The organism is Paraburkholderia sediminicola (genome assembly GCF_046026675.1).
GTDB classification, from domain to species: domain Bacteria; phylum Pseudomonadota; class Gammaproteobacteria; order Burkholderiales; family Burkholderiaceae; genus Paraburkholderia; species Paraburkholderia sediminicola_F.
This window is the reverse complement of record NZ_JAQQEY010000002.1, coordinates 3,101,354-4,024,099: the sequence shown is the minus strand read 5'-3', so window position 1 is coordinate 4,024,099 and position 922,746 is coordinate 3,101,354. Positions and strand designations below refer to the sequence as shown.

Sequence of the window (922,746 nt, the reverse complement as noted above, 5' to 3'; positions counted from 1 at the left end):
CGACGCGTGCCTATCTCGGTGCGCAGAATCTCGCCTCCGGTACGCTGAAGATCAACATCGTCGACGGCAAGGTGTCGGCCTTCACGCTGAACGGCAAACCGCTGCGTCCGCGCGATCCGAACGAGCCGTGGTACACGACGCACGGCGGCGGCCTGCTGACCGATGCGGGCACCGCGTGGGCCTTCGGCGACAGCACAGGCGACGTGCTGCGCTTGCCTGATCTCGAACAAGGCGTCGACCAGATCAACCGGCTGCGCCGCAATCAGGCAGAGATCCAGATCATGCCGGGTGAGACGCCGGGCGACTCGGTGGTGGCGGTCACCAATCACTACGGCGACCGTGTTTTCTACGACCTCGGCATCGACAACTACGGCAGCTCGCAAACCGGCACGCTGCGCTATCGCGCGGGTGTCGAAGCGGACAACCTGATTGGTTTGCAGGAGTCTTTGTCGTTCAGCTACGTCGGCACGCAGGACAGCAACGCGGTGGTGTTTTCCGCGGCGGCGCCGTACGGCTATCAGACCTTTAGCTACACGACGTCGCTGTCTGAATACCAGCAGACCATCAGCGATGTCGCGCTGCTCCAGGGCCGCACATTCAGCCAGATTCTCGGCTGGAACGACGTGCTGACGCGCTCGCGCACCGGACGTACCAGCGTCGACATCACGCTCACCAAAATGCGCACGGAACGCAGCCTGAACGGCATCGACCTGGCGCCGCAGGACCTCACGGTGTTGCGAGTCGGCCTGAATGGTTTGCGCCGTTTCGTCGCGCAAGATCAGGCCGCGGCCGCGACGTGGGATGTCGGCGTTTCACAAGGCTTGCCGTGGCTCTCCGCGAGCCATGACGCACCCGATATCGACGAAGTCGATGCGCACAGCCAGTTCACCAAGCTCGATGCGACCGCCACGCTGCAGGTCGCGCTCGGCACGCTGGCCGGCACGCAATGGACCTATCGCGGCACGTTGCGCGGTCAGTACAGCCACGTCGCGATGTTCGGCAACGAGCAGATCTTCCTCGGCGGCATGGATTCCGTGCGCGGCTTTACCGAAGGCGGCATTGCCGGCGACAGCGGCTTCTATCTGCGCAACGAGGCCGCGTGGCAGAACGTGCCGGTCTGGCACGACGCACATCTCGAACCGTACGTCTTTATTGACGGCGGCAAATCGCATCTGGTCGCGCAGGGCGGCTGGCCGACACTCATGGGCACCGGCATCGGCGCACGCGCGCAATGGCGCTACAAAACACAAACCGTCACCAGCGAGGTGCTGCTTGGTCAGGCCTTGCTCCAACCCGCCGCACTTGGGAAAAAAGCCACCGTGCTGCTCGCCACACTCAACTGGTCACTCTGAAGAGGTTCATATGAAACATCGTCCGATCGCAGTCAGGATTCGCAACGCTACGTTGATCGCCACGCTCGGTTTTGCAGCCGGCTTGCTGCCCGCAGCGCATGCGGCCAACAAGCCCACGGCAAAACCTTCGGCCGACAAGGCAGCCGATGCCGCCGGCGGTACGCTGCCCGCCAACGGCGTGGCGCGCGTCAACAACGTCGTGATTACGCAGGACCAACTCGACCAGGCCGTGCATGCGCTGAACGTGCCGGATACGCCTGCGTTGCGTGCGTCGGTAAAGAATCAGTTGATCGCCCGTGAACTGTTCCGCCAGGCTGCCGAGAAGCAGCATTACGAATCGCGTCCGCAAGTCGTGGCCGCCGTCGAACAGGCGAAGACGGCTGCGATGACCGCCGCGTATCTGCGCGATCAGGTCAAGCCCGCAGCCGTCACCGATGCCGATGTGAAGGCGAAATACGACGCGATCGTCGCGACGCTTGGTGACAACGAATACAAACCGAGCGCAATCGCCGTGAAAGATACCGACACCGCGCAAACGGTGCTCACTCAACTGAAGAAGGGTACCGACTTCGCGCAACTCGCGAAGCAGTACAGCCAGGGCCCGGGCGCGGCGCAAGGCGGCGCAATGAACTGGGTTTCGTTCAAGACGCCGATTCAGCCGGGTAACACACAGAACTGGCCGCAGCCCCTCGCCGAAGCGCTCGTCAAGTTGCCGCAAGGCGGCGTGTCGAGTACGCCGGTGCAAATCGGCGACGCGTACTGGATTCTGCGCGTCGACGAAAAGCGCCCGACGCAGATTCCCCAATACGACCAGATCAAGGATGCGCTGCGCAAGCAGCTTGAACAGGTCGCGCTGGAGAAAGCCACGGCACAGGTCGTGGTCGATCTGATGAAGAACGCGCGGATTCAGCAGCAGTAACAACCTCGGTTTTAAAGAGGCGCAGCGGACGGGATGAAACCGCTGCAACGCCGTTTCGGGTGGGTCGCCCGGAACGGCGAAGAAGAAGTGCCGGAAATACAAGAAGAACCAGAAAAAGACGAGAGCACCATGGACGCGTCCACACGCAACGCTTTACGACAACTCGAGCAAAACCGTCAGGCACACGACGAGCGGCACGATCGCGGTATGCAGTCCGCGCGGCAGCGCTGGTCGGTGCCTATGCCTGCGCGTCCGTGTCGCGTGTGGCAGCGCGCGGTGTCGGCGCTGGTCGCGTTGACGCTGTTCGCCGGACCGCTCTCGATCACGTTTGAGCAAAGCCGCGACGCTGCCGGAGTGCTGGCTTCCGGCAGCCATCGTCTGGACGACGAAACATGGCAACGCATCATTGACCTGAGCGCCGTGCGTATCCGCTTTGCGATGCAAATGGTGCAGGCCGCGCCGATTGTCGATCCGACCGCACCGATTACGTTTCAACCGAAGATCACGCAGACTACCGGCGCGGGTGGCGGTGTGCCTGTCGTGAACATCACCGCGCCGAACGCGGCGGGGATTTCGCTCAACAAGTATCAGAGCTTCAACATCGATCCGGTCGGGCTGATTCTGAATAACAGCCTGATGGCCGGCACGTCGCTCACCGGCGGTGATTTGCAGGCGAATCCGAATCTCGTGGGCCGCACGGCGAGCGTGATTGTCAACCAGGTGACGTCGATGGGCGCCGCATATGCGAGCTTGCTCAACGGGCCACTCGAAGTGTTCGGGGCACCCGCAACTGTCATCATCGCGAATCCCAACGGCATTACGACCAACGGCACGGGGTTCACGAATACGATCGGCGTCACTTTGTCGACCGGTACGCCCCAATTTTTGAGCGACCTCAAAGGCACGGTTACCGACTTCGATAACGCGCAAGCGGTCGGTTATAGCGTGACCGGTGGCCATATTCAGATCGAAGGCAATGCGGGCGTGAATGGCCCCGGCGCCGGTATTGAAGGTACGGTCGGCACGATCGATCTGATCGGCGAAACCATCGGCATCAACGCACCTTTGTATGCCGGCTCGCGGATCAACGCGATTGCCGGGCGACAGTTCGTACTGCCGTCTGCGGTGAGCAGTAACGGCACCACGTATGCGATGTCCGCGAACGGTTCGGATAACTCCGCCAACGCGATCAATAGCACCAATGGCCACGCCAATAACGGTCTCGCCATCGACGCCACCGCGTTCGGCGCGATGACTGCCGGCCAGATCCAGGTGATCGGCACCGCAGCCGGCATGGGCGTGCGCACCGATGCGCAAATGGCGGCGAATACCGGCGATTTGCTGCTGTCGTCGAACGGCGATCTGACGGTGAACGGCTCGGCCGCGCAACAACAAGCCACGCTGCAGGCGAGCGGCAATCTGTCGATGACCGGCGCGCACGTCGGCATCAGCGGCTACACGATCAATGCGAACGGCGACGTCACGTCGACCGGCACGATTCAGACCGGCGGCAAGCTCGCGGTGACGGCGGGCGGCAACGTCAACGTGGCGAACGCGCAATCGAACGGCGACACGGCGGTCACGGGTGGCGCGAATGTCACGCTCAGCGACGTGCAGACCGGCGGCGCGCTCGCTGTGGCGGCGCAAGGCAACGACAGCACGGGCGACATCAACCTGAACGGCACCTCCGTGATGAGCGGCGCGACGAGCTTGCAGGCCGCGCGCGACATCAACGTGAACGGACAGACCAACGGCAGTACGTTGCAAGCGACAGCGCAGCGCAACGTCAACGTTAACGGCGCGTTGCAAACCTCGAGCGATCTCGGCTTGACCGCGACGCAAGGCAGCGTGACGAACAACGGAACCGTCAAGAGCGGTAACAATCTCGCGCTGACGTCCGGTCAGGACACGAGTGTGGTTGGGCAGGCCACTGCACAGAAAGCCGTGACGGTGACGGCAGGCCAGGACTTCTCAGTGAACGGATCGCTTGCAAGCGGCACGACGCTCGCTGCCAATGTCGCGCGCGATATCTCGGTAGCGGGTTCGTTGCTCGTTGGCACCGATGCGCAAGTGAGCGCGGGGCGCAACCTCGACGTTCCAGGCGTGGTCATCGTGCAGCAGGATGGCGTGTTCAATGCACAGAACAGTCTTACCGGCAGTGGGTCGGTGGCATTTGGCCAGAACGGCACGTTGACGACAGGACAGGACGTCGCGTTCACCGGCAAGCTGCTCGCCAATGGTCTGCAAGTGACGGCGGGCAACAACGCGAGTCTTGCGGATGTGCAGGCGGGTGGCGCGTTCAACGTCGTGGCGAACGGGATCACCGGCAATCCGGCCGGCGGCGGCGATGTGACGTTCAATGGCAATGCGGCTTCGGTTGGCGCTGCGAACGTGCAGGCGGCACGCGATGTGGTCGTTAATGGCACGCTGGCGGGTGGTTCGCAGGTCACGCTGACGGCACAGCGCAATGTTGCGGTGGCTGCGGCGGGCACCGTGCAGGCGGTTGGCGATCTGTCGGTCGCAGCGGTGAATGGCAGCGTGAATTCGAGCGGCACGTTGAACGGCGCGGCGAACCTCATCGTCAATGGCGCGCAGGATGTCGCATTGACGGGCGCGACGAGCGTAACCGGCGATACGACGCTGACGGCGGGGCATGACCTGACCATCGGCGGCACGCTGGCGGGGCAGGGGGCGGCGACGCTCAGCGCGGGGCACGACGTGATCGCGGGCGGTAGCAGCGGCTTCGTCAAGGATGTGAATGTCACGGCTGTGAACGATCTGTCGGTGACTGGCGCGTTGCAAGGCGCGGGCGTCTCGCTGACTGCAGGTCATTCGGTGGCGTTGAACAACGTGCAGGCGAACTCCGCGTTGCAGGTCGCGGCGAACGGCGGCACGCTGGCGGTCAACGGTCTGGTTGCATCGTTGTCGACGGCGTCGCTGACTTCGAGCGGCGATACGTCGATCAATGGCGCGTTGCAGAGTGCGAACGCATTGAACGTGACGAGCGGCGGCAACACGTTGATCGCCGGCGGCGTCGCATCGAATGGCAACGTTACGCTGACAAATGCGGCGGGCTCGCTGACGAGTACCGGCAACATCCAGTCAGGCGACAACCTGCTGATCAATGCGGCGCAATCGGTCGACCTCGGTACGCAGGGTACTTCCGCGCTTGGCGATCTGACCGTCAACGCCGGCCAGAATCTGACGATGAACGGTTCGGTGGTTGCGCAAGGCAACGGCACGTTGACGGCCGGCGGTGCGATTGCAGGCGCGGCGACCAACGCGTTCGGCCTCGCGGCGAACGTGAGCTCCGGCGGTGATACGAACCTGACCGGTTCGCTGCGCGGCGGCACGGTGCAGACGAATGCGGGCGGCTCTGCAACGTTGCATGACGTGCAGGCGGCGTCGAGCCTCGCGCTTGCGGCGACTCAGGATCTGAACATCACCGGTGCGGTCACTGGCGGTGCAGGGGTTACGGTAAACGCCGGTCAGAACATCGGCATCAGCGGATCGATTCAATCGGCCAACGACACCACGCTGACCGCGCAGAACGGCAATGTCGGTTCGACGGGCACGATCGCGAGCAATGGCGCGTTCAACGTGCAGGCTGGCACCGACATCAACCTTGGCGGCACGACCACCGCTGCACTCGATACGACGCTCAACGCAGCGCGCGACGTCAACGTGACCGGCATGCTTGCCGGGCAGGGGCAAGGCATCGTCACGGCGGGTCGTGACATAGGCGGCGCGGGCACGATGACTCTCACGCAGGCGGCCACGCTGACTGCGGGCCGCGATGTGGCGCAAGGCGGGTTGATTCAGGGCCAGGCGGTTCAGGTGACCGCGGCGGGGAACATCGGCGTCAACAACGTCGAATCCGCCAGCACCGTCACGTTGGACGCGAACGGCACGAATACGGCTAATGGCCCAGGCAATCTCACGGTCAACGGTTCCGTTGCCGCAGCGGGTGCTGTGACGGCGACGGCGCAAAACGATGTGACCGTGGCGGCGACGGGCAAGATCGCCACTGGCACGACCGTCGGCATTAACGCGCAACACGATATCAACGTCGCAGGGGCTGTCGAGTCGGTCGGCGATGCGGGGCTCAATGCGCAGCAAGGCAGTTTGAATGCGACGGGCGGTATCAATAGTGGCGGCAAACTGAACATCACGACGGGTCTCGATCTGTCGCTCGGCGCGAGCACGAGTGCGGTTGGCGACGCAACGTTAAATGCGGGCCGCGATGCGCTGTTGAACGGTTTGCTGATCGGCCAGGCGAACGGCTTTGTGATGGCGGGCCGCGATATCGGCGGTGCCGGCACGCAAGCGTTTACGCAGGCGGCGAACTACACGGCGCAGCGCGACATCGCGCTGACCGGTGGCGTGCAGGCGAACGTTATCAATGCGCTGGGTGGCAATAGCGCCACGCTGCACGACGTCAATTCGGCGACGACCTTGACGCTCACTGCAAACGGCAATGCAGGCGGTGGCGATGCGGCGATCATGGGCACGGCGACTGCGCCCGGTTTGGTCACGTTAAGCGGGGCGCGCGACGTGCTGGTCAGCGGCTCGTTGACTACCGGCGATCCGTTGACGCTTGCTGCACAACGCAACGTGACGGTGAACGGTACGGTACAAACCACTGCGGGGGATCTCACTGCTACGGCGGCGACCGGCAGCATTGCACTGACTGGCACTACGACGACATCGGGCGCATTGAACCTCACGTCCGCGCTCGATACGCAACTCGGCGGCACGATCAACGCGGCCAAGGATGTGACCGTGCAGACGGGCCGCGACATCATGCTGACCGGTGCGCTCGCGGGTCAACTCGGCGGTACCTTGACGGCATCGCACGACATCAACGGTGCGGGCACGGCGGCGTTTGCTCAGGCGGCGACGCTGAATGCTTCGCACGACATGGCATTGACCGGCGCGCTGCAAGGCGCGAGCGTCACGGTGACGGGTGGCAACAACGCGGGCCTGGGCAGCGTGCAGGCGGTGACCGGCAATCTTGCCGTGACCGCAAACGGTAATGCGGGCGGTGGTGACGTGACGCTCGGCGGCACGGCTACGGCACTCAGTACGCTGGTGCTACAGGCGGCACGTGATGTCGGCGTGGGCGGTGCGATCAACACAGGCGGCACGACGACGATCGATGCCGCGCGCAATATCACGCTCGCCGACGTTAACTCGGCGGGTGACCTGGCGCTTACGGCGACCAGCGGCAACGCGAGCGCAGCGAATGTCACAACGCAAGGCAATCTGAATGCGAACGTGGGCCAGACGCTGACGTTCTCCGGCGCGACGACGGTGGGCGGCAATGCGCAACTCACGTCGGGCGGCGACATGACGCTGACGGGCGGCATCGGCGCGCAGAACGTGGGCACGTTGGCGGCCGGCGGTTCGATTAGTGCGGGCTCTGTAGCTTTTGGCCAGCAGGCGACATTGAACGCGGGCGGCAGCATCGGCGTGACCGGCGGTGTATTAACGAACGGCGCATTGAATGCGACGGCGGGCAATGACCTCTCGATGGGTTCAGCGCAAGCCGGCGGCGCGATTGCGTTGCAGGCGCAAGGACACAACGGCGCAGGCGACGTGAATGTGGGTGGCACGCTCGCGTCCGGCTCGGCGGTCAGCGTGACGGCTGCACGCGATGCGACCATCATCGGCAACGCTTCGGCTACTGACAAGCTCACCGTGACGGCGGGCCGTAACCTGACGGCAAGCAGTACTGTCGGTGCGAATTCCGATGTGACGCTGACTGCGACGGGCGGCAACCTGAGCGTCGGCGGTGCGGTGACCAGTCAGGGAAATTTGAAGGCAACTTCGGGCGGCACGCTGGCGCTGAATGGTGAACTCGTCAACGGCGATACGACGCTAACCTCGGGCGGTACCACGACGTTGACCGGCGCGTTCCTCGGCCTCGGTCTCGCGACGATCAACGCGGGCGGTTCGGTGAGCGGTGGCGGTGCGTTGACGTTCGGCAAGGACATCACGATCGGCGCGGGCGCAGGCATCACGCTCGGCGGGATTCAGGGTGCGGGACTGTTTACGGCGACGTCGGTCGGCGATATGTCGCTCGGCGCGACGACGGCGGTGGGTAATGTCACCGCTAGGTCGACGAGCGGCAGTGTGACTTTTGGTGGCGACTTGCAGTCCGGTGGCAACGTTGCGATTCAGGCCGCGCGGGATGCGAAGGTGACGGGCGCGGTGTCGTCGATGGGCACGGTGAATGTCACGGGGATGCAGGGCAACGTCACAGTGGCCGGCGTGTCGTCGAACGGCGATACGACGATGAGCGCAGGACAGACGCTCACGTTGAGCGGCACGAGCACGGTCGCGGGGCAGTTTACGTTGAGCGGCGGCAACGTCACGTTGAGTGGCTCGCAAGGTGGGTCGAAGAACGTCTCGGTGACTGCGCAAGGGACGCTCGACGCGAGTAAGGCGTCGATGGTGTCGACTGGGAACATGCAGTTCAGCGGTACGAATGTGACGCTGGGGACGGCGATTGTCGGTGGGGCGTTGACGGCGACGGCTTCGAATCAGCTGTCGCTGGTTGGGTCGGCGGTGGATGTGGTTGGGGCCGCTACGCTGACTTCGGGGAATGGGTTTTATAACGCGAGCAATGTGTTGGCGGGTGGCAACCTCTTCGTATCGGCGCCCAATGTGACAAACGCGTCAAGCGGAACGCTCGCATCGACCAGCACGACGACCGTCAACGCGACGAACTTCACAAACGCGGGTCTCGTCAACGGCGCGACGACCAACATCAACGTAGCAGGCGGTCTCACGAACGTCGGCGGCACGTTGATGGGGGTGAACGCGCTCAACATCAACACGGGCTCGTTGAATAATCAGAACGGCCTCATATTCGCGGGCAACGTTGGGGCATCGAGCGGACCCGCAACTGGCAATCTGTCTCTGACGGTCAATGGCGGTGACGGAGCGTTCAACAACGCAGGCGGCCAGCTGTTGGCCATACAGAACGCTTCAGTGTCTGCAGTGAATATGTCCTTCGACGGGTCGACGCAGGGTGGCATCAGTGCGGGAAATACGCTTTCATTGACTGTTGGTTCGATGGCGCTTTCGAGTAACTGGAACCTGACTGCAGGCAACGTAAATATCAACGCGCTCCAGGGATTCTCGAACTCGGCTGTAATGAACTCGACCGGCTCGTTGAGTATTTCGAGTAATGGCACCATCAGCAACAATGGTCAGCTCATCAGCGGCGGCGACCTGGGTTTGAACGGCACGCTGTGGAATGCCGCTGGTGCAGTGGCCCATGCCGGCAACAACCTCAATCTGTCGGGAAGCGTGACGAACCGCGGCACGCTCGAAAGCGCGGGCAACCTGAATTTTAACGGCGGTGGTAACTACGACAATCAGTACGGTACGACCCAGGCGAATGGCAGCATCGCACTGAATACGGGTGCGACTGTTTACAACACCGTTGGGACAATTACAGCCGGCGGCAATATCAGCATTAATGCAGGCGCCGTGATTAATGACGCGCTGCAGGGGCCGACGCAAACGTCGACACAACTGGTTGGTGCATCGGCGGACCCAGATCTAGTGACGAAGATCGTTGTGGGAACGTTGAATGGCTGGTACTGCCAGAACAGCCAGGGTGACTGTTATCTGTATCAGTTTTCGGGGACAGCCACGATCGATTCGCTCAAGCCGGACGTCGCCAACGGAGACGTCGATGTTCGCACGGGTGGAAGCATATGCTATGGCGATGCCAGTGCTTGTCAGAACGTAGAGGTTGGCAACACGCAATCGGGCGATCACCAGTATATTTCCCTGCCGGGAATCGATCGGACAACTACCGCACCCGGTTCGGTGTCGCCTGGCGTGATTGCCGCCGGTGGTAACGTCAATATCACAGCGGGCACGCTGTCGAACGCCGGCAGCACAATCTCCGCCGGACTCGACGTTAACCTGAACTTGCAGTCGCTCAACAACGCGCCGGTGAGCAATGCCACCGCGACGATTGTCGATACTGTCGACAAGGCGCAGCTCGATGCATTCATGGCGCAAATGAATGCGATCGGGATGGTCGGGATTTACGGAACCGTAAGCGTCGGCATATCTGGGACAGTGGTGCCGGAGACGACCGTTTCGTTTAACCCGAGTGCGACTGTCCCGCCAAGCGTTACCAGTACGACCACGACGTTCGGTTCGCAAGGGGAGATCGTAGCCGGGCGGAACATGACCTTGTCGGGCGGCAATCTCGTCAACGGTGGATTGCTCTATGCCGGCAACAATTTCAACGCCAGCGGGGCGCAGTCGTTTAGCAACCAGGGCCAATACAATTCGGTCTCGACGACGCAGCCCAGCAACGCCATGCAGGGTGGCAATCCCAACACAACTACCTTCTCATATGCCCAGCAGAGCGCCACGGTGTTCGCAGGCAACGACCTGGTCATTGCCGCCGGTCAGATCAACAACACGTATGGCAGTCTCCTTGCGGGCCACAACATTGTCATCGGCGGGGTAGGAACCACAGCGAGTTCGACTACTCCGGCTGGCAGCCTGAACAACACGTCAGGCAACATCGTCGCGGGCAACGACATCACGCTTAATGTATCGGGCGCAATCACAAATAATCTGCCGCCGCCTGTACCCGTTCACCAGAACTACGGCACAACGGAGCAGTACAACGGCTGCATGACAGCCGGTGGCTACAAGGAAAGCTACTGCGAAGGCTATGTCGATCAGCAAACGGGTAACTCGTCGGTCATTAGCGCCGGCAACAACCTGCAGATCAATGCGGGCAGCCTGACCAACATCGGCAGCCTGATCACAGCCGGCACTAGCGCGTCGATCAACGTTGCCGGCCCGGTGGTGAACGAGGCCCAGACGCTGAATGCCTACTGGCACTCGCACTGGGTGCAGGAGACTGGCGACTTCAGCCCCGATAAGCGTCACGACGTCTGGGCCTGTGGTTCAGTGGCCGAGTGCACCGCGCTCTATGGAAGCGCATATACGAGCGCGGGAGGCACGATCGATCCACCGACGCCGGTGGGCAACATCGCCGCGACGATCCAGGCGCCGAATCTGTCGATTACGTCGAACGGAGAGATTCAGAACGTCGGCAACGTGATCGGCACGTCAGTCTCGTTGACCGGGCAGAAACTCATCAACGGCATAACCACGGCGAACACTTATACGCCGCGTGTGAATGCGCCGTCGCAGGTCATTTCGTTGAGCATGGTGAACCTGCCGGGGTTGAACCTGTCGACGCCGCGCTCGGTCGGCGCGCCGTTGCCCACACCGGTGGCAGGCAAGGCGTCATACGTTACCGGTTCGCTGGATGGTTCGACGTTGGGTTCGATGGGGCCGCAAAGCCTGTTACAAAACCTGCCGCCGAGCCTGCAACCGTCCTCGACGCTGTTCTATTACGACCCGCAGGCGGAAGATCTGATGCTGCAGCAAGCGGCGCTGCAGCAGACCGGGCAGGCGAGCTTCGTGAGCGGGCTGACTTACGACAGCACACATAACCTGTCGGTCACCGATCAGGAAAAGGCGATCCTCTATCAGAACGCCATTGACTACGCAAAGCAAAACAATCTGCAGCTTGGCGACGCGCTCTCGCAAACGCAAATCAATGCACTGACCGAGCCAATGCTGTGGTACGTCCAGCAGTCAGTGCCCGATCCGGGGTGTATCTCGACGGGTGTGGTTACGTGCCCGACCGTTAGCGCGCTGATGCCGCAGGTCTACTTGCCGCCGAACTGGAGTGCGATGGCGGCGGGCGGAAATATCACCGGTCAGAACGTCACGCTCAATTTCAACCAGGATGGGCAGGGAAGCATTCTTAACACCGGCAACATTGCGGCTTCGAACACGCTGACGGTCAATACCGGCACGCTGACCAACCAGGCGAATCAGGTCAACGTGGGAGATATCTGGCAGTACATCGCGGCTACCGGATACGAAAAGACGAGCGGCACTGAGGTCCAGCCGGGCGGGTTCATGAGCGCGGCTGACATGAACCTGAACGTGCAGACGCTCAACCAGATTGGTGGCGCGTTGCAATTGCTGGGTAGCGACACAACGGTCGAGCAGACCGGCACGCAGCAGTTGCTGGCCAGTTTGCAACAGCAACTCGGGACCAACTTCACGCAGACGACGGTTACCGACCACCTCGATACGAGCTTTACCGCAATGGGCGGGTTTGGGGCCGCAGATATCGTAGGAATGGCCTTCGCCGTGGTCGTCTCGATCATGACGGCTGGGGCGGCGAGTGCGGCCATTGGGGCAACGCTCGGCTCAGCTGGCGGTACCTTTGCAGCAGGCACGGCGGCAACCGCAGCAACGACAACAACGGCGGCTGCAGCAGCTACGACAGCGGGACTGGGTAACATCGCGCTGTCGGCTGCTATGGCCGGGTTCACGTCGAGCATCGCCTCGCAGCTGACAATGACCGGCAGCCTGAATTGGGGCAGTGCGTTCGAAGTGGCTGGCGTGGCAGGTATCACGGCAGGATTGACGAATGGCATTACTTACAACTCGGACAATGGATTTGGCTTTACGACGGGACCGTTGACGGTCGGCGGACCGACGAGCTCGCTTGCGAACCTCGCCGGTGTCAATCCATTAGCCGGTACTAATGTAGGCCAGGCGAGTGCTTCTACCGCGACGACGCTTGAAACGCGCGCGCTTGCCATGCTGGGTGAGGCCGGGATCTCGGCGGGGGTGGGTACAGCGATTGAAGGCGGCAGCTTTGGTACTGCGTTCAAGGATGCACTGACGCAGGAAGTGGCGGCGGCGGGGGCCTTTGCGATTGGCGACACGACAACGCCGCTTTCCATTCAGAACATTCTTGAGCACGCGGCGCTGGGGTGCGCAGCTAGTGCGCTGAGTGGGACGGGATGCGCTGGCGGTGCGATTGGGGCCGTAACCAGTGCGGTCGTTTCTCCGCTAGCGATCTTGGCCATGGATCCGACTGGAGCGGCGCTACCTCCTGACCAGGCCGCGGTGGTGACCGCGCTGTCAATTCTGACCGGCGGCGTTGCGGCTGGACTGGCTGGTGCCGACGCGCAAGCCGGCGCAACGTGGGCTGAAAATGAGGCTACTAACAATTCGGAAGACCACACGGCAGAAATAGCCAAGGCTTGTCTGCAGAGCTCGTTCTGTCGCGCGATCTTGCCCATGCCGCTTCAGCTTGCTGTAGCTGCTTACGCGGCAAGTGCTACCGGTGGATCGACTAACGATTCCAAGAGCGATCTTCCCCAGTTGCCCGACAGCCCGAGCGATAACGACGACGATCTAAGCGGTGGATCTCAGGGGCAGCGGGCCGGCGGATTTACGTTTACTAGCGGTGTGCCGGTTCCTATATGCCCCATACCTGGGCAGCCTTGTACTATGGTCGTGATGCCTGTGCCTTCGTTCTCGTTGCCGAACTCTGGCGCGATATTTTCTACAGGAAGCGGGAACGATAGTGGTACGAGCGACAATTCCAGCAAAAATGCAAGTAACGGGACGACAAACGCAGGGGGAAATGGCTCTGTCCAGACGGAAGCCACAAATACCTCAACCGGTCCACAAAATCTCGGGAACAATGTTCAGTTGTATCCCGATGGAAGTCTCAGAACGCCGGATGGAAAGTTTGCGAGTGCCGCAGGAAGCCCACCACCTGGGACAACAGCCGCGTCACAGTTCGCGAATTTCCTGAGCGGCAACGGCATTGATGTGGTGGGGCAGGAGGTGGTGGTCAACGGTCCGCTTGGACCTCGACGTTACGATATTGTTACGCAGGATGCGAATGGCACTTTGCATGGAATCGAAGTAAAAAGCGGTGGCGCGTCCCCCACTACGTACCAACAATTTGTGGATCAGTTCGTAAACCTGTTTGGTGCTACAGGCGCAGGACGATTCGCCGGAAAGAGCGTGAGCAGCGTGACGACAGTGTATGTTCCGTGAGAGGCACAGTGAAATGAAACTGGAAGTAGAAGGAAAGCCGGAGGTTCAGGAGCCGCGTGAATCTCAAGTTTCAAAGGCGATTAAATCTCTGAAGAGTTATGGTCCATCTTCGTATGCGTCGCTGACAGATGCTCGCGGAAATTACGTGCAGGTGGCGGGCGGCGGGGTGACATGCATGGTAGAGCGATATGACGCAATGAGTCGCAAACGACTTCGCGCGTTTCATGATGAGCCGAGTGCTGTACGTCCCGATGGCACCATACTTTCGTTTCGCGCAGGAAATATTCCTATGCGATCCGACGAATGGTTCATGTCTAACCAGGTAGCCGAAGTGTTCGCTGCCTTTTTGAAAGGTGAGACATTTCCTGGTTACGTTCGCTGGAGGGATGCTCCGGGGTTTTAGCCTGTTTCTGTCGTTCCACAAACATCAGCCCCGCCGCGACTGAATCGGATATGGCATCCTTCCGGTCGGGGCAAACTAATTAACTTGGGGGGCCAAGAGATTGCAGCTCAAATCGCCCAGTTGAACAACGGCGCGACGCTCGGAACATTGATCGAGAAAAACGGAATCCAAGTACTAGGGCGGAGTGTGTTGGCGAGACTTAGGCAGTCTGAACTATGAACGTGAACTCACAAATTTCGTTTGAGCAAGCTAGGGAGATTGCAAAATCTGCGGCGGCGAACGATGTAAAGGGGATTCAGGTTGACGACTCTAAAAATCTGCTTAGATGTACATGTTGGCGAGATCCCGCGGTCGGACCCTGCTCGAGAATGGATTCAAGAAAACGTGTCGCGGTACCGTGATATAGAAGTTCAGGTGGTTCCTTTTCGGCGTACTGGAGTCGTACGGTCGATGTCGAATGTCCCTGCAGGGCGCGGATGCGTTGGCCGTCTTCGGAAATGGCGAATCTCTTTTTGTCGTTGGTTGCTACGACAGCTTGAATTGTTGGCCGGTCGAGCGTCCGGGATTGTTTGGCTACCCCGGCAATCAAACAGTCAATATCGGCCCAACCTTCCGCGTCGAGTTGCAAGCCAATAGCCTGCGGCTCATGGCGGAGTATGTAACTTAGAAATTTGCTGATTTCGTCTAGTTGTTTGCTGTCTGTGGGCATTCGGCGATGTTCCATTGGATGCGGTTGGAACACGATCTCTTCGTTTCGGATCGTGCGGGTTAGAACCCGACGCTACCTGCGATGCTTGCTCGCGATCGAGCCGAATAGCGAGTGTGATGTTTGATGGTCCACGCGGAGCCTGCCGGCCAATAGAGACCGATATTTGGGTGCGGGCGTGATCGAGAAAGTGTTGCCGATTGATCGGCCGACCGCAGAAGTGGTCTAACGGAACGGATGGCCGCGCAAAATCGTGCAGCCTATAACTTGTTGCCGGAAAGTCCTATCCCTCGAATTTCGGGGAAAATTTACCAATCAGGGACAGCCGATTTTGCATCCAAGAACCATTGCTATGCTTGACGCGCTCGACAATGTCGAGTGGTTTGTTAACGTCGGCAAGGGTGACTCTGCACGAGCCAACTGCTTGGATACGTGGACGCGGGCTGTGATCAGCTGCCAAGGAAAGAAGTGGAAAGCATTGTGCGAGGATGCTGCAAACCACTACAGGTCGAAGCTGGTCCAGCGAGACCGGGAGCTCTTTCGAGAGTGGAATCTGCTTGTCCGTGAGCTTAAAAATTTGACTATGCCACTAGTTTTACGGAAGACAAGGAATGTCGTCGACCACAACAACCTGCCACAAGGAATTGTCGATGCGGTTCAATGGGATGTCTTGCACTTGGGTATGGAGGCGGAGTACGCAGACGTATTGCCTCCGGGATTTTATGCCGCGCAAGCATACTGGTATATGAAAGGACACTTCCCGTGCGGATGGGACGGTGATTTCCCTTCAGGAAGACCAATAGTGTTTTGAAACGCAATCGGTGCGGTCAACTCGGTAGTCAATGTCAATATTGAGAGAAGTTGCGTGTAAATGCACATGAGGCGTAATCTGCGAATCGGCTCCGCTATTTTCCAATCTCGCCCATCGAGCGAGTTGGCTGTTCTGTGAGTGCGATCGTGTACCAGAGATTCCGAAACGGAAATGATGAAAGTTGACAGCGACACCGACGAAGCAGCGCTTCGGATACGTCACATCCAAGCTCACCTGGAGCACGGTTTCGATGTGAACGGATGTGTTCACAACATAGAAAACAACGTGGGCAGTCCGAAGGGCAGTGCCATGCGCCTATCGTCGCACGCATTGGCAAGCGCAATGTTCAGCTGGTTTTCCAACGATGACCTAGTCGATTGCAAGCGATGGTCCTATGTCGGCGGTAAGCTCAATCAGCTCTGGTACCAGATGCAGGACGAACCACAGAGTCCCGGGACAGCGTTGCTTGATTTGCTTTTGCCACTACTTTCGGATTGCGACGAACTGATCCAGTGGTTTACCGACTACGATCGTATTTTCTACCCTAAACGAATCGACAATCATAAGACGCTAGACTTTTGGGCTTATCAGTCGCGGCTTGCGTTGCGCGGGGAGATGACGCGACTTCGCGAGCGTTGCGAGAGAGCGATTGAAGATCCGCCTACAGCGTCCAACCATAAAAAACACCTTGTCGATTTCCACTTTTACCTGGGACTAGCGAATGGCGACGTTGAGAAAATGGAGTCATCTCTGCGCGAGATGACAACACCGCGAGCGATTTCGGGTCGGAAGAATGAGGAATCAGGCTATACAGAGAACCTTATTTCCACCCCGGCGGTGATTTACGCCAAGATGGCAGCGCGGCTCGGCTATCTACTCAAGTTGGATTCACCGTATATTCCTTCGGAATGGTTGCCTGTGACCCGTCTGGATCATTACGAGAGTCCTTATACGTTTTGAATGATTGAAGGACTGCGCGGTGAGCGGTCTGTGTTGGTGCTCTGCGCCATCTTTGCATCGCGGACGGCTGCGTCATTTGGACTATCCTGCCGACAACCGACTCGACGCCACAACTAGCTTGTCCCTCTGGCTCCCAATTCCACCCAGAATCGATTCCGCCAATCCGTCCGGAAATCCCGAGGGCACCAGCGCATGCACCGCATTGGTCACGTGATCAGTCGCGTCGACCACTTCAGCAATAATGTCTTGCGCCGTCTCGCTTCCCAACCCAACCTGTCGAGCCTGTTCGATCCAGTGCCGCCGTTGAATCTTTTCGATCAGATAGTGATTGGTAGTACCGCGAACAGCCATTGCCATCTTTACCTTCTGACGCGCAATCTGATTTCGCCCGGGGCCAATGATTGGATGCGCGGAGAGCACGTCATAAAGTGGCGTCGACCGGTACAAGCCGCCCGGCAGATGGAAAATACTGAAGTTCTTCGCATGCCCATCCGTTGCTGCCAATAGCCAGAACACAAGTTGAGTTTTGAAGAACTGCCGCCGATCCTGTTCCGCGTTTTCCGAGCCGAGCAACACGTCCATGATCTCTGCGATGCCCGGCCCACCGTCAGCCTGGTACTTCAGATGTGAGGGCCTTCCGGTGGCCTGGCACATGTCTTCCTGCGGAAGGCGCACGATCCAGTTCGCGTCGCTCGACAATCTACGGTCGAAACGCTCGACCACGAGCGCTTTTTGATTCTCGAACGTTGCAATCTCGCAGTTCGCCGCAGGGAGTCCATACGCCGATACGATTTTCGAGCACAGCCATTCGTTCTCGATCGAGGTCCGCATGTCCGCCTGCATGTTCCCAACCAGGCCGAGCGGGAGCTTGAAGATATGCGTGGTCGGTGTGCTGCCAGTCGGGTAGATCCACTGTTCGTCGTGGCGCAGCAGCGCCGTTTTCTCCTGAGCCCCGGCAATCGATAACCTTAAATCCGTACCGCTATCGTATTGGCCGAGCGGCGCCGCTGAGGTGGCATTGCGCAGCAGTAGTGCGATCTGCGGCTCGGATAACGGCGTTCCAGAGATGTCGTAGAGGTCGGTGGGTTGCTCGTCAGGCGGGAGTAGTTGGATTGCACCGACGCAGTCCCGGCCAAGCGCTACCAGCAGATCGAATGCGTTCGTGCTGCCCGTGCGATGCCGTTGAGCCAATCGCCGGCGGATCGCATCGCTATCAGGAAGCAAGTTGTCGAAGAATGCGTTGACCACGTCGCCACGGTACGGTTGGTTCCCGGGCGTGAACGGCATCGATAGGGAAAGGGGACGCCCCTGTTCGTCGTCGATCCACTCGTCGAGATAACTCAGGCGGTCCCCTTCCCGTGCTTTTTCCCAGTAGCCTACGGGCAGCCCGTTCATCCAGATGTTGAGTCGTTGTGTCGGAGAGCGGCGCGCCATGATTACCAGTTTTCCCGTTTCTTTTTGGTCGTGATTGCCCCAAGGGGTTGCTTCGAACTCGACGCCTTCTGGGTCCGGCCTGAGCGGTTGGCGACCGACGGAGATTTCGCTTTTTTGGCGGCGGGGACGTGTTGTTGAAGTTTCGGCGTCTCGGCGTGCGCTGGTTTACTGTCAGGCGCGGACGACGCCTGACTCATACGCAACTCCACGTTCAGCAAACGCATGACCTTAAAAAGCCGCTCGACGCTTGCTGATGCCGGATTGGCTTCCAGTTGCGCGTAGCTTTGCTGCGTGATGCCTAGGAGTTCGGCCACCGCAGCTTGTGTGAGCCCCGCGGACTTGCGGAAGCCCAGCAGAATGGGGCGGAGCTGACTTAGCGTCTTGACAGCGTAATCCATTGGATTTTCTTCAGGCTCGTACAGTCTCTGGACTGTATCACGAAAATACAGTCAATAAGCTGTAAATAAAATATACAGGTTATAGGCTGTATTTGTAATTTACAACTTAAAGCCTGTCAAGACGAAGCGCGAATCCAACCGATGAACAGGAATTCAAGGAAGCGCGAATAGCCGTAGTCCGCTTCACTCCCGCCTCCAGCAGCCCCAACAAGTCTGCGGTATAAATACCTCCCGCCTCACCCGCAAACCCCAACACAACCCATGCCCCACTACTTCTACAACCCCGCCACCGGTCACGGCCTCCCGCACGACCCGTTCAAGGCCATCGTCGCCCCGCGGCTGATCGGCTGGATTTCCTCACGCTCCACCGACGGCACGCTGAACCTCGCGCCCTACAGCTTCTTCGGCGCGTTCGCCAGCTTCCCGCCGATCATCGGCTTTTGCAGCGAAGGCCGTAAAGACAGCATTGCCAACATCGAAGCCACCGGCGAATTCGTCTGGAATCTGTCCAGCAAGCCGCTCGCCGAGCAGATGAACCGCTCCTCCGCACCGGTCCCGTCCCACGTCGACGAATTCGAACTCGCAGGCCTTACACCCGCGCCTGGCCGCAACGTCGCCGTGCCGCACGTCGCCGAATCGCCGGCCGCGCTCGAATGCAAATTGCTGCAAGTGGTGCGGTTGCATACCCTCGACGGCAAGCCGATGGACAACTACCTGTCGCTGGGGCAAGTGGTTGGCGTCCACATCAACGAGGCCTATCTGAAAGATGGTCTGTTCGACACCCACGCCGCGCAGCCGATCATGCGCGCGGGCTACCGCGCCGACTACGCGGAAATCGGCGAGATGTTCCAGATGTTCCGCCCAACCGCATAAGCACCCAAAGCATTTGAATCACCTCGCGCCGTGCGATGCGGCGCGGCGCTCACCTGATCGCCTCCGCAAAACGCAAAGCCAGAGCTCCGCAAACTGGCCCGCTTGATGCTTGCAACCGACGCTCCAACGCGTCGTTTTCAACTGCCGGCTCACTCAAGAGGAGCGCGATCATGTCCACCGAATTCGCTACGCAGTTCAGCCATGTCCGTCCGCAAGACACGTCCTACGTGGATCAGGGCCTACGCGATTTTTTTCTTTACCGCGATTTAGGCATCGCGCAGGCAACGGGCGGCAAGGTGCTCGCGCAACTCGTCAAGGCGAATCACGCACCAGAGCAAGGCACCGGTTGGCACCGTCATGAGGCCGATTTCCACATTGTGATCATGTTGAAGGGCTGGGCGCGCTTCATGTACGGCGACAAGGAGACACTCGTCGCCGCCGGCGATTGCGTGCATCAGGCGCCGGGCATCGTCCACTATTTGTTCGATTACTCCGAAGATATGGAGTACATCGAGATCGTGTCGCCGGCCGATTTCAAATCGATTGAAGTCGAAGGCCCGTGCGAAGTCCCGGCGGTGCAGCCATGGAAGAGCGCCGTGGCCTGACTCACGATTGCGTCGCGGGTGGCCGTCGTCGCGGTGCCCGTGATGCCTGCTGAGTCTTGGCACCGCTGCCGGAGCTAACTCCGTTTGGCGAGTCGGTAACGACCGTCGCCGCCGAACCCACCTCGACATCAACCACCGCAGCAGCAGCCGGAGCTGACGCAATCGTTTCCGAAGCCGCAGCCACCGACACCGGCTGAATCGTCCGCGCCCGCGAACTAACCACCACCGCACGCGGTTCGTTGTCGTAAATCACGGCCCGCACGCGTGGATAAATCTGCCGCTCCCACCGATGTCCATTGAACACGCCGTAGTGCCCCACACCGGTCTGCACATGATGCGTCTTCAGATAAGGCCTCAACTTGTCGCACATATCCTGTGCGGCGAGCGTCTGCCCAACCGCGCAGATATCGTCTTTCTCGCCCTCCACGGTCAGCAGCGCCGTACGTCGAATCTTCGAAGGCTCCACAAGCCGCCCTTCCACTTCGAGTTCATGCAACGGCAGCGCGTGCCGCTGAAAAACCGTGTCGACGGTCTCCAGATAAAAATCGGCCGTCAGGTCCATGGTCGCGAAGTATTCTTCGTAGAAAGTGCGGATCGTATCGGCCTTCGCCGAATCGCCTTTGGCGCGCTCGTAATGCATGGTCTCGAACGAGTCGAGATGGCGGTTAAGGTTCATCGCCATGAACGCGGTCAGTTGCACGAAGCCTGGATACACGCGACGGTGCGCGCCCGCAAAACCGAATGGCACCGCGCTGATCAGGTTCTGCTCGAACCACTCGATCGGCTTGCTTTTGGCCAGCTCGTTGACGCGCGTCGGGTTGATGCGGGTGTCGAGCGGGCCGGCCATCAGCGTCATGCTGGCGGGCTGCGCGGGGTTGTCATCGGCGGCCATCAGCGCGACTGCGGCCAAAGCGGCGACCGTGGGCTGACACACCGCCAGCAGATGCGCGCCCGGCCCGATCGCTTCGATGAAATCGATCACGTGCCGTACGTATTCGTTGAAGCCGAAACGGCCCTGGCTCAGCGGCACGTCACGCGGATTGTGCCAATCGGTGATGTAAACGTCGTGCTCGGCCAGCATCGTGCGCACGGTGCCGCGCAGCAGCGTCGCGAAGTGGCCGGACATGGGCGCGATCACCAGCACGCGCGGTTGCGGATGAGAAGGCGCGGTGGCTTTGCGGAAATGCAACAGCGAACAGAACGGCGTGTGCGCCGCGACTTCCTCGACGATCTGTACGGATTTGCCTTCCGTCACCACGCTATCAATGCCGAACGGTGGCCTGACAGGCGTGAGTCCAGCGAGCGTCAACAATTCGCAGGCCGCGCGTATCGAACGACCATGCGACGTATCGCCAAACGCGGGCCACGCGTCGAGCGAATGATTCACCAGCGCTGCGCTGTGCCGCATCGGCAGCATCATGTCGGCGAAAGCCTGGTATGTGGGATATGCGAACAGGTTCATAACCTTCGCACGAGTGCAGGAAAGGAAGGAACCTGAATAGAGGCAAGTCATGTGCCAATCGTGCAGTCGCGCTGGTACGGCCGTCGATGCACGTTGGCATAGCATTTGCGCCAGTCATGGGAACGGGCCGAATTTGCCGCGCTTTGGTGCGCCCGCGCACGACAACGTGCATGTGCATCGTCAGGCGTCGGACGAACGCCTCATCTGGAGGAGAACCGTATGGCGAATACCACGCTCACCATCAGCAGCAAGAACTATTCGTCGTGGTCGCTGCGCGGTTGGCTGCTGACCAAATTCAGCGGCCTGCCGTTCGAAGAGATCGTGATGCCGATCGACGATCCCGCCGCGCGTGCCGAATTGTTGTTGCTGTCACCGTCGATTCTGGTGCCATGTCTCTTTCACGACGGCATCAAGGTCTGGGACACCCTCGCGATTGCCGAATATCTGAATGAACTCAAACCGGAAGCGGTGCTATTGCCCAAAGACATCCGCGCGCGAGCGCATTGCCGCTCGATCTGCGGCGAAATGCATTCGGGTTTTGGTTCGCTGCGCTCGGCGTTGCCGATGAATCTCAAAGCGCATTTTCCGGGCTTCAAGGTGTGGGCGCGGGCGCAATCGGATATCGACCGCATCGTGACGATCTGGAGCGAGTGCCTGAAGCAGTATGGCGGGCCGTTTCTGTTCGGCGAGCGCAGCGCGGCGGATGCGATGTACGCGCCGGTGGTGACGCGTTTCGTGACCTACGACGTCAAGCTGGATCCGGAGATTGTCGACTATGGGCAGCGCATCATGGCGCTACCCGAGATGCAACAGTGGATCGCGGACGCGCAGCAGGAAGTGGACGAGATCGACGAATTGGACGTGGAGTTTTGATCACGGCGTACGGCGGCGCGGCAACGCGCCGCGCCGTTACGTAGGCAACGCTTCAATCCCGCCCAGCCTCCAGCTTGAACACACTCACCACCTGCGCAAGCCGCGCAGCCTGATCGCGCAACTCAGCCGCCGCGAGTTCAGCCTCGCCGACGATCGTCGCATTCTGTTGAGTCGCCTCGCCAATCTGCGTGACAGCGAGATTGACCTGCTCGATGCCACCCGATTGCTCGCGTGATGCAACGCTGATCTCGGCCATGATCGCGCGCACCTGGCCTACCTGTTGAACGATGCCCTGCATCGTCGAGCTCGCTTCCTCCGCGATCCGGAAACCGCTTTGAACGGTCGCCGTGGAGGCGGCGATCAGTCCGTCGATCTCCTTCACCGAAGCCGCGCTGCGCTGCGCCAGCGCGCGCACTTCCGACGCCACCACCGCAAAGCCCCGGCCGTGCTCGCCGGCGCGCGCCGCTTCCACCGCGGCGTTCAACGCAAGGATATTGGTCTGGAACGCGATGCCTTCGATCACGCTGGTGATCTCGGCGATCTTCTGCGATGAGCGACTGATCTCGCCCATCGTCGAGACCACGCGTTCGACGGCACGGCCGCCCTCGACTGCGGCATCCGCGGCATTCGTGACGAGCGTGTTGGCCTGAGCGGCATGGTCGGCGTTCTGCTGCACGGTCGACGTGATCTGTTCCATGCTGGCCGCCGTTTCTTCAAGGCTGCTAGCCTGCGTGGCAATACGCGCGGCGATGTTGCCGCTGCCGGTGACGATCTTTTCAGTCCCTGCCGACATATCCGTCGACGAATTGCGCACTTGCGAAACAATGCGCGCAAGACCTTCGCCGATGCCGTCGATCGACTGCATCAGGCGGCCGATTTCGTCGGCGCGCGCGTTCGCACCCTTCCCCACGCGCACGCTAAGATCGCCTGATGCGAAGCGCTCGGACGCCTTCGCGGCTTCATCGAGCGGACGGCTCACGAGACGGCGCACGGCGATCAGGAACACGATCGCGAACACGCCCACCAGCGCGAAACCGATCAGCAGGAATTCATCGCGTGTCGCGACGACGTCCTCCATCACCTCGTCGCGCGGTGCGACGCCGCCCACCAGCCATTGCCATTCCGGCACGGTGATGAACGACACGAATTTGTCGCGCGCGTTGCGCTCGCCCAGCGTCGCGTCGGCGGAACTGAATTCGAGCTGGCCTTCTTTCATGTCGAGCATCTGCTGATACGGCGCGTTCGCGTTGTCCGCGTTCTGGCCGACGGCGGCCGGATGCACGATCAGCTTGCCGCGATCCGCGCCCTTCGAGGCATTGACCACAAAGTAGTAGCCGCTGTCGCCGATTTTCAGTTTGCTGATGCCGTCCTGGACCGACTGGATTTCCTTGTCCACGTTCACGCCGACAAACAGCGCGCCGATCACGCGACCGCTCGCGTCCGTAATCGGCCGATATTGCGTGATCAAACGTTTGCCAAACAGCGCGGCAAGTCCCGTATAGGACTTGTTCGCCATGATCAGCCCGTACGCCGGCGCCTTGCGGTCGAGCAACGTGCCGATCGCGCGCGAGCCGTCCTGTTTCTTCAGCGAAGTCGTCACGCGGACGAAGTCGTCACCGCTGCGTGCGAACACGGTGGCCACCGCGCCGCTGCGTTCGAGAAACTGGTCGGGAATCGAGAAGTCCATGTTCAGGACTTTGTCGCCGGCCTTGATGGTCGGGGTGGCGACGCCGTTGATGTCGACTTTCTGGGAGTCGTCGAGCGTGTAGGCGGCGGGCAGGAAGCTCGCGAATAGTGACATCGAGCGATCGACTTCGGCGGACAGCGCCTTGTCGAACAGCGTGATCATTGCAGCGATCGAGCGATCCTTATCGGCGATGCGTTCGAGCACCTGATCGCTGACCTGCTTGCCGGCGCTGCGCGTAAGCGCCCATGTAAAGGCAGCAAAAATCAATGCCACCAGCACGCTCGACAGGACGGCAAGCCGGGCGCCGACGCTGGCGCGACGCAAAGAGAGAAATTCCATGGGCGTTCGGAGTAAAGAGTGACATGAGGTGCGCAAACCACGCGAATAGATGGTTTCACCTATGTCAGAATTACGGCCGAATTGCCGATAACTTTAGTATTTTCGAAAGCCTTACGTAATACTTCTCCTTGCGCGGTCTTTCAGCGCGCTGACGCGCCGCGCCAGGTGCGCAGCAGTAACGCATTGGTGACGACGCTCACACTCGAAAACGCCATCGCCGCGCCGGCCAGCATCGGGTTCAGCAAGCCGAAGGCGGCAAGCGGAATGCCGATCAGGTTATAGACGAACGCCCAGAACAGGTTCTGCTGGATCTTACGCCACGTCCTGCGCGAAATATCGAAGGCGTCGGCCACCAGCGCCGGGTCGCCGCGCATCAGCGTGATGCCGGCCGCCTGCATCGCGACGTCGGTGCCGGTCGCCATCGCGATGCCGATGTCGGCGGCAGCGAGCGCGGGAGCGTCGTTGATGCCGTCGCCCACCATCGCGACGATGCCGGCGCTGCGGATCTTCAGATCGCGGATCACGCGGGCTTTGTCGTCGGGCAGGACTTCCGCGTGGAATTCGTCAATACCGAGCGCCTGGGCGACGCCTGCTGCGCTGCCGTAGTTGTCGCCGGTAACGAGCACGCTTTTGATGCCCATCTGGGCAAGCCGTTCGACGGCCGCGCGGGCGGTCGGCTTGACGGTGTCGCCGAAGGCGATTAAGGCGAACGCGGTGGGTGCAAGCGGCGCACGCTCCATCAGCCAGGAGACTGTGTTGCCGGCAGCTTCGAGCTGTCTCGCGCGCTCGGTGAATTGCGGCGGCAGCTGGATGCCGAGTTCGTTGAGCCAGCGCGTGCTGCCGAGCGCCAAGGTGCGGCCCTCGACGTCCGCTTCCACGCCGCGCCCGGGCACCGCACGAGCGGCGCTGGCCGTGAGTGCCGGAACTTGCGATGCCGCCGCGACCGGCGACGCTGTTTCATACGCCTTCACCACTGCCCGAGCCAACGGATGATCGCTATGCCGCTGCACAGCCGCGGCGAGCGCGAGCGCCTCGTCGCGCCCAATGCCGCCGATCGCCTCGAACGCCGTCACCGACGGTTGCCCAAGCGTCAGCGTGCCGGTTTTATCGAACGCGACGATATTCACTCGATGCGCGGTTTCCAGTGCTTCAGCGTCCTTGATCAGCACGCCGCGCCGTGCAGCGACGCCGGTGCCGGCCATGATGGCTGCGGGCGTCGCCAGGCCGAGCGCGCACGGGCAGGCGATCACCAGCACGGCGACCGCATTCAGAATCGCGGTTTCGCCACCCGCGCCGGCAATCAGCCAACCCACCAGCGTGAGCGCCGCAATCGCCAGAATCGCCGGCACGAAGATCTCGCTGACTCGGTCGACCAGCCTTTGGATCGGCGCCTTTTCAGCCTGCGCGCTTTCCACGAGGCGGATGATTCGCGCGAGGGTGGTCTCCGCGCCGATCGCGGTGGTCGTCACCGCAATCGCGCCTTCGCCGTTGATCGAGCCGGCGGTGACCGGATCGGTTGCCTGCTTCGGCACCGGCAGGCTTTCGCCAGTAATCAGCGATTCGTCGATATGGGTGCGGCCCTCTAGCACCGCGCCGTCGACCGGCACGCGCTCGCCCGGACGCACGATCACCACCGTGCCGACCCGCACTTGCGTGAGCGGTACCTCGCGCTCGTCTGTGCCGACGCGGATCCGCGCGCGGTCGGGGCGCAGTGCGTTGAGCGCGCGGATCGCATCCGTGGTCTGGCGCTTGGCGCGCGCTTCGAGCCATTTGCCGAATCGGACCAGCGTAATCACGACCGCCGAGGCTTCAAAATACAGATGCGTCATGTCGCCCGGATGGGTCGCCAGTTCGTAGACGCTGATCCCATAGGCCGCTGACGTGCCGAGCGCCACTAGCAAGTCCATGTTCCCGGCGCCGGCCCGCACCGCACGGTAGGCCGCGCGATAGAAGCGCGCGCCGAACACGAACTGCACGAGCGAGGCGAGGGCGAATTGCAGCCACGGGGAAAGCATCGTGTGCAAACCGAACCATTCGCCGACCATCGGCAGGACGAGTGGCAGTGTCAGCACAGCGGAGGCGAGCACGGCCGCGAGTTCGCGGCGCGTCTGGTCGCGTTTGCTGTCGGCAGAGGAGGCAAGGGCGGCATTCCCGGCAGCCGATGCCGGTGCGTCCGGCGGCGCGACCAGCGTTGCCTCGTAGCCCGCTTTCTTGACGGCTGCGATCAATGCGCCGGAGGCGGCATTGGCATCCGAGGCCACGCCGCTGAGATTGACGGTTGCCGTTTCGGTCGCCAGATTCACCGACACGCCGGCAACACCTGGCACCTTAGCAAGCGCCTTCTCCACGCGCATCGCGCATGAGGCGCAGGTCATCCCGCCGATGTCGAGTTCGGTGGTTCTGGAAGGTGTAGCGTCTACGGGACGCAGCGGCGGCGTGGCAAGTTCGGTCATGGCAGGCAAGGCTCGTCGCGGCATTGGGCCGCATCATGAACCCAGTATCGACCTTCCCATGATGGGAAGGTCAAGGATGTTTTTGCGGAGCGCCAGGCCGACCAGCCGCGTGCGACCTTATCAGCCGGGCAAGAACCGGCGGGGGATCGACAAAAATCGTCATCGGTACGCTAAATGGTGCCCGCGCGCGCATTGCCAAGCGCTATTCCTGCCTTTGCGCTTGCCTGGTGAGCAAGGATACGATACAACCCGATGTTGTCGGAATCGCGAGCCGCCGCCTGGCTGCGCTGGGCTTAGGGAGGCCACGCAAACTGGTTTCGCTGCGCACCGACGTCTCCCTTAGGACCGCACGTTCTGCCACCTGAACGAATGATAAAAAATCGCCAAGAACTGTTTTCGCTTCACTGGACCTGCGCATCGCTCGCAGGCCTCGCATTTCTGGCCGGTTGTGCGTCGACTCCGTCCACGACGCAAAAAGCCAACAGCTGGATCAAGGACGAAGTCGCTGATTCGTATGTATTCGGCTATCCGCTGGTGCTGATGGGCGTCGCGCGCGACGCGGCGGTCGGCACCGATCCAGGCCAGGCGCCGGTCAATACGCTGCGTCACGCGCAGGCCTTGCCGCCGATAGGCGCGTCCAATCCGCTGCAGCCGAGTCTCGACACGCTCGACTCGACCGGCTGGCTGGACGTCGGCACTGAGCCGGTCATCGTGTCGCTGCCCGACTCGCGCGGCCGCTACGTGGACGCCCGCGTGCTCGACATGTGGACCAACGTGGTGTGGTCGACCAGTTCACAGTTTGCTACCCGTGCCGCAGGCATCAAGGCGCAAACGATTGCTTTCGTCGGCGCGGGCTGGCAGGGCGATCTGCCCAAGGGCGTGACGCGCGTCGACGTGCCGACTCGCAACGCCTGGGTCAGCGTGCGCATCCAGTCGAACGGCACCCGCGACCTGACGGCGGTGCGCAAGCTGCAGCGCGCCATCCGCGTCGCACCGTTGAGCGTCTACGTGGGCGACACGCGCTCGGCATCGATTACGCCGCCTGGCAGCAGTGCCGCCGATGCTGCCGCCGCGGCCGCTTCCGGCACGCCGGCCGCGCAAGTCGCCGCGCTCGACGCGAACGGCTTCTTTAGCCGGCTCGCGCAGGCCTTGCCGGACAACCCGCCGGCGCCGGCCGATCCGCATGCGCTGAAAATCCTTTCGGACCTCGGTGTGACGCCTGGCGATCCGGTGAAGCTGCCGAGTCCACCCGAGGCGATCACCGCGGGCCTGGCCGATGGTCACCAACGTGTCGTCACGCCGCCGTCCAATCTTCTGAGCGGCAACGGCTGGAACTGGTTCGGCGACGGCGTGGGCAATTACGGTCCCGACTATGTAATGCGCGCTTACGCCGCGGCGATCCAACCGGGCATCGGCACGAAGGACGATGAAGTGCGCGCGGTCGTCACCCAGGACAGCGATGGTCATGCCCTCAACGGCGCAAATCGCTACGTGATCCACTTCGCGCCGAACCAGTTGCCGCCAGTGCGCGGCTTCTGGTCGATCACCGCCTACACGAAGGACGGCGCGTTAGGGGAAAGCGCGCCGGCGCGTCTCGCAGTCGGCGATCGCAACGGCGCACGCCGTAATCGCGACGGCTCGCTTGACGTGACGGTGTCGTCAACGCGTGGCAAGAGCGGCAATTGGCTGCCGGCGCCGCGCGCCGATTTGCAACTGATGCTGCGTTTGTACGCACCGAAGCCGCAGGCGACCGATGGCAGCTGGCAACCGCCGGCCGTCGTGCGTCAGTGAAATGCGCCGACGTCGATGAAGTTCGCAAAGGAAATACCTCGGTGAAGTGAGGCAGTGACGTGCTGGTGTGAAGTCCATCAATGTTATGCGTCACTGCTGTGACAGTAAGGTATGAGTGACGCATAAACCGGCGCATGTCCGCCGCTTCGTGCCGGCGGACATGCGCTGCTGTAGCGTGCAACAATGTGTAAGCCACGGCTTACATTTCTATGCCGCGTAAGATTCACCACTTATACTGCCGCTTGCGGGATTTTCGTTTCGCGGCGGGCTTGCCGCCGCATTACCCAAGACCGAGCATGGCAAGCCTCAATAAAGCATCAATCGCCTCTTCCATGCAGACCGTGCGCGATGTCGCGCAGTCACGCCGCACCCGGCGTGTCATCACGGGTCTGCTGATCTTCCTCGTATTGTTCGGTCTGCTGGGCTTTTTCGCGGCGCCGCCGTTGATTCGCCACATTGCCGAGCAGCAACTCAGCAAGCAACTCGACCGGCCTGCTACGATTGGCCGCATCGCACTCAATCCGTACACGCTCAAGCTCGAAGCCGATAGCGTGCATATCGGCGAACGCGGCGGCGCGGGCGATTTTGTCGATATTGCCCGGCTTATCGTGAAGCCGTCATGGAGCTCGCTGTTTCGTGGCGCGCCGATCGTCGATGAAGTGCAACTCGATTCACCACGCTTTCATATCGTTCGCTACGATGCGCAGCGCTTCAATTTCACCGACCTGATCGAGAAATTCTCGAAGCAGCCGGCCAAGCCCGATAGCAAGCCAACGCTGTTCTCGGTGTCGAACATTCGCCTCGAAAACGGCCAGATCACGTTCGACGACAAATTGCTCGGCGCAACGCACGTGATCGATCAATGGAAGCTCGGCATTCCCTTCATCGCTACGCTGCCTTCGAAAACCGACATCTTTGTGGAGCCGTTGCTGCGTGCGCGAATCGACGGCAGTCCGCTTGCGATCGACGGCAAGACCAAGCCGTTTGCCGCGTCGCGCGAATCGGAAGTGTCGCTGCGCTTCGACGGGCTCGACGTGCCGCAGCTCATCTCCTACGCGCCGACCAAGCTGCCGGTGGTTGTGCAGAGCGGCAAGCTGTCCACCGATCTCAAGCTCAACTTCGTGGTCTCTAACGACGCACCCTCGTTACGCGTGGCAGGCACCGTCGACCTGAACGATGTGGACGTGCGCGATCAGAGCAAAGCGCCATTCTTCGCGGCGCGCGCGTTGCATGTGGTGGCCGGGACGCTGGAGCCGTTGAAGAGCCTGTATCGCATCGACGAGATCCGCATCGACGCGCCGAGCGCCAATCTTGCACGTGACAAAGACGGCGTGTTGAGTGTCGAGCGGATGTTCGCGCCTGCGCCTGCGGGGGCTTCCGCATCTGCGGCAGCGTCCGCGCCCGTTGCGGCATCGGGTACCGGTGCCACGGAAAAGGCTGCACAGCCTCTGGATCTGTCGATAAAGCGTTTCGTGCTTAACGACGGCACCGTGAACGTTCACGATGAAGCTGCCTCGCGTCCGGTTGACGCCGGCCTGCAAAAACTGGCCGTCACGCTGACCGATTTCTCGACGCTCGCTACCGCCCCCGCGCATTACACGCTCAATACCGATTTCAAGGACGGCGGCGGCTCGCTCGGCGTGGCCGGCGCGTTCGGCCTTATCGCAAAGACCGCGAGCGCAAAGCTCAATCTGAAGTCATTGAAGTTGCCGTTGCTGCAACCGTATCTCGACACCGCGACCGCCGCGCAAGTGGTGGACGGCGCGTTATCCGCCAACGCGAACGTCGGCGCGAACTGGTCGAAGTCGCCGGTCGCAGTCATGGTCACCGACACACAACTCGATCTGCAATCGCTCAAACTCGCAGCGCGCGGCAGCAAGGAGCCGGTGGTCTCGCTCGCGCAAGGCCAGGTGACGGTCAAACAGGTGGACGTCGCAGGGCGTACTGCCGATATCACCGGCGTCGATACGACAGGCCTGGTGGTCAATGCGCAGCGGCTGAAAGACGGCAGCATCGACCTCGCTGCGCTTGCCGGTCCGCACCAGTCCGAGCAACAGCGCACGGCGATCCACGCGGTGAAGAAGGCGGAGGCAGAAGGGCCCGCGTGGCACTACAAGATCGGCGAACTCAACCTGAAAGACGCGACCGCGAATTTCACCGACAACACGACGCCGAGTCCAGTGAAGCTGAGCGTGACGCCGCTGCAATTGAAGGTGCAGCAGATCAGCGACGATCTGAGTAAGCCGCTACCGGTTGATCTGCAAGCCACGCTCAACAAGAAAGGCACGCTCGGCGTAAAGGGTAATGTCACGGCGACGCCGCTCAAGGTGGCCGTCAAGGTGAGCGCGAACCGCCTGGATGCGGCGGCCTTCGAACCGTACTTTGGCAGCAAGCTGAATGCGCTGATCGCGAGCGCGTTGCTCAATGCGAACGGCGATCTCGCGCTGAGTCAGGCGAAAGCGCTCAAAGCGACGTACCGTGGAGACGTCGCGCTCGTCGACGTGCGGATGATCGACAAGGCGACTTCGGACCCATTCGCAGGATGGAGTTCGCTCGCGCTGACGAACCTCAAGGCCGACTACGACGAACACGGCACCGTGGTCGACGCGGGCCGCGTCACGTTTACGAAGTTCTATGGGCGTGTGTTGCTCGATGCGCAAGGCAAGCTGAATCTCAAGGACGTGGTCGCGCATGAAAGCGGTGCGGCGCAATCGCTGACACGCGACAAGAGCGGCGGCCACGAGCCGGTGCCGTTGACGCCGCAAGCTGCATCGGCGCCTGAGGTGGCTTCCGCGCCGGTACCGGCGTCGTCGGCAACCCCGGCCACCGTCACGGCCGCCACGCCGCCGCAAAGCCCCGTCAAACTGCACTTCGGCCAACTGGTGCTGCAACAGGGCCGCGTGACGTACACCGACAACTTCATCAAGCCGAATTTCACCGCGAACCTGGTCGGCATTCAAGGTACGGTCGGCGCGTTCGGCACGCAGTCGACAACGCCTGCACCTGTCGACATCGCCGCGAAGGTGGCGGCCAATGGTCCGCTGTCGATTCGCGGTACGGTCAATCCGCTGATCGCGAAACCGGCGCTCGATCTGACAGCGAGCGCACACGATATCGAGCTCACCAATCTCACGCCGTATTCAGCGAAATATGCCGGCTATCCAATCACCAAAGGCAAGCTGAACGTCGATCTGCATTACAAGCTCGATAACGATCAGTTGAACGCGAACAATCACATTTTCATCGACCAGCTCACGTTCGGTGACCACGTCGAGAATGATACGGCGACCAAGCTGCCGGTGCGCCTCGCGATTTCACTGCTGAAAAATTCGCGTGGTGAAATCGACGTGAATCTGCCGGTGTCGGGTTCGTTGTCGAATCCGGAGTTCAGCATCGGCGGGCTCATCTGGCATGCGGTGCTCAATCTGCTGCAGAAGGCGGTGACCGCACCGTTCTCGCTGATCGCCAATGCCTTCGGTGGCAGTGGCGAGGAATTGGGCTATGTCGAGTTCGACCCGGGCTCGGCGAAACTGTCCGACGCTGCGGACAAGAAGCTCGACACTATCGTGAAGGCGCTGGCCGACAAGAGTTCGATCCGTATCGATCTGATTGGCCGCGTCGATCCGGCAGTCGACGGACCGGGCCTGCGCGCGCAATACGTCGACCGCCAGGTCAAGCAGCAGAAGATCAAAGACGTGGTGGGCAATGGCGAGAGCGTGGATCTGTCGACCGTTACCGTGGATCCGAAGGAATACGACAAGTACTTGACCAAGGCCTATAAGGCGGCCGACTTCAAGAAGCCGCGCAATTTTGTCGGCTTGACCAAGAGCTTGCCGGACGACGACATGAAGGCGGCGATGGCCGCCAATGCTCCAATCGACGATGCCAGCTTGCGTCAGCTTGCTCAGCAACGGGCGCAAGCCGTGCAGCAGTATTTCGAGGGCAAGATCGACAGCAGCCGAGTGTTTATCGTTGCGCCGAAACTGGACGCTGATGGCATCAAGGACAAGGGTGCCACGACGCGGGTGGACTTCGGACTGAAGTGATACGTTGTGTTGCGATGCGAGCCGGTTAAGCGGCTCGCGTCGGCACCTTCTTCAGCGCCGTTTGCTCGATCACGCGTGCGAGCGTTTCGAATGCCGGACCGATCTTCTCGTTCGGCACGCAGGCGTAGCCCAGCAAGAGTCCGCGTCGCGCAGGCGTCTCGCTGCTGTAATAAGCGGCGAGCGGCCGCACAATCACACCGGCATCGTAAGCCGCTGCCGTGACCGCGCGATCGTTCGCATGATCGGGCAGGCCGAGCACGAGGTGCAGGCCGGCCTCGTCACCCATCACGGGTAGCTCGTTGCCGAAACGCGCGGTGATCGCGTCGATCAGAATCTGCCGGCGCTCGCCGTAAAGCGCACGCATACGGCGAACATGCGATGTGAGATGGCCGTCCATGATGAAGTCGGTCATCACCGCCTGCTGCATCAACTGTCCCTCGCGATACAGCTCTGCTACACCCGTGCGGAATGTATCCACCAGATGTTCCGGCGCGATCATGTAGCCGATTCGCAAACCCGGAAACAGCATCTTCCCCAAACTCCCGACGTAGATCACCTGGCCGGCGTCATCGAGTCCTTGCAACGACGCGAGCGGACGGCTGCCGTAGCGGAACTCGCTGTCGTAGTCGTCCTCGATGATCCAGACGTTGTGCTGGCGTGCGTATTCGAGCAACGTGCGGCGGCGCGCGAGGCTCATCACCATGCCGAGCGGATATTGATGCGAAGGCGTGACGAGCGCCAACCGAGGTGGCTGCTGCAGGTCCTGCTCGCGCGGATTGAGGCCCTCGTCATCCACCGGTACCGGCACTAGCGTAATCCCTGACGATTGCAGCACGCTGCGCGCGCCCCAATAGCATGGCTCCTCTACCCACGCGCGATCGCCGACGTCGGTCAACAAGCGCACGGCCAGATCGATCGACTGATGTATGCCCGTCGTGATGATGATCTGATCGGGCGTGCAATTCACCGAGCGCGCGACGCGCAGGTAATCGGACAGCGCGCGCCTTAATGGCCGGTAGCCGCCGCCAGGCGCATAGGTCAGCAGATCGGGATTGGCTTCCTTCCACAATCTTGCTTGTAAGCGGCTCCATGTACGCGCAGGAAACTCGGCGACGTCGGGCACGCCCGGCATGAACGCGCCCCACTGTTTGGCGGACACGCCTGCCTGATCGATAAGCCTGCGTCCGCGCGTGGAGAGATCGCCTAGATCGCGTTTTGGCGGGTTCAAGGCCTCGGCGGCCTGATCCGCGCCGTCCAGATTGACACTCGCCACTGTCGGCTTCTTGCGTGCATTCACGGCAGCCGTGTCCGGCCGCGTGTCCGCGACATAGGTACCGCTGCCCGTTGTCGAGATCACATAGCCTTCGGCGGTCAACTGATCGTAGACGTGCAGCACCGTGTTGCGCGCGATGCCGAGGTCCTCGGCGAGCGTGCGCGAACTGGGCAGCTTGGTGCCAGGCGGCAGCTGGCCGGTCAGGATGGCCTGCTGCATCAGCCGCAACGTCTGTCTGTAGACCGGTTCGGCGGCGGCGCGGTCGAGTCGCGCAGCAAGCCAATCCGACAAGATCACGGTGTCCAAGTGGTTCTATCCGGAATAATGAAATGGTTCCATATTGTAGAACCGTAAGGGACTATAGTGAGCCACGCAATTAATGCAATCCCCGGTGTTTTGCAGGGGAGCCAGCCGGACCGCAGAGGAGACTAGTGCGATGAAAACCGATGACGTGATCGTCAGCTTTCGAGGTGTGCGCAAGACATACGACGGCGAAACGCTGGTCGTTAAACAACTCGATCTGGATATCTATCAGGGCGAATTCCTGACGCTCCTTGGGCCGTCCGGATCAGGGAAAACCACATGTCTGATGATGCTGGCGGGCTTCGAATTCCCCACCGGCGGCGAGATCTGGCTCGACGGCACACTGCTCAATACCGTGCCGCCGCACAAGCGCAACATCGGCATGGTGTTTCAGAACTACGCGCTGTTTCCGCATCTGACGGTCGAGCAGAACGTCGCGTATCCGCTCACGGTGCGCAAACTCTCGGCGGAAGAGCGTGCGCATCGCACGAATAACGCGCTAAAGATGGTACGAATGGAAAGCTTCGCCAAGCGGTACCCGGCGCAGCTTTCTGGCGGTCAGCAGCAACGCATTGCCTTGGCGCGGGCGCTCGTGTTCGAGCCGAAGCTCGTGCTCATGGACGAGCCGCTCGGCGCACTCGACAAGCAGTTGCGCGAACACATGCAGTACGAACTTAAATCATTGCACGAGAAGCTCGGCGTCACCTTCGTGTACGTCACGCACGATCAGGGCGAAGCGCTGACCATGTCCGACCGCGTCGCCGTGTTCGACAAGGGCATCGTGCAGCAACTCGATACCGTAGACCGTCTTTACGAATCGCCGTGCAATGAGTTCGTTGCGAACTTCATCGGCGACAGCAACAAGCTGCGCGGCACGATCGCCAATGTCGACGGCGAGTACTGCGAGTTTCATCTGATTGACGGCACACGGCTCACAGGACGCAATATTGGCGGTGCGCGGGCGGGCACGCCGGCGGTTGCGTGCATCCGGCCTGAGCGCATGAAACTCGCCAACGGCGTGTCACGGCCTGGCGCCAATGCACTAAGCGGCGAAGCGCGCGGGCTGATCTATTTCGGTGACCACGTGCGGATGCGCTGTGGTCTGCCGGAGCAGGACGAGTGCTTTGTGAAGGTGCCGCTCGGCACCGATGCACTTGAAACCTTCGCACCTGGCGCGCCCGTCGCGCTCGAGTTTGCGCCTGAGCATCTGCGAGTGTTTGCAGGCGCGTGAGCGCGCGCACTGCGTGGGTCGCAGGTCGTTCCGCGCAGACAAAAGAAGCAGTTCACCAAAGCAGCACATAACAAGTCGCACTGTACGTAGCTTGAAGCACACCACCAAAGGAGAGCAACACACCATGAGCAAGATCGGGAAATCGCGCTGCGCCATCGCTGTCGGTGCTGTGGCGCTCGCGCTGGGCGCCGCGCAAGTCAATGCAGCTGAGCTGACGGTCGTCAATTTCGGCGGTGCGAATGGCGACGCGCAAAAGGTCGCATTCAACCAGCCGTTCGAAACGCAAACCAGCAATAAAGTGACCGCCGTTGAATACAACGGTGAGCAGGCCAAAGTGAAGGCGATGGTCGAAGCGAAGCACGTAAATTGGGACGTGGTGGAAGTTGAATCGGGTGACATCGGCCGTGGTTGCGACGAAGGGCTGTATGAGAAGCTCGACTGGTCGAAGATCGGCAAGAAGTCGGATCTGATTCCGGAAGCACCGCAAACCTGCGGCGTGGGCTTCTTCGTGTGGTCGACGGCACTCGCGTATAACGCCGACAAGCTGAAAACCGCGCCGGCCGGCTGGGCCGATTTCTGGGACGTGAAGAAATTCCCGGGCAAGCGCGCGATGCGCAAGGGCGCGCGTTACAACCTCGAATTCGCGCTGATGGCCGACGGCGTGCCGCCGAAGGACGTCTACAAGGTGCTCGCTACCAAGGAAGGCCAGGACCGCGCGTTCAAGAAGCTCGACGAACTGAAGCCGAATATCCAGTGGTGGGAAGCGGGCGCGCAGCCGCCGCAATTCCTGGTCGCGGGTGACGTGGTGATGTCCACTGCGTACAACGGCCGTATCGATGCCGCGCAGAAGGAAGGCAAGAACCTCAAGGTGGTGTGGAACGGCAGCATTTACGACCTCGACTATTGGGCGATTCCGAAGGGCACGCCGAACAAGGCGCTGGCTGAGAAGTACATCGCTTATTCGATCTCGTCGAAGCCGCAACAGGACTACGCGCACAACATCGCGTACGGTCCGGTGAACGTGGCCGCGATCAAGTCGCTCGATGCGAAGACGCTCGCGAATCTGCCGAACTCGCCGGCGAACGGCAAGAACGCGGTGTTGCAGAATCTCGCGTTCTGGACCGACCATGGTGATGAGCTGGAGCAACGTTTTTCGTCGTGGGCTTCGAAGTAATTGGCTAGTTGTGAGAAGGCGCGACTTTTTTGTTACCGAAGTCGCGTTGTATCGATGCAATGAAACGCGCGCGCATATGTGAACGATGTGCGCGCCCGGCCGGATGCATGGGACTGGAGTAAGCGCTAAAGCGCTAACTCCAGTCGACAGCTTTGCATGGGACCGGAGTAAGCGCTAAAGCGCTAACTCCAGTCGACACAGGAGACGGGTGTGACTACGATGACGATCGCCGGCGATTCGACGCCTGAGTCGAGTGCTCGACTCAAACGCGAACTGAAGGCCGCAGAAGCGAAGAAGCGCGCGGTGGCGCTGCTCCTGATTGCCCCGCTCGCCATTTTTCTGCTGCTGATTTTCGTTGTGCCGATCGGTGCTCTGCTGACGCGTGCCGCGCAGAATCCGGAAGTGGTTAACGCCTTGCCGCATACGCTGAATGCGTTGCACGGTTGGGACCGCAAGACGCCGCCTCCGGATGCAGCGTATACCGCATTGGCCGTGGACCTCACTGCTGTCGCCGATAGCGACGGCATGGGTGCGCTGGCGCGCCGCCTGAACGTCGAAATTCCCGGCTACCGCTCTCTGGTAGCGAAATCGGCGCACGCAATGCCGTTCGTCGACGACAACAGCAAGCCGTTAAATCTCACGCCCGCCCAGGTTCGCGCGAAGTTCGTCGAACTCGACGAACGCTGGAATGACATCGCCTACTGGCAGGCGATCGCGAAGAATTCCGGCGCGTATTCGCCGTTCTATCTGCTGGCTTCTTTAGATCATAAGCAGGACGCGTTCGGTCACATCAAGGAGACCGATCCCGACCAACAGATTTATCTCCACGTGTTCAGCCGCACCTTCGTGATCGGCGCGGCCGTGACCTTCTTCGCGCTGCTGCTCGGCTACCCGCTCGCGTACTGGATCTCGACGTTGTCCGATCGTCGCGCGAACCTGGTGATGATTCTGGTGCTGATTCCGTTCTGGACCTCGATCCTCGTGCGCGTCGCCGCGTGGATCGTGATTCTGCAAAGCGAGGGGTTGGTGAACAAGGCGTTGATCGCCAGTGGCTTGCTGCACGATCCATTGTCGCTGCTGTTCAACCGCACCGGCGTGTATATCTCGATGACGCACATTCTGCTGCCGTTCATGATTCTGCCGTTGTACAGCGTGATGAAGTCGATTCCGCCGACCTATCAACGCGCGGCCATTTCGCTCGGCAGTCATCCATTCGCCGCGTTCTGGCGCGTGTATGTGCCGCAGACGTATCCGGGCATCGGTGCGGGCGCATTGTTGGTGTTCATTCTGGCAATCGGCTACTACATCACGCCGGCACTGCTCGGTGGACCGAACGATCAGATGGTCAGCTACTACGTCGCGTACTTCACCAACGTGACGATCAATTGGGGCATGGCGTGTGCGCTTGGCGGCTTGCTGCTCGCAGCGACGCTGGTGCTGTATGTCATCTACGGGCGCTTTACGCGTTCGTCACTGAGCCTCGGCTGAACGCCTGAACGGAGCTGATTCGCGATGAAACTAGCCAAGCCCCTGTTTGCGCCGCATACGTCCTTAACTGAGCGCGTGTGGTATTTCGCGCTGCGCGCACTTGCCGTGCTCACGCTGCTCTATCTGATCCTGCCGGTGCTGGCGATTGTGCCGCTGTCGTTTTCGTCGAGCACGTTTCTGGTGTATCCGATTCCGGGGTGGTCACTGCGCTGGTATCAGAACCTGATCGCGTCCGACGAGTGGCGCATGGCCGCGAAGAACAGCTTTATCGTGGCGCCCTCTGCGACCGTCGTCGCAACCGTACTCGGCACACTTGCTGCGATCGGTCTGACCAAGGCGAACTTCCGCGGCAAGGCGCTGCTGATGGCGATTCTGATTTCGCCGATGATCGTGCCGGTGGTGGTGGTCGGCGTCGGCATGTATCTGTTCTTTGCGCCGCTTGGGTTGGCCAATACGTATATCGGCCTGATTCTCGCGCATGCGTCGCTCGGCGTGCCATTTGTCGTGACGACGGTGGCGGCGACGCTGCAAGGCTTCAATTACAACCTGGTACGCGCCAGTTTGTCGCTGGGCGCGAATCCGGTGAAGACGTTCTTCCGTATCACGTTGCCGGTGATTGCGCCGGGCGTGATTTCGGGTGCGCTGTTCGCGTTCGCAACGTCGTTCGATGAAGTGGTGGTGACGTTGTTTCTTGCCGGCGCGGATCAAACGACACTGCCGCGGCAGATGTTCACCGGCATTCGCGAGAACATCAGCCCGACGATTGCCGCGCTTGCGACGATTCTGATTGTGTTTTCCACCTGTTTGTTGCTCGCGCTCGAGTGGCTGCGGGGAAGGAATGCGGCACGGGCGGTGAAGATCTGAGTGTTAACAACCCGCGAGACGATTGGGCACCCAGCAGGCTTGCCCATCGTTGCCGCAAAATGCCCTGCCGATGTGTCGACGCAGATCACTTGAACGAGATTCTCGATTAGTCGCAGCGGCGTCCCCGCTTGAGTTGAGTCATGCCGGCGCAGCGCAAGAAACGCGAAGTTTCGTTCGAAGTCTTTGACGAAACTGTCCCGAAAGCGTCAACTCTCTGACGTCTTTCTAAGAATCTTCCCATTCCCCGTCCGTCTGCGTCTCTTCATACTCGGAGCCTTCTTAAAGAAGATGCGCTCGACGCAGAAAACCAATGAAATTTCGGCTAACGATTCTCGCGTGCGCGCTGGCCCTATCAGGTTGCGCGGACCATACCGCGCGTGAACGGCTTGGCATCGAAGATGTCACCGTGCTGAAAACGGGCGTCGGCGCCTCGCAAGGCGAGGCCGCCGGCGCGGCCAACGGGCAATGGGTCGACACCTACGCGCCGATCGTCAGCAGCCGTACTGCACTGGCATCGTTGCAACAGCGGCTCGATCAGGTGTCGGGCGACAAGAACAGTTATTTTCACGCGAAGGCGCAATGCTGGTTAGATGCCGGCGAACAGGCCCGGCAGGGTAGCGATCACTGGGGTTTCGTCGAGGAAGCCATTGGCCAGGCGGCGATGATCACGATGAGCCTTGAAAATGGCACGCCGTTATCCGCTGCTAACCCGGCCTTGCGCACCGTGTCTACGGTGCGCCCGGATCTGTGGACGATCGTCAATACCATCAAGGCTGATCCTGCTATCGCTCAATGTCCAGAGGCGCAACGGCCGCTCGCATGTGCCGAGGTCGAACTGATGCAATCCGGGCATGACGCCTGGACGCGTAGTTTCTCCAGCGCTGAAAAGCGCCTGCCTGAGGTGCAGCAGAACTTGCGGAAGTCGGCGGAAACGGCCTTGCAATGCAAGGAGGCGAAGCAGACTGCGGCGCCCGTACCCGCAGCGCAGGCTCCGCAAAAAATTACGTTGCGCGCCGATTCCCTGTTCCGTTTCAACGGCGGTGACGAGGCTGCAATCTTGCCAGCTGGTCGGCAAAATCTCGATGATGTCGCAACTGGCCTGAAGCAGGGTTCCGCTATACGCGAGCTCAGGATCACGGGCTTCGCCGACCGCCTCGGCAGCGATGCCTATAACCAGAGTCTGTCGTTGCGGCGCGCACAGACGGTCCAGCAATATCTGCGCAGCCACGGCGTGACATTGCCGATAACCGCGCAAGGCGAGGGCAGCACTAAACAGGTTGTCGTTTGCACTCAAACGAATCGCGACGAACTAGTGCGATGTCTTGGACCGAATCGGCGTGTCGAGATTGAATTCATGCACGGCGCCTCGTAGCGAGCCCACGTGTCATGGATGACTGTCGGCGTCAGCGAATGCCGACGTCAAAGCCTGTCGATATTTCGACTAGCCCGCGTTATATCCCGGCTCAGCGACGAGCCAATTAATAATAATTCCCTGCAGTTTCCCGCCGCGAGGTGGGAACGCATTTGCGCGCACATCGGATTGGATACGCAATGGTATCCAGCGTCAGCAAGGCAAGGGATGTGTTCATTAGGAATGCAATATATGTCTACGATTCTGGTTATTGACGACCACCCCGCATTTCGACTGGTCATCAAGATGCAGCTCATGCAACTGCTTGGCGTTGAAGAGGTGATCGAGGCCGACAATGGGCAAACCGCTGTCGAATTGGCCCGGCAGCACACGCCGAAGCTGGCGATACTCGATCTCGATATTCCGCGCATCAGCGGGCTCGATGTCATTCCGCGTCTCAAACTCGCCTATCCGTCGATTCGCGTTCTGGTGCTGTCGGGGCAGGACCCGGCTACGTTCGCGCCGCGGGTGATGCGCTCCGGGGTGCACGGTTTCGTTGCAAAGTCGCAGGAGATGAAGGAAATCCTGCGTGGCGTCGAGGCTGTCCTGGCGGGCTATACGGTGTTTCCGGTCACGGCCAACGGCGCCGGCATGTCCCCTTCCGCGAATGTGACGGGTGAAGAAGGCCGGCTGGCGCTGTTATCGGATAAGGAACTCGTGATTCTGCAGATGCTCTCGAAAGGTATGTCAAACAAGGCGATCGGCGACGCGCTGTTTATAAGCGACAAGACGGTGAGCACATACAAGAGTCGCATCCAGGAAAAACTTGGTTTGTCATCGTTGGCCGCGCTAATCGAGTTTGCGTCGCTGCACAGGCTGATCGACTGAGTTTTGCGGGCTATGAATAAAATGGGCCTGCCTGGTTCTTCAGCGGGTGCGCGTCGTCGTACATCGCGCCTCTCTCACACTTTCCCTCGAAATGCGACGGGACTCACTTCGATCCGTTTCGCGACGATGTTGGGTTGTCTCTTTGCATTTGCACTGCTGAGCCTGCTCTCGGTGCGCGCCAACGCGGCGCCGTTAGCCGACGGCACGCCGCGCATGCTGCAAGTCGACGATTCGCGTGCGCACGCAGCGCTGGCCGCGCGCGACGCAGTCGGGCAACTCGGACAACCGACTCGTGAACTCGATTCGCGCGAAGGGACCGCTGGCAGTGGGTCTTTTAAGCTTGGTTCGCCTGATAGCCGCGATGCCACGAGCCAACTGGCGACGGTCGCGCGTCATGCCGCAATCGAGCAGCAAACGTGGCTATTGGCACTCGCCGCACCGGCGGTCGTTGCACTGGCCGGCGCGTGCCTGTCTCGTGCAGCGCTGAGACGTGCTGCGGAAAAACTGCACCATGCAGAAGACAAATGGACACGCCGGTGCGATGCAGCCGAAGCGCGGGAGCAGGCTGCGCGCGCCGCAGCGTCCGTCCAGGCGAGCGCCGCCGCAAAGCAGGAGCGGCTCTGGCTCCTCGGCGCGATGCGCCTCTATGCAGAAGCTCCGCTGACTGCAGTGGCAGGTCTACTTGAGTCTCTCGAAGCGGCAGCAATGCCATCCGCTCAACGCGCACAGATGCCTGTGATCCAGTCGGCAGTGCGTACATGGGGCCAAACGCTTCACGACCTATTGGATGCTTCGCCACTGGAGTCGCGTGCCTTTGTTTTCGACGAAAGCGCGACGAACATGCGTGACCTCGTTGATGGCGTTATCGCGCTGTTGTCCCCGTCCGCGGCTCAGCGCGGCTTGCGCTTGAACTCAAGCATCGATCAAACGGTGGCCGCGTGGATTCTCGCGGATAGTGCCCGGCTTGGTCAGATATTCTTCCACCTGGTTAGCCGCACGATCCAACTCAGCACGCAAGGCCAGATTTTGCTCGTCGTACATGCTGAGTCGTTGAACGCTGGTTCACAGGGGATTTCCATCAGCGTGACGGACACCGGTAAACACACCCAACACGCCGCCCAGTTGCAACTGTTCGGGCCGAGCGCGGCCGAATCGTTGGCAGGCGAGCAGTTTGGCGACATGGATGCTTGCTTGGCGCTCTGCCAGATACTCGCGCAGCGCATGCAGGGCGAACTCTTTATCGCAAGCGGGTCGGATTCTGGCGCTCGCGCACGCTTCGGTGCGCCGTTTGCCGTGCATCAATGGGAGCCGTTCGCGGAATCACCACGCAACGAGCGAGCGCCCCTGATGGGCACTGCCGCGCAACCGCCGGAAGCGTCCGCAGATGCCCTATCTGAACCTTTCGAACTTCGCTATCTCGATGCGTTATCTGAAGAGGGCATCAATCTCCACACGTTTCTGAGCGCCTGGCGCCATTCGATGGACGACGATCTGGAGCGCCTGAGCAGGCTGAATCGCCAAGGCGACATCGCCGGGCAGCGCACGTTGCTGCATAGATTGAGCGGAGCCGTAGGCTTGGTCGGCGCACGCAGTTTGATGGAAGCGCTGCGGCGCGCCAGTGTCGCGCCGCTGGAACACGATGTGGCTTTCATCCACGCACTCATGGCGCGCGCCAGGACCCTGGTCACGCAACTTGACGCAGCGATCGACACACACCGGAGTACCTTACGATGAACCGACCGCTGGCCTTGATCGAAGGCAATCTGGCGATTCCGAAGCCGCGGCCCTTCGATGGCTTGCCGCCCCCGTTCGGTGCGCGGCGACGTGCGGCACAGACCGCAGCGCAACAAGCAATCCAGGATGCCGTGCAGCGTAAGCCCCAGCAGGCTCATCCGAGTCCGTTCCCGCCGGGCGTAAAGCATGTTCTGTTCTACAAGGCGCCACCGCGACGCACGGATTCCCATCGTTTTGATGCGGAGATGGCGGAGGCCAAGCGCTATCTGGAGATGGGCAAGCTTCCTGCGCGTTCGTCGCGTTCGGACTATTTGCTGGCGGCAGGTATTTTTGCCGGTTGCACGATTGCGCTGACCTGGCTGCTCGTCACTTGTGCAATGAAGGACGTGGAGAATACGAACGCGGTAGCAGTTACGCCGGCCGTCGCTGCCTGGCAGCCTGAGATTGCCGCCGAGAAGACACCGGTTCCGCTGGTTGCGGTGGTCGCGAGTGCGGCGCCCGTGGCTCCAGTCAATGCCGACTTGCTGGAACAGCACCGCGACGAGCAGGCTGTACCGGCGCTTCCTCCAGTGTCAACGCAGGCTGCCTTGGCGCCGTCGGCCACGCTTGCGCAAGCCGCGCAGAATGGCGATGGGTCCGCTGCCGTGTCCACGCTCACTGAACGCACGTGGAGCCAGGTCGCGCCGTCGGTACCGTCGTCTAGTGTCGCGTCTAAGCGAGCGGATCAGACCGTAGCCCGCACCAGTGTTACCGCGACGCAGGCGAAGAAAACGGTCAAGCCGGTCGAGGCAACGCGCCTGTCCAAAACGCATGTAGACGAACGTGTGGCGCTAAATCGCACCACTCATCCGGTTAGCAAGCCTGCGGCGTCAAAGCAGCCCGAATGGACCACAAGCGCCGGCGCACCACGTAACGATGCTTCGACAGAGGACGCGTCGTGGATGAACTGGGCTGCCCAGCAACATCGTCCGGCCCCGACCATGCGTGCAAGCGTACCGTCCGATACCAGCTGGAATGCCCGGATGACCCAACGCAGGATCACCGACAACCCCGATGCCTTCAAGTAACAACAGGAGCGCGCGGGGCCATAAAAAAAGCCCGGCCAAAGCCGGGCTTCTAAAGTCAGCTGCGTCCTCCACAGGACGCAGCCCCTGCAAAACAGCGCTTACGCAGATACAGCACGCGTAAGCAAATACCTCAAGCAGCCAGCAACGAACGCAGCACGAATGGCAGAATCCCGCCGTGCTTGTAGTAGTCGACTTCGATCGGCGTGTCGATACGCAGCAGAACCTGCACACGCTTCTCCTTGCCGTCCTTGCCGCGAATCACCAGCGTCACTTCCTGCTGCGGCTTGAAGTCTGAACCCAAGCCTTCCACGTCGTACGTTTCTTCGCCGGTGATGCCGAGCGATTGCACGCTATCCGAGCCCTTGAACTGCAGCGGCAGCACGCCCATGCCGACCAGGTTCGAACGGTGGATCCGCTCGAAGCTGCGAGCAACCACAGCCTTCACGCCCAGCAATTGCGTACCCTTGGCAGCCCAGTCACGCGACGAGCCCGTGCCGTACTCTTCGCCCGCGAACACAACAGTCGGCGTGCCGGCGTCGATATACTTCATCGCTGCGTCATAGATCGACTCCTGTTCGCCGCTCGGCTGGTGAATCGTCAGGCCGCCTTCCACACGCGTGCCGTCTGCCTTTGCCGGGATCATCAGGTTCTTGATCCGGACGTTCGCGAACGTGCCGCGCATCATCACGTCGTGGTTGCCGCGGCGCGAGCCGTAGCTGTTGAAGTCGGCCTTCTGCACGCCGTTTGCCTTCAGCCACTTGCCTGCCGGCGAGTCTTCCTTGATCGAGCCTGCCGGGCTGATGTGGTCGGTCGTGACCGAGTCACCGAAAATGCCCAGTGCGCGCGCGCCCTTGACCGGCGCGATGCTGTCGGCCGGCGTCATCGAGAAGTCCTTGCCGAAGAACGGCGGCTCAGCGATGTAGGTCGACTTCGGCCAGTCGTAGACTTGACCTTCCTCGCCTTCGATCTTGCTCCACAGGTCGCCCTTCTTGGTCAGCGACGCGTAGTTCTTGCGGAACGCGTCTGCGTCCAGCGCGAACTTGAGCAGCGCGTCGACTTCTTCGCTGGTCGGCCAGATGTCGCCCAGGTAGATGTCCTTGCCGCCCTTGCCCTTGCCGACCGGTTCGGTCATCAGGTCGCGCGTGATGTTGCCGGCGATCGCGTAAGCGACAACCAGCGGCGGCGAGGCCAAGAAGTTCGCACGGATGTTCGGGTGAATACGCGCTTCGAAGTTACGGTTGCCCGACAGAACCGCTGCCGCGACGATGTCGTTCTTCGTGATCGCTTCGTTCAGTTCCGGTGTCAGGTCGCCCGCGTTACCGATACAGGTCGTGCAACCGTAAGCGGCCAGCGTGAAACCGAGCTTGTCGAGGTACTTCATCAAGTCGGTCTTCGTCAGGTATTCCGTGACGATACGCGATCCTGGAGCCAGCGAAGTCTTAATGTGCGGAGCGACCGTCAGGCCGGCTTCCACTGCCTTCTTGGCCAGCAAACCAGCCGCCAGCAGCACGCTCGGGTTCGACGTGTTCGTGCACGACGTGATGGCGGCGATCAGGATGTCGCCGTTCTTCACGTCGACGCCGTTGCTCGTCGTGTATTGCGCGTCGAGGTCTTCCGACTTCTTCGCAAAGCCGTTTTCTGCCACCGGCTTCGAGAACAGGTCGCTGAAGGTCGACTTCACATGACCGATTTCGATACGGTCTTGCGGGCGCTTCGGACCTGCCAGCGACGGCGTCACCGTGCCGAGATCCAGCGTGACGACCTTGGTGTAGTCGATCTGGCCAGCCTTCGGAATACCGAACAGACCTTGCGCCTTGAAGTAGTTTTCGAAGGCGGAGATTTCTGCGTCGGTGCGGCCCGTGCCCTTGAAGTAGTCGATGGTTTTTTCGTCGACCGGGAAGAAGCCCATGGTTGCGCCGTATTCCGGCGCCATGTTGCCGATCGTCGCGCGATCCGGCAGCGACAGCGACTTCGTGCCTTCGCCGAAGAACTCGACGAACTTGCCGACAACCTTTTCCTTGCGCAGCAGTTCGGTGACGGTCAGGACCAGGTCGGTCGCCGTCAGGCCTTCGCGCAGTTTGCCCTTCAGTTCAACGCCCACCACGTCTGGCGTCAGGAAGTACACCGGCTGGCCGAGCATACCGGCTTCAGCTTCGATACCGCCCACACCCCAGCCCACCACGCCGATACCGTTGATCATGGTGGTGTGGCTGTCGGTGCCGACCAGCGAATCCGGGTAGTACACGGTGTCCGCGCCTTCGGCCTTCTTGTGCACACCGCGTGCGAGGTATTCCAGGTTCACCTGGTGAACGATACCGACGCCCGGCGGCACGACCTTGAACGTGTCGAATGCCTGCATGCCCCACTTCATGAACTGGTAGCGCTCGTTGTTGCGCTGGAATTCCAGTTTCATGTTCAGATCGAGCGCGTTCTTTTCGCGGAAGTGATCGATCTGCACCGAGTGATCGACCACCAGATCGACCGGGACCAGCGGTTCGATCGACTTCGGATCCTTGCCCATGTGTTTCGCGACACCGCGCATCGCAGCGATATCGGCGAGCAGCGGCACGCCGGTAAAGTCTTGCAGCACGACGCGCGACACGACGAACGGGATTTCGTCGACGCGCGCAGCGGTCGGCTTCCAGTTCGCGAGTTGCGTGATGTGTTCTTCGGCGATCTTCTTGCCGTCGTAGTTACGCAGCACCGATTCCAGCACGATACGGATCGAAACCGGCAGGCGGTCGATCTTGATGTTCAGTGCCTTGCCGAGTTGCGGCAGGGAGTAGAACTTGCCTTTGCCGGAACCGCTGTCGAATTCCTTGAGCGTTTTGTGGAGGTTGTGGGCCATGGTGTTTTCCTTGGTTTGATCGCGGAACTACTGTACTTAACTAGATGACGTACAAATCGACGTATTCATTGACCGGCATGGCTTCGAGCCTTGCCTGATCGAGCGACACGTCGAGAATCGCCAGTTGTTGCCTGACCGGAAAGCGGCGCGCGAGATTGGTCTTGAACTTCTCGACCAGCAACGGAATCCCGTCTTCGCGACGACGTTTGTGACCGATCGGGTATTCGACTACAACTTCGTCGAACGTCGACCCATCGTTGAATTCGACCGTCAGTGCATTGGCGATCGAACGCTTCTCCGGATCGTGGTAATCCTTCGTGAACTGCGCGTCTTCGACACACGCCATCCTGGCGCGCAGCACATCGATACGCGCGTCCTGCGCGATCGAATCTTCATAATCCGCGGCCGTCAGGCGGCCGTGGATCAGCGGCACGGCGATCATGTACTGAATACAGTGATCGCGGTCGGCCGGATTGTTCAGGGGACCTTTCTTGTCGATGATGCGGATCGCGGCTTCGTGCGTGCGAATCGTGATTTTCTTAATGTCTTCCACGCGCTTGCCTGCTGCGGCGAGTTGCGCGTGCAAAGTCATCGCCGCTTCCACCGCCGTCTGAGCGTGGAATTCGGCCGGGAACGAGATTTTAAACAGCACATTTTCCATCACATACGAGCCGTACGGACGCTGGAACTTGAACGCGTTGCCCTTGAAGAGGACATCGTAAAAGCCCCACGTCTTCGCGGTCAGCACCGACGGATAGCCCATCTCGCCGGTCTTCGCGATCAACGCGAGGCGCACGGCGCGCGACGTTGCGTCGCCCGCGGCCCACGATTTGCGCGAACCGGTATTCGGCGCATGACGGTAGGTGCGCAGCGCATGCCCATCGACAAACGCCTGCGATACCGCGTTGATCAACTCATCGCGCGTCAAACCGATCAGTTGGCCGACCACGGCAGTGGAAGCCAGCTTCACCAGCAATACGTGATCGAGTCCGACCTTATTGAACGAGTTTTCGAGCGCGATACAGCCTTGAATTTCGTGCGCCTTGATCATGCCGATCAAGACGTCTTTCATCGTCAGCGGCTGTTTGCCCGCTGCGATGGCACTGCGCGAGAGCCAATCGGCCGTCGCCAGAATCCCGCCGAGGTTATCCGACGGATGACCCCATTCGGCAGCCAGCCAAGTGTCGTTGAAGTCCAGCCAGCGGATCATTGCGCCGATGTTGAAGGCGGCCTGAACCGGGTCCAGCTGGAACGACGTGCCCGGTACCTTGGCGCCATTGGGGACGATCGTGCCCGGCACAATCGGTCCCATCAGCTTGGTGCAGGCAGGATAGGTGAGCGCCTCGAGTCCGCAGCCGAGCGTATCGATCAGGCAGTTACGCGCGGTGTCCAGCGCGAGCGTGCTGTCGATCGGGAATTCCAGTACGTAATCGACGATATCGACCAGGACTGAGTCCGGGTCGGGTCGCACGTTGGAAATCGGAGCGGACATCGGGGAGCTTTCCTGATGTAACTGATTAGTTGCTGGTCTTGTCGATCGCGTTCGATTGCGTCGGAGCCGGTGCGCCTTGTTGCATGGCTGCCGTCTTGCATTCGTCGGCCAGACGCGAGCTGTCCTTATCCGAGAACAGCATTGCCTTCGTCGGGATCACGACCAGGTCCATACCCGATGCGGCGTCGTGGAAGCGGTCTGCGCCCGTGGTGGTGGCTTCGCGCGGCAGATTGTAGTTTTTGTTCGCCCAGTGAACCGTGACGATCTGGTCGCGCTTCATGTCGCCCTTCAGGTCGAATGCCAGACCTTCGTTGCACGACCACTTTTCCGCACCTTCCGGCACCGGATCAACCTTCGCTTCCTTGGCCGGATTGGCCTTGCGCTTGATCAGGCGTTTCGGTTGCGGCTTCTTCGGCACAGCCTTGGCAGCCGGCGTGGTGGTGGTTTGTGCAGCGGCGTCCGTCGCAACGGTCAGCATCGTCGTGGACAAAGCGCCGATTACGGCGGCGATCAACAGCTTATTCATGGAGGAGAACCTTTCTATCTAGTTTCAGTTGAACAGTAGCGGGCTACCGGTCCTGGCAACCGCGAGGGTTGAACTGCACGCGCTTCGAAAGCGCACAGCGACCGCTATTTTCTCCTATTTAGCGGCGCGAACTTCAAATTCTCTGGACCGGTGTAATTCGCACTCGGACGAATGATCTTGTTGTCGATCCGTTGCTCGATGATGTGCGCACTCCAGCCTGCCGTGCGGGCGATCACGAACAGCGGCGTGAACATCGCCGTCGGCACGCCCATCATGTGATACGAAACCGCACTGAACCAGTCGAGATTTGGAAACATCTTTTTCACATCTGCCATCACTGTTTCAAGTCGCTCGGCGATGTTGAACAGCTTCAGGTTGCCCGTGTCCTTCGACAGCTTCTTCGCGATTTCCTTGATGACCTTATTGCGCGGGTCGGAGATCGTGTACACCGGGTGACCGAAACCGATCACCACTTCCTTGTTTTCGACACGCTTGCGGATATCGGCTTCGGCCTCATCCGGCGTCTGATAGCGCGACTGGATCTCGAACGCGACTTCGTTCGCGCCACCGTGCTTCGGGCCGCGCAGTGCGCCGATTGCACCGGTAATCGCCGAGTAGATATCCGAACCCGTGCCCGCGATCACGCGGCCAGTGAACGTCGACGCGTTGAATTCATGCTCGGCGTACAGGTTCAGCGACACATGCATCGCGTCAACCCACGCCTTCGACGGCTCCACGCCGTGCAGCAGGTGCAGGAAGTGGCCGCCAATCGAGTCGTCGTCGGTTTCGACCTCGATGCGCTTGCCGTTGTGCGAGTAGTGGTACCAGTACAGCAGCATCGAACCGAGCGAGGCCATTAGCTTGTCGGCGATGTCGCGTGCGCCCGGCAGGTTGTGGTCGTCTTTCTCGGGCAGCACGGTGCCGAGCACCGACACGCCGGTGCGCATCACGTCCATCGGGTGAGCGGCGGCCGGAATCCACTCCAGCGCGGCTTTGACGTTCGCGGGTAAACCGCGCAGCGCCTTGAGTTTCGTCTTGTAGGCGGTGAGTTCAGCCTGCGTCGGCAGCTTTTCGTGGACCAGCAGATACGCGATCTCTTCGAATTCGCATGCACCGGCGATGTCGAGAATGTCGTAGCCGCGGTAATGCAGGTCGTTGCCGGTCTTGCCGACCGTGCACAGCGCGGTGTTGCCAGCCGTCACGCCGGACAGCGCGACGGATTTCTTCGGTTTGAAACCGCTTTTAGGTTCGTTCTCGCCTTGTGCACCGGCGGTTTGCGTCGTCTCGCTCATCTCCCGCAATCTCCTTTGTGCTCGCTCATTGTTTCCGGTTGAACCACGCATTCGACGTCTGTTTCCTGCCGAGCGAGACGCGGCTCTGATTTGCTTGTACGGCGCCACGCGAGGGCGCCTCCCAGCGCTGCCACGCTGGCCACTGCATCGACCATCGTGCTCATGATGCGGCTTGCCCGTTAGCGCCCACTTTCGTGAAGAGCGGCGCGGCGTCTTGCGGGACGGCGCGACCCGTGGATTGCGCGCGACGCAGCACCGACCAGTAGTAGCGATAGCTTGCCCGGTCGTGCAACGTGTCGCGATGGCGCGTCGGTCCCCATTGCGCCGACTGCGCAGCCAGCAGAATTTCGGCAGCAGTGACGATTTCTTCGTCGCGCGGAGCAAATGCCGCGACGATCGCTTCGATCTGCGCCGGATGGATGCTCCACATGCGCGTGTAGCCGAACTCGTTGCGGGCACGGGCGGCGTCGTTTGCAACCACGCTCATGTCGCGCACTTCGGTGCTGACGTTATGCGACGGCACCTTGCCGAACGCATGGCAGGCCGCCGAAATCTCGAGTTTCGCGCGCCGCACCAGCGGATGATCGAACTGACCGGGCGAGCGCATGGCGGTATCGGGAATCGCGCCGTCGTGCGCGGAAACGAAGTCCATCAGGCCGAAGCTCAACGCCTCGACGCCGGGGAGCGCGGCCAGATCGAACACGCGCGTCAACGCGCCATGCGTTTCGACCAGCAATTGCACCGGAACAGGTTGCGCGATGCCGAGTTCACGCCGCGTCGCCTCGATGAACGCGACCATTTCGGCGGCATCGGGAACATTGCGGATTTTCGGCAGGGTGATGTAAGCGGGCGCTCGCTTTGCAGCGCGAAGAATGAGACGGACGTCGTCACGCCAGTGCGCGTGATCGAAGTCGTGGATCCGCACGCCGACGCGGCCGAAGCGGTCATGCTCGCTGCCCAGCAGCGACGCAACCAACTCCGCGTGTTCCGCTTCGCGGCCAACCTGCGCGCCGTCTTCGCAATCGAGCGTGATGTCGAACACCGGGCCGAGTTGCTGCTGCAATGCCAGTGATTTCAGCATCAGCTTCTCGCTGCCGGCGTAGTGATCGCAGGCAGGCAGCACAGCGGGCGGCACTTCGCCGTCAAACAGCACTTCGGCGGGTGTGAGGGCGCGCATCTTCGGCGTCAGGATTCTGGGTGGTCGGGTGGGTAAATCGGATTCGGACGCGTTCTGCTCGGCGATCAGCCAGTCATGACGCAAAGCGCGTTCGAATCAGAGGCGAATACTGGCACGACAAATTGCGAAGTGAACCGCAATTTCGTGGGACGTACCGGCATTCGCACGTAAAAAACCGGAACCCGCCGCTGTGATGCTTCGGAGTTCCGGTTCGTCTGCATCAGGGCTTAGCCGAGCAGATGTTGAACGCCTTCGCGCTCTTCGAGCAGCTCGTTCAGCGTGCCGTCCATCTTTTCGCGCGAGAACGCGTCGATTGCCAGACCTTCAACGCGCTTGTACTCGCCGTTTTCGCACGTAACCGGCACACCGTAGATGATGTCTTCCGGAATGCCGTACGAACCGTCCGACGGGATACCCATCGTGACCCACTTGCCGTTCGTGCCGAGCACCCAGTCACGCACGTGGTCGATCGCAGCGTTAGCTGCCGACGCTGCCGACGACAGGCCGCGCGCTTCGATGATCGCGGCGCCCCGCTTGCCGACGGTCGGGATGAACGTGTTGCGGTTCCATTCTTCGTCGTTGATCAGCTTGGTCAGGTCTTGACCTTCTGCCGTTGCAACGCGGAAGTCCGGGTACATGGTCGGCGAGTGGTTGCCCCACACAGCCAGTTTTTCGATCGAAGCGACCGGCTTGCCCGACTTGGCGGCCAGTTGCGACAGCGCGCGATTGTGGTCGAGGCGCAGCATGGCGGTGAAGTTCTTCTTCGGCAGATCCGGCGCCGACTTCATGGCGATGTAAGCGTTGGTGTTGGCCGGGTTGCCGACCACCAGCACCTTCACATCGCGGCTGGCGACTTCGTTCAGCGCCTTGCCCTGAACCGTGAAGATTTCGGCGTTTGCCGACAGCAGGTCTTTACGCTCCATGCCTTTCGAACGCGGACGTGCGCCAACCAGCAGGGCAACGTCTGCATCCTTGAATGCAACCTTCGGGTCGTCAGTGATCACGACACCCGACAGCAGCGGGAATGCGCAATCATCCAGTTCCATCACGACGCCTTTGACGGCGCCTTGCGCTTGCGGCAGGTCGAGCAGTTGCAGGATAACCGGCTGGTCCTTACCGAGCAGATCGCCATTGGCGATGCGGAACAGTAGGGAGTAAGCGATTTGACCTGCGGCGCCGGTGACGGCAACGCGCTTTGCGGGCTTAGCCATTGAGAAATCTCCAGGACGATGCGTTAGACGCTAGGGAAAACGCCATTCTATATGCGCGTTCAGCGAAGCGTTGTGAAACACGGCGGAATTCACTGTTCGCGTACGGCCTCGGAATGTGTCGAGGCTGTGCGGCGCGCTGCGGCGAGACCGCCATGCTGGAAACCTGTACTACTAGCGGGGAGCGGGGCATCCTGGCGCCGGGTAGCCGCTGCACGATGCGGGCTCCTGCAAACAGCGCGTTTCGGCAAGCGTCTGACCAACGAATGGCGGCGAATCGAAACCTGGACTGCGTGGGAACAGCATGGCGCAGAGTGGCTGCCGGTGCGCTGCGGCGCTGTATTGCATCGTGCAAAACAGCCGCCGAAACCCCCGCAAACCCTTGCTCGACAAGGAGTGTAGGAGCCGTCAGACACAAAGTCAACATTATCTTATGTCTTATATAAGACATATCTGTTGCGGGGAAAACCCTAGACGCGGCCCGGCCCTTTATGATGAAATGCGCGGATGACTTCGAACCAGGCGAACACCGCGAATCCGAACGGCCATGGGGCCACGGGCGAGGGTGTATCCGCTGCTACGCCCGCTACGTCGCCCACTTTCAGCCCCTTGTATCAGCAGATCAAGGGCTTGATTACGCAGAGCCTCGAAACCGGCGAATGGAAACCTGGCGAGATCATTCCTAGTGAAGTCGAATTGGCGGCCAGATTCAAGGTCAGTCAGGGAACAGTGCGCAAAGCGATCGACGAGCTTGCCGCCGACAACCTGCTGGTGCGCCGCCAGGGCAAGGGTACGTTTGTTGCAACGCACAATGAAGATCGCGCCCAGTTTCGCTTCCTCAGATTACTGGCCGATGACGGCGCGGAACATCCGCACGTCAGCCGCCTGCTTGAATGCCGGCGTTTGCGTGCTTCGGCGGACATCGCCCGGCAACTCGATCTGAAACCCGCCGATCCGGTGGTGTTGATCAAGCGCCTGCTGCAGTTCGACGGTGAAGTCACCGTACTCGACGAAATCTGGTTGCCCGGCGCAGTGTTTCGCGGGCTCACGCTCGAGCGGCTGTCGGAGTATAAAGGTCCCCTCTATGCAATGTTCGAGACGGAATTCGGCACACGCATGATCCGCGCAACGGAGAAGATCCGCGCGGTCGCGGCTGATCCGTCGGTCGCTGATCTGTTGAGTGTGCCCGCGGGTTTCCCGTTGCTTTCGGTCGAGCGCGTCTCCTATACATATGGAGACCGGCCGGTTGAGGTGCGCCGTGGTTGGTATGTCACAACCGGGTATTACTATCAGAACGATCTGAGCTGAATCGGGATGAAAAAGGGCGTCGCGTCCCACACGCGCGCCTGTTTGACGGTGCCTTTATTGCGCACGCTGTAACGGACCTGTAGTGGTTTTCGCTGCAGCGCGATATAAAAAGGCGCTAAAATTGCGGATTAGTGTGACTACATAGTAGGGGTCTAGCATGGCTGAAGCCGTAAAAAAACCGAGGCCGGAATTCCGGAACATCGGTATCGGGCAGATTTTGACGGCATACCGTCTCCCGCTAGCGGGGCGCGTGTCGATCTTGCATCGCTTAAGCGGTGGGCTGCTTTTTGTTTTTCTTCCGTTCCTGCTGTACCTCTTCGATCAGAGCCTGACTTCCGAACTCAGTTTCGAAGTCTTCAAGGGCTTCCTCTCCAACATCATTGTCAAGCTCATCACGCTCGTTCTCGCGTGGGCCTTCCTGTTCCACTTCTGCGCCGGTGTCCGTCACCTGTTCATGGACACGAGCCACGGCCTCACGACTAAAGAGAAGGGTAAGCAAACCTCCATCGTGGTGCTGGTCGTTTCGTCGCTTCTGACGATTGCTTTTGCGCTCAAACTCTTCGGAGCATTCTAAAAAAATGGCAGCTAATAACCGAATCGGTCCGAAGCGTCTCGTCGTCGGCGCACATTACGGTCTGCGCGACTGGCTCGCCCAGCGCATTACCGCCTGCATCATGGCCGTCTACACGGTGATTCTGCTCGCGTGGTTCTTCGGCGCGCGCGATTTCTCGTATGACGGCTGGGCCTCGATCTTTGCAACGCAATGGATGAAGCTCGCCACGTTTGTCACGCTGCTGTCGCTGTTCTATCACGCGTGGGTTGGTATCCGCGACATCTGGATGGACTATGTGAAGCCCGTTGGCACGCGCCTGTTTCTTCAAGCGCTGACGATCGTCTGGCTGCTCGCATGTGCGGGCTACGCTGCGCAGATTCTCTGGAGAGTGTAAAAGAATGGCTGCAATCAAGAATTCTCTGCCGCGTCGCAAGTTTGACGTGGTTATCGTCGGCGCAGGCGGCTCGGGGATGCGCGCTTCGCTGCAACTCGCGCGCGCCGGCCTGTCGGTTTGCGTGCTGTCCAAGGTGTTCCCGACGCGTTCGCACACGGTCGCTGCCCAAGGCGGCATCGGCGCTTCGCTCGGCAACATGAGCGAAGACAATTGGCACTATCACTTCTACGACACGATCAAGGGTTCCGACTGGCTCGGAGACCAGGACGCGATCGAGTTCATGTGCCGTGAAGCACCGAACGCCGTGTATGAGCTCGAACACTTCGGCATGCCGTTCGACCGCAACGCTGACGGCACGATTTACCAACGCCCGTTCGGCGGCCACACCGCCAACTACGGCGAAAAGCCGGTGCAACGCGCTTGCGCGGCCGCTGACCGTACTGGTCACGCGCTGCTGCATACGCTGTACCAGCAAAACGTTGCTGCCAAGACGCAATTCTTCGTCGAATGGATGGCGCTGGATCTGATCCGCGACGCCGACGGAGACGTGCTTGGCGTGACCGCGCTGGAAATGGAAACCGGCGACGTTTATATCCTCGAAGGGAAGACCACGCTGTTCGCTACGGGCGGTGCAGGCCGGATCTTCGCCGCATCCACGAACGCGTTCATCAACACCGGTGACGGCCTGGGTATGGCTGCGCGTTCGGGCATCGCACTGCAAGACATGGAATTCTGGCAATTCCATCCCACCGGCGTGGCCGGCGCGGGCGTGCTGATTACCGAAGGCGTGCGTGGTGAAGGCGGCATTCTGCGTAACTCGAACGGCGAGCGTTTCATGGAACGCTACGCGCCGACGCTGAAGGATCTGGCGCCGCGCGACTTCGTTTCGCGTTCGATGGACCAGGAAATCAAGGAAGGCCGCGGCGTGGGTCCGAACAAGGATCACGTGCTGCTCGACCTGTCGCACATCGGCGCTGAGACGATCATGAAGCGTCTGCCGTCGATCCGCGAAATCGCCATGAAGTTCGCGAACGTCGACTGTATTAAAGAGCCGATTCCGGTTGTGCCGACCATCCACTATCAAATGGGTGGTATCCCGACGAACATCAACGGCCAGGTCGTTGGCACGTCGCGGGATCACAAGGAAGTCGTCAACGGTTTCTACGCAGTGGGCGAATGCTCGTGCGTGTCGGTGCACGGCGCAAACCGTCTCGGCACGAACTCGCTGCTCGACCTGGTGGTGTTCGGCCGCGCGGCCGGCAACCACATCGTCAAGCACGTGAAGGACATCAAGGAGCACAAGCCGCTGCCGGCCGACGCTGCCGATTTCTCACTGGCTCGTCTGAACAAGCTGGACAAGTCCACGTCGGGCGAATACTCGCAAACCGTGGCGGCCGACATTCGTTCCACGATGCAGGCGCACGCCGGCGTGTTCCGCACATCAAAGCTGCTGGCCGAAGGCGTTGAGCGGATTCGTGAAGTGGCTGATCGTGTCGACAACATCTACCTGAAAGACAAGTCGAAGGTGTTCAACACGGCACGTATTGAAGCGCTGGAAGTGGAGAACCTGATCGAAGTGGCCCGCGCCACGATGGTTTCCGCCGAAGCGCGCAAGGAAAGCCGCGGCGCGCACGCGCAAGACGACTTCGAACATCGCGACGACGAAAACTGGCTGCGCCATACGCTGTGGTACAGCGAAGGCGATCGCCTCGACTACAAGCCGGTTCAGATGCAACCGCTGACCGTCGAATCGGTGCCGCCGAAAGCGCGTACCTTCTAAGGCACAAGTCAAAGGAATTCAGAAATGGCCAAGCGTACATTTGAAATTTACCGCTACGATCCGGACAAGGACGCGGCGCCGCGCATGCAAACGTACGAGATCGAAATCGACTCGCACGAACGCATGCTGCTCGACGCGCTGCTCAAGCTGAAAGCGATGGACGAAACCTTGTCGTTCCGTCGTTCGTGCCGTGAAGGCGTGTGCGGTTCGGACGCGATGAACATCAACGGCAAGAACGGTCTGGCCTGCTTGCAGAACATGAACGACCTGCCGCAGAAGATCGTGCTGCGTCCGCTGCCGGGCCTGCCCGTCGTGCGCGACCTGATCTGCGACTTCACGCAGTTCTTCAATCAGTATCACTCGATCAAGCCGTACCTGATCAACGATACGCCGCCGCCGGAAAAGGAACGTCTGCAGTCGCCGGAAGAGCGCGACGAGCTCGACGGCCTGTACGAATGTATTCTGTGCGCTAGCTGCTCCACGTCGTGCCCGAGCTTCTGGTGGAATCCGGACAAGTTCGTCGGCCCGGCTGGCCTGTTGCAAGCCTATCGTTTCATCGCGGATAGCCGCGACGAAGCGACGGGTGAACGCCTCGACAACCTGGAAGATCCGTACCGTCTGTTCCGTTGCCATACGATCATGAATTGCGTCGACGTCTGCCCGAAGGGCCTGAACCCGACCAAGGCGATTGGCAAGATCAAGGAATTGATGGTTCGCCGCGCCGTCTAGGATGAACACCGAAACATCGCATCAGTCCGACCCTCTCCGCCGCGCGCGCCTTCGCTGGCGTGCTCGGCGGGGCCTGCTGGAAAACGATCTGATCTTTGAACGTTTTTTCAGCCGATATGAGCATGACCTCAGCGATGCCGATGTAGGCGCTCTCACGCGTCTGCTCGAGCTGAGCGATAACGACCTGATGGACTTGCTGCTCGTGCGCAAGGAACCGGAAGGCGAACTTGCCGACCCGGATGTGATCCGGGTGCTGGAGCTGCTGCGCAACGCTTGAGCGTCTTGAGCGCCGCTTGTCCGTTGTTCCCAGGCGTGCAAATTATCGAAACCCTGTTTCCATACTTCGATTGAGGATGTGCTATGACCCCGTCAGATGTTAAAGCCACGCTATCGTTCAGCGACAATTCGCCGAGCGTTGAAATGCCGATTTACAAGGGCACTCTCGGCCCGGACGTGATCGACATCCGCAAACTGTACGGCCAGACCGGCAAGTTCACGTACGACCCGGGCTTTATGTCGACGGCGGCGTGCAATTCGGCGATCACGTACATCGACGGTGACAAGGGCGAGCTGCTGTATCGCGGCTACCCGATCGACAACCTCGCGCAAAACGCCGACTTCCTCGAAACCTGCTACCTGCTGCTGAAGGGCGAACTGCCGAACGCAGCGCAGGAGAAGGAATTCGTCGACACCGTCACGAAGCACACGATGGTGCACGAGCAGATGCACTTCTTCTTCCGTGGCTTCCGCCGTGACGCGCACCCGATGGCGATCCTGGTCGCGGCAGTTGGCGCACTGTCGGCGTTCTATCACGACTCGCTCGACATCAATAACCCGCGTCACCGCGACGTATCGGCCATTCGCATGATCGCGAAGCTGCCGACGCTGGTCGCCATGGCCTACAAGTACAGCATCGGCCAGCCGTTTGCGTACCCGAAGAACGACCTGTCGTACAGCGCGAACTTCATGCACATGATGTTCTCGAACCCGTGCGAAGAGTACAAGGTCAACGACGTGCTGGTGCGCGCGCTGGACCGTATTCTGATCCTGCACGCTGACCATGAACAGAATGCCTCGACGTCGACGGTTCGTCTGGCGGGTTCGTCGGGTGCTAACCCGTTCGCGTGTATCGCGGCTGGTATCGCTTGCCTGTGGGGTCCGGCGCACGGCGGTGCGAACGAAGCCGCACTGAACATGCTGGAAGAAATCGGCTCGGTCGACAACATTCCTGAGTTCATCAAGCAGGTGAAGGACAAGAACTCGGGCGTGAAGCTGATGGGCTTCGGTCATCGCGTCTACAAGAACTACGATCCGCGTGCGAAGCTGATGCGCGAAACCTGCCACGAAGTGCTGGAAGAACTGGGCCTGCACGACGACCCGCTGTTCAAGCTGGCCATGGCGCTGGAAAAGATCGCACTGGAAGACGAATACTTCGTGTCGCGCAAGCTGTACCCGAACGTCGACTTCTACTCGGGCATCGTGCAGCGCGCGCTGGGCATCCCGACGTCGATGTTCACGTGTATCTTCGCGATGGCACGTACGGTCGGCTGGATTGCACAGTGGAACGAAATGATCGCCGATCCGGAACAGAAGATTGGCCGTCCGCGTCAGCTGTTCATCGGCGATACGCAACGTGAAGCGAAGCCGATTGCGCAACGCTAAGCGGTAGTCTTTCTGGCGCGTTTTATCGATCGAAGGGCTGTGAAATGCGTGAGGCCGGATGAATGAAGAACGCCCCAACGGGTTGACCGTTGGGGCGTTTTGTTTTGGATATGCAACTGCGCGTCGCAAATGGGGTTCGATTTCAGTCGCTGAGGCTGAGCGCGCGTTGCTGCGCCTCCTGGCGCGTGAAGCGCCAAGTCGCGGTCGCACCTGAGCATGGTTGGTGTTGCATCGTGCACACCATGCAATCCCTTGCCGGGTAACACCCATACAGGTATCGCCACTACCACCCAACTCCCTGTTTTTTATCGGTTTTCTCCGTGATTCATGGACCCTAAGCGGGGTTCTGCGTGGCATAATCGACCGACACAGTCAGCCCGCAGTCATTACTACCCCGCATACCATGGCACAGACTCTCTACGATAAATTGTGGAACACACACGTGGTCCACACGGAAGAAGACGGTACGACGATTCTCTATATCGACCGTCACCTGCTGCACGAAGTCACCAGCCCTCAGGCGTTCGAAGGCCTGAAGCTGGCTGAGCGTCCGGTGTGGCGTATCAGCGCGAATCTGGCGGTGTCGGACCACAACGTCCCCACCACGGATCGCAGCCACGGCATTGCCGATCCGATCTCCAAGCTGCAAGTCGATACGCTCGACACGAACTGCGACGCCTTTGGCATCACGCAGTTCAAGATGAACGACCTGCGTCAGGGCATCGTGCACATCATCGGGCCGGAGCAGGGCGCTACTCTGCCGGGCATGACTATTGTCTGCGGCGACTCGCACACGTCCACGCACGGCGCGTTCGGCGCGCTGGCGCACGGCATCGGCACCTCGGAAGTTGAGCACGTCCTGGCTACGCAAACGCTCTTGCAGAAGAAGAGCAAGAACATGCTGGTGAAGGTCGAAGGCCCGTTGCCGCGCGGCTGTACCGCGAAAGACATCGTGCTCGCGATCATCGGCAAGATCGGCACGGCAGGCGGCACGGGCTATGCGATCGAATTCGGTGGTTCGACGATTCGCGCGCTGTCCATGGAAGGCCGCATGACGGTCTGCAACATGGCGATCGAAGCAGGCGCGCGCGCCGGCATGGTCGCTGTGGACGACACCACCGTCGAATACCTGAAGGGCCGTCCCTTCTCGCCGGCGGGTGTTGAGTGGGATCACGCGGTCGAGTACTGGAAGCAGTTCAAGTCGGACGAAGGCGCGCAATTCGATCGCGTGGTCGAACTGAACGCCGCGGAAATCGTGCCGCAAGTTACATGGGGCACGTCGCCGGAAATGGTCACGGCCGTGGACGGCCGCGTGCCGGATCCGGAACGCGAAAAAGACCCGGTCAAGCGCGACGCAATGGAGCGCGCGTTGAAATACATGGCGCTCGAACCGAATGCGCCGATCGAATCTATCAAGCCGGATAAAATCTTCATCGGGTCGTGCACCAACGCGCGCATTGAAGACATTCGCGCCGCGGCGTACGTCGTGAAGAAGCTCGGCCGCCGCGTCGCACCGAACATCCGTCTGGCCATGGTTGTGCCGGGTTCGGGTCTGGTAAAGGCGCAAGCGGAACGCGAGGGCCTCGACAAGGTCTTTACGGATGCCGGTTTCGAATGGCGTGAGCCCGGTTGCTCGATGTGTCTCGCCATGAACGCCGACCGGTTGGATCCGGGCGAGCGTTGCGCATCCACGTCGAATCGTAATTTCGAAGGTCGTCAGGGCGCCGGTGGCCGTACCCACCTCGTGAGCCCCGCGATGGCTGCCGCAGCGGCGATCGAAGGGCATTTCGTCGATATTCGCAAGCTTGGATAAACACGCATGATGAAGAACATGAATCGCACCACTCTTTTGCGGCGTTTCGCACTCGGTACCCTGGCCGGGCTATTGCTCGGTCTGGCCGGCTGCAACACGGTGCACGGATTTGGCGAGGACATGTCGCACCTCGGCAATTCGATCAGCAATCACGCTGACAAATAAGCGGTTTTTGATTTTTGCCGGCGATGCGGCGGGGCGGCTTTCCGGCCGCCCCGCGCATCGCCCGGTCTTGAAACAGGCGCAAGCGTCATGGATAAATTCATCGTACACACCGGCGTCGTGGCGCCGCTCGATCGCGAGAACGTCGACACGGACGCGATCATTCCGAAGCAATTCCTGAAGTCGATCAAACGCACGGGCTTCGGTCCGAACGCGTTCGACGAATGGCGCTACCTCGACCACGGCGAGCCGGGTCAGGACAACTCGAAGCGTCCGTTGAATCCGGACTTCGTGCTGAATCAGCCGCGTTATCAGGGCGCATCGGTGCTGTTGGCACGCAAGAACTTCGGTTGCGGCAGCTCGCGTGAGCACGCACCGTGGGCGTTGGAGCAGTATGGTTTCCGCGCGATCATCGCGCCGAGCTTCGCCGATATTTTCTACAACAACTGCTTCAAGAATGGCGTGTTGCCGATCGTGCTGACCGAACAGCAAGTCGATCACCTGTTCAACGAAACGTACGCGTTCAACGGCTTCAAGCTGACCGTCGACCTGGAAGCGCAAGTCGTGCGCACGTCGGACGGTAGCGCCGAATATCCGTTCGAAGTGGCAGCGTTCCGCAAGTACTGTCTGCTGAATGGCTTCGACGATATCGGCCTCACGCTGCGTCACGCGGACAAGATTCGCCAGTTCGAAGCCGAGCGGATCGCGAAGCAGCCGTGGCTTGCGCATCGGATTGTCGGTTAAAGGCTTGCAAGCCTGAGAGCCCGACAGCTCGCCCACTCAAGCTCAGAAGTCTCGAAGAAAAATCATCAAGGAAACTCGCATGAAGATCGCAGTCTTGCCGGGCGACGGCATCGGTCCCGAAATCGTCAAGGAGGCCGTCAAGGTCCTGAACGTGCTCGGCGAAAAGTTCGAACTCGAAGAAGCGCCGGTTGGCGGCGCGGGCTACGAAGCGAAGGGCCATCCGCTGCCTGACTCGACTTTGGCACTGGCGAAGGAAGCCGATGCGATCCTGTTCGGTGCCGTTGGCGACTGGAAGTACGACTCGCTCGAACGCGCGCTGCGCCCCGAGCAGGCGATTCTCGGTCTGCGCAAGCACCTGCAACTGTTCGCGAACTTCCGTCCGGCAATCTGCTATCCGCAACTCACGGGCGCTTCGTCGTTGAAGGAAGAGATTGTTTCCGGTCTCGACATCCTGATCGTGCGCGAACTGAACGGTGACATCTACTTCGGCGCGCCGCGCGGCGTGCGTTCGTCGCCGGATGGGCTGTTCGAAGGCGCGAAGGAAGGCTTCGACACGATGCGTTATTCGGAACCCGAAGTGCGCCGCATTGCGCACGTCGCGTTTCAGGCCGCGCAAAAACGTCAGAAGAAACTGACCAGCGTAGACAAGGCCAACGTGCTCGAAACGTCGCAATTCTGGCGCGACGTGATGATCGACGTCTCGAAGGAATACGCTGACGTCGAACTGTCGCATATGTATGTCGACAACGCGGCGATGCAGTTGGTCAAGGCGCCGAAGGCGTTCGACGTGGTTGTCACCGGCAACATGTTCGGCGACATCCTGTCGGATGAAGCCGCCATGCTGACGGGTTCGATCGGCATGCTGCCATCGGCCTCGCTCGACAAGAACAACAAGGGCTTGTACGAGCCGTCGCACGGTTCCGCGCCGGATATCGCCGGCAAGGGCGTGGCGAATCCGTTGGCCACGATCCTGTCGGCCGCGATGATGCTGCGCTATTCGCTGAACAAGGCGGAACAGGCGGATCGAATCGAAAACGCGGTGAAGAAGGTGCTGGAACAGGGCCTTCGCACGGGCGACATTCTGACGCCGGGTTGCAAGCAGGTCGGCACCGTGGCGATGGGCGACGCAGTCGTCGCCGCGTTGTAAGGCGCTTTGAAGCAGGCGGTGGTTAGGTCGCTAAACAGTTGTCAAAGCAGCCTTTAAAACGCGAATCGGCCTCGAAACAGGCCGATTCGCGCGTAATACGGGCGATCGCGGCGTTCGACGACGTCGCCAGATTCCGGTTTTCGTGTATATTGTAGCGATGGCGCACATAGCTCAAATCTCCTCGATTTCGAAACTGCACGGCAAAACGGCCCGTGTGGTTGAGCTCGCCATTACCATCAAAGCGCTCATTAAAACGATTACCCCGAAAACGATCACGAAACGCTGATCGTCCGTCGTGCCCGCTCATCTTCCCCGCGCGGTCACTGCGGGCAAAGATGCGGGGAAGTTTCCATTCGAAGGGTATGAAGTCATGAACGTAGGTCTCGTAGGTTGGCGCGGTATGGTCGGCAGCGTCCTGATGCAACGTATGCAGCAGGAAGGCGATTTCGACTTGATCGAACCGGTGTTTTTCAGCACCAGCAACGCGGGCGGCAACGCGCCGTCGTTCGCCAAAAACGAGACCAAGCTCAAAGATGCAACAAGCATCGAAGACCTGAAGAAGTGCGAAGCGATCATCTCCTGTCAGGGCGGCGATTACACGAATGAAGTGTTCCCGAAGCTGCGCGCAGCGGGCTGGAATGGCTACTGGATCGACGCGGCTTCGTCGCTGCGCATGAAGGATGACGCGGTCATCATTCTCGACCCGGTTAACCTCGACGTGATCAAGAACGCGCTGGTGAAAGGTCAGAAGAATTTTATCGGCGGCAACTGCACGGTCAGCCTGATGCTGATGGCGCTGGGCGGCCTGTTCCGCGAAAACCTCGTCGACTGGATGACGGCCATGACGTATCAGGCGGCTTCGGGCGCGGGTGCGCAGAACATGCGCGAACTGCTGCAGCAAATGGGCACGCTGTACGGCGCGGCCAAGGAAGACCTGGCTGATCCGTCGTCGGCGATTCTCGACATCGACCGCCGCGTGCTGAGCGCGATGAACAGCGATCGTATGCCGACCGACAACTTCGGCGTGCCGCTTGCCGGCTCGCTGATTCCGTGGATCGACAAGGATCTCGGCAACGGCATGTCGAAGGAAGAGTGGAAGGGCGGCGCGGAAACCAACAAGATCCTCGGCAAGCCGGCCATGGGCACGCCGGGTTCGATCCCGGTAGACGGCCTCTGCGTGCGGATCGGCGCAATGCGTTGCCACTCGCAGGCGCTGACCATCAAGCTGAACAAGGACGTGCCGCTGGACGAAGTGAACAGCATCCTCGCGTCAGGTAACGACTGGGTCAAGGTTGTGCCGAACGAACGCGAAGCGTCCATGCGCGATCTGTCCCCGGCCGTGGTCACGGGCACGCTGACGGTGCCGGTTGGCCGTGTGCGCAAACTGGCGATGGGCGGCGAATATCTGTCGGCCTTCACGGTCGGCGATCAGTTGCTGTGGGGCGCGGCAGAACCGCTGCGTCGCATGCTTCGCATTGTGCTCGACAAGTAAAGTAAACTACGCGCTCACGACGCGTAGAAAACTCAAAAAGCGTCGCGCTTGCGCGGCGCTTTTTTCATTGTGTGCTCCGATTATCTTGTCTCTTTTCAACCGCAAAAAAGGGCTGCGCGCTGACGCGCCTGGAGTCCCGATGAACCTTCGACTCTCTTCCCTTCGGGCTATGTCTATGCATCAAGGTACGGGCCGGCTGACGGTCGCAGCCGCTTTGGCGTTCGCGCTGGCGGGCGCGGATGTGAGTAACGCCGTGGCAGCGCCGGGCGACGCCGCGAGCGCGCCCGAGGGCGCTTCCGTTTCTTACGCCGCCGGGAGCCAATATACGGTGCGGCCCGGGCAGTCGTTGAACGACGTGGCGATTGCCGTCACGCAATCGCACGACAAGGGGACGCTCGCACGCGCTTCGCGCGCGCTGTTCGATGCGAATCCGAATGCCTTCATGAGTCATGATCCGAGCCGGATGCGCGTCGGCGCGCTGTTGACGATCCCGGCGCTGGATGCGACCGGCGCTCCGGCAGCTTCTGCGCCGGTTGCGGGGTCTGCGTCTGCCGCGCCATCGGCGGCTACGGCTATGCCTGCTTCCGCGCCGAACGCGGCGACGGTCGGTGCGGCGGTCGGCGCCGCGAGCGGCGTGGCGCAGGTCAACGCTGCCGCAGCGAGTGCGGCAAGTGCTGCGGCTCAGGCTGCCACGCCTGCGGTTTCAGGGACGGCCAGCCCGACGGCTGAAGCCAGCTCGGCACCAGCCCCCGTAGCAGGTTCACAGGCCGCAGGCGCTTTGCCGGCCAGCGGCGCACATGTCTGGTCGGGAGCGATCCAGCCCTCGGCCAGTGAGGCTACCGAAGGGGCGTCGGCGGCTACCACCGCAGCGGCGACGGCCACCGCACAACCGGCATCGCAACCGCGTGCGCAGGTGTCCAGCTTGCAGCAACTGCTTGCGCTGAAAAACCGCGTGCTGATGGAGTTGCAGAAACATGGCATCGGCGGTTCGCCGGCTGCGACGGTCACGCCTGCTACAAACGGTGCGCAACCGGCCGCCGACGTTTCGTCCGCGGCCGCCGTTTCCGGTCATGGCGGCGCGACGATTTCCACTTCGACCGACGCCGGCATCTCGCAGACGAATTTGAGCATAGCGGCGGCGATCGGCGCGGCGTTGGTCGTGTTGCTGGCGGCTTTCCGTCTGCGTCGGCGTAAGCGCGCCGGTGTTGTCGCGGCAGGAGGCTCGCTGGCGGAGGACGCCGCAGCGGCTTCCGCGCGAGCAACTGGGCCGCAGGACGTCGATTCGACGCGCGAAGCGTCGGACGTGAGCGACGAAGCGGCAGCCGGGCATGCGGCGGCGCGGGAAGCGACGGCACGTGAGGCAGCAGAACGAGAAAATGCAGAGCGCGCGGCAACCGAACGCCTGGCGGCGGAACGTGCAGAAGCGGAGCGTGCTGCGGCAGAAAACGCAGAAGCCGAACGCGCGAAGGCGGACCAAGCGGCTGAGCGTGCGGCAGAAGAGCACGACGCGGCAGCAGAACACGAAGCCGCTGCCCACCAAGCGCACACGGGCTCGCCTGCACAAGACCACGATGCGTTCCAACACGCATCGCAGGAAATTCACCCCACGCCCGCACCGTTCGAAGCTGCGCAACCGACCCCGGACACCGAATCGATCGACCAAAGCGGTCCCACATCCGAACCTCTTCCCTCGGCCCATCACGAGAATCTCGACGGGGCAACCACGGCTGCGAGTCTCGCAGCCGCCGCGGAGCTCGGTGCTGAAGCATTGCCGCTGACGCCGCTTGAACCGGTCAACGAGAGCTTCCAGCAAGAGGTGCCGCCGCATCGTCTGCAATGGGACGACGAACCGGCATCGAGCGCGCCGGCGACGCAGTTGGCAGAGCCGACGAATGAGCCGCTTGCAGAGTCGCGGAGCCATCAGGACACCCCGCCGCCGCCGGTCATCGACTTCACGCGGCAACAGGCCGAACCGCACACGACTTCTCCGTTCGGCCAACCGCACGGCGAGACGTCGGCGCATCCGGTGCCCGATACCCTTGCGCCGGCAGTACCCACGGCCCAACTGGACGCGGCCCACGTCGAAGCGACGCATCAACCGTCTCACGAACCGCAACCGCAGTCACATCAACACGCCGAACCCGCGACGTCCGATGGCGCACCGAATTTCGAACCGGCCCCCGCCACGCCAGTTCAACCCGCGCTATCCGTGCCGACCGAGTTCCCGCGCGATGCCCTCGATGCATTCAGCAGTCTGAACATGCCATTGCCGCCGCGCGTCGAATCGACCGACGACGCAGCGGTGAGCGTATCTGGATCGCTGGCAACACCGCCGGTTGCCTCCCCGGAAACCGCCGCACAGGAAGCGGTGGCGCCGCACGATCCGGACGACTTCCCGCATGTCGCTGACGAAATCGCCGCTGGCACTGCAGGCCATGCAGCCGTCGCGGGCCTGGGCGCGGCCGGCTTCGGCGCGCTGAAACTCGATTTCGACCTGGAGTTGCCGCCGAGCCCTGCTCAGCCCTTGCCGGCCTTCACGCGGGCCGATCTCACCCGCATCGCCCGCAACAAGCTCGATCTGGCCGCCGAATATATCGACCTCGGCGATCTGTCGGGCGCGCGCACGCTCATCAACGAAGTGATCGAAGCGAACGATCCGGCCACGCGCACCGAGGCTCGCGCGCTGCTCTCGACGCTCGCGCCGTTGTCGTGAAGCGTATTGCGTTAGGCGTCCAGTACGACGGTTCGGCATTCTGCGGTTGGCAGTCGCAGCCGCACGGCAAGACTGTGCAGGACGAGCTTGAACGGGCGCTGCGCGAATTCGCGCAAACGCCTGTGCAAACCGTTGTGGCTGGCCGTACGGATACCGGTGTACACGGCTTGGGCCAGGTCGTGCACTTCGATACTGAACTCGATCGCACGGACTTTTCGTGGATTCGCGGTACCAACGCTTTCCTGCCGAAGACGATCGCCGTGCAATGGGCCAAGCCGATGCCCGACGAATTCCACGCACGGTTTTCGGCGTTTGAACGGACCTATTACTACGTCCTGTACGTGCATCCGTTCCGTTCGCCAATGCAGGATACGCGCGCCGGCTGGGTACACACGCCGCTCGACGTCGACGCCATGCGGGCCGCGGCCGCCCATCTGATCGGCGAGCACGATTTTTCGGCGTTCCGTTCGTCGCAATGCCAAGCGAAAACGCCGGTCAAACATCTGTATCAGGTCGACATGCGGCAACAGGGCGACTTCGTTCATTTCCGTTTTCGGGCGAACGCGTTTCTGCACCATATGGTTCGCAACCTGATGGGCTGTCTCGTCGATATCGGCCGCGGACGCCATCCGGCCGAATGGATGGTCGAGGTTCTCGCCAGCCGCGATCGCGACTGTGCCGCGCCGACCTTCATGCCTGACGGGCTGTACCTGGCGCAGGTGGGCTATCCTGAGCAATTCGCCGTGCCCGCGCCGCAGACCGGCAGCGTGCCGTGGAGTACCGTATGGACCGAGCAAGCGCAAACATGAAATCAACTGAAAATCTGGCAGCCGAAGCAAACGCCGGCGCGCAACAGCATGCCGCGCCGCATCGCACGCGTATCAAGTTGTGCGGCCTGTCGAAGCCGGAAGATGTGTCGCTGGCTATCGACCTCGGCGCCGACGCGATCGGCCTCGTGTTCTATCCGCCGAGCCCGCGTTCGGTGAGCGTCGCGCAGGCGGTCGAGCTGGTGCACGACGTGCCGCCGTTCGTATCGGTAGTCGGCTTGTTCGTGAACGCAACGCCGGACTGGATTCGCGAAGTCGCCAGCAATGTCGGGCTTACACTGCTGCAGTTCCACGGCGACGAAACCGCGGAGCAGTGCGAATCCCTCGCCAGCGTTGCGGGTTTGCCTTGGTTGCGCGCCTTGCGAGTCGCGGCGGATACTCACCCGGCAGATTTGGTAAAATCAGCGCTTAACTATTCAGCAGCCAGCGGCCTTTTGTTCGACACCCATGTCGAAGGCTATGGCGGCGGCGGGAAGGTTTTCGATTGGTCACTTATTCCAGCAGAGCTCGCGCGTCGGGCCGTTTTGAGTGGTGGGTTGAACGCGCAAAACGTCAGTGATGCGATCCATCGCGTGCGCCCGTACGCGGTCGATGTCTCGAGCGGCATCGAAGTGCAGGGCGCCAAGGGCGTGAAAGATCACGCCCGGATGGCGGCGTTTGTACGCGCAGTGCGCGCAGCGGACGCTGAATGATTCAGGCGGCGCGGTTTTCTCATATGAAAGCCGTGCGCCACACTGAGAAGAGTGATCACCATGTATAACTTGCCTGACGAAAGAGGCCATTTCGGCCAGTATGGCGGCGTGTTCGTCGCCGAAACACTGGTTCACGCACTCGACGAGCTGCGTGCCGCGTACGAGAAATTTCAAAAAGACCCGGAATTCGTCGCCGAATACGAGCGCGAACTGAAACATTTCGTAGGTCGTCCGTCCCCTATTTATCACGCACAACGCTGGAGCGACATGCTCGGTGGCGCGCAGGTTTTCCTCAAGCGCGAAGACCTGAATCACACTGGCGCTCACAAGATCAATAACGTGATCGGTCAGGCGCTACTCGCAAAGCGCATGGGCAAGCCGCGCGTGATCGCGGAAACCGGCGCAGGCCAGCACGGTGTGGCGGCCGCGACCATCGCGGCGCGCTTCGGCATGGAATGCGTGGTCTACATGGGCGAAGAAGACGTGCGCCGCCAAGCGGCCAACGTCTACCGGATGAAGCTGCTCGGCGCGACCGTCGTACCTGTGACGTCCGGCTCGCGCACGTTGAAGGACGCGCTCAATGAAGCGATGCGCGACTGGGTGACCAACGTCGAAAACACGTTCTACATCATCGGCACGGTGGCGGGACCGCATCCGTATCCGATGATGGTGCGTGACTTTCAGCGCGTGATCGGCGACGAGTGCAAGGTGCAGATGCCGGAACTGGTCGGTCGCCAACCCGACGCCGTGATTGCATGCGTTGGCGGCGGTTCGAACGCGATGGGTATCTTTTACCCGTATATTGACGACACTTCGGTGCAACTGATTGGCGTCGAGCCAGCAGGCGACGGGATCGAAACCGGCCGGCACGCCGCCTCGCTGATCGCCGGCACGCCAGGTGTGCTGCATGGTAACCGCACGTATCTCCTGCAAGACGAGAATGGTCAGATCATCGAGACACATTCGATCTCGGCCGGCTTGGATTATCCGGGCGTCGGCCCTGAGCACGCGTGGCTAAAAGACAGCAAGCGCGCGCAATACGTCAGCATCACCGACGAAGAGGCGCTCAAGGGCTTCCACGATTGCTGCCGCATCGAAGGCATTATCCCGGCGCTTGAGTCCAGCCATGCGCTGGCCTACGCCGCGAAGCTCGCGCCGACGCTGCCGAAGGACAAGGTCCTTCTGGTCAATCTGTCGGGCCGCGGCGACAAGGACATGCATACGGTCGCTGAGCGATCGGGCATTCAGTTCTGAGCGCCGCGACGATGCGCGACGAGTTCGACGAGCCGCAACCGGCGCTTGAAACCACGCCGGCCGCCGAAGTCATGGCGACCGAGGCACCTGCGCCCTTGCTGGCGCAGGTGCCCGCCGGCATCCGGCTGTTGAACCGCGATTTTCTGACCGATGTAGCGAACATTCCCGACGGGTCGATCGACCTGGTCCTGTGCGATCCGCCTTATGGGCTCGGCAAGGATTATGGCAACGACTCCGACATGCGCTCTGGCGAGGATTTCCTTGCCTGGACGCGTGGCTGGCTTGAGCTGGCTATTCCGAAGCTCAAGCCGTCGGGTTCGCTGTATATCTTCTGCACCTGGCAGTACGCGCCGGAAATCTTCAGCTTCCTGAAGACAAAACTCACGATGATCAACGAAATCATCTGGGACCGGCGTGTGCCGAGCATGGGGGGGACGGTTCGCCGGTTCACCTCGGTGCATGACAACATCGGCTTTTTCGCGGTGTCGAAAGATTATTTTTTCGATCTCGATCCCGTCCGCATCCCGTACGATGCCGTCACGAAGAAGGCGCGTTCGCGTAAATTGTTCGAAGGCAGTAAATGGCTGGAGCTTGGCTATAATCCGAAGGACGTCTGGTCGGTATCGCGGCTGCATCGGCAACACGCCGAGCGCGTCGATCATCCGACCCAGAAGCCTCTGGAAATCGTCGAGCGGATGGTGCTGGCAAGTTGTCCGAAGGGCGGGCGTGTGCTCGACCCGTTCATGGGCAGCGGCACCACCGCAGTCGCTTGCGCTCGGCAGCAGCGCGAATTCGTCGGCTATGAGATCAATGAAAGTTACTGCGCGATAGCGCGCGAACGCGTTAGCGCGGCCGCGTCGGCGCCCACTGCCGCTCGCAAAACCCGCAAGAATGCGGCCAAGGCTGAGCAGCAAACCGAGGCGCAGTAAGCGCGCAGTAGCTTAAAACTCCGAGATATTCCATGTCCCGTATCAAGAACACGTTTGCCGCGTTGTCCGCCCAGGGTAAGAAAGGCCTGATTCCGTTCATGACGGCCGGCGACCCGGATCCGGCGCGCACGGTCGAATTCATGCACGCACTCGCCGCCGGTGGCGCCGATGTGATCGAACTTGGCGTACCGTTTTCCGACCCGATGGCCGACGGCCCGGTGATCCAGCAGTCGTCCGAACGCGCGCTGGCGCATGGCGTGTCGCTGCGCCACGTGCTGGCCGACGTGAAGCGCTTCCGCGAAACCGACGACAAGACGCCGGTGGTGCTGATGGGCTACGCCAATCCGATCGAGCGCATGGGTACCGAAGCGTTTGCCAAGGCCGCGAAAGAAGCCGGTGTGGACGGCGTGCTGGTTGTCGACTACCCGCCGGAAGAGTGTATTAACTTCGCCGAACAGATGCGATCTGCCTGCATCGACCCAATCTTTTTGCTGGCGCCCACGTCCACGGACGAGCGCATCGCGGAAGTCGGTAAAATCGCCAGTGGTTACGTCTATTATGTGTCACTGAAAGGCGTGACCGGCGCGGCAAATCTGGACGTTTCCAGCATCGCGAGTAAAATCCCGGCCATCAAGTCGCGCGTACCCCTGCCGGTAGGCGTTGGTTTCGGCATCCGTGACGCGCAAACGGCGCGTTCGGTGGCCGAAGTGTCCGATGCCGTCGTGATCGGCAGCCGTATCGTGCAATTGCTCGAACAAGCGGCGCCCGAAGCCGCCGCCGAGACGCTTACGCGCTTCATTGCCGAAGTGCGCGAGGCGCTCGATAGCGTCGCGACTGCCCGATAACAGTTATTTTTTGTCTCCTGTAGTGTGAGCGGCGGGTTCGTCCCGCCGTTTGCGCAACCGGTTGACCCAGAGGGATTCAATATGAGCTGGCTCGATAAGCTGCTGCCGCCGAAAATCAAACAAACCGACCCGAAGAACCGCAAGGGGATTCCGGAAGGCCTGTGGATCAAGTGCCCGTCGTGCGAAGCGGTGCTGTACCGCAATGACGTCGAGGCCAATCTGCACGTTTGCCCGAAGTGCGATCATCACATGCGCATTGGCGCGCGTGAGCGGCTCGACGGCCTGCTCGATCCGGAAGGCCGCTACGAAATCGGCCAGGAAATCGTGCCGGTCGATGCACTCAAGTTCAAGGACAGCCGCAAGTACCCGGACCGCCTGAAAGAGGCGATGGACGACACCGACGAAACCGACGCGATGGTCGTGATGGGCGGCGCTATCCACACGCTGCCGGTGGTGGTCGCATGTTTCGAGTTCTCGTTCATGGGCGGCTCGATGGGTTCGGTGGTCGGCGAACGTTTCGTGCGCGGCGCTCAGAACGCGCTCGAACAGAAGGTGCCGTTTATCTGCTTCACCGCTTCGGGCGGCGCGCGGATGCAGGAAAGCCTGCTTTCGCTGATGCAGATGGCGAAGACCACGGCCATGCTGACCAAGCTTGCCGAAGCTAAGCTGCCGTTTATTTCCGTGCTGACCGATCCGACCATGGGCGGCGTGTCAGCGAGTTTCGCGTTCCTGGGCGACGTGGTGATCGCCGAGCCGAAGGCGCTGATCGGCTTTGCCGGTCCGCGCGTGATCGAACAAACCGTGCGTGAAAAGCTGCCGGAAGGCTTCCAGCGCGCCGAGTTCCTGCTGACGAAAGGCGCGGTCGACATGATCGTCGACCGTCGCAAGCTGCGTGAAGAAATCGCGCAATTGATGGCGCTCTTGAGCCATCAGCCGGCGGACGCAGTCGCGTAAGCCTTCGCATCAATACGGGGCTGCGCCTGAAAGGGCGCCGCAGCCGCCTGAAAACAAGTCAAAAAATAGCGCGCCGCGAGAGTCATCAAGCGGCGCGCTGTCATTTCCGGGATAATCACGATCTCGCAACGCAGCAAAGATTCGCTCGATGACCACATTTCCTACCCTCGACGCGTGGCTCACGCACCTTGAATCCGCGCATCCTGTCGGCATCGACATGGGATTGGGACGCATCTCCCAGGTACGTGACGCGATGCAGTTGTCGTTCGCGTGCCCGATCATCACGGTCGGCGGCACGAACGGCAAGGGTTCGACCTGCGCAATCCTCGAATCGATTTTGCTGCGCGCGGGCTTCACGGTTGGCTGCCACACGTCGCCGCATCTGTTGACCTTCAACGAACGGGCGCGCGTGAACGGCGAAATGGCGAACGACGCTGACCTGCTGCCGCATTTCGAAGCCGTCGAAGCCGCGCGCCTGAGCCTCGCCGAACCGGTCACACTGACCTACTTCGAATTCACGACGCTCGCGATCATGAGCCTGTTCGCCTCGCGCGGGCTGGACGCGGTGATTTTCGAAGTCGGCCTGGGCGGCCGCCTCGACGCGGTCAACATCCTCGATGCGGACTGCGCGATCATCACCAGCATCGATATCGATCACACAGAGTATCTCGGCGACACGCGCGAGAAAATCGCTTTCGAAAAAGCCGGCATTTTCCGCCCCGGCAAGCCGGCGATCTGTGCCGATCCGGTGCCGCCGCAAACGCTGATCGATCACGCCGAAAAGATCGGCTCCGAACTGTGGCTATTCGGCCGCGATTTCCGCTACGAAGGTCAGGCAGGCAGCGAGCGCCAGCAATGGAGCTACGTGGGTCCGACCATGCGCCGTTCCTCGCTCGCCTATCCGGCGTTGCGCGGCGCGAATCAGCTGATCAACACATCGGCGGCACTTGCCGGTCTTGAAGCGCTGCGCGACCGTTTGCCGGTCTCGGCGCAGGACATCCGGCTCGGTCTCGCTAACGTCGAATTGCCGGGGCGCTTCCAGGTGCTGCCCGGCAAGCCGGCCGTCGTGCTCGACGTCGGCCACAATCCGCACGCTGCGGCTGTATTGACGCAAAACCTCGGCAATATGGGCTTTTTCCCGTACACCTACGCTGTGTTCGGCGCGATGCGCGATAAGGACATAGCCGGTGTGCTGACGCACCTGAAAGGCGAAATCGACCACTGGTGTGTGACCGATCTGCCGACCCCGCGTGCCGCTTCGGCGCAAGAACTCGAAGCGGCTTTGCGCGAGCAGGGCGTGAGCGACGGCAATGACAGCAGCGTGACGCGTTATGCAACACCAGCAGAGGCTTTCCAAGACGCGCTAAAACGAGCGTCAGAGAATGATAGAATCGTGGTTTTCGGCAGTTTCTATACGGTAGCAGGCGTAATGGCCTACCGTAAATCGCAGCAACACTGAACGGGCGCCAGGCTCGAACCAAGCGATTCATGGGAATTTTCTCGTTCGGCAAGAAAGACGACGCGCCCACCCGGCGCGGCGCAAACACCAGTTCCACCCGGGCCGCCCGTGGCGAGCGCGTGGAGCGGCGAACCCGCCGCACGGAGCGCACCGTGGATGCCGATGCGATGCTGCTCGACCCTACGTTGCCTGAAAAGCAGCGGGCGCGGCGCAGGCTCGTCGGTGCGGTCGCACTGGTCGTCGCAGCGGTGGTGATCCTGCCCATGGTGCTGGATTCGCATCCAAAGCCCGTCACGGACGACATCTCGATCGACATTCCAAGCCGCCCCGCGCCGAAGGTCGCCACCAAGACCGACGAAGACACGCAGGCTGGCGTAGCACCGGATAACCCAGCGCCTGACGCGGCACTTGCCGCTTCCGGCCTTGCGCCGACAACGGCAGCCACGCAAGGCCAATCCGGCGCCGCGAAACAGCAGAGCGCGGCTGCGAGCGCAGCGCCCGCCGTCAAACCGGCTGCGAAACCACAAGCGCCTGCCGCCGTTGCCACCAATACGGCACCTGCAGCGCCTGTAGCGCAAACGCCTGCCAAACCGGCCAAAGCACCCGCCACGCAAAGCGCGGCGAAAACTCCGGCCCCGAGCGAAGACAGCGCGAATACGGCCGCCGCAAGCGCGGACGCCAATTCCGGCACGCCGGCATCGCCGCCAGGCAGCCGTTTTGCCGTCCAGCTTGGCGCATTTGCGAACGACGCCAATGCCCGTACCTGGGCCACCAAGTTGAAAGCGGCCGGTGTGCCCGCATATACCGAACATCGGAAGCAGGCCGACGGCTCCACGCTCACGCTATTGCGCGCTGGTCCGTTCGCCGACCGTGCCGCGGCTAGCGCCGCGATTGCGAAGGTTCGTGAGGCCGGCTTGACGTCGGGCGCGAACAGCGGCGCTGCACAGTAAGCGAGCGATGTTCACTGCCTTCGACTACGCTGTAATGGCGGTGATCGGTTTGTCGGCCTTGCGCGGCACATGGCGCGGCTTTTTGTCTGAGATATTCGGGCTGATTGGCTGGATCGCGGCGTTTTTCATCGCTTGCCGTTTTGTCGGTTATGTCGTGCCGTTTATCCCTGCCACGTGGCCGGGCGGCGCGCTGACCCAGTGGCTTCTCGCGTTTGCGCTGGTGGCGATCGGCGTGGTACTGGTCGCAAGCGTGCTGAACGCGCTGTTGAGCCGCATCGTGCAGGCAAGCGGCTTGAGCGGCGTGGACCGCTCGCTCGGTTTGATGTTCGGCCTCGTGCGCGGGGTCGTTCTGGTGCTGATTCTGGTCGCCCTTGCAGGCTTGACCGAACTGCCCCAACAGGAATTCTGGCGCAACGCCTTGCTTCGGCCCTATGCGGTCGAGGGCGTGCACGTAATGAAACCGCTGCTTCCCGAGACGCTCGCTGCCTACGTCCGCGTGTGACGATCAGGTGAACGGTTAGAGGAGCGCAGCAGGACTCCGGCGCAATCCGGTGCCTCTACGTAGTCGCGTACCCTCGCGCAGCATCGCAGGCACCGGCCGCCGTTACGAATTTCGTACCTTTGAAGGACATGCCATGTGCGGCATCGTAGGCGTAGTTTCCCATTCTCCGGTCAATCAGCTGATCTATGACAGCCTGCTGCTTCTGCAGCACCGCGGTCAGGACGCCGCCGGCATCGCGACAGCGAACGGCAGCAATTTCCACATGCACAAGGCTAACGGCATGGTGCGCGACGTGTTCCGCACGCGCAACATGCGCAGCCTGCCCGGCACCACTGGTATCGGCCAGGTCCGTTACCCGACCGCCGGTTCTGCATCGAGTGAGGAAGAAGCCCAGCCGTTCTACGTGAACGCGCCGTTCGGCATCATCCTCGCGCACAACGGCAATCTGACCAACTGGCAGCAACTGAAAGATGAGATGTTCCGCATCGATCGCCGCCACATCAATACCAATTCCGACACCGAAGTGATGCTGAACGTGCTCGCGCACGAATTGCAGCTGTCCAGTTCGAGCCTGCAACTCGATCCGGCGGCGCTGTTCAAGGCGGTGTCGGGTGTGCATCGCCGGGTGCGGGGTTCGTACGCGATCGTGTCGCTGATTGCCGGCTACGGTTTGCTTGCTTTCCGCGACCCGTTCGGCATTCGTCCGCTGTGCCTCGGCAAGCAGGAAACGGCGGAAGGCGTCGAGTGGATCCTGGCATCGGAATCGGTCGCGATCGAAGGTATCGGTTTTGAGTTCGTGCGCGATGTGGCGCCGGGCGAAGCGATCTTCATCGACCTCGACGGCAATCTGCACGCCCAGCAATGTGCGACGAATCCGAGCCTGAACCCGTGCATTTTCGAACTCGTGTACCTCGCGCGTCCGGACTCGGTGCTCGACGGCGTGCCGGTCTACAACGTGCGTCTGCGCATGGGCGATTACCTCGCCGAGAAGATCAAGCGCGAATTGCCCGACGTCCCAATCGACGTCGTGATGCCGATTCCCGATTCGTCCCGTCCGGCCGCGATGCAGGTCGCGAAGAAACTGGGTGTGGAGTATCGCGAAGGCTTCTTCAAGAATCGGTACGTGGGCCGCACCTTCATCATGCCGGGCCAGGCGATGCGCAAGAAGTCGGTGCGTCAGAAGCTGAACGCAATGGGCATCGAGTTCAAGGGCAAGAACGTGCTGATCGTCGACGACTCGATCGTGCGCGGCACCACCTCGCACGAAATCGTGCAGATGGCACGCGACGCCGGCGCGAACAAGGTGATCTTCGCTTCGGCGGCGCCGCCGGTGAAGTACCCGAACGTCTACGGTATCGATATGCCCACGCGCGGTGAACTCGTCGCACATGGCCGCACGGACGATGAAGTCGCACGCATGATCGGCGCGGACTATCTCGTTTATCAGGACGTCGACGCCCTGAAGCAGGCAGTGCGCGATATCAACCCGGCGCTGAAGGAATTCGAAGCCTCGTGCTTCGACGGTAACTACGTCACGGGCGATGTCACCACCGAGTACCTCGACCGCATCGAAACCGCGCGTCTCGCGCCGTCCTCGCAATCGGATCGCGACGCCGCGAGCGAAGCGGCCGAGGGCGGCCCGTCGCGTTCGCAACTGCATCTGCAGTTGTCGGTTGGTTGAGTGATAGCGCTTATGGCGTGGCCCGCTGCACGCCACGCCGCGAGCGTGTTAGCATGACGGCTTGCGTCGATTTGATCTCAGCTTGCGGACGCGGGGCAACCCAAAACAGCTAAAGCGAATGGTGGAAAAGCCGCAATCATCCGCCTCCGCTCCAGCTTTCCCCCGCACATGAAGCCCGCTTATGCCGACGCAAAAGCGGGCTTTTTTGTTGCTGCCGTTTGGCGTTGTTGGGCTCGTTTAACGTGAGCCGTAGACGCTGAACCCAGCCATGGAACATTGGAAACCAGAACCAACATGGACGACTCCCTGAACTTCGACACGCTGGCAGTCCGCTCGGGCACAGCGCGCAGCGACTTCAACGAGCATTCGGAAGCGATTTTCTTGACCTCGAGCTTCGTCTTCGCGAGTGCCGCGGACGCCGCCGAAAAATTCAAGAATTCCGAAGACAACTACACCTACTCGCGCTTTACGAATCCGACCGTCTCGATGTTCCAGGACCGTCTGGCCGCGCTTGAAGGCGGCGAAGCGTGCATGGCCACGGCTTCGGGAATGGCCGCGATCATGTCGGTGGTGATGTCGACATTGCAGGCCGGTGACCATCTGGTTAGCTCGCAGGCGCTGTTTGGTTCGACGCTCGGCATGTTCTCGCAGATCTTCAGCAAGTTCGGCATCACGACGACCTTTGTCGATCCGACCAATCTGGAAGCATGGAAAAACGCCGTGCGCCCGGAAACGAAGATGTTCTTCCTCGAAACGCCGTCGAACCCGCTGACCGAAGTCGCCGATATCGAAGCGATCAGTAAGATTGCGAAGGCGGCCAATGCGATCTTCGTGGTCGACAACTGCTTCTGTAGCCCGGCTTTGCAACAGCCGTTGAAGCTCGGCGCCGATGTCGTGATGCATTCGGCCACCAAGTTCCTCGACGGCCAAGGCCGTGTGCTCGGCGGTGCGCTGGTCGGCTCGAAGCAGTTCATCATGGAGAAAGTGTTCCCGTTCGTGCGCAGTGCCGGGCCGACCTTGTCCGCGTTCAACGCATGGGTGCTGCTCAAGGGCATGGAAACGCTGTCGCTGCGCGTCGAAAAGCAGTCGGCGAATGCGCTCGAAATCGCGCGCTGGCTGGAAACGCATCCGGCCGTGAACCGCGTGTTCTACCCGGGGCTCGAATCGCATCCGCAGCACGCGCTGGCCATGCGTCAGCAGAAGGCGGGCGGCGCGATCCTGTCGTTCGAACTGAAGGGCGATACGCCTGAGCAGATGCGCGCGAATGCCTGGCGCGTGATCGACAGCACGAAGATCTGCTCGATCACCGGCAACCTCGGCGATACGCGTACGACCATCACGCATCCGGCGACTACCACGCACGGTCGTGTGACGCCTGAGGCGCGTGCGGCGGCGGGGATCAGCGAAGGCTTGATCCGTCTCGCAGTGGGTCTGGAAAACGCTGGCGATATCCGCGGCGATCTGGAACGCGGTCTGGCGGGTTAATAGCGTCAGGCGAGCGCGGTGGGAGAACAGCAGGAAACGCGGGCTGCCTTTTCAGGCGGCTCGCGCATTGCACAAACTTAATGGCGCAACGCGCGCCATTGGCCGGGCGCCAGCCCGAAACGCCGCGTGAATGCGTGCGTATAAGCGCTCTGATCGCCGAAGCCGATTTCCAACGCGATATCGCTGAGCGACAGGCGTGGATCGGACAGCAAGCCAAGAGAGGTATCGAGCCGCAGGCGCTGCAAATAGCGATGCGGCGTTTCGCCGAAGGCGTCGATAAAAAGCTGATGAAAGCGCCGCATGCCGAAGCCGCAATGGGCGGCCAGGTCAGCGATACGCAGCGGCTCCGACAGATGAGCGCGCAGCCAGCGGTCGATGCGCGCGAAGTCGAGGCCGGCGCCAGATGCCTGTGCCCCGGCCACCGTGCCGGTATTGGCCACCAACGCAGCGCCCAGTCGTGCGGCTGCGTCCCACTGAAAACGCCGGGTATCCAGATCGTCGCCTGGCGCACCGCCTGTGGCGTGCGCCGCAATCCGATGCGCGAGCTGCGTGAGTGAGGCATCCACCGTCACGGCCCGCGCGCGGTCGAACAGACGCTCAGGCACGGCCAGCGAAGTGGCCGGCAGATCCAGCACCAACTGCCGGTTCTCGCCGACGCCCGCATAGTCGTGCCGCGAACCCGCCGGGATGAGCCAGGCGGAGCCGGCGTCGATCTGATGCGCAACGCCGTCTACCGCCATCACCATCGCGCCGTCGAGTCCGAGCACGACCTGGTGAAAGTCGTGCACGTCCGACGCTTCGATCGCGCCGTAGCGGCGCAACGAAACGCTAGGAGCGGTGACGGCGGCGTGACTCATCGGTGAAGCCTGATTACAAAATACAAACTAGCGCAGCGAAAAACTTAGACGCCGAGCAGTTCGACTTCGAACACGAGCGTTGCATTCGGCGGAATCACGCCGCCTGCGCCACGTACGCCGTAGCCGAGTTGCGGCGGAATCGTCAGCTTGCGCGTGCCGCCGACCTTCATGCCTTGCACGCCTTCGTCCCAGCCCTTGATGACCATGCCGCCGCCCAGCACGAACGCGAACGGGTCGTTGCGGTCCTTGCTCGAGTCGAACTTCTGGCCGTCGGTCAGCCAGCCCGTGTAGTGCACGCTGACGGTCTTGCCGGCCACCGCTTCGGCGCCAGTCCCTTCAACGATGTCTTCGTATTTCAGGCCGGATTCGGTAGTCACAGTCGACATGTATTGCTCCTTAGATCAAAAACGTAAAAACCGACATTGTAGGCGTGTTGGGCTCGCATCGCCGAGGATTGCCGTGTGGCATGCGGTTTGCGTTCAGGTTAGCCATCCGGCCAGGCTGGTTGCGCTGGACGGCATGCCTATAATGGGGCTTCTTTTGACATTTGATGCACCGCCTGAGAGGGTTCGATCGTGACAACGCCTTCCACCGGGGCCGCCGGCGCAACGCCGGTTCCTTCCGGCTTCGCCGTATCCGAACGCACCGCACGCCTGCGCGCGGAGACCGCGCTGTTTATGCGCGATCACGTGCTGTCGCTGGTGTCGCATGACCTCCGTGGTCCGCTGAACGCTATCCATAGCTGGGCGTACGTGCTCGAGCGCAAGCTCGATGCCAACGACCCCAATTCGCAACGCGCAGTCACCGGTATTCGTAACGGCGTGGAACAGCAGGTGAAGCTGCTGGAGACGATTGTCGACGCCACGCGCGCCGAGACCAAATCGCTGGCACTGGCTTTCGCCCCGTTTTCACTGCATCCGCTGCTCGATGAAACCGTTGAAGAAGTCCGCTCCGGCCTGGCGCGCGCACGCGGCGTCGAGGTTACGGTCGAGTCGCACCTCGCTACCGAGCAGCTCAACGGCGACCGTGAGCGCCTGGCCGCGGCGTTGTGGCTGATGCTCACATTTGCCGTCGAGGCGAGCACGGAGGGCGCCGCGGTCACGGTAGCCGCACGCGCGGACGCCACCAGGTGGTACGCCACTGTCACCTTCAATCAAAACGTCGCTGCACTGAACGATCCGGCGGCGCCGCATTTGCTGGAAGCCTTTGCCCGCAAACAGGCGTGCGAACCGCGCGAAGCCAAACGGATCGCGTGGGTGTTCGCGCTGTGCAAGCGCGTCGCGGAAGCGCACGGCGGCAGTTTCGAGCAAAGCGATGCATCTGGGAGCGAAGCGGTGACGCTTACGCTGCACGTGCCGCTGAGTGCAACGACAGCAACGTGAGCGACGGCTGTCAGTGCTCGTCCCTGCACGCGATTAACTTTCAGCTTGCTTTCACCCTCTATACTGACAACTTTTGTTGCCGGAGCCCGTCGCTTTGATCCAGGTTGTCGCCCTTATCGGTGCATTGTTTCTCGTTGCCCTCAACGGTTTTTTCGTCGCCGCCGAATTCGGTCTGGTGAAGCTGCGGCAGACGCGTGTGCAAAGCCTCGCGGCCAAACACGGCATGCGTGGGCGTTTGCTGGCGAAGGTGCACGGGCGGCTTGACGCGTATCTGTCCGCCTGTCAGCTCGGCATTACGCTGGCGTCGCTTGGGCTCGGCTGGATCGGTGAGCCGGCGTTCGCTGAACTGCTCACGCCGGTCTTCAGCCTGCTCGGCGTCGAGTCGGAGAAGCTGATCCACGGCATCTCGCTGTTCTTCGCGTTCTCGTGTATTTCGTTCCTGCATATCGTGGTGGGCGAGCTGGCGCCAAAGTCGCTGGCGATTCGCGAGGCGGAGAAGGTTTCGTTGTGGGCCGCCACGCCGCTGTACGGTTTTTACTGGGCGATGTATCCGGCGATCTGGGTGCTCAATACGAGCGCCAACGCGGTGTTGAAGCTCGCGGGCCTCGACGCGGACCATGGCCACGACTCGCACTACTCGACCGACGAACTCAAGCTGATCCTGCGTGGCCGCCGCGCCAACGTCGCGACTGAACTCGGTGCGCCGGATGGCGCATACAGCCAGGACGAATGGAACACGATTGCGCATTCGCTGGATTTTTCGCGCATGACCGTCTCGGATCTGATGCGTCCGTCCTATGAAATGGTCGGCCTGCGGCGCGATCTGCCGTTGCGCGAAAACATGCAGGTCGTCGCGCGGCACCGCTTCAGCCGCTATCCGTTGTTCGAAGACGCGTCCGGCGAGCGCGTGGCCGGCATGATCCATTTGAAGGATTTGCTGCTGGCGCGGCACGCGGGCAGCACGCTCGACGACCTCTCCAAATATGCGCGACCCGTGCAGTATGTGAAGCCGGACATGCCGGCGCTCGAACTGTTTCGCCGCTTCCGCAAGGGCGCGCCGCACTTCGCACTGGTTGGTCACAAGAACTCGAAGCCGATCGGCTTTCTGACGCTGGACAACCTGCTCGGCGCGCTGGTTGGGCAGATCCACGACGAATTCCGTCAGGGCGACGCCGACTGGACGCGCATGGACGACGGCACGTTGATGGGCAAGGGCAGCTTGCCGGTAGTGTCGTTGGAACGCGCGCTCGGAATCGACATTGACGAGGGCAAGGCTGAGTCGGTCGGCGGCCTCGTGATTCAGGCGCTCAACGATTTGCCTACCGAAGGGCAGCGCGTCGAGTTCGATCGCTTCGATGTGGTGGTCAAGAAGATGAAGGGGCCGCGCATCGTGCTCGTGCGCGTTTATCCGAAGACCTACGACGACGAAGGCGGTTGAGCGGCTTCTATGCTGAATCCGCTCCAGGTCCGCTAAAGCATCGCTCGAGTAAAATCATCGTCCATACCACCCGGGGGCGACATGGGATATTTGCTGGTGCTGTGCGTCGGTTTGCTGGCCGGTACGTTGAGCGGCGTGATCGGCACGGGCTCGTCGATGATGCTGATGCCCGTTCTCGTGATGCTGTTCGGTCCGCAGCAGGCGGTGCCGATCATGGCGATCGCCGCGATCATGGGCAATTTCGGCAAAATCCTGGCGTGGTGGCGCGAGATCGACTGGCGGGCTTGCGGCGCTTACTGCGCGACTGCGGTTCCGGCGGCGGCCCTAGGTGTGCGGACACTTCTTGCATTGCCGCCCCATGCGGTCGAACTCGCGTTGGGTTTGTTCTTTGTCGCGATGGTGCCGACGCGGCGCTGGCTGGCCCGACGCGCTATCAAATTCACACTGTGGCAGCTTTCGCTGATCGGCGGCGTGGTGGGTTTTCTCACCGGCATCGTCGTTTCTACCGGGCCGATCACGGTGCCCGTCTTTATGTCGTATGGCCTGGTTAAAGGCGCCTTTCTCGCAACCGAAGCCGCTGGATCACTGGCTGTCTACGGCACCAAAGTCGCGGTGTTCAATCACTTCGGCGCATTGCCATTGCATGTGGTGATCGACGGTTTGATCACCGGCTCGGCACTCATGATCGGGTCCTTTTCCGCGCGGCTGATTGTGGTTCGGATGAGCCCTGCGGTTTTCAAACTTGTCGTTGACGGGTTGATGTTGTCTTCAGGCGTTTCGTTGCTGTGGGCGGCTGGGCGGTAGGGCCTTTTTGCGAAAAGGCATGAGACATCACCCCACCGACGCTTGAAACACCCTCAGGTAGTTCCCTCCAAGAATCGCCCCGACTTCTGCTTGCGAGAATCCGGCCAGCAACAGCGCACTGGCCAGATCGGGCAACTGCTCGTAGCTCCTGAATACCGGGGGAGAAATGAACCCGAGCATATCCGTCCCCAGGCCGACATGTTCCACCCCGATGACATCCGCCATGCGTTTGACGCCTTCAGCCATCGCATGCAAATCGTGAAACGTCCCTGAGCTCGGCCACACGCCAATCACGCCACCCGTGCAGGCGATCACCCGCGCATGGTCCGGCGTGATGAGCCGGCTTCGCGCTCCCGGATGGGTGGCCAATGCCGAATGCGAGAGCACCAGCGGTTTGGTCGACGTATTTGCCGCACGCTTCACCAGATCGTAGGTGCCGTGCGCCACATCCACGACGATTCCCAAGGCGTTGCAGCGCTGCACCACTTGCGCGCCGATGTCCGTGAGGCCGCCATGCACCGGCGGCTCGGTCTGGATATCACCGAGTTCATTCACGCGATAGTGCGTCAGTTGCAGATGCCGCAATTGATGCTTCGTGTACGCCTCATCGACACGATCCACCTGGCCTTCGAGAAAATCCGCACCTTCAGCGGAGATGATCGCGCACGGACCCTGCGCACCCAATGCCGTCAGCGAAGCAATGTTCGTCACCACCCGAATCTGCTCGCGTTCGACCAACTGATGGGCGCGCAGGAATTCGGTCTGGCCGAGCGCATACAGTTCGCCTGGCTGTGGCTCGCGCCATGCTTCGAAACGCTTGCGGTTATCCGCCACACGCGTGACCGTCGTGTCGGTGACGATTGCAAGGCAGATGACGTTCATGCCGCCAGCGCGCATCGGCGTGGCCAGCGGAATAAACGGACGGTTTGCGCCGATCACCGGATTGCGCGACACGATCACACGGCCACCGTGGCTGTGCATGTCGATGGTGAACGTGCCGGCGGGCGCTTGCCATCTCGGCACGGTTTCGGATTGCTTGGATGGCGTTGTTTGCGCCGTTTCGTCACGCGCCTCGGTATAGCCGGCAAAGTGCCCGGGTGCACAAGCCGTCAAGCCCAGCGCCACACCTGATGCCAGAAACGCGCGCCGGCTAAATCGTCGCTGTGAAGCTTGTGGACGATCCAGCGGCATAGCATCGACTAACCGATACCGCCAGCCCGCGGGGTCGTCCAGCAGACATACCAGCCGGCCGCGCAAAGCCAGCACCTCCGCCTGTGGCGCGAGCGGCGCGGCCATCTGCACCTCGATCGACGTCAGCGGATTGCGCGGCACGCAGCCCCCGCAACACGGCTCGTCGGCACTCAGCAAGAAGTAGTCGACCGCGTCGGCTTGCGCGTCCAACGGAATCATCCAGCCCGATATGTCGATGGTCGTGCCGTGCAGCCTGTCGGCATCGCCGGTTCTGATAGTCGACCAGTCGATCTGCATCGGTGCTCCTCTTGGGTGCGTTTATTTGCGCGTAGATGTTACCCGGCTTTTATCTGGTGTCAGCGTTCCGGCCATGCTTTCAACGAGCTTCAACGCTTCGGCTTTCAGGGCGACGGGATCGTCTGCGCCATCGAGCAATTGCGCCGCTTCGCACACCATGCTGCCGATCATGCGGGCGGCGAGGTACGCCTTGGCTTTTTCCTTTTCCTTGCCGGTGGTCTGGTTTGTCAGCGCGCCAATGAGCAGACCGTACACGTGCGCCTCTTCGATCTCGCGGCACCGTGCCTGGCCGAGCACGGCGGGCGCAGTTTCAATGACGAGTTGCCGGTAGGCGGGTTCGGTGCAAACCTCCAGAAATTCGCGAATGCCCGCGCTCATCCGTTTGGCTGGCGGAGCGGCCGCGGCAGCGGATCTGACTTTGGAGGCAGCGTCCGCCTGGAGAGACTCGACCAGGGCGTCGAACAATTCGGCCTTGTCTGCGAAGTGGTGATAGAAGGCGCCGCGGGTCACGCGCGCACTGCGTGCGATGGCCTCTATCCCGACTTGCTGGTAGCCCTCCGAGGTGAATAACTGGCCCGCAGCAGCGATGAGCGCTTGACGGGTCGCGTCCGCGTATTCCTCGCGACGGGATTTTGGGGTTGGACCTGCGGTCGGCATGGGGTGCGTTTTTATTCCTTGATTTTTCACATTCTGATTGTAGTATACATACACTGTGTATGTGAAAATCTCGTTGTATGTTAAATAGAACTTCGGCTGCAGCCTGAATACACAGGCAAACAACACCGTCGGTAAGCAACCCATTCAGGAGCAAACTCACATGACGTCAGCAGAAAAATACCTTCCCCCGACTGCGGAGCAGTTAGCTAATGCCCGGATAGCAGTGCAACGCTTCGCTTCGGAGTGGCAACGCCCCGTCGCCGATAACCTGGAAGCACTCATGCACGAGGACACACGAAACCTGATCCCGCCCATGACCGAACCGGCCGACAGGAAAGGCGTCATTGAACATTTCCGTCAGGTCCTCACCCAACTGCCGGACCTGAAAGTCGACGTCCTTCAATGGGCACCCACTGGCGACGCCGTCATGATCGAATGGCAGGCATCGGCCACCGTAGCCGGGCAGCCGCTGAAGTGGTTGGGTGTCGATCGCTTCAACCTGCGCGGTGACCGGATGTACAAAGGGCAGGTGTATTGGGACACGCGGCGAGTGGCGGAACAGGTAGCCGAGGCAGTCAAACGCGCACAGCAAGGCGGCTCAGCAGGATGATGCATCGCCTTGAATGAGTCGATAAAAAAGCGGTTAAAGCACGTGTGCTTTAACCGCCTTCAACCTTCGACAAATCGCAGATCAACTACGTGGCACGCCGTCCTCCACCAACACCGCAATAGGCATCGCGCCCAACGCATCGCGCAGATAAAGCAAACCGTTTTCGTCGACCTTGGGCGCCGCCGGACTCAGCCAGTCGAACAACGCCCGCGCGGCCAGATCCGCAGGCATTTCGATCGCCGTATCGCCCCATTTGGCCGGATCGACCATTGGCAAATCGCCGCCATCGCCTTCTGCGCCGAGCAACCCGGCAGCAAGCCGGCTCGCCACCACCACAGCCCACGCATTCCCATGCCGCCGTGCAAACGCGATCACATTCGACGCATGCGCACCGCGCACTGCAAGCGGCAGATACGTACCCTGACTCAACAACTCCGGCAAATGTGCGCGCAACGCCAGCACGCGCTGCACCAGCGCGAGCTTTACCCGCCCATCGTGCCAACTCGCCAGAAACTCCGAAGGCGGAGTTTGTGCGAGCCATGCCTCGCGTCTGGCAAAATCGACGGGCCGGCGATTGTCGGGATCGACCAGACTGAAGTCCCACAACTCAGTACCCTGATAAAGATCGGGAATCCCAGGCGACGTCAGCCGCAACACGGTCTGCTGCAAACTGTTGAGCGCACCGGCGCGTCCAATCCGCGCCACGAATGCGGACAACTTGCGCAGGAAACCATTGCGCCGCTGCGGCGCCAGGATATCGAACAGGAAATCGCGGCAGCCGGCCTCATAGGCTTCGTCGGGTGCGAGCCAGTTGGTCTGCAGCTTCGCTTCGCGTAGCGCCTTCAATTGCCATTGCGCGACGCGCTCAGCCAGTTCTTTGACGCCCGCTTCATCGTCCGGCTCTAAATCCGGTGGCCAACTGCCCACCAGGGTCTGATACAGCATCGCCTCGGCGGCGGGGCCTGGCGCCCAATCGTAGCTTGTGTCGTGGCTCACGCTGCTGATCGGCTTACCGTCGAGCGCACGCCGATGTGGCGCGTTCAAGGTCGACCACGCGCGCAAGGTCGCGCTCCAGTCGTGGGAAGTCTCGCTCAATACCGCAAGCCGCGCACGCATGTCTTCGCCACGCTTGTGGTCGTGCGTGGCCGTGGCGAGCATCGCGTGAGGAAAACGCTGCGAACGTTCGAGATTCGCCGCATGAAATTGCGCGACCGATAAAGCAAACTCGCCCGGGTCTGAGCCGACTTCGTTGCGTGATAGCAAACGTCCATAGCGATAGCACGCTGTATCTTCAATCGCCTTCGCAGCGACCGGTGCGGTCAATTGCGAAAACAGCGTCTGCGCAGTGCGCCGCGCGGAGCCTGCATGACTTGGTGGGGCGCCATTCGGGCCCTGCTGTTGCGATTGCGCATTGCCGCGCACATTTGGCACCTCTTCAGCACTGCCGCCAAGCCACGCGTTCACGCGATCGAGCACCACGTAGTCCGCGCGCGAAAGCGTCCCTCTCGCGCCTGCCAGTGCCTGCTCGAAATACACGTTATCGGCGGCACTCCGCAGCCCGTTCTGTGGATAGACCCGGTACACCGGAAAATGCACGACCAGTTCGGTCAGCACGCGCCGCAGCGCAGTGAAGGTGAAGTCGCGCGTCGTCAGCGAATCGCGGGCAATGCGGTGCAGCGCGCGCGCCGCGCGGTCCAGTTCCGCTGAGAGGTTTTCCGCGAGAACCTTGCGGCGCGCGGCCAGGGCTTCATCGGCGAAGCGCGGGCTGCGGCCGGTGAGTTCGGCCCACGTCTGCGCGAGCGGTTCGGCGCCGGCCGGATCGTGCAGCATTGCACCCACGTCGTTCATGAAATCGTAGCCGGTCGTGCCGTCCACGGGCCAATCGTCGCGCAGCGGTTCGCCACGGCCAAGAATTTTTTCGACGACCACATATGGCGCGGTGTCACGCAATTCAGCGAGACGCTGCCGCAGACGCTGGCAGTACTCGCGTGGTTCAGCGAGACCATCCACGTGGTCGATCCGCAAACCCTCCACCACGCCTTCCTGATACAGACGGAAGATCAGCGCGTGCACGGCCTCGAATACTTCGGGCCGCTCCACGCGTACGCCGGCCAGCGTCGAAATATCAAAGAAACGCCGCCAGTTCACTTCATCCGAAGCGGTGCGCCACCATGCGAGGCGGAAGTGCTGCCGTTCGATCAATCGATGCAAACGGTCGCGCGTCACCGGGTCTGTAGGCGAATACGACTCCAGCACCAATTCGATCGCCGAGCCGCCGTTTTGCGCGACGAACTCGCGCAGCATGTCGCGTCCTTCGGCGGCGCGCGGCTGATCGGCCGGCTGCGTCGTCAGGCCATGGAAACGTTCGGCCAGTGCGTTGAGATCGGCGCGATCGGCGCTTTGCAGAATCGCCGGGTAGTCGATTGGGCACACCGGAAACACATGCGGCCCGTAGCCGATATAAAAGCGCCCGCTGTCGGCCGCAAAATGCAGCGCAATCCGGCTGGCCGCGAGTTCCTCACCGTATGGCCCACCGAGTGTTGGCGCCAGTACCTTGCCGCGCAAGGCCGGATCGGGCGAATGCCAGTCGACGTCGAAATGGCGTGCGTACGCGCTGTGTCTGCCCCATTCGAGGATATCGAGCCACCACGCGTTGCTCGAGCCACCGACGCCCATATGGTTCGGCACCACGTCGACGATCAGCCCCATGTTGTGCGCGCGCAGTTTATCGGCGAGGCGTTTCAGGCCCGCCTCGCCCCCACATTCAGCGTTGACCTGGGTGTAGTCGACGGTATCGTAGCCGTGCATCGAGCCCGGCTCCGCAGTGGTGACGGGCGACGCATACACGTGGCTGATGCCGAGCGCGGCGAAGTAGTCGACATGCTTTGCGGCATCGTCGAAGGTAAAACCTCGATGGAACTGGAGGCGAAGCGTGGAGCGCGGGACGGTCATGGCGTATCAGGCTCCGAAGAAACGTTGGAAGCAGCAGGAACGGATGCGCCGCGGCGTGCGCGGTCGACCGCCAGCAGGCGATCGCTGAAGGTGCCGTCCTCGAACAATGCGTCGATGGGCAAGATCACGCGGCGGCGCCAGTTCGGATGCTCGTCGATCGAGCCGGGCAGATTCGGCTGCTCGACCAGTGCGAGCAAATCTTCGAGTGGGAAAGTGACCAGCGGCCCGGGCGTGGCGGCCACGAAGGCGAGCGCTTCATCCACGGGCGCCTTGTCGGGCGGCGGCGCTTGCACGTCCGGCGCGGCGACGCCGGCTTGCTGGAACGCGCGCCATAACAGCGCGCGATCGGCGGCGCGTTCTTCCTGTGCCACTTCCTCCGCGTCCCGGCCATCGGCGCGCGCCATCGTCTGACCGATCCGGTTGCGCCACGTGATGTCGCTGCCGCGCCACCAGCCCGCCACGGTCGGCAGATCATGGGTTGTGGTGGTGCCGACAGCGTTGCGGTCCCACGCTTGTGGTGGCTTGAAACCCTTGCCGCCTTCCGCGCCTTCGAACCACAGCACGCGAATGCCGGCCAGACCGTGCTCGTCGAGCCGCTCGCGAAAACCGGGTGGCACGGTGCCGAGATCTTCGCCGATCACAATCGCGCGATGCCGCCACGATTCGAGCGCGATCAGCCGCAGCAGGTCTTCGAGCGGATAGCGCAGATACGCGCCGTTGCGCGCGCTCTCACCTTCGGGCACGAGCCACAGGCGCCGCAAGCCGAGAATGTGGTCGATGCGGATGCCGCCCGCATGCGCGAACGCAGCGCGCAGCATGTCGATGAATGCGGAGAAGCCCTGCGTGCGCATCGCGCGCGGTGAGAAGGTAGTGAGCCCCCACGCCTGGCCGGCCTGGTTGAACAGATCGGGCGGTGCGCCCACTGAAATGCCTTGCAGCATGTCGTCGCGGTACGACCATGCATGGCTGCCGGCACTATCGCAGCCGACAGCGAGGTCGGCGATCAGGCCGATGGCCATCCCGGCGTCGCTCGCTGCATGCTGCGCGTGCGACAAGCCCTTGGCGGCGAGCCATTGCAGAAACAGATGAAAGTCGACTTCATGCCGATGCGCTTCGGCAAAGGCTTCAACTTCCGGACTGCGTGGATCGCGCAATGCCTCGGGCCAGTTGCGCCAGTGGCCATCGCCGTCTCCTTGCGCCAACTGCACCGCCTGCAGCGCTTCGAAACGCGCGTGGTCTTCGAGCGCTCGGCCGGCACGTTCGCAAAAGCCATGAAATTCGAGCGCACGCGGCGTGTCGTGCGCGCGTTCCTGGGTGCAGAAGTTCTCGTACAGCGCACGCAAAACTTTCAGCTTCAGCACGACCGCGTTCGGCCAGTCGATCAGTGGCAAGTCTTCGAGTGCCGGCCAGGCTTCGGTGGCCTGCGAGGCTTCGACTGCGGCGCGCGCGGCGTCGGCGCCGAACACCGCGGCGGGGTCGATATGCGTGACATTCAGCCACAAACGCGACGACGGCGAATACGGACTGAAGCGATTCGGCTCGGCGCTGAACATCGCGTGCGTCGGACTGACGGCGAGCGCATGCGCGCCACGCTTCGCGCTTTCAATCGCCATTTGCGCGAGGGCCGTATAGTCGCCGATGCCGCCATCGCCCGTGCGGCGCAAGCCGTATAACTGCGCGGCGATACCCCACAGCGGCGGCGGTTGCATCGTGGCGCCGTCGTGCAGCGTGCGCCATGCATCGGCGACGGTATAGCAGCGTGACGGCGCGACGGCCAACGTCACGCGTTGCTCGTTGATGACCAGCGTGTGATAGCCGGGCTCGTCGATCGGCGCGAGCAACGCTTCCTCTCCTTTGGGCGCCGTGAAGCGGCCGTCGATGATCGAGCCGCTTTCCAGTTCGATCCGGTAGTGACTGCCGGATTTGATCGCCGCGACCGGCAGCGCGATGCCGCGTTCGACCTCCGCGGTCATCAGCGGCGGCAGCTTGCGGCCGGACAGTTCGGCTTCGAGCGCGGCCGCGCTGTGCCGGATCTGCGTGGCGTTACCGCACGGCAAGCCCATCCGGTCGAGCAGCACGGCGAGCGTGCTCTCGGGTACATGTTGCGTCGTATGGTGCGCGTCCCGCCACTCGACTTCGAAGCCGGCGCGCGTGGCAAGGGTCACGATCGTATCGTTTGGACGGCGGGTGGCACTCACGCGTGGCGCTCCTGTTGGCCTGCGATGCGGGCATCGTGACCGATGGCATAGTCGCTGACGTCGCCGGTTACCCACGCGACGAATGCGTAGGACGGCAACACCTTGGCGTCGATCTGCTCGCGCACGCGCGGCGGCGTTTCGAAAATCACTTTGCCGGCAGGCAGATCGGGGAACGCCACGTTCTCCTTCGAGAGATTCAACGCAATCGACAAGGTCTCGCCGTCGGCGAGTTTCCAGCGGGCAATCAGCGCATTGGCGTCGCCACCAGTTGTAGCGGTCAACACGGTCGAGCCGCACGCTTTGGCATGTTTCAGGCGCGGCGTGATCAGCTTCGCCCGCACGGCGAGCGCGGATTTATAGAAGTGCATCCAGTCGAGGCGGTCTTTTGCGTTGTCGTCTGCGGCGGGGCCTTGAACAGGCTCAGGCGGTGACGAGGCCGCAAAGGTCTGCACGTCGTTCGGATCGGGAATCTGCGCGCGACGCTTTTCATCGCTGAACGCCGAAAAGCGTGCGAATTCGCGACGCCGCCCTTCGCGCACGGCGTCGGCGAGCTCGCCGGAGTAGTCGGTGAAAAACAGGAACGGCTGGGTCGAGCCGTATTCCTCGTCCATGAACAGCATGGGGATATGCGGCGACAGCAGCAGCAAACCGGTGGCGGCGCGCAAGGCATCGTCCGACGTCAGTTTGCGCAGGCGCTCGCCGAATGCGCGATTGCCGATCTGATCGTGATTCTGCAGGAACATCACGAACGACGTGGGCGACAGATGCTGGCTCGCTTCGCCACGCAGCGCGCCATCGTGAATCGGCGACGGGTCACCCTGATACGCGAAACCTTCCGACAACACGCGCGCGAGGTGACGGATCGGTCGATCCTCGTATGCGTGGTAATAGCCCTCCGTTTCGCCCGTTAGCAGAACGTGCAGCGTGTTGTGCGCGTCGTCGTTCCACTGCGCGTCGAAATGCGTGTCCAGCAGGCTTGCGCTGTTGTGCTCGTTTTCCAGCACCAGATGCACATGGCGGCCGTGTTGTACTTTCGCGCGGATATGGTCGGACAATTCGCGCAGCCACGCATGATTGTCGATGGCATGCACCGCATCGAAACGCAGGCCGTCGAGACGATACTCGTTGATCCAGTAGACAGCGTTGTCGATGAAAAAGTCGCTCACTTCACTGCGTTCGAAATCGATCGCGGGGCCCCAAGGCGTGTGCGTACCTTCGCGGAAAAACGAGCGGGCGTATTGGTGCAGATAATTGCCGTCTGGTCCGAAGTGGTTGTAGACCACGTCGAGAAACACCATCAGGCTGAGACCGTGCGCAGCGTCGATCAGCGCTTTCAGTTCTTCGGGGCGGCCGTACGCGGAATCGGGCGCATACGGCAGCACACCGTCGTAGCCCCAATTGTGCCGGCCGGGAAAGTCGTTCAACGGCATGAGTTCGATGGCCGTCACGCCCAGCGCGACGAGCGCGGGCAGACGTTTCTGCACACCGGCATAGCCGCCCATCGTGCCGACGTGCAACTCGTACAACACCGTTTCTTCCCACGGACGACCGTGCCAGTTCGTATGTTCCCAGCGGTACGCGCGCGGGTCGATCACTTCGCTCGGGCCGTGCACGTCGTGCGGCTGGAAGCGTGATGCAGGATCGGGCACCACATGCTCACCATCGAGCCGGAAGCGATACAGCGTGCCCGCGCCGCTGTCGACGGTCGTTTCGAACCAGCCGTTGCCGGCAGCCGTCATGTCGTGCGCGCCCTGGGCCGATCCGTTTTCGATCTCCACCTGGACCGTCTTGCATGAAGGCGCCCAGAAACGGAACCGCGTGCGCGGCTTCGCGCCCGTCGCGCCCAGCAACTGTGCGCTGAACGGCAGGCAATGCGCGTGATGATGCGCGTGAGGATCAATCGGATTTTCGGACATGATTCATCACCATTCGATATGACTTTCGCCTACGTGGTCGGCGACGTATCGCCGCTCGGCGGATGCGCACCCGGATCCGGCGGTAGCGCAGTCAACAGCCGCGGCCCGTGCTGCGCGCCGGCTTTCCAGCCCGCCTGCCAATCCGCTTCGCCAATCGGCTGCGCCGCCAGCATGACGAGGCTATGCGCGGCCACTTCGACCTCCGGCACTGCCAATCGATGCGGCGCGCTTTCCGGCTCAGCCGTATCTAGCAGCACATGCCATTCCAGGTGTGGCGCGGGCGGTGTGAAACGCCGTGTTTCGCCCGCAGCATTGAGCATCATCAACAATACTTCCGTTTCGTCATTCAAGCCTGGACCCGCGCGCCGCAGCGTGAACGTGCGGCCTTCGGGGTCCTGCCAGGCTTCGATAGTGAGCGGGTCGCCGTGTTCATCGAACCAGCCGACATCAAACAGGCCCGGCAACACTTCGCGATCGCCGAACAGAAAGCGCGTTTCGCGCAGCAGCGGATGCTGTTTGCGCAGCGCGATCACGCGCGCGACGAACGCGGTCATCTGACGGCCGTCGGACGACTCCGCGCGCTCCCAGTCAAGCCATGATAGTTCGTTATCCTGGCAGTACGCATTGTTGTTGCCGTTCTGCGTACGCAGCGATTCGTCGCCTGCCAGCACCATGGGTGTGCCGAGCGCCATCAGCAGCGTGGTGATCAGCGAGCGGGCCACGCGTTTGCGGGTTTCGAGGAGGAGCGGATCATCGGTCGGGCCCTCTACGCCCCAATTGCGGCTGCAGTTTTCGTTGTGGCCGTCGTTGTTGTCTTCGCGATTGGCCTCGTTGTGCTTGTGCTCATACGCGGTGGCATCGGCGAGCGTAAAACCGTCATGCGACGTGACAAAGTTGACCGATGCCCACGGTTTCCTGAAACGCCGGTTGAAGAGATCGGCGGAACCGGTGAGACGCGCGGCGAGATCGGGGCGCAAGCCGGCGTCACCGCGCCAGAAGCGGCGCACCGTGTCGCGAAAGCGGTCGTTCCATTCGGCGAAGCCCGGCGGATGGTTGCCGAGTTGATAACCGCCTGGGCCGATGTCCCATGGCTCGGAAATCAGCTTGCGTTGCGACAGGATCGGGTCCTGGCGCAACGCGTCGAAGAAACCGGAGCCGGGATCGAAACCATGCTGCTCACGGCCGAGCGTCACGCCGAGATCGAAACGGAAGCCGTCGATGTTGAACTTCGTCGACCAGTAGCGCAGCGAATCCATCACCATCTGCAGTACGCGCGGATGCGGCAGGTTCAGGGTATTGCCGCAGCCGGTGTCGTTGATATGGTGGCGTTCGTCGCCAGGAATCAGACGGTAGTAGCTCGCGTTGTCGAGGCCACGCCATGAGACGGTCGGCCCCATCTCGTTGCCTTCGCAGGTGTGGTTGTAGACCACGTCGAGAATCACTTCAATGCCGGCCGCATGCAACTGACGCACGGCAATGCGCATTTCATCGAGCCGGTGTGAACTCAGATACGACGGCTCCGGTGCAAAAAATGCCGCGGTGTTGTAACCCCAGTAGTTGCGCAGGCCGCGTTCCACCAGAAAGCGGTCGTTCAGAAACGCATGCACGGGCAGCAATTCGACGGCGGTCACGCCCAGCCTCAGTAAATGCTCGATGAATTCCGGCGACGCGAGCGCGGCAAACGTGCCACGTTCGTGCTGGCGCAAATCGGGGCGCAACATCGACACGCCGCGCACATGCGCCTCGTAGACGACGGTTTCGCCCCATGGCACGTTCGGGCGCTTGTCGTGCGACCAGTCGAAGGCTTCGTCGATCACAACGCACTTCGGCATGGCCGGCGCCGAGTCGCGGCGGTCGATGGACAGGTCGGCACGATTCGAATGCACACGGTAACCGAACAGCGCGTCGGACCAGCGAAACTGCCCGACCAGTTTGCGCGCATACGGATCGAGCAATAGTTTGTGCGGATTGAAGCGATGCCCATGCTGCGGCTGATACGGCCCATGTGCGCGAAAGCCGTACGCCGTGCCGGGGTGCGCATTGGGTAAATAGCCGTGCCAGATTTCGTCGGTGCATTCGGGCAGCGTGAAGCGCCTGATTTCCTTGCGACCGGTGGGATCGAACAGGCAAAGCTCGATTTTCTGCGCATTCGCCGAGAACACTGCAAAGTTGACGCCGAGGCCATCCCAGCTGGCGCCGAGCGGATAGGGCGAGCCGGGCAAAAGCCGGTCGGGCATTGCATGCGACATGATTCCCCTTCCTTGTTCTGTTTTATGAACGCTATCGTGGGACTTCATGCAACGGGCGCGCGGCCTGGCCGCCGCGCGCCCGTCTTACAACTCTTCTATCAATCTGCGCGCAAAACGATCGTCGCCAAAGGTGGCAGCGTCAGCGCAGCGGAATGCGGCCAGCCGTGGCTCGAGACGTTGTCGGTGTGGATCAGCCCGCCATTGCCCATATTCGAGCCGCCGTACACGCCGGCATCCGTATTCAGCACTTCTGTCCAGCGGCCGCCGCGCGGCATCCCCATCCGGTATCCGACCCGCGGCACCGGCGTCATATTGCAGACCACCACGAGTTCGCGGCCTTCGCCATCGGTGCGGCGGTAGGCGTACACGCTGTTGCCGCTGTCGTCGCCGACTAGCCATTGGAAACCGCCCGGCTCGCTGTCGAGCCGGTGTAGTGCAGGCTCCTCGCTGTACAGATGGTTCAGGTCTCGCACGAGCTTCTGCACGCCGTGATGGTTCGGATCGTCGAGCAGGTGCCAGTGTGGCGACGTGTCGTGGTTGAACTCGGCCAGCTGGCCGAATTCGCCGCCCATGAACAGCAACTTCTTGCCCGGATGCGTCCACATGAAGCCGAAGTACGCGCGCAGGTTGGCGAATTTCTGCCATCTGTCGCCGGGCATCTTGCCGAGCAGCGAGCCTTTGCCGTGCACCACCTCGTCGTGCGAGAGCGGCAGCACGAAGCGCTCGGAATACGCGTACACCATCCCGAAGGTCATCATGTGGTGATGGTATTGGCGGTAGACCGGGTCCTCTTCCATGTAGTGCAGCGTGTCGTGCATCCAGCCCATGTTCCACTTGAACTGGAAGCCGAGGCCGCCGTCTTCGAGGCGTGCGGTCACGCCCGGCCACGCGGTCGATTCCTCGGCGATCGTGATTGCGCCCGGCGCGCCCGGCACATAGCCGACTTCATGATTCAGCCGCTTCAGAAACGCGATCGATTCGAGATTTTCGCGCCCGCCGTAGATGTTCGGCACCCACTCGTCGGCAGCCCGCGAATAGTCGCGGTACAGCATCGAGGCGACCGCGTCCACGCGCAGGCCGTCCACGTGATAGCGCTTCAACCATGCGAGGCCCGATGCCACCAGGAACGCGCTCACCTCGTTGCGGCCGAGGTTGTAGATCATCGTGTTCCAGTCCTGGTGATAGCCTTCGCGCGGGTCAGCGTGCTCGTAGAGCGGCGTGCCGTCGAAGTCGATCAGGCCATGCGCGTCGTTCGGAAAGTGCGCCGGCACCCAGTCGAGAAGCACGCCAAGGCCGGCCGCGTGCGCCTTGTCGACGAACAGGGCGAACTGCTCTGGCTTGCCGAAGCGTGCCGACGGCGCGAACTGTCCGAGCGGCTGATAGCCCCACGAACCGCCGAACGGATGCTCGGCAATCGGCATGAATTCGACGTGCGTGAAGCCCATGCTCTTTACGTACGGAATCAGCCGCTCGGCGAGTTCTTCCCAGGTGAGTCCGCGCTGACCCTCTTCGGCGACGCGCAGCCACGATTCGGCATGCACTTCATAGATCGAGATCGGCGAGCGCGGGGTCTGTTTGGCGGCGCGCGACTGAATCCAGTCGTGATCGGTCCATTCAAACTGCTCGATCTCGTCGACATGCGCGACCACCGACGCAGTGCCTGGCGGCAATTCCGTCTGCATCGCACATGGGTCGGCTTTCAGCGGCAACGGATGGCCGTCACGGGCGAGCAATTCGTACTTGTAGCGCGTGCCCGGGCCGACACGGGGCACAAACAATTCCCACACGCCTGCCTGATGACGCAGCCGCATCGGATGACGGCGACCGTCCCACGAATTGAAGTCACCGACCACCGAGACGCGCCGCGCATTCGGCGCCCAGACGGCGAAGCGCACGCCCGGCACGCCGTCTACTTCCATCGGGCGTGAGCCGAGGCATTCGAGCACCGCGTACGGATCGCCGCCGGCGAGACGGCCCAACGGTTCGTCGCCGAGAACGGGGCCGAACGAATATGTGTCCTCGATTTCCTGCACGGTGCCATGCCAGTCGATGCGCAGGCGATAGGGTGCGGCAGACGTGATGCGGCCGGCAAACAGCCCTGGCCTGAGTTGTTCGAGCTCGCCGAGCGTTGCGCCGTTGGCGCGTGAAATCACGGTGACGTGCCTGGCGTTCGGCAGCAGCGCGCGCACCACCGGACCCGCGTCCGTCCGATGCATGCCGAGCTGCGAGAAAGGATCGGGGTGACGCGCTTCAACGAGCGCGTCGATATCGAGTGGTTGGAGGCCTGCGGCCGGATCATGCTCACTCATAGTCGCCCTCGGCCGGATTAGGCGATGCGGCGGCGTCTGGCGCCTGGGTTGATGGATCGTACTGCGGATTGCCGGTATCACCGAGCAATCGGCTGGTGAGCGAGGCGAGGCCGCGTACCGGCAAACTGAGCCACGTTGGACGGTTAGCCGCTTCGTAACGGATTTCGTAAGCTGCTTTCTCGATCAGGAACAGATCGAGTAAGGCCTGTTCGGCTTCGGGCGCCACCAGCGGCATCGGCGAATCCGCGACGGCGGCGCGGTATTCCTTCAGGAACGTCTCGGTAGCATGCGCACGGAAACGGTCGAAGAGCGCACGCTTGCGATCGGCGGTTTGCTGTGGCGCGCTTTCCATCGTCGACTGCGCCGCGGCGCTCGCATACGACAGCGAGCGCAACAAGCCGGCCACGTCGCGCAACGGGCTCGACTTTTGACGCCGTTCCTCCAGCGTACGCGCGGGTTCGCCTTCGAAGTCGATCAGATACGCGTCGCCCTGCGCGACCAGCACCTGACCCAAATGGAAGTCGCCGTGAATGCGGGTACGCAACGCGCCCGCATCGCCCGACACCAGCTTGCTGACGGCGTCGACCAACGCGGCGCGGCGATCGATCAGGCTTTGCGCCAATGCCTGGGTGTCCGGATCGCTCATCTGCTCGATGCGCGGTGCGAGCAGATCGAGCGCGCTGGCGAGCATGGCTTGCGTGCCGTCGACCCACGCCTTCACCTGCTCGGCGTTGGCGAGTTCCGGCGCGAATGCCGGATCGTCGGAGGGTGACGCAAGCGCCATGTGCAGTTCGCCGAGCCGCTTACCGATGGTACCGGCCAACGCGCTGTAGCCTTCCATGAGAATCGTTTCGTTGTCGCGGTCCGGCGTTTGCGCGTCCGTGTCGACGGCGATGGCGAGCTCGTCCACCGAGCGGCGCAGATAGTCGAGCGACCAGTTCCAGGCATCGCCCTGATTGTCGATATAGCCTTGCAGGATCGCGAGTGTATGCGGCACGCCTTCGGGGTCGACGCGCACCACTTCACCATACAGCGGCGCGGTGTTCGCGTAGCCGAGCTGGGTCAAATAGCGGCTGATTTCCGCTTCCGGATGAATGCCGCTCACCAGACGCCGTACCAGTTTCAACACCGCGGCATCGGCGATGATCAGCGAGCTGTTGCTTTGCTCGGCCGCCAGCCAGCGGATCTCGGGCCGTTCGCCGAGATCATCGAGTTCAGAGAAACGCTCGGTTGGAATGAACTTGATCTCGCTCTTCTGTACGGTTGGCACGACCGCGCGTTCGCGCAGCTTGCGCATCACGCCATGAGCGAAGATGGGTAGCGCGAACGCGTCCGTCAGATGACCGACGTTGCGGCCGCGGCGCACGCGCGCGAGTGCCAGTTGCATGAACAGCGGCGTGGTGGTCTCGCCGCCCCACGTGATTGCAATTGGCACGACGTAGCGTTCGGTGTGATCGCCCACGTCCGCTTCAATTTCGGTGAACGCGAAGCCACCGTTGGGGATCGTGGTCAATGCGGCGAGGCGCACCGCGTGCATCTTCTGATCCTTCGAGGCAAACCAGCGGCGCCGGCTCAGCCAGGACGGCAGCACTTCGGATTCGAGCAGCCGGACGTTTTCCGGCGTCGGGCCGACCTGACCCTCGCGGATCACGATCGTGACGAATTCGGGCAGCGGTTCGGAATGCGCTTGCGCCCATGTCGGACGCTGACCACCCGAGCAGAGCATGAACCACAGGAAACCGTACGGCGGGAAGGTCAGCAGATAAGTGAGCTGGCCGATTGCCGGGAACACGGAATCGGCAGTCATTTCGATCGGCACTGAGCCGTTGAACTCAGATAGATCGAGTTCGACTGCCTGCGGTGCGCGCGACAGGTTGGCTACGCACAAGATTGGCGGCTCGCCTGGCAGTTCGCGCAGATACGCAAGGATCTTGCGGTTTTCCGGCTTCAGGAAACGGATCGTGCCGCGTCCGAAGGTCTGTTTCGCACGGCGCGTGGCGAGCATGCGCCGGGTCCAGTTCAACAGCGAATGCGGATCGCGGCTTTGCGCTTCGACGTTGACGGCATCGAAGCCGTACAACGAACCCATCACCGGCGGCAGCACTAGTTGTTCGGGGTCAGCGCGCGAAAACCCGCCGTTGCGATCCGACGACCATTGCATCGGCGTGCGCACGCCATCGCGGTCGCCGAGGTGGATGTTGTCGCCCATGCCGAGTTCGTCGCCGTAATAGATCACGGGCGTGCCGGGCATCGACAGCAGCAGCGAATTGATCAATTCGATGCGGCGGCGGTCGCGCTCCATGAGCGGTGCGAGGCGGCGACGAATGCCGAGGTTCAGGCGCGCGCGGCGATCGCTCGCGTAGGTGTTCCAGAGGTAGTCACGCTCGGAATCCGTGACCATTTCGAGCGTCAGTTCATCGTGATTGCGCAGAAAAATCGCCCACTGGTTTGTTTCCGCGAGGTCCGGCGTCTGCCGCATGATGTCGGTGATCGGGAAGCGATCCTCGCTCGCAATCGACATATAGATGCGCGGCATCAGCGGGAAGTGGAACGCCATGTGGCATTCGTCTTCGTCGCCGAAATATTCCTTCACGTCTTCCGGCCACTGGTTCGCTTCCGCGAGCAGCATCCGGTTTGGATACTCGGCGTCGATCGTTGCGCGGATCTTCTTCAGCACCGCGTGCGTTTCCGGCAGGTTCTCGTTGTTGGTGCCTTCGCGTTCGACCAGATACGGCACCGCGTCGAGCCGCAACCCGTCGATGCCCATGTCGAGCCAGAAGCGCATGACCTGCAGCACTTCCTTCAGCACGGCCGGATTGTCGAAGTTCAGATCGGGCTGGTGCGAATAGAAACGATGCCAATAGTAAGCGCCCGCGAGCGGATCATGCGTCCAGTTCGACGGCTCCGAATCGATGAAGATGATCCGCGTTTCCGTGTACTTCTGATCGGTCTCGGACCACACGTAGTAGTTGCGATGATTCGACCCCGGCTTCGCGCGACGGGCGCGCTGAAACCACGGGTGTTGATCCGACGTATGGTTGATCACCAACTCTGTAATCACGCGGATGCCGCGTGCGTGCGCTTCCTGAATGAAGCGCTTCACGTCCGATAGTTGGCCGTAGTCCGGATGCACATTGCGGTAATCGGCGATGTCGTAGCCGTCGTCGCGACGCGGCGACGGATAGAACGGCAGCAGCCAGATCGCATTCACGCCGAGTTCGGCGATGTAGTCGAGCTTCGCGATCAGGCCCGGAAAATCACCGACGCCGTCGTTGTTCGCGTCGAAGAACGACTTGATGTGCACCTGATAAATGATCGCGTCTTTGTACCAGAGCGGATCGTCGCTCAGGGCCGCGGGCTTGCCGCGCCGATGCGAGCGCGCTTTGGCGGCGCTGCCGGTGGCTGCGCTCGTATGGGTCTGCGACGTGCTTTGGGCTGGATCTTCACGCTTCATGTCGCACCTTCCGTAGGGGTTGGGTTGCCAGCGTCGTCTGCGTGATAGTCGCTGTCGGTATCATCGGGGCGTTCAGCGGGCAGGCCGCCGAGCGGCGCGATGCGCCAGATCGAAAACGGTTGGCCTGAACCGAGCCGGACGTGTTGCCAGCGGCCGTGCCATTCGAAACGCGCACCGGTCATCTGATCGATCACTTCCAGCGCGCCATGGTCGTGCAGATTCCAGTGGTTGAAAGTGTCCCACGACAATTCGATATCCGCGCCCTGTTCGTTGAACGGGTCGAGATTGATCGCGACCAGGATCACGTTGTCGCGTGCTTCGGTCGCTTTTTCGAAGAACAGGATGTTGTCATTGTGCGCGGTGAGGAACGTGAGGCCGAGATGCGTTTGCAATGCCGGGTTTGCGCGGCGAATCCGGTTCAGCGCAGTGATCTCGCCGACGATGTTGCCAGGCCGGTTCCAGTCCCACGCGCGCAGTTGATACTTTTCGGAGTCGAGATATTCCTCGCTGTTCGGCAACGCGGCGGCCTCGCACAATTCGAAACCGCTATACACGCCCCACAATCCGGCGAGCGTGGAGGCCAACGCGGCCCGAATCAGAAAACCCGAACGCCCTGACGACTGCAAATGCCGCGGGTTGATGTCCGGCGTATTGACGAAGAAATTCGGTCGGTAGAAATCACGCGCACCGGTTTGCGTGAGTTCGGTCATGTACTCGATAAAGTCGCGCTTCGACTCGCGCCACGTGAAATACGTGTACGACTGCGAGAAGCCGATCTTGCCGAGCCGGTTCATCATGCGTGGCCGGGTGAAGGCTTCGGCGAGGAAGATCGTGTCGGGATGGCGCGAGCGCACATCGTCGATCACCCATTCCCAGAACGGCAGCGGCTTGGTGTGCGGATTGTCCACGCGGAAAATCCGCACACCGGCTTCGATCCAGAACAGGAACACGTCGCGCAGCGCGAGCCACAAATCCGGCTTGGCGTCGTGCGCATAGAAGTCGGGGTTGACGATGTCCTGGTACTTCTTCGGCGGATTTTCCGCGTAACGCAGCGTGCCGTCGGGGCGCCAGGCAAACCACGTCGGATGCGCCTTCAGCCATGGGTGATCCGGCGAGCACTGGATCGCGAAGTCGAGCGCGATTTCGAGGCCGTGCGCGTGAGCGGCGGCCAACATCTTCTTGAAGTCGTCGAGCGTGCCGAGTTCGGGATGCACGGCCGTGTGGCCACCTTCGGTCCCACCGATTGCGTACGGGCTGCCGACATCGCCCGGCTGTGCGGTCAGCGTATTGTTGCGGCCTTTGCGATTGGCGACGCCGATCGGGTGGATCGGCGGGAAGTACAGCACGTCGAAACCCATGTCGCGGATACGCGGCAGTTTCGTGACGACATCAGCGAAGGTGCCGTGACGCGATTCGTCGTCGCTCATCGAACGCGGGAAGATCTCGTACCAGCTTGCAAAGCCTGCCGCAGTGCGTTCGGCGTCGATCTTGTAGACGATCGGATCGCGGCTCAGGAACGGGCGGTGGCGCGCGGCGGTCATCGCCTTCGCGGTGGTCGGTGCGAGCAGCAGCGCGAGCTTGGCCTCGGGATCGGCCTTGGTGAAGAGCTTGACGATGTGTTCGAGCGGCTCGGTCACCGCGCCTTCCACGGTTTCCACTTCGGCGAGCACCAGAGCGAACAGATGCGTGGCTTCGTCGAGTTCGAGTTCGACGGTTTGGCCCGCTTTCAGCTTCTTCTGAATATGCTCGACCAGCGACGCAAAATCGTCGCGCCATGCGATCACGGTGAACTCGTGACGGCCCATTCGCTCCAGCGGAATGCGTGCTTTCCAGATATCGAGGCCGGCCGGTTGTGCCGGACTCATCGGCACTTCGTGCCAGGCGGTTTCGTCTGCGGCGCGCCAGACGACGGCGGCGGCGATCTTGTCGTGGCCTTCCGCGAAGATCGCGGCGGTGATTTCGGCGCGCTCGCCCACCGTGCGTTTGGCGGGGAAGCGTCCGTTATCGACCGAGGGTGTCACGCTCTCGATCGCCACGCGCGGCGCGCTGATCGCTTCGAGCACGGTCTTGCGGCCGCTGCGCTTGCTGTTCGCCTTGTCGATCGGCGGCGCGAGACGAATCGGCTGATCGGCGGCCGCGCGGAACAGGCGCACTGCGCCGGGTGCGAGCGTGAACGGCGCCAATGCGGAGGACGTGGCATGCCCGGGCGCGTCAAGCGGGGCGAAGCGCGTGAAGTTGCCCGGTACGCCCGTGAGGAAGCGGGCTGGATCGACGCGCACCGGCGCACCGAGTTCGGGATTGATGGCGATCAGGATCGCTTCGCCGGCGTCGCGCAGATCGGGCGCGTCGGCGCGCAGCAAGACGGCTGCGGGTGCGCCGGGCCCGCTTAGCGGGCGCAATTCGCCGTTGGCGTGCAGTGTTTTCGTGTTGCGCACCACTTCGTTCGCATGGCTGATCCGTTCCGAAAGATCGAATCGCTTCGACCGACAGGCCAGCGCAAACTGCGCAGCGTCGCCGCGTGTCTGTGACATGGGCTCGGCGATGCCGTACTCGAAGCCCATCGGCATCATCCAGCCGGTGCCGGTCGAGGCCGACGCGAATAGCGCGCGCCGGTAGGCCCGCTCGACGATGGCGGCGTCGTGCGCGTCGCTGAGATCGGCGGCGAGGCGGGTGCCGTAAGGCGCTTCGGGAAAGGCAATGGGGGCGGCGATGCGGGCGAGCGCGGCATGCTCTTCCACCATCCAGCTGGCGCGGAAGTCCCACCAGCGCACCGACGAGAACACGCTGTCGAAGCCCGCGCCAGCGAGGCCGAGCAGATCGCCACGCGCGAGACCCGGCGTCGCGGCAAGGAAACGCACTTCAGGATGCCTGGCCCGAACCGCGTCGCCGAGTTGCCGCCAAACCGCGGCCGGCACGCGATGCGGGGAATCGAACCGGAAGCCGCCGACACCCGCGTCGGCCAGCGCCAGCAGTTGCTGCGTCCACCAGCCGACTAGCGCTGCGCTGCCGGCGGCGTCGTTGAAGTTGGCATATGCGACGTTGTCCTCGTGATGCACGTGGCGCGGATCGAGCCGCGCCTCTTCAGACTCGAATGGGTGGAACCAGCCGGCATGTTCGGCGTACAGCGCGCCATCGGCTGCCATCCGGTCGATCACCAGATCGACCAGCAAGGCCAGACCGTTCTGGCGTGCGGCGTGCGCCAGCGTACGGATCGCCTCCGTAGCGGGTTGCTGGGTCTCGAATACCGGATGCAGCCGGCCATGGTTGCCGACCACCTGTGCGTGACCCGCGCGGCCCGGCTCGAAAAGGCCGCCGATCAGCGCGCGATCGAAGCCCAGTCCGGCTGCGTGAGCGAACTGCGCGGGCCATGCATCGAGTGGCCCAACGAGAAGTGAATGAAAAAAGTAAATCCGCGGCGCGTACCCGTTTGGGGATTCCATCGGTCGTTTCCAGATTCGTCCTGCTGCGGTGTGGATGCAATTGACATGCGATCACAGCGCTCATTGGGCTTCCAGAGCCGGATACCGCGCGATGCGTGAAGCGAGGGCGCGTACTGGTCAATGTAGTGCAAAGATCGTCACGCCGCTGGCCAGTAGCGGGTACTTTGACGCCAGGCGTCGATGGCGCGCGGCCGGCCAGAACTATTCGCAAGGCGCAGCAAACGTTGTGCCAGTGCGTTTTGGATTGAAGCGGAAGGGTAGGGAAGTGCGCGCCCTAGGGGGAGGCGCGACGGTCGGCCGGAGTTGGTGGGAGCCCGGCGGCGGGTGGCTCGCGTGTAAAACGGACGGGCGTCGCCCGGGTTTTACACGGGGTGGTGCGACGCGGGCGCTGGGGCCGCCGGGGCCGCAAAGGGCGAAGTGGCGGCCGGCGGACAAGCGTCAGGAGGGAAAAGACTTTCGGGGAAGCACGGTGCGTCAGGAGCCGAGCAGGCCCGCTGCGATGTTCACGCACAAGCCGAGCACGGCGACATTGAAGTAGAACGCCAGGATCGACTGCGCGAGCGCGGCGCGGCGAATCGACCGCGAGCGCAGCACCACGTCTGAGGTTTGCGATGCCACGGCGATGGTGAAGGAGAAGTACAGGAAATCCCAGTAGTTCGGCTGGAGCTTGTGGTCGGGAAACAGCAGGGGGCTCTCCGGTGCATCCGGGTCGTAGTAAAGCCGCGCGTAGTGCGATGTGAAAATGGTCGGGATCATGAACCAGGCGCCGAACATCGTGAGGCCGGTCAGCAGGTAGTGCCATGCAGTCGAGCTGCCAGCCGTGCCCTTCGCCGAGGCCAGTTCGAGCACGATCGCGGCAATACTGGCCACCGTCGCGACGCAGATCACGACCAGTACCACGCCCGCGTTTTCATCGTCGCGCTGCGCGAACTCGCGGACATGGCCTTCGTCGGCGGCGGCCATGTGCACCCACATGAGCAGGAGGTAGATCCACACCGCGGCATCCCAGCCGGCTAGAACACGCACCATGGGGCGCATGTGTTCTGGGAGCAGCAGCGCGGCCACGAGGCCGACGGCGAGGCCGATCAGCATGCGGGGTCGATTGCGAAGAACCTGCGGATAATATTTTATGAGCATGAGATCAAGGGTGAAGGGCCGTCTGTGCCGCGGATTCTACTCGCGCTTCGGGCACCATTTGTCGAATGAGGGAATCACAGGCTATAGTCTTTCGCAACGGCCTTGCACGCCGCTTTCAGTTGAAAGGCGATTGGCAGGGGCGGGTTTTTCGCGGTACGTGCCGCGCAGTCAAGCCGTGTTCACAAGGCTGTCTGCGGCTTGCATCGTCATCATGCAGCCACACAGACCGCTTAAGCGGCGCCAGACCAGGTTTGGGGTAGAGAAATCGACGCAGCGCGCCAACGGCATCACGCCACGGTGGCGTGTCTGTTGAGAACAACTCACGATCAACTCACCATCTGGAGCCCCCATGACAGATGTTCCTGAGAATAAAGATGCGCACCATGGCGTGACGCATCTGGCCAGGTTTCCGTCGTCAACATCACCTTCACTGCATGCATCGTTTTCGGCCTCGCGCAGAGCCTGGGTGCTAGGCGCATGCGCGACGACCGCGGCGCTCGCGTTTGCCGGGGCAGGCCGGTCGCTCTCATGGGTCGCGCCGGCGTTTGCTGACGCCGCGCCCGCCGGCGGCGGACTCGATGCCTTCCTTGCGCTCTCGCAGCGCCTCACCGGTCGCACGGGCTTCGACGCCGTGCTCGGCAAACGTGTCTACGACGCCCTCGCCAAATCAGACAGCCAGTTCTCCCAGAATGTCGCCGCGCTCAACACGTGGCTGCAAGGTCACGGAGGCGTGCCGTCCGATACCGTCACGCAGGCCTTGCAGGCCGATCAGCCGGCGCTCGCGAAATCCGTGAGCGCGATCATGCGCGCGTGGTATCTCGGTCTCGTGGGCGACATGCCGCATGTGGATGTGGTCGCTTATGAAAAAGCGCTGATGTTCGAGCCAGTCAAGGACGTGTTGACGATTCCGTCCTATTGCCGCGACGTGCCGTTCTACTGGACGCAGAAACCGGTGAGCGCCTGAACGATGTTCCTCTCACGCGTGCCTTGTCGTCGTATGGCCTGATTGAGCCGTTCGACGAAACACCGCCACGCGAGATCAGCAAGCAAAGATAAGCCGGCACAACGTGCATGGGACCAGAGTAAGCGCTAAAGCGCCAACTCTGGTCGACATAGAAGAGGACAACAATGGCAAACTCAAATTCCGCCGACATCGTCGTAGTCGGCTCGGGCGTGGCAGGTGGACTGGTCGCGCATCAAATGGCGCTGGCCGGCGCGTCGGTGATTCTGCTCGAAGCCGGGCCGCGTATTCCGCGCTGGCAGATCGTCGAGAATTTCCGCAATTCACCGGCCAAGTCCGACTTCGCGACGCCCTATCCGTCCACGCCTTACGCGCCGCATCCCGAGTACGCGCCCGCCAACAATTATCTGATCCAGAAAGGCGACTATCCGTACAACTCACAGTATGTGCGGCTGGTCGGCGGCACGACGTGGCACTGGGCGGCCGCTGCATGGCGGCTGTTGCCGTCGGACTTCCAGTTGCACAAGCTGTATGGCGTGGGACGTGATTGGCCTTATCCGTATGAAACACTGGAGCCGTGGTATGGGGCGGCTGAAGTGCAATTGGGCGTTTCCGGACCGGACAGCACGATCGATCTCGGTTCGCCGCGCTCCAAGCCCTACCCGATGAGCGCGTTGCCGCTGTCGTACATGGATCAGCGCTTTAGTGACGTGCTCAACGCACAGGGCTTCAAGGTGGTGCCCGAGCCGGTTGCGCGTAACAGTCGTCCGTACGATGCGCGACCCACCTGCTGCGGCAACAACAACTGCATGCCGATCTGCCCGATCGCTGCGATGTACAACGGCGTGGTGCACGCGGAGAAGGCCGAACAGGCCGGCGCGAAGCTGATTGCGGAGGCGGTCGTGTACCGCGTCGAAGCAGACAACAAAGGCCTCGTCACGGCCGTCCACTACAAGGACGCGAACGGCAACAGCACACGCGTGACCGGCAAGCTGTTCGTGCTCGCCGCGAACGGCATCGAAACGCCGAAGCTGATGCTGATGTCGACTTCCGACAAATTTCCGCACGGCGTTGGCAACAGTTCCGACCAGGTGGGTCGCAACCTGATGGACCATCCGGGCACGGGTGTCACCTTCCTCGCCAACGAACCGCTGTGGCCCGGACGCGGGCCGATGGAGATGACGTCGATCGTCAACTTCCGCGATGGCGCGTTTCGCTCCGATTACGCGGCAAAAAAGCTGCATCTGTCGAATGGCGTGCCGACCATGGGCGTGACCGCCGATCTGCTGAAGAAAGGCCTCACCGGCGCCGAGCTCGACCGCCAGATTCGCGACCGCGCCGCGCGGACGCTGAACATCAACAGTTTTCACGAGCATCTGGCGGAGCCGCAGAACCGCGTGGTGCCTTCGGCGGATCACAAGGATGCGCTCGGCATTCCGCAGCCCGAGATCTACTACTCGATCAACGACTACGTGAAGAAGAGCGCGGCGAACACGCATGAACTGTATGCACAGATCGCTTCGCTGTTCGGCGGTGCCGAGGTCTCGTTCGACGATACTTTCGCGCCGAACAATCACATCATGGGTACCACTATCATGGGCAGCGATCCAGGCGATTCGGTTGTCGACGCGGATTGCCGCACACACGATCACTCGAATCTGTTCATCGCCAGCAGCGGCGTGATGCCGACTGCCGCCTCCGTGAATTGCACGCTGACGATCGCCGCCTTGTCGCTGAAACTGGCCGACAAACTCAAGCGCGAAATCTGAGCCCTGAACGGAGAGCCACAATGACGAAGAACACCTCTCGCGTGCGGCCGGCCGATGCGCTTGCCCAGCGTGCGCGTCGTCGGCACTTCCGGGTGGCGACGCTGGCGGCCGTCTTTTCGCTGTTTGCGCTGTATGTCGCCTTGCACGAAGCGTATGGGCCGATCGCACGACATAGCGACGAGCTGCCGATCGCGCAGGCCCACGCGGACGACGCCGCGCAACCGGACAATGCGGCGGCGACACCGACGGCGGCGGCCAGCAGCGATCTCGTGAAGCGCGGTGAATACCTTGCGCGCGCCGGCGATTGCGTTGCCTGCCACACGGCTGACAAAGCACGCCCGTTCGCGGGCGGCCTGCCGATCAACACACCGTTCGGCACGATCGTGACGCCGAACATCACGCCCGACCCGGATACCGGCATCGGCCAATGGAGCGACGCCGATTTTCTGCGCGCGATGCATGAAGGCGTCGGCAAGGCCGGCGAACGGCTCTATCCGGCCTTCCCGTACGCGGAGTACACCAAGGTCACCGATCAGGACGCGCTGGCGATTCGCGCGTATCTGAACACGCTTACGCCGATCCACTACGCGCCGCCGAGCAACAGCCTGAAATTCCCGTTCAACCAGCGCTGGCTGATGGTGTTCTGGAATCTGTTCAATTTCGACGAAGGCCGCTTCGTGCCCGATCCGAAGCAAAGCGCCGAATGGAATCGCGGCGCGTATCTGGTCCAGGGTCTTGCGCATTGCGAGGAATGCCACACGCCGCGCAATTTCACGCAGGGCTTGAAGATGAGTTCGCGCCTCTCCGGTGCGGTGCAGGCCGGCTGGCATGCGTACAACATCACGTCGGACAAGACCAGCGGCGTGGGCAACTGGAGCGATGACGAGCTGGCGGCGTATCTGTCGACCGGCGCAGCGCCGGGCCGCGCCAACGCCGCGGGCCCCATGGCCGAGGTGGTGACCGACAGTACGCAATATCTGACACGCGAGGACATCCGCTCGATCGTCACCTATCTGCGCTCGGTGCCGCCGATCAACGGCGGCGAATCGCGCCCGCGAGATCAGTGGGGCAATCCCGCCGTCGACGACGTCACCGCGCTGCGCGGCACCAGGATCAATGCGGTGAACGGTGCGCAACTGTTCATCGCCAATTGCGCGACGTGCCATAACTGGACCGGTCAGGGTGTCGGCGCCAGCGCGCCGGCCGCGTATCCGTCACTGATTCACAACTCGGCGGTGGGCGCGAGCGACGCCAACAATCTGGCGATGGTGATCCTGCACGGCGTCAGTCGTACGACGAAACAGGCTGACGTATTGATGCCCGCGTTCGGCACCCAGCTTACCGACGACCAGGTGGCGGCTATCACCAATTACGTGACCAAACAGTTCGGCAATCCGCAGTCCACCGTGACGGTGGATCAGGTCGCCAAACTGCGCACCCAGCAATAACAACTGCGCAGACGGCGCGTTTTCCGGTAAATCCTGCCGGAGATGCGCCGTTTTTGCGTCGTTTCTACGTCATCCGAGCGATGCGGGACGTCAGGATAAGATAGGCAACGCGCATACGCACTTGCGGATGCCGCACTATCATGAGCGAATGGATTCCGTACTCGTCAACTCCGTTCAGCATCATCCGGCCAATCGGAGCGGCCGCGACTTTGTCGTCGGCGATTTGCATGGCTGTGTCGATGCGCTGCGCTATCTGCTGCGCGACATCGCGTTCGATCCGGCGCGTGACCGGCTCTTTTCGGTCGGCGATCTGGTGGACCGCGGTGAACATTCCGAGCAGGCTTTGTCCCTTCTGGACAAGCCGTGGTTTCACGCGGTGCTCGGCAATCACGAAGACACCTTGTGCGGCGTCGCCGATGGGCGCTTGCGGCGCCAGTGGTGGTATGGAATCGGCGGGATATGGGCGGCAAGTTTGTCCGACGAACGTTTGCAGCACTACGCCGAACGTCTGCGGCCACTGCCGCTCGTACGCGTGGTCGGCAGCGGGAAGGAGCGCTTCAATATTCTGCATGCCGAATTCTTCGGCACGGACGCCGAACTCGACGCCGGGAATTTTTCCGCCGAAACGCGCCAGCAATTGCTGTGGGGGCGGGATCTGGCCTTGGGCAATGGCGATCCGCAGCGGCAGCATGGGCTTTCGCTGACTTATTGCGGTCATACGCCGATGCGCGACATCCAGCAGATCGGCTCACAGATTTTCATCGACACCGGCGCATTCGGGCCCGGTGGCAAGCTGACCATCGTGGAGCCGCAAGCGTTGCGGCGCTGGTCGATCTCGGTTGAGGCGGCGCGGGAGAGCGGCGCGGCGGCGTTGGCCTTGCCCTGATTGTTTCGACTTTCTTAGCTCTTAGCCCACCTGGTTGAGCTCGAAAACCATATCGATGCTCGTGCCATTCCAGTTGTATTCCAGATATGCCGCGTGATGGCAGTCACGTAGCAGCGTGGTTCTGAACGCGGCGAGGCACTCGCCTTCGTCATCCCGCACCGATGGGTACACGATGCCCGGCGCACCGCCCTTGCGCGTAGCGCGGCCGAGCGATTGTCCGGCGACATAGTCGTCGGGCGACAGCACCGCGAGGTCGAGCGATGCGTCGCCGCGGATGTCGACCACGTTGCCTTGCGCCACGACGGTGTAGAGCCGCATCTGCTGCCGCATGGGGGCCTCGGCGGTCGCCTCCAGAAATTTCCCCGTGTGATAGCGCGTCTCCGCGATCGCAGTGGCACGTGAGCGGGCGCAATAGAACACGCCATACGTGCCGTCCGAGAAGCGGCTGCCGAGTGGATTCAGGTGTGTCAACGCGGCCATGATCGGCCCATAGCCAGGACCGAACCGGCGCTCCTCGCGCGGCACCAGATCGAGTTCGCCGACTTCGGTGCGCAGGCGGTCGTTGGTCATCGCTTCGAGCGCGTAGAGAGCGTCGAAATCTTCCGGCGAGGCGACCCGGTCGAACAGATTGACGGCTGGAAAGCGCGTTGGAATCACGCGATACGCGGGCGACCAGTCGAGCGGCGCGCTGCGCCAGCGGTGCTGCCAATGCGGTTCTGTCACGCCCAGCCGCCTCGCATCGCGTCGAGATACTGGCGCACGGCCACGAGATCGCTAATGTTGCCGGCCAGCATGCGGTCCAACGCGCGGCGGCCGCCGAACGGCGGCGCGCTGTTGGGGCGCTTGATCCAGGTGTCGGCGGCACTGGGCTGCGGCAGCAGGATCTGCAGCGCCTTATAGATGCCGAGCAGCAGCGACAGGCGTTCCAGCGTGTCGCGCCCCAGACGCGCTGTTCCCGGCGCGGATTTCCATTTGAAGTAGGTGGAGCGCCCCGGCGAGCCGAGCAATACGATCTGCTCTTCGGCGCTCAAATCCCAGTCTCGCGCGATGTTGAAGAACGCGCGCAGGCCTGCCGCCGACATTTCCGTGAGCGTGGGTTCCGAAACCGGCCGGCGGATTGGCGGTTCGGGCTGGGTGACGCGGGCGGCGTGAGCCATGATTGGATGAGTCCCTATCTGTACTTATTGTTGATATTAGTCTAAAAATGGATTTTTGCAAGAGAATATAATCCCGGCTCGTTATGAAGTCGAAGATCAGGAGAAGCAGGAGATGTGGGTTCGAGCAGTAGCAACGGCAGTTGCAGTGTGGTGTGTGTCGGGTGCGGCAATGGCCGCTGGTTATGCGGAAGTGTGGAATCCGCCCGAGTCGGCCGGGCATACGGCGAAGCACGCAAAGAAAACGACGGGTGCGGCAAAGGCCAAGTCTACCGCCGGCGTGAAGGCGGGTTCGAAGCACGCGGCGAAAGGACAACATGGGGCGCAGCGAGTTGCGTCAGCGTCGAAGAGTGGTGCCAAACCGGCAGCGCACGGCAGCGTGAAGAAGGTCGCGGCCACGAAGGTTGGCCACAGTGGCCCGGTGAAGGGCGCGGGCAAACCCAAGTCGAAGGCAGCGGTGGTGGCGCAGGTTAAGAAGCCGCACGCAAAACTCGCTCAAGCGAAACCGGCTCAAGGCCGGATCATGCACGCCGACCTGGTTCAAGGCCATGCGGCGCACGCCAAAGTGGTCAATGTGGCGGCGAAAACCAGCGCGGCCAAACCGGCCGTGGTCCACACGACTGCGCCTGCCAAGGCCGCAAACGTAGCGGCGAGTCCCGCGGCAGCCGCGCCCGCTAATCCGGCGACCGCCAGCAGCGGTTCGTTGCCGCCGATCCTCCGCTGACCGTCTGTTCCGTTCAGGCGGCGCGTTTGCGTTTGGCCTTGGCGCCCGGCGGACCCAAGGCCGTGCGGCCGAGTTCGACGATGCGCGCCGAGAGCTTTTCGAGGCGTGGTGACTGGACCTTCCAGGCGTGCCAGTACAACTCGACGTCGGTGGGCTGCTTCGGCGCAAGGTCGACCAGTTCGCCGCGCTCGACGGCATCGCCGAATTCCAGTTCGGGCACCATGCCATAGGCGAGGCCACGCTGGATCGCCATGTAGCGCGGCACCGGCGCGGGTACGTAGTGGCATGGATAAGCTTCCGGCGGCAGGCCGAAGCGCGTCTCGAGAAAGCGCGCCTGCAACGCGTCCTTGCGTGAGGACAGGATCACCGGCGCGCGCCGCGCGCTTTCACGCGTCAAGCCGTTCGGAAACCATCGCTCGACGAACGCCGCCGACGCCACCAGCCGGTAGCGCATTGCGCCGAGCCGTTCAGCGAAACAACCGCGCATCGGCGCTGGTTCGGTGGTGATGCAGCCGATTGCGAGGCCTGAGGCGAGTAGCGCATGGGTGTGATCCTGGTCATCGACGGTCAGATCGAGCAGCACGTTTTCCTGCAGCAGGATCTCGGAGAGCGCGGGGAAAAACCATGTGGACAGCGTGTCCGCGTTGACGGCGGCGGCGACGTTCAGTAGCGCTTCGTTGGCGCCCGCGAGATCGCTGGCGAAGTCGTCTTCGAGCAGGGCGGCGCGCCGTAGAAATTGCAACAGACGTTGGCCCATCTGCGTCGCGCGACACGGGCGCGTGCGCACGATCAGCGGATTGCCGAGGCGCGTTTCGAGCGCCCGCACACGCTGCGATACTGCCGACGACGTGATGTTCAGGCGCACGGCGGCCTGCTCGAAGCTGCCGGTTTCGATGACCGCGCGGACAGCGGCGGTTTGTCGGGGGTCGAGGTCCACTGATCTACTTTTAAGTGAAATGGTTAGTTTTTCAGCTTAAGCGAAAGCCGGCGAACTTTATTCATGGTTTAGGGCGAGAAGTCGTTTTGTCATTGCGTTGCCAACCCATTCGTCACCAACCGCAGCGTTTCCATCGACCGCGTATCCCTCACGCGCGAATGCAGGGTCACGCGTGATTCCGGCAGCGGCGGCAAACCAAGCCGTGCGCCGACATCGACCAATCCACGCGGCGCTACTCTGCGCGCCAGCGGCGACACCGCCAGGCCGGCTGCTACCGCGGCGCCGACCGCCGCCACACCGCCACCGACGAACACTTCCTGCCATGCAAGCCCCGCTTCATTCAGTGTGTGCAGCGCGACATCGCGCACATTACACGGCGGACTCAGCAGCGCCAGCGCTAACGGCTCGCCGACGCGCGGCAACCATTCCGGTGTAGCGAGCCAGCCGAGCGGCTCGCTGAACAGCACCTGTGCGTCGTCACGCGGTGGCTCATCGGCGCCGTAGCGAACGATCACTGCGTCGAGCCGCCGTTCATCGAATTGCGCGAGCAGTGCCGCGGACATGCCCAGATGCAATTCGACCACCAGACCCGGATCGTGCGCGTTGAGCCGCGCGAGCAACTGCGGCAAGTTCGTTCCCGCGACGTGCTCGCTCAGCCCCAGCGTGAGCCGCCGACGCTCCACGGACAACGAACCCAGCGCCCGCTCATGTGCGCTCAGCAGATCGCGGGCCGCGCCAAGGAATGCGTTGCCATCCGCAGAAAGGCGCACGACACGCGGCGTACGTTCCACTAACTGCTTGCCGAGATGCGCCTCCAGCCGTTTCAGCTTCAGGCTGACGGCCGATTGCGTGGTATCGAGCGCGTCGGCAGCCCGCGTGAAACTGTGCAAATCGGCGACCAGCACGAAGGCGCGCACCGCATCGAGATCGAGGACTTTCATTTCAGTTGAATATGGATGAAATAGCCAAAGATGGCTGTTCATTATGACTGAGCGCGCCTAAGCTGTGTTTACCCAATCACTGCAACCAAGGAGTTTCATCATGCCGCTCACACGAATCGCATTGCGCGCCGGCAAGTCAGAGGAGTACCGGAAGGCGTTGACGAACAGCATCCAGCGTTCGCTGGTGGAGACGTGCAATGTGCCGAAAGACGATATCTTCATGCTTATCACTGAGCACGATGCCGGCAATTTTGTGTACGACAAGCAGTATCTGAATATCGAACGCAGCGACGATCTCGTGGTGATTCAGATCACGTTTAACAATACGCGCACGCTCGAACAAAAGAAGGCGCTGTACAAGCGCATGGCGGATGAGCTGGCGGAGTCGCCGGGATTGCGACGAGAGGATGTGTTCATCAATCTCGTCGAAGTGCTGAAGGAGAACTGGTCGTTCGGTAATGGGATCGCGCAGTACGCGCTTTGAGTGACTGACGAACTCAAGCGGCCAGCGCGTAATTGAGGCGGTCGGGAATGAATGCGCGGGGAGCCAGACAGGCAGCAATGCGTCGCTATAATGGTTCGCTGTCCTTTCATAACCCACCGACACTCTGCCGCCATGACATCCGACCGCATCGATCCGTCCCACGAAGCCCTCGAACTTGGCGGCTCCGTCTGGTTTAAGGCAGGCGCGCAAACGCTCGGCGGCGCGTCGCGGATCGCGCTGCTTGCGGCGATCGGCGAAACTGGTTCGATCACCAGCGCGGCGAAAGCCATCGGCATGAGCTACAAAGGCGCGTGGGACGCCGTTGACACGATGAACAATCTCGCCGGCGAGCCGCTCGTCGTGCGCTCGACCGGCGGCAAAGGTGGTGGCGGCACGACGCTCACGCTGCGCGCTGTGAAGCTGATCGATACGTTTCGGGCGGTCGAACGCGAGCATCGGCGTTTTCTCGAACGCGCGGGAGCGGCGATCGAAGGCTTTGCCACGGATTGGGATCTGATCGGCCGCATCGGCGTGAAAACGAGCGCACGCAATCAGCTTTATGGCACGGTGTCGGCCATCACGCGCGGGACGGTCAACGATGAAGTGTCGCTGGCGCTGCCAGGCGGCCATGCGATCGTCGCCGTAGTCACACATGAAAGTACCGAGACGTTGGGCCTCGCGGTGGGGGCGGCGGCGTTTGCGTTGATCAAGGCGTCCTGGGTAGTGCTGCTCGTGGAGAACGAAAGCGGTGCGCCGCTGAAGCTATCCGCACGCAATCAGTTGCGCGGCACGGTGCAGAGCGTGAAGCGTGGGGCGGTCAACGCGGAGGTGTCGCTGCTATTGGACGGCGGCGCGGTGATTACCGCGGTTGTCACGAATCAAAGCGTCGATACGCTCGGCCTTGTGGAAGGCGGGACCGCGGTCGCTGTATTCAAGGCGTCGAGCGTGATTCTTGGCGTGAAGGATTGAGTGAGCCAAGGACGCTGACGTTATGGCACGCTGCGCTCGTACCCAGCAAACGGATGGTTCTCGCGCACACAACCATCGCTGACCTGCACGACCTGATCGCCGAACGCGGCGACATCGTCGGGATCGTGCGTAATCAACACCATCGGAATATCGAGCCGCGTCTGCAGGTCCGACAGCTCGCTCCGCATGCGCTGACGCAGCGCGCTATCGAGTGCGGAAAACGGTTCGTCCAGCAACAGCAAGCGAGGCTCAGCGACCAGCGCCCGCGCCAGCGCCACGCGCTGCTTCTGTCCACCCGAAAGCTGCGCCGGATGATTACCTGCCACGCTTTTCAATTCGAGCGCGTCGAGCCAGTAATCGACTTGCGGGTGCGAGATTCGCGCGCGCGGATTGAGCCAACCCTGCTGCAACCCGAAGCCGATGTTCTGCCGCACGTTCAGATGCGGAAACAGCGCATAGTCCTGAAACAGATATGCAATCTTGCGTGCCTGCGGTTTCTGATCGACGCCGCGCGCGCTGTCGAATAAAGCGTTGCCGTGCAGCGTGATTGTCCCTTCGTCGGGGCGCAACAAGCCGGCGATGGCCTGTAGCGTCAAACTCTTCCCCGCCCCCGACGGCCCGAACAGCACGACGCGCTGCGTGGTTGCCTTGAACGAGACGTCGAGCGTGAAATGGCGCTCGGCGCTCTCGAAGGTCTTGCGGATGTCGACGGCGAGCGGCATATCAGCGGGACGTCAGAAGCGTGTGCTGCGGCACCAGACGGCCCGCGAGCAACAGGATCACGACACACGTCACCGAAGTCACGAGCACGAGAAAATTGGCGGTACTGTCGTCGCCGGCCTGCACGGCTGAATAGACCGCAACCGAAAGCGTCTGCGTGCGTCCGGGCAAGTTGCCCGCGATCATCAGCGTCGCGCCGAATTCGCCGAGCGCCCGCGCAAACGCCAGTAGACCGCCCGCGAGAATGCCGCGCGCGGCGAGCGGCAGTGTCACGCGAAAGAAGACCGCCGTTTCGCTGACGCCGAGTGTGCGCGCGGCCCGCTCGAGTTGCGGATCGACGGATTCGAAGGCGGCGCGCGCTGACTTCAGCACGAGCGGAAACGCCACCACCGTCGACGCGATCACCGCGCCCTGCCAGGTAAACACCAACTGGATATCAAGCTTGTCGAGCCACCCGCCGATCACGCCGCGCCGTCCGAGCAGGACCAGCAGGTAGTAGCCGAGCACGGTGGGCGGCATCACGAGCGGCAGCATGAGCAGCGAATCGATCACATCGCGCGCACCGGAGCGCCAGCGCGACAAACCGAAACCGGCCGCGACGCCGAACACCAGATTGAGCGCGGTGGCCCAGCCCGCCACTTTCAGTGACAGCAGGAGCGGAATCCAGGCCTGTTGCATGTGCGTGCGGTACCCAGGTTAATGCGCAGGCTTGAAGCCGTACTTCGCGAGCACGGCCTGGCCGGCCGGCGAGAGCACAAAGTTCATGAAGGCTTGCGCGTCGGCCGCGTGACGGCTGCCTTCGACTTGCGCGATCGGATAGGTGATCGGCGTTTGCGTCGGCACGTTCATCGCGACCTTGACCTTGTCCGGCATGACTGCGGCATCGGTGCTGAACACGAAGCCGGCGTCGACTTCACCGCGCGACACGTAGTCGAGGCTCTGGCGTACGTTCGATGCCAGCACGGCCTTCGCGCTGACCGCGTCCCACACGCCCGCGGCTTGCAGCGCGCCTTGCGTATAGCGGCCAACCGGTACCGAGGCCGGATCACCGTAAGCCACATGCTTCACATTCGCCGACGTCAGATCGTTCAGCGAGGCCGGCGCGAAATGGCTGTCGGTCGGCACGATCAGTACCAGCGAGTTGGCGGCAAAGTCCTTGCGCGTGGCCGGAACGATCACTTTTTCCGCCGCGGCCTTGTCCATCGCTTTCTGATCGGCGGAGGCGAACACGTCGGCGGGCGCACCCTTGACGATTTGCTGCATCAGCACGTCGGACGCGCCGAAGTTCAACAGCACCTTGGTGCCGGGGTGCTGCTGTTCGAAGACCTCGCTAACCGCTTTGAACGCGTTGGTGAGGCTGGCGGCGGCCGAAACCACCAGTTCGTCGGCACGTGCGTTGGCGCTAACGGCAACGGAGACGGCGCTGGCGATGAACAGCGCATGTTTCACAAGGCGGCGGGACAGTGTCATGAAGGCTGGATGTCCGGCGTGGGCCGGAGCGGCGGGTTAAAACGCCATCGTAATATATGAAAGGTTATAGCGGTACCCATGACGATTATTCAGTTGCGCGCATAACGCGGCCCGCAGGCTGCGGATCGGCAGGTGTGGGCTTCAGTTGCTGAACAGGAAATCGATTGAATGTGCTTCAGACGTCCGGCGAGAGCGGCGGCGTCAGCGTGTTGAGCGTCTGCGATAACGGCGCCGTGGCGGGACGTACGTCGCGCACTGCCCGCCACTTGGCGCGGATAAACGGCCGGTCATGGCCGGACACCTTCAGCGCGATATGCGTGACCCAGCGCTGCGTCGGCACGTGCACACCGTGCATCAGCAGCGCGAGGATCATCAGACTCGCGGCGACGGGCGCCGCTGACAACCGGCCCGGCTCGGCATGCCACGCCATGCGCACGAAGAACAGTGCCGCCAGCGCGCCGACCAGGCAGCCGGTCACGGCTTCAGACGGTGAGTGAGCGCTCAGCACGACGCGCGACAAGCCGACCGCAATGCCCGCGGCCAGGCCCAATAAGACGCCAAGCAGACGAATTGCCGGGCGCGCCGGCAGCAGCATCAGGAACAGCGCGACCGGATAGACGGCGGTAGACAGCATGGCGTGACCGCTGACGCCAGTGAAATCCAGCTCGCGCACGCCGACGCCCCATCCCAGGAAGGCCAGCTTGGTCACGGTCACAACGCCGATGGCCGCGCCAAGCAGCAGCAACCAGCCAGCCGCCATGCGCCACGTGTAGCCGACCGCCAGCCAAAGTGCGATGGCGAACGCGAGCGGCAGCGTCATGCCGGCGCCGCCGAGGCTTGTGATCGAGTACCACAGATGGGCTGGTAAATCGGGCATGGCAAAAGCGCGACCAAGGCCGCGTAGAATCGGGTTGGTAATGGTTTAACGGTTTAACGCGCGAACGGCACGAATCGCCGACGCGACAAAGGCGTCTGCAGACATTATTTACCCGCCAGTATAGACGGGTGCTGCGGGCGGGATTCGCCACGCATCAGGCTTTTTGTGGCGGGCGTTGGCTAGCGAACAAGCTTTGCCATGATTTGACGTTGGTGCTGCTGCAAGGTTCGCCGGGCGGAAAATTCGGTATCCGGCAGAGGCCAAGGCCGTCAGCATCGCATGAGGATTGGTGTTATTGTGCATTGCACAACAAAGCGTCGTTCGATCGAACGGCACCTGTCCCTTTTTGCGAGGTTACCCGCCGATGGCAAAAAGTCTGTCGAAAATCTGGCTGCGCGGTCTTAAGCGGCTGCTCGCGATTCAAACCGAGCACGCTCACGCAACGACCAAGCGCGCCCCCACGAGGCCGGCACGCGCCGCCACCACCAAACCTTCAGCCAAGGTCCGCCCCGTCAAGCCGGTGGCCGCGCTGCGCGCATCCGCGAAACGTGAGGCGCCGCGTGCTGCTCCGCGGGAATCGCGGGTTCGTCCGCGCGCGTCGGCGTGGGCGAGCGGTTCATGGACGCGCTCGTTCCATTCGGCGCCTATCACGCCTGGGCGGCTCGTCAACCACCTTCAGTACGGGCTGTACATCCCGACCGGCCATGCGCACGAGGCGATGCCGCTGGTCGTGATGCTGCACGGCTGCACCCAGTCGATTGACGAATTCGCAGAAGGCACGCGGATGAACGTGCTCGCCGACCGGTTCGGTTTTGCCGTGGTTTATCCGGAACAGTCGAAGCATGTGCATTCCCATCGCTGCTGGCATTGGTACGACGCCAGCGACAGCGCCGGCGGTGCTGAGGCGCGTGCGGTCGTCTCGCTGGTGGATTCGCTGGTTGCCCAGCACGGCTTCGACGGCGAGCGGGTCTATGTCGCCGGGATCTCTGCCGGGGCGGGCCTGACGGCGCTTCTGGCCGCCGACTACCCGGAACGATTCGCGGCGGTCGCGCTGCATTCCGGCCCCGCTTTCGGCGAGGCTCGCTCCGGCATTGCGGCGATGGACGTGATGCGGCGCGGCGCGCGTCGCGAGCCTGCCGAGCTGGTCGACGAACTCGTTAACGTGGCTGAATACCCCGGGATGCCGGCCATCATCCTCCACGGTGACACCGACCATGTGGTCGCGCCGGTCAATGCGGACCAGCTGGCGGTGCAGTTTCTCCGTCTGAACCGGATGGTCGACGAGAGAGGCGCCCGCAAATCCGGCGAAGTGAAGGAAGAACGCAAAGGTGGCGTAGTAATGCGCGACTACCTGCGCGGCGGCCGGCGCGTGGTGCGGCTGTGCCGTGTCCAGGGGCTCGCGCACGCCTGGAGTGGCGGCGATGACGCCGTACCTTTCCATTCCGCCAAAGGTCCGGACGCAAGCGCTATGGTGTGGGAATTTTTCAGGCACCAACGCCGCACCGGCACCGGCCGTATCGCTGAAAGCACCGTCACAGAAGCTTCGGCGGGCGGGCGGTGACATTGGAGCAACACTTCGAAATGAGTGTTGGCGTGTTCCTAGGGTTTTCCCTATAATACGGGTTATCCCTTAGGCATTAACGCCTAAACTCATTGTCGAGGTTGACCATGTACCTGCTTAGCCGCCTGTTTCTGTTCTTGACCAAATCGCCCGATCAACTCGCGAAAGAACGCGCTGACGCCTTCCTCGCAGAGGCAACCGATCTTTACGATCTGGAATTCCGTATGCGCAAGCTGGACCGCGAGTCGACTGCGCGTCATCCGGCGTGGATGAGCCAGCACTAAGCGGTGCGAGTTTGAAGCATCGGCGCGTAATGAAGAACGCCGATGTTTGGGGTAGGGCGCCCAAGCTGTTGTGAGCTATTGGAAGGGCTCAAACACCTTAAACAGCCGGATTCAATTGCACAGCGCGTGATTCAACACCGCGGTAAATGCCACCCAGGCTACCTGGGGCTTGATCAGTTCGCCAGCCCAGCGGTTCCGTTGCCAGAATGCAAGCGTCGGTGCGGCGAGCAGCACTAGAACACGAGCTGCGACCGCAAACGGCGCATCTCTCGGTCTTCGCCAGACGTTCCTGATCAAATCAAAGTGAGCGGGCACTTACTTGCCGAAACGGGCAAGCGTACGCTGCCGCACGTCGGCATGGTCGACGATCGGGGCGGGATAATCCTTGCCCAATATCACATCAAATTCCGCGAGCCGATCCGCACCTGCCAGCCACGGCGCGTGAATCCATTTGGCCGGCAGTTTCGCAAGCTGGGGCAGGTAGCGTCTGATAAAGCGCCCTTCGGCGTCGAACTTTTCGGATTGCGTGATCGGATTGAAGATCCGGAAATACGGTTGCGCGTCGCATCCCGTCGATGCCGCCCATTGCCAGCCGCCGTTATTCGCCGCGAAATCGAAATCGTTCAGTTGTTCGGCGAAGTAGTGCTCGCCGCGTCGCCAGTCGATGCCCAGATCCTTCACCAGAAAACTCGCCGTCACCATCCGCAAGCGGTTGTGCATGTAACCGGTGCGGTTCAGTTGCAGCATCGCGGCGTCGACCAGCGGATAGCCCGTGCGGCCATCGCACCATGCGGCGAACGCCTCGTCTGCTTCCGGGCCTTGCTCCCAGCGCAGCCGGTCATACTCTTCCTTGAACGACGCACCGTCTGCCAGTTTTGGATGATGCGAGAGAATCATGAAGTAAAAATCCCGCCAGATCAGCTCCGACAGCCACGTGGCCGAGCCTTGCCCGTCCGCCCGCAGTGACATTTCGTGTGCGAGCCGCGCGAGCGTGCGGATCGAGACAGTGCCGAAGCGCAGATGCATCGACAGGTAGCTCGGGCCTTTGACTGCGGGAAAGTCGCGCCGGTCCCTATAGCTGTCTATGCGGGTCATGAACTCGTCGAGCAGGCGTTGCGCGCCGTTCATGCCGGTGGGCAAGTTGAGCTCCGCAAGATTGCTCGGTGCGAAGCCGAGGTGATCGAGCGTCGGCAACTGACGGTCCAGCCTGGGCGGCAGTGCTGCGAGATGCTCCGTGTAGGTCTCGACCGGATACGGTTTCAGATCGAAGGCTGTCAGCTGCTTGAGCCATGCGTTCTTATAGGGCGTGAACACTGTGAACGGTTTGTTCTGGCCTGTCAGCACCTCATCGCGCTCGAAAATCACCTGGTCTTTAAACGTCAGCCATTGGCGTCCTGCCTCGACAAGCCTCTCGTGCACCGTCTCGTCACGCTCGATCGCGACCGGCTCGTAATCGTGATTCGTGAATAGCGCATCCACGCTGAGTTCGTTGGCGAGCCTGGGCACGAGATCGACCGGATCGCCGTAGAGCACGATGAGCCCGCCACCTTTGGCGCGCAACGCCTCGTCCAATTCGCGCAATGCAGCAAGAATGAACTCGACGCGGCGGTCCTGTGGCTGCGTGTCCGGATGGCGAGTTTGCCAGGCTTCGCTCAGCGGTTGCAGGATCGTCGTGTCGAATACGAACGCGCACCAGACGCGCGCGCAATGCTTGAGCGCGTAGTAGAGCGCGGCGTTGTCCGTGCTGCGCAGGTCGCGGCGAAACCAGACAAGGCCGGTATCGAAGGTGTCGTTCAGGCGCCGAAGACGTGTCATTGGCAACGTGGGTCGGGTAACGGGCTGCGCGGCCAGGCATCGACCGGCGCAATGATCAGCTGCCAGCGACGATATTACTGAACTGCGCGTTTACTTTCAGAGCTACCGGCGAAGTCGCGTGACGGCAGGTGATCGGTCGGATCGATGCCGCACATTGCGTGCCGCGTCCGCGAATGCATGTTGCGCGGCAAAACGGCACAACGCCCGCCCCTGGTTTGCAGGGTACGGGCGTTGTTCATGACGGCGCGGTTGTGCCGCACGCGTCAACTCATTGGCAATTCGTTCAAGCCGCCGGAGCTTACGCGACTTGCAGGCGCACGGCTACGTTGTTGCGCGTGGCGTTCGAGTACGGGCAGACCTGATGCGCTGCGTCGACCAGTTCCTTGGCTGCATCTGCAGCGAGGCCCGGCAACGAGACGCGCAGATCGATGTCGAGCGCGAAGCCGCCATTGTCGTTCGGGCCGATCCCCACTTCTGCCGTGACTTGCGTGTCAGCCGGCAAAGCCTGCTTGCGCTGACCGGCGATGAACTTCATCGCGCTCAGGAAACACGCCGAGTAGCCGGCTGCAAAGAGTTGTTCCGGGTTGGTACCAGCTGCGCCCGTGCCGCCCAGTTCACGCGGTGCCGCCAGCTTCACGTCCAACGCATTGTCCGACGATACTGCACGGCCGTCACGGCCACCGGTGCTGGTTGCGCTTGCTTTGTAAAGGATGTTCATTGTGCTGCTCCTAAATCTGGGTTGTCAGGATGATTTGCATGCTTGCCGCTGTTTGGCCGCCTTTCTGGCGGAGCGCTATCGAAGCGGCATGTGATAAAGATAGTACACAAATCATTTGTGTGCAAACTAATTTTTGTATCGCTCCGATAGCGTGCCTTTTGAAACAGGCCGGCTAGTGGTCCATGTAATCGTTGAGCGTGGTGCGCAGGCGCGTCAGATCGTCACGCAGACGGAGCAGGAATTCCGGCGTCTGCTGGGTTGCGCAGAAGATTTCCGCCGGCACTTCGCGTGCCTGACGCTTCAGAGCGGTGCCCGCTTTGGTGAGCCGGATATAGACGAGCCGCTCATCTTCGACACCGCGTACCCGTTCCAGGTAGCCCTGCGCCTCGAGGCGCTTGAGCAGGGGCGTGACCGTCGCCGAGTCGAGATTCAGGCGCGCGGCCATGTCTTTCACCGTGACGTCGTCGGCTTCCCATAGCACGAGCATCGTCAGGTATTGCGGGTACGTCAGGCCGAGTTTGTCGAGCAGCGGTTTGTACGCCTTCGTCATCGCAAGCGAAGTCGAGTAGAGGGCGAAGCAGAGTTGCTCGTCGAGCGTGAAGGGCAAAGCGGGGCGCTGGGTCATATTGCATCTCGCGTAAAAAAGGAGCGTGCAAATCGATTGCGCGCAAACCATTGTGCCGCAAGTCGAGGCGAGATGCTGAGCGCGTCCAGGCGAAAGTGGGCAGTGCGCCGGATTGAAACCACACGGGCGCCGAAAAAGCGCCCGTGCTTGACGACAGCCTAGCCGGCGCTCAAGCCGCCGGCGTGGTCGGCAGGTCCGGTGCTTCAGGCGTTTGCACGCCGAAGCAGCCGCGATAGGTCGCATAGAACGAGCAATACAGCATGGTCGTGACGATCATCGTGGCGGGCATCAGGATCGCGAACGCGAAGTCGCCCGCGCCCAGCGCCTGCATCAGCGCGGACAAGCCGAACGAGACGGTGGTCGCCACCGCGAACCACAATGCGCCGAATACGATGAACGCGCCGCGATTGCGCCAGCAACTGACGATGCTGAAGAACATTGCCTTGACGGGTGGCACGTCGTGCCACGCGATAAGAACCGGCGAGAACCAGAAAATCATCGCGACGGGAATGTAGAACGCGAACGCGGCGATCACCGCCAGCGGGATATTGCTGTTGGCGATCGCGTCCTGATCCATCGTAGCCATGCCGAGCATGACTTTCAGCAGCATGCCGCCGTCGGCGAGCGCCGAGCCGGCCAGCACCAGCGCCATCGCGACGACGTACAGCACGCCCAGCGCCAGCAGACGTTTGGCGACCGCGGGGCCGTACGAGTGAAAGCCGTCCACCAGAATGGTCGGGAACACCGGCTTGCCCGCGATGGTGTTGCGGCACGCCGCCATGAAGCCGACGGCGACACCCGGAATGAAGACCAGCGGCAGCACGCCGCCGACGACCGGAATCTGCGCCGCCAGCGTCATGACCAGCAGATAGGTGAAGAACAGCGTCAGAAACGCGAGCGGGTTCTTGCGGAACAGCCAGATACCCTGCCGGAACCAGACATAGCCGGTTTTCGCGGGGACTTCGATCAGTTGCATGAGGTATGAATGCCTGGAAGAGCAACGCCGGACAGGCGTTCGCGCAGAATGCGCTCGAAATGACCGGGATCGTGCGGTTTGAGTAACTCGGCCGCGCGCGGCAAATGAAAATCATACAGGCGCGAGACCCAGAAGCGGTAAGCGCCGGCACGCAGCATATCGCCCCAATGACGATTTTCTTCGATGGTGAACGGGCGCACGGTCTGGTAGGCGCGCAGCATGGCTTCGGTGCGGGCCTCGTCGAGCTTGCCGGTGGCGAGGTCGACGCACCAGTCGTTGACCGTTACCGCGACGTCGAACAGCCACTTGTCGCAGCCGGCGAAATAGAAGTCGAAGAAGCCGCCCAGGCGCACCTCGTGGCCGGTTCCCGGCGCTGCATGCGCGAACAGCGCGTTGTCGCGGAACAGGTCGGCGTGGCAGGGGCCTTCGGGCAACCGGGCGTAATCCGTCGACGCGAAGAAAGCCTCCTGATGCGCCAGTTCGGACGACAGCAGATCGCGCTGCGCGCCGGCGAGAAACGGCAGGACGGTCGGCACAGTTTCCTGCCACCACGGCAGGCTGCGCAGATTCGGCTGATAGCGCGCGTAGTCGCGCCCCGCCAGATGCATGCGCGCGAGCATTTGCCCGACCTCAACGCAGTGCTCGACCTGCGGCGCCAACTCCGGCGCGCCTTCGAGCTTGGTCACAATGGCGGCGGGCTTGCCGTGCAGCGTGCCGAACAGCGCGCCGTCTTCGCGCGGCATGGGATCCGGCACCGGCACGCGGTGCGCGGCCAGATGCTGCATCAGATCGAGATAGAACGGCAGTTGTTCGGCCGTCAGCTTTTCGAAAATCGTGAGGACGTATTCGCCGCGCGTCGTCGTCAGAAAGAAGTTGCTGTTCTCAATACCGGACGGGATGCCGCGAAACTCGACGACTTCGCCGAGATCGTAGTGACGCATCCATTCTGCTAGTTGGGGTTCGGTGACAGCGGTGAAGACAGCCATGCGGGAAACGTCGGATCAGGTTAGTCAGGCTGGCGCGAGGCGACCAGTACGAGATGTGGCAAATGCGTTGCTGAAAGCGCGGTCAAGGTTACGCGGTCAAGGTCAATCAGGCAGCGAATCTTGCCTGCCAATCCTGGCCACCCGTCAGGGTCGCTAGCGCTGTGACAATTCAACGCGGTATCGCCATGCTGCAGGCGGTGCTGAAAATCGGCAAGCAGGCTAAAAGCCCGAGGCGACGCCCGCGGGCCGCGCAGATCCGGGAGCGGCTTACGTCACGCCGCCGCCCCGGCAACCATCAATAAGTCAGATTCACCGACGGCAAACGTGTGCTCGCGCGGCCGTTGTCGCGCACGGTAGGCGACGTGTCCAGCGGTGCGCTCATCTGATAGCGCGTGCCGAGATTCGAATGCACGTTGATTTCAACGGGCTTGCCTTTGTCGCGGTATTCGGTGATTTCGGTGCCGTTGGCGCTGCGTTCGTAGAAGCTCGGCGTGCGCGGGACGTTGATTTCGACCTTCGAGCTGACCTCGGCGGCCGGACGATTGATCTTCTCCAGGTCAGGCAGACCGGCCCGTTCATTGGCGGACTGGGGCGCGCCGGCGGGCGGAGTGTCATCGACAGGCTGGGCAGCCATCGCCGCGTTGCCAAAGGCGAGGGCCAGTGCAACGGCGACGGGAAGGAACGGCTTCATGGTGATTCTCCAATATGGTGCCCCGATTCTAGCAAATCCAGCCTTGCCTACGGGCGCGATCGCCTTATTTTGCGCCGCTTTCGCGCGACGTGCGCGCAATCTTGCGGCCGCTGTTGCGGCAGTTGTGGTAGGCGCGGCGAGGTCATTTGGCGATCGCGGGTTCCGTGGTAATGTCATCTCATCAATAGGGGCGAATGAAGATGAACAACGATACTAATCAACGCGCGGTGCAGACTCCCGCCAACAGCTTCCCAACCGAATCCTTTGACGACGCGACCGAGGCCGTCACGCGTCTGTCGGCGATCTACGAAGCGAACACCTCGTTCCTGCGCGACGCCTTCGCGCGCTATCGCCGGAACGAACTGTTCGAACGCCGGGTGCGTGCCTGCTATCCGTTCGTCAGAGTCCGCACCGAAGTCAACACGCATATCGATTCGCGGCGCTCGTACGGTTTCGTTGCGGGCCCGGGCGTGTTCGAGACCACAGTCACACGGCCGGATCTGTTCGGCAACTACTATCGCGAGCAATTGCGCCTGCTCGCGAAGAACCATCACGTGAAGATCGAAGTTGGTGTATCCGACCACCCGATTCCGATTCACTTTGCCTTCGCCGAAGGCATCCATCTCGAGGGCGATCTGGATCGCGAGCGCCTGTTCCTGATGCGAGACGTGTTCGATACGCCGGACCTCGCGCTGCTCGACGACCGCATCGTCAACGGCACGTATGAGCCGCTGCCGGGCGAGCCGCATCCGCTCGCGCTGTTTACGGCGGCGCGGGTGGATTTCTCGCTGCATCGGCTGAAGCACTACACGGCGACCTCGCCCACGCATTGCCAGAACTACGTGCTGTACACCAACTACCAGTTCTATATCGACGAGTTCGTCAAACTCGGCCGCACGATGATGGCCCATACCGACGACGAAGAACTGCGCGCCTATCGCAGCGAATACACGTCGTTCGTCGAACCGGGCGACGTGATCACGTACAACGAGAATCTCGGCGAGCAGGTGCAGGAAGGCACGGCGCCGCCGCGTCTGCCGCAGATGCCCGCGTACCACCTGAAGCGTGCCGACGGCAGCGGCATCACGATGGTCAACATCGGTGTTGGGCCGTCGAACGCGAAGACGATCACGGACCACGTTGCCGTGCTGCGGCCGCATGCGTGGATCATGCTCGGCCACTGCGCGGGTCTGCGCAATACGCAGCGTTTGGGCGACTATGTGCTGGCGCATGGCTATGTGCGCGAAGATCACGTGCTCGACGACGATTTGCCGCTGTGGGTGCCGATTCCTGCGCTTGCCGAAGTGCAGGTGGCGTTGGAACGCGCGGTCGCGCAGGTCACGCAACTGGACGGCGTCGAGTTGAAGCGCGTGATGCGCACGGGCACGGTGGCGAGTGTCGATAACCGCAACTGGGAGTTGCGCGATCACCGTGAGCCGGTGCAGCGGCTGTCGCAAAGCCGCGCGGTCGCGCTCGATATGGAAAGCGCGACGATCGCCGCCAACGGGTTCCGTTTCCGCGTGCCTTACGGCACCTTGCTATGCGTGTCGGACAAGCCGTTGCATGGCGAATTGAAGCTGCCCGGCATGGCGGATCAGTTCTATCGCGCGCAGGTCGACCAGCATCTGCAGATCGGTGTGAAGGCGATGGAGTTGTTGCGGATGAATGGTTTGCATCGTTTGCATAGCCGTAAGTTGCGCAGCTTTGCGGAAGTGGCGTTTCAGTAATGGGTATGCGTCGGCTTCGCGGAATACGACTGCGAACAGATCGGCCGTATGGAGGAGTGCGTTAGGTCAATCGCATGAAACTCACACGCCGATCAGGCTGTGGCGCGACATCGATCGTTGGCGCGGGCCTTGAGGCGACGCATTTTCAGTTCTGCGCTTGGTCTTGTATCGCGCGTGAGCAGATCCAAGGCGATACGGCACAGATTGGGGAAGCTCTGAGCCGTATTCTCGACTCTCACGCAGCACCGGTTTTCGTCAAAGATCATGTCGAGTACCGAGTGCATGCTGATTTCGGCGCTCGGAAGGAAATCCCATTGGAAGGTCGAACAACTCGGGGATCGCCGTGATCCTGTTGCTTTTGTTTGCCGTGCGTACCTGTCCCAGTACCACGTCCAAGCCATTGCCGTTGGCCGATACCAGGTGACGCACACGCTGCGCCGCGCACCGACTTGCAGTCGAGAGTTACAACCTGATCGGCCGACGCGGGGAGCAAATGCGTGCTCCAGCTTCGCTTCAGCGCATGTCTGGACCGTTACCCCGCTATCGGCGCTCGACAGAATTGCACACAGCGCCACCACCAGCACTTCCGTCAGGTCATGAGCCGGCGTGAGGCTGCGCAGATCGCGCAAATCTCCAGACACCTCTTCGATACTGAACGCGCCATCTTGCGTCATTTCTTCTCGGCCAAAGAAGTCTGAGTACACACGCGTTCAACAGAGCTTACAAGGTGTTTTTTCACCATCTGTAACGTCTCATTCAATCGCTCTGCTATCCATCGCGATAACCGTCATTTTTCGGAATTATCTGATGTCAATCACATCGTCGGTGACGATAGATTTTAAATGTAGTGAAAGCTACATTCACAAACGGCGACACCCACCAAACTAAATAAAACACGATGACTACAAGGCGATTATTTTTGCGAACAAGTGCATTGTCTCTTATTGGCATCACATATCAAATCGCAAAGGCGACCCTACCATCCCCCCCAAATTACAGCCACTTCGCTGCGCGGATATGTGTTAACAAACGGTGCGACTGCACTGAGGCGCGACGACGGGGCGTGGGTATTCTGGGTGCGCATCATAAATTTTGAGGACCCGAATAGTGATATTGCAGCGAGTCTCCAGGTGGCGACGGATAAAGGATTCTCGCAGATTATTGATGTCCTGCCGATCATTCTCACAAAGACAAAATCATTTATCGCCCAGACGGTGTACGTGCCCAAAGCAGGTAATACACAGTTCTATTATCGCTATATTGTCGGATCGAGTCCGTCTGTCGCGCCGTCCGTCAGTTCCTCAGTGAATTCAATTGCCCCGTGGAACACAGAGTCAAAGGCTGAATAAAATGGCAAAAGCAGAAATGGCGTTTCAGTTCATCGAAAACGGTTCAAATTCGATGACTACTTTTCAGACGTTTATGTCCGCAGCAAATAGCTCGAATGACTCGCTGTCAGTGATGCAGAACGGCACCAACGTCGTTGCGACCATAACAAATGTCACTCCGATGTTGAAGCCGATACGTATTCAGGCAAACCTAATGAATGCGACGTCTGCATTAGTAAGGGTTGTGACAGACTGGAAAAATCCGGACAAAAAGGTCCAAACAGGCGATGTGCTGACCATTATCAGTGCCGCTGGAGCAATCGCATTTACTGTGCTTGTTTTGGCTGAAATCGGTCCTGGCGCTGCAGCAATAATCAGCGGACTTGTCCTCGCCGCCGACTTGCAATCCGCCTTTCAACCATATATAAACTCTGCAACAATATGGTTGGGTAATTATATGTCAAACTTGCTGCAAATTTCGCAACCTGTGTCGGTTGCTAGTGCATCGCTGTATTGGTCAAGTCTCCAAACTGGAAGCGGATACATCCTGGCGTCATATGACGAAATATTGACACAAAAGGGGTTGTTCATTTGTCTGAGCGATAAGGGTGTTTCAGGTAAAGGCTTGATGCCTATGGCGACCCCCGTCCCAGGTAGCTTCACGCCAGTCAACGAGGATCAATACAAAGAAAACTACTGCAGATATCTAAGTGTAGAGCAGGGTTGGAGCGATATAGTTAGTGGAATGGATTATTGCAAAAACGTAAAATTCTGATGGCTATGAAAGTAATGCCGCGTTGTATTTGGGTTTTACTTGTTGGATTCTTTCTCGCCTTCCTGTGCGAGGCTTGGGTGGAGATTGGCTTACTTCAATCTGGTTTCTTGCCTTGGGAGGGGTGTCTGGCCGTGTTCGCAAGTCTCGTGGCGAATCCCTTGGCGCTTGTGTATGGAATAAAGAGACGGAGATGGGCTTACGATCTGCTTAAGTGGATCGGGGCCTTTGGTCTTGTATGGGCAATATTTGGCCACCCGTATTTGCAAGCATTGGGATTGTGGGCTATCGTGCTAATTACCCTTAGTGTGTGGCTCCGACTCGGCGCGCTGTTCATATTGCGGCGCAAGGCGGTGAAAGATTGGATCGAAACGACTGCCACCGGCGACGGTTTGCAGTGGCTTTAACGAATGCCGAATAATCGGCCTTTCTATTTTTCCATCACTTATCGCATTGCGCGGTAAGTGATGGAAGAAATTTTCGCCACGGTCATCCAGTGACGTTGAAATTATCCAGGCATTTAGGGTTTCAGCAACCTGAAGACCTTCACCGACCTCCGCCAGGAGAACAGCGACCAGGCGTTTATCGCTAGAACCGCGATAGTCCAAACTACGACTCGCGCACTAGTGTCGCCGCTGTGAGATTCGTTTATCCATTTAAGGTAAAGCAGGGTTGACATCAGGATACCGGCCACAACCCACCAGAAGGAAATCTCGGGAGAATCGACGCCGCAAATCTCGCCCGTGGAGTGGTTTAACCATCCCACCAGTGTTTGCCAGTTATCCGTGTCGCGCAGTACTGCCGTCACGACCATGCCGTTTTCAAGTTGAGGCGCACCGCGCATTTGTACGGCGTACTGACGTTTTCCCGCAACTGTGACATTAAAGGCTGTTCCGATTGTTCTCCTGCCATATTTGTCTTTGTCGACGACTATCCCGCCGATGTTTTCAAGTTTGACAATAATGGCATGGTAGGTCATATGCAGATGGTGCAGTAACTGAATCTATAAGCATAGCTGTCCTCCGTAATCCCGAGACACTGACCGTATGGTTTTTTGCCACTACATTGCTTTTGGTCAATGCGTTTCTCGATCTGCTATGTTTGCAGGAATTCTGTGCGCTAGGCACGTCATCACGCCAATTTGGTGGCGCGTCGAGTGAGGCTGCATTCCGCAGTTTAGCGAGCGACCTATTCTGTCTCCTCGCGCGGTGGCTTGCTGGTCGTTTCCGTGAACGGCTAGACCGCGTGATTCGCATCCTTCAGTCTCCGCTGGAGTCCGAAAGAGGCTTGCTTGCGAGAGTAACGCTGTGGGGTGCCCCCGAGAGGGTTTCAAAACTGCCCAAACCCCGTCAGCCCGATCAAGCTCCCCGCCGCCAGCAGCCACAGCGGATGAATGCGCGTCTTCAACGCCAGCACAGCGGTAAATGCGCAGATTGCCCAAGCAATCACCGTCGGGTTCGACGCTTCGGCGATCAGGGACGCACTCGCCGCGACGATGCCTGCCGTCACCGGCACTAGTCCCATTTGCGCGTAACGCCGCCACGGACGGTCCTTGAACCGATCCCACGCATGCAGCGCAAGAATCGTCACGAGCGACGAAGGTCCGAACTTCGCCACTGAAGTCACCAGCATCCCCGCCCAACCCGCCACGTGCCAACCGACCAGCGTGACAATCATCAGATTGGGTCCCGGCGCCGCTTGCGCGAGCGCGAACAGCGCGCTGAATTCGCTGGCCGGCATCCAGTGATGCACATCCACCACCTGACGCTGCATCTCCGGAAGAATCGTGTTGCCGCCACCGAACGCCAGTAGCGAAAGCTGACTGAAAATGATGGCAAGAGAAATGAGCGTGTCGTTCATCGTGCGGCCCTCGACGCGATGTAGATGCTGAGTGGCGTGAGCACCAGCATCGTAGGCAGAAGCGGCAGGCGCATGATGGCGATCGCGATGAAGCCGAGCGCCGCGATAAGCGCGGCCATCGGTTTATCCCGCAACGGCAGAAGGATTTTTACGGCCATCGAGATCAGCAGACCAGACGCCGCTGCAGCGAGGCCGGCAAACAGATGGCGAACGTGTGGGTCGTTTTGCGTATGTTCGTACAGCACGCCAAGCCCGATCACCACCAGCGACGGCCCCGCGATCAAGCCGAGCAAGCCTGCCAGCGCACCCGGCACGCCGCGAAAGCGCATCCCGATCGCTACTGAAAGATTGATGACATTGCCGCCCGGCAGGAATTGGCACAGGCCCAGCAAGTCGGCGAATTCCGCGCCGGTCAGCCAGCGCCGTTGCTCGACCAGGGCGCGCCGCGCCAGCGGCAGTGCGCCGCCGAACGAGATCAGCCCGAGGCCGAGAAAGCCGCCAAAAATTTCCCGCAATGTGGGCGTGGGCGCCCGGTCGGCCCTGGCTGAGGTGAGATCGTGATCCATATCGTTAAGCTTCCAGTTCAAGCTCTGGAGGTTAGCGCCGAACCAGCGCTGGGCAAAACGATTTTTGAGCGCGCCTTTGTGATCTAGAATCACAAGCATGGCTCGCAATCTTCCTCCTTTTCCGGCGCTACGTGCCTTCGAAGCTGCCGCGCGGCATGAAAGCTTCACCGCTGCGGCGAACGAATTGCATGTGACGCACGGTGCAATTAGCCGGCAAATCGCGGCTTTTGAAACATGGCTCGGCGTGCAGGTGTTTCATCGCCGCGGCAAGCGCGTGCGCCTGACCGACGACGGTCGCCGCTATCTGGCCACCGTCCAGGCCGCGTTCGACAGCATCGCGCTTGCTACGGATCAACTGCGCGATACGGGTGTTGTTCACGTTTTAAGGGTGAATGCGCTGCCGACCTTCGCAATGAAGTGGCTGCTGCCGCGGCTTCATCAATTCCAGCGCAAGGTGCCGAATGTGGAGTTGCGCCTATCGACTTCAAACGCACCGGTCGAAACACTGGACGGCTTCGACGTCGCCGTGCGGCGCGGGCCGGCGCATTGGCCCAACTGCGTGAGCGGCCATTTTCTTGGCGAGAGCGAGATCCCGGTGTGCAGTCCCGCGCTCCTGCAACGCTCACCGATCAACGCGGCCGACGATCTCGCGAAGCACGTGCTGCTGCATTCGGACACGCGGCCCGATGCGTGGGGCAACTGGTTATTGGCGGCAGGCGTCACGGCGACATGCCGGAAGAAGCAGTCGTTCGATCACTTCTATCTGGCCTTGCAGGCTGCGGTGGATGGGCTCGGCGTTGCGCTCGGCCCGTTGCCTTTGCTGGCGGATGAGCTGGCATCGGGACGGCTCGTCGTGCCGTTGGCCGGTCCGCGTATCGATGCACGCGGCTATTGGTGGGTGGCGAGGCGGGAGGTCGCGCAGGCGCAGCTAGTGGCGCAGTTCTGCGAATGGCTGCAAGCGCAGGGCGATCAGACCGATGTAGCGGAAGCGAGCGACCTGGAGGCCGCCCGTTAGAACCCGCGTGCGTTGCTCTGCTCAATACGCATTGAACGTCAGCACGCTGACTTCGCGCACGAGGCGCGAAGATCCAGCATCACAGATAGAACATCCGGTCTTCATCCGACTTGGCCGGATGCGGCTCGGCTTCTTCACGGTCTTCGTAAAACTTCAGCACCGCCTCGAGCACCTGGTCCGGATCGTCGATCACCTGCATCAAGTCCATGTCTGCCGGATTGATCAGGCCCATCGGCGTGAGCGAGTTCTTGAACCACGCAAGCAGGCCTTCCCAGAACTCGCCGCCCACCAGAATGATCGGCACGTGGCGCGACTTCTTGGTTTGAATCAGCGTGAGGACTTCGGCGAGCTCGTCCAGCGTGCCGAAGCCGCCCGGCATGACGATCACCGCATCCGAGTTCTTCACGAACGTGACCTTGCGCGTGAAGAAATGGCGGAAGCGCAGCGAGATGTCCTGCCATTGATTGCCGGATTGCTCGTGCGGCAGTTCGATGTTCAGGCCGACCGAAGGGGCTTTGCCCGCATGGGCGCCCTTGTTGGCCGCTTCCATGATGCCGGGGCCGCCGCCGGAGATGACCGCGAAGCCGGCGTCCGACAGCTTGCGTGCAATCTGCGTGGCGAGTTTGTAATACGGCGAGTTCGGTTTCAGGCGCGCTGAACCATAGATGCTGACAGCCGGACGAATCTCCGAGAGGTACTCGGTCGCCTCGATAAACTCTGCCATAATCGTGAACATCTGCCACGATGCGCGGGCCTTCTTAGCCGTAGCGCGCTCTTGATCTGCGAGTGATCGCAGACTCGGAATCACTTTTCTCTTAGTCATAATGCCTGAAGAACGAAGCCTTGAAGGTAAGACCCTGCTATTGGTCGACGGTTCGAGTTATCTGTACCGGGCCTACCATGCGATGCCTGATCTGCGCGGACCCGGGGGTGGCCCGACGGGTGCGCTCTATGGGATGATCAACATGCTGCGGCGCATGCGCAAGGAAGTTACTGCAGAGTATAGCGCGTGCGTGTTCGACGCCAAGGGCAAAACGTTTCGCGACGACTGGTATGCCGACTATAAGGCGAACCGCCCGTCGATGCCGGAGGATCTCGCGCGTCAGATCGAGCCGATTCACGTCGCCGTGCGCGCACTCGGCTGGCCGCTTCTGATGATCGAAGGCGTCGAAGCTGATGACGTGATCGGCACGCTCAGCACCGCGGCGGAAAAACGCGGCATGAATGTGATCGTGTCGACTGGGGACAAGGATCTGGCGCAGCTTGTGTCGGATCATGTCACCCTCATCAATACGATGACTAATGAGAAGCTCGACCGCGAAGGCGTGATCGCCAAGTTCGGCGTGCCGCCGGAGCGCATTATCGACTACCTGTCGTTGATCGGCGATACCGTCGACAACGTGCCCGGCGTCGAAAAATGCGGGCCGAAAACGGCGATCAAATGGCTGACGCAGTACGAAACCCTCGACGGCATCGTCGCACATGCGGACGAGATCAAAGGTGCGGTAGGAGACAATCTGCGGCGTGCGCTCGATTTTCTGCCGATGGCGAAGAAACTCGTCACCGTCGAGCGCCAATGCGATCTGACCGGCCACATCGTGTCGATCGAAGAAAGCCTGGAAAGCCGGCCGGAATCGCGCGAAGAACTGCGCGACGTGTTCACTCGCAACGGCTTCAAAACCTGGCTGCGTGAGGTGGAAGTCGCAGAAGTCGTGGAAGGTCCCGAGACCGATGTACCGCCGGCGCTCACCGTGGATCACGAACGTCACTACGACACCGTGCAGACTTGGGAGCAGTTCGACGCGTGGCTCGAAAAAATCAACGCAGCCGGGTTGACTGCGTTCGATACCGAAACTACCTCGCTCGATCCGATGACTGCGCAAATCGTGGGCTTGTCGTTCTCGGTCGAGCCTGGCTACGCCGCTTATGTACCGGTCGCACATCGCGGTCCGGACGCACCCGTGCAGCTGCCGCGCGATGAAGTCCTCGCGAAGCTCAAGCCGTGGCTGGAAAGCGCCGACCACAAGAAGGTCGGCCAGCACATGAAGTACGACGAACAGGTGCTGGCGAACTACGGCATCGAAATGCGCGGCGTCGAACACGACACGCTGCTGGAATCGTACGTGCTCGAATCGCACCGAACGCACGATATGGACAGCCTCGCGCTGCGCCATCTCGGCATCAAGACGATCAAGTATGAAGAGGTCGCCGGCAAGGGCGCATCGCAGATCGGCTTCGACGAAGTCGCGCTGGAAACGGCCGCTGAATACGCGGCAGAAGACGCCGACATCACCTTGCGTCTGCATCAGGCCTTGTATCCGCAAGTGGCCGCGGAGAAGACGCTCGACTACGTGTATCGCGACATCGAAGTGCCGACCTCGCGCGTCTTGCGCAAGATGGAGCGCACCGGCGTGCTGATCGACGCCGAAAAGCTGCGCGCGCAAAGCAGTGAAATCGCCACGCGTCTGATTCAGCTGGAAAGCGAAGCGTACGTGCTGGCCGGTGGCGAATTCAATCTTGGTTCACCGAAGCAGATTGGTCAGATCTTCTTCGAGAAGCTCGAATTGCCGGTGGTCAAGAAGACCCCGAGCGGCGCGCCGTCCACCGACGAAGAAGTGCTGCAAAAGCTCGCCGAAGACTATCCGCTGCCGAAGATCCTGCTCGAACATCGCGGTTTGTCGAAGCTGAAATCGACCTACACGGACAAGCTGCCGCGCATGGTCAACGCCCAAACCGGCCGTGTGCATACGAACTATGCGCAGGCGGTGGCGGTCACGGGCCGACTGGCGTCGAACGATCCGAACCTGCAGAACATCCCCGTGCGCACCGGTGAAGGGCGTCGTATCCGCGAGGCGTTTATCGCGCCGCCGGGACACAAGCTCGTCTCTGCGGACTACTCGCAGATCGAATTGCGCATCATGGCGCACATTTCCGGCGACGAATCCCTGCTGCGAGCGTTCTCGCAGGGCGAAGACATCCACCGAGCCACTGCAGCGGAAATTTTCAGTGTCACGCCGCTCGAAGTCTCGAACGATCAGCGGCGTGTGGCGAAGGTCATCAACTTCGGCCTGATCTACGGCATGAGCGCGTTCGGTCTTGCAGCGAACCTCGGCATTACGCGCGACGCGGCCAAGCTGTATATCGACCGCTACTTCGCGCGTTATCCGGGCGTCGCGCGTTATATGGACGAAACGCGTCTGAGCGCGAAGGCCAAGGGCTACGTGGAAACGGCGTTCGGCCGCCGCCTGTGGCTGCCGGAGATCAACGGCGGCAACGGCCCGCGCCGTCAGGCCGCAGAGCGCGCGGCAATCAACGCGCCGATGCAGGGCACGGCCGCCGATCTGATCAAACTGTCGATGATCGCGGTGCAGAAGTGGATCGAAGAATCGAAGGTCGGAACGCGCATGATCATGCAGGTGCACGACGAACTGATCCTCGAAGTGCCGGACGCGGAATTGTCCGATGTACGTAAGCGCTTGCCGGAACTGATGTGCGGTGTCGCCGCGCTGAAAGTGCCGCTGGTTGCCGAAGTGGGCGCCGGCCTGAACTGGGAAGAAGCGCATTGACGTGCATGTGACGGCGCGCACGATAGGCGATATCGTCGCGCGCATGTCACATATGCGTATTGATGGCTTGTGACAAACCGTGCCGCTCGCGGACAATCGCCAGGACAGACTGCGCGCGTTTCATGCTTCATGCGCGCCGTCGCGACGCATAACCCATCGGCAAATACGGAGAGTTCAATGCATCGTTTTATCGTCGTTGGCGGGGGCGCGGGGGGACTGGAACTGGCGACGCGCTTGGGCGACCGCTATGCGCCCCGCAAGAACAAAGGCGGCGTGCACGCGCAAGTGACGCTCGTCGACCGTAATCCAACCCATATCTGGAAGCCGCTGCTGCATGAAGTGGCCGCCGGCAGCATGGACCCGTTCACCCAGGAGCTCGAATATGCGGCGCAGGCGCGCTGGCACGGCTTTGAGTTTCAGCAGGGCGATCTGACGAGTCTGGACCGCGCGAACAAGCGTCTCACGCTCGGTACTGTGCTCGACGACGACGGCGCCGAATTGCTGCCCGCACGCGAACTCGAATACGACACGCTGATCATCGCGATCGGCAGCACCACGGCGTTCTTCGGCGTGAAAGGGGCATCGGAATTCTCCCTTGCGCTCGACACAGTCGGCCAGGCGGAGCGTTTCCGCAAGCGCCTGATCGCGGCCTGTATGCGCGCGGAGCATCAGGTGCATGAGCCTGTCGAGTCGGGCCCGGGCACGTCGTCGACCTCCACTGAGCCGCGTATCCAGGTGGCGATCGTCGGCGGCGGCGCGACGGGTGTCGAACTCTCGGCTGAGTTGCGCAATACGGCCCAGGTGTTGTCCGCGTACGGTTTGCATAAGCTCGATCCGCGGCACGACGTCGGCATCGTGCTGATCGAAGCGGGCCCACGCATTTTGCCGGCCTTGCAGGAGCGCGTGTCGACGGCCACCGCGGAATTGCTCACCAAGCTCGGCGTGAAGCTGATGATCGGCGAGACCGTGGCCGAGGTCGCGCCGGGCATGATCCGCACGGCCAGCGGCAAAACGGTGCGTGCCGATCTGACGGTATGGGCGGCGGGCATCAAGGCGCCCGCGATTCTGAGTGAACTCGACGGACTGCCGGTCAACCGTCTGGGGCAACTCATCGTGCGCCGCACGCTGCAAACCGAAATCGACGACAACATCTTCGCCCTCGGCGATTGCGCCGCTTGCCCATGGCCGGGCAACGAGCGCAACGTGCCGCCGCGTGCGCAAGCGGCTCACCAGCAGGCGAGCTTCCTGTTGAAGGCGCTTGCGGCACGGCTCGAGAATAAACCGCTGCCTGAATTTACCTATCGCGACTTCGGTTCGCTGGTGTCGCTCGGGCACTTCAGCGCGGTCGGCAATCTGATGGGCGGCGTGATCGGCGGCAATATGCTGATCGAAGGGCTGTTCGCGCGCTTCATGTACATGTCGCTGTACCGGCTGCATATCGCGGCGCTGCACGGCTACGCGCGGATGGTGCTCGACACCTTCGCGCACTGGTTGCGGCGCACCACGCTGCCGCGGGTCAAGCTGCACTGAAGGCTGACTGCGTTCGAGAAGGTTGCATCTGCAACAGGATGCGGGTGAAGCGTATCCTGTTGCCTCCAACCTTCACACGAGGAGCGCCGCATGCTGAAACCCGATATCGACAGTCTGGTCCCGCACGTTCCCTTCAATCGACGCACCTTTATCAAAGCCGCGCTCGGCACCGGTTTCGCCGCGGCCGTGATGCCGGTGTCGGCGCAAACCATCCATACGGATAGCGACGGTCTCGAAGCCGGCGAGATTGGCGTGCGGTCGGGCGATACGCTCGTGCCGGCCTATCGCGCGCAGCCGAAGGGCAAGACGCATCTGCCGGTGATCATCGTGATCCATGAGGCGTTCGGCGTGCACGAGCATATTGCCGACGTGTGCCGGCGCTTTGCCAAGCTCGGTTATCTGGCGATCGCGCCGGATCTGTTCGTCCGCGAGGGCGATCCGTCGGTGCTGCCGACCATCCAGCAGATCAGCGATCAGATTCTCAGCAAGGTGCCGGACGAACAGGCGCTGGACGATCTCGACGCCACGGTCGCTTGGGCGGGCGAGCATGGCGGCGATCTGAACCGGCTCGGCGTGAACGGTTTTTGCTGGGGCGGGCGGATTGCGTGGCTGTATGCGGAGCACAATCCCCGGCTGAAGGCGGCAGCGGCATGGTATGGCCGGGTCGGCGGCGATCACAGCGCAACGACGCCGGCGAACCCGCTCGATCGCGTGGCTGATTTGCATGCGCCGGTGCTAGGGCTGTATGGTTTGCAGGATCAGAGCATTCCTCAAGCCTCGCTTGAACAGATGAAGCAGGTCATCGCGCAGGGTCCGCAAGCGGGCCGCGGCTCGCAATTCGTCGTGTACGACGACGCGGGCCACGCGTTTTTCGCGGATTACCGGCCGAGTTACAAGAAGGCTGATGCCGAGGATGGCTGGCGACGTGTGCTGGTGTGGTTCAAGCAGCATGGGGTCGCCTGAGGGCACGCGTTCGATACCTTCGTTCAACGTGCCATAGCGGCGTGCCGATGCGCTCGGCTGGAAGGATGCAAAAAGGCCGTGGCCGCTTTCCCGCGGCCACGGCCTTTTGCTAATCGTCCTGCTTGACGGGCTCCTTAAGCATTCGGACCCGTAGCAACCGGCCGCTTCGGATCAGAACTCCATTCGCTCCACGATCCCGCATAGAGCGCCGCGCCATGCATGCCGGCGATCTCCATCGCGAGCGCGTTCACGCATGCCGTCACGCCCGAGCCGCATTGCAGCACGACGTGTTCCGGCGGCGTGTCGCCCAGCAACGCGTGGAATTCCTCACGCAGCGTGTGTGCCGGCTTGTAGCGGCCGTCGGCGGTGAGGTTGTCCTTGAAGAACCGGTTGAGCGCGCCAGGAATATGGCCGCCGACGCGATCCAGCGTTTCGTTTTCGCCGCGATATCGATCATTCGCGCGCGCATCGACCACGACGCGTTCTTTCGTGCCAAGATTGCGCTCGACGGTTTGCGCGTCGACGGTAACCGAAAGCGGCGCACTCGCTTTGAAGTCGCCGGTGTTTTGTGCCGGGGCGTCCTGCGTCAGCGGCATACCGGCGGCTTGCCAGGCTTGCAGGCCGCCGTCGAGCAGCGCCACCGCATCGTGGCCGAGCCAGCGCAGCAGCCACCATGCGCGCGCGGCGTACATGCCACCCTGTGCGTCATACGCGACCACCTGCTGACCCTGCTTGAGCCCTCGGGACTCCAGCGTCTCCACTAGCCGCGCGCGATCCGGCAACGGATGGCGGCCATTGTGGCCGTTCTTCGGCCCCGACAGATCGCGGTCGAGGTTCAGATAGTGCGCGCCCGGCAAATGCCCGGCCAGATAGGCTTTCTCGCCCGCCTCGGTATCCGCCAGATCGAAACGGCAATCGACGACGAACACACTGCCCGGTGCTGCGGCCAGCCGTTCCGCGAGGTTTGTCGCGGAGATGAGTGTGGTGTAGTGAGTGTGGGGCATGACGTCTCCAGTCCCATGCAAGATGGTTGCGGCGCTTACCCAGCGGCTTGAGGCCGTTAGCGAATGGCCGAACGATACTGATAGTCTAAACAAAAAAAGACGGGCCGAAGCCCGTCTTCCATGTTTTGATGCGGTTCGCGCCAGGATCGGCTCAAACACCGATGCATGCGGATCGCGCGCGAATCAGATCGCGCCGAGTTCACGCCGCAAGAACTCGTGGAAGTGCTGCATGCCATCTTCCATCGGGCTCTGATACGGGCCGACCTGCGATTCGCCGCGTTCCATCAGCGCGCGGCGGCCGGCGTCCATGCGCTCGGCGATCTCGTCGTCTTCGCGGGCCGTTTCCATATAGGCAGCGCGCTCGGCTTCGACAAACTCGCGTTCGAACAGCGCGATTTCCTCAGGGTAATAGAACTCCACCACATTGGTGGTCTTCTGCGGACCGCGCGGAATCAACCATGACACGACCAGCACGTGCGGGTACCACTCGATCATGATGCCGGGGTAGTACACCATCCAGATCGCGCCGAAATCGGGCGGATTGCCGCCGCGGAAGCGCAGCACCTCGTCGTGCCATTTACGGTACGTCGGGCTGCCAGGCTGCTCCAGATCCTTGTGGACGCCGACCGTCTGCACGCTGTACCACTCACCGAATTCCCACGTCAGATCGTCGCAATTGACGAAGCTGCCGAGGCCCGGATGGAACGGTGCGACGTGGTAGTCCTCCAGATAGACCTCGATGAAGGACTTCCAGTTGTAATTGCACTCGTGCACTTCGACGTGATCGAACATGAAGCCCGAAAAATCGAAGTGTTGTTTGGTGCCGAGGCGCGCCAGATCCCGCGCGACGTCGCGCCCCTGCGCTTCGAACAGCAGGCCTTGCCAGTTCTGCAGCGGTGTGGCGCCGAGATTCAGGCAGGGGTTGTCCGCAAAATGAGGTGCACCGAGGAGCTGGCCGTTCAGGTCGTACGTCCAGCGATGCAGGGGGCAGACGATGTTCTCTGCCTGGCCGCGACCGTTGAGCATGATGGCTTGCCGGTGGCGGCACACGTTCGACAGCAGTTCGACTTGCGACTGTTGGTTACGGACGAGCACACGCCCCTCGCTCTCGCTGGGCAAGGCAAAATAATTCCCCGCTTCGGGCACCATGAGATCGTGGCCGATGTAGCGAGGACCTTTCTTGAAAAGGGTGTCGATTTCGCGCGTTAGAAGCGCTTCGTCAAAGTAAGCCGTGACTGGCAGCTGGCTGTGGACAGACCGCAACTGCAATGCATTGCTCAGATTGGACATTCCCACTCCCGTGAAGACGTGAAAGCAGTGAACAACCCAACCATCGATAGATTCGATTTAGGGAGCCCGCGATTATACCCGATTCCCCTTCCTGGGGGCGCTTAAGTGCCTGATTTGGGTCAAAAATGTCAAGGAAGTTCACGGTTTTCGCCGCAGACCAATCGATTTTTTTCTGCGAGACTGAGGGGCGGGCGCGAAGGGCAAAGGCGGGGCGCGGGCTGGCGATGAGATCGGAAATGTCGCTTTTGCCGTAGAATGTCCGACTTGTTTTAATTTTGCGACTATTCATGGCGAAGACCGCGTCGAAAGATACTGCTGCCGCGCCTGCTGAAGGCGTCGATACCACGCCGTTGCCCGAGAATTACGAGGCCGCCCAGGCTGAGCTGGAAGGGTTGGTGGCGCGCATGGAAAGCGGCAATCTCAGCCTCGAGGAATCGCTCACCGCCTACCGGCGCGGTGCGGCGCTCGTCGCGTTTTGCCAGCAGCAGCTCGAGAAGGTCGAGCAACAGGTGCGCGTGCTCGATGGCGAGACGCTGAAGCCGCTGCCTATGAATAGCGCAGGCACAGCCGCTACTGAAAGCGGGGACGACCTATGACATTCGAACAATGGACACGCTCGGTACTCGAGCGCGTCGAATCGGCACTAGAACACTATCTGCCCACGGAAGCGACTGAGCCGGGCAAACTGCATGAAGCCATGCGCTACGCCGTGCTGGGCGGTGGCAAGCGGGTGCGCCCGCTGCTGTGCCACGCGGCCGGCGAACTGACCGGCGCGCGCGCCGAATGCCTGGACGCGGCCGCGGCGGCACTGGAAATGATCCACGTGTACTCGCTCGTGCACGACGATATGCCTTGCATGGACGACGACGCGCTGCGTCGCGGCAAGCCCACGGTACACGTCAAGTATGACGAAGCCACGGCACTGCTGGTCGGCGACGCGCTGCAAGCGCAGGCATTCGTCGCGTTGACGTCGGACGTGCTGGCGCCGTCGCAGCAGGCTGCGCTGGTGCGTGAACTGGCTTTGGCGAGCGGCTCGATCGGTATGTGCGGCGGCCAGGCTATTGATCTCGCGAGCGTCGGCCATACGCTGACGCGCCCGCAACTCGAAACCATGCACCGGATGAAAACCGGCGCCTTGTTGCGTGCCGCGGTGCGCATGGGCGCGCTGGCGGGCGAAACGCCGAACGCGGACGCCATGCGTTCGCTCGACGCGTATGCGGCCGCCGTAGGCCTCGCGTTTCAGGTCGTCGACGATATTCTCGACGTCACGACCGATTCCGCAACGCTTGGCAAGACTGCAGGTAAAGACGCGAAGGACGGTAAGCCGACCTACGTGTCGATTATTGGGCTAGATGCGTCGCGTGCGCTCGCAGCGCAACTGCGCAGCGACGCCCACGCTGCGATTGCGCCGTTTGGTGCGCGCGCGCAGCGTCTTGCCGAATTGGCCGACCTGGTGGTGAACCGGGTCAGCTGAACGCGAAAGCCCGCCGCCGCGCACCTTTGCTACGGGGTGCATGTATGAAGTGCGGGCGCGTAAGTTTTCCTACAATGGAACGACGATGTACGACTTGCTGAAAACTATCGACGACCCGGCAGCTTTGCGCCGCCTCGATCGCCGCCAATTGCAACCGCTTGCCGACGAGTTGCGTGCCTTCGTGCTCGACAGCGTATCGCAGACGGGCGGCCATCTTTCGTCCAACCTCGGCACGGTCGAGTTGACCATTGCTCTGCACTACGTGTTCGACACGCCGCGCGACCGGATCGTGTGGGATGTCGGCCATCAAACCTACCCGCACAAGATCCTGACGGGCCGCCGCGACAAGATGCACACGCTGCGTCAGCTCGGCGGCATCTCGGGCTTCCCGAAGCGCGACGAGTCGGAATACGACACTTTCGGCACCGCGCACTCCAGCACGTCGATCTCGGCCGCACTCGGCATGGCGGTCGCCAGCAAGCTGCAAGGCGAGAACCGCGTGGGCATCGCCGTGATCGGCGACGGCGCGATGACGGCCGGCATGGCCTTCGAGGCGATGAACAACGCCGGCGTCGAAGACGACGTGCCGCTGCTGGTCATCCTGAACGATAACGACATGTCGATTTCGCCGCCGGTCGGCGCGCTGAATCGCCATCTGGCGCGCCTGATGTCGGGCCGTTTCTACGCCGCCGCGCGTGCGGGCGTCGAACGTGTGCTGCGCGTCGCGCCGCCTATGCTCGATCTGGCCCGCAAGCTCGAAGAGCACGCGAAGGGCATGATCGTGCCGGCTACGCTGTTCGAAGAGTTCGGTTTCAACTACATCGGCCCGATCGACGGTCACGACCTCGATTCACTGATCCCGACGCTGCAGAACATCAAGGAACTGCGTGGTCCGCAATTCCTGCACGTGGTTACGAAGAAGGGCCAAGGCTACAAGCTGGCCGAAGCCGATCCGGTGCTGTACCACGGCCCGGGCAAGTTCAATCCGGCTGAGGGGATCAAGCCCGCCACCACGCCGTCGAAAAAGACGTACACGCAGGTGTTCGGCGAATGGCTGTGCGACGCGGCCGAGCTGGACGCGCGCGTGGTCGGCATTACGCCGGCCATGCGTGAAGGCTCGGGCATGGTCGAGTTCGAGAAGCGCTTCCCGGATCGTTACTTCGACGTCGGCATCGCCGAGCAGCACGCAGTGACGTTCGCCGGCGGCCTGGCTGCGGACGGCATGAAGCCGGTGGTCGCGATTTACTCGACGTTCCTGCAACGTGCTTATGATCAGTTGATCCACGACGTCGCACTGCAAAACCTGCCAGTGGTGTTCGCCATCGACCGCGCGGGTCTGGTCGGCGCGGACGGCGCCACGCACGCGGGCGCCTACGATCTGGCGTTCATGCGCTGCATCCCGAACATGACGGTGATGGCCGCATCGGACGAAAACGAATGCCGTCAGATGCTATACACGGCATTGCAGCAGCCGAACCCGACGGCAGTGCGCTATCCGCGCGGCGCCGGCACGGGCGTGGCAACGGTCAAGCAAATGACGGCGTTGCCGCTTGGCAAGGGCGAGATTCGTCGCGAAACGTCGCAACCGGCCGGCAAGCGGATTGCGATTCTTGCATTCGGCACGATGGTTGCACCGTCGCTTGCGGCTGCTGAGCAACTGGACGCCACGGTGGCGAACATGCGCTTCGTGAAGCCGCTGGACGCCGAACTGGTCCGTCAGCTGGCCGAAACGCACGACGCCATCGTCACGGTGGAAGAAGGCTGCGTGATGGGCGGCGCGGGATCGGCTTGCGTCGAAGCCCTGCTTGAGAGTGGGGTTATCCGGCCCGTACTACAATTGGGCCTTCCGGATCGCTTCATCGATCATGGGGATCCGGCCAAGTTGCTCGCCGCCTGCGGTCTGGACGCAGCGGGCATCGCCAAGTCGATTCGCGAACGCTTTCTTTCCAGCGGCGCGGTCGCTGGCCAATCCTCGGTGAAGCGCGTCGCTTAATTGCGGCACTTAACGGCGTCACTCAGTTGCCTCACTTAACTGCGTGGATTGGCTGAGTCGTTCAGCTGCACTGCCGTGCGCTACGCCGCGGCTATAGCGGCCATGGCAATCTTCAACTTGAGTCGATGGACCTTCGGGTCCATCATCCAACGCCGGCAGGGGCCGGCGTTTGCCGTTGCGCGATCTGACGCACGGCCGCTGAGCGCCCTCAAACGTGTCGCTTCGCGACACCCGCTGATGGGGCAATCCTTCCAATCCCTGAAGGGGACTCCCTTCGGTGCGGGGGACTTCCTGCAGAGCGGAAAACATGGGACGGCCCGGCGTCTCCTGAAAGGACAAGAATATGAACCAGATGAATCCCGCCTTTGTGATGCCCGACGTGCAGAGCACGCCCGATACGCGTCAGATTCCGATTCAACGAGTCGGCGTCAAGGCCGTGCGCCATCCGTTGACGGTGCGCACGCAAGGCGGCGAAGTGCAGCCGTCTGTCGGCACGTGGAATCTTGACGTGCATCTGCCCGCCGATCAGAAGGGCACTCACATGTCACGCTTCGTTGCGCTGCTTGAAGAAAACAAGGCGCCACTCGAGGCGGCCACGTTCCGCACCATGCTCGCCGCGATGCTGGAAAAGCTCGAGGCCGAGGCGGGCCGCATCGAAGTGTCGTTCCCGTACTTCGTGAATAAGACCGCGCCGGTGTCGGGCGTGCAAAGTCTGCTCGATTACGAAGTGACGTTGACGGGCGAGACCCGCAACGGCGCGACGCGTCTGTTCCTGAAGGTGCTGGTGCCGGTCACGAGCCTGTGCCCATGCTCGAAGAAGATTTCGCAGTACGGCGCGCACAACCAGCGTTCGCATGTCACGATCAACGCGGAGCTGGTGGGCGACGTGGCGGTGGAGGAACTGGTTCGTATCGCGGAAGAAGAAGCCTCGTGTGAACTGTGGGGCTTGCTCAAGCGTCCGGACGAGAAGTTCGTCACCGAACGTGCTTACGAGAATCCGAAGTTCGTGGAAGACCTGGTGCGAGATGTCGCGCAGCGTCTGAATGCGGACGAGCGCATCGTCGCTTATGTGCTCGAAGCTGAGAACTTCGAATCGATTCACAATCACAGCGCCTATGCGGTGATCGAGCGGGATAAGCGGATAGCGTGATTACGCTTTAGCTTCTTGCTTGCCGCAAATAGAAAAAGCCGCTTTCGAAGCGGCTTTTTTTGGGCGTTGCCATCGTCATCGTGTTGCCCGGTATGCGAAGGGCGCCGCGGGCTCAGCGTGCGAGGGACGTCAAATCCCAGCGCGGCTTCACGGTGAACGCGTAGTCTTTACCCGATTGATCGGGCCAGCGTTGCAATCGCAATGCGCCGGCCAACGCGATCATCGCGCCATTGTCCGTACACAGCGACAAATCCGGGTAGTGCACAAAGAAATTGCGCTTCTTCGCCGCGGCAGAAAGCGCTTCGCGCAGTTGCCGGTTCGCGCCGACGCCGCCTGCCACCACCAGCCGATTGAGCTTGGTCCGTTTGAGCGCGGCCAGCGATTTCGCCGCCAGCACTTCCACGGCTGCATCGACGAAACCGCGCGCCAGATCCGCTTTCGCCTGCTCGCAGATATTCGCGCCACCGAGTTTCTTCGCGTGCGTGAGGACAGCAGTCTTAAGCCCGCTGAAGCTGAAATCGAGGTCGCCGGAATGCAGCATGGGGCGCGGCAGGACCACTGCACCGGGCGTACCGAATTCTGCCATCCGCGACACTTCCGGGCCGCCCGGATAACCGAGGCCCAGCAGCTTGGCGGTTTTGTCGAAGGCTTCGCCGGCGGCGTCGTCCAGCGTTTCGCCGAGCGTCTCGTAGACGCCCACGTCCGTCACGCGCATCAACTGCGTATGGCCGCCCGACACCAGCAGCGCGACGAACGGAAATGGCGGCGGCTCGTCCACCAGCAGCGGCGACAGCAAATGCCCTTCGAGATGGTGAATGCCGATGGTCGGCTTGTCCCACGCCATTGCCAGCGAATTCGCCACGCTCGCGCCGACCAGCAGCGCGCCCGCGAGGCCAGGGCCTTGCGTATAGGCGATCGCGTCAATGTCGCTGCGCACCGTGCCGGCGCGTTCCATCACCTCTTCGAGCAGCGGCAGCGCGCGCCGAATATGGTCGCGCGATGCCAGTTCCGGCACCACGCCACCGTACTCCCGGTGCATCGCAATTTGCGAATGCAACGCGTGCGCGAGCAGGCCGCGCTCTGTGTCGTAGAGCGCGAGACCGGTTTCGTCGCAGGAGCTTTCGATGCCGAGAACGAGCATGATTGGGGGCTTTGAGTGGACGCGAGAGTGAAGCCAGCCCGGCGTCCAAAAGTGAAAAGGCAAGCCTGAAAGTATAGCAGCGCGGGCGGAGGGCCGCAGACGCGCGGGTACAATGCGGCCCCATGGAATCCTTCGATATCGCAGTGATCGGCGCGGGCGCGGCCGGCATGATGTGCGCGGCCGTGGCCGGACAACTCGGCCGCCGTGTGGTGCTGATCGACCACTCGCAGCGCCTCGCGGAGAAAATCCGTATTTCCGGTGGTGGCCGGTGCAACTTCACGAATCTGTACGCCGGACCGGCCAATTACCTGTCGGCCAATCCTCATTTTTGCCGCTCGGCGCTGGCGCGCTATACGCCGCGTGACTTCATGGCGCTGCTCAAGCGCCATCACGTGACGTGGCACGAGAAGCACAAGGGGCAGTTGTTCTGCGACCAGTCGAGCGACGCGGTCATCAACGTACTGAAGAGCGAATGCGACGCGGGCCGCATCGTGTGGCGCACGCCGCTCGCGGTCGAGCAGGTGCGGCATGACGCCGAAGGGCGTTTCATGCTGGACACCCACTCCGGCCCGATCACGGCCCGCGCGCTCGTGGTGGCGACCGGCGGCCTGTCGATCCCCAAAATCGGCGCCACCGATTTCGCCTACCGTCTCGCCAAGCAATTCGGTCATAAGCTGATCGACACCCGCCCCGCGCTGGTTCCGCTGACCTTTGATTCGGCCGATTGGGAGCCGTTTTCGGCGCTCTCCGGTGTGTCGCTCGAGGTCCAACTGGCGACTGGCAACAAGAAGGCCGGCTCCGAGTTCAACGAGGACCTGCTGCTCACGCACCGCGGCCTGTCGGGCCCGGGGGTTCTGCAGATTTCGAGCTACTGGCAGCCCGGCGAGCCGATTCACATCAATTTGCTGCCCGAGCAGGACGCCACCACCGCATTGCTGGAAGCCAAAACCGGCACGAAGCGCCAGATCGCGAATCTGCTTTCGGAATGGGTGCCACAACGGCTCGCCCACGTCTGGCTGGAAACCCATCAGATTCCCGCCGAAGCGCGCGTAGCCGATCTGCCGGACAAGACGCTGCGCCGCATCGGTGAGGCCCTGTCGCGCTGGACGCTCACCCCGAACGGCACCGAAGGCTACCGCAAGGCCGAAGTCACGCGCGGCGGTATCGATACGCGCGAGCTTTCGTCGGCGACGATGATGAGCGCCCGCACGCCGGGTTTGTACTTCATCGGCGAGGCGGTCGACGTCACTGGCTGGCTCGGCGGCTACAATTTCCAGTGGGCGTGGGCCTCCGGCGTGGCGGCCGGCCAGGCGGCCGCGGAGTACGTTCTAGGGGCTTGACGGCGCATTAGCTTTGTGAGAAAGCTCTGCTATACTCCTGAACCTTTACAAAGTTCCGTTATTGAAAAATGACGACCATCCTCGTAAAAGACAACGAGCCGTTTGAAGTTGCCATGCGCGGCTTCAAGCGCACGATGGAGAAAAACGGGCTGCTGACGGAACTTCGCGCCCGGGAGTTTTACGAAAAGCCTACGGCTGAGCGCAAGCGCAAGAAGGCGGCTGCGGTTAAGCGTCATTTCAAGCGTCTGCGTGGCCAGATGCTGCCAAAGAAGTTCTACTGATTCTGGCGTTGCCGCGGTTCCCGTCGAACGGAGCGGCGACATCCAACGGTGACGGCACAGCAGGTGCCATCGCGGAAAACACGGCCCTTCGGGCCAGCCGGCAGGGTCGCATCCACTACGCAAAATTGCGCCAACCCGCTTGAGGAAGCAGTCCCAAGCGGGCGTTTGTGTTGGATGCAGCGTATTGGTACGGTGCATGGGTACCGTAAGCGGCCGGTTTTTAAATTTTCAACGCATTCAGGTGAGTGATGAGCCTCAAGGACCAGATCAACGACGACATGAAAGCTGCCATGCGGGCGCGTGAGGCCGAGCGTCTCGGCACGATCCGCCTGCTGCTCGCCGCGGTCAAGCAACGTGAAGTCGACGAACGTGTCGTCCTTGACGACGCGGCGATCACTGCCGTCATCGACAAGATGATCAAGCAGCGCAAAGACTCGATCAGCCAGTTCGAAGCCGCCGGCCGCACGGATCTGGCCGACAAGGAAAAGGCCGAACTGGCCATCCTGTCCGCCTATATGCCGGCGCAGATGTCCGAAGCGGAGATCGTTGCCGAAGTTCAGGCCGCGGTCGCGCAAACCGGCGCTGCCGGCCCGCAGGACATGGGCAAGGTGATGGGCGTGCTCAAGCCGAAGCTGGCCGGCCGCGCCGACATGACCGCTGTCTCGGCGCAAGTCAAAGCCGCGCTCGCGAAGTAATTCCTGTATTTCCGGTCTGCGCGCGCCGTTGTTCGACGGCGCGCGCAGCCTTGAGCTTTTTAGGTAGCGTCATTCACTGTGATTCCACCGTCATTCCTGCAGGACCTGCTCAACCGCGTCGATATCGTCGACGTGGTCGGCCGGTACGTGCAGTTGAAAAAGGGCGGCGCGAACTTCATGGGGCTGTGCCCGTTTCACAACGAGAAGAGCCCTTCGTTTACGGTTAGTCCAACTAAGCAGTTCTATCACTGCTTCGGTTGCGGCGCGCACGGTACGGCCATTGGCTTCCTGATGGAGCACGTCGGCTCCACGTTTCCAGAGGCGGTCAACGAACTCGCGCAATCGGTCGGGTTGACCGTGCCGAACGAACCTTCGCCGGGATATGGCGGCGGTGGCGGCTCCGGCGGGTATTCGCCAGGTGCGTCCAAGGCGGTGACCACCGCGCTGTCCGATGTCATGCAGACCGCCTGCGATTTCTACCGCAAGCAGCTGCGCGGCGCGCCGGTCGCGATCCAGTATCTGAAGAAACGCGGCCTGACCGGCGAAATCGCCGCCCGTTTCGGCCTCGGCTATGCACCCGACGGCTGGCAGAACCTCGAGCCCGCGTTTCCCAACTATCGAGACGATTCACTGGTCGAGTCGGGTCTTGTGATCGTCAGCGAAAAGTCGGATGGGCAAGGTCAGAACCGCCGGTACGACCGCTTTCGCGAGCGGATCATGTTCCCGATACGCAATGTGAAAGGGCAGGTGATCGGCTTCGGCGGCCGCGTGCTGGACGGCGGCGAACCCAAATATTTGAATTCGCCGGAAACGCCTCTATTTAACAAAGGCAGCGAGCTGTACGGGCTGTTCGAGGCGCGTTTGGCGATTCGCGAACAGCATTATGTGCTGGTGGTCGAAGGCTACATGGACGTGGTTGCGCTGGCCCAATTGGGGTTCCAGAACGCGGTCGCCACGCTTGGCACGGCCTGCACGCCGATTCATGTGCAGAAACTGATGCGCCAGACCGATACGGTCATCTTCAGCTTCGACGGCGATTCGGCGGGGCGCCGCGCCGCGCGCCGGGCGCTGGACGCCTGCCTGCCGCATGCGGCGGACAATCGGACCATCCGGTTCCTGTTTTTGCCGTCCGAGCACGATCCGGACAGCTACGTGCGTGAATTCGGCACGGAAGCGTTCGCTGAGCAGGTCGAGCGCGCCATGCCGCTGTCGCAGTTCATGCTGAACGAGGTGCTGGCCGGCAAGGAGCTGGATCAGCCGGAAGGCCGCGCACGCGCGCTGTTCGACGCGAAGCCGCTGCTGCAGCAACTGCCAGCCAATGCTCTGCGCGCGCAGATCATGCATATGTTCGCCGACCGGCTCGACGTGCCGTTCGAAGAAGTCGCCGCTTTATGCGAAGTCGACGCCCGGATCGCGGCGGCCGCCCGATCGGCGCCGGCCCGCAAAGACCGGCGCAGTGTGACCGGGATCGAAGAAAAAACGCTGCGCAATCTGGTGATGTATCCGCGGACCGTGGCGGTGCTCGACGAGGAAGCCGAACAGGCGCTTCTGAGCGTCACGCGGCACGGCGAGCTGTTCGAAGAAGTGACGACGCATGCACGTGCACTGGGCGATTCGGCGGAGTTTCAGCTGCTGTCCGACCTATTGCGAAACGGCGCAAATGCCCCAACTTTCGAGGAAATCTTTCGCAAAATTCTAGACTATGATGAAAACGTCCGGGATTTGCTGCTGAAGGACCCGGAGGATGCGACCGTCATCGAGGAACGGCGCGAGCAGGAACGGATCGTCGGAGAGGAACTGAAAGCGGCGATTCTGAAGATGCGATACGACGCTTACTGCGATCGCCTCGAGCAGCTTTCGCGGCAATCCCGGCACACGCCGGAGGAGTTTGCGGAGCTGACGGGCCTCAACCAGAAGCGGGCTGAGATGAAGCGCCAGCTCGGGCTGTAAGCGAGATGGCAGAAACCTCGGTGCTATAATAAAAGGTTTCTAGCGGTTTGTTTTTTCAATGGTTTTCCTAGCAAAGGCGAAAAGGCGATTGCGATGGCAAAGACACCAGGCGGAAAAAAAGCAACGGGCACAGGTTCGAATGAGCCGACCAGAAAGGTCACCGAGGCCAAGTTAGCTTCTTCCCCCAGAAAAACGTCTGCCGCAAGCGTCACACCTGCTGCCGGGAAGAAATCCTCGACCACTTCCGCTGCGCGAGCGGAGCTGGTCAGGGCGGCGAAAGCTGTACCACCACCGGCCGCAAAACGGTCGGGTGTCAGAAGCGCAAGGGAAGCGCCTGCCGCGCAGGACGATGCGGTAGAGCGTGAGACTCCAGTATCCACGGTTCAACCGGCTGTTGTCCAACAGCCGCGAGTCGAGACTACAGCCGGTACGACGAACTCCATGACGAAAAAGCTGAACGAAACACCCGTCGATGACGAGGCAACCCAGACCGAAGAAACCCCTGCGGCCGTTCCCGGCAAGGTGGAAAAGGTCAAGGCTCGCGATCGTCGTGCAAAGGAAAAAGCACTGCTGAAGGACGCGTTTGCGTCGTCGCAGCCGGGCACCGTCGAGGAACTCGAAGAGCGCCGCGCCAAACTGCGCGCGTTGATCAAGCTCGGCAAGGAGCGCGGCTTCCTCACGTACGCGGAAATCAACGACCACCTCCCGGATAACTTCACCGAGACCGAGGCGATCGAAGGCATCATCAGCACGTTCAACGACATGGGCGTGGCTGTGTACGAGCAGGCGCCGGATGCTGAAACGCTGCTGTTGAACGACAACGCACCTGCTGCTTCGTCAGACGACGAAGTGGAAGAGGAAGCGGAAGTCGCGCTCTCCACCGTCGACTCCGAATTCGGCCGCACCACCGACCCGGTCCGCATGTACATGCGTGAAATGGGTACGGTCGAACTGCTTACGCGCGAAGGCGAAATCGAAATCGCGAAGCGGATCGAAGACGGCCTCAAACACATGGTGATGGCGATCTCCGCGTGCCCGACCACGATCGCCGACATTCTGGCGATGGCCGAGCGCGTCGCGAACGAGGAAATCCGCATCGACGAACTGGTCGACGGTCTGATCGACGCCAACGCGGAAGATGCAGACGGCTTCTCGGCGCAAGAAGCGGAAGCGATCGAAAGCGAAGACGAGGAAGCCGAGGAAGAGGAATCGGACGACGAGGAAGAAGACGACGGCGCGGCGCAAGCCACGGCCAACGCAGCGCAGATGGAAGCGCTCAAGCGTGCGTCCCTCGAGAAGTTCGCCATGATCAGCGAATGGTTCGACAAGATGCGTCGTGCGTTCGAGAAGGAAGGCTACAAGTCCAAGTCGTATCTGAAGGCGCAGGAAACGATCCAGAACGAGCTGATGACGATCCGGTTTACCGCGCGTACCGTCGAGCGTCTGTGCGACACGTTGCGTGCGCAAGTGGATGAAGTGCGTCAGGTCGAGCGTCAGATTCTGCATACGGTAGTCGACAAGTGCGGCATGCCGCGTGCGGAATTCATCGCGCGTTTCCCGGGCAGCGAAACGGATCTAGAGTGGGCCGATAAGATCGTCGGCGAAGGTCACGCGTATAGCGCGATCCTCACGCGTAACATTCCGGCTATTCGCGAACAGCAGCAACGTCTGCTGGACCTGCAGGCGCGCGTTGTGCTGCCGCTGAAGGACCTGAAGGAAACCAACCGCCAGATGGCGGCCGGCGAATTGAAGGCGCGTCAGGCAAAGCGTGAAATGACCGAGGCGAACTTGCGTCTCGTGATCTCGATCGCGAAGAAGTACACGAACCGTGGTCTGCAGTTCCTCGACCTGATTCAGGAAGGCAACATCGGCCTGATGAAGGCGGTGGACAAGTTCGAATATCGTCGCGGCTACAAGTTCTCCACGTATGCAACGTGGTGGATCCGTCAGGCCATTACGCGTTCGATCGCGGACCAGGCGCGTACGATCCGGATTCCGGTTCACATGATCGAAACGATCAACAAGATGAACCGCATCTCGCGTCAGATCTTGCAGGAAACCGGTCTCGAGCCGGATCCGGCAACGCTGGCCGAGAAGATGGAAATGCCGGAAGACAAGATCCGCAAGATCATGAAGATCGCGAAGGAGCCGATCTCGATGGAAACGCCGATCGGTGACGACGACGATTCGCACCTGGGTGATTTCATCGAAGATACGAACACGGTCGCGCCGGCCGACGCCGCACTGCACGCCAGCATGCGCGATGTCGTGAAGGACGTGCTCGACTCGCTGACGCCGCGCGAAGCGAAGGTGCTGCGCATGCGTTTCGGTATCGAAATGAGCACCGATCACACGCTCGAAGAAGTCGGCAAGCAGTTCGACGTGACGCGTGAGCGGATCCGTCAGATCGAGGCGAAGGCGTTGCGCAAACTGCGTCACCCGAGCCGTTCGGACAAGCTGAAGTCGTTCCTCGAAGGGAATTGATCGAAGCAGGCGGTCGCGGGAAATGATGTAGCGATTTGAGGGGGTCTTCCGGTTGTTTCGCTTAGGCGAGGCGGTTGCGAAGGCCCCTTTTTCGTGTAGTATGTCGGCCAATCAACGAATTGGCCCGGCCTTCATGACCGGGTCTTTTTCTTGGGCCGGACGCCGTGCTGGTTGCAGGCAGCGGACTCATAATCCGCCTCCGAAAGGACACCGTCGGTTCGACTCCGACCCGGCCCACCATAGATGTAAAGAAGGGTTCCGAGTTTTCGGAACCCTTTTTGTTTTGTGGCGAGAGTCCGATATCAGATGCGGCAATATGCCGCTTATAAAGCGGTGCATGTTCCCGCGTCAATATCATGCTTCACTTCGAGATGAAATCGGCGAACCTGGCGCAAGCGCGCTTCGACTCTTAACGCCTAAGCCTAACCGGCTCCACGGCGGGCCATATGGAGGACCGGCAACCGGCGACCGGCGACCGGGAATAAGGGAAACTCCGTGTGAAAAAGTGCACGGCTGTGCCGTTAAATGAATACGGAAGGCTGTTCGATGTATGCCGTCCGTTTTCAGCACGGGTTCTTGTCACGCGGCGGCCGGCGCCGCAGTTCACCTCCGGACAACGCGCCCGTGCTGAAGGCTTCACCTCCTCTCGCCTGACTCCACACTTCACCAAGCCGTTCGACAACTCACAGCCCGCGTTAATCACAGCTAATGCAGATATCTGTTCTTCGGAGCATTCGAGGAATAAATCGACGACTGCATTAATTCAATTAAGTTCCCGCTTTTCCAAAATAAATTTACTCCGCGTTGAATTAGGCCTATCGCAATTGCCTGATTGTCGAGCAATCAGATGACTCTCACTTTTCAAACGTTCCGACCCGATTACGCCACGCATATTAAATGCTGTTGCATTCACACAACTTTAATATTGAGATGTTGCGGATAACTTTTGTCCAGAGCAGACGTACCTTCCTCCACATTTTGCGATAAACGTATGAAAGATAAAGACTTAATGCCTATCTAGATTTGATTGTTGCGGATTCTGAAAAATCCTGTTGCGTAAATTGCGGGCGTCGCTACTAGGGTCTCCCCCTACACTCACGCTTCGTTTAAAGGGTGCCCGGCTGATCCGAACGGTTCGGCGAACAGGGCGGCAGCGAATGATTCATGCGCTGCTGAGGCAGGTCCCGCTCCCCGCGTAAATTTATCGAACTGGAGTCCCACGCATGAAAAAGAGTCTCATCGTCGTTGCGGTTGCCGCATCGTTTGCTTCCGTCGCTCACGCACAAAGCAGCGTGACCCTGTATGGTCTGCTGGACGCAGGCTTGACGTACACCAGCAACGTCAACCACAACGCAAAGTGGGCAGCAGGTAGCGGCGGCATCAACCAAAGCATGTTCGGTCTGCGCGGTTCGGAAGATCTGGGCGGCGGTCTGAAGGCAATCTTCACGTTGGAAAGCGGCTTCAACATCAACAACGGCAAGTTCGCTAACAACAACGGCATGTTCAACCGTCAAGCGTTTGTCGGTCTGTCGAGCGCGCAATTCGGTACGGTCACGCTGGGTCGTCAATACGACGCAGCACAAGACTACTTGGCACCGCTGACCGCAACGGGCAGCTGGGGCGGTACGTACTTCGCTCACCCGTTCAACAACGACAACCTGAGCACGAACGGCGGCTACGCAGTCAACAACTCGATCAAGTACTCGAGCGCTAACTACGCAGGCTTCACGTTCGGCGGCACGTACGGCTTCTCGAACCAGGCTGGCGCATTCGCAAACAACCGCGAATACAGCGTGGGTGCTGCATACCAGTGGCAAGGCCTGCACCTGGGCGCTGCTTACGCACAACAGAACAACCCGGCTGCAAACGTGACGGGCGCTTCGGACGGCGTGCTGGCTAACACCTCGGGTGTCATCTCGGGCAACTTCCGTCAACGTGAGTTCGGCGCAGCTGCTTCGTACTCGTTCGGCCCGGCTACCGTCGGTGCTGCATTTACGCAGTCGCGTATCGACAACCTGGTTGGCGCAGCAGTTGGCCAACGTCAAGGCCGTTCGAACAACTACGAAGTCAACGGTAAGTACAACCTGACGCCGGCTATGGCTCTGGGCGTTGCTTACACGTTCACCGACGCAAAGGGCTACGGTGTCAATGGTGATGGCAACGACATGAAGACCCGCTACCACCAGATCGGCCTGCAAGCTGACTACTCGCTGTCGCGTCGTACGGACGTCTATGCTCAAGCCGTGTACCAGCACGCAATGGGTGACGGCGGTGTAGCTTCGATCTACAGTGGCGACAACACGCAACTGCCGTCGTCGTCGAAGAACCAGACGGCTGCTACGGTCGGTCTGCGTCACCGCTTCTAAGCTTCAGCAGAAGAAGCTAGTTGTTGCAGAAAAGGTGCCGTTCGCGGCACCTTTTTTTATGGGCGCGCCACTCTGATGGTCGGCACCCGGCGTGAATGCCGGATACCGTGCTGCGCCAGGCTGGATCTTGCCGTATCGTGCGGTTCTTAGAAAATCGTACGCAGACCGAGTGCAATGCCGGTTTGATTGTTCTTACCCGGCAATTCGACCGAGGCAGCTCCCGACACCTTGTCGAAATCGACCGTACCGTACACCTCGGTACGCTTTGACAACGCATACTCGGCCAGCGCCACGAACGTATAGCGATTGCCGTTGCCCAACTGACCGTTGCCGATCGCCGCATTGGTCATGTGGTCGTAATACGCTGCACCGGTCAGCATAAGGGTGCGTGTGGCCTGCCACGTCACGCCGGCAAATGGGCCGTTGTCGACGCGACCCGAACCCTTGAAGATATCGACGCCCGGCACGAGCGTTTGCTGCGCCAGCGCGCTATCCACAAAGCCCGTGTCGTCCTTCGAATGCAGATAGCCGGCGTACACCTTCGCAAAGTTGAACGCATAGACCGCGTTCGCGTTGAAGATGGTCTGCTTGTGATTGCTGTTGTCGCTGTTCTGTTGCACGCCGGCGGCGACACTGAGCGGCCCGGCCACATACGACAGCGTGAAGCCGTACATATTGCCCGCGCCGATATGACCCGGCACCTGTCCTGAGAACCCGCCGACGCCCGTCGATTCCGAGTTGGTGCCAAACGAGTACATCGCAGCCATGGTCAGGCCTTTGTACGTGCCGGTGTATTTAACGGCGTTGTCCGCGTAAAGTCCGGCGCCGAGCGCGCCCGGCAGCCATGAATTCTCCGCGTAGTTGCCGACCGTGAGCGGATCGTAGGTGTCGCCGAGCAGATCGAACAACGGCGTCTTCTGACGGCCGAACGTCACCGTGCCATACTGGCTGCTCAGGCCGACATAGGCATTGCGGTTGAAGACCCGCTGGCTGTCCGAGGCCGAGCCGTCCTGCAGGTTGATACCGCTTTCCAGATCGAAGATCACCTTCAGACCGCCGCCCAGATCCTCCGAGCCACGCAGGCCCCAGCGACTGTTGGTGATCGCGCCGTTGGTCATATAGAGCCGCCCGTCGTTCTTCGCATTCGAGTTCGTCAGATAGCGCACGCTCACGTCGGCGACGCCATACAGCGTGATCGAACTCTGCGCCGAGGCCAGCTCGGACGTCAGTGCGAGGGCTGCACCGCTCACGAGTGCGGCGGTCTTGAGGAGTCTTATTTGTCTCACTGGAATTCCTGCGTATGCGGTTATGGATTTTTCATTCAAGGCCGGGACGCGCAGGCTTGCTACGCGCCGGGCGCGCCGATGATAGACCACCACCTCCACCGCGCCATTAATCCATTGGCGCAATAGCATATTGCGATTTCTAACAATTGTGCACACGACTCTGACAATAGTTGACTTTCGCGACAGCGCGCTTGCGGTAGTCTGAAACGATTGAGTTATAGACATTTTTCGCGGCGACGCTAGCACGTGTGCTGCAGGTGCGCGTTCTTACTGCATGGATACTCCCGCTTCAAACCCGCTGGCTCGCTCGCCAGCCATTCAGGATCTCACCGACGAGCAATGGCACCTCATCGTGCCGCTCCTGCCTGAAATGAAAGACCATGGACCTCGGCGCGGTCGTCCCAGCATCGACATCCGTTGCGTGGTGAACAGCGTGCTGTGGGTGCTGCACACGGGCAAGCCATGGCACGCAATGCCCGACCGCTATGCGCCTTATCAGACCGCACATCGCTACTATTTGCGCTGGAAGAATTCAGGCGTGCTGGCCAATATCGCCTTTGCGTTGTTCGATACCGATGCGATGCTGGCGCGGCCTGTCACTCGCAGGGGCTATCCGCGCACGGCGTAATAGGCTCAGAACCGTTTCGGCATAACAAGCTGAAAGGCCGTCATCCGGTAACCGGATGACGGCCTTTCTCAATCCGCTGCTCTAGTCGGTTGCATGAATGCAGCCACTCAATCACGCATGCTGTTCGACCGTGAAGACTGCAACCGCATTTCGCAGACGTTCGGTCTGCTCATCGAGTGAACCGGCCGCAGCCGCTGCCTGTTCGACCAGCGCTGCATTGCGCTGCGTCACATCGTCCATCTGGCGGATCGCGAGATTGACTTCACCGATACCCGAACTCTGTTCTTTCGAGGCCGCCGAGATCTCGTTCATGATCGCCGTCACACGGCGCACGGCGTCGACTACCTCGCTGATCGTGTTGCCGGCTTTGCCTGCCAGCGTCGAGCCTTCGCCGACCTGCGCGACAGATTGATGGATCAGCACCTTGATCTCTTTGGCCGCCGTCGCGCTGCGCTGCGCGAGATTGCGCACTTCGCCCGCGACGACCGCGAAGCCGCGGCCTTCTTCACCGGCGCGCGCCGCTTCTACCGCTGCATTCAGCGCGAGGATATTGGTCTGGAATGCGATGCCTTCGATCACGCTGATAATCTCGCCGATCTTGCGCGAACTATCGGTGATGCCGGCCATTTTCTCGACCACGTCGTTGACGACCTCGCCGCCACGCGCGGCAATGTTCGATGCATCCGCTGCGAGTTCCGACGCGGTCGCGGCATTGTCGGCGTTCTGCGTGACGGTCTTGGTGAGTTCGTCCATGCTGGCGGCGGTCTGCTGCAATGATGCGGCCTGTTCTTCGGTACGGCTCGACAGATCCAGGTTGCCCGCGGCGATCTCTTTCGAGGCGATCGTGATGGTTTCGGCGGACGTCTTGATCCGCGCGACGGTCGCAGCCAGTTGATTGCGCATCTCGCGCAGTGAGAACAACAGGCTCGACGTGTCGTCGCGACGCAGGTCGATATGAGTGGCGAGGTCGCCGCGCGCGATCTGCATGGCAATCGCCGCCGCCGTGGAAGGCTCTCCGCCGATCGAGCGCGATACGTTGCGCACCACGCGCGAAGCCACGAATGACACCAGCACACCCAGCAGCACGAGCATGCCGGCCGAGCGCGCGAGCGTCGCATAGAACTGCGCCTGGATGTCATCCATATAGGCGCCGGCGATAAAGTCCCAATTCCACGGGCCGAAGCGTTTCACATAGCCGATCTTTTCGCTCGGTACCGTCTCGCCGGGTTTCGGCCACCAGTAGCGCAGATAACCTGCGCCGCTCGCCGAGCCGCCTGCCTGCGCGATGTCGTGATACAGCGCATTGCCTTTGGCGTCGCGGAAGCTGCTCATGTCCTTGCCGTTCAGCTTTGGACTCATCGGATGAGCGACCATCACCGAATCGCTGCGCACGATCGTCACGTAGCCCGATGCGCCGTAACGCTGCGCGGTGATGCGGGCGATGGCCTGCTGTTTGGCCTCATCGACCGGAAGCTTGCCCGCGTCGGCCTGCTTCGCATAGTCCGCGACAATCGACACCGCCATGTCGGTGACGTCGGCCAGATCTGCGCGCCGTGCGTCCATTTGAGCGTTTCGTGCATCGAACGCATTCACAACGGTCACGATCAGGAGCGCCGCCCAGCAAAGCAGTATCGGCACCCACAATTTCTGTTTTAGTGTTAGACGGGTCATTATCGGTTTCGACAATACGTTGAACTCGGAATAGGGACGGGCTGCAATCTGCGTTGCATAGGCGGCATAACGGCTATTGCAGTGGATTCTTTATTCCGACGTCCGAAATTGCTGCCTGAAACGTGGATTTCCGGCGCGAGGTGACCGATGAAATACGGGGAAACGTCGAGGAAAATCTGGGAAAGTGGAGTCAAACCCGTAGAAAATCGCGGGAAACTGCAGCGGGCAGCATGGCGCCCGTGCTTACCCTAGATCTGCTCCTGACCAAACGCGGACAGGCGTTCAAGGTCCAGTACATCGATCTGGTTGTACGAGAGGCGCAAAATCTGCAGCCTTTCGAGGTTTTGCAGTGCCTGGTTGATCCGTTGCCGCGACACGCCTGCCAGCAGGCCGACTTCTTCCTGTGAAATGGCCAGCGTGCGCCCGGTATCGGGGTAGAGGTCCGGATTGAACAGTTGCGCGAGCGACTGGGCGACGCGCGCGTCGACATCCAGCAGACGGCTGTTCTGGATAGACGCGATGAATTCGCCCATGCGGTTGTTCAACTGCCGGATCACGAAGCCGGTGAACGGCAGGCTCGATTCGAGCAGCGCATGGAACGTATCCGACGGCACGAACATCACGAGCGAAGGCTGAATGGCGGCCACGTCGTATTTGCGCAATTCGCGCTTGATCACGCTGCCTTCGCCGAACCAGCCGCCGGGCGGCACGCCGGAGAGCGTGCAACTGCGTCCTGAGGCGTTGTAGATGGCGAGTTTGATGAGGCCGGATTGGACGCCGATCCAGTAGTCTGACGGCTCCTGGCGGCGCGCGATCCATGCTCCCCCTTCCAGTCGCTCCGCGTACGCGCTGGCAAGGACCATGGCTTGATGCTCGGCGGCGAGCGCCCTGAACCATGCGCAGGTGCCGAATAGCCGCGGCAGATCGGCGCGCGGGACCCGTTGGGGCCGGTGCTGGTGGGCGTCTGCGACGGCGGCAAAGGGTGCGTCATCCATAAGCAGCGAGCGGGGTGTAGGCGAGTGAAGTCGGTTGAATAGAGCCAGGGCGCGCCGCTCTGTCATTTGAATGACAGACAGTTCACCATGACAATTGCTAGGCTAGCTCATCAATCAGAAAAATCGGCGGCGCAGCCAGCGCCTCAGGAGACAAAGCGATGACGCACATGTTCGAAGAAGGCCTCCAGCGGCGCGAGGCCAATTATGTCCCTCTGACGCCCATCGATTTCATCGTACGCGCAGCGGAAGTCTACGGTGAGCGGCTGGCGATCGTCCATGGGGAGATTCGCCGCAATTGGCGCGAAACCTACGAGCGCGCGCGGCGTCTGGCCAGCGCGTTGCAGCAGACCGGTATCGAACGCGGCGACACGGTTGCCGTATTGCTGCCGAATATTCCTCCGATGATAGAAGCGCATTTCGGTGTGCCGATGGCCGGCGCTGTGCTCAATACGCTGAACACGCGGCTCGACGTGTCGTCGCTGCTGTTCATGTTGCGTCATGGTGCGGCGAAGGCGTTGATCGTCGATACGGAGTACAGCGAATTGGCGCACCGCGCCGCGCTGGAATTCCCGGAGTTGCGCGTGATCAGCGTGGCCGATGCGATGCCCGCCGACGCCAACAAGTTCATCCGCGCAACCGATTACGAAGCATTCCTGCAAACCGGCGACCCCGAGTTCGTCTGGAGCTTGCCCGCCGACGAGTGGGACGCTATCGCGTTGAACTACACCTCGGGTACGACCGGCGATCCTAAAGGCGTGGTCTATCACCATCGCGGCGCGTATCTGAATGCGCTCAGCAATATCCTCGAATGGGATATGCCCAAGCATGCGGTCTACCTGTGGACCTTGCCGCTCTTTCACTGCAACGGCTGGTGTTTCCCATGGACCGTTGCCGCCCGTGCGGGCGTCAACGTCTGTCTACGCAAATTTGACGCGAAGACGGTATTCGAACTGATTCGCCGCGAAGGCATCACGCATTATTGCGGCGCACCGATCGTGCAAAGCGCGCTTGCGAATGCGCCCGCCGAATGGCGTGAGGGCATCACGCATCGCGTGTCGACGATGGTGGCGGGCGCGGCGCCCGCACCGGCGGTCATCGCGAAGATGAAGGAGATCGGCTTCGATCTGACGCACGTGTACGGACTCACCGAGACCTACGGCCCGGCGGCGGTCTGCGCGAAACAGGAAGAATGGGAAACGCTCGACGACAACGCGCTCGCCGAAATGAACGCGCGGCAAGGTGTGCGTTATCACTTGCAGGCAGCCGTAACGGTGCTCGACCCGGACACGCTCGCGCCGGTGCCTGAAGACGGCGAAACGATCGGCGAGATCATGTTCCGCGGCAATATCTGCATGAAGGGGTATCTGAAGAACGAGCGCGCCACGGAAGCGACCTTCCGTGGCGGCTGGTTCCATACCGGGGATCTCGGCGTGCGGATGCCTGACGGCTACATCCGTATCCGCGATCGCAGCAAGGACATCATCATTTCGGGCGGGGAGAACATCTCGAGCATCGAGGTCGAAGACACGCTGTACCGTCACCCTGCGGTGTCAGTTGCCGCCGTGGTGGCGATGGCCGATCCGAAGTGGGGAGAGGTGCCCTGCGCCTTCGTCGAGCTCAAGGAAGGCGCTCAGGTGAGCGCAGAAGAGATCATTGCGCACTGCCGGCTGTTCCTTGCGGGATACAAGTTGCCCAAAGCGGTGCGCTTCGGCGAATTGCCGAAGACGTCGACGGGAAAAATTCAGAAGTTCGAACTGCGCGCGCGGATCAAGGCGGAACAAACAGAATAGACAGCACGCGATGGTCAAGCGCGCCGAATGGCGCGCTATGGGTGCTGAGCGATGCAAGCGCAGGGTTGCGCGCGCATGAGCTTCGATTCGCGCTTAACCGCGCGTGTCGACCCAACGTCGTGCCCAGCGTGCCGAGTGCTGCAGTGCCTGTTCTTCGTTCGGGAAGTAATCGAGCGAATAGAACTGGTAGCGCCCTTCGGTACGCGCGCTGTCAGCGCGTTCGAGCAACAGATTGGATGAGAAGCTACCGTCGGGCAAACGATGCGCCGAGGGTTTGACGGCATAGCCGTTGTAATGATGAATATGTTTGTTTTGCATTTTATATTTTAATAATGTTCGAGTGCGCGCCTGCCGTGCGAGCCGTTATACGGGTCACGCGGACGAGCCGATTCAAGCCATTGCGAGCCGAATCCAAACGCAGTCGGAAAGCTAAAAAGGGCGTTAAAGCCAGAGGGGAGAATGAGGTGCAACGAGGCGTTTGGCGCTTAGGGCTTGCTGCTAAAAAACACATGCAGCTAAAAGCGATCGCGCCAACTGTGGGAGGCAAAGCTCCGCGAGGATGTCGCTGCAGCCCGATGTCCGTTGCCGGACACCGAGCCCTTCAAACTTACATCGGCTTGATGTTAGCCGCTTGCAGACCCTTCGGGCCTTGCTTCGTTTCGAAGCTCACCTTCTGATTTTCAGCCAGCGTCTTGAAGCCGTCGCCGCTGATTTCGGAGAAGTGCGCGAACAGGTCGTCGCCGCCCTTGTCCGGGGTGATGAAGCCAAAGCCTTTGCTGTCGTTGAACCACTTAACGGTACCGGTATCCATGAAGAATCCTTGAGGAAAAAATAGAAAAATTTGCTCGGTTGAGGAGCGCGTGAAGGGTCAAGGAGGGAGAGGACAACGAATACCGCTGAGGAGCGAGACATTGATGAACAGCAATCGAACTTCTTGAACTTCGGGTGCCACAGTAACCGCCGGGCATGTCAGCGTCAACACTTATCTTGTAACTGTTTTGTTATGGGCCCTGCTTGCATACGCTCAGCGCGGCGATGCGGCCCTCGTTACTGTTGTGCCGCGTTGCCCGGCACAACAAGCCACTCGAGCGGAATTACTGTTTCAGATACCCACTTTGTGTGCTGTCAGGATCAGGCGTAATCCGAGCGCGGCAACTGCGCTTGCGGCTACGCGATCGATCCAGGCCTTCCACTGCAGATAGATTTCGCGCGGACGTTTGCTCGAAAAGCACAGCGCGACCACGGTGTACCAGCCGGCTTCAATGGCGAAGATCGCAGGGGGCAACGCAAAGTAGCACCACAGCGGCGGATGTTGCGGAAGCAAGGCCGCGAAGATACTACCGTAGTAGACCGCTGTTTTCGGATTGCTGAGTTGTGTGCTCAAACCGATCCAGAAGGATTTGCGCACGTTAGTAGCGGCAGCTTGCGCTGCATCGAACGCGAGCGGTTTGGCGGCACCGCGCCAGATCTTTGACGCGAGGTAAATCAGATAAAGACCGCCGGCTACTTTGAGGCCGACGTACAGCCATTCCACTGTCGCCAGCAAGGTGTACAAACCGAGCAAGGCGATACCGCTGAAGAACACGCCGCCGATGCCCATGCCGGCCGCTGTCGCGAGGCCGTCGCCGCGCGAGAGTCCGATTGCATTGCGTGCAACGATAACGAAGCTCGGTCCCGGGCTCATTGCACCGAGCAGCAGTGCGGCCAGGATTGTGACGATGGCGGTCGAAGCGGGCATTTTTGTGTGTCTCCTACAGGCGGCGATGCGGATCAGTGAAACATAGCATGGGAGGGCGAGGTTTTGTTTTTGGTCAGCGCCAATAGAACCATTAAAAGAACCAATAAGAATTGAAAAAGCCGGTAACGAATGCCAACCGAACGCCAACCGAATGACAAAGAAAGCTCGTCATCGCACGCAGACAATCAGTTGCTGCGAGCAGCGGAAATTGGATGCTAGAATGCCCTCCCATACGCTAAAGCAGCCTTGGAACACCAAGGCCGATCAGGCGCGATCCGAGCCGTTTGCCGACGAATTCCCCTAAATCCAGGATTTATTGGGCATGATCCCCGATGCGAGTTCTCACGCACCGGGAGAGGCATCGCAAGTTCGATTTGCACTCAACCCATCTGATTTACGCATAGGCTTCGCGTTGTTTTGCGAAGCTTTTTGTTTTTCAAACGCGAGCACTATCAGCCGCGAAACCGGTAAGTTATGAAAGAGCGAGAAGAACAACGGCTGTTCGACCTCGACGGGAATGCGCGTGAGCGCCTGATCGTGTGGATCCGCCGACGCATGGACGAATACGGCATTACGATTGAAGCGCTTGCTGATGCAATCGAAGTCGACAAAGCCGCAGTCCGGGCCGTGATATATCGCGACGCTTACGGAAATACGTGGGACGGTCACGGCGAAAAGCCGGATTGGCTTGCGCGCGCAATCTACGCTGGACAGAACATCGACCATTTCCGCTGTTGAGCGGGCCCTCAGTTTCTTCTGCTAATCGTTTTCCTGCGTGGCTGCGCTATATCGCGTTGTGCCCATTGATTCGGCATGCAAAAAAAAGCCCGCGCGGGGCGGGCTTAACCTACTCGGAGTTTCGCGATCCAGTCGCAAGACGGATCATCTCCAGTGTATGTGAAAGCTTTATGAAAGTATAGAAAATCCGGGTTACAGATCGAAAAACACGGTTTCCTGGTCGCCCTGCATATAGATATCGAACCGGTACACGTTGGCCGTGTTCGGCTCGCGGCGCGCGATCAGCGTGCCACGCCGGTCCGCCGGAACCGCTGTCAGCACGGCATCCCGTTCGTTAGCCTCGGCTTCATCCTCGAAATAGATGCGCGTGAAGGTGTGCAGCAGCATGCCGCGCATCGTCACAATCACATTCAGATGCGGCGCTTCGTCCGGGTTTGCGCGGCCGGGTTTCACCGTTTCAACGACAAAGCGTTGGAGCGGATCGGTGCCCGTACCGACGCGAGCGAAGCCGCGAAAACCGGTCTTCAGGATTTCCTCGCGTGATTCCGGGTAGCGGCCTTGCGCGTCTACCTGCGACACTTCCAGCATCGCATCGCCGATCACCTTGCCGTCGCCGTCGAACACCTGGCCGACGATCGTGATGTGCTCGCCCGCCGCTTCGCGGTCGGCCAGAACTGGCGTAAACAGGCTCTTGAAGGCGAAGTCGTATTGCTGCGGGCACAGACCGTAGGCGAAGTACGGTCCAACCGTTTGCGAAGGCGTTTGCTTGAGGGTCGTCATGGCTTAGCGCTCCATCGGGGTTTCGTTGCGGCCGCGCAGCACGATGTCGAAGTCGTAGCCGAGCGCATAGGCCTCTTGCGTCGTATCGAGCGAGAAGCCTGCAATCAGGCGGTCGCGTGCGTGCTCGGGCGTGCCCTGGAAAATCGGGTCGAAGGCCAGCAGCGGATCGCCGGGGAAATACATCTGCGTGACGAGGCGCGAGCCGAAATGGTCGCCGAACAGCGAGAAGTGAATGTGATTCGGACGCCACGCGTTCGGGTGATTGCCCCAAGGGTAAGCGCCCGGTTTGATCGTCAGAAAGCGATAGCGGCCTTCGTTGTCGGTGATGCAGCGGCCCGCGCCGAGGAAGTTCGGGTCGAGCGGCGCGTCGTGCTGATCGTTCTTGTGCACATAGCGGCCGGCAGCATTGGCTTGCCAGATCTCAACCAGCGTATTGCGCACCGGACGGCCGCCCTCGTCGAGCACGCGGCCCGTCACGATGATGCGCTCTCCGAGCGGCTCGCCGTTGCGCACCGCATTGCGCGTCAGATCGTGATCGAGCGCGCCGAGGTCTTCCGTGCCGTAGACCGGCACGCGCTGGTCGCGCAGCTTTTCCTTCAGCGGAATTAGCGGACGCGTCGGGCCGCGTTTGACCGAAGAACCGTAGCCGGGATAGACGTAGGCGGGGTGGGACGCGAAGTCGCGCGCAGTGAGAAAGGACTCGTCCATCAGTGTCTCCTTCGAGAATTGTGGGATACGGCTTTATGGAGCGACTTTATCTAACCTGAGAGGTTATGAAAAATGACGTTTTCGCCCATTTCGTATAACCTGCCGTTATGCAACGTAGCCTCGCGGACAGCCGCGTCAAATTCCGTCATCTCCAGTGCTTTCTGGCCGTTGCCCAGTTCGGCGGCGTACAGCGGGCCGCCGAAAGCCTGTCCATTACGCAGCCCGCGGTCTCCAAGACGGTTGCTGAACTGGAGGCGATTCTCGGCGTGAAGCTGTTCGAGCGCGGCCGCCACGGCGCCGTGCCGACCCGCGAGGGGCAGCTCTTCATGCCGCATGCGAGCGCCTGTGTCAGCGCGTTGCGACAGGGTGTGGACCTGCTGGCGCGCGCGGAAGGCGCGGCGGCCGCCACGCTGGAAATCGGCATTCTGCCGACCGTCGCGGCTGCGCTGGTGCCGCCGGTGCTGAAGCGGTTCGCCGCGCTTTGGCCGCGTGTGATCGTGCGCCTTGCCACCGGCGCCAACCCCGAATTGCTCGAGCGTTTAAAAGCCGGCACGATCGAATTCGCGATCGGGCGTCTGGCGGACCCGGAACGGATGGTTGGGCTCAGTTTCGAGCAGCTTTTCAGCGAGCCGTTGATTGCCGTGGTCCGCGCCGGGCATCCGTTGGCGCTGGGGGCCGGCTTGCCGGCCACGTCGCTGGAGGATTATCCGGTGGTGCTGCCGCCGTTCGGCACGCTGATCCGGCAATCGGCTGAGAGCCTGTTGAGCGCGTGGGGCGTGCCGCCGTTGTCGGGGTTTGTCGAAGTGCTGTCGGTGTCGACGGGGCGCGCGTTGACGCTGGAGAATGACGCGGTGTGGTTCGTGCCACTGAGCGCCGTCGAATATGAACTGGCGCACGGCATGCTGGTGCGTTTGCCCTTGCAGTTCGCGGGCACCGGTGAGCCTGTGGGGCTGATCCGGCGCTCGGACACGCAGCCGTCGCCGGTGGGACGGGCGTTTATCGATGCCGTACGCGAGGTTGCGCAGTTGCGCATGGCGGCCGCCGCTGGCAAGCCTGCGGCCAAACGTGCGTCCAAACGCAGCCGCGGCGGCATGTCCAGGACCTGATGCTCGCCGCCAGGCGGAACGGGAGATGCGGGAGCCGCAGGGCGATGCACGCTGCGAGGCGATTCGCCACGCGTGAACCATCCAGTACAAAATGAAGGTTGCGAACGCCCTGCTACCCGGTGTACAAACACGGTGCAAAAGCCGTCGCGGGCCGGATTGCTGCGGCACACCACGCATGAGGTGTCACACTGCAGATCACTCCAGGTGAATGACGGCGTGCACCGCACAGCAGAAACATCACGAACACGCGCCACAGCGTACGAAAGACTGCACAAGGAGATTGCCATGCCCAGCGACTTGCCCACTCCAGACGCCGCGCTGCGCGCCGTGTCGGCGCCTGAGCACAATCCGCTCGGCACTGCCGGCCTCGAATTCGTGGAGTTCGCCTCGCGCGAGCCGAAAGCGCTCGGCGAGACCTTCACGAAACTCGGCTTCAAGGCGATTGCGCGCCATATCAGCAAGGACGTCACGCTGTATCGCCAGGGCGAGATGCATTTCCTGATCAACGCGGAGCCGGATTCGTTTGCCGAGCGCTACGCCGAGGAATACGGCGCCGGCATCTGCGCGATCGGCATTCGCGTGGCCAACGCGCAGCGCGCCTTCGACCGTGCGATCGAACTCGGCGCATGGGCGTTCGAAGGCGAACGCCTCGGTGCGGGCGAGTTGCTGATTCCGGCGATTCAGGGCATTGGCGATTCGCACATCTATTTCGTCGACCGGTGGCGTGGCCGTGGCGGCCAGCGCGGCGGCCTCGGCGACATCTCGATCTTCGACATCGACTTCCGTCCAATCGAGATCGATACCGCGCACGCCGATCTGAGTCACGCGGGCACCGGTCTCGTCGCGGTCGATCATCTGACGCAAACGGTCGGTGAGGGCCGGATGCAGGAGTGGCTCGATTTTTACCGCGACCTGCTCAACTTCCGTGAGATTCACGAACTGCACGCGAACTGGCATGTGTCGGCGGAATCGCGCGTGATGGTGTCGCCATGCGGCGCGATCCGTGTGCCTTTGTACGAAGAAGGCACGCGCCGCACGAATCTGATGCACGACTATCTGCCGGATCATCCGGGCGAAGGCGTGCAGCACATCGCGCTCGCCACTGACGATATCTTTGCGTGCGTCGAACAACTCCTCGCGAACGGCGTCGAATTCGTCGAGCCACCGCCGCGCTATTACGAGCAACTGGATGCACGCCTGCCGGGTCACGGGCTCGATGTCGAGCGGCTCAAGCGCACGCATGTTCTGGTGGATGGCGAGATCGGTGCCGATGGCGTGCCACTGCTGTTCTTTCAGACCTTTGTGCGGCGCGGTGCCGGCGAGATCTTCTTTGAGATCGTGCAACGGCAGGGTCACCACGGTTTCGGCGAAGGCAATCTGAGCGCGTTGGCGCAGGCACGCAAGCAAGCCGGTGCTTAACGCTTAGCGTTTGTCGCTTACCGTGGCGCCTTCGCTATTTTTTCGCCGGTTCCGCAGTAGCCGACGTCTGCGGGATGTCGGCGCTGGTTGCCATCCACAACACCTCAGCGTCTTCGTCGCTAGTGGACACTGCTGCGTGGCCGGTACGGCTGTCGAAGTAAAGGCTGTCACCTGCATTCAGATGCGTCGGTGCGTACAACTCGGAATAGAGACACACGCTACCGCTGATCACGTACAGGAATTCTTCGCCCTCGTGACGGCCCCAGTCATCGAAGGCGTCCAGCGTGTGCGCCGAGATGCGGATGCGAAACGGCAACATCGCTTTGTGCGCCAGGTCCGTGGCGAGTAACTCCATCTGATAGCCGCGGTAGGCGTGACGCTGGCCTTCGTTTTTGCGGGTCAACGCGCGGCGGCCGCTGGCGCTGACTTTGGGCGTCGAGCCGAAGAGTTCGCCGATTTCGATCTTCAGGCCAAGCACGATTTTTTGCAGGACGTCGAACGTCGGGGACATGAGACCGTTTTCGACTTTGGAGAGGGTCGAGCGGGAGACGCCGCAGAGGCGGCTCGCGGTTTCGAGCGTCAAGTCCTGCGCCTGGCGGGCGGCGCGGACGCGGCGGCCGAGGTCGGTTGTCGATGGGTCGGCGGGTTTGGTGAGGTGGGTGTCCATGGGGCTGGCTTAAATGCTCGCCTTGCGCGGCGTTCGATGTTTCCGATAATAACATTTGCGAAGGGCGGCTCTGGCTAGCGTCCGGCTCGTGCAACCACCGAGCGACTTTTCCCATCGGAAACGCTACGAAGTATGGCGCCGCCTGTTCCCATCCCGGTACGGGACCGTACCGACGTACCCCTGCCGCTGTACATATCCTGCGAGACATCTCCGTCGTGACGGATCTGCGTTTGAAGTCGTGATTCATTCGGGAGTAGGCAATGAACGATCTGTTGGCGTTCGTCATCGAAGCACATGGTGGTCTGGGGCGCTGGAACGGTTTCACGAAACTCAAAGCGGCCCTGACGGTCGACGGGGCGATCTGGCATTTGAAGCAACAACCGGGGCTGCTCAGCGACAAAATCTTCGAGATCAACACGCACACAGAGCAGTTGACGATCACGCCATTCAGCGCACCCGACATGCGCAGTGTATTCGTACCCGACAGGCTCACGCTGGAGACCTTCGCTGGCGAAGTCGTAGAAAGTCGCGAGAATCCGGAAGCTTCTTTTGCCGGGCAAACTGTCGAGACTCCGTGGGACAGATTTCACGTTGCCTATTTCGCCAGCGAAGCTCTTTGGACCTATTTGACTTCACCGTTTCTCTATACGTACCCCGGTTTCGAAAGCGAAGAGATCGAGCCGTGGCACGAAAACGGCGAAGTGTGGCGGCGCCTGAAAGTCACTTTTCCGGACTATATTGCGAGCCACACGAGAACGCAGGTTACGCATTTCGGGCCCGATGGGCTCATGCGGCGTCACGACTACACGGTCGACATTTTGGGCGGCGCGGCCGGCGCGAATTACACGACTAACTATCGCGAGTTCCAAGGCATCATGATGCCGACCACGCGTCGAATCTACGCCTATGACGAGGCCATGCAGAAGGTGCCGGAGCCACTACTGGTCTCGCTCGACTTCGGCGAGCTCAGTTTCAGCTAAGTGAGCCTTGCTTCACTAGACCCTCACGCCTCATTAACTGCCCAGACCGCCAAACAGCCGATGACGGCGATTCCATTGCCTAGAATCAGGTTACGCGCAGAACGCTTTCGAGCATCTCGATTGCAGCAGCGTTCGCAGTCGAGCCTGCGCGCCCGAATCCCGACTTGTAGTAATCGTAAGGGGAATCGTCATGGCGACTTACGTAGTTCTTGCGCAATTTACTGATCAAGGTATCCGCGCCGTCAAAAACAGCGCACAGCGGGCTGGTCAAGCGGCAGAGATGGCCAGGAGTTTTGGCTGTGAAATGAAGGAGATCTACTGGACGATGGGCCAGTACGACATTGTCACGATCGTGGAAGCACCGGATGAGCAAAGCTTCATGTCATTCGGCCTGGCACTCGGCTCCGCAGGCAATGTCCGCACGCAAACGCTTCGTGCATTAAAGAAAGACGAATTCAGCGCTCTTCTCGGCAAACTCCCATAAAACAGGCCGACACCAGGCTCGTCAACCGCTTCTCTCTGCGATTCTTTTGCTACGCCGGCAAGCGTCACGATGCGCCGCGGCGAGGCGCGCGCATCGCAACGAACCGATCAGCGGTTCACGAGCTTGGCGGAATAGGTCAACGCAAGCGCGCAGCCGACGATCATGCATGCGGCAAAGCCGAATAGACCCGCGCTTTGCGAATGGAACGTATCGCGCAGCCAGCCGATGAAATACGTGCTGCCGAAGCCGCCGAGGTTGGCGATCGAACAGGCGAAGGCGATACCCGCCGCAGCAGCGGGGCCCTTCAGGAAGGTCGAAGGCAGCGACCACACCACGGGCATCGCAGCGGCCGCGCCCGCGTTGATCAGCGAGAACAGAATGACCGTCGCGACTGTGCCGTGGTGACCCGAACCGGCAATAACCAGCGCAACCGCCGCCACCAGGAACGGGACCACGATATGCCAGCGGCGTTCACGCATCCGGTCGGAACTGGCGCCGCAGTAGAGCGTGCTCAACACGGCTAACGCATTCGGAATCGCCATCAGCCAACCGATGTGATACGGATCGGCAACGCCGGTATCGCGCAGGATCGAGGGCAGCCAGAAGCTCGTCGCGTACAGCCCGAGCAGCACGCACAGATCGATGAGACCGAGCGCCCATACCTTGAAATCGACGAATGCGCCGCTCAGTGAATGACTTTTGTTCCCGGACGGCTCCGCGTCGAGATTCGCGCGCAGCGTTTTCTTCTCCGCGGCGCTCAGCCAGCGGGCGGATTCGATGTTATTCGGCAGCCACGCGAGGATCGCAATGCCGAGCGCGATCGACGGCAGCGCTTCGAGCAGGAACAGCCATTGCCACCCGCCCAGGCCGTGCGCGCCGTTGAAGAACGCCATGATCCAGCCGGAAATCGGACTGCCAATCATGCTCGACAGCGGCAAGCCGACCATGAACAGCGCCACGATGCGAGCCCGGCGCGCATCGGGATACCACTGCGTCAGATAGAGCAGCACGCCCGGCAGAAATCCGGCTTCGGCGACGCCGAGCAGGAAGCGCACGATATAGAACTGCATCGGCGTGGTGACGAACAGCGTCGCGCCCGATAGCAGCCCCCAGGTAATCATGATCCGGGCGATCCACAAGCGCGCACCGACCCGCTGCAGAATCAGATTGCTCGGTACTTCGAAGAGGATATAGCCGGCAAAAAACAGACCCGCGCCGAGGCCGTAGACGGTATCGCTGAACTTGAGCGCGTCGAGCATCTGCAGCTTCGCGAGACCAATGTTGATTCGGTCGAGATACGCCGCGAAATAGCACAGACAGAAGAACGTGATGAGACGGATCGTAACCTTGCGATAGAGCTCGCTGTTGTCGGTGCTGCTCGTGTCGAGCACGGCACTGCCCTGATAAACATTCGCCATGACTGCCACTCCCGGAAGGTGGTGCGAAAAAAGGTGGATGTCGTGCGACAGAGATCACTCGCACTTCGCTTGCAGATGTCTGTGTATCACGCTAAAAACATAGCGTATACGCTTCAAAATACGATGCGAAAAAATATCAGTCAAAGCCCATCGAATTTCCTCGATTAGTCGCTAGATTCATCGTAGAAATGCCTGTAATTCGTGCTTTTTCACGAGCTTGTGCGTGCCTGTTGTACAACGAACGCGCATGAAAAATATAAAGCGTACTAGCTACAAATAAGCCATGTGATGCGTGCGCCTGATCCAGTCCGTATCGAGGGCTCTGTTAGAGGGTGTACACTCTTTCTCTTTCGTCTTCAGGCCGCCCGGCCTTGTACCCCTATGGCGCCGCGCAAGGATTCCTACGACTTTCACGATCAGATCGGCCACTTGTTGCGTCGTGCGTATCAACGGCACGTCGCGATTTTTCAGGAAGCGATTCCCGATTCCGATCTGACCGCCGCGCAGTTCGTCGCACTGTGTGCGGTCAAAGAACAGCAACCGTGTTCACTGAACGACATCGTCAAAGCAACTGCGATCGATCAGGCGACGATCCGCGGCGTCGTCGAGCGCCTGAAGGCGCGCGCGCTGATCGAGGTGGGTGCCGACCCGAACGATGGACGCAAGCTCGTCGTGCGTCCCACCACGGCGGGCCTCGCACTGATCGAGCGCACCGTGCCGTTCGCACAGGAGGTCACGGAGCGCACCTACGGCGCGCTGAATGCGGGCGAGCGCGTCGCCATGCTGTTTCTGCTACGCAAAATGATGGAGTCGGACGCGGACGGCGAGTAGGCGAGTCACGCTGTAGTCGTCCCGCCTGGCTCCTAAGTATTCGCCGCCTGTGCCGGTTCAGCCGCCAGCAGCTTTCCGGCGGCGCGCAAACCTTCGCGCACGGTCTCTTGCGTGAACGGCGGCGCGAGCAGGCGCACGCCAGTCGCGTCGTAGATCGCATTCGCGAGCGCGGCGGGTCCAGGCACGGAGGCCGATTCGCCGGCGCCCAGCGGCGGTTCGCCTTGACGCGGCATCAGCACGATATCGACGGCCGGCAACTCCGGAAAAGTCAGGATCGGGTAACTGCCCCATTCGCGGCTCGCCACCTTGCCGTCGACGAATCGCACGCGCTCCTTGAGCGAGCGGCTGAGTACCTGGATCACGTTGCCGTGAATCTGATGACGCACGCCGTCGGGATTGATCATCGTGCCGGTGTCCTGGCCGACGGTGATGCGCTCGACCCGCACCTGCCCAGTCACGCAATCCACAACGAGTTCCACCGCCCATGCCGACCATGCCGCGCCAAAGCCCGGAAAGCGGCTGTGCACGTAGCGCGCGTAAGCGACGCCATGTCCGCGCGCATAGCGCTCGTCGGCCGCTTCACTGCCGCGCTTGCGATGCTTCCACCCGGCGCGCGCGGCAACCGCTTCGAGCAGTTCGGCGGCGCGTGTGTCGTTCAGATGGCGCAACCGAAATTCCAGTGGGTCGCAGCCGGTTAGCGCTGCCATTTCATCGGCGAACGAATCGTGCGCGAACGAGTTGGGCAGCGCCGACACACCGCGAAACCATGACGAGCGCACGAGCGGGGCGAGATCATCGCATGCAAAACGGCGGTGCGGGCTTTCGTACGGTGAGACGGCGGTGCGGTCGCCCATTTCGAAGACGCGCGCTTGTGGGGCGACGGCGCTTGTCAGCAGCGAAGCGAGCAGCGGCGCATCGTTCGACGGATAGCGCGCCACGAAGTCGTAGCCGAGCAGACGGCCGTCATCGCTTACCGTGCCGGTGACGTCCACCACCTGGCCACAGCCTTTCGGCTCCCACGTGTGTTCGTCGGCACGCGAGAGCTGCACGCGTACCGGCGCACCGGCCGCGCGCGAGAGCAGCAGCGCGTCGCCGCAGACGTCGTCCGCACAATTGCGTCCGTAGCAACCCGCCGCCTCCATGCGGACGACGTCGATGTCGGCTTCGTCGCGTCGCAAGAGGGTCGCGAGGTCGCAGCGTAGCGAGACCGGGTTTTGCGTGCCTGACCAGACGGTGATGCGTCCCTTGCCGGGTTCCCGGTAGTCGGCCACCGAACACGATGGACCGATCGAGCCATGCATCTGATAAGGCCATACGTAGGTGCGTGACAGTGTGATCGTACCTGGCAGGCCGCGCACGGATTCGACGTCGCCTTCTTCCAGCAGAGGCCGTCGTTTTGACGGCGCAGCGGAGATCGCTGCGCCCGGGTCATCCAGGGATTCGAGCGGCGGCAGCGGCTTCCATTTGACGCGCAACTCACGCGCGGCGCGAATCGCCTGTTCCTCGCGCTCGGCCACGACGCCCACGAAATCGCCGATCACCACCACGTCTCGTACACCGGCAATATGGGCGACGGATTCACGGTCAACCCGCTCGAAAGATGTGCCGACGAAAGCGCCGCTATCGATGCCGGTATAAGGCGGACGCACCACCCGCCCATGCAGCATGCCGGGCACGCGCATGTCATGCACAAAGGTCAACGCGCCGGTCGCCTTCGCCGGCAGATCGACGCGCGGCGATGAACGCCCGACGAGCCGGTACGTCGATGGATCCTTGACGGGCGTGCCGGTGTCGAGTTCAAGCGTCATGCTGCGGCCAGCGAGAAGTTCGGCAAATGTCACGCGTGCGCCATGCGGGTTGGCCGCGCAGAAAATCTGGGCGTCATCGGTGGCAAGCTGTTCTATGGCGACACCGAGGCGCTGCGCCGCGAGTTCGAAGAGTGCGCCGCGTGCCTGCGCCGCTGCACAACGCAGCGGCACCGCCGAAATCTGGATCGTCGCACTGGCGATCGTGGGACCTTGATTCGGCGTGGCGGCGGTGTCGCCGAGCAACACCGTGACGCGCTTCGCCGGGACGTCGAGTTCTTCCGCGACGATCTGGCCGAGCGATGTGCGTATGCCCGTGCCGAGATCGACGTGACCGTTGAACGCGAGGATCCGTCCGTCATCGAGTATCGCGACGAAGACTTCGGGTACCTCCGGCACGTAGGTCGAGAGGCTGCCGGGCTGTCCGGCGGCGGGCCTGACGGGCGCAGCCGGCCGGCGGATCACGGCAAGGCGGCCGACGCTTGCCAGAAGTTCGGAGCGCTTCACGGGCAGAGTCCTAAGATGTGCACCACGCTCATGCGTCAACGCACGCGCTGCTCGATCGCGACCAGCGCGTCCGTGAGCGGCATCACCGCGGCATACTTCTGCTGCATGTCGAACAGGTTCGCGTCGTGCGGGCCGATTGCCCGATCGCCGACACAGTCGGACAACACCAGCGGCCGGAACCCATACGACATCGCATCGACGACGCTGGCCCGCACGCAACCACTCGTCACCGCGCCGGCCACGAACAGCGTCTGCACGGCGCGCTGCGTGAGCCACGGCGCGAGTTGCGTGCCGAAGAACGCCGACGGCACGGTCTTGCGGACCACCAGTTCGCCTTTCGCGGGTGTCAGTTCCGGCACGATCGCGCTGTCGGGATGGTCTTCGGTGAGCGTCGCCATGCCCGGCACCTTCAGCGAGAACACGTTGTCGTCGCTGCCGTCCTCCGCGTAGACGATGCGGCTGTGCGCGACCGGCCAACCCGCGGCGCGTGCATGTGCAAGCGCCTTCACGGTGCGTGCAATCGCTGGCGCGATATTGCCGCCGCCGAATGTAGACGGATCGGCAAAGCCGACCGCGAAGTCGACGATCAACAGACCGATATTGCCGTGCACGGGCAGTGGTGTGCCGAACCCTTGCTGCTGATAAACATGGGCTTCGGCGTGCGTTTGGGGAGCATTCATCGCATCAGGTCTCAGAGTGTCGATTCAATTACGCGACCGTCGCGCACGACGACATCGTCGTCGAGCAGCACGGTGCAGTGGCGCAGCGGAATATCGATGTGACAGGTCGTCGTGCGGCTGCCGCCGCCTTCGTTGTTCGGGCCGAGCGAGAAGAGGAAATTACCTTCGAACGCGCGCGCATCCATGCCGATGGTCGCTTCGCGATCGTAGAGCCCGAGCGTCGACCAGCGCGCACGCGGCTGCAGCCCCCAGCCGATATGCGAGATCGCATAGCCTTCTGGGTCATTGAAGGTTTCCATGTAGTCGCGCAGTAGCGCTGCATCGACACCCCCTTCGATCTTTGTCGCATAGCCGCCTTCCACGGTCAGCACAATCGGCTCGCTCACATAGCGCTTCTGCGGCAGCAGGATGTCGCCGCGATCGATCACGATCGTGCCGTGCGCGGTGCGATCGTTCGGATAGGTCAGAGCGAAGCCGCTCGGCCAGTGATCCCAGCGGCCCGGTTCGTCGACGAATCCATATTCGGCGGTTGGCCCGAACTCGCCGAGCGGACACACGAGCGACGTGCCTGCCGGGGACGTCACGCGCATTTCACGCGCGGCGGAGATGCGCTTCGCGGCGCCCAACACGCGCGTGCGGTCGGCCTGGGTCGGCACCATGCGCGCGAGCACCTCGGGAGGTTCGACGGCCAGCAGGATTTTCGTGCCGGACTTCAGGATGTCGTGCTGCTCGGGGGAGAACAGCAGGGTCATCAGATCGAGCACGAGATCGCTCGCTTTCAGCGCGGCGATCGCGGGGCCGTTGCCGGTGAGCGGTGTAGTGCCCAGATAGGCGAGCGAATCGCGGCTGAATGCTTTCTCGCCGTTCACCGGCGGCAGATCGAGCCGATTGACGATCGCCCCCATCGATTGCGTCGCGATGAGTGCGCACGACAAGGTCTGCGGATGCGTGGCCGGGCTCGTCAGGATCGTGACGCTCTGGCCGGGTTCGAGGCGGGACAGCGTAAGGACTTCCTTCCACGCTTCGATCAATTGGTAGTCGCTGACTGGCATCGACGGTTCCTTTTTACGGTCAGTAGGCGAGCGGCGCACCGAGGAAATCGCTGAAGGCAGCGTAGAAGCCGGCAGCGTTGTCCCACGGAATCATGTGGCCGGCGTTGGGCACGCGTACGTGCAGCATCGCCGGTGTGGCGCGCTGCAGTTCGGCGACGTCCTCGTCGCGCACCACGTCGCCGTTCTGCGCGGTCATCAGCAGCGAGGGCACGGTAAGACGGGCGGCGTCCGCGTGGAAATCGTCGGTGTGGAAGCCTTCATAGGAGGCGAGGATCGCGCGCTCGTCGCAGGTATGCAGCCATTCGGCGCGCAACTGGCGTTCGGCTTCCGTCCAGGTCGGGCAGAACGCGCGCATGCCTTCGGCGTCGGTGCCGGTGCGCGCGAGCGCCATCGAATCGACGTACCAGGGCAGCTTGCCCGGATAGTCACGGCGGCCGGGCCCGGAAACCGGCGGATCGATCAGCGCCACCGATGCGAGTCCGCGCGGCGCATGCAGCGCCGCACGCGCCGCAATGCGCGCGCCCATGGAATGACCGACCAGGCTGAATTCACCCAGACCGAGCGCCGCGACGAACGCGGCCACGTCGGCGGCTTGCGCGTCGAGGCTGTAGTCAAGGGTCGGCGATGCCGACGACAGGCCGCGGCCGCGCACGTCGAGTACATAGGTGTCGTGCGTGCGGCCCAGCACTTCGCCGACGAAGCCCCACGTGATCGCCGGACTGGTAATGCCCGGAATCAGCACGATAGCGGGGCGTTTCGCGCGTGAACCGTCGGCGCCGCCGTAGCGCAGATAGTGCTGACGGATGCCGTTGGCCGCGACATTCGCGCCGTACAGGAAGGTAGTCATGGTGCGTCCTCTTGCGGCGGCGGTCAGTAAGCGCCCGACAGCAGGGCGCCTGCGCCCGGCACGATCGGTTCGAGATCGAGTTCGCGCAGCATCGCGTAGGTGGTGGCGATCGCGGCTGTAATCACCGGTTTGCCTGTCATGGCCTCGACCTTGGCGACCGCCGGCAGCGACGGCATTTGCACGCAGGCGGACAGCACGATTGCGTCGGCCTGCTCGAAAGGCATGCTTTTGACGATGTCGGGCAAGCGTGCGGGATCGTGGCGGCCCACGTCCAGGTTGTCGGGGATTTCGAGCGCGCGATAGTCGATGACTTCATACCCTTCGTGGCGGATGTAGTCGACCACGAGCTCGGTCAAGGGTTTCATGTACGGTGCCACGACGATGACGCGTTTGGCGCCGATCACACGCAGTGCATCGACGAGCGCGCCGGCGCTCGTCAGGACAGGCGCCTGCCCGCCGTTTTCCGCCGTGCGCTGCGTCAGGCGTGCCTGCGATACGCGGTGATAACCGTGACCCATGGCCATAATCGCGACGAGGCAGGCATAGCCGAGCACGTCGACGCGCGCGTCGGACAACTCGAGCGCGCAGCGGTCCGACTCGGCGTCCATTGCCGCCAGCTCTTCCTTGACGACCTTCTTCATGCGCATCCGGCTCGAATGGAAGGTGAAGCGCTGCGGGCGGATCGTCTCGCGCAGTCGCAGCATGGCCGGAATCTCCGTTTCCATCGTGGTGTTCGAGCTCGGCACGATCTGGCCGATCCGGTATGTCCTGGTCATTGTGATGCTCTCCGATCAATGTGGGTGATGCCCGGCGCCTTGCGACTGCGAACGGCGTCGTACGTTGAAGCAAAGTCTAGTGTGTACATTATAAAAATTCAACAGAATAAAAATACTCCGGAAGGACGACAAGAGGGATTAAAGCGAGTTTGCGCGTATATAGGCGAAAAATTCGGCGTTCGAGTACACAAAAAATTTTTGTTGTCGAAAGAATTTCTAATGTGTACGCTACATTTAATCGAACTCAACCGGACCGTCGAAGCATGTCGCTGGGCGGGCGCACGAACAGGAGAACATCATGAGAAAAACCCGTATCGCCGTTATCGGCGCTGGCCTCGGCGGCACGGCGGCTGCCGCGTTGTTGCAACGCAGCGGTTATGACGTCAGGCTCTACGAACAGGCTCAGGCGTTTTCGCGCCTTGGTGCGGGTATTCACCTGGGGCCGAATGTGATGAAGATCATGCGTCGCATCGGCTGCGAAGACGCTCTGAACGTGATGGGCTCGCATCCCGACTTCTGGTACAGCCGTGACTGGAAAACGGCCGAAGCGATCTCGCAGATTCCGCTCGGCGATCACGCGCTCAAGGCCTATGGCGCGAGCTATCTGACGGTCCATCGTGGCGACTTTCATGCGCTGATGACCGAGGCGGTTGCGCCCGGCACGATCGTTTTCGGCAAATGCCTGAAGTCTGTCGAGGACACCGGCAGCGACGTGCGCATGACCTTCACGGACGGCTCTGTCGAGACGGCCGACATCGTGATTGGCGCGGACGGCGTCAACTCGAAGATCCGCGATCACCTGCTGGGCTCGGAACCGCCGCGTTATACGGGCTATGTTGCGCATCGCGCGGTCTTCCCCGCGTCGCTGCTCGGCCACAAGCCGTATGACATGTGCGTGAAGTGGTGGTCGGAAGACCGTCACATGATGGTCTACTACGTGACCGAGGCGCGTGACGAGTACTACTACGTCACGGGCGTGCCGCAGGCCGAGTGGCCCACCGGGGTGTCGATGATGGAAAGCAGCCGCGAAGAAATGCGCGAGGCGTTCGCGGGTTTTCATCCGGACGTGCAGAATCTGATCGACGTGTCGCCGTACATTACGAAATGGCCGTTACTCGAACGCGATCCGCTGCCGTTGTGGAGCCGTGGCCGTCTGGTGCTGCTTGGCGACGCATGTCATCCGATGAAGCCGCACATGGCGCAGGGTGCGGCGATGGCGATCGAAGACGCGGCCATGTTGACGCGCTGCCTCGATGAAGTGGGCGCAACCGACTACGCGGGGGCTTTCGCGTTGTACGAAGCGAACCGTGCGACGCGCGCCTCCAAGGTGCAACTGGTCTCCCACAACAACACGTGGCTGCGTACGAATGAAGATCCGTCGTGGGTCTTTGGCTACGACGTGTTCAACGTACCGCTCATGTCGCCGACCGCCGAGGTTGCTTCGGCCTGAGTGTGAGTGGCAAGCACGCAATACGGAAGCGCGTGGCGCCGGCGCCATAGCACGCCGCGTGCTTCGGCTGTAAGGTCGTCCTTTTTCATTTGTGAACAGGCTGAGATATGGCGCATTCGAGTCCGCCCGCCGGTCCGCTGACACTCACCGTCAACGGCGTTCGTCGCACCGTTCAGGGTGCCACGCCGGATACGCCACTGCTGTATATCCTGCGCAACGACTTCGAGCTGAATGGGCCGAAGTACGGATGCGGCCTCGGGCAGTGTGGCGCGTGCACGGTGATCGTCGACGACCAGCCGACGCGTTCGTGCGTCGTGCCCGCGAGCATTGCGATCGGGCGCAAAGTCACGACGCTAGAAGGACTAGGGACGGCCGATGCGCTGCACCCGGTGCAGCGCGCATTCATCGACGAACAGGCGGCGCAATGTGGTTACTGCCTGAACGGAATGATCATGAGCGCGAAGGCGCTGCTCGACCGCAACCCGGAGCCTGACGACGACACGATCCGCGACGCGCTGCGCTTCAATCTGTGCCGATGCGGCACGCACTTCGAGATCGTCAACGCGGTGCGCCGCGCTGCGCAATATCTGCGGCATGAAGGTGCGCATGAATCAGAACGGTGACGACCTCGTAGCGGTGCGTGATGATGAACATGGGCTTGAGTCTGTGGGTGCGCAGTCTGTCGGGAACGAAAAGTCCGGTGCAGCGCTGTACCGGTCGGAACGGTATCAATGGCCCGTACGCACGCAAACGGGCGACGCAGCTGCTATGGCCTATGCGGACCTGATGGTCGAGACCGGTCACGAGCGCGACGGCACGATGACAACGTGGCAATACCGTGCGCGGCTGGAGTACAAAGAGGCTTCTGCGCGCGATGACGATATCGAATCTGCTGCGCCTTTGCTGGTCTACCGGCACGCTCAGACGTCCGTGGCGGTCGAAACGTCCGCGGCTCGGACAATTCCTGTTCAGGCGCATGCATTTGCCCGCGAATCATTCATCGACGAACTCGCCCATGCGCTGCAACGCGATCCTGTCGCGTTGCGCCTGCAGCACCTCGACGCGCAGCGTGACGGCGGCGCGCGCGAAACGATCCGCATGGTGACCGAGCGTGCCGCGTGGGGTGGGGTGCTTGCGGCTCGGGTTGAGCCGCCGTCGCCCTGGATGCGCGGACGCGGCTTCGCGTTCGACGGCGAAGCGCTTGAACACAGCGCGCCGCTGTCGTCGGCTGAGAAGGGTAGTTTGCCTGTTCGCGTCACGACGGGAACGCCGAATCCGGGTGCCGATAGCTGGACGGCGTGGGTCGTGGACGTCGACGTGAATCGTGAAACTGGCGATGTCGCCATCAGGCGCGTGGTTGCGGGCCGTGGTTCGGGTGAGCCGGGTGCCGCGCGCGTCTCTGGCTTGCCGTCGTGGCAGGTGGCCGATGCGATCGAGCGCTCCACCGGCGTGCGCTTTCTTGCCCGGTCAGCTCACGATGAAACCGGCTCTGCGAATGGCGATGCCGCGGTGTCGCATGAACTGAGCGTGGCGGGGAGGGCACTCAACGAGTCGACTGCCGGGTTGGCTCGGACCTTGACGAGCGCGGAGGCCGACACGATAGAGCGTGCTGCCGCGCCCGCCGCCGCCGCGATTGCGAACGCCTTGTTCGACGCAACCGGAGTGCGTTTCCGCGCACCTCCGTTCGACGCGGAGCGCATCCGCCGCGCGCTGGCCGACGTACCTTCCGGTATGTTGGACGCGGCGCCTGCGCAAACGCGTCGTCCGTCACGTTGGCGGCGCTGGTTGGCCGGGGGCGGCGTCGGTGGCGTGATGGGCGGTTTGATCGGCCTCGCGTGCTCGGTCCTGCCAGGACCGGCGCCGATCGCACCGATTTCCACCGTCGATACTTCCCTGTGGTCGCCGGCCACGCTCGAACGCGGTCGTCAGATCGCCGCCGCGGGCGATTGCGCGGTCTGCCACACCGTGCCGGGCGGCAAGACCAATGCTGGCGGCTTCGCGCTCGACACGCCGTTCGGCACCGTCTACTCGACCAATCTCACGCCCGATGCGCAGACCGGCATCGGCACCTGGTCATACGAAGCGTTCGCGCGGGCGATGCGCGAAGGTGTTTCGCGCGACGGCTCGCATCTTTATCCGGCGTTTCCGTACACCGCGTTCGCGAGGATGAGCGAGTCCGACATGATGGCGCTCTACGCATATCTGATGTCGCAAGCGCCGGTCAGAAACGCGCCACCGAAAACGAACTTGCCGTTCCCGCTCAATCAAAGACGGCTGGTGGCCGGCTGGAATTGGCTGTTTCATGACATGCGTCCGTTCCTCCCTGACGAGACGCGCTCGGCGCAGTGGAATCGCGGCAAGTATCTGGTCGACGGCGCAGGGCATTGCGGCGCGTGTCATACACCGCGCAATGCGATCGGCGCGGAGAAGGGCGGTTTTGCCTACCTGTCGGGCGGGAGCGCGGAAGGCTGGGACGCGCCGTCGCTGGTGGCTTCGCGTGCGTCGCCGGTGCCGTGGTCCGAGGCAGCGCTATTCGACTATCTGCGTACAGGCTTTTCTGCAGAGCACGGTGTGGCGGCGGGGCCGATGGCACCCGTCGTCGCCGGGCTTGCTACGTTACCGGAGTCCGACGTGCGCGCGATGGCTCACTACGTCGCTTCGTTGTCGCCACCCGTTGACGTGGAGGTGTCCGCCCGTGTTGCGGCCGCGCGTGCAATTGCTACAGACGCAGGCTCGACGACGACACTTGGTTTCGAAAACGGCCGTCGCATTTTCGAAGCATCGTGCGCGGTGTGTCATGCGGAATCGGGCGGCGTCGGCCATTTCGGCGTGCGCCCGTTGATGGGGCTGAACACGAGCGTTGCCCATCCCTCACCGGACAATCTTCTGCATGTGTTGCAACACGGAATCGATCAGCCCGCAACGGAATCGTTGGGTTACATGCCCGGATTCGCAGATGTATTCGACGACAAGCAGATGGCCGAGCTCGCGTCGTATATCCGCGCGCGCTACGCGCCGGGGCAGCCGGCCTGGCGCAACCTCGAATCGGCGTCGGCAAGATTGCGCGCGGGACACTAGCGTCGTCCGAGCAAATACGCGGTAGTCATCTCCACGAGCTCCCGCTTCAGGATCGGCGTTCCTAACGTGCCCCTGTGCGCGGCATCATGAATGACTCCCGAAACGGCAGAGGAAAGGACTTGCGCGGCCACCGCAACTGATTCCCGGCCGCGCCGGTTCCCCGCCGCCGCGACCATCGCGGTATAGCGCCGGAGATACTCCGTCTCGAACTTATCGTGAGCGGCCTTCAAACCTTCAATGTAGGGCGCCTCCTCAAGCAGCATGCGATGCAGTGCCGGATTGATGTTGTGGACTCCGATCATGCCGTGGACTAGTTGCTCGATGCGCCACGCGATTGGCATCGCGTCATCGTCGATCGCGCGCAGTACCGCAAGGACCTCGTCGAAGTGACGCGTCGTGATCGCCACCACCAACACGTTCTTGTTTGGAAAGTACTGATACAGCGAGCCAATGCTCACACCGGCGACTTCGGCGACCTCGTTGGTCGTGAATCGAGCCCAGCCCCAGCGCCCCAAAACCTGAGCATCTGCCGTGAGAATAGCCTCGACCGTGGCGCGCGAACGCGCTTGCCGTGGGGCTTTGCGCATCGTTGCAGCGTGCGTGGGAATGCGAGTAGCCAAATCACCGCCCTCAAGTGAATATGAGCCACATGCTCACATTAATCGATGGGCTTGACAACTGCGTGCGTGCCCGCCGCGCGAGGACACCTGGATGACCGCAATGTCCGAGTTGGCGTATGACGCGGCGGTGCTCCGTGGGACTACACCGATCGTCGAGCAACTCGCCGAGGCCGTGCCTCAAGGCATCGACGTTTTTATCGATAACGTCGGAGGCGAACAGTTGCAGGCTGCCATCGCCAACGCACGCGTTGGTGCGCGTTTTGTGATTCTCGGCGCACTGTCAGGGCAATTGGCGGCTCACGGCCCTGGACGAACCGCACCGGTCGAGCTGGATTCCATGCAGCTTCTTCTGAAGAAGATAACGTTGCGCGGTTACAGCGCCGACGATGACCCTCATATGCACGCAGAGTGGATCAGCCGATTTAACTTGTGGCAGCCTCGGCGCCTTTCTCAATCAATACCTGATTGACCACGTCGAGGAAAGCCTGCACGAGTCGCGCGGCTTTACGCTCGGCGAGGCAGGCGACATGTGCGTGAGTCGATACCTGCTCGCCGTGGATCGTCAGCTTGCGCAGCCGCGAATCGTCGACATGTTCGCGCTCCGATACCGCCGCGATGCCGAGGCCAAATATGACCGCTTCGCGCACCGCCTCCCGGCTGCCCACTTCCAACGCAAAATTTGGCTCGATGCCGTGCTTGCGTAGTGCGTCTTCCAGCGCCTTGCGGGTGGTCGAGCCCGGCTCGCGCATGATCATGGGCTCGTTGCGAAGCTCTTCCAGACGAACGCTGCGCCGGCGCGCCAGTCGATGCGTCGCCGGAACGATGATGACCAATGGGTGCTGACGATAGGGCACATAGTGAAGCAGGGGGTTTGCGCCGTATTGCGCAAGCACCGCGACGTCCGTTTCATACGACAACAGGCCGCGTACGGTTTCCTCCGAGTTGCCGAGCCGGATCGATACGCGCAATCCCGGGTAGCGAAGATGAAACGCCGCGACGATTTCCATTGCATGGAGTGGCCCGACCGCGCCCACGTGGATGATTCCGGTACTGAGGCCTGCCGATTCCTTCAGAAAGTCGATGGCCTCCTGTTCGTTGCCGAACATCCGCTGGGCAATGGCGAACAGGGTTTCCCCGGCTGCGGTCAGGATGATCCGACGGCCGCTGCGGTGAAACAGCTCCACCCCGTAGCTTTCCTCCAGATCCCGCACCTGCGTTGTGACAGTCGGCTGGCTGACGTGCAGCGCCCGCGCGGCGGCCGTCACGCTGCCGTGCTTGCCGACGGCGTAAAACGAGCGCAATTGAGTGAGTCGCATAGATTGGCTGAATACATCGACAGAAATATTTGTATTTTTACTATACATCGATGTTTCCCATAATTCATCCGTAACGCACACACACGAAAAGAGGGGAGACGATGAACGGTGTCTTTTGGAATCCTGTAGAGGTGAATTTCGGCCCCGGTTGTATCGCACGGCTGCCCGAGATTCTTAACGGCCGCCGTGCCGTGGTCGTGACGTTCGCGGAGGCGGCGCAGATCGGTCTCGTGCAACGTGTGCGCGAGTTGTGCGGTGACAGCGTGGTCGCGGTGATCGACGATGTACAGCCGAACCCGGACGTCACTCATATCGCCGGGATGTACCGGGATTTCTGGCGCAGACACGAGGGCTGCCCCGTTGTCGTCGCGATCGGCGGCGGCAGCGTACTCGACACGGCCAAAACGCTGATGGTCGGTACGGAAAGCAATGAGTTCGACGAACTGCTGGCCTTGCTCGATACGGGCAAGCCGTTCACACCGCCGCGCGTGAAGTCGCTGATCACGGTGCCGACTACCGCAGGTACCGGCAGTGAGGTGACACCATGGGCGACGATCTGGGACCGCACGATCAAGCAGCGCAAGTATTCGCTGCAGCTCCCGCAGACGTGGCCGGAGGCCGCGATCGTCGATCCGGATCTCACGCTCTCGCTGCCGCATTCGGTCACGGTGCAGAGCGGTCTCGACGCGCTATCTCATGCACTCGAAGCCATCTGGAACGTCAACGCGAACCCGATCTCCGACGAATTCGCCGTGTCGGCCGCGCGCGACATGCTGGCCACGCTGCCGGCGCTCGTCGCGAATCTGCAGGACCGGACGCTACGCGAACGGGCTTCGCTGGCGGCGCTCAAAGCCGGGCTCGCGTTCTCGAACACGAAAACCGCCCTGGCGCATTCCATTTCGTATGAGATGACGATTCATCACGGTCTTCCTCATGGCATCGCGTGTTCGTTCACGCTGCCGATGGTGCTGGATCTCGCGCTTGGAAAGAACACTGCGCGCGATGCTGTGCTCGCGAAAGTCTTTCCGTGCCCACTGGCCGATGCGCGGGACTACCTGACCAATTTTCTCGAAGCGCTTGGCGTGCGTACATCGTTCTCGAGCTACGGCGTCAGTGTTGAGGAGTCGGACAGGATGATTGCGCACGCACTCAGTGGGCCACGCGGACGCAATTTCATCGCCGCAGCGGCCTGAAGTTTTCGCAGCAGCGAGGCAAGGGGATCAGCATCACGCGACGGTGATAGAGGAGGAAAAGAGACATCCGGTTTCGTACCGGCGTATCTTGCAGCACAACAAAAGCCGCATGAACGGCAAGTGCCGAGGCAGCGGACGTCACACGACGTCACGGGCCCGGCAACTATCAGGAGACAAGCAATGGAAGCAGTGGATATTGCAGGAGGCCCGGCAGTCAGCGTCGACGCCAGGTCTGTGAAGTCGGTTGCCTTGGCCAGTCTGATCGGCACGACGGTCGAATGGTATGACTTTTTCCTCTACGGCACGATCACCGGACTTGTATTCGACAAGCTTTTCTTTCCGACGGGGAACGCTTTCGTCTCCACCATGCTGGCCTATACGGTGTACGCGGTTGGCTTCGTCACCCGGCCGCTCGGAGGTGTGATCTTCGGCCATTTCGGCGACCGGTTCGGGCGCAAGCCATTGCTGGTGCTCACGCTTTCCATCATGGGCGTGTCCACGTTCCTGATCGGGATACTGCCTACCTATGCGTCGATCGGCATCTGGGCGCCGGCCTGTTTGCTGTTGTTGCGGTTGCTGCAGGGCATTGGCCTTGGTGGCGAATGGGGCGGTGCGGTGCTGATGGCTTTCGAGTACGCGCCCCGCAAACACCGCGGCCTGTACGCATCCTATCCACAGATCGGGCTCGCAATCGGCCTGTGCCTGAGCAGTGGCGTGGTGGCCGCACTGACGACCTGGCTGACGCCGGACGCTTTCCTGCAATGGGGATGGCGGGCCGCCTTCATGGCCAGCATCCTGCTCGTTGCCGTGGGCATGTTTATCCGGTTGCGCATCGTCGAGACGCCCGCGTTCACGAAGATTCGCGACACGCATGCGGTCGCGAAAGTACCGGCGCGCGAGGTATTCACCGATTACCGCAAGAACGTGTTCCTGGGTTGGGGCGCGCGCTATATCGACGGTGTGATCTTCAACACGTATGCGGTGTTCGCGCTGAGCTACCTGATCGGCATCCATCACTATGCGAAGTCGGCGATCCTGGTGGCCGTGACGCTTGCCGCACTGGTGCTGATGTTCATGATTCCGCTCGCCTCGCGCCTGTCGGACCGGATCGGCCGCCGCAAAGTGTTCGGCTGGGGTGCACTTGCCTGCGGTCTGAGCGCGTGGCCGGCCCTTGCAGTCTTTCATTACTCGACCAGCCTCACCGCCGTGACCGCGACCATCGTGATTGTGCTCGGCGTGATCTACGCGTTCGTCTACGGTCCCGAGGCCGCGCTGTTCTGCGAACTGTTCGATACGCGGGTGCGTTATAGCGGCATCTCGATCGTGTACCAGGTCTCGGGCATTGTCTCCAGCTCGATCACGCCGCTCGTCGCAACGGCGCTTCTGCACTACGGCAACCTGCAGCCGTGGTGGATTGCGCTCTACATCACATGTGTGGGGCTGCTCAGCTCGGTCTGCACTTACTTCATCCGGCGCACGTTCTGAACCTTCGCCCTACAACGAGGACCTTCGACATGAATCCACGCTCCACCATTGCCGTCAACGGCCGAAGCTATCGCTTGCCACATCGGCCGACGGTTATCGTCTGTGTCGACGGATGCGAATACGACTATCTGAATCGGGCTGCAGAAGCGGGCGCCACGCCGTTCCTGCGCGAGCTGCTCGAAAACGGCACGGCGCTGCACGCGAAATGCGTGATGCCATCCTTCACCAACCCGAACAATCTTTCGATCGTGTGCGGGGCGCCACCGGCCGTGCACGGCATCTGCGGTAACTATTTCTACGACCGCGATGCCGACGAAGGCCGTGGCCGCGAGGTGCTGATGAACGATCCGCGCTATTTGCGGGCCGGCACCCTGCTGGCAGCAGCGGCTGAGGCCGGTTCACGGGTCGCGGTGGTCACGGCGAAAGACAAGCTGCGCGCACTGCTTGGCCATGGCCTGCGCGGAATCTGCCTGTCTGCGGAAAAGGCCGACGAGGCCACCGTCGAAGCAAACGGTATCGATCAGGTGCTGGAGCGCGTCGGCAAGCCGCTGCCCGAGGTATACAGCGCGGACCTCTCCGAATTCGTCTTCGCAACCGGCGTGTGGCTGCTCGAAAACGATCGCGCGGATCTGATGTATCTGTCGACGACCGACTACGTCCAGCACAAGTTTGCCCCTGGCACCGATGGCGCGAACGCGTTTTACGCAATGATGGACCGGTATCTGTCTCGTCTGCACGAACTGGGAGCCGTCATTGGCATCACAGCGGATCACGGGATGAACGCCAAGCACGATCCGAAGACGGGCGAGCCGAACATCATCTATCTGCAGGATCTGCTCGACGACTGGCTCGGGCGCGGCGTCGAAGAAGGCGGTGTACGCGTGATCCTGCCGATCACGGATCCGTATGTCCGCCACCATGGAGCACTTGGCTCGTACGCGACGGTGTATCTGCCGGCCGGTGACGACGGCGTCGAACTGCGCAGGCGGCTGGCTGGATTGCCGCATATCGAGGCGGTGTTGACCCGTGAAGAAGCGTGCGCACGCTTCGAATTGCCACCCGACCGCGTGGGCGACCTCGTCGTCATCAGTGACAAGTCTTATGTGCTCGGCAGCAGCGCTGCGGCGCACGATCTCTCGGGACTGACGGTGCCCTTGCGCTCGCACGGCGGCCTGTCGGAGCAGACCGTGCCGCTGCTGTTCAACCGTTCGCTTGCCGGAGCGCTCGAAGGCCGGACCCTGAGGAATTTCGACGTATTCGATATCGCGTTGAATGCACTTCAGGATCAACCCGCCGTTGCATCGCTTCCGGAGCAACACGCATGAACCCTATCGATCTGAAACCACCGCAGTTTCGCGAAGAGGCGCTGCGCATCGACGGCAAAAAGCTGACGCGCGACCGCGTGATCGAAGTGACCAATCCCTACACCGGGGACGTGGTGGGCACCGTGCCGAAGGCGTCGGTCGACGACGTGCGCCTCGCCTACGATGTCGCGCTCCGATACCGGCCGACGCTGTCGCGCTTTGAGCGCGCATCGATCCTCAACCGCGCTGCGGAACTGCTGCGTGGCCGGACTGAAGAAGCAGCCGCGCTCATTACGCTCGAATCGGGTCTGTGCATGAAAGACTCGCGCTACGAGATCGGGCGCGTGGCCGATGTGTTCAACTTCTCCGCGAGCGAGGCATTGCGCGACGACGGCCAGGTGTTCTCGTGCGATCTCACGCCCCACGGAAAGAAGCGTCGCGTGATTACGCAGCGCGAACCGCTTCTCGGCGTCATTACGGCGATCACGCCGTTCAATCACCCGATGAACCAGGTGGCGCACAAGATCGCGCCGGCAATCGCCACCAACAACCGTACCGTGCTGAAGCCGTCGGAAAAGGTGCCGCTGTCCGCGTACTACCTGGCGGATCTGCTATACGAAGCCGGGCTGCCGCCGCCGATGCTACAGGTCGTGACCGGCGATCCGGCCGAGATTGCCGACGAGCTGATCACAAACCGGAACGTCGCGCTGGTGACGTTCACGGGCGGCGTTGCCATCGGCAAATACATCGCTGCGCGGGCCGGCTATCGACGGGTGGTGCTGGAGCTTGGCGGCAACGATCCGCTGATCGTGATGGACGATGCCGATCTCGAGCGCGCTTCGGACCTTGCGGTGCTCGGTTCGTACAAAAACTCCGGGCAACGCTGCACAGCGATCAAACGGATTCTTGTGCACCGGACGGTGGCTGATCGCTTCACCGAGCTGGTGGTCGAGAAGACCCGGGCGTGGAAGTGCGGTGACCCGGGCGACGCCAACAGCGACATGGGCACGGTCATCGACGAAGCGGCCGCTTCGTTGTTCGAGGCGCGGGTCAATGAAGCGATCGCACAGGGCGCACGCCTATTGATCGGCAACGAGCGTCAGGGTGCGCTCTTTCCGCCGACCGTGCTGGATCGGGTCACGCCCTCGATGGAGCTGGTCGCGCAGGAGACGTTCGGTCCGGTCTCGCCGATCATTGCATTCAACGATCTCGACGACGCTATCCAGATAGCCAACGGCACAGCGTATGGCCTGTCGTCCGGCGTCTGCACGGACAGTCTCGAGAACATCACGCGGTTCGCGAATGAACTCAACGTGGGAACCGTGAACGTTTGGGAAGTGCCCGGCTACCGGATCGAGTTGACGCCGTTCGGCGGTATCAAGGATTCGGGGCTGGGCCATAAAGAAGGGGTCCAGGAAGCGATGAAGAGCTTTACGAACGTGAAGACCTTTACGCTGCCCTGGGGCTGACAAGAAACGAAAAACAAGGAGAGTGTGATGCCGGGGAATATCGAACTGATCGCAAGGCTGCTCTTTGCGGCGGTGCTGGGCGGCGTCATCGGCTTCGAGCGGGAGCGGTTTGCGTTTCCGGCCGGACTGCGCACGCATATGCTGGTGTGCGTGGCGTCCTCCCTCGTGATGATCGTCTCGGCGTTTGGCTTCGAAGACACCCGCTCGATGCCGAACATCGCACTCGATCCATCACGTGTCGCGGCGCAGGTCGTGTCGGGGATCGGATTTCTTGGCGCCGGCGCAATTCTGCTGCGCGGCGAGGTGGTGCGAGGGTTAACAACGGCGGCGAGTGTCTGGGCGGTCGCGGGCATCGGGCTCGCGGCGGGTGGGGGACTCTACGTATTGGCGCTAGCGGCAACGGTGATCATTCTGACGACACTCACCTGGGTCAAGCCGGTTGCGCGCCAGTTGCGCACGAAAGGCAAGCTGCGTCGGGAACTACGCCTCCAGGTCGATCGAGGGGCGATCACGTTGCCGGTGTTGTGCCGCGTGTTCGGTGATGACGGGCCTCGCATCAGACAGATCAGCGTAAGCGCCGACGACGACAACGAACAGCATGAACTGATCACGATTTCGCTGTCGCGCATGTCTGCCGATGAGTTCGTTGCTTATCGCAACATGCTCTGCGGGCTGATCGGCGTGCGCGAGGTCGAGGAGATCGAAGTGCACTGAGAGGAGTGGTTCATGCAGTCCGTTTCAGTTGCCGATCCTCAAGGGACCCAGAATCCTAAACCTGCTTTGCTTGCCCAGTCTTGCCGACAGTAGAGGACTTCCGTTTACGCTCTGCGCCTTCCGGCGGATCGGCTTGATGAAACATATCGTAAATGGCGTCGACCAGCCAGGCGATTCCCGGATCCGCCGAGAACTGGGCGTGACAAAGGACCTGAATTTCAATGGGTGGCAACGAGAAAGGCAACGGAAGGATGCGGAAGGACTTGTTGCGGTTGAAGCGCTGCGCGATGCTCCTGGGGAAAATGACGGCGAGATCGGTATTCTGAACGATCTCGGGCGCAACGACAAAATGAGGCAGGCGCAGCACGATATCCCGGCGCAGATTCAATTCCTCCAGCCATTGCTCGACCATCCGGTGTCCGGTTGCGTTTGTGCTCGCATAGACGTAGCGCAAGCCCGCGAGGTCTTCCTTGCTTGGCTTTAGTTTGCGCAAAGGGTGACCTGCCCGCACAACGCAAACATGTTCGTCGAAGAATAGCGTCCTGCTCACACACCCTGAATCCAGACCCGGAACGTAACCGAGCGCGAGATCGATTTCACCGCTGCGCATCGCGGCGCTCACGGAGTCGACGGAGACATTCGCGATCTCGATCCGGATGCCGCGTGCAGTACGGTCGAGCATCGAGAGCAGCGGCGGCAGGAAAAAGTACTCCGACATATCCGACATCGACACGCGGAATACGCGCGTCGTAGTAGCGGGGTCGAATTTCGCGAGCTGCTGCACGGCCCCGTTGATGATCTCGAACGCCTGCGTGAGTGGTGCGTGCAAACGCAGTGCCGCATCCGTGGGCACCATGCCGCTGGGTGTGCGCACGAAGAGCGGATCGTCGAACAACCCACGCAGCCGGCGCAGCGCGTGGCTCACCGCAGGTTGAGTGAGCCCGAGGCGTTCGCCCGCGGCGGTCAGGCTGCGTAGATCCGAAATGGCCAGGAACACGCGCAGCAGATTCAAATCCGTAATGCCAGAGTGCGACTTTGTCATGACGTTCGGATCGCGGCAGTGAAGGAGTCTGACGATCGCGCTGCGTCAGACCCTGGCTGTTAAAACGGACGCGCAACTTTCGGTGCGACAGTATCCGGTTCGCAGAGCAGGACGTGACAGCGGCCGACCCGTTAGGGCTATCCGCGTCCGGCTTTACGTCCGCTTCAGGTTACCGTAAATGCTGTGCATAGGGAAATGCGCGGCCGGTCCACTATACGGCGGGAATGCGTCGAAATCCTGCTTCATCTGCGCACGTATCGGCGAGGCCAACGCGGCGGCCAGCGCCGCGGGATCGTCGAAGACAACTTTGTTCCGCTGCATGGCGGTTGCTTGCGGAATATCTAAACCGGTTCGATAGTCGACCCGCGTATAGATTTCCAGCTCACGAATACCGGGTAGCTGCGCCATGAGCGGGGGATGATGCTTCAGATAGTGCGTCAGCCACGCATTGAAATTGTGGGCTTCTCCTTCATAGCCGACGAGATACGTGCATTTTTCAGACGGATTACCGGTGTCGAGGACATTCGGCGTAGCGAATTTTCTCACCGCCATGAGTTGCTGCGCGAATGCAGGGCGGTCCTGGGCGGCGTCTATCGCTTGCTCCACGATCGTGTGTGCCGCACCACCGCGTTGAAGCACGGCTTCAACAGGATCGAGATCGTCGAAATACCACTGCAGCACCCAGCGTGGCTTCAAAGCCAGTTCTTTTGACAGAGGATCGTCATCCGCCGACTCGACAGAGCGATGGATCACGAAGCGCCGCAGTCCTTCCGCGTTCTGGGACGCTGCCTGAATAAGCGATATATCGATGTCGCGCGGCTCCCGATGCATGCCATTGCGGTAGCCGAAAAGAAATAGACAGACTTCCACGTTCACCTCGCAGCACTTGCGACGACGGACTGCGCCGTTGCTTCTGGCCGCACAAGGCGGTGGAACTGCCGACCAAAGTAGATCAGTCCGTCGCCCTCCGATCTGATCGAAATATGCCCGACTTCGACAAACATGACCGAATGCGATCCGACACTCTTGAAGTCGACAATCTCGCCTTCGAGACTTGCAATCGCATGCGAGAGGACCGGCGCCGACTGATGCCCGATCGTCCACGCATGACGTGCAAACCGCTCGTCCATCGGACAGGCCGTCATGCCCGCGAAATCACGCGCGACGTCCTGACATTCCGCAGCCAGCACATTGATGCACACGTTCCGGTTGTGATGCAGAACATCGTGTACGTAACTGGCCTGGTTGATACAAACGAGCATTGTCGGCGGCGCATCTGTCACGGAACAGACTGCGCTTGCGGTAATCCCGCAACGTCCGCTCGGGCCATCCGTGGTGATGATGTTGACGGCCGCGGGCAGGCACGCCATCGCATCGCGGAAACGCCGTTTGGTGTCGTCGATAGTCATGATTGTCCTCTCATCAGGGATACGGCGTTACCGGCGCGATGCCGGCAAACAGCGCGCCCGATGCGTCATAGGTGCCTTCTCCAAGGAACGCATGCTGCGTCACGACAATCGAGTCGCGCACCAATCGCTGCAACCGATTCTCGCGGTAGATCGCCGCGATGCCTGCCAACTGATACGCTTGCATCACGACCTCGGCACACAGTTGTGCGGCGTGAGTCGCACTGAGGCGCATCAGATTGGCCTGGTTCTGTGTCACAGGATCGCCGGCGAGGATTGTCTGCCACGCCGATTCGGCGGACTCGTAGAAGAACGCGCGAGCGCTGCGCCAGTTCGCCTCCGCTTTCGCGAGGCCGGAGCGGTAGTAGCCGCGGTCTGCAAGACGCGGGGCACCGGTGGTGGTTTTAGTCGATCCGGACATGTCGGTCAGCAGGTCAAGCGCTGCACGCGCGAGGCCGATGTTGACGGCGGCATGCACTTGCGCCTGGTACGCAACGGCGGGATAGCGGTAGAGCGGTTCGTCGATCAGCGCCTGGCCGCCGCGAACGAATGTCCATTGCGCGTCGACGAATTTGTCGCGAAGTCGCAGATCATGGCTGCCGGTGCCCTGCATGCCGACGACATTCCAGTTCTCGACGATCTCGACCTCGTGCGCAGGGAATACGGCGGTGAACGGTTTTCCTGCGCCAGTGTCACCCGAATTGGCGGGCGTGCCGCCGATCCCTACGCCGATCCAGTCCGCACCCTTGCAGCCGCTTGCAAATCGCCATTGTCCGCTGACCATGAAGCCACCCGGCACTTTGGCGGCCGGCTGCAACGGATAGAGTCCGCCGGCAAATAACTGGTCCGGTCCTTTTGCATAGATATGCTGCTGCGTTTCGATTGGGAGCGACGCAAGATAGGTGTTCGCCGATCCGAACGCGGCGACCCACGCGGTCGACCCGTCGGCGATTGCGATGCGCTCGAGCATGCGTAGAAACTGCGGCGGCGGCAGCGCATCTCCACCGAAGCGGCGCGGCGTACTTGCCCGAAAGATGCCTGCGCGTTTCATCTTTGCGATCATGTCGCGTGGAACATGCGACAACTGATCGAACTCGTCTCTTCGACGTTCTATTTCCTCGATCAGAACATCGAGGGAAAGGGGACCCGCGTATTCCGGATATGGGTCGGCTTGATCGACGACGCGAGGCTCATAAGCATGCGTCGGAAGGCTGGCACTTTGAAGGCTTTGCATGATGGCAGGGTATAGGAATTGAATAGTCGATCCGTCTGGCGCGGCGGCGCCTCAGCGCTGCCGCTTGACGGTGTTAAGCGCTTTCTTTCGCCTGAAGTCTCAAAGCCTTCGGGAAAGTCTCCGGCGCAAGACAGGTCGCCAGCACGGTGATCAGTCCGAGAACAACCAGGTAAATGACGACTGGCGTGGCGCTACGATAGTGAGCGAGCAGTGCGGTCGCGATCATCGGCGACAGGCCGCCGCCGAGTACCGACGACATCTCTCGGCCGATGCCAAGACCCGAGAAACGTAGATGGACCGGCAACAATTCGCTGATGAAAGCAGGCTGAGCGCCTTCGAGGATGCCCAGTGTGATGCTGTTGGCGAGGACGAGCGCCAGGATGACTTTCCATAGCACACCCGAGCCGAGCAACAGGAAGTAGGGGTAGGCGACCAGCACCATTGCAATCGCGCCGGCGAGATAAACCGGCTTGCGGCCGATTTTGTCCGTCACGTGGCCCATTGCGAGCGAAACGGGGATCATCAACAGCATTGATACCGTCAATCCACCCAGAATCCAGCTCGATGGCAGGCCGACAAACCGGCCGTAGGCAATCGAAAAAGCAAAGAAGATGTACGACGCAGCGCCTTCGCCAAAGCGCAGGCCGAAAACAGTCATCACCTGACGCGGACATTGGCGAAGCACTTCGATAATCGGCATGCGGCTGCCGCGGTGCGCGGCCTTGACCTCGGCGAACTCGGCACTTTCATCTACGGAGCGGCGCATCCACAGTCCGAGCGCGACTAACACCGCGCTGCACAGGAACGGCACGCGCCAGCCCCAGCTTAGAAAGTCGGAAGACGACAGCGTCTGGACGAGCAGGAACGCCACAGTGGAGAGAACGAAGCCGAATGCCGCGCCGCAGGGACTCCACGCAGCGAGTGCACCGCGTTTCGATGCGGGCGCGTTCTCATGAATCAGCAAAATGCTGCCGCTCCACTCCCCACCCGCAGCAAGACCCTGCACGATGCGCAGCAGAACCAGCAAGATGGGGGCCGCGATGCCGATTTGCTGATAGGTCGGCAAGAGACCCATGCAGACGGTCGCGCTGCCCATCATCAACAGCGTCAGCATCATGACCGTCTTACGGCCGTACCGATCCCCGATGTGGCCGCAGAGCACGCCGCCAATTGGACGGGCGATGAAGCCGACCGTAAAGCCGCCGAACGCCGCAATCGTCCCAGTCAGTGGGTCGGTGCCTATGGGGAAGAACAGGTGGCCGAACACCAGCGCGGCGGCGGTTCCATAGAGAAAAAAGTCGTACCACTCGAGAATCTGACCGAGCACTGCGGTCGTCACCGCGCGGCGAACCTTGCTGGTCGGACGTAGGTCGGATAGGGGGGCAAGCGTAGCTGTTGCGTCAGGATTCATGGCATTTCGCAGATCACAGTGTTGGAGATCCCGCCTCTCGACAACACGGATCGGCAGGTACGACGATGCGAACGGGGCAGGCATGTCCGCACAATATGGCCGGGATCAACGACGGTCAAATTCAGGACAAAAATGAACGACATGAATGGCGTGCATGACGAGTCATGCAGATGAATGAAGTCATCCAACGCGGCACATCACTTCTTGCTGCTGGCGTCGACGTCGACCAACGTGATGACTTTGTGGCAAGCTTGCTTCCACATCGAGCCGGACGACCACCCCTCGACCGAACCCTTCGTTGCCACCCAACCACCTGATTGCCGTATGCCTCGACAGCCGAATCCATCGCCGCTCAAACCGCGCAGGGCACCCAGCCAACCCCGTTCCGAACGCATGGTCGCCACCTTGCTCGAAGCGGCCGCACAGGTGCTTGAAACGAAGGGACTCGAAGGGTTCAATACGAACGCGGTCGCGGAACGCGCCGGCGTCAGCATTGGTTCGCTGTATCAGTACTTCCCCAGCAAGGATGCGTTGACGATCGCGCTGATGCAGCGTGAAAACGAACGCTTCTATCGGGATGCCCTGGTTGCCCTCGATCACCCCGGCGGACCGGTCGCGCTCACCCATCTGATCGGCGTCTCAGTGCGGCAGCAATTCGCGAGACCCATGCTTGCACGGCTGCTTGACGTCGAGGAGAGCAGGCCGCAACTGCGCATGGCGCTGGCTAGCACCGGATCGGTGCGCAGCGTGCTATTGGAAGTCCTCGTGCGTGACGGTTTGCCTCCACAAGAGGACGTGGCTGTCGCCGCGAGCGATCTGATGGCGATCGTCCGTGGGCTCGTCGACGCCGCCGGCGAGCGCGAGGAGACAGACACGACTGGACTCACTCGCCGCGTGACGGCCGCCGTATTGGGCTATCTGACGATGATGTCGAGTGCGGGACACAATGACGATTCGTCTGCCGCAGATACGCCGCAACCCGTGAGCAAACGCGAGCAGGCTGTACGCAAGGCGGGTTCGCGCGGGCTGAAACGCCCATAGGACGGGGCTGAGCGGCTGTCGATGCGAACTCGGCGACGCGAGTATTGAACGCGAGCTTTTACTCGTAACATTCTCTGTACGGAACGCAACGAGCGATCCAACTCAACGGAGATCGACATGACCCATATCACCACCACCATGAAGCTCAATCACGTGAGCTTCCCCTCGTCCGATGTGAGCGCCACCGCTACTTTCTTCGAGGCTCATCTAGGCTGTACCGTCGCCGGGCGAGGCGCGAGCTGGCTTCTGAAGCGTCCCGGATTCGACATCGTCATCGATGACGCCGCTGATCATCCGGTCACGTGGCCGCATAACTTTCACATCGGCTTTGAACTGGTGACCCTCGACGATGTTCGCACGCTCTATGATGAGCTGGTTGCAGCAGACGTCGTGATGAAAACCGGCGTGTTCAAACATGAACGCGGCTCGCGATTTTTCTGTGAAGTACCGGGCGGCGTTCTCGTTGAAATCAATACCCGGTCAGATGCCGACGAGAAGTATCGAGGCACTTTCTACCTCTAACATTCTGGGCAACGGGATCGCAGACATTTTTCGTCAGCGACGTGCGCTTGCCATCAGCGCCTGTCGCGCATCACTTCCCAGCAATCGCGATGGTCCATCCGGCTGAGTTTCCGCCGCCGCATCATTTCGCGCCAATAGTGAACGGCGACCAGCAGCACGGCAGCGCTCAACCCACACAGCCCCACAACGATTCCTGTCCACGATTCGGCCACGGAACACTCCTTGACTGTGAAACAGATCAAGCGATACGTGTCATTCGTCGTTCAGGATACGAGCGGCAGCCTTCAGAAACATCTGTCCGTCGTGGGTAATGAGAGGGCGCTGTTGCCCGGAAGGGAGGTTCTCCAGCGTGACGAGCTGACGGTCCAGGAGCGCTTCCAGATCGGCACCGTCCAGACTCAGCCAGTCCGGCGCATCCTTGAGCAGCATGAGGGTCGCGAATTCATGCGGACTGAGCATCTCCGTCTCCTGGCCAATCCTGCTTTGCTGGGAACCTGATCCGTTGGCCTCGCTACGCGAGCAGGATCGATTCGGGGATGGCTACTGCAGGCTGTCACCTTGCGTTCGGGTGACATGTCGCGCGCCATGGCATTCATCTTAATGCTGAGTTGTCCAATAGATCAATATTTGGGAAAAAATTTTTCGGGATTTTTACGGCATCTTCGTGAAGCCGTCGCGGCGCAGCATGGCCTGTTGAGCGGCAATCGCGTGCCGCTTCGCACAACGTGTTCGTTAGCGCACAGACGTGATGCGTGTCACACTGATTCTGTGACCATTCTGGCAGCGCTTCCATATGCCCGCCTGCATACTCGAGGTGAATTCCGGATGCCGGGCGCTGCGATCGAAACCTGAAGGAGACAACCGTTGACCACCTTCCTCCTACGTAACGGCGCACTTCTCGACCCTACCCATCCTGATCTGTTAGAAGGCTTCGAAGTCCTTATCGAGGACGGTTTCGTCCGCGAGGTTTCCGACAAGCCGATAAAGAGCGGCAGCGCGCGCGTGATTGATGTCAAACGAAAAACGATCATGCCGGGGCTGATCGATCTGCATGTGCACGTCGTCGCGATCGAGTTCAACCTGCCGCGCGTGGCGACGCTGCCTAACGTGCTGGTTACGCTGCGCGCTGTGCCGATCATGCGTGCAATGCTGCGCCGTGGCTTCACTACCGTGCGCGACGCGGGGGGTGCCGGGTATCCATTCAAGCAGGCGGTCGAGTCAGGGTTGATCGAAGGTCCGCGCCTCTTTGTATCCGGTCGAGCGTTGAGCCAGACCGGTGGTCACGCCGATCCGCGCGCTCGCTCCGACTACATGCCGCCCGATTCGCCCTGCGGATGCTGCGTGCGTGTGGGTGCGCTTGGCCGCGTGGCGGACGGCGTCGATGAAGTGCGGCGGGCCGTGCGCGAGGAACTGCAGATGGGCGCCGACCAGATCAAGATCATGGCTTCGGGCGGCGTGGCTTCACCGACCGATCCGGTGGGCGCATTCGGTTACTCCGAAGATGAGATTCGCGCGATCGTAGCGGAAGCTCAAGGGCGCGGCACCTATGTGCTCGCGCATGCCTATACGGCTGCAGCGATCGCGCGCGCGGTGCGCTGTGGCGTGCGCACGATCGAACACGGCAATCTGATTGACGATGAGACCGCCCGCCTCGTCGCTGAGCGCGGCGCGTATGTCGTGCCAACCCTTGTTACTTACGACGCCCTTGCAAGCGAAGGCGAGAAATATGGTTTGCCGCCGGAAAGCATTGCCAAGGTCGCGGACGTGCACGGCGCCGGCATGCACTCGATAGAAATCATGAAGCGCGCCGGGGTCAAGATGGGTTTTGGCACGGACTTGCTCGGCGAGGCACAGCGTCTGCAAAGCGATGAATTCCGGATCCTGGCCGAGGTTCTCTCACCAGCCGAGGCGATTGTGAGCGCGACTCTCGTTGGCGCGGAAGTGCTCGGTATGCAGGACAAGCTCGGCAGAATCATGCCGGGTGCCCATGCCGATGTGCTGGTGGTCGATGGCAATCCTCTGAAGTCCGTCGATTGCCTGTTGGGTCAGGGTGAGCATATTCCGCTCGTGATGAAGGATGGCCGGCTCTTCGTCAACGAACTCGAAAGATATTGACCGTAGTACGCTCGTCCGCGGTGCCCCACAGTCCCTATCGGAGCCTGTTCATGACGATGATTTCCGCCCGCATCGAGCGCCTGCCGTTTTCAGCTTTTCACCGCCGTCTGCTATTAATGGGCGGCCTCGGCTACACCTTCGATGCGATGGACGCCGCCGTGCTCGCTTTCCTGCTGCCCGTGTTGCGCACGCAATGGGGGCTGACGAGCGTACAGACGGGCGTACTGGGAAGCGGCACATTCATTGGCTATTTCGTCGGCGCGATGCTGGCGGGCATGCTCGGCGATATCATCGGCCGGCGCAAGGTCATGATGTACGCGCTCGTGATTTACTGTGTCGCGTCGCTTGCCAGTGCACTGGCGAACGACTGGGGATTTTTTCTCGCGACGCGGATTGTCGCCGGCTTGGGAACGGGAGCGGAAAGCGCCATCGTCGCGCCGTTTCTCTCGGAGTTCGTCGCGCGGCGGTATCGCGGGAGTTTCACGGGCAGCCTCGCAGGGTTTTTCTCCTTCGGCTTCGTAGCGGCTGCATTGCTCGGCTATCTGGTGATCCCGCTCGCACCCAATGCATGGCGCGCGGTCATGGTCATCACCGCGCTGCCCATTCTGATGCTGCTCTGGTGGCGTCGCGCGTTGCCCGAGTCGCCACGCTGGCTCGAGGCGCGCGACCGGCACGCGGAGGCCGATGCGATCGTGTCGAGGATGGAAGCGGAGGTCACTCAAGCGGGCATCGTGTTGGAGCCGCTGCCCCCGGTGCGCGACGGGGTCGTTCCGCTCGCAGCCGGACGGGCCTCGATTGTCGCGAATGTCAAGGCGTTGTGGGCGACGAAACTCGCGCGCATCACAGCCATGACGTGGCTGATGTGGCTATCCATCACGTTCAGCTATTACGCTTTTTTCACGTGGATTCCCGGCTTGCTGGTTCAGAACGGAATGACGATCACGCGCAGCTTTTCGTATTCGCTCGTGATTTACCTTGCACAGATCCCGGGATATTTTTCAGGCGCGTGGCTCAACGAGAAGATCGGCCGGCAGGCGACGATCGCGTCATACATGATATTGGGCGGCGTATCGGCGCTTGGGCTTGCGTTGACGCGTACGGATGCCGGCATCATGGTGTCGGGAATCCTGCTGTCGTTCTTCATGAACGGCACCTATGCCGGCGTTTACGCCTATACCCCCGAGGTGTTTCCCACCGACGTGCGCGCAACGGGCACCGGGCTCGCTTCGTCAGTTGGCCGATTGGGTGCGATTGCGGCGCCTATCCTCGTCGGGTACGTCTATCCGAAGCTGGGCTTTGGCGGGGTGTTCGGTGCGACAACGCTTGTGCTGCTGACAGGTGCAATGGCCGTGCTACTCATGGGAGTGCCGACGCGCGGAAGATCGCTCGAGGATATTGCAGCGGGGCAAATCGAACAGTAAGGAAAGTAAGCTGCGGACCCAACCTGGCTACCGCCGTCAGGGCACGCTCCGATGACGCCGCTGTGTCACGCGACTTGAATCCATGAAGCCATGGCGCGCGGTTTTGGCGAACAGGCATTCTTATGACATTATCTCCCAGCACGGACGTGGTGAGCGTTGATGAGCGAACTACGTCGCGTAGCCAGGTAATTAACACGCAGCAGGCGTTTCGCAACAGATACAGCTTCGAGCGCCACATTGTTATCGCGTCATTCTCTCAGAGGCAAAGCCATGAAGTTGACAATCGTCGCACCGCTTTTGATCATTTCGTTACTCGGCACGTCCACTGCCGTCTTTGCGCAGCAGCATGACGACAATCACGGCCACGGCCAGCCTTCGCATGACAGACAGAATCCGGGTCACGGGGACCAACATGGACATGGCCACGGGCCGGCGCCGCACGATGCGTCTTTAGGAGGGCCGGGCGGTCCCGTTCCTCACAACGACTGGCACAAGGGTGAGCGGCTTCCGACGGAGTACCGCGACCGTAATTACGTTGTCGACAACTGGCACGAGCACGGCCTGCAAGCGCCGCCGCGCGGGTATCAGTGGGTCGGCGTGAACGGGGACTATGTACTCGCCGCCATCGCAACGGGTGTCATCGCCAATGTCCTGCTAGCCGGGCACTAGCCAATCGAGCTGGACTCGATTAGTGCCAAATGTCGCGTGCTATGCTTGGACCGGCAAGTATCTCCACGCTACCCAGCTCTATCTGTGTCGACGACGAGGTAAGTGCCATCCAGAACGCCGCACCGGTCGGCGCAAAATCTGAGCCGGACACGACCGCGATCGTTGACCATGGACTATCGTCATCTGCAGCAGCGCAAGAGCCTGCACGGCCGCATTGTGCAGGAGCTCGGCATGGATATCGTCGGCGGCAAGCTACAACCGGGCCAGCGATTGCCTGCTGAGGCCAACTTGTGCGAGCGCTATGGCGTTAGCCGCCCCGTGCTGCGCGAGGCCACCCGTGTGCTCGTGGCGAAAGGGCTGGTCGTGTCGAAAACGCGTGTAGGCAGTGTTGTGAAGCCTCGCGCGGAGTGGCACATGCTTGACCCCGATGTCCTGTTCTGGACGATCAACAGCGTTCCGGAAGGCGAGTTCTTCAGCTCGCTCCTGACCGTGCGCCGCGTTATCGAACCCGCGGCAGCGGCACTCGCCGCCACGGCTGCAACAAGCGACGATCTTGCGCGTATTGCATCGGCTTACGATCAGATGGAGCGCGCGGAAACGGCAAGCGCGTTACTGGATCCTGACCTCGAGTTTCACCGCGCCATCATGGCGGCCACTCACAACGACCTGTTGGCCTATATCGGCAACATGCTGTCGCTTGCCCTGACGGAATCGATCAAGCTGACGAGTCGTCATCCCGACACACACGCGCTTTCGTTGCCGCGGCACAAGGCGATTCTCACTGCAATCCAGAGTCGCGACCCGTTGGGCGCGCGGCATGCAAGTCTGGTCCAGCTCGACAATGCGCGCGCGGACGCGGAGCGCGTTCTGGAAACCGGCAGCCAGTTTCAAACAGAACCCTGATACGAGCTTGTCGGCTCAGCCAAACCATTGAGCGAGGCGTTTCGTTCTTCCTGTCTCTTTCCTTCCAGATGCTAACTGGATAGTAATACTATTAAAGTGGCGTATCGTGCAGATCATTTCGACAACGCACGACCTGCGGCTGGCGGGCCAGCCCTTTGCTGTCATCGTGTTGCGCAGCACGGCGGGACGCGAATACAGAGCACCACGCTGCACCGCAAAAATTTAATTAGTCGGACTAGTTAAGGGTATACATCGATTAGTAGGCAAAAGAGCGTGATATAGCATTTTCTGGAGGGTAGTCATGCGTACGCGCGTGCACGTGGGTTTCATGAAAGGAATGATTCCCGGCTCCGGTGCTGTTCTTGCCGGGGCTTTTCCTGCTTGCGCCGTCATGGACATTGAAGTGTTCAACAACTGAGAGACGGGAGACTGAGATGACGCAAGCGAAGGAAGGCAAGGACCAAAAGGACGAACGGGACGAAGTGCAAGGCATGCGTCGCGGATTGCTGCAGGGCGCGGGCCTGTCCGCAGCACTGGCGCTAATGGGTGGAATGATCACGCCGGCGCAGGCGGCTGAAGCCGGATCGTTCCCGGCGCATAAACGGTGGAAGATCGTATTCGTCAACCACGTCACAACGAATCCGTTCTTCGTTCCCACGCAATACGGCATTCAGGATGCGACCGCGTTGCTGGGCATGGACTATCAATGGACCGGCTCGGCCAATGCCGACATCGGCGAAATGGTGAACGCGGTCAACGCGGCGATTGCCGGGAAAGCTGACGCAATCGCTGTACCGATCGTCGATCCCAAGGCGTTCGACAAACCCATCCAGGCCGCGCTCGACGCCGGCATTCCCGTATTCGCCTATAACGCCGATGCGCCCTCGGGTTCGACGAATCCTCGCCTTGCCTATATCGGCCAGGATCTTTATCTGTCTGGCTACCAGATGGGCGAGCGAATCGTAAGCCTCATCGACAGCGGCCTCGTCGCGCTCTTTATCGCCACGCCTGGCCAACTCAACATTCAGCCCCGGCTTGACGGCGCAGCGGCTGCAATCAAGAAATCGGGCAAGAAGATCGACGTGCAGACCATCGCGACGGGAGCGACCGTCAACGAAGAACTATCGAAGATCAAATCCTTCTTTCTCGGCCACCAGGATCTCAAAGGCATGTTTGCTGTGGATGCGGGCAGCACCCAGGGCGTTGCCGAGGTGATGAAAGAATCCAACCTGCCCGGCAAAGGTGTGCACGGCGGCGGCTTTGATCTGTTGCCGCGCACGGTCGATCTGATCCACGAAGGTTTCCTGGACTTCACGATCGACCAGCAACCCTATGTACAGGGTTTTTATACGGTGCTGGAGGCCTTCATCTTTCTTTCGTCCGGCGGACTCGTTGGGCCGGCCAATATCAACACCGGTCTGAAATTCGTCACCAAGGGCACTGTCGATCCTTACCTGAACACCTCGACGCGCTATGAAGGCAAAAGCACGAAAGCCCAGATCGTGCCACGCACAGGCGCGATCAAAGGGTGAGCTCTGCCGTGCCGAATCAACCACCCGCTAAACGTCCGAGGCGCTGGTCAAGCGCGCTCGGGCGTTCCAGCGAGATTCGCATCCTTGCCGTCGCGCTCATCCTTTGCATCTACTTCGAGACAGTCAACCATGACTTCCTGCTGACTGGCGCGAGTCTGCAGAATCTCTCGCAGTTCATCGCCCCGGTGGCGATCATTGCCTTTGGTGAAATCATGCTGATGATCGGGGGGGAGATCGATCTTTCCGCCGGGATGGTTTTTGCGTTTGCGCCTTTCATCATGCATTTTTCTCTCGAGGCAGGCCTGCCGGCATGGCTTGCGATGTTCACCGGCGTTATTGCGGCGGGCCTCGTCGGGCTCATTAACGGGGCAGTGACGGTCTATCTGCGCATCCCATCTTTTGTGACGACGCTCGGTACGTTGTTCTTCGTGAACGGTCTCACGCTGACGATATCGCGGGGCACACCGGTTTCGCCACCGGAGGATTCCGTATTTGCCGCGGTCATGGGGGGATGGGGATACAGCGAGATCATCTGGACGCTTGCCATTGCCGCGATCATGCACGTGCTGCTTCGTCATACACGCTGGGGTTTGCATACGATCGCGTCGGGCGCGAATCCGCTGGGTGCGAGCGAAGCAGGGATACAGGTCAGGCGGCTGAAGCTCGGCAACTTTATTCTTGCCGCGTTACTCGCTGGCTTGACCGGAATTCTGGAGGGTTTTCGTATCACGTCGATCGATCCGCAAGCGGGCGGTAATCAGATCATGTTTCTTGCCGTTGCCGCAGCCGTGATTGGCGGCACGCCGCTCGCCGGTGGGTCGGGCACGATCATCGGTGGGCTGATCGGCGCGGCGGTGCTTGGCATTCTCAACGACGGCTTCACGCTGATCGGCATCAACGCCTTCACCTTCAACATGATTCTCGGCGCGGCGATTCTCGGGGCCATGATCTTCAACATCCACGTGGTTCGTCTCGCGCGCAAAGGGGAGTTGTGATGGCCGAGGTGCTGGAGGCGCTGCGCGGAGAAGATATTGTCAAGCGCTTCGGCGCGGTCACCGCGCTCGACGGCGTGTCGCTGACGCTAAGACAAGGCGAGATCCTTGGCGTGCTGGGCGACAATGGCGCGGGCAAATCGACCTTGATCAAGATTCTGACCGGGTTTCATCAGCAGACCAGCGGCAAGCTTTTTGTAGACGGCGAGGAAACCATGCTTCGCTCGGTCGATCACGCCCGTTCACTCGGCATTGAATGCGTCTACCAGGATCTCGCGCTCGCCAATTCACTGAGCATCTATCACAACATGTTTCTGAATCGGGAAATCATACGTCGAGGCCCGTTTCGGTTGCTGAACAATCGCGCCATGCGTGAGCGCGCCGCGGAGTGTCTTGAAGAGATCGGCGTGCACGTGCCTTCGGTCGACCTGCCTGTCGAGCAGCTTTCCGGCGGGCAGCGGCAGGCTATCGCAGTCGCGCGCGCGGTCAATTCGAATGCCAGGATATTGCTGCTTGACGAGCCGCTCGCTGCAATGGGCGCCCGCGAGGCCGGACTGATCATCGACCTGATCCTTCGACTCAAGAATAAAGGGGACCTGTCCATCATCATGATCATGCACAACTACGCGCAGACGCTCGACATCGCGGACCGCGTGATGCTGATGCAGCGCGGACGTGTCACTTACCAGCGCGAAGCAGCCAGCACGTCCGTCGAGGAGCTGATGGATATCGTGCGACGCGAATATCGGGCGATGCGGGCAGCGACAAACTGACACCGGGCAGCTACGAGTGCGAACGCACGGTATGCCCCTTTGCGCAAAAGTGATTTCGATTTCCGGCACTTCTGAGGCCAGTGGCCCGCACCTATAGTCAGGTCAGCTTTCGGACGCTAACCCCAACTTCATGAGGGGACCCGGACGAAGCCCGCCCACCTAAGGAGCAGACCATGTTGACCAGAACGTCCCCGGCGCTTCTCGCCGAACCCGCTGCTGCGACCCTGGACGCGCAATACTTCGAGTACACGTCGTCCGCCAATCCGATCGGCGCGAAGCTTATCTCGCGCGTGCCTTTTCGTAATTTCCCGCCTTCGCTGTACGCGGATGGCGCAACGCGAGTTGTGCCGCTCGACCTCTCCGCGGAGCTGGGTTGCCCCGGCCCCGCGACCGGCCCCGGCTTGAGCGCCAATTTCCTGCGCATCAACGCAGGCGACGCATTGACGCTTGCCCCGAACGCGACCTCGCAGGTCTGCTACGTCATTAGCGGGACCGGCAGCGTGACGCAGGCCGAGACCTGCTTCCGATTCGCGCAGGGCGATTTCTTCACCCTGCCAGGTGGCGATGCCGCTGTGCTATTCGCCGACGCGACGGCCACGCTCTATTACGTCAACGACGCGCCGCTGCTCACCTATCTCGGCACTACCGGCGCCCGCGCGCGTTTCGCGCCGACGCTCTATCCGGCCGCCCAGGCGCAGGCGGAATTACGCAAGGTTTCGGAAGAGGCCAATGCAGGTCACCGCAACCGCATCAGCGTGCTGATGGGCAACGCCAACTTCCCGCAGACGCGAACGGTCACGCATGTGTTGTGGGCCATGTTCGGCATTGTTCCGCCCAACTCGATCCAGAAGCCGCACCGTCACCAGTCGATTGCACTCGACTTCATCGCCGGGGGCAGCCCAGGCGTCTATACGCTGGTGGGTACTGAACTGGACGAGAACGGCAATATCGCGAATCCGACGCGCGTCGATTGGGAAGCCGGGATGGCGTTTGTTACGCCGCCGGGATACTGGCATGCGCATTTCAATGAAACGAACGAAAACGCTTATGTGATTCCGATCCAGGATGCCGGCTTGCAGACCTGGCTGCGCACGCTGGACATCCGCTTTGCCCGTTAAGGCTTAAGCGCTAATGCGAGGTCGTCGTCCCAGTACGGCGGCTCGCCAAACATCTCGGCGTAGAAATCCACGAACGCGCGTACCTTCGACGATACGATTTTCTTCGGCGGGTAGACGGCCCAGACCGCTGGTTCGGCTCGTCCCGTGCGTGCTTCCCATTCAGGCAGCACGTGCTGCAGGTGCCCTTCGCGCAGGGCCTTAGATGCGAGCCACGTCGGCAGAAGAGCCAGGCCGCAGCCGGCCACAGCGAGTTCCAACACGGCTTCGGAGTCGTCTGCGCGCAAGCGCCCTTGCAATTCCACCTGCACCTGGACCTGTTCCGGCGACGCCTGTGCATCCGCGACGCGCGTGAAAGACCATTTATCGTCCGGCAGCAGGGACAAGCGAAGCGTATCGTGCGCGGTCAGATCTTCAGGGACATGAGGCATCCCGCTGCGCTGGAAATATGCCGGGCTGCCGCAGACGATACGCCGATGCGGCGCAATGCGTTTAGCCATTAACGAAGAGTCGGGCAACACCCCGATACGGATCGCCACATCAATGCCGACTTCGATCATGTTGAGCGTTTCATCGGTCGACACGATATCGAGGTCGATGTCGGGGTATCGCGTCATGAATGCCGGCAGATGCGGCACGATATGCCGGCGCCCGAATGCCGAGGGCATCGTGACGCGCAGCACGCCTTGCGGCGTGAGATTCAGTGATGACGTAACCTGGCGTGCGTCATCGAGCGCCTGCAGGGCAATCATGGCGTGTTCGCGAAACAGTCTGCCGCCTTCTGTCAGGACGAGCCCCCGCGTCGACCGGTTGAACAGGGCAATGCCCAGATCCTTTTCGAGCTCGCTCACGTAGCGCGAGATGGTCGAGGTCTTGACTGCCATTTCATGGGCTGTCTTGCTGAAACTCAGCAGCTCTGCAGCGTTAATGAAGGCCCGTACCGCGGCAAAATAATCCATGGCTATATTTCCTGCATGAAACAACGGACGAGTTGTGGCAAGTACAAAATTCGCGCTCAAAAAAATGCCAGACGACTGATTGTCAACGATCGACGTGCGTGTGTCGCTGTGAGTGTCGAAGGATAACCCCTTAATTTTCTCTCTTGCAGCAAGAAGCGGAGGGCTGCTGAAGCGAACATGACACCAATGTAATGTGAGCGTCAGCGTGCATCCATCTTCGCCGTACAGAATAAGGAACACTCACTCACGTTTTACGAGGTGGTGAGATCGGAGGCTTCAGTCACAGTGGCGTGAAGCTGACCAAACTTAATTTCGGGAGAAATTGCATCATGAAGACCCTTATCTATGCAGCGTTGATTGCCGGCGTATTCGCCGCTCCAGTTGCCTCTTTCGCGCAGGACGCTACGGCTCCGTTGACGCGGGCCGACGTACGCGCGGATCTGATTCGAGTAGAGCAGGCCGGGTACCGGCCGGCCGCCAAAGATGTGCACTACCCAGACGATATCCAGGCAGCAGAGGCGCGTGTTCAAACGCAGAATGTCACGGCGCAAGGGAGCACGGATGTAGGCGGCACGTCGGATGGCTCATCGCAGGCGGGTGCGCCGACGGCGACCGTAAATACTCACTCGATCTATTTCGGTCACTGAAGCTCGCGGGCGTCACAAGCCATCGTTGGTTGCTTCTTTCGGCGTATTGAGTGGACAGCCGTCTGAAAACCCAAACATCGGCGAGATGAGCGAACGCCACGGAATGTTTCAGATTCATTACAGGTATGGCGTTCACTGAATGCAGACCATAAATAAGTTTTACTTTCCGATTTTCTACTGCGCCGCCATTGTGTGAGCCATACAGCCGCATCGATGGGGAATATTGTGATCTGTTCAGATGGACATTTCTTAAGATTCCTTAAGAAATTGCTCGTCGATCGAGAGCGGTGGGAAATTCAAATACTCAGGCCGATCCGTGGACCAACGGTCAGGCCCATAAACGGAAAGGAGACGAATCGATGGAAAAGCGCCAGATGGCCTTGATGTTGCTCGCGGCGGCCGCGTTGACCGGTTGCGGAGGTGGAGATAACGTCAGCGCACCGACACCGCCAAAGCTACTGACGAACATCGCCGTGCCCAATGCTTCGAGTCCGCCATTCAGTTTCGACATCGGCTACGTCGAGGCCGGCAAGTACTTTCTTACCGACCGCAATAACAAAGCAGTCGATGTCGTAGACACCAAATCGAACACGTTGATCGCCCAGATTCCGGGACCGTTCATCGGCGCCGGCGCCACGACAAACGAGTCCGGTCCTGACGGAATCGTAGGTATCACCGGCACGAACACGATTTATGCCGGCGACGTCGATTCAGTCAAGGTGATCGATACGACCGCGCAAAAGACGGTCAACACCATCACTATCAGTAATTCCGGATCGCGCGTCGATGAGGGCTGCTACGATCCTGACGATCATCTCGTGATGTATGCGAGCCCCGGAGACTCGCCGCCGTTCGTCACGTTCATTTCCACGCTGACACAAACGGTGGTCGTAAAGCTGCCTTTCAACGGTTCGTCGGGGCTGGAAGCGTGCACATATGATCATGCCTCGAAGAGCTTTTTGATCAACAACGACGGGACCGCTGCCAATCCCGATGGAGAGCTCGATGTCATCACTGCCAGCTCCGCGGCTGCCGGAAATCCTACTGTTAGCAAGTCGTTTCCGCTAGGGAAATGCGGACCGACGGGCATCGTGCTCGGCCCGAATAACGACGTGCTCATTGGATGCGATCCACCGGCCGGCGATCCCCTCATCACGCTGATCCTCGATCGTACGAGTGGCGCGATTCAAGCCAGCCTGCCATTTGGCGGGGTGGACCAGGTCGGTTACGATCCGGCGTCCAACCGCTATTTCCTGCCGGCCCGGCACTACGTCACGAGCGGTACTGCTGCCGCGTCGGGGTTTAGCCCGCAGATGGGCGTAATCGATGGCGCGTCACGGCAGTTGCTCTTCAAGATTCCGGTGGGCACAGGCGCGCATTCTGTCGCCATCGACAGCTCGCTTGGGCAAGTGTATGTGCCGTTCCAGCCCGGTGCGGCAGGATTCCCCAATGGCGGCATCTCAGTGTTCTCGACCCGCTAGACTTATCACCAACGCCCAGGCCGGCTCAGCTCGCACGATAGGGACGTTCTTCAGGCGAGCGGCGCCTCCTGGTCACCAACAGAACACTGCGGGCTGCGGAGGATGCGGTGGCGGCTGAAGTACGGCAAAGCAAACAGGTAGAGCCCCGAGAGCAACAGAAGGGCCAGCGGCAGCAGCGGCGCGTAGGTGATCCAGGGCGGCGGGGCGCCGCGTCCTTGGGACATGGCGACAAAGTTGGCGATAACCGTCAGCGTGAAGGCGATGGATACCCACCGGTGAGACCGACGAATCCAGGTGCTGGTACTCATGTCGTGCTCCTCGGCGCCTGGATCATCTTCCAGCCATTGCCGGCGGGGTCGCGGAAACCGGCATCGACACTGCCGAAGCGGTCTACCGGCTCCTGGGTGAATTCCACGCCGCTGGCTTTCAGCTTGGCGCAGCTGGCGCGACAGTCGGTCACAGAGAGAACCAGGGGCGGCATGGCCCCCTTGGCGACCATGGCGCGCAAGGTTTGCGCAGTGGCGTCGTCGTGGATGGGCGGTCCCGGTGTGAACAGGCCGAGTTGGAATGAGGGCTGATCCGGATGCTGGACCGTGAGCCAGCGGTAGGGACCGTTGCGCACGTCCGTGTGGACGCGGAATCCGAGCTTGTCGACATAGAACGTGAGCGCTTCGTCCTGGTCATCGACGTACAAGCCCACTACATTTACACCTTGGTTCATGGCACCTCCCTGGTTGATGGTCAGAATGTATCTTTGGCCATGCGGCGGCGCTTCTCCAAAACTGCGATGTTGAGGTCGGGGCGCTGCGCGGCCTTGAGGACGCAGGCGGGCACACGGTCGAGTGGAGGCATGTTGGCCTGAGCCTCGAGGCGCAGGGCGCTGGGGCTTTGGCCGGTGATGTCGCGGAAGATGCGGCCGAAGGTGCCCAGGCTTTCCCAGCCGGTGGCGAAGGCAATTTCCGTGATGCTGAGTTCAGTGTCGCGCAGGAGGGTGATGGCCTGTTCGATGCGCCGTGTCAGCAGATAGCGGTGCGGTGGGAGGCCGAAGGCCCGCTTGAAGGAGCGCGCGAAATGGGCTTCGGAGACGCCGCTGACCTCGGCGAGGCGCTTGACGGGCCAGGCTTCGTGCGAGGCGGCGTCCATGCGGTCCTTGGCGCGTAGCAGGCGGCGCAGCAGGGCCGGGTCCGGCAACGCGTCGGCGCCGACCGGTATGGAGGACGAGGCAAGCGGCTGGGCGTGATGGTCTTCGCGAAGTGGCATGAGTTCCGGGGGGGGCGACGGTATCCGGCTAGTTTAGGCTTAACACGGGTACCCGACACGCGCGTAAGGCTGGGTCGCGGGCGGCGCTGCCGCGACTCGCTGTGCCGGATCGGTCCTGGCGATCGGCTCGCCCGACAGTTTCGCGAATACGGTTGCCGCGGGCATTGTCAGTGCCACGTCTCGCACGCTCCAGGATGGGAGCAGTTTTCCTTTTTTTCAAACCGATATCGTTGCCAACCCGGACAATTCGGGCGGCCCGCTGTTCAACCGTGCCGGCGAGGTGGTCGGCATCGACGTGCAGATTTACGCGGACTCGGACAGGTCCCCCAGCCTGGCCTTTGCCATTCCGATCAACATGGCGGCCAAGGTGCGATCGCAGGTGCAAGCTGCGCAAGCGACCTCTCCTGGCGGTCTTGGCGTGGAGGTGCAGGACGTCGGCCCTGGCCTCGCCGTGGCCTTTGGTCTGCCGCGACCGGCAGGTGCGCTGGTCAATTCCGTCGCGCCCGGCACAACGGCCGCCGCGAGCGGCCTCAAGCCGGGCGACGTGATCGTCCGGATCGGCGACAAGCCGATTGATCGCTCGACCGAACTCGGCGAGGATGCGGCCGCTTTGCCGCCTGGGACGAAAACCACTCTGAAGCTGATCCGCAATCGAAGGCCGATGACACTCACGGTCAGGGTCGGCGCGTCCGCGGAAAGCCCCAAAGCTCGACCAGCCGAAGGCGGCTCAGGGGATCGCCTGCGCTTAAGCATGCATCCGCTGAATGAGGACGAGCGGCGCGCGAGCGACCTGGCTGTTGGTCTGATGGTGGACGGCGTTGACGGGCCGGCGGCAAACGCGGGCATCCAGCCTGGCGATATCGTCCTGTCGCTCAATGACACGCTGGTCGAAACGCAGGCGGACGTCACCGTTCTCGAAGCAAAGGCAGGGAAACAGGTCGCCGTGCTGATCCAGCGCAATCACGCGCGCAGTTTCGTTTCGGTCGCGGTTAGATGATCAGCAGGCTTGCGCCGGCACGCATCCCGACCAGGGTTAACCCATTCGAAACGAGGCGGCAAAGCACATACAGTTCTGACATACCAGCAGGCTTCAGACGCGGGTAGATCTCCGCGCGGGCGTGTCCGGCGGTGTTTCCTTGGTTCCACAAGATCAAAGGAGATGACAGATGGAAATCCGCGATCCTTCCCCCGGCCTCTACAACGAAGATCTCGCGCCCGCCAGACAGCGCAACTGGGGTGCTTTCAGCATCTTCAACGTCTGGACCTCGGACGTGCACAGCCTCTGGGGCTACTACCTCGCAGCCAGCCTGTTCCTGCTGTGCGGCAGCTTTATCAACTTCGTGCTGGCGATCGGGCTCAGTTCGCTGGTGATCTTCGCGCTCATGAACCTGATTGGCTACGCCGGCGAGAAGACCGGCGTGCCTTATCCGGTGCTGGCGCGCGCCTCCTTTGGCGTGTGGGGCGCCAATCTGGCAGCCATGGTGCGCGCCGTGGTGGCCTGCTTCTGGTACGGCGCGCAGACGGCGGCCGCGTCGGGCGCGATGGTCGCGCTGCTGATTCGCAGCGACAGCCTGATGGCTTTCCACAAGGGTACGCAGGTACTTGGCCACTCGGGGCTGGAGGTGATCTGCTACGTGGTCATCTGGGCGTTGCAGTTGCTCATCATCCAGAAGGGCATGGAAACGGTGCGCAAGTTCCAGGATTGGGCTGGCCCGGCGGTGTGGGTCGCGATGCTGATCCTGGCGATCGGTCTGTGCGTGAAAGCCGGCGGCTTCTCATTCACCCATGGCATTCCGATGGACGTGCTGCTCCAGAAGACCGGCGACGCCGGCGTCAGCGGCGAGCCAGGCTCGTTCTGGGCGCTGATGGCCGTTGGCGCGACCTGGATCACCTACTTCGCGGCGCTCTACCTGAATTTCTGCGACTTCTCGCGCTATGCGAAAAATCGCGACGCAGTGAAGAAAGGAAATTTGTGGGGCCTGCCGGTCAACCTGATCGCCTTCTCGCTGGTCGCCGGCGTCACCACCATCGCCGCCTTTAAGGTGTACGGCGAAGTGCTGCTTCACCCCGAACAGATCTCGGCCAAGTTCGACAGCTGGGTGCTGGCGCTCATCGCGGCACTGACCTTCGCGGTCGCCACGTTGGGCATTAACGTCGTGGCCAATTTCGTTTCGGCGGCGTTCGACATCTCCAACACGTTCCCCAAGCGGATCAGCTTCAAGAAGGGTGGCTACATCGCCGCGGCCATCGCGCTGGTGCTCTATCCGTTCGCGCCGTGGGAAGGCAACGCCGCACACTTCGTCAACGCCATCGGCGCGACGATGGGCCCGCTGCTGGGGATCATTCTGGTGGACTACTACCTGGTGGCCAAGGGCAATATCAATGTTGCGGCGCTCTATCAGGAGCACGGCGAGTATCGTTACGAAGGCGGCTGGAATGTCAACGCGCTGGTCTCCGCCGCGGTCGGCAGCGTGTTTTCGACTTTCCTGCCAAATTTCACCAATCTGCTGCCGGTCTGGTGGAATACCTATGGGTGGTTTTTCGGCGTGGTGATCGGCGGCGGCATGTACCTGATCATGGCCACGCTGCGGCCGCGTACGGCGATCGCGCCGACCCGTGCCTGAAGGTTTTCCTGACGCGATGGTAGGGGCGGCGCCCGGCTTCTGGCGCGCGGAACAGGCACGGCAACAATGCTTATGGTTGGACGTCGCCGGGCATGCTAGGATTTCTCGCAAACAACTCCGGAGACTGCTATGCCGTTCATCTGCGAAAACGTTGAATGTCGCGCCGTGCTGGCCCGCGGGCAGGTTAGATCCATTCACGAGGACGCGGGGTGGTGCTTCTACTGCCCAGACTGCAAAGTGAGGAACGCGTTAAAGGATATCGGTGAGCCGGGCGGTCACGTTGAGTTGGTTCAACCGGAGAAATCCGGTCTCCCGCACAAGGTGATTGCAACGGCTCGACCGCTGGAGGACGGCAAGTACGCGGCGCAATTGCGCGTACAAAGGGCACTCGGTATGAAAGGGACTTACGCGGTCGAAGAACACTGGGAACAGCTTGGTGTATTCCCAGACCCGCACGAGGCCGTCGCGCATGCGAAGTCTATTGCGGCAGACTTGCTGGATCGAAAGGCCTAGTCTCGAGCGCAACGCTGGAAGCAGCCGCGCACACCGTGCGCGGCTCCTGACGGCTGGCCCATGACCGTAAATCCGCGCGACGCGACAAAGGGTGCTGATCAGCACCGGTGCCGGCGCCGGGAAGGCCGACATCACTCACGGCGCATCGACGGGAGCGAGCTTGATAAATAGTTTCGCGGCCTCGTTGCCGTGCGACAAGGCGCGCAGTGCGAGGGAGAGCGCTAGCTGTGCGTCGTGTGCGACCGCACTACGGTCCTGATCGAAGAGCTTGACGGCGTGGCGCATATGCTGCGCCGCCTGATCGTGAAGCTCAGCCGCCATTGCGTGCTGTTTTGCGGCGTTTGTGTTGTCTGCGCCAGAGCCGGTCGATGCAGGTGCGGTCGGCGGCGTGTTCGCACTGTGTGCGCCGGCATCGTGTGCCTGATCGATCGCGTGCAACGTATGGCCATGGGCCATCATCGCCTGGTGTGCGGCGTGGGCATAGTCTTTACCCGCCTCGAAATGCCGCGACGCCCCGCGGTGAAATCGCGAGGCCTGCTCGTGATGCGATGCTGCGGCTTCAAGATGTTCTTTTTTGTTGTGCTTCGTGCTCATACCGGCTCCTGTAAGTCCATAAGACCAACGCCGATGGCGACCGATTCGAAGACCAGTGGCGGGTCGAAAACCACTGGGTTCGAATTTACACGCACTTGCACGCCCGGTGACATTTTCGTCGCGCGGAATACTTCAACAACCGGCGGCGTTCAGCCAGATCTGGCCAGGTGAGGGTCGAATACGAATGATCGCGGTAAACGTGGCCGAAGCCATTCGCTATCTATCCCGGTCCCTCAGAATGAGAACGTTGTATTGAGCATCACCAGACGTGCCTCGCCGACCGCAATGATCAGATTGCTGCTGCTTGACGGGTAGTATGTCTTGTCGAAGACGTTCTTCACGTTAAGTTGCACGCGCGTTGGAATCTTGCCGATCTTCGTTTCGAACTTCAACCCGGCTTCGTAGACCCGACCGCGCTCGGGCGCGAGGGGCTCGCTGACCTCCGTGGCGACGTTCGGCACGAACGACTTGCTGAAGTTCGCATAGGCGGACAACGCGGGCGTCAGCTTGTACACCAGCCCGAACTGCGGCAGCCACACTTGTCCGTGCGAGTGATCGGCGATGACGAATGGGCGCCCAACGCCGGAAAGTTGCTGCCAGTTTTCCCAGCGCACACCGCCGACGGCAATCAGGCGATCGGTCAGGTGGACGGTGTCCTGCGTAATCAGCGAGTATGTATGGACCTTCGAGAGGCTGTCGCTTTGCGACGCGCTCGCTGTGCCGCCCGTCGAGAGCGTCCCATAGACCGGGTCGTACAGGTCGAATCCGGACACCGCCTTGCCGCGGATCGTGTCGCCACGGAAGGAGCGCTGGCGTTCGTATTCGCCGCCCACATAGACTTCGTGGCGCATACCCGCGAGGTTCAGGTCGCCGACCGCGCCGATCGTGGCGATCTCGTCGGAATCGTTGCGGCCAAGGTTCGCATCCGATGAGCGGCTCATGATGCCGGTCTTGCTGTTGAATGCCGTTGCGCGGGTTAGATACTGATCGTAGCGGTCGCGGCTGGGAATCGTTATCAATAACGATCAAAAAAATAAGACGCCACGCAGGCGTTGCCATTCAGATCGAATTGTCGACCGATGGACTGACTATGCGCGCCGCTGACGCCAAGTAAAGCGGTGATGGATTGCGACGGTTTTCGCAAAGACACGTGTACGTTAACTTGATCACATGATCATCGTTTGACGCCACGGCCATCCGGCACACGTCATCCCAGCCAGTGACAGCGTCAGGCGAATCTGTTTCAACGTTCGCGGGCCTGCGGACCGTTGCATACGCCGCGCACAGTGCAATCCACAAGCCGGGCAGCAACTGTTCAGCCAACGCGTCAGGCAATTGTGCCAGGAGGATTCGCGCCGCGCGTGTTGCAGTAACCGTGTGAAGCACCGTGAAGTCCGGCGAGCGCCAGTAGGCACTAATCGTCGCCCGCGTCAGGTCGTCGAGTAAGGAGACAGTAACCGGAGGCGCAAGAACGGCCTGCCTGAACCGCACATCGCATGCAACGGCGCGCAAGCGTGATGTGATCGAGTTGCCCTGTACAACCGTGTCGTCTATTGCACGTACGACGTTGTCAAACCCGGCATCGACGTTTTCTGCCGTGCGGGCCTCGTCGAAATGGGCATCAATAGGCAGGTGCGACGAGATTAACGCGGCGAGGCCGGAGGCGATTTCACCGGGATGCGCCACCTCGATGCCGTATGCCAAGCGGATAAGCGCGTGAAAGGCCTGCGTTGCCGGTGCGAACGGCACCTCTTTCAGCACTGCCGCGATGACCGGGACGGAGCCCGTTTCGGCGATCCAATCCAGAAAACACAGGCGCAAAGCGCCGAATGCGGCGGCATTGCCGAGTTGTCGCGACCATTCGTGACGGCTGACGATTGTGCCGACAGGCGGCGCACTCAATGCATATTCGCGCTCCCACATATCGAAGAAATCCTGCAGTCGAGCTGGCGATGCCCCCATCCCGGCCAATGCGACAAGCGCCATCGGACAATGGTTGGTTGTACCTCTAGCCATCAGGTCGAAACGAGCGTTTGCATCCAGAAGCTCATTCAACTTGAGCTTAACGGGGTCCTTGCGCATATTGCCATCTCTCGATCAAAGGAACGAATCCATTGTGAAAGTTCAAGTAGACTTGAAGTCAAGAGAGAATTCGTGGAAACGTCATGAACGAGACGACGATTGCAATTGGTGAACTTGCCAGACGCTCGGGCGTAGCGGCGAGTGCGATTCGTTTCTACGAGGAACAGGGGCTGATCAGCAGTACCCGAACAGAAGGTGGTCACCGGCAGTATCGAAGGGAGGTCCTCCGTCGCGTCGGGTTTATCCGCGCCGCGCAGGCTGTCGGATTGAACCTTTCGGAGATTCGTTCTGCCCTTGAGACGTTGCCCGGGCAACGCACTCCGACCAAGCAGGATTGGCAACGTCTCTCTCGCGCCTGGCAGCCTCTGCTTCAGGAACGCATCGATGGTCTTATTGCATTGCGTGATCAGTTTGCGTCCTGTGTAGGCTGCGGCTGCCTTTCGCTGAAGTCATGTTCTCTCTACAATCCCGACGATGTTGCCCGACGACGGGGAAGCGGTCCGCGATATCTGCTGGGTGACACCTCGCGCGCTGTGTTGGCGGACGACATCGCGGATAAGCAGAAGACGTGAGACGGCGGAAGTGATAACTCACCAATGAAGCGCTCACGCGGCCTCCTTCGTCGCAGACGCCGCTGAACTCAAAAGGAAGCATGAAACGACTATTCCTCGCTGCGCTTGCAGCCACCTCTTTCGCGACTTGCGTTCATGCGCAAAGCAACGAACCGGGCCCACTCGTCACGCCCGCGGGCAAACTGCAGTTCGAGCGCGTCGACCGTGATTTCGTGGGGATGCTCGACAAGGAAATTTTCGATCGCTTCGGTGCGAACACGCTCGCGCACTTCGATGACATCGGCAACGCAAATGACACCGTCACGCGCATGCTCGTGCAAACTGATTCCGGCCCGGTGCTGTACGACTTTCGCCACCATCCGCCGCTTGTACAGCGCCTGGGTGAGCGGATGACGGTCAAGCGCGTATTTTGGCAAAGCGATGAAGTCGTGATGCAAAGCTCGCAAGGCTGGTTCCGATTCAAACGTGGCGTGCTGACGAAGCTGCAGTCGTCTACGACGACGTACCATTGATTACTCCGCACGTCGAACACACGCTTGCTAGCGACGACGTACATCGCCTTCCCCGCACGGCTCAGCCAGCATTGTCCGCGACCGAGATCAGCGCAAGTGCCGCCGGCACGAGCGGCTGCGCTGCCTCCTTGTTTGCCAACTGCCCATAGACGTAGGCACCGTCGATAAGAAGTGCGATCTGGTTGGCCAGATTGTCCGGCCGGGCAACGCCGATTTGCTTCGCTAGCGTACAGAGACGGCGGCGCAACTCCACCTTATGCCTGAGGGCCACCACCCGCGCGGGATGATCCGGCGCCGGAAACTCCGTTGCCACGTTGAGAAAAGGGCAGCCGCGGTATTTCGGTGCGGCGATGTCACGAGCGATCCACTTGAGGTGAGCCGTGAGCTCGTCTCTGGGGGCGTTCCGGTGGCGCGTCGCGGTCTTGTCCCAGTCCGCCCAATAATTTACGTCGTCCCGCTCGAGCACCGCAGCGACAAGATCGTCCTTGGTCGTGAAGTGCCGATAGAGACTGGTCTTCGCAACCCCTGACCGTTCGACGACGAGATCGACCCCGACGGCTCTGACACCCTCCTGATAGAACAACTCAGCCGCCGTATCGAGTATGCGTTCCCGCACGCTGGCGGAACTGGCGGTTCCGCCTTCTTTTGCTGTGGTAGGTGCGCCTCTGCTCATGGCTAGTCCTCTTGAGAGACGGAAACTTTTAGCTTACCGATTACTGTACCAACATATCCCTTGACACGCTACAGATCTGTACTCTACTCTTCATAAAAAGATACAGATCTGTAGCGTTGTTGCCTTGCCAGGCCGCTGTTCCCCCATTCGAAGAAACACCATAACAACTGGAGGTCTGCAATGACGTCGAATCAAACCGTGGCCGTCTTCGGCGCCTATGGCCACACCGGCCGCTTCGTGGTGTCTGAACTGGTCAGGCGCGGCTGGAGACCTATCATTTCCGGACGCGATGCCAGCAAGCTGAACGCCTTGGGCTCCGCTTACCCCGGGCTGGATATTCGGCCCGCGTCGGTAGATGACGCGGATTCTCTCGACCGGGCGCTTGCGGGTGCGGCCGCTGTGATCAATTGCGCCGGCCCCTTCGCGAGTACGTCTGCGCCGGTGATCGAAGCCGCGTTGCGTGCACGGATTCCGTATCTGGACGTCGCGGCGGAGTTGGAGGCCAATCTGGACGCGTTCAAGCATTACGCTGAACGGGCGCGAGAGGCGGGCATCGTGATCGTGCCGGGGATGGCATTCTTTGGCGGCTTGGGCGATCTGCTTGCCACGGCGGCAATGGGCGATTGGACGGCAGCGGACGAAATCTGCATCGCCTATGGGCTCAGCAGCTGGAAGCCGACGCTCGGCACAAGGGCGGCGGGCCAGGTTTCGAGGCAGCGTAGGGCGGGGCGCCGCCTTGTCTTTACGAAAGGGCAGATGGTGTTCCGCACGGACGCAGCGCCGGTTGGCGAATGGCAGTTCCCTGCGCCGCTCGGCACGCAACCGGTCATTGGAGAATTCACGATGGCGGATACGGTGACGATCGCGCGTCATCTGAAGACACCCGAGATTCGCTCGTACATGACGGCTGTGGCGGTTAAAGACCTGTTGGAGCCGGATGCGTCGCCGCCTGTCGCGGTCGACGAAAACGGACGCTCCGCGCAAACCTTCCTGGTCGACGTCGTCGTGCGCTCGGGAGGCAATGAACGTCGCGCATCGGCAAGCGGTCAGGATATCTACGCAATCAGCGCGCCCCTGGTGGTTGAAGCGGTCAGGCGCGTCGTCAAAGGGCTGGTCCACCGGGCAGGCGTCTTCGCCGCCGGCGAAGCCTTCGACGCGCGTGATTTTCTGGAGTCGCTGGGTCAGGAGCATCTGGCATTGGAGATGCCGTGAATGGTGGTCCTGCTTTCAGGCGCTCACTGCGACGCTGCCCGGCTGTCCGGATGCCGCGGATCATGCAGCTGGTCCGCCGACCAGCCGCCGCCCAGATCGCCGAATAGCGACGCCGCGTCCAGCAAGCGCGTCTCCTGAACATTCAGCGCGGTCTGCTGAGTGGCCAACTGTGTGGCCTGCGCGGTCGCCACGGTCGTGTAGTCCACTGTGCCGGCCTGGTACTCGTTGAACGCGATCTCGGCGCCGCGGGTTGCATCTTGCACAGCCGTATCCAGGACGACCGACTGCTCGGCCAGAATTCGCAAGCCGCTCAAATCGTCTTCAACGTTCTGGAACGCCGTCAACACCGTGCCCCGGTAGTTGGCGACGGCCGAGTCGTAGGCGGCCTTCGCAGCGTCGACGTCGGCGCTGCGCAAGCCGCCGTCGAAAAGCGTTTCGGTGGCGCTGCCGCCGAGCGACCAGACATAGTTGGCCACGTTGAACAGACCGGACAATGGCGACTGCGTGAGCCCGGCCAGCCCGGAAAGGGAAATCTCCGGGTAGTACGCCGACACGGCCACGCCGATCGCCGCGTTTTGCGCAGCCATCTTGCGCTCGGCTGCGGCGATGTCCGGCCGGCGTTCGAGCAGCGTCGACGGCACGCCGACGGGCACGCCCGGCAGCACCGGCATCGTAGTGCTGTGCGTAATCGAGAGCTCTTCCGGATTCTTGCCCACCAGCACGGCAATCGCGTGTGCGTCTTGAGCACGCGCCACGCCGAGAGCGATCAGATTGGACTGCGCCGTCTCGAGCTGGGTGCGGGCAGAGATCAAGTCGGACGGCGGAATGGTGCCCGCCTGATCCTGGTCGGACACGACGTCCAGAAAGTGCTGGTAGGCCACGACCGTCTTCTGCAGAAGGTCGATATTGGCGTCGCTGGTGCGCAGTTGGATGATCGCCGTGGCCAGCGCCACCTGCTCGGAGAGCGTCGCATTGGCGAGCGTCGCTTCGCTCGATTGCGCTGTCGCGGCGTTTTCTTCGATCGTGCGCCGCACCTGGCCCCACAGGTCAGGCGCCCAGCTGACGTTGCCTTCCAGCGAGGCCGAGTTGACCACTCGGGCGGCATTGCCGACCGAGCTGCGCGCCTTGGTGCCCGAACCGGTTGCGCCGATGGTCGGGAACAGGCCCGCACGCGCCGCCCGCACTTCTGCCAGCGCTTCCTGATAGTTCGCGTAGTCCGCGCGCACGGTCTGGTTCGACACTGACACCAGCGGTTCGAGCTGATCCATCAGCGGATCGTTGAAGGCCGTCCACCAGTCGCCCTTCGGTTTGTCCGCCGCTGGCTCGGCTTGCGTCCAGCCCGGCAACTCCGAGTAAGTGGCGGCCACGTTGACTGGCGGCCGGTGGTAGTCCGGGCCGACCATGCAGCCGCTGGCCAGCAGGGCCAGCGTCGCGACGGCCAGCGGCCGAAGGTGGCCAAAGCGACCAGGGCGGCCAAAGCGGTTACGGGAAATCTTCATCGTCATGCCCTCGTATCCGGTTGTCCGGGTTGCTGCGCGTCGCGATTCCATGGCAGGTTGGCGGACCATCTGACCAGCTTGAAACGCAAGCGGTCGAGGTAGAGGTAGATCACCGGCGTCGTGTACAAGGTAAAGACCTGACTCAGGATCAGGCCACCCATCACCGTGATACCGAGCGGTTGCCGCAGCGACGCGCCCTGGCCAATGCCGATGGCCAGCGGCACCGCGCCGAGCACGGCCGCGAATGTGGTCATCATGATCGGCCGCAGACGGACCACGGCGGCCGAGTGAATCGCGTCCCTCGCCGGCATGCCTTCGGTGCGCTGCAAATGGATCGCGACGTCGACCATCATGATGCCGTTCTTCTTGACGATACCGATCAGCAGGATGATGCCGATCAACGCGATCACGGAGAACGGTGTGCCGAAGATCAGCAAGGCCAGCGTCGCGCCGATGCCCGCGGACGGCAGCGTCGACAGGATGGTCAACGGATGGATCGAGCTTTCGTACAGCACGCCGAGCACGATATACACCACGCCGAGCGCCGCCAGGATCAGAAGCGGCACCGTCCCCATGGACTGCGAGTAGGCCGCCGCCGCGCCGGCGAACGAGCCGTGGATGCTGGCGGGCATGCCGATCTCGCGGATCGTGTTGTTGATCGCCACGCCCGCCTTGCTCAACGAACCGCCCGCCGGCAGGTTGAACGAAATCGTCGCGGCCACGAGGCCGCTCTGGTGGTTCACCTGTGTTGACGTATGGCTGTTCGAGAACGAAGCCAGCGCCGCCAGCGGCACCATGGTTTCAGCCGACGTGCTGTCCGCACTGCCGGTCGAACTGCCGCCCTTGCTATTGGCAATGCTGTTGGTGGTTGCGTTGGCTTGTGCGTTCGAGTTGAGTGCGTTCGTGGTCGCACTGGCTTCGGTCGCCACGGTCACGCCCGACACCGTGGCACCCGGCATCTGCGTGCCTGCCGTGCCGGTGGCGTTGCCCGACGCCGTGCTGAGGTAAATCTGGTTGAGCGCTTGCGGGTATTGCCAGTAATCCGGCGCCACCTCCATCACCACGAAATACTGGTTGAGCGGGTTGTAGATAGTCGACACCGTGCGCTGGCCGAACGCGTCATACAGCACGCTGTCGACCTGGTTCGGCGCAAAGCCGTAGCGCGCCGCTGTCGAGCGATTAATGGTGACGTAGGTCTGCAGACCGTTTTGCTGCAAGTCCGAGTTCACGTCGAGCAACTGCGCATGCTCCTTGCCGAGCGCGGCGACGAGTAGCGGTGTCCACTTGAACAGCGCGGCGGAGTCGTCGCTGGTGAGCGTGTATTGATACTCGGCAGCGGATTGCCGTCCGCCGATTCGCAGATCCTGCTGTGCCTGGATAAACAGCCGGGCGCCCGAGACCGCATTGAGCTTGGGCCGCAGGCGGTTCACGACCTCGGTGGCCGAGGCGTGGCGTTGCGCCAGCGGCTTGAGTTCGATGAACACGTTCGCCGTATTGAGCGCGCGGCCGCCCGTAAAGCCCGCTACCGAGGCCACGGCCGGATCTTTCTGCACGATCTCCTGCAATTGCGTGAGCTTCTTTTGCATCGCCGGAAAGGAGATGCTCTGGTCGGCGATGATCTGTCCAATCAGGATGCCCGTGTCCTGCTCGGGAAAGAAGGTGGCCGGCACCAGCTTGAACAGGAACACGTTGCCCACCAGTAGACCGATCAACAGCAGGATGACCAGCAGTGCATGGTCCAGTACGGCCGTAAGCGAGCGCGCGTAGGCATTCTTGAAGCGATCGAACTGCTTTTCGACCCATATCGCCCAACGCGCTTTCGAATGCCCGGCGTTGTCGCGGCTCAGCACGTAGGCGCACATGGCCGGCGTGACCGTCAGCGAAATCACCAGCGAGATCAGGATGGCGATGGAGAGCGTGACCGCGAACTCATGGAACAGCAGGCCGACCACACCCGGCATCAGCATGATCGGGAGAAACACCGCGATCAGCGAGAGGCTCATCGAGATCACCGTGAAGCCCACTTCGCCGCTGCCTTTCAAGGCGGCCTCTTTCGGACTGAGCCCCAACTCCATGTGACGCACGATGTTTTCCAGCACTACTACCGCATCGTCGACCACGAAGCCGGTACCGATGGTCAGCGCCATCAGCGAAAGGTTGTCGATGCTGTAGCCGAGCAGGTACATCGGCCCGAAGGTGCCCACGATCGACAGCGGCAGTGCGACGGCCGGCACCAGCGTGGCGCGCGGCGATTGCAGGAAAATGAACACGACGCCCACTACCAGCAGCACGGCGATGAACAGCGTGCGCTCGGTGTCGCCCACCGACGCTCTGACCGACTCCGAACGGTCGATCGCGATGCCCACGTGCACACTGCTCGGCAGCGTCGCCTCGATCGAGGGCAGGACCTTGCGGATCTGTGCGACGGTGCTCACGACATTGCTGCCCGGCATCGGATACACGATCACGAGGATGGCGGACTTGCCGTTGAAGAGCCCGGCATTGCGGATATTTTCGTTCGAATCCCTGACCTGGGCCACGTCGCGCAACTGGACCGGTGAGCCGTTGCGGTAGGCGACCACCAGGTCGCGATACGGGGCGGCGTGCGTGATCTGGTCGTTGGACGTGACCACGTAGCGCTGGTCGCCCTCGTCGAGATGGCCCTTCGCGCTATCGGCGTTGGCGGCGCTGATCGCCGCGCGCACGTCTTCCAGACCGATGCCGTAGCTGTTCAGTTTGCCCGGTTGCAATTCCACACGTACCGAGGGCAGCGCGCCGCCGCCAAGCGTAATCTGACCCACGCCCTGGACTTGCGAGAGTTGCTGCTGGATCACCGAATCCGCGGAGTCGTAGAGCTGTGCCTTGGTGAGCGTGTCCGACGTCAGCGAGAGCACCATGATCGGCGCATCCGCCGGGTTGTACTGGCGATAGCTCGGGTTGCTGCGCAGCGTGGTCGGCAAATCGGCCCGCGCCGCCTGGATGGCCGCTTCGACGTCGCGCGCGGCGCCGTTGATGTCGCGCTTCAGGCCGAACTCGACCACGATCAGCGACGAGCCGACGGAGCTGATCGACGTCAGCTCCTCAACGTCGGCAATCGTGGCGAGCCGCCGCTCGAGCGGCTCGGCCACCGTGGTCCCCATGATGTCCGGGCTCGCGCCCGCCATGTTCGCCTGCACCACGATGACCGGAAAGGCGATGTTCGGCAACGGCGCAACCGGGAGCCGGAAGTAGGCGAGCGCCCCGGAGATCATGATCGCGACGGCCAGAAGCGTGGTCGCGACGGGCCGCCGGATGAATAACGCCGAGATGTTCAAGGCGTTTCCTCCGCACCGCCGCCAGGCGAACTCTCCGGTTTATTGCGGTTGCGCCAGCGTCTCGTACGCTCGGCCATTCTGTCGAAGAACAGATAGATCACGGGCGTGGTGAAGAGCGTCAGCACCTGGCTCAGCGTCAGACCGCCGATGATCGCGAGACCCAGCGGCCGGCGCAATTCCGAACCCGTGCCGCTGCCGAGCAGCATCGGCAGCGCGCCGAGCATGGCGGCGAGGGTGGTCATCAGGATCGGGCGGAAACGCAGCAGCGAAGCCTCGAAGATCGCCTCGCGCGGCGGCTTGCCGTGATTGCGTTCAGCGTCCAGCGCGAAGTCCACCATCATGATGGCGTTCTTCTTGACGATACCAATGAGCAGCACGATACCGATAATGCCGATCACATCCAGGTCGCTGCCGGCGATCATCAGCGCGAGCAGGGCGCCGATACCCGCGGAGGGCAGCGTGGACAGAATCGTTACCGGATGGATAAAGCTCTCATACAGCACGCCGAGCACGATATACACCGCCACCAGCGCCGCGATCAGCAGATAGACTTCGCTCGACAGCGAATCCTCGAATGCTTGGGCCGCGCCTTGCAGCGATGAGGTGATCGACGGCGGCAGGTTCACTGACTGTTCGGCTTGATGGATGGCCTTGACGGCGGTGCTCAACGACGCATCCTTCGCGAGATTGAACGAGATGGTGACCGATGGGAACTGCGCCAGATGGCTGATCACAAGCGGCGACTTGGTGATCTGGATCTTCGCGATGCCCGACAGCGGCACCTGGCCCGTGCTGCTGGTCTGACTCGGCAGATACAGGTTGCCGATCGACTGCACGTTCGGCAACGATTCCGGTTTGGCGACGAGAATCACGCGGTACTGGTTCGACTGCTCGAAGATGGTCGAGACGATCCGCTGGCCGAGCGCGTCGTACAGCGCGTTGTCGATCGTCGCGGGCGTAATGCCGAAGCGCGCCGCCAACTGCCGGTTAACTTCGACGTTCACGCTGAGGCCGTCGGTATTCATGTCGCTTTGCACGTCGGCAAGCGACGGAATCTGCTTCAGCTTCGCTATCAGTTCCGGCACGTACTTCTGGAAAGCCTGCTGGCTTGGTCCGCGCAGCACGAAGCTGTACTGGTTCGGCGAGACCGTCGTGTCGAGCGTCAGATCCTGCTCGGGCTGCATGTAGAGCTTGACGCCCGGCACATTGGCGACTTCCTGTTGCAGACGCCGGGCCACTTCCTGCGCCGTGTCGGAACGCTTGTCGCGGTCGCGAAGATTGATCAGGAAGCGCCCATTGTTCAGCGTCGAGTTCGTGCCGTCGATACCCACGTAGGAAGTCAGCGAGGTGACATCCGGGTCTTTCAGGATCGCATCGGCGAGCGCGCCCTGGCGGTTCACCATCGCGGCGTACGACACCGAGTTGTCGGCCACGCTAATACCCTCGATCACGCCGACGTCCTGCACCGGAAAGAGGCCCTTCGGAATCACCACGTACAGGATGCCGGTCAGCACGACCGTACCGACGGCCACCACGAGCGTCAGCACCTGGTGATCCAGCACCCAGCGCAGCCCGCGCTCATAGGCGCCGAGCGTTTTGTCGAACAGGCCCTCGCTGATCCGCTCAAAGCGGCTCGGATGACGGTCGGCCTGCGCGCGCAACATGCGCGCACAGAGCATCGGCACCACGGTCAGCGACACGATTGCGGAGATCACGATGGTGACGGCGAGCGTCACCGCGAATTCGCTGAACAGACGACCGATCACGCCGCCCATGAAGAGCAGCGGAATCAGCACGGCAATCAGCGAGATGGTCAGCGACAGAATCGTAAAGCCGATCTGGCCCGCGCCTTCCAGCGCGGCTTCGAGTGGTGTCTTGCCTTCCTCCAGATAACGCACGATGTTCTCGATCATCACGATCGAGTCGTCGACCACGAAGCCGGTGGCGATGATGAGCGCCATCAGCGAGAGGTTGTCGATCGAGTAGTTCAACTGGTACATCACGGCCAGCGTGCCGATCAGCGACACCGGCACCGATATGCTCGGAATGAGCGTGGCGGGCACGTTGCGCAGGAACACGAAGATCACTGCGACCACCAGCACGATGGCGAGAATCAGTTCGAATGCCGCGTCGGAGACCGACGAGCGGATCACGCCCGTGGTGTCCGACACCACGGTCACTTTCATGCCGGCCGGCAGCGTGGACTCGAGCTGCGGCAGTTGCTTCATGATCTGGTTGACGGTCGCGATCACGTTCGCGCCCGGTTGCCGCTGCACGTTGAGCACGATGGCCGGCGAGCCGTTGTACCAGGCGCCGCGCTCGACGTCCTGAGCAGCCTGACTGACCCGCGCGACGTCGCGCATGAACACCGGGGCGCCGTTCTGGTAGGCGATCACCGTGTCCAGATAGTCCTTCGGATCGGTGATCTGATCGTTGCCGTTGATCGTGTAATCGAGGTCCGGCCCGTCGAAATTGCCCTTCGGCTGACTGACGTTGACATAGCTGAGCAGCGTGCGCAGATCGTCGATGTTCAGGCCGTAGGCGGCCAGCTTGTGCGGGTCCGCTTCGACGCGGATCGCCGGGACATTGCCGCCGCTCGTCGTGACCACGCCCACGCCCGACACCTCGGAAATCTTGGTGCCGAGACGGTTGTTGGCAACGTCTTCAAGCTGGGTCAGCGACATCGATTTCGACGTGACCGCGAGCGTCAGGATCGGCTGGTCGGCCGGATTGACCTTGGCATATGTCGGCGGCGCCGGCAGACCGGAGGGCAGGTAGCTGTTGGAGGCGTTGATGGCCTGCTGGACGTTCTGTTCGGCAATGTCGAGGTTCAGCGACAGATCGAACTGCAGGGTGATGACCGACGCGCCGTCCGAACTATACGACGTCATCTGTTGCAAACCGGGGATCTCGCCCAACTGCACTTCGAGCGGCGCCGTGACCGTGGTGGCCATCACGTCCGGGCTCGCGCCCGGATAGAACGTCTGCACCTGGATGGTCGGATAGTCGACGTTGGGCAGCGATGAAACCGGCAGCACGCGCATGGCGACGAGGCCCACCAGCACGAGGGCGATCATCAGCAGCAGCGTGGCTACCGGTCGAAGAATAAACAGACGGGAGATGTTCATCGGCGCGTGAGCCCGCTACGACGAAGCAGCATTGGCCGACGCCGCTGCTGGCGCGGACGCAGCAGCGGGCTCGGAGGCGGCAGGCTCCGCGGCGGCGCCGCTGGCCGACGCACTAGCCGCGGCGGGCTTCGGCTTGGCCGCCTGGATTTTGGCGCCGTCGTTCAGGCGGTCCGTGCCGTCCGTGACGACCTGGTTGCCCTGGGAGAGGCCGGACAGGATGACTGTGTTCTTGCCGTCGCTCGGGCCGAGCTTGACCTTGTGTACCGAGACGGTGTTGTTCGCATTGACCAGATAGACGAAGTCGCCCGGCGCGCCGGTTTGCACAGCGGGAGTCGGCACCAGCACGGCATTCTGCATCGTATCGACCAGCAACTTGACGTTGACGAACTCGTTGGGGAACAGCGCTTCGTCCTCGTTGGCGAAAGTGGCGCGTAAGGTGACGGTGCCGGTCGACGTGGCCATCTGGTTGCTGACGGCGTAAAGCGCGCCTGTGGCAACCTCGCGCGCGTTGTCGCTGGAATAGGCGGTGACCGGCAAGGTCGCGCCGCCATTCAGGCGCTGCACGATGGAGGCCAGCGCGTCTTGCGGCACCGTGAATTGCACGGTAGTCGGCTTGATGGTGGTGATGACGACAATCCCCGTCGACGATGACGCCGTCACGTAGTTGCCCGGGTCGACGAGGCGCAGACCAACCTTGCCGGCGACCGGCGCGGTGATGCGGCAATAGGTCAGGTCGAGGTCAAACTGGGCGATGTTGGCGAGATCGGCCTGGACCGCAGCCTCGTCCTGCTGCACCAGGAATTGCTGATCTGCAAAGGTCTGCTGGGCGATCGACTTGCGCTCGTTCAACTGCGTGAAGCGGACCAGATCGGCACGCGCCTGGGCGAGCGTCGCGCGGTCTTTGGCGAGTGTCGCCTGAGCCTGCTGCTTGCTGATCTGATACTGGCGCGGATCGATCTGGGCGAGGAACTGGCCTTTCTGCACTTCCTGGCCTTCGTGATAACCGACGGCCGTGAGGTAGCCGCTTAGCTGCGGCAGCACGGTCACGGTGGCGGTCGGCGTGACCGTGCCGAGTTCGCTTAACGTGACTGGCATCGAGCCGAGTGTGGCGCTCGCCACAGTGACGACGATGGGTGCGACGTCGCGCGTGGGTTTCTTCTGGGTCAACAGGTGGACAACGACAAGCGCGACTAGCGCCAGCACGACAACCGCAAACAGAATGAGCCCGCGTCGGGAGCGCTTGGGTTGCTTGGACACGGCTTCGCTCATAGGTATCTCCGAAAACAGATGCTGCCGTTGATAGTCGGACGGGGAGTCATTCTCTGCCGGGATGTTGGGAACATGCCATGGTTCTCGCGCGTTGTCACAACCCAACGACTGTTTGGACTGCTGTTATCTAATTGCAAGCAAAGCGGACTGCGCAAATTGCATAACGTTGTGACCGGCACGGGGCGATGTTATGGGCTGGTGATTGGATTCGTGACGATGAATGCGCTTCGTAATCGGCGGTAACGTTTTATCAAGGTGACGCCGCGGAATAGCGCGTGCGGCGAATCGCCGACGGCCGGGAGGGCCTTGCTGACAGACCGTGTGTTACTCATGTTCGCCTTGGTGGAAGCGGGTGGACAACCATTGAGATCAAGCATGGCATCAATGTACCAGGGGCGCGCAAGGCTTGAGTTACCGGAGTGATACATGTTGGGGTCTGAAAGACTCCGTCGGGTGTCTTTCGGCCCGCAGCTCGCGCTAACGAACGGTTGATCGTGGGGGCTTTCTTTGGGCCGTGGTCGCAGCGAGCGGGAATACGCGTTGAAAGCTTATTGGAATTATTCGAGTCGCGATGAGGGAACAGGTCCAGGCATTGAAGGAGGAAGCGCGTCCCCGGCCGGCGCGACGGCAAGACGAAGTTCCCGGTAGGCAATCGCTAGCGCGTCGAGGCTGAACGTCCGGTTCAGTCCGCTGGGATTGGGCAATACCCATGTGCGGGCGCCGCCGAACGTTGTTGGTTGTGGGCCCCAGTGGACGTCGCGTGTGTCCGACATGGCGGAGAGCGCCATCTTCCCCAGGAAGGCAACACATTGCGGCGCATATCGTTCAATCTTCTGCTCGAATTCCGTCGCAGCCGCTTTGAACTCCCCTGGTGATAGTTCGTCCGCTCGTGCGGTTGGACGCGAGACCACGGTTGTCAGGCCACAACCATACTGCAGGAGCGTGTGATCGTCGTCAGGAGAAATCTGTTCGGGGGTGAACCCCGCCAGATAAACGACCCGCCAGAACCGATTGCCCCTGCCGGCAAAGTGGTGGCCGGTCGATGCCGCAAGGACACCCGGATTGATTCCGCAAAACACCACCGATAAACCGGGCTCAAGGATGTCAGGAAGACTTTGAAGTGGATCGGAGTGAGTCACGGACGGTGTAATCCTTTATTGGGGAGAGGCTCCCGCGAGAGCAGCAGTTTGGGCTACACCGTCGCGTGTGGACAAGCCACAACCTTGAGTTCCTCCGCAACCGTCTTTGCATGGGTCCAGACCGTATCGGCATTGGCCAGCCGGATTTCTCCCCGCTATGTTAGGGAGTTTTAATTCTGCGAGGCTTTCATGTTGATCATTCCGGAGCAACAGGCGTCCCAACTCGTGTCCGTCGAGGACGCGATCGACACCGTCGGCGATGCCTTCGCCGCGAGCTATGCGGGCAACGCGCGGTCGTATCCTGTCGTGCGCGAACAGACTGGCCATGCCGACGCCGTATTCGGCGTGAAAGCCGGCTTTGATGCGTCACTACCGGTGCTCGGTCTCAAGGCCGGCGGTTACTGGCCGGGCAATGTAAAAAGGGGTCTTGGCAATCACCAGTCTTCAGTACTTCTGTTTGATGCAGACACCGGTCGCGCGGTCGCCCTTGTAGGCGCGAACTATCTCACCGGCATTCGCACCGGAGCGGCCAGCGCACTTGCGACGCGTGGTCTCGCGTCCCCGGACGCGTCGATTCTCGGTATCGTCGGCACCGGCGTACAGTCGATCCATCAATATCGCGCGACGTGCGCCGTGCGTCCGATCACGCATGTGCTGGCGTGGGACCCGAATCCGGACAACCTGCGCACGTTGCGCGACCTCGTCGAGGCGGACGGTCTGCGATTCGATGCGTTGTCCCTCGAGGCGGTCGCGCGTCACGCCGACGTGCTGATTACGGTAACGCCGTCGCATATGCCGCTGATCCGCCGCGAGTGGATTCGCCCGGGCGTCCACATCAACGCAATGGGAGCCGACACAATCGGCAAGCAGGAACTCGAGGTAGAACTGGTGGCGGCGGCCAGCATTGTCGTCGACGAGATCCAGCAGGCGATTTCGATTGGCGAATGCCAACATGCGTACGCCCGTGGATTGCTCACGGCGGAAAAACTGAACTTCACGCTCGGCGGGCTGGTGAGTGGCGCCCAGCAGCGTGGCGCAACTGACGACATCACGATCTTCGACGGGACCGGCACTGCGCTGCAGGATCTGGCTGTCGCAGCGCTCGCCTATCGACGCGCGCTAAAAGAAGGCCTGGGGGTTGCATGCGATTTTTGATCAACAGGCGAGCGCGCTGATCTGTGTGGTTCGCCCATTGATGGTGCATCCGTTTAGTTTGACGCCAACAGCGTTGTGCGTGCGCACCACAATGGGCCGTCGGCTTTTCCGATATGGCGTATTCGGCTCGGCACAGCAGTTGCTTCGTCTTGCATCTGCCTTCGGCGAGCATGACTTCATCGGCGCGGGCATTTCTTCGACTGAAGCGGTTGGTTTTTGCCCATGGAACTGAAGTGGCTTGAAGATTTCCTGACGCTGGCGGCCACGCGCAATTTTTCGCGCACCGCCGAGTTGCGCTTCATGACGCAGCCGGCATTCAGCCGGCGCGTCAAGATGCTGGAGGAGTGGGTCGGCGTCACGTTGCTCGATCGTAACGCGCAGCCGATTGCGCTGACCGCAGCGGGTGAGCGATTCCGCGATATCGCCGAGGAGGTGGCCCGCCAGCTCTACCAGGGGCGCGACGAGTTGCGTGCGGCAGCGGAGGGACTCGCCAGTACGGTCAAATTTGTCGCGACACACAGTCTTTCGCTGACATTCTTCCCCCAGTGGATCAGCGCCTCTGAAAAAACGGGGGAAGTGCTGAAGTTCAGGCTCGATACCGGCCATGCGAACGCGTGTGTGCAGATGATGCTGCAGGGCACGAGCCACTTCATGCTGTGCCACACGCATCCTTCAGTGGATATTGGCCTCGACCCGAAACAGTTTCTTGTCTATCGCGTTGGCTTCGACCGCTTGTTGCCGTTGTCGCGGCCCGGCGCCGACCATGAGCCGCTCGACTCGCTGGACGGTGCGTCTGCGCATCGCTGCCGATACCTGGCGTACGCCGAAACCTCTGCCATCGGTCGCGCGGTCGAGAACCTGTTGCGTACCTCGCCGGCAGCCAATCAGCTCGACCGCGTCTTCGTTTCGCCGCTCGCCGGCGTGTTGAACTCGATGGTGCGCGATGGGCGCGGACTTGCGTGGCTGCCGCAGAGTCAGGTCGGTCGCGAACTCGAATCGGGGGAACTGGTGCGCGCGGGTTCTTCCGAATGGGATATCGACGTCGACATCACGCTGTTTCGTCCACGCGCTCGTTTGCCCAGCAGCGCCGAAGCATTCTGGGAAACGCTGACGGCCGCTTCCGCAACGAATGCGGTTTTGCCGGCTGCTGCCTGAGTCGCTGAAAGCGCGAGCCGCTATTCAAATCGCCGCAATTTGTCAGCGCAATCGGCAAAGTCCGGTCGCGAGGCCTATGTTCGTCCCCATCCGAATAAGTCACACGAATACGCCATAGCGTCATGCCCGCTCAGCATCGCGTGATCGAATTTCGGCATTGGATTGCAGTTTTGTGGCCACCTACGATGCGCTCAAGTTGACCTGACTGGAGCGATTGGATGACTACGAAAGAGATGAGCGCGAGCACAGAGGCCGACGGCCTCAAGCGCAACGCGTTGGGATTGATCAGTGCGATGGGCATGTCCCTCGCGTTTATCTCGCCGACCATCGGCGTGATGTTCATATCGGCGCTGATCGGCGGCAAGGCCGGCGTGTCTTCGCCATTTGTGTTCGTGCTGGGGACTGCCGGCATTGCGCTAATGGCACTGACGATCGCGGAATTCGCCAAGCGTGTCACGTCAGCGGGTGGCTTCTACAAGTTCATTACGCTGGGTCTTGGGCCCGAAGCCGGTTTTGCAGCCGGGATGCTGATGCTGTTCGCGTACGCACTGCAAAGCCCGATCAATACCAACCTGTTCGGCGGTTTTCTCAGCAACGCACTTCGGAATGACTTCGGCATCATGGTGCCGTGGTGGGCGTTGATGATCGGCGTCGTGGTCCTGGTCGGCATTCTCGCGTGGTATTCGGTCCATGCGTCGATGCAATTCGACGTCGCGCTGCTGATCGCGGAAGTCGTCGTGGTGGGCGGCCTATTGATCGTTATCGTGATCAAGGGTGGCGATGCGGGTCAGGTGCCGGAGAGCTTTTCGCCGATGCACGCGGATCAGGGGTTCGGCGGTATCGGCCAGGCATTCGTCTTTATCGTCATGGCGTTTTTCGGCTTCGAATCGTGCCTGACTGTGGCGGAGGAATGTCGTAATCCGCGCCGCAATCTGCCGATCGCGCTGATTGGATCAGTCGTGCTCGCTGGCTTGTGGTTCACGTTCGCGATGTATTCGATCGTGGTCGGCTACGGCTCGGCGCACATGGACAAGCTCGCCAATTCCCAGGAGCCGATCCACGACCTCGCCGTGCGCTACCTTGGGCACATGTACGGCAATCTCGTCGATCTCGCGGCCGTCTCTGCCATCGTCGCTGTTGTGCTTGCCATCCATACCGCTAATTTCCGCGTGTTGTATTCATTGGGCCGCGACGGGCTGCTTCACAAGGCGCTCGGCCGTACTCATCCGAAGCACAAGACGCCTCACGTCGCGATTATCGTGTACTCGATCCTGACCCTCGTGGTGGGGATTGGCGCAGGGTTCTGGTGGGACCCGATGTCCGCGTTCGGCAATCTCGGCTATCTGTCGTCGCTCGGCATGCTGCCCATCCTGATCCTCACCAACGTCGCATTGCCTGTCTTCATGTGGAAGCGCTATCGCGCAGAGTTCTCACCGGTGCTGCATGTCGCGTTCCCCGTTATCTCCAACGTCATTTTCCTGGCAGCGATCTGGCTGAACGTTCATCCGTGGCCTGCCGCGCCATTGACTGTGTTCCCGTGGATTGTCGTGGCCGTGATCGTGCTCGCCGCGTTGTGGGGCCGGCGACTGAAGCGTCGCGGCTCGCCAGCGTTCTATCGCCTGGGGGCAGTGCTCTTCATTGAGGGCGATGCGATTCCGGAAATGGTGGACGTCGAAATCGAATCGCTCGATGAATTGCCGCCCGGCTCGGCAACCATGCGTGGCGCTGATAAGGCGCTTGGCTACGGCAACGAAGCGGCCTGAATTTTTCTTCGCCACGTAGAGGTGTGTTCGTGGCGTGTAGCAACCAACCAGAGAACTATGATGGGCAGACTGAATGGTAAGAGCGCGCTGATTACCGGCGGCGCGTCAGGTATAGGTAGGGCGATTGCGCAATTGTTCGCCGAGGAGGGCGCACGCGTCGTGATTACCGACATCAATACGGCGGCGCTTGCCGCGGCGGTCGGCGAGTTGGCGCAATACGGCACAGTGTCCGGCTGCACAGGTGACGTGCGTTCGATGGCGGATGCCGGCTACATGGTAGAGCACGCTGTCGATGAGCATGGCGGCCTCGACATCCTCGTATGCAATGCGGGCATTACCAGCGTGATGCCGATCGAGCAACTATCCGAGGACGAGTGGGACGCGGTTCTGACCACCAACGTCAAAGGCATGTTCACGATGGTCAAGCATGCTGTACCCAAGATGATCGAGCGCGGCGGCGGCAAGATCATTACGCTCGGCTCGGAGATGGGCATCGTCGCGGTCCCTGAGTCACCGGCATATAACGCCAGCAAGGGCGCGGTAATGATGTTCACAAAATCGATCGCGCTCGACCTGATCCGACACAACATTCGCGTCAATGCGTTGTGCCCAGGCATTACGCGTACGCCGCTGTTGCAGGCGGAAGTCGACAATAGTCTCGATCCAGCGAAGACCGCCGCGGCTCAGGCATCGTGGGCGCCGATCATGCGTGTCGCCGACGCGCGCGAAATCGCCTACGGCGCACTTTTTCTGGCCAGCGACGAAAGCTCGTTCGCGGTCGGCATGAATCTCGTGCTCGACGGCGGCTTTACCGCGCGCTAGGCATCCCATGCATTCCCGCAATGTTCGGCCGCTCATGCGGCGGCCGGCTTACGCCCCTACAGGAGTCACACAATGAAACAGACGGCAGCCTTTATCGACGCGGAGTCGGTCGAAACACTCAACACGGCTGCGGTGCTGGACCCGTCCAGCGGCAAGGCGATCGCCCAAACAGCGGATTGCGGTCCCGATGAAATCGATCGCGCTGTGCGTGCGGCACGGCGCGCGTCGCGGCAATGGCGCAGGGTCGCGGTTGCCGAGCGTGCGCGTATTCTGCGGCGCATCGCCGAACTGATCAAGCGTGACGAGGCGGATCTCGCGCATCTCGAAGCGTTGCAAACCGGCAAGCCGTTGAAGCAGGCGCGACGCGACGCGGAACTCACCGCCCGGTATTTCGACTTCTACGCCAGTGCGGTGGAAACACACTACGGTTCATCGATCCCGCTGAATGCGGACACGATGATCTTCACGGAATGGGAGCCGCATGGCGTGACGGCGCACGTGATCCCGTGGAATTACCCGATGCAGATTTTCGCGCGCACGATTGCGCCGGCGCTCGCGATGGGCAACTGCTGCGTGTTGAAGCCCGCCGAAGAGGCGCCGTTGACCGCCGTGCGGCTCGCATCGCTCGCATTCGAAGCAGGTCTGCCTGCGGGCGCTCTCAATGTCGTAACCGGGTACGGTGAGACCGCGGGCGCGGCATTGACAGGGCACGACGACATCGACCACATCTCATTCACCGGCTCGGTCGAAGTGGGGCGCATCATCGCTCACGCGGCGGCGAACCGCGTGATTCCTGCGACGATGGAACTGGGCGGCAAGTCGCCGAATATCGTATTCGCCGATGCGGATCTTGAACGCACGGTGCCGGGGGTGATCAACGCGATCCTGCAAAACGCAGGTCAGACGTGCTCAGCCGGTTCGCGGCTGCTGGTTCACGAGAGCCTGCACGCCGTGATGGTGGCGCGCATTGCGCAGGCCTTCGCCAACGTGGAGATCGGTCCCGCGCTGAATGACCCGGCACTGGGTCCGCTGATTTCGAAGACTCAGCGCGGCCGCGTCATGTCGTTCGTCGAACGGGCGCGCAGTCACGGCGCAAAAATCGTTGTCGGCGGCGATGCACTCAACGGCGGTGTACTGGGCGACGGATTTTTCTTCCAGCCGACGCTGATCGACAACGTCGATCCGTACAGCGCGATCGGTCAGGAAGAAGTATTCGGTCCTGTGCTGGCCGTCACGCCGTTCCGCGATATTGATGAAGCGGTGCGCCTCGCGAATGGTACCGACTACGGTCTTGTCGCCGGCGTATGGACGCGCGACATCGGCACCGCGCACCGGATGATCCGGGAAGTGCTGGCCGGACAGGTCTTCGTCAATACGTACGGCGCGTCCGGCGGCGTCGAGCTGCCGTTTGGCGGCTTCAAACGCTCGGGCTACGGCCGCGAAAAAGGGGCGGAGGGGCTGCGCAGCTTTGCCCAGATCAAGACCGGCGTCGTCGCGCTGTAAGTGCGTTCACTTCTTTCTACATTCCGACTCATGACCAGCATCATGCCAACACCGCGCTCGCGCGGTGAGCCGAACATCGTCGGCGATTCGCAATACGTTCCTGCTCCAACCCGATCAATCGAACATCTGGCCACGCCCGCGCTTCTGCTCGACGAAAGCCGGATGACCCGCAACATTGCCCGTCTGCGGGGAGGGCTCACGGGGCTCGGCGTCAATCTGCGTCCGCACCTGAAAACGGCGAAGTCGCTCGACGTTGCGCGCCGTGTCATGGATGGCCAAGCCGGCCCCGCGACGGTATCAACGTTGCGCGAGGCCGAACAGTTCGCGGAGGGCGGCGTGCGCGACATCCTCTATGCCGTCGGTATCGCGCCGGGCAAGCTCGATCGCGTGACGGCATTGCGTCGGCGTGGGGTCGATCTTTCGGTGGTGGTCGACAACCTGGATGCCGCCCACGCGGTCGCGAAGCAGTCACGCATCAGTCGCGATCCCATTCCCACGCTGATCGAGATCGACTCGGACGGTCATCGTGCCGGCGTAAGCCGCAAGGCTTCTGAGCAACTTGTGGCCATCGGTCGTGTGCTGCGTGAGGGCGGCGCGCTGTTGCGCGGCGTCATGACCCATGCGGGCGAGTCGTACGGGTGCGACACCGTCGAAGCGATCAGCGCGATGGCCGAGCGCGAACGTGCGGAAGCGGTTGCGTGTGCGGCCGTGTTGCGCGATGCGGGTCTTCCCGCGCCAGTAGTGAGCGTGGGGTCGACGCCGACGGCTCATTTCGCGCGCGATCTGAGCGGCGTCACGGAAGTGCGCGCCGGGGTGTTCGTGTTCTTCGATCTCGTGATGGCGGGTCTCAACGTGTGCACCATCGACGACATCGCGCTCAGCGTGCTCGCGACTGTGATCGGCCATCAAGCCGACAAGGGTTGGATTCTGGTCGATGCGGGCTGGATGGCGATGTCGCGCGATCGCGGCACGGCATCACAGAAGCTCGATCAGGGCTACGGCGTGGTCTGCGATGTCGATGGCGTGCCGTACCCCGACTTGATCATGGCCCAGGCGAATCAGGAGCAGGGCATTCTCGCGCTGCGCAGCGGGGCGGACGCGCAGTTACCGCAACTGCCCATCGGCTCGCTGGTGCGCATTCTGCCCAATCATGCGTGCCCGACCGCTGCCCAGCACGATCACTACACGGTCATACAGACTGGATCGCGCGAGATTGTCGATCAATGGCCGAGATTCAGGGGATGGTGAAGATGCAGCCACATTGGGCAGATGCAATTTCAATTCAACGAAGAAGAGATCAGATGAAGATAAAACTTCTGGCGGCGCTTGCCTGTAGCGCACTGGCCAGTGCCGCACAGGCGCAGAGCAGCGTGACGCTATACGGCACGCTTGATACCGCCATCGGCTACGTGAGCAATCTGCCGAAAACGAATGGCGGAACGGGCAGCGCGTTCCAGATGATAAACGGGACGCTGAGCGCCAACTCCTGGGGCTTGAAGGGCACGGAAGATCTAGGCGGCGGACTCTCCGCGGTATTCAGGCTCGAAAACGGCTTTGTTCTCAGCAACGGCGCGCTGAACAACAACGGGCGGGAGTTCGGCCGCGTTGCGACCGTCGGCCTGGCGAGCGTTCCGCTCGGCACCGTCACGCTCGGACGGCAATTCGATCCGCTAGTCGACCTCATCGAACCGCTGACGGAGGACGCGATCTTCGGTTCGGCGTTCGCGACGCCGGGCGATCTCGACAACTACGACGAAAGCCTTGGCGTCAATAATGCCGTGAAGTATGTGAGCCCGAGTTACGCGGGCTTTCAGTGGGAAGGAATGTATGCGCTCGGCGGAGTCGCGGGCAACGCGTCGAGCGGTCAGACCTATGCGCTTGCAGCGGCATATGCGAACGGTCCACTGAATCTTGCCGCCGGGTATCTTCACGCGAACTTCGCGAACGATTTCGTGTTGACCGGCAGCGGTGTGTCGCTCGCACCGGGCGCTAGCGCACCGACGACCGACAACCCCTATTTTTCGAGTATCAATCGCGGACTATTCTCGGCAAAGTCGGTGAGCATGATTCGTGCGGCCGCGAGTTATCAATTCGGCTTGTTCCAGTTCGGCGCGGCATACAGCAATGTCGCATACGGAGAAGGGTCGCTGTCGGCCGATACCCACTTTAACAACGCTACGGTCTATGTGAACTACAAACCGGTTCCCACGACGACACTGGGCGTCGGCTACAACTTCACCAAGGGCGACGGCGGCGCGCAAACCGACGCAACCTACAATCAGGTCAGCCTGGGTGCCGATTACACCTTCTCGAAGCGTACTGACGTCTACGCGCTCGCTGCATATCAGAAGGCATCTGGTCGAACGGCCGATGGCACAGGCGGCAGTACGGCAGCTACCGCGTCAATCGGCTCCTATGGTCTCGATTCGGGTAAGAACTCGGAGACGATGGTACTGCTCGGCGTGCGGCATCAGTTCTAAAGCGCAGCGCTGTCGCTTGCGTGGCTTTCGCGATCCCGAACCCACGCAAGCGCTTTGTCGCATGAATGATTATTGATAACGCTTCAATTCGCATTCGAGACGAGTATGAAATCAGGAAAGACATCTCCAATTATTGGCGCGCATGCTCACGCTCCTGATTTAATTATCGCTATTCCGCGCAAAGATAAGGTTAAGTTAAGGTCGTTTATAAAATAATTAAACATCTTGTGGATATGCTGGATAAAAACGTATCATTCATAAGGGTATGCGTGAAAATAATAAATTCAGTTGAAGCTATTCAAACTGAATAAAGCGCGCATAGCGCCACCACGCACGGCGCATACGCAGGTCGCCGCAAGCGTGACGCGGTGTCATTGTTGAGAAAAGGGCAATGCAGCAAGACCCACGGCAGATTTCCCCCACGAAATTCCGAATGATCCTTTAATTCACATTTCCGTCATGGAATCTGCAGTCTCTTCGGGGAAATTCACGTCAATTGTCAACTTTATTTTTGTAATTTTTATTTGCCAGAGTAATTCAGTGGCTATTGAAATGATAGGAAAAAGAGATTGGATAATCGAATGACTGGGTCATAGGATTCTTCTGGTTTCCCCCTGAACCAGGAATACAACGTGAAAATACTGAAGACACAGATTGCAGCAAGCATTTTCTCGATCGTCTCGGCAATGGCGATCGCTCAACCGGCATATGCCGTGGATATGACCCAGGATAGCGGGTCGCCTGTCGGCGATAACCAGAACTCCCAAACGGCAGGCCCCGAAGGTCCGGTTCTTTTGCAGGACTCTCATCTCATCGAGAAACTGCAGCGCTTCGACCGGGAGCGTATACCCGAGCGCGTCGTGCATGCGCGTGGCACAGGTATCTTTGGCGAGTTCGTGCCGACTACAGACCTCAGTTCGCTGACCACTGCCCAGGTGTTCACGCCTGGGACGAAGACCCCGGTCTTCGTCCGATTCTCGACAGTGATGGGCTATCGCGGGTCGCCCGAGCAGGCACGAGACCCGCGCGGTTTCGCTATCAAGTTCTACACGCAGCAAGGCAACTGGGACATGGTCGGCATCAACTGGCCGATTTTCTTCATTCGGGACGCCATCAAGTTTCCTGACTTCGTGCATGCGAACAAGCCATCGGCGGTGACTGGCGTGCAGGATCCGAATCTGGCGTTCGACTTTTTCGCCCATTCGCCCGAAGCGACGAACATGCTGACGCACCTCTACACGGACGAGGGCATGCCGGATTCGTATCGCCACATGGACGGCTACGGCGTGCACGCCTTCAAGTTCGTCAATGCAAAAGGGGAAGTTCACTACGTGAAGTTTCACTGGAAGAGCCGTCAGGGTGTCGAAGGAATTCGTCCCCAGGATATCCCGCATTCGATCGGCGCGGACTGGAATCTGATGACCAATGACCTGTACAACTCCGTCAAGGCGCGTTCATATCCACAGTGGGACCTTTACATCCAGGTGCTCTCGCCGAAGGACGTGGACAAATTCGACTTCGATGCGCTGGATGACACGAAGGTGTGGCCGTCTTCCGTCCCGGAGCAGAAGGTGGGCACGATGACGCTCAACCGCGTTCCGGACAACTATTTTGAGTCCACGGAAGAATCGGCTTTCGCGCCGTCGCGGCTCGTGCCGGGGATCGAACCTTCCGAGGACCGGATGTTGCAGGGCCGCCTGTTCTCCTATGCCGATACGCAGATGTATCGCCTCGGCCCGAACTACAACCAGTTGCCGATCAACCGCCCCATCGTCCCGGTCTACAACAACAACCAGGACGGCTTCATGAACGAGGGGGATCGAAAGGGCGAAGTGAACTACGAGCCGTCCGGAGTCGCCGAAATCTCACAGCAGGACAAGTACAAGTCCGTGCAGACGCCGCTGAAGGGGACAACCCAGCAAAGAGCGATCCACAAGACGCTCGACTTCCGTCAGGCCGGCGAGTATTACCGGACGCTGTCCGAGACCGGCAAGACCGATCTGATCACGGCGCTGTCGGGCGACCTTGGCCGCGTGACCAACGACGCGAACAAGTACGCAATGCTCTCGTACTTCTATAAGGCTGATGCCGACTACGGTACCCGCCTCGCGCGTGCGACCAACGCGGATGTCACCCGTGTGAAGGATGCAGCCGCACACCTGAGCGATAACTGAAGCATACACGGGAGCCTGCGCAAGCAGGCTTCCCAACTGATTAGACAGGCTTTCTTACGGAGAACGCAATGCAATGCTCTTTCACTGCCCGGCGCCTTGTTCGGACCGTGGCGGTCGCCACCCTGGCCGCACTGTTGACGGCAAGTTGCGCACAGCATGTGTATCAGCCGGGAACGTATTCCGCCGTGACGGACACGCCGCGTTACACCGAAGACTGGTTTGTCGCGGCGCGTGCGGGACGCACGGATATCGTTCAGGCGTTGATCGACGCGCATTTCCCGCTCGAGACAACGACGCCCGAAGGCTATACCGCGCTGATCCTTAGCGCGTATGACAATCATCCGGAGACATTGAAGGCCCTTCTTTCTGCAGGCGCCAACGCTTGCGCTGCTGATCGGCATGGCAACACGGCACTGATGGGGGCGCTCTTCAAAGGCGAGACGAATATCGCGACGATGTTGCTCGACACGCATTGCGACATCGATCAAACCAACAACGCGGGGGAAACGGCATTGTCGTTTGCTGCGCTATTCGGCCGACTCGATATGATTCCGGTGCTTGTCGCGCACGGCGCCAACGCGAATCATGTCGATGCGCGTGGCGGGACCGCGTTGCAAATGGCGATCGCACAGCACAACCCGGCTGCGGAGAATGCATTGCGGCACGCCGGCGCGACACAATGAGACATGACCGATAAACCGCCGTTCACGCCCGCTTCAACAACGCGCTATCGACCGGCAACGCCCGAATCCGCGTGCCTGTCGCATTGAAGATCGCGTTGCAGATCGCAGCCATTGTCGGCGGCACACCCGGTTCGCCAACACCGCCAGGCGGTGCAGCGCTTGGCACGATATATACGTGCGTTTCCGGCACGGAGTCGATACGGGCGACACGGTAGTCGGTGAAGTTCGACTGGTCGGCCGCGCCGCTACTGAAGGTCAGTTCGCTGTATAGCGTGTTGCCGAGCGCCATCACGACAGCCCCTTCGAACTGTGCGATCACGCGATCGGGATTGACGATACGTCCGCAGTCGATCGCCAGATCGATACGCGTCACGCGCACCGAGCCATCATCGGCAACCTGCACCTGCGCGACGGCGGCGACATACGACAGAAAGCTGCGATGAACGGCGATGCCGCGCCCATGGCGAGCGGGCAACGCGGCGGACCAGTTCGACCGCACCGCCGCCGCGCGGACCACCGCGGCATAGCGCGCGGTATCGATCGGATACTCGTCGATCGACGCGCCGTAGTTCGGATAGTCGACCCCCAGCGCATGCAGATCGACATGGCGCGGACTGCCCAGCAGCGCGAGCAGATGCTGCACCGGATCCTGTCGCGCAGCGGCGGCGAGCTCGTCGGCGAACGAGCCCAGCGCGAAGCCGTGCGGAATGTTGTACACGGAGCGATACCAGCCGATACGTGTATGCGCGGGCGCCGCTCCGTTTTCGCACTGCACGTTGGCGACTTCATAAGGCATGTCGGTCACGCCCTGACCGAGTTCGCCCGCCGAACCATAAACGACGTTCGGCGTGAACGTCGAACCGATCGACGGAAACACGCTCCGGTGCAACCACGCTATCGTCCTGCCCTGCGCATCGAGTCCGCCTTCCATGTGCTGCGCGCACACGGCATGGAAGTAGTCGTTTCGAATGTCGTCCTCGCGTGTCCACGTCAGCTTGACGGGTGCGCCGACTTCGCGCGCCAGGAACGCGGCCTCGGCCACATAGTCCGGTTTCGACTTGCGGCCGAAGCCGCCGCCGAGCAACGTGACATTGATCGTCACGGCCTGCTCCTGCAGGCCGAGCACCTGTGCGACGGTTGTACGCGCCTGCTGCGGGTTTTGCGTCGCGGTCCAGACCTCGACTGCGCCGTTCGCAAACGATGCAGTCGCAGCCAGCGGCTCCATTGCCGCGTGCGCCAGATGTGGTACGTAATAGTCCGCTGACACATGTCGTGCAGCGTTTTTCAGCGCGCCCGCGGTATCGCCGTTGTTGCGCACAACTTTCCCAGGCTGCCGCGCGGTGTCCTCAAGCGCCTTGCGATACGCGTGGCTATCGTAAGTGCCATTCGGCCCGAGGTTCCATTCGAGCTTCAGTTTCTGACGCCCTTGCTGCGCGGCCCACGTGTTGGTCGCTATCACCGCGACGCCGCCCAGCGGCCGGAAGCCGGCGGGCAGCGGCGCGGAAGAAATGCGCACCACGTGCAGCACGCCGGGCACCTTCATTGTTTCGGTCGAGTCGACGCTTTTGAGCGTTGCACCGTACACGGGCGAACGTTCGACCGACGCATACGTCATACCGGGTAACACGACATCGATGCCGTACGTCGCGCGGCCGTGAACGATATCGTCGAGATCGACGATCGGCAGCGACTTGCCGATATAGCGCCACGTGTCCTCGTTTTTCAGGTGCAGCGTTTCGCGGCCGGGCACTGGCTGACGCGCCGCGGCTGCGGCCACTGCGCCGTATGAAAGGCGCCGCCCACTCGCCGCATGCACCACATGACCCGGTTCAGTCCGGCAACTCGCCGGGCTCACGCGCCACTGCGCAGCGGCGGCGGCCATCAACATCTGCCGTGCGGAGCCGCCTGCCTCGCGCAGTGGCTGGAAGAACTGGCGGATGCTGCGCGAGCCATCGGTATTCTGGTCGCCGTACTTCGCATCGCCTTGTGCCTGCACAACCTTGACGGTGTTCCAGTCGGCATCGAGTTCGTCGGCGAGGATCATTGCGAGGCTGGTGCGGATGCCGGTGCCCATCTCGGAGCGATGCACGACCAGCACGATCTCGCCCGACGGCGCGACCGATACATAGACGTTCGGCGAAAATACCGTTTTCGCGTCGCTCGCCGAGGCGAGCGGGCTCGCTGCAAACGCCATGCGCGCGCCGCCGACCTGCAGGCCCAATACCACCCCGCCCGCCAAGGTGCCTTTCAGCACCCGGCGCCGGCTCAGATTGACGATCTCGCTCATTACGCCTGCTCCGCCGCTGCCTTGATGGCAACCTTGATGCGTTGATAGGTGCCGCAGCGGCAGACATTGCCGGACATCGCTTCGACGATCTGCTCGTCGCTCGGCTTCGGCGTCTGTTTTAGCAGCGACGCAGCCTGCATCATCTGGCCAGGCTGACAGTAGCCGCACTGCGGCACATTCGCGGCTTTCCACGCTCGCTGCACGGGATGCTCGCCGCCTTTGCCCAGGCCTTCGATCGTCGTCACGGGCTTGCCTTGTACATCGCTCAGTGAGGTGACGCATGAACGCACCGCCACGCCATCCAGATGTACGGTGCAGGCGCCGCATGCGCCTATGCCGCAGCCGAACTTGGTGCCATGCAGCCCCAACAGGTCACGCACCGCCCATAGCAGCGGCATGTTCGCGTCGGCGTCGACGTTGTGATGCACGCCATTCACAATCAGTTCCATCGGTTCACTCCTTGTTGTCGACGCACGCCACACCCGTCGGCGCTGCCTGGCATCGCCTACCTGCGCACGTCGTTCATGCTCTTGCCTGATAAGCGTTGCACCATCCCGTACCGCTCACTTGTTTTGCGCCGAACAGCGCACAGAGCGCGCTGGTGTCGGCTGGCTTGCCCTGGAAGAACTGGCAGTTCGTACAGCGCTGGTTGTCGCTGAAATGGGGATATTTTGTGCGGTCGACATGGGCTGCATCGGTCTTGTACCCGAGTGCCTGCGCAGCGGGATCGCTCTCCAGAAGCTGCGGGGGCGCCGCCCAGACGGTGCGTCCGCTGATCGCGAGCGCTGCGGCGCCGATTGAATGGAGCATGAAGGTGCGTCGATGGATTCGCATGTTCGATAGCTCCCTGTCATGCTACGAGCACACGTTCTGGGGGCGCCATGAATTCCGGCCCGACCGGATCCTTGACGAACTGCGCAACAATCGCGTCAATTTGCTCGAACGCCTTCTCGTCGAGGCGCCAGCCGAACACATCTTCAATCCCGTCCAACTGTGCCGGACGACGTGCGCCCCACAGCGCGATCGTCGGGCCGCGATCGAGCACCCAGCGCACCGCCAGCGCGAGCACCGACTTGTCGAAGTTATCGCGCGCGAACACGTTGAGTGCTTTCACGGCCGCGACATACTGCTCGCGACGCGGCTCGCGAAACTTCGGGTCGCGCTGGCGCAGATCGTCGCCCTCGAAGCGTGTCTCGACGCCGATGCGCCCCGCCAGCAGCCCGCGGCATAGTGCCCCATAGGCAAGCGCGACGAGCCCATGCTGTTTTGCGTACGGCAGCACGTCACGATCGATATCGCGCTCGAACAGGTTGTACGGCGGCTGCGTGGCCGATAGCGGCGCCACGCGCCGGAACGCGTCCATTTGCGCAGGCGAGAAGTTGCTGACGCCCAGCGCCCGCACCTTGCCTTCCTTGCGCAGATCGTCGAGCACCGCGGCGGTCTCTTCGATCGGCACGAGCGGATCGGGCCAGTGCACCTGATACAGATCGATGTAATCTGTCCGCAAGCGCCGAAGCGTATCCTCTACTTCTTGACGAATGCGCTCTGGCGACGAATTGCGGAACACCGCACCGTCGTGCCATTCCAATGCGACCTTGGTCGCGATGACCGCCTTGTGCCGATACCCATCGGCCAGCGCCTTGCCGACAATCTCCTCCGAAGCGCCGAAGCCGTACACCGGCGCTGTGTCGATCAGATTGACACCGCTGTCGAGCGCCCGGCGGATCACCGCGATCGAGTCTTTCTCATCGGTGCCGCCCCACATCCATCCGCCAATTGCCCAGGTGCCAAGGCCGATGCGTGAGACGGGGGTCGTTAAACCTTCAATTGCGATTGTTTCAATAGTCATGTGAAGCTCTCTAATCAAAGCACTACGTAAAGCACCGAATCCGGGTCGAATGCGATCTGACTAACGGCGACGTGCCCATCGGACGGGCAGGCGAGCCGATTATTTCAGCCGCATCCGGCGATCACAAGAAGGCACCTGACAGTTTCATACTTTCCCCATGGAAACTAATTGCTACGACGGCGCTTACGCGCACGACAACCCGCAAAAAAAAACCGACGACCTGGCGCGGAACATCATCGAGCAGATCGCGGACAAGTGGACGATCCTCGTCATCGACGCGCTCGGTACGCATGGCGAGATGCGTTTTTCGCGGCTGCGCGAAGTGGTGGAGGGCGTGAGCCAGAAAATGCTCACCAAGACATTGCGGCAGCTTGAGCGTGACGGCCTCGTTACGCGCTACGTGCATCCGGTGATCCCGCCGCGGGTCGACTATCAGCTGACGCCGCTGGGGCGGAGCCTGCTCGACAAGATCTGCGGGATATGGGATTGGGTCGAAGTCCATATGAGCGAAATGGAATTGGCGCGGCGCGAGTTCGACCACGGCGAAAAGCGGGTCGATCACCTACGTCCGCGTGAGGTGCCAATCGCTTAGCGCCGTCGCCGTAATGCAAGGTCGAAGCTGACCGCCACTGTCGAGCCGCCAGCAAGGCCGTGAGAAATTGCCCATAATTGCCCACAGTCTTCGAGCAACCGTTGGGACGTTTCATGAAAGCAACTGCTGTCACACCGCAATCCCCGATCGCATTTCTGGCTGTCGCGTTGGCGTTCGCGATCAACATGATGGGTACAACGCTACCGACGGCAATCTATCGGTACTACCAACTGCAGTATGGTTTTACACCGACCCTCATCACGGTGATCTACGCCTCGTATGCAATCGGGGTGCTGGGTGCACTGCTACTGGTCGGCAACTGGTCCGATCAGCTCGGCCGTCGTCGCATGCTGCTGGCGGGACTGTGTGCGTCAGCCGCATCAGCGCTGATGTTCCTGCTCAGCGACGGGTTGGCGCTGCTGATGCTCGGCCGCCTGTTGTCGGGAATCTCCGCCGGCATCTTCACAGGAACCGCCACCGTAGCTGTGATCGAACTCGCGCCACCTGCGCGGCGCGGCAAAGCCATGCTCGCGGCTACGGCGTCCAATATGCTCGGGCTGGGTTGTGGTCCTTTGTTAAGCGGCATCCTTGTCGAACTATTCCCCTGGCCGATGCGCCTGCCCTATGCCGCGCATCTCGCGTTGGTGGGCGTCGCCGCGCTAGTCGTCCTTGGCGTGCCGGAGACCGCTACGATTCCTGCGCGGGTGAAGCTCGGCATCCAGAAAATTTCGCTTCCTGCCGAAGTACGCCGTGCGTTTATTCCTGCCGCGCTGGCGGGGTTTGCCGGTTTCGTCGTGGTGGGCTTCTTTGCGGCTGTCGCCCCGCAACTGATTCGGGTCGTACTCGGCTTTCACAGCGGCATCGTGACCGGCGCGATCGTGTTCCTGCTGTTCGCGTGCTCCGCACTCGGGCAAATCGTGCAGACGGTCATTTCTGCCCGGTGGAGGCAAGCGGCTGGCTGCGTTGGACTCGTCGTGGGACTGATATGTGTTGGTCTGTGCGTGCCGGAGCGGTCGCTCGGTGCGCTTTTGCTCGGCACCGCCCTGGCAGGAATCGGGCAAGGCATCAGCTTCCGCGCCGGGTTGGGCGAGATCGCGTCCGCGACGCCGGCGCACAGGCGAGCGGAAGTCACGTCCAGCTTTTTCGTCGTCCTTTATGTGGCGATCTCACTACCTGTGATCGGCCTTGGCATTGCCGTGCAACTCGCCGATATTCAACGCGCGACATTGCTCTTCGTTGGCTTGACGATAGTGCTTGTGCTTATCGCGTTGTTCCTGCTGATGCGTGAGCAGGCGGACACGCGGCAAGATGCGCGAGCGATCGGTGACTGAACACGAAGCTGCTCGATTTCGGCAGCGTTATACTTTGCTGACGTCCGCCAACACGTGCCATCACCCCCTGTTCCACGCGTGGCTGCTCCGTCTTTGTCTCGAACGCGCTTGTGCGCTTTTGTCGCGAAGCTCGCAAGCGATCGCAACAGTCGCTCAGAAAGTCGGGTTCTACGATCAAAGCCACTTCAACCGCGCTTTCCGGCAGGCATACGGCATCGCGCCGTCGAACTATAGGGCGTAAGCTGCGCAGTTGGCGGTGGAGCGCGCGCAAGGCCCTCGACGAAGTCGAACGATTAAGGTCGGTGCGCCGTCAGCAATTTTTTCGCCACCGCCTGTCCGTTAGCATGCCGCCCGAGCGTCATTGTCATGGCGGCCCGATATGTACACCGCCTCAACCCCATGACGGAGGCTCATATGCAATACCTATTGATGATCTATTCGGAAGAAAACGGCTGGAACCAGATGACCGACAGCGAGCGGCAGCAAGGTGTCGCCGCGTATCACGCGTACACCGAATCGTTGAAAAAAGCGGAGGTGCTGGTGGGCGCCAACCGGCTGCAGAACACGAACTCGGCCACCACGGTGCGGCTCGTCGACGGCAAGCCGCAGGTGCTTGACGGACCGTTTTCCGATTCGAAGGAGCAGCTCGCCGGCTACTACCTGATCGACGTGCCCAACCTGGACGCGGCGATCGCGTGGGCGTCGCGTTGCCCCGGCGCGGCGCACGGCCTCATGGAAGTGCGCCCGGTCTGGACTGCCCCCTACGACGCCCCATCTGCTGTATGAGTCCGTCCGGCGGCGGCCGTGAAGCTGATGGCGCCGCGCGTTCGATTGCCGAGGCGGTCGCTCGCCGCAGTTACGGCAAGCTCGTCGCGCTGCTGGCGATGCGCACGCGCGACGTCGCCGCCGCCGAGGACGCGCTGGCCGACGCGTTTGCGGCCGCGCTTGCGGATTGGCCCGAGCGCGGCTGCCCCGCGAATCCCGAAGCGTGGCTGATGACGGTTGCGCGCCGCCGGGCGATCGATGGCGCGCGCCATCGGCATGTCGGCGACGAAGTGGTGAACCAGCTCACGATCCTCGCTGACGAGATCGACGAGCATGAGGCAGGCGTGTTGCCCGACCGGCGGCTTGCGCTGCTGTTCGCGTGCACGCACCCTGCGCTCGAGGCCGCGATTCGCACGCCACTGATGCTGCAGGTGGTGCTGGGGCTCGAAGCGAAGACGATTGCGTCCGCGTTCCTGATGTCGCCCGCCGCAATGAGCAAGCGCCTCGCGCGAGCGAAGAACAAGATCCGCGAAGCGGGTATTCCGTTCAGCATACCCGAGCGCGAGGAGCTGCCCGGCCGGCTTGCTGCCGTGCTGGAAGCAGTCTATGCGGCGTACGCGGAAGGGTGGACCGATCCGGTCTGCGGCGATACCGAGCGACGCGATCTCGTCGGTGAGGCGCTGTTTCTTGCACAGTTGCTCATCGAGCTGCTGCCCGAGGAGCCAGAGGCACTGGGTCTGCTCGCGCTAATGCTGTATGCGCAGGCGCGGCGCGATGCGCGACGAGATGCGGCCGGAGACTACGTGCCGCTGTCGGCTCAGAATCCTGCGACATGGAACACACCGATGATCGACGCAGCCAACGCGCTGCTGCGACGCGCGAGTACATTCAACTCAATCGGACGCTTTCAGCTCGAAGCCGCGCTGCAGTCAGCGCACATTTATCGTTGCCAGACGCATCGCCCGAACTGGGACGAGATCGTGCAGCTCTACGATGCGCTGCTCGCGATTGCGCCGTCGCCGGTGGTTGCGGTGAACCGTGCGCTCGCCCTGGCGGAATGGGACGGCCCGCAGGCGGCGCTCGACGCGATCGAGCCCTACGCGGACGATCCGCGGCTGACCGACTACCAACCGTACTGGGCCGCGCGCGCCGATCTGCTTGCGCGTGCCGGCGCGACGGCCGAAGCGCTCGGCGCGTACGATCTCGCGATCGGACTCGAGCGTGATCCGGCCGTACGCCGGTTCCTGCAGCGCAAGCGCACCGAGCTGTCATCGGCGAGAAGTTAGATCGGCGCGTTGCGTTTGCCACGCGAGCTTGCAAGCCTTGCGCTGATACAGAATCCTCAGCACCCACACTTCCACTGCGGCTGCTGCAGGGTCATCCCGTGCTGCCCCTTGTACGCAGCGACCGCAGGTGAGGTCCATCCTTCCAGCATCTGCGGTGCGAGCCGGTAGATCTCGATGCCGAGCGGACGGCATACCTCCAGCGGATCGCGCGCGTCAGGTTCGAGTGGCAGTGGAAATGGAAATCCTCACCCGTCAGCATGCGGTTCACGTACGGATCGCAACGCGTGCCGAGCAGGTCGTGAACGCGGCCGCCATGCTCGTCGACGCCGTAGTCGGCGAGGCTGTCGTCGGTGATCGTCACCAGGGGGCGCAGGAAGGGTAGCGTCGACCACAGGCGGTCGAAGGTGCTCACATGCGCCTGCTGCAACTGGCGCGTGCGCGAGGCCCACATGCGCCCACTCGCGATCAGTTCGAGAATCTCCTGATCCTTCGCAATCCATGGACGCTGGAAGCGCCGCTCGTCGGGGGCCGAGGCAAACACGAGGCGCAGTTGCGCCAGTATCGTCGTGAAGAATGTGTCGAACAGCGGGCTGCCGAGCAACTGCACGATGCGCCGGTGAAACAGCAGACTGTAGGTGCCGACGCTGCGCCAGTCGCCTTCGTCCGCTGCCGCTTGCGCGTGCACGACGGCGTCGCGCATCGCCGCGATTTCATCTTCTTCTATCGGGTCTTCGCGCATCAGGGCTTGCAGTTCGAGCGTGCGCCGCACCAGTGCCCGCGCAATCGCGACGCGCTGCTGCTGACCGCCGGACAACTGATGCGGATACTTGTGCGCATGTGCGGCCAAGCCTACCTTGAGTGCTTGCGACGACGCTTCTCAGATGATCGCGCTGGGATGCGGGCGCGGGAGCCGACGGGAGACCAGTGCTTCGCACAAGGCGGGACAGGGGGACCGATAAATGACCCCTGTTTGCCTGCCCGGCGCGACTCAACCGATGCTGCCCGCAAACCTCTCAGCCAACCGCTCCCGCTCGAACGCCTCAACAACAAAATCGACAAACACCCGTGTTTTCGCCGGCAGCAGCGCTCGCGTCGCGTAATAGATCGAGATCGCCCCAGCGTCCGCGTACCAGCGCGGTAACAATCGCACGAGTTCCCCCCGTTCAATCGACGACAGCACGTCCGACACGGCCAGCAGCGTAACGCCCAGTCCGAGAATCGCTGCCTCGCGCATCGCTGCCGGGTCATTGACCATGATGGTCTCGCCGAGCCGTGCGGGCATCTCATTGCCCACCGCGTTACGCATTGTCCGGTGGCGCACGCGGCCCGTGCGGCTCGAGCGCATCACGATGCCGTCGAGGTCCGCAAGATCGCCGGGATCGGCCGGTGTTAGGCGGCCGACCATGTACGCCGGAGACGCGACCGCCACGAGATGCGCAGGCGCCAATGCGCGCGACACGACACCCGGTGCGAGATCGAAGCCACCACCCAGCGCCGCATCGTATCCCTCTTCAATCAGGTCAACCGGCCGGTTCTCGAAGTGCCAATCCGGACGAATCATTGGATAGCGTGCGAGGAACGCCGGCAGCAGCGGCATGACGTACGTGATGCCGAACGTCGGCGCCATGCTGACCTTCAGCACGCCGGCCGGCTCGCTGCGATCGTTCGAGACGGACGCGATTGCCGCCTGCAGCGCATCCAGATTGCCGCCGATTTCCACGAGAAAGCGCTCGCCTGCCTCGGTCAACGTGAGTTTGCGCGTCGAGCGTTGGAACAGTCGCGCGCCAAGATTGCGTTCGAGCAGCGCAACGTTCCGGCTGACGGCGGCGGGTGTCAGTGCAAGGCGCCGCGCGGCCGCGGAGAAGCTGCCCGTTTCCGCGCTGCGGACAAACGACTCAAGATTGGCGAGGGTTTCCATGCGGGAATATTAAAGCATTGCTTGAAAATAATTCAAGCGATTCCCGACTAATCCTCAAGCAATAAAGGCGGCAACATGCGGTCACCTAGCCCCGGGAGTGAACCTCAGATGTCCTTCTCCTTGCCGGCTTACCACTTGATTTATCACTCTTCACCAGGAGCATCGTTATGAGCACCATCGGTATCATCGGAGCAGGCGCCATCGGGTCCGCATTCGCGAGAGCGCTGGCGGGCAAAGGCCTCAAAGCCGTCATTGCGAACAGCCGAGGCCCGGCCTCACTCGCCGACCTCGTGCGCGAGCTCGGCCCCTCGATCACGCCGGGAACGCGCGAACAAGCGGCCGCGCAGGACATCGTCCTTGTCGCAGTCAACTGGACGAAGCTGCCGAGCGCCTTGGCCGGGCTGCCGGACTTCGGCGGACGCATCGTGATTGACGCGAACAACCCGATCGAGCCGCCGCTGTTCAAGCCGGTCGAATTGCATGGCCGGACGTCGAGCGGAACCTTCGCGGAACGCGTGCCGGGCGCACGCGTCGTGAAGGCGTTCAACCATCTTCCGGCCCATCTCCTCTCCGACGATCCGCAGGCCGAGGGTGGACGCCGCGTGCTGTTCTTCGCGGGAGACGACGCGCAGGCGAAAGCGGCCGTGAGCGGGTTGATCGAGCAGATCGGCTTCTTCGGCATTGACCTGGGTTCGCTCGAGGCCGGCGGCCAGCTGGTTCAAATCCCGGGCGGCCCATTGCCGGTGCACAATCTCGTCAAGTTGGGATAACCAAGCCAAGGCGCGGGAAACCGCGCCTTTCGCACACAAAAACGCAGGCACTCCCCATGAGTGGCTGCTCTGGTCGGCAAACGGTGACCTCTATATACCGAGGTCGCGTACGACCACTCAGGGCGGCTACGGAAGTTCGCCATCGGACTGGGTTCGGCCCAGACCGTGTCAAAACGTCGGAGGAGCCACGGGCGCAATGACGAGTACGGCGTTGTCGACGTGTCGCGTGCACTGCTCTTTTAACGAGCATTGCTGGCAACTCGAACGCCAGTACTTGCTCAGTTTAAGTCCGCGCTCGACGGTCGAGAATCGCCAGACAACATGCTCGCCGGCCGGACAGCGATATTCCTACCCCTTAAACTCCACCGAAACAAAAATCTTCTTACACGGCTCAACGACTTCCCACGTTCCCTTAAATCCCGCCGGAATCAAAAATCGATCCCCAGCCTGCACAGTCTTGCTAGTCCCATCCGCATCCCGAATCACAGACACGCCCTCGAGAATCTCGCAGTACTCACTCTCGGTGAAGTTCACTGTCCATTGCCCGCAGGCTCCTTCCCAAACACCGGCCGCGAGCTGCCCACACGGGCTGGCAAAATGCGTGTGAACAAGCTGCGAGGGATTGCCGGCAAGCACCGCTTCCGCCTTCGGCATGTACTCAACGCTTTCCTTGGCCGGCTGCGCAAAATCTACGATATTCAGAATGCTCATAATGGCTCGATGCAAACAGAGTTAAAAATCAAAAGCTTCAAAAAAGGCGTAGCGCACACACCCACTGCATGCGCCACGCTAAAAAGGTGACACCTACCGTCAGCAGACTACACCAGCTAAACCGAACTCAACTCCCCGACTTCAACTGCGCCCACAGCCGGTTCTCAAGCCGCATGATCGGCGCAGGCTGCGGCCGCATCAACGTCATCTTGTTCAGCACAGCTTCAGGCGGATACACATTCGCATCCTGCTCGATCGTCGGCGTCACGAACTGTCTCGCAGCGCGATTCGCAGTCGGATAGAAAACTTCGTTTGTAATCGCCGCGCTTACCTTCGGATCTTCGATGTAGTTCATCCACTTCATCGCCGCTTCCGGATGCGGAGCATCTTTTGGAATCACCATCACGTCCATCCAGAGCAAGCCCGCGTCCTTGATGTTCGAGAATCGCACGTCATACGAACGCTTCGCTTCCGACGCGCGTCGCCGTGCAATCCCCACATCGCCCGAATAGCCCAATGCCACGCAGATATCGTTGTTCGCCAGATCGTTGATGTAGCCGGACGAATTGAACTGCGTGATATACGGCCGCACTTTCTTCAGCACTTCGTATGCCGCCTGGTAGTCGCCAGGATTGGTGCTGTTCGGGTCCTTATGCATGTACTGAAGCACGGCCGGGAAAACGTCCGCAGCTGCATCGAGGAAAGACACGCCACAACTCTTCAGCTTCGAAAGATTCTGAGGGTCGAACAACAGCGACCAGCTATCAACCGGCGCGTCGGCACCGAGTGCCTTTTTCACGGCCTGAACGTTATATCCGACGCCGTCGGTGCCCCACGCCCACGGCACGCCATATTGATTGCCGGGGTCTGCATCGGCAATCAGCTTCATCAAACCCGGATCAAGGTTCGCGAGGTTCGGCATCTTCGATTTGTCGATCTTCTGATACACGCCGGCTTCGATCTGGCGCGCCATATAACTCGATGTGGGCACAACGATGTCATAGCCGGAACTGCCTGCCAGCAGTTTCGCCTGCAGTGTGTCGTCGCTATCGTAACTGTCGTATTTCACCGTGATGCCGGATTGTTTTTCGAAGCCAGAAATCGTGTCTTTGGCGATGTAGTCCGACCAGTTGTAGACGTTGATCGTCGTATCCGCTGCGTATGCAGCATTCATCGGGGTTAAAGCGGTCAACGAGCACAGCATCGTGCCGGTGAGCGAGAGAAGCTTGGCATGACGGATCTTCATTCGACTATCTCCTTGGTTTCGATCATCAGTTTTTGCCGCAGCGCAGGCACAGATGCACGAGCGTGACGACCCACACGTCCTTATGTTCCGCACGAATACGGATGAGTAAGGGACGCGAATAAAGGACGCGACGCCGCCTGCCGCGGCGCAAGCGCACAGCAGAGCTAAAAGGGACGCAGAGAGGCGAGCGCTATAAGCCGGTCAACGCTAGCAAGACGACTTGCAAAGCGCGGACAGACAAATGCATTGCAGACGTTCGACCGCTAGATAACGCGGCCTGATCGCATGCAACACCTGCTCGTGAAAAGAGAAGGGGGCTAAGGCAGAAGCGACGCGATTTCGTCGGTACGCACCCCGATAGCTGCGGGTGCTGCAATGACGTTGTGTCGACGGACAGAGCGACGCGACAACACGGTATCGATGGACAGGGGGCGGGATGGCGAAGCGCAGTTGCTCCCCTGATGAGCGATCGAACAGCCGGACAGGAACGTTCTTTCCCGACCAGGCTGATATCTCACCAATGGACCACGGACTTTCACGATGGAACCCGAAGCGACGTTGAGTAGAAGTCCTCGCTGATGCGGACCGACCGCGCTGCGAGAACCACCAGACTGCCGCCTTAGGATATATGAGACATTATTTTCGTCAAAGGATTTTATGACAATGCGCTGTCATCGTCATGCACAGTGGAACGCGTTCATGCGAGCGCATGCTTCAACAAGCATGGCTCGCATCGAACTGCGCAACGACAGACAACGTTGGGCTTTTTACTGGCCTGCAGGCGCAGCGGGTGCCGGTGTGCCGGTTTGCGATGAGCCGTTTGCCGAAGAACCGTAACCGGTGGCGTCATGCTGTGCAGCTACGCGTGCTTCGGCTGCCTGAATGTCCGCAGGGTAGGTAGAGTCGGTTGCAGTGGCGGGGTTGTAGCCGGCCTGTTCAATCTGAACCAGTTGCGCCCTGACCTCCGCGCGGGTCAGCGGTTGCTCGGACTGTGCGAACGAAGCGACCGGGGTTGCGAGAACAACGACCAGTGCGACTGCTTTGATCAGCGATTTCATGATGCTTCCCTCCGAGGATGTTTTATTCGGCGCCGCAATATGCGTTCGGCGACCTATAGAGGGATTCTAGGAAGCGAGTGATCTAGGGCAAACCCCTAAACCCGTAATTCAGTCTTGCAGCAAATGATAAGTCGGCGTTATGTAATGCTCTTCCTAACATATGAAGAATTGTTTCAGACTCCAGAACGTACACCTACGCGGTACGCCGTCACCTGCCGGTATGCGCTGCCAGGCCGCACGATGACTTGCTCCTGCTCGGCCATATTGACCTCGTTCGGAAAGCCGCCAGCTTCGAGACACAGTCCGGAGTATGCCTGGTAGGCGATGCCACCGCGGCCCGTGTCGCCCTTCAGGAAATTGCCGGTGTAGAACTGTAAGCCGCGCTGATCGGTCGAGACGGTCAGTTCGCGTCCACTGCCCGGATCATAGGCGCGTGCAACGTCGCGTACCTGCGGCTCGCGTCCGGCTACCGTGGCATCAGGCGCGTCATGCAGCACATAGCAGTGATCGAAGCCACCGGCCTTCGCCAACTGCGCATGCGGCCAGTCGAGCCGTGCGCCGATCGGCGCGCTCTGCCGGAAGTCGAACGCATTGCCTGCCACTTCGGCAAGCTCGCAAGGAATCATCGACCCATCGACTTCGAAGAACCGGTCGGCATCGATCGACAATACATGTCCGCGAATATCGGCATCCCGCCGACCCGTCAGGTTGAAATACGGATGGCTCGTCAGATTGAGCGGCGTCGGGGCGTCTGTGATCGCTTCATACGCGATCGTCAAGGTGCCGTCGTCGTCAAGCGTGTAACGCACTTGCACCGTGACATTGCCCGGAAAGCCGGCGTCGCCTTCGGGCGATTCCAGACGCATAACCAGCGCACCGCTGTCTTCGCTCACGTCCCACAGCGCGCGATGAAATCCCTGCGTGCCACCATGCAGCAGATTCGCGCCTTCGTTGCGGTCGAGCGTGTACTCGATGCCGTCGAGCGTGAAACGCGCATCGGCAATGCGGTTTGCCCAACGGCCGACCAATGCGCCCATGTAGGTTGTGGCCGCAACGTATTCGGCGGGCGTGTCGTGTCCGAGCAGAATGTCGCCGAGACGACCAGTGCGGTCCGGTGCATGCCACGAGACCAGCGTCGCGCCCAGGTCGCTGATGGCGACCTTCATGCCGTGCGCATTGCGCAGCGTGAAGAGCCGCACAGGATCGCCGCCGGGCAGAGCGCCCCATGGCTCAGAAGAAAGTGGTGCGATGCTGATCATGTCGTCGATGGAAAGAGAAAGTGAAAGGCATATTCAGCCGGGCGCTGCGGTCGAATTCACACGGTCCTGGTATTCGCGCGGCGTACAGCCGAGTTCGCGGCGAAACACCGCGTACATGTATTGCAGCGACGTGAAGCCGCAACGGATCGCCACCTCGGCGCTCGACGCATCGCGCTTCGCAAGCAGGGCTTTCGCGACATCGAGTTTATGACGCAGGATTTCCTGATGCACGGTGCACTGTCGTTCGCGCCGGAAGTACTCCTCGAGAGACGATCTCGACACGCCCACGTAATCGGCAACCTGTTCGGTGCGAATGCCCTGGCACGCGTACTGGCGGATGAAGTGCCGTGCGCGCATCACATACGGGCTTGCAAGCGGCTGGTGTTTCGTCGATTCGAGCACGTTGATGCCGACCGGTGGCACGAGAATACGCCGCCCCGGAAAACGCGCGCCGTGCAGCATTTGATGCAGCAAGTGAGCGGCGGTGCGGCCCATTTCCTCAGTGCCTTGAATCACGGAGGAAAGCGGAATGCGGGTCAGCGTACGCGTGAGTGGATCGTTGTCGATGCCGATGATCGCCACTTCTTCAGGTACGGGAATACCCGCGATCAGACAGGCCTGCAGCAGATGCCGCGCGCGGGCGTCGGTGACGGCGATGATGCCGACCGGCTTCGGCAACTGGGCGAGCCACGCGGTGAGCTGCTCGGTTGCCTGATTCCACGACGGTGCGCTGGTCGACAGGCCGCGATAGATCTCGGTGCCGATCTGCTCGGCGCTATGGCCGTCCGTGCTGCGCAGGTGAGCGAATGCCAACTCACGTTGTTGTGCCCAGCGATTCTCCTGCGCTTGCGGAAGGCTATACAAAGCGAAGTGCTCGAGTCCCGCACCGATCAGATGCGTGTAGGCGAGTGAAACGAGCTTGGCGTTATCGGTCGCGATATAGGGTAAGTCCGGGGGGTAGTGCGCCGGATCTTCGAACGATGAACCGACTGCCACGACCGGCAACGGACAATCTCGCAGCGCTTCACCCACAGCGGGGTCGTCGAAATCCGCGATGATGCCGTCGCCGTCGAAACGCTCGATACCCGTCAACCGGCAGCGGAAATCTTCTTCGAGGAAGAGATCCCACGCCACGCGCGTCGACAGCAGGTAATTGCCGATGCCGGTGATGATCTCGCGGTCGTACACCTTGTTCGCGTTGAACAGCAGCGCGATCCGATGGGTCGTCTGTGGTGTTTGCGGACGGGTCATGGCAGTGGGTGGCGTGCGGATCGTCAAGATTCGCAGCGCCTTCGTCTCCTGTCGGCCAGAGCTGGCGCTTTAGCGCCTTACTCTGGTCCCATGCAAGATGGTTGCGGTTGGGTGTGCGCCTGAGGCAGCACCGTTTTTAAGCGTCTGGTTATTCTAGGCCGCGAAGATCGCGCCGGTGTGAAACAAACGCACGGGCGGTAAGAAACATCAAGCACGCTGCGCAATTTCGCAATTGCCGATGCATCTTGCAAGCGGCAGCATGGCGTCACCTTGTCGACCGGCGCGGCGATGCCGCACGGGTTGCAGTGCAGCATAAAACAGGAGATGCTGATGTCCTACTTCGAACACATTCCCGAGATCCGCTACGAGGGCCCGCAATCGGATAACCCGCTTGCATATCGCCATTACGACAAGAGTAAGCGGGTGCTCGGCAAGACACTCGAAGAACATCTCCGCATCGCTGTGTGCTACTGGCATACGTTTGTCTGGCCGGGCGTCGATATCTTCGGGCAAGGGACGTTTCGGCGTCCCTGGCAGCAGGCCGGTGACGCAATGGAACGCGCGCAGCAAAAGGCGGATTCCGCGTTTGAGTTCTTCTCGAAGCTCGGCACACCGTATTACACGTTTCACGATACCGACGTCGCACCGGAAGGCGAAAGCCTGAAGATCTACAGCGAGAACTTCACGCGCATCGCCGACTATCTGGCGCGCAAGCAGCAGGATACCGGCGTCAAACTCTTGTGGGGCACGGCCAATCTGTTCTCACATCCGCGTTACGCAGCAGGCGCGGCGACCAGTCCTGATCCCGAGATTTTCGCGTTTGCTGCGACGCAGGTTCGCCACGCGCTCGACGCGACCCAACAGCTGGGTGGCGAAAATTATGTGTTGTGGGGCGGCCGCGAAGGCTACGACACACTGCTTAATACCGATCTCGCACGCGAACGTGATCAGCTTGCCCGTTTCCTGCACATGGTGGTCGAGCACAAGCACAAGATCGGCTTCAAAGGCGCATTGCTGATCGAGCCGAAGCCGCAGGAGCCGACCAAGCATCAATTCGACTACGACGTGGCGACCGTACACGGCTTCCTGTTGCAATACGGGCTGGAGAAAGAGATTCGCGTGAACATCGAAGCCAATCACGCGACGCTTGCTGGTCATTCGTTTCATCACGAAATCGCCACGGCCTACGCGCTGGGCATTTTCGGCAGCGTCGATGCGAATCGCGGCGATCAACAAAACGGCTGGGACACGGACCAGTTTCCGAACAGCGTCGAAGAACTGACGCTGGCCTTCTACGAAATCCTCAAACATGGCGGCTTCACCACCGGCGGTATGAACTTCGACGCTAAGGTGCGGCGGCAGAGCGTCGATGCGGAAGATCTGTTCTTCGGCCACATCGGTGCAATCGACAATCTGGCGCTCGCAGTCGAGCGCGCAGCGACCCTGATCGAAAACGACCGGCTCGAAGCGTTCAAGCGTCAGCGTTACGCGGGCTGGGAATCGGAGTTCGGCCGCAAGATTCTGAAGGGCGACTATTCGCTTTCGACACTGGCTGCGGACGCATTGACGCGTGGCCTGAATCCGCAGCACGCGAGCGGCAGACAGGAGCAACTTGAAAACGTTGTGAATCAGGCGATTTACAGCCGGCGCTAAAAAGGGCGGTCATGAAGTAACGCCCGAAGAAGGGCGCGCAGTAAGACATAAGAAATCGCGCGGCCACGTTGACCACGCGAATAAAAGAAGCTTTGGGTTGTCGCTTGTCCGGTTCTGCGGCTCGCAGCGCAGACCGTCCAATCCGGTATTCCGGCTATCAGAACAAGGAGTGAGACATGAAATTCGCAACGCGTCGTACCGTACTGAGTTCGCTCGTGTGTGGAGCGATGCTCGCCAGCCTGTCGCTTGTCGCGCCGCTCGCGCATGCAAGCAAGGACCACCCGGAAATTGGCTTCTGTATCGATGATCTGCGTGTCGAGCGTTGGTCACGCGATCGCGACTATTTCGTTGCAGCGGCAGAAAAACTCGGTGCCAAAGTATCGGTGCAATCCGCCGATGCGAGCGAAGAGCGACAGATCTCTCAGATTGAAAACCTGATCTCGCGCGGCGTGGACGTGATCGTGATCGTGCCGTTCAATTCGAAGACGCTCGGCAATGTGGTCGCCGAAGCCAGGAAAGCAGGCATTAAGGTCGTCTCGTACGATCGCTTGATTCTCGACGCCGATGTGGATGCCTATATCTCGTTCGACAACGAGAAGGTTGGCGAATTGCAAGCACAAGGTGTCTTCAACGCGCAACCGAAGGGCAACTACTTCATGCTCGGCGGCGCGCCGACCGACAACAATGCCAAGATGCTGCGTGAAGGCCAGCTCAAGGTGTTGAAACCCGCAATCGACAAGGGTGACATCAAAATCGTCGGTCAGCAATGGGTACCGGAATGGAGTGCGTCGACGGCGCTGCGTATCGTTGAAGATGCGCTCACGGCGAACAACAACAAGATCGACGCAATCGTCGCTTCGAACGACGGCACCGCAGGCGGCGCGATCCAGGCACTTGCTGCGCAGCACATGGCAGGCAAGGTGCCGGTGTCGGGACAAGACGCTGATCTGGCCGCTGTGAAGCGCGTAATCGCCGGCACGCAGACCATGACGGTGTACAAACCGCTGAAACTGATCGCAGGCGAAGCGGCGAAGCTCTCCGTCGCGCTTGCGAAGGGCGAGAAGCCGGCCTTTAATGCACAGTACGACAACGGCAAGAAGAAGGTTGACACGGTGCTTCTGCAACCCACGTTGCTCACCAGGAGCAATGTTGATGTGGTCGTCAAGGACGGCTTCTACACCCAGGCCCAGCTCGCGAGCCAATGAGCGTAACGTGTGCGTAGTTCAAGCCGGTGTGTCTGGCATGCGGCAGGCACACCGGCGCGACCACGCGCCCTGCAGCGAGGCATAGCGAATGAGTGAACCATTACTGACGATGCGCGGCATCGTCAAAGCGTTTTCCGGCGTGAAGGCGCTCGACGGCATCGACCTGACGGTGGCGCCAGGCGAGTGCGTGGGCTTGTGCGGCGAGAACGGCGCGGGCAAATCGACGCTGATGAAAGTGCTGTCCGGCGTCTATCCCCACGGTACGTGGGACGGCGAAATCATCTGGGAAGGCGAGGCGCTGAAGGCCGCGAGCATAAGGGACACTGAACGCGCGGGCATCATCATCATCCACCAGGAGTTGATGCTGGTGCCGGAGCTCTCGGTCGCGGAGAACATCTTTCTCGGCAACGAAATTACGCTGCCTGGCGGCAGAATGAATTACGCCGCGATGTATCAGCGAGCCGACGAACTGCTGCGCGAGCTTGGCATAAGCGGAATCAACTCCGCGCAACCAGTGATGAATTACGGTGGTGGCCACCAGCAGTTGATCGAGATCGCGAAGGCACTGAACAAGCGCGCGAAACTCCTGATCCTCGATGAACCGTCGTCGTCGCTGACCGCTACGGAGATACACATCCTGCTGGATATCGTGCGCGATCTGAAGCGGCGCGGGGTTGCTTGCGTTTACATCTCGCACAAGCTCGACGAAGTGGCGGCCGTGTGCGACACAATCAGCGTGATTCGCGATGGCCGCCATGTCGCAACCGAGCCAATGCGCGCGCTGACCACTGACCGCATCATCTCCCTGATGGTGGGCCGCGAAATCAAGAACCTGTTTCCGCGTGAACCGCATCCTATCGGCGACGTAATCTTTGAAGCGCGCCACGTGACCTGTTTTGACGTCAACAATCCGCGCCGAAAGCGTGTGAACGACGTGTCGTTTGCGCTGCGGCGTGGCGAGATTCTTGGCGTTGCCGGTTTGGTCGGCGCGGGGCGTACGGAACTGATGCAGGCGATCTTCGGCGCGTATCCCGGTGTGAGCGAGGCGACGGTGGTGATGGACGGCAAGTCGTTGAAAATTCGTGCTCCTGTCGATGCGATTCGCGCCGGTATCGGCATGGTGCCGGAAGATCGAAAGCGCCACGGCATCGTGCCGGGTCTGAGTGTCGGCCACAACATCACGCTGGCGGTGTTGCAACGTTTCGCCAAGGGCGGTCGCATTGATTCCGCCGCCGAACTCGACACGATTCACACGGAGATGAAGCGGCTTTCAGTGCGCGCGGCGCACCCGATGCTCTCGATTGCGAGTCTGTCGGGCGGCAATCAGCAAAAGGCCGTGCTGACGCGCATGTTGCTGACGGACCCGAAAGTATTGATTCTCGACGAACCGACGCGAGGTGTCGACGTCGGTGCGAAGTTCGAAATCTACAAACTGATTTTTCAACTGGCACAGCGCGGCATGTCGATTGTGATGGTGTCTTCCGAATTGCCCGAAGTGCTCGGTATCAGCGATCGCGTGCTGGTTATCGGCGAAGGCGAATTGCGCGGCGATTTCGTCAACGACGGCCTCACGCAAGAGGACATTCTCAGCGCCGCAATCCGTCCTGTGCAGCGATCCCTCAACCTGACCGCACCAACCGAAGCGAGTGCCGCATGACTCCCGACGTCACTTCCCAACCCGCCGACGGCGCTGCGTCGCGAGGCGCATTCGGTGGCCCGCAGCGCATTCAGCAACTGTTCGCGCGTTACAAGATTCTCGCGTTGCTGATCGCCGTGGCCGTGATCTGGATTTTCTTCTCCTTTCTGACGCACGGCGCGTTCGTGACGCCGCGCAATCTGTCGAACCTGCTGCGGCAGATGTCGATTACCGGCATGCTCGCGTGTGGCATGGTGTTCGTGATCATCGCGGGCGAGATCGACCTGTCGGTCGGGTCGTTGCTGGGTTTGCTCGGCGGTGTCGCGGCGATTCTCGATGTGAACCGGCATTGGCCGATTGGTGTCACGGTGCCTGTGGTGATGCTGCTTGGCGTGCTCGTCGGCATGTTCAACGGATGGTGGTCGACATACCGGCGTGTGCCGTCGTTTATCGTCGGCCTGGGCGGCATGCTGGCGTATCGAGGCATTCTGCTCGGCGTCACCGGCGGTTCGACGATTGCACCGGTCTCCGATGGTTTTGTGTTTGTCGGCCAGGGGTATTTGCCGCGCTTTGCGGGCGATACGCTTGCTGTCGTGCTGTTTGTCGTACTGGCCTTTCTGACGGTGCGACAACGAAGCAACCGCGAGCGCTATAAATTGCGGGTGGTGCCGATCTGGCAGGACGTCGCGAAAGTGGTCGGGGCGGGCGTGATTCTGGCCGCGTTTGTTGCCACGCTCGATCGTTATGGTGGGATTCCTGTGCCGGTTCTGCTGCTGCTCGCGCTGCTTGGCATTTTCACGTGGATCGCGACGCAGACTGTTTTCGGGCGGCGTATCTATGCGGTGGGTTCGAACCTGGAAGCGACGCGGCTCTCCGGCGTGAACACCAACCGCGTGAAGCTGGCCATCTTCGCGTTGATGGGGCTGATGTGTGCGTTCGCGGGGATCGTCAATACGGCACGACTAGCGGCCGGCTCACCGTCGGCGGGATCGATGGGTGAACTCGACGCGATCGCCGCATGCTTTATCGGCGGGACGTCGATGCGCGGCGGCTCCGGAACGGTCTACGGTGCGTTGATCGGCGCACTGGTGATGGCGAGTCTGGACAACGGCATGTCGATGCTGGATGTCGACGCGTACTGGCAGATGATCGTGAAGGGCAGCATTCTCGTGCTGGCTGTGTGGATCGATGTCGTGTCGGGATCGAACCGGCGGTGAAGCGGCAGGCGGTGCGTCATGCAAATGCTGACGCACCGTCTACTGGGCGATCAAACGCGCCCGCCAATCAGCAAGGCCCTGTTTTCAGTTCACGCCGAGAATCGACTTCGGCTCCATGAACGCTTCCAGCCCGAACGTCCCATATTCCCTCCCGATGCCCGATTGCTTGAAGCCGCCGAACGGCGCGGCCGGCTCGTGTGCCAACGTGTTGATCAGTACACGCCCTGCGTCGATGCGAGTGGCGACTGCGCGAGCTCGTGCCGCATCAGCTGAGAGTACGTAGGCTTGCAACCCGTAGCTTGTGTCATTGGCGATCGCGATCGCTTCCTCGGTATCGCGATACGCAATGATCGACAGTACCGGCCCAAAAATCTCTTCACGAGCAATCGCCATGTCGTTGCTGACGCCGCTAAATACGGTCGGACGCACGAACCAGCCGCGCTCTACGCCTTCCGGTCGGCCCTCACCACCGGCAATCAATCGCGCGCCTTCATCGATGCCGATGCCGATGTAGCGCTGCACGCGCTCCCACTGCTTGCGGCTGACCATCGGGCCGACTTGCGTAGCCGGATCGCGCGGATCACCGGCTTGCGTGGAGGCCACTTCGTTACGCACGCGCTCTTCGAATTCCGCGAGGCGGCTTTGGGGCACCAGAATCCGCGTACCCGCGATACACGCCTGGCCGCTGTTCATGAAACCCGCCTGGAGTGCCAGCGGCACCGCTTCCGCGAAATCGGCGTCGTCGAGTATGACCACCGGCGATTTGCCGCCCAACTCTAACGTGACGCGTTTCAATGTCTCCGCGCCGGTACGCAGGATCGTTTTGCCGACAGCCGTCGATCCGGTGAAGGAAATCTTCGCCACGTCCGGATGCGCGCTGATTTCCGCACCCACTGTGTCGCCGCGGCCTGTGACGATATTGAACACGCCCGCGGGCAAGCCGGCTTCGTGCAGCGCTTCTGTGATGACGCGTGTCTGGATCGCGCTCATTTCACTCGGCTTGATGACGGCAGTGCAGCCCGCTGCAATCGCCGCAGCCAGCTTCCCGCAGATAAAGCCGCCATTGCTGTTCCACGGTGTGATCAGTCCGGCGACGCCGAGCGGCTGCATGACGACGTCAGCCGTGCCGGCGCGTCGCGTGAAATCATAGGTCCGCAAGACCTTGACGACTTCCGCCAGCACGTCCGCCGGGTATTTCGCCATCCAGCGCGCGCGTGACACCGGCGCACCGTATTCCTCGACGATTGCTTCGAACAGGTCGTCTTCTCTCGCTTGAACCGCGGCGTGCATGCGATCGAGCAGCGCGATCCGCTCTTCCTTGCTGGTGCGGGAAAACGCCGGGAAGGCCCGTTTGGCGGCCGCGATCGCGCGGCGGGCGTCTTCCGCGTCGGCCAGACGCACCTTGCCGATCACCGTTTCCTTAGCCGGGTCGTGGAGATCGAACCACTCCTCGCCGTGCGGGGTGACGAACGCGCCGTCGATATAAACCTTGTCGATTTGCTGCATGAAAGCTCCTACCCAGGAATTTGTTGCCTCAAAGATAGGCTTAATGGATTAAGCCGACTAGCCATATAATTAAGGATGATTCGTTGAGCAGGATGGGATAATGAAGACGCCAGGTTTGAGCGAACTGGAAGGCGTGCTCTCGGTGGCACGCCATCGCAGCTTCCGCGCAGCGGCGACGGAACTTGGCGTGTCGACATCGGCGCTGAGCCATGCGATTGCGGCGTTGGAGGCGCGCATCGGCGTGCGGCTCTTTAATCGGACCACGCGCAGCGTGTCGTTGTCCGAAGCGGGCGCGCAATTTGTCGACAGTGTGGCGCCGGCGTTGTCGACCATCCGCGTGGCCATCGAGCAGGCCGGAAGCTTTCGCGACACGCCCGCGGGTACGCTGCGCATCAACACATCGACGGGCGCGGCGCGGCAAGTGATGCCTTTGCTGCTGGAATACCTGCGGCGTTATCCGGAGATGAAGCTGGATCTCGTCACCGAGGGGCGCATGATCGACATCGTGGTGGAGGGCTTTGATGCCGGCATTCGGTTGGCTGAGATTGTGCCGCAGGACATGATCGCCGTGCCGTTCAACCGGCCGCAGCGTTTTGCAGTCGTTGGGAGTCCCGCCTATTTCGCCGGAAATCCGAAGCCGCGAACACCGGACGATCTGCGTGCACACCGTTGTATCCGCATGCGCATGCCGAGCGGGCGTATTTATCACTGGGAGTTCGAGCGACGCGGCGAGGCTTTCAGCGTGGATGTGCAGGGCATGCTGACGCTCGATGAACCGTTGCTCATAATGGAAGCGGCCCGCGAGGGATTCGGACTGGCGTATATGACCGAATGGAACGTGGCGGCGGATCTGGAAGCGGGTACGCTGCAGCGTGTGTTGGAGGATTGGACGCCGGCGTTCGACGGGCTGTGCCTTTACTATCCTGGGCGGCGTCATGTGCCGGCGGGGTTGAGGGCGTTGATTGAGATGATTCAGGAGGGTGGGTGAATTCGGGTGCGTTTAGCTATATTTAGCACCGGGGTATCTAGCGACAACCATGCGGCCTTGACGGGCAAGACCGCGTTCAAGCTCTAAAGCTTGCCCCGATGAGTCGCTGGTCAGCGGGCGGGCGCGATAGCTGCGGCGTTGCTCTTACTGCGCCGCGCCGGTGCCTTGGCTGCCCGCTTCTTTGCCGCTACCGGATTTTTGGCCACTGTTGCTGGCTTCTTGCGCGCTGCCGTCTTGACGCTCGCGGTGCCAGCACTGCGCTTCGCCGGCGCATCCGACACGCGCATCTCGATACGCATGTTTGCGGCTACCGCCATATTCACCAAGGCATCGAGCGAGAACAGATTGATCTTGCCGCGCACGAGATCTGATACACGTGGCTGAGTGACGCAGAAATGCTTGGCGGCTTCTGCCTGGCTCATTCCGGCACGGGTGATATGGTCCTTGAGCGCCATCATCAGCACCGATCGAAGCTTCATACTCTGCGCCTGTTCGGGCGTGTCTTCGATGGCGTCCCAGACGCTTGAAAATGTTTCGTTGCTCATGGCTTAACCTCTTTCAATTCGCGATAGCGCCTGGCGGCGAGATCCGGATCTGCCTGGCTGGTCTTCTGGGTCTTTTTCTGGAAGCAATGAAGCACATAAATCGCGTCGACGAACTTGGCCAGGTAAATGATCCGGAACGCACCGTTCGCGTCCCGAATCCGGATTTCTCGTACCCCTTGGCCTATCGCGTTCATTGGCTTCCAATCGCCGGGATTCCGACCGCGCTGGACTTGATCGAGTGATAGCCTGCGTCACGTCGAGCCGAGAGCGGGAATTCGCGCAAGTCGTCCAGTGCACTACCGCAGAACATCAATGCTTTCGCATCGGTCATATAAGATTATACAAAAATTTGTATGAATGAGAAATCGGCTGAGCCGGGAAGCCATTGTTTATATCCCGAACGCGCGGGCCGTGAGGGTCGCGTATGGACTCCGCTTGAGGTTGATCAACTATGTCGCCATCGGCGGAATACGCCGAGTCTTGCCCATGCACAGATTGGCGAGGTTGCATTGCAGCGTGTCGTCGCGTGACAAATGACATTTAATGAAACAACACACGGTCTGTGCCCAGCGCTTGTAGCGTTCTACAACGCTCGTCCTCCCCCACAGCACTGAATGACTTAAACATCCGAATTTAAGTCCCACGCCTACTCGCACGTCTTATTACTGTTCCGAAGAACTAACCTCGGCGGAGCCCAGCGCCGCTAGGGCTTTCCCGCCACCGTGCAAGCTGATCGAGCCATACGATGTTAAAGCGCAGAACCTTCCTGTTAGGCGGCGCCGGCGCGCTCGGTGCGCTGCTGGTCGGCTGGTCGGTGCTGCCGCCGGGTCAACGCCTGACTCCCTCCACGCCGTTGCCGACGGAAGGCAATCAGGTTGCACTCAACGGCTGGGTCAAAATCGCAGCGGACAACACTGTGACGATCGTGATGTGCAAAGCGGAAATGGGGCAGGGCATCCACACGGGCCTTGCGATGCTGCTGGCCGAGGAACTCGACGCCGACTGGTCGCAGGTTCGAGTGGAGAATTCGCCGATCGACAAGATCTACAACAGCGTGCAGAACATCGTCGACGATCTGCCGTTTCGCCCGGACGACGACAGCATCGTCAAGCGCGCCGCGGTCTGGATGACCCGCAAGCTGGTACGTGACGCCGGCACAATGATGACGGGCGGTTCATCGAGCATGAACGATCTATGGACGCCGATGCGTGAAGCCGGCGCCTCGGCGCGCGCGATGCTGATCGGCGCGGCGGCCGCGCAATGGAAGGTGGCACCTGGCGAATGCCGGACGGAAAGCGGCTACGTACTGCACGCAGCAGGCCACAAGGCAAGCTTCGGCGAACTGTCCGCGATGGCCGCACAGCAACCGCTACCACGCAAGGTCGCGCTGAAAGATCCCGCCGAGTTCAAACTGATCGGCAAACCGATGCGACGTATCGAAGCCGCGTCGAAAATCAACGGTTCGGCGCGCTTCGGCATTGACGCGCTACCCGATGGTCTTATCTACGCAAGCGTGGTGATGTGTCCGACTTTAGGCGGCACGGTGGCGCACTTCGACGCCTCGCCTGCCAAGATCATGCCCGGCTTCATCAAGGCGTTTTCGCTGAAGCCCTACGCGGGTGGCAGCGGCGGTGTCGCGGTCATCGCCGACAACCCGTTTCGCGCGATGAACGCGGTCAGCGCGATCAACGTGGTGTGGAATGACGGCGCTGCAGCCAATCTGTCGAGTGCAGACGTGGACACCCAGCTCGCGCAAGCGCTGGACGACAGCGACGGCCACGCCTACTACCATCGCGGTGACGTCGACGCCGCATTGAGCGGCGCGGCGCGAACGATCAGCGCCGAGTACCACGCACCGTATCTCGCGCATGGCGCGGTCGAACCGGTGAATTGCACGGTGCAGGTTGCGGACGGCGCGGCCACCGTTTGGGTCTCCACGCAAATGCCGACACTCGCACGGCAGCACGTCGCGAAAGTGCTGGACATCGACACCGACAAGGTCGACGTGCAAACGCAACTGCTCGGCGGCGCTTTCGGGCGCCGTCTCGAACTTGATTTCATCGCGCAAGCCGCGGCGATTGCGCGCGAAGGTGGTGGCCGCCCCGTACAAACAATCTGGTCGCGTGCGCAGGATTTCACCCATGATTTTTATCGTCCGGCGTGCGTGTCGCGGCTCAAGGCCGGTTTCGATAAAGACGGCAAGCTCGTCGCGTGGCATGCCACTTCAGCGAGTCAGGCGATCGTGCCGGAGTCGCTTGTGCGTTACTACGGCGTGCCGCGCATTCCCATCGACAAGACCACTTGCGAGGGCGCGTTCGATCAGCCCTACGAATGGCCCACTGCGCGCGTGGCGCACAAGATCGTCGAATTACCGATCCCGATTGGGTTCTGGCGATCGGTCGGCCATTCGCATCAGGCATTTTTCACTGAGGGTTTTACCGACGAACTCGCCGTAGCCACCGGTCAGGATCCGGTTGCGTTTCGAGCGGCGCTGCTCGCGCAGCATCCGCGCCATCTGGCCGTGTTAAGGCGCGTGGCAGCCTTATCGGAGTGGGGGCATCCATTGACACATGCCGCCGATGGTACAAAGCGGGCGCGCGGCGTCGCGCTGCACGAAGCCTTCGGCAGTGTCGTCGCGCAGGTGGCGGAGGTATCGGTCGGTGCGAACAAGCAGATTCGCGTGCATCGGGTGGTCTGCGTGATCGACTGTGGACTGCCGGTGAACCCAAACCTGATTCGTCAGCAGATGGAGGGCGGCATCGTATTCGGCCTCTCGACTGCGTTGCAGGACGAAATCACCATCGTCGGCGGTCAGGTGGCGCAGAAGAATTTCGTCGATTTCCCGGTCGTGCGGATGAACGATTGCCCGGTGATCGAAGTGGACATCATGCCGAGCCAGATGCACCCGCAGGGCGTCGGCGAACCGGGCGTGCCGCCGGTTGCGCCGGCGGTGGCCAACGCGGTATTCGCGCTGACCGGCCAGCGCTTGCGCGCGTTGCCGTTAAGGGTTGCGTAAAACGCTTCAGATTGACGGAGAAGACATGGGATCGCTCAACATCAACGGCCGCGCGGTTGCTGTGCAAGCTGAACCGGATATGCCGCTTCTGTGGGTGCTGCGCTGCGACCTCGGCATGACCGGCACCAAGTTCGGCTGCGGCGTGGGCATTTGCGGCGCGTGCACGATCCATCTGGACGGCAAGGCGGGCCTTGCCTGCCAGACGCCGATGTCGACCTTGCACTCGCAAAAGATCACGACGATCGAAGGCGTGCAGGGCGCCGAAGCGCAGGCGCTAAAAGCGGCGTGGATCGATCTTGACGTGGTGCAGTGCGGTTACTGCCAGAGCGCGCAACTGATGGCGGCCTGCGCGCTGCTCAAGCAGAAGCCCAATCCCACTGACGCGGACATCGACGTGGCGATGTCCAACATCGTGTGCCGTTGCGGCACGTATCCGAGGGTAAGGGCGGCGATTCACCAGGCGGCTGCGAAACGGCGGCCCGCTTAAAGCCGGCATCACCGCAGACAGGACGTCTGGGTGAGCCGATCACGAGCCCAGCGGGCTCAGTTCGCCAGCATCTCCACGACCGCCACCACTACCGTGAAAACGCCGATACAACCGCCCAGCGTGGCTGCGCCTTGCATGAATTGCGACATACGTGACCCCGTAACGTGTGGTGTTGAGGCTCGTATTTAACCTGAATTGAAAGGCAAAAGAAAGCTTGTCAATAATAGTGATTTACCCGGATGAGACTAGGCGGGCGGGTTAGGGCGCTTTGGTAGCCGCCGTCGGTACGGCCTTAGCCGGCGCCGCAGCAGCAGGAGTCGCAGCGTTAGAAACCGCCGCCCCAGGCACCGCCTGCGCATCAGTCTCCCACCCACCGCCGAGCGCGAGGAACAGATTGACCTGATCAATCGCCACCTGACCTTCCGCTGCCGCCACCTGAGACTTCGTCGAAGTCAGCGTGCGGGTCGCATCCAGATCCGAAATGAACGACTCGCGTCCGGCGCGATACAGCCGATGCGTTTCATCCGCCGACGCGGTGGCCGACTTCAACGCGGCACGCAAGGCGTCGGCGCGCGCATAGTCGGACGCATAGGTCGCGAGGCTGGTTTCAGTTTCGCGCAACGCGGTCAGCACCACGCCGTCGAACTTCGCCAACGCAACATTGCTTGACGCTTGCGCTTCACGTACACGGCCCCGTGCGCCATTCGTGGGAAAGGTCCAACTGATCAGCGGACCGAAGGCCCAGCGTGCCGTCGGCGAGGTGCCGAGGTCCTCCAGAATCCCCGTCAAACCCGCCGATGCACCGATGCTCACCGTCGGATACAACGCGCCCGTTGCAACGCCGATACGCGCCGTCGATGCTGCCAGTTGACGCTCGGCCTCGCGCACGTCCGGGCGGCGCTTGAGCAGCGCGGCGCCGTCGCCGACCGGAATCGGCTGACGGATTTGCGGCAACGTGCTGCAGGCCAGCACGGCTGGCGGCAAATCGGACGGTGCGCGTGCGAGCAGTGCCGCGAGCCGGTATTGCGCAATCTGGCGGCGCGCCGTATAGCGCGGAATATCCGCGGCCAACGTATCGACCTGGGTTTGCCCGCGCGTCACATCGGGCTGATTGCCGCGACCGGCGTCGCGCAATCGGCGCGACACGTCCACACGTTCCTTCTGCAAGGCCAGCGATTGCTGCGCGATCCTGAGCTCCTCGGCGGCCGAGCATTGGTCGACGTACGAGCGCACTACATCTGCGACCACCGTGATTCGCGCGAGATCGGCGGCCGCCTGCACGGATTCCGTATCCGCTGCCGCCGCTTCGACGCCACGCCGCAGCTTGCCGAACAGATCGATTTCGTACGAGATGCTGATGCCGATATCGCCTTCGTTAGCGACCGGCAGTTTGTTGAAGAGCAGATACTGTTCGGCCGATTCCTGCGCCCGCTCGACGACCGCCGACGTCTTCCCGGAGAAGCCGCCCTGCGCCTGCGCAACACCCAGCGCTTCACGTGAACGCGAGAGGTTCGCCGCCGCGACGCGCAAGTCGGCATTCGACTGCAGCGCTTCGTCGACGAGGTTGTTCAGCACCGGATCGTCATAGAGCTTCCACCAGATCACAGGCACGTTCTGCCGCGTGGTCAGTTTGGCATCGGCGCCTTCGATCTGCGCATTGGCGAGCGGCGCGTTGACCAGCGCCTGCTTCGGCAGCGCGTAATCGGGGCCGACATTCACACAGCCGTTGAGCGCGACGCTCAACGGCAAGAGTGGCAGCAGCGGCAATAAGGGAAGGGCGCGCGAAAGCTTCATTGCGACGCGCCCGACATGACGGCAGCAGATGCCGGTTGCGTAGTAGAAGCTGCAGAGGTAGCCGGAACAGCAGATGTAGTCGAAGCCGCCGAAGCACCCACCGCACCCGAAGCGCCCGCAGTTGGGTGCCGCTTGCCGCTCAGCGACAGATCGAGCACCGACACCGTTGCCGTGCGTCCGGCGATCATGCGAAAGTCGGCGGGGACTTCGTCGAGCGCAACGCGCACGGGAATCCGTTGTGCGAGCCGCACCCAACTGAACGCCGGGTTCACGTTCGGCAGCAGATTCGACCCTTGCGTGCGGTCGCGATCCTCAATCCCCGCGACGATGCTTTGCACGTGACCACGCAGGACCTTCGGCTCGCCCATCACTTGAATATCGACCGGCTGGCCGATGTCGATGCCACGCAGCTTGGTTTCTTCGAAATAACCGTCGACGCGGAACGAATGCATATCCACCACCGCCAGCACCGCACGGCCCGCCGAGACAAATTCACCGGTACGCGGCGCGCGGTCGTTCAGATAACCGTCGACCGGACTCACGATGGTGGTGCGTTGCAAATTCAGTTTGGCGGTATCGATCGCGACGTTCGCATCGGCGAGCGCGGCTTCCGCTGTTTCAACACGCGAACGGCTTTCTTCGGCGACTTCCGCCGCAACCAGGTTGCCGAGCTGACGATTGCGCGCATCTTCGCGACGTGCCTGATCGAGCGTAGCGCGGCGTTGCTGCGCGGTGGCCTGCGCCTGGCGCAGTGCGAGCGCATAGCGGGCCTGATCGATCACGAACAGCACCTGGCCTTGTTTGACCTGCTGGTTGTCCACCACCTGGACCGATGAGATCAGCCCCGAGATATCCGGCGCGACCTGGATCACGTCGGCGCGTACATGGCCGTCGCGAGTCCACGGCGCGAACATGTAATAGGCGACCAGTTTCCACAGCACGAAGGCTGCAACCACGACGACGATCAGGGTCAGCAGAATTTGACCGACGGAGAACCAGGTTTTTTTCACGTTATTAGTCTGTGCGAAACGACGACGACAAGGCCCAGCACCAGCACATAGATGCCGAGATCGAAGATGGAGCGATGCCAGACGAAGCGGTAAAAGCCGACGCGTTCGAACACCGTGCGAATGGCCAGGTTGATCAGATAGGCGATCAACATCAGTACCAGCACGGCCGGCACGAACACGCCGAAGATATCGATTTCACCGATCATCGCGGGAACGGGCAAAGGAGAGGATGGGGTTGCGGGACGGGCGCATCAGGCGGCGGCCTCCGGTTCGGGCGGCGTGGGTGTGATTAGCGTGGCCGGAAACAGCGAAAGACGCAAGCCGACCAGCGCGTGCAGCGCCTCGCGCAATCTGCGCGCCGAGGTTTGCGCGGTCGGGCCCGGCGCACCGGCATTGGCTAGGCCTTGTGCAGTGACGCGCGCCACGGCTGCATCGATCGACGACATCAGGCTCTCGGGCACCGGTTGGCGCGCGCGCTGGTCGATGCACCATTCGAAGTAGTCGCGCACGTCTTCGAGGACGTGATCGATCGCGGCGGGCGCTTCGCCGCCGAGCTTGCCGGTCACGCGACGCAGATCGAGCGCGTTGAAAGCGATGCGCAAATCGCGGAAGCTTTCGATCGACGGATGGCGATGGTCGTCCGTGGCGGCAAGACGCGGAATCAGCTGCATCAGGCGGTCGAGCATGCGCGCGGCGAGATTGCGCGGGTCTTCAATTGTCCGGGTGGACGCAGTCAGCACCACGTCGGCCCAGCTCGAGCGCAACAGCCGGGAGGCCGCAAGTTCCGCGCCGAACGGCCGCGTCGCGCGGGTCCACAGATACGCATACAGCAAGCCGGCAAGGCCCGCGAGATTGCTGTTCAGGAAGATCAGGAAGTCGGCCGAGTAGGCATCCTGAATGCTGATGAAGGTGGCCGTATTGACGGCCACGAGCACCGTCACCATGTTGAACTGCGGACGCGGGATCAGCGTGCCGACAAGGATGAACGGCCCGGCGAACAGGATGACCAGCATCGGGAAATCGTGCACGTGAGGCAGCACGGCGAACAGATAGATACCAGCGGCCACCACGGCGATCGCCGTGGCGACGAAGAACTTGAACACCATGGGCGCGGGTTCGTCGAGCGCGGCGAAAAAGCAGCATGCGATGGCGGCCAGCGTCACCGCGCTGGCGCCGTCCGCCCAACCTGAGCCGATCCACAGACTGCACGCAATGATCACGGCGGCGCCCGCTGAAACCGTCGAAAACAGCATGATGCCGCGATCGAAGAACCGCTCGGTGCCGCCCAGCCGCCAGTGATGAAAACGTGGCCGCCACGAGCCTTCTTCGCGCGTGATGATGATGCGCAGCGAGCGGCAGTCCTGCCAGATATCGATCACCTGTTTCATCCGCCACAGCGCGTTCGAAAGCAGTGCGCCGTCCCAGGTCGCCAGCGCGGCCGGCAGCGGCTGCATCACGGCGATGCGCTCGCGCAACGCGTTGGCTTCCGGGTCGGGGTGATAGCCTCCGCTGGCTTGAGGAAGCGGCGCATTGAACCACTTGATGACGTCGTTGAGCAATGCTTCAAGGCCCTCCGGCCATGTCTGACGGCCGCTGTTGTAGAGGGCGATCAGCGGATCAGCCAGCGCCGACATCATCGGCAGCAGCAACTGCATGCGCCCGCGCAACTCGTGAGCGCGTGTCAGGATGTCCGGCCGGGTATGGTCGTAGGCAAGCTGGCTCAGCAGCAGTTCCAGCCCGTTGATCGTGCTCGCAATGCGCTGGCGGGCCCCCGAGATCGCTGAGCCCGCAATGCGCCCGGACAGCGTTTCGGTCGCATAAAACGCGGCGTCGCGAAACCACGCGTCGGTTCGCTCGATGATGGTGGGTGCGAGCCGGCTAGGAAACAGCGAACTGCCGACGATACTCGCGCACACGATGCCGAGCAGGATCTCCTCGGTGCGGCTGATAGCCAGATCGAACACGCCGCCTGGATTGGTCACCGAAGGCAGAGCGATGATCGGCATGGTGTAGGCCGCCAGCATGAAGACATAGCTGCGCGCGGTGCGATCAGCTACCGCCAGATACAGCAGCGTGCCGGTCCACAACGCGACGATCACGCTGAACAGATATGGCGATTCGACGAACGGCGGCACCAGCAGCACCGCGGCCGACGCGCCCAGCATGGTGCCGAGCGCACGATAAAGCGCCTTGGAGCGGGTCGCGCCAACAAACGGATTCGACACGATGTAGACGGTGGCCATCGCCCAGTACGGCCGCGGCAATTCGAGCGAGAGACCGATGTAAAGCGCGATCATCGCCGCAGCAAACGTCTTGACGGAGAACAGCCAGTCGCGGATGGAGGGATAGACCATAACCCGTTACTCGGCATCCCGGGGATTGGGGGGCGCCGGTGTGTCCGCCGTGAACGCAGTCAGCACCCGTAAGGTCGCTTCGAGATCGCTGCGCGAGATACCTTTCAAAGCTTGCGCCCGCAGCATATTCAACTCTTCTTCCATTTTTGCGGTGACGGCGCGGCCCTCATCAGTGAGTGCCACGGTCTTGGCGCGCCGGTCTTCAGGATCTTCGTCGCGGCGCATCAGGCCGGCCGCGCACAGTTGATCGAGCAGCCGCACGAGCGATGGCCCTTCAATACCGATGTGATCGGCCAGCGTGACCTGCCGCACCGCTTCGCCGAGCCGGCTGGCGGTGAGGAGCGGCGTGGCGCACGCTTCGGAGACATTAAAGGCCGCGAGCACGCCATGGCTCGTGCGCCGCCATTTTCTGGCGGCGACGACCAGGGTGCTGCTAACGGTTCGGCGCAAGATATCGAGATTCGACATGGCCGCTATTGTATTTCCTAAATATTCGTTAGCAAACTATTGAATCGGATTTTTGTGGAGACGTACTCCGCAGGAGTCTGCAGTCGTGATGTGACAATTAATTGCGGCGTCTTCTCAGGCTGCGAGGCCGAGCCGGACGGTACGCGCCAGATCGTCGAGCTGGAATGGTTTGCGCAAGATCGTGCAGCGCTTGACGGCGAGACCCGAAATATCCACGTCCGCGTAACCGGTCGCGAGGATCACTGGCAGGTCCTCGCGCAGCTTGCGCGCCGCGGCGATTACGTCGATGCCGTTCATGCCCGGCATCGCGAAGTCGACCACGAGCAAGTCGGGCCTGTCGTCCTGCAAACGATTCAGGCCGGCCTGGCCGTCCGCGGCTTCGGTCACGGTATAGCCGAGCATTCTTAAACACTCGACCAGCATTGCCCGCACCTCACCGTCGTCTTCGACGACCAGCACGCGTTTCACGCCGACTGCATTCTGTTCGACGTCGGAGACCACCTCGGTCTGCGACGCCACGCGTTCGCGCAACGGCAGCCATATCTCCACCGTGGTGCCCGCACCCTCTTCGCTGAACAGGCGTGCGGTGCCGCCGGCTTGCCGCGCGATGCCGTAGACCTGGCTCAAGCCGAGGCCCGTACCTTTGCCGATCGGCTTAGTCGTAAAGAATGGATCGAACACGCGCGAGACCACATCGGGTGGGACCCCTGAGCCGGTGTCGGCGACTTCGAGCACGACATAGTGGTCGTCTCCGAGCGTTTCATCGGGAGCTGCGCGCTCCTTCACGTGAATGCCCAACTGGCCGCCATTCGGCATCGCGTCGCGCGCATTGATCGCCAGATTGAGGATGGCCAGTTCGAGCTGATTGGCGTCGGCCTGAGTCCACATCTCTTCGCCATCGAATTCGTTGGTGTAGCGGATGCCCGACCCGAGTGATACGGTGATGATGTCGCGCATGCCTTGCAGCAAGGTCACCACGTCTACCGCTTTCAGATCGAGATTGCTGTTGCGGGAGAAGGTCAGTAACTGGCCCGTCAGTTTTGCGCCGCGCTCGGTTGCGCGTTTGACGGTGGCGGCCATGGCGCGAATGCGATCGTCGCTGCCGACCCGCGCGATCAGCTCCGAGTTCACCATGATGACGTTCAGCAAATTGTTGAAGTCGTGCGCTATGCCGCCGGTGAGTTGCCCGAGCGCTTCCATCTTTTGCGATTGCACCAGCACGGCCTGCACTTTGGCGCGCTCGTGAATCTCCATCATCAGCCGGTTGTTGGCGGACGCGAGCTCCTGCGTGCGTCCGGCGATGCGGCTCTCCAGCGAATCGTTGAGCTGCACCAGCGCTTCTTGAGCCTCGATCAGTTCGGCCAGATGGCGGCGCGACTCGTACTGCCGCGAGCGCGCCCTTAGTGATGAGCCAACCGCCCGCCGCAGCGTTTCCGAGTTCAGCGGACGCTCGAGTACCACCACGTTGCCGAGCCGCTCGAGCACCTCCAGGCTGCGCGCCGAACGGCGTCCGACGCGATTGGCGGCGAGCAGAATGAAGGGAAAATCGGACCACGCCGGTTGCTGTTCGAGCCAACCGAACAGGCGCGATGCATGGCCGTCCGCGAGGGCCTCTTCGGCGATCAATGCGCTGCCCGCGCCGGCGTCCAGCGCTTCGGTGAGCGCATCGGCATCGCGGCAGGCAACGGACGTACGGGCGTCCTTCTGCAGGACTTCGGCAATCACATCTGCGTCGCGGCCAAACGGCGCCAGGATAAGGACGCGTTGCTCCATGGCGTTATCGCCGGGACGTGTCGATGACACGGTCTTGCTCGCCGAACAGAGCGGTGCTGCCGCGGTAGGAGGGCAGACCGGAGAGCACGCCTTCGAAGTCGCGCAATGCCTCGCCGACCTCCACGCCGTTACTGCCGAGCCGGAATTGGCGGATCGAGCGCTCGTGCGCGTTGGCGCGGCTCTTCACGGCCGTGACGGCCGTCAGCACTTCGCCGTGGTGTTCGAAGTAGCGGAACAGCACGACGACGTCGCTCAAATAGCTGATGTCGAGATCGTTCTGCACCTCGCCGATGATGCCGTGCTGGCCGAGCACCAGCATCGTGATGACGCCTTGCTGGTTCAGATAGCCGAGCAGTTCATGCATTTGCAGCAGCAGATAGCGCTCGCCGGGCATGGCTTGGAGGTAGGCATTCAGACTGTCGATGGCGACGTATTTGACCCCGTTGTTTTCGACCGATTTGCGCACGTCGCTCGCGAATTCGCCGGGTGAGATTTCCGCCGGATCAATCTGGCGCAGCGTCAACAACCCGCTCTCGACGTGAGGCGCCAGGTGCATGCCGAGCGTCGCGCAGCGGATCGTCAGCGTGGTGAGGGTTTCGTCGAACACGTAGTAGACGCAGCGCTCGCCACGTTCGAGCGCCGCGATCAGGCACGACACGACGGTCGTGGTTTTGCCGACGCCAGATGGGCCGATCATGAGCGCGTTCGTGCCGGGGATCAGGCCGCCGCCGAGCAGCGCGTCGAGGCCATCCGTGCCAGTGCTGACCACCTCTGTGTTGAACGGTGTGTGATGCTCGGCCGCCACGAGGCGGGGATAGACGTGGATGCCGCCGGTATCGAGCGTAAAGTCGTGATAGCCCTCACGGAACTTCGTGCCGCGCATCTTGGCGATGCGCATGCGCCGACGGTTGCCGCCATAGTCGTGCACCAGGTTGTCGAGGCTGATCACACCGTGCGCAATGCTGTGCAACTGCACGTCGCCGGGGTCCGACGTATTGTCGTCGAGCAGCAGCACCGTGCATTCGCGGGTGGCGAAATAACGCTTGAGCGCGAGAATCTGCCGGCGATAGCGCAGCGGATTCTGCGACAACAGACGCAACTCGGAGAGGCTGTCGAGCACGATGCGCACGGGTTTGAGTTCGTTGACCTGTTCGATGACGTTACGCACGGTCTCGCCGAGCTCGACTTCGGCCGGGTGCAGCACTGTCTGCTCGTACTGCGGGTCGAGACCTTCGTCGGACAGCAGTTCGAGAATCGTGAACCGGCTGATGTCCCAGCCGTGGCTGTCCGCGACCGAGATCAATTCGGCGCGCGTCTCGGATAGCGTGATGTACAGGCCCGCCTGGCCTTGCTCAACGCCCTTGAGTAAGAATTGCAACGCAAGGGTAGTTTTGCCGGTGCCGGGCGCACCTTCGACAAGGTACATGCGATGGGGGGTGAGGCCGCCTCCGAGGATGTCGTCGATTCCCTCGATCCCTGAGGAAAGGCGGGCCGGCGAGGCGGCGGCAGATAGGTTAGGCATGGCGTGGCGTTTGCGTCGATGAGGGCTTTGTTTTCTTAGCCGGTACGGATGGAGCGCAATTTGTATGCCCATGGGCGTCGATCTCGCCGTCCATGCGCGAGGGGCGCTCCCTGGTACCCCGGCCTTCGCGGTTGCATTTCAAGCGCCCCAGCGCTCAGGCGCGAACGCGCTCCTTGACCAGTTCGATAAAGCGGGTCGCCGCGCTATTGCGCAGTCCCGCAGGGTAAGCAAGATGCAGCGGAGCACTCAACTTCGCGGGATTCGTCAATGTGCAGTAGACGGTGCCCACCTGGTCGTAACGTTGCATCGACGCCGGCACTAGCGTCACCCCCAACCCCGCTGCGACCAGATTGATCCCCGACACCATGCGCGGCACCTCGCGCGCAATCCGCGGGACGAACCCGGCTTGCCTGCATGCTGCCAGGATATCCGCATACATGCCGGGTGCACCCGGCCGTCGGACCAGAATGAAGTCCTCGTGCGCCAGCGCCTTCAATGACACCTGCGGCCGCTTCTTGCCCGCTCCTTTCAGCAGCGGATGCCCAACCGGCAATACCACCACCATCGGCTCGTCGAGCAATAACTCGAACGCCACGCCCTCGCGCGCGTCGACCGGCTTGCGCAGAAACGCGGCCTGAATTTGTCCCGCGGCCAAACGCTCGATAATCTCCGCCGCGTTGAGCTCGGCAAGCTCCACGGCGACTTCAGGACACACCGCGCGAAAGGCCCGGATCGTCTCAGTGGTGAAGGGATGAAACGCAGCTGAACTGGTGAGACCGATCGAGATCGTGCCGAGCTCGCCGCGCGCAATCCGGTGCGCCCTGTCCACCGACTGTTGCAGATCCTGCAGCAAGCGTTGCGCGTCTTCCGCAAAGGCCTGCCCCGCGGGCGTCAAGCTTACGCCGCGCGGCATGCGCACAAACAGCTCGAAGCCGATTTCCTCCTCCAGCGCTCGATTACGACAGCGGCAGCTTCGCGGCGGCGGTGGCTTACGACTACCGCAACGGCGCCATCAATTCGACCGGCATGTGGACCAAGTCGCGCAACTGGAGCGCGTCGGCGCGGGAGCAGATCGGCGACGTAACCGTCATGGGCGGCTACGAGCACTATCTGTACAACCCGACCAAAGGCAAGACGGTATCGTCGGCGTTGTGGTTCGGGGGCGTGCGCTATCTGATCGCGCCGACGTTCCGCCTGACGGCCGCCGCGTATTACCAGACCAACAAGGCGGACAACGTATCGAACTCATTGATGGGCGTGCTCGGTGCGGACTATATTCTGTCGAAGCGAACCGATGTGTACGCAACCGTTGCCTATGCCGCATCCACGCGCTATGCCAACGACCAGTACACGCCGGTCGGCTTGACGAGCGACTCCGCTTTCGGTCCGAACCAGACGGGTGTGACGCTCGGCATCCGGCACCGGTTCTGAGTTCATTGAGCTTTTCAACGACGGATTTGACGATGTGCCGCGTTCAAGACAGTGCACGGTGATCAGGAGCAAGCTGCATGAGATTCAATCTTTTACGACGTCTGGCGATAGGGTGCGCGGCAGCGGGTGCCGCCATGCTGGCATTGCTCACGCAACCGGCATTCGCAGTGCATGCCTACGAGTCGCATCTGAAACCAGTGGCGACGATCTCGGATATACGGTTTGTGATCGACACGCCGCAAGGGCAAGCTGAATTTCCGCTATACCTGTCGAAGGATTGGAGCGTCGCGCAACCGCAGGTGACGCGTGCGGTGATCGTGATTCACGGCAAATTGCGCAACGCGGACGTGTATTTCCGCACGGCGCAGAATGCCCGCGACGCCGCTCATGCGGATCCCGACAGCACGCTCCTGATCGCGCCGCAGTTCCTCGCCACGCTCGACACGCGCGTGCACAACGAACCGGCCGATCTGCTGCGCTGGACCGGCGACGCGTGGATGGGCGGCGAAGCGGCGCGGGCGCCGCAGCCCATCAGTTCGTATGCGGTGCTCGACGCGATCGTCACGCGCCTCGCGGATCGCAAGCTGTTTCCGAATCTGCGGCACGTTGTGTTCGCGGGGCATTCGGGTGGTGGCCAGGTCGTGCAGCGCTACGCAGTGGCGGCGCATAACATCGACGTGCTGACTGATGAAGGCATCGACGTGCGCTACGTGGTGGCGAGCCCGTCGACGTATGCGTATTTCGATGCACAACGGCCGAATGCGCAAGGCGTAGCGGCGCCGTTTGATGCCGCGCAATGCGCCGATTTCAATCAATGGAAATACGGCATGGACAATCGGCCGCCATATCTCGACGACCGCTCGCCCGTACAACTCGAAGCGACCTATGCGTCGCGCCGCATTGACTACCTGGTCGGCGGCGCGGACGACGATCCGCAGCAGAGCGCGCTCGATAGGAGTTGTGCCGCCGAAGCGCAAGGTCCGCAGCGTGTGGCGCGTGCAGAGGCGTATTACCGGTACATCCAGTCGCGTCATCCGGAAGGGCTGAAGCAGAGTTTTCATATCGTGCCGGGAGTGGGTCACAACGGCGCGCGCATGCTGACGTCGGTCTGCGCATTGTCGGCAATGTTCGGCACCCAGGGATGCGAGCAATGAGCGGGGCGAGCCTGAATCAGCGTGACGGTGCGGCGTCCGCTACGGAGGCATCGAACGGACTGAGCCCGTCGATGGTGCGGCGCGCTATCTTCGCCTCGGTGCTCGGCAACGGGCTCGAGTGGTTCGACTTTCTGATCTACGGCTACTTCGCGAAGATCATCGCGCTGGTGTTCTTTCCCGGTGGCGGTGGCTTCGTGTCGATCATGCTGACGCTTGCCACGTTCGCCGTCGGTTTTATCGTGCGGCCGATCGGCGGCATTCTGTTCGGTATCTACGCGGACCGGGCGGGGCGGCGCAAAGCGCTCTCGCTGCTGATCATTTCGATGGCGGCGAGCACGCTGTTGATGGGCCTCACGCCGAGTTATGCCAGCATCGGCATTGCGGCGCCGTTGCTCGTGGTGCTCGCGCGGCTTTTGCAAGGACTCTCGGTGGGCGGGCAGTTCGCGACGGCATCGGCGATGCTGGTCGAGTACGCGCCGCCGCACAAGAAGATGTTCTACGGCAGCTTCAATATGTCGGCGCAGGCGTTCGCGTTGCTGCTTTCGTCAGGTGTCGGTTATCTGCTGACCACGCAGCTCACGCATGAGCAACTGGTGGCGTGGGGTTGGCGTTTGCCGTTTCTGTTCGGCGCGCTGGCGGGGCCGTTCGGTTTCTACATCCGGCATCGCGTGGCGGAATCGCCGGAGTTCGAACGCTTGCTCGATCAAAAGGATAAGCCGCCGCGTGTGACGGTGCGCCAGTTCTTCCGCGATAACGGCGACGCGGCGATCTGCGCGATGGGCGTGATCATCATCGGCGCGGCGACCAATTATGTGTGGCATTCGTATCTGTCGGTGTATGTCGAGCGGCAATTGCATCTGCCGCTGTCCACCGCGCTGCTCGGCGCGTTCGTGTCGGGCGCGCTGAATCTGTTCCTGTTTCCGCTGTCCGGCAAGCTTGCCGATCGGTACGGCGCGTACCGGTTGTTCTATCCGATCGTGATCACGTGGATGGTGTGCGTGTATCCGCTTTATCACTTCGTCGTGACGAATCCCACGCCGGGGCATCTGTTCATCGCGCAGATGGTCGCGACGGTGTTCCTCGCCGCCATGTCCGGTTCGCACCCCGGCATGCTCGCGACGCTGTTTCCGGTACGCAGCCGTTCGGCGGGCGTGGCGCTGTCGTACAACATCGCGGTGACGCTGTTCGGCGGCATGGCGCCGCTCACCATCACCGCCCTGACGCATCTGACCGGCAGCAGTCTGACGCCGGCGTTCTACCTCATTTTTGCCGGTTTCGTGTCGCTCGCGATGGTGTATTTCACGCGCTCGGGACGCGAGGCGGTCGGTGTAACGGCGAAGTTCGTCACACATTAACCGCCACTGGCCAGACTGATTAGATGACCCACGAGCTTATTGCATGACCCAGCCCTTGATTACAGATGACGAGCGCGCGCCGAATGAACGTCCGGTCGCCGTCGTCGCCAGCCGGCATCTGAATGTCGCGACGCCCGCGGGCAGCGGCACCGTGCCGGTGTTCACGAACGGCGACTGGCTTGCGCCGACGCATGACGTCAAGCGTGCCGTGATTCTGATTCACGGACGCCTGCGCAACGCGGACACGTACTTCCATCTGGCGGAGCGCGCGTGCGCACTTGCTGGCGGCGATGCGGCCGATACGCTGCTGATCGTGCCGCAGTTCCTCGCGAGTGCGGACGTTGGTGCGCATGCGTTACCGCCATCCACGTTGCATTGGGAGTGGACTGGCTGGATGGGCGGCGACAACGCCGAAGGTCCGGCGACGCTCAGTTCGTTCGATGTGCTCGACGCTATTCTGCAGACGCTGGCGTCGCGCGAGCAATTTGCGTCGCTGACCGAAGTGGTGATCGCCGGGCATTCGGGCGGTGGTCAGGTGGTGCAGCGCTATGCCGTGGTGACGCGGGGTGAGGGGCCGCTCGTCGCGCGCGGAATCGGGCTGCGCTATGTGGTCGCGAATCCTTCGTCATATGTGTACTTCGATGCGACACGGCCGACCGCATCCGGTGAATTCGCGACGTTCGATGCGACGGCATGTCCGTCGTTCAATCGCTGGAAGTACGGGCTCGAAGATTTGCCGGCCTATGCTTCGAGTGGCGGGGAGGTGGGCTCCGCTGATACGCTCGAATCGCGCTATGCGCGTCGCGACGTCACTGTGCTGCTCGGCGGCGCGGATTGCGATCCGCAGCATCCGGCACTCGACCGTTCATGCGCGGCGCAGACGCAAGGCGAGCATCGGCTGGGGCGCGGACTAGCTTACGCGCGCTATATGGCGTCGCGGCATCCGGAAGGGGCGGCGAAGCATCGTACGTTTGTGATCGACGGCGTTGGGCACGACGCGAAGGGGATTTTTGCATCGGTACAGGGGCTGGCGGCGTTGTTCGGCAAGGCATGAACCGTGCTACCTCAATAAGGCCACCTTTCAAAGGACTGTGCGGAGATGAACAAGACCCGAATCCTCGCGGCCGCGATCGCCGCTGCATCGCTTGGCGCCTTGCTGCCGTACAGCGCGAATGCCGACGATGCGCCTAGCCCGTGCGCATCGCTCAAACGGATCGTCGCGGCGGCGCCGGACGGCCTGGCTTCGCTGACGCCGGAAGACGGCAAGGGCGTCGCGCAACCCTACGGCGACGACGCCCAGTGTTCGGCGAGCCACGGGAGTTACCAGTGCACGTGGACGCCGCATCACGACGCCGGTTCGAGCGCGGATGCACTGCAGGGCGTCGCGGCGGACATCGCCTCGTGTTTGCCAGACGCGACGCATGACCAGAATTCACCGGGACGTCAGCATTTTTATCTAGGCACGCGCGTCAAACGGACCGATATCACCTTGACGCGGGCCGATGCGAACAAGTTGAGGCTGGTTGTATCGGGCAAGTGAGCGGGCACACGCGTTTCGGGCTGCCCGCGCGGCCGCCCTTATTGCGACGCCGGCCACCATGTCCAGCCGCGTCGCGAGCGTCGCAATTCGACCATCGAGAGCGGCGCGATCTCGATGCGCGCAAACACGGCCGGCGACGCGCCGAGCGCATGAACGATAGCGGCCCGGATCACGGGCGAGTGCGTGACGGCGACTACGTTTTGCGTGTTGCCCGGTATGACGCCCTCGCTCAACACATCGTTTAGCGCATCGAGCCACTGTCCCACCCGCTTCACGAGTTGACTGAATGACTCGCCGCCGTGCGCGGCTGCGTCGGGATCATGTGTCCATGCGGCGAGGTCGTGCGGTGCTTCGACCGCGAGATCGGCAAGACGGCGGCCGTGCCACAGGCCGTAGTCCATGTCTGCCAATCCCTCGTCGACCGATGCCCCCCGGCCCAATGCCGCCGCACCGAGCCGCAAGGCCGACGCCGTGTCGCGCGCGCAAACGGCCGGGCTGACGAAAACCGCCGCGTCATCCGGAATCGACAGACGCGCGCGTGCGGCGGCGGCTTCGGCGAGGCCGCGTGCATCGAGCGGGTCGTCGGCGGGGAAGCGGCCCGCGCGCATCGCCGCGGTCGATGCGTGGCTGATCAGTAACAGCCGTGTGTCCATTCAGTTGATTTCCATAAAGACCGGACTAAAGCGGGACGCCGCGTGCATGCTTTGCGTTGCCGGGAGGCAAAGTTTAGCGCGTAGAATAGCGTCACTGCGAAGCACGGAAGCCGGTGAGAGCCCGGCGCGGTCGCGCCACTGTAATCGGCATTCACGAGCCGAAAGCCAGACCTGAGCTTCGCACCATCCCTCTTCAATCGACTATCGGGGCGCGTTACCCCCAGGAGATGTCCATTATGTCCAACGCTGTTTTCGATGCCGCGACACAGCCTGTCGCCCAACCCACGCCGATTCCGCTGCGTGAACTGCTGCCTTGGGTTGTGTTCGGTGGCTTGCTGCTGTTGCTCGCGCTGTATTTCGTTGGTGCGGAACAGGGTGCCACATCGCTGGTGCCTGGCATGTATGTGCACGAATTCGTGCACGACGGCCGCCATCTGCTCGGCTTTCCCTGCCACTAACGGAGTCGAACATGGTCGGTAAATTGTTGGTACGCGGGATGCTTGCAGGCATCGCCGCGGGATTGCTCACGTTCGGCTTCGCGAGATTAGTGGGCGAACCGCAGGTCGATCAGGCGATTTCCTTCGAGGAAAAGGCCGACGCCGCTAAAGGCGAGGCGCCCGAACCCGAACTGGTGAGCCGCGGCACCCAGGCGGGCCTGGGATTGTTGACGGGCGTGGTCACGTACGGCGCCGCGTTCGGTGGGCTGTTCTCGCTGGTGTTTGCGTATGCGTATGGCCGCGTCGGCGCGCTGAGTGCGCGCGCGTTGTCCGCATGGCTCGCGCTTGGCGCATTTATCACGCTGGTGATTGTCCCGAACATCAAGTACCCGGCGAATCCACCCTCGGTGGGCGACCCCGAGACGATCGGGATGCGGACCGGTTTGTTCTTCCTGATGATTGCGATCTCGCTGGCCGCAATGGTGTTTTCGCTGAAGATTCGACGCCGCGCGGCGCTGAAGCTGGGCGCCTGGAATGGCTCGATTGTGGCGGGGCTGGTGTTCGTCGTGATCATTGCTGCCGTGCAACTGTCGATGCCGACGATCAACGAAGTGCCGGCGGCTTTCCCGGCGGTGCTGTTGTGGAAGTTCCGCGTCGCGGCCATCGGCATGCAGGTGATTATGTGGACGACCGTTGGGCTGCTGTTCGGCGCCCTCGTTGAGCGAAGCAAATTGCTGGCTCCCGCGAGCCGCAGCGCCGCGAAGTCCGCTTACCTTTGATGTGAACGGCGTGACCCCGCGCGCCCCGGTCACGCCGGCGTGCAGCGCGAGAGAAGCCAAATACATCAAGTACTTGGCGCGTTTGCCGGAATGTTATCCACAGGCTTGTGAACGTTTTCTGTGGATAAGCCGCCCCTTCGCAATGCGTCGGTCCGCGCGAACCGCGTAGGCGATCATCGTTGCGTCCCCCCGCACCGCAAGCAACAAACCGATCTGCGTCAAGCACTTAGGTGCGAAGCCCCGTTGTTATCAACAACCCTATGAACATTTTCTGTGGACAAGTTCCATGGCCGCATAACGTTATGCGAATCGCTTGGTTGCCCGAAGCCGGGGCAAATCCGACACTCACTCCAATCTCAAGCAAACCGAGCCTGGAGCCATGTCGAACACATCAAGCCTGCGCCCATCATGGGCCTCTCACTTCGCGGCATTTCTGCTGCTGGCCGCGTCGGCAATAACGACGGCAACATCGGCTCTGGCAGCGCCACCTTCGGGCGATCCGATCCTGATAGGCGTCAGCGGCCCGCTGACAGGCCAGAACGCTCAGTACGGCGCGCAATGGAAAGCCGGCTTCGATCTTGCATTGGATGAGATCAACTGCCACAACGGCATCAACGGGCGTCCACTGAACTACGTCTTCGAGGACAGCCAGAGCGACCCACGCCAGTCCATCACGATCGCGCAGAAGTTCGTCAACGACCCGCGCATCCTGATCGAACTCGGCGACTTCTCCAGTCCGGCTTCGATGGCGGCGTCGCCAATTTATCAGCATGCCGGCCTCGTGCAACTCGGTTTCACCAACTCGCATCCTGACTTTACCAAAGGCGGCGACTACATCTGGAGCCCGTCGGTCAGCCAGGCCGACGCGCAGCCGTTGCTTGCCGACCTCGCCGTGAAAACGCTCGGCCTCAAGCGCATCGCCGTGCTCTATCTGAACACCGACTGGGGACGCACCAGCAAGGACGTCTTCGTCAAAGCCGCCAATGAACGCGGCGCGCAAGTCGTTGCGGCCGAAGGCTATCAGTCGGCCGAGAAAGATTTCCGCGCGACGCTGGTGCGTGTGAGTGCTGCGAACCCGGACGGCATTGTGCTGATCTCGTACTACTCTGACGGCGCGCAGATTGCCCGCCAGGCGAGGACGAGCGGCATCAACCTGCCGATCGCCGCGGCCAGTTCCGTGTATTCGCCGAAATTCCTCGAACTCGGCGGGGAGGCAGTCAACGGCGTGGCGACGAATACCAGCTTCTTTCCCGGTGAATCCGGGCCTGAAGTGCAAAGCTTCGTCAAACGCTTCGAGGCGAAATACCACCGCGAGCCGGACGCGTTCAACGCCTATGCGTATGACGCCGTCATCATCGCCGCCTACGCACTGCGCGCCAGTGGCCCCGACCGCAAAGCCGTGCGCGATGCGCTGCCGAAGCTGCACGACATTCCGAGCGTCGTGTTCGGCAAGGCCAATTTCGATCCGGCGACACGTCGTGTGATCGGCGTGAAAAACATCAACGTAGTGGTGAAGAACGATAAGTGGGCATTGCTTGAGAGTAAGGCGACGGTTGCGCAGAAGTAGGCATTCCGCTGGCCGTCCAACTCTCCGATCATTCACAACATTCACGACTTTTGCGCCATGAGCCTTTTACTCGACCACATCGTCATTCGCGTCCACGACCTGACGCAGGCCATTGAAGATTTCACCGCGCTGGGTTTCACCGTGCAGCAAGGCGGTACACATGCCGATGGCGTGACGCATAACGCGTTGATCGGTTTCGCCGACGGCAGTTACATCGAGCTGATCGCCTTTTTGCAGGCGGCGCCGCAGCGTCGCTGGTGGGATGTGGGACAGCGTCACGGCGATGGATTTGTTGATTACGCGTTGTTGCCGTCGAGCGTGGGTGCTGTGATCGACGCCGCGCATGGACGCGGCTTGCAATATGACGGTCCGCAGGCGGGTGGGCGTGTGCGTCCGGATGGCGCGCGGCTCGAGTGGCAGACCGGCCGGCCGCAGACCAGCGATTTGCCGTTTCTGTGCGGGGATATCACGCCGCGTGATCTGCGCGTGGCAGAAGGCGCGGTGCGTGAACATGCGAACGGCGTGCGAGGGGTCGCGAGTTTGACGGTCGCTGTGGATGATCTGAAGGCGAGTTTGCAGCGGTATCGGGCGTTGCTTGGTATCGGTGAGGGGGAGACGCGGACGGTGGCTTTGCCAGGGCTAGGAGCGGTGTCGGCGACGGTGTGGGTTGGTGATACGTCGGTCGTGTTGCTGAGCCCCGTGCATGTTGATGCCGCGAGCGTTGCCACCGAAGGCGCTGCGTTGCGTCGACAACTCGCCACGCGTGGGGAAGGGGTGTTTGGTGTCGCTTTGCGCGCTGATGGCAAAGCGCAGCTGCGGGTGCTCGACCGAGATCGCACGCATGGCGCGTGGTTCGAGATCGCCGCGGGGTGAGGGGAACCGCCTTTCGGCGGGCAGCGTGCAGCGCTAAGGAAGTGAAGTGGATCAAGCAGTTGGCGCTGTTGTGGGGTTGTTATCCACAGGCTTGCGAACATTTTCTGTGGACAAGTTCACAACAGCCACCATCCCCTAACGCCGTGGACAAACAAAATCCAGATCCCGTCGCCGCTTACGCGCTTCTACCTCTAAGCGCCCAATTGAACACGCTCCGCGCTTTGGTAACCGGCTGCGTTAGCCGATCAAACAACTGGGCGACGGCTCCATCGAGTTGAGCGAGCGCTGGTGTCTTTGCCGGATCGACGTCAACGGCAGCAGTCACCGGCACGCGCTCGTCCAACTCGTCATGTGCAGAACTCGCCACCGCCGCTCCGCCACTATAGCGGGCGATCAACGAATCCAGCCGCGCAACGATCGATTCCACATGCGCAGCGCCAACATCCACTGCATTGAGCGACACATCTTCCAACGACGTGACTCGCCTTGAAGGATCACTCAGCACCCGAGCCCAGTGCAAGCAACACAGCAGCGAAGCGGTGGCAAGTTCAATGCCGGGATTCCACACCACCACCCGCTGTGTCTGCAGTGGTTTCAACGCGATCCGCAGATCATGCCAGGTACGATCGAGCTTGCGCATGACCGACGCCGTCTCGGGCGCTTGAGCAGTCGAGCCAGCTAGCCTCACCACTTCGCGCAGTGCGCCAAGCACAGCCCCAAGCCTCGTCTCTACGTGCCGGGTCGCCGCAAGTGGCATCATCAAAATCGCGACCGCAAACGACACGAGGCAACCGACCAGCACTTCTTCGATCCGCAGTTCAACCAGCGGTCCCATTGCGAAGCCCAACTCGCTGTAAACGAGCCCGACGAGCACGGTAATGAAAAACACCCCCGGCGCATACGCACTCAGGATGTAGTAAGCCCATCCGAATACACACAGCACCATCGTAGCCACGAGCAACACGGACGAGTCGTGCAGCGGCGCGACCAGCAACACGCTGACTAACGCGCCCGCCAGCGTTCCGGCGAGGCGCTGTGCGCCGCGGTAGACCGTGTCAGCGCGTGACCGCGTGCCGAGAAACACCACGAACGTCGTGATGACCGCCCAGAACCAGCGCTCGGGAGACAGCAAGTGGCCGATCAGCATCGCGAGAAAGGCCGCGGTTGTCGCGCGCGTGGCGGGCAGCCAGCAGAGTTTGGTGCGCAAATCGGCAAGCCATGACGCCGCGGACTGAGCACTCGTAGCGCCAGCCGATAAAGGCGAAGCGCCGCGCACATGGCCTTGATGCGCAATTTCCTTGAGCCGCACAATTGCGTGATGCAGCACGTCGGCGCTTGCATGGGCGCCGCCATGTGCAGGCGCTGAAGCAAAAGCATGCTGTCCCGCCGCGACTTCCATTTCGACGATTCGCTCACGAATCGTCTCGGCATCGGGCTGATTCAGCAACGCCAGTTGTTCTTCAAGCGAGAGCGCGGCTTCGTTCAAGGCTGACAGGTGCGCCGCGCTTGGTGCGGCGAGTACACGCGAGGCGCGCAACGTCACCGTGTGAATGGCAAGCCGGAAACTGGCAGTCGCCCGCATCGGCACGATCACGCGGCCGACCAGCGTGACCATCAGCGGGCCGAACGCTGATAGCAAGAGAGACTGCACAAGATGCAGGGAAGAAGGATGCAGATACAGCCCAAGGTAGAAGCACACCACGCCCAGCATCGCGCAACCCAGCGCACGCGGACCACAGGCCTGGACCAGCATGCCGACGAACGTCACAACCAGGAAGCCCGCATCTCCAGCGAGCGGATAACGGCTCAGTACGCTCGCTGCGGCAAAGCACAGGCAGGCGCAGAGATAAAGACAGAGCAGGGTGCCGAACCACGCAGGCCGCCGTGCATCGCGCACGAATAAGGGCGCCACCATCGCAAAGAGGATGCCGGGCGCGACGAGGGTAATCGGTTGGTGATGAAAGACGGTCCACGCGATACTGGCAATGCCGGTTAGCAGGCAGGCAAGCGCCACACGCAGCGCGGTATGGAGACGCACGAGTCCCGGGTCCGCAACCAGCAGGCGGTCGGCGACGCGCGAAAACGCGACAGCAATCATGATCGATGATATCCAGGCTAAATGGCCGCCACCGGCTTTTGGCCGATTGCGACAGGGCGGGCGTGCGAGCCTGCCACCTTCGTATCGTCGAATGGGGCTGCCGTGCCGGGATCACCGGCTGGAAGCCCCGTCCAACGACGGGCGATAACACTCGAACAGGCACGCCTGACGCGCTGCAAAGGGTGACGCAGCGCATCCGGCGGGTTCGGGTTTTCCCGGATGATACCTGGTCAAAAACACGGTTGTCGAATTTTTGCGGCGGCGCAGCAGTCCTGGAGCGCCGTGGACGGAGCTACGCGGCGCCCAGTGGCCGATACCGGATGGAGGGCGAGGCGCGACCGGTCCGCGGCTTGGCGGCGCGTCCCGCCTGGACGGGGGCATCGTGTGGAACGCAATCAGGTCGCGTCGTGGAAAATCACCCCGAGCGTGTACCGGTGACCCGACCGCAGGCGGCTCACGCCGTGCCGCAGATTCACCCGATACACGCCGCGTGTGCCCTGAACCGGCCGGTGGTGAACCGCAAACACCACCGCGTCGCCCTTGCCGAGCGGCACAACTTCCGTGCGTGTCTGCATCCTCGGACGCTGCTCCGTCATGACGAACTCACCTCCCGTGAAATCCTGGCCCGGCTCCGAGAGCAGAATCGCGACTTGAAGCGGGAACACGTGCTCGCCGTATAGATCCTGATGCAGGCAGTTGTAGTCGTCCTTGGCGTATTGAAGAATCAGGGGCGTCGGACGCAGCTGGCCGGCAGCATGACAGCGCTCGATAAATTCGCCGTGAGCGGCTGGATAGCGGACGCCGATATTCATCGCCTCGTTCCAGCGATTCGCGACCGGCGCGAGACGTGGATAAAGCTCGGCGCGTAACTCCGCGACCAGCTGTGGCAGCGGATACGCAAAGTACTTGTATTCGCCACGACCGAAACCATGCCGCGCCATCACGACGCGGCTTCGGTACAGATCGTCGCGCGGATAGTTTGCGCTCAGCGCGTCGCATTCCTGCGCACTGAGCAGATTGCGCAGCATTGCGCAGCCATACCCGTTCAGTTCTTCTTCGACATCGAACCAGTCGATCGCGTCCACACGCTGCGTAAGCGAGCCGGTGACGGTGTCTGGCTTCGGTGCTGCCGTGTGTTTCCGTTTGGGCTCGAACCCCAGCTCCAACTCCAGTTCCAACGCCGGCGACTGCGAGTGCAGATCCTTCGCGACCGTATTCATGAGCATTCTCCGTAAGGCGATTCATCGAACGATGACCGAGTGTAAGCACGCGCCCACGGCCACGCACTCCGACTCTTGCTCTCCAATTCCCGTATTGTTATGGCCGCGCCCCTGCAATCCGCCGCGTCGGCGTCCGGGGCGTCTTAAGCAAAAGCGAAGGCCCGGTTCGAAAATGCAAACTTCGCGAAACCTGCTGCAAGGGTTATCGTAAAACCCTATTTCGCCCGATCAGTGTGTTTGGAGACTTTGCCCATGTCTGCTTCCCTAGAGAAACTCGACGACTGGCTCAACAAGGAGACGGTGACCGAAGACGACATCACCGCCTTTCCTCTGACGGCAATGGCCGCCACCCTGGACCGCGAAGAAAGTGGCGATACGGTGCCACCACTCTGGCACTGGCTGTACTTTCTGCCGATCGCGCCGCTGTCCGAGGCCGGTCCTGATGGTCATCCGAAGCGCGGTGACTTTCTGCCGCCGGTGCCGTTGCCGCGCCGCATGTGGGCCGGTGGCCGCCTGACGTTCCATGCGCCGCTCAAAGTCGGTGAGCATGCGAAACGTACCTCGACCATCGCTAATATTGAAGACAAGACCGGCCGCTCGGGGCGCCTCGTGTTCGTGACGATGCAGCACGCGATCGAAGTTGACGGCGAATTGAGGCTCGAAGAAGAGCACGACATTGTCTATCGCGATGCGCCGCAAGAGGGCGCCCGACCACCGCAAGCGGCGCTCGCCCCCGAGGGCGAAACGTGGAGCCGTACGATCGATGCGGACGCCGTGATGTTGTTCCGCTATTCCGCGCTGACCTTCAATAGTCATCGCATTCACTACGACTACCCGTATGTGACCGAGGTGGAAGGCTATCCCGGGCTGATCGTGCATGGTCCGCTGATCGCGACGCTACTGGTCGATCTGGTACGCCGCGAACAGCTGGACGCGGTAGTGCAAAGCTTCGCGTACAAGGCGCTGCGGCCTACCTTCGCTGGTCAGGCTTTTACGGTATGCGGCAAACCTTCTGCCGACGGTAGGACCGTCGACCTGTGGGCCAAAGACCATGAAGGTTATTTGACCATGCGGGCTACGGCGGTGCTTGCTTGAACTCTGCGAGATTTGTTTGCGCGAACTACGCCGCAGGATTGGCTCAGGAGATCTGAGGGGCAATCATGAGACTAATGAACTGTTCTTCGACAACCTTGGCGGTCATTTCCCATGTCAATTCACAGCCCGGGTGACCGGCAACCCTGGCGGCAACCCCACCGGCGGCCCGCTATCCGGCAAACTGAACATCGCCATGGAACTGGGGCATTGAAACCCCCTCAACACATCGCCCGTCAGTGGATTGGCGACACTGCCCGCACTCGCAATATCGAGCACGGCCTTGCGTCCGTCGAAATCGAATTCAACGCGCGTGCGGCCACGAGTCGCTGTATTGATCAGCGTCCCTTTGCTTAGCAGACGCAATAGCGCCCACGGGCCGTCGGTCGAAATCGTTGAGGTATCGGGACGAATGCGCGGGTTCGCTGCAATTTCCGCATGCGCACCGCCGCGTGGCCCCGGCCACGTTATGGAGAACGGCCGGACGGGTCCATGCTGGTATTGCTCGCCCTGACCGTCGATATCGAGCACGAGTCCGGTGATCGTCGGGTCGAGTTCTGGGATGGTGATGTCGGCTTTCCAGGCTAGTTTCTTCTGGCCTGGATCCGTGAAAAACACATCCCGGATGGACTTCGCACGCTCGAACGGCGCCAGGCTTGGCCCCTGCACGGGCTCGGTTGCGCCAGCAAGCGTTTTATAGCGCCATGGTTTCGCCGACGTGTCCACGAACGGCGCCAGCGTCTTCACAAAGAAGTCGTCGATTACGCCGCCCTGCGCGAATACGCGCGTGAAATCATCGGTGCTCACGTCCTGTTTGCTTTCGGATGCAAACGGATAATTGCCGTCGACCGTCACCCGACACGCATCGCCTATCGTCGCCACCATTTGACGCGACAGCAGTTGACCAATGCCCTGATTGACTTCACGTGAACCCTGGATCGCCAGATCCTGTATGACTTCACGAAATGGCGCAGGCAACGTGTCTGCAGTCAACTTGAGTTTCACCGCGGCGTCGCTGGCGGGAGGCATGCTGTTGTTGGTCAGCGCATTGTCGGCGACCGTCAATACCGTGTAGTAGTTGTTCAACTGGCTTGTGAGGCCATCGAGTTGTGGCGGGCCGCTCGGTGCTATCGGCTGAGCACCTGTCTGCGCAGAAGTTTGCACGTCGCCGCTGCCTGTCACTACCTCGCGCAACGCTGCAAAGTGATCGTCGACCATTTCACGCTCCAGACGCTCCTCGGCGCGGATGCCCAGCGTCTGATCGGTCTTCTGTCCCAGTTGCCCCGCGGCCTTCTGCAGGAATGACTTGTCGTCGCCAGTCGATGCGTGGGTCAGCGTCGTTTCCCTGACCGCCGCACGTGCGAGCCTTGACAGAGGCGAGTCAGGCGCCGCGAAGCTGCGCAACACCTGCAGGTTGAACGCGAGACTGGTCCCTGTCACCGTTCGGATACTCGACAAGAACGTGTCCCAACGTTGCGCGTACTCCATCAGATATTGCCGGCGAATTTCTCCGGTAAGCGGATCGTCAGTCGCGCCGGCTCTGCTCACAATTTCAGACGTTTTTTTTTGAGGATCGCCGAGCAAGCTGCGGCCCATCACCCATGCATCGTCGTCGCGCGCCAACTGGACGAATTCCGGCAACCGTTTGTCGAACAGGTTTCGATAACCATCGTAGGTAAAGAGGCCTGGGACGCCGCGTGAAAGCGGTTCACCGTTAACTCGCGTGAAGACCGTGCCCGCCTGTGGCCCGACCGCGCGCAGCAGCGTGAACTCCTCGGGTGCCTCTTTCTGCATGGCCGCCTTAGCCCGTTCATAGAGGCGCTGGGTTGCATTGTTCGTGTCGAGAAACGCGCGGGCTTGCTGGATCAACGAGTCGTTCCTGACGAACGGTGACTGCACGACGCGCTCTCCGGAGAAGAGTTGCGTGACGTGTTCGACCATTGAAGCACGTCCACCGAATATCGAGGCGCTGTCCGTTCGTGCCCAGTCGGACAGTACCCATGCCTTGACTTCGTCGGCGTTGTACTTTGCCTTGTCCTGCAACATCAGATACGCGCGCAAGGTCTGGTAGGCGGTGTTGGCATCTTTGCCGGTAATTGCTTTCGAGAGCACCGCCTCCGTGCGGCGCACGATTTGGGGCAGAAGCAGATTGTCTTCTAGCGCGTCATAGGTATGACGGCTTTCGGCCGCCACGTTCGTGCCTGTAAAAAGGCCGTAGCGATACGCACTGTCTGGCGCCGACAGATCAAGTCCAGGATACGTGGCGAGATAGCGGGCATCGGTGAGTGTATCGGGCACGGCTTCCGGCTTCGGGGCCTTGTAAAGCTGTGTGAGCTTCGCCGATAGCGTCTGAGCCTTGTGTGAAATGGCATCTAGATAGGTGCGGTTGTTTGCGAGGCTTACCCACACTCCGCTGGCAAGCCATGCAAACGTCAGTAGCGCAAGCGCGTGACCGACCATACGAAGGAGCCGGAAACGGAATTCCCAGCGCAGGTTCGGCCGCACCAGATGTGCTTCGCGGAATACGACCTTCGTCAGTAGGTCCTGCAGAAAGTAACTTAGGTGACCGGATGTGGCTGGCTTCTGAGACGCGGACACGCGCGCAAGCGCATTCCAGAGACGCTGCACGATCGTTTGTTGTTCGGCAACGATTGTGCTGTCCGCTTGGGTCGCGCTGGTGAAATAAACGCCGCGCAGTGTTGTATGAAGCTGGGTCGCGTCATAGCGCGAGTCGAGAAATACACTATCGATCAGTTCACCCAGTGGGTGGACAAGCGCTGCGAATTCCTCGTTCAGCGCAGCCAGTCTCCTGCGTTTCTGTGTGTCGTACTCGTCTTGCAAACGCATATTCAAGCCATCCGCAAGGCGCATGGCGAGCAACCCCAGTTCGGACATGCAACGTGCACGCAGTCCTTCCTTTGCGATGGTTTCCTTTCCGTATGGTAGCGTGAAGCCCCACGTTTGCGAGCGGCCTTCGGCTGTCAGCGAGCCAAAGTACTCGCTAAAACCGCACAGGCGGTCCATCTTTGTGATCACGAGATAGACGGGGAAGCGGATGCCCAGTTCGGTGCGCAGTTCCGCCAGTCGTGCACGCAACGCTGCAGCTTCAGCGAGGCGGGCATGCTCGTCCTCGCTGGTCAGTTCGGCGAGATCGACCGTCAGTATTGCGCCGTTGATGGGCGTACGGGGACGTTCTTTGCGCAACAGTGCGAGGAAGCCGAGCCATTCGGCGCTGTCGGCTTCGCGAGCGAGGTCAGCCGGATTAACGGGGCCTGTTTTGCCGGTCCCCTTCGGGGGTTGATTGCCGGTGTGGTTCGGGGAGACGGGTTCCGGACCGGCGTTTGCATCGCCTGTGGCATCGGTCTTAATGTCACCCGTGCTGACGTCGGCCTCAACCGGCGCCGCCGCTTCGCTACCCGTGTGAGTCATGTCATGGCGTGTGTACCGTCCTGCTGTGTCGATCAGCACGGCGTCGTTGGTCAGCCACCAGTCAACCTGTTCGGTACTGCTATCTCTACCCAATCTGCCGACAGCCTGCTGCATCTGTTCCGCAACGGGAAAAGCCAGTCCGGCATTCAGCATCGCTGTGGTCTTGCCACTGCCTTTCGAACCGAGCGCGATATACCACGGTAGTTCATACAGATAGCGCTTGCCCTGGAACAGGCGGCCGAGTCCGCGTGCGCTGGTGCGCATCGACTTCAAACGCTCCAGCGCGCTATTGACGATCCGGCTCACTTCTCTTAGTTGCTCGGCGGCGGGCGATTGTTCCTGCTTGCCACCAAATTCCAGCAACCGCGACAAGAACTGCTCGTCCGTACGCATCCGGTTCCATAGGCGGAAGATCCAGTAGATCGCGAACACGCCGAGCACAATTGCAATCGCAATCGCGCGCGACGACTCCGGTTCGAACGGCTGCGCGTGTCCCAGAGTGAGCAACGGCGCGGCATACCAGATCAGCAGGCATAGCAGCGTCACAAAGACAATGCTCGTCGACCAGCCTGCCAGCCACAACAGCAACCCGGCCAGCAGCATGGCGATTGTCAGAACCCGCATGCCGATGCTGGCAAGCGGCTTGATGCCGCCGAAGCCGACAAGCGGCCCGACAAACCAGATCACCAGACCGACGACGATAAGCGCGATCAAAGCCAGAAACTGTCGCGACACCAGAAACGATAACTTCTTCATTCTCAAATCCCGAAAGCCTACGATTCCGCCCTGGGCGGTCATTCTGCGACGTTGATCTCGACGCGGCGGTTCTGCGCGCGCCCTTGGAACGTCTTGTTATCTGCGATCGGTGCTGCATCACCCTTGCCGATCGCTTCGAGTCGGTTGGCAGGAACGCCTGCGTCCTGGAGCAACTGCATCACCTGCGTGGCGCGTTCTTCCGACAACGCCTGGTTCGAGTTGAACGTGCGGCTACGAATCGGCGTGTTGTCGGTGTGACCGATGACAGTGACCTTGCCCGGCACCTTGACGACTTCGGCGGCAATCTTGTTGATGAGCGGCTGCATTGATGTGTTGACGGTCGCCCTGCCGGCTATGAACATGTCGTCGCCATGGAATGTCACCGCGCTGTGGCGATCGTCTTCGTCGACGTTGACTTTGCCGGCCGCAATTTCGTCCTTAAGCAGTTCTTTCAGATGGAGGATCGGCGGTGCGGGAGGCGGTGTTATGCGGGCGATGTCCGAGATCTGTTTTTGCACGGCGGTGCTGAGCGTCATCAGATCGTACTTCGCGTAACCGAACATTGCGAGCAGGATCAGTGACAGCAAGACCGCGGTGATCCAGGCTGGAAAGTCGTAGAGCGGCCGACTACGGCCTCGCGTATCGCCTTCCCAGTGAGGCGAGAGCGCGGGCGGTACAGGGCCGCGCTGTGCCGTGATTTCGCTGTAAAGACGCTGACGGACAGTGTCGTGTTTGCGATGGCCGTCTGTTTCATAGCGATAGCGGCCGAGGAACCCGAGGCTCAGAATGCGATAGATCACTTCGAGAAGATCGATGTGTTCTTTTGGTTCGGTCATGAGACGGCCGATCAGCAGGTAGATCTTGTCGCCGCCTTTGCGGTCCTCGTGGAAAGTCGAGGCGAGGCCGGTTGTGATCCATTCGACACCACTGTCGCCGGCTTTCCCCCACGTTGTCTGCATGGCTGCTTCGTCGAGCGCTGTGCATAGGCAATAGCTTGCGCCGAGCATGTGGTCGCGGCGGATGTTGGTTTGGTCGCAGAGCTTGTGGAAGGTTCGGACTTCTTGCTCGAGTAGTGAGCGGAGTTCAGGGATGGCGTCCGCCTCCAGGTACTCGGGCATGTCGGCTAATGCACGCAACAGGGGGCGGGCCGCTTCTAGGAGCGGGTTCGTCGCGCGCTCAATTGCGGACAGACGAACATGGAACTCGGTCGCCGGCGACGCCGGGCGCTGCTTTCGTCCATGTAGTAATGGGGAAGGCACGTCTCGCGTGTTGACTTCACTCGTTTGACTGATCATTTAAAAGATTTCGATTGTGAGTTTCGCGGGATAAGGTCACGTGGTCACGTGTGGGCGCGACCACATATAACGAGACGCTGAACCTATCCGGGAGGAACGGCGAGTAACTCGGACAGCACCACTCGACCGCTCCCCTCCGCCTCGTTGCGGCAGGCGACAACTAGTCTGCTGGTCATTCAGGGCATGCAGCGCAACCTTCTCGCAGCCATCGCCGCTGTACACGCCAACGGGTACTGGCCGACTGTCTGCTGCGCGGAGTCGTTCAAAACGTCCGCCAGCAGCGGACGACTTGGGCGACGGATTTAAGCCATACAGACAGCCCGTCCTGGCCCCTGCAGAATGGCACCCGCGCGTTATCCGATGGGTCCTTCCGGCAATGACAACGCTCTTAAGGACCGTGTCCGCTGACGAATACGCGAAGACTAGTCACTTTCCTGATACGGTTCTTCCGCGGGATAGGACGGAAATTCATCCGATATTTGTCCTTTTATGTATTGAATTCTCGCCTTGTACGCTGCAGATAGGCATTCAACTGTCGTGCATTTATTTCGCTCATGAGAAAGCCAGTAAGTCTGATTTACTCTGACAGGATCCTGATAGGAAATTTCCCTCGAGTGTCTCATCTGCATACCTACAAACCCACGATTTACGATGGCGTCGAGCTTCAAAAGGTCAGGGTTCCCGCAAATCAGATGCTCTACGCTTGTTCTCGCCTTGCTGCAATCGAAGCTTTCGGTCGGATCCCTGAAAGGGTCCGTCATCTGTTTAAATAAATAAACATAAGGCAAATCCACCAAAATCAGTTCATTATTGGACGCATGCATCGTTGCGGGGCCTGGAGCATCAATGCAATTTGGCGACTTACTGGGCGAATTTAGTCGGCCAATCAAATAAAATGAATTCCAGTCTTTGGAGTTTGTGTGAAATTTATCTTCAAGGAATCGATCTAGCTGTTTGCGATTGTCGAAAATTCCATTTTCGTAAAAATCGATGGGCCATTTATCGGCGGAAAGATTTTCGGAAATTGAAATTGAGCATGCGCCGGATGACGTTCCATAGTGATGGAATATAATATGCCCGTTCCCGATTTCGATTGTGCTGGACGCAGACAAATTGATTGGAAGGGCTAGCTTCGGTGTTGCGCTCAAGTTAGCCTTATTGATGGGGGCCATACCGACCAACGTGTAAATATCCTTGGCCCATACATCAGAGCAGAGCAGAAAAAGAAGTGCGTAAAATATGAAGATAATTTTCGTGCGTATCATTGTTTTGTTATCCTCGCGTGTTAGTGATTGGAGTTGTAAACATATTGGCAAAATATGTCGTACTCTCTTTGACGTCTTGTTTTGTTTTCAATATCGAGAAATTCCTTGGGGGCACCCGTATAGTCGCAGCCATTCAGCTTTTGACAGAGTTTTGGCGCTACCTTCGCTATATGGCCTACATTGAATGCCAGCGAGACCAAGGCGTCGAATTCGTGTTGGTAAAGAGGGGCGGAAATGGCTTCTCGAACATAGCATTCGTGGATTGCAACATCAATGTCGAATAGGTCCTGCGCCTTGTCTAAGGGTATTTTGCTGGATTTGGCGACGAACCCCAAAGTGTCGCAGCTTTTTCTTGCCACTAAATGGCCCCAACCAACGGTGCAATATCCCTTGCTGTCGTCGTAGTAATATGTATTTTCCTTTTTGTCATCGTAGAAAACACCTTCCCATCCTTTGATAAACTCTTTGCCTTTTTGCGAAGCCTTGAGTTGAGTAATGGAAATTCTACTTCCCGTCACTGAAAGAGGCAGGGCGTCTAGAAAGGTTGCTCGATATCCCTCCTGTAGGAAGACAAGAGAATCAGTCAAGTCAGAGCGCCGCTGGTAATCTCCGGGCAACGATGTTCCATTCAAAATAGAACTTGAAGAAAATCCTTTTTCACCTGAATATGATTCAAAATGGAGCATTGAGACATTCGCATTGCCAACCACGCGGAGAGGCGTCCCATTGGCGTGCATAAGGACCCCACTTTTTGCGATCACGTCCCCCTGATTAACTCGATCATTTATTTTTACATTGATGGACGGGGGATGGACTTCACCGTACAAGGCGATAAATTCACGACCATCCATCGTCTTGTGATGGATACTGATTTGATCCGTTCCGCAGTAAAAATTTTCGCATTTAATAACAATGCCAGGAGCAATTGCTACAATTTCGGTATATTTTTCGAGATACAAATCACGTCCAGCATGTTTTCTGTGGCCGCCTTCCCGCCTTGCGCCATACCGGGCTTGATTATGCCCGCCGCTGTCAAGCGGTTTGGACCACGTGTAGTTGCAACCTTCAGAACCATATATGGCACCTTCGTCATTCAAAGGACGAACCCTGACCGGAAAAATAATTGGAGCGGGTCCGTTGCGGGGCGTCGTAGTAGGCGCGCCACTGGCATTCTTATCCTTCTCCGTCTGCGGCGGGTGACCTTTGGGCACCGGCTTTTTGGGCACGGGCGTGGAGGACTTCCGTGATTCGACGGGCGGAACCTTGAGAACCTGTCCGATTTTGATGAGATCGGACGCCAGATGGTTGACATGCTTGAGCAGATCGACACTGGTGTGATATTTCCTGGCAATGCCTGTGAGGGTATCGTGAGATTTGACCCGGTAAGTACCGCGCCAGTAATCGCCGCTGGCCGGATCATCCACCTTGGTATGCGTCTCATGGAGAGATTTCGGGCTGGTGAGGCGAAAGCTGATCTCTTCCAGACTTGCATTGACCCGCGCGATTTCCTTCATGCTCTCCTCAGTCCAACGCTTGACATGAACGGAGAGGTCTTCGCCTTTCTGCACGGAAAACTGAATGAGCCCTTTGGCGTCAGTCATGGCTGCGTGATAGACCGTATCGGCCTTGTTCTGAATACCTTTGATTTCGACTTTGAGGTTCCGGATAGGTTGTCCAAAGCGATCCTTGAGATAGACCGTGACGACGGAACGTGAACTGTTCAGGTTGCAGGAGATAGCCATGGTTTTTTGGGGCAGTCGGAAAGAGCGTTAAGCACTGAGATTGGCGTAGTGATACTCGTCGTGGTCGCTGGACGAAGAGTCTTTGACGCTGTTGCGCCGATCACCTTCGTCGCGCCCTTCGACATCGACCAGCCATCCGCCCTGCGTGCCAACAAGAATCTGAATTTTTTCGGATTGTTCCGTGTAGAAGCGATGGGTTCGCCCATCCTCGTCAAGCGTTCCTGCGTGAACGACATCACCATTCTCTCGGCGAGCAACGTACTCGACGTGCTCGAAATTCTTCAACCAAAAGACGTCGTAGACGTCGAGCCGGTTGCTAAACGCTTTCGGCATGTCTGGAACAGCAGACACGGGTAACGTTTTGGGTCCGCCGGTATTGTGATCATCGGCATACGCCATCCACCTTGCCGGTGTGCCATGTTCGATCCCTGCACCATTGATCCTGATATAGCTGCCTCGGGCATTCAGCAGGATTTCCTCAGCAGCGGTGATTTCGATTTTCTTCTTTGCGCTGATCAGCTTGAGTACCTGATTGGCAATAATCTCCACGTTGTCGGATTGCGCTTGAATCTCGACTTTGCCCGACGCTGCTATTAGTCTCATTCCGAGCCGCTGCACAAATAAGGAGATAGCCGTCCTGACGCTTGCGAATAACGCGCCGCCCGTCGCGATGCCAACGTGAGCGCCAGTCGTCAGCGCGAGATTTTCTCCGCTCGCAATGTGAGTGCTTTGCGCCGTGGTGGATTCGATACCAGCCGGACTGGCAATGATCACGTGCGGCTCCGAAAGCTCGGCGAACGCGTTGCCGTCCGCTGTAGCGCTACCGCGTATCGCGGCGTTCTGCGCCTGGATCGTTCTTGCGACGTCGCGCTGATCGGCGCCGGTTTGCTGGGCATTATGTTGTTGCGCGAGTCTTACCAACTCTTCGTGTTGTTCGCCTGCCTGTTTCAGACGCTGTGCCGTCTCGCCCATGTCCTTGGCGGGAGCCTGCGCGCCGAGGCGAGTCTCAGTGGTAATCAGTACGCCCCGATTGGCCCGTAAGACGCCCCACGAATCAGTTGCGAGCTCCCATCCTTCGCCACGTTCTTCCGCTCGTCCCGCATCGCCGTGAATCCGCGTGTTGTAACCTAGTACCAGTCGCGATTGCGCGTAATCACTCGTTACCTGCACCTGCAACTTGCCGGTCGTGTCGTCTGCTACTATGCTATTGGACATCCCGCCGTTGACTTCGTGAGTAAGCGTGCCGGATAGCGCCTGGTTATCAGGAAGCCTCCACGGTGGCTGATTGAACTGGTTGACCATTCGGTCCGAGACATACGGCTTGTCTGGGTCGCCCTCGTGATAGCTGACCGTGACCTCCTGTCCGATTCTCGGAATGTAGATCGACCCGAACCCCGCTCCCTGCCACGGCGAGGACACGCGCACCCAGCAGCTTGAATTGTGGTCGTGGTTGCCCTGGCGATCCCACACGAACTGGACCTTGATACGTGCGTAACCGTCGACCCACATCACCTGATCGTCGGGACCCACGACAACCGCTGTTTCTGGACTGCAGAGGGGTTTCTTCGCCTTTTGCCCGTTTTTGAAAAATGTGTTGGCAGGTTGGACCACAAAGTTTGTGACGCATTGGTACTGGGCATCTTCGCCGGGCCGGCGGCTTGTCTCATCGACATTGCGGAGGTCGATCTGTGTCGAAACCACCAGATACTCAGCATTGGTTTTTTCTAGCGGAAACCCCTGTAGCGTGAACGTCCGTCCGGTCACAAGTCCGCGTAGGTTGCCTGTGCCGCGCGCGCGCAGGCTTCGGCAGCGCATCGCATCCACGCGTACGCGCGCCAGGTGTTCGGCCTCCCGTTGATAATCGTTGGGTTCGCCCGACAGACCCATCGTGCCGGCAAGCGGTTGGGAATAGTCGCCCCAACCGTAATGCTCTGCGTTGGTGAACGCGATGTCGCTGTGCTCAGCCTGTACGGCGCCTAAGCGCGCACGCGAGCGGGTAGGGTCGTAGTCAACCAAGCTGACCGAGCCGGCCGTTAGTTCGCGCGAAACCTCCAGCTTGTGAATGTGTTCTTCATCGATGTGCTTGCCGTCCGGCGCATGGTAGGAAATGGTTGCATACGCTTCGCCGTGGGGCCGGTGCGAGCCTGGAGAATCGCACAACACCAGCGTCGCGCCGTCCATGAAAAAATACAGTCCCCATTCGCGCCAGAGCATTGAGAGAAACACGAAGTCGCTCTGCCAGAACTGTCGGACGTAATCACGTTTCGGATATCCTCCAGTGAGCCCGGGTGCAGCCAGACGTAATTCATAGAGAAACGGATAACGTCTTTCTTTGAGGATTGACTCCGTTATTTCGACCACATTCTGGTTCTGGAAAATGCGGTTTTCACGGTTACGCGTGGCTAGCCACAGCCACGGACGCACAGTGAACCGGTAGTACACATGTCGGTCATCTGCGCCCGTGCAGCGTACCTCAGTAACGAGACCGGTAATTTCACGCGTACCCGCACCCAAATTGGCGCTACCTGAAAGACCTGGCAGCCCCGAAACAAACGTGCCCTTACCCTCGAACTCAATCGACACCGTGACTTCCCTGCCGACCAACGCATCGTGCGAAACGAGTTCTTTCGCACGCCAGACACCAAGTGTCGGGTCATCGATCGTTGTCAGGTCCAGCGTATACTCGTAAAGCTTGCCGAGCTTTTCCTTGCCCGATAGGCGCAAGACAGCAAGAACAGGGACGCCGCCCCAAGTGGGCAAGGCCACTCCCGTGATAACCAGCGTGCGGCGCTGCAGAGGTTTGAACATGATTCCTCCCGGAAACCGTCAAACGGCGATCAACGTCGCGCCACAACCCGTCTTGTCGCCGATGTACGCGACGCGGATACCTCGGTGTGTACGCTTCCCAGTGGCAACAATCGGGAATACGTCACCGCACTTTGGACACTCGACCCTATGTCCATCGAGTGCGACTCGAATGCCGATATGTTTGAGGTCAGATGCAGCGTCGATCACTCTGCCGCCGTGATCCGTCGTATCACCCAAGCGGGTCATCGGTCGTCCCGGTTCGTCTTTCATCGCGTTCTCCTGTCCGTGCTGCGTTAATCGAAATGCGATCTGCCCGCGTGAACGGGTGATCGGCGCCTGCGTACGCCGTTACCCCCGCACGCCCCACAACTCCAGCTTCAACGACGGAAAGTCTCCCGCCACATGCAGCGCCAGCCCACCGTGCCGTGCCACCTCGTCCCACAGCGGCCCGCTGCGCGTGAACTCGTAATAGACGTAGCCCGCATTGAACGGAATCTGCCGCGGCGGCACCGGTAGCGCCTGTAGCGAGATACCTGGCAGATGTGAGCGCACCAGATCCGGCAGCCGTTCGGACGGCCCGGCCTTCGCTTGCGCAAGGAATTGCTGTTGCAGGACATCCGGCGGCATTTGCGCGTGCACGGCGAGCACCACGGCGGTGAAACGCCGCATGTCGGCTGGGTCCACCACCGCATTGCGCATGCCGTGTGCGCGCTCCTGAAGCGAAATGCTTTGGGCGCTCCGCACGAGCACCGCATTCAGCAGCCGGTGGGTATCGTCGACCACCGGCTTGACGCAAAGATGGGGCGCGACGTGCTGATACGCTGGGTGAGAATCAAGCGGGCGCCGCGTTTCCGTGCGCACATAGGTCGACAGTTCACCCGCCATGCCCAGCAGCAGCGAGTAAAGGTCGACGGGCGACGTAGTCGGCACGCGCCTTAAATGCTGCAGCAAGGGCTCATAGCGGTTCAACGTCTGCAGGAGCAGATAGTCGGAAACTTCGGATGCTGTTCCGGCTTGTCCATCACTACCGGTCAGCCGCTGCGCAAGCGCATTGGCCCGCAAACGGGTGAGGTCGTGAATCTTCGCAAGCCAGCTCGTCAGCAGAGCGCTCGCGCCATAACCATTGACTGGTGGAATCAACGTGTCGTCGAGTTCGATGCTGCCGTCAGCACGAATCGTCTTCACACGTGTGAGCGCGAGACCGATCCATGCATCCGTCAGCTCCTTTTCCGGCACGAGCCGCAATCGCAGATTCGACAACTGCACCGTCTTCGGCCCCTGCGCGATTGAGTTCGTATCGCGCAGTTCCGTATCGAAAGCCGCATAACGAGCGAGCGAATCTGCCGTATTGTCGAACGTCATCTCTTCGGCGTTTGGCACGCGGATCGGCACGGCAAGATAGATCAGTTGCTCCAGATGCTCGGGCCGTATCGTGAGTGGCGCCGGCGGAGGTGTACTCCCGGGCGTGTCGAACGGCGTGCCGTCCGCAAACACACCCCCCGCCGATTTGACGATGACCTTGCCCAGCACCAGCGCTTCGCTCTCGATGCTGTATTGACTGAAACCAAAGAAGAACGGGGATAGTGGGGCGACGCGCTTGTGCGCGAAGTGCTCAAAGTATCGTTCCTGTTGTTGAAACAGTTGCGGGCGCAGAAACAGCCCTTCGCTCCAGACGACCTTGTTATGCCAGCTCATGGGGTAGGTTCCGCTACTTCCTTTCGGTGATCTTGATCGCATCCGCGCCAAGATCGATGTTCAGTTTTATCTTGTTGCCGCTCCGATACCATGTGGCAACGGGTGCGAGTGGTAACTCATACGTCACGCGCCACACCGCGTTCGGCAGATCGCGGTACGCAGCGAGAATGCCGATCACGGTTGTAGCCGGATCGGATTTGCGCCGGATGGCTTTCGTGTCGCCCGGGCGCAGCAGGAATTCGTCGCGTACAGTCAGGTCTTCGGAGAGAACTGTCTTGTCTTTGTCCTGCAACGAAAAAAAGTCTTCTGACTTGAACGTGCTGTCGTTTTTGAGTTCGTATACCCGCACGACGATCGGCGCGGGCCGCCGCTTGTCGTCCGGATTCACGTCTTTCGCTGCCACGATCGACAGGTCAAGACGGGTCGGCTCTTTCGACGTATGGGGATCGGGGCTGTTGCTCGTGCACGCACCCAGCATGACGACCAGTCCGCATGCGATGTGTTTGCGCATGACGGGTGCGATAGCGAGTTTGAACAGACGCATAAGACCTGAAACAGAAATGTTGAAAGATGAGCGTGGTAGTGCCACGCCCACCGGATGCGCTACGTTCCGGCGAAATTCCCGAAGCCGCTTACGCCTCCTTGTTGCCCTTGATGTCGTAGCTTGCCGTCACTGCGCCACCGCTGCCGCCTTGCTGGTTCTGCACCACGTATTCCTGCTTGACCTTCGCGAACGACAGGCTGACTGTCTCGCGCATTCCGAGGTCATTGTTAGTGCCCGACGGCGCCACGCCGGTGACGATCACGTCCGACATCGTCAGCTTGAGGTATTCGAGCGGGTTGCCGCCGGCCTTGCGCACGACGAGCACGGCCTCGTTGATGTGCTTCCCAGTCAGGCAATACTTCATCAGATTCGGACTCGCGCGATCTACGAGGTGATCGAAGGTCAGATCTTCGACGGTGGCCTTACCGGCACCGCCGCCGCTGCCTGCATGCATCGTCGATTCCTGATGGATGTTCCAGTTCCACTTCAGCACTTCGACTTCGTTCTTGTGCGAGGTGTCCTGCGACTCACCGTCGATCCCGTTGATCTTCAGAAAAATGTCCTGTGCCACTTGTTCACTCCTACTGGTGGTAAAAGAAGCCGGATGGTGTCAAGTCATCCGGCCGGGACTTGTGTTACGCCGCTTCCTTGATGGACGGCAGCTTGGCGACGAGGCGCAGTGAAACCGTCAGACCCTCAAGCTGGAAGTGCGGACGCAGGAAGAACTTGGCCTGGTAATAGCCGGGATTTCCTTCGACATCCTCAACGAGTACCTCCGCTGCCGCGAGCGGACGGCGAGCCTTCGTCTCCTGCGATGAGTTAGCCGGATCTGCATCGACGTAGTTCATGATCCATTCGTTAAGCCAGCGCTGCATGTCCTCGCGCTCCTTGAACGCGCCGATCTTGTCGCGCACGATGCACTTGAGGTAGTGGGCGAAACGCGAGCAGGCAAAAAGGTACGGCAGGCGTGCTGACAGATTCGCGTTGGCGGTAGCGTCCGCATCGTGGTACTCCGCGGGCTTCTGCATCGATTGCGCGCCGATGAATGTTGCGTGGTCGGTGTTTTTGCGATGGATCAGCGGAATAAAGCCGTTGCGCGCAAGCTCCGCTTCGCGCCGGTCCGAAATGGCGATTTCAGTCGGGCACTTCATGTCGACGCCGCCGTCGTCGGTCGGGAACGTGTGGCACGGCAGGTTTTCGACGGTGCCGCCTGACTCCACCCCGCGAATCAGCGTGCACCACCCGTACAGCTTGAACGACCGGTTGACGTTCACGCCCATCGCGTAGGCTGCATTGGCCCACGCGTAGCGGCGATGGTCGGAGCCGTTGGTGTCTTCCTCGAAGTCGAATTCGTCGACTGGGTTCGTCTTCGCGCCATACGGCAGGCGCGACAGGAAGCGCGGCATGGCGAGGCCGACGTAACGCGCATCCTCTGTGTTGCGCAATGAGTTCCACGGCGCATATTCGAGGTTTTGCGCGAAGATCTTCGTCAAATCACGCGGGTTCGCAAGTTCCTGCCATGAGTCCATCTGCAGCACGGACGGCGATGCGCCTGAAATAAACGGCGTGTGCGATGCGGCCGACACCTTGGCGATCGAACCCAGAAGGTCGACGTCGGGTGGTGTGTGGTCGAAGTAGTAGTCGGCGACAAGACAGCCGTAGGGTTCGCCGCCCAACTGGCCGTACTCTTCTTCATAGATCTGTTTGAAGAGCGGGCTCTGGTCCCACGCGGCGCCCTTGTACCGTTTCATCGTGCGCCGGAGTTCTTCCTTCGACACGTCCATGAAGCGGATCTTGAGCTTTTCGTCAGTCTCCGTGTTGGACACGAGGTGATGCAAACCACGCCACGCCGATTCCAGCCTCTGGAAGTCGTCCTGGTGCAGGATCAGGTTGATCTGCTCGGATAGCTTGTGGTCGATTTCGGCGATGATCGCTTCGATGCTCTTGTACGCATCGTCGCTAATCGTGATCGACTGCCGCAGGGCCTGTTCGGCCAGCGCCTTTACCGCAAACTCTACGGCTTCGCGCGCCTGTTCGGTTTTCGGCTTGAATTCCCGCTCGAGTAGTTGCGTGAAATCGTTGTAGGTCTGCGTGTCGGCGGCCGCGACCTGTGCTTGCTGCTTTGCCATACTGGATTCCTTGTTGCGCGTAGGTTCAGTCGATTCGATCAGGCAGGCTCGTTCACGTCATGCGCGTCGCCGGCGGCCTGCGGTTTCGGCGCTGCGGCCAGTGCTTTCAGCAGGGTCGTGTCCCGCAGCAGCTTGTTTACCAGGCCTTCAGCGCCAGACTTGCCGTCCATGTATGTCTGCAGATTGGCGAGTTGCGTGCGTGCTTCGAGCAGTTGAGCTAGCGAATCGACCTTGCGCGCAACGGCTGCCGGCGAGAAGTCCTCAATGCTTTCGAAGGTCATGTCGACCACCAGGTGACCATCGCTCGACAGCGTGTTCGGGACAGAGAACGCGACGCGTGGCCTGATTGCCTTCATGCGCTCGTCGAAATTGTCGATGTCGATGTCCAGGAACGTGCGGTCGGCTACGGGCGGCAGGGCCTCAGTCGGCTTGCCGGATAAATCGGCAAGCACACCCATCACGAAGGGCAGCTCGATCTTCTTTTCCGAACCGTAGACCTCGACGTCATATTCGATCTGCACTCGGGGCGCGCGATTGCGCCCGATGAATTTCTGCGAACTGCTGGAAGCGGACATGCTTGACTCCTGGCGTGGCAAATGAAGTGGCAATGAGTAGTAGAACTACTAATTCGCCGGTGGGTAACAGTCGGTCGACCTCTCCGGCAAGACATCAATCAGACATTGGCTCTGTGCGAAAGTCGAGGCCGCACCGGGCGTCATGGTCATCGTCGATGACCTCGATTGCTATACGTCTGAGCGCAGTTCTGGTTGAGAACGCATCGAGCCATAGCGCGGACAGCTTCGGCAGCACGTGTTGTTCGATGAAGCCGATCAATACCCGCGCGCCGGTTTCCAGCACCAGACACCGCCTGACGATGCGATCGACTACGGCGTCTGCATAGACGAGTGCTATGTCGTGGTTGTCCGCCATGCGTCTGACGACGCGGTCCAGGTGCAAGCGAACAATGCCTGCAAGCGTTTCGTGCGCGAGCGGCAGATACGGCACGACGGTGAGGCGGCCGATGAACGCGGCCGGGAAGACCTTCAGTAACGCCGGCATCAGTGCGCTGCTCAGGCTTTCCGCGTCGGGCATCAACGCCGCGTCCGCACACAGGCCCGCAATCAGTTCTGCGCCAGCGTTGCTCGTTAGCAGGATCGTCGTATTGCGGAAATCGATGTAGCGGCCATCGCCGTCTTCCATGTAGCCTTTGTCAAACACCTGGAAGAACATCTCATGAATATCCGGATGCGCTTTCTCAACTTCGTCGAGCAGCACAACGGAGTACGGGCGGCGACGCACTGCTTCGGTCAGCACGCCTCCTTCGCCGTAACCGAGATAGCCGGGGGGCGCCCCTTTCAGACCGGATACGGTGTGCGCCTCCTGATACTCACTCATGTTGATGGTGATCAGGTTCTGCTCACCGCCGTAGAGAGCTTCGGCAAGCGCGAGCGCGGTTTCAGTCTTGCCCACACCGGAGGGGCCGGCCAGCAGGAAAACGCCGATCGGTTTGCGCGGGTCGGTCAGGCCGGCACGAGCGGTCTGGATGCGTTCGCAGATCTGGCGCAGCGCGGCCTGCTGGCCGATCACACGCCTCTCCAGCGTGGCTGGCAGCGCCAGTACGGCGGCGACTTCGTCGGTCACCATCCGGCCCACGGGAATCCCCGTCCAGTCCGACACAATGGCGGCGACGATTGCTTCGTTTACCTCGGGGAACACAAGCGGCGTGTCGTGCTGAAGCACAGCCAGCGCGTGCTCGAGTTCGCGCAAGGTATCTACCGACGCGGGCTCTACAACATCAACCTGATCTTCTTCCACGGTGGCCGCACCGCGCGCACGCAGCAACGCCAGGGCTGCCTCAGATTGTGTTCTCCAGCGCGCCTCAATTTCGCGCGCCTCAGCGGTGAGTGCATCGATTCGCGTCCGAACCCCGTCGAGCACCGTCCCGGCGTCAAGTCCAATGCGAGCTTCGCGCTCCAATAGCTGCTGTTCGACCTGCGCGGCCTGAAGTCGCTGCTGGACGTTTTGGAGTTCACCTGGCGGAGCATGCCAAGACAGCGCGACGCGTGCGCACGCGGTGTCGAGCAGACTAATCGCCTTGTCCGGCAACTGGCGCGAAGGAATGTATCGGTGCGACAGCGTGACGGCTGCGCGGATCGCCTCATCGAGAATTTCAACACCGTGATGTTGTGCAAACGTTTGGCTGAGCCCCCGAACCATGTCGATCGCCGCAGCTTCTTCCGGCTCCATGATCTGCAACACCTGGAAGCGCCGCGTGAGTGCCGGATCTTTTTCGATGTGACGCTTGTACTCAGTCCACGTGGTCGCGCCGATTGTGCGAAGCGTGCCGCGCGCAAGTGCGGGTTTTAGCAGATTGGCTGCGTCTCCTGTGCCTGCCTGGCCACCGGCACCAATCAGCATGTGAATTTCGTCGACAAAGAGGATGACCGGCGCGGGGGACTTCGTTGCCGCTTCAAGCACATCCTTCAGACGAGCCTCGAACTCGCCCTTCATGCTGGCGCCGGCAAGCAGCGTGCCGACATCGAGACTCATCAGCCTCACATCAGCCAGCTTTGGAGGCACCATACCGTTCGCGATTGCCAGCGCGAGCCCTTCCGCGACGGCGGTTTTGCCGACACCGGCCTCGCCGGTCAAGAGTGGATTGTTCTGCCGGCGCCGCAGCAGTACGTCGATCATCGTTCGAACTTCAAGCTCGCGCCCAATGACTGGGTCAATCTCTCCATGACGCGCTCGTGCGGTCAGGTCCGTGCAGTACCGCTCCAGTGCGGAACCCTTCGGCGATGCCGGCAGTGCACCCGATGCCTCAGCTGGCGCCGCGGGCGAAAAATCTGTGCCGTCGTAAGCGCTATCCGTCGCTTCAGGCGAACCGTCGATCCATGCGGGCAACGCTGCGTCCAGAGCGTCCACGGAAATGCTCCGGAAGGCTGGCGAGATGCCAAGCAGAACACGCCGCAGTTCGGGCGTCTTCACGAGCGCAGCGATCAGCCACGCGCCACGCACACGGTAGTCGTTGAAGCCGAGCGTGGCGATCACCCAGGCACGTTCGATCGCCGTTTCAATATGGTGGGAGAAATCGCTGATTGAACTGGCGCCAGCGGGCAGGGCGGAAAGCGCACGTGTCATGTCCCGTTCGAGGCCGGCCAGATCAATGTCGCAGCGACGCAGGATGCGATGCAGATCGCTGTCGGAGAGTTGCAGGATTTGATGCAACCAATGCACCAGTTCGACGTACGGATTGCCACGCAGCTTGCATAGAGCCGTCGCGGACTCGACGCTCTTGAACAGTGCGCTCCCCAGTTTGCCGAATAATGCGTGTCGCGTGATCGCCATCATGTCTTTATTATTAAGATATCAAAAATCATCTTTAGTTAAACGAACCAGCAATGGTCTGAACAATATAAATTGGCAACGCCGATTTGTGAAGCGTCTGGATGCGCATGAATATCGAATAATTAGAGCAAAAACTCTCTGCGATTTAGGACTGGTCTTATTGAAAAAAGTCCGGGGGGCAGGATATGCGGTGATTCATCAGAGCATCTCTGTCAGGCGGATTGAATAATCAGGCTTTTATGCCGATAATCCATCGATCAATCAAAAAACTGAAATCCGGTAAGTTATTTTTATTGGGATATCGAAATGGGCTGGATGCAAAATTGGAGTTCACTTAATTGGGCCAATAAACTTGGTCCTAATATCAAGATAAAAGGAATCGCCCGGCGACCGGAACATCAAATTTCACCAACAGGCAAAACCGTTGACGCGAATCAAGTCGGAGGAGATAAGCCCAGCCTGCCGCCTCGCTTCAATGGCAGTCATGCGATCTACGAGTTGATCGGTAGCGGTGGAACGACAGGTGCCAATACGCCTCGCGACACAGGCACGAATGACCTGATTGGCGCTTTGCATATGCAGTACTGCTGTGCGCTCAATGATCCGGAAGCGTTGCTCGGCGTTGAGTGGGTAACGCCTGGCCCGACCGCCCAGGAGCCGTTACCCGATTTGCGACTGGACGGCGCGCTTCACGTTGAATCGATCGAGACGCTGCTCAGCGGCGTTCGCAGCGTCGAAGACCTGTTCGGGTTGCTGGCGGCGGGCGAGATGCCCGATCCGGCTGCCGTCACGACCGCACCGGAAATCTTGCGCCTGTTCGCTCCGCCTGAATTGAACGCCAGCATGTCGCGCCTGCCGCCAACGCTCGTACGGCGGGAACACCACGCGGTTGGTATCGACAGCCCGCTCATGACGAGGGGTGTCTCAACCGGTACAGCAGATTTCAGCACCGACGCATGACTGAATTCATTCTTCAGTCGAGTCATGCAGCTCACGGAGTTGCGCTCTCGACCCTCCCCGCCGGGACTGACGCCAAGGTCTCAAAGGATGTGACCGATGCAGGCGCCTAAGCACAATCATCGCGCTCTGATAGGCGCGCCAATCTCCGCGCCACGCCGCGCCAACACGCGTCTGCTACCCACCTTGCTCGACCGCCTGCGCGACGACGCGCCACAACGGCAAACCGAAGCGCCTGAGGAATACGCCGTGACGCGCTCGCAGATGCGCGACATCCTGCAGCGCGATCTCGCCTTCCTGCTCAACACGACCAGCATCGAGGACCAGATCGATCGTCTGCGCTATCCCGAGGCTGCCGCTTCGACGATCAATTTCGGTGTGCCACCCCTGTCCGGCGCCTGGCTCGCCTCGCGCAAATGGGCTGACATCGAACAGATGATCCGCCGCGCGATCCGCGAATTCGAACCTCGCCTGATCCCGGAAACGCTCGCTGTGTTGCCGCTCGTCAAGGCAGATGCCGAGAACATCTACAACGTTTTGATGTTTGAAGTACGCGGGATGATTCACATGGACCCGTACCCCCTGGAGTTCCTGGTGCAAAGCTCCCTCGACCTGGAAACCAGCCGGATGAATGTCGCCAGCGTGCATGTGAGCTAAGTGTCGTCGTCACACACTGTCCTAACACCGATCAAACCAAAGTAAAGCCCCTATCATGGACCCGCGACTGCTCGACTACTACAACAAGGAACTGATCTACATGCGCGAAATGGCGGGTGAATTCGCGCAAGCCCATCCCAAGATCGCCCGGAGGCTGGGCATGCAGGCGGGAGATGTCGCCGACCCCTACGTCGAACGGATCATCGAATCGTTCTGCTTCATGTCCGCGCGCATGCAAATCAAGCTTGATGCCGAGTTTCCACGCTTTACTGAACGGCTGCTCGAAGTCGTGTACCCGAACTACGTTGCCCCGACACCCTCGATGGCCGTTGCGCGACTGTTCCCGAGCCGCAAGGAAGGCAAACTCACGGAGGGTTTCTGCGTTCCGCGCGGCTCTGCATTTACCGCGCGTGTCCCGGATGGGGAACAGACTGCTTGCCAGTTCCGCAACGGTCAGGACGTGACACTCTATCCGCTGGAGATCGTCGATGCGCGCCTCACGGGCGTTCCGCCCGACGTTCCATCACTTGATCGCTACGTGCCGGCTCACAGCCGGGTGCGTGGTGCATTACGTTTGCGCTTGCGCATGACGGGCGACGCGAACATCGCCAATCTGCAAGGTCTCGACACATTGCCGGTGTATCTCGCCGGTGACGAACAGGTTGCGTCTCACCTGTTTGAACTGTTGCACACAGCAAGTGTTTCCTCACTGATCGGCACGCCCGGCGACATTGCCCGGGCACCCCACGCGGTAACATCGAATGCGGTTGGCCACGAAGGACTTGGACCGGATCAGGGCCTGCTGCCCCTAACCTGGTCGAGTTTTCATGGACACAACCTGTTGCACGAGTATTTTGCCTGTCCAAGCCGGTTCTATTTCTTTTCGTTAAACGGTCTCGAAGGCGGTCTGCGACGTATCACTGGTAAGGAAGCCGAAATTGTCGTTCTGCTGGACAGGGTTCCCGACGCGCTCGCGAATCTCGTCGACGCATCGCGTTTCGCACTCTTCTGCACGCCCGTCATCAATCTGTTCCGGCAGCGTACGGATCGTATTGAACTGACACAAGGCGACACGGAGTTCCATCTGGTGCCGGCTCGACTGCATCCGCTCGACTACGAAGTGTTTTCCGTCGAATCCATGACCGGTCAGGTCGCTGCCACGTCGGAACAGTTCGAGTTTCGGCCCCTGTACCGGACCCTCAACAACGATGAAGGCAACTACGGGCGGTACTTTTCGATCCGTCGTGAGCGCCGGCTGATGTCGAACTCCGCACGCCGCTACGGCACGCGCACACCGTATGTGGGAACGGAAACCTTCGTGTCGCTGGTCGATCAGAACGAAGCGCCCTATGCGGAGGCGATTCGCTATCTGTCGGTCGATGCGTGGCTGACCAACCGCGATCTGCCAAATCTCGTGCCGCGCAACGGCGAACGGGATCTGACCATATCGGAGTCAGCTCCGCTCGAAGGCATCGGACTGATCCGTGCACCGAGCGCACCGAAAGCACCGTATGCTGAGCGCGAAATGGCCTGGCGTCTGATTCGCCAATTGAATTTCAACTATCTTCCATTGGCAGAACTCGATCATCGCGCCGGCGGTCAGGGGCTCCGTGACCTGTTGCGGCTGTTCCTGACCGGGGAAGACGAGGCACAGAGGAGACAGGTCGAGAGTCTGGTGGGCGTGAAGACCCGGCCAGTGACCCGACGGTTACGCGGGGGCGGACCGCTCGTCTTCGGACGTGGCATCGAATGCGCTCTCACGGTCGATGAAGCGGGATTCTCCGGCGCAAGCCCATACCTGTTCGGCTTGATTCTCGAACACTTTCTGGCCCGCCACGTTTCGATCAACGTCTTTACGCAAACCGAATTGCACTCGATGCAGCGGGGGCACGTTGCCCGCTGGCCAGTACGCATGGGTACGCGAGGGGCGGCCTGATGGATCGCGCTCCTACCGCGGCTGTGATCCGTGATGCCGCGCTCTCACCCGAACTGATTGAAAAGCTACGCGCCGAACCGTGGCGTTACGGCTTTCTGAGTCTGCTGCGGCGCCTGGGGGCGGATTTGCGCATCCCGCCGATCGGGCGCGCGCGGCGTCCGCAAGCGGAACCCTTCCGCCTGGGCCAGCGACCGAGCTTGGCCTTTGCTCCCCGCGAGATTGCCGAGATCGAAGAAATCGACGGCCGTCTCAGCCTGAAGCTGTTTGGTCTTGGCATGCTCGGCCCTAACGGACCATTGCCGATCCACGTAACGGAAATCGCACGGGATCGCCAGGAGAGCAGGCGTGACAATACGCTTGTCGATTTCCTCGATATTTTCCACCACCGCTACCTGACGCTGTTCTACCGCGCCTGGTCGTCCGCACAGGCAACGGCCGGATTGGATCGTGCGGACGACGAGCGGTTCTCGTTTTACGTCGCAAGCCTGTTTGGGCAGGACACGGGCGAGACAGGCCGGGGCCGTCTGCCCGCTCACGCACGCATGTCAGCTTCCGCCCATCTGATACGCGAAGCACGCAATCCCGACGGACTTAGGGCCACGCTCGCGCGGTTCTTCGGCGTCCCAGTCGCAATTGATGAACACGTCTGGAACTGGATCGAGGTCGATCCCGCCGAGCACAGCAAGCTCGGTGCGCCAGGCGCGCCGTCGGTAATGTCCGAGGGTGCGATGCTCGGCGAGCAGGTACCTGACCGGCAACACAAGTTTCGGATCGTCGTCGGTCCGCTCGACATCGACGAATACCTGCGCTTTACACCGCGAGGCGATGACCTTCCGCTGCTGGTGGAGTGGGTCCGGGCCTTTATCGGCTATGAATTCGCCTGGGAACTCGAATTGCGGATCAAGGCGCAGAGCGCGCCGCCGGCCGTGATCGGCGGTCCGGAACGACTCGGTTGGTCGGGGTGGCTCGGCCATTCGCTGACTTGCGACTCGATTACGGGAATGCGCTTCGAACCTGAACACTATGCGCTCGCCGCTCAATAACTCGCAGATACTCCATGAACGCGAAAAAACACACCGCGGTGAAATCGCGGAACCTCGATCTCGCAAGCCACGACTGGCTAGGTCCCATTTCCGATGACACGCCGAGTGGCGTCGACCTCGAATACGATCCGGAGTACGTTGTCCTATCGGCAAAGACGACCGCACAACCAGATGCACAATACGGCAACTTTGTTGGCTCACCGGAGCCGGTCAACTGGAGCGATGTCGATCGCGATTGCAGAAGACTGATGTTGCGTAGCCAGGATATCCGGCTCGCCGTGCTGTTCGCGCGCAGCCGGACGAGGCTGGCCGGCAGTGCTGGTTTCGCGGAGGGCATGTGTTTGCTGGCGAGCTGGCTCGACCTCTACCCCGACACGATCCATCCACAACTCGCGGTGGATGCGGATCGCGATGCTGCGTTAGAGATACGATCGAACGCACTCCAGGCACTAACCGATGTCCATGGCCTGCTGTCGGATCTGCGGGAAATAGTCCTCGTCAAGTCGACCGCTACGCGCCTGCAGGTCCGGGACGTGGAACGCGCATTTGCCCGACCACGCCCTGCCGACGCGCTTTCGCCGGATTCGGTGCGACAGCAACTGAACGATCTGCGCGCGCAGACTCCCGCAGTGTTGAGCGGATTCGATCAGGCGCTGGCGAGCTTCGAGGGCATCGAGACATGGTCCGAGTTGCATTTGCATTCATTTGCCCCGGATCTGTCCGCGCTCGGTAAATTGCTGCAGCTGTTTGCTCGGTCGACTGACGATCTGGCTGCTCACGACTTTATTCTGGACGATGCAGCCGCTTGTGAGGGGCAGATCGGTGCTGTTGAAGTGCCATTAGACGACTCAACGACGGCGCAGGTTGCTTCGACGCCGCACGTCGTCGAGCCGGACCAGGTTATGCGGAGCACCCGCACGCGTGTCACTGACAGGCAGGCGGCGCTGGAGACGATACGCGAGGCGCGGCATTGGTTCGAAACTCATGAACCCAGCAGTCCAATTCCGGTTCTGCTCCGGCGCGCGGAACAGTTCGTCGGCAAACGTTACGGCGAGGTGGTGCAGGCGATCCCGCCGGAACTGTTGGTGCAGTGGGATACAGAAGCGTGAAAGTCGGTTGCGAAAGGCCTTTCTGCTCGCATTTCGATTTTGGGCGGGCGTGGGTGGGCATCGGCGTCGAAACCTGAGCCCGGGCGGAAGCCGGCACTGAAGCTACGCCAATTAATTTCCAATAAGAAACGACTGGGCGAGCCACGCCGCACTGCCCGGACGTCCTCAACAGCGGCCTGCAATACCCCTTATGACCGGCGCCATCCCCACGGCGCACCAAGCTCACAAGCCCATTCAGCCCGATCCGCCATCCAACCCCGGGGCAAATACCCTTGCCGCCATAAAATCCCGCGTGTATAGTTTCCGAACTTACTCTTGTTTCGCATCGGAAATTAAAGGGATTCTCATGGACGCTTCCACCATCCTCGCCGACCTCGGCATCGCCCACGCGGCGCAAGCCGGCGACATCGCGGTTCATTCGCCAATCACCGGCGAGCTCATTGGCCGTGTGGCCAGCAACACGGTGGCGGAAGTCGACGCGGCCCTCGCCAATGCGAAAGAGGCATACACCGCCTGGCGCAACGTCCCAGCGCCGCGCCGCGGCGAACTGGTGCGCCTGCTCGGCAACCGTCTGCGTGAAAAGAAGCACGCGCTCGGCAGCATCATCACGCTCGAAACCGGCAAGATCCTGCAGGAAGGCTTGGGTGAAGTGCAGGAAATGATCGACATCTGCGACTTCGCGGTCGGTCTGTCGCGTCAGTTGTACGGTCTGACGATCGCTTCGGAGCGCCCCGGCCATCGTATGGCTGAAACATGGCATCCGATGGGTACGTGCGTCGTGATCTCGGCGTTCAACTTCCCGGCCGCAGTGTGGTCGTGGAACGCGGCGCTGGCGCTGATGTGCGGCAACGCGGTGATCTGGAAGCCGTCGGAAAAGACGCCCTTGACTGCGCTTGCCGTCAACCAGATTCTCAGCGAAGCACTGAAGGAATTCGGCGACGCGCCGGCCGGCCTGACCGCGCTGATCAACGGTGGCCGCGATGTCGGCGCGAAGCTGGTGGCGGACCCGCGTGCATCGATCGTCAGCGCGACGGGCAGCACGGAAATGGGCCGCACGGTCGGTGTTGAAGTGGCGAAGCGCTTCGGCCGCTCGCTGCTCGAACTCGGTGGCAACAACGCGGGCATCGTCGCGCAAACGGCGGATCATGAACTCGCAATGCGCGGCATTCTGTTCTCGGCAGTGGGCACGGCGGGGCAGCGTTGCACGTCGCTGCGGCGCCTGTTTGTGCATGAGAGCGTGTACGACAAGACTATCGAACGTCTGAAGCAGCTGTACAGCAAGGTGCCGATCGGCAATCCGCTCGAAAAGGGCACGCTGATGGGGCCGCTGATCGACAAGCAATCGTACGCTCGCATGCAGGAAGCGCTGCAGCAGGCTACAGCCGAAGGCGGCAAGGTGTTCGGCGGCGAGCGCGTCGAGGTAAAGGGCCATGAAGGCGGTTACTACGTGCGTCCGGCCATCGTCGAAATGCCGTCGCAAACGGCGGTGGTACTGAAAGAAACTTTCGCTCCGATTCTCTACGTGCTGCGCTATTCGGATTTTGCGGATGCGGTCGATGCAAACAATGCGGCGGTGCACGGTTTGTCGTCGTGCGTGTTCACGACCGATCTGCGCGAAGCTGAACGCTTCCTGTCCGACTCGGGCAGCGACTGCGGTATCGCTAACGTGAACATCGGACCGAGCGGTGCGGAAATCGGTGGCGCGTTCGGTGGCGAGAAGGAAACCGGCGGCGGTCGTGAATCAGGTTCGGATGCGTGGAAGGCGTACATGCGCCGCGCGACCAACACGGTCAACTACTCGTCGGCGTTGCCGCTCGCGCAGGGCATCGACTTCAATATCGACTGATCCGGCCAGTAGCAATACAGCGATAAAGCAATCGATCAGTAGAGCATTCAGCAGAAAGCAGCGGGGCATTCACGCGCCGCTGTTCACACCTTCTTTCAGCAATTCGTTTGCGCCGCCCGCCGTTTCAGAGCGGCCACGCTACTTGTGGAGTAAGACGTGAGTTCCAAAGTCGTGATCGTCGGCGGTGGGGTGATCGGCAGCTCGATTGCGTATTTTCTGCGGCTTAATGATCCGTCGGTCAGCGTCACGGTGATCGAACGCGATTCGACGTATGCGCGTTCGTCGTCGGCATTGTCGGCGGCATCCATTCGCCAGCAATTCTCTACGCCGCTTTCCATTCAGATGTCGCTATTCGGCATCGAGTTTCTGCGCTCGATCGGCGAGCGGCTCGAAATCGACGGCACGAAGCCCTCGATCGATCTGCACGAAGGCGGTTATCTGTTTCTCGCCACGCCTGCCGGTGAGACGACGCTGCGTGAGAATCACGCGCTGCAAAAGCGTCTCGGCGCTGATATCAGTTTGTTCGACAAAGACGCGTTGCAAGCGCGCTTTCCCTGGCTCAATACCGAAGACCTCGTTGCCGGCGCTTACGGCGAAAGCGGTGAGGGCTGGTTCGACGGTTACGGCCTCGTACAGGCGCTGCGCAAGAAAGCGCAGGCGCTCGGCGCGCGCTACATTGCCGCTGACGTCACCGCGCTGCATCGCGACGGCAAACACGTGACGCAAGTGCAAACCGTGGATAGTGAGGTCTACGCTTGCGATTTCGTAGTGAATGCAGCGGGCGCCTGGTCGCGCAAAGTCGCGCAGATGGCGGGCATCGATCTTCCGGTGTTCGCACGGCGCCGCAGTATTTTCAATGTCACGTCGCCTGCACGGCTCGAACGATGTCCTTTGCTGATCGATCCGAGCGGCGTGTATTTCCGGCCTGAGGGCAACTCGTTCATCTGCGGTACGTCACCGTCAGCGGATAACGATCCCGACGATTTACCACTCGACGAAGTCGATCACGCGCTATTCGACGACGTGATCTGGCCGACGCTCGCGCACCGCGTGCCGCAGTTCGAGGCGCTGCGCGTGCAGAACTGCTGGTCCGGCTACTACGAATACAACGTGCTCGATCAGAACGCAATCATCGGCTACCACCCGGATGTCGATAACTGCATTTTTGCCAATGGCTTTAGCGGGCACGGTTTGCAACAGGGCCCGGCAACCGGCCGCGGCGTCAGCGAATTGATTCTGCATGGCCGTTATACGACGCTTGATCTCGGCTCGCTGAGTTTCGCGCGTGTGCTCGAAAACCGGCCGATCGTGGAAAAGAACGTGGTTTAGCTCGCGTTTGATGACGGCTAACGCGGCTAACATAATATTGGCGGTAAAGCAGTAAGGGCAATACCTGAAATAACCCGGTGAGCACGCAGTGCGTAGCCGGTTTTTTTTATGCAGGTGCTAAATCGCTGAGATTTAGCATAACGATCCCGATCCGGGAAAGTAGCATCAGGCCAGCGCCTGGCTGGACTATGCGCGCGGGCGCTCCTTTGCGCTGTTCAAGCCCACAGCGGGCACAAAGCGTCATCTTCTTTGTATGCCACTGCTTTCTGCCACCGTTTAACTCAAGCCGCTGCTTCAAAAAAGCCCGCTTTCTAAAGATTTAATTTCACCCGTTCAATATTTCCGTCAAACTCCTGAAACATGGCTGAATGTTAAATGGCGAGTGCCGCTGGTTTTGGACTAAAAATATCGGTTATCATCGCTGCCTTCGGCGAATGATTTCGGTGAGTTAATTCATCGGCCATCCACGTTAATACCGTCGCATCGAACCAGAAAAAATCAGATGAAGATGTCGCGAAAAAAGATTGCAATCCTGGTAGTCGGTCTTCTGGTCGTTGCCGGCGTGGTCATTCAGGCGGTGTGGCGTCCATTTGCGCATCGCAAAGCTGCCGGGACCAGCGAAATCGTGCTCGATATTCATCACCCGGATGCGGTGATCGACAGCGAAGCGCTCTCGCGTTTGCCGCGCGATATCTTGCGTGTGCCGCTGTTGCACGACGTGCTGACTCAGGACTTCGTCGACTATTACGAATCGAACGATACGCGCTTGTCCACAGAAGGCGCGCTGCGTCGTCTCGCGTTCGAACATCAACTCGACTGGCGCGATGAAATGATCCGCCGCGTATTCGACGAACCCGCGCATGTGCTGCTGTGGCGCTCGCCGGACGGCCGCCTCGGTTACTGGGTGATGTCGATGCACCGCAACGGTCTGGCGAAGCTGCTGCAAGGCTTCGGCAACGTCGCCGCGAGCGACTCGCAGTTGAGCCAGGTCGCCAAACTCTCCGGCGACGTACCGGTCTACGCGTTGAAGCTGGCGGTTGGCCGCACGATTCTGTTCGCAACGAAGGACGACCGCCTTGTCGTGATGTCCGCCCCCGGCGTGCTGCTCGACGCGAAAGGCGGTTTGCTGGGCGAGCGGGCCGACGCCGTGTCCGAGATGCTTTCTTCCGGCCGCGACGATGCGGCGCGCGCCTATCAGCTGGACTCACCGGGCGATACGCCTAAGGGACACCGGCTGGTGGTGTCGGCCAACTATTTGTCGTTCGGTTATCAGGCATTTTTCTCCGGTATCGACGCATTGCGATTCGATTTTTCGCCGAATGGCAGTGCTGCGGCGAACTGGCAGACTTCCGCTTTGGTCGAGCCGGGCAAGTTGCCGCAGGCGTGGAATAGCACCGACCTGTGGCGTGCCTTGCCGGCCAATCCGGCTGCGTGCACGAGCTTGCCGGCGGACTGGAAAGAAGCGTCGGGCTTGTTGGGCAAGGTGGCCGATGTGGGCGCGGATGGCGCTGCTGCGATCGGCGATCAGCTTACCGGTCCCGCGGCCGTCTGCTGGTATGCGAAGTCCACGCTGGTTGCGCCGGTGTTCGTCGCTCGCGTGAAGACGCAGGACGCGGCGAGCATCGCTACTCTGAAGACCGCGCTCGGCAAGACCTTTGGCGACGTGATCGGCGCGTATGAGGCAAAGGCCGCCAAATCCGGCGACGCTGATTCGGGCTATCGTCGCTTGCCGGTCACGAAGCATGATCAGGGTGCCAGCGTTACCGTGTGGCAACGGCCGGTCAGTGCGCTCTCCGGTACTGCCTTGTCCAGCAAGGCGTCGTTCGCGTCGCAACTGTCGGCGGAGCGCTATTTCCCTGTGACGCTCGCACTGGCGCACGGCTACCTGATTTTCTCCCCTGATTCACGTCTGGTCGACGACACACTCGCCGTGCTCGACAAGCGTTATCCGGCCCTCGCCGATACGCTCGCGCCGCAGCGTCTGCCGCGCACGATTCTCACGCTGACACCTTCGTCCGCGGCTGCGTTGATCGAACGCGAAGCGGGCGCGGCATTGCCGGCGGATCAGGAAGCGGTGTTCCGCAATGCGTCGCGCACCCATCTCGTGCCGAAGCTGCATGCGTTGGCACACTACCCGCCGGTTTCGTTGACGCTGCCGCAGAACTTGCCGGGGTCGACAGGTTGGGTGCCGGTGGAGTGGTGGTTCGATCGCGCGAAGGCGGGTGCGGATTCCGATGCCACCGCGGGAGTAGCAGATTCGCCTGCAGATCAGCCCGGCACCGAGGGCGACTAAGTGCACCGCCTTCACGTCCCCGACGTGGCATTCGCGACGAATGCCCGCACGTCACGCCGCATCTGGCTCGCGCGCGCTGTGTCAGCGCTCGTCATGGCCAGCCTCGCGCCGTACGCGAACGCGCTCACCAGCACAACCGCATCGCCCGACCCCGACGCGCTTTCGCCGCAGCAATCTGCTGCATTTCGCGCGTGGTTCGTGCGCATCGTCGACCAGCAAATGCGCCGTGGCCCGACGCCGCGCTGGACGCAGCGCGATTGCGCAGGTCTTGTGCGCTTTGCCGTCGGCGAGACGCTCAAGCCGCATGACACCAAATGGTTGCGCGCGAACGGCATGACCAGTCTCGCGGACACCAGCAGCATGCCGCCTGAGTTGCAATTGTCCGCCTCGCAACGCGGAATCGCGAACCGCTGGACTCAGCTCGACGGTTCCACCGGCGCGTACGCGTCGGCGATCGCACTGATTCAACGCAATAGCCGTTTTGTTTCGAAGGACGTGAACCAGGCGCTGCCCGGCGATCTGTTGTTCTTCGACCAGGGCGACGACCAGCATCTGATGATCTGGCTGGATCGCTACATCGCTTATCACACAGGCACCGTTGCGCCGACCGATACGGGTCTGCGCGCCGTGGCCGTCTCCGACCTGATGCAATGGAAAGATTCCCGCTGGCAGCCGCTCGACGGCAATCCGAATTTCGTTGGCGTGTTTCGTTTGGACTTTCTGACACCATGACCCGAATGAACTCCGTCACCGCGTCGCGCGCCTGGCTCGGCAACCTGAAACGTCGCGCAGGCTTCACCGTGATCGCGCTCTTCGCGGCCCTGACGCTGGCCATCGCACCAACGGCCTATGCCGACGACGCCGCCTCGAGCAGCGCCGTCGATACCAACATCGCCGCAAACCCGACGCTGCAAACAGCGCCATCGAGTAACTTCGCGTCACAGAAGGTCGACGGCCAGCCGTTCTTCCTGCTCTCGGACGTGAGCTTCGGCAGCGATCAGTTGGCGCAGGTGCGGCTGGAAGCGCCCGGCCGCGACTTCAAGGATGCACTGCAAGCGTATGGCGGCGCGGACATCGTTGTGTATCGCGTGCCGAAGCCGTTAGACTTTTTGAAGGCGCAGAAGAATCTGCATCGCCTGAACGTCGCGCCGAATTACCAGGGCGAAGGGCTGGCGAATACGCTGGCTTATCTGTGGGACCGCTGGTTGACCGAAGCACGCCGCGCCTGGCAACGTGTACTGTCGTTCGCGACGCGCAGCAAGGCAACCGAAGCCGAACCGCAATTCAAGCTCGGCGAGCAGACCGGCAAGCAGACGCAATTCCAGCAGAACTCGCAGTTCGCGCCGCTGAAGGGCTATGACATGGTCGCGCGCTTTCGTTATCCGATCTGGGACGCGAAGGTGATTGAGCCGCCGAAGGGTGTGAATCTCGAAGGCAGCAGCAGTAATTTCATCGAAGCGAGTTCGGGCAACGTGATGATTCCGGTGGGCAAGCTGCCGCCGGGGCTGTATATCGTCGAGGCGGTGATCGGCAACTATCGCGCGCATACCTTGCTGTTCGTATCGGACACGGTCGCGGTCGTGAAAGCGGCATCGAGCGGTATGCTGGTATGGACCACGCGGCGCGATAACGGCAAGCCGGTGGCGAATACCGACGTGAACTGGACCGATGGCGTAGGCGTGCTGCAAAGTGGCGCCACCGGCAACGACGGCGCGCTGGTGTTGCAACACGTGAGCCCCGAGCGCAGCTACGTGCTCGGCACCGATCCGCAAGGCGGCGTGTTCGTTTCGGAGAATTTCTACTATGACAGCGAGATCTATAACACCAAGATCTATGCGGTAACCGATCGTCCGATGTACCGGCCGGGCGACGCAGTGCATGTGAAATTCATCGGCCGCACGTTCCAGAATGCAACGCAATCGACCGCGCCTGCAGAAGCCGATATCAAGCTCGACGTGCTCGATCCGAACGGCGCGCCGGTGGCGACCAGCAAGGTGCATTTTGCTTCCGATACGGGTGCCGACGCGTCCTTCACGCTGCCCGCCGATGCCACCGCAGGTGGCTATACGCTGCGCTTTGACTACAACGGCGATGTATACGGCAGCGCATTTCGCGTCGCCGAATATGTGAAACCGCATTTCGACGTCAACCTGTCGATGGATAAAGCCGACTATGCGACCGGCGAGCAACTGAAGGGCAAGATCCAGTTGCGCTATCCGGATGGCAAGCCGGTCCGTGACAGCAAGGTATCGGTCACGCTGCGCGCGCAGAAAGTGACGATCGTCGATGGTGAACTGCGTTACGCAGGGCTGTTTCCGGTCAAGCTGGAACAGCAGGAACTCACGACCGATAGCGACGGCAACGCGAGCCTCACGCTGCCTGCCGCGAAAGAACCGAGTCGTTATGCGTTGACGCTGTTCGCGCAGGACGGCGCGGCCTACAAGGTGCGTGTGACACGTGAGGTGTTGATCGCGCGCGGCGCGACGCCTTATCGATTGTCGACCGCCAAGTCGTTTTCGCAGCCGAAGGAAGCGGTCAATTTCGATCTGCAAGCGCTCGGCACGATCGATCCGTCTTCGCGTGCGCCGGCCAAGTGGGAATGGACGCGCCTTGAATCGCAGACTCACGGCGAAGGCGCAATCAAAGGCGCAACGGCAGGCGGCAAGCTGTCGTTCCCCGTGCAATTCGACGAACCTGGTTCGTACATGTTGTCGGTCAAGGACGACACGGGTAATCTGCTCGCCGCGGCGAGTCATTGGGTGGCCGGCGATGGCCTGAAGGCGATTCCGGGCAGCGTCGAGATCGTGTTCGATCGCGACAGGTACAAGATCGGCGATACAGCCGAAGCGTTGATCACCTTCCCGTTGCCGGTCGACGATGCGCTCCTGACGCTGGAGCGCGACAACGTCGAACATCGCGCGTTGCTGACATCCGGCGGCGACTGGCTACAGTTGCAACGCGTGGCGCCGTCGCAATGGAAAGCGCGCATCAAGGTCGGTGAAGCATTCGCGCCAAACATGACGTTCTCGGTACTGTACGTGCATGCCGGCGAATACGTGTTCCAGAACGCGGGCATCGTGGTCGCACAGCCGCAGATCGAACTGAATGTGAAGAGCGACAAGCCGGTGTACGGTCCGGGCGATACGGTCACGCTCAACTTCGACAGCACGCTGAACGGCAAGCCGGAAGTGGCGAATCTGACGGTGAGCGTGGTGGATGAAATGGTCTACGTGCTGCAGCCGGAAATCGCGCCGAACATCGTCGACTTTTTCTATCACCCGCGCCGCAACAATGTGCGGACGTCGTCGAGTCTGTCGTTCATTACGTACGACCTTGCGCGCTCGCCGTTGAAGGGTGCGCCGGGCGGCCCGCAACGCGCCAACTACAACGAGCGCGGCGTGAAGGTGCTCGAACGGCCGCGTCGTGACGATCAGGATACGGCCGCATGGGAAGGCACGCTGAAGACCGACGCGAGCGGTCATGCCACCATGACGTTCAAGATGCCGGATTCGTTGGCCCGCTGGCGCGTCACTGTGCGCGCGGCGGCGCCCGACGGCATGGTCGGTCAGCGCACCGCTTACGTGCGTTCGGACAAGGCGCTGTATCTCAAGTGGAGCGGGCCTTCGCATTTCCGCGTCAACGATCAGCCGGCCATCGACATGATCGCCTTCAATCAGACCGATGCGGATATGGACGCCGAGTGGGTGGTCGACGGCGGCGGTCTCTCGTTGAACCAGAAGGTCACGCTCAAGCGCGGCGCGAACTACCTGCGTCTGCCGACCGGCGCATTGAAGGCGGGTGCGATCAACGCGAGCTTGCGTCGGGCGGGGAAGGATGTGGATCGCTTGCAGACCACCATCCAGCTCGATGCGAGCGGCTGGCTCGATTTGCATCAGAACACGGTGGCGCTGGACGGCTCGAATAAGCCGCTCAATCTGCCGCAAGATGCGCAGGACGTCAGCGTGCGTTTCATCGGCAGTGCCGCGAGCCAATTCGCGCGCGTCGCCGACGATCTGATCAACTATCCGTACGGATGCGCCGAGCAGACGTCGAGCCGCCTGATTCCTTTGGCGCTCGCACACGACGCCATCGGCCGCGGTGATAACGCCAGTTCGACGCAGGGGCTCGAAGCGCTGTTGCGCAATCAGCGACAACGTCTGGCGATGCTGGCGGGTGTCGGCGGCACGTTTGGCTGGTGGGGTGATACAACCGGCGGCAGTTCGCTGATTACCGCCTACGCGTACTACGCGGACTGGCTCGCGAGCCGCAGCCTCGGTATTACGCTGCCCGCCGACAACTGGCAGCATGCAATGGACGTCTATCGCGATGCCGGTGCGAAAGAGCCGCTGTTGCATCGCGCGTTGGCGCTGTGGTTCATGCAGCAGATGGGCCTGCCGGTCGCGACGCCGGTGTCGGGTGTTGCGGCGGACTTGCAGAGCGATGCAGCGGCCACGGCCAATGCATCGGCCCCTGCGCGCAACGGCACGTATGGCGCGTCGGACAGCATCGTGTTCGCGCAAGCCGATTCGCCGCGTGGCAAGCAGATGGCGACGCTGCTGATCGCCAACATGGCGCGCAGCACGAGTGCTCAACTGCCGGACGGCTTCGATGCAGCGGCGAGTGCTGCACGCACGGCATTGGCCAACGACCCCGCACCGCTCGTGCAGAGCCTGCTTTATATGACGGGCGGCGATGGTGGCGCGGCGATCGATGCTTCTGCGTTGCTCGCGAAGAGCAGCGCCGACTACCCGACGCTCGATCGTGCGTTGACGTTGCTGTGGGTGCGTAAAGCGCTTGGTGGCGACACGGCGCCGGCTTCGCTGCCGTCGCTGCAAGGTGCGGGCTGGACACGCGCTGCGACGCCGACTGGCACGCCGCTGTGGAAGTGGACCGGCGCTGCGCTGCCGGCCACGCTCGATGCAGGCGCCGCGCGGGCCGACGTGAACGCGCTGGTTTCGTTCCGCAGTCATACGAGCGAGGACAGCCGACTGAACATCACCGTCGAACGTCGCTTCTACAAGCTGGAGCCGCTCGAAGTGAAGGTCGATCCGAAGAAGGCGGGCGACGCCGGGAGCCAACTGGGTCGCTCGGCATTTACCGCACGCCTGGTCAAGCAGGGTGATGCGATCGACAGCAATGCGCTGTACGTCGACGAAGTCATGCTCACGCCGCGCTCCGGCAACGCGTACCACTACGGTCTGCTCGACGTGCCGCTGCCGCCGGGCGGCGATGTGGAGGCGACCAGCTGGGGCGTGTCGATCGACGGGTTGCCTGGCGAGAAGGAAGGGGTAAGCGGTCCGCAGCCGTTCGCGCGTGCCGCTTCGTATGAGATGGGTGAGCTGGCCTATCACCAGCCGGTGCCTTTGCTCGATCGTCCGGTGACGCTGCGGCAACTGGTGCGCTTTGCGTTGCCGGGCACGTTCGCGTTGCCGCCTGCGCGCTACTTCCGCATGTATCAGCCGGACGCCAAGGCGTTCGAAGGCGGCAAGAGCGATCGTGTGACGACGCTGCGTATTCAGTAAGCGAGACCGCTATGTTCTCCGCTCTTCGGCACTCGCGCGATCGTCTGGCAGCTACGCTGCGGGTCGCGCTCGCCGTGGGAGCGGGGTGTGTTTTTAGTGGCGCGGCTGCGGCAATGGCGGCGTCGGCTGAGTCACTGGCTGCGGGGGCAAGGTCGACTTCAGCCGCATCGCCAACCTCGTCGTCCGTTGCGTCCTCGGCGCAAATGCTGCGCTTCGCCTGGTTACGCGACGGTCAATCGCAGCTTTGGCAGTTCAATGCCGGCGGCGCTGCAGAAGGCCTCGCTCCCCATTCGGGGAGTCCGTTGCCGGCGACGCTGGAAACGCCACTCGGCAGCGTGTGGAAGCTGTTCGTCTACGGCTATCTGGTCGATCGCAATATCGCCACGCCGGATTACACCTGCAGCGGCGGCGATCCTGAAGAAGTGTATTGCTGCATGACGGGCGGTCACATCGACCGTGAACATGCGCTGGTGCAATCATGCGGACGCTTTTTCGAGCCCGCACGCTTGCAACTCGATCCCGCCGACTGGCGCAAATATTGGACGGCCGCGCATGCGCCCGCGTGGCTGCGCGACCTCCACGCGATGACGCCGACGCGCCGCGTGTCGGTAATCGACCTGCTTGCCGCATTGCAGGCGATGCCGGCCAAGCCGCGTGAAGCGGCGGCGAGCACGCTGGTGTCGGTGCTGACCAGCGGACGCGGCGAGGGCACCGTGTCGCTATACGGCAGCCTGCTGCGCGCCAAAACCTGGACGATGCCGGATCCCGCGCGGCCCGGCGCCTCGATTGGCGGCGCGGCAGGCTGGCTCGCCGATGGCACGCCGGTGTGGCTAGGCGGCGCCGGCGGCAGCGCGCGCGTGCTGGCGGCCGCCGCGCCGCGCATCGCTCCGTTGCTCACACAGGTCACCGTACCGGACGACAACGCGTGCGTGCTGGTCGACTTCTTCAGCCGCTATCCTATTCGCCAGGTGCTCGGCGACAAAGGTCCGGCCGCGGTTCCGGACGGCCCGCTGCGTGGTGAGTTCCGGATTGGCTTCGTCAACGGCAACTGGGCACGAGTGGAAAGCCGGGGTGAACTGCGGCTCGATCGCGACGCTGCAGGTGCACCGCAACTGGTCGGTCGCTTCGGCATGAACGACTACGTCGCACGGGTGGTCGAGCGGGAAGGCGACACAAGCCAACCGGAAGCGGCCAAGGCGTTGGCGGTGGCGGCGCGCTCCTACGTCGTGCAGCACGGCAATCACGATCACGGCTGCTTCCGTATCGATGACAGCAGCAGCACGCAGCGCGTCCTGCCGCGCGCGCCGACTGCCGCCGCGCGTCGTGCCGCGGATCTGACCGACGCGCTGGTGCTCACCGGCGTGCCGGTTCAGTATCACCACGACAAGGCCGCGCCCGGTCAGATGAGCTGGCTCGCTGCGAAGGCGTCCGCGCAAACCGGCCTCACGTTCGACACCATTCTCTCGCGCACCTGGCCGCAAGCGACCTTGACGTCATTCGAGAGCCCATTGTCCGGCGATTGCATCCAGGTGGCCGGCGCCCAGCAATGGCTGCAACGTAATGCGCCGTTGTGGGCGCGGCGCATGGACGGCGCGGCGGGCTACGAGACGCCCGATCTGCCGGCCGTGTGCGCGGTGCGCGAAGGTCGGCCGTATGCCGATGCGCAGCGCAATCGCGTGTATGTGTATCGCCTGCAGACCGAAGAAGACCGTATCGCGCTGGCGCATGAATATATTCACCTCGCGTTCCAGCATCATCCGCGTGGCCTCGACGAAGAATTCGTCGAACGTACCGCGCGCACGCTGATTCGTACCGACAATCCGATCCAATGAATACCGTCTCGCGCTCGCTTTCCGCCGTGTTCCGTGCGCTTCCTGTGAAGCGCCACGTTCGAATTCCTGCGGCCGTTGCTTTGGCGGCTTTTAGGCAGGGCATTCGAGTTCGCGTTCGCGTGGCAGTTACCTTGTCACTTCTTTCGCGCGGTGTTCGTGTTCACATGGCAATTGCTGTGGCCTCGGCTGTGCTCGCGGCGAGTATGGCGACGAACGTGCAAGCCGCCGGTGCGGACGGTAATGGCGGCGCGCTCGCCGACCTCACCGGCGCGTTCGGCGGTTGGCGTCACAGCGGGCTGACGAACGAAGGCGAGCACTTCGTCGCGGCGTATCCCCGGCCGCCGGTCGACCGTGGCGCGCAACGCTATCGCACGCTGATCGAAGGGCGCCTGAAACACATCGACAAACACGCGCGCAAGCCGCCGACGCTGGTCGTCAACGGCAACCCGACGCCGCTCTATACCGACGAGGAAGGCGCATTCGCGCGCCCGTGGGCATTCGGCGCGGGCTCGAACAGCATCGAGTTGATTTCCGCCGACGGCAAGCAGCGCCAGCGCATGCAGTTCTACGAAGCCGACCGCAGCAAGCCGCAGGCGAAGCTGCGCGCGATCGTCACGTGGGATGATCCGAAAGCGCAGGTGGATCTGCACGTGATCACACCGGACGGTCTGCACGCGTTCTTCGCCAATCCCACGCTCGAAGACGGCAGCGGCTTCGATGTCGATTCGGTGGACGGCGCGGGTCCGGGGATATTTTCGTCGGCCGCGCCCGAGCATGGTACGTGGCTGTTCTTTCTGAATTACTGGGGCAACTTCGATTCGACCGGCTACAACTTCGACGCCGCCGCGCACGAGCGCGATGTGATTACCGCGACGTTGACGCTGGTGTTCAATGAAAACACGCCGAACGAGCGGCGTGAAACGATGGTCGTGCCGCTGCGTAAGATCGGCGACCTGCAGCTCGTGAAAAGCGAGCGACTCTGACAGTGGGATGGGAGCAGTGACGATGAAGGTCAAGACGACGAGGTGGGTGAAGGCTGGCTGGATGATGCTCGTCGTCGCCTGCTTGCAGGCCGCGGCCGTGGCGCACGCGAGCGATATCGACTTCGGCGCGCCGTTGAACGGCTGGCGCAACACCAGCGGTGACAGCGAGCGCTATACGCAGGACGTGCACTACCCGGCGGTGTCGGTATCGACGCCGGAAGGGCAGTCGAAATTTGCGCTGATCGAAGGGCAGATCCGCAACACGCCGAAGAAGAAGGGCACCACGGTGGGCACGCTGGTGGTCGATGGCACGCCGTTGCCTCAGCGGGTGGAGGAAGACGGCAAGTTCTCGCGTCCTTACGCATTTCCGTCCGGCAGCAACAGCGTTGAACTGCGGGCGCCGGATGGCTCACGCAAGCGCGTGCAGTTTTACGACGCCTACAGCGGCAAAACGCAGCCGAAGTTGCGCGTGTTGCTCGCATGGGACACCGATGGCACCGATCTGGACTTGCACGTGGTGTCGCCGGACGGCGCACACACCTGGTATGGCGACCGCGTTGCGCCGAACGGCGGCGCGCTCGACGTGGACGTGACGACCGGCTATGGACCGGAGATTTACTCGTCGGCGGCGCCCTTGAAGGGCACGTATCTGGTCTATGTGAATTACTACGGTAGCGGGAACAGCGGAAGCGATATGACCGTCGCGCAGGTGACGATCATCACGAACGAGAACACGCCGAACGAGAAGAGCGAAACCATTCGGGTGCCGATGCGTAAGCCGGGCGAACTGACGCTCGTGAAAACATTCGTGATGCCGTAAAACAGTTGGCGAAGTCACGGTATTTAACGTTTTTAAAGCAATGCAAAATGAATTGGTTTGCCGGTTGGCTATTGGCCCAATGAATGGGGCGCCTGGTTAAGTCGAAAGCCTGTTCAAAAATACTGGAAAGCGTGTAATCATCGCGCTTATCGGCTTGCGCTCTCTTGCCGGCCGGATTGCAAATTTTCACGCTGTCGTAGTCAGTTTTGCAAGGGAAAGACCGCCCGCCATGCATACTCGCTTATGCGTACGCGGGTCACAAAAACATATATTTGCCTGCCGGGGGAAGAAAAATGAACTCACTCGACCAGAAGCAGCCGCTGTTGAGCTATGACGGCAAGCTTGGAGAGCTGTACGGGATATTCATCAAAAATCTGTTGCTGCAGATCGTCACACTTGGCATTTATCGTTTTTGGGCCACCACTAATAACCGCCGATATATCTGGTCGCGCATGCGTTTTCAAGGTGAGCGATTTGAGTACACCGGAACGGGCGGCGAACTGTTCAAGGGTTTTCTACTGGCGATTGCGATTATCTTTGGCGCGATTGTCGGTGCAGGCATTCTTGGCGCGATTCTGCGCGCCATCACAGGGAGCGCGGCACTGGCTCTCGTGCCGATCATTGTCCTCTACATCGTGATCGCGGTGATCGCAGCGGGGGCATATTTCAGCGCGCAGCGTTACCGCTTGAGCCGCACCCAATGGTGCGGGATTCGCGGAAGTATGACCGGCTCGTCGTGGGTCTACGGCGCGTACGCATTGCTGTATGGCCTGCTGTGCATCGTCACGCTTGGGCAGATGGTGCCGTGGGTGTCCATGCGCCTTGCGGAGCGACGCATCAACGCGAGCAGTTTCGGCAGCCTGCCGTTTCATTTTGAAGGCCGCGCACGTGCGTTGTATGGCGCGTTCGTCGGCACGTTTTTGGGCATCGTCGCGCTGTTCGTCGTGCTCGGGGCCGTTTTTCTCAAGAGCATCATGGCGCTGTTGCCCATCGGGCATGCCCCGCTGAAGGCCCATGATCCCGCCGCGTTCGCCGCATTCGGCTCGGTGTTCCTGTTCTACGTGCTGTTCATCGTCGGTGCGTTGCTGATCCAGTGCTTCTATCTGGCGCTGGTGACGCGCCATGTCATGGGCAATACGACGCTTGGCACGCAACTGCGCTTCGGCAGCAGCATTACCGCCGGGCGTCTGCTCGGCATGATGCTGGGCAATCTGGTGATCATCGTCTTTACGCTGGGCCTGGGTTTTCCGATCGTGCTGCATCGCGTGATGCGCTTCGCAGCCGATACGCTGCAGGTGTCCGGTCAACTCGACCCGCAGACGCTCGGTCAAAGCGATCAGCCGCCGCCGCGCACGGGCGAGGGCATGCTGAACCTGCTCGATCATGGCGGCGCGTTCTGACGCGGTTGTGGAACCTTTAGTGCCGACCGGCGCACGCTATTACGATGGCCACACCGGCGCGCCTCACGTGGCAACGCTGCGATGGAGCGAGGCGTTTCTGTCGATTGACGGTGATGAGGGTGAGCTGGCGGTTTGGCCACGTGCGCGGCTGATCGTCGGCGAGCCCGACCCGGAAGGCAGAGTCGTTTTGTCCTGTAAAGGTGAACCCGGCCGCGTGTTGGCCGATGCCGTTGCACTACCTGTGCAGATGACGGCGCCACGCATGCAGCGTTGGCATTATCTGGGCTGGGTCACGATCGGCACAGCGGCGCTGGCGCTTGCGTTCGTACTCGTCGTGCGACTGCCTGCGGCTGGCGCGGCGCTTGTGCCGCGCAGCGCGGAAAACCGGCTTGGCGAGATGGTGGAGTCGGTCGTGGTCGGCAAACATCGGGTATGCCGCGGCGACGACGGACAACGCGCGCTCGAACAACTCGAAACGCGCCTCGCCCATGCGGCAGGGATAGCGCAGCCGGTACGCGTGGTGGTCATCGATAGCAAGACGGTCAATGCACTCACGCTACCTGGAGCACGCATGATCATCATGCGCGGCCTGTTCCAGCGCGTCGACAATCCCGATCAACTGGCCGGCGTGATGGCGCACGAGACGGGACATATCGCGCGGCGCGATCCGTTGACCGCTTTGTTTCGCAGCGCCGGTATCACCCTGATCAGCACAACCCTGGGCATCCATCTCGGGTTCGCAGACGTCTCTTCGCTGGCGGGGCGACTAGTGGGTTTGTCGTATAGCCGTGACATGGAACGTCTCGCCGACGCGAACGGCGTTGCCTATCTGCAAGCGAGCGGATTGCGCAGTGATGGGCTAGCGGCATTTTTTGCGTTGACCGAAAAGCGTAGCGGCAGCGCCAGCGGTGCGATTGAGTTCTTGTCGGATCATCCGCGTACGCTCGGCCGGGAAAAACGGAGCCAGGGATCGCCAGTCGGCGAAAGTGCGTTGACAGCGCAGCAATGGGCGGCGGTTCGGGCAATGTGCGGGAAGCCGTGAGCCGTGCGACCTGTAGGAGGCGTAGAGGTGAAAGCCAATGCGCTCAATGACTTGGATGACTCCTGCCCAGGATATCCACAGGCTTCTGAACAGTTTCTGTGGACAACAAATCGAACCACGGAATTCGTTCTATAGAACCGCGTGTTGCGCAGTCGTCGTATGCGGTTCAGGCAGGCTCTTCCATTGATCGGCGTGTGGATGGCGCAATGCGTTCGATGGAACTTACCGTTTCTTTCCGGCGCTCAAGTTTTGGCTCGCTGCCGTCGATACATCCTGTAAGCGGTCGTGCGTCGAACCGCCGTGTGCGAGCGTGATGTGTCTGTTTGCATTGCTACAGCGAACCGGGGCGGCGCATGCGTTGGGCGAAATAAACGGAGGTTGCCATGCAAATCGACAGTGCGCTGTCGTCGACACTGCCGGAATCGGATCGCGCGATGACGAAGAGCCAGTCGGCAACGGACGACACGGCCACGCAGACTGTTGCGTCTAATACATCCGAACAGGACGACGCTGTCCATATCTCCGCCGAAGGCGCAGCGACGGCGGCGCAAGAGGGTAATACGGTTCAGGACGGTGAAGTAAGCGATTCAGCGGGGGAGAGCACATCGACAACCGACACCTCGGCGGTCAAGTCGTTTGCGTACGGTACGCTGGGTCTCGAACGCCCGGATCAGCCTCATGAAGAGCGTAATGCGTTCTACACGGCTGGGCGTTGGCTGGCAGCGGGAATCACCATTGGCGGGATCATCTCGTTGCTTGCTTGAAATGGGGAGAGGGAGATGCGCTTGTCGTGCATGGCGCACGACAAGCGCAACGACCGGCTTGGCTTAGCGGTCGAGGAACGACTTCAGACGATCTGCGCGGCTCGGATGCATCAGCTTACGCATGGCCTTGCTTTCGATCTGACGAATCCGCTCGCGTGTGACGTCAAATTGCTTGCCGACTTCTTCGAGCGTGTGGTCCGACTTCGTATTGATGCCGTAACGCATACGCAGCACCTTCGCTTCGCGCGGCGACAGTGAGTCCAGCGCGTCGTCGATGGCGGCGCGCAAGTCGGCCTGCATCGCTGCGTCGGCCGGCGAGGAAGCTGCCGAATCTTCGATCATGTCGCCCAGCGTGGCGTCGCCGTCGTCGCCGACCGGCGTTTCCATCGACACCGGCTGCTTGGCGATCTTCAGGATGCCGCGCACCTTCTCTTCCGACAGTTCCATGCGTTCTGCCAGCACCGACGGATGGGCTTCCTGACCGGTCTGCTGCAGGATCTCGCGCGAAATGCGGTTGAGCTTGTTGATCGTTTCGATCATGTGCACCGGCACGCGAATCGTGCGCGCCTGATCGGCGAGCGAGCGCGTCACGGCCTGACGAACCCACCACGTTGCGTACGTAGAAAACTTCCAGCCGCGGCGGTATTCGAACTTGTCCACCGCCTTCATCAGACCGATGTTGCCTTCCTGGATCAGATCGAGGAACAGCATGCCGCGGTTCACGTACTTCTTCGCGATCGAGATCACGAGACGCAGGTTCGCCTCGATCATCTCGCTCTTGGCCTTGCGCATCTTCGACTCGGCCGCGACCATCTGACGATTGATCTCTTTCAGGTGCTTGAGCGGCAGCGAAACGGTTGCCTCGATGTCGATCAGCTTCTGCTGTTCCGACTGGATTGCCGGCAGATGGCGCTCCAGCGCCGCGCCGAACGTCGACGCGCCGCGCGCGGCACGCTCGGTCCAGCCCAGATCGGCTTCATGACCCGAAAACGATTCGATGAACTGCTCGCGCGGCATGCCGCTCTTCGTCACGACGATTTGCAGAATGCGGCGCTCGATCGCACGAACTTGCGCGACCTGGTGTTGCACGTCGCCGCACAGGCGGTCGATGGTGCGTGCCGTGAAGCGGATTTTGGCGAGGTGCTGCTGGATCTCTTCGCGAGCGCGCAGGTAAGCCTTCGAGCTGACGTCGCCGCGCGTGTGCGAGGCGTTCTGCTGGTCGGACAGAATGCCGACTTGCGCGAAAATTTCCAGGCAATCGCTGGTGAGTTGCCTCAGACGTGCTTCGTCCGCAGCCGAGGAGTCGGCCGGACCGGCATCGTCGTCGTCTTCGCTATCGCTGTCGTCATCGGTGGCGTCCGCGTCGACGTCGGCTGCTGCGTCCGCGCTCGCGCTTTCTTCTTCCGCCGCAACCGTATCTTCATTCAGACCGTCGACCAGTTCGTCGATACGCAGTTCGCCGTCCGCGACCTGTTGGGCGCTGGCCAGAATGGCGGAGATCGCGAGCGGGCAAGCGGCAATCGCCTGCACCATTTCGTGAAGACCGTCTTCAATGCGCTTCGCAATCGCGATTTCGCCCGCGCGGGTCAGCAGCTCGGTTGCGCCCATTTCGCGCATGTACATGCGCACGGGGTCGGTCGTACGGCCAAACTCGGAATCGACGGTCGACAACGCGACTTCGGTTTCCTCGTCTGCCTGATCGTCCGACACCACGGCGGGGGCGTTCGAGTTGAGCAGCAAGGTTTCCGCATCCGGAGCCTGCTCGTAGACCTGCACGCCCATGTCGTTGAAGGCGCTGACGATGCTGTCGATCGCCGCCGTCTGCGCGAAGTTGTCGGGCAGGTGGTCGTTGATCTGCGCGTGGGTCAGGTAGCCTTGCTCCTTGCCCAGCTGGATCAGCGCGCGCATCTGGCGCTGGCGTTCTTCAGCTTGTTGCGGCAGCAGTTCTGCCGCTACGGGGATCGCTTTGCCTGCGCCTTTGCCCTTGGCTGTACGGCCAGCGGGCGTCTTGGCGGTGTATCCGGCAGTTTCGTGTTGCGAATCTTCGCGATCAAAAGGGTTCACGTATTCTCCTCTAGAGGCTTCGCTATGAGACGCAAGACGCTACCGTCAGGCGTTTCGAGCATGGCTCAACATCACCTGAGTGACTCAACGCGGTTGTTTGGCTGTGCTCTGGGGAGCAAAAAAGATGAGCCCGCGCGAAGCGGGCCGATAGAAATGTGCGAAATTCGCGCGGCTCGCATTATATACGAGCTTGCGCCTTCGCGCGCATTATGAGCACACCAATTTGTCATGTGCTCTTGTCGCAGGGTCCCTTCATCGCCTGTCATCCTTAGGTTCAGGTGGGGGCGGAAGGCAGCACTTCAACTGCTCGTCTCGCGCGTATGCAGGCTCTTCACTATAGGCTATGTCGGCCACTCCCGCACGACCGGATGACTTTCCGTCGATCTTGCTACATATAGTGGGATGCATGTTTCGGCGTCAAATCGCACTTGGTCAAAAGAAAATTCACAAAAAGGGGTTGACGACCTGTCGGTCGTTCTCCATAATCTCGTTTCTCTGCTGCTGATGCAGCGACGCAGAACGAAGCGGTGCCGGGTGGTTGCGAGGTTGATGATTGATGTCAATGCCTCGCGGTGCAGGTTCGGTGGTGAATGCGGACTCGATCTTTAAAAATTAACAGCCGATAAGTGTGGGCGCTTGATGCGCGACGCGAGCCGGACTCTTCGGGGTCTGGCGACAAGCGAAAGTATCAAGTCTCACACGAGTATTAAAGGAAGGTTTTCCTGCCGGGGTGGATTCACGCCGGCAGGAGGATCATTCGTCAGTACGTTGAGTGAGCGACCGGTCTCGGAAGAGACCGAAAAACAGTAACAGGTTTGAACTGAAGAGTTTGATCCTGGCTCAGATTGAACGCTGGCGGCATGCCTTACACATGCAAGTCGAACGGCAGCACGGGAGCAATCCTGGTGGCGAGTGGCGAACGGGTGAGTAATACATCGGAACGTGTCCTGTAGTGGGGGATAGCCCGGCGAAAGCCGGATTAATACCGCATACGCTCTACGGAGGAAAGGGGGGGATCTTAGGACCTCCCGCTACAGGGGCGGCCGATGGCAGATTAGCTAGTTGGTGGGGTAAAGGCCTACCAAGGCGACGATCTGTAGCTGGTCTGAGAGGACGACCAGCCACACTGGGACTGAGACACGGCCCAGACTCCTACGGGAGGCAGCAGTGGGGAATTTTGGACAATGGGGGAAACCCTGATCCAGCAATGCCGCGTGTGTGAAGAAGGCCTTCGGGTTGTAAAGCACTTTTGTCCGGAAAGAAAACCTCTGCCCTAATATGGTGGGGGGATGACGGTACCGGAAGAATAAGCACCGGCTAACTACGTGCCAGCAGCCGCGGTAATACGTAGGGTGCAAGCGTTAATCGGAATTACTGGGCGTAAAGCGTGCGCAGGCGGTCCGCTAAGACAGATGTGAAATCCCCGGGCTTAACCTGGGAACTGCATTTGTGACTGGCGGGCTAGAGTATGGCAGAGGGGGGTAGAATTCCACGTGTAGCAGTGAAATGCGTAGAGATGTGGAGGAATACCGATGGCGAAGGCAGCCCCCTGGGCCAATACTGACGCTCATGCACGAAAGCGTGGGGAGCAAACAGGATTAGATACCCTGGTAGTCCACGCCCTAAACGATGTCAACTAGTTGTTGGGGATTCATTTCCTTAGTAACGAAGCTAACGCGTGAAGTTGACCGCCTGGGGAGTACGGTCGCAAGATTAAAACTCAAAGGAATTGACGGGGACCCGCACAAGCGGTGGATGATGTGGATTAATTCGATGCAACGCGAAAAACCTTACCTACCCTTGACATGTATGGAACCTGGCTGAGAGGTCGGGGTGCCCGAAAGGGAGCCATAACACAGGTGCTGCATGGCTGTCGTCAGCTCGTGTCGTGAGATGTTGGGTTAAGTCCCGCAACGAGCGCAACCCTTGTCCCTAGTTGCTACGCAAGAGCACTCTAGGGAGACTGCCGGTGACAAACCGGAGGAAGGTGGGGATGACGTCAAGTCCTCATGGCCCTTATGGGTAGGGCTTCACACGTCATACAATGGTCGGAACAGAGGGTCGCCAACCCGCGAGGGGGAGCCAATCCCAGAAAACCGATCGTAGTCCGGATCGCACTCTGCAACTCGAGTGCGTGAAGCTGGAATCGCTAGTAATCGCGGATCAGCATGCCGCGGTGAATACGTTCCCGGGTCTTGTACACACCGCCCGTCACACCATGGGAGTGGGTTTTACCAGAAGTGGCTAGTCTAACCGCAAGGAGGACGGTCACCACGGTAGGATTCATGACTGGGGTGAAGTCGTAACAAGGTAGCCGTATCGGAAGGTGCGGCTGGATCACCTCCTTTCTCGAGCTAACGTGTCGAACGTTGAGCGCTCACGCTTATCGGCTGTGAACAGGACAGACTCAGGGGTCTGTAGCTCAGTTGGTTAGAGCACCGTCTTGATAAGGCGGGGGTCGATGGTTCGAATCCATCCAGACCCACCACTGTTTCTGCGGTGGCTGCGCTGATCACTGAACCCCCTGGGGCTATCAATATACGGATAGCAGTATCCGTGTATGACTGGGGGATTAGCTCAGCTGGGAGAGCACCTGCTTTGCAAGCAGGGGGTCGTCGGTTCGATCCCGTCATCCTCCACCAATCTTCAATGCCGGTTTTACTGCAGCGGCCCTGAAAGGGATTTGCGGTGTAGTGAAACAGGCATTGGCGATTGAGCCAGTCAGAGTGATACGCGGTTATAGCAACCGCGCTATCGGCTGTCGTTCTTTAACAATCAGGAAGAAGTAGTAAAGAGATTCACGAAAGGACATCTAGAGATGGGTGTGTGAGTAGGTGAATCAGGGTTGTGATTGTATCAATGTATGAAAAGGGGAATCGAAAGATTGCTCTTGGAATACGGCGCAACACGAATACTCAACCTGTAGCGACTGTGACGAAACACTTCATTCCCCGTGGATGCAGTGCGAGACACACCCGTTATAGGGTCAAGCGAACAAGTGCATGTGGTGGATGCCTTGGCGATCACAGGCGATGAAGGACGCGGTAGCCTGCGAAAAGCGGGGGGGAGCTGGCAAACGAGCTTTGATCCCCCGATGTCCGAATGGGGAAACCCACCTCTTTTGAGGTATCCGTAGCTGAATACATAGGCTACGTGAAGCGAACGCGGTGAACTGAAACATCTAAGTAACCGCAGGAAAAGAAATCAACCGAGATTCCCAGAGTAGTGGCGAGCGAAATGGGACCAGCCTGTACTCTTTATCTTCATTGTTAGTCGAAGGCTCTGGAAAGTGCCGCCATAGCAGGTGATAGCCCTGTAGACGAAAACAGCGAGGAAGAACTGGGTGTACGACAAGTAGGGCGGGACACGTGAAATCCTGTCTGAAGATGGGGGGACCATCCTCCAAGGCTAAATACTCGTGATCGACCGATAGTGAACCAGTACCGTGAGGGAAAGGCGAAAAGAACCCCGGGAGGGGAGTGAAATAGATCCTGAAACCGCATGCATACAAACAGTAGGAGCCTCCTTGTGGGGTGACTGCGTACCTTTTGTATAATGGGTCAGCGACTTACATTCAGTGGCAAGCTTAACCGATTAGGGCAGGCGTAGCGAAAGCGAGTCCGAACAGGGCGATTCAGTCGCTGGGTGTAGACCCGAAACCAGGTGATCTATCCATGGCCAGGATGAAGGTGCGGTAACACGTACTGGAGGTCCGAACCCACTAACGTTGAAAAGTTAGGGGATGAGCTGTGGATAGGGGTGAAAGGCTAAACAAACCTGGAAATAGCTGGTTCTCTCCGAAAACTATTTAGGTAGTGCCTCGTGTATCACCTTCGGGGGTAGAGCACTGTCATGGTTGTGGGGTCCATTGCGGATTACTACGCCATAGCAAACTCCGAATACCGAAGAGTGCAATCACGGGAGACAGACATCGGGTGCTAACGTCCGGTGTCAAGAGGGAAACAACCCAGACCGCCAGCTAAGGTCCCCAAATATTGCTAAGTGGGAAACGAAGTGGGAAGGCTAAAACAGTCAGGAGGTTGGCTTAGAAGCAGCCATCCTTTAAAGAAAGCGTAATAGCTCACTGATCGAGTCGTCCTGCGCGGAAGATGTAACGGGGCTAAGCAATATACCGAAGCTGCGGATGCACATTTATGTGCATGGTAGGAGAGCGTTCCGTAAGCCTGCGAAGGTGCATTGAAAAGTGCGCTGGAGGTATCGGAAGTGCGAATGCTGACATGAGTAGCGATAAAGGGGGTGAAAGGCCCCCTCGCCGTAAGCCCAAGGTTTCCTACGCAACGTTCATCGGCGTAGGGTGAGTCGGCCCCTAAGGCGAGGCAGAAATGCGTAGCTGATGGGAAGCAGGTTAATATTCCTGCACCATTGTTAAATGCGATGGGGGGACGGATCGCGGAAGGTTGTCCGGGTGTTGGAAGTCCCGGTCCTTGCATTGGAGAAGGCGCTTAGGCAAATCCGGGCGCGGAATTCAAGGGTGCGAGGCCATTCACTTCGGTGAAGAAGCAACTGGAAGTGGTTCCAAGAAAAGCCTCTAAGCTTCAGTTTAACAAGACCGTACCGCAAACCGACACAGGTGGGCGAGATGAGTATTCTAAGGCGCTTGAGAGAACTCGGGAGAAGGAACTCGGCAAATTGGTACCGTAACTTCGGGATAAGGTACGCCCCTGTAGCTTGATGCGCCTGCGCGCAAAGGGTGAAGGGGTTGCAATAAACTGGTGGCTGCGACTGTTTAATAAAAACACAGCACTCTGCAAACACGAAAGTGGACGTATAGGGTGTGACGCCTGCCCGGTGCCGGAAGATTAAATGATGGGGTGCAAGCTCTTGATTGAAGTCCCGGTAAACGGCGGCCGTAACTATAACGGTCCTAAGGTAGCGAAATTCCTTGTCGGGTAAGTTCCGACCTGCACGAATGGCGTAACGATGGCCACACTGTCTCCTCCCGAGACTCAGCGAAGTTGAAGTGTTTGTGATGATGCAATCTCCCCGCGGCTAGACGGAAAGACCCCATGAACCTTTACTGTAGCTTTGCATTGGACTTTGAACCGATCTGTGTAGGATAGGTGGGAGGCTATGAAGCGTGGACGCCAGTCTGCGTGGAGCCGCCCTTGAAATACCACCCTGGTTTGTTTGAGGTTCTAACCTTGGTCCGTTATCCGGACTGGGGACAGTGCATGGTAGGCAGTTTGACTGGGGCGGTCTCCTCCCAAAGTGTAACGGAGGAGTACGAAGGTACGCTAGGTACGGTCGGAAATCGTGCTGATAGTGCAATGGCATAAGCGTGCTTAACTGCGAGACCGACAAGTCGAGCAGGTGCGAAAGCAGGTCATAGTGATCCGGTGGTTCTGTATGGAAGGGCCATCGCTCAACGGATAAAAGGTACTCTGGGGATAACAGGCTGATACCGCCCAAGAGTTCATATCGACGGCGGTGTTTGGCACCTCGATGTCGGCTCATCTCATCCTGGGGCTGTAGCCGGTCCCAAGGGTATGGCTGTTCGCCATTTAAAGAGGTACGTGAGCTGGGTTTAAAACGTCGTGAGACAGTTTGGTCCCTATCTGCCGTGGGCGCTGGATATTTGAAGGGGGCTGCTCCTAGTACGAGAGGACCGGAGTGGACGAACCTCTGGTGTACCGGTTGTCACGCCAGTGGCATCGCCGGGTAGCTATGTTCGGAAGAGATAACCGCTGAAAGCATCTAAGCGGGAAACTCGCCTTAAGATGAGATATCCCCGGGGCTTCGAGCCCCTTGAAGGGTCGTTCAAGACCAGGACGTTGATAGGTCAGGTGTGGAAGCGCAGTAATGCGTTAAGCTAACTGATACTAATTGCCCGTAAGGCTTGATCCTATAACAGGTGTGTCTCGACCAGCGCTTACGCTGGTCCGATCCCCGAAGGGGATACGTGTGAACCCCCGGATGGGGGAGCAGAACACACAGGTTGAGATCGATGTTGTGCACGATACGCACAACCCAAAGTAATACCGAGAGGCATCCTCTCAGCTACTTCTTCCAGATTGGTTGTATTGCTCCACGAGCAGTACGGCAACAAGTCATGCCTGATGACCATAGCGAGTCGGTCCCACCCCTTCCCATCCCGAACAGGACCGTGAAACGACTCCACGCCGATGATAGTGCGGATTCCCGTGTGAAAGTAGGTAATCGTCAGGCTCCCCAGCAGCACCAGAAACCCCACCCCGCAACGGTGGGGTTTCTGCGTTTACCGGCGCAAAAAGCGGGCATCCGAAAACATCGCCACCGCAAGACTTTGACCGAAGCGCTCCGGGGCTGCCGGTGTCACTCCCGTCAGCAATGCCGCAAAATCGCCGACGGTAGTTCCCCCACCGTCCCGCATCATCCCATCTGTTTAAGCCCTTTTCCGCACCGGCGTCTGATACGACAAGCCTGCGGTGAAGCGGTCAAGTCGTTCACTGGCGTCGGTGATGGCCCAAAGGGGCGCGCTGTGCAGTTGCCGATCGTAGTTCGATGCGATTTCGGCGAAAAGCGCGAACCCTGCGCTGTCCAATCTCCACTCGCCGGTCTCACGGCCGGTATCGAAAACCGCCGACACCGCTCTCTCCGCCGCACCGATCTGCTCGCCCGTCGTCGAGCCAAAACCGGATTCAGCCAGAAAACCCGTCAGCAGCATGACCTGCGTGAGCGTTTGCGCATCGCTTGTGCTACCGGCACCTCGGCGCAAGGCGTCGAGCGCCAGATGCACGCGCAGGGCAAGGTCGTCGGCGACCTGCCGTGCGATGGGCAAAAGCATGGCTTTGTCATGCCGAGCACGTGCAGCGCCAGTTTTGCGGGAAAACGGAATAGGTTGTGCCATGACGGTCCAGTGTTATGCCTGTGCAGATGCAATAACGGCGCGGGCGGAAAAAGGTTGAGTCCTTACGCGGCTACCGCAACCCAATTTGGTCGTCGAAAGCGGTGGAATGGTTGTCTCAAGCCAATCGGCATAGATTGACCGGTGCACCCGAGCTTTCATCTCGATTGCACGGTTTTTTTGAGTCTCCTCGTTTTGTCGCGGCATCGAATCGAACAGCCTCTGGAACTACCGGGTCCCGCATCATGGCGATTTCGGATATATCAGGCCCTGCCTAGTCGTTGTGTCCGGCGGTTTGGTCGACCGTGGACACACTGTTAGTACACTTCCGACCTAGGCAGGCACCGCACATTCCGCTGCAAGTGCCGCGCCATGCAGCCGCGGCGCCTGTCAAATCGGCTTCACTCCTGATCCGGCCCTTCAGCCGGCGCCACACTACGCGCCCTCACGCGCCGGCGAATCTCCGAATCGAGAATCAGCCGGCCACGCAACTTGCCCTTCATCCGTTTCACATAGCGTGGCGCTTCGGTCATGTGGACCACCATCAGCTCGCGCACCTTTTCCACGTCACGTTCTCGCGCCGCTTTTGTGATCGCTTTGTGAATCTTCACGTTGGCGAGGCCGAAACGTTCATGTTCGACCTGCGGCGTGTCGTTACGAAACTCGATCAGTTGCCGGATCATTTCGTTGATCAACTCGCAACTGAACCGCAGGAACGGATTGGGATTCGCCGCCGCGAGGATGTCGTGAAAATTGACGTCTTCCTGACGTTGCCGAACGATGTCCTGTCCGCCATGTGATGAAGCCGGCCGGTCGCAGCACGCAATGCTTGCTTCGAGCGCCTCGAAGTCCTGCTCCGTCAGATGCGGCACCGCACCCGCCGCCAACTCCGGCTCCAGCAATTTACGCACGGTGTAGATGTCGTCGATCGATACATCCTTGAAGAACAGGTAGTTCTGCAAGAGCTGTAGCGTGCGGTCGAGCGGCACTTCGACCACCATGCCGCCGCCGCTTGGACCCGTGGTCACCTTGATGAGACCTTGCACCTCGAGCGACTTCAGGGCCTCGCGAATCGTGCTCTTGCTCACCGAAAAGAGCTGCTGCAGTTCCACCTCGCGCGGCAGGCGGTCACCCGGTTTCAGATCCTTCTCCGTGATGAGCCGCTTGATCTCCTCGGCGACCAGATCGCCGCGCTTTTGCTGCTTGATCTCAATCGCGGCGCCAGCCTTGGCGCGGTCCATGGCCATTTTCGTTACTCCCAATTTTGTCCTGCACGTTCTTTCGACGGGCCGCCGGGCCCGTCATGGCACGGAAAGCCGTGTCGCTGCCGCCAGGAATTTTGCCTTATTGACACTCGAATTTATTGTACCTACGATCGAGTCCAACCTATTTATCATGATAAATAGAACAAAGCCGGTGTGGTGGAAAACTTCTCGGCGGCCAGCAAGCTTTCGTCGTCGTTCGTGCCGTCTTTCAGTTTCGCAGTCGGTCAGTGCGTGTCTCTTTCTTAAGGAGCGTCATTTTGAATCGCCGAAATATGTTGAAGCTGGCCGCGTTGTCGGCCGTTCCGGGGACGTTGGGTTCGCTGGTCGCGCGTAGCGCGTTCGCGCAGGCCGGGACCTTGCAGTTCGCCTGTCCGGTGCCAATGTCGGGCCCGTTCGCGGCGAACGGCAAGTATGCCGACCTCGGCATGAAGCTCGCTATCGAGCAGTACGGCAATGTACTCGGTCAACCGCTCGCGTACACGGTGCTCGATACGGAAGGTAAACCCGCGACGGCCGTGCGTCGCGTGCAGGAAATCGCGCAGCAGAAGAATGCACGCTTCTTCGCGGGCGGTATTTTGTCCTCCGAAGCTTTGGCGATGGGCAAGGAAGTGCAGAAGGCCGGTGGCATCTTTATCACCACTGCAGGCGCGGACGAAATCACCGGCAAGGACTGCAACGACGCGACTTTTCGCTGGTCCGTGCCGACCTACGGTGCGATCGAACAAACCGTGCGCCCGTTGATCCAGATGATGCCGAAAGCAAAACGCTGGTACACCATCACTCCGCAATACGTATTCGGTGACGGTTTGCTATCGGCGGCCAAGGCGATTTTCAAGGAGAAGGGCATTGAGCACGTGGGTAATAGCTACCACTCGCTCAACGAGAAGGAGTTCAGCGGCTATCTGACGAATGCAGTCGCCGCGAAGCCTGACGTCCTGCTGATTCTCAATTTCGGTTCGCAATCGTCCGACACGTTGCGCCAGGCCGTGAGCTTCGGCATGAAGAACAATTGCACGATTCTGCTCGCGTGGGCTTCCGGCCTGGAGCAGTTCGAATCGCTCGGCGCGGATCTGTGCGAAGGCGTTTATTTTGGCGCACAGTATTGGCACGACATCGACTCGCCGCTCAATCGCGATCTCGTCAAACGCAGCAATGCCGCGTTCAAGGCCAATCCCAACTACAGCCTTGCGGGTTCTTATATCTGCACAAAGATCTTGCTCGACGGCATCGTGAAAGCAGGCACAGTCGATCCGAAGAAGGTGGTCGCAACGCTCGAGGGGATGAAATACGACGGCTTGACCGGGCCGGAGGAAATCCGCAAGGGCGACCATCAGGTACTGAAGAACTACTATCTGTTGAAGGGCAAGGCGAAGAACAAGATGAAAAACGCCGACGACTACGCGGATATCGTGAGCTCCGGCCAGTCGTTCCTCCCGCTCGACAAGACCGGCTGCAAGATGGCCTGATGCATCCGTGCCGCAAGCAATGCGGTACGCTCATTAGCGGCACTCCATCGCTATACCCTTTAGACGGACGCCATGAATGTTTATCTCCTGCAGGTCGTCAACGGCATCGGAGTAGGGATGCTGTATTTCCTGCTTGCTGTCGGCTTGTCGATCGTGTTCGGCCTGCTGCGCTTCGTGAATTTCGCGCACGGCGCGTTCTATTTGCTCGGTGCGTATTTCTGCTATCAGGCAATGCAGTGGTCGATGAATTTCTGGACCGCGCTCGTCGTCGTGCCGATCGTCGTCGGCGCTCTTGCGTGGATCGTCGAGAAGCTGATTTTGCGGCATGTCTACGCGCAACAGCATGAGTTTCATATTCTCGTGACGGTCGGTCTCGCCCTCGTCGTGCAGGAATGCGCGATCCTGATCTGGGGACCGCTCGGCGACAACGTGCCGGTTCCCGACATGCTGAACGGCGTGGTGATCTGGGGCAGTTTCGTGTATCCGAAGTACCGCCTGTTTGTGATCGGCTTCACGGCCGTGCTGGCCGCGTTGTTGTGGTGGGTGCTGGAGGGCACACGGCTCGGCAGCGCGGTGCGCGCCGGCAGTGAATCGACGGAAATGGTGTCGTTGCTCGGCATCAACGTGATGCGCGTCTTCAGCCTGGTGTTCGCGCTAGGCGCTGCCACTGCCGCATTGGCGGGTGTGCTCGCCGCGCCAATTCGTGGTGTCGATCCGTTCATGGGCATCGAGGCGCTCAGCGTCGCGTTCGTGGTGGTGGTGGTCGGCGGAATGGGCAACTTTCTGGGTGCGCTAGTCGGCGGGTTGCTGGTCGGCATCGTGCAGAGTGTGATGAGTACGTTGTGGCCGGAAGGCGCACGGCTGATGATTTATGTCGCGATGGCCGCAGTGCTGCTGCTACGGCCGAACGGCTTGCTCGGGAGAGCGGCATGATCGATACCTCGAAACCTGGTGCTCATGACGCATCTTTCCGGCCGATGCAACGCAGCTTGAGGCACGCGTTGCATCGCTATCGTTTCCTGTTGCTTGCGCTGCTGGTCGTGTGTGTATTGCCGCTGACGCTGCGTTCCGGATCGTTAGCCGCGGAAGTACTGGTGTTCGCGCTCGCCGCACTCGGTTGCAATCTGTTGCTCGGCCATACCGGTTTGCTCTCCTTCGGGCAGGGCATCTTCTTCGGACTCGGCAGCTATTGCGCGGGCCTCGTCCTTACGAAAACGACGATGCCGATACCCGTGGCGCTGCTTGCCGCGATCGTGATCGGTGCAGCCGCCGCTGCGCTGGTCGGCTGGTTTTCGATCCGCCAACGCGGCACGTACTTCGTCATGTTGACGCTCGCATTCGGGCAGTTGTTCTACTTCCTCGCTTACACCACGCCCGATCTGACCGGAGGTGACAACGGTTTGCTCGACATCCCACGCCCGGCGCTGGGATTGTTCGGCAAGACACTCGTACCGTTGACTTCACCGTGGCAGTACTACGCTTTCGTCGCCGTGCTGTTCCTCGTGGTGTTCTGGTTGCTGATGCGCGTCTCGCACTCGGTGTTCGGCTGCACGTTGCTGGCGATTCGCGACAACGAGGCGCGCGCAGCCGCGGTTGGCTACGACGTCAAACGATTCAAGCTCATGGCGTTCGTGATCTCCGGCGCGGTGACAGGCCTCGCTGGCGCGTTGCACGCACTGATGACTGGCATCGCGCCGCTTTCCAACATCGACTACCACACGAGCGAGATGATCCTTGTGATGACGGTGATTGGTGGCACGGGCAATCTGTTTGCGTCGGTGCTGGGAGCTGCGTTCTACGTGCTGTTCGCGGACTGGCTCTCCACGCTATGGCCGCGCTGGCTGTTGCTGCTCGGCATCGTGCTGATCGCCATTAGCCTTTTCATGCAGCGCGGGCTATGGGGTTTGGGCGAACGAATCTGGCAAGCACTGCGGCGTAACCGAACCGCCGATGCCGACGATAATGCGGGCAACCACGCAACCAGGGAGCGCGTATGAGCGAAGCGATTCTGCAAGCGAGCGGCGTGGTAAAGCGGTATGGCAAATTCACGGCACTCTCCGAAGTCAATCTACGCGTCATGCCACGTACGGTGCATTCGGTGATCGGTCCGAATGGCGCGGGCAAGACGACGCTGTTTCACGTGTTGACGGGCACGTTGCCCATCACCGAAGGGAAGATCATTTTCGACGGTCACGACGTGACGCATGAACCCGACCATAAACGCGTGCGCCGCGGCGTCGCGCGTTCGTTTCAGGTGACGAGTCTGTTCGCCAATCTGAGTGTGCGCGAAAATCTGCGGCTCGCCGCGCAAGGTGTCGACGCGGTGCGAGCGTTGAACGCATGGACGCCACCGCATGGCGCACTCACCCACGCGGACACTGTCGACAGTGTGCTTGAACGCCTCGCGTTGCAGCGCTTTAGCGATGCGTCTGCGGGCGCGCTGTCGCATGGTCAGCAGCGGCGGCTTGAAGTCGGCATGGCGCTCGCTGCGAGGCCCAAGGCGATCTTTCTGGATGAGCCGACTTCCGGCATGGGCATCGACGACCTCGACGATATGAAGCAATTGATCCGCGGCCTGCGCGACGATTACACCGTCGTGCTGATCGAGCACAACATGGGCATCGTGATGGACATCTCCGACACGATCACCGTCATGCAGCAAGGACGCGTGCTGGTGGAAGGGCGCCCGGACGATATTCGCGGCGACGAGCGCGTACGCAGCGCCTATCTCGGCAACATGATCACCGGAGGCCGCGCATGATTCTCGACGTACAACAGATTCACGGCTTCTACGGCAAGAGTCACATCCTGCAAGGTATGTCCCTGCAAATTAGCGATGGTGAGACGGTCACGCTATTGGGCCGTAACGGCGCAGGCAAGTCGACCACACTCAAGGCCATTGCCGGCGTCGTCACACCGCAGCGCGGTACGGTGACGTTCAACGGCATGACAATCAGCGGCATGCCGCCGCACAAGATCGCTTCGCGCGGTGTGTGCTTCGTGCCCGAACATCGCGGTGTCTTTCGCCTGCTGACCGTCGAAGAAAACCTGCGACTCGGCGCGCGCAAGGATTCGCCGTGGCAACTCGACGACATCTACCGCATTTTCCCGCGCCTGAAAGAGCGGCGCACGAACGGTGGTGCGCAACTCTCCGGCGGCGAACAGCAGATGCTCGCGATTGGCCGTGCGTTGATGAATCATCCGCGGCTGTTGATGCTCGACGAACCGGTGGAAGGTCTCGCACCGGTGATCGTCGAAGAGATCGTCGCGCAACTCAAGTTGATCCGTGAAGCGGGCGTGGCGATTCTGCTGGTCGAGCAGAATCTGGAAGTCTGCACACAACTCGCGGATCGCCACTACATCATTGAACAAGGTGTGATCGTCTACGAAGGCGACAACGCTTCCTTCGCCGCCGACGATTCGATCAAGGACCGTTATCTGGGCGTCGGTGTCGTCTGACGCCCACGCTGTATTCATTACGAGGAAGCATCGATGCAAGTTCATGAATCAACAACCGTCGCGACGCTCGCTGATCTGCGTGTCGACGGCGCGCGGCTCTGGGACAGTCTCATGCACCTCGCGCAAATCGGCGCGACGGATAAAGGCGGTGTGTGCCGCCTCGCGTTGACCGAGCTGGACCGCAAGGCGCGTGACCTCTTTATCGCGTGGGCGAAGGAAATTGGGTGCAGTGTGCGGATCGACGCGATCGGTAATATCTTCACGCGTCGCGCGGGTTTGCGTGATGACCTGCCGCCGGTGATGACCGGCAGCCACATCGATACACAGCCCACGGGCGGCAAGTTCGACGGCAATTACGGCGTGCTGGCTGGTCTCGAAGTGTTGCGCACGCTGGCCGACGCCAACGTGCGGACGCTCGCACCGCTGGAAGTCGCGGTGTGGACCAATGAAGAGGGTTCGCGTTTCGTGCCGGTGATGATGGGTTCAGGCGTGTTCGCCGGTGCGTTCACGTTGGAGCATGCGCTCGAACAACGCGATCGCGAGGGCATCTCGGTGCGCGATGCTCTCGCGTCAATCGGTTATGCGGGCGACAGCGAAAAGCCTCATGCGGTCGGCGCGTATTTCGAAGCGCATATCGAACAAGGACCAGTGTTGGAGGCACATGACACGACGATTGGCGTCGTACAGGGCGCGTTAGGCCAACGCTGGTACGACGTGACGGTGCACGGCATGGAAGCGCACGCCGGGCCTACGCCGATGGAGCTGCGCCGCGACGCATTGCTCGTCGCGGCCGATCTGATTCACACGGTGAATCGCATTGCCCTCGATCACGCGCCGCATGGGCGCGGCACGGTCGGCTGGCTCGACGTCCATCCGAATTCGCGCAACGTGATTCCAGGGCGCGTGACCCTAACGGTTGATCTGCGGGCCGCTGACGATGCCTCGCTCACCGAGATGGATGCCGCACTACGCGCTGCCTGCGCGACTGCGGGCGAGAAGGCCGGCATCACGGTCGATGTCGAACAAGTGGTGTATTTCCCGCCCCAACCGTTCGCGGCGGATCTCGTCGCCGCGGTTCAGCAGGGTGCGGACACGCTCGGCTTTTCGTCGATGGACGTCATCAGCGGCGCCGGCCACGACGCCGTCTATCTCGCACGCGTCGCGCCCGCAGCCATGATCTTCGTACCGTGCAAGGATGGCATCAGCCACAACGAAATCGAAGATGCGCGCGCGGACCATCTGGAAGCCGGCTGTAACGTGCTGTTGCAAGCGATGCTGAACGCCGCGCAAACGGCGGGGAGCACGGAAGCATGAAAGTCCTGATTGCAAGGATGAACCACGAGACCAACACGTTCTCGCCGGTGGCCACGCCGCTTGCAGCGTTCGGCCGCAATGGCCCGAGCTACGGCGAAGACGCGTTCAACGAAAATAAGGGCATGCAGACGGCGATGGCCGCGTTCATCGATGCGGCCGAGCGCGAGCATGCCGGGATCGTGACGCCGATTTCCGCATCGGCGAATCCGAGCGGACCGGTCGAAGCCGCCGCGTACGACGCGATCTGCGATGCAATCGTTGCGGCCGCAACGGGTTGCGATGCTGTGATGCTCGATCTGCACGGTGCGATGGTCGCCGAGAATACGAACGACGGTGAAGGCGATCTACTCGAACGTGTGCGCGCTGTGCTGCCGAACGCGCCGATTGCCGTCGCACTCGATCTGCATGGCAACGTCACGCAGAAGATGATCGACAACGCCGACGTGATCGTCAGTTTCAAAACCTATCCGCACGTCGATATGTACGAGACCGGCGCGCATGCAGCGCGTCTGCTGTTCGACCTGGTCCACAGCACGGCGACGCCGGTGATCGCATGGCGCCAGCCGCCGTTGCTCACACATACGCTGCGCAGCGCGACGGCCGAAGGCGCGATGAAGCGCGCGGTAGACGCCGCACGCGCGGCAGAGGCCGATGGCATGCTCGCTGTGTCAGTGCTGTCTGGCTTCTCGCTCGCCGATATCGAGGCGCCATGTATCAGCGTCGTCGTGGTGGCGAACGGCGAGCGCGCGCAGGCGGAAGCAGTGGCGGAGCGCATTGCGCGGCAGATCTGGAACGAGCGCGAGGATTTCGTTTATCGCAGCGCGCCGCTGGCGGAGTCGGTCGCGCAGGCCGCAACGCTCGCGCAGGGCGCGGACAAACCGGTGCTGCTGCTCGATCACGGCGACAACTGCATGTCGGGCGGCACGTGCGACACGATGGACCTGCTGGAGGAAGCGCTTAGGCAGAAGCTCGAAGGGGTCGTGAGCGGCCCGTTGTGCGATCCGCAGGCTGTCGCGGCGCTGATGGCGGCGGGCGTCGGCAGCACGGTGACGGTGACGATCGGCAACAAGGTCGCATGCAGCGCGGTGACGCCGCAGCCGCCGGTTGCCGTGACCGGTGTAGTGCGTGCGCTGACCGATGGCGAGTACGTGATTAGCGGCCCGACCTATACAGGGCAGCGTGCGTTCATGGGGCGCGCGGCGGTGCTCGAGACTGGCACGGTCAAGCTCGTGATAACCGAGCGCACGCACGAACCATGGGACCTAGGCGTATTTGAAAGCGTCGGCATCGATCCGCGCCGCGCGCGTTTCCTGTTGCTCAAATCACGCATGTACTGCCGACCGGTTTTTGTGCCGATCGCCGCCGGCCTGGTGGAGTGCGATAGCCGTGGTGTAACGAGTTCGGATTACGGGCTGTTCAAGTTCGAGCACGTAAAGCGGCCGGTTTTTCCGCTGGACGCGCAGACCGAGTGGGCGTCGACAAACTGAAGCGAGTTGAACAACGAACCACATACGAACTACCGAACGAACCGGCGGACATTCGTCCGCAAACATACTTGCCGTGCAGGGCTTGTGCGAGGCGTCCGGAGTCTCTATAATTCGCGCCTCTAAAGGCTCGTAGCTCAGTTGGTTAGAGCACCACCTTGACATGGTGGGGGTCGTTGGTTCGAATCCAATCGAGCCTACCAACGCATATGTGACGTAGACGAAAGCGGCTTTGCTTTCGTCTACTGTCATGTTCTCGCATCACATCGGCGCACTTCATCTTCGTGCGGCTGTCCTGTCAGTTTCTCCTCGTCGTATTCCCTGTATTTCTCCACAGTTTGGCTCGTTCGCTGATGCCTTCGGGGTCGCTGCATGTCCATGCGTTTTCACTAGCGCACGGTCGTCCCTAAGGAAGCGCGCTGCAGCGCCGCCGTTGCCGACGCGCAGCGGTCCCCGGAGTCCTGTTCGAATCCGTAAAACAACGCAGGGGTCGTGCATAGAATCGTATCGACCACTGCTGCGTCCAGGCCGAGTTCCAATAGCGTCGACAACGACTGGCCGTAATTCATCACCTGCTCGTACTGAGTATGGGGCCAGTCGCTTCCCCACATCAGCCGCTCAGCACCGAAGTGTTCGACAAGCAGGCTCGTCGCCTCACGCACAAAGCCAGAGCCGGGAACCGCACATCGGTAGGCGCCCGAGACCTTGACCCACACTCGGCCGGTTCCGCCATAACTGAGCAAGGTTTTGAAGCCGGGATCGTGAATCCCTTTCTCAGGGTCGGGGCGTCCGAAATGATCGACGACTACGGGTACGCCGACTTCCAGCAAGCGGTCGAGCATCGGTGCCAGGTCCTGCGCATTCCGGTGTAGTTCGACGTGCCAACCCAGCCTCGACAATCGTTCGAGCAACGGCGTCCATGATTTCGCTCCCAGATCCGGCAATGCCTGCTCGATCAGATTGAGCCGTATGCCGGTTACGCCTCGACCATGCAGCTCGGCCAGCGCTTCCTCTGAAGTATCGGGCGCAACGACCGCTACACCCCTTAAGCGATGCGTGTCTCGCGACAGCGCTTGCAGCAGGTAGCGATTGTCCGTCCCGAGAAAGCTCGGTTGCACCAGAACCGCGTGCCCGATGTCGTGCGTGTTCAGCAGTTGCAAATAGGTGTCGAGCGTGGCGTCATAGTCAGGCGCGTAGCGCCGGCTGTCCGTGAGCGGCAAACTTCTCTCGAAGACGTGCGCGTGAGTGTCCACGCGGCAGGAGTAGGACTGAGCGAGGGATACGGGAGCACTCATGGTCAGCCCCGCGGCGGGTCCAGGGTCAATCGCGCGTTGTCGACGGCATCGGGCGTCGATTCGGGCGCCACGCCACGCAGACGTTTACCGCGCGTCTCGGGAAGCAGCAACACAGCGATCATCGCGAGGCCGTAAGCGATGGCCGCGTCGATGCCGATTGCCATACCGAGGGACATCGAATGACTCATGTAGCCGACGAGCACAGGGAAGCCCGCCGAGGCGATCCGTCCGAAGTTGTAGCAGAATCCGACGCCTGTGCCGCGCATGTCAGCCGGGTACAGTTCGTTGAAAAGCGGGCCGAGGCTCGCTGGGATGCCCGCCGCGAACAAGCCAAGTGGGAAGCCCAGCACGAGCATTTGCGTGTTGCTCAGCGGCAGCATCACGTAAGCGAGAACCGTAACGATGCAACAGAACGCGAAAAGGGCGACGTTGCGCCGGCGGCCAATGCGGTCGAGCAGATAGGCGCTTGCCATGCAGCCGCACCAGAAGGCCACGATGACGACCGCCAGATAGCCACCGGTGTTCAGAACCGACAGGTGCCGTTCTTTGGCAAGGAAGGTGGGCAGCCAGGTCATGATCGCGTAGTACCCGCCATGAGCGCCGGTGCCCAGCACGGCGCCGATTACGGTGGTCCGGAGCACACGCGGCTGGAAGACCTGGGTTATCTGCCCGAGCACCGAGACCTTGGGGGCTGCGCTTGCCGGCGCGACGCGCGCCGGTTCCTTCAGATTGCGCCGGACGAATAGAACCAGGCCGGCCGGCACGAGGCCGACGGCGAACATCACGCGCCATGCGGTGTCCGACGGCAACCAGGAGAACGCCACGGCATACACCAGCACGGCCGCGCCCCAGCCGACCGCCCAGGCGCTTTGCACGGCGCCCATCGCCTTGCCACGGTGTTCGGTACGAATGGTTTCCGCCATCAATACCGCACCTGCCGCCCACTCGCCGCCGAATCCGAATCCTTGAAGCGCCTTGAGAACCAGGAGTTGCGGGAAGTTCTGGGCGAACGCGCAGAGAAAGGTGAAGCCGGCGAACCAGAGGATCGTTATTTGCAAGGTCCGGACACGTCCGATGCGGTCCGATAACGCCCCTGCGATCCAGCCGCCGAGTGCCGACGATATCAACGTCACGCTGCTGATCGCGCCGGCCTGCGTATGGTCGATGCCGTACGCGGCAATGATCGCGGGGATGGCCAGGGTGAACATCTGCACATCGAGCGCGTCGAGCCCCCAACCCGCAAAGCACCCCCAGAAGGTGTTGCGTTCGAGGGGCGTGCCTTGCTTGTACCACGTGAACATAGCCGTCTCCGTCGTGCTTATCATGTAGTCATATATATGACTACATGAATGGTGGTCGCAAAACCGCCAAAAGTCATTGAGTATTAACCCTTGCTCACGTTGCCGTTGTGGGATGCTGTACAGTAGTTACTCCTCTGAACAACTATATGAATACTATGGAAGCAACCTCTTTCTTGACCAAGCCGGATGGTCGGTTGCCCCGTTATCAGCAATTGCGTGACGACCTGGTTGGCCGCATTGCCGCGGGCGAATGGGCGTTGGAGGAACCCATCGCCACGGAGGCGGAGCTGGGGCAGTTCTATAACGTCTCCACTGGCACGGTTCGTAAAGCGATTGATCTGCTCGTTGTCGACGGTGTGCTCACGCGCAGCCAGGGCAAGGGCACATTTATTCGCCGGCCCCGTTTCGATTCGTCGCTGTTTCGCTTTTTTCGTTTCAAGTCGCGCGACGGCGAGCCGGTGCGGCCGACCGCGCGCGTGCTCAAGCGCGAGATCGTGAAACCTGGCGAAGAAATCCGCTCTACTTTGCGGATGAAAGCCTCCGAGAAAGCGATCCACCTCTCGCGTGTGCGCCTGATCGAAGGCCAGGCGGTCCTGTCAGAAGAAATCTGGTTGCCGCGCACGCGTTTCGAACCCTTGGCTACGTTGCCGCTCGGCGATTTCGAGGACTTGCTGTATCCGTTGTACGAGCGTCTTTGCCGGCAAATCGTGGCGTCCGCTACGGAAATCTTAAGAGTAGAACAAGCCACATCCGACGATGCCTCGCTTCTCGATGTAGCGGTCGGCAGCCCCGTCATCCAAGTCCAGCGTGTCGCGTCAGACTTCGCGGGCACGCCGTTCGAATGGCGCAGCACGCGCGGCGCAGCCACGACGTTTCAGTACCAGGTGGAAATCCGCTGAGCCGGCGACCCGTTGGAATACCACGGAGCTGATTCGCCTCAACCTCACCCCGCTTTTTTGAACATAGCGCCGCCAGGATCGCTGGGGCCGCGCGCGCCTATTCGGGTATCACCTCATGGTGTCCGATGCCAGTTCATATAAACATATATATGACTACATCAATCTGGCTGTTTCCCTCGACGTAGCGGCTGCCGTGCCGCCAGGCGAGTGGTGAAGGCGGCTGGCGAGCAAACCGGAGCGGACATGTCTACGCAGGCAGGATTTGAGCAGCAGGTAATGAGGAAAATGGCGTGGCGGCTGATGCCGCTTCTGATCGTCATGTTTCTGATTTCATTTATCGACCGCCAGAACGTCGGTTTCGCCAAGCTGGAGATGGTGTACGCCCTCGGCATGACGGAAGCGTCATACGGGCTGGGCGCCTCGCTGTTCTTTATCGGCTATCTCATCTTCGAGGTGCCCAGCACACTGGCGCTGCATCGCTTCGGCGCGCGGACCTGGCTCGCGCGCATCATGATGACCTGGGGCGTGGTCACGGTGCTGATGGCGTTCGCGCGTTCGCTGCCAGTCTTCTATTCCTTTCGCTTTGCACTGGGCGTTGCCGAAGCCGGTTTTTATCCCGGCGTCATCTACTACCTCACGCAGTGGTTCCCACAGAGCTATCGCACCAAAGTGCTGGGGTTCTTCACGCTGGGCAGTTCGCTCGCCAACATGCTGGGCTCGCTGGTCGGCGGTCTTCTGCTGACGCTGGGCGGTACGTGGGGCTTCGCGGGTTGGCAGTGGGTTTTTATCGCCACCGGCATTCCCGCCATTCTGATCGCGTTCGTCGCGCTCAAATTCTTGCCGAATTCGGTGCAGGACGCGCCGTTCCTTTCACAGCAGGAGAAGGACGTCGTCGTCGCCGCGCTCAAGCGGGAAGCGTCGGATGACGCCAAGGCGACGCGGCCCTGGGGTGCGTTGCTCGATCCGAAGGTTCTCATGTTCGCGTTGACGTACATGCTGATGTCGACGTCGTTATACGGGGTGACCTACTGGATGCCGACGCTGCTGAAAAGCGATGGCGTGTCGTCGTCGCTGAACGGCCTGCTGAACATGATTCCGTGGGCGCTCGCGACACTGCTTCTGCTGTGGCTGCCCGGCAAGCTCAAGCGTGAGCGCGTCGTGTTGAAGGCGATGAGCGTGGTGGCCGGAATCGGCGTCGTTTGCTTTGCATCGAGCCTCGTCCTGCCAACCGCCTCGTTGCGTTTTGCCGCGCTGTGTCTGGGCGGGGCGTGCATCCCCTTGCTCTATCCGTGCTTCTGGTCGCTGCCCCCGCGGTTCTTCTCCGGCGCAAGAGCCGCGGCAAGCGTGGCGGCGATTAACGCGATCGGCAATCTCGGCGGCTTTGCTGGGCAGAACCTGATGCCTTATGTCGGCAAGGCGGCGCACAGCCATGTCGCGCCGATGCTGGTGCCGACGGCGTGCCTGTTCGCGTTGGGGATTGGTACGGCTTTGGCGGCGCTGATCGGCGCGCGTCGCAGGATGACGCTCGAGTCGGCGACGATTCGTCCGACGTAGATCCCGTCAGGGGCGGAGCAGGTCGAAGCCGGCCAGCGCGACGACCCCGCTGACGACGATCAGGGCCACCGAATGCTGTCCGAAGTAGAGAAGGCCGGCGGCCGACCAGCTCGTCAGAGAGAATGCTGCGATACGTTTCATCGTTTAGAAGCCCAAAGCGATAGCCAATAACCCGCTGACCACCCCGCAAACCACTACGGCCAGCGCCACCGCCGTCAGCACGCGCCTGGGGAACGAGCGCCCGAGCATGGCCATCGACGGCACGCTGATCAACGGCAGCGTCATCAGCAACGCGCCAGCGGGGCCTGCGGCCATGCCGAAGGAGAGCATGGCCTGAATGATCGGCACTTCGCCTGCGGTCGGAATCACGAACAGCGTTCCGGCGATCGCCAAAGCGACGATCCACAGCAGGCTGTTATCGATGCCGGGTCCGATGTGCGGGAACAGCCATGCTCGCGCTGCGCCGAGAATCAGCACCAGGACGATGTATTCGGGAATCAGCCGCAGCGTCATTGTTCCGAGGATTTTCACCCAGCGTGTGAACGCGGTGCCCGGGTCGTCGGTGGTGACGAGCTGCGCCATGGCCTCGCGCGACGCTTCGGCTTCCTTCGGCGTGACCATCCGGTTCACCAGATAGCCGAGGCCGAACACCATCACGAGGCCCAGGACGAGCCGCAAGCCCATCCATTGCCAGCCAAGTACGAAGCCCATGAAGATCAGCGTGGCCGGGTTCAGCGCAGTATTACCCAGCCAGAACGCGATTGCCGCACCCGGTGCCGCCTGACGGGCGCGCAAGCCGGCCACGACCGGCGCCGCGCAGCACGTGCACATCATGCCTGGCAACGACATCAGGCCGCCCTTCACCACGCTGCTGAAATCGGTCCGGCCGAGCGCGCGTGCGACCCACTGCGGCGGAATCAGCGCCTGCACCGCCGAGCCCAGCAGAAGACCCAGCACCATGGCTTGCCAGATCGCCTTGCCGTAAGCCAGCGCGTAGTCGATGGCCGCCTGCCACGAGGCTGTCGGCGCGCTCGATGCCGTGCCCATCAGGATCGACTTGCCGATGGAATGCTGACTCGCGGCGACGAACGCCCGGTTGTAGTACGGAAACCACTTCACATAGAAGAGTCCGACGACGGCGATCAGCAGGAACACGATCCAGCCAAGGGCGACACGGGGCTGCCGAAGGGTTGATTGCATAGTGGATGGTCTTGAACGTTAGTTTTTAGTCAGATGACAGCGAGTGAGCTGTTATCGAGTTGGGCAAGCAAGGCTTTTGCCTGTTCAACGAAATCGGCGTCGTTGGGCCGAAAATTCATTGGCAACGCACGCGGCAACTGCACGAAATGCTGATGGCTGCTGCGCGCATACGCTGGATCATAGTGCCGTTCGATCAGCTCGCGAGCGAGTTCAGCCCGGTTATTTTCATCGACGAGGTGTTGCCAGCCCGTGACACGTTCGCGGCTATGCAAACCGATCATCTTCTGCAGTTGCGCTTTCAACGATTCAGGATCGTCGAACAGATGCGCATAGTCATGCAGCAGGAACGCCGCGCGGTCTTCGTGGCTCGATAACACCTCGACGCAGGCGCCTTGATGAAACGTGTCGAGGAGCGCGAGCGGCAGCGAAATCGAACCGATCCGCCGGCTCTCCGCTTCGACGAACACCGGCCGTTTGGGATCGAACGTGCGCAGGGCGCTCACTAGTAGCGTGTCGAAGCGCTTTTGCGACGGCTGGGCAATGCCCGCCCATGCGCCCAGTAGCGAGCCGCGATGGGCGGCCAGCGCTTCGAGGTCCAGCGTCTGCGCGCCCGCCTGATGCAGCGCTTCGAGCAGACGCGTCTTGCCGCTGCCTGTTGGGCCCACCAGCGCGATGTAGTTGAACTGCTTCGGCAACGCCTCGAGGGTGTCCAGCGTCGCGCGCCGGTAGCCTTTATAGCCGCCGTCCAGTTGACGTGCCGGCCAGCCGATCATGTTGAACAGCGTCGTGACCGAACCCGAACGTTTCCCGCCGCGCCAGCAGTAGATCAGTGGCCGCCAGTTGCGCGGCCGGTCGGCGAAGGTGGTTTCCAGGTGATGCGCGATATTGCGCGCAACCAGCGCCGCGCCGATCCGCGTGCCTTCGAACGGCGAGACCTGTTTATAAGTCGTGCCGACCAGAACGCGCTCTTCGTTGCTCAGCACAGGCGCGTTGAGCGCGCCGGGAATGTGGTCTTCGGCGAATTCTAAAGGCGTGCGCACATCGATGATTTCATCGAAATCACCGGCTTGATCGAGGCTGACGAGTAGGTTTTTCAAGGGGTTGCGGACGAAACGGACCGGCGGGAGAAGCGAAATTATCGCATGCGCGGTGAATACAGGCTGGCGAGCCGAGCAGCCCCGCTTCCAGCACCTGTGCGTTGCCTAACTTTGCCTCGCCGATGAAACCGCCTGCGCCTCAGCTAACTTCGACTCGCTTGTCTCCGCTGACCATTTCGCCGATCACGCACGCCTCGTGGAAACCGTCGGCACGGAACAGGGTGAGCACCTCGTCGACTGCTTCCGGCGCGCACGAAACCAGCAGGCCGCCCGAGGTTTGCGGGTCGGTGAGCAGAGTACGGGCCGTCGACGGCAATGAGGACGGCAAAACAATATCTTTACCGTAAGCGTCCCAGTTGCGTCCCGAAGCGCCGGTAAAAATGCCTGCCTCCGCGAAGCTGACCACGTCCGGCAGCCAGGGCAGATCCGCATAGCGCACGCGGGCGGTTAGATTCGACCCGCGGGCCAATTCAAGCGTATGGCCCAGCAAGCCGAAACCAGTGATATCCGTGAGGGCATGCACGCCGTCGAGCATGGACAGCGCCGCGCCCGGCCGGTTGAGCTTGGTCGTGGCCGCGATCATCGCGGCATAGCCGTTTGAATCGAGCCGGTCCTTTTTCAACGCCGCCGACAGCACGCCCACGCCCAGCGGCTTGCCGAGGATCAGCACGTCGCCCGCCCGCGCACCGGCATTGCGTTTGACGCGCCGCGGATCGACCACGCCGATCGCAACGAGGCCATAGATGGGCTCCACCGAATCGATCGAATGACCGCCGGCGAGGGGAATGCCGGCTTCGGCGCAGACGGACTCGCCACCCTTTAACACCGCCGCGATCACGTCGTGCGGCAGCACATTGATCGGCATGCCGACGATCGCCAGCGCCATGATCGGCTTGCCGCCCATGGCGTAGACGTCGGACAGCGCATTGGTCGCGGCGATGCGGCCGAAATCGAACGGGTCGTCGACGATCGGCATGAAGAAATCGGTTGTGGCGACGATCGCCTGCTCGTCGTTGAGCCGGTAGACGGCGGCGTCGTCGGCGGTATCGTTGCCGACCAGCAGGTCGGGAAAGAACGGCAGCGGCGCGCTGCGCTTGAGCAGATCGGCGAGCAGGCCGGGAGCGATCTTGCAGCCGCAGCCTCCGCCGTGCGACAGGCTGGTCAGGCGGGGCGAAGGGCTCGCGGTGGGGAGGGTGTCGGTCATGTGCGGAGGGGATTTCAGGCTTCGAATGACCACATTATGGCCGTTGTTCGCGGGCGGCGCAGAACAGCGGCCACCCACGGCGTGGGTCGTTGCGGACGCAATCAACTGATGCAAGAGAAATAGCGCCGCTTCCGTTAAACCGGCTGTGACGCTTCATATTTAACAACTTTAAAGAGATCGGCAGTCTGGCTGCAAGACTTCATATCGGCCTCTATAATCGTTATTAGTATCCCAAAAAGAGCCGAGGCCATTACATGACCCACATGTCCCGGCGACAGTTTCTGAAGGTCTCCGCCACCACGCTCGCCGGATCAAGTTTGGCCCTCATGGGCTTCTCTCCGGCACCCGCGCTGGCCGAGGTTCGTCAGTACAAACTGTCGCGCACAACTGAAACCCGCAACACCTGCCCGTACTGTTCGGTGGGCTGCGGCATCCTGATGTATGGACTTGGCGACAACGCCAAGAATGCAAAGTCCAGCATCATCCACATTGAAGGCGATCCCGATCATCCGGTGAACCGCGGCACGTTGTGTCCGAAGGGCGCGAGCCTGATCGACTTCATTCACAGTCCGAGCCGTCTGAAGTATCCAGAGTACCGCGCGGCTGGATCGAATGAATGGAAGCGGATTTCCTGGGAAGACGCGCTCGATCGCATCGCCAGGTTGATGAAGGAAGACCGCGATGCCAATTTCGTCGAGACGACGGAAGACGGCAAGAAGGTCAACCGCTGGCTGACCACCGGCATGCTCGCCGCATCGGCCGGTAGCAATGAAGTGGGATATTTGACGCACAAGACTGTCCGCAGTCTTGGCATGCTCGCATTCGATAATCAGGCGCGTGTTTGACACGGCCCGACGGTGGCAGGTCTTGCCCCGACGTTTGGCCGTGGAGCGATGACGAACCATTGGGTCGACATCAAGAACGCGGATGTGATTCTCGTGATGGGCGGCAATGCGGCCGAGGCGCACCCGTGCGGTTTCAAGTGGGTCACGGAAGCGAAGGCGCACCGCAAGGCAAGGTTGATCGTGGTCGATCCGCGCTTTACGCGTACGGCCTCGGTTGCGGATTACTACGCGCAGATTCGCACCGGCTCGGACATCGTGTTCCTGGGCGGGGTGATCAACTATTTGCTTACTAACGACAAGATTCAGCACGAGTACGTCAGGAATTACACGGATATGCCATTCATCGTGCGCGAGGATTTCTCGTTCACGGACGGCCTGTATTCCGGCTACGACGCGGATAAACGCAGCTACGACAAGAGCACGTGGGACTACGAGATCGGCGACGACGGTTACGCCAAAATCGATCCGACGCTGCAGCACCCGCGTTGCGTCTATCAGCTGATGAAGCAGCACTACTCGCGCTATACGCCCGAGCAGGTCGAGCGGACCTGCGGCACGCCGAAGGAAAAATTCCTCAAGGTGTGCGAGATGCTGGCGTCGACGGCCGTCCCCGGGCGCGCCGGCACGATCCTGTACGCGCTCGGCTGGACGCATCACTCGATCGGCGCACAGATCATCCGCACGGGAGCGATGGTGCAGTTGCTGCTGGGCAACATCGGCATTGCGGGCGGCGGCATGAACGCGCTGCGCGGTCACTCGAACATTCAGGGTTTGACCGACCTTGGTTTGATGTCGAACCTGTTGCCGGGCTACATGACGCTGCCGATGGAAGCCGAGCAGGACTTCGACGCCTTCATCAAGAAGCGCGCGAGCCAGCCATTGCGGCCGAACCAGTTGAGCTACTGGCGCAACTATCGTGCGTTTCATGTCAGCTTTATGAAGTCGTGGTGGGGCGATAACGCGACCGCCGAGAACAACTTCGGCTACGACTATCTGCCGAAGCTCGATAAGTCATACGACATGCTGCAGGTCTTCGAGTTGATGAATCAAGGCAAGATGACCGGCTACATCGCGCAGGGCTTCAACCCGCTTGCCGCGGCGCCGAACAAGGCGAAGATCGGCGCGAGTCTGGCCAGGCTGAAGTGGCTCGTCATCATGGATCCGCTCGCCACTGAAACTTCGGAGTTCTGGAAGAACTTCGGCGAGTTCAACGACGTGGATCCGTCGACGATTCAAACGGAAGTTTTCCGTCTGCCTACCACGTGTTTCGCCGAAGAACGCGGCTCGCTGGTCAGTTCCAGCCGCGTGCTGCAGTGGCACTGGCAGGGCGCCGACGGCCCGGGCGAAGCGAAGAGCGACCTCGAGATCATGTCGGGGCTGTGGCTGCGCATTCGTAAGGCTTATAAGGAGAACGGCGGCAAGTATCCCGATCCGATTCTCAACATGAGCTGGCCTTACTCCGATCCGGAAAGCCCGACGCCTGAAGAAATCGCCATGGAGTTCAACGGCAAGGCGCTCGCCGACGTGACCGACGCCGCCGACAAAACCAAGGTGCTCGCGAAGAAAGGCGAGCAGTTGGCGGGCTTCGCGCAATTGCGCGACGACGGTAGCACCGCGAGCGGTTGCTGGATCTTCTGTGGTGCGTGGACTCAGGCGGGCAACCAGATGGGCCGTCGCGACAACTCGGACCCGACCGGCATCGGCAATACATTGAACTGGGCATGGGCGTGGCCTGCGAACCGGCGGATTCTGTACAACCGTGCTTCGTGCGACGTCAGCGGCAAACCGTTCGACTCCACGCGCAAGCTAATCGCATGGAACGGTAAGACGTGGAGCGGTGCCGACATTCCCGACTTCAAGGTGGACGAGCCGCCTGAAAACGGCATGAATCCGTTCATCATGAATGCGGAGGGCGTGGCGCGCTTTTTCTCGCGTGACGGCTTGGTTGAGGGGCCATTCCCCGAGCACTACGAACCGTTTGAAACGCCGCTCGGCTATAACCCGCTGCATCCGGATAACAAGCTGGTCGTCAGCAGTCCGGCGGCGCGCGTGTTCCCGGACGATCGGGCCGCCTTCGGCACGCATGAGAACTTCCCGCATACGGCTACCACGTATCGTCTGACCGAGCATTTCCACTACTGGACCAAGCACGCGCGTTTGAACGCGATCGTGCAGCCGCAACAGTTCGTGGAGATCGGCGAGGATCTGGCGAAGGAAGTGGGGGTGGTCGCGGGGGATCGTGTGAAGGTGTCGTCCAACCGCGGGCACATCATCGCCGTGGCGCTCGTCACCAAGCGGATCAAACCGCTGATGATCGAAGGGAAAAAGGTCCAGACAGTCGGGTTGCCGTTGCATTGGGGCTTCAAGGGGCTCGCGAAGCCGGGCTATCTCGTCAATACGCTGACGCCCTCCGTGGGCGACGGGAATTCGCAAACACCGGAATTCAAGTCGTTCCTCGTCAAGGTCGAAAAGGTATAAGGAAAAGAGATGGCACTGCAATCACTGGATATCAAACGCCTCTCGGCCACGACCTTGCCCGAACCGCAAGTGCGTGAGCCGGTGACGGGCACGGTCGCCAAGCTCATCGATGTATCGAAGTGCATTGGCTGCAAGGCGTGTCAGACGGCCTGTATGGAGTGGAACGATCTGCGTGACGAGATTGGCACGACGACGGGCATCTATGACAACCCACGCGATCTGTCTGAGCATTCGTGGACCGTCATGCGGTTCTCGGAGTACGAGAACACCGAGGGGGATCTCGAGTGGCTGATCCGCAAGGACGGCTGCATGCACTGCGAGGATCCGGGCTGTCTGAAGGCGTGTCCCTCGCCGGGCGCGATCGTGCAGTACACGAACGGTATCGTGGATTTTCACGAGGAAAACTGCATCGGCTGCGGCTATTGCGTCACCGGTTGCCCGTTCAACGTGCCGCGTATTTCGAAGAAGGACAACCGCGCGTACAAGTGCACGCTGTGTTCGGACCGCGTGGCTGTCGGTCAGGAGCCGGCGTGCGTGAAGACCTGCCCGACCGGCGCGATCATGTTTGGCACCAAGGAAGACATGAAGCAGCAGGCGGCGGATCGGATTGTCGATCTGAAGGAGCGTGGATTCCAGAATGCGGGTTTGTACGATCCTGCCGGCGTGGGCGGCACGCATGTGATGTACGTGCTGCACCACGCCGACAAAGCCAACCTGTATCACGGTTTGCCGCAGAATCCGAAGATCAGCGCGATGGTTTATCTATGGAAAGGTCTGGCGAAACCGCTGGCTTTGGCAGGTATCGCGTTTGCTGCGCTAGCAGGGTTCTTCCACTACACGCGTGTCGGTCCGAACGAGGTGACGGAGGCGGAAGAAGTCGAAGCACAGCATGAAGCTGATGAAGCACGCCGTTCGCGGGAGGCATCCGATGAAGCACGCTGAAAATCACGAGCACGTTGTGCTGAAAGACGTGAAGGGCAACAGCCTGATCCAACGCTACACGCCGAATGAACGGACGAATCACTGGATCACCGCCATCACGTTCGTTCTGCTGGCGCTGTCCGGCCTCGCCATGTTTCATCCGGCAATGTCGTGGCTGTACGCGATCTTTGGCGGCGGGCAATGGACGCGGATTCTGCATCCGTTTGTCGGCTGCGTGATGTTCCTGTCGTTTCTGATTCTTGCGTTGCGCTTCTGGCATCACAATTATCTGGACAAAGCCGACATCCAGTGGATGAAGCAGATCGACGACGTGCTCAACAATCGTGAGGAAAAGCTCCCCGCGATCGGAAAGTACAACGCCGGTCAAAAGCTGCTATTTTTCACTATGGTGATTTGCCTGCTGCTGTTGCTGGCGAGCGGCATTGTGATCTGGCGGCGCTATTTCTCGTTCTATTTCCCGATCGAGATCATCCGCCTCGCGGCGCTGGTTCATGCTGCGGCTGCGTTCGTGCTGATCGTCGGCATCGTCGTGCATATTTATGCGGCGCTGTGGATCAAGGGCTCGATCGGTGCGATGACGCGCGGGACGGTGACCTACGGCTGGGCGAGAAAGCATCATCCGAACTGGTTCAAGGAAATCATCGGCAAGTAGGATCGGTAAGAAGCGTGGCGCAACTTGCCACGCACGCTGAGCCGCCGTCCCTGTTCGACGAACTGCGGCGGCTCTTCAGTTTTCAGCGCAGTTTTCAGAGGTCGATACTTTGGTTCAACGCATTCTTGAGGCCGGCGATATCGAATCGCTCGATCACACGGCGATTCCCCGCATCCGCACGCCGGAACGGCTGGCGGTCTTTTCGGCGCGCGCCGCGCGGCTGCGCCAACTGGCGGCGCTCAGCAATCCGATCGCCGGCTATTTGCGTTTGATGGCCGTGCTGGCGGACGCGCAGCAAGCCGTGATCACCGGCTTCAAGGCGAAGCCGCCCAGCGCCGAATTGATCGCGAGTGCGCAGCAGCATTCCATGCCGTTGATTCCGGCGCTCTCTGGCGTGCGCGATCCGGCGTGGCACGACGTTTTGCTGCAGCTGCTCGATAAGGTGCAAGCCGCCGGTCCGCTCACACCGCCGCTCGAAGCGCTCATTGAAAAGCTGCGAACGCTGGACCAGGTCACGCTCGATGCTCAGGCCGATGCGATCTTCGCGCAGCGCTTCGAGGAAGTCGATCCGGCGAGCGCGCCGTTCATCATGGCCGCGCTGCAAGTCGTATGGACCGACCTCGCTGCCGACATCGACAAGCGTGAGGTGCCCTACATCGAGACTCTGGGCCTGTGTCCAGTGTGCGGATCGCATCCGGTGGCGAGCATGGTGCGCGTGGGCGGTACGTATGACAATTACCGCTACCTGCAATGCGGCCTGTGTGCGACCGAGTGGCACATGGTCCGCGCGAAATGTTCGAACTGCGATTCGACCAAAGGCATTGCCTATCACGCCGTCGGCTCGCAGGACGCTGACGAGGCCACCCGGGAAGCCGATTCCAGGAATGCCGCATTGAAGGCGGAGTCGTGCGACGAATGCCATACTTACCGGAAGATCGGCATTCAGTCGAAGGACTACGATTTCGAACCGTTCGCGGACGATCTCGCCAGTCTCACACTGGACCTGCTGATGGGAGCGGAAGGTTACCGGCGCGCGTCGCCGCATCCGTGGCTCTGGCCGGAACAGGCCGATCCTGCGGCTGATGACTCTTCCGGCGAGTCCGACTGAGAATGAGGATTGCCTCGTGAGCGATGTAACCGGCTCTGAATTGCGGGCGCTGATGGCGCGTGTGCCGTCGGTAGAGAAGGTGATGGCGTCGGCCGAGTTTGCGGCGTTGTTGACTGAGTTCGGCCGCACGCAGGTATTGGGTGCCCTGCGTCATGCACTCGACACCTGGCGCGTCAGCGCGCAGTCCGGCGATGCGTCGGTGAGCGCACTCGATATCGCGCAACTGCAGATCCCCGTTGAGGCCACGCTGCGTCGGCGCAACGCGGCTCGTTTACGCAGCGTCTTCAATCTGACCGGCACTGTGCTGCATACCAATCTCGGCCGCGCATTGCTGCCCGACGAAGCAGTGCAAGCCGTCATGAAAGCGCTCACGCAGCCGGCCAACCTCGAGTTCGATCTCGGCACCGGCAAGCGCGGTGATCGCGACGATCTGATCGACGAACTCATCTGCGAACTGACCGGGGCCGAAGCGGCGACCGTGGTCAACAACAATGCCGCAGCAGTGTTGCTCACGTTGTCCGCGTTGGCGTCGAAGAAAGAAGTGATCGTGTCGCGGGGCGAGCTGGTTGAAATCGGCGGCGCGTTTCGCATTCCCGACATCATGAGCCGCGCGGGCGCGAGGCTGCGCGAAGTCGGCACCACCAATCGCACGCATCTGAAGGACTACGACGAAGCCATCGGTCCGCAAACCGCGCTGCTGATGAAAGTCCACACGAGCAATTACGCGATCAGCGGATTCACCAAAGAGGTCGGGGTCGACGCCATCGCGCCGCTCGCCCACGCGCGCGGTCTTGCTGTTGCGGTGGACCTCGGCAGCGGCACGCTGGTCGATCTGACGCAATGGGGCTTGCCGCGTGAGACGACCGTACGCGAAACCATCGAGGCCGGTGCCGACCTCGTCACATTCAGCGGCGACAAACTGCTTGGCGGCCCGCAGGCGGGGTTGATTGTCGGCCGGCGTGATCTGATCGCAAAGATCAAGAAGCATCCCCTCAAGCGTGCGCTGCGGGTCGGCAAACTGACGCTCGCGGCATTGGAGCCCGTGCTGCAGATGTATCGCGCACCGGAAAAACTCGCTGAGCGGCTGACCACGCTGCGTTTGCTCACGCGCCCGAGCGACGACATCCGGCTCACCGCGGAGCGGGTGCAGCCTGCATTGCAGCGTGTGGCCGGCGATCGCTACGTCGTGGTGGCCGAGCCCATGTTCAGCCAGATCGGCAGCGGCGCATTGCCTGTCGATGTGCTGCCGAGCTACGGCCTCGTCGTCAGGACCGCCGACGGCAAGCGCGGCGGCCGTCAATTGCTTGCGCTCGAGAAGCGCTTGCGCGAGATGGCGCGGCCGGTCATCGGCCGTATCGCGGACGATGCATTGCGTCTCGATCTGCGCTGTCTCGAAGCCGCCGATGAAGCGCAGTTAATCGAGCAATTGAAGGACGTGCAGGCATGATCGTAGGTACGGCCGGGCATATCGACCACGGCAAAACTAGCCTGGTGAGAGCGTTGTCGGGCGTCGACACGGATCGTCTCAAGGAAGAAAAGGCGCGCGGCATTTCGATCGAACTGGGCTATGCGTACGTGCCGCTCGAGAACGGCGACGTGCTCGGTCTGATCGATGTGCCGGGCCACGAAAAGCTCGTCCATACGATGGCCGCGGGCGCCAGTGGAATCGATTTCGCGCTGCTCGTGATCGCTGCCGACGATGGCGTCATGCCGCAAACACGCGAACATCTGGCGATCGTGGAACTACTCGGCATCAAGCGCGGCGCGATCGCGCTGACTAAGATAGACCGCGTTGACGCTGAGCGGCTGCAGGAAGTGCATGACGAGGTGACAGCGTTTCTGAGCGGCAGCGTGCTGCAGGACGCGCCCGTGTTCGACACCTGCGCGACGCGTGAAGATGACCTTGGTGTGGCCGCGTTAAAGGCGCATTTGCACGCAGCGGCGGTAGAGGGGCGCATGAGGCGCGACGACGGTCTGTTCCGTCTCGCGGTCGACCGGGTATTCACGCTATCAGGCCAAGGCACGATCGTGACCGGGACCGTGATGTCGGGACGCGTCGCGGCGGGTGACACGATGCTGCTTGCGCCGAAAAATCAGCCGGTGCGCGTACGTAGCATTCATGCGCAGAATCGTCCGGCCGAGACTGGAAGGGCAGGTGAGCGCTGTGCATTGAATCTGGCGGGCATCGAGAAGAGCGCAATCGATCGCGGCGACTGGATCGTCGATCCGCAGCTGTCGCAAGCGTCGGAACGCATCGACGTCATGCTGACGCTACGCGCCGATGCACCGTTGGCGCTGGAGCACTGGGCGCCGCTGCATGTGCATCTGGGCACGCAGCATCAGGTTGCGCATGTCGCGTTGCTCGATGGCGAAACGCTCGACGCAGGTCAGCGGGCGCGCGTGCAGTTCGTGTTCGAACGGCCGGTGTGTGCGCTTCCTGGCGACCGCTTTGTCGTGCGCAATGCCCAGGCTAATCGCACGGTTGGCGGTGGTCATGTGCTCGATCCGTTTGCGCCTTCGCGCAAGCGTCGCTCGGCTGAGCGGCTGGCGTGGCTCGATGCGATTCAGGTCATGCTTGACACCGGCGCGCTGGATTCGCTTCTGGCAAGGGCGCCGCACGGATTGCCCCGCTCGTTGCTGGAACGACTGACGGGTATGCTGGCGGCCGTGCTCGTGTTGCCACCTGACACGCGCGTTGTGCAACTCCCCGGCGGTAATGACGCGTTGTTGATCGCCGATGCGTCATGGCGGGCATTGAATGCGCGGGTGACTACCGCACTAAAGCAGTACCACGAACGCTCGCCGGATGAACTCGGCCCGGATGTATCGCGCTTACGGCGGATCGCAGCGCCTCTCGTCGACGATGCATTGTGGCGCGCGCTAGTCGACGATGCGGCGGCGCGCGGCGAGATTATCCGACGCGGGCCGTGGTTGCATCTGCCGGACCATGCAGCGACACTCGACGACGCCGATCGCGCACTCGCGGCAGCACTGCTGCCGGCGCTGAAAGACGGACGTTTCGATCCGCCCTGGGTGCGTGATCTCGCAAACGCACACGGCGTATCCGAAGACCGCGTGCGGCAGTTACTGCGCAAGCTCGCGCGACAGGGCGAGCTTTTTCAGGTTGTGCGCGATCTCTTTTATCACCATGAGGTGATTCGTGAACTGGCTTTGATTGCGGGTTCCGAAGCGCAAAAGAATGCGGGGATGGTTGCGGCTGCACCGTTTCGTGATGTCACTGGGCTCGGGCGAAAACGCGCGATCCAGCTTTTGGAATTCTTCGACCGGGTTGGATATACTCGCTTCCACCGTGGCCTGCATCTGATGCGCACGGATAGCCGTTGGCTCGATCCGATTTGATTCAGTGTTTGAGTTGCAGGGCGTGGTTCAGGTAGTTCAATTTGTTCAATCACCGTAGGAAGGCATTCGCATCCGGTGGTGCGGCTGGACTTCAAATCCAGTTGAGGGCGTCAGACGCTCTCAGGTCGGTTCGACTCCGGCTGCCTTCCGCCAGTCAAGGCTTCCCGGGCATTCCGATATCTTCCATAAACGTCTCGTAGATCGCTGATTTAAAAGCGATTTATGGGTAACGACGTGCTTGCTGCTTCCACTACGATCCCGCACAATTTCCCCACGAAGTATGGGTAGGAAGATGGGTAAGTGGGTAGGAGGGAACCATGTCAGGACGACAGTTACACCGGCTCAGTGCGCTGCGGATTGCAAAGGAGGTGGCTCCCGGCCACTACGCCGACGGCGGTGGTCTCTACATGCAGATCGCGGACAGTGGTGCACGTTCGTGGGTGTTTCGCTTCAAGCTCAATGGGCGTGTTCGGGAGATGGGCCTCGGTCCGGTTTCGCGAGTCTCGCTTGCCGAGGCTCGGAAACTGGCTACCGGTTATCGTGAGATGGTCAGGGACCAGATCGATCCTATCCTTGCGCGACGCGAGGAGCAGCGTCGACAGTTGCTTAATATCTCGTCGGATGCCAACGTGACGTTTCGTGAGGCAGCCGAAGCGTACATCCGCGCGCGGGAACCTGAGTGGCGAAATCACAAGCATGTCCAGCAGTGGGGCAACACGCTGAAGACATACGCCTATCCGGTAATCGGCGACGTCCGGGTGCGCGACATCGACAGTAACCAGGAAAATAACGATCCTGTAATCTGCCGGACGGCTTGGGGTAACGAAGTGGCCGCTATGCTAAGAACTAACCTCCTGCGGTCAGGCGCGCGCGTAGCGACACGATTCCATCCCCCGCGAGGAGCTCGACGTCTAACAGATGGGGTGCACACCTATGGTTTCTCGCCCCCTCACACCGCTGTATTGCGCCCGAAACTTGTCATCCAGCATGCGCCGGGGAACACGATGAACCAGTTGGCTTCGATACGCATCTTCGCCAAAGTCGCGGAGTGCCTGAATTTCGCCGAAGCCGCCAAGCACTTGGGCATTTCCAATTCGGTTGTCACGCGCAGTGTCGCGACGCTCGAGGAACACTTAGGCGTCCGGCTAGTCAATCGGACTACGCGGCGCGTATCGTTGACGGTGACGGGCCGACTGTATTGGGAGCGCTGCATCGAGTTGCTCAGGCAGCTCGATGACATGGACGAATGTATTGCCTCCGCAGTGGGACAGCCTACCGGTTTTCTGCGGATCGCGGCGTCGTCGCTGTACGCGACTACGGATCTACCGGACGTGCTGGCCGCCTACCGTGCCCACGAACCCCGCGTGAGTTTCGACCTGACCGTGTTCGACAATATGAGCGACGTCGCGGCCAGCGAGTTCGACATCTGCTTCAGTGCGGAGCGTCGCCTGCGTGATTCGTCGCTGGTGTGCCGGCCGCTCGCGCAAACACGCGACGTGATTGTTGCAAGCCCAGACTATCTGGCGCGTCGCCCTGCGCCGTGCACGCCGGGCGAGTTGGACTCGCACGACGTGCTCGTCGCGTCGGATGCTCCGAGCCGTTACTGGGAGTTTCGCGACGCCCACGGCGCACAACGCGTCGTTGTGCGGCCGATCCTGAACATACAAAGTCCTCATGTCGTCAAGCGTGCGGTGCAGGCGGGACTCGGAATCGCGCGCTTATCACGTTCGTTCGTGCAGAACGAACTGACCAGTGGCAGCTTGCGTGCGTTGCTGGGTGACGTGACGCTATGCGGCGACGAACGCACTGTGTGGCTGCTGTATCTCGGGCAGCCGCACATGGCGGTTGCTTTGCGCAGCTTCGTTGATTTCGTCGTGGAGCGCTATCGTCGGAAACCGTTCGAAAGCAAGGCACGAAGCGACGTACGCGTAGGCCCCGTACAACACTATTCGAGCAATACTGAATTGCTGTGGGGCGGGATTTTGTAGGTCCTAAAGTGCGAACACCTGACGTCGGTTGCGCCTCTACGCTGCGCGAATAGCGCGGGCGATGCACCGGCGCGGTGTTCTTACCCACAGGGATCCGTATTCATGAAAAGACTCCTGATTGCCGCGGTTGCCAATACAGCGCTCGGCTGTACGTTTGCCCCTATCAGCGCGATGGCGCAAAGCAGCGTCACGCTGTACGGCCTGATCGACGAAGGCCTGAATTACACCAACAATACCGGCGGCCATTCGAATATACAGATGGAAAGCGGTTTTGCCCAAGGCAGCCGCTGGGGCCTGAAGGGGGCGGAGGACCTGGGCGGTGGGACCAAGGCTATCTTCCAGTTGGAAAACGGATTCGACGTCAACTCAGGCAAGCTCGGGCAGGGCGGCCGGATGTTCGGACGTCAGGCCTATGTCGGCCTGAGCTCGGCGCAATTCGGCACGCTGACGATGGGCCGGCAATATGACTCCGTCGTCGACCTCCTCGCACCGCTCACGGCAAACGGAAACTGGGCGGGCTATCTGATGTCGCATCCGTACGATAACGACAACACCGACAACTCCTTCCGTTTGAACAACAGCGTGAAGTACACGAGCAATACGTACGGCGGCGTTACGTTCGGCGGTCTGTACGGCTTCAGCAACCAGGCAGGCGGCTTCGCGAACAATCGGTCTTACAGCCTCGGCGCGCAATACGTGGGCAGCAATGTGACGGTGGCCGCGGCTTATATGCAGATCAACAATCCGGGCGGCACGACAGGCGGTTCGCTCACAGCCGACGACACCGACTTTTTCGCCGGCCGTCAACAAGTCTGGGGCGCAGGCATTAACTACACGATCGGACCGACGTTGCTCGGCTTTGTGTATAGCCATACGAGCCTGAACGACGCGACCGGGTCGGTCTACGTCGGCAACTTCGCAAACACCGCGACCAGCCTGAAATTCGATAACTTCGAACTCAACGCCAAGTATCAATTGACGAAGGCCGCGTATGTCGGCGCGATGTACAACTACACGATTGCCCATTTCAACTCCAGTGCAGGCAATTCAAAGCCGAAATACCAGCAGTTTGGCTTGGTGGCGGACTATAACCTGTCAGTGCGTACCGACGTCTATGTGCAGGGCTTGTACCAGCACGCATCGGGTGGCGGCACGGTGTCGACCCCGTTGAATACCGCATATATAACGGGCGCGGATGCACCGTCGTCGAGCGCGAATCAGGTCCTCGCGCGCGTCGGTATCCGGCACACGTTCTGATCGCTTGCGCTTTGCGGTCATCGAGCAGTGTTTGTCCGATGACCGGGTGCCACGCATTGCTTCGCAGGATCAGTTTTCATCTTCGCGCGAAAATGCTGCAAGAGCTCCGCGTCTAACATCTTGTCTAAATAGCTGTGATGGCGATGCATATCTCAAGTCGACTGGGCGTTCGAGATAGCGGTCGGTGGGCGCAGTGCCTCTGCCTTTTTCACCGAAGGGAACACACATGTGCGTACCGAAGCACCACGCAAAGCCGGTCGGTTTGTCGCTGGTTGTCGATAACTCGACGGTGGGTGACAGGGCAACAGATCGCGAAGCGCCGTCCGCGCAGGGTATTCCTGAAGGCTGGTTCGAGGAAGAAGTTGGATATGTCGGCGCGCTGCCTTCGGCGGTTCACGCTCTGCAGGGCGCGGATGAAAGCGGACGGGACGGCCATGACTGAAGCAACCTGTCAGGCCTATCAATCACTGGGCCTGAGCGCATTGTTAAGGGCGGCAACCGCGGGCAATGATCTGACGCCACTCGGCGTGAGTCTGCTTGAGTACGCGCAGCGCCATGACGATCCTGGCGCACTGCTCGACCTCTCGCTGGTCTTGGAGATGAAATACGAAAAGCCGGCGGCGCTTGCCGTTCAGCGGCAGGCATTGCAGATGCGCCGACTTTACCGGATAAAAAATGCCAGAACGGAAAGTCCGTCGGTGAAGTTGCTGGTGCTGAAAGCGCCCGGTGACCTGATGGCGAATACGCCGATCGAGTGCCTTCTTGAACACGCCGACTTGCAGGTCGACGTGCTCTATATCGACGAACACTCCACGCACGAACGCGAGTTGCCAGAGCATGATGCCGTGTTGGTGGCGGCGTGCGCACGAGATGAGAATATTGTGGCTCTCGACCTGATCGCCTCGTTATTACACACGACAACAACGCGCGTGCTCAACCTGCCGGAAGGCATCGCGCATACGACGCGCGAAGCGGCCTACGCGCTGCTGGGAGGCGTCCCGGATATCTGTATGGCGCCGGCGACATGCGTTTCGCGCGCTCAAATTCTGGATCTGCTCGCAGGTCGATCCGACAACCTCGTCATGCTGGACGCGAACTATCCGCTCATCATCCGCCCGGTCGGATCGCATGCCGGCGAGGGGTTGGAGCGCGTTTCGTCCGCCGCGGAACTTGCGGATTACGTGGATCGTTCGGTTGTTGCCGAGTTTTACATCGCACCCTTCATCGACTACAGCGGTGCAGACGGTCTGTTCCGTAAATACCGGATCGTGATGGTCGGCGTGACGCCTTTTTTGTGTCATATGGGCATTTCGGCGCACTGGATGGTTCACTACCCATACGCGGAAATGATCGCGCATCCGGAGCGCCGGGGTGAAGAGGCGCGTCTGATGGCCAATTTCGACACGACCTTTGCGGTGCGCCATCGCGAAGCTTTGCGCGCTGTAGTCGAGCGGACAGGTCTGGACTACGTCGGATTCGACTGCGCCGAAACAGAGGACGGAAGGCTGCTTATTTTCGAAATCGCGACGGCTATGGTCGTCCACGATATGGACGACGCGGCCTTGTTTCCGTACAAGCTTCCGCAAATGCGCCGGGTGTTCAGTGCATTTCATCAATTGCTGCTCGCCGCGCGCAGGGCGTAGACTGCCGTTACCATCATCGGCGCTAACTGCTTGGGCGGATTCCGGATGGGCTGCCGGTGATTCTGGATTTTCGCACGCATATTTCTCACGGCTCGCACTTCAATACGCCGCCAGTGTTTGCGATCTATGTGCTGAACCTGGTGTCGCAGCTGGCTGCGCACTGAAGTGGGGCGGCTGGAAGCCATGCAAGCGATCAAAGCACGAAAGACGCAGCGTCTCTATGGCGCGCTCGATGCAATGCAAGCCTTCCGGCGTTCCCCTCCGTGAGGTGGTTGCGCCCTCATCTGGCGCATCGCGTCAGCGAGTATCCAAAGCGCGCGGTTCAGCTTCACGTTCTGGTCGATGCCAGTCACGGGCTGCGGCTCTCTGAACGACCGGAGTGGCTGGAAAGCCTCGCTAGCCGTTGCGCAAAGGCGGGGCGATCGGGTAGGGTGGCGGCTGAACAACCATAAATCAGGGATCGACAATGAACAAACAGGAACTCGTGGATGCGGTCGCGGCGGCAACCGGTGAGAGCAAGGTCATGACCGGTGAGACGATTGACGGAGTGATCGCGGCGATTACCGGCGCGTTGGCCAAAGGCGACACCGTCCAGTTGATCGGCTTCGGCTCGTTTTCGAGGGGGGCGCGCGCCGCGCGGGTTGGTCGCAATCCCTCGACCGGCGCCGAAATCCAGATCCCGGCTGCAAAGACCGTCAAGTTTACGGCGGGCAAGGCGTTCAAGGATGCGCTGAACCGCTGAACCGCTGAACCGCTGAACCGCTGAACCGCTGAACCGCTGAACCGCTGAACCGCTGAACCGCTGACAGCACCCGGCGGCCACCATTTCCCGATGCTCCGCGTTATAGAATGCGGCTCAGCGAAGGCGCGATCGTGCGCCTCGACACCGGGCAGGGTGCAAGTTGACCGCAGAAACAAAGAAAAGAGCGCCGCGTCGCAAATCGAATGCAATTTCCGTGTTGGACGTGGCACGCGCAGCGGGTGTATCGACCGCGACCGTTTCGCGTGTGTTGAACGGCAACGCGACGGTAGCGGCCGAACTGCAGAACCGCGTACGCGAGATCGCGCAGACACTCGGCTACACGCCGCACGCCGCGGCACGCGCGCTGGCGTCGCAGCGCTCGAAGACGATCGGCGCGGTGATTCCGTCGCTGGAAAACCAGAACTTCGCGATCGGTGTGTTCGCGCTGCAAAAGCGCATTGGGGAAGCCGGCTATACGTTGCTGCTTGGCTGTTCGTACTACGACCAGGAGGACGAACTGAAGCAAGTGCGTGCGCTGATCGCGGACGGCATTGCCGGTCTGATGCTGGTAGGCCGTAACCACTCGCCTGCGCTGTATGAACTGATCGAAAAGGAGCAGATTCCGCTCGTCAACGGCTGGACCGTCGATCACGATCATCCCTATGTCGGATTCGACAATGTCGCAGTAGGCCGGCGCCTCGCCGAGTATCTGCTCGAACTCGGGCATGTGCGATTCGGCATGATTACCCAGATGACGCAGCACAGCGATCGTGCGGCTGATCGCATCGTTGGTGTGCGCGCGGCGCTGCAGTCACGTGGGCTGCAGTTGCGCCACGAGCATCTGATCGAGATGCCGCATAAGATCATTGAAGGCCAGATGGCGATGAAGGCGCTGATGAACGGCCCCGAGCGTCCAACGGCCGTCATCTGCGGCACCGATCTGCTTGCAATCGGCGCGCTGGCCGAAGCGCGCGAGTCGGGTATCGACGTGCCGGGTGACCTGTCGATAGCGGGCATCAACGACATCGAGTTTTCCAGCTTCACGTCGCCACCGCTGACGACCATGCGGCTCGCAGCCGATGAAATCGGCGCGCGCAGCGCCGAGTATCTGCTCGCCCGGATCGAAGGGCGGCCCGTCAGTTCGCAGTACATCGTGCCGACCGACCTGATCGTGCGCGGTACAACGGGGCGTCCTCGCAGCACCTAGACCGGCGGCACACGGCGCGGCGCCTTGTGGAAAGACGAACCATGGCCGCCAGTCGCCAAACGCATGGACGCGCGGGACGACGGCGGTGGCCCGCAATGCAGGCTGGAATCGTCCCGCGGTTTCGACTGCGATCTGCGCCTAACCCTTCGCGCCAAGTCGGAACTTGTGCAGCAATGGCTCCGTATACCCGCCAGGCTGCGAGCGCCCTTCAAAAACCAACGCCTTCGCCGCTTTGAACGCGAGCGATGTGTCCAGGTGACCGGTCATTGGCTGGTACTGTGGGTCGTTGGCGTTCTGCGAATCCACCACTTTCGCCATGCGCTTGAACGTTTCGTTCACCAGCGCCTCCGACACCACCCCGTGATGCAGCCAGTTCGCAATGTGCTGGCTCGAAATGCGCAGCGTCGCGCGGTCTTCCATCAGACCGATATCGTGAATATCCGGCACCTTCGAGCATCCGACGCCCTGATCGATCCAGCGCACCACGTAACCCAGAATCCCTTGCGCGTTGTTCTCGATTTCCTCGCGGATTTCCTCCTCCGACCACTGCGCCTTTTCGACGACAGGAATCGTCAGCAAGCCATCGAGCAGTTCATCGCGTACGCTGTCGTAGCCCGTCGTTTCCAGCTCCTGCTGCACGGCCTGAACGTCAACCTGATGGTAGTGCAGCGCGTGCAGCGTCGCGGCAGTCGGCGACGGCACCCAAGCCGTGTTCGCGCCCGCTTTCGGATGCGCGATCTTCTGTTCGAGCATCGCGTGCATCAGGTCGGGCATCGCCCACATGCCCTTGCCGATCTGCGCGCGTCCGCGCAATCCCGAGCTTAGGCCGGCCAGCACGTTACTACGCTCGTAAGCCGCGATCCACGCCGACGATTTCATATCGCCCTTGCGCATCATCGGACCCGCTTCCATGACGCTGTGCATCTCGTCGCCGGTGCGATCCAGGAAGCCGGTATTGATGAACGCCACGCGCGCCGATGCCGCCGCAATGCACGCCGGCAGGTTGACGCTCGTGCGGCGCTCCTCGTCCATGATGCCCATCTTGATGGTATGGCGCGGCAGCCCCAGCAGATCTTCGACACGGCCGAACAGTTCATTGGCGAACGCGACTTCGGCCGGGCCGTGCATCTTCGGCTTGACGATGTAAATCGAACCGGTTCGCGAATTGAGCTTGTTTTGCAGGTCGTGCATCGCGCCCAGCGATGTCATCACGGCATCCAGGATGCCTTCGGGAATCTCATGACCGTCGCGATCGACGATCGCCGGGTTCGTCATCAAATGCCCCACGTTGCGAACGAACAGCAATGAGCGGCCATGCAGCTTCACGGTCGAGCCATCCGGCGCGGTGTAGGTGCGATCGGCGTTCAGGCTGCGCGTGAAAGTCTTGCCGTTCTTCGTGACTTGCTCGGTCAGTTCGCCTTTCGCGAGGCCGGTCCAGTTGCGGTAAAGCTGGACCTTGTCGGCGGCGTCGACAGCGGCAACCGAGTCTTCGCAGTCGATAATCGTCGAGACGGCCGCTTCCATCAGCACGTCTTTCACGCGCGCTGCGTCGGTCTTGCCGATCGGGTCCGTTGCGTCGATCTGGATCTCGAAGTGCAGGCCGTGGTGCTTAAGCAGGACGGCGGAAGGGGAGCCAGCGTCGCCCTGATAGCCGATGAACTGTGCGGGAACCTTCAATGCCGACGAGCCGTTCTTGAGCGTGACGGCGAGCTTGCCGCATTCCACGCGGTACGCGATGGCGTCGACGTGCGAGCTGTTGGCGAGCGGCGCGGCTTCGTCGAGGAAGGCACGGGCGCGCGCGATCACGCGTGCACCGCGGACTACGTTGAAGTAAGCGGTGCGCACCGCGCCGTCGGTTTCGGGGATAGCGTCGGTGCCATAGAGCGCGTCGTACAGGCTGCCCCAGCGCGCATTCGCGGCGTTGAGCGCGTAGCGCTGGTTCGAGAGCGGCACGACGAGTTGCGGTCCGGCCTGTTCGGCGATTTCGGTATCGACGTTCTCAGTCGTCGCTTTCACGGCTGCGCTCGCCGGCACGATATAGCCGATGTCTTCGAGAAATGCGCGGTATGCCTTCAGATCGCGCACCGGCCCCGGATTTGCGCGGTGCCACTGGTCCAGCTCCGTCTGCAGACGATCGCGTTCTGCGAGCAACGCGCGGTTCTTCGGCGCGAGGTCGTGGACGAGGGCATCGAAGCCTTTCCAGAACACCTCGCTGTCGATGCCGGTCCCGCGCAACGCTTCATCGTCGACAAATTTACTCAGAACAGCCGCAACACGCAGCCCGTTTCGCTCGATCATTTCACCCATCATGTGCTCCAACATTTCCAATGTATCAATCAGCCGTTGAGGCTGTTTGCTGCGGTTCTGGCCACTTGCGAATCCTGATCCGGCTTGACCCCGGACACGCCGACTGCGCCCACAATGTGCCCGTCGACCACGACCGGGACGCCGCCTTCCAGTGCGCCGGCCAGCGGCGCGCTCAGGAATGCGGTCCGGCCACCGTTGATCATGTCTTCGTACTGCTTCGATTCACGTCGGCCGAGCGCTGAGGTACGCGCCTTTTCGGTCGCGATGTAAGCGCCGATCGGCGCACAGCCATCGAGTCGGAGGAGGGCCAGCAGGTGGCCTCCGTCATCCGCAACCGCAATGGCGACTGCCCACTGGTTTTTCTCTGCTTCCGCGCGCGCGGCTTCGAGGATTCGCGTAGCTTCTACAACGGTCAATACGGGTTTGCTTTGCATGTCAGGGTTATCAAGTCTGTGTTTCTAAGTGAAGTGTCGCCACCGGCGCATGCCGGTGACCGGGATACGGTGCACGGCGAACCGGGTTAGCCACCCAGGGCGCCCTGCGTGTTGACGTGGACCGCATAAATGGACTGCGACGACGCCATGAACAGCCGGTTACGTGCGCGTCCGCCAAAACACAAATTCGCGCAGCGCTCGGGCAGGGCGATCCGGCCAATCATCTTTCCTTGTGGCGAAATGACCATGACGCCATCGAGTTCGTCATTGCCCATGCCCCAGCCGCACCACAAATTGCCGTCGATGTCCGCGCGCATTCCGTCGATCGTGCCGACTCCGGCGTCGTAGAACATCCGCCCTTTACCGATCCCGCGACCGTCCGCGTCCATTTCATAGACGTGAATCATCCGGTTGGGCACGCCGCGCGATTCGATGATGTAGAGCAGCTTCTCGTCGGGTGAAAAGCACAGGCCGTTTGGCCCTTTCAGGTCGCGCGTGACGACGGACGCTTCGCCCGTCACGCCGTCGATCCGATATACGGAGTGCGGGAGTTCCTGTTCCGCCTTGATTCCTTCGTAGTGTCCGGAAATGCCCATCGGCGGATCGGTGAACCAGATGGACCCGTCCGATTTCACTATCAGATCGTTGGGGGAATTAAGTGATTTGCCTTCAAAGGAATCGAGAAGGACGGTGATGCTGCCGTCGTATTCCGTGCGTGTGACGCGGCGGCCGTGCTCGCACGTAACGAGCCGTCCCTGCCGGTCACGGGTGTTGCCGTTTGCGTAGTTGGAAGGTTTCCGGAACACGCTGACCACGCCCGTTTCCTCCTCCCATTTCAGCATCTGGTTGTTCGGAATGTCGCTCCAGAGCAGGTAGCGTCCATCGCCGAACCAAACCGGACCTTCGGTCCACCGGTAGCCTGTAGCCAGCCGTTCGACAGCCGAAAAGGCCACGCGGTATTTATCGAAGGAAGGGTCTAGCGAAATCACCCGGGGGTCGGGGTATCGCTCAGCTTGTTGCCACATCTCAGTCTCCAGTTCGGGTACCCGGCAATTCCGCCTCTGCGGCGGCACGACCGGTAGTATAAAGGGAAATGAGTAAGCGCTTTCTCTTGAATTCAAAACTGAAGTGCCATAAGATGCCTGAAATTCTTGAGTTTCGAGCAGCTGTACATCGACCGTAGCGGTTATGTAAGAAAGCGATTACTCAGTTCGCGCCCCGTTTGATCGTCCGGTGCAAATTTTTAGAAGGGCAATGCCTGATGTCTGAGATGACGAGCAAGGACGTAACCGGCCCCGTGATCCGGTTGCATCCCGCTGACAATGTGGTAATTGCGCGTATCGACGTCGCAATCGGTACGCCGATTCCGGCGGAAGATTTTGTTTGCCGTAGCCAGGTGGCCGCGGGTTATAAGATCGCGGCGAGGCCCATCAAAAAAGGTGAGCCGGTTCGCAAATACAACGTGGTGATCGGTTTCGCCGCGACGGATATTGCCCCGGGCACGATGGTCCATAGCCATAACGTCGAGTTCCGCGAGTTCGACCGGGACTACGCATTCGGCGCGGACTACCGCCCCGTCGAGATGGTGCCCGAAGCCGGGCGCGCCACGTTCCAGGGCATCGTGCGCGATAACGGCGAGGTTGCCACGCGCAACTACATCGGCGTGTTGTCGACGGTCAATTGTTCGGCCACGGTCGCACACAGGATCGCCGAATGGTTCACGCCGGAACGGCTGGCGGATTACCCCAACGTAGACGGCGTGGTCGCATTTACGCACTCGATCGGTTGCGGCATGGAAATGAGCGGCGAGCCAATGGCGCTGTTGCGTCGGACGATGGCGGGTTACGCGCGCCATCCCAATCTCGCCGCAGCGCTGATTGTCGGGCTGGGATGCGAGCGCAACCAGTTGGCTGGACTGATGGATCAGGAGGGTCTGAAGGCTGATTCGCGGCTGCACACGTTCATCATGCAGGAGAACGGCGGCACCCGCCGGACCATCGAGGCCGGCGTGGCTGCGGTAAAGGCGCTGCTACCCGACGCCAATCGCGTGAAGCGCACGACGGTTCCGGCAAGCCGCCTGAAGATAGGTCTGCAATGCGGCGGCTCGGACGGCTTTTCGTCGATCACCGCCAATCCTGCGCTTGGCGCGGCGATGGACTTGCTGGTTCGTCATGGCGGCACGGCCATCCTCTCCGAAACACCCGAAATCTACGGCGTGGAACATACCCTCACGCGGCGTGCGGTCAGCCGCGAAGTCGGCGAGAAGCTCGTTGAGCGGATCCGCTGGTGGAAAGACGAGTATTCGGTCGGTCGAGACGTTCAGATCAACGGCCAGGTCAGCCCGGGCAATCAGGTGGGCGGACTGGCGAACATCTTCGAAAAGTCGATTGGATCAGCGATGAAAGGCGGTACCGGCCCGCTGATGGAAGTGTATCGATACGCCGAGCTGGTGAAGCAACCTGGACTCGTTTTCATGGACACGCCCGGTTTCGACCCTGTCTCCGCGACGGGTCAGATTGCAGGCGGCGCGAATCTCATTGCCTTCACGACAGGGCGCGGTTCGATGTTCGGCGCCAAGCCCGTGCCATCGCTGAAGCTCGCCACCAACACGCCTATGTACACCCGTCTGACCGAAGACATGGATCTGAACTGCGGCGGGATCCTGGATGGCGTTGCGTCGATCCAGAGCACGGGCCAAAAAATCTTCGACGCTATTCTTGCAGCCGCGTCTGGCGAGCGCACCAAAAGCGAAATGCTCGGGCTAGGCGATCACGAATTTGTGCCGTGGCAGATCGGCATCATGAGTTGAGTCCGCAGCGGCTCAGCGCATCGCGAGGGCGAACGGTCATTTACACCCATAAGTAAAACCGTCGCCCTGTAGATAGTCGGACAAAGTAGCGGAGACAGCCCTTGAGTACCCAAACCACGGCAATACAAATACCTGACAGCGCGGTAAGCAACTCGATCTACACGCGAGTGACCTGGCGCTTCATGCCCTTGCTGTTTGTCTGCTACGTGGTGGCCTATCTGGATCGGGTCAACGTGGGCTTCGCCAAGCTCCAGATGCTCAGCGATCTGAGCTTCAGCGAGGCGATGTACGGCTTCGGCGCCGGCATCTTTTTCGTCGGGTATTTCTTTTTCGAGGTACCGAGCAATTTGCTTCTGCATCGGCTCGGCGCGCGCCGCTGGATCGCCCGGATCATGCTCACGTGGGCCGTGCTCTCGGCCGCGACCGCGTGGGTCACCACGCCCACGATGTTCTACGTATTGCGTTTCTTTCTGGGCGTGGCCGAAGCAGGCTTTTTCCCGGGGTTGGTGCTGTATCTCACCTACTGGTTTCCATCGCATCGGCGCGGCAAGATGATCGCTTTCCTGATGGCTGGCAATCCGGTGGCGGGTATTGTCGGCGGCCCGATATCGGGCTTCATCATGCAGCGCCTGGCGGGGAACGCGGGGCTTGCCGGCTGGCAGTGGCTGTTCATTCTGGAAGCCATCCCCGCGCTGATCCTGGCGGCCGCCATTTTCTGGTTCCTCGACGACCGGGTGAAGGACGCAAAGTGGCTGCCGATGCAGGATCGCGACTTCATTGCGTCGGAAATCGATGCGGAAGAACGCACCAAAAGCCACGGTTCCGTGCGCGAGGTCTTCACGTCGCTCAAAGTCTGGACCTTGTGCGCGATTCTGTTCGGTATCGTGATGGGCTCCTATGCCGTTGGCTTCTGGCAGCCAACCATCATAAAGAGTTCCGGAATCACGGACGCCTTCACCATCGGACTGCTCACCGTCGTGCCTTATCTTGCCGCCTTGATTTCGATGATTGTGGTCGGCCGCCATGCGGACCGCACGCGTGAACGCCGCTGGCACGTCGTGTTGCCGCAATGCGTGGCGGCGGCGGGTTTCGTGATGTGCGCCTACGCGGGCAGCAATACGTATATTGCATTGCTTGGGCTGACGCTTGCCGCTTCGGGCGTCATTACGGCCTTACCGATGTTCTGGGCCTTGCCAACGTCTTTTCTCGGCGGCACCGGTGCGGCCGCCGGCATTGCATTGATCAATTCGACGGGCAATCTCGCAGGATTCGTAAGCCCCACGCTTGTCGGGTGGCTGAAGACGGTCACGCATTCACTTGATTCGAGCCTGTTCCTGATTGCGGGATCGCTGATCGTCTCCGCATGTCTCATCTTGACGCAGCTTCCCGCGAGGCTTGTCAACAGGTAGTACCTCCATGGCACTCGAGAGAAGTGCCAGATAATAATGTTCGGCATCCTTAATTACATGGAATAGAGGCAACATGAAGACTGGGAAGTATCGTTACGTTGTCGCGTTGCTTTTGTTTGTTGCGGGCGCGATCAACTACATGGACCGCGCGGCGCTTGGCGTGGTCGCGCCTATCCTGAACAAGGAGCTGAGTCTTTCACCGTCGCAACTCGGCGTGGTGTTCAGCAGTTTTTTCTTGGGCTATTCCATCTTCGCATTCGTCGGTGGGCAACTCGCCGATAAGTACGGGCCGCGCCGGGTTTTCTCCTGGGCGATGGGGACGTGGTCCATTCTCTGCGGGCTCACTGCGGCCGCAACTGGATTTGGCACGCTGCTGGTTTCCCGGGCGCTGTTCGGCTTCGGAGAAGGTCCGATGAATTCGACGACCAACCGGACCATTACCAACTGGTTTCCCCGGCATGAAACCGCAACCATGGTCGGCTTTACGTTTTCGGGCCAGACGGTAGGCAGTGCGATCGCTGGGCCGGTGGTCGGACTGATTGCCATTGCGTACGGCTGGCGCACGTCGTTTGTGATTATCGCCGCGCTCGGACTGGCGTGGATCGTCGCCTGGCGCATATTCGCGACCGACAAACCGGCGCAAAGCGCGCGGGTTGGCGAAGCGGAACGCGAGATGGTCGAAGCGAGCCGTAGCGCGGCACATCCGGCAGAAGGCGGCGACGAAAGCACGCCGCTGCGCAGCTACCTGTTTCGGCCGAGCACGCTCGCGCTTGGCGTCGGACTTTTCGCGGTGAACTACACGCTGTTCGTGTTCATCTCGTGGATGCCGAGCTATTTCACCAACGCGCTGCATCTGGACATGAAGCACATGAGCATTCTGAGCGCAGTGCCATGGGCATGCGGCGGGATCGGATACTTCGGCGGCGGCCTGCTCGCGGACGCGTATTTTAAGCGCATGAGCAACAAGCTGCTGGCGCGGAAGGTCTCGGCGATCGTACCGCTGGCGCTGTCGGGTCTCGCCCTGGTGGGCGTCAGCATGGTCGATTCCGTGACGCCCGCAGTCCTGCTTGTCGCGTTCGCCGTGCTGTTCCTGACGGCTTCGTCGCAAGCGTGCTGGGCCATCATGCACGAGCTTGTGCCAGGCAGGCATCTCGGGGGCGTAAGCGGCTTCGTTCACCTGATGAGCAACATTTCGGGCATCGTCGGTCCGACCATGATGGGTTTGGCGGTCCAGTACTTAGGCGGTTACAGCAGTGGCTTCATGCTCGGCGCGGCAGTCGATCTGGTCGGCGTGCTGGCCATGCTGCTGGTCATCGGCCGGCGCGCCGCAGGCGAGACAGCCGGAACACCTACCACCGCCGCATAAGCCGATCCGTCCTGCCACGTAAGGAATCCGTGCCATGAATGGCAAATACCGTTACGTCGTTGCCGGCCTGCTGTTCGCAGCAGGCGCGATCAACTATATGGATCGCGCGGCGCTCGGCATTGTGGCACCGATCGTCGGCAAGACGCTCGACTTGTCTCCCTCGCAATTGGGAATCGTGTTTAGCAGCTTCTTTATTGGCTACTCGATTTTTTCGTTCCTCGGCGGCTATTTCTCCGACAGGTTTGGAACGATGCGCGTTTTCTCGTGGGCCATGGGAATCTGGTCGCTATTCTGTGGGCTGACTGCCGCCGCCACGGGATTCGTTTCGCTGCTGGTGTGCCGGGTGTTCTTCGGCATTGGTGAAGGACCGATGAGTTCGAACACCAATCGCACTATTTCCAACTGGTTCCCCCGCCACGAAACGGCCACGATGATCGGCTTCACGTTCTCGGGACAGACGCTCGGCAACGCGATTGCGGGACCGGTAGTTGGCCTGACGGCCGTGATGTTCGGCTGGCGCGCGTCGTTTGTGGCGATCGGGGTGCTCGGTTTCTTGTGGCTTGTGTGCTGGCGCATTCTGGTGACGGACAAGCCCTCTCAGAACCACCGCGTCGGGACGCACGAGACGCGGCTGATCGACGAAAGCCGCGAGGCCGCGGAAGTGCGCAACGTCGAAGACGACGGCACGACCCTCGCTTCCTACCTGCGCCGTCCGAGCACGCTTGCGCTGGGTGCGGGCCTGTTTGCCGTCAACTACACGCAGTACGTGTTTATCTCGTGGCTGCCCAGTTACCTCACCAGCGAGATGCATCTAGGATTACGCCAGATGAGCGTGATCACGTCGATCCCGTGGATCTGCGGCGCGATCGGCTACTTCGGCGGCGGCCTTGCGGGCGACTTTATCTACAAGCGCATGGATGATCCGGTCAAGGCCCGCAAGATCGTTGCAACCTTGCCGCTTGCACTTTCGGGTGTGGCGGTAGCGAGCATCACATCGGCCAGCACGCTGCCGGCGGCGGTCGCGCTGATCGCCGGCGCGCTGCTGTTTCTGACTGCGTCATGCCAGTCGATCTGGGCGATCCAGCACGAGATCGTTCCATTGCGTCGTCAGGGCGGCGTAGGTGGTTTCATCCATTTTCTGAGCAACCTCTCCGGAATCATAGGCCCCGCTCTGACCGGCTTTCTGATCCAGTATTTCGGCGGTTATCACAGCGCTTTTCTGTTCGGATCGTTGATTGATTTTGCCGGTGTGCTGGCCATGCTGTTTTTCATCCGGAGCCACCCGCCTGCGATCGTGCGTGCGACCGCACGATCGGTCCCGTGAGCCTCGTTATCTTCTTCGAGTCGATCTACTGCTATGAAACACGTCATCGTTGAACCGGAGCAAACCGAATATCAGACACGTTCGCGGATCGTTTCGGTGGAGGCGCGCACCATCCGCGTGCCGCTTGACCGCCACACTGCATTCTCGACCCGTCTTGTCACTGCGCGCGACTACACGGTCGTACGCGTCACGACAGCCGATGACCACTACGGCATCGGCTTTTGCTACAGCGGCAACCGCGCCGGCATGCTGGTCACGTATGCCGTGCGCGAATTGTTCGCGCCGCTGTTGCGCGGGCGCTCCGCGCTCGATGTCGAAGGCTCGTGGTGCGCCATGTACGACGAGTCGCTGCTGCAAGGGCGCGCCGGCTCGGTCATGCGGGCGCTGTCCATCCTCGATATCGCCTTGTGGGATCGGAATGCACGCGCTGCGGGCCTGCCGTTGAGCCGCTATCTTGGCGGCACATGCAGTACCACCGTGCCGGCCTACGCCAGCGGCGGTTACTACCTCGAAGGCAAAACCCCCGAGCACCTCGGCGAGGAGATGGCGGGCTACGTGGCGCTGGGGTTTCGCGCCGTGAAGATGAAAGTTGGGCGGCTCGATCCGCGCGGCGAGGAAGCGCGGATCAGGGCGGCCCGCGAAGCGATCGGCGACGACGTGCTGCTGATGCTCGATGCCAACAACGCCTGGTCCGACGTTCCGACCGCGCTCGAATACATGCGTCGGTACGAGCCGTTCAACCCGTACTGGATAGAGGAGCCGTTCAGTCCGGACGACATCGAAAGCCATGCGCAACTGAGCCGGCGCACACCGGTGACCGTTGCGACCGGTGAGATAGAAGCAGGGCGCTGGCGCCATCAGGAACTGCTCGACAAGCGCGCGGCCCTGATCCTTCAGTCGGACGCGGCGGTATGCGGCGGGATCAGCGAATGGCGGCGGATTGCGGCGTCGGCCGCGGCCGTGGGTGTGACGATGTGCCCGCACTGGTTCCACGATCTGCACGTTCACCTGGTGGCATCGACGACCAATGCACGCTATGTCGAATTTTTTCCTGACGATCAGGTGCTGAATTTCCGTCGACTAGTGGATACGCAACTGTCGTTCGCAGACGGCAAGCTGACCGTGCCGACTCGTCCAGGCCTCGGCTTCGACTTCGATGAAGCCGCGCTGAACGAATACGCGCTGGACGATTGGGCGTGAAACCGAAGCAGTGAATAGCGAGACAAGGCCGCCGGGTGCGTATGCAACCGGCGGCCTTGCTTCTTCAGGGCATCAGGCGGGGACTTCGACTCCCGGCATCGAGAAGTCGATTTCGCGGAGTGCGGTGGCGAGCGCATCGCACTGCACTGGCGTCAGTTCGACGAGAGGAGGACGTACGATGCCCCAGTCGGGATCGTTCGAATACACGCCGATCGCTGCCTTGAGCGCGGAGATCATCGGGAACTTGGCGAACACCGCACGCGTGGCGTCCAGTGCCGCCTGACGGGCGTCGGCGTCGGCCGATTGCCAGTGACGATACAGCTCCACAATAGCCGCCGGATTGACGTTTCCGGTTGCCGTGATACAGCCGACACCGCCCGCACGCATGGTAGCCAGCAGGAAGTTTTCGTTGCCGGCGAACACGTCAAAGCCTTGCGGCTGGAAGCGCTCGAGCATGGCCTGCGTGTTGCTCCAGTCGCCCGAACTGTCCTTCACGCCGGCGATCACGCCCGGGAAAGCAGCGAGCAGCCGCTCGATGAGCGCGAGGCTGAGCGGCACCTGGGACACGGGCGGGATGTGATACAGATAAATGCGCAGTGCGTCGGAACCCACGCGCTCGACGATCTCCGCATAGGTGCGGAACAAGCCTTCGTCGCTGACGCCCTTGTAGAAGAACGGCGGTAGCGTCAGCACATTGTTCACCCCCAGCGAAAGCGCATGGCGTGTCAGTTCGACTGTGTCCGTGAGTGCCGAGCAGCCGGTGCCTGGCATCAACCGATCGACCGGAATGTCTGCGCCAACCAACGTTTCGAGCAGCTTCATTTTTTCGCTGACGGCGAGCGAATTCGCTTCCGAGTTGGTGCCGAAAACAGCGAGTCCGACATCCTGTTCGATAAGCCATCGGCAGTGACGGACATAGCGGTCGTGATCGGGGAGAAGATCCTTTGTGAACGGCGTGACCACGGGCGAGTAGACGCCGCGGGGCCGGTTGACTGAGGTCATCGCGTGTTCCTTTTGATTGGGGTGGGGGTGTTTCGCGCCATTCAGCCGGCGATCTGTTGCGCGGACGAGCGGGCGTGGAGCGCTTCGGGATTGACACAGGTCGACGAGAGCTGGCCATCGAGTGCTTCGATGAGATTGCGCACCGCGCGCATGGCCATGTTTTCGCGGGTCTGTTGCGTAGCGGAACCGATATGCGGCACCGCTACCACGTTCGATGACTGGAGCAGCGGCGAGTCCGGCGACACCGGTTCGCGTTCGAACACGTCGAGACCGGCGCCGAGAATGCGGCCTTCACGGAGATGCGCGATGAGGGCGGCTTCGTCGACGACCTGTCCGCGAGCACAGTTGATGAGAATGGCCGACGGCTTCATGGTCCCGAGCTCGGCGCTGCCGATTAGTCGCTCGGTGGCGGGCGATAGCGGCACCAGCACGCAGACGAAATCCGCAGTCGCAAGCAGTTCGGGAAGTGGCCGCCATTGCGCGCCGTAGCGTTCCTCTGCTTCAGGGTTGCGGGAGCGATTGGAATAGATCACATCCATGCCGAAGCCGAGGGCGGCGCGTTTGGCGACGGCGCTGCCAATGCGTCCAAGCCCGACGATGCCCAGCGTTTTGTGATGTACGTCGACACCGAATTGCGCCTCGCCGATGGTACGCGTCCACTGGCCGCGCCGCGTCCAGTCGGCGAGTTCGGAAATGCGCCGGGCGGTCGCGAGGATCAGGCTGAACACAAGGTCCGCGGTGGTTTCGGTGACTTCTTCGGGCGTATTCGTCAGAACAATGCCACGGCGCGAGAGTTCGGGGACGTCGAACGCGTCGAAGCCCGCCGAAATGGTCGACGCAACCTGAAGCAGGGGCGCTGCATCGAGGATCTCAGGCGTGATCTTGAGATTGTTGCCGACCATGCCATGAGCCGTGCCCAAGGCTCGCCTGAATGCCGCCAGGTCGCCGGAGGAAACGTCGACCAGCTCGACGGAACAGTGCTCACGAAGAAGCCCCAGCACGGCAGGAGGCAACGAACGATAGGCCACGACATGCTTCATGAAGACCTCGGCGGAATGCTGTTAGAGAGGGTTGATGTGCGGCATCGGCCGCAACAAAAAAGAATCGCTTGCGGACAGACTATAAGTATCGGTAAGATTCTCGTCAATATTATTGATAATCTCATCGAAGATTTAGGAGAAACAATGAGCGAGAAGAAAAGCGGCTTGCGGAAGGGCCTGACGAACTACGGCGATGAAGGTTTCTCGCTTTTTCTGCGTAAGGCGTTCATCAAGGGCGCGGGCTATACGGACGACGCGCTGTCGCGTCCGATCGTGGCCATCGCGAACACCGGAAGTGCCTACAACCCGTGCCACGGCAACGCGCCGCAGTTGATCGAGGCGGTAAAGCGCGGCGTGATGCTGGCAGGCGGGCTGCCTGTCGAATTCCCGACCATTTCGATCGCCGAGAGCTTTTCGCATCCGACCAGCATGTACCTGCGCAACCTGATGTCGATGGACACGGAGGAGATGATCCGGGCCCAGCCGATGGACGCGGTGGTGCTGATCGGCGGCTGCGACAAAACCGTCCCGGCCCAGTTGATGGGTGCAGCGGCGGCGGGCGTTCCTGCTATTCAACTGGTGACGGGCGCCATGCTCACGGGCTCGCATCGCGGTGAACGGGTGGGGGCATGTACGGATTGCCGTCGTTTCTGGGCGAGTTTCCGCGGCGATCAGATCGACGCAGCCGAGATCGAAGCGGTCAACAATCAGCTCGTTGCGACGGTCGGAACCTGTTCGGTGATGGGAACGGCAAGCACGATGGCTTGCATTGCGGAAGCCTTGGGCATCATGCTGCCGGGTGGTGCGTCAGCGCCTGCCGTGACTGCCGATCGCATCCGCATTGCGGAGCGCACCGGCGCGCAGGCCGTGGCGATGATCGGGCAGGACCTAAGTCCGGCGAAAATCCTGACCCCCAAGGCGATCGAAAACGCGTTGCGGGTGCTGCTCGCAATCGGCGGCTCGACCAACGGCATCATCCACCTCACGGCAATTGCGGGCCGGCTCGGCATTCGCATCGACCTTGAGCAACTCGACCAGATGGCGCGTGAAACACCGGTGCTCGTCGATTTGAAACCGTCTGGACAGCACTACATGGAAGATCTGCATCGCGCCGGCGGCCTCACCACAGTCATGCGCGAGATCAAAGGGCTGCTGCATCTCGACGCCCTCACTGTGACCGGCCGTACGCTCGGCGAGGAGCTGGACCTCGCCCCGGCGAGCTTCCCGCAAGATGTTGTGCGCCCGCTTGACCGTCCGATCTTTCCGCAAGGCGGTATCGCGGTGTTGCGCGGCAATCTCGCGCCGGGCGGCGCGATCATCAAGCAGTCGGCGGCGAGCGCCAGCCTGATGGAGCACGAAGGGCGGGCTGTCGTCTTCGAGGACGCGGAGGATCTGGCGCGCCGTATCGACGATCCGGAGCTGGAGGTGGAAGCGCACGACGTACTCGTGCTCAAGCGGATCGGACCGGTCGGTGCACCGGGGATGCCGGAAGCGGGCTACATTCCGATCCCGCGCAAGCTCGGCCGCCTGGGTGTGAAAGACATGGTGCGCATTTCGGATGGACGCATGAGCGGCACGGCATCCGGCACAGTGGTCCTGCACGTCACGCCTGAAGCGGCGATCGGCGGTCCGCTCGCGATCGTACAAACGGGCGACCGGATTCGCCTGAGCGTGGCGGATAGGTCCATCGAACTTGCCCTCAGCGACGAGGAAATTGCAACGCGTCTCGCCGTGCTGCCGGAGCACAACGTCGATCCCGAGGAGCGTGGCTATCGCAAACTCTTCCTGACGACGATCACTCAGGCTGACGAGGGCTGCGACTTTGACTTTTTGCAAGCTTCCCGAATTACCGCGACGGTTCCCGGCGACGGAAACAAGGGTTAAAGATCGCATTTTCGTATAGGCTCGCGGCTTAGATCATTTTGCGGATCCTTTTTATGAGCAATGCTGCCACGCCCAAACGCTCCAATGCACCCACGACGAAGACGGTCGAGCGCGACCGCAATATCGACGAGACGCTGCGCAGCGTCTCGGACGAACTCGAGGAGCAGATCGTCCTTGGCGTTCTGCATCCGCGCGAACGGCTCGTGGAAGACGATCTGTGCGAGCGCTTCAACCTGAAGCGCCACGTGGCCCGTCAGGTGCTGGTGGAGGTGGAGCGGCGCGGCCTCGTGGAGCGCCGCAAGAATGTAGGCGCGGTGGTCAAGTCGTTTACGCCGCGCGAGGTCACTGAACTGTATGCGCTACGCGAACTGCTTGAAGCAGACGCGGCGAGGCGCATCGTTTTTCCGGTCAGTAGCGAGGCGCTCGATGCATTAATGGCAATTCAGGCAGAGCACGACGAAGCAGCCATCGCCGGCGATCTGCGGCGTGTGTTCCGCGCGAACATGGCCTTTCACCATGCGTTCTTTGCGCTGTCGGAAAGCCAGGTTTTAACCGAGGCGATTCACGAATATGAACGCCGCACGCATGCCATTCGTTCAGTATCGATCGTGTTTCCTCAGTATCTGGAGAAGGCTCGCGCCGATCATCACCAGATGATCGAGGCGCTCCGATCCGGCGACCGGGAATCGTTGATCAAGTTATGCCGGGAGCACCTGGTGCCATCGCGCGATGCGTATCTTGAAGCGCATCATCGCCGCTCGGCCGGCTACGCCGTGCAGAAGGGCGAGACCGAATAACCGTATTTATCTGAATCACGGAGAGGGTATCAATGACTCGAGTACTGATTACCGGCGCGGCCGGTCACATTGGACGCGTGCTCCGCGCCGGTTTCCAGGGCCACTATGAACTGCGCCTCGCGGATATTGCGCCGCAGGCGGACGCACAGGCAGGTGAGGAAATCGTGACCGCGGACATCACGCGGCTGGAGGATCTCCTGACGGTCATGCAGGGCGTCGATGTCGTCGTGCATCTCGCCGGCATTCCTGACGAGGATCGCTGGGAACGCATCCGCGATATGAACATCGAGGGTTGCTACAACGTGTTCGAAGCGGCTCGGCAAGCGGGCGTCAAGCGCGTGGTGTTCGCGAGTTCGAACCATGCAGTGGGTTTTCATCGTCGCGACCGGATGATCGACAACAGCGTCGAGCCGCGCCCTGACAGCCGCTACGGCATCTCGAAGGTGTTCGGCGAGGCGTTAGGCCGGATGTATGCGGACAAGCATGGCATGTCGGTTGCCTGCATCCGGATCGGTTCGTTCCGTCCGGACAACCGGCCAACGGCACCGCGCCACCTATTCACCTGGATCAGCCATCGCGACATGGTACAGGTGGCGCGCCGCTGCATCGACTATCCGGACTTTCACTTCGCGATCGTGTATGGCGTATCCAATAACGCGCGCAATCGCTGGGACAACGCCAACGTGCGCTATCTCGGGTTCGTGCCGGAAGACGATGCCGAACTGTACGCGGCTGAGATCGAGGCGATGGGAAAGACGGAAGATGCGCGTGAAGCGCTGTTTCATGGCGGCTTCGGCTGCCTTGTCGAATTCGACGGTGATCCGCTCCGGATCGATTGATCTGCCGTGCGAACAAGCGCGCCCGGTGCGAACCGAGGGGCGCTTTCGCAGAGAGACTCAAGCGTGGACTCAGATGTTCAACGGGCTCACCTCAAAGCTGAAGTTCGCAACGCCATCCACTCCGCCTGCGACCTTGTCGCCTGGGCGTAGTGCGCCGACGCCAGCAGGTGTTCCGCTGAAAATCAGATCTCCCGGCTTCACAGTGACTGCCTGGGAAACGTAGCTGATGATGTCTGCGACTGGCCAGATCATGTCGCTGAGATCGCCTTGCTGACGGACTTCGCCATTCACGGACAACCATATCCGTCCGGTGGAAGGATGCCCTGACGCGGACGCCGGCTTGATCTCGCTCACTGGCGCAGACGCGTCAAAGCCTTTGGCCCAGTCCCATGGGCGGCTCAGTTTCTTTGCCGTCGCCTGGAGATCCCGACGGGTCAGATCGACCCCCACTCCATAACCCCAGACAAAATCGAGTGCGTTTTCGGAGGCGATTGCCTTTCCTTCCTTGCCGACCGCGATGACGAGTTCAATCTCATGGTGCAAGTCGGAGGTAAGGGGAGGGTACGGAAGCACGCCGGTCGCGGGCACGACGGCATCGGCGGGTTTGGAAAAGAAGAACGGAGGATCCCGGTCCGGGTTGGCGCCCATTTCGCGCGCGTGCTCTGCGTAGTTGCGCCCGACACAGAACACGCGGCGCACGGGAAAGCGGCTCGTCGAGCCGCTGACAGCAACGGAAGTGATCGTGGGTGGTGTCACTGAATATTCGGTCATGGTAAGCCTCGGGATTGGCATTGGCCTACCTACGATATCGCCCTGCGAACGCGTCGTGCAGGACAAATCTACTGAACACCAGGACGATCTTACGGTGCTCCTCTACGCGCGGTTGCGCCACCGTTTGGTTGACCCGTACTCCGCTGCATGTCGCGAAAGTCGCTCGGAGATTGACCGACTGACTGACGAAATCGCCGCGAAAAATAGGCTTCATCGCGATAACCGACCAGAAACGCAATGTCCTTGATGCGCCGGTTGTCGTTTGCCAACAGATCCTTTGCACGTGCGATCCGTCGCTCGGTCACCCACTCGACAAATGTCCGGCCCGTCTCCTTCTTGATCAGATGCGCAAGATAGTTTGGCGACAGAAACGCAGCGGCGGCGGCAGAGGTCAGAGACAGTGCATCGCTCGCGAGATGTGCATTGACATGACGGTCCACACGGACCAAAGCGTCTCGTCGGCCGAGTCTTTGGACGTTACGCGAGGAAAGCTGAAGTAGTTGATCCGCGTGTCGCTGGCATACGATCCCGATAAGCTGAAGAAGGTATCCGCGCAAAAGCGCGGTCGAACCAAAACGCCGCGTCTCGTTGACCTCCAGCATGCGTGACAAAACCGATTCGATCTCGGCGAGATCGGCGCCCTCCAGAATGAAGTCGACGTACTCCTGAAGCCTGAATGGCGCGAGTTCGGGTGCCTGCGTGATCGACACGTCCTCGAGGTCCAGCGGATCCGCGATTCCGTCCGTATTGGCGCGTAGAAACGCTTGCGTAAAGTTGATGACAATGAAGCGCGAATGCGCGGGGTGCGGTATCAGATGCAAGCGATGCGGCAGGATAAAGGCGACCGCACCTGCGGGAAAGGGTCGGCGTACTCCACCGATGTGCTGTTCGGTGTCCCCGCCGAGGTTGATCTGAATCTGAAAATATTCGTGCTTGTGCGACTCTTCAATCGCGGGGCGCGACGCCTGGTCGCGTATGTAGAAATCGAGGCGATCGCTTCGCTCGGGCATCGCATAGGTGCGTAATACCGCCGCCGGTAAAGCCTTCATTGCTACATGCTCCAATTGATCAATGGTCGCCGGTGCGTTGAATCCTTACCGGCGCCCTCGCGCCGACTACCCCGGAATCAGCACGCGACTGCGTGTGAGCACCTCTTTTGCCAACTCCACGATCGTATCCGCGCCGCTAAGACATTCTTCCTGATAGGCGACAAAAAACCCTTGCTGAGTGATCGGCCGTTCAGTGTTGAGCACATGAATCAGCCCGGCATCGATCTCGGCGCGCATGATCGCGGGCGACAACACGGCGGCCGCATGTCCGGCCGCGACCAGTCGCGACATCATCGACAGGGAATTACATGAGCTGATGTTGTCCGGATTGCAACCGGCGCTGCGTAACCAGTTCATCACAAGCGAATGATTCGATGACGGTTGCGAGACGGTGATGATCGGCACCGACGCAAGCTCGTCAGGCGCGACATTGCAGTTCGGTACGAGTTGCGGCGACGCAACCCAGTGCAGATCGGTGTAGCCGATGGCAGTCTCGACCACGTGAGGCGCATCGGTGGAATCATTCAGTATCGCTATGTCCAGTTCGTGCGCGCCGAGCTTGCGTCCGAGTGCGACGCCCACATCGATCGTGAGTTCGATCTTCATGTGCGGATACCGCGACTTAAGCTGCGTCAGCAGATCTGCAAGCCCCGCGAGAGCGATGGACTCAATCGCGCCGAGACGTAGAAGCCCGTACATGGGGTCGGTACGCTTCGCAATCTGTTCGAGCCTTTCTGCGAGCCTAAGCATCTGTTCCGCATTGGCGAGTGCATCGTGACCTGCGAGCGTGAGTTCGGATCGGGTCCGGCTGCGCGTGAAGAGCTGCACGCCGAGATGCTCTTCGAACTCCTGGATGCGTGCCGAAATGGTTGGCTGCGTGAGGTGCTGATGACGCGCTGCCGCATGAAATCCGCCTAACCGTGCCACCCAATAAAAGGTTTCAATTTGCTGAAGAGAAATGCGCATGATCGAAGGTTTCTATCAGATGACGTGGCTAACTTTGATTATCTCCCGGAAAAATTGCATGCGTATAGTAGTCCACTCTTTTCGTTGCACCGTAACGTGCTGCGTCGTTGATCATTTTGCAGCGGGACAGTCCGTAGCACCGATTGACCCGTCGGCTTGAGGAGATGCCGCTTGAAGCAAAAGAAGCAAAACCACCGCGATATCCTCCACGGCGGCAAAGACCCTGAGCGCAGCAACCGGACGATCGGCCTCGCGACCACGCCAGCCTCATCCGACGAATCTGCTTTCCGTGAGGAGCGGGCACGCGTCGGCGACATCGGCCAGCCGCGCTTTCCGGTTCCACCGAAGGCGACCGATAGTCATCACCACATCTACGATGCGCGGTATCCGGTCGATCCGTCAGCGCAATTGCAGCCGCCGGACGCGACGGTCGCCGACTATCGCGCGCTGCAGCAAAGGCTGGGCGTCGAGCGACATGTCGTCGTTCAACCGTCGACGTATGGAACCGACAACCGTTGCTTGCTCGATGCCCTGTCACAGTTCGGAAAGACCGCGCGCGGTATCGCGACCGTGCCCGTCAGCGTGACGGATGGTGAGCTGGCCGGTCTTCACGACGCGGGCGTACGCGGGTTGCGCTTTAATTTCGAATACCTGGTCGGCGTCACGGCATCGATGATGGAGCCGCTCTCGAAGCGGATCGAACCGCTCGGCTGGCACATCCAGGTCAACGCCACCGCCCAGCAGCTACTCGCGCATCGGCAGTTGCTGGCGAATCTGTCTTCGCCGCTTGTGATCGATCATATGGGGCAGATCCCGCAACCGGGCGGCGCGGAGCATGCCGCGTTCCGGATGGTCGAGGCGCTGGTGGCCAACGGCCGTACCTGGGTCAAATTGAGCGGACCGTATCTCGTGTCGCAAAGCGGAGCGCCGGTCTACGCCGACGCCGGCATGGTCGCGCTCAGGTTTGCCCAGATTGCAGCGGATAGGATGCTGTGGGGATCGGACTGGCCTCATCCAACGCAAGCGGCCGACAACAAGCCGGACGCCGCTCGCTTGCTGGATGATCTGACGCTGTGGATACCTGATGAATCGACGCGGCATCGAATCCTCGTCGAAAATCCGGCAAGGCTCTACGGCTTCTAGCGTGCGGGCCTCGTTGCCTATCGACGGCTCCCGAGTTGCTCACGCACTTCCCACGACCCTTCGGTGTTAAGCACCATCGCGCTGGGGTAGAGATAAGCAGTCGTGCAAGCATGGCGCGGCAATAGCATCACCCGGTCGCCAACAGCCAGATCGGTGTCCTCGACCACGACGTGCTCTTCGCTCATCATGACGATCTTGCCGTCCCACCGAAAGCGCTCGGCCAGCGGCTTGTCCGGCGAGATGGCCTTCGAGCCCGCATCGAGCGTGGCGGTTGTGCCGTTGCGTGAAATCACCGTTGCCAGGACGTATGCGCTTGGCGTCCAACCGAGCGCGGGCAACTCCATGTCGTGTTGAGCGCTCGAATACGTCCAACTGCCCGGGGATACGAAGTCGGCAAGTGTGCGCGGCCACAGATCGAACGTATAGCTGCCCCCGGCGATGAGCCTCGTCGACAGTCCCTCTGCATCGGCCGCATGCGTCAGCGCCGCCACTTTCTCCACGATGGCGCCCACCTGCGCGCGGCGTACTGCATTGTCGAGATCATGGATATGGCCGTCGTAGACATGCCATCCTCCAAAGCAACCGACTGTGGCCAGATCACGGGCCAATTGCAACGTCGCTGTTGCTATCGGCGCGCCCGTTCTGCCCATGCCGGCATCCAGGTCGATGAGCAGCGCGAGATTGGTCAACGGCGCCCCGTTCGTTGCGATACGCCACGCGGCTACGCCTGCCGCCGAGTCGACGAGCGCGTCCACCCGTGCGGCCGGATGAGCGTGCGCCAGCGCAAGCAAGGTACGGATATGAGCGCGGTTTACGGTCGGATATGCCCACACGACGTGTTTTGCGCCGGCCTCGAGCACCATCGCCACTTCCGCCACGGTAGCGGCCTTGAAAGCGGTTACGCCTTCGCGAATCAGTCTCTTGACGACCCATCCTGCGCGATGCGTTTTCACATGCGGCATGAGCCGTTCCACCCCTCCACACGCGCGGGCGGTCGCATGCAGGTTATCGACAATGCCGCGCTCGGATACGATGAAACACGGTGTCTGCAATTCATCTGGCAAACTGGCTGCCCACGACGGCGCACGTTGGAGAGTGGTACTCGAAAGATCGGACATGGTTGCTACGCTAAAAAATAAAGTGGGTGTCGCGCTCACGCATGCGACGGCGCCGCGAGGTATCCGTCGACGTGCGCCCTGAGCTGACTCAGTACGTGTGCATGCTGTTCCCACGACAACCGGTCGACGCTCATCTTCGGCGTCGCGGGGCGGTCGATGCGGCTATCGTCAACCGCCTGTCCGACGTCGACGGCCGCTGCCAGATACGCCCGGTCGCGCTCCGGCGTGAAGTCGGTGAGCAACCGCGCCGCTGCGTCTCGCGGCGCGACCATTGCCATCGCGGATACCAGACCCCAACCGCCCCAGTTCGAGACGCTGGAAACGATCAGGTAGTCCGCGGGAATGGCTGCGCTGATCAACGGGCCGTTGGGAATGTCGTCGTGGACGATTTCCTCGGGCAGCACGCCCATGCCGATTTCATTGCCACCGTCGCCGATGCCGATCGTGACCCACGGACGCGACCACTCGGGATCTTCGAACAGAAGGTGCAGCGGAGCGGTATCGTCGGACATATCTGCGCCGTACTCACGGTGCGGTTTGCCGTCGCTCGCGGGCGACACCCGCTCGATTGCGATCATATGCGTGATCGGACGTTCAGCCTCGCTTAGCCGGGCTCTCAACGACTTGACCGATGCCGCGCTCACCGAGGTGATCTCGAACGCCACGTCTTTCGGCAATTCCGTGGTGACTGCCCAGACGGCCTTGCAGCATGGCGCATCCGAGATCACTGTTACTGGTATGCCGAGGTTCGAAAGTGCGGCGGCCAGATGGGCCATGCCGCCCAGCCCGTCCGTCTCCGGCGAGGGCGGCACGGCATTGCGTATGAAGAAACCCGTCACGATACCGACGTGGGCGTTCGGTGTGCCGATGATCGAACGTGCGGCCGCTTCCAGCTGACCTTCAACGAACCGTTTCATGCGGCCAATGTCGCGGCGGACGGTTTGGCCAATGATGTCTTCGACTTTTGCTATTCCCATTTTCCGATCTCAGTAGCAACGTTGTTCATGAGAGGCGCGGCGTTCGCTCAGACCGGAATCTTCGTTTCATAATCGATTCCGACCGAACAGACCAGCAGGCCGACGCCCATTGCGGCGAAACACATCAGCGCAAGGAAATAGGAGCCCGTGAACTGAACGATCGCGCCGATCGCAATCGGGATCACCATGCCGCCGATATTTCCGCCGAAGTTGAGCAGCCCACCGAGCGTGCCCACCTTGTTGCGCGAGGCGAGCATTGCGGGGATCGACCAGTACAGTCCGCCCCACCGTAGAAAGAAGAGCGTGATGGACAGCAGGATCACGACCATCGTCGGGCTCGTCGCATGTGCCACTGAAAACACCGCAATCGTGGCAACCACCCCAGCGATACCGAAAATCGTGCGCATGACGCGGTTCGGCGCGGCGCCGCTGGCGAGCCACTTGTCGGCGACGTAGGCACCGAAGAGTTCGCCAATGAAACCGCAGAAGAAGATCACGAAGCTGGCACCGCCCATTTGCTGAATGTTGAAGCCTTGCACTTTCTGAAGATAAGTGGGCATCCAGGTCAACAGGCCGTAGTAAAGCGTCGTGCAACACATGAAGCCGACGAACATCAGCAACACTGAGCGATACCTGAAGAAATCGAGCGAATTGCCCGACAGGTTTTTCGCCTCCTTTTCATCTTCCTTCCGCCGGGCATGCTCGATGTGTTCCGCTTCGGCTTCATTGACCCCGGAGTGTTCGCGCGGTTGATTCTTGATGTAGTACCAGGCGCCGATGCCGCACAAGACCGTGCCTACGCCGGCAATCGCGAACGCTGCGCGCCATGAGTGTGCGACTACGATCAGCCAGGTGATCAGCACTGATCCGAGCGCCGCGCCGAGCGGCGAGCCGCCATCCATCAGCGATGCACCGCGCACCCGCTCATGCTGGGTGAGCCACATCGCATTGAGCGCACCTCCTGCCGAAGCGACGGGCGCTTCGGCCACACCGAGTCCGAGCCTCGTAGCGAGCAGAGTCATTGCATTGGTCGTCAACGCGCCTAGACCCTGGAAGGCACCCCAGAGCAAAGTGCACAACGCGAGGACGAGCCGCGGCTTGAAGCGGTCGACGGCCATGCCGCCAGGAATCTGCATCAGCGTGTACGACCAGAAGAAGGAACTCATAATGAGGCCTTGCATGACCGGCGTAAGCGTGAACTCGCTTGCGATCATCGGCATCGCGACGGACAGGGATGCACGATCGATGTAGTTGACCGTTACCAGCAGCAACATGATGAGAAAAATCTTCCAGCGAACCGATGTCTTCGGCTGGGCGTACGCCACGACCGCTGCGGGTGCTCTGCTCATGCCTGTTCTCCTAATCCGCCGTTTGAATGTCAGACACACGCCCGGCGCGTTGCGCATCGGCGATGGATGAACGGTCATCTGCCACGCTGCAGGCGGCCGTTTCGTGCTGGTTAAAAATGAGTATAGGTGCGCGAATCTGAGTGGAGATAATCGAAAATGACCCGCGCAATCGATAGAAATCGCTGATCATGGGTGCACGTTTCCAACAAAGCGCGCGCGCTTCGGTTTCAACATGAACATCGCAAGCGCGGCGGTACTCAGGTCGAGCACAATTGCACAGCCGAACACCGGCACCCAGCTGCCGGTGTGCTGATGCAGCAGCGCGGCCAGCGGACCGCCGAAGATCGATCCGATGCCGAACGAGATGTAGAGCCAGCCATAGTTGGCGGTGGCATAGCGGGTACCAAATGTATCGGTCAGGGTTGAAGGGAACAGCGAAAAAATTTCGCCCCAACCGAAGAACACCACGCCGGACAGCAAGACGAACAGGACCGCGTTGTCGCGCGTCAGCAGCCAGAGCGTCATCGCCACACCTTCCAGCGCGAACGCGAAACACATCGTGTTTTCACGCCCCAGGCGATCCGAGATCCAGCCGAACAGCGGACGGGTCAGGCCGTTCGTGAAGCGGTCGATTGTCAGTGCCAGCGGCAACGCGGCGAGCCCGAAGACCAGTACCTTGCTGACGCCGAAGTCAGCGGCGAAGCTTGCCATCTGCGACGTAACCATGAGGCCCGAGGTAGACATCATCGTCATCATCAGGAACATCAGCCAGAAGAGCGGCGTCCTGAGCATCTCGGATGGGCGGTAGTCGCGCGTCGCGACCGCTGTCCGGGATACTGCCGAGCCGATACTGTCCGCCGCAGGCGGTACCCGCAGACCCTGCGAGGCGAGGAGACCGATCACTGCGAAGATGATGCCGTACAGCCACAGCGTGGATTCGACACCGTGCGTTGCCAGCGATGTTGAGATTGGAAAGGTGGTGACAATGGCGCCCATGCCGTAGCCTGCGGCCGCTACACCGGCGGCGAAACCGCGTCGATCGGGAAACCAGCGAACCACGAATCCCACCACGCCGACGTAGACGATGCCGGTACCGAGACCACCGACGCAGCCATACGTGAGGTACAGCATCGACGTACTGTGCGCGTACGAAGCGAGCACCCAGCTCAGGCCTGCCAGCAACGTACCGATCGAGATCAGCCTGCGCGGCCCGAAACGATCAATCAGGGCGCCCTGGAATGGTGAAAAAAATGCTTGCAGTAGCACTAGCAGTGAGAATGTCACCTGCAGTTCCGGCAGCGCGATGCCGAGTTTGGCCATGAGAGGCTTCGTCATCAGCGTCCATACATATTGCGGACTCGAAATCGTCATCATGCAAACAAGGCCGAGTCCGAGCTGGATCCAGCGGGTATGCCGGGCTGTTTGCGCGGCGGGTGAGGCGGCGCCTTTCAGTGATTGCGTGGGGGTGTTCAAAGTGCTTCTCCGCTCTGGATTGAAAGATCGACAGATGGACGGACGTGCGCCGTCCTTACTGTCGGCGCGAACGCTCGCGGGCTATTGGTTTAGAAAAGGTGCGGGCGGCGCGGCCGCCCGCTGTCTAGCGGATGTGCCTACCAGCCAGCCGCGGCTCCGTCGCTGCGCGGGTCAAAGCCTGCCTCCAGACATCCGTTGCCGTGCCGGACGATCGCGCCGGCGTGGCCCATTGCTTCGTCGTATGGCAGCATCTGTTCGACGTCATGGCCGAGACGGCGCAGCGCATTGAACGTATTGGCGGGAAACCGCGCCTCAAGCTTGAGCGATTCATTGCTTCGCCCCCAGGTCCGGCCTAGCAGCCAGCGAGGCGCATCGATAGCGGCTTGCGGATTCCAGCCGAAATGGGCGATGCGCGAAAACACGGCGCTTTGCGATTGCGGCTGGCCGTCGCCGCCCATGTTTCCGTACACCATCGTGCGTCCATCAGCGAAGCGCGCGAGTGCCGGGTTCAGCGTGTGAAACGGCCGTCGTCCCGGCGTAAGTGGATTGCGCGCAGAGGGATCGAGCGAGAAGCTACAGCCGCGGTTTTGCCAGTTGATACCCGAATCCGCAAGCACGAGGCCGCTGCCGAACTCGTGATAAATGCTCTGGATGAAGCTGACGGCCACGCCATCGGCGTCGATCACGCCGAGCCATACTGTGTCGGCCGGTCCGAGACCGCGACCCCACGGGGCGGCTGCAGACATCGAAATCTGCTCGGCCATTGCGTCGAGCACAGGCGGCGCAAGCAGCGCCTGCGGATCGATGTCCATGTAATCCGGGTCGGTGATGTGCTTGTCACGGATGGCGAACGCGAGCTTGGTCGCCTCCACGCAGGCATGGACGTACTCCGGGCCGAGCGGATCCATATCGTCGCGCAAGACGCGGTCGAGGACACCAAGAATCTGCAGGGACACAAGCCCTTGTGTGGGCGGCGGCATGTTGTAGATCGTGCCGAGCGAATGAGTGAGCGCCAGCGGCGTGCGCAGCCTTGCGCGATGCTGTTCAAGGTCGGCTAGCGACAGCGGACTTTCGAGGGCACGCAGGTCGGCCGCGATGCTGCGTGCGAGGTCGCCCCGGTAGAAGTCGTCGAAACCCGCATGGGCGAGGCGCTCGAGCGTCGCGGCGAGGCGTGGCTGGACAAAGCGGTCGCCGACAGTCGGCACGCCCAGCGGGTTGTCGCCCGTCAGAAACGTCTGTGCGAACCCCGCGACCGATTCGAGTTCCTGCCGTTTGAGCGCGACGCATTCGGACTGACTGCGCGTGACTGGAATACCGCCATCTGCGTAGGCGATCGCATCTTCCAACAGGCGTGCGACCGGGAGCTTGCCGCCGAGGTTGTCCGTGGACCAACGATGCGCCAACGCCCAACCCGACACTGTGCCGGCCACCGTATTCGCCGCCAGCGGTCCGCGAAACGGGATCGATTGCAGGCCGTGTGCGCGGTAGGCGTCGATCGTCGCCGCCGATGCCGCCGCTCCACATGCCTCGATACCGACTGGCTCTTCCCCCGGCCGCGAAATCAACCAGAAGCCGTCGCCGCCGATGCTGTTCATATGCGGATACACCGCTGCGATGGTCGCCGCGGCGGCAATCATCGCCTCGACGGCATTGCCTCCGTCGCGAAGGATCGCGAGCGCGCTTTGTGACGCCAGCGCATGGGGTGTGACCGCCATCCCGCGGATGCCCCGCACTGGATTTAAAAATTCTGCAGACATATTTCCTCAAACCATCAATCGATCTTCACTACCCGCTCAGCCGCTACGGGTTCGCATGATCACGTGATACTGCCTGTGCACAACGAAGCCGGCATCAGCGAGACGCAACCGCGATGTTCCAGCCGGTTCTACCTTCTACCCACTCGGCAAGCGACAGCAACGCGGCATCGTGCTGACCCGCCCCGACCAGTTGCACGCCAAGCGGCAACCCCGCCGGACCGAAGTTAACCGGTAACGTCACCGCCGGCACGCCGAGGAAGGTCCAGGGCGTGCAGAACGCCGCATCGCCCGTATAGTCGAGCCCCCGGGGCGCCTCGCCCGATGCGGGCGCTACCAGCAGCGCATCCAGTCCGGCTTCTTCGGTGAGCCACCGGTCGAAGCGAAGCGCCATCTGTACCTGCAATGCCTTCGCTTTCGCATACCCAGTCGCGGACAAAGCCCGGCCTTCCTCGACCAGAGCCTTGATTGGTGCGCTGACAAGGGCTGGAGAACGGTCTACCAGTTCGCCGTGTACCAGCGCTGCTTCAACTGCGACGAGGATCGAGGCATGTCGTGCAGCGTCGAACAGCTCGACCGGCAAGTCCGCACCGACGATTTCTGCGCCATCAGCTCGCAGACGTAAGGCAAGCTGATTCAGCACGTGTTGCTGCGCTTTATCGATGGCCCCACCGATCTGCTCGCGCAACACGCCGAAACGTGGCGGCCGCTTCGCCGCATCGCCTGGGTCTTTCCTCTGGCGACTGTTATGCGAGGGGTGTGGATCGTCCGCATCGCTCCCTGCCAGAATCGATAGCGCATGAACTGCATCAGCGACATTGGTGGTGAAAACGCCAAGGTGATCGAGCGACCCTGACAACGGCAACACGCCAGTCCGCGCAATCGTGCCGTAACTCGGCTTTACCCCAACTACACCGCAATACGCGGCGGGGCGGATGACGGATCCGAACGTCTGCGTACCGAGCGCGAGCGGCACGATGCCTGCCGCAACGGCGGCAGCCGAGCCGCTCGACGAACCGCCAGGCGTGTGATCGCTATTCCACGGGTTGGTCGTAGCGCCAGGCTGACGCCAGGCGAACTCGGTGGTGACCGTTTTGCCGAGTACCGTGGCACCGGCTTCGCGCAAACGGGCGACCACCCATGCGTCCTTGTCGGGCCTGCGCCCTTCGTAGGCCGGCGATCCGTACGCGGTGGGCATATCGGCCGTATCGATCAGGTCTTTTATGCCGACAGGGACGCCCGCGAGCGGCGCGTGGGGAGCGGCACGATTGACTATCGGCGACGCTGGCAGATGGATGAACGCTTGCAACTCAGGCTGCAGCCGTTGCGCCGCATCAAATGCCTGTTGGACAGTCTGGTCGATGGTGCGCGTTCCCGCGCGGATCGCCTCACGGATTTCGCGGATGGTTGGGGAGGGGCAAGAATGGGTCATTTCGTGGCTAGTGCTTGATGAATGTAGTTCTGCACGATGAACGTGCTGTAATTCGGCTGCTGCTTCAAGTTACCGAGTGAGATCTGCGTATCCATTGCCACCGTCAGCGCTTTCGGGGTGATGTCGACGCTCCTGGGATACACGCCTTCGTTCAACATGCGTTTCACCGCAGCGTTAACGATCTCCGGATCGAGGCTTGGAAACTCACGGCGGGCGATCGCCAGGGTTTCCGTGGAATTGTTCTGCATGAAGACGAGTGCCTGTTCCATACCTTTCACGAACCGCGCCGCCACATCGGGGTCCACGCTCCTTTTCGCCGAGATCGACGAGAATGCGTATTCGCCATACAACTTCGGAAAGCCGAGCACCACCTTCATGCCTCTGGCGACGGCCTGATCAAGGCCGGGTTCATACATCACCGCAACCTTGGACTGGCCTGCAACCAGTGGGCCGATCTCGGAGCCGAGCGGTACCTGGGATAGTTTTACGTCGGCTGGCGACATGCCGTTCTCTTTTAGCAACTTGAAGAACAGCGACGTGCTGGTAGTCGGCATTTGTCCTGACACGACTGTCTGGCCCCTCACGTCCTTGATGCCGGTGAATTTGCTATCCGGCGCAGTGACGATCCACACCGCCGCACCGTTCACAACGTTGGCGATCACATCGACATTCGCGCCTTTTTCAGCAGCGACCGCGGTCCATTCGGGACCATGCAACGAGAAGTCCGCACTTCCCGATAACACGGCTGATAGCGCCGCGCTCGGGCTGCCCGCAGTCTGCTTTGTCACATCCAGCCCCTCCTTGGTGAAGAAGCCGCCGTCGATGGCGACGTAAAGTGGCAGATACAACATCGACTGGAAAGCCTGCGAAATAACGGCTTTTTTGTTGGCGGCCAAGACGGGCGTTGCGATGGTGACGGCCGAAACTGCGACTGCTGTTGTCAAAGCAGCCAGCATTTCTCTTGCAAGGATTGCCATTTTCAGGTCCAGAGAAAAATTAGATTGGCGGGCGAAAAGCAAACAATTCGACCTTGAGTGGCGGCAGCGTCAAACTCGTAGCGTCGGTGCATTCGACACCTGTCGCCATGGCAGCAGCTTGCGTTCGACCAGGTCAATCAGGAAATACAACACGAAGCCAATCGCCATCAGCACGAAGAGGCCGGCCCACACGGTGTTCAGGTCGTAAAGACTTGAGGCGGTAAAGATCATGTGGCCAAGCCCTTTCTCTGACGAAATGAATTCACCCACCACTGCGCCTACCAGACCAAAGCCGATGTTGATGCGGAATGTCGAGATCACGTAAGGCAGCGTGAACGGAATAACGACTTTCAGGAACACATCGTTTTTGTTCGCGCCAAGCGTGACGAGCAGTGCCTGAAGATCAGGATCGGCCTCTTTCGCTGCCTCGTAAGCGGCTATCAGCGCGACGATCGCAGTCAGCGAAATTGCCAGCGCAACTTTCGAAACGAGCCCGGTGCCGAACCAGAGAATCACAATCGGCGCGAAAGCGATCTTCGGAACGCTGTTGACCGCGACGATGAATGGCTCGATCAGTCGCGCGACGAATGGCGAATACCATAGCGCAAGGCCGCAGACCGAGCCGACCGCTGTGCCGAACAGAAAGCCGAGCATCGCTTCGAACATGGTGTAGCCGATATCGACGAAGAGGTCGCCTGATTCAGCGGAGCGAGCTAGAGCGTCGTAGATTTTTGTCGGCGAGCCGACCAGGAAGTTCGATACCCAGCCAAGCCGCGCAGCGCCTTCCCAAATTGCAAAGAATGCAATCACCGCGACGAGCTGCAGGACCGTGCGCCCCCATCCGGTATTCAGCACGGGACCAGAGCGCGTCTGACTGCGTGTCGCAGCGACTTTCGCGTTATTGATGGATGCGGATTGGTTCATGCTGCCTTTGCCTCGGTCTGGATATCGAGTTCCGCGCACAGCGCGTGAAAGTAGCCGGAAAAGTTCGGATCGCTGCGCGCGCCGATTGGCGAACGCGCGCCGATCTCGATGTCGTAGACCTTTTTGACTTGCGAGGGCCGGCCGCCTAGCACCACCACACGCTTCGATAACGCGACTGCTTCGTCGATGTCGTGCGTGACCAGTACGACCGTCTTGTGGAACGTCTCGACCGCTTCCATCAGCACGCCTTCCAGATACAGCCGGGTCTGATAGTCGAGCGCCGAAAACGGCTCATCGAGCAGGATGATGTCGGGATCATTGATCAAGGTGCGGATCAGCGCGACACGCTGGCGCATGCCACCGGACAGCATGCGCGGATAGGCATTTTCGAAACCCGCCAGGCCATAGGTGTTCAGGTATTCCATTGCCATTTCGCACGCTTGCGCAGCCGGCATGCGGGACAACTCGGGCCCGATCAGGATGTTCTGCAATACGGTGCGCCACGGCAACAGCAGGTCACGCTGCATCATGTAGCCGACTTTGCCACGCAAGCCGGTGACTGCTTGCCCTCGATAGACGATCTCGCCGCTGTCGGGTTCCAGAAGGCCGGCGATCACGTTGAACACGGTCGTCTTGCCGCAGCCCGACGGGCCGATGATGCTGACGAAATCCCGTTCGTTGATGTCGAACGACAATCCACCCAGCACATCGACCGAGCCCTGTTTGCTAGAGAAGGACTTTCGAATGTTTCGCAACGCTAGTTGTACTGACATGCTGGACCTCGTGCTGAACTCGAATCACTTCGCGCTTCGCTTACGTGCCCGCTCAGGGCAGAGTCGGTGCACGGTTTGTCGACGATTTTGAAGGAATTGATTGGGGACTCAGTTGCTGGATTCGTCGGTTGCCGACGATACATAGATGCAAATTGCAACAATTGAAATATTCACATTGATTCGAATTGCACAAAGCGTGCCATCGCGCGCAAACCCTATATACAAGTGCGAATCGGGTATTTTCAAGCGGAGGTGAACCCACTATCATGTTCGGAAAGAGTGCAGATGCGCGCAAGGAAGGTGCATCGGGCACAACGAAATCGGCGACGCACTGCATCAGGGCGAAATGCGACGGTCGACGGCGAAAGGCCATTGAAACGATATTGGGATTTTGAGTCGGTGCGAGAACCGACTACAGAATTGATGTGCCGTACCAACGTGGTTACATCAGAAGATTCATGTCGCGGGCAGAGGACATCTGGCGAGTTGCCATACGATGGTATGTTTCGTGCAGGAAACGCGTAAAATTCAAAAGTTGTAGTGTGCAACTGAATCAGAGTATGTGAATAGGAGAACAGCATGTCGAAGGCGCCGTATCCAAGACTGGAGCATTTGAATTTTCGCCTCGACGTACTCAGTGAGTTGGCCAAGGGCGTGGCGTCTGGCCTTTACGAAGCCGAATGCGATGTCACCCTGCGCGATCTGCGCGTGCTGCGTTTCGTCGATATGCAGCCGGGTATCTCCCTCGGTCCGCTCATTGAGCTGACATACCTTGAAAAGACGCTGGTTTCAAAGCTGGTCACCACGCTAGCCAATCGTGGCTTACTGACACGCTCTACCGGCACGGCGGATGCACGTGTCATCAACCTGAACTTGACCAGGAAGGGCAAGACAATCGTCCGAAAGTGCGATCGGATCGGCAAGATTTTCGACGAGCAGCTCATGTCCGTTCTGTCGACGGAAGAAAAGCGAGTGCTTTTTCACTGCGTCGACAAGCTGACGGAACACGTTGAGGAGGGCGGGGAATGGACAGTCCCGCCGGCACGACGCAAGCGCACAGCCTGAATCGCGACATCGGGGCGACAATGGCCGAGATTTTGCATCCGGCAGGGCGGGTCGACGAGATCATGGGCGAGATCGCCGCGGCGTCGGAAGAGCAAAGCGTCGGCATCGAAGCGCCGCATGCGTTCACAACTCACAAGTTTCAACCTCGCGGTCTAAAGAGTCGCTCCGTTGGGGGAGAGCGAGGTGTTTACCCGCTTTTCTCCACGATCGAACTGCAGCCGCGCCGCTTCCATTTCGGTCATGTGACTTTCGGCCCAATCCCAGATTCCGCAGATTTTGTCCAGAAGGCTGCTTCCCAGCGGTGTCAGCCGATAGTCGACACGCGGCGGTATCACCGGATGCACGTGGCGCGAAACCAGGCCGTCGCGCTCTAGTTGGCGCAACGTCTTCGTGAGCATCTTCTGACTGACACCACCGATGTGTTCGCGTAAGCGTGAAAAACGCATCTCGCCGTCAGTCCCAAGTGCATCGATCACCAGAATGGTCCACTTATCGGCGATCTGCTCGATGATGTCGCGCGCAAGATCATCGGTTTTCTTTTGCGCGTTTTCGCTGGCGCAAAGCGCATCGTCGCAATTTGTTTCCATAGGGAAAGTATGGGGCCGCGAGGTGTTTTGTGGTTGCCTGATGTGGCTGACATGTACGTTGGTCTGCGTAGTTAATCAGCATGCCTCAGTTAATTGGACAGCATCCGACGTGGGTTCGGTTTGTCAAAAAACGAGTATCGCATGACTATCGAAACACTTGCGATTGAATTTTTATGTAAGCCATGTTTCATGACTTGGCCCCGGACGCTTCCTTGCGTATCTGGACACCACGGTCGAATCACGAGGCCGCGCGTGTGAGCGCAAGAAGCGACCTTGTGACAAATCGTCGATGGACGGTGTCGTCTGCGCAAACGAAAATCAAGGCTCAGACCAGCACGAAGGAGTATGTCATGGGCCATGCGGAAGTCCGCGAGTTGCACATTCCGAAACCGATCGGCGGGCGCTTGCCGGAGCCGCCGGTATTCGCCAGCCTCGACGATGAACGGCAACATCGCAAGCTCAAACTTGCTGCGGCATTTCGCATCTTTGCGCGATTCGGACTGGCCGAAGGCATAGCCGGGCATATCACGGTGCGCGACCCGGAGTTTCACGACCGGTTCTGGGTCAATCCGTACGCACAGCATTTTTCGTCCATCCATCCCGACGATCTCGTTTGTATCGACGAGGAGGCCAACGTTTATCATGGGACCGGACCCGTCAACGCCGCTGCCGCGGCGATTCACTGCGGTATCCACGGCGCGAATCCGAATGTCGTTGCAGCAGCCCATACACACACGCCTTCCGGCCGCGCGTTTTCAGCGCGCGCACGGCTCCTTGCTCCGCTCAATCAGGAAGCCTGTCTCTTCTACGACGATCACGTCCTGTTTCGAGGCGACGTGGTCGTGCTCGCCACGGAAGAGGGTCGCCGAATCGCGGAGACAATGGGCACAAAGCGCGCCGCCGTTCTGCTCAATCATGGCTTGCTGACTGTCGGTTCATCGATCGATGCCGCGGCGTACCGTTTCATTGCAATGGAGCGTTGCTGTCAGGTGCAGTTGCTGGCCGAGGCGGCAGGTCCCATTGAGCCGCTATCGGACGAGGATGCGCGGACTACGCACGCGCAACTGGGGTCCGACTACGTCGCGTGGCTCAGCTTCCAGGGGCTCTACCAGCAACTCCTGCGCGACAGCCCTGATCTGCGCGAACTCGCTTGAACACGGACGTGCTCATACCGACGTCCTCAGTTTGGCGCAAGCGTCGCTTCGAAGGCTGCCGTGCGGTCGAGTCGGCAGCCTTCGCGATAGTCGCGCACGGCCGCGCATAGCCATCGATCGAAGCGTTTAAGCGGCTCCCAGTCACGCCTCTGCTCGGGAAATGAGTAGTAGACAGTCTCCGGATTCGGGATCGAATGAGGATGCACCTGGACGAGTGCACCGCTGCGCAGCTCCCGTTCAATCAGGATGCGCGGAAGCAAGGCAACACCCAGTCCTGAAATCGCGGCGTTGATTGCCATGATGAACATGTCGTAGTGCTGGTTCGCCGCACGATGTTCGGTGACCTGCGTGGACGCGCTTTCGGACCATGCAAGCCACGCACGCGGAAGATCGCGGGTGTGAATCCAGGGCAGCGCACCGATCTTTTCGCTGCTCAGGCTATCGCGCCCACCGATCAACCCGGGCGCACAGACAGCCAGAATCTTATCGTCGCTTACGAGTGGTTGTCCGGGCATAGCTGGCCACAGGCTCTGTCCGAAATAGATCGCGGCATCGAAGCTTGAATTGTCGAAGAACGTCGGCTGGTCGCGCCCCATGATATGAAGTTGCAGGTCCGGGTTGAGCTCGTAGAAGTTACGCAGGCGCGGAATCAGCCATTGAGACGCGAACGTGACGCCGACGGCCAACTGGATCTTCACTTCGCTTTGCTGGCGCATCAGCTCAAGCGTATCTCGGCGAATCTGGTCGAGATGAACGCGAATTCTCCGGGCGTACTCTGCGCCAGCCGCGGACAATACCAGGCGCTGACGCACCCGCTCGAACAGGGCGATGCCCAGATGAGCTTCGAGCTCGTTGACCTTTTTGCAGACTGCACCATGCGTTTGCGACAGTTCGATCGCAGCTCTCGAAAAACTTTCATGGCGCGCGGCGGCTTCAAAAGCTTGCAGCGCACTGAGACTAGGGACACCGCGGCGCATCGAGAATCCTTGCTGGCGAAAGGAAGTGGGCAATGGATCCCTCGATGATAGTCCTAAGGACGGCGAGGCGCTGGCCACGCTTATTCGCTGGCAAGCTGTGGCTGGCTAATTTTTCGCCGGCGGGTTTCGAGCAGCGTGACCGTGATCGCGGCGAGCACCATCGTCGCGGCGATGCCCACAAATGCGAGGACAAACGTGCCGGTCGTATCCTTCACCCAACCGATAAAATAGGGCAGCAAGAATCCTGACGATACCCCGATGCTTGTGATCAGCGCGATGCCGGCCGCTGCGGCGCGATCGGTGAGGATACGACTTGGCAACTGCCAGAAGGTTGTGATGCTGCAGAAGCAGGCCGCGGAGCCGATCGAAAGGGCAATGATCGATTGGTAGGGAGATTTCAGCAGCAGGGCTACCGAGAGTGCGGCCGCGCACACCAGCAACGGGCCTGCTACGTGCCAGGCGCCGACTTGATGGCGACTCACCACACGGCCCCAGATGAGCGTCGCGACAACGGCCACGCCGAATGGAATCGCTGTGATCAGTCCGATATCCACGAGGCTGTACTTCACCCCGAAAGTGCTTTCAAACGTTTTAACGACTTGCGGCAGGAAATAGAGCAAGCCGATGATGCCGGCATTGGTGCCGAAGTAGACGACACCTAGCGCCCATACTTTCGGATTGCCGAGCGCCTTCCAGGCGCTCGACGGCGAGGTGGCGGCCGCCGCCTCGGCCCATTCGGCAGCCAGCGCCGCAGCGATTTCACTCTTTTCCGCAGCGGAAAGCCAGCGGGTGCGAGACGGGTCGTCCGTCAGCCGGAAATAGACAATCCCGGCCAGGATGATTGCAGGGACCCCCTCCAGCAGAATCATTGCACGCCAGCCGGTGATACCGAACACGTTCGCATGTGCCATCAGCCAGGTGGACACCGGTGCCCCGAGCACGCCGGTTAGCGGGATCGCTGTCACGAACAGAGACATCATCCATACGCGATTGCGCGCCGGCATCCACAGCGTGAGGTAATACACCATGCCCGGAAACAAGCCGGCTTCGAACGCGCCAAGAAAGAAGCGGGCGATATAGAGCCAGCGGGAGTCAGGGACGAAGCTCGTCAGCGAGGAGAGCAGACCCCAACTGAGCAGAATGCGCGTCATCCACAGCCGCGCGCCAAACCGATGCATGCACAGATTGCTCGGCACTTCGAACAGAATATAGCCGAGAAAAAACAGGCTTGCCGCGAAGCCGTATTGCGCCGTCGTCATGTGGAGTTCGGCGTTCATGGTCAGCGCGGCATAGCCGATGTTCGCACGGTCAAGCTGGTTCGCGATGTACATCACAATCATCAGCGGCGCGAGCCGCCAGGCGATCCGTTTCATCAATCGATCGGAAATCGCAGGTTTGCGCGGCCCGAGATCCATGGCTTCCTCCAGATTTACGCGTTACGGAATGCTCTTGAGGATGATTAAGCGCCCTGACCAAGGGTACGACAATGCACGAAAAATATTGACTTTGTGAGAAAACGTCACAGATCGGGGGCGCGAGATGGGCGCATGACGGATCGCCAACTCACCCCGAACGTGTTCTTAATCAACCGCCCCTTCGCCGCCCAGAAGCGCGGGACCGGCATCGGTAGGGCTCGCAGTGGATGGCGTGCGACCGAGAAATCCAAGCACGACGAGCGCGGAGGCCAGTGTGATTGCCACGAGAATGTGGAGCAGGATACGGAATGCGCCATCGTATGCCTGCGCGAGAATGGGCTGCCCCAGCGCGGGCAGAAGAGCGATGGCATGTGGGAGATCGCCGGTTGCCACGCGCTGGGCGGCTTGCGCGGCGGCATTGCGCGAAACGGGCGGGAACGCTGCGAGTGCGTCGGATAGCCTTAGACGTGTGAGGACCGCAAGTACCGCGCCGGCAATTGCGAGCGTCATGCCCTCTCCGGCTACACGCGTCGTGCTGAAGATGCCGGTTGCCATGCCCGCGCGTTCCTTTGGAACGACGCTGACTGACAAGCCATCCATCAGGCCCCACGGCAGGCCGGCTCCGACTCCGATGATGAGCAGCGGAAGTGTCAGGGTGCCGGATGGCGCGTCAGGCGCGATGCCACTGAACCAAAGCATACCGACCGCCGCTATGATGAGGCCGGCCGCTGAAATGACACCGGCCGACATCCATCGCGTGAGCAATGCCGCCGTGATAGGGACAAAGAGCATCGGCGCCGATAGCGAGAGCATCATCAAGCCGGCGTCGATCGCAGAATGTCCTTCAATTCCGATAAAGCGCGTAGGCAAGACTAGAAGCAGCGTAACGTAACAAAATGCCGTCGCTAGCGGGAGCGCCTGCACACCCACGAAGCGCGGATAGCGAAACAGCGACAGGTCGAGCATGGGCCCGGAAGCACGCCTTTCGATCCGGACGAACGCGATGAACATCGCCGCGGCGCCTGAGAACAGTCCAATAATGAGAGGGCTGCTCCAGCCGCTTTCCGGACCTTGCAACAGCCCGAACGTGAAGAGTGTCAGCGCGGCGGTGAAGCTGGCGGCGCCAGGCCAATCGAGACCCATGGCATTCGGGTCGTACGATTCTCTTAGCTTCGGAACGCCGAGTGCAAATCCGGTCAAGCCGATTGCGGCATCGACCAGGAAGAACGAACGCCAACCGAACGTCTCCGTGAGAAACCCGGCGAGTAGTGGGCCAAGCGCCAAGCCGATGCCGAAGGTGGTGCCGAGCATGCTGAACGCGCGGGCGCGCCCATGTCCGTCGAACTCCTGTGCGAGTGCTGCCGACGCACCGGCCAGCACAAACGCGGCGGCAATGCCCTGTAGCGCGCGCTGAAAATCGACCCACAACAGAGTCGGCGCCGCGGCGATCCCAAGTGACGTCAACGCGAAGAGCACCACGCCTATGGCGAATACACGCTTTCGTCCGAACAGATCGGCAAGCGCTCCCGAGGCCATCAGACTGCTGCCGAAGCTCAGCATGAAGGCGTTGAGAATCCAGTTGACCGCCACTGGACTGCCTCCCAAGGCGGTGCCGATGGCCGGCGCGGACACGGCCGCACCGCCGAAATTCAGCGGCAGCACGAGCACGGCGATGCAAATGCCCACGAGGATCAGCATCTGTTGCGAGGCGCTACGGGGGATTGCTACGTCTGCTATTGGCAAGACACCAGCCGAGGCGGCCAGCCGTCCTGAAGACGGGGTAACGCTTTTTTCCTGCACGGACTATCTCTCTGTTCAACTTCCACGGTTATGCCCATCAGGACATGTGAATTCACTCGGTTTAATTCCGCGCTATCGCGGTGCGATCCGTGTATGGCCACTCACCTCCCGGCCTGCATCCGGTTCCATGCCGATAAAGTAGAGGACCGAGAACAGCACCAGCGCAGACACTAGCAGGAAGGCGATCCGGAAATCGGCCAGTGAGAGCTGTGCGTGATTTCCATGAACCAGGACCGCAACGTGCAGCGCGATTGCACCAAATGCGATGCCCAGACCGATGGTCATCTGCTGGACCATGCTAAAGAATGTGCTCGCTGAACTCATTCTCGCCGGCGGGGACGTCCGCAAACGCGAGCGTGTTGATGCTTGTGAACTGCATCGACCGGCACAGGCCGCCGACCAGCAGCACCAGCGTGATCAGCGCGCGCGGCGTGTCCGGCGAAAGCCGGCTGCACGAAGCGATTGTCGCGGCGGTAAGGAGCCCATTGACGATCATGACCTTGCGAAAGCCAAAGCGTTTGAGGATCGGCGTCGTGACGGTCTTCATGCCCAGCAAACCGATCGGTACGTTGAGCAGAAAGATCCAGCGCCAGTTGAAATAGGTCGAGATAAACCCGCCCAGCGCTGGACCCAATACCGGTGCGGCGAGGCCGGGCCACGTGATGTAGGCTATCGAGCGCATCAGGTGACGCTTTTCGGTGCTGCGTAGCACGGCGAGGCGGCCTACCGGCACCATCATCGCGCCGCCGATTCCCTGCAGGATCCGCGCAATGGTGAATTCGACGAGGCCATTGCTCAGCCCGCAAAGTATGGAGGCGCCGGTGAACACGATGATCGCGCCACCGAACACCGACGTTGTCCAAAGCGGTCGGCCACCCATCCGCTGATTGGAATGAAGACCGCCAGCGCCAGCAGATAGGCAGTCATGCCGATACTCAGGCTCACGGACGTGACGCCGAACGTGGCGGCCATGTGGGGCAGGGCGGTCGCGATCACCGTCGCATCCAGATTCTCCATGAAATAGGCACTGGCGACGATCAGCGCGATGATGACTGGCTGGCGGCTTGACAAAGACATGGGCGGAAACGGAATCCGGTTTGTGCGACAGGCGCTCAAACGCTTCAAATTGAGCGGTTGCGGTCGTCGGCAATCAAAGATGGAGCTCGCTTCGCGGCAGCCTGAGATAATGAATGGCTGCGTCCGGGTGCCTGGCGAGATTCTTCCGCGTACCCGGACGATATACTCTACCAAACCATAAGTCGTCATGTGAAGACTTATTTATCAGAATCGATGGACACAGGAGCGTTATGAAGGCCAAATCCAGGGATGTTGCAGAGCCGGGGAGCAAGACCGTAGCGGGTCGCGCGCCGGTCAAGCGGCCGATGAAGAAAGCACCGCAGCGTCTGCCACGTGCCGAGCGTCAGGCGCGCGTGCTGGAGAAGGCCGCCGAATATTTCGCCGAGCACGGCCTGAACGCGCAGACTCGCGCGATTGCGGAGGCTTGTGGCGTGTCACAACGTTTGCTGTATAGCCTGTTCCCTAGCAAGGCTGCGCTGATCGACGAAGTTTACAAGCGCGAAATTGTGGGGACCTTCAAGGCGCTGTGGTTTGTTCAGCTGAAAGACCGCAGTGTGCCCCTCGAAAGCAGGCTCAATACCTTTTATCGCGAGTACTACGACACCCTGCTGACGCGGCAGTGGCTTCGCCTGTTCTTATACTCGTCGCTTGAAGATCTACAAATGGCGCCAACGTACACAAATGCCGTTGTGACGCATGCGCTTGAGATCATCGTCACTGAGACGGCGCACGAATTGGGACGTGGCGTACCGGCCGATCCGGCTCATCTGACCGAGGTCGGCTGGCTGCTGCACGGTGCGGTATCCCACCTTGCAATTCGCCGCCGTATCTATTCGAATGACAACACCACGCCTAGCGACGCGGTGATTGCGATGCACGTGCGCGCCTTTCTTACGAGTGCGCCGGCGCTGCTTCCGGCCCTGGAAAGCGCCTGAGCGTGATGTGCCGGTGGCCTCGCCTCGCGCGGAAGAGCTTCGTCTTCAGCCACCGATTGCCTGCACTGCCCGTTTCCCGCAGGGGAAATTGCCGGCACGGACCTGCATCGGCGTGACTGGATTGGCGCGCGACGCGCTCGTCGAAATTGACTTCATTGCCCATAGGCCGAACTCGGCAGCCGCCTGATACTCGACTCGCCATTTGCACGGGAATCCAGTCGACAGCCTGCTTTTCGACGTGTCGACTTTTTCCCGTGCCGTACAGCGGTGTTCAGGTGGCGCGGTGTTTCATGGCTGTCGCGACGCCACCGCGCCGAGGTTAGAAACTCAGGGTTTCGTGTGCCTTGACGATGTCGCCGGCCACCGTCTCGATCTGTTCGCGTTTGAGCATGGCCTGTGAGCGCAGCAGCTGATACGCATCTTCTTCAGACATGCCGCGCGAGTCCATGACGATCCGCGTGGCCTGCTGGATCACTCGAACCTTGGCCTGCTTCTGCTCGAGCCGTTCGATGTATCGCTCACGTGCGCGGGATGCCTTGAATTGCGTGAGCGCGACGGCGATGGCTGTCAATAACCCAAACGAACGGACCGGCGACGGGATCGTCGCGAACGCATTCAACCGCAGAACCGCTTCGATGGTGATCGGGTTCTCGTAAGTCACGACCGGAATCACCGGCGGCGATGTGCTGGTTCCGAGCCACGGATAATCGACCGACAGCGTCTCAGGACGCATCGCCATGACGACGAGGCCGGTGTCGCAAGGCAGGCTGTCGAGGCGCGGCCAGCATACCTGTACGTCACAGCCAATGCGCTGAAGCTGTGCGAGCAACTCTTCGCCATCCTGATCCTGCGGATGAATCACAACGACTTTTAGCGAACGCAGGTCGCGCAGGATCGCTGGCGTCTGCGCGGTCTGCTTCATCGATCTGCTCCCGCGCGTGTGAGTTCAGGATGCGCATGCGCGGTCCACGTCGGTGTGCTGTGAGAGACGACGTAGGGATCCGCCTTCACGCGTTCAGGCGCCCGCCCGATGATATCGAAGCGGCCATGCGCGTCGACCCGGCCGATCAACGGATGCAGGTAGGTGTGGTTATTGTGCTCGTCGATACGCACACGGCCTTGCGGCGCATCGAATTCGAGTCCGGGCAACACGCGCAGCAACAGCGTCGGGTCGTCGGAGCCGACGCGGCGGATCGCATCCGCGAGCAGATGCATCTGGAAATACGAGGCTTCCCAGCACATGTTGGTCGGCTGATCGTCGCCGAAGCGGGCCTGATAGCGGGCGACGGCGCCGAGGTTTGCGGCTGTATCCACACTCTGGAAGTACGCGGCCGAGGTGATGTGTCCTTGTGCGAGATCGTTTCCCATTACCGCGATTTCGGCTTCACTGGTCATGTGGCTGGCGATAGGCGTGCGGTACGGATCGAGCCCAACCTGTGCAAAAGCACGGTACAGATGCGGAATGCCTTCGCCCACTACCGTGGAGAAAATGAAGTCGGGTGCGAGTTGCTTGATCCGCTTTGCGGCATCCAGATAACTCTCCCACGGCGCATCAAGCGACAGATAGGTCTCGTCCACCTTTTCTCCGCCGCGTTCGAGGATCAGATCGCTCATCACGCGATTTGACTCGTATGGGCAGACATAATCTGAACCGATCATGCTCACGCGTGAGCCGAACTGCGTGAGCATGAAACCGGCGAGCGGTAGGGTGTTCTGATTGGGCGCTGCGCCCGTGTAGATCACGTTGCGGCTGTATTCGAAGCCTTCATACGGTGTCGCATAGAAGAGCAGCGCGTTGTGCCGTTCGACAATCGGAATAACCGCCTTGCGCGTGCTGGACATATAACAGCCGACGATGACCCGAACCCGGTGTTCGAGAATCAGTTGCTCGGCGAGGTCGGCATACCGCCGCGGCTGGCATTGCGGATCCAGACAGACTAGTTCGATCTCGCGTCCTGACACGCCGCCTGCGCGATTGATCTCCTCCACCGCAAGCATGGTGGCTTGCAGTTGAGTGAGCTCCGCGGCCGAGGTTACGCCTGAGCGTGAATACAGGACGCCAATTCTGATTGGGTCCGAGGTACGGCTGGCATCAATACGTGTCATTCGTCAAAACCGGTGATCACTAGGGAAGTGCGCCGTTTGTGCGTGTGGCACGTGAGTGGTGCGCGTTCGCACTGTCTTTGGGCGGTACTCAATGCAGTCAGTCGCGCAAACTGCTTATTTATAATGCCTTCCGCTTTGGCCGGTACGCAACCAAACAATTTGCATCCATTTCACAAAAGGGTTTTGCCGCCAGCATCCCTTCTGAACCCGAACCTCTGGCATGGCCATTGCTTATAAGGTCGTGCTGAGCCGCCGTGCATCACGGGGATCCACAGCATCCATTTCGCTGTTCGAGACAAAGGCGTCTTGAGCGGCACCGGCCAAAAAAGCCCGAAACCAGCTTGTCTGGTTTCGGGCTTTTTGCGTTTGCGATTTCTAATCCATGTCGGAGTGAAGCAAATGAAAAGACGTACCTTTCTGTCGGCAGTCGGCTCCGGATTGGTGAGCGCTGCAGGCACCGCGCTACCTAAGGCTGCGTTTGCCGCGGGAGCCAGCGATCCGATCAAACTCGGTCTGCTGTTTTCGCAATCGGGAACGATGGCCAACGGCGAGTCGCTGCTAAAAGATACGGCACTGATGACGATCGATCAAATCAACGCCAAGGGCGGCGTGCTCGGACGCAAGCTTCAGGGCGTTGTCGTCGATCCGGCGTCGGATTGGCCCATGTATGCGCAGCTCTCGAAGCAACTGATCTTGCGCGACCAGTGCGCGGCGCTGTTCGGCTGCTGGACGTCGGTGTCGCGCAAGTCGGTGTTGCCGGTGGTCGAGTCGCAGGACAGTTTGCTGTTTTATCCGCTTCACTTCGAAGGCGAAGAGCAGTCGAAGAACGTTGTCTATCTGAACTCGCCGCCGAGCAGTTCGGTGCTGCCGGCGATCGATTACCTGATGAGTGACCAGGGCGGCGGTGCCAGGCGCTTCTACATGATCGGCAGCGACTACGTCTGGCCACGCACGATCAACAAGATGCTCAAGGGCTACCTGAAGACAAAGAACATTCCTGACTCGGCATGGCGCGAACACTATGTTCCATTCGGGCAGTCGAACTTCCAGACCATCGTGCGCGACATCAAGGACTTCGCCGCGCAACCGGGCGGCCAGGCCATCGTCGTGATGACCGTGGTCGGCGATTCGATTCCGGCGATGTTCAAGGAAGCGGTCAACCAGGGCGTGCGCGCAACCGATATTCCGATTCTAGGTCTGGACGTGGTCGACAGCGATCTGGAAGGCCTCGATACGAAGCCGCTGGTCGGCCACCTGAGCTGCTGGTGCTACTTCCAGAACGTCGATACGCCGCAGAACCGCCAGTTCAAGAGCGACTGGAAGAACTACGTGGGCGTCCATAACCTGAAGCATCGGCCGGACATGGTGATCGACCCGATGGTGTCGACCTATCTCGGCATCAATCTGTGGGCGCAGGCTGCTGCGAAAGCGCACTCGACCAGCACGGACGCGGTGCGCAAGGCGCTCGCGGGTCAGTCGATGGTCGATCCGGCGGGTTACACGGTGAAGATGGACGCTTCCACGCAGTACTTGTGGCGTGGCGACATGATCGGCTCGATCAATGCGACTCAGGGCTTCGACATTTTGTGGAAGTCTAAAGACATCGAGAAGCCGGTGCCGTTCAGCCCGTTCATCGGCAAGGCTTGACAGTCTCTGCCGGACGGTCTGGTAGTCAGGCAGTCTGGCCGTGGTGGGATCGGTATGCGCAAGCATGCCGGTTCCCGTAGCAGGATCGAATGGAAACACCCATGATCAATTTCAGGCAGATCTTTTTCGCGATCGCTTGTCTGGCGCTTGTTTGGGCCACTACCGCGAGCGCCGCGCCGGGCCGTGCTGCGATGCTCACGTCGTTTTGCGCGACGAACAGCGATAAGGCCGCGGCACTGGAGCAATTTGTCGAAACCGGCGTGTCGGACGATACGCATGAGCGTGCGTGGGCGCGTCAGATCGTCGATGCGATTCGCAATGGCGCGCTGGTGTGCAGCACAGACGGTCAGGCGACGCTGCAGGGGAACCCCGTGCTCGACGCCGCGACCCTTCAGCCGCGCGCCAATGCGCCGGCGGATTCGCCCTATGTGGCGAGTATCGTGATGATGCGCAAGCTCGCGGTGGCATCCGCGGAAATGGACCTGTTCTCGTCACAGCAGGACACCCGCGCGACAGCTGCGCGGCAAGTCGACAAGTTCTTTGCGTTGCTCGATCCCGCTGTCGTCGCCCGCGCGGTCAAGGCGCAGCGCGACCCGGATATCGCGACCATTCTCACACTGGCGCTGGCTAAACGCGGGCTGAACAGCAATGTGAAGGCCGACCGCCTGGCGGCGATCAAGGCGGTGGCCGAAGTGCCGAGCGAAACCGCGCGGACCGCGCTGGCGAACTTTGCGGCGCAGGATTCCGTGCGTTCCGATCCGGACGTGCTGCCTGCAGTGCAGGGCGCGATACGCCACATGGACACGTGGCTGTCGCTCGGCAAGGGCTTGTCGATTCTGTTTAGCGGCTTAAGCTATGCCGGCGTGTTGTTGCTGACGGCGCTCGGCCTGTCGATCGTCTTCGGCCTGATGGGTGTGATCAATCTCGCGCATGGCGAATTCATCATGATCGGCGCGTACTCGACGTATCTCGTCGAACGTTTCATGCAGGCGTATCTGCCGGGTTGGTTCGACGCCTACATTTTCATTGCGATTCCCGTGGCGTTCGTGATCTGCGCAGCGTGCGGCATGTTGCTCGAATTCTTCGTCATCCGGTTTCTGTATCGCCGGCCGCTCGAGACGCTGCTCGCTACCTGGGCGGTCAGCATTGCGTTGATCAAGCTGATTCAGGTGCTGTTCGGCTCGCAGAATGTCGAGTTCATCACCCCGGGCTTTCTCAACGGCGGCATGCAGGTCGCGCCCGGCTTTTTCGTGACCTACAACCGCGTGTTTGCCATCGTCCTAGCCGTGTTGATCTTCGGCGCGACCTTCGCTGTGGTTCGCTTCACGAAGCTGGGTTTGCTGATGCGCGCCACCACGCAGCTGCGCGACATGGCGCGCTGCCTGGGCGTACCCGCCGAGCGCGTCGATCGCATTGCGTTCGGCCTCGGCGCCGGCCTCGCAGGACTGGCCGGCGTGGTGTTGACGCAGATTGCCAGCGTCAATCCGTCGATGGGCACGGGCTTCGTCGTCGACTCGTTCATGGTGGTGGTGCTCGGCGGTGCGGGCAGTCTCGCGGGGACAGTCGTATCGTCGCTCGCGCTGGGCGAAATCAACCAGTTTATCGAGCCGTTCTACGGAGCAGTTGCCGCCAAGGTGGCCGTGCTTCTGCTCATCGTGCTAATTATCCAGAAGCGCCCGCAAGGACTCTTTGCATTGAAGACTCGCGTATGAACACGTTTCCCGATCCGCGTACCAGCAGGAGATTCACCTTGTCGACGTTCGCAACGAAATGGATGGGCCAGTCTGTGGAGGTCGGCATCGTCCCGGTGCTGATCCTGCTCGCGCTCTATCTGCCCTTTGCCTATTTTGTGATTCCCGAGTCGAATGCGCTGCATCTGTCGCTGTTCGGCATCAACCTGATCGGACAGATCATGTGCTTCGCGTTGCTCGCGCTGGCGCTCGATCTGGTATGGGGCTATGCGGGCATCCTGAGCCTCGGGCACGGCATCTTCTTCGGCATAGGCGGCTATATGATGGCCATGTATCTGTTGAACGGCTCCTATGCCGACACCCATGTATTGCCGGACTTCCTGCAGTACATGGGGGCGAGCGACTTTCCCGCACTATGGAAGATCCTCTCGCGGCTCGATGTGACGATCATCGCTACGATCGTCGTCACCGTGCTGGTCGCGGGCGCGTTCGGCTTCGTCACGTTCCGCTCACGCATCAATGGCGTGTATCTGTCGATCATCACCCAGGCGCTCACGTATGCGCTGATGCTGCTGTTGTTCATCAACGACGTGGGCCTCGGCGGCAACAACGGCATGACCGGTTTCACGAGCCTCGCGGGACATAAGCTTGCCGATACCTCCACGCAGATAGGCCTCGCGGTGTGTTCGTGTCTGCTGCTGGTAGTGGCCTATGTCGGCGTGCGCTTTCTCGCACGCTCCAGTTTTGGCAGGGCGCTAATCGCCGTGCGCGACGACGAAGCGAGGATGCGCTTTCTCGGCTACCGCACGCATACGCTAAAGCTCTTCGCGTGGTGTCTCTCGGCGGTCCTCGCGGCGTTTGCCGGGATGCTGTACGTGCCGCAAGTCGGCATCGTCAACCCGACTATCGTGTCGCCGCAACTGTCCGTCGAGATTGCCGTGTGGGTGGCCATCGGTGGGCGCGGCACCCTGATCGGCGCGATTGTCGGCGCTATCGTGGTCAACGGACTCAAGTTCTGGCTGACCGCGCAACTGCCTGCGTTGTGGCCGTTCATCCTTGCCGGCGTGACGCTCGTGATCGTCGTGTATTTCAGCAATGGCCTATGGGGAACGCTCAAGGCCACTGGTGGTGACAGCAACGGGGGCGGCCAATGAACCAGCCACAACTGGCTACCGCCGTCTACGTCAGCGGCCTGTCGGTCATGTTTTCCGGCTTTGCGGCGATCACGAACCTGTCGATGGAGTTTCGATACGGCGAAATTCGCGCCATCATCGGTCCGAACGGTGCGGGCAAGACGACCTTGATGGACGTCATCACGGGAAAGACCAGGCCGGCAGCCGGCGAGGTATTTCTGAACAAGGTCACGAACCTCGCGACGCTCGACGAAACGTCCATCGCGCGCCTGGGCATCGGCCGAAAATTCCAGAAGCCGAGTGTGTTCGAAGCGCTGCGGGTCCGCGAAAACCTCGAACTTGCGATTCGCAACGGCCGCGGCTATGCGGACATGGTTCGCTCGCGTCTCGGCGTACCGCAGAACCGGCGCATCGACGAAGTGCTCGAGACGATCGGTCTCGAGAATCAAGGGCTCCGGATGGCCGGCACGCTGTCGCACGGCCAGAAGCAGTGGCTCGAAATCGGCATGCTGCTTGTCGCAGACCCGCAAGTGATCCTGCTCGACGAACCGGTTGCAGGCATGACCGACCACGAAACCGCACGCACCGCCGAACTGATCGCGCGGCTCAAGTCGCCCGAGCGGGCGGTCGTGGTGATCGAGCACGACATGGATTTTGTCGGCGAGATCGCGGACCTCGTCAGCGTGTTGCATGAGGGGCGGCTGCTCGGTGAGGGATCGATGGAGAGCGTGCGCCACGATCCACGCGTGATTCAGGTTTATCTCGGACGGTGAGCATGCTGAAAATTTCCGCACTCAATCAGTTTTACGGCAGCAGCCACACATTGCGCGACGTGTCGCTGAACGTGGCCGAAGGCGCATGCACTGTTGTACTCGGCCGCAATGGCGTGGGCAAGACGACCTTGCTGAAATGCCTCGTCGGGTTGCTGCCGGTCAAAGGCGGCGAAATCGAACTGGCGGGCCAGCCGCTGACGCGCACGCCGTCGCACCGACGCGTGCTGGCGGGTCTCGGCTACGTACCGCAAGGACGCGAGATTTTTCCGCAACTCAGCGTCGAAGAAAACCTGCGCATCGGCGCCTACGCGGGCGAGCGCAATCAGACCGCCAAGGGCAAGCAATTTTCCTTCGACGATGTCTTTCATACCTTTCCTGTGCTGAAGACGGTGCGCCGGCGCATCGCAGGGAATCTGTCCGGCGGACAGCAGCAACAGCTCGCGATTGGCCGGGCGCTTCTGACCAATCCAAAGCTGCTGATTCTCGACGAACCAACCGAGGGCATCCAGCCGTCGATCGTCATGGAGATCGAGGCGGTGATCCGTTCACTGAAGGGATCGCTGTCGATCCTGCTGGTAGAACAATTTTTCGATTTCGCGCAGGCGGTAGCCGACGACTATGTCGTGCTGGTACGTGGCCAGGTCGTGTCAGCGGGGCGTGGAGACCAGATGGAAACCAATAACGTGAGAGCGCTAATTTCAGTGTGATGCGATGTCAACGTTGCGCCCATTCACTTCGACAACCCGCAATTGAGCAGGAACACCATGATGAACTGGCTGGAACAATCGATCATGTACACGCGCGGCGTCGCACGCGGCCAGGTCCACGAAACGCATGAACTCAGCGAATCCCGTCAGGGCACATTTCACTACACCATCGGACCGTACTCGACGCCGGTGATGAACATTGCCCCGGGCGACCGGGTTGTGGTTCAGACACGCGATGCATTCGACGGCAAGATCCTCACGGAACAGGATCTGCCGAGTCAGAAGTTGCGGGTGCCGTTCCTGAATCCGCAAAGTGGTCCGATCATGATCGACGGCGCGGAGAAGGGCGATGTGGTAGCGGTGTACATCGAGTCGATGTTGCCGCGCGGCGACAATCCGCGCGGCACCTGCTGCCTGATTCCGCGCTTCGGCGCGCTGACCGGTACCGAATACACCGCAACCCTCAATGAGCCGCTGCCCGAGATCACCCGCAAGATCGACGTGGACGAAGAAGGCGTGTACTGGAGCAAGCGCGTTACGCTGCCGTACAAGCCGCATATCGGCACACTGAGCCTGTCGCCGGAAATCGACTCGATCAATTCGCTCACGCCGGACAACCACGGCGGCAATATGGACGTGCCCGACATGGGCCCGGGTAGCATCACTTATCTGCCGGTCCGCTCCGCGGGTGCGCGGCTCTTTATCGGCGACGCACACGCCTGCCAGGGTGACGGCGAAGTGTGCGGCACCGCCGTTGAATACGCCAGCACGACCACGATCCACGTCGATCTGATCAAGGGCTGGCACATCGAATGGCCGCGCCTCGAAACCGACGAGCTGCTGATGGCGATCGGTAGCGCGCGCCCGCTTGAGGACGCAACGCGCATCGCGTATCACGAACTGGTGCTGTGGATGGAAAGGGAATACGGCTTCGACCGCTGGGATGCCTACATGATGCTCAGCCAATGCGGCAAGGTGCGATTGGGCAATTTCGTCGACCCGAAGTATTCGGTCGGCGCGGCGATCAGCAAAAAATATCTCGCACCGGCTGACTAAGGAGACGCCACTATGGATTTGAAACTCAAAGGTTTGAAGGCACTCGTAACCGGCGGCACCAAGGGTATCGGCCGCGCCATTTCGCAAACGCTGGCAGCGGAGGGCGCTGACGTCGCGCTTTGCGCGCGTGATGGCGCCGCCGTGGAACAGACAGTGGCCGACATCGTGCAGCGCACCGCTGGTGCGGTCAAGGTGTGCGGCGCTTCGGTCGACGTTTCGAACGGTCCGGTGTTACAGGCCTGGACCCGTGACGCAGCCGCGCAACTGGGCGGCATCGACATCGTTGTCGCCAATGTGAGCGCGCTGTCGATCGGCAACGATCTCGAATCGTGGCGCAAGGAGTTCGACACCGACTTGATGGGTACGGTCAACCTGGTCGACGCCGCGCTGCCGTTTCTCGAAGCGAGTAAGGCTGCCTCGATCATCGCGATATCGAGCGTGTCGGGCCGTGAAATCGATTTTGCCGCCGGCCCGTACGGGACCTTCAAGGCGGCGCTGATCCACTACATGCAAGGCATCGCGTACCACCTCGCGCCGAAGGGCATCCGGGCGAACGCCGTGTCGCCGGGCAATGTCTATTTCGAAGGCGGTGTGTGGGATCACATCGAACATAACGATCCGCAGCTGTTCGCGGAAGCCCTCGCGTTGAATCCCTGCGGACGCATGGCGCGCCCGCAGGAGATCGCGAACGTGGTCGCGTTCGTCGCGAGCCCGGCAGCGAGCTTCGTGAGCGGGGCGAATCTGGTAGTGGATGGCGCGCTCACGCGCGGAGTGCAGCTTTAAGTTCCGCAACGCCGCGTCACTGATGAGCGGCGCGCATTGGGCATTGGTAATTGAATGCGTTCAATCACGTATTGCGAGACCGCCGTCCTGATATCGACAGAGACGGGCGGTTGATCGTCAGCGTTCACCGCTCACGGTGCTTATACGTCCGTATAAGCGGGGTACCCTAACGCGGCATTGGCGTATCCAACCGTAGAGTAGATTCGTCCTCGGGCTCGACTTAATCTTCTCTCATCGCTAGACGCTGGCGGCTACACCAGCAGAAAACTCGCGGTTCGGCCCCCCGACGACACGGCGCTTCCGGATGCCCGCACGGCCGATTTCCTATTTTGCGTCTTCAAGGAATCATCGTGCCACATGCTCTACATCGCTGGATCCATATCCAAAGCAAGTCATACGACGAGTACACGATCGTGCCGAGGTTTGGCAGGACCGTTTATCGCCGTACGGTCGACCTCTCCTTGCGCAGCGCGCCGGAACGACCCGCAGACACGCGTCACGAGTGCTTGCATACCGGGGCGGAACAATGAAGTGGGCCGCGGATACCTTAGCGATCCTGCGCGATTTGCGCTCACTGAAAGTCGTTGTGATTCATCCGCAGGATCAGGATGGCGACGAGCTTCTCGCGCAACTCCACCGCATCGGGTGCGACGTGGAGGTCTACTGGCCGACACTCGACAGGTTGCCCTTCGGAACCGGGCTCGTGCTGATGGCGATGCGCACCGAAACCCTCTCGGTCAATTTCCCGTGGCTCGGAACCGGCATGTCGCCGCCCGTGATTCCGGTGGTGACCTATGAAAATCCGATTACCGTCGAAGCGGTGCTGCGCCTGAACGCGCCGGCGGTGATACAGTCGCCGGTGCGCTCATTCGGATTGATGACCGCGATTGCGGTGGCGTTGACGCAATGTCAGGCATTGCGAATGCGCGATCGATACATTGAGCGGCTCGAAAAGAAGCAAGCGAGCGTTCGAGTGATCCAGCAGGCCACGCAACTCGTGATGGAACGGCGTGGCGTATCGGAAGAACACGCGTATCAGTTGCTACGCGCAAAGGCAATGCTCAAGCGCGAGCATATCGAGGTGGTGGCAAGCGAGATCGTCAAGGCGCACGAAACGCTGGCTCTTTAGCTCACAAGGATCGTCTCCCATGCGCAAACTTACACCGCAGACATAGGCCGAACCACGCGCCTTCGGCCGTTGTCTCTTCGCTACCCACGCCCGACAAACGGCATCTTGCTAGCCATAACGGTCATGAACTGCACGTTCGCATCGAGTGGCAAATCGGCCATATACAGGACCGCACCGGCGACGTGCTCGACATCCATTAGCGGTTCGACGGCAATTTCACCGTTGGCCTGTGGAACTCCTTTTGCCATGCGTGCCGCCAGGTCGGTGAGAGCGTTGCCGATGTCGATCTGTCCGCAGGCGATGTCGTACTTGCGTCCATCGAGTGATGTCGATTTGGTCAGGCCGGTGATCGCGTGCTTGGTGGCCGTATAGGCGATACTGTTCGGACGTGGTGCGTGCGCGGAGATCGAGCCGTTATTGATGATACGGCCGCCGCGCGGCAGTTGCGTTTTCATCAGCGCGACGGCAGCACGCGTGCAGAGGAAGGCACCCGTGAGATTCGTGTTCACGACGGCGTGCCAATCGTCCAGACTGAGTTCGTCGATATCGACGGCCGGTGCACCGCGGCCGGCATTGTTGAAGAGAAGATCGAGGCGATTGTAGCGTTGTCGTATCGCGTCGAAGAGGGCAGCGACGCTAGCGGCGTCGGTGACGTCGGTGGGAACGGCAAGTGCCTCTTGTCCGAATTGCCGCGCCTCGTCGGCTAACGCCTCGAGGGGTGCTTTGTTTCGTCCAGCGAGCACCACACGGTAGCCGTGCTGAAACAGCTTGCGAGCGGTCGCGCGTCCGATACCGCTGCCTGCTCCAGTGATCAATGCGATCTTGCCGACTTCTGAACTCATGAGACAAACCTCCATGTATCAATACGATGCACATACGATCAACACGCGCAATACAGTAGTCGCGAGTTATATAAGCAATGGTGAAAAGCGGGTTGGGAAAGCCGATTTCATCTGGAAACGCTGGGGAAGCGTATGACCCGCCCAGTCGCGTCCATTCACAACAACAGGTAGCGATTAGTTGCCGGCGATTTCGTGGCTGGACAGCAATTCGATTGCCCTGCACAGAGCCGAGTGGTCGAGCTTGCTCATGCCGTTCGCGGCGCAGGCGTTCATCAGTTCCTGCGCGGACGCGGTATGAGGCAAGGAAACGCCAAGCGCCTTGGCGCCCTGCAAGGCGAGGTTGAGGTCCTTCTGATGCAGCTCGATGCGGAAGCCCGGATCAAACGTGCGCTTGATCATCCGCTCGCCGTGCACTTCGAGAATCCGCGATGCCGCGAAGCCGCCCATCAGCGCCTGGCGTACTTTCACTGGATCCGCGCCGGCCTTCGAGGCAAACAGCAACGCCTCTGACACCGCCTGAATATTCAGGGCGACGATGATCTGATTGGCCACCTTGGTGGTCTGGCCGTCGCCGTTACCGCCGACGAGCGTGATGTTCTTGCCCACCAGTTCAAACAAAGGCTTGACCTTGTCGAACACCGCCTGCGACCCACCGACCATGATCGTCAGCGACGCGGCCTTCGCACCCACTTCGCCACCCGATACCGGAGCATCGAGATACTCGCATCCGAGTTCGTTGATCTTCCTCGCGAACTCCTTTGTCGCAATCGGCGAAATCGAGCTCATGTCGACCACGATCTGGTTCGCACGGAGTCCGCTTGCTACGCCGTTTTCCCCGAAGAGCACGGACTCCACGTGTGGGGTATCGGGCACCATCAGGATAACAATGTCGGCTTGCTGTGCGACCGCTTTGCCGGACTCGCAGAGCGTCGCGCCATTCTCGATCAAGCCCGCCGGCGCAGGGTTTCGATCATGCACAAAGAGTTGATGGCCGCCTTGCTGCAGATTGGCGGCCATCGGCGCACCCATGACACCCAGACCGATGAATCCAACTTTTGCCATAACTTCCTCTCCAATGAGTTCTTTTTGAATCGCTGACAGCGGCGACAAGCTATTACGCCGCAGAGCGCAATACTTCGGGGTTGATACAGGTCTGCGGCTTCTCGCCCTTCAGAACACTGATGACGTTTTCCGTCGCGATCTTACCCATCGCAAGGCGCGTCTCGATCGTCGCGGAAGCGATGTGCGGTACGACAAGCACGTTATCGAGGCTGCACCTCATGGCGCTTCGCCCTGCAAGCTGCGTTGAGTCCCGAAGCGGGCAAGTTCGTCGGCGACAGCCTGATCTTCGGCCGGCGTGAGGCCACTGATACCGATCGCGCCGATCACGGCGCCCTGCGCGTCGCTTAGCACCGCACCGCCGGGCAACGCAGTCAACAATGGATCGCAGAAATAGCTGATCGGAATTTCCTCGCGGCGCAGCCGCGCATGGAATGCCTCCGTTGTCACACCAATACGGGTAGACGTGTAAGCCTTCTGGTGCGCTAACTGGATGCTGCGCACGGGAGCATTGTCCATGCGGAAAAATCCAACCAGGAAACCGTGGCTATCGCACACGGAAATGCACACCGGTTTGCCAAACTGCTGATGCACTCTATCGACGCCGCGTGCGAGCAGTGCCTGCGCTAACTGGAGGTTCAAATGGCTCAATAGGTTCACCTGGTCTTTGTGCGTTGAGGACGTGGGCGCAGATGAATGGTTAAACTCGATCGCGTCACTCCGCTGCACGCTGCTCTGGACGGTGGGCAGCGCCGTGTTTTGTGCAGGACGCACGAAGACGCCCGCGGCGACGCCATTCAGCTTACCGGCGATTCGGCGCTTGACTGCGCGCGCGACCCGCAGCCGCACCCCGAGCTATGCTGATGCGTGTACACCGCACGCTCGTTGACCCGGCGTTCGGCACTCCCGGACGACGACATCAATCCAAGCGCTGGCATGGCCAGCATGCGCTGTGCGATAGCGCTACACGTTGGGCAAGCGCAGCTCGCGTCGCGCTCAGCGACAGGACGCATGACGGAGAACGAACCACAGGTTTCACAACGATAGGGATAAATCGGCATTGCCTTTCCTTCCTCTTTCTTCGAAATCAATAAATGATTTACGCGGTGACCGACAGCATCGTCGGCCACGGAATGTTCACCGTGCCCGCACCAACCGGTGCCAGCATCGTGACCGGGGAGTCCGGTCCCGATGCCTTGTAACGGTGCCGGTCAGCCGCGCACAGAATTCGCGGCCGATGCCGTTCCCTCAACGCTTGGGCAAGTACTTTTTGTCGACCTTGCAGATATAGGTGTATTTCGGATTCACCATCTGGGTACAGCGCGCTTCCGCGATCTGGCCGAGCAGCATGTAGGCTTCGGCACCGGGGATGCCATAGCCTTCTTCCAGCCAATAGACCATTTCCTCGAACGCGATACGCAGCGCATCGTCGAGCGGCCGCGCGCAGCCGACCGTGCAGATGTGCGTCGGCGTCTCGATGCGCGGCCAGGTCATGCGGCTCGGCGCGCGGACGAGATCGACCTTGAGCTTCAGGTGGCCGCGAATTTCGATTGCCCCCATGCCGTTACACTCGGCGTCGCCCTGCAACGCGTGCACGTCGCCGAAATACAGGTACGCGCCTTCATGGAACACCGGAAACATGATGCGATTGCCGTTCGTGACTTCCTGGATGTCCAGGTTGCCACCGTGGGTACCGTTGTCGACGGTGAGCGTGCCGCCCGCCACGGGGGCCACGCCGATCACGCCGATCATCGGCTTGGCTTCCAGCTTGAGCGAGTCGCTCCAGTGGACGATGCCATTTTCGACGACGACGTTGCGATTCTGGATGCCGAATTCCTTCTTACGGACCCAATCCGGAAAAATCCCGATGCCGGGCCACAGCGCGGTATAACCGAGGCCGTGCACGCCAACTTCGAGGACGTCGATCACGACCATATCGCCAGGCTTCGCGCCGCGCAGGCGCACGGGCCCGGTGGCCGGATTGACGAACGGGAGCTTCACTTTCGACTCGTCCAGCTTTTCGTCGAGCTCCGTAATCAGGTGGCCGCCGATGTTCAATTCGGTCTCGACCTCGAAGATCTCGCCCGGCAAGACTTCGGCGATGAAACCATCGGTAGCCGTCAGTGCGTACTTCAGGTCATCCTTGCGGATGATCTGGTGATGTGTGGATAGCGTGCTCATAGGATGCTGCCTACTCCTTCAGGGGTTGCCAAATGCCACCCGCCGGCGACGTCGCGGCGGATGGCTTAAATCAATCGAACTTGTGCCAGGGCATGAGGAATCGCTCGAGCCGACCGACGAGAAACGACAGGAAGAGCGCGAGCGCGATGGTGACCACCACGCCGGCGAATACTTTGGGGATGATGTAAAGGCTGCCCGCCTTGAAGATCGCGTGGCCGAGCCCATCGTCTGACGACATGAATTCGCCCACAATGGCACCAATCAGCGCAAAGCCGACCGTGAGCTTGAAGCCCGCAAAGATGTCACGCAGTGAGGCGGGGATCACCAGCTTGCGGAAAGTCTGCCGCTTGGTCGCGCCGAGCGTGCGCATCTGATTGATCTGATCGTCATCGACGCTGGTCGCCCCTTTGTACGCGGTGACCAGCGCCACTACCACGACGGACAGCGTCGACATGGCGAGTTTCGACCCGAGCCCGGTACCGAACCAGATGATCACGATAGGCGCGAGTGCGACGATCGGAATCGAGCCCAGCGCAACGATGAACGGCTGCATGACCTTCGAGACGAAGCGTGAATACCATAGCGACAAGCCGAGCACAGTGCCGATGACATTGCCGAACAGGAATCCGAGCAGCGTCTCCATACCAGTCACGCCGGCGTCGTGCACGAGACTGCCGTCCTGTTGCATCTTTACCAGGTAGCCCCAGATCTGGCTCGGCGAACCGAACAGGAAGGCCAGCGCCTGACTCGACGTCGCAACTTGCCATAGGGCGAGCAGTGCGGCGAGTAGCGCGAGTTGACAGGCAGCCACGACGAGCTTGCCGCGCCAGCGGCGAATTAGCCTGCGCCATTTGAGGGATGCCGGGGCATACGGGGGCGCAGAGGAGCGGGTTTCTTGCACGCGGGTTCCTTTTCAACGTTCGCCCATGCGCACGTCGAGCTGAGACCAGATCTCGCGTACGTGGGCGGTGAAGCCCGCAGCGTCGCGGGCGGCCATCATGTCGTTGCGGTCGCAATCCAGGTGGATCTCGTGGATCGCCTTGATGCGGGACGGACGGTGGGTGAGGACGATCACACGGTCCGACAAGGAGACCGCCTCCTCGACGTCGTGTGTGATCAGCAGGACGGAGCGACCTTGGCCCCTGACCAGCCGGGCCATATCGCTTTCCAGCACCAGTTTCGTCTGGAAATCGAGCGCGGCGAACGGCTCGTCGAGCAGCATCACTTCGGGGTCGGTCACCAGCGTGCGCGCAAGTGCAACGCGCGCGCGCATGCCGCCCGATAAAGCCGACGGGTAGTAGTTGTAGTACGGTGCGAGTCCGACCTTGCCGAGCATCGCATGCGCCTTTTTCTCGCGATGCGCGCGCGACATCCCGGTCAGTTCGAGGCCCAGCGTGACGTTGGCCAACACATTGCGCCATGGCATCAGCATGTCCTTCTGCAACATGTAGCCGATGCCCTTGGGGACGTCGTCCAGCGCCTGACCGTGCCACAGCACCGCGCCGCGTGTCGGCTGCGTAAGACCGCTCATCAGGTTCAGCAGCGTGGTCTTGCCACAACCAGATGGGCCCACCAGGCTGACAATTTCCCCCGCGCGCAGGCTGAAGGAAATGTCACCGATGACCCGATTCAACTCGCCTTCGTCTTCGCCATACGATTTGCCGACTCCGCGCGCAACCAGCGGGGCGTGCGAGTGGGCTGTCCCTCCCGCCTGCGCCGCAGGCACTACTGCGCCCGCTACATTCATTTGGACACCGCCACCGTTACGCCCGCGCCCGCCGCAGCGGTCTTGGCGGCCTTGTTAGAAAAGGTGTTGTCGATCACGTCGCTATAGGCCAGCGTCCCTTGTACGTTGCCCAGGTACTTCTGCATTGAGATCAGCTTGTCCCACTGCTGCCGGTCGACCGGCAGCGTCTGCGCCGGGATCTTGTACTGCAACTCCATGTCGATTGCCTTGTTCACCACGTCGGGCGGCAGGTCGGGGAACTCCGCACGGGCCACCTCCTTCGCGTAGTCGGGCTTGGCATATGTAAGACGCGCGGCTTCTTCCAGTGCGTCCACGAGCGACTGCACGACCTCGGGATGTGCCTTGGCATACTCGGGCAGCACCATGATCCCCGTATTGCAGAACGGACCCATGTAGCTCGAGAAGTCGAATACCACTTTCGCCCCTTGCGCCATCGCCGCCGCCACCATCGGCTGCTGCGCAAACGCGATGTCGGCGCGACCCGCGAGCATGGCGCCGATCTCCGTGCCTGGAGTGACTTCGACGATCTTCGCGTCCGTGCCGACTTTCAGGCCATTGTCCTGCAGCAGTTTCTTCGTGACGCTGTACTCGGTATTCGGATCAGGCGACGTAACTAAGGTCAGCCCCTTGAAAGCCTTGGGATCGGTGATGCGTGCCACGGTCTTCGATACGCCAAAGTAATGTGCACGCTGCACCAGCGTTCCGACGACCATGCCCGGTCCGCCGCGCTCGCGAGACATCTCCACCATGGTCGGATCGCCGACGGCGAACTGCGCGGTCTTGCCGAGCACCGCGGCGAAAGCCTGCGTGTCCCCACCGGCCGCGGTCAGGTGTACCGTCAGCCCGTGCTTCTCGAACAGTTTCGCGTGCTGTGCAACGTAGAGGTCGATGTAACCGAGGTTATGTACGGCCTCGGAGAATGCGATGGGTTGCAGCGACGCCGCGGCAGCGGAGTGAGCGAACCCGAAAGCGCTGAGCGTGGCGAGCAGAACACGCCCAAGCTGGGGTATAGCACTGGTAGCAGAGCCCGAACCGTCTGCTGAGAACGTACGTCGTTTCATTGTTTCAACTCCGACAATAGTGAGACCGCAAAACGAAAAAGGTCCGGCATCAGACGCGCTGATGTCGGACCTTTTTGGCCGGTGTTATCCAAGACGCCTTTGTCTCGGACAACGAAAGTGCTGTTTGATGCTCGCCGTGCACGGCGAACCTCAGTGTGGCTTATTAAGCAACGGCTATGCCAGTTTGCGTGATGCCGTACGTGCGTTGTTCTTCGATCCGCGGGACCCCCCGATGGAAGTGGGATCGCTCACCTTTCACGCAAAGCAACGAACGCCAGATGAACGACCCGCGCAAGCGCCGGGCGCGCACCACGTCGCATACTCCTTCGCGTGTTCCTTCACGTCACAGCACGGCAATGGTGCAACGTTGCACAGGAAACTAGCATTCGATACTTTTCCGAAGCTCATCCCGACACGCTCAACTTATCGTCGTGCGTCGACCGAAGAGACGGCGAGTGAGGATGCCGGACTCGCGCAGTGATACATCGCGGCATGGGCTTCATCGAAACGTCGTTCGTCCTGGGACGCGCACTCTCGCAGAGTGGCTTAATGCGGCAGAACCCATTTCATCCTGTAAAAACGATAAGGCGATGAAAAATAAAGCTATTTTTTTGTCTTTCCAGTGTGCGGGAACGGCGTCTTGCGGCAATTATTGACGCGATATCTTGATTGCGAGTCATGCAGCACCGTTGCTGCTACCGACTAGGAGACGCGTGCCGCTTTCCTCATTCATGGCTAGCGTAGATGTGTATCCATTAAAGGAAGGCTGGATGAATAAACACAAGCCGTGTATCTCGGGCTGTCCGGCGGCGCGCGTCCAATAGGGTTTGAGGGTGAGCCGCAGCGGGGGATTGCCGCTGTGTGATTCGTCACGGCGCAAAGCATGCTTTACAAGCGCGAGGCGTGCGAGTGGGACTTACAAAGTATTAGCTTGTGGCAGTTGCGTCTGCCAGTCCAGGTCCTCGAAACGCTGGACGCAACAAATGAGCAAGCAACATTCGGACATTCGAAAGACAACATCGCCCGGTCACTGCACGAAGTGATGGTGCGACAAACGCGTCACGTAACGGCGACCGAGCGTTCGCCCCGCGTAACGGACACATACGGTATGTCATCACTTATAAGGAAGTTGACGATGTCGAAATCAGATCTTTTCCATCCCTTCAAGCGGGCGGGTGTGGCGATCGCGCTGGCCAGTCTGGGACTCGTCACGAGCATCGCGGCATTCGCCGCAGACCGCTTCGTGCCCGCGCCGCCTGAAGCAGGGACGAGCATCCCCCAGCAGCAGGTGAAGTTCGGGATGCGTCCATTTGCCGACAACACGTTCTACGTCATTGCGATGCAGAAGGGCTGGTTCAAGGATGTCGGCATCGGGATCGACCCCGCACCCGAAGGCCTCAAGGTCAACGACACCAATGCCACTGCGCTGCTGCTCAACGGGCAGGTGGATGTGATCAGCGAAAACTGTCCCAACATGCTGCCGACCTACAAATCGGCACGGACGCTCAAATGTGTTGGCTTCACGGACAACTTCCTCGGCAACGCGATCCTGGCCAATCCGCGCTTGCACCTCAAATCATTTAAGGACTATATCGCGCAGGGCATGAGCTTTGATGCCGCGCTCCACGCAGCACTGGCTCCCCTCGAGGGCAAGACGCTGGTAGGTCCGCCGCAAGTGACCGACCGGCCGTTCGAAATCCTCGCCTCAAGCATGTCCAAGGTGAACTGGAACCTGCAGGTGCTCGATGATTCGAAATCGGTGGTACTCGCCCGTGCCGGTCGCGAAGACTTCGTCAACCCCGACGGGGCACCGATCGTCTACTCGCTCGAGCAGGCAGGATGGACCGATATCCTTGACGTGGGCGACATGAACAAGTACGCACCTGCCGGAGCTGGCTCGCCGGTCGAGCATCTGGTGACGGTCGTCGGAGTTGGCGCCAACGGAAACTTTGTCAATAGCCACCCGAACGCCATCCTGCGCTTCATGTCGGTGGTGTGGCGTACCCTCGACGCGGTCAAGAAGGATCCGTCGCTGTTCGCGCTGCAGGCGCCCTATCTGAACAGCGTGGCGGGTACGTCACTGAATGCGAAGGACGTACAGAACGCGGTGGACCGGCTCGATCCATTCTCGACGTATGACTACAACGCCACGTATTTCACCGACGAAAAGAATGTGTACTTCTACAAGAACGCGTGGTCAGCGATTATCGACGACATTGCCACCAGTGGGATCATCGGCAAGGGTTCAGTCACGCCTGAAGATATCGTCTGGGCCGCGCCAATCTGGCAGCAGATGAAGGATTATCAAACCAGGACCGATGCCCTTTTGAAGACGCTTGATGGCGCGAGCCTGCCGGCTGACAAGGCGAATCTTCTCAAGCAGGCACATCAGTACTACACATGGTTCGATTTCCTGGACGCCTATCGTTTCGCAAATGCCGCAAGCGGCAAGGCGTAAGGAGTATTGCGATGTTTCGTAGTACGGCATCACAAGTGACAAGGGCAGGCAACCGGACGCAGCTCCCGCGCTCGCGATCCTCGAGCCGCGCGTTGTGGCGGCGCTTCGACCCGCTGGCACTTCTCGGGATCGTGCTCGTGATCGTTGCCTGGCATATCGCCAGTCGCTTCGTGGCGGAGGCCATTTTGCCCTCGCCGTTGAACGTCGCCAGACGCATCGCTGCAGACTTCTGGGTCGCGCGGGAGCTGACCTATTACGGGCTGGGTAACACAGGGCTCTTCGACAGCCTGGTGTTTAGCGGTGTCAATGTGCTCGTGGCCGTCTTCGCTGGCTCGCTTATCGGCATCACGACAGGCTTGCTGGCGGCCCGCTCGAAATGGCTCGGTCCGGTGGTGCAGCCGGTGATGATGACCGTTGGCACCGTGCCAACGCTGGTAGTCGCGCCGTTCTTCCTGATCTGGTTCGGCGTGGGGCGGGGCAGTTCGATCCTGCTGGTCCTCGTGTATTGCGCCGTGATCCTCTATGTGTTTGCCCAGCGCGCTGCCGATAACCTGGACCCGGTATTCGAGGACTACGCGCGCACGCTCGGCGCGAGCCCACGGCGCGTGATTCGCGATGTGCTGATCCCCGGCACGGTGCCGCAGATTCTCGGTGGCATCCGCATCGCGCTGGCGGGCGCGTGGGGCATTGAAGCGATTGTCGAACTGCTTGGCGCGCAACAAGGAATCGGCAAGATTGTTTCAGTACTCGCCCAGTCGATCGACATAGAAGGCATCTTTGCCGCGTTGGTGATGTTAGCGATTGTGGCGATCGCATGTGATGTATTGACCGCCTGGGTAATCGAGCGCCTGGCCCCGTGGAGCCCCGCTGCAGCCCGGCATAAGGAGTAAGGAAATGTCTTCGCTTATTGATGGCTCGACGATCACGGCCAACAACGTGTCACAGCGCTTCAGGCGTGCCGACGGGCAACTGGTGAATGCGCTCGCTTCGGTCAGCTTCACCATCCCGGAGGGCCAGTTCGTATGTCTGGTGGGCCCGTCGGGCTGCGGCAAAAGTACCTTGCTGCAAGTCATGTCGGGCTTGCTCGCTGCCTCCGACGGCACGTTGGAGGTCGGCAATAAACGCGTGACCCAGCCGGCACCTGAGCGCGGCGTCGTGTTCCAGAAAGACAGCGTGTTTCCGTGGCTGCGCGTAATCGACAACGTGGAGTACGGACTGAAGTGCGCTGGTGTTGCGAAGGGGAGGCGCCGCGAGATCGCCGAACATTACCTCGAACGAGTGGGCTTGAGCCACGTCAGTCGTGCATGGCCACGTGAGCTGTCGGGCGGCATGCTCAAGCGGGTTGCGATCGCGACGGTCTTCGCCAATGGGGCGAATGTGCTAATGCTCGACGAACCATTCGGCGCACTCGATTACGTGACGCGTCGGCAGTTGCAGGAGGTGCTGCTCACGTTGTGGGGTGAGACGACCGGAAGCGGCCATCGCCGCACGGTGATTTTCGTCACCCACGACGTCGATGAGGCATTGCTGCTGGCCGACCGCATCCTGGTGTTGCGTGGCGGCCGACTGGTGGACGACCTCGCGGTTGCCGCGCCACGGCCGCGCAATACCGACAGCCTGCTGCGGGCAGATCTCGTGGATACCCGGCATACCTTGCTGAATCATCTCGGCCTCGAGCGGAGCCACGCATGAACCGTCAACTTTCGCGTGGCGGCCAACTGATTGTCTCCGTACTTGTCCTGCTTGCCATGGCGGGCGGCTGGCAGGTGCTGTCACTGATCTATGTAGCCGAGGCCGCACCGGGGGAGCCGTTGGTGCCTGGCTGGCAGGTGCTATTCACGCACACGTTCCAGTCGCTGTCCGATTACTGGCCCGGCGGGCTTGGTGTGCCGTCGGTGGCCGAAGGTGCACCGCGCAGCTACACAGCCGCTGCGCTCGCAGTACTGCTGCATTCCTGGGACACCATGCTGCGCCTCTATACCGGCTTCGCGTGCGGTGCGTTGGGCGGCGCGGCCCTTGGACTCGCGGTGTCGTGGTCGAACTGGTCGCGCCGGCTGGTGAACTTGCCCTTGCAGTTCTTGCGGACCTTGCCTCTTCTTGCAATGGTGCCGCTGTTCGAATTGTGGTTTGGTACTTACTTCGCAGGCAAAGTTCTGTTCGTCGCCTATGGAGTCGGCGTGATCTTCTTTGCAGGGGTCGTCAACGCCGTGGGCAATGTGCCGCAGTTGTATATCGACTATGCACGCACGCTCGGCGCCTCTCGCTTGTGCCTGTACCGCACGGTGATCATTCCTGCGATCCTGCCCGAACTGCGTTCTTCTATCCTGCTCAGCCTGGGCACCGCCTGGGCGGCCGTGCTTGGGGCCGAGTATCTCGGCGCCCAGTCCGGCATCGGTTACATAATCGAGTATGCGAGCCAGTTCGGCTATGTGGATCGCATGTTCCTGATCGCGCTCGTGATCGTTGTCTACGCATCGATCAGCTATGCGCTGTTCAACTGGCTGGCGTCGAGGTTGCTCGTGTGGACCCCGGGAGCCCAGCCACGCCGGCGCGCCGTTTAACGCCGTCGTTTTCGACCCCCAGCTACTTCAAGGTACGACATGATTGAACGCATTGATTCCGGCAGACGCTTGAGCAAGGTCGTGATCGCCAACGGGTTTGCATTCCTCTCGGGCTTTACTGCCAATGTAGTGACCCCGGGCGACGTCCGGGCGCAGGCCGCCGACGTGCTGGCGCAAATCGACGACTTGCTGGCCAAAGCCGGTACGTCAAAATCAAAGGTGGTTCGCATCAACATCTGGCTCGACGATATGCGCGACTTCGACGCGATGAACGAGGTCTATGAGAGTTGGATCGATCCGCAATGTCCGCCGGCGCGTGCGACGGTGGAATCACGGCTGGCGATAGAAGGCACGCTCGTGGAAATCATGGCCACGGCAGTCGTCGACTGACGTTCACGGCGATCGCAGCCGGGTCTTGCGGCAAGCGTGCGGATGCTACACAGGAGTCAAAGGGGCCACGTGGCCCCTTTGCTTTTCTGTCGCCGCTGTCCGTCTTTCGAGCCGGGCGCGCGGGGTGCTTGAGATTCCACCTCGTGGAAGCGCTAGCGCACTGTTTACAAACGGGTTTTTATGACCATTCCGACGCCCGGGATTTCCTTCGCGTTGCACATATGAGCAGCTATTTTCGATCTCTGGCACATGCTGGAGAACGGTCGGCGCTGAACGCCCTACCGTTTCCGGTTCGAGAGAGTTCCGCCCGATGAACTGCCATTGGCAGGCTCGGGGCGGCAGTAACCACAACTGGAGAGCGTCATGCAAGCAACAGTCATCCGCGGCGGCACGGTTATCAATCATGATCGCGCGTTCAAGTCCGACGTGCTGTGCGTCGATGGGGTCATCGCTGCCGTCGGGCCCGACCTCGATGCGCCCGCAGGGGCCGAGATCGTCGACGCAGGCGGGCAGTACGTGATGCCGGGCGGCATCGACCCGCACACCCACATGCAGATGCCGTTCATGGGGTTCGTTACCATGGACGACTTCTACACGGGCACATCAGCGGGCCTTGCGGGAGGCACTACCACCATCATCGATTTCGTCATACCCAGTCAGCAGCAACCCCTGATGGAGGCTTACCGGACCTGGCGAGATTGGGCTACCAAAGCCGCGTGTGACTACACGTTTCACGTGGCGGTGACCTGGTGGGACCAGAGCGTGCATGACGATATGGGTACGCTCGTCCGCGACGAGGGAGTCAACAGTTTCAAGCATTTCATGGCCTACAAGGACAGCATCATGGCTGACGATGGTGTCCTCGCCAATAGCTTCCAGCGTTGCCTCGAACTCGGCGCAATGCCTACCGTGCACGCGGAATTTGGCGAGATGGTGTTCGTGCTGCAGCAAAAGCTGCTGGCAAGCGGCATCACCGGCCCCGAGGGCCATCCTCTATCGCGGCCGCCCGTGCTTGAAGGTGAAGCCGCTGAGCGCGCCATTGCCATCGCGAAAGTGTTCGATGTGCCGGTGTATATCGTGCACGTCTCGAGCAGCGACGGCGTGGATGCGATCGCGCGGGCCCGAGCTCGCGGGCAGAAAGTGTTTGGCGAAGCGCTGGCGGGTCATTTGTGCGTGGACGATGCGGCCTATCGCAATCCCGACTTCAGATTTGCCGCAGGTCATGTGATGAGCCCTCCGTTTCGTGCACCGGAGCACCAGACGGCGCTTTGGAAAGCATTGCAAAGCGGGACGCTGCAAACCACCGCCACCGACCATTGCTCCTTTTGCACAGCGCAAAAGGCTGCCGGTCTTGGCGATTTTACGAAGATACCAAACGGCTGCGGCGGCGTCGAAGAGCGCATGCTGGCGGTGTGGGACGAGGGTGTGAACCAACGCGGCCTGAGCCCGAGCGAGTTCGTTAAGATCACTTCGACCAATGCCGCACAAATGTTCAATCTTTACCCGCGCAAGGGGCTGATTGCCGTGGGCGCCGACGCGGACCTGGTGGTATGGGATCCGCAGGCCACCAAAACGCTCTCGGCGAAAACGCAGTTCAGCAAGAGCGACTTCAACGTATTCGAGGGGCGGACGGTAACGGGCATTCCGACCCACACGATATCCGGCGGCGAACTTGTCTTCAAGCAGGGCGAGTTACGAGCCAGGGCCGGGGCAGGGCGTTACCTGAAGCGGCCGGCGTTCACCGCGGGCTTTGACGTCCTTGGTCGCTTCTCCCGAGCGGCAGGCGCTGCAGCTAGTTCGGGCAATGCCAAATGACGGGTTGCGTGATGGTCAGCTTCGATAATCTCCGACTCTTCCCGGGATCTGTATGAAACTCGCTTCGCTAAAGTCTTGCGGCCGAGACGGCACGCTGCTCGTGGTGTCGCGCGATCTGCAACGCGCGGTGGTAGCCGGGGCAGCCGCGCCGACGCTGCAGTCCGCTCTGGATCGATGGAATGACGTGGCCCCCGGCCTTGATTTGCTGTACCGGCAGCTCAACGACGGGCAGTTGGAAGATGCCACTGCCTTCGACGCACACGCTTGCGCTGCGCCGCTGCCGCGCGCGTATCAATGGCTGGATGGCTCGGGCTTTCCGAATCACATGCGGGTTATCAACGGTGCTAGCAACGCATCGGCGCCAGTCGAACCGCCGGCATTTCCGTTGATGTATCAAGGTGCGTCAGATGACTTCATTGGCGCGCATGATCCGGTGCACCTGCCTGCCGAAAGCGACGATATCGACTTCGAGGGCGAGGCCGCCGTGGTGCTCGACGATGTGCCAATGGGGGTTCCAGCACAGGACGCGCTCAAGCATATCAAGTTGGTGATGCTGCTCAACGACATCAGCTTGCGTACGTATGCGCCTCGCGAAAGTGCGGGCGGGTTCGGTTTCATCAATGCGAAGGGCGTGACCAGTTTCGCGCCGGTTGCGGTCACGCCCGACGAACTCGGTAACGCGTGGCGCGACGGGCGCATCGAATTGCCCATGCGGGTATCGCGCAACGGCGAGTGGTTCGGCCATCCGGGCGGCGAAGCCATGCACTTCACCTTTCCGATGTTGATCGAGCACGCGGCGCGGCGGCGCAATCTGAGAGCGGGCACGATCGTTGGCTCTGGCACGTTCTCCAACTCGCAGCGGGAAGCGGGTTCGGCCACAATCATCGAGAGGCGCGCGCTCGAGGCCGAAGATGCCGGCACACCGCATACCCGTTACTTGCAGTTTGGCGAGACGATTCGCATTGAGATGCTGGACAGTGCAGGGCATTCGATCTTCGGTGCCATCGAACAAAAGGTCTTGAAAAGCGAAGGCCTTTGATTAAAAGAGCGCAGCGCGCGAATGGAAATGAACGAGTCGGGCTTAGTCCCGGCTTTTTTTATTTTGGTCTACTAGTGAATTGATCGAGCAGGACGAACACGAAGGGTACTGGGTTGCCCCCAATCGAAAAACCTGTCGCCGATGCCTGAAATTTCGCGGGATGGTTTTCCTATGATACTGTTTTTAAACGCCTTATCGATGCTGTTCCATGGCGCAGAATTGCTCTATTACGGTAGTTTTAGCGGGATAACTTAGGACGACTTTAAAGTCGTAAAAACTTCTCTCGTGGAGCCTTACAAATGAAGCATCTGTTGTCGAAAGCGTCGTTTCACATGATTGCATTGCTGGGATTGAGCACCGGCATTGCGCACGCGCAAAGCAGTGTGACCTTGTACGGGGCGGCGGACGATGGACTGTCCTACGCCAACAATCAGGGCGGCAAAAGCAGTCTGCAGGCCGTCAGCGGCATGCCCACCGGTAGCCGCTGGGGACTCAGCGGTGTGGAAGATCTCGGCGGAAGTCTGAAGACGATCTTTACGCTGGAAAATGGCTTCGACCTGAACACGGGCGAGCTGGGTCAAGGCGGAAGAGAGTTTGGACGGCAAGCATTCATGGGCGTGGCCGGCAAATTCGGCACCCTGACTTTCGGCCGCCAGTACGACCTGGTGGTCGACTATGTGCAGCCGCTGGCCGCCAACGGGACGTGGGGCGGTGCGTATTTCGCGCACGCGGAGGACGTCGATAACATTAACAATAGCTTCGTGGTTGACCGTAGCATCAAGTTCGCAAGCACCGACTATGCCGGCTTCCGCTTCTCTGGCATGTACAGCCTGGGCGGGGTGCCGGGACAGTATGGCGAGAACCAGGTCTGGAGCGTGGCTGCGGGCTACGACCGCGGTCCGCTGCATATCGGGGGTGCCTATCTCGACATTCACAATCCCGAGACTGCAGTGCAGGGCAACCAGAACACACCCACCTTTACCAACGTGATCTACGGCAATTATGTTGCTGCGGCGACGAGCCAGAAGATTGCGGCACTTGGTGCCGCTTACACGATCGGCAAGCTCAAGATACTTGGCAATGTGTCGGGTGTGGTGTTCAAGGACGGCAGCGACGGCCAGGACGTCAGCTTTGGTACGGCCGAAGCCGGCGCAGGCTGGCAGATCACGCCTGCGACGCTGGTCGCTGCCGACTATGGCTATGTGACGGGCAAGGTGGACGCCACGGGTCAGCATCCTCGCTACCATCAGTTCAATCTTTTTTCGAGCTATGCGCTTTCGGCGCGGACAACGGTGTATGCGCTGGCGGTGTATCAGCTCGCGGTGGGCGACGCGCAGCAGGCGCAGATCACGGGCTTTAACGCCTCCAGCACGAATCGGCAGGTCGCACTGCGCGCTGGTCTACAGCACGTGTTTTAGCGCGCAGCGGCGGGCAGCCCTGGCGAAGACAATACGTCGGCCGGCTGCCTGCCACCGAAGGCGACCGTGATTTCTCGCGCCGCGAGTAGCGTGCTGTGGCCGAGTTCTTCCATGCGCTGCATCGTCACACGCAGCGTTGAACCCACTACGCTAAGGGCAGCTACCGGCATCGACAATTCATCAAAAATCGGCACGGCTACGCAGCGTACACCCAGAGAGGTCTCTTCATTATCTATGGCATAGCCCACGCGGCGTACTTCCTGCAATTCGCTATGCAACGCTGTCGGGCGGGCAATCGATTGACGGGTGAGCCGCTGTAAGCCGCCGCGCTGGACGAACGATGCAATTTCCGCGTCTGACATCGCAGCGAGAACGGCTTTGCCCATAGCCGTGCACGCTAACGGAGTCCGATTTCCGGGTCTGGACGACGCGTGCATCATTTCGCGACTTTGCATTTGCAGTAGTAACAGCATGTCGTGTTCGTCAACACAGCCTAGCTGGACGGTTTCGCCGCTGGCGTCGCGCAGGCGGCGCATCGCTGGCGTAGCGAGTTCGGTCAATTGGCGGCGCCCTCCGAACACAGCCCCGACCGAGAAACACTGTGCACCGATAAACCATAACGCCCTGTCGCGTTGAAAGCAGACAAAGCGCTTTTGCTCCAGTGTTGTCAACAATCGGTGTACGGTCGACGCCGGCAGGCCGGTTCGTTCCGACAGATCAATTAATCTGTAACCCTGATCATCTTCGGCGAGAATTTCAAGCAGCGAAAGCGCCCGCAGCAAAACCTGGACGGAGCTTTTATCCTCACGAACGATGCTATGTACATTGACCTCACTCTTACGTCGAGTCTGTGATCCGCGTTGCATTCTTTGAGACCTCCTGTCCGCTGAAGGGAGCGCGTGCTCTCATCGCGATGATGTCCATACTTCGGGAGGTCTTCGAAGCGCAAGTTATGTGCCAATGGTTACCCTGGTGCAGACCGCCGGGCGATCGCCTTCCGTGGCCGATCGCTCTTGATACGGTGTGGCAACAATGCACGGTTTCGGCGCACCTCACCAATTGCAAGCGAGGAGTGCACCGTAACAAGTCGTATATGCTGCGTGCGTGCCAGCGGCGTATCGGACTCAACATCTACAAAACCCGGACCTGACGATCCGACCGGTTCTTGTGATGCGGAGCGTCGCGGAAGGGTGGAATAGACCACGGCGAACCTCGTGGTGAGCGAGTCGCGGCTCAGGCCTTTTTTGCGATTTCGCAGATTGATGTGATCGAAAGCACGGGGCGCTTCCATTGTGCCATGCTGTGAACAAATAGAGCCGTCGGAACGACGTGACATACGAAATGTCCACGTGTTCACGACGGCTTTAAAGCGGCGAAAGACTTACCCCTTAAGCCGTTCGCTTAGTGCGTGTATTCCATGATGTACAGCCCGGCACCACTCCAGTCTGTGCAATACACAATGCGATTCGCGTCGACGAACACATCGGCGTTCTGCGTACTAGTCACTAGCCTTGTTGAGCATCGCAATGGCCTCGGAAGGCAGGCGCACATGTGCGGCGGCCATCAGGTCGTCCAGTTGACCGAGCGAGGTGGCGCTGGCAATCGGTGCTGCAACCGTTGGCTGCGCGATCAACCAGGCCAGCGCGATCTGTGCGGGTGTCTTGCCAAGACCCCGTCCAACTTCGTCGAGTGCCGCGAGAATGCGCATGCCTCGCGGGTTCATGTAGGGCTTGACCGCATCGCTACGCGCGCTGCTAGCCAGGTCCCCGGGCGTGCGGTACTTGCCCGTCAGGAAGCCGTTGGCCAATGAAAAGTACGAGAGCACGCCGATGTTGTACTTCTCGCAAACACCCCGAGCGGCACTTTCGAATTCGACCCGATCGTAAAGATTGTAGTGCGGCTGAAGCGTCTGATATGCGGGCAGGCCCTTGCTGCTGCTGACTTGGAGACTCTCTTCGAGTCGGGCCGCCGAATAGTTCGAAGCACCGATGGCTCGCACCTTGCCTTGCTTGATCAGGCGATCGTACGTGTCGAGGGTTTCCTCGAGTTGTGTCCCGCGATCGTCCTCATGCGACTGGTAGAGATCAATGTAGTCCGTGTTCAGCCGCCGCAATGACGCCTCAACGGCCTCGATGATGTACTGTTTCGACAAGCCCTTTTGGCCCGGTCCCATCTCCATGCCCACCTTGGTAGCAAGCACGATCTTGTCCCGCTTGCCGCCGCGGGCTAGCCATTTGCCCAGGATCGTCTCGGACTCGCCGCCCTTTAGCCCCGGAATCCAGTTCGCATAAACGTCGGCCGTATCGATGAGGTTGAAACCCGACGACGAAAAAGCGTCCAGAATGCTGAACGAGGTAGTTTCGTCGGCAGTCCACCCAAAAACATTCCCGCCTAAAGCAAATGGCGCGACGCTGATACCTGTATGTCCTAACTTACGCTGGTCCAATTTCGCTTTCCTCGGAGTTGCTGAGTATGGTGTCGGCGTGCGCTATGCGCACTCGCGATGGCCGGCAAATACCGGCCGTAAGGCCGGTTAGCAATGGAGCTTCGCGGCTGGCAACAAAGGTATCGCGTCAATAACGCCGCTCAGGCGGCTTTTCACACAGTGGATTTTTCGGACACAACTTCTTATATTTCAGATGCTTACGTGAATTTCTAAATGAAATTGCCGTGTACGGTACTTGGCCATCCGCCGCAGCAATAGGTCGGTTGTGCATGCCCAGCAACGCGAGGACGGGATCAGCGGTAGGAGTGCTTAGATAACAGCGTTGTAATCAACCGGGCAGTTTCGGGCAACAATGCGCGCCGCAGTCCACGCGGATCGGCCACCTGCTGATGAACTCGGCCGGCTTCGCATTAGTGGTTCAGACAGTAGCACGCGCTCACAGCTTCGGCAGGCGACAGGCCAGTATGGAAGTAAGCCTGCAATCGGCGGACGATCGTATCATCCGGTTCCCAAAGCACGCGAATGAAGCCCTCTTCGAAGGCTTTTTCGTACACGGCGTTCGCCCATCCGCACAGGTCGAGTTCGACGGAAGAGGGCAGTGCTATCTGATCGGACGGGATGAACATGACAACCTCCACAACATCGAAAATGTACGTGGTCAAATCCAGCGGATGCGGATAACGGCCGTGAATATATGCGACATTTTCTCGTTTTAACGATTTGGTTGCGCTATGGTCTTAATCATCGCGGCAAGAAAAGTCGCCACGACGACAAGGAAGCCGAGCATGTAAATAAGCACGATGGTCAGCATCGTTTGCTCCTTCTTCAGATTGCCGCAATTGCGGCGGCCACCACCGGCTGACAGCATGGGCCACGATTGCGCAACAGGTCCATGGCCCAAGCCGCGAGACGCACGGTGAGCATCAATCGTCAAGAAACCGGATTCAGGTTCGCGTATTGATCGAACGAACTGGTGATGAACAAGACTGACCATGTCGGACGCATCGCGCTTGCACATTGGCCTTAAAAACAATGTACAGGTCCGAGACACATGAAACCATTCTACGAACGATTCGAACGCCGGTGCGTGTGGATAGGAATCTCATACCCGCGTATAACCTGCAGCGATTGCTGAAGGCGATGAAATATGTCCTTCGCAATGAAGTTCTTGTTCAGATGGCAATATCCGCAGGCGTGACGCCATGTCGGCCGAAGTCGCCCTGACGGCGAGGGGAACTGAAGCGGTGACGGCCAGGATTGCGCGGCATGACGGTAGTCTTCTGACGAACTGGCGACGTCCTATGGGCAACTCAGCGCGAGATTGAGCAGTCTCTCGACAGTGGTGGCATCAACGGTTTTCTCGAGTAAAGGGAGGGCGCCTCGGGCCTGAATTTCGGCCTCAAGGCAAGCAGTCGGGAATGCCGTGGTGAAAATGATCGGAATTGCGTACCCGAGGGCCAGCAGGCGGTCGTGCATGTCGATGCCGGACAGGCCCGGCATCCGTACGTCCGAAATCAGGCATGATGTTTTGTCGATTGACCCTGATTCCAGAAATTCTTCCGCCGATGCAAACACCTGTGCCTGCCATCCTAGCGAACGAACCAGACTCGCGATCGCCAGCCGGGCACCCTCATTGTCATCGACAACGGAAATGATTTGAGAAGACACAAGCGACGGGCCTCGACACACTAGAATCGGAACGTGCCAAACGGAATCGTGTGGCATGCGACTCAAATTAATCGTAGCTCGGAAGCCGCCGCACGGAAATGATACGAATGTATAAACTGTTCATGAGCGTGACGTCGATCCGGATGCGTCTCGATCGCGCGCTCAGAAATTGCCGATTATTGCCGTGTCTATCGCGCGGGCTTGCCCTTCAAGACGAGCCCCCGTTAATTGAAGGCAGACTCAGCTGGAATACCGCCCCGTGCCCGGCATTGTTGGACGCCCAAACCTGTCCTCCGTGGGCTTCGATGATCGAACGGCAGATCGATAATCCCATGCCCATTCCGTCGGCCTTCGTGGTGAAGAACGCGTCGAACAGCCGATTTGTGTTTTCCGGATCGATGCCCGGGCCAGAGTCCTGTACAGCGACGACCAGGTGCCCATCGTTACCCCGATGGGACTCGATCAGCAGGTCACGTGAGGCGTCGCCGACGTCAGCCATTGCCTGGATCCCGTTTATGACCAGGTTGATGAGGACTTGCTGAAGCTGGACCCGATCGCCGAGCAGCGGAGGCAATCCGGAGGCAAGCTTAAGGCGCAACGAAACCCGATGATTCAAGAGTTCGCGCTGAACCAGGGACACAACGTCATCGATCACATCGTTGAGTTCCAGCTGTGTCTTCCGCGGCGTGGCCTTCCTGGTGAGCGTGCGGATACGACGGACAATTTCGCTCGCGCGCCTACCTTCGCCGATCATATGCTGCACACAGACCCGCACCTCTTCCGGCTGCGGCGTGCTGTGGCCGAGCCATCGCAGGCAGGCTTCGCCACTGGTCACGATCGCACCGAGCGGTTGGCCTACTTCGTGGGCGATGGATGCACTCAGTTCCCCAAGCGTTGTTACGCGAGTTGCATGAGCGAGTTCCACCTGCAACGCTTGCGACTGCTCCTCCGCTCGTTTGGCGGCGGTCCGCCGCGTTGCGAGTTCCGCCTCAGCCTCCTTCTGTTCGGTCAGGTCGAGCACGAACGCTACGCCGCTTTCCCCCGAGCCCTCCATTAGCGCGCCGCCGACCAGAACCGGGATGCGACCGCCGTCCTTGCGGATATATTCCTTCTCATAGGGCGGTGAACTGCCGCGCTGCCGCAACTCTTCAAGTGCCCGCGCATCGGCAGCGCGATATTCCGGAGGCGTCATGGTGGCCCATTGGACATGGCCGTGCAGCAGATCCTGTCGCGAATAACCGACGATCCGGAGAAACGCATCGTTCGCGTCGGTGGCGATACCGGCCACGTTCCAGAAGAACACGCCGATGATGTTCGACTCGACCAGGCGCCGGATGCGTGCTTCGCGAACGCGTAGCTCCTCTTCGGCCAGCTTGCGCTCCCTGTTCTCCCGCTGCAGATCGGCATAGAGCAGGGCGTTTTCCAGCGAGATCGCAGCTTGGGAGGCCAGCAGTTCCAGCACGGTCACGCGTTCGGGCGTGAAAGCATCCGTAGCCAGGTTGTTCTCCAGATATAACAGGCCGATCAACGCAGAGCGCCGCATGATCGGCAGGCACAAGACGGACCTCGGCTGCCGGCGGGTAAAGTAGTCATCGGCCGCAAAGGGATTCGATTGCATCGCATCCGTCAGCAATACCCTCTCCTGGCAGCGCCGCACGTAATTGGTGATGGACGCGGGCAATACCGATTCGTATAGGGACGATTCCGGCAACGCCCGTGCGGGCAGCGCCTCGCCGAGATGCCGCCGTACCTGGATCGTCTGCTGCTCGACGCTCGCTTCGGCCGCGAGGACCAGACTCTCGTTCCGTGCGAGCAGCAAATGGCAGGTCTGCGCCCCAGCATTTTCAAGCAGGATGTGCATCAACGTGTCGACGAGATCCTCGAGCACGATCTGGCCAGAGATGGCTTGCGAGGCTTTCGTGACCGACAGCAGATCCAGTTGTGCAACGTTGTCGAACGCAGTGGCCGCCGGGGAAGCCGGCTCTCCGCGCAGTTGCGGCGCGCGCGCGTCGATCTGCCTGACCTTGCCGTCGGCGCCCCAGAGCGCAAAGCAGTCGCGTGCCTTTCGCAGATAGGTGTCGGCAAATGTCTCGAATCCACGCGTCCGGTAAAACGCCGATGCGCGTTCATAAGTAATTGCCTCGTTCTGGACGAAGTCGTATTCGCGTGCCGATCGAATGGCCTGTTCGTACAGCCGCATGGCGTCGGAGTCGTGCCCATCGAGTCGGGCAATCTCCGCGGCAATCAGCGCGGCGCGGTCCGCGAAATTCTCGGGACAATTGTTCGCCCACGTCGCGAGCTGCTTATGGTGAGCGGACAGCGCCTCCAGATGCCTGGGTCGTTCGTCAGCCGATACCGAATCGCAGTGTGCTGCGCGCGGCAGTGCGTCATAGAAATGATATTCCGCCGCCTCGAAGCAGAAGGGTGACGTCCACAGCAACGGCTCGGCATTCGACGCCGCCGCGATGGCGCACGCGTAGTCACCTGCATGGAAACGCGCTTGCAACTTGCGGATCCAATACCAGCAAGCGGCGAGTGCCAGCCCCGGGTCTGCGCCCAAATGCTGCTCGAACCGGTCTTCGTCGAACGCAGCATTGTTGAAGGAGCCGACATCGGGCGTCAGACCACGAAGAGCTTTGATCAGCGTGAGTTGCGCAGTTATGACGTCGGCGACAAATTCGAACCGCATTTTGCGTGCGAGCTCGAGGCCGCTTTCGGCTTCTCGCTGCACATCGCCGAGCGGATCTCCGGCACCTAGAAGATTGGTGATCAGGTTGTTGCCGCAATAGCCCGAAAACGTGAGGTCGCCGGTTTGGTTGGCCGTGTCAAAGGCGAGTCGCAGCAAGTCACGACCCGAACATATGGGCCTCGTCCAGGGGACGATGAAGGCGCCAAAGCACGCGTAGACGCGGGCTTTGAATCGATCCATCCCGTGCTTCTCGACGAGGTCGACGCCGAGCTTGCCGAACCGGAACCCCGCCCGGTAATCGCCGAATTGCGGCCCGAGGGTCATGCCGAGCATGACATAGGCGAAGCCCGATCCGTCGCTGTTTCCATGCTCGAGGCTCAGATTCGCCATGCGGCCGGCGATAAGACAATACAGGTTCATGTCGGTGGCATGGGCTGGCGGCTGAAAGGCAGTTAGCACCTCCAGGGTGGCGCGGCAGACAGGGTCGGTCATCAAAGGCAAATCGAGAAGCTGCTCGATCGAGCGGTTGCCCATCCGTTGCCACAATCGCTCGTATTCCTGTTGCGCCTCCTCTTTCCGCGGATGCGCCGACCACGTGACACCGACGGCACGAAGATACGCGAGGCTCACTTCAACGGCACGGTCGGCTTGTCCCGCGTTCATGTAAAGCGCCATGCGCAAGCACGCGATGGCGGCCTTATCGATGAGGTTCGCGGCTTGATGTGAAAGCATCGACAGCTGTTGTTCCGCCGTTGTCAGGCAGCCGTTCAGGAATTCGCACTCGGCACGCTGAAAGCCGAGCGAGAAGGTGAGCGCAGCGTGCCGGTGCGGACCATCCTCTGCCGCCAATGCGTGGCCGGCAGTGAAGTAGGCCAGTGCCGATGCGTAAGCCGTCGCTGCCTTGGCACGCATGCCAGTGGTGAGATTGAGTTCAGCTATGCGCTCGCGCTCCTCCTGTGCCGTGATCAGCGCGGCGCCCCGGTTGAACTGGTTCGCCACATCGAACAGATGCTCGGCGAGCTCGTCGGCCGTCATGCTCGAGAGGAGCACGCGGCCGATGCGCAGATGCACCTCACTGCGGCGTCCTTCGGGAATCAGTGAATAAGCCGCTTGCTGGATCCGGTCGTGCAGGAACTTACCGCTGCCGTGGGTGCGCAAGATCAGATTTTCGCGCACCGCAGGCGCAAGGTGTTGCTCAACCTCGGGTTGGCCGCTGACCAGCGCGAGAATCCGCAGGTCGAACTGGTTACCGAGGCAAGCGGCCAACTGCAGCGCTTCCTGTGCCGGGATCGGCAGTTGCCGTAACTTGCCCAACATCAGATCGACGACGTTGTCGGCAAGATCTTTCGCTTTTATCTGTTCCAGGTCCCATCGCCATGCCTGGATCGTTGCATCTCGCCGTAGCAACCCCTCCTTGTGTAGCGCATCCAGGAACTGGATAAAGAAAAACGGGTTGCTCTCGGTGCGTTCACAAATGAGGTGTGTGAGCGGCTCACAGGACGCGGGTGGCGCATGCAGCGTGTCGACCACCAACTGGTTCAGATGCACGGCGGACAACGGCGCGAGCCGGATGTCGACCACCGGCGTGTCACTGTGTCGGATCGCATCGAGGCTCTTCATAAGCGGATGCGCCCCGGTCACTTCGTTGTCGCGATAGGCGCCGATCAGCAGCAGATAACAGGTGTCTGGGTGGGTAAGCAGGTGCTCGACGAGCGCCAGGCTGGCTGCGTCGATCCACTGCAGGTCGTCCAGGAAGAGGACGAGCGGATGTGCCTTACTCGTGAATACGGTCACGAATTGCCGGAAGACCAGGCGGAACCGGTTCTGAGCTTCCGCCGGCGGCAGCGCCGGTACCGGCGCTTGCGAGCCGATGATCAACTCGACTTTGGGCAGCACATCGAGAATGAGCTGGCCATTGAGCCGGACCGCAGCCTGCAGTTGTTGCCGCCAGCCGGCGAGGCGTGCTGCACTTTCGGCCAGCAGTTGCTGCACCAACTCGCCAAATGCTTGCGTCAGGGTGGCATAGGGAATGTCTCGCTGATACTGATCGAACTTGCCTGAAATGAAGTAGCCACGCTTTGCGACAATCGGTTTGCGCAAGGCGTCGACCAGTGACGACTTGCCAATGCCCGAGTACCCGGATACGGTGGCAAGCGCCGCCCGGCCAGTGGCCGCCATGAGTTCGAATACACCGAGGAGCGTATTTGATTCCTGAACGCGCCCGTACAGTCTGTGTGGAATCTGGAAGCGATCCGATAGATCGTCCGTGCCGAGCCGGAACGGCTCGATCCGGCCCGAGGTGTGCCATTGCGCCAGACAGCGGTCAAGGTCGGATTGCACTCCGCGCATGCTTTGATAGCGATCCTCCGGCAGTTTGGCCAGTAGTTTCATCACGATGTCCGACACCGCTTGCGGCACCGCGGGCGCAATGTCACACGGCGGCGGCGGCATGCGGGCGATATGGCAATGCGTCCATTCCAGCGGATCGCTCGCCTCGAACGGCAACCGGCCGGTCAGCATGCGGTAGAGCACCACACCCATCGAATAGCAATCGGTCCGGTAATCCACCGGACGATTCATGCGGCCGGTTTGCTCGGGGGACATGTACGCCCACTCGCCCACGGATACGACAACGTCCTCTGGCGAGACGGAGTGTTCCTGGGTCGTCGCGAGGCTGAAATCCACCAGCAGAACATTGCCAGTTTCTGGCGCGACCAGAATATTGGCCGGCCGCAAATCTCGATGGATGACGTGAGCGGTATCGATGCCCGCCAATGCATCGGCGAGGTGATGGGCGATAACCAGGCAACCAGCCAGGTCCGGGCGTGGGCCGCAGCCCAAAACGGTCTCGAGCGACTCGCCTGAGAAGTCTTTCAGGACCAACGCCAGGCGTCCGCGCTCATCGATCAGGGCAAGCGGTTTGGCAATGCCCTCGACTTTCAACGTTCGAAGGAGCAGGTATTCGCGCTTAAGACGAGCGGATTGAGCTGCGCCGGCGTGTTCAGGAAGGAGCTTCAGAAGCACCGGCATCCCATCCGTCAGGCGGCGTGCACGGTAGAGGTCTGATCCCGTTGTCATGTAGACCCGATCAATGGTCTGACAATTCGCGATAATCATTGCCCCCCCTTGTCTCCCGGCGACCTGGCCGGACACCTGCACGTTGCATTCCGCTGTTGAATGGGGCGCAGGCCCGCACGATGTTGGCCTTAGCCAAAGTGATCACTTCGTGACCCGCAACGATTTAACAACCAGTTTACTCGGTCGCCAATGAGGCACAGGAGCATTGGCAAGTTGATGAGCGTAAGACAAGACGCCATTAGGGGGCGACAATTGTTTCAGAAAGCGATCAACGGATTCTGGGTGAGTTTGGTGAATCCGCGCGAGGCAACCAACCCTTGCTGCAAGCTGTTTGGGATGCAGTGACGCGCTCAACAGTGGGGCGTAAAATAGGTGCATACCAGCGGGGTGCGGCTGCATTCCGGCTTCTTGAGGTGTCCAGGTGACTACTAAACCGACCCGCCGAATGACGGACGAACCCGAAGCAACCGACGGTTCCGTCATCTACGTCGTCGATGACGACAAGGGAATTCGTCTGGCCCTTGACTTGCTGATGCGCTCCGTAGGCTTGCGCGTCGAAACGTTCGAGTCCCCGGACGAATTTCTCCGGTTTCCTCACTCCGAGGGACCGAGCTGCCTTATCCTGGACGTGCGACTCCGCGGGAAAAGCGGCATGGCTTTTCACCAGGAAATCGTCAATAGCGGCATGCGTATTCCCGTCGTATTCATGACCGGTCATGGAGACATCGAGATGGGGGTGAAGGCAATGAAGGCGGGTGCGCTCGATTTCTTTGCAAAACCATTCAAAGACCAGGACATGCTCGACGCAGTTGCTCAGGCCTTGGCGCGAGACAGCGAGCGGCTCGCGGCAGAAGCCAAGTTGGTCGGTCTGCGCGCTTCGTACAGGTCCCTTTCGCCGCGCGAGAAAGAGGTGATGGGCTTTGTCTTGTCCGGTCTGCTGAACAAGCAGATTGCCTCTGAGATGAACTTGAGCGAAATCACGGTCAAGGTCCACCGTGGACAGGTCATGCGAAAAATGAACGCGCGCTCGATGCCGGATCTTGTCCGCAAGGCCGAATCGCTTGGTGTCAAACCCTGCCTGCCCGACGGCCGTCATTGCTGAGCGCTATCGAACGCGAGCGCTTCTGCAGAGCGTCCGATCACTAGCGCTGAGCGGTCATCAAGGCTGTATCGGCGTTCGTCTGTAAATGGCAGGTCTCGTTGCTTGCGTTTGCCGCTCAGCAAGGAATTCGTTTTACGGGGCAAGCTCATTGAAGTCTCCTCGCAGCGCTTATACGTCCGTATAAGCGGGTTACGCTAATGCGGCATCGGCATATCCAACCGTAGAGTAGACGGGCCCGTCGGTTAAACCTAATCTTCTCTCATCGCGACACGTTTGCTGTTATTGCAACGCAAAGCTCGCGGTTCGGCCCGACGACCACCTGGCGATTTTGGACGGCCGCCCGACCGGTTCCCTTCTTAACGTCTCCAAGGAATCATCGTGTCGCATGTTCTGCATAGCTGGATCCATATCGGCGGCAACGCATATAACGAGTACACGTTCGTGCCGTGGCTTGGCAGGACTATTTATCGCCGTACGGTCGACTTCTCCGCCATATGCGTCCAGTAGCCGCAAGTCGGGAGTTGTTCGATCTCTACCTTTGTTCGACTGCTGCTCCACTCTTTGCCAAGGAGAGGAAACGATCTTGAACGCTGAACCCAATACGACTTCGGACATCCTGTCAGAAAATGAATTTTGTCATGCGCCTGCATTCCCCGCGCTGCCCTCATCCCATCATCCGTCATCGCATCGGACGGACCGACTCACTTCAGCGCCCGAGATTCGAGATCCGTGGGCGACGACGCTCGCAGTCATCAATCAATTTTTTTCCGCGCCAGACCCGATGCGGAATCCTCCGGACCTGTCCGGTCGCTCCCGCTTGGGTGGCGAGCTGCTCAGTTCGCGTAAGGCGGACGGTAGTGACGTGCGCACCTATACTGTGACGGTCGTGGAGGAACTGTCCAATGCGCTCTTCGCGTTGCACTGGCACGACGCGACGCTTTGCAACTACGAGGAGCAGGTCTGGGCACCGTGTCTCGCTCCCGCGTCGGGGCATTGCGCCCTGTCTGGCGAGCATATCAGCAAAGGCGACCAGGTCTACCGGCCCCGAATCCGCGGACCGTTCATACTTAACAGCGACGCAGTGATTCTGGCCAGCGAGCTGATCAAGGCCAGCACACGCGTCTGAGACGCGCTGGAGTTGGCGTATGTTGACCCAAACTCACCAGCAAAGCATCGTCAGCGCTTGCAAGTCTTCGCGCGTCGATTCGCTCAGCGCGGGCGCCCCTTTGGCCCGTCCACACATCGTTGCCTCCGCATATCAAGCGCACTACTCAATGTGAAATTGAAAGAACCGGTTATCGGCCGGATTCGCGGACCCCACGTTCCCCGGTGTGCGCCGGATCGCCGGAGCGAAAGCGCTGTCGGTATTCGACGGGACTGATCTGAAGCCGGCGGCTAAACGTGCGCCGAAGGGTATCCGCGCTCTCAAAGCCGCAACGCTTCGCGATTTCGCCGATCGGGTGACGGGTGCTTTCGAGGTAGCGGCGCGCGGCGTCGATGCGCGCGTCGTTCAGGAAGGCGATGAGACTGACGCCGCATTCCTTGGTGAAGAGGCGGGACAGATTGCGCGGACTCATTTTGAGCCGATGCGCAAGCGACGTGGTCGTATGGTTCAGATGAAGATTGTCGAGTAGGTACTGCTGAATTGACTGGACCTGCGAATCGCTGGCGGCCTGGGTTTCCAGCAGCGGGCTGAACTGCGACTGGCCGCCCGCGCGGCGCACGTACACGATCAGATACTTCGCGACGTCGAGCGCCATTTTCTTGCCGAAGTCCTCTTCGATCATGACCAGCGCGAGATCGATGCCGGCGGTCACGCCTGCGGTCGTGTAGAGGCCGCTGTCATTTACGTAGATCTGGTCGGGTTCGACCTTCGCCTTCGGAAACATCGACGAAAGACGCGTGGCGTCCATCCAGTGTGTGGTGACCGTGCGGTTATCGATCATGCCGGCGGCGCCGAAAGCAAACACGCCGTTGCAGATAGCGGCGATCCGCCGGGTACTCTTGTGCTGCTTCGCGAGCCATTCGCTAAGCGTGGAGTCTTCTAGTACTTCGAATACGCCGAGGCCGCCGGGCACGATCACCGTGTCGAAATGCGGACACGGGTCGAAGATAGTCCGGTCCGGCATGACCGTGAGCCCGCTGGAAGACAGCACGCTGCCCCGCGTCGTGCCGATCGTCAGCATTTCGTATTCGCACGCCCCCTGACTGAGGATACGGACCTCCGCAAAGGCGTCCTTGGGGCCCGCGATATCGAGCAGCTGGAATCCGGGGAACAGGACCATGCCGACGGTGATCTTGCGCATAGGTGTCAGTCAAAATGGAGCCGAGGCTGGCGCGACGCATGCCGCACGCACTCGCCTAGCGGCTCGTCTCGAGTTCGTCGAAGCGCCGGGTTCGGTAAAGCACCATCGATACGATCCAGCTCGCGGCGAAGATACCGATGATGACGTAGCCCAGCGTGCCGAAGTTGTCGTTCAACGTACCGATAGCATCCCACAGCTTGCCTTCGAGCTTCAAGTGGTCAGAAATCAGACCCAACGCCTCGATCGTGCCGACCAGCAGCGCGACCGCGACCGACACCAGCGTGATCGTCATGTTGTAGTAGATCTTACGAATCGGCTTAAGATACGCCCAGCCGTAGGCGCCGAGCATCAGGTGACCGTCGAGCGTGTCGACCAGTGACATCCCCGCGCTGAAGAGCGCCGGGAACACCATCACCGCCCATGGCGAAATGCCGTGCGAAGCCTGCGACGCGGACATGCCGAGCAGGCTCACCTCGGTCGCGGTATCGAAACCCAGTCCGAACAGAAGGCCAAGCGGGAACATGTGCCAGCTGCGCGCGACGAGCCGAAACATTGGACGAAAGAGCCGCGCAAGGAAGCCGCGATTGGCTAGCAACATGTCGAAGTCGTCGTCGACGTAGGCGCCGCCTGCGCGTACGTGGCGCCATGCCTGGAAGATGGATTTCAGAATCAGGAGGTTCAGGAACGCGATCGCGAACAGAAAGACGGTCGATACCGACGTGCTGATCAGTCCGCCCAATTCCTTGTATTGGGCAAAGCGCGTGCTCAGCACGCTCGCGACTGCTGCGACCGCGAGCGAGGCGACGACGATGATGGTCGAGTGTCCGAGCGAGAAGAAAAAGCCCACAGCGACGGGGCGTTTTTTTTCCTGCATCAGCTTACGGGTCACGTTGTCGATCGCAGCAATGTGATCGGCATCGACCGCATGGCGCAAGCCCAGTCCATAAGCGATCAACGCGGTGCCGAGCAGGACCGGGTGGTCCCAGAACGACACGAACGCCCAGATCCACGCGGCGACATTCGTCACCAACAGCAGTCCGTAGATGCCGAAGAGCTTGCGCTGGACCTGAGGATCGGATCCGGTGAGTACATTGGACAGTTGCTTGAGCATGATAGATATCCTGATGAAACTTCGTTACGCGATATGGCGGGCGTTCTCCGGCCCTTGCCTGAATGCCGGAAGCAGGGGCACGGCTCAGCTGCTGGACGGACGCAATGCACGCAGATTCAGCGACGTCATGTCTGTGGCCGACAGCACCCCAGCCTGGGTCACTGTCTTTTCGAGGGCGAGCAGAAAGCGCTCGTAGTAATTCCACGGCGGCTGCCCCGCGCAGTATCCGTCCTCCCATTCGGCGATCGACTCGATGAGATTCTGACGGAAGTCTTCCCACTCGAAGTGCCCCGCCTTCGACAGCGAAAGCGCGAGCCCGAATACCTGCCGTTCCCATGGCTTGTCGAACAGCAGTTTGCCTTGCATGCGCGGGGGAGAGTCCGGATGTCCAAGCATGCTGGAGGCGGCATATTCCTCGAACCGGGTAAACATGATCAGACCGCCGGCCGCGGCGATGCAGAAGGCGAGGGCACCAGCGCCACACCCATCATCGCTTCGGGTGTGACGAGTGCGGCCAGTTCCGCTTCGCTCATGCCTTCGGTGCCGGCGGGCCGTTCCGGGATGACGAACCAGCGGATTTGCGCGCTGCTGTCCCATACTTTGACTTCCGTATCGTCCGAAACCGGCACGCCGAACTCCTTCAGCACGGCGCGCGGTTCGCGCACGCCGCGCGCGCGGAACACCGGGTCCTTGTACCAGTAGGGCGGCAGACCCAGCACCGGCCAGGGATAGCAGGAGCAGAGCGTGCAGATGATGAGGTTGTGAACGCCGTCGCCGTTGGCGACTGCGGCCATGTGTTCGCCTTCCGCGCCTTCCATCCCGGCCGGAAAGTCCATTTCCGCGATCGCCTTCGGTGTGTCTTCGACAAGGCGTTCCCTGAACGCCGGATCGATCCACGCGCGCGCCACGATTTTCGCGCCATTGAACGGGCCAGCCATCGTTTCGAAATGACCGAGCACGGTATCGACCGAGTCGCTGCCCAGCACCCCTTTCTCGATCAGAAGCGCTTCGAGCGCGCGTACTTTGGCCGCGCTCGCGACCTCGCGCTCGTCGTCGTATTTGAAAAGTTCGCTCATGTTAGTTCCGTACCAGGTGGGTGTAGAGATTCAGTTCGATGCGTCGAGATACGCTTCGTATAGATCGGCGTAGATCGTCGTGTTCGGCTCGCTCCTGTCCTTGCCCCAGATGTCCTCGGCCTTGAATGCAACGCGATAGACGGGCATCGGCTCGCCGATGCCGTCGGGCCCGGTCGAAACGAAGTAGGAGTAGGCACCCGGATAGACGAGGTCGATCACACCGCGCTTGTTGCGCAGGTAGCCCGGCAAACGCGTGTGATCGACGGCGGCCGGATCGGCTATGCACACCCCGGTACCGGGTTCGAAACGCGGCGTCTGCTTCAGTGCGTTCAGCCCCGAATCGCCTTTTGCGAGGTAGTCGTTGATCTGCGAGGCAATTGCCGGATTCGGCTGTGCAGGCAGCGGCGCATCTGGGTGGGCGCGGTAATGCGCGGTCTTCTGCGCGAGTTCGTCGGCCGATACATAACCCTGATCGATGAAGAATTGCGAAATCCCCATCAGCCACTTTTCGTAGTACCGGTATTTGAAGTATTCGAATGGCTGCATGCCTTCGGCGCCGGTGCGCAGCGACGCCCAGGTCCACGTATTCCTGAACGTGGTAGGCAGCGTCGCCACCGGGTACTTTGGCAGCGCATCCGACAGATGCGTGCTTTCCGCCATCATTACCGTATGAATGCCGAAAATGCGCTTCTCCCACGGCTCGACGAAAACCCGTGTCTCGACGTTGACGGGTCCGAGGTTTTCGAGCCCGCCAAGGCTGTGCTGTAGTTTCATGGTGTGCGGTTCCTGAAGTGTGAGGTCAGTTGAGTTGAGGCTGAGGCTTGTGGCTCAGTGCTTCGCCGAACGCTTCGGAGACGATGCCGAAGACGGCCCCGGTGACGAGCGCGGCGGCGGCCACCAACGCGGGGTTCTGGAAGCCGACCGTGGTAATCGCCTTACCGGTGGCGACTGTGGTGCCGACCGTCGAAGCGAAACCCCACACAACGGCGGGCAGCACGTTCAGCAGCTTCAGTTTCGATACCTGCACCATCGCCGCGCTCCCGACACCGACGCAAATCGCTACGGCGAGCGGCGCCGGGCCGGTATTGGCGATCGCCAGCAGCGAGAGCGACGCGATGACCAGGCCGGTGAGGTTCGATGCGACGCTCTGCACGAAGCCGTGCCGACCGCCGCCGACCACGAAGAACGACGCCCACGCGATAAAGGTGACCCACACCGGGACCGGAAACACCGTTGCCGTGACGTAGGTGTCGACGACGGCGAGCACGCCGATACTGACGGTAAGCGCATCAGTCTTCTTCATTGCAGACTCCTTGAGGTAGGTGGGGCTAGTGGATACAGCTGAGAAACGATTCGCGTAGTTGCGGAAAATCCAGATTGCGGCCGATGAACACGAACTTGTTTTCGCGCGGCTCGTCCTTCAACCATGCGCGTCCGGGTTCGGCTTCCAGCAACATATGCACGCTATGGAAATGGAACTGTCGCGCTTCGGCGTGGAAGTTGAGGATCCCTTTCATTCGCATCAGTTGCTGGCCTTGCTGCTGTACGAGTTCGGTGATCCAGCGGTTAAAGCGCGTCGCATCGAGGTCGCCCTTTTCGACCAGCGCGCACGATTGAATCGACGTGTCGTGTTCGTGGTCGTGAGCGCCCTCGTCGAGCAGATCGGGCTCGATCTCGAGCAGCGTGGGGAGCGAGAAGCGGCGCACACCCAGTAGAGCATCCGGGCGGATTTGCGAACGGGTCGAGGTGAGGATGGCGGCGGTCGGATTCAATGAACGGATCGTTTGTTCGATGACGATCAACTCGTCTTCCGTGATCAGGTCGAGCTTGTTGATCAGAATGACGTCGGCGAAGGCCACCTGTTCACGCGCAATGTCGTCATCGAGTTGGCGGCGCAGATGCAGTGCATCGACCACGGTGACGACCGATTCGAGATCCACGGCTTCGCGCAGGTCGGGGTCGGCGAGGAACGTTTGCAGGACCGGCGCCGGATCAGCCAGTCCGGATGTCTCGACGATCAGGCGCTGCATGGCCGCCGCGCCGGTCTGCGGGTGCGCCAGTAGCGCTTTCACACTGTCGACGAGGTCCGCGCGCACCGTGCAACACACGCAGCCGTTATTGATTTCGACCAGCGCCTGTTCTTCGGCGACGATCAGTTGCCCGTCGATGCCGACTTCGCCGAATTCGTTGACGACCACGCCGATCGATCCCGACGCATGTTGCTGCAGCAACTGATTGACAAGGGTGGTTTTTCCCGCACCGAGAAACCCGGAGATGATGGTGACGGGAAGCTTGCGCGGTGTGAGTGTGCGATTCATGAGAGAGTCCGTTGCTGATCGAGACTGACTCAATAGAGCGAGTACCAGGCCTGTCACCGTCATCCGTCTGTGCCGGAAATCAGCTTGTCCCGAATGTGCGGAAAATGTGGCCGTTTTTGTCCGGAGCGGAAAATGAGGACAAAATGGCGCGATGACGCGGCATGAATCCTATGCCAAGCGCTGGTGCAGGTGCGGGATTTGATGCGTCGGGACGGTGCGGAATGCTCCGCGAATATGCGGTTCGGCGCGGTGCGGTGGGGCGTAGATGAGGAGAAGGCTGCGTTCCGAGGATAGCTCGCGGATCCCTCGCGGATAGCTCGCGGACTTCGGCCAGAATCCGCGTCGCATGCAGGAGGTATGTCTCGCCCTCGCTCGTCAAACTGACGCTGCGTGTCGTCCGGTTGACGAGTCGCACGCCGGGCGGGCCTTCCATATGCACGAGCCGTCTGGTGGCAGCCGGCGGCGTTAGATCATGCGCCCGGGCGGCCGCCGAGAGGCTGCCGTGGCGCGCGAGCAGCACAAAAAAACTCAAGGTCAGAAGCGATGTCAGTTTTCACTGAAAGTGAATAAACAAGTGACTTTCGGTGAATTCTAAACCCCCATCCCGCGGATAAGCTATGACTTCTCACTTTCCCGAACATTGACCCCGTGCAATGTTTCAGGAGGTGTGTAGTGAATTGCCCACCAGCTATACGCTCCATGTCGACGGCACGGCGATCTACCTGCCCGGCGATGTCGATGCGCGCAGCGCGGAATCGGCGCTACCGTCCGTGCAGGATGCGACACCAGAGCCTGTACAGCCTCGCTGGGCCGACATACCGACCATAATTTGCGAGTAACACGAGAATGACAAGCAAAACTGCCGCACAGAACATTCGCGAAGCCGCCCTCGATTATCACGAGTTCCCGACCCCTGGGAAGATCGCGATCGCCCCGACCAAGCAGATGATCAACCAGCGCGACCTCGCGTTGGCATACTCGCCGGGCGTCGCATTCGCGTGTGAGGAAATCGTCGAAAACCCGCTGAACGCCGCCCGTTTCACCGCGCGCAGCAACCTGGTCGGCGTCGTCACGAACGGCACCGCGGTGCTGGGTCTCGGCAACATCGGGCCGCTCGCCTCGAAGCCGGTCATGGAAGGCAAGGCCGTCCTGTTCAAGAAGTTCGCTGGCATCGACGTGTTCGATATCGAGCTGAACGAGTCCGATCCGCACAAGCTGGTCGACGTCATCTGTGCACTTGAGCCGACCTTCGGCGGCATCAACCTTGAAGACATCAAGGCGCCGGACTGTTTCATCGTCGAGCGCGAATGCCGCAAGCGCATGAAGATTCCGGTCTTCCACGATGACCAGCACGGTACGGCGATCGTCGTCGCGGCAGCCATCACCAACGGCTTGAAGGTGGTCGGCAAGGACATCAAGAAGGTCAAGCTGGTGTCGTCCGGCGCGGGCGCTGCGGCGCTGGCCTGTCTGGATCTGCTGGTCGACATCGGCCTGCCGCTCGAAAACATTACCGTCACCGATCTGGCCGGCGTGGTCTACAAGGGCCGCGTCGAACTGATGGACCCGGACAAGGAACGCTTCGCACGCGAAACCGACGCTCGCACGCTCGCCGAGGCGATCGGCGGCGCGGATATCTTCCTCGGTCTGTCGGCCGGCGGCGTGCTGAAGCAGGACATGGTCAAGCAGATGGCTGACAAGCCGCTGATTCTGGCGCTGGCCAATCCGACACCGGAAATCCTGCCGGAACTGGCGCTCGAAGTGCGTCCGGACGCCGTGCTCTGCACGGGCCGCACGGACTATCCGAACCAGGTGAACAACGTGCTGGTGTTCCCGTTCCTGTTCCGTGGCGCGCTGGATGCGGGCGCGACGACGGTGACGCGTGAAATGGAAATCGCCGCGGTCAACGCGATCGCCGAACTGGCCCGCCAGGAGCAGAGCGATATCGTCGCGACTGCGTACGGCATCCAGGATCTTTCGTTTGGTCCGGAATACCTGATTCCGAAGCCGTTCGACCCGCGCCTGATCGTCAAGGTCGCGCCGGCGGTGGCGAAGGCCGCGATGGATTCGGGCGTCGCCGAGCGTCCGATCGAAGACATGGAAGCGTACGAACAGCATCTGCAGCAGTTCGTGTATCACAGCGGCACGACCATGAAGCCGATTTTCCAGCTGGCGCGTGGCGTCGAGCCGGAGAAGAAGCGCATCGTGTTCGCGGAAGGCGAAGAAGAGCGCGTGCTGCGCGCCATGCAGATCATCGTCGACGAAAAGCTCGCAAAGCCGATCCTGATCGGCCGTCCGGCGGTGATTGAACAACGCATCGCGCGTTACGGCCTGCGTCTGATCGCAGGTCAGGACTACTCGGTCGTGAACACCGACCACGACGAGCGTTACCGCGATTTCTGGCAGGAATATCACAAGATGATGTCCCGCAAGGGCATCACCGAGCAGATGGCGAAGCTCGAAATGCGCCGCCGCACCACGCTGATCGGCGCGATGATGGTGGAGAAGGGTGAGGCGGACGGCATGATCTGCGGCACGGTGTCCACCACGCATCGCCACCTGCACTTCATCGATCAGGTGATCGGCAAGAAGCAAGGCGCGAAGGTCTATGCGGCGATGAATGCGCTGGTGTTGCCGAACCGTCAGATTTTCCTGGTCGACACGCACGTGAATGTCGATCCGACGCCTGAGCAACTGGCTGAGATCACGATCATGGCAGCCGAGGAAGTGCGCCGCTTTGGTATCGAACCGAAGGTCGCCCTGGTGTCGCATTCGAACTTCGGTTCGAGCAATGCGCCGACCGCGCAGAAAATGCGCGACACGCTGGCAATCCTGCGCGAGCGCGCACCCGACCTGCAAGTGGACGGCGAAATGCACGGCGACCTCGCGCTCGACGCGAATCTGCGCCGCGAAGTGCTGCCGGACTCGACACTCGAAGGCGACGCGAACCTGCTGGTGCTGCCGAACATCGACGCGGCCAACATCTCGTACAACCTGTTGAAGACCGCCGCGGGCAACAACATCGCGATTGGCCCGATGCTGCTCGGCGCGGCCAAGCCGGTGCACGTGCTGACGGCTTCGGCCACGGTTCGCCGCATCGTCAACATGACGGCGCTGCTGGTTGCCGACGTGGTGGGCGGCCGCATGAACGGCTAGTTCATCGGCCGCGGCTCGGTCACGCAGGGATGCAGCAAAGCATCCCGCGTTGCATGATGCCCACGAGGACACCCTCGATTCGGCAACGCGAACCGCATCTACTCGAATGACAATACTGTGCGCTCCGACGCGGTGATGGCGATGCACGTCCGAGCTTTTCGGACCGGCATGCCTTCACTGCCGCCGGCGCTGGAACTCACCTGCGCGTGACGCGCTGAGCGGTCTGCCGGTTCGGTGGATTCACATCAGCCCAGCATCCATCACTTTTTGACCGCCTCAGTCGTGTATGCGACTCAGGTGCGTCCGTCCTGGGCGGACTTCTGTGCGTGCGCGATCTCTGCAGAATTCCCGCCACATCGCTCTTCCAAAACTCGCCCGGAATCAAGGCTTCTCATGTCGATCGTCGATTGACGACAAAAATTACGCGGTCGAACTGAAGGATTCATCAGATTAAATAGCGGGAAATCCCCTCTTCCCAGCAATATTGGCTCGCCGGACCAGCCGAATCTCCATGCGGAAAAATTTTCACAAAAAACGTATGTCGTCAGTTGACGATTTATTTTCTCGAAGATATCTTCGCGTCTCAAGAGGTGGCCGAATCAGCGGCTACGCCACGTGTGAACAGCGCCGCGCAGGCGGTCGGAGCGAACCATGAGTAACGTCGTCAATAGATTCGGGAACGGTCGTCGTCGATTTCTACAGCTGTCGGCGGGCGCGGGCCTCGCTGCTTCCGGTTTGGTCGGTGGGATGTCACGGGCCTTCGCTGCCGACAGCGTGAATCTCCATACCTGGTCGGCCGGCGTCGATACGGTGAAGCGCATGCTCGTGCCGTTTCAGAAGGAAGCGGGGCTGAACGTCAACTACAACAACCTCCCGTTCGCACAGTATCGCGAGGCGATGGTGACGAAGTTCGTCGGCCAGGCGCCGATCGACGTGCTGTGGGTGTCCGATGGCTGGCTGCCCGAGTGGGCCGACGCGGGCTGGCTTGCGCCGCTCGACGGCTATCCGCAACTGCTCAAGTACAACGGTGAGGTACAGGACTTCTGCACTCAATCGATGCGCTACAAGGGGCGTCAATACGGTCTCACGTACTACACCGACTACATGGCGTTTCTGTACGACGCAGACAAGCTCGCAAAGGCGGGCATCGCGGCGCCTCCTGCAACGTGGGACGAACTGGTCGCGCAATCGCTGAAGATCAAGAATGCGGGTCTCTCGCAATACCCACTGATGCTCTCGATGGCGCGCGAAAGCTGGCTGATCGAGTTCATGTCGTCACTGGTGTTTTCCAACGGCGGCCGCTTTGTCGACGACAGCGGCAAGGCGGTGATGGACGATCCGAAGCACGGCGCGCTCACGTCGCTGCAATGGGTTGCTGATGCGGTCAACAAGCACCATATCGTTTCGCCTGCCTGCGTCGAGTTGGGCGAGTTGAACGGCTTCAAGGCCGTGGCGTCAGGCAATCACGCGTTCGCGTTGTTGCCGCGCTACCGGATTCAGGCGCTTAACGATCCGCGCCAGTCGCGTGTCGCGGGCCATATCAGACAGGCGTTGATGCCGGCCGGTCCGAACGGTTCGCACGCCACGGTTGCGTGGATGCGCATGCACGCGATGAGCGCCGCCGCCGGCGCCAACAAGACGCGCGCCGCTGAGGCGACACGACTGATCGAAGCGTTCGGCGGACGATTTGACGGCCAGTACGCGTTCCAGAAAGCGATGTTCCTGGATACCGGCACGGCATTCGGCGTGAAGCCGCTCTTTAACGACCCGGAAGTCCGCGCCGCGTACGAAAAGTACGGCGACTTCGCGATGTTCCAGAAGCAGCAGGATCTGGCGCGCAAGAAGGACGTGATCACGCGCTGGTTCGGCGAGTGGGACGAGACCAACGGGACCGCGTGGCAATCGGCGATCCTTGGTCAATCGAGCGTCGCTGATGCGTTGAAGACGTCCGCGCAGAAGTGGACCGCGCTGAGCAAAGCCTGAGGTCGATATGAGCGTTCATGCCCTGGGCCGCCGCTGGCTTGCAAGACATTCCGTGGCGTCTTCCGATCAGCGTAGCGCCATGCTGCTGCTGACGCCGATGATGCTGGTGCTGCTCGCGGTCGCCGTGTTTCCGGTGCTTTACTCGTTCTGGACGAGCCTGTTCGACATTCATTTGACGCGGATGAACAGCGTGTCGTTCGTTGGACTGGGCAACTACATCCAGACCTTCCGCGACCCGATGTTCTGGGCAGCGGTCGAGCGCACCGCGTGGTTCACCGTCGTGTCGGTCCTCGCGATCATGGTCATCGCGACGCTGATGGCGCTATTGCTGAATCAGGAGTTTCCCGGCCGGCGCATCCTGTCGACCGCCTTGCTGATTCCATGGGCTATTCCGTATGTGGTCGACGGTCTGATGTGGAAATGGATCTACGACTCAGGGTACGGTGCGCTCAACGGACTGCTGTTGCAGCTTGGCGTGATTGGGCAGTACATGGTGTGGCTGGGCGACACGCACAAGACGCTGGCGCTGATCTGCAACGCATTCGTATGGAAGGAAGTGCCGCTCGCGACCATCCTGCTGCTTGTGACGATGAAGTCCATTCCGTCGGACCTGTACGCGGCAGCTCGCGTAGACGGCGCCAACCTGTGGAGCCGATTCGTGCACGTGACGCTGCCGGCAATGCGTCCTGGCTTCATGCTCGTGATGATCTACGAAGCGATGATGGCGGTGCGGCACTTCGACCTTTTCTTCATTCTGACAGAGGGCGGGCCGGCCGACGCGTCTCACGTGCTCTCCTGGCACATCTATGTCGAGACGTTCCGCAACCTGTCGTTCGGCACCGGTGCGGCGGTCGCGTATGTGCTCGCGCTTGCCACGTTCGCGATGTCGTACGCCATCATTCGTCTACTCGGCAAGAGGCTCTAAGGGATGTCATCTTCTCTGTTTTTCAAACGCTTGGCGCTGCTGGCCGGTTCAATCGTGATGTTGCTGTATGTGCTGGCACCGGTTGCGTGGCTGCTGTCGTCTTCGCTGCAGCGCGAAGCGGATATCACGTCCATTCCGCCACACTGGATTCCCCATCCGCCGACGCTGTCCAGCTTCAAGGCGATCGTTGCGGCGAGCACGGGCACAGCGCCGGACGACGGCAACGCCGCGTTCATTCCGTCCACCGCGCAGTACCTATTGCCGGCGCTGCGCAATAGCCTCGTGGTCGCCGCTGCGGTGGTGCTGCTGAATCTGCTCGTCAGTGTTCCCGCCGCTTATGCGATGGCGAAGATCCGTTATATCGGCCGCGATCTGTCGGTGTATTTCATGCTGGCTACCCGCGTGATTCCCGATATCGCACTGGTCGTGCCGTTCTTTCTGTTCGTGCGCAAGCTCGGACTGCTCGACAGCGTCGGGTCGCTGATCATCACTTATCTGGCGATTACGGTGCCGTTCAGCGTCTTCATGTTGCTTAGCTATTTCGAGTCGCTACCGGACGAGCTCGACAAGGCGGCTCGGGTCGACGGCTGCTCGCGGATTCAGGCTTTGCTGAAGGTATTTTTGCCGCTCGCGGTGCCGTCGCTCGTCGCCGTCATCATGTTCACATTCCTGACCAGCTGGAACGAGTTCCTGTTCGCCTTGATGTTTACGCAGACCGCCGCGTCGCAAACCGTCCCGATCATCGTCGCGTCTTTCACGTCGGATTTCACGACGAGTTTTTCGTTCATCAACGCAGCCGGCGTGGTCGCGATCGTGCCGCCAGTGATCATTGCCGTGGTGTTCGAGCGTTACATCGTGTCTGGTCTGACTGCCGGCGCGGTAAAGGGATAAAGGGAAAGGTCATGGCTCAAATCGAATTTCAGCAGGTTGGCAAGCAGTATGCGAACGGGCATGTCGCACTGGACAACCTGAATCTGCAGATCAGGGACAAGGAGTTTCTCGTTCTGCTCGGACCCTCCGGATGCGGCAAGTCGACGACGCTCAACATGATCGCCGGACTGGAGGAGGTCACTCAGGGCAGCTTGCGGTTCGACGACGTCGAAGTCAACGCCTTGCCGGCGCATCGGCGCGATGTGGCTATGGTGTTTCAAAGCTACGCGCTGTATCCGCACAAGAACGTGTACGACAACATCGCCTTCGGCCTGCGGATGCGCAAATATCCGCAACAGGAGATCAATGCGCGGGTGCGCGCAGCCGCGCAGTCGCTTGAAATCGAGCATCTGCTTGACCGGCGCCCCGGGCAACTGTCGGGCGGGCAGCGCCAGCGCGTTGCGCTCGGCCGCGCAATGGTGCGCCAGCCCGCGGTCTTTCTGATGGACGAACCGTTGTCGAACCTCGACGCGGCGCTGCGCGTGTCGATGCGCGCAAGCATCAAGGCATTGCATCGGTCGATGCAGACGACCTTCGTGTACGTGACGCACGATCAGGCCGAAGCGCTGACGCTCGCCGACCGCATCGTCGTGATGCGCCAAGGCGTCGTGCAGCAGATCGGTTCGCCCGACGACATCTACGAGCGGCCGGCCAATAAATTCGTCGCCAATTTCCTCGGCAGTCCACCGATCAACTTTATCGACGGCGTGCTTATGCAAGGCGACCGCGGTTTGCATTTTCGCAGCGGCGATCTTTCGCTCGCTCTCGACGAAGAGACACAGCGCCTGCTCGCAGGATGCAGTGGCCGGGTAGTGTCGGCCGGTATTCGTGCCGAGGACATCGACGAGCATGGTGACTCGACCGATTGTTCGCTGACAGGCGACATCGCCTCGTTGCTGCCGGTCGGCTCCGATCAGTTTATCGGCCTGCAATGTTTGGGGCAGTCGATGTTTTTTCGTGTTGGCAAGGAGCGTTCCTGCAAGGTCGGTGAACGCGTGTCCCTGTCGATCAACCGCCGCCGTCTGCACCTCTTCGATCAGGCGAGCGGCGTGAACCTGAAGGCGCAGAACGCATGAAACCCGCGGTATTTTCGTATCATCGGCCTCACACGCTTGACGATGCGCTGTCGCTGCTCGCGCTGCACGGCTTCGACGCCAAAGTCATCGCGGGAGGGCAAAGCCTCGCGCCGATGATGAACATGCGCTTTGCACAGCCGGCGCATCTGATCGACCTCAACGCGTTGCCGCAACTCAGCGGCGTGACGCTTGCAGGTGAGTCGCTATCCGTTGGCGCGATGACGCGCCATCAGGAGGTGGCCACCAACAGCACGGTGCGCGCCGCTTGCCCGCTACTCGCGGAGGCGGCCGCAACCATTGGGCACTACGCGATCCGCCATCGGGGCACGCTTGGCGGCAGCCTTGCGCATGCGGATCCTGCTGCGCAAATGCCGCTCATCGCGAGCACGCTGGGCGCTCGCATCGAGATTGCGGGACCGGACGGCAGCCGTGAGGTGCCGGCCACAGAGTTCCTGATTGCGGTGATGACGACCGATCTCGCCGCTGAAGAAATCATTCGAGCCGTGCATTTCCCGGTCGCACGCCTGGGCGAGCGGCACGCATTTGAACTCTTTAGCAGGCGGCACGGCGACTTCGCGATTGCGGCTTGCGCACTCACCGCCGTGGTCGACGACAACAGATTCTCCAGCCTGCGCATTGGCCTCGGCGGTGTGGCGGACGTCCCGCTTGTGCTGAACGAACTCGCTGCAGGCTTCGCCGGCGCCCCGGTCGATGCGCTGACGCTGGCTGCAATCGCCGACGCGGTGGCCGGCGCTATTGATCCGTACGATCAACCGGACATCAGCGCCGCTTACCGGCGCGATCTCGTCAAGGCGCTCACGGCGCGCGCGCTGCAACGCGCGACTCAGTCGGCCAACACGACCTCGAAGTGAGTCATGGAAAAGAAAGCAATTTATCTCAGTGTGAACGGCACTCGTCACGAAGTGCAGTGCGAGCCTCGCAAGCTCCTTTCCGATGTGCTTCGTGAAGACTGCCGTCTGACGGGCACGCACGTCGGCTGCGAGCACGGCGTATGCGGTGCATGCACCGTGCTGATCGACGGCCGTCCCGCGCGCTCGTGCCTCGCGTACGCCGTTCAGATGGACGAAGTGCAGATCACTACGATCGAAGCTGTCGCGCAGGATGGCCGCCTCTCTCCGCTGCAGCAGGCGATGCATGAGTGTCATGGCCTGCAGTGCGGCTTTTGCACGCCGGGCATCGTGATGACCTTCGAGGCTTATCTGCGCGAGCACCCAAGCCCATCTGAGGCCGAGGTGCGCGAGGCGCTTTCCGGCAACCTGTGCCGCTGTACCGGGTACCAGAACATCGTGCGGGCGATCCTGCTCGCGGCCGCCCGGATGCGGGGGGAGAGCGCTGATGTCTGAGCAGACGTTTCGCTATCTCAACAAGGCCGTGCCGCGCACCGAAGACTATCGCCTGCTGACGGGCTATGGTCGCTATCTCGACGATATCGAAATCGCGGGCGCACTGCATGTGTGCTTTGTGCGCTCGCCGCATGCGCATGCGCGGATCGTTTCAGTGGATACCGCCGCGGCTGCCGACATGCCCGGTGTCGTGACCGTCGTCACCGGGCGGGAGTTGGCGCAGTGGACCACCCCAATGCGTGTTGCCGCGCCGATCGAGGGCTTGTTGCCGGTCGAGTTCGCGACGATGCCGACCGACATCGTGCGCTTTCAGGGCGATCTCGTCGCTTGTGTGGTCGCCACGGACCGGTACCTCGCGGAAGACGCGGCGGAGCAGGTATTGGTCGAATTCGAGCCGTTGCCTGTGGTGACCGATATGTGGCAGGCGCTCGAAGTCGATGCTGCGCAAGTCGATCCTGGGGTGCCCGGCAACCTGGTGTCGCACCAGACTTACTTGAATGGCGACCCGCAGAGCGCGAGCCAGCAGGCTTACCGCGTGGTCGAGGCGACCTTTCAGCAGCAGCGGCAGACCCATGTGCCCATCGAAACGCGCGGTTGCGCAGCAGTCTGGGACGCCGGGCGCGACCATCTGACGTTCCACATCGGAACCCAGGTGCCGCATCCTTTGCGCACTCAGCTCGCGCAACGGCTCAGGCTCAGCGAGTCGCAGGTGACGGTGATTTCGCCTGATGTTGGCGGTTCGTTCGGTCAGAAAATTGCCCTGTACCGCGAAGAGCTGACCGTCGCTGCACTCGCGCGCCATCTGAAGCGGCCGGTGCGCTGGCGCGAAGATCGTCTCGAGAATCTCACCGCGGCGGCCAATTCGCGCGAAGACTTCTGCCGCACGCGCGCCGCGGTGGATGAGCACGGCACGCTGCTCGCGCTCGATCTGGAGATCCGCGAAGACTTCGGCGCGTATTGCTTCTTTCCGGCGAACTACCTCGCGCGCGTCGTCGCGATGGTGTTGAGCGGACCGTACCGGCTGCAGGATTACGCGTTCGACGTGAAGGTCGTGCTCAGTCACAAATGCGGCAATGCACCCATGCGCGCGCCGATGTCCATCACCAGCTGGGTCATGGACGGCACGATGGAAGCGATTGCGCGCGAACTGAAGCTGGATCCGGTCGAAGTGCGCCGCCGCAACCTGTTGACGCCGGAAGAATTGCCGTACCGCACGGCCACCGGCGAATTGCTGGCCGACATCACGCCGTCGCAGACCTTTGAGGCGGTGCTGGCGGCCTTCGATTACGACGCGTTTCGCGCACGCCAGCAGGCGGCGCGGGCGGCCGGCCGCTATCTTGGGCTCGGACTGTGCAATGTGGTCGAGCCGACGACGTACGGTTCGCGCTTTTATAAATCGGCCGGCATTCCGGGTTCGGGACACGAGGCAAGCTGGATCCGTATCGAGCCGAGTGGTGTCGTGAACGCGTCGGTGGGTCTCGGCCCCAGCGGACAGGGCTATGAAAGCGCGATGGCCAATGCGGTGGCCGAAGGCCTGGGTGTGCATCCGTCGAGCGTGCGTATTCATCTGGGCCACACCGATATCGCGCCATACGGGATGGGCAGTCGCGGCGCTCGCAGCGGCACGGCGGGTGGCGGCGCGCTTTATTTGTGCGCGCTCGATGCGCGCCGCAAGGTACTCGCAATTGCCGCTGGCTGCCTCGATCTGCCCGATAGCGACTCGCTTCGCCTTGTCGATGCACGCGTCGAGCGCCGTAGCGGCGACGCGTGGGTCGACGCGGGTCTGACGCTCGCGGACGTGGCGCGGAGTGCCTATATGGATCCTACTTCGCTGCCGCAGGGCCTCACGCCTGGCCTCGAGTTTCACCTGACCTACGATCCGCCGCCGATGACCTACTCGAATTCGACGCACGGATGCGAGATCGAGCTGGACGTGGCCACCGGTGCGATCCATTTTGTGCGCTACGTGATCGCCGAAGACTGCGGCACGCTGCTCAATCCCACTGTGGTGACCGGGCAGCAACATGGTGCAGTGGCGATGGGATTGTCCGGCGCGTTGTTCGAGCATACGCGCTACGACGAAACGGGACAGAACGTGACCGGCTCGCTTGCCGACTACCTGATCGCCACTTCGACCGAATTACCCAATTTCGAGATCATCCCGTTGCATACGCCTAGCCGCGCGACGGCGGCGGGCATCAAAGGGATGGCCGAAGGCGGCGTGATGGGCGCGCTCGGCGCTTTGACTAACGCCGTGAACGACGCGCTAGCGCCATTCGGCGTGGTGGCCGACCGTCATCCTTTGACTCCCATGCTATTGCGCGACCTGTTGCGCGACAAACTCTGACCGGACCAGACAATCATGAATCAATCTGCAAGCAAACCTGCTATCGGCTTTATCGGCCTCGGCATCATGGGCGCCTCGATGGCGGCGCGGCTCGCCGCAGCCGGCTATCCGCTACACGTCTATAACCGTACGCGGGCGAAGGCCGAGCCGCTCATCGAGGCGGGCGCATCCTGGCACGCCACCCCGAAGGCGCTCGCCGAAGCATCCGACGTGGTCATCACGATTGTCGGCATGCCTGACGAAGTACGCGCGCTGTATCTCGGCGACGACGGTCTGATCATGAACGCACGGCGCGATGCCGTGCTGATCGATATGACGACCTCGAGCCCGCAACTGGCCGAAGAGCTAGCCGCGCACGCAGCAGCCCGCGGCGTGCACATGCTGGACGCGCCGGTCTCGGGTGGCGATGTCGGCGCGCGCGAGGGGCGGCTGTCCATCATGGTGGGCGGCGCGGCCGACGTGCTCGCGCGCGTCGAGCCGATGTTGCGCTGCCTCGGCACGAACATCGTGCTGCAAGGCGGACCGGGTGCGGGTCAGCATACCAAGCTGTGCAATCAGATCGTGATCGCATCGACGATGCTGGGCGTGTGCGAAGGCCTGGCCTATGCGCACAGCGCCGGCCTGGATGCGCAAACCGTACTGAGCGCGATCGGTGGTGGCGCGGCCGGCGGCTTTCAGTTGAATAACATGGGGCCGCGCATCGCGAAGGGCGATTTCGCACCGGGCTTCTTTATCGAGCATTTCATCAAGGACATGCGGATCGCGCATGAGGAAGCCACGTATATGGGACGTGAGTTACCGGGCCTGGATCTGGTGCGCAGTCTTTATCAGAAGCTTGCCGAGCAAGGCTTTACTCGCAATGGCACCCAGGCGCTCTTCAAACTCTACGAGCGCTGAGGTGTGGCGATGAAACTAGCTGATCAATGCATTCTCCCTGCACGGCCCGAGGCCGTGTGGCGTGCGCTGAACGATCCTGCCGTGCTTGAGGCGTGTCTGCCCGGGTGTAAATCGCTGGCGATGCTGGACGAGCGGCATTTCGAGTCGACCGTGCAGATTCGCGTGGGTCCGGTTGCCGCGACTTTCAAAAGCAATGTGGAGCTGTCGGATCTCGATCCACCCAGGGCTTACACGATTGTCGGCACGGGCAACGCGGGCGCAGTTGGCTTTGCGAAGGTCACCGCGCGCGTGCAACTCGAACCGGAAGCCGATACGACCGTGCTCGCCTACGACGCGGATGTCGAAATTGGCGGAAAGCTAATGAGCGTGGGGTCCCGCCTGATTCAGTCCGCGGCGGGCAAGAATCTCGACGCCTTCTTCGGGGCGCTGAAGGCGCACATCGAAAAGGAGGCGGCACCCGTGGACGCTATGCAAGTCATCGAGCCGGCGCCGCAGACACAGCCGGACGGCGCGCCACTGACGGGCGGCGTGCAACGTCAGGCCCGCAGCGAGACGAAGCCGTCCACCGTCACGCCCAAACCTGGTCCGACACCGGGTCTGCGGGTCTGGCTGGTCGGTGCAGGTTCGGGTGCGCTCGGTTTGTTAGTGGGATTTTTGATTGGGCACGCGGCCTGACGGTCCGCATTGCGATGGTGGTGCTTGGCCTGCGTGCAGACCGGGCATCGCTTTGAAAGTAAGGAGCCTCGGCGCTGCAATGCGTGAGCGCGCTGCGCGTGGATCACAAGCCGTTCCAGTGGCGACCTTGTTCGTTCTGTAGTTGAGCGTTTGATCAAATCCAATTTTTCATTCGACGGGAATTTTTGTGAGCAAAAAAATAGTTATCCTAATGGTGCTGACCTGCCTTGCAGAGACAGCTCAGGCGCAAAGCAGCGTGACCCTGTACGGCGTCGCGGACGATGGCATTACCTACACCAACAATCAGGGCGGACATGCCAATTACCAGACCTTCAGCGGTGGTCTGGGCGGAAGCAAGTTCGGTCTGTTGGGCAAGGAGGATCTGGGCGGCGGCACGAGCGCAATCTTCCAGCTCGAGAGTGGCTATGACTTGAACAGCGGCAAGCTCGGCTATAACGGCCGGCTGTTTGGCCGTCAGTCATTTGTGGGCTTGTCCGGCGACTACGGTAGCGTGCGCCTCGGGCGGCAGTATGACTTCATGGTGACCAATCTGCAGTCGCTAACGTCCGCGCAGCTGTTCGGCGGCTCGCTGTCGTCGCATGCGGGCGACGTCGACGGGATCTGGGGCACGTATCCCGTCAGCAACTCGGTCAAGTATGTGAGCCCGACGTATCACGGCCTTACGGCGGGCGCACTCTATAGCTTTGGCGGCGTGGCCGGTTCGGTAGGCGACTCGCGGCAGTACGGTTTCGGTCTGAGCTATGCGAACGGTCCGCTGAAGCTGGCGGCCGCCTATCTCTACGTGAACAACCCGGCGGTGACTCGTTTTGACGGCACCACGGGGGCGACAGCCGGTGGGGCGTTTACGAACCCGGTGACGAACCCGATCTACAGCGGCTATGCCACCGCGCACAGCATGCAGACCATCGGCGTGGGCGGCAACTATCAGTTCGGTGCGACGACGTTAGGCGCGCTTTACACCGACACGCGCTTTAACAACGCAGTCGCGACAACCACCACCACGTTCCAGGGTTCTGCAACGCTCGATTCGTATGAAGCATTCGTCAGCCATAACTTTACGCCGGCAGTTATGGCCGGTCTCACCTACGACTACACGTCGTCGCCGCACGCGCATTACAACCAGGTGGCTGCGGGTTCCGAGTACTCATTTTCCAAGCGTACTTTCACCTATCTGATCGTGGCATGGCAACGCGCGAGCGGGATCGATTCGACCGGGCATGCGGCGGTGGCGGATCTGACGTACCTGTCGCCTTCGTCGACGCCGAATCAGGTCGCGGTGCGCGTGGGTATCCGACACAGCTTCTAACTTGCAGTGGAGTACAGGTCTGCCGGGCGGCGTGACAGCGTGCCCGGTGGCCGTCGTTTTGTGAGCGTTTGAATTGCAACAGGAGGCAATCATGCTGGTGGAAATGCGTACGTATCAGATTACGGCAGGAAAGATGGGTGAGTTTCTGCAAATCTACGAGCGCGATGGGCTCGCGATCATCAGTCAGTACGCACGGCTCAAGGGCTGCTGGACTAAAGACTCGGGCACGTTGAATTCAGTCGTGTTCTGCTGGGGCTATGACGACTATGCGCATCGCGCCGCGCAGCGCGCGAAGCTCGCCGCCGATCCGCATTGGCAAGCTTTCACGCCTCGCATCCTGCCGTACCTGGTGCATCAGGAATCGGTGTTCCTTGCGCCCGTGCCGTTTTGCCCGGCTGACTGAAGCAGCGGAAGCGGTGAAGTTCGCTGACTGCCGGACGTGCAACTGTACTTGCCGCGCCGCGGTCTGCTTATGAGGTAATCAATGATTAAAGCTGAATTGATCGACAAGATGGTGACGTGGCGTCGTGCCCTGCATGCGCACCCCGAGACCGCATTTGAAGAAGTCTCGACGGCACGGCTGGTGGCATCGACGCTGCGCGACTACGGTTTTGAAGTGACCGAGGGCGTCGGCAAAACCGGTGTGGTCGGCACGCTGCGAAGGGGGCACGGTCCTGCGCTCGGCTTGCGTGCGGATATGGATGCGCTGCCTATGGTGGAGTACAACGAATTCGCGCACCGCTCGCAACACCGCGGAAAAATGCACGCGTGTGGTCACGACGGTCACACCGCGATGCTGCTGGGCGCCGCAGCTTCGTTAAGCCGCGATACCGGTTGGCAAGGTACGGTGCACGTGATCTTCCAGCCTGCTGAAGAGGTGGCGGGCGGCGGGCGCGTAATGGTCGAAGATGGACTCTTCGAGCGTTTCCCGTGTGACGCGGTATTCGGTCTGCACAACTGGCCCGGCTTGCCGCTTGGCCATTTCGCGATCAATCGTGGCCCAATGATGGCCTCGTTCGATACCTTCGAAATTCTGGTGGACGGCAAAGGCTCGCATGCCGCAATGCCGGAAGAGGGGATCGATGCGCTGGTCTGCGCGAGCCATGTCGTGATCGCGCTGCAGACTATCGTGAGTCGGCGCGTCTCGCCGAAGGAAGCATGCGTGGTGAGCGTCACGCAGATTCATGGTGGCGAGGCATGGAATGTGTTGCCCGACCGCGCCGTGATCCGCGGCACCGTACGTTGCTTCGATGCGAGCGTACAGGAGCGTGTACGGAGCCTGCTGGATGAAATCGGCACGCTGACCGCGCAGGCGCATGGCGCGCAAGCGACGCTGTCTTACCACTACGGCTATCCGGCAACGATCAATGCACCGGCCGAAGCCGACGTCGCGCTCGATGCGGCGCGTGCGACCGTCGGCGCGGCGAAGGTGACGTTGGGCTGTAAGCCGTCGATGGCCTCGGAGGACTTCGCGTTCATGGCGCAGGCGAGGCCAGGTGCGTATGTCTGGATGGGCGTAGACGGGCCTGAGCCTGGCGCTCCGCTTCACAACCCGCACTACGACTTCAATGACGACGCATTGGCTACCGGTGCGTCGTATTGGGTGAACGTCGTGAAGGTGTTTGGCGTTGCGCGCGTGTGAAGCCCGGCAAGTCAATCGGAACGCTTATTGCGAAGCTCGAAGAGCACGGCATGGCGGTAATGCGTGAACACGGTGACGTGACGCTCGACGTGAGCGGTCAGGTCTATCAATTTGCAGTCTGAACAAGCCCGCATCCGCGTGGCTGATCATTTGGAATGTCGTTATGAAAATTGGATTTGTGGGACTTGGCTCGATGGGAGCCGCGATTGCGAAGAACCTGATCGAGTCAGGACATGACGTGCAGGTTTTCAACCGCAGTCCGGCCCGCGCCGAACCGCTGCGCGAAGCAGGGGCGAGCGTCGCGTCGAGTCCGGCACAGGCGGCGCTGGGGGCCGACGTGGTGTTCACGATGGTGGCCGACGATGCCGCGCACGCAGCGGTCACGTTCGGCGAGACGGGCATCGCCACCGCGCTGAAGCCGGGTGCGCTGCATATCTCGATGAGCACGATCAGTGTCGCGACCGCGCAGGATCACGCAGCGAAGTACCGTGAAGCGGGTCTTGCCTTTGTGTCCGCACCGGTTTTCGGCCGGCCGGATGCCGCGGCGGCGCGCAAGCTGTTCATCATGGCGGCCGGAGCGCACGAGCACCTCAAGGTTGCCGTGCCGCTTCTCGAGACACTCGGGCAATCGGTGGGCATTGTCGGTGAAGATCCTTCGCAGGCCAACCTGGTGAAGCTGATCGGCAATTTCATGCTGTCCGTGATCATCGAAACGCTGGGCGAAGCGTGTGCCATAGCGGGCAAGGCCGGCATCGATCCGATGCGTCTGGTCGAACTGCTGACGAACGCAAACTTCAATGCGCCGCCATACAAGATCTACGGTTCACTGATTGCGTCGCAACAATTCCAGCCGCCTGGCTTCTCATTGCCGCTCGGCCAGAAGGACAATCGTCTGATGCTGGCGGCCGCTGAGGCACTCGGCGTTCCGCTGCCGCTGGCAAGTCTCGTCCACGACCGGTTCCTGACGTTGCGCTCGCAAGGGTTCGGCGCTGAGCATGACTGGTCGGCGGTGGCGCTTTGCGCGTTGTCCGATGCAGGCTTGAGCAAGGCTCCTCACGGCGGCTGAGCGCAATGAGGACGATGCCGCTCGCTATGAGCGGCATTCGACGTGCCGAACAGCGCGCGTCTGGTTACCGACTCGACTCGTCATTTGCGCCGCTTCTCCCGTAGCGTGCAGAGGCGGTCAATTCGCGCTGCGCTCCATTGCCGTCGCGACGAGTGCAGGCGCTGCAGCCGCTTGAGCGAGTTCATCGCTCGACCATCCACCGCCGAGCGCATGCAGGAGTTGCACATTCGCGCTTAGCTGGCGTGTCTGGATATCGAGCACGCTGCGTTGCGCATCGAGTGCGACGGTCTGCGCCTGCACCACATCGAGGTAACCCACTGTGCCCTGACGATATTGGCGTAACGCGAGGTCGACCGAGTACTGGGCGGCGTTTGCTGCATCCCGTTGCTCACTGAGCGCAGTGCCGAGATACGACAGCAGGGCAAGGTTGTCTTCAACCTGCTGGAATGCAGACAGCACCACGCCGCGGTAAAGTTCTCCCGCTTCTTCGGTTGCCGCCTTGGCGGAATCGAGTTGCGCACGACGGTACCCTCCGTCGAACACGTACTGCACAAGCTGCGGGCCGACCGCCCAGAACAGATTGGGCGCGCTAACCAGGCCAGCGTAGGCCGCGCTTTGCACACCGCCCTGCAAGCTCAACATGATGTCCGGGAAATAGGCCGCCCGCGCGACGCCAATTTTTGCGTTGGCCTCGGCCACCCGGCGTTCCGCTGCAGCGACGTCGGGCCGTCGCTGCAGCAGCGTCGAGGGCAGGCCGGTCGGAATCGCGGGCAACGCGATGGCGGCGGTTTGAGGCGGCAGGCTGAATTCGGACGCGGAGGCTCCGACCAGGACCGCTATAGCGTGTTCAAGCAGAGCCCGTTGCGCCAGGTTCTGCGACAGCTGCGATTTCGCCGACGAAAGTTGCGTTTGCGCCCGGGAAACGTCGAGGCCCGACACGATCCCACTGTTGTGCAGGGTTTGCGTGAGTTGCAGGGCCTTTGCATACGCCACGACAGTCTCGTTCAACAGTTCGGTTTGCTGGTCGAGCCCGCGCAAGCGGAGGTAACTATCCGCCAGTTCGACCTGCAGGCTCAGCCTTACCGAGGCCAGATCGGCTTTGGTCGCCTGCGCCTCGTCCTTGCCGGCCACCACGGAGTCGCGCACGCGGCCCCAAAGGTCGAGGTCGTAGTTGATTTCACCGCCAAGCGTGACCGAGTTGTAGTCGTTCGGGCCACCCGCACGCAATGGCCGGTTGTTCGACTGGCGATCGCGCTGCGGCATGGCGCTCGCACTGATCGACGGGTACAGTCCCGCTTCGACCTGCGCCACGAAAGCCTGCGCTTGCGCATAGTGTGCGTACGCGGCGCGCAAATCGGTGTTGTTAGCAAGCAGGCGCGCCTCGAGATCGTCGAGCTGCACGTCGCTATACATTTTCCACCAACCGTTGCGGTCGATCCGGTCGGCGGGCTGTGCCGTGGTCCACGGCCCAAACGTCTTGTATTGCGTTGCGATCGGCGTCGGCGGGACCCGATATTGCGGCGCGAGCGAGCAGGCGCCGAGCGCGACGACGCTCGCAAGAAGCGCGGGAAGTCCATATTTAACCATGTGCAACCCCCTTCCTGTCGGTCGCCTTTGCAACCTGCACGTTGTCGCCGTCAGCGAGTCCGTCGGGCGGTGTATCGATCACGCGATCGGTTGCGGCGAGCCCTGAGCCGATGTCCACAGAGTCGCCCAGGTCGCGGTTGATCTTCACCTGCTTGAACAGCACATGACCGTTCGCGCCAAGCGTGGCGACTACCACGCCGCGACTATCAAAGACGAGTGCGCTGGCCGGTACACGAAGCGAGTCGGCGGAGGCGGGCAGCGTGAATTTCAGGCTGGCGAACCCACCCGGCAGCAGCTTGCCATTCGCGTTGTCAACCAGCAGTTGAACCAGCGTCGTGCCCGAACTCGAATTGACCGAGTCTGCCGCTGCTACCACGCGCGCGGTGAACTGCTGGTCGGGATACTCGGGAACGGTCAGGATGGCAGTCGTGCCGTCGTGTATCGCCGGTGCGTAATTTTGCGGCACCTGGACATACACACGTAACTGCTTGACGTCGGAAACCGCGAACAACTCCTGTCCTACCCCGCCGCTGCCGGCGTTGACCAACGCGCCGACGTCGGTATCGCGGGCGGTCACCACGCCGTCGAATGGCGCGACAATGCGCGCGAAGGCCTTGGTGGCGACGAGGCGGTCGACGTTGGCCTTCCCGGCCGCTACGATCGCCTCCTTGGCGGTGTAGTCCGCGACGCGTTGGTCGACATCCTGCTGCGCGACGGAATCCGTGCCGCTTAGCGCTTCCCAGCGCTTGGCCGTCGTACCCGCAACCAAAGCGTTCGCCTGCGCGCTCTGGAGATCCGCGCGCGCTTGCAATAGCTGCTGGTCGAGCTCGGGCGTTTCGATTTCGGCAAGGACCTGGTCCGCTTTGACCGGTGCGCCGATATCGACACTCCATGATTTCAGATAGCCGCTGACCTGCGCGAAAATCGGCGCCTGCGTAAACGCTTCGAGGCGGCCGGGCAGTTGCAGCGAAGGGCCGTTGGCGTCGCGCACGGGTTCGATCAGGTTAACGGTCGGCACGGCCTGAGCGTCGGTCCAGGTTTTCAGCTTGCGGGCATCGGCGGCTCGCAGCGTGACGCCGGCGACGACGATGCCTAATGCGACCAGCAGGCCTATCACGCCTGCTACCAGAAGCGGGCGGCGCGACGGTGTATTAGTGGGGAAAGTGGATTCAGACGACATGAGCAGGACCTCCCGAGACGGATGCCGGGGTAGCCGCGCGCCCGGGGCGCGCGTGCACGATACAGAAAATGACGGGGACGAGGAACAGCGAAGCGGTGGTCGCAAACAGCAGGCCGCCAATGACGGCGCGGCCAAGCGGTGCGTTTTGCTCACCGCCCTCACCGAGAGCGAGGGCCATCGGCGCCATGCCGATGATCATGGAGAGCGCGGTCATGAGCACGGGGCGAAAACGCGTAAAGCCTGCTTCGAGGGCGGCCTTGAACGGGTCGCCGTGTACGGCAAAACGTTCGCGGCAGAAACTGACGACCAGAATCGAGTTGGCCGTCGCCACCCCCATGCACATGATCGCGCCGGTCAATGCGGGCACAGAGAGCGTTGTGTGGGTCGCGAACAGCATCCAGACGATCCCGGCCAATGCGGCAGGCAACGCGGTCACGATCACGAATGGGTCGGCCCATGACTGGAAATTGACCACGATCAGCAGATAGATCAGCACCACCGCACCAAGCAAACCGAACAACATGCCGGCAAAGGCGCTGTTCATCGTCTGCACCTGGCCCAGCAGCGCGACGGTCGAACCCTTGGGCAAGGTGCTGGCGTTGTCGTGCACGATGCGCTGAATATCGGATGCCACCGCGCCGAGGTCGCGGCCCTGGGTGGTCGCGAAGATCTCGACCATGGGCTGGATGTTGTACTGGCTGACAACCTCATTGGTGCTGGTGCGTTCGACGGTCGCCAGACCGCCGAGGACCTGGGCGGAGCTTCCGCCGCTGGCTGTGATCGGAAGATTTTGCAAGGCGGCGAGCGAATCGAGGCTGTATTGCGGCGTTTGCATCACGATCGGATAAGACACACCGTTCGCGTTGTTCAGCCAGAACGTGGGCGCGACCTGGCTGGAACCCGCGAGGTTCACCACCATGCTGTTCGTCACGTCGCGCTCGGTGATGCCGAGCAATTGCGCACGCGTGCGGTCGACATTGACGTTGAAAGTCGGGTTGCCGTGCGACTGCGCGATCCGCGCATCGGCCACGCCCGGAATATCGCGAACCTGGCGCAGCAGACGATCCGTGTAGGCGTAGTTGGCGGTCAGGTTATTGCCGCGAATCTGCAGGTCGATCGGCGCCGGCGAGCCGAAGTTCAGGATCTGACTGATGATGTCCGCCGGTGGGAATGAAAACGTCACGCCGGGGAATTCCCTCGGCAATCTCTCGCGCATCAGTCGAACATACTCTTCGGTTGGACGATGGCCTTCGTTCAGCGCGATCTGGACGTCGCCATCCTGCGAGCCGACCGTACCGGTGTTGTTGTACGCGGTATTGATGCCGCTGACCGGCAGACCCATGTTGTCGACCACGGTGCCGAGATCCGCCGGTGGAATGATCTGGCGGATCGTGCTTTCGACATCCGCAAAGATCTGCGCGGTCTTTTCAACGCGAACGCCGACGGGGGCGCGCACATGCATCAGGATTTGTCCGGAATCGACCGAAGGGAAGAAGTTGCGGCCGAGTAACGGCACCAGCGCGAACGAGAGTGCCACAAAGCCGAGGAAGCAACTAACGAATGGCCGCCGGAGGGTCAGTGCGAGTTCGAGCAATCCACGGTAGGCGCTACGCACTTTTTCAAAGCGCGCTTCGAAGCCGCGCTGGAAACGCCCAAGCAGACCGGGGCGCTTCGTTTCATGAGCGTGCTCGTCCTGCACATGCTGTTTCAGCAGGTATTTCGCCATCGTCGGCACAAGGGTTCTCGACAGGATGAACGACGAGACCATCGCGAAGATCACCGCTTCAGCCATCGGCACGAACAGGAAGCGCGCAACACCGTTCAGGAAGAACATCGGCACGAACACGATGCAGATACACAGCAGCGAGACGAACGCCGGCGTGACGATCTGCGCGGCGCCATCGAGAATGGCCGTCTCAACCTCCTTGCCATGCTCGAGGTGCCAGTTGATATTCTCGATCGTCACCGTGGCATCGTCGACCAAAATCCCCACCGCTAATGCGAGGCCGCCGAGAGTCATGATGTTTAACGTCTCGCCGAGCGCGGACAGCGTCGCGATGGAGCCGAGGATAGCGAGTGGGATTGAGGTTGCGATGATGATCGTTGAGCGCCAGCTGCCCAGGAATAGCAAGATCATCAGGCTCGTCAGCACGGCTGCGATCACACCCTCGCGCGCGACGCCGGTGATCGCCGCCCGTACGAACAGCGACTGGTCGCCTATGGGCTCGATCTGCAGGTTATCGGGCCACGACGCTTTCCCTGCAGCAAGCCGCTGCTTGATGCCGGAGATGATGCCGAGCGTCGAAACTGAACCGTTCTTGAGCACGGACATCAGTACCGAGCGCCGGCCGTCGACATGCACGATATTGGTCTGCGGCGGGCTGCCGTCGCGCACATTCGCAATGTCGCGAATGTAGACCGTGGTGCCATTGGCCGCTTTGACGGGCAGGTCGCCCAATGCTTTGATTTCTGACGGGGCATTGTTCAGTTGCAGCGTGTACTCGTAATTACCGATCTTTTCAGTACCGACCGGCGTAATCAGGTTCTGGCCGGCAAGTGCATTGGCTACGTCCTGCGCGGATAAGCCGCGCGCCTGGAGTGCCGCAGGGTCGACGTCGATCTGTACCTGACGTGTCTTGCCGCCGAACGGGTAAGGAATTGCTGCGCCTGCGACCGTGGTGAGAACCGGGCGCACTGCGTTCAGGCCCAGGTCACCGAGGTTTTGTTCAGAGAGTCCCTTGCCGGATAGCGCCAACTGGATGATCGGCACGGTCGAAGCGTTGTAGTTCAGGATCAGGGGAGGTGTCGTACCGGCAGGCAGCTGCCGCAGTTGAGTTTGTGCGACCGAAGTCACCTGCGCATTCGCTGTGCTGATGTTCACTCCCGGCTGGAAGAAGATCTTGATGATCCCGAAGCCGGCGACCGATTCCGCCTCGATATGCTCGACGTCGTTCACCGTAGTCGTCAGCGTGCGTTCGAATGGCGACGTAATGCGGCCGACCATCTGGTCTGGCGGCAGCCCCGTGTATTGCCACACGACGCTGATCACGGGAATCCTGATGTCCGGAAAGATGTCGGTTGGCGTCCTCATCGCGGACAAAGGACCGATGATGAGGATGAAGATCGCCAGGACTACGAAGGTGTAGGGTCGCCGAAGGGCGATACGGACTAGACCGAGCATGAGAATTCCAGAGCTTGGGGTAAAACGTAAGAGTGTCTTGTTTGGAGGCTAGCGCGACGCGCGATGACCCGTTGCCGTGTGCTTGTACCTGACACAAGAACAGGACATGATTGTGCTGACGGCATATTCGATCGTGACGGCGTACTGGCAAGGGCTTTGCATAATCTGCGTTTATCGAGAGTTGCTGTGCTGCTTAAGATCAATTAAAAAAACTTGCGTGCGTCTTTCAATTTCCCATCGCTCAGAAGAGAAAGATATGCAGAACGAAGAAGGATGCCTTGATGCACGTGCCGATGAGCCGCAAGGCAATCCAAGCGCGAATGTACACAAAGCTCGGCATCTCTGCTGAAGGACAAATGAAACGTCAGGCGCGCATGGCCGCCCGGTGAGCTCATTTCATTTTGCCTGCATGTCCCGGGAATGCCTTGTCGTTACTGGACGGAGCGATACTGGCAAGAACCGGGCAGGGGAACACGAGCGTCACTTTCGGTGAACGTCAAATCGCCCGCGTTTTTTATTACCAATTGTTCAGGAGGGAAAGTGTTCAGAGTCGAACAACAACGCGACGGATGATTTTATGAATAGGAACACTAACTGTGTGTATGCAAAGAGTTTGACGAACCGCTCCAGAAGCGTAGATTCGTGCCGGTACCGAGCCCATAGGGCGTCTATAAACTTTCAATCAACAAAGCTTCACAGCTTCGCAAGCCGACTTTGACGCTCTGAACGCAGCGACGCGTCGAAGCAGAGTAACGGGAGATGGAGCGTTGCAAAAGCGACTTTTTCCGCAAAACAGTTGTGCGCAAAACAGGTGGACTGGTGAATGGCTTTCACGCTGCCGACGGCGTTTGGCAATCGTCATAGAAGACCGTCCTGAGTACATGATCCCTGCGTTCGGGATTCGACCTTGCGGGCATCGAACTGCCGTCTTCATTCGCAGCGTCTTCCGCTCGTTTCTGTGCACTGTCGTCGCCGTAAGGCTCGTCGCAGCAATTAGTTTCTATAGGGAAAGTATGAAACCGGAAGGTGCCTACTTGTGATCGCCAGATTTCGCTGAAATAATCGGTTGGCATGCTTGATTGACCCGCATGCATCGGTTCTTCAAACCACCAAAAGGCTGGACCTGAGAGAGACCGTCGGGGCGCGCGGCCTGTGAGCGCCGCGCGCCCGTCAACGGCTAGCAGTCCACGAATGGAACTGACAGTGGATGCACAAATTACAAATGTCGATGTCCGAGAGTGTCCGGACCTGATCATGGTCGACGCAGTCGAGCGTGTTTAGTCATTCTGGCATTTAGAGATCAAATGCAGCGGCCCGTGTGGCGCATTGTCGCCCGCAGGCGTATCAAACTTCATTCGCACAATACCAGAAGCCTATAAGAAGCCGTGCAGTTCGATCAATGCTGGAGCCATCATTCTCGCAACTGGGGAGGAGGCGACGCATTGTTGCAATCCAATGGCGGGTGGTGCGGGACGGCCATTGGGTATTCTTGATCCTCGCAGATACTACGATCACGGGTGGAAAGGATGACGAAGCGAATCGCTGTAGTAACGGGTGGCATGGGCGGACTTGGAGAAGTGATCAGCACGAAACTGCATGACGCCGGCTATGCCGTCGTAGTAACGCACTCGACGATCAACACTGGTTCAGCCGTCTGGCTGGCCGGCATGGAATCTCAGGGGCGCAACTTTCGCGCATATTCCGCCGATGTGGCCGACTATGATTCATGCCAACGCTGTGTAGCAAGAATTCAGGCAGAAGTCGGCCCTGTCGACATTTTGGTGAACAACGCCGGGATCACGCAGGACATGACACTCAGGAAGATGGACAAGGTCAACTGGGACGCGGTGATTCGCACCAATCTGGATTCGGTGTTCAATATGACCAAGCCGTTGTGCGAAGACATGGTCGCGCGCGGCTGGGGGCGGATCATTAACATCTCGTCCGTCAACGGTTCGAAAGGCTCTGTCGGCCAGACCAATTACGCCGCGGCGAAGGCTGGCATGCACGGCTTCACCAAATCACTGGCGCTGGAAGTCGCGCGTAAAGGCGTAACCGTCAACACGGTTTCTCCAGGCTATCTTGCCACGAAGATGGTCAGTGCGATTTCGCAGGAGATTCTGGACACAAAGATCCTGCCGCAGATTCCGGCCGGTCGTCTGGGCAAGCCAGACGAAGTCGCGGCCCTGGTCAGGTATTTGTGCTCGGACGATGCAGGTTTTGTGACCGGGTCCAATATTGCCATCAACGGCGGCCAGCATATGCATTGATGCGGCGACCTGTGACATCGTAGCGTCATCGCCGCAGTCAGCCGTTAGGTTGTGCCGTTGATCATCGCGTCACATTTCTCGCCACCTCCAATGCTGCCCGCGCGGCGGAACTGCCGAATTGCTCCGTACCCCAGCGCGGGTCATCCCGTTTCTGGACGCGCTCTATCGCCCGCCGCAGTGGATCGGGTCGTTTGCTGATGACACGATGGTTTGTCGCTGCGAGGAAATGAGCGTTGGGCGAGTGCGCGAAATGGCACGTCTTGCCTCTCACGACCTGCTGGTCTAAATGAAGATTACAGCGGCCGTTGCATAGTTCTGCTCGGCGTACGAAGCCCGGTTTGCACCGTCAACAGGCGCGTCAGGCGTTGACTCAATTCAAAGTCCTTGAACCCCAGCATCGGCGATTACCCCGAGTCCACGACAAGCTGCCCGCAAGTTGACAGTACCCGGGCGGGATGCAGCGGGTTGCCCTTAACCCGCTGTCGGTTGTTGCACGCCTGAACTAAAGTCGCAGCAACGCCGTGCTACGTCGGCAACCATGTGCCCCAGCGCGGAATGTGACTGCTTCTGAAAAATCGCGTCGTAGCGAACCACCGGTGCAGGAGGGTTGGTCATCATGATTTGCATGAGCCGGTTCTGGATTTGCTGCCTGAAAAGGTCGACCGGCAGCAAGCTCACGCCAACCCCGGCCGCCACGAGGCCGCCCACCACGACCGCATTGTTGCCGCCGCAAATACGCTCAGGATCGACGCCCGCACTTTCAAAGCTCCTTGAACTCAGGATCGTGATGATGGATGCGGGAATCTGCTCGATGACGGGAACGGTGCCCAGTTCGTGCAACGGCACTGTGCGCTTGCCGTCGAACGCGCCGGGGCGGCAGAACCAGGCGAAGCGGGCACTCCCGAGCATCACTTGCTCGACTGATGCGGGCAGCTCTGCCTCGGGCAAAATCGCGAAGTCGAGGCGGCCATCGATCACCCGCTCTTGCAGCGGCCCGGACATGTCGACATGGGGTTGCAGGATGAGATGTGGAAAAAGCTCGCGCATCTGCTGGAGGAACGCTGGGAACCACGTCAACGCAACCAGTTCGGTCAGACCGATGTGTAGCACGCGGGCCATATGCCTGTCGGCGTCCTGATAGGCTTCCAGTCGCCCAATGCTGTCGAGCAAGCCTTCGCACAGCGTGAACATCTCGTGCCCTTTCGCGGACAACCTTGCTTTCTTGCCGCTGCCTTCGAACAAACGTGCTGCGGACTTCGCTTCGACATCCTGCAGGCGCTTGGTCGCCGCGGACTGAGTGATATGGAGCTTGTCGGCCGCCCGCTGCACGGTGCCGAGCTTCGCTACCCAGTAGAACGTCTCGATCTGCTTGACGGTCAGCATCGTTATTCAGCCTCGTTGGCGAGCGATTCGCGTGCGTCCTGATAGCGCATTCCATAATTACACATCACGCGCGCGAGGGTAATGACCTTGCGGTGGAACGGTGTCAACGCGTCTTGCCGCGCGACGGCGACATAGCGCACCGGTGGCATCACCGGTGTCACATGGACGGCACGCAACAGACCCAGCGTCACGAGTTCACCGGAGATTGCGTCTGGCAGACAGGCGATACCCAAACCTGCGCTCGCCATGCCGCCAAGCGCCGCGAAGTTGTTGCAGGTCAGGATGCTGCGCGGCTGCACACCGTTGCGCTCGAGCCATTTGCTCATGACATGTCCCACCGCCGAGTCGGCAGACTGCGACAGCAGCGTCAACTGGCCGAGTTCCGATACGGCGAGCCTGCGCCGCTTGAGGGTGAACGTGGGACTGCAGAACCAGCCGTTACGCACGTTGGCGAGCGGGAACCTCACCATGTCCGCCCAGCGTGGCGTGTCGGGCACGATGGCCAGATCCAGCTGCGCCAGTCTGAGCTTTTCGTAGAGTTCCACCGCGACGCCACCCACCTCCAGTTCGACATCCACCAGCGGATAGGTAGAACGCAGTGCATCGATGAAGCCAGGCAACCAGGTCAGCGCGGCGAGCTCAGTCACGCCCAGCCTTAACGAGCGCCGCAATACTTTCTCGCTCGCATACTGACTCAACAGGGCATCACGTTGCTGAAGAATCGTGCGCGCCTGCGAGAGTATCTCGAGACCGTCGACGGTCAGCCGTGCCGATCGCGAACCACGGTCGAATAGCGGCTTCGGGAACCGGCTCTCCAGCTCGCGAACGTGGCGCGATACACCGGACTGAACGCTGCCGAGCTTGCGCCCGGCCGCCTCGAATGAGCCCATATCCGCGATTGCAACCAGTGCTTCGAGTTGCAGGAAAGTGATCTGGTGTGCCACGTGGCCCCTCTTAAATCGATCTCATTTTGGAATGGATAAGTATGCACAAATATCTCTTTATTTGGGATTTTTTTCGACCAAGAATACATTCTCCAAGTCCCCTGCAATGCAGATCGAGCACATCAACAGCTCGCGGTTGCGCTTTGAAGCACCTGTCTACGGAGATCGCATGAAATCGTCTAACAAACTAGCCGCGGCATTGCTTGGCCTCACCCTGACCCTGCTTGCGGGTACAGCACAGGCAGACCAGCTTGCAGACATCAAGGCGCGCGGAACGCTGGTATGCGGGGTACTGGCCAACTTCGAGCCATTCGGCTTTCAGGATCCGGCGTCTCGGGAGATCGTTGGTTACGACGTCGACTACTGCAAGGGCGTCGCGAAGGCTTTGGGCGTCAAGCCGCAGTTGCAGGTGGTGTCGATGGAGGCCCGCATTCCGGAACTGCTGCAAGGCCGTGTCGATGTACTCGCCGCGGTGCTCGGCTACTCCCCGGCGCGCGCCGAACAACTCACATTCACGCATCAGTACTACGTCGCCAAGCAGGTCATTGCCGTGAAGACAGGTGGCCCGTTCAAAGCGCGGGACGATCTCGACGGCAAGCGGGTCAGTACGATCAAAGGCTCCAGCAATATCGCCATCATGGGGCGGGTCATGCCGAGCGTGCAGCTCGTCAGCTATGACGACTCGCCGTCGGCTTTCCTGGCCATGGTGCAGGGCAAGGTCAATGGCTTTGTCGTCTCCGAACCCATCATGCATCGCTTTGCCGCGAAACTCGGTCACGACACCAATGTAGAGGCGCTGTCGCCGCCGGTGGGTCTCGAATACTGGGGACTCGGTATCAAGAAGGGCGAGCCTGCATTGCTCGACGCGGTGAACAACGCGCTGGACGGAATGGAAAAATCAGGCGAAGCACAGCAGATTTTCGATAAATGGCTTGGCCCCAACACGATCTATCAGCTGCATCGCGATTTCAGGATCGGGTCGATCAAAGGCTGATCTCCATGTCGTTCTGTGTGATGGGGATTACTCATGTTAGCGCATCTCAACTTATCGAGCATCTTCACAGGTCAGAATCTGAAGCACCTCATGTGGGGATTGCAGTACACCGTGTTGCTCACACTGACGAGTTGGCTGCTCGCGGTCGCGCTCGGCACGGTCCTGGCGACGCTGCGCGCGATAGGTAACCCGTTTATCGAGAGGGGCGTCGCCGGCTACGTTGCCTACCATCAGAACGTGCCGATGCTTGCGCAACTGTTCCTCTGGTATTTCGGGTTTCCAACTCTGCTTCCGGAAATCGCGCAAGGATGGATTAACGCCCATGGGGGCGAATTCATCTTCGCGTCGATTGCCATTGGCCTGTGCATGGCGGCGTACTACTCGGAGGATATTAGAAGTGGCCTGCGGGCAGTACCGGCTGGTCAACTTGAGGCTGCCCGCTCGCTGGGTTTGAGCTTTCCGAAGTCGATGCGTTACGTGATCCTGCCGCAAGGTTTTCGCATCGCAATGCCGCCGTTTATCAACCATACGGTGGTGCTCTTCAAGAACACCAGTCTGGCGATGGCCATCGGCGTTGCGGAGTTGACGTACACAGTGCGCGACATTGAGAACCAAACCTTTCAAACCTTTGAAATCTATCTCGTTGGAACGGTCATCTACCTGGCCATTTCATTGGGTCTGATGGGTGTGGGCGCGGCGATCACGCGCCGCACCCGTATCCTGGCGAAATAAGCGATGCTCGACATACTCATCCACAACGCGCATTTCCTGCTGCTCGGGCAGTATCCGAACGGCCCGGTCGGTGGTCTTGCGCTAACGCTGATTCTCGCGCTGCTCGGTCTCGCTTTTGCGTTTCCACTCGGTGTGCTGCTGGCGTTATGCCGTGTCTCGCCCTACAGGGTGTTGAGCGTGCCCTCGACGGTGCTCGTCTATATCGTGCGTGGTGTGCCGCTCGTGATGCTTGTGTTCTGGAGTTATTTCCTCGTGCCGGGCTTGATCGGCCATCTGGTGAGCGCATTCACGACCATGGTCGTCACGCTGGTGATTTATCAGGCGGCTTACCTGAGTGAGATTATCCGTGCCGGCATCGAGTCCTTGCCGAAAGGACAGACCGAGTCCGCACGCTCCCTCGGGATGAGTTACGGTGCGACGATGCGTCACGTGATTCTGCCGCAGGCGCTGTACAACATGCTGCCGAGCATTCTTAGCCAATGCGTATCGACGGTGAAGGACACCTCGATAGGTTATGTGATCAGCGTCCAGGAACTGACGTTCTCGGCTCAGCAGATTAATGCCAGTCTTCTTACACAGCCATTTCAGGTTTTCTTCATTCTCGCTTTGACCTACTTCGTGGTGTGCTACACGCTCACCCAATGCGCGCATGTCATAGAACGGCGCATCGCGCATCGGCGTGCCTCAGGAAAGATCCAGGAACTCAGGAATGTCATCAATGATTCAATTCTCCAAAGTTAACAAGTGGTACGGCGAGTATCAAGCGCTCGTCGACGTCACTGCCGAGGTGAAGCGAGGCGAAGTGGTGGTCGTGTGCGGCCCTTCCGGATCGGGCAAATCCACGCTTATCCGTACCGTCAACCGCCTCGAGGAGATTCACGGTGGCGGGATCACGGTCGACGGAACGAGCGTCCATCAGGCGTCGTTGAATCTGAACCGGTTTCGCACCCGTGTCGGCTTCGTGTTTCAGCAGTTCAACCTGTTTCCTCATCTGTCGGCGCTCGACAACGTGTGTCTGGCGCCGATGAAGGCGGCCGGGAGAAGCCGTGCGGATGCGAAGCGGCAGGCATTGGCATTGCTCGATCGCGTGGGCCTCGCCAGCAAGGCGAACTCGTATCCGCAGCAGTTATCCGGAGGACAGCAGCAACGCGTGGCGATCGCGCGCGCGCTGGCAATGGAGCCACCGGTGATGCTGTTCGACGAGCCAACGAGCGCGCTTGATCCTGAGATGGTTGGTGAAGTGCTCAGCGTTATGAAATCGCTTGCCAGAGATGGGATGACGATGATGTGCGTGACTCACGAGATGGGATTTGCGCGTGAGGTGAGCGACAGCGTCTGGTTCATGGATCGCGGCGCGATTCTCGAGGTGGCCGATCCGCAAACGTTCTTTCGATCGCCGCAGCACCCACGCGCACAGGCATTCCTGTCTGACTTACGTCACTAGCCACGCATCATCGATACGAAGGTACTCATCGACGAGCTTCATGTCGGCGAAGCGACCTATGTATTCCTAACTATGTCTCTCTGACAACGAACAACATGATTAATCCAATTGCCGCGGACCTGGTGCCGGCGGTTGCAACGCCTTGCTTTGTGGTGATAGAAGACCGCGTTCTGCACAATCTGGCGGTCACCGCACTTGCGTGCGGCGGCGTTGAGCGCCTGATGCCGCACGTGAAGACTCACCGCGCGGCGTGGCTCGTTTCGTTGCTACTGGCCAATGGCGTCCTCGCTTTCAAAGCCAGTACGCTCGCCGAGGTCGAAATGGTGCTGACCGCGGGCGCCACACGCGTCACCTGGGCGTTTCCCACTGTCAATCCGCAAAATATCGGCCGCTTCATCGAATTGGCCCGGGCATTTCCGAAGGCCGAACTCACGGGTCTGATCGATTCCCGCGAGGGACTGGACGTATGGACGCGGCTACTCGACGGCGCTTTGCCTTCGGTTCGCCTGCGTATCGATCTCGATCCCGGAATGGGGCGAACAGGCGTCGCGATGGACGAGGCAGCGCTCGAACTCGCGCGCGGGGTGGAGCGACTTGGTCGGCTTGCGGGGTGGCATGTTTACGACGGCCACATCCGGGGCGCGTATGACGAGCGCAAAGCCGAAGTGGAGAAACTTGCCGCTACGCTGGAGTTTCTGCAGTCTAGCCTGCGCGGAGACGGCATCGATGTCGATGTCGTCGGCGCATGCAGCTATACGTTCGACCTGTGGCGGCGCTCTGTGATGCAGTACGTGTCGCCGGGCACCTGGGTGTATTCGAACGCCCAGCACCTGAGGGAACTATCGCATCACAACTGGGTTGCGGCCGGGTTTGTGTTGACAACGGTTGTTTCAACGCGCAATGGCACGTCGACACTGGACGCCGGCAGTAAGGCGATCTCACCGGACAAACCGCTGCGGCAGCGTTTTGACGGCGCCGACGAGATCGTGATGATGAACGAAGAGCACACGGTGATCCGCAGCGACGCACTTCACACAGGCGACAGGCTGTTACTGATCCCGGAGCACACGTGTACCACCGCCTACCTGTACAGCAATGCCCTGGTTCGATCGCTTGACGGACAGTGGGAATACCGCGATCAGCTCGGCAACGAACGTTCTGTTGTCGCGTTGACGCGGTGACTGCCAAAAGGCGAGTACATGCGGACCCTGTCCATACTCCTCCCAACTTGAGACTTCACACATGACCGAATCAAGCAGGCAACCGTCCACGGGCGGTCACTACAGTCTATGGCGCCGCGCAGGCGGACTGATTTTCGTGGCAGGTCAGGTTCCGCGAGGTCCAGAGCGAAACATTATTGGCGGCACGATCGAAGAGCAAACGACCGCGGTGCTCGACAATTTGCGTCTTGTTCTGGAAGACGCCGGCACTGATTTCAGCCGACTTGTTCGCGTCCAGGTGTATCTGTCGGACATCGGCGAATTCCAACGCTTTAACGCCGTATACGCCCAGGTGATGGGCACTGCCGCTCCCGTACGAACCACGATCGGGTGCGCGTTGAATGGCGTGCGTATCGAAATTGATGCTGTTGCGGAACCCGGTGACACACCGAGCCGCTCAGCAGTAAATAGTTAGCCAGTTTCTCAAAGGGAAAGACGATGGATCTACAGCTAAAAGATAAGACCGCCCTCGTGCTTGGCGGTGGTGGCGGTCTTGGTGGCGTCATCTCGCGAACGCTTGCGGCCGAGGGCGTTCGCGTTGCCATTGCCGACATTGATCTGGCGGCGGCCGAAAAGACCGCAAAGGCGGTGAGAGAGGCAGGCTCGCATGCCATTGCGCTTCAGTGGGATCTTGGAGATCTGTCTACCGTGGACAGTCATATCAGCCGGATCGAGGACGAACTGGGGTCTATCGACATACTGGTGAACAATACCGGAGGACCCCCTCCGACGCCGGCGCATGGACAGGATGCAGCACTGTGGCGTAAGCATTTCGAGAGCATGGTCTTGTCGGTGGTATCCATCACCGACCGGGTGCTTCCGGGAATGCGCGAACGTGGTTTCGGCAGGGTGATCACCAGCACCTCATCGGGTGTTGTCTCGCCTATACCGAATCTCGGGTTGTCGAACGCACTGCGCATGTCGCTCGTCGGCTGGTCGAAAACACTGGCGCGGGAAGTCGGTCGCGACGGCGTTACCTGCAACATCGTGCTGCCCGGGCGTATTGCCACCGATCGCATACGCTTCCTTGACGAGGCCAAAGCCAGGCGCGAAGGGCGATCGGTGGAAGACGTCGCTGCCGAGAGCACTGGGTCGATTCCGGTGGGGCGGTACGGCGAGCCGCAAGAGTACGCAGATGTTGTGACCTTTCTTGCGAGTCCTCGAGCTTCATACATTACGGGCTCGACAGTCCGGATCGACGGCGGCCTCATCGCCAGCATCTGATCACTTTTTCTTGGAAAGCGCCAAACCATGACCATCGACTCACTTCCGCTCGACGAAAAAGTCATTGCAGCCCTCTCGGGCGTATCTACGGCCACGCTTACGACGGTCCTGCTCAAGCATGGTCTTCGCAACGTGTGGCTTCGCGGTACACGGCCGATAGCGGAAGGTCAGCCGCGGCTCGTCGGCCGTGCATTCACCCTCCGTTTCGTGCCGGCCCGGGAGGATCTTGCGACCCCCGCTTCGTGGGGCTCGCCGATTTCAACCCGCGCGGCGATTGAATCGATGCCAAGTGGCTGTATTGCCGTAGTGGGCGCACTGGGCGTGACCGATGCGGGAATCTTCGGCGATATTCTCTGCGCACGGATGCACATGCGCGGAGTCGCAGCGCTTGTCACGGACGGCGTGGTTCGGGATATTGTGGGTGTGCTGAATACCGGCCTGCCAGTATGGTGTCAGGGTACCGCATCGCCACCCTCAGTGGCCGGCCTGACGTTTGTCGGCTGGCAGGAACCTATCGACTGTGGCGGCGTCGCGGTATTTCCAAACGACGTAATCGTGGTCGACCGGGATGGCGCTGTGCTTATTCCGGCTGCGCTTCTTGACGAGGTTGTTGCCGCGTCGGTCGAACAGGAGCGACTGGAAAACTGGATCATGAGCGAGGTCGAAAACGGTGCTGCTTTGCCAGGCCTCTATCCGCCGAATGAGGAAAACCGGGCTCGCTATGAAGCGGTGAATATTTCATTGGGTGGTGCGTCGAAGGCAGGTGGGTGACTGCTGCTGGTTCGGCGCACGTTCATTTGAGCGGAACGGTCATCCGGTCGATTACGGAGTGCGTTGCGGTCGCACGCCTCGCCACTACGCGAAGGCTTCCGCGGCCTGCTCGGCCAGCATGCCGACACCGTCAGCGATACCTGGCACCGCCGTGTTGCACGCGAGTCACAGGAATGGTGTAAGTCCTTTGCCGTAGACGGGTTCGCAGGCCGCGCCCGTTGGGTCGAACACGCCCGGTGGAACCGGCGGCAACTCGCCGGCGGCCGCAATCGGACCCGAGCGGGGCCCGCGTTGGGTTGCGGCAGTTGGTTGTAAATTGGGTGTGGGTTTGAGGCTAGTCCGCAAAGGCCGGATCGGGAGCGCCACACTGGGCGTTTTTGTAGTCTGTTTCGGCTATTGATTCTTCAGTATGGGTAGGAAGATGGGTAGGCTGCGGTCCGGGTGTGCGGGAGTCAAACCTGGCGCGGCTTTACGGGCAACTGTTGGAATCGGCTGCCTTCCGCCAGTCAAGGCTTCCCAGGATTGCAGGGCTACGTGGTGCTCAATGGGGCCGCCTCGTTTCGGATGCCTATTCGCGTCGGTTCAGTGCTTGTATCCCTGGCGAGCGAGCAACTTCCATACGCCGTCGCGCTTTTGCCAGACCATCAACTGGTCGAAGTCGACCTCCGACACGGTGCTGGCTTTCTCTGTCGTTCCTGAAAAATGATCGCGAACGATGGCGTTATCTCCGTCGACGGTCGTCACCGAGTTGCTCAGGTTGATTCGCCGGTAGCGCGTTTCGCCGCCGGCAATCGTTTGAATAAACGCCGCCTGATCCTGGACGCGGCCGTTCGAATGTCCGTAGCTGAGGGCGTCTGTCGTCAGCGCTTTCATCTGTTGCGCGTCACCCGCGATCATGGCTTCGTTCAAGCGCTGCGTCGCGCCCTGAACGGCGACGAGATCAGTCGTCTCAGCACTTGTGCTCAAGCAAACCAGGCTGGTCAAGGCAAATAGGATTATCTTCTTCATGGCTAGCATATTCGGGAGGAAGGAGGGCCGGAGTAATGCGCACGAACAGGGTCCGTGCACGATATGTTATCGGTCATCGTATGACTGATTGGCAAATATATCACGTCACCGTCAGGAGGTCGCGGGGGCTTTGTCGACCTTGCATGTACGCTTGGCTACCCCGCGACGATGCTCAAATCACTTCCTTCAGGTGCCTCACAAGCGCCGCTGTCACGGCCATCTTGCCGTGCTCCGCGCGCTCCAGCATGCCCATGTTTCGCCTCGCATTTGTCTGAGACAACGGCATCACCCGCAACGCCTCGTCGCGCATCCAGGACGAATGCCGCAACAGCGGCACAACCGCGACGCCGATCCCTTGGCGCACTAGTTCCGCAATGCCTTCCAGCGAGTTGAGTTCGAGAAATTCGTTCACCTTGAAGCGTTGCTTGCGTATCGCACGATCGATGACGACGCCGGTTCGCTGTGTCCGGTCAAATCGCAGGAATCGCTGCGACTTGAGCAACTCGGCTACCGATCCAGGGACCATATTCGCATTGGCGAGCAGCACGAGCGGCTCCGAGTAGACAGGCGTCCATTGCACGCTGGCCGGCCGGCGCCCGGGGGCGTCGATGATCACGGCGGCATCGATCTCGCCCGTGTCGACGCGCGCGGCCAGGTCGGCGGATTTTGCCGCGGTGATTTTTACATCGAGATTCGGCCGCGCGATCTTCAGATGCGCTGCAGCCTCGGCGAGCGCGCCCACGACCGATTCGACCGCCCCAATGGAGACCGGCCCGACATCTTCTTCGAGGCCACCTGCCGCGAGCTTCATGGCCTCATACAGCGATAGCAACTGCTGGGCGTGCGGCAACAGGGTTTTGCCCATCGCATTCAGCATCACCTTGCGCCCGCAGCGGTCGAAGAGTTCATGTTTGAACTCGGTTTCGAGTGCGCGCATCTGCATGCTGACCGCCGATTGCGTGAGTGCCATCTGTTCGGCGGCAGTCGCAAACGAGCCGTGGCGTGCCACGGCCGCGAAGGTACGGAGAAAACGTAATGTGCTCAAGTGAACCTCGACGACACCGGAAACGAATGCGCCCGCAACTGTCCGGACACTCCTGATACATCAAAAATTCTGAAGCGAATTACAAGAAATTTTAGCTTTCTTTGATGATAACGGCTGTGGACAATGAGCAGTCGAAAGATGAAGCGAGATTAGGCACAAGGCATGAAAGCGATCCATCAGCGTTTCAATGCTGACGGGGCCGTCTGATTTATCGAAAACAAACTATTTGCCGTGCAGAAGGAGACAGAAATGGATGTATCCGTTCAACGAGGCGAATCTGCTGTGTCGTCTCTCGCCACCGCAGACGCGAAGCCGTTCGACGCGCGGGTGATTGTCGTTGCCACGATCGGCAATGCGCTCGAGTGGTTTGACTTCACCGTCTTCTCTTTTTTCGCGGCGATCGTCGCGAAGCAGTTTTTCCCGAGCGACAATGCCACCGCCTCGCTGCTGGCGGCGTGGACAACCTTCGGAGTGGGCTTTCTGACAAGGCCGCTCGGTGGGATCATTCTCGGCGACTATGCCGACCGTCATGGGCGCAAATCCGCACTGGTGGTGACCCACTTCTAGAGAAAGAAGGAACCCTTATGAAAATCATTCCCGAGATTACCCAGGCTCAAGCCGAGATCCAGGCGATTCGTCGCGACATTCACGCGCACCCGGAACTCTGCTACGAAGAGAACCGCACCGCGGACGTCGTCGCGCAGAAGCTTGCCTCGTGGGGAATTGAAGTCACACGCGGACTCGGCAAGACGGGCGTCGTCGGCGTGCTGCGCAACGGCTCCAGCCGCAAGGCGATCGGCTTGCGTGCCGACATGGATGCACTTCCGATCCAGGAGCTCAACACGTTTGCGCATGCGTCCCAGCATACCGGCAAGATGCATGCGTGCGGCCACGACGGCCATACCGCGATGCTGCTCGGCGCGGCACAGTATCTTTCACAGCATCGGAATTTCGATGGCACGGTCGTGTTCATCTTTCAACCCGCCGAGGAGGGCGGTGGTGGCGCAAAGGCAATGATCCAGGACGGACTGTTCGAACGCTTTCCGGTGGATGCTGTGTTTGCGCTACATAACTGGCCGGGTATGGCTGCCGGCGAGTTCGGCGCGCGTGTCGGCGCGACGCAGGCGTCGAGCAACGAATTCCGTATTCGGGTGAAGGGCGTTGGCGCACACGCGGCCATTCCGCACAACGGCATCGATCCGGTATTCACCGCGATGCAGATCGGCACAGGCCTGCAGAGCATCATGACACGCAACAAACGTCCGATCGACGCGGCGGTCCTGTCCATCACCCAGATCAACGCGGGCGAAGCCGTCAACGTGATTCCCGATACGGCGACGCTTGCCGGTACGGTGCGCACGTTCTCGGTGGACGTGCTGGACCTGATCGAAAGCCGCATGAAGCAGCTCGCCGAAGCGACGGCGCTCGCCTATGGCTGCAGTGTCGAGTTTTCGTTCAGACGCAACTATCCGCCGACCGTCAATACGGAGAAGGAAACGCATTTCGCATTGGGTGTGATGCAGGACATCGTGGGCAAGGACCACGTGGAGACGAACATCGATCCAACCATGGGCGCCGAAGACTTTTCATTCATGCTGCTCGAGAAGCCGGGTTGCTACGCGTACATCGGCAACGGTCACGGCGAGCACCGGGACCACGGTCATGGTCTTGGCCCCTGCATGCTGCACAACACGAGCTATGACTTCAACGACGACGTGCTGTCGCTAGGTTCGACCTACTGGGTGCGCCTCACTGAATCGTTTCTGACGCCTGCGTAAGAATTCGGCCGCTCGCAGGCACTTGTCTCACGAGGAGTTCCCATGAACGAATCACAGTATTTTCAGACGTCTTATGCGAACGCCCGTGAGCGATATCGGCGGGCCGCCGCGGCAATTCAGGCACGCGTCGAAACGCACGTGATACCAGGTCAAGGTCTCGAAGGCGAAGACCTCTCGACCGATGTCGTGCGGCTCGGCCCTGCGACGGCGCGGCGACTGCTCGTGCTGACGTCCGGCACACACGGGGTAGAGGGCTTCTGCGGCTCGGCGGCGCAGATCGCGCTGTTGCATGACCGGCCGCTGCAGGCCTTGCTCGACAAGCTGAAGGTCGCGATCCTGGTGATTCACGCGATCAATCCATATGGCTTCTCGCATTTAAGCCGCACGAACGAGGACAACGTCGATCTGAACCGCAACAGCATCGATTTCTCGCTACCGCTACCGGTCAATCCGGCCTATGACGATCTGCACGCATTGCTGGTGCCTCCGAGTTGGCCGCCGTCGGACGAAAATGCGGCGGCCATTGCGGACTACATCTCACAACGGGGTGAACAGGCGTATCAGCGGGCTCTGACCATCGGACAATATCAGCATACCGACGGCATGTTCTTCGGCGGCCATCGTTCTGTCTGGAGCTCGCGGCTATTGCAGATGTTGTTCGAACAGCATGGCGCGGCGTGCGACAGCATTGGCTGGATCGATTTTCATACCGGACTGGGTCCGTACGGGCACGGCGAGAAAATCTGTGTGGGGCAGGTCGGTGACGATGAGCTGCAGCGCGCTCGCGGGTGGTGGGGTGCCGACGTGACGAGTCCGCTCGACGGTACGTCGGTCGCGGCCAATGTAGCGGGACCGGTGCTCGACACGCTGCGCCGCACCTGCACGCACGCCGACACCACGGCGATCGCGATCGAATACGGCACGATTCCACTCGTCGACATGTTGCACATGCTGCGTGCCGATGTTTGGCTGCGCCAGCATCCACAGGCGAAGCAGGAACACGTCAGCGCGATCCATCGTGCTATTCGCGAAGCTTTCTACTGCGATGACGATGTTTGGCGGGGGATGATTCTGGGGCAGGCGCGCGCGGCGATTCTGGAAGCTGTCCTGGGGCTGTCGCGCGAGTTGGTGGGCGGCGCGTCAATGTAGGGGCAATAAAGACCAAGGGCCGCGAAAGCGGCTCCTGGTCCGTCAATCGTGGAGAGATGGATCAGTCCATCCTAAGTTCGCCGTGCGTTCTGATCTGTTCCTTGGTCATGGGGCGGCCGGCGATCGTATAGTCGCGATCAAGAGAAAGGGTGATCTTGCCGAAGCGGTGGTCGACGCTGAGCATAACGCGCTGTGCCTGGGTTCGTTCTATTGGCGGACTCATGTTCATCGGCTCGGTGGCTGTGCTGGGCGCGGCGCCGTACATCTTCGTTCTCGACGATATCAAACGCATCGAATTGCCCGGGGCAGGCGCTGCGGGAAGGACGTCGTGAGGGCCGCTCGAGTGGTGTATGTTTGATCTACCGCGTCAATCTTTCGAGGGCAAACAGATGGGGCTTTCCAACTACGCACGTGAAGACATCGGCAATCTTGTGCTGCTCGAACACGTCAATCTCACGATCCCGGACCAGCGTCTCGCGACCGCGTTTTATGTCAGTGCACTTGGTCTGACGCGCGATCCTTTTCTTATGACGGGCGTGACCAACATGTGGATCAACGTCGGCCGCTCGCAGATTCACTTGCCGCACGGCGACCCACAGCGTCTTCGCGGGCATGTTGGGCTGATCGTGGGCAGGCGCGCGCCGCTGATCGAGCGGCTACGCGCCGTCGCGCCCGTGCTGGCGCAGACCCGATTCGGATGGACCGAGCGGGACGACCGCGTGGAAGTGATCTGTCCATGGGGGAATCGTTACGACTGCCTCGATCCTGATGCGTGCACGGCGAGCGACCCGTGGGCGGGGATTGACCTTGGCATCGGGTATGTGCAACTCGATGTGCCCGTCGGCTGTGCGATGTCGATTGCTGGGTTCTATCGGGAGATATTCGATGCGTCTGTTGACGTACGTGAGCGCAACGGTTCGCTACAAGCCGTGATCGCGGTCGGTAGGCATCAACAACTCGTCTACGCGGAAACCCTCTCGGCAAGCCAGGAATACGATGGGCATCACATTCAGATCTATGTGTCCGATTTTTCCGGACCTTACGAGCGGCTCGCCGGGCGCGGGTTGAGTTATGGGGAGGAGACTCACCAATATCGCTTCGCCGAGCTCGTCGATCCTGTGAGTGGCACACATTGCTTCACGCTTGAGCACGAAGTACGTAGTTTGCGACATCCGCTGTACGCGAGGCCCTTGGTGAACCGGAACCCGGATCTAACAAACCGCAATTACAGAATGGGCGGCGAAGGGTTTGGCGGGGTGTTCTGATTGGTAGGTTGAACCTGACTGAGAGAAGCGAGTACCGTAGTTGTGTCGTTGATTTGCATAAGCCAGATCGGGAGGTCCCCGATGTGAAGGGCCTGAGCGCACCAATGTGAATCACTCACATTCCACGTTGAACCAAGCGTCGTTGATCCTTACCAAACCTGACTGGGTGAAGCTTGTCGGTGTGACATGGCGTGGTTCGGCTTTGTCACGTTGCCATGGTGGTGACGCTGCGCGGTGAGCCGCATCTGAGGTGAATCAATGACGCTTCACTACGGCGCAGCTCGACTGTCCATTCACCGCGATATCCAGCATAGTTTTTGCCTCTTCGATCCGAAATTCGCCCGGCAATACCACACCGTTCTTGACCGCCGTAACTTCGGCGAGTATTGACACCGCGATTTCCGGCGGCGTACGGCTGCCGATATAAATACCAACTGGCCCGCGCAAGCGGATGAGTTCATCTTTGTTCAGATCGAAATACGTCTCGAGCCGCTCGCGTCTTGCGGCATTGTTCCTGCGCGAGCCCAGCGCGCCAACGTAAAATGCGGGCGTTCTGATCGCCTCCATTAACGCGAGGTCGTCGAGCTTCGGATCGTGTGTCAGCGCAATTACCGCGCAGCGCTCGTCGAGCTTCATGTCGAGTACGGTGTCGTCCGGCATCGTACGTACGAGCGTCGTGCCTGGTACGTGCCAGGCGTCGGTGTATTCCTCCCGCGGATCGCAGACGGTCACTTGATAGTCGAGCCCGAGTGCGATCTGGCAAAGATAGTTCGAGAGCTGACCGGCACCGATCACGAGCATCCGGTAACGCGGACCGTGAATGGTCAGCAGCCGGTGCCCGTCGAAATCGGTGCCGTCGGCCGAGTGCGCCGGTACGAGTCTTACCGCGCCGCTCTCCATGTCGAGCGAGCGCGCAACGAGCTCGCCGGAAACGACCCGGTGGCACAAATCGTCGATGCCGCTCGCGCGCGTCAGAGGTTCGAGCACCAGCTCGATCGTGCCGCCGCACGGCAATCCGAAGCGATGCGCCTCATCGGCGGAGATGCCGTACTTGATGGCTTCCGGAAGCGTTTGCTGAATGCCGAGCCGGCGCACGCGGTCGATCAGATCGTCCTCGATGCAACCGCCGGATACCGAGCCGACCACCGAGCCGTCCTCGCAGATCGCCAGCATGGCCCCTTCGGGCCGCGGCGACGAACCCCACGTCCTGACTACGGTGACGAGCAGCACGCGATGGCCGCTCTCAATCCAGCGAACGCTCGCCTTCAGCACTTCGAGATTGACGCTATCCATAAAAATATCGAGTGGTTGCCTGACCGTAACCTGGACCTCGGAAGAAACCCGTCAGTGTCGCGACAGCGCTGAGCGCAAGGACATTTCTTGCGCTGCTTCTGGCGTGATGGTTCTGTTGAGCATCAAGCAGGCGACACCGGCCGCCAGCATCGGCAACGCACCGAGAAGAAAGATCGTTCCGATCGGCGTTCCGATGGCGATCAGGACACCGGCGAGCAGCGGCCCGACGATGGCGCCGATGCGCGCTACCGCGAAAGAGGCGCCGGTCGCGGTCGAACGGATGAAGGTCGGATAGATCATGCTCGAAATCGCATTGAGGCCGATATTCCCACCGAGGACCAGCAGACCCGAGACCAGCGCCATCGCCATGGTGAGACCGGCGCCCGTACCGACCGCCAACCCGATGGCCGCCACCGGAATGGCGCCGAGGATCATCGTCAGCGTCATCACCCGTACACCCTTCCTGTCGATCATCCAGCCGAAGAACCAGCTGAACCCGGCACCAAGCTGGAACAGGGCCTGGCTGCGGGCCGCATTGGCGAAGCCGATTTCGTCGGTCAGCAGCGTCGTCATCCACTGCGACAGGAAGAAGTGAGTGACGAAGGAAAAGCCAAGCGCCAGCCACAGGAAGGCGGTCATGGCCGAACGGCCCTCGGTGAAGAGGTGCCTCACCGGCACACCCGTGCGCACTTGCTCCTGAATGGTGAAGCGCGTGTCGTCCGCGAATTGCGCGCTGGGCTTCAGCTTGCGGGCATACGCCAGGATGCGCTCGCTGGTGGGATTGCGCAGGCTCAGGTAGCGGATGGATTCAGGCAGGCCGGCGAACAGAATGACGACCGCCACCACGGCGCCGGCGCCACCGAGATAGAAAACCGAGCGCCAGCCATAGGCCGGAATCATCTCCGCCGCGAGAAGACCGCCGCCGGACGAGCCGGCGGTGTAGCCGAGATAGAGGAGGGTAATGATCAACCCCCGCTTACCCGAGCGGGCATAGTCCGTGATCAGCGAGACCGCCATCGGCATGCCGCCGCCGATGCCGAGCGCGGCGCAAAAGCGCAGGATCGACAGTTCGACCAGATTGTGGGCGAAGGGCACGGCGAAAGTGAAGCCGCCGAACAGCGCGGTAGCCAGCAGGATGGCGCGCCGCCGGCCAATACGGTCGGCCAGCATGGCGAAGACGACCGAACCCGCCATCCAGCCGACGATGCTGACGTTGAACACGGGCGTCATCAGGGCCCGCTTGATGCCCCATTCCTTGATGATGCCGGGGGCGGCGTAATTCAAAGCCTGATTGTCGAAGCCGTCCGCCAGCATGACGAGGGCGCATAGAACGAAGAGGGTCACGGTGAACCAGCTGCGCTCCTGCGTCTCGACAACTTCGGCGATATCGACAGTATTGTTTTGAGTCATGGCGGTCTCCGGATCCCTCTGCTCCAACGGCTGCTTACTTTCGGCTGGCGCGTTGGTGCTCATTCGCTGTGGCCGCCCGAGGCTTCGCGTACCGGTGTTTCCGGCTTCACGCCGCCGCGCCGGTTGGCCCACGTGCGCTCGCCCGTCTCGCGCCAGCCGCCGGAGGTCGCCGCTTCTGCATACTCATCCCAGCGCTTGTCCCAGTCGCCCAGGTGATAGCCATGCCATGGCGGCTGCGGCGTGAGGCGGGGGAGTTCCAGCTCTTCCCAGATCTTGCGTGCCGCGGTCATGTATTCCTCCTTCGGCAGGGCCAGCGGCGGCATGGCGTGCTTCAGCGTCGCGTCGATCAGCAGCGTGCTTTCGAGCGGCGCGCGACCGGACTTGGGGCCGTGGCCGCTGGCTCGATAGGGCGTCACGTGCAGGTCATGTGTGAAGTCGGCCCGATAGGCCAACGACCAGAAGATCGCATCGGCATTTTCCGGGTTGATATCCTCGGAGACCGCGATGACCAGCTTGCCGCATTGCGCCTGGAGCGTCGCGGCCCCTTGCAGGCCACGCCAGACCTCCGCCTGCTGCGTGCCGCGCGCAAACTGGAGGAAGATCACCTTGCGCAGGTTGGTCAGCGGCTCATGCATCACCACCCGCTCGATGCCGCGCACGCCCATCACCTTGCGCAGATGCTCGAGGAACAAGGGCTCGTAGGCCACTTTCTTCAGCACGGAGCTTTCGCTGGGCGTTACCTGGCTGATGATCGAGACGAAGACGGGCTTCTTCTTCATCGTGATCGCGGTGACGTGCATGGACATGTTGTAGTCTTCGAGCGCGACGTGGCCGTGGCTTTCGCCGAACGGGCCTTCAGGCTCCAGCGCATCGGTGTCGATCAGGCCTTCGATCACGATTTCGGCATCGGCGGGAACGACGAGATCGATGGTTTTGCAGCGCACCACTTCGACCGGCGCGCGCATCAGGCCGCCGGCAACGGCCATCTCGTCCTGGTCGATCTGGAGCTTCTGCGGCCCGGTGAACAGCACGGCGGGCGCGCAGCCTAGCACGATGGCACACGGCATCTGCTGGCCCCTGGCCCGATATTTCTCCCAATGGAGATAACCACCGGCTCCCGACAGGCGGCTCGCCATGCGCACACCCAACCGGTTCTCCGACTTCAGCGCGGCACGGTAGGTGCCCATGTTCTGGACGCCGCTCTCGGGATCTTTGGTCACGCAGAGCGTCGCGGTCAGATAGGGCGCCGCGTCGAATCCGGGCGTGGAAACCGGCACCGGCAGGCGCGACAAGCCTTTTTCCTTGAGCGCATCGCCACTGATCACCACTTCCTGGCAGGGCGCCTGCGCCACCATGACGGGTGGAACCGGCTCGGCGATTGCCTCCGTCCAGGCGCGGCCGATCTGCCCGACCGGCAGGCCGAGGCCAGTGGCGTAGATCTCCGGCGAGGCGGCAAGTCCGCCGATCAGCACCGGGATGTCATAAGTCTGGCCGTCGCTGCCGACCACGTTGGTGAACAGGAAAGCGCGGCGCTGATCTTCGTGCAGCCCGCCCTGGAATTGCCAGCGCGCCAGCGGGTGCAGCTCCGTATCCTTGTTGATCGGCCGGTCGATGCGGGTCAGCAGACCCTTGGCCTCCAGCCGGGCGATATGTTCCTGCAGGTTGCGCGGGGCACCGTCGGCAGTTGCCGTTCGCGAAAGATCGTGAGGCGATGATGACATTCTGTCTCCTTAATATGAGACCCAGTGGGTGGTGAAAGCGGGTGGCGCGGGGGTTACGACTCCCGCTGCTGGTCTTTCCAGCGCTTGACCACACCGGTTTCGATGTCGAACAGATCGAGCATGCGGCCTATCGTGTGATCGACGATGTCGGCGATCGTTTGCGGCTTCGAATAGAACGCCGGGACGATCGGCGCGATGATCGCGCCCATGTCGGAGAGCTGTACGAGCGTGCGCAGATGTCCGCCGTGCAGCGGCGTCTCGCGCACGCCGAGCACGAGGCGCCGGCGCTCCTTCAACACGACGTCGGCTGCGCGGCTGATCAGCGAGCTCGTGATGCCCGTGGCGATCTCGCTCATCGAGCGCACCGAGCACGGCACGATCAGCATGCCCTTTGTCTTGAACGAGCCCGAGGAAATGGCCGCGCCGATGTCCGCGGGCGAATACCATTTCGACGCGCGCGCGCGCAGATCGGCCGCGCGGATGTCGGTTTCGTAGGTCATCGTCAGCTCGGCGGCCTTGCTGATCACGAGATGCGTCTCGATGCCCGCCTCGGCGAGGAGTTCGAGTGCGCGAATCCCGTAGATCACGCCGGACGCGCCGGTGATGCCAACGATGATCCGTTCCGGCGTGCCGCTACTCGTCGCCATGATCGCCCTCGATGCCGCGCACCGGCGAATTCGGTTCGACGCCGCTCTTGCGGCGCGCCTGGTAGGACGCGTCGCGCTGCATCCATTCGCCGCGCGTCGCTTGCTCGGCGTTGCGGTCCCATTCCTCGGTCCAGTCGCCGAGCGAGTAGCCGTACCACGGCGACTCCGGCTTCAGCTTCGGCAGGCCGAGGCGTTCCCACAACACCTTGGCGTTCTCCATGTATTCCTTTTTGGGCAGCGCCAGCGGCGGCATGGGCGTCTTCATGGTCGCGTCGATCAGCATGGCCGAATCGAGGCCGGTGGCGTGGTCCGAGCGCGGACCGTGGCCCGGCTCCCGGTACGGAATCAGCTTCACGTCCTCGACCGGATTGCAGCGATAGCCCATTGCCCAGAACACGGCGTCGGCGTTGTTCGGATCGATGTCGTCGTCGATGGCAATCACGAATTTGCCGATCGCAGCCTGCAGCGACATCGTGCCGTACAGCGCGCGCCAGACTTCGGTGCGCTTCGCGCCGCGCTCGAACTGCAGGAACACGAAGCGGCGCAAGTTCGTGAGCGGCTCGTGCAGCGACACCTTGCGGATGCCACGAATGCCGAGATGATCGCGCAGGTGGCGCAGGAACATCGGTTCGTAGGCGAGGCGTTTGATGACGCTCGATTCGGACGGCGTGACCTGCGAGATGATCGAGGTCAGCACAGCGTCCTTGCGGCGCGTGATCGCCGTGACTTCGATGACGAGGTTGTAGTCTTCGAGCGCGACGTAACCGTGGCTTTCGCCGAACGGACCTTCCGGTTCGAGATATTGCGGATCGACGTAACCCTCGACGACGACTTCCGCCTCGGCCGGCACCAGCAGATCGACGGTACGACCCTTGACGACGCGGATCGGCGCACCGACGAGGCCGCCGGCGACACTCAGTTCGTCGACGTTCGGGCGCAGCTTCTGCGGGCCCTGAAACGCCACGACGGGCGGCGCGCCGAGCACGATGGCGACCGGCATCTTCTCGCCCTTCGCCGCGTACTTGCGCCAGTGGTCGAGACCGCCCGCGCGCAGGTTCACGAGCATCATCATGCCGAGACGCGTTGCCGATTTCAGGTGGCCGCGATAGGTGCCCATGTTCTGCACGCCGGTCTCCGGATCGCGTGAGATCACACCGGTCATGGTCATGTACGGCGCGGCGTCGAAGCCCGGCGTCGAAATGGGAAGCGGTAGCGATTCGAGGCCGTTGCCCGGACCTTCGAGGTCCTTACCTTCGATCACGATGTCATGCACGGGACCGCTTTCAACGACGACGGGTGGCACCGGATTGTCGATCGCGTGGTTCCAGGCGTCGCCGATGTCGTCGAGCGTCGGCACGTTCATGCCGATCCGGTAGATCTCCGGATTCGCGGCGATGCCGCCGACGATGACCGGAATGTCGTACTTGCGCCCCTTGCTGTCGACGATATTCGTGAAGAGGAACGCCTTGCGATCGGATTCGGGAATGCCGCCACGAAACTGCCAGCGCACGAGCGGGTGCATTTCGGTGTCTTTATTGACCGGCTCGTCGATCCGGTACAGCAATCCTGCTGCGTCGAGGCGCGCGATGTGTTCGTGCAGATCCGCGTAACCCGGGTTCGCGGCAGACGTGGAAGTGGTGTCTTGTTCAGCCATGGCTAGAAGTCCCGTGAAGCGCCGCGTTGCGCGGCGCCCTTATTGCTTGAAGTGTTGCCCGGCGCGGGCAGGGTATTGCGTGTTCGATCTGTTCCGTAGGCGCCGCGCGAATGTGGTGCGACAGCGCCTCACTGACGATGCCGTTGTGTCTTAACGGCGCATCGACGTCATGGCGTTCGCGAGCGACGCACCCGCCACTTCACTCGCGAGTGAGAAGTCGGGAATCGTGATCTCGCGGAAGTACGTCTTTAGCGTCGCGATGGCGATCCGGTCGCGCGTGCAGATCGAGGCGATCATCGCGTCCGCGCGCTCGCTCAGGCTCGCAGCCGGCACGACTTCGGCGACGATGCCCCACTCGCGCGCATTCGCGGCGTCGATGGTCTCCGTCAGGTAGACCATGTGCGCGGACGCCTTCGGCGGCACCTTGTGGCGCAGCACGGACAACACGAGCGTCGGCGGCAGGTTTTTCTGCAACTCGGGGAGGCTGAAGCGTGCGCTGTCCGAGGCGACGGCCATGTCGCACGCGGTGACGAGCGCACAGCCAAAACCTTCCGCATCGCCTTGCACTTCGGCGAGGAGCGGCACTTCACTTTCGTGCATCGCGCGGTAGACGTCGAGAATCGGATCGGCCACGTTGCGACGGAACTGCGCGGGCGTCGGCGGCGTGGCCGGCGGCGCGCCAACTGCGCGGCCGCGGCAGAACGCGGGACCGGACGCGCGGATGCGGATGATTTTCACGGCGCTGTCGCGGCCGGCCTTGCGGATCTCGGCGGCGAGCGCGCGCATTGCGTCGAGCGTCAGCGTGTTGCCCTGGTCCGGCTGGTCAAGGGTGATCCGGTATTCGGAATCGTGGAGCGCTGCGGTGAATTCGGTCGTCATGGAGAAAAGGTCCAAACAATGAAAACAGGGGATGGGCGCCCACGACGAGCGAGCGCCCGCGCAGGTCAGCGCGCGTAGGCGCCGGCCTCCTTGAGTTTCTGGAACACACGCTGCGGTACGAGCGGTGCTTCGGTGAATTCGACGCCGTATTCCGAGAGCGCGTCCTCGATCGCCCCAACGATTGCCGCCGCGGCCGGAATCGTGCCGCCTTCGCCCGCGCCCTTGACGCCGAGCGGGTTCAGCGGCGACGGCGTTTCGAGGTGCACGATGTCGATGTTCGGCACGTCGGTCGCCATTGGCAGCAGGTATTCGCCGAAGTTCGTCGTGGTCGGCTGCGCGTTCTCGTCGTACTGCATCCATTCGAGCGTCGCGTTGCCAATGCCGTGCGCGACCGAGCCGATGATCTGGCCGTCGACGATCATCGGATTGATGAGCTTGCCCGAGTCGTGCGCCATCACATAGTTGAGGATCGTGATGTGACCGGTCTCGCGATCGACTTCGAGTTCGACGACGGCAGTGCCGTTGCAGTACGTCGACTGCGCGGGCGAGAAGTATTTCGTCTCCTCGAGGCCGGCGGTGAGGCCCTTCGGCATTGTGAAGCCCGGCATGCCCTGCGAGATCTTCGCGAGCTCGCCGTAGCTCATGCGCTGTTCGATGCCCGAGCGGCGCGCCACGTGACCCTCGACGAGCAGGAGCTCGTTTGGTTCGCACTTCCACAGGTGGGCGGCGAGCGTGAGCATCTTCTCGCCCACGGCCTGGGCGGCGATGTAGACGGAGTTGCCGGCATTGACCGTCACGCGGCTCGCGAACGTGCCGACGCCCATCGAGATGCCGCCCGTATCGCCGGTAACGACGTCGATCGTTTCGAGGGGCACGTTCAGCTGCTCGGCGCAGATCTGCGCGAAGGTCGTCTTGTGGCCCTGGCCTTGCGGCGATGCGCCGGTGATCACGACGATGCGGCCGTTCGCCTGCACGCGCACCGTCGCGCCCTCGAACGGGCCCATGCCGGTGCCTTCGACGAAGCTCGCCATGCCGATGCCGACGAAGCGGCCCTGGCGGCGCGCGTCGGCCTTGCGTGCGGCGAAGCTCGCGTAGTTCGCGCGCTCCAGTGCCGCTTTCTGGCAGGCCGGATAGTCGCCACTGTCGTAGCGCAGCGGGCTGCCGTCGCGATAGATGAAGCCCGCGTCGTACGGCATCTGCTCCGGCTGGATCAGATTGCGCCAGCGCAGCTCCGCGCGGTCCATGCCGAGGGCGCGCGCGGCCTTGTCGAGAATCCGCTCCATGGCGAACACCGCCTGCGGACGGCCTGCGCCGCGCACCGGCGAGGTTGCGCACTTGTTCGTGTAGACGACGTCGAGCTTTGCGCCCATCGCGGGGATCACGTAGGGCCCAGGCGTCGTCGTGATCGAGATGTACGGCGTGATGATGCCCCATGGCAGGAACGCGCCGTTGTCGTGCAGCATCTCGAGCTTTACGCCGCGGATCTTGCCGTCGTTTCCGAGCGCCATCCGCACGGTCCACCACTGGTCGCGCTCCTGCGTGACCGCTAGGAAGTGCTCGCGGCGGTCCTCGATCCATTTGATCGGACGCTTGAGCGCGACCGCCGCGATCGAGACTAGCGCCTCTTCCGGATAGAACGGCAGCTTCGGACCGAAGCCGCCGCCGACGTCGTTCATCAGCACGCGCAGCTTCTCGGCATCCCACTCGAGCAGTTCGACGAGGTTCTTCTTCTCGTGGTGCGGTGCCTGACCCGACGACCAGACGGTCAACTCGCCGTTGGTCGGGTGATATTCGGCGAGATAGCCGCGCGTCTCCATCGGATGCGCGGAACCGCGGTTCTGCCAGTACGTTTCCTCGACGACGTGCGGCGCATCGTTGAAGGCTGCGTCGATGTCACCGAAACCCATTTCGATATGCGCGACGACGTTGTCTTTCGCGTCGGTGTGGCAAAGCGGTGACCCGGGACGCAGTCCATTGCGACAGTCGGCGACGGCGGGCAGTGTGTCGTACTCGACCTCGATCAGACCGCACGCGTCTTCCGCGATATAGCGGTTGTCCGCGACGACGAACGCCACCGCTTCGCCCGCGAACGTGACCTCCGTCGAGGCGAGCAGTTCCTGGGTGCGCTCGAAGCGGATCGCCGGGTTTGGCAACATCGACGGCGCGCGGCCGCGTGCGCGACCGTTCAGGTCCGCGTGCGTGTAGACGGCGTGCACGCCCTTGAGTTCGCGGGCGGCCGTGCAGTCGATCGAGACGATCTTCGCGTGCGCGTGCGGACTGCGCAGCACCGCGGCCTGCAGCATGTTCGGAAGATGCACGTCGTCCACGTAGGAGCCCTGGCCTTGCAGCAGCTTCTTGTCCTCGGTGCGCATGACGCGCTTGCCGATGTAGCGCTGGTCGGTGGGGGCACCCTTCAGGTCGGAAATTTCCATCGTGTTACTCCGTAGCGTGTGCCACCGGTGCGGCGGCACGCTGTTCGCGGATGCGTTGCGCGGCGAGCAGGGCAGCGGCCACGATCGGCTGGTAGCCCGTGCAGCGGCACAGATTGCCCGTGATCGCTTCGCGGATCTCGGCTTCGGTCGGCGAATCTGTTTCGTTGAGCAATTCGGTCAACGTCATCAGCATGCCGGGCGTACAGAACCCGCATTGCAGCGCGTGCGTTTCGGTAAAGGCCTGTTGCAGCGCGTTGAGCGTGCCATCTGGATGGGTGAGCCCTTCGACGGTCGTCAGCGAGCGTCCGTTCACCTGGGCGGCAAGCGTCAGGCAGGCGCGCGCGGTGCGGCCTTCGATCAGCACGGTGCAGGCACCGCATACGCCGTGCTCGCAACCGTAGTGCGTGCCGGTGAGATTGAGGTCGTGACGCAGGAAGTCACCGAGCATGCGGCGCGGTTCGACCTCGTGCTCATAAGCGGTGCCGTTGACGACGACTCTGACGTTACGAGTCTCCATGTGCATCTCCTTTGTCACGCTACGATTGTGTTGCGACGCGCGAGAACGCTGTCTTCAGCGCTCTTTCGGTCAGGACGCCGGCGAGATGCTGGCGGTAGTCGGTACTCACGTGTGCGTCGGTCATCACGTCGAGCGCGCGCGCGGCGTCGCTCGCGATGCGCAGCGCGCTTTCATCCATCGGGCGGCCGCGCAGGGCGGTCTCGACCTCGTGCATCCGCACCGGGCCGGGAGCGACGCCGCAGATCGTCAGCGAAACGCGGTCGAGGCGCCCCTGCGCATCGGCGGTGCAGAGCGCCGCGACGCCGACGATGGCGTAATCGCCATGGCGCCGCGCGAACTCTTCGAATGCGTAGCCATGGCCTTCGGGCCAGATGTCGAGCGAGATGGCGGCGAGCAGGTCGCCTTCTTCAAGCGCGGGCGTCATGTACATCAGCGCCCAGTCGGACATCGGTAGCTCGCGGGTCGCGACTGCGCCGTCTTCGTAGCGCGCGATCGTCAGTACGCCGTCGAGCGCGGCGGTGAAGCACGGCTGCTCCGACGACGGATCCAACTGGCACAGGCTGCCGCCGAGCGTGCCGCGGTTGCGGATCTGCTTGTGGCTCACGAGCTGGTACGCCTCGCGGATCAGCGGCGCGCGATTCGTGACGAGCGGCGACAGTTCGATGTCGCGCTGCCGCGCCATTGCGCCGATGTGAAGGCGGCCATTGCGCTCCTCGATGCGGGTCAGTGCCTCGACGCCGTTCAGGTCGATCAGATGACTCGTCATCAGATATCGGAAGTTCATCATCGGCATCAGCGACTGGCCGCCGGCGAGCACTCGCGCATCCTCGAGCGTGCCGAGCAGCTGCGCGGCTTCGTCGACGGTGGTCGGCGCGTGATACTGGAATTCACTGGGTTTCATGTGTGCTCCGATAGTGCGGCGGTGGCTTCCTCAGTGATGCTGCTTGATCCCGAAGAGCCGCGCGAAGAAATTCCGGATCGACTGCCACATCGCTTTGCGCATGAGTGCGCCGGCGTCGAGAGGCACGACCGGTGCCGCTGCGGGCGACGGGCGGCGCGCTTCGGTGGCCGGCCTGGGCGCATCCGGCTCACCGGCCGTGTTCGTCGCACCCGGCTCGCTGGCGGTGGCCGGAGCGGCTTGGGCGGAGTGCGCCGCGTCCGCTTCGATGAGTGCGGCCAGATTCTTTGCGAACTGGTTCAGCAGTTGCTGTGAGAGCGCCTCGATCATCCCGGCCCCGCGTCCGTACTGCGCGACCGTGCCCGACAGGTTCACGTCCGAGACCACGTCGACCTTGGTCTTGCCGCCGCCCGCGTCGGTGACGACCGCGTTGATCTGCGCGTCGGCGCCGCCACGGCCTTTCGTGTCGGTGCCGCTTGCGGACACCACGACCGTGCGGTTGGCGTCGTCCTGTTCAGCTATCTTGAACTTGCCCGCGAACTTCAGCGTGAGCGGGCCGAGCTTGACCGTGAAGCCGCCCTTATAGCTGCCGTCGGGCTGCTGTTCCTTGAGTTCCGCGCCCGGAAAACACGGTGCGGACCGTTCGATGTCGATCATGGTCTTCCAGACGTCCGAGGGCGGTGCTTCGACGGTGAAAGATGAACGGATTGTTATTGCCATACTGCCTCCTAGGGGCGATCGGCCCGTGCGGGCGCCGCTCCACTTATTTAGTCGCTACTGAGCCGCGCGGCGCGTGAAACTGTCGCAAAGCGCGGGCGGGCTCGCGTTTCATTTCATTGAGCGAGAGTCGACAGAAAATCGTCGAATACCGTTGCGAACACTTCGCGCATGTCGAACGCTCCAAAGTGCGCCGCGCCCGGAATCACGACGAAACGGCCGTTCGGCAGTGCGTCGGCGATCTTCTGCGACAGCGCTGGCGGAATGCTCGCATCGGCATCGCCCGCGACGACCAGCGCTGGCGGCGGAACACGCGGCAGTTCGCTGAGATTGTCGAGCTGCGAGATCGCCTGCCAGTTCGCGCTCCAGCTGTACCAGTCGTCGGCGGCGAGACGCTCGCGACACTTCTGGACGAGGTCGGGACGCGGCGTGTCTGCGGCGAACCAGCGAGTGATCGTGTCGTCGATTACTTCGGACATCGAGCCTTGCCGGCTCATGTCGCCGCGCGCGAGAATGCGCGGGCGCACTTCGTCGGGAAATCCGCCGGCCGTTCCGCAGAGAATCAGCGCGCCAACAAGCTCGGGGAACTGGATCGCAACACGTTGCGCAATCATGCCGCCCATCGATACGCCTATCAGGGTGGCGCCGGTAAGGCATTCCTGGCGCAGCACGGCGGCGACGTCGGTCGCATGATCGGCGAGCGTGATGGGGCCGGTAACGACGCTGGAGTCCCCGTGGCCGCGGATATCGATCGCAACGACCTCATACGATGCAGCCCAGTGTTCGACGTATTCGTCCCACCAGCTTCGGTCGACGCCGATCGGGTGAAGCAGAACGAGCGGCCGGCCCGCCCCGCGACGGGAGTAGGCGATGCGGCCAGCAGGGATTTCGCAGAAAGTTGAATGAGACATGACCTGTACGGGTAATGCGCGGGGTGCGACAGGCGCTTTGCGCGATCGGTTACCGGGTCGGCAACCCACTGCGCGAAACGCCTGCGACCCACTGGACCACCAGGCATGCGCGCCTGGGATGAGATAACGAATCGCGGGGCGCCTTCACGAACCGCAAGCCGCCTTCAGGCAGCAGCAGCTTTCGCTTTCAGGTCGAGCACGACAGCCTTCGCGCGACGCAGCCCTTCAGCCGCAACGGGGATGCCTGCATAGACGCCGGCCTGCAGCACCACCTCGGCAATTTCCTCTTCCGTCACACCATTGTTCACCGCGCCGCGCGTATGAACTTCGAACTCGTGCCAGCGGCCGAGCGACGCCAGCATCGCGAGGTTCAGCATGCTGCGCGTCGCGCGCGTGAGGCCCGCACGGTTCCACACGTTGCCCCAGCAGACGTCTTCCGTGTACTCGAGGAACACGGTGTCGAAAAGATGGGGACTGGCGTTGCTCTGCGTGTGGCTCGCGCCCAGCACTTCCTTGCGGATCTTTGCGCCGATGGCACGGCGTTCCGATAGCGTGATGTCTTCCATGAGTATCCTTCGCGTTTATCTAGCAGTTGTAGGATTGTATAATGAGAGGCAGTATCGGAGCTTCGCCGCTGAATGTCAATATGATTGTATTACGGACTTTGACGTGGCTCCCATCAACTCAAACGGCAAAGGGATGGAATGAATACCAACAGACTGGTAGTGCGGCCGGTGGCAACGCTGCGCCAGCAGGTGATTGACGGTTTGCGCTCATGTATTAGTGACTTGACCTTCAAGCCGGGCGACCGGTTGATCGAGCGCGAGCTGTGCGAAATGCTTGGCGTGAGCCGCACACTCGTTCGTGAGGCGCTGAGTCAACTGGTGGCCGAGGGGCTTGTGCAGATCATTCCCCATAAAGGTCCGATCGTCTCCGTGATGACAGGAGATGAGGCGAGAGGTCTCTATGAAGTGCGCGCGGTGCTTGAGGCGCTGGCGGGGCGCCAGTTCACTGAGCGGGCGACGGACGACCAGCGTGTCGCGCTGAAGCAGGCGTTGAACGAGCTGGCGTCGATGCGGGACATGCAAGGCCAGGAGGGCACCATGCTTTTCCTGAAACAGAAGGCGCGCTTCTATGACGTGATGCTCGAGGGCGCCGGCAACCCAGTACTTACGGAGATGCTGCGGCTCGTCCATACGCGAGTGATGATGCTGCGCGCGACGACGCTCTCGCAGGAAGGGCGCCTCCCGCAAAGCTATGACGAGATCGCGACGATCGTCGACGCAATAATGCGCAACGACGCCGACGCGGCCGCAGCGGCGTGCAAGCGCCATGTCGAGCAAGCTGAAAGGCTTGCGGTCCAGGTGCTCGCCGTAGCGGCTACTTAAGTCAACGAAACGCTGCGTCGGCCGCCTTCTTCCGTAGCCGATACGTCATGCAGAGGTGGGAATCTTCACCTCGCGGCGTGTCGGTCTGCGGAGCGATCCGATGAACGCCACGGAGCGCGAGGCGCTCTTTTTTTACCTTCTCATTCGCGTCGTCATCGCTTCCCCAGCGTGTTTTCTGGCGCGGATCCAGCCTGATTGCGGGCTGCGGAAATCGTCTGTCTCTTCTGATCCTCCCCTTACGACGTCCTGCGGTGGGCTTTACTCGTTGACGAGGGTCTGCCATACCGTAATACAATAATCTGTATTGCAATCTAATTGCATTACGCTATACTGCGCCAAATGATGAGATCGGGCGCCATGACCCGATTCGCGCAAGTCGCTCGCCTTAACGCAGCGAAAGATCAGGAGACGGCAACAATGGGCACAACGCAGGGCGCCAAGGCGGCGGCGGTGGCTTCGGCCGAGCCGCAGGGATTCAGGTTGTCGCGCTATCAGTGGCTGGCGCTGATTTCGGCGTTCCTCGGCTGGATGTTCGACTCGATGGACCTGAATCTCTTCACGCTCGTGCTCGTGCCGAGCGTCGGCCAACTGCTGCACAGCGTCGACGCGACCGAAATCAGCAAGATCGGCAGCTACATCATTGCGGGCAAGCTGCTCACGTGGGGCATTGGCGGCGTGTTGTTCGGTGTGGCCGCCGACCGGTTCGGTCGCTCGCGCGTTATGGGCTGGACCATCCTCATCTACGCGGCCTTCACGCTGCTGAGCGCATTTTCGCGGACCTGGACCGAGCTTGCTATCGCGCAGGCGATGGCCGGTTTCGGCATCGGCGGTGAATGGGCGGCAGGGGCCGCGCTCGTCGCCGAATCGTGGCCTGGCCGGCAGCGCGCCCGCGCCATGCAGATCATGCAGATGGCCTTCGCGTTTGGCTTTCTCGCAGCGGCGCTCGACAACCTGCTGCTGGGCCGCTTCGGCTGGCGCGTCGTACTCGGCGTGGGCGCCGCGCCCGCGCTCGTCACGATTCTCGTGCGCCGCTTCGTGCCTGAGCCACAACGCTGGGTGCAAGTGCGCGGCAGCGTCATAGCCGAATCGGCGCTGCAAACTTTCACCGCCATCTTCGCGCCGGGACTGCGCCGCAAGACGATCATCGGCGTAATCGTCTCGTCGGCTGCCATGCTTGGCTGCTGGGGCGGTCTCACGTTCCTGCCGAGCTGGATTCATCAGCTGTCGGTTGCAACCGTCGATCATGGTGACATCAGCAGGACGGTCAGCTACGCGTTCATTCTCATGATGATCGGCGCGACGCTCGGCTACCTCACGCTGATCTGGATGCTCGACGCACTCGGCCGCCGGATGTCGTACTTCATCTTTTCGGCAGGCTCGCTCGTGGTGTCGCTAGTGCTGTTCATGACGGTCCATGACATCGGCCGGGTGTTGTGGCTGATGCCGGTGTACGGTTACTTCGTCATTGGCGCGTTCGGCACGTTTGCCGCTTATTTGCCCGAGCTCTTCCCGACCCGCGTGCGTGCGACAGGGCAGGGTTTCTGCTGGAACATGGCCCGTGCGCTGACAAGTATTGGTCCGATCGCCGGCAATGCGGTGGTCGCGAAGTTTGGTTCGTTTCCAGCAGCATCGGCGGCGGTGTCGCTGCTCTTTATCGTTGGCATGGTGTCGATCTGGTTCGGTCCCGAGACAAAGGGCATTCCGCTCGACAACTGAGGATCACTGAAGAAAACTGGGCGAACGAGTCGTCCGCCCCGGGGATACAGGTGTTTCCTTCGTGCGATGGTGCTTGAAGGGAAGGGAGCGACGTGGCCCCACTCCGCGTCGCCAGACAGGATTTCGTTTTTGGTCCAATGGAACTCACCTTGAGTACAGACATGCCGAAACCCGGCGCTTCAATCCGAGAGGCCACCGCGGAAAATTCATCCGCGCGTGTCTTCGACGTCGGAATCAACGAGCGGTTGCCACTCTCGCAACTGGCTGTGCTCGCGCTCCAGAACGTCTTCGGAATGACGGGCATGTTTGTATTCCCCGGACTTCTCGGCCGCGCATTTCATCTGGCCGATCCGCAGATCGCGTACCTGTACGGGATGACCTTCATGGCGTGCGGGATTATTACGATCCTGCAATCGGTGCTGCTGTTGCGCCTGCCGGTCGCGCAGGGTCCGTACGCAGGCAGCTTCGGGGCGCTCCTGACTGTCGGTCATTTGCAGTCGGGCGGTCTCGGTACGGCATTCGGGTCGTTCTTCGTCGCTTCGCTGATCTGGTGCCTGCTCACAGTGCCGATTCGTGGACGCAGCGTGGCGGGCATGTTCGCGCGGCATTTGCGCCTGCCTGTCATCTCCGGGATGATCGTGATGTTGATCGTCGTGCAGATCGCCAGCGTCGCGCTGCCGACCTGGATCGGCAGCCCTAAAAGCCCCGGCTTTCCGGTCGTCAACCTGCTTTCCGGCGCGGTCGCAGTGGCGGGTATCGTTTTCGCGATGCTGTGGGGCGGCCGCAGGCTGCGCCGCGTCGCGATCCTGCTCGGCCTCGCGCTTGGCACGCTGACCTACACGCTGTTCCAGCCGGTCTCGTTCGCGGCGGTGGCCGCTGCGCCGCTTGTCGTCGAACCGCGCATCTTTCCGTTCGGCTTCGGCGTGCGCCCCGATTTCGTTGCGGTATTCCTGCTCGTGCTGATTCCGGCGGGCATGGGATCGATGGCCCTCTACCAGACAGTCGCCGAATGGGGCGAAGAGACGCTGAGTCCGGGCCGCATGTCCGAAGGGCTGTTCGGCGTCGCGCTCGGCTCGGTTGTCGCGGCAGTGTGGGGTGGCTTCAGCACGATCGCCTATCCGGACAACATCGGCATTCTGCGCGCGACGCGCGTCGGTTCGCGCTTCGTGACGCTCGCTGCCGGCATCCTCCTGATCGTACTCGGCGGCTGCGTGAAGTTCGACATGCTGCTCGTCGTCGTGCCGCTTCCGGTGATCTCGGCCGCCGCGACGCTGCTGTTCGGCATCGTCTTCATGCACGGCGTACACATTCTCGCGCAGGTCGAGTGGGACGATCGTCGGCTGATCGCATCGGGGCTCGCGTTTCTCGTTGGCCTCGGCGGTCTTTTCATCTCACCCGAAGTCGTCCATGCGATGCCGCTGATGCTCCAGCTCGTGCTTCAGCAGCCGGTGATCTCCGGCGGTCTCACGCTCGTCGCACTGCACTCGCTGCTCTGCTCGAAGCAGCAGCCGCCGGACACGTCGGCTGCCGCGCCTTCCCGCGCGCAGAACCAGGCTTAGGCCAGGTCGTAAAACATGTCCGGGCCGGCTGCCCGTCCGGACCCTTCGACGCGTTGTCATTTCTGAAGATCGTGCGCGGACATCGAGAAAATCTCGGTAATACGGGTCTTGTATTTTGTAGTACGTATCAATAAAAAGAGCAGATCTTCGGAGCGTAATTCGACACATATCAACGTGTGCTAGGGCGCCCGCTTCGCAGCCGTAAATCCAGGGTTTGGAAAGGCAGGAGACATAGATGAAAATAAAGTTGGGGATGAAAGCGCTCGTTCTGGGAGCAGCTCTGTTCGCTGAGGCAGCTCACGCGCAATCGAGCGTGCAGCTCTACGGGCTTCTCGATGCGTTCGTCGGCTACAAGAAGCCGATGAACGGTCAGTCGAGCGTGATCGCCGGCAACGGCGGCATGACGGCACCGTACTTCGGCCTGCGCGGGACTGAGGACATCGGCGGCGGCACGAAGGTCATCTTTGACCTCGAAGGCTATTTCAACATCCAGAACGGCTCGATGGGCCGCACCGGTTTCCCGCATGACGGCTTGTTCTCGCGTAACGCGTACGTTGGCGTGAGCGGCCAATACGGTACGGCGACTGCCGGTCTGATTCCGCCGCTGCTGTGGTTCTCGACAATCACCTTCAACCCTTTCTTTAACTCATTCGTGTTCTCGCCGATCGTGCTGCACAGCTACGTCGGCGTGAATGGGCAGGGCGTATTCGGTAATGCGGGCGAGTGGTGGAACTCCGTGTACTACGCCTCGCCGTCGTTTAATGGCCTCGTTGGCCGCGCAATGTACTCGTTCGGCAACGACCCGGGTCATCTCGGCCAGAACAAGTGGAGCGGCCAGGTCTCATACAACAACGGCGGGTTCGCGACGTCGGTTGTGTATCAGCAGATCAAGTACAGCCTGAACGCCGGCGACCTCGGCACCGTACTACCCGGACTGACGACGCAGTCGGTGGTGAACCTCGGCGTGTCGTACGACCTGAACTACGTGAAGCTGTATGGCCAGTACCAGCACGTTTGGGATTCGATCTTGAATGGCGACGTCGGCATCGATACCGGCCAGATCGGTTTCGCGATTCCAGTAGGCGTCGGCAGGATTCTTGGCTCGGACGCGTATTCGAAGAGTACCGGCCATAGCTCGGTTTATCGCAACACCTGGGCGCTCTCGTATGACTACCCGCTGTCGAAGCGCACCGACGTCTATGCGGCGGTGCTGTCCGATCGCGCCAGCAATATGTCGACCGGCACCACGATTGGCGGCGGTCTGCGCACGCAGTTCTGATCGACTGCCGGCGCCGACGACGCGCGAGATCTGCTGGTTTAGCTCCACGGGAGAGAGGCGGGCACGCGAATTCAGACAGCGGAATGGCAGATCGTCGCGCGAAGTTAGAACTCGACCTTCGTGCAATCCACGGTTGACGGCAGGGAAGCGCAGCGCACATCCCTCGCCCCACGAATTTAACGATGTCAATGGAGGAGATATGTTTGGGATTGGAGGAGCAGGTAGCGGCGCACGCCGGATCGGTCTGAGGCGCTCGCTGGCCGCAATGACCTTGTTGGGGCTTTCAGGCGGCGCCGCTCACGCGCAAAGCAGCGTTACATTGTATGGCTCGCTGGACGGCGGCCTGCGCAATGTCGTGAACGGCACGAAGGCAGGCGGTGCGGCGCTGACGATGGCATCGAACGGCGTCTATAAATCGAATCGCTGGGGTTTTCTCGGCATCGAGGACCTGGGCGGCGGGTACTACGTCCGCTTCAATCTGGAAGCGGGCTACATTCTCTCTACTGGCGCCAACAGCAGCACGACCAACCAGTTATTTCAGCGCACGTCGACGATCGGCCTGGGTGGTCCGTTCGGCCAGGTCAACATCGGCCACCAGTTCACCTTGCAGCACAGGTTGATCAAGGACTTCGAGCCATTCGACCTGCACTATCTTGGCATTACCGAAGCAGCTGCGATTTCGGGCGGCACCAGTGGCCGCGACGACAATGCCATTCACTACCACGGCGACTTCGGTCCGTGGACGGCGCGCGCGGTCTATGCACCGGGCGGCGTGGCAGGCAGTCTCGCTAGCGGCACCATGGTTGCGGGCGGCGTGAACTACCACACCAAACTGTTCAAGTTCGGCGCAGGCTATACGCGTCGCTCGAATCCGTTTTCAGCTACATCGAACGCGTTCTTCGCCAACAATCAATACACGGCGGGTGGCGAGGTGACGCTCGGTCCCGTCGAACTGATGGGCGGCTATTCGCTCGCAACACAAGCCGTTCCCGCCACGGTGCATGGCGAGACGCGCAATCAATACCTGTGGGGCGGTTTCCGCTACCACGCGACGTCGGTCTTCAACGTAACGGGCGCGTATTACGACAACAAGAACGCGACGAACGGCGTGGACGGGAGAAAGGACGTCGCCATTCTGGGCATCAACTATGTGCTGTCGAAAAGCACCGAGCTTTACGCCGATATCGACTACACGCATTTCACAGGTGGTTACGTGACCAATGCAACGCTGAACCCGTCTCAGCATGAGAAACAGACGGGGGTTTCGTTCGGTATGAATCACTTCTTTTAAGTCCCGCTACGCAAACGGGACGTGAGGAGAGGGGCGTCGAACGCGCCCCTCTCCAGGTTAAACCGGCGCTGCAATCGAAGTCGGGTACAGCAGCGTATCCGTCACGCAAACCCGGCTTTCAAACAGGAATCGCTGGTCGTCGACCGCGACGCGGTCGATATAACGCGCTGACGTCACGATTTCTGTCATCCGGTCGTGCACCGTCATCCTCATTGCGGAAGTCAACGGTGCGGGTGGCATTCCCAATCGTTATATGTCGGTTTGTCGATTGGCGTCAGCCCGGGAATCATAAACACTGTGCAGGTAAAGCGCCGTCCCTTGCCAGTGGTGGCGTCGTAGCTCACTTGCTGGCCGCCCAGGCCGTTCTTCTGCCCGTACTGGACGTTGGCAATGACAATCTCATCCGAGGAAGCCAACCCTATTGTTTTCGCGGTGGACGTCTGAACGTCGATCATGTTCATCTGCGTCGTTCCGCAGGCCGACAGGACGAAACTGACGACCGACATTCCGATGACAGTCCGCATCGCGGGATACAGGCCTTTTTGCATGGCTATTCCTTATCGATTTGTTGAATCTTCACGCTGGTGCGCTCACTCGCCAACGGCGAAGGCAGTTGGACGATGTCCACGAAGCAATTACGTGCCCGGGGTATAAAAGCTGGCCTGCAGTTCGGGGCCGACGTTCTGGATGTACGATTGCCAGACGAGCGCCATCGCCCCGGCTGCGTTGACGGCCAGCGCGGGCCAGGAGGCGTCCTGCGGGTCCTGCCCGAACAATGTCGACGTACTCCACGCACCGTTCCGATAGCTGGCAGCGATAACGTCCGACGAGCCCGCCGTACTCGCGTCCTGCCATGCAACCGTCACGTTGCCTGCCGCGTCGATCACGAGGGGCGGATACTGTTGCGCCGTCGTATCCAGATGCTCCGTCAGTTGATGCAGCGGCCCCCAAGTTCCGCTGGCATCGGCAACACTTGCCTGCAGAACGACGCTGCCCTCTGCCCACATGACGGCCGCTATACCGTTTGCATTGACGGTCAGCATCGGCGTGGCGATGAAGCCACTCGGCTCCGTAATCTCCGGGGCTACGGCCTGAGCTGCCTGCCAGCCGGTTCCCGCAACGTAGCGAACTACCGGCGCAACGCAATCCATTACGGACGAGCCTAGTTCAGGCCGAGCCGATGAAGCTCACCTGTATTTCCCAAGCCCATGAAGCCCCAGCCTTTGGCGTTGCCATGACTAAAGCGACTCCGCCGCCGATCCTGAATAAAATTGCCGCAGCCCTGATTGAGTCTGCGTTAGCTAATTTCTCGGTCAGCGGTTTGCATCGCGCTACACCTAAATGTCAAAAATACATTCAATTTTAATGTTCAGACATTTCCCGTCGATCAAATGATATAGATCGTTCTAGTATAAAGTCAACGGGTTTCGAAGTAGATATTGGAGTCGTGAAATTCGACCGGTCTGTCTCAAGCCGTTGAGCGACGAAGTACAAGGGTTCTCACACATCTGGATGCGCGGGATGGTTTGCCGTGATAACGCGGGTTAATGCCGCAAAAAAGCGACTTGCACAGCGTGGAGGCTTGCGTTGCCCGGACGTTACCGGGCCAGCAGCCTTGCCACGTTGGAGCGGCACTTTTCCTTGAGCATAGGCTGGAAGGTGTAGGGGACCGGATCCGTGGCCAACGGCACCAATGCCGTTTACGATGGCAGAATTCTAGACACGCCAATTTTTGGAGGTACTGAGATATGAGCACTGAGAATCAACTGCGGTTTGTCATTGAGCCGCACGCCAGCTCTACCCCCGCTGACCAGATCGCCGCCAAGCTAGTCAACCCGGCGTTTGGGCGCGTCTTCTCCGATCACATGGTCACGATCCGCTGGACCGAGGGGACGGGCTGGCATGACGCCAAGGTCGAAGCCCGTCGTCCGTTCGAGATCGACCCAGCCTGCGCCGTGCTGCACTATGCGCAGGAGATTTTCGAAGGCATGAAGGCGTATCACGGCGAGGACGGCAAGATATCGTTATTCCGGCCGCAAGCCAATGCCAGGCGTTTCCGTGAATCGGCCGAACGCATGTCGATGCCGCAACTGCCCGAAACCGCGTTCGTTGAAGCGGTCGAGAGGCTGGTTGACATCGACCGCGCATGGATCCCGGCCGCCGAAGGTGCGAGCCTGTACATCCGCCCGTTCATGTTCGCTTCGGAGAGTTTTTTGGGCGTGCGCGCCGCGCACGAGTACATCTTCTGCGTGATCGCCTGTGCGGTTGGTCCCTACTTCAAGCCCGGCAAGTCGGCCGTCACCGTTTGGGTGTCGGATAAATACACGCGCGCCGCTTCGGGCGGTACCGGTGTCGCGAAATGCGGCGGCAACTACGCTGCCAGCCTGATTGCGCAGACCGAAGCGTCTAACAAGGGCTGCGACCAGGTCGTGTTCCTTGACGCCGCGCAACACAAGTGGATCGAAGAACTGGGCGGCATGAACGTGTTCTTCGTGCTGGACGATGGTTCGCTGCGCACCCCGCCCCTGTCGGGCACGATCCTGCCGGGCATCACGCGCGCCTCGATCATCGAATTGGCCGCGCGTGAAGGTATTGCTGTCGACCAGTCGCCGTACTCGTTCGAAGCATGGCAGGCGGACGCCGCCAGCGGCCGCGTTACGGAAACATTTGCCTGCGGCACCGCGGCGGTCGTCACGGCGATCGGCGAGGTCCGTCATGCCGGCGGCGAGTTCAGGATCGGCGACGGTGGAGAAGGCCCCGTCACGCAACTGATTCGCACCAGGCTCACCGGCATACAGCGTGGCAGGATCGCCGATCCGTTCGGCTGGGTCCATCACGTCGCTTGAGCGATTTGGCCGAATAATATGGCCGAGTAATTTGTCGGATGCGCGCCGCCGGGAACCGGCGGCGCGATCGACCAGGGAAGAATCGATCCGTCGTCACGATCTGACTGCGTGACGTCATGAACATGAATCGGGTGCCGTACCTGAGGCCCTCGCCGGACTACCACCGCAAGTAGAGCGGAGCAAATACAGCACCTATACCAGCGGTTATGACTATGCCCAGTACGTACCAGGTACCCCAGAACGGTACGGACATCTCTGAGCAGTAAAGGGAGTACACGAGCGAACCTTGCGCGCCGGCGAGCAGCCCGGCGCCGGCGCCCGCCAGTGCTAGGCGGGTAGGGGCAAGCCCCTTCATGGCGTGCATCACGGTGGCAAGTGAAGGCAAGGAGAGCAGCACGATATTCACTGTGGCGACCCGCCATGTTGTGCCAAGCATCAGCTCCAGGCGATAGCCTGGCGGAGTCGCGATCAGCATGAGCGAGGCGACGAACAACATGGCAATGAATGGCAGTGTGACCGCGAACCATGCTAGCTTGACGGGTACGCCGGGGCGTCCAAGACGTCCGGCGAGTTTCAACGCGGTGATGAGCGTTGCTACCGGAAACGCGAGCCGTATCCAGAACATCGTCGTCAACAGCAGTTCCGGCATGTCGCTGCGGATGCCGTAAATGACCACCAGCATCGCCATGCTGCCGGCAAGCCCCACGCTTAGCGACCGATTAAGTCTCCTCGAAACGGAATTCGGCTCAATCGTCGTAAGACTATTAGTCAGCCTAAGTATCAGATCTGAAGTTCTCATATTGTTCAGTGGGGGGCAACCCAGTGAGTCGACGAAAACTTCGGGTCAGGGTCTGAACGACCTGTCACCCAGCAGATAGTCAATGGATATCCGGCCAGGTCCCCAGGCGGCAATTCCCAATGCCATGGCCACCCAGGTGAGATGGATAGGCCAACCGTCCGGCACCGTCAACTCGATGAGGCACGTCATCAGTATCAGGCCGGCTGCGGCGAACCGCGTTCCGAAGCCCAGCACGAGCAACACCGGGAACGTCACCTCACCGCAGCCCGACAGAAATGCAAACACGGCCGGAGCAGGAAACGGGTAGGGGCCGCCTGGCAGATGCAACTGGAACTCCTGGGTGAACAGATCGATTGCCGTGTCGTTCAGTTGAAGGAAGCCGTGCCATTTAAGAATGCCCGATTTCCAGAACGGTACGGCCAGTGCAATCCGAAGCACGAGTTGAACGAGCCACGGTTGCGCGAGATGTTGGATCAGCCGCTTTGCCGTACCAATCGCGGATATCACTACGCCTGGAAATGGCAGTTTTGCCTGTTGTGTGTCCGGTGTCATCTTGATCAATCTCCATGTTGAATGGCGGAAAAAACGCCAACCGAGATCATCCCTGCCATGTTGGCCTGGAGATCGAAGGACGAGGTTTCTTCAAATGCAGCCGCGACCGCTTCGCCTAGTGACGCGCCCGCGAGAACGGCGATAAGGAACGTTGCACCTCCCGCCGGCAGGCGCGAGACGATGACTTCCTGCTCTGGTCGCGTGACGAGTGCATCCTCGGGTTCGTTTGACCGTAGCGGGGAAACAGGGCCATCGGTGCGGTTCATCGCGAAGATTGCGACGGCCGGATAGGCTGAGCGGACGATCCGCGCCGAGGGATGCGGTCTGAAACGCAACCCGGCCAGTGACGCGGGCTCGATATCGCCTAGCGCCTCCGTAGCGAGCACAGGCAGATCCGCTGCGTGATAGGCGTCCAGCCACGCACGCTCGATGCGCGCCGTGTCCGCAAGCCACGGCATCTCGCGGGCGTATTCGTAGGACTCGATGAAGGCAGGAAAATCCCGCCCGTACTCGAACAGTAACGGCGAAACGGGCGGCGTCGCGCGGACATGGAAACGGGCCATCGCTCTGAAGAAGTCGACGCCGGTGATGCGCTGGATAGCAGGGTAGATCGCAGCCAGTGCATCAATGAGGCTGACCGTGACGTTGTTGCGATAAACGTTGTAGCGCTTGAGGACACGCTTCCCTGGTGCGGCTACGAGGTCTTCAGGCGCTGCGATCGCTGGGTCTATCAATCCCGGCGCAAACGCTGTGGCGTACTGGCACGAACGATTTTCAGGCGTCATGGCTGAGTTCCTGCGCGAGTGACATCCCGTGCTCTGCCATGATTTGCCGTGCTGTCGTTGCCTGATCCCGCAACACGGACCAGGCGGGAAGATTGCTATCCCATTCGATCAATGCCGGCCTCGGGCCAATCCGCGATACGACGTTCCTGTAAAGATTCCAGACTGGGTCGGAGATGGCGCGGTCGTGGCTATCGATAAGCAGCAGTTCGTTTTCGTCATCGCGTTGCTCGCTATGCCCGGCCAGGTGTATTTCGCCCACAGCTTCAAGCGGCAATCCGTCAAGGTACGCCGCGGCGGAAAAACCATGATTGATTGCCGAGACAAAAATGTTATTGACGTCCAGTAGCAGGCCGCAGCCGGTACGTTGAACGACGGCCCGGATGAATTCGGTTTCGCTCATTGTCGAGGACTCGAAAGCGACATAGGTCGACGGGTTCTCAAGAAGAATGGGGCGTTTGATCGAGTGCTGAACCTGGTCGATGTGTTCGCACACATGCTCGAGCGTTTCTTTCGTGTACGGCAAAGGTAGAAGGTCGTTAAAAAACGTTCCGCCATGTGAAGACCACGCCAGATGCTCGGACACCAGCATGGGTTCGTAGCGTGCAACCAGATCGCGAAAGCGTGCGAGATGAGCCGCGTCCAGCGCATTGGGGCCGCCGATCGACATACACACGCCGTGAATGGAGATCGCGTAGTTCTCGCGGATCGCCGCTAGCGCCCGATGCGGGGGACCGCCGGCGCCCATATAGTTCTCAGCGTGGACTTCGAAGAAGCCGTCTTTCAGTCCGTCCGCGAGAATCGCGGCAAGATGTTCATGCTTGAAACTGGTGCCGACTAACTGCCGTTCCGAAGCGGTCACACCGGAGGGGCAGCCGCGCTCGTCGATTCCGACTGGCGTTGTTCGGGTGAAATCGGTCATGGCCGCCCCCTTTCCTGTTGTCGTTTGCCGGATCAGGACTTCATGGCGGTGAGCGAGCCATGGCCGCCACCCGGCACGGCGATACTCGTGCAGGTGCCGCCTTGAACGAACTTCCATGAGTTGCCCTGGAAATCCATTGCGGACGTACCTTGACACGTGGTGCCAGGACCGGCGGCGCAATCGTTCTGCCCTTTCAGGGCGACGCCATAGCACTTTTCCTTGTGAGCGGCGACAGCGGCGCTTGCCTCCGCACTCGTAAGCGGTGCTGCGTGGGCGACCGATGCGAGCAGGCTCGCGACTACGCCGGCGAGGAGGGCGGAACTGACAGTGACCTTAGTGGACATGGAATTTCTCCAGAAGTTGAGATAGAGGAGTACCCGTGCTGGATACATCATCTAATTCGTGAACTGGAGACGTTCGGTTACAGGCAAGTCATCTTTTTTTTTGCTTTCGACTTGCGGCGCAACGAAATCAGGCCGCTCGATCAACGAGTTGCCAGGGAATTCACCACCGAAGCAGTTTGGGACCCAGCACCGCCCCGAGCGCGGCTGGAAGCAACATGCCGGCCACATACCAGATGCTCCAGAACGCAGGGTTCATCTCGGGACAATGAAAGCAGTACGCGATCGTGGCGACCGAGCTTGCAAGCAGGCCCGAGATGGCGCCGGCGAGCCGTAGACGGGTCGGCGCCAGTCCTTTGACAGCCCAGAAGATCGCAATGAAGCCTGGAACGGCCAGCAGAAGGATATTGAATGAGCATGTGCGCCAGGTGTGTCCGAGTATCGCGGGCAACCGGTCTTGCGGTGCGGCGCTGACGACCACCGCTATGGCTGCAATCCAGACGATTACGACCGGTATCGCCATGGCGGGCCATCCAGTTCCGACCTTGGCGCCGGGGCGCGCGAGCCGAACGGTTGCAATCAGAGCGCCGATTGCAAGGCATAGCGGAAACGCGAGCTTCTCCCAGAAGATTGCGGTTTTGGCGATGGCACTCAGATCGGGGCGAATGCCAAATACGGCAGCCATCAAGGCCGTCGCGCCAAGGGCGGCAACCGGCAAAGAGATGCCGAATCGACGGGCTACCGTGCCGCTTTTGACGGGCGTTATGCCGGTCGAGAGCAATCCGACGAGGTCATCTGTTCTCATGCCATTCTCCGGACGTATGTGGCCAGAGCCTTGAGACCCCTATGGATGCTGACCTTGACGGCCGACTCCGAGAGCCCTGTCAAGCGGGAGGCTTCGGCGACTGAAAGTCCCTGCAGCTTGACATGCACGATCGAGAGCCGCTGCTTGTCCGGTAGGTGATCCAGCAGTTTCCCGATATCGCGATGGGCATCGGTCGGTTCGTCGGCGGACTCGGCGAAAATGTCCTCGTGCTCGTCAAGGGGGTCATGCAACGACTCCCGTCGCGCACGCGTTCTGAAGAAATCCATCAATTTATAGCGCGCGATCGCGTGGACCCACGCGGTCAGAGGCTCATCCGGCCGGTATGTATGACGTGCATTATGCACGGCCAGCAGGATTTCCTGAACCAGATCCTCGACGTCATCGTGAAGTTGGGGAATCCGCTTGCGAAGATAGCCCCGCAGGTGACGCGTCAGTTCGGACAGAAACGAGCGGTACTCGGATGCGTCGCCTGCCAGGCCAGAGACGAACAACGTTTTCAGCCGCTTCTCTGCGGAGTACACGGTCATGATGTTCCTGTGCGTTGCGTTCTCAGACCGCCTGATGCGCGCGTGCTGGCTGTCGTGCGACACCAAAGCAGGTTTGCTATCGCTCCAGGTTGTTTTAGATCGGATGATTTAGAATATCGCAACGTGTGTGACGTTGCAATCCCGACCGGGAAGACGTTGCGCGATGGCTGGAGTAAGCATGGTCCGACCACGGGAATTTGACGAAAATGCAGTCCTCGATGCAGCCGCACACCAGTTCTGGGTCTATGGCTACGAGGCGACTTCTGTGCGGGATCTTGCACAGTGCATGGGCATTACGGGGGCAAGCCTCTACAACGCGTTCGGGGACAAACGTTCGCTGTTTCAGCGGGCGCTGGCCCACTACATTGAAAATAGCTTCGGCGACCGGGTATCGAGATTTGAGCGGGACCTGCCGCCTCTTGACGCCATCAAGGCATTCTTTCGGGAGATTGTCGAGCGGTCGGTCGGCGACCGGGATCGTAAGGGATGCCTGCTGGTGAATTCGGCGCTTGAGGTTGCACCACACGACGCCGGTTTCCAGGCAATGATCGCCAATGTGCTGGTGGCGGTAGAAGCGTTTTTCCGGCGCTGTGTGCACGCGGGTCAGCAGGCGGGCGAGATCTCGACTGCCCAGTCTGCCGATGATCTTGCGCGCTTGCTGCTAGGACTCCATCTCGGCATACGGGTGCTTGCCAGGACAAGGCCGGAACGTGCGCTGCTGGAGGGCGTTGTACGACCTGCACTGGCGCTTCTCGAGCCCAAAGTCGACTGACACCTAAGTGTGCCTCAGCGGCCCCTGGCCAGCCCCTGGGCCGGCATCGAATTCGGTTTGAAGCGCGAACCGAGCCGATACCGCTTGCCGGGATGAACAAAGTGGGCGAGTGTCACCGGCGTGCCGCCGGTCCAGGTGCGACGCGTCAGCATCAAGCAAGGCTCGTCGATTCGCATCTCGAGCAGCGCTGCCTGTTCAGGCGTCGGCAAACAGGCGTCGACGATATGCTCGATTTCCAGTTCGTAGTGGGACACGTTGTTGTAGAGATACTGCGATGGCGGCTCGGCCGTGAAATCCTGCGTGAGAAAATCCGGTGCGGCAGCGGGGTTCACGTACCGGTCTTCGAACTGAATGGGCCGCCCGTTTTCCAGATGTACGCATGTCAGATGAAACACGGGCGTATTCCTCGGCAGCCCGAACGCCGCGGCGACTTCGACCGAAGCGGCTTCACGCGCCAGCGTAATGACCTTGCAAGCATACTCGTGCCCTCGCGAGCGAATCTCATCGCGGATATGAGCGATCATCAGCAGGTTCGACTGCGGTTTGCCCTCGGCCACAAAGGTGCCGACGCCGGCGACGCGTTCGAGTTCACCCTCGGCGGTCAGTTCGCGTAGAGCGCGATTGACCGTCATGCGCGCGACCCCGAACGCCGTCGCCAGATCGATCTCCGACGGGATGCGCTCGCCAACGCCCCATTCGCCTGCACGAACCTTGTCGCGCACAACGGCCTTGATCTGCTGAAACGGCGCACCGGGTTTTTGAGCCATATGTACTACCCTTCGATTCCGAATTGAGCGACACCGATTCTATTACGCTTTCAGTCTCGCTCAAGCGCCGCGAGCAACGCGCGCAGAAACATATCGTTTTCCTCTTCGGTACCGACGGTCACGCGGACGAGATCGTCCAGTTCGTATGCGCCGAGCGGCCGGACCACGATGCCGGCCTGCAGCAGCCGCTGGGCCACCGTCTTTACGTCGTTCAGGCCAATCGTAATGAAATTCGCGTGCGTAGGGATGAAAGGAATGCCCTGACGCTCCAGCGCCTGGGTGATTTGCGTAAGGCCTGCACGGTTCAGGCTCTGTGTGCGTTGCAGGAACGCGCGATCGGCGAGCGCCGCCAATGCCGCGCGCTGTGCGAGTGCATTGACGCTGAATGTCGGGCGGATTCGAGCAATGGCATCGACAAGATCGGGATGCATGATGCCGTAACCGACTCGCAGCGACGCTAACCCGTACGCCTTCGAAAACGTTCGCGCGACGACCAGTTGCGGATAACGCGCAACCAGTGAAATCGAATCGGTTCGTAGCGTAGGATCGACGTAGTCGATATACGCTTCATCGAGTACCACGAGCGTATCCGGACCGACCGAATCCAGAATGACTCCGATCTCCGCCGGGGACAGCAGCGTACCCGTTGGATTGTTGGGGTTGCAGATGTAGACGAGGCGCGTCGCGTGGGTCAACGCCGCACGCATCGCTGCAGGATCGTGACTGTAATCGGACGCAGGCACTTCAATTGCGGTAGCGCCGCGCGCCTTGATACTGATCGGATAGGCCTGAAATGCATACTGCGAATAGAGGCCGGCGGTGCCGGCACGCAAGCTCAACGCGGCGCACAGATCGATCAGTTCGTGGGAGCCGTTCGTCACCGCGATGTGGTTGGCCGGCACGCCATGATAGCGGGCAAGCGCGTTTCGCAGATCGAATGCATCGCTGTCCGGATAGCGCGCGAGCGCGGTATCCGCGCCGCTGAACTGCTCAGCCAACGCTTGCGCGACATGTGGGCTGCAGCCGAGTGGATTTTCATTCGACGCCAGCTTGATGATGCGCGCAAGACCATATTCACGCGCAACCGATTGCTCGGAGCGGCCCGGTACGTAGAGCGGCAACGCACGGATATGTGCGGGCACCGGCGCGTCTTTCACCGCGTCGTTCAACTCGCTTTTCGCTTCGCTCATGCGCCCACCTGTCCCTGTTCTGCGCGCCACACTATCGGGAATAACGGGTGCGCCATTGGCGCGCCTTCGGTGAGCGTCTCGCGCAGACCTGGAAACTCCGGAGATGTGCGCCACGGGCGTGGCTGGTGACGGATATCGTCGCCGATAAACCGCAGCGAAAACGCGCGGCGCCGACGGTTACCACCAACGCCGCCCGAGGCATGCAACGTCAGCATATGAAAGCACACCATATCGCCAGGTTCGAGTTCCCAGCCAATGATCGGATACGCGTCGCGATTGCTTTCGATATCGGGCAAATCGGTCAGGCTGCCTTCGGGAAACCACTTTGCCTCGTTGGCAATGAACGTGCGCGGCATCAGCCACGGCCCGCGGTGCGAACCCGCGACAAACTCGAGTGTTGACGCTCGCGCGACCGGATCGACGGGAATCCACATGCTGACGTTCTGGTCGCCGGTGATGTTGTAGTACGGCTGGTCCTGGTGCCACGGCGTACGCTGGCGCGTGTTCGGCTCCTTCACCAGTAGATGATCGTGATAGAAACGGGCCGCTTCGCCGCCCATCAATGCACCCGCAACGCTCGGCGCGGGCGATTCCATGATGAAACGGCGGTAACCGTCGTTATCCTGCCAGTTGCAGAAGTCCTCGAAAAACCAACCGGGATCGTCCGGCCGGCTCGCCACTTTTGCCCGCGGACTCGGTTGGGCGATGTTGCGGTCGATGGCCTCGCGTAACATCGCCAGTTCATCCGCGGAGAAAATATTGCGAATTCGCACCGCGCCGTCGACGCGAAACGCCCGCACCAGATCGTCGGTCACCGCGCGCGCGACGCGCTGTTGAATGGTTTCAGACATCGCCGTTTCCTTTGTATGTGGTTGACATTTCACGCTGCTCACCGCTCGACTGCCCGAATGAAATCGGCGATGCGGCTGTTTCCTGTCGCGCCGAGAATCGAGTCAGGGGTGCCTGACTCCAGAATGACGCCGTCGGCGACAAAATGAATCGTGTCGGCGAGCTTTCGCGCGAACGCCATCTCATGGGTAACGATGGCAAGCGTCAAACCCGCATCGGCAAGGGTGCGAATCGTGTCGAGCACGCCCGCGACAAGTTCCGGATCGAGTGCCGAGGTCGGCTCGTCGAACAGGACGACTTTGGGTTTCATCGCCAGTGCACGCGCAATCGCAACGCGCTGACGCTGGCCGCCCGACAACTGGTCGGGGTAATAGCCAAGGCGATTGCCGAGGCCAACCTGATTCAGGATCGCCGAGGCCTCGCTGATGACTTCGTCGCGTTGGCGACGCTGCACGTGGATCGGCCCTTCGATCACGTTTTCGAGCACGGTGCGATGAGCGAAAAGATTGAATTGCTGAAACACCATTGGCATCTTGCGCCGTGCGATGCGCAGCTGCGCTTCCGGCTTCGTGCGAAACGTGGCGCCATCCTGATGACAAAGCCGTTCGCCGTCGAAATGAATTTCACCACCGGTCGGCATGTCCAGAAAATTGATGCAACGGAGCAACGTGGACTTGCCCCCGCCACTCGGACCGATGAAGAAACTGACCTCGCCGGCCCGGATACGCAGGTCGATGCCTTTGAGTACCCTTACCGCGCCGAACGATTTTTCGAGTGCGCGCACCTCGAGAATGGACGCTGAGGGATTCGCCCTCCGGTTCAGATCAGGTTTCAAGATTGGGCTCCGTGCTAGCCGCGCCGGCCTTGCCTGCGGGAATCTGTATCGACACGCGCTTGCCGCCGCGGTGTACCGGGGTGAACTTCTGCTCGATCCATCGCACGCCGCGAGCGGCAGCAAAGCTCATCGCGAAGTAGATGATCGCCACCATCAGATAGACCTGCATGCTCATGAAGGTATCGGCGATCACAATCGTGCCGTGCCTCAGCAATTCGTTGACCGCGATGAACGACACCAACGACGAATCCTTCAGCAACGAAATGAAATAGCCGCCGATCGTGGGGAGCGCAACCTTCAGCGCTTGAGGAAGAATCACCCGCCGGTAGATCATCGTGTGCGACATGCCGATGGTCAGTCCCGCTTCACGCTGACCGTTGTCTACCGCCTGGATCGCCGCGCGGAACACTTCCGAAAGATACGCGCCGAGGTTCAGCGCGAGGCCGAGCACGCCGGCCCAGAATCCCGGCAAGGTCAAGCCGACCTGCGGCAACGTGAAGTAGATCACCAGCAGCTGAACCACCAGCGGTACGTCGCGCCAGATCTCGACATAGGCGCGCAGCAGCCAGTCAAGCCAGCGCCGTGACGACAGCCGGCCTAGCGCGACCGCGAGTCCGAGCGCAATCGCACAAGTCATGCTGATGACCGACAGTTCGATCGTCACCCACGCACCCTTCAGCAAGAACGGAAAGTAGCGCGGAATCAGCGTAAAGAAGAATTCGCTCATGATCGGTGCGATTACTTCGTCAGCACCGCTTGCTCCGGCGACCATGCACCGTACTTCGTCAGGATCTTCTGGCGCGTGCCGTCCTGATCCATCGATTGCAGCGCACCATTGATCGCGGTGAGAAGATCGCCGCATTCTGCGCGAACCGCTGCCGCACTCGTGCCGAATTTATAGTTCGCCTTGTTCTCGGCGTCGGTCCATTCGGGCTTCGGGTGGTAGTAAATCGGCTGACCGACAACGCGAAGATTTTTCATCTTCTCGCGTTGGCCGAGCAGGGTGCCCTGATCGAGCAGTACCGCGTCGACCTGGCCGTTTTGCAACGCCATGAACGGCTCGCCGAACGAATTGAAGTCCATGACTTCGCCGATCTGGCCTTCGGTCGCGAGCCGGTGCGCGTTCACCGAATCGTTGGTGCCGAGCGTGGTGGCAATCTTTCGGGTCTTCAGGTCTGCGAATGACTGAATCGGCGAATCGGTTTTGACAATTATTTCATCGTACAGCAGGAAGTAGGGCCGCGAAAAACGTACGTTGGCGCTCTGGATACGCTCCTGCGTGGCCGACATCGACGAAAAGATGATGTCCCAGCGCTTCGATTTCAGTCCAGGAATCAGCGTGCTCCATTCGGTGACGACGAAGTCCGTCTTCGGCACGCCGATGCGCTTGCCCACCTCCTTCAGCATGTCGGCCTCGAAGCCGCCGTAGCTGCCGTCTTCGTTTTGCCAGACAAAAGGGCGGGTACCCATCAGGCCGTTGCCCGCTGTCAGGACACCGCTCGCCTTCACGTCGTCCAGACACCCCGCGGCGACTGGAAATGTGGAGCTGGACAGGACGGCGGCGGCACATAACGCGATCAGACGATTCATGGCGAACACTCCGGCAGAAAGGGAACGGCTGGGGAAACGTTGTGCGCGTCCGCGATACCTCGATGAAACCTGTTCGCGCTGCGGTCTAGACCGGACTATACTGCAACAAAAAAATTAGCCAAGCTTTTTTCGGCGTCGATAACGGAGGGGAAGTCGGCACTCGCCCATCAGGTTGGTGGCCTGAGTGCAAATCGGAGGGGGATGATGTGAACGTTCTTTCGGCGCTGGAATCGCATTGCGTGATCAGCTGATCGCGCGTGGCGAGACGACGAGACGTATGTGCAACGCGATGCGCTGCCCGAATCCGATGGTGAGCGATTCAGAGATCGGGATCCGGAGTCAGGAGACTGCGCCTGAACCGTACTTGCCCACCAGCAGCGCGCCGCTGGCGAATCGGTCGAGCGCATAGGGCGCGAGGGAAACATCCGTGGGCAGACCGAGCGCATGTTGCGCGAGGATCTTGCCGATGCCCGGCGACAGCTTGAAGCCGTGCCCGGAGAAGCCAAAACCGACAACGAGTCCTTCGATATCGCCGACCTTGCCCAACACCGGATTCCAGTCGGGCGTCACGTCGTACACACCGGTCCATGACGAAGCCAGCCCCGCGGCCTCATAAGCAGGGAAGCGTTCGGCGACCTGCGCGCCGACTTCGGCGACATAGTCGAGCGAGATATCGCCCTGTTCGGTTTCCGGCGAGTTCAACGTTTCGCCGACCACGCCTTCGGACACGAGCATCTGGCTGCCGCCGTAACTGCGGTAATAGAGCATGCCGTCCGAACCAAGGTCCTTAAACGCGGGCATCTTGAACGAATATGCGGCGCCGTCACATTCAAGCGCGAGCACCGTGTGACGCTCCGGCTTGACCGGCAGAGGCACACCGATCCAGCCGGCGAGTTCAGGCGTCCAGATGTTCTGCGTGCTGATCAGCGTGCCGCAACTGAAGTTGCCCGCGCTGGTTGTGACCCCGGTGATCCGGCGTCCTTCGCGGACGATGCCGGTGACCGTCACGCCTTCCATGAACTTGACACCGCGCCGGCGCGCCGAACGGGCGAAGCCGGTCGCCACCAGATAGGCATCCGCAAAACCTGCCTCCGGTTCATAGCCGATCAGCGCGGCGTCGTCGAAGTTCGCAATCGGCAGGCGCTCGTGCGCTTGCGCCCTGTCGAGCAGTTGCACTTCGATGCCCATATCCTGCTGCGCGGCGAGCGAGGCGCGCAGCGGCTCCAGCTTGTCGCCGTCGGGCGCGCAGATCAGATAGCCGCATTTGACGAGGCCACAGGACGCTTCGTCGTCGCCGAGATAGTCAGCGAAATTATTGAATGCCCACCATGAAGAGCGCGCGAGTTCCACGTTCTGGCGCACCGAATAGTGCGTGCGCAACAGGCCGGACGACTGCGACGTGGTGCCCGCACCGATCGTGCCCTGTTCGATAACCAGCACGCGTTGCGCGCCCAGTGCGGCGAGATGATGGGCGACCGACGCGCCGATGACGCCAGCGCCAATCACGATGAAATCGTAGTGGCTCATGTGGACCTCTGTGTAGGCAATGAGGCGAATTCTAGGAAAACGTTGGCCGCACCAATTTTGTATTAGGCAAACTTATGGCGAGCCAATGCAATTTCTCATCCTGTGCACCAACGCCGCGAACCTCGGCACCGAGCTGCGCGTACCGCACAGGATGACCGGCATGTCACCCACGCGAGCGGAGCATCTCATGAGACGAACCCCGACCCCGATCGATCTGCGCGCATTGCAGGCTTTTGTGGCTGTCTGCGACAGCGGCTCGATGACGGGCGCGGCGAAGCAGCTCGGCGTGAGCCAGAGCGCCATCAGCCAGTCGATTGCCGCGCTGGAGCGAGATCAGGGCCTGACGCTGTTCGATCGCGAGAGCCGTCCGCCGCGCCCGAATGTAGCGGGGCGCGCGTTGCTGGAGTTGGCGGGGCCGTTGATCGAGCATGCGCAGATGGTGAGCGCCCGTATCGGCGATGCGTCGCATACGGGCAAGATGCCGGTGCGCCTGGGTTGCGTCGATTCGTTCGCGGCCACTGTCGGACCTGAATTGATTCGTGCGGTGTCGAATTCGGAGCGGCAGATTTCGATGTGGTCCGGTCTCACGCCGGGCCTGAGCAAGCAGTTGCACGACCGCGAACTGGATATTGCGATCTGCACGCAGACTACGCTGACCGACCCACGGATCGTAGAAGTTCCGCTGTTTTCCGAGGCATTCGTGGTGGTGGTTGCGCGCAGCCAATTGAACGGACGCCGCAATATCGACTGGCGCACGCTTGCACTCGAGCTGCCGCTGATCCGCTATACGGCGCGTTCGGTGATCGGCCAGCAGATTGAGCGTTTCGCGCGGCATCTGGGCATTAACAGTCCGCGGCGTTACGAGTTCGACGCGACCGATCCGCTATTGAGTCTCGTGGCCGCGCGCGCGGGATTCGCGATTTCGACGCCTTTGTGTCTGTGGCAGGCGCGGCACTATCTGGACGATATCGCAGTGATGCCGTTGCCGCCGAGCCGCCTCGGGCGGCGCGATTTTTTCCTGCTACATCGCCAGGGCGAGTGGGAACAATTCGCCGGCGACATCGTCATGCTGACGCGCGGCGTGCTGGACAACGCGATTCAACCGTCGCTCGCGCGGGCGCTGCCCGATCTGCCGGACGATGCATTGCGCTGATTCAGGCGCTGTGGCGCGAGTTTGTATAAGTGTTGCTTTTAACGCTGCTTAACCGCACACCTCGTTTTTGTGCAAAGTCGCACCAGTCACAGCGACGATGTGCACCGCAGTCAGGCTGATGAATCTTTCAACGTCGAAATCAGGAACGACGCATGGCGCCCAAAGCGTTTATTGGTGGGAATCTTTGATTCACTCAGATAAACATGGCACAAACGTTGCATTGATAGAGGTATCGACTGAGACGGCCGCAGCCAGCGATCAGTCAGCTGCACTCGATTGCGGATACACAAAGATCGACAGGAATTGAATGGGCGTCTTGATCAGGCGTTCCGGACCGTGCGGTATCTCGCCCTGGAAAGTGAGCGTGTCGCCAGGATGAAGAATGTAGGTTTGCTGACCATGGCGGTATTCGATCACGCCCTTGAGCATGTGAATGAATTCGGTGCCCGGATGCTGAAACACGGGAAAGCGTTCGGCTTCGTCCTCCATCGTAATCAGGAAGGGTTCGAAAAGCTTACGCGGACCTTGGTCATAGGCAAGCAGGTGATAGGTGTGGCCGCTTTTGGTGCCCTTGCGAACCACTTCCATGCCGCCGCCTTTTTTGACGAGTTGTGCACCGCCTTGCGGCACGTCGAAATTGCGAAACAGCATGGAGAGCGAAACGCCGAGCGCCTGGGCTATGCGGTTGAGGACCTCGAGACCTGCGGACGTCTGCGCGTTTTCGATCTTCGAGAGCATGCCGCGGCTGATGCCGGCCTGAGCGGAAACCTGAGCAATGGTCAGGCCGTGGTGCTGGCGTAACTCGCGAATGGTGTTGCCGAGGTAGCGTTCAAGCGGCGTTTTATTGTCTTCACCGATTTGCATGTAAGCCTCACGTAAAACGAAAGCGTAGCAGATTGCAGCGCCGAGTCACGCGCAAAGAGTTTCACCAAGAGAATCTTTGTTGCTCACCAATAAAGTATCCGGCCGATTGAAAACACGCTCGAAGCGCGCCACAACCGGCGTTCGGGAGCGTGTTGCGCAACCCGGTCACACGCGTTGCGTGTGGCTTTTCCAAACCACGAAAGATGCAGTTGCAAGGAGTGGCGATGAACCTGAACGATGCGAGCAAGCTGCCGATCAACGAGCTCGGATGCGTGCCCCGCTTCGGCTCGGCGGAAGAGGCGCAAGCGTATCTGACGCAGCAGGGCGTGAAGTACGTGCTGGCGCAGTTTGTCGATATTCACGGCGTGGCCAAGGCGAAGTCGGTGCCGGTCAGTCATCTGAAGAGCGTGTTGACGGCGGGTGCCGGGTTCGCGGGGTTTGCGATCTGGGGCGTAGGTATCGAGCCGAACGGCCCCGACTATATGGCCGTCGGCGATCTGGCGACGCTCACACCGGTGCCGTGGCAGCCGGGCTTGGCACGGATCGTCTGCGACGGTCATGTGGATGGCGAAGCGTGGCAATACGATTCGCGCGTGACCTTGAAGAAACAGGTCGCACGGATGACCGAGCGCAACTGGACGCTCTTCACAGGTCTGGAGCCGGAATTCTCACTGCTGCGCCGCTCGGCGTCCGGCACGCTGGAGCCATGCGACCCGAGCGATACGCTTGCCAAGCCGTGCTACGACTACAAGGGACTCTCGCGTACGCGCGTCTTCCTGGAAAAGCTCACCGAATCGATGCGCGCGGTCGGCATCGACGTCTATCAGATCGATCACGAAGACGCGAACGGTCAGTTCGAAATCAACTACACGTACACCGATTGCCTGACCTCGTGCGATCACTACGTGTTCTTCAAGATGGCAGCCTCCGAGATCGCCAATGACCTCGGCATGATCTGCTCGTTCATGCCGAAGCCGTTCGCGAACCGTCCCGGCAATGGCATGCACATGCATATGTCGATCGGCGATGGCGAACGCAATCTGTTCTCGGACAAAAGCGACAAGCTCGGCATGGGCCTGTCGACGCTCGGCTATCAATTCACAGCTGGCCTGCTCGCGCACGCGCCCGCACTCGCCGCGCTATGCAATCCAACCGTCAACTCGTACAAGCGCCTTGTGGTGGGCCGCTCGCTGACAGGCGCAACGTGGGCGCCGGCCTACATCAGCTACGGCGACAACAACCGTTCGACGATGGTGCGCATGCCCGGCGAGCGCATCGAACTGCGTTTGCCGGATGGTGCATGCAATCCGTATCTCGCGACGTCGGCCGTGATTGCCGCGGGGCTGGACGGCATCGACCGTGGTCTGTCACCGGGCGAACCGGCTAACGAGAATCTCTACGAGTGGTCGCCCGCGAAACTCTCCGAACACGGCATCGGCGTGCTGCCGCAAAACCTCGAGCAGGCGCTCGATGCGCTGGAAAGCGACCGCGTGATCTGCGACGCGCTCGGCCCGGTTGCCGACGAGTTCCTCAAGCTCAAACGGATGGAGTGGCTCGAATACATGCGCCACGTTTCGGACTGGGAACTGAAGACCTACCTCGAATTTTTCTAAGGAGAAGCACCATGTGCGGAATTGTGGGCTTGCTGGTCAAGACGCCGGCATTGCGCGAACGACTCGGCGAACTGATGATGCCGATGCTGATCGGCATGACCGAGCGTGGACCAGATTCGGCGGGCCTCGCGGTGTTCGGCAAACAGGTCGATGCGAGCCAGCGCAAGCTGAGCATCTACGCGGGCTTCACCGACGAAGGCGCGGACTTCGCGTGGCAACCGCTGCTGGACGCATTGAATGTGGCGATGGACGTGACCGCCCGTGCCGATGCGAAAGGCAATCATGCGGTACTGACAGTGCAAGGCAACGTCGAGCGCGTGAAGACGTGGCTGCGCGAGCGCTATCCGAAGCTGTACCTGCTGTCGAGCGGCCGCTCGATCGATCTGTACAAGGATATTGGCTCGCCGTCGCAAGTCGCCGAGCGCTATGACTTTGCGAACCTGACAGGCTCGCACCTGGTCGGGCACACACGCATGGCGACCGAATCAGCGGTGACGCCTGACCGCGCGCATCCGTTCACGGCCGGTGACGACTTTTGCCTCGTTCACAACGGCTCGCTCTCGAACGCGCATGGCGTACGCCGCAAGCTCGAACCGCAAGGCATTCACTTCGATACCGACAACGACACCGAAGCCGCCTGCCGCTTTCTCGAATGGCGGCTGCGCGAAGGCGACACGTTGCCGCTCGCCTTGCAGAAGGGTTTCGAAGAACTCGACGGCTTCTACACATTCCTGATGGGCACCTCGACCGAACTCGCGCTGATTCGCGATCCGTTCGCGTGCAAGCCGGCGGTGGTCGCGGAAAACGACGACTACGTCGCGATCGCTTCCGAGTTCCGTTCGCTCGCGCATCTGCCCGATATCAAGAACGCCAGGGTCTTCGAACCCGCACCTGAGGAGATGTATGTATGGAAAGCCTGACTTTCGATCTGGAGCGCACGACGGTCCGTGAGCTGAACCAGTTCTTGCACAAACCGGCGAGCGAACTGGAGGGCCAGGCGGTGACGGTCGTCGCGCCGAACGGCGCGCATAACCTCGCAGTCGGGGTGGATGCGCCGGTGCAAGTGACGATCGCCGGTCACGCCGGCTATTACGCGGGCGGCATGAACAAACACGCGACGATCGAGATCGACGGCAGCGCGGGCACCGGCGTCGCGGAAAACATGATGAGCGGCAAGGTGCATGTGAAGGGTTTCGCGTCGAACGGCGCGGGTGCTTCGGCGCACGGCGGCCTGCTGGTGATCGACGGCGATGCAGGCCTGCGCTGCGGTATTTCGTTGAAGGGTGGCGACATCGTGGTGGGCGGCTCGGTGGGCAGCTTCTCGGCGTTCATGGCGCAGGCGGGGCGCATGGTGATCTGTGGCAATGCGGGTGATGCGCTCGGCGACTCGCTTTACGAAGCGGTGCTCTACGTGCGCGGCGAAGTGAAATCGCTCGGCGCGGATGCACAGTACGAGCCGATGACGCAGGCGGATATCGACTCGGTGCGCGCCCTGCTCGCCGCCGCCGGCATGGACCATGACCCGGCGTCGTTCAAACGGATCGCCTCCGCTCGCACGCTCTATCACTGGAACGCCGACGCGAACCAGGAATATTGAACACACGCTCTCGAAGAAGGTCCCATGGAAGCCAAACCCGTTCACTTCGCCCGCTTGCAGCAGGAAGAGTCGCAAGGCTACGACCGCAAGACGATCGACTACATTCACTCAGCCGCGCAGCGCGGCCTCTACGAAATTCGCGGTTTGGGCGCGAAACGCCGTGTGCCGCATTTCGACGATCTGCTGTTTCTCGGCGCCTCGCTGTCGCGCTATCCGCTCGAAGGGTATCGCGAGAAATGCGCGACGCAGACCGTGCTCGGCACACGCTTCGCCAAAAAACCGGTGGTGCTGGATATTCCGATCACGATTGCCGGCATGAGCTTCGGCGCGCTGTCCGCGAACGTGAAAGAAGCGCTCGGCCAGGCCGCGACGGCGATGGGTACCTCGACCACCACCGGCGACGGCGGCATGACGCAGGAAGAGCGCCGCTCGTCGAAGACGCTGGTCTATCAGTGCCTGCCGTCGCGCTACGGCTTCAATCCGGACGACGTGCGCCGCGCCGATGCGATCGAAATCGTGATCGGCCAGGGCGCGAAACCGGGCGGCGGCGGCATGCTGCTCGGGCAGAAGGTCAATCCGCGCGTCGCCTCGATGCGCACGTTGCCGGCCGGCGTCGATCAGCGTTCGGCGAGCCGTCACCCGGACTGGACCGGCCCGGACGATCTGGCGATCAAGATTCAGGAGTTGCGCGAAATCACCGATTGGGAAAAACCGATCTACGTGAAGGTCGGCGCAACCCGCACGTTCAACGACGTCAAGCTCGCGGTGCATGCGGGCGCGGACGTGGTGGTGATCGACGGGATGCAGGGCGGTACGGCGGCGACGCAGACCTGCTTCATCGAGAACGTCGGCATTCCGACGCTGGCCGCAGTTCGCCAGGCCGTGGACGCGCTCGAAGACCTGAATATGAAAGGCCAGGTACAACTGATCGTCTCGGGCGGCATCCGCACCGGTGCTGACGTTGCGAAGGCATTAGCGCTCGGCGCGGACGCGGTGGCGATCGGGCAGGGCATGCTGATGGCGCTCGGCTGCAATAGCGATACGTACTTTCAGAACGGCGCGTTGCATTCGGCGGCGGCGGACTACGCGGCGTTGAACACGTCGCCGGGTTTCTGCCATCACTGCCACACGGGTAAGTGCCCGGTCGGCGTGACCACGCAGGACGTGGTGCTCGAACAGCGTGTGCAGCCCGATGAAGGTTCACGCCGCGTGCGCAACTACCTGAAGACGCTGGACATGGAACTGACGACGATTGCGCGAGCGTGCGGCAAGCAGAACGTCCATCACCTCGAACCGGAGGACCTGGTCGCGCTGACGGTCGAAGCCGCGGCAATGGCGCGCATTCCGCTCGCGGGTACTTCCTGGATTCCCGGATGGACCACATGAATTGAGTTGTTTTGAGTTTTTTGAATGTGGAAAAGTTGAGTGCATTCAACCTTGATTCACCAATCTATCAGGAGCCCGACATGAGCACTCCGCAAAGCACCACGCAAGCAGCGCCGGCACCATCCGGTGGTCTGCGTGCCGGTACGCTAGGTTTTCCCGAGGTCATCGGCCAATCCATCGCGAACCTTTCACCAACTTTCACGCCGTCGATCAACGTGACCGCGATCGCGGCGCTGGCCGGCGCGGGGACGTGGTTGATTTATGGTCTGTCGACGCTCGGGCTGCTGCTGGTGAGCATGAGCATCATCGCGCTCTCGAGCCGGATCGCGTCGGCCGGTTCGTTCTTTATCTATATCTCTCGCGCGCTTGGGCCGATGGCGGGTGGCATTGCCGGCTGGGGATTGATCGCGGCTTACGTGGGCACTGCAATGGGGGTTGGCGCCGCAGGCGTGGTGTTCGTGCAGAACGCTTTTACGGCCTGGGGTATCAATATCCCCTCGTGGGCGGTCTACACGATTTTTGTCGGCCTCGCCTGGTTCTTCTCGGCACGTGACGTGAAGCTCTCCTCGCGCCTGTCGCTGGCTATCGAAGCCGCTTCGGTGGTGATCGTGGGCGGTGTGCTGATTTATGTGCTCGCACTGCATCCGGACCATATCATCGACCATACGCAACTGGGGCTGCAGGGCGTGAGCGGTAAGGGCATGGCACAGGGCATGGTGCTCGGCATCTTCTCGTATGTGGGTTTCGAGAGCGCGGCCTCGCTCGGCCAGGAAACCAGAAACCCGCTGCGCGTCATTCCGCGTGCAGTGGTCTGGTGCGTGATCCTGTCGGGCCTGTTCTTCATGTTTGTGGCGTACTCTATGACGATCGCCTACCACGACGACGCAGCCAAACTCGGCGGCGATTCGGCCGTGCTCAGCACCTTGCTCACGAGCGTCGGCGCCTCGCCGCTCGGCCCGGTGTTTTATCTGATCGCCTCGGTCAGCGCGTTCTCGTGCGTGCTTGCGTGCATCAACTCGTCCAGCCGCCTGCTGTATTCGATGGGCCGCTATCAGTTTGTGCACCGCTCGATGGGCATGGTGCACCGCACGCATCACACACCGTATCTGGCCGTTGCGTTTTCCTCCATCGTGACTTTCGTGGTGTGTATCGCAATGCTCGGCACGGGTCCGCTCAACACCTTCGGCTATACGAGTACGTTTGCGACCTTTGGCTTCCTGGTCGTGTATTTCCTGGTCGCCATCGCGGCACCGGTTTATCTGAAGAAGCAGGGCGAGCTCAAGACGAGCAACGTTGTGTGGGGCGTGCTCGGCGCACTGGCGATGGTCGGCGCGGTGATCGGCAGCGTGTATCCGGTGCCCGATTATCCGTATAACATCCTGCCGTATCTGTTCGTTGCGTATATGCTGGTTGGCGCAGTCTGGTTGTTGATGCTCAAGAAGCGCTCACCGCAGGTGCTCGAGAAGATAGAGCACGATCTGGAAACAAGCGACGTGATGACCCACGGCAAAAAGTAAATGAGTGAACCCTTCTCCCAGGATAGCTTGCCCGCGCCGAACACCAGCCAGGTGCCAGACGATCCAGAGGGAAGACCCGCTAGCGGTCGCGGAATGGGCGGCCAGGAAATCGATCTGCAGTTGAGGCCAGAGCGCGGCGAATGCGCCGCGCTCGAGATCGGTTGTGTTTCTTTCCCTGCCCGCGCCCGCGGGCAGGATCACATCAACGAAGACTACGTCGGCGTGATGCTCGGCGATCTGGCGGAGCGCGCCGCGCGTGGCAGCGTGATCGCTCTCGCCGATGGCGTGAGCGGCAGCAAGGGCGGACGGGTCGCGGCCGAACTCTCGGTGCGGACCTTTATCGATGCCTATTACGGGCTCGCCGACACCTTGCAACCCGGCGTCGCCGCTGCTCGTGCGCTCGAGGCAATACACGGCTGGCTGCATCAGATCGGCCGCGTCGACCCTGCGCTGAAGCAGATGTCTGCCTCTTTTGCGGCGCTGATCGTGCGCCGCGCCACCGCGTATCTGGTCGCGGCCGGCGATGTGCGGCTCTATCTGCTGCGCGATGGCCAACTGACCCAGCTCGGTGACGACGACGTGGTGCCGGTCGCCTTCGGTTCGTATGTGGCGCACGCGGTCGGCATGCTTCCGACGCTGGTGACGCGCATCGAAACGCTTGAGGTGCACGAGGGCGACCGCCTGCTGATGTGCTCCGACGGACTCTATCGCCGCGTGCCGATGCGCGAGCTGCAGACGGTGCTGGCGGCGCGCGGCGGTGCGCTCGAAACGGCACGCCGGCTGGGCGCGCTGGCGGTGACGCGCGGCTCGCAGGACGACGTGACGAGCGCGGTGCTCGATGTGGGCGGCCTGCCATTGCTCGACGTCGGTTACCTTGAACGGGTGGTTGGCGTCTTGCCGATTCCGGCGGTGCCCGACGCCGGCGAAGTGGTCGACGGATATCTGCTCAAGAGCGTGTTGAGCGACGGCTTCTATTCGCGGATTTTCGCCGGCTACGATCTGGCCGATCCGAACACGCCGCTGGCGCTCAAATTTCCCAAGCCGCGTGTCGAGCAGGACGAGAATGTGCGGCAGTCCATCGTGCGCGAGCGCTGGCTGGCCGGCAAGATCGGCGACGATGGCGTGCTCGCGCCGATGCCGATCGATGCCGACCGGCAATCCCGGCTCTATGTGGTGATGCCGTTCGGCGCAGGCGTCACGCTCGAAAAACTGCTGGCGGCGCCTCAGCCCATGGCGCTGCCACGTGCGCTCAAGATCGCGCGACACCTGGGCCATTCGATCGACGTGCTGAATCGCCGCAATATCTTCCATCGCGATATCAAACCTGAGAACGTGCTGGTGATGTGGGGCGATAGCACGCGCCTGATCGATCTCGGTTTCGGTTATATGCCGGGCATGCAGTTGCCGGGCCCGGCCGCCGCACCGGGCTCGCCCGCTTATATGGCGCCAGAGTTGATGAAGGGCGCGCAGGGCGATGCGCGTTCCGAGGTGTTCGCGTATGGCGTGACCCTGTACCGGCTGTTCAGCGGCGGCAAGCTGCCGTACGGCTTCAATGGCCGTGTGCCGCTCTATCAGTACCGGCCGGACGCGCCGCTATGGCTCGACCTGGTGCTTGAGAAAGCGCTGCAACCCGATCCGGCGCGCAGGTATCAGGACGTGCTCGAAGTCTGCGCGGATCTCGAACGTTTTTCGAGCGGTCGGGACGCGATGGCGCCGATCCGGCGCAAGCCTTTGCTCGAGAGCGATCCGGTGCTGTTCTGGCAGGTGGTTGTGGTGCTGTTGCTGGCGCTGCTGTTGTGGTCCTTGATCCGGCATTGAGCGGGGTTGGTGGCGCAGCCCCCGGAACAGATCATTCGATAAGGTATCCTGCCTTTAGAAAAATTCTCGACCGGCTTAACAATTGTCGAATATTTGTCCCTGTAGACTAAGTCGCAATTCCGCCTTCTAAATCTGGTACTTTCTGCTTTCGACCCAGCCGGTTTCATGACAAAGGATCTGCAAAGATGAGCTTCATCCACTTTATTGGCGGTGAGAAGGGCGGCGTCGGAAAATCACTGGTCGCCCGCGTTTTGGCCCAGTACTTTATCGACGAGAATATTCAGTTCGTCGGCTTTGACACCGACAAATCACATGGCGCCTTGTTGCGTTTCTATGCCGATTTCGCAGCGCCGGCAGTACTCGATCAGCACGACAGCCTGGATCCCATTATCGAACACGCACTCGAAGATCCGCAGCGGCGTGTTCTGGTCGACCTTGCCGCGCAAACGCAGCAGTCCCTCGGACAATGGCTGGACGACGCGGACGTCGTCGGTCTTGCCGAAGAGCACGGTCTAACGCTGACCTGGTGGCACGTCATGGACGCAGGCCGCGATTCAGTCGATCTACTGCGACAGTGGCTCGACCAGTTTGGTGGACGAATCAAGCTGGTGATCGTATTGAACGAACTTCGCGGTGACCGGTTCGAGATCCTGGACGCATCCGGTGAACTTGCGCGTGCTGAAGCGCTCGGCGCGAGCGTGATCACCCTGCGCCGGCTGCCCGACGCGACGATGCAGAAGATCGATCGACAAAGCGCAAGCTTTTGGGCGGCCATCAATCATCACGACCGCGCCGCCGTCGGCCTGGGTATGCTTGAGCGGCAACGCGTCAAAGTGTGGCTACATCGCGCTTATGGTGAATTGACCAAGGTCGCCTTGTAGCTGCGCAACGACTGGCCTTACGCCGCGGTGAGGATATCCGGTAACCGCTCCACCCGCGGCTCAATCAGCTGGGAGCTGATGAAAGCCCAAAGCTGTTCGGCTGCCTTGCCCCGCTCCTTGACCGGGCGGTACAGGCGTATCTCCAACTCAGTCGCCCAGGTGTCCGAGCCTGCACGAACCAGATGTCCTTCGCTTAACTCTTTGGTGATACAGCTTTCCGGAAGCCAGCCGATCCCGTGGCCGGCTACAACCATGCCTTTCAACGCTTCCGACATGTGGGTCTCAAAGCAGCGGAACAGGGAGTACGGTTCCGTCGCGTTCATCAATAGCATCTCGACAACGTTGCCAAGGAATGCACCGGATGAATAGGCGAGCAGGGGCAGCGGTTTGCTGCTCTTGCCAGGGAGTTCGAAGAGAGGCTTGCCGTCACTGCCTGCTGCCGAGACAGGCACGATGCGCTCGACGCCGAGTGTAAGGAACGGAAAGTGATTGGGATCGAGAGCAATCGGCAATTGCGGGTGGTGATAGCCGATTAGCAGGTCGCAGTCGCCTGCCACGAGGTGCTGCACACCCTCGGGCACGTTGACGGCCTGAACCCGGGCCATGATGTGGCCGAACTCGCTGGTCAGGCGCTTGAGCCAGTCGGGAAAAAGCGTAAAGACAAGTGTATGGGCAACCGCGAAATGAACCACATGGTCGTTTTCGGCGAACTGTTCATACCCGCCCACCAGGTTGCGCGCCGCATTCATGCTACGCAGGATGTCCGCCGCGAGACTGCGAAACATCCGGCCGGCGGGCGTGAGGGTGATCGGGTTGACGCTGCGATCGACGAGCTTCGTGCCCATCCACGTTTCGAGCGCCACGATCCGTCTACTGAAAGCTGACTGGGTGAGATGCCGGCTGCGCGCCGACCGGGAGAAACTCTTCGTATCCGAAAGGCTAAGAAAGTCTTCCAACCACTTTGCTTCCATATTGATCACTTGAGTTGGGTCAATCGACAACCGCGTCTGTGCGACGCGGCAACGCTAGCCTACCGTTCCTCATTGCAAGAATACCGATGTTTTTTTTCGATAGGTGTTAGTCGAAATATGCATGAGCGTTGCCCCCATAAATTGGGCTACATACCTTTTGTCTGCCTGCCCTCGGTGACCCGATACAAACTGCCCTTGGTCCGGCGTAAAAACGAACGATCGTTCTGAAATGTCAGTTGTTGATTTGTAGCCTAATCGATGCGCCATCGCGCATACATCCTTCCGTATATGTCCCCGGGTTTGCGAAGTCAAGTGCCCGCGTTAAAAGGATCGAACTGATTATGTCCACACTGCACAACCAGAATTCCCCGGCATCCCCTGGCGACGTAGATAAGAAAAGCTGGCTGGAATCGCACGAAGCGGGATACCACAAAACGTTGGGTAATCGTCAGGTCCAGATGATTGCCATTGGCGGGGCGATCGGCACTGGCCTCTTTCTCGGCGCGGGCGCGCGCCTGCAGATAGCGGGTCCTTCGCTTGCCGTCGTCTATCTGGTCTGTGGCTTCTTCTCGTTTCTGATCCTGCGCGCGCTGGGTGAGCTGGTGATGCATCGGCCGAGCAGTGGCAGCTTCGTGTCGTACGCCCGGGAGTTCCTCGGTGAAAAGGCCTCGTATGTCGCCGGCTGGATGTATTTCCTGAACTGGGCGATGACCGGCATCGTCGACATCACTGCCGTCGCGCTGTACATGCATTACTGGGCGGCGTTCTCGTCCGTGCCGCAATGGATATTCGCACTGGTTGCGTTGTGCATCGTCGCGGCGATGAACCTGATCGGCGTGAAATGGTTTGCCGAAATGGAGTTCTGGTTCGCGCTCATCAAGGTTGCGGCGATCTCGCTGTTCCTCGTAATCGGCTCGATCATTCTGGGTACCGGGACGCATGTCGGCGGGCACACCACGGGGGTGCATCTGATCAGCGAGAACGGTGGGCTGTTCCCGCATGGGTTGCTGCCTGCGCTGGTGCTCGTGCAGGGCGTCGTGTTCGCGTTCGCCGGCGTCGAGCTGGTCGGCACGGCTGCAGGCGAATGCAAGGACGCGCGCAAGGTGCTGCCGCGCGCCATCAACAGTGTGATCTGGCGCATCGCCGTGTTCTATGTGGGCGCTGTGGTATTGCTGGTTTGCCTGTTGCCGTGGAGTGCCTACAAGGCGGGGCAGAGCCCGTTCGTCACGTTTTTCGCTGCACTTGGTGTGCCGGGTGTCGGCTCGGTCATGAATGTCGTCGTGCTGTCGGCGGCGCTGTCGAGCCTGAACTCGGGGCTGTATTCGACCGGGCGGGTGTTGCGTGCGCTGTCGATGGGCGGGTCCGCGCCGCATTTCCTGTCCCGCATGAGCTCGCAGTCGGTGCCGTACGCCGGCATTCTGGTAACGGTCGCGATCTACATCGTGGGTGTCGTGTTGAACTATTTCGTGCCGTCGAGCGTATTTGAAATCGTGCTTAACGTGGCGTCGCTTGGTATTCTCAGCACCTGGGGATTCATCGTGGTTTGCCAGATGAAGTTCCGTCAGGCGGTGGCGCGTGGTGAGGCTGAGCCGGTGACGTTCAGAATGCCCGGCGCGCCGGTGACGTCCTGGCTGACGCTGGTGTTTCTGGTGGGGGTGCTGGTACTGATGGCATTCGACTATCCGAACGGTACGTGGACCGTTGCCTCGATTCCGGTCGTGGCCCTGATCCTGGTTGCCGGCTGGTACGGGGTGCGCCGCCGCGCGCATGCGATGATGAAGCCGACGATCCCGTCGGTCACCCTGACTCAGAGCGTGCTCGAGGACAACGCGGGCTAAAGCGGGCTAATGCGGCGTGCAGCTCCTCCCTATTGCATCGACAACACCAGTACCAGTAACAACAGCAATAACGACGGAGAACCGAAGTGAAGCCATTCGATGAGATGCTGACGTCCGCTGACGGGGTCCGGGCGCCTTATGAACTGCTCAAGCAATGGCTCGATACGCAGCATCCTGCGAATCTCGCGCAGAAAGCGGATGACGCGGAAAGGGTGTTCCGCAAGACGGGCATTACGTTTGCCGTGTACGGCGAAGAAGAGGCAGCCGAGCGTCTGATTCCGTTCGACATCATCCCGCGCATCATTTCCGGTTCGGAATGGACGCGCCTTTCGCAAGGCATCGAACAGCGCGTGATCGCCCTCAACGCCTTTCTCGACGATATCTATCATCGTCAGGAGATCGTGCGCGCCGGGCGTATCCCGAAGGAACTGATTGCCCAGAACGAGGCCTTTCTGCCGGAGATGATCGGCTTCCGGCCGCCGGGCAATGTCTACACGCACATCATCGGCGTGGACATCGTGCGCACGGCCGAAAACCAGTTCTACGTGCTGGAAGACAATGCCCGTACACCCTCCGGTGTCTCCTACATGCTGGAGAACCGCGAGACGATGATGCAGCTTTTCCCAGAGCTGTTTCAGCAGGTCAAGGTGCGGCCGGTCGAAGCCTATCCCCAACTGCTGCGCGAGTCGCTTGCCGCCGTGTGTCCGCCCGGCGGCAACCAGGACAATCCGACCATCGCGGTGCTGACGCCCGGCATCCACAACTCCGCGTACTACGAGCATGCGTTCCTCGCCGACCAGATGGGAGTTCATCTGGTCGAGGGCAGCGATCTCCAGATCGTGGACGGGCGCGTGGCAATGCGTACAACCGAAGGGTTCCGCGCCATCGACGTTCTGTATCGCCGGCTCGATGATGCCTATCTCGATCCGCTGACTTTCCGGCCCGATTCTGTGCTTGGCGTCGCCGGCATCATGGACGTCTACCGCGCGGGCAACATCACGATCGCCAACGCACCGGGCACCGGCATCGCCGACGACAAGGCGATCTATTCCTATATGCCGGAAATCGTCGAGTTCTACACGGGGCGTAAGTCGATCCTGGAGAACGTGCCGACCTGGCGCTGTTCGGAGCCGGGCAGCCTGAAATACGTGCTGGAGCATCTCGACGAACTGGTGGTGAAGGAAGTCCACGGGTCGGGCGGTTACGGCATGCTGGTCGGGCCCGCCGCGTCGAAGAAGGAACGGGAAGATTTCGCAGCCAAGCTCAGAACCCGTCCGAACAACTACATCGCGCAACCAACGCTGGCGTTGTCGACCACGCCGATCCTGACCGAAAAGGGTCTCGCGCCGCGCCACGTGGATCTTCGGCCCTTTGTGCTGGTGTCGGACCGCATTCGCATCACGCCGGGCGGCTTGACGCGCGTCGCCTTGAAAGAAGGCTCGCTGGTGGTCAATTCGAGCCAGGGCGGCGGCACCAAGGACACCTGGGTGCTGGCCGAATGAGGGCCGGTGGCGAGCCTCAGAGAACGCCAGCCTGATACAGGACTGGCACACGGAAAAGAACAGACACTGGAGTTGGACAGGACATGCTTCTCGGACGCACAGCAAGCGGACTCTACTGGATGCACCGCTATATCGAACGCGCGGAGAACATCGCACGGATAGTCGACGCCGGGCTGCGTATGGCGCTGACCAGAACGTCCGACGCGCAGGCAATTTGGTCTTCCGTGGTGGTGACATCCGGCATGGAAGAGGGTTTCCGGAAGAAACACGACGCCTATACCGCCGGCACCGTTTCCGACTATCTGCTGCGCGACGGCCACAATCCGTCGAGCGTCCTGTCGTGCATCGAAGCGGCGCGCTCGAACGCCCGCATGGTCCGCACGGCGCTCACCCGCGAGGCGTGGGAGAGCGTGAACGAAGCGTGGATGGTGGTCAAGCGGGTGCTCGCAACGCCGGTGGCGGCGAGCGAACTGCCGGTCGTGCTCGATCAGATCAAGCGCCAGACCGCGCTGATTCGCGGCACCTTCCACGGCACGATGCTCCGAAACGAGATTTTCGATTTCGCCCGCATCGGCACGTTCATCGAACGCGCTGACAACACCGCGCGCATTCTCGACGTCAAATACCACCTGTTGCTGCCCGCGGTGTCCTACGTGGGCACGACGCTCGACAACTATCAGTGGGAATCGATCCTGCGCTCGGTCGACGCGCATCGATCGTACCGCTGGGTCTACGACGTCCAGTACAAGCCGACCAATATCGCCGACTATCTGATCCTCAACGGCCGCATGCCGCGCTCGCTGAACTTCTGCTACCTGAGCATCGTCGAGAACCTCGCGTATCTGGCGCAAGACTACGGCGCGACCCATGCCTGCCACAAGACCGCCGACATTACGCTCGCCACGCTCCGGGACAACACGGTCAAGCGGATCTTTGCGCAGGGGCTGCACGAGTTTCTCGAGGGCTTCATCGGGCAGAACAACCGGCTTGGTTTTGAAATCGCCGAAACCTACAACTTCGATTGAGACCGGCCATGCGCATCGCTATTCGCCACACCTCGCACTATCAGTACGAGCAGCCGGTCCCTTACGCGTTGCAACGTCTGAGGTTGCGTCCGCAGTCTTGCCCCGGGCAGACGGTGATCGACTGGCAGGTCACGGTCGACGGCGTCGAGCCGAACGTCTCATACGTGGACGGTCTGGGTAACCGTGTCGATTTCGTGCGGCACGAGCGCAACAAGCGCGAGATCGTCATCGTGGCGGAGGGAACGGTCGACACGGAGGACCGGGCCGGGATCTTCGGCGCGGTCGATGGCGTTGCCCCGCCCTGGGTCTTCGAGCGGGAGACGCCGCTGACGCGGGCCGGCGAACGAATCAAGGCGCTTGCCGCTGACCTGCACTCCGAAGACGCGCCGCTCCAGTCGCTGCATGCGTTGATGAATACAATCCACGACCGGATCGCTTATCAGCCCGGCATGACCGATGTGAGCACGGATGCAGAGACCGCTTTGCTCAACCAGCACGGGGTCTGTCAGGACCACGCGCACGTTTTTATCGCCGTGGCGCGAGCGCTCCATATGCCGGCCCGCTATGTCTCGGGCTATCTGCTGATGGACGGTGTCGCGATGCAGACGGCGAGTCACGCATGGGCGGAGGCGTATCTCGACGGACTCGGTTGGGTCGGCTTCGATGCCGCCAACAATACGTGTCCGGACGAGCGCTACGTGCGCGTCGCCGCCGGCCTCGACTATCGCGACGCGATGCCCGTATCCGGTATTCGCACCGGGCAGGGTGCTGAGACGTTGACTGTCGAACTCAGCGTTTTGCCGGTCCAGGGTCAAAGCCAGAGTCAGAGTCAAAGCTGACGGACCGATGTAACGCCTTATCAGCGGTTGCGCTGATGAGGGATGCGTAGATGTTCTTAACCACGCTTGCAGGGAGGCAGTATGTCAAATTTCGGTAGCGCAGTGAGCGACATCAATGGCTCGTCGGAAGACGTCGCACACGCTTCCAGCGTGGACGCGGAGCCGGTGTCCGGCAAGGTGCGCGCGCGTCTTAAGCGCGCGAAACAGAAGGCGGCCGATGCGCAGGTCATCGTCATCGAGAAGGGGCGTAAGTCTGCTCGGGCTGCCAACGACTATGCGCATGACCGTCCATGGACGACGGCCGGCGTGGCCTTGGGTATCGGCGTACTGATCGGTTTGTTGATCGGTCGAAAATAGTCCGCCGGGTTACCGGCACATCCATCCGTCCAGTCGCCCTGATTGACAGGGCGACTGGATCTTCTTATGCCCGCGTAGCCGCCAGTGCAGCGTTCAGCGTCTTGCTAGGACGCATTACGTCGGCCAGCATTTCGGCGTCAGGCCGGTAATAGCCACCGATGTCCGCCGGTTTGCCTTGCACGGCTGATAGTTCGTCCACGATGGTCTGCTCGTTGTCAGTCAGTTGTTTGGCCAGCGGGGCAAACTTTGCGGCAAGCGCGGCGTTGTCGGTTTGCGCCGCCAATTCCTGGGCCCAGTACAGGGCGAGATAAAACTGGCTGCCACGGTTGTCTAACTGACCGGTCTTGGGCGACGGGTTTTTGTTGTTGTCCAGCAGCTTGCCCGTGGCGGCATCCAGCGTTTTAGCCAGGATTCTTGCCTTGTCGTTGTCGGTCTTGATGCCCAACTCTTCCAGTGACACGGCGAGTGCCAGGAATTCACCCAACGAATCCCAGCGCAGGTGGTTTTCTTCCACGAGTTGCTTGACATGCTTCGGCGCCGAGCCGCCGGCACCTGTTTCGTACATACCGCCGCCGGCCATCAGGGGAACGATGGATAGCATTTTGGCACTCGTGCCAAGCTCCATGATAGGGAACAGGTCGGTGAGGTAGTCGCGCAGGATGTTGCCCGTGACCGAGATGGTATCGAGGCCGCGGATGACGCGTTCCAGCGTGTAACGCATGGCGCGCACCTGCGACATGATCTGAATGTCGAGGCCCGTGGTGTCGTGGTCCTTGAGGTAGGTCTCCACCTTCCTGATCACCTCGGCTTCGTGTGGGCGGTACGGGTCCAGCCAGAAGATGGCCGGCATACCAGAGTTGCGGGCGCGCGTGACGGCCAGCTTGACCCAGTCGCGGATCGGCGCGTCCTTAACCTGGCACATGCGCCAGATGTCGCCTTCTTCAACGTTCTGCGTGAGCAGCACTTCGCCGGTGGCGAGGTCGACGATGCGGGCTTCACCCGCTTCCGGAACTTCAAAGGTCTTGTCGTGCGAGCCGTATTCCTCGGCTTGCTGGGCCATCAACCCTACATTGGGGACCGTGCCCATCGTGACGGGGTCGAAGTTGCCATTGGTTTTGCAGAAGTTGATGATCTCCTGGTAGATGCGGGCGAACGTGCTCTCCGGGATTACGGCCTTGGTGTCCTTCGGACGGCCGTCGGCGCCCCACATCTTGCCGCCGATGCGAATCATGGCCGGCATCGAGGCGTCCACGATCACGTCGTTGGGCGCATGCAGGTTGGAGATACCCTTGGCCGAGTCCACCATCGCCAGTTCAGGGCGATGCTCGTGGCAGGCGTGCATATCGCGGATGATTTCTTCGTGCTTCGAGGTGGGGAGGCTTTCCAGCTTGTCATACAGGTTGACGAGGCCATTGTTGACGTTCACACCCAGTTCGTCGAACAGCTTGCCGTGCTTCTCGAAGGCTTCCTTGTAGAAAATCTTCACCGCGTGGCCGAAGACGATGGGATGCGAAACCTTCATCATCGTGGCCTTGACGTGCAGCGACAGCATGACGCCAGTCTTGCGGGCGTCTTCCATCTGCTCTTCGTAGAAGTCGCATAACGCCTTCTTGCTCATGAACATGCTGTCGATGATCTCGCCGTCCAGCAGCGACACCTTGGGCTTGAGCACAATGGCTTTACCGCTTTGTGTCAGCAATTCCATCTTCACGTCGCGGGCGTGGTCCACCGTCATGGACTTTTCGCCGTGGTAGAAGTCGCCATGCTTCATGTGAGCCACGTGGGTGCGCGAAGCCATGCTCCACTCGCCCATGCTGTGCGGGTTCTTGCGGGCATAGTTTTTTACGGCGGCGGGGGCGCGCCGGTCCGAGTTGCCCTCGCGCAGTACAGGATTGACGGCGCTGCCGAGGCACCTGGAATAGCGTTGGCGGATGGCCTTCTCAACGTCGGTTTTCGGCTCTTCAGGGAAATCCGGCACCGCGTAGCCCTTGGCCTGCAGCTCCTTGATCGCGCCGATCAGCTGATGGACTGAGGCGCTGATGTTGGGCAGCTTGATGATGTTGGTGTCGGGCAGGAGGGTGAGGCGACCGAGTTCGGACAGGCTGTCGGGCACCCGTTGCGCCTCGGTCAGAAATTCGGGGAACTCGCCCAGGATGCGGCCCGCCAGGGAGATGTCACTGGTGGTGACGTCGATGCCGGCCGCCGCGGTGAATGTGCGGACGACGGGCAGGAAGGCGCTGGTCGCTAGCAGCGGGGCCTCGTCGGTCAGGGTGTAGATGATCGTCGGTTGCTGTGTGCTCATCGCTTGTCTCAAGATCGGGAAACCTGTTTTGGGCGTCACCGGCCGCGTCACAAACCGGCATTCGTGTTCGGATTCTGCCTGATTTCGGTTTCTTCATCATGTAATTTCCGACAAACCCGGCTGACCTATGCGTGGACTGGCGCGCGTCATGAAAAATTAGCATGACGGTCGCGCTGGATTTTTGTTTCCTCCATATAGGTGCAAGGGTGTCTTCAACCCCAATCCCGCGCGAGGAACATGTCCATGGCTGCTGAAATCTCCTTTAGAACCGAACATGATCTGCTTGGCGATCGTGACGTTCCTGCTCACGTTTACTATGGGGTTCACACGCTACGCGCGCTGGAAAATTTCCCGATTACCGGTTCGCCGATCTCGGTATACCCGGAGTTGATCAAGGCACTGGCTTGCATCAAACAGGCCGCCGCACAGGCGAATCGTGAGCTGGGTCTGCTCGACGCGACGCGTTGCGACGCCATCGTCGGTGCCTGCGCGGAATTGCTGGAAGGCAAGCTGCATGATCAGTTTGTGGTCGACGTCATTCAGGGTGGCGCCGGGACATCGACCAATATGAACGCGAACGAGGTGATTGCCAACCGCGCGCTCGAACTGTTGGGAAAGAAGAAAGGCGAATACCAGTATCTGCACCCGAATGAACAGGTCAACATTGGTCAGAGCACCAACGATGTGTACCCTTCGGCCCTGAAAGTCGCGACATGGTTCGGCATTCTGGGTCTCATCGACGCGATGGCCGTTTTGCGACGCGCTTTCGAAGCAAAGTCGCTAGAGTTCAAGGACGTTCTGAAAATGGGACGTACGCAATTGCAGGACGCGGTGCCGATGACGCTCGGCCAGGAGTTCAGCACCTACGCCGTGATGCTCGGAGAGGACGAGGACCGGCTTCGGGAGGCGGCGCTGCTGATCTGTGAAATCAACATGGGCGCGACAGCGATCGGAACGGGCATTACCGCGCATCCCGATTACGCACCGCTGATCCTGAAGTATCTCAAGGAAATTACGGGCATTCCGCTCGTCACGGCGCCCAACCTCATAGAAGCGACGCAGGACTGTGGCGCTTTCGTTCAGTTGTCCGGCGTGCTCAAACGCGTGGCAGTCAAGCTTTCAAAAACCTGCAACGACTTGCGTCTGCTCTCCAGCGGTCCCCGCGCGGGTCTTGGGGAAATCAACCTCCCGCCCATGCAGGCTGGCTCGAGCATCATGCCGGGGAAGGTCAATCCAGTCATTCCCGAGGTCGTGAACCAGATTGCGTTCGAGGTCATCGGCAACGACGTCACCGTGAGCTTCGCGGCCGAGGCCGGTCAGCTCCAGTTGAACGCGTTCGAGCCGATCATCGCGCACAGCCTGTTCAAGAGCGTGACCCACCTGCGCAACGGCTGCCTGACACTCGCCGAGCGCTGTGTCAAAGGCATTACCGCTAACGAGGCGCACTTGCGCGCGTCGGTCGAGAACTCGATCGGCATCGTGACGGCACTCAATCCGTACATCGGCTACGCCAACGCGACATCCGTCGCGATGGAGGCACATGCCACGGGTGGACGCGTCTACGACATCGTGCTCGAGAGGGGGCTGTTGTCCGAGCAACAACTCGACGAGATCCTCAAGCCAGAGGTCCTCACGCAGCCCACGCCGCTTTATGTCCCACCGACGCAGTAAGCGATCTGGCCGTATGAAGCGCCCGGTGTCGAGCCGGGAGATGACGCGTTGCCCACGTACCAATCGATGCTCAACCTACGATCTGCCGCAGTTGCCGGAGACAGGAATTCATGAAGACGAACAAGCTTACTACGTGGATCATGGTCGCCATGGTTCTGGGTGTTGTTGCGGGTTACATCTGCAACATCAACGCACCCAATGCAAAGGCCGCCAAGGAGATCGCCGGCTATTTCTCGATTGCCACAGATGTGTTCCTGCGTCTGATAAAAATGGTCATCGCGCCGCTCGTATTTGCGACCCTGGTGGGGGGCATCGCCAGCATGGGGGACTCGTCCGCCGTTGGCCGCATGGGCGCCAAGGCAATGGGGTGGTTCATCTCCGCCTCGGTGGTTTCGTTGCTGCTCGGCATGCTGTTCGTGAACGTCCTGCAGCCGGGCTACGCGCTTAATCTGCCTCTGCCGGACATCGCTGCCACGACCAATCTGCAGACCTCCACGCTGAACCTGAAGGACTTCGTCACCCACGTTTTCCCGAGGAGCGTGTTCGAGGCGATGTCCCAGAACGAGGTTCTGCAGATTCTGGTCTTCTCACTGTTCTTCGGTTTCGCCATCGCGTCGTTCAAGGGACGCGCCGGCCAGCATCTGCTCGCGCCGATCGAGGACCTGGGCAAGACGATGCTGCGCGTTACCGATTTCGTGATGCGCTTTGCCCCACTCGGCGTATTCGGGGCAGTGGCCGCCGCGATCACCGTTCAGGGCATCGGCGTGCTCGTGACCTACGGCAGGTTCATCGGCGAGTTCTACGTGGCCCTGCTGGTGCTGTGGGCGGCATTGATCGGAGCGGGCTATCTTTTCCTTGGCACACGCGTATTTACGTTGCTCAAGCTGGTCAAGCAGCCAACCATCCTGGCTTTCTCGACCGCCAGCAGCGAGGCCGCCTATCCCGCGGTCATGGAGCAACTGAAGAAGTTCGGTGTGCCCGACAAGATCACCGGCTTCGTGCTGCCGCTCGGCTACTCGTTCAACCTCGACGGCTCGATGATGTACTCGGCCTTCGCGTCGCTGTTCATCGCCCAGGCCTACAACATCCAGCTCAGCCTGACGGAGCAGATCACCATGCTGCTGGTGCTGATGATCACGAGCAAGGGCATCGCCGGTGTGCCGCGGGCGTCCATCGTCGTGGTGGCTGCCGTTCTGCCGATGTTCAAGCTGCCCGAGGCCGGCGTTCTGCTGATTCTCGGCATCGACCAGTTTCTCGACATGGGCCGCACGGCGACCAACGTGATCGGCAACAGCATCGCCACCGCGGTGGTGGCCAAATCAGAAGGCTTGCTCGGCGCCACGCGCGATGTCGACGAGGACGACATGCTCGAGCCGCCTGAGCAGAGCGCTTTGGCGAACTAGGCCGGAGCCGGGTTCGCCGGCGGGTTTGGACGCGCTGGGCCGTTGCCGGTACTCTATGGGCGTTGCTCCTGCTCGAGACCGGCCACCCCATGCGCACCAACGATGCTTTGCCTACGCAAGCCGGCATGCCCGTGTTCCAGACAACGGGTGATGCCTGCACATTCGGTAACGACGCGCTCGCGTTGCACTGGACCGTCAGGGACGAACGGCTTGCCGATTTCTCACTGATGGATTTCGCGGGGAAGCGCACGCTACCCATCGTGGCGCCATTCGCGCTATTGCTCGATGACGGAAGTACGGTTGGCGTGGCCGAGTTGAGGATCCTTGCGCCACTGAACGAAATCGCACTAGCACCCAACCCCCACGCGTCCCGCCTTGCCGAGCGAATCGCAGGCCGACGCGTGAGTGCCACTCTCGTCGACGCTCAAGGCCGTCTAAAGGTGGAGTGGAGTGTGGAGCAGCGCGACGGCTCACGATACCTACGCGAACAGCTAGCGATTACGGCGCTTCTTCGGGACGAAAATATCGCTGTCGTTTCATTGCTGGAGACGCGTGCTGTTGACGCACAGGCCAGCAGCGAACTGAAGGGCATGCCTGTCATCGCGGGCAACTTCTATCTAGGCTTCGAGCTGCCACTAGCGGAAAGTCGTGTGGGCGGCGACAGCGTCAGCTTTACTCTGCAACGCGCATTGCCGCTAGAAAAGAACAAGACGCTGGTCTACTCCGCCGTGGCCGGCGTCGTGCGCGACGGCCAGATGCGGCGCGACTTCGCCACCTATCTGGAACGGGAGCGGGCTCACCCGTACCGTTCGTTTCTGCACTACAACAGTTGGGGCGACATCGGCTACCTCACACCGTACACACAGGAGCAAGCGCTGGAGCGCATCGAAGCAATCGGCCGCGAGTTGCATGAAGTGCGCCGGGTGCGGATTGATTCGTTTCTGTTCGACGATGGCTGGGACGACCTTGGCGGCGGCTGGCATTTCAGCAAGGATTTTCCGCATGGCTTCGTTCCGCTGCGCGACGCTGCAGCACGATACGGCGCCGCGCCCGGCGTATGGCTGTCCCCGTGGGGTGGCTACGGTGCGCCGCAACAGGAGCGCGTGACGCGCGGCCGTGCCACCGGATACGAGGTCATCGATAATGGGCTCGCGCTATCGGGGCCGAGTTACTACCGACGCTTTCACGAAGTCGTGATGGCCTTGCTTGATGAGGACGGCGTCAATCAGTTCAAGTTTGATGGTACAGGCAACGCCGACACGGTGTTTCCAGGCAGCCTCTTCGATAGCGATTGGGACGCGGCGATCCAGCTCATCGAGCACATCCGCGCTGTCAAATCCGATACCTTCATCAATCTCACCACAGGGACGCATCCGTCGCCGTTCTGGTTACGTTACGCGGACTCCATCTGGCGCGGTGGCAGGGACGCCGATCTGGCGGGAAGCGGCACTAACCGTGAGCGCTGGATCACGTACCGCGACGCGCAGACGTACCACAACGTCGTGGTGCGCAGTCCGCTCTTCCCGCTCAATTCGCTGATGCTGCACGGCATCCTCTACGCGCAGTGCAATTTGCGCCTCAACACGGCGACAGGCGATGATTTCGCCAACGAAGTGCGTTCCTACTTCGGGAGCGGCACGCAATTGCAGGAGCTATACATTACGCCAGCGCTGCTCACCGAGTCCGACTGGGATGTGCTCGCGGACGCCGCCAGATGGGCGCGCGAAAACGGCGATGTACTGCGCGACAGCCACTGGATCGGCGGGGCACCTGACCAGCAAGCGGTCTACGGCTGGGCAGCGTGGGCGCAGCACAAAGCGATCGTGACGCTGCGCAATCCGGACAGCCGCGCGCAACGCTTCACACTGGATCTGCGACGACAACTGGAGTTGCCGACTGCGGCGGCGGGGCGATTCGATTCACGTAGCATCTGGCGTGAAGGGGCTTCCGATATTCCAGCTTTGCTAGACGCTGATGTGCCGCAGGAAGTCCAGCTCGCGCCGTTCGAAGTGCTTACGCTGGAACTGTTGCCGGTCGCTGAAGCGGAGTAGTGAAGTGGATGTGGCCGCATGCCGGGCATCGGCCCACGTCGTTCGCGCTAAGACAACGCATCCGCCAGTTCCACCGGCTTCGCCTGGATCTGGTGCAAGTCGAAGATAAGCACTTCGTTGTCACCTCGCACGAGCCACGGCGCAGGGCAATACAGGCGCCTTTGCGGACCGATATTCCAGTAGCGTCCGAGATTGTGCCCGTTGACCCAGACGACGCCCTTGGTCCAGTTGCTCATGTCGAGCCAGGTGTCGCCGACTTCATCCAGCTGCACGCTTGCCTTGAAAAACAGCCCGGGCTTCAGCGGGTTCGCGCAGCTTCCCTTCAGGTTGGCGACAAACGTTTCATCCATCGGCAGCAGGAAGACTTCCCAGCCCTTGAGCACGGAGAGCGACCCATCGGCGATTTTCATCCTGACCGGATCGACCAGTCCTTTGCGGTCGACGAGCGCGGGGCCGAAGTTGACTCGCCCCATGCCCTCCACGAGAACCTCTAACGATATCGGGCCACCTGGGTTCGACTCGTGCTCCGGTAACGTCGAAGGTAGCGCGAGTGGCGCGCGATGCATCACCTGGTGCGACTGCGCGTACTCCGATGGTATTTGCGCCCTCGACACGCCGCCTGCGTAGCGTTCGCGGACGAAAACCGTCGCATAGTCATGAACACTGCTGATATCCAGCGCGCCGTCTGCATACCCTTGCAACTGCTTGCGGTGCAGCGCGAAGCCAAACGCCTGACCATAGCTTTCAAAGGACTGTGGATCGATGCTCTGTTCGCGCGGCAGTGCCGCGGGCAGGTTGTCCCAGATCGACGCGTAAAGCGTTGGCATCAAGGCATCGACGCCTGTGCATTCGAGCGTGGCAATGGCGCCAGGTATATCGGGCAACGGCGCAGGCAGGTAGCTGCCGATGATGTCGCGGTACTTCATATACTTCGGCGTCGCCGCGCCCTGCTCGCTGATCGGGGCCGAATAATCGTAGCTGGTGATGTCGGGCTGATAGTTGCCTGAATCATCCACGTTCGCACCGGCATAGAAACCAAAGCTTGTACCGCCGTGAATGACATACAGATTGAACGACTGTTTCGATTGCATGAACGCGGTCAAGGTGTGCGAGATGTCATAGTTCGTTCCTGCGAAACCCGGTTCGCCCCAATGAGTGAGCCACCCTGGGTACACCTCACCGGCCATCGCGGGCACGGCGGGGAATTCCCGGCGGACGGTTGCGATTTGTGCCGCGTCGCCATTGCTCAACGCAATCGCACCACCGCTTACCGTGGTGCGATTGCGTTCGAGTTGCTGGAGGCCATCTTCGGTGTAGAACGGCCCGGTTACGCCTCCTTTGAGCCAAAGCTGCCTGAGCTCTTCAAGGTAAGCCGGATTGCTCGCATACGAACCGAATTCGTTTTCGATCTGGATCATCAGGATCGGGCCGCCGTGATCGATTAGCAACGGCTTGATACGCGGGACCAGTTCCTCGATGTAGCGAGCCACAGCCGCCATATAACGGGCATCGGTGGCCGAGTCGGTCCTCAACTGGACGTCCGGATCGCTCAGCAGGTAGGAAGGGAGCCCGCCCAGATCCCATTCGGCGCAGACGTAAGGCCCGGGGCGCGACAGCACCCACATCCCTTCGGACTGGCACAGCCGGATGAAGGCCTCGATATCGCGGTTGCCGCTGTGGAAATCGAATACGCCCGGACGCGTCTCGTGGTAATTCCACATGATGTACAAGGCGATGCAGTTCATCCCCATCGCCTTGGCCATCCGGATTCGATGCTGCCAATACTCCCGCGGGATGCGGGCCGGGTGCATCTCGCCGCTGCGAATCTGGAACGGCTCGCCGTCGAGCAGGAAGTGTTCGCCGTCAGGGCTGAAAGAGAAGGTGTGGCCGCATTCGAGGTTCACGGTGCACTCGCACTTTGGCGCCTGAGGCGCGGTTGAACTAAGCGAAAGGCGAAAACCAGCTAGCAACCACCCTTTATCCGCATGGTTGTATACGTGGTATGCGCGTTGAACGCCTTGCTGATGGATTTCTCGCGCCCTAACCTGAATCTGACATTCAGCGGTCCTTCGAACAGTTTCCTGGACCGGCCATCTCATGCAATCCATACATCGACGAACTCCCGATTTCGGAAGACGAAGATCCTATTGGAGAAGACATGCACGACAACCTCCTCCCGGTCATCATCACACGGAAATGGCAACTTGCCGAGAGTTACCATGCCGTCGAACTTCAAACCAGGTCCCGATCGGAGCTTCCGTCGTTTGACGATGGCGCTTGCATCACCCTTGTTCGGGACAACGTCATCTGCAAGGAGAGAATATATCCGTTGTGCTGTTTTGCGTCCCGGCCGCGCGCATATGTAATCGCTGTGCGACAGGATGATGACGATACGGACGCACAAGCAGATGACGTCTCGTTGAGTCAAGGAGACGAGGCGTTCATCGTGACGCCACGGAGTCCTACCGTTATTTTAGACGGCAGCACACGATCTATTCTTTTTGCCGGAGGCGTGGGCGCCGCATCGATCGCGGGAATCGCGAATCGACTTGCCTTGGCAGGTCAAAAATTCGAACTGCACAACTTCGCTCGATCACCTGAACGGGCAGTCTTTCGGAAAGAACTTGATGCGCTTAAAAGTGAGGGTAGGGTCCATCACCATTTTGGCTTGAATGCTGACCGATTGGAGCAGACAACTTCACACGCGATGAACCCGGCACATGCGAACACGCAGATCTACTGCAGTGGCCCCCCAGCGTTTATGGATCTCATCGAGCGCCAGGCTCGCGACTGGGTGTATCCGGCTAACATCCACCAAATTGTCTTGGGTGACAGAAAAAATTCATAGGCGCGTCTTTCCCCGATGTGGTTCAGGTTCAAGCTCAATCGAGCGGAACGGTAAGCCTGTCGATTACGGCATGTGTTTGGGGTCGCACGCCGCGCCACCAGGCGAAGGCTTCCGCGGCTTGCTCCACCAGCATGCCGACACCGTCCGCGACGCTTACCACTCCCGCATTGCGTGCGAGTCTCAGGAAAGGCGTCAGTCGCTTGCCGTAGGCGAGTTCATAAGCCACACCCGTGGGGCTGAAAACGCTCGACGGAACCGGCGGCAACTCTCCCGTGAGGCTGGCCGATGTCGCATTGACCACCAGGTCGAAGCGTCCCATCGCTTCAAGCTCGCCGTAGCCGCAGGCGATCGGCGGACTCCCGGCAGCGGCTTGCGCCACCAGCGCCTTTACCTTGACGATGTCCCTGTTTGCAATGACCAGTTCAGCAGGGCGCGCCGCAAGGAACGGTAGCAATGCGCCACGCACCGCGCCTCCTGCGCCAAGAACCAGAACGCGCTTGCCGACCATCGGCAGGCTCAGGTTGACTTCGATGTCGCGCACCAGCCCGACACCATCGAAGTTCTCGGCAACGATCCGGCCGTCCCTGAAGCTCAGCGCGTTGGCCGCGCCAGCCAGGGCGGCGCGCTCGCTGCGCTCATCGGCGATCGCAAACGCCTTCAGCTTGAACGGCGCAGTCACGTTCATGCCCTTGCCGCCCGCCGCAGCGAACGTATGTACGGTCCCGGCGAAGGCATCCTGCGGCTCGGCTGGACCCTCGATGGCCGTATAGGACATGTCCTGCTGCGTCTCTTGCGCAAAGAGGCTGTGGATTAAAGGAGATTTCGTATGGCCGATTGGGTTGCCGATCACGGCGTACTGGTCAGTCATCACGGCCTCAGTTTTGAATACAGCACGCCATCGGTTTGCATTGCGTCGATTTCAGCGGCGCCGAAGCCGAGCGACTGCGCGACTTCCGCGTTGTGTTGACCGAGATCGGGCGCAACCTCGCGAATCGTCGTGTCGCAGTCGGAGAATCGGAACGGCAGGTTCGGCAGACGCAACTTCCCGTAACGCGGGTGCTCCTGCTCGACTATCATGCCTCGCGCGACGATCTGCGGATCGGTGAGCACTTCGTCGATGCGTTGCACCTTCGCACAAGGCACGTCAATGCTATCGAGCAGGGCTAGGACCTGTGCGACCGGCTTGCTGGCCACCCAGGGCTTCACGATGGACAGAATCTCCAACCGGTTCGTATTGCGTCCCGCGAGAGTGTGAAAACGCGTGTCGGTGCCGAAGCCAGTGGGGGCGCCATGCGCTTCGATCAGCGCTGCGAAGCGCTTCCACGCGTCGTCTACTTGCGCGGCGATCACAAGATCGCCATCAGCGGCACGGAACACGCCGTAGAGCGTCGACGTCGGCATGTCGTGACCGGTCTGTTCGGGGACGGCGCCTTGCATCGTGTAGCACTGCACCGCGTATTCGTGCATCGACACGAGCGTGTCATACAGCGCCATATCGATGTGCTGGCCCCGGCCGCTCTTCACGCGGCCGAGTAACGCTGCGTTGATCGCCGCCACCGCGTGGATGCCGGTGTACATGTCGCCGAGCGAGATACGCATTAGCGGCGGCGGCTCGCCGGGATTGCCGATCATCTGCATGATCCCGCTCTTCGCTTCGGCAATCAGGCCGAAGCCGGCGCGATGCGCGTCCGGTCCCGTATGGCCGTATGCCGAGATCGAGCAGTAGACGAGGCCCGGATTGCGCGCGGACAACTCGTCATAGCCGAGTCCGAGCTTGTTCAGCGCGCCGGGCCGATAGTTCTCGACAAACACGTCCGCCGAGTCGCACAGGCGTTGCATGAATTCCTTGCCGCGCGAGTCCTTCATGTTGACGCTCACGCCGCGTTTGCCCATGTTGAGCTGCAGGAAGTAGCCGCTCTGCTCATCATCGAGCACGGTGGCGTGCTGACGTCCAGCGTCCCCGCTGACCGGACGTTCGACCTTGATGACTTCGGCGCCGAGCGCGGCGAGGCATCGCCCGACATACGGACCGGCCAGGAAGTGGCTGTAGTCGACGACGCGAATACCTTCGAGAGGACGGGCTTGCATCAGAACGCTCCTGGTCGGCGCGGCACCATCAGACGATGCTCGCCGTGCTGGACAACCTGGCCGTTCTGATTGATCAGATCGGAGGGCAGCACGACGATGCCCCAGTCTGGACGGCTTTTGCTCGCGCGCATCGCGCCCACGCGGAATTTCACGTGCAGCAAATCGTTGACCTTGATCGGCAGGTTGAAATCCCACGTCCAGCCGAGCGACATACCCGGCAGGAAACGGTAATTGCTTTGGGTCTTGAGGCCATCGGCGATAGACAAGCCAAACAGGCCGTGTGCGACGATTGATCCGAAGTGGCTCGCGTTCGCGTATGCCTCGTCTACGTGGACCGGCGTGTGATCGCCAGTGAGATCGGCGTAGGCCAGGATGCGTTCTTTGGTCACCGTGTAAGTCGGGCTCACGCATTCGTCGCCTTCGCGGGCATCGTCCCAGTATTTATCGACGATCGTCATATCACACCTCCGCGCGCGGGTTGATGTCCAGTGCCCGCGCCACACACGAGGCGGGCTTAGCCTGAATCAGTTCGACGGCGAGTCCGTCCGGCAGGCGCAACCAGTTGCGTCCCTGCGGCATTTCGCTGACGTCGTATCGATGCGCGGCGGCGAGCGCCGCCTCCATGTCTTCGCACATCACGCCGAGATGGCCGAGCCGGCCTTCAGGTGCGTCATGGTTGGGGTTATGGATGAATTGCAGACCGCCGAGCGTCCAGTACTGCCGGGGTTCCTCGACAGTGCCGTCGATCTCGCGCATCGTCATGCCGAGCACGTCTTCGAAAAAACGGATATGCCAGTGAATATCTTTCACCCAGATGGCGACGTGCTCCAGATAGGCCTTGCTGCCGTTCATGCGGTTGTCTCCAGATGTTGCCGGTCGGTCATGGCGCGCTCGATGCCCTTGATGCAGGCCACCAGCGTCGCGTTGACCGGGGTCGGCACGCCGTGCCGTTGTCCCCAGCGCACGACCGCGCCGTTGATAAAGTCGATTTCGGTGATGGAGCCCTTCTCGAGGCTTTGCAACATCGAGGTCTTGAAGGCAGGGGAGAGTCCTTCTCCGGCAAGCGTCCACGGGCGTTCGGGATCGGTGGTGGAGAGCTTCACTCCGGCGGCGTGCGCGACCGCCATCGCCTCGGCGACCGCTGCGAGCGCGGTCGTCTTCAGAAGCGCTTCGTCGTAGAGTTGGCCGTACGTCAGGCCGGTGACACCGGTCAGCGCGCCAGTCGCGACATTGACCAGCAGCTTGTCCCACATCGTGCCGACGATGTTGTCGCTGACCGTGGTGGCCAGTCCTGCGGCGCAGAAGGTTTCGGCGAGTGCCGTCGTGCGGGAGGTAATCCGGCCGTCGAGTTCGCCGATGTAGGTGACCTTGCCGGCGACGCCTGACTCGATGTGGCCCGGGTTGCGCATCACGCCGCCAACGTACGTCTTGCCAGCCAGCACGCGCTCGCGTCCCACGATGCCGGCAAGCACATCCTCGTGCCCCAAGCCGTTCTGCAACGACAGGATCAGCGTTTCGGGTCCGATCAGCTCCAGTGCTCCGCGCATCGCGGCATCGGTGTGAAATGATTTGACCAGCACAACGACCAGATCGACGACGCCGGCCTCGGCCGCCTGCGTCGCCGCGCGGACCTTCACGCGACGGGAACCCTCCGCATCGTCCACCTGTAGACCATCACGCCTCATCGCCTCCACATGCACCGCCGAACGGTTCAGCAACCAGACCTCGTTGCCGCTTTCGGTCAGCGCCGCACCAATGGCACAGCCCAGCGCCCCCGCACCCAGAATCGCAATCTTCACTGCCGTCTCCTTAACTTGGAGACCAAGATACGAGCCGACGATCATATCGGCAATGCAATGAATACAATAACGTCATTGCGGAGGGCAATAATTCTATGAACTCGACCGAACTTCCTGATCTGAAACTTCTGCAGCTTTTCGACCTTCTGTACGATGCCCGCAGCGTCACGCGTGTGGCCGAGCAGCTCGGACAAAGTCAGCCGACGATTAGCATCTGGCTCGGGCGTTTGCGGGAGCATCTACAGGACCCGTTGTTCATACGTACATCGGGCGGTATGGCGCCGACGCCGCAAGCCGATGCGCTGATCGGTCCGTGCCGGGAGATTCTCGAATCGCTGCGACGCTTCGCTGCCTGGGAGATCGCGTTCGATCCAGCCACCGCGAAGCGGCGGTTCCGTATCTGCATGACCGACGCCAGCCACATAACGCTGCTGCCACGAATGCTGGCGCACGTGCGCGCACAAGCGCCGGGCCTACGCCTGGAAGCGACGAGGATTGACGGCAATACGGAACGGGCGCTGGAATCCGGTGAGGCCGACCTTGCGATCGGCCATGTGCCCTGGCTTGGCGGTGGGATTTACCAGCAGCAGCTATACCTGCAGGACTGGGTCTGTCTGGCGAATCGCCGTCACCCGAGGTTAGGCGCCAAACTCGGCCTGAAGCACTATCGCGTGGAGGGACATGTCGCCATCACCGCGGGGACGGGAGCGCAACTGCTCGAACAGGCGCTGGTGCGTGAGCATATCGAACGCGACGTGGTGCTGGAATTGCCGGGTTTCCTGGGGCTCGGGGCGATCATCAAGAGTACCGACCTGATCGCTACGCTGCCGCGACACATCGGTGAGACGCTGGCAAAGGTCAACGATCTGGCGGTCCACCCATGCCCGGTTCCCGTGGATGGTTTTGCCGTTCGGCAGCACTGGCACGCCAGATATCACCATGAAGCGGGCAACCGCTGGCTGCGTGGTCTGGTGGTGCAGTTGTTCGGAACCTCGAGTTGATCGGGCCGGTCACCCTGGCTCAACCAGAATTACACTATAAAAAAACTAACTAGATCGTACAAATGCGTATAAACCCCGAAAGACATCGGATCGTGTTTGAACGACACTGCGTGCTGATTTGGAGATCCAGGCGTCACTCAGTGCTCACCCCTCTTCGCATTTGCACCGGCATGCTGAGCCGGCTAGCTCTGCACACCTTGCGTTACCGGGGCGATTACTGGTGTTCGGGACTAAGAAAATATTTTTAAAGAGGAGCAGAAATGAAAAAGGTAATAGCAACCTCGGCCCTTGGGTTGGTCGCCCTCGGCGCGCACGCTCAGAGCAGTGTGACGCTGTACGGGATCGTCGATACGGGGATCGGTTATCAGAGCAGCCAGACGTCGCTCGGTTCGACGAGTGGCGGCCGCTCGGTGATCAAGATGGTGAACGGCATCTGGGCGGGCAGCCGCTTCGGCCTGAAGGGCTCCGAAGATCTGGGCGGCGGCACGAAGGCGATCTTCCAGTTGGAAGAGGGCTTTAACAGCGCAACCGGCGCACAGTCCGTCACCGGTCTGGCGTTCAACCGGCAGGCGTATGTCGGCGTGGCCAACGCCACCTACGGCTCGTTCACGGCCGGCCGTCAATACACGTCGTACTACACACTGCTGTCGCCCTATAGCCCGACCACGTGGCTGACGGGCGCATACGGCGCACACCCGGGCGATATCGATTCGCTGGATACGCTGTACCGCGCCAACAACTCGCTGGTGTACACGTCGCCGAGCATGTATGGCCTGACGGTGAGCGGTTCGTATTCGGTGGGCGGCGTGGCGGGCAGCACCAATGCCGGTTCGACGTATAGCGCGGCAATCCAGTACCTGAATGGTCCGTTCGGTATCGCGGCAGGCTACCAGCGCATCAATAACTCGACGCCTGGCGGCGGTGCGTGGGGTGCGGATTCCACGACGTCGAATGCGGGCGCGCAGGCGGGTGTGTCGGGCATCAATAACGGTTACCAGACGGCGCAGGCGCAGCAGCGCGTTGCGGTGACGGGCGGTTATGCGTTCAGCTCGCAATGGGACGTCTCGTTCTCGTATTCGAACGTGCAATACATCCCGGGCATCAACTCGAAGTTCCACAACGAGGCGATTTTCAACACCGCGGGTGCAGTGCTGCACTTCAAGCCGCTGACGGTGCTGGATCTGGCTGCGGGCTATAGCTATACGCGCGCAACGCAGTCGAATGGCATCTCGAGCTCGGCACGCTACCAGCAGTTCAACCTCTCGCAGTACTACAGCCTCTCCAAGCGCACCGGTCTGTACGCGCTGGAAGCCTATCAGCGTGCGGGTGGCCAGACGATCGGCACGAACGGCACGAGCATCATCAACGCAACGGCCGATATCGGCGACGGCCAGAACAGCGCGCCGTCTTCGTCACGCAGCCAGTTTGCTGCTGGCGTAGGCATCATCCACAAGTTCTAATCGACGGGTGGCGTGGCGGTGTCTGTCGACGCTGCCACGGCAATTCGCTTCGGGATCGCAACCGGTTCAGGCGAAATCGCACAAGGCAACCTCGATCTGTCCCAACGCACTGAGGAACAGGCGGCATCATTGCAGGAAACGGCTGCCAGCATGGAGCAGATTACGGCGACCGTTAAGCAGAACGCGGACAACGCAAGACAGGCAAACGGGCTCGCCAATGCAGCGACGGAGGCCATAGCGCGTGGCGGTTCGCGGTGCAGGAAGTAGTCGGGACGATGAAGCTGATCGAGAGCGAGTCGAAAAAGATCGCCGAGATCACCTCGGTTATCGAAGCCATTGCCTTTCAAACCAACATCCTCGCGCTCAACGCCGCTATCGAGGCAGCGCGGGCAGGCGAGGAGGGGCGGGGTTTTGCCGTAGTGGCCGGCGGTCCGCGCCCTTGCGTAACGCAGCGCCGCAGCCGCGAAAGATATCAAGAGCCTGATCCAGGCTTCGGTGGCGAATGTCAGCGGCGACACCCGGCTGGTCGAGGTAGCAGGCGGCCGCGGCTGCGGCGTCGCTCGACGAACAGGCGGGGCGCCTGCGCTCTGTGGTGGCGGTATTTCGGGTGGCCGGACAACAGGTTGTCGTCCATCTAGCCATCGCTTCCCATGCCCAGCAGGAATGACAGTTATGCACCCGCGCTGTCTTCTCCGTCGGTTTGCATTGGCAGACTATCCCTCCTACGCAATGTGCGTTAAACATCATGAGGAAGGAGATTGTCATGTCACTTCAAGCCAGGCTCGACGCATTCAAGGCCGATTTCAAAGGCGGCAAAGCCCCATTCTTTGCACCGCCGGAAATCCATCCGATCGTGGAACGTGCGACGGCCGAACTCGTGGCGTCCGGTCAGGCCGCGCGCGCTCTCAAAGCAGGCGACGTAGCGCCGGAATTTACCCTCAATGATCCGGAGGGAAAACCCGTGTCGTCTGTCGAAATGCTGAAGCAGGGGCCGCTCGTGATCAGCTTCTACCGTGGCGTATGGTGCCCGTATTGCAATCTTGAACTGACGGCCCTTGAAGAAGCGCTCCCGTCGTTCAAGGCCGAAGGTGCAACTCTGGTTGCGATCTCTCCGCAGAATGCCGTGAACAGCCGCAAATCGGTCCGCACCAACAAGCTGAACTTCCCGATCCTGAGCGACACGCACAACGATGTGGCCGCCGCATTCGGCATTCGCTTTGCTTTGCCCGACTATCTCGTGGATCTGTACAAGAGCCTCAAAAACGATCTGCCGGCGTTCAACGGAGACGATAGTTGGACGTTGCCGATGCCGGCGCGCTACGTGGTCGGGCAAGACGGAACGATCCTGTACTCGGAAGTTAACCCGGACTATACGCACCGTCCTGAGCCTCAGGATATGTTGCCGGTCCTCCGCAAGAAGGTTGCTTCGGCATCCTGATTCGGTCCTGCTTCGTTCCCGGCCGTGAACCGCCGGGAACGATTGGACAGGCAAGCCGGCACATCAATATCGAGGCAATATGAAATCACGTACTTTTCTTGTAACCGGTGCCAGCAAAGGCATCGGCAGAGCCGTCGCAGCGCGGCTGAATGCAGACGGGCACCGGGTTGTGGGACTGGCACGTCAGGCAGACGACCCCGGCTTCCCAGGAACGCTCGTGTCTGTCGACCTGTCCGACCGCGTGAAAACGCAGGCTACGCTCGATAGGCTTGTGGCGGAATACAAGTTCGACGGCCTGGTCAATAACGTTGGCCTCGTCAAGCCGCAGAGGCTGGGCGCCATCGATCTGGACACGCTTGACTCCGTCATGTCGCTCAATCTGCATCCAGCTATACAGGCGGCGCAGGCACTCCTGCCCAATATGAGCGCCCAAGGCTGGGGGCGGATCGTCAACATTACGAGCCTCACTGTCCTTGGCATCGTGGAGCGTACGGCCTATGCCGCCGCCAAGTCCGCCCTGGTGAGTTTTTCGCGCTCCTGGGCGCTTGAGTTGGCGACCACCGGCATCACGGTCAATTCCGTAGCGCCCGGCCCCACGGAAACCGAGCTGTTTAGAGCCAACAACGCGCCAGGAAGCGAAGGGGAGCAGCGCTATCTCGCCGCCGTCCCGATGAAACGCTTCGGCAAGCCAGACGAGATTGCTGGAGCCATCACTTTCCTGCTGTCCGACGACGCTGCTTTCATTACGGGTCAAACGTTGTTTGTCGATGGCGGCGCCTCGATCGGCAAGGCTTCAATCTGAGGGCCGAATAGCTCCTCGACCCAGGCGACGAAAGCGCGTGCCTTTGCACTGACCATGCGCCCACTGGGAAAAACTGCCCACAGGTCGATACCAGGCAATTCCCAATCGGGCAGCACGCGTTTAACGGCACCGCTTGCGAGTTCCGGCGTGAACATCCATTCCGAAGCGATCGCGACACCCATGTCAGCGAGCACGGCCGCGCGCACGCCTTCCGCCGCGTTCACGCGGACGCGCCCGGCCACGACAATGGCCGTCTCCGAATTGCCTTGCCTGAACGACCACACGCTTCCGCCGCCGCTCTGCTCATACACGATCGCCTGATGCGATAGCAGATCCGCAGGAACCCGCGGTTCGCCGGCTTTTGCGAACCAGGCCGGCGTGCCGACGACGCAACGCCGACCGTGAGTGACCTTGCGTGCAGTCATGTTCGAGTCACCGAGCACCCCCATCCTGAGTGCAACGTCGATGCCGCGTTCCAGCAGATCGATGTTTTCATCGTCGAGCACGATGTCGATGTTGAGTTCAGGGTGTCGATCAAGAAATGTCTGGAGCCGCGGAAGGATGTGAATTCGCGCAAAGGTCACCGCTGCTGAAATCCTGAGACGACCCGAGAGGGCGCCAGCCGATCCTCTTGCCGCAACCTCGGCCTCGTCCGCCTCTTCGATCGCCCGTTTTGCGCGCTCGTAAAATGCGTGGCCCGCTTCGGTCGGCGTCAGCCCGCGCGTCGAGCGGAGCAGCAGTCGAACTGCGAGCCGCTCTTCGAGTTGCGCGATGGACTTGGAAACGGCGGGCTGCCCAACGTTCAGCAGCCGCGCTGCCGCCGAAAAAGAGCCAGACTCCACCACACACACAAACGTTTCCATCGCTGTCAGTCGGTCCACGGTCGTCCCTCCTGGAACAGATGTTTGGGGCTCGTGCGTCGCACCTTCAAACACGCGCGACGAAACCTGCTTGCCGGAAGATACACCACCGCGCCACGCTGTTTTCCGTAGCGCCGGCATAGCACTCATTCCGCACAGGCATACGGAACGCGTTCTTATCCTCAGCGCCTTCCCTTGCGCCGTAAGCCGTTCACCGACCGGGATGAGGTCTGCCCGATATGCCCCAGGAGAATGACTGTTATGCAGTCGCCCTGCCTACCCTGGCCCGTTCAATTCAACGACGATGCTTCTGTGTCTGGCGAACTGCTACCGGGCGCTCGTCTGACAGCAAATCGCCGTTGTGGCTCGCCGCCGCAGCCGCAAGAGCCATCGAACGTATTACCGCGCTCGTACCGCGAGCCGGTACTAACTGATCCGCAAGGAGTAACTCCATGAGCAAGCTATTTTCAGCCGTCAAAGTAGGCCCTTACACGCTTTCCCATCGCGTCGCGATGGCGCCATTGACACGCATGCGTTCGGAGTCCGGCGACGTGCCGGGCGATCTGATGGTTGAGTACTACACGCAGCGCGCAACCGAAGGTGGTCTTATCGTCACGGAGGCAACCCCCGTTTCGGTACAGGGTTACGGCTATGCAATGGCCCCGGGAATCTACTCAGACGATCAGATCGCGGGGTGGCGCCGGATCACGGATGCCGTGCACGCCAAAGGCGCTCGCATCTTCCTTCAGTTGTGGCATGTCGGCCGTCAGTCTCACCCCGATCTTCAGCCCGGTGGCGCGGCGCCCGTCGCTCCGTCTGCGCTGAAAGCCGAAGGCCATGCGTATTCGGTGAACGGCGAAGTCGAATTCGCGATGCCCCGTGCGCTTGATTTGCACGAAATCCCCGCCATTATCGAGGACTTCCGCAGGGGTGCCGAGCGGGCACTGCGCGCGGGCTTCGACGGTGTGGAGCTGCACGGTGCAAACGGCTACTTGCCGGACCAGTTTCTCCAGGACGGCTCGAATGCTCGCACCGACGAGTACGGCGGACCGATTGAAAATCGCGCCCGTTTCTTTCTCGAAGTGACGGATGCGCTGATTTCGGTGTGGGGAGCGGATCGGGTTGGCGTGCGCATTGCGCCGAGCGGCACCTATGGCTCGATGCATGACAGTGATCCGGAAACCACCTTCGGTTACGTGACGGAGCAGTTGGATAAGCGTGGCATCGGTTATCTCCACGTGGTCGAGCCACGCATCAAGGGCACGGAGACGATCGGCGAAGTTCTCGATCCGGTCGCGGCGCGCCGTCTGCGCCCGAAGTTCACGGGCACGCTAATCGCTGCAGGTGGTTTCACGAAAGAGACTGCGGACGCGATCATCGAAGCGGGCCATGCGGACATCGTAGCGTTTGGTCGCCACTTCATCGCCAACCCCGATCTGCCCGAGCGCCTGCGGTTGAATTTGCCACTCAACCGGTACGACCGTAGTACCTTTTATGGCGGCGACGCACGCGGTTACACCGACTATCCGTTCCATGCTGAAACGCAGGCGGAGTAAGTCTTCACGCCACCATTCGGACCCGGAAGGGCGGATTCCGGTACTTGAGTCCCTTCATGCAAGTACGGCCTGAACGACGCAGCGACCGATGCTAACGTAGTGCCGGTCGCTGCGCTATCCGCTTCGGCATGGCAGGGTGAGGGGTTCCAATCTACCTTGCGATCTTCATGAAAAGCTGGTGAGCGTATTCTCCTGACGCGAAAGCGCGCACCTGACGCTTTCATAGTCGCAAAGCCGATTGCGTCGCCGCGGCGATATCCTTCGCTACAGACAACAGGGCTTGACTGTGTGCTTTGACCAGGGCGTCATAACCAGAGCCGACGGCGGTCCGACGAACGACAGAGCGCCCTGCAATCTGCTTTCCTCCGTTTGGAGGACGCACCGACCAGATAACGATCAGCATCACGGTACCGTCCGCCGATGAATCGAAGTTCTGCACGTCAACCGTTACGCGGTAAGCGCCATCGTTCGCGCGCTGTGGAACAGTCGATACGACCACCCCCGGAATGATCTCCGCCAGATCCGCAGCGAGTACGCGGGGAATCTGACTCTTCAATGGATCGGCCCAGCGCGCAAACTCGTCGATACGGACGCGGTTCGCGTCGAGCTTCGTGACTATTTGCGAGCGATCGACCAGTTCGGGAACCGTAACCAGATCGATCGCGATTGCAATCGGACTCGCGCCTGGCGACTGTTCAATATGCTGGACTGCGCTCAATGTATAGAACGCCGGCGTCGGTGACGTTGCGCACCCGGCGGCAAGAACAAGCGCGATCATCGACACAGGTAATACTGACCGCCGGCTCATGGCTTGTCCTCGGTTTTGCCACGGATCAGCGCTTCGGGATGACGTTCGAGGTATTCCGCAAGCGAACGGACCGAGGCGGCAGCCCGCGAGACCTCGCGCATGGTGTCGTTGGTACTTTGCTGTAAAGGTGAATCGCTCTGCATCGTGCGATTGACGGACGCGAGTGCTTCACGAGCCGCGGCCATCGTCGTTTTTGCGTCTGGCGCAATATCCGTATTGATCGTATTCAACAGCGTGTCCGCATCACCCAGTGTCTTGCGCAAGTCTGTGGCTATTCCTTCAAACGGAATACGGTTCAGCTTCGCGACGAGATCGGTAATGGATTCCTGAAGCCCCTGCAGATTGCCTGGCACGGTGGGCAATTGCGGCGTCTTTTTACTCCAGTCCATGGTCACTTTCGGCGCGGAGGGGAAGAAATCGATCGCGATGTACAGTTGTCCGGTCAGCAGGCTTGCTGTCCTCAGTTGTGCCCGTAGCCCCTTTGAGATCAGGTAGTCCGCGAATTCCTTTCGCGCCGAGGATATCTGGCTGCCTTGATCCTGCCATTCTTCGCGTGGGATGAGGCGCTCCGGGAAAATGTTGACTTCAACCGGGATACTGAATTCCCGTGTAGCTGGGTCGAAGTGTGTGTTGATTCCCGATACCTCGCCAATGACGATCCCGCGGAAGTCGATGGGTGCTCCCACGGTAAGCCCACGCACAGACTCCTTGAAGTTCAACACGTACTTGTCGGTGATTGAGTCATGCCGCTTCATCGCTTCTGTTCGATTGAGGAAAAGCGGGTACTGGTGCAGGGAATCGGCTTCAACCCTGGTCTTTGTGTCGGGTGGATTCTCGAATGCAAGGCCACCAATCAGGATCGATACCAATGATTCGGTGTCCACTTTCACGCCCGTCGTATCCACGGTCACATCGAAGCCGCTTGCATGCCAGAAGCGGGTGTCGTTCGTCACGTACTTGTCGTAAGGCGCATTGACAAAGACGTGGACGATCATCCCCGCGCCTTCGGGATCGAGTGCGTAAGAGACGATCTGGCCAACCTGAAGCCTTCTGAAGAACACCGGCGAGCCGATATCGAGTGAGCCGAGGTTTTCACTTTTAAGCACGAACTCCCGCCCCGGCGCACCGGAAGCGAGTACTGGCGGTGACTCGAGTCCGACGAAATCGCGTCGCGCCTTTTGCGATGTGCCGATATCCATTCCGACGTGGGAACCGGACAACAACGTGCCGATGCCCGATACCGTGCCGCCCGATATACGCGGTCGAACGACCCAGAAGCGGGTATCGTCGACGAGCATGCTGGAAGCGTTGCGGGACATTTCGGCGCTTGCAAGCACCGTCTTGTGATCGTCTGAGAGTTCAACGTTCCTGATTACGCCAATATCGACGTTCTTGAACTTGATCTTCGTCTTGCCGGCCTCAATACCCTCGCCAGTGGAAAACCTGATCGTGATGGTCGGGCCTGTTTGCATGACGGACTTCACGGCCAGCCAACCGGCGATCAGCATGGCGACAACGGGCACCAGCCACACGAGCTGCAAGCGCCACTTCGAATGTTTGACCGCAACGACGCTCGGAAAACCGGACGTATCCTGATCATCTTTCTGTCCGGGCAATTCATTCACGTTCTGACTCCACTGCGTCCCAGATGAGCCGCGGGTCGAACGACAACGCGGCGAACATGGTCAACACGACTACCGCGCCGAAGGCAATCGATCCGGGACCTGCGTCGATTGTTGCGATCGAACCGAATTGCACGAACGCGACGAGGATGGTGATCACGTAAATATCGAGCATCGACCAGCGACCGACAAACTCAATCACTCGATAAATACGCGTGCGTTGGTGGGGAATTCGCGGAGAGCGCAACTGGGTACTCCACGCGAGATAGGCTAATGAAAGAATCTTGAGCACTGGCACTACGATGCTTGCGATGAAAACGATTGTTGCCAGCAACCACGACCCGGAGGTCCAGAGCAATACGACGCCGCTCAGGATCGTGTCGGAGCGGGCGCCGAATAAGGTACTGGTGACCATGACCGGCAGGAGAATGGCGGGGATGTAAAGGACCATGGCGGCGAACAGGAATGCCCACGTGCGAACCAGGCTATTGGGTTTGCGCGAGTGCAGCACTGCGCCACAACGTGGGCAGATTCCGGCGTGGACATGGGGGAAAAGCGGCTTTGAGAGCAGGCCGCAATCGTGACAGGCGAATAGACCAGCGCGCGCGGCGGTCGCCACGGTGATATCGGCATTCTGCGCGTGTGACATGCCGACATCGCGTCGTATTGTGTCGATACGCGCCCATAGTTCACGGGGGTTAAACGCAACAGTCGCTGCGGCAAGCAGAACCATCACGGCTCCGAATGCCCACGCACCCACCCCGGGGACGACTGTCGCGATGTGCTGGAGTTTGACGAGCGCGATCAGCATGCCCACCATCAGCACTTCGATCATTGCCCATGGCGCAACGTGCCGCAGCACACGAAGAACGATTTCAGGTTTGTGCGGAAATCCGCCTGTATGCAACGGCAGGAGAAGATAGATCACCGCTGCTATATTCAATGAAGGCATCAGAAGTGTTGTTACGAACACAAGGCCCGCGATGGGCCACATGCCATCGGCGTAAAGCGCGGACGCTGCGCCGAAAAGAGTGGTTTCGACAGATGTCCCATTGACCCAGAGTTCAAAAATCGGAAAGCGGTTGGCAACAGCGAAGAGGATCGCCGCGGCCAAGGTAAACGCCAATGCCCAGTCTTGCGACATCGGCACGCTTCGGTATCGGTAGAGTGCAGCACCACACCGTTGACATCGTGCGGTACCGCGCTCAACGAGCGGCGTTTCTCGCTGAAGGAAGTCACATTCGTGACATGCGATCAAGTTGTCTCTATTCATCTTCTGCATCCGCTCGTGGAAACACGATCCTGAATCGCCCCAATCTGACTTTCGGGGTGAGGGTCGTAAGGAAGTAGACATTGGCCAACTCGACGGACTGGGCCCGATTGGCCGTTGTCTTCACACGTATCTTTCTGGGAGATCCCAGAGCTGACGATTCAGGTGAGGCCTCAGCGTAGCACTGCAAATACAGAATGTAAACCGGATAGACGGTTTGTATTGTACGGAAAATTCCACTGAAACCAGGGTAATGCGCACGCGTTAGAAGTGTTGCGCTCCCGACGTAACGGGGCGAGGCGGCGCGCGAAAGGGGGCGTATGAAAACGCCCCCTTTCGCCTAAAGGGATGTGATTGATACGCGGCCGCGCTGTCTCGAACGATACGTTCGGCGTAGCCTGACTATTCAGTCAACGCTCGCCGATCACGTCGTTCCCCGGCTCACGCCAGCGGCGGTTAGCGGGCCGACCGCTTACGAGGCTTGGGTTGTGGAACCTGCGCCGGCCAACTTTCTTCGTCAAGAAGACGGTCGAATAGTCTGTTCCGTGCCGAATTGCTCAATTGCGACAGCCCCATCAAAGAATGAAATGCGAGACCGCTGGCCGCAAAGTATCGCAACAATGACAAGTCGAGGTCAGGCGCCTCATCCTGCAACGCCTTCATTTTTGCCGTGTCAGACGCCTTGATGCTTTCGAGCAATTCAGGGCTCTCGACGAGCGCTGCAAGAATAGCCCGTGCCACGGAATGTGGCTGATTCGAGGATTCCCGGTACATTGCAATCTGGGCTGCAAGCGTTGGCTCCGCCTTTGACGCGCCTTCTTTCGCGATATATTCGCGTCCGATTTGCTCGAACTGAATCTGATGCTGTTCCAACAGCGCGCACAGCACCCCGTGCTTGGTGCGGAACTGGTGAAGCAGTCCACCCTTGCTGATACCACTTTCACGCGACAGCGAATCGAACGTAAGCCCGCCCACACCGTCTCGGGTGAGGATGGTGAAAGCGGCAGCAATCGCTTTTTTGCGGGAAATCTCCGAGCGGGTCTGGTTATCCATTATCGATATTGATGACGTTGCGACGATTGCAGCGCGCACCGGATCCGCTGGCGCGCCTCTCTTCTGTTTGTGAACAAATAGCCGGCTGCAACGCACTGCTGGCGAGCGGTCTACGTACCGCAGGCTGAGCAGGCGTTTTCCTGACGAAGCGCAATTGTACGCCCTCGATTTTTCAATGTACAGACCGTCTGGACGGTTTACATCTTATTCTGCCAGTGCTACTGTGGCGACCTGATCAGTTCTCGCCTGAACTGAGCGCCACCTGGCACTTAACTGGGCTTTCGAGGAAACCTAAATGTTCAAGAACAAACTAGTCCCGCTTCTTTTCACCGGAGTAGCGGTGCTAACCCTGACAGCGTGTGCCGGCGTGCAACCGGTGGCCTACACGGGCATCGCATCGTCGTCGCAATTGAAACAGAATCGTGATGACGACTCCGGCAAGGTTCCCTACAAGTACGCCACTTCAGTTGCCTGGCCCCAATACACGCAGGTGATACTGGACCCGGTCACCGTGTATCAAGGCAGCGACAACCAGTTCGGTGACCTGAAAGAGGCCGACAAGGCAGGGCTCGCCGATTACATGGGGAAGACGTTCTCCGAGAAACTCGCGAAACGGTTCAGCGTTGCGACGCATGCAGGCCCCAATACGTTGCGGGTCAAGCTGACACTAACAGGCGCCGAAAAGACGACGTTACTCGTCGGCCAGTTCATGCATTTCGACCTTGCGGGCAATCTCTATAACGGCGTACAGGCAGTCCGCGGGGGGCAGGGGGCCTTCAGCGGCTCGGTTACCTACTCTGTGGAGGTCTTTGACGGCACCAGCGGCCGTCTGCTGAAGGCCTACGTCTCGAAGCAGTATCCGAATGCCATGAATCTGCCGGCGGCCTTTGGTTCGTTGGGGGCCGCGAAGACCGGCCTCGACAAGGGCGCTGATGCCCTGGTGGAACAGCTTCGTTAAGCGGTCTGTCTGTCGCCCAGCGCTAGCGCGATTTTCGCAAACTGGCCATGATCGTATTGATCTGTGTGTCGAAGTGTTCGAACCACACCTGCGTTGCTTCCAACTGCGCGATGACCTCCCGAAAGTGCGCTTCACTCGCTTCGACGGCGAACTCAGCATCGGCAATCGTCTCGGGGGCAGTCTGCGGACCAATCGCTAGCGCGGCGAGCGACTCGATCTCGCCGCGGGCGCTATGAGTCTGAGCCGTGAGTTCAGTCAGTAACGCCCTCAACATTTGCAACTGGTCGTGCCAACCGCTCTCTGAACGATGCAGTTCCTTGGCAAAAAGACTGACGTCGGTGCCGGGGGAAATGTTTGTCAGGGCGGCGGTACTCTGTCGCAGATGTTCCAGCACGGCGAGACAACCCTCGGCGCGCTCGATCAGCCCCTTCGCCTGATCATGCGCTTCAGTCATCCGCGCTTTGAGCGCCGTGGCGCGAGCGCAAAGCCGCGCCTGTAGGACAAACGTCTGCGGATTCACCTGTAAGTGTCCATCTGAAGGAGTTCGTGGATCGCGATGGATAACGCGTCTATGGGGGTGCTCAACGCGTTGCCATCGCGAGATCGCGACGGACGGTCGACGCATGGCTTCCGACGGCGCGCGCAGGCGTTCGTGTGGACTCCGTGTCCGTCGTACTGAACACCAGAACGGCGTCCAGCAGCTTCGAAGACTGCTCCTCGAGGGATTGCGCCGCTGCGGCAGCCTGCTCGACAAGTGCCGCGTTCTGCTGGGTCACGTCATCCATTTGTGTCACGGCCTGGTTGACCTGCTCGATACCCCGGCTCTGTTCCTCCGAAGCGGCGGCGATTTCCCCCACAATGTCGGCGACCTGCCTGATCGCCTGCTTGACCTGTCCTATGGTGACGCCCACGTCGGCCGCCTGCTTTGAGCCGCCCTGGATCATCGCAACGGACCTGCTGATCAACTCCTTGATTTCCCGTGCAGCAGTGGCCGAGCGCTGCGCAAGACTGCGAACCTCGCTGGCGACGACCGCAAAACCACGGCCCTGCTCACCGGCCCGCGCCGCCTCGACTGCCGCATTCAGCGCAAGGATATTGGTCTGAAATGCGATCCCCTCGATGACGCTCGTGATATCGCGGATCTTGCTGGAGCTTTCACTGATCCGGCCAATGCTTGCCACCATGTCCTGCACCGCCTGGTTGCCGGCGTGCGCCATGTCCGTTGCTCCCGAGGCCAGTGCGTTCGCCTGACGGGCATTGTCTGCGTTCTGCCTGACGGTCTCGGTCAACTGCGTCATGCTGGCTGCGGTTTCCTCCAGCGACGCTGCCTGCTCCTCTGTCCGCGCGGACAGGTCGAGATTGCCACTGGCGATTTCGCGTGAAGCGACCGTGACCGACTCGGCCGAGGCCTTGATGCCGCGAACGGTATCGCTGAGTTTGCCGTCCATGGTTTTCAACGCGTCGAGCAGCAGTCCGAATTCACCGCGTATATCGACGGTAATCCGGTTTTCGAGCTTGCCCTCAGCGATCCGGTTGGCGATGTTGACTGCCCGGTCAAGTGGCCGGGTAATCACGCGCATAAGGTAAATCGACATGCCGCCCGCAATCAGTACGCCTGTGCTGAGGAGCGCGACGGTCACCATGAGCAGCGTTTTGTAGGTCGATTCACCGTCGTCGGCAAACTGCTTTGCCTCGAGTACATTTATTTTCGTGTCGTCGCTCAATGCCAGATTCAATACGTCAGCGAGATCCCCAGTGCTGCTGATCAGGTCCGATGCCGCATCGAATTTTCCGGCTTTCAGAAGCGTAATGATATTGCCTGTCTGCGTAATTAATTCCTTGAGCGCGCGGTCCGCCCGGTCGGCGGCCTCACGTTCGCTCGGGCTCGATACCGCTGCCGGATAGTATTGCGGCCAGAGCTTGTCGATATTGGCGAGTTCGCTCAGAACAATCGGTAATATTTTGTCGACTGCGGCGGGCGTTTTGTCGATCTGAATGCGTCTGAGCTTGACCCTGATGTTCAGTTGCGCCGCACGTACCTCGGAGATCTGCGCAAGCGGAACTACGGTGCCCCCGTATGTCTCGCTCATGTTCGCGTTCAGTCTTGCGAGCCCAACGATCGCCATCACGCCCATCGCGGCCATCAGCGTGATGCAGGCGCCGAGGACGACAATGATCTTGAACCGGATGGTGTAGACGAATTTATTCATTTTGTTTACCTTCAGGACGCTTTCAGGGGACATGGTGTTGCGCCAAAGGAATTGGCGGCGCCTCATTGGGTATACGGCGACGTTGAGATGTGGCTTGATGTCAGGATTTCCTGATTTTTGGCTAGGCATATCCTGCACGTCCACGTTGCGGTTGATCGCAGCGCGTTGACGTAAGAGTCCGTAACGGTTAGATCTTTCGTGCTAGGCTTCTTGCACAGCTAGCTGCCAACGGAGGCGATGATGGCTGACAACATTGAAGGGATTAGTGTCGCAAATGACGGCGAAGCCGTTAAGTTCGGCATCAGAGTCGACAGCGTCCATCACTTCTGCATTGTGAGCAGGGAAGTGCTTAAGGAGTTGTCGCAGCAGGGTGGCCACAAAAGCGATTTGTTGCAGGAGTTCGAACGGCACCGCGAGTTGATCGGTGAGAAGGCGGCACTTGCAATTCGAAACGGGTCGAGGGGAGATCCGCTACCACTTGGCATTGAACTCTTCCTTCCTTAGCGTAAAACGCTAACCTCCCCTGGGGGCTGACATCGGTCCCCCTTCAGTACTCGACACGCTAATCCACGGGTTGGCGCTTCAGGCAGCACGTCGGATGTCGCTGCACAGCAGAAAGCTCGCCACTTTACATTCTCCGCGTGGCCAGCGGCTCACATCAACAGCGCAAAAGGCGATAGTAACTATCGGTCACATTGATCAGTACATCGACATTTCGACCTCTATCGGGCGTGATCAGACTGACTATAATCAACTGGCCCAATAAGATTTCGAGACCCGCTGGCAGGACTAGTTGGTGCGGTGCACTCCCCCGCTTACTTGACACGCGTGCACCGTTGGCCTTTGATGAATGGACAGCCAATGTTGGGCCGACAGGACAGGCAGGGAGCCAGCCGTGACATCTACCCGCCATACCATGATGTGGGAAGCCGCCGTCGACGCGCTAGAGCGCGCCGAGCGATTGCACCGCCAGTTCTTCCGCCTGGTAGGTCAGCATGCGCGGGTACCAATGTGGGAGCCGCCCATCGAGGTGTTCGAGCATGACGGCCGGCTGGCGATCGTGGTGGCGCTGCCCGGCGTGCCGCCCGATCAGATCAGCCTGGACCTCGAAGGCGGGACGCTGGTCGTTGCCGCCGAGAGGACATTGCCTCGGGCCTTTGCCGGGGGGGCGGTCCATTGCATGGAAATTCCCTATGGCCGCTTCGAGCGGCACATCCGGCTTCCGGCCGGGCGCTACCGTCTGGCAGGGCGCGACTCCGAACACGGTTGCCTGTTGCTGGACTTCGAGAGGCTGGATTGAGCCCGGCGCGCGTCGGCGAATCGAGGAACGAAGATGAGCACGGACAGCGAAAATGAGGCTCTCGAATCGACGCCGGTGCGCCCGGACGCGGCTCCGACCCCGACACCCGAACTCCCCCAAGACAGTCTGATCCTGCTTCCGGTCCGCAATGCCGTGCTGTTTCCGGGCATGGTGTTGCCGCTGACGGCGGGACATGGGCAGATCAAGGACGACGTGCAGGCTGCCGTCAAGCGCCAGCAGCCCTTGGGCATCGTGCTGCAACGCGATCCTCAGGTGCAGGATCCGCCCTTCGATGGCCTCAACACGATTGGCACTTTGGCAAACGTGCTGCGCTATGTCACCAGTCCGGACGATGGCGCGCATCACTTGATATGCCAGGGTGTGGAGCGCTTCCGCCTGATCGCGCCGGTGGCCGGCCTCGGATTCCGCGCCGCCCGGGTGGAACTGCTGCCCGACACCGCGCCTGGTGACTCCGCCATCGACGCGCGCGTGCTGGTTCTGCGGCAACGCGCCGGCGAAATGATCGGACTGTTGCCCAATGCGGGCGGCGAACTTGTGAGGGCATTGGACGCGATCGAGTCGCCCGGATTGCTGGCCGACACCGTGGCCGGTCTGCTCGACATCCCGCCGGCGCGCAAGCAGGACATCCTGGAAACGCTCGACCTCTGCAAGCGGCTGGACAAGGTGCTGGACGCCGTCGCCGGACGAATCGAAGTTCTTCGCCTGTCGCAGGAAATCGGCGAGCAGACGCGCGGCCGGCTCGACCAGCGCCAACGCGAGATGATGCTGCGCGAACAACTCCGCACCATCCAGCACGAACTCGGCGAGAGCGCCGACAACCGGGAAGAAGCCCGCAAGCTGGCTGAAGCGATTGATGCCGCCCATATGCCGTCGGATGTCGAAACCCATGCCCGCAGGGAGCTAGTCCGGCTGGAACGGATGCCGGACGCCTCCTCCGAATACTCCATGAGCGCGAGCTACCTCGAGTGGCTGACCGAACTGCCTTGGGCACTTCCGCAGGAAGCGCCGATCGACATCGCCCAGGCGAGGCAGATCCTCGATGAGGCGCACTTTGGTCTGGACAAGGTCAAGCGCCGCATCCTCGAATATCTTGGTGTCAGAAAGCTCAATCCGCATGGCAAGGCGCCCATCCTTTGCTTTCTCGGGCCGCCAGGGGTGGGCAAGACATCGCTGGGCCAGAGCATCGCTCAAGCACTGGCGCGGCCTTTCGTTCGCGTTAGCCTGGGCGGCGTGCATGATGAATCGGAAATCCGAGGCCACCGGCGCACTTATATCGGCGCCATGCCTGGCAATATCGTCCAGGCGATCCGCAAAGCGGGGGCGCGCAATTGCGTCATGTTGCTGGACGAACTCGACAAGCTCGGGCACGGCGTGCACGGTGACCCGGCCGCGGCGATGCTTGAGGTGCTGGATCCCGAGCAGAATGCCTCGTTCCGGGACAACTACCTTGGCGTGCCCTTCGATCTGTCCGCCGTCGTGTTCGTTGCCACGGCCAACCAGCTCGACGGTATTCCCGGGCCTTTGAGGGACCGTCTCGAGTTTCTGGATCTGCCCGGTTACACCGAGGCCGAGAAGTTTCAGATCGCCCGGCGCTTCCTGGTTCCACGCCAGTTGGAAGCGTGCGGGCTGACCCCCACGCAATGCGAGCTCAGCGACGAGGCTCTGCGATCCATCATCCGCGACTACACGCGCGAAGCGGGTGTGCGCAACCTGGAGCGGCAGATCGGTTCAGTGTTTCGGTATGTCGCGTTGCGCGTTGCCGAGAATCCGGCCACGCACGAACGAATCGAGCCTGATCGCTTGCCGTCGATATTGGGTCATCACCGCTATGAGCGCGAGGTGGCAATGCGCACCAGTTTGCCGGGCGTGGTGACCGGACTCGCATGGACACCCGTTGGCGGCGAACTGCTCTTCATCGAGGCTAGTAGTACACCGGGCGGGGGCAGGCTGGTGCTGACTGGCCAGTTGGGAGACGTGATGAAGGAAAGTGCCCAGGCCGCGCTGACGTTAGTCAAGTCGCGCTGCGAGGCGCTGCATATCGACTGTTCGGGCTTCGACAAACGCGACATTCATGTCCACGTGCCGGCCGGCGCGGTCCCAAAGGACGGCCCGAGTGCCGGGGTGGCCCTATTCATTGCGATCGCATCGCTGTTGATGGGACAAGCCGTGCGCAGCGATTGCGCTGTGACTGGCGAGATCAGCCTGCGTGGCATTGTCCTGCCAGTGGGCGGCATCAAGGAAAAGGTGCTCGCCGCCCTGCGCGCCGGCATTGGGACGGTACTGCTGCCCGCGCGCAATGCGGCGGACCTCGAAGACATCCCGGCCGACGCACGAAGCCAGTTGCGTTTTGCGCTGCTGGAGACGGTGGATGATGCACTGCGCGAGTTAATCGAAACCAAGTCGGTGAAGCGCTGATAGTGCTGCAGACTACTCACTCTCCAATGGGGACCCAGTAATGAAAACCGAACATCTTCCCAATCAGCGACTCAAGGAACGTGAAAAAACCGGACCGCATCTGACCACGCAGGAGCATTTGGGCCTGAACGGGCGAATCGCCCTCGTCATCACCAACGCGGTTGGCACGATGTGGTGTGCCTATGTCTTTGCGGCGATCGCGCTTATCAGTTTGCCATCTGCCATTCAGGGCGGCGTGTCGACGCTGATCGCCTGGATCGCTCAGACTTTTTTGCAGTTGGTGCTGCTGTCAGTCATCATGGTGGGGCAGAAGGTTGCGGCCGCAGCCTCGGACAAGCAGGCGCTACAGACCTACAAGGACGCTGAGGCGCTCCTGAATATCCAGGATGAGATGCACCGGCTCATCGAGATCAACAATTCGCTGACTGAAGCGATCCATCGCGCGGTGACGGCAAAGGGAACCTCAACGGCCGAGCAACCGGCCGTTTCCGGCGACTCCAGCCGGCCAGCGTGATTCGAGGCGACCCGCGGCAGTACGGGCGCATGGCGAGAAGCGCATCAGCGCTTCTCGCACTCACATCACATTCACCACGGCAGCGAGTAGGTCTTCGTATTGGTAAAGCTCTTCATGGCTTCCTGCACCCCTTCCTTGTAGCCGAGTCCCGAGTCCTTCACGCCGCCGAACGGTGTGAGTTCGAGCCGATACCCCGGCACTTCGCGCACATTCACGCTGCCCACTTCCAGTTCGGTAATGAACCGCGTGATGTAGTCGAAGCGGTTCGTGCAGACCGACGATGACAACGCATAGTCCGTGCAGTTCGACATGCGGATCGCTTCGTCGATGTTGGCAAAGCGCATGATCGGCGACACTGGCCCGAACGTCTCGTACTTGACGAGCGGCATGTCGGGCGTGACACGGTCTACAACCGTCGGCGAGTAAAGCGCGCCGTCGCGCAGATTGCCCGCAAGCAGACGGGCGCCGCGTGACAAGGCGTCGTTGACCTGGCGTTCGCAGAACTGCGCGGCCGCTTCGTCGATGACCGTTCCCATATCGACCGAACTATCCGCCGGATTGCCATACTTCCACGCGCGTGTCTTGTCCACGACGAGATCCGTGAAGCGGTCGGCGACCGACTCGTGTACCAGCATGCGCTTGATAGCGGTGCAACGCTGGCCCGAATTCTTGTACGAGCCTGACACCGCGAGCGAACTGGCTTCGTCGAGATCGGCATCCTCCATCACGATGATCGGGTCGTTCCCGCCCAGTTCGAGCACGGCGCGCCGGTAGCCCATCCGCGAGGCGATCGATTTGCCGATCGAGACGCCACCGGTGAAGGTGATGAGATCGATCGCGGGGTTCGTGATCAACTCGTCGGCAATCACGCTCGGGTCACCCGTCAACACCTGCAGCATCTGCACCGGCAAGCCTGCTTCGTAGAGAATGTCGGCAAGCAGATAGCATGACAGCGGCACTTTCTCCGACGGTTTCACCACGATGCGATTGTTCGTGGCAATCGCCGGCACGATCTTGTGCGCGACCTGATTCATCGGATGGTTGAACGGCGTAATGGCGGAGATCACGCCCAGCAGCGGATCGCGTTGCGTATAGACGCGCCGCTTTTTTCCGTGAGGCGTGAGGTCACACGAGAAAATCTGGCCGTCGTCTTTCAGCACCTCGCCCGCGCCGAACACCAGCACGTCCGCGACGCGGCCGGCTTCGTAGATCGAATCCTTCTTGCACAAGCCCGCTTCCGCCGTGATGACGGCGGCGATCTCTTCGGTGCGTGCCCGCACGGCATCGGCCGCGCGACGCAGGATCGCGGCGCGCTCATAGCGGGTCAGCGCCGGACGATACGCGCGCGCGAATTCGAACGCGCGGCGCACGTCCTCAAGCGTCGCTTTCGGCACGGTGCCGACGAGCGCGCCATCGTAAGGGTTGCGCACTTCGATCACTTCGTCGCGAAAGATTTTTTCGCCGCCGATGCGCAGCGCTTCATGACGCACCTGCAATTGAGCCTTGATTTCAGCAACAGCGTTCATGTCTGATCCCCGATCATTGAAGATGGTTGAGTGCGATATCGATGATGTCGAAGTTGCGTAAGCGTGCCCGCTCGCCGACCGATTTCGCGACCGGCTGATTGAACAGAAGCGGCACGATCTGTTCAGCAAGGCCGCCGTGCGAGCGCAGCGGCACGTCGAGGCCGGACAGATCGTGCTTGATGCGTCGCGTGCCGAGCACCACGTCTTGCGTTGAAATCACGATGAGGTCGCCCATGCGCGCAGGCGGGAGTTCGAAGCGTGCGCAGCCTTCGGCTCCTGTCAGCACCAGTTCGATGCCGGGTTCCGCGGCGAGCCGGCGGCGCATTGCTTCGTGATCGGCCGAGGCGGGAAGATAGACGGTCGCGAACGATCCGAGCGCGCCGTGATGCACGACGTAAGGGTCCGTGATCGGCAGGATCACGCGGGCAACGTCCTCGCCGAGCCACTCATCGAAGCGCTCTTGCAGATAGATCACGTTGGGCTCGCCGTCTTCGTTGTGCTTCGCATTCATCCCGTGATCGGCGGTGACCGCGACGATCGCACCCAGTTCGTCGAGCCGCTGCAGATAGCCGTCCATCATCTGATAAAACGCGTTGGCGCCAGGGGTGCCAGGGGCACACTTGTGCTGTACGTAGTCGGTCGTCGACAGGTACATCAGGTCGATATCGCGGGTTTCGAGCAGGCGCACGCCGGCCGCGAACACGAACTCGGACAGCTCCGCGCTGTAGACGCTCGGCACCGGCTGACCGACCAGTTCGAGCAGGTTGTCGATGCCGTTCTCCTCGAGCGTCGCTTCGTCGGCTTTCTCCGCCGAGAAGCAGATGCCCTTCAGGCCTTTGCCGAGCAGCCGGCGCAGTTTGTCCTTTGCCGTGACCACCGCGACGTGCGCACCCTGTTCAGCGAAACCGGCAAGCACGGTAGGGGCGACCAGGTACTTCGGATCGTTCATCAGCACCTCGGTGCCGCTGTCGCGATCGAAAAAGTAGTTGCCGCTAATGCCATGCACTGCGGGCGGCACGCCGGTCACGATCGACAGGTTGTTCGGGTTCGTGAAGCTCGGCACCACGCATTCGCCCTTGAGCGACGTGCCGGGACGCAGCAGCGTGGCCAGAAAGGGCGCGACGCCCGCCGCGGCCGCCATCTCCAGATATTCATACGCGCAGCCGTCCACGCAGACCACGACGACGGGTCTGCGCATCCAGTTGTAGCTGCGGCCGTTCACTTCAATGGAAACCGGTGCTTCGCTCATGACATGTCCTCTTGGCTAGGGTAAGTCGGGTAATGACGATGTGGCGTTATGTGGCAAAGTGAGGCAATACTTGACATTAAAATTGATGCTTTGTAGATTGTCAACAACAGACAACAAATCGCAAATCATCAACCGCAGTCATCAGCAGTTGCTTAAGAGGGTTGCAGCACACAGTCGTCCCGTAGCACCGGTCGTTTTCGTCGCTGGCCGCGACGCCACTTTCTCAAGGGGTCTGGAAATGAAGGAACAGTCGGGGTTTAAAGCTTGTAGAGGTCGTCTGAATATGGCGTTGCGCTGTCTGGTCGCCGCCACCGTCACGCTCGGCGCTGTCCAGTTCGCGCAGGCAAAAACGCAATTGCTGGTTTACACGGCGCTCGAAGACGAAGCGATGAAGCCCTATAAAGACGCGTTCGAAAAGGCCAACCCGGATATTGAAATCCGCTGGGTGCGCGATTCGACTGGCGCGGTCACGGCCAAGCTGCTCGCCGAAAAGAACAATCCGCGTGCCGACGTGGTGCTCGGGCTCGCGGCTTCCAGCCTGACGCTGCTCGATCTGCAGGGCATGCTGATGCCGTACGCCCCGAAGGGCTTCGACAGCCTGACGCGCAAGTACAGCGATACGAACACGCCGCCGCACTGGGTCGGCATGGACGTGTGGGGAGCGACGGTCTGCTACAACCGCGTCGAAGCGGAGAAGCGCCATTTGCCTAAGCCCACGTCATGGGAAGACCTGACCAAGCCTGTCTATAAAGGCATGATCGTGATGCCGAGTCCGGTGTCGTCCGGCACCGGCTATCTGGACGTGACGTCCTGGCTGCAAACCTTCGGCAAGGACAAGGGCTGGCAGTACATGGACGCGTTGGACAAGAACGTCGCGCAATACGTGCACTCGGGTTCGAAGCCCTGCACGCTGGCTGGCACCGGCGAATTTCCGATCGGTATCTCGTTCGAATTCCGTGGCCACGAGTTGCAGGCGCAAGGCGCGCCCATCGACCTGATCTTCCCGAAAGAAGGCTTGGGCTGGGACATGGAAGCCACCGGCATCATGAAAACGACAAAGCAGCCGGATGCGGCCAAGAAACTCGCGGACTTTATGGCCAGCAAGGAGGCCAATGAAATCACCGCGCAATGGTGGGCGATCGTTGCGTACCCGGGTGTCGCGAAGAAACTCTCCGGCATCCCCGACAACTATTCGGAACTGCTCGTGAAGAACGATTTCACATGGTCCGCAAAGAACCGCGACGCAATTCTCGAAGACTGGCAAAAGCGCTACGGCAACAAGGAACAAAAGTAAGACCAGGTTCAACGAGGTATTGACGAGCGCCGGGGCGCGCGCTGCGTGGCCCCCAAACGACGCAGCGATGCGGCGCACGGCAGTGCGTCGCGCCGTGTCGACATGCAAGCGGAAGCGGAGGAGCAGATGACAACGTATTTGAGCGTAGAGCGGGTCTACAAGCGGTTCAACGACACGCCGGTTCTGGAGGACATCAATCTTGGCGTGAAGAAGGGAGAAATGCTCTGCTTCCTCGGTCCGTCGGGATGCGGCAAAACCACTTTGCTGCGCATCATTGCCGGACTGGAAACACAAAGCGCCGGCCAGATCACGCAGGACGGCCGCGATATTTCGCGGCTGCCGCCTCAGCTTCGCGATTACGGCATCGTCTTTCAGTCGTACGCGCTGTTTCCGAATCTGACCATCTTCGACAACGTGGCCTACGGTCTCGTGAATCGCAAGATGAAGCGCGCTGCGATCGCCGACCGTGTAAATGAACTGCTCGCCCTGGTCGGTTTACCGGATGCGCAGAAAAAGCATCCGAACCAGTTGTCTGGTGGTCAGCAGCAGCGTATCGCGCTGGCGCGTGCGCTCGCCACGTCGCCGGGTCTGCTGTTGCTCGACGAGCCTCTCTCGGCGCTGGATGCGCGCGTTCGCGTGCGGCTGCGCCAGGAAATCCGCCAGTTGCAGCAGCGCCTCGGCGTGACCACGATCATGGTGACGCACGACCAGGAAGAAGCGCTATCAATGGCCGACCGGATCGTGGTGATGAATCAGGGTGTGATCGAGCAGATCGGCACCCCCCACGAAATTTATCGCGAGCCGGCCTCGCCGTTCGTTGCCGATTTCATCGGGAAGGTCAATCTGATTCCGGCCGAGGTGGCGCGCGACGGCAGTCTCAAGGCGGGCTCCATCGCGCTGCGCTACGGGTGCGGATCGGAGCGCGCGGTGCTGGGTTCGAAAGTGTCGGCGTTCGTGCGCCCGGAAGACATCCACCTCAGTGCGCCGGGCAACGAGGCGGACAACCTGTTGCCCGCCTCAGTCGAGAAGCTGGAATTCCTCGGTGCGTTCTGCCGGGTCAGCTTCAAAGTGGACGGGCTCGGCGAGCAGGAGATCGTCGCCGACCTGTCGTTTCATGAAATGCATCGTACCCGCCTGCAGCCGGGGTCGCGCTTCAATCTGGCTATCAACCGCGAACACGTGTGCGTCTTTTCCGCCGCGAAGGAGCGACTTCAATGAGCGCCGTTCTGATCGAGCGCCGCAGCGGCGAGGAAAGTCACGCCGAGGTGCGCCAGAAGAGCCATTGGCATGACCGGATCGCGCAGTTGGCGCTTGTGTTGATGTCCGCATTTCTCGGCATGTTTCTGCTGGTGCCGCTGGCCCTGGTCATCGGCAAATGCTTCGTCGATGCGGATGGCCATTTCGTCGGACTCGCCAATTTCACCGGCTATCTGGTGGATTCTGGCGTGTGGACATCGACACTGCATTCGGTCACGGTGGCCAGCCTCGTGACGGCGATTGTGATTCCGATGGCCTTTACGTTTGCGTACGCACTGACCCGCTCGTGCATGCCGATGAAGAACGCCGTACGCACGGTCGCGTTGCTGCCGCTGCTTGCGCCGACGCTGCTGTCCGCGGTGTCGTTCATCTACTGGTTCGGCAACTCGGGCATCCTGAAGCCCTTGCTTCACGGGAATTCGATCTATGGACTGCCGGGCATCGTATGCAGTCTGGTGTACGCCGCATTTCCGCACGTGCTGATGATTCTCGTGACGGCGCTGTCGCTGTCCGACGGACGTCTATACGAGGCCGCCGAAGCGATGGGCACACGCCGTGCGCGCAAATTCTTCACGATCACGCTGCCGGGCGCGAAGTATGGTCTGATCAGCGCGACGATGGTGTCGTTCACGATCTGCATCAACGACTTCGGCGTGCCGGTTGTGATCGGTGGCCCTTATTCGGTGCTCTCCACCGACATCTACAAGCTCATCATCGGCTTGCAGGATTTCAACCGGAGCGCGGTGGTCAGCCTGCTGCTGCTCTGTCCGGCGCTGGTTGCGTTCGCTGTCGACTTCTTCATTCGCCGCAAGCAGCAATCGCAACTCGGCGCGCGCTCGACGCCTTATCAGCCGAAACCCGCGCGCGGCTTCGACATCGCGATGCTCGGGTACTGCGGCTTCGTTTGCATGCTGCTGTTGGCGGTGGTCGGCATTTCGGTGTTCGCTTCGTTCGTGAAGTTCTGGCCGTATCAGATGAGTCTCGGCTTGCAGCACTACAAGATGGGGTTGATCGGAGCCGGGATTTTCGATGCGTACAAGAACAGCCTGAAAATGGCCGCGTGCGTGGCGATCGGCGGCACCATCATCGTGTTCGGCGGCGCGTATCTGGTGGAGAAAACACGTGGGCCGCGCTGGTTACGCGGTTTTATCAATCTGTGCGCGATCCTGCCGATGGGCGTGCCGGGTCTGGTGCTCGGCATCAGCTACATCTTTCTGTTCAACTCGCCCGCCAATCCTTTGAACGGTCTTTACGGCACGCTCGCGCTGCTCGCGATCGTCACGGTGGTGCATTACTACTCGTCGAGCCACCTGACTGCGGTCACCGCGCTTCGTCAGATCGACAACGAATTTGAAGCGGTCTCGGCTTCGCTGAAAGTGCCTTTCTACAAAACGTTTTTGCGCGTCACCGTGCCTGTGTGCCTGCCGTCGATCCTGCAGATCGCGCGCTATCTGTTCGTCAACGGCATGACGACGGTGTCCGCGGTCGCGTTTCTCTATTCACCCGACACGCAACCGGCCTCCGTCGCCATTCTCAATCTCGACGACGCCGGCCAGATTGGACCGGCCGCGGCGATGGCCACGCTGGTCCTCGTGACGGCGGCGTTCGCCTGCGTGCTGTTTGCCTGCGTATCGCACGGCGTATTGCGCAGAACCCAGGCATGGCGCACCACGCGCCGTGGCTGAAACAAGTCTTCATCAAGATCGATAAGGAGCTACTGTGAATCTGCCTTCCCAGCCCATTCTGCTCACCCCTGGCCCGCTCACGACCTCAGAACGCACGCGTCAGGCGATGCTGCGCGACTGGGGATCGTGGGACGGCGATTTCAATCAGATCACTGCCCGGATTCGCCAGCAGACGCTGCGCATCGTGCATGGCGAAGACACGCATGAATGCGTGCCCTTACAAGGCAGCGGCACGTTCTCAGTGGAAGCCGCGATCGGCACGCTGGTGCCGCGCGACGGGCATGTGCTGATACCGAACAACGGCGCGTATTGCCAGCGTATCGCGAAGATTTGCCGGGCGCTCGGCCGCCGTCACCAGACGCTCGATTATCCCGAAGACACGCAGGTTAAAGCGGCTGACGTCGATCGCGCGCTGGCGGCTGACCCGAGCATCACGCACGTGGCGCTCGTGCATTGCGAAACCGGTGCCGGGGTGCTCAATCCGCTGCATGAGATTGCCATGGTTGTCGCAAAGCACGGTCGCAGTCTGATCATCGACGCGATGAGCTCATTCGGCGCCGTCGACATCGACGCGCGCCAAACGCCATTCGACGCGGTCGTGGCCGCCTCAGGAAAATGTCTGGAAGGCGTGCCCGGCATGGGCTTCGTGATCATCCGCCGCAGCACGCTGGAGCAATGCGAAGGGAACAGCCCCTCGCTCGCCATGGATCTGTACGATCAATGGGTCTACATGAGCCGCACGACGCAGTGGCGTTTCACGCCGCCTACCCACGTCGTAGCGGCCCTCGATCAGGCGATCGCACAATACCTGGAAGAGGGCGGTCTCGAAACGCGCGGCGCACGCTATGCGAGCAATTGCCGCGCGTTGATCGAAGGCATGGCAGCGCTCGGTTTTCGAACCTTTCTCGACCCTGCGATTCAGGCACCGATCATCGTGACGTTCCATGCGCCTGATGATCCCCGCTACGACTTCAAGACGTTCTATACCGAAGTGAAAAAGCGTGGCTACATCCTGTATCCGGGCAAGCTGACCCAGGTAGAAACATTCCGAGTCGGCTGTATTGGGCACTTTGGCGATAGCGGCATCCCCGGCGCGGTCGCCGCGATCGCCGATACGCTGAAGGCCATGGGAATCAAGCAGGTATCGGCGAAAGCGTTAGCCTGAGTTGGCTTGAGCATGTCCACGGGCGAAGGCTTCTTTCCGATCGAGCGGGGAGAAGTCTTTCCTTTCGCCGCGTGGCGTTAAATCGTTGTATCAATGTGAGCAATTCATGCGTCCGTTCTGGATTGAACAAGCACTCTTCGCCGATGGTTCACTGGCGCCCGCACTGCAAGGTGCGACGACGGCCGATGTCTGCATCGTCGGCGGTGGTTTCACCGGTTTGTGGACCGCCATCCAGGCGAAGCAGAAGAAACCGGATCTCGACATCGTGATTATCGAGAGCGACCTGTGCGGCGCGGGCGCCAGCGGCCGCAACGGTGGCTGCCTGCTGACGTGGTCGACGAAGTTCTTCACGCTGCGGCGTCTGTTCGGCGAGGCGGAAGCGATCCGGCTGGTGAAAGCGTCCGAAGCAGCCGTGGGACGGATCCGCGATTTCTGTGTCGAGCACGCGGTCGATGCCGAACTTCGGCTCGACGGTACGCTCTACACGGCGACCTCGCGTGCGCAAATCGGCCTGCTCGATCCGGTGATTGCCGCACTGAGTGAGCATGGCATCAATTCGTATCAACATCTCGCGCCCGACGAAGTGGCTAGCCGTTCCGGTTCGGCGCGCAACCTCGGCGGCGTGTATTCGCCTGTCGCGGCTACGGTTCATCCGGGCAAGCTCGTGCGCGGCTTGCGGCGTGTCGCGATTGAAATGGGCATTCGTATTTACGAACGCACGCCGATGCTCGACTTCACGTCCGGCGAGCATGTAACCGTGCGCACGCCGGCTGGCAGTGTTACGGCGCCCAAGCTGGTGCTCGCGATCAATGCGTGGATGGCGAGCCGTTTCAAGCAGTTCGAACGCACGCTTGCTGTCGTTTCCAGCGACATGATCGTGACCGAGAAATGTCCGGAGTTGCTGCAGCAAATCGGTTTGAAAGACGGCGTATCGGTGCTCGATTCGCGCATCTTCGTCTACTACTATCGCAGCACGGCAGACGGCCGGTTGATGCTCGGCAAGGGCGGCAATACCTTTGCCTGGCGCGGCCGCATCGCGCCCGTGTTCGATCAGCGCTCGCCGTATGAAGCCGATCTGACGCGCAGCCTGCACGATTTCTTCCCCGCGTTGCGCGACGTGCCGGTCACGGCGAGCTGGAACGGTCCGTCGGATCGCTCGGTCACGGGCTTTCCGTTTTTCGGCAGGCTCGACGACGCGCCGAACGTGCTCTATGGCTTTGGCTATTCCGGTAACGGTGTTGGGCCGACCTATATGGGCGGGCAAATCCTGTCTTCGCTGTTGCTCGAACTCGACAACGAATGGACACGCAGTCCGTTGACGAAGGGACCGTTGGGCTATTTCCCGCCCGAACCGATCCGGTACGTGGGTTCGATTACCGTGCGCGACGCGATTCGGCGCAAGGAGCGCGCAGAAGACGAAGACCGCCAGCCCTGGCTGGTCGACCGATTGCTCAGCAAGCTCGCCAATGCGGCGGGGAAGTCGGATAAAGCTTAGTGTGGTGACGGCCCCGCAGCGCTGAGCGCGGGGCCGCGTGCGCAGCCGTCAGGCCCTGCTTCAGGCGTTGCCTGTGTTGCCGCTATTGCCCGTAGACGCTGCCCAGTGTTCGTGGGCACGCCGCATTCTCGCGAGGCCATGTGCGACGTGTTCGCGCACGAGCGCAACGGCGCTCTCCGTATCGCCCTTGGCGAGTGCGTTGACGATTTTCTCGTGTTCCGTCACCGAGGTCGCCAGCGCGCTCTTTTCCGATTCGATCGCGGCCTGACGCAGCAAACCAAGCTGGCGAACGAGATGCCGATAGGTTTCGATCAGGTGCTGGTTGCCGACGCCCGTCACCATCGCATCGTGCAATTGGACGTTCAATGCCGTGTAGCGCGTGAGATCGTGATCCTTCTTCGCGGCTTTCATCGACGTGATGATGCCTTTGAGCGTTGCGAGTGTTTCAGGCGTCATCCGATTGGCCAGCGCGCGGGCGACCGATTCGTCCAGCATGGCGCGAACTTCATAAATCTCCTCGGCCTCGCGTAGCGTCAGCGCGCGCACCGTGACGCCGCGATTTTTCTCCGTCTTCAGCAAACCCGCCTGTTCCAATGCGCGGAACGCCTCGCGCAGTGGGCCGCGAGACACATTCAAACGCGTGGAGACTTCGACTTCGTTCAATTTCTCTCCCGGGGCGAATTCGCCCGAGACGATGCTGCGTTCGAGCATTTCCTGCACTAGCGTCGCAAGTGAATGCCGCTGCAGCAGTTCGATGGCGCTAGACGTGGTTGACGTGGTCATGATCGGCGATTAGAACAAAGGATGGGACAACAGACCGTCGGCTTCTTTTTGACCATAGCGTGTCAGCTTGTCTATTGTCAACAATCGTCAATGCGCGGAGAAATCCATGTTCAGTCTTCCAGCCGATAACGGCATCGTCACCGTGCCCACGCAACGCACGGTCGACCAGGCCGCTGACGCACTCGCCTCGCTGATCGAAGCGAAAAATATCATCCTGTTCGCGCGCATCGATTTCGCGGCGGATGCACAACGCGCGGGGCTTGCGATGCTTCCGTCGCAACTGCTTGTGTTCGGTAATCCGCGGGCGGGGACGCCGCTGATGCAGGCTGTGCCGAGCGCAGCGCTCGATCTGCCTCTCAAGGTGCTGGTGTGGCGGGACGGCGATGGCCGGGTGTGGCTCTCGTATAACGCAACGAGCTATCTGCAGGCGCGGCATGGCGCGCCTGCGGAGTTAATGAAAGCTATCGACAGCATCGATGCGCTCGTGCAGGCCGCCGCGGGCGGCTGAGCGCACGCATCGTTTCGCGTCGTTACTCTGCGCCGCGAACGATACGCAGGTCGCGTTCTACACCGTCGCCCAAGGCTTCAAGCGCTTTCTTGTAGGCGTCGCTCTCATAGGCGGCAACGGCCTGTTCGTAGGTCGGAAACTCGATCACGACAGTCCGCTCCTTCAAACCTTGTTCATGTGCTTCTTCGGCGACGCCGCGCACGATGAATTTGCCGCCGGCGGCTGCCACCGCGGGCGCTGCCAGTTGCGCATACGCGGCCAGTTTCGACGGGTCCTTCGTCGCGCGGTATGCGGTCACCCAATATCCCTTGCTCATGTGAATCTCCTGGTTTTGCGGCGTGAAAGTAGTGGTCGCGTTGCCAAGCAACGACGCGGGAATTATGTCACTTCGAGCATTCCCGCGTGCGCTTCACGAGCGCGCACGTGTTCGGCCGGTTTGCGTCCATTCGCACCGCAGCAATTGCCAATCGACATGAATCTCCCCGATTTCCCCCGGCCCGCCTTAGTTAGCAAGCATCGCAGCGGATCCCTCCGCGCGTATCCCCTTGCGATAACGCCCGAGCCCCACGATTCCAACCAGCGACACCGCCGAAAGCACACTGAAGAAAATCGCCAGCGGCAGCCACTCGCCCTTGTAGTTTTGCGCGAGCATCGTACCGATCAAAGGCGTCGTTCCACCGGCAATCGTCGCGCACAGTTGATAAGCAATCGAAATGCCGGAGTACCGGACCTGCGTGGGAAATGCCGGTGTCATGAAACCGGCGATGACCGCATAGACAGCGGACAGCACCACCACCGCGAGCGAGATACCGGCCACGATCGCGACCGGATTTTGCGTCTGGACGAGCAGAAACATCGGATAGGGCGTGAGCATGGATAGCAGGGCGGCGCAGGTCAGAAAGCGGGTCTCTCCAACGCGCTGTGCCAGCAGTGCCGAAATTGGCTGAGATGCCAACTGGATAAGGGTGACGACAAACAGGCAATCGAGAATGAACGATTTCGACATGCCGAGATAACCGGTGACATACGAAATCATGAACGTGTTGGTGAAGAAGAACCCGGCGGACCCGATTGTCGTGGCCATCGCCGCCATGACGATCGGATACCAAGCGGTGCGCAGCACTTCCTTGACGGGCGACTTCAGCACCTCGCGATTCTTGCGAAGCTGCTCGAACTCGGGCGACTCCTTTACGCCGAGACGGATCGCCATGCCGATCACGAGCAGCACGAAACTTGCCAGAAACGGCAGGCGCCAACCCCAGGCAACGAAGCTTGCGTGATCGAGCGAGGTGACGAGCCTGAACGACACAAGCGAAAGAATCAGTCCGGCCGGGCTGCCCATCTGCGGAAAGGACGCGAAGAACGTCTTGCGGCCGGTTGGTGCGTGCTCGCTCGCCATCAGTACCGCGCCGCCCCATTCGCCGCCCACGGCAATGCCCTGGAGAATCCGCAACAGCACGAGCGAGATCGGTGCCCAGATGCCGATGCTGGCGTAACCGGGCAGCAGGCCGATGCCGGTGGTGGCGATCCCCATCAGGAACATGGTCAGCAGCAGCATCTTCTTGCGGCCGAGCTTGTCGCCGAGATGCCCGAACACCGCGCCGCTCAATGGGCGTGCAATGAAGCCCACAAAGAACGTGCCGAACGAAGCCATCGTACTCAGAAAGTGATTGCTGCTCGGGAAGAACACCTCGCCGAGCACCAGCGCGGCGGCTGTCGCATAGGTGTAGTAGTCGTAAAACTCGACGGCCGTGCCGATAAAAGCCGCGGTGGCGGCGCGCACGGGTTGATGAGTCTGTTCAGAAGGGGACATGGGGAATCCTGTTGTTGAACGCGCAGCGTTGGCTTGACTGCTGTCTTTATCGGTCGCCGAAATACGCCCGCCAAATTCGGATTTTTAATCTTCAGTATCACTGCGGCTAATGCCCGCCCGGCTTATGCGTTGCCGTTGTCGCCAAAGGCGCGGAGCAGCGCGTCACGCGCGATCAACCGTTGCGCGTTGTTGCGCTCCGGGTAGTCGATCCATACCGATCCGGCAGGGAGTGGATTCGCCTGCTGTACTGCGTGCGCCTCGACGAGTGCGCGCGCTGCCTGCACGTCTTCCGCGGATGGCGTCAGCGCGCGGTGAATCGCGGGCACGTGTTCGGGAAACACGACGCTTTTCGATGCGAATCCGAGTTGCGTGGAGATGTCCAGGTCCTGCACAAGCACCTGCGCCGACCGATACGTACAAGGAAGATCGATCGGCACGCAGCTGGCGGCAACGCACTCGATCAGAAAGCGGCTGCGTGCGTAAAGCAGTTCGTGACCGCCCGGCGTGCGGCGCGCGCCGAGATTCGCCGCCAGGTCTTCGACGGCCAGCATGCAGCACTTTATCCGTGCACCCACCTGAAGTAGCGCTCCCAGATTGACCAGACCCTTCGCGGATTCGATAACTGGAACCACCTCCGTCGAGCCCGCCGGAATGCCCAGCCTGCGCTCGATGACGGCCAGCGCATCGTCGAGCGCGGCCAGTTGAGCCGGGCTCTCCGCGTGTGGCAGAAAAATCGCCCGCGGGGTGCCGGGCATGACGCCTTCGAGATCGGCATGGCCGTCGTGCTCCAGTTTGTTGATCCGTACCGAGCCGAACGTGCCGGCGCGAGCCGCCTCGCGCAATAGCGTGACAATGCGTGCGCGTGCCTGCGGCCGGTCTTGCGGCGAAGTCATCTCTTCGAGGTCGGCGACGATTGCATCCGCACCGCTTTGCAGCGCGACTGCGTGGGCCTCGGCATGGTTGCCGGGTACGAAGAGCCATGTGCGCCGGATGCCTGGCGAACGCGGCGTTTGATGCGCGCTCATACAGCCTGCCCAGCGCGGGCCAGCATCGCGTGAAGCAACACGTCCGTGCCGCGCGTGACGTCTGCCGGCAAAGCGTCTTCGGCTTCGTTATGGCTCAGGCCGTCAACGCAGGGGATGAAAATCATCGCGGTCGGACAATGCTTGGCGAGATGAATCGCGTCATGTCCGGCGCCGCTGACGATGCGTTGATGCGGATAGTCCAGCGCATCGACCGCATTGCTCACGGCCGCAATGCAGTGCGGATCGAACGGTGTAGCAGGACTGACCCAATGCTGCCCCACCTCGACAGTCAGGCGCCGTCTTCTTGCGATGGCATCGAAGCGCTCGCGCAGCGCGGCTTCCATTTTTTCGATCATCGCATCGTCAGGGTGGCGCAGATCCACCGTGAACGACAGGTCTGCCGCGATCGTATTGCGCGATGCGTTGCGTATGTGCAGCTCGCCGATGGTGGCGAGACCCTGCGGAAAGAAATCTGCCGCGATGCTCTCAAGTTCCGTGGCCATTTCCGCGCTCGCGAATAGCGCATCGCGGCGGTACTGCATCGGCGTCGTGCCTGCGTGCGCGGCCTGCCCACGCACGCGCACATCGAGCCAGCGAATCGCCTGGCCGCCCGTGACGACGCCGATCGGCACGCCGCTTTCCTCGAGCACCGGACCCTGTTCGATATGCGCTTCGAAGTAGGCGTCGAAGACGATGCCGGGCACGGCGCGCGTGCCGGCATAGCCTGTTGCTTGCAATGCCTGCTCGACCGATGTGCCTGCTGCGTCGCGCGTGTTCAATGCCTGGGCGAGCGGCATGACGCCTGTGAAGGCTGCTGAACCGAGCATCGCCGGCGTGAAGCGCGCGCCTTCCTCGTTGGTCCACACGACGATCTCGATGGGCTTGTCGGTTTGAATGTTCGCATCGTTCAGCGTGCGCACGACTTCGAGCGCGGCGAGCACGCCATAGACCCCGTCGAAGCGGCCGCCCTCGGGCTGGGTGTCGAGGTGGCTCCCGCTTGCTACGGGCGCGGCGTCGTTCCGTTTGCCGGCGCGTCGCGCGAAAAGATTGCCGACCCGGTCGACGGACAACGTCAGCCCCGCGTCGACGCACCACTGCGAGAAAAGCGCCCGGCCTGCCGCGTCCTGTTCGGTCAATGCGAGGCGCCGCACACCGCCGCCTGCCGTGGCGCCGACAGCGGCCATGTTCATCAGGCTCGTCCAGAGCCGCTCACCATTGATCTTTAGCATCACACACTCCTGAAGTCGCGGCGTACTGACCGCGTCGGGTTCGTCGTGATGCCTTTATCCGCAATCAAAAATGATAAGTCTAATTTCTAATTCTAATCCTAAGTATAATTTTGGCGGATGATGAAACCAGTGAGGCTCATCGTGAGCAAAGACCGCCCGGACACCTATCTGAACGACCGCCTCGACTGGAACCTGCTGCGTACTTTTCTCGCCATTGCGAAAGAAGGCAGCGTGAGTCGCGCGGCGACGAAGTTACATCTGACGCAGCCCGCCGTGAGTCAGGCGTTGCGCCGGTTGGAGGAGCAGTTGGGGCTGCGCCTCGTGGATCGCCACGGTCCGCGTATCGAGGTCACACAGGCCGGCATCGAAGTGAAGCAGATTGCTGAAGACGTGTACGGCACGATCTCGCGGCTGTCGCTGGCCGAGGTGGATCGCGAACACGATATCTCCGGCATGGTGCGCGTGAGTACCGTCAGCGGAATCGACTTTCCGGCCTACGACACGTTTCTCGCCGAGTTCCATCGCACGTATCCGCGTATCGAGCTCGAAAGCCAGGAAATGCGCAGCGCCGATGTGGTGAACAGTCTCCAGCAAAAGTCCGCAACGCTCGGACTGACGCCGCGGCGCGCGTTACCCAAACGGGTCGACAGCCGCGTGTTTCTGCGTCAACGGTATGCGCTTTTCTGCGGACGTCATCATCCGCTCTTTGGACGCGACGATCTTCGGGTCGCCGATCTCGCCGGCGAGAAGTTCGTCTCGTTCACCGGCGACAAAGTGGGCGACCACCTGTCGCCACTCACGTTCTTTCGTGACGAGATGGGCTTCACGGGGCGCGTGGTCGGCTCATCGTCGAGCATGACCGAGGTGAGGCGATTCATTTTCGCGGGCTTCGGCATTGGCTGTCTGCCTGAACACGTCGTGCGCGATGACATCGTTCAAGGCCGCCTTCAGCGGCTGCCACCGGATGAAGGCGTGGCCGACCTCGATATTTACATGCTGTGGTCACAGGACCGCAAACTGAGCGCCGCTGAGGCCGCGTTTATCGATGCGCTGAATGTGTTCATCGATGGTCAGGCGGAAGGTGCTGGCCTTTAGCGTTGCGCTCAGCAGCTTCGCTTAATAGCCGCGCGTCACGTCAACCAAGTTCTGAAGGGGTTCGCCACGGGTCAGCCTGCGCGCGTTGTGCGCCACCTGCGTGGCGATCGTTTCCGAGCTAGCCACCGACGCCATATGCGGTGTCACGATCAGATTGGGCGCGCGCCATAAATGATCTTCAGGGGGTAACGGCTCGGTCGGAAACACGTCGACGATCGCACCGCCGATGTGCCCACTCGTCAGCGCCGCGATCAGGTCCGCGGGCACCAGATGTTCGCCGCGACCGACGTGAATCAGCTTCGCGCCAGGCCGCAAGTGCTCGAACGTGTTCGCATTGAGAATCCAGCGGGTCTCGTGCGTGAGCGGCAGGAGACACACGAGAATATCCGTCCCCTGAAGGAATGGCTTGAATTCCTGCGGACCGGCGAAGGTCGTCACCCCCGGCAGTTCACGGGGCTTGCGCGCCCAGCCGCGCACCGCGAAGCCGAAGCGCTGCAAATCCGTCGCGACGCGGCTGCCGATTTCTCCCAGACCCATGATGCCGACTGCGCATTCGGAAGCATCGCGCTGATCGTGGCGGAACCAGCGGTTAAGACGCTGATCGGCGAGCACGCGGTCGAGCTGACGATGAAAGTGCAGTACCCCCCACGTGACGAATTCGCTCATTCCGCGTGCGTGTTGCGGATCGACGACCCTACACAGCGGCACGGCGGGCAGGGCAGGATCGGACAGAATGTTATCGACGCCCGCAGCGATGCTATGCACGAGCCGCAGTTTCGGCAGCGCCGCCAGCGCGCCGGCCGGTGGGTTCCAGCATACGGCGATATCAGCATCGCCGCTGGACCGCTCGCCGTGCATCACGACATCGAATTCAGGGGCGGCGCGCAGAATCGGCTGCACCAGGTGTGACATGTCGTAGTCACGGCTCATCAGAACTAATTTGGTCATTGCATCGAACTGGAGAACGGGCCTAGTTGCGGTAGTCGGATTGCGGGTCGTCGATCAACCGTAACGCCGCGCGCCACGCCAACTCCGAAATTCCCGCGGAGTCGTCGCGAGCGAACTGGCTCGCGGTCAACTCGCACACTTCTCGCGGCGGGATACGCAGCGCGCTGCCACCGGCCAGCGCCTGGATTTGTGCCTGACAGGCCCGTTCTAGGAAATAGATCTCGTGGAACGCTTCGGCTGCCGTGGAGCCGGCCGCAAGCAGCCCATGATTGCGCAGGATCATTGCCTTGCAGGAACCGAGGTCGCGCACCAGGCGCTCGCGCTCGCCGAGTTCGAGCGCGATGCCCTCGTAATCGTGGTAAGCGAGCTTGCCGTAGAACTTCAGCGCATGCTGACTGATCGGCAGCAGCCCCTGCTCCTGGGCCGACACGGCTGTTCCGGCGGCGGTGTGCGTATGGATCACGAAATGCAGATCGTCGCGTGCTGCGTGGATGGCCGAATGAATCGTGAAACCCGCGGCGTTGACACGAAACAATGCCGGGTCGCTGTGCGCCCGCTCGTCGATGACGTTGCCGAGATGATCGATCTTCACGAGGTCCGACGCGCGCATTTCGTGAAACAGCACGCCATAGCGGTTGATCAGAAATGCTGGTGGCTCGCCCGGCGAGCTGGGCAGGCGCGCTGTGATGTGCGTGTCGATCATGTCGGTCATGCGGAAGTGAGCGGCCAGCCGGTAGAGCGCTGCCAGTTCCTCCCGTACCTGCTGTTCGGCACCGATCGGCGCCGGTTTGTCGCTCATGCGATCGGATGTGGGCGTGGATTGCATTTCAGAAGACTCCCAGGTTCTCACTTGCTGTAGTGCACGTAGTGTTCGTTAGCGCGTCAGTGTCCGTCAACTTGATTGTTCTAATGCTGATCATTAGCCACGTGAATACTTTACGACATGAAGCATTGCAGGACCTCGTGAAGTGGCGCTTTGGCGTTAAGGCGAGCCAGTATCGCGGGCTCCGCGCGGTCGGAGGCCAGCGCCTGGTCGATCACGGCGGCAAGGGCCGGTGCCTCAGCGAACAGTACACCGTTGTCGTCGGCCAGCACGATGTCGCCTGGGCGCACCACGACCCCGCCGCACTCCACCGGCTCGTTGAACAGGCTCGACATCGTGTCGCGCTTTTTGGTCGTGAGCAACGACGTTCCGCGCGCGAACACCGGCAGCCCCGTGCTGTGTAATTCGATGAGATCGGTCACCACGCCATCGACGATAACACCCCTCGCGCCGGCGTTAAGCGCGGCGCATGCCGTGACTGCTCCGACCGGCGCATGCGTATGGTTACCGCTCATGTCGATCACCAGCACGTCTCCCGGTTTGAGTTGCGACAGGGCGTGGTTTACGGGAATGGCGTCGGGCGACAGCAGCTTGAGCGTCACCGCGCGCCCGATCACCTTCACGTTGGGGACCATCGCGCGAAGGCGATGGTCCGCGAAGCCGTTTTCCATGAAGTGCCCGAGTGTCGGGAAGCTGACGGATTCGAGGCTGCGCATTAAGGATGTGTCTGGCGTGGCTTGCATCAGAGCGGCGTTTTCCGTTTTCATATCAGACCTTCATGAAAGGCTCGCCGTGGCGGCATTGGCGCGCGCCGCAGACGAGATATCGCGGCGAAGCGTCTCCGAGAGCAGCACGAGTGCGAGTACCGAAACAGCAGCCGAACCCATCATGTACCACGCCACCGACGAACCGCGGCCTGTAGCGGACAGCAGGGCGGTGGTGACAATCGGCGTGGCCGCACTGCCGAGCAGCCCGGACAACATATAGCTTACCGACAGGCCGGAGTAGCGAACCTCGGTGCCAAACAGCTCCGCGAGGAAGGTGGCGATGGGTCCATAGTTTGCGGCGAAGGCGGTCATCATCAGCAGATAGCCGAGCAGCGCGAACGGAAACTCGCGCGTATCCAGCAGCCAGAAAAGCGGAAAAGCCAGCAGGGCCTCGGCGACAATGCCGCCGATGATCACCGGCTTGCGGCCCACGACGTCGGATAGTTTGCCGAAGGCCGGCAACAACACGATGCACAGCGCGCAGGCAATCAGCGCGATGGAAAGCATTGCGTTACGTGAAAAGCCCAGCGTCTGCGTCCCGTAAGTTAGCCCAAAAGCAACGATCAGGTTGAACGAGGTGCCCGTCGACATCGTCGCGATGCCGCCGAGCAGAACCTGCTTCCAGTATCGGGTGAGGACTTCGGCGATCGGCAGCTTGACCTGCGCGTCGGCTTCCTTGATCTTGCGGAACGACGGCGTTTCCGATGTGTTCAGACGGATATAAAGTCCGACCCCCACGAGCAACGCGCTCGCAAGGAACGGGATGCGCCAACCCCAGGAGAGCAGTGCGTCGTTTGACAGCGTGGCATTGCAGACCAGAAACGCCAGATTGGCGATCAGGGTGCCGGCAGGCACGCCGATCTGGACCCACGAGCCATACAGTCCACGCTTGCCGGCGGGTGCGTGTTCCACTGCCATCAGCACGGCGCCGCCCCATTCGCCGCCGAGCGCGAGCCCCTGAATGACGCGCAAGGTGAGCAGCAGAATGGGCGCCCAGATGCCAATCGACGCGTAGTTCGGCAGCAGCCCGATCGAGAACGTGGCGATGCCCATGATGATGAGCGAGACCAACAGCATCGCCTTGCGCCCGAGGCGGTCGCCGAAATGGCCGAACAGCGCGGCGCCGACAATGCGTGCGAGGTAGGCGGAGGCGAACGTGCCGAACGCCAGCAAGGTGCCGACCAACGGCACAAAACCGGGAAAGAACACCTTGTTGAAGACGAGCGCCGAGGCGGTGGCAAAAACGAACAGGTCATACCATTCGACGGTCGTGCCGATCACACTCGCCACCGCGATCTTTTTCATGTTGGCCGGGGCGCCATCTTCTGGCAGTGGCGCTGGCGTGTCCGCTGGGCGGTAGGACGTCATGGGTTTCTCCTTGAGGCATGGCGGTTTCAGTGGATGAACGCAGCCATTGCGCGCATGGCCTGGTGCCTTTATCGGAAGCCAAAAACAATAAGTAAAAGTCTGATTTCTAATCCTTTGTATTAGCGCGGCGAATGATCGGACGGCCGCCCCGATGACCGCGGGTGTCCTGTGCATAAAACAGTACCTTGCATTAAACAATACTGGGTGCTAGAGTTCATTCGTCATCTCGCGGATCGGTGCATTTAGCACCAGTGCATAGCAAGGTACCGTGTTATGCACACTAATGTAATGGAATTGAATGAAAACGCAGCTCAAGAAGGGAACGCTCGACATGTGCGTGTTAGCTGTCCTCGCCGGCGGCGACAGCTATGCGTACGAGCTCGTCTCGACGCTCTCCGAAACCATGGAGATCAGCGAGGGCACGATTTATCCGCTGATGCGCCGGCTGCAGGCTGAGGCATGGGTGTCGACGTATTTCGTGGAATCCAGTTCGGGGCCGCCGCGCAAGTACTACTCGCTGACGGCGGCGGGCCGCAACAGTCTGGCGGAAATGCAAAGCGAATGGCGCAGTTTTGTCGATGAAGTCAACGGTGTGCTGGCCTTGTCCGGCACGCGCTCAGGAACAGGGGAAAAGCAATGACGCAGGACGCATTCATCCAGCAATTGCGCCACGAACTGCGGAGTTTGCCGAAGCAGGTAGTCGACGAAATCGTCGCCGACTATCGCGAGTACTTCGGTGACGCACTCGCAGCGGGCCGCAGTGAGGCGGAAGTGGTTGCAGCGCTCGGCGACCCGATTAAGCTCGCACGCGAACTGAAGGCGCAGGCGAGCTTCCGTCAGTGGGAAACGCGGCGCTCGTTCGGCAACCTGGTGCGGGTGGTCGTGTCGATCGCGGGGCTCGGCTTGTTGCAATTGTTCCTGTTGATTCCGTTCATGTTCTATCTGCTGATGCTGACGGTCGGCTACATGGTTTCGGGTGCGCTCGTGGTTGCCGGGCTCGTGACGGTGGTCGCGCTCGGGAGTCATCACCTGTTCGGGTGGCCGGCGTTTAATTCGGTGCCGTTCACCTTCGAGAGCAGTGACGTGAAAACGGATCAGCAGGCGAACGCCAACGGAAACGACGATGACGACAACGACGCGGATGACGCCCCCAAGCAGGGTGACCCGCTCCTCGCAACCGCCAATATGAAGGTGTTCCGGGTGGACGGCGATCGTTTCGTGCTGCGACCGGATGCCGCCACGCGGATTTCCGTTGTGACGCTGGCCGGTCCGATCGACATCAAGAACGACGACGGCAAACTCAAGATCAATTCGGTCGGCGGCGCGCGCGATCTGTTCAAAGTCGACCCCGACGGCACATGGTCTATCGCAGCCGCCGACATCGTAGCGCTCGATCTTAAGGATGGCGAAGGGGATAAGGTATCGGTCGCGCGCATCGGAACCGGTACGAAGTCACTGGCGTGGGACATCAGGAACCACGGCGACCACGTGTCTTTCGTGCAAGGCGCGGACGGCAGCGGCAAGAGTATGGCAGTCCACAGCGGCTCGGATTCGGTCGTGATCGATCGTGACCACATTGCAATCAAGGACGGTTCGGACAACATCGTGATTATCGGGCCGCATGGCTCGGGCATCGGCGCGATGATTTACGGATTCGCGATGCTGGTCGCCGGCATTGTCGGTTTGTGGCTGTGTTTGTGGTTGACGCGCATCACATGGCGCGCCTTGGTCCGCTATGTTCAGCGACAACTCGATCTGATTACTGCTCGACTCGACGAAGGTCAATCCGCTTGAAGCACGGCGCTGGTTGACTGACGTCTCTATCCTCATTTGATGAAAAGGAAGCGGTCATGAATATGCACTATTCAGGCGGTACGGCAGTCCCGGCACACCGGCAACCTGCTTCCGGGTTGCGCTATCCAGACGGTCGCGTGGTCAGCGTGCAGAGTGTTGCCGGCTGGCTCGCGGAAGGGCTTCGTATCGCTCGCGCGAATCCGGTGCTGTGGCTCGTGGCGATTCTTGGTTGCGCCGATTTCGTCACGCTGTTTGAACTGGCGCCGCCGTTGCGCGTGCTGGCGGTGCTCGTTGGGCCGGTCCTCGCCGCCGGATTGGTGCTGATGCAGGAACGTGCGAGCAATGCGCGCCCGTGGTCGATCCGCGAGACGATCGAAGCTGTCAATGTGCATCGCAATGCGTTGATCGCGATCGGGCAGTGCGGCGCTGCCGTTGCCTATGCGGGGCACCTGATCGCGTTTGTGGCGTTTCATGTGTCGATGAAGGCATCTGTTGCACCGAACGGCGTACACGATCTGACGATCGTCTACGGTGCGCATAACGGCACGGGCAATGCGCTGGAGCCGGTGCTCAATATGCTGGCCTATGCGCTCGCGGCTTCGCTCGTATGGTTCGCGCCGGCGCTGGTTATTCTGAACAACGTTTCACCTCTGAACGCGATGGCGGCGAGTGTGCGTGCCGTGGCGCGTAACTGGCGCGTCGCGTCGGTGTTCGGCATGGCCATTGCCGTCGACGTGTGGCTTGCCACCTTCGCGCCGCTTCTATTGCGCGGCTTGCTGGTAACGCCACTGATCAGCGCGCTGATCGTTCTGTCGATGTACGGCGCGTATCGCGGCATATTCGACAAGCCGTAAGTGACGGGCTCGCGCTGGGGTGAAAAAGATAGCTGCCCGGTCGAGATAACGATATCGGAATTGAATCATTCTCACGAAGCATCCTGATCGCTACGCTTGCAGAAATATTGCAAGCGAGGGCATATGGCCGCTTCTGTTTCCACGTCTTTTTCCATGCGGCGGCGCACGCTGAAGCTGCTTGGCGCAGTGCCGGCGCTTGCCGCAACCGGCGCATTTCATTCACTCAACGTGCAGGCCGCCGATCTGGCATCGACCACGCTCGTGCTTGGCGACCAGGCCGGTGGCACACGTGCTCTCGTCGAAGCGGCGAAGGTACTCGACGGCACGCCGTACGCATTTCGCTGGGCCAACTTCCAGGGTGCCGCGCCACTGTTCGAAGCGCAACGCGCGGGCGCCGTCGATCTTGCCCCGGCGGGTGACTTGCCTGTGCTTGCAGCGGCTGTCGGCGATCCGACCTTGAAGATCGTCGCGACGCGTGTGGGTTCGGGCGCGCAACTCGGCATTCTGGTTGCGCCCAATTCACCGATTCGCACGGTGGCGGATCTGAAGGGGCGCACCGTGTTCGTGTCGTCGGCGCGCGGCAGCATTTCGCAATTCCAGTTGTATGGTGCGCTCGCCGAAGCAGGACTCTCGAAGGACGACGTCAAGGTCCGTTTCATCCTGCCCGTCGACGCGTTTGCTGCGTTCGCGTCCGGTTCGATCGACGTGTGGGCGACGTTCGATCCGTACTACGGCATCGCTGTGCAACGCGGCGCGCGTATTTTGCGCGATGGGTCCGGCATCAATAGTGGTCTCGGCTTCATCACTGCATCGGGCGCCGCGCTTGCTGATACGCGCAAACGCGCGGCCATCGCAGACGTTCTGCTTCGACTGCAGCGCGCGGGTGATTGGGCGCTTGCGAACCCCGATGCCTACGCGCAGATCTACTCAACCCTAACGCGCTCGCCACTCGACGCCGCGAAGCAGATCACGCAGCGCGCGGCGTTGAAACAGCACTTCGTGACCGAGGCGGATATCGCTGCGCTTCAGAAAGTTGCTGACAGCGCGGATCGCGACGCTATCCTGCCGCGCCGCATCGACGTCCGCGCGATTGCCGAGACGCATATCGCGAAGGTCTGACGCGAACGGTGGCGCGCCGCGCGGCGCGTTGCTTCGTGCCCAGCGGAGCGCGTTCGCCCGGTGTCTTCCATCTCCGGCGGCGCCTGCCATCCTCGGCAACCCCTTCCACACCGGCAATTCCCTGCACCCCGGCACCCCCTCCCGACCCGCACTCCGGGTGAACCCGAATTGCCATGCGGCCTTGTCGCGTCTATCTTTCTACATCATACGTATGACATAGAGAGCAAATCGTGGCGACTTTGCACAGGCAGGTCCTGAATCAGATGGGCGAACAGATTTGTTCAGGCAAATTCATGCCCGGCGACATTCTTCCTGCCGAGCCGGTGCTTGCTGAGCAGATGCAGGTGAGCCGTATCACCATCCGCGAGACAATGAAGTCGCTCTCCGCCAAGGGCATGCTGCAGGTGCGCCGCCGCTACGGCACGGTCGTGCTGCCGCGTGCGCAATGGCAGTTGTTCGATCCGGACGTGATCATGTGGCGCGCGCGTGCGGGCGCCGTCGAGCCAGGTCTCATCGAAGACCTGATGGAACTGCGCATGATCATTGAGCCGAACGCGGCCAGGCTTGCCGCGAAACGCGCAACTGACGAAGACCGCAGCGCGGTCCGGCGGGCTTTCAAGGCAATGGAACGCGCGGTCGCCGGCCACGGCGAGTACGTTCCCGCCGACCTCGCGTTTCACGGCGCCATTCTTACCGCCTGCCACAACCAGTTCGTCCAGCAGATGCAGAACGCGCTGTCGGCGATCCTGCGCACCAGTTTCGAACTCAGCTCTGAAATCGCAGGCGGTCCGGCCCGTTCGCTGCCGATGCACGAGGCACTGTGCGTCGCGATCGAGAAGGGGGACCCCGAGGGGGCAGAGGAGGCGGTGCTCACGCTCATCAGGCGAGCCGAGCAGGACTTCGAAGACCGCGCCGCGCTAGACCGAACCGCCAACGATCAACCCGCGTAGCAATCGCCGTAACCCATTTCATCGCGACCCTCATCGGGATCGCGAGGGGCGCACTCGCGCCTCGTTTCTGAACATCGAGAGGACACACGCATGACACAGCTATTCGATCTGAGCGGCCGCACGGCACTCGTTACCGGTTCGGCGCGTGGCATCGGTTTCGCGCTTGCCGAGGGACTGGCGGCCGCCGGTGCGAACGTCATCCTGAACGGTACGCGCGCCGACACGGTCACCGAAGCGGCCGCCCGTCTGAGCGACAAGGGTTTCAATGCGCAAGGCCGCGCCTTCGATGTGACCGACGAAAACGCAGTCGCCGACGCATTCGCGCAGTGGGACAAGGACGGCGTGCAAGTCGATATCGTGGTCAACAACGCCGGCATCCAGTTTCGCAAACCGCTCGTCGAACTCGAACTGAGCGACTGGCAGCGCGTGATCGACACCAATCTGACGAGTGCCTTCATCGTCGCGAAAGAGGCCGCACGCCGCATGATCGCGCGCGGCACGGGCGGCAAGATCATCAACATCGGCTCGCTCACGAGCGAAGCCGGGCGCGCGACTGTCGGCGCCTATACGGCGGCGAAGGGCGGTATCAAGATGCTGACCCGCGCCATGAGCGCCGAGTGGGCGGCCTCGGACATTCAGGCGAACGCGATCGGTCCGGGTTACATCCTGACCGACATGAACAAGCCGCTGATCGAGAACGCCGCTTTCGACGCATGGGTCAAGAGCAGCAATCCCTCACAACGCTGGGGCAAGCCGGAAGAACTCGTCGGCACGGCGGTGTATCTGGCTTCACCGGCGTCGAGCTATGTGAACGGCCAGATCATCTACGTCGATGGTGGCTGGCTAGCCGTTCTTTAAACGCAGATCCACGCGAGTAGAGCAAGACAAACAGCCACTCGCATCAGATAGTTCGTGCGCCGCACTGATCCGGAGACATCATGGAAAGCGTCAAACCCGTAGCAACTCAAAGATGGTGGTATCTGATGCCCATCATCTTCATCACGTATAGCCTCGCCTATCTCGATCGCGCGAACTACGGCTTCGCCGCCGCGGCCGGAATCGACAAGGATCTCGGCATCACGCACGGCACTTCCTCGCTGATTGGCTCGCTGTTCTTCCTCGGCTACTGCCTCTTTCAGGTGCCCGGTGCGATTTACGCACAGCGCAATAGCGTCAAGAAGCTGATCTTCTTCAGCCTGATCCTGTGGGGTTTGTGCGCGGCGGCGACCGGCATGGTCAGCAATATCCCGATGCTGATGGTGCTGCGCTTCACGCTCGGCGTCGTGGAGGCGGCCGTGATGCCGTCGATGCTGATGTACATCAGCCGCTGGTTCACGCGCAGCGAACGCTCGCGCGCCAATACTTTCCTGATTCTCGGCAATCCGGTCACGGTACTGTGGATGTCGGTGGTATCGGGCTATCTGGTTCGCAGTTTCGGCTGGCGCGAGATGTTTGTCCTCGAGGGCATGCCTGCCATCGCATGGGCGGTGGTCTGGTGGTTCACGGTGAAAGACCGTCCGGCCGACGCGCCCTGGATGAGTGACGCCGAAAAGACCGAACTCGACGCGCGCCTGAAGGCCGAGCAGGCCCATATCGCCCCGGTGCGCAATTACAAGGCGGCGTTCCGGTCATCGATCGTGATCAAGTTTTGTGCGATTCATGCGCTGTGGAGCATCGGCGTATACGGCTTCATTATGTGGCTGCCGTCGATTCTCAAAGCCGCCTCGACGATCGACATCGTCTCGGTGGGCTGGCTTGCCGCTGTGCCCTATCTCGCCGCAATCATCCTGATGCTGCTCGCGTCGTGGCTCTCGGACAAGACGCGCAACCGCAAGCTGTTCGTCTGGCCGCTGCTGCTCGTCGGGACCATTGCGTTCGTCGCTTCCTATCTGATCGGTGGCTCGCATTTCTGGATCTCGTTTGCGCTGCTGGTGGTGGCGGGTGCCACGATGTACGCGCCGTATGGCCCGTTCTTCGCACTCGTGCCGGAACTGATTCCGAGCAATGTGCTGGGCGGCGCGATCGGCCTCATCAACGCATGCGGTGCGTTGGGGGCGTTCCTCGGTTCGTGGGTGGTGGGCTATCTGAACGGCGCGACCGGCAGTCCGGCGGCTTCGTACATTTTCATGGCGACCGGTCTGCTGCTTTCGGTGATCCTGATGATGACCGTGCCCGCGAATGCCGACGAGCACGCCAGGCGTGAAGCTTCGCTGTCGTTGCATCGCACGTAACGCGCAATGAATTGCACCTGCCAGCCCCGCGTTCCCAGCGCTTCAAACCGGGCAGGACTGGCAGCCGCTTGCCTGTACGGCAGGTCATCCAATCAAATGGACTGCTGATGAAATCAGAAAGCACCTCCGCCTTGAGCACCGGGCAGACGCGATCTGCGGTCGCGGCCAAAGCCACGAAAAAACGTTTCGTTGTCGGTTTCCTGCTGTTCCTCGGCATTGCCGTCAACTACATGGATCGTAGCAATCTTTCGCTGGCGGCGCCGTTACTCGGACGTGATCTGAATCTGAGTCCTGTGCAACTCGGACTGATTTTTTCGGCATTCGGCTGGTCGTACGCGATTCTGCAGATCCCAGGCGGGATGCTCGTCGATCGCGTCAAGCCGCGCGTCCTGTATGCCATCCTGCTGTGCGGATGGTCGGTGGCGACATGCCTGCAGGCGGCCGTGAACGGCTTCTCGACGCTGTTCGGTTTGCGCGTGCTGCTCGGCACGTTCGAAGCGCCCTCGTATCCGACCAATAATCGCGTCGTCACCACGTGGTTTCCCGAGCGCGAACGCGCGACTGCGATTGCCTTCTATACCTCCGGGCAGTTCGTCGGTATCGCGTTCTTCATGCCACTGCTCGTTTATGTTCAGGCCACGTTCGGCTGGCGCGGCATGCTGTTCTTCACGGGCGCTGCAGGTGTCATGTACAGCATCGTGTGGTTCATTTTCTACCGTGATCCGAGGGACAGCAAAGCCGACGCCGCCGAACTCGATTACATCCGGCAGGGCGGCGGTCTGGTCGATGTCGGCGAGCAGGGCGGCGCGAGGAAAGCGGGTTGGACCGATTTCAAACATGTGCTGAAGAACCGCAATATCTGGGGTGTATTCATCGGCCAGTTTTGCCTGTCGTCGATCCTGTGGTTCTTCCTCACCTGGTTTCCAACCTATCTCGTCAAGTATCGCGGGATGACGACCCTCAAGATGGGATTCATGGCGTCGGTGCCGTTCCTCGCGGCCTATGTCGGCATTCTCTGTTCAGGTTTTCTGTCGGATTTTCTGCTTAGACGTGGGTTCTCGGTCGGCTTTGCGCGCAAGCTGCCCGTCATTTCCGGACTGGTACTCGCAACGTCGATTGTCGGAGCCAACTATGTTCAGGATCAGACCGCCATCATTCTCTTCATGTCACTGGCGTTCTTCGGTAACGGTATGGCGTCGATCACCTGGGCGTTTGTCTCCGCACTCGCGCCGAAGAGCCTGATCGGCCTCACCGGCGGTATGTTCAACTTTATGGGCAATCTGTCGGCCATCGCGGTGCCGATCGTGATCGGTGTGCTGGTCAAGGACGGACACTTTGAATCGGCGCTGGTGTTCATCGGAGCGCTGGCGCTTATCGGTGCGCTGTCTTATGTGTTTGTCGTCGGCAAGATCGAACGCATCGTGCTGCCCGAATGAGTCGCGGATGCCAACGGAATTATTGAAACGGGAGTCTTTCATGGAAGCGCGCGCTTGCGTATTGCACGCAGAAAAGGATCTACGGATAGAAGCCGTTGATGTGGCGGATATCGGGGAGAACCAGGTGCTGGTTCGAATCGGTGCCGGCGGAATTTGCGGGTCCGACCTGCACTATTACCTGCATGGCGGATTCGGTGTCGTACGCGTGAAGCAGCCGATCGTGCTCGGCCATGAAGTCGCGGGAACGGTTCAGGCTGTCGGCGGCAAGGTCACGCGCGTCAGACCCGGCGATCGCATTGCGCTCAACCCGAGCCGCCCGTGCGGACATTGCAAGTTCTGTCTGGCCGGAGAACAGCAGCATTGCGCGGACATGTGGTTCTACGGCAGCGCGATGCGAGTTCCGCACGGTCAAGGCGCGTTTCGCGAACTGATCGCGGCCGAGGAATATCAATGCGAGCCGGTCGGGAGCGCGGTCTCGCTTGGCGAGGCGGCCTGTGCCGAACCTTTGGCCGTCGCGTTACATGCGGTTAGTCAGGCGGGCTCCGTGACCGGCAAACGCGTCCTGGTGACCGGTTCAGGCCCGATCGGCGCGCTGGTGGTGGCGGCCGCCCGTCATGCCGGCGCGCTCGAAGTGGTGGCGACCGACATCCACGATGCGCCGCTTGCGAAAGCCATGGAAATGGGCGCCACCCGCACGCTCAACGTCTCGATCGAGCCGGGTCTGAAGGCGGATGAATTCACCGCGGAGAAGGGCTATTTCGATGTCGCGATCGAATGCACCGGCGCGGCGGCGGTGCTGAAAGATGTCATTCCCGCCTTGCGTCCGCGCGGCACCATCGTGCAGGTCGGCGTCACCGGCGACGTGCCGATTCCGATCAACGCGCTGGTCGGCAAGGAAATCCGTTTGCAGGGCGCGTTTCGCTTTCACGGCGAATATGCGCTGGCCGCGCGGCTCATCAAGGAAGGCCGCATCGACGTGAAGCCGATCATCACCGCCACGCTGCCTATCGAGCGCGCGATCGAGGCATTCGATCTCGCAGCGGATCGCAGCGCGCAGATGAAAGTGCAGATCACCTTCTGATGTAGAAGCCGGCGACGCGTCCGATTCATTGATTCGATTTTGGCAGACAGAACATGGCAACCCTGATTACCGATGTAAAGGTCATCCTGACCGCGCCGGAAGGCATCAACCTGATCGTCGTGAAGATCGAGACCAACCAGCCCGGTCTGGTCGGTCTCGGGTGCGCGACATTCGCCTACCGGCATGTGGCTGTGAAGTGCCTCATCGAGGAATACCTGCGGCCGTTGCTGATCGGTCGTGACGCCGAGGCGATCGAGGAACTGTGGCAACTGATGCATCAGAACGCGTACTGGCGCAACGGTGCGATCGAGAACAACGCGATCTCCGGTGTCGATATGGCGCTGTGGGACATCAAGGGCAAGATGGCGAACATGCCGCTCTATCAGCTGTTCGGCGGCAAGTGTCGCGAGGGTGTGCCGATTTATCGGCATGCGGACGGTCGCGATCTGAACGAGTTGTGCGAGAACATCCAGAAGTATCGCGAACAGGGCATCACGCATATTCGCTGCCAGAGCGGCGGCTATGGCGGGGGTAGCTTGGGTAAGGCGCCAGCGAGTGCACCGGAAGGCGCCGCGGATGGCGTGTATCTCGACAGCCGAAAGTACATGCGGGAGACGCTCAAACTGTTTGACGGCATTCGCAGCAAGGTCGGTTTCGACGTCGAGTTGTGCCATGACGTGCACGAACGCCTGAAGCCGGTGGAAGCGATCCGTTTTGCGCGCGAGCTGGAACAGTACGAACTGTTCTTTCTCGAAGACGCGATTGCGCTGGAGGAAGGCGAATGGATGCGCCAGCTTCGCGCCAAAACGACCACGCCGCTTGCTCAGGGCGAGTTGTTCAACAACCCGTACGAATGGCGGTTTCTGATCACCGAGCGCCTGATCGACTTCATCCGTGTGCATCTTAGCCAGATCGGCGGCATCACGGCGGGACGCAAGCTGCAGATATTTGCCGAGCAGTTCGGGGTAAGGACCGCATGGCACGGTCCGGGCGACATGTCGCCGCTGGCGCATGCGGCGAACATTCATATCGATCTCGCCGCGCGCAATTTTGGTGTGCAGGAGTGGTCGGGAACCGAACCGCCGAACTTCGTGATCCAGGACCTTAAGGGGCCGAGAGAGGCCTTGCTCGACGTCTTCCCGGGGCTGCCGGAATTCAGGAACGGACACGTCTATGCCAATGACAAACCGGGCTTGGGCGTGGACATCGACGAAACCGAGGCCGCGAAATATCCGTGCGAAAGCACCGTGACGACGTGGACGCAAACCCGCCTGAAGGACGGCACGCTGCAGACGCCGTGATGGGATAGCACTAGCTCGCTATATGCACTTGAAGGATGGACGGGAGGCTGGCGCCGAACCCAGACACGCCAAGCAACAGCAACGCCCCGCAAAGCAAAAGAAGCAGCGGGTTGATTCGCGTGCTGAGCAGAGTCCCTACCGAAACGAGGGCAATCGCCTGGGCCGGAAGTCCGCCGTCGAGCGACTTTAGCAGGACCCATCCCGCGGCGAGAATCATGCCGGAGGCGACGGGGCGCAGCCCACGCTCGAGCGCCAGCTGCCACGCCGCGCCCTGATAGCGTGTCCAGATGTGGGTCACGCCGTAGATCAGGATGCCGGTCGGGGCGAGCAATGCCAGCGTGGCCACCACAGCGCCCCAGAACCCGGCGATCTGCCAGCCGATCAAGGTGGCCAGCAGCGAACCGGGGCCGGGCGCCATGCGCGAAATGGCGAAGTCGACCCCGAACTGGGCATGCGTCATCCATCCATGCACGTCGACAACCTGCCGTTGGATATCGGCGATGATGGCCTGACCGCCGCCTATCGTCACTAGTGACAGGGGCGCGAAAACGGCGGCAAGCTGTAGAAGAACGCGATTCGACATGGTCAGGCTTTGCGCAGTTTGATGTATTCGACAAGCACGCTCAGGCCTCCCGCGCAGATCACGACCCACACCAGCGGCAGGCGCAATATGCCGACCGCGACGAAGGTGCCCGCAAGGAACAGCAGCGGGAGGAGTCTGCGCGGCACCCGGCGCGCGGTCGTCACGCCCATCGACAACGACAGGCCGGTAGCCGCTGCCGCCGCGCCCGCAAGCAGGATGTGAGCGAGCGGGAACTGCAGCAGATGACTGAGAACCGTACCGAGAATAATGATGAAGATGGCGGGCGGGATGATGATGCCGGCAACGGCCAGCAGCGCGCCGCGCCAGCCGAGCAGACGGTGGCCGATCCAGATCGCCATGTTTTTGACGTTGATGCCCGGCAGCGCCTGAGAAATAGCCAGGCCGTTCAAAAAGTCTTCTTCACTGATCCAGTCGCGATCCTGGACGAATTCACGCAGGAGCCAACCGCTCAGGCCGCCACCGAAGCTGGTGAGCCCAATACGGCTGAATATCAGGAAAAGCCCGGTGAGGGTGGGCGGTCGACTCGTGTAGGGAATGTGTTGGGACATCGAATCTTCCAGTCAGATTGACGTATGAGGGGCGAAATATTTGCTCGGGGTCAGCGTGCCCGGTCATATGCGACTGGAAAATTATATCAATCGGAGCTTTGTTTCCGGACGCCATGTTGCCTGTCGCAAAGCGCGCGTTCCATCATGGTTAAGCGCCTCGGTTCAAATCATTCTGCGCGAAAATATCCACGACCCAATCGACAAACGCTTTGGTTGCTCCGCTCGCGTGCCGGCCGTTCGGATAAACAATGGAAATGGGCACGGGCGAGCATCTCGCGCTTGCCAGAACCTCTTTCAGACGGCCAGTTTTCAAGTACGGCAAGGCCACGAACTCCGACAACTGGATGAACCCCAATCCTTCCAGGCCGCATTGCAAATAGGCTTCTGTTTCATTGACAGCGAAGCGGCTTTGCATGGTCATCGCGAGGTTTTCCCCGTCCACGCTGAAGCGCCAGTCAAGCGGTCTGCCGGTCGCGTTCGATATGTAATTGATCGCGCGGTGGGCACTCAGCTCAGCTACGGTGGCGGGCTCTCCGCACTCCTTGAGATAGCGTGGCGACGCGCATGTAATCCAGTTCAATTGCCCCATCTGACGTGCAATCAGGTTCGAGTCCGCCAGTTCTCCGGTACGGATGACGCAATCGATACCGTCGTAAATCAGGTCGGCGGGCCGATCGCTCAGGCCGAGCACGAGTTCGATGCCGGGGAAGTGCTGCTCGAATTCCCGCAGCCTCGGCAACACGATAGCCCGGCCGATTACGCCTGGCATGTCCGCCCGTACGCGCCCGCGCGGGCTCGTTGCATCGGTCGACAGTTCGTTTTCCGCGAGCGCGATGTCTGACAGGATCGTGCGGCAGGACGCGTAGTAGCGCTCGCCCGCGTCAGTCAGACTGAGGGTGCGGGTACTGCGTCTGAGGAGGGGCGTGCCTAGATGGCGCTCCAGATTCTTGATCGTTGTCGTGACCGATGATCGTGGCATTGACAGGGTCTCCGCTGCCTTGCTGAAGCTCTGAGCCTCGACGACCCGCACGAAGGTTGTCATCGCATGAAGTTTGTCCATGAGCGGGCACCTATCCGGTTCACGTATTGCCGTCCGGAGGCGGCTTGGAGGGGGCATCCATCTTACATGGATCTCTGCCTCGGCCCGTTCGATTATGTTTGTTCTAACGCTCCATTCGAGTGGGATCGTTCGCTACGACCGCGTTCTGATTTCCGCTACGGCGAACAATGCCATGTGTCGGCGGAACTAGACTTCAACTTGTCCGGCTGCCTTCCACATCAAACCACAGAGAAGCATTGCGCCGGGGACAGCGGGTCGCGCAAGCGTACGCTTCTGACAACGTTTCTCAAGCTTCGAAAGGTCATATCTATGTCGCACGATCATTCCATTCTGGTTCTCGGCGCCGGTGAACTCGGCATCGCCGTATTGCGCAGTCTCGCGCGGCGCGCGGCATCGGCGCCGGGTGTTTCGATCGCGGTTCTCCTGCGGTCGTCCACTATCGATTCGAGCGATCCGCTCAAGCAGCAGGATATTGCCGAACTGCGCTCACTCAACATCGAGTTGGTCGCAGGTGATCTGACAGCCCAGCCGGAAGCATCACTCGCCGCTGTTTTTCGGCGCTTCGACACGGTCATCTCGTGCACCGGGTTTGTAGGTGGCAAAGGTGTCCAGCTCAAGATCGCTCGCGCCGTGCTCGAGGCCGGCGTCAAGCGCTATTTCCCCTGGCAATTCGGCGTGGACTACGACGTCATCGGTCGAGGCAGCGCGCAGGATCTGTTCGACGAGCAGCTCGATGTACGCGACATGTTGCGCTCGCAACATGAGACGGAATGGGTGATCGTGTCGACAGGCATGTTCACCAGCTTCCTGTTCGAACCGTCTTTTGGTGTAGTGGACCTGGAACAAACCACGGTCCATGCGCTGGGAAGCTGGGACAACGCCGTGACTGTGACCACGGCTAATGACATCGGCATGCTGACGACGGAGATCGTGTTCGCTGAGCCGCGCATGGCCGGTCAGATTGTGCATATTGCGGGCGACACGGTGACCTATCGCCAACTGGCGGATGCGATCGATGCAACGCTGGGCCTGACCGTCCGACGCATGGAATGGAGCGTTCCGCAACTGACAGGCGAACTCACTCAGGAGCCTGAAAATTCCATCAGGAAGTATCGGCTCGTATTCGCCGAAGGAAAGGGCGTGGCGTGGAACAAGGGCCAAACGTTCAATGCGCAACGTGGCATTGCCGTCTGCGGTCTCGAAGCGTGGATGCGTGAAAACCTTTTAACGGACGTCGGTTTGTCCCTTCGATAGGCCGGTTATCGGTAGTGCAGGGAACCTCAGTGACGACGCGGGTCTTCCCGCGCCGTCCTTGCCTCAGGTATCCAACCGATCCACCAGCGCAAACGGAATACTCTCCGCAAACAACTCCCGGTCCCCCGTCGCACTCGTCTGCGTATTCAACTGCAGCGCGAAATTCAAACCGGGACTCTGTGTGCTGGTCGTGCGCTCCTTGACCTTCAATTCAATGGGCATCCACGAGGCCGGCTCGTTCAGAACTCCGTTCACCTTTTCATCGATCTTCGCACGCCCGGCAGCGGCCTCGCCGGGCGGCAGTTGCTTCGACATCGCCGCGAGCATGTCGAGCTGTTTCGCCGCGCTACGCCGCAAACGGTAGCGGTGGAAGTAAGTCTGGTTCGGCCGCCGGTTCGCCTTCACATCGCCAAGGTGCCGGTCGAGCCGTTGTTCCGCGAGTGCGCGCGCCGGTGGTGGCTGCGGCTCGGGCCTGCCGTTCAACCGTGCTTCCTGCCGTTCGCCTTCCTGTTCTGCATTTACCTGTTCGGTGAACAGTTCGACCCACTGGTCGCGGCTCGCATCGAGCGCGCGCGTATAGGTTTCGGCGCTCGAATACTCCGTATCGAGCAGACACGCGCGATGCACCAGCGCGCCGTCTTCGCGCACCAGTTGTACTTTGGCGAGGTGGCTGTCGTCGTTGAACGTCATGGTCGCGGACGGCGCGTCGAGCGAGACGAGGCCCACACCCACGCTCGACTCTTTCGCGCCGACCGGCTGCGTCGCGCTGACGGTGCCGCTCAGCCGTCCAATCAGACGCGAGCCGGCGCCGACGCGATGTTGCTCGATTTGCATGCGCCCACTTTGCTCATTTGAGTCGAGCGTCTGTTTCGCGGTTTTCTCGTAACCGATGCCGATGTTGGCGCCGGCGCGAAACGGCGAGCCGATCTTCGGCACGCTTACGGATAAGCCGACATCGGCAGAGGCCCCGCGTTTGACGGTGCGCGCCACGGTGTCGGTCCAGCTGATCGACACATCCGGGTCATCGAAATAATGTTCGGCGAGCCGGTTCCAGGTGCCGCGTGAACCGCCCGAGTTGGCGCCGTGCGCCGCAGTCGTTTCGTCGAAGACGTGATCGATTATGCCTTCGAGTTTTTCGCGCATCGCGCTATCGTCGTAGCCGGTGCCGTTCGGATTGACGCGGCGTGCCACGCGCAGTGACACGCCGCTCGGTTCGGACAACTCCTGCGAGTGCAGCACGGCCTGGGTGGTCAGTCCGGCGCGCAACTGAGTCAGCCCGACGTCCATGTCGTAGCCGACCAGTACGCCGACGCCCGCATGCCGCACCTGCGTTTTCGCAGTGCCGACGAACATCTCGACGCCGTGCGTGCCACGGCTTAATTCGACCACGGCTTCACGGCTCTTCGACGCGCGCAGATCGAGGCGCGGTGCGATCGGCACGCCGCCGGTATGCAGCACCTTGCTGAGATTCGCTGACAACCCGCGCGTGCTCACGCCGATGCGGCGGCCGTCGGTAAGACGCAGGCGCGAACTCGATTGCAGATCGTGTGCGACGTCCTTGAGCGTTTGCCGGACCGTGTCGGCGTTGTCTGCGGCGGCGGCCGGCGCGGGCGGGCGCGCTTTGTCCTTCAGGTCGGAGACATGGGTCCAGAACGGCGAATCGGCTGGTACCTTCGCGACCTTGCCCCACGAGGCGAGCCGTTCCAGATTGAACGGCTGTTTCGCGATCGACTTGAACGGTTTGCTGCGCGCGAGCGTGTGTGGCTCGGCGTTGGCCCAGCGTGCGGTTTCGGTTTGCAGGCGCTCGAGCGTTGCAGGCGAACCGACGTCGCGCGGTTGCAGCTCCGCGCACAACTGCTGCGCGCGTTCGGTGACCTTGTGCAACTGTTCGGCATCGAGCTGGCCATTCGGAAAGCCGCCTGATTCGAGCCAGACATGCAGCGCCGCGAGTTCGGCGATCGACTGCTCCGGGCGGGCATGAGAAAGCGCCGCCGCGGGACGCATCTCGGGCCGCTCGGAGAGCGGTGCCAACGACCCGTGCATGGCCTCCTCGAGTTTTCCCTGCTCAGTGCCGACGGTCTTGCGCGGCACGCCTTGCGTACCGAAGCGCAGTGCCGACAACGGCGAGCTGCGTTTGCCGACGAGCCGCGGCAAGAACGTCTTCCAGCGGTTTTCGCCGACGCGGTCGATCGTCTTCGCTGAGAATTTGTTCAGACGTTCGCGTGCCTGCGATAACTCGCTGCCGCGTCCGTCTTCGCGAAAATTCTGGCGCCATGCGAAAAACGCGCCCTTCTGATCGGCGTTCAGTGCGCCACGGCCCTGTGTGGTCAGTGTCGACGCCGCGTCGTAAGCCTGCCACGCGAGCGGGGTTTCACTCAGCGGTGTGCCGACCGCGGGCGCTGAGCGCGCGGCGACTGCGGTTGGCGCGGGATCCTGCGCCGGGCCTGCACCGTGGAGCGGCGGATCGAGCGCGTCGGCGGCTTGTAGCATCATCCGCTGGGCGAGCCGCGTCGAGGTGTCGCCGGGCGGCGGCTGGCCGTGATGGCGCAACTGGTTGAGCGCGTCGAAACCTGCGTCGGAGCGTGCCAGCGTGCGGGCGACTTGCCATGCGCCGGCTTCGGCGGGCGTCGTCGAGCGGGCCGTGTGCATCTGCGCGAAGTCGAGGTGTTCGAGCGCGTCGAGCACTTCGTTGGCACTGTGCGCGTCGCCGATACTGGCGCCGTGTAACGCCTGGGCGACCAGGGCGCCGCGATGGGTTTGCGTGGCGGCATTGGGGCCGCTCAGCGCGGCCAGCCGATGCGAAAGCTCGCCCTGCGCGAGCAGGTCGCCGGGCGGGCCCGGCAATTGACGACCCACATAGTCGCGTAGCGCGGCCTCGCCGGCCATCGCGTCGAGCGGAACCGTCGACGCTTCGTTTTCGTTTCCGTGCTCCGCGGCGAGTCTTGCCGCCGAGGAGGACGAAGTGGACGAAGACTGCGCCGTCTTGCCAAGTGCTTGCCGGACTTGCCGCTCGCTCTTCGCCAACGGCGTTCCCGCCGCGTTGGACGCCACCGCCGGCTTCGCAGGATAACGCTCGCCGTTCGCGGTGAAATCGGCCGGCGCAAACGGTTTGCCGTGCTGACTCGTTTGCGAGAGCGCGGTGCTGATATCGAACTTGCTCGCGCGCAGCCGTGCACCGGTACGCGACAGCTTGTTACCGAGCCTGCCCAGCAGCGTTTCGTCGACCAGCGACCGGGCCTGCGGCGTGCCTGTGAGTTGCACGGCCGGCGCGCCGGCAGGCTGATGACCGGGCGCTTCAGTCGCTTCGGCCTCGGGCGTGTGAATCGGGTGCGGCGGTACTGCATGGATGTCGGACATAGCGCGTGGCGTTCAACGAGCGGCAGTTGAAGTCACGGTATGGAGCGCGTATGACAGTCCCAGGCAGGGAGCGAAGCGAGGTCACCGCACGCGAAGCAGCCCCGCAGAAGCCGATGCGTCGAGCGCTTCGAGATCGACGGTGATGCGCAATTCGAGCCTTCGTGCACCGTGCTGCCGGGCGCGCTGTAGCGCGTCTTCAAGCAGCGGCCGCACCGCCCGCGGATCTTCGCCACTGCGCAGACGCAGCGTCGCGATCAGACGCAGCAACTCCGGCACGTACCAGAGTTCGCCGGTGCGCTCGCTGCGGCTCACCGCTTCGCGCAGCGTCGCGCCGAGCGCGGCCGCGAATTCCGGTTCGTCCTGCGGCGCGATGCGCGGCAGCAGCGTCGCGATGAAGGCGATATCGGGCACATTGACGCGTTCGCGCGCGATCCGCTTCATTGCGCCGGTAATCAGCCGCCGCGCGGCTTCCTGATCGCCGCGCCGTGCGTCGAGCCAAAGTTGAAAATCGAGGCCGAGACGCAGCCAGCGTTTAACGCCTGCCGCTCGCGCTCGCGTCACCAACGCCGCCGCGCAGGACTCGGTCAGCGGAATGTCGTCGTCGAGTGCAGCCAGTGCGCAGGCGAGGCCGAGAGCGATGCAGCCCGCGAGCGGTTCGCTTTCCTCGGCGGGATCGCGGCTCGTGACGCGCAGCGGCGCGGCCATATGCGGTTGACCGACCAGCCACAGCGCGACGGCATGAATCGCCCGCGCCACGAGATGCAGCGACAGGCCATAGCCGGTGGCGACCGCGTTGGCCTCGCGACTGACGTCTTCGTCGATCTCGTCGGCCGCTTCGTCGTTGAGTCCGACGACCGGCGCGAGCAGGCGGATCGCGGTATCGAACTCACCCGCATACGCCTTGACGATGCCTTCGATGCGCCGCGCGTTGATGCTGACCGCCTGGCTGTGCGCCACCGGCGCAATTTCACTGAATTCGCTCGAGAGGCGCCGGCAATGCTCGACCTCGCCGGCGTCGAGCGCGCACATAACGAGGCAAAACAGCGCGCGCAGACGGTACGGCGTGTCGGCGCAGATATTGGCGAGCTCATAGGTACGCTGCCAGCTCTCGACGATCTCATCCGATGCGCTGCGCTTGAGCATCAACGCGCGCGCGAGCACGGCACGCAAGCGCATCTCGTCGCGGATACGGCGCATCGACACGCTGTCCACGCGCGCCAGCACGGCGCGCACCCAGCCGATGTATTCGTCGACGAGCGCGAGCGCCCCCCACATCGGCGCGGTGTTGTCGAGCAACTCGGTGCACAGTTCCACCTTGTCGACCGAGACGGCCCATTCGAGCGCTGCGCGTAGCGCGTCGATATCGTGGCGGCTGTGCGCGGTGGCCACGGCGACGCCGGCGCCGAAACGGCGCGCCATATCGCGGGCGACGAACTGCGCGTGATGCAGATCGGCCTCGGCGCTTTCGCGGTTGCGCTCCAGCGCGTCGAGTGCGAAGCGGCGCACGGCGGGCGGCAAGCGCAGCCGCAAGACGCCGTCGCAGTCGACCGTATTCACGAGGCCCGCATCCATCAGCGTATGAAGCTGGCGTTCCAACTGGCGCGGCTCGGGAGGTCCGAAGCCGTAGTCGCTGCCGAACGCGCCGAGCATTTCGCAGGCGGCTTCGTGCGAGAACGCGGTGGCAAAAATGCCGAGCCGGCGCAGAATGGTGCGGGTCGGGGCTTCGAGCGCCGCATACGACAGGTCGAGCATCACGTGGACGATCGCCGCGCGCGGCAGCACGATGCGGCGGCCGCCGCTGCGATGCGTCATCACCGTATCGAGCTCGCGCGCGAATGCCACGATCGCGTCTTCCGGCGGCACACCTGCGCGCACCTGGCCGGCGATGGTCGCTGCAGCGAGTTCGAGCGCGAACGGCACGCCGTCGACACGCCGGCAAATCAGCGCGGCCGAAGCAAAGGTGGCCGGCGCGATGCTGTCCACTTCGGGAAGCGGCGCATGCAATGCGGCCGGCTTCAGACAGTGCGCGAGCCGGGTGAAGAGCAGGCGCAGCGCGTCGTAGTCGAGCGTGGCGGGCGTGCCGTCGATCTGCTCGGGCGGCGCACGCAACGCGGCCACCGGCACGGCCGTTTCACCGCCGATGAAAAGCGGCGACTCGCACGTGGCGATCACATGCAAGCCGCCTGTGTTCGCCACCAGCGTATCGATGAACCCGGCCGCGGCTTCGCTCAGATGATCGCAGTGATCGACGATCAGCAGCATGCGGCGCTCGCCGATCTGCATGGCCAGATTGGCCGCCATCGCCAACTCATTATCCGGCTCGAGGCCAACAGCCGCGCCGATCGCGTTGGCGATGCGGTCGGGCTGGGCGAGCGAGGCAAGCGCCGCGCAAAAATCTCCGTCCGGAAAATGCGGCGCGAGGTGGCTGGCTGCTTCGATCGCAAGGCGCGTTTTACCGACGCCGGACGCACCGGTCAGCGTGACGATGCGGCGCGTGGGCACTAGCGCGAGCAATTCGGACAGCTCCGCATGACGGCCAATGAACGGCGACGGGTCGATGATCTGCGAGCGCAGCGACGTGACGGCGCTGGTCGGCATCAACGCCGGAAAAGCCGGGGCGGCCGGCGCGGCGGTGACTGAGGTCAGCGTGGCGGAAGGGGGTGCTTTGGAATACGCCGTGCGCGGCGAGCCCGAAGCGGCGCCGCGCCACGTCGCGCTATAGGACGAGCCGTACGGCGAACCGAACGTGAGGCCGGCGGTGGTCAGCGGGCTGGCTGCGGCTGTTGCCGCGAATGAGGTGGCGAGCGACGCGGCAATGCTGCCGGCGTTCGCCACGGGAAAATCGAGTCCGGCATCGGGTGTTTCGAGCACGCGAACTTCACCCGCAAAGCGGTAGCCGCGGCCGGCCACGGTGACGATCAGGTCGCGGTCGTCGTCGAGCGCGCGGCGAATCGCGGAGATCTGCGCCTGCACCGTGTTTGCATCGACATTGCTGCCCGGCCAGACGATCTCGCGCAACTCGGTGGTCGACACAACGCGGCCACGGGCCTCGAGCAGGGCGGCGAGCATCGCGAAGGGGCGCGCGCCGAGTTCGATGACGGCGCCGTCGGAAATCAGCAGGCCCACTTCGCGCGCGAGCCAGAATCGCGAAAAGGCGATCACCTGACCGGTGAGCCGCGGTAGCGACATGATGGGTCTCCGGCGTAGTTGTGTTTCGGTCCACCGGCGAGGGGTACTCGCGAGGCACGCGTAACGAATGGCCGCGGTGCGGTATTCGTCTGACCTTTGCATTATCGCCTGAGAAGTGAACAATTGCTTGTATTGTGGACACTTCTTCGTTCGAGCTCGGACCTTCTGCTGGGCGGTTCGGCGGCTTCAGGCGTCCGCGAGACTCCACTGCATCGTGTTGCGTAGCCAGGCTGCACCCTCGCTGGCTGGCTCCGGCGGAACCGGCGCGGGGCGCGTCAAGGCGTAGAGAAAGCTGTCGTCGGCGGCGAGGCCGCGGTTCGGACGCGGCTCGTGATTCGTGAGCCGCGCTTCCTGGACGAAGCCGAGACGCTCCATCGAACTGTGCGCGGCGCCATCCACGGCGCAGCACGCGAAGACCCGGTACACGCCCGGCTGCTCGATCAGCCAGTCGATCAATTCCTGCAGCGCGAGCACGCCTGCCCGGCGTCGCCGGGCGCCGCCATGCCGGCTGATGATCACGCCGATCTCCACGCGCGGCAGCGTCGGCTTCAATTCGATCAACGCGGTCAGCCGGCCGGTCTCCTTGCATTCGAGCGTGTAGCGGATCAGGCTGCCGTCGTCCCAGCCGCGCAGCGCCTCGTCGACGAATTCGGCGGTTTGCGCCACGCCGGTATGGCGCAGCACCGGCAGGTCGCGCATCGTGTCGGCATCGCCGAGCATCTGGTCGAACAGGGCGGGGGTGTCGGTAAGGGTGAGCGGACGCAGCCGCAGATAGGGCGTTTCCATGCTGTCGAGCGGGATGAAGCGCATGAGTCGGACTCCGAATGAGCGACGAACTCATGCAGTGTGCCGCCCGCGTGTGACTCACGCACGACGGTCCGCGAACCGGCGTAAGGGGGCGCGAAGACCGGGCCGTGGACGACCGGCGCGGTGGCGGCGTGCGGCTGACTGTGCTCGCGGCTACCGGATTCTTCCCATCGTGCCCCGCATCTGGCTTCGCTTCGTCGCACACCATTTCGCACTGTGACCGCGGGCGTCGTACGCCCGTTGTAAGGTCGAGCAGGATGCCTGTTCGACGTCCCCGTCTTGCGCTTCGTCACTGCAGCGCACATTGCCATCAGGAGCCTCGCACCATGCCGGATTCCCCGTCGATTTCACGCCCGGGCAGCACGCTACCGCTATCCGACACCAGCACCCAGTCGTCGCCTGCCACCGGCGGCCGCAAGCCCGTCGATGGGGGGGCGCACGCCAGTCAGCAGGCGGACGCGAATCTCAGCCAGCTAGCCGCCAACGGCAGCGGCGAGGCAACAGGCAAGCGTAAAGGCGCGTCGTTTTCGACCAACACCTCATCGGCGACCCGGCCTGTGGTGCCTCAGCAAAGCGCGGGAGGCATGCCGGGTGGTGTGCCAGGCCGTCCCGGCCGCTTCGGCGGGCTCGCGCAAGGCGCGGCCACCGTCGCGAACGATGCGACCGGCGTGGCGTCGGCAGGTTTGAACGTATTGGGCGGCGTGATGCAACTGGAGCAGGCGGCGGTCAACCAGATCGCGGAGTTGCTGAAGCAGGGCGCGCGCAATGTCGAAGAGGCATCGAAGGGGTGATGCGGTGATGCCGTAATGCGGGCTTAGGCCCGCAGCCAGAAATACTCCCCCGAAGCGATGCCTTCAAACATCTCGTCGTTTGATTCGACGATGTTCTGCCGCCAGTAGCGGCCATGCTCCGCGTAGTGCGCGAGTAGATCGGCGAGCCCTTCGCCGTTGAGATCGTCGGCGAACGGCAAGCGCAGCACCAGCACCACGCCGCCCGTGTCCGTATCGAGCCCCAGTTGTGCCTGATCCTGCGCATAGATCAGCAGGTTGGCTTCGAGCATGAGCCGGAAGACGACGAGCGTGCGCCCGGCCGTCACCGTGCCGAAATGAAAATTGGCATACATCGCGTCGAGGTCGCGCTCGAAATAGTCGAGCCGCACGTCGAAGCCTTCGACCTCGATCGACCGCGTGCGCAGCACATGATCCGCGTCGCCGAGACCGACGGTCGCGCACAGATCCACGATCAGGCTGGTGTAACGCTCGCTGCTCATCCTCGTACCTTGCTTGGGCGATGCGCGCGGTATTCAGCGCGGTGCGGATGCGAGCCGCGCCTTCTATCCGGCGAACGCTGAGAATGCTGCAAAAAACACGGCCGGGTCCCGCGCAAAACAGGACCGGCCGTGTGCGAACCGCCGCCGACGGCGAGCGGCCCGCGTCTGCGATGCTTAGCTGCCGCGCGAAGCATCCTTGACGTTGCTTGCGCCGCTCTTCGCAATGTTCGCCACCGACGAATACATGCTTTGCTCAACTTGCATCTGGGCTGACATCATCGTCATCTGGTCCATTTCCTGCGTGAGACCAGCCATCATTCCGCCTGCGCTTCCTACGGACATAAGAACCTCCAGTGACTATGGGTAGAGAGTGAGTGGCCTATATCGAGACCTGCCGCCGCGCCGGCTGCCCGTAAGAACAGGCCGCCGCAGCAAGCGCGTTGCCCGCGAGCCCGGTGCGTGATACGCCGCCAGTCCCGCGGTGAGCCACCGCGCCGCCGTATCAGGCGTGCGCGCCGGCCTGTTTTTCCTGCAGCCGCGCGATCACGCGCGACGCAGCGAGAAAGCCGCGATACAGCTTTGCCAGATTGTTGCGGTCGAGGTCGGTTGCGCCCTGCGTTTCGCTGATCCGCTCCGCGGCGGCGTCGAGCGCCTGACGGATCGCGTCCACTTTCGGCGCGCCGGCCGGATCGGCGAGCGTCTTCTGCAAATCGTTGAATTCGCTGGCGTGGGCTTCGAGCTGCTCGTACATGTCGATCTCCTGATTGAACGGGGCGGTGTGCCGGTAATGGGTCAGCTGGACGGACCGCGCGGCTGCGCGGTCGGCAGGGTGGCGGGGTTGGGCAGCGGCACGACGCTGGTTGCGCTGCGGGTGACGGTGTCGTTGTCGACGATCGAGGCGTTCGCCGGGTTCGATGGATTTGCCGTGTTCGCTGCATGGGCGGCGTTGGGGTTGGCGTTGGCGTTGCCTTTCGCCGTGGCGTTTGCATTCGCTGTCGCGGCGCCGCCGGATTGAGCGGCGGCGTTCGTGTTGGCAACCGCTACGCTGCTTGCGCCTCCTGCCCCCGAAGCTGCATTCGCGGCGGCTGCCGCATCGCTGTCCGACGCCGGCGGATCGACCGCGTAGATATGTTTGACGCCGTCTGGCGTTTGCGCGTAGCGGACGTCGTCGGAGGAAATCATTTCGGAATACGACGCCGCGGCCGGGTTGGCTGCGGCGATGCTGGTGTTTTCCGCGGCTTCCACGACCACGTTTTTCACGTTCGGATCCAGATCGGCGCGCACGCGCGCCAGCGCGGCGTCGAGATCCGCGCGGCTGCTGACGGCGCCGGTCACGGCGAAGTTGCCGTCGCCGAGATAGCGCACATGAGCGCCGGCAACGCCGAGCGAATCTTCGATGCTGCGCGCGTCGTTCTGTGCGACGTCGTAATTGCGCGAGATGCCGGTCGTCGAAATCCGCGCGAGCAGATTGCGCACGGCGTCGTCGTCGGCGGGACTCGTGACCATGCCGGTCACCACCACGGTGTTGCCGACCGCGTGCGCCTGCAAACCGCTCACATGGGCCGCGGCCAACGCCTCGCTGACGCGCTGCGCGCGGTCGTCGGCATTGCGCGGCAGGGCGGCGCGGCTCATCTGCGTGGTCGTCAGCAGCGAACCGGCGACGATCACGATGCCGAGCGCGAAGCACGCCACCACGGCACCCACATAGCGGCGGCGTTTCTTGCGTTCGGCTGCGAAACGCGCTTCCGCGGGGCGCGTCAGGAGCATCGACAGCAGATCGAGGTCGGACGGCCACACGGCGTCGTCCGCGCCGACGCACAGGATCATGTCGTCGAATTGCATTGGCACGAAGTCCACCAGCAACACCACTTCTTCTGCGACGGCGGGCTGCGCGGGCTGGCCGTTTGCCGCGTCCACTGTCTGCACGGCCGCAGCCGCGACGCGCTGCGCACTGACCACGCCGCTCGCGTCGACGTGCAGCAGCGCATCCGCACCCCGCCAGTCGGTGAGGCGGATGTCGGCATCGTCGTCGGCGCCGACGCGATGCGTGCCCGGCGTGAGCTGCAACTGCGCTCCCGCGTGAACGCCCGTCAGTATCCGCAGCAGTTTCATCGTGCTCGCACAGGGTGGGTGGGAAGAGCGCCGGGGCGCGCGCAGTGCACGGCGCGACCGGCCCGATCGACCCTAATGTAGCCGCCCGTTGTGGCATGTCCCGGAGCGGATGCGAAGGCGCCGCATGGGATGCGAAGCCGCGCGGCAAACCGCCTAGCGGCCTCCGCCAGGAAAGGCCCGGCGCGGGCCAGGCGGGGGCGCCGGCGGGGTTGGATGGGGGGCCGGAGAGCCGGGTGCGGCCGCATGGGCGCTTCTTTCAGGGGCAGACCCGGCTGCGCCGGATGTACCCAACGCGCCCGAGGTCTCGGGCGCCGCGGAAGAGCCCGAAGCCGCTGACCGTCCGAGCGTGCCACTGCGCATCACGCACAACGTGTCGATCGACCGGGTGAGCTGCGCCGCATTGGACGGTTTATCGGCATGCAGCCAAAGCAATGGAAACAGCAGATTGAAACGCTGCACCCGCTCCGGGGGCGGCAGCCGCGTCACCCCTTGGGCGGTCGACCCACCCGTACGCTCACGCAACGCGGCCACACCGGATCCCGCACCTGGCTGCGACGCGGCGATGCTGCCGATTCTCTGCTGCACGCCAAGCAGATCGATCGCCTGTTCGAACACGCGCGCGTCGAGCGGTATTTGCGGATTGGCGGCTAACTGGTCGCGCAAGTTCAGCATGTCAGTGCGCCATGCGTCGCGTACCGCTGCAGCGCGCGCGCCTTCCTGGCCCGGCTGTGCATACTGCGCGGCGATCGCGTCGAGCCGGCCCGGCGGCGGAGGCGGCACGGCGCTGCGATCGCCGCGCGCCTTGATCGCCGGCGGCGCGCCTGAGTCATGCTCGTCGCTATGATCGCCTTGCGAATGGCCACCGCCGCCACGTCCGCCGCCGTCGCGGTTGACCTTATGGCCCTCGGCATGATGCGCTTCGGCGTCGTCCGGGCCGTCGTCGTCGAGCCCCCCGGCATTACTGCGCTGCTTCTTCGCGGCGCGACGTTTGCGTGCCAACTGATCGGCCATTCGCTTCGCGCGGACCGAACTCACCGACGGACCACGCTGCGCGTCGTTGCCATATGTGAAATTGGTGGTGCCCCGATACAGCGCGGCGAATTGCGCGCCGTTGCGAGCACCTTGCGCATTGGCGGCTTTCTGCTGCGACTGGGCGACGTGTTGCGCCTGGGCCGCCGCCGTATCGCTGCCTTGATGAGAGATGCGGCTCATGTCGATCGCCTCGCGGATCTGGGCGGTTGAGCAGCCGGCGTGCGCCGCATTACAGCGGCACGGCCGCCTGCATCATTTCGTTGGCGAAGTGCAGAATCGCCGCGCACGAGAGCGGCGCGGCGACCACGATCACCACCGTCACCGCGATCAGCTTGACCGCGTGCGACAGCGTTTGATCCTGCATTGACGTGATCGCCTGCAGGAACGACACGCCGAGGCCGACCACCGCCGCGACGATCACTGCCGGCAGCGAAACGGTCAGGCACAGCAGCATGCCCTCGGTGGTGAAGCGAATCAGCGAATCGATTTCCATGTGGGTTTTCCTGGCGGGTCGTCCTGACTACGCGCGCTATTTGTAGGACATCACGAGACCGTGGATCAGCGTCGACCAGCCGTCCATCACGACGAACAGCAACAGCTTGAACGGAATCGCGACGTTGGTCGGCGTGACCTGGTTCAGGCCCATCGCGAGCAGCACGTTCGCGATGATCAGATCGATCACGATAAACGCGATGTACAGCAGAAAGCCGATCTTGAATGCGTCGGTCATTTCAGTCAGCGTGAAGGCGGGCGCCAGCACGATCAGATCGTCCTCCTTGATCTGCGAGGCTTCTTCCTTCGGCCACACCACGGAAGCCGAGCGCAGGAAGAAGCGTTTTTCGCGCTCGTTCGTGTGTTTGACGAGGAACGCGCGGAACGGCTCGCGCGCCGCGCCGAACGCCTGAATCAACGCCTGAGAAGGCTGCGCCGCGAGCTGCTGGCCTTCGAGCGATTTCGCGGCGAGCATGCCGATCGGCGCCATCACGTAGATGGACACCAGAATCGCGATGCCGTTGAGCACCATGTTCGGCGGCACCTGCTGCACGCCGAGCGCATTGCGCAAGAGGCCCAGCACCACGACGATTTTCGCGTAAGACGTGACGACCATGGCAACGAAGGGCAGCAGGCTGATCGCGACGACGACCAGCAGCAGCCCGGTGATATCACTGAATTGGACCATGCCTGTGCGCCATGCGAATGATGCGGATGCCGAGATGCTCGCCGACCGTCACCAGCTCGCCATAGCCGATGGTCTGTCCGTGCGCGACGAGCCGCAATTGAGCGTCTGCTACGGGTACGGGCAGTTCGAGCACGTAACCGGGGCCGAGCGCCGACAACTGGGCGAGCGGTAATGCCACCGTGTCGATCTCGAACTGCACCGGCAGCTCGAGTTCGCCGATCCGGATCGGATCGGCGGGGTCGTCGATGGCGAGCCCGGCGTCGGCGCTCGCCGGGTCCAGCTCTTCTGACATGTTCGGCTCCTTGACGATGACGAGCGACTGCCCGTCGAGTTCCACAGTGGCGCACACGCGGGTGAGCCCGGGGGTTCCCCACGCGGCGATGGCACGTGGCCGCGCGTGGGGCGAAGAGGGGACGCTCGAGGCATCGAGCAGCGTTGCATCGAGCGAAGGGAAGGCGGCGCGCAGCAGCACGTCGCCGGGTTCCAGCGCGTGCAGTGTGTCGACGGGTAAGCGCTTGACGCCGAGGATCAGGCTGCCGGGGACGGTGAGGTCGAAGGCGGTTTCTGGTGTGCGATCGGAGGAAGCGGACGAAGCGGTTGACGCGGCGGCTGCGGCTCCATGTGATGAAACCGAAGCAGGCGCGGCTTCGGCACGTAACAACCGGTCAAGCAGGTCGTAGCACGCGGGATCGGCGCTGAGCGCGGCCTGATAGCGGCGTTCATCGAGCACGAACGAGAGCGCGACGACAGGTAGGTCGGCGTTAGCCTCGCCTGTCGGCTTCCGGGTTGTCATAGCCTCGTTCAGCCGCCCGCGGCGAACAGCGACGACACGTGGGCCTTTGAAACCAGCGTGGATCAATCGCTCGAACAGCGGTTCCAGCACGACACCCGCGACGGCGTGGCGTAACGCGACGTCGGCGGGTGGCTTTGCTGTGAGCGCGTCGCCGTCCGGCCACGCGGTGATCGAGAGCGCCGGATAGGCGTGCAGATCGAGAGCAACGCGCACGGCGACGGTCGATATGCCATCCGCCGAAGCGATCGTTAGTTCGATGACGCCCGGGTCCGCGTAAGCCGCATCAAAGCTATGCGCATCGGCCAAGGACGCATGCCATTCGGTGACGCCGAGCGTCGCATGCAGATGACCGGTGACCCGCGTATCGCAGACCGTGCGCGTCACGCGAGCAGCGGCGCGGCCGATGGCTGGTAGACGCAGCGGCGTGATCGGCGCAACCGGTGTTTCGATGACAACCGCATCGTGTGCTGGCTTCACTATCGTTGCGATCTGCATTGCAGCCGCACCGTGCTGCCGCTGCGTCGATTCCACCGCGGCTGCACGCTCGCGTGCCGTATCGCCCGCCATGCGCCCCACGCCCGAAGTCTGCTCGCGCGCGGCGTGCGGATCGGTCGCGGCTTCGTCTTCGGTTGTCGGCTCGTCGAGCGGATAGGTCATGCGCAGGGAATCCGTCACCACACAGTGAGTTCGATTTCGCGGGCTTCACCCCACGCGCGCAGCAAGGTATCGAGTTCTCGCTCGAGCAGTGCGCTGTGTTCCAAGAGTAGTTGCCTCGTCGCCGTATCCGGCGTGTCGAACCGAAGCTGCAGACTGAAACGCGAAAGCGTCAGATACAGCGTGGTCTGCGGCAGCAGTTTCTGATCGAGCGGCAACTGCACTTCCCAGTTGCCGGCTTCGGCAATCGAAGGATCGCCGCAGAACGCGCCGATCTCACGCGCGAGCGAGCCGAGCAGTTGCACGAAGCGTTGCTGTTGCCGATAGACGGCGGTCACGACCGGCGCCGCGGCATCGGCGACGCGCGCGCCGATTGCAAGACGCTCGGGCGAGGGTGTGCTATCCGCGCTTGCAGAAGGGTTCGTGTCAGCGCCGGACGCGGTGTTCGCGGACGCGTCCGAACCCGCATCGCCGCCGCTGCGTGCAAACGGGCGCGGTGAGGGCGGAGCAGTTGCATCCGCGGCGTCTTCGGCGGCATCCGCTTCGCTGCCGCCTTGCGAGCCTGCATGCGCATCGGTATTCGCATTGCTATTGAGCCGGTGCAACGCACGACGCCGTCCGAGCAGCGACGCGTAATCGAAACCGCGTCCACCTGATCCGCGCGAGCCTGTACGCGCGTCGATTTCATCGGCCGTTTCGCTGTCCGCTTCGCCGGGAATGACGCGCACGTGGCGCGAAACGATATGCGTCATCGCCACCGCCTCAGATCGACACACGGCCGAGCGGCCGCAATTCGACGTGCTCGCCGAGTTCCTGATACGAATACACCGCGAGCCAGCCGAGCCGTGCCTCGATCATGCGCCGCACGTAACGGCGAATATCCATCGACGTCACCAGCGCCACCCCTTCGCGCGGCACAGCGCCGACGAAGGACTGGATCTTGTCGATCAGCAACGTGGCTTCATCGGGCGGCAAGGCAAGGAAGTTGCCGGTCGGCGTCTGCTTGATCGATTGACGGATATGTTGCTCGACCGGCATGTCGAACAGCACCGCCGACAAAGTCCGCTCGCCGCTCGCGGCCCGATGCGCGAGAAAGCGCGAGAGGTCGCCGCGCACGTACTCGGTGAGCATCAGCATGTCTTTTTCTTTCGGTCCCCACGCGATCAGACTTTCCATGATCGTGCGGACATTGCGGATCGAAATCTGCTCTTCGAGCAGGCGGCGCAGCACGTCGGCGATCCGTTGCGGCGGCAGCACCTTCTGCACTTCGGCAACGAGGCCCGGATAGTCGCTCCCTAGCTGATCGAGAATCCATTGCACTTCCTGGATGCCGAGAAAGAGCGGTGCGTGCCGCCGCATCAGCGCCACAGACGCATGCGCGATGGCCTGTTCCGCGCGCCATACCGGTGTTTTCGGCGGCACCGCGCGCTCTTCGAGCCAGCGCGTCGGCGCGCCGCTGGTGTCGATTGGCGGACCGGCCTCGCATTGCGCGATGAGCGCGTCCATTGCCTGGCTTTCTTCGTTCGTCAGCGTGACGGGTGCGGCCGAATGCGCGAGACGGCTGGCTTCGGGCAACATCACTTTGCCAGCCGGCAGTTCGATCGTCAGTTGCGGCACATCGTGCACGAGGATCTGGCAAGTGGATGAAGGCAGCGCGGCATAGGTCCACATCGTGATACCCGGAAACGGCAAGCCGAGTTCTTCCTGCAAGCGCGCGCGTTCGGTTTCGAACGACTTGTCGAGCGCGGGCATGGTTAGCCGGGCGACGAGGTCAGGCGCAATGCGAACGCCGAGCGGGCAGGTGAACTGCGGTGCGCGCGCCAGAATCGCGGGCACGTCGGTCTTTGAACCCGAGCGTTGCATGGCATGCAGCGATTCGCGTTCGTGGTTTTGCTGCTGGGGCTTTTTTGCGTTCAGACGCCATGCGGTGAATGCGAGCGTGCCGGCGAGCAGCAGGAAGAGCGCGGCCGGAAAGCCTGGTACCGCAGCGAAGCCAAGCAGCAACACGGCCGCGAAATACAGCGCGCGCGAACTGGAACCGAGCTGGCGACCGATCTCATCGCCGAGCGAGCCGGGCTTGGCTTGCCGTTCATCCGCGACGCGCGTGATCATCACGCCGGCCGCCACCGACAACAACAGTGACGGAATCTGCGACACCATCGCATCGCCGACCGACAGAATCGAAAAGCGGTTCGCCGCTTCGCCCGCGCTCATGTTGTGATACGCGACACCCACCGCGATACCCGCGACGATGTTGATCATCGTGATGATCAACCCCGCAATCGCATCGCCTTTGACGAACTTCATCGCACCGTCCATGCCGCCGTGCAACTGGCTTTCGACGGCAAGCGTCGCGCGTTTGCGGCGCGCTTCCTCGGCGGTCAGCAGATTGGCGCGCAGGTCGGCATCGATACTCATCTGCTTGCCCGGCAGCGCGTCGAGTGTGAAGCGCGCGCCGACTTCGGCGACCCGTTCCGAACCCTTTGCGATCACGATGAACTGCACGGTGGTGATGATGACGAACACCACCAGCCCGACCACCAGATTGCCGCCCACCACCAGTTCGCCGAAGCTCTCGATGATATGGCCGGCCTCCGCATGCAACAGAATCGACTTGGTCGACGCGATGTTCAGCGAGAGCCGGTATAGCGTGGTGAACAGCAGCAGCGACGGGAACGCGGACAGCGACACCACGTCGGGCACATACATCGTCACCATCAGCAAGGTCACGCTGATCGTGATGTTCACGCCGAGCAGAATGTCGATCAGTGTCGGCGGCAACGGCAGGATCATCAGCGAAATGATCGCGACGATCAGCGCGACGATGCCGATTTCACCACTGGCAGGAAGTTTCAACGTCTTCAGCATGGTGGGTCTCGTCAGTGGAGGGCGGGCGGCGGACCGGAGGGATGCATGGCTGCACTATCGGCGTGCATGTCGACGTGTGTGCCGGCGCCGGCGGCCAGATCGCCCTCCACGCGCCGCACGCCGATTGCATCGACCCAGCGCAGAATCGCCGCGACCGTCTCGAACAACTCTTCGGGAATCGGCTGATCGACGCCGACCTTGTACAGCGCACGCGCAACCGGCGGATTGCCGATGATCGGCACGCCCGCGTCGCGGGCCGCACGCCGCAGCTCGGCGGCGCTCTCGTCCATGCCTTTGGCGATCACGCGCGGCAGCGGGTGTTCGTCCGGCGCATAGCGCACCGCGACCGAATAGTGGGTCGGATTGACCACCATCATGTTCGCCATGCCGACTTTCGATTGCGGCGGCGCGTTCAGCATTTCGCGCGCGAGGCGTCGCCGTTCGCCCTTGATGCGCGGATCGCCTTCCTGATTCTTGTGCTCGCGTTTGACCTCGTCCTTCGACATCTTCATCTTCTTGAGGAACATGAAGCTTTGCAGCTTGACGTCCGCGGCGCCGACCAGCACGAACACCGCCGCAGCCACCATGAAGAGCTTCAGCAGCAGGTCCCAGAACATGCGCACGAGTTCCGGCAGCGGCTGATACAGCGAGCCGACGATCAGCGGAAACAGCCACTTGATGGTCTGCCACATCACGCAGAACACGATCGCCGCCTTGACGATCATCTTCGCGCACTCGATCAGCGTGCGAACCGAGAAAATGCGCTTGAGGCCCGCCATCGGGCTGACGGCCTTTGGATCGGGCGTGATCGGCTTGGTGGCGATCTGCATGCCGACCTGGCCGATCGAGCCGGCAATCGCGGCGAGCGCCGCGATGCACACGCACGGCACGATCGCCGACAGCGCAAGGCCGCCGATTTTGTAGAACTGCGTCTGCATATTGGTCAGCGAATGGTCGCCGTTGACGAAGCCCGTGGCGATCAGCACCGCCTCGCGCATCGCGTCGCTGAAGTGGCTGGCGCCCGCCATCAGCAACAACACCACCGCCGACATCGAGATCGAATCGGTCAAATCGCTGCTGCGGGACACCTGACCGTCCTTGCGCGCGTCCCGCAGCTTTTTCTGGGTTGGCTCTTCGGTCTTTTCGTCGCTCATGTCGGCTCGGTCGCGATGGGAGGAGGGGCGTGGGCGGGCGGAGCACGCGGCGCGTTCACGAATCGGGCGTGAAACAGGGGCCGCATATCCCGCCTGACGATAGCGCTCGCGCCTGGTCCCCGTGCCGGGCGAGGCGAAGCGGGCGCGCGCATTACGAAGCGGACACCCGGCTTCGCATCCCATGCGCTCACTTCGCATCCAACGGTTTGCTGCCGCGCGCCGGTTGCTATGTTTGCGTCATCCTTCCCGACCGGCTGCGAACGGCACGGTCGACCTCAACGCTTCTGTCAGGAGCCCATCGCCATGACCGTCAGCACGCCGGAATACATGAATTGCAGCCCCGATGTCGTCGGCGGTCTGATCGAAACCGTTTCGACCGCGCTGCTCAGCAACTTCCCGAAGGTCTCCGCCGATCCGTACGACATCGAACTCGTGCTCGATGCGCTGCGCGTGCTGCGTCCGCGCGTCGCCGAAATCGACACGCTCGACGGCATCCTGCATATGGTGCGCGGCCACTGGGACGACGCCATCCACGTGCTGCGCCAGGTCGGCGAGAACGCGCCGCGCTTCGGCTACGCCAAGGCGCTGCTCGCTTTCTGCCTGTCAGCGAAGGGCGACCCGGACTGGAAGCAGAGCGCCACCGAAGCCATGGAAAACAATCCAACGCGCGATACGCAATCGCTGGTGCGCGCGCTCGAAGCCCGCGAGGACCTGCTCAATGCGATGAAGGTGAAGCGTGCCGGCGGCCAGTTCGTCACGCCGAAATCGTTGGAGGCGCTGGCGGAGTTCGACGCGGAAACCGCTGAAAACGCCGTGCCCGATGCTCAGTCGCTTGTTCAGCCAGCGGCGGCAGCGCCTGCGCCGGCTACGGCCGCGCCGGTTGCAACCGATTACGCGCACCAGTCGTTCCTGCGAGCCTGATTTCCTTCCGTTTCTGGAGCCGCACATGACCGTCAATGCCACCACGACCGCCTTGCAAGCCTCGCTCGAGCAGATGTCGCAAGGCGCGGGCGCCGCGCCGGCCGCGCAGACCACGCCTGAAATGGCCGACAAGTTCCAGTCGCTGATGCAGAAGTCGCCCATGAGCGCACCCGCCACGCCGCAGCAGGACGGCACGGCGGTTGCCTCGAAGCTGGTCGCCTCGCAGGACGCCGAGCTGCAACACACCGTCAACGACGCGCTGCAGCTCGCGCAGCAGGCGCCGAACATGACGATGAACGAGATGAGCGCGGGCACGATCCGTATGACGCTCGAGCTCGCCAGCACGCAGCTCGATCTGGAAGCGAAGATGGGCGTGGTGGATTCGTCGAAGTCGGCGATCGAAACGCTGATGAAGAACCAGTAACGCACCTGCGCACGCCACCTTGAATGTGGCGCTGCGCCTTCGCGAACCTTGTGCACACGATGCGAGACGCCGCCACCATGTTCGACCGACTGCCGATCCGCCGCCGCGCCGCACCGTTACTCTGCATACTCGCGTTGTGCGTGATGCTGAGCGGCTGCAAGAAAGAGCTGTACGGCAACCTGTCCGAGCAGGACGTCAACGAGATGGTGGTCGCGCTGCTGGAGCGCGGCGTGGATGCGTCGAAAGATACGTCGGATGCGGGCAAGACCTGGTCGCTCGACGTCGACGACGCGCAAATGGTTCGCGCGATGGAAGTCTTGCGCGCGCGCGGTTTGCCGCACAACAAGTTCGACGACCTCGGCGCTTTGTTCAAGAAGGACGGGCTGGTTTCGACACCGACCGAAGAGCGTGTGCGGTTCATCTACGGCACGTCGCAGGAGTTGTCGTCGACCTTGTCGAAGATCGACGGCGTGCTGGTCGCGCGCGTGCAGATTGTTTTGCCGAACAACGACCCATTGGCGCAGACCATCAAGCCCTCGTCGGCGGCGGTTTTCATCAAGTATCGGCGCGACTCGGATATCGGCGCGCTGGTGCCGCAGATCAAGACGCTCGTCATGCATAGCGTGGAAGGGCTCACCTACGATCAGGTCAGCGTGACCGCAGTCGCGGCGGACCCGGTCGAATACTCGCAACTTCCCCAGAGCAATAGCATGCCGGTGTGGCTGATGGGCGTGCTGGCCGGTGTGGTCGTGCTGGCCGCGACGGCGCTCCTGGTGCTCGCGCGCCGTGGCGTACTGGCGGGACGGCCGGGCGGCGAGGCGGGTGGCGCTGGAACGGGCGAGCCCGCAAGCGGCCGCTTCGCTGGATTGCTGGCGCGTTTGCGCCGTCTGCGCCCCGCGAACTGATCCGGCGACGCGGCTACGATGAACGCGCCGACCGATCTGCCTTTCATGCGGGTGGCCGCGGCGCTCGATTCGTATCGCTGCAATCTCGCGACCGCAGCGCACTGGGCCGATCTGTCGTGGAGCGCCGCGTTGCTCGGCGTGAACGCGGCGCAGTTGGAACATTGGCGTGCTGCGCTCGAACGCACCGGTGCAGCGACGGTCCAGGCCTGTTCCCAAGCCCTCGCTGATGCTGCCGGCGTCAAGCCGCCTTCGTTCGCCTCGCTCACCCAAGCGGCGCTGAAATCGACGCCTGTGGGCACCGTACAGCCGAATGTCGCGCTACTCGACGTGCTGCCGGTCCGTCACGCCCTACAGGTTCTGCGCATGCGTGCACTGTCGTTCCGGCGCGCGGAGGTGCGTCGTCTGATCGACAAACGCACGCGATCGCAACTGTCGGAGTGGACGGGTGTGGGCATCGACCGTCTCACTCAGGACGCCCATCTTGCCGATGCGCCCGATATCGCGCGTTTGGCCGCACGCGCCGCGATGCCGCCGTTGACCGCACTGGATGCCGGGACGCTGGCGGTAGAAGGCTGCGCGCTGCTGTTGCGCGATCTGGGCGGCGCGAACGAAAACGCGCGTGTGCCGTTTCCGCTGCTGCGGCTTGCATTGCCGCGCGTGCTGCCCACTCCCGCATGGCTCGCGTGCGTGCCTGAAGAGCTCGATGCGCCCGGCTCTGCCCGGCTCTTCGCGCGTCTATCCGATCTGCTACCGGAGTTTGCATGGCTATTTGGTTGAAGCACGCACGCTCCGCCTTCGGCGAAATCGATGCAAACGCTTCGTTCGCCCGAGTCGGCGCGGCTGCGGATGTGATTCCCCGCGCGACCTTCGGCGAGCTGGTCTCGATTGACGCGGCCTATGCCGCGCTCGCCGCCGAACGCGACGCACTGCTAGCCGACGCGCGTGACGAGGCGGCGCGAATCGTCGATGCAGGCCATGCGCAGGCCGCCGAAGTCGCCGAACAGGCGCAGCGCGAATACGATACCGCCAGCGAGCAGGGCTACCGCGACGGCTGCGATCGCGCGCTCGCCGACTGGATGCAGCGTCTCGCCGACGTCGCCGATGCGCAGAGCCAGTTGCAGATCCGCATGCGCGAGCGGCTGGCGCAGATCGTTGCGTCGGCGGTCGAACAGATCGTGCGCGTGGAGCGTCATGAGGCGCTGTTCGAGCGGGCGCTTGCCACAGTCGACCGGATCGTGGAGGGTGCGACCTATCTGCGTGTCGCCGTCCATCCCGACGACTACGCCGAGGCCAAAGCCACCTTCGACCGGCTCGCCTCGCGCTGGCGCGATCTCGGCCAGCCGATCCCGCTCTCGGTGATCGCGGATAAACGGCTCGATCCCGGCAGTTGCGTCTGCGAGTCCGACTTCGGCACCGTCGACGCGAGCCTCGATACGCAATTGCGCGCCATGCGCAGTGCCGTGTCGCGCGCGCTGAAACGCTCGGTCGAAGAGGCCGATGCGCACGGCGAAGAGCCGGCGTCGGCCGATGCGGACAACGATGCCGATGGCTACGACATGCGCAACGACGAGGAAGCGGCATGAGCACCCCATGGCTCACCCGCACCGTCGATTTCGACCGGCTGACCGACGAGATCGAACGCGAGATTCTGGCCGTGCCGGGCGTGGCGCGCACCGGCAAAGTACTGGAAGTGATCGGCACGCTGATCAAGGTGGCCGGTCTCGATCTGTCGCTCGGTGAGCTGTGCGAGTTGCGCGCGCCGAACGGCACCTTGCTTCAGCATGCCGAGGTGATCGGTTTCACGCGCGACGTCGCGCTGCTGTCGCCGTTCTCGCGCCTCGAAAACATTTCGCGTTCGACCCAGGTGATCGGCCTCGGTCGCTCGCTCGCCGTGAAAGTCGGTGACATGTTGCTCGGCCGCGTGATCGACAGCCTCGGCGAACCTGTGGACGGCGGTCCGCCGATTCATTCCGACACGCTGCGGCCGATTTTCGCGGCGCCACCCGACCCGATGAGCCGCCGCATGATCGAGGCGCCATTGCCGACCGGCGTGCGCGCCGTCGACGCGATGATGACCCTCGCCGAGGGCCAACGCATGGGCATCTTCGCGCCGGCCGGCGTGGGTAAAAGTACCTTGCTCGGCATGTTCGCACGCGGAGCTTCGTGCGACGTCAACGTGATCGCGCTGATCGGCGAGCGCGGCCGCGAAGTGCGCGAGTTCGTCGAACTGATTCTCGGACCAGAAGGCATGGCACGCTCGGTGGTGGTGTGCGCGACGTCGGACCGTTCGTCGATGGAGCGTGCGAAAGCGGCTTACGTCGCGACCGCGATTGCCGAGTACTTCCGTGACCGCGGCCAGCGCGTGCTGCTGATGATGGACTCGCTGACGCGCTTCGCGCGCGCCGGCCGGGAGATCGGTCTCGCGGCCGGCGAGCCGCCCGCGAGACGCGGCTTCCCGCCGTCCATCTTCGCCGAATTGCCGCGTTTGCTGGAACGCGCGGGCATGGGCGAGACCGGCTCGATCACGGCGCTCTACACCGTGCTCGCCGAAGACGATAGCGGCAGCGATCCGATTGCGGAAGAAGTGCGAGGCATTCTCGACGGCCACATGATCCTGTCGCGCGAAATCGCGGCGAAAAACCAGTACCCCGCGATCGACGTGCTCGGCAGTTTGTCGCGCGTGATGCCGCAGGTCGTGCCAGACAGTTACGTGCAGGCCGCGGCGCGGATTCGCGAATTGATGGCGAAGCATCGCGAGGTGGAGATGCTGTTGCAGATCGGCGAATATCAGCCCGGCACCAATCCGCTCGCCGACGAAGCCATTGCGAAGGCCGACGCGATCAAGGCGTTTCTGTCGCAACGCACCGGCGACTACGCCGCGCCGAACGATACGGAAGCGCTGTTGTACGACCTGAGCGGGCTCGGCTGATGGCGTCAGGGTCCATGGGTATGCAACAACGGCGCATCGTCGCGCTCGAGCGATCGTGCACGCGGCGCCGACGTCTCGACGAGACCTTGCGCGTGACGCTTACGGCGCAGCGCAATGCACAACTGCAACTCGAAGCCACGCGCGACGCGAAGGCGGCCCAGGTCGCGCACGAGGCCGGCGTGCTGCAGTTCTACCAGCATCGCATCGACGGCATGATGACGGGCACCGAACCGTTCTCGCTCGACGATCTGAACAACTGCCGTTTGTACATCGGCGTGGTGAACGACCGGCTGCGCCTGCTCGAAGCGGAACTCGCGCAAGCCGAAGCGGCCGTGCAGGTCAATAGCGCCGCGATCGCGCAGACGCAAGGCGATATCGCCCTGAATCAAGGCCGCATCGATCTGTGCGGCGAACGGATTCGCGATATCCGTCGCGTTCAGGAGAACGCCGCCAGCGACGCGAGCGACGAGGAGGCTGAAGAAACCGCGCTTGCGCGACGTTTTCAGGCGCGCGGGGCGCACGCATGAACGACATTTTTTCCGCGCTGCCGCAACTCGGCACGCTGCTGGTCGGCTACATCACGTTGATCGGCGTGTGCTCGCTGCGCCTGTTTATCGTGATGTTCATCTTCCCGCCGACCGCGGACGGTTTGCTGCAAGGCGTGGTACGCAATGCGATTGTGCTGCTGTTCAGCTCCTACGTGGCGTACGGACAGCCCGTCGCCTTCATGCAATCGCTGCACGGCGTCATGCTGCTGGAAGTCGGCTTGCGCGAGGCGCTGATCGGACTCGTGATCGGTTTCGCGGCATCGGTCGTGTTCTGGGTCGCGGAGGGCGCGGGCACCTATATCGACGATCTGACCGGCTACAACAACGTGCAGATCACCAATCCCACGCGCCAGGAGCAATCGACGCCGACCGCCACGCTGCTCGGGCAAATTGCCGCCGTTGCGTTCTGGGCACTTGGCGGCATGACCTTTCTGCTTGGTACGCTATACGAGTCGTATCACTGGTGGCCGATCGTGTCGGCGGGGCCGAACGTGTCGAACATACTCGAATCGTTTGTACTCACGCAGACCGACACGCTGATGCAAACCATCGCCAAGCTCGCCGCACCGATGATGTTCATTCTGCTGCTGGTCGACTTCGCCTTTGGCTTTGCTGCGAAGTCGGCGTCGAAGCTCGATTTGATGACGCTGAGTCAGCCGGTCAAAGGCGCGGTGACGGTGTTGATGCTGGCGCTGTTCGTCGGCATTTTCGTTGACCAGGTGCGTGATCAGGTGACGTTGCGTGGCCTTGAGGCGCAGTTTCGCGTGCTTAACGAAACGACGAAGGCGCCGAATGCACCGAACTCTTCGAGTCCGCCGAACAAGCCTTGAGCTTGTGTTGAGAATGCCTTCCAGAACGTCGCTGCGCGGCCGCGTCGACGCAAATCTCAAACCTTCTCAAATGCGCCGCAAATATCAGATTAATTGAAACTTCGTTTGGCGTGCCTCGCTACATTGACTCCACTCGACGCATCGCGCATGCCGCTTGCGACGCGTTCCCGCACTCAGAGGAGTCGTCCATGTTCTCGATGCTTTACTTCCCCGTGGTATCCGCGCTTGCGACGCCCGCACCCTGTGCCCACACGGCACTGTCCGGCCGTTTTCTCGATACGTTGCTTGACGGCAAGCTGAACGCCGCGAGTCAGCTGGCGAGCCGTTGGGCCGACGAAGCCGGCAACGCCGAATTCGCGCCGCACGCGCTGCAACTGCACGCCGATCTGCAACTGATGCTCGGCATCGAAGTCGAGGCCGAGGAGAACTATCGTCGCTCGCAAAAGCTGATCCGTTCGTCGAAGCACGCGATCCGTACCGCGTCATGCCGCAACGCCGCATGGCAGGCATTTTTCCGGCATCGCCTCGGCACGGCGCTGGCGTGCTTCTCGCGTGTTGCCGACGAGCCCGAGATCGAGCCGGCGCGCGCCGTGGAAGCGCACTTCGGCATTGTTTGCGTGCTCTACGAACTGGGCCGCACCAGCGAAGCCGCCGACGCCATCGACGATCTTTTCGAACGGGTGGAACGCGATCTTGACGACGCGGCGGGTCATTGGCACGCGCTGCTCGCGACGCTACGTTTCGACCTCGCCGTGCAAATGGAAGTGCGTAACGCGACGGCGCTGCGCGATCACGTTTACTGGCAATCGGGTTTGTCGAGCGAACGCGTACCACGGCCTGGCCAGGGCGCCGACGCGAGCGTCGACAGCCTCGCGCGCGCGGTGTTCGGTGTGCGCTCGCCGTTGCTGCGCGCGCGTATCGACTATCTGCAGCAATTGCGTCTGGCCGCCTGCGCGGATCGAGACGCGATCGGCGAACTGCAGCGTCATCTGCAGTGGTCGCGCGAGCAGGGAATCGGCGACTATCAACGCACGCTGCGCCTCGAAATCGCCCTGGCGACACTAGCCGGCGCGGCGCCGCATCTGGCCTGCTCGATTCTGGAACCGCTGCATCAGATCGGCCGCAACGGCACCACCGGCCACCGCCAGCTGGAATATCTCTACTGCAGCGCGAAAACGCGTCAGGCCGAAGGCCGTGCGCAGGAGTCGCTGCAACTCTACAGCCGCTATGCGCTCGTGGCCATGCAATGCCTGCGCGAAGACTCGCAGGTGCGTGCTCCGTTCCTGCAGCGCAGCGCGAAAGCCTCGCCGCAACTCGACGACGTCGGCGCACGTCTGCCGGCCAAATACCGCCGCGCATATAGCTACGTGCTCGACAACCTCGACCGGCGCGATCTTTCAGTACGCGAAGTGGCTGCGGAAATTGGCGTGACCGAGCGCGCCCTGCAAAGCGCCTTCAAGAATTTTCTCGGACTGTCGCCAACCGAATTGATCCGCCGTCAACGCATGGAGCGGATTCGCGCGGAACTCACCGACCGGTCGTATTCGAGCGATCGCGGCGTACTGGGCGCGGCGAGCAAATGGGGCGTACAAAACCGCTCGACGCTCGTGAACGGTTATCGCAAGCAGTTTCATGAAGCGCCGTCCGAGACGCTTGAACGATAGCGCGGCCGCAGTTGCTACTGCTGCGCGTCACGGTATTCGCGGTTTTTTCCATCACCCTTACACAGTCGACTCCATGAAATCGAAGACGCTGTTCTGCGCCGCGTGGCTCGCGGCGTCCCTGACGTTGAGCGCGCTGCAACCTGCTAGCGCGGCTCCCGTGCGATGGCGCGGTACCTCGGTGCACATCGCCGTGGAAGGCAAAGATCTGAAAGACGTGCTGCGCGATTTCACCGCGAGCCAGGGCGTGGCCGCGTCGATCGCGGGCAATGTTCAGGGTGCGGTGACGGGCCGCTTCGATATGTCGCCACAGCGCTTTCTCGACACGCTTGCTTCGACTTTCGGCTTTGTCTGGTTCTATGACGGCAGCGTGCTGTCGATCAGCAGCGCCAACGATGTCACGCATCAGGTGATCAAACTCGATCACGCGTCCGCTTCCGATCTGCGCGCCGCGCTGCATACGATGAGCGTCGACGACGCGCGCTTCCCGGTCGTATACGACGAAAGCGCGGGCACGGCGATCGTCAACGGTCCGCCGCAATATGTGCAGATGGTGAGCGAGATCGCCAGACGCCTTGACGAGAACGCGAGCCGCCGCAGCGGCTCCGTGATTCGCGTGTTCAAGCTGAAGCACGCATGGGCCGCGGACCACAAGGTGCAGATCGACGGCAACACGATCACGGTTCCGGGTGTGGCCACCGTGCTGTCGAACATGTATCACGCGAAGCAGGAGAAGGGCGGCGGCGGGCAATCGCAGACCTCGGTGCAGCCGAATATGCAGCGCGTTCCGCCGATGACCGACGTGGGCGGCGGCGACACCGGCGGCGCCCCGGTCACGAACCCGCCGTTGCCGCCCAACATGGCTGACGGGCAAGGCTCAGCGCTTGGCGGTCTGGTCGGCAACGCGCAGCCGTCTGGCTACGGCAGCACGGGCAATGTCGGCTACGCGAATGCGCCAGGTGCCGCGCAGTCGAGCTTGCCTAGCGGTGGTGATCTGACCTTGCCGATCATGCAACCCGATCCGACCACCAATTCGGTTCTGATCCGGGATACGCCGCAGCGTATCGACCAGTATGCGTCGCTGATCGATCAACTCGATACGCGACCCAAGCTGATCGAGATCGAGGCGCACATTATCGAAATCGACGACGATGTGCTCGCGCAGATCGGCGTGGACTGGCGTGCGCACAACAGTCATCTCGACTTCCAGACCGGCACCGGAACGTATCAGCAGAACAGTTACGCGAACGGCCAGATCAATCCGAACTTCGGCACCACGACGCTTGCCGACGGCACCACGGTGGTTTCCGCGACGCCGGTGGGCGCCTCGATTACCGCCGTACTCGGCGATGCGGGGCGCTATCTGATGGCGCGCGTCAATGCGATGCAGAGCACCTCGAAGGCGAAGATCGACGCGTCGCCGAAGGTCGCGACGCTCGACAACGTCGAAGCCGTGATGGACAACAAGACCAAGTTTTTCGTGCGAGTATCCGGCTATACGTCAGCGGATCTGTATAGCGTGTCGACCGGCATCTCGCTGCGCGTGCTGCCGATGGTAGTGCAGGAAGACGGCCAGACACGTATCAAGCTCGAAGTGCATATCGAAGACGGTCAGCTCACCGGGCAGCAGGTCGACAACATTCCTGTGATCACCAGCAGTCAGATCAATACACAGGCCTTTGTCGGCCAGGGTGAAAGTCTGTTGATCGCTGGTTATAGCGTCGATAACAACTCGAATGGCGTGACCGGCGTGCCGGGTTTGTCGAAGATTCCACTCATCGGCGCGCTGTTCCGCAACAACAACGACTCCCGCTCGCATATGGAGCGTGTCTTCCTGTTGTCGCCACGGGTGTTGGATCTGTAATCGCGGGGGCTGTTGTGAAACGGGGGGCAGGCGCACGCTGCGCTTGCCCCCAATGTGTGTTTGATGCACCGCTTCCGCGATGGTGTGCGTCCCGTGGCCGTTGTTTAGCGGCGCCGTGCGTTGCTCCCTAGCAGCGCGGCGGGAATCGAGAACGACGTCAATGCCGACGAAGAATCGCTGCCCGACGATTCAACCCCGCGCGCAGTGAAGCCCGCTACCGGGTGCACGAAGTGCGCGGTGCCGCTGTGCCACATGGCTGCATACTGCCCCCACGGTTGCGCGCTGCGAGCGGCTTCGCTGTCTTTTGCATGAACGTCGAGCGCTCGGGAGGGACGCGTTGTTTGTCCAACGCATTCTCGATTTGCTTCGTGGCGAGCGATGTCGACGACTTCAGTGATCGCCGCGATCGCATCGGCGGCCTGCTCGACGTGGGCTACCCCCGGCATGATGGCGTCGGCATCCGCCTTGCCGTCGCACAACTCGACGCGATATCCGTGCGCATACATCGTGCGTAGCTGGACGCCTGACGCGCCGTTCAGCCCCAGCTTCTTGCGCAATTTGTAGATGTGTTGTTCGAGCGTGCGGCCCACGATATCTTCCGTGCTGCTCCAGATCGCACCGGCAATCTGCCGGCGGCTCACGTATTCGCCGGCGCGCGAGAACAGCAGCCATGCAATCGCGAATTCGCGCACCGTCAGGCGGATTTCGCGTTCGTCCACCAGCACCGTGCCGGTACGCCGGTCCAGGCGGTAGGGACCGAGTTCGGCCCGATCTTCGGATTGCAGCGGTGGCGGCGACTGGAACCGGCGCAACGCCTGGTAGGTGCGTACCTCGAGTTCGCCCCGATCGATCGGTGAGAGCACTACATCGTCGGCACCGACTTCGAAGGCCCGTTCGATGCTGTCACGATCGGCAAATGCGCCAATCACGATCAACGGCGCACGGCGGTCGCCATAGCAGGCACGGCGTGCGAATACCGCCCGCGTTGCATCGATTCCCGTCGCCGCGTCGACAAGGATGGCGTGATAGTCCTCCCGATAGATCGCCCGCGATAGCGCGACGTCATCGAGGAAGCGGCAGCATTCGATCGTATCGTCGCGAAAGCATTGGCAAATCAGATTGAACAGACTGCTGCTGGTGGTCATCACGGCGAATTTCAACATGCCCTCCCGGGACTGATGCCTAAGGTTGCTTCCCAAACCGCATTGCGTGTCCCGAAAATTACGGCCCTTAAAATATCAGGGCTGTAACGAATTGTTTCATCGCATGACGCATTGAAATGAAATGAAAGATTAAGAATTTGTTTCGCATCGTTTCGATCCGGTCAATAACCAGACAGATCGCGGCTATTAGCCGGGAGATGCACTTCTAAACACGATTTCGGCATCAATTACCGTCATGCATTCAGTAACGGGTAAAAGAGACCCGCATCGCCGGGAATCGCACGCGAAGCAAGGTTCGCAGTACCTTTCAGCGTTGCAAGCCATATTTACTTTTGTTGAGAATCTGGAAAGCGCGTTTTAAGAAATGCGGCTTCGCATTTCCATGAGCTTTGTTGAATCTGTGGGATGAGCGGCTATTTACACTCGCATGAGATGGTCGCCAATGCGGCGCCACACAGTTTTTTCTGTGCCGATTCCATTGCGAGTGCGCTCATGTCCTTTCTGTTAAACGCGTGGTATGTCGCCGCTTTTGCACACGAGGTCCGCGCCGACGTGCCGTTTTCGCGCACGTTGCTTGGGCGACCCGTGGTGCTATATCGCGATGCGGAACAGCGCGCGATCGCGCTCGACGATCGCTGCGCGCATCGTTTCGCGCCGCTGTCGCAAGGCCGTATCGTCGACGGTGTGCTCGAATGTCCGTATCACGGTCTGCGCTTCAGCGCGAGCGGGCAGTGCGTGCACAATCCGCACGGCGACGGCCGGGTGCCGGCCGGCGCGAAGGTGCGTGCGTACACTTCGCTCGAACGTTACGGCGCGATCTGGTTCTGGCCGGGCGACCCCGCGCGCGCCGATGCGGCCTTGCTGCCGTCGTTTCCGTTCGTCGATCCCGCCGCCAACGTCACGCACGACGGTTACCTGCACACGCGCGCGCATTATCAGCTGAGCGCCGACAATCTGCTCGATCTGAGCCACTTCCAGTTTCTTCATCCCGATACGCTCGGCAGCGAGGCGATCGCGCGCGGCGACGTGCAGTCGGGCAGCCTCGACGACATTGTGTGGGTTCGCCGCAGCGCTTATGACGAAGCGTTGCAGCCGTTCGTCGCGCAAGGCTTCGGAATTCCGGCCGGCACGCGGGTGGATCGCTGGATGGACGTACGCTGGACGCCGCCTGGATTGCTTTCGATCGTGGTCGGCGTGACCGCGGCGGGCATGCCGCGCGAAGCGGGGCTGATCGCGCCATCCGCGCATTGGCTGACGCCGGAGACCGAACGCACGACGCATTACTTCTTCGCGTTCGGTTTGCCGAAGGAGATGGGTGACGCGGCGCGCGGTCTGGTGCGCTATGCCGTCGAAGGGCTGATGAAGCCCTTCGAGTGCGAGGACCTGCCGATGCTCGAAGCGCAACAGAAGAATCTCGGCGACCACGACTTCTGGGCAATGCAGCCGGCGCTGCTGCCGATCGATGCCGGCGCGATTCGGGCACGACGCGTGATGGAGCGGTTGATTGCGGCGGAGCAGGGGGCGGCGCCCACGCCCGTGCGCACGATTGCGATTACGCCGGTGGCGGGTACTTCGCAAGCGGTGGCTTGATGGACGCTTTTTCCGATGTTGCCGCGAGAGGTGGCCAATTGCTTGACGAAGCCTCAGCGACGGACGGCGAGTTGCTGAACGAAACGGCTATGACGGCAAGCGCTTTGCGATACGAATCTGCCGCGACGGGCAGCGAAACGTTGAGCGAAGCTAGCGCGGCAAGCGGCGAATCGCTTAACGCGGTGTGGGTGGAATTCATCGTCGAGTTGTTGAGTGCTGCCGGTGTGCGTCGTGCTGTGTTGTGTCCTGGTGGCCGCGCGAGCGCCATGTGCCTCGCGTTCGACGCGCATCCGCGCATTGCCGTCGAGATGGTCTGCACCGATGAGCGTAGCGGCGCTTTCACCGCACTCGGGATCGCGAAGGCGAGCGGCGAACCGGTCGCGATCGTTACGACGTCCGGCTCGGCGGTGGCGAATGTCCTGCCCGCGCTGACCGAAGCGGACGCGTCCGACGTGCCGCTCGTCGTACTGACGTGCGACCGGCCACGCGCGCTGCGCGGCACCGGTTTTGGACAGATGGCGGATCATCTCGGTGCGACCCGCGCGTTCGTGCGCGCGCAGGCGGACCTGGAAGATCCTGAGGATGCAGTGCAGGCCCTGGAGCAAGCCCGTGACAAGCTCGCGGCAGCGCTTGCTGCGATGTCCAACGGCGTGGCGGACCTCGATGACAGCTTGTCATGCGCGGATGCGCATCCGTCGTCAAAGCGGCCGACGCGCGGTCCGGTGCATATCAATGTCCCGCTCGCCGGTGTCTACGATGCGGTTGAGACACAGCCGGTTTCGTTCGAGACGGTCCGCGCGGCACGGGCGCCGGTGGCTTTGCACGATCACGTCGCGTCCCCCGTACCTGAAGTGTCTCCCGTCGATATCGTCGAACGCGTCATCGCTCGCGTGCTTGCGAAGCGCGGCAGCGTTCCGCTCAATAACGGCCTCAACGGGTTGATCGTGGTCGGCCCTGAGCCGGGCGTGCCACCCGAGGCGATTTTCGCGCTAGCCGCGGCGAGTGGCTTTCCCGTGCTAGCCGATGCAGGCAGCGGGCTGAGATCGGGGCCGTCGGCGTTGGCGCCGCAAGCGGCCGCGCGCGGCGCAGCGGGCGCATTGATCGTCAACGCATTCGATGTATTCGGTGGCGCCGCGCGGCTCGCATCGGCGCGCGCGGAACTGATCGTGCGCTTCGGCCTGGCACCGGTCATGCCGGTGCTGCACACGTACCTCGAAACACACGCCGACGTGCCCACGATCAAGATCGCGCCTTGCCGTGTGGCGCATGACTATCTGCACCCGGCGCTGGATTCGCGCGACGTGCTGGTTGCGCCGTCATCAGCGATGCTGCAAGAGATTGCGACAGCGCTAGGCGAAGCAGTGCAGGGAAATACGCATGCCGACGCCATCTCCACCGCTCCCACGCAGCCTCCTCAGCCCGTCGCCTTTTCCTGGCGCGACCGCTGGGCAAGCGTCGCCAGCTACGGCGCACGCGAGCGGCGCGCTTGCGTCGCATCGCTCGCCTGGGGCGAAGTGTCGGCGGTTCATCGCGTGCTGGCGGCGCCCGGCTTCGACTTCGTTCATCTTGGCAATTCCATGTCAATGCGTCACGCTGATATCGGCTACGACGTACGTGCCGCGCGCCAGGACATCTATGTGAATCGCGGCGTGAGCGGCATCGACGGCACGATGGCGACATTCATCGGCGAAGCGCTCGCGCGCCGCGATGCGGGTCTGTTGCTGCTCGGCGATCAGGCGTTGATCCACGACCTTTCCTCGCTGGCGAGCGCGCAGCGTGTGAGTACGCCGGCCTGCATCTGTGTGGTCGACAACGGCGGCGGCGCGATCTTCGATTTTTTGCCGATCGCGCGTGCACCGGCCTATCGGCGCACGATCCGCAATCCCTACAAGTTCGATATCGGCGCACTGGCGCAGGCGTTCGGGCTGGCGTATCGACATGTCGAGGCACGAGACGCGTTGGACGAGGCGCTCGCCGAGGCACGCGATCACGCCGGCGTGACAATCGTCGAAGTAGCGGTGGAGCCGTATTCCGGCGCGCTGCAAATGCAACAACTCGCGCAAGCTTTGGGAGCGACTTGATGGATTGGGACATTGTCGAGAGCCCGTTGCAGCGTTCACTTGCCGCGTTGAACCGCTATGCAGGCGCACCCGCGCCGGACGAGGTCTTTCTCGACGACATGCAGCAACGCATCAACGCTGCACGGCGTGCGCCCGGCCGCGGCGATCCAGGCGCGAATCGTGATGCGCCACGTGTGCTGCTGCTCGGCTATAGCGGCGCCGGCAACACCGGTGCCGATCTGCGCACGATCGAGACGATCGCCCAGCTGCGCCGTCTGCTCGCGCCGCGCGAACCCCGGATCACGCTGTTCGCGCTCGGCGACGACTGCTTCGATCATCCGCTGCTTGCCGGCACCCCGCGGCTCACGCCTTCGCTGCCGTATCTGCCCGATGCGCTGGACGCCGCTGTTCGCGATGCCGATCTCGTGCTGAACGTGGAAGGCTCGACCTACACATCGAAGTTTTCGGACTCGTTGGCGGGCGTGCTGATCGGTGGGATTGCGCTTGCGCATGCGCATCGGCGGCCGGCGATTGCCTACGGTGTCGATAGTGGCACGATGAGCACAGCGCTCACGCGCTTTGTCGAACGCAACGCGCAAGCCGGCGAAGTCATTTTCCGTAACGACGCGGCGCGCACGCAACTCGCGTCGCTCGGCGTGCGCGCGCAAGTGGGCGCCGATACCGCGTGGACTTATCGGGCGCCCGCTGACGCAAGCATCGCGTCGCTCGGTCCGCGACGCGTCGCGCTCTGTCCGAACAATCCGTTCTGGTGGCCGGTGCGTGCCGACGCCGTGCGGGCGCGTGAACTCGACGCGCGCGGCGAGGCATCCTCGCTGCGCTATGGACCGTTGCATTTTCACAGTTGGGACGCGACGCGCTCCGAGGCCTATCACGCCTATCTCGATCGCTTCGCGCAGATCGCTGTCGGTTTGAGGGAGCAGGGTTACACGCCGGTGCTGGTGGCGATGGAGCAACTCGATAGCGGCGCTTGCGCCGATCTGGCGGCCCGTGTGTCATTCCCGATCGAGATCGTCGCGCGAGGCCCGCATAAGCTCGACGAAGTGGCCGCCACGGTCGCGCATGCAGTGTGTGTGGTGACGACGCGTTATCACGCGGCAGTACTCGCGATTTCGCATGGCGTGCCGGTGTTCGGGCTGTCGATGGACACGCGCATCGAGCGTCTGCTGAACGAGGTGGGTTGCGGGTCATGGAACGCCGCATGCGATGACAACGACGGCGCACAGGCCGCGCTCACGGCCATCGCGTCGCTGCAGGATGACGGTGTGCGCGATGCACTGACTACCGCATACGGCGACTACGCGCTCACCCAGCGCGCCCGTTTCGACGCGATGGGTGAGCGGGTGCGCGCCGTGCTTGAAGGCTAGGCGCGTTCAGTTCAAGGTTGCGCCGACAACGAACTGAGTTCTCGCTGCGCGCTGACCTGCTTGACCGCTTGCGCTGTGCCGACATACGAGAGCCCCGACGTGCGCGACGCCGAATTCGACTCGTAGCTGTACAGCACATGATTCGTCCAGCTTGCCGGCGACTCGAGCAGGCGTGCGATCTCGCCGCGAATCCGCAACATTTCCTTCTGCTCGTCCTGGGTCGGCGTGCGTCCGCCCTGCTCGAACATCCGCAGCGTGCCGCGATACGCGTTGATCTCGGCAGCCGCTTGCGGCACGATGCGCTGCCGCTCGCCATAGTACTGATTGCCGCGCGTCGCGTTGAGCTTGACCTTGGTCTGGTACGTGTTCAACGCGTTCTGGCCGCCATTTATCGAATGCGCCCATGCGTCATTGCGGCTGTCGATGTATTGCAGGTAATTGCCGACACTGGTGAACTCGGTGTCGCGATAGGTGCGCTCGGGCACGATGTCGCCGCTCTCTTCATAGAGCCGCAGCGTCGAACCGGTACCGGTTTGCAGCAAGGTCGTGCCGAAGCCGACCAGCGGCGCGCTCGAAAACGACAGCGAGTTGAACGGCCCGGCGTTGCCGATCGGCACGGGCGGCGGACTCGATACCAGCGTGGCACTGCCGTTGACCGCGAACCGATGGCCGCTGCTCGATTTGTCGACATTGCGCGCGCCGCTCTGATCGGTCGAGTGAGCTTTGCTCGAACTGAACACGGCCTCGCCCGTGACGAGCGGCCCGAACTTGACGTTGGCCGGGGTCACATAACGCGCGCCGCCCGTCACCGCGAGCGAGCCGTAGTTCGAATGGCTTTTGTTGTCGACCCAGCCGATCGACACGTCCGGATCGGCAAAAAACCGGTCCGCCATGCCGTTCCACATTTCGTCCTTCGTGCGCGGCAGTTGTCCGCCGGGACCGGAGCCGCCGAGCGTGCGTACCACGTCGGTCATCTTGCCGCGCCAGGCATTCTCATCGGCGTTGCCGGTCTGGTTGAACGGCGTGCGGATCACCACACCGCGCGGATTGCTGGTGTCGCGGCCGCCGACCACGGACCCGTAGCCGCTCGCCATAGCCTTGCCGCCCGCGAGCGACCAGCCGATAAAACCGCCGACGCCCAGGTGCGCGGACTTGCGGTTGTCGGTGCCGATGAACATTTCGCCGTGATGCGAGGTGGAGCCGACTTCGAGCAGCGCGTGACGGCCTTTCAGGTAGCGCACGTCCGGCGCCACCGACGCGCTCGGTGCGCCGACGAGGCCGAGCGCGGTCGCGATGTTCTCGGAGATGTTCGCGTCGAGCCCGTAGACGCCGCCGCTCGACATCTGCACGCTCCACGTTTTCGGCACGTTTTCGACCAGATGGCACAGCGAATCGATGTTGCCTTGCGGCGTGGCTGGCGTTGCCACAGGATCCTGACGGATCGCCTGCATGCGGTCGAGATTTTCGCCGAGCGTGCGGTCGGTCTCGACGATCGGCGTGTTCATAGCCACGCCCGACTCGGTTGCCCAGGCGCGCAGCGTTTCGGCGTTCATCTTCGGCAGATCGCGGAACGCCGGGCTGTTGCGCACTGTGTCCTTGTCGACGTTCAGCGCGCCTGCAACGTCGCGCGCAATCTGATTGCGTTGCAGACGGCCGAATTTCGTATCGTCGCGCAGCCAGCCCTTGGCGCCGATGCTTCCCTTCCAGTTGCGTAGCGCGGCGGCGCGCACAGCGGCGTTCATCGTCGCGTTGTCCGGCGCCTGGCCGCGTTGCCGGTGCGGCGCGTTCACTACCTGCGTATTCAGCGCGTCGACTACCGTGTCGATGGATTGCAGCGTGCGGAAGTCCTTATCCGGATGATCCATCAGACCGCCGGCCGTGCCCATGCCGAGCGCCGAGATCGGATCCTTCTCATGACCGAAGCTTTGCTTGACGCCGCTGCGAAACCGCTGAGCCGTGCGATTCATCCACGAGCCGGTACGTGCCGATGTCGCGTTGCGCTGCGCGTGCTTGACCACCGAGTACATACGGTTCTGCACCTGGCCGACATCGGCTTCGGCGATCCCGTTGCGATGCGCCAGGTACGCCGAACGAAGATGCGTTTGCGGCTGCGCACGCGGACTCTCGAGCAATGCATTGCCGCACAGCATCGCCTTGGCGGTCTGCGTATGCGGCGTCAGCGCAAGGCTGATCGCGGCCTGCTGCTGGCTTTGCGCGACCTGGGTGTTGGCGTCGCGTTCGGCGGCCGGCAGCATGGCGTTGGCCGATTCCCCGAGTTCGTGCAGCGAGCCGGGTTTTTCCATGCCGTTTGGCCATGCCGACAACAGCGTGTCGGCTGCGCGCCAGGTTTGCCAGTCGGCTTCCGCGTGAACCTTGCGGTCGCGCTCGGTGGGCGCCTGGATGTTGCCACCCATCGGCGGTGCCGCTTCGACGTTGCGCAGCGCGTGAAACGCGGCTCGCGAGCGCGCCATTGCGCAGCGTGTCGCGAACGCGTCGCGTGTTTGTTGCGGAGTGGGATGCTGGATCGTGCCTTGCAGCACGCCGAGCACGTCGTTCGCGCGTTGCACGTTGCCGCCTGTCGCCTCGGCGAGCGCGTGACCGAGATAGCGCGCCTTCGCGAGCGGCGGGTCGCCGCGCTGACCTTGCGGAATCGCGTCGCGGATGTTGGCGAGCAGCGTGTTGCGCTCGGTTTCGAACTGCGTGCCCGGTTCGGCCGGGAAGCTCCCGGCAAGATGCGCGTCCGCCGCGATCGTGTCGCGCAGTTCGGTGCTCGCATGCGACGCGGCGCGCTCGTTCTTGCCGACCGAGGTCTTCACGTTGGTGTTGTTGTGCGAATTGACGCCAAGCGGCGTGCTCGCGTTGGCCTTCGGCGTGTGCATCTGCCCAAGGCTCGGCAGGATGTCTGGCGCGGGCCGCGATGCGCGCACAGTGGTTCGCGCGTGGAACGGCGTGAAGGCGCTGTTCGCGCCGCTGCCGGTCAGGTCGTGGAGGGGCGAGCCTTGCGGCATCGGGTCACTCTGCGTCTGCCCGTGTCGAAGTGGCGTCTGCACCGGCGCGCTGGGCAGATGGTTGCGCAATGCGCGCAGCTTGTCGAGCGGGCCGCCGACCACGCGCGTTTCGGGTAGCGGTACGTTGTTCTGCGGCTGATTCGCCTGGGGGGCCGCAGGTTGCTGCTGTTGCTGAACGGGCGGTGCGCCGCGTGAGAAAGGGTTGCGAATCCCGAATGGCACGAGCGGTCTCCCAGGTGAGGACGGTCGCATCGGCAACTCGCCGACGATGACGAATTTTCATCGCCACGTCACATTGCGGTGCTGGAAGTCCGAAGTGAGGGCCGCGGATGCGAACGTGGCGGCTGCAAATGTCATCCGCACGAACGCGTGCCATGCGCGCTGAATGCTTTCACCACGCCAATGTGGATTCCCATTGCGGGCGCGATGCCGGCGCTTGCTGAGTGCCTGCTGCAACCGCACCGCTCGCGAATGCGGGCATCACGTCGCGTGCGAACCGGCGCAGCGATTCCATCGCCATGTCGTGCGGCATCGAACCGAACCAGAAGCTCGCGCTGAAATAATCGCAGCCGAGGCCGGCCTGGATCCGGCGCAGTTGATGAATACATTCGTCGGCGGTGCCGATCACGAGGAAATCGTTGCGAAGCGCGTCGTCGGATGGTTCGTCGGGTAGCGGTTGGTCCGGCACGATCCCGTCCACCACGTCGCCCATGTCGTGACGCAGGCGTAGCGTCGCGCGTCCGTTCCAGCGCGCATGCTCGACGGCCTCGCGGGCCTGCGCTTCGTTTTGCGCGACGAACACTGGCCGCTGCGTGCCGATGCGCATAGTCGAGAGGGCGGCGGCGAGGTCAGGATAGTGGCGCCGCACGTCGGTCAGTTTCGAAATGGGTTCGAGCACGCCGGTGAAGAGATTAGCGCGCCGCCGCACCGCCTGTTCGACCGACGCCCGCCGGCTTGAATTGACGACGAGCCATACCGGCATCGGGCGTTGCAGCGGTTGCGGCACGAGGCCGGTGCGGGGAATGTTGAAGTACTCGCCCTGGTGCGCAAACACGGGTTCGCGTAGTGCCTGCAATAGCACGTCGATTGCTTCGTCGTCGCGGGCGGAGGTGGCGCCTTTGACGAGCTGGAAGCGCTCGTATTGATAGCGTTGATAGCCGCTGCCGAGACCGGCTTCGACACGTCCGCCGCTCAGCACGTCGAGCGTGGCGAGTTCTTCCGCGATCACGAGCGGATGATGCAACGGCACCGGCACGATCGCCGGGCCGAGGCGCAGATGGCGGGTGCGTGCGGCGATATGGGACAGCAGCATCAGCGGCCGAGACGAGTGCGAGTAGTTCGTGAAGTGATGTTCAGCCAGCCACAGGTGGCTGAAGCCGAGCGTATCGGCGGCTTCGGCCATCGCGATCGCGCGCTGGTAAAGCTCGGCTGCGGGCGCAGGCTCTGGGGCGGGCAACGTCATGAACAAACCGAATTGCATCGTCGACTCCTCTGTCGACCGGAGTTAGCGCTTTAGCGCTTACTCCGGTCCCATGCACAGCGGTCGACCGGAGTTAGCGCTTTAGCGCTTACCGCGGTCCCATGCAAGTTACTTGCGGTCCACCGCAAGGCTGGCGTTACTACTTGGCCTGATTCGCCGACAAGGCGACCGGCGCGTGGCCTTTGGCGCGGTAGAACATATAGGTCGCGCCGTACGGCACGAGCAGATGCGCGCCCTCGAGTTCGCACGACGGTTGCGGCGGCAAACCGCCCGAGGTGTCGATGCGCTGGATCGAGCTGACGTCGGCGAAACGGCCCTCGCCGGGGCGCGGGGCCGCGACGAAGCGTGCCGTGTAGCGCGCCCAGGTCAGCGCATTGGCGCCCACCTGGCTTTCGGCGGCGACGTTGCCTATCACGTAGCTGCCGTCGTAGGAGAGAAAGTAGCGGCCCGGCGCGACGGTGCCGACGCTTTGGCCGGCGGCGTCGACGAGGGTTGCTTCGGAACCCAAAGGATCCCAGAGCAGTTGCGTGCCGTCGCGGGCGACGCCAGGGAGCGTGTCAGGCAGCGCGGCTGCGCTCGCCTTGATGCGCCGGCATATGTAAGTTTCGTCGCCGTGAGTGGTCATGACTTCCTGGAGCACCTCGTCCTGGCTGGCGCGCAACGCCACGGGTAAGGACTCGTCGGCAGTCGGCGGTGGCGGTTTAGGCGGCGTCGCGCAGCCGGCGAGTGCGAGCAGGCAGCCTGCCACGAGGCAGGTCATCGACGGGCGCAGCAACTGCGCGAGGCGGGGCGGAAAACCAGTCATTGGCGGAAGGGGAAGGCGGGCGATGTTGCCATCACACCTGATCCGGCACACCGCTGCGTGGCTCGACACGAAAGACTGCATCGAAAACCGCACGCAGTGGACGGGACACCCATGCTGGCCGGCATGCCCAGGCGCCAACCCTCCGCGGTTCGCATGGGCATGCATCCGTTCGCAATTCAGTCGAACGGGGGGCCGCGTCGGCCGATACTGGTTCGGGCTTGCCGCCGCGCCGAGCCTTGCGTATGGCAGCTTTCCCGCACACGTCTCGTCCGCTAACGGCCCGAGCGCCCACCCGAACCCGCGATGGAATTGAATCCTTCGAGTCCTCCTTCCGCATCTTTGTCCGGCCCCGAGCCGCAGCTATCCATGCTGGTCGCCGACGACGAGCGCGCCTATGCCTATCTGGCGATGATCCGCCGCTACATTGGCGGCGCGGCTGACATTAACGACCTCGTGCAATCCGCCGCGACCCGAACTGCACCGATTACCGCCGACGATTGCGCCGAGCGGCTCGCCGATGCGGACCGTGTGTTCGCCAAATGGCTCGCACCGCTGCATCGCACGGCCGCCGAGGTCGCCGGTATCGAGCCGGCGCGCATGGCAAACGCGCTCAACCACATGCACCACGAGTCGCGTCGTTTGACGATGTGCGACGACGTGCTGCTCGACAACGTCGTCGAGTTGGCGCGCGTCGTGATCGACGAGCGCGTGCCGGGCGACTTCATCGAAACGGGCGTATGGCGCGGTGGCGTGACGATTCTGATGCGCGCCGCGCTGACCGCGTTCGGCGGCTTTGGCCGCAGCGTATGGGTGGCCGATTCGTTCGCTGGCTTGCCCGCGCCGGACGCCGGCACGGATTTGCGCGATGCCATCTGGCATCACCTGATGCGCGCAGTCGGCCTGCTGCGCAGCGATCTGGCGACCGTGCGCGAAGCCTTCGCGCGCGCGGGCCTGCTCGATCGCCGGGTGCGTTTTCTGCCAGGCTGGTTCGCCGATACGTTGCCGGGCGCGCCGGTCGAGCGCCTCGCATTGATGCGGCTCGACGGCGACTGGTACGAGTCGACCCGCGTCGCACTCGACGCCTTGTATCCGCGTTTGTCGCCGGGCGGCTTCGTGATTGTCGACGACTATGGTCTGCCGACCGGCTGCGCGCGTGCCGTCGACGAATACCGCGCCGCGCATCGCATCGACGCTCCGCTTACGCGTGTCAACACGCAAGCGGTCTACTGGCGCAAGCCATGGTGAGCATGATTGCGCATGTCGAACTCAGCGCGCTTCTGGAAGCGCGGCTTGGCGAGCATTACGTGGCGCCGCCGCAAGCGATCGCCGTCGATCTCATCGTCAGCGACTGCGCGGATGCCAGTCGCCGTTTCACGTTCGGTCTGCGGATCGAGTCGACGCCGATCCCGCCCGACGATGTGCACCGCGCTGCAGCTCGCATCACACTGAGCCGCGCTTTGTTGAGCGCGATGCTCGACGACCCCACCGGCTTCGATCCGCGCAGTGCGGCGGCGATGGCGTTCGGTGGCGTGCGAATCGACGGCGCCGAGCGGCTCGCCGCTTACTGGCTGCAACTGCTCAAGCGGCCTTCAGCGGTGGCGCGCATGGCCTTGGGACGGGCCCGGCGGCGTGCACCCGCAGCGCTGGCGACGGTGCCGGCTCTGCGCGCCGGCGGCAGCGACGACAAGGACCTGCACGCGGCACTCGCGGACACGCTCGATGCATCCGTCCCACTGGTGTTGCGGGGCATGGTGAACTGGCCCGAAGTCGCCTGGACACTCGACGATTGGCGCACTTACGAGGGCGCGACGGTGCTGCGCGCGGATCCGTCGAGCGGCCTTGCACAAACCGTCGCCGACTTCATCGATGGCTTCGCCGTGCAGCCTCTCGCCGACTCAGGTGCCTCCACCTACACGGAAGGCTGCCTCTTGCCACCCGCGTGGGAAGCGCGTTTTTCACTGCCCATGCTGCCGGCGCGCATGTTCGGCGCGGGGCAACTCTGGTTCGGACGGGCTAGCGCCGCCTCACTGGTCACGCGGTTGCACTGCGATCTGGCGAATTCCTTTCTCGCGCAGATTCACGGCCGCAAACGCGTTCGGCTTTATGCGCCTGCTCAGGAAAGCGCCGTCTACGCGCTCGACGCATTCAACACGTATCGTCCATGCCGCGTCGACGTAGCGGCTCCGGACCTGACACGCTTTCCGCGCTTTGCCGGTGCGGCTGGTGTGGACGTCATGCTCGAACCGGGCGATCTGCTGGTGATTCCAACCGGCTGGTTTCACTGCGTCTGGGCGCAGGATCATGTGCTGTCGGTCAGCCGTTTTGCCGACGACGAAACCGCGGCGATGCTGCTCGACGGCAGGCTTTTACCATCGAATACATCGAATTTAACGAGGACCGGATGATCGGCGTAACCCGAAGCGACTCACTTCGTATCTCCTTTCTGCCATTCGTACGCGGCATGGCCGCGACAGCGCTGGTCGCGTCGGCCACAGCACTAAGCCCGTTATCCGCGCATGCACAGGCTTCGTCGGCAATGACACAGGTTTGTACGACGCGTGCGAACAACGCGAAGCTGATCGCGCAGGACCGCGATGCGGGCGTCAGCAAGGAAGACGAGTTGCGCAAGGCGCAGCGCGTGGCGGCGGCGATGCCGATTGAACGACAGCTGTACGCGCAGGCGGAATTGACAACCTTTATCGACCGTCTGTACGGACAGTACGCCAAAACGCCGCCGCAGCAGGCCTACGATAGGTACCTGGCTTACTGCGAAGAGCAGGCCGCGCGCGGCGCCGCACAAGTCCAGTGACGCGCGGTGCTGGATGCCGCGCATTCCCCCTTACACAGACATGGCTTCGCATTTTCGGCCCGCTTTTCGCATGGGCCGAAACCGGCCTGGTTGGCCCAATTAGCATTAGACGACCCCGGACCGCCGCTGTGTTCCGTTTCACATCCGCATGACCGATGGCGGTCTATCTTCCCTTGCAGAGGATCCCATGACCGCTATCGCCAACGACCCCGTCTCCAGTTTTGCCACACCCAGCCTCGACTCGTCGTTCTCTTCAGAAGATCAGTCCATCCAGCAGCTGGAGCAGCAGGTCGATGCGATGATCAACCAGGTGCTGCAGCAGAGTTCGTCGTCGGTGGGACAGAACGCGATGGCGCAGAACGCGTCGGGCACGCTCGCGAGCTACATGAATCAGAACGGCATCAAGTCGCTCGATCCGAATCAGCTTTATCAGCTGGCCAACAACCCGCCTGCCGGCACACCGCCCGAAGTGTCGTCGGCGGCCTCGTACATGTTGCAGAACCCGGATGTCTACAAGCAGATCGAAACGCACGACGTGCCGGGTGCTGACGGGATTTCCGGCGTGGGCAATTTCGAGTGGGCGGCGCAGGGTGGCCTCGATAGCGAGCCGTCGCCGAGCGCGACCGATACGATGAATTCGATCTCGACCCAAGGCGCCATGATGGATGCGCAAAGCGCGTCCGGCGCGCTGTCGAGCTACATGAGCCAGAACGGCATCTCGTCGCTCGATCCGGACCAGCTCTACAAGCTCGCCAATAATCCGCCCGCCGGCACGCCGTCCGATGTGTCTGCCGCGGCGTCGTACATGCTGCAGAATCCGGACGTCTACAAGCAGATCGAGACGCACGACGTGTCCGGTGCGGACGGCGTTTCCGGCGTGGGCAACTTCCAGTGGGCCGCGCAAGGCGGCCTCGACCAGACGGTTTCCGGCAGCAATTCGTTTAATTTGCCTAACCTGAATACGGATTTGACGCTCAATTCGCCCAATCTGAACCTTCAGCAGACACTGTCCGTCTGATCGCACAAGGGCGTGGCGGCTCACCGGCGGCCTTTCGCCTGATCCGAAGAAGACAGGCGGCCACGGTCCGGCCCCAGCCGCACAGGGCATTTTTGACCAAGACGACCTCCCATGAGACTGAGTATGCTAGGCGCAATCAGTCATTTCATGCGGGGAATTCAAGGTGGCGCACTATCTTTGCCATGAGCAGCCGGACTTACTCGAGTTTGAAACGAGCGTGATCGCCTCGCGGCCCGGCGCCGTCGTGCTGGGCCGCACGGCCTTGCACCCGGGCGGTGGCGGCCAGGTGTCGGACGCCGCGACCCTGACGCACGCGCACGGCGCCGTCCGCATTACTGGCGTCGCACCGGAAGGCGGCATGCTCTGGCATCTGCTCGACGAGCCGCTCGAACTGAATGGCGACGTTCACGTGGCCGTCGACGCGGCCCGGCGCGCCACCGTCGCCCAGCTTCATACGGCCACGCATATTCTCAACGCGCTCGTGTATCAGCGCTTCGCCGGCGCGCTCGTGACCGGCGCGCAGATCAATGCCGACGGCACCGCCCGCATGGACTTCGATCTGCCGGAGGCGGACAACGACGCGCTGCGTCTGCTCGAGGAGCCGGCCAACGAGGTGATCCGCAGCGCCATGGACGTACGGACCTACTACGTCAGTGCAACCGAGGCGAAATCGACGCAGGGCCTGATCCGCAGCCTTTCGGTGGCACCGCCGCCGACCTCCGACGGCACGGTGCGGATCGTCGAAATCGGCGACCTGGACCGCCAGGCCTGCGGCGGCACGCATCTGACCAACACGGCGCAATCGAAACCGATCCGCATCGTGAAGATAGAAAACAAGGGGCGCCGCAATCGCCGGGTCAGAATAGAGCTGGTTTGACGGTATCCCGGGAGAGCGAGCCATGGACACATCGGATAAAAGCGAGCCGGAAGTGGTGTGCTGGCGAGACGGCGCGCTCGACGGCGCCTGTCTCGCGAGCGCGCGCTACGGCGAGCATAAATTCGACCGGCATCTGCACGACGAACTCGTCATTGTCATGACGCAATCCGGTGCGGGGCAGTGTCATACGCGCACCGGCAGCGACGTCGCCGGACCCGGCAGCGTGCTCGTGTTCGGACCCGGCGAATATCACAGCGGCGAGGTGTGGGAAGGCCGCGAATGGAATTACCGCGCCATCTATCTCGACATGGAAGGTCTGGGCGCGCTGGGTGCTGTGTTTTCGCCCGACTCACGTCCCGACAAACCGCTTCTGATTCCGCCGGGGCTCTATCAGGATGCGCACCTTGCGGGTCTGCTGGTCAAGGCGCATGCGAGTCTCGACCAACACGGCTCGGTCTCGCTGATGGAGCGGCAGGCGAACTGGTGGGCGGCGATGGGGATGCTGGTCGGACGATATGGGCAATCGCGGCACGAGCTCGGCGAAGCGCGGCCCGAAGCCCGCAAGATGGCCCAGGTGCGTGAGTATGTCGCCGCCAACTATGCCCGCGATATTCCGGTCGATGAGCTGGCAGCACTGGTAGGGCTGAGCCGCTATTACCTCACGCGTGCCTTCTGCAAGGAGTTTGGCCTGCCGCCGCATGCCTATGCGACGCAGGTGCGGCTACTCGCGGCCAAACGCATGCTTGCGGCGGGGCATAGCGCGGCGAGCGCTGCCGCGGCCGTCGGCTTTTACGATCAAAGCCATCTCAACCGGCTTTTCAAGCGGGCTTATGGAATCACGCCGGGGACGTATGCGGCGCTGAAGCCTGGGCATTAAGGCCGCGCGTTGCACCTCTAACGTTACTCGGGAAGCGGAACGTCTTCGATCAGCGCCGACTGTACAGCGCGAATCCTGCGATCGACGAAGTAGCCACCCCCTTCCGTGTAGCGCAGATAAAGACGGTCGCATAACGCGCACTGCCAGACGGCACAGCGGTTGTATGGGAAGTAACGTGGTGCGATCGGTGCGTCGGCCGACCAGTAGGTCGTTTTGCCCGGCAGGTATTCGCTGAACGTAGGTTCCGGATCGTCCTCCGGTGCAAGCGTGCCGATTTCCTTGAACTGCGTTTCGTCGAGAGAAAGCGGCTGCGAGTGCCAGCCGTCCAGCGGCGTTTTTGTACACATGCAGGGCGCGGCAGTGCGCTCTTCCGCACGTTGCGCGAGTTCAAGGAGCATTGCAGCGTTCAGATATTCCGCCATGAGGCACACGATTCCTGCAGGGTTGGGACGATGATGGCTGGTTCGCCGTGATTCACGCTACGCGGCAGGAACCAGTCAGCATCATGCACGCTCTGGCGTCGCGCGTGAAGTCAGCCGTTCATCATCCGATCGCGATGCGGCACGACCCACGAACGGTCGAAACATCCATTGGCGATCGACTTCAGCGCTGCCGTTTCTTTCGCATTCTGCCGTCGTGCGCCTTCGATCACGGCTTCCACGTCAGCGGGCGAGATCGCGAGCAAACCGTCTTCATCGCCAACGATGATGTCCCCAGGATGAACCACCATTCCGCCGACCGTGACCGGCACGTTGATCTCTCCAGGGCCGTTTTTGTACGGCCCACGATGCGTCACGCCGCGCGCGTACACCGGAAAATCGCGCTGACGTAGCGCGCCGACATCGCGGATCGCGCCGTCGATCACGAGGCCCTGCACGCCCAGGCTCTCCGCGAAGCTGGCCATGATCTCGCCCATCAGCGCTTGCGTCAGTTCGCCGGCGCCATCGATCACGAGGACATCGCCCGGCCGGCAAAAGTCGAACGCGCGATGGATCGCAAGGTTATCGCCGGGGCGAGTGTGGACCGTAACCGCGGTGCCGGCCATCGGCTTGGGTTGATGATACGGCCGCAAGCCGACCATGCCGCTTGCGCGCGCCATGTTGTCGCTGAGCAGGGAAACTGCCAGTTCACGCAATGCGTCGAGCGTTGCCGGGTTGGCCTGAGGCGCGGATTCGTGTTCGCGCCAGCCGATAGGATTCGTAGTGACAGTCATACCGTTGCCCCTTGCGTGGTGAATTGCTGCTCGAGTTGATGGGACAGCCGCGGGTACACCGCGCGGGCGTTGTCTTCGTAGATACGCTGACGGTCCGCGGCGCTGAGCCATTCGATGGCGTCGATATAGCGCCGCGTGTCGTCGTAGTAGTGGCCGGTTTCGGGATCGATGCCCTGAACCGCGCCGATGGTTTCCGAGGCGAACAGAATGTTCTCGACCGGAATGACCTTGGCGAGTAGCTCGGCGCCGGGTTGGTGATACACGCAGGTATCGAAGAACACGTTCTTCATCAGGTACTCGCTGAGCAGTGGCCGCTTCATGTCCTGCGCGAGCCCGCGATAGCGACCCCAGTGATAGGGCACCGCGCCGCCGCCGTGCGGAATGATGAAGCGCAACGTCGGGAAGTCGGCGAACAGATCGCCCTGCAGCAACTGCATGAACGCCGAGGTGTCGCCGTTGATGTAATGCGCGCCCGTCGCATGAAAATTCGGATTGCACGACGAGGACACGTGAATCATTGCCGGCACGTCGAGGTCCACCATCGCTTCATAGAGCGGATACCACGAGCGGTCCGTAATCGGCAGCCCTGACCAATGTCCGCCGGACGGATCCGGATTCAGATTGCAGCCGATGAACCCCAGTTCTTCCACGCAACGTCGCAATTCGGCGATGCAATTGGCCGGCGCCACGCCCGGCGCCTGCGGCAACTGACACACGCCGACGAAGTTGCGCGGAAACAGCGAAACCACGCGATGGATGAGGTCGTTGGATTCGCTCGACCAGACTGCATTGGCTTCGGCCGTGGCGAGGTGGTGCCCCATGCCGGCGGCGCGTGGCGAAAAGATCGTGAGATCGGTGCCGCGTTCACGCTGGATGCGGATCTGGCCGGTTTCGATGCTCTCGCGAATTTCGTCGTCGGTAATGAGGGGCCGTGGCGGCGGCGCGCCGCCGTTTTTCAGCGCGGCGATCTGCTGCGCGCGCCAGGCTTCGTGCTGCGGCGGCGAGGTGGTGTAGTGACCGTGGCAATCGATGATCATGATGTGAGAAATCCGTTGGTGTCCTTGTGGATGTTTATCTGTCCGCGCTGTGTGCGTTCGCTGCGTTCGCTATCTCGTCAGTCAGGGCGCTCAGGTGCGCGGGGCAGGGTCGCCTGTCGCGAGCGAGGCGGCTTCATCTTCAGACGGCGTGACGCGCATCACGAGTGCGATGATTGTCGCGACCACCAGAAACGCTGCGATCGTCAGCAAGGCCAGCTTGAAGTTGCCGGTGGCGTTGCGCACCAGCCCGATGCTCCAGGGACCGACCAGACCGCCGAACTGCGCGATGGTATTGATCAGCGCAATCGTTGCGGCGCCCGCGGCACCCGTTCTGAACGAGGACGCGAGGCTCCAGAACAGCGGATTGCCCGCATAGATGAACAAACCGGTCAGACACAGCAGCGCGTAGGCGATCACAGGGTTCGGCGCGTACGCACTGCCGGCAATCGCCAATGCGCTCATGCCGTACACGAAGGCGAGGTGCTTCTTGCGGTCGCCCGTGCGATCGGAGCTGCGGCTGATCAGGAACGTGCCCAACACGCCGAAGAGCGGCGGCGCGGCCGACAGAAAACCGACCTCGATATTGCTCAGATGGCCGAGACTCTTGACGATCTGCGGCAGCCACAGGAACAGGCCATAAATGCCGACCAGTGCACAGCCGAACAGACACGCGAGACTCCATACGCGGATGTCGCTCGCCACGCGCAGCAGCGGAAAATGGGTGCTACCGCCGACGGCTTCGCGCTCGGCTGCGAGCGTCGATTCGAGCCAGTGCTTTTCGTCGTCGGAGAGCCATTTGGCGTCGGCCGGACGTTCGGTCATGATGCGCAGCGTCAGCAGACCGAGCGCCATCGCCGGGATGCCTTCGAGGATGAACATCCATTGCCATCCCTGCAAACCGAGAATGCCGTTCGCGTAGGTCATCAAGGTTGTCGAGATCGGACCGCCTAGCACCGCCGAAAACGAACCCGCGATGATGTAGCCGCCCACCGCGCGCGCCCGGTAGCGCACCGGAAACCATTTCGTCAGATAGACCGCCACGCCCGGCAAAAAGCCTGCTTCCATCACGCCCAGCAGGAAGCGCAACACATAGAAGCTCGAATCGTTAAAGACGAAGGCAGTGGCGGCCGCGACCGCGCCCCACGTCAGAAGAATGCGCGCGATCCAGCGGCGCGCGCCGACCCGATGCAGCAACAGGTTGCTCGGCACTTCCAGCAGCATGTAGCCGACGAAGAAGATGCTGCCCGCGAAACCGAACACGGCTGGACTGAAACCCAGCTGCTTGTTCATGTCCAGCGCGGCGAATCCGATATTGATCCGGTCCAGATAGTTGAAGAACATCATCGCGAAGAGCAGGGGCATTAATCGCCCGTACACTTTGCGCATGGTGGCGGCTTCGTCGAATGAGGTCATGCTGTCTCCTACCTTGCTGCGACGGCTGCATGAGCCGTGGCGGCGTTCTTATGGTCGGCCTGCCGGATCGAATGCCGGCAGTGTCCCGTTGGCCGCGCGTTTGGCAGCCGGACTTCAGGGGCTCCCGTTCGTGCTCGCATGCGCTGATGCTGATGCGCTCATGAACGGGCGGTGGCTGAAGCATGAGGCCCATGATAAGAACGCTCGGACGGAGAGTCCAAGACCGCTTGCTTATGCTTGTATAGGTTTTTACTTATAGTGTGGCGTCAGCAAGTGGCGCGGGGAGGCAGGCGAGGAAGGCACGCAGATGCGGGGAGGCGTCGTCGGTGCGAAAGGTGGCTGCGAGCGTCGATCGGTATGACGAGCCGGGACCGCTGAGGTGGCGGTACACGACGTCCGTACGTCCATGGCGCGCAACCGATTCGCCGATAAATGTCACGCCGAGGCCCGCTGCTACGAGTGCAATCGCGGTCTGAATTTCATAAGCCTGATGAGCGACAACCGGAGTCACGCCCGCATCGCGATAGAGCGTCTGCACCGAGCGTTTGAACTGTGCGTTCTGGTGCTTCGGATACAGAATCAAGGGCGTATCGGCGAGCTCGGCAATGCGCACGGTTTTGTGCGCGGCCAGCGGATGACCCGGTTCGAGCGCGGCCATGACGCGCTCGCGCAGCAGCGGATAGGATGTGCAGCCATCAATCGCGAGCGGCTGCCGCCCGATGCCGATGTGAATGCGCATGTCGCGCAACGCATCGGTTTGCTCTTCGGTAAGCAACTCGAAGAGCTTGAGTTCGACCTGCGGGAACGCGTTGTGAAACGCCTTGAGCGCGGGCGGCAGGATGCTGTACATCGCGGAGCGTGTGAAGCCGATGCTGAGCCAGCCGCGCCGGCCGACGCCAATTTCTTGCGCCGTAAGAGACACCTGTTCCAGCGAACCCAGGATCTGACGCGCCTCCGTGCAGAGGTAATGGCCGGCTTCGGTCAGACTCAGCGGGCGTCTTGCCCGATCGACCAACTGCGTGCCGAGCCGCTCTTCAAGTGAACGGATCTGCTGGCTCAGCGCGGGCTGCGCGATATGCAAACGCTCGGCGGCGCGGCTGAAATTGAGCTCCTCCGCCAGAATCACGAAGCACTGCAACGCCCTAAGATTCATATCCGTTTTTCCTGATCTTCAGTAGGAAGAGAATAACGGGTTATGCGGTGGACGGTGCAATGCCGGTGTGCCGGGAGGAAATCCTGGCGCCGCAGCGGCTCCTCGAAGAGGCCGCGTTGGGGCGCCAGATCATGGAACGCGCGGCGGCTCCTTAATCCAGTCCGCCCTGGCACAGGTACTTGATCGACATGTAATCGTCGAGCCCGTACTTCGAACCTTCGCGGCCGTAGCCCGATTCTTTCACCCCGCCAAACGGCGCCGCTTCGCTCGACACCGCGCCTTCGTTGATGCCGATCACACCCGCTTCGAGCTGGGCTGCGACGCGATTGATGCGTCGCACGTCCTGCGTGTAGAAGTAGGCGGCGAGGCCGAAAGGCGTGTCATTAGAAAGGCGGATCGCTTCGGCTTCGTCATCGAAGCGGAACAGCGGCGCTACCGGCCCAAAGGTTTCTTCGCAACAGACGAGCATGTCGTCCTGCGCATCGGTCAGCACGGTCGGCGCATAGTAGTTCGGGCCGAGTTCGGTCAGGCGCTTGCCGCCTGTCAGCACTTTCGCGCCGTGTTTGACGGCATCTTCGACGTGCCGGGCAATCTTGTCGATTGCGCGTTCGTTGATCATCGGGCCGATCTGCGCGTCCGGATCGGTCGCGGGCGCAACCTTCAGCGCGGCGACGCGGTTCGCGAGCAGATCGGCGAAACGCGCGTAGACACCGGATTGCACATAAACCCGGTTCGGGCACACGCAAGTCTGACCGCCGTTGCGGAACTTGGAGGCCATCAGACCGGTGACTGCCGCGTCGAGATCGGCGTCGTCGAATACGATGAAGGGTGCATTGCCGCCCAGTTCCAGCGACAGCTTCTTCAGCGTGCCGGCCGATTCGCGGGCGAGATGCTTGCCCACCGGTGTCGAACCCGTGAACGTGATCTTGCGCACGCGTCCGTCAGCGAGCCAGTCAGCGACCGCCGCAATGCCCTGTTCACGCGAAGCCGACAGCATGTTCAGCACGCCGCCAGGCAAGCCCGCTTCCTGGGCCAGCGCTGCCAGCGCGAGCGCGGTGAGCGGCGTGTCTTCCGCGGGCTTGGCCACGACGGTGCATCCGGCTGCGAGCGCGGGCGCGATCTTGCGCGCAATCATCGCCAGCGGGAAATTCCACGGCGTGATCGCCGCGACCACGCCGACCGGTTCCTTCACCGCGCTCATGCGTTTGCCGCGCTGTTGCTGCGGGATCAGATCGCCGTAGATGCGTGTCGCCTCGTCGGCGAACCACGCGACGTACGAGGCGCCGTAGGCGACTTCGCCGCGGCTTTCCGCGAGCGGCTTGCCTTGTTCCGTCGACATCAGCTTGGCGAGGTCTTCGGTATTGGCGACGATCAGCGCATGCCAGCGGCGCAGAATCTCCGCGCGTTCGCGCGGCAGCTTGTCGCGCCACGCGGGGAACGCGCGGGCCGCGGCGTCGGTGGCGGCGCGGGCGTCCGTGGCGCCACTGTTCGCGACTTCGACGATCAATTCGCCGGTGGCCGGGTTGGTGACGGGAAAGCGCGCGGCGTCGGCGGCGTCGATCCACTTGCCGTCGATCAGGTTCTGCGGGCGAATCAGTTCTTTGCGGGTCAATGCGAGAGACATCGGGGTTGCTCCTTCGGGTTGCCCTGGATGAGGCGAGGGCGAGTCATCGATGCGGCGGCGCGGCCGCGCACATATGGGAGATTGCGGGCGACTAACACGTTGATCCTACGCGTACGCCGCAGTCAATGAAATCATCCCGGCGGGCCTTTGACGGTGTGCGGCGCTTTTTTTTCACGCCGCCACAGCATTTTCTGCTGCGGCAGCGGCGGAGCAGGTCAATTCGTCTGTGCACCCGGCACGAGATGGATGCGCTTTTCGGTGGCGGCCTCGACAGCCGCACGCGAATAAAGCAGCGGGAAGTACTGGCCGTCGAGCCACATCTGCGCAAGGTCTCGATAGTGCGGGTTGTCCGGATCGCCGGATTCGCCCGGCAGGTTGACGGCACGCGAGTTATCCCAGTTGCCGACGTCGACGATCACCCGGAAAGAAGGCCCATTGGTCTGCCGGAAGTCGCTCGCTCGATACGTCGATTGATTCGGCGTGTAGGCGCTTCCGCCTTTGCCGAGCGGGCCGACGTTCAGCTTCGCACGCATGCCGGCATCGACGAGGTCGGCGAACGGATGCGCGTTCAGGTTGGTTTGCAGCTTGCCCCACTGCCAGCGGCTCGCATCCGTACCTTGCAACTGCACCATTTCGCCGTAGGCGTCATGCAGGCTTGCCAGCAGCACCGCATCGCGTTTCGCCTCGGCATTTTCGCCAAAGCGTGCCTGGGGATGTTCGAGGGAGTCCAGCATGACGGCGGTATCCGGCGCCCCGAACGACGCCGCGGCAGTCTTCGGCAAGACGGCGTTCTTGAACGCGCTGCCGAGATGCCGGCTCAACCACACCTCTTCGAGCGCGGCCTGGGCGGAATCGGCACGCATCTGCGCATCCCAGCCCTTCAGCATGGTGAGTGCGGCGCGCGTGTCGGGGTTGTCGCTCGAGAGCGGCGTGAGGAGTGCGACGAGGCGTCGGGCCGGGATCGATTCGATGTCGTTCTGCAAGCGTTCGGAGTCTTCAATCGACACCTTCGGCAGCGCCTTGAGCACTTCGTCGATGCGTTGATGCCGCGAACTATTCGTCCATTCGAAGCCGAGTTTGCGCTCGGCGTTTGGATAGTCCGCGGGCAGGTTCATCTCGTTGGACGTCGTGAAATAGCCGGCTTTCGGGTTGTAGGCCGAAGGAATGTCGTCGCGCGGCCAGAAGCCGGCCCATTCGTAGCGGCCGTCACCCGGCACGGGCATCAAGCCGTCCCAGTTCGGTCGCTTCGGGGCGAGACCGCTCGGCACCCAGCCGATGTCGCCATGCGTGTCCGCATACACCTGATTGACGGTCGGCGCACCCCATGTCGATAGCGCGCTCTTGAACTGCGCGAAGTTTTTGGCGCGCATGTAACGCACCGAATCGAAATACGGCGACATGCCGGGTGCGAGCCACGCGGTGCGAACGGCGAATGCCCGATGCTTTGCGTCCTCGGTGTAGATCACCGGACCATGCCGGGTGAACGCCAGATCGGCGACGACCGGTGCGCCGCCGCGCACGGCGATGGTCTCCCGCACGATATGCATCGGCTCCCAGTGACCCCGGTAGCGATATTCATGTGGATTGACCGGGTTCAATGCGTAGACGTAGAGGTCTTCCTGATCGATGTTGAAGATCGTGAGGCCATACGCGATCGAGCCGTTGTGCCCGATCGAGATGCCCGGCGCCGAGGGTTCGCCGCCGCCGATGATGTCAAGCGTCGGCGTACTGATCTGCTGGATATAGCGCAGGCTCGGCGCCGTATATGCGCGGTGCGGGTCGTTCGCCATGATCGCGCGTCCGGTGGCCGATTTGTCCGGTGCGATCACCCAGTTGTTGCTGCCTTCGGTAACTTCCTCGGGATTGTCGGCGGCGGCAATGACGGTGGTCGATGCGTCGGCGCTCTTCAACGATTCACGTGTCACGCGTACGTTTTGGGTGGCGAGCGTGAAGACTTTCAGCACATCGTCCGGCAGGCAGGGGTCGAGCCCTTCGGGCATATGCGGCTGCCACGCCGGCTGCAAGCCGAAGCGGACCGAGTCGGCATCGAGCGAGCTCTTGCAGACCACCTTTGCACGCTCGACCTCGCTTGTCAGGTTGCGCGTGAGGCCGTGGCTGCGAATGCGCACGACGTCGTCGGCCGACCATTTCGCCGGCCAGTAGCCGACTTTGCGAAACTCATAGGGCATCTGGTCCGGGTGCGCGGCAAGCCAGTCGATGTATGCGTTCACGCCGGCGGCGAAGCGCGTGGCGACGGGCTTCGCGTCGGGGCCGTAGCGTTTCCATTCGGCGTTCATGTCGCCACGGTAGAGAAACAGTTGGGTGGCTTTGTCCTGTTCGACATACGCCGGACCGAATACCTCGGCGAGTTCGCCGAGGCCGCGGCGGCGCCATAAGTCGATCTGGAAGAGCCGGTCGCGGGCCGCGTTGAAGCCCTGAACGAAAAAGGCGTCGCTTTCGCTCGCCGCGAAGATGTGCGGCACGCCCCAGCGGTCGATCAGAATGTCCGAGGGCTGCGCGAGGCCCGCGAGTGTGACGGTCTGCACAGGGACTTCATCGGCGCGGGCGGCGTGGCACGTCAGCGCCGCTGTGCCGGCCCACGTGACGGCCCACGCCATGACTGCTGCGAGCTTGCGTCCTGTCTGCATGTCTCCTCCGTTGGATTGTCGATGCGGTGTGCATCGAAGGCGGTCTGGTGAATCGCCATCAACCTCGGGATCCGTTCAGACGCCGTTGTCTCGAGCGGCTTATTTTAAGTGCTTGCCGCAAACTGTAAACGGAATGAAGCAGACGTGTTGGCTTGCAGTCAGCGGCGCGCAGTTAAAAGCGCTATTTCAACGCACCCGCCGCGGCCCCGTCGAAGCGCGTACGACGAGTTGCGGCGGCGGCGCGAGCACCATCGACGGTTGCTGTTCAGGCGTCTGGATCAGACGGATCAGACTCTCGATCGACAACTCCGCGACGGCCGCCGTCTGGATCGCAACCGTTGTCAATGCAGGATGCACCTGGTGCGCGAGTTGAATGTCCGTAATGCCGATGACCGACACATCGTTCGGCACGGCGCGGCCAAGCGTGATCAACGCCTGTGCCGCACCGATCGCCAGCAGATCGTTGGTCGCGAAAATCGCGGTGAGGTGAGGGCGGCTCGCCATCAACTGCATGCAGGCGGCGTAGCCGGCGTCGATCGAGTCGCGGATCTGCAGCACCGCGGCAGCGTCTGTTTCGATTCCGGCCTCGCGCATTACCGCGCGAAATCCGTTGGAGCGCGCATCCTGCAAGCCGCCGCAACCGTCGCCGATCAGCAGGCCGATCTCGCGGTGGCCGAGTTCGAGCAGATGCCTCGCGGCAAGCGCACCCGCATGGGCAAAATCCACTGCGATGCAGGGCAGTGCGGGCGGCGCCTCAGGGTGTTCCCACATCGCCAGCAAGATCGGCGCGCTGTGCGTGGCCGACGCGCACAAATCGTTGATCGCGATGTCCGTGTTCATCACGAGGACACCGTCCGCGAGCGTGCCGGCGATCTGGTTCAGATACGCACGGCCGATCTCCGCATCGTCGTCAGTATTGCAAACCATCAGAAAGTAGCCGGCTTTGCGTGCCGCTCGCTCGGCGGCCGACACGAACTCGGGGTAGAACGGATTCGAGATGTTCGACAGCATCAAGGCCAAAGTCGACGAACGGCCCTCCGCCAGTGCGCGTGCGTTCAGATTGGGCCGGTAGCCGAGATCGGCGATGGCCTTCAGCACGCGTTCGGCCGTTTCCGGGCGGACCTTCTCGCGGTTGCGCAGGACGTTGGAAACAGTGGCGGCGGTAACGTGCGCGCGCTTCGCTACTTCGGACAGGGTGACCATATTCTATTTATCCCATATTCAGGGAGCGCGATTCAAATGTTGCAAGCAATCGATGACATTGATAACTTGCTGGAAAATACAGCGGAGACACCCACCATGACTTTTTCTCTCGAGATCGAATTTAAGCGATTAAATGCCTGCTGCACAAGAGCCGGCCGTTTATTTTTTACAAAAATTTAAGCGGTTAAATCCAGGAGGCAGCAGCATGGCTACGATTCGTCTTACGAACGTGCAGAAGTCGTACGGTGACCATCCGCCGGTGATCCGGCGCGTGAATCTCGAGATCGCGCAGCACGAGTTCTGCGTGTTTCTCGGACCCTCGGGTTGCGGCAAGTCGACCCTGCTGAGAATGATCGCCGGTCTCGAAGACCTGAGCGAAGGCGAGTTGCACATCGGCGGCCGCCTCATGAATGATGTGCCCGCCGCCGGGCGCGGCGTGGCGATGGTGTTCCAGAGCTACGCACTGTTTCCGCACATGACCGTGTTCGACAACATGGCGTTCGGCCTGAAACTCGCGAAGCAACCCAAAGACGTGATCGACCGGAAGGTGCGCGAAGCCGCGCGCATTCTGCAACTGAACGCCTTCCTCGACCGCTATCCGAAAGCGCTTTCGGGCGGGCAGCGGCAGCGTGTTGCAATCGGCCGGGCGATCGTGCGCGAACCCGGCGTGTTCCTGTTCGACGAACCGCTGTCGAATCTCGACGCCGCATTGCGCGGCCAGACGCGTGTCGAAATCGCCCGCCTGCACCAGCGCTTCGCGAATGCGAGCGTGGTCTATGTGACCCACGATCAGGTCGAGGCGATGACGCTTGCAGACAGAATCGTGTTGCTGCACGCGGGAGCGGATGCCGAGCGCTTCGGCAGCATCGCGCAGAGCGGCGCGCCGCTCGAGTTGTATCACCATCCGAAGTCGCGCTTTGTGGCGGGCTTCATTGGTTCGCCGAGAATGAATTTCATCGATGCCGTGGTCGATTCGATCGAAGCGGGCAAGGTGGCCGTCACGCTGACGGAAAGCGGCGAACGGCTGGTCGCTCACGTGGACGGCCAACGTCTTCAGCGCGGCCAGCCCGTCACGCTCGGCGTGCGCCCGGAACATCTGCGTCTGTCCGGTGACGAGCAGTTCATTCAGTGCGTCACGGTGCTATCGGAACGGCTCGGCGAGCACAGCTATATTCACGCGGATCATGAGGCCGGCACGCTCATCGCCAAGGCCGCGGGCGATACGCCGATCGGGTCGGGCGAGCGCATCTGCATTCACGTTCCGCCTGCCGCATGTCATCTGTTCGATGCGGACGGTGTTGCACTTCGGCGCAGCACGTTCGAGCCCGAGCGGGTTGCCGCTTGATCAGAAAACCCTATTCCGCCAAAGAGCGGGTACATCGTCTGGCAGCGAGCCGCTGTCAGCCAACAAGGTAGTCAAGGAGACATAAGATGATTTCTCTTCGCCTTCGTCGTCTGGCATACGCGTCGATTGCGGCCGCTCTGGTTGCAGGCACACTCTGCGCCACCGCGGCCGACGCGGCCACGCTGACCGTCAACGTATCGGCGCGCGGCAACCAGCGCTCGACGTGGCAGGACGCGTTCGACAAGTTCAAGAAAGCCAATCCCGACGTCGACCTCAAGGTGACCTACATCACCGAGGAAGCGTACAAGGTGCAGATGGGCGGCTGGCTCGCCACCGATCCGCCGGATGTGGTGTCGTGGCACGACGGCGAGCGCATGGCGTATTACGCACAACGCGGCTTGCTCGAAGACCTGTCGTCCGACTGGAGCAAGAACGGCTGGTCGCAGCAATATGCGTCGGTGAAGGAAGCTTCGACGTACAAGGGCAAGCAGTACGCCGCGCCGCTCGGCTACGACGCCTACGGCTTCTTCTATCGCAAGGATCTGTTCGAGAAGGCCGGCATCAAGGGCGAGCCGAAAACTTGGGATGAATTTCTCGACGCCTGCAAGAAGCTGAAGGCCAGCGGCGTTGCACCGATCGCCGTTGCAGCACGTGATAGCTGGACGCTTGCCGCGTGGTTCGACTATCTCGACCTGCGCATCAACGGCAACGCATTCCATCAGCAGTTGATGGCCGGCGAAATTCCCTACACCGATGCACGCGTTAAAAAGGTCTACGCCGCGTGGAAAACGCTGATCGACGATCACTACTTCATCGACAACGCGCTCTCCTACGACCTCGATTCGATCGCGCCGTTTCTCGTGAGCGGCAAGGCCTCGATGATGCTGATGGGCACGTTCTTCTCGGCGAGCATCCCGGCCTCAGTCCGGCCGCAGACCGGTTTCTTCCGTTTCCCGGTAATCGACGCGAACGTGCCCATGGCCGAAGACGGTCCGGTCAATGTGTTGCTGGTTCCGGCGAAAGCGAAGAACAAGGCCGATGCCCGCAAACTGCTGGCCTTCATGGAACAGCCGCAGATCAACGCCGATCTCGCGAAGGGTTGGGGGCAGTTGCCGTCGAACAGCCAATCGGCCGAACCCGAAGACGAGATTTCGAAGGTCGGCTTCCAGACCCTTGCTAGCACGAAGGGCGGCATCGCGCAGTTCTACGATCGCGACATGCAGAAGGAAATGGCCGACGAAGGCATGAAGGCGATGCAGCAGTTCTACAGCGATCCGTCGCAACTCGACGCCGTGCTCGTCCGCCTCGAAGCGACCCGCAAGCGCATCTACAAGAAGTAAGCCCCGGAGCGCCAGCAGGGCAGCAAGCGCTGGCGCTCGCCTTAGATCTCCGACGAGGCCCGATCATGTCTCATTCCGCAGCGCGCCGCCTACCCGCGGCGCGGCACCGGCACGTCTCCACGACGCGCCGTCATCAGCACCGCGCGGCGCTTTTCTTCCTGCTGCCGGGCTGTATGTTGTTTTGCCTGTGCGTGGTCTACCCGATCATCAGCAGTATTTCGCTCAGCTTTTACAACTGGGACGGCATGACGCCGAAGACGTTCGCGGGCTTCGATAACTACATCGAACTGTTTCATGCGGACACGTTTTATACGGCGCTCAAGAACAACCTGATCTGGCTCGCACTATTCCTGTTGGCGCCGCCGCTCGGGCTGCTGTTCGCGTTGTATCTGAACCAGCATATCCGTGGCATGCGGGTCGTGAAGTCGCTGTTTTTCGCGCCATTCGTGCTATCGGGCGTGGTGGTCGGGCTTGTGTTCAGCTGGTTTTACGATCCGGGTTTCGGCTTGCTGCGTCTGATCGTCGGTCACGGCATTCCGGTGCTCGGCGATCCGCACACGGTCACCTTCGGCATCATCTTCGCCGCGCTGTGGCCGCAAACGCCGTTCTGCATGGTGCTGTACCTCACCGGGCTGACAGGCATCAATTCCGAAGTGGTCGAGGCGGCGCGCATGGAGGGAGCAAAAGGCGTGCGTCTGCTATGGCACGTGATTCTTCCGCAACTGCGGCCCGCCACATTCATGGCAGTCGTGCTGACTGTGATCGGCGCGCTGCGGAGCTTCGACCTGATTGCGGTGATGAGCGGCGGCGGTCCTTTCGATAGCTCGACCGTGCTCGCCTATTACATGTACGACCAGGCGATCAAGTACTACCGCGAAGGCTATTCCGCGGCGATTGCCGTCGTGCTGTTCGCCATCATGCTCGTCTACATCGTGTTCCATTTGCGCCGCATGCTGCGCGAAGAACACTGATTTCCAGGAGTCACGCGTCATGTATCCGCTTCCCGTCGAACGCTGGAAACCGCTCAACCGCACGTTGTACAAAGCGTCGTTGCCGCTCGCGCTGCTGATCTGGCTGCTGCCGATGCTGGCCGTGCTCGTCACGTCGATCCGCTCTTCGGATGAGTTATCGCAAGGCGACTACTGGGGCTGGCCCAAGCATTTTGCGTTAATCGAAAACTACGGCACGGCGCTCACGCAAACGCCGATGTTGCATTACTTCGCCAACAGCGTGCTGATTACGGTGCCCTCGGTGATCGGCGCGATCGTGCTGGCTTCGATGGCGGGTTTTGCTTTGGCAACCTACCGGTTCCAGGGTAATACCGCTGTGCTGTTCGCCTTTGTCGCCGGCAACTTCGTACCTATCCAGATTTTGATGATCCCGGTACGCGACATGGCGCTGAAAGTGGGCCTCTTCAATAGCGTGTGGGCGCTGGTGATTTTTCATGTGTCGTTTCAGACCGGTTTCTGCACGCTGTTTCTGCGTAACTTCATCAAGCAGTTGCCGTTCGAGATGATCGAGGCGGCGCGCGTGGAAGGGGCGAACGAATGGACGATCTACTGGCGCATCGTGCTGCCGCTGATCCGGCCTGCGCTTGCCGCGCTGGGCATTCTCGTTTTCACGTTTGTCTGGAATGACTACTTCTGGGCGCTGTGCCTCACGCAAGGCGATGAGGCTGCACCGATCACGGTGGGCGTCGCCGCGCTTAAAGGCCAATGGACGACGGCGTGGAATCTGGTTGCCGCCGGCTCGGTACTCGCCGCCTTGCCCTCGGTGCTGATGTTCTTCCTGATGCAGAAGCATTTCGTCGCTGGCCTGACCTTTGGCGCAAGCAAGGGCTGATCGCCCGTTCGCCGTCATTTAACAAAGAGACTTTCTCATGCAACTTGGTGTTTGCTACTACCCCGAACAATGGCCGCGTTCGATGTGGGCCGACGATGCAAAACGTATGGCCGAGCTCGGCATCACGCATGTGCGGATCGCCGAATTCGCATGGAGCCGGATGGAACCGCGCGCCGGCGAATTCACCTGGGCGTGGCTCGATGAAGCCGTCGAGACGCTGGCGGCCGCGGGGCTGAAACTCGTGCTGGGCACACCGACCGCGTCGCCGCCGAAGTGGCTGATCGACGCACACCCGGACGTATTGCCGGTGCGTGCGGACGGCGTGCGCTGGAATTTCGGCTCGCGTCGCCACTACGATATTTCCAGCGAAACCTATCGGCGTGAGTGCGTACGCATTGTGACCGCGATGGTGGAGCGCTATGGGCGGCATCCGTCTATCGTCGCGTGGCAAACCGATAACGAACTCGGCTGCCACGAGACCGTGCCGAGCTATTCGGGCGCGGCACTGGCGCGCTTTCAGACGTGGTTGCAGCATCGCTACGAGCGCGTCGAGGCGCTGAACGATGCATGGGGCAATGTGTTCTGGAGCATGGAGTATCCGTCGTTCGATACGATCGGCCTGCCGAACCGCACGCCCACCGACGCTAATCCGATCCATCTGCTCGACTTTCGCCGCTTCATGTCGGATGAGGTAGCCAGCTTTCATCGCGAGCAGATCGACGTGCTGCGTCAGCATGCGCCCGAGGCGGATCTGCTGCACAACTTCATGGGTTTCTTCACGACCTTCGATCATTACCGTTTCGCGGAAGACAACGCGCTCGACGTGGCGGCGTGGGACAGCTATCCGATCGCGCGCACGGAATCGATCGCACTGACTGAAGAGCAGAAGGCGCGCTACGCACGCACCGCGCATCCGGACGTCTCCGCGTTCGATCACGACCGCTACCGGGCGATCGGCGCGGGCCGTTTCTGGGTGATGGAGCAACAGGCCGGGCCGGTGAACTGGGCGCCGTGGAATCCGGTGCCCGCGAAGGGCATGGTCAGGCTGTGGGCCTATGAAGCGTTCGCGCATGGCGCGGAACTCGTGTCGTATTTCCGCTGGCGTCAGTGTCCGTATGCGCAGGAGCAGATGCATTCGGGTCTCAACTTGCCGAACAACGAACTGTCGCCCGGTGGCCTCGAAGTGCGGCAGGCGGCGCGTGAAATTGCCTCGTCCGCAGCGCTGTCCGGACTCGGTGCACCGGCGCGCGCGGCCACCGCGATCGTGTTCGACTACGAGACGCAGTGGATGTTCGAGATTCAGCGGCACGGCAAAACCTTCGACTATCAGACGCTGGCGTTCGACTACTATGAGGCGCTGCGTGAACTCGGCCTCGACGTCGATATCGTGTCGAGCAAGGCCGATCTTTCGCCGTACCGGTTGGTGGTGGTGCCGAGTATTGCCGTGATCGACGACACGCTCGTCGACCAGATCGAGCGGAGTTCGGCGCAATGGATATTCGGCCCGAGGAGCGGCTCGAAGACCACGACCTTTGCCATTCCTTCGAGCTTGCCGCCCGGCGCGTTGCAACGCGTTCTACCGATGCAGGTGCTCGAAGTCGAAACGCTGCGCCCGACGCTTACGCCAGCGCTTTCGATCGGAGACGCGCAGGGCGTTGCGCTGCATTGGCGTGAGCACGTTCGCGCCAATGGCGAGACGACCGTCGACGCGCAATTCGACGACACGTGGCCGGCGATCCTTACCCACGGAAGGGTTCGTTATGTGGCGGGTTGGTTGTCGCACGCGTTGCATCGCGAGATTTTGCGGCGGGCTGCGAACGACGCCGGCATCGAGACACAACACCTGGCTGACGGTTTGCGCATTCGCCGACGCGGCGAGCTGACCTTCGCGTTCAACTTCGGCCCGGAGCAAGTGCAAGCGCCTGCGCCGGGCAATGCGACGTTTGTGCTGGGACATTCACAGTTGAAAACCGGCGATGTCTGCGCGTGGAGGAACGCGTAGGCCCTCGCGTCAGAGCGTTTTAGCAAGGTAGAAGAAGGCGTTACTGGAGGCAAAAATTCAAGCGCTTCAACCCGGAACAGGCGGCCTCTAAAAGAACCGCCATTCAATCGATGGAGGATGACAGATGAACAGAAGAGAAATGCTCGGATGGCTCGCATCTGCTGGGGCTGCCGCTGGTGTTGGCGCAACGGTCGGCGTGCCCGCCGTTGCCGGCGAACTTGGCTTGTTCGGTCATGGCCGCGGGTTTGCAAAGGGTGCGGACGTGTCGACGCTGTTGGAACTCGAGGCCAATGACGCGAAGTTTTACGAGCACGGTGTGCCGCTCGACTGTCTCTTCATTCTGAAGAGTCATGGTGTCGACTCGATCCGCATCAAGGTGTGGAACGATCCTGGCAATCCGAACTTTTTTCCGGCCGACCAAAGTCCCGCCGCCGGTTACAACAATGCCGAACATGTACGCGTTCTGGCCCGCCGCGCCGCTGCGCTCGGCATGCGCATATTGATCGATTTCCATTACAGCGACTGGTGGGCCGATCCGGGCAAGCAGTATCCGCCGCACGACTGGGCCGGCAAGGATATCGAGCAAACCTGCGCGTTGCTGTCCGAGTACACGTCGAAGGTCCTCACGATGCTCAAGCGCGATGGCGTGCATCCGGAGTGGGTTCAGGTCGGCAATGAAATCACGGGCGGCATGCTGTGGCCGCTCGGCAAATACGACCAGTGGGACAACCTCGCGCAACTGCTGAAGGCCGGGCACGACGCGGTGAAATCCGTCGATGAACGAATCAAGGTCATGCTGCACCTCGATAGCGGCGGCAACAATGCAACGAGCCGCTGGTGGTTCGACAGCGCGGTACAACGCGGCGTCACGTTCGATGTGATCGGCTTGTCCTACTACCCGCAGTGGCAAGGCTCGCTAAGCGACTTGCAGAACAACGCGAACGATATGGCGACGCGCTACGGCAAGGACGTGATGGTCGTCGAGGCCGCGTATCCGTGGACCACCAGCGACGGCGATTCGGAACCCAACTCGATGACTAATACCGGCTCCACGACCTTCCCGCAGACACCGGCCGGCCAGGCGCAATTTATCGGTGCGGTGACGGATATCGTGAAGGCGATACCCGGTGGCCACGGCAAGGGCGTGTTCTGGTGGGAACCGGAATGGATTCCGACGCCAAATGTCGGATGGAAGGTCGGCGCGGGAGATCAGTGGGACAACAACACGTTGTTCGATTTTCACGGCAACGCGTTGACGTCACTGGATGCGTTCCGCAAGCACTAGCCGTTAGTGTGGCGAAATAGCCGTGCGGATAGCAGGCACTACTGCGCGGGTGCCTGCGATTTCTGCTGGTTTGCACAGTCCGAGGTGAACGCCATGCTGGCCTGATCGGGCGTCATGTGAGGGGCGTTCGGGCTGTAGATCTTTTCGACGATGGCGGAGACTGCTTTCCGGTCGGATTCACCTTTGTAGTACTTGGCCGCTTGATCAAGCGCCTGCGCTTTCGTCTTCTTGTGCGCACGCCACGAGGCCACCTGGCCGGCAATATCGCCGATCGCAAAACATTGATCGCTGACTGTTTGTGCAACGGCTTCAACGGCCGGCTGCGCGAGGCACAGTGCGAGCACGGCCGATACAACTACGCGTTTCATTACGTGAATCCTGTCGTTAGATGGACGACGGTGCAAAGGCAGTGGTATTGACCATTGCCATGGCCGCCCGAATCAATAACGGCGTAGTTTATCGGGAAGTGACTGACGGTGCCTTTTTGCTCGCACCTCCCGCTTTTTCAATGCCCGAACGACTCCGCTTTCGCGCCAGTCTCTGCCGCCACATGCGGCCGTGCCGCCTGTTTGATCAGCAACGCCACGCATGAAATCAGACCCGCCACCGCAACCATCGCGAAGATGCCGCCAAAGGTGAAGTGGCGGCGCGTCAGCTCTGCCACGAGGAATGATCCCGCGATCCCACCGAAGCGGCCGATCCCCAGCATCCACGCCACGCCCGTGCCGCGACCCTGCGTCGGGTAGAACGCGGCGGCGAGCGCCGGCATCGACGACTGTGCGGTATTCATCAGCACGCCCGCGACGAATACGATAAACACCAGCGCGCCCACGTTGCCAACCGCCTGGCCGATGAAATACACGCTCACCGCGGTCAGCGCATAGCAGGCCGCAATGATGCGGTTTGCGTTGAAACGGTCCATCAGCACGCCGCACAGCACGGCGCCCACGCCACCGAGCGGGAACAGCGCGGAAATCAGCGTCGCGCGTTGCGGCGTGAGTCCGGCGTCCTTCAGCAGAATCGGCATCCAGTTGATCGACGCGTAGAAGATCACGAGGCCCATGAAATAGGCAATCCACAGCATCACCGAACCGACGATGTACGAACGTGAGAGCACCACGCCCATGCCCTTGCCGCCGGTTTGCGGCGCGGTTTCGGTCATGACGAAGCTGTCGGCCTGTGCGGCGTCGCTCGAAATGCGCGCCAGCGCTGCGCGGATCCGTTCGACCGGCTTGTTGTTGGCCACCATGTAGCGGACCGATTCCGGCATCTTCAGCACCAGCACGATCAGCAGCAACAGCGGCGTGATACCGCCAAGCATCAGCACGCTGCGCCAGCCGAAGTGCGGAATCATCCACGCAGCGAGAAAACCGCCGAAGGCCGCGCCCAGCGGAAAGCCGCAGAACATCAGATTGATCACGGTCGCGCGGCGGCGATCGGGGCAGTACTCGCCCATCATCGTCACGGCGTTCGGCATGGCCGCGCCGAGGCCGACGCCGGTGACGAAGCGCAATATCGTCAGGTGTTCGATGCTGTTCGAGAACGCCGAAGCGAAGCAGGTCACGCCGAACAGCAGCACCGAGCCGAGCAGCATCGAGCGTCGCCCGAGCCGGTCGGACAGCGGCCCTGAGACGAGCGCGCCGCAGGCGAGGCCGAACAGCGCCGCGCTCAATACCGGCGCGAGGGCCGGCCGGGTGATGCCCCATTCGGCGATCAGCGACGGTGCAATGAAGCCGATCGCGGCTGTGTCAAAACCGTCCAGCAGGACGATGATGAAACACATGGAAAAGATGAGCCACTGGAACGGCGAGAAGGGGTGGTCGTTGATAAACGTTTGAACGTTCACAGCGTTGCTGCGGCTCATGGTGGTCTCCTGACTGCAGAATACGTAAAGGCCCGCCGTAACGAGCCTTCCTTTCTTTTACGATCGTACGCCGGTTGGAAGCGGTGCACGATGCCTATGCCGGCGGCAAACTGGCTGCGCGATGATGGCGACGGCGCGCTCTGGAAGCCGTCGCCGAGCGTTGCGCCGGCCGTGATGATGAGGCTCGAACCAGCCGTGCCGGGCGCGTTGCCGTTGGTGCGCTGGAACGCCTGTAGCGCATACAGATCGATGCGCTTCGACAATGCATAGTACTCGGACAGGTTGACCTGCCTTGATCTGCGAGAAGATGCAGGTGCCCGGCGCGCCGATAATTTTGCCTGTTTTGTTCGTATAAAGAACGTCGATTCTCTATAAGAACAGGCCGAACTGTAAGTAGTTTGACAATGAGGGGCAACGCGGGATTACCCGACTATGGTGCCGATGCCCATCGAATGAGGCTGCGCGACAGGACAGTGGGAGTGACTGGAGATGCCGCGGCGCAGAGTGCGCCAGGAGCGGAGCAGGCGTGGGGGCGAGCGCCCAGGACGGCGCCCGGGGTCGTGCTTAGAAGATCACATAAACCTTTCGCATGGTTTCCTCGACTTCCCAAAGACCTTCGGTATTGGCTTCAAAAAAGAGCGTGTCGCCGCTTTCGAAATGGATGGTCTCTTCGTTATCGGGCGTGAAGCGGCCGCGCCCCGCGAGGAAGTGCATCACCTCGGCCTGCTTGACCGAGCGGCGGTACGTACCCGCCGTGCATTCGAAAATCCCGGTGTCGATGGCTTCGCTGCCCTTGATCACGCGCTGCACGCCGGACACCTGAATCGGCGTCGTGCCTGGGAGCCCCGCCGTGCCCCAGTCCTCCAGATTCTGCAGATTCACGCTTTGCTTGATGCTTTGAACCTTCATTTTCACGTTACCTTTTGAATGTGCATGAGCCGAGTCACCGGCCGTTCGTGTTCGTCACGGTTTGTTCGATCTTGCCCAGCCGCACGACGGTGACCCCGGGCCGCAACTGCCGCAGCGACGGCATCACGAGCATGCAGTTGTCGTAAGGCGTGACCACCGCTTCGCCGTTCGACCAGCCGATGACCGTGCCGGCATCCGGAAAGATCTCCAGGCCGGTGTAGGGCGCCGCGAAACGAAAATCCATGCTGGTCGCGACCACCGGCTGCGTGACGCGGACGATATGCTGGGTGGGCGGCAGCGGCGCCAGCCAGCCGTCCGGCAGATCGGCTTCATCGATCACGCCTGCCAGCAGCAGGAAGCGTGCGGTCGTGTCGCGAGCCACGGCGACCGCGCTTCGTTCCCAGTGTTGTCCGCATTCGATCAGCAACGCGTGTTTCGCGCTATCCACCGTGCCGAAGCCTTCGTAATCGCGCATGCGGCGGCCTTCGGGATGGCCCTCATCACAGATCACCGTGGCGGGCGTGCCGAGACGCACCGCAAGGTCGATGCCTTTCTGCAGCGGTCCCGCCACGATCAGCGGTTTGCATTTCTCGTGCATCGAATGCAGATCGAGCAGCGCATCGACTGTGTCGATCACCGGGCGCATCTCGCGTGCGCGGGCCAATTCGCTCGACGTGCGCGACGTATCGTCGAGCACCGCGGCGGTCCATACGCGATTGAAGTCCTGGTCGACGAAGCGGGCGGCGTCGGGCTTGGCCGGGTCAAAGCGCCGATACGCAGCAACGTTCGCAAAGGCAAGCGTGAGGCGCCCGCGACGCGGCCTCAACGCACGCTGCAGCAGTTCGTCGACGACGATCGCCCCGCACACTTCGTTGCCGTGTGTGAGCGCGTTGATCATCACGTGCGGTCCCGGCACGCCGGAGTCGAACGTATGAACGTAGGCGATGCCGGACGACGATTGCTCGTGAACCGAAATATCGGGGAATTCGACTTCGATGGGGTAGGCTTCCATGTTCATTCGAACGTGTCCTCGCAGAGGGTTGGAATCGACAGATCGACAGGCTCAGGCGAGTTTAGCCGCGATGGCCTGGCCGACTTCGGTGGTGTTCGCCTTGCCGCCGAGGTCGCCCGTATGCGGGCCTTCGATCAGCGTCGCTTCGATCGCCGCGAGAATCGCGTCATGCGCCTCGCGTTCCTTGCCTTCGTGATTGCCGAGGAAGTCGAGCATCATCGCAGCGGACCAGATCATCGCGATCGGATTGGCAATGTTCTTGCCGGCGATGTCAGGCGCCGAACCGTGCACAGGTTCGAACAGCGACGGAAACTTGCGGGCCGGGTTCAGATTGCCCGACGGTGCGAGGCCGATCGTGCCCGTGCAGGCAGGACCGAGATCGGAGAGGATGTCGCCGAACAGATTGGTGGCGACCACCACGTCGAAGCGATCCGGGTTCAGCACGAAGCGCGCGCAGAGAATGTCGATGTGCTGCTTGTCCCACGTCACATCCGGATACTGCGCCGCGACGCCGGCCGCGCATTTGTCCCACCACGGCATGCTGATCGCGATACCGTTGCTCTTCGTCGCCACGGTGATCTTCTTGCGCTCGCGCCGTTGTGCGAGGTCGAACGCGAACTTCAGCACGCGTTCGCTGCCGTGCCGCGTGAACACGGATTCCTGCAGCACGAACTCACGCTCGGTGCCTTCGAACATCACGCCGCCCACCGACGAATATTCGCCCTCGGTGTTCTCGCGCACGATCCAGAAATCGATGTCGCCCGCCTTGCGGCCTGCGAGCGGCGACGGCACACCGGCGAAGAGGCGGGCAGGGCGCAGGTTGATGTACTGGTCGAATTCGCGCCGGAACTTCAGGAGCGACCCCCACAGCGAGATATGGTCGGGCACCGTGTCGGGCCAGCCGACCGCGCCGAACAGAATCGCGTCGGCGGATTGCAGTTGGGTTTTCCAGTCGTCCGGCATCATCTTGCCGTGCTTGGCGTAGTACTCGCAGCTCGCCCATTCGATGTGCTGATACTCCAGTTCGATGCCGAAGCGTTTTTTCACCGTCTCGAGCACGCGAATGGCTTCCGGCATCACTTCGACGCCGATGCCGTCGCCGGGTATGACTGCAATCCGATAGGTCTTCGACATGTACCTGCTCCTCCGTTGGGTATTTCGATGGTTCGATAGCGGCTATTTTATTCCTGCTGTTTGAGCTTAAAATAGTCGCTTTAGTTAAGCCACTGTGCACGAATCGTGTACAAATCCATCTGCGACCGAGCGACCTATGAACGCCGTCCCATCACCCGATCTAGGCGATTTGCGCGTGTTTTGCGAAGTGGCGCGCAAATCGAGTTTCAGCGCGGCGGCGGAGGCGCTGTCGGTGTCCGCGGCGTACGTCAGCAAACGCATCAATGTGCTCGAGACTACGCTCGGTACGCGTTTATTGCACCGTTCCACGCGGCGCGTCGCGATTACGGAAGCCGGTGAACGCGTCTACACCTGGGCCGAAAAGATTCTCGACGACGTTGACCAACTGGTGGAAGACGTCTCCACCACGCGCCGCATCCCCGGCGGCAAGTTGCGCATCTCCAGCAGCTTCGGCTTTGGCCGCCGTTTCGTCGCGCCCGCGCTGGCCCGGTTCTCCGACCGGTATCCGCAACTGAGCGTGCGGCTCGATCTGTTCGACCGCCTCGTCGACGTGGGCGGCGAAGGCTTCGACCTCGATATCCGCATCGGCGACGAAATCGCGCCCCATCTGATTGCCAAACGGCTCGCGTCGAATCACCGGGTACTGTGCGCGTCGCCGGAGTACCTCGCGCGGCACGGCGCGCCGCGACAACTCGCGGACCTCTCGTCGCACGCGTGTCTCGCGATCAAGGAGCGCGACCATCCATTCGGCCTGTGGCGTTTGACGGTGCGCGGCGAGGCGGCGTCGATCAAGGTCACGGGACCGCTGTCGACCAATCACGGTGAAGTGGCCGTGCAATGGGCGTTGGCCGGACGCGGAATCGTGCTGCGCTCGATGTGGGATGTGCGGCCCTTGCTCGACAACGGCCAGTTGCAGCAGGTGTTGCCGGATGTCACGCAACCCGCGAACCTGTGGGCGGTGTATCCGGCGCGGCTCGCTCAGTCGGCGAAAGTGCGGGTATGCGTCGATTTTCTCAGTGACGAGTTCGCGCAATGGAGTCCTCCGCCTGATACAACGGCGGCGGAAAAGGCGAGCTGAATTCGAAAACGGCCAGAGTCAGATGAAGACGATATAGAGACGTCTGATCTTATGGATCAGATTTCCAGCCGGTAACCTACGCCGTACACGGACGCGATAGGTTCGCTGTCCGGCCGTGCGCCCTGCAGCTTGCGGCGCAGGTTCTTGATATGGCTGTCGATGGTGCGGTCGGTGACCACCCGGTGATCCGCGTAGAGATGGCTCAGCAGGTAGTCGCGGGAAAAAATGCGTCCCGGCGATTTCATCAGCAGCGCGAGGAGCCGCAATTCAAGCGGTGTGAGCTTGAGTTCCTTACCGTCGAGTAAGGCAAGATGAAACTGTTCGTCGACCTGGAGGCCCTGTGAACCCTGTTGCCCGTGTGGCAGTCCGTCCGCAGCCGCCGCGGCAGGCGTTGCACGGCGCAGAATCGCCTTGACGCGCGCCACCACTTCGCGCGGGCTGAACGGTTTGCAGACGTAGTCGTCGGCACCGATCTCGAGGCCCAATAGACGGTCGATTTCGTCGATGCGCGCGGTCAGGATAATGACGGGCAATGCCGAAAACTGCCGTAGCTCGCGGCAGATGTCCATGCCGCTGCGCCCGGGCAGCATGAGGTCGAGCAGCATCAGCGCCGGCGGCGTTGAGCGAATGAAGGGCATCACTTGATGGCCGTCGTCGAGGATCGTGGTGACGAAGCCCTCGAGCTGCAAATAGGCTTCGAGCACGGCGGCGAGCTTGGGTTCGTCCTCGACGATCAGGATGTGCGAAGGGCGCCCTTCGGTCATGTTGTCATGTCTCCTTCCGATGGAAAGCGGGCAGTGATCCAGACGCCGCCCAAAGGAGAGGCCTTGGCGCCGATCGTGCCGCCATGCGCCGTCACAATAGCGTGGCACAGCGAGAGACCCAACCCCGCACCGCCGTTCTGACGGCTGCGCGATTCGTCCACGCGATAGAAGCGGTCGAACAGGTGCGCGAGCGCGGCCTCGGGCACACCGGGCAGCGAGTCCTGCACGTCGAGTTGCCAACCACCGGCGCTTTGCGAAAGCGACACGCGCACGTGGCCGTCCGGATCGGTATAACGCAACGAATTCTGCAACAGGTTTTTCAGTAGTTGGACGAAGCGCGCGGGATCGACCGCGAAAGTCGTGTCCGCAATGTCCGGCATACAGGTCAGGTCGAGCTCGATTCGTTTCGCCTTGAACGACTCCCGCATGGCCTCGATCGAGGCCCGCGCCAGTTGCCCGACATGGGTCGGCGTCTTGCGATAGCTGAGTGCGCCGACATCGCTCAGAGAAAGCTCGTAGAGATCTTCGATGAGCTTATTGAGCATGTTCACTTCGGTTTGCAGCGAAGTGAGCGAATCGCGGTTGAACACATGCACGCCGTCTTCGATGGCTTCCAGCTCGCCGCGGAGCACGGCGAGCGGCGTGCGCAGCTCGTGTGAGATGTCCGCAATGAAATTGCGCCGGGAGCGCTCGGTTTTTTGCAGCGAATCGGCCAATACGTTGAAGTCGCCCGCAAGCCGGCCGAGCTCGTCGCGTCTGCCGGCCGGCACCCGGGCCGTGTAGTCTCCGCCGGCCAGGCGGTGGGTCGCATTCATCAAGCGCTTGACCGGCGCGAGCACGATGCGCGCAAGGACCAGCGCGACTAGCGCCGCGAGCACGATAGCCACGCCCGCGATCTCCCAGGTCGCGCGCTTCTGCTGTGCCTGGAAGGCGATGTCGGCGGCGTCCGAAAGGGTGTCGGGCCCGTTCACGGCCAGCCAGCCCACCACCTTGCCGGCGTAGACGACGGGTCGCATCGTGCTGCCGGGTGGGGGCGGCTGGCCGGTGCTCGCCACGAGTTCATGGCGGGCGTCGTAGAGTGTGACGGGCGGCCCCTCGGGCGGCGTGTCACGGGTCATGCTGTCGTGCGATGGGGGCGAGACGGGAGACGATGCCAAAGGGGCTGAAGGAGGCGGCCGGTCATAGCGACCGTCGCCGCCCACGACACCGCTTGCCGACACACGGTCACGCTCCATTGCGATGTCCGGACCGGACGGTGGCGCCGGTGGCAGCCGCATGCCCCAGTGCGGCCCTTCAGACGGGCCGGAGAGCGGCCCAAGCAGTTGCTGCACGCTGCCGCTCCCGGGAAAGGTTCTCCAGCCCGGCAGCTTGCCCAGCTGCGCCGTGGCGAGTTCCTCGCGCAGGGCGTCGTGTGCGGCGCCGTCCAGCAGCGCGAGCCATGCGTCGGGATGCTCCCGCAGGAAATTCCAGTTGCCGTGAGCGGAGTATTCGCTCGTTACCTTCGCCATGACGGCTTTGATGCGCCCGGCGTTGCGTTCCCGAACATAGTGCAGAAAGCCGTTTTCGAAGCTCACGCGCAAGGCGTAGCCCATCGTCAGGGAAATCGCCAGACAGGCGATTAAAACGGCGAGAAACATTTTCCAGGTAATGCCAAAGCGCATCTTCGTTCGCTGCTGCCGCGCGCGCGAGAGAAAGGTTCCTAAAGGGCGGCTTGGACGAATTTGGATAGTTTCACTTTGCATGGCTGAATTCTAGATGAATGCCACGTCAATCCACACTTGCCGACGAATCTCCACAACTTCTCCATCCTTTCTTCGTTGTCTCTGCGTGTTGTCTGGATATGATGGTATGGCACTTTTACGATGGCCTGACAAAGAGGCCATGTCCGGTGAACAGATCCGTCAGTGGAGCAATCTCATGCAAGTCTCCTCACCTGTGAATCGCGCCGAGTCGCGCGGTTTCCGGCCCGGCCAAAAGACAGCCGCCGCTGCCGCAACCCGCGGCGCGGCTGACAACGGCGTTAGCGCACCACTCGCCACCGACGTCGTGAAGATACGCGGCTGCCGCGTGTCCGCACCGCTCATGCAGCCGTGGGGCGAGTGCTGCCGGATCGTCGAATGGATCAACCGCAACGGTGAGTACTCTTGCGTTGCCGTGCCAGGCGCCGCGACCGCGGCCGAGATTCGGGAGCGTGTGCGAATGCATCGCAACGGTCAGCGCCACACTCTGGCGGACGACCCCTCTACGCCTGCGGGCCGCGGGCGTCTGCGGCGCGGTTGAGTGCTGCAGAATCTCGTTGCCGCATGTAGGTCAGTCCAGCAGAAAGAGATTGTAATCGAGCCAAAAAAACTTCGGTGTCCTATGGCTGTCTGACTTTCAAGATCAACTTTGAACACTTCCCTTATGCGCCTCCTCATCGTCGTCCTGATCGTGGCATCGATCTGCTGCCCTCCGATCCGCCATGGTTTGCGCCAGGAGAGCATTAATGCTTTCGCACTTGGGAATCACAGCGTGTCTGCCGGCGTTGCCGATGATCTGAGCAGCTGCGCGCCGCGGGCACACTATGCCTCGGGGTTCAGGCCAATCGTGCCGGCAGATTTCCATTACGGGTTCGGTGGCCTGCTGGCGGCGACCAGTGACCTTTATTCCGACTATGTCGACTATATCGACATCATTGACGTGATCGACGCCGCGATGACGCTGCCTATCATGCAGCTAGCGTTAGAAGAAGGTCAAAAATAGCGCGGTATGGCGGCAAGCACGCAACGTGTCGAGCGATGCCGTTCGCTTTCGCCTACCTCATACAAGGCTTGCTATTCGAGCTATTCGAGCTACTCGAGCGCAGGTACGAACATATAGCCTCGTCCGCGCAAGGTCTGAATGAACCTGGGATTGGCCGGGTCTGCCTCTATCACGCCGCGCAAGCGGCAGACTGCAACATCCAGACTGGCCTTCTGGCTCTCCGCTCTTCCTAGCTGGCTGTTGACCATCGAACGCGTCAAGATTCGCATCGGATTGCTTGCGAACAGCTTGAGCAACGCAAACTGGCCGGAACGCAGCGAGATTTCGCAACCGTCCTTGAGCAGACGCCGCGTAGCAAAGTCTATCTGGTAACTGCCGAACAACACCTTCTCACGAATTTCCGGCGCGTCGCAAAGCGATCGGTTGCAGCGTTGCACAGCGCGCTTGATTCTGGCGGTCAATTCGTATGGATCGATTGGGTCGACGATATAGTCGTCCGCACCCAATTCGAAGGCGACGATTTTGTCGACGATCTCATCAGAGGTGCTTTGTACGAAGATGGGCATGTCGTAGCCCGCCAGCCGCAGTTGCCGGAGGGCCTCTCGCGCCTCGCTCATCGGCGATTCGGCGCGCAACAGAATCGCTGACGGACACTCCAGTTCCACCCGGCTGACAAGCTGAGCCGCGCTATACAGCACGGAGAGTGCGATCTGGTTCTTGTGAAGATGAAAGCGCAACTGATCCCGAATGGATTGATCGGGTTCGACTACAAGAAGGCTGATCGTCATAAATCTGCGTTACCTCCCAACCGGAATCGACGGTTGCAGCCCGTGCGATGTTCACGTTCAGCCAATTCAACCATCTGCTGCTTTGGAGCGACCTATCGAACTCAGAAAGCGGACCGGACAGGGTTGCGCTGATGATGAGCGAATGATAGATATCAACGTTGGAGCAACGATGGTGAAATTGAGGAGACTTTGTGAAGTTGGAGCCGGAGGACGCAGAAGGGGTGCTTTGAGCGGGCGCGGAACCGGTTCATACCGGTTGGGCGTCTGGGCGCGGCTGAAAGCGGGAGGGAATGATGCAGGTGATGCTCGCGGTCTTCATACGATGACCGCGGGCGTTAATGACCAAAACGACGTGAGCATAACGATCTGATCAGAACGATGTGCCGATCTGAAACTGGAATACCTGGTACTTGTCGGTGGCGTGTTTGAACAGCGGGAAGCCAACCGACAGCTTGAGTGGGCCAATCGGCGAAATCCACTCAAGACCGGCGCCGTAGCTGTACCGCAATCCGTTGGCGCCCGTGCTGTTGCCTTCGTCGCCCCAGACGTTGCCCGCATCCATGAAGGTGAAGACGCGTAGCGTCCGGTCCCAGCCGGTCCCCGGCAATGGGAACGTCATCTCGACATTGGCCACGACCATACGCGAGCCGCCGATCGGGTCGCCAGTCGTCTTATCGGTCGGACCGAGCGAACCCGCTTCGTAGCCGCGTACCGAGCCGATACCCCCCGCGTAGTAATTCTTGAAGATCGGATAGGCCTTTCCGCCAAAGCCGTTGCCGTAGCCGCCTTGAAGATTCAAGCCGAGAATGAAACCGCGTGAGAATGAATAGTAATACTGCGCCTGAACGTCCGCCTTGTAGTACTCGGTGCCGCCAGCCGGGGTGCCAACTTCGCCATTGCTTTGCAGGAAATAGCCCCGGCTAGGTACCAATGCGCTGTCGCGATTGTCCCGGGCCCAGCCGATCGTGAGCGGCACGTTGTTCACCACATGGCCGAATTCGGCTACGTAGTCCAGATAGCTCTGAGGTGTCAAGGAATCCGTCGTCAGCCGGTTCTGTTCGAGACCGACGCCGAAATAAACGGTGTCGGCTTCGGAAAACGGAATGCCGAATTTCAGGTCGGCACCGACAGTGAGGATCCGGAAACTCGTATCGGTGTAGTTATAGAGCGGATAGCTCGTGCGGTAGTAGACGTCGGTGATCCGCTTGATGCCGTCGACCGTGAAGTACGGATCGACCTGCGTGACCGTCAAGGTACGGTACGTCTTGGCGGTATTCACGTTCACCGAGAGACTCGTACCCGATCCGAACACGTTGTCCTGCGACACGCCCGCGGAGAGCACCACCTTGTCCGTCGACGAGTAGCCCGCGCCCAATGTAATCGCGCCAGTCGGTTTTTCGCTCACCTTGACGTCCACATCGACCTGGTCCGGCGAGCCTTCCACCGGCACCGTGGTGACGTCGACATCGGTGAAGTAGCCGAGGCGGTTGACCCGGTCTTTCGACAGCGCTAGGCGGTTCGAATCGAACCACGAGCTTTCAAGCTGACGCATTTCGCGGCGCACCACCTCATCACGCGTGCGGGTGTTGCCGACTACATTGATGTGACGTACGTACACGCGGCGGCTCGGGTCAACTTGCAGCGTCAGGTCGACCTTATGGTGTTCCTGATCGATCTTCGGCTGCGCGTTGACAGTGGCAAACGCGTAACCGTATTCGCCGAGTTTGTCGACGATCGCCTTGGTGGTCGCCTGCAGTTTTTCAGCGGAGAAACGCTCGCCTGGTTTGATATTGAGCAGCTTGGTCAGCTCGGCTTCGCGATCGAGCAGATTGCCTGCGAGCTTGATCGACGAAACCGTGTACGGCTCGCCCTCGTGCAGCGTGACCGTGAGGTACATCTCCTTCTTGTCCGGCGTAAGCGATACCTGGGTCGACTCAATGTTGAACTCCAGATAGCCGCGGTTCAGGTAGTACGAGCGAATGTGCTCCAGGTCACCGGTTAGCTTGTCTTTCGCGTACAGGTCGTTCTTCGAGTACCACGAGAACCAGTTCGGCGTGGACATCTGCATTTCGTCGCGTAAGGTGTCCGTGCTGAAAACGCTATTGCCGATAAAGTTGATCTGTCGGATCTTCGCGCTCGGGCCTTCGGCGACAGAGAACAGTATCGCGACCCGGTTGCGGTCGATCGGTGTGATCGTGGTGGTGACTTCGGCGGCATAGTAGCCACGCGTCAGGTACTGGCGTTTCAGTTCCTGCTCGGCTTTGTCGACTAGCGCCTTGTCGTAGTAGCGGCCTTGCGAAAGCCCGACCGCACCGAGTGCCTTGGTCAGATTTTCCTTGTCGAACTCGTGAATGCCGGCGAAATCGATCGTGCCGACTGCGGGGCGCTCCTGAACGTGAACGATGACGACACTGCCTTCGGTCGAGATCTTGACGTCATTGAAGAAGCCCGTGGCGTACAGCGCGCGAATCGATTCCGAAGCCTTATCGTCGTCAAACGTGGCGCCCTGCTTGATGGGCAGGTAGGCAAACACGGTGCCGGGTTCGACGCGCCTCAAGCCCTCGATCCGGATGTCCTGCACCACGAACGGCTGTGCTGCGTGGGCTGCCCCGCTTGTCAGCGCGACGCCGACGAGCGAGAGTGCGCCGGCGATACGGCTCGTTAAAACTTGAAGATTCATCTTGGGTTTTCAGTCCTGATGCAGCGCGCGGAGCGCGGACGGGAGCGCTCGAAGGCAAGCGACGCATTCGAAACGACGTTCCATGACACTGGAAAGCGCGAAGTATAGGGACGCGTTTTCTGCCGATCGTTACTGAAAACTTTCCAACCATTCAGGCCGCCAAGGTGCGCAGCGTGCGCCCGCGCAGGCTGACGCCGATTGGAGCCCGAGCTTCGAAATAATGCGTTACAGACTCAAAAGAAGCGTAGTCCGCGCGTAACCTGGCGGCGACTTTGCACTGCTATCGTCAAATTGTCGATTCCGCTACCTGCGTAACGCGATCTGGAGAAGTGGTCATGATTGAATTTCTTTCACCGGCGGTTCTTGCGGCTGTCTTGCGCGTCAGCTCCTCACCAATCTTTTCGCTCCATCTGGCGATGGCGTCGATGCGCACGCTTCGCGCCGTGCCCGGCAACACCGTGAGTGGGGCGGCGGGCCGCTACGAGGTTACTGGGGAGGGCACACGTCATGTCTGACCCGTCGACTTTCGTCCTGAATTCGATCACCGATATGCAGTTGACGGCGGACGGCCAATATCTGCTGATTCACGGCAATCAACCCACGGCGGCGCTGCACCGTTCGGTGCTCAACGATCTGCTGGTGGCACTGCCGAACGCCATAGAGCACGCTGACCGCGTGATCCATAACAATCAGGAGATGAGTTTCGCGCTGCACTGCCAGGGTTGGGAAGTCGGCCGGCTGAACGGCATGGAAATGGTGGTGATCCGGTTCCGTCTTTCCGGCAGCGCGGGGCTGTCGTTTTCGTTGCCTGCGGAGCAGATTCCCTATCTGCTTCAGGCGCTGGGCGGCGCTGCGAGCGGGGCAGGCGCAGCAGCGGAGCCCCGCTCCAGGGACGTCACACTTCAATAGCGCCGTACGCATTTGCCGCTGCTCATCCTGACGCAAGTCAGGGCTTCCGTTCGCCTTGATGCGTCTGCCATCCTTTCCGATCCTTATCTGTTTTGATACTACGCGGTGTATTTCGACGCCTACGCTTAAGGCCTCTCGTTTCTTTCATGCTGGGTACGGCTGGATGCATGCCGCTTGCCGGGCATGCGCAATTAGTCGGTGCGTCTGCGATTCCGGAACCGCTCGACGGCGTCTGGGGTCTGCGGCTCGATCCGCAACTGACCGAGCAACCCCTGCGGCCGGGCGACAAGCCCGTTACTTCTGCCATCGCCGATTCGGTGACCGCGACCGCCGACACGGACGTTTCGCTAAAAGGTCACGCGCAACTGCGGCGTTACGCATCGATCGTTAAAGGCGATGCGCTGCACTACGACGTCGATACCGACAAGGTCGACGCTTATGGACAGGTACGCCTCGTCGACAACGGCAATGTGTTCGATGGCCCGGACGCGCATTTCTACGTCGAAGCGAACGAAGGCTACATTAGCGTGCCGAAGTACCGGTTTCATCTGACGGGAGGGTGGGGTAGCGCTCAACGCGTGGATTTGGTCGATAGCGAGCGCACGGTCGTTCATCACGGTACGTACAGCACCTGCCAATGCGAGTCGGATCCCGCGTGGTATCTGAAGGCCTCCGAATTCGACATCGACAGCGGCAACGACGAGGGGATCGCGCACAACGGTGTGCTGTTTTTCCAGGGCGTGCCGCTGCTGGCGAGCCCGTGGCTCTCGTTTCCCTTGTCCGGCGCACGGCGCAGCGGCCTCCTGCCGCCGACGTTTTCGATCAGCTCGACCAACGGCGTCGACGTTGCGTTGCCGTACTACTTTAATCTCGCGCCGAACTACGATTTAACCCTGACGCCTCGCGTCATGTCGAAACGAGGCGAGATGTTGACGGCGGACTACCGCTATCTGCAGCCGAACGATTCGGGGACGATCTCGCTCGCGTGGCTGCCACACGATGCGATCACCAACACCGATCGTTACTCGATCGCGCTGAAACAGAACTGGAGCTTCGGCTCGGGCTTTGGCGCCTACGTCAACTACAACCGGGTGTCGGACTCGACGGTGGTGACCGATCTTGCGTCGGGTGTCGCGTTTCCGACGGGTTCGACCACGCTGTATCAGCAGGAAGCGGGTTTGACTTACTCAAACGGGCCGTGGAGTGTGCTGGCTCGCGAGCAACGTTGGCAGGCTTTTACAAGCGACTCGACCTATAACCGCGAACCGCAGGTCAATGTTCACTACGCACGCTATAACGTGGGGGGCTTCGACTTCGGCGCCGAAGCGGATGTGACGCGCTTCACGATTTCGTCGGCGGATGCGACGCAAGGTAGCCGCTTCGTTTTCAACCCTTACGTCAGCTATCCGATCGAGCGTCCTGGCTGGTTCATCACGCCGAAGCTCGCATGGCATTTCGCGGCGTATGACTTGACCACGATCGGATCGGATGCGCCTGCTGGGCAGCCCAAGACGTTCGACGTCAACGTGCCGACCTTCACCCTCGATTCGGGCATGCGCTTCGAGCGAAGTGTGCGGCTCTTCGGGCAGTCGTACATCCAGACACTCGAACCGCGGCTGTTCTATGTGTACACGCCTTACCGCAACCAGGCGTTCGCGCCGCTGTTCGATACGGCGACGTCCGATTTCGGGCTGGCGGAACTGTTCATGCCCAACAGCTTCGTTGGCAATGACCGGGTGTCGGATGCCAACCGCGTCACGGCAGCGCTGACGACGCGTTTCATCGATGCTGCGAGCGGCGATGAGCGGTCCCGTTTCGTCCTTGCCGAGCAGTACGACTTTCGCACGCCCCGCGTGACCCTCAACACAGACGATGCAATTGGCACGGTTGCGCGCACGAGTGTGATTGCCGGCGCGTCGTACAAGCTGGGGGCGGGTTTTTCAGCGGAACAGGCCGTGGAGTACAGTCAGGCCAACCACTATCTGACGAATGCGGAAGCCGGCTTTGGCTGGTCGCCGGCTTCACGGCAGGTGTTGAATGTCGCGTATCGCTACACGCGCGCCAACAGCACGCTCGATTATCAACCGGTCAATCAGTTCATCGTGTCCGAGCAATGGCCGTTATTGCACAACGTTGTCAGTGTGGCGCGTGTCAATTACGACATGAGCGCGCATCGGCTGATCGCGGGCCTGCTGGGCCTTCAATATGACGCGGATTGCTGGTCGCTCGGCGTGGCGTTCGAGAAATACACCAACGCCACCAGTTCGACCACGTCGCCCAGCACCGGCACGCGTGTGTTGATGCAACTTCAGCTAAAGGGCTTTTCGCAGCTCGATAACGGTCTGCTCAATCAGTTTCGCGCGAATGTACCGGGTTATACACCCGCGACGACGGACACCGAACCGACATCCCGGTTTAGCGATTATCCGTAACGGGCTGCTGGACTAGTTGTGATTCTGCGAAAACAGCGTTTCGAGCGGATAGTGACTCTTCACGAACGGCGACTTGATAATCACGTAGCTGAAGTACTTCTCGATGCCGATATCACGTTCCAGCAGACCCTCGACGATGCTCTGGTAGTGACTCACGCTGCGGGTGACGAACTTCAGCAGGTAATCATAGCCGCCGCTCGCCAGATGGCACTCCACGATTTCGTCGACGTCTTTGATCGCATTGACGAACTTGATAAAGTCTTCCCGCCGATGATCGGCGAGCGTGACTTCGGTAAACACGATCTGCACGTCGCCGAGCTTTTCGAGCTGGATCTGTGCGCCGTAACCGATGATGTAGCCGGCCTTCTCCAAGCGCTTGACCCGGATCAGGCAAGGACTGGGGGAAAGGCCGACCGCGTCGGCAAGCTCGACGTTGGTTATGCGGCCTTTCTTCTGCAACTGGGAAAGTATGCGCAGGTCAATCCGGTCTAGCTTGCTGTCGCTGCTCATCTTAACGTTATCGCTCCGGCGATGGGTGAAAGGGTCTCGAAGGGCCCTCTACTCTAGCACGCAGTGGCATGAATTTTGACCTTCAGCGCGGCCCGGACATCGGCGTCTCCAAGAACGTCGTCGAGGGTTTTTTCGAGGCGCTCGAACATCAGATCGAACTCGGCCTCGGTGTACGACAGTGCCGGCGCAAAGCCAAGAATATTGTCGCCGAACGCGCGGAAGATCAGGCGGTTTTCATACGCGGCGGTGGCGATCCGTTCGGACAGTTTCAGCGCCGGATCGAAACCTGCCTTGCTGTCTTTGTCCGATACCAGTTCGAGTGCGCCGAGCAGGCCACGATGGCGCGAGTCGCCCACCAGCGGGTGCGCGAGCAGCGCGTCGAGGCCGCGGGCGAAGCGTGGGCCACGTGCCACGCCGTTCGCGAGCAGGCCGCCTTCGTGATAGAGGCGCAGCACTTCGAGACCGATCGCCGCGCTGACCGGATGCGCCGAATACGTATGGCCGTGGCCGACGATCGCTTCAGCGTCGCCATCGGCGATACCTTGATAGATTTCGTCAGACATCAGCACAGCGCCCATCGGTGCATAGCCGGACGTCAAACCCTTTGCCACCGTCATCAGGTCCGGTTCGACGTTTTCGCCCTGGCATGCGAACAACGGACCCGTGCGGCCAAAACCGGTGATGACTTCGTCGGCGACGAACAGAATGCCGAGCTTACGGCAGCTTTCGCGCATCGCTTTCAACCAGCCGACCGGCGGCACGATTACGCCGCCCGAGCCCTGGATCGGCTCGCAGAAGAACGCTGCGACATTGTCCGCGCCGAGTTCGGCCACTTTCGCTTCGAGCGCGGCCACCGAGGCGGCGATCAACGCGGCGTCGTCGGCGAAATCATTGCGGTACGCGTACGGCGAGGGCAGATGATGCTGGTTCGGCAGCGGCAGATCGAAATTGCGGTGGAACGCGGGCAAGGCGGTCAGCCCCGCGCCCATCGTCGACGAGCCGTGGTAGCCGCGTTGCAGCGCGATGATGTGTTTCTTCGACGGCCGCCCGGTCGCGTTGAAGTAGTGCGTAATGAAACGGATCGCCGAATCGACTGCATCGGAACCGCCGAGCGTGAAGTACACGTGTTGCAGCGAAGCGGGCGACACCTCCACCAGCTTTTGCGCCAATTCGATCGCCGGGGCCGAGCCGAAATGGAAATAGCTGGTCGCGTAAGGCAGTTTCTTCATCTGCTCGGTGGCGACGTCGACAATGCTTTGCTGGCCGTAGCCCACATTAACGCACCACAGGCCGGAGAAGGCGTCGAGTAGTTCGTTGCCGGCCGCGTCGCGCAGGAACGCGCCGCTGGCGGACTCGAGGACGGTGACGCCGCGGGCTTCGTGCGCGCGGTAGCTGATAACCGGGTGAATCAGATGCTTGCGGTCGGCTTCAATGAGCGAATGGATCGGCATGATGGGTTCTCGTCGCGGGAAAGGGCTGTTGACCGTTCCATACTACTGACCCAGGGCGATCGCCTGCTCACCTAAACAATTGCCTGAAAAGCGCGTCCGACGCGTTTTGATGTGCGGCCTCAGCATTTTCTGCTGCGGACGCTGAAAAGCCGCGCCGGGCGGGCGCTCCACTCAGCGCCGCGCTCAGTGTCCCAGAGTCAATATCCCTGGGTCCGGTCAATTTGACCAAGCATCGGCAGGCCTTCGCGATGGCGGCGCAGATTCTCGAGCACCACGTCGACGGCGCTCTCGGGGCGCGTCGCGCTGGCGATATGGGGCGTGATGCGTACGCGTGGATGCATCCACAACGGATGACCGGCGGGCAGCGGCTCGGGATCGGTGACGTCGAGAATGGCGTTGTGCAACTGGCCGCTGTCCAGTGCTGCCAGCAGATCCGGCTGATTCAGATGCGGGCCGCGCCCTGTTTGAATCAGCGACGCGCCGCGCGGCAGCTTCGCGAACAATTCGGCATTGAGCAGGCCGCGTGTGGCGGGTGTGAGCGGCAACAGGCAGATCAGAATGTCGGTGCGGGCGAGAAACGCATCCAGGGCGCCTTCGCCTGCATAGCAATCGACGCCCTCGATCTCACGCGGCGAACGGCTCCACCCCGCGCAGGCGAAGCCGAACAGCCGCAGCTTTTCCAGCACCGCTGTGCCCAGCACGCCGAGCCCCAGCACGCCAATGCGGCGAGCGCTGGCCGGCCGGTCGGGCAGTTCACGCCAGATCTGCTGTTGTTGCTGATGGCCATAGTCGAACAGATCGCGATGGATCGTCAGCACGGCTTGCGTGACGTACTCGGCCATCCCTTCAATAATGCCGGGCTCGATCATCCGTACCACCGGTATATGTGCCGGCACCCCTGACAGGTCGAACTGGTCGATGCCCGCGCCGACCGAGAACACGATTTCGAGGTTGGGGAAGGTGCGGGTGGGATCCTCCGGCGGTTGCCAGGCGGCCAGATAGCGGATTGCAGCCGGGTCGCCGAGATCGGGCCAGACGTGGAACGGCAGGTTCGGTACTTTCTGCGCGAAGAGTTTGGCCCATTGCGCGCCACGCGCCGGGTCGGCTTTATAAAGGAAGGCCATGGTGGGTCAGCAGATTGCCTGGTTGATGATGCCGTATTGCAGATAGTGCGCGTCCTTGCCGGTGCTGGGGCTGGTGTTGCCCGCGCTCGCGAGATCGGCTGGTGTGGCGTGTCGAACCATTTTGACGACCGTATCCACCCGCGGCAGCCCCAACTGTTCCAGCCATTCGGTTAGCCCGCTCTCGCCTGGCGTATCGATGCGCACGAACACGCCTTCGTTAAGCGCGAGCCAGTGGCTGATCAACGCCTTGGCGCGGCTCGAATCTTCCGACTCGGGTGCGACCACTGGTCCGATCGCAAAGCCCCGCCCGAAGCGGCGAAACAGGGCGAAGCCAACCAGTTCACCGTCGCGATCGAGGGCGATGCCATCGGCGGCGCTCAACAGCGCGGGCAAGACCTCTCCACGATCCAGACCGCTTGCCCGCGAGGCCAGTTCGACCAGCCGAGCCGTATCGCTTGAACCGAGCGGGCGCAGACGTTCCCCTGGCGGCAATGAAACGAGAGGCGGCTGAAACGCGGCGCCCTGATGCTGGTCGAGCGTACCGATCGCGCGAAAGCCGAGCTTTTCATACAAAGGCTGCCCCGCTGTGGTGGCGTGCAGCAACGTGACCCGGCTGCCGAGTTCTTCCAGCACCAGGTCCATCAGCCTCCTGCCGATGCCGCGCCCTTGCTGCTCGGGGGACACGATCACCATCCCGAGTGAGGCCCGGTCGGCGCCGTATTTCCAGCACAAGGCCGTGCCGATTACGCCGCTCGCATCTTCCGCGACGAAACCCACGCCGAGTTGCGCGACGAACTTCCAGTCGTCCGGGCGATGCGGCCATTTGAGTTCGACCGTCAGCGCATGCGCGGCGGCGATGTCCTCGTGGGTAAAGCGTCTGTAGGTAATCGAATCGGACACGCCGTACTCCCTGGATGGCTGAAGACTTACGCCGTCACTTTGTCATTCGGTGCGCGGTGTGACTAGGACGATCTTTTTATCCGGGCCGCTTGACAGGGCCGCATCGTAAATCGATGCAAAACGCCGCGTTTCATCGCGCATTACAAGCGTGTTCTGCTGCGTGGGGATTTTTGTCGGCGATATATGCCGCGCCTGCGGCTCTACGATTTTGCCATGGCGGCGGCGCGGTCGAGATGCACCGCCCGGGACCCACAGCAGTCACACAGGAAACCTTGCTCATGGACAGCTTCAATCCGGACGACGTCGCGATTCGCAGCGGGCATTTCATCGGCGGTGAGTATGTCGACGCGAACGAGCGCGGCGGTGAGCGCCGCATCGAGGTGGCGCGCCCCTCGGACGGTGTGATCTATGCCTCCGTGCCGCTCGCCGGCGCCGAGATGGTGGACCGCGCGGTGGAGAACGCCTGGCAGGCTTTCAGAACGAGTGGCTGGGCGCGCATGGCACCACGTGAACGCGCGAAGATTCTGCGCCGCTTCGCCGAACTGGTCGAAGCCGACGCGCCGTTCCTGGGCCGTCTGGAGGCGCTCGGTTCGACGCGTCCGATTGCTCAGGCAGTGGGCTGGGACGTGCCGTTCACCGCCGAGGGAATCCGCTTCTACGCCGAGTTCGCTGACAAGGTGGGGGGCGACGTGGCCGCGACCGATCATGACCATCTCGGCATGACCATCGCTGAGCCGTACGGCGTGATCGGGGCGATCGCGCCATGGAATTTCCCGCTGGTGATGGCGTCATGGAAGATCGCGCCCGCCCTGGCGGCGGGTAACGCGGTGGTGCTGAAGCCCTCGGAGATGACGCCGTTCTCCGTGTTGCGGCTCGCCGAACTGGCCGTGCAGGCGGGTGTGCCGGCCGGCATCTTCAACGTGATCCAGGGCGATGGCCGCGTCACCGGCGACGAACTGGTGCGCCATCCGAAGATCAGCAAGGTTACCTTCACCGGTTCCACACGTACCGGCGCCGCGATCATGGCGGCCTGCGCGAACAGCGGCACCAAGCCGGTCACGCTCGAACTGGGCGGCAAAAGTCCGCAGATCGTATTCGCCGACGCCCCGCGTCTCGACGACGTGGCGCGACGGATTGCCGGCGCTATTACCGGCAATGCCGGCCAGGTGTGCGTGGCGGGCTCGCGGCTGCTGGTCGAGCGAAGCCTGGCGGAGCCGCTGGCCGAGCGCATCGGCAAGGTCTTCGCCGAATTGAAGCCTGGCGCGACGTGGGCCGCAGGCACTACGCTGTCGCCGATCATCTCCGCGCCACAGGCGGCGCGTATCGAAGGGATCGTCGGGCGTACGCTGGAGGCGGGCGCCACGCTGCGCTTTGGCGGCGTGCGTGCTGACGGTGGGGCGGCGGGTGGGGCGAATGGCGCGTTCTATACGCCCACCTTGCTCACTGACGTCACGGCCTACTCCGAAGCCGTGCGCGAAGAAGTGTTTGGCCCAGTGCTGACGCTGCAAACCTTCGACACCGAAGAAGAAGCGCTCTCGCTCGCCCAGCATCCCGAGTACGGGCTCGCTGCCGGCGTGCACACCGCCGACCTCGGCCGGGCGCTGCGCTTCGTGCGCGGCCTCGAAGCGGGGACGGTCTGGGTCAACCGCTACGGCCGGACCTCCGACTTCATGATCCCCACCGGCGGCTACAAGCGTTCAGGCATCGGCAAGGACCTCGGCCGCCAGGCTTACGAGGCAAACCTGCGCTTCAAGAGCGTGTTGATCGACTTGCGTGCCTGATTCCCGCAAAGCCAATACGGACGGGGCTTCCGGCCGGTCCACCGCAGACTGTGCTGCGCAACGGCCTCAAAACGCATGGTTTGTGTCATCAGCGGCGCCCTAATCAGGAACATCTATGTTTTTGCGCTGATTAAATCTTTAACAGGAATGAGCATCAACTGTTTTCGTCACTGAACTCAATGTGGGTTCACCACCACGATAGGACTGCACCATGATCGAATTCGAACCGAAGTACATCACCTTCGACTGCTACGGCACGCTGACCAAATTTCGCATGGCGGACATGACCCGCGAAATGTTCGGCCACGTGTTGCAAGGCGACGACCTGGAGAAGCTCGTTACGTTCTATTCCGGCTATCGTCGCGACGAAGTGCTCGGTGCATGGAAGCCGTATCGCGACGTGGTCGTCAATGCGTTGCGCCGTGCCTGCAAGCGCATGAATGTCGAGTTCAATGAAGTGGAAGCCGAGAAGATCTACACGGCGGTACCGACCTGGGGTCCGCATCCGGACGTGCCGGAAGGCCTCGCGCGTCTGGCGAAGAAGTACAAGCTGGTGATTCTGTCGAACGCGTCGAACAACCAGATCCAGAGCAACGTCGACAAGCTCGGCGCGCCGTTCCACGCAGTCTTCACCGCAGAACAGGCGCAGTCGTACAAGCCGCGCATGCAAGGCTTCGAATACATGTTCGACCAGCTGAACTGCAATCCGGAAGACGTGCTGCACGTGTCGTCGAGCCTGCGCTACGACCTGATGACCGCACACGACCTGGGCATCAAGCACAAAGCCTTCGTCAAGCGCGGCCACGAACCGTCGACGCCGTACTACCAGTACTACGAAGTCAATGACATTCCGCATCTGGCCGCGGAACTTGGCCTGTAAGCGACGTTTGCACATTGACGCCTCGCTCATTGCCCATCTCAAGGACAGACCGGATGAAGCTCGATTCCTATTGGCTCGACACCGCACCGCCGCTCGTTTCGGCGTGTGAAGGTCCGGTCGAAGGTCAGGCCGATGTTGTCGTGATCGGCGGCGGCTTCACCGGGCTCTCGGCGGCGCAGGCGTTGGGTAAGCGCGGCGCCTCGGTGACGGTGCTCGACGCGGGGCGCATCGGCGGCGGCGCGTCCGGGCGCAACGGCGGGCAGGTCAATACCGGCGTCGCGCAGGACTTCGTCGCGCTGGTCGCGCAACTGGGTGTGGAGCGGGCGAGCGCCTGCTACCGCGCGTTTTCGGACGCGGTCGATACGGTCGAGCGTCTGATTCGCGAGGAAAACATCGATTGCAATTACAGCGCGACCGGCAAGCTGAAGCTGGCGTCGAAGCCGCATCACCTGGCGTATCTGGAGAAGACGGCGGAGGCGATCCGGCGCGAAGTCGATACGGATATCGAACTAATCGGACGTGAGCGGATTCGCAGCGAGATCCAGTCGGACAGTTTTTACGGCGGACTGCTGCAACGGCACGGCGGCCAGATGCATATGGGCAAGTTCATGGTCGGACTCGCTGATGCCGCGGTTCGCCGCGGCGCGAAGCTGTACGAAAACGCGGCGGTCACCGCGATCGCGAAGGACGGCGGCGGCTTCAAGGTCACCACCGCGCGCGGCGAAGTGCGCGCGAAGCAGGTGCTGATCGCCACCGGCCCGTCGCGGCATGGTCCGTTCGGCTGGTACCGCCGGCGGCTGGCGCCGGTCGGTTCGTTCATCGTCGTGACGGAACCGCTGTCGCCGGAACTGTTGGCACAGGTCTTTCCGAACCGGCGCGCGTACACCACCACGCGGCTGATGCATAACTACTTCCGTGTGACGCCGGATTCACGTTTGCTGTTTGGTGGCCGCGCACGCTTCACGGCATCCGAGCGGCCTTCCGATGCGAAGAGCGGCAGGATTCTGCATCAAGGTCTCGCGGCGATGTTCCCGGTGCTGGCCAATGCGCGCATCGACTATTGCTGGGGCGGCCTCGTGGACATGACCGCGGACCGTTTGCCGCATGCCGGGCAGCACGACGGGATTTACTTCTCGCTGGGTTACAGCGGCCACGGCACACAGATGTCGACGCACATGGGCCAGGTGATGGCCGACGTGATGGACGGCCACGAAGAGCGCAATCCGTGGCGCGAGTCCGAGTGGCCCGCGATTCCAGGCCACACAGGCAAACCGTGGTTCCTGCCGCTGGTGGGCACGTACTACCGCATCAAAGACATTTTCTATTGATTCTTCACTGTTGCATTTGCCATTAAAAACCACGCTGCTATCCCTGTCACCCTCGCGGAGAAGTTCGATGAATAAGGAAACCTCACAACATGGCGCTCTTCAACTCGGCACCGAGCTGGAGCGCTTGACGTCAAAAGGCACGTCGCGGCGCGGCGTGCTGCGCGCGATGGCCGCGGCCGGGATGATGTCGGTGACGGGCGCCGGTCTTCTGACCGCGAGCGGCGAGGCATTTGCGCAAGCGAAGCCGAAGCAGGGCGGCAAGATCCGGGTGGCGACGCAGTCGGCATCGGCCGCCGACACGCTCGATCCCGCAAAGGGTGCGCTCGGCACGGACTATGTCCGCGGCTTCATGTTCTACAACTGCCTGACCGAACTCGATTCGCATCTCGGCGCGAAGATGGCGCTCGCCACCTCGCTGGAGACGACGGATGCGACGGTGTGGGTCGCCAAGCTGCGCCCCGGCGTGCAGTTCCACGACGGCAAGTCGCTCGCGCCGGCAGACGTCGTGTATTCGATCATGCGCCATAAGGATCCGGCGACGGCGTCGAAAGCGAAGACGCTCGCCGATCAGATCAAGGAAGTGAAGGCGACGGGTCCGAACGAAGTGACGATCACGCTCGAAGGGCCGAATGCCGACCTGCCGGTGATTCTCGCCACCTCGCATTTCCAGATCATCAAGGATGGCACCAAGGACTTCAAAACGGCGGTCGGCACCGGTCCGTTCAAGGTCAAGGAATTCTCGCCGGGCGTGCGTACGGTTGGCGTGAAGAACGAGAAGTACTGGAAGCCGGGCCTGCCGCACCTGGACGAAGTCGAACTGATCGGCATTGGCGACGAATCGGCGCGTGTGAACGCGCTGCTCTCGGGCGACGTGCAACTGATCAATGCGGTGAGCCCGCGTTCGACCACGCAGATCAAGGGCGCGGGTGGTTTCTCCGTGCTGGAGACGAAGACGGGTCTCTACACCGACCTGGTGGTTCGCGACGAAGGCGGCATTACCGGCAACGACGATTTTCGGCGAGGCATGATGTACCTGCAGGACCGCGAGCAGATGCGCCGCGCGATCTTCCAGGGTTACGGCGCGATCGGCAACGACCAGCCTATCGACCCGACCAACAAGTACTACCTGGCCGGCTTGCCGCAGCGTACCTTCGATCCGGACAAGGCGAAGTTCCATTTCCAGAAGGCGAAGGTCGGCAGCGCGCCGGTCCAGATTTTCGCTTCGCCGGCGGCGGAAGGGTCGGTTGAAATGGCGATGTTCCTTCAGCAGGTGGCGCCGCAAGCCGGTCTGAATCTTCAGGTGTCGCGCGTGCCGGCCGACGGCTACTGGTCGAACCACTGGATGAAGCATCCGCTGGGTTTCGGCAATGTCAACGCGCGTCCGAGCGCCGACGTGATCTTCACGCAGTTCTTCAAGTCGGATGCACCGTGGAACGAAGCGAACTGGAAGAGCCCGAAGTTCGATCAGTTGCTGCTTGCGGCACGCGGCGAACCGGACGATGCGAAGCGCAAGAAGATTTACGGCGACATGCAGGTGCTGGTGCATGAAACCGGCGGTGTCGGTATTCCGCTGTTCCAGAGTTCGCTCGATGCCTACACGACGAAACTCAAGGGCCTCGGCTCGATTCCGCTGGCTGGCCTGATGGGCTTCATGTTCGCGGAAAACGTCTGGCTGGATGCGTGAACGGTAATGCCTGACGAGCGTTAACGAAAGATTTCCAGTCTGACGAACTGGAAAAGTTGGACCCGGCAATACGCGCGCCGCTTATCGAGCGGCGTGCGGCTTCAAACTAGGAGGCGACTTTCGATGAAAGCACACGCGCAACGACTCATCGCCGCGCGCCTTGGCCTCGCGCTGCTTACGCTACTGCTGGTCTCGGCGGTCGTGTTCGCCATCACCGGGCTGCTTCCCGGCGATGCCGCTCAACAGGCGCTCGGCCAGGTGGCAACGCCGGAAGCCGTCGCGGCATTGCGGCATCAGTTCGGGCTCGACCAGCCGGCGCTGCAACGCTACTTCGAGTGGCTCATTCATATTGTCAGCGGTAACTTCGGCACCTCGCTGTCGAACAATCTTCCCGTGAGCGAGTTGATCGCCACGCGCCTGCCGAATTCGCTGGTGCTGGCTGGGCTGACGGCGCTGGTCTCGGTGCCCGTGGCCTTGCTGATCGGTATTTCGTCGGCGATGTTTCGTGGTTCGCTGCTCGATCGCACGCTCAACGTGCTCACGCTGTCGACGGTGGCCGTGCCGGAGTTTCTGATCGCCACCATCGCCGTGCTGATCTTTGCCGTCAAGCTGCGCTGGCTGCCGGCGCTGTCGTATCTCTCGGAGGTCCATTCGTTCGGCGCGCTGCTGCGCATCTACGCGATGCCGGTGATGACGCTGTGCTGCGTGATCGTCGCGCAGATGGCGCGCATGACGCGAGCCGCGGTGCTCGATCAGCTCAATTCGTCGTATGTGGAAATGGCGGTGTTGAAGGGCGCGTCGCCCGCGCGTGTGGTATTGCGGCATGTGTTGCCCAACACCATCGGCCCGATTGCCAATGCGGTGGCGTTGAGCCTGTCGTATCTGTTCGGCGGCGTGGTGATCGTGGAATCGATCTTCAACTATCCCGGCCTCGCGAGCCTGATGGTGGACGCCGTCACCAACCGTGACATGCCGCTCGTGCAGGGCTGCGTGATGGTGTTCTGCGCGGCGTATCTCACGTTGGTGTTGATCGCCGACCTGTGTCAAATTGTGTCCAATCCGAGGCTGCGTCGATGATGAGCCAACCTACCAATCCCCACGTTCCTCATGTGCCCCATGCCAGCACCGAGCTGTACGACCTGGGCGTCGATGAACCCGCTATCGAGCCGCCGGTCGTCGAGACGGCCGCACTGAAGCAGGGCGTGTTGAAACGGCTGGTGCACCGCTTCTCCGTGCTCGGCCTGATCGGCCTCGTGCTGGTGACTTTCTGGCTGATCGTCGCGTTCATCGGGCCGCTGGTTGCACCTTATAAAGGCGGAACGCTGACATCGACTGAGATTTTCGGCCGCTATAGCGCGGCGTATCCGCTCGGCACCGACTATCTCGGCCGCGATATGTTGAGCCGGATTCTCTACGGCGCGCGCTATACGATGGGCCTCGCGCTGGCCGCTGCGGTGCTCGCCAGTTTGATCGGGACGTTCTTCGGTTTGCTTGCCGCAGTGTCGGGGCGCTGGGTCGATGAAATCCTGAGCCGGTTGTTCGACGCGTTGATTTCTATTCCGAGCAAGGTGCTCGCGCTCGTGGTGATCGCCGCGTTCGGTTCGTCGATCCCGATGTTGACGACGGTTGCCGCTTTGGCCTATATCCCCGGCGCATTCCGTATTTCGCGCTCGCTCGCGGTGAACCTGATGGGCCTCGAGTACGTGCAGGTGGCGAGAGCGCGCGGCGAGGGCATCTTCTATATCGCACGCGTCGAAGTACTGCCGAACATGATTCATCCGATGCTCGCCGATTTCGGTTTGCGCTTCGTGTTCATCGTGCTGCTGCTGAGCGGGCTGAGTTTCCTTGGCCTTGGCGTGCAGCCGCCTAACGCTGATTGGGGTTCGCTCGTGCGCGAGAACATCGGTGGTTTGTCCGAGGGCGCGCCTGCCGTTCTGATGCCGGCTGTTGCGATTGCGACGCTGACCATCGGCATGAATCTGCTGATCGACAACTTGCGGCGTCGTGGCCGTAGCCATGGAGGTGCATGATGGCTGATCGGGACATGATTGAAGTGAAGGGCCTGCGGGTCGTCGCCGGTGCGGCGCCGGGGCCGGTGACGGAGATCGTCAAGGGCGTCGATTTTTCGGTGAAGAAGGGCGAGGTACTGGCGCTGATCGGCGAGTCCGGCTCGGGCAAGACGACCATCGCGTTGTCCTTGCTCGGTTATGCGCGGGCAGGATGCTCGATCAGCAGTGGCTCGGTGCGCGTGGGCGAGGTGGATGTGCTGTCGCTCGATGCCAAGGGCCGTCGCGCCTTGCGGGCACGGACCGTGGCCTACGTCGCGCAGAGTGCGTCGGCAGGGTTCAATCCGGCGCGCACGATCATGGATCAGGTGACCGAGCCGGCATTGCTGCATCACCTGATGACGAAAGACGTGGCGCGCGCGAAAGCGATCGACCTGTTCCGCGCGTTGGCGCTGCCCGCGCCGGAGACGATCGGCGAGCGTTATCCGCACCAGGTGTCCGGCGGCCAGTTGCAGCGCCTGATGGCCGCGATGGCGTTGATCACCGATCCCGCTGTGGTGGTGTTCGACGAGCCGACCACCGCGCTCGATGTCACCACGCAGATCGAAGTGCTCGCGGCCTTCAAGAAAGTGATCCGCGAACTCGGCACGACCGCCGTGTACGTGTCGCACGATCTGGCTGTGGTCGCGCAGATGGCGGACCGCATCGTCGTGCTGAATGGCGGCGCGGTGAAAGAGAATGGCGTGGTCGCGCAGGTGCTCGACGCGCCGGTGGATGCTTATACGCGTCAACTGCTTGCCGCTACACGTCGTCCGGAAGCGGAGCTGGAGACGCCGCAGAGTCTCGGCAAGCATATCCCGCCGCTGCTCGAAATTCGCGGACTCTCGGCGGGTTACGGACGTATCGATCGCTTTGGCAATCCCGCCGTGCGCGTGCTCGACGACGTCAGTTTGTCGATTCCGCGCGGCAGCACGCTCGGCGTGATCGGCGAATCCGGCTCCGGCAAGACGACGCTCGCGCGCGTGGTGGCAGGTCTTGTCGACCGCGCGGGCGGCGAGGTACTGTTCGATGGCAAGCCGTTGCCCGCACAACTGTCGCGCCGCACGCCGGAGCAGTATCGCCAGATTCAGATCGTGTTTCAGAACGCGGATACGGCGTTAAACCCGAGCCATTCGATCGCCGATATTCTGGGCCGTCCGCTCGCGTTCTATCACCATCTGAGTGGCTCGGCTGCGAAGAAACGCATGCTGGAACTGCTCGATCTGGTGAAGCTGCCGGCTTCGATTGCCACGCGTACGCCTGCCGGACTGTCCGGCGGTCAGAAGCAGCGTGTGAATCTGGCGCGCGCGCTTGCGGCCGATCCGGCGTTGATCCTCTGCGACGAAGTGACCTCTGCGCTCGATACGGTGGTCGGCGCGGCGATTCTCGACCTGCTGGCCGAATTGCGCCGTGAACTCGGCGTGTCGTACATGTTTATCAGCCACGACATCTCGACCGTGCGCGCCATCTGCGACGAAGTTATCGTGCTGTACGCGGGGCATCGCGTGGAAGCCGGGCAGCGTGACGTGCTCGCGGCGCCGCCGTATCACCCGTACACGGAATTGCTGGTGGATTCAGTGCCCGCTTTGAAACCGGGCTGGCTCGATGCGCGCCGCGAGATCGGTTGTGCCGCGTTGCCGGCAATGGGCGAGAGCGCGGACATTCCCGAGTTGTGCGCGTTCCGCGCGCGCTGCCCGGTGCGCATCGACGGAATGTGCAATATGACGCCGCCGTCGCTGAAGAAACTGCCTTCGGGCGCGGAGATTCTTTGCCATCATCCGGCCGCCGAGTTGAATCGCTTGCAGACCGAGGAGGCGACCCCGGTATGAACGGACGATTTGTGCGGCTCGCGGAGACGGGTCGCAAGACGTTTCCGATTACGGTGGACGGCGTCGTGCGCGAAGCCGCCGAGGGCGATACGCTGATGGTCGCCTTGCTGACCGGCGTGAGTTCGTTGCGCGATTCCGAATTCGGCGACGGCCGCCGTGCCGGTTTCTGTTTGATGGGCGCTTGTCAGGATTGCTGGGTCTGGACGGCGCAAGGCGAACGCATGCGGGCATGCAGTACGCCTGCGGCGCCGGGCATGTCGATCGTCACGAAGCTGGCCGAAGCCGCGGGGGGTGTATGGCCCCGCGTGTAGTGATCATCGGCACCGGGCCGGCGGGCGTGCGTGCTGCACAGGCGTTGGTCGAAGCGGGGCTGCGGCCGACGGTCATCGATGAAGGGCGGCGTGACGGTGGCCAGATTTATCGGCGGCAACCGGAAGGTTTTTCGCGTAGCTACGAGACGTTGTACGGCACCGAAGCTGAACGTGCTGCTTCACTGCATCAAAGCTTCGATGCGTTGAAGGGCAAGATCGATTATCTGCCGGAGACGCTGGTCTGGAATATCTCGCCGGGTACCGTGCATCTGGCTAGCGGCAAGCGCTACCAGACGCTAACGTTCGATTCCCTGATTGTTTGCAGCGGCGCGACGGATCGGCTGATGCCAGTCAAGGGCTGGCATCAGGCCGGCACGTATAGCCTCGGCGGCGCGCAGGTTGCGCTGAAATCGCAGGGCTGCGCGATCGGCTCACACATCGTGATGATGGGCAGCGGGCCGCTGCTGTATCTCGTGGCCGCGCAGTACGTGAAGGCGGGTGCGCAAGTGGCTGCAGTGCTCGATACGTCGACGTTCTGGCAGCGTGTGGCTGCGCTGCCGCGTTTGTTGGCAATTCCCGCCGCGCTTAAGAAGGGGATTGCGTTGACGCGTGTGCTCGCAAAGGCGCGCGTGCTGGTACATCGCGGCGTGCAGCCTTTGGAGATTCAAGGCTCGCCGCAAGAGGGCGTAAGCGGCGTCGTGGTTGCTTTGGCTGACGGCGAACTTTTAGAGCTGGCATGCGACGCAGTCGCGCTCGGTTATCACCTGCGTCCGGAGACGCAGCTTGCGGACCTCGCAGGGTGCCGCTTCCTGTTCGACGACAAGGCGCAGCAGTGGCTTCCGCAAATCGACGACGACGGCCGTAGCAGCATCAAGGGCGTCTATCTGGCGGGAGACGGCGCAAGAGTGCGCGGTGCGGACGCCGCCGAACGTTCGGGGCGCCTCGCGGCTTTGGCGGCGTTGCGCGATCTCGGCATGCAGGTTGGCGGTGTCGAGCAGTTGCGCGCCGAACTCGCGCGTTTCACGCGCTTTGCCGCGGGCTTGCGCGAAGCCTTTCCGTGGCCATCGAAATTCGCCGCAGCCCTACCGGATGAAACGATCGTCTGCCGCTGTGAAGCGATTACAGCCGGTGAGCTGCGCCGTGTGGTGCACGCGACCGGCGCGCAGGAAGCCAATCGCGCGAAGGCGTTTTCGCGCGTCGGCATGGGCCGCTGCCAGGGGCGCTATTGCGGCCACGCAGGCGCTGAGATCATTGCGGCGGCGGCTTGTGTGCCGTTGTCCTCAGTGGGACGGTTGCGCGGTCAGGCGCCGGTCAAGCCGCTGCCTGTGGCGCTCGCCGAAGAGGTGAGCGAATGAGCGCGACGACTACGAGCGAAGCCGATGTGATTGTGATCGGCGGCGGCATCATGGGGACGACAACCGCCTTCTTCCTGCGTCGGCGCAAGCGTTCGGTGATCCTGCTCGAACGTGGACTCACGGGGCAGCAGGCGAGCGGCGTGAACTTCGGCGGCATTCGCCGGCAGGGTCGCGCGCTGCCGCAACTGGCAATGGCGAATCGCGCACTGCGTACATGGCAACGTTCCACGGAGCTGCTTGGCGAGGACATCGAGTTTCTGGCGTCGGGCCACACGCGCGTGTGTTATCACCAGAACGACGTGGAGAATTTCGATCAATATGCAATCGACGCCCGCGCTTATGGTCTCGACCTCAACGTGCTGCACGGCGAGGCCATGTTCCAACGCTTTCCGTTTCTCGGACGCGAGGTGCTGGCGGCATCGATTTCGCCACTCGATGGTCACGCCAATCCGCGTCTCGCTGCACCCGCGTTTGGTCGTGCGGCGGCGCGGCTCGGCGCCCAGGTGATCGAGAACACCGAGATCGTGCGTGTCGAAAAAGACGGCGAGCGGTTTCGCGTGGAGAGTGCAGGCGGCGACGTGTATTGGGCCGCGCAACTCGTGATCTGCGCGGGTGCCTGGGCGAGCCGTCTCACCGAGCAGTTCGGCGAGCCCGTTCCGCTCGTCGCGAGCGGACCGCAGATGGCCGTGACCGAGCCGGTGCCGTATGTGTTCAAGTCGTCGATGGGTGTGTTCACATCGATCAAGGAAGAGAGCATCTATTTTCGCCAGATTCCGCGCGGCAATATCATTGTCGGCGGTGGTCCCGGTGGGCCGGCTGATACCGTGACGTGTCGCGCATCGGTTCTGCCGCGCAATTCCGTGCGGCAAGTTGCGCAGTTGCGGCGGCTCGTGCCCGCGATGGCGCCGCTGCATGTGATTCGTGTGTGGAGCGGCGTGGAAAGTTATCTGCCTGACGGCGAACCGGTGATCGGGCCGAGCAGCAAGGTCGACGGTCTTTACTACGCGTTCGGTTTTTGCGGGTCCGGTTTCCAGATCGGTCCGGGGGTTGGCGAGACGCTGGCCGAGCTCATCGATACAGGTAGTACGGACATTCCCCTCGACGTGTTTTCCGTCACCCGGTTCGCGAAGCAAGCCGCGCCCCGCTCGACTATCGCGACGTCATGAAACAGTCCATCAGCCTCAATGCCGCGCGGGCGTTTATCGAAGCCCATTTCGACGAGCCGGTGACGCTCGCGCAACTCGCCGCGCTGTCCGCGCTCAGCGTGTCGCGCTTCGCGACGGTGTTTCGTCAGCAGTATGGTTCGTCGCCATATCGCTATCTGTGTGGGCTGCGGATTCAGCGGGCGCAGACTCTGTTGCTCGAAGGTGTGCCGGGATCGGTTGTCGCCACGGAGGTGGGATTTTTCGATCAAAGCCACTTCGGCCGGCATTTCAAGCGATGCTGCGGGATGACGCCCAGCATGTTCATCGCGCGCGCCGGTGCGAATGCGGCAAAGAATGCCGTGAAGCACGGTGGCGTGGTTCAGGCTACTGCGCCGCGTTCAGCTTCCGCCATAACGTCGTCTTGCTGATGCCGAGCGCCTGGCAAACCGCATCGCGATCGCCGTCGCAGGCGGCGAGGGCGGCGCGGATTTCGTCGGCCTCCACGTGACGGCTGCGCTCGCGTAACGTTAGCGCTGCTTTCTTCGTGCGCGAGTGGGGTTGCTCGAAGATTTCAGGCGCGACGGTGCGCAGCACCTCGCGCGTAAAGAGGGTTTCTGCTGCGCCGTTTGAGTCGGTGCCCGTGTCCACGTCTGCGTCTGCCAGTTCAACTGCAATCCGCTCGATCACGTTCTGTAGTTCACGTACGTTGCCGGGCCACGTGTAACGCTTTAACGGTTCACTGAGACTGGCAAGGACGCGTCTGGCCGCATCCGCATCGGGCAGACGAGCGGCGAGTCTCGGCTCACGCGACGCCGCTTGCAGCAACAGTTCGACCGCGAGCGGCAGCAGATCGGTTGGCCGCTCGCGCAGCGGCGGCAGGGCGATGCTCAGAATGTTGAGCCGGTAGTAAAGATCCGCGCGGAAACTGCCCGCCTCGATGCCCTCGGTCAACGCACGATGCGTTGCCGCGACGACCCGGATGTCCACTCGCGTCGGCTCCGTCGAACCGAGCCGAACGACCTCACGTTCCTGCAGCACGCGCAATAACCGGCTCTGCAACGACAGCGGCATCTCGGCGATTTCATCGAGAAACAGCGTGCCGCGGTGCGCTACTTCGATCAGCCCCGCTTTACCGCCTTTGCGCGCGCCGGTGAACGCGCCTTCCTCATAACCGAACAACTCGCTCTCGAGTAACGCCTCAGGAAACGCGCCGCAATTGATGGCGACGAAGGCGAAGTCACGCCGCGCGCTCAGCTGATGCATGCTCTGCGCGACCATCTCCTTGCCGGTGCCGCTTTCGCCGAGGATCAGCACGGTGGCGTCCGATTTGGCGTAGCGCTGCACGAGCGTGCGGACCCGTTCGATCGAATCGGATACACCGACGATATCGCCAAGCTGATAACGCGCGCTGAACTGTTGAACGCGCTGCCGCGAGCGCAACGTGCGGTCGAGCCGTTCGACCGCGCGCGATTCCTGAAACGTCAGCACGGTGCCTGCCGCAGAGCTGCTGCTCGCGAGCGGCCCGCGATGCACGACGTAGCTCGCCCCACGTACCGTGCAGAACGTGTCGCCGTCTGAGTCCGGCAAGCTGCCTGCGAGATCGGGCGCGAGGTCGAGCAGCGCACGGCCCACTGCCTGCGCCGCATCGATGCCGAGCACGCTGGCAAGGCGCTGGTTCATCGCTTCGACGCGCCCTTGCGCATCGAGCGCAACGACGCCGTCGCGCAGATGCTGCAGAAGATTGTCAAGCCGTTGACGCCGAACTGTTTCGCGGCGGGTGGCCTGCGCGACTTCGAGTGCGGTATCGAACGCGGCACGTACCGATGCGCGTGAGTACAGAAACACCGCGCCCATGCCGGCGTTCGCCGCGAGATCGGCGATGAGCCCCGGGCCAACCACGGCTTGGATGCCGCGATCACGCAGATCGAGAACGACGCTCTCCGCATCCTGCGCCGATTGATACGACGCAAATGTCACGTCGATGCCGTACGCGGCGATGAAGCGCCGCACTTCGTCTGGCGTGTCGCCGTGCGTGACGAGTGCGACCCTGGTGCCGTCACGCCGTGCTCGAGCGAGCGCGTGCATGACGTCGAAGCCCGTTGGGCCGATCAGCACGACCGGCACGCTGACACGCGTTTTCAGATACGCGCCGTTGGAGCCACCGGCAATCACGACATCCGGACGCCCGGCACCGACCGCGTCGATCTCATGCACGGCGTCTTCGAAGCCATGCGAGACGATGCGCAGATCGGCGCGTTCGACGTACTCGCCGGCTATGTCGAAGAACAGATCGCGCAGACGGCTGATGCTGACGGCCCAGATGCGAGGGCGCTGCGCGGGGTCGAAGAGGGGCGTGCTCACGGCGGGGACTCGTTGTCTGGAGAGAGGCAGGAAGGACGGGAAGTCCGCCTATTATGCACCTGTCGTTTTCGAATTTGAAATATGTGATTTCATTTATGAAATAAGATGGCGATGTGGCCAGGACATGATTTTTTGTTAAATCAGGTACTTAGCGGCGGGTGTTCCGCATGGCCCATTCTTTGCGTTATAGCCACCGTTTTCACCGGTTACCGCATCGAAACCCCCGAAAGACAAGCTCGGCGCGCTGATTGCCGCACGAACGCAACCCCGCAGTTGGAGACGAAATTATGAGTGAAGCCGATAACAGCACGCCGAACGCAGGCGCCTTCAAACCGAAGAAATCCGTCGCCCTGTCCGGCGTGACGGCTGGCAATACTGCACTGTGCACGGTCGGCAAGACCGGCAACGACCTGCATTACCGCGGCTACGACATTCTCGACATCGCCGGTGCATGCGAATTCGAGGAAATCGCGTATCTGCTGGTCCACGAAAAGCTGCCGACGCAGGCTGAACTCACCGCCTACAAGACGAAACTCAAGGCGCTGCGCGGTTTGCCCGCGAACGTCAAAGCCGCGCTGGAATGGATTCCGGCCGCCGCTCACCCGATGGATGTGATGCGCACCGGCGTGTCGGTACTCGGCACCGTGCTGCCCGAGAAAGACGACCACAACCTGCCGGGCGCACGCGACATCGCCGACAAGCTGATGGCCTCGCTCGGTTCGATGCTGCTGTACTGGTACCACTACTCGCATAACGGCAAGCGCATCGAAGTCGAAACCGACGACGACTCGATTGGCGGCCACTTCCTGCACCTGCTGCACGGCGTGGAGCCGTCGAAGGCGTGGGTTGACGCGATGCATGTGTCGCTGAACCTGTACGCCGAGCATGAATTCAACGCGTCGACGTTCACTGGCCGCGTGATCGCGGGCACGGGTTCGGATATCTACTCGGCGATTACCGGTGCAATCGGCGCACTGCGCGGCCCGAAGCACGGTGGCGCGAACGAAGTCGCGTTCGAGATCCAGTCGCGCTATCAGACGCCGGATGAGGCCGAAGCCGATATCCGCAAGCGTGTCGAAAACAAGGAAGTGGTGATCGGTTTCGGTCACCCGGTGTACACGATCTCCGACCCGCGCAATAAGGTCATCAAGGAAATCGCGAAGAAGCTGTCGAAGGAAGCGGGTAACAACAAGCTCTTCAGCATCGCCGAACGTCTGGAGTCGGTGATGGCGGACGCGAAGAAGATGTTCCCGAATCTCGACTGGTTCAGCGCGGTTTCGTATCACATGATGGGCGTGCCGACGGCGATGTTCACGCCGCTGTTCGTGATCGCCCGTACGGCAGGCTGGAGCGCGCACATCATCGAGCAGCGGATCGACAACAAGATCATTCGTCCGAGTGCAAATTACACCGGTCCGGACGATCTGCCGTTCGTGCCGCTAGCCAAACGCGTCTAAGCGTCTAAGCGTCTAAGCGTGTAAGCGCAAAGCCGCAAGCGTTTCTCCTCCATTGCGTCTCATGAGCGCGACGTAATGAAGTTTGGGCCTTGGCTCGCTGGAACCCCCGAGCCAAGGCTGTTTTTTTGCGGGGCGGCGTGCGGTACGTTGTGCGGCGCATCAACGAAACACCCAGTAAGCCGCCGCGCCGCCGCGAGCTAAACTACACAGACTGTCTGATTGATGCACAAGCGAAGCGCCGTCTGAAAGAGGGGCAGCGGATTGTGAAGCACGGCTGCCGCCATTGTCCCCGGATCACTATTGTTTTGTCCCCTACGCCATGAATACTGCCAACCGCAAACGCCTTCCCGGCACCCAACTGGATTTCTTCGACACGCGTGCCGCCGTCGATGCAATCCAGCCCGGCGCCTACGACAAGCTGCCGTACACCTCGCGCGTGCTGGCCGAAAACCTCGTGCGCCGCTGCGATCCGGTAACGCTGACTGCGTCGCTCAAGCAGATCATCGAACGCAAGCGCGAGCTGGATTTTCCGTGGTTCCCGGCGCGCGTGGTGTGTCATGACATTCTCGGCCAGACCGCTCTGGTCGACCTTGCCGGCCTGCGCGATGCGATCGCGGCACAAGGCGGCGATCCCGCGATGGTCAACCCGGTCGTGCCGACGCAGCTCGTAGTGGATCACTCGCTCGCCGTCGAGTGCGGCGGTTTCGATCCGGATGCGTTCGCGAAGAACCGCGCGATTGAAGATCGCCGCAATGAAGATCGCTTCGACTTCATCAACTGGACCAAGCGCGCATTCAAGAACGTCGACGTGATTCCGCCGGGCAACGGCATCCTGCATCAGATCAACCTCGAGCGCATGAGCCCGGTGGTGCAGGTGAAAGACGGCGTGGCCTTCCCCGATACGCTGGTCGGTACCGACTCGCATACGCCGATGGTGGATGCGCTCGGTGTGATCGCGATCGGCGTGGGCGGTCTTGAAGCGGAAAGCGTGATGCTGGGCCGCGCGTCTTATATGCGCCTGCCGGATATCGTCGGTGTGGAGCTTACGGGCAAGCCGGCTGAGGGCATCACCGCGACCGACGTCGTGCTCTCGCTGACCGAATTCCTGCGCAAAGAAAAAGTGGTCGGTGCGTACCTCGAGTTCTACGGAGCAGGCACGGCCAACCTGACGCTTGGCGATCGCGCGACCATCGCCAACATGGCGCCCGAATTCGGTGCGACGGCGGCGATGTTCTACATCGACGAGCAGACCATCAAGTACCTCAAGCTCACCGGCCGCGACGATGAACTCGTCAAACTGGTCGAGACCTACGCGAAGGAAACCGGCCTGTGGGGCGATACGCTGAAGCACGCCGAGTATGAGCGCGTGCTGAAGTTCGATCTGTCTACCGTGGTGCGCACGCTGGCGGGTCCGTCGAATCCGCATCGTCGTTTGCCGGTTTCCGAACTGGCCGCGCGCGGCATCAGCGGCAAGGTGGAGAACGAGCCGGGGCTGATGCCCGATGGCGCGGTGATCATCGCTGCGATTACGAGCTGCACGAACACCAACAACCCGCGCAACATGATCGCTGCTGGTTTGCTGGCGCGTAACGCCAATCAACGCGGACTGATCCGCAAACCGTGGGCGAAGACTTCGCTCGCGCCAGGGTCGAAGGCGGTCACGCTGTATCTGGAAGAGGCGGGCCTGTTGCCGGAACTGGAGCAACTGGGCTTCGGCGTGGTCGCGTATGCGTGCACGTCGTGCAACGGCATGTCGGGGGCGTTGGATCCGGTGATTCAGAAGGAAATCGTCGATCGCGATTTGTATGCGACGGCGGTGCTGTCCGGGAACCGTAACTTCGACGGCCGTATTCATCCGTATGCGAAGCAGGCCTTCCTCGCTTCGCCGCCGCTGGTGGTGGCCTATGCGATTGCCGGTACGATCCGCTTCGACATCGAGAAGGATGTGCTGGGCGTCGACGCTGACGGCAACGAGATCAAGCTGAAAGACATCTGGCCGTCGGATGAAGAGATCGACGCGATCGTCGCTTCGAGCGTGAAGCCGGAGCAGTTCCGCAAAGTGTACGAGCCGATGTTCGCCGTCTCTGTCGATACCGGTGAGAAGGCTGATCCGCTGTACGACTGGCGTCCGATGAGCACGTATATCCGCCGTCCGCCGTATTGGGAAGGCGCGCTTGCCGGTGAGCGCACGCTGACGGGCATGCGTCCGCTGGCTGTACTGGGCGACAACATCACGACCGACCATCTGTCGCCGTCGAACGCGATCATGGCGAACAGTGCATCCGGTGAGTACCTCGCCAAAATGGGCTTGCCGGAAGAGGACTTCAATTCGTACGCAACCCACCGTGGTGATCACCTGACCGCGCAGCGTGCCACCTTCGCGAATCCGACGCTGAAGAACGAGATGGTGCTGGAAGACGGCAAGGTGAAGGCGGGTTCGTTGACGCGCGTCGAGCCTGAGGGCAAGGTGACGCGCATGTGGGAAGCAATCGAAACCTACATGGAGCGCAAGCAGCCGCTGATCGTGATTGCCGGGGCCGACTACGGTCAGGGTTCGTCGCGCGACTGGGCGGCGAAGGGTGTGCGTCTTGCCGGTGCGGAAGCGATTGTTGCGGAAGGGTTCGAGCGGATTCACCGCACGAATCTGGTGGGCATGGGTGTGTTGCCGCTGGAATTCAAGCCTGGTGTGAATCGTCTTACGCTGGCGATCGACGGTACCGAAACCTTCGACGTGATCGGCGAACGCAAACCGCGCGCCGATCTCACGCTCGTGATTAATCGTAAGAGCGGTGAGCGCGTCGAAGTGCCGGTGACGTGCCGCCTGGATACGGCGGAAGAGGTGTCGATCTATGAAGCCGGCGGTGTGTTGCAACGCTTCGCGCAGGACTTTCTTGAATCGACCAAGGCTGCGGCTTAAGGCTTTTGAGCTTCTCTCATCAGGACACTACTTTCATGGCTCACAAACCTCAGATCAAGATTCCGGCGACGTACATGCGCGGCGGCACCAGCAAAGGCGTGTTCTTTCGGCTACAGGATTTGCCGGAGGCGGCCCAGGTGCCGGGCGCGGCGCGTGATGCACTGCTGATGCGTGTGATTGGCAGCCCGGACCCGTATGGCAAGCAGATCGACGGTATGGGCGGCGCGACTTCCAGCACGAGCAAGACGGTCATCATCGCGAAGAGCAGCAAGCCGGATCATGACGTGGACTATCTGTTCGGGCAGGTTTCCATCGATAAGGCATTTGTCGATTGGAGCGGCAATTGCGGGAATCTCTCTGCTGCGGTGGGGCCGTTTGCGATTAGCGCGGGTCTCGTCGACGCGAGCCGGATTCCGCAGAACGGTGTGGCCATTGTGCGCATCTGGCAGGCGAATATCGGTAAGACGATCATCGGGCATGTGCCTATGACCGATGGCGCAGTGCAGGAAACAGGCGACTTTGAACTCGATGGCGTGACGTTTCCGGCTGCTGAAGTTCTGCTTGAGTTTATGGACCCGGCTGCCGAAGAGGAGGGCGCCGGCGGCGCGATGTTCCCGACGGGGAATCTGGTCGACGACCTCGAAGTGCCGGGTGTCGGCACGCTGAAGGCGACGATGATCAATGCCGGTATCCCGACCATTTTCGTGGACGCGGAAGCGATCGGTTATAAGGGCACCGAACTACAGGACGCTATCAATAGCGACGAGAAGGCGCTCGCGATGTTCGAAACCATTCGCGCGCATGGTGCGGTGCGTATGGGGCTGATCAAGGACATCGATGAGATCGCGACGCGGCAGCATACGCCGAAGGTTGCGTTTGTCGCGAAGCCTGCCGACTACGTAGCTTCCAGCGGTAAGCGGGTGGCTGCGAGCGACGTCGATCTGCTGGCGCGGGCGATGTCGATGGGTAAGTTGCATCACGCGATGATGGGGACGGCTGCGGTTGCGATTGGTACGGCGGCCGCGATTTCAGGGACGTTGGTGAATCTTGCTGCCGGCGGCGGCGCGCGGGACGCGGTGCGATTCGGGCATCCGTCGGGGACGCTGCGAGTGGGGGCCGAAGCTCGGGAGGAAGGCGGCGAGTGGACGGTCACCAAAGCAATCATGAGCCGGAGCGCGCGAGTGTTGATGGAGGGGTGGGTGAGGGTGCCGGGGGAATGAGTTAACGATTGGCAGCCCGGCATCATTGCAACTACCTAGTTTGGCGCGACTACCGGTTGCTGCGCAGCGTCGACTTTTAATGCCGCGGCGCTTTCCGATGATGGGCTTTTGCGCTGTCGCGCGTCTGCGGTGGCGATGGCTGCTCCTGCTCGCTGCGCCACCTCTTCTGCAAGCAGGTTCGCTGCGTGGCGTGCGGTGATGCGGCTTTGCGGAACGCCCTTCGCATCGAGCGCAATCACCTTGTACAACTCGCGGTCGCATTCGAGTTCCTGCTGATATTGCTCAGCCGTGTCCACCAGCAATTCAAGAAGTGTCTGACGACGTCGTCTTTCCTCAAGCGTGAGGGAAGGATTCCTACATATCGAGGACGCAAGTGTGATCAAGGTATCCAGTTGAGCCAGGTGCCGGTCGCATAAGTCGAATGCCGACAGGGCAAGCTTTTCGTACTGGAGTGCGTCGACAGGCGGGCGTGAAGCGGGTCGATTTTTGTTGAACTTGCTCATGGTGCGATCTCCCTGTTACTTCCTGGATCGCCCGACACTCGCTTGGGAAGGGGGTGAGCGGGCACGTAGCAGGTTAGCAGACCGGGTCGAAAACAAACCGGCGAGCCTTGCGGCTCCCCACCACGGCCCGCCCATAGAAATATAGACGTGCAGAGGTAGACGCACGCCCGCCTGGGCGGGTGTGCGGTTTTCGACAACAGGCTGCTAAACCTGGTCACCGGGCGTTTCCCGACGACATGGTAATTATAAGGGAGGCCACCGAGGTTGACTTCAACCTTGTAGGCTAAATGTTTGATTTGGCCGAAAGGATAAGGGGAGTAGGGCGAGGGGAAGGATGTTCCGTTGATGCGGCCATTGGCGCATCCAATGGCATCGAACAATCGCGCTACGGCAAAGCGCCGACCGGCCTGCTGAACAGCATGAACGGCCAGACGGCCAGAATCCGGACCATCATTGCGGGAGGGTATCCGGGATGGCTGGGCAAGCCGTCTGCGGTCTCCACTTCCGAGCGTTTGAACCGGGTGCAGATCCGCATTTCCACCGGCGGCGCATCCGCTCCGAAAGGCGCGCGGAACGCTGACACCCAGGGCCGCTTGTCGTCAAAGGCCATGTACATCGGTGTTGTGCAGCAACTCGCGATCATTCGTCTGGTCTTCGAGGGGGCGCTCAGTCTCATCGCCTGGAGTCGGTCTGCGCCCCGCGTGCAGGCAATGCGATCGCGGCGGAACACCATGAATTCCGTGCCGCCGTCGACGCTGGACGCTCGCCCTGAATTGGCGGATGCGGCGAGACGCTGGGATGCCGTCTGGCAGTCGTCGCAGTAGCACGCATTGACCATAATGGGCTGACCCCAGGCGCTGATCTCGACCGCGCCACATTGGCAGTGCGCCACGTGTGCTGGATTTCTTGTGGCCATAGGCTCCACTCAGTGAGGTTTGACTATCTCACACGACAGTTTAAATGCGATGCAGTTGGCAAGAGAGGCTAAAGCCGCAAGTTACATGTCGACGCACGACCGAAACTGGCTGGGAGTATGCCTCATGCAACAGGCATAAGTAATCTGAAACTCGCAAACTGACGATCGGCAGGACGCGACCCGATCCGGTCACTCGAACGCGTATCACCTTAACGACCGTTCCGCGCGATGACAGCGATCATTCGCATGCTCCCGGATCGCACATGGGCCACAAAAGTTTGAGGCAGGTGCGGAGGCCGGCCCAAGGGTGACGGCCGCTTAAGTTTCCCGGCGACTCAGTGACTCGCGACGCTGTAAACGTCCCAGCGCGGATCCTGATAGCGTGCGCGTATGCTCTGCTCCAATTCAGCCGTGCTGGCATACTGGAACAGACCCTCCTCGATGTCATAGAAGTGCAGCCGCCCCGCGCGCGTGTCCACCGCCATCATGTGGGTATCGTTTGCGATCAGGTACACGCCTGGTGTGGCGAAGAGGATTCCGAACAATGCCGTGAGCGACACCTGATCGCCCACCTGAGCACCCTGCAGTTCTGCCTGCTGCAGGAGGTTCAGCGTTGCCTCCCGTTCGGTTCCCACGTTCCAGCGGTACTTCACTTGCAAGATGCCTGTGCGCAGCTTGTCCGGATTGGAGTCCTTAGGCGCGACAGCAGGGTCGAGCGCGTTCTTCGTCCACAGCACGCTGGCCGCCACGCACCAGCCATAACGGCGAAGAATTCTGCGGTCGCCGGCCTCGGTTTGCGAGCTGTAGTAGTCGTTGCGCGATGCGAAGAGTTGGATTTCTGACATGATATGGGCCTCAGTCGACATACGTGAAGCATTGGGCGACATGCGACCCAATGCACCCCGGACCACCCGGGACGAGACCAGTCTAGGGGGCGCCCTCAAGGCGCGATATCCAACGGATGGGCCAAACGCAGACAAGGGGCTTATGGCATAGGCCCTTCCCTCTGTATTGCCGGCAGCCAGGCGCCGAAGGCGAGTTGCTGCCAAGCCGGTACGGCGCGATCCGAAGGGGCGATTTTTGGAATCACCGCATTCGGCATGCGTTTTCACCCGGCCTCGTCCTGTTGTCGCCATACGGTATAGTGGGGTGCTGTTTCAATCGGAGGCAGCACGTCCTTGTAGCGTCCGCCTGCGCCGGGCCGAATATAGGGTGTATGGCACCATCTGGCAGCCAGGAAGACCACCGAATAGCAGTTCGTCCTTTCTAGAGCGAGAAACATGAATAAACAGGAACTGGTCGACGCGATTGCCGGCAAGACCGGACAGACGAAGGTAATCACCAGCGAGCAACTCGACGCGTTGCTTGGGATCATCACGAAATCGCTCGTTGAGGGCAACACTGTGCAACTAGTCGGATTTGGTAGCTTCAGTACCGGCTCCCGCGTGGCACGGACCGGACGCAACCCGAGGACAGGGGAAGAGATCAAAATCGCAGCCGCAAAAACCGTGAAATTCACTGCCGGGAAGGCGTTCAAGGACGCGGTGAACAAGGTCGACAAGGTTAAGAAGTAGACGTCGCGATGCGAACCACCGACGCTCGCCGCATGTCGCATGCCGACGTACTCGAAGGATTACGCCAGACGCTGCATCGCCAGATCGTGCGCGGCCGGCATCCGGTCGTGCTCGATGTGCTGCACGTGCTGGGCCTTATCGACTGGGTGCGCCAACCAGAACGAACATCGCGTTATCTCGCGGCCAATTCTGCTCGTGCGGACGCGTATAGTCCACCCGTTGATATCGCAATACTTACAGCAGCCGGGCGCACAGAACTGGACCGGCTCACAGCGCTTGAACTCACGCTCCAGTGGACGCAACGCCAGAATCATCCATACATCGAATGAAGTCGTGCGGGACGTCGGCGCACGAAGAATCGATCGTGATTGCGGTTGACTAACCGCGTATCTCTCGGACGACAGTTCGAATTCCCAACCAGCACCTTCGTTCGAAGGAACAGGCAGTGAACCGATCATACTCACCGGCGCGCTCCGATGTGCCCGGAGACGAAGGGCATCGACGAATCGTGGATGACCTTCATCTCCATGGCTGGTCAGAACAGGACAATTTTTTTCCACCGGATCTGACGCGTGCGCTAGCGCTGGAATGTACGACGCTTGCAGCAGCCGGGATGCTCACACTGGCGCGTGTCAGCCAGGGCGCGGCGCGTTCGCTTCAACCCAACATTCGCGACGACCGGATCCAGTGGCTGGAAGCGGGCCAATCCGAAGCCTGCGACCGGTACCTCGCGATTATGGAAGCGCTGCGTATCACGTTGAATCACACGCTTTTTCTGGGGCTCGAAGAATACGAAAGCCATTTCGCGCTCTATACGCCAGGTGCTTCGTATCTGCAACACCGCGATCAGTTTCGCCACGACGACAGCCGCACGGTGTCGTGCGTCGTCTATCTGAATGCAGACTGGCTGCCCGAGCATGGGGGTGCATTGCGACTGCATCCAGAGGGCTTGGGCATGCGGGACATCGCTCCGCTTGGCAGCCGGATCGCGGTGTTTCTATCCGCCGATATGTTGCACGAGGTATTGCCCGCGACGCGCGACCGCCTGTCGCTCACCGGATGGTTCAGACGCCGCGCGTGATCTCTCTGGCTTGCGGTGGAACCTGGGGAATGGAGAATTGAATTGGTTGCGACGGCGAAATCGGCTCGCAGGACCGCACGGAACGAGGTGAACAATTCGCCAGCGCCTGCGCGAAGTGTTGTTATCGGAGATGACGGTCTGGCCCGGCCTCCGTGGGCAGCGGTTGACGCGATGCTGCGCACCTACTACGACACTGAATGGGGGATGCCGGTACGAGACGAAAGAGGATTGTTTGAAAGACTTTCGCTGGAGGCGTTCCAGTCAGGGTTGTCGTGGGCGACGATTCTCAGGAAGAGAGACGCATTTCGTGCCGCATTCTGCGACTTCGACCCCGACACAGTCGCGCGCTTCGACGAGCAGCACGTACAGCGTCTTCTCGCCGATTCCGGCATCATCCGCAATCGCGCCAAGATACTGGCGACGATAAAAAACGCGACCGCGACGATCGAACTGCGCCAGGACGGGGGGCTCGCCAGGTTTATCTGGTCATTTCAGCCGGCGAGCACGCCTTGTCCCCGAACGATTGACGAAGTTCCCACCGTCTCCGAGGAGTCGGTCGCGCTGAGCAAGGCACTTCGTAAAAAAGGTTTCTCGTTCGTCGGTCCCACGACGATGCACGCGCTTATGGAAGCAGTAGGGATGGTCGATACGCATTTGCTGGACAGCCACCGTCGTGGGAGTTCCGGAGTCTGGCCGTTCGAGTGACCGGTAAAAGGTTGCTGCCGGCCAGAAAATGCAACCTTATTGATGCCAGCACGCGCGCCCGAAGTGCGGAACGGCGAGATAGTCGGAGTGGCGAAATGGACCTGCTAAAAATTGCGCGCGATACAACATGAGTAGGGCGCTCCCTCCGCGCGGCCACGGACCGTCAGCGCCCAGTTGCGGTTCCGTCCGCACGCGGGAGTGACACTGAGAACGAGGTTTCCGTTTCGTCGGACCGCGCTTCGATCGTACCGTGATGGGCCTTGGCGATTTCGCTCGCAATATACAGACCCAGTCCCAGGTTTCCCGTCCTGTCATATTTGCTCTGATGTTCCGGCCCCCGCGTAAGCGGATCGAAAATGCATGCCAGCGTTGTTCGCTCGATGGCAGGTCCGCAGTTTCTCACTTCGATACGGACATGCGTTGCATCGCCCGTCACCTCCACTCGGACAGGCGTGTCCTGCGCCCCGTACTTGATGGCATTGAGTACAAGATTTTGAAGCAATTGCTGCAGGCGCTGACCATCCCAGACTCCCCGTGGTTCGCCACTCACGTGCAATTCAAGCAACCTGTTGGGATGAACCGCACGCAATTCGTCCAGTTCGTCGGCAAGCACGTCCGCCAGATTGACATCCTTGGGCACGACGTTAATGCCCAAGCCCAGCTTGCTCCGGTTGAAATCGCTCAAGTCATCCAGCAGTGCTTGCATCCGGGCCCCACTACGTATCAGACGAGCGGCGGCTCCTGAAACCTGGTCCCCGGCATTCAGTGCCGACAGATAAGATGCAGTCACCTGGATCGCCTGGAGAGGGCTACGCATGTCGTGTCCCAGCATGCCAAGCAGGAGGTTCCGGTTCTGTTCGATCTGCCTGCTGAAAAAGGTGACCGATTCGGCAAGGGCCTGGTCGATCGCTTCATTGAAACGAATGATGTCGTCCAGATCAGGCGCTTCGGGCTCACAATCGTCCGCCCACAAACGAAGTACGCTTGCACGCAGCGCGCGATATTCGGCGGCGAGCTGGTTGATATTGAAGCCGGCTTTTGCTCTCAGAAGGGCATGAGTTTGCGCGGCTGTTTCGGTCGCATCGATCAGCTTGGGGGTCCGCCCCATCGATTTTTCGCGTTGGGCTTCCCTGGTTTGCGAAGTCCGCAAATCTTTTGCCACGGCATGCAGGATCTGCTGCGCGTGGTCGCGCAACCCGGATGACTCCATGCTTGCCGCCGCTGGCAGGAGCGTGGCGGCGAACGCCTCCCACTGCGCCAGAATGGGCTCCTCGTCTCGCGCGATAAAGTCCGCAAGTCGCATATGCGTCTCCACTGGGTAAAAGGTGCAGCGAGGCGATCAGCGCACTTATGTTACACGCAAATTGGTGACAGATGCCGAGCGGTGAAAGTCCATTCAGGGAGAGCGCATTGCTGCGGTGCCCCCGGACTGCGCAACCGACACCTTCGATTCCACGGCTTGCGGCTTTGATGCAGTCTGTCTGTGGCCTTCCGGCATTCGGAACCCGGTCCGATCTCTTGTTGATGAGATGTCGCGTTATTGCTCGGCCAGAACGAGCCTTTTGAGCAGCGGCCCTATTTCATCGACCGGTGCGATGAAATTAGGATGATCACCTCGAACGGCACTGAACGGCATTTGAGGGTCGTACGCATCGCGTGGGTCTTGAACGATAGCCAGGCCGCCAGCAGCCTTGATTGCGTCGAGGCCGTCGGTGCCGTCGTGATCCCCGCCGGACAACACTATTCCAATTGAGCGCGGTCCGTAAGTATGCGCTACTGATTCGAACAACCGGTCCACCGCCGGGCGTGCATGACGAACCTTTGGACCACTATCGAGACTTACTACGCCCGGTGGCCGAACCGTCATATGGCAGTCAGGCGGAGCGATAAGGAGCCGCCCCGGCTGCACTTCGTCGTCGTTCTCAGCGTAGGCCACCTTGAGAGGCGTTGACGATCCGACGATCTGGGCAAGCAGCCGAGGACTCGTTGGACCGGTGTGTAGCACGGCCAGCAATACTGCAGGAAAGTCTGCAGGCAACGCGCCGACCACCCGGCGCAACGCGTCAAGCCCACCCAGTGACCCTCCGATGGCAATGATGTCGCGTTTCCTCATGTGCTCCTCCGGTTCAGTGCAGACTTTCCAACATTACGCAATGAATGTTCCAGCTCGGATCAAATCGCAATTGAGGGCCCGTTTGCACCACTGCATCGGTAATACATGTTGTTTGACGGACAGACTGTTCCTGGCCGGCAACGGTAGATCGAGCCGGCCAATGAGACAGCGCTCATCCACTGCCTGTCCGCCCGCTCCCGCCCCTTTGCGGACATCCGGCGCCCGGAGGACAATGCCCTTTCGAATCTCTTCCGAGGCTGCGCAACATGGCTAAATTTCAGCCTGATGGATGGCATACCGTCACGCCACGAATCGTCGTGCGGGATCCGGAAAACCTGATCATGTTCATCAAAATGGTGTTTCAGGCAGAGGGCGAATTCCGTCACGGGCTGCCTGCCGAAATCATGATCGGCGATTCCGTCGTGATGATTAGCGGCGGAGACGGCCTTCGCGATCCGATGCCGGCATTTCTGTATGTCTACGTTGAGGACGCCGATTCGACCTTTCAGCGAGCGATCGCGGCGAATGCGATCTCGCTCGAAGTTCCGATCGACACGCCATACGGCGACAGGCGAGCGATGGTAAGAGATCCGTGGGGAAACACATGGCAAATTGCCACACATCACCGCGACCTCTCGGCCGCCGAGATCCGGTCAAGGTTGGCCAACGAGGGATAGGCCGATATTTGGGGAGCAGGAGCGATTTGGGCGCCTCGTCTGCCGTCCGCAGGCCGGGAGCGGAGGATCGAGCCGATCAATGAAGCAACGCACCGATAAGCTTGTGCGTCAGCGCAACTTTGCATCCGGGCTATGCCTGCACCCACTATCACTCCGCCCGCTGTCGACCCAAACTCAATCGCGCAAAGATGCTATCTTTGAACCGTCTGCCCAACATCAACCGGGAGCGCGCTATGACGGAGGACAAAGGTGACGTCGACGATCATTGGCACGTAAGCGCAGCTTGCTTCAACTGCGGCGCGGTTCGAACGGCCGCTCCCAATCTGTTCATCGAGCGAAACGGCGCTTCGGCGTTTGCTCATCAGCCTGCCAGTGAACAGGACACAGAAGATGCGTGGCGAGGCGTCCTCGTCTGTCCGGCGGCTGCCGTTCGGCCGCCAAAAGGTTTGAAGATGCCGACAGGCCTCTTCCCGCAAGCCTTGGCCCCCGGCGTGTGGAGGCTCGGGTATAACGCCCGCTCTTCGTACGGCGCTCACAGTTACATCACGTTTGCAGGCGGCCTGCGTCTGATGATCGACGGGCCGCGCTGGTCCGGCCACCTCGAGCGCTGGATTGCGGAAGCCGGAGGATTGGATCATATCCTGCTGACCCACCGCGACGATGTCGCGGACGCGGGCATCTATGCGAAGCGCTTTGGCGCCCGCGTCTGGATCCATGCAAACGACGCCGATGGCGCTCCGTTCGTCACCGACGTCATCACGGGTGATCTGGCGCATGAGATGTTGCCGGGTGTTCGGGTCATTCCGATGGCGGGACATACTCGGGGAAGCGTCATGTTCCTCATCAACCACGCCCTTTTCTCTGGAGACTCACTGAGTTGGGATTTCCGCAGGCACGCTCTGCATGCCTTTCGAGACGCCTGCTGGTACGACTGGTCCACCCAACTTCGCTCCCTCGAGCGACTCATTCACGAAAGCTTCAGTGGCGTGTTCGCGGGACATGGCGGAAGTACCATTCTGGATGCTCCGACTATGCAGCGCGAACTGCGAGCGTTTCTCGATACAGTAAAAGCGGACTGAGACTGCCGGCCACCAACGTCTGCGATTGGGTCGTCTAATTTGATCTAAGGCCGATCTTTTGCCTGGATGATTTTTCGTTCGGGACACAGATTTATCCGATCCCTGAAAAAATTAATTCATGGATGTCGATTTAGCATTATCTCGAACGTCGAGTAGGTGAGCGCTTAGGTTGCGTATCCGGTACTCAACGAGATATCCAGCAAAGGAGAAATCACCGTGGCCCCTCCACTGACCCCCGTTATCACCGCCTTTGAACGGTCGCCCGATCGCGGCAGGGGACTGGCGCGTGACACGCGTGTTCGCTGGGCGCTTGAAGAAGTCGGCCAGGCTTACGAAGTTCGTCTTGTTTCGTTCGGTGCAATGAAGGAACCCGTGCATCGAGCGCTTCATCCTTTTGGGCAGATCCCGACCTATGAAGAAGGCGCTCTTGTCCTGTTCGAATCGGGGGCGATCGTGTTCCATATCGCAGAGCGCCACGCAGGCCTGCTACCTGACGATGCGAATGCCCGGGCACGCGCGATCACATGGATGTTTGCCGCGCTCAACACGGTTGAGCCGCCGATCCTCGATCTCCAAACCACCAGGTTCCTCGAGGGGGACAAGACCTGGTACGCGCAGCGCCTGCCTATCGTCGAGGATCGCATCCGTGACAGGCTGGGCGAGCTTTCCGATCGCCTTGGCGACGCCGACTGGCTCGATGGTGCTTTCAGCGTGGGCGATCTGATTATGGTGTCGGTGCTACTCAGGTTGAAAGCATCAGGTCTGCTGGACGAATATCCGAACCTCTCCGCCTATGTCGCCCGCGGTGAAGCGCGGCCCGCCTACAAACGTGCTTTCGCAGCTCAATTGGCGGTTTTCGTCGCTGGTCAGTCACCGACCGCATGATGAAGGTCAGCTCCAGGCTCAACGCAAGGAGCGGTCTTGGTATCTCCATGAGCGGTCGATCACAGCATTCCAGATTGGTACATTCCGCTCTAAATCAGCTCCGCGACGCGCACGATAATGAGCGCAGCCGGTACGAGCATTATTTGTGCACACAAGGTTCCGACAACGCGTGCCCCGGCGAGGGTGGGCGAGAGTTGCAGTCTACCGGAGCGCCGTCGTCGGTCCGATTGTCACCAAACCGACGGTCGATACCGAATAAATGGCAACGTCTACGCTAATCGCAGATCCCACAACACATCAAGTACGTGTTGCGTGGACCGCTCAACGTATCCCGCACGATGTGCAATGCCGAGCCGACGCCACAACGCCGGGCGTAGCGGACGCATGACAATGCGCCTGTCGGGTAGGGGTGTAGTGGCCTCATGGGGCAACAGCGCTGCGCCGTAACCTGCCGCCACCAGACTCTTGATCGCGTCGTTGTAGTTGAGCTGAATGCGCGGCGCAGGATGGTGCCCCGCGGCCGCGAACCACTCCGTGGTCAGACGCGAGAGACGCGTGGTCGCGTCATTGAGAATAAGAGGTTGGGCGGCGAGCCATTCAGGCGTGACGCGGGCCGGACACCGCCAATGCGCCGGCACAAACGCCATCACGGGATCGCGGCGCCAAGGCTTTATCACGAGTCCAGCCACCGGGGGCTGAGGCAGTGCGACCAGCCCAACATCCAGCGTTCCATCCGCCAGTCGGGACAGCGTTTCATGCGAAGTGAGTACTGCAATCTGAATGTCGATAGCGGGATGGTGCTGGCGCAGCACCTCGAGCGCTTGCGGCAACAGGTGCGCGATCGCGCCAGTCGACGCACCGAGCCGCGCGCGCCCTTCGAGCCCCTGCACCTGGCGTTGAATATCGTCTAACGCCTGCTCCGCATCGGCCAGCAGTCGACGCGCGCGCTCCACCAGCACCTCTCCTATCGCCGACGGCCTGACATGTCCGCGCTTCCGGGACAGGAGTGGAGCCCCGATGCGCTCTTCGAGTTCAGCGATGTGGAGGCTGACCGTTGGCGGCGCCAGGTGCAATGCACGCGCCGCGTCGGCAAATGAGCCACGGTCGGTAATGGCGACCAGAGTGCGCAAGCGGTCCAGACTGATCTCTCTCATGTCGGCGTCCAGATTCAGAAAAACTGAATATTCACGTTATGAAATTCAACTTTCTCTATTCTAGCGGTCCGTGGAAGATAGGGACTCTACTTGTTACAACCCACAGTCAGCGGAGTATTCCACGTATGAGCTCTCCCGTTGTTTTCATCGACGGCGACCAAGGCACCACCGGGTTGCAAATCCACGAACGGCTGCGAGACCGGACCGACATCAGACTGTTCACGCTTGCCGCTGCGGAACGCAAGGATCCGCGGCGTCGGGCAGAAGCCATCAACGCCTGCGACATCGCCATTCTCTGTTTGCCTGATGCCGCCGCGCGCGAGGCAGTGGACGCCATTGTTAATCCTGCGGTCAGAGTAATCGACGCAAGTTCCGCACACCGCACACAGCCGGACTGGACATACGGCTTTCCGGAAATGACGCTGGAACAGGCTGAGCGCATTGCGAACGCACGTCGGGTCACCAATCCCGGTTGCTATCCGACCGGTGCAATTGGCTTGCTGCGTCCCCTGTTGCAGGCTGGGCTCATACCAGGCGACTACCCTGTCAGTATTCATGCGGTGTCCGGCTACTCCGGACGCGGGCGTGCCGGCGTGGAGGAACATGAGGGGCAGGGTGCCGTCAACGCGCCTTCGTACCAGGTATATGGTCTGGAACTCGCGCACAAGCACACCCCGGAAATCCAGCAGCACGCCGGGCTCGCCCAGCGTCCCATCTTCGTTCCTGCGTATGGTGCGTTCCGCCAGGGCATCGTGCTGACGGTGCCCCTGGAGCTGAGGCTGCTGGCACCCGACGTGGATGGTGCCACGTTACACGCGTGCCTCGCACGCCACTATGCCGAGGCGGCCCACGTACGTGTTTTGCCGCTGCACGAATCGTGCGTCTTGAAGCACCTGGATCCGCAAGTGCTGAACGGTACGAACGACATGCGCTTAAGCGTATTTTCTAACGTGGAACACGGGCACGTCCTGCTGTCCGCGGTTTTCGATAATCTTGGCAAAGGCGCATCCGGCGCTGCGGTTCAGAACCTGGACCTGATGCTCACGCAGCAATAGTGGTCGATGGCTTGAGCTAACAAACCGCAGTAACAAACAGGCTGCTAACCGACAGGGCGAAGATCGTCGTGTCGATATCAGTAGAGAATCTGGGCAGCTAGATCCCGCTTGACCGCTGCTGCCATCTTTTTTAACTCCAGATGTTGCGCTGCGTCCACGATGGGAGCATCGGTGGTGATATCGAGGCTTCGCGTTACCGTGATGCTCCGGCCCGACTGCGAATAGGTCGACGCGTAAGCTCCGATTGGCGATGTGCTCAACGCTGGCGTGTCGATTACTCAACAGTCACAGACTTCGCGAGATTTCGCGGCTTGTCGATATCCGTGCCGCGCGCGAGAGCCGTGTGAACGGCGAGCAGTTGCATTGGGATCGTGTGCAGGATGGGTGAGAGCAAGCCATAGTATTCGGTAAGCCGGATCACCTCGATATCGGCGGTTCGAGCGCGAGCACTTTGCTCATCGCATCAGGCAGATGACGCAGCGCACGCAGATGGGTTCCTTCGTCGTCCTCGGACAGACGGCCGCGCACTTGCGCCACCCCCGACAGCGCAATCGCGTCAGACGCGAGGAAGTTCTCACCTTCACCGATGCCGATCACGAGCGGCATGCCATCGCGCGCACCCACCAGCCGATGCGGCTCGTCACGGCAAATCACCGCAATGGCGTAGCTGCCGCGCAGCCGTGCGCGACTGTTTCACGTACCGCGTCGAATAGATCGCCGTCGTACAGATAGTCGATCAGATGCGCGATGACTTCGCTCGAACTCGCGGAACGCGCGCATACGTCCCCGCCGACGTGTCTGCGTCGCGTGAACCGGCTTCGGGACAGCGGCGTGATCAAGCGCGAGATTGCGATCCTCGATCACTCGAAACTCGGCCCGACGCTGACCGCGATCATCGAGGTGAGTCTCGACCGGCAAACGGCGGAAGACCATCAGCGTTTCGAGTCGTATATCTGTGCGGAGCCGGCCGTCACGCAGTGTTATCGCGTGTCACCAGGGCCGGACTTTATCGCGGTCGCAGATGTCATGGACATGGCTGCTTACGATGAACTCGCTCGCCGTCTGTTCACGAGCTCATCGAACGTTCGCAACGTCCGCACGTTTTTCTCGACGCATTGCGCCAAGTTCGAGGCGAATGCGCCCGTACGATCGCGCGGAGCCGGTTCAGAGTGAAGTCCGTTAGACGCGACGTTCTCTGTCGGGTGGGTTGCCATTCAGGCGCCCCGCAATGCGTCGATCTCTGTGCGAAGTGTAGCAACTACGTCAGTCCAATCGCCTCGCGTCGTTTGTCGAAACAACCGCGCCTTTGCGTACCAGGGACTATCGCTTCGGTCGAGTTGCCATCTCCAGTCCGGCATGAACGGCAAAGCAATCCATACGGGTTTCCCAAGCGTCCCGGCCAAATGCGCCACCGCTGTGTCGACGCTGACGACGAGGTCGAGGCGAGCGATCAGCGCAGCAGTTTCAGCGAACGTGGTGAGCCGCCCGGAAACATCGCGCAGCACCCCGCGCTGCTCGAGTTGCGCGAGGCACGCGCGATCACTGTCGCGTACATCCGCTTGCAGCGCGAAGAAATCCGCGTCGGCATCGAACACCGGCTTCAGTTGCTCAAGCGAAATGGACCGATTGTGATCATTCAGATGCGTACGGCTTCCTGACCACACGATCCCAATGCTCGGCCGTCGAACGGAGCCTGTAAAAAGATCGGCCCATTGAGGGGCAAGCGCACCGTCTGCCTGCACATAGGGACCGGATAGCGCGAGATCGGGTGCACGAACCTTGAGCGCAAACGGCAGACTCAGGGTTGGAATGTGATAGTCGAAATGTGGCACTTGCCCTGTCTCACCGATGACTTCGGCCGCCCCCCGATAATTCTGGAGGAGCGGCAACAGGGCATCCTGAACACGCAGCACGACGTGAGCGCCGGCTGCACTGAGCCGATCCACAAAGCGCACGAATTGCAGCGTGTCGCCGAACCCCTGCTCATGATGAACGAGCACTCTCTTGCCATCTATCGGTTGGGTGCCAGTCCATAAGGTGTTCTGCGGAAAACCGTGGCTGCAGGTGCCATCGCGCCAACGCCATTCGTATTCGCGCCAGCCGTGTTCGAATTCGCCGAGCAGCAAATTCGTCTGAGCTCGATTGGTGCGTGCGCCGGCGTCGTTTGGATCGATCGAAAGCGCCTTCTTGAATTGAAGCAATGCCTCATCAAAGCGCCGGAGATCTCGCAACGCGACCCCGAGATTAACGTATGCGCGTACGAAACGCGGCTTGAGCGTGATCGCCTGCCGGTAGGCATCCAGTTCGTCCTCATAGCGTGCCATCGTACCGAGCAGCGTTCCACGGTTGTAATGCGCTTCGGCTGATTGTGGCTGGATCTTGCACAGATGCACCAACACCTCGAGTGCCCGCTGCGATTCGCCAAGCTGTATCAGCGACATTGCGACACCGTACAACGAGGCGGCATGGTTCGGAAACTGGATCAGGCAGCGCTCGAACAGCGCTATCGCAGCATCGTGCCGCTGCGCCAACTGACAGCTGATGGAAATCGACGGGCGGTGACGGAAGGAGAAAAGAGCTGAGCGTTGAGGTTTTCGCCGCGGATGCGAACTTACGCTCCATTACCGCAAGTACAAATGAAGTGCCCTGCGCTGTGTTTCGAGTATGTGCAGGCCAGAAAGTCATGGAGCGTAAGGCAGCGAAACCGACGGAAACACCTATCCGGAGCCGTAATCGCTATCCTCTGAGTCATCTCCACCGGAAGACTCAAAGTGCATTCGATTCCCTTCTTTATCATTTTGGCAGTGTTGTGGTTTGTGCTCATCAATGTCCCGCCGCACGACGAGTAACCCGGCTAAACGCTTTGAAAGATTTTCTGCGCGGCGTCGTGACAAGCAGGCATCGGGTTTCCCGCTTGTGGCGCTTGGGAGTGAATTAGCCGGGACGCTTCTCAAGCACGTCCTTGACGACTGGAAGCGCCGTAAAAACGTTCGGCCAGCCCGCATAGAACGCCAGTTGCGTCATGACTTCGGACGCCTGTGCCTTGGACAGTCCGTTATCCATTGCCCGGTTCAGGTGATAGGTCAGTTGCGCGACCTGTCCAGTGGCGACCAACGCGCTGACCGTGACGAGACTACGGTCGCGGGGCGTAAGACCAGGCCGCAGCCACAGGTCGTTGAACAGCGCATCTCGGGTGAATTTAACAACCCCGGGCGAAACGGCGCCGAAGTTTTGCTGAACTGTGCTTTCGCGCTGGGCTTCGGCCGCCTTGTCGAGAGGCAAAAGGCCAACTGCTGCTGGCGGGAGTTGCGCTGCCGTAATCCCATGTCTCTCGAAAACGGCATTCGTTACCTTCACAGCCGCGGTCGCGTTGGCCCAACCGGAGTAGAAAGCCAGATGCGTGATGATTTCCGAAATCTCGCTGGGCTTGAGGCCGCTCTCGAGCGCGAGATCGAGATAGAACGGCAACTCCGCGCTCTGATTGCGTGCAATCAATACTGAGAGCGTGACCACGCTGCGATCCCGTGTGGACAACTCCGGACGTTTCCACAGGTCGCCCAGCACCACATCGTTCGTATAGCGCTCAAGAGCTGGTGAAACGGTGTCCATTCCGATGAGCAGTTTGATGGAGGACGCACGATTCAGGCTTTCCATATCAGTTTTCCTTTCGAACTGCGAACAGGCCGCGGTACCGAGCGCAAGCGACATCATCGCGACAGCGAATATCCTCATTGGCAGTTTCCTCGATAGCGCCTGACCGCATTGAAATGAGTCGATCTACATGGTGTTGTTAGACGACGCGTAAGCGCACTCTGCTCCGACATCCGATCGCAACAAGGGCGACCGAATGAGCAGGCGGTGCGCCCTATCTGAAATCTAACGTGCCCAGTCATGCTCGACTAGGCGGTAGAATCGGCAAACACCTATGAAATGAGTTCATCAATGCGCCGCGAAAGCTACAACGACCTGCTTGCACTGATCGCCGTCGCGCGCGAGCGCAGCTTCACGCGCGCCGCCGCGCAACTCGGCGTATCGCAATCAGCCTTGAGCCATACCATCCGCGCACTGGAAACCCGGCTCGGAATGCGACTCCTGACCCGAACCACGCGCAGCGTCGCGCCAACGGAGGCTGGCGAACGCCTCGTTCGGACCATCACACCCCGCTTTGAGGAGATCGATTCCGAACTGGCGGCCGTGACTGAGTTTCGGGACAAACCTGCGGGCACGATCCGCATCACCGCGACCGATTACGCGACTGAAACGGTTCTGTGGCCCAGGTTATCGCCGGTCCTGCATGAATATCCAGACCTCAAGGTGGAGATCATCACCGACTACGGCCTCTCAGATATCGTGGCCGATCGGTACGACATCGGCGTGCGCCACGGCGATCAGGTAGCCAGGGACATGATCGCGGTCCGCCTCGCGCCCGAAATGCGCATGGCAATCGTTGGGGCGCCGGAGTACCTGAAGACGCGTGCGTTGCCAAGGAAGCCCCAGGATCTGACCGCGCACAACTGCATCAATCTTCGTTTACCGACGCTGGGCGGCTTTTATTCATGGGAGTTAAAGAAGGGCAGTCGCGAGGTGCAGGTTCGTGTCGACGGACAACTCGCTTTCAACGGGACCTACCAGATGCTGGCTGCCGCGTTGTCGGGATACGGCCTGGCTTACATTCCGGCTGACCTCGCCCAGTCTCATGTCGAAGCGGGTCGCCTCGTGAAGGTATTGGAAGAATGGTGCCCCACCTTTCCAGGGCTGCACGCCTGCTATGCGACCCGACGTGAGTTCTCGCGGGCGATGACCGTCGTGATCGATGCAATCCGTTATCGCAAGGAATAGCCCAGGAACTGAAATGAGATTCATGAATACAGTTCATGGGACTTTGCCGTTTTACTGGCTTTATCACTAGATACCATCGACCTATCATCCTCCATACAGACGGCGATCAAAGCGCCCGCTGATGCGCCTTTTCCGGCGCGCACGTTCTGGTAACCGCAGGCGCGGCCTGCATGGAGATGATGAGAATGGACTATCGATATCTGGGGCGCAGCGCCCTCAAGGTTTCGCCCCTGTGCCTGGGTGCAATGATGTTTGGCGGCGAAACGGATGAAGCTACCTCGCGCCGGATTATCGACAAGGCTTTCGACCAGGGCGTCAATTTCCTCGACACGGCCGATGTGTACCATGCTGGCCGATCTGAAGAAATCGTCGGGCGGGCAATTGCGGATCGACGGGATGATTGGGTCGTGGCAACCAAGTTCGGCTATCCGGCTTCAGTTACCGCCCGCCCAAACGAACAGGGCCAGTCACGCAAATGGATCTACCAGACGGTCGACGCCAGCCTGAAGCGCCTTGGCACCGACTACATCGACATTCTCTACTTCCATCGGTCGCTTGTTGACGCGCCGCTCGAGGAAGGGATTCGTGCCATCGGCGACCTCATTCGCCAGGGTAAGGTGCGTTACTTCGGTCTGTCCAACTTCCGCGCCTGGCGTATTGCGGAGATCGTGCGCCTTGCCGATCAGTTGGGCATCGATCGCCCCGTTGCGATCGAACCGGTCTACAACATGGTCGACCGTACCGCCGAGGTCGAGCTGATGCCCGCGGCTGGACACTACGGCATTGGCGTCGTGCCCTACAGCCCTCTCGCCAGAGGTGTATTGACCGGCAAATATGCACCCAACGGTGCGCCTCCTGCTGACTCCCGCATTGCGCGCGGTGACAAGCGCATCCAGCAGACCGAGTGGCGTCCGGAATCTCTCGCCATCGCACAGAAGGTCGCGGCATACGCCGCTGAGCGCGGCACCACCTCGATAGCGTTCGCCATTGCGTGGGTGCTCAGGAACAAGCTTGTGAGTTCCGCTATCGCTGGGCCGCGCACGGAAGCGCACTGGGACAGCTACATGGACGCGTTGACGCTGCAACTGGGACCGGACGACGAAGAGTTTGTCGACGGTCTGGTGCCTGCCGGGCATGCATCGACGGCCGGCTATACGGACCCGAACTATCCGGTTGAAGGCCGCCGCGTGAACGGTTGATACGCCGGCAGAGAGCACTGCTGACTACCGTACCTGTACGAGTTGAGGGAACCGGCGGTCGTGAACATCAACTGCGGTGCATGATTGCGAAAATTGTCTGATCGAAATTGTCATGCAAGCGATCAAGGCCTGACGTGAGGTGATCCTGGATTAGGTCAGCTTCATTGGCGACGACTTCGCCGGCATATGCTCGGCTGTCAGGCTGCAGCAGCGACGGCACTGGCCAAGATCAATACACCTTGAACCTTTCAGTGCGTGCCATCAACGCCAGCCCAATAACGGCAATACCCGCGAAAAGCGCTGGCAGCAGGAATACATTGGGAAAGCCCAGGAATGCGACTCCGAAGCCGCCCGCGATGCCTCCTAACGCCGAGGCGAGAGCCGTCGAACTCATGAAGATTGCCGACGCCGTCGCTACCGCGTTGGGAAGCAGCCGTTGAGCGACGACGATGCCCAGAACCATAAATATGCCCCAAACGCCACCCATGAGGATCTGTCCGCCGAACATGCCCGCCGCGGACGACCAGAGCGCAAAGCAAAGATTGGCACACACTCCCATGGCGGCTGCGATACACATCAACCACACGTTGCCAAGCTTGCGGCCCAGGCCGATGCTGAAGGGCATGATGAGCAGCTCGATGAACGGCTGTATCCCGATGACCGCTCCCCGTACGGCCGGACTCAGCTTCAGGTGTTCTTCCATATAGATCAGCAGGAATCCATATTTCACTGGCTCCCCTGCGTAGACCAGGACGAAGAGTGCTGTGAATGTCAGCAGTGGAAGCATGGCGCGTAGGCTGGAGTGACGCGCGGGCTCACTCGCCGATTCCGGCTTGATCCTGACGATTGGGTTCAGCGTTCCGAGAGGTGCGATCTGTAAAAGCATGCAGATGGCGGTCATCCAAAGCATGGGACGCAGGCCATAGGCAGCAGCCACCCACGCTCCCAGGACTGGCCCGACGATCCATCCGCCGGTCAGCGCCATACGGATGATGGCAACGACACTTTCATTTGCGTCGCCGGGCTTGTCGCTGAGTTCATCGTGGACAGCCGCAAAGATTTGCGAGGCGGTAGCGCCGGAAACAGCCAGCAGCGCGATAGCGATGATGAAGGGCATCCAGACCGAAGTAGAGAGTGCCAGCCCCGCCCAGCCTACAAAGCCCGCCACAGCACACATGCGAAAAAGACCGAGGCGATTCCCTGTGTGATCGGAGTAGCGGCCGACGAAATATCCCGCGACTGGCGCTGCAAGACTGGTCAAGTAATAGAATCCCGCCAACGGCAGCGAGGCGCCGAGTTCCTTCACCAGAAACAGCACGATCTGCGGTGCAGCCGCCGACGCGCCGAGACCCGACAGAAACATCGCAATCGTTGCGCCGAGAAAAAGCCTTGAAGCCACAACTTGACGCAATGCAGATTGACTACCGGTTCGGCCAGGCATCGTGACAGATTGGCTACCGCGTTGGTCAGACATTGTGAAACGCCTCCCGATTATGTTCCCGAACCTGTTCGGCCGCGACGGTCCGTGCGACGCGCATGCTGGAGATTATCGCGACCGCTTCCCGATTGCTACGGTCAGGTCGAACTCGTTAATTCCGCATTGCAGAAACAACGGCCCGAGGTTTGAAATTGCAATCGCTCGAGCAGTCCGCGTTCTCGTTTATGGCGGTCATCCGATTTTATCTTTTACGCATAGATATCTGTATCCCTAAACATTCCCACGTGCTGGGATAACAAAAAAGTTTTTGGAGTTCCAGAGCAGACCTGAATATAGTCACTCCCAAAACAGCCCTGCCGCAAGAGTCAAGCGTTCAACCAGGAGACAGACATGAACCTGCTCGTGTACAGACGTTGTGTCATTTCGCTGTTAACCGCATTAACCGTGAGTGTGTCGCTGGGTTTGTCGGGTTGTGGCGGCGATGCGTCGGACGGTAGTGGCGCCGCCGCTTCGCTGAAGAGTCAACAGGCCGCAGCGGTCTCTGCCGCGCAAAGCGAATCCGCGGCGCAGCAAAGCCGCCGCCTCTCGCGTCAAATCGCCGTGGTTCCGCCGCCAATGGGGTGGTCGTCATGGAACAGCCTTGCAGAGAACGTGAATTACAACACGATCAAGTCCGAAGCCGATGGCCTTTCCGCACTGAATGCGCAGATAAAATCCGGCGCGCAATACGAGTACGTGAACACCGATGAAGGCTGGTGGACCTCAGGGACGAGGGATGCCAACGGCAACTTCGTCATCGACAACACCCAATGGCCGGGCGGCATGCAAGCCATCGCGCAATATATCCACAGCAAGGGACTGAAAGCGGGCATCTACATCGACGCCGGCCCGCAGGGTTGCGGCACGCGGACCAATGGCACGCATTTCGTCGGTAGCGATTTCGCGCATTACGATCACGACTTCCTGCAATTCGCGCAGTGGGGATTCGACTTCGTGAAGGCCGACTTCTGCGGGGGCAGCGCAGCCGGCTATGATCCGCAGCAAGCCTATACGGCCATCGCCGATGCGATCGACAAGGCGTACGTGCAGACCGGTCACCGCGTGACGCTCAGCATCTGCGACTGGGGAACCATCGCCAATAACAGCACGTACCCCGACTTCAACGAGGGACCGTGGGCGTGGGCCGCCGGGGTTGGCCGGATGTGGAGAACCACGGGCGACATCTATGGGCCGAACAGCGGTGCGCCAAACTTCGGCAGCGTGACCGGCAACTTTTTTGGCAACTACCACCCCGAGGCCCAGCACACCGGCTTCTACAACGACCCCGACATGATGGTGGTCGGCATGGGCATGACGGCGGTTCACGATCAGGCGCACATGAGCCTGTGGGCGATCGCCGGCGCACCGCTGATTCTCGGCAACGACCTGTCGAAGCCGCTAACCTCGGATGCCACGCAGTTGATGACCAACACCGGCGTCATTGCGGTCGACCAGGATCCACTTGGCACACAAGGCGTAAAGGTCGCGCAGTCCGGCGCACAGCAGGTGTGGGCGAAGCTTCTGGCCGGCCAGGGGCAGCGGGCTGTCGTGCTGTTCAACAACGGCACGACGGACGCGCCGATGACGGTCACGTGGCAGCAACTCGGCCTGGTGCCGAACGCGCGCGCGAGTGTGCGTGATCTGTGGGCCGGCAAGCAACTCGGTTCGTTTGTTACGTCGTATACGGCCCCCACGGTGCCGGCGGGCGGCGCCGTGATGCTCTCGGTAAGCGGACAGGACGTCGCCGCGACGACCTACCAGCCGACCTCACTGGGCGGTGGCGCATCGTATACGCACTGCTCGGACTGCGACGGCGGCAAGATCGTTCGGGGTCTTGGCACTGTAACCTTCGGCAACGTCGCATCGGCTGGCACCGGCGGCTACGTTGAGATTGCCTATGCGAACCGCTCTCGCGAAACGCTGACTGCGCAACTTTCGACAGACGGCGGCCAGGCGACCACCGTGGCATTTCCGCCGACCGGCGGCGAAGGGCGTATTGGCACGGTCACGGTCTATGTGCCGCTGCAAGCCGGCGGGGCTAACTCGCTGACACTGTCGAGCGCGGACAGCACCGCGCCTGCGCCCGAGATCGGCACAGTCACTGTCGTCGCCGGCCCGGTGACGCTACCGCCGTTCAAAGCCGCCTACGAGGCAGAAGCATCGAGCAGCGTACTCGCCGGTGGCGCGCGTATTTCGGCATGCAGCGGTTGTTCGGGCGGCTCGGACGTCGGCTATATCGGCAACGGCGGGACGTTGACGATCAACAACATTAGTGTCCCCGCGGACGGCACCTACACCGTGCTGGTGGGTTATGCGAACGGCGACTCGGCGCCGCGCTCCGCGGACATCAGTTTTAACGGATCAACGCCTGTCACGGTGTCGTTTCCGCCCAGCGGTGGGTGGGGCACCGTCTCGACTCTCGCTGTAACGGGTACATTCAAGGCGGGCAATACGAACGCGCTGATCTTTTCGAACCCTTCGGGTTGGGCACCGGACATCGATGGCGTTGGCGCGCCGGCAGCGCAGTAGCTTCAGGTGAAGGACTTGCGCCGCCGTCTCCAGCGGCGGCGCAACGTCAAACCCCATTCGCGATTGTTCCCGTTCCGATAGCGCTCAGTGAGCCCACATCTAAGGGGCCGTCTCCGTTCGTGAACGCATCCCCTCGCGCTCGAGCCATGAGCGAAACAACACGATCACGTCATCTGCAGACCTCCCATCCGGAACGTAAGTGCAATAGCTCCGCGACGGTAGACGAGGGCCGGTGAACGGCGCGACAAGCCGGCCAGCAGCAAGGTCGTCTGATACGAGCGCAGTCGGCCCCATTGCGATGCCTATGCCGTCGATGGCCGCCTGCAGCGTCAGATAGAAGTGATCGAAGGTGAGGGTGGCAGCCGGCCGGAGTGCAGAAATCAGTGCCCTCGCCAGCCAGTCCGGCCAGAGTCGCGGCAGACTCGACGTGTGCAGCAACGTATGCTGCCGCAGGTCGTCTGGCGTCCGAAGCGGCAGTCGCTGCAAGAGTGCCGGGCTACAGACCGGGAGCCTTTCCTCGGACAGGAAGAGCCGCATCGAGTAGCCATAAAACGTGTCCGGACCACCCCGGATGACGACGTCGTAGATCTCTTTCAGACTCTCCACTGGCTCGTTCGACGTCTCCACCTTGACGTCCACGTCGGGATGCTCGGCGCGGAATTTCGCCAGTCTCGGCACCAGCCAGCGCAATGTGAAGGTCGCGGGCGCGTTCACGGACAGTGTTCGCGAAACCGTTTCGAGCAAACCATATCGGGCGGTTGCCTGCGAGAGCTGCTCGAACAAAGGACCGACTTCCGCCAGGTACGCCTCGGCTGCTGGAGTCAGCACCACGCGCCGGTTGTGCCGTTCGAATAACGATGCGCCGAACCATTCCTCGAGTAGCCGCACGTGCTGGCTCACCGCGCCGTGAGTGACGTGCAATTCCGCTGCGGCTTCCTTGAAGCTGCCGAGTCGGCCTGCGGCCTCGAAGGCACGCAATGCATTGAGTGGAGGTAACGTCCGCTTCATTCGAAATAGTTTATCTAACGCGAATGGCCAATTTATCTGGTTTGATGGCCGATCACAAGATAGATATTCTTCTTAATACCTTCTCTTTCCGGAACCCGAATGCTTAGTTATACCGGCGGCTTCGTTCTCCTCGCCGCTCTGCTTCACGCGAGCTGGAACGCGATGCTGCACGGCAACGACGACCGGTTCCTGTCCATGACGTGGATGAGCATCGCCATCGCGGCGGTCTCTACGGTCGTGATTCTGTTCACCCCGTTACCATCCGGCGCGGCCTGGCCGTACATCGTCGCATCGGGTCTCGTGCATATCATCTACAACGTGACCCTCGTGCGGTCGTACCGCCGTAACGATCTGGCGCAGGCGTATCCAATTGCGCGCGGCTCGTCGCCGCTGCTCGTCACGCTCGGCGCGGCGCTCTTCGCGCATGAGGCGATCGGCCCGTTGCACGTCCTCGGGATCGTGATGATATCCGGTGGCATCATCGCGATCGCGCTGGAGGGGCGTCATGTGTCGAAGGCAGGTACGCTGGCCGCGCTGACGACCGGCGTGACGATCGCCGTCTATACCGTGATCGACGGCATCGGCGTGCGCTTATCCGGCGGCCAGGCACTCGCCTACACCGCGTGGATGTTCCTGTTCTATTGGCTGATGCCGGTGCTGTTCGTCACGACGCGTGGGCTCACGGCGCTGTGGGCGCCGGTACGAGCGGTGCCAATGGCCATCGGCTCATCGCTTGTCGGCGGGCTCGTGTCGATCGCGGCGTACGGCATCGTGATATGGGCGCTGCAGTCGGGCGCGATGGGTGCGGTGTCGGCGTTGCGCGAGACCAGCGTCGTGTTCGCGGTGCTGATCGGGCGTGGGTTTCTGCGGGAAACGGTGAGTGGAAAACGCTGGCTCGCGTGCGTGATCGTCGCGGGTGGGGCGGTTTGTTTGGGGCTTTGACATCGCGCCGGGGGGAAGACAGGCAGACTCAAAGCGCGTCACGGGACGCCATGAGAACCGCGTCGTGCCGAATGCAGACCACAATCTTCCGCAGGAGGCACCAGAAGCGTTCGCCGACGCGGTTCTTGATATCAACGTCTGGGCCGATTGATGTCGAACGTTTGCGCGTTTTTATACAGGTACCATCACGTGGAGGATCACTAAATGAATGCTGTTCCGTAGGCCCCGTTGATTCTGATAACGGGTGGAGGCCGAGGCGTAGGCGCAGCGACTGCGCGGCTTGCTGCCGCGCAAGGCTACGATGTAGCGATAAGCTTCGTTTCCAACGAGTCTGCCGCCCTTGTGGTGGCGGCTGATGTGGAATCTCTCGGGCGCCGGGCTTTAGCCATGCACGCAGACAGCGCAGATCCAGAGCAGGTCGCTCAGCTATTCGCCGCGATCGACCAGAAGTTCGGCCGGATCGATGTGCTGGTGAATAACGCCGCGATAATTGCGCAGCAGTCCCGGCTGGAGGATCTCGGATTCGAGCGGATGCAGCGTATCTTCGCGGTCAACTCGATAGGCCCTATCCTCTGCGCGCAGCAGGCGGTGAAGCGGATGTCGTATCGTCACAACGGGCGGGGCGGCATCGTGATCAACATCTCCTCGGCATCGGCTCGGCTCGGCAGTCCAAACGAATATGTCGACTATGCTGCATCGAAGGGCGCGCTCGAGACATTCACTATCGGCTTCGCGAAGGAAGTCGCGCGGGATGGGGATTAACCTCAACCAGTTGATAAGGGTTCCTGCATTTTTGATGATCGGGTCAACCTGGAAGATGATCGCATAGACGAAGCGGCCGCTTTTTACCGGATGGTTCGCGTGCGCTGCGATGGATTGAATGATTCATTTCGCATCTTCAAAGTCAACGGAATAGGGCGTCTCTGCTTGTAACCTTCTCCGACGTATTCTTCGTCATGCTGAATGCATTGGGCTTTGCGCATTCAATGCGTTTAATTGCCAATAGTTTTAACAGGCAACCGTCATTCAGCATAAAAACGCATCGTATTAGTAAAAGTACTGATGCTGTAGTCAGACTACATTCTTACATTACTCAGCACGGAGAGTCGCTACAGTCAATCCGATGGTCCCGATTCCGCTCGGGCAGGCAAACGTTTGCGCAGCCACCCTGCGCCGCCAGCCTTCGTGTCCGGTGTGAACTGTCGGACTCGCTCCGCTTCCGCATTCCAACAAAAGCAGAATCTCGGAGAGACAAATATGCAGAAGAAACTATGGCCAGCAGTCGCATTAGCGGCGGCCGTGTGCGTCGCTGCCCGTGCGGATGTACCCGACTTTTCACTTGATTTCGCGCCCACTTCAGCTGCGATGAACGCGTTCGGATCTGCCGCCGCGCATCGGCGCGCCGACACCCTCGTCAGCAAGATGACGCTCGATGAAAAGCTGCAGTTCATTCATTCGGAATACGCAATGTCTGCCGTGCCGGGAGGTGGTGCGGGCTACATTCAAGGGGTACCGCGCCTCGGCATTCCTGATCTGAACATGGTCGACTCCGCGACGGGCTCCGGCAGCACGTCGCAGGCCAGCACGACTTTCCCGGCAACGATAGCGCTTGCGGCAAGCTGGGATCGCCGCCTGTCTTCCAGTTTCGGCAGACAGGTCGCGATAGAACTGCGTGCACAGGGCTTCGGAATGGGACTTGGCGGTGGCACGAATCTCGCACGCGAGCCGCGTGGCGGCCGGCTGTTCGAGTATCTTGGCGAAGATCCGGTGCTCGCCGGCGAGATGCTCGCCGAGCGTACTGACGGCACGCAGAGTGAGAAGGTCATCGCAACGATCAAGCACTACGCCGGCAACGAGCAGGAACATAACCGGGGGGGCGGCAACAGCCAGATCGACGAGCGCACGCTGCGCGAACTCTATCTATTGCCGTTTGAAATTGCCGCAAAGCGCGCGCAGCCAGGCAGCGTGATGTGCAGTTATAACCGGCTCAACGGCGACTATGCGTGCGAGAACGCGCATCTGCTCAACGACGTGCTAAAGAACGATTGGCGCTTTGAAGGACAGGTCCAGTCGGATTGGGGGGCGACGCATAGCACGGCGAACGCGATCAACGCCGGCCTCGACGAGGAAGAAGACGTCGGTTCCACCGTCTATCTGACACCCACGGCAGTCCGGCAGGCGATCGCGAGCGGCTCGGTATCGACCGCGCGCCTCGACGACATGGTGCGTCGCAAGCTGTATGTGATGATTCGCATCGGTGTGATGGATGATCCTGCGAAGGGGGGCGCCACGATCAACTTCGCTGGCGCGAACGCATTCGCACAGGCGGTCTCCGAGCAGTCGATGGTCTTGCTCAAGAACGACAACAATCAGTTGCCGCTCTCCGCAGCCTCGCTCTCACGGATTGCAGTGATTGGCGGACACGCAGATGCGGCCGTGCTGACGGGCGGCGGGTCAGGCAATACACGTGACCCGGTCACGGGGGCATTCGCAGGCTGCGGCGGCTTGACGTTCGGTACATCGACTGGGTGCAGTTGGTGGACCAATCCGTGGCTGAAGCTGAACACGCCCATCGTTGCCGCGATTCGCGCGCTCGCGCCGTCGGCGCAGGTGAGCTTTGCCGGCAACAGCGACCAGCAGACGCCGTTTCGCGCGTACACGCAACAGGAGATCGACCAGGCGGCGGCGCTCGCGGCCCGCTCGGATGTCGCAATTGTCGTCGTCGCACAGCCGGCGGGCGAAGACTTCGGCGATTTGCAAAGCCTGAGCCTTGCGAATCCGTCGAACCAGGATGCACTCGTCGATGCGGTGGCGCACGCCAATCCCCGCACGATCGTCGTCGTGGAAAGCGGCAACCCGGTGCTGATGCCGTGGAAGGATCGCGTGGCGGCAATCGTGGAAGCCTGGTATCCGGGTGAGGGCGGCGGCAATGCGATCGCGAACGTACTGTTCGGCAAGGTCAATCCTTCCGGCAAGCTGCCCGTCACCTTTCCCGTGCGCGATCAGGATACGCCGACGTGGGGGCAAAGCGGCGCGTTCGAACCGGATCCTGTCTACGCAGAGAAGCTGAACATGGGCTATCGCTGGTACGACGCGAAAAACATCACCCCGATGTTTGAATTCGGATACGGGCTGTCGTACACGCATTTCTCGTACTCGGGGCTTTCCGTCAAACATCGCCCTGACGGTGCGATCGACGTGTCGTTCACCGTGCGCAACGACGGCCGCATGGCGGGCGCGGAAGTGCCGCAGGTGTATCTCGGCGTGCCCTACCGCGACGAGCCGCCGCGACGTCTGGTCGGCTGGGAGAAGATCGGCCTGAACCCCGGCCAAGCACGCTACGTTCGCGTCACGGTCACGCCGCGCATGCAGAGCGTGTGGGACACCTCGCGCAATGGCTGGCGGTATGTGCCTGGCGGGACGGTGTACGTCGGGGCGTCGTCGCGTGACATTAGGCTGCAAGGGAGCTAAACCTCGTACTCCCGTCACGCACCCGGGCGCGGGATGTTCCGCGCCCGGGGCAATGAGCTGAACCGCTCGCCGCGCCCCCAAACGGACATCCGTTTGCGAACCTTTGACTTCATGCGCGCGTTGCATGGCCAACCCTTTCGTCCTCGCATGCAGGACACATCCGCCGGGCGCAATTAATTTCCCAATGCTCGGGACAAGTCATCCAGATGATTCCGCGATGACACGGGCTAAATCTGTTGCGGCCCTTTGGGCCGCGTTGCGCATGCAGCAGAACCCATATTCGGTACTACGGCAACACTCAATGCGCAGAACGCTTTTACTTCTTGTAGTGATTACTGCATTTGCCGTGATAGCCAACTACAAGCGATAGCGCGTGGGAATGAGCGCGCGCCTCGAGTCTGCAAGCTGATCAGAAGAATCAATTAAGACGTTTCAGTTCGCCATCGTCCGCATACCAGTCAACGGTTTTGCCGCTTACATTGATCGTCACCGCGCGCGGCTCGCTGAACTGATCGAACGATTCGACGCCCGTCTCGCGCCCCACGCCGCTGTTTTTGAACCCGCCCCACGGCGACGCGGGGTCGAGCCGGTGGTGATCGTTGACCCAGACCATACCGAACTCGAGCTTGCTCGCGACGCGATGCGCGCGCGCGACGTCCTGTGTCCACACGGAAGCGGCGAGGCCGAACTGTGTGTCGTTGGCGATGCGGATCGCGTCCGCCTCGTCGTCGAAGGGCATTACGACGGTGACCGGTCCGAACACTTCGTCCTGACCGATTTCCGAACGCGGATCGACGTCATACAGCACGGTCGGCTCGATGAAAAAGCCCTGCTTCAGGTTGGGCGGCACGCCGCCGCCCGTCAGCACCTTCGCGCCCGCCGCCTTCGCGCGCTCCAGCATCGCGAGAATGCGCTGGCGCGAGCGGTCCGAAATCACCGGCCCGAGTTGGGTCTTCACATCGGCAGGATCGCCCACGCGGATGCCCGCAGCCTTTGCGCGGAAGCGTTCGAGAAATTTCGCATAGATCGACTTCTGCACCAGAATCCGCGCGCCGCACACGCAGGTCTGCCCGGCGCCGATGAAGGCCGCGAACGCCGCGCCGTTGACCGCGCGCTCCATGTCGAAATCGTCGAACAGTATTACCGCGCCCTTGCCGCCGAGTTCGAGCGTCGTCAACGCGAAGGTGCGTGCCGCCGCTTCGCCAATCGAGCGGCCGACTTCCGTGCCTCCCGTGAATACGACTTTGCGGATCAGCGGATGCTGCGCGAGCGCTGCGCCTGCCTCGCGTCCTTCGCCGTTCACGACGTTGACGACACCCTTCGGCACACCTGCTTCATCCAGCAGACGCACAAGGCGCACAGTGGTCAGCGGCGTTTGCTCGGATGCCTTGATGACGACGCTATTGCCCGTAGCGAGCGCGGGCGCAAGACTCTTCGACAGAATCATCAGGGGATGATTGAACGACGTCATCAACGCGACGACGCCGAGCGGCACGCGCTGCGTGTAGCACAGATACGGCCCTTCGATCGGGATCACGTCGCTGCGGCGCGTCAGCGCAAGCGCCGCGAAATAGCGGTAGAACTGCGGCAGACGTGAAATCTGCGCGCGCGTCTCCGAGATCGGCCGGCCATTGTTCAGCGTTTCGAGTGTGTAAAACTGTTCCAGGTCCGCTTCGAACAGATCGGCGAAACGGTTTAGCACGCGCGCGCGTTGCTGGATCGGCATGTCGCGCCATGCGCCGCTTTCGAACGCGCGATGGCCCGCGCGCACCGCGCGGTCCACATCGTGTTGCGACGCGGCCGCGAGCGCGCCGATCACTTCACCCGTCGCCGGATTGACGATGTCGAGCCTGCGGCCGGTGTCGGCGTCTGTCCATGCGCCGTCGATGAAAAGCTGTGCATCGAGATGTGTCTGGTTCACTGTGTCCATAGAGATCAATTCCAGGTGGTTCACTTGAGAGGCGATGCATGCGCATCGGCGCCCGGCGCATCGGCGCGCATCGCATCGCTTGCCTGCAGGTCGGCGGGCTGCAGGTCTTCGAGGCGCTGGCCGGTCGGCTCGACGCCGAGCCACGCAACCACGACGATCTGGATGACGAGCAGGCCGATCATCAACGTCAGCACACCGACGATGCCGTGCTGCGCATACAGCGCGACGACGATAAACGGCGTGACGATAGTCGCGCCGCGCCCCAGCGTGTTGCAGATGCCCGATGCACGCAGCCGGACTTCGGTCGGAAAGAGTTCGGGCACATAAATCGCGAACAGCAGCGCGACCAGCACGTAGATCGGAATGGTCAGCAACAGGCCGACAAGGGGCAGCAGCAGCGGATCCGAAACGAACGGATAGATCGCGCCGAACACGATCGCCGCGAACGACGCGCCGATGATGGTCGGCTTGCGGCCCCACGAGTCCGCCGTCAATGCGCCGATTGCGGAGCCGATTGGCGCGCCGAGCGACATGACGAGCGCGAAGCCGAACGACCTCGCGATGCTGAAGCCCTGATGCACGAAAAAGGTCGGCAGCCAGGTGACGAAGCCGTACAGCAGTGTATTGATGACGACGAGCGTCACGCAGCCCACGATCATCCGTTGCAGCATCGTGCCGCTGAAAAGCGATCCAAACGATAGCAACGGTGTGGATTGCTCCGGCGTCTTCGCGACAGCAGGCGGCGGCAGCGGCTCGCCGCCGCGCGCTTCGGTGACTTCGCTTTCGATGCGACTCAGGATCGCGTCGGCTTCCTCACGACGACCAACCGAGTCGAGCCAACGCGGCGACTCGGGCAGCGACTTGCGCGCATACCAGACACCCAGCGCGCCGAAGCCGCCCAGCACAAACATCGCGCGCCAGCCGAATGCTGGAATCAGCAGCAAGCCGATCAGCCCGGCGACCGGCAAGCCGGACACGACGAACACGGCCATCAGTCCTTGCAGCTTGCCGCGTTTTTGCGGCGGCACGAATTCGGTCAGTGTCGAATAGCCGACGACATTTTCCGCGCCGAGTCCGAGGCCCATCACGAAGCGGCACGCGATCAGCACGCTCATGTTCGGCGCGAGCGCCGCACCGAGCGACGCGAGTCCGAACACCGCAAGATTCGCCTGATACGTGAAACGGCGGCCGAAGCGGTCGCCGAGAAAACCGGTGCCAAGCGAGCCAAGCATCATGCCTAGAAACGTTAGCGATACGAAAAGCGCACTCTGGCCGAGTGTCGAGAAGCCGGTTTTGAGCGTTGCACCGAGCACGGTCGACGCGACGTAGATGTCGAAGCCGTCGAAGAACATGCCGATTCCAATCAACCACATGATGCGCCGATGAAATCCCGACATCGGCAAACGGTCGAGCCGTGGCCCTGCGTTGACGTTCATGTCTGTCTCCTGTCGACCAGAGTTGGCGCTTTGGCACGGACTCCGCTCTCATGCAAGATGCTTGCTACCGGCGTGCTGAAGAAACGCGAGCCTTCCCAGGATAAGTTCGCGCGCGCCATGTACGGACTTCGCCGGGTGAGCTTGCGCTCAGCGGCCCTGCATCAGGCGCAGGCTCGTGACGGTCAGCATGTCGGTCGCGCTGCGGAAGTTTTGTTCGATCGGGCTTTCCTCCGCCGCCTGAAAGAACGCCTTGCACTGGCGCACGCCCGCTTCGTCGAGCGCGAGGATGCGATCGGTGAGTGCGTCGGTGTCGCTGCGCAGCGCAGCAGGCTCGCAGACCTGCGTGATCAGCCCCGCCTGCAACGCGGAGGCGGGCGTCAACGTGTCGCCGAACAGCACCATTGGAAATAGCGCCTTCGGCAAAGCGTAGCGACCCACGTAGGCCATGATCGCGGCGGGCGGCAGGCCCTTGCGCATCTCGGGAAACGCGAGCGTCGCGCGTGACGACACAAGTGTGAAGTCGCACAGAATCGCGAGTCCGAAGCCGAAGCCGTGCGCATCGCCATGCACTTCCGCTATCGAAATCATCGATGTGCTGCGCACGAGGCGCTTCAATTCGATCAACCGCGCGACTTCCGAACGGATCGACACGGCATCGCGCCCGGCGCGCTCGCGTCCGGTGCAAAACACGTTGCCACTCCCGCGGATGCGCAGCACACGCGCGCTCGGCTCAGCGGCTTCGCTGCGTAACGCCGCCGTCATTGCCTCGAACATCAGGCCGGAAACCTCGTTGCCCGCGTCCGGGCGATTCAGCATAAAACTCAGCACGTCGCCCGCTCGCTCGATCAAAACCGGCTGCGGGAATGGACTGCGATCCATAACTTCTCCTGTGTCGACCGGCGTTGATGCTTCAGCGCTTACTCCGGTGCCGTGCAACTCATTGCGGGTGTATAATCTGTATACAGCGTATTCACATGATCACGAGGTGTCAATGCCTTCCAGTAAAACTGCGATGAAAACCGCCGAAGCCGCGGCACCAAAGCGCGCGAAAGGTGCACATGCAGGCGCACATTCGCTTGACAAGATCGCGAGCAAATATCACTCGCGCATGCGCACTGTCGATGCAACTAGCGACTCATTGAGCGAAGGCGTCGTGGTGCCCGCATTGCGCGAGGCGATCATCGAGGGCGTGCTTGCGCCGGGCAGCCGCCTTTCAGAAGTGCAGGTAGCGAAGCAGTTGAACGTAAGCCGCACGCCGATGCGCGAGGCGTTCGCACAACTCGAACGCGAGGGACTGGTGACGGTGCTGCCGCGTGTCGGCGCGTACGTGCGCGCCGTGACGCTGCGTGATGTCGAGGAGATTTACACGGTGCGCGCGGCGCTCGAATGTCTTGCCGTGCAACTTGCGTTGGAGCGCATCACGACGCTCGGCACCGCGCAACTCGACGACGTGATCGGGGCGATGCAAGTGAGCGTCGATGCCGGAGATCCGGTGGGTTACGTAGAGGCGCTAGACCGCTTCTACACAATCGTAATGACGATCGCCGACAACCGCACGCTGCAGGACAGTCACGCAGGATTGATCGGACCTGTGCGCCGCTTGCGGCGCATTGCGATGGCGCGCGGCGGCCGTATGCAGGCGTCGTTCAGTCAAGCGGTCAAAATTCGCGATGCCATTGTGAACCGCTCGCCGAACGTGCAGGATTTGATGCGTGAACAGTTGGCCGGCGCGTGTCGCGCTGCGCTGGACGTGCTGAACGACGCGAGCGAATAGTCAAGGAAACGAGTCATGCTCAATACGCAAACCACCCGCATTCTTGCCCGCTATAAAACCTGGGCTGACAATGTGCTATTCGATTGCATCGAAGCATTGCCGCTCGATGAAGCCGTCAAAACGCGGCAGACCTTGTTCAAGTCGATGATCGGTACGCTGAATCATATTTACGTGGTCGATCTGATCTGGAAGGCGCACCTCGAACGCAAGGAGCACGGCTTCACGACTCGCAATGTGGTCGTGCATGCCGATCTGCGCGACCTGCGTCGCGCGCAACAGGACATGAACGCGTGGTTCGAACGCTGGGCGGATGAACAGACCGACGCGTTGCTGGGTGAAGTGTTGTCGTTCGCGTTCATATCCGGCGAGCGTTCGGCGATGTCGCGCGGCGCGATGTTCATGCATCTCGTGAATCACGCTTCGTATCATCGCGGGTGGGTTTGCGAAATGTTCTTCGATGTTCCCGCCAAGCCGCCCGCTACCGATCTGCCTGTTTTTCTTGCGACCCACCCGGAGTCCGGTTTCTCACCCCCTGCGCACGCGTCTCCCTTGCAATAGTGCGCAACCAAACCGGGGAGCCTTCATCGGGTCGACCATGAGGGTTCAGAAAATCAGCGGATAAGTCATTCGAAAACCCGAGCCCAGGCCGCCCGGAGGCGTCGCGCGCGGTCTTCAAAGAGATATGACGCAGCCAGTGCCAGGAGACCTGAAATAACACCCGTCACGATGTGCTCGACATAGGGTATGCGGTAGTGACTCGCGTGCGAGTAGGCGTCGCCTAACATTGTCAGGACTCCGACGACCAGCGCATTGCCGTATCGATGCGAGTAGAGTTTCGCCGCAGGCGTGAACGTCAAAAATACGGCAAGGAGTCCGGTGAGCAGACCTGTATGGAATGCAATCGTCCAGTGGGGAAGGCTCATGATATTGCCCCAGCTCCCCGGCATGCAGGTCATGCACGCGCTGGTCGGCTGCCAGAAACGCTGGATGAACAGCCTGATGCGGCGCTTCCACTCGGTTGACATGATGTATTTCCGCTCAATGCGGCTGTTACGGCCGACGCCACGATAGGTACTGTTCCGCCAGTTTTCCGGCCTTTTGACCGGTTTGCCGTCCTCGTCATGGATGCATTACATCTGCGCGCCGTCGAGGTCGCGCAATAGCGCAGGCATGCTGGGATACTACACCGCGATTGGACGGCCGCCGCATCAGCCGTTCGTGCCTGTCCGAATGCAACGACTGCTTGCAGGCGTTGACTCATAAAAAAGACTTTGCGGTGAACGGAATGTTTGCGCCGGGACTGTGTTTGCACCTTCGTACACCAGAATCCAGCGCCCGCTTGCAGTCGTAAGCATCGACCGGATGATTGGCTGGGTATGGTTCGTCTATCGACTCGCCACTGCGGCTGAGCGAAATCCGCGAATCTCATCCTTCACATATCTCGGAGAAGTCTCATGAAGTTGAATTCGTTTGTCCTCGCCGGTTTCGCCTGCGCCACGCTGCTGAGCGCAACGACGTCATTCGCACAGGACAGCACCGCAGCTCCGTCCGCACCGATCAAGAACGTCGTGCTGGTTCACGGGCTGTTTGCAGACGGTTCGAGCTGGGGGAAAGTGATTCCGCTGCTGCAGGCAAAGGGCCTGCACGTGACGTCGGTGCAGAATCCGACGACCTCGCTCGACGCGGACGTGGACGCGGTCAAGCGCGTACTTGCGCAACAGGATGGCCCGACGCTGCTGGTCGCCCACTCGTACGGCGGGATGGTGATCAGCCAGGCTGGCGATGATCCGAAGGTGGCTGGCCTCGTGTACATTGCCGCGCGTGCGCCGGATGCCGGCGAGGACTATCCGGCATTGACGAAGAAATTTCCGGCCGCGCCCGCATCGGCGGGGCTTCAGTGGTCGGCCGACGGCTACGGCCAGCTATCCGAGCAGGCATTTTTGAAAGACTTTGCCGGCGATCTGCCGAGGGCTGAAGCAGAAAAGTATTATGCGGTTCAGCAGCCGATTGGCAAGGCGATCACGATGGCGAAGACGACCGTCGCCGCGTGGCACGACAAGCCGACCTGGTATGCGGTGTCGACCGAAGATCGGACCATCAACACCGATCTGGAGCGCTTCATGGCGAACCGGATGCACGCGCATACGATCGAGCTTAAGTCGAGCCACGTGTCGCTGCTGTCGCATCCGACTGAAGTGGCAAATCTGATCCTCGAAGCGACCGGCGAGCAGAAGTAGGGCGGCGCTCGCAGACAGGCCAGTCATCGCCCTGGATAACAGATCCGTAATCCGCTTGACGCTCGCCGGTCAGAATCATCCCGGCAGAATCGTCCCATCGCGTCGTTCACGGGACGCTTGTTCAAAGGATAGCGGGAAAATCACGATGATCGGTCCACGTTCTGTCAACATGCTGCGCGCCGGCTTGCGTCCGCTTTCGGTTGCGGCGCTCGTCGGTTTCGCAAATATCTGTCATGCACAATCCGCAGTGAATCTGCATGACACTGCCGATGGGGCGGAGGCTCCGTCCATCGCAACCTGTGTCGCGTGCCACGGCGCATTGGGCGCCGGCACCGTAAGCGGTGGGCCGCGGCTTGCTGGCAAAGATCCGGATTATCTCGCGCACGCATTGTCAATGTTCAAGGCGGGTACGCGCGCAAGCGCTGTCATGCAGACGGTTGCACTCACTCTTTCCGATAGCGAGATACGCGAGCTCGCAAATTTTTTCTCGAAGCAGGATCCGCCGCTTGCCGAAGGTGCGCCGCCGCAACAAAGTCTGGTACTGGCCGGAAAACAGCTCGCCGAGATGGGTGCAGGATCCGGCATTCCCGCCTGTTTCAGCTGCCATGCGGCCGGCGGCAAAGGCAACGGTGCACGCTTCCCGGGCATTGCAGGCGAACCGGCGGCGTTTGTCGTTGCCCGGCTACACGAATTTCAGGCGCGCGCGAAGGGGAAAACGCCGGCGCCGGGAACGATGACAGCCGTCGCGGCCACGCTGAACGACGCACAGATCGAAGCGGCTGCGGCTTACCTTTCGGTGACCAGACCTTGACGACCGGCAACGCGTGATCTGCGCGTCAACACTGTGTCGATTGGCGTTGCAACTCAACGCCTAACAGCGTTTGCGACGTGTTTCCCGTACCGCAACCCATTCCCTTTGTGTCGAGTACATATGCAATTTGCCGTGTGGCGTAACGTCGCCGTGGTATCGGGTCTGGTAGTGATGCTTACCGGCTGCACTGTGAGTAGCGACGGCTCGAGTTTGAGCGCCGCGCAGAACCCGCAGCTACCTGAATCCTATCCCTGCCAAAGCTTGCACGTTAAGCCGATGACCTGTCCACCCGGATAGGAAGGCGCCGATCGCGTTCGCTATCTCGTCGGTGGTGACGTGTGCGGCTGGGATCAGGGGAGCCCCGTTTCAGCCTGTCGCCGATCTTGAACGCAACGATTTCCATTCCCGCATGAGAAGCCCATACACCCAGGAATCCGATACTTCGCCATCCACAATGCAATCTTCTCGCAGCGTGCCTTCGCGGACATACCCGAGCTTCTCCAGCACGTGGCTCGATGCCGTGTTGCGCGTGTCGGCTTCGGCCTGAACACGGTTCAGGTCCAGCGTGTCGAAGGCAGGTCCCGAATGGAAACGTGCCAACTAACTGCAGAAATCTTTGCGGAGATACGCAGTGACCGCCCCTGTCAGCGCGATGCTGTGCAATTCCTCAGGCGATGCCAGATGCGTGGCGATAATCTCACGATTATCGAGCCGCAGCTGGGGTATGCAATCGAGATGCAGTTCAAAGAAATGCACCCGGTCTCTTCGCCCGTCCCAGGTGCCATAGACGCTGCCCGCGGGGAGTAATGTGTACGACGGCAGACCAATCTCCTCTTCCATCTCGCGCTGCGCCGCGACATCAGCCGTCTCACCGGGATGGACACTGCCGCCGGGAAAATTCCACTCGGCCCGGTACGATGACTTCACAAGCAATAGCGCCTGCCCGACGTAGATTGCGACTAGCGCGCCCTCATGGCGAGGCCGCCGAAGGTGCCACCAGGCGCGAGCGAGCGGGAATCCGAGGCGAAGCGCCATGCGCCAGACTAAGTCGAATACTCGGCGAATCTTAGGATCGGCTCGCGTCAACATGAAGATTTCTCTCAGAAACGTCAGCGCACAACAGTGAATGTCGCATTGTCGCCAACTTCTGAGCAACGGTCCAGCGACCGCAAGGTCGCTGCCGCAGATCGCCCCGTCACACAAGGGGAATGTAGATATCGGTTTGCCACTGATCCTGCGGCGTCTCCGGAAAGACGCTCAGGTAGTGAAAGAACAAGGGATGGTCCCGAAGCTCCTCCCCACTTGCAGGAAGCCAGTCGCGATAGATCGGATAGATTGTCTCGCCGACGTGGTCGGTCGATCCGGTGTGCCGAACCACGGCACATCGACCGCCCGGAATGACGAGTTCGCGGATACCGTAGACGTTCGACGCGACCGGCTCGTCGATTTCTCCGCAGATGTCGAAGCGAAATGCATCCGCCGGTGTCGTGTCCGGGTTATTGCGTGGGATACCAAAACTTCTGCTCGACGCAACCGGAGATTGCCCACTTTGCTTGCGCCAGTCGATGAACTTGCGCACGCTCTCGTTGACGAGCCCAGGCGATCCGCAGTGTTCAAACGCGGCGACGCGGGTTTCATAAAAATCGACAATTTGTACTTGCATGGTGAGTTGCCTTGAAAGATAGGGAATGACAAAAGTCGCACTCCAGATCTGCCAGCCTGGATGATGCCGAAACGAACTCGGCGCCGCGCCGAATGCACGCTTGAATGCGCGACTGAAGGCTTCGGGACTATCGAAGCCCGCTTCGAACGCGGCGTCGAGCACCGAGCAGAACTCACGCGAAGCCAGGCGGTGGGCAGCCCGACGCAAGCGCATCAGTTGCACATAGCGTGCGACCGGTACCCCCACATAGGCTGAAAACTGCCGATGAAAATGGAACTTCGAGAAGTTCGCAATGCGACTTAGCGCTTCCACTGACAGGTCGCCATCGAGGTTCGTTTCGATGTACGCAAGTACGGCATTGAAGCGCTTCGTGTAAGCATGAGTGGCGTCAACATGAGCTTGCATGGTCTGGTATCTGGATTGTGCGACTGGCGTTATGGTCGCTCATGGTCGAAACATCGCGCCTAGCCGTTCTTGCTCAATCTCTGGACTACGGAAACTCGCGGAGATGCGTGCCTGTCACGGGTGATAGACTTTCCTACGCACCTTGGTGCGTAGCGAACCGAACAACGACGTCACAATCTATTCGGAGCCATCGCATGATCAATGAACGACATACGGTCACCCGTGCTAGCCCCTTGTCCGCAGACGGGTTGTGGATCCCCGAGGGTCCGGGTAAGTGGTCGCGGCCGCTGCGCTTCCTGAAAGATGGTCGCGGCTGGGTGGAACTGATGCGTCTGGAGCCAGGTACCAAGCTTGGCCTGCACCGTCATACCGGCGAAGTGCACGCCTTCAACCTCGAAGGGCAGCGTCGCCTCTGTAGTGGCGAAATTGTCGAGCCCGGCGACTACGTGCATGAGTCTACCGGCAACGTCGACTGGTGGGAGGCGGTCGGTGACAAACCACTGGTCGTGATGGTGGTGGTGATGGGCATCGTCGAGTATCTTGGCCACAATGGCGAGGTCAAACTCCGCATCACAACCGCCGATCGCCTTGCCGACTATCAGCGCTACTGCAGCGAGGCGGGCATCGAGCCGCAGGATCTGCTCGAGCGCTGAGCGTGGCACCCCGGTCTGCAGATGCAGGCACTCATGTCCTCCTGGCACCAGCGGTCTTCAGCCGTCAGTCGAGACCGTGACAGACTCCCAGTCACGGATCTCATTTCCCAACGCGGACAACTTGTCCCTCACGAGTCCGAGCGCATCGCTACCGAGCAAAAGATGCGTGGGAGGGTGGTCCGCGGCGATTGCGGCGAGCATCGCGCGTGCCGCCTTCTGGGGATCTCCCAATTGCTTGCCGCTTTTTTCCTCACGCGCTTTGCGGATGGGTTCGAAGATAGCGTCGTAGTCCGCAATCGAACGGGGCGTTCGCGTCATCGAGCGACCCGCCCAGTCGGTGCGGAACGAGCCTGGCGCGACGGCTGTTACGGCGATGCCGAAAGGCTTGACCTCTTTGCCAAGCGCCTCAGAAATGCCCTCCAGCGCGAATTTGCTTCCGCAGTAGTAGGTGATTCCTGGCATGGTGATGTGGCCGCCCATCGACGTGATATTCAGAATGTGGCCATGTCTGCGCTCACGCATGAAGGGCAGCACGGCTTTTATCATGGCGACAGCGCCAAACACATTCACATCGAACTGTCTGCGCATCTCCGACAACGGCGATTCTTCCATGACGCCTTCGTGTCCGTAGCCGGCGTTGTTGACCAGAACGTCCACGGGTCCGACGCTTGCCACGATTTCCGCCACGATGCCGTCGATGGCATCGAAGTCGGTCACGTCGAGTACACGTCCAAAAGCAGCTTTCGCGGACAGCGACTCGAAATCACGCTTTGCCTGCGCACTTCTCACCGTACCGACGACTTTGTGTCCCGCCGTTAACGCCTCTTCTGCGAGCGCACGGCCGAAGCCGCTGCTGACGCCAGTGATGAGCAAAATTTTGCTGGATGCCATTGAAGCTTCTCCCGAATGGTGTCTGGAGAACGCATACTAGTCTGAAGGACGAGGCTATCTAAGCCATATTCCGCTATTTTTCTTGCCTAAAGCTATGAGTACGAAGCGGACCTCTACGCACAATCCGGATCTTTCCCCGGGAACCCAGAAACGCATGATTGCGTTGCTCCGCGCGTTGGCGCCGGAGGAGGGCTACAACCTCACGGCGCTGCCGAGCGTCCGGATCCTGCGTTCAAACCGGCCCCTGTCACGCACGCCGGTTCTCTACGACCCCGGCATCGTGATCGTTTGCCAGGGCCGCAAGCGAGGTTATTTCGGCGACCAGCTCTATCTGTACGACGAGCATCACTACCTTGCCGTGTCCGTGCCCGTTCCGTTCAGCATGGAAACCGAGGCAACCCTGGAGCGCCCGCTGCTCGCGCTGTACCTGCACCTCGATTTCACACTGGCCGCTGAACTGGCCGTACAGATCGATCGTGAAGGCGCAGCGGAACACATGCACGCGCCTCAGAGCATGATGTCGACGCCGATGGATGACGCGATGCAGGCGTCTGTGTTGCGCTTCCTTGAGGCGATGCATCGGCCACTTGAAGCTGCTGTATTGGGCCCGGGCCTGCTGCGCGAAATCTATTTCCGTGTGCTCACCGGAAAGCAGGGAAGCTCGATGCGCGAAGCTTTGGCGATGAAAGGGCAGTTCGGCCGGATAGGCAGGTCGCTACGCCTCATCCATGCCAGTTACACGCAACCGCTGGACGTGATGCAGTTGGCAGAGGAAGCGGGAATGAGCCTTCCGAGCTTCCATAGCCACTTCAAAGCAATCACACACGTTTCACCGATGCAGTACGTGAAGTCAACGCGTTTGCATCAGGCTCGCCTGTTGATGGTCCGTGAGGATCTGACTGCGGAGGCCGCGAGCCACGCAGTGGGCTACACGAGCGCGTCCCAGTTCAGCAGAGAGTTCAAGCGGCTTTTTGGCCTGACGCCAGCGGCGGAGACGAAGCGTATGCGCGAGAGTTTCGCCATTCCGGCAGCGTTCGACGATGCGACCTATATTTCGTCACACTGAGGTTGGCAGAGCTTTTAGCGGTGAAATGGGATCGGTGCGTCTGGCGCAAGAAACGGCTTCAAATCGTGTCAAGGGATCGCGCCTTGCTGCTGACTTTCGCGCATTCGGCGTAAGAGGCCCAGCAGGTCGAACGATCAAACCCGAGCGAGCGTTTAATCCGCTATCAAGCAAAGGCAAGTCATCGCAATTTCGCATTGTCATTAATTTGCCTCGCTAGTTAATAAGTTGAAACAAGGCACTCCGTAGACTAGAGTGGTCGGTAACTTCTGTCTGCATGCATGCCCTGTTCTCCAACACGGAAAGCCGATAGGCTTTACTCCAGGAAAGGGAATCACTATGCAATCCGCATGCAATGTGGTTGGCAATGTGCGCTATGTTCGTCGCGTCCTGATTGTTTTCACTCTGATCGCGGTCGCTGCATTCCAGCCTGCCGTAGGCCAAAGTCTCGTCATCAAAGATCTCGGCGCGCTCCCCGGTGAATATAACTACAGCAACGCTCTCGGGATCAACGAGCGCGACCAGGTGGTCGGCTTCTCGATCACAGCGGGCGGGAACACGCACGCTTGTCTGTTTGAAAACGGGGTAGTGACCGATCTGGGCACGTTCTCGGGTGGCAGCAACAGCTCAGCTAACGCTATCAACAATCGCAGCCAGGTGGTCGGTTACTCGAGCACCGCACGCGGGGAAACCCACGCCTTTCTGTTCGAGCACGGGGTAATGAAAGACCTGGGTACGCTCCCCGGTGGCAACTACAGCATAGCTTCCGGGATCAACGAGCACGGCCAGGTCGTCGGTTCCTCGTCCAACCTGCGCGGATACGTTCACGCTGCCCTGTTTGACAACGGGGTGGTGACCGATCTGGGCACGCTTCCAGGTGGCACCGACAGTGGAGCTTTGGCGATTAACAGTCGTGGCCAGGTGGTTGGCTATTCATCCACCGCAAGCGGGTATGCGCATGCCTTTCTGTATGACCATGGGGTGATGACCGACCTGGGCACGCTCCAGAGTACCGGACTCAGCCATGCTCAGGCGATCAACGATCGCAGCCAGGTGGTCGGCATATCGTCTACCACAAGCGGGGACGTGCACGGCTTTCTGTATGAACACGGGGTGATGACTGACTTGGGCACGCTCCCTGGTCGCAACGATAGTAACGCTTTCGGGATCAACAATCGCGGCCAGGTGGTCGGCGAGTCGGATGCCGGAACCAACCCGTACTTGCCGCACGCGTTTCGGTTTGAACACGGGGCGATGACTGACCTGGGCACGCTCCCAGGGGACAACTTCAGTGAAGGTGTCGGGATCACCGGGCGCGGCGATATCGCGGGTAACTCCACGTTGCACGCTATTCTTTGGACACGAGAAAAATAATTACCGGTCTCTAGTGGTTTACAAGTTGGTGCCAGCGACCGTAGTTGGCCGAACCCGGAAGTTCGACGTCGAAGTGACTTGATCGAACCCGGGCTTGCGTCGAACTTCTGTAGTCGACCCGTTGCGGTCGATTGAGTCGCTCGAAACCCGTCACTCAGCGAAACAAGCCCAGCGGCAGATTCCTGAAAGCGAAAACGCGCAGATTTATCTGCGCGTCTCAACGTTATTCCCTCAACAGACAAGGACGTCGAGGCACCACTCAATCAACGACACGTCACGCCAAAGGGAAACGAGATGTTTCGGAAGCTTCTGGGACTCGCATGATCGCTGCGTTGTAACTTTGTCGAGCCTAAGGAAACAGCCGCCATGCGCATATTCTCCCTCGCGATCGCTCTGCTGACACTCTGTGTCGCATCAATGGCATTGGCACAAACGGCTCCATTCCATGCTGGCGTCACCCGCATTTCGGTATCTGGCGAAGATCGGTTGGACACCTTCGTCTGGTATCCGACTGAGGCTCAGGAAATACCTTGGCAAGCTGGTCCGTTTCCTATATCAGCCAGCCACAACGCGCAGGTTGCGGTGTTGTTCACGCCTACCGGCCTCGCAGCTGTGAAGATTCCCACGCTCGTGTTCCGGCCGAAGCAGAGCGACCTCGGCGAGGAGAACTTGAACGCGCTGACAGCAGGCCTTCCGTACCCACCCAAGGTCGACTATGTATCGGGCGGACATTTCGTCATGACGGATGTTTGCCCGCCAGCATTAATGGCGGTCGCGCCCGAGGTGTGCGATGACGCACAGGGTGTTGATCGTGCGGCGATACAGGCTGACATCCAAGGGCAAATCGCAGCCTTTTTTCATAGCAAGCTTTAGCACCCTACGACGTTTCCAGCATGCCATATCCAGTCACAACGACCGTCCAGGTCGAACGTCTATACCGCCCCGAACTGATGATCGAGATTGCGGCGATCGCTGAAATTCCTCGCTCCGGGTTTCGCCAACCCGAGCGGAACAACTAGGCGCTGCTTGAGTGGCCTCTAACTCCTGATGTTCCCGATCTGATCCGACGAATATTCAACGTACCGGCTTCACACTTTTCGCAGGACCGCCAGCACACGACTGGCAACGTCGGGCGATTCGTACTTGAGGCAATGAATCCGAACATACGTGGTCTGTCGGCTGGGCAAGAATCCCAACTTGAGGACGCGTTCGGCTGCAAACTCAGAGCGATTTGGGTGCACATTTAGCGAGCTCGCGGTTCCGTTCCAGCGTTAGCGATAGTTAACAAAGTTGATGATGTCATTGAGGAACCACGGCAAAATCAATTGCGTATCGGGATCGCTGACACCGACGCTGAGTCTCGGTCGCTTTGACGTGGGGCCGCCAGGCGTCGCACCGTTGGGAGTGTGCAGAATGTAGGTATCGGTGTCGGCTGGACTTGGCCGGACGGTCTGATTATTCGCGGGCGACCAAGTCGAGGCGCAGCCGGCGGTCAGTACGACGAGGGTCGCTGCGAACCAAAAGGGTCTCATGATGGCGTGAACTCCGAACTCAGTCCGATGCCGAATGGATAAAACGGTTCTCGATAGATCGGTCTACGGCCGGCGCTTGGCGACACGGTTTCGACCACTCGGGATCTTTGGCGCCACCAGGCGTTAGCTGTGGCTCCTTGCCGTCTACCACCGTCGGTAAATCGGAAGCGGAAAATTTCACCACCATCGACCGGATCGGCGATATTGGCTAGTGGTGCCTGTTCAGTCCTGTCATATGTCTTACGTGCCATGCTCAATCCAGAAAATCGCTTACGATAGTCACCGGCCGCTACAGCGGTAGCTGACCGCCGCGCCAAGCTAGCCACTGCACGGGCGTTGCCCTTGCGGAGGGAATCTACGCGTATATTCTCTATCCGACGTACCAGATCTGATTTTTTATTCCCCGCGAAGTACGCTATGTTCAAATTCGATTTGCTGGGAACGCAATGAGTGACACTATGCAGCCGCCTTTTTCCGTTCTCTTCGTCGACGACGACGAGATGTCGCGCAATCACTTCGCACGCGCGATCCGTAAAGAATACTGTGTGCATGTCGCTCAGGGTGTAGACGAGGCGATGGCTATGCTGAGTGAATACGGAGCGGAGATTGCCGTACTGGTGACCGATTTTCGCATGCCGGGGCGCCATGGAGATGATCTGCTGCGCCAGGTAGCGCAGGAGTATCCGCAAATCGTTCGGATACTTGTGACCGCCTATGCTGATAAAGACATGTTGTTGCAGACGGTCAATACCGGTGACGTATTCCGTATCCTCGAAAAGCCGCTTCGGGCCGAAACGGTGCGCGAGGTCCTGCAACTGGCAACTGCACGCTACACCGAGCGGGAAACGCGTCAACAGCGCTTGTTGGCGATGGATGAGACGCTTGCTTTCCTCGCCCACGAGTTGAATACGCCATTGGCAACGATCTCGCTTTTTGCGCGTAGCGTCGAGACCGACGTTGCTGAGCAATACGATCCAGAGCGTCAAATGGCGATCGGCAAGGCGGCAGCGTCAATGCTTAATAACGCGCAGTATTGCCTGACGCTGATCTCGTCTTTCTGGGCGGCGGTGCACAAAAACGGAGGCCAACAGTCCGCATCGGGTACTGGAATCCACGAGGTGAGAGCGACGCGATTGATCGCTACCTTGCTCGATACCTATCCGTTTGCCGCGTCGCAGCGCGACTGGATACGGGTCGACGTGCAAGGGGATTTCATCGTGCACGCAATGCCCAATTGCGTGGCGCTCGTACTCTCTTCGCTGTTGTCCAACGCGTTGCGTGCGCTCGACGGTGCGCCCGCGCCTTCGTTGCGTCTCGAAGTAGTGGACACCCCCGAGCCTGAGATCCGTATTCACGACAACGGTCCGGGGATTGCACCGGAGATAAAAGCGCGTCTGTTGCTGGACCCCGTCACGACTTACGCAGGGTCCGGCGGGCACGGCATGGGCCTGATCTTTTGCAACCGCATCATGCAATCTTTTGGCGGGTGCCTCCGGATCGAATCCACGTTGGGTGCGGGCACTACCGTGACAATGGGGTTTTCCCGGTTTCAAAAGTCGAATGCACGTCACTGACGCCGGGGAGCCGTCCGACGGCTACCCATCACTCAGCACATCCCGATGATCGCGACGTGCTTTGGCCGAACCGAAATACGTCTCCAGCGCGTTAGCTGAACGCTCACCCAACACGCAAATCCGCGCAAGCCAGTCAGCCTCCGAAGGCCATTCGCCTTCTACCACTCGCGGATAAATCTGCCTCGTGAATTGGTGCAACCCCTTTGCTCCGATATTGCCGCTGACGCCAAGAAGGAGATGTAGTACTCCGCGTGCCGATTGAAGATCACGAGCCGTCACACTGATAGTAAGTTGCGCCATAAGCACGCGAATCTGCTCAATGCCGTTGAGGAACGACTGATCCAGCAAATCAAGCGCCATAAGCTCCTTGAGGTGTTTCTCGTCAAGCAGATCGTCTTCCGTGACTGTCGCGGGCTTTCCGATTGGACTAGCCGATGTTTGAGATAGATCTGCCTTCGCTGGAACATTCAAGGTACGTTGCTGGGCAAACTGCCTTGCAAGAGAGGCATACAGGGAACCGACCTGCACGGGTTTTATCATGACCTCGTTCATCCCTGCAGCGAGGCATGCCTGTACGGCTTCCATATCGGATTGGCTGGTCAAGGCAATGATCGGTACCTGGGCGTACGAGTCGGTACGGGCGCGAATCAACGCAGTGGTTTCCACACCGCCCATTCCTGGCATATTCAGGTCCATCACGATGGCATCGATAGCGTTGTCTTCCTGCAGCCTGGCCAGCACAGCCAGCCCATGTTCGGCCTCGACGACGTTCGCGCCGCATCGCTCCAGATAACCTTTGGCAACCAGCCCGCTGTAGGTGTCGTCGTCCGCTACCAGGATCGTTTTGCCGGCGAACCCATCGAAACTCTGATTCGCATGATGCTGTTTGCCGTTTTCGAAGAGCGTCTGCAAGGTGCCAACCAATTCCACCACGCCGCAGGATTTGCTGATGAGTCCGTCCATGCCGGCTTGCCGTGCGAGGACGCGCGCCACATTGCTTGGCTCTGCCGTATAAGCGACGATCAGGACATTCCAGTTAGGTTCTTGACGGCCAGCGCGGATTTTCTCGGTGGTCGTGTAGCCGTCCAGACCCGGCATGTTGATGTCCATCAGCACAAGGTCCCACGGCGTTGCCTGTCGCAGCATGCTCAGCGCCGTCTCCCCGTCTGCGGTTTCGCTAACGTCCGCGTCCACTTTTGACAACGCGCGGCGGGTTCTCGCCCGCTGACCGGCATCGTCGTCCACGACAAGAATGCGTTTCCCCCTGAAAAATGGCGTGGCGTGGTCGAGAGTCTTCTGCTCATGGCTCGCGACTTCGCTTTCGGAGACGAGGGGAAATTGCAGCGTGAACTGTGTAAATTTTCCGACTTCCGACCGGCAGTTGATGGTGCCGCCGAAGGCGCGCATCGCGCGCTGGCAGTAGGCGAGCCCAAGCCCGGTACCCGCCGAATTTCCCGCCGTGCGGAAAGGCTCGAACAGATGCGGCAGTATGTCAGGCTCAATACCGGGACCTGTGTCATGAACGATCACCGTTTGCCGGTCGACCGTGAGTGTGAGCGTCGCCAGAGGATGTGCGGCGATATGATGGAGCGCGTTCTTGATCAGATTGAACAGGGTGAAAAGATAAACAGTTTCATCGACCTTGAAGGTGAAATTCTCCAGTACCACGAGTCTGACTTTGCCGCGCTCCTTCTGATCGCCGAAACCGTATTCGTCCAGCGCTTTGCGTGTGGTACTCGCCGCACTCAGATAGGTCAGGTAGTCGGAGCGGATGGGTTTTGCGCTGACTTCGTCCAGTGTCATCGCGATAATACGCAGGCCTCGCTCAATCGACAGTTGACCGTGGGCGAGATGACGATAGAGCAACGCCGCCCCGTCTTGCGACAACGCTGTCGACGGGTCGGATTCGGTCCTCGCAGGCAGCGCATCTTCCACACGATCCAGAACGTGCTTTAGCTGGCTGAGGGGATTACGCATTTCATGGGCAATCGAGCCCGCGAGGGCCTGCAAAGCCCGGTTTCTTTCGACAAAGATGCGTCCTTTGCTGATCGCATAGCTGAAAGCCATGCTGCACAAGACAACGACCGGCAGCACAGCGAGATCGGACTGGTTGGCCGCGGTCAGAACGATCGGAGCCGGTGAGCTGGCCACCGCAGCCAGCGTGCCGGAAAGAATACCGATGCCTATGCAGCCCATCAGCAAAAGCGGGTTGTCGATGCACAGCGCCATGATGAAAAGCATCATGACCTCGGTCATCATCCACATGGTGGAGAATGAATTTCTGATCGCGAGGAAAGTACAAACAAATGGCAATACGTAGATCAGGCAGCAATGCCAATAGATCAGCAGGTAATTGTTATACCGCCTCGGCCAACGCGCCTGAAAGATCAAGGGAATGCAGATGACAGCCGCACTCAACCGGAGGAAGAGGTTGTCGTACGGCTGCGGCAGGACATACGTCCAGACGACGTAGTAAATGGGGTGGCACAGGAGGCCCAATATGCCTCCCCATCGAATTGCAAGCCGGCTTCGTTCCAGCAAATCCCGCATGCTCTCGCGCGGCATCACCATCTGGCCTCCAATGACGTTCACGAGCCTATCAGTTCATGTTTGCCACTACGCTGGGTATCCAGGGTAATCGTCGAACCGTCTTTGCCATGAAAAGGCCCGACCGAAAACCCGTACTTCTTCAGAAGACCGTGCGTATATGAAACGGACCACACAGGAGGGCTGCCGATGATGAAATCGGAAGCGATGCCTTCCTGCCAGGCTGCGTAGCCTTCGGCGAAACAGGTATAGCAATCGCGGGTGGTCGGCAATCTGAACGGAAACACGGTGTTCAGTCCGGCAGGGCCACGGGCGAAGCACTCAATATATAGCGTGTGGGCCCGCGACGCGAGTTCAGCCTCGATGCTTGCCGCCCGGGGATGAGAATCGTCGATCCAGAACTGCGCCCGTTTGAGGTCAGAAGACGTGAGGTAGGGAACGCTGGTACTGCTGACGAGGATTGCGCCATCGAACTGCGGCAACGGCGCGTCCGGACTGAACGTGTGTACCGAAACCCGGGTTCGTCCGAGCAGATCGGTTGCCAGCAGTTCTTTGGCTTGCTCCTTGAGCAGGTTCACCTTGTCGGGTAAATCGATCAGAACAAGCTCTTTCGGTGCATCTTTGTAAAGCAGGTATTTAGCCGCCGTGACGCCGAGCCGCCCAGCGGCACCGAATAGAGCGAGCTTCGTCTTGCCGAATTCGAGATCAAGTTCGTTGCAGCAGTGAATGGCCCAGTCTTTCAGCATCGCGGCGGTGGCGGCATGACCCGTGGTGATATGGGGCGGCTTTGTATTGCGGGGGAGTGCGCCGTAGTTGCAGGCGTAGGGCGTGGAGGCGCCCATCGCCACCATGCTCAATCCCGCCTGCCTTGCCAGTTCCAGAGCCGGAAAAAATTGCGTCTCCCGAAATCGCTTGATACCGCGTGGGCTCCCAAGCCACAACTCGAGAGGAACTGGACACGCAATATTGGCCCCTATGACCTGAGATCCCGAATAGATAGGCGATGCGATAAAAGGCTTTGCTTTCCAAAGCTCTTCTTCAAATGATGCATTTCTGCGTTTCACATTATGAAATGAAAATGAAAGCGTATCCCAGTCCGTAGCGTGAAACAGAAACCCAATGCCACCTTGGCCCGCCGACAGGTTGTCCCGTATCTCTTCTGGGTGAATGGTATGTTTGAGCGTCAAAGGCGCACTATTGGGGTGCAGGCTGGAGTTGGCCTGCTCATCGAAATCGATCGTAATTTCCTGTTGAGGAGACGTTCTCATTTGGGTTCCCTTAGGTTGAACTCACGCTGGAAAGTCAGCGCAGCATCGTCAGTCAGGATTGACTGCCGACATTCAACTCTAGAGAAATCCGGCGCGGTGTGTCCGTCTGTTCGGTCGCATCGTGAAAGTTGCACGATTAGCCGCTATCCAGAAAGTCGAGTACTTCAAGTCGACCCTTTGGCGACAGTAGCGGCCTTAGCGCACGCCTTACGTATCTTCGGGCCAACTCCGATACTGCCTAATACGGCGACTACGGCCTCTACAAGCGGATTATCCCGACCGGTACTCCAGGCAACAGCGGTAGTCACCACACTTACGTTTTCCTTGAGTGGGCGAAACACCACATTGTCGGGAGCCAGTTTCTTCAGCGAAGCCGGCACCAGGGCAATGCCCTGGCCGCAGCCCACGAAAGCAACCTGGGACGCCACCGAACGGACCTCATGCAGGATTCGCGGAGAGAACCCGTTGGACCGGCAGGACGCCACCAGACTATCGAAGTACACCGGGCTGACCAGCCGCGAAAACATGACGAAGTCCTGATCTGCGAGCGACGCCAGCCTGATGCGTGAAGTTCCTGCCATCGCGTGGTCACGATGCATGGCCACCGCCAGGCGATCCTGGGCCAGCGGCAATGACTGAATGGTCCCACCAAGTTCGCCCTCCAGTCTGGCGAAAGCCAGGTCAATGTCGCCCGCCTCGAGCGCTGGAACTGCCTCCACACTGTCGATCTCTTTGACCGATATCGTGAGTTGCGGGTACTCGGACTTTAGCCGCTCGACAAGTGGCGGCAGAACATCCAGCATCGCCGACGAAATCGCCCCGATTGTCAGGACGCCACTTCGCCCGGCGACCGCCTCGCGCACCGAGAGCTCAAGTCGCTCAAGCTGTTCCGCGAACTTACGCACCGCAGGCAGGATCGCAGCTCCAATCGGCGTAAGCTGCGTTCCACGCCGGGAGCGCTCGAACAGCTTCACCTTCAACGCCTGCTCGAGCGCCTGGATCTGCTCAGTCAGCGGAGTGCAATCACGAGCTTTTGCCACTTACTTAGTCAGGAAAAACCATGCCGTCGCCGGGTGAGCTTGCAAGAGAAACGCTGACGCTGAGCGTACAAGGTGTTGACCTCCAGATCGCCACAATGCGCAGAGCGGGCGAACTGGCGCCAATCTTGTACCTGCACGGCTTCGGTTCGACCAAAGAGGATTTCGCCGATATCGTTCGCCCTCCGGCGTTCGCTGGACGTGCGGTCGTGGCATACGATGCACCCGGCTGCGGCGCAACGGACTGCGGCGATCTTTCGAAGATTTCGATCCCGTTCCTGGTCGCGACTGCGAAGGCCGTGCTTGAGTACTTCGGCATCGACAGGTTCCATCTCGTCGGCCACTCAATGGGAGGCCTTACCGCGCTCATGCTGGCTCATGAAGAACCTCAGCGCGTGCTGAGCTTCACCAATATCGAGGGTAACGTGGCGCCCGAAGACTGTTTCCTGAGCCGGCAGGTTATCGATTATCCGGCGGAGAGTGCTGAAGCGTTCTTCGACGACTTTATTGAACGGACCTGGCGTTCGCCGTTTTACTCGTGCCCGCTCTATGCAGCGAGCTTGCGTCACAAGGTGCGCGCCGAGGCGGTGCGCGGCATCTTCAGATCCATGGTCGACTTGTCCGATCATGGTGACCTGATGACGAAATTCGTTTCACTACCGTTCCCGCGAATGTTCATGTATGGCGAGCAGAATGGTTCTCTGTCGTATCTGCCCTATCTGCGGGCTCACGGAATAGAGTTGGCGGAAATATCCCACAGCGGGCACTTCCCGATGTACTCGAATCCCGTCGAAATGTGGGAGCGCCTGGGGCAGTTCCTGGCGACAGCTTCGGTCGGTTGACTACCGGCTTCGTCATTGCCGCGCTTCGCGCAGCGCATCCTGCATCACGACGCCCGCCGCCTCGATATGCGCTTTCGTCAGGCGCTTGGCGGCGCGCCGGTCTCGGGCAAGCACTGCATCGAGGATCGCATGATGCTCTGCGAGCGAGATGCCCTGGTAGCGCTCTAGCTGCCAGACGAGCCGCAGGTAGCGGTCAGTCTTGCGCCAGATTGCTTCCAGCGTCTCCAGCAGATGCCGCTTGTCGCCTGGTCGATAGATCGCCCGATGAAATGCCCAGTTGTCGATCGACCAGTTCTCGACCTCGTGCGCGTTCTCGTCGTGCTTGAGGATTGCGCGGACCGCGGTCTCGTCGTCCGCGCCGAAGGCGTCGATAGCGGAGTCGAGCGCCAGCAGTTCGAGCGCGATCCGCATCTCCGTCAATTCGGCCGCTTCGAGTCGCGTCATCGCGGAGACGAATGCGCCCCGGTTCGGCACGATCGTGACGAACCCGCTCGCTTGCAGCTGCACGAACGCTTCCCGCACCGGGATGTGACTGGTGCCGAATTCCTTCGCAATCAGATCCTGCCGCAACTGCGTCCCCGGCACCAAGGTACCGTTCGCAATGCGCTCGCGCAGGAGATCGGCGAGCGAAGTCGAAGAGGGCTTGCTATCTGAGGATTTTTTCACTTTAATATATTAAAACGATAACGGAGGCCCGTGTGACAGTATCTCGATTAAGAAATATTCCTGGCATTGGAGTCGACCGCATCGGCGATGCCGCGGATTCTCTGCATGACGCGGACATTCTAAGGCTTGAGAATCTCGATACCGACCTGCGGCCACCGGCGCAGGCGCTGGCTCACACGCACGCGGCGATCGACGACGACGCGGCAAACAGCTACCTGCCCTTTACCGGCCAGCGTGCGCTGCGCGAGGCGGCCGCCGAGCGGGTCGGCCGCGCCGCAGGCGTCACATACGACGCCGCGAGCGAATGCATCGTGTCGGCCGGTGGTCTTGCGGGAATTTTTAACGTGCTGCTGTCGATTCTTGAGCCGGGCGACGAGGTCGTGCTGACGGATCCGACCTACGCTGGGCTGATCAACCGGGTGCATCTGGCCGCAGGCGTGCCGAGGTTCGCGCGGCTGCAACCGGGTGCCGACGGCTGGCGGCTCGATCTCGACAGTCTTGCCGCGGCGATCGGACCGCGAACGAAAGCGCTGCTGATCATGTCGCCTTCGATGCCGAGCGGCTACGTCGCATCGCGGGACGAATGGCTTGCGATTGCGGAACATTGCACGCGCCATGGCATCTGGCTGGTTTATGACGCGGCGATGGAGCGCATCCTGTTCGACGGGCGCGACGTCATTCATCCCGCCAGCTTGCCGGGCATGCGCGAACGCACCATCACCATCGGCGCGGTGTCGAAGGAGTATCGGATGATCGGATGGCGCGTCGGCTGGATCATTGGGCCCGCATCGATCATGAACGACGTACGTCTCGTGAGTTTGTCGAACGTGGTGTGTCAGGTTGGAATCGCGATGCCCGGCGCGACTGCCGCGCTCACTGCGACCGACGACGGCGTGGTTGCTGCAGTCGCGGAATGGGAACGCCGTCGCGACTTCCTGATGAGCGCGCTTGCTGACCTGCCGGTGATCCGTCCGCACGGCGGCTGGTCGACGCTCATCGATACCCGTGAGCTGGGTCTGGAGCCACCCGAGGCGTCGAAGCTGCTGCTCGAACACGGCAAGATCGCGGCCACGCCGATGACGAATTGGGGACCCGGCGCGGACCGCTATCTGCGTTTCGTTTTTTCCAACGAATCCGTTTCGCGCCTGCATGACATTCGCGAGCGCATACGCCGGTCCTGGCAGATATGACGCGACGAAAAATTCGAAACCGGCCGGCCGTTCCGATCGCAGCGCTCGCGTTTTGGTGTCATGCAGCGGGTACGGCCGTTCCCACCTGCTGGTACACCGCCATCTCGAACCCAATGAGTGTCTCGATGACAGGTATGTCGAAGAAGGGCAGCACTTGCGTCATCAGCGCCGCGCCGATGCCCTTGGAGCGATCGATCCAGTAGTAGGAATTGAAGATGCCGCACCAGTCACCCGTACCGCTGCTGCGCATGCCCGGCACGTCGGCGAGCGTGAGGTGGAAGCCCAGGCCCCAGCTCCTCGATCAGTGCTGCGGGGCTGGTGCGCACCGAGATCGGGCGCGCTCTCGACTGTGTGGGTAGGAATTCGGCTCATGGGTATTAGCTCGTTCGTGGTTTGATCAGTGCACTTCGTTCAGGTGGCTGCCGGGATCGCGAAGTTCGCCTTGGCCCATGCGGCAAACTTCGTCGGCTGCTGCCCGGCGACTTTGTTAGCGAGCGCGATCGCGTCGCGCGAATCCGAGCCAAGATAGGTGTGCGCTTCGAAGTAGGCGAGCATCGCTGCGATACCGTCGGCGTGCGGAAACCAGCCGGCAAAAACATCGCGCGGGACCTGCTTGAACGAGAGCGAGCTTCCTTGTTGATTCAGGGTGGCGATGATCTCGTTGAAGCTCAGGAAGTCACCGACCAACGCCAAATGTTCGCCGGCCCCCACGAGTTCCGGCTGGGCGAACGCGCCGGCCACGAGACGACCGAGTTCAGTGATGTCGCCCATATGGATGACGCGCCGCTCCGGATCAAGCGGCAGCGCCCAACCCACGGCGCCATCCGCCTGTTTCTGCGGAGCCATCAGGCCGATCAGGTTCTGATAATAGAACGGCGCGATCACGAACGTGTGGTACGGAAATCCGGCTTCACTCACGATGGGTTCGACCTTCGCCTTGGCCGTGAAATGCGGGACATTGATCGTGCCGCCGCTGATCGTTTCCACATTGGGAAGCGTCGACCAGATGAAGTGCTGTACGCCGGCGTCTTTCGCCGCGTTGACAGCCGCGAGCGCCTGCTCGGGCTCGTCTGCTTGTGCTTCCCAGGAATTGGTCACCAGGAAAACGCCGTGTGCTCCGGCAAATGCGGCTTTAAGCGTTTCCGGGCGATTGAAATCCGCCAGAACGACTTCGCCGCCCAGCTCCGGATGCTTGCCCGGATTGCGCGTCAACGCGCGCACTTTGAATTGACCGCTCGCCTGCAACGCGCGCACAACGGCGCCACCTTGCTGGCCGGTTGCGCCCACGACGGCGATGAGTTTCTGGGTGTTCGACATGGTTGTTCTCCATGGGGGTATTTTGCCAGGACTGTGCTACCTCACGCAGAGCGCGCGGTGGTCCGACGGGATTACTGCTTCAGTGCTTCGGCTGAGATGAGCAGCCTGGTCTTCATACTGAAGCCGTACGTCTTGCCAAAGTCGACGCCGAAGTCGCTTCGATCGAATTCGCCCACCGCGTCGACGCCGCACACTTCGCGCTTGAGCATCGGATGCGGCATGCACTTGAACGAGTCGATTTTCAGCGTCAGCGGCCTGGTCACGCCATGCATTGTCAGATTGCCGACGACAGAGGCCGGCTTGTCGCCCTTGAACTTGATCGTGCCCTTGTAGGTCGCTTCCGGGAACTTCGACGCGTCGAAGAACTGATCCGACTGCAGGTTCTGGTCGAGCTTCGTGCTACCCGTGTGGATCGACGCAATGCCGGTCGTCACCTCAACCGTGCCGGTCTCTGCTGCGCGATCGAGCGTCACCGTGCCCTGCGACTTGTCGAACTTGCCACGCCAGACCGACAGGCCGCCGATATGGTCGGCCTCGAAACTCGGGTACGTATGGTCCGGATCGAGCCGGTATGTCGACACGTCCGCGAAGGCCGAAAACGACAGTGAGGCGGCGAGTGCACCAGCCGCAATCATCAGATGCTTCTTCAAATCAATTTCCTTGAATCATTAAGTTGCCGCGCCCGTGCGCGGTATCGGGGATATGCAATGCCACCGTAGAGTGGAGCGGGAGAATGGCTTTTTATGGCCGCCTCCTGTGTGACACCCCAAGTATGGGGATTAAAGGTGCTTCACACTAGATGGTAAAATCGGATTTGATTAATCCATTTATGGAGAGATGAAATGCTTGATCTGAATGATCTGGCGATGTTCGTCCAGGTCGTCCGCGCCGGCAGCTTCTCCGAGGCGGCGCGGCGTCTGCAGATGCCGGCAAATACGCTGAGCCGACGCATCGATCAACTCGAGGGGCAACTCGGCACACGTCTGCTGCATCGCTCGACTCGCAAACTCGCGCCGAGCACGCAAGGTCAGGCGCTGTTCGAGCGGTATGCGCCGGCGCTTGATCAGATTCTCGAGATCGGCCGGCTCCATGCAGATGAGCAGACACCGTCCGGCTCGGTTCGCGTCACCGCGATGGCCGGCCTGTTCGAATTCTTCCGTATGGAATGGTTGGTCGAGTTCTACGCACGCTATCCACACATCAGCGTCGACTTCCTGCTCGACGATACGCCTGCCGATCTGATCGCCGATCGCATCGATCTGGCCTTGCGCATGGGCATCGAGAGCCGTAGCGGCCTTAAGGTACGTCGGTTGGCGCCGAGTGCAATGATCCTCGCGGCGAGTCCGGGCTATCTGGAACGGCGCGCTGCACCACGCACGCTGCGTGAACTGGCCGAACACGACTGCCTGACGATTTCCAATCGCCAGGGGCGCAACACGTGGCGTCTGCAGGGTCCACGCGGTAGTCAGGAAGTGTCGATCAACAGCCGGTTCGCCGTCAACGACATGCGAGTGCTGGCGCAGGCTTGTATAGCTGGACTGGGCATCGCGTTGCTGCCGCAATTGATAGTTGAGCCAATCATTGCGCAGGGGAAACTGGTACGTGTGCTGCCGACCTATCGGCGCGCCGGCACCGGCCTCGGCCTGCAACTCGTCTACACGAGCCGTCCACCGGTGCCGCCCGCAGTAGCGGTCTTCGCCGAATTTCTTTTGGAGAAACTGGACAAAGCGATGACAAACCCCGCACAGAACGCCGCCAGCCGATAAGTTCGTCACCATTCTTCGTTGCGCAGCGCTCTCCCGAGAAGTGGCCACATAAACGGCGCTGACCGCAAAGAACGAGCGCTTTCAGTGAGTCGCACGACTAGCCCAGCCCCCACATATTCGTGAGACATGCTTCAGTTGCCACGCGTGCTCAATCGTCTTGAGGAACGACCGCTCAACTAGCGGATTGCCGATTTATTACAAATTGTATTAGCGATAATATTGGCGAAATTCAGGCAGGCATACACTGTTTACCCCACTATATGGACGTTACTGTTCGATCCCTTAATCTGCGCATACGGGATTGTACTGAGGCGATAATTTGATATTGTTGACTAATATTATTACCTAGCGCGGCGACCCTACCGTCTCGCGTCATCAGATGCTGTCCCGCTGGGCAGCCGATCGATACAACGATAGTGGAGACGAGCATGGTGAGCCGCTGTGTACCGCAATGGATGGTGGCGATGCTGGTCGCCGACCTCGTGTACTAGCCACCGGCGCTCACGAAACGCGATGAGTACCATGCCGCCGCCAGTCGCCGGCGAGATACTGCATGACGGCCAGTCGACGGATTTCGACTGCCTGGTCGCCGCGCATGCCGGCATCTTCGCGGTCTACCAGACAATCAACCTCATTCCCGCGCACCGTATGGTTGGTGCGGCGCGTTGCATCGCTCGGCAGCACATTTTCTGACCCGCTGGGAGTGAGTGGCAGTTCTGAACCCATCTGGCCAGTGATGATTCTGGATGAATCATTTTGCATAACTAAGTTGAATGAGTCTAATCGGAAGCGTGGTTTCATAGGAGGAGGTCATGATGTCCAGAGGAACCGGATTAATTGCTGTGATGTTGGCGATGACCGTCGGGCTTGCCGCGTGTAACGGGGATAGTAGCGGCACGTCCGCATCTCAAGCGACAGGGGTGTCGAACGCAAGTACGTCGCCGACGAATGACGCAGCCCAGTCAAATGACAGTACGCCAACGGAACAGGCGACCGCGAGCTCGCTACCTTGCGACGCTGCAGCAACTGCCAACACGCCATGTTCCGCGGCTCATAGCGTGACACGCTTGCTGACAAAGAATTACAGGGGCCCGTTATTCCAGGTTCAACGTGCGTCCGATAGTGCAACGCAGGACATCTACCCCTATACGTCGGGTAGCTTGCCGAACGGCGCCGATCGCACGCTGATCGGATCGGCCAACGTCAAGAGCGCGAACGCGTTCTGCAAGAATACAAGTTGTTCCGTCACCTACATTTACGATCAGATCGACCTGGTTGCGCCTCTCAAGGGAGGAGCATTTGGCAACGTGGCGGCCACCCTCACACTCAACGCGGACGGAACAGAGTCACTGACCCTGCCGAATAGCGGCTCAGGGAAGCAAAAGGCAACGACTGTTCCGGTCCTCAACGGCTTTGCGACAATCACGCTTCCAGGTACCAGTGGAGCACTGACCGTTCAACTGCTCCAGCCCCCCACCGCGCTGACCACCCAATCACCGACCCTCCAATTGTCGATCGGAAACGATTTGCCGGCGCTCCCCGGTACGCCGGCCAAGTTAGGCTTCGTGCCGTTGCAAGGCGTCCAGATTCCAGCTCTCGGTACTTTGGCGGGACAAGCGTATCGCAACAGGTTCGGCACGGTGAACCAGTCGATTGGTGATAGCGATATCGCCGAATATATGGTGGCGGGAGCGCACTATAGCCAGTCCTCCACGTGCTGCGGAACCTATGGAAATATGGAAAGCAGTGCTAACCCGGGCACCTATGCGCATGGAGAAGTAGAAGGCGAAATGTTCGCGCTGGCATTCTCAAACGGCAACGCAGCTGTTTTTGGCTATTGTGACGGCGACTCGAACCAGGCACCCAACGTAAAAGACCCTGTATGCAATGCACTCGATATTAACTGGCCGGGCGTCGACGCGGAGGCAGGCGTTTATCTCTACGGCCCGCAGCAGCCTCCAAAAGAAAAGTTCGTCACGGTACTCTCCAAATACTCACCAGTGACGGCGTCAAATATCTTCGTGGTCAAAGGCGGCTCTGCTTCGCAGAGTGTACTCACAGCACTCTATGACCAGGCGCCCCCAGAAGCCTTGAACTTTGGCAACGACGCGGGTCATGCATTTAATGGGCAATGGCAGGGTGGTCTTTCGCTTGGCGAAGGCGGCGACGGTAGCGGTGCTCCCATTCAGTTTTTTGAAGGGGCGGTGATTACCAAGGCGACATCCGACACGACCGATAATGCCATCCAGGCGAGCATCGCAAAGTTTTACGGACCGCCTGCTGACAAGGCCGTGGCTGCCTGCTACGCAAACAATCTGATCAATTCGCCGTTGAGTCTCGCCACACCGGATGCATGGTCGCAACAAAATGGAGGTACCGCTGTGCCTGCGACCGATGTCTCCGGAGTGAACAAGGGGGCAGCAATGGTTACCAGCACGAATGGCTCGTCGGTCTCGAATGTCCGCGAAATCATCAGGGTTCAGGGTGGCCAATCGTATAGTTTCACTGACTATGTTCTCGCCACCACCAACGCGACGGTTTTCCCAGGTGGATCAATCCAGACCGATGACCCGAGCGGCACCGAATTCGGCTGGGTCCTCAATACGAATACGGGCGCTGTAGTGCGTGGGACATGGGGCGCCGGACAGGCAACTTCGCTGAGCGCAGTGAAATCGGGTAACTGGTGGGAGGTGACGATGACCCTCACCGCTCCCGCGGGATCGAAGAATGCATCAGTTTTTATCGATCCGCCTACGTCTAACGCTGCTGGAGTTCGTGCACAGCAAGCGCCGTACTTGAGCGCAACGCACTATTGCCCAAGCCTTGCAATCTTGACTAACGCGGGAACCTAGGCGTGAACCGTGTGGTGGTTTTCGCAGACAGCCGCTCTTAAGGGAAGGGTGTCATCGAAAACACAAAGGAAAAGTCAGCAAGGTGGGTGAGGGTGCCGGGGGAATGACCCGGCACTCTTCCGTCTTTACAGATAGCTGCAGATGTAATCGAGCGTTTCGATCACATCGATATCGAAGCGACTCTTGCCGGGCACCGGGAACGACTCGCCCGCGCCATAAGTCTTCCACTCGTCGCTGCCGTCGAGGCGGATGCGGCATTGGCCGGCCTGCACTTCCATGAGTTCCGGCGCGTCGGTGCCGAAGTTGAGCGTGCCGGGCAGGATCACGCCGAGCGTCTTGCGCGTGCCGTCGGCGAAAAGAACGGTGTGCGAGACACACTTGCCGTCGAAGTAGACGTTGGCGCGTTTAATAACGGAAACCTGATCGAATTGCGTTGTGGCCGTCATGGCGGTCTTCCTTTGGGTCATCGTGAATGGATGCATTCGCGCCGCGTAGCGGCAGCGGGCGGTGCGCGATCTGCGCGGACCGCCGGCGCGGGCTTTCGTCGGACGCAAGCCCGCCATCATACAGGCGGCCGGCGGTGCAGGACGGTAACCCTCGCGCCTGTCAGGGCAACGTCGCGGTGTGATTCTGACGACTAGTCAGCCCGATGCCAGCGACCCGAGTCTGGGCACACAATGACCTGTTCGCCGTTTAGCTGGACTTGCTCGGTATCCAGTTGTGACGAGGTCGAAGGGGCAACGTCGAAGGCCACCTTCAGTGCGTGTCCCACATGGGCATTTTCGATGGGAAGCTCCCAGGTCAGGAATATCTGGATCCAATCCTGGTCCGGCGTGAAGTCGGCTGCATTAAAACCACTGCCGCCGCGCTGAATGACGCCATGAGGCTGGCCAGTATCGAATATCACAACCGTTCCCCGGGTCAGCGGAATATGCCGGCCCAAAGCGGGGAAATGCAAGTCCAGACCGCGGTCCTCGCTCATGAAGAGATTGCAGAAGGCCGCATCGCCATATTGCGCGCCGTCATGGTGGTACCTTGCGCCGCGGCAGGCCATGAGGGCGACGTCACTGGCGGCAAGCACCTCGGGCAGTCCGAGTGCGTGCGTCCAATCGGACACGGCCTGCACGCAGCGCGTGTAGTCCGGCCAGCGCGCTCGTGCTCGCGGCAAAGGCATTGGCTCGACGTCCCCGGGTTCCAGGACCAGATGCGACGATATCTCTCGTTCCCAATCCGCAAGCAGACGTGCAGGGGGCATAGGAACGTCGACTGTGCCTGACAGCACGATGTCGCTCACGCTTCGGCTGCGGATGGCGTCGTCACTCCAGTAATAGGAGGTCAGCATGTCGCGCATTCGATTCAGTTGAGGGGGGATTCATGCGGGCATTGTAACGATTCCGCGGGGCCGCTTCGGTGCGTGTCTGTTACGTGCTGTGATGTTCGCAAAGGTGTGTGGGGTTGTGACCGGGCCCGACTTCGTGGCGGTCGCGCTGGAGGTGCCCCCCGGGGCACCTCGCATTGCGGATTAATGCTTGGGTGTGGACGGCGTGCTGCTGCCGCCTAGTCCACCTGTGAGGCCGCCGAGCAGGTTCGTCAACGGGGCGAGCGGAGACGAGCCGCCGCTTGCGCCGCCGAGTAAGCCGGTCAGTGTGCCGACCAGGTTGGTCAGTGGTGCAACCGGATTGGACGCGGTGTTCGTCGACGATCCGTGCGAGGTGCCGCCGCCCAGGCCTCCGGTTAGTCCGCCGAGCAAGCTGGTAACCGGTGCGAGAGGGCTGCTGCCTTGCGAGGTGCCGCCTCCCAATGCGCCGCCTCCCAATGCGCCGGTCAGTCCGCCGAGCAGGGTAGTAACCGGTGCGAGGGGGCTGCTGCTGCCTTGCGAGGTGCCATTCACCGAGGCTACCGAAAGGCCGCCGAGCAACGCGGTCACAGGTGCCAGCAGGCCACCGGTGCTATGTCCGCTCGATCCGCCTGTGACGCCATGCGAACCACCGGTTGTGCCGTTGGCGACGCCGTTGCCATTGCCGCTACCGCTGTTGTTGCCGACGGTGATCGGCACGATAGGCACGCTAATCGCGCCGACGCTGACGACCAGGTTCACGATCGGATCAAGCAGGCCGCCGGTGGTCTGGCTGCCGCTGCTGGAGCCAACGCCGGTGTTGGAGCCGCCGGAGCCGCTGGAGCCGCCGTGACCACCGTTTCCGGAGCCGCCGCCGTATCCGCCACCCGAGCCGCCGCCGTTGCCACCGCCCGAGCCGCCGGAACCGCCTGAGCCACCGGAGCCACCGGAGCCACCGGAGCCACCGGAGCCACCGGAGCCACCGGAGCCACCCGAACCTCCAGAGCCGCCGCCGTAACCGCCACCCGAACCACCATGGCCGCCGTCTCCGGAACCGCCTCCGTACCCACCACCTGAGCCGCCGTTCCCACCACCCGAACCGCCGGACCCGCCCGAGCCACCGGAACCGCCCGAACCACCGGAGCCTCCAGAACCGCCGCCGTACCCGCCACCTGAGCCACCGTGGCCGCCGTCTCCAGAGCCGCCGCCGTTCCCACCACCCGAACCGCCCGATCCACCAGAGCCACCCGATCCACCAGAGCCACCAGAGCCACCAGAGCCACCAGAGCCACCAGAGCCGCCGGAACCACCCGATCCACCTCCGTATCCACCACCCGAACCGCCCGAACCAGTGGAGCCACCCGAGCCGCCGCCATACCCACCTCCCGAGCCGGAAACCGAACCGCCGCCCCAGGCCGAGCCGCCGGCCCAAACCGAGCCGCTACCCGCACCGCTGCCGGCCTGTGCACCGGATGTGGTACTGCCTCCTGCCCACGCGAACCCCGATCCTGGTTGCCCGGCTGTCGTCCATCCGCTGCCTTGCGTAAACGTGGGAGGCGGTGTGGTCGTGACGTCTCCGGCCTGACAAGAAGTGGCTAGCGACCACCATAGGAGTGCGCTCGCCGATGCAACAAGAGTGTGTTTGAAGGGAGCCATGATTAGTCCTTTCGCGATGAAATCGCGTCCTGATTGGAAGGTGTAATCAGTGCCCCCGGAAAACCGCTGATCGGTCTTGCAGAAACGTTTGCTTTTCTAGCCCGAGACCGCGTTTGTGCGCGTCGCCTTAGTTTAATTTTGGAGCTGGCGCGGTAGCGCCATGCTCGTATGTGGCTTGCTCGGGCAATTGGTCGCTGCAAGTTCCGAGCCAATGCGCCGGTTACGGAGCGCGGCACGTTCCGCGCACGGGCAGTGCTGAACTTGAGTTGGGTGCGGCGATGAGGGTCTTGCTGGAAGGGGTAGATCGGGTGAGATGGAGAACGCAGTGACGACATCGCGTGGCGCGTGTTACGTCCCAGGTGTTACGTGTTCCCGTCACGTCGAACGTAACCTGCCGTTACACGTCGTGGTGCACAAATAGTTCAGACAAAAGGCGGTGTTGTCATTATATGGAGTGCGATCTATTGAGGCGCGTGTTGGAAACGCGCGTTTGGATCCGTGCCGTCTCAACGACTTCCGATCCTCGCACTTCGAGGGTGCCTCGGGCTCACTTCGCTGCGATTACCTGCGTGCCTTCGATCAGGGATCTGATTCGTTCCTGATCGACCGGAGTCGCCGGGTTGTAGACGATCATCTGAAGATCCGGCCGCCCGTCGACTGCGAAGGACGAATATTCCAGTGAGATCGGCCCGAGCACGGGGTGACGCAAGCGCTTGACCCCTTCACCGTAGGTCAGTACTTCATTATCCCGCCACATGGCGGCGAACTCGGGACTTGAGCGGCACAGTTCGTCGACGAGCGGCGCCACCTCGGCGTCGGCGCCTGCGCGCGCAGCATCGATCCGGAAGGCGCCCACCACGAAGCGGGCCACGCTTGTCCAATCGAACTGCGCGGCACGGACGCGGGGATCGCAGAAGATCATGCGCAGGACGTTGCGCTGTTCGGGTGGCAGGGAGCCGTAGTCGGTGAGCACGGTCGCGGCGGCGCGGTTCCAGGCGACCACATCCCACGTCGCAGTCCTGACGATTGCCGGGCTGTAGGGCAGCGCATCGAGCAGGCGCTGCAGTCGCGGTGTGATCGCGTCACCGCCGCGATAACGGACTTCGGGCGGATGGCCGAGGCCGAGCAGGAACACGTGTTCGCGCTCGACTTCGGTCAGCATCAGTGCCTTCGCGATGCGGTCCAGCACGTCCGCTGACGGATTGCCGCCGCGCCCCTGCTCCAGCCACGTGTACCAGGCCGCGCTGATATTGGCGCGCTGCGCCACCTCTTCGCGGCGTAGTCCGGCCGTGCGCCGCCGGCCGCCGCAAATACCGAAGGAAGCGGGATCGAGCTTGGTCCGCCGGTTCTTCAGATAGTTGCCGAGCCGGTTGCTGTTTTCGTCGTCGTTCACTTGGGCCATGCTTAACCTGTTAAGACGTATACCCGGATAGTGTCATCAATTTAACAGGATGATTTTGCCTCGTACGTTGCTCGCAATCAATCGGATTCTGGAAAGTTTCACATCGGCATTGCGCGCGAGAAGGGCGCGTCTGCGTACGTGGGCGACGGCCCCAACTGCCTCAGGGAATCAGGATGACCTCGGCTGATACCATGAAGCTCACCCTGTTTACGCGAGAGAACGACATGAGACTGAAAGACCGCGTTGCCCTGATTACGGGTGCGCAGCGAGGCATCGGATACGCGATAGCGGAAAGGTTCGTGGCCGAAGGAGCGAAGGTAGCGCTTGCCGACGTAACGGACGCGACCGCCGAGGCAGACGCGCTCTGCGCCTCGGGCGGCGAAGCCTGCTACGTTCGTGCGGATGTGTCGCTGGATTCCGACGTGAGTGAAATGGTTCGTCTCGCTGAAGCACGATTCGGGAACGTGGACATTCTGGTCAACAACGCTGGCATCGAATTCGCGAAAACCGTTCTCGACACGACCGTTGCGGAATGGGACCGGCTGATGGCCGTGAACCTGAAAGGCGTTTTCCTGTGTTCGAAAGCCATCATCCCGGCGATGCAAAGGCGCGGTCGCGGCGTCATCATTAACATTGCATCCGAACTGGGACTCGTGGGTGAAGCCAATGTGGCCGCCTACTGTGCCTCGAAGGGCGGGGTGGTGATGTTGACAAAGGCAATGGCGATCGACCACGGTCGTCAAGGTATTCGGGTGAACTGCCTTTGTCCCGGACCCGTCACGACGCAATTGCTGGAGGACGTGTTCTCCAGCAGCCCCGATCCGGCCGGTCTGCGGCGCTCTTTCGAAGCCGCGACGGTGCTCGGGCGAATTGGCTCTCCTGACGAAGTGGCCGGCGCCGCAGTCTTTCTGGCGAGCGACGACTCGGCCTACATGTCAGGCGCAAATCTGGTCATCGACGGGGGATGGACCGCGCGGTAAATCCGGATGCCGCGCATCGGAGCGAGGCGCGGCATCCGCGTGGCCACGCTGGTTTCATCGGGGCATGGTGGCGCGGAACGTACTTTTATATCACAACAAGATATAATGCCGGCGAGACGTTCGTTCATTTCGTGAGGATTCGGCCTGAAGGTGTGGTCCCGTCCCACGTGATACCCGCCAACTTTTCCATCTAAACCTTGTCCCGCTACGCCCTCATTCGCTGGCTTTCCAGCTTTGCTCCCCATCCCATTGCCGTCCGGTGGCCGGAACGTCTGAGATCGTGTCTCGGCGCGTTGTTAGGGATTGCGTTCACCGGCGGGACAATGCACGTCCTTCTCGGACCAGCAGCAAACATTCCGCTCCTCGTTGCGCCAATGGGTGCTTCGGCCGTGCTGCTGTTCGCGGTTCCCGCCAGTCCGCTTGCGCAGCCGTGGTCCATCATCGGCGGCAATATCGTCTCCGCGACGGTTGGCGTTGCCTGTGCAAGCTGGATCGCCGATCCGGTAGGCGCTGCTGCGTTGGCCGTCTCGCTGGCGATCTGCGCGATGTTCGCGCTGCGGTGCGTTCATCCTCCGTCGGGCGCGGTCGCGCTCACCGCGGTTCTTGGCGGTCCGGCCGTGCATGCGCTCGGCTACCGCTTTGTGGCTGAACCGATTGCGATTCAGTCGGTGATGCTGCTGTGCGCGGCTATCGTCTACCACGCTGCTACCGGGCATCGATATCCGCACGTTGCGCAGAGTTCGGGCAAAGGCGCGGCCGCATCGGCTGCGGCGTCGAACGAAGGTTTCACGCGCGCGGACCTCGAGGCGGTGCTGAACCGCCGCGGGGAATTGCTCGACATCGATACGGACGATCTCGAATCCCTGCTGCGCGACGTTCAGTTGCAGGCCTACGCCCGCACGTTCAATGAGCTGACGTGCGCGGACATCATGTCGCGCTCGCTGGTCGCCGTGTCGGCAAACACGAGAGCGTCGGCCGCATGGAGTCTGCTGAAGCAGCGCCATATCAAGGCACTCCCGGTCACTGACGAGAGGCAGCACGTGATCGGCATCGTGACCCGCGCCGACCTTGTCGACAAACGGGCGTATAGCAAAGGGACCGGTTTGTCGTCCCCCATGCAACGTTGGTTCCGGCGCAGCATCACGCCGGCGCCGCTCGTCGGTGCATTGATGAACGTCGACGTTCACACGGTCGACGCGGGGACACCGATCGTCGAACTGGTGCCGGTGTTCGCGAACTACGGTCACCATCACATCCCGGTATTGGACTCGAATCAGCGGCTTGCCGGAATGATCACGCAGGCCGACCTCATCGCGGGACTCTATCGCCAGGCTTACGCCAGGCAGCGCCGCGCGGCCTAGCAATAGCAATAGCAATCGCACTATCGCAGGTACTTGCGCGTGAGTGCGCGCATAAATATCATGACGTGATAGAATTTCGCTTCATCCATTTCTCCACGGCACTCCGATGAAGACACTCACTCGCGGCTTGACCAAGGCGAACTTCGAGCAACTGTCCGAGTTTCGCTACCAGATGCGTCGCTTCGAGCGTTTTTCTGAACAGGCCGCGCAGGGCGAAGGCATCACACCGTTGCAGTATCTGTTGCTCCTGCATATCAAGGGTTATCCGGAGCGCGACTGGGCGACTGTCGGCGAGCTTGCGGAACGGCTTCAGGCGCAGCATCACGGTGTGGTCGCGCTCGTGTCCCGCTGTGAGGCGCTCGATCTGGTCCGCAGAAAAGTCAGTGAGACGGACCGTCGCCAGGTCGAGGTTCATTTGTTGAAAGCGGGCGAGCAGGTGCTGGCCCGTCTCGCCGAGATGCACCGTGCCGAACTGAAGTCGCTCAAAGGCACGTTCAATGTCCCCCAGATCGATGTTTGAGTCACCATGAGTCTCGATACCCATAAACGTGACTTTTCCACCAACGCGCGGCTTCCCGGCATTTCCGCACTCGCCGCGGGAATTGGTGCGCTCAGCACGCTTGCAGCGTTCGTGCTGCTGAGCCTGATTCATTTGTTTACCAATCTGTTTTTCTTCCAGAATTTTTCGTTTGCGGACCGCCCACCGGCCCTCAACACGTTGGGTATCTGGGTGGTAATCATCCCCGTGATCGGCGGTCTCATCGTCGGGTTCATGGCGCGTTATGGTTCGGAAAAGATCCGTGGGCATGGCATTCCCGAAGCGATCGAAGCCATCCTGTTCGGCAAGAGCCGCATGTCGCCGAAAGTGGCGATTCTCAAGCCTCTGTCGTCCGGCATTGTGATCGGCAGTGGTGGGCCATTCGGCGCGGAAGGCCCGATCATCATGACAGGCGGCGCGCTGGGGTCGCTGATCGCGCAGTGCGTGAAGGTCACGTCCGCGGAACGGAAGACGCTGCTGGTCGCCGGCGCAGCGGCGGGCATGACAGCGGTCTTCGGCACACCGGTGGCGGCCGTGCTGCTGGCGGTCGAACTGTTGCTGTTCGAATGGCGCCCGCGCAGTTTTCTGCCGGTTGCCCTTGCGTGTGCAGTCGCGGGTTTTGCGCGCGCGGCATTTTTCGGTACGGGACCGCTATTTCCGCTTGAGACTGCGCCTCCCGGCGCGTTGTCGCTGGTGTCCTGCGTCATTGCAGGCCTGATGTCGGGCGCGCTCGCGTCGGGCCTGTCAGCCGCGTTGTATAAGACCGAAGACCTGTTCGGCAAACTGCCCATTCACTGGATGTGGTGGCCCGCGCTCGGCGGCCTCGTCGTCGGCATCGGCGGCTTTCTCGAACCTCGCGCGCTGGGCGTCGGCTACGACGTGATCGGCGATCTGTTGCATCAGCATATTGCTATCCAGCTCGCGCTGGCGATCCTGATCGTGAAGGCGATCATCTGGGTCGTGGCGTTGGGCTCGGGCACTTCAGGCGGCGTCCTGGCGCCGTTGCTTATGTTGGGTGCGGGGCTCGGCGTTGTGCTCGGCCACGTGCTGCCGGGCGGCGAACCTGCGCTGTGGCCGCTCGTCTGCATGGCGGCCACGCTTGGCGCTACGCTGGGCGCGCCGTTGACCGCAATCGTGTTCGCATTCGGCCTCACGCACGACAGCAACGCGTTGCTGCCGCTGCTCGCCGCGACGCTGGTCGCGCACGGGTTTGCAACGGTCGTCATGAAGCGCTCGATCATGACCGAGAAAATTGCCCGGCGTGGTTATCACATCTACCGCGAATACGGCGTCGATCCGCTTGAGCGCCACCACGTCGACGAAGTGATGTCGCGTACGGTCGAGACAATCGATGGCGATATGTCCGTGGGCGAAGTGCTAGCAACGTACTTCGGCGCGACTCAAACACATCGCGCCTATCCGGTTGTGCGTCAAGGCGTGCTGGCGGGTGTCGTCGATCGCGCGTTACTGGAAAAAATACGCGATGACGAGGAGGCAGATGCGCTCGATTCGCGCCTGGCTGACGTGTTGCGCCACCGTTCCCCCGCATTTGCGTTGCCGAGCGAAACCTGCCGGCTCGTCGCAACGCGGCTTGCGGTGCACGGTCTCGAGCGCTTGCCCGTAGTCACGGACTCCGAAACGTTGCAACTCGTCGGCATTGTGTCGCGCAGCGATCTGGTCAAGCCGTCTCTTGCCCACTTCGACGAAGAGCACAAGAAAGAACGCTTCCGGCGTTTGCGGATCCCCGCCGGCAAGCGGCATTTCCCGCCGGTTCCTTAAGTCAGCGGTCAGTCAGCAGCCGCTCAACAGCCGGAACGAATGCGCGGTTTGCCGAAGAGTAAATAACGCTCCGGCGTGTCCGCCACTGCATCCCATGTCACACGGCTAATGCCGGAGTCGGTGCCTGAGTTCAGGCATCCGTATTTTCGGCTAGCCCGACGCCTTCACGTCCCCCATCGCGCACCCCCAACCAGGCCCCCCAGGGAAAACAACCAGTGGACGAGCGTTCCGGGTGGTGTACGATCCAATCGTTACATTGTATAATGTAACAATAATAAATGTCATCGTGACGGGCGGCTGCGCCCCCGTCGACAGCATATTCGGGAGGCATGTATGGGTGACAAGTCCATTCCACACGTCGACGTGGACGAACTGGCGCAGTTCCGCGAAGTCCAGCAACTGGCCTATCGGTGCGTCGAGAGTGTCGGCGAAATGCTCCAACCTGGCATGACGGAAAAAGACGCCGCCCGCTTGCTGACCGAATGGCTGCAGGATCACGGCGTGCGCGATTGGCTTCACAAACCCTTCGCCTGGTTTGGCGACCGCACCGCTTTTGAAGGTTTTTCCGGGCTGTCGCACATGGCCGGTTTTAACCTGGCGTTCTTTCCTGGTTCGCGTCGGCTGGAAGAAAACATGCCGGTCATTCTCGACGTGGCCCCGGTGCTGAACGGTGTGATCGCCGATGTCGGCTACGCCACCTGCGTCGGCACGAATCTCACTCTCGAACAGCTGAAAGACGACCTGGCCGAGCACCGCGAGTTGATCGTCACCATGGTGAAGCAACGGCACACGCTTGCCGACGTGGCGCGCGCGGTTGATCTGTTGTGCAGAAAACAGGGCGTCGAGCCGCGCCACAAGGCCTATCCGTTCAAGGTGCTCGCGCATCGTGTCGCGAAGCTGAACCAGCCGGCCAAGCCGCGTTTTGTGGCGCGTTTCGGCCTGAACGCCACGCGCAACCTCGTCCTCGACCAGGTTAGCGCGGGCAGGAAAGAGGGCTGGTCGCCGTTATGGTCGATCGATCGCCGCTCCGATCATGCGCCGACGCCTGGCCTGTGGGCCGTCGAGCCGCATCTCGGCTTTCAGGGTGTGGGCGCCAAATTCGAAGAGTTGCTGGTCATCACCGATGACGACGCCTACTGGCTCGACGACGACCTGCCGCATGTGCGCCGCTGGGCGCAGCGCGGACGGGCGTTGGCCGCGGCATGACGGAGGCGCACATGCAACTTCTAACCGAACCCATATCGCCCACGCTGTACGAGGCGCCACCCGCCACGCGCCGCACCGAATTCACGGTGAACTCGGGCGACGTGACGCTTGCCGCCAAAGCATGGGGCGACCCCGCCCGGCCGACTGTGGTGTTAGTGCATGGCTACCCCGACAACAGCGAAGTCTGGGACGCATTGGCCGCACTGCTGGCCCACGATTTTCATGTGATTGCCTACGATGTCCGCGGTGCGGGGCAATCCTCTGCGCCGAAGGGGACAGCAGCTTACCGTCTGGGAAAACTCACCGACGACTTCATCGCCGTCATCGATGCCGTGAGCCCCAATCGCGCCGTCCATCTGGTCGCGCACGACTGGGGCTCGATCCAGGGCTGGGAGTTCGTCACCGAAGAGCGCTTGCGCGGGCGCATTGCGTCGTACACGTCGTGCTCGGGCCCTTGCCTCGATCACGTCGCTTATTGGATCCGAGCACGCTTGCTGCGTCCCACGCCGCGTTCGATCGGCAAGCTATTGGGGCAACTGGTGCGCTCCTGGTACGTGCTGCTGTTCCATTTGCCGGTGCTGCCAGGCTTGACCTGGCGCATGTGGCTCGGCCGCGCGTGGCCGCGAGTACTACGTCGCGTGGAAAAGACGCAGATCGCGCCGCGCCCGACGCAAACGCAGGACGGCGTGCGCGGCGTCTCGCTGTACCGCGCCAACTTCATCCGCTGCCTGTTCACGCCGCGCAAGCGCTACACCCACGCGCCGGTCCAGGTGATCGTGCCGACGCTGGACAAATACGTCAGCCCGGCCTTGTCCGAAGATCTTTCGCGATGGGTTCCGAAGTACTGGCGCCGTGAGCTGACTGCGCGGCACTGGCTGCCGGTCACGCACCCTGAACAGATGGCCCGGATGGTGCGTGAACTCGTCGATCACACTGAAGGCGGTGCCGAACCGGACACGCTGCAACGCGCCCGTATGGACGCCGCACGCAAACCGCTCAGCGGCAAGCTCGCGGTCGTGACCGGCGCAGGCAGCGGCATCGGGCGATGCATTGCACTGGAATTCGCGAAGCAGGGCGCCGCAGTGGTCGCGGTCGATATCGACACTGCAAGCGCAGAACGTACGGCTACCCTGGTCAGATTGTCAGGCTGCCAGGCGTACGCACGCAAAGCCGATGTCGGCAGCGCCGAACAGATGGAAGTGCTGGCGGACTGGGTCGGGACGGACCTCGGCGGCGCGGACATCGTGGTCAACAACGCCGGCATTGGCATGGCAGGCGGCGTGCTCGACACCTCGGCACAAGACTGGGAACGCATTCTTCGCGTCAACCTGTGGGGCGTGATTCACGGCTCGCGTCTGTTCGCCCGGCAGATGGTGAAGCGCGGCAACGGTGGCCACATCATCAACACCGCATCAGCCGCGGCCTTCGCCCCTTCGCGCGACCTGCCGGCCTATGCGACCACCAAGGCCGCCGTGCTGATGCTTAGCGAGTGCATGCGCGGAGAACTCGCAGCGCACGGTATCGGCGTCAGCGCAATCTGCCCGGGGTTCGCCGAGACGGGAATCATGGCCTCAACCCAGTATGTCGGCGCCAGCGCTCAGGAGCAGGACCGCATGCGCCAGAAAGCCACCAAGCTGTACCAGTTGCGCGGCCTGCAGCCCGAGACGGTCGCGAAAGCCGCGCTTCGTGCGGTATTGCGCAACAAGCCTGTGGTCGCCATCGGCATCGAGGCGCATTCAATGCGTTTCATCTCACGCTACATGCCTGGACTAAGCCGCGTGATCGCCCGCATCGGCATGGTGCCGCGTTGATCTCACTCACCGGATGCCGGAGACCGTCATGACTCAAGAGCACACTCAATACAAGATCAGGGCACGCCATGTGAAGTTCGACTGGAGTCAAACGCCGATCCAGTGGATTCCCGGTGACCCGTCGAGCACGCACATCATCAATGTGCTGAACCTGCTGTTCCCTGCGGGCGAACTATGGTTCTGCCGCGTCTACAACAAAGCGCTACCGCTGATCGCTGACCCCGCGCTGCGCGATGACGCAGAAGGGTTTCTCAGGCAGGAAGCGGTGCATTCGCGCTCGCACGGCGGTGTGCTCACGCACTACTACAAGGCTCACGGCATCGATACGCAGCCCTTCACAAAGAAACTCGACTGGTTGTTTGGCAAGCTGCTCGGCGAGCAACCGCTTGGACTGAAGATCGGTAAAACGCGTTTCTGGCTGCGTCAGCAACTGGGTGTCATCGCCGCGCTGGAACACTTTTTCGGTTATCTCGGCAATTGGGTGCTTAATGCCGACGGTCTCGATGCCGCCCATGCCGACCCAACCATGCTCGACCTGCTGCGCTGGCACGGCGCCGAAGAAGTGGAGCATCGCACCGTAGCCTTCGACATCTTCCGGCATATGGGCGGCACCTACTTCGAACGCTGCTTCCATATGTTGTCGACGGTGTTGCTCCTACTGTACTTTCTCACGCACGGTGCGCGCTTCATGCACCAGCGCGATCCCGACGCCGGCGCGTACCGCGGTTTTATCCTCGCCTGGCGTGCCGGGGCGCGGCGCGGTTGCCTGCCGTCGTTCTGGAAGATGATCGCGGCAGCGTTACGCTATTTCAATCCGCGCTATACACCGCATCACGAAGGCTCGACCGAGCAGGCTCTCGCCTATCTTGCCACCTCGCCCGCTGCGCAGGCCGCGGCGCATGGAGGCAACTGGGTGCGCGATGCGAATTGACACGGCGGCGTGAAGCACTAGGTCGTTGCCGTTTTCAAAGCCTCTATGTCACGGCGAGGTGGCGCTCCAAACATACGCGAGTATTCGCGGCTGAATTGCGATGCGCTTTCGTAACCCACCTGATAGGCCGCCGCTTCGGCATTGGCAATGCCTGCCACCATCAGGTTGCGCGCTTCAAGCAGGCGAAGCTGCTTCTGGTATTGCAACGGGGTCATCGACGTCAGCGCCTTGAACTGCCTGTGGAATGCCGACGGACTCATTTGTGCCACGGCAGCCAGCTCCTCGATGCGTACAGTCTCGGTGAATTGGCCTCTTAACGCATGGATGGCAGTCACGACTTTATGCACATGGCTGGTGGCCAGCACGACCCGGGCGACCTCGTTGCCGTGACGCCCCGTGAGCAACCAGTAGCAGATTTCCCGCTTGATCATCGGCGCGAGAATAGGAATAGCGTGAGGCGTGTCGAGGAGACGCACCATGCGCAGCATGCAGTCAGCGAGCGGGCCGTCCATCTCGGTGACAAAAACGCCGTGGCCGAGTTCGTCTTCCGGCGCAGGCGGCGTATCGAGACATGCCATGACATCGCGCATGATGGCGAGGTCGAACTCCATGGCAATAGCGAGGTAAGGCTCAGTTGGACTGGCTTTGACAATCCTGCTGAACGCCGGCATCTCAACATTGACGATCAGGGCTTGTCCTGCCCTGTAGTCGTAGCGCCTGTCACCGAACGTCGTCCACTTGGCGCCTTGAACGACGACACAGAGAGCCGGCTTCATGATCAGATGAGAGGGATGTTTTTCATGATCCGACCGGATGATGATCAAGCCATCGATGGCGGTCATGAACGGACCCTCGCTCCCGGCTTGATTGTCGGTATAGCGTTTGACACCTTCGACCAAGGCATTTGACATATGAACTTCCTCCGCGCCTGCATTTGCTCATGTTACTGCCTCTCGTGTCGAGCTGCAGAGCCTGAGCAGGATTAGGCAAGAAGAAGGACAGTTAGGGCATTCAGCCTCGCTATCGGCCGGAATAAGCTGCGTCTACACCTCTAACGTGGAGCGCAAAAATGACAGCAGCACAATCGGCAGACGCCATTTCGAAGATCGCCATCGTGACAGGCGGGAGTCGCGGTTTGGGGCGCAATACGGTCCTGAGCCTTGCGAAGCGCGGCGTCAGTTCCGTATTTACCTATCGCGCCAATCAGGCGGAAGCCGACAAGGTTGTCGGCCTCGTGGCGGAGGAGGGGCAAAGAGCCATTGCTCTGCCACTCGATACCGGAAAAGTGAGCACATTCGACGCGTTCGTGGAGCAGGTTCGGGCGTCGCTTGCGCAGTTGGGCGCCGAGCGTTTCGACTACCTCGTCAACAACGCCGGCACGTCGAATCACACGCCGTTTGAAAAGACAACCGAGGAAGAACTGGACAGTCTTTACCATGTCCATTTCAAGGGCGTGTTTTTCCTGACACAAAAGCTCCTGCCGTTGATCAAGGACGGTGGACGCATTGTGAATATCTCCTCGGGACTGACCCGTTTCACTTTTCCAGGCAGTGGGTCCTATGCGTCCATGAAAGGCGCGGTCGAGGTTCTGACTCGTTATCTCGCGAAGGAACTCGGTCCGCGCCGAATTGCCGTCAATACCGTCGCGCCAGGCGCAGTTGCCACGGACTTCAGCGGCGGCATGGTGCGCGACAATCCCGAGATCAACAAGCTGGTGGCGGACGGCACGGCGCTCGGTCGTGCGGGCTTGCCCGACGACATCGGCCCGATGATCGCGTCGCTGCTGTCCGAGGACAATCGCTGGGTCAATGGCCAGCGCATCGAAGTCTCGGGCGGCATGTCTCTGTAGCTGTGCCAGAATCGGCATTCTTCCACCGAGGACGGAATGCCGCTATGGCCGACAATCACAACAACAGCCTGGATATCCGAAGGCTTTCCCCGACAGAATGGGCACAAGCCTTTCCGGTGATCGCGCAATTGCGTGCACTTGATCAAGACGAATTTCTCAGAAGAGCCAGGCTGCAATCGCATTCTGGCTACGAGCTTGTCGGCGCTTTTCAAGGCGGCAAACTTGTTGGCGTGATGGGGATGAGGCCGGTCCACACGTTGGCGCGCGGGGCGCACTTGCACATCGACGATCTCGTCGTCGATGAGGCGACACGGGGCAGCGGTGCGGGCCGCGCCTTGACGGAATATGCGGAAGCCGACGCGCGTACTCGCGCTATGACTGCTGTGTTTCTCGACGCGCGGCCAGATGCCGTTCCCTTCTATGAGCGACAGAATTACGCGGTCCATCCTGCACCTACGATGAAAAAAGCTTTCTTGACCTCGTAGGCATGAAATGGGGTAACGTCAACAACATTCGCCTACAGGAGGATCGAAAGTCATGACCGACAAGCAAGATGCAGCGCCAGACAGTACAGCAGCGCGAGTCGCCTTGTGGCGCGCTCTCCATGTCCAGTCCGACCCGCCGCCGCATGTGCTGGAAGACGTAATCGGCCTTAAACTGCTGTCCCCGGACGAGGGTTGGCGCAGCCGCGGGGACATGGACCCTCAATTCACGCGACCCTTTCGCGCTTCGATCGTGGCGCGTGCCCGCTTCATTGAAGACCTGGTCGTGGAACAGGCCGGCCGTGGGCTTGATCAGTACGTCATCCTCGGCGCCGGCCTCGATAGCTTCGCGCAGCGGCGGCCGGAGATCGCATCCCATCTCAAGGTGTTCGAAGTCGACCAGCCAGGTCCTCAGGCATGGAAGCGTCAGCGCCTGACCGAGCTAGGCTTCGGCGTTCCGGATTGGCTGCGTTTCGTGCCGGTCGATTTCGAGGCGGGGGGAAGCTGGCGAGACGGGCTCGTGACTGCCGGCTTCGATGAGAGCAAGCCGGCAATCGTGGTTTCCACAGGCGTCAGCATGTATCTCACCAAGGATGCGAACGCGGCCACGCTACGCGAAGTCGCGTCCCTTGCTCCAGGATCGACGCTCGCCATGACGTTCCTGCTCCCGCTTGAGATGGCGGACCCTGAGGTGCGCCCCGGACTTGAGATGGCGGAGAAGGGCGCACGAGCAAGCGGGACACCGTTCATCAGCTTCTTCACCCCGCCGGAGATTCTGGCGCTGGCCCGCGAAGCAGGCTTTAGAGAAGCACGGCATGTCTCGGCGGCCGATCTTACCGAGCGCTACTTCATGGGCAGAACCGACGGTCTGCGGCCGCCAAAGAATGCTGAGGAGCTGCTGGTAGCCAATACCTAGCTGCTCGCTCAAAGGAACCAGCGGTATTCCCGCGCATTCACCTCGTTCATGAAATCCAGATGGTCCTGCCGTTTGTTCTCGCAGTAGACCATCACGAACTCTTCGCCCATGCCTTTGCCTACGACCGGATGGCTTTGCATGGCGGCGACGGCCGTGAGCATGTCTTGCGGAAAGTCGACGCCGCTCCTGCGGTCTTCGTTGAGCGGCGCGATGGGTTCACGGCCTGCATCCAGCCCGTGTTCCATACCGGTGAGAATAGCGGCCAGTACCAGGTAAGGGTTCGCGTCGGCGCCCGCCAGGCGGTGTTCGATGCGCAAGTTGCGGTCATCCGATTCGGGAATGCGAATGCAGGCGTCGCGGTCCTCGAAACCCCAGCTGGCACGGCTGGCCGCATTCGTCTTCCAGCCATAGCGGCGAAACGCGTTGTGATTGGCGGCGAAGACAGGCATGCAATGCGGCAGCAAGGCGAGGCATCCGGCCACCGCATGGCGCAGCGGACGCTGGCCGTCGGCGGCCAGCAGGTTGTTGCCCGCCTCGTCGTAGAGACTCACATGCACGTGCATGCCGCTGCCCGGTGCGTGCAGGTACGGCTTGCTCATGAAGCTTGCGCGGTAGCCGTGTTTCAGCGCCACGCCGCGCGTGCTGCGGCAGAACAGGGCAGCCCAGTCGGCGGCGCGCAGACTGTCGTCGTTGTGGCCAAAGTTGATCTCGAACTGCCCGGGCCCGAGCTCGGCAGTGATCACGGTAGCGTCTACGCCTTGCTCGCGCGTCGCGTCGACCATCTCGTTGAGCACACTGGAGAAGCGCGACAATCGTTCGATGTGCATGTTGGACTGGTCGTCCGGATCGTCGCAGAACGGGTCGCGTGGGAATTGCGGAAGACCGTCCGCCAGCCTCGCGTCGAACAGATAAAACTCCAGTTCGAAGGCGACAACCGGGCGGATGCCGCGCCGCTCGAAGCGTTTCAGCACGCGCGCCAATACCTCGCGCGGCTCGAACTCGATGGGCGCCTCGGTGCCGTCCGAGCTGATCAGCATCTGTCCCAATGGCTGGCTTTCCCATCGCACGGGCTTGAGAGTGCCGGCGATCAGGCGGCGCTGCGCATCCGGATCGCCGTCGTTGAAGCAATAGTCGCCGATCGGGAACACGCCACCTTGCGCGCCGAGCAAAATGCAGTTCTGCGGCAGTTTCAGGAGACTGCCGGCAGCGACTTTCTCGAGCATGTCTATGGGGTAGCGCTTGCCGTAGAAGTGCCCGGGGATATCCAGGCAAATGAGGTCGACGTAACGCACCTCGGGATACGCCGCGCGGAAGGCGCGTACTTCGCTGAGCAGGTCGGCGCTGGGGGAAGTCATATTGTTGTCCTTCTCACGCAAAAATGACGCGATGATTGAGCTTTAGTTAAAAGCTGTCGTGGGAAACGTAGGCAAGTCGACGACATAACAGAACTGAACGCGATAATCACAACGCCGTCCATTAGTCATCCGAATTGACACTCAGCGCAGCGTTCGCTGCTGCGTCACGTACTGCCTGAACCCTAGGTGAACACCCAAAGTACTCGCGTAGGTTCGTCGGAAAGATTGGCGTAGCGGAACCGGGCGTGCGCGGGCACCTGGAAGCCGTCGTTAGGGCCGAGCGTAGCCGGTTGCGCTTCGTCGTCCAGCCAGATGGTCAATTCGCCTTCGAGGACGAAGCCGCCTTGCTCGTCACTGTCATTCAACGGTTTGTCGCCGCTGCTGGCGCCCGGCGCCAGGTGGCTTTCCAGCATCGAAAAACCCGCTGACATGTTCGGCGACACCAGCACGTCAGTCACGCCTTCGGCGTAATACAGCGTGCGGCGTTCATCCGGGCGGGTCACCCAAGGCAGCGCACGCGGCTTGCTCAGGCTATAAAAATAGGTGGTGGGCACGCCGAGGGCCTCGCCGATGGCGGTCAGATCGCCCACGGTCGGACGCGAGAGGCCGCGCTCGATCTGGGAAAGGAAACCCACCGAGCGGCCGATCTTTTCCGCCAACGCGCCCAACGTCACCTTCTTATGCTTGCGCAGGTCCCGAATCAGTATCGCGAGACCTTCAATTTCTTCCTGCTTGTTCATCTTTTGCCTCTTCTCTCAGACTCTGTCGCGCAGACGATACCAGGTCTTGCCAATGACCTCCAGCGGCGCGGCCAGTAGCGTACCGCCGGGAAAAGGCGGATTGTCGATGGCCCGGTACAGGTCGAGCAGTTCGTCGTCACCGAGGATAGCGTCGGCGACCGCCCGGCCGGCGGCGAGCGTGGGCAGCACGCCGTGCCCCGAAAAACCTTGCAACCAGTAGCGCTCACCTTGTCGGCCGATATCCGGTGTGCGTTTCATGCTGATGTCGATATGCCCGCCCCACGCAAACTCGAATTCCACTCCGCGCAGTTGCGGGAATGCGCGCTCCAGATAAGGCCGGGTAGCCGCCGCAATATCCTTTGGAATACCGCCCGCGTACGTGCAGCCGCCGCCGAATAGCAGGCGGTTGTCAGGACTTAAGCGGAAGTAGTCGGGGACGAACTGGTTGTCGATCACGCAGCTATTGCGTGGCAGTAGCGAGCGGGCCACCTCCGGCTGCAGCGGCGACGTGGCCACCTGATAGGTGCCAACAGGCAGCATGCGCCTGGAAAGTTTACGGTCGAGGCGGTCGATATAGGCGTTGCAGGCGAGTACCAGCACGTCCGCCCGCACCTCGCCTTTATCGGTGCGCGCGACATAGCCGCCCTGCGTCTCGCGGTAGTCCAGCACCTGGCTCTGCTCGAAGATGCGTCCACCGGCCTGTTCGATCGCCGCGGCCAGGCCCTGGGCCAGTTTCAGCGGATTCAGATGGCCCGCCTCGGAATCGTAGAGTGCCGCCTGATAGCGTTCGCTTGCAATCCATTGAGGCATTTCCTCGCGAGGGATGAAGCGCATCTTGTCGTAGCCCCACTTTTCTTCGGCTTCCCGTTGGGCCTGTTCGAGGAGCGCGGTGCGGCGCGGCAGTACCGCGGCCCACAGACTTCCCGCACGGTAGTCCGCATCGAAGCCATGTCGCGCCGGCAGCTCACGTATCTCTCCGGCGGCCCAACGCATGCTGTCCCACAGTCGACGGGCACGCTCCAGACCCAACGCTGCCTCCAGTGGAGGCATGTCGCAGGACCAGCCGAGCAGGGCCTGGCCGCCGTTGCGCCCTGACGCTGCCCAGGCCACCCGGCTGGCTTCGAGCACCGTGACACGCTTGCCCGCGAGGGCCAGACGCAGCGCTGTGTGCAAGCCACTGAAACCCGCGCCGATGATCAGCACTTCCGTGTCGAGACGCTCTTCCAGAGCCGGCCGCAGAGGAATCGGGGCAGGATAGGTGCGTGCGTAGTAGCTCGCGACGTGCTCGGCAGACTGGTCGAACATAGTGACTCTCGTGAAAAATGCCAATGTAAATTTCATGAAAAAATATCATTCATTTTTCACGAACGCAAGCGCACGTCAAAATGCCGACGTTCTTTTCATCGATCAACCTGAGGGGAAACGCACACCGGGCATCGGGCATCAGGCCGAGTTCCGGCAATGTGAGACTGCTATTGTTGTTCCGCCCCGAAGGCGTGTGGATCCGCACGGCGTCTTAGATCTTCGGTCGTTTCCCCGGTGTTATCGGGCCGCCAGCCCGGTGGCTTGGCGACATAGCCCCACGCCTCGCCGATGGAGCGCGCGGCCAGCAGGTCGCGCCACAGCGCGCGCCAATGATCGAACTCGATGGTCAGCAGGTTGTAGGTCGTCATCGGCCGGACCAGACCGTAGCGACACGGTACGTCGCGCCGTTCCGCGATGTAGGTCCCAAACAGCCGATCGAACACGATCAGCACGCCGCCATAGTTTCCATCGAGGTATTCGATGTTGGACGCGTGATGCACGCGGTGTGCTGAAGGCGTGTTCAGAATCCATTCCAGCGGTCCGAGGCGGGGAATCCATGTTGCGTGCAGCCAGAACTGGTAAAGCAAGTTGAGCGAAAGCAGCACCATCACAATCTGCGGCGGCATGCCGACTAGCGGCGCGAGCATGAAGAACAGCAAGGAACCCGTAAGACGGCCAGTCCAGCCGAAACGGTATGCGGCGGACAGATTGAGTTGGTTGGGTGAATGGTGAATCGCGTGGGTGCACCAGAACCAGCGCGTGCGGTGGGCTGCCCGGTGGTACCAGTAGTAGCAGAACTCCTGGCCGACGAAGCACGCCAGCCAGGCGCTCCAATGGTTCATCGGTAGCGTCCAGAGCCTGTGCCGCCAGAACCAGTTCATGGCGTCGCTCCAGAATACGAGCGGGAGCAACCAGCGCAACGGATACTCACGCACGAGATAGTCGACCACCGAGACACTGGCCGCCCGCCAGTCGTAGCGGCGCCAGCCGTGGCGGACAGAAAGCACTAGCGCCTCGACCAATGAAGAGGCGAGGACGATGACGATAGCGAATTTGAGTATCGTGAGCAACGCAGCCATGACCGGACCATCCCTGTCGTGATGCCAGCTTGCGTGATTCTACGCGGCTTGGTGGTAACCTTCCCCCCGCCTATTCAACCGGCCGGCGCGGCATCTTCCGCGCCGGCATCCAACATCGACCGAAAGAGTAATCATGACCAGTTCCATCTACAGCGCATCCGTCCCCGTCTTCAAGCAAATGCTGACTGCATTGTCCGAGGTGCTGAAGAAAGCCGAAGCGCATGCCACCGAAAGGAACATCGAACCGAACGCATTGCTGCAGGCGCGCCTGTTCCCGGATATGTTTCCTCTGGTGCGTCAGGTGCAGATCGCCGCGGATTTCACCAAGGGCGTCAGTTCGCGCCTGGCCGGCATAGAAGTGCCGTCGTGGCCCGACACTGAAGTGACGTTTGCCGACTTGCAAGTGCTTATCGCCAAAGCATTGGCCCACCTTGGCACGCTCGACGCCGCCCAGTTCGAGGGTAGCGAGAACAAGGAAATCGTCCTGCGCCCGGGCACGCCGAAAGAGAAGAAGCTGGTCGGCAGCACCTATTTGCAGAACTACGGTCTGCCCCAGTTTTTCTTCCACGTCACGACGGCCTACGCGATTCTGCGCCACAACGGCGTTGAAATCGGCAAGCGCGACTATATGGGATCGTACTGATCGTCGGCGCACGGGCAGGGCGGTCGTTTCATGCGTACTTGCTGTCCCGCCCGCATGCTCCTGTCCGATGGCTCGGTTCCATGCGTAGGCGGTGAATGACGGGTAAGCCGTGGAGGGATATCGCGTGCCACGCGAAAGATTTTCTTTCGCTACGGACAAGATATCGTCGATAGTCGATGAGTCTGTGAGCACGCATACTCCTTCCCCGGCAGACCCGCTTCAACGCCCGCCACCCACCTACGCAAAACCGACCGATCAGGGACATGAATCTGAGAACCATAAGCCTCATCGCAGCAACCTTCTTCGCGTGCGCTGTCACAACCGTTGGCCATGCGGCCGACGATCAGCAAAACAGAATCAGACGGACGGTGGACCGCGCCATACAACCGGTCATGGCGAGCGATGGCATTGCCGGCATGGCGGTTGGCATCATCGACGGTGACAGGCATTACGTCTTCAACTACGGCCTCGCGTCGACGAAAACCAGAGCGCCGATTACCTCCGACACCTTGTTCGAACTCGGTTCTGTCAGTAAGACATTGACGGCGACGCTCGCGTCCTATGCGCAGGTGAGCGGTTATCTGTCCCTGTCGGATCAGACGAGCAAATACCTCCCGTCCCTGCGAAATAGCGAGTTCGGCGAAGTCAGCCTTCTCAATCTGGGCACGCACACGCCTGGTGGGCTCCCATTGCAGGTGCCGGACTCCATTCGCAACGACGATCAGTTGATGCAGTATTTCAAGCAGTGGCAGCCCACCTATGCGCCTGGAACCCATCGAACTTATGCCAATCCCGGCATCGGCGCGCTCGGCCTGATTACGGCGAAGAGTATGGGGCAGGATTTCAGCGCGCTGATGGAAAATCGTCTGTTTCCCGCGCTTGACATGAAGCGTAGCTACATCAACGTTCCTGCGGGGAAGTTGAACGACTACGCTCAGGGCTACACGAAAGACGGTGCACCGATCAGAGTGGCGCCTGGGGTGCTGTCCGCCGAAGCCTACGGTGTGAAGACCACGGCTGCCGACATGGTTCGCTTCGTGGAAGTCAACATGAATCTGATCCAGTTGGACCCGAAGCTCCAACGCGCGATCACGGACACCCACACCGGATACTTCAAGGCAGGGGGCATGACCCAGGACCTGATATGGGAACAATATCCGTATCCCGTCAAACTGCAGACGCTTCTGGACGGAAACTCGTCGGCGATGATCTTCAACGCAACGCCAGTCACTGAAATCGTGCCGCCGCAGTCCCCTCGTGAAGACGTCTGGATCAACAAAACCGGCTCGACCAACGGCTTCGGCGCGTACGTCGCATTCATTCCGCAGAAGCGGTTGGGGATCGTCATCCTTGCGAACAAGAACTTCCCCATTGATGAACGGGTGACTGCTGCGTACCGGATTCTCACGTCGCTGGCCAACGACGAACAATGAGTGTACAAGCCGCTATCATCGACCGTAGTCCCCCCAAGGAGAACAACCGATGAGCCGACCCGATTTCATCAAACACTGGACTGAGCTGGAAGAACCGGATGCGCATTCCTATCGCGGCGATACCGAGAAAATGGCGCTCGACGCGCCACTTTCCGCCGCACTCGGCATTACGCGCATTGGCATTCATCACGTGAGGCTCCTGCCCGGCCGGCGCACGTCGTATCCGCACGCCGAAAGTACCGAGCAGGAATTTGTGTACGTGCTCGAAGGCAAGCCCGATGTCTGGATCGATGGCGTACTTCATCCGATTGCTGAAGGCGATTCCGTCGCGTTTCCGTCAGGCACTGGCGTCTGTCACACGTTCATCAACAATACGAAAGACGAAGTCAGGCTGATGGTGATCGGCGAACGTCCGCGCGACGACAACCGCATCCGTTATCCGCTCAATGAAGCGCACGAACGTACCCGCGCGGACCGCTGGGTGGACTGGCCCACCAGGCCACTCGGGGATCACAACGGAATGCCAGACTGAGGGTCACGCCGCGGATGGCCGCTTCGGCTTACATCGGGAGCGCGGTCCTGCAAAAATTGGCGATTCAGGCTAGGCTACCCTGTGGGCCGCTTTTCGTCGCGCCGAAGCGGCCGCGCCACAGGTTATTTCAGTCAGGAAAGCAATGAAACAACAGCTAACAATCGATTTTGTCTCCGATATCGCATGCCCGTGGTGTGCCATCGGCCTGTCGTCGCTCGAGCTTGCACTGTCGCGCCTGGGCGATACGGTCGACGCTCAAGTCGCCGTGCATCCCTTCGAGCTGAATCCGGAGATGGGGCCGGACGGCGAGGCCATTGTCGATTATCTCGGCAAGAAATACGGACGCACGCCCGAGCAGATCGCGGAAACCCAGGCCATGATCCGCGAGCGCGGGGCGAGCGTTGGTTTTGCCTTCGGCCCGCGTACGCACGTCTATAACACCTTCGATGCGCACCGCCTGCTGCATTGGGCCGGTATCGAAGGCAAGCAGTTGCCGCTCAAACTGGCGCTGCTGCGGGCCTATCACGCCGAGGGCAAAGACCCGAGCAATCACGAAGTCCTGGTTGAAGCAGCTCAGTCCGTGGGGCTCGACGCCGCGCAAGCAGCTGAAGTACTGCGCAGCGGAATCTACGCTGACGACGTTCGTGCGGAAGAACGGGAATACCAGGCGAAGGGTATCCAGTCCGTGCCGGCGATCATCTTCAACGGTCGCTATCTGGTGAGCGGCGGACAACCCGTGGAAACCTTCGAGCAAGTCATCCAGCAGATTCTCGCCGAAGCGTAGGGATAGAGGCCGGCAACCCGGCCTGAATTAAATAGCAAATAGTGGGAAACAAGCGTGAGATGCGCTTGCGCATGATATTAGGGAATGCCTAATTGAGCCGCTGCTGTCCAACAGCGTAAAATCGTGGCACATCGGTTTTGGGGCACCAGGCATGCGTCTGGCTTCTCGTTACGATTTCAGCCGCGATACCCGGCAACGCCCGGCGCAGCGGCTTCCCGCGCTTTCTCGACCCGCTCCCCGAATTGAGGCCAGCGGCGGTCGCGGAATTGTCGATCAATCCGCGCCATGACCCCGCTCATTTCCGTCACAAGGCTCAACAAGCGCTTTCCCGGCGTGCGGGCGCTTCACGAAGTCCAGTTCGAACTCATGGCGGGTGAAGTCCACGCGCTGATGGGCGAGAACGGCGCCGGCAAGTCGACGCTGATGAAAATCCTCGCCGGCGTCTACACCCGGGATACGGGCGACATCCTCTATGACGGTCAGCCGGTCGAGTTCACGAGTCCGCGCGAGGCGCAGGCCCTGGGCATCGGCATCATTCATCAGGAACTCCAGCTGATGAATCACCTGACCGTCGCCCAGAACATGTTCATCGGCCGCGAGCCGCGTGGGCGCCTCGGTCTGTTCCTCGACGAAGACAAGCTCAATGCGCAGGCGCGCGACATTCTTGCCCGCATGCATGTGAATATCGACCCGCGCGCGGTGGTCAGCACGCTCACGGTCGCGAAGCAGCAGATGGTCGAAATCGCCAAGGCGTTGTCCTTCGACTCGCGCGTGCTGATCATGGACGAGCCGACCTCGGCGCTCAACGACGCCGAGATCGCCGAGCTCTTCCGCATCATCCGCGAGCTGAAGAGCCGGGGCGTGGGTATCGTCTATATCTCCCACAAGATGGACGAGCTGAAGCAGATTGCCGACCGCGTCACCGTGTTGCGTGACGGGGAATATGTGGCTACCGTCACCGCGAAAGACACCAGCGTCGACGCGATCATCGGCATGATGGTCGGGCGCACCTTGACCGACGTCGGGCCTTCTGAGAACGTGACAGGTACAGGTGAGGTCGCACTCGAAGTCAACAAACTGAATGCCGGCCCGCTTGTCAGAGACGTCAGTTTTACGCTGCGCAAAGGCGAGATATTGGGCTTTGCCGGCTTGATGGGCGCCGGCCGCACCGAGGTCGCGCGAGCGGTGTTCGGCGCCGATCCGATCGAATCGGGCGAAATTATCGTGAAAGGCGTGAAGGCGACGATCAGGAATCCGAGCGATGCAGTGGCGCGCGGCATCGGTTATCTCTCGGAAGACCGCAAGCGCTTCGGTCTTGCGACCGGCATGAACGTCGAGTCGAACATCGTTATGTCCAACCTGCGCAAATTCCTCTCGCTCAACTTTTTCTTGCGGCGCGCCGAGATTCGCCGGACAGCCACCCATTTCATCAATCTGCTCGCCATTCGTACGCCCTCCGCGACGCAGGAGGTGCGGCTTCTCTCGGGCGGCAATCAGCAGAAAATCGTCGTTGCGAAATGGCTCGAGCGCGACTGCGACGTGCTTTTCTTCGACGAGCCGACGCGCGGCATCGACGTCGGCGCCAAGAGCGAAATTTACAAACTCCTGCGCTCGCTTGCCGGAGAAGGCAAGGCGATCGTAATGATCTCGTCGGAACTGCCGGAGATCTTGCGCATGAGCGACCGCATCGTCGTGATGTGCGAGGGCCGCATTACCGGCGAACTTTCAGCCACGGAGGCGACGCAGGAGCGCATCATGCAACTGGCGACGCAGCGCGAAACCTTAAAAGCGGCGTGAGCCCGAAGAGGAGAGATCCAGTTTATGACACAGCCATCGGATACTTCGACGCTCGCTACCGAGGGACGGTTGTCCGGCCTCAGAGCCCGCGTCTTCACGCCGACTGCTCTGCAAAAGCTGCTCGCCTTCGGGAGCCTGATCCTGCTGCTGGTCTTTTTCAGCTTCGCGTCCCCTGCGTTCATGCAGATGGACAACATGCTCGGAATTCTGCAGGCGACGGCCGTCAACGGCGTGCTGGCGATTGCCTGCACGTTCGTCATCATCACCGGCGGCATCGATTTGTCCGTCGGCACCTTGATGACCTTCACGGCGGTCATTTGTGGCGTGTTTCTGACCTATTGGCATTTGCCGATGTGGATCGGCGTCGTGGCTGCGATTGGAACGGGCGCAATCTGCGGGACCATTTCGGGCACCCTCACGGCGAAAATGAAAATACCGCCGTTCATTGCCACCTTAGGCATGATGCTGCTGCTGAAAGGCCTGTCGCTCGTCGTCTCGGCTGATAAGCCGATCTATTTCACGGACACCGAAAACTTCTACATGATCTCTCAGGATTCGCTGATCGGTTCTTTCCTGCCGAGCCTGCCGGTTCCGAACGCGGTCCTGATCCTGTTTTTCCTTGCTGTAGTGAGTTCGATCACGCTCAATCGCACGGCGCTCGGCCGGTACACGTTTGCGCTCGGCAGCAACGAAGAAGCCGTGCGACTTTCCGGCGTGAATGTCGACCGGTGGAAGATCGCCATTTACGGCCTGGCCGGGGCAATTTGCGGCATCGCCGGGTTGCTGATCGCCTCGCGCCTCAATTCTGCCCAGCCGGCGCTGGGCCAAGGTTACGAACTTGAAGCGATCGCCGCCGTGGTCATTGGCGGGACCTCGCTCAGTGGCGGTTCGGGCACGATTCTGGGAACGATCATCGGTGCGTTCATCATGAGCGTGCTGACCAACGGCCTGCGCATCATGTCCGTCGCACAGGAATGGCAGATCGTGGTGACCGGCCTCATCATCATTCTCGCGGTTTATGCCGATATTTTGCGGCGCAAGAAAAGCTGACGAAGGTGGACGCTACGCGAAACAGGATCAAGAAAAGGGAGCGCCCAAGGCTCCCCGCACGGCTGAAGGTTGATGGCCAACTTAGGAGGAGAACCCCATGTTGAAAAGAAGACTAATCGGTGTCGTGGTCGGCGTTGGCGCGCTCATTGGCGGGACGAGTGTGACGTACGCGCAAGACACCTACATCCCGCTCATCTCGAAGGGCTTCCAGCACCAGTTCTGGCAAGCGGTCAAATCCGGCGCGGAACAGTCGGCCAAGGAGCACAACGTCAGGATCACCTTCGAGGGTCCGGAAACCGAGGCCATGGTCGATAAGCAGATCGACATGCTCTCGGCGGCGCTCGCCAAGAAGCCCCAGGCGCTCGGTATCGCCGCGCTCGATAGCAAGGCAGCCATTCCACTGCTGAAGCGGGCGCAGGCCGCCAAAATACCCGTGATCGCCTTCGACTCGGGCGTCGACAGTGACATTCCGTTGACGACGTGTGCGACCGACAATATTGCCGCGGCCGCGCTCGCCGCCGACAAGATGGCCGAGGCGATCGGCAATGCCGGGGAGGTCGGTCTGGTGGTGCATGACCAGACCAGCCGCACCGGCATCGATCGTCGCGATGGCTTCCTGAACGAGATGAAAGCGAAGCACCCAAACATCAAGATCGTCTCAGTCCAGTATGGCGGCGGCGATCACTTGAAGTCGGCGGAAATCGCCAAGACGATGATCCAGGCCAACCCCAATCTCAAGGGCATTTTCGGGGCGAATGAAGGATCGGCGGAAGGTGCCGCGATCGGCGTCAAGGAATCAGGCAAGAAGCTCGTTCTGATTGGCTATGACTCCGGCAAGGAGCAGAAGGACGACATCAATTCGGGCTTGATGGCCGGCGCCATTACGCAGAACCCGGTCGGTATCGGCAAATGCGTCGTCGACTCCGCGGTGAAGGCGTTGAAGGGCGAGAAGCTTCCCAAGAAAGTCGACACGGGCTTCTACTGGTACGACAAGAGCAATATGAGCGATCCGAAGATCGCCGCTGTGCTCTACGATTGACCGGCGCCGCTTGAGGCGAAGAGAGAGGAGGGGGCGCGACGCTCCCTTTTCTTTTCTCGCCTTGGCTCGCGTCCGCCTTGAGCGAAGGTGGCTGCAAAGAGGTGAGGCGTGCACGCACGGCCTCTTTGCTTATAAGCAGAAGACGATAGCTGTCGCAAAGGAGGGGTTCAGATGCCCACGATCACCAGGCTGTCCGTCCGGGACATTCGGTTCCCGACCTCGCGTTCACTCGACGGCTCCGATGCGATGAACGCCGCACCGGATTACTCCGCCACCTATGTGACGCTCGAAACCGATTCGCCGACGGGACTCACAGGTCACGGCCTAACCTTCACCATCGGCCGCGGCAATGAGATCTGCGTGAGTGCGGTAAAGGCGCTTGCCCCGCTGGTCGTCGGTAGAACGCTCGAGGATATCGCAGCGAACATGGGCGCCTTCTGGCGCGCGCTGACGTCGGACAGCCAGTTGCGCTGGATCGGTCCGGACAAGGGCGCCATTCATCTGGCGACGGCGGCGGTCGTGAACGCGGCCTGGGACCTGTGGGCCAAAGCGGAAGGCAAGCCGGTGTGGAAACTGCTCGTCGACATGAGCCCCGAAGAACTCGTGCGATGCCTCGACTTCCGTTATGTGACCGATGCGATCACGCCGCAGGAAGCCATCGCCATGCTGCACCGTCATGCAAAGACAAGAGGTGAGCGCGAAAAGGACATGCTGGCGCACGGCTATCCGGCCTACACGACGTCGGCTGGCTGGCTCGGTTACGACGACGACAAGATTCGCCGGCTCGCGCGTGAAGGCGTCGCGCAGGGCTGGACGCACTTCAAGCAGAAGGTGGGCGGCAATATTGAAGAAGATATGCGCCGGGCCCGCATCCTGCGCGAAGAAATCGGCGAAAACCTGAAGCTGATGATGGACGCAAATCAGGTGTGGGACGTCGACGAAGCGGTCGCGAACATGCGGCGCCTGGCGGAATTCGATCCCTGGTGGATCGAGGAACCCACGAGTCCTGACGACATTCTCGGCCACGCGGCTATCCGCCAGCGGATTCGGCCCATTGGTGTCGCGACGGGCGAGCACTGTCATAACCGGGTGATGTTCAAGCAGTTGCTGCAGGCGCAGGCAATCGACTTCTGTCAGGTTGATAGCTGCCGCCTCGGTGGTCTGAACGAGGTGATCATCGTCTTGTTGATGGCGGCGAAATTCGGTGTGCCCGTGTGTCCGCATGCGGGTGGTGTGGGCTTGTGCGAGTACGTCCAGCACATTTCGCTGTTCGACTATATTTGCGTGTCGGCGTCGCTGGAAAACCGGGTGCTCGAATACGTGGATCATTTGCATGAGCATTTTGTTGATCCTGTCGTGATTCGAAACGGCCGGTATATGCCGCCGCAACGTGCCGGCTATAGCATTGAAATGCTTGCGACGTCGCTCGATGAATATGACTTTCCTGAGGGGCCGGCCTGGCGGGTTTGAAGCGACACGTGCAGGACCCTCTGCGGCCATTGGCTAACTCGCACTCGCCAGAGCGACGATGAAGTCGAGAAACACCCTTGTCTTGGCCGGCGTGTGGTGCCGCGATGGATGGTACGCATAGATTGGGAAGCGCTCATCCGGCCAGTCCGGAAACAGGTTGACGAGCCTTCCCTCCCGAATCAGAGGTTCCGCTCCGATCAGAAGCATCTGCGCGATGCCGGAGCCGGCCAGGCACGCGTTGAGGAGTGCGCTTGGATCGTTCACCGTAAGTCGTCCATTGGTTTCGACAACCAGCTTTTTGCGCTTGCGATGAAACTCCCACGGATACGGCTTTCCGGTTTCCGGGTTCCGGAATTCGAGGCACCGGTGCGCTCCGCGACCTAGCTCTTGAGGCTCCGCTGGCCGTCCCCGGCGAGCGAGGTACGAGGGTGCTGCGACGGTGACAACAGCGGTGTCCAGAAGCTTTCGCGCAATCAGACTGGATGAGCGAGGTTCGCCAAATCGCAAAGCCAGATCGAAGCCGTCCACGATGAGGTCGCCAAGCTGATCTCTCGCAATGAACTCGAGTTCAAGTTCAGGATGCGCATCCATGAATTCGTCGAGCTTCGGGCCCAGAACGATTCGCAAAAAAGCGGGGTCAAGATTGATTCGCAGCTTCCCGCGTACTGTCGCGGTGCCGCCTGAAGCGGCCGCCGCCGCTTCCTCCATTCCCCTTAAGTGCGGCATGACCTGCTCGTAGAACCGTCGGCCCTCTTCAGTGAGGGAAACGGCGCGGGTCGTCCGATTGAAGAGCCGTATTTTCAGCCGCTTTTCGAGCCGGGCGATTGCCCGGCTAACTCCGGGTGGCGACATACCCATCGCTTCGGATGCGGCTGCGAACGTCCCCGCATCGACGACGGCCGCAAATACGCTGATACCGCTAGAGAGATTCTCGCTGGACGATCTCATTGGCGCTCCCCGCACAGTGCTTCAAAAATCGCACTATGACGCATTAGTAACTATCAGTCACTTCACAAGTGCTATTCATGTCATTTAGTTTCTCATCGCGTTTACCCACAATGCATCCCAACGGTCCGTTTCGACCGCAACGATCCAAAGGAGCATTGCCATGAATACCCGTTATCTCGCAGTTGCTATCGCCGCCGCCATCGCCTTCCCTGTCGCTGGATACGCCCAGGAATCCTCGACCGTCACGCGTGCGCAGGTGCGCGCAGAGCTCGTTCAACTGGAAAGCGTGGGCTACCAGCCCAGCCGCGCCAACGATCCGCATTACCCCACCGACATTCAGGCAGCCGAAGCAGCCGTGGCCTCGCAGAAGGGCGCTGAGTCGAACGTCGCCAGCGGCCTGGGCGGTGTGCGCAGCGGTTCGTCCGATTCGGGCAACCGCGTCTCCGTTGAGGCGGCCGGCGAGGAGGCACCGTTCAAATCGCTTTACGCACATCGCTGATCGGCGCTCGGGATACCTCTATTTACGCAAGGAGAAACTGCAATGTATGCAATCACAGGGATAACAGGAAAGGTCGGCGGTGCGGTGGCGCGCACGTTGCTCGCCGCAGGCCAGCCGGTTCGCGCGGTTGTACGCGATGCGGCTCGGGCACGTTCGTGGGCCGAGCGCGGGTGTGAAGTGGTGACAGCCGACATGGACGACGAAACATCGCTCGCCGCCGCTTTCGAGGGCACGCAAGGCGTCTTCATCCTGCCGCCGTCCGATTTCGATCCGTCGCCGGGCTTTCCCGAGGCACGTGCGGTCATTGACGCTGTGCGCGGGGCGCTTCAGTCCGGGGCGCCTGGCAAGGTGGTCTGCCTGTCGACGATCGGCGCGCAAGCCACCGAGATCAATCTGCTCACGCAACGTACGCTGATGGAGCAGGCGCTTCAGGATTTGCCGATGCCGGTGACATTCCTGCGTCCCGGATGGTTCATGGAAAACGCCGCGTGGGACGTGGCGCCGGCCCGCGAAATAGGGGTGATCCCCAGCTTTCTGCAACCGCTCGACAAGGCGGTGCCGATGGTCGCGACCGCGGACGTGGGGCGCGTCGCCGCGCAACTGCTTCAACAAACCTGGCGCGGCGTGCGTGTTGTCGAGCTGGAGGGGCCGCAACGTGTGAGCCCGAACGATCTGGCCGCGGCATTTGCCCAGGTGCTCGGTCGTCCGGTTCGTGCTGAGGTGGTGTTGCGCGAAACATGGGGCGAGCTGTTCCGGTCCCAGGGGACGACGGACCCGTTGCCGCGCATGCGCATGCTGGACGGGTTCAATGAAGGGTTCATCGCCTTCGAAAGCGATGAAGCGGACATCGTCAAGGGCGAGGTGGAACTGGACGCCGTTCTGCGAGGCCTCGTTTTGCAGGCGAGCGGGCAGGCGGGCTAACGCGGATACACCCGGTGATGTGTGCAGGATGCCGCGTCGCCGGGTGCTTTCCGTTCATCGTTCATCAAGGGATTCATATCAAGGGATTCGCTATGGAATACAGCACACCCGGCAGGTCAGGCCTGCGTATTTCCCGTCTTTGTCTTGGCGCCATGACCTTTGGTGCCGGTACCGGAATCTGGGGCGAAATTGCCGGCCTCGACCTCGCCCAGGCCACGCGGCTCGTCACGATGGCCGTCGAGCGCGGCATCAACCTGATCGATACGGCTGACGCCTACTCGCAAGGACATTCTGAAACGGTCGTCGGTCAGGTATTGGCTGACCTCGGGCTCGACGAATCGCGCATGCTGGTCGCGACCAAAGTTCGGTTGCGCACAGGAGCCGGCCACAACGACGTCGGACTCGGCCGCTCGCACATCATGCGCTCGGTGGAAATGAGCCTTAGGCGTATCGGCCGGGATCATATCGACCTCTTTCAGTTGCACGACCGTGACGCGCTCGTGCCGCTCGAAGAAACACTTCGCGCGCTGGACGATCTTGTCACGCAGGGGAAGGTGAGGCACATCGGCGTGTGCAATTTCAGCGCGGGCGATCTGGAGCGTGCGCAGGGAATTACCAACTGTACGCATGGGGCCCGCATTGTCAGCAATCAGGTTCACTATGCGCTGACGAGCCGCGACGTCGAGTATGAAATCGCGCCCGTGGCAAAGGCGAATGATGTTGCGCTACTGGTGTGGAGTCCGCTCGCGGGCGGGCACCTGAGCGGTAAGTACACGCAGGGAAGCAGCGGCGAAACCGGGCGTCGAACCGCGCTCAATTTTCCGCCGATCGATCCCGCGAAGGCGGATCCTGTTGTGCACGTATTGCGCGACGTCGCTACGGAATTGAACGCGTCGCCGGCTCAGGTGGCATTGGCCTGGATTCTGGCGCGCCGTGAAGTCTGTTCCGTCATCATAGGTGCGCGCACGACCGACCAACTGACGGCTAACCTCGATGCTGAGCACATTGCGTTGAGCGCAGCGCAGACCGAACGTCTGAATCAGGTTTCGCAGCCGCACTTGCCTTATCCGTACTGGATGCAGCAGTTCCATGACAAGGATCGCGTGGTGGTCTGATTGTTTGACCAGCGACCATCCCGTCACGCCATCTTCAACAGCACGTGTGTCGATGTCCGCCGCATTGTTCAGTGGCAGCCGTACGATTTAGGTTTTGAACTGACCCGAGACACGTCCCCAAGGAATTACCCTGGACGTAGCCAAACCTCTTGACATCCTGAATTTGGCTTCATAAATTCGCTTCGACTGAGCCGCCATTGTTTCCGGCGGCTCCACGGCAACGATGCCGTGCTACATATGAAAGGCTATGCAGCCCCCGAACTTGCGTCCAACGCTGGTTCGGGGGCTTTTTGCTTTTGGGAGAACAAATGATGACGTTGCAGTACAACCCCGCGGAACGTGGCGTCGAAGACCTGGTGGTCGCATGCGTTCAGATGGAACCTCATGTCGGCAGGAAGCACGACAACGTGGCGCAATGCATCCGGCACATCGAAGCCGCTGCGAATCACGGTGCGTCTCTGGTGGTGTTGCCGGAGTTGGCCAATAGTGGCTACGTGTTCAACGATCGCGACGAGGCGTTCGCGCTGGCCGAACCGCTGCCGGAAGGGGAAACCGCGCAATTGCTTGCTGAAACGGCGCAGCGCCTTGGCGTCCATGTCGTGATGGGTATTGCCGAGCGGGCGGGCAAGCAACTCTACAACTCAGCGATCCTTTCTGGCCCGGCGGGTCACGTCGGCGTCTATCGCAAGCTGCATCTCTGGAACAACGAACATCGCTTCTTCGAACCGGGCGATCGTGGCGTTCCGGTGTTCGACACGCCGCTGGGACGAATCGCCATCGCCATCTGCTACGACGGCTGGTTTCCCGAAACATACCGGCTTGCCGCGATGCAAGGTGCCGACATCGTTTGCGTGCCGACCAACTGGGTGCCGATGCCGGCGCAACCGGACGATCGCCCCGCCATGGCCACGACGCTCACCATGGCGGCCGCGCACAGCAACGGCGTGGTGATCGCATGTGCAAACCGCATCGGCATGGAGCGTGGTCAACCGTTCGTCGGCCAGAGCCTGATTGTGGGCGGCAACGGATGGCCGGTCGCGGGGCCGGCCAGTGTCGATCGCGAAGAAATCCTTTACGCCGCAATCGATCTGACGCGCACCCGTTCGGAACGCACGCTGAACGCCTTCAATCACGTGCTGCGCGATCGGCGCGCGGACGTGTACGACCCGATGCTGGGCACCGGCTGGCCGTCTTCACGCGCATGAGGCATCCGATGGCACGCCCGTACGAAACACAAGAATTTCATTCGACCACTGTGAGGAAAAAATCCATGACTCCGTTCAATAGACAAATCCTTGGCGCCGCCGCGGCGCTCGTCGCGGCCTGCACCTCCATGAGTGCGCTCGCCGCAGATCCGATCAGGATCGGCGTAGCGGTGGGGCTCTCTGGCGCCAATAGTGTGGTCGCGCCGGCCGTCGTGCAGTCGTCGCAACTCGCTGTCGACGAAATCAACGCAGCAGGCGGGATCATGGGCCGCCAGGTGCAGCTTGACATCACCGACGACGCATCCGGTGCAGTCGGCGCGCAGAAAGCGTATGACACGCTCGTGTTCCAGAAGAACGTCGACGCGATCATCTCCATGGAAACGAGCGCCGCGCGTAACGCGGCGCTGCCGATTGTGGCGCGCGGCAAGAAGCCGTTCGTGTACACGTCGTTTTATGAGGGCCGTTCGTGCAGTCCGTGGATGTATGTCAACGGCTGGGTGCCTGAGCAGCAGGTCGCGCCGGTGGTCGATTACTTCGCGAAGAGCAAGGGCGCCAAGACCTTCTATCTGGTCGGCAACGACTACGTTTTTGGCCGCGGTATGCTTGGATTCACCAGAAAATACATCGAGGAGCACGGCGGCAAGGTAGTCGGCGAGGAGTACTTGCCTATCGACGGCACCGACTGGACACCGATTCTTTCCAAGATCCGCTCGGCCCATCCTGATGCGTTGATCAGCGCGACGGCCGGCGGCGCGCCTAACGTGTCGCTTGCCAAACAGTTGAAGGGTTCTGGCATGACGCTGCCTTATGGCAACCTGGCGATCGACGAAGGCACGGCGAAGAGTATGGGCGACGTTGCCACGGGCATGTATATGTCGGGCTCCTACCTGACGGGCATCGATACGCCGGGCAACAAGAAATTTCTCGCGGCCATGGACAAGAAATTCGGCAAGGATCTAAAGACGCCGAACGAGTTGTCCGAGCCGCAGTATGAAGCCTTCTTCCTGTACAAGGCCGCGGTCGAAAAAGCGGGCTCAACCGATGCTGACAAGGTGATCAAGGCGCTGAGTCAGGTGTCGTTCGATGGACCACGCGGACCGGTGGCCATGAACAGGAGCCGGCACACGCCTCTCGCCATGCGCCTTGGTCAGATAGAGGCAGACGGTTCTATCAGGATCTTGCAGACCTTCCCGAACGTGGATCCGGGCGCGCAGTGCCCGAATATCAAGTAGACGTAACTGGAAATACAGCATCCGCCTGAGGCACATTCGCAGACGACCCACAGGCGACGCGCAGGCGGATGCGACTGGAGAAGACAATGGTTCTGGCACTCGATATTTTCACAACCGCGGCGGTGCTGTTTATCGTGACCGCCGGGTTAATGGTGATTTTCGGCGTGATGAAAATCGTCAATTTCGCCCACGGTGCGCTGCTGACAATAGGCGCATACGCGAGTTTCGTCGTGACGCAACTCAAGCTGAGTCCGTGGCTCGGGCTGCCGCTCGCGGTCGTGGTGGGTACCGTCGTGGGCATGCTCGTCGAGCAGGTGATCGTGCGCCCGCTCTACAAGCGTCCGCTCGACGCGATCCTTGCTACCTGGGGTCTCGGAATCGTGATTGGCCAGCTCATCGTGATGGCCTTCGGCCGCGAGGCGCAGTTCGTGGAGACGCCGCTCAAAGGAGCCGTCACCATCGGTGGGACCGATTACTCGGCCTATCGTTTGCTGCTGATTCCGATTGCACTCGGCCTGTGCATTCTCATGACCGCGCTTCTCACGGGAACGCGCTTCGGCATCAAGACGCGCGCGGTGATCATGAACGAGGATCTGGCGCGAGGGCTCGGCATTCATTCCGGCCGCATTCGTTTCATCACCTTCAGTCTGGGCGCAGCGCTCGGTTCGCTCGCCGGCACGCTCATCACGCCGCTATCGAGCGTCGACCCCGACATGGGACTGCCGTGGCTGGTGAGCGCGTTCATGCTGGTCATGGTTTCAGGACATTCGATGCTCAGTCTGCTGGTGACGTGCCTCGTATTCGGCGCTTGCCAGGTGCTGGTCAGCACGTTCGTCAGTCCGGTGCTGGGCGGATTGACCATCGCCGTGCTGGCGGCGCTCACGCTGCGCATTCGTCCGAAGGGGTTCTCTCATGGCTAAAGTCGACGCGTCGCCCCATCGAGCCGGTGATCAAGCTGCGCAAGGCGATAAGCGGGCACGCAACGGGCGAACGATTCACCGACGCGGTCTGCTCGTGGCCGGCGGCCTGGCTGTCGTGCTGCTGGCCGCGGGTCCGCTTGTCTTCGGCTCGTATCTGCTCAACGTCCTCATTCAGGCCTTCTTCTTCTCGATCGTGGCCGTGACCGTGGATATTCTGTGGGGGTACACCGGGTATCTGACGTTCGGGCAATCGGCGTTCTTCGGTCTGGGCGCCTATGCCGCGGGCCTCGTCTTTACGCACGGCGGTTTTTCAGCGGGTTACGTGGTGCTGGCACTGGGGGCGGCTATCGCGGTGACCGCGGCCGTGGCCGCATTGCTCGGCTGGCTGTCGTTCTATCGCGGCGCGTCGCCGTTCTTCGCGACGGTGATGTCGCTCGTATTGCCGATCGTTCTCAGTCAGGTGCTGCTCTCCGGCGGCGCGTGGACCGGCTCGAGTTCGGGACTCACCGGCTACGAGACCTTCGATCTTTCGCTGCAGGCCTGGTACTGGCTCGCCGGTGCGGCGCTGCTGGCTGTTGCATCGATCGCGTGGCTATTCGTGCGGAGCGACGGCGGCCGCGTGCTGGCTGCTATCCGCGACAACGAATCACGCTGTGCGTATCTCGGCATCAATACGTCGCTCGTCAAGATCGTCTTGCTGGTTGCAACCGCGGCCATCGCCGGCCTCGCCGGATTCGGCTACGGATCGTTTAGCGGCGTGGTCGCGCCTGAGCTGGCCGGGTTTGTCCTCGGCACCCAACTGATTATCTGGGTCGCGCTCGGCGGTCGGGGAACGTTGTGGGGGCCGGTGATCGGCGCGCTTCTGATCAATGTCGGAACCGCCTATCTCAGCGGCAGCATGCCATTCGCGTGGCAACTGATTCTGGGCGCCGCGTTCGTCGCCGTGATCGTGCTGTTGCCGCAAGGTTTGGTGCCGCTATTGCTCAAGCCATTGCGCCATCTGGCGGGTCACGGCGCCGAACCGGAGCTGGTTGAGCGCGACGTCGGCGCAATTCATCAACGGGAGCTGTCAGTGCCCGCGCTGCAGATGACCGGCGTCGCCAAACATTACGGCAGTCTGAAAGTGCTGCAAGGCATCGATCTGAACGCCGATGGCGGTGAACTGGTTGGCCTGATCGGTCCGAACGGTGCCGGTAAAACGACGCTTATGCGCTGCATGAGCGACGGCGCCGAACGTTCTGCCGGCACGGTCACGCTGTGTGGCAACGATGTCCGGCAATTGCCGCCGGACCGCTGCGTGCATTTCGGCTTGGGGCGCAAGTTCCAGAACGCGAATATCTTCGAGACGCTTACTGTTGCGGAGTGCCTGAGAATCGCGGGCACCATCATCGAACGGCCATCGCTCCTGCGACGCTCCACGACGCTTGCGCTGCCGCCCTATGCGCTGGAGGTGCTGCGTACCACTCATCTCGATCAGAGGCTGGGCGCCGTGGCGAAGGATCTTTCGCATGGGCAACAGCAGGCGTTGGAACTGGCGATGGTGCTCGCACTGGAGCCGCGTATCGTACTGCTCGACGAACCCACGGCAGGGTTGACCAAAACGGAGCGCACGCAAATCGGCAATGTGCTCGCCGCGTTGGCTCACCAGTATCGGCTTTGTTGTCTGCTGGTGGAACACGACCTCGACTTCGTGGCCGGGATTGCCACACGCATCGTGGTCCTGCATCAGGGGCGCATCGTGATGCAAGGCAACTTCGACGAAGTCGTCAACTCTGAGCTGGTCAGAACGATTTATGCCGGGACTGCGCAAAGCGCCGCAGCCGGCGAAAACGTCGGACAACGGGAGGCGTCATGAGCCAGATTGCGCTGGAGTTGCAGGACGTGACGAGCGGATACAAGGCTTCTGTCGTGCTGCGCAAGCTGTCGATGACCGTTGCCGACGGCGAGGCCGTCGCGCTGCTCGGCAAGAACGGCATGGGCAAGACGACGGTGCTGAAGACAATCATGGGCTATCTGCCGAAGAAAGCCGGCGCCATCCGTGCACGCGGGCAAGACATCACGCGCATGGCGCCTCACCAGATCGCGCGAGAGGGCATTGCTTACGCACCTCAGGAGCATGCATTGTTTCAGGACCTCACTATTCGTGACAATCTGCGTCTTGGGCTCGAGAAGGCGTCAGCGTTCGACGAACGCTTTGCCGCGATCGAGCCCGTGTTCCCGGTATTCGCAAGTCGCCTGAAGCAGTTGGCGGGCACGCTTTCCGGCGGCGAACAGAAGATGCTGCTGGTAGCGCGTGCGCTCATGATGCGTCCTTCGCTCATTCTGCTCGACGAGATTACCGAAGGGTTGCAACCGTCCGTGATCGACCGTCTCGCCGACGCATTGCTATGGGAACGCAGCCAGCACGGCACGACGCTGCTGCTGGTAGAGCAGAATGTTCCCTTTGCGCTGAAGGTTGCCGACCGCTACGCGGTACTCAAGCAAGGCGAAATCCTCGAGCATGGCAACGCGAAAGATGAAGCAGCGGTAGGATCGATCTTCGAACACCTGCGTGTGTAAGCAACATTCAGAACGACCATGACGAAAGGCGGCACATGACGAACGCAAACTCATTTTATCGACCCCGCTCAGGACTGGACCTGCTCGAGAAAACCGCCGGCGACCCGCGCGAGCGCGAGCGCGCCATCCTCGAGTCGTTCGCACGCATCGAGGAGGTCGAACCCGAGGTGAGGGCGATGACGGCCGTCGCGCAGCGGGAAACGGCGTTGACCTTGGCCGCCGGTGCAACCGGTCCATTGGCCGGCATACCGATCGCGGTGAAAGATATCTTCGACACGAGCGACCTGGTCACCGGCTACGGCTCGCCAATTTACGAAGGCCATCAGCCGAAATCCGATGCCGCGATTGTGACGTTAGTGCGGCGTAACGGCGGTATTGTCATCGGCAAGACCGTTACCAGCGAATTCGCCTATATGACGCCGCCAGTGACGCGCAATCCGTGCGACCTGACGCGTACCCCGGGCGGGTCGTCATCCGGGTCGGCCGCCGCGGTGGCCGCCGGCATCGTGCCTTTCGCGATCGGCACGCAGACCGGCGGCTCGACAATCCGGCCCGCTTCGTTCTGCGGCATCGCCGGCTACAAGCCCACACTCGGCATGTTGCCGACCGTCGGCATGAAGTGCTTCTCGTGGTCGTTCGATACGGTCGGCCTGTTCGGCGCCGGTGTGCGTGACGTGGCTTACTTCGCCCAGGCCCTGTCGGGCCGGCCGCTTGCCCTGAGCGGCGTGACGGCCGGTCCGGTGTTCGGCGTGCCGGACAGCTACCCATGGACCGCACCGTCGGCGAATGCGAGTGACGCGCTCGACACGGCGGTGCGCGCTATCGAGCAGGCGGGAGGGCGCGTGCGGCGTGTGCGTTTCGCGCCGTGGATGGCCGACCTGGTCGCCGCGCACGACACTATCCAGAGCTATGAGGCGTATCAGTCGTTGGGGTTCGAGTACGATCATCGTCGTGTCGATCTATCGCCGATGCTCGCCGGTTTTCTTGATCGCGCAGCGAGGGTCGATACCGCAACCTACATCAAGGCGTGTGTTCTGACGGAACAGGCAAAGGCCAGGCTTGCCGAACTATTCGACGGCATTACCGGATTGCTGACGCCGAGCGCGCCCGACGAAGCGCCCGACGGCCACGCGTCCACGGGCGACCCCGCATTCAATCGCAATTGGACCTTGCTCGGTTGCCCGTGCGTGAACGTGCCGGGATTGAGGGGCGCACGCGGCGCCCCGATTGGCGTGCAGGTGATCTGCCGCCCTTGGGACGATGCACGATGCCTCGACGCCGCCGCGTTTGTCGAGCAGGCGGTTGCGGCAACAGTGGGACGTTTTCCCGCGACCTGAACAACAAGGAAGCGATGCAAGGAGGAGACGAAATGGAGTCGAGCTCGCGACAGCCGGCCAATCCGGCGACCGCGGACGATGGTTGGCGCATCGGCGTGTTGTACTCGCGCACAGGCGTGACCTCAGCGACCGGGTCGGAGCATTTTTTCGGCACAGTACTCGCGGTTGAAGAAATCAACGCGGCCGGCGGCGTGGGTGGGCGCCTGCTCGACCCGGTTGTTTACGATCCGAAGAGCGATCCTGACGAATATCGCCGGCTCGCCACGCGGATGCTGCAGGAAGACGATGTGACCGTGATTTTCGGCTGTTCGACTTCGTCGAGCCGAAAGGCGGTTTTGCCGGTGATCGAACGCACTAACGCATTGCTCTGGTATTGCTCGATCTATGAAGGGTTTGAGTATTCGCCGAACGTGATCTACACCGGCGGGGTACCGAACCAGAACAGCATGCAGCTGGCCGCTTATCTGCTGCGCAATCATGGCCGCCGGTTTTTTCTGGTTGGCGCCGACTACATCTATCCGCGAGAATCGAATCGGATCATGCGCGACATGGTCGAGCAGCATGGCGGCGAAATCGTGGAAGAACTCTATCTGCCGAGCGATGCGGATCCAGCGGCGCTGGAAGATGTGGTGCGGCAGATCAAGGACATCGAGCCCGACGTCGTGTTCTCCACGCTGATCGGGCGAGGCGCGCGCGACTTTTATCGGCTGTATCGCGAGCACGGGATCGACCCGGCACAGATTCCGATCGCAAGCTTGACAATGACCGAGGGCGAAACGCGGATGATCGGCTCCGAACTGTGTGGCAGCCACATCGTCTCGGCGAGTTACGTCAACACGCTGAACCTCGCGAGTAACCAGCGCTTTCTGAAATCATGGCATGCGCGATTCGGAGATCAACCGGCCAGCATGTGGTCGGAGATGGCGTATAACCAGGTGCATCTGTTTGCGCTGGCGCTGGCCCGTAGCGGAAGTCTCGATACGGCCAAGTTGGTGGAGGCGGTACATGAAGTCGAATTCGATTCGCCAGAGGGGGTGCTGAAGATCGATCCGGAGAACAATCACGCGATACTGACGCCGCGCATTGCCGTGTGCAGGCCGGACGGCTCGTTCGATATCGTCTGGGAGGGGCGAGGTCCGGTCAAACCTGATCCCTATCTGACGACGTACGGATTCGCGGAATTCTGGCTCGACGGAGAATCGGCATGAGCACGGGGGCCCGTCGTCTGTTCGACGATCTACGCACGCTGCGCGTCCTCGTGATTCATCCGCCGGGCGAGGATCGCATTGTTCTGGAAGAGCAGTTGCGCCGCATCGGTTGCCAGGTGCGCGTACTCTGGCCGTTTCCGTCGCAACTGCCCGCCGATGTCGACGCGATTTTCTTTCTCGTCGGCCCCGAAACCCGCAGCGCGGGCAATTGGTGCGCAGCCGATACCGAAGCCACATTGATCGCGTTATCCGATTACGAAAATCCAACGGCGCTGAAAATGCTGGTGGATACGCAGGCGCATGGCGTCATCACCAAGCCCTACCGGTCCACCGGCATTCTGAGCACCCTGGTGCTCGCGCGCGCGTCCTCAGGCTATCAGCAGCGCTTGCACAGCAAGGTCGCCAAGCTCGAGGAGGCGATCAAGGCGCGACGCCACATCGAGAAGGCTATCCGCATCCTCATGGAGGCGCACCAGCTTAGCGAGAGCGAAGCATACGAGCACATGCGCTCAAGAGCGACAAGTCTCCGGGTCACGGTGAGCGAGATCGCCACGTTGGTGATCGATGCCCATGAGGCAATGGAAAAGCTCGGCCTTGGCAAGGGATCAAAGCCTTGAGCCTCACCCGCTAGACGTCGCTCGGCAAGCACCTAGAGAATGCACTGAGCGGTAACGCGCATGCCTATACCGGTGCCGTCAGTCAGGGATCACCGGCTCGACCAACTTCGCCAACTGAACCAGCGACTCCTGCCAGCCGAGGTAGCACATCTCCACTGGAATGACCTCGGGCACACCCTCCTGCACAATGGTGAGATCGGTTCCGCATGACACCTGCCGCAAAGAAATAGTGACGTCCATCTGGCCTGGCAGGTTGGGGTCGTCGAATCGGTCCGAGTAGCGGATCTTCTCGAACGGCACCAGTTCGACGTACTCGCCGCCGAACGAGTGGCTATTGCCGGTGCCGAAGTTACGGAAGGACATCTTGTGAGTGCCACCCACGCGTGCATCCATGTGATGGACCTGACAGGTGAACCCGTAGGGAGGAAGCCACTTTGCGATCGCATCGGCTTCGAGGAAGGCCCGATAGACACGTTCGGGAGTAGCGTGCAGGACGCGATGGAGACGGATTGTTCCGGTAGTCATGGTGCGCTAGCCTTTCACTGGAGAAGTTGAACATACTCCTACGACGATCGGGCGACGCCGGTATCGACATAGGGTAAGACCAGGAAAAACCCGTAGGTGGCAAAGAGCATCACCTGTTGTCGCTTCTATCCCGCTACCACACGGTTGCGGCCATCGTGCTTGGCCTGGTAAAGGCGTTCATCGGCGACGCGTAAGAGGGTGTCGATCGTATCGCCGTCGCGGCCAAACTCGGAGACACCAACACTGACGGTAACGGCGACGGCCCGCCCGGTTCCGGTATAGAACTCCTCGGTAGCGACGGCGCCCCGAACGCGCTCCGCGATCGAACGTGCCACGTCCAGCGCGGCTCTAGGCAGCAGCACCATAAACTCTTCGCCGCCGACTCGCGCCACACCGTCATACGGCCGAATGGCATCAAGGCATTTCTGCACGAATCGCTGCAGCACCTCGTCACCCACCTGATGGCCGTAGTTGTCGTTGATCAATTTGAAGTGGTCGAGATCCAGCGCCAGCAGCGAGAACGGCGCACCACCACGCCTCGCTCGTGCGATTTCCGCTTCCACTTGCTGGATAAACTCGCGCCGGTTCGCGGCGCCTGTCAGCGGATCGGTTGCGGCGAGGTGTTCGAGCTTGTGATTGGTGCGTTGGAGTTCCTGCAGCGCGCTTTCCGTGCGTGCCATCGCTTCGGCGAGGCGAGCCATCAGTTCTTCCTGGCTGTAGATCGTCGAAAAGGATCGCGTTGTGCGAAACGCCTGAACGACGCCATAGCTCAGCAGGAAAAAGCCGGCGGCGAAAATCGCGTGCGCCAGCCACCACATATGATTCCAGGGCTTGCCGAGAATGAACGCGAGCGACGCCAGCGCGAAGAAGGTGATGGAGATGCCGTAGATCACCATCAGCGGCGAGCGGATGCGGCGCAGCATCAGCACGGTGACGTTTAGCGTCGAGAAGACAAGCGCTCCGCCTTCCATGGATAGCCGCACGGCGAGGTCGCCGGCAATGGGCGAGTTCGCAATGACTCCGACAACCAGGTCGATCACGACGAACACCGCGATCCACATCAGCCACGGGCGCGGATTCGAGCGCTGCTTGAGCGCGTGCGGCTGGCGGTGATACGAGAGAAGCCCGATCAGCAGCAGCACCGACATCACCAGACGCGATGCGGGTCCGTAGAGCAGGAATAGCCAGATATTGTGGTGAGCCATGCCGGTGAACGCGCCGTGCAGCGCATAGACCAGCACAAAGCCCAGGAAACCTAAAGTCAGCCACCGCAACAGCGGTTCACCCGACGACAGATAACAACGCCACGTCACATAGGTGACAAACAGCCCCTCGAGCGTTGCTGCTGCGATCGCGATTTCGTGGAACCCGTGATTTTCGAACTTCAGGCTTGGGTCTTGAAAGAACGCCAGATAGGCAATCAGGTAGGCGGGAAGGAGCGCAAAACCAATGACCAGCAAACCCGAGTAGACCTTGGTCACGATCCCGATGAGGCGAGGCGGCTCTTCGATTGAAATTGTCGTGCTCATGTGCCCGTCTCCGACAATATTACGGTGGTTTTTTCGCATCGCCGAGCGATTGACGCGTGGATCAACCGACTCGGACACGGCACCATGCGGTTATGCCTGGCCAAACATACCGCGCAGCGGACTACCTTCAGGCAATTGAAAGTATAACGGACTGTAATTTGCATCGGTGGTATATCGGTCGTGCAATTGGCTCCTGATATATCGTGCAGTTTCCTTCTGAAAATATCAGAGGCCGTAGCCGACGGTCGCCAGCCGTTGAATCCGATTCAGCCTAGGCTGCGGCGCCGCGTAAATCCCTTATATGCTGATAGACGGTCGCACGGCCCATGCCCAGAACGTTGGCAACATAGTTAGCCGCGCTCTTTCCTTTGAAGGCTCCTTCCTCCCACAGTGCCTCGACAAGTTCGCGACGGTGTTCCCGGGTCAGGGAGTTGAGTGCCAGCTGGCGTTCCTGAAGCCATGCGTGGAGAAACGTGTTGATGCGTTCCTGCCAGTCGTCCTTGAACAGCTCCTCAGGCTGCTTGACCAGACCCGCGCCCGACACGACGCGATCGATGACATGTTTCATGTCCTCAAAGACGGCGATGTTGTAATTGACGCACATCACGCCGACAGCCGCGCCTGCGTCGTCAAAGAGCACCGTGCTGACACAGCGCATTCGTCTGCCGTCCCAATTGATCTTTTCGTACGGACCGATCGTGCCTGATTGCACTGAATGATCAATCTCTTCCAGCGCCGATTCATCGCCTAGCTCACGCTTTGACAGGTTGTTTGCAATGTACGCAATCGTCTGGCTATGCAGGTCATGAATGACGATTTCGACGTACGGAAAGAAGAGCAGCGCAATACCGTCGGCGACACGGCCGTAGCGATCCAGCAGAAGCCGGCGTGCGGGGGTGGTCTTAGTCTTTCGCATAGGGAAGCATGAGATTTTTCGGTTTGGCCGGGTCTGCCGGCATGTGCGTCGATGCGCAACGCATATTCGTGCGATGCACTATTTTGCCACGGGCAATATTCATCCCTGTTTGCGGCAACCCACGCACCGCCGCATCGGTCTTGCTCAACCGATCGGCTGCCCGGTTACGTGCCTGAACAACGCGTAGGCAATCGCTACATCTTCCAGTCCGAGTCCGATTGAGCGAAAGAAGACGTGCTGCCGCCAGGAGGGTTTCCTGGCCCTGCCGGATACGAGTTCGGGCAAATCGCCCAGAACGCTTTCCGGCGACCAGTCATGCAGTTGCGCCGCCAATTTCATTTCACCTGCGCTGGCGGGCGTGGTTCGCCGGTAGTCGCAATAGACGTCCATGTCTTGAATCCACGCCGGTGGAATTTCATGCGCATTGGCGACGTTCGTGCTGATCGATGTGATGAGTGCCGGCTTGGTCAGCAGGTTGTCCGACAGTACAGGCGTGCCTGAGGATGTGCACAACGCGACCACGTCGGCATCGCGCACGCACTCATCGAGCTGGGTGCAAACTCGCACACGCTCGTGAAGGGCTGCGATCTCCGTGCGCTTCGCCTCGTTGCTCGCAAGCTCGGGTGAAAACACACTGATCGAGTCCCACGGTCGCAGTGGCGCAAGATGGCGCAAATGCGCCTGCCCCACTGAACCGGCGCCGACGATGGCGAGCCGACGTGAGTCGGGCGCCGCAAGGTGTTCCACCGCAACTGCCGTTGCGCCAGCGGTGCGCTCGATGGTAAGCAGACCCGCATCGCACCACATCAAAGGTTGCCCTGTTTCCATGGACATCAGTGCGGTCCATGCCGTAATGACCGGTTTCGCTTCGGTCACGATGTACGGCGACATCTTTGCTCCGAATACCTTGGCCTCCGCCATGACCCCGAGGTACGTAATGAAATCGCCGGCTCCTTGTGGAAACGGAGTGAAGGTCTGGGGCGGCTGCACCGCGGAGTCGTTCGCAAGCGAGAGAAACATGCGTGTCAATGCACCGCGCACATCGAGGTGGGGCAGTGCTTTGCGCACCGCATCCTGCTGGACGATCAACGGGAATACTTTGTCTGTGCTGCTCATGGGCCTGCTCTCCACATCGTTGCCGGCTAGCGGCGTCAGCACAATTCTAAAGTCAAAAAGTCCAGTCTGGACTTTTATTTTGAAATCGCTTGCATTTATGAGTGTCCAGAATAGACTGTCATTCCAGAACGACTGAGAACAGGCCTCTCTGGCACCTCATGCGTCTTCTCGAGGTCGCGCCGTCCGTAATCGCCCCGTACCCTAATTTTGTGAACCCCAATTTCATAGGGAACCATCATGCGTCTGAAGCTTTCACTCTCACTTTTCGTCGCTGCCGCTTTAATCGGTTCGGTTGGCACTGTCAGCGCCGAGACTCAAAGCACCTTGCGCTTCGGCATCGAGGCCGCGTATCCACCGTTCGAAAGCAAGTCGCCGACGGGGCAATTGCAGGGATTCGACGTTGACGTCGGCAACGCGGTCTGCGCGAAGATGGGCGTGAAATGCGAGTGGGTGGAGAATTCGTTCGACGGATTGATTCCCGCGTTGCAGGCGCGCAAATTCGATGTCATCAATTCCGCGATGAACATTACGGACAAGCGCAAACAGTCCATCGATTTCACACCGGCGATTTACGTGGTGCCGATCGTGATGGTGGCAAAGCGTGGTTCGCCCTTGTTGCCGGATGTGAAGAGCCTGCAGGGCAAACGCGTCGGCGTCCTTCAGGGATCGTCGCAGGAAGATTTCCTTAAGCGCCACTGGGCGAATGCCGGCGTATCGATCGTCTCGTACCAGGACCAGGATCAGGTGTACGCCGACCTCGTTGCAGGACGTCTGGATGCTGCCGTCCAGGAAGCGCAGACTGTTGAGGACGGTTTCCTGAACAAGCCGTCAGGCCATGACTATGCGATTGCCGGCCAGCCGCTCAGCGATCCGGCAACGCTTGGCGAAGGCACGGGCTTCGGCTTGCGCAAGGGCGACAAGGCCCTGGCCGGAAAGATCGATGCCGCGCTCGCCGCGCTTAAGAAAGACGGTACGCTCAGTAACCTTTCGCAGAAGTATTTCAAGCGCGACATCATCGCGAAGTAACCGGTTCATGACCCGATGCGAGCGGATTCGCATCGGGCTCCGAAATGAACATTCGAGCGAGCTTATGGATTTCGATGTGATCGTGCTGGGAGCAGGGATTGTCGGCGTGTCGTCCGCGCTGCATCTGCAGGATCGCGGTCGTCGCGTGGGGCTTGTCGATCGACGCGGCCCCGGCGAAGAGACCAGTTTCGGCAATGCCGGCCTGATCGAAAGTTCGTCGGTGATTCCTTACGGCTTTCCACGCGATCTCAGTACACTGCTGCGCTACATGCGTAATCGGTCGACCGATCTTTACTGGGACTACAAGGCGCTGCCGTCTTTCGCGACGTGGCTCGCGCGATTCTGGTGGGAGTCGTCTCCCGAGCGGCTCGAAGCTGCCGCGCGCGATATGTTGCCGTTGATCCGGCGAAGCGTCGCCGAGCACGACGTGTTGATCGAACGCGCCGGTCTCCAAAACCTCGCGCATGACGGCGGCTGGCTCGAGGCATTCCGTACGCGCTCGGAATATGAACGGCAGGCATCAGCCGCCGAAGTCACGGCAAAGACATACGGACTGCGCGTGATGCCGTGCGATGCCGATGCACTGGTGGCGCGCGAACCGGGTATCGCGCAGGGTTTTAGCGGTGCATTGCATTGGCAGGACCCGAAGAGCATCTCCAATCCGGGTGCGTTGACGAAGGGCTATGCGCGACTGTTCGAGGAGGGCGGTGGCGCGTTGCTCACCGGCGAGGCGGGCACGATGCGTCAGGAAGCCGATGCATGGACTGTGCAGACATCGCAAGGCAGGATCAGTGCCAAAGAGGTGGTCGTGGCGCTCGGCCCCTGGTCCGACAAGGTTTTTGAGCCGCTCGGATATCGGATACCGCTACGGGCAAAGCGCGGCTACCACATGCACTACGAGGCCACGAAAGCGATGCTCTCGATACCGCTGGTCGACACGGAAAAAGGGTATGTGGTCGCGCCCATGCAAGGGCGCCTGCGACTGACTACGGGCGTGGAAATCGCCCGACGCGATGCGCCACCGACGGGCGTTCAACTGGAACGCGCGGAAGCCGTCGCCCGGCCGATATTCGGTCTGGGCCGCCGCCTGGACGACGCGCCATGGCTAGGGTTGCGGCCGTGTACGCCTGACATGCGGCCTGTCATTGGGCGCGCGCCTCGCCACCGAGGGCTGTGGTTCTCGTTCGGGCATAACCATCACGGGTTGACGCTCGGTCCCGTGACAGGCCGTTTGCTGGCGGAAATGATGACGGGGGGCGAGCCTTTTACCGATCCGTATCCGTTCCGTCCCGAGCGATTCCGATAGACGGCCGTGGCCGACTCGCTTCATCGATAAGTCACTGCGTCACGAATCATCGCGTAACGAATTGCGAAGGAGAGTGAAATGAAGATCAAGGACTTCGGCGTCGAGCGCTGGATGGATCTCTACGAGACCCAATGCACTTACAACCTGGCCGAAACCTGTGTCGAGTCACTGACCGTGGACGAGTTGCTCACGCTCGCCGGCAAGCAGGACAGCATTCTCGACGAGCTACGGCCGCTCAAACTCACGTACGGCGCTATCGAGGGATCGATGCGACTCCGTGAAGCGATTTCGTCGATGTACGCGCGTCAGTCGCCCGCCAACCTGATCGTCACGCACGGCGCGATCGGGGGTAATGCGTTGGTGTATCAGACCCTGGTCGAACCCGGCGACACGGTGATCTCGGTGCTGCCCACGTATCAGCAGCATTATTCGATTCCCGAGAGTTACGGTGCGGATGTGCGGATTCTGAAGCTGCGCGAGGAGAACGGCTTTCTTCCGGATCTTGCCGAACTCCGCCGGCTCATCAACGACAAAACCAGACTCATCGCGATCAACAATCCGAACAACCCGACGGGCTCGCTGATGGATGAGCCGTTTCTGACCGAAATCGGGGACATCGCGCGTTCATGTGGCGCGTATGTGCTTTGCGACGAGGTCTATCGCGGCACGGATCAGGATGGCACGGGCTATACGGCTTCGATTGCCGACGTGTATGAGCGTGGCATCAGTACCGGCAGCATGTCCAAGACGTATTCGCTTGCCGGCTTGCGGCTCGGTTGGATCGGCGGCCCGAAGGATCTGATTCACGCTGTTGCGATTCATCGCGACTACAACACGATCAGCGTTGGCATGATCGACGATCACTTTGCTTCGATTGCACTCGAGAACCGTGCGGCGATTCTTGCCCGCAATCACGACATCGTGCGTACCAATCTGGCGATTCTGGACGCATGGGTTGCGAGGGAGCCGGCTATTTCGTATATCAAGCCGAAGTCGGGAACGACTGCACTCCTGAAGTTCGATCTGCCGATTTCGTCCCTGCAATTTTGCACGGAGCTCATCGAGCAAACCGGTGTGATGTTCACGCCGGGCAGCGCGCTCGACATGGAAGGCTACGTGCGTATCGGGTATGCGAACAACCGGAACGTACTTGAAACGGGACTGGCGAAAGTTTCGGAATTCCTCGGCAGGTTCTGATCGCCGTAGTCTGCGCTCGATCGAGCCGGGGATGCGCGCTGCCTACAGTCCCTTCAGGAACGCAACCAGCAGGTCGCTCACTTCTGCCGAACGCTCGCGCTGAATCCAATGACCCGCTCCATCGAGAATATGGCATCCTCGCAGGCCGGGCAGCACGCGTGCCAGATTCGCGATACGGGCCTGCGCACCTGGAAACTTAAGGACGTCGTCTTCCGCGCCGGCCACGAAAAGCGAAGGCTGCCGAATCACGCAGCCTCGCCATGCGGCCATGAGTTCCGATGAGCGCCGAATGCTGCGGTACCAGTTCAGCCCACCTCTGAAACCGGTGCGCGCGAATTCGCCTGCCACGTAAGCAATTTCTTCGTTGCTCAGCCAGCCTGGCAGCGTCTCGGGGTCCACTGTGTTGTCGAGAAAACCTGTGCCGGGCGCGAGTATGCCGGCCACCACGTGGTCGGGCCCATCGCCCGACATGCTGAACGTGACGCGTCGAATGGTGGCTTCGGGATCAGCCTCGAACTCGCGCTCAGCGATACCGGGTGTCTGGAAATACTGCATATAGAACGTTTGGACACCTTGCCGCTCCAGTGCACTGAGCAAGTCCTCTCGTGCAGGTGGATGGAACGGCACACTCATGCCAACGACGGCGCGGAACAGATCGGGCCGCAACATCGCCGCGTTCCAGGCCACCGGCGCGCCCCAGTCGTGCCCGACGATCACCGCCTCGCTCGCGCCGAGAACATTGACGAGCTCGACCATGTCGCCGACGAGATGCAACATCGTGTACGACTCCGCGTCCGGCGGCGCATCGGTGCCGCCATAGCCACGCATGTCGGGTGCGACGGCGCGGAACCCGGCGGCTGACAGCGCCGCCAACTGGTGCCGCCAGGCATACCAGGACTCCGGAAATCCATGACATAGCAGCACCAGCGGGCCGCTACCCTGGCTGGCTACACGCATGCGCAGTGCGCCTACCTGCAGTGTCTCGAGGCGAAGTTCGTGCAAGGTTTGCTCCATGATGCTCAGGTTGCGGTGGATCGCCTTAAACGATCATTCGCTACTGGTCCATTCCACGCGCGCGCCCACCGAGCGCAGGTTTTCCACAAAATTGGGGTGTGCGCGGCGGATCGGCAGCGCATTGGTGATTTCCGAGCGCCCCTCGATACTCGCCGCGACCATGAGCAGCGCGATTGCCACGCGAATGATGTACGGACTTTCGACCTTCGCGGGGCTTAACTGAAGTCCGCCGAAAGTGATCAAACGATGAGGGTCCGACAGGAACACGTGCGCGCCGAACTTGGAGAGTTCAACGGACCAGCCCATTGCTCCGTCATACACCTTGTTCCAGAACATCGCGCTGCCTTCCGCCTTCACGCCAAGCGCGATGAAGATGGGGAGCAGATCGACGGGCAGATACGGCCAGGGCGCCGCTTCCACCTTGGTGAGGATATTCTGCGTGAAAGGCCGGCGTACTCGCAATGGGCCTTCCCGCACGGCATGTGACCAGCCATCGCGATGCTCCACCTGCACGCCGAACTTCGCGAAGGTTCGATCGATAAGCGGGAACTGATCGGGTGCACTGTTTTTGACCTTGATGTCGCCCCCGGTGATTGCACCAAGCGCGAGAAAGGTCGCGATTTCGTGGAAATCCTCGCTGAACCGGAACTCGCCGCCGCCGAGTTTATGGCCGCCTTCCACGCTTAGGCGCGATGTGCCGATGCCGTCGATTGGCACACCCAGCATTGCCAGAAAACGGCAAAACTCCTGCACATGCGGTTCCGAAGCTGCATTGACCAAGGTCGACGTGCCGTTGGCCGACGCCGCGCAAAGCACGAAATTCTCAGTGGTGGTGACTGACGCGTAGTCCAGCCAATGATGATTTGCCGACATTTGAGTGCTCGCGCGCACGATCAGCGAGTCGGTGGTGCGCTCAATGCTCGCACCGAAGCGCTCGAACACCTCAACGTGCGGATCGATCTCGCGCACGCCCAGCGTGCAGCCCTTCACATCGTTCTCCAGACGTGCGACGCCAAAACGCGCCAGCAACGGCGGCACCAGCATGATCGAAGAACGCATCTCCTCGGGCAGCCTGTGCGCGACGGGATCGAAAGAAGTGGCGTGATGATGCAAATCGAGAATGCCGGTAGCAAAGTCCATCGACACGTTGCTGCCGAGCGTGCGAAAGATCTCGAGGATCTTCTTGACGTCAGTAATCTCGGGTACGCCGATGAGACGCAGTGGCTGGTCGGTCAGCAGCGTGGCACACAGGATGGGCAGGACAGCGTTCTTATTGGCGGATGGCACGATCTCGCCGCGTAACGGGAGGCCGCCATGTACGATCAGGTTCGACATGTTCGGGAGAGAGGCTGGTGGGTTGAGAAGCGAGGCCACTATCATGCCACCGGATGGCATGCGGAGGATGTTGCGGGATTCCTGGGTGTTTTTCTTGCCGCTTCTTAAAACACTCTGTCCGGCGCCTCGCGGGCAATGGTTCGTGACCGGTAATGGAGTGCGTGCCCGCGCTGCTTTGCTGCTATATCGGTGGGTACGAGCAGCCTCAAAGACATATGACGTCATATAAATAGATGACTTGGTGCCGCCGAATGGAAGGAATTTGAAACTTAACGAGCTGGGCAAATCTGGGTAAATACGTATCAAAGAATTTCGACAAAGGGTCAATTCATCTTGTATGATGACGTATCTCGAAATGGATACGCACGACGCTACGCCACGTAGCGGTCTGTAAGGCAATCTTGCGAGATCGACGGCTCAGGTTTTGCGTTGTTTATGTCGTAAACAAACGAACAATGGTTAACTGGATCGGTAGGCATGCGTAATCTCACAATAAGACACAGTCTCCTTGCCGTTCTCGTGCTTTTCGCGGGCATGATCCTGATCGGCGGCGTAGTGGGGGTGCTGGCACTTGGCCGTTCTAACGACAACGCTCGGCGTCTGCACGATATCGCCAGCCAGGAAGCGCTGGTCAATGATGCCTATAAAGACTCCACGCGCACCCGTGCCGCACTGACGCGTGCGTATTCCGCATTGAAAGAGCGCAATGACGAAGCGACCCGCGACTCGGCGCTAAAAAGTGCCGCCACGACATTGGAGCGTGCAGACCGCGAAACCAAGATGTTTCGCGATGCTGATAAATTTTCAGGGCAGGACGACGAGCTGAAGCAAAAACTCATCGATTCTTCCAATACTCTGGCCACGATTCTGCATGCTGCGTTCGACGCCCTGCAGCGGGGCGATACGAATGCATACGTATCGATCAACGATAAAGACATCACGCTGGCCGGCGTCGCCTATTCGGCCAATGTCGAGAAGTTCCAGAAGCTCGCTGAAGCACTTGCCCAGAATTCCGCCGCGCAAGGTGATCGTGAATACACGTGGGTTGTCACGATGGTGGCGGCGGGGGTGGCACTGGCCCTTGCACTGATCGTGGCCGCGCATCTCGCTTTGCGGAAGATTGTGGTCCGTCCGCTGCAGATTGCCTCTGAGTTGCTCAACCGTATTGCAGGAAGCGACCTGACCGTATCGATTCCGGAGGGGGGCAGGAGCGAGTTGGGGCAGCTGTTTACGGCGATGTCGCAGATGCAGACGGGCCTGGCTAAGACGGTGTCGAATGTGCGCGTGAACTGTGAAGCCATCCACGGTGGTGCGCGTGAGATCGCTGCCGGCAACCTCGATTTGTCGAGTAGAACCGAGCAGCAGTCTGCATCGCTCGAAGAAACGGCGGCCAGCATGGAAGAGCTGACTTCGACCGTCAAACAGAACGCCGACCATGCCCGCCAGGCGAGCAAGCTCGCCGCCAATGCAGCGGATGTCGCACAGCGAGGCGGCAATGTCGTGCAGCAGGCGGTGCAAACAATGACGGCAATCACGGCCAGTTCGAACAAGATTGCCGAGATCACGGGGATGATCAACAGCATCGCATTTCAAACCAACATCCTGGCCTTGAATGCGGCGGTCGAATCCGCGCGAGCAGGGGAGCAGGGCCGCGGCTTTGCAGTCGTTGCCGGCGAGGTGCGCACGCTTGCGCAGCGCAGCGCTGCCGCGGCACAGGAAATCAAAACGCTGATCGCCGCATCCGTCAACGATATCCGCGATGGCAATGAACTCGTTGTCCAGGCGGGGAAGACCATGGGCGAGATTGTGGGCGCAGTGCAAGGCGTCGCCACCATCATGGCTGAGATTACCTCGGCGACAGTTGAACAGAGTTCCGGCATCGAACAGGTCGGGCAGGCTGTTAGCCAGATGGACCGGGTGACGCAGCAAAACGCCGCGCTAGTCGAGGAGGCCGCCGCCGCCGCGAGCGCGCTTGAACAGCAGGCGCAGGCGATGACGGATGCTGTTTCCGCATTCCGCCTCAATCGGGCTTGACCCGCATCCATATCCACTAAAAGCATCGGTCGCGCACTTGCCGGGGCGGCAATGCGCCGCCACCGGCCGTCGAAATTTTCTCGAAAAGACTGAGGCGGCCGATGCTGGATGTTCATATTCAATCATTTCAACGGAGTGTCACGATGAGCGTTAGGGCCACCCTGGTCGCAGCAGTTCTGTTTGCGGGTGTATTGGGATCGGGCGCATCGCAGGCTGCTACGTATGCCTACGTATCGAATGCGGACAGCCAGGACATCTCTGTTTTCAGTCTCGACAAATCGAGCGGCTCACTCGCCGCAGTCGAGACCGTGCCGGTTGGGGGCACGGTTATGCCGATGGCGCTTTCGCCCGATCATCTCCGGCTCTATGCCGCATTACGATCCAAGCCATATAGCGTGGTGAGCTTCGCGGTCAATCCGCTCGACGGTCGGCTGATCGAACTGGGCAGAGCGCCGCTTGCGGAGAGCATGGCCTATGTGTCGACGGATGCGAACGGTCGCTACCTCTTTTCCGCATCGTATGGCGGAAACCTTCTGGCGGTGAACCGGATCGCTGCGGATGGCGTGGCGGGTGATATCCAGCAAACTGTCAAAACCGGCCCGATGGCGCACGCCATCCGCAATGCGCCCGACAATCGTTATGTCTTCGCATCGGTGCTCGGCTCGGATGCGTGGTTGCGCCTGAAATTCGATGCTTCGAACGGTCAGTTGACCGAAGACGCCGCGCCCGCCTATTCGTTGCCTCCGAAGTCGGGACCGCGGCACTTTGTTTTCTCGCCGGATCATCGCTTTGTCTATCTGATCGATGAGCTCGACGGCAAACTGCATGTGCTCGCCTTCGATAGCACGCATGACAAGGTCAAACCCGTCCAGACCGTTTCCATCCTGCCGCCCGATTTTTCCGGCGACAAGCCGTGGGGTGCGGATGTGCACGTCACGCCGGACGGACGTTTCCTGTACGCCTCTGAACGCACGTCCAACACGCTGGCTGTCTATCGGGTGAGCGCGAAATCGGGTGAGCTGACGCGCATCGGCACGTATCAGACAGAAAAGCAGCCGCGCGGATTCAATATCGATCCGTCGGGCAAGTATCTGCTTGCAGTCGGTCAACTGTCGTCAAACATGAGCGCTTACCGCATCGACCGCGACTCCGGCGCACTGGCTTTGATTGGACAGTACCCCGTGGGTAAGGGGGCGAACTGGATTGAGATCGTTGAGTTCGAGGGAACAAGCGGCAATTGAGAGCTGGGTCACGAGTGAGCAGATCAAGTTGCACGCGAACTGCCTTGTCACTCTGTGACGTTGGACGGTCAAGTTAATAGCCTTGCAGATGAAGTTCCGCGCGACAGCACAGCACTGTCGCGCGGAACGTCAACACGTTAGTCAATCCTGCGACCGCTTGCCGAAGAGCGCAGATGCGGCTTTCCCGGTAGCCCGCGCCCTGCGGGTTGCCAGCCGCCACAAACGGCCCGCAGTCGCAAGAATGCCAAGGAGGGGTGGCCCTGTCGTTGTCGGTGGGTCATCCTCTGAAATCATAGAAATGACCGGCCGGCCGAAGTGGCCTTCCTGCATCGGAAGATTCCAGTACTCGTATGGGTACAACATCCGGGCGAAGCGAATACGTGCATCGCACCCGCTATCGTGCCATTCGACGGTGGTTTCCCAACGCATTGTCGACATAGGGCCCCGGGTTGGGTAGATCGCAGTACTTGCCACGCGGTCTTTGCTGCAATCGTCGGTTGCAGGCAAGCCGGATAGGGCCAACTTTGGGCTTCTTTCGTCCATGGTCATCTCCGCTGGTGATGCCGATCACGGAGACGCCACAAACAAAAAAGGCCTCATCCGTATTTTCGGCGAGGCCTTTGAGCTGCGTTCCTGCTTATCTAACGCGCGTTGGCCTCCGATGGCATGCCCGAACGGACTGCCATGTGGCGTTGAAACGCGAAGGAGAAGAGGTTTAGCGTCAGCATAGCGTCAAGTTTCTTTGCAATTGGAGCGCGTGTCAACACATGTGACTACAGCGAACGCTCAATCGCCTGCCCGAGCAAATCCAGACCCAGATCGATCTCGCTCTCGAGGACGGTCAACGGAGGCGCGATCCGGAAGACACCGCCCATGCCGGGCAACTGCACGATGTTCATGCTAAGCCCCAGGTTCATGCACTCGCGGGTGATCTTCGCGCCGAGCCCATCCGCCGGCTCCTTCGTGCGGCGGTCCTTGACGATCTCCATCCCCAGAAGCAGCCCGCGTCCGCGAATGTCACCGATGCACTCGAAGCGTTCCATCAGATCGAGCAGGCCGCGCTTGAGTCGCTCGCCCATCAGGTTCGCACGCGCGACCAACCCTTCGCGCTCGACCACATCCAGCACCCGCAGACCGACGGCGGCGGGAAGCGGATCGGACACGTGGGTCGTATAGAACAGATAACCCAACTCGTGAGCCCGTTCCTCGATCTGTGCGGACGTCACGACGGCCGCGAGCGGCAGACCGGCTCCTAGCGTCTTCGACAGGGTGAGAATGTCGGGCGTGACGCCATCGCGCTGACAGGCGAACATTGTGCCCGTGCGCCCGACACCCGTTTGCGCTTCATCGAGGATCAGCAGCATGCCGCGCTCCTCGCATTTGCGCTTCAGTGCGGCCATGTAGCCTACCGGCAGTTCGATGATGCCGCCTGAACTGAGGATCGGCTCTGCGATGAAGGCGGCGAGATTGCCACTGGACTGGCGATCGATGAGATCGAAGGCGTAGTCCAGTTCCGCCAGGAAATCGTATTCCCCATTGCGCTCGAAACGCGGCCGGTACGGGAACGGGGCGGGGATCGCGTAGGAGCCGACGGCTGCCGGACCGACACCCTTGCGACCGGCGCTGTAAGTTGCGGATGCCGCATTTCCCGTCATGCCGTGCCAGGACTGCGCGAAACCGACGATTTCATATTTACCGGTGACGAGCTTCGCCATGCGAATGGCGGCTTCGTTCGACTCCGCGCCCGTGCTGAGTAACAGTGCCCGGTCGAGCCCGTCAGGCGTGATCTCGGCCAACCGGGTCGCCAGGTCGACCACCGGTCGCGACAGCATCCCGCTGAAAAGGTGGTCGAGCTTGCCGGCGTATTCGTTGATGACCGACACGATTTCCGGATGGCTGTGCCCAAGCACCGCGCTCATCTGCCCCGAGGTGAAATCCAGAATCGCGCGGCCGTCCGCGTCATAGACGAAGCTACCCTGGGCGCGCTCGATGATCATCGGCTCAAAGGTGCCGCCGTAGCGGATGAGGTGCTGTTTGGCGTTGCGCCAGAAATTTGCATCGTTGTTCAGGGACACCTTGCTTCTCCTTGTCGGGTGGCGAGAATAACTTGCAGTCTAGATGGCTCTCTGCTTTCATAGAATCGAATAGTTCTTATCGAAGATAGAAGCGGGACTTATACCTTGAGTCTTTCCCTGGAAATTGATCTGCTGCGTTCGTTTACCGTCATCGCCGAAGTCCGGGCGCTCAGCCGCGCGGCCAGCCGGATCGGCCGGACCCAGTCTGCGCTGAGTCAGCAAATGAAACGCCTCGAAGAAATCGTCGATCAGCCGCTGTTCCAGCGCACGGGTCGAGGGGTGGTGCTGACCAATCCCGGCGAACGCCTGTTGATCCACGCCCAACGCATCCTGCGCCTGCACGACGAGGCGATGGCCGATCTCTCCGGCAAAGGGCTGTCGGGCACGATCCGCTTCGGCTGTCCGGACGACTACGCCGCTGTTTTCCTGCCGCATTTGCTGCGCCAGTTCTCGAGCCAGCACCCGCATGCCCTGGTAGAGGTCATGTGCGCCCCGACCCCACGATTGCTCGAACAACTGGAGATGCATGCGCTGGACCTTGCCATGATCTCGCTGCCGGACGACGCGGGCAATGACGACATCATTCGCCGCGAACCGCTGGTCTGGGTTGGTTATCCGGGACTGGATTCCGCGCACTTCGACCCCTTGCCGCTGGCGGTTTCCGATCCTGACACGCTCGACCATGTGGCGGCCTGCGAAGCGCTGCAACGCACGGGCAGGGCTTACCGTATCGCCTATGCGAGCAGCAGTCTCGCCGGTCTGACGGCCCTGGTCCGCTCGGGGCAGGCCGTTGCCGTTATCACACAGACTGCAGTGCCCTCGGATCTTTGCATACTCAATGGGGATCCGACGCTTCCATCCTTGCCGACCGTAGGCATTACCCTGAAGTTCGAGCGGGAGCGTCCCTCCCATCTGATCACGGTATTTGCGGAGCACATCAGGCTGACGCTGCCGTTGCTGTGATCGAAGCCGGTGAAAAGTGAAATTTTTCTTCGCGGCGTGTCGATTTTGATAGTCTTCCTTCGTCGTCTCAATGGCAGCATGCGGCTTACTTCCGCATTCAGCCAACCCTGACAGGAGATTTGCCATGACGATTCAAAAGATCACGCCATTTCTTTGGTATTCCGACCAGGCCGAGGAAGCCGCTGCTTTCTATGCGAGTATCTTTCCGGACTCGCGCGTCAATCGGGTTACACCAGTACCGGCCGCCGGTTCCACGAAGATGGTCGAATTTGTTCTCTTTGGGCAGCCCTTCATTGCCATGACCGCTGGCGGGGGCGACCCGTTCAACCATGCGATGTCGCTTATGATCGATTGTGCCGATCAGGCAGAAGTTGACCGCTACTGGAATGCTTTTCTCGAGGGTGGCGGTTCGCCTGAGGCCTGCGGGTGGTTGAAAGACCGCTTCGGCGTCTCGTGGCAAATTGTTCCAACTGATCTCATCAGGATGATGGCTGACCCCGATCCGGTAAAGGCAGGGCGTGTCGCTCAGGCCATGATGAAAATGGTGAAGTTCGACGCCGCCGCGCTGAAAGCCGCTTACCTGGGGACGACGGATTAACAGAACGTCCCTTGCATCGTGTGCGTCATGAAGCGTCGGTCAGGCTTGGCCGCTTCCAGCCGACGCTCGTCGCGCACGGTCCAGGAACCCTGACGTCACGCGATCCAACGTGCGCTTCGTGGTTTCCGATTGAACGTCCTGGCTTTTCGCTGGGCCTCATTCGTCAACGCTGTTCGCACGTATGAACAGTTCCATGAACCCTGAACTCGAGTCGTGCTCCCGGGAGAAGCGATGTTCGGGAAGAAGCGCCAGCAATATCTCCGCTGTCGTACGGACCATGCAACCGCGTGCCACATGACCACCGAACACTTGACCATGCGGGTCGGCAACCGACATGTGCAGATGCGCTCCATCAGGTGATATGGACCCGGCGAGCGTCAGGATTTCCAGATCATCGCGCAGCTCAGTCGGATCCTCGTCGCCGGCAAATCGCAATTGGGCAACGCTGAGGCTCCCGATGCCCTGGATCACGAAAGCCGCCTGCAACTTGACTTCACGCAGCACGTCTTCGAGGGCGACACGCAGATCGTCGCCGGGAAAGAGGCGTAGAGGATGTGCTTGCATTGTGAGGCTCCAGGCCGGGGGCTTGGCGATAGCTTAAGGCGAATCGAGCTCGACCGGGAGAGTGCGGCCAGCAGACGCTCCGCACCCTCTGCCGATTCAAGTCGGTGAGATGAATGCCCTGTTGCGCAAGCGCTGTCGCCGCAAACCTGAAGTCGAAATAGCGCGGCAACGCAAGTAATGCCCGACCGTCCGGCAGACGGGCAAGCACGCTGACGTGAGCCGGCGCCGACCACCCATCGGGCAGGCGGTCGACGACCACATCGGTCGTCATCAGGGCCGGAGTGTAGGTGGCCCGCGTCGCCTTCTCGATCAGTTTTCCGTACACAGCCTTGATCGCGTATTCGGTGGTCGGTGCGTAGCGGCGCTCCCATTTGCGGACGAGATCTGGTCCCTACATCGGGACATCGCTCCAGAGATGGCGAAGGCGGGCGCCGAAATCGAACAGGTACCAGGGCTCCTGACGGATGAAGTCCACGTACTCCTGCGCCGCCTGAGCGCCATAGCGGTCCTCGTCCGCCTGCAGGGCGTGCAGGCAAAAACTGAATGATCGGCGGTCCCGATCCCAGCTCCGGCCGTCCTGCGGTTTGTTACGGATGTCTCGACGAGATATCGAGGTGGGGCAACGCGGTGCCGTTTCGCCGGTGATGGCAAGTGCAGTGAGCATCTGACAAAATCTGCAGAAGGATACTAAGAACGGAGGCAGCGTGCGGACGGCCGAATACCGCTTTTCCACCATTTGGCGCATCGATGCACCGGTGCAGGAAGTTTGGGCGGCAATCCAGGATTCGGCGCGCTGGCCCGAGTGGTGGAATAACGTTGAGCGCGTGGACCAGCTGGAGGCCGGTTCCGATCAGGGCGTGGGCATCGTACAACGCTATACGTGGAAAGGCTGGTTGCCCTATCGCCTCGTGTTCGATATGCGGGTGACACGCGTCGACCCGTTGATCGCGCTGGAGGGGGAGGCAAGTGGCGACGTCGAAGGCGCCGGCCGGTGGAGCTTTTCAACCGACGGACGCAACCTGACCGTGGTCCGCTATGACTGGCGCGTGCATACGACCCGCGCATGGATGAATGCATTGGCGCCGTTGTTACGACCGGTTTTCCAATGGAATCACGATGCAGTGATGCGCGAAGGCGGCGCGGCGCTGGCGCGGCGGCTGGATGCGCGGCTGCTTGGCATCGAGCACGGAGGATGAAGCCGGCGCGGACGTCGAACGTCTAGGCGAGCAGCAGCAAGGCATCCGCGAGCGACAGCACCGTGGTGCGCGAATCGAATGCCGTGGAAAACAGATGTTCATGCACCACCTGATCCGGGTCGTAACAGCAATCCTTGACCGTGTACAGGCGGAAGTCCGCGTCACTCGCATACGCCGCCGACGACAACACGACGCCGGTCGACGCAATGCCTACCATAATCAGCGAATCGACACCTTGTGCGGAAAGTCGTGCCTGCAGATCGGTGCCGAAGAACACGCTGGCGCGATGCGCGATGATGACCGGTTCACTGGCCTGCTGGCCTAACTCCGGCGAGGGCCGGTCGTCGACGAAGAGGCCAAGTTGCTTGATTCCCTGCCCATTCTTGTTCAATGGGCTGACTTCCGGATAGCCCGGACTGAACCGGAGATTGGCGAAATAGACGCCGATGCCTTTAGCCCGTGCCGCGTCGCATAGCGTGCGCGTATTGGCGAGCAAGGCCGGCGCGACCGATGGAAAGAGTCCGAGAATGTCGGTCTGATAATGCATGACGACAAGCGCGGTTTGCGCCGGCACGATTGCCTCCATTTACACTTCTCCTTTACTTCGACACACGGCTCATATTCACAACCAGAGAACGTCGAACACAGCCAGGCTTCCATTGTCAAAACGACGCTTCACCGCCGTGGAAATATTACTTCATGTCGGCACTCCGGGATCCATCTTCACACAGGTAACGAAGGCGGTCATTAAACGACACTCCGGCGAGGGCGCGTGATTCTTCAGAGACGTCAACACGTTTATATCGATCATTGAGCTCCTTGAGCGGCGACTCCTGGCTGTCGGATTGCACCGCCGCATCCGTGAGTCAGTAGGTCTGATCGGCAACAACACGAGCCACCGTTTCCAGAGACTGCTTTAGCGTGGACAGGCTGACGGAGCCGAGTGCCAGCCGGATGGCATGGGGTACATGAGCTGACGTCGCGAACGGATGGGCCGTCGACACGGAAATGTGCTCGCGCATCAACGCCATCGCGATCGCGTCTGCCCGAACCTCCTGTGGCAGAGGGAGCCAGACGAAGTACGACGCGGGATGGCTGATCCGTTTCAGTCCGCGCAGGGCTTCAGCGGCAAGGCCCTGGCGCAGCGTGGCATCCCGCCGTTTGTCGGCTTCGAGCCTGGCCACGGTGCCGTCCTCGATCCAGCCGCAGGCGAGGGCCGTCATGGTCGCCGGGGTGTTCCAGGTCGTTGCCCGGATGGCCCGTTCGAGCCTGGGAACCCATTCGCGCGGAGCACAGACGAAGCCGACGCGCAGCCCGGTCGCGACACTCTTCGACAAGCTCGACACGTAGACTGTCGTCTCTGGAGCAAGCGCTGCCAAAGGTGGTGGGGCGCCTTCCGCCAGGAACGCGTAGGCCGCGTCCTCGATGAGCATCAGTCCATGCTGCCTGGCGATGGCGACCAGTTCGCGACGCCGCGTTGCGCTCACCACCCAGCCGAGCGGGTTATGGAGCGTTGGCATCGCGTACACGGCGCGTACTCGCCGTCGCCTGCATAGCGCCGCCAATGCGTCCAGGTCCGGACCGTTCCCAGCGGCAGGAATTGGGGCGAGTTCCAGCCGGTTGACCTCGGCGGCGAGCTTGAATCCCGGGTACGTCAAGGCATCTACGGCCACCACGTCGCCGGGCTCGAGCAGAGCCATGGCGATTGTCGTCAGCCCGTGCTGCGCGCCGCTCACGAGCAATACGGCTTCAGCGGATACCGCCAGTCCCCGGCTGGTCAGGTGGCGCGCCACGGTCGCCCGCTCGTGCTCGCGCCCGCCGTGGGGCTGGTATCGAAGCAGCGCTTCCAGGTCGCCTGCAGCGGCGAGTTGGCGCAGCGCCGCGCGGAGAAGGTCTCCCTGATCCGGCAACGAGGGATTGTTGAAACTCAGATCCACCGTGTCAGCGCTCCAGGCTTGCAGATCAATGCCTTGACCGCGAGGGAGCGCCTCCTTGACGAACGTACCGCGACCGGTTTCGCCGCTCACGAGGCCCATCGCTTGCAACTCCGCGTAGACGCGCGTGGCCGTGACCAGCGCCAGTCCTTCGCGTGCCGCGAGATCGCGGTGCGTTGGCAACCGTGTGCCAGGGCGCAGCCGCCCCGCGCGGATATCGGCCGCGAGACGGTCGACCAGTTGCTTGTAACGGGGCTGAGGCATGCCCGAGTGTATCCATGACAATTATTTGAATGTATTGATTATCGGTTCTACGATGGCGCAATACAACGTCTCCACTCGCACGAGGCCCCCATGCACATCGCCATCCTGACCTTTGAAGGCTTCAATGAACTCGACTCGCTGATCGCGCTCGGCATCCTTAACCGGGTCAAGCGGCCGGACTGGCGAGTTTCGATCGCCAGTCCGACGGACAAGGTGCGTTCGATGAACGGTGTGGTGTTGGAGGCGCAAGCGTCGCTAAAGGACGCATGCGACGCGGATGCTGTGCTGGTGGGGAGTGGGAGGCTGACCCGGGACGTCGTCGCTGATTCCGCGTTGATGTCGCAACTGAGGTTCGATCCGACGCGCCAGTTGCTGGGCGCGCAGTGCTCGGGCACGCTCATACTTGCGAAGCTGGGCCTGCTGGACGACGTTCCGGCGTGCACGGACCTGACCACCAAACCTTGGGTCGAGGAGGCGGGCGTGGCTGTACTCAATCAGCCGTTCGTGGCAAAGGGAAACGTCGCGACTGCCGGCGGGTGCCTGGCGTCGCAGTATCTGGCGGCCTGGTTCATCGCGCGTCTGGAAGGCGTCGAGGCTGCACGTAGCGCGATTCACTACGTGGCGCCAGTGGGGGAGAAGGAGGTCTACGTGACGCGCGCGATGGCGAACATTTCGTCGTTCCTTTAGGGCGCGCTGAGTCTCGAATTACGAGCCCCCGAAGCTGGTCACTCATTGAGCACTCCCACAATTGCCAGTGAATGTCCGCTGATACGCGAGGCCGGGGTCCGTCCTTCCTGATGGTGTCACCAGGAAGGACAAAAGACCGCCTGTACTTTCGTTACCCTAAGCCGTAGTCGACACCAGGCTTCCAACCGTTTGCATATGCGAATGTCCCTTGAGGTTATCCGCGAGCGTCTGCACAAACGACTGCAACGACGTGCCCGAGTTGCTATCGCCTAGTGAGCTCAACAGGGACTGAAAATCCGTCTGCAGCGTTGACGCTTGCGAAGAAGACGAAGAAGAATCGCTGCTTGCATCCGAGGTGCTGGACGCGGTACCTGAGCTCGTCGTACTGCTGGACCCGAGTTCCTGAGCCAGTGCATTCAGCGCGCCGCCGATATCCCCATAGGACGAAGTCGCGATCGAGTTCGTTGAGCCGCTCGTGCTATCAGATGTGGAGCTATCACCGTTGCCCGTTTGCTGAAGCGATCCTAGTGCCTGAAACAATGCCCCGAGAAAGGCCTGCAGCGCACCGGAAATTGTGCTTGTTGACGACGAATCGCTCGTGGAGGAAGTGGAGGAGGCTGCAGTGGTGGACGAGTTCGAAGAAGCCGTCGTACTCGACGTGCCCGAAGTAGCCGTGGTCGACGACGTGCTGCCAATTCCAAGCGCCGACAACGCCGCCTCGAGTGCTGACAGAAGCGGATTCGAGTCCGTCGAACTGGTCGACGAAGAGGACGATGAGGATGACCCCGTTTCGCAGCCGCCGCCGGCCGAGCGGCGAGTAGCGCCGACAGAAAGCAGGCTCGTGCCGGTTTGTGAACCACTTACACTTTGTATGCTCATGATGTTTGACCTCCTTACGAGTTGAGCATTTAGAGTAAGCGATGGCAACACTTCCAAATGCCTGGTAAGGGGTGGATTCACCCGCCATCTCGGCTATCGGTAAGGTGCGGAAAGTTTTCGCTCGGAAATTGTCGTCCTTTCACCGTGCTACTTCGTTGACGTCAATTTGAAAATGTGCAGGCAGCGTCTGCACCTTACGGCGTGGGCTTTGTCTGCCCGTTCTGGCCTGCGTTCATCATCGCGTCTCTTTCCGCCCGGTGTTTGGCGGCAACCTTCTCTTGCGCAGCCTGTATATCGGCGGGGTACGAACCATCGTCTCCCTGGGATGGGTTGTAACCCGCGGCCTCCAGTTCTTCGAGTTCATGCATAACTTCCGCACGTGTGACTTGATGGGGTGCGGGCTCCGGCATGGCTTGCGCAAAGACGCTCACTGAACTTGCCATCAGCACGGCTCCTGCCATCACGAAGCTGAGTAATGGCGAGACAGTACGACGATTCAACGAATCCGATTTCATGTTGGTACTCCTTGTGCCTTGCGGGCGAAAGAATGACGGACGTTCACTGAGCCGTGTTGTCCGTGGCAGATGCGTTGCGCTGCGCCAGATGTTCGCGCGCTTCGTGCGTGCTCACCTTGCAAGACTGCACGCATGTGCCAGTTATTCCCGCATTCGCCTGAAGGCAGTGGAGAGCAGGAGAAAGCGCTTCAGTAGCGCTCGAAGGCGACTTGCAACGCTTGCATGTCGTCCGTTTGGGTGAGTGCCAGCGTCAGAAGGATGCGGGCCTTTGGGGGGATCTGATCTTCGACGGTGAGCCAGCCGTATTCGTCGTCGGGTTGTGCGCCATTACGTAGCACGATTCCATTGCCGGTACGCGATGCGCGCACCACGTGAACCCCGCGTCGGGCAGCGTCGCGCAGCGGCTCGATGAGGTGCTCTGCAACGTTGCCGTTGCCGGTGCCCACATAGATCAGCCCTCGTGCGTGCGCGGCGATTGCCTCCACTGCGTCGGGGGCGAGCGCGCCGTACGCATAGACGATGTCTACTTTCGGCAATGCCTCAAGCGTATCGATCGACCACGGCGTGTCGAGCGTATGGCCACGCCATGGGCGACGATAGTAGCGCGGCCGGCCTTCGATCACATGGCCAAGCGCGCCGTACGGCGAACGGAACGCCTCGAGCTTGACGCTGTTGCACTTTACGACGTCCCGGGCAGTGTGGATCTCGTCGTTGGCGACGACCAGCGTGCCGATGCCACGCGAGGATGGGTGCGCAGCTACCGCAATCGCATCGTAAAGATTCAACGCCGCGTCGGAACTCATTGCCGACGGCGGCCGCATCGAGCCGACCACGACGACGGGCTTGGCGCTCTTGAGCGTGAGATGCAGAAAGTACGCAGTTTCCTCGATCGTATCGGTACCGTGGGTGATCACAACGCCATCAACATCATCCTGCGCGAGCAGTCTGGAAACGCGCTTGCCGATTGCAAGGAGATGCTCGTTGTTGAAATTCTCGGAGCCGGTTTGCAGCAATTGCTCCGCGCGCAAATTCGCCAGCGCGGACGCATGTGGAATCGTGCGGAGAATCTCATCGATGCCGAGCACAGAGCACAGGTAGGCCGACGTGTTGATGGCGGCTTTGCCCTGGCCGGCAATGGTGCCGCCTGTACCGATAACGGTGATGTTGGCCTTTTCTGTCATGCGCGGTCGATGATGTTTTGGAGGGGAAGCGGCGTCACGTAATGCATCGCCTTGCGGCGTCAGTGCGAAAGGGAAAATGCGCTGCGTAGTTCCTGGCCGTTGCTGCTTGCCAGCCACTGCGCCAGCAGCGCCGCCGAACCCGTCGCAAGCGTGAAGCCGAGCGCACCATGGCCGACGTTGAGCCACAGATTGCGGTAGCGCGTCGGTCCGACGATCGGCGTGCCGCGTGGCGTCGCGGGGCGCAAGCCGATCCATTCGCTACCCGCGCAAGATCTTGCGACGTCGGGGTACATGGCAGCCGCCTCCGCCCGCAGCGTCGCAAGACGTGTCGGATCGGGTTCGAGCGAATAGCCGTCGATATCGGCAATGCCCGCAACGCGCAGGCGCTCGCCGAGCCGGGCATAAACCACCTTGCGGCTAAAGTCGGTAATGCTCACTTGGGGCGCGGCCGTCTGTGGTTGCAGGTCGAACGTCAGGCTGTAGCCTTTGAGCGGATAGATCGGCACACGGATGCCGATCGGCTTCAGTAGCCGCGCCGCCGCCGAGCCTAACGCGACGACGACATGGTCTGCGGCGAGCGGCGCACCGTCGCTCCAGGCTTCGACGCCACCGTTTGCTGCAGGCCTCAGGCAATCGATCGATGTGTTCATCAGGAACCGTACGCCGCGAGCGCGCAGCAAAGCTTCGAGGCTCTTGCAGAAGCGTTCGCAATCGGCCGTATCTTCGCTCGGCGTATGGATGCCGCCCGCGAGAAATGGCCGCAGGTGCGCGAGCGTCGGTTCGAGTTCGACGCACGCATCGGCGCTCAGCGCCTTTTGTTCGCAGCCGAGCGTGCGCTGGAATTCAAGCAGCTTGACCGCACTCTGCATCTCGCTCGCGTCACGATGCAGCACGAGCTTGCCCGAACGGACGAAGTCGAAGTCGAGCGCCGGTTCGGCGGCGATCAGTTCATGGATCAGCGTCCGGCTCAGGAACGACAGCGATAGCAGCTTGCGCGTCGTGAATTCGCTTTGTTCGCGTGTGCATGCCGACAGGAATTCGAAGCACCAGCGCCACTGTTCGGTGCTCAGCTTCGGGCGGAAGCGCACCGGTGAATCCCCGCGCGTGAGCCAGCGCGGCAGCTTCGAGACGACACCCGGGCCGGCGAGCGGTGCGACATAGCTGTACGACAACTGGCCGCCGTTGCCAGAACTGGTCTCGCTCGCTACCTCCGGATGCCGGTCCGCGACCGTTACGTCGTGGCCGGCGCGGCTCAGGTAATACGCGCTCGACAGGCCAATGACGCCCGCACCGAGGATCAATATCTGCATACAGCTGCACTCGCTTTTTCGTGTGTTTGCAGGGAGGCCATGTGCCGCGGGTGCGTCGTCAGCCCTTTGACTGGACTGTACGGCGCCACCGATGCGCCGAATTGCATTGATCTGCCGGAAAGTAGAAGAATCGCGACAGGCGTGCGGGTAGCAGCGCGGCCGGATGGATCAGGCGGCGGCCGCGCCTCGTGACGCGCGCAGCTTGCCGGGCGTTACGCCATACGCTTCGCGAAACACGCGGATGAAATGCGCGGAGTCCGCGAAGCCGCATTCGTAGGCGATATCGGTGATCTTGCGCGCTGTATTGACCAGCATCCAGCGTGCGTAGCGTAGTCGCATCCGCCGGTAAAACTCGTTCGGCGATGTGTTCATCTCGGTCGCAAACGCGCGCTCGAGATTGCGCACACTGGTGCCGATCATCTTCGCAATGACTACGATGTTCAACGGTGCTTCGAGGTTCTCTTCCATCAGCAGCACCGCGTGACGCACGGTTGCATCCTCGACCGACAGATAGCCGAGCGCCGCGCGCCGCTCGACGAACGAGGAGCCGCCCTGGCGGCTAACCGTCATCTGATGGATCACTTTTGACGCACGGTCCGGTCCGCAGTGCAGGCTGATCAGGCGCGCGGCCATCTCCACCACGGAAATGCCGCCCGCACAGGTGATGCGCGTGCCGTCGATCAGGTAGTCGGCGTGAGTCACGACGCGCAGCGCCGGGAACATACGCCGGTAATCGTCGAGGTGAAAGCTGTGCACGCAGGCGACGTGGTCTTCCATCAGGCCGGCACGCGCCAGAACGAAGCTGCCCGTGCACATGCCGATGAGCGGAACGCCCGCCTCGGCAGCCTGTTTCAGATAGTCCCAGTAGCGCCGGTCGACCTGATCGAGGTGGGGAAGCAGGCCGCCAATCACGACGAGATAGTCGAATTGCGTGACGTCTGGAAACGTGGACTGCGCCTGCACCGGAATGCCGCAACTCGCTTCGACCGATTCGCCCTGTGCGCCGACGATGGTCCACAGGCAGCGTAGCTGACGGCTCTGGTCGCCGCGGTCCGCTGCATGACGCAGCGCATCACACAGACCGCCCAGCGAAAGCATTGGAAAGCGCGGCCACAACAGGATGCCGACGCTCAGTTCCGCGCCCGAACGGCTCGGGCGCGCCTGAAGCGTGCGCGGCAGCGCGTCCAGTTGTTCGACCAGTTGGTGAGCAGTCTGGGTTAGCTGACTGGAATTGTCGGCAGTCGTCATGCGCGAACTCGAGGGCGGATCGCCCAGATTATACGGCGACGTCCGGCGAATCGGTCCGAGGCGGCCCTGTCGCAATTCTTCTATTTTCCGGCAGATCAATGCAATCCCGAGGCTTTCTGGCTGCATAAATTCAAACCGCTAACGAACGACGCCGCACTGTGGGGTGCGAACGATCCAGCGAAGGCAGGCACACCGTCCACAGGCCGCGTGTTTCCGATCGGCGGGCGGCCGTTACCGTCCGTTCCGACCATTACAACTTCTTTTCGGGTGAAGCATGAGCACAAGCACAGTCTTGGGTCGCGGTATGGCGACCGTCTGCATTCTGGGAGTATCGGCGGCCGCTGCAGTGGGCGTCGCTCGTGCCGACGAGATGGTGAAGATCGGCGAGGCCGCACCCGTGACGGGGCCGGCCTCGTATCTTGGCAAGGACACCGAGAACGGCGCCCGGCTCGCGATCGAGGAGATCAACCAGACGGGCCTTGTGATCGGCGGAAAGAAGGTGACGCTGGTCTTCGACGCGCAGGACGATGCGGGCGACCCGCGTCAGGCCACCCAGGTCGCGCAGAAGCTGGTGGACGACAAGGTCGTCGCGGTGGTTGGCCATATGCAGTCCGGCTCGACGATTCCGGCGTCGAAGATCTACAGCGATGCAGGCATCGCGCAGGTGTCGCCGTCCGCGACGAATCCCGCCTATACGAAGCAGGGCTTCAAGACCGCGTATCGCGTGGTCGCGACCGATGCCCAGCAAGGGCCGACGCTGGCCGACTATGCAGCGAAAACGCTAAAAGTCAAAACGATCGCCATCGTTGACGACTCGACCGCATACGGCCAGGGTCTTGCCGTCGAATTCGAAAAGCAGGCGAAAGCCAACGGCATTACGGTGCTGTCGCACGACGCGAGCACTGACAAGGCCGTCGATTTTCGGGCGATTCTCACAAAGATTAAGGGCGAAAAGCCGGACGCGATCATGTATGGCGGCCTCGATGGCACGGGCGGTCCGTTCGCGAAACAGGCGAAGCAGTTGGGCATGACGATGAAAGTGCTGGCCGGCGACGGCTTGTGTGCCGACGATCTCGCGAAACTCGCGGGCGATGCGGCCGACAACGTAATTTGCTCGATTGCCGGCGCGCCGCTGCTGAAGATGAGCGGTGGGCCGGCGTTCGTCGAGCGCTACAAGAAGCGCTTCGGTTACGCACCGGTTCTGAACTCGCCGTTTGCGTACGACGCGGTGGGTGTCATTATTGATGCGATGAAACGCGCGCAATCAACCGAGCCGGCAAAAATCCTTGCTGCCATGCCTGCGACCGATCATCAGGGGGTGCTCGGAGAAACGCAGTTCGATGCGAAGGGCGATCTTAAGCACGGCGTGATTTCGCTCTACAAATACGTCGGTGGCAAGCAGGCGCTGCTCGGCGTTGTCGAGCAATAAGCGGATTTGCGGGTGGTGCTTTGCCGGGCGCTTAAAGTCACCTATCAGTGCGCGGATGCGCCCGGCATTTACTGCACCACGCAATCCACGTTGTTCTTCGCACCGGAACTCTGATTCGCCGGCGCATTCTTGCTGATCGACAGCGGCATCGTGACCGGCACACCCTGTGTCGCCACCAGGGGAGATCGTGCCGTTATTGAGCAGGGCGCCGGTAGTGGATCATGGCGAGAGGCTTGCCGCCGTGGCGGCAAGCCCAACTTCAGTCAATGAAATCGGCACCTGTCGTCAGGACAATCTTTCCAAAGTGGGTGCCGGAGTCGATCAGTTCGTGAGCGCCGCGAGCGTCGGCCAGCGCAAAGGTCTTGTAGACAACCGGTTTGATCTTGCCGCTCTCGAAGTGCGGCCACACATGCTGCTCGAGTTCATTGACGATGGCCGCCTTGTCAGCGGAGGTGCGCGATCGCAACGTTGAGCCCATATGCGTCAGACGTTTCGTCAGCATCGGTACGAGGTTGAGATCCTTCGCCGGTCCCTTGATCACGCCCACCTGGAGGACCCGTCCGTCCATGGCGGCGGCTTCATAGTTTCTAGCCACGTAGTCGCCGGCAATGATGTCGAGGATCACGTCGACGCCTCTTTCATCGGTAAACCGCTTCGTTTCGGTGACGAAATCTTCTTCGCGGTATTCGATCGCGAGGTCTGCACCTAGCGCCAGACTGGCTTCCCGATGCGCCTGCGAGCCCACGGTCGTGATGATTTTCGCAGCGCCGAATGCCTTCGCCAGCATAGTCGCCGTGGTGCCGATACCTGACGCGCCGCCATGGATCAACACCGATTCGCCGGCAACCAGCTTGCCGCGCTGGAACAGGTTCAGCCATACCGTCATAAACGTTTCGGGCATGGCACCCGCTTCGACCAACGTCAGGCCTTTGGGGATATGCATCGTGTTGCAGGCGTGAGCGACGGCATATTCCGCGTAGCCACCGCCGGGAATCAATGCGCACACCAGGTCACCGATCTGGAATTGGGACACGTCGGCGCCGACAGCAACCACCTGACCTGCCACTTCCAGCCCCGGAATGTCCGAAGCGCCGGGGGGCGGATCATACAGACCTTTACGCTGGAAAACGTCTGGGCCGTTCACGGCAGCCGCGTGGATGCGAATCAGAACCTGATCGGCGTCCGGCACCGGCACCGGGCGCGTAGTCGGCACGAGGACCTCAGGACCGCCGGGCTGTTTGATTTCAATCGCCGTCATGGTCGACGGCACACGATAAGTTGAAGCAGACATGGATACCACTCCTTCGATTGATGAGGCTCGATTGATCCGGTCGGATCACCTGGCGAGGAACTCTTGCATTCAGTATAGGCATCGACATTGATGAATAAACGCAGCATTATTCATGTGGTGAGATGCAAATTTGCATCAGGAGGATGGCACGATGAACTGGGACGACGCGCGAGTGTTTCTTGCGGTGGAGCGCGAAAAAACGCTCCGTGGAGCGGCCAGGACGCTCAATCTCGATCAGGCGACGGTCGGCAGGCGGATTGCGGCGCTGGAGCACGCGCTGCGGGCAACGCTCTTTCTGCGCACCTCTGAGGGTTACGCGTTGACTGCCGCAGGGGAGGCCGCGCTGAGGTCGGCGGAGAAAATGGAACAGTCCGCGCACGAACTCGTCAGACGAACCCAGGGCACGGATACGCGGCTTGCGGGGGACGTAAGAGTCACCAGCACGGACTCGATCGCGCTCGATTTTCTGCTGCCTGCCATCGAACGCCTGCATGCTGCGCATCCCGAAGTGCGCGTCCTGCTGGACACGTCGACGCGCATGCTGAATCTGGCAAAGCGTGAAGCGGATATCGCGGTCCGGTCAGTCAGGCCGGATAACCCCGATCTTGTCGCGCGGCGCCTGGCGCGCTGGCCCATGGCGCTCTTTGCATCGAATGCTTATCTCGAGCGGCAGGGCAAGCCCGTTCCTGGCTCCGCATTCGAGGGCCACGATCTTGTCGTCTATCAAGGAAGCTGGACGGGTAATCGATCACCGACTCTCGCTGGCGAACCGGTACACGCGGGGCGCATCGTATCGACTTTCAATTCCAGCCTTATGCTGCGTACCGCGGTAAAGGCCGGCATCGGCATCGGTGAGCTTCCGATCCATCTGGCTGAACGCGACGGTCTCGTGCAGATATGGCCGGAACCCACACGTGGGGCGGTCTATGAAACCTGGCTCGTCACGCATCAGGACCTTCGGCATACCGCGCGCATCGCAGCGATGATTGACGGCATCGTCTCCGCGTTCGAAGATCTCACGACCCGCACAAACTAGTCACGCGCGAGCGCTCATTCGCCGTCCTCGACTGAGTTGATAAGATTGTTCCGCAACGTCACGATCGCCTTCTGCATCTTCTCGAACTCGTCGGGCGCGAGGCCCGTCGCCTCGACGAGGTCCATCTTCAGGGCTTTTTCGCGTAAGCGTCGTCCGCTTTTCGTCAGACAGATCCGCACCTGACGCTCATCTTCGGGATCGCGCTGCCTTTCCAGATAACCCATCACTTCAAGCTTCTTCAGGATCGGCGTGAGCGTATTGGATTCGAGAAACAGCTTCTCGCCCAGTCCGCCGACGGTCTGATTGTCTGTCTCCCACAGCGCAATGATCGTGATGTATTGCGTGTAAGTGAGCCCGAGCTCCTCGAGTATCGGCTTGTATGCCTTGCCGAACGCCAGGTTCGCGGAGTAGATCGCAAAGCACAGATAGTCGGAGAGCATTCGATTTGCGGGTGCCGGTTGATCGGTGGATTTCATCTGTATCCTCTTTGGCTGGAGCCTGATGTTTCACAAGACGTACGAAGCGACATGTATCGTATGCGATTATATCGCAATGTAGTGAAATTTGGACCGCTGCCGCATTCCCTAAAAAGATGTTCAGTGAAAGGCACGTGCGTCAGCGAGACGCATGTGCCTTGGTGAATTACGCCGTGACGATGTTCATTCCAATCTCGATGTTGCCGTGCACGGACTTCGAGTACGGGCAGATCTGATGGGCGAGGCGCGCGACTGCCTCGACGACTTCCTTGTCCAGACCCGGCACGCGGATGGTGAACTCGGCGCCGAGGAACCACGCGGTACCGGTCTGCCCAATGTTTACCTGGATGTCCACGGAATAGTCGGACGGCAGCGTGACCTTCTTCAACTGGGCCGCAATGCCGAACACGGTGGTGTAACAGGCCGACCACGCACCCGCAAACAACTGCTCGGCTCTCGGGTGCGGCTCGGTGGCGATGAACTCGAGGTTTTCAAGGCCGGGCGCTGTCAGCTTGAGGTCGAAGACGCCAAACTCGCCGCGCTGGAGATTGGGGGCGCGATTGACCGTGGCGTGGCTGTTGCCTGAGGCGAGGACTTTTTCGATCTTTTCCATGATGGCTTCCTTGGTGGGTACGAGTGTTAAGTGTATTTTATGTGCATGCGATATAATCGCATGCGATCAATTTAGGGCGAAGACTAGTGGGACGCGTATGCCTGATCCGGTCACGCCGTGACGACATTCAGGCCGACCTCGATGTTGCCGTGCACAGCCTTCGAGTATGGGCAGATCTGATGGGCCAGGTGCGCGACTGCCTCGACGGCTTCCGTTGCCAGACCCGGCGCGCGGATGGTGAACTGGGCGCCGAGGCAATGACCGGCGCCGACTGACCCAATGCTTACCTGGATGTCCACGGAGTAGTCGGACGGCAGCGTGACCTTCTTCAGCGACGCCGCAATCTCGAACGCGCTGATGTAGCACGCCGACCATGCGCCCGAAAACAACTGTTCGGCTCGCGGGTGCAACTCGGTGGCGATGAACTCGCGGGTTTCACCGTCGGGCGCTGACAGCTTGAGGTCGAGGACGCCGAGCTCGCCGCGTTGGACATTGGGGTCGCGATTGATCGTGGCGTTGCTGTTGCCTGAGTGGAGGACTTGGTCGATCTTGGTCATGATGGATTCCTTTGTGAGTAAGGGTGTCAAGCTGCTTTAAATCGCATGCGATGTAATCGCATGCGTCATATAGTGAAGGAAAGGTCGGCGGATGTCAATCGCAAAAGATTTAATCGCATGCGGTATTTCGATAGGATGAGCGAAAATCCTGCGGTAGCAGCCGGAGGAGCGCCCGGCTGCCCGTGGCATTTCACTCCACGGGCCTGCTGGTCCGGATTACGTGACAATCACGGCATCATCCCGAACGAAAAGCCGCACGACAGAACCGGAATCGGGTGTGCTCTCGATGAGCAGCTTCGCGTCGATCAGCCTGGCGCGCTCGGCCATGCCCTGCAGTCCGTACGAGTAGCCGGCTCGTGCGGTAACCATATCAAAGCCCCGGCCGTCATCGCAGATGGTCAACTCGACACCCGCTTCGGTGTTGGCCAGTGTCACATCGACGCGCGATGCCGCGGCATGACGGGCCACGTTGGTCAGCGACTCCTGCACGATGCGGAATAGCGCTGTCGCGCGGAAATCCGAGAAAGTCGGTTCGGAACCCGTGACATTGAAGTGACAAGGAATGTGCGTATGGCGGGTGAAATCCTCCGCGAGCCATTCCAGCGCGGAGGCGAGGCCGAAATTCAGTGCGACCGGCCGAAGGTGGCTGGCCACATTGCGCACGATCTGGATGGTTTGCTCAACCAGATCGCGCATCTGCTCGGCTTTTTGCATGGCGGCGGTACCCGTTGTCAGTTGCATCCTCAGCAACGACAGGTCCATTTTCAACGCGGTCAGCAACTGGCCGAGTTCGTCGTGGACTTCCATCGCGATGTGCTTCCTTTCCTCCTCGCGAATGGCTTCCAGATGCGCGGACAACTGCTGCAACTGTTCGCGCGACGCCAGCAGTTCCAGCTCGGTCCGTTTGCGCACCACGACTTCCAGTTCGAGCTGGTCGCGATGGCGTCGCAGGCTTTCCACCGCATGCTTGCGGGCCGTCATGTCGGTCAGCAGGCCTTCAAGTCCCCTAAGGCTACCGTCGTCATCTGTCGCGCCACGTGCATTCAGCTGAACCCAGATCGGTGTGCCGTCGAGACGCTGTAACTGCAGTTCGAGTCCCACGATCCCACCCTGCATGCGCAGAATTTCGAACAGGGTTGCAATCTGTTCCGGCGAGAACGGCTGTTTGTGGGGGGCGCTCGTCGCGGCGTCGATAAGGTCGGGCACGTCGCGATAGCCGAGCAGCTGCGCCATTGCCGGATTGGCTTCATCCAGTTGCCCCTTCCGGTCCAGCAGGAAGATACCCTCGAGGGCATTCTCAACGATGCTGCGGTATTTCCGTTCACTGGCGCGCAGACTCACCGTCGATTCCTGAAGGCGGTCGGCCATGACATTGACGCGCAAGGCGAGCCTGCCCAACTCATCGCCCGATTCAACCGTGCAGCGCGCACGAAGGTCGCCGCTCGCGATACGGTCGACCATTTCCTCAAGACGGTTGATCGGGCTGCGCACCATGCGCTTGAGCAGCAGAAAGGTCGCGGCGTAGAGCACGGCAACGACAGCCGTGATCATGGCGAGAATCGCCTGGCGGGCGTCGCTGATCGCCTGTTCTGCCACCACCTTCGTGAGGACGACACGAACCTCGCCGATCTTTTCCCTCGGTGCATCGCCGGGTGGGGTGTATTCAATTGCCCTGACACGCACCACGCTGTCGGCAGGTTTCGGCTGAACGGCTTTCCCCGTGGTGGACACCGTACCGTAGCCCACTGCGGTGACGGTGAATTGGGCCACTTCGGGATTTGGCGCGAGCGCGGCAAGCTGGCCGTTGATCGCACCAAGATCGATGTTCCACAGAGGTTGCGCGAGAGATCGGCTGAACAGGTCGGCGATCCGGGTGGCGCGCTCCTCCAGTTCGGTGAGTCGGCGCTGCCGTTCGTGCGCGATCAGCCCATACGCCGACGTACCGGCCACGATCGCGACAAGTATGACGAGCGCCAGCATCAGCTTGGTGTGCAAACTGGGCGAGCGTAACGTGAGCCGTGGGGACAGACGCATCATGAAGCCCTGGACGCCGTGTCCAGAAGATATTGGAGATTGAAGTCGTAGGGGCCCGGACGCGGAGATCGGGTTTTCGAGTACTGGCCAAAGTCGAGTATCGCTCCGCTCCGGAAAACAAGATCAGCGTAACGGGCGGCGTTCTCGCGATGGATCACGGTGAGAAAGTCGAGCTTTTGGCGCAGACCTCCGTTCGTGGCAAAGTCGTTGCCCTGACTGTGATCGTGCAACAGAACCATCGCCCAGGCGCCGAGGAAGTAGTCGCCTGCCATCATGGCCGCCAGGCCGCCGTCAGCCACCCTGGCCAGTGCCTCCTGCAACGCACCCATGCCCCCAACCAGAACGCGCGCATTGCGCGCCTTGACGGCGTCCAGTGCCCCGAGCGCCATCGCGTCGTTGGCGGCCCAGATCACATTGGCGTCCGGATACCGGGCGAGAAGCACGCGTGCCTTTTGATCGCTGTCGGCATAGCTCCAGTCGCTGAAGACCAGTTGGCAGGTGTGTGCATTCGAAGCGTGAAACAGGAAGTCGTCGACACCGGCAGCACGCTCCAGCGAGACCGGCGTGCTGGGGTCTCCCGTAATACCGATCACCTGTGCCCCGTGCTGGCCCAGTTGTTGATACAGAAATTGCATCAGCCGGTACCCGGCGCGCTCAGCGTTTGCCGTCACCGTGCCGATCCAGTTCGGAATCAGTTGCCGTTCATTGCCGACCGCGCGACGCTGATCGGGTGTCAGGTCATTGTGGATGAGCAGCACCTTCGCCGGCGAGCGCGCCAGCGTCCTGAGCATCTGCTGTGCGGCCATCTTTTCGTTGACGATGACGACGTAGTCCGGCGCGTCGGTGCGTCGCGCAACCTCTTCTGCCTGGCGCTGCATCAGTAGATGGTCACGTTCCGCGTACAGAACCTCCAGTTGCATATTGAAGGTCTGCGCCGCCATTGTCATGAATCGGGAGACCAGTTGCCAATGCTGGCCCGTACCGCGTTGCACAGCCTCGCCAGGGTTGAGGAACACCACACGCGGCGCGCGCCTCGTGGCAAAAGCGCGGCCGGATACGCCGGTCAGGCCGGCATACGCGCAGGTGAGCAACGCTTGCCTACGATTCATAAGACGATTCACCCGATTGCCGCCAGGAGGCGCGGTTGCACGCCGTGCGAGGATCGCGGTTACGCGACGGACACGGCAAGGCACATTCTACGTGCGAGGCCGGCGTTGGCAATATTCGACCACGGATAGACTGGCATATCAGGTGCGGTACTGGCCAGCAATCTCTTCGTCGTTTCGCTCACCGGTTAATTTCCGTTTCTTTTGCAGTGACGGAGACCGTTCGGTCAAGCGAGCCGCTACGTCCTTATCCGGAGAACCCGCAGCCGCGAACTGCCGTCGATATTCGGCCGGCGTCGCCTGCTTCGCGGCCTTGAACTGTCGATTGAAATTGGCGACGTTCGCGAAGCCCGAACGAGCAGCGATGACGGCAACCGGCAGGGCGGTGTCAACCAGCATTCGGCACGCGTGACCAATACGAACCCGGGTGATATACCGGCCGACGCTCTCACCGATATGCTGAACAAAGTAACGCGTGAGCGTGCGTTCCGACAGGCTGGCGGCCGCGCAGAGCTCTGACAGTCGCAAGGGTTCGGCAAAGCGCGCGTCAATCATCGAGAGGACCCGGTTGATCCGTTCGGGCTCGTGGCCGGATGGACCGGTGGACGCCTCGTTGAAAGCACTCGGCGAGGCGAGCGGCTGGCCCGGCGCGTCGGCGAGCGTGCACATAATGTCGAGAGCGGCGCCGAGGCGGTCGCGTGCCACGCTCGATAGCAATTGTTCCAGGCGCTCGCGCATCCATTTGCCGGCAGGCGGTTCGAAGGCCAACCCACACGCGGCCCTGCGTAACAGCTTGCGCAGTGGCTCGTATTCGGGGCAGCAGTCCGCCATACGCCGCGCCCAATCGCCGTCGAACCAGATGACGATGGCGACCTGTGGCGAGGACGGATCGATCGAACGATTCGACGCCCAGGTGTGCGGAAGATCCGGCGGCACGAGGACCAGATCCTCAGCTTCGTATTCGTTCACCGAGTCGCCGATGTAGCGCTTGCCATGACTGTTCATCGTCAGCGTTAACTCGTACTCCGGATGGTGATGCCACTCGAACGGAATACGCGGCAGCCGCCGGTGGTAAACCCGCACCGAACAGTCCCCGCCGAAGTCGACATGCTCATAGGCTGGTTTCATGGCCGAATACGCAAAAAGATTGCCTGAATAGTATCACCAAGCCACGCATGCGCGTCATATCCTCGGGGCATATCAAATCCCTACGGAGACAGTCATGGCGTTGAAAATCGACGATTTGCCGAGCGCAATCCGGCAAGCGAAAAAGGAGTTGCGCGCGGCGCTGCCAAACTACCGGCAGGTCTTTGCCGAAGTCGAAGAAGCGATCAGCACCGAGGCGAAGCGAATCGCTACGCAGCGGGATCGTGGAGAAGACGTCATCCCCGAGATTCAGTTTTCCGACATTGGCGAACAACGCGTCACCGCGGACCTGATCGCGCTCGTCAAGGCGCGCGGCGCATGCGTGATCCGTAATGTTTTCCCTCGTGCGCTGGTGCAGAGCTGGGACGAGGATATTGCCGACTATGTCGAGCGCAATAATCTCGACAAGCGCCTGGAAAGCCGTGCTGAAGACAAGTACTTTGGCCAGCTGGCGTCCAGCAAACCGCAGATCTATGGGGTGTACTGGTCGAAGCCGCAAGTGCTGGCCCGTCAGTCGGCGTCGCTGACCGAGGCGCGTGTATTCCTGAACCGGCTGTGGCGCAATGAGAGTGGCGGCCAGGTGCACTTCGATCCGGAGCGCGTGCCTGTCTATGCCGATCGTCTGCGTCGCCGGCCGCCAGGTTCTGCGTCGCTTGGCCTGTCGGCGCATTGCGACGGCGGGTCGGTTGAGCGCTGGATCGAAAGCAATTTCCGGAAGGTGTACCGCCACGTGTTTACCGGGAACTGGCGCGACTACGACGCGTTCGATGCGGCTTTCCGACCCGACGTGCAGGAGATCGCGTCGCCGGCCGTATGTTCGATGTTCCGCACATTCCAGGGCTGGACTGCCTTGACGCCGCAAGGCCCGGGCGACGGCACGTTGCAACTCGTGCCCATCGCCAATTCGATGGTGTACATCCTGCTGCGCGCGCTTCAGGACGATGTCGCAGAGGACGACCTGTGCGGTGCAATGCCCGGACGGGCGCTATCGATCAAGCCGGAATTTCATGCGCCTTTGTTCGAGGCGCTGTCGTCGATTCCCAAAATGGAAGCGGGTGACACCGTGTTCTGGCACAGCGATGTCATCCATGCGGTCGAAGACGAGCACAAGGGGGCGGGTTACAGCAACGTGATGTACATCGCCTCGGCGCCCGCGTGCGCCAAAAACGACGCTTATCTGAAGCGCCAGTTGCCGAGCTTCCTCAAGGGCGAAAGCCCACCCGATTTTCCTGCAGACCATTTCGAAGTGGATTTCCGCGGACGTGCCACGGCTGACGACCTGACGCCGCTCGGCAAGTCGCAACTTGGGTTTGACCTGTAGATCGGCAAAGACGTCTAACACGCATGAAAACGGGCATGTATGCGCGTTCGACTGAGCCTCGAACGCACTGCCCGATTAAATAACGAAAACTTCGGAGACTGCAATGAAACGATCACTTACGTCGCTTGCGACGGGCATTACGCTGCTCATGGCTGGAACGCATGCTGGTTTGGCCGCCGAACAGCTTTCGGTACTGCACTGGTGGACCTCCGGCGGTGAATCGAAAGCGATCCGGGTGCTGAAGGACGACATGACCAAACAGGGCTATGAGTGGAAGGACTTCGCCATAGCGGGAGGAGCGGGCGCGGCGGCCATGACGGCGCTGAAGACGCAGGTCATTTCGGGCAACGCGCCATCGGCTGCGCAGATCAAGGGTCCTCTGATTCAGGATTGGGCCGATCAGGACATGTTGGTCAATGTCGATCAGTCCGCTACAGATTGGAAAGCGCATTCGCCGGCGCAGATAGATAGCTCCATGAAGGCAGGCGGTCACTATGTGGCTGCGCCGTTCTCGGTACACCGAATCAACTGGTTGTGGATCAACAAGGCCGACCTTGCAAAAGTCGGGGGCACGGCGCCCACTACGTGGCCGGAATTCTTCGCGCTCGCCGACAAATTTCGAGCAGCGGGCATCACGCCCGTCGCGCATGGTGGCCAGCCCTGGCAAGACATGACCATCTGGGAGACGGTCGTGCTCTCCCAAGGTCCGGATTTCTACCGGAAAGCCCTCGTTGATCTCGACCAGAAAACGCTGACTTCGCCGCAAATGGTGCAGGTGTTCGAGATCGTGCAGAAGATCCGAGGTTACTTCGATAAAGGCTATCACGGCCGTGACTGGAATCTCGCGACGGCAATGGTCATTTCCGGCTCGGGCGGCATGCAGTTCATGGGTGACTGGGCGAAGGGCGAATTCGCCAATGCGAACAAGAAGCCAGACGTCGACTATATTTGCGCGGCCGCGCCTGGTACGTCGAATGCCTACACGTACACCGTGGATTCGTTCGCGTTCTTTCAGCAGAACGGTAAGAAGCAGGCGTCGCCTGGGCAGCTTGCGCTTGCAAAGACGATCATGTCCGTCGATTTCCAGCAGCAGTTCAGTCTCTACAAGGGTTCAATTCCCGTTCGGCTGGACGTTCCCATGGACAAGTTCGATAGCTGCGCCAGGAAATCATTCGCTGACGAGCAGGCCACGATTAAATCTGGCGCGTTCTTGCCTTCGTTGGCCTTCGGCAACCTTCAGTCTCCGGTTACCGCTGGCGCGATTACCGACGTCGTAACGAATTTCATGAACTCGAACGAGGACCCGAAAGAGGGCGTGCGCAAGCTTGCCGCTGCTGCGAAGATCAAGTAGACGGGCGTTGCATGCCAGCCAGTCTGGAATGAATGCCTTCACTCAGGGCAGCGGAGTAAGTGCTAAAGCGCTCATTCCCGTCGACAAAGGAGATAAAGATGGATCCGGTAGCAAAGCGTAAATGGCCGCGTTCAGGGCTCGAGACAAGCGTGATGGGTTTCGGCGCCGCGCCGATTGGCAACATCTTCAGGCCGATCAGTGAAGTGGATTCGGCTGCCTTGATCAAGGCGGCGTGGGACGCCGGCGTGCGCTACTTCGACACCGCGCCGATGTACGGGCACGGGTTGAGCGAAGCGCGCTGTGGTCAGGGGCTGCGCTGGTATCCGCGCGACCAGTTTGTGCTGTCCACCAAGGTTGGTCGCTTGCTGAAACCGCGCAAACGCGCCGAGATCAACTTTGAACCGTGGGTTGACGGGTTGCCTTTCGAACCCGTTTTCGACTACAGCTATGACGGCACGATGCGTTCGATCGAAGACAGTCTGCAGCGTCTGGCGCTGGAACACATCGATATTGCGCTGATTCACGACATCGACGTATTTACACATGGGAAGCGCCAGCCCGAGATGTTCGAGGCGGCGATGGCGGGTGCGGCGAAAGCACTGCTGAAACTCCGCGACGAAGGGGTCGTGAAGGCGGTGGGCCTCGGTGTCAACGAGTGGCAGGTCGCGCACGAAGCAATTCGCCGGCAAGATTTCGACTGCCTGTTGCTGGCTGGCCGCTACACCTTGCTCGAGCAGGACGCGCTGGACGGTTTCCTGCCGCTGTGCGAAGAGAAGCAGGTGTCGGTCATTCTCGGTGGCGGCTACAACAGCGGCATTCTCGCGACGGGTGCGGTGCCCGGCGCGAAGTACAACTATTCGCTCGCGCCGGAGCCAATTCTTGAACGCGTGCGCAAGATCGAGCAGGTATGTCAGGAATACTCGGTACCGCTCAAAGCGGCGGCGCTGCAATTCGTTCTCGCCCATCCCGCGATCCCGACCAACGTCCCCGGCGTGCGTACGGTTGCTCAGCTGGAGGACAACCTGCAAACCTTCAGGGCTGATATTCCACCGGCGTTCTGGGCCGAGCTGAAGCGCCGGGAGCTGATCCGGCAGGACGCGCCGACTTCTTCTGTTGATAGCCTTTAGCAGGCTCGCATACTATCTGTGCTCTTACTAGAGGATCTCACATGACCGACAGTACGCACGCCACTGCCTCCTATAGCCAGGAAACGACCGCATCGGCAGGAGTGATCTGGGCACTCTTCGAAGCCGTTTCCGGTTGGAAGAATTGGAATACGGGTGTCCACGCCTGTTCTATCGACGGTCCTTTCGCTGTGGGCTCATGGCTAACCATGACGCTTCCTGATCAGGAGGTGATCAGGTCGCAACTCGTCGAAGTCGATGTGCAGCACCTGTTCACAGACGAAACGATGCTTGGCGACATTGTGGTTCGCGTGGTGCATAAAATCGAACCGCTACCTGGTGGGGCAATCGCATCACCTACAAGATCGACGTAGTCGGAGAAAATGCGCACGATATTTGTGCTGGCGTTTCTTCCGATTTTCCTGAAGTCTTGTCGGCGCTGGTCGCCCAAGCGGAAAGTCGGACAACGAAATGAGTCAAGCATGGCTTGGCGTTGGCCGGTGCATCCGAGTGTGCGAAAGGTACAAGTGGCTATTCGTGTGTGCCTTTCGTTTGAAATGTACAGTGCCTTTGCGCTTACCAACACAGTTGCACTCACCTATGCGAAACAAGATGGGCGGCCCCCTCCGAGCGCTATCAACCGTAAAGCAGTGCTTGCTCAAAGCCAGGTGCCCCCCTGCCGCTCACTCGGCTCTTCTGTGAGCGCATCGAAATCGTGAATCCAGTCCAGGTGATTCAGCACGCTGTCACGCGCGCCGAGGCGGGCGTTGCGGGCCTGCGCGGCTGGCCCGTCGGGTAAATGCAGCACGTCCGCAGTGGTGATCGACGCGTACTGCACCTTGCGCGTGCGGCCCCGGCGCAGGCGCTCGTAGGCTTCCTGCGCCGCGCGCCAATTGCCTGGACCCGCCGCGGCTAATTGGGCGGCCAGCACCACGGCATCTTCAATCGACTGATTGGCACCCTGGCCGTGATGCGGCACAAGCGCATGCGCGGCATCGCCGATCAGCGTCACGCGGCCTTTGCTCCAGCGGCCGAGCGGAGGGCGGTGGAACAATCCCCAGCGCTGACTGATGGGCACAGCCGTAATCATCTGCACGACGGCCGGATGCCAGTCCTTGAAGAGGCGCAGTTGTTCGCCCTCGCTGGCGGGCATGACCCACTCGCGTAACGCCCACGGCGATGGATGACGCTCGACCAGCAGGAAATTCTGGTCGCCTTTGTCGCCGATGGGATAGTGCAGCAGATGGCCGCCGGGTCCGACCCAGAACTGGATGGTCTCGGGATCGGGCAGCAGGTCCATGCGTTCAGCCGGCACCACGCCGCGAAAGCCCGAGCAACCCGAATACAGGGCGTCGTCATAGCCAAGCATCCAGCGCCGCGTGATCGAGCGCGCGCCGTCGGCGCCGATCACGAGGTCGGCGTCGATGCGCTGACCGTTATCGAACGCCAGACTCACGCGATCCGGGTGCTGCACGAGATCGACCAGCCGATGCCTGAGCTTGATGCGCTCAAGTCCGACGGCTCTGGACAGCACCGCCTGCAAATCCGCGCGATGAATGCCCCAGTACGAGCCGCCAAACTGCTCGCGCGAGCTGGGCGTGCCGCGATGATGGCCGATGACCGCGCCGCTGCGTCCGTCGCGATAGACGAGGCCGGGCACCTCCGCGCACACTTTCTCGAAGTCCGGACGCAGCCCCATGCGCTCGTAGAAGCGTGTTGCGTTGGCCGAGAGCGCAACGGCCGCGCCCACTTCGCGCAGCTCTTCGGTCTGCTCGTAGAGTTGCGCATCGATTCCGCGCTCGCGCAGCGCGAGCGCAAGCGTAAGGCCGCCGACGCCGGCGCCGACGATCGCAATCTTTAGATCCATCTGCTTCATGATTGTGTCTCCGATATCCAGATTTATGGGTTTGGGCCGCCATGGCATTTCTGGGCGCCATGGCGAATGCGCGTGCCGTGTCAGTATTTTCAGCACTAGACCTTCATTCCTCAATAAGATGAAGTGAATGTGCTTCATCACTGGATTGAATGAGACCCGGATATGGGTGAATCATGGAACTGAGCGAAATCGACCTCAACCTGCTGCTGCTCTTCCAGCGGCTGATGCAGGAACGGCGCGTGGCGACCGTCGCCGAGCAGATGAATATGAGCCAGCCCGGCGTCAGCAACGCGCTCGCCAAGCTGCGTCGCCGGCTTGGCGATCCCTTGTTCGTGCGCGGGCCGGGCGGCGTGGTACCAACGCCATTCGCGCTGCGTCTGGCGGAACCGGTCTCGCAGGCGCTCGCCACGCTGCACGCCGCACTCAATCCGGTGACGGGTTTCGATCCGCTGCGCGCGATGCGCACCGTGACGATCGGCATGACCGATATCGGCGAAGTCGTTTTTCTGCCGGCGCTACTCGAACGACTGTCGCGCGTCGCGCCGGGAGTCGCACTCAATACGGTCCGCGATACAAGCGTCAATCTGAGCAACGAGATGGCTGACGGCCGGGTCGATCTGGCCATTGGCTTGCTGCCGCAGCTCAAGGGTGGTTTTTATCAGCGCCGCCTGTTTGATCAGCGCTATGTTTGCCTGTTCAGGCGCGGCCATCCGCTCGAGGACGCGCCGCTCACGCTCGCTACATGGCGCGAGGCTGAGCATCTCGTGGTCGTGGCGGCCGGCACCGGCCACGGGCAGGTGGACGAATGGCTGAAACGGCGCGGCGTACGGCGTCAGGTGCGACTGACGGTGCCGCACTTCATGAGCGTGGGCTACATCCTGCAACGCACCGATCTGATTGCTACGGTGCCGGAGCGACTTGCGCTTCAACTGGCAACCCCTTTCTTGCTCAGCCTGCGCGCGTTGCCCATGACACTGCCTGCCGCGCCGATTCATCTGCTCTGGCACACGCGAGTCCATCAGGACGAAGGCAATCGCTGGCTGCGTGGGGTCGTGATCGATCTGTTTGCGGATAACGAATCGTCCGCTAAGGGCAAGCGCGTGGCGAAGACTTAACGGATGCCATGCATTGAAAAGTTGTGTCGCCGCAGCTACGTCGATTCTGGAAGACCTGGAGTTGATGTCACTTTGCCTTGGTCTGCCGGGCGGCTCTTCACATGATCAATGAAGGCGCGCAGCTTCGGCGTCATCTGCCGGCGGCCTGGATAGTAGAGAAACACGCCCGGTATCACCGGCGCGAACGGCTCCAGCACGCGCACCAGTTTTCCCGTTCTCAACCCTTCAGCGGCCATCGGTTCAGGTAGCTGGGCAAGGCCCATACCTTCGACCGCCGCGCCAAGCATGGTGGAAAAATCGTTGGCGATGAAGGGGCCGGAGACGGCGATCTCGATCGCGTGGCCGTTGTCGTTGAATGACCATAGCGCGAGCGCGCCGCTGGATCGCCGCCACCGCAAGCATGCGTGTTGGCGCAGATCGTCCGTGTGTCTGGGCCGGCTGCGCGCTGCGAAGTAAGCAGGGCTGCCCACGACGATGAGATGAAACGGTGGCGTCAACGGTACGGCGACCATATCGGCGTCGACGAACTGACCCAGCCGGATTCCGGCGTCGAACCCTTCCGCTGCAAGATCGATCAGCTCCTTGCTGGTGGCGATCTCCACTTCGACCTCGGGATAAGCCTGGCAGAAGGATGCAATGAGTGGTTCCAGCAGGATCGGCATCACCGCGCGCGGCACTGAAAGACGCAACAATCCGGTGGGACGTTGGCCCAGTCCGCGCGCAACCTCACTCGCAGCGACAAGCTCGTCGAAGGCAGGCTTTGCGTGCGAAAGAAACCGTTCGCCAGCTTCGGTCAGGCCGACACTACGCGTGGTGCGTATGAAGAGCGCTGCGCCAATGCGCGCTTCAAGTACACGCACCGTCTGGCTGACGGCGGACGGTGTCACTCCGAGTTCCGCGGCTGCCCGGCGAAAACTGCGATGCTGGGCAACGCTCAGGAACACCTCCACGCCATCGAGCGCGCCTTGCCTGACTGTGAAGTTCTGCTTCATAGCCCGTCAACATTGTGATGAATAGTCGCTCGCGAGAGGCCATGGTACACCTACGCCTGCAGACGAGGAGTTCGAGGCCGCATCCACGCCGGCTGATCTCCTTCCTATTCTTCAATGCGCCCGGCAACACCTGACTGGAGGCAACATGTCACCGGAACTTATCTTCCAATCGCAGCTCGTTCTGGGCTATGTCGCCTGGCTGCTTTGCTTTCGCGTATACATCTGGCCCAGGCTCAAGTCGATGGACCCATTCGAAGCGCAACGCGCCATCGCCACCTTGCACAGCTTCCGTTTCTTCGGGCTGGTCTTCATTCTGCCGGGCGTGGTCAGTCCGAATCTGCCTGCCAGCTTCGCTGCGTTCGCCGCATACGGTGACTTCGCAACGGGCGTTCTGGCGATGCTGGCGCTACTCGCAGCAGGAAGACGACCGCTCTTCTGGTTGTTCGCCGTGGCCTTCAACCTTGTGGGAACGACCGACCTCATCGTCGACTACTACCACGCTATCCAGGCCGATCTTCCTGCGCGTGCAGGAGAATTTGGCACTACGTACGCGATTCCGATCATCTACGTGCCGCTGCTGATGATTACGCACGTTGCCGCTTTCTATCTGCTGCTGCGCGCTCGGCCCAAGGCGACGCTGAGCTATTGGTCGTTCCGTAAGTCATGAACTTGGCCGCTTACCTGGCCGCTTACCTGGTCGCTTATTTGGTCGTATAGCCACCGTTGATCAGAATGGTCTGCCCCGTAACCCACCATCCATCGCTGACCAGATGGCGGATGAAGGGCACCACATCCCCTGGGTCGGTCAAACCAGTCGTGGAGAACGGTGAAAGTGCGGCGGCGGTCTTGTGGTAAGCCACCGCGTCCGAGCCTTCGGCGGGATAGAAGAACGGCGTGTCCATAGGTCCGGGGCCGATGGCTGTCACCGAGATGCCACGCGCGCCGAATTCCTTGGCCGCCGCGCGCGTGAAATGTTCGACCGGCGCCTTGGTGCCCGCATAGGCAGCGTAAAACGGCGTGAACGCGCCAAGCAGCGACGTGACGAGCGTAACGATCTTGCCGTTGTCGTTGACGTGCTTGCCTGCTTCTTTGAGGAAGAAGAACGCAGACTTTGAGTTTACCGCCGTCATTTCATCGTACTCAGCCTCGGTGATGTCCACGAACGGCTTCTTCAACACCTTGCCTACGGTATTGATCGCAATATCGGGTCGGCCGACAGCGGCGACGACATCCGAGAACAGCTTCTCGATCGCGCCGGCCGAGGTCAGATCGGCCTGGAAAGCGACCGCCTTGGCGCCGGCCGCCTCGATCGCGGCAAGTGTCTCGTCTGCTGCAGCCTTCGAGCTCGCGCTGTTGTAGTGGATCGCCACTGCCTTGGCGCCCTGTGCCGCGAGATCCCGTGCAATCAGTCCGCCGAGATTTTTCGCCCCGCCCGCAATCACAACGGTTTTGCCTTTGATGCTGTGGTTTGCCATGGTCCATCCCCAGTACCGAAGCCGCCCGATGCAGCCTCTTATCCTGCTGGATGATATATTCCAGGAAAATCATTTAAACCTACTGTTTCTGACATCACTGGTCAGAAAAGTCGAACAGTGGAAAAGGGCCGTGGATCGTATTGACCTGTTTCGCGTGTTCGCACGCGTTGTCGAATGCGCGAATTTCACGCGCGCGGCGGACACGCTCGGCTTGCCTCGCTCGTCGGTATCCGCGGCGATCCAGGAGCTGGAAGGGCGGCTCGGCGCCCGGCTGCTGCATCGGACAACGCGTAAGGTGTCGCCGACCCAGGACGGCGCCGCGCTCTATGAACGCTGCCTGCGCCTGATCGCCGACGTCGAGGAGACCGAGAACCTGTTCCGGCAGACATCGGTAGGACCGAGCGGCGTGCTGCGTGTCGACGTGCCGGGCCGTATCGGCCGGTTGATCATCGCCCCCGCGCTGCCGGAATTCCTCGTCGCTTTTCCGAGAATCGATATCGAGCTCGGCCTGACCGATCGCGCGATCGACCTTGTCGAAGAGCGCGTCGATTGCGCGCTTCGCGTTGGCAAGCTGCACGATTCCGGCACGATCGCGCGGCCCATCGGCAATCTGCCGTTGATCAATGTTGCGAGCCCACTCTATTTGTCCCAACGCGGCACGCCTCGCACGCCCGGCGATCTGGCAACCCACCTGGCTGTCCACTATGCGTCGCCATCGAGCGGCCGTATCGCGGCTTGGGAGTGGCTCGATGGCGAAACCGTGAGGACGTTGACAACGCAAGGCCGCGTGAGCGTCAACAGTGCCGAGGCGTATATCGCGTGCTGTCTTGCGGGACTCGGCTTGATCCAGATTCCTGCATACGATGTGCAGCAGCATCTGCGCGCCGGCGAACTGATCGAGGTGATGCCCGAATACCGGGCTGCGCCAATGCCGATGACCTTGCTCTATCCGCACCGGCAGCATTTATCGCGCAGAGTTCAGGTGTTCGCCGACTGGCTCGAGGCGTTGTTGAAAGGGCAACTCGTTGGCGATCCAGGCGGAAGAAAATGAAACGGCCGGCGCGTCGATAAATCGTTCAGCGACGGTTTGATAAAACCCCTCGAGAAACCAGAATGCGAGTTTCGGCCGCAACTGTTGCGTCTCCCGCGACTCGGGAACGTGCTCGGCGTGGCTTCTCCCTTATCGCGGCTTCAGCATCGGAAATGCGAGTAGACACGTATGGTCTCGCCGGAAATAATGCAAAACCAGAATCACACATTATTCGGATCAGGAGATTGCCACATGAGTGCAGCTGAACTACTGCTCAAGATGTTCCGCTATCAGGCGTGGGCTAATGTCGAATTGCTGGACGCAATGAATGGATTGAGCACCGAGCATCATCCGGCGGAACTCCATCTTGCTACCCGGCTCATGAATCATTGTCTGGTAGTGAACAGGATCTTCGCAGCGCATCTCATTGGCGAAAGTCATCACTTCGCGTCTGACAATACGCCGGACACCCCGGCGCTCCCGGAACTGCGTGCCGGCCTCACGGCTGTGGATCACTGGTACCTTGATTATGTAAGGACGGTCACGCCGGCCATGTTGTCCGAATCTGTACCCTTTGCGTTCACCGATGGGGATAACGGGTGCATGACGCGCGAAGAGATGCTGACCCACGTCGTGACCCATGGCGGTTATCACCGTGGTGAGGCAGGGCGAATTCTGGTTCAGGTTTCCAACGGATCAGAGCAAGGCATTAAATTGCCGTGGGACACCTATGCCGTGCATCTGCACACAACGGAGCCTTCACGCCGGCTTCGTGGCCAGGTGCCCTTACCAGAGGCAGCTCATATCGGGCAATAGCCGACGAATACCGCCGCGCTACGAAGTCGCATACCCAAGCCGCTCAAAAGCTCCAAGGCGTCGGGGTTCGACGCCTAAAACAATTGCCCCAAGCAACACAGCATCCGTCCCAGTCGCCGAGGCCGCCCGCGTTGTAGCCCGGTAGCGCCCATGTCCTGCGGCGGCATTGTTTCGACGTGGAACAACACCAAGGAGGCCGTCATGCGTGCGTCGGCCGATTGCGCACGGCTTGACCGAGCGCAGCGCAGGCAATCAGCAGCGAACCCGTGACAAAGAACACAGCGTGCAGACCGAGATGGACGCCGATCACGCCACCGATCAGCGGCCCTACAACCTGACCGGCGAATTGCGCCGACTGAAGATACCCGAGCATCGTTCCCGACTGACTTTCAGTGGCCGTGTGCCGGACCAGCTTCGCGATCGACGGCAGCAGGCCGGCCAGCGTCATGCCCATCAACCCGCGCAGGGCAGCCAGTTGCCACCAGTGCGTGACGAATGCTTGCGGCACCATCACGAGCCCGGTCAACACGAGGCAACCGATGATCACGTTCCAGCTGCCGATCCGATCCGCCAGTGCGCCAAGCCGCGCCGCGGTCAGCATACTGCCGAACGCCGAGCATGCCATCACGATGCCGGCGGTGCGGGCCAGATGGTCGGTGGGCACAGTGAGGTGCGCGATATAGACGGTGATGATCGGCTCGATCGACATATTGGCGAGCAACACCATCATCGCGGTGAGCAGCAGCGTGATCATCACGGTACGGTTGGCCAGTTTCGGCGCCGTGGCATGGGTTGAGGCGCGCGCTTTGGCGTCGGAGTCCGGATGAAAATCTTCGCGTACGAACAGGATCGTCAGCAGCGCGGCAACTGCGATCATCGCGCCGCCGGCAAAGAACGTACTGCGAATGCTGATCAACGAGGGCAGCACGCCACCGACCAGCGGACCCACGAGACTACCGGCCAGCGAGCCAGTCGACAGGATGCCGAGTGCCCACCCCGCACGTTCGCGCGGCGCCTGGGTGCCGATCATCACGATTGACGCCGATGCATAGCCACCGATCAATCCGGCCAACAGTCGCAATACGACCAGTTCGGTCACGTTGTGCGCCATGCCGATCAAGGACATCACAATCGCCATGCCGACCGCCGCCCTCACGAGCATCGGCTTGCGTCCATAACGACCGGCCAGACGTCCCCAGAGCGGCGCCGTGACGGCCGTGCCGAGAAAGGTCGCGCCGAACGCCACGCCTGACCACTGCACGATCGCAGCCTGCGAAGTCACGCCGAGTTGCTGCACGTAGAGCGGCAGAAACGGCAGCAGCATGCTCAAACTGACGAGTGTCGTAAATGAGCCGAACACGCAAATGAACAGGTTGCGGCGCCAGTAGAGTGTGTTTCGTGCCGCATAGCTGGTGGTGTTGTTCGTCAACCCGACTCCGACCTCAGCGGCCGCGGCGTTAGCTGGCTGATTCATAACGCCCCCCGTGATCCGGCGCGCAACCGCGCACCGGCGATGAGCACCACGTTCTGTTCTGAGTCCATTGCCTGCTCCATGCGTTTGGCGTTGCAGCCAGGTTTGGCCGCAGCTGTTACCCATGGCGAGCAGTTTACGAACAAACGCGCGGCGAGAGAATCGCCGCCGCGCGGCAGCTATTCTTCCGCGCGGCGGTTTAATCCGCGTCGGTGATCGCTTGGAGCGCGCTGAAATGGGCGCGCAGACGCGGTACCGCGAAGTCAACGAAGGCCCGGACTTTCGGCACCGCGAGACGGCCTTGCGGCGTGAGCAGATGAACGGGGAGCGGCGCCTGCTCGTAGCCGCTCAGCACGATCTTCAACGATGCTTCGCGGACCTGTTCGGCGACGTGATAGGAAAAGAGCCGCGTGACGCCGTGCCCGTCGATGGCCGAGGCCACCGCGCCCTGCACGCTGTTGACGATCAGCCGTGGCGTGAAGTGCACCGTGTGCGGCGCGGCGGAATTGTTCGACGACGGAAAGCTCCACGAATCGACGCCGAAATGCGTCATCGAAATAATCCGGTGCTGGGCGAGATCGCCGGGCTGCTTGAGCCGCGGGTGTCTGGCGAGATAGCGCGGTGCGGCAACCACCACGCGGCGTACTTCGCCGACCGGCATCGCGATCAGCGTCGAATCGGCCAGGTGGGCAATGCGCAGCGCGACGTCGATCCCCTCGTCGATCAGGTTGGCGGGGCGGTCGAGCAGGTAGAGACGCGCGGTGACTTCCGGATACTGGTCCACAAACTCGTCGAGCAGCGGACGCAGAAAGTCCTGACCGGCGGCCACGGGCGCGGTCAGCGTCAGTGTGCCGCGCGGCGCCGCACGTTCGCCGGCAATCATCAAATCGGCTTCTTCGAGGTCGGTCAGGATTCGCCGGCACGAGGCGGCGTAACGCTCACCGGCTTCGCTCAGCTTGATCGTGCGCGTGGTGCGATGCAGTAGCGCCATGCCGACGTGCGCTTCGAGAAACGCGATGGCCCGGCTCACGGCGGCGGGCGAGCGGCCGAGGCGCCGGCCCGCCGCGGCAAGGCTGCCCTCGTCGAGGGCGCAGACGAACACTTTCATCGCATCGATTCGATCCATCGCCGGTCAGCCTTCAGGGGAGGGACGAGGTGGCGTCGTCGCGCCGGGCGGAACCGAGCGTATCGACGAGAAAATCGACGAAGCGTCGCACCCGCAACGACACATGGCGCTTGTGCGGATACAACAGCACGAACGGCCGCGAAGCGCCGCCGAACGCCGGCAACACTTCCACCAGACCGCCAGTCGCCAGGTCCCGCTCAACCACGAAACGATACGTCTGGAACAGTCCCGCGCCGCAGCGCGCCAATGTCACGCCACCGAGTACGTCGCCCGCGCTCGAATAGCCGCCGTCGGTGAAATGCTCCTGCATGTGCTCCCCGTCTTTGAACAGCCAGGGAATCTTGCGGCCACTGCTTGGCAGGTCGAACTGGATGCAATCGTGGCGGGTGAGGTCGTCGACCGACGACGGGGTTCCGGCTCGCGACAGATAAACGGGACTAGCCACTACGACCAGTTCCGCGTCTTCGAGCTTGCGGGCAATCAGATTCGATTCGCCCGGCGCGCTGCCGCGAATCGCCAGATCGAAGCCTTCCTCGGCGAAGTCGATGTTGCGATTGCTGATGTGCACGTCGACCCGCACCTGCGGATGCTGTTCGCGGAACGCCGGCAGGATGGGCAGCACGCGATAGTGCGCATAGGGCGTCGGCATGCTGATGCGCAACACGCCGGCGGCGGCGGACTGCTGGCCGGTCGCTTCGCGCTCGGCGTCGAGGAGTTGTCCGAGCGCCTCGCGGCAACGCTCGTAATACGTTCTGCCCGCGTCGGTCAGCCGGATACGGCGTGTGGTTCGGACGAAGAGCCGCACCTCCAGGCGCTCCTCGAGCCGCGACACCGAGCGGCTCACCGCCGCAGGCGTGACGCCGGCCGCGGTGGCGGCGTCCGTAAAGCTCTCCAGTTCCGCCGCGAGACAGAACAATTCGATGCTGCCGAGCATCAAGTCGTCGAATTGACGCTTACTGGTTCGTTCGACGATTCGCGGGCTATTCATTACTTGGCGTATCAAATGAATTTGACATGAGCGTATTTATAGACGCGAGTGGCATAAGTATAGTGAGTTACATGGGAGCCGGACAGACATCGGGACTCCGTGCGGTGCTTGTGGATGGCGGAACGACTGCCGGCCGCTGGTAATACCCGCGTCGAACCTGAGGCAATTGAAAGGAGGGCATCATGCCGTACATCAAGATTGAGGTGACGCGCGAAGGCGTCACGCGCGAGCAGAAGGCCGAGTTGATCAAGGGCGCCACCGATCTTATGGTGCGCGTGTTGCACAAGGACCCTGCGGCCACTTTTGTCGTGATCGAGGAAATCGATACGGACAATTGGGGCTGGGGCGGTGAATCGATCACAGACATACGCGCACGGCAGCGTTGAGCGCGTCGCGATTTCAAGGGGCTGAGGACATGAAGCACTCTCCAAATCTGCTCGCGCGCTTGGGCGTTGCTTTGCCGATCATCCAGGCGCCGATGGCGGGCGTGGGCACGCCGGCGCTAGTGGCGGCGGTATCGAATGCGGGCGCACTGGGCTCGCTCGGTGTCGGTGCGATGAACGCGCAGAGCGCGCGGGCGGCGATCCACGAAATTCGTGCGTTGAGCAGCAAGCCGTTTAACGTCAATGTGTTTACCCACGCGCCGGCCATTGCCGATCCCGTTCGGGAGGCGCGTTGGCTCGAGTATCTGGCGCCGCACTTCGCGCGCTTCGGTGCGAAACCGCCCGCGGCGCTGCGCGAGATCTACACGAGTCGTGGCATCGCCAGAATCTGCTGCGGATGCCGCGTATCGTGCCGCACTGCTGAGTCCCGAAAGCCGCACGACGTTCATTAGCGCGATTTCCGGACGGGTGGCGCGCGGCATCGAGAACCGGTTCAGTGAGTTGGGCGATGATCCAGCGCGCCCCGTGCTGCCTGACTATCCCATTGCCTATGACGCCGGCAAGGCGTTGCATGCGGCCGCGAAAGCGCAGGGAAGCGCTGAGTATGCGGCTCAATGGGCAGGGCAGGCCGTGCGGCTTTCGCGGGCGATGCCGGCGGCTGAACTGGTCGAGACGCTAGTTCGCGAGACGCGCGAAGCGCAAACGAATGGGTGGCGGCGCACGTTCAATCAGGACCCGCGTCCATGACCATCCGCTCACCAATTGTCCCGCATAGGAATCGAGTCAACCGAGCCAGTCGCCAGCGCAAGCGCGGCCGCTGCGGATAACGAACTGCTGTAACTATCCGCGTCCGCGTTCTTCGCTGCCAGCAATTGATTCTGCGCAAGCAGCGCGTCGGTGACTGAGCCGACACCGTGCCGATATGCATCGAACGCGGCGTCATACGTCGTTTGTGCGGCGGCAAGTAACTCTTTGGCTGCGGCCTGTGCGGCGAGACTCGTCTGCAGCGTATTCTGCGCGGCGACGATTTGCCGAACCGCTTCTTCGCGGCTTCGAGTGAGACGGGTCGACGCGCTGTCGGCATCGTTGCGCGCTTGCGCGAGCACGGCCGATCTCAGGCCGCCGTCATACAGCGGAATCGTCACGCCGACGATCACGCTGCCGCCGTAGCGGCCGCCGCTCAGATTCACCGTCGGCAGTTGCTGACCGATGGCCGGCACCGCCGAAATCGACGAGCTGCCGGTGTTGTACGCGCCGTTCGCCGAGACGAACACCTTCGGCATGAAATCCGACTCAGCCGCCTTCACCTTCGCCAGATTGACCCGCTCGGCCGCATAGGCGCTCAACACGTCCGGGCGGCGAGCGATGGCGGACGACACGATCCGGTCGATCGAGTCGTTCGTGATTGCCGGGAGCGTGTGTGCCGGCATCTCCGCGATCCTGGGCTTCGACAACGGAGAAATCCCCATCGCGGCGATCAACGCGAGATAGCTGTTGCTTTCGGCGCCCTGCGCCTGGACCAGCGCGAGCCTCGCCTGCGCGCGATTCTGGTTGGCCTGCGCGACTTCGATGACGGTGCCGATGCCATGCTTGTAGCGCGACTGCGCGGCAGCCAGGATCGCGTCGGCGTTATCGAGACCCTGTTGTGTCGTGACGATGCGAGCGCGCGCGGCCTGGTACGCGTAGAACGCGACGCTGACGTCGAAGATCACCTGTTGGTGAACCGCAGTGAAGGCGATGTTCGCCATCACCGAGGCCTGCGACGCGGCCTCGACGCGCGCGGCGCGTCCGCCAAAATCGAACAGCAGCCATTGCAGCGCGACCACCGAAGTCATGCCGTGCCCCGTTGCGCTCGCCGACGAATCACCGAGCACGGACGTCTCCGAATTATGAAAACCGGTGTATTGCCCCATCGCCGCGACCGACAGTTGCGGAAGGTATGCGCTCTTCGCGATGCCGGCCGCGAGTGCTACGTTGCGCGCGTCATTCCACGCGATGCGGGTTAGCGGGTTCGCTGACTCCGCCAGATCGATCAGTTCGGGTAGGTCGTATGCATGCGCCTGCTCGAGTGCTGGCGGAGGTGGCACGGCGGCGAGTGCGGGATTGGCGGGGAGCTGGTAGCTGTGTGTGGAGGTAGTCGGGGCCGCTGAATTACCCGAAGTAGCAGAGTTAAACGAAGCAGCGGAAGCAGCCGAAGCCGGCCCAGGCATGATGGCGCCGGTCGCGTCCGTCGGTGGCTGCCACGGATGGTCGGGACTGTCCGGCGCCATGTCCAGCGATGACGTGGCGCATCCGGTCAAACCCGCTGCGGCCAGGATCGCCAGTGCGAATGAAGGGTTAAGCCGGCGCATGGGTCGCGAGTCCCTTCGCTGCGTCGTCCGACGCAGCGTGTTCGAGTTGAGTGAGGCGTGCATCGCCGAGGCGTAGCAAAGCGGTGCGTGTGTCGTCGTAGGCTGCTGCTTCCGGTAGAGCCGCATTCGGGGCGACGGGTAAAGGTGTGACCTTGGCGCCGGTTTCAGCCGACGGCATCGGAAGCCCGTCCATGGCCCGCTTGATCCAGCCTTCAATCGCGGCATCGCCCGGCCGGCGTTCGGCGAGCAGGAACATCGGCCCTTCCAGCGCATCGAGCTTCGCCAGCGCGCTGCGGCGCTCGGCGATCCACTGCGCTTCGGGACGAACCCACGACGGTTCGTAATGCATCAGCGCGATATCCTGTTCCAGCGCGCCGCACTGAGCCATGGCGCTCGCGGCCTGCGCGCGGCGCGTGACGGCATCCGGCAGTGCCGTCAGTCGTTCCCATTGCTGCCGCAGCGTGGTGAGTCCAGCGTCGATGCGCGCGGCCACGGTGACCGGCCAAACACGCGTAAAAACCAGATAGACGACTACGTTGCCGATCAGGATCCCGATCGTGCGATCCCGCGCAAGCGTCAGATCGTAGCCAGGCGCCGCGCCCTGCAACACGCACATGAAGAACACCAGGGCGATCTGGAAGCCGGCATACGCCATCCGTGGCGAACCGAAAGCGATCCACGCCGACAGCCATGCACCGACCAGCACGAGCGTCATCAACCCGGCGACGGACGTCAGCACGGGCGTGACGAACACGATCGCCGCGATACCCAGGAGCGCGCCCACGAGACACCCGGCGATCCGCAGTGTCATCTTCTCGACGGTTTCAGCGGTGGTGCCGAGCGACACCATGTAGACCGTGATGAAGCAGGTGTGGATACCCGGCCAGTTGATCTGCGAATAGAGCAGATAGCAGAACATCGCCGCCACCGTGGTTTTCAGCGCGTAGCGGACGTGTTCGGGATTGGTGAAGGCATCCGGTAGGAAGAACCCGCCGCGTTTGGCGGCGGGTGGCGGCGTGGGTTCGGCTTTGACATCAGCTTGCGCCTCGACCACAGCGAAGCGGGCGATCGCATCGTGCAGATCCTCGACGACGAGCCGCGCGAGCGGCGTCAGTTCGGCGATGCCAGGCAGCTTGAGTTCGATGTCGACAGGATAGCCGCCTTCCTCGAGCATCCGGGCCATGTTCTCCAGCGTCTCGGCGATAGGCGCGGCGAACGATGCCGGTAGCCGTCCCGACGGTTCACGCACCGCGAGATCGGCCGCGACCAGAATCGTCAGCGTCGATGACACGGCCTGCCGCAGTGGCCCGACATCGTCACGCACCGACGATCCGTCGACAACCGAGAGCTTGAGCCACGTGCCGATTTCCGCGTCGCCCTCGCGCAGACATGCGCTGAGTTCGTCGGCTGTCGCCTCGGGGTCGACCAGGCTCTGCGCCGAGAGTCGCAGACGCTTCGCGAGCGCGCGGCCGGCCAGCTTCCGCGGCGACGGCGCGATCAGCAGATTAACGCCGATCGAGATGCCGACCGGGATCGCGACCATCAGCCAGACGTAGAGCAGGGCGCGCGTCGCCACTTCGCCGAACGGTACGCTGCCGAGTTCGTCGAGCGCAAAGCCGACGATCATCGCGAGGATCGCGCCCACCGGCCGCAGCTTGCTCGCCGAGGTCACGAACAGCAGACCGAACGATAGCCCCGTGATGCACGCAACCCGCCACATGGGATCGTCGAGCGCGAACATGGCCACCACCGTGACCAATCCGATCATCACCGTGACCAGCACCAGCAGCGCCGAGCTCAGCATCACGCTCAGCACCCGGTCGGGCCGGTTCAGGAAGAACACGACATAGGCGGAGATCGCCGCTTCCGGCGTGCCGTACGCGCTCGTCACGAACGCCGTCAACGCGCAGATCAGCGCGATGCGGGTCGCCATCGCCGCGCGCCCGGGATAGGGCGCAAGCAGCTTCAGGATGTCGGCGGGGCCCGGTCGGGCAAGATCACCGGCAGGCTGCGCCATGCCGGACCTCGACTATCGCGCTCGCACCGATCCGCACCAGCCGGGCGGCCGGCTCGTCGAGCCGCACACGCACGGGGAAGCGCTGGGCGACCCGCACCCAGTTGACGGACTGCTGCACGATCGGCAAGGTGCGCGGCAGATTGATACGGTCGGAATCGGCAACGCCCGCGCCGATTCCGACCACTTTGCCGTGGATCGCCTGGCTGCGGTCGATCATCGAATAGACGGTCGCACAATCGCCTGGCTCGATCCGCGCGAGCGCGCCTTCCCGGAAGTTGGCGACGGCGAACCATTCGTCCGCGTGGACGAGTGTGAAGATCGACTGATGCGGCGCGATCGTCTCGCCCGCCAGCACCGATAACCCCGTGACGAAGCCATTCTGCGGCGCGCGCACGACGGTGTCGTCGAGGCCGCGCTGCGCAAGCGCGAGGGCCGCCTCGCGCGCATGCACCGAGGCGACGGCGCCGGCTTCGTCGCCGATCGTCTGCGCGGTGGCCTGCTTCTGCTCCTGCGCCTGCTTCAGCGACAACGCCGCGTCATGCTGCGCGACCTGCGCCTGATCCAGTTGCTGAACCGGGACATAACCCTTCGCCACGAGCGGCGTGAGCCGCTCTACGGTGCGCGATGCCAGTTCATAGTTGTGTGCCGCTTTGCCGGTCTGATCGCCGGCGATAACCGCTGTGGCGCGCTCGCCGACAATCGACCTGCGTCGCGTGTCGAGTGTCGCGCGCGCCAGTTCGAGGTCGGCCTGGGCTTGCGCGACCGCGAGCCGGTAAGGCACGGGATCGATCTCGAAGAGCACGTCGCCCTTCGCGACCCGCTGGTTCTCTTCCACCGGCAGCCTGATGATCCGGCCGCCGACCGGCGACGCGACGTGGACGACGTCGGCATCGATCGTCGCGTCGTCCGTTGACGGAAACCGGGTGGTCCGGTCATAGCCGTACCAGGCCGCCGCGAGGCCGAGTACGACGATCACGCCCGCGATCACACGGCCCTTGACGGAGGCTTTCCGCTTGCCGGCGATTTTCATAAGAGCTGTCCTGTTCCCGAAAGCCAGAAGAGCACGCCGACCGTCAAACCGATAGCTACGCAGACGGAGAGCTGAAACGGAACGACCTGCGCCCACCCCGTGGACACGAAGATCCGATGGGCGACAAGCGCACCGATGAGTCCGACCACCGCGCTCAACAGCCAGAGCGGGAAGTAGGCGCCGAAGATTTCATACGACGGCGCACCGCGCAGCGTACACCCCTGCAAGGACAGGCTCAGGGCAGCGATGGCCGGAAGATGCCGCGTGCGGAGCACGATCGGGTCGCAGGCGCTTCTTTGATTTGGCTTGAACGGCATTGCGGCGTCGCGAGGTGAGTGAATACGTGGTGGAATCAACGAAATAACGGGCACTTTACCAGCGCCACCGTTTCGTTTCGATGTTTTCCGCTCTCTCGCTTTCGCGCTATAAGGGGTACTTCCCAGCGTCAAGCTGTCCCGGCTGCGACCTAACGGTTGGAACGGCGCCGCCGTATTGCTTGAACGGGCGGCTTGCATGCGTCTGTTCCAGCGCGGCCTGCAGCGCCTGACTATCTATCGTCGCCGATGATCCATCGATAGTAAGCATTGTCCGGGTCCGTGCGGATGGCATTGCTGATGTCCTGCGCCCACGCGTCACGATCGCCTTTGTAGGCATCCAGCCCGGCTGAATAGAAACTCTGCAATGCACCGCGCGACTGTTCCATGGCGGCGCGGAACGTGTCGTCGGCGCCCTGCAACGGCGGCGCGGTGTGAAGCGCAAGCAAGTGTGCCAACGTCGTCGGAAATGCGTCCTGGCGAACCCACGTGGCGTACTCGATGCGTGGTTGGTCGTCCGTGACCGGCTGGGCGTCCGCGGCGTAGTACTCGAGGCCGGCGCGGTCTGTGATCCAGGTGGCGAGCAGCGCCGCCGGCGACGCAATGCCGACTTCGCGCAGCGCCGCAGCGACCTGCGGTTGCGCAAAGCGCGCCTCGATCCGCGGCACGTCCAGTTCGAGCGGCTGCATCGAACCCACCAGCATCATCTCGTGCAACTCGGTGGTCCACAGCGCGGCGTGCGGAAACACCTGGATGAAGCTCTGGATCAGCGAGCGCGTGTCCTCTTCATTCTGCGTCGGCAACGGCAGCCATTGCGCGACGATGCCGCCTTGCTGCAGGCGCGACGCCGCCAGACGATAGAAATCCGACGAGTACAGATTGACCACACCCGCGGCCGACGGCGGCGGCGGTTCAAGCGTGATCAGGTCGTAGCGTTCGGCGTTGCGCAGCAGTTCGCGCCGTCCGTCGCGCATCCGGATGTCCATGCGGGCATCGGTGCTCATGCCGTAGTTGCCCTTGAACTGCGGCGCGGCGCGCACCACGGCCGGCAACAATTCGGCGACCGCGCGGTGCTCAAGCCCAGGCCAGGTTAGCAGCGCGCCGCCGGTAATGCCGGTGCCGAGTCCGATCACCAACGCCGTGCGCGGCGTCTCGCGGTGGATGATCAAAGGCAACAGCGCTTGCAGGCGCATATATCGTAGCGACGCCATCGTGTCGCCGGAGTTGGATACGCCCTGGATATAGAGCCGCCGAAATTGTCGCTGGCCAGCGTTCTGTTCGACGACCGCCACCGTGCCACCCGCACTTTCCTCGTAGAAGGTCAGATTGCCGCCGCGCGATTCGGCGAGCAGCGTGGCGAGCCGGTCGGATGGCGTCACGATCACGGTGACGAGCGTCAGCGCGGCGAGGACGGGCACACTCCGGCGCGCGAACGGCCGCACGTCCGAGCCGCGCAGCACGGCGACCACACTCACTACGCCCGCGAGAACGGCAAGCGCCGCGAGTGTGTGAACGAGGCCTAACTGCGGCACGAGCACGAAACCGGTCAACAGGGTGCCTCCGATCCCACCGGCGGTATTGAGCGCCACCACGGCGCCGACGTCGCGCCCCGTGTGCCGGTTGTCCACGTTCAGGCGCAACGCGAAAGGGAACGCCGCGCCCAGCAGCACGGTAGGTACGAAGACGACGCACACGGCCGCCACCGCGAAGCCTGCGCACATGGCCGTCAACAGACTACCCGTGGCGCCGAGTGCGGCTTCGCGCGCGAGGCTTTGCCAGTGCAGCAATCCGTTGCTTAGTACCGCGATCTCGAGCAGCGCGATCAGTCCGGCCGACACGATCAGCACGGCAAACGCGCCCCACGGATCGCGTGCCCGATCGGCGTAGCGCGACGCCAGCGCGCTACCGAGCGTGAGGCCCAGCAGATAGGTTGCAAGCACCACGGCGAAGGCAAAACTGCGGGTGCTGATGAATTGCACGATCACCTGCGACCACACCACCTCGTAACCGAGCGCGACGCCGCCGGCAAGCGCGTAGAGCACGAGCGCAAGGCGCGCTTTTGAGGCGAGCGCGGGACGCTGAGTTGGTACGGCAGAAGTATGTGCGTCGTTGCGCGTAGCGTCGGGGGCAGCCGAGGAAACCACATCATGCGTGACACCCACCGTAGACCGGCCCGACGCGACTGCCGATGAAGACGCCCCAACAACCGGCACGAGCGCGCGCTGTGTGCGCCCCAGCAGCGCGGCAACAAGTGCCGCGACTGCATTCAGCGCAGCAGCGGCAAACGCGCAGCCCTGCACGCCGAGCGATGGAATCAGGACAAAACTCGCGGCCAGCGTGCCGGCAATCGCGCCGGCTGTATTGGCCGCATAGAGACGGGCGCCGGAGCGGCCCATCTGGGCAGCCGTGGGGCACAGCGCGCGCATCAGCACCGGCAGCGTGCCGCCCATCAGGATGGCGGGCAAGCCGACCAGGACAAAGGGTAACGCCCAGGCAAGCGGTCCGATCCGATCTTGCAGCGAGGCGAACGGCGCTGCGGCATGCGGCAGCATCCACGTGCTGGCGAGCGCCAGCGCCAGAACACCGGCTTCGAGCAGCGCATACAGACGCAAGGGCCGCGCGAGCCGGTCCGCGAGCCTGCCGAAGGCCCAGCCGCCCACTGCAAGGCCCGCAAAAAAAGCACTGACACCGGTCGTCACGGCTTGCACCTCCACGCCGACCACAAGCGCGAGTTGCTTGATCCACAGGACCTGGTAAATCAGCGATGCCGCGCCCGAGACAAACAGAAGCAGCACCGGCCAGGCGACCGGCAAACTCGGGCTGGCGACTTCTTGCTGGGGCGCGTGCAAGGGTGCATCGTCGCGACGCTGTGCGCGTTCATGTGCGCGGCGCTCACGGCGTGAGCTTTTGGCACGGTTGGCCAGCGTTTGGGTCATGGGATGAGGTGCGTTGGGATGGTGTGAACTGAACGTAACTGAACCGAATAGAAGTGCTTTGGATCGGCTCGACGCGGTTTGACCGCGACCGAAAAGTTGCGCCCACCGGTTAAAGCCGGCAGGCGCAACTGCACTACGTCTTACTCGAGTCCGCGCTTCTTGAAGGACTCGTCGATCTTCTTGTCGACCTGCCTGCGTACGCCGTCCACGCTGAAGCTCGCGGGACGCTGGCTCGGCGGGAAGGCAACGAAGGTTTCCAGGAACGTCGACGCTTTCAGTGTAGCGATGCCGTTCAGGTAAACGTTCTTCGTGACCCAGTCGTTGTATTGATCCGAGGTGATGTCCGCCCGTTCATAAGGATCCATGCGTAGATTGAACAGCTTCGGCAGACGCAGGCAGACAAGCGGGTCCTGCCAGATGTTCAGGTTACCTTTCGCGCGCTGCTCGCAGAACACCGCCTTCCAGGCGTTGCCGTCCTGATCCCAGCGCATGGCCACCAGATCGCCGTCGTCGTCGAAATAGTAGAACTCGGTGCGCGGGTCCTTGGTCGTCTGTCCTGTCAGGAACGGTAGCTGGTTATATCCGTCGAGGTGATTCTTGAAACTCGCGCCGCCCGCTTTGGGAGCCCACCCCTTCAAAAGCCGGTCCTTGACGCCGGAGTCGCCTGCTGCCGCAAGCAGTGTCGGGAACCAGTCGAGCCCCGAGATCATCTCGTTGGACACGGCTCCCGGCTTGATATGCCCCGGCCATCGCACCATCGCCGGCACACGGAACGCGCCTTCCCAGTTGGAGTCCTTTTCGCTGCGGAACGGCGTCGTCGCCGCGTCGGGCCAGGAGAACTGATTCGGTCCGTTGTCGGTCGTATAAATGACGATGGTGTTCTTGGAGATATTCAGATCGTCCAGCAGTTTGAGCAGTTTGCCGACGTCCTGATCGTGCTCCCACATGCCGTCGGCATATTCGTTGCCGGGCATGCCGCTCTTGCCTCTGAACTCAGGCCGCACGTGTGTGAAAACGTGCATGCGCGTGAAGTTCATCCAGACGAAGAAGGGCGTGCCGGTCTTGACCTGCTTGCGGATGAATTCTTCCGCGTGGGCGCCAGTTTCGTCGTCGATGGTTTCCATGCGCTTGGCCGTGAGCGGACCCGTATCCTGAATCTTGCCGTCCGAGGTGCTATGAATCACTCCGCGCGGCGAGAAGTTCTTCACGTATGGGTCGTTCTTGTCCTTCGGCCAGTACGGGCGCTCGGGTTCTTCCTCCGCGTTCAGGTGATACAGATTGCCGTAGAACTCGTCGAAACCGTGATTGGTCGGCAGGTACTCGTTCTTGTCGCCAAGGTGATTCTTGCCGAACTGGCCGGTCGCATAGCCGAGCGGTTTGAGCGCCTGGGCGATTGTCATGTCGGTCTTCTGCAGGCCGACCGGTGCACCTGGTGCGCCGACCTTGGAGAGCCCGGTACGCAACGGCGTCTGCCCGGTGATGAAGGACGAACGCCCCGCCGTACAGCTGTTCTCCGCGTAGTAGTCCGTAAAGATCATCCCTTCGTTCGCAACGCGATCGATGTTCGGGGTCTTGTAACCCACCACGCCGCGCGAGTAGGCGCTGATATTCGTCTGCCCGATGTCATCGCCGAAAATCACAAGGATATTCGGCTTCGACGACGCCTTGGCGGCGGGTTGTTGCGGCGCACTGGTCGCGGGTGCAGCCGCCGGTTTGGCCGGCGCTTGAGTCTGCGCGGGCGCGTTGATGGATGGAAGAATCAATGCACTGAACGCGGCGAGGGCGATCACTGTCGCCCCGGCCGCGTAGCGCCCCTTTCGCTGGAACATTCTCATCGTGTTGCTCCAATGGAGTTGCCTTGTGGTTCACCCGCCGCGCGTTCCTTGCGCGCCGGGTTGCCTCGTAGCGGCCGCAACCTGCACGCGGCTCGCGCTCTCACGCGTGCATCTACTGCTTTGGTGCGGGATAGATGGTTTGCCAGTCGTCCTTCATGCTGACCACGGTCCAGCCGTCGGCGATCGCTTCGTCCCAGGCCTTGTCGAGCTTGCCGATCTTTGAGGTGCGGTCGTACGCGAATTCACGTACGGCGTCGTCGTGATGCACCAGCAAGGCGAGGTGCGGGCCGCTGCCGGACGCGGTGTACTGCAGCATCTGCAGATCGCCGTCCGAATTGCCGAACGCGAGAATGGGCTTGCGGCCGATGTTCCGATAGATGCCGACCGGTTTGCCGGGACCGTCGTCGACGAAATCGAGCTTCGGCTGGCGCACCAGCACAGGCTGGCCGTCACGCATCTGGTACTGCACCACCTGGCTCGAGCCGATCACCTGCTCGGGCGGAATGCCGTACGCCTTTTCGGCCCAGGGCCGCATGAATTCGATGGTGCCGCCCGACACGATGAAGGTCTTGAAGCCGTTGGCGCGCAGGTAGGTGAGCAACTCCAGTTGCGGTTGATAGACGAGTTCGGTGTAAGGGCGATTGAATTTCGGATGCCGCGCGCTGGCCAGCCAGTCGCGGATGGTCTTGTCGTAGTCGTCTACGGTCATGCCGCTATTGGCGGCTGCGACCAGTTGCAGCAGCTGTTTCTGCAAGCCCGCTAACGCGCCATAGTCTTTGGCAACCAATGCCTTGAAGGCTGGATTGTTCTTCCACTCGGGATGCTTCGGTGCGGCCGCTTTCACCTGGTCGAGCATGAAGGCGAACTGGAAGTACAGCGGTTGCTCGCTCCAGAGCGTGCCGTCGTTATCGAACACGGCAATGCGTTCAGCAGGCGGCACGTAGTTCGGCGAGCCTTCGCGCGTGACATCGGCGACGAATTTCTGGATCGTCTGTTTTGCCGGTCCGTCACGCCATGAGGGCAGTGCGGCTGCAGAGCTGACTGCCGTCGGCGTTGCTGCGTTCTTGCCGCCAGGCGTCGTGCAACCGACTGCGCATAGCGCGACACCGAGCGCGACCAGGGCGACGCCGACCGCCGACCTGAATGCAGGGCGGATCGACCCCGTGGTACGTTTCGACCACTTCGATTGATAAATCGACTGCATCCGACCTCCATTCCGATTGCACACTTCCATGACCCGCGAGCGACAGTACGCGGGAGAAACGGGTACAGCTCGAAAGGGCAGCGCGCCCTAGCTTCCGTCTGCGCCTGCGGCGCGAGCCGACGCTTGACGTGCCAGTGGTTGCTTCCAGGTGTCTTCGTCCATCACGAGGCGAAAGCCGAGATGCGACATGCTGTTGTAGGGGTCGGTGCCGCGCCGCGCGCTGGGACGGTAGCTCAGGCAGTAGGCTTCATTGCAGAGGAACGAGCCGCCGCGTGTCACCCGCTTGGGTGCGTCGACGGGGACGCCCTGATCGGCCGGATCCCAGGAATTGCGCGGGCCGATCGGGTTGTCGATGGTGCTGGTGCTCACCGCTTCACGCCGGAACTGGTCGGCGCGATACCAGTCGGCCACCCACTGCCAGGCGTTGCCGGTCATGTCGGAGAGTCCGTAGCCGTTCGCCGGAAAGGTGCCGACCGGACTCGTGCCGAGTGCGCCTCCCGCCTTGGGGCTGACCACAGGAAACGCCTGCGGCTCCTGGCCTTGCCAGACGTTGGCCATCTGCTTGCCGTCCGGCGCGAATTGATTGCCCCAGGCGTAAGTGGCCTGCTCGAGACCGCCACGCGCGGCGAACTCCCATTCGGCTTCGGTGGGCAGGCGTTTGCCGGCCCATTTCGCATAGGCCTGCGCATCTTCGTAGGAAACTTGAACGACCGGGTGATCGTCTTTGCCGACGATGTTGCTGTCCGGCCCGGTGGGGTGGCGCCAGTTCGCGCCGGGCACGTAGCGCCACCACTGCGAATAGTCTTCCAGCGGCACGGGGTGATTGGTGCCGACGAATACCATCGCGCCGGCTACCATCGCGCTGTCAGGCGGACGCGGCGTGTCAGGCGGCAGCTGCACCTTCAGGGTGTCCCAGTCGGGTTTCTTCTCGGCGGTGGTGACGTAGCCGGTTGCTTCGACGAATTTGCGGAATTCAGCATTGGTCACGTGATGACGGTCCATCCAGAAACCATGCACGCGCACCTTGTGGGCGGGACGCTCGTTGGGCTGCGCCTGCTTCGAGTCGCTGCCCATCAGAAATTGTCCGCCGGGAACCCATGCCATGCCGAGCGGGCCGTGCGTTCCGTCGCCGTAGACAACTTGAGAATGAGCTTGCGTGCGAGAGGCGAAGGCCCAACTGACTGCCGCGCCGACACATGCAGGAAGCATGACGAGAAGCGCGCCCCACAAGAGCAGCTTGCGATAGCGCGCGGTGGGTGCTGAAGTTGCGGAAGGCGTGCCTGCAGAGCGGGCAGCCGTTACCGTGCCACGTTTTCCTGAACTCATCATCCCTTCTCTCACGCGGGTGAAGCGGCTGGTCCTTTAGCAAACGCAGGCCAGTTCTCTTTTGCACTAAAGCGAAGCTTAGCGATACGGAATAACGATTTACGCCGGTAATCAATGCGCCGGATACGGCTTTGCGAAACGTAAGACGCAGGCTAACAATTTTTTAAACACATTTCACGCATTTTTTTGGGTAGGTGCGAAACTTTGACGGAATTGCGCGGGTGCATTAACGTGTCTGGCGGCGAGCGTGGCATGCAAGTTGTTCCACCATCCAATGATTGGGGAAATCGAGAGCTATGCGCGAAACGATCCTGCGCTTCGAATCGAGTGTCAACGAAGCGATAGTGGGCCAGCAAGCGGTTGTCCGGCAGGTACTGATTGCGCTTCTCGCAGACGGCCACGTGCTGCTCGAAAGTTTGCCCGGACTCGCCAAAACCCGCACTGTCAAAGCCATTGCCACGCGTCTTGCGGCCACCATGAGCCGCATTCAGTTCACCCCCGACCTGTTGCCGTCCGACATCACCGGCGCCGAAACGCTGCTGCAAAGCGGCACGGAACGCACGCTCAGCTTTCAGCCCGGGCCTATCTTCGGCAATCTGATTCTTGCGGATGAAATTAACCGCGCGCCTGCCAAGGTTCAATCCGCATTATTGGAGGCCATGGAAGAGCGGCAAATTTCCGTTGCAGGTAAAACGCATCGAATGCCGGACCTGTTTCTTGTCATGGCAACACAAAATCCGATTGAGCAGGAAGGTACCTATCCATTGCCTGAAGCGCAAATGGACCGGTTTCTTCTTAAAGTGCTAATTAGTTATCCGTCGCCGCAAAGCGAAGTCGACATGCTGCGATTGCTGCGGCGCGAAAACAACGAGGCGGACAGCACGCCCAGTGTCCTTGCACAGGATGTCATTTTTGCGGTGCGTGAAGAAATCAGCCGGATCGCGGTGGCGCCGGCAATGGACGACTACATTGTGTCGCTCGTCAATGCGACCCGGCATGGTAAGGAGCTCGATGCCGACCTCGGCAAGTGGATCGAGATCGGTGCGAGCCCGCGCGGTTCGATCGGGCTCGACCGGGCGAGCCGCGTGCAAGCCTGGCTGCAGGACCGCAAGTTCGTCACACCCGACGATGTGCGCGCGGTCGTTCATCCGGTACTGCGGCATCGGCTGATCCTTTCTTACGACGCCAATGCCGAGAACATCAGCGCCGACGCGGTGATAGACCGGCTGATCGAAAAGGTTGCGGTGCCGGCCTGACACCTGGCGCAATATAAGTATCGTCGCATCGACGCGGGGGATCGCCGTGGTCATGATGTCCGAATCTGCAAGCGCTGCGACTTCAGCAGATGGCCGCGTGTATGTCGACGCAGCGCATCTGGCGAAGCTCGAGTTTCATGCCCGTGGGCTGAGCTTTGTCGCGCCCGCGCCGGTATCGAGCGTGTTGTCAGGCAGTCACGCTTCGCGATTGCGTGGACGTGGGCTCAATTTCGAAGAAATCCGTGCGTACCTGCCGGGCGACGATGTCCGTCATATCGACTGGAAGGTCTCGCTGCGTCTCGGCAAGCCTCAGGTTCGCGCTTATACGGAAGAGCGGGACCGGCCGCTGCTTGTCGTAGTCGATCAACGCATGAGCATGTTTTTTGGGTCGCGCCGCGCGTTCAAGTCGGTGGTGGCCGCTGAAGTGGCAGCGCTTGCTGTATGGATGGGCTTCACCGCCGGCGACCGCGTAGGCGGTGTACTGTTCAACGACAGCCAGGTCGTGCGGGTCAAGCCGCTGCGCAGCCGCAGCCGGATCAAGATGCTGTTCGGCGTGCTCGCCACGATGAACCGCGCGCTGCACGCCGAGAGCGAAGCGCGCACCGATTACGGACAACTGGACACGGCGCTCGAAGGGGTGCTTAAGCTGGCCGGTCACGACTACCTCATTTGCATCATCAGCGATTTTGCGGGGGCGAGCGAGCGCACGCGAAAGCTGTTGCGGCAACTCTCCGCGCACAACGACGTCGTCGCGGCGATGATCTTCGATCCCTTGTGGCAGCGCATGCCCGAACACCGTGCGCTGGTGGTCAGCGAAGGCCGTCTGCAGGTCGAATTGCGAATCGAGCAGGAGCGGGTGAGGGCGCCGTTGTCGACCCTGTTCAGCGGCCGGACCGCGGAAGTAGCCGAACTGTTGCGTTCGAGCGGCGTGCCGCTGATGGCGCTGTCGACTGCGGAGCCGACGGTCGAACAGGTGCGACGGCTGTTCGGCGAGCGTGCGCGGCCCGCTACCGGGAGCGGCATATGAGTGCCTCGGCAGTTTCGGCGCTGGTTCCGCCCGATTCGTCCGGGCAACTTCAGCCCTTGCTGGAACTACCGCTGCCCCAGACGGTGTCGTACGCGCCGCAAACCATCGGCTGGGTATTCGTCGGACTTTTACTGCTGGTGCTGCTGGCGGTGCTGAGCTGGCTGATCTGGCGGCGGCGAGAGAGGCAGCGCTACCGTCGTGTGGCATTGGCGGAACTGGCGAGCATCGAAGCGAGCCTTGCCGCGACGCAAACGGATTCCGCACAGCGCGCGAGCGCGCTGGCTGCGATCCCTCGTCTCCTCAAGCGAACCTCGCTGGCGGTTGCGCCACGCGAGCAGGTCGCCGCGCTCACCGGCGATGCATGGCTTGCGTTCCTGCAACGCACGCGCGGCCGCTTCGATGCGAGAAGCGAGGCATTGCTGGCGCTCGCGAGTTATGCGCCACCCGACCAGGTTGCCGCTATTTCCGGCGACGAAGCCGCGACGCTCATCAACCACACCCGCGACTGGATCGAACACCATCATGTGGAAGTTTGATTTCCCGTGGATGTTTGCGCTGTTGCCTCTGCCGCTCTTCGTGTGGTGGCTGGTGCCGGCTTATCGCACGACGGCCTCCGCGGTGCGGGTGCCGTTCTTTCACGAAATGGCGCACGCCGCTGGCGAAAAGCCGGCGCCAGGCGGCGTGCGGCTGCGTCGCAACTGGCTGCAGCGTTTGCTGATGCCACTTCTGTGGGCCTTACTCGTGATCGCTGCGGCCAAGCCTGTCTATGTCGAAGCCCCCATCGTGCGCGAAGAACCCGCTCGCGATCTGATGCTGGCGATCGATCTTTCCGGTTCGATGGCCACGCGCGACTTCGTCAATGCCGCCGGCGAGCGCATGGACCGCTTCAGCGCAGTGAAACGGGTGGTGAGCGACTTCATCGCCAGGCGCAAAGGCGACCGCATCGGCCTCGTCGTGTTCGGTGACGCAGCCTATCCGCAGGCGCCGCTCACGCTCGATCACGACGCCGTGCAGGTGCTGCTCGATCAGATGCAGATCGGCATGGCAGGGCCGCGCACGGCCATCGGCGATGCGATCGGACTCACCGTCAAGCTGATGGCGAACTCGCAGGCGCAGGAGAAAGTGCTGATCCTGCTGACCGACGGCAACGACACCAGTAGCGCGATTCCGCCCGAGCGCGCAGCGGAGATTGCCAGGAGCCACAAGCTGGTGGTGCACACCATCGGTATCGGCGATCCGGACACCACCGGCGAAGACAAGGTCGATCTCGATGCGCTCGCGCGCATTTCGAGCATCACGGGCGGCCGGTCGTTTCGCGCGCTCGGCCGGCAGCAGGATCTCGTCGATGTCTATGCCACGCTGGACAAACTCACGCCCGAGAAAGTGACGCGCGAAATCTATCGCCCGCAGCGTGACTTTTACTGGGTGCCGGCCGCTGCGGCGGTTGCGATTTTCGCGCTCTACCATGTGCTTGCGTTGCTGATTGCCGTGCTGCGTGCGCCGCGTCGCGAGGCGCGGCCTGAGCGGGCGAAAACCATGGAGGCGGGTCATGGAAATTGATCTGACCGCCTTCCATTTTCTGCGGCCGCTGTGGTTGCTCCTGCTGATTCCCGCCGTGCTTCTGCCGCTTTGCTGGTTTCGCCGCAACAACGTGCGCGCGCGCTGGCGCAATGTCATCGATCCCGCGCTGCTGGAGCATCTGATTGTCGGCGACACGAAGCGCCGCGTGATTCAACCGGTGCACACGCTGGGGCTGCTGCTCGGCATCGGCGCGCTCGCCGCCGCGGGGCCGACCTGGCAGCAGGAGCGCCCACCGTTCAATCAGGATAAGGCGCCGCTCGTCGTCGTACTGGAACTCGCCCATTCGATGGACGCCACCGACGTGGCGCCCACGCGGCTCGAACGCGCCAAGCAGAAGGTGCTTGATATCGCCCGCGCGCGCAAGGGCGCGCGCACCGGACTGGTCGTGTTCGCTTCGAGCGGCCATCTCGTCGTGCCGCCCACCGAGGACCCCGCCATGCTCGAGCTGTATGTGCCGGCGCTCTCGCCCTCGCTGATGCCGCGTGACGGCAAGAATGCCACCGCCGGTCTCGATGCCGCCGAGCGTTTGCTCGCGAACGATCCCGCCGCCGGCACGATCGTCTTTATGAGCGACGGCTTCGATACGAATCAGGCGGACGCGTTCGTGCAAAAGGCCAAGGCGATCCGTCATCAACTGCTGTGGCTCGCGGTCGGCACGGAGAACGGCGGACCGATCCGCGGGCCCGACGGCATGATCGCAATGGACCCCGAAGGGCATCCGATGATGGGTACCTTCGACGCCGGCGCGATTCGCAAGGTGGCGGACGAAGCGGGCGTTCCGCTCGCCAGCATGCGCGTGGACGACGATGACGTGGTGTGGGTCCAGCATCGCGCGCAGGCCTACCTCGCGCAAGCGGAGGAATCGAAGATCGTCCCGCGTTGGAAAGAGTCGGGTTACTGGCTCATCATTCCCGTATTGCTGCTGGCGTTATGGAGTTTCCGGCGCGGTTGGAGCGTCAAGTGGCTGCCCGTGGTGCTGATTTCACTCGCTTTCAGCGCCGTGCCGCGCCATGCCGAAGCGGCCGACTGGCGCTGGGTCGATCTGTTCGCCACGCACGATCAGCAGGGCCGCTGGGATTCCGAGCACGGCGATTACAAAGCGGCCGCGCAACGCTTCGACGACCCGATGTGGAAGGGGCGCGCGCAATATCTCGCGGGTGACTATGCCGGCGCGCTCGAAAGTTTTTCGCGTCTGAAGACGGCGCAAGCGTATTTCTACATGGGCAACACGCTTGCACATCTGGACGACTTTGCTGCTGCCATCAAGGCGTATGACAACGCGCTCAAGATTCAGCCCGCACTGCGCGAGGCAGCGACCAATCGGGCCTTCCTGCAGCGTTTGCTGGCGAAAGACCAGCAGGATGAAATGGATCCGGAGGAGGATCCACCCGACCAGGTGGAGAGCGACAAAAAGAAAGGACGAGGCACGTCGACCGTGATCGAGGGCGCACCGCGTCCGAGCGAAGAGGTCTGGATGCGCAATCTGAATACATCGCCCGCGGTTTTTCTGCAGCAGCGTTTTTTGCAGGAAACCGAAGTAAAGGGAGCGAGCGCGCCATGACAGCGGCTTTCCTGCGGCTTGTATTGCTTATCGCCTGGCTCGGCGCGGCTTGCGCTTCGGCACCGGCCTTTGCCGACCCCGCGCCGCGGACTATGGTTCGCGCGCATCTCGAACCCTCGGGGCCGGTCGTTGCGGGCAGCGAGGTCAAGCTCGTCGTCGACCTGCTGACGACCACATGGTTTACCGAGGCGCCGAACTGGCCGCTCTTCACCGTGCCCGACGCGATCGTCAGCCTGCCTGACGAGCAGGCGGACAACCTCTCGGAGGACATCGGCGGCGTGCGCTGGTTCGGTGTGAGCCGCGCTTATCGCATTGCACCGCAAGCAGGAAAGACATTCGACATCGCGCCGTTTGCCATCACCGTGTATCCGGGCGGCACGACTACGCCTGTGCAGGTCATGACGCCCGCACTCAAACTCGTCGCGACGCTGCCGCCGGGCGCGCAAGGTATGAGCACCTTTTTTCCGACCACCCGGCTCACGGCCACGCAAACTATCGAGCCGGCGAAGGAACACATCAGAGTGGGCGACTCCGTGACGCGCACGATTACGCAAAGTGCCGCCGGCACCGAGTCGATGTTGATTCCGCCGGTGAATCTGGGCGACGTCGACGGATTGAAGCGTTACGCCAAACCGCCCGCGACCCGCAACATCGTGCAGGACCGGGTAGGGCTCGTGGCGGGCGAGCGAACCGACAGCGTGACCTACACCGCCGATCACAACGGCCGGTTCAAACTGCCGCCGGTGACGATCGAATGGTGGAACACGAAGACGCAAAAGAAAGAGACGATCGAGTTGCCGGGTGTGACGTTTTCGGCTTTCACCGCGCGTGAAAAGCCCCTGTTCGACATTCCCATCGAAGCGATGAGCAATGGCTTCCCGCACAGAATCATCGTGATTCACAGCAGGCAGGTGATTGTCGGCTGTGCGGTTCTGCTGGCGATCATGTTGACGGTCTGGGCGCGTGTGCGTGTGATCACGCTCTTGAGGCGCGCCTGGAAACGTGCAGCCGACGCACGCAAGCGGTACCTCGAAGGCGAGGCCGTTGCGTGGCGCGGGCTGAATGATGTTGCGCGTCAGGGTGATTGGCGGCAGATCATTCCGGCGTTGTATCGCTGGATGGATAGAACGCACGAATTCGGACATCCCGCGCGGCTGGAAAGCGTCGTTCGTGCGGACGATACTGGCGTTATGGACCTGATCGATGCTGTGGACGCGCACTATGCCGGCGGTGTTGCGCCCGAGCTTCACTGGAAGGACGCTGAAACAGCATTGCGACGGGCCGAGAAAAAGACAAGATTGCAGCAGCATGAAACGCAGGCCCTGCCACCGCTCAATAAATTTTAAGTGGAAAACCGTCGGTCGATTTCAGGCGAAGGCGATATAGGCCGCCACGATCCATCGTCTAGGGCATAGCCGCGCATCGGGTTTGCGCGGCCATTTTTCGCCGCCTAGCGACGCCCGCTGCGGCCCCACACGTAACGCACCCAACGTTGCCACCTGCTTCGATGCGGAGCGATAGCGTTGCGCGATGCCAGTTCTTCGCGGTCGCGCTCGACGCTCTTCTGCACCTGATCGTGGATCTGGCGCAGCGTCAGACCACCGGGGCCTTTCAGTTTGTCGGGATCGGAGTCGGAGTCGTCTTTCATGGGAATGGCCTGGTCCGGATGAGTCGGCTTGATCTTGATACAGATGGACAATCGCGGCAAGCATGTGGAAGAGGCTTTTACGTGAACCGCCTTCGAATCCGCAGGACTGGCACAATCGGGGTGACCTTCGATTCATCAGGGAAACTTCATGCCAGATGCTGTCCCGTCTTCGCCGCCTGCATCAGCTTCACGACGTATCGGCCCTCTGTTTGCCCTGTTTCCCTTCCTGCGGCCCTATGCCGGCCGCTGGGCGCTCGCGTTCCTCGCGCTGGTGACCTCAGCAGGCGCCACGCTAGTGTTGCCGGTGGCGTTCAAATACCTGATCGATCGTGGCTTCGCCGGGGGCGATCGGGCGCACATCGATCGCTATTTCTTCGCGCTGTTTCTCGTTTCGCTGGTACTTGCCGCCGCTACGGCGCTGCGCTTCTACCTCGTGTCGTGGCTGGGTGAGCGGGTCACGGCGGACTTGCGGCGGGCGGTCTATGACCACGTGCTGGGGATGAGTCCGCAGTTCTTCGAGACCACGCAAACCGGCGAGGTGCTGTCACGACTCACCGCCGACACTACTCTGATCCAGGCGGTGGTGGGCACCAGCCTGTCGCTGGGATTGCGCAACTTCTTTCTGTTGACTGGTGGCGTGGCAATGCTGGCGGTGACGAGCCCGGTGCTCTCTGGTTACATCATCGCGACGCTGGTCGTGGTGGTCGCGCCTATCGTGATCTTCGGCCGGCGCGTGCGGCGGCTTTCGCGTGCGAGCCAGGACAAGATCGCGAACACGAGTGCATTGGCAGGCGAGGTGCTCAATGCCATGCCGACCGTGCAGTCGTATACACAGGAACCCTTCGAGGTGCGGCGCTTTGCCGGCGCGGTGGAAGCAGCCTTTGATACAGCGCTCACGCGCATTCGTGCACGCGCCTGGTTGACCGCCGTGGTGATCGTGCTGGTGTTCAGCGCGATCGTGTTCGTGCTGTGGCTCGGCGCGCAAGCGGTGCTTGCCGGGCGTATGACAGCGGGCCAGTTGTCCCAGTTCATTCTCTACGCGGTGTTCACGGCGGGTGCCGTGGGAGCAGTGGCTGAAGTGTGGGGCGATCTGCAGCGTGCCGCCGGCGCCACCGAGCGTTTGCTGCAACTGCTGGCGGCGCGCTCGCCGGTGGTGCAGGCCGAGACCACGGTCGCGTTGCCTGCGCGAGGCGAGGGCATCCGCTTCGACAACGTCAGCTTCTCGTATCCGTCGCGCCCCGGCATTGCCGCGCTTTCCGCACTTTCACTCGATGTCCGTCCGGGCGAACATGTCGCCTTGGTCGGACCGTCCGGCGCGGGCAAGACCACGCTGTTCCAGCTGCTGCTGCGCTTTTACGATCCGCAGTCCGGCAGCATTCTGATCAACGGCGTCCCGACGCGTGATGTGCCGCTCGTCGAGTTGCGCAAGGAAATCGGCGTGGTGCTGCAGGAATCGGTGATCTTTTCCGGCAGCGTGCTCGACAACATCCGCTACGGCGCACCGGATGCCACGCTCGCGCAAGTGCAACGGGCTGCCGAGATGGCCGCCGCGGCCGGCTTTATCGACGAACTGCCGCAAGGCTACGACACTTTTCTCGGCGAGCGTGGTGTGCGACTGTCAGGCGGACAGCGCCAGCGCATTGCGATTGCTCGCGCGATCCTGAAGAATCCGCCCATTCTGTTGCTGGACGAAGCGACCAGTGCGCTCGATGCCGCCAGCGAACGGCTCGTGCAAAAGGCGCTGGACAATGCCGCGCAGAACCGCACCACACTGGTTATCGCGCACCGTCTTGCAACCGTACAACAGGCCGATCGCATCGTTGTGCTGGAACAAGGCCGTATCGTCGCGCAGGGCCGTCACGCTGAGCTTCTTCTGAGTTCATCGCTCTATGCCCAGCTTGCCGCCTTGCAGTTCGGCGAGCAGTTGGGGCATGCGGTGCAGCAAGGCGCGGTGAGCGATCCGATTGACTCGGTGTGACAAGCAAGCCCTACGCAACGCTGTCCCGAGATAAGCGCCGCGCAGCTATTGCGCGCTCGGCCCGGTCGATTGCCTGAGCTGGAATAGGGCTCGCACTTCGTGTCCGTGCTGCGGGCGCTTGCCGTCGAGCACATCGAGCAGATACTGAGCGGTAAGGCGCCCGATCTCGTACGTGTCGACTCGCATCGTCGTCAGCGCGGGGCGTAGCTCTTTCGCGATCTCGAGATCGTCGAAGCCCGTCACGGATAATTCGCCGGGAATCGCGATACCCAGTTCCTCCGCCTCGCGCAGGACGCCAAGCGCAATGTGATCGTTGCCGCAGATGATCGCGGTCGGGTGCTCGCAGGGCGCTTGCCAGATCGAGCGCAGGCTGCGTCGGCCGAATTCGATCGTTGATTTGCCTTCGAGCATGTGCTCCGGCCGCACCGCGAGGCCGTGGCGTTCGAGTGTCGAGCGGATGCCGGCCACGCGCGCCTGCACGCGATCGTTGTCACGCGTCGGCTGGATGCAGACCGCGAACGAGCGATGCCCGAGGCCGATCAGATGTTCGGTGATCTCCGTGTAGGCCGCGTGATTGTCGAAGCCGACGCAGATATGTGGGCTGTCCTTGCGATACGCATACGTGACTGCATACGGCACGCGATAACTCCGCAATGCCTCGAATAGTTCGGGCGGATGAGCCTCGCCCACCACGGCCATTGCCTCGACACCGCGCGCGAGCATGGCGCGCACCTGCACGAGCGCCTGCGCCGGATCGTAGTTCGAGCAACCGAGCACGAGTGTGATGCCGCGTGCCGCGAACGCAGCCTGCATGGCGCTCACCTGCGAAGCGAACACCTGGTCATCCAGCGTTGGAATGATGATGCCGGCAATGTGACTGCGTGTGGACGCGAGCGCGCGGCCCGCTGCGTTGGGAAACCAGTTGAGTGTGAGCGCGGCGTGTTCGACACGCTCGCGCACGTTCGCCGAGACCTTGTCCGGCTCGTTGTAGACCCGCGACACGGTCGCCGTCGATACGCCCGCAAGCTTGGCGACATCGGAAAGCACGGTACGGCCCGTGTTGCGGCGGGCACGGTTCGTCGGAGTTCGGACGGTGGCCGAGGACTCGGGGGAATCGGCGGAATCGGGCATTGGATCAGAAAACGAAGGGTGAATCGGAGAACGCCCGACATCTTACCGCCGCGTGCGCGCGCGGAGCGCGAGCGGACATGGCAGTGGGGGCTCCCGTTCCGGTCACCGGGTGTCTCTGACGGCTGATGCCCACGAGCCTAGCCGCGTTGACCGAGCGCGGCGATGCGCGAGCGGAAATGCTCGGTGCCGGCGACGATCTTGTCGAGCACCGCGTCGAGCGCCCAGAAGCGTTCGCGCACGTCGTAGTCGATCGCGCGGCAGCGGATCGAGTCGAACGTGCCGATGCGCTGGTGATAGATCTTCGCAAGCGCGGGGTAACCTAGCGCTTCGGATACGGCGGAGAGCACGAGAAACGTCGCGAGCTCCTCCGCGAGAGCCGGGTCCTGTGCCGCGTCGTTGCGCAGCCAGTTGTACAGATCCGGGTGGAAGTTCGTGAATACGCCGTTGAAGCCTGCGGAGCCGGCCTTCATGGCGTCCCACGCGATGGCCGCGTTGGCGTTCAGGATCTTCAGCGGCGAGCCCTGGGCGAGCGCGACGCGCCGCTTGACGGTAGTGAGATCGCAACTCACGTCCTTCAGCATGATGAAGCGGCCGGTATCGATGCAGAGCTTCAGTTCATCGTCGGACAGCAGCCGGCGGTAGGGCGCCGGACATTCGTACAAACCGAGCGGCATGTCCGACGGAATACGCGCGAGGAGGCGCTTGAGATTCGCCGCGAAGGCCTCCGTTCCCTGACGATTCGGATCGAGCCGGTTCGTCACGAGCACGACGCCTTGCGCGCCCGTGGCCGCGGCAACGTTCAGCTCTTCGGCCTGGGCATCGGCGTCGTCGCTAATGTGGCCCGAGACCACGACAGGAATGCGGCCGGCGACCTTCTCGACCACGAAGCGTCCCAGCGCGCCACGCTCGGTGAGCGTCAGAAACTGCATTTCACTCGACTGGGCGACGGCGAACAGCGCGTCGGATCCGTGCGCGATGTACCACTCGATCAGGCGTTCGAGTCCGGCGTAGTCGATGGCGCCGGAATCGTCGAACGGCGTCAGCATCACGGGGACGATGCCCTCAACTGAAGTCGTGGCGTGCTTGGCGGTAGTCATGTTGTTGATCTCCGGGAAAGGATTCGATGAGAGGGCGCAGCGGCCGCCTTCAGGCGGGCGCGCGCAGGGTTTCAGTGGAGACGGGCCGGTCGTCGATCGGTTTGCGCACCAGCAGGAGGTAGCTCATGGCGCCGGCAAACGCGATGCCGGCGGCCGTCAGCAAAGCAGGAACGAACGACCAGGTCTGCGCGATATAGCCGGTCAGGATCGGTGCAAGGGCGCCCCCCAGAAAGCCGCCGAAGTTCTGGATCGCGCCGAGCGAGCCGACGCGGTTCGGCGGCGCGGCGGCGGTGGCAAGCGCCCATGAACTGGCGGAGGCGGCATTCGCCAGAAAGATCACCACCGAGATGCATACGATCGCGATCGTGTTGCTCTCGACGAGCGCCGCCGGAATGGTGAACGCGACCATGCCGAGCATCGCGATCACCACCGCATTGCGGCGGCTGGTGACCGGATTCGAGCTGCCGCTCGTGATGAGATCGGAGAACCAGCCGGCCGTGAGCGAGCCCAGAAAGCCGCAGAAGAACGGTATCGACGCAGCAATGCCCGTATGCATCAGGCTCATGTGCCGCTCCATCGTCAGGTAGCCGGGCAGCCACGTGAGGTACACCCAGTTCAGGTAGACCGAGCCGAAGAAGCCGATCAGCATGCCCCACGTGGTGCCGTGAGAAAACAGCGAACGCCAGTCGGCGAACGTGAGCGTGGGGGCCGGCTTGCGGTTCGCTTCGTCGCCTTCGAGATAGTGCCGCTCCGCTTCGCTCATCGTGGCTTTGGCCGGATCGCGATACACGGCGAGCCATACGACAGCGACGATCAGGCCCAGCACGCCCGTCACGATGAAGGCCCAGCGCCAGTGAAACTGAACCACGATGATCGACAGGCAAAGCGGCGCGAGCGCCGTGCCGAGCGGAGACGCCGAATTGAAGATGCCGGTTGGCTTGCCACGCGCACGCAGCGGGAACCAGTTGCTGACGACACGCGCCGCCGACGGAAACTGCGGCGCCTCGCCGATGCCCAGTACGATTCGCGCAAGGATGAACCAGCCGAAAGTCGAGACGAATCCGCCGGCGGCCTGCGCGACTGACCAGACGATCAGGCCGATGCCGAGCAGCTTGCGCGGTCCGATCCGGTCGACGAGGCCGCCCACCGGCAACTGGAACAACGCGTAGCTCCAGGAGAACGCGGACAGCAGCAGGCCCATCTCGCCGAGCGAGAGGCCGAGGTCATGACGGATCAGCGGATTGGCGACCGCGAGCGTGCCGCGGTCCAGATAGTTGACGATGCCGCTCACCATCAGCAGCGTGAGCGCCACGATCTGGGCGCGGCGGATTTTCGGTGGGGCCTGCTCGAGGTTCGGGGTGGCGCTCATGCTGGTTGTCTCCGGTTCATGTGTTTGTTCGGTGCGGGGCGCGCTGATGCGATGTCAGGTCGCCGGGAGATCAGGGTTCTCCAATTGCCATTCCTTGCACTATGTTAGCGCTTACATATTGGTGTGTTGATCGTGTCTCAGGTGGTCATTTCTGCCACGCAGGGGTATGCGTGGCAGAAATGATAGCGCTTACATTTTGAACCGCATCTCGACCAAGTGGCAAGTGTCAGAGTGGGTTTGGCGGGTAAACACCAGTCATTCGCGGTTGAATTCCGGCATTCATGGCGACGCCTGCGCCACCGCGAAGTCAAGCATGGTTTTGAAGCACTAAAACGTCAGAGCGGGCATGTTGCCCGATGTCACTTCACGCCGTGCTTCGCCTGCCAGCGTTGCATGAACGCGATTTCATCGTGTTGCGCCTTGATGATGTTTCGGGCCAGGCGCTTCAACTCGGGATCTTTGCCGTATTTCAGTTCGACCTGCGCCATTTCGACCGCGCCTTGATGATGCGGAATCATGTGAGCGACGAAGTCCTTGTCGGCATCGCCCGTGTAGGCAGGTGCATCCATGGCCTGCATCATTTTCTCGTCGGCGTTCTTGAACGCCTGCGTCGATGCGCTCGACCCGGCGTCCGCTGAACCGGACATGTCCATGCCGGGCATCGACGCACCCTGCTGAGCGTAGACGGGCGCCGCGGCGACAGCAAACGCGACACCGCTGAAAAGGCAAAGGGCACGGAATGCACGAAGGTTTTTCATATTGGATGTTCCGTTGGGAGAAAGTGATATCAGGCAACCATGACGCCTGCGGACAGGGTGCCCAGCTTAATCGATAGACACAGCTTCATGCGATCCGTTTAGCGCTTGAGCGAAGGATGAAACCCCGCCGCTTCGATGGCCTCGATGACGCGTTCAGGTGGCAAGGTCGATGCGACCTTCACGATTTTAACGGCGACATCGACGTCGAGCTTCGCCTCCGGATCGATGCGAGTTACTGCACGAGTAATGGCGTTGGCGCATCCGCCGCATGACATGTCCGGGATTTGGAATTCCATTTCTTGCCTCCGATGAGAAATCAGAACTTAAGGTTGGACCATCCCACCGCGGGAAGGTCAAGCATATACATTCATGTTGTTGATGCTGCCGCCAACCGTGGCCCTATCTGTTCAACAAGCCGCCATAGATTGCAGTGGTCCTAGCCTTACAGTCTTCTTAAACAGCGTGCTAGACTCCGTACCCATGTCTTACTGGCGCAAACTCTTTCTCGTCGTGCTGCTCGCGGTGAGCCTTCCGGTTCAGTCGTTCGCGGCCGTCTCCATGAAATGCGCTTCGTCGCATGTTGGTGGAGCAGGGGTGTCCACGCTCCATGAGAATGCCGGCGAGGCAACTCATCAACATGACCACGCCGCGATGATGGCCGATAGCGCCAATGACATCGCCAGTGCCCATTCGCAGAACCACAGTCACCCTGGCGGCGCGCATCACGCGCATGCCTGTTCGACCTGCGCGTCGTGCTGTTTCGGCGGCGGCTTGCCGGCCGCTCCGGTTGCGGCGATATCCGCTGACGCTGTCCATTTCGCTGTGCCTCTTGCTCCCTCGGTCCGTGTCGCGTCGTTCCTGACTGACGGCATCGAACGACCTCCCCGAATCTCTCTCGTCTAGTTCCTTCGCAGCGTGATGCTGCGATGTTCAATTTCGCCTTGATGGCCGCACGTTGCGCGTTGGCCGTCCGGGTGGCATACGACGAGAAAATCAATGCGAACGTTTATTGCGGCGCTGCTCGGCGCGACGGCAGTATTGCCGGCGCTCGTGCACGCCACGCCCCCAAATCCTGACCCGGCGGATGCCGCCGCATCGGTTCCGGCGGTCAATGTGCCGTCTGTCTTCGCGGACTATCGGCCATACCGGGAACAGAAGGCGCCCACCTGGCAAGCGCTCAACCGCGCGGTGGCGAGCCCATCGGGCAAGGCCGGGATGGACCACGGTCAAATGCATTCGGGTGATGCCGATGCCGACGCCAACCAAGGCTCTAACCACAGCGGCCACGGCGCCCATCAGGAGGGGCCGGCAGAATGAAGCAGCCTCTCTTTCCCACTGGCCGGCTCATTGCCGCCACTACCGCATTGGCGTTTCTCGTCGGCTGCACGACCTTTTCGAAGGACGGCGGCTTCGACACCGTTTCAACAACAGCATCGCAGCGGCTCGGCAAAGACGCCGTACTGGTCAAAACAGAGGAAGACCGAAACGCTGTCGCCAAACTCACGCAGGAACTGCTATCCCGACCACTCGGCATGGACGACGCGATTCAGATCGCACTATTGAATAACCGCGGATTGCAGGCCTCGTATAGCGAACTCGGCATTGCCGAGGCGGACCTGGTGCAGGCGGGACGACTGCCGAATCCCGGCTTCACATTCAGCCGCACGCACGGCGGCAGCGATCTGAGCATCAGCCGCACGTTCACGCTTGGCTTGTTGAACGTGCTGACGCTGCCGTTGGCGACGCGCATCGAGAGCCGCCGTTTCGAGCAGACCCGGCTGCTCGCAGCGGACGCCATGCTCAAAGTCGCCGCCGATGCTCGACGCGCCTATGTCGGCGCGGTCGCGGCGAAGCAGTCCGCGGCCTACGCGGAGCAGGTGAAGGACTCGGCGGAAGCCGGCGCCGAACTTGCGTTGCGCATGCAGCAAGCCGGCAACTTCAGCAAGCTCGACTATGCGCGTGAGCAGGCCTTCTACGCGGAAGCCGTGGCGCAAGCGGCAAAAGCGCGGCAGCAGTCGGTAGCCGCGCGGGAAAAGCTCACTCGCACGATGGGTCTATGGGGTTCGCAAGCACAGTACGACCTTCCCGAACGTCTGCCTGACCTGCCTGCAACGAGGCCCGAATTGCAGGACCTCGAACGCTTCGCGATGCAGAACCGCCTGGACATCCAGGCAGCAAAACTCCAGACGCAGAGCGTTGCGAGCTCACTGGGCCTAAGCCGGGCAACGCGATTCATCAATGCGCTGGATGTCGGCTATCAGAACAATTTCACGACCTCCGACGGCCGCGAGCAGGGCTACGAGATCAGCGTTGAGATTCCGATTTTCGATTGGGGTGCCTCGAAAGTGGCCCGCGCCGAAGCGATCTATCTGCAGTCGGCGAACCGCGTCGCCGAGACCGCAATCAACGCGCGCTCGGAGGTTCGAGAATCGTATTCGGCCTACGTGACCGATTACGACGTTGCGAAGCACTATCGCGACGAAGTCGTACCGATCCGCAAAATGATTTCGGACGAACTGCTGCTTCGCTATAACGGCATGCTCGCGAGCGTGTTCGAACTGCTCGCCGATTCGCGCGATCAGATCGGCGCGGTGAACAGCTATATCGACGCGCTCAAAGACTACTGGCTCGCGGAGACCGACCTGCAACAGGCGCTCGGTGGCCGTCTGCCGGCTCTCGCGATGGCCTCGGCGCCATTTACATCCATGACGCCGCAAGCGTCGTCCACAGATTCTGAAGGTCAATGACATGGTGTCTCGTCGAAATTTTCTGGGCGGCTCTGGAGCCGCGTTGTTGGGCGCGGCGCTCGTCAGCAAGGCCGGTGCCGCGTCATTGCCTGAGGCGCCCACGATGGCCAAGGCCGCGATGCAGGCACCGCTTGCGCCTCCAAACGGTCGGCCTTATGCACCCGTCGCCACGTTGAACGGTTGGTCGCTGCCGTGGCGTATGAAGAATGGCTGGAAAGAGTTTCATCTGATTGCCGAGCCGGTGGTGCGCGAACTGGCGCCGGGCATGAGCGCGAACCTGTGGGGCTATAACGGCCAGGCGCCAGGGCCGACCATCGAGGCCGTTGAAGGCGACAAGGTGCGCATCTTCGTGACCAACAAGCTGCCCGAGCACACCGCGGTTCACTGGCACGGCATGCTCCTGCCGTGCGGCATGGATGGCGTCGGCGGTCTCACGCAGCCGCACATTCCGCCGGGCAAGACCTTTGTCTACGAGTTTCAACTGGAGAAACACGGCACCTTCATGTATCACCCGCACGCCGACGAGATGGTGCAGATGGCAATGGGCATGATGGGTACATTCATTGTTCATCCGAAAGACCCGGGCGTCATGCAGGTGGATCGCGACTTCGTATTCATCATGTCCGCATACGATATCGACCCGGGCAGTTTCACGCCGCGCGTGAATGAGATGACCGACTTCAACATGTGGACGTGGAATGCGCGCGTCTTTCCAGGCATCGACTCCTTGCCGGTACGCGCCGGCGATCGTGTGCGCATCCGCGTCGGCAATCTGACGATGACCAATCATCCGATCCATCTGCACGGCTATCACTTCGAAGTGGTGGGGACGGACGGCGGATGGATTCCACCTTCCGCCCGCTGGCCCGAGGTGACCGCGGACGTTGCCGTTGGCCAGATGCGCGCCATCGAGTTCACAGCGAACCGTCCGGGCGACTGGGCGTTTCATTGCCACAAGTCCCATCACACCATGAACGCGATGGGCCATCAGGTACCGAACCTGATCGGTGTGCCGCAGAAAGACCTCGCGCAACGCATCAACAAGCTGGTGCCCGATTACATGGCGATGGGCAGCACGGGCGGCTCGATGGGCGGGATGGAAATGCCGCTGCCCGACAACACGCTGCCGATGATGACCGGCGCGGGGCCGTTCGGCGCGCTGGAGATGGGCGGCATGTTCACGGTCGTGAAAGTACGGGAGGGATTGGGGCGCAACGACTATCGCGACCCGGAGTGGTTCAGGCATCCCAAGGGGACGGTGGCCTATGAGTACACCGGCGAGATACCGGAGAATTGAGCCGGCAGTGCGGCGCGCCCATCCAGGGAAAACCTTACCGATCCTTTGTACGCTAGCTCACCAAGAGGAGCCAAACTTTACGTGGCCAAACTTTTGAGATGTTATGCTCAACCGTCCCTTCCTTCGCAGCAAACAGGCCGTGCCATTTTAAAAAATACCTAATTAATTAGGAGTCGGGCATGTTGAGAAAAGTCTTCGATCGGGCGAAACAGATCCGACGTAGCGAGGGATTCAAGCATTCCGTGGCCATGCCGCGCCGGATTTCGCTTCATGCTACACAGCGTTTGAACAGGGGCATCTTTTCCATCGAGATTCAGGAGAACTCCGGGTTTTTCTCCGTGATGCAGATGGTCCTGTTTATTCTGATGTATTGCGACGAAAAATGCCTCACCCCGTGCATTAGCGCACGCGGCGGGCTGTATGGTGATGCCGAAGGAAAACTGGACTGGTTCTCGGCATTCTTCGAGTCCGTGCACTCCACCTCCGGAGCCGCGATCACTCATAAGATCAGAACGTCGACAGTGCGCGACCTGGTCCAACTGGGCTTTCGTCAGCGTTATGAAGCCCGGCTTCGCCTCAGGAGTGCAAGCGAGCTCTTCTTCGCGCACTATCGTCCGGCCGCGCATATCGGCGAAGAAGTCGACGCGATCTGCCAGAAGCTAGGGCTCGGCACGTCGACCCTTGGTGCGCATTTCAGAGGGACCGACAAGGCGCAGGAAGCCGTCCCGGTTTCATGGGGAAGCTTTTGCCGGCAGGTGGAAGCCACGCTCGCGGAAAACCCGCACTTGACCAATATTTTTGTCTCGAGCGACGAACGGGCGTTTATCGATTTTTTTGTCGCGTGGCCATTCAGTAAGCCGGTCAGGGTCGCACCGGCAAAACATCTCGCCTGCGGCAGCACGCCCGTTCACTTCAGCGGTTATCCGGGACTCGAAATCGGCCGCGAAGCGCTGGTGTCCTGCCTGCTTCTGGCCAATTGCGGGTTCCTCGTGAAGACGCCGTCCTATCTCTCCGCATGGTCGAAGATATTCAATCCCTCCCTTCCGGTGAAGCTCGTCTCGCCGCCGCGTCCGGACGCGTTCTGGTTTCCCGATAGCCGGCTCTGGATCGAACAGGCTACGCGTGAAGCCGCTCAAGCCGCTCAGGCGGTGCATGCGGTTCAAGCGAGTAAGGCGGCCAAGGCGGCTTAAGCCATTTAAGTCGCTTAGGCCGCTTAAGCCACTTAAGCGCCAGCCGTTTTCAGGCAAGTAGGACGAAAGCCCGAAACTCTCCCAGCAAGACCATACCGCCGCGCTAGCCCGGCGCTCTCCCGCACCACGCCCATCGTTTTTACGAAACTCCGCGAAGTATTAACGCTGCGTTTACGCGGATTTTCCTAAATTTCACGGTGCAGGAGTCCCCTGTGGGAGACCGGACCATGGATCTGCTTTACCTCATCGCAATCATTGCATTCAGCGGCCTCGTCGCGGCCTTCGTGATTGGCTGTGACAAGCTTCACCGCGCGCCCGGAGGCCGTCCATGACCACCTGGATGACCTGGCTCGCGGCGGCCTCGACGCTGATTCTGTTCGCTTACCTCGTGTATGCCTTGCTACGCGCGGAGGCTCTCGAATGAACTTCAATAACCTGTTTCAGCCCGGCCTGTACATCGTCGTGCTGATTGCGCTCGCCATCCCGCTCAGCCGTTACATGACCGGTGTGGTGGACGGTTCTTCGGTCGTCGTGCGCCGGATAGGGCGGCCGATCGAAACCGCGCTCTACAAGCTCGCCGGGGTCGACCCCAGCGCCGAAATGTCATGGAAGCACTACGCGCTGGCCGTGCTGGTCTTCAACACGCTCGGTGTGCTCGCGGTGTATGGATTTCTGCGTTTGCAGCAATGGTTGCCTGCGAATCCGCAGGGCTTCGGACCGATGACGCCCGACGCCGCCTTCAACACGGCGGTCAGCTTCGTGACCAACACGAACTGGCAGGACTACACGCCGGAATCGACTGTCAGCTATCTGACGCAGATGGCCGCGCTGACGGTGCAAAACTTCTTCTCAGCTGCCACCGGCATTGCTGTCGTGATCGCGCTGATTCGCGGTTTCGCACGCCATACGGCGTCGACGATCGGCAATTTCTGGGTCGATCTCACGCGTATCACGCTGTATATCCTCGCGCCGCTCGCGACGGTCATCGCGCTCGTCCTGATCAGTCAAGGGGTGCTTCAGAACTTCAAGTCGTATGAAGACGTGCCGACGCTGCAGGTGACGACCTATCAAACGCCGAAGACCGATGCCCAGGGCAATCCCGTCAAGGACGCCAAGGGCAATCCGGTGATGGTGGACAACAAGGCCGACAAGCAGACCATCGCCATGGGGCCGGTTGCGTCGCAGGAAGCGATCAAGATGCTCGGCACCAACGGCGGCGGCTTTTTCAACGCCAATTCCGCGCACCCATACGAAAACCCGACGCCGTTCGCCAACTTCGTTCAGATGATAGCGATGCTCGTTATCCCGGCTGCGTTGTGCCTGGTGTTCGGCCGGATGGTGGGCGACAAGCGCCAGGGCTATGCGGTGCTTGCCGCGATGACGATCGCGTTCGCGGTCGCCTGTTGGGGCGAGATTTCGTCTGAGCAGAACGGCAATCCGTTGTATGCATCGTTGCATGTCGATCAAACGGCGTCGACCGCGCAAACCGGCGGCAACATGGAAGGCAAGGAAGCCCGCTTCGGCATCGCGCAGTCCGGCATCTTCACCGTGGCGACCACCGCCGCCTCGTGTGGCGCCGTTCTCAACACGCACGATTCGTTGACGCCGATGGGCGGCTTTGTTCCGCTCCTGCTGATCGAACTCGGTGAGGTGATCTTCGGCGGCGTTGGCTCGGGCCTGTACGGCATGCTCGTGTTCGCCTTGCTCGCGGTGTTCGTGGCCGGCCTGATGATCGGGCGAACACCGGAATACATCGGCAAGAAGATCGAGTCGTACGAGATGAAGATGGTGTCCATTGCCGTGCTGCTCACGCCGCTGCTCGTGCTGGTTGGTGCGTCGATCGGCGTGCTGACGGCGGCCGGCGTGGCGGGCGTCTCCAATCCCGGGCCGCACGGATTCTCCGAGATTCTGTACGCCTACAGTTCGGCCGCCAATAACAACGGCAGCGCTTTCGCGGGCCTCTCGGTCAATACGCCGTTCTACAACAGCACGCTGGCCATCGCCATGTGGTTCGGCCGCTTCGGGTCGATTGTGCCGGTGCTGGCGATCGCCGGATCGCTAGCCGCAAAGAAACGCATCTCCGCGACCGCCGGCACGCTGCCGACACACGGCCCACTGTTCGTCGTGCTGCTGCTCGGCACCGTGGTGCTGGTCGGCGCCCTGACGTACGTGCCTGCACTGGCGCTCGGCCCGGTCGTTGAACATCTGATCATGGTCGCGGGACATTGACTGAGAGGACAGCATGACTAACGGACTCCAACCACCGGTTCATCAGCCGGGCAACATCGGTCAGGCGCGCAACGCCGCGCGCTCGATGTTCGACCCGTCGATTGCCCGGCCGGCGCTCGTCGATTCGTTCAGGAAGCTCGCGCCACGCCATCAATTGCGCAACCCGGTGATGTTCTGCGTATACATCGGCAGCATTCTGACGACCATTCTGTGGGGCGCCGCGCTCGCCGGCCAGGCCGAGGCGCCTGCGGGTTTCATTCTGGCGATCGCGCTCTGGCTGTGGTTTACCGTGCTGTTCGCCAACTTTGCGGAGGCGCTGGCCGAGGGACGCTCGAAAGCGCAAGCGGCTTCGCTGCGTGGTGCGAAGCGCGACGTGATGGCGAAGAAGCTGCAGGAGGCGCACCCCAAGTCACCGATTCGCATCACAACCGCCACCGATCTGCGCAAGGGCGACGTCGTGCTGGTGGAAACCGGCGACGTGATTCCGGCGGACGGCGAAGTGATCGAAGGTGTCGCGTCGGTCGACGAGTCGGCGATCACGGGCGAGTCCGCGCCGGTGATCCGCGAGTCGGGCGGCGATTTTTCGTCGGTGACGGGCGGCACGCGTGTGCTGTCGGACTGGATCGTCGTACGGGTCAGCGTGAATCCGGGCGAGGCCTTCCTCGACCGGATGATCGCGATGGTGGAAGGCGCGAAGCGTCAGAAGACGCCGAATGAGATTGCGCTGACGATTCTGCTGGTCGCGTTGACGCTCGTGCTGCTGTTCGCTACCGCGACGCTGCTGCCGTTCTCGATGTTCTCGGTCGAGGCCGCGAAAGCGGGTCACGTGGTCACGATTACCGCGCTGGTCGCGCTGCTGGTGTGCCTGATTCCGACCACCATCGGCGGTCTGCTTTCGGCGATCGGCGTAGCGGGTATGAGCCGGATGATGCAGGCAAACGTGATCGCCACCTCGGGCCGTGCTGTCGAAGCTGCGGGCGACGTCGACGTATTGCTGCTCGACAAGACCGGCACGATCACGCTCGGCAATCGCCAGGCTTCGGCTTTCACGCCGGCGCCGGGCGTCACGGAGGAACAGCTCGCTGACGCCGCGCAGTTGTCTTCACTCGCGGACGAAACACCGGAAGGGCGCAGCATCGTCGTGCTGGCGAAGCAGCGCTTCAATATCCGCGAACGCGATATGCACGCATTGCAGGCGACCTTCCTCGCCTTTAGCGCACAGTCGCGCATGAGCGGTGTCGATCTGCCCGACCGTGAGATTCGCAAGGGCGCATCCGAGGCGATCAAACACTACGTCGAGGCCCACGGCGGCAGTTTCCCCGCGGAGCTGACGGCTGCGGTGACGGAAATCGCACGGCGCGGCAGTACGCCGCTGGTCGTCGCGCAGCAAGTGCGCGGCGAGAGCGGCGCACGCTGCATGGGCGTGATCGAGTTGAAGGACATCGTCAAGGGCGGCATCAAGGAGCGCTTCGCCGAACTGCGCAAGATGGGCATCAAGACCATCATGGTGACGGGCGACAACCGCCTGACCGCGGCAGCGATCGCGGCCGAGGCCGGCGTGGACGACTTCCTCGCCGAGGTGACGCCTGAGGCCAAGCTCGCCACGATCCGTTCGCACCAGGCTGAAGGCCGGCTGGTGGCGATGACCGGCGACGGCACCAACGACGCCCCTGCGCTCGCGCAGGCGGACGTGGCGGTGGCGATGAACACCGGCACGCAGGCGGCGAAGGAAGCCGGCAACATGGTCGATCTCGATTCGAATCCGACCAAGCTGATCGAGATCGTCGAGATCGGCAAGCAGATGCTGATGACACGCGGCTCGCTCACCACGTTCTCGATTGCGAATGACGTCGCCAAATACTTCGCGATCATCCCGGCTGCGTTCGCGACGACTTATCCGCAATTGCGTGTGCTCGACGTGATGCATCTGAGCTCGCCGTCATCGGCCATTCTCTCGGCGGTGATTTTCAATGCACTGATTATCGTGGCGCTGATTCCGCTTGCACTCAAGGGCGTGAAGTACCGGCCGCTCGGCGCGGCGTCGCTGCTGCGCCGCAATCTGCTGATCTACGGGCTGGGCGGCATTCTGCTGCCGTTCCCGTTCATCAAGCTGATCGATATGGTGCTGAACGTGTTCGGCTGGGTCTGATCCAATAGAGTGAACATCATGAAAACGCTGATTCGCCCGGTACTTGTTCTGTTCATCCTGATGACGGTGATCACCGGGGTGATCTATCCGATCGTTGTGACCGCAATCGGTCATGCAGCCTTCGCGGCGCAAGCGAACGGCAGTCTGCTCGAGAAGGACGGCAAGGTGGCCGGCTCCGCACTGATCGGTCAGCAGTTCGATGCGCCGTACTATTTCTGGGGACGCCTGTCGGCTACCTCGCCCCAGCCCTACAACGCACAGAACTCGGGTGGTTCGAACCTTGGCCCGACCAATCCCGCGCTCGCTGACGAAATCAAAGGCCGTCTCGATGCGTTGAAGGCGACAGGTAACGACATGTCGCAACCGGTGCCGGTGGATCTCGTGACGTCGTCTGGCAGCGGCCTTGACCCGGAAATCAGTCCGGCCGCCGCCGCCTATCAGGTGGCGCGCGTGGCGCAGGTTCGCGGCCTGCCGGTCGATCAGGTGAACAATCTTGTTTCGCGCAATACGTCGGGGCGGCAGTTCGGCATTTTCGGCGAGGCACGCGTGAACGTGCTGAAGCTCAACCTGGCTTTGGATGACCTCAAGCCGATGCATTGAGCCCGCGGATGAGCGATCCCACCGTAACAGTCGTTGTGATCGACGCTGACAAAGCCATCCGCCGCTTTATTCATACAAGCCTCGAAGCGGCCGGCATGAGCGTTTTCGATGCGCAGACCGGCGCACAAGGCCTGGCGCAGGCGGCGACGCGGCTGGCGGATCTCGTCATCATCGATCTGAGTTTGCCGGACATGGACGGCATCGAGGTGATCCGCGAGTTGCGCGGCTGGTCTGCGATGCCGGTGATCGTCCTGTCGGCGCGAAGCCGCGAAGAAGACAAGGTTGCCGCGCTCGATGCCGGCGCCGACGATTACCTCACCAAACCATTCGGCTTGCCCGAGCTTAGCGCGCGGATCAGAGCGCATTTGCGCCGGCAGGCCAACGGCGACAGGGTCGGCGTGCCTCAGGTTCAGTTCGGCCTCGTCACAATCGATCTCGGCGAGCGCAGGGTTGTGCGCGGCAGCCGGATCGTCCATCTCAGCCCCACCGAATATCGCCTGCTCTCCGCACTGGTGCGCCACCCTGGGCGCGTATTGACGCATGAGCAACTGCTCGGCGAGGTATGGGGTCCCCTGCAGACCGACAACCACCACTACCTGCGCATCTACATGGGGCATCTGCGCCACAAGCTCGAGCGCGATCCGGCACATCCTGAACATATCGTCACTGAGGCCGGCGTGGGCTACCGGCTGGTCGGCGTGCGGTGATTTTCATAGGATTTTTATATCGCCGGCGGCAATCGATTCTCGGCCTTTACGGTGTGCTCCGTATAGTTCGAGTCTGGCGTTTCGCCGCAAGAAAAATCTGGGTTTTGCTGGAGGGTGTATGGCAGTCAAACAATCAAAGGGCAACGTGGCCGTGGAGGCTCGGTTGTTTTCCGCACCGGGTTTTGACCTGCCATGACGCCCTCAAGACCCGCCATGATATTCAGGGGGATGTGCAAGGTCGTCGCCATCGCCTTCGTCACCAATCAGGTTCTCACAACTATTTTTACGTACGTCGCACAGCAACTCGATGCCACGCTGCCGCATGAAACGATCTGGCTGTTCAGTTGCGTGACATGCGGGCTGCTGACGCTATGGCTGCAATCCGATGCACGGCGCGCATTCGGCTTCGCGCGTGAGAAAGGTTTTGTGAAGACGGCCGGTGACAGGAAGCAGGAGCTGCAAATTGCCGAGGATTGTCCGAAACGGTGGCTGGTGATTTTGCATATTGAGCTGAACCCTGCCGCGATACAGGCATCGTGAAGATGCTTTCCGTCGCTATGTAATTTGCGTGCGCGCATGCTGCAAAAACAGCAGTTTTTTTACACGACATTAATGCCGCTTTCGCTAAGCTCAAAGTACAAAGTACCCGCCAGGAGTTCTCGATGATACGAATGCTGATCCCTGTTCTCGACCACGGCGGAGCGATAGAAGCCGCGCGCTATGCGGCGTTCATGTTTCTGGAGCGCGGTGTAACCGAAGTCGAATTGCTGGAAGTACTCGAGCCTGTCGATCAGGGACGCGCTGCAGCCTTCCACACCCGGAGCTCACTGGTGCGGATGGAAAAACATGCCATGCTCAAGGCGCTGATCGATGCTCGCACGATTCTCGAAGAAGCTGGTGTGCCGTACCACTGGAAGCGGGTATTCGGCCACCGTACGAAAGCGATCACCGACTATGCGGCAACGACCCAGCCCGACGTCATGGTGATCGACGCGAGCCATATGGGTTTCTTTAGAAGACTGGCCATGTTCGCGTCGCTGTCAAGGCGCACCGTTACCCCGGTAACGATGGTTCACTGAGTCATCCCACGTTCATCGGCGGCAGCACCATCTGCTCGCCATGCTGGTGCAGACGTGTCTGGATTTCCAGCGGTGTGTGATTGTGAAGCCACCGCGTCAGGATATTCACCCGTTTGAAAATCAGTTTGCTGGCGCCGCGGTGTTTGCCCACGAGCAGAATAGCGGTGGACTATGCCCGGGGACAGATGTAGTCAGGATATCGAAAGGAAAATGGGCGTGCTTTCTCCAAAGCGTAATTATTGTCCTGTATAGCCCACAGGTGCCGTGTACTTGCCCTGGATCGCATTGGCGTTCGCCAGCACCACGTAAATCGGCGACTCGGTCAGCGTGAGATTCGCGACGCCGTTCGTGTAGCTCACCGAGCTTACATTGCCCATCATGTCGATGACGCTTACGGTGCCGTTCGTGCCGGTCGAGTTCACGGTCAATGCATAGGGGGTGCTATAGGTCGAACTGTAGGTACCCGATGACGTCGGCCAGTTCGAATTGTTGTGCGTCCAGAGCGCCGCGATCACTGCGCCCGAGTTCAGTTGCTGGAATGCGTAGCCATACACCATCGAAGGAAGCCCATTGAGGCGTCCGAGCGTTTGCGTGCCATCCAGGACGCGCGTCAGTGCGGCGAACGCGAGCGCTTCTGGTTTGGGACTCAAGTTCGTCGCGCCATATTGCCCCTGCGGATCAGCGAGATCGAAGAACGTGCCGATGCCCACGTCAGCAGGATAGTCCGAGC

General features: G+C 61.3%; 790 protein-coding genes, 5 tRNA genes, 3 rRNA genes, 19 pseudogenes and 1 riboswitch (2 of these 818 only partly in view). Of the genes and pseudogenes, 443 read left to right on the top strand and 374 right to left on the bottom strand.

Translation table 11 applies throughout. The features are described 5' to 3' along the window. The 4 genes from PQQ86_RS37645 to PQQ86_RS37630 all read left to right on the top strand — a co-directional run. Positions 1–1,352 carry the 3' portion of a ShlB/FhaC/HecB family hemolysin secretion/activation protein gene (locus PQQ86_RS37645; protein ID WP_408279013.1) on the top strand. It extends 478 nt beyond the left edge of the window, so only the last 1,352 of its 1,830 coding nucleotides appear in the window; the start codon falls outside the window, past its left edge; it ends in the stop codon at positions 1,350–1,352. A 10-nt stretch (positions 1,353–1,362) separates the two neighbouring features. Next, entirely contained in the window at positions 1,363–2,271 is a 909-nt protein-coding gene (locus PQQ86_RS37640; RefSeq protein ID WP_408279011.1) for a peptidylprolyl isomerase, read from the top strand. 129 nt (positions 2,272–2,400) lie between these two features. Next, entirely contained in the window at positions 2,401–14,202 is an 11,802-nt protein-coding gene (locus PQQ86_RS37635) for a two-partner secretion domain-containing protein (RefSeq protein WP_408279008.1), read from the top strand. A gap of 13 nt (positions 14,203–14,215) precedes the next feature. Then, positions 14,216–14,605: a hypothetical protein gene (locus tag PQQ86_RS37630; RefSeq protein ID WP_408279006.1), complete on the top strand. Its 390-nt coding sequence runs from the start codon at positions 14,216–14,218 to the stop codon at positions 14,603–14,605. 295 nt (positions 14,606–14,900) lie between these two features. On the opposite strand, the gene PQQ86_RS37625 is transcribed toward PQQ86_RS37630, so the two are convergent. After that, complete coding sequence (locus PQQ86_RS37625) at positions 14,901–15,314, bottom strand: RNA 2'-phosphotransferase (protein WP_408279003.1); 414 nt, start codon at positions 15,312–15,314, stop codon at positions 14,901–14,903. A 979-nt stretch (positions 15,315–16,293) separates the two neighbouring features. Between PQQ86_RS37625 and PQQ86_RS37620 the strand changes: the two genes are divergently transcribed. After that, the gene (locus PQQ86_RS37620) at positions 16,294–17,082 is read left to right on the top strand and encodes an Imm49 family immunity protein (RefSeq protein WP_408195046.1); all 789 of its coding nucleotides are present in this window, start codon (positions 16,294–16,296) and stop codon (positions 17,080–17,082) included. An 81-nt stretch (positions 17,083–17,163) separates the two neighbouring features. Here the strand turns inward: PQQ86_RS37620 and PQQ86_RS37615 are convergent, their stop codons facing one another. After that, the gene (locus tag PQQ86_RS37615) at positions 17,164–18,519 is read right to left on the bottom strand and encodes a type II toxin-antitoxin system HipA family toxin (RefSeq protein ID WP_408279450.1); all 1,356 of its coding nucleotides are present in this window, start codon (positions 18,517–18,519) and stop codon (positions 17,164–17,166) included. Then, positions 18,519–18,914, bottom strand: a complete 396-nt coding sequence (locus tag PQQ86_RS37610; RefSeq protein WP_097394868.1) for a helix-turn-helix transcriptional regulator — start codon at positions 18,912–18,914, stop codon at positions 18,519–18,521. The genes PQQ86_RS37615 and PQQ86_RS37610 overlap by 1 nt, the downstream gene beginning before the upstream one ends. Positions 18,915–19,175: 261 nt before the next feature. Here PQQ86_RS37610 and PQQ86_RS37605 point away from each other — a divergent pair, with 261 nt between their 5' ends. Both PQQ86_RS37605 and PQQ86_RS37600 read left to right on the top strand, forming a co-directional pair. Next, positions 19,176–19,787, top strand: a complete 612-nt coding sequence (locus tag PQQ86_RS37605; protein WP_408195049.1) for a flavin reductase family protein — start codon at positions 19,176–19,178, stop codon at positions 19,785–19,787. Positions 19,788–19,957: 170 nt separating this feature from the next. Beyond that, entirely contained in the window at positions 19,958–20,392 is a 435-nt protein-coding gene (locus PQQ86_RS37600) for a cupin domain-containing protein (RefSeq protein ID WP_093634459.1), read from the top strand. Position 20,393: 1 nt separating this feature from the next. On the opposite strand, the gene PQQ86_RS37595 is transcribed toward PQQ86_RS37600, so the two are convergent. After that, complete coding sequence (locus PQQ86_RS37595) at positions 20,394–21,854, bottom strand: polyhydroxyalkanoate depolymerase (protein WP_408278998.1); 1,461 nt, start codon at positions 21,852–21,854, stop codon at positions 20,394–20,396. A gap of 219 nt (positions 21,855–22,073) precedes the next feature. On the opposite strand from PQQ86_RS37595, the gene PQQ86_RS37590 reads away from it, so the two are divergent. Beyond that, on the top strand, positions 22,074–22,727 hold the full coding sequence (locus PQQ86_RS37590; RefSeq protein ID WP_408278995.1) for a glutathione S-transferase family protein: 654 nt from the start codon (positions 22,074–22,076) through the stop codon (positions 22,725–22,727). Positions 22,728–22,779: 52 nt separating this feature from the next. On the opposite strand, the gene PQQ86_RS37585 is transcribed toward PQQ86_RS37590, so the two are convergent. Both PQQ86_RS37585 and PQQ86_RS37580 read right to left on the bottom strand, forming a co-directional pair. After that, complete coding sequence (locus PQQ86_RS37585; protein ID WP_408278992.1) at positions 22,780–24,753, bottom strand: methyl-accepting chemotaxis protein; 1,974 nt, start codon at positions 24,751–24,753, stop codon at positions 22,780–22,782. A 140-nt stretch (positions 24,754–24,893) separates the two neighbouring features. After that, a complete protein-coding gene (locus tag PQQ86_RS37580; protein ID WP_408278989.1) occupies positions 24,894–27,206 on the bottom strand; it encodes a heavy metal translocating P-type ATPase in 2,313 nt (770 codons plus the stop codon). 369 nt (positions 27,207–27,575) lie between these two features. Between PQQ86_RS37580 and PQQ86_RS37575 the strand changes: the two genes are divergently transcribed. Then, on the top strand, positions 27,576–28,997 hold the full coding sequence (locus tag PQQ86_RS37575) for a DUF1254 domain-containing protein (RefSeq protein WP_408278986.1): 1,422 nt from the start codon (positions 27,576–27,578) through the stop codon (positions 28,995–28,997). Between the two features lie 296 nt (positions 28,998–29,293). Beyond that, a complete protein-coding gene (locus PQQ86_RS37570; protein WP_408278984.1) occupies positions 29,294–33,043 on the top strand; it encodes a DUF748 domain-containing protein in 3,750 nt (1,249 codons plus the stop codon). Between the two features lie 25 nt (positions 33,044–33,068). Here PQQ86_RS37570 and pdxR read toward each other — a convergent pair whose 3' ends face one another. Beyond that, complete coding sequence (gene pdxR, locus PQQ86_RS37565; RefSeq protein ID WP_408278981.1) at positions 33,069–34,622, bottom strand: MocR-like pyridoxine biosynthesis transcription factor PdxR; 1,554 nt, start codon at positions 34,620–34,622, stop codon at positions 33,069–33,071. 130 nt (positions 34,623–34,752) lie between these two features. Between pdxR and PQQ86_RS37560 the strand changes: the two genes are divergently transcribed. The 8 genes from PQQ86_RS37560 to PQQ86_RS37525 all read left to right on the top strand — a co-directional run bounded on the left by PQQ86_RS37560 (position 34,753) and on the right by PQQ86_RS37525 (position 44,416). Next, complete coding sequence (locus PQQ86_RS37560; protein ID WP_175049712.1) at positions 34,753–35,850, top strand: ABC transporter ATP-binding protein; 1,098 nt, start codon at positions 34,753–34,755, stop codon at positions 35,848–35,850. Positions 35,851–35,974: 124 nt separating this feature from the next. After that, entirely contained in the window at positions 35,975–37,024 is a 1,050-nt protein-coding gene (locus PQQ86_RS37555; RefSeq protein ID WP_408278978.1) for an ABC transporter substrate-binding protein, read from the top strand. 219 nt (positions 37,025–37,243) lie between these two features. Beyond that, positions 37,244–38,512, top strand: a complete 1,269-nt coding sequence (locus tag PQQ86_RS37550; RefSeq protein ID WP_408279449.1) for an ABC transporter permease — start codon at positions 37,244–37,246, stop codon at positions 38,510–38,512. Between the two features lie 24 nt (positions 38,513–38,536). Continuing rightward, a complete protein-coding gene (locus tag PQQ86_RS37545) occupies positions 38,537–39,376 on the top strand; it encodes an ABC transporter permease (protein ID WP_408278975.1) in 840 nt (279 codons plus the stop codon). A 310-nt stretch (positions 39,377–39,686) separates the two neighbouring features. Continuing rightward, a complete protein-coding gene (locus PQQ86_RS37540) occupies positions 39,687–40,748 on the top strand; it encodes an OmpA family protein (RefSeq protein ID WP_408278972.1) in 1,062 nt (353 codons plus the stop codon). A gap of 231 nt (positions 40,749–40,979) precedes the next feature. Further along, a complete protein-coding gene (locus PQQ86_RS37535) occupies positions 40,980–41,615 on the top strand; it encodes a response regulator (protein ID WP_408278969.1) in 636 nt (211 codons plus the stop codon). A gap of 126 nt (positions 41,616–41,741) precedes the next feature. After that, complete coding sequence (locus tag PQQ86_RS37530) at positions 41,742–43,349, top strand: sensor histidine kinase (RefSeq protein ID WP_408278967.1); 1,608 nt, start codon at positions 41,742–41,744, stop codon at positions 43,347–43,349. Beyond that, positions 43,346–44,416 carry a hypothetical protein gene (locus PQQ86_RS37525; RefSeq protein WP_408278964.1) on the top strand — a complete coding sequence of 357 codons (1,071 nt, stop codon included), beginning with the start codon at positions 43,346–43,348 and terminating at the stop codon, positions 44,414–44,416. The genes PQQ86_RS37530 and PQQ86_RS37525 overlap by 4 nt, the downstream gene beginning before the upstream one ends. A 130-nt stretch (positions 44,417–44,546) precedes the next feature. Here the strand turns inward: PQQ86_RS37525 and acnA are convergent, their stop codons facing one another. The 6 genes from acnA to PQQ86_RS37495 form a co-directional block, all read right to left on the bottom strand. Further along, positions 44,547–47,264: an aconitate hydratase AcnA gene (acnA, locus tag PQQ86_RS37520; RefSeq protein WP_408278961.1), complete on the bottom strand. Its 2,718-nt coding sequence runs from the start codon at positions 47,262–47,264 to the stop codon at positions 44,547–44,549. Positions 47,265–47,304: 40 nt separating this feature from the next. Further along, a complete protein-coding gene (locus tag PQQ86_RS37515) occupies positions 47,305–48,756 on the bottom strand; it encodes a bifunctional 2-methylcitrate dehydratase/aconitate hydratase (RefSeq protein ID WP_408278958.1) in 1,452 nt (483 codons plus the stop codon). 25 nt (positions 48,757–48,781) lie between these two features. Beyond that, positions 48,782–49,282 carry a hypothetical protein gene (locus PQQ86_RS37510; RefSeq protein ID WP_408278955.1) on the bottom strand — a complete coding sequence of 167 codons (501 nt, stop codon included), beginning with the start codon at positions 49,280–49,282 and terminating at the stop codon, positions 48,782–48,784. Between the two features lie 104 nt (positions 49,283–49,386). Then, positions 49,387–50,574 (bottom strand): bifunctional 2-methylcitrate synthase/citrate synthase, encoded by a 1,188-nt coding sequence (prpC, locus tag PQQ86_RS37505; protein ID WP_408278952.1) that lies wholly within the window; start codon positions 50,572–50,574, stop codon positions 49,387–49,389. Positions 50,575–50,734: 160 nt separating this feature from the next. Continuing rightward, positions 50,735–51,751: an HpcH/HpaI aldolase/citrate lyase family protein gene (locus PQQ86_RS37500; protein WP_408279448.1), complete on the bottom strand. Its 1,017-nt coding sequence runs from the start codon at positions 51,749–51,751 to the stop codon at positions 50,735–50,737. A gap of 227 nt (positions 51,752–51,978) precedes the next feature. Continuing rightward, on the bottom strand, positions 51,979–52,962 hold the full coding sequence (locus PQQ86_RS37495) for a malate dehydrogenase (RefSeq protein WP_074289036.1): 984 nt from the start codon (positions 52,960–52,962) through the stop codon (positions 51,979–51,981). Positions 52,963–53,466: 504 nt separating this feature from the next. Here PQQ86_RS37495 and PQQ86_RS37490 point away from each other — a divergent pair. The 11 genes from PQQ86_RS37490 (at position 53,467) to leuB (ending at position 63,251) form a co-directional block, all read left to right on the top strand. Beyond that, positions 53,467–54,267, top strand: a complete 801-nt coding sequence (locus PQQ86_RS37490) for a GntR family transcriptional regulator (protein ID WP_309392148.1) — start codon at positions 53,467–53,469, stop codon at positions 54,265–54,267. Positions 54,268–54,424: 157 nt separating this feature from the next. Then, the gene (sdhC, locus tag PQQ86_RS37485; protein ID WP_054034790.1) at positions 54,425–54,841 is read left to right on the top strand and encodes a succinate dehydrogenase, cytochrome b556 subunit; all 417 of its coding nucleotides are present in this window, start codon (positions 54,425–54,427) and stop codon (positions 54,839–54,841) included. A 4-nt stretch (positions 54,842–54,845) separates the two neighbouring features. After that, a complete protein-coding gene (sdhD, locus tag PQQ86_RS37480) occupies positions 54,846–55,214 on the top strand; it encodes a succinate dehydrogenase, hydrophobic membrane anchor protein (RefSeq protein ID WP_054034791.1) in 369 nt (122 codons plus the stop codon). A gap of 4 nt (positions 55,215–55,218) precedes the next feature. Continuing rightward, complete coding sequence (gene sdhA / locus PQQ86_RS37475) at positions 55,219–56,994, top strand: succinate dehydrogenase flavoprotein subunit (protein ID WP_408278947.1); 1,776 nt, start codon at positions 55,219–55,221, stop codon at positions 56,992–56,994. Between the two features lie 24 nt (positions 56,995–57,018). Next, positions 57,019–57,723 (top strand): succinate dehydrogenase iron-sulfur subunit, encoded by a 705-nt coding sequence (locus PQQ86_RS37470; RefSeq protein WP_054034792.1) that lies wholly within the window; start codon positions 57,019–57,021, stop codon positions 57,721–57,723. Position 57,724: 1 nt separating this feature from the next. Further along, complete coding sequence (locus PQQ86_RS37465) at positions 57,725–58,000, top strand: FAD assembly factor SdhE (RefSeq protein ID WP_074289032.1); 276 nt, start codon at positions 57,725–57,727, stop codon at positions 57,998–58,000. Between the two features lie 83 nt (positions 58,001–58,083). Next, on the top strand, positions 58,084–59,385 hold the full coding sequence (gene gltA / locus PQQ86_RS37460) for a citrate synthase (protein WP_408278943.1): 1,302 nt from the start codon (positions 58,084–58,086) through the stop codon (positions 59,383–59,385). 403 nt (positions 59,386–59,788) lie between these two features. Further along, positions 59,789–61,198 carry a 3-isopropylmalate dehydratase large subunit gene (gene leuC, locus PQQ86_RS37455; RefSeq protein ID WP_408278940.1) on the top strand — a complete coding sequence of 470 codons (1,410 nt, stop codon included), beginning with the start codon at positions 59,789–59,791 and terminating at the stop codon, positions 61,196–61,198. 6 nt (positions 61,199–61,204) lie between these two features. Beyond that, positions 61,205–61,363, top strand: a complete 159-nt coding sequence (locus PQQ86_RS37450; RefSeq protein ID WP_028196115.1) for an entericidin A/B family lipoprotein — start codon at positions 61,205–61,207, stop codon at positions 61,361–61,363. Between the two features lie 87 nt (positions 61,364–61,450). Further along, the gene (leuD, locus tag PQQ86_RS37445) at positions 61,451–62,104 is read left to right on the top strand and encodes a 3-isopropylmalate dehydratase small subunit (protein WP_408278937.1); all 654 of its coding nucleotides are present in this window, start codon (positions 61,451–61,453) and stop codon (positions 62,102–62,104) included. Between the two features lie 79 nt (positions 62,105–62,183). After that, the gene (gene leuB / locus PQQ86_RS37440) at positions 62,184–63,251 is read left to right on the top strand and encodes a 3-isopropylmalate dehydrogenase (RefSeq protein WP_054034794.1); all 1,068 of its coding nucleotides are present in this window, start codon (positions 62,184–62,186) and stop codon (positions 63,249–63,251) included. A gap of 22 nt (positions 63,252–63,273) precedes the next feature. On the opposite strand, the gene PQQ86_RS37435 is transcribed toward leuB, so the two are convergent. Beyond that, positions 63,274–63,558: a hypothetical protein gene (locus PQQ86_RS37435; RefSeq protein ID WP_408278933.1), complete on the bottom strand. Its 285-nt coding sequence runs from the start codon at positions 63,556–63,558 to the stop codon at positions 63,274–63,276. Between the two features lie 63 nt (positions 63,559–63,621). Here PQQ86_RS37435 and asd point away from each other — a divergent pair, with 63 nt between their 5' ends. The 13 genes from asd to PQQ86_RS37370 all read left to right on the top strand — a co-directional run bounded on the left by asd (position 63,622) and on the right by PQQ86_RS37370 (position 79,034). After that, positions 63,622–64,743: an aspartate-semialdehyde dehydrogenase gene (gene asd / locus PQQ86_RS37430; RefSeq protein ID WP_027805102.1), complete on the top strand. Its 1,122-nt coding sequence runs from the start codon at positions 63,622–63,624 to the stop codon at positions 64,741–64,743. A 169-nt stretch (positions 64,744–64,912) separates the two neighbouring features. Continuing rightward, positions 64,913–67,456, top strand: coding sequence for a FimV/HubP family polar landmark protein (locus PQQ86_RS37425; RefSeq protein WP_408279447.1), 2,544 nt, complete (start codon positions 64,913–64,915; stop codon positions 67,454–67,456). Beyond that, the gene (truA, locus tag PQQ86_RS37420) at positions 67,453–68,265 is read left to right on the top strand and encodes a tRNA pseudouridine(38-40) synthase TruA (RefSeq protein WP_408278930.1); all 813 of its coding nucleotides are present in this window, start codon (positions 67,453–67,455) and stop codon (positions 68,263–68,265) included. The genes PQQ86_RS37425 and truA overlap by 4 nt, the downstream gene beginning before the upstream one ends. Then, a complete protein-coding gene (locus PQQ86_RS37415) occupies positions 68,262–68,975 on the top strand; it encodes a phosphoribosylanthranilate isomerase (protein ID WP_408278927.1) in 714 nt (237 codons plus the stop codon). The genes truA and PQQ86_RS37415 overlap by 4 nt, the downstream gene beginning before the upstream one ends. A 60-nt stretch (positions 68,976–69,035) precedes the next feature. Next, positions 69,036–70,229: a tryptophan synthase subunit beta gene (gene trpB / locus PQQ86_RS37410; protein ID WP_408278924.1), complete on the top strand. Its 1,194-nt coding sequence runs from the start codon at positions 69,036–69,038 to the stop codon at positions 70,227–70,229. A gap of 11 nt (positions 70,230–70,240) precedes the next feature. Next, on the top strand, positions 70,241–71,158 hold the full coding sequence (locus tag PQQ86_RS37405; RefSeq protein ID WP_408278921.1) for a DNA-methyltransferase: 918 nt from the start codon (positions 70,241–70,243) through the stop codon (positions 71,156–71,158). Between the two features lie 32 nt (positions 71,159–71,190). Continuing rightward, on the top strand, positions 71,191–72,003 hold the full coding sequence (gene trpA / locus PQQ86_RS37400) for a tryptophan synthase subunit alpha (protein WP_408278918.1): 813 nt from the start codon (positions 71,191–71,193) through the stop codon (positions 72,001–72,003). Between the two features lie 81 nt (positions 72,004–72,084). Continuing rightward, positions 72,085–72,957: an acetyl-CoA carboxylase, carboxyltransferase subunit beta gene (gene accD / locus PQQ86_RS37395; RefSeq protein ID WP_093634944.1), complete on the top strand. Its 873-nt coding sequence runs from the start codon at positions 72,085–72,087 to the stop codon at positions 72,955–72,957. A gap of 148 nt (positions 72,958–73,105) precedes the next feature. Next, entirely contained in the window at positions 73,106–74,416 is a 1,311-nt protein-coding gene (gene folC / locus PQQ86_RS37390) for a bifunctional tetrahydrofolate synthase/dihydrofolate synthase (RefSeq protein WP_408278913.1), read from the top strand. A gap of 29 nt (positions 74,417–74,445) precedes the next feature. After that, positions 74,446–75,366: an SPOR domain-containing protein gene (locus PQQ86_RS37385; protein WP_408278907.1), complete on the top strand. Its 921-nt coding sequence runs from the start codon at positions 74,446–74,448 to the stop codon at positions 75,364–75,366. A 7-nt stretch (positions 75,367–75,373) separates the two neighbouring features. Continuing rightward, a complete protein-coding gene (locus tag PQQ86_RS37380) occupies positions 75,374–75,868 on the top strand; it encodes a CvpA family protein (protein ID WP_093634947.1) in 495 nt (164 codons plus the stop codon). 133 nt (positions 75,869–76,001) lie between these two features. Beyond that, the gene (purF, locus tag PQQ86_RS37375; protein WP_408195087.1) at positions 76,002–77,549 is read left to right on the top strand and encodes an amidophosphoribosyltransferase; all 1,548 of its coding nucleotides are present in this window, start codon (positions 76,002–76,004) and stop codon (positions 77,547–77,549) included. Positions 77,550–77,843: 294 nt separating this feature from the next. Then, entirely contained in the window at positions 77,844–79,034 is a 1,191-nt protein-coding gene (locus PQQ86_RS37370) for an O-succinylhomoserine sulfhydrylase (protein WP_408278902.1), read from the top strand. A 77-nt stretch (positions 79,035–79,111) separates the two neighbouring features. On the opposite strand, the gene PQQ86_RS37365 is transcribed toward PQQ86_RS37370, so the two are convergent. Both PQQ86_RS37365 and PQQ86_RS37360 read right to left on the bottom strand, forming a co-directional pair. Further along, entirely contained in the window at positions 79,112–79,891 is a 780-nt protein-coding gene (locus tag PQQ86_RS37365) for an AraC family transcriptional regulator (RefSeq protein WP_408278900.1), read from the bottom strand. Between the two features lie 44 nt (positions 79,892–79,935). Beyond that, positions 79,936–80,277 carry an FKBP-type peptidyl-prolyl cis-trans isomerase gene (locus tag PQQ86_RS37360; RefSeq protein WP_027803023.1) on the bottom strand — a complete coding sequence of 114 codons (342 nt, stop codon included), beginning with the start codon at positions 80,275–80,277 and terminating at the stop codon, positions 79,936–79,938. A gap of 189 nt (positions 80,278–80,466) precedes the next feature. Between PQQ86_RS37360 and PQQ86_RS37355 the strand changes: the two genes are divergently transcribed. Together PQQ86_RS37355 and PQQ86_RS37350 are read left to right on the top strand one after the other, a co-directional pair. Then, positions 80,467–81,273 carry a sensor histidine kinase gene (locus PQQ86_RS37355; protein WP_408278897.1) on the top strand — a complete coding sequence of 269 codons (807 nt, stop codon included), beginning with the start codon at positions 80,467–80,469 and terminating at the stop codon, positions 81,271–81,273. A 94-nt stretch (positions 81,274–81,367) separates the two neighbouring features. Next, positions 81,368–82,711: a hemolysin family protein gene (locus PQQ86_RS37350; RefSeq protein WP_054034925.1), complete on the top strand. Its 1,344-nt coding sequence runs from the start codon at positions 81,368–81,370 to the stop codon at positions 82,709–82,711. Between the two features lie 32 nt (positions 82,712–82,743). On the opposite strand, the gene PQQ86_RS37345 is transcribed toward PQQ86_RS37350, so the two are convergent. Then, positions 82,744–82,944 carry a hypothetical protein gene (locus tag PQQ86_RS37345; RefSeq protein ID WP_408279462.1) on the bottom strand — a complete coding sequence of 67 codons (201 nt, stop codon included), beginning with the start codon at positions 82,942–82,944 and terminating at the stop codon, positions 82,744–82,746. Between PQQ86_RS37345 and PQQ86_RS37340 the strand changes: the two genes are divergently transcribed. Continuing rightward, positions 82,868–83,515 carry a sulfite exporter TauE/SafE family protein gene (locus PQQ86_RS37340; protein ID WP_408279446.1) on the top strand — a complete coding sequence of 216 codons (648 nt, stop codon included), beginning with the start codon at positions 82,868–82,870 and terminating at the stop codon, positions 83,513–83,515. The genes PQQ86_RS37345 and PQQ86_RS37340 overlap by 77 nt on opposite strands. A 27-nt stretch (positions 83,516–83,542) precedes the next feature. Here the strand turns inward: PQQ86_RS37340 and PQQ86_RS37335 are convergent, their stop codons facing one another. Both PQQ86_RS37335 and PQQ86_RS37330 read right to left on the bottom strand, forming a co-directional pair. Continuing rightward, positions 83,543–85,003 carry a dipeptidase gene (locus PQQ86_RS37335; RefSeq protein ID WP_408278894.1) on the bottom strand — a complete coding sequence of 487 codons (1,461 nt, stop codon included), beginning with the start codon at positions 85,001–85,003 and terminating at the stop codon, positions 83,543–83,545. A gap of 21 nt (positions 85,004–85,024) precedes the next feature. Continuing rightward, the gene (locus PQQ86_RS37330) at positions 85,025–85,660 is read right to left on the bottom strand and encodes a TetR/AcrR family transcriptional regulator (RefSeq protein WP_408278893.1); all 636 of its coding nucleotides are present in this window, start codon (positions 85,658–85,660) and stop codon (positions 85,025–85,027) included. Positions 85,661–85,820: 160 nt separating this feature from the next. Here PQQ86_RS37330 and PQQ86_RS37325 point away from each other — a divergent pair, with 160 nt between their 5' ends. Continuing rightward, complete coding sequence (locus PQQ86_RS37325) at positions 85,821–86,270, top strand: nuclear transport factor 2 family protein (protein WP_408278890.1); 450 nt, start codon at positions 85,821–85,823, stop codon at positions 86,268–86,270. An 81-nt stretch (positions 86,271–86,351) separates the two neighbouring features. Here PQQ86_RS37325 and treY read toward each other — a convergent pair whose 3' ends face one another. The 8 genes from treY to PQQ86_RS37285 form a co-directional block, all read right to left on the bottom strand. Further along, positions 86,352–89,222 (bottom strand): malto-oligosyltrehalose synthase, encoded by a 2,871-nt coding sequence (gene treY, locus PQQ86_RS37320; protein WP_408278887.1) that lies wholly within the window; start codon positions 89,220–89,222, stop codon positions 86,352–86,354. Further along, entirely contained in the window at positions 89,219–91,420 is a 2,202-nt protein-coding gene (gene malQ / locus PQQ86_RS37315) for a 4-alpha-glucanotransferase (RefSeq protein ID WP_408278884.1), read from the bottom strand. The genes treY and malQ overlap by 4 nt, the downstream gene beginning before the upstream one ends. Then, positions 91,417–93,336 (bottom strand): malto-oligosyltrehalose trehalohydrolase, encoded by a 1,920-nt coding sequence (gene treZ / locus PQQ86_RS37310; RefSeq protein WP_408278881.1) that lies wholly within the window; start codon positions 93,334–93,336, stop codon positions 91,417–91,419. Before treZ ends, malQ begins: the two co-directional genes overlap by 4 nt. 29 nt (positions 93,337–93,365) lie before the next feature. After that, positions 93,366–95,585, bottom strand: coding sequence for a glycogen debranching protein GlgX (gene glgX, locus PQQ86_RS37305; RefSeq protein ID WP_408278878.1), 2,220 nt, complete (start codon positions 95,583–95,585; stop codon positions 93,366–93,368). Positions 95,586–95,683: 98 nt separating this feature from the next. Continuing rightward, positions 95,684–97,894, bottom strand: a complete 2,211-nt coding sequence (glgB, locus tag PQQ86_RS37300; protein WP_408278875.1) for a 1,4-alpha-glucan branching protein GlgB — start codon at positions 97,892–97,894, stop codon at positions 95,684–95,686. Further along, a complete protein-coding gene (gene treS / locus PQQ86_RS37295) occupies positions 97,887–101,348 on the bottom strand; it encodes a maltose alpha-D-glucosyltransferase (protein WP_408278872.1) in 3,462 nt (1,153 codons plus the stop codon). The genes glgB and treS overlap by 8 nt, the downstream gene beginning before the upstream one ends. Continuing rightward, positions 101,345–104,788: an alpha-1,4-glucan--maltose-1-phosphate maltosyltransferase gene (locus tag PQQ86_RS37290; protein WP_408278869.1), complete on the bottom strand. Its 3,444-nt coding sequence runs from the start codon at positions 104,786–104,788 to the stop codon at positions 101,345–101,347. Before PQQ86_RS37290 ends, treS begins: the two co-directional genes overlap by 4 nt. A 474-nt stretch (positions 104,789–105,262) precedes the next feature. After that, complete coding sequence (locus PQQ86_RS37285) at positions 105,263–105,925, bottom strand: DUF1345 domain-containing protein (protein ID WP_408278866.1); 663 nt, start codon at positions 105,923–105,925, stop codon at positions 105,263–105,265. 349 nt (positions 105,926–106,274) lie between these two features. On the opposite strand from PQQ86_RS37285, the gene PQQ86_RS37280 reads away from it, so the two are divergent. From PQQ86_RS37280 to PQQ86_RS37265, 4 genes are all read left to right on the top strand, one after another. Further along, positions 106,275–106,889, top strand: a complete 615-nt coding sequence (locus PQQ86_RS37280; RefSeq protein ID WP_408278864.1) for a sugar dehydrogenase complex small subunit — start codon at positions 106,275–106,277, stop codon at positions 106,887–106,889. Positions 106,890–107,053: 164 nt separating this feature from the next. Next, the gene (locus tag PQQ86_RS37275) at positions 107,054–108,655 is read left to right on the top strand and encodes a GMC family oxidoreductase (RefSeq protein ID WP_408278862.1); all 1,602 of its coding nucleotides are present in this window, start codon (positions 107,054–107,056) and stop codon (positions 108,653–108,655) included. Positions 108,656–108,675: 20 nt separating this feature from the next. Next, entirely contained in the window at positions 108,676–110,103 is a 1,428-nt protein-coding gene (locus PQQ86_RS37270; RefSeq protein ID WP_408278860.1) for a c-type cytochrome, read from the top strand. 148 nt (positions 110,104–110,251) lie between these two features. Then, positions 110,252–110,989: a metallophosphoesterase gene (locus PQQ86_RS37265; protein ID WP_408278857.1), complete on the top strand. Its 738-nt coding sequence runs from the start codon at positions 110,252–110,254 to the stop codon at positions 110,987–110,989. Between the two features lie 21 nt (positions 110,990–111,010). Here the strand turns inward: PQQ86_RS37265 and PQQ86_RS37260 are convergent, their stop codons facing one another. Beyond that, on the bottom strand, positions 111,011–111,712 hold the full coding sequence (locus tag PQQ86_RS37260; RefSeq protein WP_408278854.1) for an RES family NAD+ phosphorylase: 702 nt from the start codon (positions 111,710–111,712) through the stop codon (positions 111,011–111,013). After that, complete coding sequence (locus tag PQQ86_RS37255) at positions 111,709–112,146, bottom strand: MbcA/ParS/Xre antitoxin family protein (RefSeq protein ID WP_054034811.1); 438 nt, start codon at positions 112,144–112,146, stop codon at positions 111,709–111,711. Before PQQ86_RS37255 ends, PQQ86_RS37260 begins: the two co-directional genes overlap by 4 nt. A 112-nt stretch (positions 112,147–112,258) precedes the next feature. On the opposite strand from PQQ86_RS37255, the gene PQQ86_RS37250 reads away from it, so the two are divergent. Continuing rightward, positions 112,259–112,867: a hypothetical protein gene (locus tag PQQ86_RS37250; protein ID WP_408278850.1), complete on the top strand. Its 609-nt coding sequence runs from the start codon at positions 112,259–112,261 to the stop codon at positions 112,865–112,867. 13 nt (positions 112,868–112,880) lie between these two features. Here the strand turns inward: PQQ86_RS37250 and PQQ86_RS37245 are convergent, their stop codons facing one another. Then, the gene (locus tag PQQ86_RS37245; RefSeq protein WP_408278849.1) at positions 112,881–113,804 is read right to left on the bottom strand and encodes an HTH-type transcriptional regulator ArgP; all 924 of its coding nucleotides are present in this window, start codon (positions 113,802–113,804) and stop codon (positions 112,881–112,883) included. An 89-nt stretch (positions 113,805–113,893) separates the two neighbouring features. Further along, entirely contained in the window at positions 113,894–114,745 is an 852-nt protein-coding gene (locus PQQ86_RS37240; RefSeq protein WP_408278846.1) for a LysR family transcriptional regulator, read from the bottom strand. 100 nt (positions 114,746–114,845) lie between these two features. Between PQQ86_RS37240 and PQQ86_RS37235 the strand changes: the two genes are divergently transcribed. Together PQQ86_RS37235 and PQQ86_RS37230 are read left to right on the top strand one after the other, a co-directional pair. Then, positions 114,846–115,229, top strand: coding sequence for a tautomerase family protein (locus PQQ86_RS37235; protein WP_408278843.1), 384 nt, complete (start codon positions 114,846–114,848; stop codon positions 115,227–115,229). 132 nt (positions 115,230–115,361) lie between these two features. Then, the gene (locus PQQ86_RS37230) at positions 115,362–116,198 is read left to right on the top strand and encodes a TOBE domain-containing protein (protein WP_408278840.1); all 837 of its coding nucleotides are present in this window, start codon (positions 115,362–115,364) and stop codon (positions 116,196–116,198) included. Positions 116,199–116,218: 20 nt separating this feature from the next. Here PQQ86_RS37230 and PQQ86_RS37225 read toward each other — a convergent pair whose 3' ends face one another. The 4 genes from PQQ86_RS37225 to PQQ86_RS37210 form a co-directional block, all read right to left on the bottom strand. Continuing rightward, positions 116,219–116,920, bottom strand: coding sequence for a sulfate/molybdate ABC transporter ATP-binding protein (locus PQQ86_RS37225; RefSeq protein WP_408278838.1), 702 nt, complete (start codon positions 116,918–116,920; stop codon positions 116,219–116,221). A gap of 1 nt (position 116,921) precedes the next feature. Further along, on the bottom strand, positions 116,922–117,596 hold the full coding sequence (modB, locus tag PQQ86_RS37220; protein ID WP_408278835.1) for a molybdate ABC transporter permease subunit: 675 nt from the start codon (positions 117,594–117,596) through the stop codon (positions 116,922–116,924). An 18-nt stretch (positions 117,597–117,614) separates the two neighbouring features. Next, the gene (modA, locus tag PQQ86_RS37215) at positions 117,615–118,388 is read right to left on the bottom strand and encodes a molybdate ABC transporter substrate-binding protein (RefSeq protein ID WP_408278832.1); all 774 of its coding nucleotides are present in this window, start codon (positions 118,386–118,388) and stop codon (positions 117,615–117,617) included. A gap of 175 nt (positions 118,389–118,563) precedes the next feature. Further along, entirely contained in the window at positions 118,564–119,265 is a 702-nt protein-coding gene (locus tag PQQ86_RS37210) for a phosphatase PAP2 family protein (RefSeq protein ID WP_408278829.1), read from the bottom strand. A 364-nt stretch (positions 119,266–119,629) separates the two neighbouring features. Here PQQ86_RS37210 and PQQ86_RS37205 point away from each other — a divergent pair, with 364 nt between their 5' ends. Next, positions 119,630–120,826 carry an extracellular catalytic domain type 1 short-chain-length polyhydroxyalkanoate depolymerase gene (locus PQQ86_RS37205; RefSeq protein WP_408278826.1) on the top strand — a complete coding sequence of 399 codons (1,197 nt, stop codon included), beginning with the start codon at positions 119,630–119,632 and terminating at the stop codon, positions 120,824–120,826. Positions 120,827–120,933: 107 nt separating this feature from the next. Beyond that, the gene (locus tag PQQ86_RS37200) at positions 120,934–121,110 is read left to right on the top strand and encodes a DUF3563 family protein (RefSeq protein ID WP_408278823.1); all 177 of its coding nucleotides are present in this window, start codon (positions 120,934–120,936) and stop codon (positions 121,108–121,110) included. Between the two features lie 111 nt (positions 121,111–121,221). Here PQQ86_RS37200 and PQQ86_RS37195 read toward each other — a convergent pair whose 3' ends face one another. The 7 genes from PQQ86_RS37195 to PQQ86_RS37165 form a co-directional block, all read right to left on the bottom strand. After that, complete coding sequence (locus PQQ86_RS37195) at positions 121,222–121,344, bottom strand: tryptophan-rich sensory protein (RefSeq protein ID WP_408278820.1); 123 nt, start codon at positions 121,342–121,344, stop codon at positions 121,222–121,224. An 81-nt stretch (positions 121,345–121,425) separates the two neighbouring features. Next, positions 121,426–122,925 carry a cryptochrome/photolyase family protein gene (locus PQQ86_RS37190; RefSeq protein WP_408278814.1) on the bottom strand — a complete coding sequence of 500 codons (1,500 nt, stop codon included), beginning with the start codon at positions 122,923–122,925 and terminating at the stop codon, positions 121,426–121,428. Between the two features lie 298 nt (positions 122,926–123,223). Beyond that, entirely contained in the window at positions 123,224–123,643 is a 420-nt protein-coding gene (locus PQQ86_RS37185; protein ID WP_054034819.1) for an organic hydroperoxide resistance protein, read from the bottom strand. Positions 123,644–123,815: 172 nt separating this feature from the next. Then, the gene (locus tag PQQ86_RS37180; protein ID WP_054034820.1) at positions 123,816–124,268 is read right to left on the bottom strand and encodes a MarR family winged helix-turn-helix transcriptional regulator; all 453 of its coding nucleotides are present in this window, start codon (positions 124,266–124,268) and stop codon (positions 123,816–123,818) included. A gap of 169 nt (positions 124,269–124,437) precedes the next feature. Continuing rightward, positions 124,438–125,244, bottom strand: a complete 807-nt coding sequence (locus PQQ86_RS37175; RefSeq protein WP_093634984.1) for a BPSS1780 family membrane protein — start codon at positions 125,242–125,244, stop codon at positions 124,438–124,440. Further along, a complete protein-coding gene (locus PQQ86_RS37170) occupies positions 125,235–126,230 on the bottom strand; it encodes a homoserine kinase (RefSeq protein WP_408278809.1) in 996 nt (331 codons plus the stop codon). The genes PQQ86_RS37175 and PQQ86_RS37170 overlap by 10 nt, the downstream gene beginning before the upstream one ends. Before the next feature lie 295 nt (positions 126,231–126,525). Next, the gene (locus PQQ86_RS37165; protein WP_408278807.1) at positions 126,526–126,921 is read right to left on the bottom strand and encodes a hypothetical protein; all 396 of its coding nucleotides are present in this window, start codon (positions 126,919–126,921) and stop codon (positions 126,526–126,528) included. Between the two features lie 200 nt (positions 126,922–127,121). Here PQQ86_RS37165 and PQQ86_RS37160 point away from each other — a divergent pair, with 200 nt between their 5' ends. Next, positions 127,122–128,648, top strand: a complete 1,527-nt coding sequence (locus PQQ86_RS37160; protein ID WP_408278804.1) for an AMP nucleosidase — start codon at positions 127,122–127,124, stop codon at positions 128,646–128,648. Between the two features lie 92 nt (positions 128,649–128,740). On the opposite strand, the gene PQQ86_RS37155 is transcribed toward PQQ86_RS37160, so the two are convergent. Then, positions 128,741–129,322, bottom strand: a complete 582-nt coding sequence (locus tag PQQ86_RS37155) for a hypothetical protein (RefSeq protein ID WP_408278801.1) — start codon at positions 129,320–129,322, stop codon at positions 128,741–128,743. A gap of 676 nt (positions 129,323–129,998) precedes the next feature. On the opposite strand from PQQ86_RS37155, the gene PQQ86_RS37150 reads away from it, so the two are divergent. Beyond that, positions 129,999–130,751, top strand: a complete 753-nt coding sequence (locus PQQ86_RS37150) for a hypothetical protein (RefSeq protein WP_408278798.1) — start codon at positions 129,999–130,001, stop codon at positions 130,749–130,751. Beyond that, positions 130,730–131,155, top strand: coding sequence for a hypothetical protein (locus PQQ86_RS37145; protein ID WP_408278795.1), 426 nt, complete (start codon positions 130,730–130,732; stop codon positions 131,153–131,155). The genes PQQ86_RS37150 and PQQ86_RS37145 overlap by 22 nt, the downstream gene beginning before the upstream one ends. 113 nt (positions 131,156–131,268) lie before the next feature. Here PQQ86_RS37145 and PQQ86_RS37140 read toward each other — a convergent pair whose 3' ends face one another. From PQQ86_RS37140 to PQQ86_RS37130, 3 genes are all read right to left on the bottom strand, one after another. After that, a complete protein-coding gene (locus PQQ86_RS37140; protein WP_408278792.1) occupies positions 131,269–131,727 on the bottom strand; it encodes a hypothetical protein in 459 nt (152 codons plus the stop codon). Between the two features lie 350 nt (positions 131,728–132,077). Beyond that, positions 132,078–132,608: a chromate transporter gene (locus PQQ86_RS37135; protein ID WP_408278789.1), complete on the bottom strand. Its 531-nt coding sequence runs from the start codon at positions 132,606–132,608 to the stop codon at positions 132,078–132,080. After that, positions 132,605–133,174 (bottom strand): chromate transporter, encoded by a 570-nt coding sequence (locus tag PQQ86_RS37130; protein WP_408279445.1) that lies wholly within the window; start codon positions 133,172–133,174, stop codon positions 132,605–132,607. Before PQQ86_RS37130 ends, PQQ86_RS37135 begins: the two co-directional genes overlap by 4 nt. 97 nt (positions 133,175–133,271) lie before the next feature. On the opposite strand from PQQ86_RS37130, the gene PQQ86_RS37125 reads away from it, so the two are divergent. Continuing rightward, positions 133,272–134,189, top strand: coding sequence for a transcriptional regulator GcvA (locus PQQ86_RS37125; RefSeq protein WP_408278786.1), 918 nt, complete (start codon positions 133,272–133,274; stop codon positions 134,187–134,189). 79 nt (positions 134,190–134,268) lie between these two features. On the opposite strand, the gene PQQ86_RS37120 is transcribed toward PQQ86_RS37125, so the two are convergent. Beyond that, positions 134,269–135,012 carry an LOG family protein gene (locus PQQ86_RS37120; RefSeq protein ID WP_028196168.1) on the bottom strand — a complete coding sequence of 248 codons (744 nt, stop codon included), beginning with the start codon at positions 135,010–135,012 and terminating at the stop codon, positions 134,269–134,271. Position 135,013: 1 nt separating this feature from the next. Here PQQ86_RS37120 and polA point away from each other — a divergent pair, with 1 nt between their 5' ends. The 3 genes from polA to PQQ86_RS37105 all read left to right on the top strand — a co-directional run bounded on the left by polA (position 135,014) and on the right by PQQ86_RS37105 (position 140,248). Beyond that, positions 135,014–137,755: a DNA polymerase I gene (gene polA, locus PQQ86_RS37115; RefSeq protein WP_408278782.1), complete on the top strand. Its 2,742-nt coding sequence runs from the start codon at positions 135,014–135,016 to the stop codon at positions 137,753–137,755. Positions 137,756–137,932: 177 nt separating this feature from the next. Continuing rightward, a complete protein-coding gene (locus tag PQQ86_RS37110; protein ID WP_408278779.1) occupies positions 137,933–139,285 on the top strand; it encodes an NAD(P)/FAD-dependent oxidoreductase in 1,353 nt (450 codons plus the stop codon). A 90-nt stretch (positions 139,286–139,375) separates the two neighbouring features. Beyond that, positions 139,376–140,248: a dienelactone hydrolase family protein gene (locus tag PQQ86_RS37105; protein ID WP_408278777.1), complete on the top strand. Its 873-nt coding sequence runs from the start codon at positions 139,376–139,378 to the stop codon at positions 140,246–140,248. 134 nt (positions 140,249–140,382) lie between these two features. Here the strand turns inward: PQQ86_RS37105 and PQQ86_RS37100 are convergent, their stop codons facing one another. Beyond that, complete coding sequence (locus PQQ86_RS37100; protein ID WP_408278774.1) at positions 140,383–141,252, bottom strand: sulfurtransferase; 870 nt, start codon at positions 141,250–141,252, stop codon at positions 140,383–140,385. A 183-nt stretch (positions 141,253–141,435) separates the two neighbouring features. Then, positions 141,436–142,542 (bottom strand): aromatic ring-hydroxylating oxygenase subunit alpha, encoded by a 1,107-nt coding sequence (locus PQQ86_RS37095; RefSeq protein WP_408278771.1) that lies wholly within the window; start codon positions 142,540–142,542, stop codon positions 141,436–141,438. Positions 142,543–142,829: 287 nt separating this feature from the next. Here PQQ86_RS37095 and PQQ86_RS37090 point away from each other — a divergent pair, with 287 nt between their 5' ends. The 4 genes from PQQ86_RS37090 to folE2 all read left to right on the top strand — a co-directional run bounded on the left by PQQ86_RS37090 (position 142,830) and on the right by folE2 (position 147,159). Further along, positions 142,830–143,138: an exodeoxyribonuclease VII small subunit gene (locus PQQ86_RS37090; protein WP_074288967.1), complete on the top strand. Its 309-nt coding sequence runs from the start codon at positions 142,830–142,832 to the stop codon at positions 143,136–143,138. Further along, complete coding sequence (locus PQQ86_RS37085) at positions 143,135–144,016, top strand: polyprenyl synthetase family protein (protein ID WP_408278768.1); 882 nt, start codon at positions 143,135–143,137, stop codon at positions 144,014–144,016. Before PQQ86_RS37090 ends, PQQ86_RS37085 begins: the two co-directional genes overlap by 4 nt. 85 nt (positions 144,017–144,101) lie before the next feature. After that, the gene (dxs, locus tag PQQ86_RS37080; RefSeq protein ID WP_408278765.1) at positions 144,102–146,009 is read left to right on the top strand and encodes a 1-deoxy-D-xylulose-5-phosphate synthase; all 1,908 of its coding nucleotides are present in this window, start codon (positions 144,102–144,104) and stop codon (positions 146,007–146,009) included. A gap of 343 nt (positions 146,010–146,352) precedes the next feature. Next, complete coding sequence (folE2, locus tag PQQ86_RS37075; RefSeq protein ID WP_408278762.1) at positions 146,353–147,159, top strand: GTP cyclohydrolase FolE2; 807 nt, start codon at positions 146,353–146,355, stop codon at positions 147,157–147,159. Positions 147,160–147,271: 112 nt separating this feature from the next. On the opposite strand, the gene tsaD is transcribed toward folE2, so the two are convergent. Beyond that, positions 147,272–148,300 carry a tRNA (adenosine(37)-N6)-threonylcarbamoyltransferase complex transferase subunit TsaD gene (tsaD, locus tag PQQ86_RS37070; RefSeq protein ID WP_097394777.1) on the bottom strand — a complete coding sequence of 343 codons (1,029 nt, stop codon included), beginning with the start codon at positions 148,298–148,300 and terminating at the stop codon, positions 147,272–147,274. Between the two features lie 122 nt (positions 148,301–148,422). Here tsaD and PQQ86_RS37065 point away from each other — a divergent pair, with 122 nt between their 5' ends. From PQQ86_RS37065 to PQQ86_RS37035, 7 genes are all read left to right on the top strand, one after another. Beyond that, on the top strand, positions 148,423–149,640 hold the full coding sequence (locus PQQ86_RS37065; protein WP_408278759.1) for a BaiN/RdsA family NAD(P)/FAD-dependent oxidoreductase: 1,218 nt from the start codon (positions 148,423–148,425) through the stop codon (positions 149,638–149,640). A 68-nt stretch (positions 149,641–149,708) separates the two neighbouring features. Then, positions 149,709–149,921 carry a 30S ribosomal protein S21 gene (gene rpsU / locus PQQ86_RS37060; protein WP_408278756.1) on the top strand — a complete coding sequence of 71 codons (213 nt, stop codon included), beginning with the start codon at positions 149,709–149,711 and terminating at the stop codon, positions 149,919–149,921. 248 nt (positions 149,922–150,169) lie between these two features. Continuing rightward, positions 150,170–150,616: a GatB/YqeY domain-containing protein gene (locus PQQ86_RS37055; protein WP_408278753.1), complete on the top strand. Its 447-nt coding sequence runs from the start codon at positions 150,170–150,172 to the stop codon at positions 150,614–150,616. Positions 150,617–150,694: 78 nt separating this feature from the next. Then, complete coding sequence (gene dnaG / locus PQQ86_RS37050; protein WP_408278751.1) at positions 150,695–152,566, top strand: DNA primase; 1,872 nt, start codon at positions 150,695–150,697, stop codon at positions 152,564–152,566. A gap of 93 nt (positions 152,567–152,659) precedes the next feature. After that, positions 152,660–155,050, top strand: coding sequence for an RNA polymerase sigma factor RpoD (rpoD, locus tag PQQ86_RS37045; protein WP_408278748.1), 2,391 nt, complete (start codon positions 152,660–152,662; stop codon positions 155,048–155,050). A gap of 152 nt (positions 155,051–155,202) precedes the next feature. After that, positions 155,203–155,290: transfer RNA gene (locus PQQ86_RS37040), tRNA-Ile, on the top strand. 983 nt (positions 155,291–156,273) lie between these two features. Continuing rightward, positions 156,274–157,416: a porin gene (locus PQQ86_RS37035; protein WP_408278745.1), complete on the top strand. Its 1,143-nt coding sequence runs from the start codon at positions 156,274–156,276 to the stop codon at positions 157,414–157,416. Positions 157,417–157,562: 146 nt separating this feature from the next. On the opposite strand, the gene PQQ86_RS37030 is transcribed toward PQQ86_RS37035, so the two are convergent. Continuing rightward, complete coding sequence (locus tag PQQ86_RS37030) at positions 157,563–158,702, bottom strand: porin (protein WP_408278742.1); 1,140 nt, start codon at positions 158,700–158,702, stop codon at positions 157,563–157,565. A 274-nt stretch (positions 158,703–158,976) separates the two neighbouring features. On the opposite strand from PQQ86_RS37030, the gene PQQ86_RS37025 reads away from it, so the two are divergent. After that, on the top strand, positions 158,977–159,330 hold the full coding sequence (locus tag PQQ86_RS37025) for a transposase (RefSeq protein WP_408195137.1): 354 nt from the start codon (positions 158,977–158,979) through the stop codon (positions 159,328–159,330). A gap of 111 nt (positions 159,331–159,441) precedes the next feature. Here PQQ86_RS37025 and PQQ86_RS37020 read toward each other — a convergent pair whose 3' ends face one another. Further along, positions 159,442–161,001, bottom strand: a complete 1,560-nt coding sequence (locus PQQ86_RS37020; protein ID WP_408278740.1) for a methyl-accepting chemotaxis protein — start codon at positions 160,999–161,001, stop codon at positions 159,442–159,444. A 248-nt stretch (positions 161,002–161,249) separates the two neighbouring features. Continuing rightward, positions 161,250–161,996, bottom strand: a complete 747-nt coding sequence (locus PQQ86_RS37015) for a Crp/Fnr family transcriptional regulator (RefSeq protein WP_408278736.1) — start codon at positions 161,994–161,996, stop codon at positions 161,250–161,252. A 158-nt stretch (positions 161,997–162,154) separates the two neighbouring features. On the opposite strand from PQQ86_RS37015, the gene PQQ86_RS37010 reads away from it, so the two are divergent. Further along, entirely contained in the window at positions 162,155–163,786 is a 1,632-nt protein-coding gene (locus PQQ86_RS37010; protein ID WP_408278732.1) for an acyl-CoA synthetase, read from the top strand. A gap of 93 nt (positions 163,787–163,879) precedes the next feature. On the opposite strand, the gene PQQ86_RS37005 is transcribed toward PQQ86_RS37010, so the two are convergent. The 3 genes from PQQ86_RS37005 to PQQ86_RS36995 all read right to left on the bottom strand — a co-directional run bounded on the left by PQQ86_RS37005 (position 163,880) and on the right by PQQ86_RS36995 (position 165,524). Further along, positions 163,880–164,104, bottom strand: coding sequence for a hypothetical protein (locus PQQ86_RS37005; protein ID WP_025495857.1), 225 nt, complete (start codon positions 164,102–164,104; stop codon positions 163,880–163,882). 289 nt (positions 164,105–164,393) lie between these two features. Next, positions 164,394–164,597 (bottom strand): cold-shock protein, encoded by a 204-nt coding sequence (locus PQQ86_RS37000; protein ID WP_007178877.1) that lies wholly within the window; start codon positions 164,595–164,597, stop codon positions 164,394–164,396. Positions 164,598–164,888: 291 nt separating this feature from the next. Then, the gene (locus tag PQQ86_RS36995; RefSeq protein ID WP_093635011.1) at positions 164,889–165,524 is read right to left on the bottom strand and encodes a LysE family translocator; all 636 of its coding nucleotides are present in this window, start codon (positions 165,522–165,524) and stop codon (positions 164,889–164,891) included. 474 nt (positions 165,525–165,998) lie between these two features. Between PQQ86_RS36995 and PQQ86_RS36990 the strand changes: the two genes are divergently transcribed. Then, positions 165,999–166,262, top strand: a complete 264-nt coding sequence (locus PQQ86_RS36990; protein ID WP_408278728.1) for an H-NS family nucleoid-associated regulatory protein — start codon at positions 165,999–166,001, stop codon at positions 166,260–166,262. A gap of 192 nt (positions 166,263–166,454) precedes the next feature. On the opposite strand, the gene pcaG is transcribed toward PQQ86_RS36990, so the two are convergent. Beyond that, positions 166,455–167,042, bottom strand: a complete 588-nt coding sequence (gene pcaG / locus PQQ86_RS36985) for a protocatechuate 3,4-dioxygenase subunit alpha (RefSeq protein WP_408278725.1) — start codon at positions 167,040–167,042, stop codon at positions 166,455–166,457. Between the two features lie 3 nt (positions 167,043–167,045). Next, complete coding sequence (gene pcaH / locus PQQ86_RS36980; protein WP_154557892.1) at positions 167,046–167,750, bottom strand: protocatechuate 3,4-dioxygenase subunit beta; 705 nt, start codon at positions 167,748–167,750, stop codon at positions 167,046–167,048. A gap of 107 nt (positions 167,751–167,857) precedes the next feature. Between pcaH and pcaQ the strand changes: the two genes are divergently transcribed. Together pcaQ and PQQ86_RS36970 are read left to right on the top strand one after the other, a co-directional pair. Then, positions 167,858–168,856 (top strand): pca operon transcription factor PcaQ, encoded by a 999-nt coding sequence (gene pcaQ / locus PQQ86_RS36975; protein WP_408278721.1) that lies wholly within the window; start codon positions 167,858–167,860, stop codon positions 168,854–168,856. Positions 168,857–169,141: 285 nt separating this feature from the next. After that, positions 169,142–170,275 carry a 4-hydroxyphenylpyruvate dioxygenase family protein gene (locus PQQ86_RS36970; RefSeq protein WP_408278719.1) on the top strand — a complete coding sequence of 378 codons (1,134 nt, stop codon included), beginning with the start codon at positions 169,142–169,144 and terminating at the stop codon, positions 170,273–170,275. Between the two features lie 34 nt (positions 170,276–170,309). Here PQQ86_RS36970 and PQQ86_RS36965 read toward each other — a convergent pair whose 3' ends face one another. Further along, positions 170,310–170,942, bottom strand: a complete 633-nt coding sequence (locus PQQ86_RS36965) for a helix-turn-helix domain-containing protein (RefSeq protein WP_408278716.1) — start codon at positions 170,940–170,942, stop codon at positions 170,310–170,312. Between the two features lie 272 nt (positions 170,943–171,214). Between PQQ86_RS36965 and PQQ86_RS36960 the strand changes: the two genes are divergently transcribed. Next, the gene (locus PQQ86_RS36960) at positions 171,215–171,922 is read left to right on the top strand and encodes a hypothetical protein (RefSeq protein ID WP_408278713.1); all 708 of its coding nucleotides are present in this window, start codon (positions 171,215–171,217) and stop codon (positions 171,920–171,922) included. 190 nt (positions 171,923–172,112) lie between these two features. Then, complete coding sequence (locus PQQ86_RS36955; protein WP_211606561.1) at positions 172,113–172,406, top strand: GYD domain-containing protein; 294 nt, start codon at positions 172,113–172,115, stop codon at positions 172,404–172,406. A gap of 107 nt (positions 172,407–172,513) precedes the next feature. Here the strand turns inward: PQQ86_RS36955 and PQQ86_RS36950 are convergent, their stop codons facing one another. After that, positions 172,514–173,824 carry an MFS transporter gene (locus PQQ86_RS36950; RefSeq protein ID WP_408278709.1) on the bottom strand — a complete coding sequence of 437 codons (1,311 nt, stop codon included), beginning with the start codon at positions 173,822–173,824 and terminating at the stop codon, positions 172,514–172,516. Between the two features lie 381 nt (positions 173,825–174,205). Here PQQ86_RS36950 and PQQ86_RS36945 point away from each other — a divergent pair, with 381 nt between their 5' ends. After that, a complete protein-coding gene (locus PQQ86_RS36945) occupies positions 174,206–174,655 on the top strand; it encodes a MarR family winged helix-turn-helix transcriptional regulator (RefSeq protein ID WP_408278706.1) in 450 nt (149 codons plus the stop codon). 32 nt (positions 174,656–174,687) lie between these two features. On the opposite strand, the gene PQQ86_RS36940 is transcribed toward PQQ86_RS36945, so the two are convergent. Genes PQQ86_RS36940 through PQQ86_RS36920 form a run of 5 tightly spaced genes read right to left on the bottom strand, consistent with a single transcriptional unit; the run spans position 174,688 to position 180,322 of the window. After that, positions 174,688–176,967, bottom strand: coding sequence for a xanthine dehydrogenase family protein molybdopterin-binding subunit (locus PQQ86_RS36940; RefSeq protein ID WP_408278703.1), 2,280 nt, complete (start codon positions 176,965–176,967; stop codon positions 174,688–174,690). A gap of 35 nt (positions 176,968–177,002) precedes the next feature. Continuing rightward, entirely contained in the window at positions 177,003–177,647 is a 645-nt protein-coding gene (locus tag PQQ86_RS36935; protein ID WP_408278700.1) for an isochorismatase family protein, read from the bottom strand. 11 nt (positions 177,648–177,658) lie between these two features. After that, positions 177,659–178,699 (bottom strand): 2,5-dihydroxypyridine 5,6-dioxygenase NicX family protein, encoded by a 1,041-nt coding sequence (locus tag PQQ86_RS36930; protein WP_211707696.1) that lies wholly within the window; start codon positions 178,697–178,699, stop codon positions 177,659–177,661. A gap of 19 nt (positions 178,700–178,718) precedes the next feature. Next, the gene (locus tag PQQ86_RS36925; RefSeq protein WP_408278696.1) at positions 178,719–179,546 is read right to left on the bottom strand and encodes an alpha/beta fold hydrolase; all 828 of its coding nucleotides are present in this window, start codon (positions 179,544–179,546) and stop codon (positions 178,719–178,721) included. Positions 179,547–179,569: 23 nt separating this feature from the next. Continuing rightward, the gene (locus tag PQQ86_RS36920) at positions 179,570–180,322 is read right to left on the bottom strand and encodes a maleate cis-trans isomerase family protein (protein ID WP_028194760.1); all 753 of its coding nucleotides are present in this window, start codon (positions 180,320–180,322) and stop codon (positions 179,570–179,572) included. Between the two features lie 298 nt (positions 180,323–180,620). On the opposite strand from PQQ86_RS36920, the gene PQQ86_RS36915 reads away from it, so the two are divergent. From PQQ86_RS36915 to PQQ86_RS36905, 3 genes are all read left to right on the top strand, one after another. Then, entirely contained in the window at positions 180,621–181,772 is a 1,152-nt protein-coding gene (locus PQQ86_RS36915; RefSeq protein WP_408278694.1) for an FAD-dependent monooxygenase, read from the top strand. A 107-nt stretch (positions 181,773–181,879) separates the two neighbouring features. After that, the gene (locus PQQ86_RS36910) at positions 181,880–182,395 is read left to right on the top strand and encodes a (2Fe-2S)-binding protein (protein ID WP_408278691.1); all 516 of its coding nucleotides are present in this window, start codon (positions 181,880–181,882) and stop codon (positions 182,393–182,395) included. Beyond that, positions 182,379–184,850, top strand: a complete 2,472-nt coding sequence (locus tag PQQ86_RS36905; protein ID WP_408278690.1) for a c-type cytochrome — start codon at positions 182,379–182,381, stop codon at positions 184,848–184,850. The genes PQQ86_RS36910 and PQQ86_RS36905 overlap by 17 nt, the downstream gene beginning before the upstream one ends. Here the strand turns inward: PQQ86_RS36905 and PQQ86_RS36900 are convergent. Continuing rightward, the gene (locus tag PQQ86_RS36900) at positions 184,847–185,437 is read right to left on the bottom strand and encodes a TetR/AcrR family transcriptional regulator (protein WP_408278688.1); all 591 of its coding nucleotides are present in this window, start codon (positions 185,435–185,437) and stop codon (positions 184,847–184,849) included. The two genes, PQQ86_RS36905 and PQQ86_RS36900, sit on opposite strands and share 4 nt — an antisense overlap. Before the next feature lie 124 nt (positions 185,438–185,561). On the opposite strand from PQQ86_RS36900, the gene PQQ86_RS36895 reads away from it, so the two are divergent. Further along, complete coding sequence (locus PQQ86_RS36895; protein ID WP_408278686.1) at positions 185,562–185,939, top strand: zinc-binding dehydrogenase; 378 nt, start codon at positions 185,562–185,564, stop codon at positions 185,937–185,939. Here PQQ86_RS36895 and PQQ86_RS36890 read toward each other — a convergent pair. Beyond that, positions 185,893–186,786, bottom strand: coding sequence for a LysR substrate-binding domain-containing protein (locus PQQ86_RS36890; protein ID WP_408278683.1), 894 nt, complete (start codon positions 186,784–186,786; stop codon positions 185,893–185,895). The two genes, PQQ86_RS36895 and PQQ86_RS36890, sit on opposite strands and share 47 nt — an antisense overlap. Before the next feature lie 101 nt (positions 186,787–186,887). On the opposite strand from PQQ86_RS36890, the gene psrA reads away from it, so the two are divergent. The 5 genes from psrA to PQQ86_RS36865 all read left to right on the top strand — a co-directional run bounded on the left by psrA (position 186,888) and on the right by PQQ86_RS36865 (position 192,951). Then, complete coding sequence (psrA, locus tag PQQ86_RS36885; RefSeq protein WP_408278681.1) at positions 186,888–187,979, top strand: iron-containing alcohol dehydrogenase PsrA; 1,092 nt, start codon at positions 186,888–186,890, stop codon at positions 187,977–187,979. Positions 187,980–188,159: 180 nt separating this feature from the next. Next, entirely contained in the window at positions 188,160–189,464 is a 1,305-nt protein-coding gene (locus PQQ86_RS36880; RefSeq protein ID WP_408278678.1) for an MFS transporter, read from the top strand. A 29-nt stretch (positions 189,465–189,493) separates the two neighbouring features. Then, positions 189,494–190,789, top strand: a complete 1,296-nt coding sequence (phnA, locus tag PQQ86_RS36875) for a phosphonoacetate hydrolase (RefSeq protein WP_408278676.1) — start codon at positions 189,494–189,496, stop codon at positions 190,787–190,789. Then, on the top strand, positions 190,786–192,237 hold the full coding sequence (phnY, locus tag PQQ86_RS36870; protein WP_408278674.1) for a phosphonoacetaldehyde dehydrogenase: 1,452 nt from the start codon (positions 190,786–190,788) through the stop codon (positions 192,235–192,237). Before phnA (PQQ86_RS36875) ends, phnY (PQQ86_RS36870) begins: the two co-directional genes overlap by 4 nt. 27 nt (positions 192,238–192,264) lie before the next feature. Further along, the gene (locus PQQ86_RS36865; RefSeq protein ID WP_408278672.1) at positions 192,265–192,951 is read left to right on the top strand and encodes an MgtC/SapB family protein; all 687 of its coding nucleotides are present in this window, start codon (positions 192,265–192,267) and stop codon (positions 192,949–192,951) included. A 55-nt stretch (positions 192,952–193,006) separates the two neighbouring features. On the opposite strand, the gene PQQ86_RS36860 is transcribed toward PQQ86_RS36865, so the two are convergent. From PQQ86_RS36860 to PQQ86_RS36840, 5 genes are all read right to left on the bottom strand, one after another. After that, entirely contained in the window at positions 193,007–193,993 is a 987-nt protein-coding gene (locus PQQ86_RS36860) for a LysR family transcriptional regulator (RefSeq protein WP_408278669.1), read from the bottom strand. Between the two features lie 153 nt (positions 193,994–194,146). Then, a complete protein-coding gene (locus PQQ86_RS36855; RefSeq protein ID WP_408279444.1) occupies positions 194,147–194,863 on the bottom strand; it encodes an EthD family reductase in 717 nt (238 codons plus the stop codon). Positions 194,864–194,865: 2 nt separating this feature from the next. Then, positions 194,866–195,402 carry a 4-hydroxyphenylacetate 3-monooxygenase, reductase component gene (gene hpaC / locus PQQ86_RS36850; protein ID WP_408278667.1) on the bottom strand — a complete coding sequence of 179 codons (537 nt, stop codon included), beginning with the start codon at positions 195,400–195,402 and terminating at the stop codon, positions 194,866–194,868. Positions 195,403–195,415: 13 nt separating this feature from the next. Continuing rightward, entirely contained in the window at positions 195,416–196,633 is a 1,218-nt protein-coding gene (locus PQQ86_RS36845) for an acyl-CoA dehydrogenase family protein (protein WP_408278664.1), read from the bottom strand. 73 nt (positions 196,634–196,706) lie between these two features. After that, positions 196,707–198,044, bottom strand: a complete 1,338-nt coding sequence (locus tag PQQ86_RS36840) for an MFS transporter (RefSeq protein ID WP_408278662.1) — start codon at positions 198,042–198,044, stop codon at positions 196,707–196,709. 174 nt (positions 198,045–198,218) lie between these two features. Between PQQ86_RS36840 and PQQ86_RS36835 the strand changes: the two genes are divergently transcribed. Both PQQ86_RS36835 and PQQ86_RS36830 read left to right on the top strand, forming a co-directional pair. Continuing rightward, the gene (locus PQQ86_RS36835) at positions 198,219–199,085 is read left to right on the top strand and encodes a TetR/AcrR family transcriptional regulator (RefSeq protein WP_408278659.1); all 867 of its coding nucleotides are present in this window, start codon (positions 198,219–198,221) and stop codon (positions 199,083–199,085) included. A 117-nt stretch (positions 199,086–199,202) separates the two neighbouring features. Further along, positions 199,203–199,607, top strand: coding sequence for a VOC family protein (locus tag PQQ86_RS36830; protein WP_408278656.1), 405 nt, complete (start codon positions 199,203–199,205; stop codon positions 199,605–199,607). Positions 199,608–199,660: 53 nt separating this feature from the next. Here the strand turns inward: PQQ86_RS36830 and PQQ86_RS36825 are convergent, their stop codons facing one another. Further along, positions 199,661–199,819 (bottom strand): hypothetical protein, encoded by a 159-nt coding sequence (locus PQQ86_RS36825; protein WP_408278653.1) that lies wholly within the window; start codon positions 199,817–199,819, stop codon positions 199,661–199,663. 40 nt (positions 199,820–199,859) lie between these two features. Further along, positions 199,860–200,066 (bottom strand): hypothetical protein, encoded by a 207-nt coding sequence (locus PQQ86_RS36820; protein ID WP_054034863.1) that lies wholly within the window; start codon positions 200,064–200,066, stop codon positions 199,860–199,862. A 405-nt stretch (positions 200,067–200,471) separates the two neighbouring features. Here PQQ86_RS36820 and PQQ86_RS36815 point away from each other — a divergent pair, with 405 nt between their 5' ends. The 8 genes from PQQ86_RS36815 (at position 200,472) to PQQ86_RS36780 (ending at position 209,130) form a co-directional block, all read left to right on the top strand. Continuing rightward, positions 200,472–201,722, top strand: coding sequence for a metal-dependent hydrolase family protein (locus PQQ86_RS36815; protein WP_408278650.1), 1,251 nt, complete (start codon positions 200,472–200,474; stop codon positions 201,720–201,722). Between the two features lie 50 nt (positions 201,723–201,772). Then, complete coding sequence (locus tag PQQ86_RS36810) at positions 201,773–203,143, top strand: MFS transporter (RefSeq protein WP_408278644.1); 1,371 nt, start codon at positions 201,773–201,775, stop codon at positions 203,141–203,143. A gap of 270 nt (positions 203,144–203,413) precedes the next feature. Further along, positions 203,414–203,812 (top strand): RcnB family protein, encoded by a 399-nt coding sequence (locus PQQ86_RS36805; RefSeq protein WP_408278641.1) that lies wholly within the window; start codon positions 203,414–203,416, stop codon positions 203,810–203,812. Between the two features lie 168 nt (positions 203,813–203,980). Then, positions 203,981–204,715, top strand: coding sequence for a FadR/GntR family transcriptional regulator (locus tag PQQ86_RS36800; RefSeq protein WP_408278638.1), 735 nt, complete (start codon positions 203,981–203,983; stop codon positions 204,713–204,715). Between the two features lie 434 nt (positions 204,716–205,149). Next, positions 205,150–206,247 (top strand): sugar ABC transporter substrate-binding protein, encoded by a 1,098-nt coding sequence (locus PQQ86_RS36795; protein WP_408278634.1) that lies wholly within the window; start codon positions 205,150–205,152, stop codon positions 206,245–206,247. An 8-nt stretch (positions 206,248–206,255) separates the two neighbouring features. Further along, the gene (locus PQQ86_RS36790; RefSeq protein WP_408278631.1) at positions 206,256–207,242 is read left to right on the top strand and encodes an ABC transporter permease; all 987 of its coding nucleotides are present in this window, start codon (positions 206,256–206,258) and stop codon (positions 207,240–207,242) included. Further along, positions 207,242–208,012 carry an ATP-binding cassette domain-containing protein gene (locus PQQ86_RS36785; RefSeq protein ID WP_408278628.1) on the top strand — a complete coding sequence of 257 codons (771 nt, stop codon included), beginning with the start codon at positions 207,242–207,244 and terminating at the stop codon, positions 208,010–208,012. The genes PQQ86_RS36790 and PQQ86_RS36785 overlap by 1 nt, the downstream gene beginning before the upstream one ends. Before the next feature lie 173 nt (positions 208,013–208,185). Beyond that, complete coding sequence (locus PQQ86_RS36780) at positions 208,186–209,130, top strand: cupin domain-containing protein (protein WP_408278625.1); 945 nt, start codon at positions 208,186–208,188, stop codon at positions 209,128–209,130. Here PQQ86_RS36780 and PQQ86_RS36775 read toward each other — a convergent pair. Next, entirely contained in the window at positions 209,127–210,326 is a 1,200-nt protein-coding gene (locus tag PQQ86_RS36775) for a LysR family transcriptional regulator (protein ID WP_408278622.1), read from the bottom strand. The genes PQQ86_RS36780 and PQQ86_RS36775 overlap by 4 nt on opposite strands. An 89-nt stretch (positions 210,327–210,415) precedes the next feature. Here PQQ86_RS36775 and PQQ86_RS36770 point away from each other — a divergent pair, with 89 nt between their 5' ends. Both PQQ86_RS36770 and PQQ86_RS36765 read left to right on the top strand, forming a co-directional pair. Beyond that, positions 210,416–210,733 (top strand): DUF4148 domain-containing protein, encoded by a 318-nt coding sequence (locus PQQ86_RS36770; protein WP_408278619.1) that lies wholly within the window; start codon positions 210,416–210,418, stop codon positions 210,731–210,733. A gap of 359 nt (positions 210,734–211,092) precedes the next feature. After that, positions 211,093–212,214: a YncE family protein gene (locus PQQ86_RS36765; RefSeq protein WP_408278617.1), complete on the top strand. Its 1,122-nt coding sequence runs from the start codon at positions 211,093–211,095 to the stop codon at positions 212,212–212,214. Between the two features lie 50 nt (positions 212,215–212,264). Here the strand turns inward: PQQ86_RS36765 and PQQ86_RS36760 are convergent, their stop codons facing one another. Genes PQQ86_RS36760 through PQQ86_RS36750 form a run of 3 tightly spaced genes read right to left on the bottom strand, consistent with a single transcriptional unit; the run spans position 212,265 to position 213,474 of the window. Then, entirely contained in the window at positions 212,265–212,522 is a 258-nt protein-coding gene (locus PQQ86_RS36760; RefSeq protein WP_408278614.1) for a hypothetical protein, read from the bottom strand. Then, the gene (locus tag PQQ86_RS36755; protein WP_408278611.1) at positions 212,519–212,935 is read right to left on the bottom strand and encodes a VOC family protein; all 417 of its coding nucleotides are present in this window, start codon (positions 212,933–212,935) and stop codon (positions 212,519–212,521) included. Before PQQ86_RS36755 ends, PQQ86_RS36760 begins: the two co-directional genes overlap by 4 nt. 20 nt (positions 212,936–212,955) lie before the next feature. Then, a complete protein-coding gene (locus PQQ86_RS36750) occupies positions 212,956–213,474 on the bottom strand; it encodes a helix-turn-helix transcriptional regulator (RefSeq protein WP_408278608.1) in 519 nt (172 codons plus the stop codon). Positions 213,475–213,589: 115 nt separating this feature from the next. Here PQQ86_RS36750 and PQQ86_RS36745 point away from each other — a divergent pair, with 115 nt between their 5' ends. From PQQ86_RS36745 to PQQ86_RS36735, 3 genes are all read left to right on the top strand, one after another. Beyond that, entirely contained in the window at positions 213,590–214,471 is an 882-nt protein-coding gene (locus PQQ86_RS36745; RefSeq protein WP_408279443.1) for a PDZ domain-containing protein, read from the top strand. 169 nt (positions 214,472–214,640) lie between these two features. Next, positions 214,641–216,098: an NCS1 family nucleobase:cation symporter-1 gene (locus PQQ86_RS36740; RefSeq protein WP_408278605.1), complete on the top strand. Its 1,458-nt coding sequence runs from the start codon at positions 214,641–214,643 to the stop codon at positions 216,096–216,098. 129 nt (positions 216,099–216,227) lie between these two features. Continuing rightward, positions 216,228–216,611: a hypothetical protein gene (locus PQQ86_RS36735; protein ID WP_408278602.1), complete on the top strand. Its 384-nt coding sequence runs from the start codon at positions 216,228–216,230 to the stop codon at positions 216,609–216,611. A 135-nt stretch (positions 216,612–216,746) separates the two neighbouring features. On the opposite strand, the gene PQQ86_RS36730 is transcribed toward PQQ86_RS36735, so the two are convergent. The 3 genes and pseudogenes from PQQ86_RS36730 to PQQ86_RS36720 form a co-directional block, all read right to left on the bottom strand. After that, positions 216,747–217,205 (bottom strand): hypothetical protein, encoded by a 459-nt coding sequence (locus PQQ86_RS36730; RefSeq protein ID WP_408278600.1) that lies wholly within the window; start codon positions 217,203–217,205, stop codon positions 216,747–216,749. 233 nt (positions 217,206–217,438) lie between these two features. Further along, positions 217,439–218,206, bottom strand: a pseudogene (locus tag PQQ86_RS36725) (TonB-dependent receptor domain-containing protein); the annotation flags it as partial. A 58-nt stretch (positions 218,207–218,264) separates the two neighbouring features. Beyond that, on the bottom strand, positions 218,265–219,287 hold the full coding sequence (locus tag PQQ86_RS36720) for a questin oxidase family protein (protein ID WP_408278597.1): 1,023 nt from the start codon (positions 219,285–219,287) through the stop codon (positions 218,265–218,267). A gap of 83 nt (positions 219,288–219,370) precedes the next feature. Here PQQ86_RS36720 and soxR point away from each other — a divergent pair, with 83 nt between their 5' ends. Together soxR and PQQ86_RS36710 are read left to right on the top strand one after the other, a co-directional pair. Beyond that, positions 219,371–219,859 carry a redox-sensitive transcriptional activator SoxR gene (soxR, locus tag PQQ86_RS36715; protein WP_408278594.1) on the top strand — a complete coding sequence of 163 codons (489 nt, stop codon included), beginning with the start codon at positions 219,371–219,373 and terminating at the stop codon, positions 219,857–219,859. A gap of 80 nt (positions 219,860–219,939) precedes the next feature. Further along, the gene (locus PQQ86_RS36710; protein WP_408278591.1) at positions 219,940–220,371 is read left to right on the top strand and encodes a hypothetical protein; all 432 of its coding nucleotides are present in this window, start codon (positions 219,940–219,942) and stop codon (positions 220,369–220,371) included. A gap of 61 nt (positions 220,372–220,432) precedes the next feature. On the opposite strand, the gene PQQ86_RS36705 is transcribed toward PQQ86_RS36710, so the two are convergent. After that, positions 220,433–221,044 carry a TetR/AcrR family transcriptional regulator gene (locus tag PQQ86_RS36705; RefSeq protein WP_408278588.1) on the bottom strand — a complete coding sequence of 204 codons (612 nt, stop codon included), beginning with the start codon at positions 221,042–221,044 and terminating at the stop codon, positions 220,433–220,435. Between the two features lie 180 nt (positions 221,045–221,224). Between PQQ86_RS36705 and PQQ86_RS36700 the strand changes: the two genes are divergently transcribed. Next, positions 221,225–222,256, top strand: coding sequence for a saccharopine dehydrogenase family protein (locus tag PQQ86_RS36700; RefSeq protein ID WP_408278586.1), 1,032 nt, complete (start codon positions 221,225–221,227; stop codon positions 222,254–222,256). Positions 222,257–222,279: 23 nt separating this feature from the next. On the opposite strand, the gene PQQ86_RS36695 is transcribed toward PQQ86_RS36700, so the two are convergent. The 5 genes from PQQ86_RS36695 to mug all read right to left on the bottom strand — a co-directional run bounded on the left by PQQ86_RS36695 (position 222,280) and on the right by mug (position 232,605). Then, positions 222,280–223,761 (bottom strand): efflux transporter outer membrane subunit, encoded by a 1,482-nt coding sequence (locus PQQ86_RS36695; protein ID WP_408278583.1) that lies wholly within the window; start codon positions 223,759–223,761, stop codon positions 222,280–222,282. Then, the gene (locus PQQ86_RS36690) at positions 223,758–227,069 is read right to left on the bottom strand and encodes an efflux RND transporter permease subunit (protein ID WP_408278580.1); all 3,312 of its coding nucleotides are present in this window, start codon (positions 227,067–227,069) and stop codon (positions 223,758–223,760) included. Before PQQ86_RS36690 ends, PQQ86_RS36695 begins: the two co-directional genes overlap by 4 nt. Next, positions 227,066–230,197 (bottom strand): efflux RND transporter permease subunit, encoded by a 3,132-nt coding sequence (locus tag PQQ86_RS36685; protein WP_408278577.1) that lies wholly within the window; start codon positions 230,195–230,197, stop codon positions 227,066–227,068. The genes PQQ86_RS36690 and PQQ86_RS36685 overlap by 4 nt, the downstream gene beginning before the upstream one ends. Positions 230,198–230,212: 15 nt before the next feature. Next, on the bottom strand, positions 230,213–231,466 hold the full coding sequence (locus PQQ86_RS36680) for an efflux RND transporter periplasmic adaptor subunit (protein WP_408278574.1): 1,254 nt from the start codon (positions 231,464–231,466) through the stop codon (positions 230,213–230,215). A 557-nt stretch (positions 231,467–232,023) separates the two neighbouring features. After that, positions 232,024–232,605: a G/U mismatch-specific DNA glycosylase gene (gene mug / locus PQQ86_RS36675; RefSeq protein WP_408278572.1), complete on the bottom strand. Its 582-nt coding sequence runs from the start codon at positions 232,603–232,605 to the stop codon at positions 232,024–232,026. Positions 232,606–232,794: 189 nt separating this feature from the next. Between mug and PQQ86_RS36670 the strand changes: the two genes are divergently transcribed. The 9 genes from PQQ86_RS36670 (at position 232,795) to PQQ86_RS36630 (ending at position 244,340) form a co-directional block, all read left to right on the top strand. Continuing rightward, positions 232,795–233,760 carry an ornithine cyclodeaminase family protein gene (locus PQQ86_RS36670; protein WP_408278569.1) on the top strand — a complete coding sequence of 322 codons (966 nt, stop codon included), beginning with the start codon at positions 232,795–232,797 and terminating at the stop codon, positions 233,758–233,760. Positions 233,761–233,982: 222 nt separating this feature from the next. Continuing rightward, entirely contained in the window at positions 233,983–234,915 is a 933-nt protein-coding gene (locus tag PQQ86_RS36665) for a LysR substrate-binding domain-containing protein (RefSeq protein ID WP_408278566.1), read from the top strand. Positions 234,916–235,133: 218 nt separating this feature from the next. Continuing rightward, positions 235,134–236,678, top strand: coding sequence for an APC family permease (locus PQQ86_RS36660; RefSeq protein WP_408278564.1), 1,545 nt, complete (start codon positions 235,134–235,136; stop codon positions 236,676–236,678). Between the two features lie 57 nt (positions 236,679–236,735). Continuing rightward, the gene (locus tag PQQ86_RS36655) at positions 236,736–237,500 is read left to right on the top strand and encodes an SDR family NAD(P)-dependent oxidoreductase (protein ID WP_408278559.1); all 765 of its coding nucleotides are present in this window, start codon (positions 236,736–236,738) and stop codon (positions 237,498–237,500) included. 72 nt (positions 237,501–237,572) lie between these two features. Continuing rightward, entirely contained in the window at positions 237,573–239,003 is a 1,431-nt protein-coding gene (locus tag PQQ86_RS36650) for an aldehyde dehydrogenase family protein (protein WP_408278554.1), read from the top strand. Between the two features lie 162 nt (positions 239,004–239,165). Continuing rightward, complete coding sequence (locus PQQ86_RS36645; protein ID WP_408279442.1) at positions 239,166–240,251, top strand: DSD1 family PLP-dependent enzyme; 1,086 nt, start codon at positions 239,166–239,168, stop codon at positions 240,249–240,251. A gap of 53 nt (positions 240,252–240,304) precedes the next feature. After that, on the top strand, positions 240,305–241,483 hold the full coding sequence (locus tag PQQ86_RS36640) for a porin (protein WP_408278552.1): 1,179 nt from the start codon (positions 240,305–240,307) through the stop codon (positions 241,481–241,483). A gap of 686 nt (positions 241,484–242,169) precedes the next feature. Further along, positions 242,170–243,657: a catalase gene (locus PQQ86_RS36635; RefSeq protein ID WP_408279441.1), complete on the top strand. Its 1,488-nt coding sequence runs from the start codon at positions 242,170–242,172 to the stop codon at positions 243,655–243,657. 68 nt (positions 243,658–243,725) lie between these two features. Beyond that, positions 243,726–244,340 (top strand): ankyrin repeat domain-containing protein, encoded by a 615-nt coding sequence (locus PQQ86_RS36630; RefSeq protein ID WP_408278549.1) that lies wholly within the window; start codon positions 243,726–243,728, stop codon positions 244,338–244,340. A 22-nt stretch (positions 244,341–244,362) separates the two neighbouring features. Here PQQ86_RS36630 and PQQ86_RS36625 read toward each other — a convergent pair whose 3' ends face one another. The 4 genes from PQQ86_RS36625 to PQQ86_RS36610 all read right to left on the bottom strand — a co-directional run bounded on the left by PQQ86_RS36625 (position 244,363) and on the right by PQQ86_RS36610 (position 248,476). Further along, positions 244,363–246,627, bottom strand: coding sequence for a xanthine dehydrogenase family protein molybdopterin-binding subunit (locus PQQ86_RS36625; protein ID WP_408278546.1), 2,265 nt, complete (start codon positions 246,625–246,627; stop codon positions 244,363–244,365). Beyond that, positions 246,627–247,076, bottom strand: a complete 450-nt coding sequence (locus PQQ86_RS36620; protein ID WP_408278544.1) for a (2Fe-2S)-binding protein — start codon at positions 247,074–247,076, stop codon at positions 246,627–246,629. The genes PQQ86_RS36625 and PQQ86_RS36620 overlap by 1 nt, the downstream gene beginning before the upstream one ends. A 73-nt stretch (positions 247,077–247,149) precedes the next feature. Further along, on the bottom strand, positions 247,150–247,461 hold the full coding sequence (locus PQQ86_RS36615) for a high-potential iron-sulfur protein (RefSeq protein WP_408278541.1): 312 nt from the start codon (positions 247,459–247,461) through the stop codon (positions 247,150–247,152). Between the two features lie 16 nt (positions 247,462–247,477). After that, entirely contained in the window at positions 247,478–248,476 is a 999-nt protein-coding gene (locus tag PQQ86_RS36610; RefSeq protein ID WP_408229435.1) for an aldo/keto reductase, read from the bottom strand. Positions 248,477–248,633: 157 nt separating this feature from the next. Between PQQ86_RS36610 and PQQ86_RS36605 the strand changes: the two genes are divergently transcribed. The 5 genes from PQQ86_RS36605 (at position 248,634) to PQQ86_RS36585 (ending at position 252,450) form a co-directional block, all read left to right on the top strand. Beyond that, complete coding sequence (locus tag PQQ86_RS36605; RefSeq protein ID WP_408195199.1) at positions 248,634–249,068, top strand: winged helix-turn-helix transcriptional regulator; 435 nt, start codon at positions 248,634–248,636, stop codon at positions 249,066–249,068. A 113-nt stretch (positions 249,069–249,181) separates the two neighbouring features. Beyond that, positions 249,182–250,399, top strand: coding sequence for an MFS transporter (locus tag PQQ86_RS36600; protein WP_408278538.1), 1,218 nt, complete (start codon positions 249,182–249,184; stop codon positions 250,397–250,399). Then, entirely contained in the window at positions 250,377–250,640 is a 264-nt protein-coding gene (locus tag PQQ86_RS36595) for a helix-turn-helix transcriptional regulator (RefSeq protein WP_408278535.1), read from the top strand. Before PQQ86_RS36600 ends, PQQ86_RS36595 begins: the two co-directional genes overlap by 23 nt. Before the next feature lie 173 nt (positions 250,641–250,813). Beyond that, entirely contained in the window at positions 250,814–251,185 is a 372-nt protein-coding gene (locus PQQ86_RS36590; protein ID WP_408278533.1) for a YciI family protein, read from the top strand. Continuing rightward, the gene (locus tag PQQ86_RS36585; protein ID WP_408278530.1) at positions 251,182–252,450 is read left to right on the top strand and encodes an RNA polymerase sigma factor; all 1,269 of its coding nucleotides are present in this window, start codon (positions 251,182–251,184) and stop codon (positions 252,448–252,450) included. Before PQQ86_RS36590 ends, PQQ86_RS36585 begins: the two co-directional genes overlap by 4 nt. A 56-nt stretch (positions 252,451–252,506) precedes the next feature. Here PQQ86_RS36585 and PQQ86_RS36580 read toward each other — a convergent pair. The 4 genes and pseudogenes from PQQ86_RS36580 to PQQ86_RS36565 all read right to left on the bottom strand — a co-directional run. Next, positions 252,507–252,904 (bottom strand): annotated as a pseudogene (locus PQQ86_RS36580) (DUF1989 domain-containing protein); the annotation flags it as partial. Between the two features lie 48 nt (positions 252,905–252,952). Further along, a pseudogene (locus tag PQQ86_RS36575) lies at positions 252,953–253,189 on the bottom strand (FCD domain-containing protein); the annotation flags it as partial. A 30-nt stretch (positions 253,190–253,219) separates the two neighbouring features. After that, positions 253,220–253,303 (bottom strand): annotated as a pseudogene (locus tag PQQ86_RS36570) (ATP-binding cassette domain-containing protein); the annotation flags it as partial. 135 nt (positions 253,304–253,438) lie between these two features. After that, entirely contained in the window at positions 253,439–254,368 is a 930-nt protein-coding gene (locus tag PQQ86_RS36565) for a LysR family transcriptional regulator (protein WP_408278528.1), read from the bottom strand. 167 nt (positions 254,369–254,535) lie between these two features. On the opposite strand from PQQ86_RS36565, the gene PQQ86_RS36560 reads away from it, so the two are divergent. Next, positions 254,536–255,138, top strand: coding sequence for an NADPH-dependent F420 reductase (locus PQQ86_RS36560; RefSeq protein WP_408278525.1), 603 nt, complete (start codon positions 254,536–254,538; stop codon positions 255,136–255,138). Positions 255,139–255,306: 168 nt separating this feature from the next. Here PQQ86_RS36560 and PQQ86_RS36555 read toward each other — a convergent pair. From PQQ86_RS36555 to PQQ86_RS36530, 6 genes and pseudogenes are all read right to left on the bottom strand, one after another. After that, positions 255,307–255,486: pseudogene (locus PQQ86_RS36555) on the bottom strand (transposase); the annotation flags it as partial. Then, on the bottom strand, positions 255,487–255,849 hold the full coding sequence (locus PQQ86_RS36550; RefSeq protein ID WP_408278522.1) for a cupin domain-containing protein: 363 nt from the start codon (positions 255,847–255,849) through the stop codon (positions 255,487–255,489). 127 nt (positions 255,850–255,976) lie between these two features. Continuing rightward, positions 255,977–257,053, bottom strand: coding sequence for a polyamine ABC transporter substrate-binding protein (locus PQQ86_RS36545; RefSeq protein WP_408279440.1), 1,077 nt, complete (start codon positions 257,051–257,053; stop codon positions 255,977–255,979). A gap of 809 nt (positions 257,054–257,862) precedes the next feature. Then, positions 257,863–258,153, bottom strand: a complete 291-nt coding sequence (locus PQQ86_RS36540; protein WP_408278520.1) for a DUF4148 domain-containing protein — start codon at positions 258,151–258,153, stop codon at positions 257,863–257,865. Between the two features lie 173 nt (positions 258,154–258,326). After that, positions 258,327–259,412, bottom strand: a complete 1,086-nt coding sequence (locus PQQ86_RS36535) for an aldose epimerase family protein (protein ID WP_408278517.1) — start codon at positions 259,410–259,412, stop codon at positions 258,327–258,329. Positions 259,413–259,445: 33 nt separating this feature from the next. Beyond that, complete coding sequence (locus PQQ86_RS36530) at positions 259,446–260,663, bottom strand: XylR family transcriptional regulator (RefSeq protein ID WP_093635097.1); 1,218 nt, start codon at positions 260,661–260,663, stop codon at positions 259,446–259,448. Positions 260,664–260,993: 330 nt separating this feature from the next. Between PQQ86_RS36530 and xylA the strand changes: the two genes are divergently transcribed. From xylA to PQQ86_RS36510, 4 genes are all read left to right on the top strand, one after another. Continuing rightward, positions 260,994–262,316, top strand: coding sequence for a xylose isomerase (gene xylA, locus PQQ86_RS36525; RefSeq protein WP_408278515.1), 1,323 nt, complete (start codon positions 260,994–260,996; stop codon positions 262,314–262,316). A gap of 176 nt (positions 262,317–262,492) precedes the next feature. Further along, on the top strand, positions 262,493–263,521 hold the full coding sequence (gene xylF / locus PQQ86_RS36520; protein ID WP_408278512.1) for a D-xylose ABC transporter substrate-binding protein: 1,029 nt from the start codon (positions 262,493–262,495) through the stop codon (positions 263,519–263,521). An 88-nt stretch (positions 263,522–263,609) separates the two neighbouring features. After that, the gene (gene xylG, locus PQQ86_RS36515) at positions 263,610–265,178 is read left to right on the top strand and encodes a D-xylose ABC transporter ATP-binding protein (protein WP_408278509.1); all 1,569 of its coding nucleotides are present in this window, start codon (positions 263,610–263,612) and stop codon (positions 265,176–265,178) included. After that, positions 265,175–266,374 carry a sugar ABC transporter permease gene (locus PQQ86_RS36510; RefSeq protein WP_408278507.1) on the top strand — a complete coding sequence of 400 codons (1,200 nt, stop codon included), beginning with the start codon at positions 265,175–265,177 and terminating at the stop codon, positions 266,372–266,374. The genes xylG and PQQ86_RS36510 overlap by 4 nt, the downstream gene beginning before the upstream one ends. Positions 266,375–266,458: 84 nt before the next feature. On the opposite strand, the gene PQQ86_RS36505 is transcribed toward PQQ86_RS36510, so the two are convergent. Then, entirely contained in the window at positions 266,459–267,880 is a 1,422-nt protein-coding gene (locus tag PQQ86_RS36505; RefSeq protein WP_408278504.1) for an aldehyde dehydrogenase family protein, read from the bottom strand. A 100-nt stretch (positions 267,881–267,980) separates the two neighbouring features. Here PQQ86_RS36505 and PQQ86_RS36500 point away from each other — a divergent pair, with 100 nt between their 5' ends. Beyond that, the gene (locus PQQ86_RS36500; protein ID WP_408278501.1) at positions 267,981–268,868 is read left to right on the top strand and encodes a LysR family transcriptional regulator; all 888 of its coding nucleotides are present in this window, start codon (positions 267,981–267,983) and stop codon (positions 268,866–268,868) included. 269 nt (positions 268,869–269,137) lie between these two features. Here PQQ86_RS36500 and PQQ86_RS36495 read toward each other — a convergent pair. Further along, a pseudogene (locus PQQ86_RS36495) lies at positions 269,138–269,413 on the bottom strand (helix-turn-helix domain-containing protein); the annotation flags it as partial. Next, positions 269,410–269,607, bottom strand: coding sequence for a type II toxin-antitoxin system RelE/ParE family toxin (locus PQQ86_RS36490; protein WP_408278498.1), 198 nt, complete (start codon positions 269,605–269,607; stop codon positions 269,410–269,412). The gene PQQ86_RS36490 and the pseudogene PQQ86_RS36495, both read right to left, overlap by 4 nt. A gap of 551 nt (positions 269,608–270,158) precedes the next feature. On the opposite strand from PQQ86_RS36490, the gene PQQ86_RS36485 reads away from it, so the two are divergent. Together PQQ86_RS36485 and PQQ86_RS36480 are read left to right on the top strand one after the other, a co-directional pair. Continuing rightward, positions 270,159–272,429 (top strand): xanthine dehydrogenase family protein molybdopterin-binding subunit, encoded by a 2,271-nt coding sequence (locus PQQ86_RS36485; protein ID WP_408278497.1) that lies wholly within the window; start codon positions 270,159–270,161, stop codon positions 272,427–272,429. 25 nt (positions 272,430–272,454) lie between these two features. Beyond that, the gene (locus PQQ86_RS36480) at positions 272,455–272,916 is read left to right on the top strand and encodes a (2Fe-2S)-binding protein (protein WP_408278494.1); all 462 of its coding nucleotides are present in this window, start codon (positions 272,455–272,457) and stop codon (positions 272,914–272,916) included. A 258-nt stretch (positions 272,917–273,174) separates the two neighbouring features. Here PQQ86_RS36480 and PQQ86_RS36475 read toward each other — a convergent pair whose 3' ends face one another. The 8 genes from PQQ86_RS36475 to PQQ86_RS36440 form a co-directional block, all read right to left on the bottom strand. After that, on the bottom strand, positions 273,175–274,710 hold the full coding sequence (locus PQQ86_RS36475) for an efflux transporter outer membrane subunit (protein WP_408278492.1): 1,536 nt from the start codon (positions 274,708–274,710) through the stop codon (positions 273,175–273,177). Further along, entirely contained in the window at positions 274,707–275,720 is a 1,014-nt protein-coding gene (locus PQQ86_RS36470) for an efflux RND transporter periplasmic adaptor subunit (protein WP_408278489.1), read from the bottom strand. The genes PQQ86_RS36475 and PQQ86_RS36470 overlap by 4 nt, the downstream gene beginning before the upstream one ends. Next, positions 275,717–275,926, bottom strand: coding sequence for a DUF1656 domain-containing protein (locus PQQ86_RS36465; RefSeq protein WP_054040146.1), 210 nt, complete (start codon positions 275,924–275,926; stop codon positions 275,717–275,719). The genes PQQ86_RS36470 and PQQ86_RS36465 overlap by 4 nt, the downstream gene beginning before the upstream one ends. Before the next feature lie 45 nt (positions 275,927–275,971). After that, a complete protein-coding gene (locus tag PQQ86_RS36460; protein ID WP_408278487.1) occupies positions 275,972–278,074 on the bottom strand; it encodes an FUSC family protein in 2,103 nt (700 codons plus the stop codon). Positions 278,075–278,080: 6 nt separating this feature from the next. Further along, positions 278,081–278,542, bottom strand: coding sequence for a MarR family winged helix-turn-helix transcriptional regulator (locus tag PQQ86_RS36455; RefSeq protein ID WP_408278484.1), 462 nt, complete (start codon positions 278,540–278,542; stop codon positions 278,081–278,083). Between the two features lie 114 nt (positions 278,543–278,656). Next, entirely contained in the window at positions 278,657–280,315 is a 1,659-nt protein-coding gene (locus tag PQQ86_RS36450) for an ATP-binding protein (protein ID WP_408278481.1), read from the bottom strand. A gap of 4 nt (positions 280,316–280,319) precedes the next feature. Next, positions 280,320–281,837, bottom strand: a complete 1,518-nt coding sequence (locus tag PQQ86_RS36445; RefSeq protein ID WP_408278478.1) for an ATPase domain-containing protein — start codon at positions 281,835–281,837, stop codon at positions 280,320–280,322. A 154-nt stretch (positions 281,838–281,991) separates the two neighbouring features. Beyond that, on the bottom strand, positions 281,992–282,750 hold the full coding sequence (locus PQQ86_RS36440) for a LysR substrate-binding domain-containing protein (protein WP_408278476.1): 759 nt from the start codon (positions 282,748–282,750) through the stop codon (positions 281,992–281,994). Positions 282,751–282,821: 71 nt separating this feature from the next. Here PQQ86_RS36440 and PQQ86_RS36435 point away from each other — a divergent pair, with 71 nt between their 5' ends. From PQQ86_RS36435 to PQQ86_RS36415, 5 genes are all read left to right on the top strand, one after another. Beyond that, on the top strand, positions 282,822–283,268 hold the full coding sequence (locus PQQ86_RS36435; protein WP_408278473.1) for a porin: 447 nt from the start codon (positions 282,822–282,824) through the stop codon (positions 283,266–283,268). A gap of 77 nt (positions 283,269–283,345) precedes the next feature. Then, positions 283,346–284,422 carry an alpha/beta hydrolase gene (locus PQQ86_RS36430; protein ID WP_408278470.1) on the top strand — a complete coding sequence of 359 codons (1,077 nt, stop codon included), beginning with the start codon at positions 283,346–283,348 and terminating at the stop codon, positions 284,420–284,422. Further along, on the top strand, positions 284,419–285,777 hold the full coding sequence (locus tag PQQ86_RS36425) for an MFS transporter (RefSeq protein ID WP_408278467.1): 1,359 nt from the start codon (positions 284,419–284,421) through the stop codon (positions 285,775–285,777). The genes PQQ86_RS36430 and PQQ86_RS36425 overlap by 4 nt, the downstream gene beginning before the upstream one ends. Before the next feature lie 43 nt (positions 285,778–285,820). Beyond that, positions 285,821–286,831, top strand: coding sequence for an alpha/beta fold hydrolase (locus PQQ86_RS36420; RefSeq protein ID WP_408278462.1), 1,011 nt, complete (start codon positions 285,821–285,823; stop codon positions 286,829–286,831). A gap of 45 nt (positions 286,832–286,876) precedes the next feature. Next, positions 286,877–287,317, top strand: a complete 441-nt coding sequence (locus tag PQQ86_RS36415; protein ID WP_408278459.1) for a hypothetical protein — start codon at positions 286,877–286,879, stop codon at positions 287,315–287,317. Positions 287,318–287,355: 38 nt separating this feature from the next. Here PQQ86_RS36415 and PQQ86_RS36410 read toward each other — a convergent pair whose 3' ends face one another. After that, entirely contained in the window at positions 287,356–287,970 is a 615-nt protein-coding gene (locus tag PQQ86_RS36410) for a histidine phosphatase family protein (RefSeq protein ID WP_408278456.1), read from the bottom strand. A gap of 95 nt (positions 287,971–288,065) precedes the next feature. Continuing rightward, positions 288,066–288,153: riboswitch (adenosylcobalamin (AdoCbl) riboswitch) on the top strand. A 53-nt stretch (positions 288,154–288,206) separates the two neighbouring features. On the opposite strand from PQQ86_RS36410, the gene PQQ86_RS36405 reads away from it, so the two are divergent. The 4 genes from PQQ86_RS36405 to PQQ86_RS36390 all read left to right on the top strand — a co-directional run bounded on the left by PQQ86_RS36405 (position 288,207) and on the right by PQQ86_RS36390 (position 291,626). Continuing rightward, a complete protein-coding gene (locus tag PQQ86_RS36405; protein WP_408278453.1) occupies positions 288,207–288,428 on the top strand; it encodes a CbtB domain-containing protein in 222 nt (73 codons plus the stop codon). 11 nt (positions 288,429–288,439) lie between these two features. Beyond that, complete coding sequence (locus PQQ86_RS36400; protein ID WP_408278450.1) at positions 288,440–289,186, top strand: CbtA family protein; 747 nt, start codon at positions 288,440–288,442, stop codon at positions 289,184–289,186. 379 nt (positions 289,187–289,565) lie between these two features. Further along, positions 289,566–290,753 carry an ABC transporter substrate-binding protein gene (locus tag PQQ86_RS36395; RefSeq protein WP_408278447.1) on the top strand — a complete coding sequence of 396 codons (1,188 nt, stop codon included), beginning with the start codon at positions 289,566–289,568 and terminating at the stop codon, positions 290,751–290,753. Between the two features lie 57 nt (positions 290,754–290,810). After that, a complete protein-coding gene (locus PQQ86_RS36390) occupies positions 290,811–291,626 on the top strand; it encodes a VOC family protein (protein WP_408278445.1) in 816 nt (271 codons plus the stop codon). 175 nt (positions 291,627–291,801) lie between these two features. Here the strand turns inward: PQQ86_RS36390 and PQQ86_RS36385 are convergent, their stop codons facing one another. Together PQQ86_RS36385 and PQQ86_RS36380 are read right to left on the bottom strand one after the other, a co-directional pair. Continuing rightward, a complete protein-coding gene (locus tag PQQ86_RS36385) occupies positions 291,802–293,724 on the bottom strand; it encodes an FUSC family protein (RefSeq protein WP_408278442.1) in 1,923 nt (640 codons plus the stop codon). 395 nt (positions 293,725–294,119) lie between these two features. After that, the gene (locus PQQ86_RS36380) at positions 294,120–294,944 is read right to left on the bottom strand and encodes a 2OG-Fe(II) oxygenase (protein WP_408278439.1); all 825 of its coding nucleotides are present in this window, start codon (positions 294,942–294,944) and stop codon (positions 294,120–294,122) included. A 252-nt stretch (positions 294,945–295,196) separates the two neighbouring features. Between PQQ86_RS36380 and PQQ86_RS36375 the strand changes: the two genes are divergently transcribed. Next, positions 295,197–296,039 carry an HTD2 family dehydratase gene (locus tag PQQ86_RS36375; RefSeq protein WP_408278436.1) on the top strand — a complete coding sequence of 281 codons (843 nt, stop codon included), beginning with the start codon at positions 295,197–295,199 and terminating at the stop codon, positions 296,037–296,039. Positions 296,040–296,153: 114 nt separating this feature from the next. Here the strand turns inward: PQQ86_RS36375 and tssM are convergent, their stop codons facing one another. From tssM to tssH, 12 genes are all read right to left on the bottom strand, one after another. Then, positions 296,154–300,221: a type VI secretion system membrane subunit TssM gene (tssM, locus tag PQQ86_RS36370; protein WP_408278433.1), complete on the bottom strand. Its 4,068-nt coding sequence runs from the start codon at positions 300,219–300,221 to the stop codon at positions 296,154–296,156. A gap of 38 nt (positions 300,222–300,259) precedes the next feature. Continuing rightward, positions 300,260–301,516, bottom strand: coding sequence for a type VI secretion system protein TssL, long form (gene tssL / locus PQQ86_RS36365; RefSeq protein ID WP_408278430.1), 1,257 nt, complete (start codon positions 301,514–301,516; stop codon positions 300,260–300,262). A gap of 422 nt (positions 301,517–301,938) precedes the next feature. Then, a complete protein-coding gene (locus PQQ86_RS36360; protein ID WP_408278427.1) occupies positions 301,939–302,781 on the bottom strand; it encodes a lysozyme inhibitor LprI family protein in 843 nt (280 codons plus the stop codon). A 20-nt stretch (positions 302,782–302,801) separates the two neighbouring features. After that, a complete protein-coding gene (locus PQQ86_RS36355; protein ID WP_408278425.1) occupies positions 302,802–304,523 on the bottom strand; it encodes a glycoside hydrolase family protein in 1,722 nt (573 codons plus the stop codon). A 27-nt stretch (positions 304,524–304,550) separates the two neighbouring features. Beyond that, entirely contained in the window at positions 304,551–307,331 is a 2,781-nt protein-coding gene (locus tag PQQ86_RS36350; RefSeq protein ID WP_408278422.1) for a type VI secretion system Vgr family protein, read from the bottom strand. 18 nt (positions 307,332–307,349) lie between these two features. Next, entirely contained in the window at positions 307,350–307,601 is a 252-nt protein-coding gene (locus PQQ86_RS36345; protein WP_408278419.1) for a PAAR domain-containing protein, read from the bottom strand. A gap of 78 nt (positions 307,602–307,679) precedes the next feature. Then, positions 307,680–309,026, bottom strand: coding sequence for a type VI secretion system baseplate subunit TssK (tssK, locus tag PQQ86_RS36340; RefSeq protein ID WP_408278417.1), 1,347 nt, complete (start codon positions 309,024–309,026; stop codon positions 307,680–307,682). Between the two features lie 13 nt (positions 309,027–309,039). Next, positions 309,040–309,537: a type VI secretion system lipoprotein TssJ gene (gene tssJ, locus PQQ86_RS36335; RefSeq protein WP_408278414.1), complete on the bottom strand. Its 498-nt coding sequence runs from the start codon at positions 309,535–309,537 to the stop codon at positions 309,040–309,042. Between the two features lie 121 nt (positions 309,538–309,658). Continuing rightward, positions 309,659–310,141, bottom strand: a complete 483-nt coding sequence (locus PQQ86_RS36330; RefSeq protein ID WP_408278411.1) for an Hcp family type VI secretion system effector — start codon at positions 310,139–310,141, stop codon at positions 309,659–309,661. Positions 310,142–310,205: 64 nt separating this feature from the next. After that, positions 310,206–311,699, bottom strand: a complete 1,494-nt coding sequence (gene tssC / locus PQQ86_RS36325) for a type VI secretion system contractile sheath large subunit (RefSeq protein ID WP_408278409.1) — start codon at positions 311,697–311,699, stop codon at positions 310,206–310,208. Positions 311,700–311,737: 38 nt separating this feature from the next. After that, positions 311,738–312,274: a type VI secretion system contractile sheath small subunit gene (gene tssB, locus PQQ86_RS36320; RefSeq protein ID WP_408202891.1), complete on the bottom strand. Its 537-nt coding sequence runs from the start codon at positions 312,272–312,274 to the stop codon at positions 311,738–311,740. Between the two features lie 94 nt (positions 312,275–312,368). Then, on the bottom strand, positions 312,369–315,047 hold the full coding sequence (tssH, locus tag PQQ86_RS36315; protein WP_408279439.1) for a type VI secretion system ATPase TssH: 2,679 nt from the start codon (positions 315,045–315,047) through the stop codon (positions 312,369–312,371). 306 nt (positions 315,048–315,353) lie between these two features. Between tssH and PQQ86_RS36310 the strand changes: the two genes are divergently transcribed. From PQQ86_RS36310 to PQQ86_RS36235, 16 genes are all read left to right on the top strand, one after another. Continuing rightward, entirely contained in the window at positions 315,354–316,007 is a 654-nt protein-coding gene (locus tag PQQ86_RS36310) for a TagK domain-containing protein (RefSeq protein WP_408278406.1), read from the top strand. Between the two features lie 96 nt (positions 316,008–316,103). Further along, the gene (gene tssE / locus PQQ86_RS36305) at positions 316,104–316,661 is read left to right on the top strand and encodes a type VI secretion system baseplate subunit TssE (protein WP_408278403.1); all 558 of its coding nucleotides are present in this window, start codon (positions 316,104–316,106) and stop codon (positions 316,659–316,661) included. A gap of 55 nt (positions 316,662–316,716) precedes the next feature. After that, on the top strand, positions 316,717–318,597 hold the full coding sequence (gene tssF, locus PQQ86_RS36300) for a type VI secretion system baseplate subunit TssF (protein WP_408278401.1): 1,881 nt from the start codon (positions 316,717–316,719) through the stop codon (positions 318,595–318,597). Further along, complete coding sequence (gene tssG, locus PQQ86_RS36295) at positions 318,597–319,640, top strand: type VI secretion system baseplate subunit TssG (protein ID WP_408278399.1); 1,044 nt, start codon at positions 318,597–318,599, stop codon at positions 319,638–319,640. The genes tssF and tssG overlap by 1 nt, the downstream gene beginning before the upstream one ends. A gap of 14 nt (positions 319,641–319,654) precedes the next feature. Beyond that, positions 319,655–320,749: a type VI secretion system protein TssA gene (locus PQQ86_RS36290; RefSeq protein WP_408278396.1), complete on the top strand. Its 1,095-nt coding sequence runs from the start codon at positions 319,655–319,657 to the stop codon at positions 320,747–320,749. A gap of 346 nt (positions 320,750–321,095) precedes the next feature. Further along, positions 321,096–322,595, top strand: a complete 1,500-nt coding sequence (amaB, locus tag PQQ86_RS36285; protein ID WP_408278393.1) for an L-piperidine-6-carboxylate dehydrogenase — start codon at positions 321,096–321,098, stop codon at positions 322,593–322,595. Positions 322,596–322,751: 156 nt separating this feature from the next. Next, positions 322,752–323,924 (top strand): NAD(P)/FAD-dependent oxidoreductase, encoded by a 1,173-nt coding sequence (locus tag PQQ86_RS36280; protein ID WP_408278391.1) that lies wholly within the window; start codon positions 322,752–322,754, stop codon positions 323,922–323,924. 502 nt (positions 323,925–324,426) lie between these two features. After that, the gene (locus PQQ86_RS36275) at positions 324,427–326,217 is read left to right on the top strand and encodes a DUF2138 domain-containing protein (protein ID WP_408278388.1); all 1,791 of its coding nucleotides are present in this window, start codon (positions 324,427–324,429) and stop codon (positions 326,215–326,217) included. Continuing rightward, complete coding sequence (locus PQQ86_RS36270; RefSeq protein ID WP_408278385.1) at positions 326,218–326,949, top strand: DUF1175 domain-containing protein; 732 nt, start codon at positions 326,218–326,220, stop codon at positions 326,947–326,949. Further along, on the top strand, positions 326,946–331,739 hold the full coding sequence (locus PQQ86_RS36265) for an alpha-2-macroglobulin family protein (protein ID WP_408278382.1): 4,794 nt from the start codon (positions 326,946–326,948) through the stop codon (positions 331,737–331,739). Before PQQ86_RS36270 ends, PQQ86_RS36265 begins: the two co-directional genes overlap by 4 nt. An 11-nt stretch (positions 331,740–331,750) precedes the next feature. Continuing rightward, positions 331,751–333,571: a DUF2300 domain-containing protein gene (locus tag PQQ86_RS36260; RefSeq protein WP_408278380.1), complete on the top strand. Its 1,821-nt coding sequence runs from the start codon at positions 331,751–331,753 to the stop codon at positions 333,569–333,571. Between the two features lie 203 nt (positions 333,572–333,774). Then, the gene (locus tag PQQ86_RS36255; RefSeq protein WP_408279438.1) at positions 333,775–334,554 is read left to right on the top strand and encodes a YfaP family protein; all 780 of its coding nucleotides are present in this window, start codon (positions 333,775–333,777) and stop codon (positions 334,552–334,554) included. Positions 334,555–334,576: 22 nt separating this feature from the next. Beyond that, positions 334,577–335,374 (top strand): YfaP family protein, encoded by a 798-nt coding sequence (locus tag PQQ86_RS36250; RefSeq protein ID WP_408278377.1) that lies wholly within the window; start codon positions 334,577–334,579, stop codon positions 335,372–335,374. 293 nt (positions 335,375–335,667) lie between these two features. After that, positions 335,668–336,774 (top strand): YjgN family protein, encoded by a 1,107-nt coding sequence (locus tag PQQ86_RS36245; RefSeq protein ID WP_408278374.1) that lies wholly within the window; start codon positions 335,668–335,670, stop codon positions 336,772–336,774. Positions 336,775–336,793: 19 nt separating this feature from the next. Next, entirely contained in the window at positions 336,794–337,816 is a 1,023-nt protein-coding gene (locus tag PQQ86_RS36240; RefSeq protein ID WP_408278371.1) for a M48 family metallopeptidase, read from the top strand. A 383-nt stretch (positions 337,817–338,199) separates the two neighbouring features. Further along, positions 338,200–338,580, top strand: coding sequence for a hypothetical protein (locus tag PQQ86_RS36235; RefSeq protein WP_408278369.1), 381 nt, complete (start codon positions 338,200–338,202; stop codon positions 338,578–338,580). Between the two features lie 63 nt (positions 338,581–338,643). Here the strand turns inward: PQQ86_RS36235 and rpoD (PQQ86_RS36230) are convergent, their stop codons facing one another. After that, positions 338,644–340,644 carry an RNA polymerase sigma factor RpoD gene (gene rpoD / locus PQQ86_RS36230; protein ID WP_408278366.1) on the bottom strand — a complete coding sequence of 667 codons (2,001 nt, stop codon included), beginning with the start codon at positions 340,642–340,644 and terminating at the stop codon, positions 338,644–338,646. Between the two features lie 817 nt (positions 340,645–341,461). Here rpoD (PQQ86_RS36230) and PQQ86_RS36225 point away from each other — a divergent pair. From PQQ86_RS36225 to rrf, 5 genes are all read left to right on the top strand, one after another. After that, positions 341,462–342,992 (top strand): 16S ribosomal RNA (locus tag PQQ86_RS36225). Positions 342,993–343,055: 63 nt separating this feature from the next. Beyond that, positions 343,056–343,132, top strand: a tRNA-Ile gene (locus tag PQQ86_RS36220). A 78-nt stretch (positions 343,133–343,210) separates the two neighbouring features. Then, positions 343,211–343,286: transfer RNA gene (locus tag PQQ86_RS36215), tRNA-Ala, on the top strand. Positions 343,287–343,628: 342 nt separating this feature from the next. Continuing rightward, positions 343,629–346,509, top strand: a 23S ribosomal RNA gene (locus PQQ86_RS36210). Between the two features lie 208 nt (positions 346,510–346,717). Then, positions 346,718–346,830 (top strand): 5S ribosomal RNA (gene rrf / locus PQQ86_RS36205). The 16S, 23S and 5S rRNA genes sit together here with 2 tRNA genes alongside, the layout of an rRNA operon. Positions 346,831–347,026: 196 nt before the next feature. On the opposite strand, the gene PQQ86_RS36200 is transcribed toward rrf, so the two are convergent. Both PQQ86_RS36200 and PQQ86_RS36195 read right to left on the bottom strand, forming a co-directional pair. Beyond that, positions 347,027–347,491, bottom strand: a complete 465-nt coding sequence (locus tag PQQ86_RS36200) for a hypothetical protein (protein ID WP_408278363.1) — start codon at positions 347,489–347,491, stop codon at positions 347,027–347,029. 398 nt (positions 347,492–347,889) lie between these two features. Then, a complete protein-coding gene (locus PQQ86_RS36195) occupies positions 347,890–348,735 on the bottom strand; it encodes a FadR/GntR family transcriptional regulator (protein ID WP_408278361.1) in 846 nt (281 codons plus the stop codon). A 275-nt stretch (positions 348,736–349,010) separates the two neighbouring features. Between PQQ86_RS36195 and PQQ86_RS36190 the strand changes: the two genes are divergently transcribed. The 8 genes from PQQ86_RS36190 (at position 349,011) to PQQ86_RS36155 (ending at position 356,679) form a co-directional block, all read left to right on the top strand. After that, positions 349,011–350,219, top strand: a complete 1,209-nt coding sequence (locus PQQ86_RS36190; RefSeq protein ID WP_408278359.1) for an ABC transporter substrate-binding protein — start codon at positions 349,011–349,013, stop codon at positions 350,217–350,219. A 72-nt stretch (positions 350,220–350,291) separates the two neighbouring features. Beyond that, positions 350,292–351,152 (top strand): branched-chain amino acid ABC transporter permease, encoded by an 861-nt coding sequence (locus PQQ86_RS36185; protein ID WP_408278356.1) that lies wholly within the window; start codon positions 350,292–350,294, stop codon positions 351,150–351,152. Next, complete coding sequence (locus PQQ86_RS36180) at positions 351,149–352,216, top strand: branched-chain amino acid ABC transporter permease (RefSeq protein ID WP_408278353.1); 1,068 nt, start codon at positions 351,149–351,151, stop codon at positions 352,214–352,216. The genes PQQ86_RS36185 and PQQ86_RS36180 overlap by 4 nt, the downstream gene beginning before the upstream one ends. Continuing rightward, entirely contained in the window at positions 352,213–352,980 is a 768-nt protein-coding gene (locus tag PQQ86_RS36175) for an ABC transporter ATP-binding protein (RefSeq protein ID WP_408278350.1), read from the top strand. Before PQQ86_RS36180 ends, PQQ86_RS36175 begins: the two co-directional genes overlap by 4 nt. Beyond that, positions 352,977–353,678 carry an ABC transporter ATP-binding protein gene (locus PQQ86_RS36170; RefSeq protein WP_408278347.1) on the top strand — a complete coding sequence of 234 codons (702 nt, stop codon included), beginning with the start codon at positions 352,977–352,979 and terminating at the stop codon, positions 353,676–353,678. Before PQQ86_RS36175 ends, PQQ86_RS36170 begins: the two co-directional genes overlap by 4 nt. Before the next feature lie 33 nt (positions 353,679–353,711). Beyond that, entirely contained in the window at positions 353,712–354,992 is a 1,281-nt protein-coding gene (locus PQQ86_RS36165; RefSeq protein ID WP_408278345.1) for a Zn-dependent hydrolase, read from the top strand. Then, positions 354,989–356,479 (top strand): M81 family metallopeptidase, encoded by a 1,491-nt coding sequence (locus PQQ86_RS36160; protein WP_408278342.1) that lies wholly within the window; start codon positions 354,989–354,991, stop codon positions 356,477–356,479. Before PQQ86_RS36165 ends, PQQ86_RS36160 begins: the two co-directional genes overlap by 4 nt. A gap of 123 nt (positions 356,480–356,602) precedes the next feature. Beyond that, a tRNA-Val gene (locus PQQ86_RS36155) sits at positions 356,603–356,679 on the top strand. A gap of 186 nt (positions 356,680–356,865) precedes the next feature. On the opposite strand, the gene PQQ86_RS36150 is transcribed toward PQQ86_RS36155, so the two are convergent. Together PQQ86_RS36150 and PQQ86_RS36145 are read right to left on the bottom strand one after the other, a co-directional pair. Next, positions 356,866–357,771 carry an amidohydrolase family protein gene (locus PQQ86_RS36150; RefSeq protein WP_408278339.1) on the bottom strand — a complete coding sequence of 302 codons (906 nt, stop codon included), beginning with the start codon at positions 357,769–357,771 and terminating at the stop codon, positions 356,866–356,868. A gap of 2 nt (positions 357,772–357,773) precedes the next feature. Further along, positions 357,774–359,072 carry an MFS transporter gene (locus PQQ86_RS36145; protein WP_408278336.1) on the bottom strand — a complete coding sequence of 433 codons (1,299 nt, stop codon included), beginning with the start codon at positions 359,070–359,072 and terminating at the stop codon, positions 357,774–357,776. 155 nt (positions 359,073–359,227) lie between these two features. Here PQQ86_RS36145 and PQQ86_RS36140 point away from each other — a divergent pair, with 155 nt between their 5' ends. Both PQQ86_RS36140 and PQQ86_RS36135 read left to right on the top strand, forming a co-directional pair. Continuing rightward, the gene (locus PQQ86_RS36140) at positions 359,228–359,971 is read left to right on the top strand and encodes a GntR family transcriptional regulator (protein ID WP_408278333.1); all 744 of its coding nucleotides are present in this window, start codon (positions 359,228–359,230) and stop codon (positions 359,969–359,971) included. Between the two features lie 243 nt (positions 359,972–360,214). Next, positions 360,215–361,525, top strand: coding sequence for an MFS transporter (locus tag PQQ86_RS36135; RefSeq protein ID WP_408278330.1), 1,311 nt, complete (start codon positions 360,215–360,217; stop codon positions 361,523–361,525). A 6-nt stretch (positions 361,526–361,531) separates the two neighbouring features. Here the strand turns inward: PQQ86_RS36135 and PQQ86_RS36130 are convergent, their stop codons facing one another. The 4 genes from PQQ86_RS36130 to selD all read right to left on the bottom strand — a co-directional run bounded on the left by PQQ86_RS36130 (position 361,532) and on the right by selD (position 365,026). Beyond that, complete coding sequence (locus PQQ86_RS36130) at positions 361,532–361,666, bottom strand: hypothetical protein (RefSeq protein ID WP_011490803.1); 135 nt, start codon at positions 361,664–361,666, stop codon at positions 361,532–361,534. A 3-nt stretch (positions 361,667–361,669) separates the two neighbouring features. Further along, a complete protein-coding gene (locus PQQ86_RS36125; RefSeq protein ID WP_408278327.1) occupies positions 361,670–362,725 on the bottom strand; it encodes a permease in 1,056 nt (351 codons plus the stop codon). Between the two features lie 29 nt (positions 362,726–362,754). Next, entirely contained in the window at positions 362,755–363,822 is a 1,068-nt protein-coding gene (mnmH, locus tag PQQ86_RS36120; RefSeq protein WP_408278325.1) for a tRNA 2-selenouridine(34) synthase MnmH, read from the bottom strand. Between the two features lie 139 nt (positions 363,823–363,961). Continuing rightward, on the bottom strand, positions 363,962–365,026 hold the full coding sequence (selD, locus tag PQQ86_RS36115; RefSeq protein ID WP_408278322.1) for a selenide, water dikinase SelD: 1,065 nt from the start codon (positions 365,024–365,026) through the stop codon (positions 363,962–363,964). Positions 365,027–365,280: 254 nt separating this feature from the next. Here selD and fdnG point away from each other — a divergent pair, with 254 nt between their 5' ends. From fdnG to PQQ86_RS36050, 13 genes are all read left to right on the top strand, one after another. Then, positions 365,281–368,349 (top strand): formate dehydrogenase-N subunit alpha, encoded by a 3,069-nt coding sequence (gene fdnG / locus PQQ86_RS36110; RefSeq protein WP_408278319.1) that lies wholly within the window; start codon positions 365,281–365,283, stop codon positions 368,347–368,349. 9 nt (positions 368,350–368,358) lie between these two features. Further along, the gene (gene fdxH / locus PQQ86_RS36105) at positions 368,359–369,291 is read left to right on the top strand and encodes a formate dehydrogenase subunit beta (protein ID WP_408278315.1); all 933 of its coding nucleotides are present in this window, start codon (positions 368,359–368,361) and stop codon (positions 369,289–369,291) included. Continuing rightward, on the top strand, positions 369,278–369,943 hold the full coding sequence (locus tag PQQ86_RS36100; protein WP_097394618.1) for a formate dehydrogenase subunit gamma: 666 nt from the start codon (positions 369,278–369,280) through the stop codon (positions 369,941–369,943). The genes fdxH and PQQ86_RS36100 overlap by 14 nt, the downstream gene beginning before the upstream one ends. Positions 369,944–370,052: 109 nt before the next feature. Continuing rightward, complete coding sequence (gene fdhE / locus PQQ86_RS36095) at positions 370,053–371,051, top strand: formate dehydrogenase accessory protein FdhE (protein WP_408278312.1); 999 nt, start codon at positions 370,053–370,055, stop codon at positions 371,049–371,051. Between the two features lie 16 nt (positions 371,052–371,067). Then, positions 371,068–372,498: an L-seryl-tRNA(Sec) selenium transferase gene (selA, locus tag PQQ86_RS36090; RefSeq protein ID WP_408278309.1), complete on the top strand. Its 1,431-nt coding sequence runs from the start codon at positions 371,068–371,070 to the stop codon at positions 372,496–372,498. Further along, the gene (gene selB / locus PQQ86_RS36085; protein ID WP_408278306.1) at positions 372,495–374,411 is read left to right on the top strand and encodes a selenocysteine-specific translation elongation factor; all 1,917 of its coding nucleotides are present in this window, start codon (positions 372,495–372,497) and stop codon (positions 374,409–374,411) included. The genes selA and selB overlap by 4 nt, the downstream gene beginning before the upstream one ends. Before the next feature lie 57 nt (positions 374,412–374,468). Continuing rightward, positions 374,469–374,564 (top strand) — tRNA-Sec (locus PQQ86_RS36080). A 164-nt stretch (positions 374,565–374,728) separates the two neighbouring features. Next, positions 374,729–376,399, top strand: a complete 1,671-nt coding sequence (locus PQQ86_RS36075; RefSeq protein ID WP_408278303.1) for a LysR substrate-binding domain-containing protein — start codon at positions 374,729–374,731, stop codon at positions 376,397–376,399. 102 nt (positions 376,400–376,501) lie between these two features. Beyond that, positions 376,502–377,656 (top strand): porin, encoded by a 1,155-nt coding sequence (locus tag PQQ86_RS36070; RefSeq protein WP_408278300.1) that lies wholly within the window; start codon positions 376,502–376,504, stop codon positions 377,654–377,656. A gap of 226 nt (positions 377,657–377,882) precedes the next feature. Continuing rightward, entirely contained in the window at positions 377,883–378,098 is a 216-nt protein-coding gene (locus PQQ86_RS36065) for a hypothetical protein (protein ID WP_408278297.1), read from the top strand. Then, positions 378,091–379,299 carry an ATP-grasp domain-containing protein gene (locus tag PQQ86_RS36060; protein ID WP_408278294.1) on the top strand — a complete coding sequence of 403 codons (1,209 nt, stop codon included), beginning with the start codon at positions 378,091–378,093 and terminating at the stop codon, positions 379,297–379,299. Before PQQ86_RS36065 ends, PQQ86_RS36060 begins: the two co-directional genes overlap by 8 nt. A gap of 466 nt (positions 379,300–379,765) precedes the next feature. Further along, positions 379,766–380,041, top strand: coding sequence for an HU family DNA-binding protein (locus tag PQQ86_RS36055; protein WP_408278292.1), 276 nt, complete (start codon positions 379,766–379,768; stop codon positions 380,039–380,041). 214 nt (positions 380,042–380,255) lie between these two features. Then, positions 380,256–381,248 carry a LacI family DNA-binding transcriptional regulator gene (locus tag PQQ86_RS36050; RefSeq protein ID WP_408278289.1) on the top strand — a complete coding sequence of 331 codons (993 nt, stop codon included), beginning with the start codon at positions 380,256–380,258 and terminating at the stop codon, positions 381,246–381,248. A gap of 138 nt (positions 381,249–381,386) precedes the next feature. On the opposite strand, the gene PQQ86_RS36045 is transcribed toward PQQ86_RS36050, so the two are convergent. The 3 genes from PQQ86_RS36045 to PQQ86_RS36035 all read right to left on the bottom strand — a co-directional run bounded on the left by PQQ86_RS36045 (position 381,387) and on the right by PQQ86_RS36035 (position 385,014). Next, positions 381,387–383,546, bottom strand: a complete 2,160-nt coding sequence (locus PQQ86_RS36045) for a malate synthase G (RefSeq protein ID WP_408278286.1) — start codon at positions 383,544–383,546, stop codon at positions 381,387–381,389. Positions 383,547–383,584: 38 nt separating this feature from the next. Then, positions 383,585–383,989 carry a heme-binding protein gene (locus tag PQQ86_RS36040; protein ID WP_408278283.1) on the bottom strand — a complete coding sequence of 135 codons (405 nt, stop codon included), beginning with the start codon at positions 383,987–383,989 and terminating at the stop codon, positions 383,585–383,587. An 86-nt stretch (positions 383,990–384,075) separates the two neighbouring features. After that, complete coding sequence (locus PQQ86_RS36035; protein WP_408278280.1) at positions 384,076–385,014, bottom strand: SMP-30/gluconolactonase/LRE family protein; 939 nt, start codon at positions 385,012–385,014, stop codon at positions 384,076–384,078. A 236-nt stretch (positions 385,015–385,250) separates the two neighbouring features. Between PQQ86_RS36035 and PQQ86_RS36030 the strand changes: the two genes are divergently transcribed. From PQQ86_RS36030 to PQQ86_RS36010, 5 genes are all read left to right on the top strand, one after another. Continuing rightward, on the top strand, positions 385,251–386,798 hold the full coding sequence (locus PQQ86_RS36030; RefSeq protein WP_408278277.1) for a UxaA family hydrolase: 1,548 nt from the start codon (positions 385,251–385,253) through the stop codon (positions 386,796–386,798). 101 nt (positions 386,799–386,899) lie between these two features. Continuing rightward, positions 386,900–388,207 carry an MFS transporter gene (locus PQQ86_RS36025; protein ID WP_408278274.1) on the top strand — a complete coding sequence of 436 codons (1,308 nt, stop codon included), beginning with the start codon at positions 386,900–386,902 and terminating at the stop codon, positions 388,205–388,207. Between the two features lie 73 nt (positions 388,208–388,280). Beyond that, positions 388,281–389,573 (top strand): MFS transporter, encoded by a 1,293-nt coding sequence (locus PQQ86_RS36020; protein ID WP_408278272.1) that lies wholly within the window; start codon positions 388,281–388,283, stop codon positions 389,571–389,573. 34 nt (positions 389,574–389,607) lie between these two features. After that, positions 389,608–390,897 carry an MFS transporter gene (locus tag PQQ86_RS36015; protein ID WP_408278269.1) on the top strand — a complete coding sequence of 430 codons (1,290 nt, stop codon included), beginning with the start codon at positions 389,608–389,610 and terminating at the stop codon, positions 390,895–390,897. Between the two features lie 33 nt (positions 390,898–390,930). Then, complete coding sequence (locus tag PQQ86_RS36010; RefSeq protein WP_408278267.1) at positions 390,931–392,097, top strand: mandelate racemase/muconate lactonizing enzyme family protein; 1,167 nt, start codon at positions 390,931–390,933, stop codon at positions 392,095–392,097. 72 nt (positions 392,098–392,169) lie between these two features. Here the strand turns inward: PQQ86_RS36010 and PQQ86_RS36005 are convergent, their stop codons facing one another. Both PQQ86_RS36005 and PQQ86_RS36000 read right to left on the bottom strand, forming a co-directional pair. Next, positions 392,170–393,099 carry a dihydrodipicolinate synthase family protein gene (locus PQQ86_RS36005; RefSeq protein WP_408278265.1) on the bottom strand — a complete coding sequence of 310 codons (930 nt, stop codon included), beginning with the start codon at positions 393,097–393,099 and terminating at the stop codon, positions 392,170–392,172. A 41-nt stretch (positions 393,100–393,140) separates the two neighbouring features. Beyond that, positions 393,141–394,139 carry a 2-hydroxyacid dehydrogenase gene (locus tag PQQ86_RS36000; protein WP_408278262.1) on the bottom strand — a complete coding sequence of 333 codons (999 nt, stop codon included), beginning with the start codon at positions 394,137–394,139 and terminating at the stop codon, positions 393,141–393,143. Positions 394,140–394,283: 144 nt separating this feature from the next. Between PQQ86_RS36000 and PQQ86_RS35995 the strand changes: the two genes are divergently transcribed. The 3 genes from PQQ86_RS35995 to PQQ86_RS35985 are packed head-to-tail and all read left to right on the top strand — an operon-like array spanning position 394,284 to position 397,659. Further along, entirely contained in the window at positions 394,284–396,023 is a 1,740-nt protein-coding gene (locus tag PQQ86_RS35995) for an IlvD/Edd family dehydratase (RefSeq protein WP_408278259.1), read from the top strand. Positions 396,024–396,076: 53 nt separating this feature from the next. Further along, complete coding sequence (locus tag PQQ86_RS35990) at positions 396,077–396,820, top strand: GntR family transcriptional regulator (RefSeq protein WP_408278257.1); 744 nt, start codon at positions 396,077–396,079, stop codon at positions 396,818–396,820. A gap of 32 nt (positions 396,821–396,852) precedes the next feature. Further along, positions 396,853–397,659: an NAD-dependent epimerase/dehydratase family protein gene (locus tag PQQ86_RS35985; protein WP_408278255.1), complete on the top strand. Its 807-nt coding sequence runs from the start codon at positions 396,853–396,855 to the stop codon at positions 397,657–397,659. 69 nt (positions 397,660–397,728) lie between these two features. On the opposite strand, the gene PQQ86_RS35980 is transcribed toward PQQ86_RS35985, so the two are convergent. The 3 genes from PQQ86_RS35980 to PQQ86_RS35970 form a co-directional block, all read right to left on the bottom strand. Then, positions 397,729–398,430 (bottom strand): fumarylacetoacetate hydrolase family protein, encoded by a 702-nt coding sequence (locus tag PQQ86_RS35980; RefSeq protein WP_408278253.1) that lies wholly within the window; start codon positions 398,428–398,430, stop codon positions 397,729–397,731. 89 nt (positions 398,431–398,519) lie between these two features. Next, entirely contained in the window at positions 398,520–399,479 is a 960-nt protein-coding gene (locus PQQ86_RS35975) for an AraC family transcriptional regulator (protein WP_408278250.1), read from the bottom strand. Between the two features lie 66 nt (positions 399,480–399,545). Next, on the bottom strand, positions 399,546–400,445 hold the full coding sequence (locus PQQ86_RS35970) for a LysR family transcriptional regulator (RefSeq protein ID WP_408278247.1): 900 nt from the start codon (positions 400,443–400,445) through the stop codon (positions 399,546–399,548). Positions 400,446–400,616: 171 nt separating this feature from the next. Here PQQ86_RS35970 and PQQ86_RS35965 point away from each other — a divergent pair, with 171 nt between their 5' ends. Beyond that, complete coding sequence (locus PQQ86_RS35965; protein WP_408278244.1) at positions 400,617–401,588, top strand: amidohydrolase family protein; 972 nt, start codon at positions 400,617–400,619, stop codon at positions 401,586–401,588. A gap of 17 nt (positions 401,589–401,605) precedes the next feature. On the opposite strand, the gene PQQ86_RS35960 is transcribed toward PQQ86_RS35965, so the two are convergent. The 10 genes from PQQ86_RS35960 to PQQ86_RS35915 all read right to left on the bottom strand — a co-directional run bounded on the left by PQQ86_RS35960 (position 401,606) and on the right by PQQ86_RS35915 (position 412,365). Beyond that, positions 401,606–402,706, bottom strand: coding sequence for an alanine racemase (locus PQQ86_RS35960; protein WP_408278242.1), 1,101 nt, complete (start codon positions 402,704–402,706; stop codon positions 401,606–401,608). Between the two features lie 35 nt (positions 402,707–402,741). Continuing rightward, entirely contained in the window at positions 402,742–403,683 is a 942-nt protein-coding gene (locus tag PQQ86_RS35955; protein WP_408278239.1) for a glutamate cyclase domain-containing protein, read from the bottom strand. 47 nt (positions 403,684–403,730) lie between these two features. After that, entirely contained in the window at positions 403,731–405,032 is a 1,302-nt protein-coding gene (locus tag PQQ86_RS35950; RefSeq protein ID WP_408278237.1) for an MFS transporter, read from the bottom strand. Positions 405,033–405,042: 10 nt separating this feature from the next. Next, positions 405,043–405,222: a hypothetical protein gene (locus PQQ86_RS35945; protein ID WP_408278233.1), complete on the bottom strand. Its 180-nt coding sequence runs from the start codon at positions 405,220–405,222 to the stop codon at positions 405,043–405,045. Next, positions 405,219–406,505, bottom strand: coding sequence for an oxalate/formate MFS antiporter (gene oxlT / locus PQQ86_RS35940; RefSeq protein WP_408278229.1), 1,287 nt, complete (start codon positions 406,503–406,505; stop codon positions 405,219–405,221). Before oxlT ends, PQQ86_RS35945 begins: the two co-directional genes overlap by 4 nt. A gap of 137 nt (positions 406,506–406,642) precedes the next feature. Further along, on the bottom strand, positions 406,643–408,220 hold the full coding sequence (locus tag PQQ86_RS35935) for a gamma-glutamyltransferase family protein (RefSeq protein ID WP_408278226.1): 1,578 nt from the start codon (positions 408,218–408,220) through the stop codon (positions 406,643–406,645). 136 nt (positions 408,221–408,356) lie between these two features. Further along, positions 408,357–409,691 carry an amidase gene (locus tag PQQ86_RS35930; RefSeq protein WP_408278224.1) on the bottom strand — a complete coding sequence of 445 codons (1,335 nt, stop codon included), beginning with the start codon at positions 409,689–409,691 and terminating at the stop codon, positions 408,357–408,359. Continuing rightward, positions 409,688–410,668, bottom strand: a complete 981-nt coding sequence (locus tag PQQ86_RS35925; RefSeq protein ID WP_408278222.1) for an ABC transporter substrate-binding protein — start codon at positions 410,666–410,668, stop codon at positions 409,688–409,690. Before PQQ86_RS35925 ends, PQQ86_RS35930 begins: the two co-directional genes overlap by 4 nt. A gap of 69 nt (positions 410,669–410,737) precedes the next feature. Next, on the bottom strand, positions 410,738–411,592 hold the full coding sequence (locus PQQ86_RS35920) for an ABC transporter permease (RefSeq protein ID WP_408278219.1): 855 nt from the start codon (positions 411,590–411,592) through the stop codon (positions 410,738–410,740). Beyond that, positions 411,589–412,365, bottom strand: coding sequence for an ABC transporter ATP-binding protein (locus PQQ86_RS35915; RefSeq protein WP_408278216.1), 777 nt, complete (start codon positions 412,363–412,365; stop codon positions 411,589–411,591). Before PQQ86_RS35915 ends, PQQ86_RS35920 begins: the two co-directional genes overlap by 4 nt. Positions 412,366–412,944: 579 nt before the next feature. Between PQQ86_RS35915 and PQQ86_RS35910 the strand changes: the two genes are divergently transcribed. Beyond that, positions 412,945–413,430 (top strand): MarR family winged helix-turn-helix transcriptional regulator, encoded by a 486-nt coding sequence (locus tag PQQ86_RS35910; protein ID WP_408278213.1) that lies wholly within the window; start codon positions 412,945–412,947, stop codon positions 413,428–413,430. Positions 413,431–413,582: 152 nt separating this feature from the next. Here PQQ86_RS35910 and PQQ86_RS35905 read toward each other — a convergent pair whose 3' ends face one another. After that, on the bottom strand, positions 413,583–414,017 hold the full coding sequence (locus tag PQQ86_RS35905; protein ID WP_408278211.1) for a winged helix-turn-helix transcriptional regulator: 435 nt from the start codon (positions 414,015–414,017) through the stop codon (positions 413,583–413,585). A gap of 350 nt (positions 414,018–414,367) precedes the next feature. Here PQQ86_RS35905 and PQQ86_RS35900 point away from each other — a divergent pair, with 350 nt between their 5' ends. Next, positions 414,368–415,171 (top strand): class II aldolase/adducin family protein, encoded by an 804-nt coding sequence (locus PQQ86_RS35900; protein ID WP_408278208.1) that lies wholly within the window; start codon positions 414,368–414,370, stop codon positions 415,169–415,171. 26 nt (positions 415,172–415,197) lie between these two features. Here the strand turns inward: PQQ86_RS35900 and PQQ86_RS35895 are convergent, their stop codons facing one another. The 5 genes and pseudogenes from PQQ86_RS35895 to PQQ86_RS35875 all read right to left on the bottom strand — a co-directional run bounded on the left by PQQ86_RS35895 (position 415,198) and on the right by PQQ86_RS35875 (position 420,335). Further along, the gene (locus tag PQQ86_RS35895; protein ID WP_408278205.1) at positions 415,198–416,226 is read right to left on the bottom strand and encodes a LysR substrate-binding domain-containing protein; all 1,029 of its coding nucleotides are present in this window, start codon (positions 416,224–416,226) and stop codon (positions 415,198–415,200) included. Between the two features lie 2 nt (positions 416,227–416,228). Continuing rightward, positions 416,229–417,563, bottom strand: a complete 1,335-nt coding sequence (locus PQQ86_RS35890) for an MFS transporter (protein ID WP_408278202.1) — start codon at positions 417,561–417,563, stop codon at positions 416,229–416,231. A 165-nt stretch (positions 417,564–417,728) separates the two neighbouring features. After that, positions 417,729–419,261 (bottom strand): MFS transporter, encoded by a 1,533-nt coding sequence (locus tag PQQ86_RS35885; RefSeq protein WP_408278199.1) that lies wholly within the window; start codon positions 419,259–419,261, stop codon positions 417,729–417,731. Positions 419,262–419,435: 174 nt separating this feature from the next. Then, positions 419,436–419,660 (bottom strand): hypothetical protein, encoded by a 225-nt coding sequence (locus tag PQQ86_RS35880; RefSeq protein ID WP_408278197.1) that lies wholly within the window; start codon positions 419,658–419,660, stop codon positions 419,436–419,438. Between the two features lies 1 nt (position 419,661). Then, positions 419,662–420,335, bottom strand: a pseudogene (locus tag PQQ86_RS35875) (MFS transporter). A 335-nt stretch (positions 420,336–420,670) separates the two neighbouring features. Between PQQ86_RS35875 and PQQ86_RS35870 the strand changes: the two are divergent. Next, a complete protein-coding gene (locus PQQ86_RS35870; protein ID WP_169488516.1) occupies positions 420,671–421,375 on the top strand; it encodes a TetR/AcrR family transcriptional regulator in 705 nt (234 codons plus the stop codon). Positions 421,376–421,442: 67 nt separating this feature from the next. Continuing rightward, positions 421,443–421,562, top strand: a pseudogene (locus PQQ86_RS35865) (RidA family protein); the annotation flags it as partial. A 132-nt stretch (positions 421,563–421,694) separates the two neighbouring features. Here PQQ86_RS35865 and PQQ86_RS35860 read toward each other — a convergent pair. Both PQQ86_RS35860 and PQQ86_RS35855 read right to left on the bottom strand, forming a co-directional pair. Next, positions 421,695–422,297, bottom strand: a complete 603-nt coding sequence (locus tag PQQ86_RS35860) for an ANTAR domain-containing response regulator (RefSeq protein ID WP_169488521.1) — start codon at positions 422,295–422,297, stop codon at positions 421,695–421,697. Further along, complete coding sequence (locus tag PQQ86_RS35855; protein WP_408278193.1) at positions 422,294–423,481, bottom strand: transporter substrate-binding domain-containing protein; 1,188 nt, start codon at positions 423,479–423,481, stop codon at positions 422,294–422,296. The genes PQQ86_RS35860 and PQQ86_RS35855 overlap by 4 nt, the downstream gene beginning before the upstream one ends. Before the next feature lie 399 nt (positions 423,482–423,880). Between PQQ86_RS35855 and PQQ86_RS35850 the strand changes: the two genes are divergently transcribed. The 8 genes from PQQ86_RS35850 (at position 423,881) to PQQ86_RS35815 (ending at position 432,400) form a co-directional block, all read left to right on the top strand. After that, entirely contained in the window at positions 423,881–425,128 is a 1,248-nt protein-coding gene (locus PQQ86_RS35850) for an urea ABC transporter substrate-binding protein (RefSeq protein WP_408278190.1), read from the top strand. Between the two features lie 101 nt (positions 425,129–425,229). Then, positions 425,230–426,840, top strand: a complete 1,611-nt coding sequence (gene urtB, locus PQQ86_RS35845) for an urea ABC transporter permease subunit UrtB (RefSeq protein ID WP_408278187.1) — start codon at positions 425,230–425,232, stop codon at positions 426,838–426,840. A 38-nt stretch (positions 426,841–426,878) separates the two neighbouring features. Beyond that, positions 426,879–427,973: an urea ABC transporter permease subunit UrtC gene (gene urtC / locus PQQ86_RS35840; RefSeq protein ID WP_408278185.1), complete on the top strand. Its 1,095-nt coding sequence runs from the start codon at positions 426,879–426,881 to the stop codon at positions 427,971–427,973. Next, positions 427,970–428,725, top strand: coding sequence for an urea ABC transporter ATP-binding protein UrtD (gene urtD / locus PQQ86_RS35835; protein ID WP_408278182.1), 756 nt, complete (start codon positions 427,970–427,972; stop codon positions 428,723–428,725). Before urtC ends, urtD begins: the two co-directional genes overlap by 4 nt. Positions 428,726–428,727: 2 nt before the next feature. Beyond that, complete coding sequence (gene urtE / locus PQQ86_RS35830; protein WP_408278179.1) at positions 428,728–429,432, top strand: urea ABC transporter ATP-binding subunit UrtE; 705 nt, start codon at positions 428,728–428,730, stop codon at positions 429,430–429,432. A gap of 60 nt (positions 429,433–429,492) precedes the next feature. Next, a complete protein-coding gene (locus PQQ86_RS35825; RefSeq protein WP_408279437.1) occupies positions 429,493–430,488 on the top strand; it encodes an acetamidase/formamidase family protein in 996 nt (331 codons plus the stop codon). A gap of 12 nt (positions 430,489–430,500) precedes the next feature. Then, the gene (locus PQQ86_RS35820) at positions 430,501–431,271 is read left to right on the top strand and encodes an SDR family NAD(P)-dependent oxidoreductase (protein ID WP_408278177.1); all 771 of its coding nucleotides are present in this window, start codon (positions 430,501–430,503) and stop codon (positions 431,269–431,271) included. 526 nt (positions 431,272–431,797) lie between these two features. Further along, on the top strand, positions 431,798–432,400 hold the full coding sequence (locus PQQ86_RS35815) for an ANTAR domain-containing response regulator (protein WP_408278174.1): 603 nt from the start codon (positions 431,798–431,800) through the stop codon (positions 432,398–432,400). A gap of 80 nt (positions 432,401–432,480) precedes the next feature. Here PQQ86_RS35815 and PQQ86_RS35810 read toward each other — a convergent pair whose 3' ends face one another. The 9 genes from PQQ86_RS35810 to PQQ86_RS35770 form a co-directional block, all read right to left on the bottom strand. Then, positions 432,481–433,242 (bottom strand): SDR family oxidoreductase, encoded by a 762-nt coding sequence (locus PQQ86_RS35810; RefSeq protein WP_408278171.1) that lies wholly within the window; start codon positions 433,240–433,242, stop codon positions 432,481–432,483. 174 nt (positions 433,243–433,416) lie between these two features. Then, a complete protein-coding gene (gene glxR / locus PQQ86_RS35805; protein ID WP_408278168.1) occupies positions 433,417–434,304 on the bottom strand; it encodes a 2-hydroxy-3-oxopropionate reductase in 888 nt (295 codons plus the stop codon). Between the two features lie 52 nt (positions 434,305–434,356). Further along, positions 434,357–434,524: a hypothetical protein gene (locus PQQ86_RS35800; protein ID WP_408278165.1), complete on the bottom strand. Its 168-nt coding sequence runs from the start codon at positions 434,522–434,524 to the stop codon at positions 434,357–434,359. After that, the gene (locus PQQ86_RS35795) at positions 434,521–435,150 is read right to left on the bottom strand and encodes a GlcG/HbpS family heme-binding protein (protein WP_408278162.1); all 630 of its coding nucleotides are present in this window, start codon (positions 435,148–435,150) and stop codon (positions 434,521–434,523) included. Before PQQ86_RS35795 ends, PQQ86_RS35800 begins: the two co-directional genes overlap by 4 nt. Continuing rightward, positions 435,099–435,362: an FmdB family zinc ribbon protein gene (locus PQQ86_RS35790; RefSeq protein WP_046571758.1), complete on the bottom strand. Its 264-nt coding sequence runs from the start codon at positions 435,360–435,362 to the stop codon at positions 435,099–435,101. Before PQQ86_RS35790 ends, PQQ86_RS35795 begins: the two co-directional genes overlap by 52 nt. 187 nt (positions 435,363–435,549) lie before the next feature. Beyond that, positions 435,550–436,482 carry an acetamidase/formamidase family protein gene (locus PQQ86_RS35785; protein ID WP_408278159.1) on the bottom strand — a complete coding sequence of 311 codons (933 nt, stop codon included), beginning with the start codon at positions 436,480–436,482 and terminating at the stop codon, positions 435,550–435,552. A gap of 70 nt (positions 436,483–436,552) precedes the next feature. Then, entirely contained in the window at positions 436,553–437,383 is an 831-nt protein-coding gene (locus tag PQQ86_RS35780; RefSeq protein ID WP_408278156.1) for an ABC transporter permease, read from the bottom strand. A 12-nt stretch (positions 437,384–437,395) separates the two neighbouring features. Beyond that, positions 437,396–438,229: an ABC transporter ATP-binding protein gene (locus PQQ86_RS35775; protein WP_408278153.1), complete on the bottom strand. Its 834-nt coding sequence runs from the start codon at positions 438,227–438,229 to the stop codon at positions 437,396–437,398. Further along, positions 438,226–439,290 carry an ABC transporter substrate-binding protein gene (locus tag PQQ86_RS35770; protein WP_408278151.1) on the bottom strand — a complete coding sequence of 355 codons (1,065 nt, stop codon included), beginning with the start codon at positions 439,288–439,290 and terminating at the stop codon, positions 438,226–438,228. The genes PQQ86_RS35775 and PQQ86_RS35770 overlap by 4 nt, the downstream gene beginning before the upstream one ends. Positions 439,291–440,173: 883 nt before the next feature. On the opposite strand from PQQ86_RS35770, the gene PQQ86_RS35765 reads away from it, so the two are divergent. From PQQ86_RS35765 to PQQ86_RS35730, 8 genes are all read left to right on the top strand, one after another. Continuing rightward, complete coding sequence (locus tag PQQ86_RS35765) at positions 440,174–441,748, top strand: substrate-binding domain-containing protein (RefSeq protein WP_408278148.1); 1,575 nt, start codon at positions 440,174–440,176, stop codon at positions 441,746–441,748. A gap of 11 nt (positions 441,749–441,759) precedes the next feature. Further along, positions 441,760–442,638, top strand: coding sequence for an ABC transporter permease (locus PQQ86_RS35760; RefSeq protein WP_408278147.1), 879 nt, complete (start codon positions 441,760–441,762; stop codon positions 442,636–442,638). Between the two features lie 4 nt (positions 442,639–442,642). Next, positions 442,643–443,440 (top strand): ABC transporter ATP-binding protein, encoded by a 798-nt coding sequence (locus PQQ86_RS35755; protein ID WP_408278144.1) that lies wholly within the window; start codon positions 442,643–442,645, stop codon positions 443,438–443,440. After that, on the top strand, positions 443,437–444,309 hold the full coding sequence (locus PQQ86_RS35750) for an ABC transporter permease (RefSeq protein ID WP_408278141.1): 873 nt from the start codon (positions 443,437–443,439) through the stop codon (positions 444,307–444,309). Before PQQ86_RS35755 ends, PQQ86_RS35750 begins: the two co-directional genes overlap by 4 nt. Before the next feature lie 39 nt (positions 444,310–444,348). After that, positions 444,349–444,699, top strand: a complete 351-nt coding sequence (locus tag PQQ86_RS35745; protein ID WP_408278138.1) for a RidA family protein — start codon at positions 444,349–444,351, stop codon at positions 444,697–444,699. A 363-nt stretch (positions 444,700–445,062) separates the two neighbouring features. Continuing rightward, positions 445,063–446,514, top strand: coding sequence for a dihydropyrimidinase (hydA, locus tag PQQ86_RS35740; protein WP_408278135.1), 1,452 nt, complete (start codon positions 445,063–445,065; stop codon positions 446,512–446,514). A gap of 52 nt (positions 446,515–446,566) precedes the next feature. Further along, entirely contained in the window at positions 446,567–447,553 is a 987-nt protein-coding gene (locus PQQ86_RS35735) for a fumarylacetoacetate hydrolase family protein (RefSeq protein WP_408278132.1), read from the top strand. Positions 447,554–447,852: 299 nt separating this feature from the next. Continuing rightward, on the top strand, positions 447,853–448,971 hold the full coding sequence (locus PQQ86_RS35730; RefSeq protein ID WP_408278127.1) for a porin: 1,119 nt from the start codon (positions 447,853–447,855) through the stop codon (positions 448,969–448,971). Here PQQ86_RS35730 and PQQ86_RS35725 read toward each other — a convergent pair. From PQQ86_RS35725 to PQQ86_RS35700, 6 genes are all read right to left on the bottom strand, one after another. After that, positions 448,968–449,837 (bottom strand): IclR family transcriptional regulator, encoded by an 870-nt coding sequence (locus PQQ86_RS35725; protein ID WP_408278123.1) that lies wholly within the window; start codon positions 449,835–449,837, stop codon positions 448,968–448,970. The genes PQQ86_RS35730 and PQQ86_RS35725 overlap by 4 nt on opposite strands. Before the next feature lie 632 nt (positions 449,838–450,469). Next, on the bottom strand, positions 450,470–451,417 hold the full coding sequence (locus tag PQQ86_RS35720; protein ID WP_408278120.1) for an aldo/keto reductase: 948 nt from the start codon (positions 451,415–451,417) through the stop codon (positions 450,470–450,472). 410 nt (positions 451,418–451,827) lie between these two features. Beyond that, entirely contained in the window at positions 451,828–452,043 is a 216-nt protein-coding gene (locus PQQ86_RS35715) for a hypothetical protein (protein ID WP_408278117.1), read from the bottom strand. An 86-nt stretch (positions 452,044–452,129) separates the two neighbouring features. Beyond that, positions 452,130–452,411 carry a hypothetical protein gene (locus tag PQQ86_RS35710; protein WP_408278114.1) on the bottom strand — a complete coding sequence of 94 codons (282 nt, stop codon included), beginning with the start codon at positions 452,409–452,411 and terminating at the stop codon, positions 452,130–452,132. Between the two features lie 305 nt (positions 452,412–452,716). Beyond that, on the bottom strand, positions 452,717–453,085 hold the full coding sequence (locus PQQ86_RS35705; protein ID WP_408278111.1) for a response regulator: 369 nt from the start codon (positions 453,083–453,085) through the stop codon (positions 452,717–452,719). Positions 453,086–453,293: 208 nt separating this feature from the next. Beyond that, complete coding sequence (locus PQQ86_RS35700; RefSeq protein ID WP_408278108.1) at positions 453,294–458,891, bottom strand: trifunctional serine/threonine-protein kinase/ATP-binding protein/sensor histidine kinase; 5,598 nt, start codon at positions 458,889–458,891, stop codon at positions 453,294–453,296. A gap of 406 nt (positions 458,892–459,297) precedes the next feature. On the opposite strand from PQQ86_RS35700, the gene PQQ86_RS35695 reads away from it, so the two are divergent. The 3 genes from PQQ86_RS35695 (at position 459,298) to PQQ86_RS35685 (ending at position 461,080) form a co-directional block, all read left to right on the top strand. Then, positions 459,298–459,954: a response regulator transcription factor gene (locus PQQ86_RS35695; protein ID WP_408278105.1), complete on the top strand. Its 657-nt coding sequence runs from the start codon at positions 459,298–459,300 to the stop codon at positions 459,952–459,954. Positions 459,955–460,332: 378 nt separating this feature from the next. Further along, on the top strand, positions 460,333–460,461 hold the full coding sequence (locus tag PQQ86_RS35690) for a hypothetical protein (protein WP_408278102.1): 129 nt from the start codon (positions 460,333–460,335) through the stop codon (positions 460,459–460,461). 76 nt (positions 460,462–460,537) lie between these two features. Beyond that, complete coding sequence (locus PQQ86_RS35685) at positions 460,538–461,080, top strand: DUF3331 domain-containing protein (protein WP_408278099.1); 543 nt, start codon at positions 460,538–460,540, stop codon at positions 461,078–461,080. A gap of 169 nt (positions 461,081–461,249) precedes the next feature. On the opposite strand, the gene PQQ86_RS35680 is transcribed toward PQQ86_RS35685, so the two are convergent. The 8 genes from PQQ86_RS35680 to PQQ86_RS35645 form a co-directional block, all read right to left on the bottom strand. Further along, complete coding sequence (locus tag PQQ86_RS35680; protein ID WP_408278096.1) at positions 461,250–462,260, bottom strand: GlxA family transcriptional regulator; 1,011 nt, start codon at positions 462,258–462,260, stop codon at positions 461,250–461,252. 55 nt (positions 462,261–462,315) lie between these two features. Beyond that, entirely contained in the window at positions 462,316–463,371 is a 1,056-nt protein-coding gene (locus PQQ86_RS35675) for a HoxN/HupN/NixA family nickel/cobalt transporter (protein ID WP_408278094.1), read from the bottom strand. Positions 463,372–463,455: 84 nt separating this feature from the next. Next, positions 463,456–463,803: a nitrile hydratase accessory protein gene (locus PQQ86_RS35670; RefSeq protein ID WP_408278092.1), complete on the bottom strand. Its 348-nt coding sequence runs from the start codon at positions 463,801–463,803 to the stop codon at positions 463,456–463,458. Between the two features lie 2 nt (positions 463,804–463,805). Next, positions 463,806–464,447, bottom strand: coding sequence for a nitrile hydratase subunit alpha (gene nthA, locus PQQ86_RS35665; protein ID WP_408278089.1), 642 nt, complete (start codon positions 464,445–464,447; stop codon positions 463,806–463,808). Between the two features lie 30 nt (positions 464,448–464,477). Continuing rightward, entirely contained in the window at positions 464,478–465,221 is a 744-nt protein-coding gene (nthB, locus tag PQQ86_RS35660) for a nitrile hydratase subunit beta (RefSeq protein WP_408278086.1), read from the bottom strand. 25 nt (positions 465,222–465,246) lie between these two features. Continuing rightward, positions 465,247–465,750 (bottom strand): DUF1097 domain-containing protein, encoded by a 504-nt coding sequence (locus tag PQQ86_RS35655; RefSeq protein ID WP_408278083.1) that lies wholly within the window; start codon positions 465,748–465,750, stop codon positions 465,247–465,249. Between the two features lie 25 nt (positions 465,751–465,775). Beyond that, positions 465,776–466,765: a CobW family GTP-binding protein gene (locus PQQ86_RS35650; RefSeq protein ID WP_408278080.1), complete on the bottom strand. Its 990-nt coding sequence runs from the start codon at positions 466,763–466,765 to the stop codon at positions 465,776–465,778. Between the two features lie 79 nt (positions 466,766–466,844). Further along, entirely contained in the window at positions 466,845–467,285 is a 441-nt protein-coding gene (locus PQQ86_RS35645; protein ID WP_408278077.1) for a LysR family transcriptional regulator, read from the bottom strand. Between the two features lie 326 nt (positions 467,286–467,611). On the opposite strand from PQQ86_RS35645, the gene PQQ86_RS35640 reads away from it, so the two are divergent. From PQQ86_RS35640 to PQQ86_RS35575, 14 genes are all read left to right on the top strand, one after another. Next, positions 467,612–469,918, top strand: a complete 2,307-nt coding sequence (locus tag PQQ86_RS35640; RefSeq protein WP_408278074.1) for an NADP-dependent malic enzyme — start codon at positions 467,612–467,614, stop codon at positions 469,916–469,918. Between the two features lie 651 nt (positions 469,919–470,569). Further along, complete coding sequence (locus PQQ86_RS35635) at positions 470,570–471,901, top strand: extracellular solute-binding protein (RefSeq protein ID WP_408278071.1); 1,332 nt, start codon at positions 470,570–470,572, stop codon at positions 471,899–471,901. A 7-nt stretch (positions 471,902–471,908) separates the two neighbouring features. Beyond that, entirely contained in the window at positions 471,909–472,826 is a 918-nt protein-coding gene (locus tag PQQ86_RS35630; protein WP_408278068.1) for a carbohydrate ABC transporter permease, read from the top strand. Positions 472,827–472,829: 3 nt separating this feature from the next. Next, positions 472,830–473,717 (top strand): carbohydrate ABC transporter permease, encoded by an 888-nt coding sequence (locus PQQ86_RS35625; protein ID WP_408278065.1) that lies wholly within the window; start codon positions 472,830–472,832, stop codon positions 473,715–473,717. Between the two features lie 11 nt (positions 473,718–473,728). Beyond that, positions 473,729–474,832 carry an ABC transporter ATP-binding protein gene (locus tag PQQ86_RS35620; RefSeq protein ID WP_408278062.1) on the top strand — a complete coding sequence of 368 codons (1,104 nt, stop codon included), beginning with the start codon at positions 473,729–473,731 and terminating at the stop codon, positions 474,830–474,832. Continuing rightward, the gene (locus tag PQQ86_RS35615) at positions 474,829–475,704 is read left to right on the top strand and encodes an FAD binding domain-containing protein (protein ID WP_408278059.1); all 876 of its coding nucleotides are present in this window, start codon (positions 474,829–474,831) and stop codon (positions 475,702–475,704) included. The genes PQQ86_RS35620 and PQQ86_RS35615 overlap by 4 nt, the downstream gene beginning before the upstream one ends. Positions 475,705–475,707: 3 nt before the next feature. After that, positions 475,708–476,196, top strand: coding sequence for a (2Fe-2S)-binding protein (locus PQQ86_RS35610; RefSeq protein ID WP_408278056.1), 489 nt, complete (start codon positions 475,708–475,710; stop codon positions 476,194–476,196). Further along, positions 476,189–478,543, top strand: a complete 2,355-nt coding sequence (locus tag PQQ86_RS35605) for a xanthine dehydrogenase family protein molybdopterin-binding subunit (RefSeq protein ID WP_408278051.1) — start codon at positions 476,189–476,191, stop codon at positions 478,541–478,543. Before PQQ86_RS35610 ends, PQQ86_RS35605 begins: the two co-directional genes overlap by 8 nt. A 15-nt stretch (positions 478,544–478,558) precedes the next feature. Continuing rightward, complete coding sequence (locus PQQ86_RS35600; protein ID WP_408278045.1) at positions 478,559–479,440, top strand: NAD(P)-dependent oxidoreductase; 882 nt, start codon at positions 478,559–478,561, stop codon at positions 479,438–479,440. A gap of 9 nt (positions 479,441–479,449) precedes the next feature. Then, complete coding sequence (locus PQQ86_RS35595) at positions 479,450–480,115, top strand: SRPBCC family protein (protein ID WP_408278042.1); 666 nt, start codon at positions 479,450–479,452, stop codon at positions 480,113–480,115. Between the two features lie 187 nt (positions 480,116–480,302). Then, positions 480,303–481,442, top strand: coding sequence for a porin (locus tag PQQ86_RS35590; RefSeq protein WP_408278039.1), 1,140 nt, complete (start codon positions 480,303–480,305; stop codon positions 481,440–481,442). Positions 481,443–481,533: 91 nt separating this feature from the next. After that, positions 481,534–481,845: an NIPSNAP family protein gene (locus tag PQQ86_RS35585; protein WP_408278035.1), complete on the top strand. Its 312-nt coding sequence runs from the start codon at positions 481,534–481,536 to the stop codon at positions 481,843–481,845. An 81-nt stretch (positions 481,846–481,926) separates the two neighbouring features. Continuing rightward, a complete protein-coding gene (locus PQQ86_RS35580) occupies positions 481,927–483,084 on the top strand; it encodes a M20 aminoacylase family protein (protein WP_408278032.1) in 1,158 nt (385 codons plus the stop codon). 163 nt (positions 483,085–483,247) lie between these two features. Then, complete coding sequence (locus PQQ86_RS35575; protein ID WP_408278029.1) at positions 483,248–484,150, top strand: NAD(P)-dependent oxidoreductase; 903 nt, start codon at positions 483,248–483,250, stop codon at positions 484,148–484,150. Positions 484,151–484,267: 117 nt separating this feature from the next. Here the strand turns inward: PQQ86_RS35575 and PQQ86_RS35570 are convergent, their stop codons facing one another. From PQQ86_RS35570 to PQQ86_RS35560, 3 genes are read right to left on the bottom strand one after another with little or no spacing between them, the layout of a single operon-like run. Beyond that, positions 484,268–485,737 carry an efflux transporter outer membrane subunit gene (locus PQQ86_RS35570; protein WP_408278026.1) on the bottom strand — a complete coding sequence of 490 codons (1,470 nt, stop codon included), beginning with the start codon at positions 485,735–485,737 and terminating at the stop codon, positions 484,268–484,270. Further along, positions 485,730–486,917: an efflux RND transporter periplasmic adaptor subunit gene (locus tag PQQ86_RS35565; RefSeq protein ID WP_408278023.1), complete on the bottom strand. Its 1,188-nt coding sequence runs from the start codon at positions 486,915–486,917 to the stop codon at positions 485,730–485,732. The genes PQQ86_RS35570 and PQQ86_RS35565 overlap by 8 nt, the downstream gene beginning before the upstream one ends. Continuing rightward, a complete protein-coding gene (locus tag PQQ86_RS35560) occupies positions 486,907–490,098 on the bottom strand; it encodes an efflux RND transporter permease subunit (RefSeq protein ID WP_408278020.1) in 3,192 nt (1,063 codons plus the stop codon). The genes PQQ86_RS35565 and PQQ86_RS35560 overlap by 11 nt, the downstream gene beginning before the upstream one ends. 1,526 nt (positions 490,099–491,624) lie before the next feature. On the opposite strand from PQQ86_RS35560, the gene phbB reads away from it, so the two are divergent. After that, positions 491,625–492,368 (top strand): acetoacetyl-CoA reductase, encoded by a 744-nt coding sequence (gene phbB / locus PQQ86_RS35555; protein WP_408278017.1) that lies wholly within the window; start codon positions 491,625–491,627, stop codon positions 492,366–492,368. Positions 492,369–492,839: 471 nt separating this feature from the next. Here phbB and PQQ86_RS35550 read toward each other — a convergent pair whose 3' ends face one another. After that, positions 492,840–493,751 carry a LysR family transcriptional regulator gene (locus PQQ86_RS35550; RefSeq protein ID WP_408278014.1) on the bottom strand — a complete coding sequence of 304 codons (912 nt, stop codon included), beginning with the start codon at positions 493,749–493,751 and terminating at the stop codon, positions 492,840–492,842. A 2-nt stretch (positions 493,752–493,753) separates the two neighbouring features. After that, complete coding sequence (locus tag PQQ86_RS35545) at positions 493,754–494,695, bottom strand: LysR family transcriptional regulator (protein WP_408278011.1); 942 nt, start codon at positions 494,693–494,695, stop codon at positions 493,754–493,756. 169 nt (positions 494,696–494,864) lie between these two features. Here PQQ86_RS35545 and PQQ86_RS35540 point away from each other — a divergent pair, with 169 nt between their 5' ends. From PQQ86_RS35540 to PQQ86_RS35505, 8 genes are all read left to right on the top strand, one after another. Then, complete coding sequence (locus PQQ86_RS35540) at positions 494,865–495,689, top strand: ABC transporter substrate-binding protein (RefSeq protein WP_408278008.1); 825 nt, start codon at positions 494,865–494,867, stop codon at positions 495,687–495,689. A gap of 33 nt (positions 495,690–495,722) precedes the next feature. After that, on the top strand, positions 495,723–496,421 hold the full coding sequence (locus PQQ86_RS35535) for an amino acid ABC transporter permease (RefSeq protein ID WP_408278005.1): 699 nt from the start codon (positions 495,723–495,725) through the stop codon (positions 496,419–496,421). A gap of 3 nt (positions 496,422–496,424) precedes the next feature. Further along, on the top strand, positions 496,425–497,162 hold the full coding sequence (locus tag PQQ86_RS35530; RefSeq protein ID WP_408278002.1) for an amino acid ABC transporter permease: 738 nt from the start codon (positions 496,425–496,427) through the stop codon (positions 497,160–497,162). Continuing rightward, positions 497,140–497,865, top strand: a complete 726-nt coding sequence (locus tag PQQ86_RS35525; protein ID WP_028194146.1) for an amino acid ABC transporter ATP-binding protein — start codon at positions 497,140–497,142, stop codon at positions 497,863–497,865. The genes PQQ86_RS35530 and PQQ86_RS35525 overlap by 23 nt, the downstream gene beginning before the upstream one ends. 95 nt (positions 497,866–497,960) lie before the next feature. Continuing rightward, positions 497,961–499,046, top strand: coding sequence for an alanine racemase (locus PQQ86_RS35520; protein ID WP_408277998.1), 1,086 nt, complete (start codon positions 497,961–497,963; stop codon positions 499,044–499,046). 61 nt (positions 499,047–499,107) lie between these two features. Then, the gene (locus tag PQQ86_RS35515) at positions 499,108–499,500 is read left to right on the top strand and encodes a RidA family protein (protein ID WP_408277995.1); all 393 of its coding nucleotides are present in this window, start codon (positions 499,108–499,110) and stop codon (positions 499,498–499,500) included. A gap of 23 nt (positions 499,501–499,523) precedes the next feature. Beyond that, entirely contained in the window at positions 499,524–500,309 is a 786-nt protein-coding gene (locus PQQ86_RS35510) for an SDR family oxidoreductase (RefSeq protein ID WP_408277993.1), read from the top strand. Positions 500,310–500,336: 27 nt separating this feature from the next. Further along, positions 500,337–501,080, top strand: coding sequence for a ribonuclease activity regulator RraA (locus PQQ86_RS35505; protein ID WP_408277990.1), 744 nt, complete (start codon positions 500,337–500,339; stop codon positions 501,078–501,080). 87 nt (positions 501,081–501,167) lie between these two features. Here PQQ86_RS35505 and aroE (PQQ86_RS35500) read toward each other — a convergent pair. The 3 genes and pseudogenes from aroE (PQQ86_RS35500) to PQQ86_RS35490 form a co-directional block, all read right to left on the bottom strand. After that, positions 501,168–501,338: pseudogene (gene aroE / locus PQQ86_RS35500) on the bottom strand (shikimate dehydrogenase); the annotation flags it as partial. Between the two features lie 324 nt (positions 501,339–501,662). Continuing rightward, positions 501,663–502,097, bottom strand: a complete 435-nt coding sequence (locus tag PQQ86_RS35495; RefSeq protein WP_408277987.1) for a nuclear transport factor 2 family protein — start codon at positions 502,095–502,097, stop codon at positions 501,663–501,665. A 163-nt stretch (positions 502,098–502,260) separates the two neighbouring features. Continuing rightward, the gene (locus PQQ86_RS35490; RefSeq protein ID WP_408277984.1) at positions 502,261–503,133 is read right to left on the bottom strand and encodes a LysR family transcriptional regulator; all 873 of its coding nucleotides are present in this window, start codon (positions 503,131–503,133) and stop codon (positions 502,261–502,263) included. Positions 503,134–503,382: 249 nt separating this feature from the next. Here PQQ86_RS35490 and PQQ86_RS35485 point away from each other — a divergent pair, with 249 nt between their 5' ends. Genes PQQ86_RS35485 through PQQ86_RS35475 form a run of 3 tightly spaced genes read left to right on the top strand, consistent with a single transcriptional unit; the run spans position 503,383 to position 506,060 of the window. After that, a complete protein-coding gene (locus PQQ86_RS35485; protein WP_408277981.1) occupies positions 503,383–503,700 on the top strand; it encodes a hypothetical protein in 318 nt (105 codons plus the stop codon). Between the two features lie 17 nt (positions 503,701–503,717). Then, positions 503,718–504,911: a M20 aminoacylase family protein gene (locus PQQ86_RS35480; RefSeq protein WP_408277979.1), complete on the top strand. Its 1,194-nt coding sequence runs from the start codon at positions 503,718–503,720 to the stop codon at positions 504,909–504,911. 42 nt (positions 504,912–504,953) lie between these two features. Then, a complete protein-coding gene (locus tag PQQ86_RS35475) occupies positions 504,954–506,060 on the top strand; it encodes a M14 family metallopeptidase (protein WP_408277976.1) in 1,107 nt (368 codons plus the stop codon). Positions 506,061–506,121: 61 nt separating this feature from the next. Here the strand turns inward: PQQ86_RS35475 and PQQ86_RS35470 are convergent, their stop codons facing one another. Next, positions 506,122–506,325: a hypothetical protein gene (locus PQQ86_RS35470; RefSeq protein ID WP_408277973.1), complete on the bottom strand. Its 204-nt coding sequence runs from the start codon at positions 506,323–506,325 to the stop codon at positions 506,122–506,124. 85 nt (positions 506,326–506,410) lie between these two features. Here PQQ86_RS35470 and PQQ86_RS35465 point away from each other — a divergent pair, with 85 nt between their 5' ends. Next, positions 506,411–507,325 carry a VOC family protein gene (locus PQQ86_RS35465; RefSeq protein WP_408277970.1) on the top strand — a complete coding sequence of 305 codons (915 nt, stop codon included), beginning with the start codon at positions 506,411–506,413 and terminating at the stop codon, positions 507,323–507,325. Positions 507,326–507,580: 255 nt separating this feature from the next. Here the strand turns inward: PQQ86_RS35465 and PQQ86_RS35460 are convergent, their stop codons facing one another. From PQQ86_RS35460 to PQQ86_RS35405, 12 genes are all read right to left on the bottom strand, one after another. Beyond that, entirely contained in the window at positions 507,581–508,618 is a 1,038-nt protein-coding gene (locus PQQ86_RS35460; RefSeq protein ID WP_408277967.1) for an XdhC family protein, read from the bottom strand. A 51-nt stretch (positions 508,619–508,669) separates the two neighbouring features. Next, positions 508,670–510,028 (bottom strand): MFS transporter, encoded by a 1,359-nt coding sequence (locus PQQ86_RS35455; RefSeq protein WP_408277964.1) that lies wholly within the window; start codon positions 510,026–510,028, stop codon positions 508,670–508,672. A gap of 59 nt (positions 510,029–510,087) precedes the next feature. Further along, positions 510,088–511,749 carry a UbiD family decarboxylase gene (locus tag PQQ86_RS35450; RefSeq protein ID WP_408277961.1) on the bottom strand — a complete coding sequence of 554 codons (1,662 nt, stop codon included), beginning with the start codon at positions 511,747–511,749 and terminating at the stop codon, positions 510,088–510,090. A 53-nt stretch (positions 511,750–511,802) separates the two neighbouring features. Next, complete coding sequence (locus PQQ86_RS35445) at positions 511,803–512,396, bottom strand: UbiX family flavin prenyltransferase (protein ID WP_408277958.1); 594 nt, start codon at positions 512,394–512,396, stop codon at positions 511,803–511,805. Beyond that, positions 512,383–514,050 carry a UbiD family decarboxylase gene (locus PQQ86_RS35440; protein ID WP_408277956.1) on the bottom strand — a complete coding sequence of 556 codons (1,668 nt, stop codon included), beginning with the start codon at positions 514,048–514,050 and terminating at the stop codon, positions 512,383–512,385. Before PQQ86_RS35440 ends, PQQ86_RS35445 begins: the two co-directional genes overlap by 14 nt. 150 nt (positions 514,051–514,200) lie before the next feature. Then, the gene (locus PQQ86_RS35435; RefSeq protein WP_408277953.1) at positions 514,201–514,929 is read right to left on the bottom strand and encodes an enoyl-CoA hydratase/isomerase family protein; all 729 of its coding nucleotides are present in this window, start codon (positions 514,927–514,929) and stop codon (positions 514,201–514,203) included. 65 nt (positions 514,930–514,994) lie between these two features. Continuing rightward, positions 514,995–517,361, bottom strand: coding sequence for a xanthine dehydrogenase family protein molybdopterin-binding subunit (locus PQQ86_RS35430; protein ID WP_408277951.1), 2,367 nt, complete (start codon positions 517,359–517,361; stop codon positions 514,995–514,997). Positions 517,362–517,365: 4 nt separating this feature from the next. Then, a complete protein-coding gene (locus PQQ86_RS35425) occupies positions 517,366–517,878 on the bottom strand; it encodes a (2Fe-2S)-binding protein (RefSeq protein WP_408277948.1) in 513 nt (170 codons plus the stop codon). 19 nt (positions 517,879–517,897) lie between these two features. Beyond that, positions 517,898–518,779, bottom strand: coding sequence for an FAD binding domain-containing protein (locus PQQ86_RS35420; RefSeq protein WP_408277945.1), 882 nt, complete (start codon positions 518,777–518,779; stop codon positions 517,898–517,900). A gap of 30 nt (positions 518,780–518,809) precedes the next feature. Then, entirely contained in the window at positions 518,810–519,496 is a 687-nt protein-coding gene (locus tag PQQ86_RS35415; RefSeq protein WP_408277942.1) for an SRPBCC family protein, read from the bottom strand. A gap of 113 nt (positions 519,497–519,609) precedes the next feature. Then, entirely contained in the window at positions 519,610–520,404 is a 795-nt protein-coding gene (locus PQQ86_RS35410; RefSeq protein WP_408277939.1) for an alpha/beta fold hydrolase, read from the bottom strand. A 164-nt stretch (positions 520,405–520,568) separates the two neighbouring features. Then, the gene (locus PQQ86_RS35405) at positions 520,569–520,970 is read right to left on the bottom strand and encodes a carboxymuconolactone decarboxylase family protein (RefSeq protein ID WP_408277936.1); all 402 of its coding nucleotides are present in this window, start codon (positions 520,968–520,970) and stop codon (positions 520,569–520,571) included. Positions 520,971–521,108: 138 nt separating this feature from the next. Between PQQ86_RS35405 and PQQ86_RS35400 the strand changes: the two genes are divergently transcribed. The 5 genes from PQQ86_RS35400 to PQQ86_RS35380 all read left to right on the top strand — a co-directional run bounded on the left by PQQ86_RS35400 (position 521,109) and on the right by PQQ86_RS35380 (position 527,637). After that, a complete protein-coding gene (locus PQQ86_RS35400; RefSeq protein WP_408277934.1) occupies positions 521,109–521,792 on the top strand; it encodes a GntR family transcriptional regulator in 684 nt (227 codons plus the stop codon). A 417-nt stretch (positions 521,793–522,209) separates the two neighbouring features. Beyond that, positions 522,210–523,508: an MFS transporter gene (locus PQQ86_RS35395; protein WP_408277931.1), complete on the top strand. Its 1,299-nt coding sequence runs from the start codon at positions 522,210–522,212 to the stop codon at positions 523,506–523,508. A gap of 149 nt (positions 523,509–523,657) precedes the next feature. Next, the gene (locus PQQ86_RS35390) at positions 523,658–525,067 is read left to right on the top strand and encodes a uracil-xanthine permease family protein (protein ID WP_408277926.1); all 1,410 of its coding nucleotides are present in this window, start codon (positions 523,658–523,660) and stop codon (positions 525,065–525,067) included. A gap of 235 nt (positions 525,068–525,302) precedes the next feature. Beyond that, positions 525,303–526,346, top strand: coding sequence for a porin (locus PQQ86_RS35385; protein WP_408277923.1), 1,044 nt, complete (start codon positions 525,303–525,305; stop codon positions 526,344–526,346). Between the two features lie 199 nt (positions 526,347–526,545). Continuing rightward, positions 526,546–527,637: a porin gene (locus PQQ86_RS35380; protein WP_408277922.1), complete on the top strand. Its 1,092-nt coding sequence runs from the start codon at positions 526,546–526,548 to the stop codon at positions 527,635–527,637. A gap of 57 nt (positions 527,638–527,694) precedes the next feature. Here PQQ86_RS35380 and PQQ86_RS35375 read toward each other — a convergent pair whose 3' ends face one another. From PQQ86_RS35375 to PQQ86_RS35365, 3 genes and pseudogenes are all read right to left on the bottom strand, one after another. Then, complete coding sequence (locus tag PQQ86_RS35375; RefSeq protein WP_408277920.1) at positions 527,695–527,826, bottom strand: hypothetical protein; 132 nt, start codon at positions 527,824–527,826, stop codon at positions 527,695–527,697. A 32-nt stretch (positions 527,827–527,858) separates the two neighbouring features. Continuing rightward, positions 527,859–528,185, bottom strand: a complete 327-nt coding sequence (locus PQQ86_RS35370) for a hypothetical protein (protein WP_408277917.1) — start codon at positions 528,183–528,185, stop codon at positions 527,859–527,861. A gap of 87 nt (positions 528,186–528,272) precedes the next feature. Continuing rightward, positions 528,273–528,764: pseudogene (locus PQQ86_RS35365) on the bottom strand (hypothetical protein); the annotation flags it as partial. Positions 528,765–528,817: 53 nt separating this feature from the next. On the opposite strand from PQQ86_RS35365, the gene PQQ86_RS35360 reads away from it, so the two are divergent. Together PQQ86_RS35360 and PQQ86_RS35355 are read left to right on the top strand one after the other, a co-directional pair. Further along, a complete protein-coding gene (locus tag PQQ86_RS35360; protein WP_408277915.1) occupies positions 528,818–529,003 on the top strand; it encodes a hypothetical protein in 186 nt (61 codons plus the stop codon). Positions 529,004–529,385: 382 nt separating this feature from the next. Beyond that, positions 529,386–530,483 (top strand): branched-chain amino acid aminotransferase, encoded by a 1,098-nt coding sequence (locus PQQ86_RS35355; protein WP_408277912.1) that lies wholly within the window; start codon positions 529,386–529,388, stop codon positions 530,481–530,483. A gap of 157 nt (positions 530,484–530,640) precedes the next feature. Here PQQ86_RS35355 and PQQ86_RS35350 read toward each other — a convergent pair whose 3' ends face one another. The 7 genes from PQQ86_RS35350 to PQQ86_RS35320 form a co-directional block, all read right to left on the bottom strand. Beyond that, entirely contained in the window at positions 530,641–531,282 is a 642-nt protein-coding gene (locus PQQ86_RS35350; protein WP_408277910.1) for a DUF1109 domain-containing protein, read from the bottom strand. A gap of 45 nt (positions 531,283–531,327) precedes the next feature. Continuing rightward, a complete protein-coding gene (locus PQQ86_RS35345; RefSeq protein WP_097397074.1) occupies positions 531,328–531,834 on the bottom strand; it encodes a DoxX family protein in 507 nt (168 codons plus the stop codon). Positions 531,835–531,839: 5 nt separating this feature from the next. Continuing rightward, on the bottom strand, positions 531,840–532,619 hold the full coding sequence (locus tag PQQ86_RS35340; protein WP_408277906.1) for an HvfC/BufC family peptide modification chaperone: 780 nt from the start codon (positions 532,617–532,619) through the stop codon (positions 531,840–531,842). Beyond that, a complete protein-coding gene (gene bufB, locus PQQ86_RS35335) occupies positions 532,609–533,538 on the bottom strand; it encodes an MNIO family bufferin maturase (RefSeq protein WP_408277903.1) in 930 nt (309 codons plus the stop codon). The genes PQQ86_RS35340 and bufB overlap by 11 nt, the downstream gene beginning before the upstream one ends. Before the next feature lie 32 nt (positions 533,539–533,570). After that, positions 533,571–533,882 (bottom strand): BufA1 family periplasmic bufferin-type metallophore, encoded by a 312-nt coding sequence (locus tag PQQ86_RS35330; RefSeq protein WP_408277900.1) that lies wholly within the window; start codon positions 533,880–533,882, stop codon positions 533,571–533,573. A 160-nt stretch (positions 533,883–534,042) separates the two neighbouring features. Continuing rightward, the gene (locus tag PQQ86_RS35325; RefSeq protein WP_408277898.1) at positions 534,043–534,684 is read right to left on the bottom strand and encodes a DUF1109 domain-containing protein; all 642 of its coding nucleotides are present in this window, start codon (positions 534,682–534,684) and stop codon (positions 534,043–534,045) included. After that, the gene (locus tag PQQ86_RS35320) at positions 534,681–535,232 is read right to left on the bottom strand and encodes a sigma-70 family RNA polymerase sigma factor (protein ID WP_408277895.1); all 552 of its coding nucleotides are present in this window, start codon (positions 535,230–535,232) and stop codon (positions 534,681–534,683) included. The genes PQQ86_RS35325 and PQQ86_RS35320 overlap by 4 nt, the downstream gene beginning before the upstream one ends. Positions 535,233–535,410: 178 nt before the next feature. Here PQQ86_RS35320 and PQQ86_RS35315 point away from each other — a divergent pair, with 178 nt between their 5' ends. After that, positions 535,411–536,004: a TetR/AcrR family transcriptional regulator gene (locus PQQ86_RS35315; RefSeq protein ID WP_408277892.1), complete on the top strand. Its 594-nt coding sequence runs from the start codon at positions 535,411–535,413 to the stop codon at positions 536,002–536,004. 14 nt (positions 536,005–536,018) lie between these two features. Here PQQ86_RS35315 and hutC read toward each other — a convergent pair whose 3' ends face one another. The 7 genes from hutC to PQQ86_RS35280 form a co-directional block, all read right to left on the bottom strand. Next, on the bottom strand, positions 536,019–536,771 hold the full coding sequence (hutC, locus tag PQQ86_RS35310) for a histidine utilization transcriptional repressor HutC (protein WP_408277889.1): 753 nt from the start codon (positions 536,769–536,771) through the stop codon (positions 536,019–536,021). Between the two features lie 50 nt (positions 536,772–536,821). Continuing rightward, positions 536,822–537,961 (bottom strand): histidinol-phosphate transaminase, encoded by a 1,140-nt coding sequence (hisC, locus tag PQQ86_RS35305; RefSeq protein WP_408277887.1) that lies wholly within the window; start codon positions 537,959–537,961, stop codon positions 536,822–536,824. Continuing rightward, complete coding sequence (locus PQQ86_RS35300; RefSeq protein ID WP_408277885.1) at positions 537,958–538,812, bottom strand: phytanoyl-CoA dioxygenase family protein; 855 nt, start codon at positions 538,810–538,812, stop codon at positions 537,958–537,960. Before PQQ86_RS35300 ends, hisC begins: the two co-directional genes overlap by 4 nt. A gap of 38 nt (positions 538,813–538,850) precedes the next feature. Continuing rightward, on the bottom strand, positions 538,851–539,645 hold the full coding sequence (locus PQQ86_RS35295; RefSeq protein WP_408277882.1) for an amino acid ABC transporter ATP-binding protein: 795 nt from the start codon (positions 539,643–539,645) through the stop codon (positions 538,851–538,853). Next, entirely contained in the window at positions 539,635–540,372 is a 738-nt protein-coding gene (locus PQQ86_RS35290) for an amino acid ABC transporter permease (RefSeq protein ID WP_408277879.1), read from the bottom strand. Before PQQ86_RS35290 ends, PQQ86_RS35295 begins: the two co-directional genes overlap by 11 nt. An 11-nt stretch (positions 540,373–540,383) precedes the next feature. After that, entirely contained in the window at positions 540,384–541,235 is an 852-nt protein-coding gene (locus PQQ86_RS35285; RefSeq protein WP_408277878.1) for a substrate-binding periplasmic protein, read from the bottom strand. Between the two features lie 339 nt (positions 541,236–541,574). Further along, on the bottom strand, positions 541,575–542,762 hold the full coding sequence (locus PQQ86_RS35280) for an NAD(P)/FAD-dependent oxidoreductase (RefSeq protein ID WP_408277876.1): 1,188 nt from the start codon (positions 542,760–542,762) through the stop codon (positions 541,575–541,577). 187 nt (positions 542,763–542,949) lie between these two features. Here PQQ86_RS35280 and PQQ86_RS35275 point away from each other — a divergent pair, with 187 nt between their 5' ends. Then, a complete protein-coding gene (locus PQQ86_RS35275) occupies positions 542,950–543,915 on the top strand; it encodes a LysR family transcriptional regulator (protein WP_408277873.1) in 966 nt (321 codons plus the stop codon). A 258-nt stretch (positions 543,916–544,173) separates the two neighbouring features. On the opposite strand, the gene PQQ86_RS35270 is transcribed toward PQQ86_RS35275, so the two are convergent. Further along, entirely contained in the window at positions 544,174–544,779 is a 606-nt protein-coding gene (locus PQQ86_RS35270) for a helix-turn-helix domain-containing protein (RefSeq protein WP_408202078.1), read from the bottom strand. A 224-nt stretch (positions 544,780–545,003) separates the two neighbouring features. Between PQQ86_RS35270 and glnT the strand changes: the two genes are divergently transcribed. The 7 genes from glnT (at position 545,004) to PQQ86_RS35235 (ending at position 553,591) form a co-directional block, all read left to right on the top strand. After that, positions 545,004–546,392 (top strand): type III glutamate--ammonia ligase, encoded by a 1,389-nt coding sequence (gene glnT / locus PQQ86_RS35265; protein ID WP_408277870.1) that lies wholly within the window; start codon positions 545,004–545,006, stop codon positions 546,390–546,392. Between the two features lie 11 nt (positions 546,393–546,403). Next, positions 546,404–547,312 (top strand): class II glutamine amidotransferase, encoded by a 909-nt coding sequence (locus PQQ86_RS35260; RefSeq protein ID WP_408277866.1) that lies wholly within the window; start codon positions 546,404–546,406, stop codon positions 547,310–547,312. Continuing rightward, positions 547,300–547,989, top strand: coding sequence for a GltB/FmdC/FwdC-like GXGXG domain-containing protein (locus tag PQQ86_RS35255; RefSeq protein WP_408277864.1), 690 nt, complete (start codon positions 547,300–547,302; stop codon positions 547,987–547,989). Before PQQ86_RS35260 ends, PQQ86_RS35255 begins: the two co-directional genes overlap by 13 nt. A 24-nt stretch (positions 547,990–548,013) precedes the next feature. Beyond that, the gene (locus PQQ86_RS35250; protein WP_408277861.1) at positions 548,014–549,375 is read left to right on the top strand and encodes an FMN-binding glutamate synthase family protein; all 1,362 of its coding nucleotides are present in this window, start codon (positions 548,014–548,016) and stop codon (positions 549,373–549,375) included. Positions 549,376–549,455: 80 nt separating this feature from the next. After that, positions 549,456–550,892: an APC family permease gene (locus PQQ86_RS35245; protein WP_408277858.1), complete on the top strand. Its 1,437-nt coding sequence runs from the start codon at positions 549,456–549,458 to the stop codon at positions 550,890–550,892. Beyond that, on the top strand, positions 550,893–552,710 hold the full coding sequence (locus PQQ86_RS35240; RefSeq protein ID WP_408277855.1) for a bifunctional protein-serine/threonine kinase/phosphatase: 1,818 nt from the start codon (positions 550,893–550,895) through the stop codon (positions 552,708–552,710). A 185-nt stretch (positions 552,711–552,895) separates the two neighbouring features. Next, complete coding sequence (locus tag PQQ86_RS35235) at positions 552,896–553,591, top strand: P-loop NTPase family protein (RefSeq protein ID WP_408277853.1); 696 nt, start codon at positions 552,896–552,898, stop codon at positions 553,589–553,591. A 17-nt stretch (positions 553,592–553,608) separates the two neighbouring features. On the opposite strand, the gene PQQ86_RS35230 is transcribed toward PQQ86_RS35235, so the two are convergent. Further along, positions 553,609–554,562: a LysR substrate-binding domain-containing protein gene (locus PQQ86_RS35230; protein WP_408277851.1), complete on the bottom strand. Its 954-nt coding sequence runs from the start codon at positions 554,560–554,562 to the stop codon at positions 553,609–553,611. Positions 554,563–554,903: 341 nt separating this feature from the next. On the opposite strand from PQQ86_RS35230, the gene ansP reads away from it, so the two are divergent. From ansP to PQQ86_RS35205, 5 genes are all read left to right on the top strand, one after another. Beyond that, positions 554,904–556,400, top strand: a complete 1,497-nt coding sequence (gene ansP, locus PQQ86_RS35225; protein ID WP_408277848.1) for an L-asparagine permease — start codon at positions 554,904–554,906, stop codon at positions 556,398–556,400. An 86-nt stretch (positions 556,401–556,486) separates the two neighbouring features. Next, entirely contained in the window at positions 556,487–557,902 is a 1,416-nt protein-coding gene (locus PQQ86_RS35220; RefSeq protein WP_408277845.1) for a circularly permuted type 2 ATP-grasp protein, read from the top strand. An 83-nt stretch (positions 557,903–557,985) separates the two neighbouring features. Continuing rightward, positions 557,986–558,927, top strand: a complete 942-nt coding sequence (locus tag PQQ86_RS35215; RefSeq protein WP_408277842.1) for an alpha-E domain-containing protein — start codon at positions 557,986–557,988, stop codon at positions 558,925–558,927. Positions 558,928–558,935: 8 nt separating this feature from the next. Further along, positions 558,936–559,766 carry a transglutaminase family protein gene (locus PQQ86_RS35210; protein WP_408277839.1) on the top strand — a complete coding sequence of 277 codons (831 nt, stop codon included), beginning with the start codon at positions 558,936–558,938 and terminating at the stop codon, positions 559,764–559,766. 81 nt (positions 559,767–559,847) lie between these two features. Then, on the top strand, positions 559,848–560,123 hold the full coding sequence (locus PQQ86_RS35205; RefSeq protein ID WP_408277836.1) for an ElaB/YgaM/YqjD family protein: 276 nt from the start codon (positions 559,848–559,850) through the stop codon (positions 560,121–560,123). A 64-nt stretch (positions 560,124–560,187) separates the two neighbouring features. Here PQQ86_RS35205 and PQQ86_RS35200 read toward each other — a convergent pair whose 3' ends face one another. Then, positions 560,188–562,425: an NADP-dependent isocitrate dehydrogenase gene (locus PQQ86_RS35200; RefSeq protein ID WP_408277833.1), complete on the bottom strand. Its 2,238-nt coding sequence runs from the start codon at positions 562,423–562,425 to the stop codon at positions 560,188–560,190. A 243-nt stretch (positions 562,426–562,668) separates the two neighbouring features. On the opposite strand from PQQ86_RS35200, the gene aspA reads away from it, so the two are divergent. The 3 genes from aspA to PQQ86_RS35185 all read left to right on the top strand — a co-directional run bounded on the left by aspA (position 562,669) and on the right by PQQ86_RS35185 (position 567,550). Beyond that, positions 562,669–564,096 carry an aspartate ammonia-lyase gene (gene aspA, locus PQQ86_RS35195; RefSeq protein ID WP_408277830.1) on the top strand — a complete coding sequence of 476 codons (1,428 nt, stop codon included), beginning with the start codon at positions 562,669–562,671 and terminating at the stop codon, positions 564,094–564,096. A gap of 110 nt (positions 564,097–564,206) precedes the next feature. Further along, entirely contained in the window at positions 564,207–565,499 is a 1,293-nt protein-coding gene (locus tag PQQ86_RS35190; RefSeq protein WP_408277828.1) for a dicarboxylate/amino acid:cation symporter, read from the top strand. Between the two features lie 89 nt (positions 565,500–565,588). Then, a complete protein-coding gene (locus PQQ86_RS35185; protein WP_408277825.1) occupies positions 565,589–567,550 on the top strand; it encodes an enterotoxin in 1,962 nt (653 codons plus the stop codon). Between the two features lie 47 nt (positions 567,551–567,597). Here the strand turns inward: PQQ86_RS35185 and PQQ86_RS35180 are convergent, their stop codons facing one another. Then, positions 567,598–569,454, bottom strand: coding sequence for a beta-galactosidase (locus PQQ86_RS35180; protein ID WP_408277823.1), 1,857 nt, complete (start codon positions 569,452–569,454; stop codon positions 567,598–567,600). 254 nt (positions 569,455–569,708) lie between these two features. Here PQQ86_RS35180 and PQQ86_RS35175 point away from each other — a divergent pair, with 254 nt between their 5' ends. Continuing rightward, the gene (locus PQQ86_RS35175; protein WP_408277821.1) at positions 569,709–570,398 is read left to right on the top strand and encodes a ferredoxin reductase domain-containing protein; all 690 of its coding nucleotides are present in this window, start codon (positions 569,709–569,711) and stop codon (positions 570,396–570,398) included. A gap of 34 nt (positions 570,399–570,432) precedes the next feature. Here the strand turns inward: PQQ86_RS35175 and aroE (PQQ86_RS35170) are convergent, their stop codons facing one another. From aroE (PQQ86_RS35170) to PQQ86_RS35150, 5 genes are read right to left on the bottom strand one after another with little or no spacing between them, the layout of a single operon-like run. Further along, positions 570,433–571,266 carry a shikimate dehydrogenase gene (gene aroE / locus PQQ86_RS35170; protein WP_408277819.1) on the bottom strand — a complete coding sequence of 278 codons (834 nt, stop codon included), beginning with the start codon at positions 571,264–571,266 and terminating at the stop codon, positions 570,433–570,435. Continuing rightward, positions 571,266–572,486 (bottom strand): CaiB/BaiF CoA transferase family protein, encoded by a 1,221-nt coding sequence (locus PQQ86_RS35165; protein WP_408277816.1) that lies wholly within the window; start codon positions 572,484–572,486, stop codon positions 571,266–571,268. Before PQQ86_RS35165 ends, aroE (PQQ86_RS35170) begins: the two co-directional genes overlap by 1 nt. Then, on the bottom strand, positions 572,486–572,944 hold the full coding sequence (locus PQQ86_RS35160; RefSeq protein ID WP_408277813.1) for a MaoC family dehydratase: 459 nt from the start codon (positions 572,942–572,944) through the stop codon (positions 572,486–572,488). The genes PQQ86_RS35165 and PQQ86_RS35160 overlap by 1 nt, the downstream gene beginning before the upstream one ends. Before the next feature lies 1 nt (position 572,945). Then, positions 572,946–573,338: a VOC family protein gene (locus PQQ86_RS35155; protein WP_408277811.1), complete on the bottom strand. Its 393-nt coding sequence runs from the start codon at positions 573,336–573,338 to the stop codon at positions 572,946–572,948. Continuing rightward, positions 573,335–574,285: a ketopantoate reductase family protein gene (locus PQQ86_RS35150; RefSeq protein WP_408277808.1), complete on the bottom strand. Its 951-nt coding sequence runs from the start codon at positions 574,283–574,285 to the stop codon at positions 573,335–573,337. The genes PQQ86_RS35155 and PQQ86_RS35150 overlap by 4 nt, the downstream gene beginning before the upstream one ends. A 95-nt stretch (positions 574,286–574,380) precedes the next feature. On the opposite strand from PQQ86_RS35150, the gene PQQ86_RS35145 reads away from it, so the two are divergent. The 5 genes and pseudogenes from PQQ86_RS35145 (at position 574,381) to PQQ86_RS35125 (ending at position 578,986) form a co-directional block, all read left to right on the top strand. Further along, positions 574,381–575,286, top strand: coding sequence for a LysR family transcriptional regulator (locus PQQ86_RS35145; protein WP_408277805.1), 906 nt, complete (start codon positions 574,381–574,383; stop codon positions 575,284–575,286). A 260-nt stretch (positions 575,287–575,546) separates the two neighbouring features. Then, complete coding sequence (locus PQQ86_RS35140; RefSeq protein WP_408275686.1) at positions 575,547–576,746, top strand: porin; 1,200 nt, start codon at positions 575,547–575,549, stop codon at positions 576,744–576,746. 54 nt (positions 576,747–576,800) lie between these two features. Continuing rightward, positions 576,801–577,310, top strand: a pseudogene (locus tag PQQ86_RS35135) (methyl-accepting chemotaxis protein); the annotation flags it as partial. A 199-nt stretch (positions 577,311–577,509) separates the two neighbouring features. Continuing rightward, positions 577,510–578,184 (top strand): peroxiredoxin-like family protein, encoded by a 675-nt coding sequence (locus tag PQQ86_RS35130; protein ID WP_408277803.1) that lies wholly within the window; start codon positions 577,510–577,512, stop codon positions 578,182–578,184. 79 nt (positions 578,185–578,263) lie between these two features. After that, on the top strand, positions 578,264–578,986 hold the full coding sequence (locus tag PQQ86_RS35125) for an SDR family oxidoreductase (protein ID WP_408277802.1): 723 nt from the start codon (positions 578,264–578,266) through the stop codon (positions 578,984–578,986). Here PQQ86_RS35125 and PQQ86_RS35120 read toward each other — a convergent pair. Beyond that, the gene (locus tag PQQ86_RS35120; RefSeq protein ID WP_408279436.1) at positions 578,935–579,867 is read right to left on the bottom strand and encodes a LysR family transcriptional regulator; all 933 of its coding nucleotides are present in this window, start codon (positions 579,865–579,867) and stop codon (positions 578,935–578,937) included. The genes PQQ86_RS35125 and PQQ86_RS35120 overlap by 52 nt on opposite strands. Before the next feature lie 431 nt (positions 579,868–580,298). On the opposite strand from PQQ86_RS35120, the gene PQQ86_RS35115 reads away from it, so the two are divergent. After that, positions 580,299–581,402 (top strand): alkene reductase, encoded by a 1,104-nt coding sequence (locus PQQ86_RS35115; protein WP_408277799.1) that lies wholly within the window; start codon positions 580,299–580,301, stop codon positions 581,400–581,402. Between the two features lie 220 nt (positions 581,403–581,622). Here PQQ86_RS35115 and PQQ86_RS35110 read toward each other — a convergent pair whose 3' ends face one another. The 4 genes from PQQ86_RS35110 to PQQ86_RS35095 form a co-directional block, all read right to left on the bottom strand. Continuing rightward, positions 581,623–582,210 (bottom strand): PqiC family protein, encoded by a 588-nt coding sequence (locus PQQ86_RS35110; protein ID WP_408277797.1) that lies wholly within the window; start codon positions 582,208–582,210, stop codon positions 581,623–581,625. Beyond that, entirely contained in the window at positions 582,207–583,835 is a 1,629-nt protein-coding gene (locus PQQ86_RS35105) for a PqiB family protein (protein WP_408277794.1), read from the bottom strand. Before PQQ86_RS35105 ends, PQQ86_RS35110 begins: the two co-directional genes overlap by 4 nt. After that, complete coding sequence (locus PQQ86_RS35100) at positions 583,828–585,105, bottom strand: paraquat-inducible protein A (RefSeq protein WP_408277791.1); 1,278 nt, start codon at positions 585,103–585,105, stop codon at positions 583,828–583,830. The genes PQQ86_RS35105 and PQQ86_RS35100 overlap by 8 nt, the downstream gene beginning before the upstream one ends. Before the next feature lie 453 nt (positions 585,106–585,558). Continuing rightward, entirely contained in the window at positions 585,559–586,155 is a 597-nt protein-coding gene (locus tag PQQ86_RS35095; RefSeq protein WP_175050606.1) for a TetR/AcrR family transcriptional regulator, read from the bottom strand. A 295-nt stretch (positions 586,156–586,450) separates the two neighbouring features. Between PQQ86_RS35095 and PQQ86_RS35090 the strand changes: the two genes are divergently transcribed. Continuing rightward, on the top strand, positions 586,451–587,113 hold the full coding sequence (locus PQQ86_RS35090) for a DUF3313 domain-containing protein (RefSeq protein ID WP_408277788.1): 663 nt from the start codon (positions 586,451–586,453) through the stop codon (positions 587,111–587,113). Between the two features lie 22 nt (positions 587,114–587,135). Here PQQ86_RS35090 and PQQ86_RS35085 read toward each other — a convergent pair whose 3' ends face one another. Together PQQ86_RS35085 and PQQ86_RS35080 are read right to left on the bottom strand one after the other, a co-directional pair. Further along, positions 587,136–587,567 (bottom strand): hypothetical protein, encoded by a 432-nt coding sequence (locus tag PQQ86_RS35085; protein ID WP_408277785.1) that lies wholly within the window; start codon positions 587,565–587,567, stop codon positions 587,136–587,138. Between the two features lie 127 nt (positions 587,568–587,694). Continuing rightward, positions 587,695–589,323: a methyl-accepting chemotaxis protein gene (locus PQQ86_RS35080; protein ID WP_408279435.1), complete on the bottom strand. Its 1,629-nt coding sequence runs from the start codon at positions 589,321–589,323 to the stop codon at positions 587,695–587,697. 240 nt (positions 589,324–589,563) lie between these two features. Between PQQ86_RS35080 and PQQ86_RS35075 the strand changes: the two genes are divergently transcribed. The 4 genes from PQQ86_RS35075 (at position 589,564) to PQQ86_RS35060 (ending at position 593,573) form a co-directional block, all read left to right on the top strand. Next, entirely contained in the window at positions 589,564–589,827 is a 264-nt protein-coding gene (locus PQQ86_RS35075) for a DUF1488 family protein (protein WP_408277783.1), read from the top strand. Between the two features lie 391 nt (positions 589,828–590,218). Then, entirely contained in the window at positions 590,219–590,623 is a 405-nt protein-coding gene (locus PQQ86_RS35070; RefSeq protein ID WP_408277780.1) for an Hsp20/alpha crystallin family protein, read from the top strand. Between the two features lie 33 nt (positions 590,624–590,656). Next, complete coding sequence (gene lon, locus PQQ86_RS35065) at positions 590,657–593,059, top strand: endopeptidase La (RefSeq protein WP_408277778.1); 2,403 nt, start codon at positions 590,657–590,659, stop codon at positions 593,057–593,059. Between the two features lie 40 nt (positions 593,060–593,099). Continuing rightward, positions 593,100–593,573, top strand: a complete 474-nt coding sequence (locus PQQ86_RS35060; RefSeq protein WP_408277775.1) for a hypothetical protein — start codon at positions 593,100–593,102, stop codon at positions 593,571–593,573. A 71-nt stretch (positions 593,574–593,644) separates the two neighbouring features. Here PQQ86_RS35060 and phnY (PQQ86_RS35055) read toward each other — a convergent pair whose 3' ends face one another. Further along, on the bottom strand, positions 593,645–595,099 hold the full coding sequence (phnY, locus tag PQQ86_RS35055; protein WP_408277772.1) for a phosphonoacetaldehyde dehydrogenase: 1,455 nt from the start codon (positions 595,097–595,099) through the stop codon (positions 593,645–593,647). Positions 595,100–595,112: 13 nt separating this feature from the next. Then, entirely contained in the window at positions 595,113–596,348 is a 1,236-nt protein-coding gene (phnA, locus tag PQQ86_RS35050; RefSeq protein ID WP_408277769.1) for a phosphonoacetate hydrolase, read from the bottom strand. A 283-nt stretch (positions 596,349–596,631) separates the two neighbouring features. Between phnA (PQQ86_RS35050) and PQQ86_RS35045 the strand changes: the two genes are divergently transcribed. The 5 genes from PQQ86_RS35045 to PQQ86_RS35025 all read left to right on the top strand — a co-directional run bounded on the left by PQQ86_RS35045 (position 596,632) and on the right by PQQ86_RS35025 (position 603,244). After that, complete coding sequence (locus PQQ86_RS35045; RefSeq protein WP_244179471.1) at positions 596,632–597,642, top strand: putative 2-aminoethylphosphonate ABC transporter substrate-binding protein; 1,011 nt, start codon at positions 596,632–596,634, stop codon at positions 597,640–597,642. 126 nt (positions 597,643–597,768) lie between these two features. Further along, complete coding sequence (locus PQQ86_RS35040; protein WP_093641579.1) at positions 597,769–598,860, top strand: putative 2-aminoethylphosphonate ABC transporter ATP-binding protein; 1,092 nt, start codon at positions 597,769–597,771, stop codon at positions 598,858–598,860. Next, positions 598,857–600,584 (top strand): putative 2-aminoethylphosphonate ABC transporter permease subunit, encoded by a 1,728-nt coding sequence (locus tag PQQ86_RS35035; protein ID WP_408277766.1) that lies wholly within the window; start codon positions 598,857–598,859, stop codon positions 600,582–600,584. The genes PQQ86_RS35040 and PQQ86_RS35035 overlap by 4 nt, the downstream gene beginning before the upstream one ends. A gap of 34 nt (positions 600,585–600,618) precedes the next feature. Further along, positions 600,619–601,749 carry a 2-aminoethylphosphonate--pyruvate transaminase gene (locus PQQ86_RS35030; protein WP_408277763.1) on the top strand — a complete coding sequence of 377 codons (1,131 nt, stop codon included), beginning with the start codon at positions 600,619–600,621 and terminating at the stop codon, positions 601,747–601,749. Positions 601,750–601,855: 106 nt separating this feature from the next. After that, a complete protein-coding gene (locus PQQ86_RS35025; protein ID WP_408277760.1) occupies positions 601,856–603,244 on the top strand; it encodes an FAD-dependent oxidoreductase in 1,389 nt (462 codons plus the stop codon). A gap of 60 nt (positions 603,245–603,304) precedes the next feature. Here the strand turns inward: PQQ86_RS35025 and PQQ86_RS35020 are convergent, their stop codons facing one another. After that, a complete protein-coding gene (locus PQQ86_RS35020; RefSeq protein WP_408277757.1) occupies positions 603,305–604,027 on the bottom strand; it encodes a phosphonate utilization associated transcriptional regulator in 723 nt (240 codons plus the stop codon). A 106-nt stretch (positions 604,028–604,133) separates the two neighbouring features. Between PQQ86_RS35020 and PQQ86_RS35015 the strand changes: the two genes are divergently transcribed. After that, positions 604,134–604,535: a DUF302 domain-containing protein gene (locus PQQ86_RS35015; RefSeq protein ID WP_408277754.1), complete on the top strand. Its 402-nt coding sequence runs from the start codon at positions 604,134–604,136 to the stop codon at positions 604,533–604,535. Positions 604,536–604,557: 22 nt separating this feature from the next. On the opposite strand, the gene PQQ86_RS35010 is transcribed toward PQQ86_RS35015, so the two are convergent. The 4 genes from PQQ86_RS35010 to PQQ86_RS34995 form a co-directional block, all read right to left on the bottom strand. Beyond that, the gene (locus tag PQQ86_RS35010; protein ID WP_054039434.1) at positions 604,558–604,851 is read right to left on the bottom strand and encodes a DUF1330 domain-containing protein; all 294 of its coding nucleotides are present in this window, start codon (positions 604,849–604,851) and stop codon (positions 604,558–604,560) included. 186 nt (positions 604,852–605,037) lie between these two features. After that, positions 605,038–606,348, bottom strand: a complete 1,311-nt coding sequence (locus PQQ86_RS35005) for an MFS transporter (protein WP_408277748.1) — start codon at positions 606,346–606,348, stop codon at positions 605,038–605,040. A gap of 122 nt (positions 606,349–606,470) precedes the next feature. After that, on the bottom strand, positions 606,471–607,373 hold the full coding sequence (locus tag PQQ86_RS35000) for an HpcH/HpaI aldolase/citrate lyase family protein (protein WP_408277744.1): 903 nt from the start codon (positions 607,371–607,373) through the stop codon (positions 606,471–606,473). Further along, entirely contained in the window at positions 607,370–608,602 is a 1,233-nt protein-coding gene (locus tag PQQ86_RS34995) for a Zn-dependent hydrolase (RefSeq protein WP_408277741.1), read from the bottom strand. The genes PQQ86_RS35000 and PQQ86_RS34995 overlap by 4 nt, the downstream gene beginning before the upstream one ends. A gap of 141 nt (positions 608,603–608,743) precedes the next feature. On the opposite strand from PQQ86_RS34995, the gene PQQ86_RS34990 reads away from it, so the two are divergent. Continuing rightward, positions 608,744–609,697 carry a LysR family transcriptional regulator gene (locus PQQ86_RS34990; RefSeq protein WP_408277739.1) on the top strand — a complete coding sequence of 318 codons (954 nt, stop codon included), beginning with the start codon at positions 608,744–608,746 and terminating at the stop codon, positions 609,695–609,697. Positions 609,698–609,718: 21 nt separating this feature from the next. On the opposite strand, the gene PQQ86_RS34985 is transcribed toward PQQ86_RS34990, so the two are convergent. The 4 genes from PQQ86_RS34985 to PQQ86_RS34970 all read right to left on the bottom strand — a co-directional run bounded on the left by PQQ86_RS34985 (position 609,719) and on the right by PQQ86_RS34970 (position 613,603). Then, the gene (locus PQQ86_RS34985) at positions 609,719–610,645 is read right to left on the bottom strand and encodes a 2-hydroxyacid dehydrogenase (RefSeq protein WP_408277736.1); all 927 of its coding nucleotides are present in this window, start codon (positions 610,643–610,645) and stop codon (positions 609,719–609,721) included. A 22-nt stretch (positions 610,646–610,667) separates the two neighbouring features. After that, positions 610,668–611,444, bottom strand: coding sequence for a class II aldolase/adducin family protein (locus PQQ86_RS34980; protein WP_408279434.1), 777 nt, complete (start codon positions 611,442–611,444; stop codon positions 610,668–610,670). Between the two features lie 137 nt (positions 611,445–611,581). Further along, a complete protein-coding gene (locus tag PQQ86_RS34975; RefSeq protein ID WP_408277733.1) occupies positions 611,582–612,235 on the bottom strand; it encodes an RraA family protein in 654 nt (217 codons plus the stop codon). Between the two features lie 9 nt (positions 612,236–612,244). After that, entirely contained in the window at positions 612,245–613,603 is a 1,359-nt protein-coding gene (locus PQQ86_RS34970) for an MFS transporter (protein ID WP_408277730.1), read from the bottom strand. A gap of 298 nt (positions 613,604–613,901) precedes the next feature. Between PQQ86_RS34970 and PQQ86_RS34965 the strand changes: the two genes are divergently transcribed. The 10 genes from PQQ86_RS34965 (at position 613,902) to PQQ86_RS34920 (ending at position 624,369) form a co-directional block, all read left to right on the top strand. Continuing rightward, complete coding sequence (locus PQQ86_RS34965; RefSeq protein WP_097394365.1) at positions 613,902–614,243, top strand: PadR family transcriptional regulator; 342 nt, start codon at positions 613,902–613,904, stop codon at positions 614,241–614,243. After that, positions 614,240–615,397: a DUF1700 domain-containing protein gene (locus tag PQQ86_RS34960; RefSeq protein ID WP_408277726.1), complete on the top strand. Its 1,158-nt coding sequence runs from the start codon at positions 614,240–614,242 to the stop codon at positions 615,395–615,397. The genes PQQ86_RS34965 and PQQ86_RS34960 overlap by 4 nt, the downstream gene beginning before the upstream one ends. A gap of 56 nt (positions 615,398–615,453) precedes the next feature. After that, entirely contained in the window at positions 615,454–616,251 is a 798-nt protein-coding gene (locus tag PQQ86_RS34955) for a BPSS1780 family membrane protein (RefSeq protein WP_408277723.1), read from the top strand. Between the two features lie 123 nt (positions 616,252–616,374). Beyond that, on the top strand, positions 616,375–617,370 hold the full coding sequence (locus tag PQQ86_RS34950) for an ABC transporter substrate-binding protein (protein ID WP_408277720.1): 996 nt from the start codon (positions 616,375–616,377) through the stop codon (positions 617,368–617,370). Between the two features lie 230 nt (positions 617,371–617,600). Next, positions 617,601–618,320 carry a FadR/GntR family transcriptional regulator gene (locus tag PQQ86_RS34945; protein ID WP_408277718.1) on the top strand — a complete coding sequence of 240 codons (720 nt, stop codon included), beginning with the start codon at positions 617,601–617,603 and terminating at the stop codon, positions 618,318–618,320. 90 nt (positions 618,321–618,410) lie between these two features. After that, complete coding sequence (locus PQQ86_RS34940; protein ID WP_408277715.1) at positions 618,411–619,178, top strand: SDR family oxidoreductase; 768 nt, start codon at positions 618,411–618,413, stop codon at positions 619,176–619,178. An 80-nt stretch (positions 619,179–619,258) separates the two neighbouring features. After that, positions 619,259–620,551, top strand: a complete 1,293-nt coding sequence (locus PQQ86_RS34935; protein WP_408277712.1) for an MFS transporter — start codon at positions 619,259–619,261, stop codon at positions 620,549–620,551. A gap of 107 nt (positions 620,552–620,658) precedes the next feature. Beyond that, positions 620,659–621,987 carry an MFS transporter gene (locus PQQ86_RS34930; protein ID WP_408277709.1) on the top strand — a complete coding sequence of 443 codons (1,329 nt, stop codon included), beginning with the start codon at positions 620,659–620,661 and terminating at the stop codon, positions 621,985–621,987. A 40-nt stretch (positions 621,988–622,027) separates the two neighbouring features. Continuing rightward, a complete protein-coding gene (locus tag PQQ86_RS34925; RefSeq protein ID WP_408277707.1) occupies positions 622,028–623,068 on the top strand; it encodes an L-idonate 5-dehydrogenase in 1,041 nt (346 codons plus the stop codon). Between the two features lie 53 nt (positions 623,069–623,121). Continuing rightward, positions 623,122–624,369 (top strand): enolase C-terminal domain-like protein, encoded by a 1,248-nt coding sequence (locus tag PQQ86_RS34920; RefSeq protein WP_408277704.1) that lies wholly within the window; start codon positions 623,122–623,124, stop codon positions 624,367–624,369. 10 nt (positions 624,370–624,379) lie between these two features. On the opposite strand, the gene PQQ86_RS34915 is transcribed toward PQQ86_RS34920, so the two are convergent. From PQQ86_RS34915 to PQQ86_RS34905, 3 genes are all read right to left on the bottom strand, one after another. After that, complete coding sequence (locus tag PQQ86_RS34915) at positions 624,380–624,952, bottom strand: chromate transporter (protein ID WP_408277702.1); 573 nt, start codon at positions 624,950–624,952, stop codon at positions 624,380–624,382. Positions 624,953–624,954: 2 nt separating this feature from the next. Beyond that, on the bottom strand, positions 624,955–625,521 hold the full coding sequence (locus PQQ86_RS34910; protein ID WP_408277699.1) for a chromate transporter: 567 nt from the start codon (positions 625,519–625,521) through the stop codon (positions 624,955–624,957). 148 nt (positions 625,522–625,669) lie between these two features. After that, entirely contained in the window at positions 625,670–626,581 is a 912-nt protein-coding gene (locus PQQ86_RS34905) for a LysR family transcriptional regulator (protein ID WP_408277695.1), read from the bottom strand. A 309-nt stretch (positions 626,582–626,890) separates the two neighbouring features. Between PQQ86_RS34905 and PQQ86_RS34900 the strand changes: the two genes are divergently transcribed. Continuing rightward, positions 626,891–627,835, top strand: coding sequence for an aromatic alcohol reductase (locus PQQ86_RS34900; RefSeq protein ID WP_408279433.1), 945 nt, complete (start codon positions 626,891–626,893; stop codon positions 627,833–627,835). Positions 627,836–627,898: 63 nt separating this feature from the next. Here the strand turns inward: PQQ86_RS34900 and PQQ86_RS34895 are convergent, their stop codons facing one another. The 3 genes from PQQ86_RS34895 to PQQ86_RS34885 all read right to left on the bottom strand — a co-directional run bounded on the left by PQQ86_RS34895 (position 627,899) and on the right by PQQ86_RS34885 (position 635,191). Then, complete coding sequence (locus PQQ86_RS34895) at positions 627,899–631,192, bottom strand: autotransporter (RefSeq protein WP_408277690.1); 3,294 nt, start codon at positions 631,190–631,192, stop codon at positions 627,899–627,901. 81 nt (positions 631,193–631,273) lie between these two features. Then, positions 631,274–634,381 (bottom strand): ATP-binding protein, encoded by a 3,108-nt coding sequence (locus tag PQQ86_RS34890; protein WP_408277687.1) that lies wholly within the window; start codon positions 634,379–634,381, stop codon positions 631,274–631,276. A 186-nt stretch (positions 634,382–634,567) separates the two neighbouring features. Then, entirely contained in the window at positions 634,568–635,191 is a 624-nt protein-coding gene (locus PQQ86_RS34885; protein WP_408277684.1) for a GNAT family N-acetyltransferase, read from the bottom strand. Between the two features lie 323 nt (positions 635,192–635,514). Between PQQ86_RS34885 and PQQ86_RS34880 the strand changes: the two genes are divergently transcribed. Continuing rightward, positions 635,515–635,979: a hypothetical protein gene (locus PQQ86_RS34880; RefSeq protein WP_408277681.1), complete on the top strand. Its 465-nt coding sequence runs from the start codon at positions 635,515–635,517 to the stop codon at positions 635,977–635,979. Between the two features lie 23 nt (positions 635,980–636,002). On the opposite strand, the gene PQQ86_RS34875 is transcribed toward PQQ86_RS34880, so the two are convergent. The 11 genes from PQQ86_RS34875 to sctU all read right to left on the bottom strand — a co-directional run bounded on the left by PQQ86_RS34875 (position 636,003) and on the right by sctU (position 646,251). After that, on the bottom strand, positions 636,003–636,458 hold the full coding sequence (locus tag PQQ86_RS34875) for a CesT family type III secretion system chaperone (protein ID WP_097394350.1): 456 nt from the start codon (positions 636,456–636,458) through the stop codon (positions 636,003–636,005). Positions 636,459–636,632: 174 nt separating this feature from the next. Beyond that, positions 636,633–636,800, bottom strand: coding sequence for a hypothetical protein (locus PQQ86_RS34870; RefSeq protein WP_167378473.1), 168 nt, complete (start codon positions 636,798–636,800; stop codon positions 636,633–636,635). A gap of 160 nt (positions 636,801–636,960) precedes the next feature. Then, positions 636,961–637,209 (bottom strand): type III secretion protein, encoded by a 249-nt coding sequence (locus PQQ86_RS34865; protein WP_408277678.1) that lies wholly within the window; start codon positions 637,207–637,209, stop codon positions 636,961–636,963. Between the two features lie 41 nt (positions 637,210–637,250). Continuing rightward, positions 637,251–638,570: a type III secretion protein gene (locus tag PQQ86_RS34860; RefSeq protein ID WP_408277676.1), complete on the bottom strand. Its 1,320-nt coding sequence runs from the start codon at positions 638,568–638,570 to the stop codon at positions 637,251–637,253. 153 nt (positions 638,571–638,723) lie between these two features. Next, the gene (locus PQQ86_RS34855) at positions 638,724–639,782 is read right to left on the bottom strand and encodes a hypothetical protein (protein WP_408277674.1); all 1,059 of its coding nucleotides are present in this window, start codon (positions 639,780–639,782) and stop codon (positions 638,724–638,726) included. Positions 639,783–639,831: 49 nt separating this feature from the next. Beyond that, on the bottom strand, positions 639,832–640,095 hold the full coding sequence (gene sctS / locus PQQ86_RS34850; protein WP_035546645.1) for a type III secretion system export apparatus subunit SctS: 264 nt from the start codon (positions 640,093–640,095) through the stop codon (positions 639,832–639,834). 36 nt (positions 640,096–640,131) lie between these two features. Beyond that, positions 640,132–640,782, bottom strand: a complete 651-nt coding sequence (sctR, locus tag PQQ86_RS34845; RefSeq protein ID WP_093641338.1) for a type III secretion system export apparatus subunit SctR — start codon at positions 640,780–640,782, stop codon at positions 640,132–640,134. Then, positions 640,766–642,232, bottom strand: a complete 1,467-nt coding sequence (sctQ, locus tag PQQ86_RS34840) for a type III secretion system cytoplasmic ring protein SctQ (RefSeq protein WP_408277670.1) — start codon at positions 642,230–642,232, stop codon at positions 640,766–640,768. Before sctQ ends, sctR begins: the two co-directional genes overlap by 17 nt. Before the next feature lie 14 nt (positions 642,233–642,246). Further along, on the bottom strand, positions 642,247–642,981 hold the full coding sequence (gene sctP / locus PQQ86_RS34835; protein ID WP_408277667.1) for a type III secretion system protein SctP: 735 nt from the start codon (positions 642,979–642,981) through the stop codon (positions 642,247–642,249). 10 nt (positions 642,982–642,991) lie between these two features. Beyond that, positions 642,992–645,022 carry a type III secretion system export apparatus subunit SctV gene (gene sctV / locus PQQ86_RS34830; protein WP_408279432.1) on the bottom strand — a complete coding sequence of 677 codons (2,031 nt, stop codon included), beginning with the start codon at positions 645,020–645,022 and terminating at the stop codon, positions 642,992–642,994. Positions 645,023–645,108: 86 nt separating this feature from the next. Further along, the gene (sctU, locus tag PQQ86_RS34825) at positions 645,109–646,251 is read right to left on the bottom strand and encodes a type III secretion system export apparatus subunit SctU (protein ID WP_408277664.1); all 1,143 of its coding nucleotides are present in this window, start codon (positions 646,249–646,251) and stop codon (positions 645,109–645,111) included. 303 nt (positions 646,252–646,554) lie between these two features. On the opposite strand from sctU, the gene PQQ86_RS34820 reads away from it, so the two are divergent. The 10 genes from PQQ86_RS34820 to sctC all read left to right on the top strand — a co-directional run bounded on the left by PQQ86_RS34820 (position 646,555) and on the right by sctC (position 656,333). After that, entirely contained in the window at positions 646,555–647,172 is a 618-nt protein-coding gene (locus tag PQQ86_RS34820) for an HrpB1 family type III secretion system apparatus protein (protein ID WP_408277661.1), read from the top strand. Positions 647,173–647,197: 25 nt separating this feature from the next. Continuing rightward, positions 647,198–647,596 carry a type III secretion protein HrpB2 gene (locus tag PQQ86_RS34815; protein WP_408277659.1) on the top strand — a complete coding sequence of 133 codons (399 nt, stop codon included), beginning with the start codon at positions 647,198–647,200 and terminating at the stop codon, positions 647,594–647,596. 77 nt (positions 647,597–647,673) lie between these two features. Further along, complete coding sequence (gene sctJ, locus PQQ86_RS34810) at positions 647,674–648,501, top strand: type III secretion system inner membrane ring lipoprotein SctJ (RefSeq protein ID WP_408277656.1); 828 nt, start codon at positions 647,674–647,676, stop codon at positions 648,499–648,501. 18 nt (positions 648,502–648,519) lie between these two features. Next, entirely contained in the window at positions 648,520–649,278 is a 759-nt protein-coding gene (locus PQQ86_RS34805) for a type III secretion protein HrpB4 (RefSeq protein ID WP_408277652.1), read from the top strand. Then, the gene (sctL, locus tag PQQ86_RS34800; protein ID WP_408277650.1) at positions 649,263–650,084 is read left to right on the top strand and encodes a type III secretion system stator protein SctL; all 822 of its coding nucleotides are present in this window, start codon (positions 649,263–649,265) and stop codon (positions 650,082–650,084) included. The genes PQQ86_RS34805 and sctL overlap by 16 nt, the downstream gene beginning before the upstream one ends. Next, positions 650,081–651,430, top strand: coding sequence for a type III secretion system ATPase SctN (sctN, locus tag PQQ86_RS34795; protein ID WP_408198753.1), 1,350 nt, complete (start codon positions 650,081–650,083; stop codon positions 651,428–651,430). Before sctL ends, sctN begins: the two co-directional genes overlap by 4 nt. 14 nt (positions 651,431–651,444) lie before the next feature. After that, entirely contained in the window at positions 651,445–651,957 is a 513-nt protein-coding gene (locus PQQ86_RS34790) for a type III secretion protein HrpB7 (protein ID WP_408277647.1), read from the top strand. Beyond that, positions 651,954–652,808, top strand: coding sequence for a type III secretion system export apparatus subunit SctT (sctT, locus tag PQQ86_RS34785; protein ID WP_408277644.1), 855 nt, complete (start codon positions 651,954–651,956; stop codon positions 652,806–652,808). The genes PQQ86_RS34790 and sctT overlap by 4 nt, the downstream gene beginning before the upstream one ends. 188 nt (positions 652,809–652,996) lie before the next feature. Further along, positions 652,997–654,472 (top strand): helix-turn-helix transcriptional regulator, encoded by a 1,476-nt coding sequence (locus PQQ86_RS34780; RefSeq protein WP_408277642.1) that lies wholly within the window; start codon positions 652,997–652,999, stop codon positions 654,470–654,472. Between the two features lie 73 nt (positions 654,473–654,545). Further along, on the top strand, positions 654,546–656,333 hold the full coding sequence (gene sctC / locus PQQ86_RS34775; RefSeq protein WP_408277639.1) for a type III secretion system outer membrane ring subunit SctC: 1,788 nt from the start codon (positions 654,546–654,548) through the stop codon (positions 656,331–656,333). 104 nt (positions 656,334–656,437) lie between these two features. On the opposite strand, the gene PQQ86_RS34770 is transcribed toward sctC, so the two are convergent. Next, on the bottom strand, positions 656,438–657,496 hold the full coding sequence (locus PQQ86_RS34770) for a response regulator transcription factor (RefSeq protein WP_408277636.1): 1,059 nt from the start codon (positions 657,494–657,496) through the stop codon (positions 656,438–656,440). Positions 657,497–657,988: 492 nt separating this feature from the next. On the opposite strand from PQQ86_RS34770, the gene PQQ86_RS34765 reads away from it, so the two are divergent. From PQQ86_RS34765 to PQQ86_RS34755, 3 genes are read left to right on the top strand one after another with little or no spacing between them, the layout of a single operon-like run. Further along, a complete protein-coding gene (locus tag PQQ86_RS34765) occupies positions 657,989–659,086 on the top strand; it encodes an aromatic ring-hydroxylating dioxygenase subunit alpha (protein WP_408277632.1) in 1,098 nt (365 codons plus the stop codon). Continuing rightward, complete coding sequence (menD, locus tag PQQ86_RS34760; protein ID WP_408277629.1) at positions 659,086–661,167, top strand: 2-succinyl-5-enolpyruvyl-6-hydroxy-3-cyclohexene-1-carboxylic-acid synthase; 2,082 nt, start codon at positions 659,086–659,088, stop codon at positions 661,165–661,167. The genes PQQ86_RS34765 and menD overlap by 1 nt, the downstream gene beginning before the upstream one ends. Then, complete coding sequence (locus PQQ86_RS34755) at positions 661,167–662,531, top strand: polysaccharide pyruvyl transferase family protein (protein WP_408277627.1); 1,365 nt, start codon at positions 661,167–661,169, stop codon at positions 662,529–662,531. The genes menD and PQQ86_RS34755 overlap by 1 nt, the downstream gene beginning before the upstream one ends. A gap of 11 nt (positions 662,532–662,542) precedes the next feature. On the opposite strand, the gene PQQ86_RS34750 is transcribed toward PQQ86_RS34755, so the two are convergent. From PQQ86_RS34750 to PQQ86_RS34740, 3 genes are all read right to left on the bottom strand, one after another. Beyond that, the gene (locus tag PQQ86_RS34750) at positions 662,543–665,761 is read right to left on the bottom strand and encodes a hypothetical protein (RefSeq protein ID WP_408277625.1); all 3,219 of its coding nucleotides are present in this window, start codon (positions 665,759–665,761) and stop codon (positions 662,543–662,545) included. Positions 665,762–665,930: 169 nt separating this feature from the next. Beyond that, positions 665,931–667,019 (bottom strand): LLM class flavin-dependent oxidoreductase, encoded by a 1,089-nt coding sequence (locus PQQ86_RS34745; protein WP_408277622.1) that lies wholly within the window; start codon positions 667,017–667,019, stop codon positions 665,931–665,933. A 139-nt stretch (positions 667,020–667,158) separates the two neighbouring features. Continuing rightward, positions 667,159–667,824, bottom strand: coding sequence for a DUF3455 domain-containing protein (locus PQQ86_RS34740; RefSeq protein ID WP_408277619.1), 666 nt, complete (start codon positions 667,822–667,824; stop codon positions 667,159–667,161). A 303-nt stretch (positions 667,825–668,127) separates the two neighbouring features. Here PQQ86_RS34740 and PQQ86_RS34735 point away from each other — a divergent pair, with 303 nt between their 5' ends. The 6 genes and pseudogenes from PQQ86_RS34735 to PQQ86_RS34710 all read left to right on the top strand — a co-directional run bounded on the left by PQQ86_RS34735 (position 668,128) and on the right by PQQ86_RS34710 (position 673,405). After that, positions 668,128–669,069, top strand: coding sequence for a TylF/MycF/NovP-related O-methyltransferase (locus tag PQQ86_RS34735; protein ID WP_408277617.1), 942 nt, complete (start codon positions 668,128–668,130; stop codon positions 669,067–669,069). Beyond that, the gene (locus tag PQQ86_RS34730; RefSeq protein ID WP_408277614.1) at positions 669,063–670,229 is read left to right on the top strand and encodes a cupin-like domain-containing protein; all 1,167 of its coding nucleotides are present in this window, start codon (positions 669,063–669,065) and stop codon (positions 670,227–670,229) included. The genes PQQ86_RS34735 and PQQ86_RS34730 overlap by 7 nt, the downstream gene beginning before the upstream one ends. Then, positions 670,226–670,633, top strand: a complete 408-nt coding sequence (locus tag PQQ86_RS34725; RefSeq protein WP_408277611.1) for a hypothetical protein — start codon at positions 670,226–670,228, stop codon at positions 670,631–670,633. The genes PQQ86_RS34730 and PQQ86_RS34725 overlap by 4 nt, the downstream gene beginning before the upstream one ends. Before the next feature lie 298 nt (positions 670,634–670,931). Continuing rightward, positions 670,932–671,603 (top strand): annotated as a pseudogene (locus tag PQQ86_RS34720) (hypothetical protein); the annotation flags it as partial. A gap of 211 nt (positions 671,604–671,814) precedes the next feature. Continuing rightward, a complete protein-coding gene (locus PQQ86_RS34715) occupies positions 671,815–672,528 on the top strand; it encodes an alanyl-tRNA editing protein (RefSeq protein ID WP_266259493.1) in 714 nt (237 codons plus the stop codon). A 22-nt stretch (positions 672,529–672,550) separates the two neighbouring features. Next, positions 672,551–673,405, top strand: coding sequence for an AraC family transcriptional regulator (locus PQQ86_RS34710; protein ID WP_408277607.1), 855 nt, complete (start codon positions 672,551–672,553; stop codon positions 673,403–673,405). A gap of 23 nt (positions 673,406–673,428) precedes the next feature. Here PQQ86_RS34710 and PQQ86_RS34705 read toward each other — a convergent pair whose 3' ends face one another. From PQQ86_RS34705 to PQQ86_RS34670, 8 genes are all read right to left on the bottom strand, one after another. Beyond that, on the bottom strand, positions 673,429–673,827 hold the full coding sequence (locus PQQ86_RS34705; protein ID WP_093641269.1) for a hypothetical protein: 399 nt from the start codon (positions 673,825–673,827) through the stop codon (positions 673,429–673,431). 110 nt (positions 673,828–673,937) lie between these two features. Then, positions 673,938–674,618 (bottom strand): RraA family protein, encoded by a 681-nt coding sequence (locus PQQ86_RS34700; protein WP_054039343.1) that lies wholly within the window; start codon positions 674,616–674,618, stop codon positions 673,938–673,940. Then, entirely contained in the window at positions 674,615–675,655 is a 1,041-nt protein-coding gene (locus PQQ86_RS34695; protein WP_408277603.1) for an amidohydrolase family protein, read from the bottom strand. Before PQQ86_RS34695 ends, PQQ86_RS34700 begins: the two co-directional genes overlap by 4 nt. A 90-nt stretch (positions 675,656–675,745) precedes the next feature. Continuing rightward, positions 675,746–677,068 (bottom strand): MFS transporter, encoded by a 1,323-nt coding sequence (locus tag PQQ86_RS34690; protein WP_408277600.1) that lies wholly within the window; start codon positions 677,066–677,068, stop codon positions 675,746–675,748. 253 nt (positions 677,069–677,321) lie between these two features. Further along, a complete protein-coding gene (locus tag PQQ86_RS34685) occupies positions 677,322–678,221 on the bottom strand; it encodes a LysR family transcriptional regulator (RefSeq protein WP_211706988.1) in 900 nt (299 codons plus the stop codon). Between the two features lie 151 nt (positions 678,222–678,372). Continuing rightward, entirely contained in the window at positions 678,373–679,845 is a 1,473-nt protein-coding gene (locus PQQ86_RS34680; RefSeq protein WP_408277597.1) for an NAD-dependent succinate-semialdehyde dehydrogenase, read from the bottom strand. A gap of 215 nt (positions 679,846–680,060) precedes the next feature. Further along, on the bottom strand, positions 680,061–682,493 hold the full coding sequence (locus tag PQQ86_RS34675; RefSeq protein ID WP_408277594.1) for a penicillin acylase family protein: 2,433 nt from the start codon (positions 682,491–682,493) through the stop codon (positions 680,061–680,063). A 186-nt stretch (positions 682,494–682,679) separates the two neighbouring features. After that, positions 682,680–683,696 carry a LacI family DNA-binding transcriptional regulator gene (locus tag PQQ86_RS34670; protein ID WP_200618448.1) on the bottom strand — a complete coding sequence of 339 codons (1,017 nt, stop codon included), beginning with the start codon at positions 683,694–683,696 and terminating at the stop codon, positions 682,680–682,682. 205 nt (positions 683,697–683,901) lie between these two features. On the opposite strand from PQQ86_RS34670, the gene PQQ86_RS34665 reads away from it, so the two are divergent. The 6 genes from PQQ86_RS34665 to PQQ86_RS34640 all read left to right on the top strand — a co-directional run bounded on the left by PQQ86_RS34665 (position 683,902) and on the right by PQQ86_RS34640 (position 691,510). Further along, a complete protein-coding gene (locus tag PQQ86_RS34665; protein WP_408277590.1) occupies positions 683,902–685,041 on the top strand; it encodes an ABC transporter ATP-binding protein in 1,140 nt (379 codons plus the stop codon). Positions 685,042–685,127: 86 nt separating this feature from the next. After that, a complete protein-coding gene (locus tag PQQ86_RS34660) occupies positions 685,128–686,381 on the top strand; it encodes an ABC transporter substrate-binding protein (protein ID WP_408277587.1) in 1,254 nt (417 codons plus the stop codon). A gap of 65 nt (positions 686,382–686,446) precedes the next feature. Beyond that, complete coding sequence (locus PQQ86_RS34655; RefSeq protein WP_408277585.1) at positions 686,447–687,352, top strand: carbohydrate ABC transporter permease; 906 nt, start codon at positions 686,447–686,449, stop codon at positions 687,350–687,352. A 19-nt stretch (positions 687,353–687,371) separates the two neighbouring features. Further along, a complete protein-coding gene (locus tag PQQ86_RS34650; RefSeq protein ID WP_408277582.1) occupies positions 687,372–688,223 on the top strand; it encodes a carbohydrate ABC transporter permease in 852 nt (283 codons plus the stop codon). Between the two features lie 37 nt (positions 688,224–688,260). Then, complete coding sequence (locus PQQ86_RS34645; protein WP_408277579.1) at positions 688,261–690,225, top strand: beta-galactosidase; 1,965 nt, start codon at positions 688,261–688,263, stop codon at positions 690,223–690,225. A 124-nt stretch (positions 690,226–690,349) separates the two neighbouring features. Next, positions 690,350–691,510, top strand: coding sequence for a glycoside hydrolase family 53 protein (locus PQQ86_RS34640; protein ID WP_408277577.1), 1,161 nt, complete (start codon positions 690,350–690,352; stop codon positions 691,508–691,510). 38 nt (positions 691,511–691,548) lie between these two features. Here the strand turns inward: PQQ86_RS34640 and PQQ86_RS34635 are convergent, their stop codons facing one another. The 6 genes and pseudogenes from PQQ86_RS34635 to PQQ86_RS34610 form a co-directional block, all read right to left on the bottom strand. Then, entirely contained in the window at positions 691,549–691,878 is a 330-nt protein-coding gene (locus PQQ86_RS34635) for a hypothetical protein (protein ID WP_408277574.1), read from the bottom strand. A 137-nt stretch (positions 691,879–692,015) separates the two neighbouring features. Further along, entirely contained in the window at positions 692,016–693,374 is a 1,359-nt protein-coding gene (locus PQQ86_RS34630; RefSeq protein WP_408277571.1) for an MFS transporter, read from the bottom strand. A 77-nt stretch (positions 693,375–693,451) separates the two neighbouring features. Continuing rightward, a pseudogene (locus PQQ86_RS34625) lies at positions 693,452–693,673 on the bottom strand (porin); the annotation flags it as partial. 265 nt (positions 693,674–693,938) lie between these two features. Next, entirely contained in the window at positions 693,939–694,283 is a 345-nt protein-coding gene (locus PQQ86_RS34620) for a cupin domain-containing protein (protein WP_154562467.1), read from the bottom strand. Positions 694,284–694,317: 34 nt separating this feature from the next. Next, positions 694,318–695,301 carry a M14 family metallopeptidase gene (locus PQQ86_RS34615; protein ID WP_408277567.1) on the bottom strand — a complete coding sequence of 328 codons (984 nt, stop codon included), beginning with the start codon at positions 695,299–695,301 and terminating at the stop codon, positions 694,318–694,320. 45 nt (positions 695,302–695,346) lie between these two features. Then, positions 695,347–696,429, bottom strand: coding sequence for a tartrate dehydrogenase (locus tag PQQ86_RS34610; RefSeq protein ID WP_408277562.1), 1,083 nt, complete (start codon positions 696,427–696,429; stop codon positions 695,347–695,349). A gap of 136 nt (positions 696,430–696,565) precedes the next feature. Here PQQ86_RS34610 and PQQ86_RS34605 point away from each other — a divergent pair, with 136 nt between their 5' ends. Further along, the gene (locus PQQ86_RS34605) at positions 696,566–697,507 is read left to right on the top strand and encodes a LysR substrate-binding domain-containing protein (protein WP_408277558.1); all 942 of its coding nucleotides are present in this window, start codon (positions 696,566–696,568) and stop codon (positions 697,505–697,507) included. 56 nt (positions 697,508–697,563) lie between these two features. Here the strand turns inward: PQQ86_RS34605 and PQQ86_RS34600 are convergent, their stop codons facing one another. Together PQQ86_RS34600 and PQQ86_RS34595 are read right to left on the bottom strand one after the other, a co-directional pair. Then, complete coding sequence (locus tag PQQ86_RS34600; RefSeq protein WP_408277556.1) at positions 697,564–698,271, bottom strand: response regulator; 708 nt, start codon at positions 698,269–698,271, stop codon at positions 697,564–697,566. Then, a complete protein-coding gene (locus tag PQQ86_RS34595; protein WP_408277553.1) occupies positions 698,268–699,932 on the bottom strand; it encodes an ATP-binding protein in 1,665 nt (554 codons plus the stop codon). The genes PQQ86_RS34600 and PQQ86_RS34595 overlap by 4 nt, the downstream gene beginning before the upstream one ends. Positions 699,933–700,353: 421 nt before the next feature. Between PQQ86_RS34595 and PQQ86_RS34590 the strand changes: the two genes are divergently transcribed. Both PQQ86_RS34590 and PQQ86_RS34585 read left to right on the top strand, forming a co-directional pair. Beyond that, positions 700,354–700,551, top strand: coding sequence for a DUF2866 domain-containing protein (locus PQQ86_RS34590; protein ID WP_408279431.1), 198 nt, complete (start codon positions 700,354–700,356; stop codon positions 700,549–700,551). Positions 700,552–700,659: 108 nt separating this feature from the next. Continuing rightward, a complete protein-coding gene (locus PQQ86_RS34585) occupies positions 700,660–701,013 on the top strand; it encodes a hypothetical protein (protein WP_408277551.1) in 354 nt (117 codons plus the stop codon). Between the two features lie 89 nt (positions 701,014–701,102). On the opposite strand, the gene PQQ86_RS34580 is transcribed toward PQQ86_RS34585, so the two are convergent. Both PQQ86_RS34580 and bamA read right to left on the bottom strand, forming a co-directional pair. Then, entirely contained in the window at positions 701,103–701,801 is a 699-nt protein-coding gene (locus PQQ86_RS34580; protein ID WP_408277548.1) for a winged helix-turn-helix domain-containing protein, read from the bottom strand. Between the two features lie 370 nt (positions 701,802–702,171). Next, positions 702,172–704,481 carry an outer membrane protein assembly factor BamA gene (gene bamA / locus PQQ86_RS34575; protein WP_408277545.1) on the bottom strand — a complete coding sequence of 770 codons (2,310 nt, stop codon included), beginning with the start codon at positions 704,479–704,481 and terminating at the stop codon, positions 702,172–702,174. A 335-nt stretch (positions 704,482–704,816) separates the two neighbouring features. On the opposite strand from bamA, the gene PQQ86_RS34570 reads away from it, so the two are divergent. From PQQ86_RS34570 to PQQ86_RS34560, 3 genes are all read left to right on the top strand, one after another. After that, positions 704,817–704,996: a hypothetical protein gene (locus PQQ86_RS34570; RefSeq protein WP_408277542.1), complete on the top strand. Its 180-nt coding sequence runs from the start codon at positions 704,817–704,819 to the stop codon at positions 704,994–704,996. Continuing rightward, positions 704,989–705,390 carry a hypothetical protein gene (locus PQQ86_RS34565; RefSeq protein WP_408277540.1) on the top strand — a complete coding sequence of 134 codons (402 nt, stop codon included), beginning with the start codon at positions 704,989–704,991 and terminating at the stop codon, positions 705,388–705,390. The genes PQQ86_RS34570 and PQQ86_RS34565 overlap by 8 nt, the downstream gene beginning before the upstream one ends. A 146-nt stretch (positions 705,391–705,536) precedes the next feature. Then, entirely contained in the window at positions 705,537–707,822 is a 2,286-nt protein-coding gene (locus PQQ86_RS34560; RefSeq protein WP_408277537.1) for an LPS-assembly protein LptD, read from the top strand. Positions 707,823–707,834: 12 nt separating this feature from the next. Here the strand turns inward: PQQ86_RS34560 and PQQ86_RS34555 are convergent, their stop codons facing one another. The 4 genes from PQQ86_RS34555 to PQQ86_RS34540 form a co-directional block, all read right to left on the bottom strand. Further along, positions 707,835–708,332 carry an Lrp/AsnC family transcriptional regulator gene (locus PQQ86_RS34555; protein ID WP_120295970.1) on the bottom strand — a complete coding sequence of 166 codons (498 nt, stop codon included), beginning with the start codon at positions 708,330–708,332 and terminating at the stop codon, positions 707,835–707,837. A gap of 53 nt (positions 708,333–708,385) precedes the next feature. Further along, the gene (locus PQQ86_RS34550; protein ID WP_408277534.1) at positions 708,386–709,783 is read right to left on the bottom strand and encodes an aspartate aminotransferase family protein; all 1,398 of its coding nucleotides are present in this window, start codon (positions 709,781–709,783) and stop codon (positions 708,386–708,388) included. Between the two features lie 197 nt (positions 709,784–709,980). Beyond that, positions 709,981–710,907 carry a 2-hydroxyacid dehydrogenase gene (locus tag PQQ86_RS34545; protein ID WP_408277531.1) on the bottom strand — a complete coding sequence of 309 codons (927 nt, stop codon included), beginning with the start codon at positions 710,905–710,907 and terminating at the stop codon, positions 709,981–709,983. Between the two features lie 6 nt (positions 710,908–710,913). After that, positions 710,914–711,807, bottom strand: coding sequence for a GNAT family N-acetyltransferase (locus tag PQQ86_RS34540; RefSeq protein WP_408277528.1), 894 nt, complete (start codon positions 711,805–711,807; stop codon positions 710,914–710,916). 278 nt (positions 711,808–712,085) lie between these two features. On the opposite strand from PQQ86_RS34540, the gene PQQ86_RS34535 reads away from it, so the two are divergent. The 11 genes from PQQ86_RS34535 to PQQ86_RS34485 all read left to right on the top strand — a co-directional run bounded on the left by PQQ86_RS34535 (position 712,086) and on the right by PQQ86_RS34485 (position 724,593). Continuing rightward, positions 712,086–713,588, top strand: a complete 1,503-nt coding sequence (locus tag PQQ86_RS34535) for an aldehyde dehydrogenase family protein (protein ID WP_408277525.1) — start codon at positions 712,086–712,088, stop codon at positions 713,586–713,588. A 211-nt stretch (positions 713,589–713,799) separates the two neighbouring features. Then, positions 713,800–714,468 carry a haloacid dehalogenase type II gene (locus tag PQQ86_RS34530; RefSeq protein ID WP_408277522.1) on the top strand — a complete coding sequence of 223 codons (669 nt, stop codon included), beginning with the start codon at positions 713,800–713,802 and terminating at the stop codon, positions 714,466–714,468. A 53-nt stretch (positions 714,469–714,521) separates the two neighbouring features. Next, on the top strand, positions 714,522–715,796 hold the full coding sequence (locus PQQ86_RS34525) for an NAD(P)/FAD-dependent oxidoreductase (RefSeq protein WP_408277520.1): 1,275 nt from the start codon (positions 714,522–714,524) through the stop codon (positions 715,794–715,796). A gap of 67 nt (positions 715,797–715,863) precedes the next feature. Beyond that, complete coding sequence (locus PQQ86_RS34520) at positions 715,864–717,480, top strand: ABC transporter substrate-binding protein (protein ID WP_408277517.1); 1,617 nt, start codon at positions 715,864–715,866, stop codon at positions 717,478–717,480. Between the two features lie 123 nt (positions 717,481–717,603). Beyond that, positions 717,604–718,557 carry an ABC transporter permease gene (locus PQQ86_RS34515; RefSeq protein WP_408277514.1) on the top strand — a complete coding sequence of 318 codons (954 nt, stop codon included), beginning with the start codon at positions 717,604–717,606 and terminating at the stop codon, positions 718,555–718,557. Further along, entirely contained in the window at positions 718,554–719,510 is a 957-nt protein-coding gene (locus PQQ86_RS34510) for an ABC transporter permease (protein ID WP_408277512.1), read from the top strand. The genes PQQ86_RS34515 and PQQ86_RS34510 overlap by 4 nt, the downstream gene beginning before the upstream one ends. Next, the gene (locus tag PQQ86_RS34505; RefSeq protein ID WP_408279430.1) at positions 719,510–721,354 is read left to right on the top strand and encodes an ABC transporter ATP-binding protein; all 1,845 of its coding nucleotides are present in this window, start codon (positions 719,510–719,512) and stop codon (positions 721,352–721,354) included. Before PQQ86_RS34510 ends, PQQ86_RS34505 begins: the two co-directional genes overlap by 1 nt. Further along, positions 721,351–721,665, top strand: coding sequence for a (2Fe-2S)-binding protein (locus PQQ86_RS34500; protein WP_408277509.1), 315 nt, complete (start codon positions 721,351–721,353; stop codon positions 721,663–721,665). Before PQQ86_RS34505 ends, PQQ86_RS34500 begins: the two co-directional genes overlap by 4 nt. Next, complete coding sequence (locus PQQ86_RS34495) at positions 721,650–723,020, top strand: FAD/NAD(P)-dependent oxidoreductase (RefSeq protein WP_408277506.1); 1,371 nt, start codon at positions 721,650–721,652, stop codon at positions 723,018–723,020. The genes PQQ86_RS34500 and PQQ86_RS34495 overlap by 16 nt, the downstream gene beginning before the upstream one ends. Further along, positions 723,017–724,186 (top strand): NAD(P)/FAD-dependent oxidoreductase, encoded by a 1,170-nt coding sequence (locus tag PQQ86_RS34490; RefSeq protein ID WP_408277501.1) that lies wholly within the window; start codon positions 723,017–723,019, stop codon positions 724,184–724,186. The genes PQQ86_RS34495 and PQQ86_RS34490 overlap by 4 nt, the downstream gene beginning before the upstream one ends. Then, on the top strand, positions 724,183–724,593 hold the full coding sequence (locus PQQ86_RS34485; protein WP_093641162.1) for a helix-turn-helix domain-containing protein: 411 nt from the start codon (positions 724,183–724,185) through the stop codon (positions 724,591–724,593). Before PQQ86_RS34490 ends, PQQ86_RS34485 begins: the two co-directional genes overlap by 4 nt. Here the strand turns inward: PQQ86_RS34485 and prpR are convergent. Further along, positions 724,550–726,526 carry a propionate catabolism operon regulatory protein PrpR gene (prpR, locus tag PQQ86_RS34480; RefSeq protein ID WP_408277498.1) on the bottom strand — a complete coding sequence of 659 codons (1,977 nt, stop codon included), beginning with the start codon at positions 726,524–726,526 and terminating at the stop codon, positions 724,550–724,552. The genes PQQ86_RS34485 and prpR overlap by 44 nt on opposite strands. Before the next feature lie 287 nt (positions 726,527–726,813). On the opposite strand from prpR, the gene prpC (PQQ86_RS34475) reads away from it, so the two are divergent. The 3 genes from prpC (PQQ86_RS34475) (at position 726,814) to prpF (ending at position 732,120) form a co-directional block, all read left to right on the top strand. Beyond that, on the top strand, positions 726,814–727,983 hold the full coding sequence (gene prpC / locus PQQ86_RS34475) for a bifunctional 2-methylcitrate synthase/citrate synthase (RefSeq protein WP_408277495.1): 1,170 nt from the start codon (positions 726,814–726,816) through the stop codon (positions 727,981–727,983). Positions 727,984–728,302: 319 nt separating this feature from the next. Continuing rightward, complete coding sequence (gene acnD / locus PQQ86_RS34470) at positions 728,303–730,900, top strand: Fe/S-dependent 2-methylisocitrate dehydratase AcnD (protein WP_408277493.1); 2,598 nt, start codon at positions 728,303–728,305, stop codon at positions 730,898–730,900. A 35-nt stretch (positions 730,901–730,935) separates the two neighbouring features. Then, a complete protein-coding gene (gene prpF / locus PQQ86_RS34465) occupies positions 730,936–732,120 on the top strand; it encodes a 2-methylaconitate cis-trans isomerase PrpF (RefSeq protein WP_408277490.1) in 1,185 nt (394 codons plus the stop codon). Between the two features lie 35 nt (positions 732,121–732,155). On the opposite strand, the gene PQQ86_RS34460 is transcribed toward prpF, so the two are convergent. The 3 genes from PQQ86_RS34460 to PQQ86_RS34450 all read right to left on the bottom strand — a co-directional run bounded on the left by PQQ86_RS34460 (position 732,156) and on the right by PQQ86_RS34450 (position 734,384). Further along, positions 732,156–732,623, bottom strand: coding sequence for a hypothetical protein (locus tag PQQ86_RS34460; RefSeq protein ID WP_408277488.1), 468 nt, complete (start codon positions 732,621–732,623; stop codon positions 732,156–732,158). Positions 732,624–733,008: 385 nt separating this feature from the next. Beyond that, entirely contained in the window at positions 733,009–733,461 is a 453-nt protein-coding gene (locus PQQ86_RS34455) for a GFA family protein (protein WP_408279429.1), read from the bottom strand. A gap of 413 nt (positions 733,462–733,874) precedes the next feature. Continuing rightward, the gene (locus PQQ86_RS34450; protein ID WP_408277486.1) at positions 733,875–734,384 is read right to left on the bottom strand and encodes a hypothetical protein; all 510 of its coding nucleotides are present in this window, start codon (positions 734,382–734,384) and stop codon (positions 733,875–733,877) included. A gap of 435 nt (positions 734,385–734,819) precedes the next feature. On the opposite strand from PQQ86_RS34450, the gene PQQ86_RS34445 reads away from it, so the two are divergent. The 4 genes from PQQ86_RS34445 to PQQ86_RS34430 all read left to right on the top strand — a co-directional run bounded on the left by PQQ86_RS34445 (position 734,820) and on the right by PQQ86_RS34430 (position 736,899). Continuing rightward, entirely contained in the window at positions 734,820–735,113 is a 294-nt protein-coding gene (locus PQQ86_RS34445) for an HU family DNA-binding protein (protein ID WP_408277483.1), read from the top strand. Positions 735,114–735,121: 8 nt separating this feature from the next. Further along, positions 735,122–735,442 carry a hypothetical protein gene (locus tag PQQ86_RS34440; protein WP_408277480.1) on the top strand — a complete coding sequence of 107 codons (321 nt, stop codon included), beginning with the start codon at positions 735,122–735,124 and terminating at the stop codon, positions 735,440–735,442. Between the two features lie 179 nt (positions 735,443–735,621). Continuing rightward, positions 735,622–736,194 (top strand): 2OG-Fe(II) oxygenase, encoded by a 573-nt coding sequence (locus tag PQQ86_RS34435; protein ID WP_408277478.1) that lies wholly within the window; start codon positions 735,622–735,624, stop codon positions 736,192–736,194. Between the two features lie 87 nt (positions 736,195–736,281). Further along, positions 736,282–736,899: a DNA-3-methyladenine glycosylase I gene (locus PQQ86_RS34430; RefSeq protein ID WP_408277475.1), complete on the top strand. Its 618-nt coding sequence runs from the start codon at positions 736,282–736,284 to the stop codon at positions 736,897–736,899. A 163-nt stretch (positions 736,900–737,062) separates the two neighbouring features. On the opposite strand, the gene PQQ86_RS34425 is transcribed toward PQQ86_RS34430, so the two are convergent. Beyond that, positions 737,063–738,202, bottom strand: coding sequence for an ATP-binding protein (locus PQQ86_RS34425; protein WP_408277472.1), 1,140 nt, complete (start codon positions 738,200–738,202; stop codon positions 737,063–737,065). 234 nt (positions 738,203–738,436) lie between these two features. Further along, complete coding sequence (locus PQQ86_RS34420) at positions 738,437–739,012, bottom strand: chemotaxis protein CheB (RefSeq protein ID WP_408277469.1); 576 nt, start codon at positions 739,010–739,012, stop codon at positions 738,437–738,439. 266 nt (positions 739,013–739,278) lie between these two features. Here PQQ86_RS34420 and PQQ86_RS34415 point away from each other — a divergent pair, with 266 nt between their 5' ends. The 3 genes from PQQ86_RS34415 (at position 739,279) to PQQ86_RS34405 (ending at position 741,653) form a co-directional block, all read left to right on the top strand. Further along, positions 739,279–739,689, top strand: a complete 411-nt coding sequence (locus PQQ86_RS34415) for a VOC family protein (protein ID WP_408277466.1) — start codon at positions 739,279–739,281, stop codon at positions 739,687–739,689. A gap of 233 nt (positions 739,690–739,922) precedes the next feature. Continuing rightward, positions 739,923–740,768: an MBL fold metallo-hydrolase gene (locus PQQ86_RS34410; protein WP_408277463.1), complete on the top strand. Its 846-nt coding sequence runs from the start codon at positions 739,923–739,925 to the stop codon at positions 740,766–740,768. 228 nt (positions 740,769–740,996) lie between these two features. Next, the gene (locus PQQ86_RS34405; protein ID WP_494478233.1) at positions 740,997–741,653 is read left to right on the top strand and encodes a glutathione S-transferase N-terminal domain-containing protein; all 657 of its coding nucleotides are present in this window, start codon (positions 740,997–740,999) and stop codon (positions 741,651–741,653) included. 89 nt (positions 741,654–741,742) lie between these two features. On the opposite strand, the pseudogene PQQ86_RS34400 reads toward PQQ86_RS34405, so the two are convergent. Together PQQ86_RS34400 and PQQ86_RS34395 are read right to left on the bottom strand one after the other, a co-directional pair. Next, positions 741,743–741,838 (bottom strand): annotated as a pseudogene (locus PQQ86_RS34400) (DUF2837 domain-containing protein); the annotation flags it as partial. Positions 741,839–741,922: 84 nt separating this feature from the next. Further along, entirely contained in the window at positions 741,923–742,807 is an 885-nt protein-coding gene (locus PQQ86_RS34395) for a LysR family transcriptional regulator (protein ID WP_408277458.1), read from the bottom strand. Between the two features lie 125 nt (positions 742,808–742,932). Between PQQ86_RS34395 and argC the strand changes: the two genes are divergently transcribed. Next, positions 742,933–743,862: an N-acetyl-gamma-glutamyl-phosphate reductase gene (gene argC, locus PQQ86_RS34390; protein ID WP_408277455.1), complete on the top strand. Its 930-nt coding sequence runs from the start codon at positions 742,933–742,935 to the stop codon at positions 743,860–743,862. A 501-nt stretch (positions 743,863–744,363) separates the two neighbouring features. Here argC and PQQ86_RS34385 read toward each other — a convergent pair. Next, positions 744,364–744,632 (bottom strand): annotated as a pseudogene (locus tag PQQ86_RS34385) (glutamine--fructose-6-phosphate transaminase (isomerizing)); the annotation flags it as partial. Between PQQ86_RS34385 and PQQ86_RS34380 the strand changes: the two are divergent. Then, positions 744,598–745,035, top strand: a complete 438-nt coding sequence (locus PQQ86_RS34380; RefSeq protein WP_408279428.1) for an Lrp/AsnC family transcriptional regulator — start codon at positions 744,598–744,600, stop codon at positions 745,033–745,035. The pseudogene PQQ86_RS34385 and the gene PQQ86_RS34380 overlap by 35 nt on opposite strands. Before the next feature lie 41 nt (positions 745,036–745,076). Here PQQ86_RS34380 and PQQ86_RS34375 read toward each other — a convergent pair whose 3' ends face one another. Beyond that, the gene (locus tag PQQ86_RS34375; protein ID WP_408279427.1) at positions 745,077–746,345 is read right to left on the bottom strand and encodes a tetratricopeptide repeat protein; all 1,269 of its coding nucleotides are present in this window, start codon (positions 746,343–746,345) and stop codon (positions 745,077–745,079) included. A gap of 451 nt (positions 746,346–746,796) precedes the next feature. After that, a complete protein-coding gene (locus PQQ86_RS34370) occupies positions 746,797–747,594 on the bottom strand; it encodes a carboxymuconolactone decarboxylase family protein (protein WP_408277452.1) in 798 nt (265 codons plus the stop codon). Between the two features lie 210 nt (positions 747,595–747,804). On the opposite strand from PQQ86_RS34370, the gene PQQ86_RS34365 reads away from it, so the two are divergent. Both PQQ86_RS34365 and PQQ86_RS34360 read left to right on the top strand, forming a co-directional pair. Continuing rightward, positions 747,805–748,701, top strand: a complete 897-nt coding sequence (locus PQQ86_RS34365) for a LysR family transcriptional regulator (protein ID WP_408277449.1) — start codon at positions 747,805–747,807, stop codon at positions 748,699–748,701. Positions 748,702–748,886: 185 nt separating this feature from the next. Then, complete coding sequence (locus tag PQQ86_RS34360) at positions 748,887–749,900, top strand: aldo/keto reductase (RefSeq protein WP_408277446.1); 1,014 nt, start codon at positions 748,887–748,889, stop codon at positions 749,898–749,900. 229 nt (positions 749,901–750,129) lie between these two features. On the opposite strand, the gene PQQ86_RS34355 is transcribed toward PQQ86_RS34360, so the two are convergent. Then, positions 750,130–751,374 (bottom strand): MFS transporter, encoded by a 1,245-nt coding sequence (locus PQQ86_RS34355; protein ID WP_408277442.1) that lies wholly within the window; start codon positions 751,372–751,374, stop codon positions 750,130–750,132. Positions 751,375–751,728: 354 nt separating this feature from the next. Between PQQ86_RS34355 and PQQ86_RS34350 the strand changes: the two genes are divergently transcribed. After that, complete coding sequence (locus PQQ86_RS34350; protein WP_408277440.1) at positions 751,729–753,906, top strand: carbohydrate-binding protein; 2,178 nt, start codon at positions 751,729–751,731, stop codon at positions 753,904–753,906. Between the two features lie 99 nt (positions 753,907–754,005). On the opposite strand, the gene gcvA is transcribed toward PQQ86_RS34350, so the two are convergent. Continuing rightward, positions 754,006–754,914 (bottom strand): transcriptional regulator GcvA, encoded by a 909-nt coding sequence (gcvA, locus tag PQQ86_RS34345; RefSeq protein WP_408277438.1) that lies wholly within the window; start codon positions 754,912–754,914, stop codon positions 754,006–754,008. 99 nt (positions 754,915–755,013) lie between these two features. Between gcvA and PQQ86_RS34340 the strand changes: the two genes are divergently transcribed. The 3 genes and pseudogenes from PQQ86_RS34340 (at position 755,014) to PQQ86_RS34330 (ending at position 759,327) form a co-directional block, all read left to right on the top strand. Next, positions 755,014–755,856, top strand: coding sequence for an EamA family transporter (locus tag PQQ86_RS34340; RefSeq protein ID WP_408277435.1), 843 nt, complete (start codon positions 755,014–755,016; stop codon positions 755,854–755,856). A gap of 231 nt (positions 755,857–756,087) precedes the next feature. Further along, a pseudogene (locus tag PQQ86_RS34335) lies at positions 756,088–756,612 on the top strand (SDR family NAD(P)-dependent oxidoreductase); the annotation flags it as partial. A gap of 501 nt (positions 756,613–757,113) precedes the next feature. After that, on the top strand, positions 757,114–759,327 hold the full coding sequence (locus PQQ86_RS34330; protein ID WP_408277433.1) for a beta-glucosidase family protein: 2,214 nt from the start codon (positions 757,114–757,116) through the stop codon (positions 759,325–759,327). A gap of 418 nt (positions 759,328–759,745) precedes the next feature. On the opposite strand, the gene PQQ86_RS34325 is transcribed toward PQQ86_RS34330, so the two are convergent. From PQQ86_RS34325 to PQQ86_RS34315, 3 genes are all read right to left on the bottom strand, one after another. Then, entirely contained in the window at positions 759,746–761,257 is a 1,512-nt protein-coding gene (locus tag PQQ86_RS34325; protein WP_408277430.1) for an aldehyde dehydrogenase, read from the bottom strand. A gap of 20 nt (positions 761,258–761,277) precedes the next feature. Further along, the gene (locus tag PQQ86_RS34320) at positions 761,278–762,693 is read right to left on the bottom strand and encodes an MFS transporter (RefSeq protein ID WP_408277427.1); all 1,416 of its coding nucleotides are present in this window, start codon (positions 762,691–762,693) and stop codon (positions 761,278–761,280) included. Between the two features lie 147 nt (positions 762,694–762,840). Then, positions 762,841–763,572 carry an enoyl-CoA hydratase/isomerase family protein gene (locus PQQ86_RS34315; RefSeq protein WP_408277424.1) on the bottom strand — a complete coding sequence of 244 codons (732 nt, stop codon included), beginning with the start codon at positions 763,570–763,572 and terminating at the stop codon, positions 762,841–762,843. A gap of 112 nt (positions 763,573–763,684) precedes the next feature. Between PQQ86_RS34315 and PQQ86_RS34310 the strand changes: the two genes are divergently transcribed. Continuing rightward, positions 763,685–764,467, top strand: a complete 783-nt coding sequence (locus PQQ86_RS34310) for a GntR family transcriptional regulator (protein ID WP_408277421.1) — start codon at positions 763,685–763,687, stop codon at positions 764,465–764,467. Between the two features lie 15 nt (positions 764,468–764,482). Further along, entirely contained in the window at positions 764,483–765,025 is a 543-nt protein-coding gene (locus PQQ86_RS34305; protein WP_408277418.1) for a DinB family protein, read from the top strand. A gap of 65 nt (positions 765,026–765,090) precedes the next feature. On the opposite strand, the gene PQQ86_RS34300 is transcribed toward PQQ86_RS34305, so the two are convergent. Continuing rightward, positions 765,091–765,492 (bottom strand): hypothetical protein, encoded by a 402-nt coding sequence (locus PQQ86_RS34300; RefSeq protein ID WP_408277416.1) that lies wholly within the window; start codon positions 765,490–765,492, stop codon positions 765,091–765,093. Between the two features lie 429 nt (positions 765,493–765,921). Between PQQ86_RS34300 and PQQ86_RS34295 the strand changes: the two genes are divergently transcribed. Next, positions 765,922–766,704, top strand: coding sequence for an alpha/beta hydrolase (locus tag PQQ86_RS34295; RefSeq protein ID WP_408277414.1), 783 nt, complete (start codon positions 765,922–765,924; stop codon positions 766,702–766,704). 145 nt (positions 766,705–766,849) lie between these two features. After that, a complete protein-coding gene (locus PQQ86_RS34290) occupies positions 766,850–767,515 on the top strand; it encodes a c-type cytochrome (RefSeq protein WP_408277411.1) in 666 nt (221 codons plus the stop codon). Positions 767,516–767,881: 366 nt separating this feature from the next. On the opposite strand, the gene PQQ86_RS34285 is transcribed toward PQQ86_RS34290, so the two are convergent. From PQQ86_RS34285 to PQQ86_RS34275, 3 genes are all read right to left on the bottom strand, one after another. Next, positions 767,882–768,115, bottom strand: coding sequence for a GNAT family N-acetyltransferase (locus tag PQQ86_RS34285; RefSeq protein WP_408277408.1), 234 nt, complete (start codon positions 768,113–768,115; stop codon positions 767,882–767,884). Then, positions 768,116–768,604 (bottom strand): NUDIX domain-containing protein, encoded by a 489-nt coding sequence (locus tag PQQ86_RS34280; RefSeq protein WP_408277406.1) that lies wholly within the window; start codon positions 768,602–768,604, stop codon positions 768,116–768,118. 106 nt (positions 768,605–768,710) lie between these two features. Then, positions 768,711–769,583, bottom strand: a complete 873-nt coding sequence (locus PQQ86_RS34275) for an AraC family transcriptional regulator (RefSeq protein WP_408277404.1) — start codon at positions 769,581–769,583, stop codon at positions 768,711–768,713. Positions 769,584–769,777: 194 nt separating this feature from the next. Here PQQ86_RS34275 and PQQ86_RS34270 point away from each other — a divergent pair, with 194 nt between their 5' ends. Beyond that, complete coding sequence (locus PQQ86_RS34270) at positions 769,778–770,236, top strand: cupin domain-containing protein (RefSeq protein ID WP_408277402.1); 459 nt, start codon at positions 769,778–769,780, stop codon at positions 770,234–770,236. 57 nt (positions 770,237–770,293) lie between these two features. On the opposite strand, the gene PQQ86_RS34265 is transcribed toward PQQ86_RS34270, so the two are convergent. Further along, positions 770,294–771,127, bottom strand: a complete 834-nt coding sequence (locus tag PQQ86_RS34265) for an oxidoreductase (RefSeq protein ID WP_408277399.1) — start codon at positions 771,125–771,127, stop codon at positions 770,294–770,296. 94 nt (positions 771,128–771,221) lie between these two features. Here PQQ86_RS34265 and PQQ86_RS34260 point away from each other — a divergent pair, with 94 nt between their 5' ends. From PQQ86_RS34260 to PQQ86_RS34240, 5 genes and pseudogenes are all read left to right on the top strand, one after another. Further along, positions 771,222–772,193, top strand: a complete 972-nt coding sequence (locus PQQ86_RS34260) for an AraC family transcriptional regulator (RefSeq protein WP_408277396.1) — start codon at positions 771,222–771,224, stop codon at positions 772,191–772,193. Between the two features lie 336 nt (positions 772,194–772,529). Then, the gene (locus PQQ86_RS34255; RefSeq protein ID WP_408277393.1) at positions 772,530–773,564 is read left to right on the top strand and encodes an HAF repeat-containing protein; all 1,035 of its coding nucleotides are present in this window, start codon (positions 772,530–772,532) and stop codon (positions 773,562–773,564) included. A gap of 366 nt (positions 773,565–773,930) precedes the next feature. Beyond that, positions 773,931–774,437 (top strand): alpha/beta hydrolase, encoded by a 507-nt coding sequence (locus PQQ86_RS34250; protein ID WP_408277391.1) that lies wholly within the window; start codon positions 773,931–773,933, stop codon positions 774,435–774,437. A 23-nt stretch (positions 774,438–774,460) separates the two neighbouring features. Then, positions 774,461–774,583: pseudogene (locus PQQ86_RS34245) on the top strand (RidA family protein); the annotation flags it as partial. A 959-nt stretch (positions 774,584–775,542) separates the two neighbouring features. Continuing rightward, a pseudogene (locus PQQ86_RS34240) lies at positions 775,543–776,719 on the top strand (hybrid sensor histidine kinase/response regulator). Here PQQ86_RS34240 and PQQ86_RS34235 read toward each other — a convergent pair. From PQQ86_RS34235 to PQQ86_RS34225, 3 genes are all read right to left on the bottom strand, one after another. Then, positions 776,692–779,241 (bottom strand): ATP-binding response regulator, encoded by a 2,550-nt coding sequence (locus tag PQQ86_RS34235; protein WP_408279426.1) that lies wholly within the window; start codon positions 779,239–779,241, stop codon positions 776,692–776,694. The pseudogene PQQ86_RS34240 and the gene PQQ86_RS34235 sit on opposite strands and share 28 nt — an antisense overlap. Before the next feature lie 17 nt (positions 779,242–779,258). Further along, entirely contained in the window at positions 779,259–780,485 is a 1,227-nt protein-coding gene (locus PQQ86_RS34230; protein WP_408277388.1) for a hypothetical protein, read from the bottom strand. Between the two features lie 164 nt (positions 780,486–780,649). Continuing rightward, positions 780,650–781,525 (bottom strand): LysR family transcriptional regulator, encoded by an 876-nt coding sequence (locus PQQ86_RS34225; protein ID WP_408277384.1) that lies wholly within the window; start codon positions 781,523–781,525, stop codon positions 780,650–780,652. Between the two features lie 20 nt (positions 781,526–781,545). On the opposite strand from PQQ86_RS34225, the gene PQQ86_RS34220 reads away from it, so the two are divergent. Beyond that, positions 781,546–782,364, top strand: coding sequence for an alpha/beta fold hydrolase (locus tag PQQ86_RS34220; protein WP_408277378.1), 819 nt, complete (start codon positions 781,546–781,548; stop codon positions 782,362–782,364). A 12-nt stretch (positions 782,365–782,376) separates the two neighbouring features. On the opposite strand, the gene PQQ86_RS34215 is transcribed toward PQQ86_RS34220, so the two are convergent. After that, entirely contained in the window at positions 782,377–783,030 is a 654-nt protein-coding gene (locus tag PQQ86_RS34215; RefSeq protein ID WP_408277375.1) for a GntR family transcriptional regulator, read from the bottom strand. Between the two features lie 32 nt (positions 783,031–783,062). On the opposite strand from PQQ86_RS34215, the gene PQQ86_RS34210 reads away from it, so the two are divergent. Beyond that, positions 783,063–784,220 carry a pyridoxal phosphate-dependent aminotransferase gene (locus PQQ86_RS34210; protein ID WP_408277372.1) on the top strand — a complete coding sequence of 386 codons (1,158 nt, stop codon included), beginning with the start codon at positions 783,063–783,065 and terminating at the stop codon, positions 784,218–784,220. Positions 784,221–784,278: 58 nt separating this feature from the next. On the opposite strand, the gene PQQ86_RS34205 is transcribed toward PQQ86_RS34210, so the two are convergent. From PQQ86_RS34205 to PQQ86_RS34195, 3 genes are all read right to left on the bottom strand, one after another. Then, the gene (locus PQQ86_RS34205) at positions 784,279–784,470 is read right to left on the bottom strand and encodes a hypothetical protein (RefSeq protein WP_408277369.1); all 192 of its coding nucleotides are present in this window, start codon (positions 784,468–784,470) and stop codon (positions 784,279–784,281) included. A 161-nt stretch (positions 784,471–784,631) separates the two neighbouring features. Beyond that, on the bottom strand, positions 784,632–785,537 hold the full coding sequence (locus PQQ86_RS34200) for an NmrA/HSCARG family protein (RefSeq protein ID WP_408277366.1): 906 nt from the start codon (positions 785,535–785,537) through the stop codon (positions 784,632–784,634). Between the two features lie 71 nt (positions 785,538–785,608). Continuing rightward, positions 785,609–786,187 carry a YceI family protein gene (locus PQQ86_RS34195; RefSeq protein ID WP_408277363.1) on the bottom strand — a complete coding sequence of 193 codons (579 nt, stop codon included), beginning with the start codon at positions 786,185–786,187 and terminating at the stop codon, positions 785,609–785,611. 192 nt (positions 786,188–786,379) lie between these two features. Between PQQ86_RS34195 and PQQ86_RS34190 the strand changes: the two genes are divergently transcribed. The 3 genes from PQQ86_RS34190 (at position 786,380) to PQQ86_RS34180 (ending at position 790,155) form a co-directional block, all read left to right on the top strand. Next, on the top strand, positions 786,380–787,303 hold the full coding sequence (locus tag PQQ86_RS34190; RefSeq protein WP_408277360.1) for a LysR family transcriptional regulator: 924 nt from the start codon (positions 786,380–786,382) through the stop codon (positions 787,301–787,303). A 513-nt stretch (positions 787,304–787,816) separates the two neighbouring features. Then, the gene (locus PQQ86_RS34185; protein ID WP_408277357.1) at positions 787,817–787,996 is read left to right on the top strand and encodes a hypothetical protein; all 180 of its coding nucleotides are present in this window, start codon (positions 787,817–787,819) and stop codon (positions 787,994–787,996) included. A 119-nt stretch (positions 787,997–788,115) separates the two neighbouring features. Beyond that, positions 788,116–790,155, top strand: a complete 2,040-nt coding sequence (locus PQQ86_RS34180; protein ID WP_408277355.1) for an arabinofuranosidase catalytic domain-containing protein — start codon at positions 788,116–788,118, stop codon at positions 790,153–790,155. 125 nt (positions 790,156–790,280) lie between these two features. On the opposite strand, the gene ppnP is transcribed toward PQQ86_RS34180, so the two are convergent. From ppnP to PQQ86_RS34160, 4 genes are all read right to left on the bottom strand, one after another. Next, positions 790,281–790,601: a pyrimidine/purine nucleoside phosphorylase gene (gene ppnP / locus PQQ86_RS34175; protein WP_408277352.1), complete on the bottom strand. Its 321-nt coding sequence runs from the start codon at positions 790,599–790,601 to the stop codon at positions 790,281–790,283. Between the two features lie 191 nt (positions 790,602–790,792). Then, positions 790,793–791,497 carry a hypothetical protein gene (locus tag PQQ86_RS34170; RefSeq protein WP_408277349.1) on the bottom strand — a complete coding sequence of 235 codons (705 nt, stop codon included), beginning with the start codon at positions 791,495–791,497 and terminating at the stop codon, positions 790,793–790,795. A 180-nt stretch (positions 791,498–791,677) separates the two neighbouring features. Beyond that, positions 791,678–793,147, bottom strand: coding sequence for a hypothetical protein (locus PQQ86_RS34165; protein WP_408277345.1), 1,470 nt, complete (start codon positions 793,145–793,147; stop codon positions 791,678–791,680). A 547-nt stretch (positions 793,148–793,694) separates the two neighbouring features. After that, complete coding sequence (locus PQQ86_RS34160) at positions 793,695–794,540, bottom strand: helix-turn-helix transcriptional regulator (RefSeq protein ID WP_408277342.1); 846 nt, start codon at positions 794,538–794,540, stop codon at positions 793,695–793,697. A gap of 200 nt (positions 794,541–794,740) precedes the next feature. On the opposite strand from PQQ86_RS34160, the gene PQQ86_RS34155 reads away from it, so the two are divergent. The 7 genes from PQQ86_RS34155 to PQQ86_RS34125 all read left to right on the top strand — a co-directional run bounded on the left by PQQ86_RS34155 (position 794,741) and on the right by PQQ86_RS34125 (position 803,155). Next, positions 794,741–795,529 (top strand): SDR family NAD(P)-dependent oxidoreductase, encoded by a 789-nt coding sequence (locus PQQ86_RS34155; protein WP_408277339.1) that lies wholly within the window; start codon positions 794,741–794,743, stop codon positions 795,527–795,529. A 197-nt stretch (positions 795,530–795,726) separates the two neighbouring features. Further along, positions 795,727–796,890, top strand: a complete 1,164-nt coding sequence (locus PQQ86_RS34150; protein WP_408277336.1) for an HPP family protein — start codon at positions 795,727–795,729, stop codon at positions 796,888–796,890. Between the two features lie 106 nt (positions 796,891–796,996). After that, complete coding sequence (locus tag PQQ86_RS34145) at positions 796,997–797,410, top strand: MarR family winged helix-turn-helix transcriptional regulator (RefSeq protein ID WP_097393114.1); 414 nt, start codon at positions 796,997–796,999, stop codon at positions 797,408–797,410. Positions 797,411–797,416: 6 nt separating this feature from the next. Further along, positions 797,417–799,207 (top strand): chloride channel protein, encoded by a 1,791-nt coding sequence (locus PQQ86_RS34140; protein ID WP_408277333.1) that lies wholly within the window; start codon positions 797,417–797,419, stop codon positions 799,205–799,207. A 333-nt stretch (positions 799,208–799,540) separates the two neighbouring features. Beyond that, entirely contained in the window at positions 799,541–800,413 is an 873-nt protein-coding gene (locus PQQ86_RS34135; protein ID WP_408277330.1) for a M24 family metallopeptidase, read from the top strand. Positions 800,414–800,445: 32 nt separating this feature from the next. After that, complete coding sequence (locus PQQ86_RS34130) at positions 800,446–802,224, top strand: SDR family oxidoreductase (RefSeq protein ID WP_408279425.1); 1,779 nt, start codon at positions 800,446–800,448, stop codon at positions 802,222–802,224. Positions 802,225–802,252: 28 nt separating this feature from the next. Beyond that, positions 802,253–803,155 (top strand): metal-dependent hydrolase, encoded by a 903-nt coding sequence (locus PQQ86_RS34125; protein WP_408277327.1) that lies wholly within the window; start codon positions 802,253–802,255, stop codon positions 803,153–803,155. Positions 803,156–803,172: 17 nt separating this feature from the next. Here PQQ86_RS34125 and PQQ86_RS34120 read toward each other — a convergent pair whose 3' ends face one another. After that, the gene (locus PQQ86_RS34120; protein WP_200564921.1) at positions 803,173–804,066 is read right to left on the bottom strand and encodes an AraC family transcriptional regulator; all 894 of its coding nucleotides are present in this window, start codon (positions 804,064–804,066) and stop codon (positions 803,173–803,175) included. Positions 804,067–804,224: 158 nt separating this feature from the next. Here PQQ86_RS34120 and PQQ86_RS34115 point away from each other — a divergent pair, with 158 nt between their 5' ends. Genes PQQ86_RS34115 through PQQ86_RS34105 form a run of 3 tightly spaced genes read left to right on the top strand, consistent with a single transcriptional unit; the run spans position 804,225 to position 806,402 of the window. After that, positions 804,225–805,004 carry an SDR family NAD(P)-dependent oxidoreductase gene (locus tag PQQ86_RS34115; protein ID WP_408277322.1) on the top strand — a complete coding sequence of 260 codons (780 nt, stop codon included), beginning with the start codon at positions 804,225–804,227 and terminating at the stop codon, positions 805,002–805,004. Positions 805,005–805,048: 44 nt separating this feature from the next. Continuing rightward, positions 805,049–805,489, top strand: a complete 441-nt coding sequence (locus tag PQQ86_RS34110) for a GNAT family N-acetyltransferase (RefSeq protein ID WP_408277319.1) — start codon at positions 805,049–805,051, stop codon at positions 805,487–805,489. 52 nt (positions 805,490–805,541) lie between these two features. Continuing rightward, positions 805,542–806,402, top strand: a complete 861-nt coding sequence (locus PQQ86_RS34105) for a class I SAM-dependent methyltransferase (protein WP_408277316.1) — start codon at positions 805,542–805,544, stop codon at positions 806,400–806,402. An 8-nt stretch (positions 806,403–806,410) separates the two neighbouring features. Here PQQ86_RS34105 and PQQ86_RS34100 read toward each other — a convergent pair whose 3' ends face one another. From PQQ86_RS34100 to PQQ86_RS34085, 4 genes are all read right to left on the bottom strand, one after another. Next, entirely contained in the window at positions 806,411–807,757 is a 1,347-nt protein-coding gene (locus PQQ86_RS34100; RefSeq protein WP_408266788.1) for a glutamine synthetase family protein, read from the bottom strand. A 182-nt stretch (positions 807,758–807,939) separates the two neighbouring features. Then, positions 807,940–808,497, bottom strand: coding sequence for a helix-turn-helix domain-containing protein (locus tag PQQ86_RS34095; protein ID WP_097394205.1), 558 nt, complete (start codon positions 808,495–808,497; stop codon positions 807,940–807,942). A gap of 15 nt (positions 808,498–808,512) precedes the next feature. Then, positions 808,513–809,802, bottom strand: a complete 1,290-nt coding sequence (locus PQQ86_RS34090; protein ID WP_408277311.1) for an NAD(P)/FAD-dependent oxidoreductase — start codon at positions 809,800–809,802, stop codon at positions 808,513–808,515. Between the two features lie 167 nt (positions 809,803–809,969). Beyond that, the gene (locus PQQ86_RS34085) at positions 809,970–810,881 is read right to left on the bottom strand and encodes a sterol desaturase family protein (RefSeq protein ID WP_200564915.1); all 912 of its coding nucleotides are present in this window, start codon (positions 810,879–810,881) and stop codon (positions 809,970–809,972) included. Positions 810,882–811,014: 133 nt separating this feature from the next. On the opposite strand from PQQ86_RS34085, the gene PQQ86_RS34080 reads away from it, so the two are divergent. The 8 genes from PQQ86_RS34080 (at position 811,015) to PQQ86_RS34045 (ending at position 819,629) form a co-directional block, all read left to right on the top strand. Next, complete coding sequence (locus PQQ86_RS34080) at positions 811,015–811,524, top strand: DUF1993 domain-containing protein (protein ID WP_408277307.1); 510 nt, start codon at positions 811,015–811,017, stop codon at positions 811,522–811,524. Between the two features lie 263 nt (positions 811,525–811,787). Then, positions 811,788–812,957 carry a class C beta-lactamase gene (gene ampC / locus PQQ86_RS34075; RefSeq protein ID WP_408277304.1) on the top strand — a complete coding sequence of 390 codons (1,170 nt, stop codon included), beginning with the start codon at positions 811,788–811,790 and terminating at the stop codon, positions 812,955–812,957. A 49-nt stretch (positions 812,958–813,006) separates the two neighbouring features. After that, positions 813,007–813,489, top strand: coding sequence for a cupin domain-containing protein (locus PQQ86_RS34070; protein WP_408277301.1), 483 nt, complete (start codon positions 813,007–813,009; stop codon positions 813,487–813,489). A 142-nt stretch (positions 813,490–813,631) separates the two neighbouring features. Beyond that, entirely contained in the window at positions 813,632–814,273 is a 642-nt protein-coding gene (locus PQQ86_RS34065) for a DsbA family oxidoreductase (protein ID WP_408277298.1), read from the top strand. Between the two features lie 285 nt (positions 814,274–814,558). Then, positions 814,559–816,070: a sugar ABC transporter ATP-binding protein gene (locus PQQ86_RS34060; RefSeq protein WP_408277295.1), complete on the top strand. Its 1,512-nt coding sequence runs from the start codon at positions 814,559–814,561 to the stop codon at positions 816,068–816,070. A 24-nt stretch (positions 816,071–816,094) separates the two neighbouring features. Next, entirely contained in the window at positions 816,095–817,120 is a 1,026-nt protein-coding gene (locus tag PQQ86_RS34055; protein WP_408277292.1) for an ABC transporter permease, read from the top strand. A 97-nt stretch (positions 817,121–817,217) separates the two neighbouring features. Beyond that, entirely contained in the window at positions 817,218–818,159 is a 942-nt protein-coding gene (locus tag PQQ86_RS34050; protein ID WP_408196849.1) for an ABC transporter substrate-binding protein, read from the top strand. Between the two features lie 171 nt (positions 818,160–818,330). Beyond that, complete coding sequence (locus tag PQQ86_RS34045; protein WP_408277289.1) at positions 818,331–819,629, top strand: L-fuconate dehydratase; 1,299 nt, start codon at positions 818,331–818,333, stop codon at positions 819,627–819,629. A gap of 33 nt (positions 819,630–819,662) precedes the next feature. On the opposite strand, the gene PQQ86_RS34040 is transcribed toward PQQ86_RS34045, so the two are convergent. Continuing rightward, on the bottom strand, positions 819,663–820,577 hold the full coding sequence (locus PQQ86_RS34040) for a LysR family transcriptional regulator (RefSeq protein WP_408277286.1): 915 nt from the start codon (positions 820,575–820,577) through the stop codon (positions 819,663–819,665). 160 nt (positions 820,578–820,737) lie between these two features. Between PQQ86_RS34040 and PQQ86_RS34035 the strand changes: the two genes are divergently transcribed. The 11 genes from PQQ86_RS34035 to PQQ86_RS33985 all read left to right on the top strand — a co-directional run bounded on the left by PQQ86_RS34035 (position 820,738) and on the right by PQQ86_RS33985 (position 832,190). Further along, positions 820,738–821,076, top strand: a complete 339-nt coding sequence (locus PQQ86_RS34035; protein WP_408277283.1) for a DUF4148 domain-containing protein — start codon at positions 820,738–820,740, stop codon at positions 821,074–821,076. 42 nt (positions 821,077–821,118) lie between these two features. Beyond that, complete coding sequence (locus tag PQQ86_RS34030; protein WP_408277280.1) at positions 821,119–821,997, top strand: NmrA family NAD(P)-binding protein; 879 nt, start codon at positions 821,119–821,121, stop codon at positions 821,995–821,997. 92 nt (positions 821,998–822,089) lie between these two features. Next, entirely contained in the window at positions 822,090–823,112 is a 1,023-nt protein-coding gene (locus PQQ86_RS34025) for an aldo/keto reductase (protein WP_408277277.1), read from the top strand. Positions 823,113–823,420: 308 nt separating this feature from the next. Next, positions 823,421–824,317, top strand: a complete 897-nt coding sequence (locus tag PQQ86_RS34020; RefSeq protein ID WP_408277275.1) for a nitrilase family protein — start codon at positions 823,421–823,423, stop codon at positions 824,315–824,317. A gap of 65 nt (positions 824,318–824,382) precedes the next feature. After that, positions 824,383–825,549: a substrate-binding protein gene (locus PQQ86_RS34015; protein WP_408277272.1), complete on the top strand. Its 1,167-nt coding sequence runs from the start codon at positions 824,383–824,385 to the stop codon at positions 825,547–825,549. Between the two features lie 86 nt (positions 825,550–825,635). Next, positions 825,636–826,469: a branched-chain amino acid ABC transporter permease gene (locus tag PQQ86_RS34010; protein ID WP_097394188.1), complete on the top strand. Its 834-nt coding sequence runs from the start codon at positions 825,636–825,638 to the stop codon at positions 826,467–826,469. Next, complete coding sequence (locus PQQ86_RS34005) at positions 826,462–828,324, top strand: ABC transporter permease subunit (protein ID WP_408277268.1); 1,863 nt, start codon at positions 826,462–826,464, stop codon at positions 828,322–828,324. Before PQQ86_RS34010 ends, PQQ86_RS34005 begins: the two co-directional genes overlap by 8 nt. Then, positions 828,321–829,028, top strand: a complete 708-nt coding sequence (locus tag PQQ86_RS34000; protein WP_200658110.1) for a branched-chain amino acid ABC transporter ATP-binding protein — start codon at positions 828,321–828,323, stop codon at positions 829,026–829,028. Before PQQ86_RS34005 ends, PQQ86_RS34000 begins: the two co-directional genes overlap by 4 nt. A gap of 35 nt (positions 829,029–829,063) precedes the next feature. Further along, entirely contained in the window at positions 829,064–830,365 is a 1,302-nt protein-coding gene (locus PQQ86_RS33995; RefSeq protein ID WP_408277264.1) for an amidase, read from the top strand. A 32-nt stretch (positions 830,366–830,397) separates the two neighbouring features. After that, positions 830,398–831,573 carry a transporter substrate-binding domain-containing protein gene (locus PQQ86_RS33990; RefSeq protein ID WP_408277261.1) on the top strand — a complete coding sequence of 392 codons (1,176 nt, stop codon included), beginning with the start codon at positions 830,398–830,400 and terminating at the stop codon, positions 831,571–831,573. Further along, entirely contained in the window at positions 831,570–832,190 is a 621-nt protein-coding gene (locus PQQ86_RS33985) for an ANTAR domain-containing response regulator (RefSeq protein ID WP_408277258.1), read from the top strand. The genes PQQ86_RS33990 and PQQ86_RS33985 overlap by 4 nt, the downstream gene beginning before the upstream one ends. 78 nt (positions 832,191–832,268) lie before the next feature. Here the strand turns inward: PQQ86_RS33985 and PQQ86_RS33980 are convergent, their stop codons facing one another. The 4 genes from PQQ86_RS33980 to PQQ86_RS33965 all read right to left on the bottom strand — a co-directional run bounded on the left by PQQ86_RS33980 (position 832,269) and on the right by PQQ86_RS33965 (position 836,276). Then, positions 832,269–832,715, bottom strand: coding sequence for an SRPBCC family protein (locus PQQ86_RS33980; protein ID WP_408277256.1), 447 nt, complete (start codon positions 832,713–832,715; stop codon positions 832,269–832,271). 125 nt (positions 832,716–832,840) lie between these two features. Then, the gene (locus PQQ86_RS33975) at positions 832,841–834,244 is read right to left on the bottom strand and encodes a GGDEF domain-containing protein (RefSeq protein WP_408277253.1); all 1,404 of its coding nucleotides are present in this window, start codon (positions 834,242–834,244) and stop codon (positions 832,841–832,843) included. 271 nt (positions 834,245–834,515) lie between these two features. Further along, positions 834,516–835,160 (bottom strand): helix-turn-helix transcriptional regulator, encoded by a 645-nt coding sequence (locus tag PQQ86_RS33970; protein ID WP_408277251.1) that lies wholly within the window; start codon positions 835,158–835,160, stop codon positions 834,516–834,518. A gap of 144 nt (positions 835,161–835,304) precedes the next feature. Further along, positions 835,305–836,276, bottom strand: coding sequence for an ornithine cyclodeaminase family protein (locus tag PQQ86_RS33965; protein WP_408277248.1), 972 nt, complete (start codon positions 836,274–836,276; stop codon positions 835,305–835,307). Positions 836,277–836,513: 237 nt separating this feature from the next. On the opposite strand from PQQ86_RS33965, the gene PQQ86_RS33960 reads away from it, so the two are divergent. The 3 genes from PQQ86_RS33960 to PQQ86_RS33950 all read left to right on the top strand — a co-directional run bounded on the left by PQQ86_RS33960 (position 836,514) and on the right by PQQ86_RS33950 (position 839,805). Further along, entirely contained in the window at positions 836,514–837,302 is a 789-nt protein-coding gene (locus PQQ86_RS33960; RefSeq protein ID WP_408277245.1) for an ABC transporter substrate-binding protein, read from the top strand. Between the two features lie 64 nt (positions 837,303–837,366). Further along, the gene (locus PQQ86_RS33955; RefSeq protein WP_408277242.1) at positions 837,367–838,608 is read left to right on the top strand and encodes an NAD(P)/FAD-dependent oxidoreductase; all 1,242 of its coding nucleotides are present in this window, start codon (positions 837,367–837,369) and stop codon (positions 838,606–838,608) included. A gap of 78 nt (positions 838,609–838,686) precedes the next feature. Further along, the gene (locus PQQ86_RS33950) at positions 838,687–839,805 is read left to right on the top strand and encodes an aminotransferase (RefSeq protein ID WP_408277240.1); all 1,119 of its coding nucleotides are present in this window, start codon (positions 838,687–838,689) and stop codon (positions 839,803–839,805) included. A 42-nt stretch (positions 839,806–839,847) separates the two neighbouring features. Here PQQ86_RS33950 and PQQ86_RS33945 read toward each other — a convergent pair whose 3' ends face one another. Together PQQ86_RS33945 and PQQ86_RS33940 are read right to left on the bottom strand one after the other, a co-directional pair. Then, complete coding sequence (locus PQQ86_RS33945; RefSeq protein WP_408277237.1) at positions 839,848–840,807, bottom strand: alpha/beta fold hydrolase; 960 nt, start codon at positions 840,805–840,807, stop codon at positions 839,848–839,850. A gap of 45 nt (positions 840,808–840,852) precedes the next feature. After that, a complete protein-coding gene (locus PQQ86_RS33940) occupies positions 840,853–842,154 on the bottom strand; it encodes a UDP-N-acetylglucosamine 1-carboxyvinyltransferase (RefSeq protein WP_408279424.1) in 1,302 nt (433 codons plus the stop codon). A gap of 477 nt (positions 842,155–842,631) precedes the next feature. Here PQQ86_RS33940 and PQQ86_RS33935 point away from each other — a divergent pair, with 477 nt between their 5' ends. After that, complete coding sequence (locus PQQ86_RS33935) at positions 842,632–844,188, top strand: methyl-accepting chemotaxis protein (RefSeq protein WP_408277234.1); 1,557 nt, start codon at positions 842,632–842,634, stop codon at positions 844,186–844,188. Between the two features lie 143 nt (positions 844,189–844,331). After that, complete coding sequence (locus tag PQQ86_RS33930; RefSeq protein WP_408277231.1) at positions 844,332–845,429, top strand: lactonase family protein; 1,098 nt, start codon at positions 844,332–844,334, stop codon at positions 845,427–845,429. Positions 845,430–846,202: 773 nt separating this feature from the next. Here the strand turns inward: PQQ86_RS33930 and PQQ86_RS33925 are convergent. After that, positions 846,203–847,504: an aspartate aminotransferase family protein gene (locus PQQ86_RS33925; RefSeq protein WP_408277229.1), complete on the bottom strand. Its 1,302-nt coding sequence runs from the start codon at positions 847,502–847,504 to the stop codon at positions 846,203–846,205. A 105-nt stretch (positions 847,505–847,609) separates the two neighbouring features. Here PQQ86_RS33925 and PQQ86_RS33920 point away from each other — a divergent pair, with 105 nt between their 5' ends. After that, entirely contained in the window at positions 847,610–848,467 is an 858-nt protein-coding gene (locus PQQ86_RS33920; protein ID WP_408277226.1) for a LysR substrate-binding domain-containing protein, read from the top strand. 124 nt (positions 848,468–848,591) lie between these two features. Beyond that, complete coding sequence (locus PQQ86_RS33915) at positions 848,592–849,065, top strand: VOC family protein (RefSeq protein WP_408277224.1); 474 nt, start codon at positions 848,592–848,594, stop codon at positions 849,063–849,065. Between the two features lie 156 nt (positions 849,066–849,221). Here the strand turns inward: PQQ86_RS33915 and PQQ86_RS33910 are convergent, their stop codons facing one another. Next, on the bottom strand, positions 849,222–849,629 hold the full coding sequence (locus PQQ86_RS33910) for a PPC domain-containing DNA-binding protein (protein WP_408277221.1): 408 nt from the start codon (positions 849,627–849,629) through the stop codon (positions 849,222–849,224). A gap of 391 nt (positions 849,630–850,020) precedes the next feature. Continuing rightward, complete coding sequence (locus PQQ86_RS33905; RefSeq protein ID WP_408277218.1) at positions 850,021–850,293, bottom strand: hypothetical protein; 273 nt, start codon at positions 850,291–850,293, stop codon at positions 850,021–850,023. 40 nt (positions 850,294–850,333) lie between these two features. Here PQQ86_RS33905 and PQQ86_RS33900 point away from each other — a divergent pair, with 40 nt between their 5' ends. Then, a complete protein-coding gene (locus tag PQQ86_RS33900; protein ID WP_408277217.1) occupies positions 850,334–850,825 on the top strand; it encodes an SRPBCC family protein in 492 nt (163 codons plus the stop codon). A gap of 22 nt (positions 850,826–850,847) precedes the next feature. Here PQQ86_RS33900 and PQQ86_RS33895 read toward each other — a convergent pair whose 3' ends face one another. Further along, positions 850,848–851,411 carry a cysteine hydrolase family protein gene (locus tag PQQ86_RS33895; protein WP_408277215.1) on the bottom strand — a complete coding sequence of 188 codons (564 nt, stop codon included), beginning with the start codon at positions 851,409–851,411 and terminating at the stop codon, positions 850,848–850,850. 280 nt (positions 851,412–851,691) lie between these two features. Continuing rightward, complete coding sequence (locus PQQ86_RS33890) at positions 851,692–853,023, bottom strand: aminotransferase-like domain-containing protein (protein ID WP_408277212.1); 1,332 nt, start codon at positions 853,021–853,023, stop codon at positions 851,692–851,694. Between the two features lie 90 nt (positions 853,024–853,113). Between PQQ86_RS33890 and PQQ86_RS33885 the strand changes: the two genes are divergently transcribed. Beyond that, on the top strand, positions 853,114–853,710 hold the full coding sequence (locus PQQ86_RS33885; RefSeq protein WP_408277210.1) for a DJ-1/PfpI family protein: 597 nt from the start codon (positions 853,114–853,116) through the stop codon (positions 853,708–853,710). Positions 853,711–854,284: 574 nt separating this feature from the next. Then, positions 854,285–854,614, top strand: a complete 330-nt coding sequence (locus PQQ86_RS33880) for a hypothetical protein (RefSeq protein WP_408277207.1) — start codon at positions 854,285–854,287, stop codon at positions 854,612–854,614. Positions 854,615–854,783: 169 nt separating this feature from the next. On the opposite strand, the gene PQQ86_RS33875 is transcribed toward PQQ86_RS33880, so the two are convergent. The 4 genes from PQQ86_RS33875 to PQQ86_RS33860 form a co-directional block, all read right to left on the bottom strand. Continuing rightward, positions 854,784–855,104: a DUF4148 domain-containing protein gene (locus PQQ86_RS33875; protein WP_408277206.1), complete on the bottom strand. Its 321-nt coding sequence runs from the start codon at positions 855,102–855,104 to the stop codon at positions 854,784–854,786. Between the two features lie 188 nt (positions 855,105–855,292). Next, a complete protein-coding gene (locus PQQ86_RS33870) occupies positions 855,293–856,285 on the bottom strand; it encodes an asparaginase (protein WP_408277203.1) in 993 nt (330 codons plus the stop codon). 59 nt (positions 856,286–856,344) lie between these two features. Beyond that, on the bottom strand, positions 856,345–857,595 hold the full coding sequence (locus tag PQQ86_RS33865) for a D-amino acid dehydrogenase (protein ID WP_408277200.1): 1,251 nt from the start codon (positions 857,593–857,595) through the stop codon (positions 856,345–856,347). A 168-nt stretch (positions 857,596–857,763) separates the two neighbouring features. Beyond that, positions 857,764–858,843 carry a GlxA family transcriptional regulator gene (locus PQQ86_RS33860; RefSeq protein WP_408277197.1) on the bottom strand — a complete coding sequence of 360 codons (1,080 nt, stop codon included), beginning with the start codon at positions 858,841–858,843 and terminating at the stop codon, positions 857,764–857,766. Positions 858,844–859,117: 274 nt separating this feature from the next. Between PQQ86_RS33860 and PQQ86_RS33855 the strand changes: the two genes are divergently transcribed. Beyond that, positions 859,118–860,272, top strand: coding sequence for an ABC transporter substrate-binding protein (locus PQQ86_RS33855; protein WP_494478232.1), 1,155 nt, complete (start codon positions 859,118–859,120; stop codon positions 860,270–860,272). A gap of 259 nt (positions 860,273–860,531) precedes the next feature. Here the strand turns inward: PQQ86_RS33855 and PQQ86_RS33850 are convergent, their stop codons facing one another. Further along, positions 860,532–861,563, bottom strand: a complete 1,032-nt coding sequence (locus tag PQQ86_RS33850; RefSeq protein WP_408277190.1) for an NAD(P)H-quinone oxidoreductase — start codon at positions 861,561–861,563, stop codon at positions 860,532–860,534. 151 nt (positions 861,564–861,714) lie between these two features. On the opposite strand from PQQ86_RS33850, the gene PQQ86_RS33845 reads away from it, so the two are divergent. Beyond that, the gene (locus tag PQQ86_RS33845; RefSeq protein ID WP_408277187.1) at positions 861,715–862,599 is read left to right on the top strand and encodes a LysR family transcriptional regulator; all 885 of its coding nucleotides are present in this window, start codon (positions 861,715–861,717) and stop codon (positions 862,597–862,599) included. A gap of 14 nt (positions 862,600–862,613) precedes the next feature. Here PQQ86_RS33845 and PQQ86_RS33840 read toward each other — a convergent pair whose 3' ends face one another. From PQQ86_RS33840 to PQQ86_RS33815, 6 genes are all read right to left on the bottom strand, one after another. Beyond that, positions 862,614–863,075, bottom strand: a complete 462-nt coding sequence (locus PQQ86_RS33840; RefSeq protein WP_408277184.1) for a MarR family winged helix-turn-helix transcriptional regulator — start codon at positions 863,073–863,075, stop codon at positions 862,614–862,616. A 166-nt stretch (positions 863,076–863,241) separates the two neighbouring features. Then, positions 863,242–863,688, bottom strand: coding sequence for an OsmC family protein (locus PQQ86_RS33835; RefSeq protein WP_408277181.1), 447 nt, complete (start codon positions 863,686–863,688; stop codon positions 863,242–863,244). 110 nt (positions 863,689–863,798) lie between these two features. Beyond that, entirely contained in the window at positions 863,799–864,245 is a 447-nt protein-coding gene (locus PQQ86_RS33830) for an Ohr family peroxiredoxin (protein ID WP_408277178.1), read from the bottom strand. A 216-nt stretch (positions 864,246–864,461) separates the two neighbouring features. Beyond that, positions 864,462–866,282, bottom strand: a complete 1,821-nt coding sequence (locus PQQ86_RS33825; RefSeq protein WP_408277176.1) for a sensor histidine kinase — start codon at positions 866,280–866,282, stop codon at positions 864,462–864,464. Continuing rightward, positions 866,279–867,388, bottom strand: a complete 1,110-nt coding sequence (locus PQQ86_RS33820; RefSeq protein ID WP_408277174.1) for an ABC transporter substrate-binding protein — start codon at positions 867,386–867,388, stop codon at positions 866,279–866,281. Before PQQ86_RS33820 ends, PQQ86_RS33825 begins: the two co-directional genes overlap by 4 nt. Positions 867,389–867,526: 138 nt before the next feature. Further along, on the bottom strand, positions 867,527–868,513 hold the full coding sequence (locus tag PQQ86_RS33815; protein ID WP_408277171.1) for a helix-turn-helix domain-containing protein: 987 nt from the start codon (positions 868,511–868,513) through the stop codon (positions 867,527–867,529). Between the two features lie 94 nt (positions 868,514–868,607). Between PQQ86_RS33815 and PQQ86_RS33810 the strand changes: the two genes are divergently transcribed. From PQQ86_RS33810 to PQQ86_RS33795, 4 genes are all read left to right on the top strand, one after another. Continuing rightward, positions 868,608–869,852, top strand: a complete 1,245-nt coding sequence (locus tag PQQ86_RS33810; protein WP_408277168.1) for a DUF1479 domain-containing protein — start codon at positions 868,608–868,610, stop codon at positions 869,850–869,852. Positions 869,853–869,955: 103 nt separating this feature from the next. After that, positions 869,956–871,203, top strand: coding sequence for an ABC transporter substrate-binding protein (locus PQQ86_RS33805; protein ID WP_408277166.1), 1,248 nt, complete (start codon positions 869,956–869,958; stop codon positions 871,201–871,203). Between the two features lie 98 nt (positions 871,204–871,301). Then, the gene (locus PQQ86_RS33800) at positions 871,302–872,330 is read left to right on the top strand and encodes an aldo/keto reductase (protein WP_408277163.1); all 1,029 of its coding nucleotides are present in this window, start codon (positions 871,302–871,304) and stop codon (positions 872,328–872,330) included. A gap of 41 nt (positions 872,331–872,371) precedes the next feature. Beyond that, complete coding sequence (locus tag PQQ86_RS33795; RefSeq protein ID WP_408277160.1) at positions 872,372–872,701, top strand: SRPBCC family protein; 330 nt, start codon at positions 872,372–872,374, stop codon at positions 872,699–872,701. 284 nt (positions 872,702–872,985) lie between these two features. On the opposite strand, the gene PQQ86_RS33790 is transcribed toward PQQ86_RS33795, so the two are convergent. Further along, a complete protein-coding gene (locus tag PQQ86_RS33790; RefSeq protein WP_408277157.1) occupies positions 872,986–874,203 on the bottom strand; it encodes an FAD-dependent monooxygenase in 1,218 nt (405 codons plus the stop codon). A 173-nt stretch (positions 874,204–874,376) separates the two neighbouring features. Between PQQ86_RS33790 and PQQ86_RS33785 the strand changes: the two genes are divergently transcribed. Then, positions 874,377–875,318 carry a LysR family transcriptional regulator gene (locus PQQ86_RS33785; protein WP_408277154.1) on the top strand — a complete coding sequence of 314 codons (942 nt, stop codon included), beginning with the start codon at positions 874,377–874,379 and terminating at the stop codon, positions 875,316–875,318. 35 nt (positions 875,319–875,353) lie between these two features. On the opposite strand, the gene PQQ86_RS33780 is transcribed toward PQQ86_RS33785, so the two are convergent. Further along, positions 875,354–876,310: a LysR family transcriptional regulator gene (locus PQQ86_RS33780; protein ID WP_408277151.1), complete on the bottom strand. Its 957-nt coding sequence runs from the start codon at positions 876,308–876,310 to the stop codon at positions 875,354–875,356. Positions 876,311–876,455: 145 nt separating this feature from the next. Between PQQ86_RS33780 and PQQ86_RS33775 the strand changes: the two genes are divergently transcribed. Further along, a complete protein-coding gene (locus PQQ86_RS33775) occupies positions 876,456–876,977 on the top strand; it encodes a DUF8737 domain-containing protein (RefSeq protein ID WP_408277148.1) in 522 nt (173 codons plus the stop codon). 34 nt (positions 876,978–877,011) lie between these two features. Here PQQ86_RS33775 and PQQ86_RS33770 read toward each other — a convergent pair whose 3' ends face one another. Continuing rightward, the gene (locus PQQ86_RS33770) at positions 877,012–877,785 is read right to left on the bottom strand and encodes an SDR family oxidoreductase (RefSeq protein ID WP_408277145.1); all 774 of its coding nucleotides are present in this window, start codon (positions 877,783–877,785) and stop codon (positions 877,012–877,014) included. Positions 877,786–877,915: 130 nt separating this feature from the next. Between PQQ86_RS33770 and PQQ86_RS33765 the strand changes: the two genes are divergently transcribed. Beyond that, positions 877,916–878,836: a LysR family transcriptional regulator gene (locus PQQ86_RS33765; RefSeq protein ID WP_408277141.1), complete on the top strand. Its 921-nt coding sequence runs from the start codon at positions 877,916–877,918 to the stop codon at positions 878,834–878,836. Between the two features lie 231 nt (positions 878,837–879,067). Continuing rightward, entirely contained in the window at positions 879,068–879,631 is a 564-nt protein-coding gene (locus tag PQQ86_RS33760; protein ID WP_408277138.1) for a DinB family protein, read from the top strand. A gap of 199 nt (positions 879,632–879,830) precedes the next feature. On the opposite strand, the gene PQQ86_RS33755 is transcribed toward PQQ86_RS33760, so the two are convergent. The 3 genes from PQQ86_RS33755 to PQQ86_RS33745 all read right to left on the bottom strand — a co-directional run bounded on the left by PQQ86_RS33755 (position 879,831) and on the right by PQQ86_RS33745 (position 883,216). Continuing rightward, positions 879,831–881,105 (bottom strand): MFS transporter, encoded by a 1,275-nt coding sequence (locus tag PQQ86_RS33755; RefSeq protein WP_408277136.1) that lies wholly within the window; start codon positions 881,103–881,105, stop codon positions 879,831–879,833. Positions 881,106–881,301: 196 nt separating this feature from the next. Continuing rightward, the gene (locus PQQ86_RS33750) at positions 881,302–882,228 is read right to left on the bottom strand and encodes a LysR family transcriptional regulator (RefSeq protein ID WP_408277133.1); all 927 of its coding nucleotides are present in this window, start codon (positions 882,226–882,228) and stop codon (positions 881,302–881,304) included. Positions 882,229–882,241: 13 nt separating this feature from the next. Next, positions 882,242–883,216, bottom strand: a complete 975-nt coding sequence (locus PQQ86_RS33745) for a LysR family transcriptional regulator (RefSeq protein WP_408277131.1) — start codon at positions 883,214–883,216, stop codon at positions 882,242–882,244. A gap of 182 nt (positions 883,217–883,398) precedes the next feature. Here PQQ86_RS33745 and PQQ86_RS33740 point away from each other — a divergent pair, with 182 nt between their 5' ends. Together PQQ86_RS33740 and PQQ86_RS33735 are read left to right on the top strand one after the other, a co-directional pair. Beyond that, on the top strand, positions 883,399–883,602 hold the full coding sequence (locus tag PQQ86_RS33740) for a tautomerase family protein (RefSeq protein WP_154566387.1): 204 nt from the start codon (positions 883,399–883,401) through the stop codon (positions 883,600–883,602). 29 nt (positions 883,603–883,631) lie between these two features. After that, positions 883,632–884,346: pseudogene (locus tag PQQ86_RS33735) on the top strand (NAD(P)H-dependent flavin oxidoreductase). A gap of 8 nt (positions 884,347–884,354) precedes the next feature. Here PQQ86_RS33735 and PQQ86_RS33730 read toward each other — a convergent pair. The 8 genes from PQQ86_RS33730 to PQQ86_RS33695 all read right to left on the bottom strand — a co-directional run bounded on the left by PQQ86_RS33730 (position 884,355) and on the right by PQQ86_RS33695 (position 896,615). Next, positions 884,355–885,950: a TolC family protein gene (locus PQQ86_RS33730; RefSeq protein ID WP_408277128.1), complete on the bottom strand. Its 1,596-nt coding sequence runs from the start codon at positions 885,948–885,950 to the stop codon at positions 884,355–884,357. After that, entirely contained in the window at positions 885,937–887,967 is a 2,031-nt protein-coding gene (locus tag PQQ86_RS33725) for an FUSC family protein (protein WP_408277126.1), read from the bottom strand. The genes PQQ86_RS33730 and PQQ86_RS33725 overlap by 14 nt, the downstream gene beginning before the upstream one ends. Then, positions 887,948–888,997 carry a multidrug transporter subunit MdtN gene (gene mdtN, locus PQQ86_RS33720; protein WP_408277123.1) on the bottom strand — a complete coding sequence of 350 codons (1,050 nt, stop codon included), beginning with the start codon at positions 888,995–888,997 and terminating at the stop codon, positions 887,948–887,950. The genes PQQ86_RS33725 and mdtN overlap by 20 nt, the downstream gene beginning before the upstream one ends. Further along, positions 888,994–889,314 carry a hypothetical protein gene (locus tag PQQ86_RS33715; RefSeq protein WP_408279422.1) on the bottom strand — a complete coding sequence of 107 codons (321 nt, stop codon included), beginning with the start codon at positions 889,312–889,314 and terminating at the stop codon, positions 888,994–888,996. Before PQQ86_RS33715 ends, mdtN begins: the two co-directional genes overlap by 4 nt. 230 nt (positions 889,315–889,544) lie before the next feature. Continuing rightward, the gene (locus tag PQQ86_RS33710) at positions 889,545–892,247 is read right to left on the bottom strand and encodes a fused MFS/spermidine synthase (RefSeq protein WP_408277120.1); all 2,703 of its coding nucleotides are present in this window, start codon (positions 892,245–892,247) and stop codon (positions 889,545–889,547) included. 140 nt (positions 892,248–892,387) lie between these two features. Beyond that, positions 892,388–894,082, bottom strand: coding sequence for an arylsulfatase (locus tag PQQ86_RS33705; protein WP_408277117.1), 1,695 nt, complete (start codon positions 894,080–894,082; stop codon positions 892,388–892,390). A 112-nt stretch (positions 894,083–894,194) separates the two neighbouring features. Then, positions 894,195–895,286 (bottom strand): HAD family hydrolase, encoded by a 1,092-nt coding sequence (locus PQQ86_RS33700; RefSeq protein ID WP_408277114.1) that lies wholly within the window; start codon positions 895,284–895,286, stop codon positions 894,195–894,197. 87 nt (positions 895,287–895,373) lie between these two features. Next, on the bottom strand, positions 895,374–896,615 hold the full coding sequence (locus PQQ86_RS33695; RefSeq protein ID WP_408277111.1) for a formylglycine-generating enzyme family protein: 1,242 nt from the start codon (positions 896,613–896,615) through the stop codon (positions 895,374–895,376). Positions 896,616–896,908: 293 nt separating this feature from the next. On the opposite strand from PQQ86_RS33695, the gene PQQ86_RS33690 reads away from it, so the two are divergent. The 6 genes from PQQ86_RS33690 to PQQ86_RS33665 are packed head-to-tail and all read left to right on the top strand — an operon-like array spanning position 896,909 to position 903,383. Further along, positions 896,909–897,868, top strand: a complete 960-nt coding sequence (locus PQQ86_RS33690; RefSeq protein WP_408277109.1) for an AAA family ATPase — start codon at positions 896,909–896,911, stop codon at positions 897,866–897,868. A 52-nt stretch (positions 897,869–897,920) separates the two neighbouring features. Next, complete coding sequence (locus PQQ86_RS33685) at positions 897,921–898,895, top strand: DUF58 domain-containing protein (RefSeq protein ID WP_408277106.1); 975 nt, start codon at positions 897,921–897,923, stop codon at positions 898,893–898,895. Further along, positions 898,892–899,431: a DUF4381 domain-containing protein gene (locus tag PQQ86_RS33680; RefSeq protein ID WP_408277103.1), complete on the top strand. Its 540-nt coding sequence runs from the start codon at positions 898,892–898,894 to the stop codon at positions 899,429–899,431. Before PQQ86_RS33685 ends, PQQ86_RS33680 begins: the two co-directional genes overlap by 4 nt. Next, positions 899,418–900,455, top strand: a complete 1,038-nt coding sequence (locus tag PQQ86_RS33675) for a vWA domain-containing protein (RefSeq protein ID WP_408277101.1) — start codon at positions 899,418–899,420, stop codon at positions 900,453–900,455. Before PQQ86_RS33680 ends, PQQ86_RS33675 begins: the two co-directional genes overlap by 14 nt. Beyond that, entirely contained in the window at positions 900,445–902,037 is a 1,593-nt protein-coding gene (locus tag PQQ86_RS33670) for a VWA domain-containing protein (RefSeq protein ID WP_408277098.1), read from the top strand. The genes PQQ86_RS33675 and PQQ86_RS33670 overlap by 11 nt, the downstream gene beginning before the upstream one ends. Next, a complete protein-coding gene (locus PQQ86_RS33665) occupies positions 902,034–903,383 on the top strand; it encodes a hypothetical protein (protein ID WP_408277096.1) in 1,350 nt (449 codons plus the stop codon). The genes PQQ86_RS33670 and PQQ86_RS33665 overlap by 4 nt, the downstream gene beginning before the upstream one ends. A 104-nt stretch (positions 903,384–903,487) precedes the next feature. On the opposite strand, the gene PQQ86_RS33660 is transcribed toward PQQ86_RS33665, so the two are convergent. Then, entirely contained in the window at positions 903,488–903,685 is a 198-nt protein-coding gene (locus tag PQQ86_RS33660; protein WP_408277093.1) for a hypothetical protein, read from the bottom strand. A 148-nt stretch (positions 903,686–903,833) separates the two neighbouring features. On the opposite strand from PQQ86_RS33660, the gene PQQ86_RS33655 reads away from it, so the two are divergent. Beyond that, the gene (locus tag PQQ86_RS33655) at positions 903,834–905,663 is read left to right on the top strand and encodes an ABC transporter transmembrane domain-containing protein (RefSeq protein ID WP_408277090.1); all 1,830 of its coding nucleotides are present in this window, start codon (positions 903,834–903,836) and stop codon (positions 905,661–905,663) included. A gap of 45 nt (positions 905,664–905,708) precedes the next feature. On the opposite strand, the gene PQQ86_RS33650 is transcribed toward PQQ86_RS33655, so the two are convergent. The 5 genes from PQQ86_RS33650 to PQQ86_RS33630 form a co-directional block, all read right to left on the bottom strand. Then, positions 905,709–906,794 carry a LacI family DNA-binding transcriptional regulator gene (locus PQQ86_RS33650; RefSeq protein ID WP_408277087.1) on the bottom strand — a complete coding sequence of 362 codons (1,086 nt, stop codon included), beginning with the start codon at positions 906,792–906,794 and terminating at the stop codon, positions 905,709–905,711. A 137-nt stretch (positions 906,795–906,931) separates the two neighbouring features. Then, positions 906,932–907,891 carry a dihydrodipicolinate synthase family protein gene (locus PQQ86_RS33645; protein ID WP_408277085.1) on the bottom strand — a complete coding sequence of 320 codons (960 nt, stop codon included), beginning with the start codon at positions 907,889–907,891 and terminating at the stop codon, positions 906,932–906,934. A 49-nt stretch (positions 907,892–907,940) separates the two neighbouring features. Continuing rightward, positions 907,941–909,260: an MFS transporter gene (locus PQQ86_RS33640; protein WP_408277082.1), complete on the bottom strand. Its 1,320-nt coding sequence runs from the start codon at positions 909,258–909,260 to the stop codon at positions 907,941–907,943. Positions 909,261–909,619: 359 nt separating this feature from the next. Continuing rightward, positions 909,620–910,018, bottom strand: coding sequence for a CopM family metallochaperone (gene copM / locus PQQ86_RS33635; protein WP_408277080.1), 399 nt, complete (start codon positions 910,016–910,018; stop codon positions 909,620–909,622). A gap of 98 nt (positions 910,019–910,116) precedes the next feature. Further along, positions 910,117–910,314 (bottom strand): heavy-metal-associated domain-containing protein, encoded by a 198-nt coding sequence (locus tag PQQ86_RS33630; protein ID WP_408277077.1) that lies wholly within the window; start codon positions 910,312–910,314, stop codon positions 910,117–910,119. A 73-nt stretch (positions 910,315–910,387) separates the two neighbouring features. Here PQQ86_RS33630 and PQQ86_RS33625 point away from each other — a divergent pair, with 73 nt between their 5' ends. The 12 genes from PQQ86_RS33625 (at position 910,388) to PQQ86_RS33570 (ending at position 922,016) form a co-directional block, all read left to right on the top strand. Next, positions 910,388–910,921: a hypothetical protein gene (locus PQQ86_RS33625; RefSeq protein ID WP_408277074.1), complete on the top strand. Its 534-nt coding sequence runs from the start codon at positions 910,388–910,390 to the stop codon at positions 910,919–910,921. 93 nt (positions 910,922–911,014) lie between these two features. Continuing rightward, a complete protein-coding gene (locus PQQ86_RS33620) occupies positions 911,015–911,335 on the top strand; it encodes a hypothetical protein (RefSeq protein ID WP_408277072.1) in 321 nt (106 codons plus the stop codon). Continuing rightward, the gene (locus PQQ86_RS33615) at positions 911,332–912,765 is read left to right on the top strand and encodes a TolC family protein (RefSeq protein ID WP_408277070.1); all 1,434 of its coding nucleotides are present in this window, start codon (positions 911,332–911,334) and stop codon (positions 912,763–912,765) included. The genes PQQ86_RS33620 and PQQ86_RS33615 overlap by 4 nt, the downstream gene beginning before the upstream one ends. Position 912,766: 1 nt before the next feature. Next, entirely contained in the window at positions 912,767–914,062 is a 1,296-nt protein-coding gene (locus tag PQQ86_RS33610; RefSeq protein WP_408277067.1) for a multicopper oxidase domain-containing protein, read from the top strand. Positions 914,063–914,241: 179 nt separating this feature from the next. After that, positions 914,242–915,252: an O-fucosyltransferase family protein gene (locus PQQ86_RS33605; RefSeq protein ID WP_408277064.1), complete on the top strand. Its 1,011-nt coding sequence runs from the start codon at positions 914,242–914,244 to the stop codon at positions 915,250–915,252. Between the two features lie 328 nt (positions 915,253–915,580). Next, positions 915,581–915,676 (top strand): K(+)-transporting ATPase subunit F, encoded by a 96-nt coding sequence (gene kdpF, locus PQQ86_RS33600; protein ID WP_028193906.1) that lies wholly within the window; start codon positions 915,581–915,583, stop codon positions 915,674–915,676. Next, complete coding sequence (kdpA, locus tag PQQ86_RS33595; RefSeq protein WP_408277062.1) at positions 915,673–917,481, top strand: potassium-transporting ATPase subunit KdpA; 1,809 nt, start codon at positions 915,673–915,675, stop codon at positions 917,479–917,481. Before kdpF ends, kdpA begins: the two co-directional genes overlap by 4 nt. An 85-nt stretch (positions 917,482–917,566) precedes the next feature. Continuing rightward, complete coding sequence (gene kdpB / locus PQQ86_RS33590) at positions 917,567–919,630, top strand: potassium-transporting ATPase subunit KdpB (protein ID WP_408279421.1); 2,064 nt, start codon at positions 917,567–917,569, stop codon at positions 919,628–919,630. A gap of 18 nt (positions 919,631–919,648) precedes the next feature. Next, positions 919,649–920,230, top strand: a complete 582-nt coding sequence (kdpC, locus tag PQQ86_RS33585) for a potassium-transporting ATPase subunit KdpC (RefSeq protein WP_408277059.1) — start codon at positions 919,649–919,651, stop codon at positions 920,228–920,230. An 8-nt stretch (positions 920,231–920,238) separates the two neighbouring features. Next, positions 920,239–920,937 (top strand): response regulator, encoded by a 699-nt coding sequence (locus PQQ86_RS33580; protein ID WP_408277057.1) that lies wholly within the window; start codon positions 920,239–920,241, stop codon positions 920,935–920,937. Between the two features lie 228 nt (positions 920,938–921,165). Further along, a complete protein-coding gene (locus PQQ86_RS33575; protein WP_236078053.1) occupies positions 921,166–921,477 on the top strand; it encodes a hypothetical protein in 312 nt (103 codons plus the stop codon). Positions 921,478–921,599: 122 nt separating this feature from the next. Further along, positions 921,600–922,016, top strand: a complete 417-nt coding sequence (locus tag PQQ86_RS33570; protein ID WP_408277054.1) for a universal stress protein — start codon at positions 921,600–921,602, stop codon at positions 922,014–922,016. 236 nt (positions 922,017–922,252) lie between these two features. Here the strand turns inward: PQQ86_RS33570 and PQQ86_RS33565 are convergent, their stop codons facing one another. After that, a protein-coding gene (locus tag PQQ86_RS33565) for a hypothetical protein (protein WP_408277051.1) crosses the window boundary here: on the bottom strand, positions 922,253–922,746 show its 3' portion. Its footprint extends 1,732 nt past the window's final position; 494 of the gene's 2,226 nt are visible here — the last part of the coding sequence; its start codon lies beyond the right edge, outside the window; it ends in the stop codon at positions 922,253–922,255.

Bases quoted from the DNA above. Each gene is read 5' to 3' on its own strand.
- PQQ86_RS37255 (WP_054034811.1), bottom strand. From the start codon at position 112,146: ATGGCTCACGCCGCCCGCGTCACCCAGCCCGAACCGCCAATCCGCCGG.
- PQQ86_RS34105 (WP_408277316.1), top strand. From the start codon at position 805,542: ATGACCGACAAGCAAGATGCAGCGCCAGACAGTACAGCAGCGCGAGTC.
- PQQ86_RS36595 (WP_408278535.1), top strand. From the start codon at position 250,377: ATGCGCGAGCGATCGGTGACTGAACACGAAGCTGCTCGATTTCGGCAG.
- glgB (WP_408278875.1), bottom strand. From the start codon at position 97,894: ATGAGTGAGCATGATCCGGCCGCAGGCCTCCAACCACTCGATATCGAC.
- PQQ86_RS37110 (WP_408278779.1), top strand. From the start codon at position 137,933: ATGCATCGTTTTATCGTCGTTGGCGGGGGCGCGGGGGGACTGGAACTG.
- PQQ86_RS34965 (WP_097394365.1), top strand. From the start codon at position 613,902: ATGAAAACGCAGCTCAAGAAGGGAACGCTCGACATGTGCGTGTTAGCT.
- PQQ86_RS35015 (WP_408277754.1), top strand. From the start codon at position 604,134: ATGTTCAGTCTTCCAGCCGATAACGGCATCGTCACCGTGCCCACGCAA.
- PQQ86_RS35585 (WP_408278035.1), top strand. From the start codon at position 481,534: ATGCTGGTGGAAATGCGTACGTATCAGATTACGGCAGGAAAGATGGGT.
- PQQ86_RS34455 (WP_408279429.1), bottom strand. From the start codon at position 733,461: ATGGTCAATGCGTGCTACTGCGACGACTGCCAGACGGCATCCCAGCGT.
- PQQ86_RS35900 (WP_408278208.1), top strand. From the start codon at position 414,368: ATGGGCCATGCGGAAGTCCGCGAGTTGCACATTCCGAAACCGATCGGC.
- PQQ86_RS34145 (WP_097393114.1), top strand. From the start codon at position 796,997: ATGAAGACACTCACTCGCGGCTTGACCAAGGCGAACTTCGAGCAACTG.
- PQQ86_RS36710 (WP_408278591.1), top strand. From the start codon at position 219,940: ATGAAACGACTATTCCTCGCTGCGCTTGCAGCCACCTCTTTCGCGACT.
- PQQ86_RS34905 (WP_408277695.1), bottom strand. From the start codon at position 626,581: ATGGACAAACTTCATGCGATGACAACCTTCGTGCGGGTCGTCGAGGCT.
- tssG (WP_408278399.1), top strand. From the start codon at position 318,597: ATGGATCGCGCTCCTACCGCGGCTGTGATCCGTGATGCCGCGCTCTCA.
- PQQ86_RS36445 (WP_408278478.1), bottom strand. From the start codon at position 281,837: ATGCCTAACCTATCTGCCGCCGCCTCGCCGGCCCGCCTTTCCTCAGGG.
- kdpF (WP_028193906.1), top strand. From the start codon at position 915,581: ATGACCACCTGGATGACCTGGCTCGCGGCGGCCTCGACGCTGATTCTG.
- PQQ86_RS34930 (WP_408277709.1), top strand. From the start codon at position 620,659: ATGAAATCAGAAAGCACCTCCGCCTTGAGCACCGGGCAGACGCGATCT.
- PQQ86_RS33915 (WP_408277224.1), top strand. From the start codon at position 848,592: ATGACGATTCAAAAGATCACGCCATTTCTTTGGTATTCCGACCAGGCC.
- PQQ86_RS37545 (WP_408278975.1), top strand. From the start codon at position 38,537: ATGAAACTAGCCAAGCCCCTGTTTGCGCCGCATACGTCCTTAACTGAG.
- PQQ86_RS34690 (WP_408277600.1), bottom strand. From the start codon at position 677,068: ATGACCTCATTCGACGAAGCCGCCACCATGCGCAAAGTGTACGGGCGA.
- PQQ86_RS35040 (WP_093641579.1), top strand. From the start codon at position 597,769: ATGACAACGTATTTGAGCGTAGAGCGGGTCTACAAGCGGTTCAACGAC.
- PQQ86_RS34600 (WP_408277556.1), bottom strand. From the start codon at position 698,271: ATGACCGAAGGGCGCCCTTCGCACATCCTGATCGTCGAGGACGAACCC.
- selD (WP_408278322.1), bottom strand. From the start codon at position 365,026: ATGACCGACACCCTCCCCACCGCGAGCCCTTCGCCCCGCCTGACCAGC.
- PQQ86_RS35725 (WP_408278123.1), bottom strand. From the start codon at position 449,837: ATGCAACGCGGATCACAGACTCGACGTAAGAGTGAGGTCAATGTACAT.
- PQQ86_RS34495 (WP_408277506.1), top strand. From the start codon at position 721,650: ATGGCCCCGCGTGTAGTGATCATCGGCACCGGGCCGGCGGGCGTGCGT.
- PQQ86_RS34770 (WP_408277636.1), bottom strand. From the start codon at position 657,496: ATGTTGAAATTCGCCGTGATGACCACCAGCAGCAGTCTGTTCAATCTG.
- PQQ86_RS35650 (WP_408278080.1), bottom strand. From the start codon at position 466,765: ATGAATCGCACACTCACACCGCGCAAGCTTCCCGTCACCATCATCTCC.
- PQQ86_RS35680 (WP_408278096.1), bottom strand. From the start codon at position 462,260: ATGCGCAAGATCACCGTCGGCATGGTCCTGTTCCCCGGATTCCAGCTG.
- PQQ86_RS36650 (WP_408278554.1), top strand. From the start codon at position 237,573: ATGAAACAGACGGCAGCCTTTATCGACGCGGAGTCGGTCGAAACACTC.
- PQQ86_RS33690 (WP_408277109.1), top strand. From the start codon at position 896,909: ATGCGCGAAACGATCCTGCGCTTCGAATCGAGTGTCAACGAAGCGATA.
- PQQ86_RS35530 (WP_408278002.1), top strand. From the start codon at position 496,425: ATGCTCGACATACTCATCCACAACGCGCATTTCCTGCTGCTCGGGCAG.
- PQQ86_RS36615 (WP_408278541.1), bottom strand. From the start codon at position 247,461: ATGCGAATCCATCGACGCACCTTCATGCTCCATTCAATCGGCGCCGCA.
- PQQ86_RS35190 (WP_408277828.1), top strand. From the start codon at position 564,207: ATGAAGACGAACAAGCTTACTACGTGGATCATGGTCGCCATGGTTCTG.
- PQQ86_RS34655 (WP_408277585.1), top strand. From the start codon at position 686,447: ATGTCTCATTCCGCAGCGCGCCGCCTACCCGCGGCGCGGCACCGGCAC.
- PQQ86_RS36755 (WP_408278611.1), bottom strand. From the start codon at position 212,935: ATGAACCAAGGTGTAAATGTAGTGGGCTTGTACGTCGATGACCAGGAC.
- PQQ86_RS34450 (WP_408277486.1), bottom strand. From the start codon at position 734,384: ATGTCAGAAATCCAACTCTTCGCATCGCGCAACGACTACTACAGCTCG.
- PQQ86_RS37165 (WP_408278807.1), bottom strand. From the start codon at position 126,921: ATGAAGCCGTTCCTTCCCGTCGCCGTTGCACTGGCCCTCGCCTTTGGC.
- PQQ86_RS33930 (WP_408277231.1), top strand. From the start codon at position 844,332: ATGAGCGTTAGGGCCACCCTGGTCGCAGCAGTTCTGTTTGCGGGTGTA.
- PQQ86_RS37610 (WP_097394868.1), bottom strand. From the start codon at position 18,914: ATGGATTACGCTGTCAAGACGCTAAGTCAGCTCCGCCCCATTCTGCTG.
- PQQ86_RS35960 (WP_408278242.1), bottom strand. From the start codon at position 402,706: ATGTCCGATCTTTCGAGTACCACTCTCCAACGTGCGCCGTCGTGGGCA.
- PQQ86_RS33850 (WP_408277190.1), bottom strand. From the start codon at position 861,563: ATGTCTGCTTCAACTTATCGTGTGCCGTCGACCATGACGGCGATTGAA.
- PQQ86_RS34255 (WP_408277393.1), top strand. From the start codon at position 772,530: ATGCAATCCGCATGCAATGTGGTTGGCAATGTGCGCTATGTTCGTCGC.
- PQQ86_RS33700 (WP_408277114.1), bottom strand. From the start codon at position 895,286: ATGCAGTCGATTTATCAATCGAAGTGGTCGAAACGTACCACGGGGTCG.
- PQQ86_RS33775 (WP_408277148.1), top strand. From the start codon at position 876,456: ATGTCACCGGAACTTATCTTCCAATCGCAGCTCGTTCTGGGCTATGTC.
- PQQ86_RS37465 (WP_074289032.1), top strand. From the start codon at position 57,725: ATGAACACCGAAACATCGCATCAGTCCGACCCTCTCCGCCGCGCGCGC.
- PQQ86_RS34950 (WP_408277720.1), top strand. From the start codon at position 616,375: ATGGCCGCTTCTGTTTCCACGTCTTTTTCCATGCGGCGGCGCACGCTG.
- PQQ86_RS37405 (WP_408278921.1), top strand. From the start codon at position 70,241: ATGCGCGACGAGTTCGACGAGCCGCAACCGGCGCTTGAAACCACGCCG.
- PQQ86_RS35355 (WP_408277912.1), top strand. From the start codon at position 529,386: ATGAGCACTGAGAATCAACTGCGGTTTGTCATTGAGCCGCACGCCAGC.
- PQQ86_RS34665 (WP_408277590.1), top strand. From the start codon at position 683,902: ATGGCTACGATTCGTCTTACGAACGTGCAGAAGTCGTACGGTGACCAT.
- PQQ86_RS35475 (WP_408277976.1), top strand. From the start codon at position 504,954: ATGAACGAATCACAGTATTTTCAGACGTCTTATGCGAACGCCCGTGAG.
- hisC (WP_408277887.1), bottom strand. From the start codon at position 537,961: ATGAGCGAAGCGAAAAGCGAGTTGAACGACGCGGTGAAAGACGCGCCG.
- PQQ86_RS35420 (WP_408277945.1), bottom strand. From the start codon at position 518,779: ATGAAACCCAGTGAATTCCAGTATCACGCGCCGACCACCGTCGACGAA.
- PQQ86_RS34060 (WP_408277295.1), top strand. From the start codon at position 814,559: ATGACCCCGCTCATTTCCGTCACAAGGCTCAACAAGCGCTTTCCCGGC.
- PQQ86_RS36160 (WP_408278342.1), top strand. From the start codon at position 354,989: ATGAAAGTCCTGATTGCAAGGATGAACCACGAGACCAACACGTTCTCG.
- PQQ86_RS34925 (WP_408277707.1), top strand. From the start codon at position 622,028: ATGGAAGCGCGCGCTTGCGTATTGCACGCAGAAAAGGATCTACGGATA.
- rpsU (WP_408278756.1), top strand. From the start codon at position 149,709: ATGACGACCATCCTCGTAAAAGACAACGAGCCGTTTGAAGTTGCCATG.
- PQQ86_RS35635 (WP_408278071.1), top strand. From the start codon at position 470,570: ATGAGTAACGTCGTCAATAGATTCGGGAACGGTCGTCGTCGATTTCTA.
- PQQ86_RS35790 (WP_046571758.1), bottom strand. From the start codon at position 435,362: ATGCCGATTTATCCCTATCGTTGTGAAACCTGTGGTTCGTTCTCCGTC.
- PQQ86_RS36035 (WP_408278280.1), bottom strand. From the start codon at position 385,014: ATGTGGCAACAAGCTGAGCGATACCCCGACCCCCGGGTGATTTCGCTA.
- PQQ86_RS35405 (WP_408277936.1), bottom strand. From the start codon at position 520,970: ATGGAAGACATCACGCTATCGGAACGCCGTGCCATCGGCGCAAAGATC.
- PQQ86_RS34030 (WP_408277280.1), top strand. From the start codon at position 821,119: ATGTATGCAATCACAGGGATAACAGGAAAGGTCGGCGGTGCGGTGGCG.
- PQQ86_RS35145 (WP_408277805.1), top strand. From the start codon at position 574,381: ATGAACTCGACCGAACTTCCTGATCTGAAACTTCTGCAGCTTTTCGAC.
- PQQ86_RS37525 (WP_408278964.1), top strand. From the start codon at position 43,346: ATGAACCGACCGCTGGCCTTGATCGAAGGCAATCTGGCGATTCCGAAG.
- PQQ86_RS36530 (WP_093635097.1), bottom strand. From the start codon at position 260,663: ATGACCCGTCCGCAAACACCACAGACGACCCATCGGATCGCGCTGCTG.
- PQQ86_RS35905 (WP_408278211.1), bottom strand. From the start codon at position 414,017: ATGGAAACAAATTGCGACGATGCGCTTTGCGCCAGCGAAAACGCGCAA.
- PQQ86_RS33995 (WP_408277264.1), top strand. From the start codon at position 829,064: ATGACGAACGCAAACTCATTTTATCGACCCCGCTCAGGACTGGACCTG.
- kdpC (WP_408277059.1), top strand. From the start codon at position 919,649: ATGAAAACGCTGATTCGCCCGGTACTTGTTCTGTTCATCCTGATGACG.
- PQQ86_RS34300 (WP_408277416.1), bottom strand. From the start codon at position 765,492: ATGTCAACCGAGTGGAAGCGCCGCATCAGGCTGTTCATCCAGCGTTTC.
- PQQ86_RS36180 (WP_408278353.1), top strand. From the start codon at position 351,149: ATGATCGATACCTCGAAACCTGGTGCTCATGACGCATCTTTCCGGCCG.
- prpC (WP_408277495.1), top strand. From the start codon at position 726,814: ATGAGTGAAGCCGATAACAGCACGCCGAACGCAGGCGCCTTCAAACCG.
- PQQ86_RS33815 (WP_408277171.1), bottom strand. From the start codon at position 868,513: ATGAAACCAGCCTATGAGCATGTCGACTTCGGCGGGGACTGTTCGGTG.
- PQQ86_RS33910 (WP_408277221.1), bottom strand. From the start codon at position 849,629: ATGCAAGCACATCCTCTACGCCTCTTTCCCGGCGACGATCTGCGTGTC.
- PQQ86_RS37470 (WP_054034792.1), top strand. From the start codon at position 57,019: ATGGCCAAGCGTACATTTGAAATTTACCGCTACGATCCGGACAAGGAC.
- pcaQ (WP_408278721.1), top strand. From the start codon at position 167,858: ATGCAACGTAGCCTCGCGGACAGCCGCGTCAAATTCCGTCATCTCCAG.
- PQQ86_RS36195 (WP_408278361.1), bottom strand. From the start codon at position 348,735: ATGGCCATGGACCGCGCCAAGGCTGGCGCCGCGATTGAGATCAAGCAG.
- PQQ86_RS35290 (WP_408277879.1), bottom strand. From the start codon at position 540,372: ATGAGCGAATTCTTCTTTACGCTGATTCCGCGCTACTTTCCGTTCTTG.
- PQQ86_RS35695 (WP_408278105.1), top strand. From the start codon at position 459,298: ATGACGGACGAACCCGAAGCAACCGACGGTTCCGTCATCTACGTCGTC.
- PQQ86_RS34780 (WP_408277642.1), top strand. From the start codon at position 652,997: ATGTTCTCGATGCTTTACTTCCCCGTGGTATCCGCGCTTGCGACGCCC.
- PQQ86_RS37105 (WP_408278777.1), top strand. From the start codon at position 139,376: ATGCTGAAACCCGATATCGACAGTCTGGTCCCGCACGTTCCCTTCAAT.
- PQQ86_RS34395 (WP_408277458.1), bottom strand. From the start codon at position 742,807: ATGAGAGAGATCAGTCTGGACCGCTTGCGCACTCTGGTCGCCATTACC.
- PQQ86_RS35200 (WP_408277833.1), bottom strand. From the start codon at position 562,425: ATGAGCACACAGCAACCGACGATCATCTACACCCTGACCGACGAGGCC.
- PQQ86_RS33620 (WP_408277072.1), top strand. From the start codon at position 911,015: ATGCGAACGTTTATTGCGGCGCTGCTCGGCGCGACGGCAGTATTGCCG.
- amaB (WP_408278393.1), top strand. From the start codon at position 321,096: ATGGACGCTTCCACCATCCTCGCCGACCTCGGCATCGCCCACGCGGCG.
- PQQ86_RS37010 (WP_408278732.1), top strand. From the start codon at position 162,155: ATGACGCACATGTTCGAAGAAGGCCTCCAGCGGCGCGAGGCCAATTAT.
- PQQ86_RS35655 (WP_408278083.1), bottom strand. From the start codon at position 465,750: ATGAAGAAGACTGATGCGCTTACCGTCAGTATCGGCGTGCTCGCCGTC.
- sctP (WP_408277667.1), bottom strand. From the start codon at position 642,981: ATGACGCATATCGTTTCGCGCCACGTGCGCGTCATTCCCGGCGAAGCG.
- purF (WP_408195087.1), top strand. From the start codon at position 76,002: ATGTGCGGCATCGTAGGCGTAGTTTCCCATTCTCCGGTCAATCAGCTG.
- PQQ86_RS37365 (WP_408278900.1), bottom strand. From the start codon at position 79,891: ATGAGTCACGCCGCCGTCACCGCTCCTAGCGTTTCGTTGCGCCGCTAC.
- treY (WP_408278887.1), bottom strand. From the start codon at position 89,222: ATGACCGTCCCGCGCTCCACGCTTCGCCTCCAGTTCCATCGAGGTTTT.
- PQQ86_RS35610 (WP_408278056.1), top strand. From the start codon at position 475,708: ATGGAAAAGAAAGCAATTTATCTCAGTGTGAACGGCACTCGTCACGAA.
- nthB (WP_408278086.1), bottom strand. From the start codon at position 465,221: ATGAAACTACAGCACAGCCTTGGCGGGCTCGAAAACCTCGGACCCGTC.
- PQQ86_RS36565 (WP_408278528.1), bottom strand. From the start codon at position 254,368: ATGGAAACCCTCGCCAATCTTGAGTCGTTTGTCCGCAGCGCGGAAACG.
- PQQ86_RS37120 (WP_028196168.1), bottom strand. From the start codon at position 135,012: ATGACTAAGAGAAAAGTGATTCCGAGTCTGCGATCACTCGCAGATCAA.
- PQQ86_RS37290 (WP_408278869.1), bottom strand. From the start codon at position 104,788: ATGGAATCCCCAAACGGGTACGCGCCGCGGATTTACTTTTTTCATTCA.
- PQQ86_RS37635 (WP_408279008.1), top strand. From the start codon at position 2,401: ATGGACGCGTCCACACGCAACGCTTTACGACAACTCGAGCAAAACCGT.
- PQQ86_RS37250 (WP_408278850.1), top strand. From the start codon at position 112,259: ATGTGGGTTCGAGCAGTAGCAACGGCAGTTGCAGTGTGGTGTGTGTCG.
- PQQ86_RS37095 (WP_408278771.1), bottom strand. From the start codon at position 142,542: ATGTCCAATCTGAGCAATGCATTGCAGTTGCGGTCTGTCCACAGCCAG.
- PQQ86_RS33570 (WP_408277054.1), top strand. From the start codon at position 921,600: ATGATACGAATGCTGATCCCTGTTCTCGACCACGGCGGAGCGATAGAA.
- PQQ86_RS35440 (WP_408277956.1), bottom strand. From the start codon at position 514,050: ATGGCTGAACAAGACACCACTTCCACGTCTGCCGCGAACCCGGGTTAC.
- PQQ86_RS37575 (WP_408278986.1), top strand. From the start codon at position 27,576: ATGATAAAAAATCGCCAAGAACTGTTTTCGCTTCACTGGACCTGCGCA.
- PQQ86_RS37090 (WP_074288967.1), top strand. From the start codon at position 142,830: ATGGCGAAGACCGCGTCGAAAGATACTGCTGCCGCGCCTGCTGAAGGC.
- PQQ86_RS35280 (WP_408277876.1), bottom strand. From the start codon at position 542,762: ATGAGCCACTACGATTTCATCGTGATTGGCGCTGGCGTCATCGGCGCG.
- PQQ86_RS37000 (WP_007178877.1), bottom strand. From the start codon at position 164,597: ATGGATACCGGTACCGTTAAGTGGTTCAACGACAGCAAAGGCTTTGGC.
- PQQ86_RS35925 (WP_408278222.1), bottom strand. From the start codon at position 410,668: ATGGCAATCCTTGCAAGAGAAATGCTGGCTGCTTTGACAACAGCAGTC.
- PQQ86_RS33580 (WP_408277057.1), top strand. From the start codon at position 920,239: ATGAGCGATCCCACCGTAACAGTCGTTGTGATCGACGCTGACAAAGCC.
- PQQ86_RS34610 (WP_408277562.1), bottom strand. From the start codon at position 696,429: ATGTCGAAGACCTATCGGATTGCAGTCATACCCGGCGACGGCATCGGC.
- PQQ86_RS34120 (WP_200564921.1), bottom strand. From the start codon at position 804,066: ATGTCAAATGCCTTGGTCGAAGGTGTCAAACGCTATACCGACAATCAA.
- PQQ86_RS34595 (WP_408277553.1), bottom strand. From the start codon at position 699,932: ATGCGCTTTGGCATTACCTGGAAAATGTTTCTCGCCGTTTTAATCGCC.
- PQQ86_RS36410 (WP_408278456.1), bottom strand. From the start codon at position 287,970: ATGGACACACGGCTGTTACTGATCAGCCACGCATCGACCGCGGCGATG.
- tssL (WP_408278430.1), bottom strand. From the start codon at position 301,516: ATGATCAGTCAAACGAGTGAAGTCAACACGCGAGACGTGCCTTCCCCA.
- PQQ86_RS35255 (WP_408277864.1), top strand. From the start codon at position 547,300: ATGGAAAGCCTGACTTTCGATCTGGAGCGCACGACGGTCCGTGAGCTG.
- PQQ86_RS36355 (WP_408278425.1), bottom strand. From the start codon at position 304,523: ATGGCTATCTCCTGCAACCTGAACAGTTCACGTTCCGTCGTCACGGTC.
- PQQ86_RS34110 (WP_408277319.1), top strand. From the start codon at position 805,049: ATGGCCGACAATCACAACAACAGCCTGGATATCCGAAGGCTTTCCCCG.
- PQQ86_RS36740 (WP_408278605.1), top strand. From the start codon at position 214,641: ATGGAAATCCGCGATCCTTCCCCCGGCCTCTACAACGAAGATCTCGCG.
- PQQ86_RS34620 (WP_154562467.1), bottom strand. From the start codon at position 694,283: ATGAAGGTTCAAAGCATCAAGCAAAGCGTGAATCTGCAGAATCTGGAG.
- PQQ86_RS35010 (WP_054039434.1), bottom strand. From the start codon at position 604,851: ATGAGCAAGGGATATTGGGTGACCGCATACCGCGCGACGAAGGACCCG.
- PQQ86_RS36535 (WP_408278517.1), bottom strand. From the start codon at position 259,412: ATGATCAGCATCGCACCACTTTCTTCTGAGCCATGGGGCGCTCTGCCC.
- PQQ86_RS34510 (WP_408277512.1), top strand. From the start codon at position 718,554: ATGATGAGCCAACCTACCAATCCCCACGTTCCTCATGTGCCCCATGCC.
- PQQ86_RS36145 (WP_408278336.1), bottom strand. From the start codon at position 359,072: ATGTTCACGTGGTACAAGCAAGGCACGCCCCTCGAACGCAACACCTTC.
- PQQ86_RS36800 (WP_408278638.1), top strand. From the start codon at position 203,981: ATGGACTATCGTCATCTGCAGCAGCGCAAGAGCCTGCACGGCCGCATT.
- PQQ86_RS35080 (WP_408279435.1), bottom strand. From the start codon at position 589,323: ATGAATAAATTCGTCTACACCATCCGGTTCAAGATCATTGTCGTCCTC.
- fdxH (WP_408278315.1), top strand. From the start codon at position 368,359: ATGGCACTGCAATCACTGGATATCAAACGCCTCTCGGCCACGACCTTG.
- PQQ86_RS34900 (WP_408279433.1), top strand. From the start codon at position 626,891: ATGTCGCACGATCATTCCATTCTGGTTCTCGGCGCCGGTGAACTCGGC.
- PQQ86_RS36735 (WP_408278602.1), top strand. From the start codon at position 216,228: ATGCCGTTCATCTGCGAAAACGTTGAATGTCGCGCCGTGCTGGCCCGC.
- PQQ86_RS36950 (WP_408278709.1), bottom strand. From the start codon at position 173,824: ATGGCGAATGTTTATCAGGGCAGTGCCGTGCTCGACACGAGCAGCACC.
- PQQ86_RS34065 (WP_408277298.1), top strand. From the start codon at position 813,632: ATGAAACAACAGCTAACAATCGATTTTGTCTCCGATATCGCATGCCCG.
- PQQ86_RS34460 (WP_408277488.1), bottom strand. From the start codon at position 732,623: ATGAGCAAGTTCAACAAAAATCGACCCGCTTCACGCCCGCCTGTCGAC.
- PQQ86_RS36185 (WP_408278356.1), top strand. From the start codon at position 350,292: ATGAATGTTTATCTCCTGCAGGTCGTCAACGGCATCGGAGTAGGGATG.
- phbB (WP_408278017.1), top strand. From the start codon at position 491,625: ATGACGAAGCGAATCGCTGTAGTAACGGGTGGCATGGGCGGACTTGGA.
- tssH (WP_408279439.1), bottom strand. From the start codon at position 315,047: ATGGCGATCACGCGACACGCATTATTCGGCAAACTGGGGAGCGCACTG.
- PQQ86_RS36475 (WP_408278492.1), bottom strand. From the start codon at position 274,710: ATGAAGCTTTCGCGCGCCCTTCCCTTATTGCCGCTGCTGCCACTCTTG.
- PQQ86_RS34955 (WP_408277723.1), top strand. From the start codon at position 615,454: ATGAATATGCACTATTCAGGCGGTACGGCAGTCCCGGCACACCGGCAA.
- PQQ86_RS34275 (WP_408277404.1), bottom strand. From the start codon at position 769,583: ATGCAAGCTCATGTTGACGCCACTCATGCTTACACGAAGCGCTTCAAT.
- PQQ86_RS34045 (WP_408277289.1), top strand. From the start codon at position 818,331: ATGCCCACGATCACCAGGCTGTCCGTCCGGGACATTCGGTTCCCGACC.
- PQQ86_RS33835 (WP_408277181.1), bottom strand. From the start codon at position 863,688: ATGGAAAAGATCGAAAAAGTCCTCGCCTCAGGCAACAGCCACGCCACG.
- PQQ86_RS34670 (WP_200618448.1), bottom strand. From the start codon at position 683,696: ATGGTCACCCTGTCCGAAGTAGCGAAGCGCGCGCACGTTACCGCCGCC.
- PQQ86_RS34820 (WP_408277661.1), top strand. From the start codon at position 646,555: ATGACCGTCAGCACGCCGGAATACATGAATTGCAGCCCCGATGTCGTC.
- treZ (WP_408278881.1), bottom strand. From the start codon at position 93,336: ATGTCCGAAAATCCGATTGATCCTCACGCGCATCATCACGCGCATTGC.
- PQQ86_RS35430 (WP_408277951.1), bottom strand. From the start codon at position 517,361: ATGGAAATTTCCGACCTGAAGGGTGCCCCCACCGACCAGCGCTACATC.
- PQQ86_RS33805 (WP_408277166.1), top strand. From the start codon at position 869,956: ATGAAACGATCACTTACGTCGCTTGCGACGGGCATTACGCTGCTCATG.
- PQQ86_RS35710 (WP_408278114.1), bottom strand. From the start codon at position 452,411: ATGGTCAGTCTTGTTCATCACCAGTTCGTTCGATCAATACGCGAACCT.
- PQQ86_RS36860 (WP_408278669.1), bottom strand. From the start codon at position 193,993: ATGACAAAGTCGCACTCTGGCATTACGGATTTGAATCTGCTGCGCGTG.
- sctQ (WP_408277670.1), bottom strand. From the start codon at position 642,232: ATGACCTATCCGCTCGACGAGCCGACAACCGAAGACGAAGCCGCGACC.
- PQQ86_RS34015 (WP_408277272.1), top strand. From the start codon at position 824,383: ATGACTCCGTTCAATAGACAAATCCTTGGCGCCGCCGCGGCGCTCGTC.
- PQQ86_RS35230 (WP_408277851.1), bottom strand. From the start codon at position 554,562: ATGGAAGCAAAGTGGTTGGAAGACTTTCTTAGCCTTTCGGATACGAAG.
- PQQ86_RS34520 (WP_408277517.1), top strand. From the start codon at position 715,864: ATGAATAAGGAAACCTCACAACATGGCGCTCTTCAACTCGGCACCGAG.
- PQQ86_RS35670 (WP_408278092.1), bottom strand. From the start codon at position 463,803: ATGTTTACCCGGTTCGAGGAATATGCCGCCTCCAGCATGCTTGGACAT.
- PQQ86_RS35540 (WP_408278008.1), top strand. From the start codon at position 494,865: ATGAAATCGTCTAACAAACTAGCCGCGGCATTGCTTGGCCTCACCCTG.
- PQQ86_RS37330 (WP_408278893.1), bottom strand. From the start codon at position 85,660: ATGCCGACCGCAGGTCCAACCCCAAAATCCCGTCGCGAGGAATACGCG.
- PQQ86_RS34565 (WP_408277540.1), top strand. From the start codon at position 704,989: ATGTCTGACCCGTCGACTTTCGTCCTGAATTCGATCACCGATATGCAG.
- PQQ86_RS34070 (WP_408277301.1), top strand. From the start codon at position 813,007: ATGAGCCGACCCGATTTCATCAAACACTGGACTGAGCTGGAAGAACCG.
- PQQ86_RS36945 (WP_408278706.1), top strand. From the start codon at position 174,206: ATGGCGCCGCGCAAGGATTCCTACGACTTTCACGATCAGATCGGCCAC.
- PQQ86_RS34915 (WP_408277702.1), bottom strand. From the start codon at position 624,952: ATGTCGAATCGCGTTCTTCTACAGCTTGCCGCCGTTTTCGCGCCCCTG.
- PQQ86_RS37180 (WP_054034820.1), bottom strand. From the start codon at position 124,268: ATGACCCAGCGCCCCGCTTTGCCCTTCACGCTCGACGAGCAACTCTGC.
- PQQ86_RS33615 (WP_408277070.1), top strand. From the start codon at position 911,332: ATGAAGCAGCCTCTCTTTCCCACTGGCCGGCTCATTGCCGCCACTACC.
- tssF (WP_408278401.1), top strand. From the start codon at position 316,717: ATGGACCCGCGACTGCTCGACTACTACAACAAGGAACTGATCTACATG.
- PQQ86_RS34935 (WP_408277712.1), top strand. From the start codon at position 619,259: ATGGAAAGCGTCAAACCCGTAGCAACTCAAAGATGGTGGTATCTGATG.
- PQQ86_RS35340 (WP_408277906.1), bottom strand. From the start codon at position 532,619: ATGACGCCTGAAAATCGTTCGTGCCAGTACGCCACAGCGTTTGCGCCG.
- PQQ86_RS35115 (WP_408277799.1), top strand. From the start codon at position 580,299: ATGAGCAAGCTATTTTCAGCCGTCAAAGTAGGCCCTTACACGCTTTCC.
- PQQ86_RS35455 (WP_408277964.1), bottom strand. From the start codon at position 510,028: ATGACTCAAAACAATACTGTCGATATCGCCGAAGTTGTCGAGACGCAG.
- PQQ86_RS35750 (WP_408278141.1), top strand. From the start codon at position 443,437: ATGAACCGTCAACTTTCGCGTGGCGGCCAACTGATTGTCTCCGTACTT.
- PQQ86_RS33965 (WP_408277248.1), bottom strand. From the start codon at position 836,276: ATGAGCAGCACAGACAAAGTATTCCCGTTGATCGTCCAGCAGGATGCG.
- phnA (WP_408277769.1), bottom strand. From the start codon at position 596,348: ATGAGCGAAGCACCGGTTTCCATTGAAGTGAACGGCCGCAGCTACAAC.
- PQQ86_RS34860 (WP_408277676.1), bottom strand. From the start codon at position 638,570: ATGAAACTGCTGCGGATACTGACGGGCGTTCACGCGGGAGCGCAGTTG.
- PQQ86_RS37225 (WP_408278838.1), bottom strand. From the start codon at position 116,920: ATGCCGCTCGCCGTCGACATCCGCAAGACCTTCGAGAGCGCCGAGCGC.
- modA (WP_408278832.1), bottom strand. From the start codon at position 118,388: ATGACACTGTCCCGCCGCCTTGTGAAACATGCGCTGTTCATCGCCAGC.
- PQQ86_RS36920 (WP_028194760.1), bottom strand. From the start codon at position 180,322: ATGACCAGGACATACCGGATCGGCCAGATCGTGCCGAGCTCGAACACC.
- PQQ86_RS35785 (WP_408278159.1), bottom strand. From the start codon at position 436,482: ATGAGCACGCTATCCACACATCACCAGATCATCCGCAAGGATGACCTG.
- PQQ86_RS35815 (WP_408278174.1), top strand. From the start codon at position 431,798: ATGAAGTGGGCCGCGGATACCTTAGCGATCCTGCGCGATTTGCGCTCA.
- PQQ86_RS34790 (WP_408277647.1), top strand. From the start codon at position 651,445: ATGGGTATGCAACAACGGCGCATCGTCGCGCTCGAGCGATCGTGCACG.
- PQQ86_RS36020 (WP_408278272.1), top strand. From the start codon at position 388,281: ATGAAGACTGGGAAGTATCGTTACGTTGTCGCGTTGCTTTTGTTTGTT.
- PQQ86_RS37560 (WP_175049712.1), top strand. From the start codon at position 34,753: ATGAAAACCGATGACGTGATCGTCAGCTTTCGAGGTGTGCGCAAGACA.
- PQQ86_RS35700 (WP_408278108.1), bottom strand. From the start codon at position 458,891: ATGATTATCGCGAATTGTCAGACCATTGATCGGGTCTACATGACAACG.
- PQQ86_RS35825 (WP_408279437.1), top strand. From the start codon at position 429,493: ATGAACTGGCTGGAACAATCGATCATGTACACGCGCGGCGTCGCACGC.
- PQQ86_RS33715 (WP_408279422.1), bottom strand. From the start codon at position 889,314: ATGCCGTTCAAGCCAAATCAAAGAAGCGCCTGCGACCCGATCGTGCTC.
- sctT (WP_408277644.1), top strand. From the start codon at position 651,954: ATGAACGACATTTTTTCCGCGCTGCCGCAACTCGGCACGCTGCTGGTC.
- sctJ (WP_408277656.1), top strand. From the start codon at position 647,674: ATGTTCGACCGACTGCCGATCCGCCGCCGCGCCGCACCGTTACTCTGC.
- PQQ86_RS33730 (WP_408277128.1), bottom strand. From the start codon at position 885,950: ATGCGCCGGCTTAACCCTTCATTCGCACTGGCGATCCTGGCCGCAGCG.
- PQQ86_RS34530 (WP_408277522.1), top strand. From the start codon at position 713,800: ATGATCGAATTCGAACCGAAGTACATCACCTTCGACTGCTACGGCACG.
- PQQ86_RS37200 (WP_408278823.1), top strand. From the start codon at position 120,934: ATGTACCTGCTTAGCCGCCTGTTTCTGTTCTTGACCAAATCGCCCGAT.
- PQQ86_RS33640 (WP_408277082.1), bottom strand. From the start codon at position 909,260: ATGAGCGCCACCCCGAACCTCGAGCAGGCCCCACCGAAAATCCGCCGC.
- PQQ86_RS37140 (WP_408278792.1), bottom strand. From the start codon at position 131,727: ATGACCTACCATGCCATTATTGTCAAACTTGAAAACATCGGCGGGATA.
- PQQ86_RS35980 (WP_408278253.1), bottom strand. From the start codon at position 398,430: ATGACCGAATATTCAGTGACACCACCCACGATCACTTCCGTTGCTGTC.
- PQQ86_RS35470 (WP_408277973.1), bottom strand. From the start codon at position 506,325: ATGTACGGCGCCGCGCCCAGCACAGCCACCGAGCCGATGAACATGAGT.
- PQQ86_RS37005 (WP_025495857.1), bottom strand. From the start codon at position 164,104: ATGCAAAACAAACATATTCATCATTACAACGGCTATGCCGTCAAACCC.
- PQQ86_RS36500 (WP_408278501.1), top strand. From the start codon at position 267,981: ATGAAGACGCCAGGTTTGAGCGAACTGGAAGGCGTGCTCTCGGTGGCA.
- sdhC (WP_054034790.1), top strand. From the start codon at position 54,425: ATGGCTGAAGCCGTAAAAAAACCGAGGCCGGAATTCCGGAACATCGGT.
- PQQ86_RS36560 (WP_408278525.1), top strand. From the start codon at position 254,536: ATGAGCACCATCGGTATCATCGGAGCAGGCGCCATCGGGTCCGCATTC.
- PQQ86_RS34555 (WP_120295970.1), bottom strand. From the start codon at position 708,332: ATGAGCAGCGACAGCAAGCTAGACCGGATTGACCTGCGCATACTTTCC.
- folE2 (WP_408278762.1), top strand. From the start codon at position 146,353: ATGAACCAGATGAATCCCGCCTTTGTGATGCCCGACGTGCAGAGCACG.
- PQQ86_RS37240 (WP_408278846.1), bottom strand. From the start codon at position 114,745: ATGAAAGTCCTCGATCTCGATGCGGTGCGCGCCTTCGTGCTGGTCGCC.
- psrA (WP_408278681.1), top strand. From the start codon at position 186,888: ATGAACGGTGTCTTTTGGAATCCTGTAGAGGTGAATTTCGGCCCCGGT.
- mdtN (WP_408277123.1), bottom strand. From the start codon at position 888,997: ATGAAAATCGCCGGCAAGCGGAAAGCCTCCGTCAAGGGCCGTGTGATC.
- PQQ86_RS35715 (WP_408278117.1), bottom strand. From the start codon at position 452,043: ATGTTCATCCCGTCCGATCAGATAGCACTGCCCTCTTCCGTCGAACTC.
- PQQ86_RS37265 (WP_408278857.1), top strand. From the start codon at position 110,252: ATGGATTCCGTACTCGTCAACTCCGTTCAGCATCATCCGGCCAATCGG.
- PQQ86_RS35775 (WP_408278153.1), bottom strand. From the start codon at position 438,229: ATGAATGTAGCGGGCGCAGTAGTGCCTGCGGCGCAGGCGGGAGGGACA.
- phnY (WP_408278674.1), top strand. From the start codon at position 190,786: ATGAACCCTATCGATCTGAAACCACCGCAGTTTCGCGAAGAGGCGCTG.
- PQQ86_RS36030 (WP_408278277.1), top strand. From the start codon at position 385,251: ATGTCTGAGATGACGAGCAAGGACGTAACCGGCCCCGTGATCCGGTTG.
- PQQ86_RS34155 (WP_408277339.1), top strand. From the start codon at position 794,741: ATGAAGCTCACCCTGTTTACGCGAGAGAACGACATGAGACTGAAAGAC.
- PQQ86_RS35125 (WP_408277802.1), top strand. From the start codon at position 578,264: ATGAAATCACGTACTTTTCTTGTAACCGGTGCCAGCAAAGGCATCGGC.
- PQQ86_RS33780 (WP_408277151.1), bottom strand. From the start codon at position 876,310: ATGAAGCAGAACTTCACAGTCAGGCAAGGCGCGCTCGATGGCGTGGAG.
- PQQ86_RS34535 (WP_408277525.1), top strand. From the start codon at position 712,086: ATGGACAGCTTCAATCCGGACGACGTCGCGATTCGCAGCGGGCATTTC.
- PQQ86_RS36490 (WP_408278498.1), bottom strand. From the start codon at position 269,607: ATGAACGCGATAGGCCAAGGGGTACGAGAAATCCGGATTCGGGACGCG.
- aroE (WP_408277819.1), bottom strand. From the start codon at position 571,266: ATGACTGACCAGTACGCCGTGATCGGCAACCCAATCGGCCATACGAAA.
- PQQ86_RS35395 (WP_408277931.1), top strand. From the start codon at position 522,210: ATGGGCACAACGCAGGGCGCCAAGGCGGCGGCGGTGGCTTCGGCCGAG.
- glxR (WP_408278168.1), bottom strand. From the start codon at position 434,304: ATGGCAAAAGTTGGATTCATCGGTCTGGGTGTCATGGGTGCGCCGATG.
- PQQ86_RS33705 (WP_408277117.1), bottom strand. From the start codon at position 894,082: ATGAGAATGTTCCAGCGAAAGGGGCGCTACGCGGCCGGGGCGACAGTG.
- acnA (WP_408278961.1), bottom strand. From the start codon at position 47,264: ATGGCCCACAACCTCCACAAAACGCTCAAGGAATTCGACAGCGGTTCC.
- PQQ86_RS37435 (WP_408278933.1), bottom strand. From the start codon at position 63,558: ATGAGCGGGCACGACGGACGATCAGCGTTTCGTGATCGTTTTCGGGGT.
- argC (WP_408277455.1), top strand. From the start codon at position 742,933: ATGAGCTCTCCCGTTGTTTTCATCGACGGCGACCAAGGCACCACCGGG.
- PQQ86_RS36895 (WP_408278686.1), top strand. From the start codon at position 185,562: ATGACCGCAATGTCCGAGTTGGCGTATGACGCGGCGGTGCTCCGTGGG.
- PQQ86_RS36455 (WP_408278484.1), bottom strand. From the start codon at position 278,542: ATGTCGAATCTCGATATCTTGCGCCGAACCGTTAGCAGCACCCTGGTC.
- PQQ86_RS33905 (WP_408277218.1), bottom strand. From the start codon at position 850,293: ATGCTCACTGCACTTGCCATCACCGGCGAAACGGCACCGCGTTGCCCC.
- PQQ86_RS35640 (WP_408278074.1), top strand. From the start codon at position 467,612: ATGACAAGCAAAACTGCCGCACAGAACATTCGCGAAGCCGCCCTCGAT.
- PQQ86_RS36000 (WP_408278262.1), bottom strand. From the start codon at position 394,139: ATGAAGCATGTCGTGGCCTATCGTTCGTTGCCTCCTGCCGTGCTGGGG.
- PQQ86_RS34865 (WP_408277678.1), bottom strand. From the start codon at position 637,209: ATGTACGAGCAGCTCGAAGCCCACGCCAGCGAATTCAACGATTTGCAG.
- PQQ86_RS35110 (WP_408277797.1), bottom strand. From the start codon at position 582,210: ATGAGCCGGCGGTCAGTATTACCTGTGTCGATGATCGCGCTTGTTCTT.
- PQQ86_RS35205 (WP_408277836.1), top strand. From the start codon at position 559,848: ATGTCAAATTTCGGTAGCGCAGTGAGCGACATCAATGGCTCGTCGGAA.
- PQQ86_RS35095 (WP_175050606.1), bottom strand. From the start codon at position 586,155: ATGGATAACCAGACCCGCTCGGAGATTTCCCGCAAAAAAGCGATTGCT.
- PQQ86_RS34250 (WP_408277391.1), top strand. From the start codon at position 773,931: ATGCGCATATTCTCCCTCGCGATCGCTCTGCTGACACTCTGTGTCGCA.
- PQQ86_RS33610 (WP_408277067.1), top strand. From the start codon at position 912,767: ATGGTGTCTCGTCGAAATTTTCTGGGCGGCTCTGGAGCCGCGTTGTTG.
- PQQ86_RS36245 (WP_408278374.1), top strand. From the start codon at position 335,668: ATGAACTCACTCGACCAGAAGCAGCCGCTGTTGAGCTATGACGGCAAG.
- PQQ86_RS36390 (WP_408278445.1), top strand. From the start codon at position 290,811: ATGAGCCTTTTACTCGACCACATCGTCATTCGCGTCCACGACCTGACG.
- PQQ86_RS34080 (WP_408277307.1), top strand. From the start codon at position 811,015: ATGACCAGTTCCATCTACAGCGCATCCGTCCCCGTCTTCAAGCAAATG.
- leuB (WP_054034794.1), top strand. From the start codon at position 62,184: ATGAAGATCGCAGTCTTGCCGGGCGACGGCATCGGTCCCGAAATCGTC.
- PQQ86_RS34115 (WP_408277322.1), top strand. From the start codon at position 804,225: ATGACAGCAGCACAATCGGCAGACGCCATTTCGAAGATCGCCATCGTG.
- PQQ86_RS35890 (WP_408278202.1), bottom strand. From the start codon at position 417,563: ATGGATCTCGGGCCGCGCAAACCTGCGATTTCCGATCGATTGATGAAA.
- PQQ86_RS34885 (WP_408277684.1), bottom strand. From the start codon at position 635,191: ATGCGCTTCATCCCGCTCGACAGCATGGAAACGCCCTATCTGCGGCTG.
- PQQ86_RS35160 (WP_408277813.1), bottom strand. From the start codon at position 572,944: ATGACGATCGTCGATAAATACTGGGACGATGCCCGCGAAGGCGACGAA.
- PQQ86_RS35800 (WP_408278165.1), bottom strand. From the start codon at position 434,524: ATGAGGTGCAGCCTCGATAACGTGCTTGTCGTACCGCACATCGCTTCC.
- PQQ86_RS33895 (WP_408277215.1), bottom strand. From the start codon at position 851,411: ATGGAGGCAATCGTGCCGGCGCAAACCGCGCTTGTCGTCATGCATTAT.
- PQQ86_RS35450 (WP_408277961.1), bottom strand. From the start codon at position 511,749: ATGTCATCATCGCCTCACGATCTTTCGCGAACGGCAACTGCCGACGGT.
- PQQ86_RS33830 (WP_408277178.1), bottom strand. From the start codon at position 864,245: ATGACCAAGATCGACCAAGTCCTCCACTCAGGCAACAGCAACGCCACG.
- PQQ86_RS35910 (WP_408278213.1), top strand. From the start codon at position 412,945: ATGTCGAAGGCGCCGTATCCAAGACTGGAGCATTTGAATTTTCGCCTC.
- PQQ86_RS34910 (WP_408277699.1), bottom strand. From the start codon at position 625,521: ATGTCCCAACACATTCCCTACACGAGTCGACCGCCCACCCTCACCGGG.
- PQQ86_RS37490 (WP_309392148.1), top strand. From the start codon at position 53,467: ATGACTTCGAACCAGGCGAACACCGCGAATCCGAACGGCCATGGGGCC.
- PQQ86_RS34855 (WP_408277674.1), bottom strand. From the start codon at position 639,782: ATGAGCCGCATCTCTCATCAAGGCAGCGATACGGCGGCGGCCCAGGCG.
- PQQ86_RS35950 (WP_408278237.1), bottom strand. From the start codon at position 405,032: ATGAGCAGAGCACCCGCAGCGGTCGTGGCGTACGCCCAGCCGAAGACA.
- PQQ86_RS35250 (WP_408277861.1), top strand. From the start codon at position 548,014: ATGGAAGCCAAACCCGTTCACTTCGCCCGCTTGCAGCAGGAAGAGTCG.
- PQQ86_RS34085 (WP_200564915.1), bottom strand. From the start codon at position 810,881: ATGGCTGCGTTGCTCACGATACTCAAATTCGCTATCGTCATCGTCCTC.
- PQQ86_RS34970 (WP_408277730.1), bottom strand. From the start codon at position 613,603: ATGACGTCCTACCGCCCAGCGGACACGCCAGCGCCACTGCCAGAAGAT.
- tssK (WP_408278417.1), bottom strand. From the start codon at position 309,026: ATGAGCTGGCATAACAAGGTCGTCTGGAGCGAAGGGCTGTTTCTGCGC.
- PQQ86_RS36310 (WP_408278406.1), top strand. From the start codon at position 315,354: ATGGGCTGGATGCAAAATTGGAGTTCACTTAATTGGGCCAATAAACTT.
- PQQ86_RS35025 (WP_408277760.1), top strand. From the start codon at position 601,856: ATGCGTCCGTTCTGGATTGAACAAGCACTCTTCGCCGATGGTTCACTG.
- PQQ86_RS33875 (WP_408277206.1), bottom strand. From the start codon at position 855,104: ATGAAATCGGATTCGTTGAATCGTCGTACTGTCTCGCCATTACTCAGC.
- hydA (WP_408278135.1), top strand. From the start codon at position 445,063: ATGCAAGCAACAGTCATCCGCGGCGGCACGGTTATCAATCATGATCGC.
- tsaD (WP_097394777.1), bottom strand. From the start codon at position 148,300: ATGCTCGTTCTCGGCATCGAAAGCTCCTGCGACGAAACCGGTCTCGCG.
- PQQ86_RS36840 (WP_408278662.1), bottom strand. From the start codon at position 198,044: ATGAATCCTGACGCAACAGCTACGCTTGCCCCCCTATCCGACCTACGT.
- PQQ86_RS33790 (WP_408277157.1), bottom strand. From the start codon at position 874,203: ATGAAGCAGATGGATCTAAAGATTGCGATCGTCGGCGCCGGCGTCGGC.
- PQQ86_RS33860 (WP_408277197.1), bottom strand. From the start codon at position 858,843: ATGACGACTGCCGACAATTCCAGTCAGCTAACCCAGACTGCTCACCAA.
- PQQ86_RS37100 (WP_408278774.1), bottom strand. From the start codon at position 141,252: ATGCCCCACACTCACTACACCACACTCATCTCCGCGACAAACCTCGCG.
- PQQ86_RS37270 (WP_408278860.1), top strand. From the start codon at position 108,676: ATGACGAAGAACACCTCTCGCGTGCGGCCGGCCGATGCGCTTGCCCAG.
- PQQ86_RS37275 (WP_408278862.1), top strand. From the start codon at position 107,054: ATGGCAAACTCAAATTCCGCCGACATCGTCGTAGTCGGCTCGGGCGTG.
- PQQ86_RS35855 (WP_408278193.1), bottom strand. From the start codon at position 423,481: ATGACACGTATTGATGCCAGCCGTACCTCGGACCCAATCAGAATTGGC.
- PQQ86_RS36585 (WP_408278530.1), top strand. From the start codon at position 251,182: ATGAGTCCGTCCGGCGGCGGCCGTGAAGCTGATGGCGCCGCGCGTTCG.
- PQQ86_RS35745 (WP_408278138.1), top strand. From the start codon at position 444,349: ATGATTGAACGCATTGATTCCGGCAGACGCTTGAGCAAGGTCGTGATC.
- PQQ86_RS34710 (WP_408277607.1), top strand. From the start codon at position 672,551: ATGGACACATCGGATAAAAGCGAGCCGGAAGTGGTGTGCTGGCGAGAC.
- PQQ86_RS37555 (WP_408278978.1), top strand. From the start codon at position 35,975: ATGAGCAAGATCGGGAAATCGCGCTGCGCCATCGCTGTCGGTGCTGTG.
- asd (WP_027805102.1), top strand. From the start codon at position 63,622: ATGAACGTAGGTCTCGTAGGTTGGCGCGGTATGGTCGGCAGCGTCCTG.
- PQQ86_RS36600 (WP_408278538.1), top strand. From the start codon at position 249,182: ATGAAAGCAACTGCTGTCACACCGCAATCCCCGATCGCATTTCTGGCT.
- selB (WP_408278306.1), top strand. From the start codon at position 372,495: ATGATCGTAGGTACGGCCGGGCATATCGACCACGGCAAAACTAGCCTG.
- PQQ86_RS35615 (WP_408278059.1), top strand. From the start codon at position 474,829: ATGAAACCCGCGGTATTTTCGTATCATCGGCCTCACACGCTTGACGAT.
- PQQ86_RS34490 (WP_408277501.1), top strand. From the start codon at position 723,017: ATGAGCGCGACGACTACGAGCGAAGCCGATGTGATTGTGATCGGCGGC.
- PQQ86_RS37125 (WP_408278786.1), top strand. From the start codon at position 133,272: ATGGCTCGCAATCTTCCTCCTTTTCCGGCGCTACGTGCCTTCGAAGCT.
- PQQ86_RS35495 (WP_408277987.1), bottom strand. From the start codon at position 502,097: ATGCTAGCCATGAAGAAGATAATCCTATTTGCCTTGACCAGCCTGGTT.
- PQQ86_RS36765 (WP_408278617.1), top strand. From the start codon at position 211,093: ATGGAAAAGCGCCAGATGGCCTTGATGTTGCTCGCGGCGGCCGCGTTG.
- PQQ86_RS36450 (WP_408278481.1), bottom strand. From the start codon at position 280,315: ATGGAGCAACGCGTCCTTATCCTGGCGCCGTTTGGCCGCGACGCAGAT.
- PQQ86_RS34650 (WP_408277582.1), top strand. From the start codon at position 687,372: ATGTATCCGCTTCCCGTCGAACGCTGGAAACCGCTCAACCGCACGTTG.
- PQQ86_RS36255 (WP_408279438.1), top strand. From the start codon at position 333,775: ATGGCGACGAACGTGCAAGCCGCCGGTGCGGACGGTAATGGCGGCGCG.
- PQQ86_RS34295 (WP_408277414.1), top strand. From the start codon at position 765,922: ATGAAGTTGAATTCGTTTGTCCTCGCCGGTTTCGCCTGCGCCACGCTG.
- acnD (WP_408277493.1), top strand. From the start codon at position 728,303: ATGAATACTGCCAACCGCAAACGCCTTCCCGGCACCCAACTGGATTTC.
- PQQ86_RS36395 (WP_408278447.1), top strand. From the start codon at position 289,566: ATGTCGAACACATCAAGCCTGCGCCCATCATGGGCCTCTCACTTCGCG.
- PQQ86_RS34895 (WP_408277690.1), bottom strand. From the start codon at position 631,192: ATGTCCGACATCCATGCAGTACCGCCGCACCCGATTCACACGCCCGAG.
- PQQ86_RS37085 (WP_408278768.1), top strand. From the start codon at position 143,135: ATGACATTCGAACAATGGACACGCTCGGTACTCGAGCGCGTCGAATCG.
- PQQ86_RS33980 (WP_408277256.1), bottom strand. From the start codon at position 832,715: ATGACTACCGGAACAATCCGTCTCCATCGCGTCCTGCACGCTACTCCC.
- PQQ86_RS37360 (WP_027803023.1), bottom strand. From the start codon at position 80,277: ATGTCGACTGTGACTACCGAATCCGGCCTGAAATACGAAGACATCGTT.
- PQQ86_RS35675 (WP_408278094.1), bottom strand. From the start codon at position 463,371: ATGCTCAAGCAACTGTCCAATGTACTCACCGGATCCGATCCTCAGGTC.
- PQQ86_RS36805 (WP_408278641.1), top strand. From the start codon at position 203,414: ATGAAGTTGACAATCGTCGCACCGCTTTTGATCATTTCGTTACTCGGC.
- phnY (WP_408277772.1), bottom strand. From the start codon at position 595,099: ATGAACGCTGTTGCTGAAATCAAGGCTCAATTGCAGGTGCGTCATGAA.
- PQQ86_RS36380 (WP_408278439.1), bottom strand. From the start codon at position 294,944: ATGAATACGGTCGCGAAGGATCTGCACTCGCAGTCGCCGGCGTTGGAA.
- PQQ86_RS33865 (WP_408277200.1), bottom strand. From the start codon at position 857,595: ATGCAGATATTGATCCTCGGTGCGGGCGTCATTGGCCTGTCGAGCGCG.
- PQQ86_RS36075 (WP_408278303.1), top strand. From the start codon at position 374,729: ATGTCAGGACGACAGTTACACCGGCTCAGTGCGCTGCGGATTGCAAAG.
- PQQ86_RS37280 (WP_408278864.1), top strand. From the start codon at position 106,275: ATGACAGATGTTCCTGAGAATAAAGATGCGCACCATGGCGTGACGCAT.
- PQQ86_RS36250 (WP_408278377.1), top strand. From the start codon at position 334,577: ATGAAGGTCAAGACGACGAGGTGGGTGAAGGCTGGCTGGATGATGCTC.
- PQQ86_RS33825 (WP_408277176.1), bottom strand. From the start codon at position 866,282: ATGATGCGTCTGTCCCCACGGCTCACGTTACGCTCGCCCAGTTTGCAC.
- PQQ86_RS34420 (WP_408277469.1), bottom strand. From the start codon at position 739,012: ATGAGGAAACGCGACATCATTGCCATCGGAGGGTCACTGGGTGGGCTT.
- PQQ86_RS33625 (WP_408277074.1), top strand. From the start codon at position 910,388: ATGTTGTTGATGCTGCCGCCAACCGTGGCCCTATCTGTTCAACAAGCC.
- hpaC (WP_408278667.1), bottom strand. From the start codon at position 195,402: ATGACTATCGACGACACCAAACGGCGTTTCCGCGATGCGATGGCGTGC.
- PQQ86_RS36670 (WP_408278569.1), top strand. From the start codon at position 232,795: ATGTTGATCATTCCGGAGCAACAGGCGTCCCAACTCGTGTCCGTCGAG.
- tssE (WP_408278403.1), top strand. From the start codon at position 316,104: ATGCAGGCGCCTAAGCACAATCATCGCGCTCTGATAGGCGCGCCAATC.
- PQQ86_RS36835 (WP_408278659.1), top strand. From the start codon at position 198,219: ATGAAGTCATCCAACGCGGCACATCACTTCTTGCTGCTGGCGTCGACG.
- PQQ86_RS33650 (WP_408277087.1), bottom strand. From the start codon at position 906,794: ATGCCCGATTCCGCCGATTCCCCCGAGTCCTCGGCCACCGTCCGAACT.
- PQQ86_RS35995 (WP_408278259.1), top strand. From the start codon at position 394,284: ATGAGCGAGAAGAAAAGCGGCTTGCGGAAGGGCCTGACGAACTACGGC.
- PQQ86_RS36545 (WP_408279440.1), bottom strand. From the start codon at position 257,053: ATGCTGTGCTCGTTGACCGCTTTAACCCCGATGAATGCTGCATACGCA.
- PQQ86_RS33940 (WP_408279424.1), bottom strand. From the start codon at position 842,154: ATGTCGAACCTGATCGTACATGGCGGCCTCCCGTTACGCGGCGAGATC.
- PQQ86_RS35485 (WP_408277981.1), top strand. From the start codon at position 503,383: ATGGATGTATCCGTTCAACGAGGCGAATCTGCTGTGTCGTCTCTCGCC.
- PQQ86_RS36265 (WP_408278382.1), top strand. From the start codon at position 326,946: ATGACCCGAATGAACTCCGTCACCGCGTCGCGCGCCTGGCTCGGCAAC.
- PQQ86_RS36930 (WP_211707696.1), bottom strand. From the start codon at position 178,699: ATGCCAGTCAGCGACTACCAATTGATCGAAGCGTGGAAGGAAGTCCTT.
- PQQ86_RS35370 (WP_408277917.1), bottom strand. From the start codon at position 528,185: ATGCAAAAAGGCCTGTATCCCGCGATGCGGACTGTCATCGGAATGTCG.
- PQQ86_RS36260 (WP_408278380.1), top strand. From the start codon at position 331,751: ATGTTCTCCGCTCTTCGGCACTCGCGCGATCGTCTGGCAGCTACGCTG.
- PQQ86_RS35445 (WP_408277958.1), bottom strand. From the start codon at position 512,396: ATGGCGACGAGTAGCGGCACGCCGGAACGGATCATCGTTGGCATCACC.
- PQQ86_RS35850 (WP_408278190.1), top strand. From the start codon at position 423,881: ATGAAAAGACGTACCTTTCTGTCGGCAGTCGGCTCCGGATTGGTGAGC.
- PQQ86_RS36055 (WP_408278292.1), top strand. From the start codon at position 379,766: ATGAACAAACAGGAACTCGTGGATGCGGTCGCGGCGGCAACCGGTGAG.
- PQQ86_RS35325 (WP_408277898.1), bottom strand. From the start codon at position 534,684: ATGAGAACAGATGACCTCGTCGGATTGCTCTCGACCGGCATAACGCCC.
- PQQ86_RS35315 (WP_408277892.1), top strand. From the start codon at position 535,411: ATGGTCCGACCACGGGAATTTGACGAAAATGCAGTCCTCGATGCAGCC.
- PQQ86_RS35535 (WP_408278005.1), top strand. From the start codon at position 495,723: ATGTTAGCGCATCTCAACTTATCGAGCATCTTCACAGGTCAGAATCTG.
- pcaH (WP_154557892.1), bottom strand. From the start codon at position 167,750: ATGGACGAGTCCTTTCTCACTGCGCGCGACTTCGCGTCCCACCCCGCC.
- PQQ86_RS35955 (WP_408278239.1), bottom strand. From the start codon at position 403,683: ATGGGAATAGCAAAAGTCGAAGACATCATTGGCCAAACCGTCCGCCGC.
- PQQ86_RS36040 (WP_408278283.1), bottom strand. From the start codon at position 383,989: ATGCAAAGCAAACCCGTATTGACCGTTGTAGAAGCTACGCGAATCCTC.
- PQQ86_RS36505 (WP_408278504.1), bottom strand. From the start codon at position 267,880: ATGCAGCAAATCGACAAGGTTTATATCGACGGCGCGTTCGTCACCCCG.
- PQQ86_RS36905 (WP_408278690.1), top strand. From the start codon at position 182,379: ATGAATCAGAACGGTGACGACCTCGTAGCGGTGCGTGATGATGAACAT.
- PQQ86_RS34660 (WP_408277587.1), top strand. From the start codon at position 685,128: ATGATTTCTCTTCGCCTTCGTCGTCTGGCATACGCGTCGATTGCGGCC.
- PQQ86_RS36010 (WP_408278267.1), top strand. From the start codon at position 390,931: ATGAAACACGTCATCGTTGAACCGGAGCAAACCGAATATCAGACACGT.
- PQQ86_RS37530 (WP_408278967.1), top strand. From the start codon at position 41,742: ATGTTGGGTTGTCTCTTTGCATTTGCACTGCTGAGCCTGCTCTCGGTG.
- PQQ86_RS35090 (WP_408277788.1), top strand. From the start codon at position 586,451: ATGTTCAAGAACAAACTAGTCCCGCTTCTTTTCACCGGAGTAGCGGTG.
- PQQ86_RS36955 (WP_211606561.1), top strand. From the start codon at position 172,113: ATGGCGACTTACGTAGTTCTTGCGCAATTTACTGATCAAGGTATCCGC.
- PQQ86_RS34985 (WP_408277736.1), bottom strand. From the start codon at position 610,645: ATGACCAAATTAGTTCTGATGAGCCGTGACTACGACATGTCACACCTG.
- PQQ86_RS33855 (WP_494478232.1), top strand. From the start codon at position 859,118: ATGAGCACAAGCACAGTCTTGGGTCGCGGTATGGCGACCGTCTGCATT.
- PQQ86_RS36655 (WP_408278559.1), top strand. From the start codon at position 236,736: ATGATGGGCAGACTGAATGGTAAGAGCGCGCTGATTACCGGCGGCGCG.
- PQQ86_RS34165 (WP_408277345.1), bottom strand. From the start codon at position 793,147: ATGGCTCCCTTCAAACACACTCTTGTTGCATCGGCGAGCGCACTCCTA.
- treS (WP_408278872.1), bottom strand. From the start codon at position 101,348: ATGAAGCGTGAAGATCCAGCCCAAAGCACGTCGCAGACCCATACGAGC.
- PQQ86_RS37600 (WP_093634459.1), top strand. From the start codon at position 19,958: ATGTCCACCGAATTCGCTACGCAGTTCAGCCATGTCCGTCCGCAAGAC.
- PQQ86_RS35480 (WP_408277979.1), top strand. From the start codon at position 503,718: ATGAAAATCATTCCCGAGATTACCCAGGCTCAAGCCGAGATCCAGGCG.
- PQQ86_RS35915 (WP_408278216.1), bottom strand. From the start codon at position 412,365: ATGTCAGTACAACTAGCGTTGCGAAACATTCGAAAGTCCTTCTCTAGC.
- xylA (WP_408278515.1), top strand. From the start codon at position 260,994: ATGTCCTACTTCGAACACATTCCCGAGATCCGCTACGAGGGCCCGCAA.
- PQQ86_RS35345 (WP_097397074.1), bottom strand. From the start codon at position 531,834: ATGACACCGGACACACAACAGGCAAAACTGCCATTTCCAGGCGTAGTG.
- PQQ86_RS35085 (WP_408277785.1), bottom strand. From the start codon at position 587,567: ATGACTGAAGCGCATGATCAGGCGAAGGGGCTGATCGAGCGCGCCGAG.
- phnA (WP_408278676.1), top strand. From the start codon at position 189,494: ATGAATCCACGCTCCACCATTGCCGTCAACGGCCGAAGCTATCGCTTG.
- PQQ86_RS35435 (WP_408277953.1), bottom strand. From the start codon at position 514,929: ATGACGACCGAATTCACCGCAGCGCTCCACGATTCCGAATACCGGATC.
- PQQ86_RS34010 (WP_097394188.1), top strand. From the start codon at position 825,636: ATGGTTCTGGCACTCGATATTTTCACAACCGCGGCGGTGCTGTTTATC.
- PQQ86_RS34705 (WP_093641269.1), bottom strand. From the start codon at position 673,827: ATGGCGGAATATCTGAACGCTGCAATGCTCCTTGAACTCGCGCAACGT.
- PQQ86_RS33660 (WP_408277093.1), bottom strand. From the start codon at position 903,685: ATGAAAGACGACTCCGACTCCGATCCCGACAAACTGAAAGGCCCCGGT.
- PQQ86_RS33960 (WP_408277245.1), top strand. From the start codon at position 836,514: ATGCGTCTGAAGCTTTCACTCTCACTTTTCGTCGCTGCCGCTTTAATC.
- PQQ86_RS33840 (WP_408277184.1), bottom strand. From the start codon at position 863,075: ATGAAATCCACCGATCAACCGGCACCCGCAAATCGAATGCTCTCCGAC.
- PQQ86_RS36705 (WP_408278588.1), bottom strand. From the start codon at position 221,044: ATGAGCAGAGGCGCACCTACCACAGCAAAAGAAGGCGGAACCGCCAGT.
- PQQ86_RS35045 (WP_244179471.1), top strand. From the start codon at position 596,632: ATGGCGTTGCGCTGTCTGGTCGCCGCCACCGTCACGCTCGGCGCTGTC.
- PQQ86_RS34050 (WP_408196849.1), top strand. From the start codon at position 817,218: ATGTTGAAAAGAAGACTAATCGGTGTCGTGGTCGGCGTTGGCGCGCTC.
- PQQ86_RS35000 (WP_408277744.1), bottom strand. From the start codon at position 607,373: ATGAGCGCGCATCAAACGCCGCGTTCGCCAGGCATCCGGCGCACATGG.
- PQQ86_RS34280 (WP_408277406.1), bottom strand. From the start codon at position 768,604: ATGTTGACGCGAGCCGATCCTAAGATTCGCCGAGTATTCGACTTAGTC.
- PQQ86_RS36730 (WP_408278600.1), bottom strand. From the start codon at position 217,205: ATGAGCACGAAGCACAACAAAAAAGAACATCTTGAAGCCGCAGCATCG.
- PQQ86_RS36795 (WP_408278634.1), top strand. From the start codon at position 205,150: ATGACGCAAGCGAAGGAAGGCAAGGACCAAAAGGACGAACGGGACGAA.
- PQQ86_RS33750 (WP_408277133.1), bottom strand. From the start codon at position 882,228: ATGGATCGAATCGATGCGATGAAAGTGTTCGTCTGCGCCCTCGACGAG.
- PQQ86_RS37020 (WP_408278740.1), bottom strand. From the start codon at position 161,001: ATGACCCGTCTAACACTAAAACAGAAATTGTGGGTGCCGATACTGCTT.
- PQQ86_RS34615 (WP_408277567.1), bottom strand. From the start codon at position 695,301: ATGAACATGGAAGCCTACCCCATCGAAGTCGAATTCCCCGATATTTCG.
- PQQ86_RS36915 (WP_408278694.1), top strand. From the start codon at position 180,621: ATGAGAAAAACCCGTATCGCCGTTATCGGCGCTGGCCTCGGCGGCACG.
- PQQ86_RS36165 (WP_408278345.1), top strand. From the start codon at position 353,712: ATGCAAGTTCATGAATCAACAACCGTCGCGACGCTCGCTGATCTGCGT.
- PQQ86_RS34415 (WP_408277466.1), top strand. From the start codon at position 739,279: ATGGCTAAATTTCAGCCTGATGGATGGCATACCGTCACGCCACGAATC.
- PQQ86_RS36460 (WP_408278487.1), bottom strand. From the start codon at position 278,074: ATGGTCTATCCCTCCATCCGCGACTGGCTGTTCTCCGTCAAGACGTTT.
- PQQ86_RS34755 (WP_408277627.1), top strand. From the start codon at position 661,167: ATGGATTGGGACATTGTCGAGAGCCCGTTGCAGCGTTCACTTGCCGCG.
- PQQ86_RS34880 (WP_408277681.1), top strand. From the start codon at position 635,515: ATGCCGGATTCCCCGTCGATTTCACGCCCGGGCAGCACGCTACCGCTA.
- PQQ86_RS35100 (WP_408277791.1), bottom strand. From the start codon at position 585,105: ATGAATAGAGACAACTTGATCGCATGTCACGAATGTGACTTCCTTCAG.
- PQQ86_RS36510 (WP_408278507.1), top strand. From the start codon at position 265,175: ATGACTCCCGACGTCACTTCCCAACCCGCCGACGGCGCTGCGTCGCGA.
- sctN (WP_408198753.1), top strand. From the start codon at position 650,081: ATGAGCACCCCATGGCTCACCCGCACCGTCGATTTCGACCGGCTGACC.
- PQQ86_RS34605 (WP_408277558.1), top strand. From the start codon at position 696,566: ATGAACGCCGTCCCATCACCCGATCTAGGCGATTTGCGCGTGTTTTGC.
- PQQ86_RS33985 (WP_408277258.1), top strand. From the start codon at position 831,570: ATGAGCACGGGGGCCCGTCGTCTGTTCGACGATCTACGCACGCTGCGC.
- PQQ86_RS36415 (WP_408278459.1), top strand. From the start codon at position 286,877: ATGAACAAGACCCGAATCCTCGCGGCCGCGATCGCCGCTGCATCGCTT.
- PQQ86_RS36660 (WP_408278564.1), top strand. From the start codon at position 235,134: ATGACTACGAAAGAGATGAGCGCGAGCACAGAGGCCGACGGCCTCAAG.
- tssC (WP_408278409.1), bottom strand. From the start codon at position 311,699: ATGGCAAAGCAGCAAGCACAGGTCGCGGCCGCCGACACGCAGACCTAC.
- PQQ86_RS36135 (WP_408278330.1), top strand. From the start codon at position 360,215: ATGTCTACGCAGGCAGGATTTGAGCAGCAGGTAATGAGGAAAATGGCG.
- PQQ86_RS33800 (WP_408277163.1), top strand. From the start codon at position 871,302: ATGGATCCGGTAGCAAAGCGTAAATGGCCGCGTTCAGGGCTCGAGACA.
- PQQ86_RS36375 (WP_408278436.1), top strand. From the start codon at position 295,197: ATGTCTGCTTCCCTAGAGAAACTCGACGACTGGCTCAACAAGGAGACG.
- menD (WP_408277629.1), top strand. From the start codon at position 659,086: ATGGACGCTTTTTCCGATGTTGCCGCGAGAGGTGGCCAATTGCTTGAC.
- PQQ86_RS33575 (WP_236078053.1), top strand. From the start codon at position 921,166: ATGTGCAAGGTCGTCGCCATCGCCTTCGTCACCAATCAGGTTCTCACA.
- PQQ86_RS34205 (WP_408277369.1), bottom strand. From the start codon at position 784,470: ATGCGCAGCAGCGGTACGGGTGACTGGTGCGGCATCTTCAATTCCTAC.
- PQQ86_RS37035 (WP_408278745.1), top strand. From the start codon at position 156,274: ATGAAAAAGAGTCTCATCGTCGTTGCGGTTGCCGCATCGTTTGCTTCC.
- xylG (WP_408278509.1), top strand. From the start codon at position 263,610: ATGAGTGAACCATTACTGACGATGCGCGGCATCGTCAAAGCGTTTTCC.
- PQQ86_RS37495 (WP_074289036.1), bottom strand. From the start codon at position 52,962: ATGGCTAAGCCCGCAAAGCGCGTTGCCGTCACCGGCGCCGCAGGTCAA.
- PQQ86_RS33645 (WP_408277085.1), bottom strand. From the start codon at position 907,891: ATGACTACCGCCAAGCACGCCACGACTTCAGTTGAGGGCATCGTCCCC.
- PQQ86_RS37540 (WP_408278972.1), top strand. From the start codon at position 39,687: ATGAAATTTCGGCTAACGATTCTCGCGTGCGCGCTGGCCCTATCAGGT.
- PQQ86_RS36465 (WP_054040146.1), bottom strand. From the start codon at position 275,926: ATGATCGGTGAAATCGATATCTTCGGCGTGTTCGTGCCGGCCGTGCTG.
- PQQ86_RS36440 (WP_408278476.1), bottom strand. From the start codon at position 282,750: ATGCCGCGCGGCGTAAGCTTGACGCCCGCGGGGCAGGCCTTTGCGGAA.
- PQQ86_RS37065 (WP_408278759.1), top strand. From the start codon at position 148,423: ATGGAATCCTTCGATATCGCAGTGATCGGCGCGGGCGCGGCCGGCATG.
- pcaG (WP_408278725.1), bottom strand. From the start codon at position 167,042: ATGACGACCCTCAAGCAAACGCCTTCGCAAACGGTTGGACCGTACTTC.
- PQQ86_RS33745 (WP_408277131.1), bottom strand. From the start codon at position 883,216: ATGAATAGCCCGCGAATCGTCGAACGAACCAGTAAGCGTCAATTCGAC.
- PQQ86_RS34570 (WP_408277542.1), top strand. From the start codon at position 704,817: ATGATTGAATTTCTTTCACCGGCGGTTCTTGCGGCTGTCTTGCGCGTC.
- PQQ86_RS34055 (WP_408277292.1), top strand. From the start codon at position 816,095: ATGACACAGCCATCGGATACTTCGACGCTCGCTACCGAGGGACGGTTG.
- PQQ86_RS37640 (WP_408279011.1), top strand. From the start codon at position 1,363: ATGAAACATCGTCCGATCGCAGTCAGGATTCGCAACGCTACGTTGATC.
- glgX (WP_408278878.1), bottom strand. From the start codon at position 95,585: ATGTCGCATGCAATGCCCGACCGGCTTTTGCCCGGCTCGCCCTATCCG.
- PQQ86_RS37630 (WP_408279006.1), top strand. From the start codon at position 14,216: ATGAAACTGGAAGTAGAAGGAAAGCCGGAGGTTCAGGAGCCGCGTGAA.
- PQQ86_RS34675 (WP_408277594.1), bottom strand. From the start codon at position 682,493: ATGCAGACAGGACGCAAGCTCGCAGCAGTCATGGCGTGGGCCGTCACG.
- PQQ86_RS34730 (WP_408277614.1), top strand. From the start codon at position 669,063: ATGGTGAGCATGATTGCGCATGTCGAACTCAGCGCGCTTCTGGAAGCG.
- PQQ86_RS34140 (WP_408277333.1), top strand. From the start codon at position 797,417: ATGAGTCTCGATACCCATAAACGTGACTTTTCCACCAACGCGCGGCTT.
- PQQ86_RS34190 (WP_408277360.1), top strand. From the start codon at position 786,380: ATGCTTGATCTGAATGATCTGGCGATGTTCGTCCAGGTCGTCCGCGCC.
- PQQ86_RS37620 (WP_408195046.1), top strand. From the start codon at position 16,294: ATGATGAAAGTTGACAGCGACACCGACGAAGCAGCGCTTCGGATACGT.
- PQQ86_RS34410 (WP_408277463.1), top strand. From the start codon at position 739,923: ATGACGGAGGACAAAGGTGACGTCGACGATCATTGGCACGTAAGCGCA.
- PQQ86_RS37015 (WP_408278736.1), bottom strand. From the start codon at position 161,996: ATGGATGACGCACCCTTTGCCGCCGTCGCAGACGCCCACCAGCACCGG.
- PQQ86_RS37155 (WP_408278801.1), bottom strand. From the start codon at position 129,322: ATGACGCAAGATGGCGCGTTCAGTATCGAAGAGGTGTCTGGAGATTTG.
- PQQ86_RS37025 (WP_408195137.1), top strand. From the start codon at position 158,977: ATGGATACTCCCGCTTCAAACCCGCTGGCTCGCTCGCCAGCCATTCAG.
- PQQ86_RS34980 (WP_408279434.1), bottom strand. From the start codon at position 611,444: ATGAGCGACAAACCGGCGCCGATCGGTGCCGAACAGCAGGTACGGGAG.
- PQQ86_RS37170 (WP_408278809.1), bottom strand. From the start codon at position 126,230: ATGGCTGTCTTCACCGCTGTCACCGAACCCCAACTAGCAGAATGGATG.
- PQQ86_RS34500 (WP_408277509.1), top strand. From the start codon at position 721,351: ATGAACGGACGATTTGTGCGGCTCGCGGAGACGGGTCGCAAGACGTTT.
- PQQ86_RS36750 (WP_408278608.1), bottom strand. From the start codon at position 213,474: ATGCCACTTCGCGAAGACCATCACGCCCAGCCGCTTGCCTCGTCCTCC.
- PQQ86_RS35885 (WP_408278199.1), bottom strand. From the start codon at position 419,261: ATGCTGATCCTCGTGGGCATTTGCATCGCCGTGCTCGTGCTGCCGCTG.
- gltA (WP_408278943.1), top strand. From the start codon at position 58,084: ATGACCCCGTCAGATGTTAAAGCCACGCTATCGTTCAGCGACAATTCG.
- PQQ86_RS34580 (WP_408277548.1), bottom strand. From the start codon at position 701,801: ATGACGATCAGCCTTCTTGTAGTCGAACCCGATCAATCCATTCGGGAT.
- PQQ86_RS36630 (WP_408278549.1), top strand. From the start codon at position 243,726: ATGCAATGCTCTTTCACTGCCCGGCGCCTTGTTCGGACCGTGGCGGTC.
- PQQ86_RS35935 (WP_408278226.1), bottom strand. From the start codon at position 408,220: ATGGCGGTCACACCCCATGCGCTGGCGTCACAAAGCGCGCTCGCGATC.
- PQQ86_RS35060 (WP_408277775.1), top strand. From the start codon at position 593,100: ATGAAAACCGAACATCTTCCCAATCAGCGACTCAAGGAACGTGAAAAA.
- PQQ86_RS35460 (WP_408277967.1), bottom strand. From the start codon at position 508,618: ATGGATAGCGTCAATCTCGAAGTGCTGAAGGCGAGCGTTCGCTGGATT.
- PQQ86_RS34525 (WP_408277520.1), top strand. From the start codon at position 714,522: ATGAAGCTCGATTCCTATTGGCTCGACACCGCACCGCCGCTCGTTTCG.
- PQQ86_RS36910 (WP_408278691.1), top strand. From the start codon at position 181,880: ATGGCGCATTCGAGTCCGCCCGCCGGTCCGCTGACACTCACCGTCAAC.
- PQQ86_RS36605 (WP_408195199.1), top strand. From the start codon at position 248,634: ATGGAAACTAATTGCTACGACGGCGCTTACGCGCACGACAACCCGCAA.
- PQQ86_RS35385 (WP_408277923.1), top strand. From the start codon at position 525,303: ATGAAAATAAAGTTGGGGATGAAAGCGCTCGTTCTGGGAGCAGCTCTG.
- PQQ86_RS37415 (WP_408278927.1), top strand. From the start codon at position 68,262: ATGAAATCAACTGAAAATCTGGCAGCCGAAGCAAACGCCGGCGCGCAA.
- PQQ86_RS35600 (WP_408278045.1), top strand. From the start codon at position 478,559: ATGAATCAATCTGCAAGCAAACCTGCTATCGGCTTTATCGGCCTCGGC.
- PQQ86_RS34365 (WP_408277449.1), top strand. From the start codon at position 747,805: ATGCGCCGCGAAAGCTACAACGACCTGCTTGCACTGATCGCCGTCGCG.
- PQQ86_RS37345 (WP_408279462.1), bottom strand. From the start codon at position 82,944: ATGATCGCGGCGATCGCCATGATCGGCACCGCCTGCTGCGGACCGAAC.
- PQQ86_RS36540 (WP_408278520.1), bottom strand. From the start codon at position 258,153: ATGAAATCGCTGATCAAAGCAGTCGCACTGGTCGTTGTTCTCGCAACC.
- PQQ86_RS35580 (WP_408278032.1), top strand. From the start codon at position 481,927: ATGATTAAAGCTGAATTGATCGACAAGATGGTGACGTGGCGTCGTGCC.
- PQQ86_RS35595 (WP_408278042.1), top strand. From the start codon at position 479,450: ATGAAACTAGCTGATCAATGCATTCTCCCTGCACGGCCCGAGGCCGTG.
- PQQ86_RS37230 (WP_408278840.1), top strand. From the start codon at position 115,362: ATGACATCCGACCGCATCGATCCGTCCCACGAAGCCCTCGAACTTGGC.
- PQQ86_RS33755 (WP_408277136.1), bottom strand. From the start codon at position 881,105: ATGAATCAGCCAGCTAACGCCGCGGCCGCTGAGGTCGGAGTCGGGTTG.
- PQQ86_RS35765 (WP_408278148.1), top strand. From the start codon at position 440,174: ATGCTTTACAAGCGCGAGGCGTGCGAGTGGGACTTACAAAGTATTAGC.
- PQQ86_RS37370 (WP_408278902.1), top strand. From the start codon at position 77,844: ATGGACGACTCCCTGAACTTCGACACGCTGGCAGTCCGCTCGGGCACA.
- ansP (WP_408277848.1), top strand. From the start codon at position 554,904: ATGTCCACACTGCACAACCAGAATTCCCCGGCATCCCCTGGCGACGTA.
- PQQ86_RS36645 (WP_408279442.1), top strand. From the start codon at position 239,166: ATGACCCGCAACATTGCCCGTCTGCGGGGAGGGCTCACGGGGCTCGGC.
- PQQ86_RS34180 (WP_408277355.1), top strand. From the start codon at position 788,116: ATGATGTCCAGAGGAACCGGATTAATTGCTGTGATGTTGGCGATGACC.
- PQQ86_RS36275 (WP_408278388.1), top strand. From the start codon at position 324,427: ATGAAGATGTCGCGAAAAAAGATTGCAATCCTGGTAGTCGGTCTTCTG.
- PQQ86_RS34440 (WP_408277480.1), top strand. From the start codon at position 735,122: ATGCGAACCACCGACGCTCGCCGCATGTCGCATGCCGACGTACTCGAA.
- PQQ86_RS35215 (WP_408277842.1), top strand. From the start codon at position 557,986: ATGCTTCTCGGACGCACAGCAAGCGGACTCTACTGGATGCACCGCTAT.
- PQQ86_RS34700 (WP_054039343.1), bottom strand. From the start codon at position 674,618: ATGACTGTCACTACGAATCCTATCGGCTGGCGCGAACACGAATCCGCG.
- PQQ86_RS36880 (WP_408278678.1), top strand. From the start codon at position 188,160: ATGGAAGCAGTGGATATTGCAGGAGGCCCGGCAGTCAGCGTCGACGCC.
- PQQ86_RS36045 (WP_408278286.1), bottom strand. From the start codon at position 383,546: ATGATCGAGCGAAACGGGCTGCGTGTTGCGGCTGTTCTGAGTAAATTT.
- nthA (WP_408278089.1), bottom strand. From the start codon at position 464,447: ATGAGCGAACTTTTCAAATACGACGACGAGCGCGAGGTCGCGAGCGCG.
- PQQ86_RS34325 (WP_408277430.1), bottom strand. From the start codon at position 761,257: ATGGACACAGTGAACCAGACACATCTCGATGCACAGCTTTTCATCGAC.
- PQQ86_RS33685 (WP_408277106.1), top strand. From the start codon at position 897,921: ATGATGTCCGAATCTGCAAGCGCTGCGACTTCAGCAGATGGCCGCGTG.
- PQQ86_RS33970 (WP_408277251.1), bottom strand. From the start codon at position 835,160: ATGCGAAAGACTAAGACCACCCCCGCACGCCGGCTTCTGCTGGATCGC.
- PQQ86_RS34735 (WP_408277617.1), top strand. From the start codon at position 668,128: ATGGAATTGAATCCTTCGAGTCCTCCTTCCGCATCTTTGTCCGGCCCC.
- PQQ86_RS36770 (WP_408278619.1), top strand. From the start codon at position 210,416: ATGAAGACCCTTATCTATGCAGCGTTGATTGCCGGCGTATTCGCCGCT.
- PQQ86_RS34560 (WP_408277537.1), top strand. From the start codon at position 705,537: ATGCTGGGTACGGCTGGATGCATGCCGCTTGCCGGGCATGCGCAATTA.
- prpF (WP_408277490.1), top strand. From the start codon at position 730,936: ATGGCTCACAAACCTCAGATCAAGATTCCGGCGACGTACATGCGCGGC.
- dxs (WP_408278765.1), top strand. From the start codon at position 144,102: ATGTACGACTTGCTGAAAACTATCGACGACCCGGCAGCTTTGCGCCGC.
- PQQ86_RS35175 (WP_408277821.1), top strand. From the start codon at position 569,709: ATGCACGACAACCTCCTCCCGGTCATCATCACACGGAAATGGCAACTT.
- PQQ86_RS34975 (WP_408277733.1), bottom strand. From the start codon at position 612,235: ATGAAAACGGAAAACGCCGCTCTGATGCAAGCCACGCCAGACACATCC.
- PQQ86_RS34995 (WP_408277741.1), bottom strand. From the start codon at position 608,602: ATGCTAAAGATCAATGGTGAGCGGCTCTGGACGAGCCTGATGAACATG.
- PQQ86_RS36935 (WP_408278700.1), bottom strand. From the start codon at position 177,647: ATGAATGCTCCCCAAACGCACGCCGAAGCCCATGTTTATCAGCAGCAA.
- PQQ86_RS33710 (WP_408277120.1), bottom strand. From the start codon at position 892,247: ATGACCCAAACGCTGGCCAACCGTGCCAAAAGCTCACGCCGTGAGCGC.
- PQQ86_RS35270 (WP_408202078.1), bottom strand. From the start codon at position 544,779: ATGCAAATCGGTGAAGACAATAAAACGCCGCTTGAACGCTACCTCGGC.
- PQQ86_RS35505 (WP_408277990.1), top strand. From the start codon at position 500,337: ATGACCATCGACTCACTTCCGCTCGACGAAAAAGTCATTGCAGCCCTC.
- PQQ86_RS37285 (WP_408278866.1), bottom strand. From the start codon at position 105,925: ATGCTCATAAAATATTATCCGCAGGTTCTTCGCAATCGACCCCGCATG.
- PQQ86_RS36820 (WP_054034863.1), bottom strand. From the start codon at position 200,066: ATGCTCAGTCCGCATGAATTCGCGACCCTCATGCTGCTCAAGGATGCG.
- PQQ86_RS33990 (WP_408277261.1), top strand. From the start codon at position 830,398: ATGGAGTCGAGCTCGCGACAGCCGGCCAATCCGGCGACCGCGGACGAT.
- PQQ86_RS36360 (WP_408278427.1), bottom strand. From the start codon at position 302,781: ATGATACGCACGAAAATTATCTTCATATTTTACGCACTTCTTTTTCTG.
- PQQ86_RS34125 (WP_408277327.1), top strand. From the start codon at position 802,253: ATGACTCAAGAGCACACTCAATACAAGATCAGGGCACGCCATGTGAAG.
- PQQ86_RS35560 (WP_408278020.1), bottom strand. From the start codon at position 490,098: ATGCTCGGTCTAGTCCGTATCGCCCTTCGGCGACCCTACACCTTCGTA.
- PQQ86_RS36350 (WP_408278422.1), bottom strand. From the start codon at position 307,331: ATGTTCAAACCTCTGCAGCGCCGCACGCTGGTTATCACGGGAGTGGCC.
- PQQ86_RS34320 (WP_408277427.1), bottom strand. From the start codon at position 762,693: ATGAACGTCAACGCAGGGCCACGGCTCGACCGTTTGCCGATGTCGGGA.
- PQQ86_RS35770 (WP_408278151.1), bottom strand. From the start codon at position 439,290: ATGAAACGACGTACGTTCTCAGCAGACGGTTCGGGCTCTGCTACCAGT.
- PQQ86_RS37385 (WP_408278907.1), top strand. From the start codon at position 74,446: ATGGGAATTTTCTCGTTCGGCAAGAAAGACGACGCGCCCACCCGGCGC.
- PQQ86_RS36005 (WP_408278265.1), bottom strand. From the start codon at position 393,099: ATGACCTCAGTCAACCGGCCCCGCGGCGTCTACTCGCCCGTGGTCACG.
- PQQ86_RS36780 (WP_408278625.1), top strand. From the start codon at position 208,186: ATGTTGACCAGAACGTCCCCGGCGCTTCTCGCCGAACCCGCTGCTGCG.
- sdhD (WP_054034791.1), top strand. From the start codon at position 54,846: ATGGCAGCTAATAACCGAATCGGTCCGAAGCGTCTCGTCGTCGGCGCA.
- PQQ86_RS35320 (WP_408277895.1), bottom strand. From the start codon at position 535,232: ATGACCGTGTACTCCGCAGAGAAGCGGCTGAAAACGTTGTTCGTCTCT.
- urtD (WP_408278182.1), top strand. From the start codon at position 427,970: ATGAACCAGCCACAACTGGCTACCGCCGTCTACGTCAGCGGCCTGTCG.
- PQQ86_RS35235 (WP_408277853.1), top strand. From the start codon at position 552,896: ATGAGCTTCATCCACTTTATTGGCGGTGAGAAGGGCGGCGTCGGAAAA.
- PQQ86_RS34200 (WP_408277366.1), bottom strand. From the start codon at position 785,537: ATGTCGAACACCCAGAAACTCATCGCCGTCGTGGGCGCAACCGGCCAG.
- PQQ86_RS37175 (WP_093634984.1), bottom strand. From the start codon at position 125,244: ATGCAACTGATCGAAGTCCCCGCGAAAACCGGCTATGTCTGGTTCCGG.
- PQQ86_RS37500 (WP_408279448.1), bottom strand. From the start codon at position 51,751: ATGCGCGCCCTCACACCCGCCGAAGTGCTGTTTGACGGCGAAGTGCCG.
- PQQ86_RS37055 (WP_408278753.1), top strand. From the start codon at position 150,170: ATGAGCCTCAAGGACCAGATCAACGACGACATGAAAGCTGCCATGCGG.
- sctU (WP_408277664.1), bottom strand. From the start codon at position 646,251: ATGAGCGACGAAAAGACCGAAGAGCCAACCCAGAAAAAGCTGCGGGAC.
- PQQ86_RS34725 (WP_408277611.1), top strand. From the start codon at position 670,226: ATGATCGGCGTAACCCGAAGCGACTCACTTCGTATCTCCTTTCTGCCA.
- PQQ86_RS35465 (WP_408277970.1), top strand. From the start codon at position 506,411: ATGTTTGATCTACCGCGTCAATCTTTCGAGGGCAAACAGATGGGGCTT.
- PQQ86_RS33820 (WP_408277174.1), bottom strand. From the start codon at position 867,388: ATGAATCGTAGGCAAGCGTTGCTCACCTGCGCGTATGCCGGCCTGACC.
- folC (WP_408278913.1), top strand. From the start codon at position 73,106: ATGACCACATTTCCTACCCTCGACGCGTGGCTCACGCACCTTGAATCC.
- soxR (WP_408278594.1), top strand. From the start codon at position 219,371: ATGAACGAGACGACGATTGCAATTGGTGAACTTGCCAGACGCTCGGGC.
- PQQ86_RS36590 (WP_408278533.1), top strand. From the start codon at position 250,814: ATGCAATACCTATTGATGATCTATTCGGAAGAAAACGGCTGGAACCAG.
- PQQ86_RS35510 (WP_408277993.1), top strand. From the start codon at position 499,524: ATGGATCTACAGCTAAAAGATAAGACCGCCCTCGTGCTTGGCGGTGGT.
- sctL (WP_408277650.1), top strand. From the start codon at position 649,263: ATGGCTATTTGGTTGAAGCACGCACGCTCCGCCTTCGGCGAAATCGAT.
- PQQ86_RS36635 (WP_408279441.1), top strand. From the start codon at position 242,170: ATGGCGATCGCTCAACCGGCATATGCCGTGGATATGACCCAGGATAGC.
- PQQ86_RS35260 (WP_408277866.1), top strand. From the start codon at position 546,404: ATGTGCGGAATTGTGGGCTTGCTGGTCAAGACGCCGGCATTGCGCGAA.
- PQQ86_RS35630 (WP_408278068.1), top strand. From the start codon at position 471,909: ATGAGCGTTCATGCCCTGGGCCGCCGCTGGCTTGCAAGACATTCCGTG.
- PQQ86_RS35275 (WP_408277873.1), top strand. From the start codon at position 542,950: ATGAGACGAACCCCGACCCCGATCGATCTGCGCGCATTGCAGGCTTTT.
- PQQ86_RS34685 (WP_211706988.1), bottom strand. From the start codon at position 678,221: ATGAATCTTAGGGCGTTGCAGTGCTTCGTGATTCTGGCGGAGGAGCTC.
- PQQ86_RS35880 (WP_408278197.1), bottom strand. From the start codon at position 419,660: ATGGTCCAGCAGATGACCATCGGTCTGGGCATCGCATTTGGTGCAATC.
- PQQ86_RS35570 (WP_408278026.1), bottom strand. From the start codon at position 485,737: ATGGTTAAATATGGACTTCCCGCGCTTCTTGCGAGCGTCGTCGCGCTC.
- prpC (WP_408278952.1), bottom strand. From the start codon at position 50,574: ATGAGCGAGACGACGCAAACCGCCGGTGCACAAGGCGAGAACGAACCT.
- PQQ86_RS35415 (WP_408277942.1), bottom strand. From the start codon at position 519,496: ATGGCAATAACAATCCGTTCATCTTTCACCGTCGAAGCACCGCCCTCG.
- PQQ86_RS34920 (WP_408277704.1), top strand. From the start codon at position 623,122: ATGGCAACCCTGATTACCGATGTAAAGGTCATCCTGACCGCGCCGGAA.
- PQQ86_RS37550 (WP_408279449.1), top strand. From the start codon at position 37,244: ATGACGATCGCCGGCGATTCGACGCCTGAGTCGAGTGCTCGACTCAAA.
- PQQ86_RS35185 (WP_408277825.1), top strand. From the start codon at position 565,589: ATGCGCACCAACGATGCTTTGCCTACGCAAGCCGGCATGCCCGTGTTC.
- PQQ86_RS37235 (WP_408278843.1), top strand. From the start codon at position 114,846: ATGCCGCTCACACGAATCGCATTGCGCGCCGGCAAGTCAGAGGAGTAC.
- PQQ86_RS35005 (WP_408277748.1), bottom strand. From the start codon at position 606,348: ATGTCCCCTTCTGAACAGACTCATCAACCCGTGCGCGCCGCCACCGCG.
- PQQ86_RS35625 (WP_408278065.1), top strand. From the start codon at position 472,830: ATGTCATCTTCTCTGTTTTTCAAACGCTTGGCGCTGCTGGCCGGTTCA.
- PQQ86_RS34220 (WP_408277378.1), top strand. From the start codon at position 781,546: ATGCCGTCGCCGGGTGAGCTTGCAAGAGAAACGCTGACGCTGAGCGTA.
- PQQ86_RS35730 (WP_408278127.1), top strand. From the start codon at position 447,853: ATGAAGCATCTGTTGTCGAAAGCGTCGTTTCACATGATTGCATTGCTG.
- PQQ86_RS33845 (WP_408277187.1), top strand. From the start codon at position 861,715: ATGAACTGGGACGACGCGCGAGTGTTTCTTGCGGTGGAGCGCGAAAAA.
- accD (WP_093634944.1), top strand. From the start codon at position 72,085: ATGAGCTGGCTCGATAAGCTGCTGCCGCCGAAAATCAAACAAACCGAC.
- PQQ86_RS35350 (WP_408277910.1), bottom strand. From the start codon at position 531,282: ATGAGAACTTCAGATCTGATACTTAGGCTGACTAATAGTCTTACGACG.
- PQQ86_RS33810 (WP_408277168.1), top strand. From the start codon at position 868,608: ATGGCGTTGAAAATCGACGATTTGCCGAGCGCAATCCGGCAAGCGAAA.
- PQQ86_RS33665 (WP_408277096.1), top strand. From the start codon at position 902,034: ATGACAGCGGCTTTCCTGCGGCTTGTATTGCTTATCGCCTGGCTCGGC.
- PQQ86_RS37570 (WP_408278984.1), top strand. From the start codon at position 29,294: ATGGCAAGCCTCAATAAAGCATCAATCGCCTCTTCCATGCAGACCGTG.
- PQQ86_RS34100 (WP_408266788.1), bottom strand. From the start codon at position 807,757: ATGACTTCCCCCAGCGCCGACCTGCTCAGCGAAGTACGCGCCTTCCGC.
- PQQ86_RS34645 (WP_408277579.1), top strand. From the start codon at position 688,261: ATGCAACTTGGTGTTTGCTACTACCCCGAACAATGGCCGCGTTCGATG.
- PQQ86_RS34260 (WP_408277396.1), top strand. From the start codon at position 771,222: ATGAGTACGAAGCGGACCTCTACGCACAATCCGGATCTTTCCCCGGGA.
- PQQ86_RS36170 (WP_408278347.1), top strand. From the start codon at position 352,977: ATGATTCTCGACGTACAACAGATTCACGGCTTCTACGGCAAGAGTCAC.
- polA (WP_408278782.1), top strand. From the start codon at position 135,014: ATGCCTGAAGAACGAAGCCTTGAAGGTAAGACCCTGCTATTGGTCGAC.
- PQQ86_RS35130 (WP_408277803.1), top strand. From the start codon at position 577,510: ATGTCACTTCAAGCCAGGCTCGACGCATTCAAGGCCGATTTCAAAGGC.
- PQQ86_RS36200 (WP_408278363.1), bottom strand. From the start codon at position 347,491: ATGGCACAACCTATTCCGTTTTCCCGCAAAACTGGCGCTGCACGTGCT.
- PQQ86_RS35735 (WP_408278132.1), top strand. From the start codon at position 446,567: ATGAAACTCGCTTCGCTAAAGTCTTGCGGCCGAGACGGCACGCTGCTC.
- PQQ86_RS37580 (WP_408278989.1), bottom strand. From the start codon at position 27,206: ATGACCGAACTTGCCACGCCGCCGCTGCGTCCCGTAGACGCTACACCT.
- PQQ86_RS36405 (WP_408278453.1), top strand. From the start codon at position 288,207: ATGTCCAACGCTGTTTTCGATGCCGCGACACAGCCTGTCGCCCAACCC.
- PQQ86_RS35300 (WP_408277885.1), bottom strand. From the start codon at position 538,812: ATGTCTGAAACCATTCAACAGCGCGTCGCGCGCGCGGTGACCGACGAT.
- PQQ86_RS33670 (WP_408277098.1), top strand. From the start codon at position 900,445: ATGGAAATTGATCTGACCGCCTTCCATTTTCTGCGGCCGCTGTGGTTG.
- tssJ (WP_408278414.1), bottom strand. From the start codon at position 309,537: ATGCGCAAACACATCGCATGCGGACTGGTCGTCATGCTGGGTGCGTGC.
- PQQ86_RS35945 (WP_408278233.1), bottom strand. From the start codon at position 405,222: ATGATCAGCGATTTCTATCGATTGCGCGGGTCATTTTCGATTATCTCC.
- PQQ86_RS34745 (WP_408277622.1), bottom strand. From the start codon at position 667,019: ATGCAATTCGGTTTGTTCATGACGTTGCCCGCCCCAGAGCCTGCGCCC.
- PQQ86_RS36990 (WP_408278728.1), top strand. From the start codon at position 165,999: ATGAAAGAGCGAGAAGAACAACGGCTGTTCGACCTCGACGGGAATGCG.
- PQQ86_RS35360 (WP_408277915.1), top strand. From the start codon at position 528,818: ATGAAGCTCACCTGTATTTCCCAAGCCCATGAAGCCCCAGCCTTTGGC.
- PQQ86_RS37595 (WP_408278998.1), bottom strand. From the start codon at position 21,854: ATGAACCTGTTCGCATATCCCACATACCAGGCTTTCGCCGACATGATG.
- PQQ86_RS33675 (WP_408277101.1), top strand. From the start codon at position 899,418: ATGTGGAAGTTTGATTTCCCGTGGATGTTTGCGCTGTTGCCTCTGCCG.
- PQQ86_RS34265 (WP_408277399.1), bottom strand. From the start codon at position 771,127: ATGGCATCCAGCAAAATTTTGCTCATCACTGGCGTCAGCAGCGGCTTC.
- PQQ86_RS36550 (WP_408278522.1), bottom strand. From the start codon at position 255,849: ATGAGCATTCTGAATATCGTAGATTTTGCGCAGCCGGCCAAGGAAAGC.
- PQQ86_RS35020 (WP_408277757.1), bottom strand. From the start codon at position 604,027: ATGACCACGTCAACCACGTCTAGCGCCATCGAACTGCTGCAGCGGCAT.
- PQQ86_RS35245 (WP_408277858.1), top strand. From the start codon at position 549,456: ATGAGCACTCCGCAAAGCACCACGCAAGCAGCGCCGGCACCATCCGGT.
- PQQ86_RS37325 (WP_408278890.1), top strand. From the start codon at position 85,821: ATGACGTCAGCAGAAAAATACCTTCCCCCGACTGCGGAGCAGTTAGCT.
- PQQ86_RS37425 (WP_408279447.1), top strand. From the start codon at position 64,913: ATGTCTATGCATCAAGGTACGGGCCGGCTGACGGTCGCAGCCGCTTTG.
- PQQ86_RS36830 (WP_408278656.1), top strand. From the start codon at position 199,203: ATGACCCATATCACCACCACCATGAAGCTCAATCACGTGAGCTTCCCC.
- PQQ86_RS34025 (WP_408277277.1), top strand. From the start codon at position 822,090: ATGGAATACAGCACACCCGGCAGGTCAGGCCTGCGTATTTCCCGTCTT.
- PQQ86_RS36685 (WP_408278577.1), bottom strand. From the start codon at position 230,197: ATGAACATCTCCCGTCTGTTTATTCTTCGACCGGTAGCCACGCTGCTG.
- sctC (WP_408277639.1), top strand. From the start codon at position 654,546: ATGAAATCGAAGACGCTGTTCTGCGCCGCGTGGCTCGCGGCGTCCCTG.
- PQQ86_RS36965 (WP_408278716.1), bottom strand. From the start codon at position 170,942: ATGGACACCCACCTCACCAAACCCGCCGACCCATCGACAACCGACCTC.
- PQQ86_RS35760 (WP_408278147.1), top strand. From the start codon at position 441,760: ATGTTTCGTAGTACGGCATCACAAGTGACAAGGGCAGGCAACCGGACG.
- PQQ86_RS34960 (WP_408277726.1), top strand. From the start codon at position 614,240: ATGACGCAGGACGCATTCATCCAGCAATTGCGCCACGAACTGCGGAGT.
- PQQ86_RS33695 (WP_408277111.1), bottom strand. From the start codon at position 896,615: ATGATGAGTTCAGGAAAACGTGGCACGGTAACGGCTGCCCGCTCTGCA.
- PQQ86_RS35210 (WP_408277839.1), top strand. From the start codon at position 558,936: ATGCGCATCGCTATTCGCCACACCTCGCACTATCAGTACGAGCAGCCG.
- PQQ86_RS33935 (WP_408277234.1), top strand. From the start codon at position 842,632: ATGCGTAATCTCACAATAAGACACAGTCTCCTTGCCGTTCTCGTGCTT.
- PQQ86_RS35990 (WP_408278257.1), top strand. From the start codon at position 396,077: ATGAGCAATGCTGCCACGCCCAAACGCTCCAATGCACCCACGACGAAG.
- urtE (WP_408278179.1), top strand. From the start codon at position 428,728: ATGCTGAAAATTTCCGCACTCAATCAGTTTTACGGCAGCAGCCACACA.
- PQQ86_RS35330 (WP_408277900.1), bottom strand. From the start codon at position 533,882: ATGTCCACTAAGGTCACTGTCAGTTCCGCCCTCCTCGCCGGCGTAGTC.
- PQQ86_RS35410 (WP_408277939.1), bottom strand. From the start codon at position 520,404: ATGTCTCATTCAACTTTCTGCGAAATCCCTGCTGGCCGCATCGCCTAC.
- PQQ86_RS37205 (WP_408278826.1), top strand. From the start codon at position 119,630: ATGGCAAAAAGTCTGTCGAAAATCTGGCTGCGCGGTCTTAAGCGGCTG.
- PQQ86_RS36065 (WP_408278297.1), top strand. From the start codon at position 377,883: ATGTGCGTACCGAAGCACCACGCAAAGCCGGTCGGTTTGTCGCTGGTT.
- PQQ86_RS34545 (WP_408277531.1), bottom strand. From the start codon at position 710,907: ATGGCCTTCCTTTATAAAGCCGACCCGGCGCGTGGCGCGCAATGGGCC.
- lon (WP_408277778.1), top strand. From the start codon at position 590,657: ATGAGCACGGACAGCGAAAATGAGGCTCTCGAATCGACGCCGGTGCGC.
- PQQ86_RS33890 (WP_408277212.1), bottom strand. From the start codon at position 853,023: ATGCCTCAGCCCCGTTACAAGCAACTGGTCGACCGTCTCGCGGCCGAT.
- PQQ86_RS35375 (WP_408277920.1), bottom strand. From the start codon at position 527,826: ATGACAGAAATCGTGACGTCAGCGCGTTATATCGACCGCGTCGCGGTC.
- PQQ86_RS35165 (WP_408277816.1), bottom strand. From the start codon at position 572,486: ATGCAAGCCCGTCCTCTCGAAGGTATTCGCGTCGTCGACTACAGCCAC.
- PQQ86_RS33725 (WP_408277126.1), bottom strand. From the start codon at position 887,967: ATGGCGCAGCCTGCCGGTGATCTTGCCCGACCGGGCCCCGCCGACATC.
- PQQ86_RS34805 (WP_408277652.1), top strand. From the start codon at position 648,520: ATGAACGCGCCGACCGATCTGCCTTTCATGCGGGTGGCCGCGGCGCTC.
- PQQ86_RS37210 (WP_408278829.1), bottom strand. From the start codon at position 119,265: ATGCCCGATTTACCAGCCCATCTGTGGTACTCGATCACAAGCCTCGGC.
- PQQ86_RS35400 (WP_408277934.1), top strand. From the start codon at position 521,109: ATGAATACCAACAGACTGGTAGTGCGGCCGGTGGCAACGCTGCGCCAG.
- PQQ86_RS35285 (WP_408277878.1), bottom strand. From the start codon at position 541,235: ATGAATCGTCTGATCGCGTTATGTGCCGCCGCCGTCCTGTCCAGCTCC.
- PQQ86_RS36400 (WP_408278450.1), top strand. From the start codon at position 288,440: ATGGTCGGTAAATTGTTGGTACGCGGGATGCTTGCAGGCATCGCCGCG.
- PQQ86_RS34940 (WP_408277715.1), top strand. From the start codon at position 618,411: ATGACACAGCTATTCGATCTGAGCGGCCGCACGGCACTCGTTACCGGT.
- PQQ86_RS36345 (WP_408278419.1), bottom strand. From the start codon at position 307,601: ATGAAAGACGAACCGGGACGACCGATGACCCGCTTGGGTGATACGACG.
- PQQ86_RS37190 (WP_408278814.1), bottom strand. From the start codon at position 122,925: ATGACACGTCTTCGGCGCCTGAACGACACCTTCGATACCGGCCTTGTC.
- PQQ86_RS36125 (WP_408278327.1), bottom strand. From the start codon at position 362,725: ATGCAATCAACCCTTCGGCAGCCCCGTGTCGCCCTTGGCTGGATCGTG.
- PQQ86_RS36925 (WP_408278696.1), bottom strand. From the start codon at position 179,546: ATGACTACCTTCCTGTACGGCGCGAATGTCGCGGCCAACGGCATCCGT.
- sctV (WP_408279432.1), bottom strand. From the start codon at position 645,022: ATGATCCTGCCGTTGCCGCCGACACTGATCGACATTCTGCTCGGCGTG.
- PQQ86_RS33680 (WP_408277103.1), top strand. From the start codon at position 898,892: ATGAGTGCCTCGGCAGTTTCGGCGCTGGTTCCGCCCGATTCGTCCGGG.
- trpB (WP_408278924.1), top strand. From the start codon at position 69,036: ATGTATAACTTGCCTGACGAAAGAGGCCATTTCGGCCAGTATGGCGGC.
- PQQ86_RS36425 (WP_408278467.1), top strand. From the start codon at position 284,419: ATGAGCGGGGCGAGCCTGAATCAGCGTGACGGTGCGGCGTCCGCTACG.
- PQQ86_RS33870 (WP_408277203.1), bottom strand. From the start codon at position 856,285: ATGACAGAAAAGGCCAACATCACCGTTATCGGTACAGGCGGCACCATT.
- PQQ86_RS36130 (WP_011490803.1), bottom strand. From the start codon at position 361,666: ATGAAACGTATCGCAGCATTCTCTCTGACGAGCTGGTCGGCCGCCGGC.
- tssB (WP_408202891.1), bottom strand. From the start codon at position 312,274: ATGTCCGCTTCCAGCAGTTCGCAGAAATTCATCGGGCGCAATCGCGCG.
- PQQ86_RS34310 (WP_408277421.1), top strand. From the start codon at position 763,685: ATGCCTTCCAGTAAAACTGCGATGAAAACCGCCGAAGCCGCGGCACCA.
- PQQ86_RS34890 (WP_408277687.1), bottom strand. From the start codon at position 634,381: ATGTCGCTACCGCGGCTCACCGGTCAGGTGATCGCCTTTTCGCGATTC.
- PQQ86_RS34005 (WP_408277268.1), top strand. From the start codon at position 826,462: ATGGCTAAAGTCGACGCGTCGCCCCATCGAGCCGGTGATCAAGCTGCG.
- PQQ86_RS33740 (WP_154566387.1), top strand. From the start codon at position 883,399: ATGCCGTACATCAAGATTGAGGTGACGCGCGAAGGCGTCACGCGCGAG.
- PQQ86_RS33655 (WP_408277090.1), top strand. From the start codon at position 903,834: ATGCCAGATGCTGTCCCGTCTTCGCCGCCTGCATCAGCTTCACGACGT.
- sctS (WP_035546645.1), bottom strand. From the start codon at position 640,095: ATGGAAATCGATTCGCTGATTCGCTTCACCACCGAGGGCATGCTGCTG.
- trpA (WP_408278918.1), top strand. From the start codon at position 71,191: ATGTCCCGTATCAAGAACACGTTTGCCGCGTTGTCCGCCCAGGGTAAG.
- gcvA (WP_408277438.1), bottom strand. From the start codon at position 754,914: ATGAAGCGGACGTTACCTCCACTCAATGCATTGCGTGCCTTCGAGGCC.
- PQQ86_RS35240 (WP_408277855.1), top strand. From the start codon at position 550,893: ATGAGTGAACCCTTCTCCCAGGATAGCTTGCCCGCGCCGAACACCAGC.
- PQQ86_RS35820 (WP_408278177.1), top strand. From the start codon at position 430,501: ATGGATTTGAAACTCAAAGGTTTGAAGGCACTCGTAACCGGCGGCACC.
- PQQ86_RS34305 (WP_408277418.1), top strand. From the start codon at position 764,483: ATGCTCAATACGCAAACCACCCGCATTCTTGCCCGCTATAAAACCTGG.
- PQQ86_RS34270 (WP_408277402.1), top strand. From the start codon at position 769,778: ATGATCAATGAACGACATACGGTCACCCGTGCTAGCCCCTTGTCCGCA.
- PQQ86_RS33605 (WP_408277064.1), top strand. From the start codon at position 914,242: ATGTTGAGAAAAGTCTTCGATCGGGCGAAACAGATCCGACGTAGCGAG.
- PQQ86_RS34425 (WP_408277472.1), bottom strand. From the start codon at position 738,202: ATGCGACTTGCGGACTTTATCGCGCGAGACGAGGAGCCCATTCTGGCG.
- PQQ86_RS36695 (WP_408278583.1), bottom strand. From the start codon at position 223,761: ATGACGATGAAGATTTCCCGTAACCGCTTTGGCCGCCCTGGTCGCTTT.
- PQQ86_RS34000 (WP_200658110.1), top strand. From the start codon at position 828,321: ATGAGCCAGATTGCGCTGGAGTTGCAGGACGTGACGAGCGGATACAAG.
- PQQ86_RS35155 (WP_408277811.1), bottom strand. From the start codon at position 573,338: ATGAACGGCAGCAAGGCCTATCTGGAGCACGTCGCCATCTGGGTGAAA.
- PQQ86_RS34350 (WP_408277440.1), top strand. From the start codon at position 751,729: ATGAACCTGCTCGTGTACAGACGTTGTGTCATTTCGCTGTTAACCGCA.
- PQQ86_RS34485 (WP_093641162.1), top strand. From the start codon at position 724,183: ATGAAACAGTCCATCAGCCTCAATGCCGCGCGGGCGTTTATCGAAGCC.
- PQQ86_RS36845 (WP_408278664.1), bottom strand. From the start codon at position 196,633: ATGCAAAGCCTTCAAAGTGCCAGCCTTCCGACGCATGCTTATGAGCCT.
- PQQ86_RS37535 (WP_408278969.1), top strand. From the start codon at position 40,980: ATGTCTACGATTCTGGTTATTGACGACCACCCCGCATTTCGACTGGTC.
- PQQ86_RS35755 (WP_408278144.1), top strand. From the start codon at position 442,643: ATGTCTTCGCTTATTGATGGCTCGACGATCACGGCCAACAACGTGTCA.
- tssM (WP_408278433.1), bottom strand. From the start codon at position 300,221: ATGAAGAAGTTATCGTTTCTGGTGTCGCGACAGTTTCTGGCTTTGATC.
- PQQ86_RS36235 (WP_408278369.1), top strand. From the start codon at position 338,200: ATGCAAATCGACAGTGCGCTGTCGTCGACACTGCCGGAATCGGATCGC.
- PQQ86_RS36480 (WP_408278494.1), top strand. From the start codon at position 272,455: ATGGGATCGCTCAACATCAACGGCCGCGCGGTTGCTGTGCAAGCTGAA.
- PQQ86_RS34290 (WP_408277411.1), top strand. From the start codon at position 766,850: ATGATCGGTCCACGTTCTGTCAACATGCTGCGCGCCGGCTTGCGTCCG.
- PQQ86_RS33630 (WP_408277077.1), bottom strand. From the start codon at position 910,314: ATGGAATTCCAAATCCCGGACATGTCATGCGGCGGATGCGCCAACGCC.
- PQQ86_RS34505 (WP_408279430.1), top strand. From the start codon at position 719,510: ATGGCTGATCGGGACATGATTGAAGTGAAGGGCCTGCGGGTCGTCGCC.
- PQQ86_RS34040 (WP_408277286.1), bottom strand. From the start codon at position 820,577: ATGAGATCGTCCAGCGAGAATCTCTCTAGCGGTATCAGCGTATTTGCG.
- PQQ86_RS36385 (WP_408278442.1), bottom strand. From the start codon at position 293,724: ATGATTGCTGTCGCGTTTTCGCGCGTCGCCGACCGCCTGCTGGTTGCG.
- PQQ86_RS34360 (WP_408277446.1), top strand. From the start codon at position 748,887: ATGGACTATCGATATCTGGGGCGCAGCGCCCTCAAGGTTTCGCCCCTG.
- PQQ86_RS35605 (WP_408278051.1), top strand. From the start codon at position 476,189: ATGTCTGAGCAGACGTTTCGCTATCTCAACAAGGCCGTGCCGCGCACC.
- PQQ86_RS34020 (WP_408277275.1), top strand. From the start codon at position 823,421: ATGATGACGTTGCAGTACAACCCCGCGGAACGTGGCGTCGAAGACCTG.
- PQQ86_RS35035 (WP_408277766.1), top strand. From the start codon at position 598,857: ATGAGCGCCGTTCTGATCGAGCGCCGCAGCGGCGAGGAAAGTCACGCC.
- PQQ86_RS34740 (WP_408277619.1), bottom strand. From the start codon at position 667,824: ATGACTGGTTTTCCGCCCCGCCTCGCGCAGTTGCTGCGCCCGTCGATG.
- PQQ86_RS36785 (WP_408278628.1), top strand. From the start codon at position 207,242: ATGGCCGAGGTGCTGGAGGCGCTGCGCGGAGAAGATATTGTCAAGCGC.
- PQQ86_RS33950 (WP_408277240.1), top strand. From the start codon at position 838,687: ATGAAGATCAAGGACTTCGGCGTCGAGCGCTGGATGGATCTCTACGAG.
- PQQ86_RS36060 (WP_408278294.1), top strand. From the start codon at position 378,091: ATGACTGAAGCAACCTGTCAGGCCTATCAATCACTGGGCCTGAGCGCA.
- ppnP (WP_408277352.1), bottom strand. From the start codon at position 790,601: ATGACGGCCACAACGCAATTCGATCAGGTTTCCGTTATTAAACGCGCC.
- copM (WP_408277080.1), bottom strand. From the start codon at position 910,018: ATGAAAAACCTTCGTGCATTCCGTGCCCTTTGCCTTTTCAGCGGTGTC.
- PQQ86_RS37585 (WP_408278992.1), bottom strand. From the start codon at position 24,753: ATGGAATTTCTCTCTTTGCGTCGCGCCAGCGTCGGCGCCCGGCTTGCC.
- PQQ86_RS37335 (WP_408278894.1), bottom strand. From the start codon at position 85,003: ATGCAGATCGACTGGTCGACTATCAGAACCGGCGATGCCGACAGGCTG.
- aspA (WP_408277830.1), top strand. From the start codon at position 562,669: ATGGCTGCTGAAATCTCCTTTAGAACCGAACATGATCTGCTTGGCGAT.
- PQQ86_RS34635 (WP_408277574.1), bottom strand. From the start codon at position 691,878: ATGAAACGCGTAGTTGTATCGGCCGTGCTCGCACTGTGCCTCGCGCAG.
- PQQ86_RS37130 (WP_408279445.1), bottom strand. From the start codon at position 133,174: ATGGATCACGATCTCACCTCAGCCAGGGCCGACCGGGCGCCCACGCCC.
- PQQ86_RS36140 (WP_408278333.1), top strand. From the start codon at position 359,228: ATGGAAGCAACCTCTTTCTTGACCAAGCCGGATGGTCGGTTGCCCCGT.
- PQQ86_RS35425 (WP_408277948.1), bottom strand. From the start codon at position 517,878: ATGGAGACTCGTAACGTCAGAGTCGTCGTCAACGGCACCGCTTATGAG.
- PQQ86_RS36720 (WP_408278597.1), bottom strand. From the start codon at position 219,287: ATGCGCAAGGACCCCGTTAAGCTCAAGTTGAATGAGCTTCTGGATGCA.
- ampC (WP_408277304.1), top strand. From the start codon at position 811,788: ATGAATCTGAGAACCATAAGCCTCATCGCAGCAACCTTCTTCGCGTGC.
- PQQ86_RS34330 (WP_408277433.1), top strand. From the start codon at position 757,114: ATGCAGAAGAAACTATGGCCAGCAGTCGCATTAGCGGCGGCCGTGTGC.
- leuD (WP_408278937.1), top strand. From the start codon at position 61,451: ATGGATAAATTCATCGTACACACCGGCGTCGTGGCGCCGCTCGATCGC.
- PQQ86_RS33770 (WP_408277145.1), bottom strand. From the start codon at position 877,785: ATGGCAAACCACAGCATCAAAGGCAAAACCGTTGTGATTGCGGGCGGG.
- PQQ86_RS34765 (WP_408277632.1), top strand. From the start codon at position 657,989: ATGTCCTTTCTGTTAAACGCGTGGTATGTCGCCGCTTTTGCACACGAG.
- sdhA (WP_408278947.1), top strand. From the start codon at position 55,219: ATGGCTGCAATCAAGAATTCTCTGCCGCGTCGCAAGTTTGACGTGGTT.
- PQQ86_RS36070 (WP_408278300.1), top strand. From the start codon at position 376,502: ATGAAAAGACTCCTGATTGCCGCGGTTGCCAATACAGCGCTCGGCTGT.
- PQQ86_RS36175 (WP_408278350.1), top strand. From the start codon at position 352,213: ATGAGCGAAGCGATTCTGCAAGCGAGCGGCGTGGTAAAGCGGTATGGC.
- PQQ86_RS35575 (WP_408278029.1), top strand. From the start codon at position 483,248: ATGAAAATTGGATTTGTGGGACTTGGCTCGATGGGAGCCGCGATTGCG.
- leuC (WP_408278940.1), top strand. From the start codon at position 59,789: ATGGCACAGACTCTCTACGATAAATTGTGGAACACACACGTGGTCCAC.
- PQQ86_RS35140 (WP_408275686.1), top strand. From the start codon at position 575,547: ATGAAAAAGGTAATAGCAACCTCGGCCCTTGGGTTGGTCGCCCTCGGC.
- PQQ86_RS34590 (WP_408279431.1), top strand. From the start codon at position 700,354: ATGCAGCCGTGGGGCGAGTGCTGCCGGATCGTCGAATGGATCAACCGC.
- PQQ86_RS36810 (WP_408278644.1), top strand. From the start codon at position 201,773: ATGACGATGATTTCCGCCCGCATCGAGCGCCTGCCGTTTTCAGCTTTT.
- PQQ86_RS35380 (WP_408277922.1), top strand. From the start codon at position 526,546: ATGTTTGGGATTGGAGGAGCAGGTAGCGGCGCACGCCGGATCGGTCTG.
- PQQ86_RS34550 (WP_408277534.1), bottom strand. From the start codon at position 709,783: ATGCCGATCCATTCGCTCATTGAAGCCGACCGCAAGCATCTGATTCAC.
- PQQ86_RS36680 (WP_408278574.1), bottom strand. From the start codon at position 231,466: ATGAGCGAAGCCGTGTCCAAGCAACCCAAGCGCTCCCGACGCGGGCTC.
- PQQ86_RS36760 (WP_408278614.1), bottom strand. From the start codon at position 212,522: ATGAGTACCAGCACCTGGATTCGTCGGTCTCACCGGTGGGTATCCATC.
- xylF (WP_408278512.1), top strand. From the start codon at position 262,493: ATGAAATTCGCAACGCGTCGTACCGTACTGAGTTCGCTCGTGTGTGGA.
- PQQ86_RS36865 (WP_408278672.1), top strand. From the start codon at position 192,265: ATGCCGGGGAATATCGAACTGATCGCAAGGCTGCTCTTTGCGGCGGTG.
- PQQ86_RS33955 (WP_408277242.1), top strand. From the start codon at position 837,367: ATGGATTTCGATGTGATCGTGCTGGGAGCAGGGATTGTCGGCGTGTCG.
- PQQ86_RS34875 (WP_097394350.1), bottom strand. From the start codon at position 636,458: ATGAGCAGCGAGCGTTACACCAGCCTGATCGTGGATCTGTGCGCGACC.
- PQQ86_RS37450 (WP_028196115.1), top strand. From the start codon at position 61,205: ATGATGAAGAACATGAATCGCACCACTCTTTTGCGGCGTTTCGCACTC.
- kdpA (WP_408277062.1), top strand. From the start codon at position 915,673: ATGAACTTCAATAACCTGTTTCAGCCCGGCCTGTACATCGTCGTGCTG.
- PQQ86_RS36665 (WP_408278566.1), top strand. From the start codon at position 233,983: ATGGAACTGAAGTGGCTTGAAGATTTCCTGACGCTGGCGGCCACGCGC.
- PQQ86_RS36890 (WP_408278683.1), bottom strand. From the start codon at position 186,786: ATGCGACTCACTCAATTGCGCTCGTTTTACGCCGTCGGCAAGCACGGC.
- PQQ86_RS37135 (WP_408278789.1), bottom strand. From the start codon at position 132,608: ATGAACGACACGCTCATTTCTCTTGCCATCATTTTCAGTCAGCTTTCG.
- PQQ86_RS36420 (WP_408278462.1), top strand. From the start codon at position 285,821: ATGACCCAGCCCTTGATTACAGATGACGAGCGCGCGCCGAATGAACGT.
- PQQ86_RS34445 (WP_408277483.1), top strand. From the start codon at position 734,820: ATGAATAAACAGGAACTGGTCGACGCGATTGCCGGCAAGACCGGACAG.
- PQQ86_RS35620 (WP_408278062.1), top strand. From the start codon at position 473,729: ATGGCTCAAATCGAATTTCAGCAGGTTGGCAAGCAGTATGCGAACGGG.
- glnT (WP_408277870.1), top strand. From the start codon at position 545,004: ATGAACCTGAACGATGCGAGCAAGCTGCCGATCAACGAGCTCGGATGC.
- PQQ86_RS33885 (WP_408277210.1), top strand. From the start codon at position 853,114: ATGCACATCGCCATCCTGACCTTTGAAGGCTTCAATGAACTCGACTCG.
- PQQ86_RS33975 (WP_408277253.1), bottom strand. From the start codon at position 834,244: ATGAGCACGACAATTTCAATCGAAGAGCCGCCTCGCCTCATCGGGATC.
- PQQ86_RS34630 (WP_408277571.1), bottom strand. From the start codon at position 693,374: ATGAGCCGCAGCAACGCTGTGAACGTTCAAACGTTTATCAACGACCAC.
- modB (WP_408278835.1), bottom strand. From the start codon at position 117,596: ATGCAACAGGCCTGGATTCCGCTCCTGCTGTCACTGAAAGTGGCGGGC.
- urtB (WP_408278187.1), top strand. From the start codon at position 425,230: ATGATCAATTTCAGGCAGATCTTTTTCGCGATCGCTTGTCTGGCGCTT.
- PQQ86_RS37605 (WP_408195049.1), top strand. From the start codon at position 19,176: ATGCCCCACTACTTCTACAACCCCGCCACCGGTCACGGCCTCCCGCAC.
- hutC (WP_408277889.1), bottom strand. From the start codon at position 536,771: ATGGCTCAAAAACCCGGTGCGCCGTTTCAGCAGATCAAGGCCGTTGTG.
- PQQ86_RS36970 (WP_408278719.1), top strand. From the start codon at position 169,142: ATGCCCAGCGACTTGCCCACTCCAGACGCCGCGCTGCGCGCCGTGTCG.
- PQQ86_RS36620 (WP_408278544.1), bottom strand. From the start codon at position 247,076: ATGGAACTGATTGTGAATGGCGTGCATCACAACGTCGACGCCGACGCG.
- PQQ86_RS35565 (WP_408278023.1), bottom strand. From the start codon at position 486,917: ATGTCGTCTGAATCCACTTTCCCCACTAATACACCGTCGCGCCGCCCG.
- PQQ86_RS35920 (WP_408278219.1), bottom strand. From the start codon at position 411,592: ATGAACCAATCCGCATCCATCAATAACGCGAAAGTCGCTGCGACACGC.
- PQQ86_RS35860 (WP_169488521.1), bottom strand. From the start codon at position 422,297: ATGAAGCAGACCGCGCAGACGCCAGCGATCCTGCGCGACCTGCGTTCG.
- PQQ86_RS37340 (WP_408279446.1), top strand. From the start codon at position 82,868: ATGATGCTGATGCCCGTTCTCGTGATGCTGTTCGGTCCGCAGCAGGCG.
- PQQ86_RS37625 (WP_408279003.1), bottom strand. From the start codon at position 15,314: ATGCCCACAGACAGCAAACAACTAGACGAAATCAGCAAATTTCTAAGT.
- PQQ86_RS36100 (WP_097394618.1), top strand. From the start codon at position 369,278: ATGAAGCACGCTGAAAATCACGAGCACGTTGTGCTGAAAGACGTGAAG.
- PQQ86_RS37160 (WP_408278804.1), top strand. From the start codon at position 127,122: ATGAACAACGATACTAATCAACGCGCGGTGCAGACTCCCGCCAACAGC.
- PQQ86_RS34095 (WP_097394205.1), bottom strand. From the start codon at position 808,497: ATGAACAAGCAGGAAGAAATTGAAGGTCTCGCGATACTGATTCGGGAC.
- PQQ86_RS34235 (WP_408279426.1), bottom strand. From the start codon at position 779,241: ATGGTGATGCCGCGCGAGAGCATGCGGGATTTGCTGGAACGAAGCCGG.
- PQQ86_RS34515 (WP_408277514.1), top strand. From the start codon at position 717,604: ATGAAAGCACACGCGCAACGACTCATCGCCGCGCGCCTTGGCCTCGCG.
- PQQ86_RS37515 (WP_408278958.1), bottom strand. From the start codon at position 48,756: ATGTCCGCTCCGATTTCCAACGTGCGACCCGACCCGGACTCAGTCCTG.
- PQQ86_RS34355 (WP_408277442.1), bottom strand. From the start codon at position 751,374: ATGTCTGACCAACGCGGTAGCCAATCTGTCACGATGCCTGGCCGAACC.
- PQQ86_RS36995 (WP_093635011.1), bottom strand. From the start codon at position 165,524: ATGCCCGCTTCGACCGCCATCGTCACAATCCTGGCCGCACTGCTGCTC.
- PQQ86_RS34695 (WP_408277603.1), bottom strand. From the start codon at position 675,655: ATGATCATCGATTGCCACGGTCACTACACCACCTCGCCGCCGCAGCAC.
- PQQ86_RS36485 (WP_408278497.1), top strand. From the start codon at position 270,159: ATGTTAAAGCGCAGAACCTTCCTGTTAGGCGGCGCCGGCGCGCTCGGT.
- PQQ86_RS35930 (WP_408278224.1), bottom strand. From the start codon at position 409,691: ATGACCCATTCTTGCCCCTCCCCAACCATCCGCGAAATCCGTGAGGCG.
- PQQ86_RS35970 (WP_408278247.1), bottom strand. From the start codon at position 400,445: ATGCGCATTTCTCTTCAGCAAATTGAAACCTTTTATTGGGTGGCACGG.
- PQQ86_RS34340 (WP_408277435.1), top strand. From the start codon at position 755,014: ATGCTTAGTTATACCGGCGGCTTCGTTCTCCTCGCCGCTCTGCTTCAC.
- PQQ86_RS36150 (WP_408278339.1), bottom strand. From the start codon at position 357,771: ATGAGTGCTCCCGTATCCCTCGCTCAGTCCTACTCCTGCCGCGTGGAC.
- PQQ86_RS36700 (WP_408278586.1), top strand. From the start codon at position 221,225: ATGACGTCGAATCAAACCGTGGCCGTCTTCGGCGCCTATGGCCACACC.
- PQQ86_RS35550 (WP_408278014.1), bottom strand. From the start codon at position 493,751: ATGCTGACCGTCAAGCAGATCGAGACGTTCTACTGGGTAGCGAAGCTC.
- PQQ86_RS35075 (WP_408277783.1), top strand. From the start codon at position 589,564: ATGGCTGACAACATTGAAGGGATTAGTGTCGCAAATGACGGCGAAGCC.
- PQQ86_RS34230 (WP_408277388.1), bottom strand. From the start codon at position 780,485: ATGAGAACGTCTCCTCAACAGGAAATTACGATCGATTTCGATGAGCAG.
- PQQ86_RS33795 (WP_408277160.1), top strand. From the start codon at position 872,372: ATGACCGACAGTACGCACGCCACTGCCTCCTATAGCCAGGAAACGACC.
- PQQ86_RS34090 (WP_408277311.1), bottom strand. From the start codon at position 809,802: ATGTTCGACCAGTCTGCCGAGCACGTCGCGAGCTACTACGCACGCACC.
- PQQ86_RS36015 (WP_408278269.1), top strand. From the start codon at position 389,608: ATGAATGGCAAATACCGTTACGTCGTTGCCGGCCTGCTGTTCGCAGCA.
- bamA (WP_408277545.1), bottom strand. From the start codon at position 704,481: ATGAATCTTCAAGTTTTAACGAGCCGTATCGCCGGCGCACTCTCGCTC.
- PQQ86_RS34135 (WP_408277330.1), top strand. From the start codon at position 799,541: ATGGGTGACAAGTCCATTCCACACGTCGACGTGGACGAACTGGCGCAG.
- PQQ86_RS37590 (WP_408278995.1), top strand. From the start codon at position 22,074: ATGGCGAATACCACGCTCACCATCAGCAGCAAGAACTATTCGTCGTGG.
- PQQ86_RS34640 (WP_408277577.1), top strand. From the start codon at position 690,350: ATGAACAGAAGAGAAATGCTCGGATGGCTCGCATCTGCTGGGGCTGCC.
- PQQ86_RS35515 (WP_408277995.1), top strand. From the start codon at position 499,108: ATGACCGAATCAAGCAGGCAACCGTCCACGGGCGGTCACTACAGTCTA.
- PQQ86_RS34315 (WP_408277424.1), bottom strand. From the start codon at position 763,572: ATGGATCGCAGTCCATTCCCGCAGCCGGTTTTGATCGAGCGAGCGGGC.
- PQQ86_RS37150 (WP_408278798.1), top strand. From the start codon at position 129,999: ATGGCAAAAGCAGAAATGGCGTTTCAGTTCATCGAAAACGGTTCAAAT.
- PQQ86_RS33785 (WP_408277154.1), top strand. From the start codon at position 874,377: ATGGAACTGAGCGAAATCGACCTCAACCTGCTGCTGCTCTTCCAGCGG.
- PQQ86_RS34035 (WP_408277283.1), top strand. From the start codon at position 820,738: ATGAATACCCGTTATCTCGCAGTTGCTATCGCCGCCGCCATCGCCTTC.
- PQQ86_RS35520 (WP_408277998.1), top strand. From the start codon at position 497,961: ATGATTAATCCAATTGCCGCGGACCTGGTGCCGGCGGTTGCAACGCCT.
- PQQ86_RS37185 (WP_054034819.1), bottom strand. From the start codon at position 123,643: ATGAACATCCTTTACAAAGCAAGCGCAACCAGCACCGGTGGCCGTGAC.
- kdpB (WP_408279421.1), top strand. From the start codon at position 917,567: ATGTTCGACCCGTCGATTGCCCGGCCGGCGCTCGTCGATTCGTTCAGG.
- PQQ86_RS34680 (WP_408277597.1), bottom strand. From the start codon at position 679,845: ATGTCTCTCGCATTGACCCGCAAAGAACTGATTCGCCCGCAGAACCTG.
- PQQ86_RS36610 (WP_408229435.1), bottom strand. From the start codon at position 248,476: ATGACTATTGAAACAATCGCAATTGAAGGTTTAACGACCCCCGTCTCA.
- PQQ86_RS33760 (WP_408277138.1), top strand. From the start codon at position 879,068: ATGAGTGCAGCTGAACTACTGCTCAAGATGTTCCGCTATCAGGCGTGG.
- PQQ86_RS36290 (WP_408278396.1), top strand. From the start codon at position 319,655: ATGAACGCGAAAAAACACACCGCGGTGAAATCGCGGAACCTCGATCTC.
- PQQ86_RS34370 (WP_408277452.1), bottom strand. From the start codon at position 747,594: ATGAGGATATTCGCTGTCGCGATGATGTCGCTTGCGCTCGGTACCGCG.
- PQQ86_RS36625 (WP_408278546.1), bottom strand. From the start codon at position 246,627: ATGAGCGAGATCGTCAATCTGAGCCGGCGCCGGGTGCTGAAAGGCACC.
- PQQ86_RS35870 (WP_169488516.1), top strand. From the start codon at position 420,671: ATGAAGGCCAAATCCAGGGATGTTGCAGAGCCGGGGAGCAAGACCGTA.
- PQQ86_RS34185 (WP_408277357.1), top strand. From the start codon at position 787,817: ATGAGTACCATGCCGCCGCCAGTCGCCGGCGAGATACTGCATGACGGC.
- PQQ86_RS35525 (WP_028194146.1), top strand. From the start codon at position 497,140: ATGATTCAATTCTCCAAAGTTAACAAGTGGTACGGCGAGTATCAAGCG.
- PQQ86_RS37510 (WP_408278955.1), bottom strand. From the start codon at position 49,282: ATGAATAAGCTGTTGATCGCCGCCGTAATCGGCGCTTTGTCCACGACG.
- PQQ86_RS36640 (WP_408278552.1), top strand. From the start codon at position 240,305: ATGAAGATAAAACTTCTGGCGGCGCTTGCCTGTAGCGCACTGGCCAGT.
- PQQ86_RS34815 (WP_408277659.1), top strand. From the start codon at position 647,198: ATGACCGTCAATGCCACCACGACCGCCTTGCAAGCCTCGCTCGAGCAG.
- sctR (WP_093641338.1), bottom strand. From the start codon at position 640,782: ATGGTCCAATTCAGTGATATCACCGGGCTGCTGCTGGTCGTCGTCGCG.
- rpoD (WP_408278748.1), top strand. From the start codon at position 152,660: ATGGCAAAGACACCAGGCGGAAAAAAAGCAACGGGCACAGGTTCGAAT.
- PQQ86_RS35975 (WP_408278250.1), bottom strand. From the start codon at position 399,479: ATGAAGGCTTTACCGGCGGCGGTATTACGCACCTATGCGATGCCCGAG.
- PQQ86_RS34870 (WP_167378473.1), bottom strand. From the start codon at position 636,800: ATGTCCGTAGGAAGCGCAGGCGGAATGATGGCTGGTCTCACGCAGGAA.
- PQQ86_RS34170 (WP_408277349.1), bottom strand. From the start codon at position 791,497: ATGCTGACCTCCTATTACTGGAGTGACGACGCCATCCGCAGCCGAAGC.
- PQQ86_RS35985 (WP_408278255.1), top strand. From the start codon at position 396,853: ATGACTCGAGTACTGATTACCGGCGCGGCCGGTCACATTGGACGCGTG.
- PQQ86_RS37380 (WP_093634947.1), top strand. From the start codon at position 75,374: ATGTTCACTGCCTTCGACTACGCTGTAATGGCGGTGATCGGTTTGTCG.
- PQQ86_RS35810 (WP_408278171.1), bottom strand. From the start codon at position 433,242: ATGAGTTCAGAAGTCGGCAAGATCGCATTGATCACTGGAGCAGGCAGC.
- bufB (WP_408277903.1), bottom strand. From the start codon at position 533,538: ATGACCGATTTCACCCGAACAACGCCAGTCGGAATCGACGAGCGCGGC.
- PQQ86_RS36900 (WP_408278688.1), bottom strand. From the start codon at position 185,437: ATGCGCAAAGCCCCACGGCAAGCGCGTTCGCGCGCCACGGTCGAGGCT.
- PQQ86_RS36430 (WP_408278470.1), top strand. From the start codon at position 283,346: ATGAGATTCAATCTTTTACGACGTCTGGCGATAGGGTGCGCGGCAGCG.